694 protein-coding genes, 25 tRNA genes, 3 rRNA genes, 5 pseudogenes and 3 CRISPR repeat arrays are annotated in these 716513 nt (G+C 64.8%); of the genes and pseudogenes, 353 read left to right on the top strand and 374 right to left on the bottom strand.

What is annotated here, in order from left to right; all coding sequences use genetic code 11:
* Both ACYQ3J_RS07035 and ACYQ3J_RS07030 read left to right on the top strand, forming a co-directional pair.
* Positions 1-547 (top strand): SIS domain-containing protein (locus ACYQ3J_RS07035; RefSeq protein ID WP_460126183.1); only part of this gene is annotated, 547 nt, incomplete at its 5' end.
* 68 nt (positions 548-615) lie between these two features.
* The gene (locus ACYQ3J_RS07030) at positions 616-918 is read left to right on the top strand and encodes a transcriptional regulator (RefSeq protein WP_460126303.1); all 303 of its coding nucleotides are present in this window, start codon (positions 616-618) and stop codon (positions 916-918) included.
* A 40-nt stretch (positions 919-958) separates the two neighbouring features.
* On the opposite strand, the gene ACYQ3J_RS07025 is transcribed toward ACYQ3J_RS07030, so the two are convergent.
* Complete coding sequence (locus tag ACYQ3J_RS07025) at positions 959-3136, bottom strand: hypothetical protein (RefSeq protein ID WP_460126181.1); 2178 nt, start codon at positions 3134-3136, stop codon at positions 959-961.
* Entirely contained in the window at positions 3039-4112 is a 1074-nt protein-coding gene (locus ACYQ3J_RS07020; protein WP_460126179.1) for a DEAD/DEAH box helicase, read from the bottom strand. The genes ACYQ3J_RS07025 and ACYQ3J_RS07020 overlap by 98 nt, the downstream gene beginning before the upstream one ends.
* Before the next feature lie 173 nt (positions 4113-4285).
* Between ACYQ3J_RS07020 and ACYQ3J_RS07015 the strand changes: the two genes are divergently transcribed.
* Positions 4286-4738 (top strand): DUF2286 domain-containing protein, encoded by a 453-nt coding sequence (locus tag ACYQ3J_RS07015; RefSeq protein ID WP_460126177.1) that lies wholly within the window; start codon positions 4286-4288, stop codon positions 4736-4738.
* On the opposite strand, the gene ACYQ3J_RS07010 is transcribed toward ACYQ3J_RS07015, so the two are convergent.
* Genes ACYQ3J_RS07010 through ACYQ3J_RS07000 form a run of 3 tightly spaced genes read right to left on the bottom strand, consistent with a single transcriptional unit; the run spans position 4735 to position 7471 of the window.
* The gene (locus ACYQ3J_RS07010) at positions 4735-5631 is read right to left on the bottom strand and encodes an eIF2B alpha/beta/delta subunit family protein (protein WP_460126175.1); all 897 of its coding nucleotides are present in this window, start codon (positions 5629-5631) and stop codon (positions 4735-4737) included. The genes ACYQ3J_RS07015 and ACYQ3J_RS07010 overlap by 4 nt on opposite strands.
* 33 nt (positions 5632-5664) lie before the next feature.
* Positions 5665-5916: a hypothetical protein gene (locus ACYQ3J_RS07005; protein ID WP_460126173.1), complete on the bottom strand. Its 252-nt coding sequence runs from the start codon at positions 5914-5916 to the stop codon at positions 5665-5667.
* Between the two features lie 16 nt (positions 5917-5932).
* Positions 5933-7471, bottom strand: coding sequence for an NAD(P)H-hydrate dehydratase (locus tag ACYQ3J_RS07000; protein WP_460126171.1), 1539 nt, complete (start codon positions 7469-7471; stop codon positions 5933-5935).
* A gap of 137 nt (positions 7472-7608) precedes the next feature.
* Here ACYQ3J_RS07000 and ACYQ3J_RS06995 point away from each other — a divergent pair, with 137 nt between their 5' ends.
* The 6 genes from ACYQ3J_RS06995 (at position 7609) to ACYQ3J_RS06970 (ending at position 13168) form a co-directional block, all read left to right on the top strand.
* Entirely contained in the window at positions 7609-8430 is an 822-nt protein-coding gene (locus ACYQ3J_RS06995) for an aldo/keto reductase (RefSeq protein WP_460126169.1), read from the top strand.
* A 129-nt stretch (positions 8431-8559) separates the two neighbouring features.
* Complete coding sequence (locus ACYQ3J_RS06990; protein WP_460126167.1) at positions 8560-9930, top strand: hypothetical protein; 1371 nt, start codon at positions 8560-8562, stop codon at positions 9928-9930.
* Positions 9931-10030: 100 nt separating this feature from the next.
* The gene (locus tag ACYQ3J_RS06985) at positions 10031-10408 is read left to right on the top strand and encodes a DUF7980 family protein (RefSeq protein WP_460126165.1); all 378 of its coding nucleotides are present in this window, start codon (positions 10031-10033) and stop codon (positions 10406-10408) included.
* A 580-nt stretch (positions 10409-10988) separates the two neighbouring features.
* Positions 10989-11411 (top strand): HEPN domain-containing protein, encoded by a 423-nt coding sequence (locus tag ACYQ3J_RS06980; RefSeq protein WP_460126163.1) that lies wholly within the window; start codon positions 10989-10991, stop codon positions 11409-11411.
* Positions 11392-11751: a nucleotidyltransferase domain-containing protein gene (locus ACYQ3J_RS06975; RefSeq protein WP_460126161.1), complete on the top strand. Its 360-nt coding sequence runs from the start codon at positions 11392-11394 to the stop codon at positions 11749-11751. Before ACYQ3J_RS06980 ends, ACYQ3J_RS06975 begins: the two co-directional genes overlap by 20 nt.
* A gap of 358 nt (positions 11752-12109) precedes the next feature.
* Positions 12110-13168 carry a DUF1152 domain-containing protein gene (locus ACYQ3J_RS06970; RefSeq protein WP_460126159.1) on the top strand — a complete coding sequence of 353 codons (1059 nt, stop codon included), beginning with the start codon at positions 12110-12112 and terminating at the stop codon, positions 13166-13168.
* Here ACYQ3J_RS06970 and ACYQ3J_RS06965 read toward each other — a convergent pair.
* On the bottom strand, positions 13165-13512 hold the full coding sequence (locus ACYQ3J_RS06965) for a hypothetical protein (RefSeq protein ID WP_460126157.1): 348 nt from the start codon (positions 13510-13512) through the stop codon (positions 13165-13167). The two genes, ACYQ3J_RS06970 and ACYQ3J_RS06965, sit on opposite strands and share 4 nt — an antisense overlap.
* 168 nt (positions 13513-13680) lie before the next feature.
* On the opposite strand from ACYQ3J_RS06965, the gene ccr1 reads away from it, so the two are divergent.
* Positions 13681-13884 (top strand): aCcr1 family cell cycle regulator, encoded by a 204-nt coding sequence (gene ccr1, locus ACYQ3J_RS06960; protein ID WP_460126155.1) that lies wholly within the window; start codon positions 13681-13683, stop codon positions 13882-13884.
* A 160-nt stretch (positions 13885-14044) separates the two neighbouring features.
* Here ccr1 and ACYQ3J_RS06955 read toward each other — a convergent pair whose 3' ends face one another.
* A complete protein-coding gene (locus tag ACYQ3J_RS06955) occupies positions 14045-15193 on the bottom strand; it encodes a saccharopine dehydrogenase family protein (protein ID WP_460126153.1) in 1149 nt (382 codons plus the stop codon).
* A 78-nt stretch (positions 15194-15271) separates the two neighbouring features.
* Positions 15272-15385, bottom strand: a tRNA-Arg gene (locus ACYQ3J_RS06950).
* Between the two features lie 195 nt (positions 15386-15580).
* Here ACYQ3J_RS06950 and ACYQ3J_RS06945 point away from each other — a divergent pair.
* From ACYQ3J_RS06945 to ACYQ3J_RS06930, 4 genes are all read left to right on the top strand, one after another.
* Positions 15581-16876, top strand: a complete 1296-nt coding sequence (locus ACYQ3J_RS06945) for an ABC transporter substrate-binding protein (protein ID WP_460126151.1) — start codon at positions 15581-15583, stop codon at positions 16874-16876.
* Positions 16877-17036: 160 nt separating this feature from the next.
* A complete protein-coding gene (locus tag ACYQ3J_RS06940) occupies positions 17037-17843 on the top strand; it encodes a carbohydrate ABC transporter permease (protein WP_460126301.1) in 807 nt (268 codons plus the stop codon).
* Positions 17844-17851: 8 nt separating this feature from the next.
* Positions 17852-18667 (top strand): carbohydrate ABC transporter permease, encoded by an 816-nt coding sequence (locus ACYQ3J_RS06935; protein ID WP_460126299.1) that lies wholly within the window; start codon positions 17852-17854, stop codon positions 18665-18667.
* Positions 18668-18684: 17 nt separating this feature from the next.
* On the top strand, positions 18685-19758 hold the full coding sequence (locus ACYQ3J_RS06930; RefSeq protein WP_460126149.1) for an ABC transporter ATP-binding protein: 1074 nt from the start codon (positions 18685-18687) through the stop codon (positions 19756-19758).
* Here ACYQ3J_RS06930 and ACYQ3J_RS06925 read toward each other — a convergent pair.
* From ACYQ3J_RS06925 to ACYQ3J_RS06915, 3 genes are all read right to left on the bottom strand, one after another.
* On the bottom strand, positions 19755-20144 hold the full coding sequence (locus ACYQ3J_RS06925; protein ID WP_460126147.1) for a CBS domain-containing protein: 390 nt from the start codon (positions 20142-20144) through the stop codon (positions 19755-19757). The two genes, ACYQ3J_RS06930 and ACYQ3J_RS06925, sit on opposite strands and share 4 nt — an antisense overlap.
* A gap of 172 nt (positions 20145-20316) precedes the next feature.
* Positions 20317-21579 (bottom strand): fucose isomerase, encoded by a 1263-nt coding sequence (locus ACYQ3J_RS06920; protein ID WP_460126145.1) that lies wholly within the window; start codon positions 21577-21579, stop codon positions 20317-20319.
* 83 nt (positions 21580-21662) lie between these two features.
* Entirely contained in the window at positions 21663-22781 is a 1119-nt protein-coding gene (locus ACYQ3J_RS06915) for an MBL fold metallo-hydrolase (protein WP_460126143.1), read from the bottom strand.
* Positions 22782-22984: 203 nt separating this feature from the next.
* Here ACYQ3J_RS06915 and ACYQ3J_RS06910 point away from each other — a divergent pair, with 203 nt between their 5' ends.
* Positions 22985-24406 (top strand): TldD/PmbA family protein, encoded by a 1422-nt coding sequence (locus ACYQ3J_RS06910; RefSeq protein WP_460126141.1) that lies wholly within the window; start codon positions 22985-22987, stop codon positions 24404-24406.
* Positions 24403-25719: a metallopeptidase TldD-related protein gene (locus ACYQ3J_RS06905; protein WP_460126138.1), complete on the top strand. Its 1317-nt coding sequence runs from the start codon at positions 24403-24405 to the stop codon at positions 25717-25719. Before ACYQ3J_RS06910 ends, ACYQ3J_RS06905 begins: the two co-directional genes overlap by 4 nt.
* Here ACYQ3J_RS06905 and ACYQ3J_RS06900 read toward each other — a convergent pair.
* Positions 25703-26578, bottom strand: coding sequence for an N-glycosylase/DNA lyase (locus ACYQ3J_RS06900; RefSeq protein ID WP_460126136.1), 876 nt, complete (start codon positions 26576-26578; stop codon positions 25703-25705). The two genes, ACYQ3J_RS06905 and ACYQ3J_RS06900, sit on opposite strands and share 17 nt — an antisense overlap.
* Before the next feature lie 86 nt (positions 26579-26664).
* Here ACYQ3J_RS06900 and ACYQ3J_RS06895 point away from each other — a divergent pair, with 86 nt between their 5' ends.
* The 5 genes from ACYQ3J_RS06895 to ACYQ3J_RS06875 all read left to right on the top strand — a co-directional run bounded on the left by ACYQ3J_RS06895 (position 26665) and on the right by ACYQ3J_RS06875 (position 30506).
* Entirely contained in the window at positions 26665-26949 is a 285-nt protein-coding gene (locus ACYQ3J_RS06895) for a hypothetical protein (RefSeq protein ID WP_460126134.1), read from the top strand.
* Positions 26946-27347 (top strand): hypothetical protein, encoded by a 402-nt coding sequence (locus ACYQ3J_RS06890; protein ID WP_460126132.1) that lies wholly within the window; start codon positions 26946-26948, stop codon positions 27345-27347. Before ACYQ3J_RS06895 ends, ACYQ3J_RS06890 begins: the two co-directional genes overlap by 4 nt.
* Positions 27348-27351: 4 nt before the next feature.
* Positions 27352-27846 (top strand): hypothetical protein, encoded by a 495-nt coding sequence (locus ACYQ3J_RS06885; RefSeq protein WP_460126130.1) that lies wholly within the window; start codon positions 27352-27354, stop codon positions 27844-27846.
* Between the two features lie 232 nt (positions 27847-28078).
* A complete protein-coding gene (gene thyX / locus ACYQ3J_RS06880) occupies positions 28079-29047 on the top strand; it encodes an FAD-dependent thymidylate synthase (RefSeq protein ID WP_460126128.1) in 969 nt (322 codons plus the stop codon).
* Between the two features lie 46 nt (positions 29048-29093).
* A complete protein-coding gene (locus ACYQ3J_RS06875; RefSeq protein WP_460126126.1) occupies positions 29094-30506 on the top strand; it encodes a ribonuclease FAU-1 family protein in 1413 nt (470 codons plus the stop codon).
* Here the strand turns inward: ACYQ3J_RS06875 and nadC are convergent.
* Positions 30430-31353: a carboxylating nicotinate-nucleotide diphosphorylase gene (nadC, locus tag ACYQ3J_RS06870; RefSeq protein WP_460126124.1), complete on the bottom strand. Its 924-nt coding sequence runs from the start codon at positions 31351-31353 to the stop codon at positions 30430-30432. The genes ACYQ3J_RS06875 and nadC overlap by 77 nt on opposite strands.
* A 4-nt stretch (positions 31354-31357) precedes the next feature.
* A complete protein-coding gene (gene nadA, locus ACYQ3J_RS06865; protein ID WP_460126122.1) occupies positions 31358-32287 on the bottom strand; it encodes a quinolinate synthase NadA in 930 nt (309 codons plus the stop codon).
* Between the two features lie 145 nt (positions 32288-32432).
* On the opposite strand from nadA, the gene ACYQ3J_RS06860 reads away from it, so the two are divergent.
* Positions 32433-32840 (top strand): helix-turn-helix domain-containing protein, encoded by a 408-nt coding sequence (locus ACYQ3J_RS06860; protein ID WP_460126120.1) that lies wholly within the window; start codon positions 32433-32435, stop codon positions 32838-32840.
* Between the two features lie 118 nt (positions 32841-32958).
* Positions 32959-33852 carry a metallophosphoesterase gene (locus tag ACYQ3J_RS06855; RefSeq protein ID WP_460126118.1) on the top strand — a complete coding sequence of 298 codons (894 nt, stop codon included), beginning with the start codon at positions 32959-32961 and terminating at the stop codon, positions 33850-33852.
* A gap of 116 nt (positions 33853-33968) precedes the next feature.
* Here ACYQ3J_RS06855 and cas6 read toward each other — a convergent pair whose 3' ends face one another.
* The 8 genes from cas6 to ACYQ3J_RS06815 all read right to left on the bottom strand — a co-directional run bounded on the left by cas6 (position 33969) and on the right by ACYQ3J_RS06815 (position 42000).
* Complete coding sequence (gene cas6, locus ACYQ3J_RS06850; protein WP_460126116.1) at positions 33969-34892, bottom strand: CRISPR system precrRNA processing endoribonuclease RAMP protein Cas6; 924 nt, start codon at positions 34890-34892, stop codon at positions 33969-33971.
* A gap of 15 nt (positions 34893-34907) precedes the next feature.
* Positions 34908-35843 carry an HD domain-containing protein gene (locus ACYQ3J_RS06845; RefSeq protein WP_460126114.1) on the bottom strand — a complete coding sequence of 312 codons (936 nt, stop codon included), beginning with the start codon at positions 35841-35843 and terminating at the stop codon, positions 34908-34910.
* A 16-nt stretch (positions 35844-35859) separates the two neighbouring features.
* Positions 35860-37656 (bottom strand): helicase-related protein, encoded by a 1797-nt coding sequence (locus tag ACYQ3J_RS06840; protein WP_460126111.1) that lies wholly within the window; start codon positions 37654-37656, stop codon positions 35860-35862.
* A gap of 22 nt (positions 37657-37678) precedes the next feature.
* Positions 37679-38899: a hypothetical protein gene (locus tag ACYQ3J_RS06835; RefSeq protein WP_460126105.1), complete on the bottom strand. Its 1221-nt coding sequence runs from the start codon at positions 38897-38899 to the stop codon at positions 37679-37681.
* Entirely contained in the window at positions 38896-39756 is an 861-nt protein-coding gene (locus tag ACYQ3J_RS06830; RefSeq protein WP_460126103.1) for a Cas5 family CRISPR-associated protein, read from the bottom strand. The genes ACYQ3J_RS06835 and ACYQ3J_RS06830 overlap by 4 nt, the downstream gene beginning before the upstream one ends.
* Before the next feature lie 29 nt (positions 39757-39785).
* Complete coding sequence (gene cas7a / locus ACYQ3J_RS06825; protein ID WP_460126102.1) at positions 39786-40808, bottom strand: type I-A CRISPR-associated protein Cas7/Csa2; 1023 nt, start codon at positions 40806-40808, stop codon at positions 39786-39788.
* A gap of 15 nt (positions 40809-40823) precedes the next feature.
* Entirely contained in the window at positions 40824-41225 is a 402-nt protein-coding gene (locus tag ACYQ3J_RS06820; RefSeq protein ID WP_460126100.1) for a hypothetical protein, read from the bottom strand.
* Between the two features lie 130 nt (positions 41226-41355).
* Positions 41356-42000, bottom strand: coding sequence for a hypothetical protein (locus ACYQ3J_RS06815; RefSeq protein WP_460126098.1), 645 nt, complete (start codon positions 41998-42000; stop codon positions 41356-41358).
* A gap of 405 nt (positions 42001-42405) precedes the next feature.
* A CRISPR array of direct repeats spans positions 42406-45485; the repeat unit is 24 nt; unit sequence GTATCTCCGCGATAGAATTGAAAG.
* Between the two features lie 171 nt (positions 45486-45656).
* Between ACYQ3J_RS06815 and ACYQ3J_RS06810 the strand changes: the two genes are divergently transcribed.
* On the top strand, positions 45657-46091 hold the full coding sequence (locus tag ACYQ3J_RS06810; protein ID WP_460126096.1) for a hypothetical protein: 435 nt from the start codon (positions 45657-45659) through the stop codon (positions 46089-46091).
* Between the two features lie 126 nt (positions 46092-46217).
* Here the strand turns inward: ACYQ3J_RS06810 and cas4 are convergent, their stop codons facing one another.
* From cas4 to csa3, 5 genes are all read right to left on the bottom strand, one after another.
* Entirely contained in the window at positions 46218-46829 is a 612-nt protein-coding gene (gene cas4 / locus ACYQ3J_RS06805; RefSeq protein WP_460126095.1) for a CRISPR-associated protein Cas4, read from the bottom strand.
* Positions 46807-47106, bottom strand: a complete 300-nt coding sequence (gene cas2, locus ACYQ3J_RS06800) for a CRISPR-associated endonuclease Cas2 (protein WP_460126093.1) — start codon at positions 47104-47106, stop codon at positions 46807-46809. Before cas2 ends, cas4 begins: the two co-directional genes overlap by 23 nt.
* Positions 47100-48086, bottom strand: coding sequence for a CRISPR-associated endonuclease Cas1 (cas1, locus tag ACYQ3J_RS06795; protein ID WP_460126296.1), 987 nt, complete (start codon positions 48084-48086; stop codon positions 47100-47102). The genes cas2 and cas1 overlap by 7 nt, the downstream gene beginning before the upstream one ends.
* 1 nt (position 48087) lies before the next feature.
* Positions 48088-48930, bottom strand: coding sequence for a type I-A CRISPR-associated protein Cas4/Csa1 (cas4a, locus tag ACYQ3J_RS06790; RefSeq protein WP_460126091.1), 843 nt, complete (start codon positions 48928-48930; stop codon positions 48088-48090).
* A 263-nt stretch (positions 48931-49193) separates the two neighbouring features.
* Positions 49194-49895 carry a CRISPR-associated CARF protein Csa3 gene (gene csa3 / locus ACYQ3J_RS06785; RefSeq protein WP_460126089.1) on the bottom strand — a complete coding sequence of 234 codons (702 nt, stop codon included), beginning with the start codon at positions 49893-49895 and terminating at the stop codon, positions 49194-49196.
* A gap of 116 nt (positions 49896-50011) precedes the next feature.
* On the opposite strand from csa3, the gene ACYQ3J_RS06780 reads away from it, so the two are divergent.
* The 4 genes from ACYQ3J_RS06780 to ACYQ3J_RS06765 all read left to right on the top strand — a co-directional run bounded on the left by ACYQ3J_RS06780 (position 50012) and on the right by ACYQ3J_RS06765 (position 52347).
* The gene (locus ACYQ3J_RS06780) at positions 50012-50398 is read left to right on the top strand and encodes a HEPN domain-containing protein (RefSeq protein WP_460126087.1); all 387 of its coding nucleotides are present in this window, start codon (positions 50012-50014) and stop codon (positions 50396-50398) included.
* Entirely contained in the window at positions 50382-50702 is a 321-nt protein-coding gene (locus ACYQ3J_RS06775) for a nucleotidyltransferase domain-containing protein (protein ID WP_460126085.1), read from the top strand. The genes ACYQ3J_RS06780 and ACYQ3J_RS06775 overlap by 17 nt, the downstream gene beginning before the upstream one ends.
* A gap of 540 nt (positions 50703-51242) precedes the next feature.
* The gene (locus ACYQ3J_RS06770) at positions 51243-51707 is read left to right on the top strand and encodes a hypothetical protein (protein ID WP_460126083.1); all 465 of its coding nucleotides are present in this window, start codon (positions 51243-51245) and stop codon (positions 51705-51707) included.
* Positions 51708-52065: 358 nt separating this feature from the next.
* A complete protein-coding gene (locus ACYQ3J_RS06765) occupies positions 52066-52347 on the top strand; it encodes a hypothetical protein (RefSeq protein WP_460126081.1) in 282 nt (93 codons plus the stop codon).
* Between the two features lie 144 nt (positions 52348-52491).
* On the opposite strand, the gene ACYQ3J_RS06760 is transcribed toward ACYQ3J_RS06765, so the two are convergent.
* Positions 52492-52986, bottom strand: coding sequence for a PaREP1 family protein (locus ACYQ3J_RS06760; protein ID WP_460126079.1), 495 nt, complete (start codon positions 52984-52986; stop codon positions 52492-52494).
* Positions 52987-53644: 658 nt separating this feature from the next.
* Here ACYQ3J_RS06760 and ACYQ3J_RS06755 point away from each other — a divergent pair.
* Entirely contained in the window at positions 53645-54376 is a 732-nt protein-coding gene (locus ACYQ3J_RS06755; protein WP_460126077.1) for a Sir2 family NAD-dependent protein deacetylase, read from the top strand.
* Here the strand turns inward: ACYQ3J_RS06755 and ACYQ3J_RS06750 are convergent.
* From ACYQ3J_RS06750 to argC, 6 genes and pseudogenes are all read right to left on the bottom strand, one after another.
* A complete protein-coding gene (locus tag ACYQ3J_RS06750; RefSeq protein WP_460126075.1) occupies positions 54373-55236 on the bottom strand; it encodes a universal stress protein in 864 nt (287 codons plus the stop codon). The two genes, ACYQ3J_RS06755 and ACYQ3J_RS06750, sit on opposite strands and share 4 nt — an antisense overlap.
* A gap of 59 nt (positions 55237-55295) precedes the next feature.
* Positions 55296-56075, bottom strand: a pseudogene (locus ACYQ3J_RS06745) (RNA-guided pseudouridylation complex pseudouridine synthase subunit Cbf5); the annotation flags it as partial.
* An 18-nt stretch (positions 56076-56093) separates the two neighbouring features.
* Positions 56094-56384, bottom strand: a complete 291-nt coding sequence (locus ACYQ3J_RS06740; RefSeq protein WP_460126073.1) for a tRNA pseudouridine synthase A — start codon at positions 56382-56384, stop codon at positions 56094-56096.
* A gap of 67 nt (positions 56385-56451) precedes the next feature.
* Positions 56452-56880, bottom strand: coding sequence for an HTH-type transcriptional regulator LysM (lysM, locus tag ACYQ3J_RS06735; RefSeq protein ID WP_460126071.1), 429 nt, complete (start codon positions 56878-56880; stop codon positions 56452-56454).
* A gap of 2 nt (positions 56881-56882) precedes the next feature.
* On the bottom strand, positions 56883-57704 hold the full coding sequence (locus tag ACYQ3J_RS06730; protein ID WP_460126069.1) for a [LysW]-aminoadipate/[LysW]-glutamate kinase: 822 nt from the start codon (positions 57702-57704) through the stop codon (positions 56883-56885).
* A 25-nt stretch (positions 57705-57729) separates the two neighbouring features.
* Positions 57730-58779: an N-acetyl-gamma-glutamyl-phosphate reductase gene (gene argC / locus ACYQ3J_RS06725; protein ID WP_460126294.1), complete on the bottom strand. Its 1050-nt coding sequence runs from the start codon at positions 58777-58779 to the stop codon at positions 57730-57732.
* Positions 58780-59000: 221 nt separating this feature from the next.
* Here argC and lysW/argW point away from each other — a divergent pair, with 221 nt between their 5' ends.
* Genes lysW/argW through ACYQ3J_RS06705 form a run of 4 tightly spaced genes read left to right on the top strand, consistent with a single transcriptional unit; the run spans position 59001 to position 62240 of the window.
* A complete protein-coding gene (lysW/argW, locus tag ACYQ3J_RS06720) occupies positions 59001-59174 on the top strand; it encodes an alpha-aminoadipate/glutamate carrier protein LysW/ArgW (protein ID WP_460126292.1) in 174 nt (57 codons plus the stop codon).
* A 4-nt stretch (positions 59175-59178) separates the two neighbouring features.
* Complete coding sequence (gene lysX / locus ACYQ3J_RS06715; RefSeq protein WP_460126067.1) at positions 59179-60018, top strand: lysine biosynthesis protein LysX; 840 nt, start codon at positions 59179-59181, stop codon at positions 60016-60018.
* A gap of 7 nt (positions 60019-60025) precedes the next feature.
* A complete protein-coding gene (locus ACYQ3J_RS06710) occupies positions 60026-61186 on the top strand; it encodes an aspartate aminotransferase family protein (protein ID WP_460126065.1) in 1161 nt (386 codons plus the stop codon).
* The gene (locus tag ACYQ3J_RS06705; protein WP_460126290.1) at positions 61158-62240 is read left to right on the top strand and encodes a M20/M25/M40 family metallo-hydrolase; all 1083 of its coding nucleotides are present in this window, start codon (positions 61158-61160) and stop codon (positions 62238-62240) included. The genes ACYQ3J_RS06710 and ACYQ3J_RS06705 overlap by 29 nt, the downstream gene beginning before the upstream one ends.
* Before the next feature lie 40 nt (positions 62241-62280).
* On the opposite strand, the gene ACYQ3J_RS06700 is transcribed toward ACYQ3J_RS06705, so the two are convergent.
* Positions 62281-62784 (bottom strand): GIY-YIG nuclease family protein, encoded by a 504-nt coding sequence (locus ACYQ3J_RS06700; protein ID WP_460126063.1) that lies wholly within the window; start codon positions 62782-62784, stop codon positions 62281-62283.
* 92 nt (positions 62785-62876) lie between these two features.
* Here ACYQ3J_RS06700 and ACYQ3J_RS06695 point away from each other — a divergent pair, with 92 nt between their 5' ends.
* On the top strand, positions 62877-64691 hold the full coding sequence (locus ACYQ3J_RS06695; protein ID WP_460126061.1) for a ribosome biogenesis/translation initiation ATPase RLI: 1815 nt from the start codon (positions 62877-62879) through the stop codon (positions 64689-64691).
* A 74-nt stretch (positions 64692-64765) separates the two neighbouring features.
* Positions 64766-65332 carry a hypothetical protein gene (locus tag ACYQ3J_RS06690; protein WP_460126059.1) on the top strand — a complete coding sequence of 189 codons (567 nt, stop codon included), beginning with the start codon at positions 64766-64768 and terminating at the stop codon, positions 65330-65332.
* A gap of 333 nt (positions 65333-65665) precedes the next feature.
* On the opposite strand, the gene ACYQ3J_RS06685 is transcribed toward ACYQ3J_RS06690, so the two are convergent.
* The 4 genes from ACYQ3J_RS06685 to ACYQ3J_RS06670 form a co-directional block, all read right to left on the bottom strand.
* Entirely contained in the window at positions 65666-66478 is an 813-nt protein-coding gene (locus ACYQ3J_RS06685) for a SagB/ThcOx family dehydrogenase (RefSeq protein WP_460126057.1), read from the bottom strand.
* A 404-nt stretch (positions 66479-66882) separates the two neighbouring features.
* Positions 66883-68154 carry an ABC transporter permease gene (locus tag ACYQ3J_RS06680; protein ID WP_460126055.1) on the bottom strand — a complete coding sequence of 424 codons (1272 nt, stop codon included), beginning with the start codon at positions 68152-68154 and terminating at the stop codon, positions 66883-66885.
* Positions 68141-68890 (bottom strand): ABC transporter ATP-binding protein, encoded by a 750-nt coding sequence (locus tag ACYQ3J_RS06675; protein ID WP_460126053.1) that lies wholly within the window; start codon positions 68888-68890, stop codon positions 68141-68143. Before ACYQ3J_RS06675 ends, ACYQ3J_RS06680 begins: the two co-directional genes overlap by 14 nt.
* Before the next feature lie 120 nt (positions 68891-69010).
* Entirely contained in the window at positions 69011-71182 is a 2172-nt protein-coding gene (locus ACYQ3J_RS06670; RefSeq protein WP_460126051.1) for a hypothetical protein, read from the bottom strand.
* A gap of 162 nt (positions 71183-71344) precedes the next feature.
* Here ACYQ3J_RS06670 and ACYQ3J_RS06665 point away from each other — a divergent pair, with 162 nt between their 5' ends.
* The 3 genes from ACYQ3J_RS06665 (at position 71345) to ACYQ3J_RS06655 (ending at position 75330) form a co-directional block, all read left to right on the top strand.
* Positions 71345-72718: a dihydrolipoyl dehydrogenase family protein gene (locus ACYQ3J_RS06665; protein ID WP_460126049.1), complete on the top strand. Its 1374-nt coding sequence runs from the start codon at positions 71345-71347 to the stop codon at positions 72716-72718.
* An 85-nt stretch (positions 72719-72803) separates the two neighbouring features.
* Positions 72804-73211, top strand: coding sequence for a hypothetical protein (locus ACYQ3J_RS06660; RefSeq protein ID WP_460126047.1), 408 nt, complete (start codon positions 72804-72806; stop codon positions 73209-73211).
* Between the two features lie 208 nt (positions 73212-73419).
* Positions 73420-75330 carry a prolyl oligopeptidase family serine peptidase gene (locus ACYQ3J_RS06655; protein WP_460126045.1) on the top strand — a complete coding sequence of 637 codons (1911 nt, stop codon included), beginning with the start codon at positions 73420-73422 and terminating at the stop codon, positions 75328-75330.
* On the opposite strand, the gene ACYQ3J_RS06650 is transcribed toward ACYQ3J_RS06655, so the two are convergent.
* Both ACYQ3J_RS06650 and ACYQ3J_RS06645 read right to left on the bottom strand, forming a co-directional pair.
* The gene (locus ACYQ3J_RS06650) at positions 75327-76067 is read right to left on the bottom strand and encodes a hypothetical protein (protein ID WP_460126043.1); all 741 of its coding nucleotides are present in this window, start codon (positions 76065-76067) and stop codon (positions 75327-75329) included. The genes ACYQ3J_RS06655 and ACYQ3J_RS06650 overlap by 4 nt on opposite strands.
* Positions 76068-76134: 67 nt before the next feature.
* Positions 76135-76857 (bottom strand): GTP cyclohydrolase IIa, encoded by a 723-nt coding sequence (locus tag ACYQ3J_RS06645; protein WP_460126041.1) that lies wholly within the window; start codon positions 76855-76857, stop codon positions 76135-76137.
* Between the two features lie 435 nt (positions 76858-77292).
* On the opposite strand from ACYQ3J_RS06645, the gene ACYQ3J_RS06640 reads away from it, so the two are divergent.
* Positions 77293-78612 carry a hypothetical protein gene (locus ACYQ3J_RS06640; protein WP_460126039.1) on the top strand — a complete coding sequence of 440 codons (1320 nt, stop codon included), beginning with the start codon at positions 77293-77295 and terminating at the stop codon, positions 78610-78612.
* Between the two features lie 164 nt (positions 78613-78776).
* Here ACYQ3J_RS06640 and proC read toward each other — a convergent pair whose 3' ends face one another.
* The 6 genes from proC to ACYQ3J_RS06610 all read right to left on the bottom strand — a co-directional run bounded on the left by proC (position 78777) and on the right by ACYQ3J_RS06610 (position 84794).
* Positions 78777-79637 (bottom strand): pyrroline-5-carboxylate reductase, encoded by an 861-nt coding sequence (gene proC, locus ACYQ3J_RS06635; protein WP_460126037.1) that lies wholly within the window; start codon positions 79635-79637, stop codon positions 78777-78779.
* Positions 79634-80761: a branched-chain amino acid ABC transporter permease gene (locus tag ACYQ3J_RS06630; RefSeq protein ID WP_460126035.1), complete on the bottom strand. Its 1128-nt coding sequence runs from the start codon at positions 80759-80761 to the stop codon at positions 79634-79636. The genes proC and ACYQ3J_RS06630 overlap by 4 nt, the downstream gene beginning before the upstream one ends.
* A gap of 7 nt (positions 80762-80768) precedes the next feature.
* Positions 80769-81791 (bottom strand): branched-chain amino acid ABC transporter permease, encoded by a 1023-nt coding sequence (locus ACYQ3J_RS06625; protein ID WP_460126033.1) that lies wholly within the window; start codon positions 81789-81791, stop codon positions 80769-80771.
* Between the two features lie 6 nt (positions 81792-81797).
* The gene (locus tag ACYQ3J_RS06620; RefSeq protein WP_460126288.1) at positions 81798-82508 is read right to left on the bottom strand and encodes a branched-chain amino acid ABC transporter ATP-binding protein; all 711 of its coding nucleotides are present in this window, start codon (positions 82506-82508) and stop codon (positions 81798-81800) included.
* A gap of 24 nt (positions 82509-82532) precedes the next feature.
* Positions 82533-83330 (bottom strand): ABC transporter ATP-binding protein, encoded by a 798-nt coding sequence (locus ACYQ3J_RS06615; RefSeq protein WP_460126031.1) that lies wholly within the window; start codon positions 83328-83330, stop codon positions 82533-82535.
* A gap of 93 nt (positions 83331-83423) precedes the next feature.
* Complete coding sequence (locus ACYQ3J_RS06610) at positions 83424-84794, bottom strand: penicillin-binding protein activator (RefSeq protein WP_460126029.1); 1371 nt, start codon at positions 84792-84794, stop codon at positions 83424-83426.
* 250 nt (positions 84795-85044) lie between these two features.
* Between ACYQ3J_RS06610 and ACYQ3J_RS06605 the strand changes: the two genes are divergently transcribed.
* Positions 85045-86442, top strand: a complete 1398-nt coding sequence (locus ACYQ3J_RS06605; RefSeq protein ID WP_460126027.1) for a phosphoadenosine phosphosulfate reductase domain-containing protein — start codon at positions 85045-85047, stop codon at positions 86440-86442.
* Between the two features lie 22 nt (positions 86443-86464).
* Here the strand turns inward: ACYQ3J_RS06605 and ACYQ3J_RS06600 are convergent, their stop codons facing one another.
* The 3 genes from ACYQ3J_RS06600 to ACYQ3J_RS06590 form a co-directional block, all read right to left on the bottom strand.
* Positions 86465-87988, bottom strand: coding sequence for a radical SAM protein (locus ACYQ3J_RS06600; RefSeq protein ID WP_460126025.1), 1524 nt, complete (start codon positions 87986-87988; stop codon positions 86465-86467).
* A 7-nt stretch (positions 87989-87995) separates the two neighbouring features.
* Positions 87996-89417, bottom strand: a complete 1422-nt coding sequence (locus tag ACYQ3J_RS06595) for a B12-binding domain-containing radical SAM protein (RefSeq protein WP_460126286.1) — start codon at positions 89415-89417, stop codon at positions 87996-87998.
* Between the two features lie 111 nt (positions 89418-89528).
* Complete coding sequence (locus tag ACYQ3J_RS06590) at positions 89529-90209, bottom strand: hypothetical protein (protein ID WP_460126023.1); 681 nt, start codon at positions 90207-90209, stop codon at positions 89529-89531.
* A gap of 180 nt (positions 90210-90389) precedes the next feature.
* Here ACYQ3J_RS06590 and ACYQ3J_RS06585 point away from each other — a divergent pair, with 180 nt between their 5' ends.
* Positions 90390-91325, top strand: a complete 936-nt coding sequence (locus ACYQ3J_RS06585) for a hypothetical protein (protein ID WP_460126021.1) — start codon at positions 90390-90392, stop codon at positions 91323-91325.
* Here ACYQ3J_RS06585 and carB read toward each other — a convergent pair.
* The 4 genes from carB to ACYQ3J_RS06565 form a co-directional block, all read right to left on the bottom strand.
* The gene (gene carB, locus ACYQ3J_RS06580; RefSeq protein WP_460126019.1) at positions 91322-94543 is read right to left on the bottom strand and encodes a carbamoyl-phosphate synthase (glutamine-hydrolyzing) large subunit; all 3222 of its coding nucleotides are present in this window, start codon (positions 94541-94543) and stop codon (positions 91322-91324) included. The two genes, ACYQ3J_RS06585 and carB, sit on opposite strands and share 4 nt — an antisense overlap.
* A 34-nt stretch (positions 94544-94577) precedes the next feature.
* Positions 94578-95765, bottom strand: coding sequence for a glutamine-hydrolyzing carbamoyl-phosphate synthase small subunit (gene carA, locus ACYQ3J_RS06575; protein WP_460126017.1), 1188 nt, complete (start codon positions 95763-95765; stop codon positions 94578-94580).
* Complete coding sequence (locus ACYQ3J_RS06570) at positions 95750-97150, bottom strand: lyase family protein (protein ID WP_460126015.1); 1401 nt, start codon at positions 97148-97150, stop codon at positions 95750-95752. The genes carA and ACYQ3J_RS06570 overlap by 16 nt, the downstream gene beginning before the upstream one ends.
* Positions 97151-97229: 79 nt before the next feature.
* Entirely contained in the window at positions 97230-98426 is a 1197-nt protein-coding gene (locus tag ACYQ3J_RS06565; protein WP_460126284.1) for an argininosuccinate synthase, read from the bottom strand.
* A 60-nt stretch (positions 98427-98486) separates the two neighbouring features.
* Between ACYQ3J_RS06565 and ACYQ3J_RS06560 the strand changes: the two genes are divergently transcribed.
* On the top strand, positions 98487-99227 hold the full coding sequence (locus ACYQ3J_RS06560) for an ACT domain-containing protein (protein WP_460126013.1): 741 nt from the start codon (positions 98487-98489) through the stop codon (positions 99225-99227).
* Here ACYQ3J_RS06560 and thiC read toward each other — a convergent pair.
* Positions 99224-100555 (bottom strand): phosphomethylpyrimidine synthase ThiC, encoded by a 1332-nt coding sequence (thiC, locus tag ACYQ3J_RS06555; RefSeq protein ID WP_460126282.1) that lies wholly within the window; start codon positions 100553-100555, stop codon positions 99224-99226. The two genes, ACYQ3J_RS06560 and thiC, sit on opposite strands and share 4 nt — an antisense overlap.
* Positions 100556-100797: 242 nt before the next feature.
* Here thiC and ACYQ3J_RS06550 point away from each other — a divergent pair, with 242 nt between their 5' ends.
* Positions 100798-101199, top strand: coding sequence for a 4Fe-4S dicluster domain-containing protein (locus tag ACYQ3J_RS06550; protein ID WP_460126011.1), 402 nt, complete (start codon positions 100798-100800; stop codon positions 101197-101199).
* A gap of 203 nt (positions 101200-101402) precedes the next feature.
* Positions 101403-101678, top strand: coding sequence for a DUF504 domain-containing protein (locus tag ACYQ3J_RS06545; RefSeq protein ID WP_460126009.1), 276 nt, complete (start codon positions 101403-101405; stop codon positions 101676-101678).
* Positions 101679-101681: 3 nt separating this feature from the next.
* Here ACYQ3J_RS06545 and ACYQ3J_RS06540 read toward each other — a convergent pair whose 3' ends face one another.
* The 3 genes from ACYQ3J_RS06540 to bchH all read right to left on the bottom strand — a co-directional run bounded on the left by ACYQ3J_RS06540 (position 101682) and on the right by bchH (position 108087).
* Positions 101682-102449: an MBL fold metallo-hydrolase gene (locus ACYQ3J_RS06540; RefSeq protein WP_460126280.1), complete on the bottom strand. Its 768-nt coding sequence runs from the start codon at positions 102447-102449 to the stop codon at positions 101682-101684.
* An 89-nt stretch (positions 102450-102538) separates the two neighbouring features.
* Entirely contained in the window at positions 102539-104530 is a 1992-nt protein-coding gene (locus tag ACYQ3J_RS06535; RefSeq protein ID WP_460126007.1) for an ATP-binding protein, read from the bottom strand.
* Positions 104527-108087 carry a magnesium chelatase subunit H gene (gene bchH / locus ACYQ3J_RS06530; protein ID WP_460126005.1) on the bottom strand — a complete coding sequence of 1187 codons (3561 nt, stop codon included), beginning with the start codon at positions 108085-108087 and terminating at the stop codon, positions 104527-104529. The genes ACYQ3J_RS06535 and bchH overlap by 4 nt, the downstream gene beginning before the upstream one ends.
* A 179-nt stretch (positions 108088-108266) precedes the next feature.
* Between bchH and ACYQ3J_RS06525 the strand changes: the two genes are divergently transcribed.
* From ACYQ3J_RS06525 to nadB, 9 genes are all read left to right on the top strand, one after another.
* On the top strand, positions 108267-108680 hold the full coding sequence (locus ACYQ3J_RS06525; RefSeq protein ID WP_460126003.1) for a CopG family ribbon-helix-helix protein: 414 nt from the start codon (positions 108267-108269) through the stop codon (positions 108678-108680).
* Between the two features lie 162 nt (positions 108681-108842).
* Positions 108843-109103 (top strand): FeoA family protein, encoded by a 261-nt coding sequence (locus ACYQ3J_RS06520; RefSeq protein ID WP_460126001.1) that lies wholly within the window; start codon positions 108843-108845, stop codon positions 109101-109103.
* 1 nt (position 109104) lies between these two features.
* The gene (locus tag ACYQ3J_RS06515) at positions 109105-109338 is read left to right on the top strand and encodes a FeoA family protein (RefSeq protein WP_460125999.1); all 234 of its coding nucleotides are present in this window, start codon (positions 109105-109107) and stop codon (positions 109336-109338) included.
* On the top strand, positions 109338-111350 hold the full coding sequence (feoB, locus tag ACYQ3J_RS06510) for a ferrous iron transport protein B (protein ID WP_460125997.1): 2013 nt from the start codon (positions 109338-109340) through the stop codon (positions 111348-111350). Before ACYQ3J_RS06515 ends, feoB (ACYQ3J_RS06510) begins: the two co-directional genes overlap by 1 nt.
* Positions 111351-111365: 15 nt before the next feature.
* Positions 111366-111827, top strand: coding sequence for a hypothetical protein (locus ACYQ3J_RS06505; RefSeq protein ID WP_460125995.1), 462 nt, complete (start codon positions 111366-111368; stop codon positions 111825-111827).
* 18 nt (positions 111828-111845) lie between these two features.
* Positions 111846-112601 carry an ATPase domain-containing protein gene (locus ACYQ3J_RS06500; protein WP_460125993.1) on the top strand — a complete coding sequence of 252 codons (756 nt, stop codon included), beginning with the start codon at positions 111846-111848 and terminating at the stop codon, positions 112599-112601.
* 159 nt (positions 112602-112760) lie between these two features.
* Complete coding sequence (locus tag ACYQ3J_RS06495; RefSeq protein WP_460125991.1) at positions 112761-113186, top strand: hypothetical protein; 426 nt, start codon at positions 112761-112763, stop codon at positions 113184-113186.
* 68 nt (positions 113187-113254) lie between these two features.
* On the top strand, positions 113255-113761 hold the full coding sequence (locus ACYQ3J_RS06490) for a metal-dependent transcriptional regulator (protein ID WP_460125989.1): 507 nt from the start codon (positions 113255-113257) through the stop codon (positions 113759-113761).
* 48 nt (positions 113762-113809) lie between these two features.
* Positions 113810-115219 carry an L-aspartate oxidase gene (nadB, locus tag ACYQ3J_RS06485; protein WP_460126278.1) on the top strand — a complete coding sequence of 470 codons (1410 nt, stop codon included), beginning with the start codon at positions 113810-113812 and terminating at the stop codon, positions 115217-115219.
* Between the two features lie 182 nt (positions 115220-115401).
* On the opposite strand, the gene ACYQ3J_RS06480 is transcribed toward nadB, so the two are convergent.
* Positions 115402-116223, bottom strand: coding sequence for a PD-(D/E)XK nuclease family protein (locus ACYQ3J_RS06480; protein WP_460125987.1), 822 nt, complete (start codon positions 116221-116223; stop codon positions 115402-115404).
* A gap of 390 nt (positions 116224-116613) precedes the next feature.
* Here ACYQ3J_RS06480 and ACYQ3J_RS06475 point away from each other — a divergent pair, with 390 nt between their 5' ends.
* Entirely contained in the window at positions 116614-117507 is an 894-nt protein-coding gene (locus ACYQ3J_RS06475) for an MBL fold metallo-hydrolase (protein ID WP_460125985.1), read from the top strand.
* Positions 117508-117989: 482 nt separating this feature from the next.
* On the opposite strand, the gene ACYQ3J_RS06470 is transcribed toward ACYQ3J_RS06475, so the two are convergent.
* From ACYQ3J_RS06470 to ACYQ3J_RS06460, 3 genes and pseudogenes are all read right to left on the bottom strand, one after another.
* Positions 117990-118361 (bottom strand): nucleotidyltransferase domain-containing protein, encoded by a 372-nt coding sequence (locus ACYQ3J_RS06470; protein ID WP_460125983.1) that lies wholly within the window; start codon positions 118359-118361, stop codon positions 117990-117992.
* Positions 118282-118706, bottom strand: a pseudogene (locus ACYQ3J_RS06465) (HEPN domain-containing protein). The gene ACYQ3J_RS06470 and the pseudogene ACYQ3J_RS06465 overlap by 80 nt, the downstream one beginning before the upstream one ends.
* Positions 118707-118871: 165 nt before the next feature.
* Positions 118872-119768 carry a coenzyme F420-0:L-glutamate ligase gene (locus tag ACYQ3J_RS06460; protein WP_460125981.1) on the bottom strand — a complete coding sequence of 299 codons (897 nt, stop codon included), beginning with the start codon at positions 119766-119768 and terminating at the stop codon, positions 118872-118874.
* Between the two features lie 209 nt (positions 119769-119977).
* Here ACYQ3J_RS06460 and ACYQ3J_RS06455 point away from each other — a divergent pair, with 209 nt between their 5' ends.
* Complete coding sequence (locus ACYQ3J_RS06455) at positions 119978-120496, top strand: hypothetical protein (RefSeq protein ID WP_460125979.1); 519 nt, start codon at positions 119978-119980, stop codon at positions 120494-120496.
* A 359-nt stretch (positions 120497-120855) separates the two neighbouring features.
* Here ACYQ3J_RS06455 and ACYQ3J_RS06450 read toward each other — a convergent pair whose 3' ends face one another.
* The 11 genes from ACYQ3J_RS06450 to ACYQ3J_RS06400 all read right to left on the bottom strand — a co-directional run bounded on the left by ACYQ3J_RS06450 (position 120856) and on the right by ACYQ3J_RS06400 (position 134647).
* The gene (locus ACYQ3J_RS06450; RefSeq protein WP_460125977.1) at positions 120856-121287 is read right to left on the bottom strand and encodes a hypothetical protein; all 432 of its coding nucleotides are present in this window, start codon (positions 121285-121287) and stop codon (positions 120856-120858) included.
* 524 nt (positions 121288-121811) lie between these two features.
* Positions 121812-125813: a LamG-like jellyroll fold domain-containing protein gene (locus ACYQ3J_RS06445; protein ID WP_460125975.1), complete on the bottom strand. Its 4002-nt coding sequence runs from the start codon at positions 125811-125813 to the stop codon at positions 121812-121814.
* 4 nt (positions 125814-125817) lie between these two features.
* A complete protein-coding gene (locus tag ACYQ3J_RS06440) occupies positions 125818-127215 on the bottom strand; it encodes an alkaline phosphatase family protein (protein ID WP_460125973.1) in 1398 nt (465 codons plus the stop codon).
* A gap of 71 nt (positions 127216-127286) precedes the next feature.
* Entirely contained in the window at positions 127287-128591 is a 1305-nt protein-coding gene (locus ACYQ3J_RS06435) for a glycosyltransferase (RefSeq protein ID WP_460125971.1), read from the bottom strand.
* 9 nt (positions 128592-128600) lie between these two features.
* Positions 128601-129815, bottom strand: a complete 1215-nt coding sequence (locus ACYQ3J_RS06430; protein ID WP_460125969.1) for a glycosyltransferase — start codon at positions 129813-129815, stop codon at positions 128601-128603.
* Between the two features lie 74 nt (positions 129816-129889).
* Positions 129890-130630, bottom strand: a complete 741-nt coding sequence (locus ACYQ3J_RS06425; protein ID WP_460125967.1) for a glycosyltransferase family 2 protein — start codon at positions 130628-130630, stop codon at positions 129890-129892.
* Positions 130631-130744: 114 nt separating this feature from the next.
* The gene (locus tag ACYQ3J_RS06420; protein WP_460125965.1) at positions 130745-131230 is read right to left on the bottom strand and encodes a hypothetical protein; all 486 of its coding nucleotides are present in this window, start codon (positions 131228-131230) and stop codon (positions 130745-130747) included.
* Between the two features lie 422 nt (positions 131231-131652).
* On the bottom strand, positions 131653-132390 hold the full coding sequence (locus ACYQ3J_RS06415; RefSeq protein WP_460125963.1) for a hypothetical protein: 738 nt from the start codon (positions 132388-132390) through the stop codon (positions 131653-131655).
* A gap of 29 nt (positions 132391-132419) precedes the next feature.
* Complete coding sequence (locus ACYQ3J_RS06410) at positions 132420-133937, bottom strand: lipopolysaccharide biosynthesis protein (RefSeq protein ID WP_460125961.1); 1518 nt, start codon at positions 133935-133937, stop codon at positions 132420-132422.
* Positions 133921-134169, bottom strand: a complete 249-nt coding sequence (locus ACYQ3J_RS06405; RefSeq protein WP_460125959.1) for a hypothetical protein — start codon at positions 134167-134169, stop codon at positions 133921-133923. The genes ACYQ3J_RS06410 and ACYQ3J_RS06405 overlap by 17 nt, the downstream gene beginning before the upstream one ends.
* A gap of 16 nt (positions 134170-134185) precedes the next feature.
* Positions 134186-134647, bottom strand: coding sequence for a hypothetical protein (locus ACYQ3J_RS06400; RefSeq protein WP_460125957.1), 462 nt, complete (start codon positions 134645-134647; stop codon positions 134186-134188).
* A gap of 369 nt (positions 134648-135016) precedes the next feature.
* Between ACYQ3J_RS06400 and ACYQ3J_RS06395 the strand changes: the two genes are divergently transcribed.
* Positions 135017-136549 (top strand): alkaline phosphatase family protein, encoded by a 1533-nt coding sequence (locus ACYQ3J_RS06395; RefSeq protein ID WP_460125955.1) that lies wholly within the window; start codon positions 135017-135019, stop codon positions 136547-136549.
* A gap of 151 nt (positions 136550-136700) precedes the next feature.
* On the opposite strand, the gene ACYQ3J_RS06390 is transcribed toward ACYQ3J_RS06395, so the two are convergent.
* From ACYQ3J_RS06390 to ACYQ3J_RS06380, 3 genes are read right to left on the bottom strand one after another with little or no spacing between them, the layout of a single operon-like run.
* On the bottom strand, positions 136701-137546 hold the full coding sequence (locus ACYQ3J_RS06390) for an alkaline phosphatase family protein (RefSeq protein WP_460126276.1): 846 nt from the start codon (positions 137544-137546) through the stop codon (positions 136701-136703).
* A 2-nt stretch (positions 137547-137548) separates the two neighbouring features.
* On the bottom strand, positions 137549-138661 hold the full coding sequence (locus ACYQ3J_RS06385) for a glycosyltransferase (protein ID WP_460125953.1): 1113 nt from the start codon (positions 138659-138661) through the stop codon (positions 137549-137551).
* 45 nt (positions 138662-138706) lie between these two features.
* Entirely contained in the window at positions 138707-139441 is a 735-nt protein-coding gene (locus ACYQ3J_RS06380) for a nucleotidyltransferase family protein (protein WP_460125951.1), read from the bottom strand.
* A 714-nt stretch (positions 139442-140155) separates the two neighbouring features.
* Here ACYQ3J_RS06380 and ACYQ3J_RS06375 point away from each other — a divergent pair.
* The 4 genes from ACYQ3J_RS06375 to ACYQ3J_RS06360 all read left to right on the top strand — a co-directional run bounded on the left by ACYQ3J_RS06375 (position 140156) and on the right by ACYQ3J_RS06360 (position 144244).
* Entirely contained in the window at positions 140156-141028 is an 873-nt protein-coding gene (locus ACYQ3J_RS06375) for a hypothetical protein (RefSeq protein ID WP_460125949.1), read from the top strand.
* A 183-nt stretch (positions 141029-141211) separates the two neighbouring features.
* A complete protein-coding gene (locus tag ACYQ3J_RS06370) occupies positions 141212-142171 on the top strand; it encodes a radical SAM protein (protein WP_460126274.1) in 960 nt (319 codons plus the stop codon).
* 77 nt (positions 142172-142248) lie between these two features.
* Positions 142249-142602: a carboxymuconolactone decarboxylase family protein gene (locus ACYQ3J_RS06365; protein WP_460125947.1), complete on the top strand. Its 354-nt coding sequence runs from the start codon at positions 142249-142251 to the stop codon at positions 142600-142602.
* 244 nt (positions 142603-142846) lie between these two features.
* The gene (locus ACYQ3J_RS06360) at positions 142847-144244 is read left to right on the top strand and encodes a restriction endonuclease (protein ID WP_460125945.1); all 1398 of its coding nucleotides are present in this window, start codon (positions 142847-142849) and stop codon (positions 144242-144244) included.
* A gap of 97 nt (positions 144245-144341) precedes the next feature.
* Here ACYQ3J_RS06360 and ACYQ3J_RS06355 read toward each other — a convergent pair.
* Positions 144342-144419, bottom strand: a tRNA-Arg gene (locus ACYQ3J_RS06355).
* Between the two features lie 48 nt (positions 144420-144467).
* On the bottom strand, positions 144468-145481 hold the full coding sequence (gene gyaR, locus ACYQ3J_RS06350; protein ID WP_460125943.1) for a glyoxylate reductase: 1014 nt from the start codon (positions 145479-145481) through the stop codon (positions 144468-144470).
* Between the two features lie 144 nt (positions 145482-145625).
* On the opposite strand from gyaR, the gene ACYQ3J_RS06345 reads away from it, so the two are divergent.
* Complete coding sequence (locus ACYQ3J_RS06345; RefSeq protein WP_460125941.1) at positions 145626-145841, top strand: hypothetical protein; 216 nt, start codon at positions 145626-145628, stop codon at positions 145839-145841.
* Here the strand turns inward: ACYQ3J_RS06345 and ACYQ3J_RS06340 are convergent.
* Positions 145838-146899, bottom strand: coding sequence for an FAD-dependent oxidoreductase (locus ACYQ3J_RS06340; RefSeq protein ID WP_460125939.1), 1062 nt, complete (start codon positions 146897-146899; stop codon positions 145838-145840). The two genes, ACYQ3J_RS06345 and ACYQ3J_RS06340, sit on opposite strands and share 4 nt — an antisense overlap.
* 229 nt (positions 146900-147128) lie before the next feature.
* Between ACYQ3J_RS06340 and ACYQ3J_RS06335 the strand changes: the two genes are divergently transcribed.
* Positions 147129-148127 carry an aldo/keto reductase gene (locus ACYQ3J_RS06335; protein ID WP_460125937.1) on the top strand — a complete coding sequence of 333 codons (999 nt, stop codon included), beginning with the start codon at positions 147129-147131 and terminating at the stop codon, positions 148125-148127.
* A 223-nt stretch (positions 148128-148350) separates the two neighbouring features.
* Here the strand turns inward: ACYQ3J_RS06335 and ACYQ3J_RS06330 are convergent, their stop codons facing one another.
* Positions 148351-148485 (bottom strand): hypothetical protein, encoded by a 135-nt coding sequence (locus ACYQ3J_RS06330; RefSeq protein ID WP_460125935.1) that lies wholly within the window; start codon positions 148483-148485, stop codon positions 148351-148353.
* A 253-nt stretch (positions 148486-148738) separates the two neighbouring features.
* Here ACYQ3J_RS06330 and ACYQ3J_RS06325 point away from each other — a divergent pair, with 253 nt between their 5' ends.
* Positions 148739-149824, top strand: a complete 1086-nt coding sequence (locus ACYQ3J_RS06325) for a hypothetical protein (protein ID WP_460125933.1) — start codon at positions 148739-148741, stop codon at positions 149822-149824.
* 6 nt (positions 149825-149830) lie between these two features.
* On the opposite strand, the gene ACYQ3J_RS06320 is transcribed toward ACYQ3J_RS06325, so the two are convergent.
* Positions 149831-149995, bottom strand: a complete 165-nt coding sequence (locus ACYQ3J_RS06320) for a hypothetical protein (RefSeq protein WP_460125931.1) — start codon at positions 149993-149995, stop codon at positions 149831-149833.
* A 355-nt stretch (positions 149996-150350) separates the two neighbouring features.
* Between ACYQ3J_RS06320 and ACYQ3J_RS06315 the strand changes: the two genes are divergently transcribed.
* Entirely contained in the window at positions 150351-150893 is a 543-nt protein-coding gene (locus ACYQ3J_RS06315; RefSeq protein WP_460125929.1) for a hypothetical protein, read from the top strand.
* On the opposite strand, the gene ppsA is transcribed toward ACYQ3J_RS06315, so the two are convergent.
* Together ppsA and hisS are read right to left on the bottom strand one after the other, a co-directional pair.
* On the bottom strand, positions 150890-153334 hold the full coding sequence (gene ppsA, locus ACYQ3J_RS06310; protein WP_460125927.1) for a pyruvate, water dikinase: 2445 nt from the start codon (positions 153332-153334) through the stop codon (positions 150890-150892). The genes ACYQ3J_RS06315 and ppsA overlap by 4 nt on opposite strands.
* Before the next feature lie 132 nt (positions 153335-153466).
* Complete coding sequence (hisS, locus tag ACYQ3J_RS06305) at positions 153467-154774, bottom strand: histidine--tRNA ligase (protein WP_460125925.1); 1308 nt, start codon at positions 154772-154774, stop codon at positions 153467-153469.
* A gap of 125 nt (positions 154775-154899) precedes the next feature.
* Between hisS and ACYQ3J_RS06300 the strand changes: the two genes are divergently transcribed.
* Positions 154900-155757 (top strand): deoxyribonuclease IV, encoded by an 858-nt coding sequence (locus ACYQ3J_RS06300; RefSeq protein ID WP_460125923.1) that lies wholly within the window; start codon positions 154900-154902, stop codon positions 155755-155757.
* A gap of 49 nt (positions 155758-155806) precedes the next feature.
* Positions 155807-156148, top strand: a complete 342-nt coding sequence (locus ACYQ3J_RS06295) for a hypothetical protein (RefSeq protein ID WP_460125921.1) — start codon at positions 155807-155809, stop codon at positions 156146-156148.
* Positions 156149-156185: 37 nt separating this feature from the next.
* On the opposite strand, the gene ACYQ3J_RS06290 is transcribed toward ACYQ3J_RS06295, so the two are convergent.
* Complete coding sequence (locus tag ACYQ3J_RS06290) at positions 156186-157664, bottom strand: hypothetical protein (protein ID WP_460125919.1); 1479 nt, start codon at positions 157662-157664, stop codon at positions 156186-156188.
* 135 nt (positions 157665-157799) lie between these two features.
* Between ACYQ3J_RS06290 and ACYQ3J_RS06285 the strand changes: the two genes are divergently transcribed.
* The 3 genes from ACYQ3J_RS06285 (at position 157800) to ACYQ3J_RS06275 (ending at position 160265) form a co-directional block, all read left to right on the top strand.
* Complete coding sequence (locus ACYQ3J_RS06285) at positions 157800-158618, top strand: hypothetical protein (protein ID WP_460125917.1); 819 nt, start codon at positions 157800-157802, stop codon at positions 158616-158618.
* A 136-nt stretch (positions 158619-158754) separates the two neighbouring features.
* Positions 158755-159471, top strand: a complete 717-nt coding sequence (locus tag ACYQ3J_RS06280) for a hypothetical protein (RefSeq protein WP_460125915.1) — start codon at positions 158755-158757, stop codon at positions 159469-159471.
* 68 nt (positions 159472-159539) lie between these two features.
* Positions 159540-160265: an ERCC4 domain-containing protein gene (locus ACYQ3J_RS06275; RefSeq protein WP_460125913.1), complete on the top strand. Its 726-nt coding sequence runs from the start codon at positions 159540-159542 to the stop codon at positions 160263-160265.
* Here the strand turns inward: ACYQ3J_RS06275 and tsaA are convergent.
* Entirely contained in the window at positions 160262-160738 is a 477-nt protein-coding gene (gene tsaA, locus ACYQ3J_RS06270) for a tRNA (N6-threonylcarbamoyladenosine(37)-N6)-methyltransferase TrmO (protein ID WP_460125911.1), read from the bottom strand. The two genes, ACYQ3J_RS06275 and tsaA, sit on opposite strands and share 4 nt — an antisense overlap.
* 106 nt (positions 160739-160844) lie before the next feature.
* Between tsaA and amrB the strand changes: the two genes are divergently transcribed.
* From amrB to ACYQ3J_RS06230, 8 genes are all read left to right on the top strand, one after another.
* On the top strand, positions 160845-161723 hold the full coding sequence (amrB, locus tag ACYQ3J_RS06265; RefSeq protein ID WP_460125909.1) for an AmmeMemoRadiSam system protein B: 879 nt from the start codon (positions 160845-160847) through the stop codon (positions 161721-161723).
* A 155-nt stretch (positions 161724-161878) separates the two neighbouring features.
* On the top strand, positions 161879-163813 hold the full coding sequence (locus ACYQ3J_RS06260) for an aldehyde ferredoxin oxidoreductase N-terminal domain-containing protein (RefSeq protein WP_460125907.1): 1935 nt from the start codon (positions 161879-161881) through the stop codon (positions 163811-163813).
* A 360-nt stretch (positions 163814-164173) separates the two neighbouring features.
* Positions 164174-164566, top strand: coding sequence for a hypothetical protein (locus ACYQ3J_RS06255; protein ID WP_460125905.1), 393 nt, complete (start codon positions 164174-164176; stop codon positions 164564-164566).
* Positions 164567-164616: 50 nt separating this feature from the next.
* A complete protein-coding gene (locus ACYQ3J_RS06250) occupies positions 164617-165060 on the top strand; it encodes a hypothetical protein (RefSeq protein ID WP_460125903.1) in 444 nt (147 codons plus the stop codon).
* Complete coding sequence (locus tag ACYQ3J_RS06245) at positions 165014-165331, top strand: hypothetical protein (RefSeq protein ID WP_460125901.1); 318 nt, start codon at positions 165014-165016, stop codon at positions 165329-165331. The genes ACYQ3J_RS06250 and ACYQ3J_RS06245 overlap by 47 nt, the downstream gene beginning before the upstream one ends.
* Entirely contained in the window at positions 165315-166070 is a 756-nt protein-coding gene (locus ACYQ3J_RS06240; protein WP_460125899.1) for a hypothetical protein, read from the top strand. The genes ACYQ3J_RS06245 and ACYQ3J_RS06240 overlap by 17 nt, the downstream gene beginning before the upstream one ends.
* Before the next feature lie 191 nt (positions 166071-166261).
* Positions 166262-170425 (top strand): reverse gyrase, encoded by a 4164-nt coding sequence (gene rgy, locus ACYQ3J_RS06235; RefSeq protein ID WP_460125897.1) that lies wholly within the window; start codon positions 166262-166264, stop codon positions 170423-170425.
* Positions 170412-171329, top strand: a complete 918-nt coding sequence (locus tag ACYQ3J_RS06230) for a carbon-nitrogen hydrolase family protein (RefSeq protein ID WP_460125895.1) — start codon at positions 170412-170414, stop codon at positions 171327-171329. Before rgy ends, ACYQ3J_RS06230 begins: the two co-directional genes overlap by 14 nt.
* Here ACYQ3J_RS06230 and ACYQ3J_RS06225 read toward each other — a convergent pair.
* Positions 171307-172179: a GNAT family N-acetyltransferase gene (locus ACYQ3J_RS06225; RefSeq protein WP_460125893.1), complete on the bottom strand. Its 873-nt coding sequence runs from the start codon at positions 172177-172179 to the stop codon at positions 171307-171309. The genes ACYQ3J_RS06230 and ACYQ3J_RS06225 overlap by 23 nt on opposite strands.
* Positions 172180-172293: 114 nt before the next feature.
* Here ACYQ3J_RS06225 and menC point away from each other — a divergent pair, with 114 nt between their 5' ends.
* Entirely contained in the window at positions 172294-173406 is a 1113-nt protein-coding gene (gene menC / locus ACYQ3J_RS06220) for an o-succinylbenzoate synthase (RefSeq protein WP_460126272.1), read from the top strand.
* Here the strand turns inward: menC and ACYQ3J_RS06215 are convergent.
* Positions 173403-174398 (bottom strand): UDP-N-acetylglucosamine--N-acetylmuramyl-(pentapeptide) pyrophosphoryl-undecaprenol N-acetylglucosamine transferase, encoded by a 996-nt coding sequence (locus tag ACYQ3J_RS06215; protein ID WP_460125891.1) that lies wholly within the window; start codon positions 174396-174398, stop codon positions 173403-173405. The genes menC and ACYQ3J_RS06215 overlap by 4 nt on opposite strands.
* Before the next feature lie 255 nt (positions 174399-174653).
* Between ACYQ3J_RS06215 and ubp the strand changes: the two genes are divergently transcribed.
* Positions 174654-175067, top strand: coding sequence for a UBP family nucleoid-associated protein (gene ubp / locus ACYQ3J_RS06210; RefSeq protein ID WP_460125889.1), 414 nt, complete (start codon positions 174654-174656; stop codon positions 175065-175067).
* On the opposite strand, the gene ACYQ3J_RS06205 is transcribed toward ubp, so the two are convergent.
* Positions 175061-175903: an SAM hydrolase/SAM-dependent halogenase family protein gene (locus tag ACYQ3J_RS06205; protein WP_460125887.1), complete on the bottom strand. Its 843-nt coding sequence runs from the start codon at positions 175901-175903 to the stop codon at positions 175061-175063. The genes ubp and ACYQ3J_RS06205 overlap by 7 nt on opposite strands.
* Before the next feature lie 129 nt (positions 175904-176032).
* On the opposite strand from ACYQ3J_RS06205, the gene ACYQ3J_RS06200 reads away from it, so the two are divergent.
* Both ACYQ3J_RS06200 and ACYQ3J_RS06195 read left to right on the top strand, forming a co-directional pair.
* Positions 176033-176776, top strand: coding sequence for a YkgJ family cysteine cluster protein (locus tag ACYQ3J_RS06200; RefSeq protein ID WP_460125885.1), 744 nt, complete (start codon positions 176033-176035; stop codon positions 176774-176776).
* Entirely contained in the window at positions 176731-177165 is a 435-nt protein-coding gene (locus tag ACYQ3J_RS06195) for a hypothetical protein (protein ID WP_460125883.1), read from the top strand. Before ACYQ3J_RS06200 ends, ACYQ3J_RS06195 begins: the two co-directional genes overlap by 46 nt.
* Here the strand turns inward: ACYQ3J_RS06195 and ACYQ3J_RS06190 are convergent.
* On the bottom strand, positions 177162-178772 hold the full coding sequence (locus ACYQ3J_RS06190; protein ID WP_460125881.1) for a TCP-1/cpn60 chaperonin family protein: 1611 nt from the start codon (positions 178770-178772) through the stop codon (positions 177162-177164). The two genes, ACYQ3J_RS06195 and ACYQ3J_RS06190, sit on opposite strands and share 4 nt — an antisense overlap.
* A 190-nt stretch (positions 178773-178962) precedes the next feature.
* On the opposite strand from ACYQ3J_RS06190, the gene ACYQ3J_RS06185 reads away from it, so the two are divergent.
* Complete coding sequence (locus ACYQ3J_RS06185; RefSeq protein WP_460125879.1) at positions 178963-180330, top strand: phenylacetate--CoA ligase family protein; 1368 nt, start codon at positions 178963-178965, stop codon at positions 180328-180330.
* An 80-nt stretch (positions 180331-180410) separates the two neighbouring features.
* On the top strand, positions 180411-181934 hold the full coding sequence (locus ACYQ3J_RS06180; RefSeq protein ID WP_460125877.1) for a class I adenylate-forming enzyme family protein: 1524 nt from the start codon (positions 180411-180413) through the stop codon (positions 181932-181934).
* 9 nt (positions 181935-181943) lie between these two features.
* On the opposite strand, the gene ACYQ3J_RS06175 is transcribed toward ACYQ3J_RS06180, so the two are convergent.
* The 3 genes from ACYQ3J_RS06175 to ACYQ3J_RS06165 all read right to left on the bottom strand — a co-directional run bounded on the left by ACYQ3J_RS06175 (position 181944) and on the right by ACYQ3J_RS06165 (position 184303).
* The gene (locus tag ACYQ3J_RS06175; RefSeq protein WP_460125875.1) at positions 181944-182549 is read right to left on the bottom strand and encodes a GNAT family N-acetyltransferase; all 606 of its coding nucleotides are present in this window, start codon (positions 182547-182549) and stop codon (positions 181944-181946) included.
* Between the two features lie 96 nt (positions 182550-182645).
* Positions 182646-184007 (bottom strand): phenylacetate--CoA ligase family protein, encoded by a 1362-nt coding sequence (locus ACYQ3J_RS06170; protein ID WP_460125873.1) that lies wholly within the window; start codon positions 184005-184007, stop codon positions 182646-182648.
* 8 nt (positions 184008-184015) lie between these two features.
* Positions 184016-184303, bottom strand: a complete 288-nt coding sequence (locus ACYQ3J_RS06165; RefSeq protein WP_460125871.1) for a hypothetical protein — start codon at positions 184301-184303, stop codon at positions 184016-184018.
* 105 nt (positions 184304-184408) lie between these two features.
* On the opposite strand from ACYQ3J_RS06165, the gene ACYQ3J_RS06160 reads away from it, so the two are divergent.
* Positions 184409-185392, top strand: a complete 984-nt coding sequence (locus ACYQ3J_RS06160; RefSeq protein WP_460125869.1) for an amidohydrolase family protein — start codon at positions 184409-184411, stop codon at positions 185390-185392.
* Between the two features lie 12 nt (positions 185393-185404).
* Here ACYQ3J_RS06160 and ACYQ3J_RS06155 read toward each other — a convergent pair whose 3' ends face one another.
* Complete coding sequence (locus ACYQ3J_RS06155) at positions 185405-186766, bottom strand: acetyl ornithine aminotransferase family protein (RefSeq protein WP_460125867.1); 1362 nt, start codon at positions 186764-186766, stop codon at positions 185405-185407.
* 339 nt (positions 186767-187105) lie between these two features.
* On the opposite strand from ACYQ3J_RS06155, the gene ACYQ3J_RS06150 reads away from it, so the two are divergent.
* Positions 187106-188050: an Mrp/NBP35 family ATP-binding protein gene (locus ACYQ3J_RS06150; RefSeq protein WP_460125865.1), complete on the top strand. Its 945-nt coding sequence runs from the start codon at positions 187106-187108 to the stop codon at positions 188048-188050.
* On the opposite strand, the gene ACYQ3J_RS06145 is transcribed toward ACYQ3J_RS06150, so the two are convergent.
* The 3 genes from ACYQ3J_RS06145 to ACYQ3J_RS06135 all read right to left on the bottom strand — a co-directional run bounded on the left by ACYQ3J_RS06145 (position 188047) and on the right by ACYQ3J_RS06135 (position 191162).
* Positions 188047-188439 (bottom strand): FeoA family protein, encoded by a 393-nt coding sequence (locus tag ACYQ3J_RS06145; protein ID WP_460125863.1) that lies wholly within the window; start codon positions 188437-188439, stop codon positions 188047-188049. The genes ACYQ3J_RS06150 and ACYQ3J_RS06145 overlap by 4 nt on opposite strands.
* Before the next feature lie 176 nt (positions 188440-188615).
* The gene (locus ACYQ3J_RS06140) at positions 188616-189752 is read right to left on the bottom strand and encodes an inositol-3-phosphate synthase (protein ID WP_460125861.1); all 1137 of its coding nucleotides are present in this window, start codon (positions 189750-189752) and stop codon (positions 188616-188618) included.
* A 168-nt stretch (positions 189753-189920) separates the two neighbouring features.
* The gene (locus tag ACYQ3J_RS06135) at positions 189921-191162 is read right to left on the bottom strand and encodes a cation:proton antiporter (protein WP_460125859.1); all 1242 of its coding nucleotides are present in this window, start codon (positions 191160-191162) and stop codon (positions 189921-189923) included.
* Between the two features lie 312 nt (positions 191163-191474).
* Between ACYQ3J_RS06135 and ACYQ3J_RS06130 the strand changes: the two genes are divergently transcribed.
* Positions 191475-192686 (top strand): pyridoxal phosphate-dependent aminotransferase, encoded by a 1212-nt coding sequence (locus ACYQ3J_RS06130; RefSeq protein ID WP_460126270.1) that lies wholly within the window; start codon positions 191475-191477, stop codon positions 192684-192686.
* On the opposite strand, the gene ACYQ3J_RS06125 is transcribed toward ACYQ3J_RS06130, so the two are convergent.
* Complete coding sequence (locus ACYQ3J_RS06125) at positions 192683-192952, bottom strand: winged helix-turn-helix domain-containing protein (protein ID WP_460125857.1); 270 nt, start codon at positions 192950-192952, stop codon at positions 192683-192685. The genes ACYQ3J_RS06130 and ACYQ3J_RS06125 overlap by 4 nt on opposite strands.
* Entirely contained in the window at positions 192930-193478 is a 549-nt protein-coding gene (locus tag ACYQ3J_RS06120; RefSeq protein WP_460125855.1) for a hypothetical protein, read from the bottom strand. The genes ACYQ3J_RS06125 and ACYQ3J_RS06120 overlap by 23 nt, the downstream gene beginning before the upstream one ends.
* 123 nt (positions 193479-193601) lie before the next feature.
* On the opposite strand from ACYQ3J_RS06120, the gene ACYQ3J_RS06115 reads away from it, so the two are divergent.
* Together ACYQ3J_RS06115 and ACYQ3J_RS06110 are read left to right on the top strand one after the other, a co-directional pair.
* On the top strand, positions 193602-194093 hold the full coding sequence (locus tag ACYQ3J_RS06115; protein ID WP_460125853.1) for a hypothetical protein: 492 nt from the start codon (positions 193602-193604) through the stop codon (positions 194091-194093).
* Between the two features lie 25 nt (positions 194094-194118).
* Positions 194119-194622, top strand: a complete 504-nt coding sequence (locus ACYQ3J_RS06110; RefSeq protein ID WP_460125851.1) for a hypothetical protein — start codon at positions 194119-194121, stop codon at positions 194620-194622.
* Here ACYQ3J_RS06110 and dph5 read toward each other — a convergent pair.
* Complete coding sequence (dph5, locus tag ACYQ3J_RS06105) at positions 194619-195491, bottom strand: diphthine synthase (RefSeq protein WP_460125849.1); 873 nt, start codon at positions 195489-195491, stop codon at positions 194619-194621. The two genes, ACYQ3J_RS06110 and dph5, sit on opposite strands and share 4 nt — an antisense overlap.
* 80 nt (positions 195492-195571) lie before the next feature.
* On the opposite strand from dph5, the gene ACYQ3J_RS06100 reads away from it, so the two are divergent.
* The 3 genes from ACYQ3J_RS06100 (at position 195572) to ACYQ3J_RS06090 (ending at position 202231) form a co-directional block, all read left to right on the top strand.
* On the top strand, positions 195572-197443 hold the full coding sequence (locus tag ACYQ3J_RS06100; RefSeq protein ID WP_460125847.1) for an aldehyde ferredoxin oxidoreductase family protein: 1872 nt from the start codon (positions 195572-195574) through the stop codon (positions 197441-197443).
* Complete coding sequence (locus ACYQ3J_RS06095; RefSeq protein WP_460125845.1) at positions 197428-198102, top strand: PHP domain-containing protein; 675 nt, start codon at positions 197428-197430, stop codon at positions 198100-198102. Before ACYQ3J_RS06100 ends, ACYQ3J_RS06095 begins: the two co-directional genes overlap by 16 nt.
* Positions 198103-198346: 244 nt before the next feature.
* Positions 198347-202231 (top strand): DEAD/DEAH box helicase, encoded by a 3885-nt coding sequence (locus ACYQ3J_RS06090; RefSeq protein ID WP_460125843.1) that lies wholly within the window; start codon positions 198347-198349, stop codon positions 202229-202231.
* Here ACYQ3J_RS06090 and ACYQ3J_RS06085 read toward each other — a convergent pair.
* Positions 202228-202896 (bottom strand): HAD family hydrolase, encoded by a 669-nt coding sequence (locus ACYQ3J_RS06085; RefSeq protein WP_460126268.1) that lies wholly within the window; start codon positions 202894-202896, stop codon positions 202228-202230. The two genes, ACYQ3J_RS06090 and ACYQ3J_RS06085, sit on opposite strands and share 4 nt — an antisense overlap.
* A gap of 303 nt (positions 202897-203199) precedes the next feature.
* The gene (locus ACYQ3J_RS06080; RefSeq protein ID WP_460126266.1) at positions 203200-205221 is read right to left on the bottom strand and encodes a V-type ATPase 116kDa subunit family protein; all 2022 of its coding nucleotides are present in this window, start codon (positions 205219-205221) and stop codon (positions 203200-203202) included.
* 139 nt (positions 205222-205360) lie between these two features.
* Between ACYQ3J_RS06080 and ACYQ3J_RS06075 the strand changes: the two genes are divergently transcribed.
* From ACYQ3J_RS06075 to ACYQ3J_RS06055, 5 genes are all read left to right on the top strand, one after another.
* On the top strand, positions 205361-205663 hold the full coding sequence (locus tag ACYQ3J_RS06075) for a V-type ATP synthase subunit F (protein WP_460125841.1): 303 nt from the start codon (positions 205361-205363) through the stop codon (positions 205661-205663).
* Between the two features lie 5 nt (positions 205664-205668).
* Complete coding sequence (locus tag ACYQ3J_RS06070) at positions 205669-206271, top strand: V-type ATP synthase subunit E (protein ID WP_460125839.1); 603 nt, start codon at positions 205669-205671, stop codon at positions 206269-206271.
* Between the two features lie 27 nt (positions 206272-206298).
* On the top strand, positions 206299-208116 hold the full coding sequence (locus ACYQ3J_RS06065; RefSeq protein ID WP_460125837.1) for a V-type ATP synthase subunit A: 1818 nt from the start codon (positions 206299-206301) through the stop codon (positions 208114-208116).
* 17 nt (positions 208117-208133) lie between these two features.
* On the top strand, positions 208134-209549 hold the full coding sequence (locus tag ACYQ3J_RS06060) for an ATP synthase subunit B (protein ID WP_460125835.1): 1416 nt from the start codon (positions 208134-208136) through the stop codon (positions 209547-209549).
* Positions 209550-209854: 305 nt separating this feature from the next.
* Complete coding sequence (locus ACYQ3J_RS06055; RefSeq protein WP_460126264.1) at positions 209855-210496, top strand: V-type ATP synthase subunit D; 642 nt, start codon at positions 209855-209857, stop codon at positions 210494-210496.
* A 15-nt stretch (positions 210497-210511) separates the two neighbouring features.
* Here the strand turns inward: ACYQ3J_RS06055 and ACYQ3J_RS06050 are convergent, their stop codons facing one another.
* On the bottom strand, positions 210512-210760 hold the full coding sequence (locus ACYQ3J_RS06050) for a hypothetical protein (protein ID WP_460125833.1): 249 nt from the start codon (positions 210758-210760) through the stop codon (positions 210512-210514).
* 173 nt (positions 210761-210933) lie between these two features.
* On the opposite strand from ACYQ3J_RS06050, the gene ACYQ3J_RS06045 reads away from it, so the two are divergent.
* From ACYQ3J_RS06045 to ACYQ3J_RS06035, 3 genes are all read left to right on the top strand, one after another.
* Positions 210934-211098: a hypothetical protein gene (locus tag ACYQ3J_RS06045; protein ID WP_460125831.1), complete on the top strand. Its 165-nt coding sequence runs from the start codon at positions 210934-210936 to the stop codon at positions 211096-211098.
* 36 nt (positions 211099-211134) lie between these two features.
* A complete protein-coding gene (locus ACYQ3J_RS06040) occupies positions 211135-211794 on the top strand; it encodes an amino acid kinase family protein (protein WP_460125829.1) in 660 nt (219 codons plus the stop codon).
* A 75-nt stretch (positions 211795-211869) separates the two neighbouring features.
* Entirely contained in the window at positions 211870-212754 is an 885-nt protein-coding gene (locus ACYQ3J_RS06035) for a hypothetical protein (RefSeq protein ID WP_460125827.1), read from the top strand.
* A gap of 61 nt (positions 212755-212815) precedes the next feature.
* Here the strand turns inward: ACYQ3J_RS06035 and ACYQ3J_RS06030 are convergent, their stop codons facing one another.
* From ACYQ3J_RS06030 to ACYQ3J_RS06020, 3 genes and pseudogenes are all read right to left on the bottom strand, one after another.
* Positions 212816-213190 carry a PadR family transcriptional regulator gene (locus ACYQ3J_RS06030; protein WP_460125825.1) on the bottom strand — a complete coding sequence of 125 codons (375 nt, stop codon included), beginning with the start codon at positions 213188-213190 and terminating at the stop codon, positions 212816-212818.
* Positions 213189-213248, bottom strand: a pseudogene (locus ACYQ3J_RS06025) (hypothetical protein); the annotation flags it as partial. The pseudogene ACYQ3J_RS06025 and the gene ACYQ3J_RS06030, both read right to left, overlap by 2 nt.
* Before the next feature lie 38 nt (positions 213249-213286).
* Complete coding sequence (locus tag ACYQ3J_RS06020) at positions 213287-216841, bottom strand: MMPL family transporter (protein WP_460125823.1); 3555 nt, start codon at positions 216839-216841, stop codon at positions 213287-213289.
* Between the two features lie 124 nt (positions 216842-216965).
* On the opposite strand from ACYQ3J_RS06020, the gene ACYQ3J_RS06015 reads away from it, so the two are divergent.
* Positions 216966-217220 carry a DUF2283 domain-containing protein gene (locus ACYQ3J_RS06015; protein WP_460125821.1) on the top strand — a complete coding sequence of 85 codons (255 nt, stop codon included), beginning with the start codon at positions 216966-216968 and terminating at the stop codon, positions 217218-217220.
* On the opposite strand, the gene ACYQ3J_RS06010 is transcribed toward ACYQ3J_RS06015, so the two are convergent.
* The 3 genes from ACYQ3J_RS06010 to ACYQ3J_RS06000 all read right to left on the bottom strand — a co-directional run bounded on the left by ACYQ3J_RS06010 (position 217217) and on the right by ACYQ3J_RS06000 (position 220315).
* Positions 217217-217738: a stage II sporulation protein M gene (locus ACYQ3J_RS06010; protein WP_460125819.1), complete on the bottom strand. Its 522-nt coding sequence runs from the start codon at positions 217736-217738 to the stop codon at positions 217217-217219. The genes ACYQ3J_RS06015 and ACYQ3J_RS06010 overlap by 4 nt on opposite strands.
* A gap of 68 nt (positions 217739-217806) precedes the next feature.
* Entirely contained in the window at positions 217807-218994 is a 1188-nt protein-coding gene (locus ACYQ3J_RS06005) for a glycosyltransferase (protein ID WP_460125817.1), read from the bottom strand.
* 124 nt (positions 218995-219118) lie between these two features.
* Positions 219119-220315, bottom strand: a complete 1197-nt coding sequence (locus ACYQ3J_RS06000; RefSeq protein WP_460125815.1) for an MFS transporter — start codon at positions 220313-220315, stop codon at positions 219119-219121.
* A 233-nt stretch (positions 220316-220548) separates the two neighbouring features.
* Between ACYQ3J_RS06000 and ACYQ3J_RS05995 the strand changes: the two genes are divergently transcribed.
* The gene (locus ACYQ3J_RS05995; protein ID WP_460125813.1) at positions 220549-221907 is read left to right on the top strand and encodes a TrpB-like pyridoxal phosphate-dependent enzyme; all 1359 of its coding nucleotides are present in this window, start codon (positions 220549-220551) and stop codon (positions 221905-221907) included.
* A 37-nt stretch (positions 221908-221944) separates the two neighbouring features.
* Here ACYQ3J_RS05995 and ACYQ3J_RS05990 read toward each other — a convergent pair whose 3' ends face one another.
* Positions 221945-222985: a PhoU domain-containing protein gene (locus tag ACYQ3J_RS05990; protein WP_460125811.1), complete on the bottom strand. Its 1041-nt coding sequence runs from the start codon at positions 222983-222985 to the stop codon at positions 221945-221947.
* 107 nt (positions 222986-223092) lie between these two features.
* Between ACYQ3J_RS05990 and pstS the strand changes: the two genes are divergently transcribed.
* From pstS to ACYQ3J_RS05965, 5 genes are read left to right on the top strand one after another with little or no spacing between them, the layout of a single operon-like run.
* A complete protein-coding gene (pstS, locus tag ACYQ3J_RS05985; protein WP_460125809.1) occupies positions 223093-224274 on the top strand; it encodes a phosphate ABC transporter substrate-binding protein PstS in 1182 nt (393 codons plus the stop codon).
* A 29-nt stretch (positions 224275-224303) separates the two neighbouring features.
* Positions 224304-225239, top strand: coding sequence for a phosphate ABC transporter permease subunit PstC (pstC, locus tag ACYQ3J_RS05980; RefSeq protein WP_460125807.1), 936 nt, complete (start codon positions 224304-224306; stop codon positions 225237-225239).
* A complete protein-coding gene (pstA, locus tag ACYQ3J_RS05975) occupies positions 225220-226065 on the top strand; it encodes a phosphate ABC transporter permease PstA (protein ID WP_460125805.1) in 846 nt (281 codons plus the stop codon). Before pstC ends, pstA begins: the two co-directional genes overlap by 20 nt.
* Entirely contained in the window at positions 226065-226832 is a 768-nt protein-coding gene (locus ACYQ3J_RS05970; protein WP_460125803.1) for a phosphate ABC transporter ATP-binding protein, read from the top strand. The genes pstA and ACYQ3J_RS05970 overlap by 1 nt, the downstream gene beginning before the upstream one ends.
* On the top strand, positions 226832-227434 hold the full coding sequence (locus tag ACYQ3J_RS05965; RefSeq protein WP_460125801.1) for a phosphate signaling complex PhoU family protein: 603 nt from the start codon (positions 226832-226834) through the stop codon (positions 227432-227434). Before ACYQ3J_RS05970 ends, ACYQ3J_RS05965 begins: the two co-directional genes overlap by 1 nt.
* Before the next feature lie 97 nt (positions 227435-227531).
* Here the strand turns inward: ACYQ3J_RS05965 and ACYQ3J_RS05960 are convergent, their stop codons facing one another.
* A complete protein-coding gene (locus ACYQ3J_RS05960; RefSeq protein WP_460125799.1) occupies positions 227532-229331 on the bottom strand; it encodes a chloride channel protein in 1800 nt (599 codons plus the stop codon).
* A 193-nt stretch (positions 229332-229524) separates the two neighbouring features.
* Here ACYQ3J_RS05960 and ACYQ3J_RS05955 point away from each other — a divergent pair, with 193 nt between their 5' ends.
* The 5 genes from ACYQ3J_RS05955 to ACYQ3J_RS05935 all read left to right on the top strand — a co-directional run bounded on the left by ACYQ3J_RS05955 (position 229525) and on the right by ACYQ3J_RS05935 (position 234674).
* Complete coding sequence (locus ACYQ3J_RS05955; protein WP_460125797.1) at positions 229525-230688, top strand: MFS transporter; 1164 nt, start codon at positions 229525-229527, stop codon at positions 230686-230688.
* Between the two features lie 280 nt (positions 230689-230968).
* Positions 230969-232246 (top strand): Clp1/GlmU family protein, encoded by a 1278-nt coding sequence (locus ACYQ3J_RS05950; protein ID WP_460125795.1) that lies wholly within the window; start codon positions 230969-230971, stop codon positions 232244-232246.
* Between the two features lie 153 nt (positions 232247-232399).
* Entirely contained in the window at positions 232400-233113 is a 714-nt protein-coding gene (locus ACYQ3J_RS05945) for a metallophosphoesterase family protein (RefSeq protein WP_460125793.1), read from the top strand.
* A 115-nt stretch (positions 233114-233228) separates the two neighbouring features.
* Positions 233229-234038, top strand: a complete 810-nt coding sequence (locus ACYQ3J_RS05940) for a class II aldolase/adducin head domain-containing protein (protein WP_460125791.1) — start codon at positions 233229-233231, stop codon at positions 234036-234038.
* A 54-nt stretch (positions 234039-234092) separates the two neighbouring features.
* Positions 234093-234674, top strand: coding sequence for a DUF998 domain-containing protein (locus ACYQ3J_RS05935; protein ID WP_460125789.1), 582 nt, complete (start codon positions 234093-234095; stop codon positions 234672-234674).
* Positions 234675-234678: 4 nt separating this feature from the next.
* On the opposite strand, the gene ACYQ3J_RS05930 is transcribed toward ACYQ3J_RS05935, so the two are convergent.
* Together ACYQ3J_RS05930 and ACYQ3J_RS05925 are read right to left on the bottom strand one after the other, a co-directional pair.
* Positions 234679-236451, bottom strand: a complete 1773-nt coding sequence (locus ACYQ3J_RS05930; protein ID WP_460125787.1) for an alpha/beta hydrolase family protein — start codon at positions 236449-236451, stop codon at positions 234679-234681.
* A 57-nt stretch (positions 236452-236508) separates the two neighbouring features.
* Positions 236509-237750 (bottom strand): MFS transporter, encoded by a 1242-nt coding sequence (locus ACYQ3J_RS05925; protein WP_460125785.1) that lies wholly within the window; start codon positions 237748-237750, stop codon positions 236509-236511.
* A 266-nt stretch (positions 237751-238016) separates the two neighbouring features.
* On the opposite strand from ACYQ3J_RS05925, the gene ACYQ3J_RS05920 reads away from it, so the two are divergent.
* A complete protein-coding gene (locus ACYQ3J_RS05920; protein WP_460125783.1) occupies positions 238017-239018 on the top strand; it encodes an asparagine synthase C-terminal domain-containing protein in 1002 nt (333 codons plus the stop codon).
* Here ACYQ3J_RS05920 and ACYQ3J_RS05915 read toward each other — a convergent pair.
* From ACYQ3J_RS05915 to ACYQ3J_RS05880, 8 genes are all read right to left on the bottom strand, one after another.
* A complete protein-coding gene (locus ACYQ3J_RS05915) occupies positions 238995-239933 on the bottom strand; it encodes a cobalamin biosynthesis protein (protein WP_460125781.1) in 939 nt (312 codons plus the stop codon). The two genes, ACYQ3J_RS05920 and ACYQ3J_RS05915, sit on opposite strands and share 24 nt — an antisense overlap.
* A gap of 6 nt (positions 239934-239939) precedes the next feature.
* Entirely contained in the window at positions 239940-240749 is an 810-nt protein-coding gene (locus ACYQ3J_RS05910; RefSeq protein WP_460125779.1) for an adenosylcobinamide-GDP ribazoletransferase, read from the bottom strand.
* The gene (locus ACYQ3J_RS05905) at positions 240746-241822 is read right to left on the bottom strand and encodes a pyridoxal phosphate-dependent aminotransferase (protein WP_460125777.1); all 1077 of its coding nucleotides are present in this window, start codon (positions 241820-241822) and stop codon (positions 240746-240748) included. Before ACYQ3J_RS05905 ends, ACYQ3J_RS05910 begins: the two co-directional genes overlap by 4 nt.
* Positions 241813-242334, bottom strand: a complete 522-nt coding sequence (locus ACYQ3J_RS05900; RefSeq protein WP_460125775.1) for an NTP transferase domain-containing protein — start codon at positions 242332-242334, stop codon at positions 241813-241815. Before ACYQ3J_RS05900 ends, ACYQ3J_RS05905 begins: the two co-directional genes overlap by 10 nt.
* Positions 242331-243428, bottom strand: a complete 1098-nt coding sequence (locus tag ACYQ3J_RS05895) for an adenosylcobinamide amidohydrolase (RefSeq protein WP_460125773.1) — start codon at positions 243426-243428, stop codon at positions 242331-242333. Before ACYQ3J_RS05895 ends, ACYQ3J_RS05900 begins: the two co-directional genes overlap by 4 nt.
* Entirely contained in the window at positions 243400-244473 is a 1074-nt protein-coding gene (cobT, locus tag ACYQ3J_RS05890; RefSeq protein ID WP_460125771.1) for a nicotinate mononucleotide-dependent phosphoribosyltransferase CobT, read from the bottom strand. Before cobT ends, ACYQ3J_RS05895 begins: the two co-directional genes overlap by 29 nt.
* Positions 244474-244535: 62 nt before the next feature.
* A complete protein-coding gene (locus tag ACYQ3J_RS05885; RefSeq protein WP_460125769.1) occupies positions 244536-245687 on the bottom strand; it encodes an ATP-NAD kinase family protein in 1152 nt (383 codons plus the stop codon).
* A gap of 22 nt (positions 245688-245709) precedes the next feature.
* Positions 245710-247122, bottom strand: a complete 1413-nt coding sequence (locus ACYQ3J_RS05880; protein ID WP_460125767.1) for a phytoene desaturase family protein — start codon at positions 247120-247122, stop codon at positions 245710-245712.
* Between the two features lie 188 nt (positions 247123-247310).
* On the opposite strand from ACYQ3J_RS05880, the gene ACYQ3J_RS05875 reads away from it, so the two are divergent.
* Positions 247311-247877: a GNAT family N-acetyltransferase gene (locus ACYQ3J_RS05875; protein WP_460126262.1), complete on the top strand. Its 567-nt coding sequence runs from the start codon at positions 247311-247313 to the stop codon at positions 247875-247877.
* On the opposite strand, the gene ACYQ3J_RS05870 is transcribed toward ACYQ3J_RS05875, so the two are convergent.
* Positions 247874-248905, bottom strand: a complete 1032-nt coding sequence (locus ACYQ3J_RS05870; RefSeq protein ID WP_460125765.1) for a M42 family metallopeptidase — start codon at positions 248903-248905, stop codon at positions 247874-247876. The two genes, ACYQ3J_RS05875 and ACYQ3J_RS05870, sit on opposite strands and share 4 nt — an antisense overlap.
* 29 nt (positions 248906-248934) lie before the next feature.
* On the opposite strand from ACYQ3J_RS05870, the gene ACYQ3J_RS05865 reads away from it, so the two are divergent.
* The 5 genes from ACYQ3J_RS05865 (at position 248935) to ACYQ3J_RS05845 (ending at position 254132) form a co-directional block, all read left to right on the top strand.
* Entirely contained in the window at positions 248935-249681 is a 747-nt protein-coding gene (locus ACYQ3J_RS05865) for a haloacid dehalogenase (RefSeq protein WP_460125763.1), read from the top strand.
* Entirely contained in the window at positions 249641-250471 is an 831-nt protein-coding gene (locus ACYQ3J_RS05860) for a hypothetical protein (RefSeq protein ID WP_460125761.1), read from the top strand. Before ACYQ3J_RS05865 ends, ACYQ3J_RS05860 begins: the two co-directional genes overlap by 41 nt.
* Positions 250472-250560: 89 nt before the next feature.
* A tRNA-Ala gene (locus ACYQ3J_RS05855) sits at positions 250561-250637 on the top strand.
* A gap of 157 nt (positions 250638-250794) precedes the next feature.
* Positions 250795-251904, top strand: coding sequence for an aminopeptidase (locus ACYQ3J_RS05850; RefSeq protein WP_460125759.1), 1110 nt, complete (start codon positions 250795-250797; stop codon positions 251902-251904).
* A gap of 200 nt (positions 251905-252104) precedes the next feature.
* Positions 252105-254132, top strand: a complete 2028-nt coding sequence (locus ACYQ3J_RS05845) for a metallophosphoesterase family protein (RefSeq protein WP_460125757.1) — start codon at positions 252105-252107, stop codon at positions 254130-254132.
* Positions 254133-254434: 302 nt separating this feature from the next.
* Here the strand turns inward: ACYQ3J_RS05845 and ACYQ3J_RS05840 are convergent, their stop codons facing one another.
* On the bottom strand, positions 254435-255466 hold the full coding sequence (locus ACYQ3J_RS05840) for an AbrB/MazE/SpoVT family DNA-binding domain-containing protein (RefSeq protein WP_460125755.1): 1032 nt from the start codon (positions 255464-255466) through the stop codon (positions 254435-254437).
* Positions 255467-255863: 397 nt separating this feature from the next.
* Between ACYQ3J_RS05840 and ACYQ3J_RS05835 the strand changes: the two genes are divergently transcribed.
* Positions 255864-257180 carry an SLC13 family permease gene (locus ACYQ3J_RS05835; protein ID WP_460125753.1) on the top strand — a complete coding sequence of 439 codons (1317 nt, stop codon included), beginning with the start codon at positions 255864-255866 and terminating at the stop codon, positions 257178-257180.
* 67 nt (positions 257181-257247) lie between these two features.
* The gene (locus ACYQ3J_RS05830) at positions 257248-257919 is read left to right on the top strand and encodes a TIGR00266 family protein (protein ID WP_460125751.1); all 672 of its coding nucleotides are present in this window, start codon (positions 257248-257250) and stop codon (positions 257917-257919) included.
* A 55-nt stretch (positions 257920-257974) separates the two neighbouring features.
* Here ACYQ3J_RS05830 and gcvPB read toward each other — a convergent pair whose 3' ends face one another.
* The 3 genes from gcvPB to ACYQ3J_RS05815 form a co-directional block, all read right to left on the bottom strand.
* On the bottom strand, positions 257975-259543 hold the full coding sequence (gene gcvPB, locus ACYQ3J_RS05825; protein ID WP_460125749.1) for an aminomethyl-transferring glycine dehydrogenase subunit GcvPB: 1569 nt from the start codon (positions 259541-259543) through the stop codon (positions 257975-257977).
* A gap of 37 nt (positions 259544-259580) precedes the next feature.
* Positions 259581-260942 (bottom strand): BUD32 family EKC/KEOPS complex subunit, encoded by a 1362-nt coding sequence (locus ACYQ3J_RS05820; protein ID WP_460125747.1) that lies wholly within the window; start codon positions 260940-260942, stop codon positions 259581-259583.
* 222 nt (positions 260943-261164) lie between these two features.
* Entirely contained in the window at positions 261165-261689 is a 525-nt protein-coding gene (locus ACYQ3J_RS05815) for a type 1 glutamine amidotransferase domain-containing protein (RefSeq protein ID WP_460125745.1), read from the bottom strand.
* A 93-nt stretch (positions 261690-261782) separates the two neighbouring features.
* Between ACYQ3J_RS05815 and ACYQ3J_RS05810 the strand changes: the two genes are divergently transcribed.
* Complete coding sequence (locus ACYQ3J_RS05810) at positions 261783-262979, top strand: PUA domain-containing protein (RefSeq protein ID WP_460125743.1); 1197 nt, start codon at positions 261783-261785, stop codon at positions 262977-262979.
* Here the strand turns inward: ACYQ3J_RS05810 and pdxT are convergent.
* Together pdxT and pdxS are read right to left on the bottom strand one after the other, a co-directional pair.
* A complete protein-coding gene (gene pdxT, locus ACYQ3J_RS05805; protein ID WP_460125741.1) occupies positions 262969-263580 on the bottom strand; it encodes a pyridoxal 5'-phosphate synthase glutaminase subunit PdxT in 612 nt (203 codons plus the stop codon). The genes ACYQ3J_RS05810 and pdxT overlap by 11 nt on opposite strands.
* Positions 263577-264638, bottom strand: coding sequence for a pyridoxal 5'-phosphate synthase lyase subunit PdxS (gene pdxS / locus ACYQ3J_RS05800; protein ID WP_460125738.1), 1062 nt, complete (start codon positions 264636-264638; stop codon positions 263577-263579). The genes pdxT and pdxS overlap by 4 nt, the downstream gene beginning before the upstream one ends.
* A 328-nt stretch (positions 264639-264966) precedes the next feature.
* On the opposite strand from pdxS, the gene ACYQ3J_RS05795 reads away from it, so the two are divergent.
* The gene (locus tag ACYQ3J_RS05795; protein WP_460125736.1) at positions 264967-266067 is read left to right on the top strand and encodes a glycoside hydrolase family 130 protein; all 1101 of its coding nucleotides are present in this window, start codon (positions 264967-264969) and stop codon (positions 266065-266067) included.
* A gap of 96 nt (positions 266068-266163) precedes the next feature.
* Here the strand turns inward: ACYQ3J_RS05795 and ACYQ3J_RS05790 are convergent, their stop codons facing one another.
* Positions 266164-266541: a class II SORL domain-containing protein gene (locus ACYQ3J_RS05790; RefSeq protein WP_460125734.1), complete on the bottom strand. Its 378-nt coding sequence runs from the start codon at positions 266539-266541 to the stop codon at positions 266164-266166.
* A 220-nt stretch (positions 266542-266761) separates the two neighbouring features.
* On the opposite strand from ACYQ3J_RS05790, the gene ACYQ3J_RS05785 reads away from it, so the two are divergent.
* On the top strand, positions 266762-267781 hold the full coding sequence (locus ACYQ3J_RS05785; protein ID WP_460125732.1) for a cation diffusion facilitator family transporter: 1020 nt from the start codon (positions 266762-266764) through the stop codon (positions 267779-267781).
* A gap of 55 nt (positions 267782-267836) precedes the next feature.
* Complete coding sequence (locus ACYQ3J_RS05780; protein ID WP_460125729.1) at positions 267837-268331, top strand: metal-dependent transcriptional regulator; 495 nt, start codon at positions 267837-267839, stop codon at positions 268329-268331.
* A 6-nt stretch (positions 268332-268337) separates the two neighbouring features.
* Here the strand turns inward: ACYQ3J_RS05780 and ACYQ3J_RS05775 are convergent, their stop codons facing one another.
* The 4 genes from ACYQ3J_RS05775 to ACYQ3J_RS05760 form a co-directional block, all read right to left on the bottom strand.
* The gene (locus ACYQ3J_RS05775; RefSeq protein ID WP_460125727.1) at positions 268338-268574 is read right to left on the bottom strand and encodes a hypothetical protein; all 237 of its coding nucleotides are present in this window, start codon (positions 268572-268574) and stop codon (positions 268338-268340) included.
* A gap of 57 nt (positions 268575-268631) precedes the next feature.
* Positions 268632-269285 carry a hypothetical protein gene (locus tag ACYQ3J_RS05770; RefSeq protein WP_460125725.1) on the bottom strand — a complete coding sequence of 218 codons (654 nt, stop codon included), beginning with the start codon at positions 269283-269285 and terminating at the stop codon, positions 268632-268634.
* A 194-nt stretch (positions 269286-269479) separates the two neighbouring features.
* Positions 269480-269770: a DUF211 domain-containing protein gene (locus ACYQ3J_RS05765; RefSeq protein ID WP_460125723.1), complete on the bottom strand. Its 291-nt coding sequence runs from the start codon at positions 269768-269770 to the stop codon at positions 269480-269482.
* Positions 269771-269966: 196 nt separating this feature from the next.
* On the bottom strand, positions 269967-270950 hold the full coding sequence (locus tag ACYQ3J_RS05760; protein WP_460125721.1) for a hypothetical protein: 984 nt from the start codon (positions 270948-270950) through the stop codon (positions 269967-269969).
* 262 nt (positions 270951-271212) lie between these two features.
* On the opposite strand from ACYQ3J_RS05760, the gene ACYQ3J_RS05755 reads away from it, so the two are divergent.
* Entirely contained in the window at positions 271213-272682 is a 1470-nt protein-coding gene (locus ACYQ3J_RS05755; RefSeq protein ID WP_460125719.1) for a hypothetical protein, read from the top strand.
* 134 nt (positions 272683-272816) lie between these two features.
* Positions 272817-273530, top strand: coding sequence for a queuosine precursor transporter (locus ACYQ3J_RS05750; RefSeq protein ID WP_460125716.1), 714 nt, complete (start codon positions 272817-272819; stop codon positions 273528-273530).
* 43 nt (positions 273531-273573) lie between these two features.
* Here the strand turns inward: ACYQ3J_RS05750 and ACYQ3J_RS05745 are convergent.
* Together ACYQ3J_RS05745 and ACYQ3J_RS05740 are read right to left on the bottom strand one after the other, a co-directional pair.
* Positions 273574-273649 (bottom strand) — tRNA-Gln (locus tag ACYQ3J_RS05745).
* A 91-nt stretch (positions 273650-273740) separates the two neighbouring features.
* Positions 273741-275747: pseudogene (locus ACYQ3J_RS05740) on the bottom strand (3-hydroxyacyl-CoA dehydrogenase/enoyl-CoA hydratase family protein); the annotation flags it as partial.
* A 175-nt stretch (positions 275748-275922) separates the two neighbouring features.
* Between ACYQ3J_RS05740 and ACYQ3J_RS05735 the strand changes: the two are divergent.
* From ACYQ3J_RS05735 to ACYQ3J_RS05725, 3 genes are all read left to right on the top strand, one after another.
* Positions 275923-276180 carry a hypothetical protein gene (locus ACYQ3J_RS05735; protein ID WP_460125714.1) on the top strand — a complete coding sequence of 86 codons (258 nt, stop codon included), beginning with the start codon at positions 275923-275925 and terminating at the stop codon, positions 276178-276180.
* A gap of 188 nt (positions 276181-276368) precedes the next feature.
* The gene (locus tag ACYQ3J_RS05730; protein ID WP_460125712.1) at positions 276369-277403 is read left to right on the top strand and encodes a lysylphosphatidylglycerol synthase transmembrane domain-containing protein; all 1035 of its coding nucleotides are present in this window, start codon (positions 276369-276371) and stop codon (positions 277401-277403) included.
* A gap of 1 nt (position 277404) precedes the next feature.
* Positions 277405-278130, top strand: a complete 726-nt coding sequence (locus tag ACYQ3J_RS05725; RefSeq protein ID WP_460125710.1) for a TatD family hydrolase — start codon at positions 277405-277407, stop codon at positions 278128-278130.
* Between the two features lie 20 nt (positions 278131-278150).
* Here ACYQ3J_RS05725 and ACYQ3J_RS05720 read toward each other — a convergent pair whose 3' ends face one another.
* From ACYQ3J_RS05720 to ACYQ3J_RS05705, 4 genes are all read right to left on the bottom strand, one after another.
* On the bottom strand, positions 278151-279482 hold the full coding sequence (locus ACYQ3J_RS05720; RefSeq protein WP_460125708.1) for a homocitrate synthase/isopropylmalate synthase family protein: 1332 nt from the start codon (positions 279480-279482) through the stop codon (positions 278151-278153).
* 172 nt (positions 279483-279654) lie between these two features.
* Positions 279655-280392 carry a diphthine--ammonia ligase gene (locus ACYQ3J_RS05715; RefSeq protein WP_460125706.1) on the bottom strand — a complete coding sequence of 246 codons (738 nt, stop codon included), beginning with the start codon at positions 280390-280392 and terminating at the stop codon, positions 279655-279657.
* Positions 280393-280419: 27 nt separating this feature from the next.
* Positions 280420-281682, bottom strand: coding sequence for an asparagine--tRNA ligase (asnS, locus tag ACYQ3J_RS05710; RefSeq protein WP_460126260.1), 1263 nt, complete (start codon positions 281680-281682; stop codon positions 280420-280422).
* A gap of 13 nt (positions 281683-281695) precedes the next feature.
* Complete coding sequence (locus tag ACYQ3J_RS05705) at positions 281696-282073, bottom strand: hypothetical protein (RefSeq protein WP_460125704.1); 378 nt, start codon at positions 282071-282073, stop codon at positions 281696-281698.
* Between the two features lie 160 nt (positions 282074-282233).
* Between ACYQ3J_RS05705 and ACYQ3J_RS05700 the strand changes: the two genes are divergently transcribed.
* A complete protein-coding gene (locus ACYQ3J_RS05700) occupies positions 282234-283076 on the top strand; it encodes a D-aminoacyl-tRNA deacylase (protein WP_460125702.1) in 843 nt (280 codons plus the stop codon).
* Here the strand turns inward: ACYQ3J_RS05700 and hmgA are convergent.
* The 6 genes from hmgA to ACYQ3J_RS05670 form a co-directional block, all read right to left on the bottom strand.
* Complete coding sequence (gene hmgA / locus ACYQ3J_RS05695; RefSeq protein WP_460126258.1) at positions 283073-284299, bottom strand: hydroxymethylglutaryl-CoA reductase (NADPH); 1227 nt, start codon at positions 284297-284299, stop codon at positions 283073-283075. The two genes, ACYQ3J_RS05700 and hmgA, sit on opposite strands and share 4 nt — an antisense overlap.
* Positions 284300-284357: 58 nt before the next feature.
* Positions 284358-284771 (bottom strand): Zn-ribbon domain-containing OB-fold protein, encoded by a 414-nt coding sequence (locus ACYQ3J_RS05690; protein ID WP_460126256.1) that lies wholly within the window; start codon positions 284769-284771, stop codon positions 284358-284360.
* Positions 284772-284790: 19 nt separating this feature from the next.
* On the bottom strand, positions 284791-285927 hold the full coding sequence (locus ACYQ3J_RS05685; protein ID WP_460125697.1) for a thiolase family protein: 1137 nt from the start codon (positions 285925-285927) through the stop codon (positions 284791-284793).
* 16 nt (positions 285928-285943) lie between these two features.
* Positions 285944-287002: a hydroxymethylglutaryl-CoA synthase gene (locus ACYQ3J_RS05680; RefSeq protein ID WP_460125696.1), complete on the bottom strand. Its 1059-nt coding sequence runs from the start codon at positions 287000-287002 to the stop codon at positions 285944-285946.
* A 114-nt stretch (positions 287003-287116) separates the two neighbouring features.
* Positions 287117-288235: an ABC transporter ATP-binding protein gene (locus ACYQ3J_RS05675; RefSeq protein ID WP_460125694.1), complete on the bottom strand. Its 1119-nt coding sequence runs from the start codon at positions 288233-288235 to the stop codon at positions 287117-287119.
* Between the two features lie 6 nt (positions 288236-288241).
* A complete protein-coding gene (locus ACYQ3J_RS05670; RefSeq protein ID WP_460125692.1) occupies positions 288242-289204 on the bottom strand; it encodes an ABC transporter ATP-binding protein in 963 nt (320 codons plus the stop codon).
* 394 nt (positions 289205-289598) lie between these two features.
* Here ACYQ3J_RS05670 and ACYQ3J_RS05665 point away from each other — a divergent pair, with 394 nt between their 5' ends.
* The gene (locus ACYQ3J_RS05665) at positions 289599-290648 is read left to right on the top strand and encodes a radical SAM protein (RefSeq protein WP_460125690.1); all 1050 of its coding nucleotides are present in this window, start codon (positions 289599-289601) and stop codon (positions 290646-290648) included.
* Here the strand turns inward: ACYQ3J_RS05665 and ACYQ3J_RS05660 are convergent.
* Entirely contained in the window at positions 290630-291145 is a 516-nt protein-coding gene (locus tag ACYQ3J_RS05660) for a hypothetical protein (RefSeq protein ID WP_460125688.1), read from the bottom strand. The two genes, ACYQ3J_RS05665 and ACYQ3J_RS05660, sit on opposite strands and share 19 nt — an antisense overlap.
* A 92-nt stretch (positions 291146-291237) precedes the next feature.
* Between ACYQ3J_RS05660 and ACYQ3J_RS05655 the strand changes: the two genes are divergently transcribed.
* Complete coding sequence (locus ACYQ3J_RS05655; RefSeq protein ID WP_460125686.1) at positions 291238-291834, top strand: TATA-box-binding protein; 597 nt, start codon at positions 291238-291240, stop codon at positions 291832-291834.
* 139 nt (positions 291835-291973) lie between these two features.
* On the opposite strand, the gene ACYQ3J_RS05650 is transcribed toward ACYQ3J_RS05655, so the two are convergent.
* Positions 291974-292741, bottom strand: coding sequence for a metallophosphoesterase (locus ACYQ3J_RS05650; protein ID WP_460125684.1), 768 nt, complete (start codon positions 292739-292741; stop codon positions 291974-291976).
* Positions 292742-292828: 87 nt separating this feature from the next.
* Positions 292829-292944 (bottom strand) — tRNA-Lys (locus ACYQ3J_RS05645).
* 247 nt (positions 292945-293191) lie between these two features.
* Here ACYQ3J_RS05645 and ACYQ3J_RS05640 point away from each other — a divergent pair.
* The 7 genes from ACYQ3J_RS05640 to ACYQ3J_RS05610 are packed head-to-tail and all read left to right on the top strand — an operon-like array spanning position 293192 to position 302312.
* The gene (locus ACYQ3J_RS05640) at positions 293192-293443 is read left to right on the top strand and encodes a DNA-directed RNA polymerase subunit H (RefSeq protein WP_460126254.1); all 252 of its coding nucleotides are present in this window, start codon (positions 293192-293194) and stop codon (positions 293441-293443) included.
* A 22-nt stretch (positions 293444-293465) separates the two neighbouring features.
* Positions 293466-297029, top strand: a complete 3564-nt coding sequence (locus ACYQ3J_RS05635) for a DNA-directed RNA polymerase subunit B (RefSeq protein WP_460125682.1) — start codon at positions 293466-293468, stop codon at positions 297027-297029.
* Between the two features lie 59 nt (positions 297030-297088).
* Positions 297089-299779 carry a DNA-directed RNA polymerase subunit A' gene (gene rpoA1, locus ACYQ3J_RS05630; RefSeq protein ID WP_460126252.1) on the top strand — a complete coding sequence of 897 codons (2691 nt, stop codon included), beginning with the start codon at positions 297089-297091 and terminating at the stop codon, positions 299777-299779.
* A gap of 4 nt (positions 299780-299783) precedes the next feature.
* Positions 299784-301031 (top strand): DNA-directed RNA polymerase subunit A'', encoded by a 1248-nt coding sequence (rpoA2, locus tag ACYQ3J_RS05625; RefSeq protein WP_460125680.1) that lies wholly within the window; start codon positions 299784-299786, stop codon positions 301029-301031.
* Entirely contained in the window at positions 301028-301351 is a 324-nt protein-coding gene (locus ACYQ3J_RS05620; RefSeq protein ID WP_460125678.1) for a 50S ribosomal protein L30e, read from the top strand. Before rpoA2 ends, ACYQ3J_RS05620 begins: the two co-directional genes overlap by 4 nt.
* Before the next feature lie 28 nt (positions 301352-301379).
* Positions 301380-301811, top strand: coding sequence for a NusA-like transcription termination signal-binding factor (locus tag ACYQ3J_RS05615; protein WP_460125676.1), 432 nt, complete (start codon positions 301380-301382; stop codon positions 301809-301811).
* A 57-nt stretch (positions 301812-301868) separates the two neighbouring features.
* The gene (locus ACYQ3J_RS05610; protein ID WP_460125674.1) at positions 301869-302312 is read left to right on the top strand and encodes a 30S ribosomal protein S12; all 444 of its coding nucleotides are present in this window, start codon (positions 301869-301871) and stop codon (positions 302310-302312) included.
* Positions 302313-302330: 18 nt separating this feature from the next.
* Here ACYQ3J_RS05610 and ACYQ3J_RS05605 read toward each other — a convergent pair whose 3' ends face one another.
* Positions 302331-302783, bottom strand: a complete 453-nt coding sequence (locus ACYQ3J_RS05605; RefSeq protein ID WP_460125672.1) for a bifunctional nuclease family protein — start codon at positions 302781-302783, stop codon at positions 302331-302333.
* A gap of 152 nt (positions 302784-302935) precedes the next feature.
* On the opposite strand from ACYQ3J_RS05605, the gene ACYQ3J_RS05600 reads away from it, so the two are divergent.
* The 4 genes from ACYQ3J_RS05600 to ACYQ3J_RS05585 all read left to right on the top strand — a co-directional run bounded on the left by ACYQ3J_RS05600 (position 302936) and on the right by ACYQ3J_RS05585 (position 305886).
* A complete protein-coding gene (locus ACYQ3J_RS05600; protein ID WP_460125670.1) occupies positions 302936-303550 on the top strand; it encodes a 30S ribosomal protein S7 in 615 nt (204 codons plus the stop codon).
* Positions 303551-303654: 104 nt separating this feature from the next.
* The gene (gene tuf / locus ACYQ3J_RS05595; RefSeq protein ID WP_460125668.1) at positions 303655-304968 is read left to right on the top strand and encodes a translation elongation factor EF-1 subunit alpha; all 1314 of its coding nucleotides are present in this window, start codon (positions 303655-303657) and stop codon (positions 304966-304968) included.
* Between the two features lie 336 nt (positions 304969-305304).
* Positions 305305-305631 carry a 30S ribosomal protein S10 gene (rpsJ, locus tag ACYQ3J_RS05590; RefSeq protein ID WP_460126250.1) on the top strand — a complete coding sequence of 109 codons (327 nt, stop codon included), beginning with the start codon at positions 305305-305307 and terminating at the stop codon, positions 305629-305631.
* Between the two features lie 166 nt (positions 305632-305797).
* A tRNA-Ser gene (locus ACYQ3J_RS05585) sits at positions 305798-305886 on the top strand.
* A 10-nt stretch (positions 305887-305896) separates the two neighbouring features.
* Here ACYQ3J_RS05585 and ACYQ3J_RS05580 read toward each other — a convergent pair.
* Positions 305897-306577: an MBL fold metallo-hydrolase gene (locus ACYQ3J_RS05580; RefSeq protein ID WP_460125666.1), complete on the bottom strand. Its 681-nt coding sequence runs from the start codon at positions 306575-306577 to the stop codon at positions 305897-305899.
* An 81-nt stretch (positions 306578-306658) separates the two neighbouring features.
* Here ACYQ3J_RS05580 and ACYQ3J_RS05575 point away from each other — a divergent pair, with 81 nt between their 5' ends.
* The 4 genes from ACYQ3J_RS05575 to ACYQ3J_RS05560 all read left to right on the top strand — a co-directional run bounded on the left by ACYQ3J_RS05575 (position 306659) and on the right by ACYQ3J_RS05560 (position 310821).
* Entirely contained in the window at positions 306659-307918 is a 1260-nt protein-coding gene (locus ACYQ3J_RS05575; protein ID WP_460125664.1) for a phosphoglycerate kinase, read from the top strand.
* 3 nt (positions 307919-307921) lie between these two features.
* The gene (locus ACYQ3J_RS05570) at positions 307922-308947 is read left to right on the top strand and encodes a type II glyceraldehyde-3-phosphate dehydrogenase (protein WP_460125662.1); all 1026 of its coding nucleotides are present in this window, start codon (positions 307922-307924) and stop codon (positions 308945-308947) included.
* 119 nt (positions 308948-309066) lie between these two features.
* Positions 309067-310296, top strand: coding sequence for an aminotransferase-like domain-containing protein (locus tag ACYQ3J_RS05565; RefSeq protein ID WP_460125660.1), 1230 nt, complete (start codon positions 309067-309069; stop codon positions 310294-310296).
* A gap of 123 nt (positions 310297-310419) precedes the next feature.
* The gene (locus tag ACYQ3J_RS05560; protein WP_460125658.1) at positions 310420-310821 is read left to right on the top strand and encodes a hypothetical protein; all 402 of its coding nucleotides are present in this window, start codon (positions 310420-310422) and stop codon (positions 310819-310821) included.
* Here the strand turns inward: ACYQ3J_RS05560 and ACYQ3J_RS05555 are convergent.
* A complete protein-coding gene (locus tag ACYQ3J_RS05555) occupies positions 310781-311152 on the bottom strand; it encodes a helix-turn-helix domain-containing protein (RefSeq protein WP_460125656.1) in 372 nt (123 codons plus the stop codon). The two genes, ACYQ3J_RS05560 and ACYQ3J_RS05555, sit on opposite strands and share 41 nt — an antisense overlap.
* 186 nt (positions 311153-311338) lie before the next feature.
* Here ACYQ3J_RS05555 and ACYQ3J_RS05550 point away from each other — a divergent pair.
* Positions 311339-311451: transfer RNA gene (locus ACYQ3J_RS05550), tRNA-Thr, on the top strand.
* Positions 311452-311665: 214 nt separating this feature from the next.
* On the opposite strand, the gene ACYQ3J_RS05545 is transcribed toward ACYQ3J_RS05550, so the two are convergent.
* Positions 311666-311743: transfer RNA gene (locus tag ACYQ3J_RS05545), tRNA-Glu, on the bottom strand.
* A 394-nt stretch (positions 311744-312137) separates the two neighbouring features.
* Here ACYQ3J_RS05545 and ACYQ3J_RS05540 point away from each other — a divergent pair.
* The 4 genes from ACYQ3J_RS05540 to ACYQ3J_RS05525 all read left to right on the top strand — a co-directional run bounded on the left by ACYQ3J_RS05540 (position 312138) and on the right by ACYQ3J_RS05525 (position 318930).
* Positions 312138-313775 (top strand): N-6 DNA methylase, encoded by a 1638-nt coding sequence (locus ACYQ3J_RS05540; protein ID WP_460125654.1) that lies wholly within the window; start codon positions 312138-312140, stop codon positions 313773-313775.
* Positions 313741-315084 carry a restriction endonuclease subunit S gene (locus ACYQ3J_RS05535; protein WP_460125652.1) on the top strand — a complete coding sequence of 448 codons (1344 nt, stop codon included), beginning with the start codon at positions 313741-313743 and terminating at the stop codon, positions 315082-315084. The genes ACYQ3J_RS05540 and ACYQ3J_RS05535 overlap by 35 nt, the downstream gene beginning before the upstream one ends.
* Positions 315085-315164: 80 nt before the next feature.
* Positions 315165-318578 carry a type I restriction endonuclease subunit R gene (locus ACYQ3J_RS05530; protein WP_460125650.1) on the top strand — a complete coding sequence of 1138 codons (3414 nt, stop codon included), beginning with the start codon at positions 315165-315167 and terminating at the stop codon, positions 318576-318578.
* A 13-nt stretch (positions 318579-318591) separates the two neighbouring features.
* Entirely contained in the window at positions 318592-318930 is a 339-nt protein-coding gene (locus tag ACYQ3J_RS05525) for a SprT-like domain-containing protein (RefSeq protein ID WP_460125648.1), read from the top strand.
* Positions 318931-319087: 157 nt separating this feature from the next.
* On the opposite strand, the gene ACYQ3J_RS05520 is transcribed toward ACYQ3J_RS05525, so the two are convergent.
* Positions 319088-319191: transfer RNA gene (locus ACYQ3J_RS05520), tRNA-Cys, on the bottom strand.
* Positions 319192-319292: 101 nt separating this feature from the next.
* Here ACYQ3J_RS05520 and ACYQ3J_RS05515 point away from each other — a divergent pair.
* Positions 319293-319850, top strand: a complete 558-nt coding sequence (locus tag ACYQ3J_RS05515; protein WP_460125646.1) for a nucleotidyltransferase — start codon at positions 319293-319295, stop codon at positions 319848-319850.
* Here the strand turns inward: ACYQ3J_RS05515 and ACYQ3J_RS05510 are convergent.
* A complete protein-coding gene (locus ACYQ3J_RS05510; protein ID WP_460126248.1) occupies positions 319847-320536 on the bottom strand; it encodes a phosphoribosyltransferase in 690 nt (229 codons plus the stop codon). The two genes, ACYQ3J_RS05515 and ACYQ3J_RS05510, sit on opposite strands and share 4 nt — an antisense overlap.
* 39 nt (positions 320537-320575) lie before the next feature.
* On the bottom strand, positions 320576-321700 hold the full coding sequence (truD, locus tag ACYQ3J_RS05505; RefSeq protein WP_460126246.1) for a tRNA pseudouridine(13) synthase TruD: 1125 nt from the start codon (positions 321698-321700) through the stop codon (positions 320576-320578).
* 97 nt (positions 321701-321797) lie between these two features.
* Here truD and pth2 point away from each other — a divergent pair, with 97 nt between their 5' ends.
* Together pth2 and ACYQ3J_RS05495 are read left to right on the top strand one after the other, a co-directional pair.
* On the top strand, positions 321798-322172 hold the full coding sequence (gene pth2 / locus ACYQ3J_RS05500; protein ID WP_460125644.1) for a peptidyl-tRNA hydrolase Pth2: 375 nt from the start codon (positions 321798-321800) through the stop codon (positions 322170-322172).
* Between the two features lie 78 nt (positions 322173-322250).
* Entirely contained in the window at positions 322251-323786 is a 1536-nt protein-coding gene (locus ACYQ3J_RS05495) for a hypothetical protein (protein ID WP_460125642.1), read from the top strand.
* Positions 323787-323810: 24 nt separating this feature from the next.
* Here the strand turns inward: ACYQ3J_RS05495 and ACYQ3J_RS05490 are convergent, their stop codons facing one another.
* Genes ACYQ3J_RS05490 through ACYQ3J_RS05480 form a run of 3 tightly spaced genes read right to left on the bottom strand, consistent with a single transcriptional unit; the run spans position 323811 to position 325974 of the window.
* Entirely contained in the window at positions 323811-324296 is a 486-nt protein-coding gene (locus ACYQ3J_RS05490) for a MogA/MoaB family molybdenum cofactor biosynthesis protein (RefSeq protein WP_460125640.1), read from the bottom strand.
* A 15-nt stretch (positions 324297-324311) separates the two neighbouring features.
* Positions 324312-325172, bottom strand: a complete 861-nt coding sequence (locus tag ACYQ3J_RS05485; RefSeq protein WP_460125638.1) for a hypothetical protein — start codon at positions 325170-325172, stop codon at positions 324312-324314.
* Complete coding sequence (locus ACYQ3J_RS05480) at positions 325159-325974, bottom strand: S-methyl-5'-thioadenosine phosphorylase (protein WP_460126244.1); 816 nt, start codon at positions 325972-325974, stop codon at positions 325159-325161. Before ACYQ3J_RS05480 ends, ACYQ3J_RS05485 begins: the two co-directional genes overlap by 14 nt.
* A 252-nt stretch (positions 325975-326226) precedes the next feature.
* Here ACYQ3J_RS05480 and aspS point away from each other — a divergent pair, with 252 nt between their 5' ends.
* Positions 326227-327489 carry an aspartate--tRNA(Asn) ligase gene (aspS, locus tag ACYQ3J_RS05475; protein WP_460125636.1) on the top strand — a complete coding sequence of 421 codons (1263 nt, stop codon included), beginning with the start codon at positions 326227-326229 and terminating at the stop codon, positions 327487-327489.
* Between the two features lie 75 nt (positions 327490-327564).
* Here the strand turns inward: aspS and ACYQ3J_RS05470 are convergent, their stop codons facing one another.
* A complete protein-coding gene (locus ACYQ3J_RS05470; protein WP_460125634.1) occupies positions 327565-328731 on the bottom strand; it encodes a DNA topoisomerase IV subunit A in 1167 nt (388 codons plus the stop codon).
* A gap of 19 nt (positions 328732-328750) precedes the next feature.
* Positions 328751-330415, bottom strand: coding sequence for a DNA topoisomerase VI subunit B (locus tag ACYQ3J_RS05465; protein ID WP_460125632.1), 1665 nt, complete (start codon positions 330413-330415; stop codon positions 328751-328753).
* Between the two features lie 155 nt (positions 330416-330570).
* On the opposite strand from ACYQ3J_RS05465, the gene ACYQ3J_RS05460 reads away from it, so the two are divergent.
* A complete protein-coding gene (locus ACYQ3J_RS05460; RefSeq protein ID WP_460126242.1) occupies positions 330571-331533 on the top strand; it encodes a deoxyhypusine synthase in 963 nt (320 codons plus the stop codon).
* Entirely contained in the window at positions 331530-332411 is an 882-nt protein-coding gene (locus tag ACYQ3J_RS05455) for a PfkB family carbohydrate kinase (RefSeq protein ID WP_460125630.1), read from the top strand. The genes ACYQ3J_RS05460 and ACYQ3J_RS05455 overlap by 4 nt, the downstream gene beginning before the upstream one ends.
* On the opposite strand, the gene ACYQ3J_RS05450 is transcribed toward ACYQ3J_RS05455, so the two are convergent.
* From ACYQ3J_RS05450 to ACYQ3J_RS05395, 12 genes are all read right to left on the bottom strand, one after another.
* Positions 332328-332912 (bottom strand): UbiX family flavin prenyltransferase, encoded by a 585-nt coding sequence (locus tag ACYQ3J_RS05450; protein WP_460125628.1) that lies wholly within the window; start codon positions 332910-332912, stop codon positions 332328-332330. The genes ACYQ3J_RS05455 and ACYQ3J_RS05450 overlap by 84 nt on opposite strands.
* Positions 332882-333070, bottom strand: a complete 189-nt coding sequence (locus tag ACYQ3J_RS05445) for a hypothetical protein (protein ID WP_460125626.1) — start codon at positions 333068-333070, stop codon at positions 332882-332884. Before ACYQ3J_RS05445 ends, ACYQ3J_RS05450 begins: the two co-directional genes overlap by 31 nt.
* Positions 333071-333922: 852 nt before the next feature.
* Positions 333923-334672, bottom strand: a complete 750-nt coding sequence (locus tag ACYQ3J_RS05440) for a 5-formyltetrahydrofolate cyclo-ligase (RefSeq protein WP_460125624.1) — start codon at positions 334670-334672, stop codon at positions 333923-333925.
* On the bottom strand, positions 334665-335387 hold the full coding sequence (locus tag ACYQ3J_RS05435; RefSeq protein ID WP_460125622.1) for a methylenetetrahydrofolate reductase: 723 nt from the start codon (positions 335385-335387) through the stop codon (positions 334665-334667). Before ACYQ3J_RS05435 ends, ACYQ3J_RS05440 begins: the two co-directional genes overlap by 8 nt.
* Positions 335388-335390: 3 nt before the next feature.
* Positions 335391-336239: a geranylgeranylglycerol-phosphate geranylgeranyltransferase gene (locus ACYQ3J_RS05430; protein WP_460125620.1), complete on the bottom strand. Its 849-nt coding sequence runs from the start codon at positions 336237-336239 to the stop codon at positions 335391-335393.
* Positions 336240-336315: 76 nt separating this feature from the next.
* Positions 336316-336393: transfer RNA gene (locus ACYQ3J_RS05425), tRNA-Val, on the bottom strand.
* Between the two features lie 175 nt (positions 336394-336568).
* Positions 336569-336645 (bottom strand) — tRNA-Met (locus ACYQ3J_RS05420).
* Between the two features lie 40 nt (positions 336646-336685).
* Complete coding sequence (locus ACYQ3J_RS05415) at positions 336686-337012, bottom strand: hypothetical protein (RefSeq protein ID WP_460125618.1); 327 nt, start codon at positions 337010-337012, stop codon at positions 336686-336688.
* A complete protein-coding gene (locus tag ACYQ3J_RS05410; protein WP_460125616.1) occupies positions 336987-337205 on the bottom strand; it encodes a hypothetical protein in 219 nt (72 codons plus the stop codon). Before ACYQ3J_RS05410 ends, ACYQ3J_RS05415 begins: the two co-directional genes overlap by 26 nt.
* A 242-nt stretch (positions 337206-337447) precedes the next feature.
* The gene (locus ACYQ3J_RS05405) at positions 337448-337900 is read right to left on the bottom strand and encodes a hypothetical protein (protein ID WP_460125614.1); all 453 of its coding nucleotides are present in this window, start codon (positions 337898-337900) and stop codon (positions 337448-337450) included.
* A gap of 120 nt (positions 337901-338020) precedes the next feature.
* The gene (locus ACYQ3J_RS05400; protein ID WP_460125612.1) at positions 338021-338296 is read right to left on the bottom strand and encodes a hypothetical protein; all 276 of its coding nucleotides are present in this window, start codon (positions 338294-338296) and stop codon (positions 338021-338023) included.
* A gap of 142 nt (positions 338297-338438) precedes the next feature.
* Positions 338439-338972, bottom strand: coding sequence for a hypothetical protein (locus ACYQ3J_RS05395; protein ID WP_460125610.1), 534 nt, complete (start codon positions 338970-338972; stop codon positions 338439-338441).
* Between the two features lie 149 nt (positions 338973-339121).
* Here ACYQ3J_RS05395 and ACYQ3J_RS05390 point away from each other — a divergent pair, with 149 nt between their 5' ends.
* From ACYQ3J_RS05390 to ACYQ3J_RS05380, 3 genes are read left to right on the top strand one after another with little or no spacing between them, the layout of a single operon-like run.
* Positions 339122-341404: a beta-galactosidase gene (locus ACYQ3J_RS05390; protein ID WP_460125608.1), complete on the top strand. Its 2283-nt coding sequence runs from the start codon at positions 339122-339124 to the stop codon at positions 341402-341404.
* 60 nt (positions 341405-341464) lie between these two features.
* Positions 341465-341809, top strand: coding sequence for a V-type ATPase subunit subunit G family protein (locus ACYQ3J_RS05385; protein ID WP_460125606.1), 345 nt, complete (start codon positions 341465-341467; stop codon positions 341807-341809).
* Positions 341806-342852: a V-type ATPase subunit gene (locus ACYQ3J_RS05380; protein WP_460125604.1), complete on the top strand. Its 1047-nt coding sequence runs from the start codon at positions 341806-341808 to the stop codon at positions 342850-342852. The genes ACYQ3J_RS05385 and ACYQ3J_RS05380 overlap by 4 nt, the downstream gene beginning before the upstream one ends.
* Before the next feature lie 5 nt (positions 342853-342857).
* Here ACYQ3J_RS05380 and ACYQ3J_RS05375 read toward each other — a convergent pair whose 3' ends face one another.
* From ACYQ3J_RS05375 to ACYQ3J_RS05365, 3 genes are all read right to left on the bottom strand, one after another.
* Positions 342858-343580 carry an alanine--tRNA ligase-related protein gene (locus tag ACYQ3J_RS05375; RefSeq protein WP_460125602.1) on the bottom strand — a complete coding sequence of 241 codons (723 nt, stop codon included), beginning with the start codon at positions 343578-343580 and terminating at the stop codon, positions 342858-342860.
* A 97-nt stretch (positions 343581-343677) separates the two neighbouring features.
* Positions 343678-343765: transfer RNA gene (locus tag ACYQ3J_RS05370), tRNA-Leu, on the bottom strand.
* A gap of 140 nt (positions 343766-343905) precedes the next feature.
* A complete protein-coding gene (locus ACYQ3J_RS05365; RefSeq protein ID WP_460125600.1) occupies positions 343906-344700 on the bottom strand; it encodes a putative RNA uridine N3 methyltransferase in 795 nt (264 codons plus the stop codon).
* 361 nt (positions 344701-345061) lie between these two features.
* Between ACYQ3J_RS05365 and cedA1 the strand changes: the two genes are divergently transcribed.
* From cedA1 to ACYQ3J_RS05345, 4 genes are read left to right on the top strand one after another with little or no spacing between them, the layout of a single operon-like run.
* Positions 345062-345319 carry a DNA import protein CedA1 gene (gene cedA1 / locus ACYQ3J_RS05360; protein ID WP_460125598.1) on the top strand — a complete coding sequence of 86 codons (258 nt, stop codon included), beginning with the start codon at positions 345062-345064 and terminating at the stop codon, positions 345317-345319.
* A gap of 3 nt (positions 345320-345322) precedes the next feature.
* Positions 345323-346699, top strand: coding sequence for a hypothetical protein (locus ACYQ3J_RS05355; RefSeq protein ID WP_460125596.1), 1377 nt, complete (start codon positions 345323-345325; stop codon positions 346697-346699).
* 29 nt (positions 346700-346728) lie between these two features.
* Entirely contained in the window at positions 346729-348075 is a 1347-nt protein-coding gene (locus ACYQ3J_RS05350) for a helicase HerA-like domain-containing protein (protein ID WP_460126240.1), read from the top strand.
* A 47-nt stretch (positions 348076-348122) separates the two neighbouring features.
* Entirely contained in the window at positions 348123-348839 is a 717-nt protein-coding gene (locus ACYQ3J_RS05345; RefSeq protein WP_460125594.1) for a 50S ribosomal protein L2, read from the top strand.
* 9 nt (positions 348840-348848) lie between these two features.
* Here the strand turns inward: ACYQ3J_RS05345 and ACYQ3J_RS05340 are convergent, their stop codons facing one another.
* The 4 genes from ACYQ3J_RS05340 to rnhB all read right to left on the bottom strand — a co-directional run bounded on the left by ACYQ3J_RS05340 (position 348849) and on the right by rnhB (position 352272).
* The gene (locus ACYQ3J_RS05340) at positions 348849-349565 is read right to left on the bottom strand and encodes a 16S rRNA methyltransferase (RefSeq protein WP_460125592.1); all 717 of its coding nucleotides are present in this window, start codon (positions 349563-349565) and stop codon (positions 348849-348851) included.
* Positions 349566-349642: 77 nt separating this feature from the next.
* Positions 349643-350521, bottom strand: a complete 879-nt coding sequence (locus tag ACYQ3J_RS05335) for a hypothetical protein (protein ID WP_460125590.1) — start codon at positions 350519-350521, stop codon at positions 349643-349645.
* The gene (locus tag ACYQ3J_RS05330; protein WP_460125588.1) at positions 350518-351519 is read right to left on the bottom strand and encodes a tRNA (guanine-N1)-methyltransferase; all 1002 of its coding nucleotides are present in this window, start codon (positions 351517-351519) and stop codon (positions 350518-350520) included. Before ACYQ3J_RS05330 ends, ACYQ3J_RS05335 begins: the two co-directional genes overlap by 4 nt.
* A 39-nt stretch (positions 351520-351558) precedes the next feature.
* Positions 351559-352272: a ribonuclease HII gene (gene rnhB, locus ACYQ3J_RS05325; RefSeq protein ID WP_460125586.1), complete on the bottom strand. Its 714-nt coding sequence runs from the start codon at positions 352270-352272 to the stop codon at positions 351559-351561.
* Between the two features lie 418 nt (positions 352273-352690).
* Here rnhB and ACYQ3J_RS05320 point away from each other — a divergent pair, with 418 nt between their 5' ends.
* The 5 genes from ACYQ3J_RS05320 (at position 352691) to ACYQ3J_RS05300 (ending at position 357183) form a co-directional block, all read left to right on the top strand.
* Entirely contained in the window at positions 352691-353614 is a 924-nt protein-coding gene (locus ACYQ3J_RS05320; protein ID WP_460125584.1) for an IF-2B domain-containing protein, read from the top strand.
* A 22-nt stretch (positions 353615-353636) separates the two neighbouring features.
* Positions 353637-355025 (top strand): phosphoglucosamine mutase, encoded by a 1389-nt coding sequence (gene glmM, locus ACYQ3J_RS05315; protein WP_460125582.1) that lies wholly within the window; start codon positions 353637-353639, stop codon positions 355023-355025.
* A 26-nt stretch (positions 355026-355051) separates the two neighbouring features.
* Positions 355052-355453 carry a Trm112 family protein gene (locus ACYQ3J_RS05310; protein WP_460125580.1) on the top strand — a complete coding sequence of 134 codons (402 nt, stop codon included), beginning with the start codon at positions 355052-355054 and terminating at the stop codon, positions 355451-355453.
* Positions 355454-355523: 70 nt separating this feature from the next.
* Positions 355524-355955, top strand: coding sequence for a DUF2153 family protein (locus ACYQ3J_RS05305; RefSeq protein ID WP_460125578.1), 432 nt, complete (start codon positions 355524-355526; stop codon positions 355953-355955).
* 211 nt (positions 355956-356166) lie between these two features.
* The gene (locus tag ACYQ3J_RS05300) at positions 356167-357183 is read left to right on the top strand and encodes a cation efflux transmembrane domain-containing protein (RefSeq protein WP_460125576.1); all 1017 of its coding nucleotides are present in this window, start codon (positions 356167-356169) and stop codon (positions 357181-357183) included.
* Between the two features lie 29 nt (positions 357184-357212).
* Here ACYQ3J_RS05300 and tenA read toward each other — a convergent pair whose 3' ends face one another.
* On the bottom strand, positions 357213-357869 hold the full coding sequence (gene tenA, locus ACYQ3J_RS05295) for a thiaminase II (RefSeq protein WP_460125574.1): 657 nt from the start codon (positions 357867-357869) through the stop codon (positions 357213-357215).
* A gap of 175 nt (positions 357870-358044) precedes the next feature.
* Between tenA and ACYQ3J_RS05290 the strand changes: the two genes are divergently transcribed.
* The 11 genes from ACYQ3J_RS05290 (at position 358045) to ACYQ3J_RS05240 (ending at position 370886) form a co-directional block, all read left to right on the top strand.
* Complete coding sequence (locus tag ACYQ3J_RS05290) at positions 358045-358557, top strand: DUF2299 domain-containing protein (protein ID WP_460125572.1); 513 nt, start codon at positions 358045-358047, stop codon at positions 358555-358557.
* A 75-nt stretch (positions 358558-358632) separates the two neighbouring features.
* Positions 358633-359115, top strand: coding sequence for a hypothetical protein (locus ACYQ3J_RS05285; RefSeq protein ID WP_460125570.1), 483 nt, complete (start codon positions 358633-358635; stop codon positions 359113-359115).
* A gap of 105 nt (positions 359116-359220) precedes the next feature.
* Positions 359221-360333 (top strand): radical SAM protein, encoded by a 1113-nt coding sequence (locus tag ACYQ3J_RS05280; protein WP_460125568.1) that lies wholly within the window; start codon positions 359221-359223, stop codon positions 360331-360333.
* 83 nt (positions 360334-360416) lie between these two features.
* On the top strand, positions 360417-361583 hold the full coding sequence (locus ACYQ3J_RS05275) for an OBG GTPase family GTP-binding protein (RefSeq protein WP_460125566.1): 1167 nt from the start codon (positions 360417-360419) through the stop codon (positions 361581-361583).
* A 491-nt stretch (positions 361584-362074) separates the two neighbouring features.
* A complete protein-coding gene (locus ACYQ3J_RS05270; protein ID WP_460125564.1) occupies positions 362075-363808 on the top strand; it encodes a cytochrome ubiquinol oxidase subunit I in 1734 nt (577 codons plus the stop codon).
* Positions 363809-363845: 37 nt separating this feature from the next.
* On the top strand, positions 363846-365066 hold the full coding sequence (locus ACYQ3J_RS05265; protein WP_460125562.1) for a cytochrome ubiquinol oxidase subunit I: 1221 nt from the start codon (positions 363846-363848) through the stop codon (positions 365064-365066).
* Between the two features lie 287 nt (positions 365067-365353).
* Entirely contained in the window at positions 365354-366721 is a 1368-nt protein-coding gene (locus tag ACYQ3J_RS05260; protein ID WP_460125560.1) for a TIGR04013 family B12-binding domain/radical SAM domain-containing protein, read from the top strand.
* Positions 366722-367118: 397 nt separating this feature from the next.
* Positions 367119-367742 (top strand): FeoA domain-containing protein, encoded by a 624-nt coding sequence (locus tag ACYQ3J_RS05255; protein ID WP_460125558.1) that lies wholly within the window; start codon positions 367119-367121, stop codon positions 367740-367742.
* Positions 367729-369636, top strand: coding sequence for a ferrous iron transport protein B (gene feoB / locus ACYQ3J_RS05250; protein WP_460125556.1), 1908 nt, complete (start codon positions 367729-367731; stop codon positions 369634-369636). The genes ACYQ3J_RS05255 and feoB (ACYQ3J_RS05250) overlap by 14 nt, the downstream gene beginning before the upstream one ends.
* Before the next feature lie 230 nt (positions 369637-369866).
* Complete coding sequence (locus ACYQ3J_RS05245; RefSeq protein WP_460125554.1) at positions 369867-370361, top strand: adenosine-specific kinase; 495 nt, start codon at positions 369867-369869, stop codon at positions 370359-370361.
* A gap of 108 nt (positions 370362-370469) precedes the next feature.
* Positions 370470-370886: an EamA family transporter gene (locus ACYQ3J_RS05240; RefSeq protein WP_460125552.1), complete on the top strand. Its 417-nt coding sequence runs from the start codon at positions 370470-370472 to the stop codon at positions 370884-370886.
* Between the two features lie 100 nt (positions 370887-370986).
* Here the strand turns inward: ACYQ3J_RS05240 and ACYQ3J_RS05235 are convergent, their stop codons facing one another.
* The 9 genes from ACYQ3J_RS05235 to ACYQ3J_RS05195 form a co-directional block, all read right to left on the bottom strand.
* Positions 370987-371571: a MarC family protein gene (locus ACYQ3J_RS05235; RefSeq protein ID WP_460125550.1), complete on the bottom strand. Its 585-nt coding sequence runs from the start codon at positions 371569-371571 to the stop codon at positions 370987-370989.
* Between the two features lie 87 nt (positions 371572-371658).
* Complete coding sequence (locus ACYQ3J_RS05230; RefSeq protein ID WP_460125548.1) at positions 371659-372459, bottom strand: GTPase; 801 nt, start codon at positions 372457-372459, stop codon at positions 371659-371661.
* 205 nt (positions 372460-372664) lie between these two features.
* The gene (locus ACYQ3J_RS05225) at positions 372665-373057 is read right to left on the bottom strand and encodes a hypothetical protein (RefSeq protein ID WP_460125546.1); all 393 of its coding nucleotides are present in this window, start codon (positions 373055-373057) and stop codon (positions 372665-372667) included.
* Positions 373058-373133: 76 nt separating this feature from the next.
* Positions 373134-373814 (bottom strand): hypothetical protein, encoded by a 681-nt coding sequence (locus ACYQ3J_RS05220; protein ID WP_460125544.1) that lies wholly within the window; start codon positions 373812-373814, stop codon positions 373134-373136.
* Between the two features lie 118 nt (positions 373815-373932).
* Complete coding sequence (locus ACYQ3J_RS05215; protein ID WP_460126238.1) at positions 373933-375273, bottom strand: signal recognition particle protein Srp54; 1341 nt, start codon at positions 375271-375273, stop codon at positions 373933-373935.
* 139 nt (positions 375274-375412) lie between these two features.
* Positions 375413-375826 carry a translation initiation factor IF-5A gene (locus tag ACYQ3J_RS05210; RefSeq protein ID WP_460125542.1) on the bottom strand — a complete coding sequence of 138 codons (414 nt, stop codon included), beginning with the start codon at positions 375824-375826 and terminating at the stop codon, positions 375413-375415.
* 44 nt (positions 375827-375870) lie between these two features.
* Positions 375871-376650, bottom strand: coding sequence for an enoyl-CoA hydratase/isomerase family protein (locus ACYQ3J_RS05205; RefSeq protein WP_460125540.1), 780 nt, complete (start codon positions 376648-376650; stop codon positions 375871-375873).
* A 105-nt stretch (positions 376651-376755) separates the two neighbouring features.
* Entirely contained in the window at positions 376756-377448 is a 693-nt protein-coding gene (locus ACYQ3J_RS05200) for a creatininase family protein (RefSeq protein ID WP_460125538.1), read from the bottom strand.
* A 6-nt stretch (positions 377449-377454) separates the two neighbouring features.
* Positions 377455-378066, bottom strand: coding sequence for a hypothetical protein (locus ACYQ3J_RS05195; protein ID WP_460126236.1), 612 nt, complete (start codon positions 378064-378066; stop codon positions 377455-377457).
* A 120-nt stretch (positions 378067-378186) separates the two neighbouring features.
* Here ACYQ3J_RS05195 and albA point away from each other — a divergent pair, with 120 nt between their 5' ends.
* Positions 378187-378483: a DNA/RNA-binding protein AlbA gene (albA, locus tag ACYQ3J_RS05190; RefSeq protein ID WP_460125536.1), complete on the top strand. Its 297-nt coding sequence runs from the start codon at positions 378187-378189 to the stop codon at positions 378481-378483.
* A gap of 91 nt (positions 378484-378574) precedes the next feature.
* On the opposite strand, the gene ACYQ3J_RS05185 is transcribed toward albA, so the two are convergent.
* Positions 378575-379627, bottom strand: coding sequence for a histone deacetylase family protein (locus ACYQ3J_RS05185; protein WP_460125534.1), 1053 nt, complete (start codon positions 379625-379627; stop codon positions 378575-378577).
* A gap of 235 nt (positions 379628-379862) precedes the next feature.
* Between ACYQ3J_RS05185 and ACYQ3J_RS05180 the strand changes: the two genes are divergently transcribed.
* The 3 genes from ACYQ3J_RS05180 (at position 379863) to ACYQ3J_RS05170 (ending at position 382527) form a co-directional block, all read left to right on the top strand.
* Positions 379863-380552, top strand: coding sequence for an orotidine 5'-phosphate decarboxylase / HUMPS family protein (locus ACYQ3J_RS05180; RefSeq protein WP_460125532.1), 690 nt, complete (start codon positions 379863-379865; stop codon positions 380550-380552).
* Between the two features lie 140 nt (positions 380553-380692).
* Positions 380693-381583: an MBL fold metallo-hydrolase gene (locus tag ACYQ3J_RS05175; protein ID WP_460125530.1), complete on the top strand. Its 891-nt coding sequence runs from the start codon at positions 380693-380695 to the stop codon at positions 381581-381583.
* Positions 381584-381612: 29 nt separating this feature from the next.
* A complete protein-coding gene (locus ACYQ3J_RS05170) occupies positions 381613-382527 on the top strand; it encodes a dihydrodipicolinate synthase family protein (protein WP_460125528.1) in 915 nt (304 codons plus the stop codon).
* A gap of 138 nt (positions 382528-382665) precedes the next feature.
* Here ACYQ3J_RS05170 and ACYQ3J_RS05165 read toward each other — a convergent pair whose 3' ends face one another.
* Entirely contained in the window at positions 382666-382917 is a 252-nt protein-coding gene (locus ACYQ3J_RS05165) for a hypothetical protein (RefSeq protein ID WP_460125526.1), read from the bottom strand.
* 63 nt (positions 382918-382980) lie between these two features.
* Here ACYQ3J_RS05165 and ACYQ3J_RS05160 point away from each other — a divergent pair, with 63 nt between their 5' ends.
* Positions 382981-383292 (top strand): hypothetical protein, encoded by a 312-nt coding sequence (locus tag ACYQ3J_RS05160; RefSeq protein WP_460125524.1) that lies wholly within the window; start codon positions 382981-382983, stop codon positions 383290-383292.
* Here ACYQ3J_RS05160 and ACYQ3J_RS05155 read toward each other — a convergent pair.
* From ACYQ3J_RS05155 to ACYQ3J_RS05130, 6 genes are all read right to left on the bottom strand, one after another.
* A complete protein-coding gene (locus ACYQ3J_RS05155; protein WP_460125522.1) occupies positions 383275-384195 on the bottom strand; it encodes a carbohydrate kinase family protein in 921 nt (306 codons plus the stop codon). The two genes, ACYQ3J_RS05160 and ACYQ3J_RS05155, sit on opposite strands and share 18 nt — an antisense overlap.
* A 151-nt stretch (positions 384196-384346) precedes the next feature.
* Positions 384347-385318, bottom strand: a complete 972-nt coding sequence (locus ACYQ3J_RS05150; RefSeq protein WP_460125520.1) for a thiamine-phosphate kinase — start codon at positions 385316-385318, stop codon at positions 384347-384349.
* Positions 385291-385536, bottom strand: a complete 246-nt coding sequence (locus ACYQ3J_RS05145) for a hypothetical protein (RefSeq protein WP_460125518.1) — start codon at positions 385534-385536, stop codon at positions 385291-385293. Before ACYQ3J_RS05145 ends, ACYQ3J_RS05150 begins: the two co-directional genes overlap by 28 nt.
* Positions 385537-385760: 224 nt before the next feature.
* A CRISPR array of direct repeats spans positions 385761-387926; the repeat unit is 24 nt; unit sequence CTTTCAATTCTATCGCGGAGATAT.
* 388 nt (positions 387927-388314) lie between these two features.
* Entirely contained in the window at positions 388315-388938 is a 624-nt protein-coding gene (locus ACYQ3J_RS05140; protein WP_460125516.1) for a CDP-alcohol phosphatidyltransferase family protein, read from the bottom strand.
* Entirely contained in the window at positions 388935-389675 is a 741-nt protein-coding gene (locus ACYQ3J_RS05135) for an NTP transferase domain-containing protein (RefSeq protein ID WP_460125514.1), read from the bottom strand. The genes ACYQ3J_RS05140 and ACYQ3J_RS05135 overlap by 4 nt, the downstream gene beginning before the upstream one ends.
* 187 nt (positions 389676-389862) lie before the next feature.
* On the bottom strand, positions 389863-390570 hold the full coding sequence (locus ACYQ3J_RS05130) for a B3/B4 domain-containing protein (protein ID WP_460125512.1): 708 nt from the start codon (positions 390568-390570) through the stop codon (positions 389863-389865).
* A 124-nt stretch (positions 390571-390694) separates the two neighbouring features.
* Between ACYQ3J_RS05130 and ACYQ3J_RS05125 the strand changes: the two genes are divergently transcribed.
* Positions 390695-390771 (top strand) — tRNA-Pro (locus tag ACYQ3J_RS05125).
* 341 nt (positions 390772-391112) lie between these two features.
* A complete protein-coding gene (locus ACYQ3J_RS05120; RefSeq protein WP_460125510.1) occupies positions 391113-392003 on the top strand; it encodes a GTP cyclohydrolase I FolE2 in 891 nt (296 codons plus the stop codon).
* Positions 392004-392049: 46 nt separating this feature from the next.
* Here ACYQ3J_RS05120 and ACYQ3J_RS05115 read toward each other — a convergent pair whose 3' ends face one another.
* Positions 392050-393792: a glutamate--tRNA ligase gene (locus ACYQ3J_RS05115; protein WP_460125508.1), complete on the bottom strand. Its 1743-nt coding sequence runs from the start codon at positions 393790-393792 to the stop codon at positions 392050-392052.
* A gap of 228 nt (positions 393793-394020) precedes the next feature.
* Between ACYQ3J_RS05115 and ACYQ3J_RS05110 the strand changes: the two genes are divergently transcribed.
* A complete protein-coding gene (locus ACYQ3J_RS05110; protein WP_460125506.1) occupies positions 394021-394776 on the top strand; it encodes a helix-turn-helix domain-containing protein in 756 nt (251 codons plus the stop codon).
* 228 nt (positions 394777-395004) lie between these two features.
* Here the strand turns inward: ACYQ3J_RS05110 and ACYQ3J_RS05105 are convergent, their stop codons facing one another.
* Both ACYQ3J_RS05105 and ACYQ3J_RS05100 read right to left on the bottom strand, forming a co-directional pair.
* Positions 395005-395394 carry a nascent polypeptide-associated complex protein gene (locus tag ACYQ3J_RS05105; protein ID WP_460125504.1) on the bottom strand — a complete coding sequence of 130 codons (390 nt, stop codon included), beginning with the start codon at positions 395392-395394 and terminating at the stop codon, positions 395005-395007.
* Entirely contained in the window at positions 395388-395711 is a 324-nt protein-coding gene (locus ACYQ3J_RS05100; protein WP_460125502.1) for a DUF167 domain-containing protein, read from the bottom strand. Before ACYQ3J_RS05100 ends, ACYQ3J_RS05105 begins: the two co-directional genes overlap by 7 nt.
* Positions 395712-395958: 247 nt before the next feature.
* Here ACYQ3J_RS05100 and ACYQ3J_RS05095 point away from each other — a divergent pair, with 247 nt between their 5' ends.
* The 3 genes from ACYQ3J_RS05095 (at position 395959) to ACYQ3J_RS05085 (ending at position 398246) form a co-directional block, all read left to right on the top strand.
* Positions 395959-396309 carry a 6-carboxytetrahydropterin synthase gene (locus tag ACYQ3J_RS05095; RefSeq protein WP_460125500.1) on the top strand — a complete coding sequence of 117 codons (351 nt, stop codon included), beginning with the start codon at positions 395959-395961 and terminating at the stop codon, positions 396307-396309.
* A 165-nt stretch (positions 396310-396474) separates the two neighbouring features.
* Entirely contained in the window at positions 396475-397539 is a 1065-nt protein-coding gene (locus ACYQ3J_RS05090; protein WP_460125498.1) for a zinc metalloprotease HtpX, read from the top strand.
* A 161-nt stretch (positions 397540-397700) separates the two neighbouring features.
* Positions 397701-398246 (top strand): hypothetical protein, encoded by a 546-nt coding sequence (locus tag ACYQ3J_RS05085; RefSeq protein WP_460125496.1) that lies wholly within the window; start codon positions 397701-397703, stop codon positions 398244-398246.
* Here the strand turns inward: ACYQ3J_RS05085 and ACYQ3J_RS05080 are convergent.
* Both ACYQ3J_RS05080 and ACYQ3J_RS05075 read right to left on the bottom strand, forming a co-directional pair.
* Complete coding sequence (locus ACYQ3J_RS05080; protein ID WP_460125494.1) at positions 398183-398527, bottom strand: hypothetical protein; 345 nt, start codon at positions 398525-398527, stop codon at positions 398183-398185. The genes ACYQ3J_RS05085 and ACYQ3J_RS05080 overlap by 64 nt on opposite strands.
* Positions 398528-398823: 296 nt before the next feature.
* Positions 398824-399723 carry an AbrB/MazE/SpoVT family DNA-binding domain-containing protein gene (locus ACYQ3J_RS05075; protein ID WP_460125492.1) on the bottom strand — a complete coding sequence of 300 codons (900 nt, stop codon included), beginning with the start codon at positions 399721-399723 and terminating at the stop codon, positions 398824-398826.
* Between the two features lie 209 nt (positions 399724-399932).
* Here ACYQ3J_RS05075 and ACYQ3J_RS05070 point away from each other — a divergent pair, with 209 nt between their 5' ends.
* Positions 399933-401042 carry a restriction endonuclease gene (locus ACYQ3J_RS05070; RefSeq protein WP_460125490.1) on the top strand — a complete coding sequence of 370 codons (1110 nt, stop codon included), beginning with the start codon at positions 399933-399935 and terminating at the stop codon, positions 401040-401042.
* Here the strand turns inward: ACYQ3J_RS05070 and ACYQ3J_RS05065 are convergent.
* Positions 401012-401839, bottom strand: coding sequence for a triphosphoribosyl-dephospho-CoA synthase (locus tag ACYQ3J_RS05065; protein WP_460125488.1), 828 nt, complete (start codon positions 401837-401839; stop codon positions 401012-401014). The two genes, ACYQ3J_RS05070 and ACYQ3J_RS05065, sit on opposite strands and share 31 nt — an antisense overlap.
* A 104-nt stretch (positions 401840-401943) precedes the next feature.
* On the opposite strand from ACYQ3J_RS05065, the gene ACYQ3J_RS05060 reads away from it, so the two are divergent.
* The 3 genes from ACYQ3J_RS05060 to ACYQ3J_RS05050 all read left to right on the top strand — a co-directional run bounded on the left by ACYQ3J_RS05060 (position 401944) and on the right by ACYQ3J_RS05050 (position 404712).
* Positions 401944-402258: a hypothetical protein gene (locus tag ACYQ3J_RS05060; protein ID WP_460125486.1), complete on the top strand. Its 315-nt coding sequence runs from the start codon at positions 401944-401946 to the stop codon at positions 402256-402258.
* Positions 402242-403996 (top strand): M28 family peptidase, encoded by a 1755-nt coding sequence (locus tag ACYQ3J_RS05055; RefSeq protein ID WP_460125484.1) that lies wholly within the window; start codon positions 402242-402244, stop codon positions 403994-403996. The genes ACYQ3J_RS05060 and ACYQ3J_RS05055 overlap by 17 nt, the downstream gene beginning before the upstream one ends.
* Positions 403997-404100: 104 nt before the next feature.
* The gene (locus tag ACYQ3J_RS05050; protein WP_460125482.1) at positions 404101-404712 is read left to right on the top strand and encodes a hypothetical protein; all 612 of its coding nucleotides are present in this window, start codon (positions 404101-404103) and stop codon (positions 404710-404712) included.
* Here the strand turns inward: ACYQ3J_RS05050 and ACYQ3J_RS05045 are convergent.
* The 4 genes from ACYQ3J_RS05045 to ACYQ3J_RS05030 all read right to left on the bottom strand — a co-directional run bounded on the left by ACYQ3J_RS05045 (position 404702) and on the right by ACYQ3J_RS05030 (position 412042).
* Positions 404702-406546 (bottom strand): ABC transporter permease, encoded by a 1845-nt coding sequence (locus tag ACYQ3J_RS05045; protein WP_460125480.1) that lies wholly within the window; start codon positions 406544-406546, stop codon positions 404702-404704. The genes ACYQ3J_RS05050 and ACYQ3J_RS05045 overlap by 11 nt on opposite strands.
* Positions 406547-406559: 13 nt before the next feature.
* On the bottom strand, positions 406560-407708 hold the full coding sequence (locus tag ACYQ3J_RS05040; RefSeq protein WP_460125478.1) for an ABC transporter permease: 1149 nt from the start codon (positions 407706-407708) through the stop codon (positions 406560-406562).
* 172 nt (positions 407709-407880) lie between these two features.
* Complete coding sequence (locus ACYQ3J_RS05035; RefSeq protein ID WP_460125476.1) at positions 407881-410622, bottom strand: peptide transporter; 2742 nt, start codon at positions 410620-410622, stop codon at positions 407881-407883.
* 214 nt (positions 410623-410836) lie between these two features.
* Positions 410837-412042, bottom strand: a complete 1206-nt coding sequence (locus ACYQ3J_RS05030) for a citrate/2-methylcitrate synthase (protein WP_460125474.1) — start codon at positions 412040-412042, stop codon at positions 410837-410839.
* A gap of 201 nt (positions 412043-412243) precedes the next feature.
* On the opposite strand from ACYQ3J_RS05030, the gene ACYQ3J_RS05025 reads away from it, so the two are divergent.
* From ACYQ3J_RS05025 to ACYQ3J_RS05015, 3 genes are all read left to right on the top strand, one after another.
* On the top strand, positions 412244-413146 hold the full coding sequence (locus tag ACYQ3J_RS05025) for a ketopantoate reductase family protein (protein ID WP_460125472.1): 903 nt from the start codon (positions 412244-412246) through the stop codon (positions 413144-413146).
* 126 nt (positions 413147-413272) lie between these two features.
* Positions 413273-414373, top strand: a complete 1101-nt coding sequence (locus tag ACYQ3J_RS05020) for a site-2 protease family protein (RefSeq protein WP_460125470.1) — start codon at positions 413273-413275, stop codon at positions 414371-414373.
* An 88-nt stretch (positions 414374-414461) separates the two neighbouring features.
* Positions 414462-415217, top strand: coding sequence for a hypothetical protein (locus ACYQ3J_RS05015; protein WP_460125467.1), 756 nt, complete (start codon positions 414462-414464; stop codon positions 415215-415217).
* A 23-nt stretch (positions 415218-415240) separates the two neighbouring features.
* On the opposite strand, the gene ACYQ3J_RS05010 is transcribed toward ACYQ3J_RS05015, so the two are convergent.
* The gene (locus ACYQ3J_RS05010) at positions 415241-415654 is read right to left on the bottom strand and encodes a M67 family metallopeptidase (RefSeq protein WP_460125465.1); all 414 of its coding nucleotides are present in this window, start codon (positions 415652-415654) and stop codon (positions 415241-415243) included.
* A gap of 24 nt (positions 415655-415678) precedes the next feature.
* Entirely contained in the window at positions 415679-416209 is a 531-nt protein-coding gene (locus tag ACYQ3J_RS05005) for a metallophosphoesterase (RefSeq protein WP_460125462.1), read from the bottom strand.
* A gap of 102 nt (positions 416210-416311) precedes the next feature.
* On the opposite strand from ACYQ3J_RS05005, the gene ACYQ3J_RS05000 reads away from it, so the two are divergent.
* Complete coding sequence (locus ACYQ3J_RS05000; protein ID WP_460126234.1) at positions 416312-417424, top strand: tryptophan--tRNA ligase; 1113 nt, start codon at positions 416312-416314, stop codon at positions 417422-417424.
* Positions 417425-417457: 33 nt separating this feature from the next.
* On the top strand, positions 417458-418165 hold the full coding sequence (locus tag ACYQ3J_RS04995; RefSeq protein WP_460126232.1) for a nucleotidyltransferase domain-containing protein: 708 nt from the start codon (positions 417458-417460) through the stop codon (positions 418163-418165).
* 20 nt (positions 418166-418185) lie between these two features.
* Here ACYQ3J_RS04995 and ACYQ3J_RS04990 read toward each other — a convergent pair whose 3' ends face one another.
* Together ACYQ3J_RS04990 and ACYQ3J_RS04985 are read right to left on the bottom strand one after the other, a co-directional pair.
* The gene (locus tag ACYQ3J_RS04990; protein WP_460125459.1) at positions 418186-419001 is read right to left on the bottom strand and encodes a BtpA/SgcQ family protein; all 816 of its coding nucleotides are present in this window, start codon (positions 418999-419001) and stop codon (positions 418186-418188) included.
* A gap of 8 nt (positions 419002-419009) precedes the next feature.
* Positions 419010-419540 carry a DUF488 domain-containing protein gene (locus ACYQ3J_RS04985; RefSeq protein WP_460125456.1) on the bottom strand — a complete coding sequence of 177 codons (531 nt, stop codon included), beginning with the start codon at positions 419538-419540 and terminating at the stop codon, positions 419010-419012.
* Positions 419541-419655: 115 nt separating this feature from the next.
* Here ACYQ3J_RS04985 and ACYQ3J_RS04980 point away from each other — a divergent pair, with 115 nt between their 5' ends.
* Complete coding sequence (locus tag ACYQ3J_RS04980; RefSeq protein ID WP_460125453.1) at positions 419656-421164, top strand: leucyl aminopeptidase family protein; 1509 nt, start codon at positions 419656-419658, stop codon at positions 421162-421164.
* A 281-nt stretch (positions 421165-421445) separates the two neighbouring features.
* Here ACYQ3J_RS04980 and guaA read toward each other — a convergent pair whose 3' ends face one another.
* Genes guaA through ACYQ3J_RS04960 form a run of 4 tightly spaced genes read right to left on the bottom strand, consistent with a single transcriptional unit; the run spans position 421446 to position 424881 of the window.
* Positions 421446-423005, bottom strand: a complete 1560-nt coding sequence (guaA, locus tag ACYQ3J_RS04975; protein WP_460125451.1) for a glutamine-hydrolyzing GMP synthase — start codon at positions 423003-423005, stop codon at positions 421446-421448.
* Between the two features lie 5 nt (positions 423006-423010).
* Positions 423011-423307 (bottom strand): chromatin protein Cren7, encoded by a 297-nt coding sequence (locus tag ACYQ3J_RS04970; protein WP_460125448.1) that lies wholly within the window; start codon positions 423305-423307, stop codon positions 423011-423013.
* An 8-nt stretch (positions 423308-423315) separates the two neighbouring features.
* Entirely contained in the window at positions 423316-424182 is an 867-nt protein-coding gene (locus tag ACYQ3J_RS04965; protein ID WP_460125445.1) for a hypothetical protein, read from the bottom strand.
* 30 nt (positions 424183-424212) lie between these two features.
* Positions 424213-424881: a potassium channel family protein gene (locus ACYQ3J_RS04960; protein WP_460125442.1), complete on the bottom strand. Its 669-nt coding sequence runs from the start codon at positions 424879-424881 to the stop codon at positions 424213-424215.
* A gap of 100 nt (positions 424882-424981) precedes the next feature.
* On the opposite strand from ACYQ3J_RS04960, the gene eno reads away from it, so the two are divergent.
* The 3 genes from eno (at position 424982) to ACYQ3J_RS04945 (ending at position 427552) form a co-directional block, all read left to right on the top strand.
* On the top strand, positions 424982-426280 hold the full coding sequence (gene eno / locus ACYQ3J_RS04955; RefSeq protein ID WP_460125440.1) for a phosphopyruvate hydratase: 1299 nt from the start codon (positions 424982-424984) through the stop codon (positions 426278-426280).
* A gap of 75 nt (positions 426281-426355) precedes the next feature.
* A complete protein-coding gene (locus ACYQ3J_RS04950) occupies positions 426356-427177 on the top strand; it encodes an HD domain-containing protein (RefSeq protein WP_460125437.1) in 822 nt (273 codons plus the stop codon).
* Between the two features lie 60 nt (positions 427178-427237).
* Positions 427238-427552 carry a hypothetical protein gene (locus tag ACYQ3J_RS04945; protein ID WP_460125435.1) on the top strand — a complete coding sequence of 105 codons (315 nt, stop codon included), beginning with the start codon at positions 427238-427240 and terminating at the stop codon, positions 427550-427552.
* Here ACYQ3J_RS04945 and ACYQ3J_RS04940 read toward each other — a convergent pair.
* Positions 427500-428099: a hypothetical protein gene (locus ACYQ3J_RS04940; protein ID WP_460125432.1), complete on the bottom strand. Its 600-nt coding sequence runs from the start codon at positions 428097-428099 to the stop codon at positions 427500-427502. The two genes, ACYQ3J_RS04945 and ACYQ3J_RS04940, sit on opposite strands and share 53 nt — an antisense overlap.
* Positions 428100-428193: 94 nt before the next feature.
* Between ACYQ3J_RS04940 and ACYQ3J_RS04935 the strand changes: the two genes are divergently transcribed.
* Positions 428194-429405, top strand: a complete 1212-nt coding sequence (locus ACYQ3J_RS04935) for a pyridoxal phosphate-dependent aminotransferase (RefSeq protein WP_460125429.1) — start codon at positions 428194-428196, stop codon at positions 429403-429405.
* 236 nt (positions 429406-429641) lie between these two features.
* Here the strand turns inward: ACYQ3J_RS04935 and ACYQ3J_RS04930 are convergent, their stop codons facing one another.
* The 5 genes from ACYQ3J_RS04930 to ACYQ3J_RS04910 all read right to left on the bottom strand — a co-directional run bounded on the left by ACYQ3J_RS04930 (position 429642) and on the right by ACYQ3J_RS04910 (position 434449).
* Positions 429642-431186, bottom strand: coding sequence for a hypothetical protein (locus ACYQ3J_RS04930; RefSeq protein WP_460125426.1), 1545 nt, complete (start codon positions 431184-431186; stop codon positions 429642-429644).
* Between the two features lie 15 nt (positions 431187-431201).
* Complete coding sequence (locus ACYQ3J_RS04925; RefSeq protein WP_460125424.1) at positions 431202-431894, bottom strand: hypothetical protein; 693 nt, start codon at positions 431892-431894, stop codon at positions 431202-431204.
* A complete protein-coding gene (locus ACYQ3J_RS04920; RefSeq protein ID WP_460125421.1) occupies positions 431887-433098 on the bottom strand; it encodes a signal peptidase I in 1212 nt (403 codons plus the stop codon). The genes ACYQ3J_RS04925 and ACYQ3J_RS04920 overlap by 8 nt, the downstream gene beginning before the upstream one ends.
* A 131-nt stretch (positions 433099-433229) precedes the next feature.
* Positions 433230-433946, bottom strand: a complete 717-nt coding sequence (locus tag ACYQ3J_RS04915) for a hypothetical protein (protein WP_460125418.1) — start codon at positions 433944-433946, stop codon at positions 433230-433232.
* A gap of 425 nt (positions 433947-434371) precedes the next feature.
* Positions 434372-434449, bottom strand: a tRNA-Arg gene (locus ACYQ3J_RS04910).
* A gap of 260 nt (positions 434450-434709) precedes the next feature.
* Here ACYQ3J_RS04910 and ACYQ3J_RS04905 point away from each other — a divergent pair.
* Together ACYQ3J_RS04905 and ACYQ3J_RS04900 are read left to right on the top strand one after the other, a co-directional pair.
* On the top strand, positions 434710-436290 hold the full coding sequence (locus ACYQ3J_RS04905; RefSeq protein ID WP_460125415.1) for a B12-binding domain-containing radical SAM protein: 1581 nt from the start codon (positions 434710-434712) through the stop codon (positions 436288-436290).
* Between the two features lie 208 nt (positions 436291-436498).
* Positions 436499-436858, top strand: coding sequence for a helix-turn-helix domain-containing protein (locus tag ACYQ3J_RS04900; protein ID WP_460125412.1), 360 nt, complete (start codon positions 436499-436501; stop codon positions 436856-436858).
* A gap of 109 nt (positions 436859-436967) precedes the next feature.
* On the opposite strand, the gene tpiA is transcribed toward ACYQ3J_RS04900, so the two are convergent.
* Positions 436968-437636 (bottom strand): triose-phosphate isomerase, encoded by a 669-nt coding sequence (gene tpiA, locus ACYQ3J_RS04895; RefSeq protein WP_460125409.1) that lies wholly within the window; start codon positions 437634-437636, stop codon positions 436968-436970.
* A gap of 168 nt (positions 437637-437804) precedes the next feature.
* On the bottom strand, positions 437805-438968 hold the full coding sequence (gene fbp / locus ACYQ3J_RS04890; protein ID WP_460125406.1) for a fructose-1,6-bisphosphate aldolase/phosphatase: 1164 nt from the start codon (positions 438966-438968) through the stop codon (positions 437805-437807).
* A 368-nt stretch (positions 438969-439336) separates the two neighbouring features.
* Between fbp and ACYQ3J_RS04885 the strand changes: the two genes are divergently transcribed.
* Entirely contained in the window at positions 439337-439795 is a 459-nt protein-coding gene (locus ACYQ3J_RS04885) for a peroxiredoxin (RefSeq protein WP_460126230.1), read from the top strand.
* 51 nt (positions 439796-439846) lie between these two features.
* On the opposite strand, the gene ACYQ3J_RS04880 is transcribed toward ACYQ3J_RS04885, so the two are convergent.
* The 4 genes from ACYQ3J_RS04880 to ACYQ3J_RS04865 all read right to left on the bottom strand — a co-directional run bounded on the left by ACYQ3J_RS04880 (position 439847) and on the right by ACYQ3J_RS04865 (position 443238).
* A complete protein-coding gene (locus ACYQ3J_RS04880) occupies positions 439847-441253 on the bottom strand; it encodes an aminoacyl--tRNA ligase-related protein (protein ID WP_460125403.1) in 1407 nt (468 codons plus the stop codon).
* A 359-nt stretch (positions 441254-441612) separates the two neighbouring features.
* The gene (locus tag ACYQ3J_RS04875) at positions 441613-442128 is read right to left on the bottom strand and encodes a hypothetical protein (protein WP_460125400.1); all 516 of its coding nucleotides are present in this window, start codon (positions 442126-442128) and stop codon (positions 441613-441615) included.
* Positions 442059-442862 carry a phosphoribosyltransferase family protein gene (locus tag ACYQ3J_RS04870; protein ID WP_460125398.1) on the bottom strand — a complete coding sequence of 268 codons (804 nt, stop codon included), beginning with the start codon at positions 442860-442862 and terminating at the stop codon, positions 442059-442061. Before ACYQ3J_RS04870 ends, ACYQ3J_RS04875 begins: the two co-directional genes overlap by 70 nt.
* A 160-nt stretch (positions 442863-443022) precedes the next feature.
* On the bottom strand, positions 443023-443238 hold the full coding sequence (locus ACYQ3J_RS04865) for a 30S ribosomal protein S17e (protein ID WP_460125395.1): 216 nt from the start codon (positions 443236-443238) through the stop codon (positions 443023-443025).
* Between the two features lie 119 nt (positions 443239-443357).
* Here ACYQ3J_RS04865 and thsB point away from each other — a divergent pair, with 119 nt between their 5' ends.
* Positions 443358-444998: a thermosome subunit beta gene (gene thsB, locus ACYQ3J_RS04860; protein ID WP_460125392.1), complete on the top strand. Its 1641-nt coding sequence runs from the start codon at positions 443358-443360 to the stop codon at positions 444996-444998.
* A 122-nt stretch (positions 444999-445120) separates the two neighbouring features.
* Positions 445121-445735, top strand: coding sequence for an AAA family ATPase (locus ACYQ3J_RS04855; RefSeq protein WP_460125389.1), 615 nt, complete (start codon positions 445121-445123; stop codon positions 445733-445735).
* Here ACYQ3J_RS04855 and ACYQ3J_RS04850 read toward each other — a convergent pair.
* Both ACYQ3J_RS04850 and ACYQ3J_RS04845 read right to left on the bottom strand, forming a co-directional pair.
* Positions 445694-447295, bottom strand: a complete 1602-nt coding sequence (locus ACYQ3J_RS04850; RefSeq protein ID WP_460125386.1) for an ATP-binding protein — start codon at positions 447293-447295, stop codon at positions 445694-445696. The two genes, ACYQ3J_RS04855 and ACYQ3J_RS04850, sit on opposite strands and share 42 nt — an antisense overlap.
* A 75-nt stretch (positions 447296-447370) precedes the next feature.
* Positions 447371-447724 carry a DNA-directed RNA polymerase subunit G gene (locus tag ACYQ3J_RS04845; protein WP_460125383.1) on the bottom strand — a complete coding sequence of 118 codons (354 nt, stop codon included), beginning with the start codon at positions 447722-447724 and terminating at the stop codon, positions 447371-447373.
* An 87-nt stretch (positions 447725-447811) separates the two neighbouring features.
* Between ACYQ3J_RS04845 and ACYQ3J_RS04840 the strand changes: the two genes are divergently transcribed.
* Together ACYQ3J_RS04840 and tgtA are read left to right on the top strand one after the other, a co-directional pair.
* Positions 447812-448255, top strand: coding sequence for an Lsm family RNA-binding protein (locus ACYQ3J_RS04840; RefSeq protein ID WP_460125380.1), 444 nt, complete (start codon positions 447812-447814; stop codon positions 448253-448255).
* A 48-nt stretch (positions 448256-448303) separates the two neighbouring features.
* On the top strand, positions 448304-449785 hold the full coding sequence (gene tgtA, locus ACYQ3J_RS04835; protein ID WP_460125378.1) for a tRNA guanosine(15) transglycosylase TgtA: 1482 nt from the start codon (positions 448304-448306) through the stop codon (positions 449783-449785).
* Between the two features lie 14 nt (positions 449786-449799).
* Here the strand turns inward: tgtA and ACYQ3J_RS04830 are convergent, their stop codons facing one another.
* The 3 genes from ACYQ3J_RS04830 to ACYQ3J_RS04820 are packed head-to-tail and all read right to left on the bottom strand — an operon-like array spanning position 449800 to position 452267.
* Positions 449800-450531 (bottom strand): proteasome assembly chaperone family protein, encoded by a 732-nt coding sequence (locus ACYQ3J_RS04830; protein ID WP_460125375.1) that lies wholly within the window; start codon positions 450529-450531, stop codon positions 449800-449802.
* Positions 450515-451003 carry a PUA domain-containing protein gene (locus ACYQ3J_RS04825; RefSeq protein ID WP_460125372.1) on the bottom strand — a complete coding sequence of 163 codons (489 nt, stop codon included), beginning with the start codon at positions 451001-451003 and terminating at the stop codon, positions 450515-450517. Before ACYQ3J_RS04825 ends, ACYQ3J_RS04830 begins: the two co-directional genes overlap by 17 nt.
* A 46-nt stretch (positions 451004-451049) precedes the next feature.
* Positions 451050-452267 (bottom strand): proteasome-activating nucleotidase, encoded by a 1218-nt coding sequence (locus ACYQ3J_RS04820; protein ID WP_460126228.1) that lies wholly within the window; start codon positions 452265-452267, stop codon positions 451050-451052.
* 108 nt (positions 452268-452375) lie between these two features.
* On the opposite strand from ACYQ3J_RS04820, the gene ACYQ3J_RS04815 reads away from it, so the two are divergent.
* The 7 genes from ACYQ3J_RS04815 to ACYQ3J_RS04785 are packed head-to-tail and all read left to right on the top strand — an operon-like array spanning position 452376 to position 457828.
* A complete protein-coding gene (locus ACYQ3J_RS04815; protein ID WP_460125369.1) occupies positions 452376-452906 on the top strand; it encodes a multiprotein bridging factor aMBF1 in 531 nt (176 codons plus the stop codon).
* A 1-nt stretch (position 452907) separates the two neighbouring features.
* The gene (gene hflX, locus ACYQ3J_RS04810) at positions 452908-454044 is read left to right on the top strand and encodes a GTPase HflX (RefSeq protein WP_460125366.1); all 1137 of its coding nucleotides are present in this window, start codon (positions 452908-452910) and stop codon (positions 454042-454044) included.
* The gene (locus tag ACYQ3J_RS04805; protein ID WP_460125363.1) at positions 453974-454522 is read left to right on the top strand and encodes a tRNA (cytidine(56)-2'-O)-methyltransferase; all 549 of its coding nucleotides are present in this window, start codon (positions 453974-453976) and stop codon (positions 454520-454522) included. The genes hflX and ACYQ3J_RS04805 overlap by 71 nt, the downstream gene beginning before the upstream one ends.
* Complete coding sequence (locus ACYQ3J_RS04800) at positions 454522-455115, top strand: transcription initiation factor IIE subunit alpha (RefSeq protein WP_460125360.1); 594 nt, start codon at positions 454522-454524, stop codon at positions 455113-455115. The genes ACYQ3J_RS04805 and ACYQ3J_RS04800 overlap by 1 nt, the downstream gene beginning before the upstream one ends.
* Positions 455090-456112: a DNA cytosine methyltransferase gene (locus ACYQ3J_RS04795; protein WP_460125357.1), complete on the top strand. Its 1023-nt coding sequence runs from the start codon at positions 455090-455092 to the stop codon at positions 456110-456112. Before ACYQ3J_RS04800 ends, ACYQ3J_RS04795 begins: the two co-directional genes overlap by 26 nt.
* Complete coding sequence (locus ACYQ3J_RS04790) at positions 456072-456554, top strand: RecB-family nuclease (RefSeq protein WP_460125354.1); 483 nt, start codon at positions 456072-456074, stop codon at positions 456552-456554. The genes ACYQ3J_RS04795 and ACYQ3J_RS04790 overlap by 41 nt, the downstream gene beginning before the upstream one ends.
* 38 nt (positions 456555-456592) lie before the next feature.
* Positions 456593-457828 carry an Nre family DNA repair protein gene (locus ACYQ3J_RS04785; RefSeq protein ID WP_460125352.1) on the top strand — a complete coding sequence of 412 codons (1236 nt, stop codon included), beginning with the start codon at positions 456593-456595 and terminating at the stop codon, positions 457826-457828.
* Here the strand turns inward: ACYQ3J_RS04785 and ACYQ3J_RS04780 are convergent.
* From ACYQ3J_RS04780 to ACYQ3J_RS04750, 7 genes are all read right to left on the bottom strand, one after another.
* The gene (locus ACYQ3J_RS04780) at positions 457825-458628 is read right to left on the bottom strand and encodes a lipoate--protein ligase family protein (protein ID WP_460126226.1); all 804 of its coding nucleotides are present in this window, start codon (positions 458626-458628) and stop codon (positions 457825-457827) included. The two genes, ACYQ3J_RS04785 and ACYQ3J_RS04780, sit on opposite strands and share 4 nt — an antisense overlap.
* A gap of 37 nt (positions 458629-458665) precedes the next feature.
* Complete coding sequence (locus tag ACYQ3J_RS04775) at positions 458666-459469, bottom strand: lipoate--protein ligase family protein (RefSeq protein WP_460125350.1); 804 nt, start codon at positions 459467-459469, stop codon at positions 458666-458668.
* The gene (lipA, locus tag ACYQ3J_RS04770; protein ID WP_460125347.1) at positions 459441-460340 is read right to left on the bottom strand and encodes a lipoyl synthase; all 900 of its coding nucleotides are present in this window, start codon (positions 460338-460340) and stop codon (positions 459441-459443) included. Before lipA ends, ACYQ3J_RS04775 begins: the two co-directional genes overlap by 29 nt.
* On the bottom strand, positions 460337-460597 hold the full coding sequence (locus ACYQ3J_RS04765; RefSeq protein ID WP_460125344.1) for a biotin/lipoyl-containing protein: 261 nt from the start codon (positions 460595-460597) through the stop codon (positions 460337-460339). Before ACYQ3J_RS04765 ends, lipA begins: the two co-directional genes overlap by 4 nt.
* A 279-nt stretch (positions 460598-460876) precedes the next feature.
* Positions 460877-461620, bottom strand: coding sequence for a replication initiator protein WhiP (locus ACYQ3J_RS04760; protein WP_460125341.1), 744 nt, complete (start codon positions 461618-461620; stop codon positions 460877-460879).
* Between the two features lie 67 nt (positions 461621-461687).
* Positions 461688-462362 carry a hypothetical protein gene (locus ACYQ3J_RS04755; protein ID WP_460125338.1) on the bottom strand — a complete coding sequence of 225 codons (675 nt, stop codon included), beginning with the start codon at positions 462360-462362 and terminating at the stop codon, positions 461688-461690.
* Positions 462289-462594 (bottom strand): hypothetical protein, encoded by a 306-nt coding sequence (locus ACYQ3J_RS04750; RefSeq protein ID WP_460125335.1) that lies wholly within the window; start codon positions 462592-462594, stop codon positions 462289-462291. The genes ACYQ3J_RS04755 and ACYQ3J_RS04750 overlap by 74 nt, the downstream gene beginning before the upstream one ends.
* A gap of 94 nt (positions 462595-462688) precedes the next feature.
* Here ACYQ3J_RS04750 and argF point away from each other — a divergent pair, with 94 nt between their 5' ends.
* Positions 462689-463645 carry an ornithine carbamoyltransferase gene (gene argF, locus ACYQ3J_RS04745; RefSeq protein ID WP_460125333.1) on the top strand — a complete coding sequence of 319 codons (957 nt, stop codon included), beginning with the start codon at positions 462689-462691 and terminating at the stop codon, positions 463643-463645.
* Positions 463646-463652: 7 nt separating this feature from the next.
* Here the strand turns inward: argF and ACYQ3J_RS04740 are convergent, their stop codons facing one another.
* A complete protein-coding gene (locus ACYQ3J_RS04740; protein ID WP_460126224.1) occupies positions 463653-464300 on the bottom strand; it encodes an L-threonylcarbamoyladenylate synthase in 648 nt (215 codons plus the stop codon).
* 106 nt (positions 464301-464406) lie between these two features.
* On the opposite strand from ACYQ3J_RS04740, the gene prf1 reads away from it, so the two are divergent.
* Positions 464407-465528: a peptide chain release factor aRF-1 gene (gene prf1 / locus ACYQ3J_RS04735; RefSeq protein WP_460125330.1), complete on the top strand. Its 1122-nt coding sequence runs from the start codon at positions 464407-464409 to the stop codon at positions 465526-465528.
* Here the strand turns inward: prf1 and ACYQ3J_RS04730 are convergent.
* Positions 465518-466045, bottom strand: coding sequence for a nicotinamide-nucleotide adenylyltransferase (locus ACYQ3J_RS04730; RefSeq protein WP_460125327.1), 528 nt, complete (start codon positions 466043-466045; stop codon positions 465518-465520). The genes prf1 and ACYQ3J_RS04730 overlap by 11 nt on opposite strands.
* A 150-nt stretch (positions 466046-466195) precedes the next feature.
* Between ACYQ3J_RS04730 and ACYQ3J_RS04725 the strand changes: the two genes are divergently transcribed.
* The 6 genes from ACYQ3J_RS04725 (at position 466196) to ACYQ3J_RS04700 (ending at position 469755) form a co-directional block, all read left to right on the top strand.
* Complete coding sequence (locus tag ACYQ3J_RS04725; RefSeq protein WP_460125324.1) at positions 466196-466957, top strand: sulfite exporter TauE/SafE family protein; 762 nt, start codon at positions 466196-466198, stop codon at positions 466955-466957.
* Positions 466954-467181 carry a hypothetical protein gene (locus ACYQ3J_RS04720; RefSeq protein WP_460125321.1) on the top strand — a complete coding sequence of 76 codons (228 nt, stop codon included), beginning with the start codon at positions 466954-466956 and terminating at the stop codon, positions 467179-467181. Before ACYQ3J_RS04725 ends, ACYQ3J_RS04720 begins: the two co-directional genes overlap by 4 nt.
* A complete protein-coding gene (locus tag ACYQ3J_RS04715; RefSeq protein WP_460125318.1) occupies positions 467178-467786 on the top strand; it encodes a M50 family metallopeptidase in 609 nt (202 codons plus the stop codon). Before ACYQ3J_RS04720 ends, ACYQ3J_RS04715 begins: the two co-directional genes overlap by 4 nt.
* 106 nt (positions 467787-467892) lie before the next feature.
* Positions 467893-468222, top strand: coding sequence for a hypothetical protein (locus ACYQ3J_RS04710; protein ID WP_460125316.1), 330 nt, complete (start codon positions 467893-467895; stop codon positions 468220-468222).
* Between the two features lie 493 nt (positions 468223-468715).
* Positions 468716-469078 (top strand): hypothetical protein, encoded by a 363-nt coding sequence (locus ACYQ3J_RS04705; protein ID WP_460125313.1) that lies wholly within the window; start codon positions 468716-468718, stop codon positions 469076-469078.
* 113 nt (positions 469079-469191) lie between these two features.
* Positions 469192-469755, top strand: coding sequence for a hydrogenase maturation protease (locus ACYQ3J_RS04700; protein ID WP_460125310.1), 564 nt, complete (start codon positions 469192-469194; stop codon positions 469753-469755).
* On the opposite strand, the gene ACYQ3J_RS04695 is transcribed toward ACYQ3J_RS04700, so the two are convergent.
* Positions 469659-470066, bottom strand: a complete 408-nt coding sequence (locus tag ACYQ3J_RS04695) for a hypothetical protein (RefSeq protein WP_460125307.1) — start codon at positions 470064-470066, stop codon at positions 469659-469661. The genes ACYQ3J_RS04700 and ACYQ3J_RS04695 overlap by 97 nt on opposite strands.
* Before the next feature lie 296 nt (positions 470067-470362).
* Here ACYQ3J_RS04695 and ACYQ3J_RS04690 point away from each other — a divergent pair, with 296 nt between their 5' ends.
* From ACYQ3J_RS04690 to ACYQ3J_RS04680, 3 genes are read left to right on the top strand one after another with little or no spacing between them, the layout of a single operon-like run.
* Positions 470363-471640 (top strand): NADH-quinone oxidoreductase subunit B family protein, encoded by a 1278-nt coding sequence (locus ACYQ3J_RS04690; RefSeq protein ID WP_460125304.1) that lies wholly within the window; start codon positions 470363-470365, stop codon positions 471638-471640.
* A gap of 3 nt (positions 471641-471643) precedes the next feature.
* Positions 471644-472660, top strand: coding sequence for a cytochrome b/b6 domain-containing protein (locus ACYQ3J_RS04685; protein WP_460125301.1), 1017 nt, complete (start codon positions 471644-471646; stop codon positions 472658-472660).
* Positions 472661-472672: 12 nt separating this feature from the next.
* The gene (locus tag ACYQ3J_RS04680) at positions 472673-474508 is read left to right on the top strand and encodes a nickel-dependent hydrogenase large subunit (protein WP_460125298.1); all 1836 of its coding nucleotides are present in this window, start codon (positions 472673-472675) and stop codon (positions 474506-474508) included.
* Here ACYQ3J_RS04680 and ACYQ3J_RS04675 read toward each other — a convergent pair.
* Positions 474461-475060, bottom strand: a complete 600-nt coding sequence (locus ACYQ3J_RS04675; RefSeq protein ID WP_460125296.1) for a hypothetical protein — start codon at positions 475058-475060, stop codon at positions 474461-474463. The genes ACYQ3J_RS04680 and ACYQ3J_RS04675 overlap by 48 nt on opposite strands.
* A gap of 197 nt (positions 475061-475257) precedes the next feature.
* On the bottom strand, positions 475258-475629 hold the full coding sequence (locus ACYQ3J_RS04670) for a hypothetical protein (protein ID WP_460125293.1): 372 nt from the start codon (positions 475627-475629) through the stop codon (positions 475258-475260).
* A gap of 161 nt (positions 475630-475790) precedes the next feature.
* Between ACYQ3J_RS04670 and ACYQ3J_RS04665 the strand changes: the two genes are divergently transcribed.
* On the top strand, positions 475791-476180 hold the full coding sequence (locus ACYQ3J_RS04665; protein ID WP_460125290.1) for a hypothetical protein: 390 nt from the start codon (positions 475791-475793) through the stop codon (positions 476178-476180).
* A 50-nt stretch (positions 476181-476230) separates the two neighbouring features.
* Here the strand turns inward: ACYQ3J_RS04665 and ACYQ3J_RS04660 are convergent, their stop codons facing one another.
* From ACYQ3J_RS04660 to ACYQ3J_RS04645, 4 genes are all read right to left on the bottom strand, one after another.
* Positions 476231-476476, bottom strand: a complete 246-nt coding sequence (locus ACYQ3J_RS04660; RefSeq protein WP_460125288.1) for a hypothetical protein — start codon at positions 476474-476476, stop codon at positions 476231-476233.
* Between the two features lie 30 nt (positions 476477-476506).
* Positions 476507-477097: a hypothetical protein gene (locus ACYQ3J_RS04655; RefSeq protein WP_460125285.1), complete on the bottom strand. Its 591-nt coding sequence runs from the start codon at positions 477095-477097 to the stop codon at positions 476507-476509.
* 138 nt (positions 477098-477235) lie between these two features.
* Complete coding sequence (locus ACYQ3J_RS04650) at positions 477236-477589, bottom strand: hypothetical protein (RefSeq protein WP_460125282.1); 354 nt, start codon at positions 477587-477589, stop codon at positions 477236-477238.
* A 190-nt stretch (positions 477590-477779) separates the two neighbouring features.
* Complete coding sequence (locus tag ACYQ3J_RS04645) at positions 477780-479141, bottom strand: cyclic 2,3-diphosphoglycerate synthase (RefSeq protein WP_460125280.1); 1362 nt, start codon at positions 479139-479141, stop codon at positions 477780-477782.
* Between the two features lie 104 nt (positions 479142-479245).
* On the opposite strand from ACYQ3J_RS04645, the gene ACYQ3J_RS04640 reads away from it, so the two are divergent.
* From ACYQ3J_RS04640 to serS, 3 genes are all read left to right on the top strand, one after another.
* Entirely contained in the window at positions 479246-481633 is a 2388-nt protein-coding gene (locus ACYQ3J_RS04640; protein WP_460125277.1) for an STT3 domain-containing protein, read from the top strand.
* Positions 481634-481778: 145 nt separating this feature from the next.
* Entirely contained in the window at positions 481779-482267 is a 489-nt protein-coding gene (locus tag ACYQ3J_RS04635; protein ID WP_460125275.1) for a hypothetical protein, read from the top strand.
* A gap of 112 nt (positions 482268-482379) precedes the next feature.
* The gene (serS, locus tag ACYQ3J_RS04630) at positions 482380-483780 is read left to right on the top strand and encodes a serine--tRNA ligase (protein WP_460125272.1); all 1401 of its coding nucleotides are present in this window, start codon (positions 482380-482382) and stop codon (positions 483778-483780) included.
* Positions 483781-483790: 10 nt separating this feature from the next.
* Here serS and ACYQ3J_RS04625 read toward each other — a convergent pair whose 3' ends face one another.
* The 5 genes from ACYQ3J_RS04625 to glyA form a co-directional block, all read right to left on the bottom strand.
* Positions 483791-484129, bottom strand: coding sequence for a hypothetical protein (locus ACYQ3J_RS04625; protein WP_460125269.1), 339 nt, complete (start codon positions 484127-484129; stop codon positions 483791-483793).
* A gap of 53 nt (positions 484130-484182) precedes the next feature.
* The gene (locus ACYQ3J_RS04620; protein WP_460125266.1) at positions 484183-484611 is read right to left on the bottom strand and encodes a metal-sulfur cluster assembly factor; all 429 of its coding nucleotides are present in this window, start codon (positions 484609-484611) and stop codon (positions 484183-484185) included.
* A gap of 58 nt (positions 484612-484669) precedes the next feature.
* On the bottom strand, positions 484670-484885 hold the full coding sequence (locus ACYQ3J_RS04615) for a hypothetical protein (protein WP_460125262.1): 216 nt from the start codon (positions 484883-484885) through the stop codon (positions 484670-484672).
* Positions 484848-485666 (bottom strand): nicotinamide mononucleotide deamidase-related protein, encoded by an 819-nt coding sequence (locus ACYQ3J_RS04610; RefSeq protein WP_460125259.1) that lies wholly within the window; start codon positions 485664-485666, stop codon positions 484848-484850. Before ACYQ3J_RS04610 ends, ACYQ3J_RS04615 begins: the two co-directional genes overlap by 38 nt.
* 427 nt (positions 485667-486093) lie before the next feature.
* Positions 486094-487398, bottom strand: a complete 1305-nt coding sequence (gene glyA, locus ACYQ3J_RS04605) for a serine hydroxymethyltransferase (protein ID WP_460126222.1) — start codon at positions 487396-487398, stop codon at positions 486094-486096.
* A 239-nt stretch (positions 487399-487637) separates the two neighbouring features.
* On the opposite strand from glyA, the gene ACYQ3J_RS04600 reads away from it, so the two are divergent.
* A complete protein-coding gene (locus ACYQ3J_RS04600; RefSeq protein ID WP_460125257.1) occupies positions 487638-488057 on the top strand; it encodes a hypothetical protein in 420 nt (139 codons plus the stop codon).
* Between the two features lie 53 nt (positions 488058-488110).
* Here ACYQ3J_RS04600 and ACYQ3J_RS04595 read toward each other — a convergent pair whose 3' ends face one another.
* Entirely contained in the window at positions 488111-488347 is a 237-nt protein-coding gene (locus tag ACYQ3J_RS04595) for a hypothetical protein (protein WP_460125254.1), read from the bottom strand.
* A 557-nt stretch (positions 488348-488904) separates the two neighbouring features.
* On the opposite strand from ACYQ3J_RS04595, the gene hxlB reads away from it, so the two are divergent.
* From hxlB to ACYQ3J_RS04575, 4 genes are read left to right on the top strand one after another with little or no spacing between them, the layout of a single operon-like run.
* Positions 488905-489489: a 6-phospho-3-hexuloisomerase gene (gene hxlB, locus ACYQ3J_RS04590; protein ID WP_460126219.1), complete on the top strand. Its 585-nt coding sequence runs from the start codon at positions 488905-488907 to the stop codon at positions 489487-489489.
* Positions 489490-489522: 33 nt separating this feature from the next.
* The gene (locus ACYQ3J_RS04585) at positions 489523-490497 is read left to right on the top strand and encodes an SPL family radical SAM protein (RefSeq protein WP_460125251.1); all 975 of its coding nucleotides are present in this window, start codon (positions 489523-489525) and stop codon (positions 490495-490497) included.
* Complete coding sequence (locus ACYQ3J_RS04580) at positions 490454-491278, top strand: hypothetical protein (protein WP_460125248.1); 825 nt, start codon at positions 490454-490456, stop codon at positions 491276-491278. The genes ACYQ3J_RS04585 and ACYQ3J_RS04580 overlap by 44 nt, the downstream gene beginning before the upstream one ends.
* Complete coding sequence (locus ACYQ3J_RS04575; protein ID WP_460125245.1) at positions 491220-492191, top strand: nucleotidyltransferase domain-containing protein; 972 nt, start codon at positions 491220-491222, stop codon at positions 492189-492191. The genes ACYQ3J_RS04580 and ACYQ3J_RS04575 overlap by 59 nt, the downstream gene beginning before the upstream one ends.
* Positions 492192-492207: 16 nt before the next feature.
* On the opposite strand, the gene ACYQ3J_RS04570 is transcribed toward ACYQ3J_RS04575, so the two are convergent.
* A complete protein-coding gene (locus ACYQ3J_RS04570) occupies positions 492208-492540 on the bottom strand; it encodes a hypothetical protein (protein WP_460125242.1) in 333 nt (110 codons plus the stop codon).
* A 108-nt stretch (positions 492541-492648) separates the two neighbouring features.
* Between ACYQ3J_RS04570 and ACYQ3J_RS04565 the strand changes: the two genes are divergently transcribed.
* Both ACYQ3J_RS04565 and ACYQ3J_RS04560 read left to right on the top strand, forming a co-directional pair.
* Positions 492649-492915 (top strand): hypothetical protein, encoded by a 267-nt coding sequence (locus ACYQ3J_RS04565; RefSeq protein ID WP_460125239.1) that lies wholly within the window; start codon positions 492649-492651, stop codon positions 492913-492915.
* A 384-nt stretch (positions 492916-493299) separates the two neighbouring features.
* Positions 493300-493680, top strand: a complete 381-nt coding sequence (locus tag ACYQ3J_RS04560; protein ID WP_460125236.1) for a hypothetical protein — start codon at positions 493300-493302, stop codon at positions 493678-493680.
* On the opposite strand, the gene ACYQ3J_RS04555 is transcribed toward ACYQ3J_RS04560, so the two are convergent.
* Positions 493619-493948, bottom strand: a complete 330-nt coding sequence (locus tag ACYQ3J_RS04555) for a hypothetical protein (RefSeq protein ID WP_460125233.1) — start codon at positions 493946-493948, stop codon at positions 493619-493621. The genes ACYQ3J_RS04560 and ACYQ3J_RS04555 overlap by 62 nt on opposite strands.
* A gap of 178 nt (positions 493949-494126) precedes the next feature.
* On the opposite strand from ACYQ3J_RS04555, the gene ACYQ3J_RS04550 reads away from it, so the two are divergent.
* A complete protein-coding gene (locus ACYQ3J_RS04550; RefSeq protein ID WP_460125231.1) occupies positions 494127-494711 on the top strand; it encodes a ZPR1 zinc finger domain-containing protein in 585 nt (194 codons plus the stop codon).
* Positions 494712-494754: 43 nt separating this feature from the next.
* Here ACYQ3J_RS04550 and hsp20 read toward each other — a convergent pair whose 3' ends face one another.
* Positions 494755-495273 carry an archaeal heat shock protein Hsp20 gene (gene hsp20 / locus ACYQ3J_RS04545; RefSeq protein WP_460125228.1) on the bottom strand — a complete coding sequence of 173 codons (519 nt, stop codon included), beginning with the start codon at positions 495271-495273 and terminating at the stop codon, positions 494755-494757.
* A 143-nt stretch (positions 495274-495416) separates the two neighbouring features.
* On the opposite strand from hsp20, the gene ACYQ3J_RS04540 reads away from it, so the two are divergent.
* Positions 495417-496787 (top strand): digeranylgeranylglycerophospholipid reductase, encoded by a 1371-nt coding sequence (locus tag ACYQ3J_RS04540; RefSeq protein WP_460125225.1) that lies wholly within the window; start codon positions 495417-495419, stop codon positions 496785-496787.
* Here the strand turns inward: ACYQ3J_RS04540 and ACYQ3J_RS04535 are convergent.
* On the bottom strand, positions 496777-497412 hold the full coding sequence (locus tag ACYQ3J_RS04535) for a GNAT family N-acetyltransferase (RefSeq protein WP_460126217.1): 636 nt from the start codon (positions 497410-497412) through the stop codon (positions 496777-496779). The genes ACYQ3J_RS04540 and ACYQ3J_RS04535 overlap by 11 nt on opposite strands.
* 71 nt (positions 497413-497483) lie before the next feature.
* On the opposite strand from ACYQ3J_RS04535, the gene coaBC reads away from it, so the two are divergent.
* Genes coaBC through ACYQ3J_RS04515 form a run of 4 tightly spaced genes read left to right on the top strand, consistent with a single transcriptional unit; the run spans position 497484 to position 501242 of the window.
* On the top strand, positions 497484-498734 hold the full coding sequence (gene coaBC, locus ACYQ3J_RS04530; RefSeq protein WP_460125222.1) for a bifunctional phosphopantothenoylcysteine decarboxylase/phosphopantothenate--cysteine ligase CoaBC: 1251 nt from the start codon (positions 497484-497486) through the stop codon (positions 498732-498734).
* Positions 498731-499591 carry an NAD+ synthase gene (locus tag ACYQ3J_RS04525; RefSeq protein ID WP_460125219.1) on the top strand — a complete coding sequence of 287 codons (861 nt, stop codon included), beginning with the start codon at positions 498731-498733 and terminating at the stop codon, positions 499589-499591. The genes coaBC and ACYQ3J_RS04525 overlap by 4 nt, the downstream gene beginning before the upstream one ends.
* Complete coding sequence (locus tag ACYQ3J_RS04520) at positions 499566-500432, top strand: GHMP family kinase ATP-binding protein (RefSeq protein WP_460125216.1); 867 nt, start codon at positions 499566-499568, stop codon at positions 500430-500432. Before ACYQ3J_RS04525 ends, ACYQ3J_RS04520 begins: the two co-directional genes overlap by 26 nt.
* The gene (locus tag ACYQ3J_RS04515; RefSeq protein ID WP_460125214.1) at positions 500433-501242 is read left to right on the top strand and encodes a phosphopantothenate/pantothenate synthetase; all 810 of its coding nucleotides are present in this window, start codon (positions 500433-500435) and stop codon (positions 501240-501242) included.
* Here the strand turns inward: ACYQ3J_RS04515 and ACYQ3J_RS04510 are convergent.
* A complete protein-coding gene (locus ACYQ3J_RS04510) occupies positions 501153-501821 on the bottom strand; it encodes a hypothetical protein (RefSeq protein ID WP_460125211.1) in 669 nt (222 codons plus the stop codon). The two genes, ACYQ3J_RS04515 and ACYQ3J_RS04510, sit on opposite strands and share 90 nt — an antisense overlap.
* Before the next feature lie 76 nt (positions 501822-501897).
* Between ACYQ3J_RS04510 and ACYQ3J_RS04505 the strand changes: the two genes are divergently transcribed.
* Together ACYQ3J_RS04505 and ACYQ3J_RS04500 are read left to right on the top strand one after the other, a co-directional pair.
* On the top strand, positions 501898-502656 hold the full coding sequence (locus tag ACYQ3J_RS04505) for an ABC transporter ATP-binding protein (protein WP_460125208.1): 759 nt from the start codon (positions 501898-501900) through the stop codon (positions 502654-502656).
* Positions 502646-503860 (top strand): ABC transporter permease subunit, encoded by a 1215-nt coding sequence (locus tag ACYQ3J_RS04500; protein ID WP_460125205.1) that lies wholly within the window; start codon positions 502646-502648, stop codon positions 503858-503860. Before ACYQ3J_RS04505 ends, ACYQ3J_RS04500 begins: the two co-directional genes overlap by 11 nt.
* A 125-nt stretch (positions 503861-503985) precedes the next feature.
* Here the strand turns inward: ACYQ3J_RS04500 and ACYQ3J_RS04495 are convergent, their stop codons facing one another.
* On the bottom strand, positions 503986-504747 hold the full coding sequence (locus ACYQ3J_RS04495) for a VTT domain-containing protein (RefSeq protein ID WP_460125202.1): 762 nt from the start codon (positions 504745-504747) through the stop codon (positions 503986-503988).
* Between the two features lie 113 nt (positions 504748-504860).
* Between ACYQ3J_RS04495 and ACYQ3J_RS04490 the strand changes: the two genes are divergently transcribed.
* From ACYQ3J_RS04490 to ACYQ3J_RS04475, 4 genes are all read left to right on the top strand, one after another.
* The gene (locus tag ACYQ3J_RS04490) at positions 504861-505502 is read left to right on the top strand and encodes a class I SAM-dependent methyltransferase (RefSeq protein WP_460125199.1); all 642 of its coding nucleotides are present in this window, start codon (positions 504861-504863) and stop codon (positions 505500-505502) included.
* A 481-nt stretch (positions 505503-505983) separates the two neighbouring features.
* A 16S ribosomal RNA gene (locus ACYQ3J_RS04485) occupies positions 505984-507482 on the top strand.
* 314 nt (positions 507483-507796) lie between these two features.
* Positions 507797-510893: ribosomal RNA gene (locus tag ACYQ3J_RS04480) — 23S ribosomal RNA — on the top strand.
* Together the 16S and 23S rRNA genes form the textbook arrangement of a ribosomal RNA operon.
* Positions 510894-511151: 258 nt before the next feature.
* On the top strand, positions 511152-512147 hold the full coding sequence (locus ACYQ3J_RS04475) for a tyrosine-type recombinase/integrase (protein ID WP_460125196.1): 996 nt from the start codon (positions 511152-511154) through the stop codon (positions 512145-512147).
* On the opposite strand, the gene ACYQ3J_RS04470 is transcribed toward ACYQ3J_RS04475, so the two are convergent.
* Together ACYQ3J_RS04470 and ACYQ3J_RS04465 are read right to left on the bottom strand one after the other, a co-directional pair.
* The gene (locus ACYQ3J_RS04470) at positions 512144-513187 is read right to left on the bottom strand and encodes an acyl-CoA dehydrogenase family protein (protein ID WP_460125194.1); all 1044 of its coding nucleotides are present in this window, start codon (positions 513185-513187) and stop codon (positions 512144-512146) included. The genes ACYQ3J_RS04475 and ACYQ3J_RS04470 overlap by 4 nt on opposite strands.
* Positions 513188-513452: 265 nt before the next feature.
* Entirely contained in the window at positions 513453-514508 is a 1056-nt protein-coding gene (locus ACYQ3J_RS04465; protein ID WP_460125191.1) for an NAD(P)-dependent glycerol-1-phosphate dehydrogenase, read from the bottom strand.
* A gap of 185 nt (positions 514509-514693) precedes the next feature.
* On the opposite strand from ACYQ3J_RS04465, the gene psmB (ACYQ3J_RS04460) reads away from it, so the two are divergent.
* Together psmB (ACYQ3J_RS04460) and ACYQ3J_RS04455 are read left to right on the top strand one after the other, a co-directional pair.
* Entirely contained in the window at positions 514694-515290 is a 597-nt protein-coding gene (psmB, locus tag ACYQ3J_RS04460) for an archaeal proteasome endopeptidase complex subunit beta (protein WP_460126215.1), read from the top strand.
* 116 nt (positions 515291-515406) lie between these two features.
* Positions 515407-517410 carry a beta-CASP ribonuclease aCPSF1 gene (locus ACYQ3J_RS04455; protein WP_460125188.1) on the top strand — a complete coding sequence of 668 codons (2004 nt, stop codon included), beginning with the start codon at positions 515407-515409 and terminating at the stop codon, positions 517408-517410.
* Here the strand turns inward: ACYQ3J_RS04455 and ACYQ3J_RS04450 are convergent, their stop codons facing one another.
* Positions 517411-517929: a DUF1947 domain-containing protein gene (locus ACYQ3J_RS04450; RefSeq protein WP_460125185.1), complete on the bottom strand. Its 519-nt coding sequence runs from the start codon at positions 517927-517929 to the stop codon at positions 517411-517413.
* 116 nt (positions 517930-518045) lie between these two features.
* Here ACYQ3J_RS04450 and ACYQ3J_RS04445 point away from each other — a divergent pair, with 116 nt between their 5' ends.
* The 5 genes from ACYQ3J_RS04445 to ACYQ3J_RS04425 all read left to right on the top strand — a co-directional run bounded on the left by ACYQ3J_RS04445 (position 518046) and on the right by ACYQ3J_RS04425 (position 521555).
* On the top strand, positions 518046-518270 hold the full coding sequence (locus ACYQ3J_RS04445) for an LSm family protein (protein WP_460125182.1): 225 nt from the start codon (positions 518046-518048) through the stop codon (positions 518268-518270).
* Between the two features lie 19 nt (positions 518271-518289).
* The gene (locus ACYQ3J_RS04440) at positions 518290-518478 is read left to right on the top strand and encodes a 50S ribosomal protein L37e (RefSeq protein ID WP_460125179.1); all 189 of its coding nucleotides are present in this window, start codon (positions 518290-518292) and stop codon (positions 518476-518478) included.
* A 47-nt stretch (positions 518479-518525) separates the two neighbouring features.
* The gene (locus ACYQ3J_RS04435; protein ID WP_460125176.1) at positions 518526-519659 is read left to right on the top strand and encodes an aminopeptidase P family protein; all 1134 of its coding nucleotides are present in this window, start codon (positions 518526-518528) and stop codon (positions 519657-519659) included.
* Between the two features lie 130 nt (positions 519660-519789).
* Positions 519790-520983: an NAD(P)/FAD-dependent oxidoreductase gene (locus ACYQ3J_RS04430; protein ID WP_460125173.1), complete on the top strand. Its 1194-nt coding sequence runs from the start codon at positions 519790-519792 to the stop codon at positions 520981-520983.
* 149 nt (positions 520984-521132) lie between these two features.
* Positions 521133-521555, top strand: coding sequence for a CBS domain-containing protein (locus ACYQ3J_RS04425; protein WP_460125171.1), 423 nt, complete (start codon positions 521133-521135; stop codon positions 521553-521555).
* Between the two features lie 27 nt (positions 521556-521582).
* On the opposite strand, the gene ACYQ3J_RS04420 is transcribed toward ACYQ3J_RS04425, so the two are convergent.
* Positions 521583-521668: transfer RNA gene (locus ACYQ3J_RS04420), tRNA-Leu, on the bottom strand.
* A gap of 113 nt (positions 521669-521781) precedes the next feature.
* Positions 521782-522627 (bottom strand): FKBP-type peptidyl-prolyl cis-trans isomerase, encoded by an 846-nt coding sequence (locus tag ACYQ3J_RS04415; RefSeq protein WP_460125168.1) that lies wholly within the window; start codon positions 522625-522627, stop codon positions 521782-521784.
* Between the two features lie 133 nt (positions 522628-522760).
* Between ACYQ3J_RS04415 and ACYQ3J_RS04410 the strand changes: the two genes are divergently transcribed.
* Positions 522761-523318 carry a nicotinamide-nucleotide adenylyltransferase gene (locus ACYQ3J_RS04410; protein WP_460125165.1) on the top strand — a complete coding sequence of 186 codons (558 nt, stop codon included), beginning with the start codon at positions 522761-522763 and terminating at the stop codon, positions 523316-523318.
* Between the two features lie 6 nt (positions 523319-523324).
* Positions 523325-524398: an RNA 3'-terminal phosphate cyclase gene (gene rtcA, locus ACYQ3J_RS04405; protein WP_460125163.1), complete on the top strand. Its 1074-nt coding sequence runs from the start codon at positions 523325-523327 to the stop codon at positions 524396-524398.
* Here the strand turns inward: rtcA and ACYQ3J_RS04400 are convergent.
* Both ACYQ3J_RS04400 and ACYQ3J_RS04395 read right to left on the bottom strand, forming a co-directional pair.
* Positions 524388-525422, bottom strand: a complete 1035-nt coding sequence (locus tag ACYQ3J_RS04400) for an NOG1 family protein (RefSeq protein WP_460125160.1) — start codon at positions 525420-525422, stop codon at positions 524388-524390. The two genes, rtcA and ACYQ3J_RS04400, sit on opposite strands and share 11 nt — an antisense overlap.
* A gap of 29 nt (positions 525423-525451) precedes the next feature.
* On the bottom strand, positions 525452-525841 hold the full coding sequence (locus ACYQ3J_RS04395; protein WP_460125158.1) for a TFIIB-type zinc ribbon-containing protein: 390 nt from the start codon (positions 525839-525841) through the stop codon (positions 525452-525454).
* A 188-nt stretch (positions 525842-526029) separates the two neighbouring features.
* Here ACYQ3J_RS04395 and psmB (ACYQ3J_RS04390) point away from each other — a divergent pair, with 188 nt between their 5' ends.
* Positions 526030-526671: an archaeal proteasome endopeptidase complex subunit beta gene (psmB, locus tag ACYQ3J_RS04390; RefSeq protein ID WP_460125155.1), complete on the top strand. Its 642-nt coding sequence runs from the start codon at positions 526030-526032 to the stop codon at positions 526669-526671.
* 23 nt (positions 526672-526694) lie between these two features.
* Positions 526695-527408, top strand: a complete 714-nt coding sequence (locus ACYQ3J_RS04385) for an endonuclease V (protein ID WP_460125153.1) — start codon at positions 526695-526697, stop codon at positions 527406-527408.
* On the opposite strand, the gene ACYQ3J_RS04380 is transcribed toward ACYQ3J_RS04385, so the two are convergent.
* The 3 genes from ACYQ3J_RS04380 to ACYQ3J_RS04370 all read right to left on the bottom strand — a co-directional run bounded on the left by ACYQ3J_RS04380 (position 527371) and on the right by ACYQ3J_RS04370 (position 529699).
* Complete coding sequence (locus ACYQ3J_RS04380; protein WP_460126213.1) at positions 527371-528114, bottom strand: DUF357 domain-containing protein; 744 nt, start codon at positions 528112-528114, stop codon at positions 527371-527373. The two genes, ACYQ3J_RS04385 and ACYQ3J_RS04380, sit on opposite strands and share 38 nt — an antisense overlap.
* Before the next feature lie 53 nt (positions 528115-528167).
* Positions 528168-528279 (bottom strand) — tRNA-Lys (locus tag ACYQ3J_RS04375).
* Positions 528280-528331: 52 nt separating this feature from the next.
* Positions 528332-529699: a RuvB-like helicase gene (locus tag ACYQ3J_RS04370; RefSeq protein ID WP_460125151.1), complete on the bottom strand. Its 1368-nt coding sequence runs from the start codon at positions 529697-529699 to the stop codon at positions 528332-528334.
* A gap of 416 nt (positions 529700-530115) precedes the next feature.
* Between ACYQ3J_RS04370 and ACYQ3J_RS04365 the strand changes: the two genes are divergently transcribed.
* The 3 genes from ACYQ3J_RS04365 (at position 530116) to udg (ending at position 532117) form a co-directional block, all read left to right on the top strand.
* Positions 530116-530322 carry a DUF5622 domain-containing protein gene (locus ACYQ3J_RS04365; protein WP_460125149.1) on the top strand — a complete coding sequence of 69 codons (207 nt, stop codon included), beginning with the start codon at positions 530116-530118 and terminating at the stop codon, positions 530320-530322.
* 81 nt (positions 530323-530403) lie between these two features.
* The gene (locus tag ACYQ3J_RS04360; protein WP_460125146.1) at positions 530404-531609 is read left to right on the top strand and encodes a glycosyltransferase; all 1206 of its coding nucleotides are present in this window, start codon (positions 530404-530406) and stop codon (positions 531607-531609) included.
* A complete protein-coding gene (gene udg, locus ACYQ3J_RS04355) occupies positions 531503-532117 on the top strand; it encodes a type-4 uracil-DNA glycosylase (RefSeq protein WP_460126211.1) in 615 nt (204 codons plus the stop codon). The genes ACYQ3J_RS04360 and udg overlap by 107 nt, the downstream gene beginning before the upstream one ends.
* Positions 532118-532121: 4 nt before the next feature.
* Here udg and ACYQ3J_RS04350 read toward each other — a convergent pair whose 3' ends face one another.
* Positions 532122-533987: a S16 family serine protease gene (locus ACYQ3J_RS04350; RefSeq protein WP_460125142.1), complete on the bottom strand. Its 1866-nt coding sequence runs from the start codon at positions 533985-533987 to the stop codon at positions 532122-532124.
* A gap of 103 nt (positions 533988-534090) precedes the next feature.
* Between ACYQ3J_RS04350 and ACYQ3J_RS04345 the strand changes: the two genes are divergently transcribed.
* Genes ACYQ3J_RS04345 through ACYQ3J_RS04335 form a run of 3 tightly spaced genes read left to right on the top strand, consistent with a single transcriptional unit; the run spans position 534091 to position 535717 of the window.
* The gene (locus ACYQ3J_RS04345; protein ID WP_460125139.1) at positions 534091-534609 is read left to right on the top strand and encodes a hypothetical protein; all 519 of its coding nucleotides are present in this window, start codon (positions 534091-534093) and stop codon (positions 534607-534609) included.
* 26 nt (positions 534610-534635) lie between these two features.
* Positions 534636-535214: a P-loop NTPase family protein gene (locus tag ACYQ3J_RS04340; RefSeq protein ID WP_460125137.1), complete on the top strand. Its 579-nt coding sequence runs from the start codon at positions 534636-534638 to the stop codon at positions 535212-535214.
* Positions 535205-535717, top strand: coding sequence for a CDP-2,3-bis-(O-geranylgeranyl)-sn-glycerol synthase (locus ACYQ3J_RS04335; protein ID WP_460125135.1), 513 nt, complete (start codon positions 535205-535207; stop codon positions 535715-535717). Before ACYQ3J_RS04340 ends, ACYQ3J_RS04335 begins: the two co-directional genes overlap by 10 nt.
* A 27-nt stretch (positions 535718-535744) precedes the next feature.
* Here the strand turns inward: ACYQ3J_RS04335 and ACYQ3J_RS04330 are convergent, their stop codons facing one another.
* From ACYQ3J_RS04330 to ACYQ3J_RS04300, 7 genes are all read right to left on the bottom strand, one after another.
* Positions 535745-535927: an RNA-protein complex protein Nop10 gene (locus tag ACYQ3J_RS04330; RefSeq protein WP_460125132.1), complete on the bottom strand. Its 183-nt coding sequence runs from the start codon at positions 535925-535927 to the stop codon at positions 535745-535747.
* 18 nt (positions 535928-535945) lie between these two features.
* The gene (locus tag ACYQ3J_RS04325) at positions 535946-536758 is read right to left on the bottom strand and encodes a translation initiation factor IF-2 subunit alpha (protein ID WP_460125129.1); all 813 of its coding nucleotides are present in this window, start codon (positions 536756-536758) and stop codon (positions 535946-535948) included.
* Positions 536759-536836: 78 nt separating this feature from the next.
* Positions 536837-537034: a 30S ribosomal protein S27e gene (locus tag ACYQ3J_RS04320; protein WP_460125126.1), complete on the bottom strand. Its 198-nt coding sequence runs from the start codon at positions 537032-537034 to the stop codon at positions 536837-536839.
* Between the two features lie 16 nt (positions 537035-537050).
* Positions 537051-537338, bottom strand: coding sequence for a 50S ribosomal protein L44e (locus tag ACYQ3J_RS04315; protein ID WP_460125123.1), 288 nt, complete (start codon positions 537336-537338; stop codon positions 537051-537053).
* A gap of 18 nt (positions 537339-537356) precedes the next feature.
* Positions 537357-537839 carry a hypothetical protein gene (locus ACYQ3J_RS04310; RefSeq protein ID WP_460125120.1) on the bottom strand — a complete coding sequence of 161 codons (483 nt, stop codon included), beginning with the start codon at positions 537837-537839 and terminating at the stop codon, positions 537357-537359.
* A complete protein-coding gene (locus tag ACYQ3J_RS04305) occupies positions 537805-538875 on the bottom strand; it encodes a DNA primase small subunit domain-containing protein (RefSeq protein ID WP_460125118.1) in 1071 nt (356 codons plus the stop codon). Before ACYQ3J_RS04305 ends, ACYQ3J_RS04310 begins: the two co-directional genes overlap by 35 nt.
* Positions 538853-539608, bottom strand: a complete 756-nt coding sequence (locus ACYQ3J_RS04300; protein ID WP_460126209.1) for a DNA polymerase sliding clamp — start codon at positions 539606-539608, stop codon at positions 538853-538855. Before ACYQ3J_RS04300 ends, ACYQ3J_RS04305 begins: the two co-directional genes overlap by 23 nt.
* Positions 539609-539732: 124 nt before the next feature.
* On the opposite strand from ACYQ3J_RS04300, the gene ACYQ3J_RS04295 reads away from it, so the two are divergent.
* Genes ACYQ3J_RS04295 through ACYQ3J_RS04285 form a run of 3 tightly spaced genes read left to right on the top strand, consistent with a single transcriptional unit; the run spans position 539733 to position 542665 of the window.
* Positions 539733-540542 carry an electron transfer flavoprotein subunit beta/FixA family protein gene (locus tag ACYQ3J_RS04295; protein ID WP_460125115.1) on the top strand — a complete coding sequence of 270 codons (810 nt, stop codon included), beginning with the start codon at positions 539733-539735 and terminating at the stop codon, positions 540540-540542.
* Between the two features lie 12 nt (positions 540543-540554).
* Positions 540555-541463: an electron transfer flavoprotein subunit alpha/FixB family protein gene (locus ACYQ3J_RS04290; RefSeq protein ID WP_460125112.1), complete on the top strand. Its 909-nt coding sequence runs from the start codon at positions 540555-540557 to the stop codon at positions 541461-541463.
* 59 nt (positions 541464-541522) lie between these two features.
* A complete protein-coding gene (locus tag ACYQ3J_RS04285; protein WP_460125109.1) occupies positions 541523-542665 on the top strand; it encodes a DUF1646 family protein in 1143 nt (380 codons plus the stop codon).
* Here the strand turns inward: ACYQ3J_RS04285 and ACYQ3J_RS04280 are convergent.
* Positions 542642-543841 (bottom strand): nicotinate phosphoribosyltransferase, encoded by a 1200-nt coding sequence (locus ACYQ3J_RS04280; RefSeq protein WP_460125107.1) that lies wholly within the window; start codon positions 543839-543841, stop codon positions 542642-542644. The two genes, ACYQ3J_RS04285 and ACYQ3J_RS04280, sit on opposite strands and share 24 nt — an antisense overlap.
* A 136-nt stretch (positions 543842-543977) precedes the next feature.
* Here ACYQ3J_RS04280 and ACYQ3J_RS04275 point away from each other — a divergent pair, with 136 nt between their 5' ends.
* The 3 genes from ACYQ3J_RS04275 to ACYQ3J_RS04265 all read left to right on the top strand — a co-directional run bounded on the left by ACYQ3J_RS04275 (position 543978) and on the right by ACYQ3J_RS04265 (position 547957).
* Complete coding sequence (locus ACYQ3J_RS04275) at positions 543978-544394, top strand: secondary thiamine-phosphate synthase enzyme YjbQ (protein ID WP_460125104.1); 417 nt, start codon at positions 543978-543980, stop codon at positions 544392-544394.
* Positions 544395-544571: 177 nt separating this feature from the next.
* Positions 544572-546407 carry an ATP-dependent DNA helicase gene (locus ACYQ3J_RS04270; protein ID WP_460125102.1) on the top strand — a complete coding sequence of 612 codons (1836 nt, stop codon included), beginning with the start codon at positions 544572-544574 and terminating at the stop codon, positions 546405-546407.
* A 104-nt stretch (positions 546408-546511) separates the two neighbouring features.
* The gene (locus ACYQ3J_RS04265; protein WP_460126207.1) at positions 546512-547957 is read left to right on the top strand and encodes an amidohydrolase; all 1446 of its coding nucleotides are present in this window, start codon (positions 546512-546514) and stop codon (positions 547955-547957) included.
* Here the strand turns inward: ACYQ3J_RS04265 and ACYQ3J_RS04260 are convergent.
* Both ACYQ3J_RS04260 and ACYQ3J_RS04255 read right to left on the bottom strand, forming a co-directional pair.
* Positions 547954-550098 carry a helicase HerA domain-containing protein gene (locus ACYQ3J_RS04260; RefSeq protein ID WP_460125101.1) on the bottom strand — a complete coding sequence of 715 codons (2145 nt, stop codon included), beginning with the start codon at positions 550096-550098 and terminating at the stop codon, positions 547954-547956. The two genes, ACYQ3J_RS04265 and ACYQ3J_RS04260, sit on opposite strands and share 4 nt — an antisense overlap.
* Complete coding sequence (locus tag ACYQ3J_RS04255) at positions 550074-551354, bottom strand: DNA double-strand break repair nuclease NurA (RefSeq protein WP_460125099.1); 1281 nt, start codon at positions 551352-551354, stop codon at positions 550074-550076. Before ACYQ3J_RS04255 ends, ACYQ3J_RS04260 begins: the two co-directional genes overlap by 25 nt.
* 343 nt (positions 551355-551697) lie before the next feature.
* On the opposite strand from ACYQ3J_RS04255, the gene ACYQ3J_RS04250 reads away from it, so the two are divergent.
* Positions 551698-552552, top strand: coding sequence for an NAD(+)/NADH kinase (locus ACYQ3J_RS04250; RefSeq protein ID WP_460125097.1), 855 nt, complete (start codon positions 551698-551700; stop codon positions 552550-552552).
* Positions 552553-553050: 498 nt separating this feature from the next.
* Here the strand turns inward: ACYQ3J_RS04250 and ribH are convergent, their stop codons facing one another.
* On the bottom strand, positions 553051-553509 hold the full coding sequence (gene ribH / locus ACYQ3J_RS04245) for a 6,7-dimethyl-8-ribityllumazine synthase (protein WP_460125094.1): 459 nt from the start codon (positions 553507-553509) through the stop codon (positions 553051-553053).
* Between the two features lie 150 nt (positions 553510-553659).
* Between ribH and surE the strand changes: the two genes are divergently transcribed.
* Complete coding sequence (gene surE, locus ACYQ3J_RS04240; protein WP_460125092.1) at positions 553660-554469, top strand: 5'/3'-nucleotidase SurE; 810 nt, start codon at positions 553660-553662, stop codon at positions 554467-554469.
* A gap of 145 nt (positions 554470-554614) precedes the next feature.
* On the opposite strand, the gene ACYQ3J_RS04235 is transcribed toward surE, so the two are convergent.
* The 3 genes from ACYQ3J_RS04235 to ACYQ3J_RS04225 all read right to left on the bottom strand — a co-directional run bounded on the left by ACYQ3J_RS04235 (position 554615) and on the right by ACYQ3J_RS04225 (position 559688).
* Positions 554615-557518 (bottom strand): DNA-directed DNA polymerase I, encoded by a 2904-nt coding sequence (locus tag ACYQ3J_RS04235; protein WP_460125091.1) that lies wholly within the window; start codon positions 557516-557518, stop codon positions 554615-554617.
* A 195-nt stretch (positions 557519-557713) separates the two neighbouring features.
* Positions 557714-559054 carry a glycosyltransferase family 2 protein gene (locus tag ACYQ3J_RS04230; protein WP_460125089.1) on the bottom strand — a complete coding sequence of 447 codons (1341 nt, stop codon included), beginning with the start codon at positions 559052-559054 and terminating at the stop codon, positions 557714-557716.
* A 118-nt stretch (positions 559055-559172) separates the two neighbouring features.
* A complete protein-coding gene (locus ACYQ3J_RS04225; protein WP_460125087.1) occupies positions 559173-559688 on the bottom strand; it encodes a class I SAM-dependent methyltransferase in 516 nt (171 codons plus the stop codon).
* An 87-nt stretch (positions 559689-559775) separates the two neighbouring features.
* On the opposite strand from ACYQ3J_RS04225, the gene ACYQ3J_RS04220 reads away from it, so the two are divergent.
* The 6 genes from ACYQ3J_RS04220 to ACYQ3J_RS04195 all read left to right on the top strand — a co-directional run bounded on the left by ACYQ3J_RS04220 (position 559776) and on the right by ACYQ3J_RS04195 (position 566015).
* Positions 559776-560915, top strand: a complete 1140-nt coding sequence (locus tag ACYQ3J_RS04220; RefSeq protein WP_460125085.1) for a DUF763 domain-containing protein — start codon at positions 559776-559778, stop codon at positions 560913-560915.
* Positions 560912-561493: a metallophosphoesterase family protein gene (locus tag ACYQ3J_RS04215; protein WP_460125083.1), complete on the top strand. Its 582-nt coding sequence runs from the start codon at positions 560912-560914 to the stop codon at positions 561491-561493. The genes ACYQ3J_RS04220 and ACYQ3J_RS04215 overlap by 4 nt, the downstream gene beginning before the upstream one ends.
* Positions 561494-561907 (top strand): hypothetical protein, encoded by a 414-nt coding sequence (locus ACYQ3J_RS04210; protein WP_460125080.1) that lies wholly within the window; start codon positions 561494-561496, stop codon positions 561905-561907. It begins immediately after the preceding gene.
* Positions 561908-561980: 73 nt separating this feature from the next.
* Entirely contained in the window at positions 561981-564902 is a 2922-nt protein-coding gene (gene leuS, locus ACYQ3J_RS04205; RefSeq protein WP_460125078.1) for a leucine--tRNA ligase, read from the top strand.
* 101 nt (positions 564903-565003) lie between these two features.
* Positions 565004-565588, top strand: coding sequence for an NUDIX domain-containing protein (locus ACYQ3J_RS04200; protein WP_460125075.1), 585 nt, complete (start codon positions 565004-565006; stop codon positions 565586-565588).
* 97 nt (positions 565589-565685) lie between these two features.
* Entirely contained in the window at positions 565686-566015 is a 330-nt protein-coding gene (locus tag ACYQ3J_RS04195) for a transcriptional regulator (protein ID WP_460125072.1), read from the top strand.
* Between the two features lie 19 nt (positions 566016-566034).
* Here ACYQ3J_RS04195 and ACYQ3J_RS04190 read toward each other — a convergent pair whose 3' ends face one another.
* A complete protein-coding gene (locus ACYQ3J_RS04190) occupies positions 566035-566406 on the bottom strand; it encodes a hypothetical protein (protein ID WP_460125070.1) in 372 nt (123 codons plus the stop codon).
* Positions 566407-566477: 71 nt separating this feature from the next.
* Positions 566478-567188: a protein-L-isoaspartate(D-aspartate) O-methyltransferase gene (locus tag ACYQ3J_RS04185; RefSeq protein ID WP_460125067.1), complete on the bottom strand. Its 711-nt coding sequence runs from the start codon at positions 567186-567188 to the stop codon at positions 566478-566480.
* A gap of 45 nt (positions 567189-567233) precedes the next feature.
* Between ACYQ3J_RS04185 and ACYQ3J_RS04180 the strand changes: the two genes are divergently transcribed.
* A complete protein-coding gene (locus tag ACYQ3J_RS04180; RefSeq protein ID WP_460125063.1) occupies positions 567234-567743 on the top strand; it encodes a DUF371 domain-containing protein in 510 nt (169 codons plus the stop codon).
* Here ACYQ3J_RS04180 and ACYQ3J_RS04175 read toward each other — a convergent pair.
* From ACYQ3J_RS04175 to pheS, 3 genes are read right to left on the bottom strand one after another with little or no spacing between them, the layout of a single operon-like run.
* On the bottom strand, positions 567693-568721 hold the full coding sequence (locus tag ACYQ3J_RS04175; RefSeq protein ID WP_460125061.1) for a class I SAM-dependent methyltransferase: 1029 nt from the start codon (positions 568719-568721) through the stop codon (positions 567693-567695). The genes ACYQ3J_RS04180 and ACYQ3J_RS04175 overlap by 51 nt on opposite strands.
* A gap of 7 nt (positions 568722-568728) precedes the next feature.
* Entirely contained in the window at positions 568729-570405 is a 1677-nt protein-coding gene (gene pheT / locus ACYQ3J_RS04170; protein ID WP_460125059.1) for a phenylalanine--tRNA ligase subunit beta, read from the bottom strand.
* Positions 570406-570417: 12 nt separating this feature from the next.
* On the bottom strand, positions 570418-571911 hold the full coding sequence (gene pheS, locus ACYQ3J_RS04165) for a phenylalanine--tRNA ligase subunit alpha (RefSeq protein WP_460125056.1): 1494 nt from the start codon (positions 571909-571911) through the stop codon (positions 570418-570420).
* A gap of 211 nt (positions 571912-572122) precedes the next feature.
* Here pheS and metG point away from each other — a divergent pair, with 211 nt between their 5' ends.
* The 3 genes from metG to ACYQ3J_RS04150 all read left to right on the top strand — a co-directional run bounded on the left by metG (position 572123) and on the right by ACYQ3J_RS04150 (position 574535).
* Positions 572123-572458: a methionine--tRNA ligase subunit beta gene (gene metG / locus ACYQ3J_RS04160; protein WP_460125053.1), complete on the top strand. Its 336-nt coding sequence runs from the start codon at positions 572123-572125 to the stop codon at positions 572456-572458.
* 326 nt (positions 572459-572784) lie between these two features.
* A 5S ribosomal RNA gene (gene rrf, locus ACYQ3J_RS04155) occupies positions 572785-572904 on the top strand.
* A 212-nt stretch (positions 572905-573116) separates the two neighbouring features.
* Positions 573117-574535: an MATE family efflux transporter gene (locus tag ACYQ3J_RS04150; RefSeq protein WP_460125050.1), complete on the top strand. Its 1419-nt coding sequence runs from the start codon at positions 573117-573119 to the stop codon at positions 574533-574535.
* Positions 574536-574589: 54 nt separating this feature from the next.
* Here ACYQ3J_RS04150 and ACYQ3J_RS04145 read toward each other — a convergent pair whose 3' ends face one another.
* The gene (locus tag ACYQ3J_RS04145) at positions 574590-574865 is read right to left on the bottom strand and encodes a hypothetical protein (RefSeq protein WP_460125048.1); all 276 of its coding nucleotides are present in this window, start codon (positions 574863-574865) and stop codon (positions 574590-574592) included.
* 106 nt (positions 574866-574971) lie between these two features.
* On the opposite strand from ACYQ3J_RS04145, the gene ACYQ3J_RS04140 reads away from it, so the two are divergent.
* Together ACYQ3J_RS04140 and ACYQ3J_RS04135 are read left to right on the top strand one after the other, a co-directional pair.
* Positions 574972-575736: a hypothetical protein gene (locus ACYQ3J_RS04140; RefSeq protein WP_460125045.1), complete on the top strand. Its 765-nt coding sequence runs from the start codon at positions 574972-574974 to the stop codon at positions 575734-575736.
* A gap of 129 nt (positions 575737-575865) precedes the next feature.
* Positions 575866-576078 carry a ribbon-helix-helix protein, CopG family gene (locus ACYQ3J_RS04135; protein ID WP_460125043.1) on the top strand — a complete coding sequence of 71 codons (213 nt, stop codon included), beginning with the start codon at positions 575866-575868 and terminating at the stop codon, positions 576076-576078.
* Here ACYQ3J_RS04135 and ACYQ3J_RS04130 read toward each other — a convergent pair.
* Positions 575989-576939 carry a BadF/BadG/BcrA/BcrD ATPase family protein gene (locus ACYQ3J_RS04130; RefSeq protein ID WP_460126205.1) on the bottom strand — a complete coding sequence of 317 codons (951 nt, stop codon included), beginning with the start codon at positions 576937-576939 and terminating at the stop codon, positions 575989-575991. The two genes, ACYQ3J_RS04135 and ACYQ3J_RS04130, sit on opposite strands and share 90 nt — an antisense overlap.
* A 79-nt stretch (positions 576940-577018) precedes the next feature.
* On the opposite strand from ACYQ3J_RS04130, the gene ACYQ3J_RS04125 reads away from it, so the two are divergent.
* Positions 577019-577148, top strand: a tRNA-Met gene (locus ACYQ3J_RS04125).
* A 175-nt stretch (positions 577149-577323) separates the two neighbouring features.
* Positions 577324-577417: transfer RNA gene (locus tag ACYQ3J_RS04120), tRNA-Thr, on the top strand.
* Between the two features lie 104 nt (positions 577418-577521).
* Here the strand turns inward: ACYQ3J_RS04120 and ACYQ3J_RS04115 are convergent.
* Genes ACYQ3J_RS04115 through ACYQ3J_RS04100 form a run of 4 tightly spaced genes read right to left on the bottom strand, consistent with a single transcriptional unit; the run spans position 577522 to position 581523 of the window.
* Positions 577522-578781, bottom strand: a complete 1260-nt coding sequence (locus ACYQ3J_RS04115; protein WP_460125040.1) for an LUD domain-containing protein — start codon at positions 578779-578781, stop codon at positions 577522-577524.
* Between the two features lie 6 nt (positions 578782-578787).
* A complete protein-coding gene (locus ACYQ3J_RS04110; RefSeq protein WP_460125037.1) occupies positions 578788-579738 on the bottom strand; it encodes a (Fe-S)-binding protein in 951 nt (316 codons plus the stop codon).
* A 15-nt stretch (positions 579739-579753) separates the two neighbouring features.
* Complete coding sequence (locus ACYQ3J_RS04105) at positions 579754-580092, bottom strand: 4Fe-4S dicluster domain-containing protein (protein WP_460125034.1); 339 nt, start codon at positions 580090-580092, stop codon at positions 579754-579756.
* 3 nt (positions 580093-580095) lie between these two features.
* Complete coding sequence (locus ACYQ3J_RS04100) at positions 580096-581523, bottom strand: FAD-binding oxidoreductase (protein WP_460125031.1); 1428 nt, start codon at positions 581521-581523, stop codon at positions 580096-580098.
* 241 nt (positions 581524-581764) lie between these two features.
* On the opposite strand from ACYQ3J_RS04100, the gene ACYQ3J_RS04095 reads away from it, so the two are divergent.
* A tRNA-Arg gene (locus tag ACYQ3J_RS04095) sits at positions 581765-581842 on the top strand.
* A gap of 131 nt (positions 581843-581973) precedes the next feature.
* Here ACYQ3J_RS04095 and ACYQ3J_RS04090 read toward each other — a convergent pair.
* The gene (locus ACYQ3J_RS04090) at positions 581974-585012 is read right to left on the bottom strand and encodes a DNA methyltransferase family protein (protein WP_460125028.1); all 3039 of its coding nucleotides are present in this window, start codon (positions 585010-585012) and stop codon (positions 581974-581976) included.
* Between the two features lie 246 nt (positions 585013-585258).
* On the opposite strand from ACYQ3J_RS04090, the gene ACYQ3J_RS04085 reads away from it, so the two are divergent.
* Positions 585259-586167 carry a DNA-methyltransferase gene (locus ACYQ3J_RS04085; protein ID WP_460125025.1) on the top strand — a complete coding sequence of 303 codons (909 nt, stop codon included), beginning with the start codon at positions 585259-585261 and terminating at the stop codon, positions 586165-586167.
* Between the two features lie 190 nt (positions 586168-586357).
* Positions 586358-588673: a glycoside hydrolase family 31 protein gene (locus ACYQ3J_RS04080; RefSeq protein ID WP_460126203.1), complete on the top strand. Its 2316-nt coding sequence runs from the start codon at positions 586358-586360 to the stop codon at positions 588671-588673.
* Positions 588674-588684: 11 nt separating this feature from the next.
* Here ACYQ3J_RS04080 and ACYQ3J_RS04075 read toward each other — a convergent pair whose 3' ends face one another.
* The 6 genes from ACYQ3J_RS04075 to ACYQ3J_RS04050 form a co-directional block, all read right to left on the bottom strand.
* Complete coding sequence (locus ACYQ3J_RS04075; RefSeq protein ID WP_460125023.1) at positions 588685-589020, bottom strand: nucleotidyltransferase domain-containing protein; 336 nt, start codon at positions 589018-589020, stop codon at positions 588685-588687.
* Entirely contained in the window at positions 589007-589396 is a 390-nt protein-coding gene (locus ACYQ3J_RS04070; RefSeq protein WP_460125020.1) for a HEPN domain-containing protein, read from the bottom strand. The genes ACYQ3J_RS04075 and ACYQ3J_RS04070 overlap by 14 nt, the downstream gene beginning before the upstream one ends.
* A 191-nt stretch (positions 589397-589587) precedes the next feature.
* Positions 589588-590778, bottom strand: coding sequence for a radical SAM/SPASM domain-containing protein (locus ACYQ3J_RS04065; RefSeq protein ID WP_460126201.1), 1191 nt, complete (start codon positions 590776-590778; stop codon positions 589588-589590).
* An 81-nt stretch (positions 590779-590859) separates the two neighbouring features.
* Positions 590860-591822, bottom strand: coding sequence for a prenyltransferase (locus ACYQ3J_RS04060; protein WP_460125017.1), 963 nt, complete (start codon positions 591820-591822; stop codon positions 590860-590862).
* Positions 591823-591930: 108 nt separating this feature from the next.
* Positions 591931-593127, bottom strand: a complete 1197-nt coding sequence (locus ACYQ3J_RS04055) for a pyridoxal-phosphate dependent enzyme (protein WP_460125014.1) — start codon at positions 593125-593127, stop codon at positions 591931-591933.
* A gap of 32 nt (positions 593128-593159) precedes the next feature.
* Positions 593160-593588 carry a ParB N-terminal domain-containing protein gene (locus ACYQ3J_RS04050; protein WP_460125011.1) on the bottom strand — a complete coding sequence of 143 codons (429 nt, stop codon included), beginning with the start codon at positions 593586-593588 and terminating at the stop codon, positions 593160-593162.
* 196 nt (positions 593589-593784) lie between these two features.
* On the opposite strand from ACYQ3J_RS04050, the gene ACYQ3J_RS04045 reads away from it, so the two are divergent.
* The 3 genes from ACYQ3J_RS04045 to ACYQ3J_RS04035 all read left to right on the top strand — a co-directional run bounded on the left by ACYQ3J_RS04045 (position 593785) and on the right by ACYQ3J_RS04035 (position 595925).
* On the top strand, positions 593785-594294 hold the full coding sequence (locus tag ACYQ3J_RS04045) for a protein-tyrosine phosphatase family protein (protein ID WP_460125008.1): 510 nt from the start codon (positions 593785-593787) through the stop codon (positions 594292-594294).
* Between the two features lie 54 nt (positions 594295-594348).
* A complete protein-coding gene (locus ACYQ3J_RS04040; protein ID WP_460125005.1) occupies positions 594349-594918 on the top strand; it encodes a cob(I)yrinic acid a,c-diamide adenosyltransferase in 570 nt (189 codons plus the stop codon).
* A gap of 215 nt (positions 594919-595133) precedes the next feature.
* Positions 595134-595925 (top strand): DNA polymerase sliding clamp, encoded by a 792-nt coding sequence (locus tag ACYQ3J_RS04035; RefSeq protein ID WP_460125002.1) that lies wholly within the window; start codon positions 595134-595136, stop codon positions 595923-595925.
* Here the strand turns inward: ACYQ3J_RS04035 and lysS are convergent.
* Together lysS and ACYQ3J_RS04025 are read right to left on the bottom strand one after the other, a co-directional pair.
* Positions 595902-597542: a lysine--tRNA ligase gene (gene lysS, locus ACYQ3J_RS04030; RefSeq protein WP_460124999.1), complete on the bottom strand. Its 1641-nt coding sequence runs from the start codon at positions 597540-597542 to the stop codon at positions 595902-595904. The two genes, ACYQ3J_RS04035 and lysS, sit on opposite strands and share 24 nt — an antisense overlap.
* A gap of 115 nt (positions 597543-597657) precedes the next feature.
* Entirely contained in the window at positions 597658-597822 is a 165-nt protein-coding gene (locus ACYQ3J_RS04025) for a 50S ribosomal protein L40e (RefSeq protein ID WP_460124996.1), read from the bottom strand.
* 88 nt (positions 597823-597910) lie between these two features.
* Here ACYQ3J_RS04025 and ACYQ3J_RS04020 point away from each other — a divergent pair, with 88 nt between their 5' ends.
* On the top strand, positions 597911-598498 hold the full coding sequence (locus ACYQ3J_RS04020) for a transcription elongation factor NusA (RefSeq protein WP_460124993.1): 588 nt from the start codon (positions 597911-597913) through the stop codon (positions 598496-598498).
* A gap of 86 nt (positions 598499-598584) precedes the next feature.
* On the opposite strand, the gene ACYQ3J_RS04015 is transcribed toward ACYQ3J_RS04020, so the two are convergent.
* From ACYQ3J_RS04015 to ACYQ3J_RS03970, 10 genes are all read right to left on the bottom strand, one after another.
* A complete protein-coding gene (locus tag ACYQ3J_RS04015) occupies positions 598585-599136 on the bottom strand; it encodes an acetate uptake transporter (RefSeq protein WP_460124991.1) in 552 nt (183 codons plus the stop codon).
* A gap of 270 nt (positions 599137-599406) precedes the next feature.
* Entirely contained in the window at positions 599407-600456 is a 1050-nt protein-coding gene (fen, locus tag ACYQ3J_RS04010) for a flap endonuclease-1 (RefSeq protein WP_460124988.1), read from the bottom strand.
* 140 nt (positions 600457-600596) lie between these two features.
* Entirely contained in the window at positions 600597-600854 is a 258-nt protein-coding gene (locus ACYQ3J_RS04005) for a hypothetical protein (RefSeq protein ID WP_460124986.1), read from the bottom strand.
* A gap of 14 nt (positions 600855-600868) precedes the next feature.
* Complete coding sequence (locus ACYQ3J_RS04000) at positions 600869-603079, bottom strand: CDC48 family AAA ATPase (protein WP_460124983.1); 2211 nt, start codon at positions 603077-603079, stop codon at positions 600869-600871.
* Between the two features lie 82 nt (positions 603080-603161).
* A complete protein-coding gene (locus ACYQ3J_RS03995; RefSeq protein WP_460124981.1) occupies positions 603162-603437 on the bottom strand; it encodes an elongation factor 1-beta in 276 nt (91 codons plus the stop codon).
* A gap of 19 nt (positions 603438-603456) precedes the next feature.
* Positions 603457-603669 carry a zinc finger domain-containing protein gene (locus tag ACYQ3J_RS03990; protein ID WP_460124978.1) on the bottom strand — a complete coding sequence of 71 codons (213 nt, stop codon included), beginning with the start codon at positions 603667-603669 and terminating at the stop codon, positions 603457-603459.
* 51 nt (positions 603670-603720) lie between these two features.
* On the bottom strand, positions 603721-604890 hold the full coding sequence (locus ACYQ3J_RS03985; RefSeq protein WP_460124975.1) for an ROK family protein: 1170 nt from the start codon (positions 604888-604890) through the stop codon (positions 603721-603723).
* Positions 604826-605797, bottom strand: coding sequence for a GHMP family kinase ATP-binding protein (locus ACYQ3J_RS03980; protein ID WP_460124972.1), 972 nt, complete (start codon positions 605795-605797; stop codon positions 604826-604828). Before ACYQ3J_RS03980 ends, ACYQ3J_RS03985 begins: the two co-directional genes overlap by 65 nt.
* 25 nt (positions 605798-605822) lie before the next feature.
* A complete protein-coding gene (cysC, locus tag ACYQ3J_RS03975; RefSeq protein WP_460124970.1) occupies positions 605823-606377 on the bottom strand; it encodes an adenylyl-sulfate kinase in 555 nt (184 codons plus the stop codon).
* Between the two features lie 421 nt (positions 606378-606798).
* Positions 606799-608944: direct repeats of the CRISPR family, unit length 24 nt; unit sequence GTATCTCCGCAATAGAATTGAAAG.
* A gap of 568 nt (positions 608945-609512) precedes the next feature.
* Entirely contained in the window at positions 609513-610085 is a 573-nt protein-coding gene (locus tag ACYQ3J_RS03970; RefSeq protein ID WP_460124967.1) for a flavin reductase family protein, read from the bottom strand.
* 106 nt (positions 610086-610191) lie between these two features.
* Here ACYQ3J_RS03970 and ACYQ3J_RS03965 point away from each other — a divergent pair, with 106 nt between their 5' ends.
* Complete coding sequence (locus ACYQ3J_RS03965) at positions 610192-611526, top strand: alkaline phosphatase family protein (RefSeq protein WP_460124964.1); 1335 nt, start codon at positions 610192-610194, stop codon at positions 611524-611526.
* 5 nt (positions 611527-611531) lie between these two features.
* Here the strand turns inward: ACYQ3J_RS03965 and ACYQ3J_RS03960 are convergent, their stop codons facing one another.
* The 3 genes from ACYQ3J_RS03960 to ACYQ3J_RS03950 are packed head-to-tail and all read right to left on the bottom strand — an operon-like array spanning position 611532 to position 613205.
* Positions 611532-611738 (bottom strand): CopG family transcriptional regulator, encoded by a 207-nt coding sequence (locus tag ACYQ3J_RS03960; RefSeq protein WP_460124961.1) that lies wholly within the window; start codon positions 611736-611738, stop codon positions 611532-611534.
* Positions 611739-611794: 56 nt separating this feature from the next.
* Positions 611795-612952, bottom strand: a complete 1158-nt coding sequence (gene sat, locus ACYQ3J_RS03955) for a sulfate adenylyltransferase (RefSeq protein WP_460124958.1) — start codon at positions 612950-612952, stop codon at positions 611795-611797.
* 22 nt (positions 612953-612974) lie between these two features.
* Positions 612975-613205, bottom strand: a complete 231-nt coding sequence (locus tag ACYQ3J_RS03950) for a ribbon-helix-helix domain-containing protein (protein WP_460124955.1) — start codon at positions 613203-613205, stop codon at positions 612975-612977.
* Between the two features lie 162 nt (positions 613206-613367).
* On the opposite strand from ACYQ3J_RS03950, the gene ACYQ3J_RS03945 reads away from it, so the two are divergent.
* Positions 613368-614237 (top strand): DMT family transporter, encoded by an 870-nt coding sequence (locus tag ACYQ3J_RS03945; protein WP_460124952.1) that lies wholly within the window; start codon positions 613368-613370, stop codon positions 614235-614237.
* On the opposite strand, the gene tmk is transcribed toward ACYQ3J_RS03945, so the two are convergent.
* Positions 614234-615133 (bottom strand): dTMP kinase, encoded by a 900-nt coding sequence (gene tmk, locus ACYQ3J_RS03940; RefSeq protein ID WP_460124949.1) that lies wholly within the window; start codon positions 615131-615133, stop codon positions 614234-614236. The two genes, ACYQ3J_RS03945 and tmk, sit on opposite strands and share 4 nt — an antisense overlap.
* A 146-nt stretch (positions 615134-615279) precedes the next feature.
* Between tmk and ACYQ3J_RS03935 the strand changes: the two genes are divergently transcribed.
* Both ACYQ3J_RS03935 and ACYQ3J_RS03930 read left to right on the top strand, forming a co-directional pair.
* Positions 615280-617718, top strand: coding sequence for a DNA-directed DNA polymerase (locus tag ACYQ3J_RS03935; protein ID WP_460124946.1), 2439 nt, complete (start codon positions 615280-615282; stop codon positions 617716-617718).
* Between the two features lie 25 nt (positions 617719-617743).
* Positions 617744-618871: a hypothetical protein gene (locus ACYQ3J_RS03930; protein WP_460124943.1), complete on the top strand. Its 1128-nt coding sequence runs from the start codon at positions 617744-617746 to the stop codon at positions 618869-618871.
* Between the two features lie 4 nt (positions 618872-618875).
* Here the strand turns inward: ACYQ3J_RS03930 and ACYQ3J_RS03925 are convergent, their stop codons facing one another.
* Entirely contained in the window at positions 618876-619973 is a 1098-nt protein-coding gene (locus ACYQ3J_RS03925) for an NAD(P)/FAD-dependent oxidoreductase (RefSeq protein WP_460124940.1), read from the bottom strand.
* A gap of 98 nt (positions 619974-620071) precedes the next feature.
* On the opposite strand from ACYQ3J_RS03925, the gene panB reads away from it, so the two are divergent.
* The 8 genes from panB to ACYQ3J_RS03885 all read left to right on the top strand — a co-directional run bounded on the left by panB (position 620072) and on the right by ACYQ3J_RS03885 (position 626715).
* A complete protein-coding gene (panB, locus tag ACYQ3J_RS03920) occupies positions 620072-620878 on the top strand; it encodes a 3-methyl-2-oxobutanoate hydroxymethyltransferase (protein ID WP_460124937.1) in 807 nt (268 codons plus the stop codon).
* Positions 620879-620988: 110 nt separating this feature from the next.
* Positions 620989-621064: transfer RNA gene (locus ACYQ3J_RS03915), tRNA-Thr, on the top strand.
* A 225-nt stretch (positions 621065-621289) separates the two neighbouring features.
* Entirely contained in the window at positions 621290-622456 is a 1167-nt protein-coding gene (gene hypD, locus ACYQ3J_RS03910) for a hydrogenase formation protein HypD (RefSeq protein WP_460124934.1), read from the top strand.
* A gap of 11 nt (positions 622457-622467) precedes the next feature.
* On the top strand, positions 622468-622755 hold the full coding sequence (hypC, locus tag ACYQ3J_RS03905) for a HypC/HybG/HupF family hydrogenase formation chaperone (RefSeq protein WP_460124931.1): 288 nt from the start codon (positions 622468-622470) through the stop codon (positions 622753-622755).
* Positions 622755-625046, top strand: a complete 2292-nt coding sequence (gene hypF / locus ACYQ3J_RS03900) for a carbamoyltransferase HypF (RefSeq protein ID WP_460124928.1) — start codon at positions 622755-622757, stop codon at positions 625044-625046. Before hypC ends, hypF begins: the two co-directional genes overlap by 1 nt.
* A 1-nt stretch (position 625047) precedes the next feature.
* Positions 625048-625518, top strand: coding sequence for a hypothetical protein (locus ACYQ3J_RS03895; protein WP_460124926.1), 471 nt, complete (start codon positions 625048-625050; stop codon positions 625516-625518).
* A gap of 86 nt (positions 625519-625604) precedes the next feature.
* The gene (hypA, locus tag ACYQ3J_RS03890; protein WP_460124924.1) at positions 625605-625991 is read left to right on the top strand and encodes a hydrogenase nickel incorporation protein HypA; all 387 of its coding nucleotides are present in this window, start codon (positions 625605-625607) and stop codon (positions 625989-625991) included.
* A 1-nt stretch (position 625992) separates the two neighbouring features.
* On the top strand, positions 625993-626715 hold the full coding sequence (locus ACYQ3J_RS03885) for a P-loop NTPase (RefSeq protein ID WP_460124921.1): 723 nt from the start codon (positions 625993-625995) through the stop codon (positions 626713-626715).
* A 45-nt stretch (positions 626716-626760) separates the two neighbouring features.
* Here ACYQ3J_RS03885 and hypE read toward each other — a convergent pair whose 3' ends face one another.
* The gene (gene hypE, locus ACYQ3J_RS03880; RefSeq protein WP_460124918.1) at positions 626761-627834 is read right to left on the bottom strand and encodes a hydrogenase expression/formation protein HypE; all 1074 of its coding nucleotides are present in this window, start codon (positions 627832-627834) and stop codon (positions 626761-626763) included.
* Positions 627835-627987: 153 nt separating this feature from the next.
* On the opposite strand from hypE, the gene ACYQ3J_RS03875 reads away from it, so the two are divergent.
* On the top strand, positions 627988-629691 hold the full coding sequence (locus ACYQ3J_RS03875; RefSeq protein WP_460124915.1) for a TIGR04190 family B12-binding domain/radical SAM domain protein: 1704 nt from the start codon (positions 627988-627990) through the stop codon (positions 629689-629691).
* Between the two features lie 11 nt (positions 629692-629702).
* On the opposite strand, the gene ACYQ3J_RS03870 is transcribed toward ACYQ3J_RS03875, so the two are convergent.
* The 3 genes from ACYQ3J_RS03870 to ACYQ3J_RS03860 form a co-directional block, all read right to left on the bottom strand.
* Positions 629703-629779, bottom strand: a tRNA-Ala gene (locus tag ACYQ3J_RS03870).
* Positions 629780-629850: 71 nt separating this feature from the next.
* Positions 629851-631293 (bottom strand): proline--tRNA ligase, encoded by a 1443-nt coding sequence (gene proS / locus ACYQ3J_RS03865; protein WP_460124912.1) that lies wholly within the window; start codon positions 631291-631293, stop codon positions 629851-629853.
* A gap of 67 nt (positions 631294-631360) precedes the next feature.
* A complete protein-coding gene (locus tag ACYQ3J_RS03860; RefSeq protein WP_460124909.1) occupies positions 631361-631732 on the bottom strand; it encodes an ATP synthase subunit c family protein in 372 nt (123 codons plus the stop codon).
* Positions 631733-631927: 195 nt separating this feature from the next.
* Here ACYQ3J_RS03860 and dcd point away from each other — a divergent pair, with 195 nt between their 5' ends.
* Together dcd and ACYQ3J_RS03850 are read left to right on the top strand one after the other, a co-directional pair.
* Positions 631928-632464 carry a dCTP deaminase gene (gene dcd, locus ACYQ3J_RS03855; protein WP_460124906.1) on the top strand — a complete coding sequence of 179 codons (537 nt, stop codon included), beginning with the start codon at positions 631928-631930 and terminating at the stop codon, positions 632462-632464.
* Between the two features lie 99 nt (positions 632465-632563).
* The gene (locus ACYQ3J_RS03850) at positions 632564-633616 is read left to right on the top strand and encodes a phosphoadenosine phosphosulfate reductase domain-containing protein (protein WP_460124903.1); all 1053 of its coding nucleotides are present in this window, start codon (positions 632564-632566) and stop codon (positions 633614-633616) included.
* A 101-nt stretch (positions 633617-633717) separates the two neighbouring features.
* Here the strand turns inward: ACYQ3J_RS03850 and yciH are convergent, their stop codons facing one another.
* Complete coding sequence (gene yciH, locus ACYQ3J_RS03845) at positions 633718-634023, bottom strand: stress response translation initiation inhibitor YciH (protein WP_460124900.1); 306 nt, start codon at positions 634021-634023, stop codon at positions 633718-633720.
* Between the two features lie 170 nt (positions 634024-634193).
* On the opposite strand from yciH, the gene ACYQ3J_RS03840 reads away from it, so the two are divergent.
* Complete coding sequence (locus tag ACYQ3J_RS03840; RefSeq protein WP_460124898.1) at positions 634194-634433, top strand: TFIIB-type zinc ribbon-containing protein; 240 nt, start codon at positions 634194-634196, stop codon at positions 634431-634433.
* On the opposite strand, the gene speB is transcribed toward ACYQ3J_RS03840, so the two are convergent.
* Positions 634411-635334: an agmatinase gene (gene speB, locus ACYQ3J_RS03835; RefSeq protein ID WP_460124895.1), complete on the bottom strand. Its 924-nt coding sequence runs from the start codon at positions 635332-635334 to the stop codon at positions 634411-634413. The two genes, ACYQ3J_RS03840 and speB, sit on opposite strands and share 23 nt — an antisense overlap.
* A gap of 183 nt (positions 635335-635517) precedes the next feature.
* Here speB and glyS point away from each other — a divergent pair, with 183 nt between their 5' ends.
* The 9 genes from glyS to ACYQ3J_RS03790 all read left to right on the top strand — a co-directional run bounded on the left by glyS (position 635518) and on the right by ACYQ3J_RS03790 (position 641761).
* A complete protein-coding gene (gene glyS, locus ACYQ3J_RS03830) occupies positions 635518-637278 on the top strand; it encodes a glycine--tRNA ligase (RefSeq protein WP_460124892.1) in 1761 nt (586 codons plus the stop codon).
* Between the two features lie 19 nt (positions 637279-637297).
* Positions 637298-637711 (top strand): hypothetical protein, encoded by a 414-nt coding sequence (locus ACYQ3J_RS03825; RefSeq protein WP_460124889.1) that lies wholly within the window; start codon positions 637298-637300, stop codon positions 637709-637711.
* Between the two features lie 68 nt (positions 637712-637779).
* Positions 637780-638196 carry a hypothetical protein gene (locus ACYQ3J_RS03820; protein WP_460124886.1) on the top strand — a complete coding sequence of 139 codons (417 nt, stop codon included), beginning with the start codon at positions 637780-637782 and terminating at the stop codon, positions 638194-638196.
* 69 nt (positions 638197-638265) lie between these two features.
* Positions 638266-638910 (top strand): hypothetical protein, encoded by a 645-nt coding sequence (locus tag ACYQ3J_RS03815; protein WP_460124883.1) that lies wholly within the window; start codon positions 638266-638268, stop codon positions 638908-638910.
* Positions 638911-638944: 34 nt separating this feature from the next.
* Positions 638945-639484: a tRNA-intron lyase gene (endA, locus tag ACYQ3J_RS03810; RefSeq protein ID WP_460124880.1), complete on the top strand. Its 540-nt coding sequence runs from the start codon at positions 638945-638947 to the stop codon at positions 639482-639484.
* Between the two features lie 92 nt (positions 639485-639576).
* Positions 639577-639963, top strand: coding sequence for a hypothetical protein (locus tag ACYQ3J_RS03805; RefSeq protein ID WP_460124877.1), 387 nt, complete (start codon positions 639577-639579; stop codon positions 639961-639963).
* Between the two features lie 82 nt (positions 639964-640045).
* Complete coding sequence (locus ACYQ3J_RS03800; RefSeq protein WP_460124874.1) at positions 640046-640537, top strand: hypothetical protein; 492 nt, start codon at positions 640046-640048, stop codon at positions 640535-640537.
* A 6-nt stretch (positions 640538-640543) separates the two neighbouring features.
* On the top strand, positions 640544-641188 hold the full coding sequence (locus ACYQ3J_RS03795; RefSeq protein ID WP_460124871.1) for a glycerophosphodiester phosphodiesterase: 645 nt from the start codon (positions 640544-640546) through the stop codon (positions 641186-641188).
* A 129-nt stretch (positions 641189-641317) separates the two neighbouring features.
* The gene (locus tag ACYQ3J_RS03790; RefSeq protein ID WP_460124868.1) at positions 641318-641761 is read left to right on the top strand and encodes a Fur family transcriptional regulator; all 444 of its coding nucleotides are present in this window, start codon (positions 641318-641320) and stop codon (positions 641759-641761) included.
* 120 nt (positions 641762-641881) lie between these two features.
* Here the strand turns inward: ACYQ3J_RS03790 and ACYQ3J_RS03785 are convergent.
* The 3 genes from ACYQ3J_RS03785 to ACYQ3J_RS03775 all read right to left on the bottom strand — a co-directional run bounded on the left by ACYQ3J_RS03785 (position 641882) and on the right by ACYQ3J_RS03775 (position 642615).
* Positions 641882-641956 (bottom strand) — tRNA-Asn (locus tag ACYQ3J_RS03785).
* Positions 641957-641990: 34 nt separating this feature from the next.
* Positions 641991-642380, bottom strand: coding sequence for a hypothetical protein (locus tag ACYQ3J_RS03780; RefSeq protein WP_460124865.1), 390 nt, complete (start codon positions 642378-642380; stop codon positions 641991-641993).
* Between the two features lie 158 nt (positions 642381-642538).
* Positions 642539-642615 (bottom strand) — tRNA-Trp (locus ACYQ3J_RS03775).
* Between the two features lie 322 nt (positions 642616-642937).
* On the opposite strand from ACYQ3J_RS03775, the gene ACYQ3J_RS03770 reads away from it, so the two are divergent.
* Both ACYQ3J_RS03770 and ACYQ3J_RS03765 read left to right on the top strand, forming a co-directional pair.
* Positions 642938-644125: a class I SAM-dependent rRNA methyltransferase gene (locus ACYQ3J_RS03770; protein ID WP_460126199.1), complete on the top strand. Its 1188-nt coding sequence runs from the start codon at positions 642938-642940 to the stop codon at positions 644123-644125.
* Positions 644126-644377: 252 nt separating this feature from the next.
* Positions 644378-648589, top strand: coding sequence for a S8 family serine peptidase (locus ACYQ3J_RS03765; RefSeq protein WP_460124863.1), 4212 nt, complete (start codon positions 644378-644380; stop codon positions 648587-648589).
* A 27-nt stretch (positions 648590-648616) separates the two neighbouring features.
* Here ACYQ3J_RS03765 and ACYQ3J_RS03760 read toward each other — a convergent pair whose 3' ends face one another.
* Together ACYQ3J_RS03760 and ACYQ3J_RS03755 are read right to left on the bottom strand one after the other, a co-directional pair.
* Positions 648617-648940, bottom strand: a complete 324-nt coding sequence (locus tag ACYQ3J_RS03760) for a hypothetical protein (protein WP_460124860.1) — start codon at positions 648938-648940, stop codon at positions 648617-648619.
* 72 nt (positions 648941-649012) lie between these two features.
* Positions 649013-649144 (bottom strand): hypothetical protein, encoded by a 132-nt coding sequence (locus tag ACYQ3J_RS03755; RefSeq protein ID WP_460124857.1) that lies wholly within the window; start codon positions 649142-649144, stop codon positions 649013-649015.
* Positions 649145-649229: 85 nt separating this feature from the next.
* Between ACYQ3J_RS03755 and ACYQ3J_RS03750 the strand changes: the two genes are divergently transcribed.
* The 4 genes from ACYQ3J_RS03750 (at position 649230) to ACYQ3J_RS03735 (ending at position 653690) form a co-directional block, all read left to right on the top strand.
* The gene (locus ACYQ3J_RS03750; protein WP_460124854.1) at positions 649230-649727 is read left to right on the top strand and encodes a hypothetical protein; all 498 of its coding nucleotides are present in this window, start codon (positions 649230-649232) and stop codon (positions 649725-649727) included.
* 216 nt (positions 649728-649943) lie between these two features.
* Positions 649944-650804: a phosphatase PAP2 family protein gene (locus tag ACYQ3J_RS03745; RefSeq protein WP_460124851.1), complete on the top strand. Its 861-nt coding sequence runs from the start codon at positions 649944-649946 to the stop codon at positions 650802-650804.
* 45 nt (positions 650805-650849) lie between these two features.
* The gene (gene glnA, locus ACYQ3J_RS03740; protein WP_460124848.1) at positions 650850-652253 is read left to right on the top strand and encodes a type I glutamate--ammonia ligase; all 1404 of its coding nucleotides are present in this window, start codon (positions 650850-650852) and stop codon (positions 652251-652253) included.
* A gap of 99 nt (positions 652254-652352) precedes the next feature.
* Positions 652353-653690 (top strand): M20/M25/M40 family metallo-hydrolase, encoded by a 1338-nt coding sequence (locus ACYQ3J_RS03735; protein WP_460124845.1) that lies wholly within the window; start codon positions 652353-652355, stop codon positions 653688-653690.
* On the opposite strand, the gene ribC is transcribed toward ACYQ3J_RS03735, so the two are convergent.
* The 5 genes from ribC to ACYQ3J_RS03710 form a co-directional block, all read right to left on the bottom strand.
* The gene (gene ribC / locus ACYQ3J_RS03730) at positions 653680-654147 is read right to left on the bottom strand and encodes a riboflavin synthase (RefSeq protein ID WP_460124842.1); all 468 of its coding nucleotides are present in this window, start codon (positions 654145-654147) and stop codon (positions 653680-653682) included. The two genes, ACYQ3J_RS03735 and ribC, sit on opposite strands and share 11 nt — an antisense overlap.
* The gene (locus ACYQ3J_RS03725) at positions 654122-654817 is read right to left on the bottom strand and encodes a 3,4-dihydroxy-2-butanone-4-phosphate synthase (protein WP_460124839.1); all 696 of its coding nucleotides are present in this window, start codon (positions 654815-654817) and stop codon (positions 654122-654124) included. The genes ribC and ACYQ3J_RS03725 overlap by 26 nt, the downstream gene beginning before the upstream one ends.
* Positions 654774-655397 carry a hypothetical protein gene (locus ACYQ3J_RS03720; protein ID WP_460124837.1) on the bottom strand — a complete coding sequence of 208 codons (624 nt, stop codon included), beginning with the start codon at positions 655395-655397 and terminating at the stop codon, positions 654774-654776. Before ACYQ3J_RS03720 ends, ACYQ3J_RS03725 begins: the two co-directional genes overlap by 44 nt.
* Positions 655394-656413, bottom strand: coding sequence for a translation initiation factor eIF-2B alpha/beta/delta subunit family protein (locus tag ACYQ3J_RS03715; RefSeq protein WP_460124834.1), 1020 nt, complete (start codon positions 656411-656413; stop codon positions 655394-655396). The genes ACYQ3J_RS03720 and ACYQ3J_RS03715 overlap by 4 nt, the downstream gene beginning before the upstream one ends.
* Before the next feature lie 298 nt (positions 656414-656711).
* Positions 656712-656972 carry a hypothetical protein gene (locus tag ACYQ3J_RS03710; RefSeq protein ID WP_460124831.1) on the bottom strand — a complete coding sequence of 87 codons (261 nt, stop codon included), beginning with the start codon at positions 656970-656972 and terminating at the stop codon, positions 656712-656714.
* Positions 656973-657135: 163 nt separating this feature from the next.
* Here ACYQ3J_RS03710 and ACYQ3J_RS03705 point away from each other — a divergent pair, with 163 nt between their 5' ends.
* Together ACYQ3J_RS03705 and ACYQ3J_RS03700 are read left to right on the top strand one after the other, a co-directional pair.
* On the top strand, positions 657136-657951 hold the full coding sequence (locus tag ACYQ3J_RS03705) for a DUF2192 domain-containing protein (RefSeq protein WP_460124828.1): 816 nt from the start codon (positions 657136-657138) through the stop codon (positions 657949-657951).
* 4 nt (positions 657952-657955) lie between these two features.
* Entirely contained in the window at positions 657956-658444 is a 489-nt protein-coding gene (locus ACYQ3J_RS03700; RefSeq protein WP_460124825.1) for a PPC domain-containing DNA-binding protein, read from the top strand.
* Here ACYQ3J_RS03700 and nucS read toward each other — a convergent pair.
* Positions 658380-659174, bottom strand: coding sequence for an endonuclease NucS (gene nucS, locus ACYQ3J_RS03695; RefSeq protein WP_460124822.1), 795 nt, complete (start codon positions 659172-659174; stop codon positions 658380-658382). The two genes, ACYQ3J_RS03700 and nucS, sit on opposite strands and share 65 nt — an antisense overlap.
* A gap of 57 nt (positions 659175-659231) precedes the next feature.
* A complete protein-coding gene (locus ACYQ3J_RS03690; RefSeq protein ID WP_460124819.1) occupies positions 659232-660173 on the bottom strand; it encodes a GHMP family kinase ATP-binding protein in 942 nt (313 codons plus the stop codon).
* A gap of 145 nt (positions 660174-660318) precedes the next feature.
* On the opposite strand from ACYQ3J_RS03690, the gene ACYQ3J_RS03685 reads away from it, so the two are divergent.
* Positions 660319-660534, top strand: a complete 216-nt coding sequence (locus ACYQ3J_RS03685) for a ribbon-helix-helix domain-containing protein (RefSeq protein WP_460124815.1) — start codon at positions 660319-660321, stop codon at positions 660532-660534.
* Between the two features lie 94 nt (positions 660535-660628).
* On the opposite strand, the gene ACYQ3J_RS03680 is transcribed toward ACYQ3J_RS03685, so the two are convergent.
* From ACYQ3J_RS03680 to priX, 12 genes are all read right to left on the bottom strand, one after another.
* Entirely contained in the window at positions 660629-661114 is a 486-nt protein-coding gene (locus tag ACYQ3J_RS03680; protein WP_460124812.1) for an ASCH domain-containing protein, read from the bottom strand.
* Between the two features lie 38 nt (positions 661115-661152).
* Complete coding sequence (locus tag ACYQ3J_RS03675) at positions 661153-662076, bottom strand: UbiA-like polyprenyltransferase (RefSeq protein WP_460124809.1); 924 nt, start codon at positions 662074-662076, stop codon at positions 661153-661155.
* 2 nt (positions 662077-662078) lie between these two features.
* On the bottom strand, positions 662079-663536 hold the full coding sequence (locus tag ACYQ3J_RS03670; protein ID WP_460124806.1) for a UbiD family decarboxylase: 1458 nt from the start codon (positions 663534-663536) through the stop codon (positions 662079-662081).
* Between the two features lie 15 nt (positions 663537-663551).
* On the bottom strand, positions 663552-664229 hold the full coding sequence (locus ACYQ3J_RS03665) for an ATP-binding cassette domain-containing protein (RefSeq protein ID WP_460126197.1): 678 nt from the start codon (positions 664227-664229) through the stop codon (positions 663552-663554).
* Between the two features lie 17 nt (positions 664230-664246).
* Entirely contained in the window at positions 664247-664909 is a 663-nt protein-coding gene (locus ACYQ3J_RS03660) for an ABC transporter permease (protein ID WP_460124803.1), read from the bottom strand.
* Between the two features lie 47 nt (positions 664910-664956).
* On the bottom strand, positions 664957-666000 hold the full coding sequence (locus tag ACYQ3J_RS03655) for an ABC transporter substrate-binding protein (protein ID WP_460124801.1): 1044 nt from the start codon (positions 665998-666000) through the stop codon (positions 664957-664959).
* Between the two features lie 84 nt (positions 666001-666084).
* On the bottom strand, positions 666085-666900 hold the full coding sequence (locus tag ACYQ3J_RS03650; protein WP_460124798.1) for a KaiC domain-containing protein: 816 nt from the start codon (positions 666898-666900) through the stop codon (positions 666085-666087).
* 52 nt (positions 666901-666952) lie between these two features.
* Positions 666953-668455, bottom strand: coding sequence for a TrkH family potassium uptake protein (locus tag ACYQ3J_RS03645; RefSeq protein WP_460124795.1), 1503 nt, complete (start codon positions 668453-668455; stop codon positions 666953-666955).
* Positions 668456-668595: 140 nt separating this feature from the next.
* Positions 668596-669384 carry a hypothetical protein gene (locus tag ACYQ3J_RS03640; protein WP_460124791.1) on the bottom strand — a complete coding sequence of 263 codons (789 nt, stop codon included), beginning with the start codon at positions 669382-669384 and terminating at the stop codon, positions 668596-668598.
* Positions 669381-670286 carry an ABC transporter ATP-binding protein gene (locus ACYQ3J_RS03635; protein WP_460124788.1) on the bottom strand — a complete coding sequence of 302 codons (906 nt, stop codon included), beginning with the start codon at positions 670284-670286 and terminating at the stop codon, positions 669381-669383. Before ACYQ3J_RS03635 ends, ACYQ3J_RS03640 begins: the two co-directional genes overlap by 4 nt.
* Positions 670287-670513: 227 nt before the next feature.
* Entirely contained in the window at positions 670514-671173 is a 660-nt protein-coding gene (locus ACYQ3J_RS03630) for a restriction endonuclease (protein ID WP_460124785.1), read from the bottom strand.
* Between the two features lie 20 nt (positions 671174-671193).
* Positions 671194-671673: a DNA primase noncatalytic subunit PriX gene (gene priX / locus ACYQ3J_RS03625; protein ID WP_460124782.1), complete on the bottom strand. Its 480-nt coding sequence runs from the start codon at positions 671671-671673 to the stop codon at positions 671194-671196.
* A 73-nt stretch (positions 671674-671746) separates the two neighbouring features.
* On the opposite strand from priX, the gene ACYQ3J_RS03620 reads away from it, so the two are divergent.
* A tRNA-Gln gene (locus ACYQ3J_RS03620) sits at positions 671747-671822 on the top strand.
* Positions 671823-671981: 159 nt separating this feature from the next.
* Here ACYQ3J_RS03620 and ACYQ3J_RS03615 read toward each other — a convergent pair.
* Complete coding sequence (locus tag ACYQ3J_RS03615; protein ID WP_460124779.1) at positions 671982-672257, bottom strand: stationary phase-response protein; 276 nt, start codon at positions 672255-672257, stop codon at positions 671982-671984.
* A gap of 163 nt (positions 672258-672420) precedes the next feature.
* Between ACYQ3J_RS03615 and ACYQ3J_RS03610 the strand changes: the two genes are divergently transcribed.
* The 7 genes from ACYQ3J_RS03610 to ACYQ3J_RS03580 all read left to right on the top strand — a co-directional run bounded on the left by ACYQ3J_RS03610 (position 672421) and on the right by ACYQ3J_RS03580 (position 677301).
* A complete protein-coding gene (locus ACYQ3J_RS03610) occupies positions 672421-672807 on the top strand; it encodes an Sjogren's syndrome/scleroderma autoantigen 1 family protein (RefSeq protein WP_460124776.1) in 387 nt (128 codons plus the stop codon).
* On the top strand, positions 672800-673507 hold the full coding sequence (locus ACYQ3J_RS03605; protein ID WP_460124773.1) for an NMD3-related protein: 708 nt from the start codon (positions 672800-672802) through the stop codon (positions 673505-673507). Before ACYQ3J_RS03610 ends, ACYQ3J_RS03605 begins: the two co-directional genes overlap by 8 nt.
* Before the next feature lie 124 nt (positions 673508-673631).
* Entirely contained in the window at positions 673632-674294 is a 663-nt protein-coding gene (locus tag ACYQ3J_RS03600) for a dolichol kinase (RefSeq protein WP_460124770.1), read from the top strand.
* A 60-nt stretch (positions 674295-674354) separates the two neighbouring features.
* Entirely contained in the window at positions 674355-675458 is a 1104-nt protein-coding gene (locus ACYQ3J_RS03595) for an NMD3-related protein (protein ID WP_460124767.1), read from the top strand.
* 6 nt (positions 675459-675464) lie between these two features.
* Positions 675465-675809 carry a translation initiation factor aIF-1A gene (locus ACYQ3J_RS03590; protein WP_460124764.1) on the top strand — a complete coding sequence of 115 codons (345 nt, stop codon included), beginning with the start codon at positions 675465-675467 and terminating at the stop codon, positions 675807-675809.
* Positions 675802-676620 carry a serine protein kinase RIO gene (locus ACYQ3J_RS03585; protein WP_460124761.1) on the top strand — a complete coding sequence of 273 codons (819 nt, stop codon included), beginning with the start codon at positions 675802-675804 and terminating at the stop codon, positions 676618-676620. Before ACYQ3J_RS03590 ends, ACYQ3J_RS03585 begins: the two co-directional genes overlap by 8 nt.
* A 120-nt stretch (positions 676621-676740) precedes the next feature.
* Positions 676741-677301, top strand: coding sequence for a KH domain-containing protein (locus tag ACYQ3J_RS03580; RefSeq protein ID WP_460126195.1), 561 nt, complete (start codon positions 676741-676743; stop codon positions 677299-677301).
* A gap of 3 nt (positions 677302-677304) precedes the next feature.
* Here ACYQ3J_RS03580 and ACYQ3J_RS03575 read toward each other — a convergent pair.
* From ACYQ3J_RS03575 to trpA, 8 genes are all read right to left on the bottom strand, one after another.
* Positions 677305-677392, bottom strand: a tRNA-Leu gene (locus tag ACYQ3J_RS03575).
* 548 nt (positions 677393-677940) lie between these two features.
* Positions 677941-678711, bottom strand: a complete 771-nt coding sequence (locus ACYQ3J_RS03570; RefSeq protein ID WP_460124758.1) for a beta/alpha barrel domain-containing protein — start codon at positions 678709-678711, stop codon at positions 677941-677943.
* Between the two features lie 17 nt (positions 678712-678728).
* Entirely contained in the window at positions 678729-679304 is a 576-nt protein-coding gene (locus tag ACYQ3J_RS03565; protein WP_460126193.1) for an anthranilate synthase component II, read from the bottom strand.
* 4 nt (positions 679305-679308) lie between these two features.
* Positions 679309-680613 (bottom strand): anthranilate synthase component I family protein, encoded by a 1305-nt coding sequence (locus tag ACYQ3J_RS03560; protein WP_460124755.1) that lies wholly within the window; start codon positions 680611-680613, stop codon positions 679309-679311.
* Complete coding sequence (locus ACYQ3J_RS03555) at positions 680571-681263, bottom strand: phosphoribosylanthranilate isomerase (protein ID WP_460124752.1); 693 nt, start codon at positions 681261-681263, stop codon at positions 680571-680573. Before ACYQ3J_RS03555 ends, ACYQ3J_RS03560 begins: the two co-directional genes overlap by 43 nt.
* Positions 681242-682285 (bottom strand): anthranilate phosphoribosyltransferase, encoded by a 1044-nt coding sequence (gene trpD / locus ACYQ3J_RS03550; RefSeq protein WP_460124750.1) that lies wholly within the window; start codon positions 682283-682285, stop codon positions 681242-681244. Before trpD ends, ACYQ3J_RS03555 begins: the two co-directional genes overlap by 22 nt.
* Before the next feature lie 7 nt (positions 682286-682292).
* The gene (locus ACYQ3J_RS03545) at positions 682293-683582 is read right to left on the bottom strand and encodes a TrpB-like pyridoxal phosphate-dependent enzyme (RefSeq protein WP_460124747.1); all 1290 of its coding nucleotides are present in this window, start codon (positions 683580-683582) and stop codon (positions 682293-682295) included.
* Positions 683582-684373, bottom strand: a complete 792-nt coding sequence (gene trpA / locus ACYQ3J_RS03540; protein WP_460124744.1) for a tryptophan synthase subunit alpha — start codon at positions 684371-684373, stop codon at positions 683582-683584. The genes ACYQ3J_RS03545 and trpA overlap by 1 nt, the downstream gene beginning before the upstream one ends.
* A 274-nt stretch (positions 684374-684647) precedes the next feature.
* Between trpA and ACYQ3J_RS03535 the strand changes: the two genes are divergently transcribed.
* From ACYQ3J_RS03535 to ACYQ3J_RS03525, 3 genes are all read left to right on the top strand, one after another.
* Positions 684648-685511 (top strand): hypothetical protein, encoded by an 864-nt coding sequence (locus ACYQ3J_RS03535; RefSeq protein ID WP_460124740.1) that lies wholly within the window; start codon positions 684648-684650, stop codon positions 685509-685511.
* Between the two features lie 100 nt (positions 685512-685611).
* Positions 685612-686772: an AAA family ATPase gene (locus ACYQ3J_RS03530; protein ID WP_460124737.1), complete on the top strand. Its 1161-nt coding sequence runs from the start codon at positions 685612-685614 to the stop codon at positions 686770-686772.
* Positions 686773-686935: 163 nt separating this feature from the next.
* Entirely contained in the window at positions 686936-688384 is a 1449-nt protein-coding gene (locus ACYQ3J_RS03525) for an RtcB family protein (protein ID WP_460124734.1), read from the top strand.
* Here ACYQ3J_RS03525 and cyaB read toward each other — a convergent pair.
* From cyaB to ACYQ3J_RS03490, 7 genes and pseudogenes are all read right to left on the bottom strand, one after another.
* Positions 688381-688896 carry a class IV adenylate cyclase gene (cyaB, locus tag ACYQ3J_RS03520; protein ID WP_460124731.1) on the bottom strand — a complete coding sequence of 172 codons (516 nt, stop codon included), beginning with the start codon at positions 688894-688896 and terminating at the stop codon, positions 688381-688383. The two genes, ACYQ3J_RS03525 and cyaB, sit on opposite strands and share 4 nt — an antisense overlap.
* Before the next feature lie 49 nt (positions 688897-688945).
* A pseudogene (locus tag ACYQ3J_RS03515) lies at positions 688946-689906 on the bottom strand (ABC transporter ATP-binding protein).
* Between the two features lie 15 nt (positions 689907-689921).
* Complete coding sequence (locus ACYQ3J_RS03510) at positions 689922-690908, bottom strand: ABC transporter ATP-binding protein (protein ID WP_460124728.1); 987 nt, start codon at positions 690906-690908, stop codon at positions 689922-689924.
* A 4-nt stretch (positions 690909-690912) separates the two neighbouring features.
* Positions 690913-692073 (bottom strand): ABC transporter permease, encoded by a 1161-nt coding sequence (locus ACYQ3J_RS03505; RefSeq protein WP_460124725.1) that lies wholly within the window; start codon positions 692071-692073, stop codon positions 690913-690915.
* Complete coding sequence (locus ACYQ3J_RS03500; RefSeq protein WP_460126191.1) at positions 692073-693071, bottom strand: ABC transporter permease; 999 nt, start codon at positions 693069-693071, stop codon at positions 692073-692075. The genes ACYQ3J_RS03505 and ACYQ3J_RS03500 overlap by 1 nt, the downstream gene beginning before the upstream one ends.
* 210 nt (positions 693072-693281) lie before the next feature.
* On the bottom strand, positions 693282-695111 hold the full coding sequence (locus ACYQ3J_RS03495; RefSeq protein ID WP_460124722.1) for an ABC transporter substrate-binding protein: 1830 nt from the start codon (positions 695109-695111) through the stop codon (positions 693282-693284).
* Positions 695112-695122: 11 nt separating this feature from the next.
* On the bottom strand, positions 695123-695533 hold the full coding sequence (locus ACYQ3J_RS03490; RefSeq protein ID WP_460124719.1) for a hypothetical protein: 411 nt from the start codon (positions 695531-695533) through the stop codon (positions 695123-695125).
* A 120-nt stretch (positions 695534-695653) separates the two neighbouring features.
* Here ACYQ3J_RS03490 and ACYQ3J_RS03485 point away from each other — a divergent pair, with 120 nt between their 5' ends.
* Entirely contained in the window at positions 695654-696142 is a 489-nt protein-coding gene (locus ACYQ3J_RS03485) for a hypothetical protein (protein ID WP_460124716.1), read from the top strand.
* Here ACYQ3J_RS03485 and ACYQ3J_RS03480 read toward each other — a convergent pair.
* The 3 genes from ACYQ3J_RS03480 to ACYQ3J_RS03470 all read right to left on the bottom strand — a co-directional run bounded on the left by ACYQ3J_RS03480 (position 696132) and on the right by ACYQ3J_RS03470 (position 698672).
* Entirely contained in the window at positions 696132-696911 is a 780-nt protein-coding gene (locus ACYQ3J_RS03480) for an SDR family oxidoreductase (RefSeq protein WP_460124713.1), read from the bottom strand. The genes ACYQ3J_RS03485 and ACYQ3J_RS03480 overlap by 11 nt on opposite strands.
* Positions 696912-697021: 110 nt before the next feature.
* Positions 697022-697927, bottom strand: a complete 906-nt coding sequence (locus ACYQ3J_RS03475; RefSeq protein WP_460124710.1) for a mechanosensitive ion channel family protein — start codon at positions 697925-697927, stop codon at positions 697022-697024.
* Between the two features lie 13 nt (positions 697928-697940).
* Positions 697941-698672: a DUF432 domain-containing protein gene (locus tag ACYQ3J_RS03470; RefSeq protein ID WP_460126189.1), complete on the bottom strand. Its 732-nt coding sequence runs from the start codon at positions 698670-698672 to the stop codon at positions 697941-697943.
* Between the two features lie 296 nt (positions 698673-698968).
* Between ACYQ3J_RS03470 and speD the strand changes: the two genes are divergently transcribed.
* The gene (gene speD / locus ACYQ3J_RS03465; RefSeq protein ID WP_460124707.1) at positions 698969-699439 is read left to right on the top strand and encodes an adenosylmethionine decarboxylase; all 471 of its coding nucleotides are present in this window, start codon (positions 698969-698971) and stop codon (positions 699437-699439) included.
* A 112-nt stretch (positions 699440-699551) separates the two neighbouring features.
* Here the strand turns inward: speD and ACYQ3J_RS03460 are convergent, their stop codons facing one another.
* Positions 699552-700091: a ferritin-like domain-containing protein gene (locus ACYQ3J_RS03460; protein ID WP_460124704.1), complete on the bottom strand. Its 540-nt coding sequence runs from the start codon at positions 700089-700091 to the stop codon at positions 699552-699554.
* Positions 700092-700234: 143 nt separating this feature from the next.
* Complete coding sequence (locus ACYQ3J_RS03455) at positions 700235-701401, bottom strand: cystathionine gamma-synthase family protein (protein ID WP_460124701.1); 1167 nt, start codon at positions 701399-701401, stop codon at positions 700235-700237.
* Between the two features lie 197 nt (positions 701402-701598).
* On the opposite strand from ACYQ3J_RS03455, the gene thrC reads away from it, so the two are divergent.
* Both thrC and ACYQ3J_RS03445 read left to right on the top strand, forming a co-directional pair.
* On the top strand, positions 701599-702804 hold the full coding sequence (gene thrC, locus ACYQ3J_RS03450; RefSeq protein ID WP_460126187.1) for a threonine synthase: 1206 nt from the start codon (positions 701599-701601) through the stop codon (positions 702802-702804).
* Between the two features lie 5 nt (positions 702805-702809).
* The gene (locus ACYQ3J_RS03445) at positions 702810-703745 is read left to right on the top strand and encodes a homoserine kinase (RefSeq protein ID WP_460126185.1); all 936 of its coding nucleotides are present in this window, start codon (positions 702810-702812) and stop codon (positions 703743-703745) included.
* Between the two features lie 27 nt (positions 703746-703772).
* On the opposite strand, the gene ACYQ3J_RS03440 is transcribed toward ACYQ3J_RS03445, so the two are convergent.
* Positions 703773-704594 carry a nucleotidyl cyclase domain-containing protein gene (locus ACYQ3J_RS03440; RefSeq protein WP_460124698.1) on the bottom strand — a complete coding sequence of 274 codons (822 nt, stop codon included), beginning with the start codon at positions 704592-704594 and terminating at the stop codon, positions 703773-703775.
* 153 nt (positions 704595-704747) lie between these two features.
* Here ACYQ3J_RS03440 and ACYQ3J_RS03435 point away from each other — a divergent pair, with 153 nt between their 5' ends.
* Positions 704748-707168 (top strand): hypothetical protein, encoded by a 2421-nt coding sequence (locus ACYQ3J_RS03435; RefSeq protein ID WP_460124695.1) that lies wholly within the window; start codon positions 704748-704750, stop codon positions 707166-707168.
* Between the two features lie 165 nt (positions 707169-707333).
* Here ACYQ3J_RS03435 and ACYQ3J_RS03430 read toward each other — a convergent pair whose 3' ends face one another.
* Positions 707334-708365 carry a TDT family transporter gene (locus ACYQ3J_RS03430; protein ID WP_460124693.1) on the bottom strand — a complete coding sequence of 344 codons (1032 nt, stop codon included), beginning with the start codon at positions 708363-708365 and terminating at the stop codon, positions 707334-707336.
* A 2508-nt stretch (positions 708366-710873) separates the two neighbouring features.
* On the opposite strand from ACYQ3J_RS03430, the gene ACYQ3J_RS03425 reads away from it, so the two are divergent.
* From ACYQ3J_RS03425 to ACYQ3J_RS03415, 3 genes are read left to right on the top strand one after another with little or no spacing between them, the layout of a single operon-like run.
* On the top strand, positions 710874-711923 hold the full coding sequence (locus ACYQ3J_RS03425) for a 50S ribosomal protein L3 (protein WP_460124690.1): 1050 nt from the start codon (positions 710874-710876) through the stop codon (positions 711921-711923).
* Positions 711924-711947: 24 nt separating this feature from the next.
* Positions 711948-712766 carry a 50S ribosomal protein L4 gene (rpl4p, locus tag ACYQ3J_RS03420; protein ID WP_460124687.1) on the top strand — a complete coding sequence of 273 codons (819 nt, stop codon included), beginning with the start codon at positions 711948-711950 and terminating at the stop codon, positions 712764-712766.
* A complete protein-coding gene (locus ACYQ3J_RS03415; RefSeq protein ID WP_460124684.1) occupies positions 712763-713023 on the top strand; it encodes a 50S ribosomal protein L23 in 261 nt (86 codons plus the stop codon). Before rpl4p ends, ACYQ3J_RS03415 begins: the two co-directional genes overlap by 4 nt.
* Before the next feature lie 46 nt (positions 713024-713069).
* On the opposite strand, the gene ACYQ3J_RS03410 is transcribed toward ACYQ3J_RS03415, so the two are convergent.
* Together ACYQ3J_RS03410 and ACYQ3J_RS03405 are read right to left on the bottom strand one after the other, a co-directional pair.
* A complete protein-coding gene (locus ACYQ3J_RS03410) occupies positions 713070-715010 on the bottom strand; it encodes a S16 family serine protease (protein ID WP_460124681.1) in 1941 nt (646 codons plus the stop codon).
* Positions 715011-715220: 210 nt separating this feature from the next.
* The coding region (locus tag ACYQ3J_RS03405; protein ID WP_460124678.1) for an arginine--tRNA ligase at positions 715221-716513 on the bottom strand (1293 nt) is incomplete at its 5' end.

Below are 716513 nucleotides of genomic sequence, written 5' to 3'. Positions count from 1 at the left end.
CGCCCGCGGGGTGGTCGAGAGGGTCTCCCGCGCCCTCGACCCGGGGTGGGCGCTGGGGGAGGCGGAGAGGCTCGCCCCCGCCCTGGCCGGCGGCGGGATCCCGGTCGTAGTGGCCTGCGGCGCCTACGCCCCCCTCGCCTGGAGGTGGAGGAGCGAGCTCGCGGAGAACACCGGCATCCACGCCCTCGTCGAGGAGTACCCGGAGGCCGGGCACAACGCCGTGAACGCCTGGGTGGAGCCCCAGCCGGGGCGGTGGGTCTTCATAGTAATCAAGGCCTCCGCAGGGGACGAGGTTTGCTCGGCGATCGAGGACTGGGTCGAGGGCGAGTACTCCAGGCGCGGCGAGGCCTACACCCTGGACCTCAAGCGCTTCGCGGCCACCCACCCCCTCGCCGCCCTCCTCGAGGGCGCCATGGTGGCCGGGGTGGCGTCGAGCCTGGCGGCGGTGAGGATGGGCAGGGACCCCGCGGCCACCCCCGGGATAAGGCGGTACAGGGAGGCGGTGAGGGCGGTCGAGGAGCGCCTCCGCCGCGGGGGTGGAGTGTAATAGCCGGGAGGCCCGGGTAAGCTATAATATCAACCAGGGGCACCCGCGGCGCGGGGCTGGTGTCTGGGATGAATAGGGACCAAGCTGTCGGGGCCGGGCTCGCGGCGGGCTCGCTGCTCTTCTTCGTAATCTACGCCTACATACTTCTCTTCACCAGGTACGACTTAGTCCTCCTCAAGCTCACCGCGCTCGCCCTAGTGGGCATCGCCGCCGGGATCCTGGCGTGGATCGGCTACACGCTCGCCACCACGCCTCCCCCCAAGCCCATCGAGGAGATCGAGAAGGAGGTCGAGGAGGAGCTGAAGAAGCTCGAGCAGGAGCAGGAGAAGGCCGGGCAGGAGGCCGGGGGCAAGGAGGCGGGGGCCGGGTAGGCCTGCCCCGGTGCACGAGCCACTACGTAGCAATGTGGGGTCACGCCTCTGCCCCCTCCCGCGTTAGCCTGGCGAGGAGGGCGGCTAGGTACGTTAGCCTGGCCAGGTTCCTCAGGTACTCCTCCAGCTTGCCGGGGATCCTGTACTTCAGGCTCTCCGGGCTCAGGGGGCTCCGCCTGAGCGTCCTGGCGAGGCCCTGGATTGTGACCGCCCTCACGGGCCCGGCTCCGCCCACGTCAACGAGGCCCTCAAGCCACGCGGGGTCGGCGTAGGGCACCCCAAGGGCTTCGGCGAGCGCCTTGGACGCGCTCATCGCCCTCGACTCGGCGAGGCGGGCGAGCAGCCTGAGCCCCGCCCTCGCGAGCTCGGCGGAGTCGACGCGGGGGTCGAGGGTTGCGAGCGTGAGGCCCCCGTACTCGACCCTCGCCAGGGTCCAGGCCTCGAGGTCCACGAGCCTCCTGGGGGGCGCTCCGCGGCGCGGGTCGACGAGGCTGACGGCGGCGCGGGAGGTTGAGCCGTCGTAGTAGGCGAGGCCCGCGAGCACCAGCCTCCCCAGCCCCCTCGCCTCGACCGGGTGGGCTACTACCGCGATGCCCGCTATCCCGTGGCTCCTCGAGGGCCTCGGGAGGGATGGCTTCAGCCTCGCCAGCCTCCTCGACGCCTCCAGGCTCGACGCCACGAGGAGGGCGGCGGCTCTGGCCTCCTCCAGGCCGGGGCCCCAGTCGAAGCCCAGGGACTCCAGGGCAGCGTAGGCCTCCCGGTCGACGCGGGCGAGTAGGGCCTCGTCGAGGCTGGAGGGCCTGAACCCCGAGACCCCCCGGGCTATGGAGGCCCAGTCCAGCCTCCCGATCAGGCCGGCCGCGGAGGGCTCGTAGGCGGTTAGGAGCCTCTTCTCCCCCAGGGCGTGGAGGCAGAGCCTGACCGCGCCCAGGGGGACGCCGTGGACTCGCCTGAGGTAGAGCATGAGCACGGCGAGGCCCAGCCTCGCGGGGGCCTCCGGGTGGCCGTGGAGCCCCTCGGCTGCGAGGCCATAGGTGTAGTCCCTCCAGCTCCCGAGCAGGCGGGCCCCAGGCTTCACGGTGAGCACTCGCCTCCTCGGCCTCGTCGCCCCGTCCCTCCCCGTGACGGTGGAGGGGGTCCTGCTGTAGACGAGCCAGACGCACTCGACGGGCGCCGCCTCTGCGAGGCCGAAGCCCCTCCTGGGGACCCTGGCCTCCAGCTCCACCCTGGCCTCCAGCAGCCCCTCCTCGAGGTCCCGCCACGGGTCCGGGTCGCCGCCGAGGCTCCTCCTGGTCGCCCTGTAGGCCCTCACCGCCCCCGCGAGCCAGGGGGGCGCCTCGCTGGTGAACGCCTCCTCCAGGCTGTACTCCACGACCTCCGTGTACGCCCCGCTCCTCCTACCCCTCAGCGCCGCCACGACGGTGGCGTCGACGCGGTCGATGCAGCCCGGCTGCAGCTCCTCGGCGACCCTCCTCACCGGCGCCTCGCCGGCCCCCCGCATTTCCCGGACGCCGGGCAGCTTGAACAGCCTCCTCGAGCTGTCGATGAGCTCGTAGCTGTAGAAGTGCAGCCTGGTCCAGAGCCTCTTGAGCGCGGTGTGCCTCGCCCCCCCGGCTCCCAGGACTCCGGCGGCCTCGAGGGCCTCCTCCTCCAGGCGGGTGAGCCTGACCCCCTTGAGTAGGGGGCTCAGGAGCTTCGCGGCGCCGGTGAAGAGGGCCTTGTAGTGGTTGCTGGGGTTGACCTCGAGCCTCTCGGGCTCCGCGGAGAGGAGCTCCCTCACCACCCGCAGGCCCCGCGCGAGGGTGTCCAGGTCCAGCTCCCCGAACGGTATGACCACCGTCTCGGCCCGGCGCACCCTGGGGTCCATCCTCTTCCTCCACTCGGCCTCGGCGACGTCCCTGGGATCCTCGGGGAGGCCGAAGTAGACCGTTCTAACGGTGTTGGTGAACTTGAAGTCCAGCTCGCGGAGCACGCTGGCCGGCACCGCCAGGACGGCGGTCCCGCCGCGCTCCAGCGTCGCCTCCGCCCCCCCGCGCTCGCGGGGGTCCATGCCGGCCAGCCTGTGCCTGGCGTCGGCCCGGGCCCAGCCCTCGCCGCGCTCGAACCTCCTCCAGAGCAGCCTAGCCAGAGTCTTCGCCGCCCACGCGGTCCTCGTCACCACCAGCGTGCCGCCGGGGGGGTCGACCCTGTCCCTGGCGTACCACTCGAGGAGGTCCACGACCTCGTCGAGGCTGGGGGGCGACGCGGGGGGCCCTGGCCCCCCTGGACCTCAGGTAGGCCACGACCTTGTAGGCCTCCTCCCTGAACCGGCCCGGGTCGCGGGCTGCCTCTGCGACGTCCCCCGGGACGCACTCGAGGCCCTCGAGGGCCTCGAGGGCCACCCGCCTCGCCTCCTCCAGGGTCTTGCCCACGATTATGTAGACGGTGTTCGCCGGCCTCCGCGGCGCCGCCTCCACGGCGAGCGAGGGCCTGCCGGTGACCCCCTCCAGGTGGGAGGCCAGCTCGCCGGGGTTGGAGAGGAGGGGTGACAGCACCGCTACCTGAAGCTCCCCCCCACGCGCCGCCGCCAGCAGCTCGGCCACGCCGAGGAGCAGGGCTATGGAGCGGGGCTCGTAGCGGTGCAGCTCGTCCAGCACGAGGAGCCTCACGGAGTCGAAGGCCGGCGAGAGCACGCTCGACCCGGGCTTCGCCAGGTGCCTCTTGAACTCCTCCAGCAGTATCCTCGCCTTCACCACTAGCACGTCGGCGTCCACGACGCTCCTCCTCGTCACCACGCCCTCCTCCAGCGCGACCTCCTCGAGCACGCTGTACATGTTGAACCCGAGGCTCTCGGAGTAGGCGTAGAGCCTGTAGTACTTGCTCGCCGCGCCCCGGAGCGAGGGGTAGACCACGAGGACCCTCGGCCTCACGCCCATCCTGACCCAGGCAGCCACGGCGGCGACCCAGGCCTCGGTCTTACCCGACCCGGGCTCCCCCGAGAGGACGACGTTGAACCCGTCCAGGAGCGCCCTGTAGACCCTCTCCTGGTGCACGTACAGCCGGGCCCCCCTCAGGTGCGTCCCCGAGAAGCCGGGGTGGACGCTCTCGAACGCCAGCCCCGAAAGCGGGGGCTCCGAGCCAGGCTCCTCGTAGACCTCGAAGTGGAACCCGTAAGTCCTAAGCACCTCACCCGTGCTAGCCCTGAGAGCCTCCAAAGGCCGGGCGCCCTCTCCCCCCTACAGCAAGCCCCCAGGAGGGCCCGGGGGAGACCGGCGCCCGCCCCCACCCCCCGGGCCCCGGGCGGTGGGCTCGTGTGGCGCTAAGGCCCTGTTAAACTCTTTATTGAATCCATAATTAAACCCGCCTCGTGCCCGGCGCCCCCTGGCTCGTGGCGGGTGGTCTGGGAGTGCCTGGAGGCGTGGTCGTGGTTCACGCCGTTGAAGGCGGGATCGTGGAGTCGGTGGTGGAGGATAGGGGGCTCTACGATGCTGTGAGGGAGTACGCGAGGCTGGCGATGGAGAAGTGGGATGTCAGGAGGAGCGACTTCCTCGTGCTCAGGGACAGGCGTAGGCTGAGCCCTGACGAGGTCGACGTTAGATCCGTCGCCGGCATGGAGGGGGTTGAGGTTGGGAGGGACGGCTACGTCTACGTCACCGTGTTCCTGGTGAGCTACGATAACTCCTTCATAGAGGGTGAGGGGGGCAGGGTGGAGGACTACGTCGACAGGGCCGTCTACATTATAGCCCCCAACGTGGGGGAGGACTTCAGGGACTTCCTCGAGGTAGAGGCGGCCGAGATCACGGCGCCGAGGAGCCCGCCGAAGGGGGTCAGGGAGGCCTAGGATCCCGGCCGGCGCCCCAGGATCCACTCCACCATCCTGGAGTGTAGCTCCCCCGGGAGGCCGGGGCTCCAGGGGTGGAGGCCCCACTCGGTCGCCGCCTTCCCGAGCAGGCTGGGTGGGGTCTCGTCGAACACCGGCAGCTCCACCGGCCCCCACCCCTCGATCTCGTAGGTCCTCCTCGCTATCCTCACGCCGCCGCAGCGGGCGTGGGGGTGGATCTTGTAGGATTCGAACACCGCCACGAGGGGGATCCCGGCCTCCCTCGCGGCCAGGGCGAGGAGCCTCGTCCCAGCCTTGTTGACCAGGCAACCGTCCCGGGTGACGGTGTCAGCTCCAACCATTGCAACATCCACGCCGCTGAGGCGGTCGAGCATCAAGGCGTCGGGGGCCAGCTCCACCGGGATCCCGGCCCGCCTGAGGCGCCTCGCAAGGTGCACCCCCTCACCGCCCGGCCTGGACTCGAAGACCACCACCCCCACCACCCTCCCCCGGGCCTCTAGGATAGCATCCTCCACGCTGCTGCTGTAGCTGAAGGCCGCCACCGTGGCCCCCTCCGGGATTGCTCCGGCAGCGGCGGCCCTCAGCCTCCCCCGGGCCCACTCCATGTACTCGAGCAGCCTCCCCACCGCCCGGGCGAGGGCCTCGTCACCGCCGGAGGCGCAGGCCTCCCGGATGAGGAGGGCGAGGTTGTAGAGGCTGGCCATGCTAGGGTTAGCCGCCTCGACCGCCGAGGCCACCGCCTCGGGGTCCCTGCAGGGCCTCCCCCCGCCCTCGACGTCGGCTAGCAGCGCCTCCGCGGCGACCCTAGCGCTCCACGAGGCCCCCCGGACGGTTTCACCCGCTACCCTCGCTAGCGCCCCCCGGAGCCTGTCGAGGCCCTCGAGTCCCCCCACGGCGGCCGCCCTCCAGCAGGGGATCCCGGGGGGCTACTCCTCCCCCTCCTCCTCTAGGGCTAGCAGTCCGAGCTTGGCGAGCCTCCTGGCTATCCTCGCGGCCCCGCTCCTCGACCTGACCTTGACGTAGACCGTGTCGCCCGCCGGCTCTAGGAGGACCCCGGGGACGCCGAGCTGCCTGACCACCTCCTCGGCTTCGGCCTTGGCGGGTATCACGTAGTAGCCGTGGGGATCCCGCCTGGATAGGAGGTCCCTCACAACCCTCTCAACGCCTCCCTCCTCCAAGCCGCTCGCCCCCGCGTTAGGCTGAGCCTGCGAGCCTCAAAGCCTCGATGTACGCCTGGGGCAGGCTTTCTATCAGCCGGGTCGCGGTGAGCAGGCCGTGGCTTCCTGCGGCTATCTCGCCCGCCCTCCCGGTGAGCCACGCCGCCGCGGCCGCGGCGTTGAGCGGGTCCGGGTCGCCGGCGAGGCTCGCCCTCCTCGCCAGGAAGGCCGCAGTCACGCCCGCGAGCACGTCCCCCGTGCCGCCCACGCTCATCGCGGGCGTGCCCGTCCTGTTCACCCTGCACCCCCCGTTGGGGGCGCAGACCACGTCCTCGGGCCCCTTCCTGAGGACGGTGGCGTTGTACTCCCCCGCAATCGCCCTCACGTGCTCCACGCTCCCGTCGCCGTCGAGGAGCATCCTCGCCTCGCCCCTGTGGGGCGTGAGCACCGCCTCAGGCCACAGCTTCAACCCCAGCTCGGCGACCGCCTTCAACGCGTCCGCGTCGATCACCACCGGCTTGCCCCTGAGCCTCTCGAGGAGCCCCGCCACGGCCTCGAAGACCCTGCCCGACGCCCCGAGCCCCGGGCCGACGACGACGGCGTGAGCCCTCCCGGCGAGCGCCGCCACCTCGTCGACGTGGCCCGGGCCGAGCTCGCCGCCCTCGAGGGGCCTCGGGATGAGGTTCGGGTTCCAAGAGGCCGCGGCCTGCGCCGAGCCGCCTGGGCCGGCTACGAAGGCTAGGTCAGCCCCCACGGTGAGGGCTGCGGTCGCCGCGAGGGCGGGGGCGCCGTAGTAGCCCCTGCTACCCCCCACGACTAGGACCCTGCCCCCCACCCCCTTGTGGGCGTCCCTCGGCTTCGCGGGGATCCTCGCAGCCACGTCCCCGGGGCCGGCGAGCTCCTCCGCGGCGGGCGGGAGGCCTATCTCGGCGACCCACACCTCCCCCGCGTGCCTCGAAGCCCTCGCCAGGCCCCTCTTCGCCCTGTGCATCGTGACCGTCGCGTCCGCAACCACCGCCCCCTCCACCGCCTCCCCGGTGTCGGGGTCGACCCCGGTGGGCACGTCGACGGCGACCTTCAGCCCCCCGGCGGCGTTGACCTCCGCTGCAAGCGTCGCCACGGGCTCCCGGAGCCTCCCCCTAACGCCGACGCCCAGGAGGCCGTCCACCACTGCGTCAGCGCTCGGCGGCTCGGGGCGGCCGCCGCGGTACACCCTAACCCTGGCGTACCCGCTCCTCAGCAGGGCCTCGAGGTTCACCCTGGCGTCCCCGTGCTCGACGAGCCTCGGGTCGTAGGCGAGGACAACCTCGACCCTTGCACCCCGGGCGGCGAGGTGCCTGGCGGCCACCAGGGCGTCGCCGCCGTTCCCGCCCCTCCCGGCGTAGACCACGACGCGCCTGCCCTCAACGCCGCCGAGCTTGCACTCAACCAGGTCGGCGACCGCCCTCCCAGCGTTCTCCATCAACAGGAGGAGGGGGACGCCGAGCCAGACCCCGTTAACCTCCCAGGCCCTAATATCCTCGACCCTCACGGCGCCGGAGCCGTCCCACCGCCTGAGGCCGGGGCACGAGTCCAAGGCAGAGGCACACCCCACCCGCAGGGCTACAAGAGCGGCCCCGCGGCCTCCTCCGCGAGGGTTGGGGGTGGGTCTTTAGGTATATACTCGCCGTTAACTCCGGCCCCGGACCCGGACGGGGCTAGGGGTGTCTAGCGTTGCCCAGGTACCCCGTGGACTCGTCGGACTGGAAGCTCATCGGCTCGGACAGGGTCTCGGCTATAGGCCTCGGGACGTGGGCGATAAGGGACCCGAAGGCTGCGGAGGACGTCATGGTTGAGGCGGTGGAGTCGGGGCTCGTGAACCTCATCGACACAGCTGAGATGTACGGGAACGGCTCCGCGGAGGAGGTGGTGGGGAGGGTTATCAGGAGGGTCGGCCGGGACAGGGTCTTCGTCACCACCAAGGTGCTCCCCTACAGGTTCACCGACGAGTACACCGTGGAGAAGGCCGTCCGGGCAAGCCTCGCCCGCCTCGGGGTCCGGGAGGTGGACCTGGTCCTCGTGCACTGGAGGAACCCGAAGCTCTCCGCCGGGGAGCAGGTGAGGATTCTGGAGAAGGCGGCCTACGAGAAGGGCCTAGCCCGCTACATCGGAGTGAGCAACTACGACACGGGCGAGCTTGAGGAGGCGCTCACCGCAACGAGGAGCGCGGAGGTGGTGGTTGACCAGGTGCACTACAGCGTCCTCCACAAGGAGCCGGAGCGCACGGGGCTCCTGGACCTGGCCATCAGGGAGGGGGTGACGATACAGGCCTACACCCCCCTCGAGAGGGGCGAGGTCGCGCGCCACCCAACCGTGAGGAGGGTCGCCGAGGCCGCCGGCAGGACCCCGGTGCAGGTGGCCCTCAACTACCTCATCTCGAGGCCGCGGGTGGTGGCGATACCCAAGACCGAGAATAGGAGTCACCTCCACGAGATACTGGGATCCCTCGGCTGGCGCCTCCCCCCGGAGCTTATAGAGGAGCTCGAAGCCATCTAGCCCCCCGGGATCCCCTCCTCTCCTCCGGGGCGAGGCTAGGCCCTCCCCGGCCCCGGCGCTTTTAACATCCTAGCCCATGCCCTGGCGTGTGTGGAGTCTAGCGTCCGCGTTGGAAGGGGTGCCGCGTGGTTGGGGTTCGAGTCGACCCGGCGTGATAGGCTGGCGGCGCTGTCGGCCGGCCTCGCAGTCGCCGCCTCCGCGTTGATGCTCTTCGCCTCCATCCTCGCCTCCACGGCCCAGGCCTACGTCGCAGGGCTCCTCAAGCTGCTGGCGGGGAGCGTTGAGGGCCTCGGGAACGCCACTATAGCCGTGGCCGCCCGCGGAGGCTCCGAGGCGTTGAGCCCCGCCGCGGCCGCCCTAGCGTTGAGGCGCTACGCCTCCGCCACGGGCCTCTCCGCCCTCGCCGCCGCCCTCACCGGGGTGCTCCTCCCGGCCGCCGCCCTCGCGGCGAGGAGCGGCAGGGGCAGGGGGCTGCACCGCTTCCTCCTCGCCTGGGGCCTGCTCGTGGCGTTGATGGAGGCCGCGCTCGCCCGGTCCAGCCCCGCCTACTCCGGGCCCTACCTGGCGCCGCTCGCCGCGCTCGCGGGCGGGCTCCTGGTCGCCGCTGCCGGAGCCCTGCCCGGGCGCCTCGCGAGGCAGGCCGCTGCCGTCGCCCTGGCCGGGGGCCTACTCGTCGCTGCAGGCGTCTACATGGGCGCCTACCCCCTCGACGCCTCGACGGCGGGGCTCTCCTGGCTCACTAGCGTCAACCTCGGGGTTAAGGAGACCATCGGGGCCCGGGGGCTGAGGGCCCTGACGGACCCGGCTTTCGCGGCGAAGGGGCTCGCGGCGCCGAGGCTGGAGGAGGCCGCGGCGAGGCTGGGCAGCCTCGAGAAGCTCATGGCCGAGGGGAGGGCGTCGGGCGACACGGTGAAGAGCGCCCTGGAGGGCGTCGCCGAGACCCTCAGGGGGGTAGCCGAGTACCTCCCCGACCCCCTGGCCTCGAAGGCCCTCAGCCTCGCCTCGATGGCCGGGGAGCTCGCCGACCGCGGCGCCAGCCCCGGGGACGTGGAGGCCCTCAGGTCGGGCGTGGCCGAGCTGGCAGGGGAGGTCGGGGAGCTGAAGCTCAACTCGAGGGGCGTCGCCGCGGGCCTGGAGGCGGTGCAGCTACTCCACCCCGTGGTGCTGGCCCTCGCCTCGACGCTCGGCGCGGCGGCGGCCTTCACGCGGGGCAGCCGGAGGGCGGCCCTGGCAGCCCTCGCAGTCGCCGCGGCCTCCCTCGCCGCCGCCTACGTCTACGCCTCCACCCTCACGGGGCCCGCGAGGCTCGCCGGCGAGTACATCGGGCTCATGGGCAGGAGGAGCCTGGAGGTGAGGACCTACCCCCACTGGAAGGCGGCCGCGACCGCCGCCGGCCTGGTGTCCGCTAGCCTCTGGGCGGCGCTCGCGGCCTCCGCGCTCGCCGCGGCGGGCGGCCTGCTCTACGCCGCGGCCCGGCTTCCCGCCTCGAGGCGCGGGTGAAGCCCTGGACCCCCTCCACTCCCCCCCTTCCGGCCTAGTGATTAAGTCCTCCAGGCGCCCAGCCACGCTACCAGGGCGCTTGCGAGGGGGTGGCTGAGTCATGGCTAGGTCGGCGGCGTCGAGGCCCGGCCGCGGCGGGTTGAGGCTCGCGGTTAGAGGCGCCTCCGCGGTGATAGCCTTCATCGGGTACATACTGAGCCCGCTGAGCTGGTGGAACGACGCCGTGGTTAACATCCCCATCAGCCTAGCCATTGCGGGCGCCCTCCACGCCCTCACAGGCCTCGACATGAGGATAGGCTTCGCTGCCGCCTACTGGTTCACCAACGTAGCAGGCCTCGTGATGGTAGCCCTCGGGGGGAGCGTGGCCTACGAGGGGAGGCTCACGAGGAGATCGATCATCGTCAGCCTCGCAACCGGCACCGCCTACACCATCGCAGTCGTGGGCCTCCTAGACCTACTCGGCCTCGGCGTGGATTAAAGGAGCCCAGTCAACGCCTTCCATCCCTAAGCCCTGCGGCGGCGTGTACTCCTAGACGCCTCAGGTTCACACGCGAGCCCCCACCGCAGGGCGGGGCCTTGGGAGTGCAGGCTCGCAACCCTCCCCATCGCCCTCCCGCCCCCGGAGAGGTAGGAGACGCTCCTCAAGCACTCCCTAGCGCGCTCGACGGCCCTCCTGACCTTGCCCAGGGTTGGCCTCCTCCACGGGGCGCCTCCGACGGGTATGTAGGCGTCTATCCTATAGGGGGTAGTCTCTCGTCAACGCTCGCTACGAGCACCTGCCATCTTCTCAATCTCATAGGCTCTAAGAGTGTCAAGACCATTTGCCAGGAGAACGTAGTAGGTACCGGGATCCCTGCGTAACGCCCTCCAAGCCCAGGGAGCATGAGGTCCTCCAAGCTGAGGAAGCGCGAGGCGTGCCCCAACCCGCTGCATGGCCCTCCAAGTGCGGACTTTATGGAGGGCCTCCCCACGTATGCACCAGTATGGCTGAATTGTTGAAATAATTAAGTGGTTGTATTGTATAATGCAATCTCGCTCGACAGGTATTACGGTGTGGAGTGGTGAGTGGAGAGTATTATAGACTCTTGTGGCATCGTGCTAGGCGATTCCTTATCCGGGCCAAGCGGGATCTCGACGAAGGTGACTATGATGGAGCATGCTTTAACTCCGAGCAAGCCGTGCAGCTCGCTGTGAAGGCTCTCCTGTACAAGTATTTCGGTGAAACCCCCAGGATTCATGGATCCAAAACGTTACTGGCTAGGCTGAGGAACCTCTTCATGGATGCTGGGAGGGATGATGTGGCCGTACTCATAGGTAGGTTCGTCTCGGATTATAGGGATTACCTTGACATACTTGAGGAGAGCTATACTATGGCTAGGTACGGCATGCTCACATATGGCGAGAAACAGGGGAGGCTATGCGTGGAGACCGCTGAAAAAGCTCTGGAGGTGCTGATGGAGGTTGAGAGGAGGATGGGCTAGGCACGCCCTTGAAAGGTACAGCATTCTGAAGAACTGGAGGAGGCACGTGGGCTTCATCACCGAGGCATGCAAGGATGTATTGGGCAATGAATGCCTCCACGTCTACGTTGTAGGCGGAGTAGCTGAGGGCCGAATAACCGTCCTTAGCGATATAGACGTAGTTATAACCGTGAATGATCCGGGCCTGAAAAGCATCGACACAGTATTGAGCGTGAAGAGGAGGGCTAGAGAGCTAGGCCTAGAAGACGATGTACCGATAGATCTTAAAATCTTGGAGGAGAAAGAGTTCCAAGAACTAGTAAAGAGAGGCGTTTACAGGAGAGTAGTGAAGCTCAAATAGGCCCTCTCCATCATTTTACGCCCTAACACCCCTCCCCTCGCTAAGGCAAGGCGGCCCAGCCAGCGTGGCGCCGGAGTACCCTCAAGCAACGGCGGTGGAGGGGGGCTACCTGGCGCCCCAGGCGCCGGCTCCCCGTTGGGCGGACGCTGGGCCGCAGCGGGGTCGCCGCAGCAGCGGCCCCGGGGCTCGTGGCAGGCTTGTCCTGGAGGCCCGTGGGGGCGTGCTAGTCTTCCGGTTGAGCGGGAAGACTGTTTTATTGCGGGGCTTACCGGTTAACCCTCCACGTGCCTGTGGAGGCCGGCTTTAAGCCCCTCCCGGGGGGCCCGTCTCGCGTAGCCGTTGTATGGGGCGGGCTGGGTTGGGTAGGCCTCGCAGCCTTGAGGAGATCGCCTCGACCTACAGGCGGGTGCTCGTCTTCGGCGCCGGGGGCGGCGGCGACGCGGCGGGCGCGGTCCACTTGTACCTCAAGCTGAGGAGGCTCGGCGCCGAGCCCCTGCTGGGGAGCATTGTGTGGGAGAGGTTCGTGGTCGACCCCGCGCCGGGGCCGGTGAGGCTGGAGGAGCTCGTCAACGCCGAGCCCATCGGGTGGAGCGCGGCGCTAGTCACGGGCGACACGTTCGCCCTGAGGCTTGGGAGGGAGGTTAAGCCGCAGCTCGCCAGGGTGGCCGGGGTCCTCGGGGTTAAAGCGCTCGCGATCGACGTGGGCAAGGGGGCTGTGGGCGTCGCCGAGGCCCTCAGGTCGGCCTCGGAGGCGCTGGGCGTCGAGGCGGCGATAGCGGTGGACGTGGGCGGCGACTCGCTAGCCCGGGGGTGCGAGGAGACGCTTTGGAGCCCGCTCGCGGACGCGGTGAGCCTCTCAGGCCTAGCCTCCAGCGGGATCCCAGGCTTCCTAGCCATCCATGCCCCCGGCGCCGACGGGGAGCTCCCGAGGGACCTGGTCCTCGCGAGGATAGCGGAGGCAGCGGCTAGGGGCGGCTTGATAGGCGTCTACGGCCTCAACCGGGAGGAAGTGGAGGTCCTGGACAGGGTCATGGAGCACGTCTACAGCGAGGCGAGCAGGATCCCCTACCTAGCCTTCAAGGGGGAGTACGGGGTCAGGACGATCAGGGGCGGCACGCGCAGGGTCACAGTGGACCCCTCAATGGCAGCCACGTACCTCCTCGACGCCGGGGTAGCCGTGGACCTCACGCCACTCCCCCGGCTAGTCGAGGGCACGAGGAGCATAGCACAGGCGCGGGAGGCCCTCAACAGGGCCTGCATCTACACAGAGCTAGACCTGGAGCTAGACGTTAACAGGCTACTCGAAACCGGCCAGGCCGAGTCCCGCGAGTCCATAGACCTAGTCGAGCTGCGCCGCCGGGGCGCCGAGAGGCTCCGCAGGCACGGCTGCCAGCCGCCCCCAGGCTGCGGGGGCTAACCCTCGCTCTCCCCGACCACGGCCGCGCCGCCGCGGGCCCTCGCCTCAATCATGTCCTCAATCATCTCCATCCTCTCAAGAACGTACTGGAAGAGCTCCTCGAGCTCCCTCTGCTTACCCCTGAGCCTCACAATCTCAGCCTTAACCCTCCTCTCCAGCTCGTCAACCCTCCGTGCAAGCTCGCCGAAAGCCTCCTCGCTAGAAGACCCCCTCCCGCAAGCGCCCTCAAGCGCCTCCTTAATGTAGATCCTGATGAGGTCGGTGACCTGAATACCAAGCTCACCCGCCCTTCTCTTCAGCTCCCTATACACAGAGTCGGGCAGGGAGACGTGAACAGTCGGCACGGCTACAGCCACCCCACGCGCCAGTACACTCCCAAAAAGAGAAAGACTAAAGGCACCCTATTAAATCTTCCGCCCCTAATCCCAAGATTCGAGACAACCCCTACATGAGGAAGACTGAAATCCGCACACCACAAGTCTTTTACGCACAAGCCCAGCCATGAACCCCCTATGGAGGCTCACGACGAGGTGAATGCAATGAAAGTCGTAAGCTTCAAAGTGGAAGATGATCTATTCGAGATGCTCGAGAGAATAGCCAGGAGCAGAGGGGTAACAAAGAGCGAGTTGATTAGGAGAGCTGTGAGGAAGTACATACTCGAGAACGGGGAGGAGCGGAGGATCATCGCCACCAGGAAGATCAAGATATACCTCTAACCACGCCATCCTACCTCTGCATCCGCGGAGACACCATTTAAGGACACCATTCAAGGACGCCATCTAATTCCATCCTAGTTCCAATTCTATCTTTAATGATGCAACTCTAGACTGGGGACTGGGCTCTCCTCTCCTAGGGCTCCGCGTGGGCCTGAGCGTTTCAGCGGCGGGTTTGCGTTTGCCACTGTTGCCGGGTGAATTTGGGTGGCTCTGTAAGCTTCTCTACCTTGACGCCCCGGGCGGCTAGGTGTTGGAGGATCCTCCCGGCCGCTTTCTCGTCCTGGGCTAGCTGCTCGGGGGCCACTACTCCCGGCCCCTCCACCCTGCCGTGGGCGAGGAGGTCCGTGACCGCCGCCTGGAACGCCGCGGTCGCTATGGACATCGCCGACCAGGGGCCCGTGTGCCTCGCCACCGCTTTGAGGCCCGCCCAGCCCTCCCCCCAGGCCTCGGCTATGAGTATGACTATGTCGCCGCGGCTTGGGAGCCTTGAGGCTAGGAGCTTCGCCAGGAGCTTCCTCGGGGAGACGGAGGCGCCCTCGACTATGGCTGGCGCGTCGTCCAGGAGGCCTATCATCTTGAGCTCCCTTATCACCCTGCTGTGGCCAGGCCAGCGGAGGGTGTACTCCGCCAGCTCCTCGAGGCCCGAGAGGTTCCTGAGCATCGTCCTCAGGCCATCGGTTGGTATCGCCTCCATCAAGCCAACCCCGGGCACGTTGACCAGGGCCACGTGCTCCAGGGGGTCCACGGCCTCCAGCCTCCCGTTCCTCACGAGCCTCGCCTTCCTGAGGTACTCCTCCAGCAGGTCCTCGGTGTTCCACGCCGCGGAGAGGCCGAGGGGCACGCTGGGGTCCTCGCTCACCCCGCCGACCAGGATCCTCGCCCCCCTAGCGTTGACCGCGCGCACCAGCATGCCGGCGAGCATGTTCGAGAGCCCGGGCGCCACGCCGGCGTCCACCACGACCGTGGCCCCCACCCGCCTGGCGAGGGGGTCCACAGCCTCGTAGGGGTCCACGGGCGAGAAGCTGACATCAACCGCGTCCACGCCGAGCCTGACCAGGCCCAGGAGGGCCCTGTGCCCCACGCCCCCCGGCAGGGCTACCGCTGCGAGGTCCACCCCCCTGAGGGCGACCCTCAACCCGTCGGGGGCGGTGGCGTCCGCCACCTCAACCCTGATGCCCAGGAGCCTCTCAGCCCTGTCAGCCGCGTGCGAGCTCGCGTCGACCCCTATAACCTCGTGGCCCAGGCTCTTGAGCTCCCACGCGAGCCTGAGGCCTATCCTCCCGAGGCCCAGGACGGCTATGCTAGCCAACCCTCAGAGCCGCCCGGTAAACGTGGACTGGGCCCCGGGCGGGTTTAACGATAACGGTTATCCTTCCGGCGAGGAGGGTGGCGGGCCCGGGGGGATTTGAACCCCCGACCACCGGCTCGCCCCCCAGCCGGGGCGAGCCGAGCCCCGCATGGTTAGGAGGCCGGCGCTCTGTCCTGGCTGAGCTACGGGCCCTCAGCCTCAGCCGGTTAGCTCAAGGGTCCGGGCCCGGCTCTATAAACCTTCCGCCCCACGCCGCCGGGCCTCCAAGTCGTCCCCGGCAACCCGCGGGGGCTCATCGCCCGATGCAATCAAAAACGGTTTTATAGGGCAAAATAACTTTAATTAATTTTATATTGACTGATGCGACGTCTGGGGGTGCTTGCAGGGATGGCTTCGAGGACTATGGTCATAGCGGGCGTCCTGCTAGTCGTGGTCCTGGTGGCCGGGATCCTGCTCTACGTGGGCGGGCGCCCGGCGACGCTTGTGTGGGCTTCAACCCAGCTTAACCCACCGGAGGAGCAGGCGTTCGTCAAGCAGGAGCTGCTGCCTGGCTTCACGCAGGAGACGGGGATTAACGTCGAGTTCGTCGCCATCTCGTACAGCGACTTGGCGACGAGGCTCGAGGCCGAGATGGAGGCCGGTAAAGTCACTATTGACTTGATCGGCGACCTCCACGGCGGCTTGGACCTCTTCGCCTCCAAGGGGTGGCTGGAGGACCTAAGCAAGTTCGGCTCCCTCGAGGGCCGCACGTTCCCGGAGACGCTTGAGAGGTACTCCCACCTCCACGGGATCAAGGCCTACGTCCCCTGGATGACCGCCACCTACGTCATGGTGGTCAACAAGGAGGCCTTCAAGTACCTCCCGGAGGGGCTGACGGAGCAGGACGTGATCCAGGGCAGCGATAAGTGGACCTACGACGCCCTCCTCGAGTGGGCGAGGAACCTCTACGAGGCCACGGGCAGCCCCAAGCTCGGCTTCCCCGCTGGCCCCCACGGGCTGTTCGTCAGGTTCCTCCACGGCTACCTCTACCCCGCCTTCACCGGGGCGCAGGTGAAGAAGTTCGACAGCCCCGAGGCCGTTGAGATGTGGAGCTACCTCAAGGAGCTCTGGAGGTACGTGAACCCCGCCAGCACCACGTGGGACGCCATGGCCGACCCGCTCCTGAGGGGCGAGGTGTGGATAGCCTGGGACCACACCGCCAGAATCAAGGATGCGATAGTGCAGAAGCCCGACCAGTTCGTCGTGGTGCCCGTGCCTAAGGGTCCGAAGGGCAGGGCCTTCATACTCGTAGTCGCCGGCCTCGCCATCCCGAAGAACGCCCCCCACCAGGAGGAGGCGTGGAAGCTGATAGAGTACCTCACCAGGCCCGAGGTGCAGGCGAAGCTGCTCGAGAAGGTGGGCTTCTTCCCCACCGTCAAGGAGGCCGAGGGCGCGGTGCCCAGCGGCCCCCTCAGGGTGCTCGTCAGCGGAGTCTCCAAGCAGGTCAGCGCACCCGACGCCCTAGTGGCCATGATACCCAGCCTCGGCGCTAAGGGAGGCGACTTCAAGCAGGTCTACCTCACCGCGTTCGAGCAGATAGTGCTGAACGGCAAGGACCCACGGGAGGTGCTGCCTGGGCTCGCTCAGCAGCTGCAGAGCCTCTTCCAGGAGACCGGGGCGCCCCTGCCGCCCCCCGACGCCTGACGCCGGGGCGGGTGGAGCGCAGCCGCGGCGCCCCAAGCCCTCCTTAACCTCGTCTTTTTAGCGTCTCCGGGATGGCGCTTGGAGCCCGGGGGAATGGTCTTTGGGTAAGGGTGGGGAGAGGCTTCTGCCCTACATCCTCATAGCGCCCTCCCTGGCGTACATGGCGTTCTTCGTGGGCTACCCGCTGGTGGAGGGCGTGAGGCTCGCCTTCACCGGCGAGGGGGGCGGCTTCACGCTGGAGTGGGTGGACTACCTGCTCCACAGCGTCCACTCCAAGTTCTGGGACGCCCTCAAGTACACGGTGCTCCTCGCGGGGGTAGTGATACCCATAGAGGTCGCCCTGGCGATAGGCCTGGCCCTCCTGCTCTCCAGGAGGTTTAGGGGGAGGGACGCCGCTATCTACATCATAGTCCTCCCGCTCGCCATCAGCGACCTCGCGGCGGGGCTCATCTGGTACGTGATGCTCGCGGAGGGGGGCTTCCTCAACAGGCTCCTCCTCAGCCTGGGTGTGATCAGCGAGCCCGTGGTGTTCTTCGGGAGGGAGTACCTGTGGAGGGAGTTCACCGCCATAGTCCTGGCGGAGGTGTGGAGGTCGACCGCGATAGTATTCGTCATACTCTTCGCCGGCCTCCAGCTCGTGAGCGGCGAGCTGCTCGAGGCCGCCGAGGTGTTCGGGGCATCCGCCCTGCAGAAGCTCAGGTACATCATACTCCCCCTCCTCAAGCCGAGCCTCGAGACGGCGCTCATCATCAGGACGCTCTTCGCCTTCCAGGTGTTCGCCGACGTCTGGGTGCTCGCCGGCCGCGACATACCCGTGCTAGCCGGGGAGGCCTACTACGAGCAGGCGATACTCCACCACACCGGGGCCGCTGCGCTTTACGCCCTCGTGATAGCCGCGATCTCCGTGGCGCTGGGAGTGGTCTACGTCAGGAGCCTCAGGGCGGGTCACCTGGAGGTGGCTGCCTAGTGCCCGGCCTGAGCCCGGAGGCTAGGGAGGCCCTCGCCGGGATCCTCAAAGCCGCCGGCGTCGCGCTGGCGGTCTCGTGGGTGCTCCTCCCCCTCGCGCTCTCCATGCTCTACGCGTTCGCGGATCCCGGCGAGTACTACAGCGAGGGCAAGGTGGTCCCCACGAGGTTCACGCTGGAGCAGCTGAGGAGGTTCATGGCCCTCGGCGCGGGGGAGGCGACGGTGAACAGCGTCGTCGTGGCGCTGGCGACGGTTGCATTGAGCTTCGCCATAGGCCTCCCCGCCGGGTACGCCATCGCGAGGTACGCCTTCCCGGGGAGGGACGCAGTCAAGCTCCTCCTAGTGGGTATGAGGATGTTCCCCGTGATAGCGATAGGCGTCCCCCTCGCGGTGCTCTACCTCAGGATCGGGCTGAACGACACCCTACTCGGCGTCGCCCTCGCCCACACCTCAATGGCCCTCCCCTTCGTGGTGCTGATAACGTCAAGCATATTCGCCGGGATCCCCAGGGAGGTGGAGGAGGCTGGCCTCGTCTTCGGCCTCACGAGGGCGGGCGTGGTGCTCCACATAACGATGCCCATAGCCCTCCCCGGCCTCACTGCGGCGGCGATGTTCGCATTCCTCCTAAGCTGGAACGAGGTCTTCGTGGCCTCGGTGCTGACGCTCACCAACAGGACCCTCCCAGCCTTCGTCCTGGCGCAGGTCGCCGCCGCGACCGACCTGATCAAGATGGCGGCGGTCGCCGTGATGCTCGTGCCAGCATTCATATTCGTCTTCGCCGCCCGGAGGTACCTGGTGACCATGTGGGGTATAACCCTGAAGTGACGCGGGGTGTCTCGGCGGTGGTAGAGGTCAGGCTTGAGAGCGTCTACAAGACGTTCGGGAGGACGGCCGCGGTGAACGGGGTCACCCTAACGTTCAGGGACGGCGAGTTCACCGTCATACTCGGCCCCAGCGGCTGCGGGAAGACGACGACGCTCAGGATAATCGCCGGCCTCGAGAAGCCGGACAGGGGCCGGGTCCTCTTCGGCGGGAGGGACGTGACACACCTACCCCCCAGGAAGAGGAACGTATCCATGGTGTTCCAGAGCTACGCCCTATGGCCCCACATGAAGGTCCGCGACAACATCGCCTTCCCCCTGAGGATCAGGAAGGTGCCGGAGAGCGAGGTGGCGAGGCGCGTCAAGTGGGCTGCGGAGCTGCTCGGGATAGAGGAGCTCCTCGACCGGTACCCGAGCCAGCTCAGCGGGGGGCAGAGGCAGAGGGTGGCGGTGGCGAGGGCGATAGTGGTGGAGCCCGACGTGATGCTCATGGACGAGCCGCTCAGCAACCTTGACGCAGTGCTCAGGGTTAGGATGAGGAGCGAGCTGAAGAAGTTGCAGAGGAGGCTGGGCGTCACCACGATCTACGTGACCCACGACCAGGTCGAGGCGATGACGATGGGGGACAGGGTGGCGGTGATGAACGAGGGGAGGATAATGCAGGTGGGCACCCCGGAGGAGGTCTACGAGCGCCCCGCCAACACGTTCGTGGCGACGTTCGTCGGCTCGCCCCAGATGAACCTGGTGAAGGCTGTCGTGCGCCGCGCCGGCGGGGAGCTAGTGCTGGACGCGGGGGACTTCAAGCTCCCCGCCCCGCCCAGCCTCAAGGCGGGGGAGGGGGCCGAGGTGCTCGTCGGCATCAGGCCGGAGCACTTCACCCTCCAACCCGGCGGGGGGCCCGCTGTGGAGGGAGTCATAGACTTCGTCGAGAGGCTGGGGTCGGACACTATACTCCACGTCAACACGGGGAGCCACGTCGTCACAGTCAAGATACCCGGAGGGATCCCGGCCAGCGCCGGGGAGAAGGTGACCATCTACCCCAGACTCGACAAGGTCAGGGTCTACGACGCATCCACGGGCGAGCTAGTAAGCTAGGGCCAGGCGCCACTGGCGAGGATCGCCCTCAGCACGTCCTTGTCGCTCAGCAGCCCCACAAGCCTCCCAGTATTATCCACGACCGGCAGGTGCCTGAAGCCCCCCTCAACCATCTTGGATGCGGCGAGGGGGAGCGGGTCCTCGGGCCTCACAACCGCGGGGTTCCTAGTCATGTAGTCCCCGATCCTCCCCTCAAGGTCGCCCCCGGTAGCCACGAGCCTGACGAGGTCCCTCTCGGTGAATATCCCCTCAAGCCTGCCGTCGGGCCCCACGATGAGGACGCTCCCAACGCCCCTCTCATACATGGCCTTCACGGCGTCGATGACCCTCGTGTCCGGCGAGACCGTGAGGAGGCCCTCCCTCCTCATGAAGTCGTTAACCCTCAAACCCGGGAGACCCCACCTGTGACTATGCCGTGGGGCGCAATTTATCCACTATGCAGCGGCGCCGCGGGATCCCCGCCCCTGAAGAGGTCCCCGCGGCTACTCCATTCCAGCGAGCCGGGCGCAGCCAAGGAGCCGGGGGCGCCCCCGGCTGGGGCGGGGGGAGGCAGCGTCTCTAGTTTCTAAAGTCTACCCTCCAGCCCAGCCACCAGGCCATGTGCTTCAGCGCCTCGGTTAACCCCTCGCTCCAGGGGATGAAGACGTGGTGGTTCCCCGTCGCGTTCTCGATGAACTCCTCCGGCTTCAGGGCCCCGGTGTCCACGACGAGCTGGGTCCTGCAGTAGCCCGGCTCCAGCATGCCTGAGCGGACGACTGTGCCCCTGTAGACCGTTAACCCGTTGATGTCCCTGTCGACCCTGACGAAGAGCACTGCGCCGGCTTTGTACTCGCACGCCACCGCGTACCCCCTGCCCGACTCGAAGTGCGGCATTAGGAAGCAGTTCCTCCCCAGGCTGGGCGCTATCGTGCAGTGGGCGAACCTCAGGCGGCCGTCGCTGGTCACGCCGCTCGGGTTCGCCACCCACCCGGGGTGGCCGGTTAGGGCGAGGCTCGCGTGGAGCGGGATGAGGCTGTAGTAGTCGTTCTCGCAGGCGGTGGGCACGCCCTCCGCGTTCAGCATTGCAACAGCCAGGCACGGCGTGACCTTGTACTTGAGGATTAGGGGGAAGCAGTCGATCACCACGGCGTTCGCCTTATGGGTCGACGTGAGCCTCCGCAGGGCGTAGTATACGCGCAGGACCTTGTCGAGGTGCTCCTCTTCAACCCCTGAGAGGTCGATGTACCGGCCCACGGCGTCCCTCAGCTCCCTCAGCTCGCCGGCCCCGGCCTCCTCGGCCACCCTCCACAGCTCCTCGTAGCCGACGTGGATGATCTCCGCCCCGAACTTGTCGGCGAAGAGCTTCCCCTCAGCGCTGACGTCGGGCTGGTCGTTGACCTCAACTATTCTCAGGTGCTGCAAGCCGTACCCGGCGGCTACGCCCTTGTAGAGGAGCGTGAACTTCTCCAGCAAGTCGTCCCTGTCCCTGAAGTAGAGCAGTTTAACCTTCACGCCGGCCTCCGCGAGCCTGCTCCTCAGCGAGAGGGCGGAGGCTAGGCTGTTGTGCTTGCTATGGGCCAGTATGACCACCGGCCTCCGGGCAGCGCTCGTGAGGACCCTGTAGGCGAGCTTGCTCGTCCCGCCGGTGAGCAGGTAGGCGAGGACCAAGTCGTACCCGCCAGCGTCGATCGCCGAGGGCTCGGTGACTATGCTGGGGTGAACCTCTAATCCCTTGAACCCGGAGAGGGCTTCAACCGTCCCCCGGAACAGGGCCTTGTAGTAGGACTCGCCGTGCAGCCTGCTCGCGAAGCCCACGAGGAGCATGCGCATAAAGCAAGCCACCCCTACTCCCAGCTTCGCCTCCCACACATGCCCCTGGCCGGGGTATTAATGGCGCGATTAGCGCCGGGCCGCCCCCCGGGGATTCACTCCCGGCCCCGCGCCTGCCCGGCTATCCTGTCTATCAGGGGCTCCTCGCCGACTGCCTCGGCCGCCGTGACTACCGCCACCTTGCTTGCCTTGGCGTGCTCCAGGACTTTCTCGACGCGCTTCCTCCAGTTGGCCTCCCTGAGTAGGTGGTGGTCGTAGATCACTACTCTGGGCCTCGAGTCGATTATCCTGATCATGTTGTCTATCGCCCTGTTGAGGTTCACCCTGTTGAACATGTATGGGTAGAGGTAGGTGGGCGGCCCGTCCACTACCACTATATCCGGGGATAGGTCGTGTATGTGGTACGCGTAGTCCTCGATGATGGGGCCCATCAAGTCGCTCGTGTAGAATATCCTGTAGCCCCTGCTCTCGATGTACACGGGCGTCACCCACCCGGCCCTGTCGTACTCCACGCCGTGGAACCACGGCGGGTAGATCTCGACGAGGGCTCCCCCCACTCGCAGCCTCCGCCCGTCGCCGGTGAGTATAGCGGTGCCGTCGGGTAGGAGTATCTCGTCCCGTACCCAGGGGCCCCGCCTCCACCGGCGGGTTAGCCGGCGGAACCACTCCCTGCCCCTGGCCAGCAGCTCCCTCCTCCTCCCCGCGTAGTCCCCGTAGTCCCTCTCGTGGGCGTGCCTGAGGCTCTCGACGGGGTCGGGGAACTCCTCCTGCCGGGGCTCCGCCTGGAAGTCGGCGAGCCGGAGGTTGTGGGCGGCGAGTATCTCCTCCAGGAAGAGCCTGGCCCTCCTCCACTGGCTCATGTTGATGTACTTGTTCGGGTCCTTGACGTAGAGCTTCTTGCCCGCGTATATGTTCTCGCCCCCCAGGTCCCCGTCGCTCGGGAGGATGTGGTGGTCGTAGTGGTAGTGGGTGATGATAACCGTGGAGCACCTCCTGGCGGCTGATCTTATCCTCTGGACCGCCCTCCTCCTCAGGGCGGCCTTCTCGCGCGGGGGCAGCGGGTAGCTAGGCTGCATGGCCGCCGCTCCGGGATCTATGAGGACGCACTCGCCCCCACCGGCATCCACTGCTATGCAGGACGACTTAGCCCCCATGCTGTCGAACCAGACTAACTCCAACCCGGCGTCCCGCAGGACCTCCCTCAACGCATTCAACACGGCTCCACCGCGGCTTGAACGCCGCCGCGAGCCCGGGCGGGTCGCTGAAGGGGAATGCTCTCCATCCCCCGGCAGCCGCTGGGGTCTGTTGACCGTCGTGCGCTCATCCCCACCGGGTAGGGGATCCCTGGCCTGCTTGAGGGGCTTAATTTTAACCCGGGGCCGGGGCCGCTTATGGCTTCGGTGGGTGGCTGCGCTCCTTGAGCTTGGGCCCTGACGAGCTGTCGAGGCTTGTCGAGAGGATGGCGTCCGCCGGGGCGGGCTACGCTGAGGCTAGGCTCCACTCCATCGAGGGCTTCAGCGTCGTGCTGATGGATGGGAGGGTTGTGAGCGTCGGCAGGGAGTCGGTTGAGGGCGTCGCGCTGAGGGCGCTCGTGGGCGGCGGCCTGGGCTTCGCCTCCTCCCCCCTCTCCGCCGGGTGGGAGGGGGCGGTGGAAGCAGCTAGCAGGGCGGTCGCCTCCGCCAGGGCAGCCTCGGCGTCCCCCGACGGGACTGCGATGGCGCCGGCTAGGCTGGGGAGGGCGAGGGTCGAGGTCGCCGAGAGGATCCCCCTCGACTCCCTCAGCATCGAGGATAAGATATCGAGGCTCGTCGAGGCCTACAAGTCCCTCGAGGCGCCCGGGGGGCTCGAGCTGCAGAGCGTCGTGATCCACTACTCGGAGAGCGTCGAGAGGAAGGTGCTCGTAACGAGCGACGGGGCCCTCGTCGAGTCCCGCACGCCGAGGGTGGAGGTCTTCTACAACATAACCGCGAAGGGCGGGGGTAGGAGGGCGAACAGGTGGTTCCAGATCGGCGGCACGGGCGGCTTCGAGGTGCTGGATGACGCCGGGCTCGAGGAGGCGATGAGGGGCGACGTGGAGAGCCTGGCGGTCAACCTCCTGAAGGCTTCGCCGCCCCCGCGGGGCGTGATGGACGTCGTCCTCTCCCCCGAGCTCGCCGGGATCATAGCCCACGAGGCCGCCGGGCACCCGAGCGAGGCCGACAGGGTCCTCGGGAGGGAGGCCGCCCAGGCCGGGCTGAGCTTCAGGAGCTGGATGAGGGAGGGCGTGATTGGGAGCGAGTACGCCACCGTGATCGACGACCCCACCATCCCGGGGAGCTTCGGCTTCTACCTCTACGACGACGAGGGGGTGCCGGCTAGGCCTAGGAGGCTCTACGACAGGGGGAGGCTGGCGGAGCTGCTCCACAACAGGGAGACCGCCGCGGTTTACGGGGTGGAGAGCAACGCCGCCGCCAGGGCGGCGGACTACAAGAGCGAGCCGATCGTGAGGATGGCGAACACCTACATAGCCCCCGGCGACTACTCGTTCGAGGAGCTCGTGGAGGACGTGAAGGACGGGGTCTACATCAGGAAGTACATGGAGTGGAACATAGACGACGTCAGGTGGGGCCAGCGCTACGTGGGCCTCGAGGCCTACAGGATCAGGGGCGGGAGGCTCGCGGAGCCGGTGAGGGACGTGGTGCTTGAGGCCACGACGGCCGAGATATTCTCGAGCATAGACGCGGCTGGGAGGGACCTCGAGTTCTACGCCGGCACCTGCGGGAAGGGGGAGCCCGCCCAGGGCGTCCCCGTCTGGATGGGCGGCCCGCACATCAGGCTCAGGGGGGTGAGGCTCGCGTGACGATTGAGAGCCTGCTCGACTCCGCGGCGAGGGCCCTCGAGGGGGCGGTTGACGAGTACGCCCTCCTCGCGGTCGACGGCTACGAGTTGATGGTGAAGTTCTACCAGAGGGGGGTGAGCGTAGTCCAGTCGTGGAGGCACCTGGAGCTAGGCGTCTACGCCGCCGTCGACGGGAGGGTTGGCGTGTTCTGGCTAGACTCCGGGGATCCCGCCAGGGCGGCTAGGGAGGCCGTGGAGGCGTTGAGGAGGAGCGAGAGGAGCCCGCTCTACGCGCCCCTCCCCGGGCCGAGCGGCGAGCCCCTGTCGAGCGTCGACCCCAAGCTCAGGGAGGCCGCGGTAACGGGCGACGCCTCCTTCATCATCGAGGACCTCGGCCTCCGCGAGGCCCGGGGGAGGGCCGCGGGGATGGCGAGGGTGGACTACGCCAGGGTGAGGCTCGCCACCAGCGCGGGCGCCGACCTCGGCTACGAGTACACCGGCTTCGACGGCTACGCCAGGTTCATCGAGGGCCGGGAGGCGAGCGGGCAGTGGAGCTGGACCTCGACCCGCTACGACATTGACGCTGCCAGGGAGGCGCTGGAGAGGGCCAGGGAGCTGGCGGTGGAGTGCTCGAGGCTGCCGAGGGAGAGGCTCGAGCCGGGGGAGTACAGGGTCCTCCTCTCCCCCATGGTCGCCGGCAACCTCGCCGGGGAGGTCGCCGAGGCCGCGAGCGCGGGGGCGGTGCTCCTCGGCTTCAGCTTCCTCCAGGCCGCGAAGCCGGGGGACGAGGTGGCCTCCGAGGCCTTCACCCTCCTCGACAGGCCCAGGGACACGGGGCTCCCCGCGTTCAGGGGCTTCGACGACGAGGGGGTCGCGACGAGGGATAAGGCCGTCATAGAAAAGGGGGTGCTGAGGGGCTTCCTCCACAACACTAAGACCGCGAGGCTCATGGGGGCGGAGTCGACGGGGAACGCTGGCTGGATAATCCCCAAGCCCTTCAACCTGGAGGTGGCCCCCGGCGACCTCGGGGAGGACGAGCTCCTCGAGGCCCTCGGGGACGGGGTCTACCTTACCAACAACTGGTACACGCGCTTCCACAACCACGCCGAGGGCACGTTCTCAACAGTCTCCAGGGACGCCGCGTTCATAGTGAGGAGGGGGGAGCCGGTAGCCTGCACCGCCAGGGTGAGGATAGCGGACTCCATGCCCAGGATCCTCCGCTCGGTAGAGGCCGCCGGGAGGAGGCAGTGGAGCATCCAGTGGTGGGAGGTCGAGCACCCGACGAGGACCCCCTTCATCCTGCTCTCGAGGGCGAGGCTCACCAGCGCCGGGTAGCCCTCCGGGGCCGGCAACTCCTCACCGTCAGCTCGGCCGCGAGCCTCGCCGCCTCCCTGGGGGCGCCGGCGCGGGTGAGGAGCGCCTCGATCTCCCCCGCAGGGTCCGGGGCGTCCCTAGCTGCCGCCCCGGCCAGCCAGGCCAGGGTGTCGAGGTGTATCTCCGGGATCCCGGAGACGTGGGCGGCTATCGACCACGCCTCCTGGGCCGGCTCGGGCCTCGAGACGATCTCCCTGTAGCTGCCGGCGTCTACCATGGCCGAGGAGTATGTTAGGCAGGCCACCCTCACGTCGACGGGCATTGGGATCCTTATAGGCGAGGGATCCCTCGCCCCCGGGGGGCGCGTGGCGTAGTACGCCATCTTAACCGCGAAGACTATAGTCTTCGCCGTCGGCTTCTGCCCCAGCGCCCTGGCGACCGCCCCGACCAGGTCCCCGTAGACGGCTGCGAGCCTCCCGGGGTCCCTGAGGAGGGCTGAGAGGATCCCCCCCGCAGCCGCGGCCGCCCTCTCCACCCTCCTAACCTTGGCCTCCAGCTGCACCCGGGCCCCGGGGCAGGAGCGGAGGAAGCCCTTGACAGCCTCCACCGCGCCGCCCACGCTCTCCACCCGCCCTGCGCCGGCGAGGTGGCGGGCGAAGCAAGCCCAGTACTCCTCCCCCCTCATCGCGAGCCTGTAGGTTGAGAGGGCGGTGAGGAACGCAGCGACGAGCGCCGGCCCCTCCCCGAGCGCCTCAGCCACCGCCCTCACGGCCGCGTACTGGGGGTCAAGCTCCTCCAGCCGGAGCACCGGGGCGGCTCCGACGAGCCTGAGTGCGTCGCCGACCGCCTCCGCCCTCCGCCTGTTGAGCGTTACCGCCACCCACTGGCACCGTCCCACGCGCGGGCCCGGGCGGCGGGTTTAACTAGGCCAGGCCCCCAAGCGCCGCCCCGTGGAGGCGCTTGGTGATGGCGCCCGGCAGGTCCGCCGTGGCCGTCGGCTACCTCATGGTATTCACCGGCCTAGCCCTGGTCCTCACGGTGTTCAAGTACAGCATAGACGCCTACAGGGAGTACACGGTCAGCCTCCCCGCCGGCGCCCAGGGCCTCGAGGCCGTGCTCTCCGGGGGAGCCGAGGTCCTCCTCGACCTCCTCGTGAGGGTCGCGTTCCTCGGCCTGGCGCTCGCCGCCGGCTCGGTGGTCCTGGCCCGCGGCGTCGACCTCCTCAAGAGCCGGGAGGAGGATGGGGCTTGAGGGGCCTGCCCTGGACCGGGGCTGTGGCGGCGCTCGTGGGCGCCGCAGCCCTAGCCATCGCCTCGGCGCCGCTCGCGGCCTTCCTAATCCAGTACTACCAGGGCGGCCTCTCGGCCTCGGTCGGGGAGGAGGGGGGCAGGCTGGTGGTTGTCATCTACTACAACATAACCGTTCCACTCAAGGACTTCAAGGCGGAGCTCGAGGCCCTCGCGCCGGGCGGTGAGGCGGTTGCCTCGGCATCAGCCGAGGCGCCCCTCCTCGAGGCGGGGGACAGGGTGGTGCTCTCCCTCGACGAGTCCAGCCTAGCCGGCGCGGGGGAGCTGAGGCTCACCATAGCCGGCTCGATCGCAGGCCTCTACGGGTTCAACGCCTCGATACTCGCCCCGATAGGGGGGTGAAGGGTTGCCGGCCGGCGGGAGGCTGGTCGCGAGGATCCTCCGCTCCACCGCCTCCGGCGTGGCGAGGGGGCTAGCCTACTACGTCCTCGTAGTCCACGTCGCCCCCGCTCTGGCTGGGCTCCTCTACTCCGCCGCAGCCACGCCCCTAACCCCCCTCCAGGCGGGCCGGGCGCCCGCCGCGGCGCCGCTATCCGGCAGGGAGATACTGGCGGCCGGCTTCATCTTCCTAGGCCTCGCGACCGCAGCCTCGGCGCTGGAGGACACCATCGCCGCCCCCCTCCTCAGGGCGCTCTCCGCCCTCCTCGGCTTCGCCTACACCCTCGCAATCCTCTGGGGCGGCACCCTCCACGCCCGGGCCGAGGCGGGGGGTGCAGTGTTCACCGTGACACTAGACCTCAAGCCGCTCGCCATCACCTACTTCACGTTCGTCACGGTACCCTCAGCCGTGCTCCCAATGGTCTCCCACCTGGTCAGGAAGGCCCACGAGGGCGAGGCGTGAAGGGCTCGGTGAAGGGCGTGGACCCCATCGCCCCCGCCAGCCCCGGTGGGGGCTTGAGCCCTGGATGGCTCCTCCTCACAGCCCCGGTCAACGCCTAGCCCTCGGCTCTAATAGCGCTTCAACGGCGGCGGGTGCAAGGTTCTCCTAGTATTACCATACCACCTTGCTTATCGTGCCCGCCCCAGGCTAGCCTCGCCAGTAGCGGGCCCGGTCGGGCGTGGTGTGTGCTGCATTGGACAGGATCAGGGTCTCCCTGATTGAGTACACTCGAGGCGGGGAGGAGCTGGTCGCCGGAGCGGCGAGGCTCACCCTCTCAAGGAAGCCGGTTGAGGCCCTCTTCTCCATGGGTAAAGGCGAGGTGGAGGAGTGGATCAGGGAGCTCATAAGGCGGGGGCACGGCTCCCCGCTGGAGCATTCCTCGTATACATTCCTAGTTGAAGGTTGCAGTCGTGTGTGCAGCCACCAGCTCGTCAGGCACAGGCTGGCTAGCTACAGCCAGCAGAGCATGAGGTACAGCGAGGGCTACCTCCGCGACGCCGCGTTGAAGGCGTCGCAGCAACTAGGCCTCGCCTGCCCCGAGAGGCCCGGCAGGGGCCCCGAGGCCCGCGTCGCCTACGAGTGCTACTCCAGGGCGCTCGCGGGGGCGGCTGAGGCCGCCGGGAGAGGAGAGGAGTGGGCGGTCGAGGCGGCTAGGCTCGCCTTCGTCTTCCCCCCAGGGATCCCCAGCCTGGAGGCCTACGCCGCCAGCCTCCTCCGCTCCGCCTCGGAGTACTACTCGCTCCTCGCCAGGGGGGCGAGGAGGGAGGACGCCAGGTACCTCATCCCCTCGGCGGTGAGGACGAGGATAGTAGCCACGATGAACGCTAGGGAGCTCCTGGAGAGCTTCCTCCCCCTCAGGATGTGTGTGAGGGCGCAATGGGAGATCAGGAGGGTCGCCTGGCTCCTCTGGCGGGAGCTCGCCAGGGTGCACCCGGCGATCTTCAAGTACGCCGGCCCCAGGTGCGTGTACATGGAGAACAGGGCCAGGGGATCCCCGGCGCCCCTAGAGGACTACCTGGAGGGGAGGGCGGAGTTCACGATACCCTACTGCCCCGAGCAGGTGCCCCGCAAGGCGATCCCCGCCTGCCTCAGGGCGGCTAGGGACACGGCTGAGCTGCGGGCGGGGGCCCGGGCTGGGATCCCTCGGAGCCAGAGCCATTAAGTTGGGGGCCTGCCTGAGCCGACTGGGGGCCTTAGGGTGTGGATGGGTGCCGGGGTACGGGGTCAGGGTTAGGGGGGTCTACGCCACCGCCCTCGCCGTCCTCTTCAGGGAGAGGGGGTTTGAGCTGGCGGATGTGAGCGATGTTCTCAAGTCGAGGCTTGGCATCGAGGGCTCGGGGAGGGCGCCGGAGGTCACCGTTAAGAGCCTCGACGACAGCCCGGACGAGGTCCTGGTCCTCGGCTACCCCTGGGAGGCGGGTGTCGAGGCTGAGAGGGCCATCCTCGAGGCAGTCGGCTACGCCTCCGTGGTGAGGGGGAGGCTGGGCCTCTACACGGTCGTCGACGCCGTGAGCCTTGGCGGCTGCAGGCTCAGGCTCCCCGGGGGCGTGGAGGGTAGGCTCGACGCGAGGGAGTGTCCCCCGGAGGGCGTGGTGGTCAGGGGGACCGTGGTTAGGGAGGCGGTCGAGCCCGGCGGGGAGGTGGTGGTCAGGGGCGACGTGAGGCTCGTGGGCCCTCACGTCGTGGTCTCAGCGCCGGGGAGGGGGGTGAGCTTCAGCGAGCACCTGAGGCGGGAGGAGGAGAGGGCCCCCCTCCTCGCCGCTATACTCGGCAGGGTCGACGTGAACGAGGTGCACGTGCACTTCAGGAGCGCGGCGAGGCTCGCCGACCCCGAGGCGGTCGCCGTGGAGGCCCTGGAGCTGGCGAGGAGGGCGGTGCAGCTCCACAGGGAGGGCCCCGGCGGCGGCGAGGCAATCGTCACGCGGGGGGAGTACGTGAGCATCATCTACCTCCCGCGCCCGGCGAAGGAGGAGCTCGACAGGCTCAGGGCGAGCGTGAGCCCAACGGTTGAGGGCCACCACTCCCTCAAGGCCGGGGGGAGGGAGGAGAGCATGATGGTCGACGTCCTCGAGGAGGCCCTGGCCGGCGGGGCGTGCACGCCGAGGGCTGGGAGGGTGCTGGAGGCGAGCCTCGCCAGGCGCCTCCAGGGGAGGAGGGTGATGGTGGACCACAGGCGCCCCGACCGCTCCGTCACCCGCCTCGGCCCCTTCACCGTCTCAAGGGTGGAGGCCTCCGGTGGGAGGGTTGAGGTGGTGCTTGAGAGGGTCTTCACCGCCCCCGGCGTGCTGGACGGGCTGGGGGTGGAGAAGAAGCCTGGGGACAGGGCGGTGACGAGGCTCTCCACCGACTCCTGGATAGTGCTCCACGAGTACGTCTCCAGCGACGGGAGGCCGCTGGGTTTCTACGCTAACGTCAACACGCCGCCCGAGGTCTCCTCCAGGGGCTTCAGGTACCTGGACCTCTACGTGGACGTGGTGAAGAGGCCGGGCGAGCCCCCGAGGATTGTCGACGCGGAGGAGCTGGAGGAGGCGAGGAGTAGGGGGCTCATAACTGAGGGGCTCTACGAGAGGGCCCTCCGGGAGGCTGAGAGGGCCGCCGGGATCCTTGAGGGGCTCCCCTGACCTCCACCACCTCCAGCGACAGGTCCACCGGCCTAGCCTTGAGGGTTATGCTGCTCGTGCTTATCACGTCCGGGCCTAGGGCGGCGTACTCCGCGATATTCTCCGGGGTCACTCCGCCGCTCACCTCCACCGTGACCCTCTCCCTGAGGCCCCTCCTCTCGAGCTCCCTCAGCGCCTCCGCCACCTCGCCGGGGGTCATGTTGTCGAGCATTACCACGTCCGCCCCGGCCTCGGCTGCCTCGACGGCCTCCTCCACGCTCCTCGCCTCCGCCTCCACGAGCTTGATGAAGCTCACTCTCTCCCTCGCCCTCCTCACCGCCTCCGCCACGCCCCCGGCTATGGCTGCGTGGTTGTCCTTCACTATCACCGCGTCGCTGAGGCTGAACCGGTGCGTGTCACCCCCACCCGCCTCGACGGCCTTCTTCACCAGCCCCCTGAGGCCGGGGGGCGCCTTCCTCGTCGCTGCGACCTTCACCCTCGGGTTCACCCTCCTCACCTCCTCTACGAGCCTCCTCGTGGCGGTCGCTACTCCCGAGAGTATGCTGAGGAGGTCGACGAGCGTCCTCTCCAGGAGGAGCACCGTCCTGGCGTCCCCCTCGAGCTCGAGCACCGCCTCCCTCGGCTTGAATTCCTCCCCGCTCTGCTTCAGGGGCCTCGCCTCCAAGCCGAGGAGCCTGAGGGCCTCGGCTACGTCCTCGGTGCAAGCCGCCACCCCGGGCTCCTTAGCCTTCACCACAGCCCTGACCGCGACGCCCCGGGGCACCACGGCCTCGCTCGTCAAGTCCCCGTGGGGGGCGTCCTCCTCGAGCCACTCGAGCAGCTTCGAGGCGAGCAGGGCGGGGTGCAAGGCTCTACACCATCGCGAGCGAGGCCTCGATGGTCTCCCTAACCCTCCCGGCGACGCGGGGGTCGAGCCTCACCGCGGGCTTTAGGGACTCGAGCGCCCTGGCGATGTGGAGGAGTGTGACCTTCTTCATGTCTATGCAGACCGCCCTCGGCGTGACGGGGTAGACCCTCTTCCCCGGGTAGAGCCTCCTAGCCCTGTAGGCCAGGCCCTCCTCCGTGGCGAGGATGAACTCGTCCCCGCCCAGCTCCCCGATAGCCCTGAGCATCTGGCTCGTGCTCCCCACGTAGTCCGCGTGTCTCCTCGCCTCGGGGGGCGCCTCGGGGTGGATGAGGAGCTTCGCCCGCGGGTGCTCCTCCCTAGCCTTGAGCACGTAGTACTCGCCGACCAGGTGCTCGTGGACGGGGCACCTGCCCCACGGCGGGACCGGGATCACGGTCTTCCCCGTCCTCTCCGCGACGAAGGAGGCTAGGTTCCTGTCGGGGCCGAAGAGGACGACCTCGTCCTCCAGCCTCGCGACGAGCGTGGGGGCGGAGGCGCTCGTCACGATGTAGTCAGCGTAGTACTTCGCCTCGATGTTGGAGTTCACGTACACCACGAGCGGGACGCCGGGGTGCTCCTCCCTCGCCCTCCTGATGGCGTCTATGGTGAGGTAGTCGGCTAGGGGGCAGCCGGCCTCGGGGTTGGGGGCGAGCACGACCTTGTCCGGGTTCAGCACCGCCGCGACCTCGGCCATGAAGCGGACGCCCGCGAGCACTATGACGTCCGCGTCGACCTCCATAGCCTTGCGCGCTAGCTCGAGGCTGTCCCCGACGAAGTCCGCGGCGTCCTGGACCTCCGGCAGCTGGTAGTTGTGGGCCAGGATCACCGCCCTCCTACGCCTCTTCAGCTCCCCGATCCTCTCCAGCAGCCGCCGGGTGAAGCCAGCGCCAGCCAAACCCACGCGCCCCCAGGCCGCCCCCTGAGGGGCCGGCTCGGGCCTTAACCCCCCGGGGGCGGCCGCCCCTCCGGGGCGGGGTTGTTCCACCTCTATTTAATCCCCGAGGGAGGGATCCCTGAAGACTGGAGGGGTGCCTGGCGCGTTGCCCTACCCCGAGTGGAAGGTGAGGTACTGCAGGGAGCGCGTTGGGGGAGAGGAGGGCGCCAGGAGGCTGAGGGAGATGTACAAGTCCGGGGCGCCGGTGAGGGAGATCATGGCGGCGTTCAACCTCAAGAGCCCCGAGTGCATCTACGCCCTCCTCGGCGAGGAGGCTAGGAGGAGGAGGTACAGGGGCAGGAGGAGGGTGACGAGGGAGGTGGAGGAGGAGATAGTCAAGCTCCGCCTCCAGGGCCTGAGCATGACGGCGATAGCCGAGAGGGTCGGGGTCGGCCTGGGCACGGTGCACAGGGTGCTCAAGAGGCACGGGCTCGCCGGGCGCCGGGCCAAAGCCAGCCCCCGCGGCGGGGGCGGCGAGGGCTCCACAGGCCCCACGGGCGGGCGGGCCGGCTAGCCGCGGGCCCGGCGGCGCCTGAAGCGCAGGGCGCTAGTCAGCCCCGCCGGGGGCGCCGTTCACGGTTAAACCCTCCACCGCTCCAACGCCCGGGGGTCGCGGGGGGTGCGGTTTCCGGGTGGCTGACCTCCAGGGGTTCAGGGAGACGCTTGAGGCTGCGGCTGGCGTGCTCCGCAGGCACTGGCCGGTTGCCCGCATTGACGCTGGCAGGGTCCTCGTGGTGGGGGACACGCACGGCTACGTCGAGGTGACCCGGTGGGCCCTCAGCCTCGCCCGGGGCCTCGGCGTTGACTGGGTGATCTTCCTGGGCGACCTGGTGGATAGGGGGCCTCGTGGGGTGGAGAACCTGGAGGAGGCGGCGGGGGCGGTGGCTTCGGGGGAGCCCCCGGTGCTGGTGCTCAGGGGTAACCACGAGGACCTGGGGATGAACGTGCTCTACGGGTTCAAGTGGGAGCTCCTCGGCAAGCTGGGCCCCGAGGCGGAGGGTGTGGTGAAGGAGTTCTACGAGAGCCTCCCCCTCGCAGCCGTGGCGGGCCCGGTGTTCCTGGTCCACGGGGGGATCCCCTGCAGGCTCTGCACCGGCAACCCCGAGCCGCCCTACAAGGTCGAGGAGATCGAGGCTGAGGCCTCGAGGGACCCCCAGGGCCCCGCCGCCTTCCAGCTCCGCTGGAACGACCCCCACGGCAGGCTCCTCTGGTTCCACCCAAACCCGAGGGGCCCCGGGGTGTACTATTACGGCAGGAGGGCCTGGCGCTCCTTCCTCCAGGCCAACGGGCTCAGGCTGATAGTCAGGGGGCACGAGGTCGTTGACGGGGTGCACCTCTGGACGCCGGACGGCTTCCAGGACACCATCGAGGGGGTCAGGGAGCTCAGGCGCCTCGAGGCCTCCGTGGTGACGGTCTTCTCAAGCCTGTACCACGGCGGGAGGGCCGCCGTCCTCCTGCTAGACCTCGAGAGGGGGTTCGCAGAGCCCTACCACTACCCCTACCCCTCGCGGGAGCCGGGGCACTAGCGCCCCCGCGAGCCCAGCCGGCGGCACCGCCTCGCGCCCCGGAGGGGTTGAGGCCCTGTGAGGGCTGGCCGGGATCCTCCTGGGGCTGGGGTGTGCCGCCGCGCGTGCGGCCGGGGCTAGCGTGGCTTCTGCACCTCGACCTCGCCGAAGCCTATGGCCCTGCTCTTCCCGAGGCCTAGCCTCTGGGCTAGCGCTAGGGTCTTGTCGAGTATGGGCGCCAGCCTGTCGCTGAGGGGTTTGAGTATGACGTAGCCGACGGGGCCCCTGGCCTTCCTGAGCCCCCCGTCGCCGGCCCTGCCGTAGATGGCGGTGACGGGCTTGAGCTTGTAGTCCACCTCGGCGACGAGGACGTCTGAGAGCCTCCCCACGGCGTAGGGTATCCACGACTCCGCCTTCAGGTCCCTCTCCCCCCGGGCGAGGGCGAGCCAGAGCCTCACCGCGGCCGCTGCGATGTAGGACGGGGTGGGGAGGAGCCTGTAGGCCTGCCCCACCTTCACCAGGCTGCTGTCCACCAGCACGGGGGGAGTCATGAGCTTGGTGTCGAGGAGGAGCGGGGTGTGGATGACGAGCTTGAACTCCTCCCCCGCCCTCACCCCAGCCGTGAGCCCCTCCACGGTCTCGAGTTTAACCTCCTCCACCTCGAAGGAGAGCCCGTCGAGCGGCGCGGGGAGCCTGCCGCTGCACCCCCCCGCGTCCCCGACCACCGCGAACGGGTCCCCCCTCACGATCGCAGAGACCACGCCGCGCAGCGTAGACCCGGCCCTCACCCTCAGCGGCCCCCGCCCAGCCGAGTCCACGGTCTGGTAGAGCCTCCTCCACCCGAGCCTGAGCGCCGTGAGCCTCACCGGCCTCTGCGTGGGCCTCGACGCGTAGAGACCCCTCAACGCCTCCATGCACGGGCTCGCGTGGAGGAGCGTCTTCAAAACCCTCCCAGTGAAGGGCGGGAGCACCACGTCCCTCAGAGCCGTGAACCTCACACTCACGCTCACAACGAAGCCGCCGACGCCCTCGAGGAGCGTGTGGAAGAAAGGCCTAGCCAACCCCCCAGCACCCCTTCACGGCGGCATGCCTAGGCTGGCGAGGGCCTGCTCGAGGGCCTTGAGAGGCTCCGGGCCGCCTGCGGCCCCCCGCTTGGCGAGGTCCTCAACCCTCCGCACTGCCCCAGGGTCTAGCTCAGCCCTCCACAGCTCCACGTAGGCCGGCCCGGCCGCCTCGTCCGTGGCCCCCGCCTCCTCACCCGCCCTCCTCTCCGCGGAAGCCACGAGCGTGTCCGCGACTACCACCGCGCCCGTTGCTATCGAGGCGTACACCATCCACCTCCCCGCCGGGATCCCCTCGGGGGTGCTCGGGGTCTCCCTGGTAATGTTCTGGCGGCCTGCCAGCATCCATAGTTTCTCCTTGAGTAAATGCATCACCCAGCCTTTACCCTGGGCAGCGGCTCTATCGGAGAGGTCATACAGAGCCCCAGCCACTGCATCCCTGACCCACCCGGGTAGCGGGGGCAACGCCTTGAGGGCGCACTCGGGGCTCTCCAGCAGCTCCGCCAGGGCGCCCGCAGCCCTCCCGGTAGGCCCGGGGAGATTGGCCGCGTCAACCGGGTGCCTGTCCTTCATCGCAGAGTGGTGCCTGGCCACCGCCCAGGCTGCTAGCTCGAGGAGCACCGCCTCCCCCCGCATCCCCTTCGACTCGAGCCATTCGGCGGCGCGCTGGAGGAGCACAGCGCCCGCGAGCTCGTGGCCGTAGTAGCTCTGCTTGCCCCGGTAGAGGGGGGAGGCCTTGCCGACGTCGTGGAGTGCACCGGCGAGCACGGCGGAAGCGAGCAGCGCCCCGGGGATCCCGGCGGCGCGGTTGAGGGGGGCCGCCAGGCTCCGCTCCCCGAGCGCTCCGAGCCTGTCCCTGAAGAGTATGTAAACCGCCGCCCCGACCGAGGCGTTGTGTAGCCTGAGCTCCACCCTCGGGGAGTGGAATGCCAGCTCGTTGCAGGCACCCACCTCTACTCACCCCCTGCTAGGCGAGGAGCCCGCGTCCCCTCCTGTAGGCGCCCCTCTTCGCCTTCAGCCTGACGGTGAAGGCCGGCGCCCTCGCCCTAACCCCCTTCAGGGCCTCCACGGCGTCCTGCATCAGGGCGTTGATGAGGCTCCTGCACCCGCCCCGCTCCCGGGATCCCCTCCAGGCCCTCCAGAGGCGCCAGGCCTCGGCTTCAACCACGCCCCCCTGCCCTCCGTAGCGCCACTCGACTACTACGACGGGGCCCGCGCCGCCCATCTCGAGGGCTTCCTCGGCGTGCCTCAGCGCCCAGTGGAGGGAGACCGGGACGCTCGAGCCTCCGACGTCGACCTCGACCAGGGCGGAGTCCCTGGCGAGGCTGCAGAGGCCGGCTTTATCCAGCAGGTCGAGGAGCACCCACGGCCTCGCGTCGCTGTGCAGGTACATCTTTAAGAGGTTCTTGAACAGGCTGAGCAGCCCGGCGGCGCCGGGGGATCCCCTCCCGGCAGCGCCCGCCCGGGCTAGGAGGGAGGCGTAGCTGACCCTGGAGCCGTGGTTGCACGTGGCCCTCCAGTCCAGCGCCCCGCGGTCGCTCTCCGCCGCCTCGGCGACCAGCCTCACCCCCTCCTCGACGGCTTCGGGGTCGTAGGGGCCCCTCTTGGCGTCAGTGACTACTACGAGCTTGCCCCCCGACTGCATGCACTCAGCGAGGATCCCGCCCCTCCTGCACGCCCTCCCAGCCCTCTGGGCGAGGCTCTCCAGCGGCGCGGCGGCGGTGTAGACGGCTAGCGCGTTAACGTCCACCCCCGCCTCGGCGACCTGCGTGGCGACCACCACGCCGCCCCGCTCCTCGACCTCCCTAATCCCCTCCTCCGCCCTCGAGCGGTCCTCCTCGCTCAGCCTCCCGTGCACGAGCACCGCCCGGCCAACCCGGCCCTCCAGCCTGTCGTGGAGCTCGACGGCCTCCTCCACCGTGTTGGCCACGACGAGCACCGGGCCCCGGGAGGCGTCGTCCACGATTTCACTCAGCACCTCGTCCCACGACCCAGCGAGGAGGGTGAGCCAGGGGGTGAGGTGGCCGGCCTCCCAGTCCGGGTCCTCCACCACCCCGACGCCCGTCGAGCCGGCGGCCCTCGTCGCCTCCTCGAGGTATGGGCAGCCCCCCGCCGCGCGCGGAGCCTTGAGGGCCTTCACGCTTAACCGGCCGCGGGCGCTCCCCACGGCCCTCCTCAGCTCGGAGAGCATGGCGGGGCTTGCCGTGGCGGTCTCGACGAGTGTGGGCACCCCGGCCCAGGCGAGGCCCGCCACAGCAGCGGCGGCTGCCGCCGCGCTGATCGAGGAGGCGGTCTCGCCGGGGCTGGGCTCCTCCCAGAGGTAGAGGTGGCCCTCGTCGAGCACGACTAGCGAGGTGTAGATCGAGAGGAGCGCCGGGTAGTAGTGGCCCATCGAGTAGCCCCTCTCAACCTTCAACGCCTCCGCCACTGGGATCCTGTAGAGGTTCCACAGGAAGCTGTCGAGCGTCGAGACGACGAGGCTGGAGAGGAAGTAGGGGGACCTCTCGCCCGCCGGCGCCCCGTGCATCTGCAGCCTCCCGCCGAGTGGCTTGAACAGGTCCTGGTAGACCCTCCCCACGAGGCTCCTCAGCGGGGCCACGTGGATCAGCCCGGCAGCCAGGCCATCCTCCCGGGCCCTCCGCCACAGCTCCGGGCTCGCAACGGTCTTCCCGTAGGACGTCGGAGCCACCGCGGCGACGACTCTCCCCGGCCCCGCGTCGCGGTACGCCTCCTCAATGAGGGGCCTCACACCCGGGCCGGGCAAGGCATGCCACCCCCAGGGGCTGCTAGAGGCTCTGGAGCCAGCGGCCGGCGGCGATGGCGGTGTAGTCGCTCGCGAGGAGCCGTATGGCCCACTCGATGCTCTCGGCCAGGTCGGTCAGGTCGTTGGCCCTCGCCTGGTCGGCGGCCGACCTCAGGTTCCTCAGGCAGTGCGAGAGGTGGTCCGCGGCGCCGAGGCTGGCGGCCTGCAGGTAGATTGCGGCGAGGCAGCCGCCCACGGCGTCCCGGAGCCCGTTGACCTTGTTAGCGTACCTTGTAGCGGTGGAGGCGAGCCTCATGACGCTCTTAACCGTCCTCCCGTTGCGCCCGAAAGTGTAGTAGACGACTGTGGATAGGGGCGTGGACGACCTCACCATGGGCCTCATCTGGGCCTCGACCATGACTAGGCTAGCAGCCCTCTCCAGGCTCGCCGCCTCCCCGTAGGCGAGCTGCTCGGCGGAGCCGAGGTTGTCGACGAGGTCCTCGGCCAGCGCTATCGACACTGCAACCTCGAAGCTGACGGGGTACGTGTTCACGAGCCTCGCCGCCCTAGCCACCGTACTGTCCTGGAGCCCCTTGAACAGCATCACGTCCCTGAGCCTGCCGAACTCCGTGTTGACGCTGTCGGGCGTTAGGTAAGCCTCGAGGGTTGAGTCGCCTATCCTGCCCCTCCAGAGGAAGGAGACCGCGCCCCCGAGGAGGATCGAGCCAAGCGTGTCGAGCGTGGCCTCGGCCCTGCGCTTCTTCCAGTCACTACCGCCGCCTGTAGTCCTCACTTTCCCGAATATAGTCGCCTTCGCAAGCCAGGGCAGGTCCCTGGCCTGCCCCCCGAGGGGGGCGCCCCTGGAGAGCACCGCGTCAGCGTAGCTGACGGCTGCGTGGTTCCAGGCCACGGTCTTCTTACCGGCGGACGTGGTGTAGGGGCACGCGGTGAACCCTGCGGAGGCCAGGAGCCTAGCGTCCCCGGAGCCGATCCTGTAGAGCGTGGGGCCGGAGTGTAGGAGGCAGCAGTTGATGCCCCTCACCGTGTCGGTGCACTCCCCCTTGACGCGCCGCGCGACGGTGAGGCTGCTGATCAACCCCAGAGCGTTATTGACTATCTCAACGTAGTCATCGGGGCTCTGGAACACCGCGTAGCCGCTGGCCTCGTCAACCGTAACTCTGCCCGGGTCCCCCAGGCTGAGGAGGGCGTACTGGAACCTCCTCCCCAGAGTCTCAGCCGGGGCTAGGGGGAGCTTGAAGATCAAACCCTTCCACCCCCAGGGATCACGCGGTAGGCTAGGGCGAACTCAGGGATCCCCCGGGGCTTGACGGCCCTGCAGCCGCTCCTCAGTGTGAACTGGGAGGGCATCGAGGGCGGCGTGAGCCCCGAGGGTCCCCCGGCTACCTGCGGGGCCAGGTAGCCCCTCTCCCTGTAGCCTTCATCGTAGAGCGTGAGCCTCACCGCAGCCCTCGCGGCGACGCAGTCCTCCCTCTGGTATAGTATGCTCTCGAACGTCCCTCCCTCCGGGACCTCCTCGAGCCCGTCGGCGTCGAGGGCCCCGGCATCCTCCACGCTCACAAGCCCCTCCCTGCTGCCGAGCCTGTAGACGCTCCACGCGGCCGCCTTCAGGTCCCTGAGCCCCAGCTCGGTCCCGAGGCACTCGGAGAGCTTCCCCAAGTCGAGGAGCCAGGCGAGCACCACGCTCCCGCCGGGGGCTGAGGCGGCGCCGACTGCCTGCACGGGCAGGAGCCTGTCCGAGGCCAGGTAGATGGGCTCCCTGAGCGCTCTGGCGTAGTCGCCGCCAGTCTTGTAGAGGCTCGCGGTTATCCTCGAGGGCTCTGCGTGGACCGCCACGCCGACCCTGCTACCCGGCTGGAGGCCGGCGGACGCGGCGAGCGTCGCGGCGAGGGCGCACCCCATCGCCCTGCCGCCGGCCGGCCCGGCCTTCCTGTTAAGCTCCTCGCCGAGGCCCAGGATCCTGGCCAGGGGGTTCATGAACGCCCCCACCACGGTGGGGGGCGGGGGGAGCACGTAGGCCAGCTGGGCTGCGCTCGCGCCGAGCTGGCGGGTTATGAAGCCCCAGTGGAGCTTGATCCTGGCGTGCAAAAAAGCGGGGTCCAAGGCCCCGTCACCTCGCTTGTGGGGCCTCCTCATCCCCTCTCGAGCCTCTTGAGGGCCCAGTCGGCGGCCGCCTTGATGGCCTCCTCGGGCGTGTCGTGCCTCGTCGCCTTGGAGGTGTCGCCCTCCAGCTTCTCGGCGGCGTAGTAGTGGACCTCGGCGTCTAGGCCGTCGATGACGCTCTTCTGGGCCTCGAGCCTCTTCAGTGTGTCGGCTAGGTACCTCCTGTCGTGGCCGGGGTTGGGGGTGAAGGGCGCTATCCCCTCGCTGGCCACCGCGACGAGGCTGGCCACCTTCCAGTGTGGGAGGCTCCTGCTCCTCTTGGCGCCGAACGCCATGTTGCCCAGCATCGCCACCAGCGCCTCGACGGCGGCCTTGACCCTCTTCACCCTCACGTCGGCGCCGAGGTCGTGGGGCTTCACCCCCATGGCCTTGCAGACGCCCAGCACTGAGACCTCGCTTGCCTCGAGGATGTAGGAGAGCGTGTAGAGCGCGCTCGCGTTGTCGACGTAGATGAGCGCCTGCTCCTGCTTCGCGGCCTCAGGCGTGTACCTCACGTGGAGCTGCGGGTAGACGCCGGCGGCCTTCACGGCCTCCAGCGCCGGGACCATGTAGCTGAAGCTGAACCTGCTAGTCCTCTTCACCACTCCGTCGGTGTAGAGGAAGCCGCCGACGTCGGCGACCACGTCGCTCTCAACTATCACCCTCTCGTTCTCGCAGGGACTCTTCTTGCTCCCGACCTTCCCCTTCACCTCGGGGTAGTACTTGTTGATTATGTCGTCGCTGGCGTACTTGAGGAAGTAACCCTGGAGGCTCATCTGCGACACGGGGAGCCCGGCCTTAGCAGCGGCCCTGGCGAGGAGCACCTGGTAGTGGTGCGCCAGGCTCATGCCGCTCACTACGGGGACGTAGACTATCCTGTAGGCCCCGTCCTCCTCGACCACGACGGGGGCCTTCCTGTGCCTGGTGATGTTGCCCACGGACTCAGCCATGTTCAGGCTCTCAAGGTTCACGAGGAGCCTCGCCGTGACCGCAAGGTAGACCCCGTTCGCCACGGCCAGCCACCCCCGCTAAGCCCGGGCCTGGGCCTCCTGGAGCTTGAAGCGGCCCGCCCTGGCTAGGGACTCGACGTAGACCTCCCTCAGGAAGTTCACGAGCGTGCCGTTCTCAGCTCTCTTCTTCATGATCGCTATGAAGGCGTTCACAGCGTTCTCGAGCTCCTCGGGTTTCACGTTGGGGCAGACGACTTTCTCCCTAGCCAGTCTAGCCTTAGTCTCGGCTGAGGCGTCGATGCAGGTGCTCCTGAAGTCCCTGAGGGCGTTCCCCAACGCCTCGAGGACCGTCACCTCCTCGAGGGCGTTCCCGATGATGTCGAGGTAGCCGTAGTTGCGCATCGCCGCGAAGAAGGCCAGCACGTCCTTCACCGGGCCTATCGGGTCACCCATCATTCCACCCCTTAACCTCTCCACCACTGCTCTGGTCTCTGGTGCCCACTACTAATTCAGCCGGGAGTACTATTTAAATTTAATGGACTGCTCTCTCATCCTAAACGAGCTAACTCCATGGATGTAGGAGCATGATTCAGTCCACGAGTCGTGGACTCTAGAGGAGGGGTTCCAGGCTGGGGTGGAGCCTCCACCTGCCCCCAGCGCTCTCGGCGAGCCCCGCCTCCTGGAGGTCCTTGAGCTTCTTGTAGAGCGTGCTCCTCTTCAAGCCGAGCCTGAGCCTCAGCTCCTCCGCCCTCGCCTCCCCGAGGCCGGCGAGCTCCCTGAGGATGGCCTGGGACTGCTCGTCGAGGCAGAGCAGCCTGGCGAGCCTGCCCACCTCGACCTCCAGGCGGGCCTCGAACCCCTCACCGTAAGCGGTCAAGACGAGCCTGTCCCTAACCTCCCTGCTCGAAGTCAACGCCGCCACGGCGAGGGCGGCCCCAAGGATCCTCGGTCCACCGGTTATGAACACCTCAACAACCCCGTCCCCACCCGCCAGACTGTAAGCCCTGGCCAGCGCGTCGCGAGCCTCCCTCACCAGCCCCCCCACAGTGACGCGGTGAAGCTCAGCCCCAACCCCAACCCCCTCCAGGTAGCGCTTGAGCAACGCGAAGGAGGCCTCCACGCGCCTCCACGCACCCTCATCAGTATACAACGCCACACCCAGAAGCCTGGAGACACCCCCACGACCCAGGTCAGCAACCCTCCTCAAGACAAAGTCAACCGTAAACCCCAAGCTGGCAACCAACACCCTACCCAAGCCACGCCCCCAAACAAGACGAGCAAAAACAGCAAACTATAAACACAAACCACAAACGCAAAACCCCGAATCCCCCAACAGTAAGGAACCAAACAACACCTTCATAGATATTCCCGAGTAAACCCGGGACGTTTAAAAGCCTTACGGCGCCCCCGGCCACCATCAAACGTTAAGCTATGGGAGGATAGTAGGCTATGGGTATTTAAGCGCTCCCGGCTCCGGCCGGGAGTACATACTTTTCAAGGTAGTAAATGATTTAACCGCTGATGGCTGTGTATGTTCGTGAGTAGCCTGTGGGAGAGGCCCCCAGTGGGGGCTTGAAGTATCTGTTTAGAATTGATTAAAGGAGTGCGCGGGTATCTAGTGGATAGAGTTAATGGAAACCTTGAATGGTGGCCTTGAACAGTATCTCCGCGATAGAATTGAAAGACGATGACGCCGCGGACAAGGTCTTCGACCTGTACCACGAGAGGAGTATCTCCGCGATAGAATTGAAAGTACGACTACACGGTGGTGAAGGGTAAGGACGGCTACATTATTCAAGGTATCTCCGCGATAGAATTGAAAGCCCTGGGGAGTCCCCGCTTGCGCAGGCACAGGCCGGGACGGTATCTCCGCGATAGAATTGAAAGGGCTGGAATGGGGCGTTTACGGGCGCCCGCTAGCCCGTAAAGTATCTCCGCGATAGAATTGAAAGCATTTTTCCGCACGGCTGTGCGTACCCGGCTGGCTCTGGCTGGCGTATCTCCGCGATAGAATTGAAAGCTAGCCCCCGCTCCCCTCCTTCTTCTTTTTCCTAATGAAGAAGCGGGTATCTCCGCGATAGAATTGAAAGTTCCCGATTTCCACGACGCCAGCCGCGACGGCTTCAGGCGGCAGAGTATCTCCGCGATAGAATTGAAAGCAGCATGAGCGGCAAGGGCGGCGTGGGGAAAACTACCATAGCCTGCGTATCTCCGCGATAGAATTGAAAGGCCTCCCCTCTTTCCGCTTCCATGCCGTCCCTCAGTGCGTCTGGTATCTCCGCGATAGAATTGAAAGCGTCGGTGGTCATGCCGAGGGCCTCCGCGAACTCGCGGAAGTAGAAGTATCTCCGCGATAGAATTGAAAGGCTTAGCTCGTAGACTAAGACCGGCCGCGGGGAGGCCTTCACGGGTATCTCCGCGATAGAATTGAAAGTAGTCCCGATGCCCACCACGACGTCAGCGCCGCCGATTCCAGAATGTATCTCCGCGATAGAATTGAAAGCCCTGTTGAGCTTGATGTACTCGCTCGTCGTGATGGCCTTGTATCTCCGCGATAGAATTGAAAGCTTGCTGGCTAACGTCTATCCCCATGCGCTTGGCTAGCAGGTATCTCCGCGATAGAATTGAAAGCGCGTAGCCTAATGGCGCGGGGGAAACTTATAAGTTGATTTGCCGGGTATCTCCGCGATAGAATTGAAAGTGAAGCGCTGCCACGCCCTCCGCGCCGCGGCCTCGCGGAGCCTCCGTATCTCCGCGATAGAATTGAAAGCGAATTTCAGTATCAGAAACTGCAGCTCCATGGGGCCGTAGAGGCATAGGTATCTCCGCGATAGAATTGAAAGATGGTGGCTAAAGGAGAGCACGAAAAGATACGAGATACTGCAAGTAGGTATCTCCGCGATAGAATTGAAAGTCAGTACTCAGGACCTCATGAATGGCTGAAGCTGCATTAGGTATCTCCGCGATAGAATTGAAAGTTTTAGATTTCCATCGCCTTCCTCAATATACTTCACATGTATCTCCGCGATAGAATTGAAAGTAAAGGCAGGCTTGCTTAACGAAGAATCCCGTACTCCACGTTTCGTATCTCCGCGATAGAATTGAAAGTTTTTTACCTACTCGAAGCCGTGGGGGTGGTAGTGTATGTATCTCCGCGATAGAATTGAAAGCGTTGCTAAAGTTTTTGAAATCCTTGAATGGCTTGAGGAAAGTATCTCCGCGATAGAATTGAAAGCTTCTCTTCTTTACCCTCGGGGGCGGCCCCGGGCAGGCACTCCCGTATCTCCGCGATAGAATTGAAAGGCGGCTTAGCGGGCGGCGGGGCGGGCTTGGCGATGCAGACGCCCGCCGGGTATCTCCGCGATAGAATTGAAAGGCAGGCGCACGGGCACGGGGAGACTAGACCGCATGGGGTATCTCCGCGATAGAATTGAAAGTGATAAACACGTCGGTAATCACGGCATACATACCCTTAGCCACGACGTAGTATCTCCGCGATAGAATTGAAAGTGAGAGAGGACTAAGAGAGGTGGATAAGGATGGCTGGGCTAGAGGTTGGTATCTCCGCGATAGAATTGAAAGATAGTTAAGGTGGGGGCCAGCCCCCAGGGGAGTCCCCTGCCAACCGCGTATCTCCGCGATAGAATTGAAAGTCGCCTGCTTCTGCACTATCTTCATGGCGAATAGGGCGCGGGCAGTATCTCCGCGATAGAATTGAAAGTCCAATCCGCAGGCCCATCTCGAAATCGGGCATGGCTGTGCGCCCGTATCTCCGCGATAGAATTGAAAGTCGAGCCTGACCCAAGCGTAGCTCATCATTATCGCTGGCTTCCTGTAGGTATCTCCGCGATAGAATTGAAAGCCTTCTTCGTCCGCGCGGGGGGCGACTACTGGCTCAAGGCGTATCTCCGCGATAGAATTGAAAGCAGCGGCCTGAGCTCCTCCTGGAGCCACTTGCTTATCTCTTCAGCCTGTATCTCCGCGATAGAATTGAAAGCACACACCCAACACACACAGCTGGGCGTAACGGCGGCTGGCTGTCGTATCTCCGCGATAGAATTGAAAGCCGATTCCAGAGTCCGCCGAGGGAGGCGCGGGCGCAGTCGTGCCGAGTATCTCCGCGATAGAATTGAAAGGACATTAAAGAGGAATTGAGCCGCTGCAAGGGCGGCTAGCTCCGTATCTCCGCGATAGAATTGAAAGACTCAAGGGCCAGCGGGCCGGCTCGCCAGGGGCATGGCCGCCCGGTATCTCCGCGATAGAATTGAAAGTACTGCGCTGATGGCGTCGTCGCTCACGCTGTCGATGCCGTCCGTATCTCCGCGATAGAATTGAAAGTAGCCGGCGCCATCGCGGGGGCCACCGCCGCCGTAGCGTATCTCCGCGATAGAATTGAAAGAGTGGTCAGACAGGCGCGAGGTGTGAGGTATGACAGGTGTGGATAGGTATCTCCGCGATAGAATTGAAAGCGAGTAGGGCCCTGCTCGGCCGCAAGCAGTACACCCCGCATGTATCTCCGCGATAGAATTGAAAGCTGGCAGTGTGGACGCTGAGCTACTGCAGAAGTTCATAGAGGCTCGTATCTCCGCGATAGAATTGAAAGTTATGGGCACGACGTCGGCGAGGGGCACGAATTCATTGTTATGTATCTCCGCGATAGAATTGAAAGGATTACTGGACTCTTCGAGGGGCAGGACGAGCTGGAGGGCCGTGTACGTATCTCCGCGATAGAATTGAAAGACCGGATTGAGGCTTGACCTGTTGGCCTCGCTGGTATTTCCGCGATAGTATATAGTATCGGGCGTTGAAATTATTACAACGTGGTGGGCGGGCCGCCCGTCTCCCGCGTTAGTTTGCTAGCAAATTTATTATACTAGCCCTTTACCGTTATCTAAGCGGGGCTCGTGGGGGATGGCTGGCAGGTACGTGGAGGTGGACGTGGGCGATCTCGGCGTCTTCGGGGTTGATTGCAGCGACGTCGCTAGCTTGATTTACGACAAGCTGTTCTGGGGGGAGGATGAGGAGGAAGAGGAGGAGCTCGAGGAGAGCTATGGGGCTGGCGTGGTTATCCACCTCGACGGCGAGGCGGGCGAGATAAGCGGGGTGGAGGTGTGGGGCGAGCTGTCGAGCGAGGAGTGGAGGATAGCCAGTAAGTTCATGGATAGGCTTGAGAAAGAGCTGGCTGACGGCGACCTTGAGGGTTTCGCCGGCTTCGCCGAGAAGTTTGCGAGGAGGTACGGCGTGGACGTCGCCGGCATCTACGGGGGCGGCGGCTGCTTCATCCTACTCTTCCCGGCACCCGAGGAGGAAGAGGCCGAGGAAGAGGAGGAGGAAGAGGAGGAGTAGCCCGCCTACCTCGCCCTCCCTCTGCATCCGCCTTCCCCCGGTTTCTCCCGGGGCTGGTCGTCGCTGCAAGCGTGGACTCTGGCGATGGCGGCGTGGCTGGCGTCTCCGCGGTAGAATTGAGGGTGTTTAGCGTCTTCTTGCCGTGGTTGGCGGTATGTAGGGCCTTACCGGGCATACCTTGTTGTAGCCGCAGTATGCGCACTTGGCTGGCGTGGGCGTCACGGGTGGGGGCTCGCTGGCCTCGGTGATCCTCCTGAGCCTCTCGATTGCCTTGAGTGTCTCCTCCACTGTGCGCTCGTTCACGGGGATCCTGTGGGCCTCCCCCGGCATGTAGAGGATTGCCTCCCTCACCGGGCCCATCGTGTCCATTACGAGCAGGGTGTAGGCTAGGAGTTGGAGGCGATAGTGGCTCCACCTGCCGCGGGTCCTCCTGTACGCCTTGACCTCGACGACGGTGTAGGGCGGCTCCCCGGCGACCACGTCGACCACGCCGGCTAGCCCTAGGCGCTCGCTCTTTAGTGGGACCTCCAGCCTGTAGGGCCTCGGGAGGCCTAGCTCCTCGGCCACGGCCTCCTTGTAGTCGGGGCCCGCCCTCGCCCTGCCGGTCTCCATGCTCGGCGTGGGGGGCTCGGTGTAGCCGAGGTTCCACCTTATCCAGGGTATCACCGGGCAGTACGCCATGTCCTTGAGGTCGGTCACGGTTAGGAGCCTGGCCTTAGAGTACCTCCACGCCTGCACCCTGGATCCCCCGGGCCCAGTAGGGCCTCCCGAGGACTATGGCGCGCTCCCACTCCCTCGGGTCGAGGAGGAGCACGTGGACCACGTCCGTCTCGGGGTCTATGATGGTGGAGAGCCTCCTCGCCAGGTCGACCGCTCTGGCCCTCTGCGCGTGGCCTACGAAGGCGCTCCTCTGGATCCTCGTGAGCCCCCAGGCCTCGAGGGTCCTCGAGGCCCTGAGCCTCTTCGAGTCATCGCTTATGTCGTAGATTACTAGGACCCTGGGCGAGGCTACCACCCCCTGTAGGCCTCGAAGGGAGCCCCGGAGCGGAGGGCGCGGGCGAGGCGGAGGGCGTAGCCCCGGAGCGCCTCCTCGCACGTCATCCTGCGGTAGCCGCCCTGGCACGCCTTGGAGAGGCGCTCCTTCACGAGCCCCGCCACCCTGGCCCTCTCACCGGCGTCGAGCCTCCCCCCGGCGGCCACCCTGGGCCTCCACCCCCTGAGGAGCTCCCTGATTATCGGGGCGTCGACGAGCACCGGCCTCCACGCCTCGACGTAGTCGAATGCTAGGACCGGCTTGCCGCTCCTGTCCACGTGGAGGAAGCCCGCGTACGGGTCCAGGCCCGCCAGCACCAGGGCCCTCCAGGCGAGGCCGTAGAGGATCCCGTAGCCGTAGTTGAGCGACGCGTTGACCGGGTCCCCGGCGTCCCTGTCCCTGCCCTTGAAGCCCAGGTCCCCGGGGAGGATCCTGGCGAGGGCGCCCCAGTACTCCCTCGCAGCCCTCGCCTCTAGCTCCATCACCAGCCTCCTAGCCTCCTCCAGGCTCGACGTCTTCCCGGGGACCCCGAGGATCCCCTCCTCGAGCTCGAGGAGGAGCCCAGCGGCCTCGTGGAGGAGCCTCTCGGGGACCCTGGAGGCGAGCCTCTTGAGGTGAACCGCCTGGTTGTGGACTTTCGCAGCCACCATCTCCGCCGCCAGCCGGGCGGCGAGGCCGTTGGTGAGCGCCGCGTACTGGGCCCTCCTCGTCTCCGTGGTCCTCGTCGGGTTGCTGGAGTAGAGGATCGCCACCGGGTCCCCGCGGTGGTCGAGGAAGACAAGCTCCACCCCCGCCCTGGCGAGGAGCCTGACCGCCCTCGAGGTCACCGAGACGCCGCTCGTCGCCACGACTACGACGTCGACCTCCCCGACTGGGACGACGCGGGAGCCCTCCCTGCTCCTCACCACGAGGCTCCCGCTCTTGACGCCTAGCGTCACGCCGTAGCCTGAGACGTGGAGCACCCTAACCAAGCCCGCCGCCCCCCAGGCCGTTCCCGTTGCAGCGGTCCTCCGGCTCGACGCCGGAGAGGAGGGCGTCGACCGCCTCGTCCCTCGCGGCGAGGAAGTCCTCCCTCAGCCTAGGCGAGACGTAGACGGGCTCGACGCTGAACCTGGGCCTCCCCCCGTTCAGCGTGACGGAGAGAAGGACCCCGTAGTCGAAGGGGGCCTCGAGCATGGACTCCAAGGCGAGAGCGTAGCCGGCGAGGGCGAGCTTGTGCCACCACTGCGGCCTCCCCAGCTTGACCTCGACCACCACCCCCGCCTCGCCGAGGGCGTCGGCCCGGAGGGCCCTCGAGAGGCCGAGGGGGTAGCCGTCGACCCTGTACTCGGAGAGCCAGGGGAGCCACCCCGCCCCCTCGCCTCCGTAGTGCAGCTCGTGACCCGCCGCCTCCCCGAGCCAGGCGAGCACGAGGGCTCTGTAGACCTCGACCGCCCACCCCGGGAGCCCCCTGAGCCTCCCCCGCGCCCCCGCGAGGAGCCTCGACGCCGCCGCCCACGGCCTCTCACCCCTCGCCAGGGAGAGCCTCACGTCCACCGCGGCGGCGTGGACCGCCTCGTGGAGCGCGATGCCCGCCTCCATCGCGGGCGTCCTCGGCTGCTCCACCCCCCTCCTCCTCAGCCAGAGCTGCCTCCACCCACACGCCGCCCCGTAGGCGACCTCGCTAACCCCCAGGCCCAGGTAGGCCCTGGGCTTCACGGGGGGAGAGTGGTAGCTCCACCCCCTCAACTCCCCGGGGACCGGGTCGCTCTCCGCCTCCGCGTGGAGCCTGCGGAGGGACCGCCTAAGGAGGAGCGCCGTCACCACCCCGGGGGCACCCCTGCGGGCCGGTGGGGCGCGTTAACCTTGGGTTGGCTAATGTTCTTCTGCATGCTAATGACCGCGCGGGGCGATTGACCGGCTCGTGGGGGGAGCTGGGTGGGGGCGGCGATGCGCGGGCCTTAAACGGTAATACCGCTTAAACCCGCGCAGCTGTAGGGGAAAACAGCCACAACCACAACGCAGCCGCCCGGGATCCCGGCCAGCCCCCGGAGGACGCCCCGGGATCCCGGGGGATCTCGGCCCGGGCTTCACGCCTCCCCCGAGGCCTGAGTGGGCGGCGGGTCCTCCCCCGCCAGGAGCAGTGCGAGCCTGGCCCTGGGGGTGGGGTAGAGGCCCCCGCCCCTCCCCTTCTGTGTTAGGAGCCTCATCTTCTTCAGGGCGGACAAGTGGTTCATCACGGTCTTCTCCTTCATGCCGATCTCCTGGGCGAGCTGCTGCGCGCGCAGCCCGGGCTTCGCGAGGAGCGCCTTGAGGATGGAGGCCTTCTCCCTGGAGACCTGGCCGGCCAGGAGCTGGAGGAGGTCGCCGGCGACCCTCACGTCCCAGTCGCCGCCCGTGTCGCTCTGGAGGCAGTACTCCACCCTGCGCCTCCTCGACAGCGCCGCCGCGGCGAGGAGGGCCGCGGCCGCGAGCACCCTGCTGCCCCCCGTCGCCTCGAACACCACGAGCCCCGCGCCGGCGTCGCGGGCGAGCCTGTCGACCCACTCGATCAGGCCCGCCACCGCGCCCTCGAAGTCCCTGGGGTCGACCTCCAGCAGCCCCAGGGGGGTGACGCCCAGCCTCGACGCGATCCCCCTCAAGCCCTCCCAGGCCGATCGCACCGCCGCAGCCGGCGGCTTAACTGTAACCCCCGCCACGTAGTCGCCCTCCCCAGCCCCCAGCCGGGCAAGCCTCCTCAAAGCGAAGTTCTCGTGGAAACCCAGGGTTGCGACAACCAAAACCCCCGCCAAGCCCCCCCGCCCCTCACCCGGTGACGCGCGCCGCTCCAACAAAACCCTTTTACACAACAAGGCCACTCCCCCACGCTGCCCATGGTAGGCGCCCCTCGGTTGCAGAGGTGTGGGTGTTGTCGTTTGAGGAGGCTGAGATACTCAGGAGGAGGGCTGAGGCCTTCCTGAAGAACGCTGAGAGGCTCATCAGCGAGGGGGAGTACGATCTGGGCGTTTTCAGCCTGGAGCAGTACTGCCAACTGATGCTGAAGTACAAGCTGCTCGTGAAGAAGGGATCCTATCCCAGGACTCACTCCCTCAGGAGACTCATAAGGGAGCTCGGAGAGATCGACGGCCGCGTGCTGGTCCTAGTTGACGACGTTAGGAACCTGCACTACGTGGCGAGGCTGGAGGAGGCTTATATAGCCTCAAGGTACCTCCCGATAACGTATGAGAGGAGCGAGGCGCTAGACCTCCTGAGATTCGTTAAGGAGGTGTTCAAGCCCGTTGTCGAGGAGGTATGAGGACCGGGTATACGGGATGCTCAAGGAGTACAGGAAGGTGGCGGAGGAGGTGAAGGCAATAGTCAGGAGCATCGACCCCCAGGCGGAGGTGTACGTCTTCGGCTCCGTCGTGAGGGGGAAATTCACGGGGGCCAGCGACATAGACATCCTAGTAATAACCGACAGAGTGGACAGGAAGTACGACATGATGACAAGCGTCTACAGGAGCACCGAGGCTCCCGTGGAACTACACATAGTGACGAGGAGGGACTACGAGAGGTGGTACAAGAGGTTCATCAATGAAAGAGAATTAGTGAAAGTCTGAAAGTTTAACCTAGCCACGCCAGGTGCTAGGCGAAGGAGGTGGATCTCTGAAGGCTAGGACTTGAGGAAGCGGGGAGTAAATTCCAAACCCTATAAATAATTTATACAACGCGTCTTCTCCGAACTGCTAAGAGATGGGAAATGCCTAGGTGGGTGGTCCACGAGGTTCTGGGTAAGGAGTGCGGCATCCCAGAGGATCTCATGAGGCAGGTGAATTAGTTTACAGACTTCGAGTTTGGCCATGACGCAGGCAGGGTTATAGCTTATGGCCACTGGGATCCCCGGGCGCTCCACGCTATTGCGGTTGTCGTCTACCGGAGGTGGGGTGCAGACGGCGTTAAGGCGTTGCTTCACCATCACTTAATGGATTACACGTGCTCCCTGGTCACGAAGCTTAAGGGGGGCTATATGGTCAAGTACATTGCTGGGGAAATTAAGAGGGTGGGCTTCGCCCAGCTATGCGAGGATGTCGACACGGGGCAGCTATACCCCTACCCGGGCCCATTAAACGTCACGTGCCGTGTAGAGAGTTTAAGGAGGAATGGCGTGGCTGAAGAAGATAGTTAAGCCCAACATTTTAAGGGTCCTAAGCCTTATGTCTAAGGACTTCTCAGAGAGAGGGGATGAGGTATCCGCGAGCTTGGCATCGCTCGCGGAGAGCATGAGGGATTGCATCCTCAACTCAGCCTACAAGCTGACAGTGCTCCACGTCAACTCCCTCCTCGAGGGGTCCGAGTCCCCATGCAAGTCGATGCGGAGAACGGAGCGCGCAGAGCAACTACATGGTAGAGGGAGTACTGTGATGGTGGAGGCGATACTCGCCATCTTCCGCGGGGCGGGTGCGAGCGAGCGTGAGCTGGAGGAGGTGAGGGGCTTCCTCCAGGCGTGGAGGCGGGGGTGTCTGACAAGCAGGCAGCTCTACTTCGCCCTAATGGGGTACGCCCGCGAGAACCTGATACCCCTCACGCCGCGCCAGGTCGGGGAGCTACAGAGGATGCTAGGATAGGAGTAGAGCTTAGCCCGGAAGAGCAGAGAGGGAGTATTTTGAAGCCGTCCAGCAAAGAGGTGGAGGCGGCTCTCAGCGGGCCCGAGGGCACACTTCCTGGTGAGAGGCCAGGCGCAGAGAAAGTGCGCGGGATTGAAGGAGAGCCTGGAGGGAGGGCTGAAGGGCAGCGCAAGCAAACGCCACCCTCTTCCACGATTCCTGGATTCGCCGAGCTGCGGAGGAGGTAAGGGAGATCAGGAGGAGGCTGGAGAGGCTCGAGAGGGAGCACAGAGAGACTAGGCGCACAGTACCACGGAAGCCCCGAAGCCGAGCCGGGGTCAGAGACATCCTCGGAGCCATGTACCTCCCCCCGCCGAGGGTGGTCCTGCGGACGGACGAGGCGGGCCACCTCTTCTGGGGCCCCGACAAGAGGAGCCTCAACGCGATGGCTCGGTTCTTCGACCACTGGGCCGTGATCTGGTTCGCCTCCTGCCCCGTGTGCAGGTGCAGGCTGCCAGGCGGCTGCCTGTCCCCCACCGAGTTCGCCGAGCACCTGATAAACTTCGAGCGCCGCGTGCCCGACTTCATGGTGGACTGGCTGAGGCGCCTCGCCAGGATGATGGAGGAGGCCGAAAAGCGTGGCCGCAAACCGCGAAAATAGTTCTGTCTTCTAGGCCGGGGCAAGAAGGGCGCTACACTGAGGGGCCAGGGAAGAGCGGGCTCCGGGTACTCTGCGCGTCGGAGGCTTGGGTTCCCGGGGGGAGCGGAGCGTTCTAGCGGAGCTTCCATAATGACTGTGAAGAGGCTAGGGGGAGGGGTTGGCGTGCCTGAGTTTCTCGGCGATGGCCTCCACGAGCTTCCCTACCTCCTTGATGGCGTCCTCCACGTCCTCCCTGGTTGCTAGCCCCTCATAGAAGTTTTTGTGCATGGAGTCCGCTATCTTGAACGCTATCCTGACCCAGGAGCCCAGCTCCTCGGCGACCCTGTTCTTGTACACCCACAGCTCCGCGTGGGATCCCAGCCTACGCCCCTCCCTCGCGAGGGCGTAGGCTTTAATGGCTAGCGCGCAGGACCCCCAGATCTTCTCCGAGGCCTGCCTTAAATCGCCCCTGCCAAGCTCCTCCCTAGCCTGCTCCAGGAGGTTAAGCGTCGTCTCCAGGTACTTCGAGGCGGCCGCGTCGGGGTCCATGGAGCCATAGACTAGGTCAGCCAGGTACTCCTCCACGCTGACGCCGGCCCTCGAAGCCCTCCTAGCGATCTCGTTGGCCAGCGCCCTCGGCAGGTTAACCGCCGGAGGCAACGCCCACGCACCAGCAAAAACGCATAAATTGAAGGGAAGCTATAGCCCTATAAGCCTCCTAAGAGCCCACACCCTCCGAGCGTTTAAACCTTAACCCTTGAGAACCCCCCATTGGCGCTGAAGCCCGCAACCCATTGAAGGCGCCGAGAACCCCTCCCTGACCCAGGCGTTGGAGCCCCCGTTTTGGAGGGGGTCTAAGCCGGCCTCCAAGGCGAGACGCAGCAGGGGCGAGTAGGCTACTGCCACGCAGACCCTAGGCCCTAGGACGAGATGGCGGGCTGGGCGCTTCCCGGGATCCCGGGTTCTCCGAGGCTTAGCGTTTAAGCTAGGCTTTGCCTGGGCAAGGGCTGCGGCTCCGGGGTTCCCCGGGCTACACCGGTTTCCCCCGGGGTTCTCCAGCAGCGCGCTGGATTAGCTGCCTCCGGCTTCGGCTGGGCCCTCTCTGGCGCGTGTTAAGATACATATTGCGTAGCCCCGGGGGCCGTGCTTGCCTGTTCCCCGGCCCTTTATGATGGGCTGCCGCCTATTTTAGGACCGGCACCTAGCGCCTCCCATCTGCACGGGGGCCTGCGACACCCCCACGACTCCCAAGGGGCTATCCCCGGGGGTGGGTGGGGGTCTCTGGGGCCCCCGACAGCCCTTTCGCGGGTGGCGGGGCGTGGCGCGTCCCCGTGGCGGGGTTGAGGAGGCTGCGCGGCTCGTGGCGCGTGCCGGCTGCGTGCTTGTCCTGGCTGGCTTTGGGGTTGGCGGTTGCGGCCCGCGTGTCTCGCTTGACGGTTTCCTCGGTGACCCCCTGGGTGCGTGGAGGGCGTTCGCTGGGTGGCTGCGCGGGGTGAGGGGTGCCCGGCCGGGGCCGGCGCACTACGCTGTGGCGGCGCTGGAGGCTGCGGGTGTGGTGGGGGGCGTGGTGTCGCTCTGCCCCGACGGGCTTCTGGGGGCCGCGGGGGTGAGGGGGGTGGTCGAGCTCCACGGGAGCGCTGGGGACGCGGTGTGCGTGAGGTGCGGCCGCCGGGTCCCCGTGGGGGAGGCGCTGCGGGAGGTTGAAGCGGGGCGGGTGCCGAGGTGCCCCTGCGGGGGGCTCCTGAAGCCCGGGGTGGTCCTCTACGGGGAGCCGGTGCCTGAGGATGCCCTCAGGGAGGCCGTGGGGCTCGCGAGGCGGTGCGACCTGGTGCTCGCCGCGGGCCCCGGCTTGGGGGACTACCCGGCCGCCCAGTTGCCCTTGATCGTGAAGGAGAGGGGCGGGGGGCTGGTGGTTGTGGCCCCCGGCGTGACCGCCCTGGATGGCCTGGCTGACTTGAAGGTGGAGGCCCCCGTGGATGAGGCTCTCCCGGCGATCTGCGAGGGGGCTCTGGGGGTCCTCGGCCGGGGGGGCGGCTGCCGGGGCCCCTAGCCCTGGGGCTCGGGCTGGCCCGCGATGAGGACGTGCGTCGGGCTCCTGGCGAGGAGGCACGCCGCGATGGGGCCGAGCCTCCTCTCCCTGGGCCTCTCCGACTGCCCGGCGACGACGAGGGAGGCCCTGGCCTCGACTGCGACGGCCTTGACGGCCTTGCAGGGGTGCTCGCCCTCGGCGAGCCTGGCCTCGGCCCTAACCCCCCTGGCTTCGAGGCGGCGCTTGAGGTCGTCGAGCAGGCGCTGGGCCTCCCCCGCGTCCTCGCCGCGGTGGAGGGCGTGGACCAGGATCACCCTGGAGCCGAGCGCGGCAGCCGCGTCCCCCGCCGTCTCGGCCACGCGGGCAGCGTACTCATCCCCTGTGACTGCGGCCACAACGGGGTCGCTGCTCAGCGCCGGTATGACTGGCCTCCCCTCGACTATCTGGACCCTAGCCACGAGCACCGGCCTGTCGCTCGACGCTGCGACCTCCTCCGCCGTGCTCCCGAGGAGTATGCGCCTGAGGAGCCCGTGGCCCCTGCTGGCCACGACTACGAAGCCGGCCCCCACCCGCCTCGCCGCCTGGACCAGCTCCTCGCCCGGCACCCCCACGGCGGGGTCGAGGACCTCTACCTCGAGGCCCCCCGCCGCCACCGAGCGGGCGAGGCCCTCCAGCTCCCTCCTCGCGTCCCCCACGAGCCTGGACTCTAGGTCGCTGGTGGGGTACCAGCCGGAGACGGCCTCCACTATGTCAGCGGGCACGACGTGGAGCAGGTACACCCTCCTCGTCCCTAGCCTCCCGAGCTGGGGGAGCCAGGAGGCGAGCGCCCCCGAGACGCCGCTCAAGTCGATGCCCACAAGCGCGGAGTCGAGCCATGCCAAGACGCGGCCCCTCCACGCTTATGAATAGCCCCGCCCCCTAATAAAGGCGGGGCTGGCCCTTACCCCTTCCTCCTCTGCTTCCAAGCCCTCGGGTAGAGGCCAGGCTCGAGGACCACCCTCTTGAGCTTGAAGGCTTCGCCGCGCTCCTCCTGCATCACCTCCTCGCTAGTCATCACCGCCTCGGCTAGGGCGACTAGCTCCCCCTTCAGCGTGAGCACCGCGACCGTCTCCCCCCTCTTGATGTCCTCGTGGAGCATCACCACGCCGGGGACCGCGAGGCTCGCCCCGTGCACCAGGCTCTCCACGGCGGTGTCCCTCACCACGACCTTGGGCAGGTGGCACACCGAGTACTCGCCGGGGAGGACGACCCTCCTGAGGAGGTCGTCCTTCCCGTCCACCCTGAGCCTGTAGAGGGCCTCGCTCACCTCCTGGAGCGTCACGAGGCCCCGGGCCTCGCTGAAGGGGCCGGTCCTAGTCCTCCTCAGCTCCCTCATGTGCGCGCCGACCCCGAGCACGAGGCCGACGTCCCAGCATATCTTCCTCATGTAAGTCCCCGCCTCGCAGGCGATGCGGAGGAGGGCGTACCTCTCCCCGTCGTACTCCAGCAGCTCTATCTCGTCGACCCTCTTCACCCTCAGGCTCCTCTTCACGCTGCTCCTCAGCGGGGGCCTCTGGTAGATCCTCCCCTCGAAGAGCCTCAGAGCCTCCCGGAGCCTCTCCTCCTCGACCGGCCTGTGGAGCTGCATCACGCACACGTACTCCTTGCTCGAGTGGACAACGCTACCCACAACCCTCGTCATGCGGTGGAGCGCCACGGGCAGGACTCCAGTGACCCGGGGATCCCCCCGCCCCCGGCCCTAGCAGCCTGGGGGCTCTAGGGTCCCCCCGTGCCCCGCCCGCGGCACGTTGAACATCCTCTTAACCCACGCAACCACCTCGTGGCTCGTCGGCCCCGGCGGCTTGTCGAGGTTGATGACGCCGTACTCGATGTACTTCTCCAGGGGCCTCCTCGTGGGGACCCAGCCGTACCTGGGATCCGTGGCCTCCCCCTCCCTCTTCACCAGCCACCTCCGGTTGAACCCGCAGAACTCGTCGATGCTCCTGATGAACTCCAGCCCCTCCCTAGTCGCGTCGTACTCCTCCGTCAAGCCCGGAAGCCACCTCTCCCCGCCTCCCCCCGGCGGGGGCTGGGGTAAATAGCCGCCGCCCCCCGGGCTAGTGGGCTCGGAGGACTATCATCGTGTAGGTCGACGCCACGCCGGGTATGGAGCGGATGTAGTCTATTATAGCGTTGACCTCCTGCGCCCCCCGGGCTCTCGCCACCGCTACAATGTCGTACTCGCCTGTCACCTCGTAGACTCGCTCGACGGCCTGGTTCTCTAGTATCGCCGCCGCGACGTCCGGGGTCTTCGAGGGGGGGCTCGTCTTGACCAGTATGAGCGCCGAAATCTCCCCCTCCACCTCGTAGTCTATCGTGAACCTCCTGATCACGCCGAGCTTGACGAGCCTCGCTATCCTCTTCCTCACCGCGGACTCGGTGAGGCCCAGGCTCCTCGCGAGGGAGGCGTAGGAGGCCCTCGCGTTCCTCCTGAGGAGCTCGAGGAGCTTGTAGTCCCTCTCGTCGAGCCCCTGCCTCCTAGCCAAGGCTAGCCCCTCACCACCGTCCCCCCGCCCCTGAGGGCCCTCGAGACGGGGGCGTCCACGTTGCCGGGCGCGATGACCGCGAATCCAGCGCCGCCCCTAACGGCCCTCGCGGCCTCGAGTATCTTCCTCTTCATCCCGTGGCCCACCCTCGCGGCGTAGGCCTCCGCCTCCCCCGCGGGTATCGACTCGACCACCCTCCCGTCCAGCATCACGCCGGGGACGTCGGTGAGGAGGACGAGGGCGCGGGCCTTGAGGGCGCCTGCTATAGCGGCGGCCGCCTGGTCCCCGTTGACGTTCAGCAGCACCCCTCCCCTGCCGATGGCTAGCGGGGCGACCACCGCGACGTCAGCCGCCGAGGTGAGGGCCTCTAGGCACGCGGTGTTGACGCCGGTGATCCTCCCAGTGTACCCCCCGGGCACCACTTGGGGCCTGCCCCTCTTGTTGAGTATCACGATCCTCTCCCTCCTCTCCGCGGTGAGGAGGCCGCAGTCGGCGCCGCTCACCCCCACCGCCGAGAGGCCGGCGGTGGAGAGCCTCGCAACCAGCGTCTTGTTGACTAGGCCGGCTATGACCATCGTGTAGACCTCCAGCTCCTCCCTCGTCGTGTACCTGCTCCTGACCCCGCTCGGGGACACCACGAACTTGGGCTCGACGCCTAGCCTCTTCGAGTACTCGGTGACGAGGTCGCCGCCCCCGTGGACGAGGACTATCCTCCAGCCCTCCCTCCTCAGCGACGCCAGGTCCCCCGCGAGCCTCGCCACCGACTCCTCGTCCGCAGCTATCCTCCCGCCGACCTTCACCACTAGGAACCCGGCCGGCTCCACGGGCCGACACCTCCACGCTCCGGTGCTAGGGGGCTAGGGGCGGGATCCTGAGCCCCGCGTCCTCCGGGAGCCCAGCGGCGACGTTGAAGGCCTGGATCGCCTGGCCCGCCGCGCCCTTTACGAGGTTGTCTATCGCGGCGAACCCTGTGACCCTGCCCAGCCTCGCCTCGACAGCCCAGCCGACGTCGGCGTAGTTGCTCCCCGCGACGAACTTGGGGTCAGGGTACCTGCCCTGGCTCCTCGCCTCGACGAGCCTCACGAAGGGCTTGCCCCGGTAGAGGCTCGCGTAGGCCCTCGCCACCGCCGCCTCGTCGACCCCCTCCCTGAGCCAGGCGTGGGCGGAGGCGAGCACCCCCCTCACCGCGGGGACGGCGTGGGGGACTAGGGAGACGCGGACGCTGGAGCCGGCGAGCCTGGAGAGCTCCTGCTCCGCCTCCACGGCGTGCCTGTGCCCCCGGGCGCTGTAGGGCCTCACCGCCCCCTCCCTGAGGGGGTGGTGGTCGCCCCTGGAGGGCTTGGAGCCCGCCTCGCTGCTCCCAGCCTTCACGTCGACCAGGATCCTCGCGGGCTCCTCCAGCAGCCCCGAGGCGGCCAGGGGGGCGGCGGCTAGGATCGCGGCGGTGGAGTTGCAGCCGGGCACCGCGATGAGCCTGGCCCCCCTAAGCTCCTCCCCCCTCAGCTCGGGGAGGCCGTAGACCGCCTTCTCTAGGAGGTCGGGGTAGGGGTGCTCGAACCCGTAGATCCTCGGGTAGAGCCCGGGGTCCCTGAGCCTGTAGTCCGCGCTCAGGTCCACCACCATCACGCCGGACTCGTAGAGCTCGCCCGTCACCTTGACGCCGACGCCGTGGGGGAGCGCGGAGAAGACCACGTCGGCCTCCAGCGCCCTGTCCAGGCTGAGGGGCTCGAACCTCAGGCCCTGGTAGACCCCCCGGAGGTGGGGGTGGGCGTAGTGGACAGGCCTCCCCGCGTACTCCCTGCTAGTAGCGTAGGAGACCTCGACCTCGGGGTGGAAGGCGAGGAGCCTCAGGAGCTCCCCGCCCGTGAACCCCGAGGCGCCCAGCACAGCCGCCTTCAGCCCTCAACCCCTCCGCTCAACCGTTTAGGGGCCCCCTGTTAGCCCAGCGCGCCACCGCGGCGCCCCCGGGTTTAAGTGGGTTCTGCACCGGCCCGTCTATGAACCGACACCCCCGGCTAGCTGGAGGCGCCCGCGGCTAGCGTGTAACGCTTAAAACCCGCTGCCATGGCTGCGCTCCTACGCGTCGCGCCTCCCGAGATTAATTACCCGGGGTGCTGGCGGTGCCCGAGTTGAAGTGCCCGGTGTGCGGTGGAACGGTTAAGGTTGACGACGACGCCCTCCCGGGCGAGCTGGTGGAGCACGACTGCGGGGCGGTCCTGGAGGTATACAGGGACGAGAACGGGGAGTTGAAGCTGAGGCCCTTCCAGGGAGTCCAGGAGGACTGGGGAGAGTAGGGTCTTGGAGGTCGCGCTGCTCTACGACGTAGTTAGGCTTGAGGAGAAGATGCTGATCAAGGAGCTGAGGGAGAGGGCCAGCCTCAGGCTCATCCACACGCCCACCGCTACCCTCGAGATCGGCAGGCCTCCAGGGGGCGAGGTGGACGCGGCGCTGGTGAGGTGCATAAGCTACTACACGGCAGTAGCGGCCGCGGCCGCCGCGGAGTCGTGGGGGGCGGTCACCGTTAACAGCTCGACCGGCATAGCAGTCTCCGGGGACAAGGTGGTCACCCAGTCCCTCCTCCACAGGGCCGGGATCCCGACGCCCCGCTCCATCCTAGCCTTCAGCGTGGACTCCGCGGTGAAGGCCGCGGAGAGCCTCGGCTACCCCGTCGTCTTCAAGCCCACCGTGGGGAGCTGGGGGAGGCTCGCCGCGCTCGCCAGTGACGAGGAGGCGGTGAGGGCGGTGGCGGAGCACCGGGAGTACCTCGGGGGCCCCTACAGGGTGCACTACCTCCAGGAGTACGTCAGGAAGCCTGGGAGGGACATTAGGGCGATGTGCGTGGGCGGCGCGGTCCCCGCGGCGATCTACAGGGTCTCGCAGAGCTGGATAACCAACATGGCCCGGGGGGCCCGGGCGGAGCCGGCGAGGGTCGACGGGGAGATGGAGGACCTCGTCGCCCGCGCCTGCGAGACCGTGGGAGTCGACACTGCGGGGGTCGACCTCGTCGAGGACCCGGAGAGGGGCTACCTCGTCCTCGAGGTCAACGGGGTCCCGGAGTTCAAGAACGTCGCCACAGTCACGGGCGTGAACGTGGCGGGCATGATAGCCGAGCACCTCCTGGAGAAGGCTAGGAGGTAGGCCCGGATTGCAGGGCTTGAGGGTGCTCAGGTACTACGGGGGCAGGGGGCTCAGGCTGACGCGGGGGTTCATGCAGTACGTCTGGGACGACAGGGGGAGGAGGTACCTCGACGCCCACACCGGCCACGGCGTCGCCTTCCTAGGCCACGCGAACCCCCTCGTCGTGGAGAGGGTCAAGAGGCAGCTCGAGGAGCTGCCCGTCTGCAGCATGTCCTTCGACTGCGACGCGAGGGACGAGGCGGTCAGGGCCCTCTCAAGGATAGCCCCGAGCCGCCTCGACACGGTGGCGTTCGCGAACACTGGCACCGAGGCGGTGGAGGCCGCCCTGAAGATGGCGTGGGCGGCCACGGGGAGGAGCGGGGTCGTAGCGTTCAAGGGATCCTTCCACGGGAGGACCCTCGGCGCGCTGAGCGTGACGTGGAACCCCAGGTACAGGAGGGGCTTCCCCGTGCTGGACGTGACGTTCCTAGACTTCAACGGTGACCCCGGGGAGGTCGAGGGGGCCCTGAGGAGGCTGGAGGGGAGCCTCGCGGCGGTGATAGTGGAGCCGGTGCAGGGCGAGGGCGGAGTAAACCCGGCGACCCGCGAGTTCCTCAGGGCGGTCGAGGACGCCGCGAGGGAGGCGGGGGCGGTGCTCATAGTCGACGAGGTCCAGACCGGCATGGGGAGGACGGGCAGGGTCTGGGCCCACGAGCACTACGGCGTGGAGCCCGACGTGGTCACGGCGGGGAAGGCGCTGGGGGGCGGCGTGGTCCCCGTCTCCGCAGTCCTGGCCCGAGGCGACGTCGCGTCGAGCCTCGAGGGCGGGAGGCACGGCTCCACCTTCGCCGGGAACCCCGTCGCCATGGCCGCGGTCGCCGGGGCGGTGGAGGCGCTCACCCGCGACGACGCCCCAGGGAAGGCCGCCGAGGCCGGCGCGAGGCTGCTCAGCGGCCTCCGCTCCAGGCTCGAGGGCTCGAGGCTGGTGAGGGAGGTCAGGGGGCTCGGCCTCATGGTCGGCGTCGACCTGAGGCGTGACCCCGGCCCGGTGCTTAGGTGCATGCAGGAGAGGGGAGTGCTCGCCCTGAAGGCTGGGGTTTCAGTGGTCCGCCTCCTGCCGCCCTACATGGTCACCCCTAGCGACGTGGAGGCGATGGTTGATGTTGTCGCGGGATGCCTGGGGGCGTGAGGCGGCGAGGATCCTCTACAGGCTCGTCTCCATCTACAGCCCCACCGGCCGCGAGGAGGGGGCGGTGAAGGCGTTCCTCGGGGAGGCCGAGCGCCTGGGCCTCGAGGCCTGGAGCGACGGGGTGGGCAACGCCTTCGCCGCCCCGCCGAGGGCGCCCGGGAAGCCGGTGGTGGCGCTGGTCAGCCATGTCGACACCGTCGAGGGCTGGGTGGAGCCCGGGTACAGCGGCGGCGCGGTCTGGGGCAGGGGCGCGGTCGACGCTAAGGGCCCCCTCTCAGCGATGCTCGCCGCCGTCGCGGCGCTCGCCAGGCTAGACCCCGAGGCGCCCGTCGCCGTCGCCGGCCTCGTGGGGGAGGAGGGGGACAGCAGGGGCGCCAGGTTCCTCGCGGAGCACGGCCCCCACGCCAGGTTCATAGTGATAGGGGAGCCAACCGGCGGGGACGGGGTGGTGATAGGCTACAGGGGCAGCTTCAGGCTCCGCGTCACCTGCGAGGCCGATGGGGGCCACTCCGCGAGCCCCTGGGCGGGATCCTCCGCGCTCGACCTCGCACTCCAGGCCCTCGAGGCGGTGAGGAGCCTCTACCCCCCGGAGGGGGTCTCGAGGCCAACGCTCACCCCCGTACTCTTCAAGGCCGGGGACGGGAGCAACGTGATCCCGAGGAGCGCGGTGATAGTCTTCGACTCCAGGATCCCGGCCGGGTGGACCCCGGAGGGGATCCTCGCGGAGGTCTCCAGGGCGATCCCTGAGGGATGCAAGGCCTCCATCGCGGGGGGCTACACGCCACCCGTGAGGGTGTCGCTCAACGACCCGGTCCCCAGGGCGCTCGTAAGGACCCTCCTCGAGGCGGGGGCGAGGCCAAGGCCCTCCCTGAAGGCTGGGACGAGCGACATGAACCTGCTAGCCGGCGTGGCGGAGAGCATCGCAGCCTACGGCCCCGGGGATCCCTCGCTCGCCCACACGCCGAGGGAGAGGGTGACCGAGGCCGAGCTGGGGCTCGCCGTCGAGGTCTACGCCCGCGCCGCGCTGCGCCTCACCCGGTCGAGCCGGGGCTAGGATCCCTCCCCCCGCCGGGCCGCCGGGGCCCCCGGGGGCGCTACTCCCCGCGGGGCAGGGTTACAACGCCGCACTCGGCCCCCCACCCCACGCTTTTCTGGAGGCACTCCAGGGCGTCGCGTGCTATGCGCTCGGGGGCGACGCCTGGGGGCGCGGTGTAGAGGTGGCTGGGGGATTCTGGGTCGTCGCTCGCCCCGAACCCCTCGACGGGCTCGTAGCCCCTCGCCGCGAGGCACCTCGACGCCTCGGACTCGCAGGGGGGCCCCACCCTGCCCCAGCTGGGGGCGGCGCAGTACGCCACCATGGAGAGCCTGGCGTTGGGGGAGGAGGTGAGCCAGTCGACGTGCCACCACAGCCTCTTCCCCCTCCTCGCGTGCCTCTGGATCCTCGCCCTCAGCCCGCCGGGGCCCCCGGCGCTGCCGACGTAGAGGTAGACGCCCGGGGGGAGCGTGCCCCTGAACCGGCGGGCGCCTACCCACACGCTCCCCGAGGCCTCGACTACGAGGACGTAGCACCCCCTACGGGCGGGGATCCCCTCGAGCACCCCTCCCGAGCCCCTCCCGGGCTTGCCTGGGCTCGACTTTAAGGGAGCCCGCCCTTCGGGGGAGACCAGCCGGGGGCTCGAGGGGTTGGGGGATGGCTAGGCTGGCGGTGATAGACTACGAGGCGTGCAAGCCTAGGAAGTGCAGCTACGAGTGCATCAGGGTCTGCCCTGTGAACAAGACTGGGAGGGGCGTTGCTATCGAGGCGGACGAGGCTGCCCGGGGTAAGCCGGTGATATACGAGGACGCCTGCATAGGCTGCGGGCTCTGCGTGAAGGCGTGCCCCTTCAAGGCTATCAGCATCGTGAACCTCCCCGAGGAGCTCGAGGAGGAGGCGGTGCACCGCTACGGGCCGAACTCGTTCAAGCTCTACGGGCTCCCCGTGCCGAAGCCCGGCCAGGTCCTCGGGTTGATCGGGAGGAACGGGACTGGGAAGACGACGGCGGTGAGGATCCTGGCGGGGGAGATCAAGCCGAACCTGGGGAGGCTCGACGACCCGCCAGACTGGCCGGAGATCATTAGGAGGTTCAGGGGGAGCGAGCTGCAGCCCTACCTTGAGAGGCTCGCCCAGGGCAAGCTGAGGGTGTCCCACAAGATACAGTACGTCGACCTCGTCCCGAGGAGGCTCAAGGGCACCGTGGGGGAGCTGCTGGAGAGGGCGGACGAGCGCGGCGTGGCGAGGGAGCTCGCCGGGGAGCTGGGCCTCGACAAGCTCTGGGACAGGGACGTGAGGAAGCTGAGCGGGGGTGAGCTGCAGAAGCTCGTCGTCGCCGCCGCGCTCAGCAAGGACGCGGACGTCTACATCTTCGACGAGCCGAGCAGCTACCTGGACGTCAGGGAGAGGGTGAGGGTCGCCAGGCTGATCAGGAGCGAGGTGAAGGGGAACAAGTACTTCATAGTCGTGGAGCACGACCTGGCGATGCTCGACTACCTGAGCGACCTGGTCTCCATACTCTACGGGGAGCCCGGGGTCTACGGGATAGTCTCCAAGCCCTACGGGGTCAGGAACGGGATCAACTACTTCCTCGATGGCTACCTCCCCGCGGAGAACATGAGGATCAGGAGGGAGCCGATAACGTTCGCGAGGCCCCAGACGGGGGAGCCGGGCGGGAGCAGCGCGGAGAGGAAGCTCATCGAGTGGGGGGAGCTCGAGGTCCGCCTGGACGGCTTCACGCTCGAGGCGGAGCCCGGGGAGGCGTGGGGCGGCGAGGTCATAGGCATAGTGGGCCCGAACGGTATAGGGAAGACGACGCTCATCAGGGTGCTCGCGGGGAAGCTTGAGCCCAGGCGGGGCTGGGTCGCCGTCCTGGGCGACTACACCGTGAGCTACAAGCCCCAGTACATCTCCCCCGAGGCGATCCCCGAGGGGGTCACGGTTGAGGAGCTGCTGAGGAGGGTGAACCCGGAGGCCCTCGCCCCCGGGTCCTGGCTCTACGTTGAGCTGGTGAAGAAGCTGAGGCTGGACAGGCTGTTCGACAGGGAGGCGAGGAGCCTCAGCGGCGGGGAGCTGCAGAGGCTCGCGATCGCGGCGGCGCTCGCGAGGGAGGCGGACATCTACCTGATAGACGAGCCCTCAGCCCACCTAGACGTGGAGGAGAGGCTCGCAGTCGCCAAGATCATTAGGAGGCTGACGGAGACCAGGAAGGCGGTCGCGTTCGTGGTCGAGCACGACTTGATGCTCGAGGACATGATAAGCGACAAGCTGATCGTGATCCTCGGCGAGCCCGGAGTCCACGGCAGGGCGAGCAGCCCCCAGCCGGTGCCCCGCGGGATGAACGCGTTCCTCGAGTACCTCGGCGTCACGGTGAGGAGGGACCCGCAAACCGGCAGGCCGAGGGTGAACAAGGAGGGGAGCTACCTCGACAGGCTCCAGAGGGCGAGGAGGGAGTACTACGCGGTGAAAGCCTAGCCCCCCAAGGTGGGGCGCCCCGTTTAACCCCCCGCGGGCCCGAGGCATGCTTGGACGGCGAGTGGTGCCACTGCTTGCAGGGCCGGCCCGGGATCCCGCGCTGGGTCAAGGGGGTTAGGGTCGAGTACAGGCCCGGGGGAGGAGTGGCCGCGGCCGGGAGGCGGGGGAGGACCCTCTGGCTCGCCGTGCCCGCGAGCCCCTCCAGGCTCCTCGAGGACGGCGACGCCCTAGCGGAAGCCGTCGAGGCGGCATCGGAGGCCTGGCTCAACCCCCTCACCTCCGGCTCCGCCTCGCTCGCAGCCTCGATCCTGCTAGGCGCCCTGGGGCTCGTGCTCCTCGCCGCGGCGCCTGAGGGTGCCCTCGGCGCTCTCGCAGCCGCCCTCATCTCAGCCTCGCTGGCAATCGCCCAGGGGTCGCGGTTCACGTTCAAGGGGAGGGCCCGGGGGAAGCCCGGGGCCCAGCCGCGGCGCGCCGGGTGGGTGGAGCCCCTGGTCAAGGCCACCGCCGCGCTCGCAGCGTCGCGCGAGGGCCGCCACGGCTACAGGGGCACCTACCCCCTCATGGGCGAGGTCTTCGAGTACACGGTGGAAACCACGGGCGGGGCAGTACTGGTCTCAATGAGGAGGCGCAAACCCTACTAGCCCCAGGGGCGCGTGCGGGGCCCACGCTCTATACACGCGTTAATAACCGCTAGAAGGAGCCTGAGATTTCAGCACCAAGACCCCCCAGCAGGGGTGCGGCGGTATGTGCTTCAACCAGGAGCGCGTGAAGGAGAAGCAGGCTAAGAAGGAGAAGAAAGAGGAGGCAGTAGCCGTCGCCAGGAGGTAGAGGCGATCCCCGGGGAACGCTCCGAGCCCTCCCCGCTTTATTTTTTATTTATTTCACCGATTTTCAAGCAATTAACCGTTGCGCCCCCCGGCTGGCCCCCGCGCTCCGCCACAGTGGAGCCCTGGGGGCCCGGTGGGGCTGGGGCTTCAGCGCCTCGGGCCTATCGGGTAGAGGAGCATTGGCAGCTCCAGCCTGCAGTCGGCCCCTAGCAGCTTGCAGAGTTCGAAGTCGTAGAATGCCCCGACGGCGACGGTCGCCAGCCCCAGGGCCTCGGCGGCGATGTAGATGTTCTCCCCCGCGTGGCCTGCGTCTATGTGTGTGTAGCGGTAGCTCCTGTACCCGTACTTCGAGGCCGTCCTGGGCAGCACCGCGGTGAGGGCTATCACGGCTGGGGCCTCGCCGACGTGCTCCTGGCCGAGAGACGCCCAGGCGAGCCTCTCGGAGTAGTCGCCTGGGGCCACTAGCTCCAGGGCGTGCTCGCCGGGGTTGTAGTGGTAGACCCCCGGCTCCAGGCCCTCAACGCTCCTCGCTGCAACGTAGGCCTCCAGGGGCTGCAGGGCCCCGGCGCTCGGGTAGGCCCTCTTGGGGCCGCCCCACCAGGCCCTCCCCGTGACCCCCACGCTGTAGTAGAGCACGTCGCCCAGGTCCTGCAGGCTGAGGCTCCCCCCGTAGCTCCTCCTACTCCTCCTCAGCCTGACGGCCTCGAGGGCGTCGACGCCCGACTCCAGCCTGGGCTCGGGCAGCTCCACGACCCGGGCCCCGGCGAGGGTCTTGTAGTACTCCCCCGGGGGCGGCGGGTACCGCGTGGAGCCCCCGTAGTAGCCCGGCTGGAGGGCTGCGAGGAAGTGGTAGAGCCACGCGGGATCCCCGGTCTCCTCCGCCACCCTGAGCCCCTCGAGGAACAGCCTGAAGCCCCTCCCGCCCAGGAGCCTCCTAAGCCTCTCCTCGACCCCGGCCAAGCCCCCGACCCCAGGGAGGCCCAGCCGCCGCTCCCCGTTTTAGCAAGCCAAGCAGCGCAGCCACGGCTGGGAGGCGCGGCCGGCCATCCCAGGGTTCTGATGAAGGTTTCGAGGCCCACGCCCCCCAATACCTTAATATACTCCAGGAGCGAGTAGGGCCAGCCGGCCCGCGCGCAGGCGCGGGCCGGTGCGCCGGAATGGCCAAGGGCAAGAAGAAGAGCAGCAAGAAGTCGGAGAAGACGGAGAAGGAGGGGTAAGGAGGCCGCCAGCGGGCCCCAGCTAACGCTGGGGCTCCAGCGGCCTCCCCCCTTTCTGCCCCCCTCAACCCTCTAGCGGGGTTTTTGCTACATTTTTAAGTTTTAAACTGGTATTACGCCGCGGCCGGCTCCCCGGGGCGGGTCGCCTTACCTTGCCGGGGCCGCGCGGCGCTTGAGGAGCCTGGCTTTGAGGTTGTAGCCGGTTAGGAGGGCTTCTGGGTTGAAGAGCTTCGCGGCCAGGATTGTCCAGGCGGCTGCGTGGCCTGCTAGGGCTGCGTAGGAGGCTAGGATCCCCTGGGCGTCCCCTGTTATGGATGAGACCGTCGCCTGGAAGACGGGGTAGAGGGGGTCTAGGAGGAGGGCCGCGCCGGGCCCGTGGATGCTTGGGGTGAAGCCCATGAGGGCGGCGAAGTAGGGTAGTATGAGTATGAACGTGGCCTGGCTCGCGGCGAGCTGGGCCCCCCTCACGTCCCCGGCTGCCATGCCGAGGGTTAGGCCTAGGATGAGGCTCACGTAGAGCGACGCGGCGAGCGCTGGGGCGATGGCGGGGAGCACTCCCAGGCTGAGCCCTGCGGCCCCCTCGGCTAGCACGGGCTTCAGGCTCCTGTAGTAGACGAGGAACCCCGCAGTGAAGCTGGCGAAGCCTAGGAGCGCCACGCCAAGCGTGCCCGCGACCTTCGAGACCACTATCTCCCACCGGCTCACCGGCGCGGTGAGGAGCATCTCCAGGGTCTTGGCCTCCCTCTCCAGCCCTATGCTCGTCGCCGCGACCTGGGCGGCGCTGAGCAGCATGATTAGGAGGACCATTGGGATGAAGAGGGTTGTGAGCGTTAGGCTCTCCATCTCCGCCGGTGTGAGGATCCTCCCCCTCATGTAGTACGCGGTCTCGGCCACCAGCGGCGACGCGATCGTCTCAGGCCTGAGCCCAGGCATGTACTGGGCTAGGATGGATGCAAGTATAGCCCTGCCCGCCTGCTCCACCCGCTGGGCCACTGCCTGGGCCACCGAAGCCTCGGTGAAGGAGGGCGTGGACCTGGAGACGTAGACCTGCACCCGAGCCGGGAGGCCCCGGGTGAGGTTCCCCGAAGCCCCCGCGGGGACCACGACGACGGCCTTGTAGCCCTCCTCTAGCAGCTCCCAGGGGCCGCCGGCCGGGAGGCTCTCGGCGTAGGTTGCGTTCAGGAGCCCGGCGAGCGCCCGGGCGAGGGCCCTGTCCGCCTCCGAGGCGCCAGGGGCCGGGGCGACTATGGCTGCTACGGGCTTCTCGGCGGCCCTGATGGTCTGCCTCAGCGCAGCCCCCTCCACCGCGCCGAGGAGGGTGAAGATGACCAGAGGCATGACTATCATGCCGATGAGGACCGTCTTCTCCCCCACGAGCTCCCTGAACTCCTTGGCCGCGAGGACTCTAAGCCTCCCCACGCCTCCCCACCACTTTCATGTAGACCTCCTCCAGGTTCCTGGCCCCGTGCCTCTCCAGCAGCTCCCCTGGGGATCCCTCCTCGACCACGGCCCCCGAGCTTATCAGGTAGACCCTGTCGGCGACGTACTCCACCTCGAACATGTTGTGGCTCGACACGAGCACCGCCGCCCCGCGGCTCCGGGCGTACTCCCTCACCACCCTCCTCACCTCGACCGCGTGCTCCACGTCCAGCCCTGACGTCGGCTCGTCTAGCACTACCGCCTCGGGCTCCGTCATGAGAGTCCTCGCGAGGAGGATCCTCCTCTTCATCCCCTTACTGTACCCGCCCATAGGCCTCCTAAGCGCGTCCCCGAGCCCCGAGATCTCCGCGCCCCGGCGGGCCATCTCCAACGCCTCAGCCTCGCTCCCAGCGTAGAGCCTGGCGGTGAAGAGGAGGAAGTCCCACCCCGTCATGCGCCTGTAGACCCCGGCGTCCTCGGGGAGGTAGCCGAGCCTCCGCCTCGCCTCAACCGGCTCCCTGAAGGGGTCGAACCCTGCAACCCTCACCTCGCCCTCGTCGGGCCTCAGGAGGCCGACGATGATCCTCAGCGTCGTGGTCTTCCCCGCCCCGTTCGGCCCCACGAGTGCCACGACCTCCCCGCCGCGGGCGTCGAGGCTCACGCCCCTCAACGCCTCGACGCCGCCGGGGTAGGTCTTCCGCAGCCCCCTAGCGTGGATCAACGCCTCGCCCGGCAAAACCAGCGCCTCCCGCGGGCCGCGCTAGGAGGGGTAGGAGCCCCCGTAATATGAAGCGATGAAAAACAATGTGGAAAACCGGGGGCCGAGGCGTCGACCCTCCGGGGGGTTGATGCGGCGCTACTTCCTGGCGAGGGCCGCGGCGGCCGCGGCTAGGATTAAGACGACTAGGGCCGCGGCTATGAGGGTGGTTGTGCCCCCGCCCTGCCCGGCGGCTTCGGTCGTCCCGGTTTCCGTGGCGCTGGTGGCTGCCTCGCTCGTGGTCTCGGTGGCGTGGGTCGTGGTCCCCTCGGTTCCCGTGGTGGCGGTGGTCGCCCCTGGCGTCTGGGTGGTTGTGGTGGTTGTCGTGGATTGAGTCGTGGCCGGGGGCTGGGTCGCGGTGGACGTGGTTAGCGTCTCAGTCGTAGTGGTCGTGGTTGTAGTCGTCGTGGTCTCGCTCGGCGGCTGCCCGGCCTCGGCTAGGTCGACGGGTACTAGCGTCGAGAAGCCGGGAACAGTAGCCTTGAGGACCCCGTTCTCGACAGTCACGTTCCTGATGATCTCCACCTTGCCGTTGGGGTGGACGCGGGCGAGCGCGGGCTCCCTCGGGGTCTTGGCTAGGGGTATCTCGACCTCGCCCCCGCCCTCGAGGGCCCCCTCGACCTTGATCGCTGGCCCTGCGACCGCCCTCCTAAGCTGGCCGGGTAGCAGGCTGGCTGCCTCCTCGGGCTTCAGCGTGGCGATGGCGAGCTGGCCCTTGAACTTCAGGTTCTTAACCTTGACCTTGAACTGGCCTAGGGTGTTGTTGAGGGTTATGTTCAGCTCCCTCGCCACCGCTACGCTCCTACCCCTGCCGGCCTTTATGACGGTCTTGACCGCGTTGTGGATGACTAGCTTGCCCCTGGCCCCGGGGAGGTGCACCACTGCCTCCCCGCCCTTCGGGGCCCTGACTACCACCTCTCCCTCCTCGCCGACGCCGTAGACCGTGCCGTTGTAGACGAGCCTGAGCCTGTTTATCAGCGTCCTGTTCTCGCTCGTGATGACTACGTGGCTCAGCTCCTCCTTGCCGGGCTCGATTATGAAGGAGACGCCGTCGACGCCGGTGAACTCGGCCCTGGCCTCCTCGAAGCGGTAGAGGCCCAGCTTCGCCAGCCTGGCCAGCTTGTAGAACGCCGGGGCCGGGCTGTCTAGGCCCTCGACCCTGGAGGATAGGTTGACTGTGGTGGTGTTCTCCTCCTCGCTGTGGCTCAGGGTGCAGTGGAGCCTGAGGGCCGTGACGCCCACCAGGTCCTCCGGGATCCCGCTCGCGTCGAGCGTGAACCTCGCCGCCGCGAGGGTGTTGTTGAACTCCATGCTAACCTCCGCGTTGTAGGTCACGTTCAGGCTGCCCTCGTAGCCCTCGTACATGGATAGGGCGTCCTCAACCTCCCCCCTGAGCTCGCCGAGCCTCTCAGCGAGCGCTGCGGTGGGGCCGGGCGGGTTGACCGGGATCCCGGGCAGGCCCTCCCTCAGCTTCTCGGCTAGCTTGGAGAGGTAGAGGTCGAGGCTTATCGTGACCGCGCCCTCGTTCAGGTCGGTGGTGACGGTCACGTTGTCCTGGAGGCCGAGCCTAGTGATCAGGTTATTCGCAAGCATCGCTAGGGCGCTGGCGTACTGCTGGTCGAGCATCGGGACCCCCGTGTTGAAGTCCACCGTCACCGTGCCCCAGAGGTGCCTGCTAGCCTCCTCCTCGCCCCTCGTAGCGTTCAGGTACAAGTCCAGGTCGAGGTCGAAGGTGACGTTGATCGCCGTGGCGTTCGTGTAGGACTCGTAGTGCACCGGGCCCTCGAGCGCCAGGTGCTGGTAGAAGTAGGAGCCGGGGGCGAACTCGCGCTCAACGACACCCGTCAGGTTCAGCGCCAGGAGGGTCGAGCCATTCTGGGACTCCGAGTGGTACCTGACCTCCAGCCTTGAGATGTTCTCCACCCAGGCGCCCCTGCGGGTCTCGTTCGAGTAGGCTGCCTCGCCGCTCACCGTGTTCCTGAGGTAGCCCTCGACCGTGGCGTTCAACTCGGGCATCGGGGCTGTTAGCGAGCCCTCGGCGTGGAGGGTCTCGTTCCCGTAATCCAGGGTGGCCTCGCCCTCAACGCCGAGCGACGGCTTCACCACGGCGGCGATCCTCGACTCCACAGCGTCGGGGGCGATCGTGGCGGCCTCAGTGTAGGAGGCGGGGGTCACCCCGGGGCGGCCGTGGCCCCACCCACGCGCCGGGGGGCTCGTGGGCGGCTGGGCCGCCGCCACCGCTGGAGCGACGGCCGACACCGCCAGCAGCATTATTAAAAGAATAGCCTGAATAGTGCCTTTCAACCTAAACACCTCACCCGATCTCTAGAAACCCTAGGTGGAGCCGGGGCTATTATAGCTATTGTAATGCACTTATACCTTCGAGCGGTGGCCGCGTGGCAAAAAGGTGGGCGCCTACGTGGTGGCTGGGTGATGGCGGCCTACGATGCCGTCGTGGTCGGCAGCGGGCCCGGAGGGTTCCCGGCGGCTCTCGCCCTAGCCTCTAGGGGGCTCAGGGTCGCGGTTGTGGAGGAGCACCTGCCCGGCGGCGAGTGCGTCAACTACGGCTGCGTCCCGAGCAAGGCGCTCCTCCACGCCGCCCGCGTCGTGTGGGAGGGCAGGCGGCTCGGGCTGAGGGTCGAGGCCCCCGGTGGGTGGCCGTGGGGCTGGGTCTCCCAGGCCGCGGAGTCCACCAGGCGGGGGGTCGAGGCGGCGCTGGAGGCGGCCGGAGCCGAGCTAGTCAGGGGGAGGGCGAGGCTCGCCGGCCGCGACGGGGGGAGGGTCAGGGTTAAGGTTGAGGGCTACGGGGAGCTGGAGGCTGGCAGCGTGCTCCTCGCGCCGGGGAGCGACCCCAAGAGCCTCCCCGGCCTCCCCATCGGGGGGAGGGTGCTGGATAACAGGGTCTTCTACGAGGCCGTCAGGGAGACGCCCGAGTCTGTGGTCATAGTGGGCGCCGGACCCGTCGGGGTCGAGGCGGCCTTCGCCCTCGCCTGGCTCGGGGCGAGGGTGGTGCTTGTAGAGGCGCTGAGCCGCGTCCTCCCAGCGATGGATAGGGACCTCTCGGCTATGGTTGCGAGGGGGCTGAGGAGGGCCGGCGTCAAGGTGTACACCGGGGCGAAGGCCAGGCTCGAGCCCGTCGACGGAGGGGTCAGGGCGGTTGTCGCCGGGGAGGAGGGGGTGTTCGACTACGCCCTCATCGCCGTGGGGAGGGCGCCGAGGACCGCGGGGATAGGCCTGGAGACAGTCGGGGTCGAGGTGGGGGAGGGGGGCTTCATAAGGGTTGGCCCCGGCCAGCAGGCCGCCCCCGGCGTCTACGCCGCCGGCGACGCGGCCGGGCCGCCGCTCCTAGCCCACAAGGCGATGTATGAGAGCCTCGTGGCCGCGGCGGGTATAGCGGGGATCGATGCCCCGCGCGGGAAGCCCCTGGTGCCCGTCGTAGTATTCGGCGACCCGGAGGTTGCGAGCGTGGGGCTCACGCTTGAGGAGGCGAGGAGGCAGGGGATCCCGGCCGGGGAGGCGAGGCTGAACCTCGCCGGCAACCCTAGGGTGCGCATAGAGAACGACGGCCTGGGCCTAGTCAAGATAGTGTACAGGAGGGACAACGGCTCAATCCTAGGCGTGCACGTCGCCGGCCCCAACGCCTCAGAGGCGATAGCGGCGGCGGTCCAGGAGATAGAGTCGGGCTCCACGCTGCGCGAGGCCGCGTGGAGGATCGCGCCCCACATGACCACCGTCGAGTCGATCGGAGACGCCATCAAGCAAGCCATAGGGCTGAGGGCGAGCAGGCTCCGGAGGAGGCCCGGGTAAGCCATAGACCCCGCCTCCCGGGAGGCCGGAGCGCATTAACCCTCCCCCGCCCCCTGGGAGAGGGATCCCCGGGAGGGCTCTCGCCGTGGGCTGCGGCGGCCTGGTGGTGGTCAACGACACGGGGGCGCTGCTCTCCGGTCTCCCCCTGAGGCTCCCCGCCCGCCACGTTGCCCCGAGGGCGGTGGTGGAGGAGGTCAGGGACAGGGAGTCCAGGGAGCTCCTGGAGAGGATGATCGAGTACGGCAGGCTCGAGGTCGAGGACCCCCCGGCGGGGGCGCTGGGTAGGGCGAGACTCGCCGCCAGGAGGGCCGGGGTGCTGGGGAGGCTGAGCCAGGCGGACCTCTCGGTGCTCGCCCTCGCCCTGGCCTACCGGGACGCCTGCGGCGACGTGGCGGCTGCGACGGACGACTACGCCCTCCAGCTCGCCCTCGCCAGGGCGGGGGTGAGGGTGGTCAGGATCCGCTACCAGGGCGTGAGGGAGGCCCGGGGCTAGCCCCCCGCCCTTCTCCCCCCGGAGGCCCCTCGGCAATTACTGAAACCGCCACTAAAACTTCTATAAAACTGTCATAAATTAAATTGAATGTACCGCAATGCTGTTATAACTTATAGCGGTCTAATAGTCTCGACTTGATTACAGTATCTCCTACCCTGAAATCCCTTTTAATTCCCGGGGCGCCTACGGGCAGTGTGGGTGCGCTGGGGTGGTGGGGCTCAAGCCCATTGACCCTGAGGATGTTGTCCTCCTCGCCAGGCCTGGGCCCGTGGACGTCTCCCCCGGGGGCGACGTCGCCGTGGTCCTCGCGAGGGCGGACCTGGAGAGGAACAGGTACCTGAGCGAGGTGAGGGTCTACACTAGCGGCGGCGAGGTCTACTTCATCCAGGCCGACGCCGCCGGCAGTGCCCAGTGGTCGCCCGAGGGGCGGCTGCTGGCGTTCGCGGGCAGGGTGAACGTGCCGGAGAAGGAGGAGGGGATGGGAGTCTACGTCGCCGGGAGGGGCGGCGGGCCGAGGCTCGTAGCCTGGTTCAAGCACGGCGTCGAGGCGTTCTCCTGGCTCTCAAGCGACAGGCTCGCGGTCGCGTCGAGGAAGCCCCTGGAGGGGAAGTGGGACCCCGACGGCGACTATGCCGTAACCGATGGCCTCCCGGCGTTGGAGGACGGCGCGGGTGTGACGGCGGGGCTTGGGTACGCGGTCTACACGGTTGACCTCGACTCTGGGAGGCCCGTGGAGGCCGCCTCCGGGGAGGGGAGGCTCGCAGCGTTCACCACGTGCCGGGGGAGGGTGTACTATGCCGTCGCCGAGGACTGGAGGGATCCCCTGAGCCACACGCTGAAGGAGGTGGAGCCGGGCGGGGAGGCGAGGACGGTCCTCAAGGGCTACACCATAGAGGCCCTCCGCTGCGTCGGGGGGGAGCTGTACGCCCTCATGCACAGGAGGCCTATAGGCCTGGCGAGCCACGCGAGGCTCCACAGGGTCGACCCGGCCTCGGGTGGGGTGGAGTGCCTGACCTGCGGCGTCGACTGGAACGCCTGGCGCATCTCCGGGGAGCTTGAGGGCCGCCCGGTACTGCTCTACCCCAGGAGGGGAGCCTCGGTCCTCGCCGTGGTCGAGGGCAGGGACAGGCTCAGGGACCTCACCCCGGGCGACGCCTTCGTCCACGCCGCCTCAGCCCGCGGGGGCGTGGTGGCCTACTGGCTCTCCACCCCCACCAGGCCCCCGGAGCTTTTCGTGGAGAGGCCCGGCGAGGGCGGGGGCCGGGAGCAGCTCACCACGGTTAACAGGTGGTTCACTGAGAAGTACGCGGGCTCCCTCCGGGAGCCTGTCTACTTCAGGGTGAAGGCTGCCGGCGACGAGGTGGACGCCTGGGCGATCGACCCGAAGCCGGGGGAGGAGAAGCCGGTGATCCTCTTCATCCACGGCGGCCCGAAGGGGCTCTACGGCTACTACTTCCACCCCGAGATGCGCTTCTTCGCCAGCAGGGGGTTCCTGGTGGTCTACTCCAACCCCAGGGGCAGCGACGGGTACAGCGAGGAGTTCGCCGACATAAGGGGGAGGTACGGGGAGGTCGACTACGAGCAGATAATGGCCGCGCTCAACGAGGCGGTGGAGCGCTTCAAGGGGGACAGGGAGAGGATGGCGGTGACCGGGATAAGCTACGGCGGCTACATGACCAACGTGATCGTGACTAGGACCGACGCCTTCAGGGCAGCGGTGCCGGAGAACGGGGTGGCCGACTGGGTCGCCGACTACTGGGCGAGCGACATCGGCTACTACTTCAACCCCGACCAGATAGGAGGCACTCCCCTCGACAACCTGGAGGAGTACGTGAAGCGCAGCCCCGCCTTCCACGCGGGGAGGGTGAAGACCCCCCTCCTGATAATCCACAGCCTCGAGGACTACAGGTGCTTCGTGGACCAGGCGCTCGCCATGCACGCAGCGGTGAGGCTCTCCGGCGGCGAGTCCAGGCTGGTCATCTTCAAGTCGGGCAGCCACGGCTTCAGCGTGCTGGGGAGGCCGAAGGCCAGGCTGAAGAGGCTGAAGCTGAAGCTGGAGTGGCTGGAGGAGAAGCTCGGCGTGAAGAGCGGAGGGAAGGGGGAGGGCGGGGGGTCCTAGCTCTCCCCCTCCGCCTCGCCCGAGACGACCCAGTGGCCCAGCTCCTCGTCGTAGTAGGCCAGCCCGGCCTTGGCAAGCTTCTCCAGGAGCCTCGCCGCCCTCGCGCCCCTGTTGCCGCCGAGCTCCGCCCTGAGCAGGGCCGCCGCCTCCAGGAGGTCCCTGACGCCTATCCCCTCCAGCTTCGACTTGAACTCCCCCCAGAATGAGGGGTCCACGGCTACCCTCTCGCCGGCTAGGGTGAGCACCCTGGCCCCCTGGGATTGGAGCTTGGAGAAGAAGCGGCCGGGATCCCGGAGCCACTGGAGGTCGGACTCGAACACCACGCCCTCCTCGTGGAGCCTGTCCATGCCGCTCGCCCTGCCGGTGGAGCGCCTCGCGTGCGCCCTCGCCGGCCTCGCGGGGGGAGGCAGGGGCTGGGGCTCCTCCTCGCCCCCGGCGGACTCGATGGCCTCGACTGCCTCGAGGAGCTCGGCGACCCTCCTGTTGACCTCGTCGATCTTGGCCGTGAAGGGGTTGATGAGGTCCGCCACCACCCTCTCAAGCCTCCTCGCGACGGCGTCCGCCAGCCTCCTCACATCCCCACCGGGGGCTCCGCCGGCCTCGAGGGCCTTGAGGGCTAGCTCCCTCACGTAGTCGCCTACGGTCTCGTACCCCGCGCTCCGGGCCTCCCTCGATAGCCTCGCGTACTCCTCCTCGGTGAACCAGACTAGGACCGGGAAGCCCTTGCGCCTCGCCACGCTAGCACCCTGGCTAGGGGGTGTTGGCCCCGGGCCCTAATTACGCCGGCGCCGGCCCCCCGGGGGGCTAGCCTATCTTCGAGTAGACCTTGTCCTTCACGCTCCCCGACCTTATCTCGCTCAGCGCCTCCGTCGCCAGGGCCATGGCCCGCCTGTAGGTCCTCGACACCCCCACGCCCGCCTTGAGGTCGCTGATCTTCACCGCCTCCCTCGCCAGGTCCCGGGCGGAGTTGAGCGGCAGGACTAGGAGGAGGTTGTCGCCGCCCAGGTACTGGGTTATCACCCCCGCCTGGATCAGCATGCTCTCAACGCGCTCCACGAGCTCCACTATCATGTGGTAGGCCTTGTAGGCCCCCAGCTTGAGGGTGAGGCCCGTGACGTCGTTGAGGTCTACGTGGGCGACTGCCGCCGCCTCCTCGCTCCTGCACCCCCCGTACTCCAGCCCCCCGGGCTTCGCGTCCTGGAGCAGGTTGAACGCCGCCTCCTCCGCCGCGAGGGGGGTGGAGCTGCAGGCGCTCCCAATCCTCACGGGAACGGGGCTCACGGACTCCGCGGCCCTGAGGATCCTCCTCAGCCCCCGGGCGTCCACGTTGCTGGAGAGGATGAGCATGTAGTCGTACCTAGCCGGGAGCACGATGGCCTCGTGCTTCGCGGCCTCCTCCTGGACGCGGGCGTAGACCCGGGCCTGGACGGACTGGATTATCCACTCCCTGTCGGGGCCAAGGCTCTCAGTCCACTCCCTGAACCCGACGAGCTCGAGAACGCTAATCCTAGAGGCAAGCTCAGGCACCACCCGGGCACCTCCACGGCGCAGCCGAACGCCCAGCCCTCGAGGCCTCTCAACGCCGAGGCCCAGGGCGGAGTTTAGGGGGGTAATAATGCATCGCCAATACGCCCCAGGGGCCCCGGCCCCGGCGCGGGTGCTGAACCCTTCAGGGCCTCCGGGATCCCCCCAGGAGGCGGCTCGGCGCGCCCCGCTCCAAGGCGTGGGTGAAGGGCCTGGAGGAGGGGTGCCCGTCAGGGGGGCCTCGGCCAGGCAGCCGGCCTGTAGGCCATCCCCTCCCGGGCTGGGAGGGGGTTGCCACCCCGCCATAGGCCTCACCGGCCCCGCTGGGGGAGGGATCCCGGGTGTGAGCCTTAACTTCACCCTGGGGGCTCGGCGCTGGCTTCGACGGCTGCCTCTTTTAGGAGCTCATCGCCCTGCGAGATGTGGGGGCTGCGTGGGTTGACGGGGCTGGAGGGGCTCCCGGCTCTTGTGGAGGTGTTGAGGCGGCGCGTCAGGGTTGATGGTATGAGGCTCGTCTTCGAGCCGGGGGCTGAGAGGCTTCTCGACGAGGTTAGGGACTTGATCGTCGACGCGGTGGTTGGCCGGGGGGAGATTGAGAGGGCCAGGGAGTGGGCGGGGATCCTGGAGGCTGAGCTGTCCAGGGCGGCGAGGCTCCTGGGGGCGGCGGGGTGGAGCTACTCCAGGGAGCTTAGGAGCTTCCTCGAGGACCCAAGGCTCCACTTGAGGAAGAAGCTCTTCAACTACGTCTTCGACCTGGCCCGGGGGAGGCTGGGGGTCGAGGAGCTCGCCCGGCGGGGGGCCGCGGCGGTTAGGACTAGCCTGAGGACCAACCTGAGGAGCATATACCAGGACTGGGTGCTGGCCGTCATACTCTCGGGGCTCGGGGAGCGCGGTGGGAGGCTAGTCTACCCCGAGACGGGCGTGGTCCTCCTGGAGAGGAGTGGGAGGCAGCGCTCCGGCTCGATACCCCCGAACGCCGTCGTCCGCCTCCCGCGGGGGGAGGTTAGCCTGTTCCTCGAGGCCCCCAGGCCCCTGGGCTGGGAGGACTCCAGCGACTTGAGGAGGAGCTGGAGGCTCTACACCACCCTCCGCCCTGACATACTCGTCTACCCGGGGAGGGTGCTCGACATAGCCGCCCCCGACCGGGACCCCCCGGTGCTCAGGCCCCACACGATCATCGAGTGCAAGGAGCTCCCGGACTGGTTCGAGCGCTCGAGGGACCTGAGGGGCCCCCTGGCGGAGCCCATGAGTGCCGCGGAGTGGAGGGCCCGCTGGCTCAGGGGGCTCGAGGACGGCCTCGCGGACGTGCTGGGCGTCGACAGGAGGAGCGTCGAGGCCCTAGCCGAGGGGAGGGCGAGGAGCCTGAGGGTGAAGGAGCACAGGCTCGTCCTCCTCTACAAGGAGACTTTCAAGCCGGAGAGGATGCACCTAGTCTCGCGAGCCAGGCTCCCCAGGGAGGTGAGGCTCGACCTCGAGTCGAACGGGGTCACGGTCCACGACGGGGTTGAGATGGGGGACAGGGAGGCCCTCCAGGGCCTCGTCGAAGAGGTGGAGGAGGTGGCGAGGCCCGCAGGCGCCCCCAGCCTCGGCGACGTCGTCGCCGAGGCCCTCGCGGAGGCGGAGAGGCTCGCAAGGAGCGGGGCCCCAGTCGACCCCGCCCTCATAGTCGGCGAGGCGGTGCTCCGCTTCCTCTCCGAGCGACTGGGGGACGAGAGGGCAACCCTCCTCCTCCAGTCGAGGAGGAAGGCGATGGCGTAGAAGCCCCCGAGGGCGGGCTCGGCATCGCAGGGCCTCCCCACCCCGGGGAGGGAGAGGGATCCCCTCCCCCCCGGGTTGGAGTCGGAGGTTTACCTCACCGCCCGCCCCCTATCTCGAGAGGGGGCGTGGAGGGGTTTGAATTCACCCGCCGAAAACGCTTGGGGCTAGCCTCGCCGGGATCCCAGGCCCTTCTCGAGGGCCTCCCTCACAGCCTTGTCTATGGACTCGCCGAGCTGGGCGCCCCTCCGGGTTGAGGCTTCCACCACGCTCATGAGGCCTGCCTTGACGCCTGAGGCCTCGAGCTTCGCGAGGCCGTAGATGGTCGTGCCGGCGGGTGTGGTCACCTCGTCCCTCAGCTCGAGGGGGTGGGTGGGCCTCTCCTCTAGGTGCTCCGCGGTCGCCTTTAGCGCGTCGAGGAGCGCCCTGTACGCTAGGTCCCTGGGCATCCCCGTCATGACCGCTCCGAGGACGAGGGCGTCGACTATCTCGGCTATGAACGCGGGGCCGCTGCCGACGAGGGCGGTCCAGGCGTCCATCCACTCCTCGGGTATCCAGTACACGCTCCCCAGGCACTTGAATAGGGCCTCAACCATCGACGCCCTCGGCCCCCTCCCGTTACCCTCCGAGGCGAGGGCGGTGGTGCTCCTGGCTATCAAAGCGTTAATGTTGGGCATCGCCCTGTAGACCTCGGCGCCGGGAAACGCCTGGCGGAGGGTTGAGAGCTTCACCCCCGCCACTATTGAGGCGACCACCTTCCCCTCCACGGCGCCCCGGATCTCGAGGGCGACCGCGGGGAGCTGGTAGGGCTTCACGCTCACGACTATCAGGTCCGCCTGCCTCGCAGCCCACGCGTTGTCCCTCGTCGCCTCGGCTCCCAGCCTCCCCGCGGCCTCGAGGGTCTCCCTCCTCCTCCCCGTAGCTATGACCCTGGAGACGCAGTGGCGGGTGGCCTTGATTATGGCCTGGCCTATCCTGCCGGCGCCCAGGACTGCGAGCGTCACGTCGCCCAAGGGCTTGCCGGTCAACGCCCCTCCAACTCCTCCTCCGCTATCCTCTCGAAGTCGACCGTCCTGCTCATCCTCTCGGGTATTATCCCCTGCGGCCTCACGTAGAGTATTATGATTATCAGGATGCCTATGAGTATGTTGGGCAGCAGGCTGGCGACGAGGCCTGCCTCTATGTGGAGCGCCACCCCTATCGCCGCCTGGTAGTACTCGAAGAGCCTCTTGCCTATCAGGAAGACCACTGCCCCGAGGACTGCGCCGAGGTTGTTAGCCATGCCGCCCAGTATAATCATGGCCCATGGGATGAAGGTCCACACCACCCTGTTGAACGCTATCGCCACGGAGGAGGCGTTTGCCTGGGTGTAGAAGAAGCCTGCGAGCCCCGCGAGCGCGGAGGCCACCATTATGACTTTCAGCCTTATCTCCGCAATGTTCTTCCCGAAGACGCCGGCCGCTACCTCGTCGTCTCTAACCGCCCTCATCGCCCTCCCCATCGGGCTGTTCGCCAGCCTCTCGGCGTAGAGGTAGGCGAGCACCGCCAGCACTCCGCTGCCAATCAAGGCGAACCTGAGCGGGTTGCTGGTGAACGTCACCGCCCATAGGCCCTTGTTGCCCCCGCTCAGGCTCTCGGTCTGGTAGAAGACCACCATCACCATCAGCTCGGCGAACGAGAGGAGGAGTATGGCCAGGTAGTCCTCCCTGAGCCTGAGCGCCGCGTAGCTCGCCATGAGGCCGAAGAGCATCGCGAGCGCCACGGTGACCACTAGCAGGACCACTAGCAGCAGCGCCTCCACCGCGGCGTGGCTCGTGATGAAGGGCTTCAGGTAGCTGTTCATGATGATTCTGTTGGCATCAGTATCGGCCGCTGCGTCGACTAGGCTGCCCCAGTGCGCGGCGCCGGGGACGAGCCTGGAGACCTCGCTCAGCGCCTGGGCCGCCTCCTCGGGCCTCAGCTTCTCGTAGAGCCACGCGGCCACCCTCACCCCTATGCCCTGGGCGGTGAAGGCGCCAATGAAGACGAAGAGGTGCTTGCCGAAGTTGGGAATCCCGGTGAAGCCGGCCTCAAGGTTGAGGCTGACAGCCACCACCACGTAGGCCAGCAGGCTCACGAGGAACGCGTCGCTGAATATCCACCAGTTAACCATCCACCCCTCACCTCCTCCACGAGGGGAGCCTCTTCAAGCCGAGCCTGGCGGCGAGCCTGGACCAGTCCACGCCCGCCAGGCCCCTGGGGGCGTAGAGGAGCACGAGTATCACCAGGCTGAGGCTCATCACCTTCTCGTAGTTGATGAGGGAGACGTTGGGGAAGCCGAGGTGCGTGACGAAGACCGCCCTGTACACGTTGTTCACGATTGCAGTGCCAATCTTCTCCGCGAGCCCAACCAGGAAGCCGCCGATGAGGCCCCAGTACACGCTCTCCAGGCCGCCGACTATGCTCCCCGCGAAGACTGTGACTATCACCAGGGCCGAGACGGCGGGGTCGACGCCCTTGAAGGAGAACGCCATGAGGGCCCCGGCTACGCCGGCGAGGAAGCCGCTGATCGCCCATGAGACGGTGTAGACCAGGTCCGTGTTCACCCCCATCGCGCCGGCTAGGGAGGGGTTCTCGATTGTCGCCCTCATGGCTACACCGAAGCTCGTCCTGGTCAGGAATAGGTGGAAGAGAGCGGTGAGGATGACCGCGGTGACGGGTAGGACAACCGTGTAGGAGTCCACGACGTGGCCTAGGATCTTCAGCTTGGGCTGGTAGCCGACGACGGGGGCGCCGATCAGCTTCGGGATGTGCCTCCCGGGGGTCTCGTAGAGTATGAGGGTCAGCAGGTTCAGGAGGATGATGTCCACCGCGAACGTCGCTATCATGAGGCCCGTGATCGTGTTGCCCCTCGCCGCGAGCGGCTTGAGCACCGCCAGGTACATGAGCACGCTGAACGCTGCGGCGGCGACGCCGCCGAGGAGTGGGCCAAGAATGAAGACTTTCCAAGAGGGCTGCGCGCCGAGGATCCTGTCGATGACCAGCAGGGTCGCGACCGAGCCGATCATGGCTATGGTTGCGTGGGCGAAGTTCGGCACCCTAGTCGTCTGGTAGGTGAGCGTGAGGCCCATGCTGAGCAGGCCTATCGCCGCGGCGTAGGCTATGCTGCTGAGCGTGAACGTGAACCCGGGCAGGATCGCCACGGCCCGTCACCTCTTGAGGCCCAGGTACCTCTTCCCCAGCTCCTGGTCTGCGAGCAACTCCGCCGCCGAGCCGTTGAACGCCACCCTCCCCGAGACCATGAGCAGGGCCTTGTCCCCGTTTTCAAGGGCCAGCTTGGCGTTCTGCTCCGCCCAGACCATGCTCTTCCCCAGCTCGTCCCTGAGCCAGAGAATCTTCTCGACCACCTCCTTCGCCGCCTTCGGGGCTAGGCCGGCGGTGGGCTCGTCGAGTATGAAGAGCTTCGGCCTCCTAATCAGCGCCATCGCCATGGCGAGGAGCTGCCTCTGCCCCCCGCTGAGGGACTTCGCCTTAACCCCCAGCTTCTCCTTGAGGAAGGGGAAGACCTCCAGCACCTCCCTAACCCTGTCCTCGGCCAGCTCGGGCTTCAACCCGTAGGAGGCCATCTTCAGGTTCTCGCCCACAGTCAGCTCGGCGAACACGTTGTCCGTCTGGGGCACGAAGGCCATGCCGAGCCTGGCCCTCATGTAGGTGGGGAGCCTGGTTATATCCCTCCCGTCCAGGACTATCTTCCCCGAGTAAATCCTCGTCAGGCCGAACAAGGTCTTGAGCATCGTGCTCTTCCCGCTCCCGTTCGGGCCCACGACCACAAGTATCTCCCTCCTCCCCACGTCGAAGTCCACGTCGAATATCACGTGGAACTTGCCGTAGCCCGCGTTGAGGGACCTAACCGATAGCACCTGCTCCACTCCCGGCACCCCCCGTCACCCGCCCAGGTAGCTCTCTATAACCTTTGGGTGCTCAAGCACGTCTCTGGGATCCCCCTCGGCTATGACCCTCCCCAAAGCCATGGCGTAGGCGTGGTCCACGTAGTCGACTGCAATGTCGAGCCTGTGCTCCACTATGAGGAAGGTGAGGCCCTCCTCGTCCGTCAGCCTCCTGAGGAACCTGAATATCTCGTGGGCGAGCACCGGGTTCACGCCCGCAGTGGGCTCATCCATGAGTATGACCTTGGGGTTGTCGGGCATCAGGATCCTCGCCACCTCGAGGAGCTTCATCTGCCCCCCGCTCATCTCGCTGGGCCTCCTGTCCCAGAGGTGCTTGATCCTAGTGAAGGACAGCATCCTGAACGCCCTCCGCACCGTCTCCTCCTCGAACCTCTCCCACAACCTCCTGAGGACCCCGGACACCACGCCCTCCCCGGGGTTCCCGTGCCGGGCGAACGCCGCGTTCTCCACCACCGCGAGCCCCGTGAAGAGCCTGGGCACCTGGAAGGACCTCACGAGCCCCCGCCTGAACCTCTCGTGGGGCGGCAGCTCCGTGACGTCCTCCCCGTCGAGTATGACCCTGCCGGCGTCGGGCTTGTAGACCCCGCTCAACACGTTGATGAGCGTGCTCTTCCCGCTCCCGTTGGGGCCTATGAGCAGCGTGATCTTCCCCCTAGGCACCCTCAAGTCGACCCCGTCGAGCGCCCTCAGCTCCCCGAACTTCTTCACCAGCCCCCTAGCCTCGAGCACGTAGTCCAACCCGTAGTCCACCCCATACACGTGGCTCCCGGCCACCGGTCAAGGAATCCTACCGGGGCGGGTGGAGGTGAAGCTTTAAAAAGAGGCCGCTCCGCGGGGCCGAGGGCCCCGCTCGGGGGGAGTCCGGGGCTACTTGCACTGGATCGGGTTGCCCTCCACGGGCTCGATGGTGTCGGTCTCGAACTTGTAGAGCGCCGTGATCCTCCACTCGTAGCCGCCGTCGGTCTTGACCACCTCGAATATTCCGTAGTCGGAGCCAGCCCTGTCGCCGAACTCGTTCAGCACTATCTTACCGGAGACGCCCACGTAGTCCTGCACGACCTGCGGGATCGCCTGGGCTACGGCGTCCACCGTGGCGCTGGCGCCTCCAGCCTTCTCAATGGCGAGGGCCATGACCCAGACTGCGTCGTAGGCTATGAGGCTGTAGGGGTCGGGCGTGTAGCCCACCCTCTCCTTGAGGGCGCAGTAGATCTGCGGCGTCTTGTCGCTCAGCGAGAAGGTCACAGTATTCTTCCAGTGCACGGTGGCGGCGAACTCAGCCGCCCCGGGGCTCTGGACGACGGCCTGGCTCAGGGCGGAGCCATCACTGCCGTACCACTTCACCTGCTTGAGCACGTCGTAGTTGTTCGCGGCCTCGAGTATGTTTGCGACCTCCTCGAAGCCAATGATTTCGACGCCTATCTTCTCGGCAGGCACGCCCTGGCTGATGAGGTTCTCAACGTCGTTCTTCACCTGCTCCACTATGTTGGCGAAGTTCGCGGCCTTCGGGTCGTAGGGGATCTTGTCGACGATGTTGCCGCCGGCCTCGATGAAGTACTGCTCCACGAACCCGGCGAGGCCGCTGCCCCAGTCGTCGTTCCTGTAAACTATTATCACGTGAGTCACGCCGTCAGCCTGGTAGAGCTTGGCGAGGACCTTCCCCTGGAACTCGTCCGGCGGCGGGAACCTGTAGACAGTGTCCTTGAGGGCCAGGCTTGGAGCAGTGCTCGACTGGCTGATGACCACGGCCTTGTAGCCCTGCTGGATCAGGCTAACGATCTGGGCTAGCTCGGCGCTGCTCATCGGGCCGATGAAGAACTTTATACCCCTCTGGTAGAGGGCGTCGAACCTGTCCCTGGCGGTAGCCGGGTCAGTCGCGGTGTCGACGATCTCAATCTTTATCCTGAAGTTCGCCCCCTTCTCCTCCAGGTACTTGTTCACGTCGCTCTCAGCCATGAGGATGGCCTCCTTGTTCGCCTTGCCCATCGTCGACAGGTCGCCGGTGAGCGGGATCAAGGCGCCGATGGTGATCGTGGTCACCTGCCCGCCCTGGGCCTGCGTGGTCGTGGTGGCGGCCGGGCTAGTAGTTGTAGTAGTCGTTGTCCCGGTGAACGTGGGGGTGGTCGTGGTGGTAGTGGTAGTGGTCCCCGCCCCGCCACCGCCTCCGAGGAGCACGGCCGCCGCGACCACTATTATCAATAGCACTATGGCCACTCCAATCCACGTCCTTGTGTCAGCCACCGCTCCATCACCCGGGCTTCCAAGAGTCTCTGGCGCTGCTAAGCTCCCGGGTTTAGTATTAAAGCGTTTCCCTAATCTTAGGGTTCAACGATAGGGGGATTAGCCACTGGTAGATGGGTTGGGAAACATATTCAAATGTATTCAACACTATTCGTCAGTGAACAATCCCCCAGGACTGCTGCGGGGAGCGTGGCTCCCCCTCCAGGATTTTAGGCCTCGACGGGGCCACTTCAGCGTTGCAGCGGCGGGAGTGGTTGTCGTGTTCAGGGTCCTCGTTAGGAGCAGGCGCGACGCGGGGGCGGTGGAGGCTACGCTTAAGGCGTTCATGCCCGGGTGGGGCGTGCGCGTCGAGACCCTCGGGGGCCTGCGTGGCGAGAGGCTCGCAGACGCCATACTTGAGAGGCTGGAGCCCTTCACCTTCGTGCTACTGGGCAGGGAGGACTCGGGGGTTGCGGAGGCGGTCGCCCGCGGGCTCCCCCCGCTCTCGAGCGTCGTCGTCACTAAGGGGGCCAGGGTTAGGAACAACAGGGTCGAGGCGATATACCGGTACATAGGCGAGGCCAGGGCTCGGGTGAGGCTCGCGGCCTACTGGAGCGGTGGGAGCTACGTCTTCTCCACCGGCTTCGGGGGCGTCGAGCTCCCCGGGATCCCGTACTTGCTGCGGGGGGACAACTTCCTCCTCCACGGCCCCGGCGCCAGGGTGCTGACGGGCGTCCTCTCCGGGGGAGCGGGTGAGACCCCCCTCCTCTACAGGGTGGAGGGCGGGAGGCACCTGGTCTACAGCGGCCCAGTGCTGGTGGGGGAGCTGGACGCGGGCGAGGACTCCCCACGCCCCAGGGGCTCCAGGATCCCGGGCGCGGAGCCGGTGAGCGTGCCCCTCGAGCGAGTGGTCGAGGCTAACAGGCCCCTCCTCTCGCTCCTGGAGCGCCACGTGGTCGAGTGGCTCCGCTCCACCGCCCCGGACCCCGACACGGTGCTCGTCCCCTGGAGCGGCGGGAAGGACTCCACCGCCGCCCTCCTCGCCGCGGTGGAGGCCTACGGGAGGGACGGAGTGGTCGCGGTGTACGCCGACACGGGTGTGGACTTCCCAGTGAACAGGGAGTACGTTGAGAGGCAGGCGTCGAGGCTGGGCGTCGACCTGGTAGTGGAGCACGCCGGCGTCGACAGGGAGCTCCTCGCCGGCAGGCCCCTGCCGACGCACGGGGACAGGTGGTGCACCGGCCTCAAGCTCGAAGCGTTGAGGAGGGCGTTCAGGAGCGCCACGAGGGGGAAGGCGGTGATAGTGACGGGGGACAGGGACGCCGAGAGCGCTGGGAGGTACCAGAGGCCCCCCGCGAGGAGCGACGAGGCCACGGGGATCCCGGTGCTCTCCCCCATCAAGCTCTGGGGCGGCGCCCACACCCAGCTCTACGTGCTCTCCAAGGGGGTCCCCCTCAACCCCCTCTACGAGGCCGGCTTCTACAGGATAGGCTGCTACATCTGCTTCAGCCTCAGGGGCTGGGAGCTAGAGGTGATGGAGAGGGCCGGGATCCTAGCCGGGATCCTCTCCAGGAGGCCCGGCCACGCCGGGATCCTGAGGAGGTTCCTCGAGGCGAAGAGGAGGGGCCTCCTCAGGCCCGGCGACGCCCCCTGCGCCTCCGCGCCCTAAGCCACAGGGAGGGCCCGGGGGGCTAGGCCCGTCCCTCCCCGGCGGGCCTGGGGGCGGCCCCGGGCTTTTCGCTCAGCCTCCTCCACTCCCTCAGGTTGTAGAGGCAGCCGGGGTCGGGGGCGAGTGGGTCGCCGTAGTAGGCGTAGGCCCTGGCCCTGCAGCCGCCGCACATGTTCCTGTAGGGGCACTTGCCGCAGAACCCCTTGAGCTTGCTCCTGTCCCTCAGCATCTTGAAGAGGAGTGAGCCCTCCCATATCTCCTGGAACGTCTTAACCCTCAGGTTCCCCACGGGTACCGGGAGGAAGACGCAGGGGGTCACGGTGCCCTCCGGCTCTATCGCCGCGTAGATCCTCCCAGCGCCGCAGCCGCCGACGAACTCCGCTAGAGCCTTGACGACGGGGTTCTCGCCCACGTAGAAGTGCGTCGGGGCCACCTCCTCCCCGCCGCTCAGCTGGAGGGCGACCCTCCCGTACTGGGGGGCGGTGCTCACTATCTCGAGCCTCCTCCGCCTCATCTCCTTGTAGATTGTTCTCAGGAACTCCTCCCTCTCTACCGGGTCGAGGTCTAGCCACATGTTCTCCCTGCCCCTCCCGACGGGGACGAAGTTGAAGAACACCACCCTCTTCACGCCGATGCTCTCAGCCAGGTCGAGCAGGTCCTCAACCTCGTCGATGTTGGTCTTGGTTACGGTGACCGCCATCCCGTGGTTGACCCCCAGCTTCACCGCGTTCTCCAGGGCCTTCACGGCCCTCTCCCAGGAGCCCCTCACACCCCTGAACTCGTCGTGCTTCCTCGGGTTGGCGCTGTCCACGGAGACCTCGACGTACCTGAGCCCTAGCTTCGCGGCCTTCTTGAGGTTCTCTATGTTGGCGAACATCCAGCCGTTGGTCGCCACCGAGGCGTAGATCCCCCTCCTCGCTATCTCGTGGAGTACCGTGTAGAAGTTGGGGTGGATCGTGGGCTCCCCGCCGCTCAGCGCTATCGCCGCGACCCCCGCCCTGTCGAGCTGGTCTATCACCCTCACCTTCTCCTCGAGGGTTAACTCGTTGGGGAGGGGCCTGTCTGCCCTCTGGTAGCAGTGCTTACACCTCAAGTTGCACATGTTCGTCATGTTCCAGACTATCAGGAATGGGGCCGGCATCTTCTGGGGCACGGTCACCCCGTAGAGGCCCAGACCCCTGACTATCAGCGCGACGCCACGCCTCACCGCGGGGTCCCTGAGGGCTTCGGCGGCCTCCTCCTCCCTCCCCTTCAGCAGCTTGACCCCGAGCCTCACCACGCTGCTGATGAGCCAGCCCAGGAACCTGGCAGTGACGGGGCAGGACGACACGTTCTCCCCGGCGAGCATTGAGAGGGCGTGGTAGACTATCGACGCTGAGACCCTCTCGTCGCCGTAGCTGCACTCGGCCTCCGCGCACGCAGCCCTGAGTACGAGGCGCGTGGCTGGGTTGTTGAAGAGGAGCCTAAGGCCCGCCAGGAGCGCCCCTAGGCCTCCCCTCTGCTCCCCGCCGGAGTCGACGGGGACCTCCGGGAGGACGTTGCTCACCGCCCGATCACCTCCCCCACCTAAGGTGCTGGACTACCACATCCTTGAACCAGGAGGCGAGCTCCCCCGCGAGGACCCCGGCCAGGTCCTTCAGCCTCCCCGACCTTAGCTCCCTGAGGATGAAGCCTGGCCTGAGGTAGAACTTCCTGTAGGCGTACTTGAGCACCCTCCCCAGCTGCTCCCTGGTGAAGTGGAAGCCCCTCATCACCGGGCGTATCGTGGTGTAGTGCTCCCAGTTCCAGTCCTCTATGAGGTTGTGCCTGGCCGCGTAGCTGAATAGGGGGGTGCCGGGGTATGGTGTTAGGACGGTGAACTGGGCGTAGGCCGGGTCCAGCTCTATGGCGAAGTCCACAGTCCTCTTCATGTCCTCAATCGTCTCCCAGGGGAAGCCTAGTATGAAGGATGCCGTGGCGAACCCCTTGAGCTCCTTGACCCACCTGAACACCCTTCTCGCCTGCTCGACCTTTATCTTCTTCCCTATCCTGTCCAGGGTCTCCTGGCTCGCCGACTCGACGCCGAAGTAGACGGCCACGCAGCCGTTGTCGTAGAGGAACTTTAGGACGTCCCTGTTCACGTGGTCAACCCTGGAGCCGCAGGCGAACTGTATGTCCAGCCCCCTCTCCTTCATCTCCTTGACGAAGCCGTAGATGAAGCGCCTGTTAACGGTGAGCTCGTCGTCCGAGAACACCACCTGCTTCACCTTGTACTTGTCGACCAGGAACTCGACCTCGGCCGCGACGTTCTCGGGGGAGCGAAACCTGATCCTGCGCCCCCAGAAGTAGCTGGTGATACAGTACATGCACCCGTAGGGGCAGCCCCTGCTCGCCATCACGTGCGCTATCCTGATAGGCTTCCCGAACAGCGTGTACTTGTCCATGGGGAGGAGGTGCCTGGCCGGCCAGGGGAGCTCGTCAAGGTTCTCGATGAACGGCCTGGGGGGCGTGACGACCACCCTGCCGTCCCTCCCCCGGAAGGCTATGCCCTTCACCCTCCTCAGCGCCTCCTCGTCGAGCCCGTGCTTCTCGAGGGTCTCGAGGAGCTCGAGGGTTGTGTACTCGCCCTCGCCCCTGACCACCACGTCTACCCCGTTCTTCAGAGCCTCCTCGTACATGCTCGTCGGGTGCGTTCCGCCGGCTACCACGATTAAGTCGTCGCCCAGCTCCTCCTTCAACAGCTTTGCGGCCTTGTACCCCCTCGGGGCTGTCGGGGTTTGCATCGAGATCCCGACGACGTCGGGGCTCCAGGACTTGACCTCCCTCAGCCACTCGTCGACGTCCATCTCCAGCGTCGGCGTGTCTATAATCTTAACCTTGTGCCCCTCCCCCTCGAGCACCGCGGCGATGCTTGCCAGGCCCAGGGGAGGGGCCTTCATGCCGGTCACGCGGTAGATCTCGAGCCTGTGAATCCCCGGGGGGAGCGTGAGCAGCACCCTCAAGATCGGGCACCACACCGCGCCTTAGCTGTACTACTAGATCGTTAACCGGGGCTAATACAGTGGACTGTAGATGCCCAACTACAAGGATCCCGGGCGTCCGGTAGATCAGCCGGTCCCCGGCGGCTCCGTGGTGGCCGCGAGCCTCCTAAGCGCGGGTGAGAAGAGGGCCAGCTCCTCCACAGTGCCGGGGAGCAGGGGGAGCACGTGGCGCAGCAGGCCCCTCCCCAGCCTTAGAGCCTCCAGGACGGCCTCGTAGAGGCTCGAGGCACCCGCCCGCCCCCACGCGGCGTCCACGACTGCATCTACGAGGCTCTCCACGGCCCGCCTGCTCCTGCGGGCGAGGCGGCTCAGGAGCCTAACAGCGTTGACTCTGAGCATTGCGTCGCCGGAGCCCTCCAGGGTGCCCTCGAGGTAGATGTACAGCGCGTGGGAGTGGGGGGCCTTGACGCACCTCGACCCCAGCACCCTGCAGTCCAGGCTGTCCAGGGGCAGGCAGCCCCCCCTCAAGTGCGCCACCGGGCCCTTCCTGTACCTCAGAACGAGGGTGAAGCTTACGGGGGCGTAGCGGTACACCTCAACCCCCAGCCCGCCCCCCGCCCTCCCCAGGAGGAGCCAGAACCTCCTGACCTGGTACTCGTTGTACCCCAGCCTCCTGAGGAGGTGGCTCGTAGCACTCGGGGGGTCCATGCACCTCAAGCCAAGCTCCGCGCACCGCAGGCTCACGTGGCCAGCGGACCTAGCAACCGCCTCAATGAAGAGGGGGGGGATCCCCTTCAACGCCTCCACTCAACTATACTATATTTACATTAGCGCCCCAGGCTATTACGCCTTACCCCGCCCCCAAGACTCCCGGGAGGGGCCAGCGCCACTGCATGGAGCCCTCGGGGGGCTGGCGGGGCCGTGGCGCGTGCGGTGTCCCCTGTTATACGGGCCCCCGGGCGGGCCTCAACCGTGTGGGTGGCGGGCGTGGCTGAGGGCTGGCGGCTCGTGATCCCGAGGCTCGTCTACCGAGTCGTCGAGCGGGCTGGGAGCGTGGAGGTGGGGGCGCCTCAGGCCCTCCTCGGGGGCGGCGGCTCGTGGAGGGTCGACGTGTACCGGGTCGCCTTCGGGGGGTTGATAGTCCAGGAGCCGTCTGGGCTGGAGGTCTCCCTCTACACGGGGCCCGTCTCCGCGGCGCCGGGGCCGTGGAGGGAGTACTGCAGGTGGCACAGCGGCCCCCTCGACGAGAGGGACAGGCCGTGGGAGAGGATCTACTGCAACGTCGAGGTGAGGGGTGGCCTCGGCTTCTGCAGGCAGCACAGGAGGAGCGAGAGGGCGCTCTACGAGGCCTGCACGAGCCTCCGCGGCGGGGAGGGCCTGGAGGCTTGCAAGCTGCTCGACAGGGCGGTGAGGGCGGAGTACGCGGTCTACATGCTCGACCACGGCGGGGCGAAGCCGAAGGTCGGGATGACGAGGGCGTGGAGGGTGGTCGACAGGGTGGCGGAGCAGCCCCACGTCGTCGCGACGGTGCTCGCCGTATACGACAGCGCCTACGAGGCGAGGAGGGCCGAGGTCACCGTGTCCAGGCTAGGCATAGCGGGGGAGCAGGGGCCCCGGGGGAGGAGGCGCTGGGGCCCCCCCGAGCCCGTGGCCCCCGCCGCGGCTCGCCTCGAGTCCTTCGCGGGCAGGGCGGCTAGGGCGCTGGGCGTGGAGTGGGAGGGGAGGCTCTTCAGGGTGGAGCCACCCTGGGGGAGGGGATCATGGCCGGTGCACGTTGCGCCCGAGAGGCTCTCAGGCGTCGAGGCGGCGCCTGAGGGCTTCTGGGGGGGCATGCTCGCCCTGAGGGCGGGCGGCAGGCTCGTGGGCGTCGACGAGAGGAGGCTCGTCCACCGCCTCTCGCTCCTCGCCAGGGAGGGGGGCTAGAAGGGCTGGACCCCCGGCCCCCAGTACTCCCTGAGCTCCCTCGCCTTCAGCCCCTCGACCCCCACGCGGGCGAGGGCCTCCGCCAGCATCGCGGCGAGCCTCGCGTCGAGCACCAGGGGCACCCCGAGGTCTGCGGCGAGCCTGCGCACCTCGTAGTCCCTCCCAGGAGCGTAGCCCGTCGTCGCCACGAGGCCCACCCTGCCTCCCCTCAGCATCGCCACCGCCTCGCCCACCGGCACCGCCTCGACGCCCGGGGCCTCCATGCCCTGGATGGTGTAGACTCTGTACCCGAGCCCCTCCAGGAGCCCAGCTGCCCTCGCCAGCTCCCGGGCCCCCCTCCCGGTGGGCGTGTAGGCGAGGACGGCCTCGCCGCGGCTGGGGATCCTGTTTCCCTGCACGCTAAGCCAGCTCTTCAGCAGCGCCTCCCAGAGGCCGTCCCCGAGCGCCGCCACCTCCCCGGTGCTCCTCATCTCCGGCCCTAGGCCCGGGTAAGCTCCGCGGAGCCTCTGCCAGCTGAACTGGGGGCTCTTCACCGCCCACCACCCCCCTGGCTTGAGGAGCCTGAAGCCCTCCTCGCCGCCGTCGAAGCCCGTGGTGATCCTCCCGTTGAGCGCCGCCTCCGCGGCGGCCCTCATGAGGTTGTAGCCCGTCGCCTTGCTCGTGAAGGGCATGGACCTGCTCGCCCTGAGGTTCAGCTCTATAACGTAGGGCTCCCCGTCCCTCACGAGGAACTGGATGTTGAAGGGGCCCCCGATGCTGAGGGCCTCGTTGAGTGCCTCCGCCACCCTAGCCATCCTGGAGACGGTGGAGTCGCTTAGCGTGAACCAGGGGATGACCATTGTGGAGTCGCCGCTGTGCACCCCCGCCGGCTCCACGTGCTCGATCACCGCCCCCACAGCCCTCTTCCCGTCGCCCACCGCGTCGACCTCGGCCTCCACCGCGTCCTCCATGAACTTGGAGACTACGACGGGGTACCTCGGCGACACCCTCGCGGCACGCTTGATGAACTCCACCAGCTCCCCCCTGCTCCAGGCTATCTTCATCGCCGACCCGCTCAGCACGTAGCTCGGCCTCACGAGGACCGGGTACCCGACGCGCTCCGCGAACTCCACCGCCTCCCGGAGGCTGGAGGCCTCCACCCACTCGGGCTGCTTGATCCCCAGCTCCTCGAGGAGCCTGGAGAACGAGGCCCTGTTCTCCGCCCTGTCAACGCTCCAGCCGGGGGTGCCGAGGAGCCTCACCCCCCTCTCCTCGAGGGGCTTGGCTAGGTTGTTCGCCACCTGCCCCCCGAGGAATGAGACGACGCCCACCGGCTTCTCGAGCCTGTAGATGTCTAGGACGCTCTCCAGGGTGAGCTCCTCGAAGTACAGCTTGTCGTTGACGTCCCAGTCCGTCGACACAGTCTCCGGGTTGTAGTTGACCACCACCGCCTCGTAGCCCATGCGCTGGGCCTCCTGGGCGAACGCCACGACTCCCCAGTCGAACTCGACCGAGACGCCTATCCTGAACGTCCCGGCGCCGAGGATGAGGATCCTCGGCCTCCCCGTGGTGGAGGGCTCGTCGTGGGTGTAGGCGTTGTAGGTTGTGTAGAGGTAGTTCGTCTCCGCAGGCCACTCGCCGGCGAGCGTGTCTATCCTCCTAACCCTCGGCTCCAGCCCCAGCCTCCTCCTGGCCTCCTCCACCTCCAGGCTGCCCGCGCCGGCGAGCCTGGCCACCTGCTCGTCGCTGAAGCCGAGGCGCTTCGCCTCCCCCAGGATCCCTGGGTCCTGGAGGGCCCTGCGGCCGAGCCTCCTGATCTCCTCCGCAAGCTCCACCACGTCCCTGACCTGGCGGAGGAAGAAGGGGTCCACCCCCGTGGCCTCGTGGACCTCCTCGACGCTAGCCCCGAGCTTGAACGCCTTCGCGGCCCACAGGGGCCAGTATGGCTCCCTGGAGCGGAGCCTCTCCATCACGGACTCGAGGGGCTCGGGCTCCTCGTACCTCGGCCCCCCGGCGAGGCCGGGCTCGCCTATGTCGAGCATCCTAACCGCCTTCTGGAGGGCCTCGGCGAAGTTCCTGCCTATCGCCATGACCTCTCCTATGCTCTTCATCTCGCTCCCAATGCTCCTCTCCGCTCCGTCGAACTTGTCGAGGTCCCACCTGGGCACCTTCACCACGATGTAGTCGAGGGAGGGCTCGAAGCAGGAGCAGGTCCTCCCCGTGACCCTGTTGAGGATCTCGTCCAGCCTGTAGCCGAGGGCGAGCTTCGCGGCGATGTAGGCCAGGGGGTACCCGGTCGCCTTGCTGGCGAGGGCGCTGCTCCTGCTCATCCTGGGGTTGGTCTCGATCACGTAGTACTCCCAGCTGTCCCTCGGGTTGAGGGCGAGCTGCACGTTCCCCTCGCCTACGAGGCCTATCGCCTCGGCCACCCTGATGCTCGCCAGCCTGAGGAGCTGGTACTCCTGGTCCGTCAGAGTCTGGCAGGGGGCGACCACCACGGATTCCCCCGTGTGGACCCCCATGGGGTCCGCGTTCTCGAGGCACGCCACCGCCGCCGTGTTTCCGTACTGGTCCCTCACCACCTCGAACTCTATCTCCTTCCAGTGGTGGAGGTACCTCTCGACCAGCACCTCCCCCGAGCCCGAGGCGGCGAACGCCCTGGCGAGCCTCTCCTCCAGCTCCCCCCGGCTCCAGGCTATGAAGCTCCCACCGCCGCCGAGGTTGAAGGCCACCCTCACGATGACGGGGTACCCGATCTCCTCCGCGGCCTTCAGGGCCTCCTCCACGCTCGTCGCCGGCTCGCTCGGCGGCACGGGGAGCCCTGCCCTGGCCATGGTGTCGCGGAACAGGCCCCTGGAGAGCGCCCTCTCGATCCCCTCGATGGGGGTCCCCAGCACCTTGACGCCGTACCTCTCCAGCACCCCCCTCCTGTGGAGCTCGACGCCCAGGCTGAGCGCGGTCTGCCCGCCGAAGCCGAGGAGTATGGCGTCGGGCCTCTCCCTCTCGATCACCCTCTCCACGAACCAGGGCTGGATGGGGCCGAGGTACACGTGGTCCGCGAGCCTGTAGCTCGTCTGGATCGTCGCCACGTTAGGGTTGACTAGGATAGTCTCGATCCCGTCCTCCTTCAGGGCCTTCAGCGCCTGGCTCCCGCTATAGTCGAACTCGGCGGCCTCCGCCACCTTGATCGCGCCGCTCCCGACCACCAGCACCTTCCCCACGTCAACCCTCCTTGGCAAAGGCCCGCACACCCCGCCGCGCCGGCCCCCGAGCCTACGCTCTCCCTCCCCTGGACTCCACCAGCCCGGCGAACCTGTCGAAGACCCACTTCGCGTCCCAGGGTCCCGGGCCCGCCTCGGGGTGGAACTGGGTCGCGAGCACGAGGCCGTCCCTCGTCTTCACCCCCTCCAGCGTGCCGTCGTCGGGCTGCTTGAACCAGGGCTTTAGCCCCGTGCCCTCGAGGCCGTCCCAGTCCACCGCGTAGCCGTGGTTGTGAGTGGTGATCATGCACCTCCCCGTCTCCAGGTCGACGACTGGCTTGTTGACGCTCCTGTGCCCGTAGGGGAGCTTGTAGATCTCGGCGCCGAGGCCGAGGGCGAGGAGCTGCATGCCGAGGCACACGGCGAGCACGGGCTTCCCCGAGGAGGCCACCTCGGCTGCGGTCCTCGCCTGGTCCCTGAGGAGCGCGGGGTTCCCCGGGCCGCTGCTGAGCACCACGCCGTCGTAGCCGTCGAGGAGCTGGGAGGGCTCCGCGGTGCAGGGGTACCTCGTGACCTCCAGCCCCCTCTCGAGGAGCGACCTCAGGATCCCGTACTTCACGCCGCAGTCCAGCATCGAGACCCTCCCCCTCACCCTCCCCTCGGGGGTGTGGGTCACCGGCTCCCTGGGGCCCGCGCTGGGGGCGAGGAGGAGGTCGTCGTACCTCGGCGACGACTTGAGGATCCCCTCCAGCTCCCCCCAGCCCGGGAGGTCCCCGTCCTCCGGGTACACCGAGACAACGCCCATGAGGACTCCGTGCTCCCTGATGTGCTCCACGAGGAACCTCGTGTCGACCCTGTACACCCCGGGGACCCCCTCCCTCTCGAGCCACTCGTGCAGGCTCTCCTCGGAGGCGTGGTGGCTCGGCTCCGTGGCCTCCGCGACTATGAAGGCCTCGACCTGCACCCTGTCCGACTCGTAGTCGAGGGGGATCCCGTGGACCCTCCGCCGCCTGCTCGGCACCCCGTAGTTCCCGATGAGCGGGTGGGTCGCAACGAGTATCTGGCCCCTGTAGCTGGGGTCGGTGAGGCTCTCCGGGTACCCCGTCATCGCGGTGGTGAACACCACCTCGCCCACCCTCGTGCCGGCCGCGCCGAAGCCGCAGCCCTCGAGGGCGACGCCGTCCTCTAGGAGCACCCTCGCCCTGAGGCCGTGCCTGCACCTCAGCCCGGGGAGCGTGTAGACCCTCAGCCCTCCATGCATGGCCCCGCAGCACCCCTAGCGGCCTCGAGGAGCCTCCGCTCAGCCTCCCTGAGCCTGGCCCTTAGAGTCTCCGCCGCCGCCCTGTCCGCCTCCAGCCTCCCGCGCGCCCCGTTATAGTCCAGGCCCGGGGTGCACCCGGTGGCCCTGCGGGAGACTAGGTCGAGGGGGCTCGAGGCTCCCAGCTTCTCCAGGAGGCCCTCGAGCCTGCCGGCCCTGACCTCGGCTGCGACCCTCTTGTAGGCCTCCCTCAGCGGGATCCCCTCCCTGAGGGCTAGCAGCTCCGCGGCCTCAGCGCTCCACGCGGGGTACTCGAGGGCGAGGCGCTCCAGCCTCCCCCTGTCGAACTCGAGCTCGGAGAGGAGGTCGGCTAGGATCCTCGCCGACTCCGCGGCGTCGCGGAGGAGCGTGTAGAGCAGCGGGTTGGCCTCCTGGAGGTCTAGGTTGTACCCGTAGGGGAGGCCCTTCTGCACCGCGAGTACCCCGGCTGCTAGCCCGGCGGCCCTCGCCGCCCTCGCCCTGAGCACCTCCAGCGTCGCCGGGTTCCTCTTGTGTGGCATTATGCTGCTCGTAGCCACGTGGGAGTCCGGGATCCTGGCCGCTGCGACGTAGGGGCTTGAGAGGAGCATCAAGTCCCCCGCGATCCTAGACGCCTCCACGAGCACCGCGGCGGCCGCGAGCGCCGCGGCGGTCAAGTCGAGCCTGCTGCCCGCGGCGTAGACGCTGCTCCCTAGCACCGCGGAGAACCCGGCGAGGCCCGCCAGCTCCCCCGGGTCGAGGGGGGCGACGGTGCCCGCGCCTGCCCCCGCGCCGAGGGGGCTCCTGTCGAGGAGGGTGAGCGTGGAGTGGAGGAGCCTCCAGGCGGAGGCGAGCGCCTCCTCCCAGGCGAGGAGGAGGCAGTCGAGCGTCGCCAGCTGGCTAGGCTGGGCGTGGGTGTGGAGGAGCACCGGCACCCCCCGGTAGCGGCCCGCGAGCCTCAGGACCGCCCCGCGGGCCTCGGCGAGCCAGTGGAGGGCCTCGGCAACCCTGTCCATCGCGTAGAGGCGGAGCGCCGCGGAGACGTGGTCGTTCCTGCTCCTCCCCAGCCAGATGTACGCCGAGGCGCCCCGGGTCCTCTCCTCGAGCCAGTCCTCCAGAGCCTCGAAGGCGTCCTCGTACCCCTCCCCGAGCACGGCCCCCGCGCCGGCGTCGAGGGCCTCGAGGAGCGCTGCGAGGGCCTTGCAGGCGGCGCCCCCGGGGATGAGGCCCCGCCTATGGAGGTGGAGTGTGTGGGCCACGAGCACCCTCACGATGTACGGGAATATCTCAGGGTCGTGGCTCAGGCTCGAGGTGTACTCGTAGACCGCCCCGGAGCCGCCTATACCCACGGCCTCCCTGTACCTGGCCACAAGCCAACCCCCAAGCGTGGCTACCCAAATCTACGAGGCTAAACCGGGGGCTGGGAGGCCCGCCGGGCCGTTGCTGGGGCTAGCCCGTGCCGGGGAGCCCCCTCGCCCTGGCGGCTGCGATGCTGTGGAGGCTCCATATTTTAATGAAGCCCCTGGCCTCCTCGTCGCTCGGGTACCAGCCGTTGTCGTAGTCGATGGCCTGCCTGCTGTAGCTCGTGTAGGGGCTCCACCTCCCCACGACCCTCAGGCTGCCCTTGTACACCTTCACCCTCACCACGCCTGTGACCCACTTGTTCAGCTCGTCCACCGCCCTCTCCAGGGTGAGCCTGAGGGGCTCGACCCAGAGGCCCTGGTATGCGAGGTCGCTCCACTCCCAGTCTAGGACCTGCTTGAACCTGAACTCTCTCGGGGTGTAGACCGCCTTCTCCAGGTCCCTGTGGGCCTCGATGAGCGTGAGAGCGGCTGGGGCCTCGTAGACCTCCCTGCTCTTCAGGCCCACCACCCTGTTCTCGACGTGGTCTATCCTCCCGTACCCGTGGGAGCCGACGAGCTTGTTCAGGAGCCTCACCACGCCCGCGAGGCTCATCCTCTCCCCGTTCACCTCGACCGGGATCCCCCGCTCGAACTTCAGCTCGAGGTAGAGGGGCTCGTCGGGCGCCTTCTCCGGCGGCACCGTCCAGGCGAAGGCGTCCTCAGGCGGCTCCGCGGCTGGGTCGTCGAGGATCCCGCCCTCCACGCTCCTGCTCCACAGGTTCTCGTCCACGCTGTACTTCTTGTGGGTCTCCGGCACCTTGAAGCCCTCGCTCCTCAGCAGCTCCAGCGCCTTCGCCCTCGTGAGCCTCATCTCCCTGACTGGAGCGATTATCTTGACGTCGTCGCCCAGGTAGTACTTGAGGGTGGAGTCGAACCTGACCTGGTCGTTGCCCTTCGCGGTGCAGCCGTGGGCGACCGCCTCCGCCCCCTCCCTCCTGGCGACCTCCGCTACCTTCTCCGCTATCAGGGGCCTCGCGAGGGCGGTGCCGAGCGGGTACCTGCCCTCGTAGAGGGCGTTAGCCTTCACCGCCATCGAGATGAACCTGTCGGCGAACTCGCCCACGGCGTCTATCGTGTAGTGCTTGGAGGCGCCGAGCTGGTACGCCCTCTCCTCCACCCCCTCCAGCTCCTCCTCCTGGCCCACGTCCACGGTGACCGTTACGACCTCGTACCCCCTCCTCTTGAGGAGGAGGAGTATCGCCGACGTGTCCAGGCCCCCGGAGTAGGCGAGCACCACCCTCAAGCAAGCCACCCTCCAAGCGTTGCCCCTTGGAGCCAGGTGTTAAACCAGACGCCACAAATAGTGCAGCCGGGGCCCCGGAACCCTTGGAGGTGGTTCACCCTGAACCAGTCCGGGGGCGGGGGCCTCTCCAGCCTTGTCCGCAGGCTGGTCGACGCGGACCCCTGCGTGAGGGAGTGCCTGGCGAGGAGGCTGGTGAACTACTCCGAGCTAGCCAGGAGGCTGAAGCCGCTCGTGGAGAGGAGCCTGGGGAGGCCGGTGAGCGTGGAGGCGGTGAAGACGGCGCTTGTGAGGTACGCCTCCCGCCTGGAGGCTGGCGGCGAGAGGAGGCCGGGGAGGAGGCTCCTCAGGGTGCTCGCGGAGAGCTCGCTCGAGCTGAGGACGGGGGTGACTGTGGCGACGGTGGGCCTCCACGCTTTCCCCAGGCTCTCTAGTGTCGCGGCGGAGCTGGCGGGGAGGGCGAGGATACTCTTCCTCCTCCAGGGGGTGACGAGCGTCACGCTCGTGGTGGACAATGAGAGCTTCGACGCCATCAAGGGGAGGGTGGGGGCGGAGTCCTTCCTCCAGGTCCAGCCCGACCAGGCGGTGCTCGCGGTTGTGAGCCCCCCGGAGGTCGCCTCGACCCCCGGCTTCGTCGCCTACGTGACGGGCATCCTGGCGGAGAACGGGGTCAACATCAGCCAGATAGAGTCGGTCCACACGGACACGGTGCTAGTCCTCAGCCTGGACGACGCGCTGAAGGCGTTCCACCTGCTCAGGGAGGCTATCGAGTACGCTAGGGAGGCGCTGAGGGGGCAGGGCTAGCAGCGGCGGTGGCCGTCCCCGAGCCTGTCGAGGGCCTCGTCGACGCTCGGCCAGCTCCTCCCCTTCAGCCACTTGCCCAGGATCAGGAAGGCGCAGTACTGCCCGCACATGTCGCAAGCCTTGGTGGGGGAGCCGAACTGGCTGTGGATCCTCCTAGCCCTCTCGGGGTCGAGGGTTAGCTTGAACATGCCCGGCCAGTCGAGCCTCGCCCTCCTGATGCTCATCTCGGCGTCCCACCTGGCCGCCCTCGGGCCGAGCTTGACTATGTCGCCGGCGTGCGCCGCTATCCTCGCGGCGATGAGGCCCTCCTTCACCTGCTCGGGGGTGGGGAGGCTGAGGTGCTCGGCGGGGGTGATGTAGCATATCATGTCCGCCCCCTTCGCCGCGGCGATCGCCGCGCCTATAGCCGAGGCTATGTGGTCGTAGCCGGCCGCGACGTCCGTCACTAGGGGGCCGAGAACGTAGTAGGGGGCGCCCCGCGTGATGGCCTTCATCATCCTCACGTCGAGGGCGACCCTGTTGAGGGGCACGTGCCCCGGCCCCTCAACCATCACCTGGACCCCCCTCTCCCTCGCCCGCTCGAGGAGCCTGGCGTTCACGTAGAGCTCCCCGAGCTGGAGGTCGTCGTGGGCGTCCGCGATCGCCCCGGGGCGGAGGGCGTCGCCCAGGCTTATCACCGCGTCGTACTCGGCGAACAGGTCGAGGACGTAGTCCCAGTTGGCGTAGTACGGGTTCTCCTCCCCCGTCTCCAGCATCCACGCTGCCAGCATGGCGCCGCCCCGGCTCACGATTGGCTCCACCCTCCGGCTCCTCACCGCCTTCTCGGCGAGCTCGCGGGTGATGCCCGCGTGTATCGTGGCGAAGTCGACCCCGTCGCGCAGGTGCCACTCCAGCACCTTGAGGAACCAGTCCGCGGGCGGCATGGCCTTGTACCTCTTCACCCCCTCAATCCAAGCCTGGTACGTGGGCACCGTGCCCACGGGGAGGGGCTCGGCCTCCCTCAGGATGAGCCTCCTGACCCCTGTGATGTCCCCGCCGATGCTCAGGTCCATCACGGCGTCGGCGCCGTACCTTACCGCTATCCTCGCCTTCTCAGCCTCCATCCCGACGTCGACCACGGTTCCGCTCGTGCCGAGGTTCACGTTGACCTTCGTCCGGAGCCCCTCGCCGACCCCTGTGGGCCTAACCCTCCCCGAGCGGCGGGCGTTCCTGAGGATCACCACCCTGCCCTCGGCGAGCCTCCTCGCGAGCTTGGAGGGGTCGACGCCCTCCAGCCTCGCTACCTCCTCAACCTCCCCGGGTACCGAGCCGCCCCTCGCCTCGAGCATAATCGTGCCGGGCAACCAGGGGTACACCGGGCGACAGGTTAAGCTGGCCCCCTATAAGCCTTAATTAATACCATGACGGCAACCGCCTAGAAAAATACTGGAAAACGGAGAGGGGATCCCTTGCTGTTACGAATTCAGGCATTTGATTAAACCCTGTGAAGGGGGAGAGACCATGGTTCTCCGAAGGCGAACGTTGATTACGGCGGGGTTAACTATAGCTATGTTAGGTGAAGAATGGGCTCATGGCGGGCGAGCTAAGGGTTATAGGCAGGGATGTCCTTGGAAGGGTTATCCGCGACTACTCCGAGACTTCATGGTGGGGGATACCCCGCAGGGATATAGAGTGGTACCCCAGGATAGACTATGAGAGGTGCATAGGGTGCGGGCTGTGCTTCCTAACCTGCAGCGGCCGCGTCGTCTACGACTGGGACTTCGACAAGATGAGGCCCGTAGTTGCTAGGCCCTACAACTGCATGGTAGGATGCGACACCTGCGCCAAGGTCTGCCCAAGGGACGCGATAAGCTTCCCACCCATAGGGTACCTGAGGAAGCTTCGCGACAAGGCGAAAGCCATATGCAAGGCTAGGAGGAAGCTGGAAGAGCTGAAGAAGCGCTTGAAAAGCGGCCAGGCCGGCAGCCAGTAAACCAGCCTACCCCCGCCCTACCCTCCAGGCCACTGACCCACGGGCGCCCGGCGACCCGTCCAACGGTGGCAGTCAAGGCGCCAGTATCTCTTCCCGCGGCTCGGCGCCCACGCCTGGGCGGCCGCCCGGGGCATTTATGGACCCGGCCGCCACTCAGGATCCCTTGGGGGCCCGGGGGGCCCCTGGCTCTGGGGCTTGGAGGGTTGGCTAGGAGGAGGAGTAGGATCAGGCAGGAGGTTAACAGGGTCCTCTACAGCGGGGATCCCTCCAGGTATGTCATAGTGTATATTGACAGGGACCCCGAGACTGGGAGGCAGTCGCTCAGGGAGCTGCCCGCCGCGAGGGTTGTGAGGGCGAGCGAGTGGGCGCTCCTCCTCGACGATGGCGACACGGTGATCCCGCTCCACAGGGTGGTGGAGGTCAGGGAGAGGGGTGGGAGGGTCGTGTGGAGGAGGTGGAGCCGGGAGGGGGAGGGCTAAGGGCTAGAACTCCACCCTGCCCCCGGCCTTGACGTCTAGGTAGTGCTCGGGGTGCTTCCCCGCGAGGAGCCTCCTTATCCCGTCGCCGCTGCAGTGTATCGGCGCGATCCTCTCCACGCCTAGGCTGAGTAGGTCCTCCACCACCGACTCTAGCTCCCGCGGAGTCGACCAGGCGGTGTGGAAGCCGCCTATGACCGCGTAGGGCCTCACCCCGAGGTCCATGGAGGCCTTGTGGACCAGCCTCGCTACCCCGGGGTGGCTGCAGCCAACGAGGACTACGAGCCCCCTCCCCTCGACGTTGACCGCGAGCGCCTGCTCCCAGGGAGGCCCGTGGAGCTGGCCCACCACCGCGACCCCAGGAGCGATGGGCGTGGTGTCCTCGACGCGCTCCACCCGGAAGCCCAGCCTCTCGAGCCAGTGGATGGCGTCGAGTGACATCCGGCTGGGGGCGTAGACCCTGAGCCCCGGCCTCGCCCTCGCCACGGCGGGGAAGCCGCCTATGTGGTCGAGGTGCTCGTGGGACACCACAGCGTAGTCCACCGTGGAGAGGTTGACGCCGAGCCTCCCCGCGTTCTCCGCGAGAACCCCGGGATCCGGGCCCGCGTCGAAGAGTATCCTAGCCCCGGGCGTCGACGCCAGGATGCTCAGCCCCCACGCGCCCCTCAGCCCAGGCCCGGGCCTGTTATCCACGAGCACAGTGACCTCGAGCCTCCCCGCCACACCCAGCCCCAAGGGGCCCGGAGCGCCCTCCACGCCGGCCACAGCCAGCACACCCGCCAAGGGTTGGGGGCTGGCACGTTAAACCCCCTTACGCGCAGCCCCGCGAGCCGGAGGGACCCCCGAGTGGTTCCACGGCCGCGCTACGCCTTGAACACCCTGGCGTTGGCTGCCTCGCTTAGGAGGTCGATGTAGGAGAGGCCCGGGTCTATGCTCCCGATCCTAGTGTCGTAGATGTTTAGCTCCACCCCGCTCCTCCTCAGCTCCTCCCCGATCCAGGCCAGCTCGTCCCTCACACGCCCCCCGAAGAGGGGGACGTTCGCCTTCCCGTCGGTCACCAGGAACGCCCTGACCTTCAGGGACTTCTCCTTCAACCTCTCCCTCCTCGCGAGGAGTAGGAGCTTGTAGAGCGCCGAGGCGAGGGGGGTCCTCCCGCCCGTCGGCGCCTTCTCTATCGCCTCGAGCACCCTCCAGTAGTTCCTGGTGGGTGGGACCGCCAGCTCCGCCTCCCTCCCCCTGGCGATTATGAGGGCGATCCTGGACCTCTTGACGTAGCCCTCCTCGATGAGCTTGACTGTCACGCCCTTCGCGACCTCGATCCTCCTCTGGGCCACCATGCTCCCGCTCGAGTCCAGGATCACCACCCAGAGGGTGGGGGCCTTGGCCCTCCTGACCCTGACCCTCAAGTCCCCCGGCTGCAGCCTCACCGGGGGCCTCCTCCCGTTCAGGATCCCCCAGACTATCGAGTTGTAGAGGTCGATATCCCCAACGTCGCCGCGAGGGGGCGGAACGTAGGAGACCGGGACCCCCCGGGGGAGGCCGATCAGTGTGATGCTCGCATCCCTCGAGGAGCGGTACGCCCTGAAGCCACTGTCCAGCCCGAGCCTCCTAGCCTCAACCCCGCCGATGTCGGCCTCGCCGGGCTGGAAGGTCCTCTCGAGCCCCCCGCTCCCGCGGGTGCCCTCCTTGCTCCCGCCCCCTCCGCCCCCAGCGCCCCCCTGCTCGCCCTGCCCGCCCGCCCCGCCGCCGCTCCTGGGATCCCTAAAATTTCCGGGGTTGTTCCCGGGATCCCCCTCGCCCTGGCCTCCCCCGCTCCCGCCAGCCGCCTGGAGTGGGGGGATCCTGGGCTCGTTGGGCTTCTGGAAGGGCTTCTCCCTCAGCCGGTGGGGCAGCGCCAGCTCCATGGCCTTCTCGAGGTCCTGCAGCGTCACCTTGAGCCTCCCGTCGAGCGCCGCTATAGCCTTCGCCGTCTTCACAGTCACAATCTCCGCCCTGAGGGTCTTGACCCCCAGCCTGACGACGGTCTCGGCCAGGAGCTTTAGGAGGTCGTCGCTCACCTGCACTTTGGGCAGTATCCTCCTCGCCCTCTCTATCCTCTCGGCGAGCTCCCTCTCCCTGCTCTCGTACTTCCTGTAGAAGCCTAGGGGGTCGCTGTGGAACTCCTCGACCCTCCTCGCTATCTCCGCCCTCTCCTCTGGGTCCATGGGGGCCTGCACGTCGACCACGAGGCCGAACCTGTCGAGGAGCTGGGGCCTTAGCTCCCCCTCCTCCGGGTTCATGGAGCCCACGAGTATGAAGCGGGCGGGGTGCCTGAAGGACACGCCCTCCCTCTCGATTATGTTCCACCCCATGGCCGCCGCGTCGAGGATGGCGTCTACTATGTAGTCGTCTAGGAGGTTGACCTCGTCTATGTAGAGGATGTTCCTGTTCGCCTCAGCCAGGATCCCGGGCTGAAGCGCCTTCCTTCCCTCCCTGAGGAACCTCTCTACGTCCACCGTCCCGACGAGCCTGTCGATCGTGACGCTCAGGGGTAGATCCACGACCCTCATCTTCCTCCTGGCCACGGGGAGCTCCTCGCCCCTCATGTACCTCCTGTAGCAGTTGTCGCACATCTCCAGGGGGTTTCTCGGGTTGCAGTTGAAGGGGCAGTCGGCGACCACCTCTATCTCCGGCAGGACGTTCGCGAAGGCTCTGACCATCGTCGACTTCCCGGTGCCCTTGTCGCCCCTGAGGAGGACCCCGCCTATCGATGGGTCCACGGCGTTGACTATCAGCGCCAGCTTGGCCTTTTCCTGGCCCACTATCGCGGTGAAGGGGTAGACGAGCCTCCTCCCCTCCCCGGCCTCCGCGCTCAATTCTGGGACACCTCCTCCTCAAGCATCCCCTCGAGGTCCAGGTACCTCTCCTCCACCCTGGCCAGGACCTCCTCGTCCGCGTGCCAGTACCCCCTCCTGTGGGCTTCGAGGAGCCTCTCGAGGATCTTCTTCGCAGCGTAGGGGTTGCTCTCCCTGAGCCTCTGGAAGATCTCGTCGTCCAGCACGAACCTCTCGGCGACCCTGTCCCAGATCCAGTTCTCCACCGCGCCCGTCGTGGCGGCGAGGCCTAGGAGGTACTCCACCCTATCAGAGATCTTCTGGGCGCCGTGGAAGCCGTGCTTGAGCATCGCCTCTATCCACTTCGGGTTCAGGGTCCTAGTCACTGTCCCCCTCTCGATCGCCTCCTTCACGCTCTCCACCTTGACGACCTCCCTCGTCGAGTCCGCTATCAGCATCTCCGGCTTCTCCCCCCTCAGGGTCTCCACGGCCTTCGATAGGCCGCCGAAGAACTCGTAGTAGTGGTCCAGGTCGGTGATCTCGTAGTCGTGGGAGTCCCTCACCTGGGTGACCATCTCGACCCTCCTCAGGAGGCTCTCGAAGACCTCCCTCGCCTCCCTGGAGTAGGCGCTCCCGCCGTAGGCGTAGCTCATCGAGGCCAGGTAGGCCTCCGCCAGGTCGCCCTCGTCCCTCCAGGCGCTGTCCTCCACGAGCTGCAGCATCCTGGTGCTGTACTCGGTTGCCCTGGGCCCGAAGATCCTCACGCTGGCGAGCTCCCCGAACCCCGCGAGCTCCCTCACGTGCTTCTTCACGTAGTTCACCTCCTCCGGCTCGTCGAGCTGGGAGACCATCTTGACGGCCTGGTCTATGAGCCTCATCACGTTCGGGAACATCTCCCTGAAGAAGCCGCATATGGTTACGACGACGTCTATCCTGGGGTGGCCGAGCTTCTCGATGGGTATGACCCTCAGCTCCTTCTCCCAGGGCGTCTTGTGGACAACCTCGACCCCGAGGTACTCGAGTATCTGTGCCACCGTCTCCCCCTGGGTCTTCGTCGTCTCGAAGCCCCAGAGCACGACGGCGACGCTCTCGGGGTACCTGCCGTGCTTCTCGAGGTACCTCCTCAGCGTCTCCCTGGCTATGTGCCTCCCCCTCTCCACCGCCGCCTCGGTGGGCACCTTCATGGGGTCGAACTGGTGGATGTTCCTGCCCGTCGGGAGGGCGTCGGGGTTCCTGATGACGTCGCCGCCCGTGGATGGCTCTATGTAGCGGGCGTTCAGGCCCTCGATGACGCTCCTTATCTCGAGGGAGTTGTCGGCGTACCTCCTCGCAACCTCTAGGAGGTAGTTGAGCGTCTCCTCGTACTGGGGGAACCTCTCCCCCCTGAGGAACCTCCTGACCACCTCCCGGGCCTCCCTGTCGACCTCCCTGAGCCTCCTCGGGTCCTTGAGTACCTCCTCGTACCTCCACCCCTTCGCCTCGCTTATCAGCCTGTTCAGAGACTTCACCCTCCCCCTGTCGTACCTCCCGAGGAGAACCATGAAGTCCTCCAGGTCCTCCAGGCTGTACTTCTCGCCGAGGACGTGGAGCCCTTTCGGGATTATCGAGCGCTTGTACTCGTACAGCTTGGCCTCGACCTCCTCGAGGTCCTCCCCTAGGTGGAGCTTCCTGGCGAGCTCCAGGGCCTTCCTCCTCGCCACCTCCGCCCTCGCCGGGTCCTTGTCGAGGGCCTCCCTGTACTCGTCGAGGTACTCCTCGAGCCTGGCGTAGTCCTCGTAGAGGTCCGCGGTCGTGTAGGGCGGCGAGTTGTAGCTTATGAGCGTCGCGTAGAGCCTCCTCCTGGCTATCGTGGACTCCGAGGTGTTGACCACGTGGTATATGTAGAGGTGGGGCAGGTCGCCTATCAGGATGTCGGGGAAGCACTTGGAGGAGAGGCCTATCTCCTTCCCCTTCATGAACTCGGCGGTCCCGTGGGTCCCCACGTGAATGACGCAGTCGGCCTTGAACACCCTCTGGATCCAGAAGTAGAAGGCTAGGTACTGGTGGTGCGGGGGCTTCGTCTTGTCGTGGATCGCCGAGTACACGTCCTCCTCCGTCCTCAGGACCGGCCTCCTCGAGGGCTGGACTCCTATGAACACGTTCCCGAGCACCACGCCGGGTATGACTATCCCCCTCCCGTCCACCATGATGTCCCCGGGCGGCTCCCCCCAGGCCTCGATGACCTCCCTCCTCGCCTCCTCGGGGAGCTCGTTGAAGTACTTCAGGTACTCCTCCACGCTCATCCTCGGGCCGCCGACCGCCTCGGGCGGGTGGAGCTCGGGGTTGAAGAGCCTCCTCTCGAGGAAGAGCCTCCTCAGGTCCGCCCTCTCGACCCTGTAGCCCTCCCTCTCCAGGGCCTCCAGGATCCTCTCGACGCTCTTGAACGTGTCCAGGTAGGCGGCGCTACCCAGGTTCTCCTCGCCGGGCGGGTAGTTGTAGATGACTATCGCCACCCTCTTCTCCGAGTTCGGCTTCCTCCTGAGCTCGAGCCACCTCGCCACCCTCCTGGCGAGCTTGTCCACCCTATCCTCTATGGGGACCACTTCATCGCCCCTCACGCCGCAGATGGGGATGGGCTCGACGCCGCCGTCCATCTCCGGGAGGACCACGGTGGTTATCGTTTGAAGCACGTCGAGGCCCCTCTCGCTCCTCTCCCAGTCCTCGATCCTCTGCGTGAACATGAGCGCCGGGGTGAAGAGCTTGGCGCCCCTCGCCTTGAGGAGCTCTATCGTGGGCCTGGGGTCGCCCCCGAGGGGGCCCCCGTTGAGCCTGAACCAGAGGAGGCTTATTATGGCGTCGACGTTGATGAAGTACTCCTCCACCGCCTTCAGGTTGAGTATGCCCTCCGAGTAGACCGGCACCACGTTAGCCACGGGCTCGAGCCTCTCGAGGAGTCTCTTGAGGGTCTCCACCTCCTGCTCGAAGTGCATGCCGCCGTAGAAGAGCACGCCCACCGTAGGCTTCCCCGGGTCGATGGCTGGCTTGTAGTCGAAGCCGTGGACGGGGTGGTAGAGCCCGTACTCCCGGAACTCGACGGGCCTCCCCACCTCGACCCTGGCCCCGGCCCTCCTGGCTAGGAGTAGGAGCATGTTCCTGTAGTTCTCGTAGCCCCCGTTCGCCCAGTACTTCATGAGCTGCACGTAGTCCCTCGCATCCCTGAGGGCCCCGAGCGGGATGAGCCTCCCGAGCCCCTCGATCACCCTCTGGATCCGCTCTATCCTCCTCTTCACGCTCTCCGGGCTCTCCGCCACGCCCGCGGCCCTCGCCGGCATCCTGAACCTCCCGAGCTTGGCCCTGGCCATCAGGGTGGAGCCGCCCACGAGGACGACGACGTCCTTCTCCCCGTAGTCCACCTCGCCCAGGACGCCGGGGTCGCCCCTCACATCAACCAGGATGACGTCGGCCCAGTCGACGAGCCTCTGAACCTCCTCCCTGCCATACCTCCGCAGGTCGTGCGAGTACACAAGCCTAACGTCCACGTAGCCGCTGACGTCCTCGATGGCCCTCCTCAAGGACCCGCTGACCACGGTGGAGACTAGTAGAACCTTGACCCTAGCCAAGGCGCCCCCTCTCCCCGCCGGCAATCCCGGGGGCGGCCATCCCCGGGGCGGCCTGGGTGCACCGTTATGTATATGCTGGTGCAGGCATAAATGTATTCACCTCCACGTCCCCCGTCAAGCGTTATCCTGCAAGGCTTAGGGGCCCGGCCCTCGCCCGGGCTTCTCGGGGGTGCACGGGTTTGAGCGAGGGGGAGGCTTCGGGCGTGAGGTTCGGCGTCTACATCCCCCCGGATCTCGCCAGGGAGCTGGAGGAGTTCATGTCCAAGGCGAGGGTGACGAGCAAGTCCCACATAGTCCAGGAGGCCCTCCGCCTATTCCTGGCCGAGAACAGGTGGAGGCTCTCCGGCGAGCTCGTCGGGGCCATAGGCTTGATTTACAACCACGAGGTTGGGAACGCCGACGCGGAATTGACTGATATACAGCACCACTACCTCGACGTAATCCTGGGGTCGTTCCACGTCCACCTCGACGAGGAGAACTGCCTCCTATTCATAATAGTCAAGGGGAGCAGTGAGAGGATTAGAAGGCTCCTCGACGAGGTTAGGGCCGTGAAGGCTGTGAAGTCGGCGAGGACGCTCCTGCTGGCGTACTAGCCGGCGGGGGCTGGGCGTGTTTTCCAGGAGCCCCTGTTACCTAGAATCGGCTTCAGCCCAGTAGTGGTTTTCGGTTAGTTGAATTTGTTTCTACTCGTAGAATAAAGTTTAGTCCACCGAAACCTTTTTATGACGTAAACGGTATACGAGGCGGGTGGCGGGATGAGCCCCGTGACGGCGCGTGTCGACGGCAAGGTAATGCCACTCGCCTACCTGGCGCCCGGCGAGAAGGGGGAGATAGTTGGGATCCACGGGGGTAAGGGGCTCGCCAGGCGGCTCTACGAGCTGGGCCTCACGCCGGGGAGGGTGGTTGAGGTCCTATCCAGCGGCCCGGGCCCCACCCTGGTCCGGGTGAACGGGGCGACCGTGCTCGCGATCGGGCGGGGCGTCGCGGCTAGGGTGATTGTTAGGAGGGTGGAGTGACTTGCAGGCCCGCCTCTCCGACCTGAAGCCCGGCTCGAGGGCCAGGGTGGTCCGCGTGGCCCTGAAGGGCCCCGCGGGCAGGAGGTACAGGGAGATGGGCCTCATCCCGGGGGAGGTAGTCAAGGTGGTCAGGGTCGCCCCCCTCGGGGATCCCGTTGAGATCGAGGTGAAGGGCTACAGGCTCTCCATGAGGAAGGATGAGGCCAGCCAGGTCATCGTCGAGGTGCTGGAGTGATGGAGAGGGCCGTGTTGAAGAGGATCAGGGTGGCCCTCATCGGGAACCCCAACGTCGGGAAGACGGTGATATTCAACACGCTCACCGGGTCCAGGCAGCACGTGGGCAACTGGCCGGGCGTCACGGTGGAGAGGAAGGAGGGCAGGTTCACCTACCGCGACGCACTCGTGGAGGTCGTGGACCTCCCGGGGACGTACAGCCTGACCCCTTACTCTCTGGAGGAGAAGATAGCAAGGGACTACATCGTGGAGGAGAAGCCGGACGTAGTCGTGGACATCGTGGACGCCTCCAACCTTGAGAGGAACCTCTACCTCACAGTGGACCTCCTCGAGGCCGGGGCGAACGTGGTGATAGCCCTGAACATGATGGACGAGGCGGAGGCGAGGGGGATAGAGATCGACGTGGAGAGGCTCTCCAAGCTCCTCGGCGTCCCCGTGGTCCCAATGGTCGCCATCAGGGGCGTAGGCTTCGAGGAGCTGAAGAGGGCGGTGTACGAGGCCGCCTCTAGGGGGAGGGAGGGCCCCGCTAAGCTCGTCGACTACGGCCGCGCGGAGAGGCTCATCGCAGCCCTAGAGGAGGAGATCGCCAGGTGCCCGCAGCTAGCGAGGTACCCCAGGAGGTGGCTCGCCGTAAAGCTCCTCGAGGGAGACGAGGACGTGGAGGAGAAGGTGAGGAAGGCCGGCTGCGAGGGCGTCGCTAGGAGGGCGGAGGAGCTGCGCGGGGAGCTCGAGGACCCGGAGACCTACTTCGCAGACAAGCGGTACGAGTTCGTGAGGTCCATAGTCGAGGCCGTGGTAACCGTCAGGGGGAGGCCCCTGACCTACACCGAGATGCTCGACAAGGTGGTCACACACAGGGTCTTCGGGATACCGATATTCATAACCATCATGTGGGCGGTGTTCGAGTTCGCCTTCAGGGTCTCAGCGCCGTTCTCCGACCTCATCCAGGCCTTCTTCGACTGGCTCGGGGGCGTTGTTGCCGGTAGCGTGTCGAACCCGTACCTCGCCTCCTTCCTGGCGGACGGCGTCATAGCGGGCCTCGGCTCCGTCCTGGCCTTCGTGCCGCCGATATTCTTCCTCTTCCTCGCCCTCTCGCTGCTGGAGGACTCGGGGTACCTGACCAGGGCGGCGTTCGTCATGGACAAGATCATGTACAAGGCCGGCTTGAGCGGGCACTCCGTGATCCCCCTGCTCATCGGCTTCGGCTGCAACGTCCCCGCGGTGATGGCCACGAGGACTATTAGGGACTGGAGGGACAGGCTGATAACGATCCTCGTCAACCCGCTCATGTCGTGCTCCGCCCGCTTCACGGTCTACGCCCTCTTCGCGGGGGCGTTCTTCCCGGGGATGGAGGGCGTGGTCATCCTCTCAATGTACCTGCTGGGCATAGCCCTCGCCGCCCTGGTGGCGTTCCTGCTGAGGAGGCTGCTCTTCGGCGGGGAGCCCTCGCCGCTCATACTCGAGATGCCGCCGTACAGGATGCCCACGCTTAGGATAGCGGCGATGCACATGTGGGAGAGGGGTGAGAAGTTCCTCAGGAAGGCGGGGACCATAATACTCCTAGTCGTCGTGCTCGTCTGGCTCCTCTCCACGCTCCCGGGCGGCCCCGGCGCGCCCCTCGAGGAGACTTACGTAGCCAGGCTCGGCCACGCGCTGGAGCCTCTGTTCAAGCCGATGGGATGGAACTGGAAGGCCGCCGTCGCACTGTTCTTCGGATTCCTCGCCAAGGAGGCCGTCGTGGGGACGCTCGGGGAGCTCTACGGCATTGAGGGTGCGACCGAGGAGAGCCCCAGCCTCCAGGCGGCCCTCCACGCCGACTTCACGCCGCTAACCGCCTACGCCTACATGGCGTTCGTGCTCATCTACGTGCCGTGCGTGGCCACCCTGGCCGCCATCAAGCAGGAGACCGGCTCGTGGAAGTGGCCGCTCTTCACCCTAGCGTACCTCATCACGCTCGCCTACATCGTGGCCCTGGCGATAGTGTCCCTGGGCCACCTGCTAGGCTACGCTTGAGCGGGGGTGGGGGGAGTGGCGGGCGAGCGGCTGCTGAGGGCGGTCGCGGCGTACTCCGCAGCCGTGGGGGTCCTGTACGTGGCCTACGGGCTGGCCGAGATAGCCGCGTGGGTCTTTGGGGGGCTGGGGTTCCCGCCGTACGCGAGCCCCAGCCTGATGGGCGGCTTCGTGCTGCTAGTCATAGGCTCGGTGCTCCTCTACCGCGCCGGCGCGCTGGTGAGGCTGGAGCAGGAGGGGCTGGCGTTCCTCTTCACCGGCCTCCTCCTCTCGGCGATGGTGGGGGTGATGTACCTGCTCATAATCGGGGCCGACGCCCTGGACGCGGCGATAGTGGGCGAGGAGTGGGAGTTCGACGCCGCAGCCTACAACCTGCCCGCGATCATGCTCTTCATCCTCCTCCTGCCCGGCTGGATAGTCATACGGGAAAAGGGCCCCAAGCGGGCCCAGCAGGGATCCCGGCCCGCGCCCCGCGGCTAGACCGGGGGGTGAAGCGTGGTGGGCGAGGTTAGGGTGCTCAGGCTGGAGTGCGAGTGGCTCGCGAGGCTGCTGCCGGATGGCTTCCCCTACCCGACCTCCACCCTGATAAGCGGCCCCGGGGGGTCCGGGAAGCCCCTCGTGGGCCTGGCCTTCGTCTCCCAGTGGGTCAAGAGCGGCGGCTCCGCGGTGTTCGCGCTGCTCCAGTACGAGCCGGACTACATCAGGAGCGTCATGCGCAGGGTGTACGGCGTGAACCTCGACGACTACAGGGGGAGGAGCGCCTTCATAGCGTTCGACGCCGGCATAGACGGGTACAGGGTGGAGGGCGGTGTCGTGAGGGCGAACCTGCTCAAGCCCGCGGCGTGGGATGCCGCCATCGCCGAGGCGGAGTCGATGCTAGAGGACCGCGGCATCGGCGTCATGGTCTTCAGCTCCTCCCTCAACCTCCTACTCTTCTCCCCATCCTACAGGGACGCGGTGCTCAGCTACATCGAGGACGTGCTAGCAAGCGACAAGAGCAGGAGCTACCTCTTCACCGTGAACACCAACGCCTTCAAGGAGGACATCAAGAGGTGGGAGGACGCAGCGGACAACCTCATGTACAGCCGCATGGAGAAGCCCGCAAGGCTCCTCCTCAGGATAGAGAGGATGAAGGGCGTCAGGTTCTCCCGCGAGGAAGTCGAGGTCCCACTCACCAAGGAGGCCATCGAGGAGATCAAGAAGCTAGCCGACGAGTCGCGGAAGAGAATAATCCAGCAAATCATGAAAATCTAGCACCCCAACCCACGCGCCCCCGGGATCCCCTCAAACCCTCCCCCCACGGACCCGGCCCCTCGCTGGGCAGGGCCTCTTCTAGGGATCCCCCTGCGGGGGAAAGAGTGATAGGTTAACACCGCCACACTTAACCTACACGGGAGGGGGTGCCCATGCGTCTTGGCCAGCCTGTCGGCTGAGGACATCGTGAAGCTGTTCGAGGAGGATGAGAGGGCGCGTAAGCGGCTGGCGGAGCTCCTGGTAGCGGAGCCCGACGTGAGGCTCGCCGTGATAAACGCGGTGCTGAGGGACGTCGCCACTAAGAGCGACATAGAGAGGCTCAGGGACGAGCTGCGGGAGGAGTTTAGGAGGGAGCTCGACTCCAAGCTGGAGGGGCTCAGGAAAGAGTTCAACGCTAGGATCGAGGGGCTCCAGAAGGAGTTCAACGCCAGGCTTGGGGGTGTCGAGGCGAGGCTCGGGGAGTTGGACAAGAGGATTGACGAGATGGGGAGGAGGCTCGACTTCATAGCCAAGCTGACGCTCGCCCTCACCGGCTCGGTCCTCGCAGCCCTGATAGTGGCGATAGCAGAGCTGGCCCTCGCCTAGCCCCGCCGACGCCCCAAGCCAGCGGGGCTGGCCTAGGGGTTAAAGCCTCGCAGCGGCGCCGAACAGTGTTGGGTGGCTCGAACGAGATGCGGTCGGGTAGGGTGACTAGGAGGGCTGAGGACTACGTTGAGGCTGTGTACGAGATTGTCAAGAGGAAGGGGTACGCTAGGGTGAAGGACGTCTCCCGCCTCCTCGGCGTGGGGCCCTCGACGGTGTCGGAGATGTTCAAGAAGCTGAGCATGGAGGGCTACCTGAACTACGAGAAGTACGGCGGGGTGACGCTGACGGAGAAGGGTGAGAGGCTGGCGGTGGAGCTGCGGAGGAAGAGGGAGGCCCTCCGCGACCTCCTAGTCATACTCGGGGTTGACAGGGAGACGGCGGAGAGGGAGGCCCACGCGATCGAGCACGTGGTCAGCCGTGAGACCATGGATAGGATAGCGAAGTTCGTGGAGTACGTGAAGACCCGCGAGGACCCGAAGTGGCTGAGGAGGTTCAGGGAGTACTACGAGACCGGCGTGCTGCCGGAGTGCCCGAAGCGGCTGGAGAGGGGGGAGGAGTTAAAGTCGAGCCCCTAGCCCTCCCCGGGGGCGTCCCCAGCCGCTCCTCCGGGGGGCCGGGTGGAGCTGTTGAGGGTGGGCGTCGTCGGCTGCGGCGCCTCGGGGTTGACTGCAGCCGTCAGCCTGGCGTGGAGGGGGTTTGAGGTCTACGTCGTGTGCCCTGGTGTTGAGGAGTCCAACTCCTACCGGGCCCAGGCGGGCGTGGCGCTCCCCCTCCTCGATGGCGACTCGGCCTGGCTCCACGTCATGGACACGCTTAGGGCGGGGAGGGGCCTCTGCGACGAGGAGGTGGTCTGGGGCGTCGTGTCGAGGGCGAGCGAGGCCTTCGACTTCCTCCAGAGGCTGGGCGTCGCATTCGATGGGGCGGAGCTTGAGGGGGGCCACAGCTTCCCCCGAGTCTTCACGGCTAGGAACGAGACCGGCAGGGTGATCGTGGAGCGGCTCCTGGCGGAGGCGGGGGAGGTGGGGGTCCACTTCGTGAGGGGCGCCGCCTCCTCCCTCGCCGTCTCCGGGGGGAGGTGCCACGGCGTCTTCGTGGGGGGTGAGCTGCCCCGCTTCGACGCCACCGTGCTGGCGACGGGGGGCTACACGGGGCTCTACAAGTACTCCTCCGGGTCCCCCCTGAACACGGGGGTCCTCCTGGGGGACGCCGTCTCGAAGGGCGCGGTTGCCTGCGATCTGGAGTTCACCCAGTTCCACCCCACCGCCTACATCAGCCCGCGGGGCCGGGTGGTGCTGGTGAGCGAGGCCGTCCGCGGCGCCGGGGCCAGGCTCGTGAACGATGAGGGGGAGCGGTTCGTAGACGAGCTGGAGGCTAGGGACGTGGTGGCGAGGGCTGTCTACGAGCAGCTCTCCCGGGGGAGGAGGGTGTACCTCGACGCCACGAGGGTCAAGGGCTTCAGGGAGCGGTTCCCCCGCATCCACGAGGCCCTCCGGGGGGAGGGCGTGGACCCCGAGCGGGAGCCGGTCCCCGTGGCTCCAGTGGCCCACTACTCCATAGGCGGCCTCCGCGTTGACCCCTACTACAGGACGAGCATAAGGGGCCTCTACGCCGTCGGCGAGGCGGCTTGCACGGGCTTCCACGGGGCGAACAGGCTGGCGAGCAACTCCCTCCTGGAGTGCATAGTCAGCGGCCTCGAGGTCGCCAGGACGATCGCGAGGGACAAGCCCGAGAGCAGCGGCCGGGAAGTCGCCGCGGCCGAGGACACCAGCCAGGACCCCGGCGACGTAGACTCCATCAGGGAGATACTCTGGACCCACGCGGGCGTGGCTAGGACGGGCGAGGGCCTCCGGGCGGGCCTGAGGAAGCTGGAGGCGGTGGAGGCGGACGAGAGGCTCAAACTCCTAGCCCGCGGGATCCTCGAGTGCGCCCTAGCCAGGAGGGAGAGCCGGGGAGTCCACTACAGGCTCGACCACCCCCACCCCAGGAAGGAGTACCAGAGGCACAGCATGTTCAACGGGAGCTGCATCCTCTAAACCCCGAACACGCCCCCACCTCCTCCAAGGGAGCCGCCGGCGGCTGGATACGCGGCCAACGACTGACCCCCCAGGAGGATCCCTGCGGAGCAACGAGTTGAGGCCCCCTGGGGAGAGCCGGGATCCCTCCCCCTGTGGCGGCGCTGGAGGAGAGGCCCGCGGGGATCCCGGGGTGTGTGGGGCTATGTCTTCGTGTAAACCTCTACCCCCAGCTTCTCGGCGGCTTTGAGCGCCTTCTCGTCGGCGTGGGGGGTTACGAGTATGAGCCTGGCCGGCTTCCTACCCTCCAGCCTCTCGTAGAGGAGGGCCTTCCTCTTCAGGGTGTAGACGTCTGAGGCCCTGGCGTGGGACTTCACCTCGACCAGGATCACTTCACCGTCGACTATGGCTACGTCGACCTCCACCGACTCCGGGTAGCCGTAGACCAGGCCCTCCTCGTCGAAGCCAACCCACCTGGCTACCTTGAGGCCCAGCTCCCTCTCAAGCACGCCCCTCAAGGCCTCCCTGAAGGCCTCCTCAGCCATTACCCCCCAGCGGGCCCCGAGGGCTGAGATGCTCCTCTCCAGCCTCGCGAACCCCTCGTACATCTCCCTCCTAAGCTTGGCTATCTCCTCGTCGTGCCTTCTGAACCCCTCGAGCATCTCCTTCCTTAGCTGAGCGATCTCCTCGTCGTGCCTCTTGAAGCCCTCGTACATCTCCCTCCTTAGCCTGGCGACCTCCTCATTCAGCTGAGCGATCTCCTCATCATGCCTTTTGAAGCCTTCGAGCATTTCCTTCCTCAACTCGGCTATCTCCTTCCTTAGCTGAGCGATCTCCTCGTCGTGCCTCTTGAAGCCTTCACGCACCTCCCTCAGGAGCTTGTTGAAGTCCTCCCTGAGCCTGACGAGCTCCCTCTCGCTCCTGTCGAGCCTCCTCAGCACCTCCTCCAAGCCCAGGAGGCCGGCGACGGCGTAGCGGAACTCCTCGTCGCGCTTCAACAGCTCCAAGAACTCCCTCTTATCCAACCCCAGCCTCCCAGTAAAGGGTTAGCAAGGGGCTAACCGAAAACTAAATACCTGCATGTACGGTGGTTAGCAAGTGGACCCACGACCCACTAAGCTCCCGGTTAAACTCTAACAAGTCCAAAGGCTCCCAGGCGTGTAGTCATCAATACGGGGCAGTAATCCCAGGCCCAGGCCAAGGAAACACGGGCCCCTAGGGGTGCTGCAGGCGCCTGGATTCCTCTACCTCCCGGGCCCGGGATCCCTCTTGTGAGGGGAGTCTGGAAGTCATCTAGAGGATCCCTGCAGGCCCCAGGCGCCTCGGAGTCTGGGACTGGGATCCCTCCCCCGTTGAAGCCTTAAGGGGGCGCCGGGGCTCCTCCCTGGGGATCCTTGTGGTGGGGTGGCCTCCTCGTGGGTTTGGATGTCGGCTTCGCGGACAGGGTCCGGGTCTACGTCCTCGCCGATGATTATGCGGGGTATAATAGCCCGTTCCTGGCGCAGCACGGGGTCTCGTACCTGGTCGAGGTTTGGAGCGGCGGGGGGAGGCTGGGGATCCTCTTCGACACCGGGACATACGCCGACCCCATACTCTTCAACATGGAGAGGCTGGGCGTTGACCCGTCCAGCATAGACTTGGTAGTGCTGTCGCACAGCCACTACGACCACACCGGCGGCCTGCCCGGGATCCTGGAGAGGATCGGGAGGAGGGGCGTGCCCATAGTGGCCCACCCGGGGATATTCAAGGTGAGCCTCGCGGTGAAGCCGAGGCTGGAGAGCGTGGGCATCCCGCTAAGCGACCCGAGGAGGGAGGTGGAGGAGGCCGGGGGGAGGTGGATCCTCACCCGGGGCCCCCTAGTGCTTGGGGAGGGCGCTGTGACGACGGGGGAGGTGCCGGTGGGGGAGAGGGAGCCCTACGAGAGGAGCGACGGCCTCACCGGCGTCTACAGGCTCACCGAGGAGGGCCTCGAGCCCGACAGGGTCGACGACGAGATAGCCCTAGCAGTCAACACCAGGAGCGGCGTCGTAGTCCTCTCCGGCTGCAGCCACTCAGGCATAGTAAGCATCACCAGGAAGGCGGTGAGAGTCACGGGGAACGACAGGGTCCTAGCGGTGATCGGCGGCTTCCACCTCGTAAACGCAACCATGGAGAGGATCAGGAGGACCATCGAGGGCCTCGACGAGCTCGGAGTCCAGCGCGTCTACTCGGGCCACTGCACCGGCCTCCAGGCGGAGGCGGAGATGCTCAAACACTTCGGGGACCGCTTCACCAAGATACACGCAGGCATGGTAATAGACCTACCCTAGCACCCCAAACGCCCCAGAGTCGGGCCTCTACAACCGCCCATCCAGCGGGGCCAGCGTCCAGCCCGTCCCCGGGGGCGCCGGCGCCTCTCGAGGGGCTTGGATTTGCCCCCCGGGGGATCACTGCGCTGGCGCGGAGAGGCTCGGCGAGGTAGCCGTAGCCGCCGGCTTCGAGGCCCACCCCCTCGCACGGGCTCTACCGCGCCGTGGCGGAGGGCGGTGGCTACCCGAGGCTCCCCCGCGGGCGGTGAGGTGCCCGAGGAGGCCTTCTACCGCTACGCCCGCGGGGGAGCCGCTGGACCACCTGCCAATGGACGGGTTCATCGGGGAGAACGTTGACGCGGAGACGGGCGTGGCGCCGCCGTGCACGCCAAGCCTTGGCGGGCGCCGGCCCTGGGACGGCGAGGAGGCCGAGGCGAGGGCTAGCGCTGGGGGGATCCCGGGGGAATGCCGGGGGCAGGCCTGGCCAAGGAGGGGTCCGCGACTTACTCGTCTTCATCCCATATAGTGATTCCTTCCTCCTCGACGCTCCTAATGAAGGGGTTGCCGCTCTTCTTGAGCTTCACGTAGTCGGAGTACTTGTACACGTGCAGCTCCACCTCCGGAATATCCAGTATGTCCCATGCCACCTTGTACACGTCGAGGTCGATTCTCGTGGTGTCATCGTAAACTAGTAGCACGTCGACGTCACTGGCCGCGGTGTACCTGTTCCTAGCGTAGGAGCCGAAGAGTATCAGCTTCTTCACGGGGACCACTTCCCTGAGCCTCTTAACCCTTTCACTTAGAATCCTGACTACCTCCTCCCTGCTGTATCTTGGCGAGTACACTCTTACAGAATTTGAGGATCTCCTCGGCATAACTAATCAGCCTCTCAGCCTCGCTCCTAGTATATAACTCGTAGGGGGCCCCCTCTGGGTGGGCGTTAGGGTACCTGGTGGGTATATACGCTTTATCCAGCTCCTTGGCTAGGTCGATCAGCCTGGGGGGGAGTCAATCTCCTTCGGCAGCCTCTTCAGCAGGCCTGCTACGGAGTGGCCGAAGGCCTCGTACCCCAGCTTCTGGTAGACCGCTTTAACCGCCTTCCAGGCGGCCTGCTGGGCTAGGAAGCAGGCCCACTCATAGTACCCCCCTTCAAGCTCGTACCTCGCATTCTCCAGGTCCCTCTCGGCCTGCCTGATCCAATCCCTGCCCCTCTCAACCAAGAGCCCTGCACCCGGAACGTAACCGCGCCGGGATGCATGGGAGCGCTCCAGGCTGGCCCGGATACTATGAAGGCTTACGTCCCCCGCCTCAATAGTAGTATTAATACAGAGGGGATACCTTGCCCGCTAGCACTGGAGGAGGGATCCCGAGGGGTGCGTGCCGCGCTAGCGGTTCCTCCTGTATAGTAGCTTGAAGATTAGCCTTGCGAGGATGGTTTTCAGGATCGTGGTGGGTGTGATCCCGGCTGGGTTGATGGCGTAGTCCTTGACTCCCTCGCTGCTCCTCTCGTACCTGAGCCCCCTGACGATGACTACCGGCACCCTCTCGCTGGTCTGCCCCATTAGCAGGGCGGCTGCCGAGGCCAGCTCGTCCACGACTATGTCTACCCCGCCGAACTTCGGGTTCCCGTAGATGTCCCTGGAGGCGAAGTGGGGCGTCACGGGCTTTATGCCGGAGGACCCCACCGCGACGTCCACGGTTCCCAGCTTGCCGCTCGTGTTGGCCTCGGTGTCGCTCACCACCACCGCGACCCGCTTCCCCGTGAGCTCCTCGATCCTGAACCTGAGCCTCTCCGCCTCCGCGTCGAAGTCTACCGTGTCGGCTATGGCGTGGCCCGGCGGGAGGTTCGAGTAGTCGACCCCGCCGTCGAGGGCTATGAGGCCCTGCCTAGTGACGACGACGAGCATCGAGGGGATCCTCTCCAGGAGCCTCGCCGCCTCGCCCGGGTCCCGTGTGAGCCTCGGCAGCACGCGCCCCCCGAGCCGCTTGAGGGGCAGGACCGCCAGGATGTCCCTCGAGGCGGAGAGTATCAGCTCGACCTCCCGGGGATCCTTCCCCGTGAGCCTTGCTATCAGCCTGGCGGCCAGGGAGGGCTTCACGTCGCTCAGCCTGTACATCAACCCCCTAGCCTTGAGCAGAGCCTTCGACGTCACAACGATGACGTCGCCGTCCCTGACGCCGACGCCCTGCCCCGACGCAGCCTCAACGATGAGCCTCGCAAGGTCGTCCCCGGGTCTAATCTCCGGGAGAACCAGGCCGATAACCTCAAGCCTCAAAGCCATGAAAACCACCAATCACGCCGGCGGGCCAGCACGCCCCACCCGAGAGCCCCCGAGCCGGGGACAACTAAATGCACGCGCCAGCCCCGCCCCGACGCCCCCCAAGGCCGCCGGGAGGGATCCCCTCGAAGCCCCGGGGATGCTTGCGTAGAGGCTAAGGTTAATACGTAGCACTCCACACACAACACCCCCGGGAGAGGTGCCCCGGCGGGTTGGCCAGCCTGTCAGCTGAAGACATCGTTAAACTCTTCGAGGGGGATGAGAGGGCGCGTAAGCGGCTCGCCGAGCTCCTAGTAGCGGAGCCCGACGTCAGGCTGGCCATTATAAACGCCGTCATCCGGGACGTCGCCACCAAGCATGATATTGAGAGGCTCAGGGACGAGTTCAGGAGGGAGCTCGGGGAGAGACTCGAGGGCCTCAGGAGGGAGCTCGACTCCAAGCTGGAGGAGCTCAGGAAAGAGTTCAACGCTAGAATCGAGGGGCTCCAGAAGGAGTTCAACGCCAGGCTTGGGGGTGTCGAGGCAAGGCTCGAGGAGCTCGACAAGAGGATAGACGCCCTGGACAGGAGAATAGACGCGCTCGACAAGCGCATTGACGCGCTCGATAAAAGAATCGACGCCCTGGACAAGAGGATAGACGAGCTGGGGAAGAGGCTCGACTTCATAGCCAGGGTGACGCTCGCCCTAGCCGGCTCCGTCCTCGCCGCCCTAGTAGCGGCGCTGGTGAAGTGAAGCTACTCCTAGCATAGCCGCCGGCCACGCGGGCACCCCCCGGCGACCCGCGGCGCGGGGGCGCCTGCAGGGAGGCAGGGGAGGGGCCAGGGGGCTCCACCGAGCTCGCCGGGCACGCCGAGAGGGGTCCCCGGCCGCCCGGAGCCCAAACATTAAGGGCTAGAGGGGAGGGGGGTGCCCAGTCGCCCCCGGGGAGGGATCCCGAGGCCCCCAATGGTTACGGTTCCACCCCGCGTCCACGAGCCCGAGGGGGCGCAGGCGTAGCCGCGCAGGCCGGGATCTCTCCTGGGGGCGGCGGCGCCCCGCGGGGGCGTGTGGTGCCCCTCCTTGGGGGCTGGCGGGCGTGAAGGTGGGGCGCGCTAGTGGGCCGCGGATGCCAGCGCCAGCAGCACCACTAGCAGGGCGGCGATGAGGGATCCCGTGAGGATCGCCGTCAGTTTACCTATGAAGTCCAGGGTCTTCCACATCTCGCCCATTGCCCCCTCGGCGCCCCTCAGCCTAGCGTCAAACTCCCCGCGGAGCCCCTCGATCTCGCTCCTCAGCTCCCTCCGGAGGCCCTCAGCCTCCCCCTTCAGCTCCCTCCTGAACTCGCCGCGGAGCTCGTCCCGGAGCCTCTCGATCTTCGCCTCGAGCCTCTCGACGTCGCTCTTAGTCGCCACGTCCCTCAGGGCGGCGCTCGCGATCGCCAGCCTCGCATCCAGCTCCGGGGCGAGGATCTCAGCCAGCCTCCTCCGAGCCCTCTCATCTCCCTCGAACAGCCTGACAATGTCCCCGGCGGATAGGTTAGCCAAGGCGGGGCACCCCCCTCCCCGGGGGGTATCGCGTGTAGGGTACTACGTAATAGCCCTGCCAGGGCTCCTAGAGGAGGCCCCCGCGGGCCCCGCTCCAGCAGGTTCCCAGGGGCCGGCGCGCATAGGGACCAGAGAGGGATCCCGGGCGCCTCCCCCCAATGCAACCCGGGCCAAGGAGCCTACTACGCCTAGCCCAACGGACCCGCTTAAGGGTTCAAAGGACTCCCCTTAGGCAACAAAGAGCCCAAGCACCCCAAGGGAGCAAGCCGCCCAGCAAATCCCGCCACGGCCCACCACGGGCATAGCCGGACACCCCAAAGCCGGGGTAGCCCACGGCAGTCACGGCCACTCAAGCTCCTCGGGGGATCCCGCTCCTCTGTCCCAACCCTACACGAGGAGAGTACTCCTATGCCGCAACCTCCCGGAACCTAGCTCTCGATTATCTCAAGGCGTTTGCGACTCGCTTTTAAACATATTAAGAAACGGTCATGTAAAATTTATGATTTATTCTCAGTGTTTATTTATTAATTTACAGGCAGGCTTAATTTACGGGATTGGAATGGTTTTTCTCTCGACTTGCGTGCAAGGTATGCTATGGCGGCTATCACGGACGTGTCGGCATAGAGGTTCTCGATGGTTAGAAGCACTGGTAGAAGCCTCCACTTCTCGTCGAGGTAATCTTTGGGGCTCGCTCTAGCGGCGAGATCTCTAGGTAGCAGCGTGTACCCGTTCAGGCTCATCAGCGCGGAGCCGGCGAGCTCTCTATCCAGGTACTTGTAGTACACTTTCACCAAGGCATACTGCCCACTGTTGACCATCTCCTGTAAAATACCGGACGGGACTAGCGCTACCGCGTCAACGTTGATCCATCCGCTCTCAACGCTTAACTCCAGCCTGGCCCTCGAGGGTCCGGGCAGGTTAAACGTTCCAACCCTCACCCAGGCATCATCCAGTATAGAGTTGGATATGTTGAAGGTGAACATGTACCTCTCTCGAGTCCCCAGTGTTCCGTTTGCAGTCACGGTTAACGTGAAGCGGCCGCCGCTTGCGATGGGCGGGTAGAGGTGAACGTAGACGTCGTAAGCCCCGCCGGCCAGGAAGATGGGGGGCAAAATAATGTTGCCGCCTCCAATTACATGCAGCCCCCGGGCCTCATTGGATAACAGGGAAGACTTTGCGCTCCAATAGATTCTTTCTAGGGACAACTCTACGTCTTTCGAGCTCGACAAGTCGACGACCACGGGGAGAGGGCTTAGAGGCACAACGTAAACCAACGCCTTCGACCCGCCATTCGCGAAGATGGCGCTGCCTGCCTCCTCAGTGATCCTTGCCAGAGGCTCCAGGGCCAGGAAGACCTTGTGCAGGGAAACCACTACATTCTTATCCTTTTCTATTTCTATGGACGCGTTTTCCACGCCTAGAACGCTTAGCCTGCCAAGGCCAACGATCAGCTGCAGCGGAATATTCGAATTAACCTGTAAAGCCCCGCTTTCCCACACGTGGCCGGCTCCACCCACCGAGATGGTAATGCTTCCCTTACCCTCCACCGTCATGGTGAGAACGGGGTAAACATATCCTGTTCCCTCGAGTAATGCAGAGCTGTTAATGCTTGCAACCGGTAAACGCAGCTCCGCCCGCGTTACGCCCCTCGGTATAACTAGGCTGTAGAGGGTCCCCGAGTACTCGCCGTAAACGCCTGAAGGCACGTACCCGATGAATGGAAGGCTCCAGTAGTACCTTCTACCGAAGCCCCTTAGCATTAACTTTGCACGGCGCATGTAGATGGAGTGCTCCCTGTAAAATTCTCCACTACCCATGCTGGAATTCTCCAGCAAGTCAAGGTATAATGAAGCCACGTCAACAACCCGAATACCCGGGCCGGAGGCAGTAGGCCTGAACACGGGTAAAATGCAGGCGCCCCGAGAACTGTTTGCCAGAATGCGGCTAAGCAGGTCGGACGCAACGGAAATACTGTTCGGCCCGCCACTGACGAAGAGGGGCGTGTAAAGGTTGCACTTCCCAACCCCCCTGTAAACCTTCTCTATATAAACGTAGGTCTGGAATGAACGGTTACCAGCATTAACTCGGGCCGAGAAGAATTTACCCTCAAGCCCCTCTAGGCTTGCGTTTCCATCGACCTCGAGGAGCGGGATATTGAGGGGAACCCATATATCCCTGCAGGGACTGGTCTCCACTGAGAGCGCCATATCAATAAACGCGTAGCCGCCCCTCAAAGATGAGTCGTTAACCTTATATGAAACGTTCACGCCGCCCGCTCTTCCCGCGACTACGCCGGCCCCAAGGACTACACCATAAGGCATCTCCGCGTACTCAACAACCGCATCCTTAGCTGGTGGCAACGCGAAACCAAAGCCTACGCTGCCTCTGGCCGCCGGCTCGCCATCCACATACAGGCTTACATTACCCCCATTTATCACGGCAGCAATGTGATGCACGTGCTGCCAGTCCCCGACGATGGTCCTCAGAGAAACCCGCCTCTCTCCACTCTCGACCCTAAAGTATAGGTCGCTCCCCCAGCCGTAGAATAGAGCAAAACCATTATTGCCTGAACTATCCCTAACACTAAGAATCACTTGATCCACTCTTTTACCGTAATCATAAATCCTCACCCAAGCCTCAACAGAGAAGATGGAAGCACCTTTCAGGTCCTTTAGGGCTTCACTAACATCGCCATAAACCTCGTGCTTCAGGTAATCATAGGAGACGGGCTCAGAGAAATTAACTTTAAGAGATACATTTTCAGGGCCGCCACTCAGCATTCTGCACAGGGTTGAAGGAACCCGAAGCCAGGCGCGAACAGCAGGCCTATCCAAGTAAAACACGTCTAAGCCCTCCAAGTCATGGAACACAGCACCATAACCCCGCTCTTCGAGCAGCCTACTCTCAAAGTTAGAGTCCAGCACCGACCAAACTACAGGCATTTGATCCCTCAGCATAACCCTCAAGGAGGGGCTGCCGGCAAAATAAGAGTAATGATTGAAATCCGGGTAAAGCCTCTGGCCTAAATGTAGAAGCTTAGGCTCTGAAACACTATGATCTATTATTGCTGCCTTGAAATACCCGCCATAATCACTTGCCAGTTTGGCATGGACACTTTCATACACCCACGGCTCCCACTCACGCCATCCAGGAATCTTGCTCAGCTTGTAGAAAAGGTAGACCGGAGAGAAGTTGAACACAAAAACATACATAGCAGGCAAAAGGATAACTATAAGCACCGCAAGTGCACGCACAAAAGACTTCAAACGCCTAAATCTTGTTCCGGCTTGTACTTGAGCTGACAAAGATTTAATGGAAAGAGAGAATACGAAAACGCTCAAGGCAAAGACGATGGCTGAAATCCTGTAAGGATCTCTAAAGGTGTAAACAAAATTACTAATAGCACCTCCTATTACTGGAAGTTGAAGCTCTTGAACTAAGCGTAGTAACCGCTCAGGATAACATAGTATGTAATGCAAAAGCCATGCCATAACAATAGTCAAGCCTAACGCATTCACGTGCATCTTAAGTTTACCATTTCTTCTTAAAATCATTATCACGCTAAACGTGGCCCAAATAACCAACACAACCACTACAGTATAAGCCATCAACAAGTTAGTTTCATCTGGCACATCACTATATTTTACGTACCTTTTATACGCATTAAACCCCCCCTTGTTAAACCCTCCAAGTAGCTCAACGAAATTATCTAAGCTAAGATAAACCGTTGCAAAAGGATGCGATAATCTTTCATACTTCAATAAATCCATACCCACTTTTAAGGTAGAACCAAAATAAAGTGACAAATAATATTTTGTAAATATTGATATTATAAAAAGAAATACAATCAATATTACACGGTTAAAATAAGGCCTTGCGTTTCCTCGCTTAAATTTATATAGCAGTAGCGTCAAGAAATAAATTATTAATAATAAGGAAAATGCTAATATGTGAGGGTGTAGCAGGAGAAAGATCCCGTATAATAAGAGTGCCTGGACCCATGAGCCTTTCCCATAATAGATGGAAAAAGCCAGTACGATTGCTAAGGGCAGGACTGCATAACTTAACATGAGCCCTGGCACAAAATAAAAAATCATGAAAGGTGAAAAGGCGTACAGTAATCCTAAAATTACGCTGAAAAGAGTATTACGTACTAGATAATATGTAACGATGCATGCCGAGGCGTAAGCTAAGGTTATGCCTGTTGCCTTCAGTACTCCAATGGGCGTTAATATATTGCCAAATTCAAAGTGTGTAAACAAATAGGGTACAATAACATAGTAGAGATCGTTAAGCGTTAAGGGCCCTCGTGCATAACCAGGTTCATTATATGTTGGCGTGTAATAATGAAGAGCTTTTCCTAAATACCTTTTTTCGTAAACCGAGTACAGACTACCACTAGCGTCACTCTGATAGAATGGTGTAATCCAATTTCTTAGTGAAAATAATATCGTAAGCAAAGAAAAAATAATCACCGAAGATAATATAAATAAAATAATATCTTTTTTATTACTAAAGATTCCCAATCTATCACCCTGCTTTTTTCAACTTTAAAGCCTGCCTTGTTCTCCATGATAAGAGATAACGTTTATCCGTGCCTACAAGTTGACCTATTAATTTTCCTACATGAATGTTTGCATCAATTTCATGATATGGCAGCTGGAAATCCTTTCTTGAAGCATATAGCGCAGTGAATCCATACAAGCCATGATCGTAAATCGCAGTATTAAGTTTTATTAAACTTTTTTTGACAGGTATATAGCCGGGAACCATACCTATGTTCTCATCTTTTACGTTTATAAATATAAAATTATTATTATAGCTAATATCAATTAATCCATTGATTAATAAAAATTCGTATTCCTTCTTTAACGTATTAAAAACGTCTTTCACTACACTTTCAGAAATCACTTTGATTATATAAGGATATTTTGCAGGTATTACAACAGATTCATTTTCATATTCAGAAGAAAATTTGGGCCTTGGCGCGTCATACAATGATTTTACGGGCTTCATTTTCCTGCTTATGCTGAGCATTTTCAACATTAGTTTCCATATATGTTCACCGTAGGAAATGCTTGGGAATTTATAGTTTATATAGTTGTAAATTATCTTGTTTTCATGCCAAAAGCGTAGAAAACCTTTCTTAACAAGAACATATTTAACATTAAGTAACACATTGTAAGGTTTGAAATCGTGGTCGCTCACCAAAATCACTAAGTCAAAGTTTTCTAGTATAAAACTTACTAGTTCATCTAACCGCTTAGCGATATCCTTGAATTCGCCTTTTATAAACCTTTGTGGCCATATATGCATGATGTTATCGGTGTAAGGTAGCACAGTGTAAAGATATATGCCAGATTTTGCATTTAGTGTTTTCTCTATTGTTTCCTGTATTTGATTTATTTCACGCAATGAAGCTTCAATATATTTATCTACATTTAAATTATGAAGATAAAATTGCGATCGAAATTCTATCGGCTTTATTTTTATGTCTGTCTTATTAAATAAAGGTTTACTTGGATACAACCAGTCCCCTGTCACTATTAAGTCGTCCCTAGGTATTCTAGGAGGGTAACTAAGGGGAGCCCCAATCACTAGATGGACTTCATTTTTCAGTCTGCGACCTACTTCCCAGTGGTACGGTGCTTCTACGTCGTTTGATGTCACCATTTGCATCTTAAAATTATTTCCTACTTTTTTAACTTTGAAGAAATCATAGATTCCAATTTCGTCAATATATTTGCCGGTGTATATAACTTGCCAGCTTGGTATAGTTACCGGCGGGAAACACAATATAGGCTTCTTAAGTATAGACTCGCGAATTAATCTCGAAAGAGCGGGCATACTATACCGTGATAGCATAGTGTTCAACAGGAATTTTCCCGCAGCGTCCAGCCCTAGTATTGCTAAGCGTTCAACACCCACTTGCAATGTCCCCATTTTGCGCATCTTTAAGCAAAGGGGAGGTGTTTTATTAAGTTAATCTCTATGCGCAATCATTGCGAAAAAGCTGTTTCAAGGTATGACTTTAGTAACTTCTCTATAGATGCATTCCAGCCGAATTCTTTGATGACCTTTCTAGAAAGGGCTGTGGCATGGTGTTTTATTTCATAAAGAGACTCGAGGATTGCCGGTATTTCCTCTAAAGACTTTATTAATATGCAATATTTCTTTACTTCATTGGGTATTTTAGAATTTTTGTAAGCTATTACTGGGACTCTCAGGGCTGTAGCTTCTATTATTGGTAGGCCGAAGCCTTCCTTGATTGTAGGCATGAATAGCACGTCAAGAGATTTCAGTATTTTGGGCAACTCTTTCCTCTTGAACTTGCCTCTAAACCTTATTATGTTTTGTAGCCCTAGTTTTTGTGCGAGAAACTTGAGAATATCGGTCAGAGGGCCTGAACCCCACGCTTCTATTTGGGCGGGTATGCGCTTCTTCTTTATCAGCATTCCTAGGGGCAGTAGCATGAATGTCGCTTTTCGCAGAGAGTGGGCTCCAATGTACCCAATTTTTATGTGCTGGCCCAGGCTCGAAGTGTAGGGTTTACTGTTTTTGTTTTGCAGGGTTGGGTTGTTGTTTTCTAGCTGATCTAAGTTGATTGTCAATCCTAGAGGGACTACATAGGTCTTCTTTGTGTATTGGGTTAGCGGGGCTAGCTCTCTCGCTGTTAGCGTGGATACCGCTATGAGTGCGTCGCTTACTTTCAGGGCTGTCTTAAAGGATGTTATGTCATGGAGAGCGTATAGTTTCAGCTTGTAGTTTCTCGCGTCGCGTAGTACTAGGTTTACGTGTGCCCGCTCTTTAACGTAACTTGTGAACTCCATTATCCTGGATTCAACCAGAAGAGGGTAGTCGGGATCCAGGGCTTCAGGGACGTGGTGAATAGTTGTTACCAGCTTCACATTAGTAGTATTGCAAATCTTCTTGGAGATGCCGAGTATTTGTTTGTGTAGATAAGCCGGTCCGGCGAGGATGTGATGCAAGTAGTGTATAATGATTTTATCGGAACAGAAATGTTTTGAGGGTACGTGTTTCAGTATTAAGAGTGTGGGCAGGATATAGTCGTATATTAGTGGGGCTGTGCTTGTTCCGTAGGGTATTTTCTTGAGAACATTTAGTTTTGACATATTTAAATAAAATAAAAGCTTTAGGTTAATAGGGTTGTTGGCTCGTTTTAGTTGCGTCATAAGATGCTTGTACAAGTGGTGTGTGTAGATTTCTAAGCTGGTATCAATTGAGATGATAGGCCTTGACACAAGATATACGTCTATGCCGGCAGTCCTACGTGTGGCCTCCACGTTAATCATTCACCTCAGGGTTTTTAGCGTTTTAAGTAGTTCATTGAATATAAGTAGGTGTTTTTCGGCTACTTTTCTCCAAAGCCTCGTCTTTTTTATCATGTTTACCTTTTCACTTTGCGTAACCATATTTAGACTATTCAAGCTATTCAAAACTGTATCGGCTATTTTTCTTGCCTCACCGGCGTGTTCTATTAATAAGTATGGTTTCCCTAGCGATATAGCAATGGCTTCAACTCCGCTTGCAGCTATTCTCGCCTTGTAGGGTAGGATTACTATGTCTGCCGCTGAGAACAAGTCTATGATTTTGTCTTCTGGAACGTAGCCGGTCAGGATTACCTTTCCGCTTCCTTGAGTGTTGATTGCTGTAATTTTGTCTATAATGTCTCTCAGCCAGTGCTTGTACCATTTCTCGTTGAGCAGTCTTGGGTGGGGTCCTCCAGCAATTATGAGTACTGTATTGGGGATTATTCTGGCTATTTCCCTGTACGCATTTATGAGTTCTTTTACTCCCTTATAGCCCGTTAGGTATCCGAAGTAAAGTAGTACGGTCTTGCCTTGCAGCCCTAGCTTTTCCTTTGCTAGGTTTTGGGGGATGGGTTTCAGGTCCTCTACTCCGTGAGGTATAACGGCTATCTTCGCAGGCGATACCTTATAATCTTTTATAAGGTATTCTTTAAGGAACTCTTCATGTACTATGATTTTATCTGCGACTAATGCTATTAGCTTTGTAATGAGTAATAGTCCCATCTTTAGAAGCATAGGTGGCCCATGTATTCCGTTTTCTCTCCTGAACTCCTCGGCATCAAGGAGTTTAAGTGGAACCACACCATGAAGGGTTACTACAGTTTTTCTCGAGCAAAGCTTTAGCAGGGCGATGAGTAGCGGGAATAGGGCGGCCGACAAGTTTTTCCCGTAGAGGAAGTATTCATGTTGGACGTGCGTAATGTCGGGTTTGATTTTGCACGCCTCTTTAAATGCCTGGAAAACGTAAAGCAGGTTAAAGTTGAACGCCCTGTGAACAGTGACTCCGCTATCCCCGTATAGCTTTGGCAGATCTTTCCTCTTATCGGCTATTACGTGAATCTCCGTTTTAGGGTTGATGGATTTAAGTGCCTCGACAAAGTTTTTGGTGTATGACATTACGCCGCTACCATAGACGTGCCTGCGCCCGGGGGGAGGGTATGGGGATATTTCAGCTATTCTCAAGGGCTTCTCTCTCACGGAACTTCATCCCTTCATTGCAGTTCAGCGCAGTTCAGCCAGAGGATGCGGAGGGGCTCCAAGGCCGGCGGGGGCTAGAGCCTGCCGTGGCGGTACGCTATGGAGAGGAGTTCGAGGAGCATTCTCCATATCTCCCTGGGCTTGAAGGGGGCGGTTAGCCTGACCTCCGCGAGGGAGGGGGCCTCGGCTATCTTATAGCCCATCTTTGCGGCTAGGAGTAGTAGCTCGACGTCGAACGCGTAGCGCTTGGCGTAGAGCCTCGGGGCAACGTCCTCGAGCACCCTCCTCTTGAACGCCTTCGCCCCGGTCTGCGTGTCCCTCAGGCTGAGGCCTGTGAGGAGCCTGGTGAGGGCGTTGAAGCCCCTGCTGAGCAGCCAGCGCAGCAGGGTGGCCTGGGTGCGGGAGAGGGGGTGCCACTTATCCGTCACCACAACGTCCGCGCCGGTCGCCTGCATCACCCGCAGGAGGAGGAGGACCTGCTCCGGGGGGACGTCGAGGTCAGCGTCTAGGAGCACGACCACATCCCCCCTGCTGGCCCTAAAGCCCCTAATGAACGCTGCCCCCTTGCCCAGGTTGCGCCTGTAGCCAACGACCCTGACGTTCCGGTGCCTCGACGCAGCCTCCACGGCCCTCCGGAGCGTCCCATCCCTACTCCCATCATCGACGACCACGACCTCGAATGGGACACCGGCCCCGGAGAGGGTCGAGGCCACCCTCCCAATGCTCTCAGCGATGAACCCCTCCCCGTTGTAGACGGGCATGACGACGCTAACCAGCCCGCCCTCCCACAGCCAGCCCCCGAGGGGGCCCCCCACCAGCCTACCACCCTGCACGATCCAGCAGGCCCCCGGCACCCGGCAGCCGCGGACGGACCCCAGTTCTGAGACCCCCTCGAGAGCGGCGGGCCCCCACCCGGCGGGGCTGTAGGGCTATGCTAGGGCCAGCTCCACTATCGCCACTATCAGGGCGGCTAGGACCGTGCCTGTTAGGGCTAGCGTTACCTTAGCGATGTAGTCGAGCCTCTTCCCCATCTCGTCTATCCTCTCCTTTAAAGCCTCCACCCCCCTCTCCAGGGAGCCGACCCTCTCACCCAGCGCGTCAACCCGCCTCTCCAGGGCCTCAATCCTCTTATCCAGGGAATCAATCCTCTTGTCCAGCGCGTCAATCCTCTTGTCGACCTCCCCCAGCCTAGCGTCGAGCTCCCTCCGGAGGCCCTCGATCCTCGCTTCAAGCTCCCTCCTGAACTCCTCCCGGAGCCTCTCAATGTCATGTTTAGTAGCGACGTCCCTGAGGACAGCGTTTATCACGGTGAGCCTCACGTCCGGCTCCGAGACGAGGAGCTCGGCGAGCCGCTTGCGTGCTCTAACATCCTCCTCGAACAGCTTCACGATGTCCTCAGCCGACAGGCTGGCCAAGCCGCCGGGGCACCCCTCCCAGGAGTAGTACGTGTGGAGTGCTACGTATTAGCCTTGCCCCCACGGGGATCCCGGGTTCACGGCGGCTCCTCGGCCGCCTAGTCCCGCCTTTGGCTGGGAGGCCCTGAAACGCTACTACGCCCTTGGGGGCTAGCGGCTGAGCTCGTCGTACACGCTTTCCCTGTGCTCTATTACAATGGTTAGCGTGCACGGCTCGGGCTTGTATATTATCCTGGTGGGAGCCCGCGCGGGCCCGGCAGAGGTTGGCTAGCCTCCCCTTCAGCCTCGCCTCGCAATCGGGGTTCTCGGCCAGCTCGTTCAGCCTCTCCCGGATCCTCTCAGCCATGCGCGGGAGCTCTTTATCGAGCTTGTCGAGAAACTTCTTTGCCTTCCTCTTTAACTCTATGCTACACGGCAAGGGGCTAGCCGGCCTTCACTACGCCCATTTTTACCAGGTCCTCGTAGGCTTCATCGTCGAGTAGGAGGTCGAGGGTGTCGATGTAGTCCTCCACCTCGCCCGCGAGCCGGCCGGCGAGCTCTGCGAGGGCGTCCCTGGAGTCCTCCCTGTATTCTCTAATGAGGCCTAGGAGCGGGGCGGCCGCCGCGGTCCAGGCGAAGAGCAGGCGCAGGGTGCAGTCCGTGAACTCTAGGAGCTCCCGGAGCCCCCTCCCGGCCAGCCTCGCGCGGAGCCCCTCGGGGCCAAGCCTCCCGAGCCAGCGGGTGAGCCAGAGATCGCGGTCCACGAGCGCGGCGAGCCCCCGGACCAGGTCCCCGGCGCGCCGGTAGCCAGTGCCCCTCAGGATGCCGGCTAGCTCTCTCGCAGCCTCCCTCTCGGGCCGGGCCACCTCGTCGAGCACCCCTGGGGAGGCGGCTGCGGCTAGGAGGGCTTCCCCGGCTTCTAGGAGCGGCTTGTGGATGGTGGCCCAGAATCGGGCGGTGAGGCGGGGGAGCTCCGCCTCTAGCCCGGCGGGGTCCATGCTCAGAGCTATGCGGGCCTCGCCCTCCACTGCCTCCCCGAGGGCCTCGAGAAGCATCTCAAGAGCCTCCCCGCCAATGATCTCCTCGAGCCCCCCGGAGGCGCGGAGGCCTCGGCCGTGCAGGGCGACGGCGGCCAGGCCCGGGAAGAGCCTGAGGCAGTCCTCAACCAACACTCCGGCCACGCTGGCCTCCCCGGTCTTCACCGTCAGCCTTACTCCTTAAGGTCCTCCCCAGCGTCGCTGGAGTGCAGGTTTCCCTGAACGCGCACCCCGGCTTCGAGGCGTGGCGAGCGGTGTAAGAGCTCCCCCAGCACTGTCCTGGCCACCCCAACGGCTTCATTGAGCGTTAGGGCTCCTGTGGCGTGGAGGGCCAGCGTTGCGGCCGCGGCGCCCAGGGCTGCGGTGGCGGCCTCGCCGAGGATCCCCTGGAGGGGGTGGAGGGCTGCGAGGATCCCGGCCTGGGCTGCGAGGAGCTTGAGGGGCCACGCGGGGCTGAGGGCCCGGGCTGCTATGGGGGTGGGGGCTAGGGTGCTGGCTAGGAACGCTAGCGCGGCCCCCGCCGCGCCGAGCCTCGGGGCTAGGGCTAGGGTGAGGCCGGTGAGGGCTGCGAGCCTCACGGCGCCTATGGCTAGGACTTCGCGGAGCCTCCCCTCCCCGTTGAGCTTGGATACCGCGTTCTGGATGTAGGCCAGGGGGACCACGGAGAGCGTGAGGGCCCCGAGCGCCCCGGCGCCCCGGGCGAAGTCGGGGTTGACGAGGGAGAGGGTGAGGTGGGGGGCGAGGCCTACGGCGACGGCTAGGGGTAGCACGAGCGCGGCCCCGAGCCTGAGGCTCTCCCCGGCGACGCCGTAGTCTCGGCTCCTGACCATCACGGGGAGGCTGACGAGGGCCATGCTGGCGGGTATCATGGAGAGGGCGAGCGTGGCCATGAGTGCTATGTAGAAGACGCCCGTCTCCCCGGGGTCCCCTGTCAGGGCGGCGATGAGGACGACCCCCGCGCTCGCGAGGAGCTGCGTGGAGAGCACGAGGGGGTAGTTGGAGGCCCCCACCCTCACCGCGTCAACCAGGTCCCTGAGCGCCGGGAGGGCTAGGCCGACGGCGGCCGCGGCGAGGGCTGTGGAGAGCGCTGCGGAGGCGAGCTGGGAGGAGAGTATGCCCAGGGCGAGCCCGTAGCCGCCCAGCCCGGCGAGGGCTAGGGAGACCCCGACGCCCACCTTCACGAGGGCCCCGAGGGTGTTCACGGCGAACACCGCCCTCGCCCTGCCGGCGGCTATGAGCGTCGAGAGCGATGCATTCGCCGCGAGCCCGGCGACGGTGAGGGCGAGCACGAGGGGGACGTACCTCGTGAAGCCGCCCCCGTAGAGGCCCGCGAAGACTGGGGAGGCTAGAGCCGCCGCGGAGCCGAGGGCCACGGCTAGGAGCAGCACAGCACCGTAAGCCCTGGCCCTGCGCACGGGGACCCAGCGGAGCGCCGCGTAGTTCAACCCGAGGTTGGCGAGGCTCGAGAGCACGCCCGCCGCGGAGAAGGCGGTGGTCGCGTACCCCACCGCCTCCGCCCCCGCGACGCGGCCGGAGGCGAGCCAGAACACGAGGCCCCCAAGCGTGACGGCCAGGCTCCCCGCGGTGACCCAGACGCTCCCGCGGACGACCTCGGCTAGCCCGCCGCCCGCGAGGTCCTGGCTTGGCCTCGAGGCGGCCTCGGCTCCAGCCGCCCTAGCCCTGGCCGTCACCCTCCCCCTCTCCTCCGTCCCCGCCGCTCCTCGCCGCGTCCACGAGCGCGAGGGCCACCGCGGCTGCGAGGATGTAGTAGGCGTAGACTGCGAGTGTGTCCGCAGCGTCCTCCCTGCCGAGGGCCAGGGCGACGGCTGCGGCTGTGAGCACCGCTATGAAAGCGGCGGCGAGGCCCCTAACCATGAAGTCGAGGCTGGGGAGCACGCGGCGCAGCGCCCGCTCCAGGCCCATGGCCTACGTGCCGCCGCTACGGGCCTAGGAGGCCGGCGAGGTACTCCTCGAGCACCAGCATCGACCGGCCAAGGTACCTCAGGTACCCGAGCCTCCCGCGGGCCCAGGAGACGAGGGCCCGGAGGCCCCCCCGGAGGAGGCCCTGGAGCCTGCCCCCGAGCGTGGAGAGGGCGCGGGAGAGGCCCTTAACCAGCACGAGGCCCCTGGCGGTGTGCAGCTCGATCCTCGCTATCAGCGCGGCCAGCATCTCCCTGACCCTTGGGCTCTTGAACCTCTCAACCCTCAGCCTCGACGCGACCTCCAGCAGCGCCCTCTCCAGCGGGGACAGGATCCTCCAGTACAGCCCGAGCCTCCGGGCCCTCCGGATCTCCCTCGAGACGAGGCTGGGCGTGACCTCCCCCGGCTTCAGAAGCTCGAGAGCCACGCTCGCCAGCTCCCCCTCCAGGGAGCCAGCGGCCCACGCGCCGGGGGAGGCCAACCCTTCGAAGCACCCCTACAAGCCAGCCACTAGCCACCCACCCCACCCCAGGTACTATTTAAGCGTACCCCACAAGCCACGCCAGGGGATCCCGGCGACTCCCGGGAAGACGCGCGCAGCCACGGCGAGCCTGCGTAGCACCCTGGAGGCGTTGCCGAGGGTCGGAGGAGGCCCCGCCCCGGGGCCATGGGCAATGATTAGCTTAAATAGTATGCCCAGCTAGACTCGGCTAGAGGCAAACGAGAAGACGCATTACGCCAAACAAGAAGAACACTACAACAACTCCCCGCGGAAGACCGGCTGTTCACCCTCCTCTTTAAGGTTAGCACTGTTAAACAGGAAGACTGCAACCCATGGGTGTGGCTGGCGGTGCCTAGCGCTGGGGGGTCGCTCGCGGTCCTGGGCTTGGATGGGATGCCCTGGGGCTACCTTGAGAGGCTGGTTGAGGCCGGGGTTATGCCCTACGTTGGCCAGCTGCTCTCCTCCTCCTTCACGGCTGACCTGGAGTGCCTTCCCCCGGCTACGCCCCCCTCGTGGTCGAGCATCATGACCGGGGTCGGGCCGGGGGTTCACGGGGTCTTCGGGTTCTTCAAGTACGAGCGGCCGGGGCTAGTGCAGCGCCTCTACACCGCCCTCGACTTGAGGCACCCGAGGCTGCACGAGATGCTCTCAATGCTCGGGTTGAGGAGCATAGTCTTCAACCCAATCCCCGACTACCCCGTGATCCCCCTGAGGAACACGGTGGTGGTGAGCAACCTCTTCTTCACCCCGAGGCCCGCGGGGCACCCGGAGGGGGCCCTGGAGCGGTTCTTCCACGGCTTCAACCCACTCGACCACGGGGGAGCCCCGGGGTGCGGGGTGGTCGAGGACTACGCCCCCGTCGCCGAGGCCTACCTCGCTGCGGTGGAGGAGGCGGTGGGGGAGGAGCACGCGCTCCTATGGGTTAACCTAAACGTCCCCGACAAGCTGTTCCACAAGTGCCCCCAGCTCCTCAGCCGGGGATCCCCGGGGGCTGGGGAGGCGAGGCTCTTCAGGATAGTCGACTCCATCGCCAGGGTGCTGGGGGAGAGCCACGACCACCTCATCATAGTCTCGGACCACGGCTTCGCATGGTACGACAAGCTGGCCAGCGTCAACGACATACTGGTCAGGGCCGGCCTCGCGAGGGCCACGAGGGTGCAGAAGCTGAGGGACACCGGGGGGAGGGAGGCCCTCAGCGAGGGCGGCCGCTCAAGGGTGGTGGGGGTGCCCCCGCGCCTCTACGTGGCGGTGAAGAGGCTCCGCCTCGACGGGCTGGCCCGCCGCCTCGCCGAGGCGTACTCGAGGCTCACCGGGAAGGGGCTACGCTTCACCGTCGAGTCCTACGTCGACCCAGAGGCCTCCCAGGCATTCTACCCGGACGAGTACGCCTTCGGGGTGTACCTAAGGGACAAGTCCAGGCTGGGCGACGTGCTGGAGGCCCTCTCACGCCACAGCGACGCCCTGGAGTACATGCTCCCCGAGGAAGCCTACCCCGGCCCCCACGCCGGGGAGGGCCCCGACGTCGTCGTCTACCCCAGAACCGGGAGGGGCTACTGGGTCACCAACAGGATCCTCGGCGCCCCAGTGGTCAGGGGCTCCTACGCCCGCCACCACCCCACAGGCGTGCTCATAGTTAAGACTCCGAGCAAGCTCAAGTCTAGAGAGAGGGGCAAGGGGGGCAGGGCGAGGCTCCCGAACCACGCCGTAGCGAGGATAGCGCTCCAGCTCCTAGGCCTACCCCTCTCCAAGCACCACGAGCCCGTCGACCTCGAGGGCCTCGAGGACCCGGGGGCTAGGGTTGACTACAAGCAGCGCTGGGAGGCAATGCTCAGGGTCCGAAGGGCGCTGGCGTCGAGGGGGAGGCGCAGGCCCCAGTCATAGCCTCCAAGCCCTGGCTGGCTTCAGCGTTCCGGGGCGGCGCGGGATCCCCCCCGCCGCGGGAGGCCCTTGGGGCTTAGGGGCTGGCGCTTGATCGGCGGAGGGCCCGGCAGGAGGGGCGCGCAGGCCCCCCGGGTCCCTCACCGGGGCGGGCTTAGGCGCCGCCGGCCTCCCGGGGGGCGGGCTGGCTGCACCACTCCACGATCCTCCGGGGTATCTCGTAGATGTCCCTGAACTCGTGGTCAATATTGAGACTCCAGTACATGTGGTCGCTGTGGTCGCCGCTCACCCCGTCATCGGAGCCCTGCATCCCGTGGTCTGAGACTATCAGGGTGACGTCGGGGTCCACGGCTGCCTTCAGGCGGGGGGCCCAGAGGGCGAGGAGCCTGTAGGCCCTCTCTAGCTCGCCGCGGCAGCGGTACCAGCAGAGGTGGCCCACGTAGTCCGCCAGGTTCGAGTAGACCATGTAGAGCCTGTGGCCCCGCTCCCTCCTAGCCCTCCGCTCGAACTCGGTGAAGACCTCCCTCGTGTACTGGAACGCCGCCTGGATCGCGCCCTGGAGGTCCCCCCGCGAGACCAGCCTGCGGAGCCTGTCCATCCAATCCTCCCAGATGTTCACGCCGGGCACGTTGACTGCGAGGCTCGGGGCGCACCTGTCGAGGATGGTCTCCCCATGGATCCTGAACATCCTAACCCGGGGCTTGAAGCCAAGCTTCTCCAGCAGCTTGCGCTTGCCCTTCACCCACCTGAGCGGGGGGAGCCACCTGAGCCTCTCGAGCAGGCGGTTCTCGTAGACCCACAGGTCCTCCGCCTCCCCCTCCCCCGGGGGCCTCCCGGTGAGGATTGCGGTCCACACCTTCGGAGTGAAGGGGACGGGGTGGGAGTAGTGGTAAAGCTCCCGGGGCACGGGCAGCTTCCCGTACCTCCTCTGCATGAGGGACCTCAAGCCGAGCCCGACGACTAGGTCGTACTCGAGGGCGTCCAGGGCTATCACTAGCACCCTCAACGCGCAGCCGCCTCCGCGTACCTCTTAACCACCCGGGCGATCCTCTCCTTGAATATTTCCTTCGAGAAGAGCCTGGCCCTCCCCCGAGCCCTCGGGGCCATGGCCTGGTAGCCCTCCAGGGCCCGCCTGACGCTTGCGGCCGCCTCGTCGATCGTGGAGTAGCCGAGGCCGTACCTGCCCCGGTCCACGATGTCCAGCCACGGCCCCCCGCTCCTGTGGACCACGGGCACGAGCCCCGCGGCCATCGCCTCAACCACGCTTATGCCGAAGTGCTCGTTCACCATGGCGTGCAGGTACACCTTGGCCTCCGAGAGGATCTCCTCAAGCCTCCCCTGGGGGAGGTTCACGTGGAGGAAGACATTCTTCAGGTTCATGGACTCAACCATGCCCTTCAGCCTCTCGTAGTACTGCCTCCCCGAGGGTGTGAGGCTGCCCGCCACGTGGAACTCCACCCCCGGCAGCCTCCTGGCGACCTCTAGGACCACCTCGTACCTCTTCTCCGGCGCGTACCTCCCCACGCTCACCACGATGCCCCGCCTCCGCCCGTCTAGCGCAAGGTACCTCTCCACATCCACAGGCGGGTAGACGACGAGGGCGTTCCTCCCCAGGTGGCGCTTGATCACCGAGCGGCTGAACCTGGAGTTGGTGAGGAGCAGGGTGTCTACGCGCCTCCTCGCGAGCCTCTTCTCCAGGGCGTGGAACGGCGCGAAGTACGCCCTCCAGAAGCCCCTGGAGTACTTAGCCTCGCCGGCCCCCCACAGGGTGAAGGTGGGGTAGTGCATGTACGTCACGTCGGCCGGCGCCACCATTATGTCCCCGTGGGTGTTTACCACCACGTCGTGGCTCCTCCTGAGCCGGGGGAGGAGGGCTGAGGAGGCGAGGCGCATGTAAATGCCGAACGCCGTCACCCTGAAGGGCAGGAGCGACACCTCCCTGTCGGGCCGGGGCACCCTCCCCCACACCCGCTCCACTAGCCCCCAGTCCGTCGGCTCCACCGTCGCCAGCGTTACACGCCAGCCCCTCTCCTTGAACGCCTCCACCGCGGCGAGGAGGAGCCTCTCACCGCCGCCCAGAGTGTTCACCGTGCTATGGAGCAGCGCAACCCTCACCTGGGGCCACCCTGCCCGGCGCGGGATCCCGGGGGGCCTGGGGGTTTACCGGGTGAAGAAGCGGGGGAAGAGGCTCCTGTCGAGCTTCACGTACCTCTCCAGGCTCCCGACGTCGTACCACGGCCCCTCGTGGATGTAGGCCTTCACCCTCAGGCCCCTCCTGATCATCCACGGGACGAGGTCCCCCATCAAGTCGAAGCGGGTGCCGAGCTCGCCGGCGTCGCGGAGTACGCTGGGGTCCAGGGCTAGGACCCCTATGGTGGCGTGGATGGGGAGCCAGGGCTTCTCCTCCAGCCCGACGACGCTGCCGTCCCGGTCGAGCCTCGCCACGCCGACGGGGAGCTGGTAGCGGTCCGAGACGACTAGGGTCGCGTGGGCCCCCGCCTCTCCGTGGGCCCTGAGCACACTGGAGACGTCGACCTCCGCTATTATGTCCCCGTACCAGACGAGCGCCGCGTCCCCCTCGAGGAGGCCGAGCCTGTAAGCCTTCAGGAGCGCCCCGCCAGTCCCCCCGTACTCCTCGTCGTCCTCGCTATACCTCACCCTAACCCCGAGCCTCCCCCCGTCGCCGAGGTACCCCACAACCTGCCCGGAGAGGTGGCCGACGAGCACGACGAGGTCCCTCACGCCGTGCCGGGCAAGCCACCGCACAATGAACTCGATGAGGGGCGTGCCCCTCTCATCAACCGGGAGCATAGGCTTAGCGATGAACTCACTGTAGGGCCTGAACCTCGTACCCTTACCCCCAGCCAGGATAACCCCGGTAACCCTCAACACCATCCAAATCCCCAAGCAACAATGGATCCCGCGCCACCACTAAAAACGCCACGCACGCCCCCCGCGAATCCAGGGAACACCATGGAGAAGGGAAGGGATCCCGCGCTGCTAGGCGCCACATTGCGCCTGCCCCTCCCCGCGGCGCCCGCTGGGAGAGGAAGCGGGGGCTAGGCTGGCGTTGCACGCGGGGGATTCCTCGTTGCTACATGCGAGGCAGGCTGGCTGTGGGTGGCCGCATCACTTTGGGCTTTCGCTGTAGGACTTCTCAGGTAATACTCCCCCGTAGGGGAAGTTGTGCTTCAAGAAGTAGCCTCTCACGCGAACCCCGTCTAGCCTAAGGTATCAGGTATCAATTATGTAACCATTGTTAACCATTGGTTACCATTAGAAGCAGGCGGGGTGGTGCATGATGGGCTCTAGACTGGCAATAGCCCTTCTATCTCTTGTAGTCATAACCTTAATCGCCGTTACTCATCCGAGTTTTGCTTCGGAGTTTTCTTCTGTTATAAAGGAGATTATGAAAAACGAGGCGGCGCCCCCGGTCCAAGGCCACGCGCCGGAGTCGACTACCACCGAGGCCCCAGCCACTAGCTGGGTAATGGTTAACCCGCGCCTTTACCTAGACTGCAGGAGCGGCCATCAGGAGCCTATGTGGCCCTCCACGGCGTGGACTTCGCCCCCAATAGTGTCGTTAGGTTGTACCTCGACGGCCGGCCGGTGGGTGATTGCAAAACCGACGGTCAGGGGTGGTTTAATGTCGTCATCAGGATCCCCGTGGGCGCTAAGCCTGGGAGCCACCTCATCGAGGCGGTCGACTCCCAGGGCAACCACGCCTCGGCACCGTTTACGGTGACGAAGGTTGAGGTGGACCTCTCCACTAGTGTAGTGGAGCCGGGCGACGTGGTGCACGTCACAGTCACGGGTCTTGGCTGCCGAATGTTCTACCTGGCAATGCTCGACTCCATGATAGAGTTCATAGGCTCCTCCGACGGCCAGGGCAGGCTCTCGATCAACTTAACCATTCCGCAGCTCGCCAACGGCGCTCATACCCTGAGCATCATCTATCCCGGCATGAGCATGATTTACACGGTCAACCCGCCGGGCACAGGCGTGGCGGAGCCGGGCGCGTGGGCTTACAACGACTCAATCGTGGTTGGGGAGGCTCAAATAATAGTTAGGAATAGCACAGTCCCTGAGGGCGAGCTGGACGAGGAGCTGGCCGGCATCAACGCTAGTATAACCCGGCTCAGTAACGACATCGCGGCGCTGAAGGAGAGCCTAGCCCGGCTCGAGGAGGAAGTCAACAGTCTCAAAGCCAGCAACCCCCAGCTGAGCAGCCAGCTCGAGAACCTGAACTCCGGGCTCGCAGAGGTCAAGGGGAGAGTGGACAGCCTCCAAGAGACACTCAACAACCTGAAGACCAGCATCTCCAACTCCACCAGCGAGCTGGCCAAGGAAACCCAGTGGCTCAAGGAGGAGAACCAGAGGCTCAACCGGGACCTCAGCCAGGCTAGGCTGCTCAACGCCGCACTCTTAGCAGTTGTACTAATACTAACAACCGCAGCAATAGACCTAGCCAGGAGGCAATAGCTAAACACCCACCGCCACGCCTCTAGGGGTCCCCCGCTTCCTCTTTTCTTCCCTCGAGCTGGAGGCCGGCAAACCATGTAATTAGGAAGGCGAGGAAGCAAGCAGTTACACTACTAGGCACCGTTAAGGGAAGGGTTAAGGGTGCCCGCGCCGGATAGGCGTTGAGGGTCGCGGCTGTTGGCTGTGGAGCTGGTCTTCGGGCCCGTGCCCTCGAGGAGGCTTGGCCTCTCGCTCGGGGTGAACAATATTCCGCCGAAGCACTGCAGCTACTCCTGCGTCTACTGCCAGCTCGGGAGGACCACCGTGTTGACCGTGGAGCGGAGGAGGTTCCGTGACCCGAGGGTTATAGTGGAGGAGGCTGCCTCCAAGGCCGCCAAGACTAGGCCGGACTACGTCACCTTCGTCCCCGACGGGGAGCCTACGCTCGACGCCTGCCTGGGCGTGGAGATTAGGGGGATCAAGGAGAGGGTCGACGTCCCGGTGGCGGTGATCACTAACGCCTCCCTCCTCTACAGGGAGGACGTGAGGAGCGACCTCTCCCACGCGGACCTCGTCTCGGTCAAGGTCGACGCTGTGAGTGAGAGGGTGTGGAGGCTCGTAGACAGGCCCCACCCCTCCCTGAGCCTCCCCAGGATACTCGAGGGGATCCAGGAGTTCTCCTCCACCTTCAGGGGGGAGCTCATCAGCGAGACGATGCTAGTCAAGGGGTTGAATGATGACCCGAGGGAGGTGGAGGCGGTGGCGGACTACCTCTCAACCCTCGACCTCTCCAGGGCCTACATCGCTGCCCCCATAAGGCCCCCAGCCGAGGAGTGGGTGGAGCCCCCAAGCGAGGAGGCGCTCGCAAGGGCGTACCACGTCTTCAGGGAGAGGCTGAGCGACAGGGTGAGGGTCGAGCTGCTAGCCGGCCCCGAGGGCCCCCAGTTCAAGGTCGAGGAGGACCCAGTCAACTACCTCATCGCAACCACCGCGGTCCACCCCATCAGGCTCGACTACGCAGAGGAAATCCTCAAGCGGAGGGGCCTAGACCCCCGGGAGGTGATAGGGAGCCTAGTAGAGAGGGGGATCCTCGCAGTGGCCACCTACAGGGGGAGCCGGTTCCTCGTCAGGAGGCTCCCCAGGCGCAGGCCCCGCGTCGAGTAAGAGGGCACACCATGGGCTTAGCCTGGTTCAAACATTGTGGGAGGAGTTAAATAGTTAAGCGGAGCCTCCAGGAGGCGGTGCGGCGGGCCTTGATGAGGGAGCGCCTCAGGGAGTTCCAGGCCTTCATCGCCAGGCAGGCGAGGCAGGCGCCCGAGCAGGCGGGAGCCTTCCACCAGCTCTTCGAGGCGGTCCACAAGCCCGGGGCCCTGGACACCAAGACGAAGGAGCTGATAGCCGTCGCCCTCGCCGTGGCGGCACACTGCGAGTGGTGCATAGCCTTCCACGTGAAGCAAGCCCTCGACGCCGGCGCGAAGCCCGAGGAGCTCATGGAAGCCGCATGGGTAGCAGTACTCATGGGCGGAGGACCCAGCCTAGCATACACCCAACTCGTCGAGAAGGCGATAGAGGAGTTCACCAGCCAGGAGAGCTGACGAGGGGAGCCGGGAACCCCGGCGCCCCTCCCTCCTCACCCCCGCGGGATCCCGGGGGGCTTATCCCGCTCTTGCCCCCGCCTCCACGTGTACCATTAGCCGGCTTCCCAGGCCAAGCGGTATCCACGCCTGCCAGGCGTGGGCGTATCCCGGGCTTGCCTGTGAAGTAAGCCTGTTAAGTCATGGTAAACCATTTACGTTTCCCCGCGTTTTACCCTTTAGGAGTTGATGGGGGTACCCCGGGTTGCCCACTGAAAACTCTTATATTTCCGAGGTTAAAGTCTTAATCGATAAGTTAATCGATCTGGCTAGGAATGGCGGCGAGCCTGAGAGGCTGGCATCGCTTTCCACGCTGCTATTCCTCTACCATGAAAACTGCCAGCCAACCCCTGATGAGGTGAAAGGTTTCGACCTTAGCCTGAGGAGGCTGGTAGGGGTAACCCTGGGCTTCCACGAGAGCGCTATAAGCGTTCTCGACGAGTGCCGCAGCATCCTATACGGCCTCAGCAGGAAGATGGCTATGATAAGCTTTGAGAATCGAGACCTCGTCGCCGCGGGCTTGAAGAAGAGGATTGACGAGGCGCTGAAGGAGGTGGCTGGCGCTGTTTCAGAGCTGCATCTCAAGAGGATAGCCGGCAGGGTGGCGGGTCTTGGTAGGAGGGAGAAGGATATACTGTTTAGGCTGAGGGATAGCCTGGCTTACGCCTCCAAGCTGGATCCACGCGTATACGGCTTCTACGAGCTAGGAGTAGACGTCCACCCCCTCGAAAAGCACTTTTTAGAGAGAATGTTCCCCCCTAAGAGGAAGTCGCTCCTAGACTCCTTTACCACGAGCCCGACCCTGGATCTTTATTTAAGGATCCAGAGGTACGGCATGAGCATGGAGGACGTCACGCGCCTCCTCGAGTCTGTGGGCGTAGCCTTAACTTGGGGTTTCAGCACGAGGGAGCATAGCTATAAGTCACTCCTAGTGCTGCCGGCGTTCTTCGCCGACAAATTCAGCGGGATCCTAGTATCACCCGAGCTAGAGGTTCTGGAGAAGCTCCTTTCAGAGATGAGGACTAGAGAGGTCGGTGGCCTGGATTACAAGGGTAAAGCCCCATCGAGGGAGCTTCTCGGGGATATGGCTGCACGCGCCCTGAAGATCATGGGGTTTAGGGTGTGGACTAACACCCGCAGGGCCGCCCGGAGCGGGGACCCCGTCGAGGTCGACGTGTGGGCTGAGAAGGATGCCGGCGGCTCCAGGTTTAGAGTCTACGTCTCATGCGAGAACTGGAACAAGGACGTCGACAAGCCTATCGTGGATGAGGAGTTCAGCAGGGCATTCAGCCTGCAGGAGGTGCCCCACCTGAGAATCCTAGTAATTAAGTCGTTAACGAAGCAGGCTAGAGAAGCCGCGGAGGCGTACGGCTTCCACGTCATCGAGCTTGGGAGGAAGGCCGACAAGGCAGACGCCGTGGGGATATACGATACCATCTATACGGGGCTAGCGAAGCTGCTCAAATGCATAGCGCCGCCGCAGCTAGTGAAGGTAGCCAGGAGTGCTGGCGGGCTTTCAAGCGAGCTGGAGAGGTTGTTAAGCGACCTAAAGAGGGCTTTGAAGAATTACTGGGCAGAACTGGAAACCTACGGCTTTTGCTAATGCCTGGCCCCCGGGATCCCCGCGTCGCATTAACTTGGGCCTGGCAGGGGGTGGAGTGTTCTCCACGCGGGATCCCGGGGCTGCGGGGGATAGTGGTTGGCGGGCCCGCCGGGATTTGAACCCGGGACCGCCGGCTCCGGAGGCCGGCGCTCTATCCTGGCTGAGCTACGGGCCCTCCCCGGGGTGTGTCCCCGGCGTGGCGGGCCATTTGAGGGTTACCGTGCTAGTGGAAGCCTGGGGGCCTGACCTTCACTACCTCCCTGTTGACGAGGGTGGGCGGAATCCTTCCCTCGGCGAATGCTATCAGGTTCTCCGCTACTAGGTCGGCCATCTTGGTCCTGGTCTGCCAGGTGGCGCTTCCGATGTGGGGGGTTAGCACTACGTTGTCGAGCCTTGTTATCGGGTGGTCCGGGGGGAGGGGCTCCTGGGGGAAGACGTCTAGCGCGGCCCCGGCTATCCAGCCCTCCCGGAGCGCCCTGGTGAGGGCGTCTAGGTCTACCACCCTCCCGCGGGAGGTGTTGACTAGGTAGGCGGTCCTCTTCATCATTCTGAGCTCGCGCTCGCCTATGAGGCCCTCCGTCTCGGGTGTGAGGGGCACGTGGATCGTCACCACGTCCGCCTCGCGTAGCAGGGTCTCGAGGTCGGCGTACTCCGCGCCTAGCTCCTCCTCGACCTCCCTCGGCAGCCTCCTCCTGCTGTGGTAGATGACCCTCATCCCGAAGCCCTTGGCCCTCCTCGCGACGGCTCTCCCGATCCTCCCCATGCCTATGACGCCCAGCGTCGCCCCCGAGATCTGGAAGCCGAGGAGCATCGTGGGGTGCCACCCGGTCCCGGTCTTCCACCACTCGCCGCTCCTCACGAACCTGTCAGCCTCCACCACCCTCCTCGTCACGGCGAGTATGAGGGCCCAGGTGAGGTCCGCGGTTGCGTCGGTGAGCACGCCGGGCGTGTTCGCCACGTAGACGCCGCGCCTCGTCGCGCACTCCACGTCTATGTTGTCGTAGCCCACCGCGTACTGGGCGATTATCCTGAGCCTGGGCGAGGACTCTATGAGCCTGCAGTCGACCCGGTCCGTGAGCAGCGTGGCGAGAGCGTCGGCCCCCCGGGCCTTCTCGAGGAGCACCTCGTACGGCGGGGGAGTGTACTCGGGCCAGACCTCCACGTCGTAGTACCTGGAGACCCTCTCCCTCCACCCGCCCGGGAGCTCCCTGGTGACGAAGAGCCTGGGCTTAGCCAAGGCAGCCGGGCACCCCCGCCGGGATCCCCGGGCGGCTCCCCCCTTATAGGGGCAAGCCGTGGGCGCGGCGAGTTGAAGCCGGGGCCATAATCTTAACCGATATATACTCCGCCGCGGCTAGACCCACTAGTGTGGGGGGCGCTGGTGGCGGGGAGGCGCAGGCTCAGGCTTGAGGAGCACCTCGTCTCCGGGAGGTACAGGGTGGAGCTGGTCTATGATGGGGACGAGTTGATAGGGGCCTACGTGGACCTCCCCGCGTTTGGCAGGGTCTACATCCCGAGGCGGGAGACGATCCTGCTGCCGAGGCTCTCGAAGAAGGTTAAGAAGTTCCTGGAGCAGCGCGGCTTCCGCGTCCTCTAGCTTTTGCTCGCTAGGTACTCGTGTATCCTCGCCGCCGCGTCGAGGCCGCTCTTGAGGGCTGGGCCTATGAGGCTTGGGCCGTGCCTCACGTCGCCCGCGGCGAACACCCCCGGCCTGGTGGTCATGTAGTTCTCGTCGGTCTTGATGGTGCCGTCGGGGTTGACCTCTATCCCGCAGCAGCCGGGCTCGATGGGCGGCGTGGGCTCGACCCCCACGGCCTTCAGGACGTAGTCGAACTCCTCCTCGAACTCGCTCCCCTCCACGGGGACTGGCCTCGGCCTCCCGCTGCTGTCCGCCTCGGCGAGCCTCATCCTCAAGAACCTCACCACCCTCCTCCCGCCCTCCTCCCTGAACTCGACTGGCTGGGTGAGCCCCCAGAACCTTGCGCCGCGCTTGACGAGGCTGTCCACCTCCCTCGCCCCCATGGGGGCCAGCTCCCTGGTCCTCCTGTAGCTCAGCACCACCTCCCTAACCCTCCCCTTGAACCGCTCGTAGGTCAGGGGCACCATCACCGCGTCCGCCGCCGTCAACCCGCCGCCCACGACGAGCACCCTGCCCTCGAGCGGTGGGACGGAGTCGGGGGGCTTGTAGCCGTACATCGCCATGTGGAGCGTGACGAGCCACTCCATCGCAGGGTAGACCCAGGGGAGGTCCTCCCCCTCCACCCCCATCCTCCTAGTCCTCCACGTCCCCGTCGCTATGAGGACCGCGTCGAACTCCCTGATCAACCCCTCCAGGCTAACGCTCCCAGCGGGCTCCAGGACCTCCAAGCCTCGCCCGCCCGGCGAGCCGACCCGGGTCCTCAGCACGAACCTAACCCCGGCCTCGGCGAGCTCCCTCACACCCCTCCTCAGCGGCTCCTTCGGGATCCTCGTCACCGGGATCCCGTAGAGCACCATGCCCCCCGGCTCCGGAGCCGCGTCGTAGACTACAACCTCGTGCCCCCTACACCTGAGCCACCCCGCCGCGCCCAGCCCCGCCGGGCCGGCGCCGACTACCGCGACCCTCCACCCCGTGCTGGGCGGCACAGCCTCCCTCCTACACCTGAGGAACCTCAACCCAGCCCCACCCGGGGGGCGCAACGGGTCACTTAACGAGTTTTATATAGGCTTGTCTGGGGGACACGCCAACGGAAAACCGCGCAGCTTACAGGTTAAAAGCTCCCCTTCCAGGCCCCCGGCTGGGGATCCCTTCGCGGGTGGAGCCCTGGGGGGCCGGGCGGGTTAAGCCTTTCAAGCGGCCTCCCCCAGGGGCCCGCTCCTGTAGCTCGGGCTCGCCTGGCCCGGGGTGCCGGAGGGGTTGAGGTACACCACCCTCGGGAGGCGGGGGCCGCGGGTCAGCGTTGTGGGCCTGGGCTTCTGGCAGGCTGGGGGTAGGATGTGGAGGAGCCGGGGCGCCGACTTCACGGGGGTGGTCGCCGCGGCTCTGGAGGAGGGGGTTAACTTCTTCGACACGGCCGAGGTTTACGGGTGGGGGAGGAGCGAGGAGGCGCTGGGCGAGGCCCTGAAGCGGGCCGGGGCCGGGGACGGCGTCGTCGTGGCGAGCAAGGTGGCGGGCTTCAGGGTCACTCGGGGCCTGGTGCTCCGGGGGGTGGAGGGCGTCAACAGGAGGCTGGGGAGGACCGTTGACTTGATCCAGCTCCACTGGCCCCCGCCCGCCTGGGCCCCCCTCTGCGCCCCCGTGAGGGCGCTGGAGGAGGCGGTGCTCAAGGGGCTCGCCCACCACTACGGCCTAAGCAACTTCCCCGAGGGCCTACTGGAGAGGGCGCTCGAGTGCGCCAGGCGCGTTGAGCCGGTGAGCAACCAGGTCCAGTACAGCCTAGCATACAGGGCCCCCGAGAACAGGCTGAAGCCAGCCATGGAGGAGAGGGGCCTGGCACTCATAGCCTGGAGCCCCCTGGCAAGAGGCGCCCTCGCAGGCGCCTCGAAGCCCGGGGACCCCGCGCAGTGGGACAGGGTCTTCAAGGCAGCCGCCAAGGACCGGGAGCTCCAGGAGGCACTCGCGGACGCAGCGGGGAAGCTGGGGGCCACGAAGGCCCAGGTAGCTCTAGCCTGGCTCATAAGCAAGGGCGCAATCCCGATACCAGGCACCAGGAAACCCTGGAGAGCCAGGGAGTACGCCAGAGCCGCAGACATCAACCTGCCAGGAGACACCCTGGCAAGGCTGGACGAGGCGAGCGAGAAGTACAAGACACGCTGGGGCACAAGCTACAACCCGCTCAGATTCATGAGATACACGCCATGCACGCTCCAATACATAATTCTAAAGGCGCTAGGCGGAATATAACACCGAACCCCAACGCCGCCCCTCAACCCCCTACTCCAGCGAGGCGGGGGAAAGGATCCCGCAGACCACCCCCCGGTATATAACGGGTTCAACCCCAGACAAGCCAGCCTGAACCACAACCGAAAACCCCTGAAGGAGAGAGGAGACCCGGAGGAAAGAGGGGGGAGAGACCCGGGGAAAGAGGCCGGGGGTGATGCGGCGAGGGCCCGGCGCGCCGCCGAGGCTAGGCAATGGGGACTTCCTTGGCCCTAGCCGTGGGGTCTATGAGGGCCACGGCCAGAGCTAGGGCGATGGCGAGGGCAACCCTGGCCTCAGGCTGGGACAGCAGCCTTAGGATCTTAGCCTTAGCTTCACTCATGGCTCACAGCCTCAACTAGACAAATCCCAAAAGGATATGCTTACAAGCCTAACCCCTACAAGGCTTGATGTAGGCCAGAGTGCTGGGAGATAATAAATCTTGCTATATTGCTTGTCTTGCAATTTATATAAGTAAAGTAATTAATTGATTATAATTTATGTTTCTTGAAAAATGCGTACTGAAGAAGTGGGCGAGTAACGGTAAGAATAATTAAATGTAGTGGAGTTGAGGATAATAGGGTTGGGGTGAGGATGTGGAGACTGCTTCGGATAGGTTCCAGGGTTTTCTAAAATTAGTATCATGCTACGACTTTAGGTTAGAGGACATACCGGACCCTGACCCGGGGAGGAAGGGGGAGCGTCTGCCCAAGACGACTAAGTACTGGTATGTCGAGAGGCTGAGAGATCTGGCGGCTGCCGGCGAGGTTTTCGTGATGCACCTCAGCTACCTGAAGCCCCTCGGCGTGAGGGTGGCTTTCGGGGTTAAGAGGGCTCCTGATGTCGCGAAGAGGTTGCTGGAGCTGGAGTATTTCGACAATGAGATTGCGGAGAGGCTGGGCTTCCCTCTTCCCTACCTTCTGGACTTAGTGTCAGTGCTTGATAGAGGTAGGGTCTTCGCTTCATGGTATATACCCCCAGGCATAGACCCTAACCACGTTATGGGCTGGAGCGATGAGATGGCGCTGGGCTACAAGGTGCCCGTCGCGACCTGCACGCCCAAACCCAGCTGGAGGAACTTAGAGAAGCTGGGCTCTCGCCTAGAGGAGTTGCTTAACATGCCTGAGGTTAACCTTAAGACGCCTGTAGTTGCCTACATGTTGCTCGCCGTTCTCGACAAGTTCGAGCTCTTAACCATTGATAGGATGTCTAAGGTTTCCAACATACTGAAGGCCCGCGACCTTGACGTTATGTATGGGGAGGTTGATGTTAAGCTTAAGCGGCGGTACGTGATGAGATACTATACCATGCTCAGCTCGCGCGGAATGATTGGGAGGATCCGCGTAGTCCCTAGAAGCCTCCTGAGCTATCCGCAGGTGCTGGTGCTTACGAGTTCCAGGTTCGCCCCCATGCTCTACGGCGCTATGGCTGTCAAGGGGTTCGCCGGCCACATTTATTACTCGAAGGATAAGGTAGCTGTTGCCTCGCTGATGGATAGTGATGTTCAGGGGCTCCTCAGGTCAACGATGAAGGATTATGACCACGAGTATGGCATGCGTTATAGGACATTCTTCTTCCCCTTCCCCTACGAGCTATATAACCCCATCGAGAACCGGTGGTACACGACGCCCGTGGAGGGGTTCCTGGAGCTCCTCAAGAAGCTCAGGCTAATCTCCACCTAACCCCGCCTAGCGCCTCCTCGCGGCGGGTTCGTCTTGGAGGGCCCGCTTGACTCTGGCGAGGTAGCCTGTTATCGCTGCTAGGTTGGCTTCGAGGGTGCCGGCTGCCCCGTAGTGGGTCCGCCTCCTCCACCTGACCTCGGCCTGCCAGGCGCTCGAGTCGACGCTGTACACGACCCCCGTGAGGCCCCTCAGGGCGGAGGCCCCTGAGTATCCTCACACCCGCGCCGAAGAGGTGGAGGGCTACGCCGCCCCACTCGCGCTCCACGGCCTCCGCTAGCCCCGCTATGTAGGCGACCCTCCTCCTCGCCCCCGTCGAGAGGCCGCCCACGCCCACGAGGCGCTGTCCCCGTCCACCCTGGGCGCCCTCTCCAGCAATCCCGCCCCTGCGAGCTCGCTGACCTGGCGGGCGTGCCCCGCGGGGTCCACGGGGCCGCGTAGCCCGGCTGGGCTGCCGGCACGAAGGGGCCTTGATAGGCCCGGGCTCCGGGCGTTTAAGGCCCCGGGGGCTCCCTGTCCTCGCTCCCGGGTGGCGGTGTTCATGTCCGCTGAGGGCTTCGAGGTTGTGGGCTTCGAGGAGGTGCATGAGAGGCTGGTGGAGGAAGGGCGGAGGGCGCTGGAGTCCGTGGACTACACCGGCTCGGAGCCGGAGCTGGAGAGGGTGGCGGAGACGCTGAGGGATGCGGGGTGGAGTGTTGAGGTTGTGGAGCCTCCGGGCCGCGGGGGGCCCCCGGTGGCTAGGGTGGAGCTGAGGGGTGGGACGGTCGTCTACATCGCCGTCTACCCGCCGAGGTGCACAGTGACCATCCCGCTGGTCCTCGGCGTCCTGGAGCGCCTCCTCGGCAGGGATGAGGGCGGGAGGTACAGGGTGATAGTCTTCTACTCGAGGAGGGGGAGGCTGGGTTTGGCGGCGTACCTCTACCTCGGCTTCGTGATAGAGGAGTGGGGCGTGGGGGTCTTGTTCATAAACGGGGAGCCGGGCGAGCTCGTCGAGGTCTTGAGGGTGCTGGAGGAGAGGGGGAGGTACGTCCCCCCGGAGGACGAGGCTGTCCCCCTGGAGGGGGGCGGCTAGTGGCCGCCGCCCCTGAGCCTCTCGAGGATTATCTTCCTCTCTATGCTCGCGACCAGCCTCCTCGTCGCTATGACCGCGTCGGGGTTGACGCTTATGCTGTCAATCCCCTTCCTGACGAGGTACTCGACTAGCTCGGGGTAGACGCTGGGGGCCTGGCCGCAGATGCTCACAGTCACCCCGTTCCTGTGGGCTGCGTCTATGAGCATCCCTATCGCCTTGAGCACGGCGGGGTCGCGCTCGTCGAAGTAGCCCATCCTGGCTAGGAAGCCGCTGTCCCTGTCGACGCCGAGGACCAGCTGGGTGAGGTCGTTGCTGCCTATGCTGAAGCCGTCCACCATCTTGGCGAACTCGTCGGCGAGGAACACGGTGCTGGGCACCTCGACCATTATCCACACCTTGAAGTCCCTGCCCCGCTCCAGGCCCTCCTCCTCCATTATCCGCAGCGCCTTCCTCAGCTCCCACGTCGTCCTGACGAAGGGGAACATCACCCACACGTTCCTGAGGCCCAGCTCCTCCCTAACCTTCTTGATCGCCCTGAGCTCGAGGCGGAAGGCGGGCTCGTAGTTGGGGTGTATGTACCTCGAGACGCCCCTCCACCCGATCATCGGGTTCCTCTCCTCGAGCGTCTCGTACTTCTCGCCGCCCTTCAGCCTCCTGTACTCGTTGGTCTTGAAGTCGCTGAACCTCACCACGACCGGCCTCGGGTTGATCGCCGCGGCCACCTTGGCGATGCCCTCAGCGAGCTTGTCGACGAAGAGGTGCTCCTTGCCCTGCTCTATGAGGTACATGGGGTGGTAGCCTATCCAGCTGCTGATGATGAACTCTATCCTCATCAGGCCGATGCCGTCGAAGGGGAGGTGGATGTACCTCTCTATCTCGCCGGGCGCTCCGAGGTTCATGTAGATCTTCGTCCCGGTCACCGGGTAGAGGTTCGCCAGCTCCTCCCTCGGGATCCCGACGCCGGCGGCGGGCGCGGCGGGAGCCTCCTCGGGCTTCTCAACCTTCACCTTGCCCTTGAAGACGAGGCCCCTCCTCCCGTCGACCATCACTATCATCCCGTCCTTGAGCTTCTTCGTGGCCTCCCCGGTGCCGACGACTGCGGGGATCCCCAGCTCCCTGGCGACTATTGCTGCGTGGGCCGTCATCCCGCCCTCGTCGGTCACGATCGCGCTGGCGAGCTTCATGTAGGGCACCCAGTCGGGGTCGGTCATCTTGGTCACGAGAACGTCGCCCTTCTCCATCTTCCTCGCCGCCTCCTCGACGGTGAGGGCGACCTTCACCCTGCCGCTGGCGACGCCGGGGCTGGCGGGGACGCCGCGGAGGAGGACCTCGGCCTCCCCCTCGCCCGCCTCCCCGCCGGCCTCGGCCTCTCCCTCCTTGAGCGTGGTGATCGGCCTCGCCTGGAGCATGAACACGTTCTTCCCCGGCTCCATGTCCGCGTCGACGCCCCACTCCGTGTCCATCGGCTTCCCGAAGTGGCTCTCAACCTTCAACGCTATCTCGGCGAGCCTCCTAACCTCCTCCCTCGACAGGCTCGGCTTGTCCGGGGCGACGCCGTGCTTCTCGATGAGCACCGCTATCTCCGGGTGCTCCGCCTTCAGCTTCTCAAGCTCCTCGGGGGTCTCGGGTATCGCAACCTCGACGTTCCTCCCAGTCCTCGGGTCGTAGAAGAGGGCCCTCGTCTTCCTCGCGATCCTCTCCTCCACCACCTCCAGCGTCTTCTTGTCGACCACGAACTCGTCGGGGGTCACCTTGCCCTGGACCACGTACTCGCCCAGGCCCCAGCTGGCCTCGATCACCACCTTCCCCCTGTCCCCCGTGACGGGGTGGGCGGTGAACATCACCCCGGCGCTCCTCGAGTTCACCATCTTCTGCACCACGACCGCCATGAGGGCCTTCCCGTGGTCTATGTTGAAGTTGTCCCTGTAGCTAATCGCCCTCGCCGTCCAGAGGCTGGCCCAAACCTTCTTGATGTGCTCCACAACCGCCTCCTCCCCGGAGACGTTGAGGTAGGTCTCCTGCTGCCCGGCGAAGCTGGCCTCGGGCAGGTCCTCCGCGGTCGCGCTGCTCCTAACAGCGACCCTCGGGTTCCTCACCCCCACCCTCTCCCCGAGCTCCCTGTACGCCTTCACCACCGCCTCCTCCAGCTCCCCGGGCATGGGGGCCTCTAGGATCTTGGACATGATCAGCTTCGAGGCCTCCTCGTACTCCTCGGGCCTCCCCTCCCTGACGACCTCGCCCAGCACGCGGCGGATGTAGGAGTCCAGCCCGTTCCTCTCAATGAAGAGCCTGTAGGCCTCGCTAGTCACCACGAAGCCGGGGGGCACGGGGATCCCGGCCCTGATCAGCTCGCCGAGCCCAACCGCCTTGCCGCCCACGAGAGGGTGGAGGCTCGAGTCAACCTCCTCAAGCCAGAGAATGAACGAGCGGCCCGCCAACATGCCACCCGCCTACCTACCACGGCCCCGGGGGATTAAATAACTAACTTTGCCACTATTTAATTCTATTTAATTCTATTGATTAGTTTAAACGTTTAGCGGGAAACAGTGGGGCTCCCGCGCGCCGCCCGGGGGCTAGAGTATCCTGGAGGCCGCCCGGGCCGCCTCGGCTAGGGGGGCCTCGACCCTCTCCCCCGTCCTGGTGGAGTAGAGGACCACGGTGCCCTTCTCCGCCTCCGCGGGCCCGACGAAGGCTAGTACCGGGATCCCGGCCTTCCTGGCCTTCTCCCTCTGCCTTCTCGGGCTCCCCCGGGAGAGGTCGACCCTCACGTTGAGCCCCCCGCGCCTGAGCTCCCGGGCCACCCTCCAGGCGTACTTGAACACCGACCTGTCCAGGGTGACTACGAAGACTTGGGTGTAGGTCTTGACGTCTAGCTTGTAGACGCCTAGCTCGAGGCCCGCGTCTATGATCCTCTCGAGCCCTATGCTGACCCCGGTCGCGGGCACGCTCTCCCCGGTGAACATGCCTATGAGGCCGTCGTACCTTCCCCCGCCGGCGACGCTCCCGATCCTCACGTCGTCGAATACCGCCTCGAGTATGGGGCCTGTGTAGTAGTCGAGGCCCCTGACGAGGCTGAAGTCGAGCACCACCTTGTCCCTGTGGCTGACGAGGTCCATGACCTCGCCGAGGTGGCTGAGGGCCTCCCTGACCTTAGGGTTCGAGCCGTACCGGGCCTCAATCTGCGCCATCACCTCGCCTGGGGGCCCGCGGAGCTTGGTTAGCTCGACCACCGCGTCGACCACCCTCCCGGGGAGGCCGAGCCTCTCCAGCTCCCCCCTCACGCCCTCCACGCCTATCTTGTCCAGCTTATCCACCGCCCTGTAGACCTTGACGAGCGTCTCCCCGGAGAGGCCCAGCTCCTCCTCGAAGACTCCGGCGAGGAGCCTGCGGTCGTTCACCCTCACCCTGAAGCCCTCCTCGAACCCGAGCTCCCTGATGGCGTCGACGGTCAGGTCTATCACTTCAGCGTCGGCCTCGGGGTACGGGCTCCCTACTATGTCAGCGTCGCACTGGAGGAACTCCCTGTACCTCCCCCTCTGGGGCTCCTCGTGCCTCCACACGAGGCCGATGTGGTACCTCTTGAAGGGCCTCTGCAGCCCCCTGTGGCTCGCTATGAACCTTGCGAGGGGGACGGTGAGGTCGTACCTGAGGGCGTACTCCCTGCCGCTCCAGGGGTCGGTGAACCTCCAGATCAGCCTCGACTCAGCCTCCTCCCCGTACTTCCCCGCGAGCGTCTCCCAGTACTCCACCACCGGCGTGTCGATGGGGTCGTAGCCGTACCTTCTGAACACCCCCTCCAGGCGCGCTATCAGCCTCTTCCTCAGGATCATAACCTCGGGCGGGAAGTCCCTGAACCCCCTCGGAGGCCTGACCGCCGCCAACGCCAGCCCAGCACCCTCCGCGAGCCAGGGCCGGGCGGGGCTCTATAATCAATCCTGGGCCTAGGTCTAGACCCGCTCTTAACTCCAGCCCCAAACCCCAACCCCCTGGAGGGGTGCGGCGCGGGTTGGGCAGGATCAGGTTCGGCCCCGCCGGTAAGCCCCTGGACTTCAAGGGGGCCATCGAGAAGGCGCCCGAGTACCTGGCCAGCATCGGGCTCGACGCCATGGAGTACGAGGCCGTGAGGGGGGTTAGGGTCAGCGAGGAGAAGGCCCGCCGCCTCGGGGAGGAGGCTGAGAAGTACGACGTGAAGCTCAGCATGCACGCGCCCTACTACATCAACCTCTCCAGCCCGGATGAGGGCGTGGTGGAGAGGAGCCTGGAGAGGCTCAGGGCGGCGATGGTTGCAAGCGACTGGATGAAGGCCTACGCAGTCGTCTTCCACCCGGGCTACGTTAAGGGGAACAAGACCCGGAGGGAGGCGGTGGACAGGGTCGTCGACGCGCTCGCAAGGCTCTTGGAGGAGCTCAAGGGCAGGGTGGCGCACCCCGAGCTGGCCCCCGAGACCACCGGGAAGGCGAGCCAGGTCGGGGACCTGGATGAGGTCGTGGAGATCTGCAGGAGGGTGGAGAGGTGCAGGCCCGCAGTGGACTGGGCGCACCTCTACGCCAGGAGGGAGGGAGGCTTCGTGAGGAGCGTCGACGAGGTGGTGAAGGCGATAGAGTTCATCGAGAGGGAGCTGGGATCCCGGGCGGTTAGGCCCCTCCACACCCACTTCTCGAAGATAGAGTACGGGAAGGGCGGCGAGAGGAGGCACCACACCCTCGAGGAGGAGGGCTACGGCCCCGACTGGAGGATAGTCTGCAGGGCATACATAGAGACGGGGATAGACGCGGTCGTGATAAGCGAGAGCCCAATACTCGACAAGGACGCCCTGGTAATGAAGAGGATATGCGAGGAAGAGAGGGCGGGGCGGGGGGCGTAGGGGATTAAACCCTCCACCCCGCCGCGGGGCTAGGCGAGGTGCGCCTGGAGTGCCTAGGGTCGTGAAGCTCGTGCTCGACACCGCGAAGCACCACCCCCTCCACAAGGCCTGGGTGAAGCTTGCCCAGAGGCTCGCCGAGGAGCACGGCCTCGAGCTTGAGGTGAAGGAGGAGGACTACGTCTACGCCGTCGAGCACGGGGACACGGATGAGCTGGGCATGGCCTGGCTCCCCCAGCTCTTCGCGGTCCTCGAGGACGGCACGGTGAAGGTGGTGCTCAGCAGGTACCCCTTCGACCCCAAGACCACGAAGCCCGACGACGCCGCCGCCTACGAGGAGGCGAGGAAGAGGCTCCGCGAGATCATGGGCCCGCGGGCGGCGCGTGAAGGCTGAGCACCCCCCGGGAGCCCGGGGGGATCCCTCCCCCTCCTCACGGCCCCCTCGGGGGGCTCCCTGCGAGGAGTATGAGCCAGGAGGATAGCGCGGCCGGGGCCAGGGCGCGGGCCGCAGGCCCCGCCTCGGCGTAGAGGAGTGGCAGTGGGGCCATCAGAGCCATCCTGTAGAGCGACGCGGGGCGCATGAGGAGGGCGAGGGCTAGGGGGGCTGCGGGCACGGCTAGGGCGAGCCCCCTCCTCTCCCTCGCGGCCCTCCACGCCGCGAGCGCGGCGGGGGCCTGGACCTCGGGCCTCGCCATAGTGCCCCAGACGTAGACTTGGAGTGCGAACGCCACCCCCCCGAGGCTGGGCCCCCGGGGCTCCGCGGGCCTCGCGAGCCACGCGATCGCGCCGGGGGAGCCGGTGGAGTGGAGGAGGAGGTAGAGGGCGGAGAGGGAGGCGGCCGAGGCGGCGAGGGGGGCGAGGGCCCTGCGGGGCCTCGACTCGACGGCTAGGGAGTAGTAGGCCGCGGAGGCGGCGTAGTAGGCGAGCGTCCAGGGGTGCCAGAGGCCTAGGGGTAGGAGGGCGAGGGTGGAGGCGAGGGTCCTGCCCGTGGCGTGGAGCGTGTAGGCTGCGAGGCCGAGGGGGAGGGCTAGCAGGTTGGTCTGGAACCCCCCGTAGGCGAAGGCGGGCCCCCAGTAGAGGGGGGCGGCGAGCGCGGCGAGGCCGGGGCTCCGGGATCCCAGGCGGGCGGAGGCCCAGTACGTGGCGAGGGTCAAGAGGAGCAGGCCCGCCATGGGGAGGGCTACGTCGAAGAGCACCGCCGGCTCCATGGGGGCTAGCCTGGAGGCGGCGTAGATGAAGAGCATGTAGAGGGGCCTCAGGGCGGGCATCGTCTCCCTCAGCCCCTCCACGAGCCCGCGCTCCTCGAGGACCCCGAGCCAGGCGAGGTTGAACCTCGTGTCCACCGACACCACGGCCATCGAGGGGTTGAAGGGGGGCAGGTGGGGCAGGGCAACCGTGGCGACCGCAAGCGCCAGCCCGGCGTAGAGGAGCGCCCTGTCAACGCCCCCACGTGGGGCGCCCCCGGGGCTCGGCTGCGCCCCCCGCGCCCGGGAGGCGAGGGGGCGGAGGGCCGCGAGCCCCGCCGCGGCTGCGAGTGCCAGGAAGGCGGGGACCGAGGCGAGGGCCCACGGGCTCCTCTCGAGCACGGCGAGCCTCCACGCCAGCCACGAGCACTTGTGGCTCGCGGCGTAGACCGTGAAGCAGAGGCCCGCGGGGACCTCGATCAGGGCTATGGCGGCGGCGAGGATCCCCGGGGACGGCCTCGTGGGGCGGGCGAGGAGGAGCAGCGCGAGGCCTGCGGCGAGGGCTGCGGCGCCGGCGGCGCCCGCCGCTGCGGGGTGGAAGCCGAAGACTCCGGGGTCGACCCTGACGCTCCTGCGGTCGGCGCTCAGCCAGAAGCCGCCGAGGGCGGAGGCGAGGGCGGCGGCTGAGAGGTAGAAGCCCGCCGCGAGGAGGAGGGCCGCTAGCACGCCTGTGGCCCGTGGAGCTCCAGCCGCGCGCCTCGACCCGGACCCCAACTCGACCCCGCGACCCCTCCCCGGGCCCCCGTGGGGCGTCTGGGTTTAAACGAGGCCCTGGGGATCCCCGCGGCGCCGGGGCTGGCTTTGCCTAGGAGCCTCGGCGTCAAGGCGCGCCTGGGGGGCCGGTGGAGGCTCGCCGCCGCGCTCTCGCTGCTCCTCCTCGCCGCGTCGCTCGCCTCCTTCAGGCTCGGCTACAGCCTGGGCTACGAGCGGGGCGCCGAGAGCGCCGCCCCGCCGGGGTCCTGCAGCGTCCTCTACATCGACATGCTGGGGGAGGACTACCCAAACCCGGGCCTGGCCTCCCTCGTGGCTTCGACCCTGGAGGGGGCCGGGTGCAGCGTGACCGTGATCCCGGCGAGCGCGTTCACCATCCACTCCCTCAGCCTGCTCAAGTACTACGACGTCGTCATCTTCAGGGGGCACACGGGCTGGGCTAACTACCTCAACCCCGAGACGGGCGAGGTCTCATCGGTCATCGGCCTCTTCACCGGGGAGAGGTACGAGCCGGGCAAGTACCGGGACCTCCAGGCCCGGGGGCTCGTGGTGGAGGGCATACCCCTCGCGAGGCCGGTGGGCTACAACAAGTCCTACATAGCAGTGACGCAGCAGTACATAGAGAAGTACGTCGACGTCAAGGAGGGGTCCGTCTACGTGCTCTCGACCTGCTTCGCAGGCTCCAGGATCCTCGCGGGCATCCTCCTCCAGAAGGGGGCCTCCCTCGTCATAGGCTGGAGGGGGAACGTGACAGTCTACCACGCGGACAAGACGCTGGCCAGGCTGGTCCAGCTCTACGCGGAGACCCGCGACTGGGCCGAGGCGGCTAGGAGGCTCCCCCTAGACCTGAAGGTGGACCCAGCCACCGGCGCCACCCTCCAAGTCTACGCCTCCCAGCCCCAGCGCTGAAGGGCCACCCAGGCCGGCCGTGAGGGGGGTATTAATACCCGCGTGGACGGGTGAACCCGCCTCGCCGAGGGGGAAACCCTTTAATATAGACTGCGCCGCGTCATTCAGGGCCTGGAAGTGTAGGCGGGTGTAGGTCTTGACCGCTCCTTCGGGCAGGCTTACGGGGGTCCTCGGGGCTTCCGGAGTCCTACTCATGATGCTCGGCGTGCTCCTAGCGTTCGCCAGCGTCTCGCTGGGGAGCCCGGCTTCGGTTGAGAGCGGCTACTACTACAGCGCCACGGGGCTCAACTACACCCGGGTGCTGGCTACTGAGGCCGACAACGGCACCACCATCACCCTGACGGCTGGGAACGTGAGGGTCGACGTGACGCCAGTCTTCCCCCCGGGCGCGAGCGGGAACGTGACGGTGATGGTCTCCAACCCGCTCAGCGTAGCCGAGGTCGTCGCGCTTGGCGCCAGCGACCCCTCAGTGCTCGGCGAGCCCCAGCTCCTCCTAGACATCATGGCCTACTGGAGCGTCACGGGCGGCAGCCCAACGGTCCACATCGACATCCAGGTCCCCGGCACAGGGGTCCAGGCCTACTACTGGGACTCCGCCGCCGGCGAGTGGCGCTACTTCCCCGGCCAGCGCTTCGTGGTGAAGAACGGGGCCACCTTCCTCAGGCTACCAGTTAACACCCCGCTCACCGGCACCCCGGTGGCGGTGGTGACCCCGTCGCCCGTCGGCGGCACGCTAGCCTTCCACACCGCCGAGTCCTGGGCGTTCAAGGCCGGCCTAGCCCTCGCGGCCGCAGGCGCCGCGCTCACCGCCGCCGCGGTCGGCCTAGACCTCCGCAGGAGGAGCGGGGCCTAGGCCCAGGCCCCAAGAGCCGCCTTTTAACGATCCTCCCCCCGGCTCCCCCTGAAGGGGTACGGGCCTCTATGGGAGTGCTGTCAGCCCAGCTCCTCCAGCCGGTCGACGTGGTGGTCGACAGCAGGGAGGCCTCGAGCGTCGAGGACGTCGTGGAGCTCCTCAAGGCTAAAGGGTTGAGGGTGGCGGTGGCGAAGCTCGGGGCGGGGGATTACTACCTCCTCTCCTCCGGGGCGAAGCCCCCGGTGCTCGTGGAGAGGAAGACTGTCCAGGACTTCGCTAACAGCATCAGGGACGGGAGGCTCTGGGACCAGGCGGCGAGGCTCGCCAGGGCTGCGGCGGAGGACGGGGCGAGGCCTGTGATAGTGCTCGAGGGGTGGCTGGGCAGGCTGGAGAGGACGGGGTGGAGCATGGCGGCGGTGCTGAGGGCTATAGACGAGCTGGCCCTCGGCATGGGGATCCCGGTGGTGCCGAGCCCGAACAGGTACGCCACCGTCGAGTGGCTCGCCGCGAAGGCCAAGGCGCTGGGGAGGACCGAGGAGAAGAGGGTGGTCAGGCTCAGGGTCGACAAGAAGCCCCCGACGCTGATGGAGAGGATCCTCTACGTAGCCGAGGGCCTCGCGGGCCCCAAGCTCGCCCGGAGGCTCCTCCAGCACTTCGGCACGCTGAGGGCGGTGGCGAACGCAAGCGTGTCGCAGCTAACCCGGGTCGAGGGGATAGGGGAGAAGAGGGCCCAGGAGATCTACGCCATATTCAACACCAGGTGGAGGCCCCCCGAGGAGGAGCGTGGCGGCTAGGGCCCCCCGAGCAGCCTCTCCAGCCAGCCGGGGATCCTAGCGTCCCTGACGCACCAGCGCGGCGAGTAGGGCTTGATGTCGAGGACCGGCGTGCCGTCGTAGAGGTCCAGGCCCCCGACCTCGAGGATCCTGCCCCTCACCGCCCTCAGGCGGGCTATAGTCAACGCTATCGGGTTCGGCCTGTCCGGGGATCCCGAGGCGAAGACCCCCACGAGGGGGAGGTCCTCGAGCCTGTAGCCGCGCCTCGCGAGCCTCCTCAGCCTCACCTTGAGCGGGGCTCCCCGGGACTTGTGGAGGTATGCGACTAGTATAATGTGGGAGAATCCCTCCAGGCCCTCAAGGCCCTCGGCGTACTCGGGGAGAACCTCGACCACCCCGTCCACCCCGCCGTCCCGGGCCCTCACCTCCTCGTCGCTGTACCCGTGCCTCACGAACCCTATAGGCCTGAGGACCACCGCTCCAGCCCCAGTCAACACGGTCCACCGCGCCGGCCGCGCCCCCAGCGGCTGGCCAGGCGTTTGAAAATAAGCGCACGCCGGGGATACACTAGTGTTAACCGCGGGCACTGGGGTGACTGTTATGGTTGGAGTGGTGAAGGTTAGGAGGCCCGCGGTCGCGGGCAGCTTCTACCCCGCGGACAGGGGCGAGCTGGTGCGCCTCATCGAGTGGGCCTTCACCCACAGGCTCGGCCCCGGCGAGATCCCGGAGGCGAGCCCCACGAGGGTCAAGGCCAGCATCGGCTTCGTCGCGCCCCACGCAGGCTACATGTACAGCGGCCCAGTGGCGGCCCACGTCTACCACGCGCTCGCCCGGGAGGGGAGGCCGGAGGCCGTGGTGGTGGCGGGGCCAAACCACACGGGGATGGGGGCCTTCCTCAGCGTCTACCCCGGCGGGTACTGGGAGACCCCCCTCGGCGAGGTCGAGGTCGACTCTGACCTCGTCAAGGCCCTCGTGGAGAGGAGCCGCTACCTGGAGCCGGACGAGGACGCCCACCTCTACGAGCACAGCGTCGAGGTCCAGGTCCCATTCCTCCAGTACATCTTCAAGGACCCGCCCAAGCTAGTCCCCATAGTCTTCAGGGACCAGAGCCTCGAGGTGGCGATGGACCTGGCTAGGGCTGTGAAGGCGGTGCAGGACGAGCTGGGAGTCGACCTAGTCTTCATAGCCAGCAGCGACTTCACACACTACGACCCCCACGACGTCGCCGTCAAGAAGGACTCGGCGGCGCTCGAAGCGATAAAGAGGCTCGACCCCGAGGCGCTCTACGCGGTGATAGAGAAGTACAACGTCACCATGTGCGGCCCCGGCCCCGTCGCGACGCTCCTCTACCTCGCCAGGCTCCACGGCGCCTCCCAGGCGGTCGTGCTCAAGTACGCCACCAGCGGCGACGTGACGGGCGAGAAGTCCTGGGTAGTGGGCTACGCCGCCGTGAGGGTCCCCGCCCCGGGCCACGCCTAGCCCCGGGGCGGGCGGGGGTTACCATAATAGAGCCGGCGCCTCCCAGGCTAGCCCCGGGGGCGGCTGTGACGAAGTGGAGCGACTCCGAGGAGGACCGGTGGTGAGCGACTCTACCCGGAGCCGCCCCGGTGGGGTTGCCCGGAGCGGGTGGTTGAGTGTTGGAGTACACGGTGCTGAGGATCGACGTCTCCCGGGGCGACTGGGGCCTCGAGACTATTGACTCCGCGCTCGGCCCGGTCGATGCTGGGGTGATCCTCCACTCAAGGGTCTACCGGAGCTGGGCCTGCGACCCCCTCGCTGAGTGCAACGCCCTCTTCCTAGGCTTCGGCCCCTTCAGCCTGACCAGGCTCTTCGGCGCTAACAGGGTCGCCCTCGTCTTCAGGAGCCCCGTCTCGGGCGGGCTCCACGTGAGCACGCTCGGCGGCGCCGCCTGGGCGATGGCTAGGGCCGGGGTGCACGGGGTAGCGCTTGAGGGCAGCTCCCCGGAGCCTGTCGCGGTCGTGGTTGAGGGGAGGGACGGCTCCCTCGAGAGGGTCAGGGTCGAGCCCGTGAGGGGGGAGGTTGAGGAGGCGTTCAGGGAGGGGGAGCCCGGCGGCTTCGGCGTGCACAGGATGCACGAACTCATAGCCTCCAGGTTCAAGGACACCCTGTCGCGGGGCGAGTGGAGGATCCTCACCGTCGGCCCCGCCGCCGCCAACACGGTCAACGCCGGAGTCTTCTCCATCCCCATCGAGGCCGGCGTCCCCAGTCCCGTGGTGGACTCTGCGTCGAGGGGCGGCGGGGGGAGCGTGATGCTCCAAGCCCACGGCGTCGCGGCGCTCGTCATGGGTGGCTCGGGGTCCCCTGCGAGGGCCCGGGGGCTCCTCGACCCGGGGAGGGTCGACGCGATAACCCGGGAGGTGCTGGGCTCCAGCTACTCCTCCGCCGTGCTCGGCAAGACGAGGAAGTACAGGATGGACCCGAAGCTGGGCACGGGCGGCACGTTCGGCGTCAACTACCTCGTCTACAGGGAGCTACTCCCCTGCCTGGCCTACAACACCATCTACTACAGCCCGGCGGTGAGGGTGAGGCTCCACCAGCTCATACTAGACCACTTCTGGAAGCCCTTCCAGGAGGAGGTCTTCAAGGGGAGCCCCGCGGGGAAGTGGAGGACGTGCGGGGAGCCCTGCCCGGTGGCGTGCAAGAAGATCTGGAGGAGGGTGAAGGTCGACTACGAGCCCTTCCACGGCATGGGGCCGCTTATAGGCGTCCTCCGCCTCCCCGACGCCGCCAGGCTCGTCGAGCTAGTCGACAGCCTCGGCCTGGACGTGATAGAGGCCGGGCACGAGGTCGCCTGGGTCTTCGACTTGACCTCGAGGGGCCTGCTCCACCCCAGCGAGGCGGGCCTCGCGAGGGCGCCCAGGCTCGACCCGCTCACCATCGAGCCCGGCGACAGCCGGGTGAACGCCGAGCTAGCGGAGGCGCTCCTCAGGGACATAGCCTACGCTAGGGGCAGGCTGGGATCCCTCCTAGCCCGGATGGGCCTCAGGCGCGCCGCCCTGGAGGTCGAGAGGGAGGCTGGCGAGGCCGCGGGGGGCTGGAGGCCCAGGGACCTCGCGGTCTACGCAGCATTCGGCGGGGAGTGGTACATGACGCCCAACTACTACTGGAGCCCCGGCATGGTGGCCCCCCTCTACGTGCTCGGCAGGTACTGGACCAACTACTCCCCCACATTCATGGAGCCGGAGGACTACGCCGAGACCAGCCTGAAGAGGGCGCTCTGGGAGTACTCCATTGACAACGCGGGCATGTGCAGGTTCCACAGGGGCTGGGCCGAGTCCCTCCTCCCCAGGCTCTACGAGGAGGCGGGCGCCGCCGTGGACCCCCCCAGCCACGCCCGCGTGATGTACAGGGAGATCGCGGAGTACAGGAGGAGGGCCGGGGCGGAGCCGGTGCCCTGGGAGTCGAGGAAGACCATGGACCTGGTCGCCACGATAGCCGCGGAGGTCGGGAGCCACGAGTGGGCGGAGAGGATAGCGAGGGACCCCCAGGCGGCGCTGGAGTGGTGGAGGAGGTTCCGCGCCAAGCTAGACTCGCTCCTAGCAAGCTAGCCAGCCCAAACGCCCCGAGGAGCACCCGGGGGCGGGCGCCTCTGAGGGTGGGCGGAACCTCCGTCTAGGACGCCATCCTCACCGGCGCCGGGGACGCCCGCGGCCTTGGAACCCCCGTGCTCTTCACGGGCCCCGCCCGCCGCTACCACACAGCCCCCGCGGGAGCTTATAATCGCCTTGAGCCGGTCGACGCCATGCCCGGGGGGCTTCCCTGAGGCGCGCCTCGCCCCAGGCACCCGCGGCCTGGATGCCCTTAAGCGCGCGGCTCCCCTAGAGCCGGTGGGGCCCGGCGCCGGCGGGTGCTCGATGGCCCACCTCCATGTGGTAGGGCGTGAATACCCGGGCCACGCTGCATCCAGCTTGAGTGCTCGGGGTGGTGTCGTGGTGAGCGAGGAGAAGAGGGAGGAGGCTAGGAGGATCGTTGAGGAGGAGCCCGGCGCCGGCGGCTGCGCGGGGGAGGCAGGCGGGCGTGGCGACGTCGAGGAGCTCAGGGAGGTCCTGAGGTCGGTCTCGGAGTTCATCAGGGAGCTCAGAGAGCCCCTGGAGAAGCTGCTCGACACGCTGCTATCAGCCATGGACGGCTCGAAGGTTGGAGGGGACGTCGCAGCGTTCTACAGGAAGCTCAGGGAGGAGGGCGTGCCGGAGGACCTCGCGGGCGAGATGACTAGGGAGTACTTCAGGGCCAGGATCCAAGCGTTTAACATCGTGGACCTCATATCCAAGGCCGTCAAGAGGGAGCTCGAGGAGGAGTAGGCTGAAGGGCAGCCCTGGGGCCGGCGCTGCACCCTGGGGGCGCCTAGGGTGTGAGCCTGGAGGAGAGGCTGAGGAGGATCGAGGCGATGCTAGCCGAGGTCCTCGAGAGGCTGGAGAGGCTCGAGGAGCTGGCGGGCTCCGAGGCGAGGCTCGCGGCGGAGATAGCCATCGCCTTCGCCTCGCCCGCCCAGGAGGCGGTGGCCGCGGCGAGGAGGGTCGTCGAGGCCCTCTCGGGCGCCGGCCGGGAAGCCATGGACGACGGGGTGACCAGGGCGATAGTGGAGGCGCTAGCCGTCAACGGGCCCATGAGCCTGAGGGGCCTGGAGAGGGAGGTGAGGAGGATCAGGGGCACCGCCTCCAGGAGCGTCGTCAGGGAGCGCGTGAGGAGGCTCGAGGAGCTTGGAGTCGTCGAGGTCGAGAGGAGGGGTAGGAGGCTGGTGGTGAGGCTTGCGGGCGATAAGGAGGCTGGCGAGCGCCGCGGCCACGGCGGCTAGAGCCCTGGAGCTGGCGGCCCTGCTTGCAGCCCTCCACCTCAGGCTTCGGGCCAAGCTAGCGCTCTGGAGGGTGGGGAGCAGGCTGAGGTTCAGGGCGAGCATCAGGAGCCTCCCCCCGGAGCTGGCCGGCAGCCTCGCCCGCGAGTACGGGGAGGCAGTCTCAAGCGTCGGGCTCCCCGGGATCCTCCAGCTCGCCCGGCCCGCCCGCAGGCGCCCCCAGGGGGGCTCCGCGTCTCTGGTCAGGGGTGGTAGGCGTGCCGGAGAGGGCTAGGAGGAGGCTCTGGTTCAGGGACGTGGCCGACCTCTACCTGGCCAGGGAGGCTGTCGGGGGAGCGGTCTCCACGGTGTCCACCCTACTCGGCGAGGCGCTGTCGAGGACACTCGGCGCCGTCACGGGGGCGCTGGGCGCCAGGGTTGAAGCCGAGGAGCGCGTCGACGGGCCAGTGGTGCTAGTCGTCAAGGCGGACTCGAGCACCGTGAGGATCCGGGAGGGCCCCCAGGGGAGGGTCAGGGTCACGGGCTACAGGTGGCCCCGGGGGCGCGTCGAGCTCCACGTAGAGGAGGCTGCGGAGAGGAGGACCGCCAGGCTGACGGTGGAGGCGGCGAGCGTCACGGTCGAGGCCCCCCTCAAGGCGGTGGGAGTGCTGGCGGACGCGAGCGCCGTCAAAATCGAGGCCGGCAAGCCCCTCGACTACCTAAGCGTCAAGGCCGACTCGAGCGGCGTCAAGGCCAGCATAGCGCTCGCCAGGGGCGGCGGGGTCTACGCTAAGCTCGACTCCTCAGCCCTAAAGGTCCAGGCAACCCCCGAGGGCAAGGGCGAGTACTGGCTCGACGCCGACGTGGACTCGTCAAGCCTCCGCGTGGAGGTGCAGGGCGAGGACAAGACGTACAACATTGAGGAGGAGAGGCTCCACTCCACGAGGCTCATCGCCGAGAAGACGGGCGGCGAGGCGGGCGTGAAGGTCAAGGCCAGGATCAAGGCGTCCACGAGCATAATCAGGCTACTCTAGCACACACCCCCGCCACTCCCCCATTCCAGCCCCCGCGCCCCCCACCCGCGCGGGGGCTTGGAGTGGTTCTAGGGTAGTGGGACTTGGAGAATGCTTGAGTGGCGGCCTTGAACAGTGTCTCCGAAATAGAACTGGAAGGGGGAGGGTTAAAATGGTGGATGCGTTGATTGAGATGCTTTAGGGTGGCTTGATTGAGCGGAAGCGCCGCCGGAAGCGGCGCCGAGTCGGCGGTGGGTAGGGGGGTTTACAGGCACGCCTGCCCCGTCTGCGGCGGGCCCAACACTGAGGCCAGGCTGGCCCGCGGCCTGCCGTGCGAGAGGTGCATGCCGGAGCCCCCAGCGGGCGCGGAGGGCGTCCTAGAGGTCTGCGGGAGGCTGAAGGACAAGGGCGGCCTGGGGGAGGTATGCAGGCTCGAGGAGGAGTTCAGGGAGTTCGCGAGGTACTTCGAGGCCGCCGTGGGATCCCCGCCCTGGGGGGCCCAGAGGACCTGGGCCAGGCGGCTGCTTAGGGGTGACAGCTTCTCCATCATAGCCCCGACCGGCGTGGGGAAGACCACCTTCGGCATCATCGCAGCCCTCTACCTGGCCTGCGGGAGGGGGGAGAAGTCCTACCTAGTCTTCCCCACCACCACCCTCGTGGAGCAGGCGCTGAAGAAGATGAACGCCTACCTCGACTCGCTCGAGGGCTGCAGGCCGAGGATCCTCGGGATCCACTCGAAGATGAGCCTGAGGGCGAGGAGGGAGGCGCTCGAGGCCTTCAACCGGGGGGAGTACGACGTCCTCGTCACGACAGCTGCCTTCATGAGGAGGTACGCCCACAAGCTGCAGAGCCTCTTCAGGCTGGTCTTCGTCGACGACGTTGACGCGGTGCTGAGGAGCGGCAAGAGCGTCGACGCCCTACTGCGCGTCGTCGGCTTCCCCGTCGAGGCCCTCGAGGAGGCGGAGAAGCTCCTCTACATCGAGAGGAGGCTGGTGAGGCTGAGCGAGAGGGTGAGGAGGCTCCACGCCCTGATCCAGCAGCTCAGGGCGAGGGCGGCGAGGAGCAGGGAGGAGGCGGAGCGCAGGAGGAGGCGGGTGGAGGAGCTGCGCAGGGAGCTGGAGGAGCTGAGGGGCGAGCTGGACCAGCTCTCCAGGGAGGCCGGGGAGATCAAGAGGAGGCTGGAGGGCTACAGGAGGGGCGTGGCGTCCCTCATAGTCTCAAGCGCCACGGGGAGGCCCCGGGGGAGGAGGGTCAGGCTCTTCAGGGTCCTCCTCGGCTTCGAGGCTGGCGGCCGCGGGGACGTCGGGTTCAGGAACGTGGTCGACACCTACACCCACGCCGACGGGGACAAGTACGCGAGGGCGGTTGAGCTGGTGAAGAGGCTGGGCGACGGCGTCCTGGTTTTCGTGCCCGTAGACGAGGGCGTGGAGGGGGCCGAGAGGCTCGCCGAGATGCTGAGGGAGGCCGGAGTCGAGGCGGAGGCCTACCACGCCAGGAAGCCCCTGAGGATACTCGAGGACTTCGCCGAGGGGAGGATCCCGGTCCTCGTAGGCGTGGCGAACTACTACGGGGCGCTCGTGAGGGGCCTCGACCTCCCCGCGAGGGTGAAGTACGCCGTCTTCGCGGGCGTCCCCAGGCACAAGTTCCCCGCAGACATCGGCGAGCCCCACCCCTCCAGGCTCATGAGGCTGCTAGCAGTCCTCGCCGAGGTTGACGTGGGGGACGTGGCCAGCGAGGCCAGGAGGCACATGGCTAGGCTGAGGAGGATCCTCAGGAGCCTGAGCCCCGCGGCCCTACAGGCGCTCACGGAGAGGGTGGTGCAGGGCGACATAGGCGGCGAGGGATCCCCGACGCACGCCGTGTGGAGCGCCTACAACTTCCTCCTCAAGGCGATGAGCGACGAGGAGGTCTGGAGGGCGCTCAGGGAGAGGGCCGACGTGGGCGTGGTGGAGGAGGACGGGAAGAGGTACGTGCTAGTCCCCGACCCGGCGACGTACATGCAGGCGAGCGGGAGGACGAGCAGGCTCTACGCGGGGGGCCTGACGAAGGGCCTCAGCATAGTCATAGTGGACGACCCCAGGGTCTTCAGGGGGCTGCAGGAGAGGACGAGGTGGATGGCCGACGTCGAGTGGAAGCCGCTCGAGGAGATAGACCTGGACAAGCTGAAGGCCGAGATCGAGGAGGAGAGGAGGAGGGTGGAGGAGATACTCAAGGGCAGGGCGGGCGCCGCGGTGGACCTGGTGAAGACCGCCCTCCTAGTCGTGGAGTCCCCCAACAAGGCTAGAACCATCGCGGGCTTCTTCGGGAGGCCTAGCACGAGGATCCTCCCCGGGGGACTGAGGGTCTACGAGGTCTCCACCGGCGACTACCTCCTCCTCATAGCCGCGAGCGGGGGCCACGTCTACGACCTGGCCACCGACGAGCAGCCGGGGGACGTGCCGCCCAGCCTCTCCAGGCGCGGGGTCAGCAACCTCTTCGGGGTGCTCGTCGACGGCGACGGCGGGTACGTGCCGGTCTACACCAGCATCAAGAGGTGCCTCGACTGCGGGGCCCAGTTCACGAGGGAGGAGCCCAGGTGCCCCTACTGCGGCAGCCCCAGGATAAGGGACTCCAGGGCGGTGGTGGAGGACCTCCGCAGGCTCGCGTGGGAGGTTGACTACGTCCTCATAGGAACGGACCCCGACACTGAGGGAGAGAAGATAGGCTGGGACGTCGCCCTCCTCATCAAGCCCTACTCGAGGAGGATCATGAGGCTCGAGTTCCACGAGGTGACCAGGAGGGCGATACTCGCGGCGCTCAGGAGCCTCAGGAGCTTCGACGACAGGCTTGTGGACGCGCAGATAGTGAGGAGGGTTGAGGACCGCTGGATAGGCTTCACCCTCAGCCCCCTCCTCTGGTGCGACTTCTGGAGCCGCCACTACTGCCCAGTGGTGGAGGAGAGGGCCACGGAGAACACGGAGGCGAAGGCTAGGATGGTGAACCTCGCGGACGCCAGGGCGTGCAGGGAGAACAGGTACTACTACAACCTCTCCGCCGGCAGGGTGCAGACCCCCACCCTGGGCTGGGTGGTCGAGGCGGCGGAGCGGGCGAAGAAGACCGTGGACCAGGTCACGCTCTACCACGAGGCCCCCGGCGGGGAGGCGGTCACGATCGTCGTCAAGGTCCCCCCGGAGGACCCCTCCTACAGGGAGTTCCTGGAGGTAGTGAGGCACGCTAGGGACGCGGCGAAGAGGGGCGGGGAGGTGGAGGTCAGGATTGAGGGCGAGGAGTGGGAGGTCACCCTAAACCCGCCGCCCCCCTACACGACTGACACCCTCCTAGCCGACGCCAGCAGGATCCTCGGCCTAGGCGCCCCCCAGGCGATGAGGCTCGCCCAGGACCTCTTCGAGCTCGGCCTCATAACCTACCACAGGACGGACTCGACGAGGGTGAGCGACAAGGGCCTCGAGGTCGCCAGGCAGTGGCTCGAGGAGAGGTTCGGGGAGGCTTACAGGAGCCTCTACAAGCCGAGGAGGTGGGGCGAGGGAGGGGCCCACGAGGCGATACGCCCCACGAGGCCGATCGACGCGGAGAGGCTCGCGATGCTCCTCGAGGAGGGGGCGATAGAGCTGGCGAGGGAGGTGACGAGGAGGCACCTGGAGCTCTACGACTTGATATTCAGGAGGTTCATGGCGAGCCAGATGGTGGAGGCTAAGGGGGTGAGGGCCAGGTACACGATTCACTTCGAGCCCTTCACCTTCAAGTACACCCTGGAGAGGCTGGTCGAGGTGGCGAGGGAGCCGCCGGAGGCAGGGTTCACGCTCGTGTGGCCCTACGTGAGGGTCGAGCCCAGGCTCCCCCTCGGCTACTCCACCTGGAGGCCCGTCGTGAGGAAGACCCGCCTGGCCCCGCCGCTCACCCAGGGGGACCTCATAGCGTTGATGAAGGAGAGGGGCATCGGGAGGCCGAGCACGTACGCTAAGATAGTTGACACCCTCTTGAGGAGGAGGTACATAGTAGTCGTTGGGGGGAGGAGGGAGTACGTGGTGCCAACCCTCAGGGGCAGGATGGTGTACGACTACCTCACCAGGCGCACCGCCAGCGCGTCGGAGGCGGACTACGGCCCCTACGCCGCCCTCATCCGCAGGATCCCGAGCCTCGTCTCCGAGGAGAGGACGAGGGAGCTGGAGGCGGCGATAGACGCGATCGAGAGGGGGGAGAAGAGCAGGGTCGAAGTGCTGGCCGGGATCTACGGCGAGATAGGCGGCCTGGCCCGCCTAGTGGAGGAGGCGTCGAGGGGGAGGGCGCCCGGCGGCCACGAGTTCACCCGGGTGCTGGCCGACTGCCTCTCCAGGGCCTCGCTCTACAGGGAGGCTGAGGGAGGTGCCGCTGGTTAGGGTCGGAGTGGCGTTCCAGAGGGTGAGGCTCAACTCATCCAGGATCAACGGTAAGAGGCTAGCCGAGGCGCTGGAGGCGCTCGCCAACGAGCCGCCCGGGATAGACTTGTTCATCACGCCGCCCTACCCCCTCACCGGGCCCATCATAGGCTACCACTCCGAGTCGAAGGCCAGGTCTTACCTGAAGTCGAGCGCTGAGAGGCTGAGCGACAGGGGATCCCTCTCGGGGAAGACGATGTCCCTAGCCTCCAGGCTCGCCGAGAGCTACAGGGTCAACATCATAAGCGGCCCCATCATCGAGAGGGCCGGGCCCAGGCTCTACGTCACCTCGTTCGCAGTCAACTCCTCCGGCGCCCTGGCCGGCAAGTACAGGAAGCTGGCGGTGACGAGGAAGGAGATGGAGTACGGCATAAGCCCGGGGAGGGAGGCGGGGGTCTTCGAGCTCGCCGGCCTGAGGGTTGGAGTGTTCATAGACGAGGACCTGGCGGTCCCGGAGATATTCAGGGTCCTCCAGGCGAGGAGGGTCAACCTCGTGGTGGGCTTCATGCTCCCCTACGAGTCCGACTACATACCCTCGAGGGTGAGGGACGCCCCCAGCATCCCGACGATGGACCTCGACGAGGTGTCGGCGTTCCTCAGGGTGGTGGCTAGGCTGACGGGGGTCCCCATACTCCTCGTGGGGGGCGCGGTTGAGGGCGTCAACGGCCACGACGACGTGGCCTTCATGCCCACCCTCATAGCGGAGGCGGACCTCGGGGTGAGGGTGATGAGGGACTACGACGACCTCGGCAGGCCGGTCCAGCTGGAGGTGAACACGGAGAGCAGCGTGGCGAGGCCCCTCGACCTCGGCTACGAGGCGGCCGTCGCCCACCTCTGCAGGCTCAGGGCGAAGAGGAAGGGGTAGCCTGGTACACCACGGGCTCCATGGGGTCCCTGGCTAGCACCACGTAGCCCCCGCCGCTGGAGTCCCTAGTGTAGTCCACCATGAGGTAGCCGCGGGAGAGGTAGTGGCTGTAGACGCTCCTAGTGGCGAGCCTCCACCTCGCCGCCAGGCCGGGGTCCCGGTCCCTGAGGCTCGAGATGCTCCTGGGCAGGGCGACGAGGACCGCTGGGGCGTCGAGGCCCAGCCTCGGCTCCCCGGGGGCCTCCAGGCCGCCCTCGACCCTCCTCTCGAGGGCGACGGCGCCGCCGGCTTCGAGTATGGCCTCCGCCGGCGCCGCCTTCAGCTTGCCCTCGAGCTTGAGCCTCACCCTCTCGCTGTCAATGTACCACTCCGCCTTCGCCCTGTCGCTCGCGAGGCCCTCGTTGATCGAGTCCCTCATCTCCCCGTAGTAGTTGGGCACGTAGACCCTCACCACGACCCCCAGCTTGGCCAGGTTGAAGTTGGAGTTGAGGGACTGGAGGGGGTCGAAGGTCCACTTGATGAGCCTGTAACCCCTCTCGAGCACCCTCCTCCTCTGCTCAAGCTTGAGCGCGTACCCCACCCCCCTGTACTTCACGCCCTCAGCCACGCCGGTGGCGTGGCTGTAGAAGTAGCCGTCGCCCGGCGACCCCACGAACCACCCGTAGGAGACGCCCACCAGCCTCCCGTCGAGGAAGGCGCCGAGCACGAGGCCCCCGTTGTCCGCCAGAGCCCTCAGCAGGTGGGGCGGGGCGGCGTCGCGGTAGTCGCTCATCCCCCACGCCAGCCTCTGGACCTCCACAGCCTCCGCGAACTCCGAGGGATCCCGGAGAGGCCTAACCTCCAACCCCAACCCTGGGCCACCCCGGCGGCGACCCACGCGGTTAATGCTGGCCGCCAGCCTGGAGCCTATAAAGTAGCGCCACCCGGGTGGGATCCCCGCCCGGCGGGGGCGGCGGCGTTGCCCGTGCTGAGGAGGGTCAGGGTCTACGAGGTGTGGGTCAGGCTGAGGGAGGGCTTCGAGACCAGCTTCGGGAGGACCCTGGAGAGGCCCGCGCTCCTCGTGAGGGTGGAGGAGCGGGGCGGCGAGGAGGGCTGGGCCGAGGTGGTGGCGGGGGAGGGGCCGTGGTACAGCTGCGAGACGCACGAGACCGCCCTCCACGTCATCCGCGACTACCTGGCGCACATGCTCCCCGCCGAGGTCGAGGCTAGGAGGGTGTCGGAGGCGTTCTCCAGGGTTCGGGGGCACGAGATGGCGAAGGCCGGCCTGGAGATGGCGGTGTGGGACCTGGAGGCGAGGCTCGCCGGGAAGCCGCTGTGGAGGTACATCGGCGGGGTGAGGGGTAGGATCGAGAGCGGGGTGAGCGTCGGGATCCAGCGGAGCGTCGAGGAGCTGGTGAGGGTGGTGGGGAGGTACCTCGAGCAGGGGTACAGGAGGGTCAAGGTGAAGATCAAGCCTGGCTGGGACGTCGAGCCCCTCGAGGCGTTGAGGAGGGAGTACCCAGACACCCCCCTCCAGGCCGACGCCAACGCTGCCTACACGCTCAGGGACGCCCTCCACCTGAAGAGGCTGGACAGGTTCAACCTCCTCATGCTCGAGCAGCCCCTCCACTGGAGGGACCTCGTGGACCACGCGGAGCTGGCGAGGATCCTGGAGACTCCGATCTGCCTCGACGAGAGCATCAAGGACGCCGAGGACGCCAGGAGGGCCTACAGGCTCAACGCTGCGTGGGTGATAAACGTGAAGCCCGGGAGGGTCGGGGGGATAATGGAGAGCCTGAGGATACACGACCTCTGGCACGGGGTCTTCGGCAGGCCCCTCTGGATCGGGGGCATGCTGGAGACCGGCGTGGGCAGGGGGCACCTGGTCGCCCTCGCAACCCTCCCCGGCGTCAAGTACCCCAACGACGTGAGCGCGAGCGATAGGTACTACGAGGAGGACATCGTTGAGCCCCCGTGGACGCTGAACAGGGACGGCACGATAACGGCGCCCGAGAAGCCGGGCATAGGGGTCGAGGTGCTCGTGGACAAGGTGGAGGCCATGGCTAGGAGGGTCATCGAGTTCAAGCCCGAGGGCTAGCCGCCTCGGGCGACGGAGAGCACCTCCCTCGCAGCCCTCGGGGCGCCGCTCGGGATCCTCGGCGGCTCCCTGCCTAGCGCCTCCCTCACCGCCTCGAGGACCCCACGGGGCGTGGGGTCCTCCAGGTAGACCGCCCCGATCTTCCCGGCGTAGATGGGGCCGTCCCTGACGCTCGCGGAGAGCCTAAGCTCCGGGTGGGCCACGAGCACCACGGGCTTCCTGTAGGCGAGCGCGGCCTCCATCCCCGTCTTCCCGGGGAAGTGGGTCACCACCACGCTCGCCCCAGCGAGCCACCTCTCGAAGTCGGGGTCGAACCTGAACACCCTCCACCCCGGCCTCGCCGCCCTGTAGGGCCCCGGGTCGACCCTGCCCGTCTGGAGCACCACCCCGAGGCCGAGGCGCTCCAGCCCAGCCTCGAGCACCGCGTCGAAGAGCCTCTTGAACCCCATGGTTCCAGCCGTCACGAGGACGTAGCCCTCATCCCTCGGCTCGTACCGGGGCGGCTCGTAGAGGGGGCCAACCACCACCGCGCCCGGGTGGATCCTCAGCTGCTCCTCCCACTGCACCAGCGTCACCGCCGCTATCCTACGCACCACCGCCTGCGTCCTCCCCGGGCTCGTGAACCTCACGCTGCTCTCAACGTTGACCACCGGCACCCCCTTCAGCCACGCGGCGAAGCTCAGGGGGACGGCGTGGTTGTTCCCGCAGTTCACGAGGGCCGAGAGGCTCCCAGGCACTTTGCGGAGGGCCTCGAGGAGCGCCCCCGGCCACCTGTGGAGGGTCCTCCAGAGGGGCTCCCAGTAGAGCCTGGGCATAGGCGTCTCGACTACCCGGCCCAGCCCCTCCACCCGGGACCGGCTCCAAGAGTCGCCCCTAGGCGTGTAGAACACCAGCCCAGCGCCGAGCCTGGCGAGCTCCAGGCCTATAGCCCTAGCGTACCCCGTGTGCCCCCCGCCCGACGCTGTCAGGCCAACCGTGACCCCCGGAGCCATGGAACCACGGGCACCCCTAGCAAGCCCCTCGAGACCCTCGGCCTCTTGCCCTCACCTCACCCCCCAAGCTCGGGGTCGGTGGAGGTGCATCTCCTCACCGTTCAACGATAAAGCCGGCCGGCGCGGGGTTAATAGTCCTCCCGCGGCGCAGGCCCCCAGCGGGGAGGGCGATGAAGTGCGCCTGCGACGATCCAACCCCCCACGGGGGGATGGGGTGGAAGAGCCGACCTAGCCCTCCCCGCGGGGGTTAGCCTTTTGGAGCGGGGCTCCGAGTGCAGGGTCCGCCTCGTGGATGGCCTCGACGCGTTCAGGGCCGCGGTGGAGGAGCTGCTAGCAACCGTCTACTCCTACAACGCCAGGCTCAGGGGGACGGGGTACTATCTGAAGCCCCTCCACAGGGTCTACAAGAGGGACCCCGAGACGGGGGCGCTCGTGGTCTACGAGTACTACGGCAGGTACTGGTGGAGGCTGGAGAGGCGCGGGGGGAGGCTGAGGTGGAGGTACGCCGGCCGCGAGCCCCCGCCGGGGGTGCCGGAGCCCCCGCGGCACCCCCTTGAGGGGATGGCGGCGAAGATTGAGGGCTCCGACGTGGAGCTGGAGTGCCGCTGGTACGAGGAGCTGGCTAGGTCTGGCCTTCTGCGCGGGGTGCGCGTGGAGCGCGTTCACTGATTAGAGCTTTTGATGACCCTTAGGCTCAGCCTGTCCCCGGGCTTCGCGTGCAGCCGCTCCGCGGCGCTCCCCTTGTTGACCGCTATCTCCAGGAAGCCGAAGCTGTTCAGATACATGACCATCATCCCCTCCCTCACGTCGCTGAACGTCCTCCCCACCCGGACCCTCCACGCGTGCCCCCTGAGGTCCGTCACCTCGACCTCGGCCCCCTCGGGGAGCATCCTCCTAGTGCTCAGGGCCACGTTGCCGAACCTGTCGACGTAGACGACTTTAACGGTGAGCCTGCCCCTAACCTCCCTCTCCCAGACGACCTCCAGCTTCTCCACGCTCTCGGGGTCCGCCTCATCGCCCAGCCTCGACGGCTCGACCCCAGTCGCCGCCAGCGCCGCGGCCGGCGTGAAGACGTCCCTCCCGTGGAAGGTGTTGGAGACCCTCCAGCCCCGGTGGAAGCCGGGGCACCTAGCCCTCTCCCTCACGAGGCTAGCCACCCTATCCGGGTCGAGGATGTAGACCCTTGAGACCCCGTCATCCGCGGCGGCCGGGTAGAGGACTCCGTTGTCGGGGCCCACCAGGTAGTAGTTCCTGGTCTCAACGAGGAGTGGCCTCCTAGGCCCCCCGACGCCGGGGTCGACCACCGCGACCACCGCGGAGCCCGGGGGCAGCCACTTGTAGAGGGAGAAGGTGACGTACGCCCCCGCGATTACGCTGAAGCTGGGGACCGAGTGGTCCAGGTCCACGGGCTCCGCCCCCAGGCACTTGACCACAGCCCTAAGGGCCCCGGCGTAGGGGCCTTCGCCGAAGTCAGTCACAAACCCCACTAGCCCGAAGGGCTCCATGGGCGGCCAGCCACCATTCCCCCGTGGGAGGGCGGCGGCTCTTTAACTATGGGAGTCCAGCCCACCGACGTGGAGTGTTGCGCTCGCATAAAACCCGTGCACGCGTCGGGGGGCTTGGTGCGCCCGGCGTTGCCGCTCTACGCTCTCAGGCAGCCGCCCGGCGACTGGAGGGGCGACGTGGAGCTGCTCGTCGCCGCGGCTGTCAACAAGAGGAGGCTCGTGGGCGTCTACTGGCTCCCCGGCTCGGGGAGGCTCGTAGCCGTCTTCAGGGACCCCGTCGACGAGTGGGGGGCCTTCGAGAGGGTTGACCCCGAGGAGGTGAGGCGTGGCTACAGGATGGAGTGCCCGAGGGGCTGCGGCTACTGCTGCGCCGTCAACAGTGGAGCCTTCGTGCTCGACGTTGAACTCGGCTCGCTGCCCCGCTGGGCCAGGAGGGTGGTGGAGAGGCAGCCGAGCAGGGTGGTCGAGACGAGCAGGGGGGCGGTTAGGGTTTACATGCTCGGCACCGGCCTCCTCGGCGGCTGCATCTTCTTCAACCCCGAGACCGGCGGGTGCAGGCTCGAGGAGTCGGCGGGGAGGCACGCCAAGCCCATAATCTGCAGGCTCACCTACTGCACGCTCTTCGCCACCGGCCCGGAGGGGCGGGTGCTCAGGATCCCGGGAAGCAGGACACCGAAGTACAGGCCGGCAACGAGGAGGGAGTGGGAGGAGGCGGTTAAAGCCTTGAGGGAGCGCTGGATGCAGGCCTACAAGGCCGCAGCCCGCCGGCCCCCCGGGGGTGCTGGGCGCCCGCGGCCCCGGCCAGCCGGGATCCCCGGGTGGCTGCCATGGCTAGGGTCTACGTCCCGGAGAGGCTCCTCTCGAGCAGGGTGAAGAGGGTAGCCGGGCCCGCCGCCAGGCTCCGCCACCCGAGGGCCTCGCTCATGCTCGCGATAGTCGCGCCCAAGCCCGGCTCGTGGAGGGTGGAGCCCCACCTCCTCTGGTCCCCGGCCGGCGACCCGCCCGAGGGCGTGGTGGAGGTGGCGGGCCACGTCGCCCTTGTTAGGTACGAGGGGCTCAGGGAGGTCCTAGAGGAGGGGTTGAGGAGGGGCCTCTACCACTCCCTCCACCTCGCCCCCTGGGGGCTCCCCCTCCTCATGGTAGGCGAGGCTGGGAAGCCCTCCCCCGACGTCATGGCCGCCCTGGACTCCTACGGCGCCGCGGCGATCTACAAGTGGCTCAAGGAGTCCGTCGCCCGGAGGGTTGAAGTGGTCGAGGTCTAGCCCTCCCTGATCCTCCTGAGCTCGGCGCCGCGCCTGTGGACCGCTATCCCGGAAACCCTCAGGAGCGAGACCGCGAGCGCGACGCCTGCGGCCACCGCGGAGGCCCTGACCGTGTAGAGGTCCACCACCCTCCGGGCCCTCGTGTCCTCCGCCACCTCCAGCCGACCCTCGTCGACCCCGGCGGCCCAGTGGCCCCGGGCGTGGAGGCTCCTCAGCTCTGCGACTGCGTCCAGGGGGTTGAGGCCCGCGTGCCTCGCCAGCGTCCTGGGTATGACCTCGATCGCATCCGCGTAGGCCTCCATTGCGAGGCCCTCCTTCCCCCCGGCCCTCCTGGCAGCCTCCCGGATCCTCTCCGCCGCCTCCACCTCGGGGGCGCCGCCGCCGGGGACCCCGCGGGGGTCGGCGAGGTAGGCCTCGAGCCCCCTCAGGGCCATCCTCACCTCCTCGTGCATCGAGTCCACCGTGAACCAGGGCCCCCTGAGGAGGATCGTGGAGGCGCACCCCTTCCCCGCCTTGAAGATAGTGTAGTACCTGCCGCCCAGGTTGACCTCCTCCACCGAGTCCACTACGCCGATATCCTCCTCCCTGAGGTCCCTGATGCTCGAGGCCATCCTGGCCCCCGAGGCGAGCGCCAGGAGCCTGGCCCTCTCCGCGTCCACCCTCCTAACCACTATGACCCCGTGCCTGTGGAGCCACTGCTCCACCGCTGGATCCACGCCTTTAACGTTGACTAGCAGGTCCACCCCGAGCTCGAGGAGCCTGGAGGCGAGGGGCTTCACCGCCTCGCTCGCCGCCCGGGCAAGCTCGAGGGCCACGCCCGGGTCGCTCGTGGTGAAGCGGATGCCCTCCCCGCGGTAGTCGACGTAGAGCTTCTGGTCCACCACGGCGACCCTGAGGGGGCCCCTGGCGTGCTTGGGGGCGTTGTACTGCATTATCCTCTTCCTCGCCACCACCCCCTCGACGAGGCTGGAGTCGTAGACCGAGCCCCCCTCAACCCTCTCGACGGCGACCGCCTCCGAGAGCCGGGCCCTGCAGGGGCGGGCCCTGTACCTCTCCAGGGCCCCGCAGAGGAGGCCCGCGAGCACCTCCGGCTCCTGGGATCCCGCCGCCAGGCTCCTCGCTGCAGCGGGGCAGTCGATGGGCCCCGTCCTCTCCGCGAGCTCCTCCAGCGTCCCCGCGTGTATCCTGTACGCCCTCGTGAAGCCCTCCACCACCGTTGAGGGCCTGAGGCCGTGCTCCTCCACCAGCCTGGCCCCCTCGGAGTAGAGCTGGTAGGCCAGGAGGACCACCGTCTTCACTCCGTCCCCGTAGAGCCTCCACTGCCTCCTCGCGGCCTCCCACACCGCCTGGACGACGGGGTTCTCCTTCGACGCCTCCTCTAGGACCAGGTAGAGCTTCCTCGTTGGCACCACGTCCCCGTACCTGCCGTGGACGAGCTTGTAGGCCCCCCGGGATCCCAGGCTGGAGCCCGCCAGGTACCCGTAGACCGAGAGCACCGCCCTGATCGCCTTCCTGGAGGCGTGCTCCCCCACGTAGTCAGAGCCCCCGCGCGGGGCCACCACCCTGAATGGCCCCCGCTCGGCCACGTCGAACATTTTACCCCTCAACCATGGGCCACCCCTCAGCCGGCCGCCCCCGGGGCCACCCGCTGTGGTGGGCGTGTTAAATAAAGCCTCCCCAGTAGCGTAAGGCGTATCCTAGAATCTAATCCGGCGGCCCGCTAGAGGAGTTTGCCAGCGCTAAATGAATAAATACCCCTCTCACCTTTCAGCGGGTGGCTCGTGGGGTGGGCAAGGCGTGTCCGCGGAGTCCAGGTTCTTCGAGCCCTACTTTGAGACCATGCCCAGGGACGAGCTTAGGGAGTTGCAGAACAGGAAGCTCCGTCGCCAGGTAGCTAGGGGCTACTCGTTCGCCCCGGCAGTCCGCGAGCTGTTCAACAAGCTGGGCCTAACCCCGAGCGACATAAGGACCACGGAGGACCTCCAGGAGAAGCTGCCGGTCATGAGTAAGGACACGGTCAGGGAGAACAGGGCGAGGACCGGGGACCCGTTCGGCGGCTTCCTCGCAGTCCCCGAGGAGGAGGTCTACACCGTCCAGCACAGCACGGGCACCACAGGGCTGCCAACGTTCATAGCTAAGACGAGGAGGGACGTCGAGGGGTGGATAACGAGGGAGTACGCCAGGCACGCCTGGGCGGCTGGGGCGAGGCCCGGGGACAGGGTACTCGTCTGGGGCTACTACTGGCACGCCTGGCTGAAGGACGGGAACGACAGGGGCTTCGCGGCGACGGGGGCGCAGGTATGGGAGTTCAGCAGCATGCCCACGCCAACCGACATAGAGAGGCTCCACATGATAGCGAGCGCCGTCAGGTTCAACGCGGTAAACCACGGCACCCTCCCAATGTTCAGGTGGATGGACTACGTCAGGTCCCGCGGCCTGGACCCGAGGAGGGAGTACCACAGCGACGAGTGGAAGTTCATAAGGACGGAGGGGGACATGCTCACCGAGCCGGTCAGGAGGTACAGCAGGGAGTTCTGGGGCACCCTCCACCTCGACGCCAGCGGAGGCGGGGACTGCGTCGTAGCCACGGCGGAGAACAGGGAGCAGGTAGAGACGGGGAACACGAAGGGCCTGATGATATGGGAGGACTTCTTCTTCACCGAGGTAGTCGACCCCAAGACCAAGGAGCCTGTCGCGGACGGGGAGAAGGGGGAGTACGTCATAACCCCACTAGACTACGAGGCCATGACCTACTTCAGGTGGGACTACGAGGACATGGTAGTAAAGGACTCTAGCAGGGACGTAAGCGGGAGGACCCACGCCACCCTCAAGTACCTGGGCAGGACCGTCTTCGGCGCCGTAGTCAGGGGCAAGCACATAACCCAGAGGGACGTAGAGGAGGTACTCTACAGCTTCCCGGAGGTCATGCTGAAGCCGTGGCAGTTCATAAGGTCGAGCAAGGACCTCTTCAAGGAGGAGGACAAGCTCCGCATAAGAGCGGTCTACGACCCCAACCTCACCAAGGACCCCGAGGAGCTGAGGGCCAGGATAGCGAGGGCGCTCGAGGAAAAGCTCGGAGTCCCAGCGGAGGTTGAGTGGATACCAGAGGAGGAGGTAAGGACCCTGCCGCACAAGGTCTACAAGCTCTACCTGAGGCAGTCCTAGCCCCCGGCCCCTCCCCCGGGGTTTTCCCCCGTGGCGCCCCTGCCTCCCTCGCCGCGCTTTCACGCTTGGGGGTGCAGCCCGTGGCGGCTAGGCCTTGGCTTCGCTCGTGGCCTGAGGGCGTCCCGGAGAGCCTGGACTACCCGGAGGTGCCGGCCTACGCCCCCGTGGCTGAGTGGGCCTCGAGGGATCCCGGGGCGTGCGCCCTAGCCTCGGAGGGGGTGGGGTGCGTCTCCTACCGTGACGCGGTGGAGATGGCTAGGGCTGCGGCTGCGTGGCTCCAGGGCGTGGGCGTCGGGCCCGGCGACGGGGTGGTCTTCTCGGCCTTCAACACCGTGGAGGGCGTCGCGGGCCTGCTGGGCGTCTGGATGTCGGGGGCTACCGCCGTCGTCGTGGACCCCCTGACGACCTCGGAGGACCTGAGGTTCCAGCTGGAGGGTCGCGGGCTGCGGGTCGCCGTGGTGTCGGGGGAGTTCTACGAGAGGGAGAGGGTGGTCCTCGAGTCGCTTGGCGTCGAGAGGGTGCTCCTCCTCGACCACGCGAGCGGCGGGGGCCTCGAGACCCTGAGGGGCGCGTGGAGGAGGGGGCTGTGGAGGGAGTGGAGGGAGGCCAACGCCGGGCCCGGCGACGTGGCGGTTGCCTTCTACTACGCGGGGATAGCGGGGAGGACGATGCAGGTGCTCCACACCCACTACGGCGTGGTCTCCGCCGCCACGGCGTACCACGCGGCAACCCAGCTGAGGGGGAGGCCTAGGACGATACTCGTCGCCCCCCTCACCCACGCCCTCGGCCTGGAGGCGAGCGTGCTCACAGCGCTCTACAACGGCGGCGCGGTTTACGCGATGAAGAGGTGGGACCCCGAGGCGGCGGCGAGGCTGCTAAGCGGGTGGGGCGTCAACTACCTCGCAGGCGCCCCGATGATGTACGAGTCCCTGCTCAAGGCCGCGGGCGGCGGGATCCCGGGGGCGAGGCTCGAGCTCGCAGTCTCGGGCGGCGCCCCCCTCAAGCCGGAGGTCCAGGACCGCTTCAGGGAGGCCTTCGGCGCCCCCCTCACGCAGCTCTACGGCATGACCGAGGCGTGGATCCTCACCCTCCAGCCCAGGCACCTTGCCGGCGTGAAGTCCACCGTCGGGATCCCCCTGCCCGACGTCTACGTGAAGATAGTGGACCCCGAGGACGCGGGGAGGGAGCTTGGCCCGGGCGAGCTTGGGGAGCTGCTCGTCAAGGCCCCCTGGGTGATGAAGGGCTACGAGGACGAGGAGGAGACGAGGAGGGTTTTCGTGGACGGCTGGCTGAGGACCGGAGACCTCATGGAGATGGATGAGAGGGGCCTCCTCTACTTCCGGGGCGTGAGGAAGAGGATGATCAAGTACAAGGCTTACCCAATATTCCCCAGGGACCTGGAGGTCATACTTGAGAGGCACCCGGCCGTCGAGGAGGCGAGGGTGTACGGGGAGCCGCACCCGGACTACGGGCAGATACCAGTCGCCGAGGTCAGGCTGAAGCCCGGGTGGAGGGGCAGGGTGCCCCCCGAGGAGCTGATGGACTACGTGAACAGGCGCGTAGCCTTCTACAAGAAGGTGAGGAGGCTCGTCATCAGAGAGTAGCCTGCGAGACTAAAGGGGCTCGTAGAACTCGCCGAACACCGCCGCGGCGAGCCTGGCGACGAGCCTCTCCAGGTCCTCCAGCGTCACCGGGGCCCGTGGCCCGACGCGGGCGTAGGTGAACGCATCCCCCGGCAGCCTCGCCTGGAGCCTCATGAACCCGTGGCGGGCCGCGGTCTCCTCGAGGATCCTAGCGTACTCCCTGCACTCCTCGCCCCTGCAGTCCCAGTACTCCGGCCTCCCCCGGGCTAGGAGCGCCTTGTCCTCGAAGAAGGGGTCGGAGAGCGCCGCGTCGAGGAGCCTCGAGGCTACGCCCCTCCCCCTCCACCCCCGGGCCACTTCAGCCACTACGTCGTAGAGGAAGTCGAACGCGACGGGGGCCCTGAGCCCCTCGAGGGCGAACCGGTACGCCACGAAGAAGCCTACCACCACCCCGTCGGTGGTGGCGACTGCGACGTAGTCCCCCCTCGCGGCCGCCAGGGCCAGGGGCTCAACGCCCCGGGAGGGGTCGATGAAGGAGCCGAAGCCGGGGGCGAGCCTCAAGCCCCGCAGGCAATCCGGGCTGCAGCGCCTCCGGACCTCCACTAGACCCCCGGGCTGGGGCCTGCTCAACGCCACTCCTACTCAACCGGGTGGGAGGGGATCCCGCCCGCCCTAATATCTCCGTATAATGAATAATAAGAATGGATCTCAAAAATGATGGGTGGGGGCGGGCTACTTCTTCCACTCGTGGACGACGTAGGTCTTCTTCCAGATGGGCGGCTGTATCGTGCCGGGGGGCGCGTACTGGACCTTCACGGGCACCCCTAGGCGGGCGGAGATCTCGGCCTCCTTCTGCCTGGCCCACTCGTCGGGGTCCCTGGGCTCGGTCTTCGGCTCGAGCTTGACGTAGAGCCTGTCGTGCTCCAGCCTCGTCTTCTTGATTACCTGGTAGTCCTTCACGTCGGGGAAGTCCCTGACGACCGCCTCGACGTCCCAGGGGAGGATGTAGTGGTAGCTACCGTCGAGCCCCTTCACCTTGACGAGCCACTCCTCCCTGCCCAGGACGCCGTAGGGGAACATCGGGTGCGTCCTGCCGCAGGCGCCGGGGCCCTCCCTGTACTCTGCTATGTCCTCCACGTTGAACCTTATGATGGGGAGTGTGTGGTTGATCAGGCTGGTCACCACTAGCTCGCCCCTCTCACCCGGCCCCATCGGCTCCTTGGAGTCGGGGTCGAGTATCTCGAAGACCGCTGCGTCGAACCACCAGTGGTCGCCCTCGAACCAGGGGTCCTCCGCCATCTCGGTGAAGGGGATCTCGCTGAAGCCGAAGAAGTCGAAGACGTAGTCGGTGTTGTACATGTCCTGGAGCTTCTTCCTCACCTCCCTCACGAGGGGCTCTCCCGCTGTGTGGACGACCTCGAACGGCGGCTCGATGCCCCAGTCCTCCACCATCATCCTGGCGAGGTGGTAGAGGCCGCTCGGCGTGCCACCTATGACGGTGGGCCTCACCTCCTCTATCGTCCTCCTAGTCAGCTGGGGCATCGAAGCCATAGGTGCGCTCCCATGGGGTATGACCTTCATGCCCATCATCCAGGCGGTCTTGTAGAACCTCACGCCCCACGCGTAGTTGAAGTCCATCCTCCACGCGTTGAGGTACACGTCCCCCGGCCTCATCATCATAGCCCAGAAGCCCCTGGCTATCACGTCCCTCGCGTAGGCCTCCTCCGCCGGGCTCCACACGTTGTAGGTGGGCCTCCCCGTGGTCCCCGTGCTGGTGGCTATCTTGTAGTGGAAGCTGTCCGGCAGCCCGGGGTGCGAGCCGTAGGGCACGGGCTCCGCCTGGATCCTGTGCCTCACGTCATCCTTCACAATGAAGGGTATCCTGGGGAGGTCCTTGACTCCCCTCACGTCCCCCGGCGAGACGCCGGCGGAGTCCATGAGCTCCCTGTAGAACCTGCTGTTGTGGTAGGCGAAGGAGACTATGTACCTCAGCTTCTTCTCAGCCAGCCTGACGAGTTCGTCCCAGGGCATGGTCTCGATGCGCCTGTCCCAGTAGCGGGGCCACTTCCCCCTCTCGGGGCTCGGCCTCGCCAAGGCTGGGGCTACACCTCCTCCCAACGCACCTTCACTACTTTGAAGTCCACCCTGCCGCCGGCGTAGCTGCCTATCCTCGGCCAGAGCTCGACGTCGTCGCTGGCTGGGAAGTCGTTCCTGTAGCCGTCTAGCTGGGCCACGATCTCCTTGAGCACGGGGATGATCATGGTCCTCAGCGGCAGCATGACCGAGGGGATGCCCTCCTCCTTGGCTAGCCTAGAGGCCTTCCTAACGCTCTCCAGGGCGGTGGAGAGGAGGGAGTGGAGGTCCTCGTAGACCCTCTCCTGCAAGGGCATCCGCGCTCACCGCTACCGCTGTCCCACAGCTAAACGTATATAAAGCTTTACTCACAGTCCCGGGTCGCGGTTAAATAATCCAGCCGGCTCCCGGTGGTGTGTGGCTTGAAGCGTGGGCCGGGGGATCCCGGGGGCTTGAGGGTTATAGACTTCCACACGCACCTCCCCCTAACGCGGGCGGGGGGCGACGCGAGGGAGGCGGCTCGCCTACTCGTCAGGGAGATGGATGGGGCCGGCGTCTCGCTTGCCCTCGCTATAGCGATAGAGGCTAGCCCCGGCGTCTTCCTGAAGCACGTGACCCCAGCGGCGGTGAGGAGCGCCCTGGAGGCTTTCACCTACGACTGGCGGGCCCTCTCCCACCCCACGCTCTACAGGGCGATGCTCGACCCGGAGGGGGCTGTGAAGGGGCACCTGGAGCTGATTCGCAGGCACCGCGCCCCGAGCGAGCTGGTGGCGGAGGCCGCCGAGGCGTCGGGGGGCAGGATCCTCGCCGTCGCCAGCTGCTCCCGGGCCGGCGGGGTGGAGGCCTGCGTTGAGAGGCTGGAGAGGCTGAGAGGGAGGATAGTCGGGGTGAAGCTCTACCCCACGCTCGACTTCATAAGGCCGAACCACCCGGAGCTCGAGCCTCTCCTGGACTACGCGGAATCCGAGGGGCTCATACTCGTGGTCCACACCGGCTGCGACCCCGGCCTCTGGGAGCTCCCAGCCTTCTGCGCCTACGCCAACCCGAGGTACCTGGAGGACGTGGCCAGGAGGCACAGGGACCTCTTGATAGTGGCGGCGCACATGGGGAGCTACAGCTACCTCATGCCCGGCGTCTACCTGGCCGAGGCCCTGAGGCTCGCCCGCTCCCGGGGCAACGTCTACCTCGACACGAGCGCCACCACGCTCCAGGACGTCAAGGCCGCCCTCGCCCGCGTGGGGCCCGAGAAGCTCCTCTTCGGCTCCGACTACCCCTACTACGCCAACGCCTCGATGAGGCAGGCGGTCGAGGAGATCCTCCACTCCAGCCTCCCCGAGAGGGTGAAGGAGAAGATCCTCTGGGAGAACGCCGAGAGCCTCCTCCGCTGGGCAGGCGTGAGGCCCTAGCCCCCCGGGGAGCTAGGCCCTGGCCCCCGCCTCCCTCGAGACCTCCCTGAGGACGTCCGAGAGTATCTCGACCGCCCTCCAGAGGAGGTCCTCCTCTATCACCAGCGGGGGGCTTATCCTGAGCGTCGACACGCCTGCCCCTATCGCCAGGACCCCCCTCTTGAACGACCTCTTGAGGACCTCCGCCAGCTCCCTGGGGGCGGGCTCCTTGGTCCTCCTGTCCCTCACCAGCTCCACTCCAATCATGAAGCCCTTCCCCCTCACGTCCCCTATGAGGGGCGCCTCCTCGGCGAGGTCGGCGAAGTGTCTAAGCACCTCCCCGCCCAGCCTCAGGGCCCTCTCGACGTATCCTCCCTCCTCGAGCACCTGGACCGCCGCCATGCCGGCTGCGACGCTCACCGGGTTCCCCCCGAAGGTCGTGGCGTGGCTGCCGCGGGGGAGGCTCATCACCTCCCCCCTCCCGATGAGCGCGCCGAGGGGGAGGCCGCCGCCGACCGCCTTGGCGAGGGCTATCAGGTCAGGCGTGACGCCCCAGTGCTCCACAGCGAACCACCTGCCAGTCCTCCCCATGCCCGTCTGGACCTCGTCGACCGCCAGGAGGATCCCGTAGCGGTCCGCGAGCCTCCTGAGGCCGGGGAGGAAGTTGTCGGGGGGCACCACGTAGCCCCCCTCGCCGAGTATGGGCTCGAGTATGATCAGGGAGACCTCCTCAGGGTCCACGAGCTTCGTGAAAACCTCGCCCTCAAGGTAGGCGAGCGCCCTCTCCCCGCACTCCTCCGGGTCGTCGGTGTAGAAGGGGCAGCGGTACGGGTAGGGGTAGGGGACGTGGATTACCCCGGGGAGGAGGGGGGAGAACCAGCGGCGCTGCACCGGCTTGCTAGCCGTGAGGCTCACCGCCCCGTAGGTGCGGCCGTGGAAGGCGCCGAGGAAGGCCACCACGTAGGGCCTCGACCCCCTGAAGTAGCCCCTGGCCACCTTCAACGCGGCCTCTATGCTCTCCGCCCCGCTGTTGGTGAAGAAGACCCTCCCATCCCTGATGGGGCTCAGGGAGAGGAGCTTCTCGGCGTACGCAACCGCCTCCTCGTAGTAGAAGTCGGTGAGGCTGTAGTGGAGGAGCCTCTCCGCCTGGCGTTTGATGGCCTCGACGACCCTGGGGTGGCAGTGGCCGGCGTTAAGCACCGCTATCCCCGCGTTCAAGTCTATGTAAACGTTCCCATCGACGTCCTCCACGAGGGCGCCGTAGCCCCGCCTCGCCACGAGCGGGTACCACCTCGTGAAGGACTGCATTATGACCCTCCCATCCCTCTCGATGACCTCCCTAGCCCGGGGCCCCGGGGGCTCCACGAGGATCCTGGGATACCCGCCTCCAGCCAACGCAGCCATCCCTCAAGGAGCAGCGGCCCGGGGGCGCGGCCGGCTTAAGAGGACTCGAACCCTACGAGAGGCAAGGCCGACAGCAACCCTTGGGGGTCCGTGCCCCTGTATTCACGTCACCGGCCCCCTGGGGGCCTAGGCACTCGGCAAACACTTCATCCCCACACCCGGAAGGCAGCCCTGCCGGGGGCTAAATCCCCGTGCCGCCCCGAGGCGGGGCGCAGTGGGTTCCCCGGCTACCGTGAGGGCCGTGGAGGCGGTGGGGGTTGTGATGGTTTCACGCGTGTAAGCTAAGCTTTAAACCATTAACTGCGCGCCTGTCGCGTGGTGCCACGCGTTTTGAGCGGCGAGCCTCGGGAGAGGGAGGAGGGCCGTCAGGGCGGCTCCAGTAATCTAAGAATTAATCAATCCAGCTACAAGCAGGTAGCCCAGAGGATGAAGGCTATCCAGGAGCAGCAGAAGGCCGTCGTGAAGAGGATGAGTAGGATCAAGTACAAGATTGGGGTCCTCTCGAGCAAGGGCGGCGTCGGGAAGAGCTTCGTCACCACGAGCCTCGCGGCCGCCCTAGCGGTTGAGGGCAGGAGGGTTGGAGTGTTCGACGCAGACTTCCACGGTCCCAGCGTGCCCAGGATGCTCGGGCTCCCCACGGGCATGGGGCTCCCTGCGAGGATTGACGGGAGCATCGTGCCCATAGAGGCCTCCCTCGGCATTAAGGTTGTTAGCGTCGGCCTCATGCTCCCCGAGGACGAGGTCCCAGTCATCTGGAGGGGGCCCATTAAGACCGGCGCCATCAGGGAGCTGCTAGCCCTCACCGACTGGGGCGACCTGGACTACCTCCTGATAGACTTGCCCCCGGGGACTGGGGACGAGCAACTCACCGTGGCCCAGATCATACCCGGCCTCACCGGGTTCATACTGGTAACCATCCCATCCGAGGTCTCGAAGGCGGTGGTCAAGAAGGCCGCGGCCTTCGCCAGGAGGCTCAACGTGCCGGTGATCGGCATAATCGAGAACATGACGTACTTCAGGTGCCCCGACGGCTCGAAGCACTACATCTTCGGCAAGGGCGCGGCGAGGGAGATAGCGGAGGAGTTCAACATCCCCTACCTCGGAGGGATCCCCATAGACCCCAGGATAAGGGAGGCCAACGACAGGGGCAAGATATTCTTCCTCGAGTACCCGGACTCCGAGGCGGCCGAGGCCTTCAAGGAGATAGCCAGGAAGATAATAAGCATCGTGGAAAAGGGCGAAAAGGGCGGGGAGCAGGGGGGCCAGGAGGCTTAAGGGCTCCGGCTCGATTCTAGGCTAGGACTCGCCCCCGAGGCCTGCCCCTGCTGCCCGGTCTTTTCGACGACTATGATCTTGGAGGCGAGGCCCCTGCCCAGCGCGACCCTCACGCCTCCAACCGACACGACTACAGGGCTCCACGGGTACGCCATGTTGTTCTCTACGACTTCAACCTCCGCCCCGGGCGTCAGGCCGAGGCTCGCCGCCTCGCTAGCGCCACCCCAGCCTGCCAGGATCGCCTTCACCACCACCCTGCTACCCGGCCTGGCGGCGCTCAGCGGGAACGAGCCAGGCGGCAGCTCGACCTGCACGGCCTGAACGGGCCAGGGGCCCCAGCCGCGCCAGAACCACTTACCCTTACCCCAGCCCCAACCCCACGGGCTCATATCCTTCAACCACCTCCTACGCGCATATCCTAGTAGCGGGGGAAGGCTAAAAGCCTAAGAGTAGGCGTCGCTGGCTCCATCACGCTCCACGCTCCAAGGACTCGGGGAGCGGCGGGGATCCCCTTCTTGGGATGGTAAAGAGGCGCTGGGGCCGGGAGGGTTCCCGGGGGCACGGGCTACTGGCCGCCGCTGGCGCTGCGGGCTTGGGCGGGCGCCTGGACTATCCTCTTGCCGGTGGCTAGCCACTCCTCGAGCCAGCGCCTGGCCTCGGCGTCGCTGGGCGCCTGGACCGGCGGGTGCTTGAAGTACCAGGCGCTCGCCTCGGGTATCGCCCCGGCTTCTCCCCTGTCGAGGGCTACCTTGGCGACCCTGATGACGTCGACTAGGACGGCTGCGCACATACTCTTGTCGTCAACGCAGAGCTTCAGGTCTATCGTTACTGGGAAGCCTGCGAAGCTCCTGGCCTTGATGTACATGTAGGCCACCTTGGTGTTGCCGAGGAACGGCACGTAGTCACTGGGGCCTATCCTCACGCCCCCCGTCTTCTCGAGGCGCTCGCCGTACTTCAGCAGGCTAGTGACCGCCCTCGTCTTGCTTATCCTCTTCGACACCAGCCTCTCCTCCATGAGCATGTTGAGGAAGTCAGTGTTGCCGCCTATGTTCAGCTGGTAGGTGCCCTCGATGGTCAGGCCCCTGTCCCTGAGCAGGGAGACGAGGGTCCTATGCGTTATCGTAGCCCCAACCTGGCCCTTCACGTCGTCGCCGAGCAGCGGGAGGCCGGCCTCCTCGTACCTCTTCGGCCAGTAGCCCTTCGGGTCGCTGGCTATGAACACCGGGATTCCGTTGACGAACGCCGCCCTAGCCCTCAGCGCGGCCTCTGCGTAGAACCTCGTCGCCTCCTCGCTGCCCACGGGGAGCAGGTTCACTACCACGTCCGCCTCCTTGAGGGCGTCCGCTATCTCGTCCACGCTGGGGTTCCGGTCCTCCTTCACGGGCTTGAAGACGTCCACCATGTGCGGGGCGACGCCGTCCATCACCGGGCCCCTGACGACGGTGACGCCCAGCTTGGGCACCTCGGCGAACTTGGGCACCATGTTCGGCGGCGCGAATATGGCCTCCGAGAGGTCCTTGCCCACCTTCGTCTCGCCCACGTCGACCGCTGCGACGAACTCTATGTCCCAGACCTTGTAGCCGCCTATGTCCTCGTGTATCAGGCCCTCCCCGGTGCCCTTCTCCTTGTAGTAGTACACGCCCTGCACTAGGGCGGACGCGCAGTTCCCAACCCCTACAATTCCAACCTTAATCCTCCCCATCAGGCCGTCACCCCCGGTAAGACTTACGCCCCAGGGGCTGGAGGGCGGGCCGTTATTATCTTCAACAGGCGAGGCCGGAGCGAAAGACGTGCTGTCTACTATATATTATAGAGCGAGCCGCGGATTTAAATGTAACTCGCCGTCGAGGCCGCCCGGGGGAGGCTGGTGCTAATCCTCGACGACTACTACTATCACCTCCTCCTCGGATTCTAGCCCGGACTCAACGGGGCCCCAGCCCGCCACGACGCCGGCGATGAGGGTTGAGGCGAGTGAAGCCATCACCACTGAGGCGGCCAGGTTCGCTGACAGGATGCCCCTGGCCAGGCCGGTGTAGGCTATGATGACTGCGACGGTGAGGTTCGCGGCGAACACTATGGAGAGCCTCGGGTCGCTGAGGCCCACCATCCTCTTGAGGAGGAGGAGCGTCGCAGCCACCTTCACGGGGAGGCTGGCCGCTAGGAGGGCCAGCGCGGCCGCGAGGAGCGACGCGCTTGGGTGGACTCCCCCCATGCTGAGGCCTGCATGCACGAAGAAGACCGGGGAGAGGAAGCCGAAGACTAGGCCCTCGATCTTCTTGGAGACCCCATCCCTGACGTGCAGGGCCTCCCTGAGCGCCACGCCGAGTATGAAGGAGTAGAGGATCCCGTGCACCCCTACGATGTCGGAGAACAGCGCCACCAGCACCACCGTTGTGACTATCGCCCTCACCTCGGCCTCGTGCCCCGCCTCCGGGAGCCTGCGGAAGGCCGCCCTCAGGAGCGGGGGCGCCACGAGGAGGGAGGCGTAGTAGACCGCCAGGGCCACGCTCGCGTCAACGGCGAGGGCGATGAAGGCCAGTATGCTCGCGAAATCCGTCACCATGGCGGACGCGAGCACCACCTGCCCGGCGCTGGTCTCGAGGAGCCCGCAAGCCTTGAGTATAGCGTAGACCACCGCGACGCTCGTAGTGGAGACCCCCACCCCGGCGAGGGCCGCCTCCCTCAGCGGGTAGCCTGCCGCCCAGGCCCCCAGGGTCGCCGTGGCCATCGGGGCTAGGAAGCTCGCGAGGCCTATGGCCAAGCTGCTCCGGAGGTGCCTCCTCAGCAGCTCCAGGTCCACCTCGAGCCCGGCGGCGAAGAGGAGGAACGAGCCGCCGAGGAGCGCCAGGGTGCCGAGGGTCTCGGAGGACTTAACCCCCGCGAGGGCGGCGGCGAGCCCCAAAAGCACCTCGAACACTGCTGGTATGACCCCGAGAGCCTCGCCCAACAGGAGGCTGGAGAGTATGATGCCCGACGCCACCGCCAGGGAGTAGAGGTCCCCGGCCTCCATGCAGGCGCTCGGGCAGAGGAGCGGCGACATGACCGTGGCTAACGCCAGGGAGAGGCCAGCCAGCCCCATGGCGAGCCTAGCCCTGAAGCTCGCTGCAGCCATGACGGCACACCGTCCAAGGCCATGAGGCGCCCAGAGGCTCGCCGGAGCGCAGCCGCCCAGCCAGCGGCATGGCCTTAAATACTCCCGTCAGTAGCAGCCCTCGGAAGCCTCCCCCGGCGGCCCCCGAGGGGCTCCCTGCCGGCGGCGTATTTCAGGAGGGCACCACGCCCTTCAAGGGCCACGGGCGGGTTCGGGGGTGCTCAACGGCTTGCCGGGCCTACGGGGTGGGGGCCAGTTTATTCGTCATTAAGCCTTTTAAGCAAAACCCGCGGCACTGGGCCGCCGGCCCTGTGGGCGGTGCCGGCCTTGCCCGTGGAGTCTGGACGCGCCTCGATGCTGCGTGAGAGCCCGACTAGGCGCGTGGACGCCCTCCGCGAGAGGATTGTGAGGGAGGGGAGGGACGTCATCCTGCTCTCGACGGGGCAGCCGGGGATCCCGCCGCCGAGGTGGCTGAGGGAGGCGACTGCCAGGATCCTGCTGGAGGACAGCATGGCGCCCTACGCCTACACCCCCAGCAGGGGGTTCCAGAGGCTGAGGGAGCTGATAGTGGAGGACTTGAGGGAGCTCGGGGGCCCCGAGGTTAGCCCCGACCAGGTGGTTGTCACCGCGGGCGGGCAGGACGCCATGTACGCCACGCTCGCCGCCGTGCTCCCCGAGGGCGGGGAGGTGCTGCTCTTCGACCCCACCTACTTCGGCTACGAGCCTCTCGTGCTCCACTTCGGCGGCCGCGTCAAGTGGGTCCCCGTCAGGCTCGAGGACGGCTTCCAGCCGGACCCCGACAGGGTCCTGGAGGCGGTGGAGAGGGGCAAGACGGTTGCGATGGTCGTGGTCACCCCCGACAACCCGACGGGGAGGACGCTCTCGAGGGACGCCGCTAAGGCGCTGGCGGAGATAGCGGTGGACTACGACCTCTGGATAATCTCGGACGAGGCCTACAAGACGCTCATATACGAGGGGGAGCACGTCTGGCTCTACAGCCTCGCCCCCGAGAACGTGGTCTCGGTGAACACGTTCAGCAAGGACCCCGGGATCCCGGGGTGGAGGCTGGGCTACGTCTACGGGCCTGAGTGGCTGGTGCGCAGGGTGCACCTGATACACGAGTCGATGGTCTACTGCCCGCCGAACATCGCGCAGAGGATGATAGCCGAGTACCTCTCAAGGAGGAGGGAGAGGATGGAGTTCATAGAGTGGATCAGGCAGCAGTACATAACACGGAGGGACGCCCTCCTCGAGGAGGTTGCGAGGAGCCTGCCCGAGGCGAGGCTCGCCAAGCCCCAGGGCGGCATGTTCGCCTTCGTCGACCTCACCCCCTACCTGGAGGGCTCCGGCGTCGACGGGGAGCGCTTCGCCGAGCTGCTGCTGACCCGTGAGGGTGTGGCCGCCATACCCGGGAAGTTCTTCGGCAGGAGCTACCCCAACGCGTTGAGGCTGAGCTTCACCACGGAGACCCCGGAGAGGATCAGGGAGGGGGTGAGGAGGATAGCGAGGCTCGCCGAGGCCGTCAGGGCGGGCGAGGCGCGCTAGGCGAGGCCCAGGTCCCTGAGGAGCCTCCTGACCCTCAGGAGCTCCGCGAGCGCCCTCCTGCCCTCCCCGGTTACCTCAACCAGCCTCCCCCTGCCCTGGGTCTTGGTCCTAACGAGGCCCCGGGCCTCGAGGGCGCCCAGCACCTCCTGGAGCCTGTCGTAGGGGAGGTTGGCGGCGGTTGCCAGCCTCGAGGGGGGCATCTCCCCCTCCTCTGCGAGCCTGGAGAGCACGTCTATGACTATGTCAAGCCTGCTCCTCCTCGCCACGCCCCGCCAGCACCCCTCCAGCGTAGTACGCAGCCATCACGAGAGCCGTGGCGACCCTGAGGGCCTCGGAGGCGAGGAGGAGAAGGCCGGCCCCCTTGCCGGGGAAGAGGAGCACGCTGGCCGCCCTCCCCGCGTGGGCCAGGGCGAGGAGCGCGAAGCCCACCCGGGCGAGGCCCCTCGACAGGGCCGAGGCGGTGAAGCCGAGGGCGGCCGCCGCGGCGTCGCATGAGAGCGCGATGAAGAGCGGGGCCGCCGCGGCGAGGGGCCTGCGGGCCTCCGCCGCTGAGAGCGTTAAGAGGAAGAGGCCGGCGGCCGCGGTGGAGGAGGAGCCCGTGTACATCGCAACAGCTAGCCTCGGGGATCCCGTGGAGACCTCGACCACCCCCAGCACCGAGGAGAGGGTGAGGAGCGCGAACCCCCAGGCGGCGCCGAGCAGCTCCTCCGCGCCTAGCCTCGAGTAAGCCCTCGCCAGCGTGACCGTTATCAGCGCGAACAGAGCCGACGAGGCGCCGTAGGCCGTCGCCAAAGCCAGTTTAAGCACTAGAACGATTCCCCGTAAACACGGGTAGCGCTCCCCCGGCCCCATTTAAGCGTTGCTCACGACTCGTGAGTCCATGATATAAGCGGGGCTCCCCCTCAGGACTACCCGGTGAGAGTCGTGCAGGTTAGAGGGGTGGCGGTTGCACTGGCAGTAGTGCTCGCCGCCGCGCTCGCGGTCAACGTTGCAGCCCACGGCGGCTGGGGCTGGTGGAGCCGGAGCGCGGCCCAGCCCGCCACCGGAGCCGGGGACCCCCAGCCCCTAGCGCCCCACGCGTATCACCCCGCGCGCCACGGCGGCGAGGCGAGGCCCTGCGTTCCGGCCGAGGCGTGGAACGGCACCGCAACCGTGGCCTGGGCCGACCCCGCCACGGGCCTGCTCGGCCTCCGGCTCGAGGACGGGAGCAACGTGACCGTCAAGCTGGCCAGGGCCTACGTGAGGGCCTCCGACGGCGCGCTGGTCTACGGCGGCTGGCTGGCGAGCGCGGCCCTGCAGGAGGGCAGCGTGTGGGTCAAGGTGGCGGGCCGCGGCAGCCACGGCTTCGTGGTTGAGATTGAAGTGGCTGGCGTGGACTATATAGCGCCCCAGGCCTACGGCAGGTAACGCTACGAGGGGGCCCTGGGGGTAGTTGAAGGGCACGCTCGCCCTCGCAGCGGCTCTAGCCACTTTTCTCTCCCTACTCGCACCCATCGCCTCCTACTACCTCTACCCCCGGGAGGTTGAGCCCCTGGCCTCCCAGCCCCCGGCGAGCTACCGGCTGCCGCTCGACGCGGGCCTCGAGGCCGCCCGTGGCCTCAGGGGCCGCGTTGCGGTCGAGGGCGAGGCCCACCGCCCCCCGGGCATGCCCCCCGGAGTCGTCGCCGTGCCGGGCGGCGGGGGGAGGATCCTGGTCCTCCTAGCCGGCTGCTGGGAGGCGCCGGGGGGGCGGGTCTACCCGGGCCACGCCCTAGCCAAGGCCCTGGAGGGGAGGGTCGTCAAGGCCCGCGGGCTCCTCGTCGAGACGAGGGCGGGCTTGGTGCTGGTCGCAGTGGAGGTTGAGGTGGGGGGAGCGGTGTTCAAGCGCGCCCCCTGCGCGGGGGCCCCGGGCGCGCCGCCCACCTCGACCCGGGAGCGGCGGGGGCCCCGAGGCTAGGATCCCTGGGATCCCCCTGCGAGGCTGGAGAGCACCCTGCACGCGCTGGGCCTCGCCCGGGCCACGGCCCTGTTGTGCTCCTCGACCAGCCCGGGGTCCACGCCGTGCAGGGCCTGGAGGGCCTCGGCCTCGGTTGGGTGTATGACTGCCGGCACTATAATGGTGGCCGGCGGGCTCCACTCCACGCCCCCCAGGCTGGGGAGCCTCGCGTGGCCCACGAGCCAGCCGGGCTCCCCCGCCCTGGAGATCACTAGGGCCATGAGGCGGTGGAGGAAGGGCTCGATCCCGTACTCCCCGGCGGCCTCCTCCTCGAGGCTCAGCAGGATCCCCGCGGCCTCGCCGGGCGGGAGCTGCCTCCCCCCGCCGTCAACGTCTAGTAGGAGCGTGCTGTGGAGGCCTGCGCACACGTTCGTGTAGGCGTAGTCCACCACGCTCAACGCCCTCACCCCCCTCCAGGGGCCGGGGATGGTGAAGGTCCTCCCGAACCTGTAGTACTGCAGCCCGCTCAGCGCCTTCGCAGCCACGACGCCGGAGACGCCCGGGGCGACGCGCCACTCCACCCCCCTCCTAGCCGCCTCGACTAGGAGGGAGACGTGGGTGGTGGCCACGAGGGGATCCCCTGGGGCGACGACCAGGACGAGGCCCCGTCGGGCCTCCTCCACCAGCCCCGGGGCCCCCGACTCCAGGGCGTCCCTCCCCGCCCTCACCACCCTCCCGGGGGCGACCCGCTCCAGCTCCGAGGCCAGCCAGGACGCCCCGGGGCTAGTGTAGACGTCGACGTAGACTCGGTCCGCGGCCGAGGCCAGCTCGAGCAGCTCCCTCGTGAGCGAGCCCGGCCAGACCCCTCCCCCGGCTAGGACCAGGGGCACCAGGCAGCACCCTCCGCGGGCGCTGCCCGTACCGCGAGTTATTAGCCAGCCCCGCCCCCGGCGGGGCGGGGGGCTGGGCGTTGAAGGGCTACAACTTCAAGCTACTAAGGGTCAACCTGTCGACGGGCAGGTGGAGGGTCGAGGAGATACCGGAGGAGGACCTGAGGCTCTTCATCGGCGGGAAGGGGCTCGGGACGCTCATCCTGTACAGGGAGGTCCCCCCGGGCACCGACCCCCTCTCCCCGGGGAACAAGCTCGTCTTCGCCGCCGGCCCCTTCAACGGCCTCGTGCCCGGGGCCAGCAAGGTGGCGGTGGTCTCGAAGAGCCCGCTCACGAGGCTCATAAACGACTCCTACGCCGGCGACTTCTTCGCCAACAAGCTCAGGGCCGCCGGGTTTGATGCGCTCGTAGTCGAGGGGGCCTCGAGGGACCCGGTCTACCTCTGGATCCACGACGGCGAGGTCGAGGTCAGGGACGCGGGGAGGCTGTGGGGCCTCAGGGTCCCGGACACGGTGGAGGCGGTGAGGAGGGAGACGGACAGCGGCGCATCCGTGGCGGCGATAGGCCCGGCGGGGGAGAGGCTGGTGAGGATCGCGAACATAACGTTCGACGGGGAGAGGGCCGCGGGCCGGGGCGGCCTCGGCGCAGTCATGGGGTCGAAGAAGCTGAAGGCCGTGGCCGTCCAGGGCACCGGCCGGGTCGAGGCTGCGGAGCCGGAGAGGCTGAGGGAGAAGGCTAAGGCCCTCTACGACTACATGTCGACTAGCCCCAGGTACGCCGACACGAGGAGGTACGGGACAACCAACGGGCTGCTCGTGAGCGCCTCCCTCAGCATGAGCCCCTCCTACAACTTCAAGCGCCCCTACATACCAGAGGAGCTCGCCGCCAGGCTGGCTGGGGAAGCGATCAAGGCCGTCGAGGTCGAGCCGGGCCCCTTCATCCACCCCCCGAGGTGCCCGCTCAAGTGCGCCAGGTACGTCGAGGCCGAGCATGGGGGGAGGAGGTTCAGGGTCAAGCCGGAGTACGAGAACCTGGCGATGCTCGGCGCCGCCGTTGGCGTCTTCGACAGGGACGCGGTGCTCTACTTCAACAGGCTGGCGAACGACCTGGGCCTGGACTCGATAAGCGCGGGGAACGCTATAGCCTGGGCGATGGAGCTCGCGGAGCAGGGGATCCTGACCCGAGACGAGTACCCCGACGCCCCCAGGGGCTTCGGGGACGCCGAGGCGGTTGAGAGGCTCCTCCACAACATAGCGTACCGGAGGGGGCTCGGGGCGATCCTGGCGGAGGGCGTGAGGAGGGCGAGCCAGGCGCTCGGCAGGGGCGCCGAGGCGGCGGTGGAGGTGAAGGGCCTCGAGGCCCCCGCGTGGGATCCCCGGGGGAGGAGGGCTTACGGGCTGAGCTACGCCACCGCCGACATAGGCGCGAGCCACCTGAGGGGCTGGCCCCACCCCCACGAGGCCCCGAGCGAGGGGCCTGCGAGGGAGAGGGTGGCCAGCCTGGCCGAGGACAGGGACAGGGAGGCCGTCTTCGACAGCCTGGTGCAGTGCAAGTTCGTCTCCTACAGCATGGACGACATAGTGGAGCTGTTCAACGCCGTCACTGGCCTCGGCTACTCCAAGGAGGACCTCTACGCCGCGGCGAGGAGGACCGAGGCCCTCGCCAGGATACACGGCGTCCTCGACTGGGTAACCCCACCCCTCGACGACACCGTGCCACCCAGGTGGATGGAGCCCATACCAGACGGGCCCCTCAAGGGCGTCAGGGCCTTCCTGGACTGGAGGGACTTCGAGGAGGCGAGGAGGGAGTACTACAGGCTAAGGGGGTGGCACGAGGAGTACGGGGTCCCGCTCCCCGAGACCGTGGAGGAGCTGGGCATCCACTGGGCGAGGGGGGACGCCGAGAGGGCGCTGAGGGCGGTGGAGGCGAGGATGGCATGGCGTGGAGGGTAGAGACGCACCTCCACACCACAGCCAGCGACGGCAGCATGACCCCCGGGGAAGCGGTTAGGCTCGCAAGGGCCCGGGGCCTCCACGCCCTGGCAGTCACCGACCATGACACCCTCGCCGGGATCCCCCAGGCGCTAAGCGAGGCCAGGAGCCTCGGCGTCACCCTCATCCCCGGGGTGGAGGTGACGACGAGGCTGGGGCACGTCCTAGCCCTCTGCGCCTCGACGCCATCCACCCCCCCACCCGCGAGGCCGGGGGTGTGGGAGCTGGCGGAGTGGGCGGCCCGGGAGGCCTGCATACTCATCCCAGCCCACCCCTACGACACCCGCAGGAAGGGCGTCGGGGGCAGGGCTCTCAGGGCCCACGCCAGGGCCTGGGCGGCGGTCGAGGCCTGGAACGCCAGGGCGCCCATCCCGGCCAACATCCTCGCCTCCCGCGCCGCCGGGCAGCTGGGGCTCCCGGGCACGAGCGGGAGCGACGCCCACGTCCCGAGGGAGGTCGGGCTCGCACACATCAAGCTCCACGAGGAGCCCGCGAGCGCCGAGGCGGTGGTGGAGGCTATCAGGAGGGGGCGCTTCAAGGCGACACGCGGGATCCCCGGGATCCTCGCCATGCTCCAAGCCGTGAAGTGGCGCCTCAGGAGGCGCGCGGCGAAACAGTAGCACGGAGGGCCAGCGGCTCGGATCCTGCCGGAGTCCCCACCCCGCCCACACCCGGCGGGTGGGGCGCGTCGGCCCATGGTGTAGTCGTCACCGCCGCTTTAAGCTGGCCCGGGGGGCTACTCTAGGGCGGCTGGCGGGCTTAATCCGTTGACCCAGCCGAGTCCCCCGTGGGGGCGGGGGCTCCACACCGCGGCCCCCCGGGTCTCCTTGCGGGGCCCCTGCTGGGCTTGGAGGCACTGGAGGGATGCTGTGGAGGTGGCTCTCCGGGCGTAAGGGGTGGGATAGCGTCGCCTCCCTCCTCTCCCAGGGGAGCGTTGACTACGCCCGCGTCGTCCCCCTGATCAGGTCCCTGGAGGGGTGCCCCCCGCGGGGGGTGCTTGAGGCCCTCGAGAGGGCGGGGTTGTACGAGGAGATAGTGCTCCTCGCCGTAAGGGGGTGCAGCGTCCCCTCGGACATGATCGCGAGGGCTAGGCGGTTCTTCCTCTCCGCAGGCCTGCCGAAGTGGGAGAGGGCCGCCAGCAGGCTGCTCGGCGTTGGGAGCGTCTACGACGCGGCCCGGGGGAGGGTTGCGTACGCCGCCTGCGTCGGGGGCCGGGTCTTCCTCAGGGTCGGCGGGCTGAGCGTCGAGCTGGGGGGCCAGGAGTCCCCGAGGGCGGCAGGCGACGCCGGGGAGGCGCTCGCGGTCTTCCTCTCCCGGGGGGCCCCGGGGCTCTACGTCTACTGGGGCGACTGCCCCACGCCCGAGGGGGTGCCCAGCGTAGACGCCAAGCTGCTCCTCTCCATAGCCTTCCCCGATGTGCCCCCGAACCTGGCGGCCGCAGCCTACCACTTCAGGGCCCTAGCCGGGGATCCCGCGCACGCCGTTGAGAGGGCCGCGAGAGCTTCGGCGTGGGCGCTCAGGCTCGCAGGCGTCGACTGGGACAGGCTCCCCGGCGAGGTCTCCGAGGCGAGGATCCTGGAGCCACTGGAGCCCCCGGCGCCCCCCAGCGGCGTGGTCGTCACCGACAAGCCCGTCCTCTCCGCGCCGCTCTACAAGCCCTACAAGCTGAAGGAGCCCAGGGAGCCGGGGAGCAGCGGGTGGGAGTACGCAGCCTACGCCGCGCTGAAGAGCCTCGCCCTCAGGAGGGGGGACCCGGCGAGGGCCTACTACTACTCGAAGCGCTCGGGGTCCCCGCTCTCCAAGCTACTACCCACCGCCATAGCCGCGAGCCTCGAGTGGCGGCCCGGGAAGCCCCGGGGCGGGGTGCAGGTGGAGCCCTGGCACGCCTCCCACATCCCCAGCGGGGTGGAGGCGGCCTACAACTGCACCCTCCCCCCGGGCGCCTGCCTCAGGCAGCCCCCGCCCCCGTGGGAGGAGGAGCTGGCCACCGCCGCCGGGATCCCGGCGCCTGAGCCTCCCGGGAGGCTGCCCCGGGGGAGGAGCCTGACCCCCGTCTCCCCCGGCGACCTGGAGGCCGGGGTCGAGGGCCCCAGGCCCGCGGGGGTGGTGGTCCACAGGGACTCCCCGGCGCTCACCAGGCCCTGCGACATCGCAGCGGCGGCCCTCGGCGTCGCCGGGGAGGCCCGGAGGGTCCTCATCGTCTCCCCCGGCCTCGCACTCGCCCGCGCCGTGGCGGAGTGCACCGGCGGAGTCCTCCTCGACGAGTCGGGCGTCGACGAGTGGGTGGCCCGCGGAGGCGTCGCGGTGGCCTCGTGGGGCTACGTGAGGGTGAACCCTGAGGTCCTCGCCGCCGGGGAGGTGGTGACACTCTTCCCCGAGAGGCTGGCCCGGGGGAGCGCGGAGGAGGCGCTCGCCGCCGCGGCGAGCCTCGGGGGGAGGAGCGTCTCAAGGGCGCTGGCCAGGCTGAAGGAGAGGAGGGGGAGCGGCTCCATAATCCTCTCGGGCGACTACGCCAGGCTCGAGGGCGACGTGGGCCTGAGCGTGGAGGACCTCATGGAGGAGTCGAGGAGGGTGTTCAGGCTCCACTGGCGCGGCGCGAGCCTGCGACCCTACCAGGAGGCGGCGCTCAGGATCCTCTACTCCATGGCCGCGAGGGGGGAGGCCGGGGTCGCCCTGGTGATACTCCCGACGGGGGCGGGGAAGAGCGCCATATTCCAGGTCGCCGCGAGGGTCCTAGCCGACAACGGGGCGGGCTACGCTGCCCTCGTGGTCTCGCCGCTCAAGGCCCTCATGCACGACCAGGTCAGGGGGGCGGCGGGTAGGGGCTTCAGGGCCCTCTATATAGACTCGAGCGTCTCGAAGACCAGGAGAGAGGAGGCCCTCGACGCCGCGCTCTCGGGGCTCCTCGACCTCCTCTACATCACCCCCGAGAGGTTCGAGGACTCGGCGTTCGAGGAGGCGCTCAAGGCCTCTCCCCCCGCGCTGATCGTGCTCGACGAGGCCCACACGCTGAGCAGGTGGGGGATGAGCTTCAGGCCCGGCTACCTCCACATGGCGAGGATGGTGGCCGGGCTCAGGAGAGAGGCCGGCTGGCCCCCCGTGCTGGCGCTCACCGCCACCGCTCCCCCCGGCGTCGCCGAGGACGTGCTCTCCGCCCTCGGGGAGGACCCGGGGAGGGCGGTGGAGGCGAGGGTGAGCCTCGAGGGCCCCGTGGACGCGCCGGAGCCGGTGGAGGGCAGGCCCTACATACTCAGGGCCCCGCCGCTCAGGCCCGAGCTGGAGTTCGACGTCACCCCCTCCCCCTCCGGGCCCCCTAGGCTAGCGGACGCCGCGAGGGTGGTGGAGGAGCTGGCCAGGTGGGCGGAGTCCCAGGGCGGCCCCTGGATAGGCCTCGTCTTCACGGGTTACGTTAAGAGCTCGAGGGCGAGGTGGGCGAACGCCGAGGCGGTCGCCAAGGCCATCGCCGAGAGGGTGGGCGGCGTCGCGGTCTACCACGGGCAGATGAGCGAGTCGAGGAGGAGGGAGGTCGAGGAGGCGGTGGCGAGGGCGAGCAGGGGCGGGGACGGGCCCAGGGTCATCGTGGCGACTAAGGCCTTCGGGATGGGGGTGGACATTCCGAACATAAGGTTCGTCGCCCACGTCTTCCCCAGCGACAGCGTCGAGGACTTCTACCAGGAGGTTGGGAGGGCGGGGAGGGACGGGAGGCCCGCGATCGCGCTGGCCCTCTACGACCCCAGCGACTTCGAGGCCAAGAAGAGGATGAAGATGGCCGAGGCGGTGAGGCCCAGCGCGGCGCTCCTCGTCTACAACGCCATAGCCTCCGCGGCCTCGGCCTCCAGGCGCGGCCTCGACGCCCTGGTGCCCATCAGCCTGCTCGCGGCGCTCGCGGGGGGCGAGGCTTCGGCCTACCGCTCCCTCGAGGCCCTCAGGCACGCAGGGATCCTGGAGTACACTGTTGTCAACCTCCCCCTCAGGCTCGGCAGGGGGCGGGGGTGCCTCCTCGACCTCAAGGGGGGCAGGTGCATTGACCCGGAGGCCGAGGGCGGGGAGGCCGCTGCGTGCCTCGCCGGGGACCCGCCCCTAGTCAGGGTCTCCTACGGCGAGTGCGGAGGGGGCAGGGTGTTCAAGCTGAGCGGCGCCAAGGCGGTGCTGGCGTCGCTCACGCCCGGGGCGAGCCACAAGCCCCGCACGTACCTGCCCCCCGAGGCGTTCGCGGCTATCGTTAGGATGAGGGCGGAGGAGGTGGACAAGGTCGAGGAGCTGAAGGCGATCATGGACGCCGCGGCGAGGGCGAGGCTCCGCGGCGGGAGGCCGGCGGCGAACGCGGTGGTGAGGAGGGGGATAGAGGAGTACTTCAGCAAGCCCAGGCCTAGGCCGGGGCTCCCCTGGGAGGTGCTTGGGAAGAGGGTGAAGCGGGCCAGCCCGGAGGAGTGCGCGGCGGAGGCCGCCAGGGACGCGGCGAGGATAGCGGAGAGCCTCGGCCCCAGCGGCTTCACCCTCGCAGCCCCCTCGGCGAGGCTCGCGGCCAAGCTGAGGACTGCGGTGGAGGCGGTGGTCTCGAGGCCCCTGCCCGACCCGAGGAGGGCGTACCAGAGGATCACGGCCACGCTGAGGAGGAAGGGCGCCTGGGCGCTGATGGACTACGGGGTGATCCTGCTCCTCGTGGAGGAGGGGTCGAGGAGCATGGAGGCGGTCGCCAGGAGACTCGACGGGTACCCCTACCACGCCCTCTACGTAGCCTCCGGCTAGCCCACCAGCGCCAGCCTAACCATGTTGACGAGGTCGCACGCCACAGCGTCGGGCCGGGCCCTTGAGAGCGTGAGCGGCCTCCTCACCACGAGCCCCTTGAACCCCACCCCGGCCCCAGCACCGGCCTCCAGGTCCTCCTCCGAGTCCCCCACGACGCCCGCGGCCTCGGGCGGGGCGTTGAGCCTATCCAGGGCGAGCCTCACCACCGCCGGGTCCGGCTTGGCCCTCCCAGCCTCCTCCGACGACGCCACGGCGGAGACGTAGGGGTCCAAGTCGAGGGCCCTCAACGCCTCCTCCACCACGCCCCTCTCCCCCTCGCTGGCGATGGCCACGCCCTCGAAGGAAGTCGAGGCTATGGCGAGGGCCTCCACGGCGTCCCTGTAGGCGGTGAGCCTCCGGGGGATAACGTCGAGCACCAGCCTCCTCGCCTCCCCCTCGCCGAGCCGCACCCCAACCCTCCCAGCCGCCTCGACCAGCGCCCTCGTGAAAGGCGCCGCCTCACGGCGCCAGAGCCCCTCGAGGACCCTGGCGTAGAGCCGGGCGAAAGCGTCGGGCTCCACCTCAGCCCCCAGCCCCTGGAGCCTCCTAGCAAGGGCGGCGTAGGAGTCTAGGAGGGACCCCAGCGAGACGACCGTCCCGAAGAAGTCGAGGACCAGGTACTCCACCAACCCGAGCCACCCACCACCCCAACGGGTATAGGTGCTATTAAGCGTAAAGGCCCCCGGGGGCAGCCATCAGCCTGCTGGGGGGCGGTGAGGAGGGCTGGTATTGCCGACTCAGCCCTCCATGGGGACGGACACCAGACCACGAGCCCCCCATGCTTCTCATCAAACAGCTCCTCTGGGGGATCCCGGGGGCCCGGGCGTCGAGGAGTGTGAGGGTGGAGTGGGTAGCGCTCCAGGAGCGCCCCGGGCGCTGGAGGGGCTGGTTGCCCTTGGAGTGCTTCAAGGATTGCCGGGAGGGGCGGGCTAGGCTGTGATGACTATCGTTACTCCCTCGGGGATCCTCACGGGTGTGAAGGGTATCCCGGTTCCGCTGTAGAACTTGCTGAACCACTCGTAGAAGTGCAGCCTGAGGTTGTGGGCGAAGGCTATTATGCTCTCGAGCCCGGCGGTGAGCAGGTTGCCGGTGGCGTAGACTAGGGCGCCGGCCACGTAGCCCGCTGGCCCGTTGAGGAGCGGGATCGTCATCATTGTGAAGCCTAGCATGAGGCCTGAGTGGGCGAGGCCCAGGCCGAGGATCCTGAGGAAGCTCGGGATGTTGCCCACTACCATTAGTATCGACTCGAAGGCCTCCATGAACGCCTCGCCGAAGCCCGCCCCGCGACCCGTGGCCAGGCCTATGACCGGCTTCCCGAGCATCAGCCAGGCGATGCCAGTGAGCGAGCCGTAGAAGACTACCTTGGAGAGCGCCGACTCCCTCGGGCCGAAGACCGCCTCGCTGATGACGCTGCCCGCCTTATGTGGGTCTAGGGTTAGGAGGAAGGGCAGCGTGGCGCTGGCGAAGAGGATGAACTTCGGCAGCTTAGAGGCGACGGCCTCCTCCGCCTCACCCTTCAGGAGGGCGTCCACCACTGCGAGCAGCGTGCCCAGGGTTAGCATGAAGGCGGCTATCCACAGGGAGATGCCGATGCCGCGGTGGAGCAGGGCGGCCGCGAGGTCGGCCTCGCCCTCCACTGCCTCGTGCAGGCCCAGGGAGAGGGGTGGGGCCTCGAAGCCTAGGGAACGCCACATCTCCACCAGGGGCTTCCCGGTGAGGGGGCCGAAGAACTCGCCCGCGAGGATCCCTCCCACGACGCCGGCCGCCCCGAGTATAGCAGCGAGGATCCCCCAGTCCCTGCTCCTCTTAGCCATGTAGAGGAGGGCGAAGGCGATAACTAGGAGGCCGTGGCCCGCGTCGGGGAACATAAGCCCGAATATGACGGGCATCGTCACGGCCATGAACACCGTGGGGACTATCTCACCCGGCTCGGGGTGGCCGTATAGCTCCAGCACCCTCTGGAACGGCCTCAGGAAGCGGGGCACCTCGACCTTGCTCGGCACCCTCTCCTCGGCCCTCCTAGCGCCGAGGCTCACCATGAGGTAGGCCCCGCCCGTCGCGTCCCCCAGCAGCCTCTCAAGCTTCTTCCTGTCCCTCGTGTCGACGAAGCCCCTGATCAACGCCATCGTCTTGACGCGGGCGGTGTTGGCTAGGATCCTGAGCACCTCCCTAAGCACGTACATCTTGGTGTAGTACTCGGCCAGCTTGTCGGCGAGGCTCGATAGCCTCCTCTTTATAGACTCTATCCTCTCGCTCATCTCCCTCGCCGCCCTGGAGGCCTCCTCGTGCGCCTTAGCCGGGTTGCCCGGCATCCACTCGGGGAGCCACAGGGGGGACCAGCCGTAGCCCCTGAGCTGGGCGGTCGCGACTAGCACCCTAACACCGTCCCCGGCCACCGCGATGACCGCCTTCCCCTCGCCGGCCTCATCGACTGCAACCACTACCCCCTCCCTGGAGGCGATCTCGCCGGCCAACGCAGCCGCCTCGGCGGGTGCGAGACCCACCGAGAAGGACACCCTCTTGGCCTGGGAGGCGGCCCTCAGGTCGGCGTCCACGTGCTTTATGGACTCGAGGAGCTCCCTGATGGAGTGGAGCTCCCTGAGCCTCGTCTCCAACTCCTCTATCTGGGAGAGGCCCTCCTCGAACTCCCTCTCGAGGCCCGAGTACTCCTCGGCTACCTCGCGAACCCCGCTGGCCCAGCCGCTAATCCTGACCTCGACCCCCCGGAGGAGCCTGGGCTCCAAGCCTATGGCCCGGAAGAAGGACTCGATCTTCGACACCCTCTCCGAGGCCTCGTTGAAGGCTTGAATCATGCTGACGTCGGGCCTGACCCCGAGCTCCCTCGGCGGCTCGGCTACCTGCATCAAGCCCGCCTCGGCTATCTCCTTGACTACCCTATCGTAGAACGTGTATGGAACAGCCACGATAACCTCCTCAACCCTACGTGACACTAGCAACAGCGCCACCTCACCAACCGGCTTGCGCCATCTCGGGGATGAGGCCTAACCCCGTGGGTGCATTGCCTGGGTTTGGCTGGATAAAAAGCTTCAAACACCTGAATCTACCCTACCTGCTGGGGGCTGGCCTGGGTTGCAACGCGGAGGCGGCAAGCTCGTAGTCATAGGGGATAGGGACACCCTGCCCCTCTTCAGGACCGCGGGCCTCTCGGTCGCGGAGGCCCGCTCGACCAGCGACGTCCTGAAGGTCATCAGGGAGAAGGCGGGGGAGGCCGCTCTCTTCATAGTCCTCCGGCACGTAGTCGACGATGAGGAGGCGCTGAGGAGGGAGGCGGCGAAGCTCGGGGCGCAGGTCCTAATCCTCGCCTCGAAGTGGGCCCCCGCTAAGCCCTTAAGGGTGCAAGAGATGCTCGCTAAAGCCCTTGGCGTGGGGTGAAGGTCGTGGCCAAGCTCTACGGGGACCCGGGCAGGGTTGCTGAGGAGGCAGTAAGGGCTGAGCTTGAGAAGGCGCTTCGCGAGCTTGAGGAGGCCCGCAGGACCGCTCTGAGCATGCTCGAGGATAAGAGGGAGAAGCTCCTCGTAAAGGCCGAGGAGAAGGCTATCGAGGCGCACGAGAGGGTCATGGAGAAGCTGAGGAGCGAGAGGGCCAAGAGGGAGCTTAAACTCAGGACCGCCCTGGCAGAGGAGAAGAGCAGGCACCTCGACAAGGTCATAGAGGCGGTCGTGGAGAGGATCAAGGCGGCCAAGGCCGGGGCGGAGTGGTACGAGAGGTACATGAGGAGGGTTATGGAGGCGGTCGCCGCGGAGGCGGAGGCACACGGCGGCTTCGTGGTAAGCGTCGCCGCCGAGGACATGGACCTCGCAAGGGATATCGCGAAGCGCCTTAAGGGGGTCGAGGTCTCCAAGGAGCCCGCGAGCATCATTGGAGGAGTCATCGCCCGCTCCAAGGACGGCTACGTGACCCTGGACTACACGCTGGACTACCTGCTCAAGGAGGCTGAGCCAAGGCTCAGAAGCATAGCATCTAAAATACTCTTCAGCTAGCCCGCGGTACCCTGGAGGTGCCGCTTCGTGCCCGTGAAGGGCAGGATTGTTAGAGTCGCAGGCCCCCTCGTGGTCGCCGAGAACATGAGCGGCGCCCAGATGTACGAGATGGTCAGGGTGGGCGAGGAGGGCCTCGTCGGCGAGATAACGAGGATCCGCGGCGACCTGGCATACATCCAGGTCTACGAGTCCACCACGGGCCTCAAGCCCGGGGAGCCCGTTGAGGGCACCGGGGGCCCGTTGAGCCTCGAGCTGGGCCCAGGACTCCTTGGCGTGATCTACGACGGCATCCAGAGGCCCCTCACCAGGATCGCGGAGGTCCTGGCCTCCAAGATGCCTGAGAGGAGCATATTCGTCGAGAGGGGGATCAAGGTACCGGCGCTCGACAGGGAGAGGAAGTGGAGCTTCATCCCCGGCGACCCAAGCGGCGGGTTCAAGCTCAGGCCGGGCGACAAGGTCTCGGGCGGCGACGTGCTCGGCTGGGTGCAGGAGACGAGCCTCATAAGACACCTCATAATGGTCCCGCCCAACGTGCACGGGAGGCTCTCCTGGGTGGCGGGTGAGGGCGAGTACACGGTCGAGGACACCATCGCGGAGGTTGAGACGGAGAGGGGGAAGGTGCCCATCAAGCTCTACCAGAAGTGGCCCGCCAGGGTCCCCAGGCCGTACAAGGTGAAGCTGGAGCCCACCGAGCCCCTCATAACGGGCATGAGGGTCATAGACACGCTCTTCCCCATGGCGAAGGGCGGCACCGGGGCGGTGCCGGGAGGCTTCGGCACCGGGAAGACCGTGACGCTCCACAGCCTGGCCCAGTGGAGCAGCGCCAGGGTGGTGATCTACATCGGCTGCGGGGAGAGGGGCAACGAGATGACCGAGGTCCTGGTGAGGTTCCCCAAGTACAAGGACCCGTGGACCGGGAAGCCGCTGATGGAGAGGACCGTGCTCATAGCGAACACTAGCAACATGCCCGTGGCGGCGAGGGAGGCGAGCATCTACGTCGGCATAACGATTGCCGAGTACTACAGGGACATGGGGTACGACGTGCTCCTAGTCGCCGACTCGACGAGCAGGTGGGCGGAGGCCCTCAGGGAGATCGCGGGGAGGCTCGAGGAGATGCCGGCGGAGGAGGGTTACCCGAGCTACCTGGCCTCGAGGCTCGCCGAGTTCTACGAGAGAGCCGGCAGGGTGGAGGCGCTGGGCAGCCCCGGCAGGGTCGGGAGCGCCACGGTCGTGGGCGCAGTGAGCCCGCCGGGCGGCGACTTCACCGAGCCGGTCACGAGCCACACGATGAGGTTCATCAAGGTGCTCTGGGCGCTCGACACGAAGCTAGCCTACAGCAGGCACTACCCGGCGATAAACTGGCTCACTAGCTACAGCGCGTACTCCGACCTAGTAGCCGAGTGGTGGCACAAGAACGTCGACCCGAGGTGGGCCGAGTACAGGAATGAGGCGATGAACATACTCCTCAGGGAGAGCGAGCTCCAGGAGATAGTGAGGCTCATAGGCCCCGAGAGCCTCGACGAGAAGGACAAGCTCATCCTAGACGTGGCTAGACTCATAAAGGACGGCTTCCTGAAGCAGAACGCCTTCGACCCCGTGGACGCGTTCACCCCGCCGGTGAAGCAGTTCAAGCTCCTCCAGATGATCATAGACTACTACCGCAAGGCCATGGAGCTCGTGGAGGCGGGCGTCACAGTCAAGGAGATCAGGGAGGCGGTGGGCAGGCTCTACCTGGACATGGTCAGGGCCAAGTTCGAGGTGCCCAACGATAGGGTAGAGCTTATAGACGAGTTGAGGGAGAAGGTTCTCAAGGCCCTCGAGTCCCTGAGGGCCGGCGCCGCTTAGCCGGGGGTGCGTGCTTCATGGCCCTTGGAGCGCCTGGGATCCTAGGGGCTAAGGAGTACTCCCGAGTCACCGAGGTCAGGGGGCCCCTCATCGTCGTTGAGGGGGTCTCCGGCATAGGGTACGACGAGATAGTTGAGGTCGAACTCGCGAGCGGCGAGAGGAGGAGGGGCAGGGTCCTGGAGGTCCACAGGAACATCGCCGTAGTCCAGGTGTTCGAGGGCACCACCGGCATCACCACCACCGGCAGCAAGGTGAGGTTCCTCCGCAAGCCCCTCGAGATCCCCCTCAGCGAGGACATGCTGGGCAGGGTCTTCAACGGCCTGGGGGAGCCGATCGACGGCGGACCCCCAGTCGTCGCCGAGGAGAAGAGGGACGTGAACGGCGCCCCGCTCAACCCGGCGATGAGGGAGTACCCGGAGGACTTCATCCAGACCGGTATAAGCGCTATCGACGGGATGAACACGCTGGTGAGGGGGCAGAAGCTGCCCATCTTCAGCGGCAGCGGCTTGCCCCACAACACGCTCGCAGCCCAGATCGCCAGGCAGGCCACGGTTAGGGGCGAGGAGGAGGAGTTCGCAGTAGTATTCGCAGCCATCGGGATTAAGTACGACGACTACCTGTTCTTCAGGAAGTTCTTCGAGGAGACGGGGGCCCTCAGCAGGGTTGCAATGTTCGTGAACCTGGCCGACGAGCCGGCGATGATAAGGCTCGTCACCCCGAGGGCAGCCCTGACCCTTGCCGAGTACCTCGCCTTCGAGAGGGACATGCACGTCCTAGTCATTCTAACCGACATGACGAACTACGCCGAGGCGCTGAGGGAGATCAGCGCCGCCAGGGAGGAGGTCCCCGGCAGGCAGGGCTACCCCGGCTACCTCTACAGCGACCTCGCCAGCATCTACGAGAGGGCTGGGAGGGTGAAGGGCAGGAAGGGCAGCATAACGCAGATGCCAATCCTGACGATGCCCAACGACGACATAACCCACCCGATCCCCGACCTCACAGGGTACATAACGGAGGGCCAGATAGTCCTCAGCAGGGAGCTGTACAACAGGGGCATCTACCCGCCCATAGACGTGCTCATGAGCCTCTCTAGGCTGATGAAGGAGGGCATAGGCCCCGGGAAGACGAGGGAGGACCACGGCGACGTGAGCAACCAGCTCTACGCAGCCTACTCCAGGGGCGTCGAGCTGAGGAGCCTCGCCGCAGTCGTCGGCGAGGAGAGCCTCAGCGAGACGGACAGGAGGTACCTCAAGTTCGCAGACGCCTTCGAGCGCCGCTTCCTCAACCAGGGCGTGAGGGAGAACAGGCCGATAGAGGAGACGCTCGACATAGCGTGGGAGATACTCTCCATACTCCCCGAGGAGGAGCTAACCAACATAAGGGAGGAGTACGTTAAGAAGTACCACCCCAAGTACAGGGGCAAGACCGCCTAGAACCCCCTACCCCCTAGAGGGCCCATTTCCACCTTCCCTACTCGCTTGCTTCTCTACTCGTATAACGCGCGGCTGGCTCCGGGGCGTCGCCCTCCTGCTTAAGGGGCGGCGCTAGCCGCCAGCCGCCACACCCCTCCCCGAGGGCAACGCTTGGAGGGGGCCCTCGCCGCGGCGGGGTGTGACCGGCTGCGTTGACGCTAATAACTCCCTTAGGCTAGTGATTAGGTTTTAACCTAGGGGCGGCCGCCTTCCTGAAGCGGTTGCTCGACTAGCGGCGCTGCGCTGTGGGGGCGGTTGCTTTGGCTGTGGACCCGAGGAGGGTGCTGCCGACTAAGATTAACTTGATCATGCTTAGGCGTGAGGAGAAGGTTATCCGTAGGATTAGGAGGGTTATGGAGGAGAAGAGGGAGGTGCTCCTCCACTACATTAGGAGCGCGGCCGAGGAGTACAACAGGTACCAGGGCGAGGTGTACAAGCTCCTCGACGAGGTCTACTCAACGTACTACATGGGGGCAGCCGAGATGGGGGTGGAGGCCGTGGAGTCCGCCGCCTACATGGTCCCCGATAGTCTGAGGGTCCAGACGGGCATGATGGCTGTGTTCGCGGTGAAGACCCCCACGTTCAGGCTTGTGGAGGAGAGCATGCCCCCACTCGTGCTGCCCCCCGACGTGAGCCCCTACCTCCTCGAGGCAGCCGTGAGGCTCAGGAGGCTCCTCCCAATGCTCCTCAAGCTGGCCGAGCTAGAGGAGATGATTAGGAGGCTCATCGAGGAGCTGAGGGAGACGCAGAGGCTCATCAACGCCCTGGACTACGTCATACTCCCGAGCTACGAGGCTGCAATCAAGTACGTCAAGTCCGTGCTGGACGAGAGGATGAGGGAGGAGTTCGTGAGGCTGAAGATGGTTAAGAGGAAGCTCGAGGAAAGAGCAGCCGCCCAGGCCGCCTAGCCGGGGGCGGCGCGGCTAGGGGAGTAGAGCCCCAACCACTATGAGGGCTAGCGCCAGGCTGATCGTGAAGACTATGAACTTCTCCGGCGGCATGTTGGCAATAGCCCTTACCCCCCGGACAGTGACGATTCCGAGGAAGGCTACGCCGAAGACAGCCAGTAGCACCAGCCCGGCGAGCGCTAGGACGTAGCCAGCGTCGAAGCTGGGGCTCGGCAGCCTCGACGCCAGCTCGTTAACCGCTCGGGCAACGTCGGAGGCAGCCACTCCACTTCACCCCCCTCACACTGCACCCAGCAGGAATTAACCCCCCAGCGGCTGGTAACCTCGTAGAGGTGGTGCGACCCCGGGAATACCCGGGGGGATCCGGGAGGCGCTCAGGCGCGGCGGGGGCGCCGCGGGTGACGAGGGTTAAAAGCGGCGACTAAGCCCCCTCCGGGATGAGCGAGGCCAGGACAGCTGACGCTCCACCCCCCGCCGTTGGGGCGGTGAGGATCCCTGGGACTACCCTGGGCAGCCCTCTCCCCCCGGGAGGGCTGTGCCCTAACACGAGCGTGCCGAGCCTCCACGGGGGGCGGGACTTCCTCGGCGTGCCTCCAAATTAGCCCCCCCGAGCCGGCTCCCGCGTTGGGGGCCCGGCTTTGGCTGGCCTCGAGAGGGTCGTGGTTAAGGTTAGCGGAAGCCTCGCCGAGTCTGAGGGGTACGTGGCCCGGCTGGCTGGGGTGGTTAGGGATCTCAGGCGCCGCGGCGTCTCGCTGGCAGTGGTTGTTGGCGGTGGCTCGACTGCGAGGAGGCGGATCTCGGAGCTGAGGGCCGCGGGTGTCCCCGAGGCGGTGCTGGACGTCGTCGGCATTTGGGCTGCGAGACTGAATGCCCTCACACTCGCCGCCGCCCTGTGGCCCCTCTCCCCCCTCAGGGTCCCGGCTAGCCTAGAGGAGGCCCTCGACCACGTGGCCGCTGGGCTCGTCCCCATCCTCGGAGGCCTCCAGCCGGGGCAGAGCACTAACGCGGTCGCAGTCGCCCTCGCGGAGGCGTTGAGGGCGCCGCTCGTCAACCTGCTGCGCGGAGTCCCCGGCGTCATAGTCGAGGGCAGGGTGGCGGCGAGGCTCTCCTACGACGAGCTGGAGAGGGTGGTCTCCGGGAAGCCCCAGACCGCCGGGGGCTACGAGCTCTTCGACCACGTCGCCCTCTCGATGGCTAGGAGGAGCGGGGTCAGGCTCTACTTCATCGACGGCAGCGACCCGGAGAGGCTGAAGCGGCTAGTCCTCGGGGAGGCCCGCGAGGGGACCCTGGTCTCCTAGCCCACGCCCTCCCCCCGGGCGCCCTTAACCACGATAGGCCCCGCCCGGCCCCCTGGGGTACCCTGGGGGGCCGCGGTGGCGGCGAGGCTCGTGGTGCTCGTGGTCGGCCTTGAACCCGTGGACTCCGGGAAGACCACGCTCGCAGCCGGGATAGCGGGCGGCCTGGCCCGGATGGGGTTCGACGTGGGCGTCTCCAAGCCCGTGGGCGGGGTCGACCTCTGGAGGAGCCCGTGGGTGCTCAGGGAGGTTGAGAGGCTCGGCATCGTCGTCAGCGGGGACGCCGTCGCCCTGGCGAGGGCGGCGGAGCCCGAGGATCCCCTGGACGAGGTCAACCCGCTCGCCGTCCTCCTGGCACCGGTGGACCCCTCCAGGTCGGAGTGGAGGGTGACCACGAGCGATCTGCCCCTCCACCTGAGGGCGGTCGCGGCGAGGCTCACAGCCTGCGGGGGGAGGGGTAAGAGCACGCTGCAAGCAGTCAACACCGAGGCGGCGAGGAGGCTGCCCGGGCTCTGGGCCAGGAGGATCGAGGAGGCCGCCTCCGCCCTCAAGCCGGAGCCTGTGAGGGCGGGGGACGAGCTAATGGAGGGCCTGCTGGGCCCCGGCTCCCTCGCCCAGGCCGACTCCTGCCTGAAGGCGATCCTCGACAGGCGGGAGGCGGTGGTCATCGAGTCCCAGTCCGACGTCGCAGCCCCAACCCCGCTCTCGCTCACGGCAAACGTAGTCGTGGCGGTGGCGCCAGGCAAGGCGGCCGTCCTCAGCGGGGACAGGTACTCGAGGGCGGTCAGCGTGGCGGGCAGCCTCGGCTCGCCCCACCTCATCAGGGCCTCCGAGGCCGTGCGCCTGGCGAGGCCCCGCGCGGCGTTCGACCTCCCCGTGCTCGAGGAGCCCGGGCTGGGCTACAGCCCCGGGGACCTAGCGGAGCTTCTGGACGCGATCCTCGACACCGCAGGAGTCAGGTGAGCCCGGAAAACCCTAACGGGGCCCCAGGGTTGGCGTGGGCGCGCCGAGGCCGCCCGGCCCTTCAGGACCCCTCCTCCCTGCACGCCCTCTCCTCAAGCGCCCTGGACAGGCGTTTCACCGTCTCCTCCAGCCTGTAGAGGTGGTTTAGCACCTCGGCCGGCACGCACGGCTTCCGGGTGCCCTGGGCGCTCCTGGCCCTAACCCTCTCGGCGGCGAGGTTGATTATGTGCAGCATGTTCTCCGTGATGGCCTTGGCTACGTCGAGCGCGTCGGCGAGAGCGCTCCATCCCTTATCGGTTAGCCTGTAGACCTTCCTGAGCCTGCCCGACTCGATCACGGCCTCCTCCTCGATTAGGCCCTCCTCGGAGAGCTCGCGGAGCCAGGGGGTAGAGGCTGCCGGGGCTGGCCTTGACGTTGCCGAGGGTGATCTCCTCAATCGTCTTGCTCAGCTCGTAGCCGTGGCTGGGCTTAACGGCTAGCAGGGTTAGTATCATGAAGCGGAGCCTAAGCCTGACGGGGTCGCACGCCACGTTCACCCGGCTTCCTCCACCTCCGCCTTCGGCCCCCACGGCCACCACGCTCCCCTGCCCATTAACGCTATGAGGGCCGGGGTTAATGCTACCCCCGCCAGTATCCCCGCAAAGATCACTCCCAGCGCCAGCGACGCCCCCGTCATCCTGAGGCCCGGCGTCTTGCTGAGGACCAGGCCACCGTAGGCTCCAGCCATTATGGCCGCCAGGCCGAGCACCAGCCTAGCCGCCCTGGAGACGGCCCTCGCAACCGCCTCCCTGCTGCACTCGCGCAGGCACTCCTCGGCCGCCCTGCTTATGGAGAAGCTGTTGTAGTCCATCCCAACGCCCAGTATGGCGGTGAACACTGTTATCGGCAGGTACCAGGGCACCGGGGATCCCTCCACGCTCTGGAAGTAGTAGATGGTGAGGGCTATCGAGTACTCCGCCGCGATCGCCACGGCTGCGACGGCTGCCAGCGCGACGGCGACGCCGCCGTAGGCTAGGAGCATCGAGGCGAACATCAGGCTCACCGCCGCGGGGAGGACCCTGTGGTAGAACCTCTCGTTCAGCAGCTCCTCGAGGTCAAGGTTGACCGCCGCCATCCCGCCCACGAGGCTTCCCGGGTCGACGCTGTGTGCGGCCCGTCTGGCCTGCCTCGCGCACTCGACGCCCTCCGAGGAGAGCGGGTTCACCGAGGGCACTGCGACTACGTAGGCCCCGCCGCTGGCGTTGTAGACCTCAACCCTGGATATGCAGCTGAGGCCCTTGAGGGCCTCCGCTACCTCCCCAGCCTTGCCGGGGCTCGAGGGGACCACGTAGATGGGGTAGACCACGCCGGGGTCGAACCTCTCGTTTATGAGCCTGAGCCCCTCGAGGCTCTCCACGCCCTCGGGCATCATGATCGTCAGGTCGTGGCTCCCCTTGAAGCCCGCGTGCACGTAGACCGCCGGCACTAGAGCTACGAGCACGAGCGCCACCAGCACCGGGGCGCCCCTCGTGGCGAGAGCGCCGAGCGCCCCGGGCCGCCGCTGGGCCCTGGAGCCCCCGCCGTTGGAGGGGTGCCTTGGCCACCAGAGGATCCTGGAGCCGCCCACGAGGGCGAGGAGGGCTGGGATGAACGTGAGGCTCGCCGCGACGACGAGGGCTATGGCTAGGGGCACGCTCTCCCCGATGCTCCTGAGGAAGGGGAAGTCCCAGGCGAGGCCGAGGCTCCCGAAGCCTATCGCCGCGGTGGCGGCGCCGGCGAGCACGGGCCTAGCGCTGGCCCTGAGGGCGGCGGCTGCAGCGAGCCTCGGGTCCCTCCTCACCGCAAGCTCCTCCCTAAACCTCCTGGCTATGAAGGTGGCGTAGTCTATCCCGAGGCCGAGGCCCGTCGAGAACATTATGGTCCTAGACATGCTCGTCACAGTGATCGCTCCGTCCTTGGCGAGGACGTAGGCGAGGCCTAGGGCGGCCGCTAGGCCGAGCCCTATGCCGGTGAAGGGCAGGAGCACCGCCACCACGCTCTCCAGGATTAGGGCGAGGATCACGAGCACCAGGATCATGCTGTACCTGTCGCTCCTCTCCACGTCCTCCAGGGCGGCCTCCCTCATCTGCTTCTCCGTAACCACCCCGCCCGTCGCCTTCACGTCGACGGTGTAGCCGTGGGACTCGAAGAGGCTCCTGATGTCGGCCTTGACCCTCTCCGCGTCCTCGTAGCCGGCGTTGAATAGGAGGACTAGGAACGCCCTCCCGTCGCGTGAGACTAGGACGCCCCTAAGCTCCTCCTCCAGGCTCGGCCACGCCGCCTTGAGGGCCTCGGCGGCTAGCCTGGAGGCCTCCGCTTCGGGGGTGGACTCACCCCGGTATACGCGCAGCGCCGCGTCCACCACGGCTCCCGCGGCGCTCGCCGGGATCCCGGCTTGGGCGAGCTGCCCGGCTAGCTGGCTGGCCAGCACCTGCCTCGCCGCCTCGAGGAACTCGTCCTCACCCTCCGGGACGCCGTTGGCCTTGAAGTAGTCGAGCAGCGGCCTCGCCTCGGCGGGGGCCCTCGACGCGACCAGCTCGACTGCCAGCTCCTCGGGGTCCCCGCCGGCGGCCAGGCTCCTAATCACCTCGGGGCTGACGCCCCACTGGCCCGCGAGCGGCTCGAGGATCCTAGCGGCAGCCTCCAGCGCCAGCCGGGGATCCCCGGCGATAGCCCCCGAGGCGTTGGGGTCGAGCTCGAGTAGCACCTCGACCGCCCTGGTGGAGTTGAGCGCCTCGACGAGGAAGCCGGGGGCGCCCTGGGCGGCTGCCCCGGCGGCGACCGTGGCGAGCGCGGCCCTCGCCGCTACCTCCCTAGAGGCGTTGCCCTGGGCCGCCGCGGCTGCAAGCGCCTCGGCTGCCAGGGGCGGGATCCCGGTGGACTCCAGGTACCTCGCGTACGCAGCCCTGAGCGCTTCGGCCACCGCGCCGCTGCTACAGTTCCTCGCCGCCAGCTCCTCGTAGGCCAGCGCGACCAGGGGGGATCCCCGCTCCTCCGCGAGCGCCGCCCCGTACCTCTCTATGGCGTCGAGCCTGGCATCCGCCACGACGCTCCACACGACCCTGTAGAGCTCAGCCACGCCCTGCGGGCCCTGGGCCGGGAGGCCCCTCAGGTCCGGGATCCCGGCTAGCCTCTCCGAGGCAGCTGCTGCTAGCAGGCCGACGTAGCTCTTAGCCTCGGCGGGCAGGACCGGGCTCTCCTCGAGTATCAAGCCCGCCAGGCGGGCTGCGTGGGTGTTGTTGAACGCTCCGGGCCCCCCGATGCTAGTGGTGTAGTTGAAGACCGCCCTCACCAGGTCGGGGCTCAGGGGCGGGATCCCGAGCTCGGTTAGGTTGGACGCCTCCACCACCCTCGCGACATCGTCGTCGGTGAGCACCCCCTCCTCGTACGCCCTAGTAGCGTTCTCCAGGAGGAACTCCGCCCTCACCACGTCGAAGAGCGTGGAGGCGTAGAGCCTGGAGACGTCGCCGCAGAGGAGCACCGCGCCCTGGAGGGCGTTGAGGAGCTGGGGCGTGGCGCTCGCGAGGCCCGCGAGGGCCTGGTAGTAGCCGGCGTAGGCCTCGTCAGCCCTCGCAGCCAGGGATGCAGTGGCGTTAACCAGCCCGGCGAGCTCCCGGAGCTGGCTCGTGGCGTTGAGCGTGGCGAGCCAGAGGGCCCTGTAGCCCTCGAGCGCCGCCACCGTGCCGTTGACCGCCTGGAGGTAGCCCTCGAGCGCCTTGGAGTACACGGCGCCCGCCACGTCGACCCAGCTGGTGTGGTTCGCCCCGCCCCACCTGACCTTGCCCCAGTCACCCGCTATCTCGAAGTAGAGGTCTGGCCCAACCTCGACGCCGTCAACCACTATTATCGCGCTCGGCTCCGCGCTCGCCCCGCCGTTGACCCTGGCGATGGCCTCCTGGGCCTTGATGCTCTCCACGTTCTCGGGGAGCATGCCCCTCTCCTCGGTCACCACGACGTCGTTCAGCTTCGACGCTAGCGGGGCGGAGAGCAGCGCCACGACTACCCACAGAGCTATAACGACCCAGGCCCTCCTCGCTGTCCACTCGGAGGCGCCCACCACCGTCACCACATATCTTGACTCAACACATATAGTAATGCTATATATATCTTTCCATGGTCCCCGCCGATGCGTGGCGGTAGCACTTAACGCCCGGCAAGCGCCGCCCCAGCGGCCCCTGGAGGGGATCCCCGGCTTGAGCGGAGAGGACAGGCTCAGGGACTTCGAGGAAGCCCTGGATAGGCTGGGCGGCTTGAGGGTGGCCAACCTGAGGGAGGTGTGGATAGAGTACGACAGGGTCTCGGACACTATCTACGTGCACTTTGGGAGGGAGGAGGCGGAGGAGGCCATAATGGTTGACGACGACGTCATAGCCTACGTCACCGGCGACAGGCTGGTGGGGCTGGCGTTCCTGAACGCCTCTAGGAGGCTGGGGCTCGAGTCCCCCTAGCCCTGGAGGGAGGCGCCAGCCCCCGCGAGCCCCATGACGAGGGGCGTCACGTAGGCTTCCACGAACGCCGCGACCGCGAGCAGCGCCGCTACCGCTGCGAGCGTGAGGGCGAGCCTAGCCGCCCCCCTCAACCCTCTGCTCAGGTAGTCCACCGTCACCATCCCCGCCGCCGAGGAGGCTAGGAGCGCGGGCACCTCGAAGACCCCGTGTGGAGCGAGCGCGGCGGCCACCTGGAGCGGGGTCAGCCCCCTCCCCAGCGCGACCGCCGCGACAGCCCCCGCGATGTAGCCGTTCACCAGCACGAGCGCCAGGCCTACGTACAGGATTGAGGCCAGGTAGATCAAGCCGGCGGCCTTCAGGTTGTGGGCGTAGATCGGCCAGAAGGAGAGCGCAACCCTCCCCGCCACCTCCCTTTGAACCAGCTCCACGACCCACTCGCTGGGCTCCGAGAGCCCGGCGATGAAGCCTAGGGTGAACACGGCGAGCGCAGCCGTGAAAGCCGCCTTGAAGCCCTTCATCACCCTCTCCCGGCCCCGCGGCGCTGGGGGCAGGCCCTTCGGCGGGCGGTAATTAAGTCAGCGGGGCCTCACCAGTCGTAGAAGCCCGTGTGGGCCAGGCTCCCGTGCCTCCAGCCCTCGAGTAGGGCCCGGTAGATGCTCAGGTGCCTCCTCGCCACCCTGGGCCACTGGGTCTTCGCCGCGTAGGCGTAGACGCTCGACATGAAGGATGAGGCTTGGTCGTAGTTCTCCCTGAGCCACCTGAGGATCCAGGCTAGCGAGTCGGGATCCCTCGGGGGGACGGTGAGGCCGGGGGCTAGCTGGTACAGCTCGAATAGCCTGGGGACCCTCGTGCCTATGATGGGCTTCAGGCTCCCCATGCTCAGGTGCAGGATCCCGCTCACCGCGTACGCCCCGGGCTTGTCCCTGTAGGGGAGGAGCACGGCATCGGCGAGCGCGGCTAGCTTCAAGATCTGGTCGTGGCTCAGGTACCTCTCTATCAGGACCAGGGACTCCAGGCCCTCCAGCGCTTTAACGGTCTCCCCGCTCCGGACCTCCCCGGCCACGACGACGGTAGCCCACCCGGGCTCCAGCTTCTTCAGAGCCTCGGCGAGGACGTCGAGGCCCTTATCGGGCCTGAGGAAGCCGGGGATGGCTAGAGTCATGCCCCTAAGCCTGCCGGGGTCGAGGCCAACCTCCTCCGCCAGGCTCTTGAGCAGAACCCCCCGCGGGTAGCCTAGGTACTCGTTTATCAGGGTCCCATGGGGGACCCGGTGGATCTTCCAGGGGGGCACCCCCTGGACTTGTAGCTCGTACTCCTGGAGGTGGCTGTGAACCACCACCAGGTCCAGCTCGCCTATGAGCCTCTGGAACCTGAGGGCCTCATCCATACCGCTGAGGGGGTGGTAGACCGTGTGCATCGTGATGGCCACCAGCCTGGCGAGCCTCTCCCTCTTAGCCTCGAGCAGCGCCTCCACGAGGGACTCGCTCGCCCCCTGAATGCCGTACTCGTGCTGGACGTGGAGGACTTCAACTCCCCCGTCCTCGGCCAGCGCGTCGAGGACCCCCGTGAAGTCGCCGGAGAGCCTCTCGTAGGAGGGCCTAACCGTCACCCCGTGCGCCCGGTCCTCGTAGGGCTCCCTCCCGGCCTCGTACGTCGAGTAAACCACGACCCTCAGGTGGGGCGCCACGCTCCTAAGGCTCCCCGCCAGCATCCGGGTATACTCTCCCACCCCGCAGTGCACGGGGGGGTACCTGGAGACGAAGCCTACCCTCAAACCTTGAAGCCACCCCTCGAAGGCGCCCGCGGCGCCCGGAGCCCCCACACCCGTTAGGCCGTTAAGGCGTGGGGGCGGCTCCTGAAGGGTATCTAGCCGCGCCTGCACCTCTTTAACTCCTATCCTAACTCCCACACGGCTCTGCCCTCCAGGGCTGGTGCTTCACCGGGAGGCGCGCCCGGGCCTCTACGGCCCGCAGCGCGGCGAGCGATGTTAAGCCGAGGAGGAGGCAGCCGGCGCCAGCTACGTGAAGCCAGGCCCTAACTCCCAGCGCGTCCATGAAGGGGCCCGCGATTAGGTTCCCCGTGATCCACCCCCCGTTGAATGCTAGGGGGAACAGGCTGGCCGCGGTGTACCTCGCCTCAGCCGGCATCCTCGATATTATGTACCTGTTAGCCGAGACGTTGATGAGGGCGTAGGAGAAGCCCTGGAGCGCCTGGGCGGCAACGGCATCCGCAACCCCGGAGGCGGCCGAGTACAGGTACATCGTGACACCCGTGAGGGCTATGCCGAGGGAGTACGCCGTAACCTCCCTCCTGCGAGCTATCCTCGAGGAGGGGCCTGCGGAGAGTGCTTGAACGGCGGGGTTCACGGCTAGCGCCACGCCGGTGAGGAGCGTTGGGAGGCCCACCATCCTGGAGAATATGATGGAGAGCACGCTGAAAGCCCCCGTGGCGAAGGTGTTCCTCGCCACGAGGACGGCTAGCACAGCCTTAACGCCCAGCGGGGCCTTCCTCAGGGCCTCCAAGACCCCCCTGACCCCGACAGGCCTTGGGGCCCGTGGTGGAGGCTCCGAGGCCGCTACAACCGCAGCCGTGGCCAGGGCCAGGGCGGCGTAGGAGTAGGCCACGGCCGGCCAGCCGGCGTGCTCGTATAGAACCCCGGCGACGAAGGCTCCGAACGCCATGCCCGCGCCCTGGAGGGCGGCGGAGAGCTTGACCCCCTCCCCGACCCCGAAGATCCTCGTGAGGGCCCCCACCGAGACTGGGAACGCCATGGCGGAGCCAAGGGCTTGAAGGCCCCTCAGGGCCGCGAGGGCGGGGAAGGAGGTGGCGTGGGCCAGCTCGACCGACGCGGCCCCCAAGAGGGCCATGCCGGCCACAGTGAACCCCCTGGGCTTGCCGGTGACGTCAGCCAGCACCCCCGCGGCTGGCACAGCGGCTAGGAGCACGGTGAAGTAGACGGCCGCGAGCCCCGTGACCTCGGTGTAGCTGAAGCTGAGCCCGCGAGCGTAGAGGGGGAGCCAGAACCCCACGCTGCCAACGTTGAACATGTAGGTGAAGACCGCTAGAGAGTACGCCGGCCCAGCACTCAACCGCAACCCCAGCGCACCACCGAAGGCTGACCCCAGAGGCAGGGCCCCGCAAGCATAAGGGCCGCAATATATGGAATCCCCCAAGGGGAATGCAGCAAGCCGAGGCCCGCCCACGGAGGCTAACGCTCCTCGACCGCCGTGGCCCCGGGGGGAGGGGAGCGGTGCATGGGCGGGGGTAATCCTTATTAGGCAGTGGGCTGCTCTTCCCGGCCCCTCCTGGTGGGGTTGATGGAGCACCAATGGCGTTAGACTCCCTGAGGTTCGACCTCTCCCCCTCGGAGGTTCCTACCGAGTGGTACAACATCCTCCCGGATCTGCCGGAGCGGGTGCCTCCGCCGCTTGACCCGCGCACGGGCGAGCCCGTCGACCCGGCGAGCCTCGAGAGGATATTCGCCCGGGAGCTTGTGAGGCAGGAGACCTCCATGGAGAGGTTCATCAGCATACCCCCGAAGGTCCGCGAGGCCTACGTCGCCCTTGCTAGGAGGCCTACGCCCCTCTTCAGGGCCAGGAGGCTCGAGGAGTACCTCGGCACCCCGGCTGAGATCTACTACAAGTACGAGGGCGTCACGCCTACGGGGAGCCATAAGGTCAACACCGCGCTGGCCCAGGCCTACTACAACAAGGAGCAGGGGATTGAGAGGCTGGTAACCGAGACTGGGGCGGGCCAGTGGGGCTCAGCCCTAGCCATCGCCGGGGCCTACTTCGACTTGAAGGTCAGGGTATACATGACGCGGAGCAGCTACAAGCAGAAGCCGTACAGGCGCACGCTCATGCAGCTCTACGGCGCCGAGGTGTACCCCAGCCCCAGCGACAGGACCAGCGTGGGGAGGAGGTTCCTCGCCGAGGACCCCGAGCACCCCGGGAGCCTCGGGATAGCGATTAGCGAGGCGATAGAGGACGTCCTCTCCGACGAGAAGGCCAGGTACAGCCTCGGGAGCGTGCTCAACCACGTCCTCCTCCACCAGACAGTCATAGGCCTAGAGGCAAGGAAGCAGCTCGACGAGGCAGGCGTCTACCCCGACGTATTCGTTGGCTGCGTGGGGGGCGGCAGCAACTTCGCCGGCTTCACCTACCCCTTCGTGAGGGACAGGCTCAAGGGGTCGAGCGACTCCAGGTTCATAGCCGTCGAGCCGAGGGCGAGCCCCTCAATGACGCGGGGAGCCTACACTTACGACTACGGCGACAGCGCGGGCCTAACCCCCCTCCTCAAGATGCACACGGTAGGCCACGAGTACAAGGTGCCCCCCATACACGCCGGCGGCCTGAGGTACCACGGCGTAGCGCCGACGCTGAGCATACTCGTGAACCACGGCATAGTCGAGCCCGTGGCCTACCACCAGACTGAGGTCTTCGCCGCCGCCTCCCTCTTCGCCAGGCTAGAGGGCATAGTGCCGGCCCCGGAGACCGCCCACGCCGTGAAGGCCGTGATAGACCTGGCGATCAAGGCGAGGGAGGAGGGTAAGAGGATAGTCATAGCGTTCAACTTCAGCGGCCACGGCCTCCTAGACCTCCAGGGCTACCAGGACTTCATCGAGGGCAAGCTCTCCGACTACGAGCCGGAGGAGCTCCCGATACACAAGAGGCTAGGGGGCAGCTAGCGCACCACCACCCCGCGGGGCCTCCCCGCCGCCCCGGCTACTCTTTACCGCGCGCTGGCAGGGATCCCATGGCCTGCCTTATGCTCTCCAGGTCGATCACGATCTCCGCTATGTCCAGGCTGTAGGCCAGGATCCTCCTGGCGGAGTCGATTATTAGAGCCGCCTCGGGCAGGGGGCTAGTGGCGCCCGGCATCCCCCTGGCCTGGTACTTGTCTATAATCTCCGCAGCCTTCTCAGCAGCCTTCCTGCTCATGCTGATCAGCGCCCTCCCGGAGGTCTCGAAGGCTTTACACGACTCCTTCACCATCGAAAGCACCTCGCCCGGGATCCCCCGCCCCGCGGATAGGAGCCTGGCGGAGTTCTCGGCTATGAGGGCGGTGTGGTCTGCAACCCTCTCAATGCTCTTAACCGCCATGACTAGGAACGGCGCCTCCGCCAGGCTCCTCAGGCCCAGGGTCTGGAAGGGCTCGAGGCCTAGGAGGACCCTGTTAACCATCCTGCCGGCGTAGAGGTAGAGCCTGTCGACCAGCACGTCCCTCTCCGGGATGCCCTTGAGCGACTCCACGCTCCCCAGCTCGGCGGCGTTGATGGCGTCCCTGAGCATGGAGAGCGTAGCCTTGAACGCCCTACCCACCGCCTCCCAGAAGCTTATGAAGCCCGGGTCGACGGTGACGTAGAACTCCATGTACCCCAGGCCCTCCTCGACCAGGGTGAAGCCCAGCATGGTCTCCTCGAGCACGGGCCTGAGGGAGGAGATCCTCCGGTAGAGGCTCGGCGGGTACTCGACCCTGATCCTCGTGAAGCCGGCCAGGTAGGAGGCTACAACCTCCCTGACCACGCTGCCCTCGCTTGCCTCCTCGCCGACGCGGATAACCCTGGAGAGGGGGCCCTTGGCGCCGGCGCCCTTCGGGACTATCCTCAGCGAGCCGTCGGCCATAACCTCGACGCCGACCTTCATCCTAGCCCTCAACCCGTGGAGCCTCGCCCACCAGCTCGGCAGGGTCACGGCGAGGGCGGAGTCCCCGACCTGTATGACGCTCCTCTCCGAGAGCCTCCCGGGGGCGCCGCTCCCCTCCACTACTAGCACCCAAGTACTACTCCTTACACTCCTAAGTAGCTACTTAAACGCTAATAAAACTAGTACAAGCATCATTTAAGCCAACCCGCCGGGCCCCGGAGGGCTTGGTGGATGCATTGGACCAGAGGACCCTGATCATAGGCGGAGTGGCGGCGGTCATCCTGATAGTGCTGGCTGCCGCCGCGGCCGGACTCTTCTCCTCGGGCGGCTCCACCGCCACGACCACGGCCACGGCAACCACCACCCAGGCAGCAACCACGACTACAACCACCGCTCAGGCCGGCGGCACCCACGAGAAGGTGACGATAACCGGCTCCGGCTCCTCCTTCATCGCGCCGCAGATGTACGCCTGGGCCGACCAGATCAAGTCCCAGTACCCGTGGCTGATCGTGGAGTACGAGAGCGTCGGCAGCGGCGCCGGGGTCTCAAACTTCATCAAGGGGCTTAAGGACTTCGGCGCCAGCGACCCCCCGCTACCCCACGACCTCTGGCAGCAGTACCAGGGTAAGGTCATACAGATGCCGGTGATCCTGGGGGCAGTGGTGGTTGTGTACAACATTCCAGAGATCGGCGACGTAAGCCTCAACTTCACGGGCGAGGTGCTGGCCCGCATCTACAAGGGGGAGATCCAGTACTGGGACGACCCCGCGATCGCGCAGCTGAACCCCGCCGTCAAGCTCCCCCACGAGGAGATAGTGGCCGTGCACAGGTCCGACGCTAGCGGGACGACCAACATATTCACGTTCTTCCTCCACAAGGTGGCCCCCGACGTGTGGCCCGAGGACCTAGTGGGTAAGACCGTTGACTGGCCCGTCGACGCCACGGGCAGGGGCGTGGGAGGCAAGGGCAACGAGGGCGTCGCCAGCATACTCAAGTCGACCCCCTACAGCATAGGCTACGTCGAGTGGTCCTACGCCATCAACGCCGGCCTCCCCATGGCGGCGATCCAGAACGCCGCGGGCAACTTCGTGCTGCCGACGAGGGAGGCCATCCAGAGGGCTGCGGCGGCCGCCAAGCTCCCCGACAGCCCCCTGGACGACTTCAGCGGGTTCCTGGACTACATGGTCTACTCCTCCGACCCAGAGGCGTATCCGATAGCGGGGCAGACGTTCCTAATATTCTGGACCGAGTACCCCAAGGAGAAGGTCGAGGCCATCAAGAAGTTCATAGAGTACATTAACACCGTGGGCCAGAGCGAGGGAAACATCGTGGAGGGCTACATCCCGATACCGGAGAACGTGCGCCAGTTCAACCTCAAGGCGCTAGACCTGATTAAAGCGAAGGGGTAGCCCGGGAGTAACCCCCCGGGGTGTGGCGGGTGAGCGCCGCCCCGCGGGAGGACCGCCTCTACTACTACACCCTAGTCCCGTTCGCCTACTTTATCCTAGCCGCCCTCCTCCTGCTGGTAGCGGTTATCCTCTGGAAGGCGGCGCCCGCGTTGAGGCACTACGGCTTAGGCCTGATCACTAGGAACGTGTGGAAGCCCAGCGAGTCGGGCCCCGGAGAGTACGGCCTGCTCGCAGCGATCTACGGCACCGTGGTCTCCGCGGGCATAGCGCTAGCCGTCGCAGTCCCCCTCAGCCTCTCCCTCGTCGTAGCGGTGGAGGAGCTGGCGCCTGCGAGGCTCAGGGACGCGCTCGTCTTCCTGAGCGACGCGGCCGCCGGCATGCCCACGGTGGTGTTCGGCTTGTGGGGCGTCGACGTCCTAGCCCCCTTCCTGAGGGAGCACCTGTACAAGCCCCTCCACGAGAAGCTCGGTTTCCTGCCGCTCTTCTCCTGCAGGCCCCTCAGCGGCGAGTGCCTCCTAACCGCTGGGATACTCCTCGGCTTCATGGTGACCCCGTACATGTTCGCCCTGGTGAGGGAGGCCTACAGGATGATACCCTGGCACCTCAAGGAGGCCGCCCTCTCCGTGAGCGCCGCGTGGTACCAGTACGTGAGGCTCATGCTCGGCATGGTGAAGCCGGCCATAGTCTCGGCCGCCCTCCTGGGCTTCGGGAGGGCCGCGGGTGAGACGGTTGCGGTCTCCCTCGTCGTCGGCAACAGCTTCTCCCTGACGCACTGCCTCCTCGCCCCCGCCTACACGATCTCGGCGCTGATAGCGAACCAGTTCGGCAACGCCCCCTACTACCCGCTGATGACCGAGGTCCTCTTCGCGGGCGGCCTCATCCTGCTCGTGCTAGGCCTCGCCCTCAACTGGCTGGGAGTGTCGATGATGGATAGGGTGAGGAGCATTGCGGGTAGACAGGCGTGAGGCCATGGACTACGCCGCCAAGGCCCTAGTGCTGGCCCTGGCGGTGGCCGCGGTGCTGCCGCTGCTCCACCTCGTAGCCGAGGCCCTGGTGAGGGGCGGCTCCGTCATAGCTAGGGCCGGGGTGAAGTTCTTCACCGAGACCCCGCCGCCGCCGGGCGACAGGGTCTACGGGATCCTAACGAGCCTCACCGGGAGCCTGGAGCTAGCGGCGCTCTCCACGCTCATAGGCATACCCCCAGCGTTCATGGCTGCACTGCTCGCCGTCGAGTTCCCCTCCAGCATCCCGGGGAGGATCGTGAGGGTGCTCTCGAGGAGCCTGCTCGAGGTGCCCACGGTGCTCGTCGGCATGTTCATCTACGCAGTGCTCGTGGTGCCCCTCGGGAAGCCCTCCATACTAGCCGGGTCCCTCGCCCTCGCCCTGGTCATGCTGCCCTACGTCACCACCTACGTGGAGAGCGCCCTGAGGAGCGTGCCCCCAACCTACAGGGAGGCAGGCTACGCCATTGGGATGACGAGGGCGCAGACCGCCTTCAAGGTGGTCGTCCCCATAGCGAGGAGGGGGATAATGACCGGGTTCATCCTCGGCCTCGCGAAGGCCCTCGGCGAGACCGCCCCCCTCCTCTTCACACTCGGCAGGGCGAGGGTGGAGCTGAACCTGAACCCCCTCGGGCCGGGGGACGCCATCCCCCTCCTCATCTACGACTACGCTATGGCTCCCTACGAGAACATGAGGCAGGTCGCGTGGGGGGCCGCGCTCGTGCTCATCCTGATCCTCCTAGCCATCCAGGCCGCGGCTAGGCTGGCGGTGAGGGAGGTGAGGCTCTAGTGCAGGGCAGGGCCTGCGGTGTCTCCCTGGAGGGGGTCAGCGTCTGGTACGAGGAGAGGAGGATCCTCAAGGACGTGAGCCTCAAGGTGCCCCCTGGCAGCGTGCTCGCCGTGATGGGCCCCAGCGGGAGCGGGAAGAGCACGCTGCTCAGGGCGATAAACAGGCTGCTCGACCACGTCCCGGGGGCCAGGGTTGAGGGCCGCATAGTCGTCTGCGGGGTCGACGTGTACAAGGCGAACCCCTACAGGGTGAGGAGGATGATCGGGATGGTCTTCCAGACACCCAACCCCTTCCCCCACATGAGCATCTACGACAACGTCGCCATAGGCCCGAGGCTCCACGGCCTGGCGAAGAGCAGGGAGGAGCTAGACAGGATCGTCGAGTGGGCGCTGAGGGAGGCAATGCTCTGGGACGAGGTCAAGGACAGGCTCCGCGACCCCCCGACGAAGCTGAGCGGCGGCCAGCAGCAGAGGCTCGCCCTCGCCAGGGCGCTCGCGCTGAAGCCCAGGCTCCTCCTCCTAGACGAGCCCACCGCGAACATCGACCCGCAGAACGCGAGGAAACTCGAGGAGTCCATCAGGAGGATAGCGGTCGAGGAGGGGGTGACGGTTATACTCGTAACCCACACCCCCCAGCAGGCCCTCAGGGTGAGCGACTACGCAGCCTTCATATACGAGGGGAGGCTCGTGGAGTTCGGGAAGACGAGGGACCTAGCGCTTAACCCGACCCACAAGCTCACAGCCATGTACTTCAGGGGTGAGCTCTGATGGCCACGCCACGGGAGGCCGAGGCGAGGATAAAGGACCTCATAGCAAGGCTCCACGCCCGCGTGGACGAGTTCTTCGGGGAAATACTAGAGTCCATCAAGGCGGGGAGGAGGCTGAGCCTAGACGCGGTTGACGAGAAGCTGGCCCTAATAGAGGAGCTTAGGCTGAACACCGCCATAGAGTCACTCCTCTACATTGCCAGGTGGCAGCCCCTAGGCAGGGACCTAGCCAGGGCGGAGGGCTACATCAGGACATCCTACAGCCTCTACAGGATCGCACGGTACCTCAGGGAGATAGCAAGGCTAGACGAAGCCACAGGCCCCCTCAGAGAGGCAGGCGTCAACCTCGACGCCCTAGCGAAAGCCAGGGAAATGACGAGCAACGCAGTCAAGGCGCTGCTAGAGGAGAACACCTGGCTCGCCAACGAGGTGGAGAAGGCGGACAAGGACATAGACAAGTACTACGAGGAGTCACTCAAGAAGCTAAACCAAGACCCCATACCGAGAAACACCGCAATACAAGCACTATTCGCCCGACACGTCGAGAGAATAGCAGACCATGCCACCTACATAGCGGAGCTACTAACCAACCCCATCAAGTAACAACAAGGAACAACCCAAACCCTTCACTCTCACTCGTATCTCCGCGATAGAATTAAAGTGAATAAGAGGTGGATTTGGGGTTGGTCTTGTGGGGATGTTAGGGTGCTTCTTCTCTCTCCATGGCTAATTTTATTGCTTTGGCGATGTCTCTCAGGGTTATGATTCCTATTAGCTTCTTCTCGTTGCCTCTCTCGACTACTGGGAGTCTCTCTATGTCTCTGGCTTCCATTTTCTCTAGTGCTTCCCTGATGGTTTCGTCGGGGTATGCTACTACTAGGTCCTTGGTTGCTATGTCTATTGCGCGTAGCTTGGCTAGCTCTTCTCTGGTGTAGGTTTTCCTTGCTCTCTCCACGTCGGTCCTTGTTATTATCCCAACGAGTTCCCCGGCGTCGTTGACTACGGGGTATCCTCCGTAGGGGTTTTCCTCGAACATGGTCTCTACGAGGGTGAATGGTGCGTCGTGTCGTATGGTCACTACTCTCCTGGTCATCACCTCCCCTACTCGGACCGCGTCGAGTATGTAGGATGTGAACATTCTCACCTTGATGCCCTCCTTCTCCAGCCCGAGCGTGTAGAGCGAGCTGCCCTTCATGAACACCCATGATGCTAGGAAGCTTGTGCCGACCGAGGCCATGATTGGGGGTATCAGGGTGTAGCTCCTGGATATCTCGGGGATCATGACTATCATGCATAGGGGGGCCTGGCTGGCGCCCGCGAAGAGGGAAGCCATCCCGGCTAGGATGTAGCCGAGCCTATCCGTCACTATGCCGGGGGCTATGCGGGCGTAGAGCTCCCCCAGCGCGCCCCCGAACATGGAGCCTATGTAGAGGCTGGGGGCGAGGACGCCGCCGCTGCCCCCGCTGCCGACGGTGAACGCCGTGGCCACCATCTTAACCACGCCCAGCGTCGCCATGAAGCCCGCGGGTATGAAGCCGTTCAGCGCCTTCTGAACCCCCTCGTAGCCGCTGGCCCCTATGCCGTAGCCCGGGAAGAGGGCTAGGAACACCCCGGCCACCAGGCCGCCGAGGGCGGGCTTCACGGGCCGGGGCACCGGCAGCTTGGAGAAGAACTCTGAGACCGTGTGGAAGAGCCTGACCCATGCCACAGCTATCAGCCCGATGACGGCTCCGTGGAGCATGTAGAACAGGAGCTCCACGGGCCTCCACGCGGGGATGTAAGGGATCACGACCGTCAGCTCCGGCCCGAGGATTAGGGAGGTCGTGGAGGCACCCACTACTGAGGCTAGCACGACCGGCACCGCGTCGAAGGGGCCGAAGCCCCTGAGGAGTATCTCCATCCCGAAGAGGGCGCCCCCGAGGGGGGCGTTGAAGGTGCCCGCTATGCCCGCGGAGAGGCCGCTGGCGACGAGGAGCCTGATCTCGTGGGCGTTGAGCCCGGCGATCTGGCCGATGGTCGAGCCTATCGAGGCTCCGATCTGGGCTATGGGCCCCTCCCTGCCGGCGCTCCCCTGGGATCCCAGCGTTATCGATGACGCTATCGCCTGCACCGCCGCGACTCTAGCCCTTATCCTCCCGCCATGGCGGATGACGGCCTTTATGACCTTCGGGACCCCCTCCCCCCAAGCCTCCGGCGCCAGGGCGAGCACGAGGGGGCCCACGATGAGGCCTCCGATGGCTGGCAGGAACACGAGCGCCAGGATCTCGCTGTGGAGGAGCGACCCCAGCGCGGGGGCCAGGTGGCCAACGAAGAACTCGCGCGAGACCTCGATGAGCTTCCTGAGGACTACGGCGCCGAGCCCCCCGCCCACGCCTGCGATTATTGCGAGGGCGTCCAGGAACAGCATTCTCCGCATAGCCGCCTTGTGCGTTAAACGGGCTGAAGCAGCCACAGCCGGCACCCCTGAAAGCTTCAGGCCTAGGCTAAGCCACCCACTCAACCATGCCCAGCCGCGGGGGCTCCCCGGCAAATAAGGCTTAAGCGGCTCGCGAAGCCGGCGGGGGCGCGCCTCGACCTGGAGTCGCAGCGGGAGTGCCTCGCGGCAACTCCGCTTAAAGAGGGGCTGCGCCGCTCCGAGGCCCAGCCAGGCGTCATGGGTGGGGCTGGCGTTTAAGCCTGGGGGTACGCCGTTCATGGGTAGGAGGGCTCGGAGGGCGGCGCTGGCGGCGTTCGCTGCGCTCTCGCTCACATCCCTCTTCGCTGACGCCACGTACGAGGGCGCCAGGAGCGTCTCGGGCCCGTTTCTAGAGTACCTAGGCGCCGGGATCCTGGCGGCGGGCGCCCTGAGCGTTGGGGACTTGATAGCCTACGCCGGCAGGGTGGCGGGGGGGATCCTCGCCCACAGGTCCGGGAGGCCCGGGGTCTACTGGCTCCTCGTGTTCACTGGCTACACCGTGAACCTCGTCGCCGTCCCTCTCCTCGCCCTCGCCGGAAGGTGGTGGGAGGCCTTCGCCCTCTACACCGTGGAGAGGGTGGGGAAGGGGGTGAGGACCGCGCCGAGGGACGCCATACTCGCCTCGGTCGCGGAGGACCTCGGCCCCGAGAGGAGGGGGTTAATCTTCAGCCTCCACGAGACCGCCGACCAGGTGGGGGCGCTCGCCGGGGGCCTCATAGTCGCGGCGGCGCTCGTCAAGGCGGGATCCTACAGGCTGGCCTTCACCATCCTCGCGGTCCCGGCCGCCGCGGCGCTCGCCTCGCTCGCGGCGGCCTACCACTGGTACCCGGAGCCCAGGGTCTCCAGGCCCCCCGGGGGCCCCGGGCGGCCCGCGGTGCCCGGGTGGGCGGCTGGCCTCTCGCTCGCCGCGGGGCTGGGGATGGCTTCATTCATGCACTGGGGGCTCGCCTCCTACAGGCTCTCAACCCTCGGGATCCCGGCGGGGGAGGTGGCGCTCCTCTACACCGCCGCCATGGCCGCAGACGCCGCCGCGGCGCTGCCCATAGGCGTCCTCTACGACAGGAGCCCCGCGGCCACGCTCGCCCTCGGACCCCTCGCCTCCGCAGCCGCCACCACGCTCCTAGCCCTCCAGGCGAGCCCCCTCGCGGCGTCGCTGGCCTGGGGCGTGGCGATGGCGTTCTACGAGACGGCCTTCAGGGCTTCAGCGGCGAGGGCGCCGCCCGAGTCGAGGGCGGCGGTGTACACGATGCTCTACGCCTCAATGGGGGCCGGCTGGACTCTGGGCAACATCGCCCTAGCCAGGCTCCTCGCCAACCCCCACGCCGCGGCGAGCCTAGCCTGGGCCCTCGCCGCGGCCGGCGCGCTAACAGCGCTCCTGAAGGCCGGGGAGAAGCGGCTCTGAACCCCTCCCGGGTCCCCACGCACCGGCGGCCGCCCCATCCCCGCGGGACGGGGGCGGTACGCACTCAAGACCCACCCCATCACCCCTCCGCGAGTGGAGGGGTTAGGCTCTGCCGAGCTCTTCACCCGCAGCCCCCGCCACGCGGGGCGCGGGGCGGCCGCCGTGGAGGGGCCCCTTCTCTAGCTGGGGCGGGGCCGGGGCTTAAGCTTAGCCTCGGCGGCCGGGTTAACGCCTTAGCTCCGCGCCTCCACACCCCCGGGCCTCGGGGGGTGCCGGCGGCTTGAGGGTTAGGGTTGACCTCGACGCGGGGGAGGCTCTCCGGGTCTTCGGCCCCGCCCGCGTCGTGGTTGAGGGCGGCTTGGTCAGCCTCCTCGGGGCGGAGCTCGTTCGGGGCGACGTGGTTGACGTCGACGAGTACAGGAGCTACCTGCTGAAGGCTCTGGAGCCCTCCAGCGTGACGGTCTCGCTCTCGGGGGAGGGCAGGCTGGAGGCGCCGGTGGAGGGGGAGGTCCACTACGACTCGTGGCTTGAGGCGGCTGAGTCGGTGATCGAGGGCTGCGGGGGGCCCTGCAGGGTCGTCGTCGGCCCGGTCGACGCGGGTAAGACGAGCTTCGCGGCGATGCTCTCGAACAGGGCGCTCGCCCGCGGCCTGATCCCGGCGGTTATAGACGCAGACGTAGGCCAGGCCGACATTGGCCCCCCGGGCTTCGTCGCCCTCGGCGTCCCCGACAGCTGGGTCGCCTGGCTGAGGAGCCTCGACCCGGTGGATCTCAGGTTCATCGGCTCCATCGAGCCCGGCCCCGTGGCTGGGAGGATTATCTCCTCCACCGCCCTCCTCGCCGAGAGGGCTAGGAGGCACGACGCCGGAGTCGTCGTGGTCGACACCGACGGCTGGGTGGAGGGCTGGCAGGCCCTCGAGTTCAAGGCGGACCTTGCCAGGGCGCTCGACGCCGACTACGTCGTAGTCGTTGGGAGCGAGGAGCTGGCGGGCTACATGAGGAGGGCGACGGCTGCGACGGTCCACAGCATCCCCTCGCCGGAGGCGAAGGCTGAGCGGGACAGGAGGGCGAGGAGGGAGCTGAGGAGCAGGAACTACGCCCGATTCCTCCGGGGCGCGGAGGTCGCGGTGAACCTGAGGCGCGTCCCCGTCCAGGGCAGCTGCCTCTTCACGGGCGAGCCCGTGGACGGCAAGCTGGCGAGGGAGGCCGAGTCCACGCTCGGCCTCCCCGTCCTCGCGGCGTCGAGGTACCCCGGCGGGGTCTGCGTAGCCGTGGACTCCCCGGAGCCGCCGGACCAGGGGCTCGTGAGGCAGCTCCAGCGCCGCCTCGGCGGGGAGGTCATCGTGGTCTACACCGGCGGCTTCCGGGGGATCCTCGCGGCGCTCACAGACGGGGAGGGAGTCGACTGGCCCGCCATGCTGCTAGACGTAGACCTAGAAACCGGGGAGGCAGTGTTCCAGACCAGGCACGAGGTCGATGCCAGGAGAGTGACCTTCGGCAGGCTGAAGCTCGACCCGGAGAAGCTCACGGAGGAGGTGAGGGGCAGGATCCTCATCTAGCCCCCCGGGCTTAAAGAGCGCCGGGGAGGGGTAGCAGCTAGCACGGGGCCAGTGAAGAGCGATGGGCAGCCCGACCCCCGCGGGGGGATGGGGTGCCATTGTAGCCCCGAGGCCCCTTCAAGCGCGGCGCCTCCCGGGAGGGGCGGGGCCGGCATGGTGGTGCTCGCTGCGTTCGCGGACGTCCACTCCCCCGTCTACCTCGGCCTCCTTAGGAGCGCCCTGGCGGGGGCGGGCTTCAAGCCGTGCGCCGTCCTCTTCGCTGGGGACCTCGTCGATAAGGGGAGGGCGGCCGCGGCGGAGCCCGTCGCCAGCCTCCTGAGGGAGAAGTGGCCCGGGATCCCGGTCGTCGCTGTGCCGGGTAATGAGGACTACGAGGAGGTTATGGATGAGATCAAGAGGAGGACGCCGGGGTTCAAGTGGCTGGAGGACGAGTACACCGTTGTCGACTGCGGCGGCGAGGCGGTGGCGGTCGTGGGCACCCGGGGGGCGCTCGACAGGCTGACGAGGTGGCAGAGGAGGCACAAGCCCCACCTGGAGAGGGTGTACCGGGAGAGGCCCCAGCTCATAGCCAGGCTGATCGACGAGGCGAGGAGGGAGGCGGGGAGGGTGGTGCTCCTCAGCCACTACGCGCTGGCGAGGGCGACGCTCCGCGGCGAGGATCCCAGGATATGGCCGGAGCTGTACAGCAGCAGGATGGAGAGGGTGGTCGCGGAGAAGCGCCCCGACGCGGCGGTGCACGGCCACGCGCACAAGGGCACCCCGAGGGCGCTCGTCGCCGGGGTCCCCGTGTACAACGTAGCCCTACCCCTTAACAGGAGGATAGTTGAGGTGGAGCTGCGCCCCCGCGGCTTGGAGGCGTTCCTCTAGCACCCCCCGCCGGGGGGCGCGTTGCAAAAGCGATATATGGCCTAGGCCCCTCGACGCTCCAGTCGGGTGGCCGGTACTGAGGCTTGACGCCCGCCTGAAGCTCCTGCTCTCGACCATGGCCGTCGTCGCCCTAGTAGTCCCGGTCGTGGCCCTCTTCAGGGACATCCTGGGCTGGAAGGCTTCGGTGGGCCTGATAGCGGCCTCCTGGGCGGGCATCTACCTCCTGCTAGCCAGGCTCGCGGCAACCGCCCTCGGCGGCCTGGCGAGGATAGCGGAGGCCCTGGAGCAGGCGGGCGGCGTGGCAGTGGATGAGGCCGTGGAGGAGCTTGCCGGGATCCCCTACCGGGAGGACGAGGGCCTCGAGGGGGTCGACGACCCCGAGGGGGAGCTCTTCGTGTGGGCGCTCGCGAGGAGCCTCTACAAGGGCATGGGCGGCGGCGAGGACGTTGTACTAGTCGTGGTTGACGAGGGGATACCAGTCACTGCCTACCCCCCGGAGGCCTACATGGAGGTCGACAGCGAGGAGGTCGAGGCCCAGGAGCCGCCCAGGGCCGAGAGGGATCCCGAGGCGGGCATGGTGGTAGTCACCCTCTCCCCCAACCAGTTCCTCCAGCTCTCCAGGGCGGCCAAGACCGGCGAGGGGGAGAGCCTTGTGGTGGAAGACTATGGCACGCTTAAGACCCTCTACTCGCTCGCGAAGGCGCTGGCGGAGGCCATAACCGGCCCCGGCCCCCTGGCCTCCTACGTCGCGTACAAGGCGATACTCAAGGCCCACGAGAGGGGGTACATACGCTTCAACCCCGAGGGGCTCCTCGACAAGCTGCCCCTGGAGGACTCCCACACGAGGAGGAGGGTGAGGGAGCAGGTCTCGGAGGAGCTAAGCCTCCACAACAGCGGCAAGGGGAAGGCCGGGAAGGCCGGCTGAAACGCGCCGAAGCCTCGCCGGCGCCCGCCGGAACGGCGGGGAGGGGTTTGAGCCTTGGGGAGGCGCGTGTGCCTACTCGGCCCGGTCGCCGCCGTCACTGCGTGGGTGGTCATCGCCGCCGCCTGGGCGGTGAACAGGGACTGGTTCGTCTTCACGAGGAACGCCTTCAGCGACCTGGGAGGGGAGGGGGCGAGGCACCCCTGGCTCTTCAACTACGGCCTCGTAGCCACCGGCGTCTTGGTCGCAGCGTTCTCGGCTTGCCCCTACTCGCTCGCCCGAGACAAGCTAGAGGTCCTCGGGGCCGGCCTGCTCCAAGTGGCCGGGGTCTTCCTGGCCCTCATCGGCCTGTTCCCCGAGGGGACTAGGCCCCACGCCTTCGTCTCCGTGTGGTTCTTCATACAGATGGACGCCGCCCTAGCGGTCCTCGCGGCCGGGGCCTACAGGGCCACCCGGGACCCCCGGGCGCTCGCCGCCCTCGCCCTGTCGCTCGCAGGGTTCCCCGTGTACGCCGCCGTCGAGCTGGCCCTGGGGTGGCCCAGCATAGCGTCGGCCGAGGCGTACGGTGCAATCGTTATAGACGCCGCGACGATACTCCTAACCCTAAACTACCTAAGCTACGCGAGGCGGGCGGCTTAGCGGCTCAGGGGCCCCCGGGGGACGCCTCGGCTCTCGCGAGGAAGAGCAGCGCCGGCAGCAGTATCTTCACGGCCTCCTCCATGGTTGTGATCGCGTGGCCCATGTCCGGGGCTATGTGGGCCTCGAAGCTCTTCCCCTTCTCGAGCGCCTTCTCCATGAACCTGAGCACCGGCTTGAGGGGGGTCCTGGAGTCGTTCTGGGGGTGGATTATGCAGAGCGGGTCCCTGAGGTTGTCGACGTAGCTGGCGGGGCTCCTCTCCGCCCAGAGGTCCCTCCTGCCGGCGAAGAGGAGGTCTATGAACCCCTTGAAGGCGGCGTCGCTCAGCTCGTACATCTCCCCCCAGTCCACTATGCCCGCCCCTGCGACGCCCGCCCTGAAGAGGCCCGGCTTCCTGGTGAGGGCGCAGAACGCCATGTAGCCGCCGTAGCTGTAGCCCATGACGTAGACCCTGCTCGCCAGCCCGGACTCCAGGGCCCACCTCGCCGCGGCCGCCACGTCCTCCAGCTCGCCGCCGCAGGGGTCGCCTATTATCTTGAGCCTCCACTCGTCCCCGTAGCCCGTGCTCCCCCTGTAGTTGGGCATGACGACGTGGAATCCCGCGGCCGCGAGGCTGGCGGCGGTGACGTTCCACTCGTCGGCGTACTCGGAGAAGGGGCCGCCGTGTACCAGTACCACCGCGGGCCCCGGCTCCGGGGCGGAGCCGCTCCTCAGCACGAACACCGGCACCCTGGAGCCGTCGAAGCTCTCGACCTCCACGTATGCGCTCTCCCCCAGCCTGGAGTCGAGCCACCCCGGCTTCCCGCCGGAGAGGAGGACCCTGACCTCCCCCGTCTCCGGGTCGGACTCGTACACGCTGGGGGGCGACTTGAGGCTGCTGTGGCTGAACACGACCCTGCCGTCGACGAGGTAGGCGGAGTAGTGCACCCCCTCGGGCGCTGGGATCCTCCGGCCGTCGACGAAGACCGCGCTCCTCCCCCTCCTCCTGGCCACCGCCACGAGCCTCCCCTCGGGGGTGAAGCCCAGGTAGTTGAAGGCCACCGGCTTGAACGCCTCGAGGTCCCGGTGGGGTAGGCTTAGCTCTGCGTCCTCCGTGGAGGCGGGGTCGAGGACCCTCAGCTCCGCCCCCTCCCCCGCCTCCACGGCGTAGACCACCCTACCCCCGTGGATCACGGCGTGCGAGACACTGCCGCCCCCCGCCTCCTTGAAGCGGAGGGATCCCTCCTCCAAGTCCGCCACGAGGAGCCGCCCCACCCCGGGCTTGTCGGGGGCGAGGTAGACTCCGACGGCGAAGCGGCCCTCCACGCCGGTGACAATGGGCAGCCCCGGCGCCGAGGCGACCCTCCACGCCTCCCCCTCCCTCGCAGCGTAGACAGCCGCCTCCTCCCCGGTGGAGGCGGTGAAGGCAACGGTCACCCCGCCATCCGCCGCCCCAATGATCCTCATGGGCTCCAAGCCTGGCGCGAGCGGCTCCTCCCCAGGCCTGTCGACGTCGACTCTAACCAGGACCCCCTGCTCCCTGCCCCTAGCCACGTCCCTAACGAACACCACCCGCCTAGCACCGTAGGGGGGCTCGACGTGCCAGTTGACTCGGCCCCTGTTCAGCTTGGCAAGACCCCCGGAGCCCCTGTAGTCGTAGGAGTAGAGGTTGACCCCACCCTCCCTGAACGCTGGGACCAGGAGCCTGCCGCCCGCGAGGACCCCGCCCACGTTGAACCTCTCAATCGACAGGATCTCCTCGAGCGCCCCCACTATCTCGCGGTAGGATGGGCCAGCCAAGACGAGGCACACCCACCCGAACGCCCCGGGGCCCCTGGGGGTCTATTAGCGCTTCGACTACGCGCCCCGCAGGCCGCGGGGCTCCGGGGGCTGCGGCAGGCCCGCGGGACCGCGGGCCCGGGCTTGCCCCGTAGGGGGCGCCCCGGCCTCGACGCCCCTGAGGGCGGTGAGGGCGTAGGCCGCGGCGGCTGCTAGGAGGATGGCGCTGGAGGCGAAGGGCGCCCAGGGGGCTAGCGAGTCGTAGAGGTAGCCGCCCACGTAGGGGGCTGGGGCGCCTGCGAGGCTCCTCGCGGTGTTCGCAGCTGCGTAGGCTCCCCCGTGCCCCCCCGTGATTTTGGCTATTAGCTTGTTGTAGGCGGGTATCCAGGACGCCACGCTGGAGCCCGTCAGGACGGCGGCCGCCACAGCCCTCTGCCAGGGCTCGGGGGCGGCGTAGAGCAGCGCGGCGGCGAGGCCGAGGGACTCGCTGGCGGCGAGCACCGCCCAGGATCCCGCCCTGTCCGTGGCCCTCCCCGTGATGGGTAGGAGCAGGGTCTGCGTCACGCCCGCGAGCGCGACTATGTAGCCGACCTCGTCCTCCCTGTAGCCCGCGGCGTAGAGGTGGGCGCTGAGCAGGGGGAACCAGAGGCTCCACGCGAATCTGTCGATGGAGGCGAAGCCCAGGACCAGGGAGAACCCCCGGGGCGGGCGGAGGAGGTGGCGGTACGACTCCGCGACGCTCCTGGGCTTCGAGGGGGACTTGACGGGAACGCTTAGAGTAGTGAAGGCGGCTAGCCCCGCCAGCGTCGAGGCCGCCAGGGCCTGGAACGCCAGGCGGAACCCGTACCGGCTGGCGAGGAGGCCCGCGAGTGCGGGGCCAACTATCCTCATCGCGCTGAACGCGCTGCTAGTCACCCCCACGGCGGAGCCGAAGCCCGCGACTCCGACGCTGGCGGCTAGGAAGCCCATCCTAGCCGGCTGGCCCGCCATGAAGCTGAGCTGGAAGATGCCGTAGGCCAGCCCCAGCCAGGCGAGGCTCCCCGAGTAGGCGGCCACCAACGGAGCGACAGCCGCTAGGAGCCCCATCAGGGCAACCATGAGCCTGGGGCCGTACCTGTCTATCACGTAACCCATGAGGGGGAGGATCAAAGCCAGGGCCAGGCTCGAGGCGGATATCACGCCCCCAATAGCGTTCATCGAGTAGCCGAGGCGCTTCATGTACATGGAGAAGAGCGTCATGAACCCGCCGACCGTGACACCCCGCAGAGCGTTGAAGACTGCGAGCGCAACAACGTTTCTGTGAAGCCGCGGCCCCGGCACCCCCGAGCACCCTTAAACCCGCAACGCCCCAGGCCTAAGGGGTTATAACGCAGAGAACCCAAGGGACCCAGCAAGCCCTAAGATGGCCGGGCCGGTCTCCAGTTAGACTCCAAGCCCTGCCCGGCAGCCCCGGGGGAGCCCAGTCTCTTCCGCGGCAGGCGCTAGCCCGGGGCTCTCGCCTGCGGCCATGGATTTTGCCGTGGCTTTTAATCGCGCTGTATCGAAGCCCTCAGGCTTGCAGTAGATGCAATGGCGTGGGCTGGGCCTTGGGCTGCCTCAGGCTCTCAATGGAGCTTGCCTCCCTGGTCAATGACGAGCTCTCCAGGGAGGGGTGTGACTGCCTGCTCCTCAGCGGCGGTGTGGACACGTCGTTCACGGCAGTGGCCCGGATGCTCGCGGGGGGAGGGTTCCGGCTAGCCGTGGTTGTCTCGCCGTGGCGGGGCGGGGACCTGCCCTACGCCCTCAAGCTGGCGGATGCGCTGGGCTTGAGGGTGGTGCTCGTAGACTCGTCTCGGGGATCCTTCAGGGCCGCCGTCGACCTAGCCGCCCTGGCGGAGGCCACCGCCGACCCCGTCGAGGTCGCGGGCTCCGCGGCTGCGGCGCTCGGGCTCGCCGCGGCGAAGGCCGAGGGGTGCAGCTGCGTCGCCACGGGCGACGGCGGCGACGAGCTCTTCCTCGGCTACGGGTTCCTCCTCTCCAGGGGGCCGTGGGAGCTGGAGTCCTGGAGGGAGCGCATGGCGGGCGGGGGCGCCCGCTTCGGCGTCGACAGAGTCGCCGGGGCCCTCGGGGTCAGGGTCGCCCACCCCCTCTACGCGCCGGCAGTCAGGGAGTTCTCCCTCGGGGTCCCCCTCGAGTGCCTCGTCGCCAGGGGGCCCGGGGGGAGGGTCTACGGGAAGTACCTCATGAGGCTCTACCTCCACCACGCCAGCTTCCCGTGGCTGGCGTGGAGGCCGAAGACCCCGGTGACCCACGGCTCAGGCGCCCTGGAGGCCCTGGAGGATCTCTCCCGGGGGGCCAGGCCCGTGGAGGGCTGGGAGCCCAGCGAGCCCCACGCCTACCTGGTGGCGAGGCTCAGAGCCCTCGGCGCGCTCCCGGGGAGGTGTGGGGATCCTTCCAGGGCCTGCCCCGTCTGCGGCAGGTGCATGGACGGGGGCTTCTGCAGGTTCTGCGGCGCCTACCTGGCCGGCGGGGGCGTCAGCGTCTACAGGCCCCGGGGGGTCCGCTTCCACTACGAGCCTGGCCCGTCACGGGTGGAGGGCGAGGGCTAGGGTGAGCACCGCCAGCGTGTAGGCGGCGGCGACTGCGACGCTCACCCTGACAGCCCTCGCTATGTCACCGGGCCCCGGGGGCCTCCCCCGGGGGTTGATGACGTAGTGCCCCCGCTTCTCGAGCCTGACCCCCAGCGCCCCGGCCATGGCGGCCATGGGGTGGCCGGCGTTAAGGCTCTCCGTCGCCCCCCTCCACTCCAGCCAGGAGCGCAGCGCCCCCCGCACGCTGCCCCCCGCGAGGGGGGCCGCGAGGGCTATGAGGAGCGCCGTCAGCCTCGCGGGGATGTAGTTGAGCACCGTGTCTATGTGGGCCGAGGGCTTCCCCACCCGCTCGTACTCCGGGGTCTTGTAGCCTATGGCGCCGTCGAGCGTGTTGGCCGCCCTCTGGAGGAGGGGGCCCAGGGGGCCGAGTATGGGGTAGTAGGTGAGCGGGGACGTGTAGCCGTCCACGAGGTTCTCCGCCAGGGACTCTATCGCCGCCGAGGCCACGAGGTGCGCGCTCAGCCCCCGCGTCGGCCTCCTAACGATCTCCGCCACCGCCGCCCTAGCCTCCTCGAGGCGGCCCCCCTCCAGGCTCGAGGCCACCCGCCTAACCGTGTCCACGAGGAGCCTGAGCGAAGCCGAGAACTTGAGGATGGCCGCGGAGAGGGCTAGCCAGGCGACGGGGTGGCCGCCGGCCAGGCAGAGGGCGACCGCCGCCGGGGCGGTGACGGCGCAGCTGACGGCGAGCCAAACAAGGACCCCGCGGGCGACGCCGGAGTACGGCCTGGCGAGCCGCCTGGCGGCGATGAATGAGAGCCTGACGGGGTGGATCAGGTAGAGTATTCCGGAGTGGCGGGGGTACGCCACGTCCAGGGCCACCGCTGCGGCGAGCGCCGCGGCCCACCACCAGCCGCCGGGCTGAGGGCACCCCAACCCTCCTCACCCGCCCGCGGCGCTCAGGGCCAGGGCTGCCATGGTGAGGAGGAAGGTCCTCAGCGCCTCGTAGGCGAAGCCCGCCACGTCGCCGTTCACGAAGCCGAGCCTCGACTCGGCGTCCCTGGCCACGAGCAGGGAGAACGGGACGGCTAGGGCCGCCGCCACCGCCACCAGCGCTGCCTCGAGGGGCGAGCGTTGGAGGGCTGCGGCGGCTGAGAGGCAAGCCACCCCGGCGTAGGAGGCGGCGTTGACTGCGTGCCCCTCCCCGTCCATGCTGTCTTTGAACGCCCCGGCGAGGCCCTCGTAGGGCTCCCTCCGCCCCGCGGCGATGACGAGGTACATGGCCTCCGCGGAGAAGGCGTAGACAGCGGTGAGGAGGGGCAGGAGGCCGGCCCCCAGGGGGGCCAGGCTCCCCGCGGCGGCCGCGGAGGCGACGAGTGCCACCGTTGTCCACGCGAGGGCGTAGGACCCCCTCGACGGGTCCTTGAGCACCCTCAGGGCCCCCTCGCCCGCGAGTCTCGAGCCCACGACGTCGGCGTAGTCGGAGAATCCGTCGAGATGCAGGGCCCCAGTGATGGCAACGTGCAGGACGAGGTAGACAGCGCCCGCCAGGGATCCCGGGACACCCGCGGCCCCGAGCGCTGCTAGGGCGAGCGAGGCCAGGAGCCCCTCGAGGGCGCCGAGGAGGGGCGCCAGGGGGAAGGCCGCCGCGGCGGCCTCAACGCTGCCCCCGCCTAGGGGGATCCCGGTGGCGAATGCCAGGAGGTCCCTGAACCCCGAGAGTCTTGCGCGCAGGCCGCGGCGGCCCCTCAAGTCCGGGCGCCCTCCAGGATAGCCTTGAACGCCTCGATGAGCCTCCGGTTCTCGCTGCTGGTCCTCACGGAGACCCTGGAGTGGCGTGGCGTGAGGTACGTGAAGGAGGAGGCGTCCCTCACGTGGACGCCCAGCCTGTTCAGCTCCGCCTGGAGCTCGGGGTGCCTGAGGCGGGGGTGGTGGACGAGGATGAAGGGGGCCCTGGACTCGTAGGCCTCCAGCCCGAGGGCCTCGAGGCCCCTCCTCAGCCGCTCGGCCTCCACCGCCACCAGCTCCCGGGCCCTCTCGACGTGAGCCCTAACCTCCCGTGCCCCAGCGGTGAGGGCGTCCTCAACCACCGTGGCCGCGAGGGTGTTCACGTTCCACGGCTGCCTCGCCGCCTCCAGGAGCCGGGCGAGCCGCTCGTCCTCGGCGTAGGCGAAGCCCGCCCTGAGGCCGGGGGTGGCGAGCGTCTTCGTCAGGCTCCTCACCACCACCACGTTCCCCGGGGCCCTGCCGAGGAGGCTGCACCCCTGCCCGCCGGGGGCGAGCTCGATGAAGGCCTCGTCGAGGAGGACCACGCCCTCCCCCATGCACTCGGCCACCTCGAGCACCGCCCTCGCCGGGGCCAGGCTACCGGTGGGGTTGTTGGGGTTCGAGAGCAGGAGGATGGAGCCCCTCCTCAGGCTCCGCGGGAGGCTGCAGACGAGCGCGGGGTCGAGGCGGTACCCGCGGCCCTCGAGCCTCAGGGGGAGCGTCACCCACGGCAGCCCCAGGCCTGTCGCGGTGTAGCCGTGGTCGCCGAAGGTCGGCTCGACGCTGACGAGGGCCGCCGGCTTGAAGGCCGCCACCGCCAGCTGAAGCGCCTCCGCCGCCCCGTTGAGCGGCACGACCCTCCCCGGGTCCAGGCCGTAGTAGCCGGCGATCGCCTCCCGGAGGCGCCTGTACTCGTAGTCGGGGTAGCTGAGGCTGGCCTCCACGGCGAGCCTCCGGATGGCCTCCGCGACTCGGGGCGGGGGCCCGAGGGGGTTCAGGGGGGTGCTGAAGTCCAGCACACCCCGCGGTGGCCTGCCGCCGTGGCTCCTCAGGGGCAAGCTTCCTCAGCCTCCTCCAGGTCCCTCGGGGTGTCGACGTCGATCAGCGCGGGGCTCGGGGGGTACTCTACGTCCCACCAGGCGCCGCCGCGCCGCTTGAAGAGGGCCACACCCGTCGGCCCCCTGCTGGTAACGAGGTTCACCACGTCCCCCGGCGCCGCCATCGCCTTCACGAGGAAGTCCTCGAGAACCTCCCAGGTGAGGTGGGGCATGTCCGCCGGCAGCACCAGGACGGGCGTGCCGGCGAGGGCCAGGGCGTCCCTCAGGTCACTCACGTAACCCTCCCCGGAGCCCTCCAGGCACTCGACGCCCGGGAACGCTGTTGAGGAGCAGAGGGGGGCCAGGTCGCGCGTGTGGGGGGAGTAGGCTAGGATGATCCTCCTGCAGACCACCCCCGCCGCCCTGAGGACCCTGAAGACCATGGGCTCCCCGCACACCTCGATGAGGGGCTTCACCGCGCCGCCGAGCCTTGAGGCCCTGCCGCCCGCCATGACTATGCAGTCGACCCTCAACCCCGGCTCCCCCCGAGGAGCATGTCGTACAGGAGGGAGAGCGCCGAGCCCACGAGCGCCGAGACCACGTCGTCCTCGAAGGTGGGGGCCTCGATCCCCACCGCCCCCGACTCCTTGAGCCTCTCAACCCAGTACGCCGCCAGGAGGCCCTTGAAGCCCGCGGCGTAGAGGGAGAGGGCCACGGCTAGGAGCTCGTCCGCCACGATGCCCCTGGGGTCCCGGGCGAACTCCTCCGCGCTAACGCCGGGCAGCGCGCCGGCCGCGCCCCTCAGGTCGAGGTCCCTCGCGGCGATTACGAGGGAGGCCACGTTCGGGTCCCGCAGGAGCCTGGCGAGGATCCCCCTAACCATTCTCCTGGCCTCCTCCACGCTTACCCCGGGCACGGGGGCCCGGCTGTAGGCCTCCATGGCCAGGTCCAGGAGGCCCTCGAGGGAGTAGCCGAGGGCGTTCTCGGCGAGGCCGAGCGGCCCCAGGATCCTCGCTCCGAGCCCCACTATGAGCCTGTAGATGGACCAAGCCACCGGGCCCCCGAGCCTCGTCGACATGCCCGCCGTGACCGCGCCGCCCCCAGGCCCCCCGGGCCTCGCGACTACGGCTAGCCCGTCGCTCGCGGTGCCCGGGGAGCGGGTCCGGCAGCGGAGGAGCAGCTCCACCGCGGCCAGGGCCTTGGCCTCCGCTGCGACCCTGAAGAGGTCCATGAGGCCCGACCGCTCCAGCTCCACGTCGACCCCGACGGCTACGTTGATCGTCGAGGGCTTCAGGGGCTCGTGGACCCCACGGCCGGGGCAGGTTGGGGGCGTCAGGCCGAGCGAGACGGCCACGACGCCCGGCGGGTCCTCGAGCTCCTCCACGGCCAGCCTCTCCTCCAGGTCGACGGCGGTCAGGAGCACGACGGCGTCCTCCCTGCCGAGATCCCGCCTCACGCCCTCGTAGAAGGCCCGCAGGCTCGGGGGGTTGAAGTCCTCCCCCACCCTCCTGAAGACTATCAGGGACGCCTCGGGGGGCTGGTAGGGGGCGGAGGAGGCCACCACCCCCCTGAAGCCCAGGTCTATGACGGCGACGTCCCTAGTGTGCCTCGCCAGCCTCGCCGGCAAGCCCGGACACCCTGGCGTACTCCTCCTCGACGGCCTCGAGCACCGCCTCCCCGGGGATCCCGGCCTGGGAGGCGAGGGCCAGAAGGCCCCCCATCCCGACGCCCTCCTTCACGTAGCCCTCCTCGTACATCCTGAGCCCCCTGAACCTCGACCTGGAGAAGTCGACGCTGGAGACCAGGAGGGGGACCCCGGGGTAGACCTCGGAGAGCAGGCCCCGGACGTCGGAGGACCCGTCCCCGGCGAGCCAGCGGGTGGTCGCGAGGGTCACCCTGCCCTCGACGCTGACCCCGAGCCTGCGGAGTATGGCGAGGATGGCGCACATCTGCGTGCCCCCGCCCAGGACGACGCGGGACCCAGCCTCCACCGCCCCCGCGGTGAAGCCTGCTATGGAGACGTGGAGCGGGTCCCCGACGGCGTCCACGGCCTCGAAGGGGTCCCTGGCGGGCACCTCGAGCCCCGTGGCTTTCAAGGCCTCCTCGTAGACCCTGGCCTTCAAGCCGTGGGGGTTCACGGGGCCCGCGCTGCTAACCCTCCCCCGGGCCCTGAAGCCGAGGGCCTCCATCACCGCCATCGCCGTCGTAGTCCCGCCCGGCATGCTCTCCCCCACGACGAAGTCGAGCCTGCCCCCGAGGCTCCTCCCGAGGAGGCGGGCCTCACTGTAGAGCCTCTCAGCCGTCCCCGGCGGGAGCGCTCTGCCCCGGTCGATGCGCTCGCCGACCCTCCGGGAGGGGAGGGCTACGTGGGGGATCCTCGGCGCGAGGAACGCTCCGGAGTCGACTACCAGCGCCGGGATCCCGAGGAGGCGGAGGATTGCCCTCGAGACTATGGCCGGCGTGGGCACCCCCTCGGGGGAGACTGGGACTGCATCCATGCTGACGGGCCTCCCGGCTATGAGGTACTCGGCGTCGAGGGTTGGAGTGTAGAGCGTGGCCTCGGGGGTGGGGCCTGCGATGCTTATCCCTGGAATGGTCGAGGTCCGCGTGGATCCGATGAAGAGCGTGAACAGCACCCTATCCAAGTCGACGCCCAGGGCTTGAGCGGCCAAGAGATGCGCACCTGGACACCCCCTCCAACCCCTCCCGGGGTTAAAAGAGCGCTCCCGCCGCGCTAGTAGCCTGGGACTACCTTGACGAGCCTGTACCTGGCGTAGCCGGTGATCACCCTCCTCCAGCCGGAGAGGAGCCTGTCGAGCTCCTCGTCCCCCGTGTCGACTCGGAGCACGTTGAGGCGCCTGAGCTTGGTGGGGGTGGCGACTATTATGATGTTCCCGGCTCCCACCCGCCTGATGACTTGGGGGCTGAACTGCTGGTTCCCCCTGCCGAATATGAAGCCCTGGCCCCCTATCGGGGTGACGACTATCGCCGCCCTCTCGTGGGAGTCGAGGAGCCGGAGGATCCCGGCCTCGTCTAGGTCCCTGCCGACGAGCCTCCCGTTGTGGACGGCGTCGACTCCCAGCAGGGTCTTCTCGACCCCGAGGGCGTCGGCGACCGCCTTCACCGTGGAGCCGGGGCCGAGGAGGTAGAGCCTGCACTCCTCCATCGACTCCGCCACGTACTCCCCCAGCCCCGCGGCCTCCTCGCCTGCGGGGGCGGCCTCCTTACCCGACTGGACTAGGCCCTCCTCCACCGGGGTGGGGGCGTAGCCGTAGAGCCTCACCCTTAGCTCGTCCCTCCTGAACGCCTCCTCGTCTATGTCCAGCACCTCCCTCGGCTCCACCCTGCAGCCGCGCAGGGCGCAGTCCGCGAGGATCCTAGCAGCTGCCGCAGGGTTCACGGCGAAGACCGCGCTGTACATCTTCACCCCTGAGGGCACTCCGAGCACCGGGACCCCGCCCCGAGTGGCGTCGAGCACGTCCCTCGCCGTCCCGTCCCCGCCCACGAAGACGATGACGTCAACCCCGAGCCTGGCGAGTTCCCCGGCGCACCTCAACGTGTCCCCCCTGCTCGTAGGCCACTTGCCCGGGTCGACGCAGGGGACGCTGCGCCACGGGATCCCGGCCTCGCCGAGGAGGGATCCCCCCATGACCCCGGGAGGGGCGTGGAAGCCGAGCCTCACCCCCAGGGGCCCGGCGAGGGAGCGGAGCGCCTCGAGGAACGCCCTAGCCCTCCCCGGCGCGACGGGCCGGGCCCCCCTCCTGAGCGCCTCGGCGAGGGCGGGCCCGTCCGTCCCCTTCAAGCCGAGCCTCCCGCCCATCCCCGCCACGGGGTTGACCAGGAAGCCGACCCGCAGCGGCCCGGGCCCGAGCCTGCCGCCCCCCACGGCCCCTTGACCCCCTGGGGCTTCACCCGCGCCTCTCCAGCACCCTCCAGGGGAGCGGGATCCTCGGCTCCACCCGCGAGTCGAGGAGGATCCTCAGCGCAGCGTTCACCCCGGCGACCCCGTTGACCTCGCCGCCCGGGTAGCTGCTGGCCGAGGCATGGTAGAGGCCGGGCGCGTCGGTGGCGTAGCTGCTCCACTCCCTGAGGGGCCTGCCGTCCATCAGGTAGGGGTCGACCATCGGCACGTGGTCGGGGTGCCCGGTCTCGTTGCCGCAGCACGCCGCCTGGCTCTCCCTGCCCCTCACCCACCACGCCACCACATCGCCCTCGCCGACCCCCGGAGGGAGGGGGTCGAGGGGGTCCTCGATGCACCCGCTCACCTGCACTAGGTGCAGCCCCCTCCCGGGGGAGGCGTTGGTGTAGAGCGTGGGGTAGCTGTACTCCCCGCCGCGGCCCCTCCTCCAGTACACCAGTATCGGCGCCCCCCTCCACCCCTCCTCCCTCGGGGGCTCGGGGCGCCTGCGGAGGAGGTAGTCGACCCTCACCACCCGGGATCCCAGGCGCCCCGCCTCCTCGAGCCTCCTAATGCTCCCCTCCTCCAGGAGGCCCGCCGCGCTCTCGAGCCTGGGGAGCGTGTAGATGGGTGCGGCGTACACCACCCCCCTCCTCGCCCTGAGCACCCCGCCGCCGCGCAGCTCGACGCCGGCCACCCTGCCGCCCTCCACCAGGAGCCCCCTAGCCTCGGCGCCTGCGAGGACCTCGACGCCCTCCATCCTCGCCCTCTCCTCGAGCCTCCTCGACAGCGACGCCATGCCCCCGACAGGCTGGTCCCAGACGCCCCCGTTCTGGAGGTAGTAGGCCAGGGCGAAGCCGAGGGAGCGGAGCATGCTGGGGTAGATGATGGTTTCCCACCACTCCCGGGGCAGGTGCTCGGCTAGGATCCCCTCAACGCTCCTCTCCAGGAACACCGCCGCCTCCGCGTCGCAGGAGTCGACCAGTGAAGCCGCCTCCTCGGGGGAGGGGGGCGTGGGCGTGTAGTAGAGCCCGGCGGCCTTGAAGCACCTCCAGAACCTGCCCGCCAGGTCGAGGAGGTCCACGAGCCCCGGGACGCCGGCCTCCCTAGCCTCAGCCGCCAGGCGCCCCCTCCCCCTCCACCACCTGAACACCACGGACCCGTCGCCGTCCAGCTCCACCCAGCTCGGGTCGGGCCTGTGCATCCCAGGCAGCAGGCCCAGCCACTCCTCCAGCTCCCCCGGCACCAGCCCCACGGTGTAGGCGTAGAGCGACCAGGGCAGCCCCCCGGGGACCCCGGCGGCGAGCCCGCCGAGCCACGGGTTCCGCTCGACCACGGCGACCCTGAACCCGTGCCTCGCCAGCACTATAGCGGCGACGACTCCGTTATGGCCTCCCCCAACCACGACCACGTCGAACTCCAACGCCGCCCAGCCCCGCGGGATCCCGGCCCCGCCGCTTCGGAGACCCGGGGGGCGTGGGTGCTGGAATTAAACGCCCCCACGGGATCCCCCCGGCCGTCACGGCGCCCCCGGGGCTGCCGGGGGCGTGGGATCCTGCGGGCCGGTTCCTCGGAGCCAGCCGCCGCGCCGGGGTGGGCGTCTTGGTCGTCGTGGAGTGGGACTTGGACTCGGCGGTTGAAGTGGTCGGCAGGTGCCTGGGCAGGGTCCACGCCTACTACGCCCGGGAGGCCGCGGTGGGGGCGGGGGGCTTCGGCCTCGTCGCCCGCGAGGGGTCCCGGGTGGCCGGGGCCGTCGTGGCCTACCCGGCGAGGGGGCCGGTGTGCCTGGGCGTCATCTACTACGTCGCGGTCCTGGAGGGGTGGAGGGGCCGGGGGCTGGGGAGGGTGCTGGTGGCGAGCGCGGAGGAGGCCCTGGAGTGGGAGGGGTGCCGGTTCACGGTGGCGACGACGAGCCGGGGCAACGAGGCGAGCGTGAGGCTCTTCTCCTCGCTCGGCTACAGGGTGCTGGGCGTCGAGGAGGCCGCCGGGGAGCTGGGCTGGGAGGCGGTCGACGCCCTCCTCCACGCCTCCTGCAGCTTCGAGGACGACGTGTTAATGGTTAAGCCCTGGGATCCCTCCACGCTCTCCAAGCTGGCGCCGGACGACTACAGGGAGACGTGGTGGAGGGCCTGCTACAAGCCCTGGCTTAGGCTGTGGAGGCGGGGCCTCCGCGGCTAGACCGGGGGCTCCTCCGCGACCGCCGCTAGCAGCTCGACGAGGCCGCGGGCGTCGTCGAGGTTGAGCAGCTCCACCGTCGAGTGGGCGTACTTCACAGGGGCGCAGAGGGCGATGCTCCTAACCCCCTGCCTCTGGAACGCCGCCGCGTCCGTCCCGCCCCCCGCCGTGGCCACCTGGACCCGTATCCCCCTCGACTCCGCGAGCCTCCTGATCCTCGAGACGAGGGCGGGGTCGGCTATGTAGGCGTTGTCGACCGCCCTTATCACCGGGCCCCCGCCCCACCTGGCGGGCCCGGTGACCTCGGGCCTGCAGCAGGCCATCGTGTCCACCGCCACCGCCAGGTCTGCCCCGACGCTCCTGGCCGCCGCGAGGGCGCCGCGGAGGCCGACCTCCTCCTGCACCGTCCACGCCAGCACGACCCTCGCCTTGACCCTCAGGCCCCCGGCGATCACCCTCGCCAGCTGGACTAGGGCAGCGCAGCCCAGCCTGTCGTCGACCGCCCTCGCCGCCAGGGCCCTGGAGCCGGCTAGGAGCACCGGGCTCTTGTCGAGCGTCACCGGGTCGAGGGGCCGCACCCCCAGCTCCTCGGCCTCACGCCTGCTCGACGCCCCCACGTCTATGTAGAGCTGGTGCCACTGGGGCGCCTGCTGCTCCTGCCTCTCCAGCCTCAGGTGCGGCGGGGTCACCCCTATGACTCCGGGCACGTCGCCCTTGGAGGTGTGCACCGTGACCTGGGTGCTGGGGAGGATCAAGTCCTCTATCCCGCCGATCTTCCTGAACCTCAGGAGGCCGTCGTCAGTTATATCCGTGACGACCAGGCCTATCTCGTCCATGTGGGCGGCGTAGAGGATGGTGGGCCCCTCTCCCCCAAGGTCCAGGTAGAGGTTGCCCACCGAGTCAGTCCACGTCTTCCCGAGCCCCGAGACCAGGCCCCTAATGGCCTCCCTCACGGGGGCCTCGTACCCGGAGACCCCCGGGAGCTTGATGAGCCTGACTAGGAGGTCGGTGAAGCCCCCTTCGCCCTGCACGCCCCGGGACACCCCCTCCCCTCGGGGCTTTGGGGTTTGAGTTAAAACCCTGCCCCGGGGTCCACGGGCTTCTGTGGGGCTACGCTTTGGAGATCAACCCGGAGATGCCCAGGGAGAGGCTTGCCGAGATCGTGGCCTCGATCGACTCCTACCTCGCCGAGAGGGACCGGGTTAGGGAGGAGGCGATACGCCTGGCGAGGGACGTGGTGAGGAGCGCGGGGTGGGCGGTCACCGCGGTGCACAAGGGCTCCATGGAGGAGGCCTGGAGGCACCTGGGGGAGGCTGAGGAGAAGGCCAGGCGCCTCCTAGAGTTGACTAGGCCCTACCCTGAGCTCTACTACTCCGGCATGGTCTATAACGCTGTGAGTGAGTACGTCGAGGCGAGGGTGTTCATGGACCTCATCACCGGGAGGGGCCTCCCGGGCCCCGGGGAGCTGGGGGTCCAGCCGGTCCCGTACCTCCAGGGCCTCGGGGACGTGGTGGGGGAGCTTAGGAGGCTCGCCCTCGAGATGGTGAGGCACGGCAGGTTCGACGTGGCCTGGAGGCTCCTAGACGCTATGGAGCAGATCTACCTCCAGCTCCGCGGGCTCGACTACCCGGACGCCCTCGCCCCCGGGGTTAGGAGGAAGGCCGACGCCGCCAGGAGACTCGTCGACGACACCAAGGCACTCCTGGTCGACCTGGAGAACAGGCACAAGCTCACCGTCGAGCTGAGGATGCTCAGGGGTGCGGGGGGTGGCGGGCAGGATCCCGGCGGGGGTCAGGGTCTACACTGACCTAGACCACACCATGCTCGGCGACGGCGGCCGCCTCGGCGCCGCCGGGGAGGAGGCGAGGGACCTCCTAGCCCTAGGCGTCGAGGTAGTCCCGGTGACGAGCAAGAGCGTGGCGGAGGCCTACTACTACCTGGGGAGGCTCGGCCTCGAGGAGTCGACGCTCCCCGCGGCGATAGCCGAGACGGGGGCCGCGATAGTCCTGGCCGGCCGCCTGGAGCCCCTCGCGGAGGCCCGGGTCTACGGGGTGCCCATCATCCCCCTCTCCCGGGGGAGGGTGAGGGTCGACGAGGTGATCCCGGGGGAGTGCAGGGGGGAGGCGAGGATCCTCTCACGCCTCGACCCCCGGGAGGCGGCCGAGCTGACCGGGCTCCCCCCTGTGGAGGCCAGGCTGGCGACGATGAGGGTCTACGACGAGGCCGTACACGCCCCGAGCGGGAGGTGCAGGAGGCTCATAGCGGAGAGGGCCGCCGCCCTAGGCTACACGGTGCTGGAGGGGAAGAGGTTCATCCACGTCGCCAACACCAAGGGGAAGGCCCGCGCCGTCCACGCGCTCGAGAGGCTCGCGGGCAAGCCCAGGCTGAGGATCCTCGCAGGCGACTCCCCCCTCGACAGGGACCTCCTCGAGCTCCCCGGCGTAGCAGTCGTGGTGCCCAGACCCCCGGGGCCCAGGGTGGCGGTGAGGCCAGCCAGGGCCGACTACATCGTAGCCCCCCACCCGGCCCCCGAGGGCTGGGTGTGGATGGCTAGGAGGGTGGTGAAGCCCCTAACCCCCCTCGCCTCCAGCGGCTAGCAAACCCAAGCCCGGGACAAGCTCCACAACAACACCCGGGGCCGGCAGGGCTTTAAGCCCCGGAAAGCCCTAGGAGCCAGCCGGCGGGTGGGCCGGTAGCTCAGCCTGGAAGAGCGCTCGGCTTGCACCCGAGAGGTCCCGGGTTCAAATCCCGGCCGGTCCACCACACCCCCAATCCCAACCCTGCCAGCTCAACGGGCCAGCGGGCTGGGGCTCGGGTATGCCGCGCCTCGTCTTCCTTAATCGCTAGCAGAGTGTTAATAATGTAGTGGTTTTATACTAACGGGCGGGTAATCCCCGCGGGGATCCTGGGTGCCCGCGGATTGAGGGGCGTCGACAGGTTTGCCAGGCTCCTCGTTGACTACTGCGTCTCGGTGGGGAAGGGCGACGAGGTCCTGGTGAGTGCTGGGCTGGAGGCTATTGACCTGGTTAGGGAGGTGTACCGGGCGGTCGTCGAGAGGGGCGGCTACCCCAGGTTCGAGTTGAGGGATGAGGTGCTGCAGGAGGCGTTCTACAGGTACGCCCCGGAGGAGCTGCTAGACTACGTCTCAGACATTGACGTCTACGTTATGGAGAGGATTAACGCCCTCATCGGGGTCAACTCGGCTAGGCACGCGAAGCCGCTCATTGGCGTCGACCCGGAGAGGCTGAAGAGGAGGAGCAGGGCGGCGAGGAGGCTGACCGAGATATTCATGAGGAGGGACGCGGATGGGTCGCTCAGGTGGGTCTCCACAGCGTACCCGACCCCGGCGCTCGCCCAGGAGGCCGGCATGGGGCCCCTGGAGTTCGAGGACTTCGTCTACAGGGCGCTCAAGCTCCACGAGCCCGACCCTGTGGAGGCGTGGGTGAGGCAGGCTGAGAGGCTGAGGAGGATAGCCGGCTTCCTCTCCAGGGTCTCCGAGCTGAGGGTGGTGGGGAGGGACACGGACCTCCTCGTCGGGGTCGCGGGGAGGAAGTGGATCGTGGACGATGGCAGGAAGAACATGCCCGGAGGCGAGGTCTTTACGGGCCCCCTCGAGGACTACACGGAGGGCAGGATTTACTTCGAGTACCCCTCGGTCTGGAGGGGCTTCGAGGTGGAGGGCGTCAGGCTCGTCTTCCGCCGCGGCGAGGTGGTCGAGGCCACCGCGGCGAGGGGCGGCGAGTTCCTCAGGAAGGTGCTCGAGACCGACGAGGGCGCCAGGAGGCTGGGCGAGGCGGCTTTCGGCCTCAACTACGACATAACCAGGCCGGTCAAGATGATACTCTTCGACGAGAAGATAGGGGGCACCATGCACTTCGCTCTAGGCGCCTCCTACCCAGCCACCGGGGGGAGGAACCAGTCCTCGATACACTGGGACCTGGTGAAGGAGCTGAGGAGGGACGGCAGGGTCTACGCCGATGGGGACCTAGTCTTCGAGAACGGGAGGTTCATAGAGGAAGTCATTAGCTAGAGCGGTTAGCGCCGCCCGGCAACCCGGCCGGGATCCGGGTTGCGCCCGCCGCGGCCTACTCCGCCCCCTCCTCAGGGGCTGCGCCCTCCTCTACATCGCCGGCGTCGCCCTCAGCATAGTCTTTTAACTAAGTGGAGGGCTGGAAGCATACCTGAGGGCGTAGCGCTCCGGTGCCCGCTCTAGTGAAGGGTGTTTAAGGGTTGAAGCAGCGGAGGGTGGCTCCGCTACTACTGCTCCTCGCCCTCGCCCTATTGCTCCCCGCGGCCTCCGCCATGGTCAACGTGCCGAGCCGCCTGGAGCCGTTGATCGTTGAGCCGCAGTACAGCAGGCCCGTCGTGGTGGAGGCGGGCAGCAGCTTCAACGTGACGGTTGAGGGCGCGTCAAGCGTCGACTCCCTCGAGCTGGTCGGCTTCAACTACACCGCCAGCATCAGCTTCGAGACGGTCGAGTCCGGGGCCGGCCTGGTTACCGTTGAAGCCAGGCTGCCCGGGGACGTGCCGCCGGGCCTCTACGGCTTGAGGGCTGAGACCGACGCCGGCGTGGCGTGGATGCCCAGGTCCGTCTGGGTCCCGGGTGGGAGCCTCGAGTGCCTGACGATAATGCACGTCACCGACAACCACCTCGGAGCGAGCGATAGGGGGATCCCGAACACGCTCAAGGACACTAAGTACGTGATGCTCGCCGCGACCCTGGCGGAGCAGGCGGGCGTGGACCTAGCCTTCGTGACCGGGGACGTGGTCGACGTTGGCTCCGACGTCAAGTCCCTTAGGGACGCCTACGCGCACCTCAACCAGTACCCGATACCCACGTTCGTCATACCCGGCAACCACGAGTGGGCCCAGGTCCCGGGCAGGGACGCCTTCATGGAGAAGTACTACGGGCTCTACATCAACTCTCGGGAGTACTGGTACAGGGTAGTCGGCCCCTTCATATTCATAGGCCTCGACTCCCTGGGGGGAGGCTACCTCCCCGATGAGCAGCTCGACTTCCTGGACAGGGTGCTCAGCGAGCACCCCGACAAGGTTGCGGTGATAGCATTCCACCACCCCATCTTCAACGAGCCCGGCGAGTACTCGGGCCCCGTGGATAGCTGGATCGGGAGCGTGTACTCCAGCTGGAGGGCGCACGAGGACAGCCTGAGGAGGCTCATAAGCATAATCAGGAGCCACGACAACGTCAGGCTAGTCCTCAGCGGGCACATCCACAGGGACTCCGACGCCGTGCTGGACGGGAGGGTCTACTTCATAACGACCACGACGGCCAACCACGGGACCCCCACGTACTGGGGATTCAAGATAGTGAGGATCTGCAGCAACGGCAGCGTGAGCTTGGTGCTCCCGCCGGGCAAGAGGGACCTCTTCAGCGGGAGGACGAGCTTCAACACCATGTACATAGACAGTTACGAGATCGCGAGCAGCGACCTCACCACGGTGATCTGGGACCTGCACGCGAGCAGGCTGGCGGAGCTGGACCTGTCGAACGCCGTGGTCCTCTTCTACCTGAACGGCTCCTACCCGGCGAGCGAGTACAGGCTCTACGGGAACACCAGCCTAGTCCACGGGGTTGAGTACTACAAGTACGGCGACCTCCACGTCTTCAAGGTCCATGTGACTGTGCCCACCGGGGACAGGGCGGTCCTAGTCATGTCGAACGGGGAGGACGAGACGCCGCCGAGCGCGTCGATAGCGCTCGTAACCCCGAGGACACCAAGCCCCGGATCCCCAGTCATGGTCTACGTTAAAGCCTCCGACGAGGGCTGGGGCGTGAGGGAGGTGTACCTGCTCGTCGACAAGGGCAACGGGTGGGAGAAGGTAGGCCCCCTCACCAGCCAGGGAGGCTACTACACGGCCAGGATAGGCCCCTTCAAGCCCGGGGTGGTGAAGGTGAAAGCCGTAGCCATAGACTACGCAGGCCTGAAGGGGGAGTCCGAAGTAGTCGAGATCAAAGTGCCCGCCCCGCAGCCCGTAACCACGACGCCGCCGAGCACGACTACGACGACGCAGGAGGAGACGACCACCCAACCTGCGGTGACGGAGACGGCAACCACAACGGCAACCACTACGAGAACCACGACAACCACCAAGACAACAGCGGCCACTACGGCAACCCCTGAGACGACGGCGACACCGGCAGCAGCCGCCACCGGCGAATCCAAGGTCTACGCGGCAGCCGCAATCGGCGTGGTCATCATAGCACTGCTCTTCGCCGCCGCACGCTCGAGAAGGTGAAGCCTGCACAGCGAACCCTTCAAGCCCCTCTTTTCACGAACCCGCCTCGGCCAGCGCAACCCACCCCTCAACCCCAAGCCCTCCAGGGACACCCACGCTAGGTAGGGGGCATAGGCCCTCCGCGATGCGGGGCTTCTACCATCCCCCGAGGGAGAGGCTCCCTTCCCCCGGGGTCTAACGTGTTCAGGGGTTCCTCTTCACCGGGCTCGGGGGAGGAGCTTGCAGCCCCTCCACTTAATATTGCCTCGAGCCGCTAGACCGCCCCAGATCCAGCCCGGGCCCTCAAAGGGGGCGCCGGGGGTTTAGCGTCTCTCCCCCTCGGCGTCCCCCGCCGCGTGGCCCGTGTTGTCGCTGCCGTGCTTCTTGATTAGGCAGATGCAGAGGAGGGCTTGGCTGGCCAGCTCTGCCAGCCGTGCGGCCTCGAGTATCTTGGCGAGTATGAAGGCGAACGCCGGGCTACCACTAGCTACTACCTCGGCCAGCTCGTCCTCGACGTTGAGTATTTGACGTATTTTCGAGTGCGCCTCCTCGACTTTCTTAATGCTCGGCGGGTCTGCGCTCGACCCCATGGTGGTCACGGCTACTTCGAGGGCTTGGAGGAGGAGCGTGATCCTCTCGACCTCCCCCCTCTTGAGGCCCGGGTAGAGGCTTGCAGTGGTGGCCGCCAGCCTGTAGGCGGTGCTTGCGAGCAGGCTTAGAATAACGATGACATTGCCGATTATCTTGTTGACCCTGTCATCCACCACCTCCACGGGCCTCCAGGCCGAGGTGCTCCTCAAGAGCTTGGATGAGAGCCTGGAGGCTTCGCCGTAAAGCTTCGTGTAGTAGTCGAGGTCGAACCTGCCGCTTTCAATGCTTTCAGCCAGCGCCCTGAAGATCGCCCCGACGCTCCGGCCCAGCTTTGAAAGGAGCGCCAGGTAATCCCTTCTGGGCTCCCCAAACTCCACCACAACATCATTATTGCCCACGACGTTGACCGAGGCGCCTTCAACCCCCTTAAGCGCCTCGGTTATCTTTTCGACTACCTGATCCCTAATGTAGGAGGCGGGGTGGAGGTATAGCTCGTCGAAGCCGTAGAGGTAGGTGCATAAGGCTAGGCTTTCCAAGTGCTTGAAAACGCCGCCTCCGTTCACGCCGTTCAACTTGAGAGTGATGCTAGCCGGCTTAGACCCGGGCTCGGGGCTTACAACTAGCTTATCCCCCACATCATGAACGTAGACAATGTCCCCCACATCAATATTATGCCTTCGGGCCCAGCCCCGGGGCAGCGTGATTATCAGGGAGGAAGCGCCAAGCCTCTGGACCTTCCTCTGCGTGGCATCACCACGTGGCAAACCACATCCCCCCGGGGCACCAACTCCGTTCTCTGCATCGAAACATATATGTAGAATTGTAGAGTTTATAAAAGCTACTTCCCCTCACTGCCGGCGTGAGGCTTCCAGTGGAGAGGAGACCCGCTAGCCCCGCGCCTGAAGACGATGCGGCCTGGGAGCGCGGGCATGGTTTATAGCCTGGAGCCGGGCCACGCTGGACCCGGCGGCCCGGTGACCTGCCGTTGGGTGTCTGCCCGCATCGTCGGACGCGGTGAAGAATCCCCTGGCTAAGAGGGCCGCCCCTACTCGGCTCACGCCGCCAGCGCCTTGGGCTGGCTTTGTAGGAGTCCCCCCGTGGGTTGCCTAGGTTTTGGGCGCTTCAAATTAATCCCCCTCGAGTTCGGCCTGCTAGGCCTCGGTGGATACAGGGTTGAACGACCTCGTCGTGATCGCGGTGTTCGCCGCTACGGCGGCAGCTATTATAGCGAGAGTCGTCGACGAAACAGTCGCTGTGCTAGCCGGCGTCGCGGCAATGGTAGTGCTGGCCGGCTACCCTCCCGAGAGCGCCTTCCACGCGGTGGACTGGAACGTCATCATGATACTCTTGGGGATGTGGCTTCTCGCAGGCTACCTGGCGGAGTCAGGGGTCCCGGAGTACCTCGTGTTCTGGGCTGCCCGTAGGACTAGGAGTTACAAGGAGTTCCTGATGCTGATTAGCCTTATCGCTGGTTTCCTCACCCTCTTCCTCGACAACCCGTTCGTGGTGCTCCTCCTCGGAGAACTGGTAGTGGAGGCTGCGGTGAGGGCTCGCAGGGATCCCCTCCCAGCCGCGGTTCTCGTCGCCATCTCAGCCAACCTATTCGGGACAGCGCTCCTAATGGGCGACCTACCGGCGCAGATCCTCCACTCGGTTACCGGCGTGGAGTTTGTCGACTTCATAGTCTTCAAGGGGAGGCCCAGCAGCTTCCCGCTCCTCGTGGTGACATTCTTCGTTGTGATTCTAGCCTACTTCAAAACCGCCCTGAAGGACGACGATGCGGCTCTAGCGGTTGAAGTGGAGCGGCCAAAACTAGGCCCGGCGGCCTGGGTCTCGATCGCAGGCTTCGCCGCCACAGTCGTGGGTATGGCGCTCCGGCCGCTCCTCGGCTACCCGCTAGGGTTCATAACCTTGGCCGGCGCAGCGTTCACCGCGCTCGTGATGGAGTCTCTGAGGAGGGCCGGCGCCAGGGTTCCCTCGTTCGAGGCCGCCGTGAAGCACGTAGAGTGGAGGGCGTTAATGTTCTACGCCGGCCTCTTCAGCCTTGTCGGGGGCCTCGAGCACGCGGGGATCCTTGAGAGGGTGGCCAGGAGGCTCGTCCCAGTACTGCAGGGCGACCCGCTCGAGGCTTACACGGTGTTCTACTGGGTCACCGGCCTCCTCTCCATGTTCATAGAGCACGACGCCTTACTCCTAGTCTTCCTCTACATAGCCAGGGATGCTATGCAGCTAACCGGGGTGACCCACTGGGGCGTCTACTGGGGCATGGCTTGGAGCGCCACGCTCGGGGGCAAAGCCACGACCGCTGGCGCTCCAGCACTTTACCTGGCCATCCTCATTGCGGAAGCGAAGAGGGGGAGAAAGGCGTCGGCGAGAGAGGTGCTCAAGCTCAACACCCCCTACAGCCTGCTCGCGCTGACCACGCAATTCCTGATATCCCTACCCTTCTGGGGGGCCGCGGTGGAGCCGGCCGCCTAGACTCCCAGGAGGTTGAAGAGAGATAAACCCGGCGAGGCGACCCACGCGTTGGGGGGTGCGCTCCTCTTTGAAGTGGCTTGTGGACCATAGGCCCGCCTACTCCACGCTCAAGGTCCAGCTGGAGCCGGGTGAGGAGGTCACCGCCGAGGCCGGGGCCTTCATGCTCGGCAGGGGCAGGGTCTCGGTGAAGACGAGCACAGGCGGGATCTTGAAGGGGCTGCTGAGGCGGTTCATGGGCGGGGAGAGCCTGTGGCTCAACACCTACAGGGCCGAGGGTGGCCCAGCGGAGGTCTGGCTGGTCCCCCCGCTCCCAGGCGACATTGAGGCGTTGAATCTAACCGGGGACTCGTGGGTGATCCAGGACTCCTCCTACCTCGCCCACTACGGTCACGTCGACTTAAGCGTGGCGTGGAGGGGTTTCAAGGGGCTCCTAGCGGAGGGGGAGCTGGTCTGGCTCAAGGCCAGCGGCCACGGCACGGTCTGGGTCAACGCCTACGGGGGCATCGAGAGGGTGAAGGTGCCGGCCGGCGAGAGGGTGGTGATAGACAACTTCCACTTCGTCGCGATGCCAGAGGGCGTGAAGTACAGGATCACCAAGATAGGAGGCCTCAAGACGATGATACTCGGGGGCGAAGGCGTGGGGGTCGAGGTGTGGGGGCCCGCCGAGGTTCTCGTGCAGACCAGGACGCTCCCCGAGCTGGTCAGACTCCTCCTCAGGTACCTCCCACACCGCCGCTGACCCCTCCGGGGCTCCAAGGAGGCGGGCAAGGCGGCGGGGCCCCTGAGGGGACGGGCTACCTGAGGGGGCCGAGCTTGCCCTCCCTCCTAAGCCTATGAACCCTCCAGGTTGGGGTGACGCTCCTCGGGTGGTTCGCCTTCACCTCGTCCACCCTCGCAACGCTGGTGTTGCGGGGGGCGCTGAGGATCCTCGCCGGGTCCCGCCTCGCCTCCTCGGCTATCTCCCTCAGCGCCCTCGCGTAGGCCTCTATGTTCTCGAGCGTCTCGCTCTCCGTGAACTCTATCATCAACGCCTCGGGGACTATGAGGGGGAAGTAGATGGTGGGGGCGTAGAAGCCCCTGTCGAGGAGTGCTTTGGCCACGTCCTTCGCAGTGACGCCCGTCTTCTCCTTGAGGGGCTGGGCGCTGAGCACCGCCTCGTGCTTCCTCCACCTCCCCTCGCCGTAGTGGAGGCTGTACCCCTTGACCCCCCTCATTAGGTGGAGGAAGTAGTTCGTGTTGAGCACCGCCTGCTCCGTGGCCTCCCTCAGGCCGCGGGCGCCGGCGAGGAGCATGTAGACGTAGCCCCAGAGCACCACGCCCGTGTTCGCTATCGTCCCCCTCAGCGCCCCGGGGGCGGGGGGCTCGGGCCACTTGACCCTGAACCTCCCGCTCTCCCTCACCACGACCGGGCCGGGTAGGAGGCTGCTCAGCCTCAGGCCCCCCTTGACGGGGCGGTCCCTCACGCAGACGGGGCCCGCGCCGGGGCCCCCGCCGCCGTGGGGGGCGCCGAACGTCTTGTGAACGTTGAGGTGGGCGATGTCGAACCCCATGTCTCCGGGGCGGGCGTAGCCCATTATCCCGTTCAGGTTAGCCCCGTCGTAGTAGAGGAGGCCGTCGACCGAGTGGACTAGGTCGGCTATCTCGAGTATCCTCTCCTCGAAGAGGCCGAGCGTGCTAGGGTTGGTTATCATGAGCCCCGCTGTCGCGCCTGAAACCGCCGCCTTAAGCGCCTCCATGTCAACGTTCCCGTCCGGCGCTGTGGGGACCTCCACAACCTTGAACCCGGCCATCGCGGCGCTCGCCGGGTTCGTGCCGTGGGCGCTGTCCGGCACGATCATCTCGTCCTTGCCCTCGTTGCCCTTGACGTCGTGGTAGGCCCTTATCGTCAGGACCCCGGCGAGCTCGCCCTGGGCGCCCGCGCTCGGGTGGAGGGTGCACACGTCCATGCCCGTCACGTGCTTGAGCCACTCCTGCATCTCGTAGAGTACCTGGAGGATCCCCTGCACGGTCTCCTCGTCCTGGTAGGGGTGGAGCATCGCGAAGGAGGGGTCGCCAAGGTACCTCAGCGGGAGCTTCGGGTTATACTTCATCGTGCAGCTCCCGAGCGGCAGGGGGCCGGAGTCGACTCCGTAGTTCATCTGGGACAGCCTAACGTAGTGCCTGACCACCTCGACCTCGCTGACCTCGGGGAGCCTGGGCAGGTCCCGCCTCCTAACCTCCACGGGCACCTCGAGCGGGCCAACCTCCTCGGCCACGCCGGGCTCGAGGCGCGGGGGCAGGTAGCCCCTCCTCCCCCTCAAGCCCATCTCTAGGATGAGCGGCTCATCCCAGCGTGCCTGCCTGTAGCCCACCTGGCCACGCACCCCGAGCCCGGGGGGCTGCTCATCTCCAAAAAACTGCTCAGCCGCGGAGCCTCCTGGCGAGCCTCTGCAGCTTGAAGGCTTCCACCGGCGCTATCGCGAGGTTGACCCAGATCCTTGGGCTGGCGAGGATCCTGGAGACCTCCCCCCACAGGCTCCCCGAGGCCTCCCTGTAGGCCTTGAGAGCCTCCTCCACCAGCTCCATGGGGACCCTGAATATCCTTGCGTGCACCGCGAATACTGCGAGGTCCCAGGCGGCGGCCCTCGGGGTGTAGCCCCGGGCCTGCTCCGCGTCTATCAGCCTAGCCCTCCCCCCGGAGACTATGATGTTGCCCGGGTTCGGGTCCCCCACCGCGTAGCCTGCCCTGTGGATCGAGGCGAGGAGGGTGGCGGCGAGCCTCCAGTCCCCGGGATCCCTCGAGGCCAGCACCGGGGATCCCTCCACGTACTCCCTCGCCATCGCGGCGTAGGCGTAGTCGAGGCAGACGCCGTGGACCCGCGGGGTGCCGGCGATGGGCCTGAGCAGCCTCAAGTACCTGTACTCCGCGGCGAGCCTGGACTTCGGCGTGACCCTGTACCTCACGAAGCCCACGGCCACGGGCCGGACGGCGGCCCACTTGAACGCCATCCTGTAGTACTCCTTAACCGCAACCCTGCCCCCGGCACCCGTGCAGACGAGCGTCGACGACGCAAGCCACGGCGCCTTGCACTCGACGGGCTCCCCAACATACCTCGAAGCCAGCCGGGCCGCGCCGCTGCAGGAGAGGAGCAGCTCCCCCTCCGGGATCCTGGCCAGCCTCCAGGGCTCCCCTAGGATCCCGGCCACGCCCCGGGCCGGGCAGGCCTCCACCAGGGCCAAGGGCCTAGGGGCCGCCCTCGCCGCCCGGGCCCCGGCGCCGCGGAGCGCCGCCGTGAACGCCTTGACCGCCTCCCTCGCCCGGAGGGGCCTCGGCCTATACCAGCCGCCCCCCGCGGGCTCCGCGACTTCAGCCGTGAAAGGCTCGTACAGGCGGTCGAGCTCCTCGAGGGCGCCGGGCCTGGAGAGGTATTCCTCATACCTGCACCCGTGGATCCCGGAGAGGATGCTCATCCTGGAGACCGCAACGTAGGAGGGCCGGAGCACCGCGTGGGAGGCCATGGGGCCGAGGCGCAGGGCGAAGTCGTGGACCTGCTCCGCCGCAACCCTCCTCCTATAGGCCCTGGCGGCCGCCGCAACCCTCGACTCAAGCCCCTCATCGCCACAGTCGAGCTTGAACCCGGCGAGGAGCAGGCCGGCCAGCCTCTCCCCGTAAACACCATACTCGGCATCCAGCTCGAGGAGGCTCACGGGGATGCCCCCGCCCCTAGCCCTACCCGTGACCTCGAACTCGAACCCGGCGATCACAAGCGTGCAGGACGCCAACCCGACCAGCCCGGGGAGCCCCCCAGGGCTTCACGTGCGGGGGGCTGCAGTCTAAAGCACGCAGCAGAGCGTGCCGGGGAAGCTCAAGGGGGCAGGGCTCAGAAGCGGCGGGCCGGGGTCACCAGCCCCCGGGACTCCCGGGGGGCCTCCCCGCCCACTACTTTCCTCACCACCCGCCCAGGCTGGGGTGTTGCAGGGTTGGGGGCATAAGGCTTGACGGCCTTAGGAGGGTGTGGGGTACCTCTGCCTGAGGATCCTGATGAACTCCCTCATCCAGAATGGTATGTCGGCGGGGACCCTGGCGGTGACGAGGTTCCCGTCGACCACGACCGGCTCGTCTACCCACACGCCCCCGGCGACCTCTATGTCGTCCCTGATGCCGGGGTAGCTGGTGAGCCTCCTTCCCTTAACCGCCCTTGCGCTGATGAGGAGCTGGGGGCCGTGGCATATTGCGGCTATGGGCTTGCCGGCGTCGACGAAGTGCCTGACTATCTCCTTGGCCCTGGGGTGCTGCCTCGCCCTCTCGGGCCCCCGGCCGCCGGGGAGGACTAGGGCGTCGAACTCCTCAGGGTTAACCTCGTCGAATGACAGGTGGGCCTCGACCTCGTAGCCAACCTTGCCCTTGATCCTACCCTTCACGGGAGCGGCTATCACGACTTCGAAGCCCTCCTCTATAAGCCTCCAGTACGGGTATAGGAGCTCCACGTCCTCAAAGCCCGGGGCAGTCAGGATCAAGGCCCTAGGCATGCGCGGCCACCGCGGAGGCTAGAGGGCTCCCCGGCGGTTTAATGGCTACCATAACGTCCCTCCCCCTCGTGGACGCCTGCGGGTAGGGGAGGCTTGACTGGAGCGTGCGGCACGCCGCTCGAGTACGACGCCGGGCTCCTCGAGAGGCTGGAGCCGGTGCTCGGCGGGCCCGGGGGCGTCTGCAGGGAGATCAAGGCGCTCCTCGCCCCGACGAGCAGGCTCTACGTTAGAGTCAACACTCTAAAAATCAGCGTCGAGGAGTACCTTGACTTGCTGCGGAGCCGCGGGTTGAGGTTCGAGAGGGACCCGGACGTCGAGGAGGCGATATGGCATCCCGTCGAGGGCCCCCTGGAGGTGCCTGTGTTCGACGTGAAGGTGGTCGCCGACAAGAGGGCGGCTGAGTCGGTGCTCATGGGGAGCGACCTCTACGCCCCCGGGGTGGCGTACGCCCCCAGGAGCCTCAGGCCTGGCATGGAGGTCACCGTGGTCTCCGAGAACGGCGTCGTGGTGGGCTCAGGCGTCGCCGTCATGGGGTACAGGGAGATCGTGGAGTCCAGGAGGGGGGTGGCCGTGAGGATCCTCTACCCCCGCTACAGGGCTCCGAGGGTCCGGGACTTGCCGGGGTTCGAGGAGGGCCTCATCTACGGCCAGAGCCTCCCGAGCATGGTGGCGGTGAAGCTCCTCAACCCGAGGCCCGGGGATTTAATAGTGGACCTCACGGCGGCGCCCGGGGGGAAGGTGAGCTACGCCGCGCAGCTCGCGGGGCCCTCCTCGCGCGTCGTGGCAGTGGATAGGCCCAGCAAGGTGGGTAGGCTGCGCGAGAACCTCGAGAGGCTCGGGCTCCACTGGGTGGAGGTCGTCGCCGGTGACTCCCGAAGCCTCCCCGGCCCCCTCTCAAGCCTCAAGGGGAGGGTTGACAGGGTCATAGTGGACCCGCCGTGCAGCAACCTCGGCGTCAGGCCCAAGGTCTACGATAAGAGGGGCCTACGCGACGCTGTGGCGGCGTCACGCTACCAGCGGGGGTTCATCGACGCCGCCGCCAGGCTCGCCAGGCCGGGCGGGGTGGTCCTCTACAGCGTCTGCACCCTAACCTGGGAGGAGGCCGAGCAAAACGTGGAGTACGCCGAGAGCCTGGGCCTCGAGCCCCTGGAGCCCCCGGCGTGGGCGGCGGCGAGGGCCAGGAGGGCGTACGGGGGCCTCCGCTTCACGCCGGCCGAGCACGGCACCCCGGGGTTCTACATAGCCCTGCTCGGGAAGAAGGGGGGCGGGCAGGCTGGGCTCAAGCCTTGATGCCCCTGAGCCAGAGCCTGTGAAGCCTGGTGTCCCCAGTCAGCTCGGGGTGGAAGGCTGTGGCCAGGTGCGGCCCCTGAACGGCTACGACGCCCACCTCATCCCCGTTATGCCTAATCCTACCCGTGATCCTAGCGCCGCCCCAAGCCTTCACCATGGCCGGGGCCCTGATGAACACCCCCCGGAAGGGGGCGTCCAACCCCTCTATGTCCAGGTCCAGCTCGAAGCTCTCCCTCTGCCTCCCGAAGTAGTTCCTGACAACCTCGATGCTCATGACGCCGATGAGGGGCTGCTTCTTCTCGCCGACAACCTTGTCGGTGACCTTCTCAGCCAGCACTATAGCGCCGGCGCACGTCCCGAAGGCCGGCAGCCACTCCTTGACGGCGTCCCTAAGCGGGTCGAGGAGGCCCACTTTCTTCGCGAGTATCCCGATCGTGGTGCTCTCGCCTCCGGGTATGACTATCCCATCCAGCCCCTTGAGCTGCGCGGGCTTCTTCACGACCACGACCTCGCCCTGGACCCCCTCCTCCTCGAAGGCTCTGCGCAGCATGTAGACGTGCTCGTAGACTCCGCCCTGGAGGCCTAGGACGCCTATCTTCAAGCCTCCGCCCCCCTCACCTGGAGCAGCTCCTCCGGCTTCAGGCTCCTAATGTCGATACCCATCATGCTCTTCTGCTCGCTTATCATCCTCTGCGCCTCCGCGACAGCCTCCGGGTCGTCCCACATGCTGGCGGCGAGGACTATGGCCGAAGCCCTCTCCGGCGGGTCCCTGCTCTTGAATATCCCGCTCCCGACGAAGACGCCGTCCGCGCCTAGCCACATCATCAGCGCGGCGTCGGCGGGCGTCGCAATGCCGCCGGCGGCGAAGTTCACCACGGGCAGCCTGCCCAGCCTCGCGGTGAGGTCCACGAGCTCCACGGGAACCCCCAGCTCCCTGGCCTTCCTCAGCCTCTCCTCCGCGGGGAGCGCCCTGAGGGACCATACCTCACCCATTATCAGCTTCATGTGCCTAACAGCCTCCGCAACGTTCCCGGTGCCGGCCTCCCCCTTCGTCCTGATCATAGCGGCGCCCTCCGTGATCCTTCTCAGCGCCTCCCCGAGGCTCCTGGCGCCGTTCACGAAGGGCACCTTGAACAGCCACTTGTTTATGTGGTGCTTCTCATCCACCGGCGTGAGGACCTCGCTCTCATCAATCATGTCCACGCCTATCGTCTCGAGTATGAGGGCCTCGTAGTAGTGGCCAATCCTGACCTTGGCCATCACGGGTATCGTGATGCTGTTCATAACCTCCTCTATAACCTTCACGTCAGCCATCCTCGCGACGCCGCCCGACTTCCTCACGTCGTAGGGCAGCTTGTCCAGTACCATCACCGCAGTGGCGCCGGCATCCTCCGCTATACCAGCCTGCTCAACGTTAGTCACGTCCATGACCACGCCTCCCTTCTGGTACACTGGGAAGCCAAGCTTCACCCTCAGCGTCCCCCGGCGGGGCACGGTGATGGACTCCGGGAGCCTCTCGGGGCCATACGCCATCCAGAGGCCTTCCTCCCTCAGCCTATCAGCCGCCTCGGCGAGCTTGTAGAAGAAGTCGACGATCACGCTAAAGCCAACCTCGTAGAGCCTAACACTACCGCTTAAAGGCGCATAGCCCGGAAGCATCACCAGACACGCCCTCGCAGAACCACAAACCAAGAGCCTGGGGACAATAAAAATACCTTACGCCGGGGCTTGAAGGCCGCAACTCAAACCAGCACGCAAGCCCCCGGGCCACCGCCTCCCCCGGCCAGGGCGAGGCGTCAGAGTAGCTAGGCGCATCGCCAAGGCCCGGCTGCTTCAGGGATCCCCGTCTGGGTGACGCCCTCCCGGGTGTCCTTGCAGCCGAGCCGGCCGGCAAGCATGTAATGCGATAATTATTAATGCGATAATTATTTATGGACGGGGCGCAGCGAGGCTATCGACCCCCACTAAATGCAGGGTCGAGCGGGCTATGTATAGGCCTAGATATGGCCTGCACTTTAAGAGGGCTCAGGGCTTTAGGGAGGCAGCTACTGCTAGGCGCTTCGAAACAGAGGATATTGTTCGTAGGCTAGGTGTTATAGCGCCTCATCGCATTTATTTAAATAACTACCCTGTAAGTAACCCCGTAGCAGCCTTCAACCCCTCGTTAATAGTCGACAATGATGAAGCCATCATTTACGCCAGGATAATAGTAGGGTACTACATGTACGTCTCGGCAATAGTGGCGCTGAGGGTGCCGCTGGAAGACCTGTACTCTGGCAGCGTTAACATGAACCGCTATGCATGCCAGCTGGCAGTATACCCCTCAACCAGATACGACCTGTGGGGCACAGAGGACCCGAGGGTGTACGAGTTAGACGGCAAGCTATACATGACGTACACGGGTAGGACCGTGAACTACTTCGACCCACGCATTCACAGGGAGAGGACGGTGCCGGTGACTGCTGTCAGGGTGGGCAACTACCATGTGTGGAGGAAGGTGCACGTATACGTGCTCCCACCCGAGCTGAGGGAGCATGTTGTAAGCGATAAGGACGCTTTCCTGGTTGACTTCGGCGGTGACCTGCTACTATTTCACAGGCCTCACATGGATGATGACAGCTTCTACCTAACGGTTAGCAGGGTAGACTTAAAGAAGTCGAGAGACGGGGCCGACGGGTTGAAGGAGGTAACCGTGGATGACACTGTATGGGTGACTGACAACGCAGCCTTCGAGAGCAGGATCGGGTGGGCAACGCCCCCAATAAGGATTGGAAGTAACGAGATAATAGCACTGCTACACGGCGTGGATAATGATTTAAAAGCCTACCGCCTCTACGCCATGCTGCTAGAGTACTCGAAAACCGAGGGGATAATAGTGAAAGCCGTCACGCCGACGTACATAATGGAGCCGAAGCTTCCCTACGAGGTATTCGGTGACAGGCCATACACCATCTTCCCATGCGGCCTATGGAGGCTCGAGGGGGATAGGTTTTTGATCAGCTACGGCGCGGGGGACTACATGATAGGCCTCGGCGAGATAGACTTGGACGAGCTCCTGGGCCTACTCGATAAGGGGCGCATATACTAGCATAGCCACTAGCCCATCGGCCCCATTTAAAGACCTGTTGCCCCCCGGGTCTTAGTTTAAAAAGTGGGTGGACGGGCTTTAACCCCTGCTCTCAAGCTACTCCTGGACCTTGATCTCCTTCCTTGCCTCCCAGAGGCCGTGGAGGTTGCAGTAGACTATAGCGTAAAGGGTCCCGCTCTTCTTAAGCGCTATTTTCACGCTGCCCTCGGCCTCGGTGTACTCCGGCTCCCAGACAATGGTCGCTAGCTTGACGGGGTTGTACGGCCTGCCCTCCTCGTAGAACCATAGCTCCACGTACCTTATCGAGTGGTTCAGCTTCATCTCGTGGGGGCCAACCTTCACCCTGACCTCGAACGGCTCGCCCTTCTTAACGACGTCTGGAGCCTCGATCTTGGGCGTGTGGGTTTCAGCCTTTGAGATAACCTGCTGGGGAGCCTCTTCCTGGGTGTAGATCAACTCGCCAAACTTAGGCATTCTCCCCACACCCCACGCTCTCGCAGTCACTATTAGAGTAGTCAAGTTCTACTTAAAAACAGTTTGTATGTAACGGCAGCGGGTCAATCACTTATGAGTACGAGAACGCCGTTCTGCCAAGCGCTCCATGACGGCTTCTCCTAAAAGGCTTCCACGCCCTACTTCATGGATGAAGGCGGCGGTGCAATTAGGCTCCACCCGGCTTTAAGGCTCCCTGCGGATGGAGCCGTGTAAACGCGTGGAGGGCGTCATGCCTGAGACGGGGTTGCTGAGGCCCAACAGGGCTGCGTCGCTGCGTGAAGCCGTGGCGGGGTTGGTGCTGGCCGTTATGGGGGCGGCCGCCAAGCTGCTAGGCGGGGCTCTGTATGGCTCCAAGGCGCTCCTCGTCGACGGTGCGACGTGCGTGGCTGCAGTGCTTTCAGGCGTCTTCCTGGTGGTATGGCTGAGGAGGGCTGCCGAGCCGCCGGACCTCGACCACCCGTACGGCCATGAAAGGCTGGCGTATGGCGCGGTGATCTACACCCTCCTCCTCTTCACGTTCGCGGCTGGAGTAGGCTTCGCCGTACTGGCCGGTGTAAGGCCTTACAGCGTCAGCGGCGAGGCAGTAGTCTACGCCCTTGTGGGTCTCGCCTTCTACACTGGAGCCGTGGCCCTACTGCGCAGGGTCGGCCCCGTGGGGGCCTCCGTGGCCGCTTTCACCTCCAGCGAGATCCTCGAGAGCTTCATTTCAATAATCTCGGCTGCAGGGGGCGCTGCGTTAAGCTACATCATAGACTACGCCGGAGCATGGGTCATAGAGGCATTCATCCTGTACGAGGCGGCAAAGCAAGCCAACTGGATCGTGGCGAGCCTATCGGACCAAACAGACCTAGAAGTGTCGGAGCTTGTGAGGCGAGAGCTTGAGGCGAGGGGCTTCACGGTCAACAGGCTCAGGCTGAGGCGCGTAGTCCCGGGCAGGTATCAGGGCGACGCCATTGTCTCCCCGCCCAAGGACATGCCGGCGCAGGCCGCAGACATGCTTGCCGACGAGGTGATGTCAACCCTGGAGTCGAAGGGCATAGACCTAACCGTGCACGTGGAGCTCGCCCGTGGGCAGTCGACGCGTGCAGAGGGCGACGGCGGGAGAGCCGGGGTCGGACCCTCGCCTCCAGGCGTCTCGAACCCTGAGGGGGAGGGCGGTGCAAGAGAATGCGGCGCAAGACGTAGGGTAGCGTATTGGGGCGGCGAATCCAATAAATGAGCAAACAAAAATATATGGACTCACGTAAACCATGCATTCCAGGGTGTGGGATGTAATGCCGGAGGGGCTGGGGTATTCCAATAGGCTCTACGACTACTTAGGAGCAATATACTGCCTAGGAGGCTTACCGAGGGGTTGCTACGTCAGGATAACCAGCCTGGCTAGGGCGCTTAACGTCGCCCCCTCCACGGTTAGCATAATGGTTAGAAGGATGTCATCCAAGGGGCTGGTGGAGGTGTGCCCGGGCGTTGGCGCCAGGTTGACGGAGAAGGGCCTCAAGGAGCTCGTGGAGCACCTCTGGAAGGTGGGCGTCCTCGAGACCCTCTTCTGCAAGGTGGGCCTCGACGCCGACACCGCTAGGATTGTCAGCCTAGCCGTCTGCGACCGCCTACCCAGCGATGTGGTGAAGAGGCTGCACGACCTCCTGGGCAAGCCTAGGGTGTGCCCCCACGGTAAGCCGATACCGGAGCCCGGCGTAAAGCCCCGGGAGAAGCTGGACTTCTGCGGGCTCCCCTTCCCACCAGCGCAGCCTGGAGAGGAGAGGCGGTAGGGGGCGCTAGGAGGACTTCGGCTTCACCTCCTCCCCCTTGTCCACGTCGATTACCTTCTTACACTTCACCTTGGAGAGTACCTCCTCCAGCTTGTCCTCGGTGGTCTTGTAGGTGTACAGGTACCTCTTAGTCCTAGCCTTCACCTTCACGATGTTCGACTTCCTAACCCTTTTAACCCTGCACTCGACCGCGCGCTCCGTGATCTTAATGAACTCCTCCAAGTCAGTGATCTCCACAGGCACCCCTTCCCACCCCCGGGTCTTGCTCAGCGCTAGAAGCCCCCTGCCCGCTCTTGGCTTTTAAGCGTTGGCCCTCCTGTAGGCTAGTATGAAGCTGAACCCCACAGCGGCCAATGCTATGCTTACGGCTGAAAGCGTGTCATTCGACATCCTGGAGTACCCCACAATCCTGCAGTCAACCTTGTAGGGCAGCCTAGTCACGTTGTCGTCGGGGATTGCCACCACTATCAAGCCCTCCCTCTCCTCCAGGCTCTCCACTACCAGGCCTCCCTCAGCCGTCTTCGCCATGTTCGCGCTGGAGGCCTGCGCGATTACCCCCATCAAGACTAGGGGGTTCGCCTCGATCGTAGCGTGGCCTACTATAACGCCTGCCCTGAAGTCGTGGTGGACCTCCTGGTTGCTAAGCCTGACTCCAACCCTCACCGCCTGGAGAAGCAGGTTAATAGGGTCCCCCTGGACTTTAATGTAGTAGACGGCTTTAGCGCCGGTTACGTTAACCGTAACCCTCTGAGCCGAGGTCGGCGTCGACACCATGATGGCAGCCGCCGAGAAAGACCCCTTCACAGGGACCTCCGACGAGTAGGTTGACTCCACCTTAGCCCCCGCAACGTCAGCCACTATCCCGGCGACCAGCAACGCTACTGCCAGCGCCAGCATAACCCTCCCGGCAACCCACAAAGCGTCGAGGGCCAAGACCCCCATCCTCTCCCGCAAACCCGGCTACGCCGCAGTTATTTCGTATTCAAAAATACCCTCCATGAGGGGCTCCTTAAAACAGCTTAGACTCCGCGAGGCGGCGCATTGCGAAGGTCCGGCGCCGCGGGCAGCCAGCCCCGAGGGGCGGGGCCGGGGCCTCGAGCTGCTAAAGAGCTGGAAGCTGCACCTTGGCAACGCGCTGTTGGCCGGCTTCACTCCTCGAGCCTCGGCTCCTCGATAATCTTCTTGCCGGCGACCACCTGGTCTATGCTGTGTATGACGCATCCAAGCTCTTCTAGCTTGCTCTGCAACTGGCTGAAGTCAATGTTACTCCCCTCAATAGTCATGCTCAGCGTTATGGTGTCGACGTCAATCTCCTTCACGGTTATGTTGACCCCGTCGACTCCAGGTAGGCTTGCCAGAGAGCGTGCTACGTCAACGATGGAGGGGCCCTTTATGGGCTTTAGTATGTCCAGGAGCAACCTCCTCAGAGGAGCTTGCACTACCCTACTCACCCGGCGCCTGCGCCAAGACCCTGGCTAAGGCGCCATTTGAGCCTAAAATTCGCAAACTAAGGCTTTTTAAACGCTTCTTGGCCTCGCCCCGTGGCTAAAGCCTCCCTCGTGGGCCGGGTGCTAGGATCCGGTACTCGGCTGCCCCGGTGGGGACGGCGGAAGGGTCGGCGTGAGAGGCGGAGACTTACGCTGGCCTTGATGGGCCCGCGCGGGTTGAACCCTTGCACCACCATCTCTCCAGGATTCTGGCCACGTCCCTGGCCAGCTCGGCCTTGACCGGCTCGATGAGCCACCTGGAGACGCCGCTCAGCAGGTCACCCACCCTGACCCACCCCAGCCCGGCGACGTCGGTAAGCCTGTCGAGTGCATGGTCAACCACGTGGCTGGGCGCGGCGTAGAAGTAGATCGTCAGGAGGGACCTGTCGTGAGGGCTGCCACCCGTTAGCACGTCTTCAACTAGGCTGGAGAGGCCTGTGCAGTTGAAGGTGGAGTAGAGAAGCCTAGCCAGCCTGGTCACGGGCACCCTCTCCAGGGCGGTGCAGAGCCCGCCCTCAAGCACGTACTCCAGGATCCCCGAGTTGTCGGGCAGCCGCTTAACCCCCGAAACCCTCAAACCCCTCTCGGCGGCGAGGCGCTCGAGGAACCTCGCCCGTTCGGGGCTCGAGGCGCTGCTCTCCTTGGCGACTAGCTCGATGTGGCCGCTCCTCGAGTACCTGGGGAGGTATAGGAGGTCCTCCTTCTCCACCTCAACCACGGCCGTGGCGCTCGCCTCTAGCGCCTCGGCCACGCCGGGGCTTAAGCCTTGGAGGAGCCTTACAGTCATGAGCTGGGGGACTAGCGCTATGAAGGGCCTGCCCCTCTCTATGGCCCCCCTCACGAGCCTGGCTAGCTTAGCGTACCTGTCACCCTCCCCTCCGAGCTTCTCGTACTCGTAAATCTCCACGCCCCCCGGGAGGCCACGCGCGGCTTCAATGATCGACGCCATCACGGGCAGCTCGTCTATGCTCGAGTTCAGACTCTTAACCAGGACGAGCAGGGGGCCATCCCCCCCGGGGGCGCCCTCCTCCGCGGCCAGCCGCTGCACCCCAACGACTCTAACTCTCAAACCCACCATAGTCTCGTAAGCCAGCTGCGCGCAGTACTCCACGTCTACGAGGGGAGCCCTCAACGCCCAGCGAGACCCCTCCGCGACGCCCTCACCCCTAACCCACCCACTCCGGGGGGCTTCATAAGTTAGCCTCGGGCCGGGCTCTGCTGAAGCATGCACGCCACAGCGGCGAACCCCCACGCGCCACCCTAGCCTCTCGCCCCCCGGGTGGTGGAGAGCCTCCCGCAAAGCTGCCTTGCAGTGCTCTGGGCCGTGGCGCTGGGCAATTATGCCTCAACCCATGACCCCAGGGCTCCCCGGGCTTTGGTAAGGGGACTCAGGGGTGCCTAGGCGGGGTACTCGCCTTGGCCCGGCGGCGGTGGTCGCGTTCAGGGCTGCTGTCACACTAGCGGCTCTCCTCGCCAGCGCCGCGGCGAGCCTGGTCCTCGTTAGGAGGCTGGACCCGGCCTCGTACGCGGCGTTCCAGACGCTAACCAGGAGGGTGTCCCTCGTCGCAGGCTTCTTCATCGGCGTCTTCGGGTTCTGGGCCTACAGGTACACGGCCCAGGGTGTGGAGGGCGCCGTGGGGGCGGGCGTGCTCGTCGCGGCCCTGGCTGGGGTCATCGCCTCCGCCGCCGGCTTCGCCGTCGCCGGGTGGCTGGGGCTGGGCCTCCCAGCCTCCCTACTAGCCTCGGCGGCGCTGGGCGCCTTCACCGCCTACCAGGGGCTCTTGAACCTGGTCAACGCCGCCCGGCCGCTTAGGCACCCGGTCCTCCAGCTCTTCTACAGGGTCTTCTACTCGCTGTGCGTCATACTCCTAGTCTACTACCTGGGCGGGGGCCTTGCGGGGGCCCTCGCCTCCGTCGCCCTCTCAGCCTCGGCGGCCGCCGTGCTAGCCGCCCGGTGGCTCCGGGGGAGGCTGGAGCGGCTGCGCGGGGGGCTGAGGGGGTACCTGGCTCTGGTGCGCGAGTGGGCCAAGGGCTCCTCGGCCTCCTTACCCTCCAGCCTGGCGAGGCTGGTGAACGCTCTCGACGTAGCCATCGCTTACCCCCTCGGCGGGGGCCTCGTTGTCGCGGCCTACTTCGCCGTGAGGGCCCCCTTCACGCTTGCGGTTGAGGCTGTGGCAGCGGCCTCAGTGTACCTGACTGGCTTCCTCCTCGGCGGGGGCAGGGTGGAGAGCGCCGTCGGCACGCTTAGGCTCACGCTAATCCCGGCCGCGTTCATCTCGGGCTACGCGCTGGCTAACGCGGGGCCCGTCCTCTACCTCCTGAACCCGGGGTACTCCTGGGCCTCGAGGGCGCTGCGCCTCACGGCTGCCGCCGCCTACCTGGACGTGCTGTCCAAGGTGCTCCTGAACATACTCGGGGGCACGGTGGGGGGGAGGGTCCGCGAGAGCATGGGCGAGCTCAGGGCCCTAGGTTTAACGGCGCTAGCCGGCACCACGGCGTACGTTTCACTGGAAGCGCTCCTCCTACCCCTCGCCGAGACCCCAGAGTTGAAGGCCACGCTCTGGGCCCTGGCGTACCTCGCGGCGACCCTGCTACTCAACGCCCTCCTACTCGCCAGGGCGCCCCCAAGCCTTAGGGCCCTACTCAAGGGGAACGCGGGGGCAGCGGCCCTCTACCCAGCCGTAGCCCTAGCCGCTTCAGAGGCGTTCAGGACCAGCGCCAGCTACCCCCGCTTCTGGAGCCAGCTAGAAGCCATGCTACCCGGCTTCACTGCGTCGCTAGCCCTCTACCTGGGGATCCTTGCCCTCATAGACCCCTTCACCCGCCGGGCTGCCAGGAGGATCCTGGGGCTGCGGCCACTCTAGGGGCCTAAGCCGAGGAGCCCGGGAGTGGCCCGCACATCGCCCCGGCGGGCATGTGAGCAGTGGGGCACCGGTGGGCCGCGGAAGCCCTTTAAGGGGGCAGGAGCTGTCGAAGCCCCAGATCTAGGTGGCGCCCCGTGGGCTCCTCGGAGGCGAAGACTCCGACGTTGAGCGATAGGGATCTAGCCATACTCTTGACCCTATCCGGCCTCTTCGGCGGTGCCATAGTGCTGGCTAACATCATGGCTGGCGTGAAGATTGGCGTGTGGAAGCTAGGGTTCCTAACGCTGGTCGTCCCGGCGGGCACCGTAGCGTACTCCATCACCTTCCCAATAACCGATATAGTGGACGAGGTCTACGGCAAGCGCCCCGCCATCTACATAGTCTGGGGCGGCCTCGCAGCGGAGCTGGGCATGTTCATCCTAATACCCCTGGGGCAGCTGGTCCCAGCCCTCAGCGAGGAGATGCAGGAGCTGTACTCCAGAGTCTTCAGCCCCCAGTACAGGATAGTCCTGGGGAGCATCGTGGCGTACCTCGTGAGCCAGCACCACGACGTGTGGGCCTTCTGGAAGTGGAGGGAGGTAACCCACGGAAAGTGGCTCTGGCTCAGGAACAACGCGAGCACCATCGTGAGCCAGCTGATAGACTCGACGCTGTTCAGCACGATAGCCTTCACCAGCGTGCTACCGGCGTCCCAAGTGGTCTCCATGATACTGACGATGTGGGCCGCCAAGATAATCGTAGCACTAGCCGACACGCCCTTCGTCTACCTCGGGGTCTGGCTCATCACCAGGGGGCAGAAGCCAGCGCCCCAGCCCAGGCTCTCCAAGGTGGCGGCCCCCACGCTCTAGCCGCCCGGGGGAGGCGTGGAGGAGGAGAGCAGGCCCTGCCTCGTGGCAGCCGGGCGGGGATTCGAACCCCGGTCACGGGGGCCAAAGCCCCGCATCCTGGGCCGCTAGACGACCCGGCTACCCCCTCGATGGGGGGCGCGTTAAGGAGGGAAGTCTCTTGGGGTTTAATCCTTAGCGTGGGGCCCTGAAGGCTGGAGGGGGTTCAAGGGGTTACGCCCGCTTGAAGCGGGGCTCCCTCCCCTCCGGCCGCGGCGCGCCTCCCCTGGCGTCCTCCGCGGCGAGGAGTAGGCTGAAGAGCTGGGATTCCAGTGCGAGGCCGGCCCATATGCTGGACTCCAAGCCATACTCGAGGGCGTGCTTCGCCGCCATGAGGGCTAGCGGAGGCTTCCCGGCGAGCTCCAGGGCGAGCCTCCTGGCCTCTTCCTCGAGCCTCCCCGGCGGCACCACCCTCTCCACGAGCCCCATCCTCTCCGCCTCCCTGGCCGTCACCGTTCTACCGGTGAGGATCAACTCCTTCGCCCTCCCCCTGCCGATGAGGCGTGGCAGCCTCTGCGTGGCCCCGGCGCCGGGCACGAGGCCCAGGCTTACCTCGGGCTGGCCCAGCACTGCGTCCTCGCTCGCCACCCTTATGTCGGCGCTGAGCGCTAGCCCGAGCCCGCCGCCTAGAACGTAGCCGTGGAGCGCCGCTATGATTGGCTTGGTGTAGAACTGCATCTTGAGCGTGAGCTCCTGGAGCCTCCTGGCGAACCTGGCCGCCTCTATGGGGGTCGCGTTGGCGAGGGCTGTGACGTCCGCCCCGGCGCTGAAGGCCCTGCCCTCGCCTCGCAGCACCACTACTCTAACGTCGTCCCTGTCCTCCAGCATGTCTAGGGTCTCCGAGAGCTCTCTGACCATCTGGGGGTTGAGCGCGTTGAGCTTCCTAGGCCTGTTGAGGACCACCCAGGCTATGGGCTCCTCGATCCTCACGATGATGGTATCCCTCACGATCTCCTCGGCCCTGTACTCGTAGAAGCCCCTGCCGGCCTTCCTGCCCGTCCTACCCTCCCCGACCATCCTGATTAGGAGGGGGTCTGGGTCGTACTCCTCGAAGCCGGTCTCCTCCCTCAGCTTCTTCAACGCCTCCACGACAGCGTCGACCCCGTAGTCGTCGGCGTACTCGAAGACTCCCCGGGGCCAGCCGAGGCCCAGCCTCACAGCCTTGTCGATGTCCTCCTTCTCCGCCACGCCGTTCCTAAGCAGCCACGCCCCCTCATTGACTGCGGGCGCTATCAGGATTACCGGGTCAACCCTCCCGCCGGCCTCCCCGGGTATGCCGGGCCTAGCGTACTCCCCGGGGGCGGGGTACTGGTAGAAGCCCCTCCCAGCCCTCACTCCATACTCCTTCTTCTCAAGCTTCTCACGGTAGAGGGGGCACAGGTGCACCTTGAAGCCCCTCTCAGCCATAGCCTTCCACACCTGGTAGAGCAGGTCCACCCCGGCGTAGTCGGCGAACTCGAAGGCCCCCATGGGGAGGCCTAGCCTGTACCTCGCGGCGCCGTCGACCTCGACTATGCTGGCTACGCCCTTGGCTACGAGCCAGCACGCCGTGTTCAGGAACCTCGCGAGGACCCTGTTGACTATGAACCCGGGGACATCCCTCTTGACGACTACCGGCTGCTTCCCAAACCTCCTCGCCAGCTCCACGGCGAGCTGGAGCGCCTCATCACTCGTCCTCTCACCCCTCACCACCTCAACGAGGGGCACCTCCTGGGGCGGGTTGAGGAAGTGCATGCCTACAACCCTCTCGGGCCTCCGGGTAGCGGCGGCTACCTCGGAAACCAGCAGGCCCCCGGTGCTTGTCGCCATCACCGCGTGCGCGGGCATGTGCTCATCGGCGAAAGCGAAGACCCTCCTCTTCAACTCTATGCTCTCCGGCGCCGCTTCTATCATGAAGTCGCTCTCAGACAACGCTTTCGCGAGCTCGCCGCTGAACTCGCCGCCCACGACCCTCACCAGCTTTACCCTGGACATAACCGCGTCAACGCTCTCCTCCAGCAAGCCCTCCTCGGCGAGCCTCGAGAGGCTCCGGCGTATCTCCTCCAGCACGCTCCCCTCTGCTCCACCGCTTACGTCGGCTAGGAAAACCTCTAAGCCGCTAACGGCGGCGACTTCGGCTATCCCATAGCCCACAACACCGGCTCCGACGACAGTTACCCGTTTAACGTCATCGGCTCTCGTAAAGAATCACCCCCGCCACTGATGAATGCACCCCGCTCGTAGTATTAAGTTGCATGGTTAACTGGTTGGCGAATCACGGCTAAGCGAGCGAATAGCGGCCCCCCTTAAGCCCCAGCCGTGATTCATCTACCTTTAAAACCCGTAGTTAATGGGGGGTCACCGCGGTGAACGAGGGATGAGCGAGTACATACAGCAGCTAATCGAGATAATAAGGCCGGAGATTTCGAAGTACAACTTGAAGATACTGCCAAGGGGCAAGTCGAGCTTTAGCCTCATCCGCGGCACCGACGTAGTCATGACTGTGAGGGACGCCGGTGAGATAGTGGAGCTCTCCTATAAAGGGAAGAAGTACAACTACGACAAATGGTACACGAAGCCGCAGCACTTAGCCGATACTATCCTGCACGTCCTCCAGTTCCAGGAGTCCAAGTAAACCCGGCGCCCTAGCAGGAAAGCGGGGCCGCTGGCTACAGCAGCCGTTTTTAGCCGACCACAGGAGAGGCCTTCATGCTCCTTGACAGCGGGGCCTCCGCGGGGAGCCTTACCCGGCTTTCACGGTTTTAAACCAGCAGAGGCCTGACAGGGGTTATGCGAGCGCGTTGACGGGGAGCGGGTCTAGTTATGCAGGAGGGCTTGGAGGGCTCGGCGGGGGGTGGGAGCGGTAGCAGGCACCTCGCCGCCTGGTCGGCGCTGCTCGCCGTCACAGTGGCCCTGGCGCTTTCAGCGGTGGCCGGCGGCCCCCGGGAGCTTGCGAGGCTCCTGGCGGAGGCGGACCCTAGGCGGCTGGCGCTAGCCGCGGGCCTCATACTCGCAGCTGAGGCCTTGAGGGCCGTGAGGCTCGTGCTGGTCACCCGCCGGATGGGTGGAGGGCTCAGGTTCAGGCACGCGCTAGCCGCTAGGCTCCTCGGCAAGTTTGCGGGGCTCGCAACCCCGGCCGGCATTGCCTCAGCGCCTACCAGGGCGGCGCTTGTCGGGGCCTACACGGGGCTCCACGTGGGGAGCGCCCTGGGGGCTGCGACGCTTGAGGGCCTCGCAGACTCACTCACAGCCTCGCTGGTTGCGCTGGCTACCGCTCTACCCCTCCTGCCCCGGAGCGCCCTCGTGGTTCTCCTCTCACTGCTCACCTCGGCGCTGTGGCTCACGGGGGTCCTGGCGGCGTCCAGAGACGGCTTGGCTGAGAGGGTTTACGAGCGGCTGCGGCTACCGGCTAGGCTGAGGTGTATGATCGAGCTACACCGCAGGCTTTACGTGGAGGCCCTCGCCCAGGTTAGGCAGGCGGACTTCTCGGCTTACTTCGCGCTGCTAACCGTGGCAGCGTACATGGTTGAAGCCTTCAGCGTTGTGGCTGCTAAGCTCGGCCCTCAGGCCCTCGGGTCTGGTGGGCTCTACCTCCTCCCTGCCGCCCTCGGCGGGGTGGCCGCCACCTACGTGGCCATCATCTTCCCGACCCCGGGCGGTAGCGGGGCGGTGGAGTTCTCGCTCAGCGTGTACCTCGACCCCCACTCCCTCGTGACGTGGCGTCTCGCCCAGCTAATCGTGGTGTTGCTGCCCGCCGCGCTGCTGCTAGCCGCCGCCCCGAGCCTGCGCGAGTACTTTAACTCCGAGGCATCCCTGGGGGTCGGCGGGAAGTGCGATGGCGAGCCAGAGGATTTATGACATGCACGTTCACCTATACGAGTTCAGCAGGGACGAGGTTAGGGGTATAATAGAGAGCGATCCGGGCATCGTACTGGTATCCGTCTCGGAGGACGTCGAGAGCTTCCAGGCGGTGCTCAGCCTCCACGAGGAGTACCCTGACAGGGTGGTCCCCTGCGTGGGCTTCCACCCCTGGAACATAGGTAAGGAGCCACTCTCGCAGGTCGACGAGCTAATCAGGATGGCATACAGGAGCGACGTGGCCTGCGTGGGGGAGGTCGGGCTCGACAAGAAGTTCGTCCCGGAGACGTGGGAGACCCAGGTCCAGGTCTTTGGGAAGTTCGTGGACTACGCGGTGGAGGTCGGCGGCTTCCTCAACATACACGCCCCCGGCGCCTGGAGGGAGACGCTCTCAATACTCGCGGACGCCTGCGTGGAGAGGGCGATGTTCCACTGGTACACCGGCCCCAGGGACCTCATGTACGTGATAGGCGAGGCGGGCCTCAAGGTCTCGCTGAACCCCGCGCTGAAGATTCAGAGGAAGCACCTGGAGATAGCCAGGGAGGCCCCGCTCGGCTACATAGTGCTGGAGAGCGACGGCCCCTACAACTACAGGGGCCTCAGGCTCACGCCCCTCCTCATCAGGGAGGCCGTGGGCATCATAGCCCGGGAGAGGGGCGTGAGCGAGCAGGAAGTGCTGGAGGCTGCAAGGGCTAACTCGGAGCGCCTCCTCCACGCCGTGAGGTAGTCCGCAGCGCCCCGGGGTCCTTAGGCCGCCCTCCCGGGATCCCCGAGGGCCTCCTCGAGGAGGTGGGGGAGGTACCTCCTGGCGAGCCTGGCTAGGTCCTCGTCGCTCAGCGGCTCCCTCCTACCCCTGTTGAACTCCTCCACCACCGCCCTGTAGATAGCCTCGACTGCAGGGTGGTCCTTGCCGACCTCCACGCCGAGCCGGTGCTTGAGCCAGTAGACTATGGCGGACCTGCCGGAGTACTGGTCGACCACGACTGAGTAGGGCATGCCGAGCACCGATACTGGGTCGAGTGGGAGGTAGATCCTGGGGTTCTTGAGGAGGCCGTCTATGTGTATCCCCGACTTGGTCTTGAAGGCGTTCTCGCCCACCACGGGCTGGAATGGGGGCACCCTGTAGCCTATGGACTCGAAGAACTCCGCCACCCTCGCTATTGCCTTGAGGTTCACGCCCCGGGACCCCTTTATCCCGGCGTAGTGGATAAGCATGACTTCGAGGGGGCAGTTGCCGCTCCTCTCGCCGAGCCCTAGGAGGGTGCAGTTCGACCCGCAGGCCCCGTAGACCCAGGCGGCCAGGTGGTTCGCCACGGCGAGGCCGAAGTCGTTGTGGCCGTGGAACTCCAGGGCGTCGCAGGGCAGGCCGGTGTGCCTCCTCAGCTCCCTGACGAGGGCGGGGAGCCCGCGCGGCGGCGGGACCTCCGGGAAGGGGAGGGCGAGGCCCAGAGTGTCGGAGAGCTTGACCCCCACCCTAACGCCGTACCTCTCGCCTAGCCTGAGGAGGCGCCTGACGAACGGGATGACCATTCCGTGGAGGTCTGCCCTCGTCACGTCCTCGAGGGCGCACTTCACGCTGACCCCGCTCCTCAGCGCCTCCTCCACGACCGAGAGGTACTTCTCCATCGCCTCCCTCCTCGTGAGGCCGAGCTTGTCGTATATCTGGTAGTCCGATATCGAGGTGAGTATGACGGTCTCATCAAGCCCGGCCTCCCTGACTAGCCTCAGGTCCTCCCGCCGCGCCCTGATCCACCCGATAACCTTGGGGTACTCGTAGCCGTAGCTGAGCAGCCTCCTCGCCAGCTCCCTGTCCTTGCTGGTGTAGAGGAACACCTCCGTGGCGCGTATAGCGTCGCCTCCACCGTTCAGCTCGGCGAGCAGCTCGTAGACCCTGACCCCCTCCTCCACCGTGAGGGGCCTCCAGCCCTGCTGGCCCTCCCTCAGCGTCGAGTCCGTCAGGTATATGCCGCCGAGGTGCGGAGCCCCAGTGTCGAGCGGGATCCTTGGCACGTCGGTGAAGGGGAAAAGCTCCTCGTAGCGCCTCGCCTCACCGTCGACCCCACGCCCGCCAGTGTTCAAGCACCAATCCCCGGAGCCCTCGAGTAAGTGGTGCACGGGAAATAGTCGTTGCCGCCTTGGATGGAGTGGATTAAGCCCCGGCCAAGACTGCTGGAAGCGCTTTCCGCCCCATGCTCTTAAGCCCCGATGCCGTATGGGGACCGGTGAATCCACGGATCCCCCCGGCGGGGGGTCAGGCGAGGGTGGAGCCGTCGACTATGATGCAGGGCCCGCCCCTGGAGATCCAGGCCCTCTCGACGACTAGCTCGTGGGTGAACTCGGAGCGCGTGACCCTGCGGGCCTCCAGGCACACCCTGCCCTGCTTGTGGAGAGGCGAGTCGAAGGCCAGGGTCTCCGCCTCTCCCCCCTCGAACGCCGGGTTGAAGCCGTACCTCTCGGCGAGCCGTAGCAGCTCCCGGGCGACCGCCTCGTCCACTGGTACGCCGAGGAGCCTGGGAGGGATCCCCATCGCCGTTATCGAGGTTATGATGAACCTCACCCCCTCCCTCACGAGGAGGAGCAGGTACTCCCGCGGGTCCATGCCCCACTGGGGGGAGTAGACCCTGGCCCCGAGGGCTCTGGCGACGCGCTCCACCCTAGCCTTCTGGTAGCGGCTGGCGATGGCGCCCACGACTATGGTGTCGAAGCCGTACTCCTCTCTCGCCCTCCTGAGCCCCTCCAGCAGCTCGTCGACCTCCCTCTCCTTGACCCCGCTCACTCTGATCCAGACGTGCCTGCCCCCGAGCCCCATGGCTTCCGCAGCGAGGCGGGCGAGGTGGATGTTGGAGGCGTGGAACATCCAGCTGTCGCCCCGCTCCGGCTCGGCGGTGGCCAGGCAGGCGACCTCGTAGCCCTCCCTGACCGCCCTGAGCAGGGCGTAGGTGCTGTCCTTGCCCCCCGTGAAGAGGGCGCACGCCCTCCCAGCCGGCACTGCCCGGGATCCCCCGGCAGGGGCGGGTTAGGGGTAGATGCGGTCCCTGAACCTGGGGAAGGGGATCGAGTCCCTGATGTGGTCGAGGCCTGCTATCCACATGACCAGCCTGTCGACCCCCAGGCCGAAGCCCGCGTGGGGGACGCTGCCGTACCTCCTCAGGTCGAGGTACCACTTGTAGTCCTCGGGGTTCAGGCCCTCCTCCACTATCCTGGCGTAGAGGACCTCGTAGTCGTCCTCCCTCTCGCTGCCGCCGATGACCTCCCCGTACCCCTCGGGCGCTAGGAGGTCGAAGCCCAGCACCACGTCGGGCCTGCTCCTGTCAGTCTTCATGTAGAAGCTCTTGATCTGCTTCGGGAAGTGTGTGACGTAGAAGGGGGTCTCGAACTCCTCGGTCAGCAGCCTCTCCTCGTCCGCCCCCAGGTCGTCGCCCCACTTCAAGTCGACCCCCTTCCTCCTCAGGATCTCCAGGGCCTCGTCGTACGTTATCCTCGGGTACCCCGGCTTCCTGGCGGGCTCCAGGCGCTCCGTGTCCCTCTTCAGGAGGCTCAGCTCCTCCAGCCTCTCCCGGAGCACGGCGTCGACGGTGTAAGCCACCATCTCCTCCCCGATCCTCATGAGGTCCTCCATGCCCGCCCACGCCTGCTCGACTTCGAGGTGCCAGTACTCGTAGAGGTGCCTCCTCGTCCTGCTCCTCTCCGCCCTGAAGCTCGGGGTGAGGCTCCACACCTTCTCCAGGCTGTAGATGAGGGCCTCGAGGTAGAACTGGGCGCTCTGGCTCAGGTACGCCTTCCTGCCGAAGAAGTTGACCTCGAAGAGCGTGGCGCCCCCCTCGACTGCTGACTGCGTCAGGATGGGCGGGGAGACCTCCCACCACCCGTTCCTCTCCAGGTACTCCCTCAGCGCCTTGAGCACTGTGTGCCTTATCCTCCACACCGCCGTGAGGCGCCTGCTCCTCACCCAGAGGTGCCGCACGTCCAGGAGGTAGTCGACCCCCTCCCCGCCCTTGATGGGGAAGTTCCTGGACTCCCCGTAGACCTTGAAGTGGTGCGCCCTCAGCTCCACGCCCCCCGGCGCCCTGGGATCCCGGGCCAGCACCCCGGCCGCCTCCACCGACGCCTCGATGTCGGCCCTCTCGGCTTCAGCCACCGCCTCCCGCGGCGCCTGGGAGCGGTCTATGACCACCTGGAGTATTCCCTCCGAGTCCCTGAGCACTATGAAGATCTTGCCGCCGACGTCCCGCTTCCTGTAGACCCAGCCCCTCAGCCTGGCCCTCGCGCCCTCGCCCATCCTGAGCGCGTCCCTAGTCTTCACCAGAGGCTCCACGGCCCGGCCCACCCTCCAGCGCCTCCTCCAGGACCCTTAAGCAGTAGCTGCGGGCCTCGCTAATAGACCCCTTGAAGGGATCCCTGCCGGCCTCAACCGCGAAGCGGAGGCTGACGAGCTCCCGGCGCCCCTCCCCGGGGACCTCGACTATGACCGCCTCGCAGCCGCCGGGCAGGGGGGCGTAGCAGACCCTGGCAGGCGCCCCGACGTCGAGCACCTCCCTACACTCGAGGACGCCCTCCGGCAGCTGCTTGTAGACGTCTATCGAGTAAACCCTCACGCCCATGGACTCGACTAGAACCGCCCTCTTGAACTCCTCGTAGTACTCCTCCACCACGCTGTAGCCGCCGGGCAACGCTGTGGACACCCAAGCCCCGCGGGGCACGAGACGCGCCGGGGGGGCCAAATTAACGGGGGCCCCCAGGGGGCTCCGGCCACGGCTTGGAGGCGGTGCGCGCCTGTGCGAGGAGTATAATAGCGCCCCGCCCCCCGCGGCGCGCCGGTGCAGCTGCTCCATGACTAGGGGCAGGCTTGCGGTCGCGTACTCCGTCAGGGACCCCGCCGGCAGCGGGGCGGCGAGGATCCTAGTGGAGCTGGCCGGGGGCGAGAGGGCCGAGTGCCCCGGGGCCGTGGAGTGCTACGCCCTCAGCGGTGGAGTGATGCTGGGCGGCTTCGAAGTCGACACGCCGTTCATGGACATGCTCTCGGAGACGCCCGACCCGGCGGCGGAGGCTGTCATAGTGCTCTCCAGGCACTCGGGATCCTCGGGGGTCAAGACGCTCAGCGTGCATCACACGGGCAACCCCACGGATAGGACGCTGGGCGGGAGGCCGAGGGAGCTCGCGCTGGCGTACCCACAGCTCTCCAAGGCGCTCATGCTGGCCTACAGGGAGGAGGCCGAGGAGGCCGGGATCCTGGGCGAGTACGACTTGAAGCTCGAGGCCACCCACCACGGCCCGACCACAGTGGATAAGCCCGTGGTGTTCATAGAGATCGGGAGCGGCCCAGAGGAGTGGCGGGATCCCAGGGCCCAGCGGGCGATGGCTGCGGCGGTGCTGAGGGTCCTCGAGTCCGGCCCCGCCGAGGGGTGCACGCCCGCCACCGGCTACGGGGGCGGCCACTACCCCGTGAGGTTCACCAAGCTACACCTGGAGTCGGACTACTGCTTCGGCCACATCCTGGCGAAGTACGTGCTCCGCGAGGGCCTCGACCCCAATGTGATCAGGCAGAGCGTGGAGAAGAACTACCCCACCCGGCCGGTGAAGGCGGTGGTGGAGAAGAAGAGCCTGAGATCCGCGGAGAGGAGGGAGTTCGAGGGGATCCTCAGGAGCCTGGGCGTGGAGGTCGAGTTCATCTAGCCCTTCACTCCGCCCCTGCCGAGGGCCTTGTGGGCCCTGGCCAGGTGGCCCGCCGCGAGCGCCGCTAGCAGGTTGAGCTCCCCCGCAAGCACCGCGGCCGCCACTATCTCGGCGAACTTCAACGCGTTAACCCCGGGCGGGTCGCCCCCGCCGGCGACGCCGAGCATCGCCAGGGCCTCCCGCTGCGTTGGGAGCCAGGTACCCCCGCCCACAGTGCCGACCTCCAGGCTGGGGAGGGTGACGGAGACGTAGAGGTCCCCGCCGCGGAGCTCGGTCCACGTGTAGCCCATGCTGCTCTCGACCACCTGGGCGACGTCCTGGCCCGTGGCTATGAATATGGCGGCTATGATGTTAGCGTAGTGGGCGTTGAAGCTCAGGCTCCCCGCCGCGGCGCTCCCCAGGAGGTTCTTGGCCACGTTCACGTAGTGGATGTCCTCGGGCCTCGCCTTCAGCACACTCTCAGCCACGTCCCTCCTGATAACCGCCTCGGCGACGACGTACTTGCCCCTGCCGAGGAGCTTGTTGAGGCAGGAGGGCTTCTTGTCGACGCACATGTTGCCGCTCAGCGCCACACACCTCGCCTCACCCGGGTAGTTCCTCGCGATGTAGTCGCACGCCGCCTCGCTCGCTATCGTGGCCATGTTCATCCCCATAGCGTCGCCTGTGGAGTACACGAACCTGAGCCAGACGAGGTTGCCGACCTGGAAGACCTGCACGTCCACCAGCCTGCCGTGGCGGGTCGTGGACTCCGCCGCCTCCCTCACGCCGTCAAGGTTCCCCTTCACCCACTCCACGAGCCTCGCGGCCTCCTCAACGCTCGGTGTCCAGAGGAGCGGCGCCCTAGCCATGCCGTCCCTGAGCACCTTGACCCTGGCGCCGCCGCTCAGCGTTACAGCCTTGCAGCCCCTGTTCACGCCGGCCACGAGAGCCCCCTCAGTCGTCGCGAGCGGGATGTAGAAGTCCCCCCGGGCGTAGTCGCCGTTCACCCTCAGCGGCCCCGCGACCCCCAGGGGGATCTGAACGGCTCCTATGGGGTTCTCGATGTTCCTGCCGTAGAGCTCCTCGAAGTCGAGGATAGTGGAGGCTATCGAGGAGAGGTTGACCCGGAGCGTCTTCTCCAGGAAGAGCCTCCTCGCCACCGCTGCAAGGTTGGCGTTGCCCAGCTCCTCCTCTAGCCGGGAGAAGCTCAGCTCCCCCCTCTCGAGCTTCCTCACCACCTCGATGACTCCGATCTTCCCCCTACCTCTCCCCTCCTCTCTCCTCTCGCCACTTCTCCTCTCATCACTCACCCCGACCAGCCTCCAGGGCCGGCCTGAACTTGACGGCGTAGTATATGAAGCCCGCCTCGCCGTCCTCCCTTACCTTCCTGAGCACGGCCTCGACGCTCATGCCCGTCGAGACCTCGCCCGGCTCGACGTCGGTCAGCTCCGCCACCACCCTGACACCGCCCAGGTTGACGAGGCCCACCACGACTGGGGAGGCGTGCCTCGCCCCCTCCGGCACGCTGTAGACCACCGTGTAGCTCTCGAGCACCCCCCTCGATGAGAGCCTCACCCTCTCCAGCGACGTGGAGCCGCAGTACGGGCACGCAGCCGCCGGCGGGTAGTGGATCCTGCCGCACCCCTTGCACCTGGCAGCCTCGAGCCTGTAGAGGGGGCCCTTCACCCTCCAGTGCCTCGGGACGGATAGGCGCATCGACACCCCACTCCACCCCCTAGACTCTCCTGAACACCGCGGCGAACGCGCTTGAGCCGATGGCGTTGTAGCCGGCTGCAAGCCCTACCCTGGCGTCCTCGGCCCTGACGCCCTCGAAGCGGCCGGCGAGCTGGAGGGCCACCTCGGCGGCCTGGTAGACTCCGGTCGCGCCGACCGGGTGGCCCCTCGCCTTGCAGCCGCCGCTAGGGTTGACTATGGGGCCCTCTCCCCCCACGGTGAACCTGCCCTCCGCAACCATCTCCGCAGCCTTCCCCCTCGGCGCGATGCCCAGGGCCTCCAGGGAGAGGAGGCCCTTAATAGTGAAAGTATCAATAACCTCAACCACGTCGGGGAGCCCCGCCTTCTCTACGGCCCTCCTCCCGGCCTCCTCGAGCGCCGGCACCCTCAGGGGGTCGCCCGTGTGGCCGAAGGAGTAGGGGCCAACTGCGCTCTCAACGCCCACCAGCTCCGCCAGGGGGTGCCCGTCCACCACGTCCCCCGCCGCCAGGACGACTGCAGCCGCGCCGTCGCCGAGCGGGAACGAGTCCAGGAGCGTGAGGGGGTCGGCGACAGGCATGGCCTTAGCCACTGCCCCGGGGTCGATGGCGAACCTGAGCATCGCGTAGGGGTTCTCCTTCGCGTGGCTGTGCATCATCGCGGGCCAGTAGGAGAGCGTCTCCCTGGAGACCCCGTACTCCTCCATGTAGAGCCTCGCCTGAAGCCCGGCGTGGGCCGCGTGGCCTATGTTGTAGATCGCCTCCACCTCGGTGTCGTAGAGGCTCTGCATATCCCTGTAGACGTGGCTGCTCACGAAGTCGGTGAGCTTGTCGACCCCCACGACGAGCACCCTCGAAGCCTCGCCCGAGGCGATGAGCGAGTACGCAGCCTTCAGCGCGGCGAGGCCCGAGGCCTCCCCCGCCTCGACGGCGAGGGAGCCGACGCCGTGGAGCCCCATGTAGCCGGCGATGTAGCCGGCGACGTCGAGCTGGCCCGACTCAACGTACTGGATCGCGCTGGAGGCCACGATGTAGTCCACGCTACCCCCGGCCCCCTCGAGAGCCTTGGAGGCCGCCTCGAAGGCCAGGCCCCTCAGGCTCTTATCGAAGTGCCTCCCAACCCTCACCAAGCCAACGCTCTCAACGTAGACCCTAGCCATCCCCGGTCAGCCCTCCCTACTTGATCACCCTCAGCAGGCCCCTGGCCTTGGAGTAGTAAGCGTAGTCGACCCGCTTCGAGCGGGCGAGGTAGTCGTCGAACGTCGGGGCCAGCCCCCGGGCCTCCTCGACCGGGTCAGTCACTATTATGCTGTAGGCGTCGGAGCCCGCGCCGCTGCCGAAGGGGGCGAGGAGTATCCTCTCCCCCGGCTTGGCCACGTCGAGCACCCTCGCCAGGCCTATCAGCGCGCTGGCGTTATAGGTGTTCCCGATGACCGGTGTCACGAGGCCGGGGAGGATCTTCTCCTTGGGGATCCCCAGCATCTTGCCCACCCTCAGCGGGAACTTGCCGTTTGGCTGGTGGAAGACCGCGTAGTCGAAGTCGCCCGGCTTGAGGCCGAGCTTCTCCATGAGCCCCTTCACGGCGCTGACTATGTGGTGGAAGTAGGCGGGCTCCCCGGTGAAGCCCTCGCCGTGGAGGGGGTAGGGCTGGAGGCTCCTACGCCAGAAGTCGGTGGTGTCGGTGACGTAGGTGTAGCTCCCCTCGAAGTAGGCGACGCCGCCGTCGCGGGGGCCGAGGACGAACGCCGCGGCGCCGCTGGAGGCCGTGAACTCGAGCACGTCCCCCGGGTTGGCCTGGGCAGTGTCGCTCCCCACGACCAGCGCGTACTCCACCAGCCCCCCGGCGATCATGCCTATCGAGGCCCTCATAGCCTCGCTGGCAGCCCTGCAGGCGAACTCGAGGTCGCTCGCCATCGTCTCGGGGGTGATGCCCAGGGCCTCAGCGATCACGGTGGCGCTGGGCTTGACCGCGTAGGGCTTCGACTCGGAGCCGAAGAAGACCGCCCCGATCCTCGACGGGTCGACCCTAGCCCTTGCAATAGCGTTCCTAGCAGCCTCGAAGCCCATCGTGAGGCTGTCCTCGTCCGGCCCGGCGACCGCCTTCTCCTTCATGTTGAGGGCGGCGGCCTGGTGCTCAGGCCACCCCCAGATCCTGGCGATCTCGCTCATCGGGAGCCTGTAGCGTGGGACGTAGGATCCCCACCCGTGTATCGAGACGCGCTCCTCAGGCTTCAATAGTTAGGGCACCCCAAGCGCTGCCCCTCGGGAGCGGAAAATTTAAGCAGGGTGAATAATAAGCTTTAGGCTATCGCCCCTAATGGTTTTAGTCAAAAGCCTAAAAGTGGGGGCTTACCTCCTGGCGTAGAGCCAGCACGCCACGTAGTGGCCCTTCTCGGCCTCCACGAGCGGCGGCTCCCTAGCCGGGCAGTAGGCCTCGAGCTCCCTCCGCCGCTCGTCGAACACCACGCAGCGCGGGTGGAACCTGCAGCCGGGCGGTATGTTGGCGGCGCTGGGGACCTCGCCCTTGATCTTGAGGTCCCTGATCCTCTTCCTGTTCTCCGGGTTGGGCTCGGGTATCGCGGCGATGAGGGCCTTGGTGTAGGGGTGGAGCGGGTTCTCTATCACCCTCAACGCGTCGCCCATCTCCACGATCTTACCCAGGTACATTATCGCTATCCGGTCGCAGATGTACCTGGCCACCGCCAGGTCGTGGGTGATGAAGAGGTATGAGACGCCCAGCCTCTCCTTAATGTCTATGAGGAGCTCGAGTATCTCCGCCCTTATGGAGACGTCCAGCATTGAGACCGGCTCGTCGGCAACGATCAGCTCCGGGTTGAGGATCATCGCCCTCGCGATGGCGACCCTCTGCCTCTGCCCGCCGCTCAGCTGGTGCGGGTACCTCCACATGAAGTTCTCCGGAGGCACCAGCCTGACGGCTTCAAGCGTCTTGGCCACGAGTTCAACCCTCTCCTCCCTAGTCAGGCCCAGGCCGTGGATGATCAGCGGCTCCTCCAGCGTCTGCTCGATGGTGTACCTCGGGTTCAAGCTGCCGTACGGGTCCTGGTATATCATCTGGACGCTCCTCCTGAGGGGCTTGACGGCGGCGTCGGGCAGCGAGGCGATGTCCACCACTTCCCCGTCTAGGACCTCGGCCCCGTAGCCCCAGAGGTCCTCGAGAACGCTCTTCGTGGGCCTGAAGTATATGTGCCCGCCCATTATGGGGACCAGCCTCATTATAGCCTTACCCGTGGTGGTCTTGCCGCACCCGCTCTCGCCTACTAGGCACAGCACCTCCTTCCTCCTAATGCTGAAGGAGACGCCGTCGACGGCCTTCACGTACCTCCTAGGCCTGCCCCTTACGATGTCGCCTAGCCCCCTCCTGAGGGGGAACCACACCCTCAAGTCCTCAACTCTCAGGATCTCGTCGGGGGCTAGGAGGCTCCTCCCTGCTTCCTCAGCCGCCCTCACGCCCGTTCACCTCTTCGCGTGGAGCCAGCACGCCACGTAGTGGCCGTCCTCAACCTCCACGAGGGGCGGCTCCTCTCTGCTGCAGACGTCCATCCTCCAGGGGCACCTCGGGTGGAACCTGCAGCCGGGCGGGGGGTTCCTTAGGTCGGGCGGCGTGCCCGGTATGTACTCGAGCTTGTCCACGGGCCCCCTGAGCTTCGGTATGCTCTTCAGCAGGAGCCTAGTGTAGGGGTGCTGGGGGTTGTTGAACACCTGCTCCGCGGTCCCCAGCTCGACCAGCTTCCCGGCGTACATGACCCCCACCCTGTCGGCTATCTCGGCTATCACGCTGAGGTCGTGTGATATCATGATTATGCTCATGTTCTTCTCCCTCCTCAGCCTCTTCATCAAGTTCAGTATCTGGGCCTGCACCACCACGTCGAGCGCGGTCGTGGGCTCGTCGGCTATCACAAGCGGGGGCTCCAAGGCGAGCGCCATCGCTATCATAACCCTCTGCTTCTGCCCCCCGCTCAGCTGGTGCGGGTACCTGTTCAGCATAGTCCTGTGGAGTCCAACCATTTCAAGCAGCTCGGCGGCCCTCTCCAGGGCCTCCCTCTTCGTCATGCCCAGGTGGTACATGAGGGGCTCGGCTATCTGGTAGCCGATAGTGTACACTGGGGTTAACGCGTTCATAGCCCCCTGGAACACCATGCTAACCTTCTTCCACCTAACCTTGCTCCTAAGCTCCGACTCGCTCATCTTAGTGATGTCCACGCCGTCCAGGATAATGCTTCCGCCCACGATCCTACCCGGCGGGGGGACGAGGTTGATCAGGCTGAACCCTATAGTCGACTTCCCGGACCCGCTCTCCCCGGCGAGGCCCAGCACCTCCCCGCGCTCGAGCGTGAAGGAGACCCCGTCAACAGCCTTAACCACGCCGGCCACGGTGAAGTAGTACGTCCTCAAGTCCCGGACCTCAAGCAGAGGCATCCACTAGCACCCCTCGAGCAACCCCCCGGGACCGCCGCGCGGGCAACGCCGGTTCAACCCCCACCCTGAAGCCGCCCGCACCCTGGGCTCAAGCCCCTGGGCCAGGGCCCGAGGCCTTCCAACCCTCCTTCGCACCGTTTTCAGTTTTTTAATGCACCTATGCGACGACGCCGGCGACGGCTGGGCCTGTGAAGAGCCCTTTACCGCGCCCGGGGCTTCGGCGGCGCTTCCAGAAGTCCTCCCGGCTTTGGAGGGGCTTTTGGCGGGCTTGGGGCCTGCCTCGGCCTAGGTGGGTTAGGCCTCGTTGGGGCGGGTTCTCCGCCCTAAAGGGTTTAGAGCACTCGCCAGCGCAGCCTAGAGTCTTGGGCCCCGGCTTAGGCGTGGTTCAGGCGTCATGCCCGAGCGCGGCTTCCATGCTGTGGCTAGTTCCTCGTTTAGGGTTACCAGGATCTCCGGGCTGCCATTGATGGGTCACATAGCGTTCGGGGTCATCGATAGGGGTACTAACGTTATCCAGGTGAGGCCGTCCACCCTGTGCCCCCACGCCTGCATCTACTGCAGCGTCGACGCTGGCCCCGCGTCGAGGTGGCGCCAGACGGAGTACATCGTCGACGCTGACGACCTCGTTAGGTGGGTGGCGATGGTTGCGAGCGTGAAGGGGCCGGGGGTTGAGGCGCTCCTCGACGGTGTCGGGGAGCCGCTGACGCACCCCCGCATACTCTACATCATCTCAAGGCTGCGCGGGATCCCCGAGGTGAGGAGCGTCGCCCTCGAGACCCACGGCGGCTTCCTGTCGAAGCGGCTCGCGGAGAAGCTCGACGAGGCGGGCCTGCAGAGGGTGAACCTGAGCCTCGACACCCTAGACCCTGGGAAGGCTAGGCTGCTCGCGGGGGTCCCGTGGTACGACGTGGGGAGGATCGTGAAGGTAGTCGAGTGGATGGTAGAGAACACCGGGATCGACGTCGTCCTCACGCCGGTGATAGTCCCCGGCTACAACGACTCCGAGGAAGACATAGCCTCCCTCGTCGAGCTGGCGAGGAGCCTGGGCCTGGGCTCGAAGGTTGGCTGGCCCACGGGCGTCCTGCCGCAGAAGTACGAGGCCCACAAGTACGGCAGGAAGCCGCGCGGCGTCAAGCCCTGGAGCTGGGGGCGGTTCTACAAGTGGCTCAGGGAGATGGAGGCCAGGCTGGGCTACAGGCTCCACGCCTCGATGAGCGAGCTGGGGATGGAGCCCAGGCCCAGGGTCGCCAAGCCCTACCGGGCCGGGGACAGGGTGCCCCTTAGGGTGGTGGGCCCCGGCTGGCTCCGGGGGGAGCTGCTGGCCGTCGACGCTAGGGGGCTCAGGGCCGTGACCCTCATCGGGGGCGAGCACGTCAGGGTAGGCCAGAGGGTGGTGGCCCGTATAATCCGCGACAAGGACAACATCTACCTGGCCAGGGTGTAGACTATCCGGCCGTCCACGTACACTACTCCCCCGCCCCTGGCCTTGAGCCTCTCGAGGATCTTCAAGGCAGTCCTCCTCGTCGGAGTCGCGGTGTAGGCGCTCCTGTCGCCCCTTATCCAGGGCGCTACGTGGCCCGTGACCGCCACGATGGTCACCGAGACGCCCGTGGCCCCGACTTCCCGGGCGATCTCAACCAGGTCACCCGAGACCTCGGAGGCTTCAACGTAGGGCACCTCGATCAATGCTTCCTCGGTGCCCCTCTCCCAGTCGAGGCCGTAGACTATGACTGCCTGCCACTTCCTGGCGAAGCCCTCCACGAGAGCTGAGAGGAGCCCCGTCACCTCGTTAGGCCTGTACTCATCGTACCCCCTCTCCCTGGTAACCTCCTCGAACTCGTCCAGGTCTAGGACGACCACGGTGCCGGGCGGTAGGTGGGGCGTCGGCGTGAGACTAGGACTGTCACCGACACGCGCCTCCCAGGCTGCTCGCTTCCCCATCCCCCCACCAGGCCGCGTTAACCCGCCATGCTGTGCGCTTATATATCTCGGGGACCCGAGCCTTAAAAAGGGAGGGTGGGGCTGGTTTAGTTTTGCAGGAGAAGAGTGACGTACAGCGAGAGGAGCAGGAGCCTCAGCCCACCTACAACATTGAGAACATCGTGGCCACGGTTATCCTCCAGAACAACCTAGACCTGAACCTGATAGAGACCAGGATACCCGACGTCGAGTACAACCCCGACCAGTTCCCGGGCCTCGTCTACAGGATGCAGCAGCCCAAGGTGACGGCGCTCATATTCAAGTCGGGGAAGATGGTCGTCACGGGCGCCAAGAGCGTCATGGAGCTTGTTCAGGCTGTTAAGAAGATCCTGAAGACGCTGATCGAGAAGGGGATCCCCATACAGGGGAGGCCGCAGATACAGATCCAGAACATAGTAGCCTCGGCCAACCTCCACGTCTTCATAGACCTCGAGAGGGCGGCCGAGGTCTTGGAGAACAGCATGTACGAGCCGGAGCAGTTCCCAGGCCTCATCTGCAGGCTGAAGAAGCCCAGGGTCGTGCTCCTCATATTCAACAGCGGCAAGATGGTCATCACCGGGGCCAAGAGGGAGGAAGAGGTCAGGGAGGCAGTGTTTACCGTCTACAAGATACTCAAGGAGAGGGGCTGCATAAGAAAGCCTCTCTACTAGAATAATGCAACTGGCCGGATGATGCGAGTGGCTGGGAATACTGAGTCCCCGCCGGGCCGTGAAGAGCAAGGCTGAGCGCCGACGGCCCACAGCCCGTGCTGGCCTCGGGGTTTCTTTACTTGCAGCCATCCCGTGAGCCTTAGAATGGGGGCGCGGCCAGCGAGCCTAGGACCTCCCTGAGCCTGGCGAGCTTGTGTGTGCCGGCCTCCTTGTCGACTATCCACACTATGGCCTCCTCGATCAAAGCCCGCTCCTTTATGATGGGGGAGAGGTACTGCGTCCTGCTGAGCGTGACCGGGTTGCCTGTCTGGTAGACGCCCAGCGCTGGGAGGACTACTGCTGTGGACCCGTCCTCCAGGGGGGCCTCCAGCAGTGCCGGGAGCTTCACCCTCGCCCCCGCCACGTCGACCTGGAGCGCCGGGTGCTCGTGGCCTATTACGAGGACCTCGAAGTCAACGTCAACCTTCTTGTGGCCGTGGGCGAGCACAACCCCCCCGCCCAGGTCGAGGTAGTCCTCGACTACTTCGACGCCCAGCTTTTTCAGGAGCGGGGCTATGAAGGTGTCATGGTTGCCCCTGACGAGGACCAGCTCGACGCCGAGCTCCTCAGCCAGCCTGGCCAGCTTGACCGTCTCAATCCTCTCCTGGCTCAGGAGCTTCTCGTAGGCGTGCTTCAAGTCACCGTTCACGACCACCCTCTTAGCGTCGACCACCCGCAGGGCCTTCCTGATCGACTCAGCGGCCTCCTTCAACTGGAGCCTGGGCAGGTAGACGCCGAGCCCCGCCATGTACTCCTCGTAGCCTAGGTGCACGTCGGAGACTATGAGCGTCCTGCTCCTGCTATGGTAGACGGCCGGCAGGCCGTCCAGGAGGAGGAGGCCCTTCCCCACAGTCAGCTCTACCGGCATTAGCTGGCACCACGCACGCGCCCAAGCAGCTTCGGGGGCCTGCAGGGTTGAAGTAGTTTTGAACTAGGAGCCCCTGAGGAGGCGTAGTGGCGGGCCCGCCGGGATTTGAACCCGGGACTTCCGCCGGGCGGCCAGGTGGCTCTCGAGACCGCGCCGCCTACGGGTTAAAAGCCCGCCGCTCTACCTGGCTAAGCTACGGGCCCGCCCCTTGGGGCCCCTTCTCGCCGCGACCACTACGGGGGCCTAAAAACTTAATAGCATACCCCCACTACTTCTGGCCTTGGAGATGTACGCTGTAGCGGGCGAAGAAGCTGGTGAAGGCCGCGCGCCTGAGACGTGGGGGTCGGGCTAGTAGCACTAAGCGTGCCCACTCCTAACTCTATATTTAAACCCTGCCTGAGCCCCCCCTCATGGAAGGCTGGAGGGGGAGTGCCGGCTTTGCCCAAGCGCATGAGCAGGGTTCCTAAGAAGATACTTCAACATGAACTCGTACCCGAGCATAGGATACTGAGCCTCGAGGAGGCTGCCCACCTCATACGTAGCTTGGGCGTGCGCCCAGAGCAGCTCCCACGTATCAGCATTAATGACCCTGTCGCGCGCCTCCTGGGAGCCAAGCCCGGCGACATAATCGAGATCAGGAGGAAGTCCCCAACGGCCGGCGAGGCCGTTTATTACAGGATAGTGGTGACCTACGAGGCGTAGCTCCTCCGGGGAGGGAGCCGCTATGTCTGACGGTAAAGATGCTAGCCAGGGTAACAGGTCCTCTTCCTTCGACTACCGTAGCAGGGAGTACGTGGAGACATTGAAGAAAGTGTTCAAGGCTTACATTAGCGAGAGGGGCCTCGCGAGGCAGCACATAGACTCCTACAACGCCTTCGTGGAGGAGAGGCTTAAGAGGATCATTGAGTCGATTGGGGAGATTAGGGTAACGGTTATCCCCCAGAAGAGGGGTATACCCGAGCTCTTCTACGGCCTGCCCCGCGAGGTTAGGGTTAGGTTCGAGGACGTCAGGATAGGGAGGCCGATGACTAAGGAGAAGGATGAGATGGTTAGGGAGATAACCCCCCTGGAGGCCAGGCTTAGGAACCTCTCCTACACCGCCCCCCTCGAGGTTAAGGTGACCTATGAGGATGAGAATGGCTCGGAGAGCCGGTGGGTGAAGCTTGCCGACTTCCCGGTCATGGTCCGCAGCTCGATTGACCCGCTCTCGAAGATGAGTAGGGAGGAGCTGCTGGCTATAGGCGAGGACCCGGAGGATCCCGGGGGGTACTTCATTATTAACGGGAGCGAGAAGGTCGTCGTCATCCAGGAGGACCTGGCGGTTAACAGGATCATTGTTGGGACTCCGAGGCAGGGGACTAAGGCGACTCACACTGCTAAAGTGGTCTCCACGAGGCTCGGTATCAGGAGGCAGGTGATCGTCGACCTCTCAACCGACGGCACGCTCGAGGTTAGGACTGCCAGGCTCGCCTCGAGGGTCCCCTTCGTCATATTGATGCGTGCGCTAGGCTTCGAGCGTGACCAGGACATTATCCTGGCGGTCTCCGCGGACCCGGACGTTCAGAAGGAGCTGTGGCCCAGCCTGATGAAGGTCGCCACGATAGCCAGGACGAGGGAGGACGCCCTGGACTACATCGGTAACAGGGTTGCGAGCGGGCAGCCGAGGGAGATCAGGATCAAGAGGGCCGAGGAGTTCCTGGACAGGGAGTTCCTGCCCCACCTGGGATCCCGGCCGGAGGACAGGGTTAAGAAGGCCCTCTTCCTGGCCGAGATGGCTAACAGGGTCATCCAGTTCGCCCTGGGCAAGAGGGAGGAGGACGACAAGGACCACTACTCTAACAAGAGGCTGAGGCTGGCCGGCGACCTGATCGCGGAGCTCTTCAGGAACGCCCTGGAGGCGGTTGTTAGGAACTTCAGGCAGAAGCTCGAGGAGAGCCTGGCCCAGAGGAGGAAGGTGAACCCGTTCCTCCTCATCAGGAGCGACATTATATCCGACAGGCTCAGGAGCGCGCTCGCCACGGGCAACTGGGGCCAGGACAGGACGGGCGTGAGCCAGCAGCTTGACAGGACGAACTGGGTGAGCCTGCTCAGCCACCTCAGGAGGGTTGTGTCTCCCCTCAGCAAGGGCCAGGCCCACTTCGAGGCCAGGGACCTCCACGGCACCCACTGGGGCAGGCTCTGCCCCTTCGAGACCCCTGAGGGCGTTAACTGTGGCCTCGTGAAGAACCTCGCCCTCCTGGCCTACATAAGCGTGGGCGTCGACGAGTCGGAGGTTGAGAGGATCCTCGTCGAGGAGCTGGGAGTTAGGAGGATAGAGGACCTCCTCAAGGAGGCCAGGGAGACGGGCAGGGTACCGGAGATCATGGTTACCGGCGCCAAGGTCTTCATCAACGGCAGGCCGCTTGGCTTCCACCCCGACGGGGCCGAGCTCGCGAGGAGGATTAGGGAGCTGAGGAGGCAGGGCAAGATAAGCCACGAGGTCAGCGTGGCCCACATCGTCACCGAGTACCTCAACGAGGTCTACGTTAACACCGACGAGGGCAGGGTGATGAGGCCCGTCATCATAGTCGAGAACGGGAAGCCCAAGCTGACCCCGGAGCACGCCAGGATGCTTGAGGAGGGCAAGATAACCTTCATGGACCTGGTTAAGATGGGCGTTATCGAGTTCCTGGACCCGGACGAGGAGGAGAACGCCTACATCGCCCCGACGCCCGACAAGCTGACGCCGGAGCACACTCACCTCGAGCTCTGGCCGCCCGGGATCCTGGGCGTGGCCGCTAGCACGATACCGTACCTGGAGCACAACCAGAGCCCGAGGAACACCTACCAGAGCGCCATGGCCAAGCAGGGCCTCGGCCTCTACGCCCTGAACTACCAGTTCAGGATGGACAGCCACTCCTACCTCCTCCACTACCCCCAGAAGCCCCTAGTCCAGACGCTCGGCCTCGAGATCACAGGCTACAACAACAGGCCGTCGGGCCAGAACATGGTCGTAGCCATAATGTCGTTCACCGGCTACAACATCGAGGACGCTATCATATTCAACAGGTTCTCCGCTGACAGGGGGCTCGCGAGGGCGACGTTCTTCAGGGTCTACACTGCGACTGAGTCCATCTACCCCGGCGCGATCTCGGATAAGATAATGGTGCCCCCGCCGGGCCTCCAGGACCACAAGGGCGAGCAGTACTACACCAAGCTAGCCCCCGACGGCATAGTCGACCCAGAGGTCGAGGTCACGGGTGGAGACGTGCTCGTCGGCAGGGTGAGCCCGCCGAGGTTCCTCGGGGGAGAGTCCAGGATAATGCCCCAGTCATCCTACGCCTTCAGGAGGGACACCAGCGTGCAGCTTAGGTACGGAGAGAAGGGCGTGGTGGACAGCGTCATACTAACGCAGACCAGGGCGAAGCAGTTGATAGTCAAGGTCAGGGTGAGGGACCTCAGGATCCCCGAGATAGGGGACAAGTTCGCGAGCAGGCACGGGCAGAAGGGAGTCATTGGAATGATCTTCCCCGCCTACGACATGCCCTACACTGAGGAGGGCATCACCCCCGACGTTATACTGAACCCGCACGCCATACCGTCCAGGATGACCATTGGGCAGCTCCTCGAGGCTATCGCGGGCAAGCTGGCGGCGCTCGAGGCGAGGTTCGTCGACGGCACCCCGTTCTTCAAGGAGGACGTGAACAAGATAAGGCTCAGCCTCCTGAAGCACGGCTACGACCCCAACGCGAGGGAGGTCATGTACGACGGCAGGACCGGGGAGATAATAGAGAAGCCCATCACCATTGGCATCGTGTTCTACCAGAGGCTCTACCACATGGTTGCCGACAAGATACACGCGAGGGCCACGGGTAAGGTTCAGCTCCTCACGAGGCAGCCCACCGAGGGCAGGGCGGTGCAGGGCGGCCTGAGGTTCGGCGAGATGGAGAGGGACTGCCTCGTCGGCCACGGCAGCTCGATGCTCCTCAGGGACCGCATGCTGGAGAACAGCGACGCCTACATAATGTACGTCTGCAGGAAGTGCGGCCACATAGCGTGGTTCAACGCCAGGGCGGGCGCGTTCGAGTGCCCCTACCACGGCTTCGAGGGGGACGTGGTCCCGGTGAAGGTGCCCTACGCCTTCAAGCTGCTACTCCAGGAGATAACCAGCATGGTGATTAAGCCCGAGGTTAAGGTAGCAGATAAGATAAGCCTCCTGCGGAAGAGGACAGGCCAACCGCCGGCCCGGCTGGCGGCGAAGCGCCCCTCCAGCAGCGACTCGGACGGGTCGGGTAAGAGTGGCGAGTGAAGGCTTGGGGGGTGGTTGAGGTGGCGGTTACCCGGGGGGCTGAGCCCCGCAGGTTTGAGGTGCCCCGCTTCACTTCGAGGCCACAGTACTACACCGAGGAGCCCTACGTGGTTGACGCCATCCACTTCGGCGTACTGTCTCCGAGCGAGATCAGGAAGATAGCTAAGGTGACGCTTGTAACCTACACCCTCTACGACGCCGACGGCTCCCCGGTGCCCGGGGGGCCTAGGGATCCCCACTTCGGCGCCGTGGAGCCTGGAGAGGTGTGCCCCGTCTGCGGGAACACGAGGAACGACTGCCCCGGCCACTTCGGCAAGATAGAGCTGGCCAGGCCGGTGATCCACCCGCACTACAGCGTCTACATCAAGGACGTCCTCCAGACCACGTGCAGGGCGTGCGGCAGGCTCAGGATCCCGACGGAGAGGCTCCGCTACCTCAAGTCGGTCCACGACAGGCTGAAGGCTAGGTGGCCCGAGCTGGCCCGCGCCCTCGAGGCTCAGATCAAGGAGGAGGCCGCCAAGCGCATGGAGTGCCCGCACTGCGGCGCCAGGCAGTTCAAGATAAGGTTCGTGAAGCCCCTCTACTTCTACGAGGAGAGGCCGGAGGGCGAGATACTCCTAACCCCAACCGAGATCAGGGGTAGGCTCGAGAACACCATCGACGAGGACCTCGAGCTCCTGGGCTTCGACCCCAAGAGGGCCAGGCCCGAGTGGATGGTCCTCACCGTGCTCCCGGTGCCGCCCCTGGCGGTGAGGCCCTCAATCACGCTGGAGACCGCTATGAGGTCTGAGGACGACCTCACCCACGCCCTGATCGACATCGTGAAGAGGAACGAGAAGCTGAAGAGGGAGATCCAATCCAACTCCCCCGAGTCTGTTATAGAGTCGTACTGGTTCCTCCTCCAGTACAGCGTCGCCGCCTACATAGACAACGAGTTGAACATCCCATTCGTGCTGACGCAGAGGAGGAAGAGGCCGCTGAAGACGCTGGCGATGAGGCTTAGGGGTAAGGAGGGCAGGTTCAGGGGCAACCTCTCGGGTAAGAGGGTCAACTACTCCGCTAGGACCGTCATCTCCCCCGATCCCATGATCAGCATTAACGAGGTCGGGGTCCCGGTTGAGGTAGCGAAGATGCTAACCGTCCCAGTGGTCGTGACGCCCTACAACATCGACGAGCTCCGGCGCTACGTGATGAACGGGCCCGAGAAGTGGCCTGGAGCCACGCACGTGTTCAAGAAGAGGCAGAACGTCAAGATTGACTTGAAGTATCAGAGGGACTTGAGGGCGGTGGCGGAGAGCCTGGAGCCGGGCGACATTGTTGAGAGGCACCTGATGAATGGTGACATCGTGCTGTTCAACAGGCAGCCAAGCCTGCACAGGATGTCCATCATGGGCCACATAGTCAGGGTGATGCCCGGCAAGACCTTTAGGCTTAACCTACTCGTGTGCCCGCCCTACAACGCAGACTTCGACGGTGACGAGATGAACCTCCACGTGCCCAGGCTGGAGGAGGCGAGGGCAGAGGCGAGGGAGCTGCTGCTGGTGGAGAAGCACATACTCACCCCCAGGTACGGCGGCCCCATCATCGGCGGCAGGCAGGACTACATAAGTGGGGGCTACCTGCTCACGGTGAAGACTGCGCTCTTCACGAAGGAGGAGGTGCAGAGGCTCCTGGCGATAACCAGCTACGAGGGCGAGTTCCCCGAGCCGGCGATACTGAAGCCCAAGCCACTCTGGACCGGGAAGCAGCTCGTCTCACTCTTCCTCCCGGACGACCTCGTCTACAAGGGCAAGTCCAAGATTAACGCAGGCGCCCTCGCCTGCGACGGCCCCGAGTGCTTCCACGACTCCTTCATAGTCATTAGGAGGGGCAGGCTGCTTGAGGGGGTCTTCGACAAGAACGCTATTGGAGCCGAGCAGCCGCTGAACGTCATCCACTACATAACCAGGATCTACGGCCACTCCAAGGCCAGGGAGATACTTGACACGATGTACAAGATGTTCATTAGGATGCTCGAGCTCAGGGGGTTGACGATCGCCTACTCAGACGTAGAGGTGAGCCCCGAGGCCAGGAAGAAGCTCGCCGGGCTAGTCGAGGAGTACAGGAAGAAGGTGGAGGAGCTAATCCAGGCCTACAGGGAGGGCAGGCTTGAGCCTATGCCGGGCCGCACGGTTGAGGAGACCCTCGAGATCAGGATAATCGAGGTGCTCAACAAGCTCAGGGACGAGGCGGGCAAGGTGGCGGTCTCGGACCTCGACCCGTTCAACGACGCATTCATCATGGCCAGGACAGGCGCTAGGGGCAGCGACTTGAACATCGCCCAGATGGCCGCGATGCTTGGCCAGCAGACGGTTAGGGGTAAGAGGATCCACAGGGGCTTCAGGGGCAGGCCGCTGCCCCACTTCAAGCCCGGCGACCTGGGACCCGAGGCGAGGGGCTTCATTAAGGGCAACTTCAGGGACGGACTCGACCCGACGGAGACTTTCATGCACGCCGCGGCGGGCAGGGAGGGCCTGGTTGACACAGCTGTCAGGACCTCGGAGAGCGGCTACATGCAGAGGAGGCTCATCAACGCGCTCATAGACCTCTACGTGGACTACGACGGCACGGTTAAGGACGCGTACGGTAATATAATCCAGTTCAAGTATGGAGAGGACGGTGCGGACCCGATGCTGACCTACCACGATAAAGCGATCGACGTGGACATGCTCATCGAGAGGGCTAAGATAATAGAGGAGAAGAGGGGGTGACCGGGTGGTGGCGTCTAGGCTGGAGGAGGCCCTGAGGAGGGCCCGGGAGGTCCTGCCGCCAGCATACTACAAGGAGCTAGTGGAGAAGCTCGAGGCTAGCGGGCTGAGCGAGGAGGCCAAGCTTTGGGTGGTGGAGGAGGCTATCAGGGACTACGTCAGGGGGCTGGTGCAGCCCGGCGAGGCCGTTGGCACCGTGGCGGCGCAGTCCATAGGCGAGCCTGGAACGCAGATGACCCTGAGGACTTTCCACTACGCTGGAGTCCTCGAGTTCAACGTCACGCTGGGCCTGCCCAGGCTTATTGAGATAGTCGACGCCAGGAAGGAGCCTTCCACCCCGATCATGAGGGTCTACGTGTCGCCCGAGCTGTGGTTCGACGAGGAGAAGGTTAAGGCTATAGCGAGGAAGCTCGAGTACACCACGATCGAGAACGTGATCAAGGAGATAGAGTACGAGCTCGGCGACAACCTCTTCGTTATAAGGCTCGACCCCGACATGCTCGCCGATAAGGGCGTCACCATAGACATGGTGGTGGGCGCGCTGAAGAAGGCCAAGCTTGGCGACATCGAGGTTGACGAGGCTAACCACGCAATCTACCTCGCCGTCTCGGAGAAGCACCTGAGGCCCGCGGACTACGGTAACCCAGCTGCTTACAGGGCGCTCGAGAGCAAGATTAGGAAGCTCTACCTCAAGGGTGTGAAGGGCATACGCAGGGCAGCCATCCAGGTCGAGGACGTCGAGGTCAACGGCGAGGTCAGGAAGGCTTACAAGCTCATAATAACCGATGGGACGAACCTCAGGGAGGCCCTGAAGATTAAGGGCGTCGACCACACCAAGACGGTTTCTAACAACATACACGAGATCGCCGAGGTCCTCGGCATCGAGGCGGCTAGGAACGCTATCATCAACGAGATGAAGGAGGTGCTGGAGGAGAGCGGCCTGGACGTCGGCATCAGGCACCTGATGCTGGTCGCCGACATAATGACGTGGACCGGGAAGGTCAGGCAGGTCGGCAGGCTCGGGGTCATAGGGGATAAGAGGAGCGTGCTCGCGAGGGCGGCGTTCGAGATCACCACTAAGAACCTCTTCGACGCCGCGGCTAGAGGGGAAGTCGAGGAGTTCAGGGGCGTGACAGAAACCGTTATAGCCGGTCTAGTCCCCCCAATCGGGACAGGCTTAGTAATGGTTGGCGCGCCCGCGAGGCCAGCCGCTGCAGCGAGGAGTGGAGACGAAGGGAGGGGTGGAGAGGAGTGAGCCTATCCGTGGAGAGGGAGCTGAAGAACCTCATCAAGACGGGCAAGTACTACCTGGGCTCCCGTAGGACGATCAAGGCCGTGCTCAGGGGCGAGGCTAAGATGGTCATCGTGGCGGAGAACGCTCCCCCGGAGTACAGGGAGCGCGTCCTCTACTACGCGAAGCTGGCGGGGATCCCGGTCTACATATACCCGGGCACGAGCGTCGACCTCGGCATGGCCTGCGGTAAACCCTTCAAAATATCGATGATAGCCGTTATAGATGAAGGGAGCTCAAGGATACTCGAGCTAGCAACTGCCAGCGGGCAAGGCCAGGGTTAGGCGTGGCCCGGCAGGGGTGTCTACCGGGTTGTCCCAGGGCGGAAAGATAACCGTAGAGGAGATGCGGTACATATCAATCATCCAGGACCTTACCGGGGCACTCGTGTACCGCTGCCTGGACAGGGGGGACGGTCAGATAATCTGCGTCGTTAAGAAGGGTGACGCCGGGAAGGTTATAGGGAGGAGGGGTTCAACCATCAGGATGCTCCGGGAGCTCCTAAAGAAGGACATCGACGTAGTCGAGTACAGCGAGGACCTCGTTGAAATGGTGAAGAACCTGTTCCCCAACGTTAAAATAAAGAACGTGAAGGTCGTAAAACGCAACGACTCAACAATAGTTGTGATCCACGTGCCCGAGGAGGACAAGGGCCGGGCCATCGGCCGCGGGGGCAGGGTCATAAACAGGGCCCGCCTAGTGCTGAGGGAGTTATTCGACGTATCCAAGGTAATAGTCAAGTAGCGGCTTAACTCTTAAACCCTGCAGGCGACCCGCCCCGGGGAGCGTGGGGGTCTAGGAGTGGCCGGGAAGAAAGCGCCTGCGGGCATGTTCGCCGCCAGGAAGCTTAGGAGGAAGAGGCTCAAGTTCAGGTGGAGCCAGAGAGAGTTCAGGATCAAGATGCTAGGGTTGAAGAAGAAGTACGACCCACTCGAGGGCGCCCCCATGGCTCGCGGCATTGTACTCGAGAAGGTTGGAGTCGAGGCCAGGCAGCCGAACTCCGCGCTGAGGAAGTGCGTTAGGGTGCAGCTCGTCAAGAATAAGAAGGTTGTGACGGCGTTCGTCCCCAGGGACGGCGGTATAGAGTACATTGACGAGCACGACGAGGTCATCATTGAGGGTATCGGGGGGCCTAGGGGCAGGTCTATGGGCGACCTCCCCGGGGTAAGGTACCGAGTCGTCATGGTCAACGGCGTCTCGCTGAAGGCGCTCTGGGAGGGCAAGCGTCAAAAGCCCAGGAGGTAGCCTCCCTGCCCTCGGTACCTACTCCTCCTCTCCCTCCCCCATGGAGTCTAGTTCTACAAGCCTCTCATCCACGTATATCGGGGCGTCGGATAGGACGGCTAGGAAGACCGCGTGGCTGGGTATCATCTTAATGCTAGTCCTGAACCCGTCATCCTCGAACTCCGCTGTGGCGGTGTAGAGCCCGGTGCTTTTGTCTATCTCGTTTATCACAACCCTCCTCAGGTTCCTGGCCAGTGCCTCCTTGAAGGGCTCGTAGTTCGCCAGGAAGTCGAAGACGCTCTTCCTCGCCGGGTAGTCCCTCTCCCCCCTCAGGGCCTCGAGGGTTAGGGCTACGTCCAGCGGGATATTGTACATGGTGAAGGCTCTCCCATCCTCGAGGTAGAGCTCCATGCCTATGATTACGCCCATCGACCCGGCTTGGGCTGCGAACACTCTAACGTCGTCTACCCTTAGAAGCCTCCCCTCGGGCATGAATGCTGACCCCCCAAGATTCTCGCGGAGAGCGCGGGGAGGGGAGAGTTAAAATAAGCCTGGAATGTTGGCGACCCCAGTGGGCGGGAAGGCGCTATAAGTTAAGAGGCCCCGGCAAGCCGTTGGGGGCAGGGTGAGGCGGTGAGGTAGCAGTGGCCGAGCAGCAGGAGCCCACGCTTCCGGAGGGCATAGAGGTAAGGGCGGACTCGATCAGGCTGTTCGGCAAGTGGAGCTGGGTTGGCGTCGAGATTCGGGATCCCAGCCTGAAGCGCTACATATCCCTGAAGCCGGTCTGGCTCCCACACACCGGCGGGAGGCACGAGCACAGGAGGTTCGGCAAGGCTGAGGTCCCGATCGTGGAGAGGCTCATGAATAAGCTGATGAGGCCCGGGAGGAATGGCGGGAAGAAGCACCTAGCCTACAATATAGTCAAGACGGCCTTCGACATCATATACCTGGAGACGGGGGAGAACCCCATCCAGGTCCTGGTGAGGGCGATAGAGAACGCCGCCCCCAGGGAGGAGACGACGAGGATCATGTACGGCGGCATAACGTACAGGGTCTCCGTCGACGTGGCCCCCCAGAGGCGCGTGGACCTGGCCCTCAGGTTCCTCACGGAGGGCGCTAGGCTCTGCGCGTTCAACAACCCGAAGCCGATAGAGGAGTGCCTGGCGGAGGAGATCATACTCGCGGCCCGGGGCGACCCACAGAGCTACGCTATAAGGCAGAAGGAGGAGATCGAGAGGATAGCCCTCAGCTCAAGGTAGCCCCCCGGTTATTCTGCCCCATTATAAGGGGTTTATTTATAGGGCTATCCTTTTTAAGGCGAAGCCGTCAGACACCCACCCGGCTAGCTGGGAGGGGGATAGAGATGCCGGAGAAGCCTCACTTGAACCTGGTGGTGATAGGGCACGTAGACCACGGTAAGAGCACCCTGGTAGGCCACCTGCTCTACAGGCTCGGCCTGGTGGACGAGAAGAAGCTGAAGGAGCTGGAGGAGCAGGCGAAGGCTAAGGGTAAGGAGAGCTTCAAGTTCGCGTGGATACTGGACAGGATGAAAGAGGAGCGTGAGAGGGGCGTCACGATAGACCTCTCATTCATGAAGTTCGAGACGAAGAAGTACGTGTTCACGGTAATCGACGCCCCAGGCCACAGGGACTTCGTGAAGAACATGATCACCGGCGCCAGCCAGGCCGACGCCGCCATACTCGTCGTCTCGGCGAGGAAGGGTGAGTTCGAGGCTGGCATGAGCCCTGAGGGCCAGACTAGGGAGCACCTACTACTAGCCAAGACCATGGGCATCGACCAGATCATAGTTGCGGTTAACAAGATGGACGCCACGGAGACCCCGTGGGACCAGAAGAGGTACGAGCAGGTAGTGGCTGTCTTGAAGAAGTTCATGAAGGGCCTCGGCTACAACGTTGACAAGATACCGTTCATCCCCGTAAGCGCCTGGCTCGGCGACAACCTGATAGAGAGGAGCCCCAACATGCCCTGGTACAACGGGCCCACGCTGATCGAGGCCCTGGACAGCCTGGAGCCGCCGAAGAAGCCTGTCGACAAGCCTCTCAGGATACCCATACAGAACGTCTACACCATACCCGGCGTCGGCACCGTCCCCGTGGGCAGAGTCGAGACTGGAGTCCTCAAGGTTGGCGACAAGGTAGTGATCATGCCCCCGGGCGTCGTCGGCGAGGTCAGGAGCATCCAGATGCACTACCAGGACCTGCAGAAGGCTGAGCCCGGCGACAACATCGGCTTCAACCTTAGGGGCGTGAGCGCCAAGGACATTAGGAGGGGCGACGTCGCCGGCCACCTAGACAACCCACCCACCGTGGCGGAGGAGTTCACCGCCAGGGTCTTCGTGATCTGGCACCCGAGCGCCATCGCGCCCGGCTACACGCCCGTGATCCACGCCCACACCGCCAGCGTGAGCTCCAGGATGACCGAGATAGTGGCGAAGCTCGACCCCAGGACCGGTAAGGTGATCGAGGAGAAGCCCGCGTTCCTAAAGCCCGGCGACGTCGCCATAGTGAAGTTCAAGCCCATAAAGCCCATGGTAATCGAGAAGTTCAGCGACTTCCCGCCGCTCGGCAGGTTCGCCATGAGGGACATGAACAAGACCGTCGGCATCGGCATCGTGACCGACGTCAAGCCGGCCAAGGTCGAGATAAAGGCCAAGTAGCCCCTATTACCTCGACCAGGAGGCTTGTAAGCAGCCCGTTTTTACCCTCACCCACCTTTTATACACACCCACCTCTCCACCGCCCCTATACCGGGTAACGCTTAGCTCCCTCTCCGCGGCGTTCGCGGGCCCCCCGGGCCTCCCCCGGCTGGTGCTTGCACGCACCGGCGCCCCGCCGGCTCTCCCGGAGGGATCCCGGCGCTCGGCGCGCGGGGCGGTGTGGGTGGCCATCCCCCTGGACGCTCTTAATGGAGTGGAGCGCTAGGGGGAAGGCTAGCAGTGGCGAAAAAATAAAAGCAGCAAATGCTGGGGCTAGCCAGAAGGGTGGCTGGAGGCGTGGCGTTGAAGCTCAGGATATGGCTCTGGAGCACCGACGTGGAGAAGCTGGAGAGCGTGGTCAAACAGATCAGGGAGATAGCCGAGAAGACGGGAGTCCCCATGAGGGGACCTGTGCCCCTACCCACGAAGAGGCTCCGCGTCCCGATATTCAGGCTGCCCCACGGAGAGGGCTCGAAGGTCTGGGAGCACTGGGAGATGAGGATACACAAGCGCCTCATCGACATAGAGGTGGATGAGCGGGTCCTGAGGAAGCTCATGAGGATAAGGGTCCCCGACAAGGTCTACATCGAGATAAAGCAGTTGAGGCCGAGCACGGCCAAGTAGAAGAGAAGCCGAGCACGCCCTCCTTAACACCCAGCCGCTACCCCTAGAGCCCCAGGGGCCCCGTTGAGGGATTGAGCGCTGAGCCTCCCTAGGCTTCGAGCCCGTTCTGCAGTGCAGTGGTTTCTTTAAGAGCCGCACCCGAGCCACTCATCCCTGGGCTGCGGGCGCCGGGGTGCCCGAGCGGCCTAAGGGGACGGGCTTGAGACCCGTTGCCCCGAGAGGGGCGCGTGGGTTCGAATCCCACCCCCGGCGCCACCCTGGGTGGCTACTCCTCGTCCTCCTCCCTCCCCCAGAGCGGCTTGGGGGGTTTGGGTATGATTACGTGCGTCTTCTCGGGTAGGCTCTGCCTGGTCACCTCTAGCCAGCTCGAGTCTAGGCGCTCCCTCGGCGCCTTTATCACGTTGAGGAACCTCTCGAGCGGGTCTAGGGGGAGTATGACTCCCTCGACCCAGTAGTGCATGGGGATTGCTATCCGCGGCTTCAGCTTCTGTATGACCTCCCAGGCCTCGTTTGCGTCGATTGTGTAGACGCCCCCCACTGGCACGAGCAGCACGTCGATCTCTCCCAGTGGCTTCAACGCCTCGTCGGGGGGTACGTGGCCTATGTCGGATAAGTGGAGGATCCTGACTCCATCCACTTCCACGAGGTAGGCTACAACCGAGCCCCTTAGCCTCCCCGAGGCCTTGTCGTGGTAGAACTTGAACCCCGTGATGCGGGGGTTCCTGGAGACCTCGCCGGTCCTCCACTTGACCACCCTCGACTTCGGACCCGCGGCGACCTCCACAGCGTTGTGGTCGAAGTGGTTATGACTCACCAGCACTACGTCGGCCTCGTACCTGCAGGTCTCCACTCCAACGCTTCCACCGTCGTGGGGGTCTATGGCTATGGATCCCCCCGAGTGCTCTATTATGAAGTACGAGTGGCCGCACCACGTAATCCTAACCATCCCGGGCCTACACCTCCCGGGGTAGCTTTACTTAGCTCGGGACATAGTATCTTTATTTGAACCCTCCACACTCTATAATCGGTGAGCGCGGTGGTAGTCAGACTCCTCGGGCTGGAGGTGCCCACGCTAGACGACGTTCCCTGCACGGGGAGGCTCCTGGTTAGGCTGGACCTAAACTCGCCCATAGTCGACGGCAAGATAGTTAATGACTCCAAGTTCAGGGCTCACCTGCCAACGCTGCGCGAGCTGCTGGACCGCGGCGCGGGCCTCGTGCTCCTGAGCCACCAGGGCAGGCCGGGGCAGAGCGACTTCACGAGCCTCGAGGCCCACGCCGTCCTGCTCTCGGAGCTGCTCGGGGAGCCAGTTGACTTCGTCCCAGACACCATAGGCCCAGCCGCGCTCGAGCGCGTCAGGAAGGTTAAGCCGGGCGAGGTCGTGATGCTGGATAACACCAGGATATACTCGGAGGACTACGTGGAGGCGGAGCCGGAGGCCCACGCTAATAGCATACTCGTCAAGCGCCTCTACCCCTTCTTCGACTTCTACGTGAACGACGCCTTCCCGGTAGCCCACCGAAGCCAGGCGAGCGTCGTAGGCTTCCCCCTCAGGCTGCCCAGCGCCGCAGGGAGGCTCATGGAGAGCGAGCTTAGGGGGGCCAGCAAGGCCCTCGAGGCCGAGCGGAGGCCGAGGGTCTTCGTCCTCGGGGGCTCGAAGCTGAAGGACATAGTTAGGGTTATAGAGAAGCTCCACAAGAGGGGGCTGGCGGATGAGATACTGACGACGGGGCTCGTCGCGCTCCTCTTCATAGCGGCTAAGGGCGGGGACGTCGGTGAGGCGGCTGTCCTGCTGGAGAAGAAGGGTGGAGCGCAGCTGCTTGAGAAGGCGCGGTGCCTCCTCGAGGACGGGGCGCCGGTGAGGGTTCCAAGCGACTTCCTGGTCGAGAAGAACGGCGAGGTCCAAGTCATGAGCGCGGGGAGGCTGGAGGGATCCCCGAAGGACATAGGGCCGGAGACGGTCGAGGAGTACTCGAGCATCATCAAGTCCGCTGGCATGGTGGTGATGAAGGGCCCCGCGGGCGTGGTGGAGGATGAGAGGTTCAGGAGGGGGACCCTGAAGCTGGTCGAGGCCGCGCTCCGGTCGAACGCCTACACCGTCTTCGGCGGCGGCCACTTCAACCTGATCCTCTCGCTCCTGCCCCGCGAGCTCCGCGAGCGGGCTGGCCACGTGAGCGTCGCGGGCGGCGCCCTACTCTACATGCTAGCCGGCGACACCCTGCCAGGCGTCGTCGCCCTCCATAAATCCCTGCAGATCTTCAGGGAGAAAATCCAGGGGGGGTGCTAGCCCGTGGTCCGGGTGGGTGTGAACGGCTACGGGACGATAGGGAAGCGCGTGGCTGACGCCATCCTGAAGCAGGACGACATGGAGCTGGTCGGCGTCGTCAAGACTAGGCCGGACTACTCCGCCCTCCAGGCGGTGAGGAGGGGGATAAGGATCTACGCCCCCGACGCCGAGTCCGCCAGGAAGCTCGAGGCTGGAGGCGTACCCGTCGCGGGCACCATCCACGACCTCCTAGGCCAGGTGGACGTCATCATCGACGCCACGCCCGGAGGCGTTGGGGCCAAGTACAAGCCCCTCTACGAGGAGGCCGGGGTTAAGGCGATATTCCAGGGGGGCGAGGAGGCCGACGTGGCGGAGGCGTCGTTTAGCTCGCTCTGCAACTACGAGCAGGCCGTCGGCAAGAGGAGCCTGAGGGTTGTATCCTGCAACACCACGGGCCTCCTCAGGCTCATATGCACCCTCAACAAAGCCATCGGGGTGAAGTCGGTCAGGGCCACCCTCGTCAGGCGCGCCGCCGACCCGAGGGAGACCAAGAGGGGCCCCGTTAACTCGATAAACATCAGCCCCGTCAAGCTCCCAAGCCACCACGGCGAGGACGTTAAAACGGTGCTCCCAGGGCTCGACATAGTAACGGCTGCCGTAGTCGTGCCCACGACGCTGATGCACGTGCACCTAGTCAACTTGAGGCTCGCGAGGCCCGCGTCGCTGGACGAGGTGCTGGAGGCCCTCCAGTCCACGAGGAGGATCATGCTGGTCGACTCGGGCCGCACCGGGATCAAGAGCACGGCCGAGCTCATCGAGGCCGCACGGGACGCCGGCAGGCCCCGCAACGACATACCCGAGCTCGCGGTCTTCAAGGACTCGATAACGATCAACGGCGACGAGCTCATACTCTTCCAGGCGGTGCACCAGGAGTCGATAGTCATACCCGAGAACATCGACGCCGTCAGGGCGATCATGAACATGGCGAGCCGCGAGGAGAGCATTAGGAAGACCGACGAGTCACTAGGCCTCGGCACCCCGCTCTGGTAGCACGCCCCGGCCCCTGCTGTGGGATCCTCCATTTGATACGCTGAGTGTTTGACTAAACCTGTTAGTAGTAAACTTTATTAGAGGGGCCTCTGCTTCGCGTGGTCGAAGGGGTATAAGCCGTGCCTTCAACTCCAATCACCCCATCCAGGAGAGTCGGCAGCGCCGCGTCCTCCAGTGACATCAGGGAGATTCTCAAGCTCACCGAGGGGCGGAGCATCATAAGCTTCGCTGGCGGGCTGCCGGACCCGGCGACTTTCCCGAAGGAGGAGCTTGCGGAGATAGCGCGCGAGGTGATAGAGGAGCACGGGGAGAGCGCGCTGCAGTACTCCCCGGCCCCCGGAGTCACCCCCTTCAGGGAGGCTCTAGCAGGGTTCCTCAACAGCCACGGGGTCAGGGTGGCGGAGGAGGATGAAATAGTAGTAACCACCGGCAGCCAGGAGGCGCTCTACCTCGCCGCGTTCACCCTGGTCGATGAGGGGGACGTTGTATTCGTGGAGTCGCCGACGTACCTGGCCGCCCTGAACGTCTTCAAACTCTTCAGGCCCAGGCTCGTCGCGGTCCCCATCGACGAGGAGGGGATGAGGACCGACGTGCTCGAGGAGAAGGCTAAGAGGCTGGCCTCCGAGGGCTACAGGCTGAAGATGATCTACACCATACCAACCTGCCAGAACCCGAGCGGAACCACGATGAGCCGCGAGAGGCGCAAGCACCTGCTGGAGGTCGCAGAGAAGTACAACCTGGTCGTCTTGGAGGATGACCCCTACAGCTTCTTCAGCTTCGAGCCCGTCGACGCCGAGCACCTGAAGACGATGGACCGCAGCGGCAGGGTCATCTACCTCGGGACGTTCAGCAAGATCCTGAGCCCCGGCCTGAGGATAGGCTACGCGGTGGGCCCCGAGAGCCTTGTGTCCCACCTAGTGCAGGTCAGGCAGCTCGTCGACCTCCACAGCTCCACGCTGAGCCAGTACATCGCCATGGAGGCCATCAGGAGGGGGGTCGTGGACAGGACGGTCGAGAGGGCCAGGAGGATCTACAGGGAGAAGAGGGACGCCATGCTCGAGGCGATGGAGGAGTACTTCCCCGAGGGAAGCCGGTGGACGAGGCCCGCCGGGGGCCTCTTCATATTCGCCTACGCCCCGGCCGGCGTCGACACCAGGGCGATGCTGCCGGAGGCCGTCAAGAGGGGGGTAGCCTACGTCCCCGGCTCCAGCTTCTTCGTCGACGGAGGCGGCGCGAACACTATGAGGCTCAACTTCAGCTACCCCAGCGTGGAGCAGATAAGGGAGGGCATCAAGAGGCTCGGGAGACTCCTCTCCGAGAAGGCAGGCCAGAGCAGGCCTGGAGCTTAAAGGGGCCAAGCCCACGCGGGCCCCCTCCCGGGATCCCTCGCAGGCGTCCCGGGAGCCGCCCCCGGGGGAGGCTACGCCTATAGGGGCCCGACGCCGGCTATCCTTCTCTGAGGATAGGTGGCGATGCCCAAGCCTAGGAGGCCCCCGTTCGCCACGGGCTCGGTGGTGGAGTCCTACGACTTCCTCTATGCTTACTGGGAGGAGGCTAGGGAGTCCGGGGACGAGGCGGCGGTTGAGGAGTCGATGCTCTCCAGGGAGGATTTCGACAGCCTCCAGAGGCTGGTGGAGGAGGGGGTGTACTCGCTGGAGGAGCTGCTCTCAACCCTCACCGAGAGGTTCAAGGCCAGGGTGAAGCCTGAGCTGGCAGCCCGCGCCCTGGGGAGGCTCGGCTTGAGTGTCGGCGGCGAGGAGGCAGCGCACCTGGTTGCGAGGCAGCTCGCCGCGTGGCTAGTCGAGGCCGGGGAGCACTGGGGGATCCTGAGGCTTAGGAGGCCCTGGGAGCCTGGCGGGCGGCGGCGCGGCTGAGCTCGGCTAGCACGCCCTCTATCTCCGAGCGCTCCAGGAGCCCCCTGGACGCCGCCCACGCGATGAAGCTCCTGAGCCCCCCGGCCAGGTACTCGAGGATCATGAGCGCCACCTCCCTAGCCTCCTCCCGGTCCAGGGCGTCGAGGAGCCTCGCCAAGCCGGCCTCGCTCGGGGACATCCTCCCACTCATATACTTACTCACGGCGGCCGGGCTCACGCCCATGATCCTAGCCAGCTCCCTGTAAGTCCTCCTCCTAGCAGCCACCCTGAGAACGGCCAGCCTCCCACTCCTCCCCAGCATCTCAACGAACTCCACGCCGCCCGACGCCACGCCTAGACACCCTTGAGAGGCCTTCCCAAGGCTAACGCCTAAGCTTCAACACGGTAATTTGAGGGGGTCACGCGCCCCCACGCCCGGCACGGATTCGCTTAGATCAAGTGAAGGAGGCCCGTGAGAGCCCGCTTAGAATAAAACCCGCTACAACCCCCCATACAGGCCGGAGCAGAGGCTAGAGGCGCCGCCGTAGCTCAGCGGTAGAGCGCCGGCCTCGTACCGGCCCTCAATGGGGCCCGGATCCGGGGTCGAGGGAGAGCCGGTGGTCGCGGGTTCGAATCCCGCCGGCGGCTCCACCACCCCTCAACCCATCCAAGCCCACCGAAACCCGCATCCTCCACGCGACAAGCCAAAGCTGGACGCGCAGGGGCCGCCATGCAAGCAAGAAGGCGCAGCGCAGGGCCACCCCGGGATTCCACTCATTCCATAGAGGTTAGGAGCGAGTACTACCCGCCTCTAGGCGGGAGGCCCAGCAACCCGGGATCCCGCGCCGAGGCTTCATGGGGGGAGTGGTGCCGCGGCCGGGATTTGAACCCGGGTCACGGGCTCGAAAGGCCCGCATACTGGGCCGGGCTATACTACCGCGGCACCCAGGGCTGGGTTCCCACCAGAGCCCCGGGGCTCCCGGGTAAGATACTTATAGTTTGGGCTCTCCCCTTATAAAGGCCCAGCGCCGTTGGACGAAGGTAGCCCTTCGACCCCTCTTGCCCGGCTATGGCGCTAGCGAAGGCTTCCCTGGAGAGGGGGCGCGCCTCGAATGCGTAGCGGAGGCTAGCCACGGTTTAGGGCGGGTTAGCGGTGCCCGGCAGGGCACGCTTGGCTTGAGCGGGGTCCCACGGGATCCCTAAGGCTTTGATGCGTGGAGAATTGCGTTGGGAAGCTAGGCTAGGTACTTGGTGAAAGCTAGAAATACCAGGAGAAGATAGGTATATAGGGGAGGGAGTTAGGTAGAGAGCCTAATCGACTCGAGTGGTGCTTACACTTGGGTGCGCCGAGGAGGAGGGCTGCCGGCCTGGAGAACTGGCTCGCCGCTACTCCAAGGGGGAGGGGGGTTACTAGGGATAGGCTTTTCCGCTCGCTCAAGGAGGCGGCTGACCTGATACGTGGAGGCGTGGATTACAAGGTTTTGCTGGTGTTCCTGTTCTACAAGGCTGTAAGCGATAAGTGGATGGATCTGGTGAAGAGGAACCTGGAGGAGGGGTTTGCCCAGACGCCTGAGCAGGCATACTTCCTAGCTAATAGGGAGTACTTGGCGCTCTACGATGAGGATGAGCAGAAGCTCCTGACATGGCACGAGGTCACCAGGGAGAGGGACACGGTAAGGGAGATGGCGAACGCGCTGATTAGGATAGCTAAGCTGAACCCCCACATCGGGGAGCTGTCGAAGCTGGTGGAGGTCCTAGGCCTCACCGGGTTCATTAATGAGGACAACATGCATATACTGGAGGGCATAATACGCATATTCAACGAGCTAGACTTCACCGATGTCGACTACGACGTCCTGGGGGAGGCGTACCAGTGGGTACTATCATACTTCGCCCCGCAGAAGGCCAAGGAGGGCGAGGTCTACACGCCGAGGGAAGTTATCAAGCTGCTCGTCAGGCTCCTAGACATAGAGAATGGGAGCGTAGTAATAGACCCGGCCGCGGGCTCGGGCGCTATGCTCATAGAGTCGTACAAGTACGTTCTAAGCAAGATACTGAAGAATGGGGGAGAACCCTCAGACGTCGACATGAGGCTCTACGGCCAGGAGAGGAACGAGGTCACCGCCATATTGGCGAAGCTCAACCTCATAGTGAACAATATCATCGGCAACACGGAGGCAAGCATAGAAGCCGAAATATACATTGGAGACAGCCTCGTAAACCCCAGGTTCGAGGAGGAAAAAGACCACCTAGAACGCGCTCCTGTATACACCCTGTCAAACCCTCCATGGAACCAAGACGGCTACGGGGAGGAAACACTCTCCAAAGACCCACGGCTACGCAGAATATACAGGTACGGCTACCCGCCCAGGAAGCAGGCGGACTGGGCGTGGATCCAGCTACTACTACACTACGCCACGAGAAAGGCTGGGGTGGTGATTGATAACGGGGCACTCTTCAGGGGAGGAGCTGAGGGGAGGATAAGAGCGAAGATAGTGGCGGAGGACCTAGTAGAGGCAGTAATCCTCCTACCAGAGAAGCTCTTCTACAACACGCAAGCCCCAGGAGCAATCATAATATTCAACAAGAACAAACCCCCAGAGCGAAGGCGCAAAGTCCTATTCATAAACGCGTCACAAGAATACGAGAAACACCCTGAAGTAAGGAGGCTAAACAGGCTCGGAGAGAAAAACATCGAGAAAATAGTTAAAGCCTACAGGGAGTTCAAGAGCATCGAAGGATTCTCGAGAGCCGTAAGCCTAGAAGAGATAGCCAAAAACAATTACAACCTGAACGTAACACTCTACGTCTCCCCAATAGAGGAAGAAGAGGAGATCGATATAAGCAGAGAATTCAGTGAACTAAAGAAGCTCGAGGAAGAGAGAAAGAAAGTAGAAGAGAAAATAGAAGAGTACGTCAAGGGAATAATTGAGGCTCTAGGTGGCTGGGATCATGATGTTCTACAAGGAAACTAACTTCAAAGACACAGAAATCGGGAAGATACCAGAGGATTGGAAGGTTGTTAAGATCAGTAGCCTCTTCGATATGTACAAGGGGACAACACCCTCTACAAAGATAAAAGAGTATTGGAATGGTGAGATACCATTCGTAACACCTACTGATATAACAAAAATAGCTAATCAAAACAAAATATATCTTGAATCCACTGAAAAATATATTACGAAAAAGGGTTTAGAGTCAAAAGGGCTTAAATTAATTCCTGAGAACTCACTACTCTTTACATCAAGAGCAACAATTGGATACGTAGCAATAAACAAAATCAAAGTAGCAATAAATCAAGGAGTAATAGCATTAGTACCTCGAGGCGATATTGAAATTGCCTTCTTTTACTATCTTTTCCAGCAAATGAAAGACGTATTTAAAAAATTAGCGGGAGGAAGCACCTACAAAGAAATTTCTATGTCTACCCTAGGTGATGTAAAAATTCCACTTCCACCTCTTCCAGAGCAGAAGATAATCGCTGAAATACTATCAACAATTGATAAAGCGATAGAGAAAAATAGTGAAATTATAGTAAAGACTGAAAGACTGAAGAAGGGTTTAATGCAGGCGCTTTTAACTGGGAGAGTTAGAGTTAAAGTTAAGAGCGGAAAAATTAGCTTCTATAAAGAAACTAATTTCAAGAATACTGAAATTGGGAGAATTCCGGAGGATTGGAAGGTTGTAAGGCTGAAGGATGTTGCAGAAATAAGGAAGAACAAAGTTAGAGTTAGTAAAGGCCTTAGAGAGGTAGCTTTTATTCCTATGGAACTCATTCCGAATTCTGAAATCTTTGTAAAGTATGAGATTCGAAACATTAACAGCATCAGTAGCGCAACATACTGTGAGGCGAATGATTTGCTTTTGGCTAAAATAACACCTTCCTTTGAGAATGGGAAGCAGGGAATTGTTCCAAAAAAGGTACCAAATGGATTTGCTTTTGCGACAACTGAAGTTTATCCTATAGTTTGCAAGAAAATTGACAACCTATTTCTCTTTTACATCTTAAAACTTAAAAGATTTAGGAAAATACTTGAATTTTCTATGAGAGGCACTACAGGAAGGAAGAGAGTTCCAAAAGAAGCGCTTGAAAACTTACGCATTCCACTTCCACCTCTTTCAGAGCAACAGATAATTGGTGAGATCCTTTCAACTTTGGATAGGAAGCTTGAACTTGAGAGGATGAAGAAGGAGAGGCTTGAAAGGATAAAGAGGGGTTTGATGGGTGTTTTGCTTACTGGGAAGGTTAGGGTTAAGGTTGTGGGTGTAGGGGGTGGGAGTTGAGGGGAACTGTTCGGAATGTGTTGGGGCTTGGCTTGTGGGCTGTGTGGGGGTGATGGGTTTCCTCGGGAGGGGGCTGTTTCTTGAGTATCCGCCTTGAGGAGGCTGATGTTGAGGCTTTCCTGGATAGGCTAGAGGCTAGGGGGTGGGTTGACGGCTCTAGGGTTGTGGGTGTGGGTAGGAGGAGGCTTGCCCCGCTCTTTTTTGAGGGCGTCTTGAGGGGTTACTTGAAGAAGATTAACTATGACGTGTTTTCCGGTCTTTCCGGGGGTGAGGAAGAGGAGGTTTTGAGGGAGGTCTTCGACCGTCTTAGGAACGGCGATGAGGTTGGGACGCTTCAGTATTTGAAGTATGGGGTTGAGGTTTACCTGAGGAGGAGGCAGGTTAAGGTTTCCGTGAAGCTCATTGACTACGATGAGCCTGGGAACAATTCGTTCTTCTACCTTGTTGAGCCCAGGTTCCGGGGGTCTCCTTCGGATATTGTGCCTGACATCGTCCTCTACGTTAATGGGCTGCCTGTGGTTGTTGTTGAGGTTAAGCAGATGGTTAAGCCTTACTCCTACGTTGAGGCGTTGGAGCAGATCCGCAGGTATGAGGTGCAATGCCCTGACCTGTTCCGCTTTGTGCAGTTTGGGGTGGCTGTTGGGGATGAGGAGAGGGTCACGCCGACGTGGCCCAACCCTGGGGGGGAGGATAGGGAGGCTCCCTGCTTTAGGTGGGTTGTGAGGGATGGAGGCGGGGAGCGTGAGGATGTAACCTACATCCTTGAGCCCAGCCGGCTCCTAGAGTACATTCGGTACTTCACCTTCTACCGCAGGGAGAGGGGCGGGGCGCTGGGGAAGATCATTGCGCGCTACAACCAGTACTATGCCGCTAAGAAGGCTATGAAGCGTATAGACGATTACATGGCTGGGGGCAGGCTTAACCGCGGCTTGATCTGGCACTGGCTCGGCAGCGGTAAAACCTACACCATGTTCTTTATCGCGAACTACTTCCTAGACCGCTACTGGAGCCGCGGGCCGGTTGTGTTCTTTATCGTTGACCGCAGCGATCTCGAGGAGCAGCATGAGAGGGTGATTAAGAACATACGGGAGCCGAGGTTCACAAGGCTCTTCAAGAGGATAGACAGTATTGGGGAGCTGCAGGACAGGATAAGGGTTATGAGGAGGAGCGAGTACAGGGAAGGGATCCTGGCTCGCGGCGTGTACCTCACAACCATCCAGAAGTTCCAAAGGGGCTCCAGGGCCCCCGCGACCAGGAGGGAGCTGGAGGAGGAGACGGAGGAGTTCCGTAGAGGCCTTCTCAGCCTGCTCAGGGAGCTTGGCAGAGAGTACCTTGAATGGCTCAAAGAGAAGAGGCCGGAGGAGTACAGGAGGCACTTCAGGGAGCTAAGCAGGCTCCGCGGGAGGGATCGGGAGGAGTACTTGATCAGGCTCGGCCAAGTTAAGGGTAGAAACATCCTCCTGCTAATAGATGAGGCACACAGGAGCCAGTACGGGATACTCGCAGCGATGAGGAAGATCGCCTTCCCCAACGCGATGGTGTTCGGCTTCACGGGGACCCCGATCTTCAAGTACGAGAGGAACACGTTCCAGGAATTCGCTTACCCCCAAATGGGGGAGTTCTACCTGGACGTGTACTTCATCAGGGACTCCATACGGGACGGCTTCACGCTCCCACTAGTCTACCAAGCCATAGGCGAGGGCGAGGTTGCAGAGGAGGGCATTCAAATCAAGCTCTCCGAGGACGATATCAGAGAGTTCATAAAGGAGTACATGGAGAGCCGTGAGGCGGGCCTGGACGTTATAGACCAGCTCGACCCAAGCGTTTACCGGAGGGTGAGGAAGCACATTAACAAGGTTAGAGTGTTTTTGATGAACGAGAAGCGCATCGACAAACTGGCCAAGTACATAGCCGATAGGGTCAGGGATGACACGGAGAACTTCAAGTTCAAAGCGATGGTGGTGGCGGTAAACAGGGTGGCTTGCGTCCGCTTCAAGCGTAGGCTAGAGGAGTACCTGGTTGAGAGGTATGGGGAGAAGGCTAGGGGCTGGGTGGAGGTAGTTATGACTTATAACTACAACGATAAAGACAAGGAGATAGTATCGTATAGGGAGGAGCTCGCTGGAAGGTTTGGAACCAGCGACATGAACGAGGTAAACAAGGAGATCCAGCGGAGGTTTCTGGAGGAGGAGAACCCGAAAATACTCATAGTGACGGACATGCTTATAACGGGCTTCGACGCCCCCATGCTGAAAGTCATGTACCTGGATAAACCTCTCTACGAGCACAGGCTGCTTCAAGCCATTGCGCGAGTCAACAGGCCTTACCCGGGCAAGGAGTTTGGGTTGATCGTTGACTCTGTAGGCTTGCTGGAGCACTTATCCAAAACGCTTGACTTCTACAGCATGCTAGCAGATAAAGAGGTTGCCAGCGACTTCAAGGAGAACCTGCTTAGAAACATTGATGAGGAGTTCGAGGAGTTTACCCAGCTACTCGACAGTGTAAAGAGTAGGCTCTCCAACCTAGTTCTTGGAGACATGGATGCGTCTATAGACTTGGATTTACTGAAGAAGAAGCTGGCGGGCAAGGATTTCGATAGGGAGGAGTTCGAGGCTAAGATAGGCACGATAGCCCTCTACGCTTCAGCCGATGAAGCAGTTAATGACGTTGTTAAGGTTAAGAGGCTCCTCAACGACATGAGGAGGGCCATAAAACTGTTTAGAGCCCTGGGAAGCCACCCGCGAAAGCCGTTATACCAGGATGACGTCGAGGTACTAGCGTTTGTCTACGGGAAGATACTTAGGAAGATGAGGTCGCAAGCTAAAAGGCTAGGCGAAAGATTCTTGAAGGAACTGGTCGAGCTCATACACTCCAAGACGATTGTAGACGAGTTCAAGGAAATATCGGAGATTACGATTAGCGCTGAAACCCTGGAGAACCTGCTGGAAGCCGTGCCCTCCAACGAGTTTTCTCTAAGAAGAAGGGTTGCCGAATTCTACTTCTACCTCGAGGAGGTGCTGCTGGATAAGCAGCATGACCCGATTTACAGGGAGATATTGAGGAGGCTGAAGAAGCTTCATAGAAAATGGGTTGCAAGGAAGATAGATATCAAAACCTTTCTAGACGGGCTCAAGGCTCTAGAGGGCGAGAGGAGAGGATACGAGGAGAGAGTTAAGGGAAAGCCTGTGGAGGAAAAGATTGCGGAGGTAGTAAGATTATACATTCAAAGCCAGCTCCCGAACATACCTCAGAGCTTGAAGTTGAGGCATACTAGAAACGAGGTCAAACGCTTGTTCAAGAAAAAGGTTACACCGCCCCTAAAACAGAGTGACAAGCGAAGCCTCTCAAAATCCCTACTGATAGACCTCTTCCAGGAGCTTGGCGGGCGATATAGTGATAAGGAGCTGTCAAGGCTTGCCGACCAAATAGTTGATGAAATAGATGATCTCATAGCGAAAGAGCTTGAGAAAGTGGCGGGAAATGAAAGTGAATAACGATAGATTCAGGGTGCTAAAGCTGCTCGAGCAAGCCAAGAATCTCCTAGGCTTAGCGGATAGAGTCGAGCTAGTACTGTACCCTATGAAGCATAGAGTTGCCACGGCGTCGCTGAAAACCAAAACCATAAGGCTGAACAAGAACCTATTAGACGTGCTAGACGACGACGAGATCCTCTATATCCTTATACACGAGTTGATACACATAAAACTCTCGACACTTAGCCATGGGAGGAAGTTCTACGAGCTCCTCCACAGGATCTACTCGCCGCAAGAATCCGAGGAGCTAGAAAACAGGATAGTGGAGAAAATCATCAGAAAGAATATGGCGGCTAAAAACTGGCTAACATAAAACATAAGAAACGCGCTAAGCCATTAAAATGATTAAAACAATTTCTTAACGCTCAACTCCCCGGTGAACGGGAGGGCTGTAGAGGGGTTGCGTCCGCCAAGGGTTATCCTTGGCAGCCGGGATCCCTAACCATGCCGAAGGAGGGGCTTGGAGGGTGTGGAGCCGGGGCCGGGATTCGAACCCGGGAACTAACGGGTCTCCGACGGGCGTCGAGGGCTGCCCACTGCAGCCCGCCGCCTTAGACCGCTCGGCCACCCCGGCCCTCGATTTGTTTAGAGGGTTTCCCCGGGGTGCTTAAATCCTGCGCGGCGCGTGGTTGGTTTGGCTGAAGGGGGGCTGCTCCTCCGCGTGGGGTGGTGTGGTTGGTTTCGAGGCGCGAGTTCGCGGCTGCCGTCAGGCTCCTGGTTGACGCTGGCTTCAGGTTTACGGTGATCGGGGGTACCGTGGTTGAGCTCGCCCTCAACAGTAGGGATCTGGGGGACGACATTGACGTGTTCGCTGAGAGCCCGCAGGTGCTCGGCGAGGAGGAGGTGTACATGGCTGTCGCCGAGGAGAAGGGGTGGGAGTACGGGCAGACCTGGCTGGGGACCCCCCGCCTCGGGGTGAGGGTTGGCGAGTCGGTGGTCCCCGTCGAGTTCTACGACAACCTCTACGACTTCTACGTGCCGCCCCTCATCCTCGAGAGGGCTACCACGGAGAGGGTCGAGGACGCCAAGGTTAAAATGGTCACGCTGGAGGACCACCTCGTCTTGAAGGCTAACGCTGGAAGGCAGAGCGACCTTGAGAGGCTCGCGGAGATCGGCAAGTACGTGAAGAGGGGGAGGCTCAGGGTTGACAGGGATAAAATATTCGAGGCCGCCTCGGAGTTCGACGACCCCGAGGTCATAATTAGGAGGCTCAGGGACGCCGGCGTGCTCTAGCTGCCCCGGCCTCTGAGCCTGTAGCCGCCGTCAACCCTCTCCAGGATCCCCTTCTCGACGAGGGAGTCTAGGGCTAGGTCCCAGTAGTCCCCTAGGTCCTCGGGCTTGATGCCGTACCACTCTATGAAGAGGCTCCTGAGCTCGTCTGGGCTCAGGGTTCTGCCCTTCGCCCTCTCGTCCTCCGTGAATATCCTCTTGATGAACTGCGTGGTGTCCTCAAGCCTCGTCCAGGGGTACTGGAACCACGTCCACTCCTTGACCTCGATGTAGTAGTAGTCCGGCTTGAACTTGGCGACGGGGCTTATCCACTGCATCGCGGCGGTCCTAACCTCCTCGGCGCCCCACTCGGCCTGCACGAAGTCCCTCGCGAGCTTGAGCGTGTCCCCGGTGTCGACTATATCGTCTACTATGAGCACCTTCAAGCCGGAGGCGTCTATCTTGAACGGGTGCCTGAGTATGGCCTTCTCAGCCGCCTTGGCGGCCTCGACCCAGTGCTGGCTCTGCACGCTCAGCAGGTCGGTGATGTCGAGGAAGTCGCAGAGGAGCCTGGCGGGGACGAAGCCCCCACGGGAGACCGCCACGACGAGGTCGGGCTTGTAGCCGCTCTCCCGGATCCTGAAGGCTAGGCCCTTGACCCAGTCGACTATCTCGTCCCAGGTGACGAGCTTAACCGGGACCCTAGCCAATACCTGCTTCACCGGAGGGTAGCCTCCCGCCGCTGGTTTTTAACGATTCACCTCTCCATCCACTGGGGGGCTGCACTCGGCGTACCCCAGCCAGTCGAACTCCACGACCTCCCAGAGGGCGACCGTGGCGTAGGCCCCGGGCGGGAGGGCTAGGACTACCTCCGCGGAGCCCCGGGAGGGCCTGCACCAGGCGGTGCAGACGGGGTAGGCTAGCGGGCGGAAGACCCTCCTACCCCACGAGGCAAGCGCCCCGGTGAGGCCCTCCTCCTCCGCCACGCTCCGAACGAGCCTCGACCACGCGCTCCCAGACCGCAGGTGGTACCCTCCCGGCAGCCTCGCCGCTGGCGCCCTGAGAACAGTTCCCCCGGGGCACCTCACCCTAACCCAGTGCTCCGCGTACCCCTGCACCCCGCCGCTCCTCGCCGCCCTGGAGAGGGCCCTGTTGAAGAGGTATGCCCTCAGGGCCTGCAGGGCGAAGTCGAGCCACCAAGCCTTCCCGGCGGCGGCCCAGGGGCTCGCCGCCTCCCGGGCCCTCCTCCACGCCGCGGCCTCGTAGCCTCCCAGCCCCCTCCTCCACTCGAGCGGGTACCTCGACGCCATCTCCCGCAGGAGGGATCCCCAGAGGCCCTGGGAGGCGAGCAGGCCCATGTAGTGGGTGTTGGGCCTCTCAACCCCGAACCTCTGGGGGCCGAAGTAGCCGGGGACCCACCGGAGCCCCCGGAAGGCGCTGCAGAGCCCAGCCGGGTCCGGGTGCTCCACGGTGAGCCTGAAGAAGTTCCCCGAGTGGAGGCCCGGCGCGACCCTCCCGCGGCCCACGAGCCAGGCCTCCAGGCGCCCCTCGGGATCCCTGACCCGCCCCGGGGCCCCGGCCGGCCCCGTCTTCACCGAGATGTACTGATACTTCACGGCGCAGGCGTCCTTCAACCCGGCGTAGGACGCCCCCCGGCCCCCCACGAGGCCGGCGAGCAGGCGGGCCGCCCTCCTAGTGTCGACGCCCACAGCCCTGACCAGGTAGAGGCTCCACCCCTCCCCCCTCAACGGCCTGGGCCCGGCCTCGATCACCCTGAACCCCCAGGGCCTCCTAACCACGGCTACCCCGCCCACCCGCGGGCGCCCGCCGAGGCGCTCCTCCAGGCCCCAAAGCAGCTCGAGCGACTCAGCCACGCCGCGCAAGCAGAGCCTCCCACCAGCGGAGCCCCGGGGGCCGGGCTCAATTACCCTCCGGCACCCTCTACCCGCCGGCGGAGGGGTGCAGGCCCTAGTGGTCGGCGAGTCGTTCAAGCAGACCATTGTGTTGAGGAGAGACCTCGGGATGGGCAGGGGGAAGGCGGCGGCGCAGGCGGCGCACGCGAGCTGCGAGGCCGTGTTCAGGATCCTCGAGAGCGGGGATAGGAGGTGGATGGAGTGGCTGGAGGCCTGGAGGCGGAGCGGCCAGGAGAAGGTGGTGCTCCGCGTCGACAGCGAGCGGGAGCTGCTGGAGGTCTACACTAAAGCCGTGGAGCTAGGCCTCCCCGCCAGCCTAGTCGTAGACGCGGGCAGGACCCAGCTACCCCCCGGGACCAAGACCGCAGTGGCGGTCGGCCCGGCGCCCGAGGAGCTGGTCGACAAGGTCACCGGCCACCTCAAGCTCTACTAGGGCTGCGCCCGGGAGTGTAGGGTGTTTAGGGTAGGACCGGCCGCGCTCCAGGCTTGAAGCGCTGGGGGTGCGCCGGGGTTGAAGGCCATCATACCCCTCACCAGGGACCCCGTTAGCCTCCTCGCCGCGGAGTCCTCGGGGGCCAGGCTGTTCGAGGAGTACTCCGTGGACTCCTACCTCATCCTGGCGAGCAAGCCCATAAGGAGGGATGACGTGGACGCGCTCACGGGCTTCCTGGGGAACCTCGTCGGCCGCGGGAACGTGAAGGCTCGGTGGGTCGACACTAGCCCGGAGAGGCTCGCGGGGGAGGAGGCGGGCGCCCTAGTCTCCGGGATCCTCCGGGTCATAGACGAGGAGTCGGCCGGTGAGCCCCTGGTGGCGGCGGTCTCCCCGGCCAGCAGGATCCTCGCGGCCGCCCTCTCCGTGGCGTGCGCCCAGAGGCAGTGCACCGTCGCGCATACACACTTCTACTTCGGCCCCTGGCGGGGGCTCCCCTACCCCTACACCCCGAGGCGCCTCGAGCCGCTGATCATCATCGCCGGCGAGAGCCGCCCCGGCGGGGAGGCGGGGAACGCTGCCAGGCGCGCAGTGAAGCTCTACTGGGACGAGGGCGTGGGTTGCCCGAGGATCCCGGGTGTCGGGCCGCTCCCCCCGCTGAGGTGCGCCGTCGCCGAGACCGCGAGGCGGCTCAACGACGTCACGGGGGCCAGGGTGGTGGTGCCTGGCCGCCTAGGCCCCTGCGGCAGGCTGGCCGTAACCGAGGCGGGGAGCAGCGTGGCCGAGGCCGAGCTCTGCGACGAGAGGAGCGTTGCGAGGGCTGCGGAGAAGATCGCGGGGCTCCTGGGGGAGGTGGCGGAGGGGCTTGAAGGCCCCGGGGCGCAGGTGAAGTCGCCGCTGATCCAGTCCCTTGCCTGGGCGGGGCTCGCAACCCTCAAGGTTCACTCCTCGGACTCGAGCGTCTCCGGGGCGCCTCTGCCGGAGGCCCCGGTTGAGCTGGGCCTCGTGGCCGACACTAACCTCATCTACTACGGGATCCACGTCTACGCCTGGGAGGGAGTCCCGGTCAAGGTGCCGGAGTGCGCCGAGATAGAGGTGGAGAAGGCGTGGAGCGAGGCCCTGAAGCACGGCAGGCTGGAGACCGCCAGGGACGCGGCCGCCCTCCTAGCCTACCTAGCCCTCCTGGACCTCAAGGGGGCGGGGAGCCACGTGCTGCCAACGCTCCCAGTCGCATGCGACGTCGCAGTAGCCAAAGCCGACCCCCTAGCACTGGAGGGCTACAGCCCCGCCACCGCGGATGACGGGGCGTTCAGGTACTGGAGCAGGCACCCCCGCCTCCGCGGGGCGAGGGTGTTCAAGGTCTCCTTCGACCCCAACGTCAGGGCGGCCCGGCTGATCGACGAGCTGGAGAGCCCCGAGCGACTATCGAGGCTCTACTACGCCCTAGTCCAGAGCCTGGTGATCCTGGAGCTTTTCAACAGCCAGGGTATCACGGGGAAAGCACTCGGCGGCCGGGTTGAGTTCACCCTTAAAACCCCGGACGGGGAGGAGAAGAGGTTCAAGCCCGCCGCGCAGATCATAGAGAAAGCACTCGGACTCAAGGCCAGGGCAGGGTAGCCCGGCCCCTGGGATCCCTCCTCTCTAGTGCTTCCTCCCCTGGAGCTGCTCTATCAGGTGGCCCAGGAACCCCTCCACTATGTCGATGGCAGTTTTAACGGCGTCGGGGTTCCCGGGCGTCACCGCGACGAAGGAGCCCCTGACTATGAAGGCTGTGGCCCTGCTCAGCAGCGCCCTGGGTCCTATCTTCTCGTAGCTCACCATCCTGTGCCGCTCGCCGAAGCCCGGCAGCTCCTTGGAGGCGAGCCTCTCCACGACGTCTACTGTTATGTCGTGGGGGGAGACCCCTGTGCCGCCTGTCACGAATACAACGCCAGCCCTCTCCACCGCCTCTAGCACGGCCTCCTCTATCCTCTTCGCGTCGTTGGGGACCACGGCTGCGTACGCCAGGTTCAGCCCGTTCCTCTCCGCGAACCCCCTGACCAGCAGGGTGACCCGGTCCTCCTTCTCGCCCCTGTAGACGCTGTCGCTGGTGACCACTACTGCGATGCTCCCGTACTTCCCGCTCACCACTCCCCACCGGGCTCAGGGCATCCTCTGGTAGGCGGCGGCGGATAGAAGCATTCCGTAGATCCCCGCCGTGAGGGGGTCCGTGTTCACCGCCACCTCGACGAACTTGACCCCCCTCACCCTGGCGGCCATCACCTTCTCCCTCAACGCGTGCCTCTCCAGCTCGGTGTACATGGCCACTGCCGGCACGCCTCTCCTGGCCTCATCCAGGTACTGGAGCGGCTCGACGCAGGGCCTCGAGCCCCCCGCCTCCCCCGCGAGCCGGGCGAGGTAGAACGCTGCGGGGGCCATGGCTGGCGTGTAGTACACAGCCCCCGGCTGCTCGCCCGCGATTGCCTCGATCTGCTCCCTGAACCTCTCCACCACCCACTCCGCCGCGGAGGGGAGGCTATCCAGCTCCCTGCGGAGCCTAGCCGCCCTGGCCCCCAGGGGGCGCGGGGCCCACTCGAGCGCCGCCAGGGTGGCGGCCATCACGGGGTGCCTGCCCTTAACGGTCACCCTCTCGACGCCGAGCATCCCAAGCTTCTCCTCATACACCGGGTGCAGCTCGGGGCCCACGATGTACGTCTCCGCCCCCAGCATCGCCGCCTGCTCCGCCGCGACCACGGTTAGGGCGCTCTTACCCCCGTCGGTGAAGACGACCACCGCCGGGGCGTCCTCGCGGTAGGGTAGCACGTGGAGCGCCGCCTCGGCCGCGCCCGCCAGCAGCGCCCTCCTGCCGGCGTGGAGGTACGCCAGGTAGAGCTGGTGCGCCGGCGGCTCCGCCCCCGGAGTGTAGACTATCAGCAAGTCGTCGCCGGGGAGGCGGGGCGCGCTTATCGCCCCCGCCTCCCCGAGGGCCTCGCCTAGCCAGCGCGAGAGGTTAGATGGCTGCATTTTCCAACGCCTTGCAGCAGCTGCACTTCGACTCGTCGGGGTCCCCGGAGAGCTTGGGTATTAGCTCGCGCAGGATCCTCCTGGCCCTCTCCGTGTTCTGCTTCATGATCCTCTCAACCTCCTCGGCCGTCACCGGCTTCTCGGCCCAGACGTCGTAGTCCGTCACCATCGCCAGGGTGGCGTAGCAGAGCTGCGCCTCGCAGGCCAGGTTGACCTCCGGCACGAGGGTCATGCCTATGATGTCGGCCTTGAAAACGTCCCTCCACACCCTGCTCTCGGCCCTCGTCGAGAACCTAGGCCCCTCGATGCAGATGTAGGTGCCCCTGTCGTGGACCGTGTACCCGAGAGCCCTGGTGACCTCGACCAGCCTCACCCTCAAGTCCTCGCAGAAGGGGTCGGCCATGCTGACGTGGACGGTCACCGGCCCGTCGTAGAAGGTGTAGTGGCCCCTGTTCTTAGTCATGTCGATGAACTGGTCTGGGACGACGAAGTCGCCGGGCTTGTAGTCCTCCCTAAGGCTGCCGACGGCTGACACGCTGACAACCCACTTCACCCCGAGCGCTTTGAGGGCGTAGATGTTCGCCCGGTAGTTTATCCTGTGGGGCGGGATCCTGTGCCCCCTCCCGTGCCTGGGCAGGAAGGCTACGGAAACCCCTCCCACCCGGCCGACGGTTATGAAGTCGCTCGGCTCCCCGTAGGGAGTATGGACCTTGACCTCGACAGGCTCCTCCACTATTTCGGGGTCGTAGAGGCCTGAGCCGCCAATTATGCCGACGTGGGCCCTGACACCCTCAGGCTTCATAAGCACCTCGGGAGCCAAGCCCTCATCCACCAGCCCCGAGACGAGGCCCCCAACCGGGTTAAAACCCGAAACACTCCCCGCCCCAGCCCCGGGGATGGCTGGCTGCGAGCCGAGAACTACCCGGAGGCTCCGGGGCGCCCAAAGCAGGCCGGGGGTGCATCCCGGGATGTTTAGCGTTTTCTGCCCCTAGGGCCTCTGTCTAGCCGAGCGCTGCAACGCCTGCGGGCCCCGGGGTTTTGGGGTGCGGATCCCGTGGAGGGTGAGGGTTTGAGCGTCATATACGGGCACGTGGCTGTCGTTAGGCGTAAGGGGAAGATAGCCTTCATACTGCTCAGGACCTTCGACGGCGAGGAGCAGGTTACAGTCAAGAAGGGCGAGGTCCCCGAGGACCTCTGGCAACTGGTGAACGAGCTCGGGAGGGAGTACTTCATAAAGGTTAAGGGTAGGGTTGTCGAGAGCAGCATAGCCAAGCTCGGGCGGGAGATTATACCCCAGAGCATCGAGGTAATCGCTCCCAGCCCGCCGCCGCCGATAGACCTCTACGGCAAGGTGGAGGCTGAGTGGCCCACGAGGCTGAAGTACAGGTACCTCGACATACGGAGGCCGAAGGTGAAGGCCATCTTCAGGGTGAGGAGCACCCTGATGAGGGCTGCCAGGGAGTTCCTCTACAAGCAGGGGTTCGTCGAGCTAAACTTCCCCATCATAATCGCGACGGCCACGGAGGGCGGGGCGGAGCTCTTCCCAGTCCAGTACTTCGGCAGGCAGGCGTACCTAGCCCAGAGCGGGCAGCTCTACAAGCAGAGCGCCGTCGCGGCGTTCGGCAAGGTGTTCAGCATAGCCCCGAGCTTCAGGGCGGAGAAGAGCAGGACGAGGAAGCACCTCACCGAGTTCTGGCAGATAGACGCCGAGGTCGCGCTAGTCGAGCCCAGGGACCTGATGGACCTGCAGTTCCGCCTGGTGAACTACATCGTCGAGAGGATCGTAGAGGAGAACGAGAAGGACCTCCAGCTGCTAGGCGTCAAACTGGAGCCCTGGCAGAGCTACCAGGTCATAACGTACGACGAGGCCCTGGAGATCCTGAGGAGGAAGGGGTTCAACGTGGAGTGGGGCATGGACTTCGGCGCCGACGAGGAGCGCGCCCTAGTCTCCGAGTTCGAGGAGCCATTCTTCATACCCCAGTTCCCGAAGGAGGTGACCGCCTTCTACTACATGGTCGACCGCGAGAACCCGAGGATGGCCCACAGGATCGACTTCATGGGGCCGGGGGAGTACGGCGTCGAGTGGAGCAGCGGGGGCCTGAGGGAGCACGACCCCGAGAGGCTCACCCAGCGCATCAGGGAGGCGGGCATGAACCCCGAAAGCTTCTCCTGGTACCTCGACATGTTCAAGTACGGCTTCCCCCCGCACGGCGGCTTCGGCATGGGCGTGGAGAGGCTCCTCCAGTCACTCCTAAGGCTCGAGAGGATACACGAGGCCGCACTCTACCCGAGGACCCCGGACATCGTGGAGCCGTAGCCCCCCAGGAGGGATCCCTCCCCGGGGGCTCCGCCTTTCAGCCCGCCCCGGGGGAGGGGCTCCGGGCTGGCGGGGCTAGCCTAGCACGTCGCCCGTCTCGATCTTTCCGGGTATATACTCGTCTGCCAGGAACCTGAGGCCCTTGCTCGCCAGGGCCTCTATCTCCAGCTTGACCTTCTTCTCGAGGAAGATCTTCAGCTCCCTCTTCCACTCCTTCGTCTGGAACCAGCTATAGTTCATGATCTCCTTCGCCCGCTTTATGTCCCTGTCAGTCGCCTTGATTATGAAGTTCCTCCTCTCCCTCTCGCTGAGGTAGGGCTTCTTGCCCCTGGAGGGATCCCCGAATATATCGGTCATGCTGACGCCCAGGAACTTCGCCTTCGGCGTGGCGAGCCTCTCGCTCTCGTAGGAGAGCTGTATGCTGCCCACCTTGTAGACGCTGTAGATGTAGAACCCGTACGGGTCGCTGTCGGTGAGCACGTAGACCGGCAGCTTGAGCTCCTCGTGGAGCCTCCTGACGAACCTCCTCGTAGCCCTGTCGGGCTGCCCGGCCCCGGTGACGAGTATCGCCTTGTGCTTCTTCCAGAACTTGATCCTGTGCAGCTGCTGGAAGACTGCGTCCTTCTCCACGACGAGCACGTACTCCGCGTCCCAGTCGAGGAACTCTATCAGGTCGGGGGTCGACTCTATAGCGTAGGCTCCGTGGCCGAGCCTGGAGAGGTCTATAACGTCCCCTCCGCTCCTGATCGTGAGGTTCCCCACGACCTTACCCTTCTCCTTGCTGAGTATGAGCATCTCCTCCCTCAGGAGGCCGGTGAGGACCTCCACGTCCCTCAGGGCGGCGTCGCTCTCGGCCTGCTCATCCCAAGTGTTCTCCTCCATCAGCCTGCCCTTGAGGCTCCTGTAGACTATCGTGTGCTTACCCCTATAGTAGAGGTCCCTAATGGTCGGGTACTCGTTCTCCACGAGGGCCTGGTAGATTATCGCTGCCATGAGGAGCGTCTGCATGAACCTCCTAGCCTCACCCATGTCGAACAGCTCGCGCTCCAGGGTCTCGCTGCCCAGGAGCAGGACCCCCTTCTCCGGGTCGAAGATAGTGTTCGCCAGGGTCCTCTTCGGGATAACAAGCTTGGGAGGCTTACCCTCCATGATGTCCTCTAGCAGCTTCTTCAGCTTCTCGTGTATAACCCTTGCAGCCCTCTTCCTAGCCTCCAAGTCAACCTTGTCGGCCGGAATAGCCAAGACCCTTCACCCCCCGGGCTCACTTTACCTCCACGCTGCTAATGATCTCCCTCACAACGTCCTCGGGCTTCTTACCGTCCTCCGCCGGGACTTCTATATGCTTCACCGTGAGCTTTATAAGAGCGTCTAGTATCTCCCGCTCCTCCTCCGGCGTCGGCGGGCTCCACTTCTCCGGAGGCTTGGCTAGGATTGCGAGGCTCCTAGCGATTTCAGGGAGGTACTTTGCGATGGCGGCTACCCTCCTCTTGGCCTCCTCCTCCCTCTTCTTCCTGACCAGGTAGGCCTTAAGCCTCCTAGCGACCTCCTGGACGGCGTTCTTTATCTCGCTCTCAAGCTCGGGCACGTCGCTTATGCTCTCCTTGCCGACCCCCCTGTAGGGCACCTTGGTGCTGGCGACGTGGACTAGTATGACGAGCGGGGCGGGGAAGTCGACCTGGTACAGCTTCCAGTTAATCCTGGAGATAACCTTCCACGAGACGTCCTCCCTCTCCTCGTAGAGGAGCGGGATCTTGTTGGCGTACCTCAGCAGCAGGGGCTCGGGGGAGGGCTTTATGGCGCCTCCCCACGCCATTCCAACCTCGACTATGAAGGGGCGGCCCTCGAAGGCCCTGGGGGGCCTTGTGACTGCGTCTACCCACTCGGGGGCGAACATTCTCTTGAGGCCAAGCTTGATTAGATCCGCCCCTATGGGGCTGAGGTAGTTGCTCCGCGGGGGCCTGAAGCCGGTGTACCTCTTCATCTCGTCAACCAGCCTGGTGAGGACGTCCTTGTACTCCTTCCTGAGAAGCTTCTTCGGGTTAAGATTGGGGTCTATCCCGACTTCGCTTAGGAACCTGCGCGCGGTGACGACTCCAACGCTCTGGAACTCCTTGACTAGGAGCTCCTCAAGGGTCTTAGCCTGGCTCTGCTTTATGATGGCCTTCATCTGCTCAAGGTCAATGCCGTGGGGGTGGGGCTTGGCCTCCTTCGGGGGCTCGGGCATCTTCCTCGTCAGCCTTGGGAAGTAGTAGACGTTGCCGTCGGGGGTCTCGAGGACCATGTCGGCGTAGGGCGCTATGATGGCGGTCCTCTTAACGTACTCGATCACCCTCCACCTTATCCTGCTCCAGTCGCCGGCGAGCGTGATCGAGACCCTCGTGCCCCCCCAGCGGCCCCTCTTCTTCCACTGGCCGTCCTCCACTATCCTAGGCTCGTTCTTCTTAACGTCAATGTAGAGCTTGACCCCGTAGCTGTACATGCTCTCCCTGGTCGAGCTCTCCACCGCCACCGGCTCACCGGCGGTGGCCTGGCCGTAGAGCACCGCGGCCTTCACGCCGAGGCCGTACATGCCCCTGCTCTGCTTCAGCACGTACTTGCTGCTGTAAAGGACTTTACCGAAGGCCTCGGTCATCACGGAGCGGGGGACGCCTATCCCGTTGTCCTCTACCGTTATGACGTACCTCATCTGCGTCTTACCGTTGGAGGCGGGGGCCGCCAGGTCGGGCCTCTCCCTTATCGTTATCGTTATCTCAGGGAGTATCCTGTGGGTGTCGGTGGCGTCGAGGGCGTTCTCTACGAGCTCCCTTATGGTCTGGTGTATGGCCCTCGCTGGGTTGGAGAAGCCTGCCAGCTCCTTGTGGCGGGCGAAGAACTCGGCTACGCTCATCTCCATGTACTGCTCCAGCCGCTTCTGGCGTCCCGCCATCCAGCGCCACCTCAACCATTAAGCAGGCCGTGGGGGCGCCGCGCTATCCCAGCGTTCCCATTAGATGGCTGGGCGCGTATCCAGTATACGCTCGCCCGGATAGCGTTTTTTAGTTTACCTACGCCCCGGCTCCAGGCTCTTCGGTGGCTAAGGTAATGCCCGAGTGGAGGCTAGAGCCGGTCGAGGACATAAGGGTATCACCCAGCATGACGCTCTCCGAGCTCATAGACGCCTACGCCAGGATGCACGGCTTCATGGCCGGCCACCTAGCGAGGGCTGTGGACCTGCTGAGGAGGGGGCTCAGGGAGTCGAGCCTCAGGGTGCTAAGCTTCACGGGCAACCTCGTCTCTACGGGCTTGAGGGGCGTACTCGCCCAGCTCGTGGGCTCCGGGCTATTCAACGTCGTCGTGACGACCACCGGCGCCGTGGACCACGACGTGGCGAGGGCTGTGGGCGGCGTCTACTACAAGGGCTACTTTGAAGCGGACGACGCCGAGCTGCTCGAGAAGGGCTACCACAGGCTAGGCAACGTATTCATCCCCGTCGAGAGCTACGGGCCCAAGGTCGAGGAGTTCGTGAGGAGGCTGGTGGAGGAGGCCGTCCGGAGGGGGATGAGTGAGGCCGGGACGTTCGAGATCCTGAGGCTGGCGGGGGAGCTGCTGGAGGACGAGGGGAGCATACTGAGGCAGGCCTACAAGGCTGGGGCGGACGTCTTCGTCCCCGGCTGGCCCGACGGGGCCTTCGGGACCAGCCTGTTCATGGAGGCCCAGCGCGGTAACAGGGTGAGGATAGACTACTACCGCGACATGAAGAGGCTCGCGGACCTCTTCTTCGGCACGAAGGGGAAGGCGGCGGCGCTAATAATCGGCGGCGGGATCAGCAAGCACCACACCATATGGTGGAGCCAGTTCAGGGACGGCCTGGACTACGTGGTCTACGTTACGACCGCCGTGGAGTACGACGGGAGCCTGAGCGGCGCCCACCCCAGGGAGGCCGTGAGCTGGGGCAAGGTGAAGCCCCAGGCCGAGAGGGTGGTGGTCTACGCCGACGCCACCATAGCGCTCCCAATAATAGCCGCCGGCATACTCGACGCCAGACAAGGTGGGTCTGAGTCGTGACCAGGCTCCTAGTCGTAGCGGCCCCCACCATCGACCTGCCGGGCGGCGGGGGCAAGCCCAGGCCCGGCGGGCCAACGATCTACGCAGGCTGCGCCGGCGCGCTGCTCGGCTGCGAGGCGCTGGCCTCGGGCCCCGTCGGCTTGGAGCACGCCGGCCCCGTGGTCGAGGCTCATAGGAGGCTGGGCGTGAGGCTGGAGCCCATCTACTACCCCGGCCCCTCGTTCGTGTTCAGGCTAACCTACGAGGAGCGGGGGCGCAGGGCGGAGCTGGCAGCCGCCCCCAGGGGAGGGTCGATCCCGCTCACGCTGCTGGCCTCACTCCTCTCCAGGGCCAGGCCGGACGTCGTGGTGTTCTCCCCCGTCGCCTTCGAGGTGCCCCCGCCCGCCGTGCCCCTGGCGCTGCTCTCGGGGGCCAGGGTGGTCGCGGTCGACCCGCAGGGCTACTCGAGGGTGCTCGGCGGCGCCTGGCCCTCGGCGCTCGCCCGCGGGGGCTACACGTTCATCCACTACTCCGCCGACGACGCCCAGCCCGCGGGGAGCGTGCCGGGCCTGGTCTACTACACCCGGGGCGCCGAGGAGGGCGCCGTCATGCTGAACGGTGCAAAGCTGGGGGTGATACCCAGGCCCAGGAGGGTGCTCAGCGACCCCACGGGGGCCGGCGACGCCTTCACGGCGGCTGTGGCCTGCTGCTTGGCGGGTGGGGGGGACGTCGTGGAGTGCGCCCGGGAGGCAGTAAGCATCGTGCCCGAGGCGCTGGAGGAGGCCCACAGGGCGGCCGAGGAGGCCTCGCGAGCCCTAGGCCTGCTCCCCCCACCGCCTGTAGAGCCTGTGGGGGCAGCCGAGGGCGTCAAGCACCTTCCCGGCCATGAAGTCTACTAGGTCCTCCACGCTCTTGGGCTTGTGGTAGAAGCCGGGGCAGAGGGGGACCACCACCGCCCCCATCCTGGCCAGCCTCAGCAGGTTCTCCAGCTCCGCCACCCCCAGCGGCGTCTCCCTCGGGGCCACCACGAGCCTCCTGCCAAGCCTCAGGATGGCGAGGGCTGCCCTGGCGACGAGGTTCGACGCTATGCCGTGCGCTATGAGGGCGATGGTCTTCGTGCTCGCGGGCACCACCGCCATGGCGTCGGGCTGGTTGCTCGAGCTAGCGAGGGGGCTGGAGTAGTCGTCCTCCATGTAGACCGGGGCGTGCCTAGCCAGCGCCGCGGCCAGGTCCTCCCCGCTCAACCCCAGCTCGTGCCTGGCCACCTCGACTGCGGCCCGGGTTAGGATGATCCCCCTCAGCTCTGCGCACTCCTTGACTGCCTCGGCGACTCGGAGGGCTACAACTACCCCGCTGGCGCCGGTGACTGCTAGGGAAACACTCTCAGGCCTGCAGGACACTCGGAGGGCTCACCCAGGGCGGACTTAACGCCCTCCACCATCTCCCTATAAGCGTGGCCTCCATAGGCGACGAACACCACCACCCTGGGCTTCCCCCACCCGGCCCTGGAGACGACCTCAGCCATGGCCCTAGCCACGGCCTCCAACGATAGGCCCACTAACCGCTTGCCCCTGCAGCGCCATCCTAACATGTTCCTCTGCATGCCCCTATGCTCCATCCACGGCAAGGGTTTCCGCCCCTCCCGCAGCCCCTCCAGGCTACTGCGGCGTAATGGGCGGCGGTCGAGGCCAACGACGCCAGCCTCCCATCCACATGGAACCCCCCTGGGGGGCCCGGGGGCATTGTCCCCCTCAACCTCCAGGGGCATAAACCAGCACGAGGAGGCGCAATCCGGAATACCACCTAGAGTTTCCCACCCCCCGGGGCCCGTGGCGGGCTGGCACCCGGGCCGACCCCGAGCCCGGCGGGTAGGGAGCCTAGCCCAGCCCGAGGCCCACACCACGACAGAAAGCCAGTCAAACTCTTCACATAACTTCCCGGGTAAACCCGGGAAGTTTAAAACTTACGCCACCCCCGGCCATCATCAAACGTTAAACGGTAGGGGGAATCGTAGGTTAAGGGTATTTAAGTGCTCCCGGATCTCACCGGGAATATATACGTCTCAAGGTGGCAAACTATTTAGCCGCTGGAAGCGGTGTATGCTCGTGAGCACCCGGTGGGAGAGGCCCCCCAGCGGGGCCCCAAAGTATCTCTATAGAACTGGCTGAAGAAGCGGATGAGTATTTAGTGGATAGAGCTGATGAAACACTTGGATGGCGGCCCTGAACAGTATCTCCGCGATAGAATTGAAAGACCCCTGCCCCCATCACCATCAGGCTGTTGGCGGCGTTGACTATCGCGTCGACCGCGGCCTGGGTAATGTCGCCCTCCACGACCACGAGGACCCTGCCGCCCGGCAGACGCCAGCACTCCATCGCGCCTCACCCCTCCAGTGCTCCCGGGGCGGGTGCTAGGCTTTCACGCCCCGCCTCGCCGCGAGCTCCCTCAGCATGGGGATCTCCTCTAGCTTGGAGGGGTCTAGGAGGTCCCAGAGGATCCCCGGGGGCCTCCCGGGCCTGTCCTCGACGCGGATGAGCCTCGTCGGCGTCGCCACGACGTCTACGGGGACGTCCCAGGGGTCCTGGGGTAGCCTGCCCTCAACCACCTGGAGGTCGTGGACGCTCGTCGCTATCGGGACCTCGGGGTCTATGAGGCCGAGCTCTCGTAGTATCGCGTACTCCAGCTCCCCGTAGCCCTCGCCCTTCCCGAGCCTCTCCCCCCACCTGTTCACGGCGACGCTCCCCTCAACTATGAAGTCGACCCGCTCCACCCGAGACTCCAGCTTGCCCAGGCTATCGAGCAGCTCGCCGTACTTGAAGGCGCCGCGGATCGTCGCGGCGTAGCGGTGGAGCCTGCCCGGTATCCTGTCGGGGTCTAGGAGCAGGAACCCCCTCCTCAGCCTGGGCGTGGGCATCACGAGGAGCTTGCCCTCCGCGAGGGCCGCCAGCCTCACCTGCCTCTGGGGGGAGTCCGGGTTCACCTTGACAACCCTGGCCCTCGACCACTCCGGCAGCGAGGTTATCCTCCTAGCCGCCTCCTCCGCCCTCTTGAAGTTGGGGATCCTCCCGTGCGGGGGGAGGGGCGGCCTAGCCACGCCCGCCGACTGGAGCCGGTCCCACACCATCCTCCGGATCCTCGCCTTCTCCTCCCTGCTACCCACCCCCAGCCACCATCCGGGCCTCCCTCACCGCCTCCGCGAGCCCCTCAGGATCCCCGGGGGCTGAGAGCAGGATGCCCGAGGCGAGCCCCCAGTATTTCTCCACAGCCTCGCGGATGCGGCCTAGCCTCCAGGGCGTCCTGATGCCCAGCCTCTCGAGGAGCCCCTGGTTCCCCGGCGTCTCGACTATGACGTAGGGGTAGAGCTTCACGCCGAGCCTCCTAGCCTCCCTGCTCGCCTCCACGTACCTCTCCCAGTTGTAGTCAGCGTTGGTCACGAGGAAGAAGTCCGCCTTGGCTAGCCTCTTAACCACCTCCTGCAGGGGCTTCCTCATGCTCAGGATCAAGCCCGCCTCGACGGAGCCCGCGTACCTCTCCCTAACCATCCCGGCGGCCTCCTCGGGGGCGACGTCGTTGAGGTAGGTCGCACCCTCCGGCGTGTCCCCCCTGAGGAAGACTATCCTGCGGAAGCCCGCCACCCCCAGCGAGCCTATAATGGACTTGACGGCGATGAGGTTATGGTCGATCACCCTCACGTGAGGTATCGCCGCCAGCCCGTAGGAGCACTGGAGCTTGTGGGCGACGAGCAGGCTGAGAGAGCGGGGCACCCCCATGGGGCTCTCGGGCACGTCGACCCAGTCCGCCAGGCGGGCGGCGGAGGCTAGCCTTGATAGCCTCTCAGCGCTCCTCGTCGGCTCGATCTCCACCAGCAGCTCCAACCCTTAGGCCACCTCCAAGCCCCCGGCCATGAAAGCCACGAGGCCTATGAGCATGTACGCCAGGACCCTCGCCTTGTGCCTTAAAGCCTCACCCCTGCACGGCCGCCTCAGTATCCTGAAGGCCTCGTAGACAAGCCCCGCGTCAACCACTGCAACCAGGGCGGCGTAGGCGGCTGGGTGCCTGAGGAGGCCTAGGACGACGGGGGCCGGGCTCACGGCCACCGCTGCCAGGTAGAGGGCCGCCGCAACCGCGGCCGCCGCCCGCTCCCCCAGGGTGGCGGCTATCGTCCTCACACCGGCGCGCCTGTCGCCCTCCACGTCGGCTATCCCCTTAACCACCTCCCTGCCGAGGACCGTGGCGAACACCATGAACCAGTACACCGCTACCCTCCAGCTCCACGACCCCGTCAGAGCCGCGCCGTAGAGCAGCGGGAGCGCCACGGAGAACGCGACCATCACGTTGCCGGGGAAGCCCAGCCTCTTACCCCTCCAGCTGTAGGCCACCCCGACCAGCCAGCCGGCGAGGGCTATCGCGAACGTCGCGGCGCCCGTGAGGGCGGAGAGGGCCAGGCCCCCGGCGCTGAACGCTGCGAAGCACGCCCACGCCGCCCCAACGCTCACCCGGCCGCTCGGCAACGGCCTCCAGGGGGCGTTGACCCGGTCAATCTCCACGTCGAAGATATCGTTGACCACCATAGCGGAAGCCGAGATCAGGAACCCAACGAGGAAAGCGTTGATCGACTCCGGGATCCCCGGCAGCCCGCCCGACGCTATGACCGCGCCCACCAGCACCGCGAACCCAACCATTACGGAGTTAACGACCCTAGCCATCCTAAGGCACGAAGCAATCAACCACCGGGCACCCCTCCACCCCCACGGGCCTTAAGCCGGGCTATAACGTGTCCACGGCGGAGGCTAGGGCAAGGATTGGTGGGCCCGCGGGGATTTGAACCCCGGACCTCCGCCGTGTAAGGGCGGCGTCCTAACCAGGCTAGACGACGGGCCCACAGCCTCGGAGGGTTTCCGGTTCGCTAGTAAGGCGTGGAAACGGGTTATAAGGACTCCGCGTGGGGTTGAGACCCCCCGGCTCTACGCCTACCAAATCCTAGGGGCGTGGAGAGCGGTGCCGGAGGCCATTCCCTGCATAGGAGCCGTGGCGGCGGGGCCGCCCGTGTGGGCGGTGGTAGCGGGGGGTGGATTTGAACCACCGACCTCGGGGTTATGAGCCCCGCGGGCTACCAGGCTGCCCTACCCCGCTAGGTTACCCCGCCACTTTCCACGGGTGTTCCGGCCTGGGTTTATGTACCTTTCACCCGCCTAGCTATTTTCAGGAGCCTCTCCAGCTTCTCCTTAACCTTCTCGGCTGGAAGAGTCTCCCCGTCGAGTATAGCTATGAGGCCTTTGGGGTCGAGGAGTGCTGAGTAGCAGTCCCTAGGCACAGTGACCAGTTTAACCACTACCGAGTCACTATACCTTCCGTTGTAGGCGTAGAGGAAGAACGACTCGCCCCCATACTCCACTATGGCCTCGGCGCAGCCCCCCTTATCCTCCGGGGGGTACACTTTAACCCCCAGCCTCTCCAAGCCCTCGAGGAGCGCTTCAACCCTCCTCCTCAGAGTCGTCATAGTCCACCTCCACTCCCTGGGCTCCCGTCGTCTCTAGTTGCGGGCACGCAAAGTCGAGCCCCTCAGCTTTAATCTTGTACCTGGCCAGGAACGCGCATAGAGTGTCGGCGGGGATCACGGCCTTCTGCCCGTACTCCGTCTCAATGACTGCCAGGGACCCCCTAACTGTGACCCTAGCCCTAACCGTGCCCATAGGCTGCGCACCCACACCCCCACTCGACGGGGGCCCGTCATCCAGGTAGGCGGCCCCGGCTTAAATCGGCGCCTCCCACTCCCCCCGCCGTCTGCTGCTGGGGAGTGGGAGGGCTGCGGCTCCCGTAGTTGGGATCCCCGCTTCTAGGAGGCTATGGCCCCTGCTCCGCTAGGCTTTCGTGCTTGAAGGCTGTGGGGTTCAGTGTTTTGCCCTGGGAGGGCTTGGAGGAGCTGCGTGGCGGGCTACTGTAGGCCGTAGCTGCTGGAGCCGCCCTCCTCGGCTAGCTCGCGCTCGCGTGACCTCCTCCTGATGGCTTCGGGGTTCTTTATCTTCTGGATCTCGCTGGGCGACACGTACTCCGGCAAGGAGTACCTGGTCCTAGTCAGCTCCGCTATCTCGCCCCTGGCCTTCAAGTGGCTCAGGATCCTCCTCAGCCTGTCCTCCCCGACGACACCCTGGAAGATCGCCTTCAGCTCCCTCCAGCTCAGCGGCTCCTTAGCCTCGCTGAGCACGGCCTTGACTAGAGACTCTATTACGTCGTCGGACAGCGCCGTTATCACCTTGATACCCGGCTCCTCGACCAGCGGCGTAAACGCTCCGCTAAGCTCGCTCTGCAGCTTCTTCCTCAGCCTCTCCACCACTTCCTTCCTAACCTTCACACCCGCGACTGCACTCATATGAGTCACCTCCCACACTTCTCTACTATAACAGTGTTCAACTAACCTATTTAAACCTCTATCTAGACCCGCCTCTAGGCAACCCCCAGAGAACCCGGGGGGCCGGCCGCCGCGTGACAGGGGGCCGGAGGAGCGGGGCTACGCCCTCACGGCTGCGCCGCCGCCTTCCGCCTCGACGTGGTGGAGCGCGGCCTCCGGGAAACTGGGGCCGTTCCAGTGCAGCGCCTTGTTTAAGTGGTCCAGCTCGTTCTCCAAGTGCCTCTTAAGAGCGTAGAGCACGATCGCCTCTACTCTATCCTCGTCGCTGCCGCCCAGCTCTGCAAGCCTGCGGTCGATCCACTCAAGCTCAGCCTCGATGCCGCGGGCCTGCTCCGCCAGGAGGACGGCAACCCTCGATCCTAGCCTTGCGTCCACAGCTAACACCGTGCAGAAACTAGGCCTCCGGGGGATATCCCTCGGAAGTGAAGGTAACACTCCGGAATCACTCCAGGCGGCTGGTGGGGAGAGAGGAGGGGCCGGATCCAGGGGCGGGGGGCGGCTGGGCGGGCCCGGGATCCTACGCCTCCCCCTTCTCGATCTCCACCTTGAGGAGGCCGTCTCTCAGGAGGCTCTTAGCCTTGGCCCCCCCGACTGCGGAGACGAGGCCTGTCGTGAAGGGGGTTGTAATCAGGTTAACTGAGGACTCGACCTTGGACTCTATGACAAGCTTTCTGGCCCTCAGCCTGCCCACGCCGGGGATATTGACTTGGATCCCGTTCTCGTCAACCTCGAATTTAACTGTGAACACCCTAGCCTCTACGGTGATGTGGCCCTTCTGCTCCTTCACAGCCTTAATCGTTGAACCTAACGGGTCTAACGCCAGCCTGGCCCCGGACTTCTTGACGCTAACCGTATCCCTCTCAACACTCTCCACTGCAGGGGCTTCACTAAAGGAGGCCTCAAGCGTTACACCCTTCTCGGGGTCAACGTGAACCTTGAGGGAGTCTGCCCCCACCACGATGACGTGCTCCCTTACGTACTCCCTACCGGCGACTATTAACCGGGAATTCTCAACCCGAACTTCAACGCCCGCCGAGGACTTTACAAACATCTCCGGGCAGACCCCCCGGCTCTTAGCGCAGCGTCCAGGGCTTATTTACTATACCCCCAGTTTTCCCACGAATCAGGGAGTGCCTCAGGTATAGCGGGGCATGCCCCGGTGCCGAGTAACCGGTCTGAGATAAAGACCTGTATAGGGGGATGCCCGGCTTCAAGGCCCGGGGGAGCCTCCCGGGGGAGCGTAGTGCAATGAGTAAACTGCCACGGTTCGTTAGGGCTCTACAGTTCAACATCGAGGACCAGTACGGCTTCTACGCTGATAGAGTGACAGCTGACCTACTCCTGGAGATAGCGGAGAGGATTAGGGCCAACACGCTGATCGTGTTCGCCAGGGATGCCTGGGGGAGGGTCTTCTACGAGGGGAGCAAGCTGTACCCGAAGCACGCGAGGAGCAGGCTGGACGTCAGAGAGCTCGTGGCCAAGGCCAGGGAGAGGGGTGTTAAAGTCATAGTTATGGCGCTCCACACGGCGAATAGGCACATCTACAGGCTCCACCCCGACTGGGCGCAGAGGACTAAGGACGGCGAAGTCGTCGTCCTAGAGCACGTCCCCGTCGACGAGACTATTGTGGACCCGCACTGGCCGCTCATATGCATAAACAGCCCCGCCATGGACGAGTTCTTCATACCGGAAGTCAAGGAGGTCATGAACGCCACGAAGGCCGACGGCCTGCTGCTCGACAGCTTCAGGTATCTTCCCGACCTCTCGAAGGCCTGCTACTGCCTCTACTGCCGTGAAGCCTTCAAGAGGGAGACCGGCTTCGACCTGCCCCGCAAAGTGGACGTTGACGGCGAGGCGTACAGGCTGGCGTGGGAGTGGCGCTACAGGAAGGTGGTGGAGGCCCTAAGGAGGATCAAGACCGCCCTCGAAGAGGTAGCGCCCGGGACGCCGCTGCTCTACAACAGCCACCCCGCCGGGTGGGCCGGCCGGGCCAATAGGACCGCCGAGATGGCTAGGGACTATCTGGACGGTTTGTTCGCGGAGGCGAGCGAGGTCGACGCTAAGGGGCCCGGGCTGATCACGTTCATAACGAAGCTCTCGAGGAGCCTCATAGGCGTGGACTCCGGCAAGCCCGTGCTCGTGACCCGGAACCTCTTCCACTTCGTTAGGACGCCCCAGAGCGTCCCCGCCCCCACGGTGAGGCAGGGGGTCAGGGAGATCGTCGCGTCGGGGGGCATGCCCGTGGCCACCATGTTCTCCAGCCAGCTCTTCACCGACCCGCGGGCTCTGGACGCCCTCGCCGAGGTCTACTCCGAGCTGGAGAGGATCGAGGAGTACCTCGTCGGGGCGGAGCCCCTGAGGTACGCTGCGGTGCTCTACAGCACCTTCACCCACGACTGGTTCATCCACGACAGGCCAGACTACTACGTCGGCGAGGTTCAGGGCATAGCCTACATCCTCATGCACTCCCACAAGCCCTGGCTCATGCTCTCCGACAGGGACCTCGACAGCGGGCTGGACCCGGAGGAGTGGCCCGTGGTGATCGCGCCCAGCCTCGGCGTGCTAGACGACAGGGCGGAGGAGGCCCTGAGGAGGTACATCCACGAGGGCGGGGTGCTCGTGGCCACCTACACGCTGGGGGTTATGAGGAGGGACTTCACCTACAGGTTCGGCCTCGCCGCCCAGGACGCCCTTGGCTTCTACTACGAGGGCAGAATGAGGATGGGGTACACCTACGTGAACCTCGGGCGCCCCGGCGACCCCGTCTACGACGAGTACTGGGCCGGGCTGCCAGAGGCGGTTCCATTCGGAGACTACAACACCGCCTTCAGGAGGAAGAGGTGGGATCCCAGGCTAGGCGAGGTCTCCAGGGTAATCCCCGCGAGTGCCCGTGTACTGGCGCGGCTCCAGATGGCGAGGAAGCCGTGGGGCTACGAGTACATGCTCGGCAGGACCCTGCCGCCCCCGGGCTCCCTGCTCGACCTCCCAGCGGTGACTGTGAACGATTACGGCTCCGGCCGCGCGATCTTCTACGCCGTCAAGCTCGGGCTGCACTACAAGAGGCTCGGCCACCCCGACTACCTGGAGCTGCTGACCAGGGTGCTCGACAAGCTAGCCCCCAAGCCCCCCGCCTCCGTGGAGGCCCCCGACACGGTGCAGGCCGAATACTACGTGCAGGGAGGCGACAGGGTCATAGTGCACCTCGTCAACCACACCTACAACCAGAAGATCCTCGACGCGGTAATAGGGAGCTCGCGCCAGGCGCTGCCCCCCTTCGACCCGTCCTACAGCATCCACCCCATCAGGAGCGTCATACCAGTGCCGAGGGTCAAAGTCAAGGCCAGGCTGCCCGAGGGCAGGTACAACGTGAGGCTGGCCATATCGGGGAAGGAGGACGTGGTTGAAGCCGGCGGCGAAGGCCTGGAGTACGAGGTAGGCCCGCTTGGGGAGTATGAAGTCGTAGTCATCGAGCCCCGGCATTAGGAGACGGCGTTTTGCACTTTTAATAATCCCCAAACCGTTACAAGCCCGTGGGGGCCGGCAATGGCTGAGAGCTACGTTGCAAGGCTTGCCGAGGCCATACAATGGCTTGACAGGGAGCTGGAGGCGCACTCCCAGGAGGCATCGAGGAAGGCCACGAGCCTGCTTAAGGTCGCCGATTCCCTGGTAAAGGAGTTGGAGAAGGAGGTTGACAAGGAGCTCGACGAGCTGGTCCGGGAGCTGGAGTCGAATGTGGACGAGGCCATTAAGTCCATTGAAGCCGAATACGATGAGAAGCTGAGGAAGTCCGTGGAGGAGGTCAGGGAGAAGGCCAGCGTCAACTTTGAGAAGGCTGTAGAAGCCGTTGTAAGAGAGTTCATCTCGATGATTGAGGGGGCTCAAGGTTGAAAGCCTCCAGGTACGCCAAGGTAGTCCCAGTCCTCAGGACGCTGAAGGGCGGGCTTGCCGACGTTGATAAGATTAGGGAGCTAGCCTCCTCTGGCAGCGTCGGCGAGGTAATAGCTGGGCTGAGAGAGACGATCTACGCCCCCGCTGTTGAAGCGAAGACCCCCGATGAAGCGTCCAGGTTGATGTATGAGATCTACTGGGGTATCGTCGGTAAGATCGCCTCCAGGGCCCCTCCTGAGGCCCAGGACCACGCCTTCTCCTTCGTGAGGGTTGACGAGATCAGCGACCTCGTTGTAATCGCCTACAGGATAGCTAGAGGCATGGATTTCGAGGGCTCATTTATAACCGCGTCGGTGAAGGAGTCGACAGTCTCCAAGCTGCTCGCGAACCCTGAAGCAGCCTCCAGCCTCCAGAGGCTTGTCGAGTCAATCCCTAAGTGGGCTAAAGGAATAATTGCTGACGCCATCGAGGTTTTCAACGCAGCCCGTGACCCGATGGTGTTCGCCTACTACCGCCCACTGGCTAAGGCTAGAGTCCTCTACGAACCCCTAGCCAGCCTCGACCGCTACAGCTTGGAGAGGGTTCTCCGCGTGCTCTGCCCCCTCATACGCTCCGAGGCGGCCGCCGCTGCCATCGAGGCCTCAGCCGCGGGGATCAGGGACAGGGGCTTAGAGGCCGCGTGGAGCGTTGAAGTCACGGACTACTGCGGCGTCGACTGGAAGGGGCTCGCCGAGCTGGCCTCGCGCGAGGAGGACCCCTCGGGCGTTGCGGCTAGCGTGAAGCGCATGATGCCGGACGTTCGAGTCGAGGGGAGGACCCCGCTCGAGCAGGCGGCCAGTGCGAGGCAGTGGGGCAGGCGGGAGTCCAGGAGGAGGGCTGAAGCCGAGTTCTACGGCTACCCCTTCCACGCGGGCCTCATAGCGGCCGGGCTACTCCTCCTCCGCATGGAGATGGAGGACCTCAGGACGATCCTGCTCTCAGCCAAGTACAGGCTGGAGCCGGAGAGGTACGCAGTGCTCCTCACGAGGCAGGGGGTAGCGTAGCCCGGCTACTCCTCGCGGAGCCTGTAGTAGATCCTCCTCTTCTTCCTCCCCTTGCTCTCGAGCCCGACTAGCTCGACGTCGCCGATCTCGCACGTGTTCCTGACGTGCGGCCCCCCATCGGCCTGGATGTCAACCCCGGGAATCTCGACTATCCTGAGCACCTCAACGCTTGGGGGGAGCTTGTTCGCGAGCTTAACGAGCCCCTCTATCTTGAGGGCCTCCTCCCTGGGAAGCCAGTAGACCTTGACCTCTATGCACCTCTTGGCTATCTCCCTCGACTTCTCGAAAGCCTCTGTGAGCGCCTTCTTCCAGTCGCTGACCATGCTCAGGTCGAAGTCGTCCCTGGCCTTGTCGGGCGCTATGTGGCCGCCCGTCACGAGGGCCCCGTACTCCTTGTAGAGGACCGCGGCTAGGATGTGGCTGAAGGTGTGGAGCTTCATCATCCTATACCTCCTCTCCCAGTCTATGACCCCGCGGACCTCGACCCCCGGCTTGAAGGGGCTTGCATCCTCAACCACGTGGGCAACGTCGCCGTCCTCGTAGACGGCCCTGGAGACCCTCACCCTCCGGCCGCCCACCTCCAGGTAGCCCGTGTCGCTGTCGAGCCCCCCATGCGGGTAGGGGTGGAAGGCGGTCCGGTCAAGGTAAACCTTGCCGTCCTCGACCCTCACAACCCTGGCCTCGAACTCCCTCAGGTAGCTATCCCTCTGGAAGAGAAGCTCAACCATCCCAGGACGCCTCCCCGCAAGGCGGGCAGTCTACAGCGGGCCACCCGCTTTAACCATTAACCCCTCCAGGCGCCTGGGGAGGATTGGTTAGAGGCTATGGTGCGGGGGGTGGGATTTGAACCCACGCAGGCCTACGCCATCGGGTCCTCAGCCCGACCCCTTTGGCCAGGCTCGGGCACCCCCGCACCCAGGGACTGGTAACGCGAAGGCGCCGGGGGTTTAAGGCTTCTCCTCCCCAGGCCTGGGGCCTCGGCCCGCTGAAAGTAGCACATCCCCCCTCCTCGGGGTCGCACACTAGCGGTTGCTTCATCGGCCCGCCGGGGGTTTAGGTGAGTGCCAGGTTGATAATTGCCAGCGTCGCCTGGAGGGCTTCCTCCGTCCGGACGGTGAGCGACCCCTGCCCTGGGACGGTGTTGACCACTGCGTCGTAGAGGCTTTTATCCGTGTAGTCGAGCAGCCCCCTCCTGGGCCCGCCGAAGACGAGTAGCAGGCCCCTGGGGCCCACGGGCACGTCGCCCGGCGCCTTGACGCAGTCCCCGAGCCTGCTGGTGGCCACCACCGCTAGGCCCCTGCGCCTCGCCCTCCCGGCGACCTCCTCGACCGAGCCGGCTGTGTGGACGGTGAACCCGGCGTAGACGTCGCCCCAGCTGGACTGCACCCCGAGGAGGCGGCCGGAGGGATCCCTGCCTGTGACCTTGACCGTCACCAGGGATCCCGGCCTCGCCCTGCAGCCCCGCACCTCGGCGTAGCCCGGCGAGCCCAGCCAGGCGAGGCACCTGTCCCCCCTCGCCTCCTCCACGACACCGTCTATCAAGTCGCCCGGCCTGGGGTCCCGCGGGGGCAGGTGCCTCGGGATCTGGACGGGCGGCATCAGCCCTGCGTACCTCAGGCTGGGCTTGAGCGGGACAAGCCTCCTCCGCAGGTGGGGCGGGGTCATGGCGTACCTTAGGAGGTCCTCGAGCAGCCTCAGGTCCCGCTCGCTCGTGTCGGGGTCCATGAAGACGTGGACGGCGTCCACCCTGTAAACAGTGAGGACCCGGGCTATAACGCCGGCCTTAACGGTCTTCCACTGGAGCCCGGCCTCCACGGATAAAACGCTGGCGGGGAGCGCTACCTCCACCCGCCTGCCCCGCCTCCTAGGAGGCCAGGAGCTGCACGTCATCTCCTACCCTTCGAGCCCCTACCCTTACCGCGCTTCTCCTCTTCCTCCTTCTTACCCGGCTCCATGAACAGGGTCGTCCTCTGCCTTCCGCCCATGAAAGCCCACCCCGGCACTCCGAGAGCGTTGGCCGCGGGGTTTAAAGCCATTCAGCCGTGGGCCGGGCCGCCTTGGCCGGGGTTTTTATCTTTTTGCATCTTGAAACGCATACACCGCCCGGGCCGCCACTTGTTTCTATGGGCATGAGCCATGGCGCCCGCCCAGCACGTGGAGGCCGCGCCGGGGCGGGCCGCGAGCGGGGGGATCCCGCGGGGGGTGCGGTATGCCTGTTGACACGCTGATAGACTTCATAAACGGGGTTACCCACAAGATCACCGCGCTAGCCTGGGCGCTGTTTCTGCTGACGTGGAGCATAGGCTGGACGCTGAGAGGGGTGCCCATACCTTTCTCGAGGCTGAAGAGGATAGGCGGGAGCCTAGTCGAGGACTCCGTATGGGCCGCTTTCTGGCTCGCAGTCGGCAGTACGGTGTTCTCGATAGTCACGTACATCGCTAGCCTCCTATCTAAGGGAGGCGGCTAGTGAATGGCCGCCGGGGTCTACGACGTTCTATCGATAGCCTACTACCTGGCCCTGCTCACTTTTTCCACGGGCGTCCTAATCTACGCCCTGCCACTGCCCTGGAGGAGCGTTAAGTCGTGGGCACCAAGGCTCATAGGGGACTCGATCTACGCCGTCGCCCTCATATCGACGTACCTCGTCATCCTCAAGTTCACGGACTACCTGCTGGGCCTCCTCGGCGGGTCCTGGGACACGTTCTGGTCCTGGGTCTCCAGCGCCGTCGGCTTCATCACTGCGCTCAAGACCCTGGTTGTGACGATCCTAGCGGCGGCCAGGGCCCTCCAAGCCTCCTGGGTCGTCTCGTCGATAACCTGGCCCATAGACAGGGTCGCCAACCTCGTGCTGGTGACCGCGGCGACGCTCAGCGGCCTCGGCTGGCTCGTCTCGAACTACCGCGACATCCTGATAGCGCTGGGCATCGTGCTTTTGAGCCTGCCGCTCCGCATAGGCCGCTGGGCCGGGGCTTGGCTCATAGCGTTCGCCATAGTGTTCTACATAGGCCTCCCGCTCCTCCCGGCCTTCTCGGCGTGGCTAGCCCAGCCCCCCAGCGAGGGGGCCAGGTTCAACTTCACCGTGGCCAGCGTGAACCTGCTGGACACCACTGGGGGGAGGGTCGACTCGGGGGTGCTGAGGCTCTCGCTAACCCCCGGTGGCGACCCCATAGGAGTCTACCCGGTGGAGGACGGCATCGTCGATGGCAAGCTCGGCCCGGGCAGGGTCTCGCTCCCAAGCAACACCCCCATCTACGCCTCGCTGGAGCTCGACGGCCTCCTACTCCCCCTAGCCCCCTACCCCTTCACCGTGGAGGAATCCGGGATCCTCGCCCCAGGGCCCACCCTGAACCTAACCGCGGTGAACCTAGCCTACTCCGACGGCCTGCTCGCAGTGGTCACCAGCTCCTCCATGGTCTCCGTGGCGCTGGAGGTTGAAGGCGGCAACGTGACCATATACACCTGGGCCCCCCAGGAGTACTACGTCGACGTAAGGTACCCTGAGGGCTGCGTGGTTAACGTTAGCCACACGGCGGTCGCCGTGGAGGAGGGGAGCTGGGAGTGGAGGGGCGTTAAGGGCAAGACCCTGAGGCTGCACAGCGACGGCGCCATGGCCCTCACGCTATCCTACAGCGGCTCCTGCAGCCCCGACTTCAAGAAGCCAGAGGCCAGGGACTACCTCCTAGACGTGTGGGGCATAACCTCGCTCATCAACAGCGAGACCATAGCCTCCATCATACTCTACTACATCACCCTGCCAATCATGTACAACCTGACCCTAGCCTCCCTGGCGTACGGCCTGGCGAGGGTGCTGGGCGGGCGCGAGAGGTTCATGCCCAAATTCATCTAGCCCCCGGGGGCTGGTCGGGCTTGGAGCCGATGCTGGTCGTCACCTCAATCCTTGGCGCCGCCTCGATGGCTTTAATGGTTAGGAACATGCTCTCCTCGAGGGAGTCCGTTGGGGGGTCGAGGATAGAGTTCGCCGAGGAGAACCCCCCCGTGGCGGTTATTGACGGGAGGAGGGTTATACCGGTAGCCTACACGACCGTGGATTACACGAGCAGGTCGGTGAGGAGTAGCGGGGAGTCGCTGGTCAAGCTGGCCCGCAGCATGGGGCTCTCGGTGACCTTCATCTCCAGCCATCTGAGGCTTAGGAAGGACAAGCTGCTCAGGGAGATCGAGAGGGAGATGCAGAAGGCTGAGATGGCCTACAGCTCGACTAGGATGATCAAGTACAGGGAGAGGCTAAAGTTCCTCGAGGGCCTCTACGCCGAGCTCTCCAGGGTCCACATCCCCTACGCTTCCTCCTTCTCGTTTATAGTCTGGCTCCCCGCCGGCAACCCCGACGCCCTCTCGGAGGCCGAGGCGTTCAAGGCTATAGTGGAGGCCGAGCTGGGGGTGAGGCTCAAGCGCGTCGAACTCAAGAGCTTCAGCGACCTCGTGGAGCTCCTGGCCCACAAGGCCCTGCCCGGCCCGGAGTCGATGGCGCCCCTCCCGCCGCCGGAGAGGCCGGTGAGCCCGAGCGGGATCCTCCTCGGCAGGAAGGCCGGCGACCCCTCGAAGGTCGTGGCGGCGGAGTGGCCCAGGGACCTGGAGGCCCACGGCACAGTCATCGGCCCGACGGGGAGGGGTAAGACGGTGCTGCTCGCCGGCATCGCAGCCCAGCTAGCGCTCCGCTTCGGCGTCAACGTCACCGTCGTGGACCCGAAGGGGGACCTGGCCAGGCTCCTGGCCAGCGTCGCGGACGCGGTGCTGAAGCGGTCCGGGGACTCGCTCGGGGAGGGCCTCGTGGTCTACTCGCTCGCCGAGGCCCCCCAGGCCGAGAAGGGATCCCTCGCCGCCTCCCTGCTGGCGAAGGCGCTGGAGAGCGCCTACCGCGAGCCCAAGAGCAGGGTCGTGATCATCGACGAGGCGTGGCGGGTGCTGAACACCGACCCGGAGCCCCTCGAGGCCGCCGTAAGGGAGGGTAGAAGCCTCGGGCTCCACGTGGTCTACGCCGTCCAGACCCCGCACGACATACCTGCAACAGTGCTGGAGAACACGAGGTTCTACGCAGTCTTCGGGGGGCCGGGGAGGGAGTACGCGGAGGATGTCAAGGCTATAGGCCTGGAGAGCGTCGCAGGCAAGCTCCCGAGCATGAGCGTGGGGGAGGCCATAGTGAAGACTGCCTCCGGCATAGAGCACGCGCTGCTCTTCGATTTCAGTAAATACCTTTATAATCCTTAAGGGGGCCCGGCGCCCCCGCGGGAGCGAGACGCTTAGGGGGTCCACTCTTGGGCAAGCGGCTGAGGCAGCAGAGACTGGGGAGGGGCACGCCCACCTACAGGAGCCCGGGCCACATCCACCCGGGCCCCGCGAAGTACCCGCCGCCATCGAACGAAACTCTGAAGGGGAGGGTCGTCGAGCTGATACACGACCCCGGCAGGTACGTCCCGCTCGCCAGGGTTGTGCTGGAGAATGGAGACGAGTTCCTGATGCCCGCCGCTGAGGGCATGTACGTGGGCCAGGTCATTGAGATAGGCCCGGACGCCAAGCCCGTACCGGGCAACATACTGCCAGCCTACAACGTCCCGGAGGGCGCGCAGATATTCAACATAGAGCTTGTCCCAGGCGACGGCGGCAAGCTGGCGAGGCAGGCGGGGAGCTACGCCCTGCTCCTAGGCAAGAGCGGCGGCAAGGTTAGGATCAGGCTGCCGAGCGGGAAGGAGAAGGAGATACCAGGCGCCAGCAGGGTCACCATAGGGATCCCGGCGGGCGCCGGCAGGGTCGAGAAGCCCCTAATGAAGGCCGGGAACGCCTACCACAAGTGGAAGAAGAAGGCGAGGAAGTGGCCGAGGACCAGAGGAGTAGCGATGAACGCCGTAGACCACCCGTTCGGCGGCGGCAGCCACCAGAGGAGGAGCCACCCGTCCACCGTCGCCAGGGAGGCGCCGCCCGGCCAGAAGGTCGGCCACATCGCCGCCCGCAGGACTGGGAGGAGGAAGAAGTAGCCCCCGCCCTCACAGGAGGCCCATGATCCTCTCAGCGGCCTCCACCAGCCTCGAGGCCACGATCCAGGCCGGGAGCGGCCTCCCCCCGGCTATCCTGTAGGCCTCCACCGCCTTCCTCAGCGTCGACTTCTCGAAGTCCCCGCGGGGGAACATCCCTATGCCCACGGGCATCCCCGTCGCGAGGCCCCGGACGGCGACGTAGCCCGGGGTGGCGTCGCCGCCCTTCTCCCACATGAGGATCACGCCGCCGAACCGCCTCGTGAAGTCTGCGAGCCTGTCGGCCACCTTGTAGATTAGGGGGTCCCCCGACCCTGGGGGGACCCGCTCCTCCCTGAGGAGCTGGGCCATCAGCCCCTTGAAGCGCTCGTAGTTCTTGGGGATCCTCACGTCCGGCCTGAAGGCGAAAACCCTGCCGTCAATCACGTGCATGTAAACCTCCAGGGCTCCCGCGGCGTTGAGCGGCGACTCCAGCAGGTTCAAGAGGGTGACGTGGACTATGTCGGGCCGCCCCCTCTTCCACTTCCTCGGCAGCCCCGCCATGGCGTGGTAGTGGAGGCTCTTGTCGACAAGCATCTCGGAGGGGTGGATCCCGTACCGGAGCGCCGCCCGCCTCACCTGGGGGTGGTCCCACAGCTCCCTGGGAACGGTTTCAACCCCGGACTCTAGGAGGAGCACCCTAAGCCTCCACTCGCCCCCGCCGGGGGGCCCCGAGCCTGGCGCATCCACCCCCAATCCCCGGGGAGAGGGAGCCTCCTGGGATCCCCCGTTTTGACGGCAAAAAGAGGGGCAGGCCCCGGGGGGCTTCAGCTTGTTCTCCCCCAGAGCTCCTTCCTCCTCGCCTCCAGCTGCTCCACGGGTCTACCCATGTACTCTGCCGCAGTCACCATTCTAACCCCGAGCCCGGCGGCGAGGGAGTAGTGGCTCTCGATCCTCTCCTGGTACTTGAGGTCCCTGAGGAGGTGGTGGTCGTAGACCAGGGTGGCGGGCCTGACGCGCCTTATAACCTCGGCCATGCCCCTAAGCCCAGCCTCGACCGCCTCGACGGGCACTTTGAACCCTGCGAAGTACGTCGGGGGGCCTCCCAGGAAGACCACGCGGGGCCTGGGGGTAGACCACTCGGCGAGGATCTCCACCGCTTCAGGGTCTGCCGGGCCCTGGACGTCGCTGGTGTAGATTACCGACTCCCCCTCGCAGAGGATCCTCACCATGAGGACCCGGCCCACCTTGGTCCCCGGCTCCCCGTGCCAGACGGGCTCGGAGAACTCTATCGTCAACCCGCCGTCGAACCTGAACACCCTCCCATCTGCGTACTCGACCCTTACCCCCCTGCCCTCGAGGGACTTGAGGAACCTGGCCGCCCTCCCCCTCTGGCTCGGGTTTATGTCCTCCCTGGGGTGCTTCACGAGCAGCGTCTTGCCCCGGTAGAGGTCCGGCTCCCCCCTGACGTAGTGGTCGTAGTGGTAGTGGGTGACGGTGACCACATGGGAGTCCTGTATCTCCCTCCTAATCAAGTCTAGGGACTGCTCCAGCCTCTCCAGCTCCACCTCGTGGGGCGGCAGGCCGTAACGCCTCGGGGCGATGCTCGCTCCCAGGTCGACTCCGATCTTGTAGCCGCAGGCCTCGACTACCACGGCGAAGCTCCTCACGCCCATGCTGTCCGCAGCCAGCACCCTGGCCTTCATCCGGCTATCTCAACCCCCGCCTTCCTGCAGACTGTCACAAAGTCCTCCTCGCTTATCGGAAGCCACTTCCTAAGCCTGTGGTAGAGGCCCCAGTCGACCACCCTCGACTTGCCAACCTTCCTAGCCGCCCTGTTCACCTCAACGTAGAGCCTGGCGTACACGTCCTTCTTAGTCATGGTTGATATTATGGCCTTCTCCAGGTCGCCCTGGTACACGTACCTAGCCTTGAGGAGTATCTCGATGATCCTGTTAATCCTCTCCGGGACGCCTATAACCGAGCCCCTCAGGCTTATCCTCCTAGCTACGCCCCACGGGACGAGGTTGTCTAGGACCCTGCTAACGCCCTTCCTGGGGATCTTGTCCACGATCCCCCCTATGAGGAATGCATCCGCAGTCATAAGCTCCTCACGCGTGAGGTCGCGGGGCGCGTCGGGCCTGAGTATGTAGACCCGCTCCGCCCCCACGTCCCAGAGGACCTCGTTCGGCCTAGCCCTGGTTATCATAACCTTGTGGTACCCGAAGGCTTCGGCGAGCCACTGGCTGGTCTGGGCGTCAACGCTGGTTATAACCAGGTGCCTGTCCCAAAGGTACTCCCTGAGCGTCGAGAGCGCCACGGATATCTGGACCCTCAGGCTCGACAGCTCCTCCTCGGTGTGCAGGTGCTTAAGGACAAGGTCGACCACGAAGAGCGGGAAGGGAGGGTCTGGGAGCCTCTCCTCCACCTCCCCCGGGCTGACGGCCACCGGCCCGCTCGCCTCATCCACCAGGAGGGAGTCGGCCTCCTCCTCCCCCCTACCCATGAGGATCCTGAACTTCTCCCCGCCGAACTCCTCCTCCCAAACGCTACGGTAACCCCTGAAGGCGCCCTCCACCACGCTATACCCCTTGACGAGCATCTCGACCGCGACGTGCTGGAACCCGAGCCTCTCAACCCTCCTCTTTTGAAGCCACACCTTCACGCCCAGGTTGTGGAGCCCCTTCTCCTTCAGGACCTGCAAAAGGGCCTGCCGGGGGGTCTCGGCTTTCCTCACAAGGCATCACCCTAGGAACTCGTCCAGAGTGCGCCTCCCACCCCTCCCCTTGCCCGAGGTCATCTTGCCCTTCCTGACATAGGCCTCTGTCCCCTTGAGGGTGGACCAGGAGTACCTTATAACAGGGGGTCTATGCCCCGACTCTATAACCCTTAAGACCCACGACACCGTCCTGGGGTCGCTCGGGTAGCCCGAGCCCTCGACGCCGTACATCTTCCTCAGGACGCTAATCCTAACGTCCCTGGTGCGCTTAGCTATAATACTGGCCGCCGCGACCTCTAGGTACTTCTCGTCGGCCTTCTCCTCCAGTATCACCGGGGCGTGGTAGCCCAGCCTTCTCACCCTCAACTCTAAACCGTGGCTGCTCCCGAACTTATCGATAACAATGCGCTCAACAGGCCTCCCCTGAAGACGCCTCTTCAGGATGCCCAGGCCAGTAACCACCGCGTCCCCGGTCAGCTCGTTCAGGTTACGCTCGTCAATCTCACGCGGCCTCACGGGGACGACGACAAACTTACCTATCCTAGCTAGCTCCCAGTAAAGCCTCTCCCTCTCCCTGGGAGTGAGCTTCTTGCTATCATTAACGCCCAGCCGCTCGAGGAGCCCAAGCTTCTCCTTCTCGACCGCGAACGCTGCAACCATCATCTCCCCAACAAGGCTACCCCTACCCGCTTCATCAACCCCGATCACATAAGCGCCCCCTCCGCTCCCGCCAGCCATAGCCCATAACCCTTGCCAGGGCAACGCTAGGGTTGAGGCTACAAGCTTGAAATCTAACCGTGAAGCGGGAAGAACATCCCTGCCCCCCTCAATGTAGACGAGACACCCTGGAGCGGCGGCAGATCCTAGCCGCGACGCAGCACCACACAGCAGGGCCTCCCGTTGCCCAACACGCGTGAAAACCAAGTCTCCAAGGGTATTGAGGCGGCGCGGCAGGTGAATGTCTGCCGCATCACCAGCTCTGCGGCCCCCCGGGCCGGGGGCAATTCCGCCAGCGTTCGCACCAGTATTTATTTAATACTCCGCGCCCAAAACTACTGCTAGACAGAAGCAGAAAGGGGTAGGGGGGTTATTTAAGTCGCTGTGGAAGTGGAGGCAGCCTAAGTATCGTAAGCTGCTAGCGAAGCTTGGGTCTAGGGTGAATGAGATCTCAGAGTCGATCATAGAGTACGACTACTTGGATCTATTCTTGGAGATCAGCCCTGACGTCGAGGAGCTGCTAAGGGCCCGGCTGAATTCTGCGAAGAACTATAGTGAGGTCTATTCTTTGCTGGGCGAAGTCAAGGGGGTGTTGGAGAAGCTCCTCCCCGTCGCTACCCCGTTGGCGATTATTGAATCCGTTGAACGCGCTTTGAGGCATGCCGAGTCCCGCGGTCTAAGCCTCGAGGAGGCCGGGGATCTCGCTCTGCAGGTCATTGCGCAGACAGGCACCTACATGAACACTGCGATCAGTAACATCGCCCAAGTCTTAACCCGGGAGATTAAGCAGGATGCCTCGATTCTAAGCTTGGGGTACTCACGCTTCCTGAGGGACGTTCTCGCCTCGCAAAAGGGCAGGGTGTCCTCGGTTCACACCACGTTCGGCAGGCCCGTTTTGAGCGGTAGGAGGATGGCTGTGGAGCTTCTGGCGAGGGGCATTAAATCCTACTCATGGCCCGACGTGCACCAAGCCTCGGTGATGAAGAGAGTCGACTACGTCGTCATGTCAACGCCCGGCGTTGGAGTAGACGGTGTTCTCGCCTTGGATCCCGAGTGTTATTCAGCCATAGCGCTAGCTAAGCTCATGAATAAGCCCGTCTACCTAGTCCTTACGGGCCTCGCAGTGGTCGACGCGGATGTGGACCGCAACGCGGACAAGAGGATTGAGGTCGACCTTGTAGATAGGCAGGTTGAGGTAACCCTCTCTCTAGCCCCATTCTCCTACGCGTCAATCGCCGACGTGGACTTGATTATAACGGAGTTCGGCGAGATCGCAAAGGGCACCAGGAAGGATCTCGAGGAGCTAGCGGCGAAGTCTAGGGAGGCGCTGGTCGGGCAGGCGCTTAGAGCTTTAGGAGGGTAGGCACCTAAACCAACCCCTCCAGGTGAGCTGCGTGGGGAGGCTCTTCGGGACTGACGGTGTAAGAGGCGTTATCGGCGAGACTTTGACGCCGGAGCTCGCCTTAAGGCTTGGAAGAGCTATCGGGGCATACTTCGGCCCCGGGAGCCGCGTGCTGGTAGGCAGGGATGTAAGGGCTGGCGGCGAGGCCATCCTAGGCGCCGTGGCGGCCGGCCTCATGTTTGAGGGGGTTAAGGTCTACAAGGCCGGCCTGCTCCCAACGCCGACGCTGCAGTACTCAGTGCGCCGCAACGGGTTCGACGGGGGAGTCATGGTGACCGCCAGCCACAACCCTCCAGAGTATAATGGGGTCAAAGTGATAGCCGCCGACGGCGTTGAGATACCGCGTGAGGACGAGCGCGTGATAGAGGAGTACTACTTTAAAGGCGTGGGGGGTAGGCCCGCCTCCTGGAGGGCTCTGGTCGATGATCCGAAGCTGCACACCACTGCTATAGAGGACCACGTTAACGGGATAATAGAGCAGGTTGACGCCGAGAAGATTAGGAGGAAGGGGTTCAAGGTTGTGGTGGACTGTGCTAACAGCGTTGGAAGCCTTGAAACCCCCCTGCTCCTGAGGAGGCTCGGCGTCAAAGCCATCACCCTCAACTGCAACTTGGACCCGGAGTTCCCCGGGAGGCTCCCGGAGCCGACGGTGGAGACCCTGCAGCTGGCGGCTAAGCTTGTAGTCGCCTCGGGCGCCGACTTCGGGGTAGGCCACGATGGAGACGCTGACCGTGCAATCATGATCACCGATAGGGGTGAGGTGCTGTGGGGCGACAGGAGTGGGACCCTCCTCACGGCGTTCGCCGCCGAGGCTTGGCCCGAGCTCCCTAGGAGGACGTACACAGGCGTCTCCAGCAGCATACTAGTCGAGGAGTACCTCAAGCCCCGCGGGATCGAGGTTGTGTGGACGCCGGTTGGCAGCGTAGTCATCTCGAGGACCATCCTCCGCGAGGGCGGGGCGATCTCCGGGTTCGAGGAGAACGGTGGCTACATGCACACCCCGCTCCAGACCGTTAGAGACGGCCCCATGAAGACAGCGCTCATGCTCTACATGCTAGCCGAGCAGGGGGAGAGCCTCTCACAGGCAGCCTCCCGGCTTCCAAGGTACTACCCCATCAAGACCAAGCTGAGGGCGTCGAGGGAGGAGGCGGAGTGCGCGGTGAACGCTGTGAAGCGCTTCTACTCCGGCCTGCGCAGGGTGGAGATTGACGGAGTCAAAGTGTTCGGGGAAGACTTCTGGCTACTCGTGAGGCCAAGCGGGACGGAGCCTGTCGTCAGGATAATGCTGGAGGCGAGGAGCCCCGAAAGGGCTTCAGAGGTGCTAGAGGAGGTGAAGAGAATCCTTAAGGCTGAGTGCGGCATCGAGGGCTAGCGCCCCGGGAGGAGAGTGGGGGCGGCATGAGGTACTATTTCGTCGAGCTCCTAGTGTGCCCCCTCTGCAAGAGCCCCATGAAGCTTTACCCGCTGAAGGTCGTTGAAAGCCCGGTAAACGTTGACGTGGAGCGCGTCAGGTGCAAGAGGTACTGCGCCCTCCACGGCAAGAGCGCTAGCGAGGTGCCGCTAAGCGAGTGCAGGAGATGCGTGAACCTAGACGTCGTCGAAGCCGTGTTCGTCTGCCCGAACTGCGGCAGGTGGTACCCCGTCATAGACGGCATACCCCGGCTGCTCGACGATAAGGTTAGGAGGGCTAGGCTCAAGGAGGACCTGGAGTTCATCAAGTCGAGGCTGGACAAGCTCCCAAAGGAGGCCAGGGAGCTCATGAAGATCCCGCCCATCGAAGAGGCGGCTGATGAAGGCTGAATCAACTAAATATTTAGGTTCTTAGCCGCCGAAGGGTGAAACCAAACGGGGAGGGGTGTATAAAAGCTTGATGCCGAAAAGCAGGGAGATGCGTGAGTTCCTCGACAACCTTGAAAGATGGGTGAAGATGCAGGAGGCTGTCCTGGACACTTTCAGGACCTACAAGGATCAGATAGACAAGAGCGACAGGCTGGAGATGGTTATAGCAATCAGGATCGCATTCAACCACATGATAAGGACTTTGAAGGCTTTCGACCAGTGGCTACAGGACCCGTTCATCGTGAGCCACATACCCAGGGAGAAGCTCCTCGAGGTCTGGAATGCAACATTCAAAATGCTGGAGATGCTCCTCGAGCTGGACATAAACCACACCAGCGACGTCAGGGACATAATCGAGGAAGCCTATCATGAAGGAAAGCTCAACCCCATAACAAGCCAGCTAAAGGAGATACTGGGGTTCAGCGAGAGAAGGAGCGATTCATCTTCAACGCTGAGCATCTAGCTCTATCTGCGTTAGCCAGCCGCCGAGGCTCCTTTTAAAAGCCTGTTTCCCGGATCCCGCTTTTAACGCGCCGCGGTGAGGAGCGAACCCGCGATCGAGCCCTCTCACCCCCCAGGAGGGGGCGGTGAGCGCTTTAGACCGCTGCCGAGCGGTAGCTTTGGGTAGGTAGAGGTGTCACGAGCTGAGCTACAAGCTGGCTGCCAGGAAAATCATGGGTAGCAGGAGGGCCCTCAGGTCGCTCTACCTAGTCTCACTCGTGTCGACCCTGCTCGCAGTGGTAGGGTTCCTGGTCTACGTCGCTGTCTTCCCGTCCCACGTGGTCCTCGTCGAAGCCTTCATTTGGCTCGTGGAGGGGATCTCCTTCTTCTCGCTGGCGATAGCCTTCCACATAGCGTCGTCTAGGGCCACAATGTACAGGGCTAGGTTCGAAATTTTCAGGATAGAGGTGCTGTCAACACTATTCCTCTCCATTATAGCCGCCTCGATAGTAATCCTCGTGGTCGCCGAGAGCCTTCACGGCGGTAAAGGCAGCACCCCTATTATCCTATCACTCTACCCCCTCGCCAGCGCCCTTGCCTCCTACCTGCTGGAGCGCTTCCTCCACAAGAGCATGCACTACTACGAGGTCCGCCTGGTGAGCGTTAGAACGGTTGCGAGCAAGCTATCCCTGGACATCGTCTTCGAGCTCGCGGGCGGGCTATCCATTATAGCCAGCAACGTCTTCCACAACGCAGCCATAGAGACTGCGGTCGTCCTGCTTGTGGGAGTCTACACGCTCTACGGCCTCTCATCGATATTCCTTGAATCCATCTACTACCTCATAGGCGTGGGCCCTAAGGGTGAGGTTGAGAGGATCAAGGATAAAATGCGCCAGCTACTGGAGGGCGACCCCGACTTCAAGCCCCGGAGCTTCAGGGTTGAAATGTACGGCACGTTTGGCGAGGCGGAGGTTTGGATTGAGGCCCCTCCACACATAACCCTCGCGGAGGCCAGCTTTCGATCCACCGAGATCGCCCGCAAGCTGGTATCCTCGATCCCCGAGCTGCTCAGAGCCCTGGTCATCATGGTTCCCAGGAACAAGGCCTCCACCAGGAGCTTGAGGAGGGCCGGCAAGGCGAAGCGTGTCAGGGGCAGGAAGCCCAGGCACTACAACAGGGCCGCGAAGGCCGCGGCGGGGAGGGGCAAAACCGGCGGGAGGGAAGCAGGGGGCCAGCGGCCCGAAGGGTAGCCCGCGCCCCCCTACTCGTAGAGGCTGCCTTAGACAGGCCACGCCTCCATCCTGTAAGCCATATCCCAGAACATCCACTCGAACCTGCTCGATGTGAGGAATATGTCCTTGAGCCTGACGTACTTAGCCCCAGTGTAGAGGCTATCAACCACCTCTATCAAATCCTCCACTAGCTTCTCGTACTCGCTGCTCAAGTAAGCCTTAGCCCATTCAACGTAAACCTCGTTATTATTCCTAGCCAGCTTCTCCTCGTGAACCCTAGCTATCTCCAGATAGCTCCAAAAACACGGGAGCACCGCCACGAAGCCCTCGAGGGCGTCTCCCAGCGAAGCCGTGGAGATCAGGTAGCTCATGTATCCAACGTTCGTGGGGGCCGGTTTAGCGTTGACCACCTCGTCCAGCGTGAGCCCTATCCTGGCTAGCAACCTCTTGTAGTTCTCAAGCTCCACCGTGGCGTCAGCGCGAGCTATCTCGAGGGCCTTAGATGCTACCTCTAGATCAGCCTTGGAGGCGATGATGGAGAAAACCCTGACCATCGCTAGTAGGTAGTTGTAGTCCTGGATAACGTAGTACTTGAATCTCTCGAAGTCGAGGCTTCCCGTATAGAGTTCAACCACGAAGGGGTGCTCGATTATCCTCCTCCAAATAGGATCTGCCTCTCGCCGCAGGGACTCGCTGAGCCTCACTCCGCCCCGGCACCCCCGGCGGCCCGGCCGTTCACCCAGCACGAGCAGGCCGAGCCTGGAGCGACTTATCCCCGCAGCCGGCGAAGGCGTAATAGGGGTTCAGGGGGTTTTGGCGAGTAATCATTAAACGAGGCCCACGCGTGCAGATGCCTGCGGCACTGAGGGGCAGCCGGGGATGAAGGGTAGAAGCTTGCGCGACCAGGTCCTCTCCGCGCTGCTCGACGAGGGCTTTGAGGTGGCGAGCGCGCCCATTCCTCCTAACGCGCCGGTTGAGTGGAGCCTGCTCGTGGAGGTTAAGGTGCCGCTCCAGGTTAAGATTAACATTCAAAAGCCGAAGGGTGTTGAGGGCAAGTTAATCGCCACGATGGCTTTGAAGTTCTCGCCCTTCCACCTTAACGCCCTCTCCTCGCTCCCACCCCAGCGGAGGCGGGAGGTGGTCGCCTCCATAGTGCTGGGGCTTCTAACGATGTGCCCGGACTGCATAGTCATACCCCAGCCGCCTGACTTGGAGAAGACTGAAGCCCTGGTGGCGAGCAGGGAGATCAGGCTTAAGGAGGGGGAGCTGGACGGTCAAGACCTCGCTAGGACCGTCAGGGTGCTCTCCAACGCCTTCCAGTACACCGTGGTGTACCTAACCTCCCTCTTCGGCCAGCCCGGCCCCGGGAAGGGCCAGACTACAATAATATAACAACACCCGCAGCACGAGGGCCTACCGCGCGTCCTCCCCCGCTGGGATCCCGGGGCTGAAAGAGGGGGGCCGGGGGTGGCTGGGTACAGGGTGGTCTGGCTTGGAACCCCCTTCGTGGCCCGCCTCTCGGGGGGCTTCTGGGTGGCCGGCTGCCTGAAGACGAGGGATCCCGGGGCCCCCTCGTGGCTGGAGGAGTTGATCCGCCGCTGGGCCGACTCGGGCGCCCCGCCGGCTCCTCCGGGCTTGGTCGAGCAGGGCCTGCTGGAGGCCTCGATCCACGGGGGCCTGGTGCTGCTGTACGAGTACAGGGGCAGGCTCGCCCCTATATCGAAGAGGCTTACGGGCAAGCCCCTGGGCCTGGCTTCCACGCCCGGCCGGGCCGGGGGGGCTAGGAGCGTTAGCGCCCTGGAGGGGTGGGCGCGGCTAACCCTCTACGATGACGTTGACTGGCTTGACGGTCTCGGCCTCGAATACCCCGAGGGCTACATGCTAGTTACGGGCTCAGGCCCGGGGCTCTGCTCCCCCTGCGCCTACGTGGAATCCGGGAGAGCGCGCTAGGCGTGACGGGCGCATGGGGTGCGGGGGGTTAAAGGCGCCGGCAACGATGCGGGTTAGCGGGATCCGGGCGTTATGGGCTCCTGGGAATCTCTTAGCTGGAGGTTCGTGCGCCCCGACGCCGTGACGATATGGAGCGACCCCGAGGTGAGGAGGAGGCTTTCGTGGTACCTCTCCGTCATGAACGAGAAGCGTCCACCCAAGTACATCATCGCCAAGCACGTCGATGCCCCGGGCTTCGACTCGCCGGAGGAGCTGGAGGAGGCTGATGAGCGGAGCCTCTGGAGGAGCCACGACACCGGGGCCGCCGAGTTCCGGAGGCTCTGGAGCGAGGTTAGGGAGGGCTCCGCTAGCCTGAAGCGGGCCGAGCGGCCCCGGGTGAGCCTGCTCCACGTCAAGGCCGAGCTTGCTAGGAGGCTTGCAAGCCCCTGCAGGCTCTGCGAGAGGAGGTGCATGATTGAGAGGCTCAAGGGCAAAATAGGAGCCTGCCGCGTAGACGGCAAGGCCTACGTGCACAGCGCGTTCCTGCACCTCGGCGAGGAGGCCCCCCTAGTCCCCAGTGGGACGATATTCTACGGCGGCTGCAACTTCACCTGCGTCTACTGCCAGAACTACGATGTAAGCCAGACCTCCCCCCGCTCAGGGATCCCCGTCGACGCTAGGATGCTGGCCAAGATACAGGAGGAGCTGGCGAGGCGTGGGGCCAGGAACATCAACCACGTCGGCGGGGATCCCACCCCGAGCATGCACGTCATAATCGAGAGCCTCCTCTACCTGGAGGAGAACATCCCCCAGCTCTGGAACAGCAACATGTACCTGACCACGGAGGCCATGAAAATACTCGTCGACGTTATAGACATCTGGCTCCCGGACTTCAAGTACGGGAACAATAGGTGCGCGCTGAGGCTCAGCGCGGTACCCAGGTACTTCGAGACCGTCACCAGGAACCTGAGGATCGCCGCTGAGAACGGCGACATGATAATTAGGCACCTAGTCCTGCCGAGTCACCTTGAGTGCTGCACTATCCCCGTCCTCGAGTGGATAGCCAGGAACCTGCCTAAAGACAAGGTGATAGTCAACGTGATGGACCAGTACAGGCCGGAGCACCTCGTCGCCAGGTACCCGCAGCGCTGGAGGGAGATAGCGAGGAGGCCGACTTGGGAGGAGCTGAAGGCTGCCCACGATAAGGCGAGGAAGCTCGGGCTCTTCACTAAGGTTTAAGGGCGCAGCGAGCCAAGCAGCTAACACGGCTCCGGGTTATAACTCTACGATCCTCAACCCCCGCCCTGGGGGTATGAAGGGTAATGCCAGCGAACCTGCCGGCCGAGGCGAAGAGCAAGCTTGCGAAGTACTCCGAGGCCAGGACTGTCGAGGAGAAGATTAGGGCCCTCGAGGAGTTCCTGAGCAGCGTGCCCAAGCACAAGGGCACCGAGAACCTTAGGGAGTGGGCCAGGCGAAGGCTGGCCGAGCTGAGGGAGGAGCTCGAGGCCAAGAGGCGGAAGAGGAGCGGCGGGGGGCCGAGGTTCTTCGTCGAGAAGTCGGGCGCTGCCCAGGTCGTGCTGGTGGGGCCGCCGAACTCCGGCAAGAGCAGCCTCTTAGCAGCTCTAACCAACGCCAAGCCCGAGGTTTCGCCCTACCCCTTCACCACGCAGAAGCCCACCCCCGGCATGCTGAAGTATGAAGACGTGGAGTTCCAGGTGATAGACACGCCCCCCGTGGTACTGGATAAGCCCGACAGCCCCGTCAACTCCAGGGTCCTAGGCCTAGCCAGGAACGCGGACGTGCTAGCGCTAGTCGTGGGCTTGGACGAGGAGAGGCCGGCTGCAACCCTGAACAGGCTAGCAAGCCTCCTAGCCGAGCGGGGTATACTGATAACCAAGTCCAGGGGGCTGGTTAGGATCCAGAAGACCCGCAGCTCCAACGGGGTCAAGGTCGTCGGCTCGGGGAGGCTCGTCGGATTCACCGAGGAGGACCTCGTAAGGCTCCTGGCAGAGTACCGAATTTACAACGCCATAGTCGAGATCGAGGGGCCAGTGACCCTGGACGACGTCGAAGCTGCCATCTTCACCAGCAGGGTCTACAAGCCAACCATCGTAGTCCTAACAAAGCTAGACGTGCCCGGAGCGCGCGAGAAAGCCGAGGCCATAAAGTCCAGGGCCCCGAGCGACGTGCCAGTCATACCGGTAAGCACGAAGACCGGGGAGGGGCTCCAGCTCATAGGGCCGGCGGTGTTCAAATCCTCCGGGATAATCAGAGTGTACACGAAGCAGCCGAACAAGAAGCCGGACCCGAGGCCGCTCATAGTCCCGAAGGGCACCACGGTGCTCGAGGCAGCCGAGCGCATCCACCCAAGACTCGCTAAGAACTTCAAGTATGCGAAAATATGGGGGCCCAGCGCCAAATACCCGGGTCAAAGGGTTGGAGGGAGCCACACCCTAGAGGACGGGGATATTATAGAGATACACGCCTAGAGGAGAGCAGCCCTTCCACGGAAGCCCCCTAGGCAAACCACGCGGCTCCCCCCGGGGGCAGTCTACTTAAGACCCTATAACCCCCCGATGGAAAGTTGCGGGCGAGGGGAGCGCCTGCTCTATAGTGGAGGGATGAAGAGGAATCCGGGATCAGAGGCGGCTGGGCTCGGAGCCCGCCGCCGTTGAAGTGGCTAGACTTCACGGACCCGCCCTTGAAACGGCACAAGCAAGCATCCTGTGTGTGTAGTTATGGTGTTTTCAACCTCCTTCATCCACTTTAACAGGGAACAGGGCTGGGCTGGCGGGTTCCTAGTCCTGCCAGCTAGGCTGGCGCGCGATGTTAACCTTCCCCCGCTTCCCTTGCTAGATGCAAGCGCTTTTCGAGGCGAAAAGATGTTTATGACGTAAGGCGATTTATCAGAGTAAATACTTTTACCAGGAAAGCGTTTAAAGGTTCCAGTGGAATAAATTCAAAATAAACGTCGGGGAAGGTGAGGGGGGGTATGGGCGTTATAGATGTTGTAGAGCAGTGGAGGCAGTACCCAGCGTTCCACGATAGGGTCCTATCGATAATTGGAATCGAAGTCCACTGGGCTGTACTCCAGTATGTCCTTGGCCTCAGCTTCCTGTCGTTCATAGCTTACCTTATATACATGAGGACTAACGATGAGAAGTGGAGGAAGCTGTCCTACACGCTATTCAAGGGCTTCGTCATAGTATTCGCGGTTGGAGCCGCCACGGGGACTGCGAGCGAGTTCGGCCTAGTGCTTCTATGGCCCAACGTGACGGAGGCCGCGGGCAGATACATCTACTTCCCGCTCTACGCTGAGGTCTTCGCTTTCATAATGGAAATAGTATTCATTTACCTCACCTACTATGCATGGAGGAAGTTCGGCAGGAGAGCCCTAGCGGTTCTCCTGCTCCTATCATTCGTGGGGCCCTGGTATAGCGCCGCCATGATTCTCAGCGTTAACAGCTACATGGTGGCGCCCACAGGGATAGTGCCGGCCTACGACGTAAAGACTGGCCACTGGCTCTACGACCAGGGTTACCCCAAGGTGACGGTCGTAGTCCCCAATGATATAGCCGGCGCGCTCAACGTGACCGCACTCCAGGCTGTCGGCGCTTCCATCGTTGGCCAGGCAGATAACGGTGTGATTGTGCAGCTGCCTTCTAGAGTGGTCCAGAGGCTGGTTTATGAGGCGTGGCGTGGCTACAAGGTTAAGGACAGCATCCTGGCGGCGGTCATCAGCACGACGTACCTGCAGGGATCCGGGAGCGGGTCTGAGCTGCTGAACGCGCCCGTCAAGGCTGTGCTCGACCAGGTTCTAGTGAATACCGTGATGTATGTAGGGCCGACAATGGTCACCTTTAAGAGCCCCGTGTACCTGGCAACGCTCTTCCACTCCATAGGAGCAGCTTTAACCGTCAGCATCTTCACGGTACTTGCAGCTTACACTATAAGGCTTGTGCAGACCAGGAACACGTCTGATGAAGAGTATAAGGAGTACGTGAAGGCCGCGTTCAAGTTCTCCGCAGTAGCAGCGCTGGTAATCATAGCGGTGCAGGGCTTCGTCTCCGGTCACGAGATGGGTAGGGCGATAGCTGAGTACAACCCTGAGAAGTTCGCGGCTATAGAGGCTACAACTAACAAGATCTTCAGAGTGACAAGCCTCCTCCCCGGCGGCGAGAAGCTGCCAGCACTCCTAGCCTACGGCGACCCCAACGCTCCGCTGCCGGACTATGACGCCATACCGGATGACTACTGTGCGTGCATACTGCACGAGCAGGAGGACATGGCTAGGATTGGCTCGTGCAAGCCGCCGCTGATAATACACTACATGTACTACACCAAGATAGGCCTAGGCATACTCCTAGGACTCTACGCTCTGGCGATAACCTACTACCTGTGGAGGCTGAGGGATCCCGAGAAGCTGCAGTCAACGTTCCTAGGGAAGTGGCTCCTTGGGATCCCGCAGGCTGTGGCGGTAATCTTCATCGTGCACCTAGTCAGCTTCCTGGGATGGGGCGTTAGGGAGATTGGGAGGAAGCCCTGGACCATCTACGGCGTCATGACCACCGACGTTGCCCACACAGCTAACCCGGCCAGCCCCGGCGCTGTAGCCCTCGTAGCAGCGTTCTTCCTAGCCATGCTAGGCGCGCTGGCCTACAGCGTCTACAGGTTCCTCTGGGTCCCCGGCCTCCCTAGGGAGGGTGAAGCCTAAGACCAAGGAGTGGGGGGTTAAGCCAGGGGGAGCAACCATGATGTGGACGGTCTTCTGGCTTGCCCTGAACTTCTCCCTCCACATAGCAATGGTTAACCTCGGCATTTTCCTGGGGCTCTACGTACCCTACCTAAAGTGGAAGGCCGACACTAGCAACGACAAGAGCCTCGACAGTGTAGCACGCAAGCTTATGAGGTTCTACGCTGCAACCTACGGGTTGGCCGGAGTCTTCGCCACCGCCTTCACTGTTTTCCTGCTAAGCTTCTACCCCGACTTCCTCGGCCTGGCAGGCAATATAACCCTCATACCGTTCGGGCTAGCGATACTCTTCATAGTGCTACACTTCTTCGCCATAGCAGCCTTCTACTACGGCTGGGACCGGTGGAGCCGGCAGGCACACCACACGATCGGGTTGCTCCTAGCCATTTCATCCCTGCTGATACCCTTCGGCTTCAGGGCGGTGTTCGCATTCCTAAACATCCCCACAGGCCTGCACTTAGCCGCTGACGGCAGGCTTTACCTCAAAGTCACTGAGGCCCTGGGCAACCCAACGTTCTGGCCCCTCTACCTTAAATCGATAGACGGAGCCATAGCCGCCGGGTCCCTGGCAGTCATAGGAGGCCTCGCCTACTCCTACGTCAGGAACCCCGATGAAGCCTATAGGAGCGCGGTGAGGAGGGTCGTCAGGGAGTTAAGCGTCATCGCGGCCGTAAGCCTTGTCATAATGTTCTTCCTGGGAGCATGGTACGCGATGAGCCTAATAAACGCTGCACCCTACAAGTTCAACAACATATTCGCCTCTTTCGGCTGGAAGCTTAGCAGTGCCAGCCCGGGCAGTGAGGCGTACGACGTCAGCTGGGTGTTCGCGCTGAAGATGATATTCTTCGCGGCGCAGTTCTTCATACTACTATGGGCATTCCCCTCCCTGAGGGCCGGCATCATAGAGGAGTCAAAGGCTCCACTTCTGCTGGCAGGGGGGATCCTGGCGCTTCTAACCGTAGTGCTAGGCGAGCTGATTAACGCCTTCAGCCAGTACCCCTACTTCATCGCCTGCCTAGGGTCTCCGGAGGTGTGCAGCGACCTACTCTCCAAGATCCCGCCGGACCGCCTGACTATCCTCGCCGACGTGCTAAACCTTAAAACGTACAACACCCTAGCCACCATCAGCAGCGTGAAGGCCTTAACCACAGTACTCCTAGCACTACTCTACGCTTCGGCGGCATACTTCTTCTACGCGGTCTTCATCAAGAAAGAGTAAAGTCAGTACTCCACAAAGGCGCCTCTCCACATTTCCCCTCTTTCCGCGCCGCTTTCCACTCTTTCCCTCCTCTTACACGACGTAGAGCGCCATTCCGAATCCAAGGATTAACTTAATGTCGAGCGGGCAAGTCGACGCTGAATGGAAGCTTTTATGCCCTCAATTAGAGGGTTTCCCTATTCTAACTGCGGGGTATGACCGGTCTCAACGGCCCCCGAGGCCTTGGGAGGGCCTGTGAGGCGGCGGCCGCAGCCTGGGAGCCCCGCGGCCCTTGAGGGGATCCTGTCATGCGAAGACTTGCCTTGATAGCTAGGGCTATCCGGGGCGGCAGGAATGCTTTCTCCGTGATAGCCGGGGCCCTGGAGCGTGAGGGGCTCCTCGGGGGGCGTGTGAGGCTCTACTTCACCGAGGAGGATCCCCGCCCCCTGGCCCGTGGGCTCCGCGGGAAGGGCTACGACGTCGTGGTTATGTATAGCGTCTCGAGCCCCTTGTTCCTTGAGCTGGCCGGCGAGATAGAGGAGGTGGCCTCTGAATTCAAGGTGGTGGCTGGGGGGCCCCACGCTGCGGGGGCGTACTGGCAGCTCCTCCGCCTGGGCGTCTACGCGGTAGTCGCTGGCGATGGCGAGCCCGCGATTGTGGGGCTTGTGGATCACCTGCTCGGGGGGAGGGACCTGGACAGGGTCCCTAACATTGCATTCGTGGAGGGCGACAGGTTCGCCGTGGCGGGGTTTGAATACGCCGACCTCGACAGCTACCCTCCCCATAGTAGGGCTGCCTCGATATACCCCCCGATAGAGATTATGAGGGGCTGCAGCTACAGGTGCCTCTTCTGCCAGGTCCCATGGCTCTTCAAGGGCCGCGTCCGCTTCCGCAGCCCCAGCGTTGTACTTGAAGCTGTGAAGGACTACGTTAGCAGCGGCAGGAGGAGGATCAGGTTCGTGGCACCCATCGGCTTCGCGTACATGAGCCGCGAGCCGGGGAAGCCTAACGTAGCCGCCATCGAGGAGCTCCTCTCCGGAGTTAGGAGGCTCGGCGGCGAGCCCTACCTAGGCAGCTTCCCGAGCGAGACCCGGCCGGAGTACGTGACCGACGAGGTACTCTCAGTGGTAGCCAGGCTCGCCGCGAATAGGAGGGTATCAGTGGGGCTCCAGAGTGGAAGCGATAGGCTACTGAGGCTAGTACAGCGGGACCACGACGTTGAATCAGTCTACGAAGCCGTGGAGCTAATCAAGAAGCACGGGCTGACCCCAGTCGTCGACATAATCTTCGGGCTCCCGGGCGAGACCGATGAAGACGTCGAGTTAACCGTTAAGGCCATGATGAAGCTCGCCGAGGACGGGGCGACGCTCAGGCTCCACAGCTTCATGCCACTACCCGGCAGCCCCCTCGCCAGGGCCAAGCCTAGGCCCATACACCCACTCTACAGGCGCGCCACGTTAAAGCTGCTGGGGAAGGGCGTAGTCGAGGGCGACTGGGAGGCCCAGGAGACCCTAGCGTTTGACATCTACTGCCTCACCGCTGCAGACCCCGCCCCCACGCCCAAACCCGCGCCGATCCCCTCAGCCGCCAGCGTCTGCCGCGAGAGATGGAAGGCGTGGAAGAGGAAGCCGGGCCTGGGATCCCTACTCTCAGGCCTCGAGGAACTCGAAGAATGAGCAAGGGCAGGGTCAGCCACACTAGGGCTCTTCACTCCCCTCGTGGAGTCCGCGTTGCTTCCCCTCATCACCCGGCCAACCCAACGCGCCAGCCAGCCGCTTAAGCCTAAACAGCAGCGCAGCTACCCACCTCTTCGCGTTTAAAGTTGTTAGATGCTATAACGGATTCTACATCGAAACTGTATTAGAAAAACTTTAAGTGTTTCGAAACACCTTCTACGGGGGCGAGCCCAGGGAGGTTAATGGGAGCAGCGCTCCAAGACCTCCCTGGGCTCGCCAATACTTTCCATTGAAGGTAAGCCAATGAAGCCCTGGGGAGGGAAGGATCGGCCGTGGTATTCGTGGTATCTCCTACTTCCACTACCACTGGCCAATATGGAATGGAAAAGGCCGGGGCATGATAGCCGTGGCCGATGAACTTGACGTCTTAAGAATAGTGAAGGAAGACGTATTGGAAGCGTTGGGCAGGAAAAATGGAAGAACCCCACTGGATTCTATGGAGTTGGAGGTCGCCGCGCCCCAGCATGTTATAGCCAAGGCCATTAGGGAGCTTGAAGAGGAAGGCTTGATAAAGGTTTCCACGGAGGAGGGATCCGGTAGGAAGTACATACAGTTAACGGAGAAAGGGCGAGCCAAGGCCGATGCCATCGTTAAAAAGCATTCTATTCTAGAAAAGTATTTTAAGGAGAGGAGGGAGGGCGAGGAAGCAGTTAAAATAACCAATATTCTAGAGCATTACATCCCCACAGAAGCCGCCTACACTATCAGGAAACTATCAGCGCTCAAAAAGAAGGGCGTCCCCTTAACGGAGTTCAAAAACAGGGAATGCTTAATTGCGGACATTAACCTTGACGGTAGACTGTTTGAGAGGCTAATCAGCATGGGGCTATACCCAGGGGAAAAGCTGAGGATTGTCAAGAGGCTTCCAAACACCATCATTGTCGAGGTGAAGGGCAAGAAGCTTGCTCTAGACAAGAACATAGCCGAGAGAATCGAGGTGGTGGAGTATGAGGACTCTTAAAATAGCCCTGGTCGGCCAACCAAACGTTGGGAAGTCGTCGCTGATTAACGCATTGGTTGGCCCGAGAGTCATAGTCTCCAACTATCCCGGGACTACGGTTGAGATAACTATGGCTGAAAAAACGGTTGGCGACACAAAGATAGTCTTCGTGGACACCCCGGGGATATACTCTATATCCGATAACAGCGAGGAGGAAAAGGTTACTGAGAGGGTTTTATTCGAGGAAGGAGTGGATGGGGTGGTTGTGGTTGCCGATGCAAGCTTTCTCGAAAGGAGCCTTTACACTGCTCTGCAGATATTAGAGGCGGAGATACCCGTCATTATAGCGTTAAATTTTGTGGAGGAAGCCGAAAAGAAGGGAATAAGAGTTAATTATAAGAAATTAGAAGAGATTCTTAACGTCCCAGTTATTCCAATCAATCCTATAACTAAAAAGGGCATCAATAAACTAGTAGACGCGGTATTGAAAATTAAGGATAGGCAGAAGCCTAAATTTAAAATTAAGTATGACGATCACATAGAGAAGGCGATACACAGGATAGCTGAGCATGCTACTGGGAGGCTGCCCAAGAGGTTTATTGCCGTAAGGTGCTTGGAGGGAGACGAGGACTTCTGCAAGTATCTAAATGATAAAAAGGTTATTGAACAGGTCAGGAAGGAGTTGGAGAAGTATCATCCGGAGGTCGCAAAAGATATAGCTATAACCAGGTATGGGCTTGCTTCACTTATAGCGGGAAAAGTTATCGAACTAATCCCAATAGAGAGGTCGGCGAGGAAGGCGGGAAGGCTTGAAGAGAGGGTTGATAGGATCCTTCTGCATGAGAGCCTGGGCCCCGTCATCACAGGCCTATTCTTCCTCGCTATCTTCGGGACTCTCCTCTACCTCGGCAACTTTATTCAAGGGGTTTTCACGGATTTAACCGATAGATTCTTATCCCGCCTAACTGTGGAGGAGAACACTGTCGCTTCTGTTGTGCTGGATAGCACTCTAAGCGGGCTTGCGGCGGGCATAGCCGTCGCCCTGCCTTACGTGTTCCTGTTCTACCTGCTGTTGGGGCTACTGGAGGACGTAGGGCTCCTGCCAAGGTTTATCGTGAACGTGGAAAGGTTTTTGAGGAAGCTGGGCCTGCCCGGTAAGGCGTTTATCCCCCTAGCGTTGGGGCTAGGTTGCTCTGTACCCGCAACTAGAGCCACTAGGGTCTTGTCGTCCAAGAAGGAGCAGCTCTACACCGCCTCCCTCCTCGCATTCGTGCCGTGCTCCTCGAGGACGGCTATAATCATGGGAATAGCCGGGTTTTATGGAGGCGTGAAGCTAGCGTTTCTCGCCTACATGACTCTACTCGCTGCCGGCTTAATCTGGGCGTTCGCCCTTAAAAGAATACTCCACGTGGAAGCCAAGCCTCTGCTCCTGGAGTTGCCCCCCTATAGGAGGCCCTTGATTAGAAACGTTCTTGCTAAAAGCTGGATTAGGATGAAGGATTTCGTGTACATAGTCATACCTCTACTGATACTTGGAGGAATGATCTACGGCATCCTAGACGCGATTGGCGCCACCACCACTGTCCTAAAGCCCCTTTCGCCGGTCGCCGCCTGGCTAGGGCTGCCAGCGGTGACCCTCATTTCCCTGGTTTTCGGCTTCTTGCAGAAGGATTTAACGATAGGAATGCTAGTATCGGCCCTCGGCAGTGACCTGTCTTCAGCGTTAACCCCACTCCAACTCTACACGTTTAGCGTTGCGGCTATCACTGGGGTTCCATGCATGAATGCCATGGGGATGCTCATCAAGGAATTCGGGTTCAAAAAGGGAGTAACTCTAACGGTGACGACGATAGCTTACGGCTTGCTGCTCGCAGGGCTTATATGGAGAATAGCCTCCCACATACTATCGGGGTAGCGTCAGCAAAGTAATGCCTACTGGGACCGGGTCATTAATGCGTCTTGGCGGGCGTTAGTGATTACCCGGCTAACCCTCCCTTCGGCCCGGGCTGGCCGGCGAAGCGCGCAGGTCCCGGGCCTTCGGCTTGAATTAGGCGTTCTTCGCGAGGCGCGGATAAATTTAACTAGAGGCAACGCGCTACTATTTCTCCGCGAAGAGCCAGGCCTCTTGGTGGGTGGTGAGCCTGAATGGTGAACGTGAACATTGACGTTGTTGAGGTACCTATTCCTGAGGGTACGAATATTATAATAGGCAGGACGCACTTCATTAAAACGATTGAAGACGTCTACGAGGCCCTGGTTACCAGTTGTCCTACGCTGAAGTTCGGCATCGCCATGTGTGAGGCCAGCGGTAAAAGGCTTATCAGGCATGATGGAAACGACGAGGAGCTGGAAAACCTAGCTGTAGAGGCTTGCAAGCGCATAGCCGCCGGCCACGTCTTCGTTGTCTACATTAAAAACGGGTGGCCCATCAACGTTCTCAACGCGCTGAAGCACGTCCAGGAGATTGTCACCATTGACGCTGCCACGGCAAACCCCGTAAGGGTGCTAGTGGCTGACCTGGGGGAGCAGAGGGCGCTACTGGGGGTCGCCGACGGCTTCAAGCCGCTCGGAGTCGAGGGAGAAAAGGAGAAGCGGGAGAGGATAGAGTTCCTCAGAAAGATCGGCTACAAGAAGGGGTAGCGGCCCCCACGGCTCTACCCTTAAGTCTCCCGCGAGGCCTTGAGGCCAACTCTTTGACTCTTTATTTACCTAGCCTTCCTGGCCCGCGAAGCCTTTCAAGGTGGGAGTGTGAAATGGCTGCTGGCGGCGCTGGGGACAACGTTCCTGTGGGGCTTATGGGGGGTCGCCATTAAGAAGGCCGAGATCTACTCCAGCACGTGGTACCAGGTGTACGTCTCCAGCAACCTAGCCATACTCGCCGTAATAGCTGCCCTCGCGGCGGTGAAAGGCCGTGCGGCTCTGCCGTACAACCTGGAGGGCTTCTCGTGGGCGCTGGCGGGGGGCTTCGCGGGCACCCTGGGCTACATACTCTTCATCCTAGCCCTGGAGTGGAGCGGCAGGGCGGGCATCGTGGTCCCGCTGACAGCGCTCTACCCCGCTGTAACCGTGGTTCTGGCGTGGCTCCTACTTGGGGAGGCTCTGACGCTAAGGCAACTCGTAGGAATAGTGCTAGCGGTTGTCTCAATCATCCTGCTGTCGGGCTAGAAGCTTAACAACCCCGGCTGAACAAAAGAGGCTTTAGCCTGGGGGCTGTGACGTGCGGGCTATAAGTGGAGCCCCATGGGCTGTGAAGCGGTGCCGCGGCTCATCCCCTCTGAGCCCCCAGCCAGCTCGTGACCCCCTCCCTCACCATTGAGACTGCGAAGCCTGCCATGACGAGGCTCATCATTTTATCCACCAGCAGGGCTCCGTGCCTGCCCAGCAGCTTCAAGAACTGGCCGCCAGCGACGAGTATGGGGTATGCTAGTAGCGTGTTCACCAGGGCGCTGGCTACGGCGTAGTGCACCCCGTAGTTGTACTTGATGTAGATGAGCACCGAGATGCTACCCGGGCCCGCGAGGAGCGGCGTGGCTAGCGGGAAAATCGCCGCTCCAACGCCTGAAGCAGCGGCGGCCCCGATGTGGATCTCAAACAGGCTGGCGACCGCGTAGACGAGCAGAACTAGCCCCGCGGCCACCTGGAAGTCCGCAACGCTCACCCCCAGCAGGCTGAAGAGCAGGTCGCCCAGGAACGTGAAGAAGAGCATGATGACGAGGGCCGCGGTTATCGCTATCCTGGCTAGCCTAGGCCTCTCCTCCTCCGAGACTCTCAGCGCTATCGACTGGTAGTAGGGGAGGATCCCGATCGGGTCGAGGACCACGAACAACATTATGAATGGCTTCAACTCCATAACGCCGCACCATCCTCCTCGACCTTGGCGGGCGCCGTTACTAGGCTAAATTACCAGGCCAGCTGGAGCCGTGGGAAGGAGGGGCTCTTACGGCCCTGCCCTCAGGTACTCCTCGGGGGGCACGTAGAACGGTATCTTGGCCTTATGGTAGTCCCTTATGATTGTCCTAGCGGCTTCCTCTATCAGGGGCTCCTTGGTGGTCTTGTAGAACCACCCCCTCTTCACCGCGAGCCTCTCCAGTATCTCCATGGGGTTCCTGGAGTTGATGCCGTATGCTTGCATGAAGGCTTTCGGGTTGTACTTGACTATCCTCTCTATCAAGGCCAGGGCCGGCGGGACGGGGTCCGCGAGCTCCTCGGGCGACTTGCCCCTAATCAGCGCCTCCGGCCAGCCGCCCTCGACGGGTATGACGCCCGGCGTGTCTATCAGGTAGAAGTTCGGCTCCACCTTGTAAAGCTGCACGTGCCTCGTGTAGCCGGGGCTCCCCGGGACCGGGCTTGTGAACGCGCTCCTCTTACCCTTCAACGCGTTAATGATGCTCGACTTACCCGTCTTCGGGTAGCCCACAATTGCGGCGGCGAACGGCTTCATAGTCGCCAGGGCCTTTATCCTAGACCTCAGCACCCTCGTTCCGTAACGCCTAGTCGCCGCCATGTACATGACCTCGTAGCCCATGCCCTCGAGTATGCGCTGCCACTTCTCAGCCACACTCCGAGGCACCAGGTCCGCCTTGTTGAGGACTATCAAGAGGGGCTTCTCAAGCGCCTCAACCATCCTCTCGAGTCTCCTACTCCTAGTACTCATGGGATCCCTGATGTCGACTACCTCAACCACGACGTCAGCGTTCTTCACGACCCTCGCTAGGAGCCTCCAGCTCGCCAGCTCCAAGCCCCGCTACCCTTTTACTCAGCCAGCTTCTACCCAGCGGTTTAATTCCCAGCCTCCCCGCTATGCCTTTACCCGTACGTGGCCCGCTCAACAGGCCCGTTGACTTGGGGGGACTTGAGGGGGAGGACGCCCGCTCAGGCCCTAGCCTCTAGCCAGCCCTCACCCGTTGCCCGCAGCGACGCCGCCATCGTGCTCTGCTTTCTAGCTAGCCCTCGTGGCCATGCAAGTCTTTCCTGCCCCCGCAGTACTCCTTAAACGCCTCCTCCCCCGCCGCAAGGTGGCGCAGCAGGCTCCCCAGGAAGGCAGCCCAAATGGTTGCCTGGAAAACCTCCAGGGCTAGGGCGGCTGAGACTGCCAGGAGGAGAGCCTCCGCTATGAGGGTAAGAGCCTCGTGCCCGGAGAGCGGCTCAGGCAAAGCCAGGGCCAGAGCTAGCACGGAGAGCAACAAGATGAGGAGCCTGGATTGATGCCTGCCCAGCTCTCTCAGGGCCTCCCTCACCGACTCACGCGCCCCTTCGGGGCTCCCGCAGTCAAGCCTCCACCCGGCCAGAACCCTTGGAGGCGGGACCCTAGGGACGCGGGGGCGGCGCGCCGTCAATTTGCATCTAACCCTTCCCCATCAGCCCTCTCTCCCAGGCACCCCTGCGGCCCGCGGCGCCGCGCATTGTCGCCCTCTAAGAGGGTTGACCGCCGGCGACCTCTAGTAACGCCACCCTCACGGGGACCTGCCTGTTCGCCGTGGCTAGGGAGACTCCGATCATCACTAGCGAGGCTGCGGCTCCGATGAGGGGGTAGACTGTGAGCGACACGGCGGAGGAGATCTTGTAGACGGTGAGCGCTGACGGCACCAAGTCGTCGGCCTTGAATAGGTTGTATGCGAGGTTTATGCTTGGCGTTATCGACGACGCGGAAAGGTAGAGCGCTATGGAGCCTATTATGGCTAGTAGGAGTGAGACTAGCACGTTAGCCGTCTGGCCCGTCTCCGGGTCGACGAGGCCGACCCACCACAGCATCGCGGTCCAGCCGGTGTACCCGTAGAAAAGTGAGGCTGAGAAGAGCAGGATCCCCCAGGAGGCGAGCCCCTCGAGCAGCAGGGTCCACCCGCTCCTCCTGGCCACGTCGCTGAAGCCCTTGTACACCATTAGGAAGCCGAGGAGGACGGGCAGCGTGGCTATAACCGCTCTTTCAGGTACGGGGAGGGACCCTACACGGGCAACGTTCGGGACCCAGAGCACCCCGGCGCCCATCAGTGGAGCTAGCAGGAGCCCTAGCCCGGAGAGGGCAAAGCCTGTGGATGCTAGTCTCAGGCTCCTCCCAACGTCCACAGTCTTAACCTCGCCCAAGCCGCTCAACATCGCTGCAAACCCCAAACGCTGGAGGCCTATGGCTTCACTTAAACATCTCAGCCGACGATTATTTAACTGCTCCCCCCGGGCGGCGTTGCGGCGTCCCCGGAGGGGCATTGGGGCTTCCCTAGCCTAGGTCCAGGCCTAGCCTCCTCAGAAGGCGCCTGTCCCTCTTCAGCCTCTTCATGAGGTTCTTCATGCTCTTGTAGTAGGCGAGTAACTCCTTAACGTCTTCAATGGACGTCCCGCTTCCATAGGCTATTCTGCGCATCCTCCTCTTATCCCTCTCTACCAGCTCGGGGTTGTCGAGCTCCTCGTACGTCATGCTCTGGATTATCGCTATCCACCTCTTCACCTTCTCCTCGCCGAGCTTGGCCTTCTCCCTGTCGAGGCTTCCCAGTAGAAGGCTTGCCCCGGGCAGCATCTCCAGGATCTTGTGGAGGGGGCCCATCTTCTGCATGCTGACGAGTTGATGGTACACGGTTCTCATGGTTATCTTGCCCTTGAACGCGTCCGCGGCTTCCTTCTCGAGCCTCTCAAAGGACTCCAGGGCCTTGAGCCTCTCCAGGAGCCCCTCGATGTCGCCCATGCCAAGGACTCTCGCCACGAACCTCGTGGGCTTGAACGGCTCTATCTCATCGATCTTCTCGCCTGTCCCGATGAATTTGACTTGGGCCCCGGTAGCGGCTGCTGCGGATAAGACTCCGCCACCCCTTGCGGTGCCGTCCATCTTGGTCACTATCAGGCCCCCGATGGGCGCCGCCTCGTGGAACCTCCTCGCCAGGTCATAGGCTTTCTGGCCGATTGAGGCGTCTATGACTAGGATCACTTCATCCGGCTTCACCGCCTCGGCGATGCGCCTCATTTCATCGAGGAGGGCCTCCTCCTCCCCGTAGCCGTGCCTGCCGGCGGTGTCGATGATAACGATTTCGGCCCCCCGCTTGAGGAGGAACTCCACTCCATCCCTCGCTATCTCCTCGGCCCTCCCCTCGCGGCGGCCGTAGAAGAGGGCGCCAGCCTGCTCGGAGAGCGTCTTAAGCTGCTCCAGAGCGCCCGGCCTGTAGGTGTCCGCGGCCACCAAGCCAACCTTGAACCCCCTCCTCGCGTAGTACCATGCAAGCTTGCCCGCAGTCGTGGTCTTGCCGGAGCCCTGGACGCCGACGAGGAGTATAACCCAAGGAGTCTTAGGGGGCAGGATCCTAGGCTCAGAGTCGCCCCCGAACAGCCTCGTCAGCTCCTCGTACACTATCTTAAGGAACCACTCCCTCAACGGGAAAGCCGGCGGGGGTTTCTCCTTGGAAGCCCTCTCCTTAATCCTCTTAGTCAAGTCGAAGACTAGCCTAACGTTGACGTCCGCCTTGATCAGCTCCCTCTGAAGGTCCCTTATGAACTCGTTAACAGCCTTCTCGTAGGTCCCCCCACCCCTCAAGAACTTGGATACTGCCTGCCTCAGCCCGTCGAGGACCATCCCGTATACCCCGGCTCCAAACGCCACGGCCGGCCTCTCGATCGATTAATGTTAGCCTGCTCCCATTAATCGGCTATAAAAAGGAAGGATGCTAGAGTCCGGCGTACGCCAGCCCAGCCGCCTTAACGGTGGAGGAGGGTTAGCTCTCCAGCCCGCCACTCCTCACCCTGATTATCTTCGGACGGCCCATGATGAGCCAGTACTCGACCTGCACTCCCGGCTGTAGCTTACTCGCCAGCTGCTCGTCGTCGGGCTTCTCAACCTCGAAAGTGTCGTAGCTCTCCAAGTCCATCAGCTGCAGCGAGTCCCCCATATCGGCGAGCACCTGGGCGTGTCTCTTCTCAATCACGGGCACCTGGACCCTGGCATCGACCGGGGCCACTAGCGTCTTCTTCTGGCCCGTGAAGAGGCCGATGGCCACCACGTGAGCCTTAGCGCTCCCGTGCTTCCCCGTCTTAGCCTTCGACATCTCAACTATCCTGCAGGGCTCGCCGTCGATCACTATATAGCTACCCTTCTTCAACTCGCCCAGCGTAGCGTAGTTGACACTCATAGCCGGCCACCCAACCCAGCCGCTTTGCAGTGGACGCTTTAAAATTATGAGCATTTCCTCCTCTTTAAGAACGCTTCCATTCTAGCCTTAGCCTGCGGAGTCAGCGACAGTTTAACGAGTTCCTCGAAGGACCCCGATTTCTCGATGAACCCGAGTAGGGGTGCAAACAGTATCCTCCGCGTTACCGCTACCGCGTTAGCGTCAACACCGTCCAAGATGGAGGCCTTCTCCTCTACATGCCTAACCGCATCCTCTACACTCTCAACCACGACATCCACTAGGCCGATGTTCCTCGCTTCGTCCACGTCAATAGGCTCCCCCGAAAGTGCCATCCACCTAGCCCTCCGGCCTAGCAGGAATGAGCCTATGGGTGAAAGCATAGGTGGAATCAGGCCTAGACTCACCTCGGGCGCGGCTATCTTCGCGCCCTTAACCCCGACAACGTAATCTATTAGGAGCAGTATCTCAGCGCAGCCCCCGTAGGCGTATCCATGCACCACAGCCGCAACTGGCACCCGACACGAAGCCAAGGCGTCAACAGCCCTTCTTAGAGACTCGAAGAACTCCCTTGCATCATCCTCACCCGCAAAATCATACATAGCTTTAATATCGTCGCCCGTGCAGAAGGCCCTGCCCTCACCTCTCAACGCGACGAGCCTAGCAGTGGAGGCGCAACCCTTTCCCAGCTCGGCCGCTAGTTGAAGCCACGCCTCCTTGGTGAGCGCATTAAGCTTCTCAGGCCTTTGCAGGACTACCCAGTAAACCTTACCCGTGCCGGACAAGAAGCCCTTAACGTATCTTCTAATTTCTCCCACTCTATTCACCTGAGATACCGCATTCACTCTTGCAGTATTTTTAATTATCTACGTAAAACTTGTTTGCTTAGCTAAGAGTAGATATATTGTTTTAAACGTATTTAAGACATTCTTTTATCCGATCCAGTATTTCGAGATATCGGCATTTAACACTTTGATTATAGCATCAGCTACTTTATTTACTATCTCGTTTACATCAACCCTGCTCTCTGGAGTGCCAAGAGCCCTCAACTCCCTCCCCCTGTAGGCGTAGATGTAGACTCCTCCGCCGGAAACCGCGGCTTCCCCGCAGTGACTCCTGCCTTCCCTAGCTTTCACGCCGAGGGCCCTGGCTATGTTGGCCTCTAACTCCGAGGCGTGGCCGAGGTTTAACCCGGCCACTCTCCAGTAGTCGATTAGGGCTGCGATCCTCCCCTCCCGCATTAGGGCTGCCTCGGCGAGCGCCGCTCTTAGGGCCGGGCTGTTACCCCCGTGAGCGTTTAGGTATACGACGCGCTCGACTCCCCAGTCCCACAGGCTAATAGTGATTGATTTAACTACCTCGGCGAAGACGCTTAGCGGCAGCGTTATCGTTCCGGGGAGCCGCCTCCACTCCGGGCTGAACCCGTAGCATAGCGGCGGGGCTATAACGCATGTGAACCCCGCCCTCGCCTCGGCGGCCTCGCACGCCCTCCATGCCAGCCTCTCCGCTATGAGGCAGTCCGTGCCTAGAGGCATGCTGCAGTGCTGCTCAATGCTGCCGGCGGGTACGACTACCAGCCTGGGCGGGTGACGTGGTTCGTCTAGCAGCCTCAAGTCCATGGGCATAACTAGTCACCCCTCTAACTCGTCCCACGTGACCCCTCTCTCAAGCAGCTTCCTCACACGGCTCGAGAGTAGGGGCTCCCCGTCCTCCCCAACGGGGTACGCGAATGGCAGGAACACCTCTATCTCGCCCTGCAGGGTGTTAACCTTGAAGGAGACCCCCACCTGGATCTTTAAGTCCTTCAGCCTTTTGCCCTTGAATACTTCAACCACAACCCTCGCCGCGCCGTCGACGCTGAACTGGTGGGGGCCAAGGTTTCTCTTAGCGGCGTCGGTGTACATGAATGATATGAGCCTGGTTCTACCCCTTGGCGGGTGGTCCCCCATGATTCCCCCAATAACCACTGTATCCGCTGCAGCCAGCTCCCACGGCTCAAGCTGCTTCTCCGCCTCCAAGTCAAGCACTATAGTGTAGGGCGTGTTGAACAAGCTCCACCCGGGCCTAGGGTCCACCCTGGCCCCGCTCTTCTCCAGGAGAGCGGCTAGCGCTTCATCCCTTACGTTGGTGAAGAAGGGGGTCAAACCCGCCTCCCTGGCTACTTTTATCACCTCAAGGTACTCGGCGACGAGCCACCTGGTCGCTCTCTCCTCTAAATGCTCAACCACCACGTTCCTCAGCATGAACGCCACCGCTTCCAGCAAACACGCTGCAAGCATAACGTTTAAATACGAAGCGACTCTTCAGCCTGTTACAGGCCAAAGACAGACACGCGTGGAGAGATCCAGGAGAGGTGTAGAGTCATGGCGAGCGAGCAGATCCCCGAGATTAGGGTCGGCCAGAAGCCTGTCATGAACTACGTGATGGCCATACTGGCCACTCTCAACGAGCCCGGCGTGAACAAGGTCGTAGTGAAAGCCCGCGGTAGGAACATAACTAAGGCCATCGACGCCGTGGAGATCCTGAGGAACAGGATCAACCTCGACCTGAAGGTCGAGAAGTGCGTCATCGGCAGCCACGAGGTCACCTTCACCGACGAGCAGGGCCAGCAGAGGACTAGGAGGGTAAGCAGCATCGAGATCTACCTCTCCAAGGAGTAACGGCGGCCAGGAAAACAACCAGCAACCAGCAATACGTATAGTTACGGTTTTTCTATGGCGCCATTATTTCCGTGGTAGACGCCTGCCAGCGCTAACCGCTCCTGGCCAGCTCCTCCTTGAGCATTGAAAGCAGCCTGTTGTACTCATTCCAGACGTGCTTATGGCTCTCCTTGACGTCGTCGCGTATGGGGTCGCTCTTGCCGAGCAGCCCGTAGAGCAGGGCCGGTAAGCCCCGCTCTAGACCGGCCCCATAGCCTCCTTCGAGGAACACTGCAACTGGGACGCCTAGCCGTCTAAGCGCCGAGCCGGCTTCGTGGTAGTACTTCGACCCGGCCTCGATGAGGCCCATGTCGTTGTCTCCCCTGTAGGCGTCGAAGCCTGCGCTGACGAGGACGTAGTCGGGGCTCCACGAGCTTATGAAGGACACTGCTTCGGAGAGGGCGTGTAGCATTATGTCGTCGCGAGCGTCTACGGGCACGTTTATATTTATCTTCGTCCCCCTCCCGGGCCCTCTACCCACCTGCCAGGGGAACCCGGTGCCCGGGTAGATGGTCCTGGAGTCCTGGTGTATGTCGACGTGCAGCACGTCGCCTCTCTCATAGAATATCTCCTGCGTCCCATTGCCGTGGTGGAGGTCTATGTCTAGCACTGCAACCCTAACGCTCCTCCCCCCTGCCTCGATGAGCCTCTGCGCTAGGGCTGCAACAGTGTTAACGAGGCAGAAGCCCAGAGTGGGTGCCCCCAGCGCCCTCCCCCCGACCCCCGCGTGGTGGCCGGGGGGCCTGCCCAGGATAACTACCAGCTTCTCTCCCGAGGTGAGCAGGTTGACCGCGTCGACCACGCTGCCGGCTAGTCGCTGAAGCGCCCTCACCGTGCCGTGCGAGATGTAAGTGTCGGGGTCGACCCATAAAACCTCGCCCGGCGGCGGCTCTCGTAGGATCCCCCTCAAGTAACCGGGGTCGTGGACGCTGGCATAGACGCTCAGAACGTCGGCCTTGGACGGCTCCACGAGCGTAGCCTCCTCGAGCAGGCCGTGGGAGGTTAGGCTGTACATGGCCACGTCGAGGCGGTAAGGGTTCTCCGGGTGATAGTAAGGGGCGGGGTTGTGGACCCTAAAGTCGCCGTGGTAAAGGATCTTCGCCAAGCACCCGCACCCGCATAGCAAACTCGGTGTGGGCCTGCTTTACATTAAAGCGTTTGGGTCACGCTTAAACCATGCGGGCGTGAAGAGGGGTGGGGGGCCTAACCCGCGCCTCCAGAGGCTCTTCGCGGGGGTGCCGCGTCGTAGTCGCGTAGATGCCTCACCGCGGCGCGAATGCGATAAATGTGGTGGCGCCTAGTGCCTGTTGTGGTGAATGACTGCGATGGTAGCGAGTCGGGTGCCTGGCCTCCTGGGCTCGCAGCTCTCCTCCTGCAAGCGCCTAGTCCAGGTCGCCTTGGACCTGACTAAGGCGTGGGACGCGCTGAGGATAGCGTCCCAGGTCTCCGGCCTCGAAGGCGTCATCCTGGAGGCCGGGACGCCCTTAATTAAATCGGAGGGCGTCGGCGTCGCCCGGCTGCTGAAGGCCTTGCCGGGCTCGCCGGCCGTGGTTGCAGACATGAAAACCATGGATACCGGCGCGCTAGAGGTCGCGCTAGCGGCCGAGGCGGGAGCTGACGCCTCGACAGTGCTCGCCCTCGCGGATGACGCCACCATACGGGGCGCCGTCGAGGAGGCGGAGAGGCGTGGCATAGCCCTAATGGCTGACTTGATCAACGTGAAGGACCCCGTAGGGGAGGCGGAGAGGCTTGCAAGGCTCGGGGTCCACGTCGCCATACTACACATAGGCATCGACGTCCAGCGCAGGCTGGGGATCACCGCCTCCAAGGTCCCAGAGCTGATAAGCAAGGTAGCAGAAGCCTTCAACGGCCCCGTGGCGGTTGCAGGCGGGATCAAGCCGGAGGAGGCGGGCAGGGTCGCCGAGGCCGGCGCGTCGATCATAATCATTGGTGGGGGGATAACCAAAGCCGGCGACCCGCGTGGCGCGGCAATCAAAGCGCTCGAGAGCGCGGGCGTGAAGTGCGGCTAGCCCGCGAAGAGCGCGAGGCAGCGGCGAGGCCCGGGACGCTGCCCGGGGCTGAGCTGTAACATTAGCTAAGCCGTTAATCAATTTAAAGAGGCGGCGCTCTCCACGCGCCAGTCCAGGGCTATCCCCCCGGGTGCACGCTGATGGTTGAGGTTAGAGTTGTCGACGTGACGCCGGAGGAGATGGGGGACCGCCTGATATCAGCCTTCCTCGTCATCGGGGGTGAGAGGAGCGCCCTGATAGACCCGGGCCCCGAGTCTTCTAGAGGGAAGCTGCTGAGCGAGCTGGAGTCTCTGGGGGTGAAGCCTGACTACATCATTCTAACCCACATACACTTGGATCACGGGGGCTCCGCGGGGGGCCTGGCTAGGAGCCTGCCTGGGGCTAGGATCCTGGTTCACCCCCGCGGGGCGAAGCACCTAGTGGACCCGTCGAAGCTGTGGAGCGCTAGCAGGCAGGTGCTCGGGCGCATTGCTGAAGTATTCGGTAAGCCTGTCCCGGCGCCCGCGGATGCCGTCGTCGAGGCTCAGGACGGCGGAGTGGTCGAGCTGGGCGGGGCCACGTTGAGGATCATATACACGCCGGGGCATGCAAGCCACCACATGAGCATCCTACTGGAGGAGGATGGGACTCTGTTCACCGGGGACTCGGCCGGCGTAATCGCCGGGAGGGGCGGCTACAAGGTCATGGTGCCGACCACGCCTCCCCCCTTCAGGTTCGACCTATACGTTAAGAGCCTGGAGAGAATAATCGAGTTGAAGCCGGCCTACGTGGCGCCTACCCATTACGGCTTGCACGCCGCGGACGGCTACCTGGAGAGGCACCTAGCCCAGATCAGGGAGTGGGTTAGAGTGGCAGGCGAGGCTGACGTCGAAAGCGTGGATGAACTAGCGGCTATCCTAGCCGGGGTGGATGATAACGTGAAGCTTTTGCTCGGGGTCCCGGAGCTGCGCCCGCTCAAAGAGGTGTTCTTGGACCCCACGCTGGCGGGGATACTAGACTATATAGCGAGGGCCCGCGCTTCAAGCAGCTAGCGGGAACCCGGGGATAAGGTGAAGCCTTGATGCTAGCGGCTGGGGTAATAACTCCTCTCGCCACGCCCCTGACTGCAGATGGAAAGATCGACCTCAAGGCCTTCTCCTGGCTCGTCTCCAAGCTCGCGGAGAGCGGCGTCGACGGCTTCTTCGTCGGCTCCAGCGTGGGGGAGTACACCCGGCTCGAGCCCAGGGAGCTGCTCGCCCTAACAGGCGTCGCCCTGGAGTACTCTGGGGGGAAGCCCGTCTTCGCCGGCGCCACGAGCGACAGCACCCTTGGCAGCGTCAAGCTCGGCCTCGCCCTCAGGGACCTGGGCGTCGACGGCTTGGTGGTGGCTCCCCCCTGCTTCCTAAGGCCCCCGCAGGACAAGCTGGTGGCGCACTTCACCGAGATCGCGTCGCGCACCGAGCTGCCGGTCATAATCTACAACGCGCAATCCCTCACGGGCTACGAGGTCAGCCCCGAGGTGGTGGCCCGGGCGGCCTTCGAGTCTTCAAACATCGTCGGCCTTAAGGCTTCAACATACGACCTCTCCTACCCCAGGAGGGTGCTGTACAGCGTTAAGTCGATGGGCGTGAAGGAGTTCTCGCTGCTGGCGGGCCACGACGACCTACTCCTACCCTACCTTGCGCTAGGCGCGTTCGGCGGCGTGCCCGGCCTCTCAAACGCCGTGCCGGAGGTCCACGTGGGCCTTTACCGTTCGTGGGTTGAAGGCGACTACTCCAAGGCGCTAAATTATCATAGGGCGCTCGTGGAGGCGGCCAGGCTCTACGACATCGCCGGGAGCCCGGCTTGCGCTGTGAAGGCCCTTCTCGAAGCCCGCGGGGCCCCGGTGAAGGCTATCTGCCGCATGCCCGGCGAGCGCCGCCCCAACGGCATAATAGCTGCGGCCAGGGCTCTACTCGTGGATATGGGCGTTGAGCCCTGGACGAGGGGAAGCTGAGGAGGCTCGGGGTGGCCTCGACTCTCACGGCCCTCCTCGCCTCGATCCTGAGCTTCGTCGCTGCCCGGGTGAAGGGGGGCTCCACCTATGTCCTAGGCGGCGTTGCCTGGATCCTGGTCATGCTCGTGAACATGAGGGTCACCCTCGGCTTGGGGCGGCGGCGAGAACCTCGTAGACGCGCCGAGAGTACCTCCTGACGTACCCCTTCCTCTCGAGCGCCGCCAGTATTTTGCCGGCGGTCCTCGTGGACGTGCCAAGCATTAGCGCCACGCTTGACACGGCTATGAACCTCTTCCCCTGCACAGCTATGAAGGCCGCCAGCAGGTCGGGGTCGATGGTCACCCTCACCCTCCCGGCTCTCGCCATCTGCGCCACCCTGCTTGTCAGCAATTATTTAAGGCGGGGGCGGGAGGGAGCCCGGAAATACGGGGCGAAGGCGGGGGCGAGGCAGCAGTGGCGTCCAGGGTCGTCTACAGCAGGTACAGGAGGCTCGTCGAGGCGCTCGGCCTGCGCCAGCTCGACGTTTACAGGGTCCGCGACCAGTCCACGGGCAGGCTGAAGGACGTTATACGCCTCCTGGACCCGGCTAGCGGCAAGGTTGCGGTCATAGACCTCGGCACCCTTAGGGAGTCGCTGACCTACCAGGAGTTCCTGTCCAAGGTACTGGAGGGCGTCGAGAAGGCTGGGATCACGCTGCCCGAGAGGATCGTGGGCAACGTAATGGAGAAGGCTAAGCAGCTAGACGAGTCAGGCGGGGCCTCTTAAGGCGAGTACTTCCTCTACCTCTCGGCGCGACGGCATGAAGCTGCTCCCCTTCTTTGTAGCCTTGACAGCCCCGGCTGCAGCCGCCGCCTCCAACGCCTTCCTCACGTCCCCGGTCTCCAGGAACCAAACGTTAAACGCCGCGTCGAACGCGTCGCCCGCCCCGGTCACGTCGACGGGCTTCTCCACCCTAAACGACTCCACCCGGTAGACCATGCCATCCCTGCCGACGAGCACTGCGCCCCCGCTGCCCAGCTTAACCGCGACGTACTTCAGCCTGCCCCTTAGCAGCCTCCTGGCCGCGTCGACGACGGGGCCCCCGGCGACGTATTCTAGCTCCTTATAGTTCAGCATTAAGACGTCGACCATCGACGACGCCCTGCCGACCCCGCGCGGGTCGTGCTGAGCCTCCCCTCCAGGGTCGTAGCTGATGTAGTCGTAGCTCGTCCTCTCGCACGCCTCCATGACTAGCTTCGGCTTCACGCTGGCTAGGTGGAGCACGTCTCCCGCCGCGTCTGGTATCATGTCGCTCGTCAACGCCTCGTTGGCCCCCCTAATCGTTATCATGCTCCTAGACCCGAGGCTGGGGAGGAGTAGGACAACGACGACTCCGGTGGGCTCGTCGACCACCCTGACATGGCTTATGTCAACGCCGCTCCTCCTCAGCTCGTCGAGCAGGCCGAGCGCCTCGGCCTCCCTGCCAGTCCTGGCTACAAGCGACGCCTCATGGTTGAACTTCACAGTGGCTATCGTGTAGTTGACAGCCGCCCCGCCGAGGCCCAGCCAGAAGTCAGCCGCCCTAACGTTCTCGTCGGGGCCGGGGATCCTGGGCACAACTAGCGTGATGTCAATGTTAATGTTGCCGACAACCACATGCCTCTGCCTGGCGGGCTGAGGCGTGCCCAACAAGCATTCCCCTCACGTAATATGGGCTGGGGGATTCATTTAGCCTCAACGCGGGGGATGCGGGCCCTACACTCCAGGCTCTAGCGCAGCCGCCCCGGGCCAAGTGGCTGCGAAGGGCTCGGCGGCTCCGCAGGGGCCCGGCCCCGCCGGCTTAGGCTTCACCGGCTTCGGGGAAGCTGCTCCAGCCTTTTATCTCAACGGCTTCCCCCTTGTAGGCTACGAGGGCCCCTCTGGCTTCGACTATTTCGCCGACGAGCCAGCACTTCAAGCCCAGGCGTTCGCAGTGCTCTAGGACGCACTCCGCTTCGCTCCTGGCCACCGCCGCGGCTATGTTGTAGTCCTCCCAGCTGTTGAGCCCGAAGCGGTCCACCGGGCCCAGGCCGTGCTCCTCCACGACCCTACCAACCTCCTCGTCGACGACTACCCGGTCGAGGCGGACTGAGACCCCGCTGGCCGCGGCGAGCTGGGCCAGGCTGTAGGCCCACCCGTCGCTATTGTCTATCGCCGCCTTCACCCCGCACTCCCTCGCCACCAGCTCGAACCCCCTGGGCACCCGGGGCCTTGCAGCCCTCTCAAGCAGGCTCCGGGGGACGTCGTCCACCCTCAGCCTCCCGTCGGTGACCGCCTGGGCTAGGCCCCCGTAGCCGAGCTCCCCCACCTGAACGACCGCATCGCCCGGCTCCGCACCCGCCCTTCTAACCCAGCGTAGAGGCCTACCCACCACCGCGACGTCTATCCACTCCTCGCCGAATGCCCTGTTCAAGTCGCCGCCCGCCACTGCAACGCCGTGCGCCACCGCGGCCTCCCTGACCCCCTCCATCACCTCCAGGGCGTCCCCGGGCCTCCTCACGCCGAGGCTAACCACGACCGCGAAGGGCTCCCCGCCCGCGGCCACGACGTCGCTCAGCGCCGCCGCCACCGCCCTCCAGCCCCAGTCACGCCAGCTAACCCACCAGGGCCTGCTCTCCACCGAGGAATAGCCGTCGATGCTCACCAGAACCCCTCCAACTAGGCAGGCCTCAGCCTCAACGCAGAGCCGCGGGACTCCAGCCCTCGACGCCGCCCTCCTAGCAAGCACCCACTCAGCCGGGAGGCCTACTCCACCACCTCCCTCAGCACCCATTCCAAATCCCTCTTCACCTCATCGAGAAGCGCGACAGCCTCAGTTAACCCCCTCGCCCTAGCCTCACCCAGCATCTCCTCAACCACCCCCACCAGCGCCGCTAGGAAGAGGTCAGGCGGGAGCCTACCACCGCCACCCGCCAGCTCCCCAAGCCTCCCGCAAGACTTGAAGCCGTACTCGCCGCAAACCCTTTCAAGCAAACCCAGCCAACGCTCCAACAAGCAACCCCCCAAGAGCCACGGGTCCAACCCCGGCACTAACCGCTTAAAGCAGAGACGAGCAACCCCACCCCTCTCAGCTCAACAAGCCACCCAACAATTTTAGGCGCGCCAGGGATCCCGCCCCCTAGCGGAGCCGCCGATGAAGAAGCTTAGCAGGACGGACCCCAAACCCTCCAAGGGTAGGGTATGACTTAACGCGGGGACTGAGGCTCCCCTTCAATTTTTCGATTCTATCACGGAGATACGCGCTTCATGGTCCTCTACCCGACCACGGGCTGGGAGGTGTGACCTGCACTTTCAATTCTATCGCGGAGATACCTTCACGTCGGCGTCGCGTATGAACGGCGGGACGGCCTTCAGGTAGCTTTCAATTCTATCGCGGAGATACCGTGACGGACACGGCGGGCTACGCCATCCCGCGCGCCAAGATACTTTCAATTCTATCGCGGAGATATACGCGCCTCGAAGACCTGCTGAAGCGCCCTGCTAACCACGACTTTCAATTCTATCGCGGAGATATCTATGGATACTTTGTTTAGACTTCAGGGCATTATACAAAGAGCTTTCAATTCTATCGCGGAGATATATATACGCGGCTGTACGGGCCTGTAGGGGTGTCTCTGGTGGGCCGTACTTTCAATTCTATCGCGGAGATATCCCCCAAGGCCGGCCTTCGCGCCCGCCAACTTTTGAGTATCCCTTTCAATTCTATCGCGGAGATATGGAAGTGGAGCAACACACACGGCTACTACGAAGTACTCCGCCCCTTTCAATTCTATCGCGGAGATATTTACTCCAGACGCCCAACCATCAACACCCCCACTCGGGGCTAGCGCTTTCAATTCTATCGCGGAGATATGCGTGTAAGCAAGTCGTGGTGCCTGCCGGGTTGGCTAGGCTTTCAATTCTATCGCGGAGATATTTGCAGAACCACGCAGCCTCGCCCCGCTCGGGTATGACTTTCAATTCTATCGCGGAGATATAATACTCCAGTCTGGAGTAAGAGGGGCGTGGGCGGAAAACGGGATACTTTCAATTCTATCGCGGAGATATACGGGGTGCTTCGCTTGAATCGAGGCAGGGCCCTACTCGCTTTCAATTCTATCGCGGAGATATCTCCGGCTCCATGTAGATGGGTACCGCCCTCACGTAGTAGCCGTCTTTCAATTCTATCGCGGAGATATGCCTCCGTGAGGAGCTCCTTGGCTTCGTCGGGCTCCATGTAAATCTTTCAATTCTATCGCGGAGATATGGGCTACGCGACAGGATACGCTTCATACTGATACCCCCCGCCCTTTCAATTCTATCGCGGAGATATAAGCGCCTTGCTGATAACGTAAGTGTAGTCCACCGTCTCGTCTTTCAATTCTATCGCGGAGATATCGATAGTCCTCGTCATCTGGCTCCAGCCAAGCATAGCGCCACTTTCAATTCTATCGCGGAGATATGGCTACACGGACGACCTCGGCATGTTCACGGTGAACAAGACTTTCAATTCTATCGCGGAGATATGGACGCGGGAGGGCATGGCGAGGGCGCGGCTGGAGGGGAAGCACATCTTTCAATTCTATCGCGGAGATATCCTTCTTCGTGCACGCGGGGGGCGACTACTGGCTTAGGGCCTTTCAATTCTATCGCGGAGATATATGCACACAGCTGGGTGTAATGGCGGCGGGTGCAAACTGGGTGCAAAGCCTTTCAATTCTATCGCGGAGATATTGGCTAGGGCGTTCACGTCGATGGCGCCGAACAGCTCGCTGTAGTCTTTCAATTCTATCGCGGAGATATGGGCGACGCGGGGGTTGCGGCAATCAAGGAGGGGCTTCAGGCTCTTTCAATTCTATCGCGGAGATATGCAGCTAGCCCCCGCCTCCCCGCCCCTTTTTGTTAGCCAGCTACCTTTCAATTCTATCGCGGAGATATAATTGCTCATTCACGCGCGCCCGGGCCTCGCGGGCCCGGTCCCTCCTTTCAATTCTATCGCGGAGATATTAGCAGTATCTACCTCATACGTAACGTTTGTGTCAGAATAGCTTTCAATTCTATCGCGGAGATATGAGGCGAGGATAGTCGTCTACGCCTCCGAGGAGACGAGGAGGAGGCTTTCAATTCTATCGCGGAGATATTTGTGGTCGAGCTCAGCGCCACATTGAGGGCACTCCGCTTTCAATTCTATCGCGGAGATATATGTTCCTGTACTCCAGCAGTAGCTTGACGGTGTCGCTGATGTCTTTCAATTCTATCGCGGAGATATGCTACGCGCCAAACCCTGGGCTTGCCCCGGCCCGCCTTGTACCTTTCAATTCTATCGCGGAGATATGGAGGCAGAAAAAGGGTTAGCCTAGGGAGCCGGCTAGGGGAAACTTTCAATTCTATCGCGGAGATATCGTTCAAGGCTACCGTTCAAGTACTTCATCAGCTCTATCCACTAGATACCCAAACATTCCTTCAATCAGCTCTAAACAGATACTTTAGGGCCCTGTTGGGGGCCCGCTCCCACAGGCCGCTCACGGTCATACACTGCTATCAGGAGTTAAATCATTTACCATCTTGAAAAGTATGTACTCCCGGCTGGAGCCTGGAGCGCTTAAATACCTCCAGCCCACCGTTCTCCTACTAGTTAACGTTTGATGGTGGCCGGGGGCGCCGAAAGGTTTTTAAATGTCCCGGGTTTACCTGGGAGTAAAAGTGAAGGTGTTATACCGTTCTTTATTGTGGTTAGGGTTTTGGGTTAGTGTGAGTCTTGCAGTGGGTCTTCGCGGGGGGTTGGTGGGTTCATGGCTTGTGTGCTGTGAGTAGGTATAGGAACTTTACCGCTACGTAGGTGTGTGAGAGTGCTGCGACGGCGGCTAGTGCTGGGAGGGGTTGGCCTGCCGCGATTAATAGTGCTAATGTGAATAGTCTCACGTCTCGTGAGGCTGCGGAGTCTAGGGGGCCCTGGGAGGCGGGGTGTACGCCTAGGTCCATCTGTCCTCTGGCGTGTATGTAGCTGACCATCAGGTCGCCTGTGACTGCCGCGAAGGCTAGGAGGGCGGCTGCCTCGGGGCTTGCGGCTCTGCTTTCGAGTAGGTGGTGTAGGGTGGCGAGGTAGATGGCTATGTCCGCGTATCTGTCTAGCACCGTGTCGAGGAAGGCGCCGCGCCTGGATGCGAGGCCGAGCGCTCTGGCCAGCTCGCCGTCCACGCCGTCGAGTATGGATGAGAGCTCGACTAGCACCCCGCCTATGAGCAGTTCGCCCCTGTCTATGAGGGCTGCCGCCGCTAGGGCGGTTGCGAAGGCTATCAGGCTAACCTGGTTGGGCGTGAGCGGCAGCCCGCGGTTCAGTATGAAGCCGGTTATCCTCCCCGAGACCCTCCTGTTTATGAGCCTCGATACGGGGCCCTCAGTCTTGCCCGTCAAGCCCTCCACCCCCTCACGACCTCCTCGACGAGAGCCCTCCCGGGCCCCCGCAGGACGAAGTCCAGGTCCTCGGGGGTGTCGACGTCGGTCCACGGCTCGCCGGTCACGTCGACCACTCCCGCGAGCCCGTGGGAGGCGTTGCAGCGGTTCAAGTCGTTAAGCGTGAGCACGGGCCCTGTGCAGGGGCCCGTGAGGGGCCCCCAGGAGTGGAGGTGGACCCCGACGTCTACGTGGGTCCACTCCGGGATCCCCTTGCCGAGGGCGAGGATCCCGCCGTCCCCGGAGGCCTTGATCTTCGTCGCCTCCCCGACGTCCACGTACCCGGGCTTAGCGTCGCCCCCTATGCAGAGCGGCCTCCCGCAGCCCCTAGCCACCGCCGAGGCTATCCCGGCGGTGTAGATGTGGTCGGCCATCGACACCAGCCACTCGCCCCGGCCCAGCTCCTCCAGGGCCTCCAGGAGCGTCCACGCGTTCCCGGCCCACCACCTCTCAACCTCCAGGACCTCCACGTGGGGGGCCAGCGGGCACTCGCCGACCAGGCTCCTGACCAGCCCAACCCTACTCCTCCGCGTGGCCACGTAGACCTCCGCCACGCCGGCGGCTGCGAGGGACGATATGGGGAAGCACATGAGCGGGATCCCCCCGATCTTAACCGCTATCTTAACGTAGCCGAGGACGCCCCGCAGCCTGCTACTCTCGCCAGCCGCCAGCAGGAGGCCCCTAACCTTCACGCTCATCCCCCCGCGTCAACCGGCTTAGAGGCGCGTTGCAATCACGGAGCTAGCCGGGGGAGGCGCTCCACCGGCAAAAAGGCCCCAAAGGGGTCCCGCCGCCGTTAGCCCGGGATCCCAGGCGGCTTAAAAGAGTGGGGGAGCCGGGGCGGGCACTGCCGCGCTGCTGTTGCGAACCCTAGACGGCTCCCGGCTAGCCCGTGGGTAGCAGGCGCGGCGGGCAGCTGCTCCAGCCTAGGAGGCTCAGGAGCCTCCCGAGCTCCCTCAAGGTTTCGAGGAGCGCCTCGCCCGGGATCCCGGGGACCCCGGCTGCGAGGGCTAGGATCCTGGTTGTTGAAGGCTTGACCGCCGTCTCCACGGAGTCGCGGTGGGGGTACACGTGGACGACGCGGCCCCTGGAGTCTACGAGGACCGGCACCCCTGGCGGGAGCCTCTCCGGGCGCCCCCCGATAGGCTTGAACTCCTCGCCTCCCCGCGTGACGGTGAGCCTCGCCGGAGGCTCCAGCGAGTCCAGGTCGTAGAGCCCCACGGGCACCATGTGCCTCGCGCTGGCCACGTTGCCAGCGTCGACGAGCGGGTTTATCCTGGGGAACCTGCCCCGGAGGCCGCGCCTAACCAGCGCCTCGCTGCTCGGCCTGGTCTTCGTGGGGTCGACGCCTATCCTCCAGTAGAAGTCCCGGTAAGCCCTGACCCTGGGATCCCCCCTCAGCCCCTCAAGGCTGTACCTGCCCCGGAGCTCCTCGAGCAACCGCTCGACCTCAGCGTCCAGCACGCCCTGGTCGAGGCTTGAAACGCTGGGACCCCAAGCGACGGTGTAAGCCACCGAGACGCCGAGCCGGGACGCCCCCTCCTCAAGGATTACAAGCTCCCCCTCACACCCTACAGAGCGGCCGGCTCCCACCCGGGTCCCCCGGGCCTCCGGAGGCGCGCCTCTGCCACGGGTTTAATTGCTAGAAGCCCCTGGAGCCAGCGCCTCCAAGCGGGTAGCAGTTTTAGCCCCCAAACCGGAGAGGCTACACCACGGCGGGGCCGTCGTCTAGCCTGGTAGGATGCGGGGCTTGGGCCCCCGTGGTCCGGGGTTCAAATCCCCGCGGCCCCACCACGCCGTTGAAGCCAAGCACCGCCCCTAAGGCCCCGGGGGTCATAGTGAATAGCTAGGAAGCAGGAAGTCTAGAAGCCCACCCTCGGCAAGGCCAATCGAGCCCATCCCCTTGCGGGTGGGCGTGGGGCAGATTCCTCATCGGCCCCGGCAGCCTCCCTAACCCCCAGCCGGCTCTTAAGCGTTAGCAGAACCACCCACAGCCGCCTCCAAGACCCCCGCGGGGCCCTCCAGGGCCCCGAGCCCGGGGCCGGGGCTCGCCATTATCCCCGGGGTCTCTCCTGTGTCTTAGCTAGCCTACTTAACCAGCCCCGGCTTAGGGGCCCCTCGGGGTGCTCCCGGGCGTGGAGATCCAGGACTCTCCTCCAAGCGTCCCCCTGCCCCTGGCGTGGGTGGGCTTCCGGGGGCTCAGGGTCCGCGTCTCCCTGGCTACCCCGGAGGGGCCTATGCTCCTCAACCTCAGCGTGGACGCTGAGGTGTCGCTGAGCAACGCGATGAGGGGGGCGCATCTGTCGAGGAACGTCGAGGCCCTCGTCCAGGCCTTGGAGCCGAGGAGGACGTATAGGAGTATAGAGGAGTACCTCGAGAGCGCCGCGAGGGAGCTGCTCGACCGCCACCCCTACGCTGAGAGGGCTAGGGCCTCCGCCTCCACGACCCTCTACGCTGACCTGGAGTACGCCGGGATCAGGGGTGTCGAGCCGTTTGAAGCCAGGATCTCAGTCGTCGCCTCCAGGGGAGGGGGGAGGCTGATCGAAGTGGGGGCCAGCGTCTACGGGATGACGGTGTGCCCCAGCGCGATGGAGACCGCGTCGGTGAGGCTTGGCGTGCTCCCCGGGGGGGTCTCGATCAGCCACAGCCAGAAGGCCCGCCTCTCCGGGGTGCTGCGCTACAGCGACGGCTTCGTGAGGGTGGAGGAGGTCGCCCGCGCGCTCTGGAGCGCGTTCTCCGCTCCCTCGTTCACGTTCCTCAAGCGCACCGAGGAGTCGAGGCTGGTCGAGGCGGCGCACAGGAACCCGCAGTTCGCCGAGGACGTGGCTAGGAGGGCTGTCCTCAACCTCTACAGGCTGGCCAAGAAGCACGGGCTCCCATCCACCGCGGAGATAGTGGTCGAGGTCGACTCCATGGAAAGCATTCACCCGCACAACGTCCACGCCCAGGCGGCGTTCACGGTCGAGGGGGTTGAGTCGTACCTGAGGAACGCCGCGGAAGGTGAGGCACAGGCGCTGCGAGCATAGAATCCAGGCCCTCCACGCGCCGGGGGAGCCGCCGCGGGGCCCGCAGCTACTTGTGCGCGAATATCACCTTGTAGGAGCCCTTCGCTGCCTCGTCTACCCTCACGAAGCCGAATCTCACGAACTGGAGTATCGAGTCCACCCGGTACCTCTCCAGGTGGGGCTCGGCGTAGCCCTCGACAGTCTTCAACTCTAGCCCCTCCGGGATGAGGACCGTCACCTTCACGCTCCCCTTCACCGGCGCCCACTGGATCACGCTCAGGGACCTCTCCCTGGCATACCCTAAGTCCACCGAGACTAGGCGCAGCGAGCCGTTCTCCAGCGAGAAGTTGCCTAGCCCCATCAGCCTGACCTCGCGCTCCCTGGCGTCGTCCTCCTCAATGTAGACCTCGTCCCCGTCGCAAACCGTTATCTCCCGGGTCTCGTTGGGCCTGTTGGGGTGGAGCGGGATCGAGGCTGTGAGGCACTCGCCGCCTGTCACTACTCTGAGCTTGACAGGCTTGGAGACGAACATCACCCGGTCCGCCCTCTCGTCGAGTAGCTTGCGGTTTATCGCCGCGAGGTTCGCCCAGCTGAGGGTGGCGTCCCCCGGCCTCACGCCGACCTCCAGTATCGCCTCCCGGATGGCCTCGGCTAGGATCCCGCGCCTCCTCAGCCCCGCTATCGTGCCGAAGCGCGGGTCATCGTAGCCCATGAACCTGCCCGGGTTCTCCTCTATGAGCTTCCTTATCTTGCTCTTACTCATAATGAAACCCTCGAGCTTCAGCCGGCCAAAGTGGATGAAGACGGGGGGATCCCAGTTGAAGCACTTGTAGACGTAGAGCTGCTTCTCCGTGTTGACCTGGTGCTCCTTCCCCCTCAGGACGTGCGTTATCCCCATCAAGTGGTCGTCAATGCTGACGGCGTAGTTGTAGGTTGGCCACACCCTGTACTTCCCGCCGACGAGCGGGTGCGGGTACTTCTCGGTGTCGATTATCCTGAACGCCACCCAGTCCCGAACGCTGGGGTTCGGGTGGTTCAAGTCAGTCTTAACCCTGACAACCGCCTCCCCCTCACCGTAGGTTCCGTCGAGCATCTTCTCCCACTGCTCCAGCTGCCACTCCGGGGGGTTGTCCCTCGTGGGGCATGCCCTCCCCTGCCTCAGGAGCTCCCTCGACTCCTCGCCGCACGTGTCAACGTAGGCGCAGCCCCTCTCGAGCATCTTCCTCGCGTGCTCGTAGTAAATCTCCATCCTCAGGCTCTGAATGTACTCCTCGTCCCACTTGACCCCCAGCCACTTCAAGTCCTGCCTGATCAGGTCGTAGGCCTCCCTGAGCGGGGTCTTCGTGCGGGGATCGGTGTCCTCGAACCTGAGCACCATTCTGCCCTTGTACATGCGGGCGTACTCGTGGCTGAGTATCGCCGGCCTAGCGTTGCCTATGTGAATGACGAAGTCGGGGTTGGGGGCGAACCTCGTCACCACCCTGCCCTCCACGGCGCCGGGAAGAGGCGGGAGCGAGGGCCTCCTCTCAGCCCTAGCCCTCTTCTCAGCCTCCTCCCTGAGGTGCCTCTCGTAGATGTCGGAGTAGTCCCTCTTAAGCAGCTCCTCCTGCTCGCTTGGAGTGAGCTGGTTAACCCACTCCACAAGCCTCCTAGCTATAGCCGCTATCTCCCTAGCCCTAGGCCTGAGCTCCGGGTGGTCGGAGAACAGCATTGACATGACGCTGCCGAGGCTAGCCTTCCCCCCATACCTCACGGCGTTCAGCAAAGCGTAACCCTTAACCAGCCTCTCGACGTCGCCGGCTTCAGCCAACTCAGCACCCCCGCGCGGGCTAAGCCGGCCGCCGAGTCCTTTATAGGAGCCCTCCACTTATGCAACGCAACCAGCGCGGCGATGAGGAAACCGCGGGTAGCAGACTGAAGCCCGCGACCCCCCGGGCTATGACACTCTCAGGCGGCGCCGAGCTCCCACACCCTCTAGGAGGCCTTCGCGTAAGTTTAATGGCCGTAGGGGGCCAGCGCTATAACGGGTTCACGGGGATTGAGCAAGCTCGACTCTAGGCCCGAGGATTACGTGATCCAGATCATAGCTAAACGCATAGCCGGGGACATAGTCTACGCGGACCAGCCCGGCCGCGCCCTGAGGAAGTGGAGGGAGTACTTCAGGGCGAGCCAGTCAGACGTGGCTAAAAACATGAACGTCGCGGTGAGCGTCATAAGCGAGTACGAGAAGGGCCGGCGCCAGCCGGGCGCCAGGTTCATCAGGCGCTTCATAAACGCGCTCCTAGCAATAGACGCCGAGCGAGGGTGGCCCAGGGTCCTAGAGCTGTCGCGCAGCCTGGGCCTGCCGCCCGGCGTGGTCCTGGACATGAGGGAGTTCGAGACCCCCCTCTCGATAGATGAAATCGTTAGCCTAGTCAAGGGGGTCGTCTTATCGCTCGAGATCCCAGTCGACAGGAAGGTGTACGGGTACACCGTCGTCGACAGCATTAGGGCGATAAGCACGCTCAGCGGGACACAGTTCTACATGCTCCTAGGCCTGACCTCGGAGCGCGCGTTAATATTCACCGGAGTCAGGCTCGGGAGGAGCCCCATGGTCGCCGTTAGAGTCTCCCCGGTTAAGCCCAGCCTCGTGATAATACACGGGCCTCGGGAGAACGTCGACCCGCTAGCAATAGAGCTGGCGAGACTGGACAGGGTGCCACTCGTGCTCAGCCTAGCCCGGGGGGTGGACGAGCTGATAAAATCACTGAGGCGGAGCACGCAAGAGGCTAATATAGCCTTCTACAGCGTCTAAACCCCCTGCCCGCGGGCCAAGGCTCGCGACTATACTTCCACACCCAAAATCCTGGATAGGTGGAGATCCAAGCAGAGCCGAGCCCCGGCGACTCTAAGGGCAGAGGAGTACCCCCTCAACGAGGGTTTGGTGGGGGACGACACCCAACCCGGGGAGGGGGACACGCTACCCGGGAGCGGGGCAGGTACACCCCAGGGGCCCTGGTAGGCCCGTTAGGGCCTGTGCGGGTTAAACCCCGGCTTGGCCGCCCTTCTTCTCTTGGAGGCTTAGAATGGCTCTAGCTATATCCCCGCCTGCCTCCTCGAGGGCTTTCCTGGCCTCCTCCCTGCTAACGCCGGCCTGCTCGGCTACCAGTTCAACGTCTTCCTCGCTGAACGCCTCTCCTCCGCTGGCCTCTTCCCGTTTAGCCTCAACCTCCCGTGGCTCCCCGATAACGTAAATCATTGGTGGCTGGCCCTTGGCTTTCAGCAGCATGACCGAGCGGGGCTCGCTGACCTCAAGGGTTCGACCGTCAACCAGTTCTATTGCAACCCTTGTCGCGTCGAGTTCTTCGATCGCTATCCCCATGCGCTTAAGGATTCTCTCGATGTCCCTAGGGTTCAGTGGAAGGGCTACCATGGCTCCACAACCTCGGCTAAACGCTCACTCACAGCGTCGGCGTCTAGACCTCTTATTTCAACCACCTTGGCCCTGCTCCTGGCCCCGTGCACGATTTCTACCTGAGACCTGTTCACCCCCAGTGCCCTCGCCAGAAACCTGACCAGGCTAGCGTTCGCGCGGCCCTCTACTGGTGGCTCCTCGGTTAGGAAGACGAGCTCGTCCCCCTCCAGCACGAGTGCTGTCCGGTTCGACTCGGGTCTAACGTAGACTGGGAAGCGCACCCTGTCACCGTAGTCCTCTAAGAGCTTCCTAAGGGTCTCAGCGGGTACAGGCAAGTCCGTCACCCAACTCCACGCGCGCCGTGTTCAAGCTTAAACAGTTTAAGCTGCAGAGGTGAAAAGGCGTAACAAGCTAGGGTGTGCCCCCGCGAGGCGTTTCATCCACGGCCAGAGCCACGGGTGGGCCCCACATGCGGCTGGAGGCAGGGTGCGACGCGTACTGGTACCTCACGCTAATCGCGCTGTCGGCACTCGGGCTTTTAGTGTCGCTTCTAAGGCTTTACAGGGCGAGGGGCGCTAGAGGTTGACTACCTGGGAGGTATGCGCCTCTTCCTGGGTCAACGTCACGCTGAAGCTGAAGAGTAAGGGGTACCCTGTCCACGGGCACGATGTCTACGTGACTGCCTGCCTGAGGGGCAGCCGGAGCGGGCTGGTCTTGTTCGACATCGAGGAGCTTAGAGTCATGCTTGAATCAATACTAAGCAGGCTCCACTACTCGGACCTGGCCGAGTCTCTCAAGCTCCAAGAGGCCTCGCTTGAAGATCTAGTGTACCACGTCTACTCAAAGCTGGAGGAGCAGGTGAAAGGGAGGGGTCTAGAGGTGAGTCTAGTCGAAGCCAGGGTTCCCTCGGGTACCGTGAGGCTTATTCCATAGCTTAAACCCGAAAATCCAGGCTGATGGCGAGCATAAACTCGGGCCTCTTCAGCCTTTTAAGCCCTTCAAGGCTCCACGCTTTTAAAGACGCCCGGCTCCAGAGAGAGGTGGTTCAAGGCATTGTTCGTGTTTGGCCCGGCCTCATGGATATTATCGTACTGGTGGTTGCTGCTGGTAGAATCGCTTGCACTGTCGGCGGCGGTGGGCCTCGTAACCCTGGGGGCTCCGCGGTTCGTATCGAGCCACCCGAAGAGCCTAAGGCACCTTAAAGCGTCGATGGCTGTCACCGCGCTGGCAGTGTTCCTCGGCGGGTTAGCCCTGATTGTAGGAGTTTCAGAGTTCATCGCATCATACTACGGCTACCACGCCGCGGGGTCAACGCTTGTGGCTGGAGTTGCGGTGTTCCTGGCCATCCTTATGATCCTCCAGTGGCTCTTCTCCCCCTACTTGATTAACGCCGTCTACAGGACTAGGCCTCCTCGGACGAGCTACGAGGTTGGCCTCCAAGTCGAGCTGGAGAGGATTGCGAGGAGCAGCGGGGTAAAGCCGCCCAGGCTCAGGATAGCCCCGCTTTGGGCGCCTAACGCCTTCGCATACGGGAGCCCCCTGGCTGGGAACTACGTCGCCGTAACGCAGGGGCTGCTTGAATCGCTGCCCAGGGAGGAGGTGATCGCGGTACTGGGCCACGAAGTGGGCCACTTGAAGCACAGAGACGTCGCCTGGATACTCTCGCTAAGCCTGATACCTCTCGCCGTCTACTTCCTGGGCAGGTCCCTCCTGTGGGCGGGGCTACTCGGCGGGGGGAGGAGGGAGGAGAGGTCAAGCCCCCTAGTGCTCCTAGCCGTGGGCGTGGCCCTCATAACAGTGAGCATCCTCTTCAGGTTCATAGTCGCCCACTTTAACAGGCTACGGGAGTACTACGCGGACGCGCACAGCGCCCTAGTAACCGGGCAGCCCAGGCTGCTGCAGAGGGCGCTGGCGAGGATCCACCTGGCTATAAGGGGCAGGCCGGAGGTTCGCGAGGAACTCCAATCGCACAGCCTTGCCTTGCAGCTCTTCATAGTCGCCCCCCTCATCGAGCTCTCGGGCGGCTTCTACGTAGACATCGACGAATTGGTTGAGGAACTAAAGCGTGTAGAGCCAGACCCGTTAGAGGAACTCTTCAGCACCCACCCGCCGGTGCCGAAGAGGCTCAAGTTCCTAGACGCGCTAAGCGCTAGGCTTCCGTGACGCCCGCGGGGAAGGAAAGGCGGCTGGATCACCTGGCCGCTTCATTCACCCCCGACACGCGGGGGTCCACTTGGGTCTGCGGCCACAGCTTACCGGGTCAGGCGTGAGTTTTTATCTCCTTTATTGAGGTCAGCGCCTACTCTATGCTTGGTGCAGCCTCGTTGATCCCCATCTACGGCCAGGGCTTCTTCCACCTCTCCCTGGAGGGCAGGCTCTGGTACACCATAATATTCGACTACTACGATGAAAAAGGCGAGTACCACAGCCTAGTCAAGAGCGGAAGCCGAGCGCTGAGAGAGGAACTTGAAAACCTCCGGTCCAACATGCAGAAGCTCATGGATGAAGAGAGAGTCATAATAAACGGGGCTCAGGTGAGACCCGTAGTCATGGAGTCATTCATCGAGGTACGCGGTGATAAAACGAGGCCTAGCATAGTGTTCATCACCCGGATGGACTTCGATATAGTCAGCGGCAGGAATGTCTACGAGAACTTCTACGAACCCACGGTGGCCGAGTATGACTACACAGTGACCTGGATAGCGCCTCCCTGCGTTAAGTTCACGAGCTACGAGGGGCCAGGAAGGTATAGGCTGAAGGGAAACATTCTGAGAATCGAAGTCGAGGCTGGCAGGAGTATTGATGGCTATGAGAGTATAGTGTTCGACACGTCGACCTGCGGGACGCCGTATTCGCATAGTTCCCCGTAGGATGTGTAAAGCTTTCTTACCAGCTTAACAAGGCTTTCAAGCCGGTGGTGGGGTAGACCGTTTCTCCTTAGGTACCTAACTATGATCTCCGACCTCTCTATAGTAGACTTCGCCACGCGACCGGTTAGAGCCTCCTGGGCTAGTATCTCCAGTATCTCAGCCGCTACACTCAGCATTGCATGATGGTGGAGCGCCTTATGATTCCTAGCCATTCTCCTGTAGTACTCAGCCAGCTCTTCAGCCAGCAGCGCAACCGCCACATCGCCGGAGTCCTTGTGCAACACGCGCCCCCAGACTCGATTTTAAAAGTATATTTTAATTAATATAAGGCTACCCCAGTATTCCCTCGACACACTTCGAGCAACTTCGCAGTTGAGCGGGCTAAAGCCCCGGAGGTGCCTGCCTAGCCTGCACATCATCAGAACGACTCCTCGGCGCCGGCGATCTAGGCATCCCTCCGGGGCCTCTGTTTAAGGGAGGCTGGTCTGCACGCTAAAAACGGTGTAAGACGGGCTAAAGCCTTGAAATAAGTTGTCTCGTAAAATAAAAGAGGGGTGCTCTTAAGGGTTCAGCATCATTAATCAGTTGAGAGCCTACATAAAGCCTTTAGGGCGAACTCCTTCACCACTATCGCCATGCCGTAGATTAGCCCATAATATGCATCCTTACCCTTCTTATTGTTAATGACAGCTATTATCGCGTCAGCTATATCCGCCGCGTTTGCAACCCTCTTCAAGCTTTCAGAGGCCAGGCCGCCTAGTGCCTCGCTGACTGCCAGCTTTAGTTTCCCGATAATTTCCGGTAGCTCGGAGTCCTTGGATGGCGGCGTGTACTCGAGGAGTGATAGCGCCATTTCGATCATTATATTGATTAGGGTGGCTACATCATCGTTGGTCCGCGGCGGCTCGCCGGCCAGGGACCTCACTAGTCTGGCGTGGAGCTTAGCCTTGCCTTCAGCATTTTCCTTCTTAAGGCTTGCATTGAGTCTTACCTTAAAGTCGGCCAGGTCTAGGAAGCTTTGAATTACGCTGTTAGCCTCCTTTAGCGCTCTCGCTTTATTGCTTGTTGCATCATCCTTAAACTCGATCACGACATCGCCGTTTTCGAAGCTTACATTCTTTATGACATCATCCAGTCCGCGCTTAACATGCTCAAGCTTCTCTACCATCTCCTTCCTAAACCTATGAATGGACTCGATGACCACCCTCTTATACCCCTGGTAGTAGGCGCAGCGGATAATCTTCGCCGGGTCGACGGTTCTAGTTAGAGCAGTGTAGCTTATTCGAAGGGTTTTGTTAGAAGCGCCGTTCTTTATTATGCTGGAAGGCGCTATTCTTAGAGAATCGCCGTCATCAATAATTACGACATTATCGCCGGGCTTGAGCTTCATCCTGTGGGCCCAAGCCTTTGGAATGGTTATGATGAGGCTTGAGCTGCCCAGCTTCTGCACCTTTCTCTGACTTACAGTCTGCTGCACCGACCCCCACCCCGGGGAGATCCCACTTCCTGCAATACACTTCTAGTCCCAACCAGCTTTATAATCTTTAACAGCGTTAAATTGGTATTATGGGTTAAACCCCTCCAAGCCTTGCCATAACTCGTTCTTCAGCTGGGCTATCCCTATCTGGTAATACTGAAACCCGGGCAATTGGAGGCATTACCGAGAGCCTCACGGGGTTAGGGTAAATGGTATCCTACATGGTTTGGAAGGGCAAGCGAATGGAGGACTTAGTCGAGGAAATGCTGAGGCTTAGAGGGTTTAGGTATGAGAGGAACGTTAGGCTACGGGGCCGCTCTGGCTCGCTGCACGAAGTAGACTTCCTAGTCTACACCAGCGACGGGTTGGTCATTTACGAGGTTAAGAACCAGGAGAAGCCTGTCCCAAAGGAGGTGGTGATAGAGGCCTATGAAGTTGCGCGCGACGTCGGAGCCGCCGGGGCGGTCGTTGTCAGCTCGAGCGGATTCACGGAAAACTCGGTGAAGCTAGCGAAGACTCTAGGCGTTGAACTCATAGATTTCAACGGCTTGCTGGATATTCTCGAGGCCTCCAAGCTTCAAGGTAACGCGGTGTACCTGGAGGCTGGCCTGGATGAGGAGAGGGCTTACCGCTTCGCCGAGAAGAGGCTTAAACGGGTATTCTTATTCATCAAATCCGAGAGGATCGCCTGCTTCAAATGCTTGTACCTGCCATTCTACTACTTTGAGGGCAGCTTCAAGGTTGGCGAGAACACCTACAGGAGGGCGACTGCTGTGGCCAGCGCCCTATCCGGGCTCCCAGTGGCGGAGTCGAGGGAGGGCCTAGTGGAGGCTGCCAGGAGGGCGGCGCTCATCCCCTCGGATCTCCTGCCGCTCTACGCCAGGCTCGCGGGTAGGAGGGTGAAGTCCTCCGACGCGGCGGCGCTCTACGGGGAGGCTAGGTGGAAGAGGCTCCTCTCCACGCTCGAGAGCCTGGGCCTAGCTGAGAGGGTTTCACGCAGGCCATTAGTCGTCAGGGTTGTGAACGACAGGCCCAGCCCGGCTAGCCTCGAGGGGGCCGCGTCGCTCTTCGCCTCCAAGAGGGCGCAGGTGCCGGCGAGGGGCTGCAAGATAGTCAAGGCCAGGCTCTCGCCGGGCGCCTCGAGGCTCCTCCTAAGCGGGCTCTACGGCTTCAACGCTGAGCGCGAGGTTCTAGTCTACGCCCCAGTCTACGTTTTCCGCATCGAGGAGACCCGCAGGCCTGTCTACAGGCTCCTGTACCTCACCGGCTGGCTCAGGAAGCCCCTCTCCTACAAGCCGGCCTTCGACGTCAACGCGTAGAAGTGCAGGCCCAGCGCCGCGGCTATTACGTCGAGGACCGCCCCCGGGTTCCAGCCCCTGGGCCTCCAAAGGCCGTCCAGCCACTCGGCGGCGGCTCGCACCCCGCGCCGCTCGGCGATCAAGAGCGCCTCCCGGGCCTCGAGCTTCGCCTGGAGGTACGCCCTGGACCCCCACTTAGCCCGTATCAGCGTGTCTCCGTGGCTCGCGAGGAGCCTTAGCATCTCGGCCAGCGCCCTCTCCTCGAGCTCCTCGGGCCTGAGAGGCCTGCATCCAAGCCTCTCGGCCACGGAGAGCGTTCTCCGGTAGCCCCCTAGCACTTCAGAGTGCACCAGATCCCACGAGGAGGCCCTAAGCACATCCACCAGCGGGGGCAGGGGTCCTCTGGCGCCAACCGCCGGCACAGGCCCCTTGTACCGCCTGAGGTGGGATGGCCTCAAGCGCTCGAGCAGCCTATAGTATTCCAGGGTGGCCCGGGGCCCCGAGGAGGCCGCTATCTCCGACGCTAGCGACGCCAGCTCGCGTGCGCTTAGACTCTTCCCAGCCGCGCCCAGAGCGGCGGCTAGAGGTATCATGAGGAATGCGGTACCTGCCGCCACGTTTCCCCGGATGCCCAGCCTGTCGAGCATGAGCCTGTAAACCCTTAACCCGTCAGCCACCCTGTCGCCTCTCGACGCGCACGAAGCCATCATGCCCTGCGCTAGGGCAACCGCGTGGACCGCGAAGTCCAGGACGCTCTTATCCCTATGGCCAACGAGCCTCGTGACCGCTGCCGGCTTCGGGTGGAGCAGGGGCTCCACTAACGGGCCGGCTAGTAGGGCGCTAACCCCCCACATGCAGGCGTATAACTCTCCATGCCCGTAATCCCCTACCATTACCCGGGTGCCCCGGGGAGATGAACCCTGTGGAGGCTCTGCTGGAGACGTTAAAGGCGTACCTGAAGAGGAGGGGCGACATAGTGATCCCCACAGCAGTGGCCGCGGGCCAGAAGCGCTTGAAGATAGCCTTCAGGGGGCTATACAAGAGCCTGCCGAGCAACACGGGCTACGAGCTATTCGAGGATATAGTAAAGGATATAGTGTCTAGCGACAAGTACTCCCGGGAACTCGAAAGGCTCGGCCTCAGGATAGTCGAGGATGACGGTGAACACTATATTGAGGCCCCGATTGATCTCCTAGAGAGGCTAAGGAGGATGCCTCGGGATGAAGCCAAGGCCTAACTACCGCGACTACGTGGAGTACGCGCGCCACGTTAAGCCGATGCGCGCGTTCAGGATCCTGAAGGCGTTCACTAGCTTCAACCGAGTGCAGCTGGGGCGGGGGCTCCGGGAGGCTCTCGAGTGGCTCGAGTACGAGGTGTACGAGAGGGGGCCGGAAACGGTTGAGGCAAGCCTCGTCGAGGTGAGCACCTCCCACCTACCAGACTCCTACCCGCCGCCCCCCGGCTGGACCGTCCACCAGGCTTGGCTCGAGGTCTCCGGCGGTGCTAGGATTGACCTGGAGAGCGCGCCCACCCTCGCCGCGGCCCACACGCCCCCCTCTGAAGGCGTGCTGGAGGCCGAGTTGAGGCTCATAAGGAACCCCCTCGACCCCTGGGAGTACGAGAAAGCCAAGGGGAAAATTGCACTCGTCACGGGGGTAAGCCTCCCCCTGGCCTACGTGATGGCGGCGGAGGCGGGCGCCGCAGCGGTCGCCTACTATAGGAGGGACCTGCCGCCGGGCGCGACGCCGTACGCAGGCATCTTCCTGCCGGCGAGTCTAATCAGGAAGTACGGGATCCCAGCCGTCTCGATCCCCTACTCCATAGCCGCCAACGGCGACGGGAGGATCGCCCGGCTCTTCGTGGACTCGGACGTGGCGGAGGAGAGCAGGGTGCCCATACTCGAGGTCACGGTCCTGGGGCGGGATGGGCCGGAGTGCGGGGGCCTGGCGTCCGCGGTCGCCCACGCATGCCACCCGGAGCCCGGGGCGAACGATAACGGGAGCGGGGTCGCAGCCCTGATTGAGGCGGCGCTCGCCCTAGCCGAGGCCTCGGAGGCGGGGAGGCTCCCGTGCAGCGTGACCCTCTACCTACTGCCGGAGTTCACGGGCTCCATACTCGTCGCGCTTCGGCGCAACAGGCCGCGCTTCGCGGCGAACCTGGACATGGTCGGCGGCAGAGACGGGGACGTAGGCGGGAACTGGTTCCACGCCCCTCCCGCGCCCATGATAAACGCTGACGTGGCTGAGGCTTACACGCTCGCGAGGATAGCCTACTACAATGAAGGCGTTGAACTCGAGCTAAATCCCTTCACCGCCGGCAGCGACCACGTCCCATTCCTCCACGCCGGCGCCTCCTCCTTCATGCTGAACCAGTGGCCCGATAAGTATTATCACAGCGACTACGACGACGTCGATAGAATCTCCAAGACGCACCTGAAGGCGGCGGCCGCCGCCCTTGCCTCGATACTAGCCGCCCAGGCCGGCGGTGGGGGAGGCCTCGGCGCAGGGGCTCTCGACAGGTTCGCCAGCTACTACGTGCTGAGGCTGGCGGAGAGGCACGAACTCCGAGGGGACAGGGTGGCTCTAGCGCTGGCCTTAACCACGCTCAAAACGGCGCTGGGCCTGCCCTCCAGGGTGGAAGAGGCGGGCGCCTCTAGCGATGTCTGGGAACAGTGGATGAGGAATACTTACCCCAAGCTAAAGTCGTACCCGTTAATGACTGTAAGCGTTTTAGCCGGCCTAAACCTGGACGTGGCGCTTAAACTAGAGGAGACCTTGAAGGGTGAGGGGCTGAAGGCTTCGAGCCTAGACCTCTACACGGCAGCGCTCATCGAACCGCAGCTGCTAGCGGACGGCAGCAGGAGCCTCGCTTACATTCTTGAATTGATCGCCGCCGAGCACGGCACGCGCGCCGCTAAAATAGTGCCCAAAACCCTTGAGTTGCTCGAAGAAGCCGACGTCGTGGACCTCGCTTAGAGGGACACGCCTCCGGCTCGAAGGGGAAATAAGGCCCTACACCCCCCGGCTACTTGGGGGATGGTGATACCAGCTATCGAAGACCCCTTCGGGGGATGTTTGAAGTGGCCTTTGCTGACCCCCGACTGCGCGGCGGCTTCGCTCTCCCCTTCTACAGGCTCCGCCTCTCCCTAGGCCGGGGAGTGGAGAAAACCATTGACGCCGAGGCCCACCTGATCACCAAGGCTAAGCCCCACCACGTCTGCCTGCTCCTTGAGCCCCCCAGGGGCGGCCTCGCCTCTCCCCCGGAGGGGGTTCCCGCCGCCCAGCCCCTCCTGGGCCCTGAAGGCGTGATTACCCACATAGCCCGGTCCATGGAGAGACTCGAAGAGCTAGCGGCCCGGGGAGGGGGCTCTGAGACGCGCCGCTCCCTGCTAAGCATCATCGCGGGCCTCTTCCTCCCCCGCGAGCCGCTGGGGGAGGCCGTGTTTCCCGGCTTGGAGTATAGGCTCGCCTACAGCTTGTGCCTCGACGCGTTCGGCGGCACGGCGCCGGGGTCGTGGAGGATACTAGGGTCTAGGCTGGTGTGGAGAGTCTACCGGGCTGAAGCTGGCAGTGGAAGATTTCGCGTGGTGAACCCCGAAACCGGGGGCCTGGAGAGGAGGCTTACCGTGATCCTAGCCGAAAGCGAGGAGGCTAGGGGGGCTATCCTCAGGCTCCTAGGCGCTACCTCTTGAGCTTCGGGTTCAGTATTGCATCTATAGCGTTTCCAATGAACACGAACGTCATGCCAACGAGGGCTATGGCTAGGCCCGGCGGGACGACCCACCACCACATGCCGTTTAGGACAGCCGAGGCGTTCTGGGCGTCGTAGAGTATCTTGCCCCACGTGAGCGTGTAGGGATCCCCTAGCCCAAGGAAGCTTAGGCCCGCCTCGGCCAGTATGGCGCCCGGCACGCTGAGGGCTATGCTGGCGAAGAGGTATGGCAGTATCTGCGGGAACACGTACAGCATGATTATCCTGCGGTCGCTGGCGCCGAGGGCCCTAGCCGCCTCGACGTAGACGGACTCCTTTATCTGGAGCGCCATGCTCCGCGTGACGAAAGCCACCCCCGGCCACGAGAATAGCACTAGGATTAGTATCAGGGTCCAGATGCTCGGCTTAATCACGTAGCTTAGCAGGATAAGCAGGGGGAGCACCGGCAGCGAGTAGATTATCTGGGCGATCCTCAGCATTACCTCGTCTACGAGCCCGCCATAGTACCCGCTTATGACGCCGTAGACTGCCCCCAGGAACACTGAGATCACGCTGGTTAAGAGGCCTATTATCAGGGCCCACCTTACTCCATAGAGGACTCCCTGCCAGATATCCCTGCCCATGTTATCAGTGCCCAGGAGGCCGTAGCAGGCGCCGGTGGAGATCGCCCTGCTAACGTGGAAGCTCGCCTCCGTAACGTTGGCACCGCTTATCTCCAGCACAAGCCTGTACTTACCCTTAAGCGCCGGCACGTTAGCCTTTTTCTCGAGCACTACCGCCGTGAGGTTCTCGCCGAACACCAGCGACCGCAAGTCGATCTGGGAGGCATCCGTTATTGTAACGTTGAAGAGCTCCTCCACGGCGCCGCTGGCTATAAGCTTTGAGACCGGTTCACCGTTAACAGTGACTGTTATCTTCCTCGAGAGCAGCCCCTCTACGAGTTTAACCCTCTTCACGCCCGTCGTGCCGGCGCCTCCAGCCCCCTGGCCGGCGGTGCCGCCACGGGTTAGGTTGTAGCTAAACGGGTTGGTGCCGAACGCTTCCAGTATGGAGACAGGGCGCTGGGGAGTTATAAACTTCAAGACGAGGCCGTCGGGCCTGTAAACGTAGAGTTTCGTCACGTTTAGAGGCATCCTTTTCATCAAGCCCGCCTTCACTAAATCACTTAGGGTCAAGTTCTCTCTAAGCTTCTCCTCCAAATCCTTAAGGTAGAGGCAATAGGCGATCTCGTCTACGGTCACTTGCCCGCCGGCTTTCTCGGGGCAGAGCATTAGAGCCACCGTGTTTAAGTCGTAGCCTGTGCTGAGGAAGCTCCTAACCAGAGACCTGTAGGGGTCAAGGTTGGGGGCGTACAGGGTGACGTTGTAGGCTATCCTATCAAACTCAAGCGTCACCTCTCTGGGCGGCACGTCTCCGTCAACAATGAATTCGAACTCAACCCTATACGTGTACTTCGGCACCTCCCTAGCCTCACCCGTCACTGGATCCAGAACTTTAGCAGAGCCCCACTCCTCGGCTTGGATTAACTCGTCACCATTCACCACTTGACGCGTGCTATAGGACTTCCCGGTAAACTTTGAAACCCAGCAGGGCGGCACTCTCTTGGGGTAGACTCCGTCGAAGTACTGGGGGTTCCGCAGCCAGTTATTCACGATCTCCGGCTCCCCGATAACTGGGTACGCCACGACGGCTGCTACGAAGAGCAGCAGCAGTATCAGCCCTGTCATGCCTATCTTGGAGCGCTTGTACTCGCTGAAGAACCTCCTCACCGAGCGCGCCAGCTCCCGCCAGGTCCTGGCACCCGCGAGCGCCACCACCCTACACCACCTAGAGCCTCACCCTTGGATCAAGCAGGACGTAGAGGAAGTCCAGTATTAGAATGACTGTGACGAATAGTAGCACGCTGACGTAAGTGATGGCTACGACGAGCGCCGTGTCGCTCCCCTGTATTGCCTGCCAGTAGAGCAGGCCCATGCCGGGCCACCCGAACACGGTCTCGGTTATTATAGCTCCACCGAAGCTACCCACGAGGCCTAGGGCTAGGTACGTGACGATGGGCGGGCTGGCTGTTCGGAGCACGTGGCCGTAGAGCACTCTCCTCTCCGGGAGCCCCTTGGCGCGGGCTGTTATGACGAAGTCCTCCTGAAGCGTTGAAATGACTAGGTTCCTCGCAATGTAGGCCCACCCGCCGAAGGCTACGAGGACAACAGTCATTAGTGGAAGGGCCATGTAGTACATCCAGACCCTCACGACGCTCAGCGTCATGGTGATGCTCGTCTTCATATTGTGGAGCGCCGCCTTAACTATTTCCAAGCCCGAGAGGCCGGACATGCTAGCGTAGGGGAAGGAGTTGAGGAACTGGCTGCGAACCTGGGCAGCGGCGCTGTACACCTCCTTAGCCTCAGCCGGGAAAATTGGGATGTAGAAGGAGAAGATGAGTATCATCAGTAAGCCCACCCACCACATGGGCAAGCTGTAAGTAATCATTGCTATGAGGGAGAGGCTCCTGTCAAGCAGGCTCCCCGGCCTCCTAGCCATGGCGAAGCCCAAGAGGATCCCTATTATTGATACTATGACCTGGGCCGTCGTGAAGAGTATGATAGTGTTCTTAAGCGCTATGATTAGCTGCTCCTTTATATCATACGTGCCGCCGAGATACCTCTCGCGAGCCTTGCCAAAATCCATCTTCAGATTCATCTTCATAAGCTTAATAGTCCTCTCCAGGACGGAATCGTAAAGACCGTATCTTGCATATAGCTGCTCCCGGAGCGCCTGGCAAGCCTCCTCGTACTCCTCGGGGTTAGTGTATAACCTCTCCATCTGCCTGCAAGCCATCATTGCCTCCTCGTCGGCCCTGCTCTTGAGAGTGCTCTGCGCGAACACCGAGAATATCAGCGATATAAGGAATAACGCGACGAAAAGCGTTACAACAGCGTTTGTCAGCTTTACAACGACGAGCCTCCCCAGCGAAGCCACCGAGTCCACCCTCGCCTACCGCCTGCGTCACGGCAGGGCTTTAAGTAATACTAGTCATACGCAAATCCTAGCAGGCAAACAGCTACACCCGCCGGGAGGTGATAAGAAAGGGGAAAGGGGAGGGGGCGCTGCCGTGGCCTCCCCGTTTTCAGCGGCTTCCCTATTCCCTAGGCTACTTCTTCCGCAGTAGCAGCACCGCAGCGGCTGCAATGATTATTATGACTATAGCAGCCGCGATGGCCACCGTTCCAGTCCCTGCACCGCCTGCTTGAGTCGTTGTTGTGGTTCCAAGCGTAGGCTGTGTTGTGGGCGACGTTGCCGGAGTAGTTGTTGTAGTGGTGGTAGTCGGGGCGGTTGTAGTCGTAGTAGTGGTGGTAGTGGTAGTGGTCTGTGTCCCAGTAGCTGTTGGCGTGGTCTCGGTCCCAGTGTAAGTGGTTGTAGTGGTAGTCGTGGTCGTAGTGGTGGTGGTAGTCGGCGTGGGCGGGGCCGGCATCGACATGCCCGGCGGCACGGGTGGAGCGGGCTGGTAGACCTCCTCGGGCGGGTACACGCTGAGCGGGTAGTCCTTTACCCTCTCAAGCTTTAGCACGTAAGCCGTGGGGTCGTAGAAGACCACCTTGAACGGCCCGTCGGATATGGCGAAGTTGTTGTACTCGTCCATGAACGCTAGCATGTCCTGTATCCTCTCCTGTAGCTCTCCATCCCTGAATATGACCCTTCCAGCCTTCTCGTTGAGGCCGTTCAAGTACTTGATGCTGCCCTCGCTAAGAATGGCCTGGGCGGCCTCCTTCACCGCCTTCACGTGCTCGGGTGTGAGCATGTCAATCCCTATCTCGCCAGTGGCCTCCCTCGTGGTCCAGCCTAGGTTGGTGCCCGGCAGCGGGTCGTGGACCACCGCCCACTCCATGGCGGCGTAGAGGTGTATCGGGACCGACGGGAACAGGTCTACCTGGTACGCTATCAGCCTCGGGTGTACGTCCAGGTAGTCGGTGTAAACGGCGATAGCGGTGTCGTTAATGACTTCTATGCCGAGGATGGAGTCAAGCACTCCCGCTACTCCCTCGGCGAACTCGCTGTCATAGTATGGGTCGGGCTGGCCGGTGACCTCCGAGTCGTCCGTAGCCCACTCCATTGAGAAGGCGTAGCCTCCAAGCACGTCGGCCAGCGTGAACGGGCTGCCGTCGTGCCACTTGCCCAGGACGTAGTTGAATACTACCTTCGCGTAGGCCTTGGTCTCCCCGGAGATGTACCTGCCAGCGCCTAGCAGGTACGTTGCGTTCTCGCTCTTAGCCTCGCCTATTGTGATCCACTGCTCCTTTACCGGATCGTAGACTAGAGCGTTATCCGGCATCTCAGTGCCATTCTTATATATCTCAACGCTGACGTGCTCCCTGATCTCCACGGGTATCCCCGTGACCGGGTGCGGGTAGAGGCCGTAGTCCCTGACCTGCTGCCAGATTAGCATGCTGTACACGTCTTGGAAGCCCAGCACGGGGTTCCAGGGGCTCATGAAGAGGGCTCCCTGGGAGCTGAACTCTATAACCCTCAGCGTGCCGTCGAGTGTCCAGGCGTACCTGTAGCCCCAGAGGCTCCAGAGGCCGCTCGTCCTCCCGTAGAACGTCTTAGTCACGGTGTTCTTGTTGACGCTGAAGTACTCGGCGGTGTTCACGAGGAATATCCTCATGCTCTCCCACAGGCCGGCCTTAACCATCTCCTTTACATCGTTTATTAGCTCGTTTACCCTGTCGGGCGTGTAGGTTTCAAAGTAGAGCTTGTAGCCTAGCTTGTACAGGGTTTCATTGTACCAGTACCACCACTGGGTCACCCTGTGGTTGGGCCCGTAGCCCCTGAGGGGGGCGTAGAAGAACGCCGCGTCGTACCTCGCCCAGAATATTGGGTCATCCGTCATGCTGACCCAGCCTTCGGTGTACATGTGGGCGATCCCGCCTAGCTCGCTCAGAGTCTTGACAGGGTTGTTCCCGTAGAACATGGGTATGACGACGTACCTGCTCCTGATGAACCTGTTGACCTTAATGCCGAAGTACTCCTCGATCCAGGTGGCTATCTGCTCCCCTATATCCTTCCTCTCATCCTCCTCTCTTATCAGGAAGTTGACGGTGACCTGCTTGAGGCTTCCATCGGGCATCTGCAGGTATAGCCACTTGTGCCCGTTGCTGTCCTCCTTGAACACTAGCTTGAAGCCGTATGGAGCATAGATCTCGTTCAGCTCGTTAATCGCCTCCTGGTACAGCTGCACGGCCCTCTGCGGATCGCCAGCCGGGACGATGCCGAACTGCGTCGGTAGATCCTTGACCCACTCTATTGCCGCGTGGGAGGGCCTAATCGCTGATAGCATGACCTCCCCGCTTCCGCCGAGGATCTGGCTCAGCAGGGTCTCCCTGTCGATTAGTATGTTGAGGGCTAGCCTAATCTTCTGGACCCCCCACGGGTTGAACTCTATCTTAGCGATGTCCTCCGCAGAGAGCTGGCTTATGTCAACCCACTGCTTGGGCCACTTGTTGGGGTCGGGGTCCCTGTAGAGGAGGCCGGGCAGCGGCTGCCCGGTGATGTTCTCATCCTTTAACTGTATCACGCCGGGCTGGCTTCCATCGTAAACGTTGGAGGCCGGGTTGAGCGCTATGTCATAGAAGGCGGTGTACGTCGGGACGAGCACTATGTTACTCTTTATATCCTCGGAGATGTCCTCGTAGGACTTCAGAGTCAGGGGCCAGGCGTAGATGTCAGCCGACCCCTTGCCAACGAGCGCTACGCCTTTCTGAGGCTCCGTAACGCTGCTAATGTCCAGCTTTGATATCGGCATGCCCTCGAGCTGAGCCCTCGAGACTAGTGTCATCGACGCGGCGACGGAGAGTGCTAGGAGCGCTAGCGTCATGTATATTGCGAGCTTCTTCATAGCCACACACCACGCCTCAGAACTCTCAAATTGCCCCATTATATTCTCCCGTATTTAAAATTTGCCCGTCTTGCCACTTGCCCTGATCTAGGAGCATTCTCAATAGTAGTTAGCAAGGAGGTGGGATTCCGGCATACCTCAAGGGCGTAAAGGGGTCAAGCGGGGGTTCCACGCTTCCCCGCCCGCCTCTTCACTTTAGCGTGCCGCCACGTCCTCACCTCTTGCACCTCCCACTCATGGGCACGTACTTCAACCCTATGGGGCCCACGTACTTCTCCGCTGGCCTGATGAGCTTGTTGTTCCTCACCTGCTCAATGTAGTGAGCGCACCACCCGACCACTCTGCCCATAGCGAATACAGGCGTGTACATGAGTAGGGGGATACCCAGCTGGTAGTAGAGGATACCGGTGTAGATGTCGATATTGGCCGGCAGCCGCTTCGCCCTCCAGGCCGTTTCCTCGGCCTTCCTTACCACTGCCAGCCAGTATTCTCCCTCAGGCAGTTGCCGTATGTACTCTGCTATAACACTCGTCCTGGGATCCCGGCGCTTGTAAATCCTGTGGCCGAATCCTATTATCTTCTCCCTCCTCTTCAGCTTGTTGAGTATGAACTCTTCGATGTAGTCAACGAGGTCCCTCCCCCGCTCCTCGGCCTCCTTCCTGGCTTCAAGCAGCATCTTCAAGGCCTTCTCGTTGGCTCCCCCGTGCAGGGGCCCCTTCAAGGCTCCTATGCCGCCTGCCACTGCGCTGTAGAGGTCGCTGAGCGTGCTAGCTATGACCCTCACGGTAAACGTGCTCGCGTTGAACCCGTGATCCATGTAGAGAACGAGGCTTGTCTCGAACGCCCTAGCCTCCAGCCACGTGGGTTCCCTGCCCGTTATCATCCTAAGAGCGTCCATGGCGTGGGGCAGGCTGGGATCCGGGTCGATGTAGGTGCCCGTTCGCGCAATATGCCACCCCGCCGCAAAGATCACCGGCATGGCTGCGATTATCCTGAGTGCATGGTCATAGATGTAGTCGTCGTCGAACCTCCACTCCGACGATACTAAGTGCTGGCCCATCACTACAACTCCAAGGCTCCCATAGTACATGGGGTGAGAGGGCCCCGCGTTCCTCAACGCCTCGAAAACCTTCCTGGGAACGGCTCCCCTGTACCCATCAATCTTCCTCTTAATCTCCCTGTACTCATCCTCGCAGGGAAGCCTCCCATAGAGGACTAGGTAGGCTGCCTCATAGAAGTCAGCGTTCCTACCAATATCGACCACATCGTACCCCCTATAAGTCGTATACAACCCCTTAGGGTCGACGCCGCTTATTGATGTAACGTCAACGACTACGTTGTAAAGACCCTTAGGAACGTGAATATACCTGCCCCCAGGGCCTTCCTCCACCTTGAACCCAAGCTGCTGCTCCTCAGCCAAAGCTCTCACCGGTACATTTATCCTCACTCGGATTCCCACAACGGTGGCGAAGCTTACTCTTTATATGCATTTCCCCCGCTCCGCCTAGGCTAAACCTTAAACGGTAAATTCATTTTTATTCATTTTTTACCGAATTATTCAGAAAACCGTTATATGACCGGCCGGCTGATGGCTTAAACTATTTTTGGAGGCGTAGCCTGGATGGCCCACGTCTGCATCGTTGGCCCGGGAGCCGTGGGTGCTACGCTGGCCTGCTCCGCGGGGAAGCTTCCAGTAACAGTTATAGGCAAACGCGCCGAGCGAGTCGAGGTCCACGGGCTCTGCCCTGGCTACTCCTTCACCACGCTTTCATGGAGCGACGTCGTGGGGGAATGCCTTGCAGTCTTTATATGCGTGAAGGCGCATCAAACCCCCTCCCTAACGGGCTGGCTGAGCCGCCTGCACTCCCCGCTGTTTCTGGTCGTCCAGAACGGGTTCTACGGCCTAGAGATCGTGGAGCGCACGGTTGAAAGGGGGCTAGTTGCGGGCGGCGTGGCGGAGTTCGGGGCGGCCAGGCGGCTGAACAGGGTTGAAGTCCGCGGGCCAGGCAGGCTCATAGTGGGCTGTCGAGGCCGCGACTGCCGGGGGGAGCTCCAAATCCTCTCCGCGATGCTGGAAGCGCCGATCCGCGTTGAAACGGTTAGCGACATAGAGCCCTGGCGCTGGCTTAAGGCAATAGTGAACTCGGTGGTTAACACAATAACGACTATCCGCGGGATCCCCAACGGTGAAATACTGGCCGATGAGGAGACCGCAAGGCTGGCCCTCGACTTGGCAGCCGAGCTCTCCGGTATTGCAGAGAGTATGGGAGTCATTATGCCCGAAGACCCATACAGGTACCTGGAGAGGATAGTTAGGGAGACGAGCGAGAACATATCCAGCACACTTCAAGACCTCATGTATTGCCGTGTACCCGAGATAGGCTGGATAGTGCACCCATTCCTGGACCGCTCAAGACTACTCGCGAAGCTGTTTCGAGAGGTGGTTAACGCTTTCCAGAGCCGGTGCGGCGTGGACGTGCCTCTCCCCCCTCCAAGCCCACCCGGCTGGAGCGCAGTACTATGAGACCCCATCCCCGCCGGTGGCTCCCTCGTAGCAGTATTCGCCGGCATCGCCCCGCCACGGATACAACTTACATTTTAAGGCGGTCCACGTGAAACCCTTACATGAGAATCAAGAAGTGGTACGAGCGTGGTCAACGTGGACAAAGGCCTGGAGCTGTTTGCCCTGTGGAATGTAGGCTTCGGGCTCGCAACTACTATTCTATGGCTTGCAAGAAGGGGGAAGGAGGGTAGGGGCAGGCTTAGCGTGTACCCATTCGCAGTCATCTTCAGGCTTGGAGTGGCAATGAAGCCGTCGCCTAGCAGCCGGCTCGCCCGGAGGACTTCATGGGTCTTCGTGGCCTTAATGTTGGCAGCTATGGCTTTCTTCTACACCAACATATTCTACTTCGTCTACCGGAACTACTTCGCGCCTAGCGAGGAGCGTGTTGCACCCCTCTCACCCCTCATACCCGGGGTAACCATTGCCTGGCGTGATGTTCCCCTGGTACTAGTTGCTATAGGGATAGGGGTGCTCGTGCACGAGGCAGCCCACGCCATCACCGCTAGAATCGAGGGCGTGGGAGTCAAAAACGCTGGCCTAGCGCTGATAGCGTTCATACCAGCCGCATTCGTCGAAGTCGACGAGAAGAAAATGGCAGAGGCTCCTCTCTCCGTCAAAGCAAAAGTGTACAGCGCGGGCGTAGCGGTCAACCTCCTGCTAGCACTCCTGGTCGCACCCTTACTCGGGCACTTCTCGTCGGGAGCCCTAGTTCTCAGAGTCGAGCCCGGCTCGCCGGCCGATGTAGCAGGGTTAATGCCCGGCGACGTAATAGTTAAAGTGAACGACGTCCCGGTCAGGGACGTGAAGAGCCTTAGCGACGCTCTCATCGCGCTGGGATTCAACGAAGCAGAGAAGAAGGTTGAGTTCACGCTTACCGTTCTCCGCGACGGGAGGGAGCTAGTGCTAAACGTCGTCAAACCGCCAAACTACAACAAGCTCGGAGTCGAGGTTATAGTGAAACTCAGCGGCCCCGGGCCACTCCTCTACTCGGTACACATGATTAACTTGGCCCTAGCTCTCATCAACGCTGCCCCATTATTTGTAACGGACGGAGGCCAGCTAGTCAGGGATTTCATGCTTCACGTCGCTGGCAGGAGAGGCCTAGCCCTCTCGGCGGGTCTACAAGCTTCAACACTGATACTAGTGCTAAGCCTGACCGGTTTCAATAAAATAATTATACCACACTAGGACCCTTGAGCCCTAATTTAGCGCCTTAATAATTCCACTATTCCCCGATAGAGGCGGTAGCGAAGGACTACATGCCGGGTGGGTCGCAGTGAAGCACAAGCTTTTATCTGCACTCACCTTCATTCTGATCGCAATCATCTCCTTTGTAGCGTTCACCGTTAACGTTCAGCGCCTTAGACTCGAGGGCGGCAGCGTTAGCTGCGAGGGCTTCACGCTAAACCTCCCCCCGGGCGAGTACGTGCTCAACTACGCCGTCTACGGGCTCGATGGAGTCGACAACATCACGGTTCGCCTCATCCTAGACTCTTCATCGTGTAGCTACGTAAGGGGGGTCACCTTCATCGACGGGCAGAGAATGGGGCTACCCTGGCTTTCACCCACGAGGCTCGGCCCCTACGCCCTGCCCAGCCTAAACGACACGGTCCTAGTCAATATTGTCCCGTTGTTCTACACGAGCCAGGCCCTGGCCATCTACTACCCCGTAAATGCCACTAAAGTCGCGTCTGGAGTTCTCGAGACGCCGTATGGCGTCCTACCGGTCGACGTCTATGAGTGCTCGCTTGAATACCAGTTCGGTGAGACTAGGAGGTATGATTACGCTAAGCTATACTATGACAAGGCTACCGGTTTGCTTGTAGGCGCCAGCTACGTAGCCCGCATAGAGGGCTTAGGGGAAGTCGCCAGCTACTCATTCAAGTTATCCGGGTTAAGCGTTAAGCCGCTACACGCAGACTTCATCGTTAGAGACCCGCCTACCACTCTAGCATTGATAGCCTCCTCAGGCATGCTCGGCGGGGTCTCCGCCTACTTAGCTGTAGCCGAGCTAGCTAGAAGGGAGGACTAGCCGCACCCGGGCAGCCCGTTGCTCTACCGGATCGTGCACCTCCTAATCTCCCCGATCCCCCCGCCGCTCCCCCCGGGCATGTATGCACCTAACCCCCTCGGGGAGGCGACTATCCAGACGATGGGCCAGTTCCTCATCCCCTCCCTGTCTTTCGCGCTCACCACCGGAGGACATGAGGGGTGGGTGTGGAACACACCTACAACGTCGAGACCCAGATTCTCCGCGACCGTGTGCGCTACTAGAATGTCCCGCGGCTCTGCGATAAACTCCTTCTCGGCGGCCTTCGACATGTTCCTAGCCATTATCAAGGCGCTGGCGTGAATTTCACCCTCGTGCCCCGCTTTGTAGCCGATTACGTAGCCGACTAGCTCCACGCTCGAGGACGCTGCGAGGTGCATCATCACCTCGCGTAGCGGCCCAAGGTTTATGGTGCACAACGGGGGTTGCACCACAGCGGCCGCTCACTCTACCTCCACCTCCTTTAGTTTATAGATCTTAGCCCTGAGCGTGTCGGTCTCGAGGAGGGCTACCGTGGGCTCCGCGAACACGCCTGCGGCCTCGCCTGGGTTCAAAATTAGGCGCCCCTGGAGATACCTGTAGTCGGTTTTATGGGTATGACCGTAGAGCACCCCGTCCCAGTTGCCTCCTAGAGCCAGGGCGTCCACTATTTCACGCGTCGTCTTGGGGTCCCCGTAGCCGTGCAGGATTAGGAGCCTCTTGCCGCCGACTTCAATAGTCCTGGGTCCATCGCTTATATTGGCGCCGACCCTCTCGGCGGTCTTAATTAGAAGGGGCTTCTCGCCGCAGTTGTTGCCGAACACTGCCTCTATCCTCACGCCCCCAAGCGCCTCTGCCAGCCTCGCGAGCGTGAACGGGGAGACCACGTCGCCCAGGTGTATAACCAGCTCCACGCCCTCCTTCTTGAAGAACCTAGCCGCTTTAACCGTGTTCTCAATGTTGTCGTGCGTGTCACTAATCACGCCAACCAGCATCGCTCAATGCACCCCTCTACGTAGTTAATAGCCCGCATTTACCCTATTTAGCCATTTAACCCTTTAGGAATGCCGAGGAAGTGTAGCTAGGTGCCGGGGCCTATGGAGTCCATTGAGAGATTCGACCCCTGGGGCCACGTGCTCATTGACTACCACAAGCTCTTCTCCGTGTTTGGAGTTGAGCCCATGAAGAACCTGCTACCGAAGCTCGAGCAGCTCGGGCCCCTTCATAGGCTCTACCGGAGGGGGGTGGTTTTCGCCCACCGAGACTTCGACAAGATAGTGAGGGCCTTAAAGAACGGGGAGAAGGTTGCAGTCGTCACGGGTTTCATGCCGAGCGGCCCCTTCCATTTTGGGCATAAAATGGTTGCCGACCAAGTGACTTACCTCCAGAGCCTGGGCGCGAAGCCGTTCATAGTCATCGCGGACGCCGAAGCGTACGCTGTCAGGGGGCTTCCTAGGAGTAAGATAATCGAGTACGCTAAAATCTACGTAGCCAACCTTATAGCGTTGGGGGTCGACCCGGAGAGGGCCACCTTCTACATGCAGACGAACTACAGAGAGCCGTACTACAGGCTGATCCAGATGGCTTCAGCTAAAGCCACACTGGCGGAGATGACCGCTATCTACGGTGACCTAGACCCCGGTAAAATCATGGCAGTCCTCACTCAGGTCGCCGACATACTCCACCCACAACTCGACGACTTTGGCGGGTACAAGCATGTAGTTGTACCTGTCGGGCCGGACCAGGACCCCCACATAAGATTCACGCGCGACGTAGCCGACCGACTCAGCGGCGAACTCGGCACCCGCAAGCCCGCTTCAACATACCACCGCCTCATGAGGGGGATAGACGGGTCCGGCAAGATGAGCAGCAGCAGGCCCGAGAGTTACATAAGCCTCAACGACCCGGTCGACGTCGCCGTTAGGAAGTTGATGAACGCGTACACCGGGGGCAGAGCCACCGCCGAGGAGCAGAGGAGGCTCGGGGGTGAGCCTGAGAAGTGCGCGGTGTACGAGTTGTACCTCTACCACCTCGCAGACGACGATCTACTCAAGCGGGTGTACAACGACTGCAAGGCCGGCAGGCTACTCTGCGGCGCGGACAAGCAGATAGCGTCTAAGCTTCTGAGAGAGTTCCTCGAGGAGCACCAGAAGAGGTTCAAGGAGGTTTATGATACTGTAGAGGACTACATTAAGCTCCCATCCTTCTAAAACCCGGGGGGCAGAGGCCCGCGGCTGGTGGCCATGAGCCGGGAGGACTACGTTGAAGTATACTATGACGAGAGCAGGTGGCGGTTGCTGTGGGAGAAGCGTAGGAAGGCCGCAGCCGTGATGCAGGCGCTGAAAGCGCTCGGGCTCCCGGTGATAACTCACGGCAGCATAGCGCGCGGTGACGTGAATGAGGATAGCGACGTCGACATAGTCATTGTGGAGCCGCCGAAGCCCTACATGGTCGACATAGTGCTGGAGCGCGCCGGCTTCAAGGTGTATAAGAAGGTGCTGATCCAAGCCACGCCCAGCTACACACCGAAAGTCTACTACTACCTCGACCACAGGGAGGAGGTCGTGGTCAGCTACCCCCTGGCGAAGCTGAGGCCCCGAGAGAGGGGCTTCTACAAGTGGGGCGGGGAGCTGGGGCTGGAGGGCGTCCTACGCGGGGCTAGGGTTCCAGGCGTTGACAAGAGGCTCAAGCTGATCAAGCCGACTGAGTGGGGCCACATCGAGTACTCGATAGTAGGCAGGGAAGCCGAGGCCGCCCGCATCGTGGGCGTGGATGTCGACGTGGCCCTTGAGAGGCTGAGGGTCCTCACGAGGAGGAGGGAGCACGGGAGGACGGGCGTGTTCATCCAAGTCGAGCTCGACCCCGAGGAGCCCGTGGAGGAGGCCATCAAGCGCGTGGCCCGGGAGAACAAGTTCTTCAGGAAACGCCTCGCCGAGGCAGGCCTCTACTAATGCCCGCCCCCGGGAGCGATTCAAGCCCTTTTACCTACCGCCCTAGCGATCTCGAGCGCCCTCTCCATGCTCACCGGGGCCTCAGTCCTCCCGCCTACCTTAGCGTAGGAGCCGACGATGAATCCGTCCACTACGTCAAGTAGGGTCCTGGCTAGGCTCGGCGTGACCCCGCTCCCCACGAGCACGGCGAAGCCCGCGTTCCTCGCCGCCTCGGCGAGCCTCCTCACGTATTCAACGCCTGGAGGCGACCCGGTACGCTTCCCACTGACCACTATAGCCTTCACCGGGACGCCTCCCCTTCTCGACGCGCACTCGTGTATCTCGTCCTCCGCAGAGTAGCCGGGAGCGGCTGGAAGGCTATGCTTGACGTCCACATCGGCGATTATGTCAATAGGGGCCTTGACTCGGGCCAGCGCCTCAGCGGCCTCCGCGAGAGCGGGGCCTATGCGGCCCTCCGGCGCCTCTCGAGCAGAGCATAGTGCGTTGATTCTCGCGAAGGATGCCCCGGCGAGAGCCGCGATCCCAATGGCGGCGTCGGCGTCGTTCCGGAGCACGCTAACGCCGATGGGGCGGTCGACGCGCTCCACCACCTCCGCAACAACCATGGCCATAGACGCGTAGATTAGCCTCCCAACCCTCCTCTTGAAAGGTTTATCCCCATAGTTCTCGACTATTACAGCGTCAAACCCTGCATCCACGTACTTCCGAGCCTCGCCCACGGCGTACTCGGCTATCCCCCTCACAACGGCGGGATCCACGGGATCCCCCTTCAGCGCGTAGGCCAGGCTGCCCGGCAGGGGTGGGAGGTGCACAACCCCTATGAGCAGCGGCCTCAATGACCAGTCTATTCCCCCCACGACTCCCAGCCCCTCCTACACTCGGGGACGACGTGGCTGACTAGCCGGCCCTCGTCTATAATATGCACGACATCGACGCCTTTAAGAACTAGCACGTCCGCCACCAGCTTCCTATGGCAACGCCAGGGCAGCCTCTCCCTACACATTATGACGACCACCCTCTCCCCGGCAACCCTGGCCAGCCACTCCAGCCTCCGCCTGGCCGACTCGTTAACCCTCAGGTACACGAAATAGGCCCGGAACCCAGGCGACTTCAGGCAATGTGGAGCCCTCTCCTCGAGCTCGCGCGGCACGTCGACTCCGAAGCGCCTGTAGCCCCCGAGCTCCGGGGCCCACGTGTACTCTATCCCATGGGCGCGCAGCGCTTCCCCGAGCCTCTCACTGGCGAAGTGCGGAAGCCTCCTGCTAGTTGGCCACCTCCTAACATCGACGACTAGCGACGCGTCAACCTTCAACAAAAGCTTGATGAATTCTTCTAGGGACCTGTTCGAGTGTCCTACCGTGTAGGCTACAGGCATCGCCGTCCAAACACTTGATGCCTAGCGGCCCTATTAAGCCGCATTAATGCCGTATAAATTTAAACCACAGTTAAATCGTTATAAACGAGGCGACGCCTGTCTTCCGCGCTGTGAGGTGGAGGGCTTGATCTTCAGCAAGCCTCCGAGGGTTGAAATCTCCTCCGGGGACCCCCTTGAGGCCCGCGTTAACTCTATCATAGTCCCTGTTAGGAAGAGCGGCGAGAAGCCGCTCCTGGAAGGAGTAGCTGCCAGAGCCGACAAGCTGGCGGGAGGCGTCCTCTCGGGGGCTATTGAGTCGGGCGACTTCAAGGCCGACGTGGGGGAGATTGTTAAGGGCTACCACGACGGCCGCATCATCCTGTTCGTCGGCCTGGGCGGTGATGCCGGGAAGCCCAGGCTCCTCGAGAACTTGAGAGCGGCCTACGCTAGGGCTGTCTCCTTCCTCCTAGACAAGGCGGAGTCCGCAGTCGTCATCGTCGAGCCCACTGAAGGCGTTGAAGCCAGGGAGGCGGTTGTGGGAGCACTGCTGGGCGCCTATAAGTTCGACTACTTCAAGACTGATAAGAGCAAGAAGAGGAGGCTGTCCTTAATCTACTTCACCGTAGCCGAGAGCGTTCTCCGGGAGGCCCTCGCCTTAGCGGAGGGCGTTTACCTCGCCAGGGACCTAGCTAACGCCCCACCCCACGAGGTGGCGCCGTCGAAGCTCGCGAGGCTAGTGCGCGACCTCTTCTCCAGCCTCGAAAACGTGGAGGTTGAAGTGCTGGACTACGAGAGGCTGGTGGAGGAGGGCTTCGGCGGCATAGTAGCGGTTGGCAAGGGCAGCAAGGAGAAGCCCGTGCTCATAATTGTGAGGTACAAGGGCTCTGGAGGCGAGCCCGTAGCCCTCGTAGGCAAGACTATGGTTTTCGACAGCGGCGGGATAAACCTGAAGCCCAGCCAGTCGATGTTCGACATGAGGGCCGATAAGGCGGGCGGCGCGGCGGTGCTGGGAGTCACCTGGGCCGCGGCCAGAGCCGGCTTGAAAGTCAACATCGTGGCCCTCCTCCCCGCTGCCATAAACGTTCCGAGCGGCGAGTCCTACCTCCCCAGCGACGTGATTAGGATGAAGGATGGCACGACGGTAGAGGTAACAAACACCGACGCCGAGGGCAGGCTGACGCTAGCGGATGCAATAGCCTACGCCGCCAAGGACTTGAATGCAAGGGAGGTAATCGACGTAGCCACGCTCACCGGGGCGGCGGCCGTGGCCCTCGGGCCCTTCATCGCCGCCGTCTTCACGAGGAGCCAGGATCTCCTGGAGGAGGTGAAGAAAGCCTCGGAAGTCACCGGGGAGAAGGTGTGGCAGCTCCCGCTGGAGGATGACTACAAGCCGGCGCTCGAGAAGAAAGCGCCCCTTGCCGACCTGGCAAACGCCGCCATGAGGTACGGCGGGGCGATCTGCGCGGCGCTGTTCCTAGAACACTTCAACCACGGCAAGCCGCACATCCACCTCGACATAGCAGGGCCGGGCATAGGCCTGGGAGGCGAGGCGGTCAAGCCGCCAGCATACTGGCCCCAAGGCCTAGCGCCGGGTTGGGGGGCAAGGCTCCTCTACGAGTACCTGAAGGGCAAAGCTGGAGAGTAAAGTGGGCGAAGCCACCCCTTATTAGGCTCCCACACCGTTTCTATCTAACCGACCCGTGCCCGCTGGAGGCCCGCGAGTCCCGCGGACGCGGTGAAAGCGGGTGCCTTGCGGCCGGAACCCACTCACGCTTCCACCTCACACTTAGAAGGCGGCGGGATCCCTGGAATATACGAACCCGCCAGTGCCGAGTAACAACTTCTCACGGCTTCTCTCGGCTAGAAGACTTTGCAGAAACCCGGGGGAGGGCTTCACGGGTAGCGGCACCGGGGCTGTGGAGGGGTTTACTCCCACTCTATTGTGGCGGGCGGCTTGGGGGTTATGTCGTAGACTACCCTTACAACCTCGGGTATCTCGCCCGTTATCCTCGAGGCTATCTCCTCCAAAACCTCCCATGGCAGCCTTGCAGGCCTCGCCGTCATCGCCTCCCTGCTTTCGACGACTCTTACTGCAACTACGTAGCCATAGGCCCTCTTATCCCCCTTCACGCCCGTCGCCCGGGAGTTTGTCAGCACCGCGAAGTACTGCCACAAGTTCTTGTGGAGGCCCCTGCTCTCTATAACCTCCCTCACTATAGCGTCGGCTTTCCGGATTATCTCGAGCTTCTCCCTGGTGACTTCCCCCTCGACCCTAACCGCTAGCCCCGGCCCTGGCACGGGCTGCTTGTACTCCAGCTCCGCATGCAGCCCTAGGGCGCGGGCGATTTTCCTGACCTCGTCCTTGTAGAACCACCTGAGGGGCTCGACCACCTTCAACCCAAGGCCTCTGGGGAGGCCTCCCACGTTGTGGTGCGTCTTAATCACGTCGCTTCCAGGCCTCGCGCCGGATTCTATCACGTCAGGGTAGATGGTGCCCTGCACTAGGTACTCGGCCCCCCTCCTCCTAGCCTCTTCAACGAGGACCTCAGCGTAAACCCTGCCCACGACGCGCCTCTTCTCCTCGGGGTCGCTGACCGACTTGAGGGCCTCCAGGAACCTCTCGGAGGCATCGACGACTACGGGGTCCAGCCCCGACCTGCGGAGGAGGGAGAGGGCCCTCTCAACCTCGCCCTGCGGGTGGAGGCCGTGGTCTATGAACACTGGGATCAGCCTGTCGCCAAGAGCCTTCCTCGCAATGACCGCTGCCACCGTCGAGTCAACGCCGCCGCTGACGGCTGCCACCGCAACGCCGCCGCCCACCTCCCGCCTCACGTACTCGATAAGCTCCCCGACGAGCTTGCCGGGCCTCCACGTGCCGGGTAGCCCTGTTAGCTCGAGCCAGTTCCTAAGCAGGCGAAGCCCGTGCTGGGTGTGGGAAACCTCGGGGTGCCACTGGACCCCGTAGACCAGCTCCCCGTATTTCATGGCCGCAACAGGGCTCCCCGGGCTGACTGCTAGCACTTTAGCTCTTGGGGGAGGCTCTATTACCGCGTCGTTGTGGCTCATCCACGCCGTGAACTCTTCGCCGTGGCCTCTAAGTATCACGTCCGGGTCCAGCACCCTTACCCTGGTGGGCCCGAACTCCCCGCGGGGGGCCCTAGCGACCCTCCCCCCAAGGATCCTCGCCAAGAGCTGGTGCCCGTAGCAGATCCCCAGCACTGGGACGCCCCTCTCAACAGCCCACCTGGCTATGTCGTCGTGCTGTTCCTCCCACACACTGCTCGGCCCACCGCTCAAGACTATGCCTCTAACGTCGTACTTGGAGGCCTCGCTGGCGACGTGCTCCAACCCCAGGTAGCCCGAGACGAGTACTGAGAACGCTTCAAGCTCCCTAATCCTCCTTGCTATGAGGTGCGCGTACTGGCCCCCGAAGTCCACCACGAGAACAGTCTTAGGCTTGGGGGAGGGGGCCGCCACGCTCTCCACCTGCCCTAAGCCTTATCAGCCTCCTGGTACACCTCGTCTAGGTCTATCTCTATTATCTCCCCCTGCCTGGGCTCGGGGGCTTCCTCCTCAGACTCCTCGTCGCCTCCAACCTTTATCTTACTAATCACCGCCCTCCACTTGTAGCCGCATCTCGGGCAGGTGAAGGAGCCCATCACTGTAACCGTTATCCTGCCCTTCTTGTCGGGTATTGGAGACGTCAGCGTCCACGTCTTGTCTGGAGACTCGACTACAGTCCCGCAGCGCGGGCACACGTTTGGCTTCTGCTTCTGCTTTCTAGCCATGCCTCCTACTACCTCCCCGGCCACTCGGGCCTCTCCAGGCTCACGCGGAATTTTGTGTATCCCGCCTCGCGCAGGGCGAGCGCTAGCAGGTGTAATATGGGCACCAGCCTATACTCCCTGCCGACCATCTGCGTCGTCACAAAGGTTACGACGAAAGTCGCTGAGTTGCCGGTGATCTCCTCTAGGTAGAGCCTTAGGGCCCTCTCAGCCTGCGGCGCCACCGAGATCTGGCTCCTAACCTCAAGAGCCCTCCTCTCAATGATATCCCTCACGGCATCCAGCATATCCGGGGTTACCCCTTCCACGGTGACTCTGACCCTTACAATGCAGACATCGCCGGCTATGGTGAAGCCTTGGGAGAACAGCTCCCTGTAGGGTATGAAGTACCACCTGCGCGCGGGCCCTACGCCGCTGAGCACAAGCCCCATCGGCCTCAGGTCCTCGATTCGCCCCGCTCTGCCGTCACTCATAATGATGAGGTCGCCCTTCTTGGGGTAGCCCATGAACAGCACGATGTAGTAGTATATAAAGTTCGCCATGACCTGCCACGACGCAGCTAAAACTAGAAGCGCCACTCCAGCGGTGAAGGCTATAATGCTCCTCGACTGCGTCAAGAGGTACGCTATCGTGATTAGTATCAAGACTATGACGACTGGCTCCATTATCTTGTATAGCCTGGCGGACGCTTCCTCGCTAAGCCTGCCGGCCTCAACCATCTTCCTGAGAACGCCTCTGTAGGCGTAGAGGAACAGGGTGAAGGCGATGAGAGAGGCCGTGGCGAGGACTAGCCTTGACAGCAGCTCGTTGGACAGGATTTCATAGTACAGCCTCTTCACTGTTTCAATGAACGAGTATGCCAAGCTCAATTCCTGCAACTGCTGCACCCCCGGCCTGTAGTGCCAGGCCTAAACTAGCTTCGAGATCTCCCTCACGGCGTCGGAGGGGGCAAGCACTATTAATAGCATGTCATCGTTTATGTAGGACACCTCGCTGGGCTCGTAGAACGCCGCGCTTTCGTTGTCGTAGATGACGAGTAACCGGCTGCCGTGCTTGTTCAGCTCATCTATAACCTCCTCGACGGGCTTCCCCCTTATCGGGCTGGTAGGCCTAACCAGTAGCCCGACTACCATGTAGTCCCCCGCGAACGCCGGTATGAGGTTTACTAGGGTGTAGGATCCCTGTATGAAGGAGTATAGGACCTTAGCCGCCAGCTGCGGTTCAGGGATGACCCCGCGTATTCCAAGCATTTCAAGCATTCTAGCGGTCTGGGGGTTCCTCACCCTAACGTATATCTTCTCGACCCCCTTCATCTTGGCTATCGCCGCTACGAAGAGGTTAACCTCATCCCTATCCGTAGCCGCTACGACGACGTCGAATGAGTCTATCTGGATCTCCTCGTAGAGAGAGGGATCCGTGGCGTCCCTGGTTATAGGTTCAACGTCGTACTGGGACTGGGAGAGCCTCGCAATACGCTCCTCGTTCTTGTCAACAACTGTAACCGAGTGACCCGCCTCGCTCAGCTCCTCCGCCAATATACTGCCGACGCTGCCCGCGCCTATTATTAGTATTTTCAATGTAGACCCCACCCGCCGCCTCCCGTGGGGCTCAAATTCTATTTACAACCCCTTACCCCCTATTAGGACGTCTTAGAGGAAAGGCGGGGGTAGTGGCGAGGTGGACTCCGGCTTCTACATATCCAGCGTGAAGGGCTTCATGGCGCTCGACTCGCGCGGCAACCCTACAGTCAAGGTTGCAGTCAGGACGGAGGGAGGAGGCATAGGCGTGGCTCTAGCCCCAAGCGGGGCCAGCAGGGGGGGCAAGGAGGCTGCCGAGCTGCGTGATGGAGGGCGTAGGTGGATGGGTAAAGGCGTCAGCCTTGCCCTCGCGAGGCTGGAGCACGTAGTTGCTCCGCGGCTCATCGGCATGGACACCAGGAGGCAGGCGTATATAGACCAGGCTCTAGAGGCGATTGACGGGAGCGGTGACTTCTCTTTCATCGGCGGCAACGTGGCCACAGCCACCAGTATAGCTGTTGCAAAGGCCGCAGCGGACACTGCCGGGATCCCGCTCTACACCTACCTAGGCTCGCCGTCAACGCCCTTAATCCCAGTCCCACTCATGAATGTCATAAACGGTGGCGTCCACGCCGGGAACGATCTCGACGTGCAGGAGTTCCTGCTAATCCCTGCTGGGTTCGACGCGCTGACAGAAGCCCTAAGGGCGGCGGTCGAGGTGTACCACACCCTCAAGTCAATCCTCAAGGAGAGGTATGGAGCCTCAGCCGTTAACGTAGGGGACGAGGGGGGCTTCGCCCCTCCAATGAGGGAGACGAGGGAGGCGCTCAACACCCTGCTCGACGCCGTCAAGAAAGCGGGCTACGAGCCTGGAAGGGACTTCGCCCTGGGCTTGGACGTTGCGGCAAACCAGCTCTACCTGGAGGACAGGGGCGTTTACAGGGTCGAGGGGAGGGAGCTGGAGCCCGGAGAGTTGCTAGCGCTCTACGAGTCCCTAGTAGACGAGTACCCCCTAGTGTACCTCGAGGACCCCTTCTCGGAGAGCGATCCCAGCTCCTTCGCGGAGCTCACCAAGTCTCTGGGGTCGAGGGTGATCATAGTGGGGGACGACCTCTACTGTACTAATCCAAGGATACTCTCCCAGCTTAAAGACCTCAAGCCCACGAACGGTGCGCTGCTGAAGGTCAACCAGGTCGGCACGCTGAGCAGAGCCCTCAACTACGCGAGGATAGCGATGCTGAGCGGGATGAGGGTTATAGTGAGCCACAGAAGCGGCGAGACGGAGGACACGTTCATAGCCGACCTCGCCGTCGCGCTGGGGAACGGGTTGATAAAGACGGGTGCCCCCGCGAGGAGCGAGAGGACAGCCAAGTACAACAGGCTCCTGGAGATAGACAGTGAAAACGCCGGCATCGCAAGGTACGCCGGCTGGGAGCCCTTCCCCGCTCGCCCATGCTAGACAGCGCGAGGAGCACGCCCGATAGCTGATGGCTAGGGGTGACCCGCGGGGCGCTTGACGCCGGGGTGTGACAGGGTGGCTGCCCGACAGGCTGTCGTGGTTGGCCCCAGGCTGGTGGAGACGCACATAGCCTCCTCGCCCCTGCTGGCCAGGGCCTGGAGCGTTCTCACCAGCGACCCGGAGGTTAGCGCTCTACTCCACATGTCAAACGTTAACGCTGTCTCGAGGCTCCTCTACAACGACCACGGACCCGTCCATGCTAGGATAGTGGCTGGAAGCGCGTTGGAGATCTTCGAACTCCTCGCTAGTAGCGGCGTGGAGTTCGACACTATTAAGAGTGGGACGGCTAGCAGCGTGGAGGAGGCGAAGCTCATAGTCCTGCTCGCGGCTTACCTCCACGATATAGGGAACAGCGTCCATAGGGTTAACCATGAATTGATCGGAGCGCTCCTAGCTCGGGGGATCCTCTACAGGCTCCTACCCCAAATCATGGATGGGAGGATCTCGCGCAGAATCCACCTCATAGTAGCGGAGGTCATGAACGCCATCTACTCCACCGCCATGGACGTGCCGGCCCTAACCATTGAAGCCGGCATAGTTAAAGTAGCCGACGCCACCGACATGGCTGAGGGGAGGGCTAGGTACCCCTACAGGAAGGGTAAGAGCGACATCCACGCACTCTCAGCGCTGGCCGTGAAGAAGGTTGAGCTGGCCCGCGGGGAAGAGAGGCCGGTGAGGATAACCGTGTACATGACGGACACCGCAGGCTTCTTCCAGATCGAGAAGGTGCTACTACCCAAGCTGGAGTCGAGTCCCCTCAAGAGCCTAGTGGAGATCCAGCCGGTAGTCATGGAGCCTAGAGGGTATAGACGTATATCGACAATAAAGTTGGGCTAGGCGGGCTTAATACCTATTTCAACGCAGGCCGCGTGCACGGGAATCAGTGGGGTTCCCTTAGTGGCTAGGAAAAGCGTTTTCCAAGCGAAGATCGCGGAGTACACTGCAATGCTAGCCAGCGGCCTCATGGATCCAAGCGAGTTGGAGCCCCGGGTGCTGTCGAGGCACGTAGTCGAGGCCATTAAAAGGGTCTCCCAGCTGCTCGTCGACGAGGCGGAGGGGGGTAACCTGTACTGCAGGCTCTGCAATAAAGGCCCCTACACCCGGAAGGGGATGTACCTCCACCTGATCAGGGTTCACAATTCAACGATTATTGACCTGGTTACTGCTGAGTCCGAGAGGATTTACTCTTCCTCGAAGCACGTGAAACCCTAAGATACCTCCTCCCAGACTCGGTCTCCAGGATGACCAGAGCGACGTTACTTGTCTCCGGATCCCTCAGGGCCAGGGTTCCCTCGTAGACGTATACCTCCCCCTCAACGTCGTGCCACTCAACGTCGTCTAGTTTGAACACGTAGGCCCCGACGGATTCGCCCCCTGCCAGCTTCTCAGCCAGCTCTGCCTCCTCCAGCTCCTCCTCGCTGGGGGGAGCGCTGACGAGAGGGTTCAAGGCATTCCTCCTCACAATCCCCACCCTCAGCAGCCTCTCCGGCTTGAAGGCGAGCCTCCTACCCCAAGTGTACCTTGGGCCCTCGCCCAGCACCCTCCTCGTCTCGCCATCCTCCACTATAACCTCGTAGTAGTCGGTGTCGGGCCTCCTCCCCCTGGCTTCAGCCTCAGCCGTGGAGAGCAGTACCTCAAGCGGGTTACCCGAGGCCTCCCTCTCCTCCTCGCCCTTAAGCCTGAGCACTCCAAGGACTACCTCGCCCACCTCGAGCTCCTCTGCCTTGTACCTTCTAACACGGATCTTCAACGAGGGCATTACCGGCCCATCCCCCTCCCCAGCGGGCGCTGGCCTCGCTTAATAATCCCGGGCTTCGCCCCGTAGCCGATGGGGAATCCTGGAGGTGTCAGGGATGCCGGGTAGCCCCGCGCTTAACCTTAACCCTGTGATGGACGAGATCATGGGTGAGACTGCGTTCGCCTACCTAGAGCTGGCTAGGAAGCTCAGGTCGCAGGGTCGGAGGGTGATAAGCTTCGGCATAGGCCAGCCCGACTTCGTCACCCCGGAGCATATAAGGGAGGCGGCCAAGAAGGCGTTGGACGAGGGCTTCACCGGCTACACGGAGACAGCCGGGATCCCGGAGCTTAGGGAGGCCATAGCCGACTACCTTAACACCCGGTACAAGTCGGACGTTAAGCCCGAGGAGGTCATAGTGACCACCGGTGCTAAGACGGCGATCTTCCTGGCGCTCGCGGCTTACATCCGGCCCGGCGACGAGGTCATAATACCTGAGCCCAGCTACTACGCCTACGCCCAGGTGACGAAACTATTCGGGGGGAGGCCCGTATACGTCCCCATGGACTTCGAGCCGGGCTACGGGTTCAAGCTCAACATTGACAGGATAGAGGAGAAAGTGACGAGCAAGACCAGGATCATAGTTGTCAACAACCCCCACAACCCCACCGGTTCTATATTCCTCAAGGACCAGCTGGAGGCCCTCGTCGACCTTGCCAGGGAGAGGGGCATACTGATCGCCGCAGACGAGATCTACGACAACTTCGTCTACAGCGGGGTTGAGTTTACGAGCCTCCTCTCCTGGGAGGACTGGAGGGACTACCTCCTCTACGTTAACGGGTTTAGCAAGACGTTCAGCATGACCGGCTGGAGGCTTGGGTACCTCGTTGTGAGAAGGGAGGTGGCGCCGAAGATAATCGAGCTAGCCACGAGCGTGTACAGCTGCCCGCCCAGCATCGCCCAGAAGGGGGGCGTAGCCGCCCTGCGGGGCCCCTGGGAGCCCGTCAAGAGGATGATAGAGACGTTCGAGGAGAGGGCAAGGATCCTCTACGAGGAGCTCTCCAAAGCACCCGGCATCGAGGCGTACATGCCGCAGGGAGCCTTCTACATGTTCCCCCGGGTCAAGGGCCTAGCCGAGGCCCTCAACGCCGACGTTGACACCCTCGTGAACAAGCTGCTCTACGAGAAGGGAGTACTAGTCCTGCCGGGCAAAGCCTTCCCGGACAAGGCCGGGCGGTGGCACGTGAGGATAAGCTTCGCAACCTCGACAAGCGAAGTCAGGGAGGGAGCCAGGATAATAAGGGAGCTAGCCGAAAGCACGGCAGGCTAGCCTCCCCCAAGGAATCCACGCAAACCCCAGGCTCTCCGCTCAATCATTACATTATTCAATTCAACCCGAAACCTGGGAGCCTGAAGCCGGAGAAGGCCGCCTCCACGTCGAGTCCAATACCCCCGTCACCTCTTCCAGATCAAGCATTTGCCCTTCCCGGGAAGGCCTGAGGACCGGAGCTTCACCACGCCTCTAGCTGAATGTCGTGAAGTTGGCGGGAAGCCCGCACGGAGCAGCTATGACGACTTTATAGTTACGTTTACGGAGCCATAAGTGTACATGCCGGGCGAGGGGGTGAACTCCTGCCGCAGCCTGACCTCGCAGACCCCCATCGGCACGTACACCACTAGCTCTATGTAGCCTGCCTCCCATTTACCGCTCCAGCCGGGGGGAGGCTCCATCCAGATGTAACTCGTAGCATTGGCGGCCAGGCTCCCGTTTACAATCTCTATGGGGCCAACCCGGTACCCCGACGCGTTGTAGAGGTAGATGTATACATAAGTGTTGCCGGCTGTGCAATTTGTAGAGATGAGCTCGAGCCTGGACTTGAACGCTGTGGCCAGGTTCGAGTACACGCTAAGGATGACGCCCTTAAACCTCGTAACCTCGTAGACGTCGCCGCCGACAACCAAGTCAAAAGTCCTATTGGCGACGAGGTTCCCGGCCGAGTCATACACTTTAATCGTTGCATTCGGGACTATCAAATACCCCCAAACCTCAAGCACGGCAACACCATCACTACCCGCAGTAGCCTCATCCACAACCCCCCCAGTGGAGTTCTCCAGCACAACACGCCAGCCGGGTTGAAGCCCGGTTACGTTAACAAGCCATGGAGGAGCATCAACAGTTATAACCAAGTTATCGAAGTAAACTATACCGTACCACCACCACCACTCTACGTACTCTACATGCACGCCAACCCCAACCCTATTAGGCATGATCCTATACGTCTCATTTATATGGGCCTCAAGAACCTGAAGGGTATCCGTGCTATTAATTGTAAGGCCCTTGCCCCAAAGCCCGGCCTTCCATGTAGAGAAATCTATGCCAGCACTCAAGTTGTGACGGTACCCGTACTCAAACCCCCATGCACCACTTGGGAGAGACGACTGTTTAAGTAGGTAGTCAGTGTAGCTGGCAGCACTAGTGTATTGATAATAGTATGCTGTAGCATTAGCATTATCCCCTGTATTCCCCTGTAAGGGCTCGTTACGCAAGCCTATGAGGTAATTATCCCATGTAGAATCGTTTAGAAACGTGTAGCCAACTCGGAATACGCCCACACGTAGAAATCCGTTACGCCACGTTATAGCAGCCGCATAGACTTTGCTTCCATTATTCACGTAGCTACTAATGTCAATGTTTGAAGGGTAGAGGTAGCAATATGATGTCCCCATGCTGCCGACATCAAAATAGATGTAATGCCCTGTGGAGTTCCACCCCCACGTCCCACTACAGCCTGGCGACGCGTTAAGCTCTGAGGGGTTCTCGTCGAACGTGTTGTAGTATATTGCATGCCTCTTTTTGAGGATTATGTCTGGGGGGTGGGTTTCCACTGTTATGTTCGCCTTCAGCCAGTTCTCTATGGATACTGTTACATTAGGGGTTCCCGGGTCTTCGTACCATATGATTGGTGTTGGCTGCACCTTCATTTCCCCGTTGAGGCTTCTGACTGCGAGTGCTGACTGGTAGGCTGCTATGGCTAGTAGCGCGGCTACTAGCAGCGCGACGGCTGCGAGGCTCCTCGCCGCCGTGCCCCGCCGGTGCATGGCTCCCCCCACCTGGCCCCGCTCGTGCTAGGTTGGGCTCACCGGTATGGGTGGTAGCTCAAGTACTTCCTCGTAGTACCTGAATAAGTGGTATACTATCGCTATGGCTGAGCCTATCTCAACGCCCACGATTACCGGGTACAGGGGCCATAGGCGCAGGCTCAGCAGCCCCGCCTCCGTGTACCAGCCGCTGGAGCCGTAGAAGGTGAAGACTCCATATGTTGTGGGTATGGAGTGCGTGACTGGTATTGAGGGTATTATGCCCGTGTACAGGACGCGCAGGAACGACATTAGCAACGCAGTGGTCAGCCCCCCCACAACGTTGCCGGCCGCGGCTATCTCGAGGTAGACGCGCGCGATCCTCGGCTTCACAGCAGCCATTACGAGCGCCGGGGCTACCAGGGCGGATGACAGTATCGACCCATGTATTAGGATGAACGAGAGCCTGTTGATCGAGTCCAGCACCGGGACCTCGAGAGGCCCCCCGGCGAAGGAGAGCCTGTAACGTACAAGCCCCACCTCGCCATGAACTAGAAGGCCTCTAAACGTGTACAGCGGCTTCACGTGCAGCCAGAGTATGAGGGCTGAGGTCGCTAAGACTACTATAGAGCACGCGGCAAGGCCCATTCTAGCTAGGCGTCCAAGCATGTAGTACCGCGTCGCCTCCAAGGCGGCTTCCTCGTAGACCCGCGTAGCGGGACCTCCCCTCCAGTCAGGCATGCACAGTCACCCTTACGCCTCTAAGATGCCCTAGGAAGACGTAGTAGACTCGGACCTCGAGCACGTCCCCCTCCCTGGTCTTAGGCAGCTCCACGACGCTGCCGGCGAAAGGCTCCAGTGCAACGTCCCTCCTATAGATTACCTTATTCTGGTAGTGGCTGTAAACCTCCACGCTCACATTGAACGGGACCGGGTTGTGGTTCTCTATAAGCACGCTAAGCACGCTGCCGTTACCGTAGGAGGGCTTAATAGTAGGCTCCATCCAATACATCAGGAGGGGGTAGGTGCTCCTCAGAACCCCCTTGTTGAAGGGGAGCGTGCAGTTGAGCACTATCGCTGTGGCCACCCTGGTTGGAGGGGGTGGAAGAGCCTCTCGGGAGAAGCGCTCCGAGTCCACCCTCCAGAGCTCATGGAAAAAGCTGGGCGGTATGCGTAGAACAACGTTGGCACTACCATTAGCCGCGGAGACGGTGAATTCTTCGAGAATGGGTGTTGCATTGACGGGCGCGACTACCCTACACTCGGGTGCTTGAATGGGGAAGAGGGACGAATTGTAGCTTAGCGTGATGTTTACAAGGCCCAGGCGGGGGTTGAAGGATAAGTCCTCCATGTAAAGCCCTGGGAAGTTGATAGTCATAGGTGAGACGTCGAGCGCGCTCAAGCCTATGAAGGCGACTTCAAGGATTATATAATATGCGATTAAGAGTGACGCCATTACCCCAGGGTAGAGGGGTAAGCGTCGCCTGTGAGAGGTGTAGGGGAGGTAGACGTAGCAGTACATTACGCCGGCTCCATAGAGCAAGGCGATCAACAGGAGGACGACGTAGTTTGGAATGTGGGCAACGACAACGTAGGATACCCTAGACGAGCGTATAGGCGGGTCGGGCTGTGGGAGAGCGTCACCCTTAGTAATCAAAATGTACTCCCCATCAACCTCGCGTACATCAATAACCCTATGGACAACGCAGCTAGTCCTCCACACATCACCCGGGTAGCACCAGACAACAATGTCACCCCTCTCAACGCCTCCAGCAAGGCTCGGGTCAACGCCGAGGACCAGGTCGAAGGGCTGAAGACTGGGCTTCATGGAGGACCCGTACACGACCATCAGCGCTATTGGCAGGCGTAACAGCTTCCCGGCAAGCAGCACCAGGGCGATTGTGACGCCCGCATAAAAAAGCTTCGTTCCCGTGCCTAGCGCCACGTCGCGCCACCCTTAGACGCCGCCTCGACGTCGCATAGGCTAGTCGTTAGAGACCCACCTCAAGCTCTCCTCAAAACTAAATAATTAAGCTAAATAAAAGAAAAGCTGCGTTTAAGGCTGTGCTGGCGGCGCTACCTTGGAGTCTCAGGGCTTGTTGCCACGTAGAATCTTACTGTGAAGCTGTCAGAGCTCACTGAACCCGTTGTGGACAGTTGTAGGTCTATTTGCAAGCCATCGCCCGGATATAGTTGGATGGGCGTGGACATGGTAGTGCTCTTCAGGTCAATGGAGGCCTCTAGAGCCCCCGTCGCTGCATTGTAGACTATTAGCCTAGCATTCGTTATGTTCGAGTTACTGAGGGGCGTGACTACGTATAGGGTCACATAGATAGGAGCTGGGCTTGTGATGACGCTTGGGTAGCCGAAGCCAAGTATATCCTTGAAGTACCAGTCTCCATTGGTTACATTGATGTATGCCGTTGCATCTCTGTAGAGGGTGTTCGTTTCACCCGTAGTGCTCTGGGTCCACTCGCATGCCTTGTCGCCAAGCACTACCTTCACGCCGTACCAGTTCGTGCTGTTGCCCCCTGCTAGCGCCTCATTGTTGGTGCCAGCGTCCGGTAGCGCGTCTTGTGTTTGAATCGTGTTCCCTGAGGGTGCGCCCTTTATGTAGAATCCTGTGCAGGCTATGCCATACTGTGCTATGGTTGCCTCAGTCTGGCCCGCCGTTATATCCGTCACCTTCACCTCTCCGTACAGCGTCCTGTAGATGAATGCCGTAGCGTTTACAACGGCCACCGTAACTGCGGCGACGAATACTACGGCCATTAAGGCGTACCTGCGCCTCACTACTGCCGCCCAGGTACGCCAGAAGCAAGTGGTTGCAGTATATATTTTTATTTATAAGTATATATTTTTATGGAGCGCTTTAACCTCTTGCAAAAGCTTGTATCTATATATTTAATTTATGTGGTTGTCCTCGCAAGTAGAGGCTACACACTACTGCGCTATGGCGCCACCACTTCACACCTACCCATAAGCCAAGCCGCTACACTCCACTGGAGGGGGGGTAATATAGCTGAGTCCAGCGGTAATGGCGTGATTCACTAAGAACGCGCGCAAGACGCGTCAACCCCGCCTTCCTCTGGGGCGGGTTGCCTTTCCGGTTTTGGGCTCACACTTAGCATTAGCACTTGGCACGCGGCAGTATAGAAGGGTAGGGGGTGCTTAGCCCCACGCGGCCATGGGGTCCAGCCTAAGCTGCCTGTTGAACGTGGCGGGCCCGCCGGGATTTGAACCCGGGACCTCCGGCTCCGAAGGCCGGCGCCCTGTCCTGGCTAGGCTACGGGCCCCAAGGCTCCTCCTCATCGGTGGGGCGACTGTTTTATAGGCAGCACCGGGGTGGGGTCGAGCGCGGCGGGCTCCAAGGCAGCTGGGCGTACAAGCAATTAGCGGCGGCCCAGCGCGTTAACGGGCTGCAGCGACTTGTTCGATAAGATAACTAGTTTATCGTGTTTATATGATTCTTAATTGTATACTCGCTCAAAATATTAGAGAGGCGGTCTACCATTAACCTTTAGCATTAGTAGCTAAGCTTATTGGGTGCGTGGGCATGCTGAAGGCGCCTAGTAAGGTTTTGGATGTAGACTTTGTGATAAGCACCGACAGGTGCTTGATGAGCGACCACCACGGGCGCGCGTTCATAGGGTTCATGGCTACCGGGCCGGCAGTGTTTATCCCAGAGAGGGTTTGGAGGTGGATAGCCTGCCCCAAGCCTAGGGTTGACAAGTACGGCAGGCCCCGGGTGGCTCCCTACGGCCTGCGCAAGATAGAGGCTGCCCTGCAGGATGCCGGCTTCAAGGCTTACGTGATCGACCCAGACTACGTCCCGTTCTACGCTGGGAGGGCCCGCGCGCTACTCATCGGGCACCACGACTACTTCGCGTTCGGCCCGCCCAGCAATGAGTGGTGGATGACGACCGGCAGGGAGCCCGTGAACAGGAAGAGCTTCATCGAGTTCATCAGCAACCCAGCCATCTGGGAGGCGAAGTCGAGTAGGGGCCTCAAGGTGATAGTTGGAGGCCCCGCCGTGTGGCAGTGGGAGGTGTGGCCCGAGGCACGGAAGAGGTGGCCCGTGGACACGCTGGTGGACGGCGAGGCCGAGAAGGTTGTGGTCAAGCTTGCGGAGATGGTGATCAACGGGGATCCCCTGCCCGGGAAGGTTGTGGTGAAACCTGGAGAGGAGCCTACCATCGAGGAGATACCCGACATTAAGGCTCCAAGCTCCACGGGACTAGTCGAGATAATGAGGGGGTGCCCCAGGGGCTGCAGGTTCTGCAGTGTCACCCTGAGGCCGCTGCGCTTCATGCCCCTGGACAAGATCGAGAGGGAGATAAGGGTTAACCTCGAGGGCGGCGTGAGGAACGTGCTCCTCCACAGCGAGGACGTACTGCTCTACGGGGCCGACGTCGTGAGGCCCCGCGCTGAGCCCCTCCTCAAGCTCCACGGCATGGTGGCAAGGTACCTGGAGAAGTACAGGGCGGGATTCGCGTGGAGCCACGCGAGCCTGGCAGCCGTCAAGTACGCCGAGGAGCATGGCCGGATAGTATCCAGGATCTCCGAGATGATCCTAGACAACGACGTTAGGAAGTTCTTCGGCGTCGAGGTGGGCATCGAGACGGGGAGCGTTAGGCTCGCCCGGAAGATAATGCCGGCCAAGGCGGCGCCTTACAGGATCGAGGAGTGGCCGCAGATCGTGGAGGAAGCGTTCGCCATACTAGCGGATAACAACATAGTACCCGCCGCCACCTTTATACTAGGCCTGCCAGGCGAGACTGAGGAGGACGTCTACGACACTATAGAGCTCATAGAGAGGCTCAAACCCTACCCAAGCCTGATAGTGCCCATGTTCTTCGTCCCAATGGGGGTCTTAAAGGGAGAGAAGCCCTTCACCAGAGACCTCGTTAAAGACTACCACATCGAAGCAATGGTGGCCTCGGCCCTCCACACCATTAAATGGGCTGAACGGATAATCGAGAGAGGCTACCTGGGAGGCATCCACGGGGCACCCATCAGGCTCATCCTAAGGCGCCTACTAGCATACTCGGAGAGAAAGATCAGGCAACACGCGAGTGAGTATATAGAAGACCTCACAGTGCACGGTTTAACGCGCCAAGCAGAAGCCACAGCGTAAACCCGCGCGCCCCCGAGGATTCCGAGTCCCCGGAGCCGCCCCAGCGCCCAGCCGGGTAAGGGTTACGAGGGCTGTATAACGGGGGGAAGGCAATTGATGAGGCAACCCTTACTCTTATATATATGCTGTAAAAATAAAAATTAATATTGTTTAAACAGTAACTCCGGGATCTTGACGGCTGGATAAGTGGGCTGGGCGGGTGTCAGCGTTGAGCGACGAAGCTACAACTTTCGTGAGCTGCATAGGCATCGGAGACCCCGAGGTGGTTGCCGAGATAATTGAGATGCTGCTCGACAGAGGGTCGCTGACTGCGAGGCAGATCGCCGAGGAGCTGGGTGTAAGCTACCCTCTAGTCTTGAGAGTGATTAACATCCTCTACAACAGGGGCCTGGTTAAGACCAGTAAGCTGAAGGGTGAACGCGGGAGACCCCGGAAGCTGATAATGCTCAACAAGGAGAAGGTTATAGAGATGGTGGACAACTGCATAAAGTCGCTGCAGAGGTTCAGGGAGATCGTGGAGAAAGCGCCTGAGCCAAAGCACGGCGTGGAGGGCACCTACGAAGCGTGATCCAAGTGAGTTTTTAATCATCCAAACCCGTAACCCGCAGCCCTAGCTTCCCCGCATGTTTTTAGTTATTTTAGTTATAGAGGAAAGTGCTCTCATTCTAGGAGCCCGGCTAGATGGAGGCTAGGGGTTCAGCTAGCTCCCAGAGCTTTTGGGTTGGGGATTTAGCCTTCATCACGGCGGAGGCCACGAGCACTCCTCGGGCCCCTAGCTCGACCGCTCTCTCCACGTCGCTGGAGCCCGTTATCCCGGCGCCCGCCAGCACTGGTATGTCGGCCACCCTCCTCACGGCCTCCACGGCGCTGGTTATGACTTCAGGCTTGGCTTTGGAGACGGGGATCCCGGTGCCTATGAGTTCTGGGGGCTCAACGGCTATCATGGTCGGCCCAAGGTGGGCCAGGCCCTCGGCCTCCCCGGGGGTGTCGGCGCACACGAGGCTCTCCAAGCCAGCGCTCCTCAAGCCCTCAACTATACGGGCCACATCCCTGTAGATCAGTTTGTGCTCGCTATGGTTGACTATGGAGCCCCTGACCCCCACGTATTTCAGGGACTGGGGCGGAGTGTAGCCTGTGTGGGCTCCAAACCCTACTGGGTCAACGTGCTGCACGTAGACGTCGTCATAGACCCCTGTAACCCTGACGGCGACGAGGGACGGCACGGCTAGGATAACCCTAACCCCGAGCTTGCCGGCGACCTTCCCGGCCTCCTCGGCTAGCTTCAGCCCGACACCGCTAAAGGCCGTCTCGTAAGCCTTGTAGTTGACGACAAGGATTCCGGGCACCGCTCAACACCGCCGCGCACCACCGGGAGGAGCCCGCCTCGTATTCAACCTTACCCCTCCCTTGAGGCTGAAACATGGGTCGAGGAGTGGGGGCTGAAAAGTATGGGAAGGGTGCCTGGCGGCACTAGTAGGGTGGGTGGGGCCGAGCAGGGTTGCCTGCTAGGACGCTCAGTCGTGCTCGGGCCCGGAGAGTTCCTCGCTCCTCTTCACGTGGGGCGTGTAGCCCATTTCCACCTTCACGAACCTGTCCTTCAGTTTCTCGAGCACTGCCGGCAGGGTGGTGTACTCCATCTCCTCGGGTCCCAGCCTGTGCGGCATGAAGGGCCCGTGGCGCCTCAGGTAGTCGGCGATCTGCTGCGCCAGCCTCCTCGTCTCGTCGAATGCCACGTCGTCGAAGAGGTCCGAGGGCCCGATTAGCTCGCCGTTGTGGACCTGGAACCCTAGAGCCACAACCCTTGGCGGGCCGTCGAACCTCGTGCACTTAGCGTCCTTGAGGCCCACAGGCATTAGCGGGCCGTGGTGGCTCCCCCTCATCCAGCCTGCGACGAGGTGTGGGAAGCTGAACGGCTCCAGTATCTCGCCCAGCGCAGGGAAGCCGCTCTGAGCCCTCACTATCATCACTGGGTCGTCTTTGCCCACGTACTTGCCTGCGATTAGGTTTAGCCTCTCGCTGCTGACGACAGCGCCTATCTCGCCGTCGCTCTTCCTGTAAACCCTCTTCACCACGTACCTGCCGGGCGTGCCGATGAGTGCCAGCAGGTCGTAGGACTCCTCGGGCGTGTTGAGCTTCACCATCTTACCCTCGTACACGTCAAGGACCTCGAAGGTGAAGCCGTCATGCATCCTGGGGTCGATCACTAGGCCTGCGGTGTTGAATGGGTCAGCGAAAATCCTGTAGAGTGGCAGGTTGAACGCGCCCGGCTCGGTCTTGTCCGCCATGAAGACCACGATTGGCTCGGACGGCCTCTCAACTATCTCCATCTCAGCGACTCCCGGGCCCAGACCCCTAACGTTGCCGCTGAAAGCGTCGCTGAGCAGGTCCTGGCCTGCAGCGTAGAGGCCGAGCTCCTTGGCGACCTTAGCAGCCTCCTTGAAGGCGTCCCAGGCCAGCCCGTGAATCTCAGGGCTGTCAACTCCCTTGAAGTGGGTCATAATCAACTGGAGGTCGTCGCCCACGTGAGTCACGTAGAAGCTCTTGATCACACCCTTCCTCTTCGCCTCCGACAGGACCCTGCTGGCGGCGAGGATAGTGTCAGGGTGAACCTTGTGATGCCCAGCAATGCTCCCAATGTCAGCCTTTATCACGCTTATAGTAACCTTCTGACCCGGCAAACCTCAATCACCACATTATATCAATCAGAGACCCCCGGGGGCTACTAATACCTGTTACGCCAGCCGGCAGGGCGTCAAAACATTTAACACAAGACGATTTGGTAATATATTAACTAGTTTAAGTTAATTAAGAGTTAATTAAGTTAAATAATGCTTCGCCAGCAGGGGAACACGCCTGACTGGAGAGGTCGAAGAACGCCGACCGCGTCGGCTTAAACACGGCCGATCACCCCCCAGAGGGGGTCCTCTCACGGCCGTTGCCTCACCCGCGGCCTCCCGCTTCTCCTGCTTTAAAACAGTGAATTATCTTCCTTATCTACACGGCTTTAAGGTTTCGTGGTAGCTGCGATGCTTGCCTGGTGCAGATTATGATCCAGGCGGGCTTGGAGGCTCCGGACTTTGAGCTGCCGGCTCATGATGGGAGCACTGTTCGACTCTCATCACTTAGGGGCAGGGTTGTGGTTCTCTACTTCTACCCCAGAGCAATGACCCCTGGCTGTACCAGGGAGACCGCCCGATTTAACGAGCTACTCGGCGAGTTCGAGAAGCTAGGGGCGGCCGTGCTGGGTGTGAGCACGGACCCCGTCGATAGGAACGCCCGCTTCGCCAGCAAACTGGGGGTGAAATTTAAGCTCCTCTCCGACGTCAATGGCGAGGTCGCCGGGAAATACGGCGTCCTCCGCGAGGGCAGGGGCGGCGTTAGGGCTGAGAGGGTAACGTTCATAATAGACGGTAACGGGGTCATAAGGGAAGTCATTAGAGGGGTTAGGCCCGCGGAGAAACACGCCGACCTAGCGCTTGAGGCGGTGAAGAAGCTAGCTGGTTAGAGTAGGCGCCCCCGTGTGCCCGGGGGCTTCAAGGCTTCGGCCTTGCAGCGGTTAGGCTATGTGGCCTAGGCTTACGGGTAGCCTTGGGGCGTAGCCTATCAGCTTTCTGACAGGCTCCTCTAGCTTCAAGGCCTCGGCCTCGACGACGTCGACTGCCTCGCTGGTGCTGGCCGCCTTCACGTTCCTCAGACTCCTCTGCCTCCTCTCCCTGTAGTCGTAGATCCTCATGCTCACCGTTTTCTGGAGCGCCTCGCTCTCGCCTATGAACACGGTCACGGGCGGCTTGACGGTCGACTCTATCCTCCTGATCTCCCCGGAGAGGCTCGTCTTAGTAGTCTCCAGTAGGGCGGCGCGCAGGCCCCTAGCCCTTAGCCCCTCAACTATGCCCCTCACCCTCTCCTCTATCGCGGGATCCGCTCCTCCACCCGTCTTTATGGCGACGACGAGGACTTGGATGGGGGCTAGGACGAACGGCAGCCTGCCCCTGACGTGCTCGAGGTATATTCCTAGGAACCTCTCTATCGAGCCCATGAGGGCCCTGTGGATTATGTAGACCTCCGAGACTCCGTAGATGTCCCTGACCAGCTTGTAGAGCTTGAACCTCCTTGGCAGGTTGAAGTCGAACTGTATCGTGCCCGCCTGCCACTCCTTCGTGGTCCCGGCCTCTTCAACCCTCATTATCACATCGATCTTCGGGCCGTAGAACGCTGCCTCGCCCGGCTCCACTGTGTACTCTAGGCCCAGGCTCCTCCTTATCCTCCGCGCCGCCTCCTCGAGGATCCCCTCTGCGGCCTCCCACTCCTCCCTCGTCCCCATGAACTCGGTGCCTATGAGGCTCTTGTCGGAGAAGCTCAGCCTGAGCGCCACCGTTTCCCTGTTGACTGGGAGGCCGAAGAGCTGCTCGTAGAGCATCTTCATCTCCTCGACGACGCTGAAGACGGACTCCACCGCGGCGTCCCCGGGGGCTATTATGTGGGCGTCGTCCTGGGTGAAGCCCCTCACCCTCAGGAGGCCGTAGAGGCTCCCGCTCGGCTCGTACCTGTGGACCCTGCCGACCTCGAAGATCTTGAAGGGGAGGGGGACCTTGCTCCTGTACCTGGCGAGCTCGTGCATGAATATGAGTATGTGGTAGGGGCAGTTCATTGGCTTTATAGCGTACTGGTGCCCCTCTATGTCGAAGAGGAACATGTTCTTCCTGTAGAAGCTGAGGTGGCCCGAGGCCTCGAAGAGGGTGCTACTAGCTATTATCGGAGTCTCCACCACGAAGTAGCCCCTCAGCGCGTGGAACTTGACCAGGATCTCCGAGATGATGCTCCTGTAAACCCCTCCCCCCAGGCTGAACAGCGGGATCCCGGCGCCCGTGAACGCGCCGAACTCCCGGCCGAACTCCGGCACGCTAGAGTCAGGCTTAACCACGAGGTCTAGGTCGTAAGCGTAGTCCATGTGCGTCTTCTCCATCCTCCCCCGCCTCCGCCTAGGCCACGCTAATCGAAACCCTTAAATATTTCAGCAATATAAATGGCGAGCGACCCCACCAATCTAATCCCCCAACCTGATGGGTATCAGTGGTGCCAGGCCGCGGCGAGGCTAATGAGGCTAAAGACCCTCGTGAGCCCCTGCGTGGGCTGAACCCCGCCCCTTACGGCTTAAAAGTGGGCGGCACAAAGCTTCCGGTTTATTTAAGAGGACCACCCAGCATCTACCCCCTGCCTGGCCCGCAATGATGAGTGGTGACGGCTGCCGCCCCGCCCCCTTGGCGGGGGATGGGCGTATGTCACCCTCGCTGAGCACCCCTTAAACCTCGAGCCGTCCACTCTTCACTTCGACAGCAGGTTGAGCCTTTGGAGGGTGACTGCCTCAAGCTCGTCCTCCACGCAGGGCGGCCCGGGCCTCCAGCTAACCCTTCCCCGGACCCCTAGCCTGCGGAGGGCCTCCTCCACCCCCTCCCTGCTGTGGGAGGCTAGGGCTACGCCCTCATAGGGCTCAGCGGCCTTGACGGCGTCGCGTATCTGCCTCACGCCGGTCATGTAGAGCAGGAAGTGCATGTTGTCGTCTCTAGCCCTGACTACCCCGATCTCCTTGTCCTCCTGGACGTAGACGTACGCCAAGGCAGCCCTGCAAGGATGCAGCTTTCCCCTGTCCAGGAAGCCGGCTAGCACCTCTGGAGGGATCCTCTGGGCCAGCCGCTCAACCTCCCAGCGCTCCAGCCTCCTCGAGGCTAGGAGGGTGGCCACGTAGACGGTGACACCGGAGACGTCGTAGGCTAGAGCGCTTGATAGCCGGAAGCTGAGCCCCTCGAGCTCAGCTCCCTCATGACCTCGTTCTTCTCCCAAGGGAACACCACCCACTTATCGGTCGACCTCGAGTAGTAGTCTGGCACCAGCTTCGTCCAGGGCTTGATGTAGAGGGTCGCAGTCTTAATGCGTCTAGCGCCGTGGAGGGATACAACGTTGACAGCCAGCTGCAGGGTGAGCCCTGAATCGCTGACGTCGTCAACCACTAAAACGTCCTTGTTGAGCACGTCCTCTATCAGGGGGCGCTTCAAGTAAGGCTTGCTCCCCCTCACCCCGACTCCCTTATAGAGCTTGACCTCCATGATTCCTATCTCCATCACCCCCAAAGCGTCGGCAATGAGTCTGGCAGGGACCACGCCCCCCCTCATCACTCCCACTATAACGTGGGGCCTGAAGCCGGACTCCTCGATCTTCCTCGCCACGTCGGAGACCGTCTCCTCGATATCATCCCAGCTTACGTGGAGAAGCTCCGGGGCACCCTCACCCCCATGGTTAACGGGGAGTATCACCACCTTCTCCGCCGGCCCCGGCTCCTTGAGCCGGTAGTCCACCCCATCCACGAAGACGAGGTAGCCCGCCTCGGGCTCGCCCTTCTCGGAGATCACGCTCCTCAGCCCTGGGTACATCTCCCTGAGCTTCCGCAGCGCCTCCCTCCAGTCCTCCGCCTCGACTTCAACGTACTTCCTACCGCCAGCCTCCTGCCTTAGCCCCGCCAAAAGCTCTATTCTTATAACCCTCTTCTGCCTGGCGACTCCCTCCAAGCCTCTCCCCATGTTAAAGGGCCCCAGGTGTTGAACTTAATCAATCTAAGCACCCACCCCCGGCCCCGGCCAAGGACAGGCACGCGCCGGGCATGACAGACCCGCTCGGGGGCTGGTTAAACGGCTGGCCGGGGGCCTCACGGGCCTCGAAATTACGATGCGCGCGGGGCCATTACTCCTTCTTCTCCATCTCCTCCCGGCGCATCCTTATCTTAACCAGGTGCGTTATGTAGCCGGCTATTTGGTTCCTGAGCTTCTTAGAGTTGTACTCTATGAGCTGGCTGACTACCTTCTTGTTGTGCTCGAAGTCCCTGGTGAAGAGGTCTGGGTACATTGCCAGAAGCTTGCGGGCGGTCCGCTTGACCAGCGCGGTCCTCACCTTACCCAAGCTCTCACCGCGCCCTGGACGAGCCTGCTAGGCTCTAAATAACTATCCCGGCGAAACATTTATATAGAAGTGGTCCCACTTAGGAGACGCGGAGTGCCAAGTGGCAGGGGTGACATGGGATGGCGCTGCAGGTTGCTGAGCCCACCGGGATACCTGTGATAATACTGAAGGAGGGCACTCAGAGGACCTACGGGAGGGAGGCTGTTAGGAACAACATAATGGCTGTCAGGGCGATCTCCGAGATCCTCAAAACAACCTACGGCCCTAAGGGCATGGATAAGATGCTCGTTGACAGCCTGGGCGACATTACTATAACGAATGACGGCGCCACTATACTGGACAAGATGGAGATCCAGCACCCTGCCGCCAAGATGCTGGTGCAGATAGCTAAGGGTCAGGACGAGGAGGCGGGTGATGGCACCAAGACTGCTGTGATATTCGCGGGCGAGCTCCTCAAGGAGGCTGAGAAGCTTCTCGACAAGAACATCCACCCAACCATTATAATCGAGGGCTTCAAGAAGGCCCTGGCCAAGGCTATTGAGACCCTGAACGAGATCTCGGAGCCCGTAACCATTAACGATGACGAGAAGCTGATGAAGGTCGCCCTAACCAGCCTCAACAGCAAGGCTGTCAAGGATGCGAAGGAGCACATCGCCAGGATAGCCGTGGAGGCTGTGAGGGCTATTGCGGAGCAGAGGGACAGCCGCTGGTACGTCGACCTCAACAATGTCCAGATAATCAAGAAGCACGGCGGCAGTCTCTTCGACACTAAGCTAATCAAGGGCATAGTCCTAGACAAGGAGGTCGTCCACCCCGACATGCCTAGGAGGGTTGAGAACGCTAGGATCGCCGTGCTGGACGCCCCGCTCGAGATAGAGAAGCCCGAGATAGACCTCGAGGTGAGCATTAACAGCCCGGAGCTTATACAGAGGCTCATGGAGAAGCAGGAGAAGATACTTGCCGAGAAGGTCGAGAAGATTGCTGCGACTGGGGCTAACGTTGTGATCACACAGAAGGGTATCGACGAGGTTGCCCAGCACTACCTTGCCAAGAAGGGGATCCTGGCGGTTAGGAGGGTGAAGAGGAGCGACATCGAGAAGATAGCCAGGGCCACCGGGGCTAGGATCGTGACTAACATTGACGACCTGAAGCCCGAGGACCTAGGCTACGCCGAGCTAGTCGAGGAGAGGAGGGTCGGAGAGGACAAGATGGTCTTCATCGAGGGCGCCAAGAACCCCAGGAGCGTCACGATACTCATACGCGGAGGCTTCGAGAGGCTAGTCGACGAGGCTGAGAGGGCTATTAGGGACGCCCTCAGCGCCGTGGCCGACGCTGTTATGGATGGCAAGCTCACGGCGGGCGGCGGCGCCAGCGAGTTGGAGGCCGCGAGGGGCGTGCTGGACCTGGCCAAGACGCTCAGCGGCAGGGAGAGGCTGGCCGTCGAGGCCTTCGCGAGAGCCGTGGAGGCCATACCGCAGACCCTCGCCTACAACGCCGGCCACGACCCGATAGATGCGTTGATGAAGCTGAGGAGGGAGCACGAGCAGGGCAACAAGTGGGCCGGCATCGACATCGAGACCGGGGAGCCCGTAAACACCTGGGAGCTGGGCATCATCGAGCCGGTGAGGGTTAAGGCTAACGCCCTCAAGGCCGGCACCGAGGTGGCCACGCTAATACTGAGGATAGACGACGTCATCGCTGCTAAGAGGACTGAGGAAGAGGAGAAGGGCAAGAAGGGCGGCAAGGAGGAGGAAGAGTAGCCCCCTCCAGCCCCCTTTAATGGTTGATGGTTAACGCCGCCCGCCTCTTTCCCCTCCCGGCTAAGCCTTTTTCTTTTACGGCTGCCTACCCCTTCTAGCCGTTGCGGCTTGTGGGGTTCTGCATGAAGCGGTATGCCGTGATAGTTACCGGGGTACCGGGTACCGGCAAGTCCTCGGTTTCCCGCTGCCTCGCTGAGGAGCTGGGGTGCGTCCACCTCGACGTCTCCACGCTGATCTACAGGGCTGGGCTTGTCGAGCGGGATCCCAGCCTCCGGGACACCCACATCGCTAGCGAGGCTGGAGTGGAGTACGTGGCCTCGAGGGCGCTGGGCGTGATCAACCGGGGGGGCTGTGTCGTGCTCGACACCCACTACCCCGGGGAGTTCGTCTCGAGGCTTGAGGAGCACTACGCCTTGATAGTTGTGCTCAGGACCGAGCCCCTCACGCTCATGAGGAGGCTAGAGTCCCGGGGTTGGAGGAGAGACAAGGTGGTTGAGAACGTTCTAGCCGAGATCTTCGGGGTCATATACGACCACCTGGGTGAAGGCGTCTACTCAAGCGTTGAGGTCGACACCACCAGCACCGAGCCGTGCGCGGCCGCCGGGGAGGCTCTGGAGCTGGCGAGGAAGTGGAGGGTTGGGCCCCGGATTGACTGGCTGAGCCTGGACTACGTAGTGGAGCTGGCGGGGAGGCTGTCAGCCGAGCTTGACCTTTACAAGGGCAGGCTCGGGGTTTGAGGGCGAGACGAGCACCGCCTCCCCCGGCTTGAGCTTGTCTAGGAGGCCGATAACCCTCGGGGGGAGGCCGGCTGCCTCCGCGACGACGTCCTTGTCCCTCCCGCTCCTGAGGGCGTGTATGATCTTGGTGTTGGTGTTGAGCAGCACGTTGTTCGATATGGCGGCTGGTGACTGGGTGATCACTACGAAGTGGAGCCCGTACTTCCTGGCCTCGGCCACCATGCTCTCCATTATCCCCGCCTCGGGGTGGTTGAATATGTTGTGAGCCTCGTCTATGACGTATACAGTCTTCCTCCCCCCGCCCTGGGAGTAGCGGAGCGTGTAGGCCCACGTGGTGAGGAAGAGCACGTAGGCCCTCCTCGCCTGGGTCACCCTTATCTCGTCTAGCCTCACGACCGTCAGGCCCTCCCCGAAGAAGGGGGACTCGATGCTCCCGGTGAAGGCCAGCTTGGACCTGCCGGAGGTGAGGGATCCCAGCTTCCTGAGGAGGGCCCTCTTCACCTCCCTATCCCACCGCGCCTGCTCCTCAGCCCCGGCTATGAGGGAGGCTAGCTCCTGGAGGGAGTGGGGCTTGAAGCGCTCCATGACGGTGGAGAGCAGGTACTCCTGGGGCGGGGTGAGCGAGAGCGCTCTGGAGATCGTTTCAACGGCGAGCTCCACGTCGCCGCTGCCGGCCAGGATGACGGGGTCCACTGGGGCCGGGTCGCTTATTGGCCTCACAACTCTCGCAGGGGCGCAGGGGAGCTTCCCCGGGTACTCGCCCGTCCAGTCGAGGACTACGACGTCGAACCCCGCCTGGGAGAGGCTGCAGGCCAGCAGCGCCGCCGTGGTCGACTTGCCTGAGCCCGTGGACCCGAATATGGCGACGTGGCCCTCAATATCGACGTCACGAAGCACCGCCTCGCCCCCGGGAGGGTCGACGCGCTCGCCGAGCCTGGCGACTACCCTGCCTCCTCCGGACTCCCGGGCCTCCCAGTGGAGCGGTATCCTGGCCAGGACCGCCCCGCCGCTCCCCCCGGTCGATGGGGGCATCTTGTCGGGTAGGCTAGCCACGCCGGTGAAGGGTTTAGCGTCCACCCTGCGAAGCCTGACGCCGCCGACCGCGGAGGCCAGGCTCTTCACTATCTCGGCCTCGACGAGCGCAGAGTTCCAGGCCTTCCCCTTCACGACGAGGTACGACGCCACCCCCCTGTCCATGGAGGTTACTAGAACGTAGCTCGCGACCCCCGACTTCGCCCTCTCCTTGAGCGCCTCCACGAACCTGCCCGCTGCGTCGCCGTCACCTAGGGCTTCAACCTCGTACACCACGAACTCCCCGGCCTCCCCGGAGATCCCCGCGGGGCCCCCGACCGGCTCCACGGCGTAGCTCTGCTCGAGGCCCTCACCGCTGCCCCAGCGGCGCCGGACGTGCCAGGCAACCACCGCCGCCAGCGCCGCCCCAGCCGCCAGCGCGGCGGGGGCGAGGAGGCGCCCCAGCCAGCCGGGGATCCTGGAGCCCTCAGCGTAGACGATGAGGCCTATAGCAGCCAGGGAGGGGAGTAGCCTCAGCGGCCTCGGCACTGAGTCGAGGAACCCCAAGCCGGCCCCCGCGCGGAAAACCTGACCCCACGAGGGGGAGGGGGGTGGCTGGAGCAGCTACCTCTTCTTCTCTATGCAAAGGTAGTACTTGACCCCGTCACGCAGCCCCAGAGGGGGCTCGGCGGCGAAGATTATGCCCCACACCGAGAACAGGGTCTTCCCCGCCTCCTCCTCGGGCATGACCAGATAGCCGTGGCCGCAGAAGTCGTACCTGTCCAGGTCCCCGGGCTTCGACTCCGTGAAAACCAGTCTTAACTCGTCCCCCACGGAGAAGGAGACCAGCCCCTCGATCGCGTCGAACCTCACCGTGAACCCGTCACCCCTAACGGTCACGATGCTCTGGCCCTTAAGGCGGCCCGGCTCCACTGACTCCACTCTACCCTCCAGCTCCACCGCCACCTGCGCCTGCACCCCGCGTTGAAGGCCGCAGGGCTTGATGTATGATAAATTTTCCCCGGACCCCGGGGCGAGCCGGATAAGCGGGAGGTGTAGCAGGGAGTGTCCGCTCTAGGCGAGGCGGCGAGGAGGCTTACTATTAAGCTTAACAGCCTCCTAGGCAAGGAGGTCACGGTCGTGCTGAGGGACGGCAAGCGCTACACGGGCAAGGTCTCCGGGCTCGACGCGGGGAGCCTAACGCTCGCCCTGGAGCCTGCCCGGGACGGGGAGGGTAACAGCTGGCCCCTCGCCATAATCTCGGGCGGCTCCATCTCCGAGATACTGGTCACCGAGACCAGCAAGTTCAACGCCGAGGAGTTCGCGGAGTTCCTAATCAAGTACGGCGGCTTCGCGCCGCACTCGGTCAAAGTCTACCCCGAGTCCAACGTCGTAGAGGTAAGCAGGTCGGTGAGAGTCACCAAGGACGGCGTCGAGGGCGCTGGGCCGCTGGCCCAGAGGGTTTACACCCTCTACAAGGAGTACCTGAGGAGGAGCGCCAGCGCCTAGGGCTCGGGTAGCGCCAGCCCATAGCCCGGGTAGGCCGGTGGCTCCGCGTTGTTCGAGATCAAGGACGTCGACCTAGCCGGGAGGATTGGGAGGCTCCACACAAGGCACGGGGTCATCGAGACCCCCGCGTTTTTCCCCGTCATCGACCCCGTCCGGCAGGAGCTGCCCGTGGCCGAGGTGAGGAGCGCCGGGCTGAGCCAGGTGCTCACGAACGCCTACCTGCTCTACAAGAGGACAGGCGGGGCTCCGGTTAAGGTTCACGACTTCCTCGGCTGGGACGGCGTGGTTATGACTGACTCGGGGGCTTACCAGATACTCGAGTACGGAGACATCAACGTGACGCAGGACGAGATACTGGAGTACCAGAAGGCGATTGAGACCGACATCGGCGTCATACTAGACGTGCCCACAGGCAACGTTCCCAGGGAGAGGGCGGCCGAGACCGTTGAGGAGACGCTGAGGAGGGCCAGGGCGGCGCTCAACACCATAGACCCCGAGAGCGATGAGACCGTGTGGATCCTGCCCATCCAGGGCGGCAAGTACCTCGACCTCGTGGAGAGGAGCGCCAGGGAGGCGGTGAAGCTCCCCTACAGGATGTACGGGATAGGGAGCCCCACCGTCTTCCTCGAGGAGTACAGGTACGACGTTATAGTTGAGATAATCTACACCGCCAAGAGGATCCTGCCCGGAGGCAGGCCCGTCCACCTCTTCGGCGCGGGACACCCGCTCATAATACCCTTCGCGGTCGCGCTGGGCGTCGACACGTTCGACAGCGCCTCCTACATAATCTACGCTAGGGACGGCCGGTACATGACCGAATACGGCGTCTACAGGCTGGAGCAGCTCGACTACTTCCCCTGCAACTGCCCAGTCTGCAGCAGGTACACGCCCCGCGAGCTGGCCGAGATGCCGAAGCGGGAGAGGACGAGGCTCCTGGCACTGCACAACCTCCACGTGATCCAGAAGACGGTGAGGAGAGTAAAGCAGGCGATAAGGGAGGGCAGGCTCTGGGAGCTCCTCGAGGAGACTGCTAGGCGGCACCCGGCGGCGAGGGCCGCGCTCGCGAAGTTCAGGAAGTACTACAGGTACCTCGAGGCCGGCACGCCCACCGCCAAGGGGGAGGTGAGGGGGGTCAGGGCCTACGGGGGCGAGAGCCTCTGGAACCCCCGCCTGCTCCGCTTCCAGGAGCGCGTGCTCGCCCGGTACCAGCCGGCGCTGGACGGCGCCAGGAGAGCGGTCCTAGAGCCCCTAGCCAAGGACTCGCCCTGCACGCCCCCCGGTGAGGGGGAGTACAGGGCCTACTACGACTACTTCATTGGAGTGGTGCCCTGGGAGCTGTGCGGCGTGTACCCGAGCATCCACGTGGACCACGGGGGCCCGACGCTCGAGGCGGCGAGGCACCTCGAGAACGCCCTGATAGCCTTCATCCACAAGCTGCTCAAGCTAGGCGTTGAGGAGGTCGTCGTGAAGGGCCCTGCCGCGGCTCTCCTGGCGAGGCGGAGGCCCCCCAAGACCAGGCTGGAGTACTAGAGCCGGCGGGTGCTCTACATGTATATCCCCTTCTCGCCCCTCGACCTCTCAACCTCGCCGGCTTCGACGAGCTGCTTAACCCTCTCAATCATCTCCCTCTGCTGGTCTATGAGCCTCTCGAGGCTTCCCAGGTCGATCTCGACCCCGAGGAGCTTCGAGACCACCTGGAGCGCCGTCTTCGCCGCGGCGTAGTCCGCCTCCTCCACGTAGGAGTAGGGCAGTATCATCAGCGCCGGGATCCCCCGCATCTCGAGGCTGGCGAAGAGCAGGGCCAAGGGCCCGACGACGCCCAGCCCCTTATGTATCATGGGCGCCTCCAGGTCTGGGCCCGTGTAGTAGCTGTTCTTGAGCCACCTGTACCCGTACTCCTCGCCCTCCGGCATGTAGCTCTTGCTGAGGCCGCCAATTAGTATGGCGAGGCGCACCCTGGCCTCCGCGGCTAGGTCTGCTATCAGCTCCACAAGGTCACCCTGGCCCTCCGCGGGCGGCAGCGCCCTGTTAACGATGACCGTAACCCCCTTCTCGGAGTAGTACACGTCGTGGGGGAAGCCTATGCCGTCGTCCTCCACTAGTAGGACCGGCTCCATGAAGGGCGAGTAGATGAAGCCCACCTTGCTAGCCCTGAGGCCCATGGCCAGGTACTTGGAGGCCATGTAGCCTACCATGCCGAAGCCGCGGAAGCCCGTGACTAGAACCGAGCCCTCAAGCCGCTTCAGGGCGACCCACAGCTTAAGGCTCCACTCCACCCCGCCCCACCACTCTCCTAACCCTGACCACCTCGCCCCTCTCCAGCCCGGCGAGCATGCTGGGGGGCACCCTGAGCCTGCCCACGCCCAGGAGCCTGTCCTCGGAGTCCACTATTATCACTTCATCCCCAGGCCTCAGGAAGCCGTCGATCCAGTCAACGTTAACCGCCAGGACGCCGCCTGAGACGTACTCCGGCTCCCTAACCGCCACCCTGAACCTGGGGGGAGGCTCCACGCCGAGAACCACCGAGGCGGCTTTGAGTGAGAGCGAGAAGAGCCCGTCCCCCGCCCTCCTCGTGAGGATCCTCTCACCCTGCAGCCTGACGAACCTCACCCGGCCCGTCGATGAGTACTCGACGGAGACCTCCTCCTCGGGCGTTGTCAGCGCTTCAGCCACTCTAGGGGTGAACTGGTAGGAGAGCAGGCCCCTGATCACGCGTAGCACGGAGCGGGTGGCAGGCTTGACGGGCAAGCCATCCTCGACCTCGAGTGGCCGGGGGGAGGGCTAGGAGGGAGGGCTATATTAGCGTTACCACCGAGGAGCCCCTAGACCTACCCAGGGCCTTCGGGTAGGTGGTAGGCCTGGACTTGGCCTTCTCCAGGGCGGCCAGGAAGTCCTGCATCGAAACCCTCCTAGCCCCCCTCCTGATGGCGTTGTACCCGGCCTCCGTCACGATGAACTTGATCTCGGCGCCGCTGAAGCCCTCGGTCATCCTCGCCAGCGCCCTCAGGTCGACGTCCTCGTCCAGCTTCATCCTCCTCGTGTGGATCCTGAGTATCTCATACCTACCCTCCTCGTCCGGGAGCGGGACCTCGATCAGCCTGTCGAAGCGGCCGGGCCTCAGCAGCGCGGGGTCCAGGAGGTCGAGCCTGTTGGTGGCTGCCATCACTTTAACGTTGTCCAGCGGGTCGAAGCCGTCGATCTCCGCTAGTAGCTGGACGAGCGTTCTCTGCACCTCCCTATCCCCGCTCGTCCCCATCTCCACCCTCCTAGCGCCGATGGCGTCTATCTCGTCTATGAACACTATCGCCGGCGCCTTCTGGCGGGCGAGCCTGAAGACCTCCCGCACGAGCCTGGCGCCCTCGCCTATGAACTTGTTCACGAACTCGCTGGCCACGACCCTTATGAACGTGGCGTTCGACTCCCTAGCCACCGCCTTCGCCAGCAGAGTCTTGCCGGTGCCGGGCGGGCCGTAGAGGAGCACCCCCTTGGGGGGCTCGACCCCTATCTCCCTGAACAACTCCGGGTGCTTGAGGGGGAGGACTACGGCCTCGTAGACCTCCCTGATCTGCTCCTTGAGGCCCCCTATATCGTTGAATGTGACGTTAGGCTTCTCGACGACCTCCATAGCCTTGACTAGGGGGTCGTAGTGGCCGGGGAGCACCTCGACTATAGCCGACCCCCTACTGTTCAGCGCCACAGTAACGCCCGGGCGCAGCTGCGAGGGGTCCACGGAGTTCGAGATCTTCACTATGAGGTTCGGCCCCGTGGTGCTCTTCACCACGGCCCGGCCGTCGTCGAGGACCTCGAGCACCGTGGCCTCTATGAGCGGGGGCGACAGGAGGTTCGCAACCTCCTTCTTGTAATAGTCCAGGTCCCGCTCCAGGTTCACCTTGACCTGCGTCAGGTAGCGCACCCTCTCCCTCAGCAGCCTAACCTCCTCCCTCAGCCTCTCAACGCTGTCGGCGTGCTCCGCTACCTCTCCAGCGCTGCGTCTAGCGCTGCTTATCGACATTGCCTTACCCACCGCCTTCAATTAGCCCCACGTTAGGCATAATAAGGAGGTAGGGGTTATAGGCTCCTATTCCCTACTCTTAACTCAAGGCGTAGGGGTTAGAATGGTATGACCCGCCGCTCGGGCCAGCAGCTGTACTGCGAGATGTGCGGGGCCCCGATTGCTGGGAGGCCGTACTACGCCATAGTGGATGGGGTTGAGATGGTCCTCTGCGCGAGCTGCTACCTCAAGCTCTACAGGAGCGGGAGGGCGAAGCCCGTCACGAAGCGCAGGGAGGAGTCCCTCGAGAAGTCGCTGGAGCGGGTTAGGCGTGTCGAGGCGAGGGCAAGGCGGCCTAGCATTGGCGAGTACGAGATAGTGGAGGACTACGCTGAGAGGGTGAGGGAGGCGGTGGAGAGGGCCATGGCGACGAGGGGCTGGAGCAGAGCGGTCATAGCGCAGCGGCTCAGGATCAGCGAGTCGCTTCTCAGGAAGATCGAGCAGGGGAGGGTGAAGCCTAGCATAGACCTTGCCCGCAGGATTGAGTCCCTCCTGGGCGTGAAGCTCGTCGAGAGGGTTGAGGAAGAGGAGGAGGCCTCCGCCGAGGAGTTCTACCCCACCCTCGGCGACGTAGTCGTGGTTAGGAGGGACGAGGACTAGCATGGCGGGGGCCGCCTACCTAGTAATCCCGAGGAGGGACGAGGGCGACCTCGAGGAGGCCATAGCACTCGCCGAGACCGCGGGCTACAGGATAACCAGGATATGGAAGACGAGGTACCTCAACAGGCTCGGTAGGGGGCTCATCGAGGAGATAGCTAGGCACGCCCTGGAGGAGAGGCCTGACAAGATCATCTTCTACGGCGACCTCCAGCCCTCCACGTACTTCAGGCTAGTCAAGGAGTCGAGGACCCCCGTCATCGACAGGGTCCAGCTGATCCTGGAGATATTCGCGCGCCACGCCGGGTCGAGGGAGGCGAAGCTCCAAATCGAGATGGCCAGGATCAGGCACGAGATCCCCCTGGTGAGGGAGTGGATTAGGAGGAGTAAGATGAGGGAGCTACCCGGCTTCCTCGGCCCCGGAGGCTACGCTATAGACGCCTACTACAGGCACCTGACGAGCAGGCTCGCTAGGCTGAGGAGGGAGCTTGAGGCTCTGAGGAGGATAAGGCGGGTTAGGCTGGAGAGCCGCAGGGCGGCTGGGCTGAAGCACGTCTCGATAGTGGGGTACGCGAGCGCGGGTAAGACCACGCTCTTCAACCGGCTCACGGGCCTCTCCAAGCCCGTGGGCCCGGAGTACTTCACCACCCTGCACCCGAAGCACGCCTCGATAACGCTCAAGGGCGAGAGGGTGGTCGTGTCCGACACGGTAGGCTTCATCAGGAGGGTCCCCCCGGAGGTGATCGAGGCGTTCTACAGCACCCTCGAGGAGATCGCCTACTCCGACGCGGTCGTATTCGTCGTAGACGTGAGCGAGGAGCCGTCGAGGGTGAGGGAGAAGATGCTGTCTGGCTTCGAGACCCTCGCTAGGATCGGGGCGGTCGGGATGCCCGTGATAGTGGCTGCAAACAAGATAGACGCTTCAACGCCGCTCCTAGCGGAGTCGCTGAGGGTCGCCGAGGAGGTGGCGGCTGAGCACGCGGATGGCAGCGTGGTCCCGATCTCGGCTAGGAGGGGCGTGAATATTGACCTTCTCCTCGAGGAGCTGGCTAGGGCCCTGGGTGTGACCGGTGGGGCTGGCGGAGGCCCTCTACGGGAGGGTGTACGTGCTAAGACTGGGGCACAGGCCTGGGAGGGATAAGCGGGTCACCACCCACGTGGCCCTAGTAGCCAGGGCGTTCGGGGCGAACGGGTTAATCCTGGAGGGCGTCTGCGACGAGGCTGTGGAGGGGAGCCTGCTCAAGGTCCTCGACCGCTGGGGCGGGAGGATGCACTACGAGTGCGGCGTGAGCGGGAGGAGCTACGTTAGGGAGTGGAAGCGGGCCGGCGGCGAGGTCGTGCACCTAACCATGTACGGTCTCCCCGTGGATGAGGTCATAGGCGCCATAGCCTCCTCCCCCAAGCCCAAGCTGGTCGTGGTCGGCGCGGAGAAGGTGGAGCGCTTCTACTACGAGGAGGCCGACTACAACGTGGCTGTGGGGAACCAGCCCCACTCCGAGGTGGCCGCCCTAGCCGTTTTCCTCGACAGGCTATTTAAGGGCAGGGAGCTATACCAGCACTTTGAGGGGGCGAAGCTACGGATCATACCACAGCCCCGCGGCAAGAAGGTGGTCAGGTAGTGGCGAGCGAGAAGCACGCCAAGGTAAACGGTCAGATTGTGGACCCCAAGGTAGAGGCATTCATAGAGCTCCTCAAGAGGGCGGGCGCCTCTAACAACATAGACCCCCAGGTCGTAGCGGACGTCGTGAAGGCTCTTATGAGCGACACGAGCGGGAAGGGGCTCAGCGACGAGGACCTGGAGAGGATAACCGGCCACAGGCAGGGGGTGATAAGGAGGGCTCTCCGCCTCCTCCACGACCTCCAGCTGGCGAGCTACAGGAGGGGGCGGCACCCGGAGACCAAGGCCACCAGGTACTACTGGAGCCTCGACGCTGACAGGGTGAACATAGCCCTCTACCAGATAAAGAGGAGCGTGCTGGGGAAGCTCAAGGCGAGGCTCAAGTACGAGGAGTCGAACGAGTTCTTCATCTGCCCCCGCTGCGGGATAAGGTACAGCTTCAACGAGGCGTTCGAGTACGACTTCACCTGCCCGCGCTGCGGCTCGCTCCTCGTCGAGTTCGACAACAGGAAGATAATCGAGACGCTGAGGTCTATAGTCAGGAGGCTTGAGGAGGAGATTAAGAGGGATGAGGAGGAGATATTTAGTCATTGACCTCTTCTCCGGGGGCGGCGGCTTCGGCAGGGGCTTCGAGGAGGCCGGGTTCAGGGTCGTGCTAGCGGTCGACAACTACCCCCCGGCCGCCAGGACCTACAAGGCCAACTTCCCCCACGCAGTCGTGGTTGCGGACGACGTCAAGGAGGTCACCGGGGGCCTGGTGAGGAGCCTCACCGGCCTCTCGCCGGGGGAGGTTGACGTTGTCATCGCCAGCCCGCCCTGCGAGCCCTTCACCGGGGCGAACCCGGGGAGGATGCGCGACCCCCTGGACAGGCTCTACACCGACCCGGCTGGGCAGCTCTTCCTCCACGCCATCAGGCTGATAGGAGAGCTCAGGCCCCGCGTTTTCGTGATAGAGAACGTCCCCGGCGTCCTGGAGCCTCCCATCACCTCGGCCATCAGGAGGGAGCTGGCGAGGGTCGGGTACCGGAGGGTGTACTTCAACGTCCTCAACGCGGAGGAGCACGGGACGCCCAGCAGGAGGACGAGGGTGTTCGTCTCCAACCTCAAGCTCTCGCCCCCCAAGAGGAGGGGGCCAACGGTCGAGGAGGCCCTCCAGGGCCTCCCCCCGGTGGGATCCCCCTGGCCCCCGAACCACGAGTACCCGCAGACGGTGGGGAGGAGGCACCAGGCGAGGCTCGCGAGGCTGAGGTGGGGGGAGGCGCTCATCCACTACCAGGGGGCAGGGGGCAGGAGGATCCCGAACTACATACGCCTCCACCCCCACAGGCACGCCCCGACCGTCATGGGGAGCAGCAGGTTCATCCACCCCTACGAGGACAGGCTCCTCACCGTGAGGGAGCAGGCGAGGCTCATGGGGTTCCCCGACTACCACGTCTTCCTCGGCAGCAGGGACGCGCAGTACGACCAGGTGGGGGAAGCCGTCCCCCCGCCGCTCGCCAAAGCTATAGCTGGGGAGGTGGCGAGGGCGCTGGAGGAGGGGGTTGAGGCGAGTGCCAGGCCTGAGGCTGGTCCCGGTGCTCCACAACGTTAGCAGCATCCAGAGGCTGGTGGACACCGCCAGGCTCGTCTACTCCCTGGGGCTGGGGGAGCTGGTGGTAACGAAGGCCTACGGGGCGGCGGCGCAGCACGGGCTGGCGGAGGTGGGGAGGCTGGCCTACAAGCTCGACAGGAGCTTCTTCATCCTCCCAGACCTCAAGGACGCCGTGGAACTCGTGAGGCCGGACAGGGTGCTAGTCGTCACCCTCGAGCACGCCAGGGCGAGGATCGACCCGGCGAACCCGCCGAGGCTGGAGGGCGTCGTGCTCGTAGCGTTCAACGGCGGGGACCCCGACTTCACCGCCCAGGAGGCGGCGCTGGGCGAGCCGGTGTACATCGAGGGGGTCGACCGCCGCCTCGGCGCACCGGCGGAGGCTGCGCTAACCCTCTACCCCATCCTCAGGGCCGCCCGGGGAGCCGGGGCCTCGAACCCTTAAAGGCCCCCGGGGCCCAGGGGGCTCCAGGTAGTTGAGGGGTGCCCAGCGGGATCCCTCCCTCGCTCTGCGTTAGGTGCAAGGGCTACAAGAGGCTCTGCGGCCTCCCACGCTGCCCCATCATGGAGAGGTTCCAGGCCCAGGTGGCTGCCGCGGCGAGGATCCCGGGTAGGAGCCTCTCGGGCCTCACCCCGCCCGGCGTAGTGGTGGGGGAGCACGGCTACCCCAGGGTGAGGGTGTACTACGCAATACCCCCCACCCGGGATCCCGGGGAGGCGGCGTACAGGGAGGCCCCCGCCGAGTGGGCTGCGAGGCGGGAGCCGCTGGGGAGGATAGTGGAGCTGAGGGCCTCCACGCCCACGGCCGCGGTCGAGGCCCCCGTCCGGGACCCCTGGCGGCTCTACGAGCTCGAGCTCACCCCCGCGGCCCTCTCCTCGAGGCCCGTCGACTCGGAGGCCAGCCTCTCCAAGCCCCCCATCCCGAGGCTGAGGTTCGACGGCGTAACCAAGCCCGTCGGCCCCACCGCCCCGGCGGAGAGGGTGAGGGTCACCGGCTCCCCCAGCCTCCACTCCAGGCTGGAGTCCGTGATCTGGGACGACGCGAGGGCCATGGAGGCGGTGGAGGAGCTCTACGACGCCGGCGTCGACGTCTACACCATCCAGAGGGCGCTCAGCCTCGGCGCGCTGGGATCCCTGCGGAGGCGCAGGCTCGTGCCGACGAGGTGGGCGATAACCGCGGTGGACGACATGCTGGCCGGGATCCTGAGGCGGAGGCTGAGGGACAAGCCGTGGCTGGACGGGGTAGAGGTCTACACCGCCTCCTACCTCGGGAACAGGTTCACAATCATACTCCACCCAGGCCCCGGGGCGTTCGAGTGGGTCGAGGCCTGGCACCCCAGGGGGCTCTGGACGAGGACGGCGAGGGAGCCCACGGTCTGGAGGGTGTCGGAGAACGCCCTTGGGGAGGCGTCGGCGGTGGACGGAGGCTTCTCCGCCGCGAGGACCGCGGTGCTCGAGGCTCTCGCCAGGAGGGGGAGGAGGGCAGACGTGGTGATAATCAGGGAGATCACCCCCTCCTACTACGCCCCCGTCGGGAACTGGCACATAAGGGAGACCGTGAAGGCCGCCCTCACCCGGCCCCCCGCCCGCTTCGGGAGCCTGGAGGAGGCGGTCGCCTACGCCCTCTCCAGGCTCGAGGTCGACCCGGCGAGGGTCGCGGCCGCGAGCCCCCTGCTTAGGGGGGTGAGGCAGGCCAGGATAACCGACTACATGGGCTAGCCCGGGATCCCGGCCTCCATGCAGGCCTCCAGCCTGCCCTCCTCCAGCCAAGCCCGCCCCACGGGGGCCCAGTGGGGGGTCGAGTACTTCACCCGGTAGAGCCTGGCGGCGGCCCGCCTGGCCCCAGCAAGGATCCCTGGCTCCCCGGGGCACCGTCGGGGATCCCGGGCGCCCAGGGCCTCTAGCGCCGAGTCGATGAGGGCCTCGACGGCGTCCCGGAGCGTCACGCCTGGGGCTAGTCGGGCTACGTTGGCCGGGTTGTACTTAGCCGGCGTCACCTCCCCCCGGGCGACCCTGTCGAGCCTGGGCTTGACGAGCCTCCTAAGCGCCTCCATGTCCGCCTCGACTAGGAGGGTTGCGTGGAACAGTGAGGCCCCGGCTCTCACCGCGGCCGCGGAGCCCGAGACCTTCCACTCCCCAACCACGACGTCGTTAACGTTCTCCACGTGAGCCTCCAGGCCGAGCCTGGCTAGGGCCCCGATCACCACCCCCGTCCCGAGGCGGTAGAGGCGCTCCACGCCCAGCCTCCCCGGGATGAAGAGTGAGACGTTAACGTTACCCGGGTCGTGGTACACCGCCCCCCCGCCGCTTACGCGCCTCACCACCGGGACCCCGAGCCTCCCCGCCTCTTCGCAGTCAACCTCCTCGCAGGGCTCCAGGCTGTAGCCGATGACGACGGAGGCGGGGTTCACCCAGACCCTCACCACCGGGATCCCCTCCGAGGCGACTGCGCCGAGGAGGGCCTCCTCCACCGCCAGGTTGAAGTGGGGCGACCCGCCCCTCTCCACGAGGACCAGCACGCCCGCCAAGCCCGCGGGTCCCCCGGTGGTGTAGGGGCTAGCCTCGGGGCGGGTGGGACCAGGCTGTGGTTGAGTACTTCGACTCGTAGAGCTTGACTGCGAGCGCCACCTCCTCCCCAGTGAGGGATCCCGGCTCCGCCCTCGCGTCGAGCGCCCTCTCGAACCCCTGCACCAGGGCCTCCACCGCCTCCGGGATCCCGGGGGCCACGCCGTACTCCGCCAGGCCCGCTGCAACCCTCGAGACCGCCTCGGGCGTCGCCCCCCTGATCACGGCGGCCCAGTCGCGCGGGTCGAGGCGGAGCATTAGAGTGCCGTGCTGGAGGAGGGACCCCGCCATCCTGGCCTGGGCGCTCCCCGAGACCTTCCTGCCCCCGACTAGCACGTCGCTCGAGCCGGGGATCTCGAGGCAGAGGCTGCTGGTGTTGGAGCCGCTTGGGGCCGGGGATCCCCTCACCCTGGCGGGGAGGCCGAGGATCCTCACAGCCTCCGCCACCCCCTCGGCTATGGCGGCGGCTGACTCGGGGACGCTGAGGGAGGCTAGGGGGTGGCTGGCGGAGAGAATTACGCTGTAGGTCACCTCCCACCGGGAGTCGTGGAGGAGCGCCGCGCCCCCGGTGGGCCTTCGGACGGCCACGTAGCCCCTCCTAGCGACCACGCCTAGCCTGAGGGCCTCCTGGAGCGACTGCCTCCTCCCCACCGTCACGCCCGTCGGGCTCCACGTGTAGATCCTGAGCGTGTCCACCCCCACCCTGGCCCTCGCCCTGGCTAGGGCCTCGTCGATCGCCATGTTGAGCCTGGGATCCCTGGGCCCGTCAACTATCACCCTGAGTCTTCCCGCCACCGCCCAGCGCCCTCAAGGCGGCCTCGTACGCCTCCCGGGCTTTATACGAGGTCCTAGCGAGCGGGTGGGCGAGGACGTAGGCGAAGCCCATCCTGTACGCCTCCCTCTCGAGCTCCCTGAACTCCTCCATCGTGTAGTACTTGGCGACGGGGAGCTGCCTCCTACTCGGCCTCATGTACTGGGAGAGCACCAGTATGTCCACGCCCGCCTCCCTCAGGTCCCTCATAGCCTCCAGGACCTCCTCCACCGTCTCCCCGAAGCCTAGGAGTATGGAGGACTTCGTCACCAGCCGGGGGTTGAGGCGCTTCGCCTCCCTCAGCACCCACAGGCTCCTCTCGTAGGACGCCCTGGGATCCCTCACGTGGGGGGTGAGCCTCCTAACCGTCTCAACGTTATGCGCCAGCACGTCCACTCCCGCCTCGACGACCGTCCTCAGCGCCTCCCTGGAGCCGCCGAAGTCGGGGATGAGCGCCTCGACCACCGCCCCGGGGATCTCCCGCTTAACCGCCCTAATAGTCTCGGCGTAGTGGCCCGCGCCCCCGTCGGGGAGGTCGTCCCTCGTGACCGAGGTGATCACCACGTACCTGAGCCCCATCTCCCTCGCAGCCCTCGCCACCCTCACGGGCTCGGTGGGGTCCAGGGGCTCGGGCCTCCCCTTCCGGACGTAGCAGAACCTGCAGCCCCTAGTGCACACCCTCCCCATTATCATGAACGTAGCAGTGCCGGACCCCCAGCACTCGAGGATGTTGGGGCAGAGCGACTCCTCGCACACTGTGGCGACCCGGTGCCTGGCGAGCACCTCCCTGACCTGAGTGAACCCCGGGGTGAGGCGGATCCTCAGCCTCGCCTTCCCCGCCCCCGCCTGGCTCACTGCTCGGGCACCTCTAGTCGGGCGATAACGTCGCCGGGGCCCACCTCGTCCCCCGGCGCCACGCCCACCTCCACGACGACCCCGGAGGCGGGGGACTCGACGACGAGCACAGCCTTCTCAATCTCAACCTCCGCCAGGGGATCCCCCTCGGAGACCCGGGATCCCGGGGAGCAGTGGACGGCCACAACCCTCCCCCGCCAGTCGCTCCGGCTAGGCCACAGGTCACCTGGCACCCGGACCTCGACAACCCTACCCACCAAGCCCACCCCTCGAAGCGCGGGTTCAACGCCTCCAGCAGATACCACCCACACCCGCCCCGGGGGGCGCCCCTTATGCGTAACGACAACTCCTACCGCAAGAAGCCGCCCACGCGCCCCGGGGCTCCCGGGAGCGGGTGTGTCTTGTCAAGTAATACCCTCACATTAGCCAAACGGGTATTACGCGGCCCCAGCCAGCCCCCAGCGACCCGGGCGGGGCTCGGTGCAATAGTACGGGGTGATTGTAGGGGTAGAAGCAGCTGCCCCAGGCCCTGGGGGTTACCCGCTGCAGTTCTTGAGTATCTCCTTCAGCCTCCTGCTCAGCCCTATCCTTAGGCCGAGCCTTGGGTCGGTGTAGATGTATACGAGGTTCTTCGCCTGCAGCTTCCTGGCGGCCTTCATGAGCCAGGAGTAGTCTGCCTGTAAGCGCTCCTGGAGCTGGTCTATGTAGAGGTAGGTGCTCCCCCACCTGGCGTAGTGGGAGAGCAGCGCGTTCACGACTTCGAACTCGTCGTCGCTCAGCTCGCCTCGGAGGGCCTCTAGGGCGCAGACGACTGTGGAGGCCCTGTCTTGTCGTTTATTGCCGGCTAGACTGGTTTGGCTGGCAATGAATGACTGGAAACCGCCCGCCAGCCCGCTCCTGGCCCTTGGCCTCTTGTGGTTTATTGCCGGTTTAACGTGTTCACTGGCCAGGCTACGGGCTAGCGCCTCGAGCTCGCTGTCAACCGCCCTCTTAGCCCTCTGCACGACGGAGTAGGCGTACTCCTCCCCCTTCGGGGTGAGGTACCAGAGGCCAGCCTCGTAGCCGACGTAGCCCCTCGCCTTCCAGTAGGAGAGGTAACTCGAGACGTACTTGCTCTCCAGGCCGAAGACTGCGGCTATCTCAGCGGCCCTCATGGGCTTGGAGAGGAGGAGGACCATTATCGCGTCGACCAGCCTGCTCCTCGGCCCCTGCCTCGGCCTCCTCTCCAGCCTCTCCTCTGCGAGCTCCCTCGCCAGCTCCCAGTACTCGCGCTCATCCACAGCTGCCCCTTCACAATAATTACGGCTACAGGCAAGTTCAGGGGGGCAGCAGGGTAATAGCGGGGTGCTAGCTGGAGGATCCCCTGCACCTGTCTATGAGGGCTTTGAGGATGGCGTTGTAGGCTTGGGGCCTGCACCGGGCGGGGACTATGAGCAGGAGCATGGCTGGGGGGCCGCCTAGGGAGCGGGCGAGCCCCTCCACGGCGCCGCGGATCTCGCCGGCTAGCCTGTCGCCCCACGGGATCCCGGGCAGCTCAAGGGAGCCCCGGGTGTAGCCGGCGATGACCGCCTCCCTGCAGCCCTCCTCCACGAGGTAGTCCCTCACCCTGTAGACGTCCACGAGGCTCCTGGGGGGCTCGAGCGCGGGCGTGGCGAGGAGGACCGCGGGCCTCCACGGGATCCCGCTCGCCCCGGCTAGCGGCGCCTCCCCTATCAACCCCAGGATCCCGGCCAGCCTCTCGCCCCGCGGGGTGGCCCTGTGCCCCTGCCTCCCCGCAGGCTCCAGCAGGCCCAGGCTCCTAAGCCTCCTGAGAAGGCTCCTAGCCGAAGCCTCCCCCAGGCCCAGGCTCCGCTCCAGGTAGGGCCGCCCCACGGGCCTCGCGGAGGCCTCCCTCAGCGCGGCTAGCACGTGGAAGAGCGTGAAGCCAGCCGACCCCCCGGGGCCCGGGTTAGTCGCCCTCTCCAGCTCCTCTAGCTCCCCGCAGGGGGGCTGGCCTCGGCTCCACGCTCCACGCCCCCTCATCGGGCTCCACTCCCGCGTCCATGAGTAGAACCGCCAAGTCCTGGGGGGTGACCTCGTCGCTCCTGAGTATAGCCCTCTCCAGCTCCCCCCACCTGGGCCGCGCCCTGATCCCGTAGTCCTCCCAGAGCCACTCCGCCACCTCCCTCGGCTCCAAGCCGGACTCCCTGAGCTGCCTGAGCAGCGCGGCCTTCACAGCCCTATCCCTGAGCCTCGACCACCTCGAAGCCTGCAACGCCGTGCACCTCGGGGGGAGGGATCCCCCAGGGGCGGGTGGGTGGCGGCGTGGGAGGGTAAATACCGCTCGGCCCTCCAGGCCACGCGCCCGGGTGGGTGGCGGGTTGACGCTCTACTCCTTGAAGGGTAGGGACCTCCTCTGCCTCACGGACTACGCGCCCTGGGAGATAAGGGCGATCGTCGAGGCCGCCAGGATGATGAAGGAGAGGTTCTACGCGGGGGAGAGGGTTATACCTGTGCTGAGGGGCAGGAGCGTGGCCCTGGTCTTCGAGAAGCACAGCACCCGGACGAGGGTGAGCTTCGAGGTCGCGGCCTACCAGCTGGGCGCGCAGAGCCTCTACCTGGGCTGGGACCAGCTCCAGCTCGCCCGGGGGGAGCCGTTGAAGGACACCGCGCGGGTGCTCTCCAGGTACGTCGACGTCATAGTGGCGAGGGTGAGGAGGCACTGGGAGCTCGAGGAGCTGGCCAGGTACGCTGACGTCCCGGTCATAAACGCCCTCAGCGACCTCTCCCACCCGGTCCAGGCGCTCTCCGACATGCTGACGATACTCGAGAGGACGGGTAGGCTCGGGGGGGTGAAGATTGCCCTCGTCGGGGACGGGGGAGACAACGTGTTCCACAGCCTCATAGTCGCCGGGGCGAAGCTCGGGATGCACGTGGCCGTCGCAACGCCGCGCCAGCTGAGGCCCCGGGAGGACATCCTGAGGCACGCCATCGAGTGGGCGAGGGAGACGGGGGGCTCGGTGGAGGTCACCGAGGACCCCTTCGAGGCCGTTAGGGGGGCCGACGTGGTCTACACCGACGTCTGGGTCAGCATGGGCCAGGAGGACGTGGCCGAGGAGAAGAGGAGGATCCTGCGCCCCTACCAGGTGAACGAGAGGCTTATGGATGCGGCGGGCGATAAAGCCATCTTCATGCACTGCCTCCCCGCCGTGAGGGGGGAGGAGGTCACAGAGGAGGTTCTGGAGGGGCCAAGGAGCGTGGTGTGGGACCAGGCTGAGAACAGGCTCCACACGCAGAAGGCGATCCTGGCGCTCCTCGCACCCTAGCCGGCCCTCAGGGGGCCCCTGGGGGCGTGATCCTCCTCTGGCTGAGCGCCCTGAGGACCAGGCTCCAGGGGATGGGGCCCTCCCTGATCAGCCTGGCCTCGGGGCCGCGCAGGTCGACCACCGTCGAGGACCTGCCGAGGGGCGCCGGGCCAGCGTCGACGTAGAGGTCGACCCTGTCGCCGAGCTGGAACATCGCCTCCTGCGCCGTGACGGGCGACGGCCTGCCCGAGATGTTGGCGCTCGTCCCTATTATCAGCCCGCCCACCCGGCGGGCGACCTCCCTGCAGATCGGGCAGTTGGGGAGCCTCACGCCAACCTGCCCCCAAGCCTTCAGGTACTCCGGGGCGTCGCCGCGGGGCCTGAGGACCACGGTCAGGGGGCCGGGCCAGAAGGCGTGGGCGAGCTCCCACAGCCTGGGATCCCACTCCGCCACCAGGAGGACGTGGTGGCTCTCCCCGGCGAGGAGGGGGACGGGGTTGTCCCGACTCCTCTCCTTGACCTCGTACACCCTCTCAACAGCGTCCGGGTTAAAGGGATCCGCCACGAGGCCGTAGACCGTGTCCGTCGGTATGACGGCCACGCCCCCCGACTTGACAACGCTCACAACAGCCTCGATAACGTCGTTGGAGGGGCAAGAGTAGCTGGCCTCAAGCACCTCAGCCAAGTGGCTGACCCCCTGCCAGGCGAGGCGGCCGTGTATACTTTTAGGGGTTGGGTTAGCCGGCTTTAATTAAACCCTGGCAGAGCCGGGGGGCTCAGTTATGGTCGACGTCAGGGCTTTGGAGGAGAAGCTGACAGTCACGCGGAGAGAGCTAGCGATGATACTGAAGGAGCTGAAGAAGTGGAAGGCCCCGGCGACGGTGCTGCTCTCCCTCTACATCCCCCCGGGGAGGCCGATAAGCGACGTCATGCAGCTGCTGAGGCAGGAGCACTCGATTTCGGATAACATTAAGCTGAAGAAGACCAGGCGGGCAGTCCAGAGGGCCCTCTCGGCGGCGATGGACAGGCTCTCGATGATCCAGAAGGTGCCCCCGAACGGGTTGGTCGTGTTCTGCGGGGAGGACATGGAGACGGGGGACTTCATCTGCCTAGTCTTCTCCCCGCCCGAGAAGGTGCCCGTGTTCTACTACAGGACGGACAAGTTCTTCCACACCGAGTGGCTCGAGGACATGGTCGAGGAGAGGGAGGCCCTCGGAATCCTGATCGTTGAGAGGGACCAGGCCACGATAGGGCTCCTCAAGGGGGCGAAGCTGGAGGTGCTCGAGGAGCTGGACGGCTACGTGCCGGGCAAGCACAAGATGGGAGGGCAGAGCCAGAGGAGGTTCGACAGGATCATAGAGCAGCTCGTGGAGGAGTTCTTCAAGAGGGTGGGGGAGCACGCCAACAGGCACCTCCTCCCCCTCCTCGAGAAGGGCGTGCTGAAGGGCATACTCGTCGCCGGGCCCGGCTACGCTAAGCAGGAGTTCCTCAAGGGGGACTACATGGACTACAGGCTTAAGCGGATCGTGGCTCCGCAGACGGTCGACGTTTCATACCAGGGCATCCAGGGCCTCAAGGAGGCGGTGATGAAGGCTGAAGGGGTCATCCAGACGCAGCTCTACAGGGAGGCCGCCAACACCCTGGAGGAGTTCAAGAAGCACCTCGCCCGCGACACAGGCATGGTTGTCTACGGGCCGAGGGAGGTGAAGGCCGCCCTGGAGATGGGCGCGGTGAAGACCCTCCTCATCCACGAGTCGAGGGAGGACCTGGAGGAGTGGAAGTCCCTCGCCGAGTCCATGGGGGCCGACGTAGTGGTTATACCCGAGAGCCTCCCTGAGGCGGAGTGGTTCAAGACGACCTTCGACGGCCTCGCCGGGATCCTCAGGTTCAAGCCTAGTCGCTAGAGTAGAGGTCCCTGAGCCTCCCCGGAGCCCCTATGGACTCCAGGTACTCGGCGACCGAGGGGGTCACCGCCTCCCGCCACGCGGGATCCCCGAGGGCTAGGAGCCTCCTTACCCGGCCGCCGTTCCACTCGCCCCTCCTGAACGCGGGGGGAGTGAGGACCCTCAACCCGTGGTCCCGGAAAATCCTGGCCAGGATGGTGTTCCCCGTGATGAGGGCGTCGACGCGGGGGACGTAGGAGAGCACGTAGCCGGCGAGCCCTATGCTAGTCTCGAGCGTCGGTATGGTGGCGGTGATAACCCTGTCGAGCGGGATCCCGGCGTCCCTCATCGAGAGCCTTATCATCTCAATCCTCTCCCCCGCGGTGAAGGGGTTCCTCCTCGTGTAGCTCTCCGAAGCCATGCCGACGAGGAAGACTAGCTCGTCGAACCCGGCCTCCCTGAACGCCCAGAGGGCTATGGCCACGTGGCCCCTGTGGAACGGCTGGAACCGCCCGTATAGGAGGGCGCGCCCCGGCACCTCAGCCCCTCGGAGGGCCTGGCGGGGGCACGTGCTATAATGGCCTTACCCTTAACCGTAGCCGCCTGCAGGCTATACTTGGAAACCCGCTAAAAGCCCCGGCCCGGAGCCCGCGTAGCAGCGCTGTCGCGGGGTAGGGTGACGAGCCCGGTGAACGTTGTTGGAGCCATCCTAGCAATAGTCGGGGCCTACGGCACCGGGGTCGTAGCGGCGCTGACGGGCATTGGCGGGGGCGTCATACTGGTGCCGTACCTCTCCCTGGTCCTCGGGCTCCCGCTAAAGGTGGCTGGCGCCGTGAGCCTGCTATCCATGGTCTCCATTACTACGGTCGCGTCGGCCAGGTACCTCGTCTACAGGTTCGTGGACAACGTTAGAACACCCATCTACGCGCTGGGGGCGATTATAGGCGGGGTCCTGGGAGGGGCCGCTGCGAGCCGCGCGGGGGAGCGCTTCCTAGCAGCAGTCCTATCGGTGATACTCTTCTACTCCTCGCTGCACATGCTGGGCTTTAGGGAGGAAGAGGGGGCCCGGAGGGAGGCGCCGTTCAGGCCGCTAGTCTCCCTGAGCATTAGCATAGTGAGGGGCGTGATCCCAGGCCTACTCGGCATAGGGGGAGGCTCGGTTGTCGCGCCGCTCCTCCTCTTCGTCGAGGGCCTGCCGATAAGGGTTGCCGTGGCCTCGAACAGCTTCGTCACCGCAGTAGCCTCCTCGGCGGCGCTCTCGGTCAGGCTCCCCCAGCTCGAGGGCTTGTGGTACGCGCCCCTCGTAGCGCTAGCCGCCTCGGCCGGGTCCTACACGGGGTCGATATTCATGCCCCGCATCCCGGCGAGGCATCTCGCCGTGCTGCTGGCAGTAATCCTGTTAATAGTCTCCGGCGTGCTAATGCTTAAGGCCCTGGGGGTCACGGCTTGAGGCTGGACCGCGTTGTGCAGGCTTACGTAGTGGCGACCGCCTTAGCCGCCGTCCTCGCCAGCCTCCGTGGAGCGCGTGAGGGGCTCGAGGCGATGGCCCTACTCGGAGCCGCCCCGGTCGTGGCCCTAATAGCCGCCGGCCTCGAGCACTCGAGGCGATACCTTCCACTCGGCTTTATCTTGCTAGCACTGTGGCTCTACAGGTTGAAGGTGTTGCTACATTGAGGCGGTGGCGTGGGAGGGGATCCACCCTCAGGCCGGGGCCCTGGAGCGGGGAGGTGGGCGAGCCCGCCTCGTGGATCCTAGCCATTGCAGCCCTATCCGTGGCCCTCGGCGGGGCCAGGGTTCTCTCCCCCTCGTTCTACACGAGCCCCGTATTCGCCGGGATCCTCCTCGGCTTCACAATCCACGAGCTCGCCCACAGGCAGGTCGCCAGGCGCTACGGCGCCTGGTCCGAGTTCGCGGCCTCCACGACGGGGCTCATAGTGACGCTCGCATCCGCCGCGCTCCCTATCAAGATACTGGCGCCCGGCTACGTGAGGATCGCTGGCTGGGGCCCACTGAGCCAGGAGGGGATCCTTTACAGCGCGGCGGCAGGGCCCGCGGCTAACATCGCCCTCGCACTCCTCTCACTACTACTATCCCTCGCAGGCCCGGCCCACACCTGGGCCTGGTACCTGAGGGGCATCGCAGCGGTCAACGCCTACCTGGCAGCGTTCAACCTGCTACCACTGCCGCCGCTAGACGGGGCGAAGATCGCGAAACGCGACGCTATGCTCTGGGCGGTACTAATGGCCCTCGCGCTCGCAGCATACATAGCATCCACCTAAGGCTTGAAGCCAGGGCGCTCGGGAGGAGCCCGCAATTACCTGTTGTGAAATTAAAAATATTCCGCCTCAACCGTGGAATGAAATAGGCTACAGGGGTGCAGCGGCCGTGGCCTCAAGGGAGAAGCATAGGGTTAACGAGGAGCCTGAGGAGGAGGCTACGCCCGAGAAGCGGTGGATCCAGAAGATGATGAAGAGCGCTAGGAGGTACCACAAGCTGTGCCCATACTACGACAAGAAGACCCGCCAGTGCCTACTAATGGTCACCGTCGAGGGGAGGCAGGGCAAGTGCGACAAGGACGGCAAGTTCGAGAACTGCCCAGTCTTCATCAAGTTCCTCGAGAAGATGTACAAGTACTACACCGAGCGCAGGAAGGTGCTCCCCAACGACTTCCAAGACGTTGTAAACCAGGCGTTCCTGATAGACTTCAACGCGTAACACCCAAGACGCTGTGTGTAAACGTCTAAGGACTCCTCAAGGTCTTCGTAAACCCCCGGGTTTGAGTGGTAATAGAGCCCTTGGCGTGGGATTCAGAAGACAAACATCTTCCTCTTTAAGCCAACGATTATCTAAGCTGTGCTAGCTGCTATGGCCTCCACTTACCAGCCTCGCTGCGCCGCTAATGCCCTCGTGACCTGGTTAGAGGCGGCGGGATCCCGGCCGGTGCTAGCGGGCGTGAAGCTGGTGGCGTAACACCCACCTTCGATATTATCGTTTACCTCATCCACCCCATTCGCAGGGCTCTCCACAACCGCCTAGGCCCGGCGAGTGCCTCTATGAGCGTTCCTGGCGCCTGGGGTAGCGCCCGATTCCGGGTGTCGACCTAAACACTTCTCCACATGCCTGGTGGGGTTTTTGCGGGTATTTCCCGTGGGGAGCTTTTGTTTTTAGCTACCGGCGGGCATGCTAAGCTAGACTGCGGTGTCTGTGCATGCCTAGAAGGCGCGTGGCTAGGGAGCTGGCTGAAGTGTTTAAGGCCCTAAAGGATGTTGCAGGCGCTCTAGAGGAGGCCCTGAGCAGTGTTGAGGCGGCTGTGTTTAAGCCTGTGACAGAGCCCTTGGAGCAGGCCTTCAACGAAAACCTCTTGAGGGAGCTGTACACGTTCAAGTTTAACGCTGAGAACGACCCCCGCGTGTTGGAGGAGAAGATAAGGCAGCTAACGGGCTTCGAGGGTAGTGTCGAGGAGTTCCTGAGGGAGTTCATTGAAGGCAGGAAAGGCGGGGGCAGCGCCGGCGGGAAGAGGTTAGAGGATGAAACAGCCGGCTCCACGGGCTCCACAGGCAGCGGCCAGTAGCCATCGCCGCCTAGCTGGCGAGCCCTTTAATTGACCCGGCTGCGCCGCGGGTTCAACACGCACCCGCCGTCCAGGGGCTAGGCGTGGTGCGGCCTTCGAGGGGGTGCCTTCGCTTGCTTAGGATTATAGGGATAGGGAACAGGATATACGGCGACGACGGTGTAGGCCCCTGCCTGGCGGCCGCGCTTAAGAGGTGCTCCAGGTACGACGGGGAGAAGCTGAGCATAGTCTCCTTGGACCTTCCCAGCCACGGCGACGTGGCCCTAATGGAGGGTGCCGACGTGATCATACTCCTGGACGCAGCGGTGGATGGGGAAACAAGGCTTTACAAGGTAGACCTTGACAGGGCGCTGCCGGACGAGTTAATGGACTTAGCAATGTCAAGCGCGGGCCATGGTATTTCGGCTCTTAACCTTCTAGCGCTAGCGAGGGCAGCCGGCGCGCTAGGGAGGGACCAGGAGGTTTACATGCTCGACATAGGCCCGCTGGCCCCATCCTTCGGCAGCGGGTTAAGCAGGGATGCCGTCTCCAAGGCCCTTGAAGCACTGCGCCTCCTAGTGAGAGTGGCAAAGAGCCACGGCTACGAGCTAGAGGTTGACGAGGGCTGTGTACGGTCATTCCTCGAAGGCCCCTGCTCCGACCCGCTGCTACCACTCGATATGGACTCAAGGGATTGACGGTATAACTCCTCGAGGGAGCCGTTCTCCCAGTTCTCGCGGAGAAGCCTGGAGGCGACGTCGCAAACCTCTCTAAGACTCCTCAGCACGGCCTCGTAGGCGGCTTGAGGCTCCGAGCCGCTGAGCCTCTCAGCAGCGTACTCGCCGCTCATAACCATAACCAGGAACAGTGGGGTGAAGCCTAGAGTTAGCCTCCTCTCGGAGAGGTCAGATATCAGGGGCATCAAGTAGCTCAAGGCGCCGTCAAGAATCTTCCTACCATCCTTGTGGTTTAGAAGGTAATCCACCTTAACCTCGATATCAGTCGGCAAAGCAGACCCGCCCGGTTCCAAGGCACGCCCTAAGGCAGCGGGATATAAGGATATGAAGTCAATTTGAACCATTAAAATTATTAAATTAACTTTTTTAAACGATGTTAAAATATTTAACAGAGCATGTATTATGGCTTTGGAAAATTCTAATTAGAAATGGTTGTCCTTGACTAACAAGAGTGAGAGCCAGCCGCATGTACATACACTTGTCCATAGAAGGTTTTAATTATTAAAACGGTATATCAAGAGGGATTCGTGAGGAGAACAGGGCCTAGCTCTTCGGGGGTGTCTGCTCAGTGGCGCTAAGACTGTCGAGGAGGGACTTCCTGAAACTGGCCGGCTTCAGTGGTTTAGCGGCTACACTAAACTGGGACAGAGTTATCAAGAAGGCCGTCGCCGCCGTCCAGTCGGGCGCAATAAACGTGGTGTGGTTCGAGGCCCAGGACTGCGCTGGGAACACGACGGCTATCATTCAGGCCACGGAGCCCGACCTCATCGAGGTCCTCGGGGGGAGCAGCCACATAGTCCCGCCCGGCAAGGTGAGGCTTATCTTCCACGAAACCGTGATGCCTGAGTGGGGCGAGTCAGCCCTCGAAATACTGAGGAAGGCCGTAGAGGGCGAGTACGACCCATTCGTGCTGGTGCTGGAGGGTAGCGTGCCCATAGATGAGAAGGCCGGCGGCCCGCCTGGCAGCGACCTCTTCTGCTACGTTGGGGATGAGAATGGTAAGCCGGTAACGTGTCTGGAGTGGATGAGGAGGCTGCTTAAGAGGGCTGTCGCGGTCATCGCGGTAGGGAACTGTGCATGCTACGGGGGCCTCATAGCCAACAGGGTGGTCGACGAGGAGCTATTCGACAAGATGGGCTTCACGGAGTACAAGGATTGGGCTAAGAATGGTTGGAGCAGGAGCCCGACGGGTGCTGTGGGCTTCTTCCCCGACCCGAGGAGGGGCCACAAGGGCCTCGTCGACCTGATCCCGGAGGCGGAGCCGTTCAGGAGGTTCGTCTACAAGGAGTGCACCCCCGTGAATGCGGGCGACCCCAACTGCAGGCCTGCGATAGCGGTGCCCGGCTGTCCCGCCAACGGTAACGGGCAGCTGAGGGTGATAGCGAACGTCGTGCTCTGGGCCCTAGGCCTCCTACCGCTCCCCGACCTGGACGAGTTCTGGAGGCCCAAGTTCATCTTCGGCAACACGGTTCACGAGCAATGCCCGAGGGCAGCGTTCTACGCGGCCGGAGACTTCAGGAAGTACCCAGGCGAGCCGACGGCGCAGTGCCTCTACGGCGTCGGTTGTAAGGGTCCGATAAGCCACTGCCCGTGGAACAAGGTAGGCTGGGTCAACGGCGTCGGCGGCCCGACGAGGACTGGAGGAGTCTGCATAGGCTGCACCGAGCCAGGCTTCACTGACTACTTCGAGGGCTTCTACGAGAAGCTACCCTACGTCGGCGCGTCCAAGCAGGAGTTCAACAAGTACGTGAAGGCAGCGGCGGCAGCCACCGCCGCAGCTGGCGTCATAGCTGGAGTCTGGGGCGCCATGCGCGGCAAGAAGAGTGAGGGTGAGAAGGAGGGGTGAGGCATGGGCGAGCTAAAGGTAATCTCCTCCAGGAAGCTGAAGGCTTTAATAATCATTGACGCAATAATACTGGCGCTCATAGTCGGTGTAAGCTGGGTTCTAGTGTACGTGGTAGCACTAGAGCCGCTGATTCACGGTGGCTTCTCCAAGCTAATTCACCTGCTGCTCCACCCGCGCCTAACGGAGACCCTTTGGTGGCGCGACTTCCTAGAGCAAGTATTCAACATACTGATCGTGTTCGAGGCAACCGCCGGGACCTGGTGGACTCTAGGGAACTTCGCGGTCTCCTACAGGGAGATAAGGAAGTGGAAAGAATACTATAAGAGGGAGGGCAAGCAGGACGTATGGGTTGTGAGGTTTGGAGTCTGGGAGAGGGTTCAGCACTTCATAGTCTTCATCACCATGGCGACGTGTATATTCACAGGCTTCGTGATGTACTTCGGCAACAACCCCTACTGGAAGTTCTTCTATACAAACAGGGATCTGTTCGTTAAGATACACGTGATAAGCGGCGTAATCATGGGTGCCCTGGCGATAATACACATCATATACTACACGGCCGAGGCTATAGTTGCTAAGGCTAGGGGGGAGAAGATCATGGATAGGTTCCCCCTGCTGAAGCTATTCACCAAGACCGACATCTTGAACTACATCAAGGCCTACCTGTGGCTCTTGACGCCTAGAATCAAGCCTGGGCCCGCCGACAAGTACGGACCGGAGGAGGAGTTCGAGTACTGGGGCGTATACTGGGGTATGATAGTGCTTGGAATACCCGGCGCCATCATGGCCCTCTACGGCCCCAAGGTCCTCGATGGCATATTCTGGGTGACGCACGTCAAGGAGGCCGTGGTGGCTACCATCTACCTGCTAATAGTGCACATGGGCTACACTCACCTAAGGCCCGAGGTGTTCCCCATCGAGCCGAGCTTTATTACCGGGAAGATGCCTCTGAAGAGAGTGAAGGAGGAGTATCCCAGGTGGTATGAGAGGCTTGTTAAGAAGGGGGTAGTTAAGGGTTAGGGGTGATGGGACGTGCCCACGCGTGAGATGGTTATAGATCCCATAACCCGTATCGAGGGCCACCTAGGCCTGAGGGTAGTAGTGGACACCGAGGCAAGGAGGCCCATACCCGACAGCGTGAGGAGCTTCGCAACGATGTTCAGGGGCTTCGAGGTATTCAGCATAGGAAGGCCCCCCGAGGACCTGCCTCACATAACGAGCAGGATCTGCGGCGTCTGTGGTGCCAGCCACGCCAACGCCGACGTGATAGCCGCCGACATGGTCTACGGCGTCTCCCCGAAGCCCATGGGCGTGGTGCTGAGGAACCTGGCCTTCGCCATGACTGACCACACGTATGACCACACGATAATCCTGAACATGCTGGAGGGCCCTGACTTCAGCGAGGCCATAGTGTCGAAGCTGACGCCCAGCGTGTGGCAGGAGGCGCAGAGGACTCTAGCGGAGCACAGGGACATCCACGGGTTCACCAAGATATCCGACATCATGACTGCCCTGAACCCGATTTCAGGTAAGATGTGGCAGTACGCCGTCAAGTTCCAGAGGCTGGCGAGGGAGGCGGGCGTCCTCATCTACGGCAGGCACAGCCACCCCTCCACGCTCATACCCGGAGGGATCTCGACCGACCTAACCATGCCGCAGTACCTGCTAACGGGCTACATGTACAGGCTAGTCAAGCTAACTGCTTGGGCCAAGTTCAACTACTACGTCTGGCATGACCTCCTCTCTTTCTACGAGAGCCTGGGCTACGCGGACAACGGGCTGACCTATGACCCGCCGATAGCTATATCCTCTGGCATATTCGAGGATCCGGACACCTACAGCAGCATCGGAGACTATGCTGAGCCGGAGGACTTCTACAAGAACATGGATGAGGCCGCCAGTAAGAGGATGGTCAAGCCGGGCATTGTGCTGAAGGGCGAGCTCGTCACTACTAAGTACACTGAGATACAGGCCAGCATAATGGAGCACGTGGAGAAGGCGTTCTACGAGGACTGGGCTGACAAGATTAAAAGCTTAGAGTTCTACACAGAGGAGGATCCCGCCGGCAACAAGCTACTCTGGGGCAAGTACGATCCAGCCTACCACCCGTGGAACAAGATAACGATACCCAAGCCTCAAGCGCGCGACTGGGCCTCAAAGTACACGTGGGCGACGCACGTAAGACTCGTGTGGAAGGATGGAACCATCACGCCGTTCGAGGTAGGCCCCTACTCTAGGCTCCTAGTCACGTCAATGCAGCCGAGCGAGTACGGCTCAGGGAACGGGGTACTAAGAGTAACCCTGCCCAGGGCGTGCGCCGACGAGCTACCGGCGAGCGTCTGCGACGAGATGACGATCGAGTGGAGGGTGCCGAGGAGGAGCACGACCATCTACAGGCTGTGGGCGAGGGCCTACAACCTGCTAATGGACATCCACGCCGCCTGGACCAACCTCTACAAGGCGCTGGATCTCGTAAAGGCTGGGAACACGGAGACCAGCAGGCCCTGGAAGACGCCCAACAGGATAACCCGCGGAGTAGGCTTCACTGAGGCGCCTAGGGGTACTGTCAGACACTGGATGGTCCAGAAGGGCGGCAAGGTGCTGAACGTTCAGATCCACGCGCCGACAACCGGCAACGTGAGCCCCTTCGACAAGTACGGCAGGAGCCCGTTCGAGCAGAGCATCGTCAACAGCTACGTGACCGAAGAGGTGCCGCCGGAGGACTGGGCGGGCCTAGACTTCGTGAGGGCGATCAGGAGCTTCGATCCCTGCATAGCCTGCGCCGCACACTTCGAGGTAAGAAACGGGAGCAACAAGCTGCTAAAGACCATTAAGAAGATCCTTGTGCCTCACACCTACACGCCTTAATAGCTCGCACGCCTCCTCCATTTTTTCCTCCTCTACCTTAAACCATTTGGCGATCCATTCTTTACTGCACTCCACTCGACCCAGTAGCTTCTGGTACCATCCAATGTAGAGGCGCTCCCCCCTCAGCCTCACAGCCATGCAGGGTTGCTCGGTGTGCTCTATAACCTGCAGATCTCCCTCATCCTCAACGACCCTGAACTCGTCTTCGACCATCCAGCGAATCCTCTTAGACCACACGTCGGCCTCGTAGTTTCTAAAAGCCGCCATGTTGAGGGCGACAGCTATTGGCGCCATCCAAGGGTATTCCTCCTCGACCTCCCCCTGCCTGCCTAGTTTAGCGAGAACCACCTCCCCGAAGCCGTAGTCTACCCCGAGAGCAAGGTACCTGACTCCATCGTCCTCTATGTCCTTCAAAACCCTTATGATGTAGACGAATTTACCGTGTGGAGTCTCAATCTCCACGTAGTTGCCGCCTATACGCGTGACGTATAGAGGCGCGCCAGACCTCGCGGCCTCCCTGAATACTTCACGAATGACCTCATGCATTTTCATCGGTCCTACCCTCGCCGGCGCCCCTACGGCTTTACAGTTCTTCACTAGCAGTGCCCGCGTTATAAATAGCTAAAAACGCCTGAGCCCAATCCGGGGGCGTGCATTAACCTTACTCGGATGGCTGCTAGAGAGGAGTTAGATTAAAAACATTAAAAACTGTTTTACCGTGAATGTTGTGGGGCGGGGGTTCCTAGCCTTTACTCTTCATTGAACTCGTCGTAATCGTAGGACTCGTAGTCGCTGTAGTAATCGTAGCCTACATCGCTGACTTCCGCAATAGCGTACCTGCCGTCGTCGAACACGTACACTTTATTATTGAGGGCAAGGTGGTTGAGAGCCTGCCTTATCTTATCCTCGCTCGCGAGACCCGAAAGGAGTGCGTGGAGATCTCTTATAGTCATTGGCCCATGCTTACGGAGCAGGTCTAGGAGGAGTTCCTTCAACTCATCCTCGTTAGGAGCCGTGTACACTACGATATCGTCATCCTCATAGATGCGGGAGAGGCGGGAGGATATATCAGCCTCGTTGACGCCGTTATACTGGCCAGGCTTCCCCCATACGCTCCTCACTCCTCCTCACCCCCTTTAAAACCCACACTGGGCTTAGGAGGGGTACGGTTCTTATATACCTCACATAGAAGTGTTCATAAGCCGGGACCGTGGTGCCATGTTCCTGTAGGGTCTCACCCCCTTATCACCTTACCCTAAGTAAACGCTTCCGGGGGAGGCCTGTGCAGGCTTACCTGCCCGAGATAGAGGCATACCTGGATATGCTGAAGGCGGAGATGGCTAAGCTGAAGAGGCTCAAGGAGGCGCTCTCGTCGAGGAAGGGCGCGTCGGCGAGTGAAGCGCTCAGCGACGTGTGGCAGTGGGAAATTATCCTTAAGCGCGTTGAGGCATACCTGGCTCAGATAACATACTACATGGAGTATGGGAGCACTCTGAAGGCCTCCGCTGAGGCCTGCGCCGCTCACTCGTTCGTCAAGTCGGTGATAACGAGGAGCAGTCAGCTGACAGGGCTAGCAGGGCACATATACCAAGTCAACCTCCAAGCGCTTATGGCTAAAATAAGCGACGTCCTCTGGAGGATCTGCAGGGTCGATGTTAAGGAGGCCACCTAGCCTGGCTGGAAAGTAGGAGGCTCCGATGGTTTTGCGCCCGGGAAACTCCACTAGCCGCTCTCCGGCGGTGACTCGATTTGCAGCCCCATCTTCCTGTAGGGGCACGTCTGCCAGTGCTTTTCGCACTTGGCGACCGCGTACGCTGTGAGGTACCGACCAAGCACCTTGCAATAGGCTAGATAGCCTTCCTCGTCCTCCTCGACTTTGAAGAATTCGCACTGGGATGAGGGCTTTCTGGAGAGGAGAAAAATCTTCTTGTAGGGAAGCTTACCCCGGCCGGCCACCGGCGCCTGCACCTAGTGTTTATGCAGCCTGGATCCGAGGGGTTATAGCTGGGCTATCAGCTCCTCCAGCCGGGACTTTACAGCGGCTATTTTCTCCTCGAGCTTCTTCTTAGCCTCCTCCAGCTCGTTAATCTTGGCTTTTAGCTCGTCCCTCTCAGCCTTCAGCTTCTCGACTTCCTGGTTGAGTGCTTCAATCTTGGACCTGCACTCCTCTAGCTCTTTGGCTATGCTCCCCTCGTGAACGGGGACCGCTAGCTTTATCTTGCCTTTAGCGAGCATTGAGTAGGTCTCTTTCACGATGCTCCCAGCCTTCGTCTCGCCGGCGAGGTGCCTCCTTATAGTGGCCTCCGTCCTGCCAAGCTCCTCGGCTATCTTCCTAATGGGGTAGCCAGCCTTCTCCCTGGCCAGAGCCCCCGCAGCGACGGCGAGGCTGTCAACCCACGTCGTGAACTCGCTCGGATCCATTATCTGCTTCAGCACGTCGGGCCTGAAGAGGCTGGCAATGATTAGGGCTACCTCAAGCTCTCTAACCTCCTTGGCGGTGGTGGGCTTCACGGGTATGTGGGAGAAGTCGACCTCTATAGCTACAGTCCCTGGCGCCGCTTCAGTCGCTTCCTTCTTCTCCTCAGCCAACTCTATGCACCCCCTCTTGCTTCAACAGCGTCGAGAATAGTATTGGCGCCGGCGCCTTATACGTTTAACAAGGAAGTGTGTTCTAGTAAATCTCGGCCTGCAAGAACCCCGGGCTCTAGTGCGCCCGCGCGCAGGCCCCTACGTCCTGAAACGCTTCAAACTTACGCCTAGCTCCCTCGCTTTCCCGACTAGCTCGCCGCTAGCGCGGGGGCCGGCGCCGTAGAGGACTAGGACCGGCCTGCCGGATAACTCCTTGGCGGCGTTAGCCACTTTTACAACAGCCTCAACAGGAACCTGGCCGCTTTTAGCGTAGACAGCCACAACAAGCCTCTCGCCTCTCCTCTCCGCGACAAAGTTATAGTCAGAGCCGGGCTCAGGGTTCTCAACCTTAACCTGGTACCCGGCAGTCCTGTAGCTAGCCGCGACTTTACCTACAACACCATACCTTGCAATGAGCTTCTTTGCCTCGAAAGCCTCTCTGGCGGTAACCATGCCGGCACCCCCCAGCTGCCCTGGCCGGGTTAAGGGCATATATGTGCTGCCATAGCCGCCGCGCCGAGCACTCGCGTGGCTGCCTACATAGCCCGTTAAATCCCGTTAAATCTCCTAGGCTAGTGGAAAACAGCCCCGAGGGCCTCAAAGGCCTGTAGGAGATGGGGGCCCTGCGGGATTCAGGCTTGCTTCAAGCGGTCTCCAGCTTCGCCTTAGCCCTCTCGAGGAACTCGTCTACTAGCTCTTCAATCGATGGTCCTTCAACGACTTTCACTTCGAACCTAACCCTGACTATGGGCTTGTCCACGCTTATAAGCCTGGATAGGTCAGCGGGGGTCCCGGATACTATGACGTCGGCTGGGATCCTCTTAAGCGTCTCCTCCAGGTCTCTAAGCTGGCGCTCAGTGTAACCCGTGCTCGGGACTACTCTCTCCATGTGCGGGTACTCCTCGTACATCCTCTTTATGACTCCAACCGCGTAGGGTCTTGGGTCAACAATCTCGGCGGCGCCGTACTTCACGGCGGCCACGTACCCGGCGGCGTAGGGGGCCTCTCCGTGGGTGACGGTTGGTGAATCCTCAACGACGACTACCCGCTTGCCTCTAACCGCGTCTGGGTCGTCGACCTCGACCACGCTCTCTGCGACGGAGATTCTAGCCCTAGGGTTTACCCTAGCGATGTTAAGCTTAATCTCCTCCACAGCCCCGGGCCTCGCCTGGTCAGCCTTATTTATCACGACTGCGTCCGCCATCCTCGCGTTCACCTCGCCCGGGAAGCTTAAGACCTCCTGGCCGGGCCTCATGGCGTCCGCCACGGTTATCATGTAGTCGGGCTTGATGAACGGCCAGTCATTGTTGCCGCCGTCCCACAGGATTACGTCGGCCTCCCTCTCAGCCTCCATCAGTACTCTCCCGTAGTCGACGCCGGCGTAGACCGTGAGGCCCATCCTAATGTATTGCTCGTACTCCTCCCTCTCCTCCACGCTAACCTCGTACCTGTCCAGATCCTCGTAGCTGGAGAACTTCTGGACGGCGGCCCTCCTCAGGTCCTTGTAAGCCATTGGGTGGCGGATAGGGGCCACCCTGAAGCCCCTAGACAATAGCACGCGGGTAATGGCCCTGGACACGCTACTCTTACCCGCACCAGTCCTAACGGCGGTGACGGCCACCACGGGCTTCGATGACTGGAGCATGGTGTCCCTAGGCCCTAGTATCATGAAGGAGGCTCCGGAGGCGAGCACCCTGCTGAGCTTCGACCCCACGCTGTTGTAGGCCAAGTCGCTATAGGCCAGTACCACCAAGTCAACGCCGTGCGACTTAATTACCTCCTCCAGCTCGTCCTCGGGGACTATAGGGATGCCCTCAGGGTAGAGGCTGCCCGCGAGCTCCGGCGGGTAGCGGCGCCCGGCAATGCCAGGTATCTGCGCCGCCGTGAATGCGACGACACGGTACTCGGGCTTGCCGCGGAAGAACACGTTGAAGTTGTGGAAATCCCTGCCGCCCGCCCCCATGATTAGAACCTTCACAGGGCGAGTCAAGGCTTCTAGCACCATAAGGTAAATCCCGGCCGTTCCGGGTAAAATGGGCGAGGCCCCGCCGCCTTAAGGCTAAAATTAGTGGTGGTTGAAGCAGGCTCCTCCCTCCCGGGGGCTAGCGTTTGCCTGCAGGGAAGCAGAAGAGGACGCCCGTGGGTAGGGAGTCGGGTCGGTTCTATGAAAGGCTCCTCTCCGTGCTCTCCGCGAGGTCGGGCTTGCTCACAGCGGCCACTCTCGCGGCGATACTGGCTATAGGGGTCTACCTGAGGATCCTGCCCGCTCTTAAGTACAAGCTTGAGCTGGACGCCAACGACCCCTGGATAGCTTACTGGCTGGCCAAGTACTTCACTGAGAAGGGGCTGTTCAGCTTCAGCGGCTTGAGGGACGTGAAAGAGTTCTGGTACCCGACGGGCCGGGACTTCCTGAGGACGGAGAGCATTGGAATACCGTGGCTGGCAGCCGCGACTTACCCCATCGGCAAGGCTGCAGGCCTGACTCTCCGCGAGTGGCTAGCCCTATTCCCAGTCTTCGCGGGGGCCGCAGCTATTCTGACCTCCTTCCTGCTCGCCTACAAGCTGACGGGGTCTAGGCTGGCAGGCCTAGTCTCGGCTTTCTCCATGGCCGTAGCCCCGGCGGCCATAGTTAGGACCACGGTAGGCTTCGTGGAGAAGATAGGGTTCAGCACCCCATTCCTGGCCTTGATGTACTACTTCCTCTACTCAGCCTACACGTCAAGCGGGTCGAAAAGGCTGGCCTACGCCATCCTGGCCGGGGCCACAGGAGGCTTCATAGGCTGGATCTGGGGCGGCATACACCTCGCGGTAGCGACGCTGGCCACAGTCATAGCGCTCGACCCCCTCATGGGCGGGCCGAGCCTGGAGAGGTTTTCCAGGATCCACCTGCCGGCTTCGCTTGCGTTAATCCTGGTCTCCGGCGCTTACCCCGCGGTTGGTTTCAGCTACTACGTAGCCGGCGTCGGGCTGCTCGTGCCCGGAGCCCTCCTGCTCTACGCCACCGCTCTAGCCTTAAAGAGGTGGCTGGGCGCCTACAAGGCGTCCTTCCACGTCTGGCTCATCCTGGTAGCTGTAGCAGCGGGCGTCACCGCAGTTAACGCGGGCCTCGTGAGCGTGCCGGGGAGGATCGCCGCGGCGCTCGGCGCCCACACCCTGAGCCCGCTCGTAACTAGCGTCCAGGAGCACCAGCCGACAAGCCTGCGGAGCCTGATATCCGACGCCGGCTTCCCGTTGTTCCTAGCGCTCCTAGGGATGGCCTACGACCTGTATCTGGCCGCCCGGGCGAGGAGCCTCAGCGCGCAGAGCCTGCTGAGGCTGACTATCTACCTAACCCTAGCCTTCACCATATACGCCTCCATGAGGATGTCCTACTTCACCCAGCTCGTCGGCTTCTACGCGGCGACGGCTTCGGGCTTCATAGTGGGCCTCCTACTCCAGCAGAGGCCTGAAGCCGGTGGAGCAGGCAAGAAGAAAGCCGGCAGGGCGGAGCAGGGGATCGACCCGCTCAGGCTGATCAGCGTGGTACTCATAGTAATGGTGGTTGCCACGGGCGGCATCGCCCACGCCATGGAGTCTTATTTGAGCAATAGTTTAAGGGCGCCAGCTATAATGACTTCGATGCTGCCTACCCTCCTCTATAGTGGGGGCGAGGGCGGTCAGAGGATAGTCGTGCCCCTAAACGATGCCTGGATAGACGCGCTTGAGTGGATCAGGGAGAACACGCCCGAGAACGCCCTAATAGTATCGTGGTGGGACTACGGCTACTGGATCACAGTCAACACCGGAAGACCCACCGTGGCGGATGGCGCTACGTTCAATGAGAGCAGGATCAGGCTTCTCGCGCTCGTACTCACCGGGACGGAGGATGAGGCATCCGCACTGCTACCCCTGCTAGGCGCCAAGCCGAACGAGACCTACATAGTCGTCTATGACGCATTCAACGCTGTAATCGACGAGAAGGGGTTCGCGATCCTCCTACCCATGTTCTCTGCCTGGAGGAGCCCGGTGAACCCGAACGAGTACTTCGTGGTGCACGGCAGAGGCGACCTCCCGAAGTCCTACCAGATGCTGAGGATAGCGTGGAGAGTAGACCCCTACAACTCCACACCCTTCACGACGGAGTACTCGACGACTACTACCGACGCCTCGGGCAGGATGTACCACCACTACCCAGGCTACACCGGGGAGCCTCGGGAAAACGCTGAGAAGGTAAGGAACACACTCATCTTCAAAATGGTGATGCACGGGCTACAGCACATACTAGACAAGGGGGTGCCCGGCGCTCACTGCGAGGGGTTGCTCGACAACGCTACAATAGCCATACCCGCAGTCTACGCTGGCCAAGGGTTGGGCGCAACGCCCGTGGTCGTGGATGAATTCAAACGGTTCACGCTTGAGGCAGTAGTCTACGACTGCATCAACGGAACCGTGAACCGGGGCGCCCTCACAACTCAAGCATCGTTTGTGGCAGTGTTCATATACAAGTGGAATGGATAAGCCAAAGCCCTCCCTAAGTGAAAGGCGAGCTAGTCCAGGTGCCCCCTGTTTAGACGAGTCCACACGCGGGCCCGGGGGGTGCCCCTGATTTAATCCTTGCCGGGCCAGTGTTAGGAAGGGGTAGCCGTTGCTGGGTGCTTAAGTTATGCTGACCCGGAAGAGGCGGGAGATAAACGTTAGGATCGCCGCGGTGGAGACTCTGAGTATTGTTAGGAAGGCGCTGTATAGGGTTCGCTCCTCGAAGCGCATGGTGGAGGCTGTTTACTCAAGGTCGGGGGATCCCGCCTTAAGGAACCTGATCGAGTCTCACGTAAAGCTGGAGACTATCCTAGAGGCGGTGGCGCTCAGGCTGGAGACTATAGCGGCCCTAGGCATGGTGACCAAGGAGATGGTTGAGGCCCCTCTTAGGGTGGTTAAGGAGGCTCTCTCTCTCAGGAAAACGCTCCCCCCCGATGTGGCTGGCATGGTGTCGGAGCTGGATGAGGCGCTAACCGTAATGTACGAGGTGGCGGCCCCCGCCGAGTTCTACGGGTTAGACCCGGCTAGCTATGGTGACCCCTCGGAGGAGGCGAGAAGGGTATTAAGGGAGGCGGAGGTCCAGGCTCGTGAGAGAATGAGGAAGCTAGGCCTGTGAGGAGTCCTAGCCAGGCCGACCCTTCCCCGGGGGATGCCGAGGAACCCTTAGCCGAGGCTTTAGTGTTTAACTTTAGGCTCCTCCGAGCCCTTTAGCGGGTGGGGGTGCTGGCTTGGCTCAGGAGGCAAGTACTTGGAGCGTGCTAGCGCTTCTAAGGAGTAATCCCGACGAGCTTAAGATGCACGTGAAGAAGAGGCTAATGGATCCATCCATAGTCGACGAGGCCCTGCGGCTCGACGTGGAGTGGAGGAGGCTTCAGACGGAGATTAACGAGTTGAGGCACAGGCATAATGTCATAACGAGGACGATAGCTAAGACCCGGGACCCAGCTGAGAGGGCTAAACTCATCGATGAGGCTCGCAGGCTCCTCAAGATTCTCGAGGAGAAGGAGAGGATTCTGAAGAGCGTTGAGGAGGAGAGGGAGCGGGCGTTGATGAGGCTGCCCAACCTTGTTGACGACGATGTCCCCGTTGGGGATGAGACGGCTTCAAGACCCATAGAGTACTGGGGGCGCCCGAGGGTCTGGAGGGGGCACCTTGACTCCTTCCTCGCCGAGACTGAGGGAAAGGGGTTTAAGGTGGACTACGAGGTTATAGACTGGAAGCCCGTTGGGCACGCGGACATGCTTGAGTTCAAGCTTAAGCTGGGGGACACTCTGAAGGCCTCCGAGGTTGCAGGGTCAAGGTTCTACTACCTATTCGACGACATAGTGTGGCTGGACTTCGCCCTGCTCCTGTACGCGATTGACTACTTGACTCGTAAGGGGTACACGCTCGTCCTGCCGCCCTACATGCTGAGGGGTAAGATCATTAAAGGTGTTATAGACGTTGAAACATTCAAGGACGCCATATACAAGGTGGAGGGGGAGGACCTCTACCTGATAGCGACCTCGGAGCACCCCCTTGCAGCGCTCTACGCGGGCGACGAGCTGTATGATGACGAGCTGCCGATAAAGCTCGTGGGCGTCAGCCCCTGCTTCAGGAAGGAGGCCGGGGCCGGCAACAGGGACTTGAAGGGCATATTCAGGGTTCACCAGTTCCACAAGGTGGAGCAGTTCATATTCTCAACGCCCGAGGATAGCAGGAAGTTGCACGAGGAGCTAATTAGCAATGCAAAGGAGCTATTCATGGGGCTAGGGATACCCTTCCGCATAGTCAACATAGCCTCAGGCGACTTGGGGGCAAGCGCAGTGAAGAAGTACGACCTCGAGGCGTGGATGCCCGCCCAGGGCAGGTTCAGGGAGATGGTGAGCGCCAGCAACTGTACCGACTGGCAGGCCTACAGGCTCAAAATCAGGCTCATCAGGAGGAAGGGGATGAAGCGGGGCTACGTCCACACCCTAAACAGCACGGCTATAGCGTCAACGAGGACTATAACAGCTATACTAGAGAACTTCCAGGAGCCAGATGGGACAGTGGTTATACCAAAGGTTCTAAGGAAATACCTGGAAATATTCCCCAAAGCACCCCACGACGCCATTCACCCCAGGGGGAAGAAGATCACTAAAACCTAGCAGCCCCGGCTTACCCGCCTCTGCGGCGGCCTAGCAGAGCGTCGAGGAAGGCTAGCAAGCTCCCCTTCCTCCTCTCCTCGCCGCCCCCCATTCGAGTGAACGCCAGAGCCCTAGCCGCCTCCTCATCCATGAAAGCGTACTTTTCAGCCTTCTTGGCGAGCATCCTCAGCTCATCCTCGCTGGCATAGTCTATAGGCATGTTCCTCCGGCCCGCCCTCTCCCAGCGCTCGTAGAGGCTTGCCACCACCTCGGAGACGTCAGGGTCGGAGTAGAAGGCGGCCTTACGCCATTGGAAGTGGCTCTCATCGATTAGGCTAATGATTCTCCTTTTAAGCTCCTCACCCGACACGTGGGACACCTTTTTAGTGATTAGGGCCCTGAATGGCTATATCCCCTCGGCCGCTACGCCTCCTCTTGCTGCTCCATCTCCTTCATCTGCTTTATCCACTGCTCCACGACGTCGTAGCCGTAGATCGCTTTCAACTGCTCCCTACCCTCAGGCGTTATCCTCTCCGGAGTCCAGGGTGGATCGAACACGAGGTCTATTGTAACGTCCTCCGCCTCGGGGATAGCCTCTCTAACAGCCTCCTCGACGTAGGCAATTACAGTCCCTGCAATAGGGCAGCCCACTGCAGTTAGCGTCATAGCTATGTAAATCCTGGGCTTGCCGCTCTCCCCCTTCTCAGCCCTAATCTCGTAGATGAGTCCGAGGTCATAGACGTTGACCGGTATCTCTGGATCGTAAACCTCCTTGAGGGCGTTAATTATGCGCTGAATTAGCTCCTTGTCGCCCTGCAGCTTAACGCCCGCCGCGCTCATTACCGCACGCACCAGGTTCAAGGAGCAATTAAACTCGGCTCTTAAGAGTATACGTAGAGGGCGCTCTAAGTCACGAGCCCTTAAGTCCCCCGCCGCCTTCCCTCTTAAGTCTTAGCAGAACGATTAGGGACGCCATGAATGGTGAAGCGGCGAGGAGTGCTAGGCTTAGTATCAGGAGGGGCTTAGACCCGGCTCTCGTGGAGAGGAATGCCAGCAGGGCGAAGGCGACCGCGAGTAGGATGAAGACTTTAACTTGCTCCCTTACAATGTTCCTCTTCAAGGGCACCACCCAGCTCCCTCGCTTTACGCTTCACCTCCCCTATGATGTTGCGGGCGAGTTCTAGCGCATCCTCCTCCCTCTCAGCCGAGGCCAAGACCCTCACGTCTACTACAGGCTCCTCCACCTCGTGGCCTTTGGGGTGGCTCTTAATGTAGGCGCTTGGGTTGCGCCTGGCCAGCTCGCCGAGCAACGGGGCCAGCGAGGACTCCGGGACGCCCCTGACCACCACTCCGCACTCGACCACCGCCAGCTTCGGGGCGAGCCTCTTTATCCGGGGCACCACCTCGCCTTCGAATATTGCCTCCATCTCCCTGGGCACGCCTGGGAGTGCGACGATGACCCTTCCGTCGACTTCGAGGAAGACCCCTGGAGCGGCTCCGACAGGGTTCCTCAGGGGGATAGCACCCTCCGGGAGCATTGCCATCTTAACCCTCTCCCTAGTCATCGGCAACCCACGCCTCTCATAGAACTCCTTAACCTGCCTGTAGGCCTCCTCGTTAACCTGGAGCGGGCGGTTGACCGCCCTGGCTATCCCCTCAAGGGTTAAGTCATCCATAGTGGGGCCCAGGCCGCCCGTCGTGATGATCAGCCTCGCCCTCCCGAGCCCCCTCCTGAGCTCTTCCACGATATCCTCAACCTTGTCGGGAACCGTTATAATCCTGTCAACGTTGAAGCCGAGGAAGGTCAGCCTCCTAGCTAAGTACGATGCGTTGGTGTTAACCACTCTCCCTATAAGCAGCTCGTTGCCGACGCTGATAATCCAAGCCGCGAGTCTATCGGCCGGCAAGCCTAGACACTCACCCGCACATCCAATGCAGCCGCTGGTAGCGTTAAATCTATTGGAATTGGATTGGAATTCATAGAAAATCGCGTCATTCTTAAATGCCGATGATAGACGCGCTGGGAGGATCTCGGCGTCAACGTGAACCAGAGCCTGACTCGGCCGGCGCTCCCCCTAAGCATGTAGAAGCACGTAGATAGGTAGGAGTAGCCTCCAGTAGTACCCGCTTTCATCCGGGCCCCTAAGGGCCTGTCTGCGGGCCGGCGCGCAGGACTTCACAGCGGGATGTGAAGCCTAAAATAGCTATGATGCACTACCCACTGGGTCAGGCCCGTGCGGCTCAACGCGTCGGCTGCGTTTGCCCTGCAATGCCCTCCCGGCAAGCCCCCAGGCAAGGGGTCAGGCCTGGAGGCCTCCAGGGGCTTTGAGCGGGTTAGCGTAGCAGGCTTAGCACGTCTACGTAGCCTGCTTTCGAGGCTAGCTCCTCGGGCAGGGTGTAGTGGACGCTTGAGAACTGTGCCCTGATCTCCTTGACCTTCTCGCGGGCCTTGGCGGGCTCCATACTGCCGCTTGCCACGTCGTAGATGAGCTTGGCGACCTCGGCTATGTCGTCCTCCTTCATGCCTAGCCTGGTCACCTCCTGGACGCCGAGCCTTATGCCGCTTGGATCCTTCACGGCCTCCGGGGGGTCGTAGGGGAGGAGGTTCTTGTTCACTATAATGCCTGCCTCCTCGAGCTTCGCGGCGACTTTTGCCCCTCCCCCGAAGCGCCTCACGTCCGCGACGACTTGGTGGCTCTTAGTGTAGCCTAGGTGCTCGCCTAGAACCTTCACCCCGAGCGCCGCTAGCTCCTCGGCTAGCCTGCGGGCGTTCCTAACCGTCTGGGCTGCGTACTCCCTGCCGTAGAGCTTCATCTCCAGTGTAGTGATTGCCGTGGCTGGGATCCGGTGGAGGTGGTGGTTGCTGACGAACCAGGGGAATATAGTCTTGGAGACGGCCTTGAACCCGTCCCTGTCAGTAGCCGCGACGAGGCCGCCCTGGGGGCCCGGGAACGTTTTATGCGTAGACGCAGTCATGAAGTCGGCCCCGTGCTGTAGGGGGTTCCTCCAGGCCCCGCCGAGTATGAGGCCAAAGACGTGGGCAGCGTCGTAGACTAGCTTCCCTCCAACGCTGTGGACTGCGTCGGCTATCTCCCTTACCGGGTGGGGGAAGAGGTACACGCTGCCGCCGAGGACGGCGAACTTCGGCTTAACCTCCTCTATAACCTTAACGGCCTTATCCACGTCGATGTTCATCTGCTCCTCATCGTAGGGAAGGTTGACCTGCACAATCCCAAGCGCCCCCAGCGTCCCGAACTTGGTGTGGCTAACGTGAGCCCCCGCCTGGACGGGGGCTATCACAGCCTTATCGCCAGGGTTGGCGAGCACCCTGAAGACGGAGGCGTTCGCTATCGTCCCGCTGACCGGGCGCAAGTCGACCATGTCTGTTCCGAGCATTTCACCGATAAGCTTGGCGGTCAGGGATTCGAGCTCGTCTATGTACTTGGTTCCCTGGTAGTACCTCTTGAAGGGCTTGCCTTCCGCGTACCTGAACATGAAGTCGCTCATGTAGACCCTCAAGGCGAGCGGGCTCATGACGTTCTCGCTGGCTATCAGGTTAATGGTCTCCCTGGACCTCCAAATGTTATGGTCCCTCGCTATCTCTAGGACCCGTAAAGCCAGCTTTTGAACATCCTCCACCGTAGGCACCTGTTCTAAGCTTGTGCGAGTGTGAATAATAGTATTTCGCCGCCCGCCACCCGGGGGAGCTAAAGGCTTAATGAGCAGTGCTGCGTGGCGGGGAGGCTGGAGGCGATCCGGGGCCCCAGTTTGGCCTCGTTTAGTGGGGGTGCCACCCACCTTACCCCGCTTAAATTTGAGCGGCACGACTCCAATTCCGGGAGATTAGCTGAAACTCCGAAGACCCGGGGGGTGGCGTCGTGGAGGCATTCGTGCGGGCGACGCTCTACTTCTCGCACACCGATGGGTCGCCCCAGAGCGCGATTGAGAAGGTTCTTAGGGCTAACGACGAGTTGTTCAGGAGCTATGGTATCCGGGTGTCGTTTGAAATCGCGGGCTCCCCCGGCGAGGCGTACGCGCTGGAGAGCGCGCTAGGCCTCGGGCTGCTCGGGGCCTGCGGGGGTGGGGTGGTTGACCTCGACAAGAGCTACGTGGTGATAAACGGTAGGATGATACCGCTAGACGGCGATGTGAAGGTGCTAGCGGACAGGATGGCCGAGGCGATCCTGTCGGCGATAGTCGAGGCTAACACCGCAGCGGAGGGCGACGAATACATCGTGAGCCTCAGGGAGCCTCCAAGCACGTTCGGGGCCGCAGAGTACCTGGTCGAGGCTGCCTAAACTTAGCTCGGCTGCCGAGGGGCGCCCCCTAATTTTAGAGGAGTCGTTTGCCACTAAGGCTTGCCCAGGCTCCTGTTCCTGGCGTGGTAGGCTATGTGGTAGACGAGGTCCTTAACCGAGTAGAACCTAGCAGCCCCGCATACCGGGCACACCAATGCCCCATTGCCGTCGACGGGCGCCTTAAAGGAGCCGTGGACGCTCTTGACCTGGACAATCCTCAGGCGAGCCTTGACCCCCGCCATCCCGGCGGAGGAGCCCGGCCCCTCCTCGGATAAACGCCTCCACTTCAAGGCGCGGCCCCCGCTCCAAGCAGCAAAGCCTCGGCTTGCCGTTGACGTGAGGCGGTGCATTAAGGGGTGCACCGCCCCCAGGCCTGGGGCCTCGACTGGCCTCTATCTTGTGGAGGGTCTCAGCCAGTTTGCAGCCGAATTCGCCGGTACTACTATTTACTTGAAGGGCGTGCTACCCCAGCGGGGTCACGCAGTCGCCGCGATTGGCCGCTACCTGTTGCTTGAGCTTGACGCTGTGGTAAGCCTAGAAGCGTGGCGGAAGCCTTTCGGGTCCTCACCGGCTCGGCACGCATCACAGCCGCTTCCAGCGGCTTAGGCCGGGCTAGGGTTTAGTCATCCCCAGCCCGATTAGGGTGTGCCCCGCCTAACCGTTCCGCCGTCATTTTCATCCCCCCAGGTGGGGGTCTCGGCGGACGTGAGACGGGCGGGGCCAGTGTGTCCCTTAGGGTGGGGAGGCTCTTTAACCTAAAACCCGTCCCTGGCTGGGACCCGTTTAAGCCCTGGCCGGGAAGAGGCAAGGCGGGGGAGGCTCTGGGTTGCACGAGGCCCTGGCTGCTATGAAGGAGATCGCCTCGTTCATAGGGAGGGCTGCGGACGAGATTAACGAGGAGGACGTGGAGAAGTTCGTGTCCCTCTTGGTGGATGCGTATAGGCAGAATGGGAACAGGCAGATCCTGGTTATGGGCGCCGGGCGTAGCGGCCTGGTGGGAAGGGCCTTCGCCATGAGGCTTATGCATATGGGTTTCAGGGTGTACGTTCTAGGCGACACGATCGTCCCCAGCGTGAGGAAGGGGGACATTGTGATAGCCATCTCAGGCTCCGGCTCGACGAAGCTGATAGTGACAGCCGCCGAGGCCGCGAAATACGTGGGCGCAACCGTCGTGGCTATCACGACTTACCCGGAGAGCCCGCTCGGCAAGCTGGCGGACCTCGTGGTCAGGATCCCCGGCAGGACTAAGAAGGCTGAGATGGAGGACTACTTCGCCAGGCAGATCCTCGGCATGCACGAGACCCTAGCCCCGATGGGGACTTTGTTCGAGGACACCGCCATGGTGTTCCTCGACGGGGTTGTCTACAGCCTGATGAAGAGGCTGAACATAAGCGAGGAGGAGATGAAGGCGAGGCACGCCAACATAGAGTGAGCCCTCTGGGGCCGGGCTGAGAGTGGCCTCGTCATGGCCCGCGGGGCTCGGACCCGCGCGGTGAAGGGCTCCGTCCTGGCCCCCTTCGACCCCTGGTCCAACCCTCTCTGCACCTGCCCCTTCAAGTACAGCCTGAACCCCTACACGGGCTGCAGCATTGGCTGCCTCTACTGCTACGCCACCGCCTACGTGGGCAACAGGCCAAGCACGCCTAAGAAGGACCTCCTCAAGAGGCTCGCGAGGGACCTGGCCAGGATCCCGCCGGGGTCCATAGTGAACGTGGGGACGAGCAGCGACCCCTACCCCCCGGTGGAGGCCGAGCTCGGGCTGACCAGGAGGGCGCTGGCCCTGCTCCTCGATGGGGGCATGAGGGTTCTGGTCACGACAAAGAGCGACCTAGTGGTTAGGGACGCCGACCTGATGAGGGGGCGAAGCGCAGCGGTCACGCCCACGATAACAATGCTGGACGAGCGCATGGCCCGGCTGGTCGAGCCGCTGGCGCCCTCGCCCTCCCGGAGAATCGAGGCCGTCAGGCGGCTCACCTCCCAGGGGATCCCGGTGGGCGTGAGGGTGGACCCCGTCATACCCTACGTCAACGACGACCCAGCCGAGCTGGAGGAGCTGGTCTGCCGGGTGGCGGAGGCCGGGGCCAGGATGGTGGTCACGTCGACCTACAAGGCGAGGCCCGACAACCTGGCCAGGATGAGGGCTGGCCTCGGGGAGGTTGGCGAGAGGATATACAGGCTCTACAAGGGCAGCGGGGTGAAGGTCCACGGCTACCTCTACCTCCCCAGGCAGGCGAGGGAGGCCCTCCTCAAACCCGTCATAGAGGCGGCGAGGAGGTGCGGGCTGGAGTATGCAACCTGCCGCGAGGGGCTGACGGGGAGGGAGTGGTTCAACGCGGGATCCTGCGACGGGTCCCACTTAATACCTCCCCCGCCACGGGCGCGTGGGGGTCCAGCGCTTGATCGATGGATGGATAGTCAGAGCGGCGTGGGGGGGAGTTGACGCCTACTGGGTCGTCAAGGGCTACGAGCACCCAGAGTGGGGGGTCGTAGCGGTCCCCTACAGGGTCATGGGGAGGAGGCTCCCCTCGAGGCCCGACCCAGCCCTCTTCCCAGGCCTTGAGGCCCGCCTCGACTGCATGGGCAGGGAGGTCCCGGTCATCCCGCGCAGGGCGGTGTACGCCGTGGTAGACCCGGAGAGCGCCCTCAGGCTCAGGCTCCGCGACCTCCCCGAGCCTGTGAGGGAGCTGGTGGAGCACGTTGAAGCCGAGGGGCTCACGGGCTCCTGGGCGGTGGCGGCTGAGAGGCCAGGGAGCGACGTCGACCTGATAACCTTCAACCGGGGAGCCTACGAGGCGCTGAGGGACCTAGCGGCGGAGGGATCCCTCAAGCCCTGCCCGCGGGAGCCCAAGTGGGGGCCCAAGCCGCCCCCGCGCGCGGGCCTACTCGATGCCTGCTACAAGGGAGTGCCCTTCACGCTGAGGATCCTCCGGCGCCGCGAGCCGCTCCCCTGCACGGCCAGGCGCTGGCTCACCCGCTGGCACCGGGGCCCCGTGGAGTTACGGCCCACCGGGGAGGAGTTCCTGGTGCCCGCCAGGTATGACGCATATATCCCCGGCCTGGGCTGGGTCACCCTCGAGACCTGGCACACCCGCTATCAGGAGCTGCCCCCGGGAGTGTATGAGGCGAGGCTCGCCCTGTACTATGTCGATGGTGACGGCTACGTTGCGTCCCCAGACCTTCACGGGGGACTGGAACCCTCACGGGGCCATAGTCTACACTAGGGACGGCGGCATCCTCCAGGCCATAGGCCTCCCCGCCCCAGCCGGCTACCTGGCGGTCATACCCAAGTACGCGCCCTGCAGGGGCGAGCGCACCCCCTGGGCCAGGCCCTCGGGGAGGTACTGCAGGGTGGTCAGGGAGTACGGCCCCCGCGGGCTTGAGGACGCCCTAGCCAGGTACCCGGGCCCCGGGGGTGTCCGGCTCCTCTACGACGGCTCCTACGCCGCCCCCATGCCCTACGTGAGCTTGGAGCAGGCGGCTTGGATCGTGGACCCCCGGGAGGCGCTCCTGCGCGTAGCCTCGAGCGGGGAGGGCTCCGCGGCTGAGGCCGCCTACACCGTCCTCCGCGGCTCGGGGGTCGGCTTGGGGGGCGCGGGCTTGACGGGCTCCTACGCCGCCGGCATAGCATCGCCCACTGTTTCGGACGTCGACTTCGTAGTATACGGACCCGAGGCGGCGTTGAGGATGTACGAGTTCTACTCCCGCGAGCTGCAGCCCGTCGAGGCGCCGCGGGCCAGCTTCGGCGGCGTCACAGTGCACCCCCCGCAGGGCGTGGGGTGGAGGAGGGCGGCGGTGGACGGGATCTCCTCCTCCTGGGTAGGCGTCCCCCACCGCCCAGCCGGCCACTGCGAGCCGCTGAGGAGGTACCCTAACACCGACCCGCCATCCGGGAGGCGGGTGAGGGTGGAGGTGAGGGTTGAGGGCGGGGATCCCGCGGCGCTCCTCTACCCGCCCTGCGTCGAGGCCGAGGGCTACTACATCGTGTCGTTCGAGTACAACCTAGCCGGCTTACTCTTCGAGGGAGGCCGGCTGGAGGTTGAAGGGGTGGCCTCCGCGGGGGGCACAGTGGTCTACCTGGGGCTCAGGGAGAACCCCGGCAGGGTAGTGGTGAGGGCCGGCCAGGCGCGCCCCTAAGGCTCGGGGCGGAGGCCTACTTCATAATGCTTATAGCCTCCATTAGAGCCCTCCGCTTCGAAGCCTCGTCCTTGGAGAAGCATGCCTCCACTATCTTGGCGAGCACCCTGTACAGCCTCGCAGTCTCAGCCGCCTGCACCTTGACCTGGCTCTCAAGGTTCTTCACGCTAGCGTTGAGGGAGTCGATTAGCAGCTCGAAGACCGTGAGTAGCTCGTCAAAGTCCGCGGCGTGGTGATGGTGGTGGCCGTGCCCGCCATGGCTTTCCTCAACCTCCTCCACAATCTTCTCGAGGTCCTCCTTCTTCTTGGGTAGAGTCATACCTTTACGCCTGCGCTGCTGGCCGCTCACGGCTTAACCCTCCCTCCCTTTGCGCCTCCTCGCAGCGGCCCGTTAATGTTATAAATACTTAAATACTTAGCCCGATAACCAAATCGAAGCTAATGCGCGGTGGGGTGCATGCCCTGGATTTCAGTGGGCTTGATCGAGATTGAAGGAATGGCTATGAACGGCCTCGTGGAGAGCGTCAAGCTCGAGGATTGCAGGGAGCCGAAGGGCTGGAAGAGGATAGTGGCAGTCGACCGCGAAGGGAGAACCCTAGCCTCCAAGTGTATCGAGCCGGAGGCCGCGAGGAGGAATTACATGGTGCTCACCCTCTACTCCAAGAAGTGGGGCAGCCTCATCTTCAGCGGCGAAGAGGTGATTGGAAGACCCGAGGAGGAGTAGCCCAGAGCCCTAGACCCACCCCTTTCTATGGGCGCCCTCAGGAAACTGGGGCCTCACCACCCATTATTCAGCGGTAATACCATTCATCATTGGGCCCCAGCGCCTAACCCCTCCGAGTGCCAGCTGCGCTGCCGCGCCGCCTCCTCTGCCCGCAGGCTCCATGCCCGCCAAAAACTTTATTAAAAGTTTCATTTCCATAGGCGGGTATGTGTAGGGGGTTTAGCGCCGACCCCGACGGGCACGGCGGCTTTGCATCCATGTGTAGAGCGTTAACCAAACCCCCTCCCAGCCGACCTTCGGTGAAGTACTCAGCCTAGCCCGCCGGGTCCTCCTGAACTCGATTTAACTAGATGCCAGGGCTAAATCGGGGGTGTTGAGGGGTGGATGGCTCCGGTGTCGGCGGGTAGGAGAGGCTTGATTAACACTTTATACGAGGCCCTCTTCACTGAGCCCTACTTATTCATCGTTAACCGGGGGGACGATGAGGCTATACAGGCTGTTGAGGAGGCGCTGAGCGGCGAGGACTTGAAGCGGCTGGTGAGGAGAGAGGATCTCGGGGACCTGGCTGTTTACTACCTTGACATCGATAAGCTGGCTAGGCTTTGCTCCTACGAGTCGTGCTCCAACGCCCGCAATAGGGTCGAGTTTGAGGCTTGCATTCAGAGGTGTATCGATGCCAAGATAGATGAAATCAGGAAAAATGTTAAGGAGGCACACGGCAGTGCAGCTTCTCGTAGTCCTCCAACGACTTCTCAAACAGCTTGACTAGCCCCGAGAGATAGCCCTCGTCCTCGCCGCCGCACCTCTTATAATAGTCGACTATGAGCCTCCTGATAGCTATGCGTATGAGCGTGCTTTGACTCACTCCAAGCTTCCTGGAGAGGAATGCCAGGGCGTTCTTCTCGGCGGCGCTAACCTTAGCGCTAACAGTCTTATTCGCCGGCAGGGTGGGTGCAGCTAGGCTTAAGCCTTCGGGAGGAGAGGGCGCTAGGGTAGCCTCTGCGAGCACGCTATACCTCCTCTGGTGATCCACTGCTACTCTCACCCCTTAAAGCCGGGCTTGGCACGCCCTCGCTGGTGGGCGGGGCGTCCCTCCGGCTGCTAGTTGCCACATAAGAAAGTATTACCTTACATTATTTAATTTTAGTCGTTGAGTGTAAGGTAACGCGCAAGCGGCGGGGAGGAGTCCCCGTAGCTAGGGTGGCGGAGGCTTGGACATCACTGATGAAATAAAGGCTTCGGGCAGGGAGCTGAAGCTGCTTGCCCGCGAGGTCGCGATATGCCCTGTCTGCGGGCGCAGGACCCTGGACCTCTCCGTGTACCTCTACGAGGTGCCTTACTTCGACCAAATACTAGTCTCGGTCGGAACCTGCAAGTCGTGCGGCTTCAAGTACAGGGACGTGGGGCTGGCCAAAGCCACGAAGCCCAAGGAGATAGTCGTCAAGGTCCAGGGCGAGGAGGAACTCCGCTACCTGCTCGTGAAGCCGGCGGGCACCGGCATCATAATCCCGGAGCAGGGCTACGAGATAAGACCGGGGCCAGCTGATACAGGGTTCATTTCAACCGTCGAGGGGATCCTGCACAGGATAATGGAGGCGCTAGAGGTCGCCTGCAAGGGAGTGGAGGATGGAAGCGGCGAGTGCGAGAGGCACCGGCGCTGGCTGCAGGAGGCGATAGACGGTAAGAGGAGCTTCACTCTGATACTATGCGACTACACCGGCATGGCCAAGGTTCTAGGCAAGAAAGTCGAGGAGAGAGAGATGGGCGAGGAGTGCAAGCGGCTGCTTGGCGAGTAGCCCGGGGACGCGCCCCGGACTCCCGGGTAGGTAGGCGCCGCGGCTACTCGACCTTGACCTCGACGCCGCCCTCCTCTTTGGGGGCGATCTTCTTGAGCTTAACCTCTAGAACTCCGTTCCTGTAGGAGGCCTTGGCGGTGTTGGGGTCCACCTTGGCGGGGAGCTGTATCTCCTTGTAGTACTTCCTCTCGCCCTCGGCTTTAATGATGACCTTGTCCTCCGTCGCTCTCACCTTGATCTTATCCTTATCCACGCCTGGCACCTCAGCCACAACCCAGATCTCGTCGTCGTGCTCGATCACGTCGACTAGAGGCTCGGCCTCCTCGCTAATCACCGGCCTCCCGCCGCGCCCACGCTTAATGTTCCCGAACTCCTCGATGCGGGGCACGCCGTCGGGGCCTATGGTTATCCTTACGCCGTAGTAGTAGGGCCCCCTGATGCTGGGGGTTCTCTTGAGCGCTTCTATGATCTCGTTCTCGAGGTCCATGAGGTCCCTCTCGAACTCCCTGAATATCTCGTCGAACAAGTCGAATATGCTCCTTCTCCTCCTGAAGACGCTCACTCCGCTCACCCCAAGCAGTAGTTCATGTTACCCTCGGGGCTCTTTTATGCTCATAGAGCGCCTTGAGGTGTGGCGTGGTTATTTTAAGTTTGAGCTTAAAACCCAAAGCTCTGTCCCCGCCTAGGTGGGTTAGGGTGCACGTAATGGCGCGCACGCTCGACTACGACGTGGTCATCGTCGGGCTGGGTCCAGCTGGCGCGTCGCTTGCTTGGTTCCTGCGCAAGTCGGGCCTCAGGGTGGCTGGAGTCGACCTCGTTGACTGGGATGGCTTGTGGGGCAAGCCTTGCGGCGACGCTATAGGGGCCCACCACTTCGACGAGACCGGGCTCCCCCACCCTCGCGGCGAGGAGGTGCGCCAGGCCGTGGAGGGCATCGACATCTACAGCCCCAGCGAGAAGGTGAGGCTGAGGGTTAGGGGCAAGGGGTACGTGATAGACAGGAACAAGCTGGGGAGGAGGCTCGTCCGGGAGGCGCTGGACGCCGGCGTCGATATACACTTGAACAGCAGGGTCACCGCTCCCATCATTGAGGACGGGAGGCTGGCCGGCGTAAGGGCAGTCGGCCCCGGAGGGGATGCTATCGAGTACCGTGCCAGGGTCGTGGTCGACGCCTCGGGCTCGAGCGGGGTGGTGAGGAGGAGGCTGCCGGAGGACTGGCCTGCCCGCGAGGAGTTGAAGAAGGTTGACGCCAACATAGCCTACAGGGAGGTGGTCGAGCTCGACTACGAGATAGAGGAGCCGGAGTACATCAGGATATACGTTAACCAGGAGATAGCGCCGGGCGGCTACTGGTGGTTCTTCCCCGAGGGGAGGACGGCGGCGAACATAGGCCTCGGCGTGCAGGGCGGCAGGGGGTACCCGAACCCCAGCTTGATCTACAGGGAGAAGCTCCTCAAGAGGCCCGAGGTCAGGCCGGTTAAGGTGCTGAGGGCCGGGGGCTCGATAGTACCCACGAGGAGGCCCGCCAACACTCTCGTCTGGGACAACTTCGTCGGGATAGGGGACAACAGCTTCACCGTGAACCCCGTGCACGGCGGGGGAATGGGGTACGCCATTTTCGCCGCGCACAAAGCCTCCAAGGCGATCCTTGAAGCGTTCGAGAAGGGCGACTTCACCGCGAGAGGACTCTGGGGGTTGAACCTTGCCTACATGAGGACCATTGGAGCCAAGCAGGCAGGCCTCGACATCTTCAGGATCTTCCTCCAGGAGCTGTCGAACGACGACATAGAGTACGGGCTGAGGCACGGCATAATGAGGGCCGAGGACGCCTACGAGACGAGCGTCACGGGGGAGCTGAAGGCCAACCTCGGGGTCCTGGACAAGGTTGCCAGGCTAATCAAAGCATTGGGCAGGCCGTCGCTGCTCCCGAGGCTCGTCAAGGTGGCCGAGTACATGTCGAGGGCCAGGAGGCTCTACCTGGAGTACCCCGAGGACCCGGAGGACCTGCCGAGGTGGGTCGCGAGGGTTGAGGAGCTCTACGCGGAGTTCAAGAGGGCCATAGGCGTCAAGTGGTAGCCTCCCCCTCGGAGCCTTCAAGCGCCCCGGCCTCCTCCCTAAGCCTCTTAACCATGATGTAGGCGTCCTCCCCGTCCGCGTAGTACGCGTGGGCTATCCTGACCTTCCTGAAGCCTAGCTTCTCGTAGAGGCTTATGGCGGGCTTGTTGGAGACCCTGACCTCCAGGTATATGGCGTCAACCTTGTAGACGTCCCTCATAACCCTAATCGTCTCGGATAGGAGCGCCTTGCCTATCCCGCGCCTCCTGTAGGCCGGCATCACCGCTATTGAGACCAGGTGGCCTACGGGCCTGCTCGAGGCTAGGAAGCCGTAGAGGCCGCCGGCTATCTTGGAGAGTAGCCCCCTAGACTCGGGGGGCCGGCTCGCGGGCTCAAGCTCGGACTTGAGCCCGAGCAGGACGGGGTCCCTGGTCTCCTCGACGCGGCTCATGGCGTACCCGACGACTCTACCGTCGGCCTCCGCTACGAGGAACGCCTCGCCCCAGTTACGGAGCAGTGTGAGGTAGAAGCCGAACCAGTACCTCTCGGGCAGGCTCGCCATGTTGACCTCTATGACCTGGTAGATGTCGTCCTCTCTGGCCCTCCTGATGATGAACTCCCTGGACTCCCGGACCCCGGTCTCCATGACGTCCAACGCCGGCGCTACCCGCGGAGTGCCCGGCGGCTTTAAGAGTGAGATGCCCGGAGCCTTAAGCGGTGCGCCACGGCGTGCACGAGTTCTGGCACCCGGTGGAGTCGATAAGGTCGACGCTCTCGAGGAGGCTTGAGGGTAGGTGTATACTCCTCGGCGTTACCGGCAGCACTGCGGCCTATAAGTCCGTCGACACCGCCCGCTGGCTGATCCGGAGGGGCGCCCGGGTCGTCCCGGTGCTCACCCGGGAGGCGGCGAGGCTCGTCACCCCCCTCCTCTTCGAGTGGGCCACTGGGGAGAGGGCGTTCACCGAGTTCGCCGGGGAGGTGGGCCACATCGGAGTCGCAAGGACCTGCGACCTCGTTCTTGTGGCCCCGGCGACGCTGTCGACGCTTGCGAAGATAGCCTGCGGGGTGACCGATAACCCCGTGGCGCTTGCAGCGGTCTCGGCTCTAGGGGCCGGCGTCAGGGTCATGGTCGTCCCGGCCATGCACGAGAACATGGCTAGGACGCCTCAGTACGAGAGGATCGTGCGGGAGCTGCGGGACATGGGGGTTTTCGTGCTCCCCCCATTCACGGCGGAGGGGGTGGCGAAGTACCCGGACCCCCTGCTGGTCGCCAGGGTTGCCGCCGCCTACGCGGACCGGGGTGCAGACCTCAGGGGCGCCAGGATCCTGGTCACCGCGGGGCCAACGAGGGAGTGGATAGACGACGTCAGGTTCATCTCTAACCCGAGCAGTGGCTTGATGGGGGTCGAGGTCGCCGTCGAGGCCTACGCCCGCGGGGCGAGCGTGACCCTTGTCCACGGGCCCCTCGCAGTCGAGCCCCCCTACTTCCTCGAGAGGGTCAGGGTTGAGACTACGGAGGAGATGGCGGAGGCAGTGGCCAAGGCGACTGAGGCCGAGGAGTACGACGCCGTCATAGCGGCGGCCGCCCCCGCGGACTACAGGCCGTCGAAGCGGTTCACGGGCAAGGTGAGGAGCGGCCAGCGGCTAGACTTGACCCTGGAGCCGACCCCCAAGGTGCTGGCGGCTCTGAGGAGGAGGCCCAGGGTCCTCGTTGCATTCGCGGCCGAGGCGACGGGGGACGTCGGGGCCCTCGTGGAGTCGGCGAGGGAGAAGATGGCCAGGTACGGGGCCGCGCTCGTCGTAGCCAACCCCGTAGGGCCGGGGGTGGGGTTCGCGAGGAGGGAGTCCAGGGCGGTGCTCGTCTGGGGGGAGGGCTACATGGACGCCGGGGTTCTAACCAAGGAGGAGGTGGCGAGGCTGGTGCTGGACAGGGTGAGGGAAGCCCTCCAGCGGGGTGGGGAGCGGTGAGGGTCACGATTGAGGACCTTGCCGGGATAGACTACTCCAGGGTCGAGGAGTACCTAGCCGGCTTCCTCAAGTCCTACCTGGAGGCCTCCGGGGCCCGGGGGTACGTTCTAGGCCTGAGCGGGGGGGTCGACTCCGCCGCTGCGGCGGCCCTCGCCGCCAGGGCAGTGGGGCGGGAGAGGGTGACCGCGCTCGTAATGCCTGACACAAGCGTGACGCCCAGGGAGGATGTCGACGACGCGCTGGGGGTCGCCGAGATGCTCGGAATCGAGAGCGTCCTAGTCGAGATCGACGGCATAGTGGAGGCTTTCCGGTCAGCGCTCCCCTTCTACGAGTCCCCCGAGGCCGACAGGCTGCCCCTGGGCAACGCTAGGGCCAGGATTAGGATGGCGATACTCTACTACTACGCCAACAAGTACAACTACCTCGTTCTGGGCACGGGGGACAGGAGCGAGGTCCTCATAGGCTACTTCACCAAGTACGGGGACGGGGCGGCGGACGTCGCACCCCTCAGCGTGCTCTACAAGAGCCAGGTGAGGAGGCTCGCCCTCCACCTCGGGATCCCCCGGGGGGTCGCGTTGAAGCCGAGCAGCCCCAGGCTCTGGCCCGGGCACCTGGCGGAGGAGGAGCTGGGCCTGAGCTACGAGGAGGTGGACCTCGTCCTCCACGCCCACCTCGACAGGGGGATCCCCGCAGAGAGGGTGCCGGAGGTGACCGGGGTCCCGCGGGGGAAGGTCGAGGCGGTGCTCTCCATGGTAGAGAGGTCGAGGCACAAGAGGGAGCCCCCCGCAGCCCCCCCGCTCGGGCCTATACTGGAGTTGATGGGTGTCAGGCGTGCCGGCGGGCAGGGTGTGCGCTGAGGTCCCCCACCACATCACGGCCTTCTTCATCCCCGTCGTGGTGGAGGGGGATCCCCTCGCCTCGGGATCCCTCGGGGCCGGCCTCGTCGTCGACCCCCCGGCGAGGGTCTGCGCCTCCCCCGAGGGCGTGGAGGCCGAGCGGCTGGGCGCCACCGAGGGCCTCGCGGCCAAGCGCCTCGGAGCCGGGGGGCTGCGCTTCGAGGCCCACGAGCCCCTGCCCAGGGCGAGGGGTTACGCCACCAGCGCCTCTCTAGCGGTCGGAGTCGCCCTGGTCTCCGCGGCAAGCCTGGGGCTGCCCGTGAGCCGGGCGCTCGAGGCTGCCCACGCCGCGGAGGTGGAGGCGGGGACGGGCCTGGGGGACGTGGTGGCGATCACCAGCGGGGGCTACGGCGCCGCGGTCAGGCTCAAGCCGGGCGGCCCCGGGGTGGCGGTCGTCGACTACCTGCCTCCGCCCGGGGGGCTGGGGGTAGTGGTCGCGGAGTACGGCGGGATGACGACGAGGGAGCTGCTCTCGGCGTACACCGAGAGGATGAGGGTTGAGGCCGAGAGGAGCCTGAGGCGCCTCGAGAGGGAGATGACGTTCGAGGCCTTCCTGGAGGAGGCCCAGCGGTTCTCCACCGCCTCGGGGCTCGCGGCCGCGCTGCTGGGCGGGGAGGGGGTTGAGTTGGTGAGGCGCACCCCCGGGCTGGTGGGCTTCTACGTCAAGAAGAGGCTCGCGGTGCTGGTGGTGGAGGAGGACAGGGTCCACGACGCGGTCGAGCACCTGGGGAGCGGCGGGCGCGGCTTTAGCCTGAGGCTGCTCAGCGTCTCGGGCGGAGGGCCCCGGTTGAGGTGGTTGTAGGTGCTCGACCGCTTCGAGATACCCAGGAGCCACCCGAGGTACTGGTCCCTACTGCTGAGGGAGCGCCTCGTTGAAGCGTTCGAGGCGGGCATAGTCGTGCCTCAAGGCCTCATAGCCCACGGGAGGGGGGAGGCGTTCGACTACCTCCTGGGGGAGGTGAGCCACGGCTTCGCCTTGAAGGCTGTGGAGGCCGCGGTCGCGGGGCTCATCTACTACAAGCCACGAAGCGTCATCAGCGTCAACGGTAACATGGCCGCGCTCGCGCCCGAGCTGCTGGCGGAGCTCTCCGAGGCGCTGGAGGTCCCCCTGGAGGTGAACCTCTTCTACAGGACGGAGGAGAGGGTGAGGAGGATAGAGGAGCACCTGAGGGCCCACGGCGCCAGGAGGGTGCTCGGCGCCGGCTGCCGCCGGACCCACCTCCCCGGCCTGGAGAGCCCCCGCGGGATAGTCTGCGTCGAGGGCATCCACTCAGCCCGCTTCGTCCTCCTAGGGATAGAGGACGGGGACAGGACCGAGGCGCTCAAGAGGGCTGGGAAGACCGTCGCCGCGGTGGACTTGAACCCGTTCTCCCGCACCGCCCAGACGGCGGACATAACCATCGTGGACGAGCTGACGAGGGCCCTCAAGGCGGCTCTGAAGGCGGCTGAGAGGCTCTCAAGCGCTGAGCCGGGCGAGTTGAGGGGCATACTCGACTCCTACGACAACAGGGCGGTGCTCTCCTCAGCCTTCAAAGCCATCCTTGACAGGCTCTCTCACGCGGTAGAGAGGGGCCTGATACTGGAGCCCGGCCCCGGCCGGGGCGACCTTTGACTCGGCCTCCGCCAGGATTCTCTCGGCGAGGTCTATCTCCGCCGAGAGCTCGTCGGGGTACTCCGACCTGGCCCGCTCCAGGAACTCGACGAGGAGGGGGAGGTCGCGGAGGGCTATCCTCCTCAGCTCATCCTCCTCCCTGCTCCCCCTCCTCGGCCTGGCCGGCAGCCTCCTGAGCTCCTCCAGCAGCCTGTCGGGCTGGAGGGCGTAGAACTGTATCCTGAGCAGCCTGAGCCTGGGATCCCCGCCTCCCCCCGGCTCCCTGCCCTCGTACTCCGCTATAGCCTCCTCCAGCGCCCTGGGGTCGAGGATCCTCCACCAGTGCTGGCTCCCCGACTTGTACGTGGTCTCGATGAGCCCGTACTCCTTCTCAAGCCTGGCCAGGAGGAGGGAGGGGTTGTAGTCTACCCCCAACTCCTTGAGGCGCCTCTTGACGCTCTTGTAGTCGAAGTCCCCGAGCCTCACCCGGCCCCCGGGGGTGAGGCGTGCGGCGTCCCTGATCGCCCGGAGGACGAGGTAGCCCCGCTCGCCGTAGACGGCCAAGAACTCCCTGGCAGCGTCCGCGAGGCCAGAGGCCAAAGCGTACCCCCCGGGGGCGGGTCCCCAGTGCTCTAGGGCGGGGTTTGGGTAGTTAAGCAAACCCCGGGGCTCCGGCGTGGCGGGGGTTCGCTTGGACAAGAGTATTGTCGCGGCGATGGAGGGGGTTGAGAAGCGGGTCGGGGGCAGGCTCGTGCTCCGGGGCGTCTCGCTCGAGGTGCGCGCTGGGGAGGTGCACGTCCTCGCCGGCCCCAACGGGGCCGGTAAGACCACTAGTATAAGGGTGCTCCTGGGCCTCCTAAAGCCGGACGCTGGTAGGGTCTCGCTGCTGGGATCCCCGCCCGGGAGCCTGGCGGGCGAGGCGTCGAGGCTCATCGGCTACCTGCCCGAGGACGCCGAAGTCTACGAGCGCCTCACGGGGTGGGAGAACCTCCTCTTCTACGCCCGCCTCTACGCGGGATCCCGGCGGGAGGTGGTCGAGATCGCCAGGAGGGGGGCGGAGATCTCGGGGCTCCCCTGGGAGGTGCTCAGGAGGAGGGCGGGGGAGTACAGTAAGGGGATGAAGAGGAGGCTCCTCCTCGCCAGGGCCCTCATGCACCAGCCCAGGCTCGCCGTGCTCGACGAGCCGACGTCGGGGCTCGACGTGTTCTCAGCCGTCCGGGTCAGGGAGGCGGTGAAGTCGATGGCCTCCCGGGGCACCGCGTTCCTGGTGACGACCCACAACCTCCTCGAGGCGTCGCTGGTGGCGGATAGGGTCACCTTCATAGCCGGGGGGAGGACGGTGTTCACCGGGACTCCTGGGGAGGCGCTGGAGAGGTACGGGGCCAGCAACCTGGAGGAGGCGTTCGTCAGGGCGGTGGGGCAGGTTGACGTTTAGGGTCATACTCTGGAAGGAGCTCCTAGACCTCTCCAGGGACAGGAGGACCCTCGCCTCCACCGTGCTCCTCCCCCTCCTCGGCCTCCCCCTGCTAGCCGCGCTCACAGGCGCCCTCACGGGCGTCAGCCGGGTCAGCGTCGGCGTCTTCTACGAGGACGAGGAGGCCGCAGGGTTCGCCGGGTGGCTCGCGGGCCAGCTCAACGCCACCCTGGCCAGGTGGGGGCTGCAGACCAGAGTCGCCGTGGCGCGCGGCCCCCCGGGGAGCCTCGCCGGCTACGACGTCGTCGTCCTACTCCCCAGGGGTTTCGCGGCGAACTACACGAGCCTCGACAGGGTGGCCTGGGTCAGGGTTAGCGTGCTCGCCGGCAGCCCCGCCGCCGAGGCCGTCAGGGGCGCGGTGGAGCAGCTCATCGCAGCCGTGTCCAGCCAGCTGGCGAGGGAGAGGGTTGAGAGGCTCGCAAGCATGGCGGGTGTGGAGGTGGACCCCGGCGCGGTGCTCGCCCCGGTTAGGGTGAGCCTGGGCTACCACAGGCCCACCGGGGCCCCCGCGCCCGGGGAGGCGGCTGAGGCGGCGGCGGCCGCCAGGGTCCTCGAGTTCTCCCTGGCTTTCGCAGTCAACCCCGCCGTGGTCTACGTGAGCGACGCGATCGTGGGCGAGAGGGAGAGGAGGACGATTGAGGCCCTCCTGGTCGCCGCCGGGTCGAGGAGGAGCCTCCTGGCCGGGAAAATAGTCGCCTCAGCCCTCCTCGGCCTCGTAGCCGCGGCGGCCGACACAGTGGGCGTGGTGGCCTACTTCAAAATGGTGGCCCCGGCGGGGCTCAGGCTCACCCCGGGCCTCATAGCGGCGCACGCGGGGGCCACCGCCATCCTAGTCGTGATGACCGCATCGCTCACCGCCCCCGTAGCGGCTAGGAGCGGGAGCGTGAGGGCAGCCCAGGCCTCATCCTTCGCGATCCTAATGCTGGCCCTAGCAGTCTACTTCGCCGCGCTCACCGTGGACTTCCTCAAGCTCGAGGGCTGGGTCAGGCTAGCCCTCTACCTCGTGCCCTTCACGCACCTCGCCCTCGTGATCCACCGCTACGTGATGGGCGACGTCGCGGGCATGCTCCTCCACGCAGCGGCGGCAGCGGCCTTCACTGCGGCGTCGCTAGCGGCGGCGGTGAAGGCCTTCGACTCGGAGAAGCTGATACTCATCAAGAAGTAGGGGGCGGGAGGCCTCGGCCGGTTGACTTCAACCCACACCCCGCCCCGGATTGGGGCGGGAGTCGGCGACCGCTATCCTCCGCATAGCCCCCCAGGGAGGGGCTCCGCGGCGGGGGGCGTTAAGGGTTAGCGGCTGAGGAGGGAGGCTATGGCTTTGAGGCCCCTGGTTATGAGGCCCATTATCTCCTCCGCGAGCACGTAGAGCGCCGTCTTTGCGCCGTGGCTCGTGTAGGCCGTTATCACCCTGGGCCAGTCGACCTTGTAGATGAGCGCGGTGAAGAACGCCATTGAAACCACGAAGGCGACTAGGCCCTCTATGATCGAGGACGTGGTTGCCTGGGGCCCGGTTATCAGGGAGAGGTACCCCCTCGCGGCCCTGGCGAGCGCCACGACTATGAGGGTCATCACGGTCTTGCCCGCCAGCACCGCGGCGGCGAAGCTGGTTAGCTTGTAGCCCGCGGCGCCGAGCGGGAGGTAGAGGGCGTCGTCGGGGAGCGGGAGGCTGGCGAAGAGGAAGACGGTTATGAACAGGCTCCTGCCTGCGTGCTCGACTAGGTACCTGGCCCTGCGGGCGCTCTCGCCCCGGGCTATCCTGTGGCCCAGCCCCCTCGCGGCGAGGAAGAGAGTAATCTTGCCAAGGCCGGAGCCCAGGCCCCCGGCCAGCACTAGGAGCGCGTGGTAGTAGGGGTCGCTCACCGCCAGCGCCAGTGAGGCTATGACGATCAGGTAGACCGCCGGGAAGCCTGGGATCAGGTTCGCCATATACGACATGAGGGCTATGCCTGGGACGCCGTAGGTCTTCAACGCCAGTATGACGTCGCCCAGCCCCGTGGCGTTCAACGCGCTCCGCACCCCAGTAGCGGCGGGGTCGTCTCGCTCCAGACCCACCGCATCGCCCCTCGTGGGGGCTCGGCTCGTCCCTGCAGCGTCACTCCCCGCCGCTGCCTAGAAATAGCCAAGCCCGGCATAAATCCGCGCCCAGAGCGTGGGAGGCCACCCCTTTGCGCGGCGCCCGCGTCTTCGACGAGCTCGCCGGCCGCTACGACTCGTGGTACTCGAGGCACCCCATTACAGCCGAGAACGAGGTGAAAGCCGTCGCCGCCGCCCTCGGGGGTGTGGATCCCTGCCTAGAGGTGGGCGCGGGCTCGGGCTTCTTCGCCTCCCGCGTCGGCTGCCGCTTCGGGGTCGACCCCAGCGTTGGGATGCTGCGCATCGCGAGGGCGAGGGGCGTCGAGGTGGCCCAGGCCCGGGGGGAGAGCCTGCCGGTGGCGAGCGGCAGCCTCGCCGGGATCCTGGTCTCGGTCACCATCTGCTTCCTCGACGACCCCCGGGCGGCGCTCGGGGAGGCCTACAGGGCCCTCAGGCCCCGGGGGAGGATAGCGGTGTGCATGGTGCCCGCGGAGAGCAGCTGGGGCAGGCACTACGCGGCCCTAGCCAGGGCGGGGCACCCCTTCTACTCCCACGCCAGGTTCTACACCGTGGCCGAGGCCGGGGAGATGCTGGAGGAGGCGGGCTTCAGGGTCGACTCCGTTATAGGCACGCTGACCTACCCACCCTGGGGCCTGGAGAGGCCGGAGGACCCTGAGCCCTACAGGGAGGGAGTCCACGGCTTCGCCTGCCTCTCCGCCTCCAAGGGGGAGTGATGTGGCTCGAAAGGGCGGAGCCGCCCCCGAGGCCGGGGCGGCGGTGAAGTGCCCGCGCAGGGCTGACCCCCTCCTCCACTGCGCGGCCGTCCGCCTCGATTCATAAGCCCCGGGGGACTCTCAGTCAACACTGCGCCCGCGGCTCACCCGGCGGCGCAGGGGGCGACTCGGGGTCTCCCCCCGCAGGATGACCTCGACTGCCTCCAGCCGCGGGCACACCACGCCAGAACGCTTAAAACCCCGGGCCGGGTTAGAGGGAAGGGTGGCGCCCAGCCCCTGGGGCGGGAAACCCCGGGGGTCGGGGGCGCTGGTGACGCTTGGAATGGGGACCCGAACACCCCCAGGTATTACTATACCTGGGGACGTTCGGGTCCGACGAGGGCCCTAAGCGGGGGCGGTGCTGCACGCCGGCCCCTGGAGGGCCGCGAACCTCGGCCCCTCCGCGCCGCTCCCCGCAGCGGTCGCGTCAGCCGCGGCCGTAACTCCGGTTGATCCTGCCGGACCCGACCGCTATCGGGGTAGGGCTAAGCCATGGGAGTCGAACGCCCCGCCGCTGCGGGGAGTGGCGCACGGCTGAGTAACACGTGGCTAACCTACCCTCGGGAGGGGGATAACCCCGGGAAACTGGGGCTAATCCCCCATAGGCGGGGAGGCCTGGAAGGGTTCCCCGCCGAAAGGGGCCGCGGGGGGTTATCGCCCGCGGTCCGCCCGAGGATGGGGCTGCGGCCCATCAGGTAGTTGGCGGGGTAATGGCCCGCCAAGCCGACGACGGGTAGGGGCCGTGAGAGCGGGAGCCCCCAGATGGGCACTGAGACAAGGGCCCAGGCCCTACGGGGCGCACCAGGCGCGAAAACTCCGCAATGCGGGCAACCGTGACGGGGCTACCCCGAGTGCCCCCCTCGTGGGGGCTTTTCCCCGCTGTAGGAAGGCGGGGGAATAAGCGGGGGGCAAGTCTGGTGTCAGCCGCCGCGGTAATACCAGCCCCGCGAGCGGTCGGGGTGATTACTGGGCCTAAAGCGCCCGTAGCCGGCTCGGCAAGTCCCCTCCTAAAGCCCCGGGCTCAACCCGGGGAGTGGAGGGGATACTGCCGGGCTAGGGGGCGGGAGAGGCCGAGGGTACTCCCGGGGTAGGGGCGAAATCCATTAATCCCGGGAGGACCACCAGTGGCGAAGGCGCTCGGCTGGAACGCGCCCGACGGTGAGGGGCGAAAGCCGGGGGAGCGAACCGGATTAGATACCCGGGTAGTCCCGGCTGTAAACGATGCGGGCTAGGTGTTGGGCGGGCGTTGGGGCCCGCCCAGTGCCGCAGGGAAGCCGTTAAGCCCGCCGCCTGGGGAGTACGGCCGCAAGGCTGAAACTTAAAGGAATTGGCGGGGGAGCACCACAAGGGGTGGAGCCTGCGGCTTAATTGGAGTCAACGCCGGGAACCTCCACCGGGGGCGACAGCAGGATGACGGCCAGCCTGAAGGGCTTGCCCGACGCGCTGAGGGGAGGTGCATGGCCGTCGCCAGCTCGTGCCGTGAGGTGTCCGGTTAAGTCCGGCAACGAGCGAGACCCCCGCCCCTAGTTGCTACCCCGGGGGAGACCCCGGGGGCACACTAGGGGGACTGCCGCCGCTAAGGCGGAGGAAGGAGGGGGCAACGGCAGGTCAGCATGCCCCTAAACCCCCGGGCTGCACGCGGGCTACAATGGCGGGGACAGCGGGTGCCGACCCCGAAAGGGGGAGGCAATCCCTCAAACCCCGCCGCAGTTGGGATCGAGGGCTGCAACTCGCCCTCGTGAACGTGGAATCCCTAGTAACCGCGCGTCATCATCGCGCGGTGAATACGTCCCTGCTCCTTGCACACACTGCCCGTCGCTCCACCCGAGGGGGGAGGGGGTGAGGCCCGCCCCGCAGGGGGCGGGCCGAACCTCCTCCCCCCAAGGGGGGAGAAGTCGTAACAAGGTAGCCGTAGGGGAACCTGCGGCTGGATCACCTCCCGAACGGGGAGCGGCCGGAGGGGCTGGCGTGAGAGCCCTCTCAGGGGCCGGCGTAACCCCTTTATGCCCCCGCTTAGGGTCCTCCCCTGACGCTTGGCGCTTGATGCAACCCGGGAGCCGGGGGCTCCCGGGTGAAGGGCGCGAGGGAGCCCTGGCTGGGCTCTGCTGTGGCGTTACGCTTACCCTGGCGGGGCTCCCAATGCGCGCCGCTCACAGGGTCCAGGCCCGGGCTGCGGGACCCGGGGGCGCCGATAGCGCCCGGCCCCCGGTTAGGGGGCTGCCTCTCCGGGTCCTCGCTCCGGGCCCCGCCCCAGGGGGCCTGCGGCACCGTCGCCGCCCGGTGGATGGCTCGGCTCGGGCGCCGAGGAAGGGCGTGGCAAGCTGCGATAAGCCCGGGGTAGGCGCAGGCAGCCGTTGAACCCGGGATCCCCGAATGGGACTTCCTGCCACGGGCGAAGAGCCCGTGGCGCCCCCGTATGGGGGCGGGAACCCCCCGAACGGAAACATCTTAGTAGGGGGAGGAAAAGAAACCAACAGGGATCCCCCGAGTAGGGGCGACCGAAAGGGGGAGTGCCCAAACCAATTCCCCACGGGATAACCGTGGGGAGATGAGGGGTTGCAGCTCCACGGCTGGGGGCTTCGAGCCCCAGCGGGCCGACCCACGGTAGCCGAAGTGGGCTGGAAAGCCCCGCCGTAGAGGGTGACAGCCCCGTAGGCGAAACCGTGGGGGCCCGCGCCGTGGAGCTGAGTACCACGGCTTGGTATTGCCGTGGGAAGCTGGGAGGAACCGACTTCCAAGGCTAAATACGTCCCGAGACCGATAGCGAACTAAGTACCGTGAGGGAAAGCTGAAAAGAACCCCGGGTAGGGGGGTGAAAAGAGCCTGAAACCGGGCGGCTACATACGGTGCGGCCCGAGAGGGGTGAGGGCCCCCCAAGGAAACCCGGGCGACCGGGGAGTACGAGGGGGCCGGACCGGGGTCGCACCGTCCGTCTTGAAACACGGGCCGGGGAGTTCACGGCCGTGGCGAGCCTAAGGGGGTCAGCCCCGAAGGCGCAGGGAAACCGACAGGCCCGCAGCCGGGGGTTACCCCGGCGAGGGGCGGGGTCCGAAGAGGGCCCGGAGTCACGGCCGTGAAACCCGAAACCGGGCGATCTAGGCGGGGGCAGGGTGAAGCCGGGGGAAACCCCGGTGGAGGCCCGAAGGGGTTCTGACGTGCAAATCGTTCCCCTGACCCCCGTCTAGGGGTGAAAGGCCAATCTAGCCCGGTGATAGCTGGTTCCCGCCGAAGTGGGTCGCAGCCCAGCCCCGCCGGAGGCTGGCCGTGGGGTAGAGTTACTGATTGGGGGTGCAGGGGGCGTAGTGCCCCCGGCCCCCAGTCAAACTCCGAACCTGCGGCCGCCGTAGATGGCGGGAGTGGGGCTCCCCGGGGTAAGCCCGGGGGCCGAGAGGGGAACAACCCAGACCGGGGTTAAGGCCCCAAAGTGCCGGCTAAGTGCCAAGCGAAAGGGCGTCCCCCGCCTAAGACAGCGGGGAGGTGGGCCTAACAGCAGCCATCCTCTAAGGAGTGCGTAACAGCTCACCCGCCGAGGCGGGGGGCCCCGAAGATTGGTCGGGGCTCAAGCCGGCCGCCGAGACCCCGGGCCGCGGGCCGTTGGCCCGCGTGCGGTAGGCGGGCGTCGGGGCGGCGTAGAAGCCGGGCCGTGAGGTCCGGTGGAGCCGCTCCGAGTGCGGATCCCGGCGGTAGTAACAGCGAAGCGGGGTGAGAATCCCCGCCGCCGGAAAGGGCCAGGGTTCCCCGGCAACGGTCGTCGGCCGGGGGTTAGCCGGTCCTAACCGGGGCCGTAACCCGGACCCCGGGAAAGGGAAACGGGTTAACATTCCCGTGCCGCGGGGGTACGCTTCGCGGCAACGCGAGGCCCGGCCTCCGACGCCTCGGGGTAGGCGGACCGGGGGCCCCCTTAGGGGGGCGACCCGGCTAACTGCCCGAAGGCCGGGGAGGCCGTCATGGCGAGAACCGGCCGAAGGGGGGAATGGCCCGCCTATGGCGGGTTCCGCCGATCCCCGGGGCCCATGAAAAGGGGGCCGGGAAGGATCCCCCGCGCCCGTACCGAGAACCGACACAGGTGCCCCTGGGTGAGAAGCCCAAGGCGTCTGGGGGCTAACCCGGGCCAGGGAACTCGGCAAATTGGCCCCGTAACTTCGGGAGAAGGGGTGCCTGCGGCCCTGGGAGACCCCTGGGGCCGCAGGTCGCAGTGCCTAGGGGGGCCTGACTGTTTAACAAAAACATAGCTCCCCGCTAGCCCGAAAGGGTGTGTACGGGGGGTGAGCCCTGGCCACTGGCGGTCCGTGAAACCGGGGTACAACCCGGCGAAGCGCCGCTGAAGGCCGGGAGTAACCCTGACTCTCTTAAGGTAGCCAAATGCCTTGCCGGGTAAGTTCCGGCGCGCATGAACGGGTTAACGAGGTCCCCACTGTCCTGGCCCGGGGCCCCGTGAACCCCCTGAGCGGGTGCACAGTCCCGCAACCCCCCGCAGGGAGAGAAGACCCCGTGGAGCTTTACCGCAGCCCGGCGCTGGCCTCCAGGCGGGGGTGCGTAGCGTAGGTGGGAGCCTGTGAGCCCTCCTCTCCGGGGGAGGGGGAGGCGCCAATGAAACACCACCCACCCCCGCCTGGGGGCCTAACCCCGCCCGGGAAGGGCGGGGGACAGCGTCGGGTGGGCGGTTTGGCTGGGGCGGCACGCCCGCGAAAAGGTAACACGGGCGCCCAAAGGTCGGCTCAGGCGGGTCAGAACCCCGCCGTAGAGTGCAAGGGCAAAAGCCGGCCTGACCGGACCCCTAACAGAGGGGGGTCCGGCCGGGAAACCGCGGCCTAGCGAACGCTCGTGTCCCCCTCGGTGGGGGCCGGGCATGACAGAAAAGTTACCCCGGGGATAACAGAGTCGTCGCGGGCGAGAGCCCCCATCGACCCCGCGGTTTGCTACCTCGATGTCGGCTCTTCCCATCCTGGGGGTGCAGCGGCCCCCAAGGGTGGGGCTGCTCGCCCATTAAAGGGGAACGTGAGCTGGGTTCAGACCGTCGTGAGACAGGTCGGTCTCTACCCGCGGGGGGTGTCGGCCGCCTGAGGGGAAGGTGCCCCTAGTACGAGAGGAACGGGGCGCCGCGGCCTCTGGTGTACCGGTTGTCCTCCAGGGCAGCGCCGGGCAGCTAAGCCGCAAGGGGTAACCGCTGAAAGCATCTAAGCGGGAACCCCACCCCGAAAAGAGGCGGCCGCTCGGACCCGCCCCGAGGGGGCGGGCCGACGAGGGCTCCCGTAGAAGACGGGGTTGATGGGGCGGGGGTGTAAGCCCCGAGGGGGCCTAGCCCCCGAGGGGTTCAGCCCGCCGCTCCCAATCGCCCGAGGCCGCAGGGCTTCTCACCTGGGGGCGGGGCGCACGTTGTATAACAGCGCGCCCCGCAGCGGGCCCGGGGCGAGGGGCCCGGGAGGCTAGCCTAGCCCCGGGGGCCGGGCGCTCGGTAGAGCCCCCTTAGGGATCCCGCGGCCCGGGAGAGAGGACCCTGTGGGCGGCGCGCTAGCCCCCTTCAATGCTCTCCTAGTCCTTACCCTGGTGCTACCACGCGTCACCCGGCAAACCCCCGGCTTGGGCTACGGGCCTGCTTGGGGGTCGGGGGTGCCAGCGCTTCGGCTTGGCGCAGCGCCCGAGTGGGTTAAGGGTGCAACGCTCCGCGACGCCGTCGAGGCCTTCCTGCAGGCCCTGGAGGCTGCGGGTGCGAGCCCCTCGACGCTCAGGGCTTACCGTGCGGCGCTGAGGGACTTCGCCGGGTACGCCGGGTGGGACCGCCGCGTCTCGGAGGTCGACGTGGGCCTCGTCAACGCGTGGGTGGCTGAGAGGGCTAGGAGGGGGTTCCCGAGGGAGAGGGGCGGGAGGAGGAGCACGCTCCACTACTACACAGTGTTCGTCCGCCGCTTCCTCCGCTGGGCGGGGGCTCCCGCGGAGTTCCCGGCGGTCCCGCGGGGTAGGAGGGGGTTCAGCCACGCCCTCACGTGGAGGGAGGTCGAGGCCCTCCTCAACGCGGCGAGGGACCTCATCGACGCCCTCGCCGTGGCGTTGATGGCGGAGTCCGGCCTCAGGGCCGGGGAGCTGCTGGGGCTCACCGCGAGGGACGTTGACCTCGACTCGGGGACGGCGAGGGTTAGGGGTAAGTACGGGAAGGAGCGCATCGTCTTCCTCGGCCCCGCCTCGAGGGTGCTCCTCGCCGCGAGGCTCGCCCAGGCCCGGGATCCCGGGGAGAGGCTGGTGCCCCTCAGCTACCAGGCCCTCTACAAGAGGCTGAAGAGCCTCGCCAGGAGGGCCGGCCTCGACCCCGGGAAGGTTAGGCCCCACGTGCTCAGGCACACCTTCGCCACCGAGGCGCTGAGGAGGGGGGTGAGCCTCGCGGCGCTCCAGAGGCTCCTCGGCCACAGCGACTTGAAGGTGACCCAGCTCTACCTCCACCTGACGGTGGACGACGTGAGGGCGGAGTACGAGAGGGCCTTCACCCAGGCAGCGGCCCAGGCCCCGGCGGCGTACCAGCCAGCGCCCGCCCAGTACTACCCCCCGCCCCCGCCGCAGGGGCAGGCGTGGAGCCCCCAGCGGTGGAGGGCGTGGGCCCCCGGCGGGCCCTAGAGGCGGCCCGCCGCGTGGGACCTCTCCAGCCTCGAGGCTATGAAGTCGAGCAGCACCTCCCTCGCGCCCTCCCCTATGTCGAGGGCCCTGGCGTCCCTCTGCAGCCTCTCCACCCTCGACCACCTCTCCAGCCCCCTACCCCCCATGAGCTGCACCGCGACCCAAGCCGCCCTCTGGGCGAGCCTCGCGGCTAGGAGCTTCACGGCAGCCGCCCCCTCCGGGTCCACCGCCCCGGAAGCCTCAGCGGTCCCGGCGAGCCTCTCCAGCAGCGCCTCCACCGCCAGGGCCTCGGCCCTCACCTCGGCGAGCATCCACCTCACCCCCTGGTAGTCGAGGAGCCTCCTCCCGAACACCGCGCGCTGCGAAGCCCACGAGAGCGCCGCTTCGAGGGCCCCGTCGGCGATGCCCAGGCCGACCGCTGCGTAGCCCGCCCTCCCGTAGTTGAGCACCTCCAGCGCCTCCCTCAGCCCCCTCCCCGGCGCGCCGACCCTCACCGCCCTCGCGCCGTTGAAGACCGCGTTAGCCACGCCCGCGCCCCTCATCGCGGAGAGCTCGACGGGCTCGAGGCTCACACCCTCCCCCGCCTCGGCGAGGTAGAGCGTCTCCCCTCCAGGCCCCCTCGCCAGGACGAGGTAGTGCGTGGCGTACAAGCCGTTGCTCATGAACGCCTTCCTCCCGTAGACCCGGGCCTCCCCGCCAGCCTCCTCCGCCCTCGTCTCCAGGTTGCCCCTAACATCACTCCCCCCACCAGGCTCGGTCACGCCTATAGCCAGCAGGGACCCCCGGGGCGGGTCGAAGCCAAGCATGCGGAGCCCGAGCTTCGCCACCCCGTCAACCAGGATGACGTGGCCAACCGCGGGGCTCCACCTAGAGGCGAGCCTCACGAGCCCGAAGAGCTCCCCCGGCCCGCGGGCCTCGAAGGCCCCCGCGGCCGCGAGCTCCTCCAGGAAGCCGCGGGGGACGAGGTTGCCCCTGTCAATCTCACCCGCCAGGCCGGGGAGGCGGGAGGAGAGGACCCCCTCAACGCCGGAGGCAGGCAAGCGCCCGACACCCACCCCTAGCAGGCCGCAGCGGAAGCAGGAAAAAGGCAATGAACACCGCGGCCGCCCCTCCCCCGCGCCCCCAGCAGCTGCCCGGGCACCCGCCGCTAAACCGCGAGCCCGGCGTGCATGGAGGCCCGGGGGATCCCTCGCGCTGCGCCCAAGCCCCGGGGGCCGGTAGGACCGGTAAGCTTGCAGCCGTTGCTAGTGTTGCGCGTGAAGGGTACCACTCCTAGCGCTCCACTTCCCCAGCTCCCCGAGGGGCCTAGTCTATGACGCCCGTGGTCCTGGCGAGCCTCTCGGCCGCCTCCCAGGTGAGCCCCTTCTCGCCTAGGATCGTGTACCTGTCCCTTACCTTGACCGCGTTCACCAGGGCTTCTATGATGTCCACGTCCCTGACGCCCAGCTCCTTGGCGGTGACGGGTGCGCCGACTCGCTTGAGGAGCTTCCTTATCTTCCTCCAGTTCTTCCCGTGGAGGTAGCTCATCATGATCGTCCCCACGCCAACGAGCTCGCCGTGGAGCGGCGGGTTGGGGTGGAGCATCGTCATGGCGTGGGCGAAGAGGTGCTCGGAGCCGCTCGCGGGCCTGCTGCTGCCGGCGATGCACATCGCCACGCCGCTGCTGACGAGCGCCTCGAGCAGGATCCTCAGACCCTCGGGGGTCCAGGAGGCTATCTCCTCCACGTGGCTCGCCACGTGCCTGGCGGACATGAGGGCGAGGCTCGCCGCGTAGGCGCCGTAGTACTCCCCCTTGAGCTTGTGGGCCAGCTTCCAGTCGAGGACGGCGGTGAACTTGCCTATCACGTCCCCGAAGCCGGCGATGTTGTACCTCCTCGGCGCCTTGGCTATCACGTCCACGTCTATCAGTATCAGGTCCGGGGCCTTGGCGGGCCTCGAGACGGGCTTCCCGAACCCCCTGAGGCTGGCGAAGGGGCTCGTTATCCCGTCGTGCGACGCGGCGGTCGGGATGCTCGCGAAGGGCTTCCCAGCCCTGGCGGCGGCGTACTTCGCGACGTCGATCGCCTTACCCCCGCCCAGGCCCACGACCACGTCCACCCCGTCCCTTATCGCCTCCTCCGCGACCTCGTCCGCCTCCGCGACGGTGGGGGCCTTGACCTCTCTAACCCACACCGTGAAGCCCTCGTCTTCCAGGCTCTGCTTGAGCGCCGGGTAGACGAGGACCCTCACGTGGGGCCCGGTGACTACGAGGACCTTCTCCTCCTTCTCCATCACCCGCCTAGCGTGGAACCCAGCCTCCTCAATAACGTTGCCGCCGACGATTATGCGCCTCGGCAAGTCTATAACGTGGGGCCTCGCCATGAACCGGCACCACGCGCCCCCAGCCTAGGCCTAGAGGGCCGCGGAGGCTTTTTAGTAGAAAAAGCCAAACCCCCAGCAGGGCGGCTACTAGCCTCGAGGAGGAGGGTGCAGAGTTGACTGGCCACGCTAACCCTGGCTGGCCCTGGGTGGGCGGGGCTCTCCCGCAGCCAAGGCCGCGGGCGCCGATCGAGCCCTTCCACGGCACCACGACTGTGGGGCTCATCGCGGCGGACCACGTCGTGCTAGCGGCGGATAAGAGGGCCACCGCCGGCTACCTCATAGCGAGCAGGAGGGTCAAAAAGATAGTCAGGATAACCGACTACGCCGCCATGACCATCTCGGGCCTAGTCGCGGACGCCCAGTCCCTCGCGGACGCTGTGAGGGAGGAGGCCAGGCTCTACGAGCTAACCTACCGCGTGAGGCCCTCGGTGAGGTGGCTTGCCAGCCTGCTCTCAGCCATCCTCTTCTCCTCCAAGTGGTACCCCTACATAGTCCAGCTCATAGTGGGCGGGTACGACGAGAAGCCCAGGCTCTACACGCTCGACCCCTACGGGAGCCTGGTGGAGGAGAAGTACACCGCCACCGGCTCGGGGAGCCCCGTCGCCATTGGAGTGATTGAGGACGGGTACCGCGAAGACATGAGCCTGGATGAGGCCATGCAGCTGGCGGCCAACGCTGTGAAGGCTGCCACCCTCAGGGACGCCGCGTCCGGGGACGGGGTCGACGTGATGGCTATAGGGAAGGGCGGCAGGGTTGTAGAAAAGCTTATACCCCTCAGGTAACTAGTCTAGCCCCTAAACCGGAGACGACCCGGGGATATGCTCCTCCCGCAGCCACGGGAGCCGGTTAGCGGCCACTCCCCGGGGCGTCCGGGCGCTGCGGCTAAGGGTGGCTGGGTTTGCACCTGCGACAGAATGGTGTAGCTCCTGGAAGCCAGGACCTCAGGGGCTTCATAATAATAAGCATTTACAAGGAGCTGGGCGGAGCCGACATAGCTTCGATAGAGTTCGAGGGCCCGGAGATAGCTGTCTACGTGAAGAACCCCAAGTTCATACTGGAGAACGAGGAGAAGATCAAGGCGCTCGCGAGGAAGCTGAGGAAGAGGGTGGTCGTGAGGACCCATCCGGACGCCAGGAAGGATAAGGAGTACACCAAGCGCTTCATCCTCGAGAACGCCCCGGATGACGTGACTGTCGAGGGCTTCATCTTCGACGACGTCCTCGGCGAGGTCAGGGTTCTAACCAACAAGCCGGGCAAGCTGGTGGGGAAGGGGAAGTGGTTCGCCAACAAAGTGCTCGCCGAGACCGGGTGGAGGCTCGTCTCCTTCCGCTCCCCGCCCCCGCCGTTCTCGAGCAAGATGATACTCCACGTCTTCACGTGGGTCGAGAACAAGGAGAAGGCCAAGGAGAGGAGGAGGGCGCTGAAGGAGGCGGGGGAGCGGATATTCAGGGATACCGTCTCCTCGACGAGGTACGTTAGGATCATCGGCCTCGGCGGCTTCGGGGAGGTAGGCCGCAGCGCCATACTCCTAGACACGGGGGAGAGCAAGGTCCTCCTCGACGCCGGCGCCGCGCCTGACGCGTTGGGGGACAACATGTACCCCCACTTCAACGTCCCAGAGTTCCTGATCGACCAGCTCGACGCCATAGTGGTCACGCACGCCCACATGGACCACATAGGGATGATTCCGCTGCTCTTCAAGTACGGCTTCAGGGGGCCGGTCTACGCCACCCCGCCGACGAGGGACCTGATGTACCTCATGCTGCAGGACTTCATCAAGGTATCGAGCGAGCAGATGGGGTACGCCCCCTACTCGAGGAAGGAGATTGAAACAATGTTCAGCCGCGTGATAACGGTCGACTACGGCGTCGTCACTGACGTGGCGCCGGACGTCAAGCTAACCTTCTACAACGCGGGCCACATACTCGGCAGCGCCATGGCCCACCTCCACATAGGCCAGGGGAAGCACAACGTGCTCTACACGGGCGACATCAAGTACTACAGGATCAAGGGTGACAGGGCCATCAGGATGCTCTCCCCGGCGCACACGCAGTTCCAGAGGGTGGAGACGATCATAATGGAGTCCACGTACGGGGCGACCGAGCAGCAGCCTAGGCACGAGGCTGAGGAGGAGCTGATCAGGACGATCAACGAGGTCTACAAGAGGAGGGGGAAGGTGCTCATCCCAGTCATGGCGGTGGGCAGGGCGCAGGAGATACTCCTCATGCTGAGCAAGGCCGTGGAGGAGGGCAGGATCCCGCAGGACATGCCCATCTACATCGACGGCCTCATATTCGAAACCACCGCCATCCACACCGCCTACCCGGAGTGGCTGGCCCCGCCCGTCAAGAACTCCATACTCAGGGACGAGAAGAACCCCTTCGCGCCCCCGAACCTCGTGCCGGTCCACGACAGGAGCAAGAGGCAGGAGGCCATCTGGAGCAACGAGCCCGCTATAGTGCTGGCCACCAGCGGCATGATGACGGGCGGCCCGATAAGGGAGTACTTCAAGTACCTCGCCGAGGACCCGAGGAACGCCCTAGTCTTCGTGAGCTACCAGGCCCAGGGGACGCTGGGGAGGAGGATCAAGGACGGGGAGCGGGAGATCCAGGTCGAGGACGACGGCAAGATAAGGGTGCTCAAGATAAACCTGGAGGTCAAGGCGATCGAGGGCTTCAGCGGCCACGCCAGCAGGAGCGAGCTCCTCTACTTCCTCAAGCACCTGACCCCCAAGCCCAGGACGGTTATACTCAACCACGGCGAGCCAGCAGCTCTGGCCTCGCTCTACAAGGCGATAACGGGGAGGTGGGAGAGGCTCGGCTTCCCCTCGCAGCCGGAGGTGTTGGTCCCGGAGAACCTGGACGCTATAAAGGTCTACCCGAGGACGCTGAGGCTGAGGTGACTAGCCCAGCAGCTTGCACGCCTCCCACACCCTGTCCCCGACGTGGTGGAGGTTCCTGGCCACCCTCCCCCTCCCCCGGGACTCCACCCTAGCCCGGAGCGACTCGGAGTCCTCCAGCGCCTCCGCAACCGCCACCGCGGCTCCGGACTCCTCGTCCACTACGGCGACGACGTCGCCGGCGTTGAAGGACCCCTCAACACCCCTCACCCCTGGGGCCATCAGGTCGGCCCCCCTGGCAACCGCCCTCGCCGCCCCCCTATCCACGAGGATCCTGGGGAGCCAGGAGCTGCCGTGCCTGAGGAGGCAGGCGAGCGTCGGCACCAGCCTCCCCCCGGCCTCGTAGAGGCAGGGCGTCCCGCCTACTATGTAGACTGTGACCCCGTCCACCACCGCGGCCTCGGCGTCGTCGAAGCTCAGGGGGAAGCCGGGGTAGAGGCTCATCACCCTCTCCTCAAGCCTCCTCCTATCCCTCTTGGAGAGCGGGTGCCTCCTCGAGACCCTCAAGACGCCACCCTCCACGCCGCACCCCCGGGGGGAGGGGCGTTGGAACGCATTTTAGCCGGCCCGGGCGCTTAGCTTTAAAGCACTCAGGGAGCCGGGGGCGAAGCTCGGGAGGGCTCGAGGTGCTCTGAGCCGTGCCGGCCGACACGTTTAAGGTGCTATCGAACTACCTGGACTCGAGCGTGCTCGTGAAGCTCAAGGGGAGCAGGCTCATCAAGGGCACCCTTAAGAGCTACGACCAGCACTTGAACCTCATACTCGCCGACGCCGAGGAGATAGGCGACGGGGAGCCCCGTGGCCTGGGCACGATACTCGTCAGGGGAGACAACGTTGTACTAATAAGCCCGGCCCCCAAGTAGCCGAGCGGGGTGCACGGCGGTGGTCAAGGGGACGACGTCGTTCGGCAAGCACGGGAGGAGCAAGACGCACATCGTTTGCAGGAGGTGCGGCAGGAGAGCGTTTAACGTGGCGAAGGGCTACTGCGCCGCCTGCGGGTTCGGAAGGTCGAGGCGGATAAGGCGGTACAGCTGGCAGAGGAAGAAGGTTAACAGGGTCAGGATTTGGTAGCCCGCTATTAACCCGGATCCTCCCCCAGCCCCAGCGGTGCCCTAGCCTTGGATGCCGGCCGCTTTAGGGGGAACCTCGAGAAGCTCCTCTCCCTGGCCGAGGAGGCCGGGCTGGACGCGGTAGTCCTCGCGGGCAAGGCTAACGTGGAGTACGCCACCGGCCTCAGGGAGCCCTCCGGCGCCCTCGTGGCGTCGAGGAACTGCGGGGCGACGCTGCTGGTCAGCCTGCTCGACTATGACAGGCTCTCGGTGCAGGCGCCGAGGTGGCTGGAGGTCAAGGCTTTCTACAGGGGCGGCGAGGAGGGGATCGAGCCGCCCCTCCCCCGGGGGAGCCTGGTTAGGGGATCCCTGCTCGAGGCGGTCGCCGAGGTGCTGAAGGGCTGCGGCGCGAGGAGGGTCGGGGTCGACCTCGACTGGGCGCCCCGCCGGGTCTCGGAGCAGCTGGCGGGCAAGGCCGGCGTCGAGGTCTCCGACTTCTCCGACGGCGTGAGGAGGGCTAGGAGGGTTAAGGAGGACTGGGAGGTCGAGGCGATAGTCGAGGCCGCCCGGCTCGCGGAGTCCACTCTGAGGCGGCTGCTCGGCGAGCTCTCCGAGGACTCCACCGAGGCCCGCCTCGCCGGGCTGGCGCACATGCACATCCTCTCCTTGGGCGGGTGGGGCGAGGCGTTCCCGACGATAGTAGCGTTCCACGAGAACACCGCTTACCCCCACCACACGCCCACCACTAGGAGGCTCGGCGACTCTGGGGCGGTGCTCATAGACCTCGGCGCCAGGCTGGGGGTGTACAGGAGCGACATGACCAGGAGCCTCTGGTGGGGCGGCGGGGGGCAGCGGTACACGAGGCTGGTCGAGGCGGTGGTCCACGCGCTCGAGGAGGCCCTGGACACGGTGGAGCCCGGGGTCGCCGCGTGGGAGGTGGACAGGGCGGCGAGGGCCAGCCTCGAGAGGGAGGGGCTCGCCAAGTACTTCATCCACGGCCTCGGCCACGGCGTCGGGGTGGAGATACACGAGGAGCCCTACCTCAGGCCGGGGAGCAAGGCGGTGCTCGAGCCCGGCAACGTCGTGACGATAGAGCCGGGCGTCTACCTCACGGGCGTGTACGGAGTTAGAGTGGAGGACATGGTGCTCGTGACGGGGAAGGGGAGGAGGCTCATAACCTCCATGACCCGCCTTATACTATAAAGCCCCCGCACCGCCGGGATCCCCTCGCGGCCGCGGCGGTGCCTTGCGCTCTCGAGCCGACGCCGGCCAGGGCGGGTGCGGAGTAACGGGTCTGAGTAGGCCGCGGCCGCCTCGAGGGTGACCCCCTCCCTTGAGGGCTGCAGTGGTGGGCGGCGGCTTCTGGGGGCTAGCCTCCGCCCTGGCGCTGGCTAGGAGCGGGTTCAGGGTCACCCTCTTCGAGGAGCACAGGCGGGTGGGGGTCCCGGAGCACTGCACCGGCCTGGTCTCCCGCAGGGTCCTCGACTACCTGGGCCGGTCCGTCGAGTCAAGCGTGGTTGCCCGGTACTCCTGGCTCAGGCTCTGCGGCCCCACCCACTGCGCCAGGATAGCGCCGCGAGGCGGCGTCTACAAGCTGGACAGGGTCGAGGTTGAGGATAGGCTCCTAGCAGCCGCGGAGTCGGAGGGCGTTGACGCGAGGCTGGGGGTTAGGGTCTCCAGGGTGGAGCCCTCGGGATCCCTCGCCTGGAGCGGCGGGGGCTCGGCCTCCTTCGACGTCGTAGTCCTCGCCGAGGGGGCATTGGGGAGGCTGCGCCGCCGCCTAGGCATCGGCTACTCGGGCGGCTTCACCTACGCCGTCAACGCTGAAGCCGGGGAGTGCGGCCTCGACGCCGGGGGGTTCACGGTCGCCTTCCACCCGGAGGCCCGGGGGCTCTTCACGTGGCTCATCCCCCTCCCGGGCGGCTCCTGCCTGGCGGGGAGCGGCTCCCGGGATCCCAGGGCGATCCCCCGGGCGCTCAGGGCCGGGCTCAGGGTCATCGGCGCGCCCGGGGGGCTCGAGTTCACAAGGCACTACGGCGGCCCCCTCCCCCTCGACGGCCCCGCGCGGAGGCTCCGGGCGGGGAGGGTGGTGGTAGTCGGGGACGCGGCTGGAATGGTTAAACCCCTCACCGGCGGCGGGCTCTACCCCGCCGCGCTCTTCCACCGCCTAGCCCTCGAGGCCCTCTCCTCCGCGGGCGACCCGGCGGGGGCGCTGGAGGCAGCGGCCGCGAGGGTCTCCAGGCTGCTCGCGCGCCAGGCGAGGGCCGCGAGGCTCCTAAGGGAGGACCCCTGGCTCGTCGACTGCCTGGCACTGGCCGCCGGGTCCTCGGGGCTCGACTCGGCCCTCGCAGGCCTCGTCGACTACGACCTCCACCACAGGATCCCGGCCACCGCGGCGGCCCGGGCGCCCCTCAAGACCATGGCCGCCGGCTTAAGGATCCTCACCCGCTGCCCCACCGGCGCGGCCAGGCTCGCCTGGGCCCTGGCGGCCGGCCTAGTGGGGGGAAGCAGAGGCTCGGGCGCCTAGGAAGCGGGGCGCGACCAGGCCCCCTCCCAGCCCGCGGCGCCGCTCCACGGGCCGCCCAGCCCAATGGGGCCCCTAAGGGGCCGGCCCGGGCGGTAAAGCCTAAGATTCCCCCGGCCCATACTTTACAGTCATGGAAGGGGTGTGTGCGTGTGACCCTTTTCCCTAGGAAGAGGTTCCCCGTGCTAGCCAGGGACATCATGAGCACCCCGCCTGTCACCGTCGACGAGAAGACCCCGCTCAAGGAGGCCGCGAGGAGGATGTGCGAGTCTAGGGTTGGAAGCGTGCTCGTCGTCAACTCCGAGGGGCGGCTCGTGGGGATCATAACCGAGAGGGACCTGATCTGCCTCGCCTACAAGGAGGAGGGCATGGACTTGCAGGCCTGGATGGCTATGACCGAGAACCCCGTCACCGTAGGCCCCGACACTCCGGTGGACGAGGTCGTGGAGAAGATGGCCAGCTCTGGCGTGAGGCACCTGCCAGTAGTGGATAAAGACGGGAGGCCGCTGGGAGTCATAAGCGTCAGGGACGTCCTCGGGCTCCTACACTTGTTAACCAGGCTCGCCTCGAAGTAGAGCCCCCCGGAGCCCCCCGGGGAGGAGTGGTGCGGGGGGTGGGATTCGAACCCACGCCGGCCTACGCCAACGGGTCTTGAGCCCGCCCCCTTTGGCCGCTCGGGCACCCCCGCGCCGCTTGAGAGTCTTGGGGGCTCCGGGGGGTTTAACCCTCTACCCGCCCTGGGAGGGGCTTGCTCCCCAGCCCGTTTTTGCCTCGCTAGGGCCCGCCTTCTGGCTGGCGGCGTCAGGACCCTGAGGCCTCCTCGGCCCCGCCCTGGGGCTTGGCTTCCTTGGCTCCCCCTGACGCCTCGGAGCCCTCGCCTGAGCCTTCCGCTCCCCCGGCCTCGCCGGCTTCCCGCTTCTCCTCCTTCTCCTTCTCCCCCTCCAGGGCTCCCCGGGCCTCCTCCAGGTTGACGGTGAACTTGACGGTGACCTTCTTAACGTCGCTGACTAGCTCTGCTACGTCGCTGATGAACCTGGCCAGCCTCGCCTCGAGGTCGCTGACCCCCAGCACGCTGGGCGGGAGCTTCACGAGGGCCTCGCCGTTGCTCAGCTCCACCTTGACCTCGCCCTCGGGGATGCCGATCCACTTGCTGGCCAGGTACTTCACTTTCTCCGCGGGATCCTCTATCTTCCTCGTCACCTCCAGCTCGATCTTGATCCTCTTACCCGCGAGCGGGTGGTTGAGGTCCACGTAGACGAAGCGCTCCGTCACCTTCGTGATCACGCCGCGCCTCCCGCCGACCTCGAGCTCCAAGCCCACCGCGGGCCTGATCCCCCTCTGGAGGAGCGTCTTCTTAGGCAGCCTCAGCACGAGCCTCTCGTCCCTCTCCCCGAAGGCCTCGCTGGGCTCGGCTATGATCACCTTCTTCTCCCCGACATCCATCTCGCTGAGGGCCTTCTCAACCGCCGGCAGGAGGCTCGTCTTGCCTATGACTACGAGCGTGGCCCCGTACCTCTTCCTTGCATCGTAGATGTTGTGCTTCACCGCTACCTCCTCGCGGGTCGTGTCTATGATCCTCTCCTCGCCGTCCTCGATAGCCCACAGGGTGTAGTTTACCAGCACGAAGTCTCCGTTCTTCAACGCCAAGACCCGCCACACCCCTCTAGCCCGAGCGCGGAGTCCATGCAGGGAGTCGAGCCAGCGCCCTCCCTACTTTAGCTTTAACCTTAGCCGCGGGGCGGGCGGCCCGCGCTTTAAGCCAGGAGGGCGCTGGAGGGCGTTGACCCCGGGGGTGGCGGTGGCGAGGCACGGCAGGCTCGTCGTCCCCGGCAGGTTCCAGCCACCCCACCTGGGCCACGCGAGGCTCGTCGAGCACGCCCTCAGCCTGGCCGACGAGGTTATCCTCGTCATCGGCTCGGCCCAGGAGAGCCACACGCTCGAGAACCCGCTCACGGCGGGGGAGAGGTTCCACCTTCTCAGGGTGCTCCTCGACGAGGAGGTCGACTCCTGGAGGGGCCGGGTCTACATAGTGCCGGTGATGGATATCCAGATGAACGCGGTCTGGGTCCAGTACCTGAGGATGCTCCTCCCCCCCTTCGAGGGCGTCGTCTCCGGGAATCCCCTCGTGAGGGTCCTCTTCGAGGAGATGGGGTACGCCTCCTATAAGCCGCCGATGTACAGGAGGGAGGCCTGCAGCGGGAGGAGGATCAGGGAGCTCATACTCCAGGGGAGGAGCGAGTGGCGCAGCTGCCTCACCCGGGGCCTGCTGGGGGAGTTGGAGAGGCTCGGGTTCGAGGAGAGGCTTAGGAGGCTCGCCGAGACAGACGAGGCAGGGTGACGCGGCTTGGCCAGGGTCGCGGTTATAGACGGCTCGATGGGGGAGGGCGGGGGGCAGATCCTCAGGACCGCCATCGCGTTGAGCGCGGTCACCGGCATACCGGTGAGGATCTACAACATCAGGGCTAAGAGGAGGAACCCGGGGCTGAGGCCTCAGCACCTCACAGCCGTGAAGGCGGTCGCGGAGCTGTGCGGGGCCAGGGTTGAGGGGGCCCGCGTCGGGAGCATGGAGCTAACCTTCACCCCCGGCCGGGTGAGGTCGGGGTCCTTCAGGTTCGACGTGGGCACCGCTGGCAGCGTCTCCCTGGTGCTCCAGGCGCTCCTCCCCGTCCTCGCGTACGCCCCGGGCCCCGTCGAGGTGGAGGTGAGGGGCGGCACCGACGTCCCGATGGCTCCCACGATAGACTACGTCAGGTTCGTGCTCGCCGGGATCCTCCGCGCCGCCGGCTACGAGTTCGAGGTCCAGCTCATCCGCCGCGGCCACTACCCGCGCGGGGGCGGGGTGGTTAGGGTCAGAGTCGACGACCCGCCCGGCGGCTTCAGGGCGGTCCGCTTCACGGAGAGGGGCGGCCTCAGGGCGGTGAGGGGGGTGAGCCACGCGGTCAGGCTCCCCAGGCACGTCGCCGAGAGGCAGGCGAGGGCGGCGGCTGAGGTCGTGAGGCGGGAGCTCGGCGTCGAGGCCGAGATAGAGCTGGACGTGCCGGAGCCGGGGAGGGATCCCCACCTAGGCCCCGGCAGCGGGATCCTGGTCTACGCGCTCTTCGACGGCAGCATCATGGGGGGCGACGCCCTCGGGGCGAGGGGCAAGAGGGCGGAGGTCGTCGGCCGCGAGGCGGCGGAGAAGCTGGTCGAGGACGTCAAGACGGGGGCGGCGCTGGACAGGTACATGTCGGACATGATCATAATCTACGCCGCGCTCGCCCGCGGCGTGAGCGAGTTCACGGGGGCGAGGCTGACCATGCACGCTTGGACGGTGCTCAAGCTGGTCGAGGCGATGGTGGAGGGGTTCACCTACAAGGTTGAAGGCAGCATAGGGGAGCCTTTCAAGGCCACAGTCCACGGGCTCGGGGTCACCCGCTAGCCCGCTGGAGGAGCTTGAAGGCCTCCCTCAACGCCTCCACCGCGGAGCCCGGGTCGATCGCGGAGAGCCTCGGGTGGCAGCGGTCCGCCACCCCCTCCTCCTCCAGCCTTCTGCAGACCCGGATCGCCTCCAGGAGCCTCTCCTCGGGGGCGGCGTCAGCCTTGTTCACCGCGGCCACGAGGGGCTTGCCCCCGGAGAGCTGCTTAACGTTCCTGGCGAGAGCCTCCTGCCTCTCGAGGCCCATGTAGGCCTCGACTGTCGGGTCGAGCAGGAACAGCATGACCCCCTGGAGCTCGGAGAGCGCGGCGGCCGCCCTCCTCTCGACGGGGTTCATCTCCTCCACCGGCCTGTCGAGGATCCCCGGCGTGTCTATGACTTGAACCTTGACCCCGTCAATGGTGGAGTGGCCTATGTGGATCTCCCTCGTGGTGAAGGGGTAGGGTGCAACCCTGGGCCTGGCTCTGGAGACGCTGCGCACGAACGTCGACTTACCCGAGCTCGGGGGCCCCGCGACTATGACCGTCGGGAGGCTCGGGTCGATCGCGGGGAGGTCGGAGAGGAAGACCACGAGGCTCCTGAGGAGGGCGAGCTGCCTCCTGCACCTCTTGAGCTGGGAGAGCATCCTCCCCCGGGCCTCGGCTGAGAGCCTCTCCAGCTCCCTCCTGTCCTCGGCGGCGAGGAGGAGGAAGCGGTACTTCTCCCAGAACTCCCCCGCGAGCTTCCTAGCCTTGGCTATGCACCTTATGGCCCTGTGTATCTCCCTCCTGTCGAACTCTATCTCGATCAGCCTCCAGAAGAAGGGGTGCAGGGTGTCGAGTATGCTGAGCAGGTCCCTTATGAAGTTCGTCTTCGATATTATAATGTTGTACACGGTCTGGAGCCTGGCCACCTCCCTCTCGTAGGGCCTCTTGCCCCTCCCCTTCGGGTACCTGGAGCCTATCCTCTCCAGCACCTCGTCGTACGTCGGCACGTGTATCCTCTTAGCCCTCGACGCCGGGTCCCAGGTCTCCTCCGCGGCCTTCAAAAGCGTACCCTTGAAGGTTGAGCCGTCTCCTAGGCCTTATATTTGGCGAGCGCGCTCCTGATAGTCCTCACCGGCAGGCCCGTCGCCTTCCTGGCGAGCTTCAGAGCCCTGCGGGAGGGGATCCCGGCCCTCACCGCCGCCCTGTAGACCGAGACGGCCACGTCGACCCTGAGTCCCACGGGCTCCGGGCTGGCGAGCATAGCCCTAATGCTCCTCCTGGGAGGGGAGGGGGGCCCCGACTCCACCCCGTGGAGCTCGCCCCCAGGGATCCAGTAGTGGTCGGCGTCGCTCCTCGCCGGGCCGTCGTAGATTATCTCGTCCACCACCGCCCCGCAGCTGCTGCAGACCACGTAGCCGCTCCTCTCGTCCCACACCATCCTCGTGCTCCCGCAGACGGGGCACCTGTAGACGCCGCGCACCACGGCCACCCTATGGGGAGGGGATCCCCTGGAGGGCATTGTTGAGGAGCCCTGGACCCCCGCTGCCCTAGGCGGTCCCCCTCATCCCCGGAGACGTGGCCCGGGAGCCGGAAGAGCCCTCCCCCCGGGGCCCGCGGCGGGCTCCTCCTAAGTCTAAGTCTAAGCCATTAAACCCCGGGAGGCGCCGGGTGGGGCTTGGAGGGGGCGCTGGAGGAGTGTCGACGCCCTACTATGGCGCCACGGCGGTGGGCATTAAGACCCGGGCCGGCGTGGTCCTGGCGGCTGATAAGAGGATGAGTTACGGAGGCTTCGTTATGAGTAGGAACGTGAAGAAGGTACACCCCGTCACTAGGAGGGTTGGCATAGCCATAGCCGGCTTCTACGCGGACATGCACGGGCTCATAAGGATCCTGGAGGCCGAGATAAGGTACTACGAGACCAGCAACAGGGTGGTGATGCCGCTCCGCGCCGTGGCCAAGCTGCTCTCCGCCATACTATACTCCAACAAGTTCTTCCCCTACTACGTCGAGGCTATCGTCGGCGGCATCAACGGGGACGGGGAGCCGAGGATCTACGTCCTAGACCCCGTGGGCGCTATAACCGAGGAGGACTATATCGCCGTAGGCTCGGGCGCCACGGTGGCCCTCGGCGTGCTTGAGAGCTTCTACAAGCCGGACGCTAGCATTGAGGAGGCGGAGGACCTCGCCGTCAAGGCGATGAGGGCTGCGATAGCTAGGGACTCGAGCAGCGGGGACGGGATAGACTTGCTGACAATAACCCCCGACGGCTACAGGGAGAAGACGATTAAGCTGAGGGTGGTCACGTCCTGACGCCGGGGAGCGGCTGCGAGCGTTTGAGGAGCCTCTTCTCCCCCCAGAGGGCGGCGAGAGCCCAGGAGCTGCTGAGGTCCAAGCTCGTCCTAGAGGGATCCCCCTCGCCGAGGGTGGTCGCCGGGGTCGACGCGGCCTACTCTAGGAGGGGCGGCGTCGAGGTGGGCTTCGGCGTCGCCGTGGCCCTGGAGTGGGGGTCCTGGAGGCTGCTCGCCTGCAGGGTCGCCGTGGCCGAGGCCTGCGTGCCCTACATCCCTGGGCTGCTCGCCTTCAGGGAGATGCTGGTCATGGCCCCCGCCCTCGCCAGCCTCAGGAGGGCCGTAGACTTCGACCTGGTAGTGGTGGACGGCCACGGCATCGCCCACCCCAGGGGGCTCGGGATAGCGTCCCACGTCGGCGTGGCGTTTAACAAGCCCTCGATAGGCGTGGCTAAGAGGAGGCTCGTCGGCAGGGAGGTCGAGGAGGGCGGGGTAGTCTACATCGTCCACGAAGGCGTGAAAGTCGGCGTTGTGCTGAAGACGAGGAGGGGGAGGAAGCTCTACGTGAGCCCGGGGCACCGCGTGGGCCTAGCCGAGGCGGTCAGGCTGGTGGAGGAGATGCTGGGCGACGCCAGCCTCCCCAGGCCGGTGCTGGAGGCCGACAGGATCAGCAAGGCGGTGAAGAAGCTCGCCCCCGCCAGGCCCGGGGGGAGGGTGATTGTCACGGAGTGCCCCCGCCTCCCCTGGAGTCTTGGTTGAGGATCTCCCTGCAGAGGGGGGAGAGGCATATCCTCCTAACTATGTCGCTCGACGACCTCAACCCCCCCGCGAACACCCGCTTGCCTTCGAGCCTCTCAACGCGGGGCCTGAAGCCGAACCGCTTCTCCACCTCCCCAGCCAGGCGCTCCGGGTCGAACGGCTGGTCGGGGCCTAGGAGTATCACGTGCGGCCTCACCCTGCCGACGGGAGCCAGCATGTCCTCGGGATCCCCCAGCATGGCCTTGTAGACGTAGCGGACCGCCGACACCAGCTCGAGCCTGACGTCCTCCGGGAGTATGGGCCTCTTCCCCTTCATCTTCTCAACGTTCGAGTCCCGGGCGACGACCACGTAGACCCTGCCGTGCCGGGCGGCTTCGCGGAAGAGGTGCAAGTGGCCGGGGTGGAGTATGTCGAACGTCCCGGCTACGAGGACCCTCCGCTCCACCTCCTCCCCCGCGGGGCTCTCCCACCTGGCCTCGGCGACGCCGAGGTACTTCAGCGAGTCTATGAGGCCCTCGGCGTACGAGACCGCTGCCAGGGCGGTCTCGCAGTCCCCCCTCTCAAGGTAGTAGGCGGCGTCATCGGCGTACCTCCTCGCAGCGTCGAGGAGGCCCCTGTAGCGGGGGCCGAGCTCCCCCTCGAGGCCCTCGAGGGCTTCACGCACGCCTTTGAGGTACCGCCTTACCCTGGCCTCGCACGGCTCCACGGACAAGAGGCGTACCCCCGGCTGGACTCGGGGGCGGGGTTGAGGAAGCGTAGTGGCGGGCCCGCCGGGATTTGAACCCGGGACTTCCGCCGGGCGGCCAGGGACGCTGACCGCGTCGTCTACGGGTTAAGAGCCCGCCGCTCTACCAGGCTGAGCTACGGGCCCGCCCTTGAGGCCCGGAGCCCCTAGCACGTGCCCGGGGTTTAAAAATGTGACTCTACCTCAGCATGAGGTCCCCGTACTTCTCCGCGAGCTCAACGCTCGTCTTGACGTCCACGAAGAGCCTTGAGGCCTCCTCGACGTCCTCCCTCTCCACCTTAGTCTTACCCTTCCTCATAGCTATCACCCTCGACGGCTCCAGGAGCTGCACGGCGTAGCGGAGGCTCTTCTCCACGCCGATGTCGGCTAGGAGTTCGAGGGCGTCCTCGCTGAGCGGGATCTCCTCCTCGTCCGCCCTGATCTCGATTATCGCCTTGATCTCGTCGCGCGTGTAGGGCCTAGTTGTGACTATGAGTAGCCTGTCGAGTATGTCGCGCGGGATCCCGTGGGGGGACACGATGTCCGTGCCCCTGATCTTGGTCATGCCCCTGTTGGTGGCGAGCACTATGAGCGGCGCGAACTCGCTCTCCATGGCCTTGGAGAGGAAGGAGAACGCCTCGAGGTCGAGTATGTGGGCGTCGTCTATGAAGAGCACTCCGGGCACTATCTCAGCCTTGCCCTCGTCGAGGAGCTTCTTGACAGTCTCATCCGCCCTCCTGCGCACCTCGTCGTCTATCTCCCTCTCCGACGCCAGCAGGCCTAGGAGGCTTGTCGCCACCGCCTTCTGGGCGGCGATGCTGACGTCTATGTCGTGGAGCGTGAAGACGCGGACGACGTCCTTCCTCTTCTTCACGGGGCCGCTCGGGATCTCCACGGTGCGGTACAGGTCGACGTCGAAGGTGCGCCTGGCCCTCCCCTTCGCCCTGCCGATCCTCCTCACCGCCCCGGTGTCGGCGTCGATCATTATCACGTCCCCCTTCTTCACGTTGAGGCTTATGAGCTGCTCGGCAATCTCCGGGCCGAGGGTTAGCTTCATGCTGTCATCCGTGGTCTCCAGCGTGATCTCGGCCCCCGCCAGGACGGGGTAGGGGTAGAAGGCCGACCTGCCCCTCAGGTACTTGAGGCTGGCCACCACGCCCTCGTAGACCGTCCTCTGCTCCCTCACCTTCACCCCTATCGCCTTCCTGAAAGCCTGCATGAGCACCTCCGTCTTCTTCTTCTCGACGCTGTAGATCTCGCTGGCGTTGATCGCGACGAAGGGAGTGTCCTCGCCGAGCTCCCTAGCGATCGCTATGGCGAGCGCGGTCTTCCCGGTGCCGGGCGGGCCGGCGATGAGGATCCCGCGGCCCGAGAACTTGCCCTGCTTGACTATCTCCACAACTACGCCAGCCGCTTCCCTCGCCTTCTCCTGGCCGACGAGCCCGTCGGCGATCTTGATCGCCTTACCATTCTCGTCGAGGCCGAGCCCCCTAATGTGGCTGTGGATCGACACCCTCCTCGCAGCCGCCGCCCTAGGCCTCAACTCACCGCTAAGCCCGCCACTCAACCCTGCATCCACCCCTCCAAGCGCTCCACGCTCCTCCAAGCACCCGGGTGCCCGAGGGGGTCTAGTAAGCTAATTACCCCTACCGCGCCTTGAGGGGGTGCGGGATGAAGAGGCCGACATAGCTTGAAGCCCCCTAGACCCACGCGGGGGCCAGTGATAGGGGGTCGATAGTCTGACCGCCGCCCCGCTAAACCTCCAGGCCCCCCTCGGGCGCTCGCCGGCCGCGGGATCCCCCGGCCAGTCCTAGACTGGCACCACCGCATCCGGGTGCAGGGATCCCGGGGGGATGCGAGCGGGGCGGGCAGGCGTTCACGGGCGTTGCCCGGGGGGAGTGGTGGCATGCAAACGCTGCGATAGAAACGTTATTATGCTTCCGCCTCCTAGGCGCTTCCCTAGCCCGCGGCGAGGTGGGTGGAGTGGGCGGCAAGCACGGGAAGTACGTCTATGTGCGGCGCAGGGACGGTTGGTTCGTGAAGGTTCGAGTCTTCAAGAATAGGAGCGACGACGACCCGGAGAAGTACCTCATAGTCGGCCCTAAGGTTAGGGAGCCCCCCCTTACTTTCAAGGTGATCCACGAGAACGAGTTGCCGGAGGAGGTTAGGGAGAAGCTCTACTACGCCTAGACCCGCCGGAGGCCCCGGCCCGACGCGCCTGGGGGCCCTCGCCTGCAGCGGCGGGGCTTGCCAGCGAGCCTGGTGTGGGTTATGCCCGGTAAGCCCCTTGTCTCCGTGGTTCTCCCGACTTACAATGAAGCGGAGAACGTGGCCGGGATTATCGATGCTCTCGAGCGCGTCCTCACCCACGCCGGGTTCGAGTACGAGATAGTCGTGGTTGACGACAGCTCCCCCGACCTGACGTGGGTCAGGGCCCTCGAGAAGGGGTCCCCGAGGGTTAGGGTGCTGGCTAGGAGGGTCTCCAGGGATCCCCCGCTGGGCGGGGGGCTTGCCTCGGCTATACGCGTCGGCGTCCTCCACGCCCGCGGGGAGTTCGTGGTGGTCATGGACTCGGACTTCCAGCACCCGCCCGAGGTGGTGCCTAAACTGGTGGAGAAGGCGCTTGAGACAGGGGCCGACGTCGTGATAGCGTCCCGCTACGCCAGGGGCGGCGGGGTGGAGGGGTGGAGCAGGCTCAGGCTCCTCATGAGCCGCGCCGCCTCCCTCCTCGCCTGGGTCGCAATACCGCAGGCGAGGGCGACTAGTGACCCCATGAGCGGCTTCTTCCTCCTCCGCAGGAGCAGGGTGCTCGACACCGTCGAGGCCATGAAGCCGAGGGGGTTCAAGTTCCTCCTCGAGCTCCTCGCCCGCTCCCCCAGCTTGAGGGTGGCGGAGGTGCCCTACGTCTTCAGGAGTAGGGCTGCGGGGAGGAGCAAGCTGGGCTACAGGGCCATACTAGACTTCCTAGTCCACACCGCCCTCCTCTCCCCCATGACTCGGTTCGCCGTCGTCGGCCTCATCGGCACCCTAGTCAACCTGGCCGTGATGAAGGCGGTGCTCGGCGCCACGGGCCTCGTAGACGCCGCGAGCCTTGCCGGGATAGAGGCTGGGCTCCTCTCCAACTTCGCCTTGAACGAGGCGTGGACCTTCAGGGAGCACAGGCGGGGATCCCTCCCCGCCCGGCTGGCCGGCTACCACCTCGCCTCCGCGGGCGGGGCGCTTGTGACGTACGCAACCATGAAGGCTCTACACGCCCTTGCTGGCGTAGACCCGCTCCTGGGCCAGTTCACCGGCATAATCGCCGGGTTCCTCGTTAATTACCTTGCGTCATCCACGGCGGTGTGGAGGTGCGGGGTTGAAAGGGTTGAAGGTGGAGGAGTACGAGAGGCTCAAGGCCGAGATTCTCTCGTGCACCAAGTGCCCCCTCCACAGGACGAGGAAGAACCCGGTGCCAGGCGAGGGCCCCCTCGACGCTGAGGTCATGATCGTCGGCGAGGCGCCCGGGAGGAGGGAGGACGAGCTCGGCAGGCCCTTCGTCGGCATGGCCGGCAAGCTCCTCGACGCACTCCTAGCCAGGGCAGGCCTGCGGAGGGAGGAGGTCTACATAACAAACGTCGTCAAGTGCAGGCCCCCGGGGAACAGGGATCCCAGGCCAGAGGAGGTGGAGGCCTGCCTGCCCTACCTGGTGAGGCAGATCGCCCTGATAAGGCCCCGAGTCATCATCGCCCTCGGCAGGATCGCGGGCTCCACGCTCTTCAGGCTCGCCGGGCTCAAGTGGAGGGGCGTGAAGGCGGAGCACGGCCTGGCGTACAACGCCGTAGTCGCCGGGGTCCCGGTGACGCTCACCGCCACCTACCACCCGGCGAGCGCCCTCTACAACCCCCAGCTCAGGAGGGTGCTGGAGGAGGACTTCCAGGGCCCAATAAAGGAGGCCGTCTCCAGCCGGGGCGCCAGGGCTAGGAGGAGCCTGGACGACTTCCTCTAGCCCCTCAGAGCCTCGAGAGCACGGCCTCCTCCACCCTGCTAACCCTGCCCGCCACCCCGGCCGCGTAGCCGGCTACGAACGCCAGCGCCGCCAGGGCCACGGCCTCGGCGGCCCGCGGCAGCCCCGGCTGGGGGGCGCCGCCCGCTCCCGGGTGTCGTGGGCCGCCCAGCCCGGCGGCCTTGGGTGCGAGGTATGAGGGGGTGCAGAGCGTGAGCATCCTTGTTATAACGAGGGAGAACACAGCGGCCTCGAGGACACGCACCGCTGAGAGCACGTCGCCGTCGCTGAGCAGCACGCCGGCGTACTCCACGTAGGAGGGGGCCAGCACGCTGTAGACGCCGCGCAGGGCGTTCACGGTGGCGAGTGCCTCGATGACGTTCTCCAACTCGTTGACGTACTCGTTGAGGACGTCCGGGGCCTCCCGGGACGCGCTGAAGTAGAAGATGTAGTAGGAGGCCTCGCTCAGCGCCTGCCTCAGGTAGCCTATCGCCGAGACGTAGTCGCCCGCCTCAAACTCCTTCACGCCCCTCGAGTGGATGTAGTCAATAATGTTTATCGCCGCCTCCACGTCTCTTGAAGTGAAGGGGTTCTCCCTCCCAATGCTCTCTAGGAGGCTGGCGGAGTAGTTGACGGCTACGCCGGAGTACTCGAGCAGGCGGGCCGCGAGGAGCCTCAGCGCGCCCCTGTCCACGAGCGCGCCTGTCCCGTTAACCGCCTCGGCGGCCTTGATCCAGGTCCTCACGCTCTCCAGCCTGGCCAGGGCGTAGCTGGCCTCGCTGGTCGCGTTATCATTCAAGCCGTCCCTGAGGAGGGTCTTCGCTTTGAGCACTGCGGACTTCGCGTCGGCCAGCCTCGTGTAGGCGACGCTGAGCAGCTCGGCGGCCTGCCAGGAGGCCGGGCTGGCGGCCATCGAGCCCTCGAGCTCGTCGACCTTGCTCTCCACGCTCGAGATGAACTCGGCGACTTCGGAGGCGTCGCGGAGCTCGGCCTGCATCCTGAGCGCTAGCGCTTTGTAGAGCGCCGTGAATGCCAGGCTGGCCGCGCTGTAGGGCTTATCCCCGGCCAGGTCTAGCGCCCTGCTCGCCAGGCCCTCTATCTGCTCGTACACCTCCCGGGGGACGGAGGCCATCCTCGATGCCTCGGTCAGGTTGCCCTTGGCGTACTCCGCCATCTTAACGGCCTCCCTCGCCATCACCTCGGCGTATGCTTCAGGGTATCCCATCTCAACGTCCACCCTCAGGGGGGCGGAGTAGTTGGCTAGGAGCCTTAGGCCGCTGAGGAGGCCCGTGAGGGGCCGGGCCCCGCTGCAGGACGAGGCGTCGGCCTTGTTGGCCATGGGGTAGAGGAGCGTTAGCCCCCTCTCCTCGGCGGCCCTGCACTTCTCCGGGACCCCGCCAACGCTGCTGTCCAGGCCGTCGGGCGACACGGCCCCCGTGATGGCGTACCCCTTGAAGGCGTCCTCGACGGGAAGGGGTAGGAGGAGAGCAGCAACCGCGAGGGCGATGGCGAAGCTCCCGCTAGGCCCCTCCAGCGTGCCCCTGGAGTGGAAGTGGACGCTGAGGTCCAGAGTGTTCCAGTCGACGCCCAGCAGGGCGGAGGCTGTGAGGAACGCCATCCTGGCGCTGTTAACAGTAGTGGCCCCGACGCTTCCCCCATCGTTCTCGACTTTAACCGAGCCGTTCCCGGGGAAGGTGAGGGTGACCGTCACCTCTATCACGTCCCCCTTACCCGTATCCGTGACCGCGGGGACGTAGAGGGTCACGGACCGGGACACGCCGGCCCCGCCCTGGGGCGCCTGGGCCCACGCCACGGGCGAAGCGGCCGCTAGGACGGCGAGCAGGGCCAGCGCTATCGCAGCGAGTCTCTTCAACGCCGGCAGGCACCCCCTCCAGGTTGAGGCCTTGATTGCTAAAATACTAATTTAGTGCCGGGGCCGGGTTTAACGATTTGGGCGAGCCTGGGGGTGCGTGTGGTTGGCTAAGAAGAAGGCGGGCCAGGAGAAGAAGGGCGGGGAGCAGAAGGGCTCCAAGGAGCTGAAGATAGTCACGATCCAGGTCGTGACCAGGGATAGGGTCCTCAGGAACCCGAGGCAGATGGGCCTCCTCTACGTGATAGACACCTTCGGCCCCCTCTTCGAGCGGACGCTCCAGGAGGTGGTCTACGAGCTCCAGCAGGCCGGCGCGGACTTCGGCTACGACTTCAAGATCATAGGGGGGACCCCCTACAGCCCCACGCTGAAGAGCGACCTCTCGGCGCTCCTCTACGTCGGGTTCGTGGAGGCGAACCCCAGACTGCTGAGGAGACTCCAAACCACCAACGACGGGAAGGAGGCTCTGGAGAAGCACGGTGCCCCCCAGGGCCTGGTGAGCCTTGTGAAGCAGCACTTCGAGCAGTTGAAGAACAAGGCCTCCCTCATCGACAGGCAGATCGAGCTAGAGGTAAGGAGGCGCATGGCGGAGACGGCGAGGCCTAGGAGGAGGTTCCCCTTCTAGCCCCGGGTTGGAGGAGCTGGGCCTGGATGGGCCTGCACCCCTGGCTGAGGAGCCACGCCGCCAGGGGCTCCCTGTTTCTAGTCTACGGGCCCCCGGGTTCGGGGAAGACGGCGCTGTCCCTCGAGCTGCTCAGGTTCTCGGAGGAGGAGCTGGGCCTGGACACCTGCCTCATCGCCACGGAGACTGGCACGCTCCTGGCCGTCCGGCACCGGAGCTGGGCCCCCGGGGCGGTTGTTGAGGCCTACTCCCTCCTAGACCTCCTCCAAGCGGTGGTCGAGTGCGCCGGGAGGGGCGCGGCCGTCGCGGTGGACTCGGCTAACAGCCTCTACAGGGTGGAGGGGGCGTCGATCGACGCGGGCGCCATGCTCTCCCTCGCCTCCGCGCTCCTCAGGAGCCGCAGCGGCCGAGGCGTGCCCGCGGTGATGACCGCCCAGGTCTCGCTGGACGGCTCCGAGGTGCCCGGGTGGAGGTTCATGGCGCCCTGGGCCAACGTTATACTTAGGATGGAGGCCCGCGGGGGCCGGAGGATCGTGGTGGGGGAGAAGCCGTCGAGGATGCTGCTCGAGTACAGGATCGGGGAGGGGGGCGTGGTGGAGTGGATCTAGCCGGGGCCGCCGCCTGCATCCTCGAAGCCTTCAAGTACTACCTCCCAGCCTACGTCGCCAACGCCGCCCCAGTAGTGGTCAAGGGGAAGAGGCCCATAGACGGGGGGCGCCTGTTCATCGACGGCAGGAGGCTGCTGGGGGACGGGAAGACCTGGGAGGGCCTCGCCGGAGGGATCCTGGCCGGCGCCCTCGTGGCGGCCCTCCTTGCAGCACTCCTCAGCGAGCCGAGCCTAGTCCCCCTGGGCCTCGTCGCCTCGGCCTCCGCTCTCCTAGGGGACATGGCCGGCTCCTTCATCAAGAGGAGGCTCGGGCTGGAGAGGGGCCAGCCGGCCCCGCTGCTGGACCAGCTAGACTTCTACGCCGCCGCGACGCTCGGCCTCTACCTCGCCGGCGCCAGGCTAAGCCTTGGCGCAGTGCTGGCCCTAGCCGTGGTCACCCTGGCGCTTCACAGGGCGACCAACTACGCGGCCTACAAGCTGGGGCTGAAGGACGTCCCCTACTAGGAGCCGCCCCGGCGCCGGGGCGGGGGGCTAGCAGTCCTCCGGAATCTCGCCCGCCAGCTTCTTCATCATGTACCTGTACTTCAAGTACTTGTCCTCAGGCGAGAACCTCGGCGGGTGCGGCACCTTCACCGGCCCCCCGCAGCGGGGGCACGCGTCCCTGCGGAGCGTGTACGCCCCGCACCTCGTGCACTTCCTGAGCAGCCACTTCAACCCCTCCAGCCTCCGCGCCTAGGTCTTGAGCCTCTCGAACTTGAACGTCACGCCAAGCTCCTCCGCGGTCTCTCGGGCCTTCTCGACCGCCTGCGCCAGCGCCTTCTCCAGGATCTTGTAGTCGTGGCCGGTCAGGTCGATCCTGTACCGCGGGGCGCCAAGCGTGTAGATCCTGACCTTCACGTGCTCGGGGTCGACGCTGAGAGCAGCCTCCCTCGCTGCCTGGAGGACCTTCTTCACCCTCTCTATCCCGTCGCTTGCGAGGCTGGTGAGGGTGAACACCCCCGATATCTTGACTTGGCGCACCTCGATCCTGGTCTTGGCGGTCTCGTATATGGCCTTCGCCCACTCCTCCGGGATCCCGGCCTCGAGCAGGGGCTCGATGCCGTAGATCACGGCCTGCTCCAGGGCGGTTAGGGCGTCCCCATAGTAGTCGTTGAGCTTCCAGAGTATCTTGTGGGCCTCCTCGGGCTTGGCGCCCAGCTTCTCGGCGGCCCTCTCTATTATCGCGGCCGCCTTGAGCGTCCTCTTCCACCACATCATCTTGCGGCGGCGCTCGCCGTCGGTCACCCTCTTCAGGCTAACGTCCACCTGCCCCCTCTTCTTGTAGACCCTGATCACCTTCACCACAACCTTCTGGTTCTCCCTGAGTACCTGCCTGATGTTCCTCACCATCCTGGAGGCTATCTCGCTCCAGGGGAGGAACGCCCTGACCCCGCCGTACTCGTCAAGGTCAAGGTAGGCGCCGTAGTCGTATACCTCCTTGACGGTACCAACGACTAGCTCCCCAACATCCGGGAGGGGCTTCCTGGGCTTAATCGCTACAGCCACTACACTCCACCCGGTGAACCAGCTCAGGGGAGGGGTTTAGCTTTAGCTTTAGGCTTAGAAGCTTAGCGGGGGGCAGGGCTAGCCTAGCACGCGCTCGACCCTGCCCAGGATCTTGGCCTTCCCGCCGGTCGGCTTGACGAGGAGGGCGCCGCAGGAGAGGCACCTTGCGGGGAACGTTGCGTGGCTGAACACTACCTGCCTGTGCCCGCACTGGGGGCAGGTCACGAGTAGGAACCTGCTCCTCGGCTCGGGGACAAGGATCTTCCTCCTCTTCACCGCGGCTCACCCCCGGCTAGATGGCCGCCTCGACCAGCTCTATCCTCTTCAGCCTGATGTTGAGTATGTGCCTCTTGTACCCGCACTGGGTGCAGGTTATCCTCAGCGTGACCTTCTTGGTGACCTTCGCGAACCTCTTCTGCTCCGGCCTCCTCTTGCTGCCGTAGCCCTCCTGCTTCCTCATGTACCTCCTCTGGCCCTCAGCCATGCTCCTCCTCTTACCGTGCTTGTACACGGTCACAGTGTGAACCGTGTGGGTCCTGCACCTCGGGCAGTAGGTCCTAATCTTCTTGGGGAACTTCAACCCAGCCGCACCCCCCGCTCAGCCGCCTCCCCGGCGGTGGCGGGCGAGGAGCTTAATTATATTGCTCTCCACGGGCTCCGCCAGCCCCGCTGCGACTAGCCTTGCCGCGGTGCCTACGTCGAGCACCGCTGTCTCGCCGGCCTCGTACTCCGCCCCGTCTATGGAGACGTTGGAGCGGATCCTTGCCAGTATGTAGTCCCCCACGACCACCAGCACGCCGGCGATTAGGTCGCTGTAGAGCCTCGCGAGCCTCCTTATCACCGCGAATATGGGGGCGTCCACCCCCTTGTAGCCCTCGTCCCACGCGAGATCCTGGATCCTGGCCTTGGCTACGAGCCTCGAGGTAGGCTCGAGGAGGCGGAGGTACCTCTCCCTGTGCCTCTCGTCCAGGCAGTAGTTGAGGAGCGCCCTGCGAGCCTCCCTGACGTGGTCGACTGAGAGGGACTCGTGCATGCCGATGGCGGCCCTAAATGCTCCCCCAGCCGGTACTCTTCCTGACAACCACCTCACCCCCGACCAGGGCTAGGAGGCCCATCGAGGCGAGGGCGACCCCCACGTGGGCGGGGATGTCCGCCTCCTCGCCCCGGCGCAGCGCCACCCTGGCCCCCATGAGCCTGGTGTCAACGTCAGCCAGCGCTTTAACGGTGACCTCCCCGTGGAAGGGTGAGAGGGAAGCGGTGGGCTTGAAGCCTTCAGGGTTTTCGACGGGTACCGCGAGCATCGAGGCCTTCCCGTTGAGCGTGAACGGGATCCTCTCGAGCCTGCTGACGTCCTGCGTCACCTGGGCGTCAACGTGCACCGCGACCTCCTCGAGGAGGCGCTCGAGGGCCTCGAGGCCGCCGAGGCTCCGGAGGGGCTCGCCGCCCCTGGAGCGGAGCGCCCTAGCCAGCCACCCCCTCCACCCCGGGTCCTCGGGGGAGGGGGCCGCTGCGTCGAAGCCCCGCCTGGGCCTGGGGAAGAGCCTCGAGAGGTCCACCCCCCTCCCGGCGACGTAGTTCGCTATCAGCCTCCTCTCCCTGGCCCCGAGGCTGCTGCACCAGCCGCACGAGGCTATGACGTGGAAGCCCCTGTGGCCGGTGAAGAAGGCCTCCCCCTTGACGCCGAGGTCCCTCTCGAGCATCCTGAGCAGCCTGCCGGCCTCCCTTCCGGCCTTCTCCAGGCACTCGTCGCTCACCGTGGCGCCCTCGCATCCCGGGAGGTGGTCGGCGTCGATGTCGAACATGAGGTCCGAGCCCAGCCACCCCTTCTCCTCCATCGACGGGGCCTCGGGGAGCTGGTAGACGGCGACGGAGTAGTACGCCTGCCTGGGCGCCTTCTCAGCTAGGTAGCCGGCCACATCCTCCACGCTCTCGAAGGAGAGGTGCCTGACGTAGGCGTCCCCCTCCCATAGCTGGAAGGCGAACTCCCTCCTCCCAAAGTCCTGGGGGAGGAGTATGCTGGGGCGTAGCGAGTAGTAGGCCTGGTAGAGGTCCTTGAGCCTAGTGCGGCTCGTAACCCTTACCAGCGCGCTCCTCCTACTCGAACCTCGGCGATACATAGAACGTCAGCCTACCCCCTCCAAGGTACTCCAGGTCCACCCTCACCGGGGCCTCGGCGGCGTAGTGTATGCTAACCGTGTCGGCGGCCTGCGCCGCCGGCCTCATGCTGCTGAAGTACTCCATCGTGTACGAGGCTGTGTCGGGCGAGTCCGCCCTGTAGTCCAGCAGGGTCCCGTCGTCCACGCTCAGCTCGACCTCGCCCGACTCCACGTCGCCCACCGCCCTCATGATGAGGGCGTCCCGCCCCTCAACCGCCTGGAGCGCCAGGGCCTCCCCGACCACCTCCAGGTTAGCGATGGCCTCCCTGAACGTGGTCCCCATCATCTTAGCGTGGACGGTGTACTCTATCCTCGGCTCCCCGAGCTTCTCGTACGTCAGCAGCGTCTGGGGGATCTTGAAGATCCTGGTGCCCCTCCCCATCGAGGTGAAGGTGATCGTGATCCTGGACTCGTCGGCCTCCAGCACCAGGTTGTCGTCCTTCTCCGCGGCCCTCAGCACCTTCGTGAACTCCTTGAACGTGACGCCGAACGAGGCCTCCTCCCCGGGGACCTCCCACTCGTCGAACGCGTCGACGGGGTAGAAGAGGTCGACCATGGCGACGTGGCTCGTGTCGAGCGCCCTCAGCCTGAGGCCCTCGCTGCTGGCTACGAATACGCCCTCATCGATGATCTTCTCGATGGAGGAAACCATGTACCTCCACGTCCGTGCGTCTCTGAACCTGAACTTGAGCACGGCCAAGCCTCCCAGCACCCCTCGCAGTGTAGTGCATGCGCGGGCAGGCAATTAATGGGGTTGACAACCGCCCGCTTCACGGTTAAACATTAAACAGCCACTAAAGGGCCTGCTGCTTCATGCGGTGCGGGAGTTGGGGGACATAGTCGTCCTCGTGAAGGCCGCCCTCAACCCCGAGGCGGTCAAGTCGACCCCGGATGGTAGGGTTGACCTCGAGTCCACCCCCCTGAGGGTCAACGACGTGGACAGGAGCGCAGTGGAGGTAGCCGCTAGGCTGAAGGGCAGGCTCGGCGGCAATGTTTACTCGGTCACCATCCTCACCTGGGGTCCCGCCTCTCGGAGGGAGCGGGAGCTGAGGATGGTGGTCCAGGAGGCCCTCGCGAAGGGCGTGGATAAAGCCTTCATCCTGGCCGACGACGAGCTGGCCCCCGGCGACCCGGTGTCGACGGCGAGCGCTGTGGTATCCATAATCAAGGGGGAGGGGCTGGAGCCGGACCTGATAATAGCGGGGGAGGCGAGCGTCGACTGCTACACCGGCCAGGTCGCCGGCCGGGTAGCCGCCAAGCTAGGCCTCCCATTCATCAGCTTCGCGAGGAGGCTCGACGTGGAGGAGGGCAGAGTGGTGGCTGAGAGGAACCTCGAGGACCGCGTGGAGGTGGTCGAGGCCCCGTTGCCCGCAGTTGTGAGCGTCACCGGGGAGATAGCCTCCCCGAGGCCGCCGACGCTGCTCCAGATAAGGAGGGCAGCCGGGAAGCCCCAGGTCTGGCTGAAGGCCTCCCAGCTCGAAGGCCTGGCCAGGCCGAGGAGGGAGATAGTGGATGCGAGGCTCCTAGCCGTTGGGAGGAAGCGGGTCATCATCGAGGGGGGCAGCCTCGAGGAGGTGGCTGAGAGGCTCCTCGACGCTCTGGAGAAGGAGGGGGTGCTCCGCATCTAGAGGGTGGGGGCGGTGGTCAAGGCGCTCATCGTGGCGGGATCCGCCCGGGAGGCCGGGGAGGCCCTGGGCTCGGTCGAGGCCGAGCCCGTCGTCCTAGCCTACGGCGAGGCGGCCGGGGAGGCGGGGGAGATAGCAGGGTACGGCGCAGTGGTCCACAGGCTCCAGGCGGAGAGCCCGGAGCTGGTGTTCGAGGCCGCGAGGAGGCTCTTCGAGGAGGTTAAGCCCGACCTCGTGCTGGGCCCTTCGACTAGGAACGCTAGGGACGCCCTCTCCAGGCTCGCCGGCCTCTACGACCTGCCGATGGCCACCGACGTGGTCGAGCTGAGCGTTGGAGGGGGCTTCGTCACGTACAAGAGGAGCATCCTGAGCGGCAGGGTGGCCGTGACGGAGAGGGCCCCCCTCCCCGCCGTGTTGCTCCTGGCTCGGGGGAGGTTCAAGCCGCCCGAGGGGAGGGGCGGGGGCCGGGTCGAGGAGCTGGGGCTTGAAGCCGAGCCCAGGGTTAGGGTGGTCGAGGTTAGGGAGAAGCAGCCGGGCGGCCCCGACTTGGAGGGAGCCGAGGTAATAGTGGGCGTGGGCAGGGGGTTCAGGAGCAGGGAGGACCTCAAACTCGCCTTCGAACTCGCGGAGCTCCTAGGAGGCCAGGTAGCCTGCTCGAGGCCCATCGCCGCGGACCTCAAGTGGCTCAGCGAGGACCGCTGGGTCGGGCTGAGCGGGAGGAAGGTCGCCCCGAAGCTATACATCGCCGTAGGGATAAGCGGCGCCCCCCAGCACGTCGCCGGCATAACGGGCGCCAGGGTGGTCGTCGCCATAAACAAGGATAGGAACGCCCCGATATTCAGACACGCCGATTACGGCGTAGTGGCGGACCTATACGAGTTCCTCCCCGTGCTGGCTAGGAAGATAAAGGAGAGGAGGGGCTAAACTAGCCTTAAGTCTCTTTATCCAGCCACGTCCGGGGTGGCGGGGGAGGAGGGCAAGCCGTGGCTGCTGAAGGCTCGGAGCTCATGCTAGAGGTTATGAGGCACGTGCCCGAGAACCCTCAGCTGGGCGTCGTGGCTGGCCTGGGCTTGATCCTGCTCCTAGTGCTCTTCCTCCCCTTCAAGTCCAGCAAGGTTGAGAGGAACCTCGAGCCGTTCTTCCTCGTAATGGGGCTACTGGCGCTCGCGATCGACATCGCAACGGGGGTGATAAGGGGAGGCGAGCTGGTCAAGGCTATATTCAAGAGCGCCGCCATCACGCCCCTGAGCATCTCGGGCCTCCCCATCGGGATAACCCAGGTGGTCTTCCTCGCGGGCCTGGCCTTCTACTTCTTCAACCGCAGGCTCCAGAGCATGGTTAACGGCTTCGCCGAGCGCTGGGGGCTCCCAGTCCTCGCCTTCACGATAACGTTCGTGCTCGGCTCCGTCTCCAGCCTGATAAGCGTGATAGTGGCGGCCGTTATACTCGCTGAGGTGGCGGCGGTCCTCAGGGTCGAGAGGAGGGCTAAGATAGAGTTCGTGGTCATAGCCTCCTTCGCCCTGGGGTTGGGGGCCGCCCTCACGCCGGTGGGCGAGCCCCTCTCGACGATAGTGATCTCCAAGCTCGGCGCCCCCTTCGATTACCTCTTCAGGCTCCTGGGAGCCTACATCCTGCCGGCCCTGCTGGCCCTCTCGCTTTATGCCGCCTACAGGATGAGGGGCGTGAAGCCCGCCGCCGTCGCCTCCTCCGCGAGGTCCGAGGGCTTGAGGGAAGTCGCCTTGAGGGCGGTTAAGGTCTACATGTTCGTTGCCGCCCTGGAGCTGCTCGGGACGAGCCTGGTGCCCTTAACGGTTTGGTACTTCTCCAGGATGCCGGAGTGGATGCTCTACTGGGTCAACACGGTGAGCGCCGTGGTCGACAACGCGACCCTGGCAGCGGCGGAGATCTCGCCCCTCATGACGCCGGAGCAGGTGAGGAGCGCGCTCATGTCCCTCCTCATCAGCGGGGGCATGCTGATACCCGGGAACATACCCAACATCGTGGCGGCTGGGAGGCTGGAGATAAGCGCCGAGGAGTGGGCCCGGGTTGGGGTGCCGATAGGCGTGGCGCTGCTAATCGTCTTCTTCATAGTGCTCCACGTCCTAGGGATTCACGTCTCCCTCTAGAACTCCGGCCTCCCTGAGCTGCTCCAGCACGTACCTCCTAATCTCCACGACGCCCGGCAGCTCCCTCACGAGCACTCCCCGATCCAGGTACTTGACGAGCATCGGCCTGGCCTCTCCGCCGGGGCACTTGGGAGCCTCGCTCCCCCAGGGGAGGACGTAGTCCTCCAGCACCCTGCACCTGTAGAGCTGCTTCGCCCCGGGGAGTTTGCCCCTCTTCGCAACCGGCACCCACCCGTCGCCCCTGTCGACTTCGACAATGTCCATGCTGATGTCGACGCTTGGCGGCGCGGCGATGCTCGTCCCCACGCCGAAGCCGTCCGCGACGTCCCTCAGCTCCGCTATGGTGTCCTCGTCGATCCCGCCGCTCACGAATATCTTGACGTGCTTGTACCCGTGGAGGTCGAGGGTCCACCTGACCTCCTCCACTATATCCCTCATGTTGCCCCTCCTGCTCCCCGGAGTGTCGAGCCTCACCCCGGCCAACTCCTCCCCCAGGGCCCTCGCGGCCATCAGCGACTCCACCCTCTCGTCGTAGAACGTGTCCGCCAGCGCAATCACCGGTGTCTCGCCGGCGAACCTCTCAGCGAACGCCTTCCAAGCCTTAACCTGGTCGCCTACGACTATTATCAGGGCATGGGGCATAGTGCCGGTGGGCTTTACCCCCAGGTACCTGCCCGCGGCCAGGCCGCTGACACCGTCGACGCCGCCAATGTAGGCCGCCCTATCAGCCGCGGGCGCCACGGCTGGGTGGAGGGCCCTCAAGCCGAAGAAGAGCACGGTCTTCCCGCCCGCCGCCGCCTTCACCCTCGCCGCCTTCGTGGCGATGCTAGTGGAGAACCTGAGCACGCCCAGGAGCGCGGTCTCGAGCAGTGCGAAGTCGACGTAGCGGCCCTCGATGAGCATGAGCGGCTCCTTCCTCTTGAAGAGCGTCCCCTCGGGGAGGGCGTAGACCGTCACAGGCCTGCCCTTCAGCAGCGCCAGCGCCTCCTCCAGCCCCGCGAAGACCGCCCACTCGTACCCCCTAGGAAGCGAGTAGGCGTGGACCTCCGCGCGCACCCTCACATCCTCCAGGCCCAGGTGCTTGATCGCCTCGACCGCCCTGGAGAAGTAGATGTCAGCCGTGCCGCCCTCCCTGATCTCGTCGGGCGACGCCGCGTAGAGCCTCGGCTCACCCATGCAGGCCATCCCCCCGCCGTGGGATTGAGAGGTTCCAGGGATCCTAAAGAGTAGCGTGTACACGGGGCTTCATGGCTTTTGAAGCAATAATACCGCCCAGGGGGGATCCCTCAGGCTAGTGAGGGATGATGGCACTATGGCTGAGCTCTTGTCGGAGACTGTGGAGGTGAGGACTTCTAGGCGCGTCGAGGTCATCGACATAACGCGGCCCGTCGAGGAGTTCGCCTCGAGGGTTGGCGGCTCGGGGATCCTGGTGGTTAAGGTGCCCCACACGACCGCCGCTGTGACGGTGAACGAGGCGGAGCCAGGCCTGATGGAGGACATAGCTGAGGCGCTCCTCAAGCTGGCGCCCATCGACTACCCCTGGAGGCATAACAGGATCGACAACAACGCCCACGCCCACATAGCGGCCTCCATAATGGGGGACTCCCGCGTCGTCCCAGTGGTTAACGGGAGGCTCGTGCTCGGCACGTGGCAGAGGATACTGCTCGTCGAGCTAGACGGCCCCCGGAGGCGCAGGGTGAGCCTCTACTACATGAAAGCCGGCGATTAACCCCTGAGCGCCGGGGCGGCCCCGGGCTCGGCGCGCTTTAACCCGTTTACTAGCCGGCCCCGTGGAGGGCTAGGCGCGGCGGGATGAGGAGCACCTCGACCCTGTAGGGGAGCCCCTAGCCCTGGGGGCCGTGACTTAGTGGCGGCTGACCGACCCGCCCGCTAGGGGTGCGAGTGGTTGGAGGGGTTCCCGTACGACGAGTTCAGGCCCGGCCAGGCTGAGGCTGCTAAGGCGGTCGAGGAGGCCGTCAGGGAGGGAGTGGTGTTGGCGCTGCGGGCCCCGACGGGGTTCGGGAAGACCGCCGCGGTTATCTACGGCCTGCTCCGCGCCGGGGCCGAGCGGGTGCTCTGGGCGGTTAGGACGGTTAACGAGATAGACCCCGTCCTGAGGGAGTTGAAGGCTTTCAAGGCGAGGTACACTTTCCTCTTCAGCGCCCGCAGGAGCTGCCCGCTCCTCAAGGGCTCGGAGATGAGCAGCGAGGAGTTCTGGGCGGCGTGCAGGCTCGCCAGGCTCCGGGGGGAGTGCAGCTACTACGCAAGGCTAGGCGAGGTCGAGGCGAGGGAGGTTGAGGAGTACGTTAGGAGCCACTACAGCATCCACGCAACGGAGGTGGCGAGGGACCTCGCCAGGCACCTCCACGTCTGCCCGTTCTTCGCGCTCAAAGCGCTCGCCGCGGACGCCCAGTTCATCGTGGTGACCTACCCGTACGTGTTCAGGGAGGACATTAGGGAGACCGCCCTAGACCCCTTGGGGATCGAGGACTTCGTGCTCGTGGTGGACGAGGCCCACAGCCTAGTGAACGCCCACACCATGGCGGAGGCCAGGCTCGCCCTCGACGACCTCTCCAAGGCGATCGACGAGATGGTGGCCGCCGGCTACAAGGGGGAGGCGACGGAGTTCCTCGGCAAGCTCCTAGCCGAGCTGAAGAGGCGCGGCCGCCCCCGGGAGGCGGTGCTGCTCGACAAGGAGAAGCTGCTCCAGGGCGTCGACGGGGTCCTGGACGACCTGGAGGCGATAGCGGAGGACATACTCTCCAAGAAGCTGATGGAGGCCCTCACGGGCGGAGGGGGGTTCAGGTCCTACACGCTCAGGCTGGCGAAGTGGCTCAGGAGGGCGGCGGACGAGGCGTCCAAGCTCTTCCTCGACGTGGACGAGAGGGGGAGGGTGGTGGTTAAGGCGATGCCCGTCGACCCGGCCCGGGTCGCCAGGGATCCCCTGGAGAGGGCCAGGGCCGTGGTGCTCATGAGCGGCACCCTCCCCCCGAGCGGCTTCGTCGCCGAGGTCCTGGGGGTCGCGAGGAAGACGGTGGAGTTCGACGTCGAGGCGGCGGGCTTCAAGGCGTCGAGGAGCTACGTCGCCATCGTCGCCAGGGACGTGACGACCAGGTTCACCGAGAGGAGCCCGGGGATGTACAGGAGGATTGCAGAGTACGTCGCGGTGGCTGCAAGGATCCTGCCGGGGGCCAAGCTCGCCGTCTACCCCAGCTACGACGTCATGAGGGAGGTGGTTGAAAGGCTGCCCGTCGACATAGACCTGGTCGCGGAGAACCCCTCCACTGACCTCGCGGGGGTGAGGCGCAGGATCCTCGAGAACCCCGGGATCCTCGTGAACGCAGTGGCGGGCGGGAAGCTCGTGGAGGGCGTCGAGTTCACCGACTACGAGGGGCGGAACCTGCTCCACACCGTCATACTAGTAGGCGTCCCCTTCCCCCAGCCGGACGTGTACACCAGGGAGTACCAGCAAGCCCTCGCCGCGAGGCTGGGCAGGTCGAAGGCACGCTTCTACGCCTACGAGATCCAAGCCTACATAAGAGCCGCCCAGGCGCTCGGCAGGGCGATAAGGAGCCCCAGCGACAGGGCAGTCTACATACTCCTAGACCACCGCTACCTCCAGAGGAGGCTGAAGCTCCTCCTGAAGCTGAGGTACAACAGGGTAGTCGGGAGCCCCGACGAGCTCGCCAACGTCCTGGAGAAGGTTAAAGCCGTGATAGCCGGCGGGGCCCAGCAGGTATAGGCTCGCCTGGTCCCCCAGGTAGCCCTCCCAGCGTTCTAGCCTGCTCAGGCTATAACAAGCCCGGCGCCCCTCCTCCCGGGGTGTCGGGGAGGCCCTTGCCCTCGGTGGTGCTCGCGGGGGACGCGGTGCTAAACGAGCACGGGGAGCAGGTTGGGGAGTACGTCGTCGTCGAGAATGGTCGGGTGTCCAGGACGGGCTCGGGCTCGCCCCCTCCCGGCTCCGTGAGGCTCGGCGGCTACCTCTTCCCCGCCTTCATAGACGCGCACGCCCACCCAGCCGGCCTGGGCCTGGCCCTCTCGGGCGCGGACTTGAGGGGCTCGAGGAGCGCTGTGGAGGTTGCAAGGAGGCTCGCCGCCACGCGGGGGCCCATAGCCTACGGGAGGGGGTGGGACCAGGAGGCCTTCGACGACCCGGGCAGGCTCCCTGATAGGAGGCTACTCGACGCCGCTGTCCCGGATAGGCCTGCGGTGGCGGTCAGGGTCTGCGGCCACCTGGCGGTCGCTAACACCCTCGCCCTCGAGGCTGCGAGGCCCTGGGAGCGGTACCCCGGCCTCGTGGACAGGGGGAGGGGGATCCTCCTCGAGGACGCCGTAGGCTACACCGTCGAGAGGCTCATGGCTAGAGTCGACGTGGAGCCGCTCGTGAGGACTGCTCTTGAGAGGCTCGCCGGCGTCGGCGTGGGCGGCGTCTCGGCCATGGCGTGCACGGCCAGGGAGGCTGAGGCGCTCGCGTCGCTCGATGAGAGGGGGGCGCTGAGGGTGAGGGTCGCCTGCTACCCCGCTCCAGGGGAGCTTGAGGGCGCCGCCGGGATCCTCTCCCGGAGGCGGCTGGGGATGGTGGGCCTGGTTGGCGTCAAGTTATTCGCGGACGGCAGCCTGGGGGCCAGGACGGCGAGGCTCAGGGAGGACTACCACGACGCCCCCGGCTCGAGGGGCGTGCTCCTCCTCGACTCCAGGAAGCTGGCCGAGTGGGCTAGGAGAGCCTCCAGCATGGGGCTCAGGCTGGCCGTTCATGCTATAGGGGACGAGGCCCTCGACCACGTGATCGAGGGCTTCAACCGGGCAGGCGGTGTGGAGGGCTTCAGGGTGGAGCACGCCAGCCTCGTCCACGACGGCCAAGTCAAGGCCCTGGCAGCCCTCGGGGTCTACGCGGTGATGCAGCCCCGCTTCAGGGTGTCCGACTGGTGGATCGATAAGCGCCTCGGGCCGGGGAGGGTGAGGCTCGCCTACAGGCTCGCCAGCCTCCCCAGGGGTGGCGTGCCGGTGGCGCTCTCGACGGACACGCCGGTCGAGCCCCCGGAGCCCTGGGAGACGCTCTCCGCAGCCGTGGGCCTCTGCAGCCAGCCCGCGTGCACGCCCGGGGAGAGCCTGACGCCGAGGGAGGCGTTCACCGCCTACACGAGGACGGCTGCGAGCGCCTCGGGCGGCCCCCTCGCCGGGACCGGGACGCTCGAGAGGGGGGCCCCGGCGTTGATAGCCTGGAGCCCTTCGAGCCCCCTCGAGCCGGGGTGGAGGGGGCCTGCGCGGCTAGTCTACCCGCCGGGGTCCTAGGAGATGGTGGATGGTATGTCGTAGTGGCCGGTGAGCGGCGTGCTCGTGTGGGCGAGGACGTAGCCCTCCTTGAAGACGTGGGAGAGCACCACCATCCTCCTGTCCGGCAGCCTGGGGATGTAGGGCTTGAGCTCGGAGGGCACGTCGAGCTGCTCGGCTATGCTCTTCTCCGTCCTCAGTATGATCTTGGTGTTCGCGAGCTGCACTACTATGTCGTGGAGGTCCCTGGGGCTGTGGGTGGAGAAGACTAGGCCGACCCCCCGGGCCCTCCCCAGCCTGGCGATCTTGGAGACCATGGAGGCGACTTGCCTGCTCGCCTCCCTCTCCTCGGCGCCGCCCTTCTCCTGGGGGAAGAACTGGTGCGCCTCGTCTATAATGATGAGCACGTTGGGGGCCCTCTCCCTGCCCCTGCTGGCCCAGGCCCTGTGCTTCCACTCTATGAGGCTCGCCAGCATCCTGTAGGCGGCCAGCCTCGGCCCCTCGATGGTTGACAGGCTCCTCTCCGCGGCCCACTTCAGGTCGAGCACCACGGGCGCGTCTGAGTCGTGCGCCTCAGAGACTATCGTGCTCCAGCTCGGCTCGCGCAGGATCCAGGCGTTGCCCCCGTCGGTGACTATCACGTCCACTATCCCGGAGTCGAGGAGGCCTGAGAGCCTGCGGTAGAGCGCCTCGAGCGTGCCCCTGTGGGGCCTCGCCTTCTCCAGCGCGTCCAGGTATGCGTCGACGTACTCGTCCAGCCGGGCGGAGAGGCCGTCGATCCTCACGTTGTGGTAGATGTTCTCGTACACGTGCCCGTCGGAGGCGGAGCCGCCCTGGACTATGATGTAGGGCTCGATAGCCTCCACCGCCTGGCTGTGGCCCTCCTCCCGCGTGAACCCCCGGGACTTGGAGGCCTCGAGGTAGACGCGGGCCGAGGCGTAGAGGGCCTGGAGGGGCCCGGGGTCCCCTAGGGCCCGGGCCACGCTCCTCCTGAGCCTCCTCAGCAGGTCCATCGAGTGGGGCGTGAGCCCCGGCATGAGGCCCAGCAGGCTGTCGCTCGGCAGCCTGGGCGTGTCGATGGTGTAGACGAAGATGGTGAGCTTGAAGGGGAGGCCTGTGATGGCGCAGGAGAGCGAGCCGTCGGCCCCCCTCTTCACCCTAACGCTCCCCGCATCCACCCCCACGCCGGTGAGGGGCTCGAGGGACTCCCGGTAGTACCTCAGCGCGGCGTGGACCGCTACGTCCTCCGGGGCGGCGTAGCCGTCCTCCACAGCCTCCAGCACGTCCTGGGCGGTGAAGGGGACGACTGCTACGAGGCTCTTGGGGTGCTCGACCCCCTTGAAGACCTTCTCCCTCACGACGCCCTCAACGCTGCCCGCGGGGGCCCCCGAGGGGGGTAGGGGGAGCTGGATGAAGTCCTGGTTCATATCCGCAACCACGACGACGGGCCTGGAGTCCCGCGGGATGAGCGAGTAGATCGAGGACACCATGTTCTTCAGGAGCGTGGTCTTGCCGGACCCGGTCGTGCCGATGATTAGGGTGTGCTGGAAGAGCGCCCTCACCTGGAGCCTGACAGGTATGCCTCCGCCCTTCACCAGGCCCCCCGGGGTGGCGAGGGCCCCGAGCGGGATCCCGCTCCTCGGTAGGTCGAGGAGCCTCTCCAGGACCTCAGGCTTCGGGTCGATCACGGGGCTCTGGGGCTCAACGCTCGTGGTGGCAGGCCTCACCTCCCACTCGCCCGGGTCAGCTTCGACAACGAGCTCGCCTAGCACGGTGGTCCTCGTGAGCAGCCCCCGGGGGTCGGGGCTCGTGGAGTAGCTGCTCAGAGGGGGGTCGACGCCTAGGTATGCGAGTTCGTCGCGGCGTATAATGCTTGAGACCCTGACGAGTATCAGGCGGCCGGTCTTCGGGTCCAGGATTGCCAGGTAGTCCCCAACCCTGTGGAAGGGGGCGTCGCTCCTGGAGTAGTAGACGCTCGGGTCGAGCTCGAACTCTACCCGGGCCCCCTCCTCGACCTTGACCTCGCTGTACCTGGAGACCCTGCCCACCACCTCGCCGTAGCGGCCTGCCTCGGCGTAGGCCCGCTCGACTAGCCTCCTGACCCTCTCCTCAACCTCGACCCCGGGGTCCCGGTAGTCTAGTATGCCGCGGCTCTTCTCCAAGCCGCACCAGCCTCCTCGACCAGGCTCTCATAGTCCAGGGGGATGCCTAGGCGCGTCATCTCCTCCGCCAGCAGCCTCTTCAACGCCTTAGAGATCGACTTGGCCCTCTTATCGCTGGCCAGCAGCGGGGTTGGGAGGCGGGATCCCACCGCTATGCTCGCCAGCGAGTAGGCGTGGAGGGGCTCGAGCCCCCACGACCTGAGCCTCTTCAGGCTCTCCTCCGTGTACTCGAGCCTCACTAGCAGCAGCCCCCGGGGGCCGCCGTGCCAGGCGCCCGGGGGGATGGCAAGGTACTCTGCGATCTTCAAGGGGACCCCTGGGAGGCTCGGCTGCCTCACCGCCACCTTCACGGACTTGTAGACCTGGCCCGGCCGCCAGTTGGCGCGGCTCGAGGCAACCACCCTGTGGAGGTAGAACTCGTCGCTCTCCCCCTCAGCGGCGCCACAGGAGCCCCACCTCCCGAGGGCCTTGGAGAGGATCCTGCTCCTCGACAGCCTCTTCACGACCCCTATCACGACGCCCCCGGCCTCCTCGACCCTCCTAACGGCTTCAACCCTCCGCGCCACCAGCTCCCTCCACGCCTCCCTAACCCCCGCCGGAGCCCCCGGGTCGGCGAGAGCCCCCGGGACCGTGAAGAGGGGGCCGTCAACGAAAACCACGAGCCTCCGCTGGCGCCCCGGGGCCAGGGAGGGGGCCGCGCTTATCGCCCAGTTCTCAAGCTCAACCCTGGCCTCGTCCAGGGCCTGGGCTATGCTGTAGTCCCTGTCGTACGCGATGCCCGCCGGGTTCCTGGCCGTGACCCCCTCGGGGAGCTCTGGGAGCAGGGGTTCAGCCCTGTTCGGGAGTATCCTGATAAATGGGGGCCCCCTGGGGATGGGGGCTTTGTACTCGTAGACCGGGGGCCAGTCGGCCAGCTCTGCGGCGCCGCAGCCCGAGAGGCTTACCGCGGCCACCACCACGCTCGCAACCGCGGCCTCGACCGAGCGGGAGCTGGAGTCGACGCCCAGGAAGCACGGCCTGGAGCCGAGGCCGTCGGCCTGGCCGTTGAGGGGGAGGGGGTTGACGGCCCTGAGGGGCCTCGGGGAGCTCTCGTAGACGTAAGCCTCAGCGATGCCCAGGTCCTCCGCGGGGGCCCGGAGCCCCGCAAGCTCGTCGAGCCTCAGGATGCTCGGCGACGCCCAGCCGCTGCCGTTGACTAGCGACATCATCGACTTCACGGTCTCCAGCGCTGCCGACGCTATCTCCGTGAACGCCAACGAATCCACACCCTGAAGCCGGGGCTGCCCGCTAACCCCGTTGCGGCTCTTTTCATCATAAAAAGGGGCCGGTAATACCATTTAGCCCTTGTAACAGGGGGTCAACCCCCCCGCTTAGCTGGGAGTACTCCAGGCCTACGCCGGCACGCCTCGTGGGGCTTCGCCCTTGAACAATTTTTACACTCGACGGAGCCGAGTCCATGCCCAGGCCTGTGAGGAGATGCCCGCATTGCTGAGGCTTAACCGTGAAGAAGTGCGCCCTGCCCGAGGCCCGCCGCGTGGCTGAGTGCTTACCCAAATTAGCGCGGCGCCCTGGTTCGAGTGTTTCCCGGGTGCGCTGCTAGTGCCCGGCCTTGTGGGCGTCGTCGTGAAGCCGGGGGACAGGGCGGCGGGAGAGGCTGCGGAGCGCGTTATAAGGAGGCTTGCGGAGCGCGGCGTCGATTTCGCGGTTGAGGAGGACTCGGCGAGGGTGTACGAGGGGCTCCGGGGCTACCCCACGTTCAGGCTCGACCGCGACCCCCCGGGCAGGGTCATAGTCGTTGGCGGCGACGGCACGCTGCTCAGGACCGCAATGAAGCTGGCCGACCCGGGGAGGGTCCTGCTCATGGCGGTGCGCGCGGGGAAGAGGGGGTTCCTCCTCGACGTCGAGCCGCACGAGGTAGAGGAGAGGGTCGACGACTTCCTAGAGGGAAGGTTCAGAGTCGTGGAGTACCCCAGGCTCCAGCCGAGCACCCCCGACGCAGGCGAAGCCCTCCCCTGCGCGTTGAACGACGTGGCCTTCGTCGCCCAGAAGGCCAGGCTCGCCAGCCTAACAGTCTACGCGGACGGCGAGAAAATCTACAACATAGACGGAGACGGAGTAGTAGTAGCCACAACCGTGGGCTCAACAGCCTACAGCCTAAGCGCCGGAGGCCCCATAATCGACCCAAGACTAGACGCCCACGTAGTAACCCCCCTAAACCCCGTCCAGCTATTCCTACGCTCAGTCGTACTACCACCCACCGTCACAATTGAAGTCGAGGTGAAGCCCCACAGCCATCCAGTGTATATGTCGATAGACGGCCAACACCTTGAGGAGCCAAAGCCTGGAAGCTTAGTGAGGATCGAGAGATGCAGCCGGGGAATACGCATAGCCAGATTCCACGACCACCGAGGGCACTACCAGCGACTCTTGGAGAGACTACTCCAGTACTGGTAATACCCGGTTAACTCCCTGGCCCTCAGAGCGACCGAAAGAACGCCTCAAAGGCCCCCGCCGGCCTCGGCCGGGGATCCTCTCCTCACCTTTCAATTCTATCGCGGAGATACGTTACACCGCTTTATCTTTACGGTGATGCCTGGTTTGAGTTCTTCTCTTTCAATTCTATTGTGGAGATACTGTTCAAGGCCGCCATTCAAGGTTTACATCAACTCTATCCCTTAGATACTCATCCGCTCCTTTAATCGTGTCTATGCAGATACTTCAGGGCCCGCGCGGGGCCCTCCCCTACCAGCCGTTTATGGCCATTAAGCACTTCCGGTGGTTAAATACCTTGCCTCCTTGACGTGTATGCATTCCCCGGTGGATCCGGGAATAATAGTGAAGGGTTTGGATTGTTCTTGGTTTTGGCTGGCAGAGGTTGTGGAATGGGCTTGCTTGTTGTTAGGTGTGGAGTAGTGCGAATTGGGAGAGTCCCGGGGGCTTTGTTGGTCTATTCTATTCTATTATTTCGGTTTTGCCTTCCTCTAGGGTTGCTTGGGCTGCTTTCTTGGCTCTTCTGGCCATTTTGACTGCGGCTTCGACGGCGCGTCTGGCGTATTCTTCTGCGCGCTCGATTGCCTGCATCCTGGTGGCTCCGGGGCCTATGATGCCTAGCGTGACGGGTTTCCCGTGTTCTATTGCGAGGTCGAGTATTTTCCTCGCGGCTTGGTGGGCTACTACTTCGTCGTGCTTCGTCTCGCCCTGGATTACCGCCCCTATTACGGCGACGGCGTCCACTGCGTCGCTGCGGAGGAGTTGGGCGACTGCGAAGGGGGCGTCGAAGCTCCCGGGGACCCGGTAGACTGCGACCACCTCCGCGCCGAGGAACCTGGCGTGGCTCAGGGCCTTCTCCTCCATCACCCTGGTCACGTCGTAGTTGAACTCCGAGACCACGAGGGCCAGCCTGACCTTCACCAGCCGGCACCCGCGGGGCTGGTGGGGGCTGGGATTGTAAAATATTCGAGCCGGCCGCCGCGGCTGGGTGGGGCTTGAGGGCGTGCTGTTGGGAGTGCGCCTTACTCTCAGCGTGCCCCTGGGAAGTGCTGCGGGTCGGGGTGTGTCGCCTTGGGTGGGTACAGGATCCTGGTCACGAATGATGACGGAATCTACAGTCCGGGGTTGAGGCTCCTCTACGAGGCCCTCAGGGGCCTTGGCGTGGTCCGGGTTCTCGCCCCGGAGACTCCGAAGAGCTCGAGCGGGCTGGGGATAACGCTCCACAAGCCTTTGAGGATTGAGAAGTACAAGCTCTGGGGCGACGTCGAGGTCTACGCCACGAACGGGACGCCGAGCGACACGGTCTACATGGCGGTGAACCTGCTCGAGGAGAGCTTCGACCTGGTGGCGAGCGGGGTTAACATCGGGGACAACACCAGCATTCAAGTCATACTGTCGAGCGGCACGGTGGGTGCGGCGGCGCAGGCGGCCCTCCTCGGCATCAAGGCCGTAGCCTTCTCGGCAGCGGTCGACGAGCCCGAGCAGCTCTCCGGCGACTACGCTTCGAGGGTGAGGGAGGCTTCGAGGGTGATAGCGGAGTGGGTGCTCGAGAACGGGCTCCCCGAAGAGGTCGACGTCCTCAACGTGAACTACCCTCCCCCCAGCAAGTGGAGCGGGCTAGTCGAGGTGGCCCCACCGGCAAGGCTGCGCTACCTCCAGAAGGTGACCGAGAACGTCGACCCCCGGGGGAAGAGGTACTACTGGCTCTACGGCGAGCCCCTGGAGCCGGAGAAGGACACCGACGTCTACGCGGTCTACGTCAAGGGGGCGGTGACGCTGACACCCCTAAGCCTTAACCTAACACTCCTGAATGGAGCCTACGGGAGGATCCTGAGCGACCTTGAGGGGCTGAGGAAAGAGCTTGTGAGGGTGCTAGGCTAGCACCCAACGCCCCCGCCCGTGAGGCTGAAGGCCCCCTGGAGGGGGTCGGGCCTCACACGGCTCCTCACGGCTTAAGCCTCAGCTCCGAAGTCGCTCGTCATCCCCGCGCCTCAGGGGCGGGGCTCCGGTCCTTTTAAGCCAGGCGTTAAGCCGGCGCCCCCTGCTGCCCTCCGAGGATGGCCTCCAGGCTCTTCACGCCCGACAGCTCCTCCCAGCGGACTCCGAGGGCTAGCAGCATCTGCTCGAAGCCCGTCTTGATGTACTCGTAGTACTTGGAGACGTCGACCTCCGAGAGCTTCGCGAGGCTCACGGGCTTGACCCCCACGGCGTCCCTGGTCTTCACGAATGTGACTATGGTCCCCTTAGCCACTGGGACTCCCTCCTTCCTGAGCTGCAGCGCGGCCTTCACGTGCTGGGGCGTGTTTTTCTTGTACTCGTCGGGGTCCTTGGTGAGGGTTACCCTGAAGGCTAGCTCGTCGAGGGTATACTCCCTCTTCTTGAGCTTCATCCTGATGTCCCTGACGTAGTCCCTCACCTTAACCATGACCTTGAACACGTCCTCGGGCTCCCTGACGGTCGCCATGATGTCCAGCACTCTCCGGAACTCCTTCTTGATGAACTCGGGGGTGTTACTCTTCTTAGCCACCATGCCCTTAACGGTCACCTTCCCATCCTCGGAGATACCGATGTAGTTCTTCTTCAGCCCGCTGAACAGCGCCACCTTGAAGGCCTTATCCACCTCAAGGTCCAGGCCGTGCTTCTCCTTAACGTACCTTATCAGCTCCTCCATCGCCTCCCTCCTGGGGTTCCAGAGGAAGAGGCTGTCCGTGTCTCCGTAGATTATGTGGAGGTTCAGCTCCTCAGCCTTCCTCAGGGTGTCGAGCAGGACGGTCCTACCTATAGCCGTGACGCTCTCGGCGACGGCCAGGCTGTAGAGGCTGAACGCCTCGCTCCCGAAGACGCCGTAGCTAGCGTTTATGAAGACCTTCATAGCGGACTGGACGACGTCGTACCACAGCCTCTCCGCCTCGCTCAGCCCCTGCTGCTTGGCCTTCTTCTTGTAAATCCTCACCCTGAAGTCCCTCAGGAGCCCCACGATCTCGCTCGTGATGCCCTGGAAGGCCATGCAGACCTCGTGGCCCACGTCGGGGACCTTCCTCCGCGGCCCCTTGCAGAAGGGGTTGTTCACTGTCTCATAGCTCAGGTTCCAGTTCTTGATTATGCTCGGGTACAGGCTCGCGAAGTCAAGGACTATGATGTTGAAGAAGACGCCCTGTGGGGGGGTCAGGACTATCGCCCCCTTGTACTTCTTATCCTTGATCACCGCGGTGCTCCTGGCAATGTTACCGTAGTGCGCTATGTCCTGCCTGCGGGGTATGAGCCAGCCCCTCCGCCTGTGCTCCCAATACAGCAGGCTCCTGACCCACCCCGACACCTGGGTCCTCGTGACGTCTTCGAGTCCCAGCTTGCTTATACGGGCTAGCAGGACTATCAGGTTCCAGACCAGGTTGCCCCCGAAGGTTGCGAGCCTCAGCGTGAGGTCGGCGTCCCTAAGGTTGTACCTGGCGAGCTCGGAGTAGCTGATGTTCGAGACCGTGTCGCTCAGCTCGATCTTCCTCTCTCCCAGCAGGGCCTCGGAGATGGCGTCGAGGCTCAGCTCCCTGTACTTGTTCCCAAAGGCGTAGGCCTGCAGCGCCTTGATGCCGAAGAGCTTGTGGAGGTCTATGTGCACGCCCCAGTCGATGGAGTAGTAGTCCTGGTGGACGACGAGGGGTATGCGCTGGGGGTTGACTCCGAGGTAGCGCAGCCTGTTGTAGAGGTACGGCAAGTCGAACTTGTCGCCGTTGAACGTGAGCACGACGGGGTACCTGACCAGGTCTCTGAAGAAGGACTCGATCAAGTCGATTTCACTGTCGAAGAACTCGACCTCAGCCGGGACGTCCGGCTTCTCCTCTTGTCGCCCCGGCCTCCTGAGCAGGTAGACCTTCCTGAACCCGTCGCTGGCAACCAGGGCTATGCTGATAACGGGCTGCACGGGGTTATCCGGGTCTGGCACCTTGCCGCTCTCGGGCGTGTCCACCTCTATGTCGAAGGCAGCCATCGGCGGGTCAGGGGGCGGCTGCTCGAAGATGGGGAACCACTCGAGCGCGGTCTCCTGGACCTGTTTGTCCTCGTCGCTGAAGATTTTCAGGATGTTTCTGCGGGTCTCCTCGCTGACGCTCCAGTCTAGGGGCTCCCACCCGCGGGCCCCGACCCGGTACTTCATGGTCGGTATCAGCTTGTTGTCGTAGATGTAGTTATGGTGGTACTTGATGTCGGCCTCCCACGCTCCCTCGTCGGGCTCCTCGAAGCGGCTCCTCAAGTCTTTAACCGCCAGGGGGTCGGCTACGACCACCTTGGTGAACTTCCTGCGCTCCCGCCTGATGGGGTCGAACTTGACCACGACCTCGTAGTTGAGGAAGGATTTGTGGCTCTCAACCCTCTTGCCCCTCTCCCTTATCTCGTCCGGGCTTAGGTTCGTGAGGAAGTAGGGCCTATGGCCGGTCCTGTCCACCCACTTAACAATCCTGCCCTTCGCGGGGTCGTAGATCAATGCGACGGCCTTGCCGAGCTTGCCCTCGTACCTCACGTCCATCAGGTAGCCCGTGGCCTCGGCGACGTAGTACTCTGTTGGGTCATACCACGAGAACGCCCCGGCGGAGCGCCCGCCCCTCGCCTCCAGGGCGGCGTCGACCCCGGCCTCTGTGGGGGTGGAGGAGGCACCCCCCGAACCCGCCCCGGCGCCGGGGGCTGGAGCACCGCTCCCCCGGCTGGCGGCGCGGGCCAGCGTGGCCTCTCCGGCCTTCCCGGCTTCAGTGGAGCCCCCAGCCTTCGCCTCCCAGGCGGCGTGGCTTGGCGCTGCCTCGCGGCTGCTCCGCCCCCCACTGCTTCCCGGGGAGCCCTTGAGCCAGTCTAGTATCGTCGCTCTCCTCCCGCCTACATTAACCCTCCTGCGCCTCCTACGCAGCCCGGATAGGATGCTGTCCAGGTCGTCCTGGCTCCCGCCCAAGCCTCTAGCCCTGTGATGCATTGGGGAGGGGAAGCTTATTAGTGGGGGGAGCTGGGCGGAGAGCCCCTTAACACGGCGGCCTATTCGGCTCCTTCGCCGAGGCACGCCCGCGCTACGCAGAGGAGCCCCCCGGGGCTTCGGGGCTGACCGTGGGGAGAGCCCGCCGGGGAGCGGGGAGGGCTGGCGCTCGGTGGGTCAGCCCGGCTTGGCCGTGCTCGAGGGGTTGCTTGTGAGGCCTAGTGGGGGTAGGCGTGGGAGGTCCCCTAGCGGGCGGGCGTGGAGGGGAGGGTAGAGGGCTGGGGTTGTGGGTGCCGGGTGCCCGGCTTCCAGGCTCCCACCCGCGGGGCTCAAGCTCTTATCTATCACGATGAACCCGCTCAGCAGCTCCCTGAGCTTCACCGCGGAGTAGAGCGTGGAGAGCGCCTCCACAAGCGTCGTCAGGGGTAGGGCCGCCAGGGAGAGTAGGAGGCCCTGCAGCCCCATTGTTAGCGTGGGGTAGAGGGTGTAGGCTAGAAGCGCTAGGACGCCTCCGAGGGCGAGGGGCAGGCGAGCCGCCGGCGGGAGGAGGTGGAGGCCGCCCCTAGCCAGGAGGGGCACGCCGAAGTACAGGAGGGGGGCCGTGAGCCAGAGCAGGGCCTCGAGGCCCTTGAAGAACGCCAGCGTCGCCGGGTAGCGGCCTTTAACTATGTCCCTGAGCACGCCCACGTTCCACCTACCCCTCTGCCTCCACAGGTCCACGACGCTCCCTGGCGACAGTATCGAGACCAGGCTGCTCGACTGCGCCACCCTGACGCCGCGCTCGATAAGCCTCGCCGCGAACCACGTGTCCTCGGCGAGGCTGTCGGTGTTGAAGCCTATGGCCTTCAGCACGCTCCCGTGGACCACGAGGAAGTCCCCGTGGAGGCCGAAGATGGGCTTCCCAAGCCTCCTCAGGGCGAACCTGCTCCGGGTCACGTCCCCGTAGAAGCGGGTGGCGTCGGCGAGCCACGCTAGGAGGCTCCTACCCCTCCTGGGCGCCAGCACGCCGGAGTAGACGAGTGCCTCGCCCTCGTCCAGCTCGTGGAGGAAGCGCCTGTCCAGGGGGTAGCTGTCGTCGTCGAGTAGGACGTACCAGCGGTCCTCCCTGACGTGCTCCTCTATGAAGTAGTTCAGCGCCCTAGCCTTGTAGGCCCCCCTTTCGTACCACCCGGGGACCACTACCAGCTGGAACCCGGCGCCGGGCGACGCCGAGAGCGCCCTGAGCACGGGTATGCCCTCGGAGCCCTCGTCCACGATGACCCAGAGCTTGTACTCGGGGAAGAGGGACCTGACACGCCTAATGGTCTCCTCCAGCGCGCCGAGCACCCTGGAGCTGGCCTTGGAGACGATCACGAATTCAACGTCGCGCCTCGCGGGCCTAGAGGGAGCCCGGGACTTCCTTGGGAGGAGGGCCAGGAGGGCCGAGGCGGTGTTGGAGAGCGCCGCCACTACCCATAACCCTATGACGGCGTAGACGCACACGCCCCCGGCGGCGCTGGGGCTCATGTGGAGCAGCACCTCCGCGCGGCTAGGCCTGCCGCCGTGGATTTAACCCGAGCGGGGGGCGGGGGCCGCTTAGCGGGGCTTAAGGCAGGCTCGTCAACGCCTAAGCGCCGCTCGGGCGGTGGAGCCAGGGCTAGACCTCTAGGATCACGTCTACGCGCGTGACGGCCAGGAGCCGCGCTCTGGGCATGAGCCTGTCCTTCCTCGGGAGCCTCTTCATGAAGCTAGCCACGACGGGTCCCCGCGTGACCCGCTTTAGCTCCCTCACCGCGGCGTCCAGGTCCTCGACCAGGTCTAGGACGGTGAAGGAGTAGGTCACGTCGACGCTCTTGTCCCTCAGCGGTATGGACTCGACGTTGCCCTCCACGACCACGCACCTGGAGGGGCAGAGGTGGCCGAGCCTCCACTTCGCGATGCCTAGCATGCAGGAGGAGTAGTCGAGGCAGATGTACGCGTCGACGTAGTCCATGAGGCCCGTGGCCTTCATGTACTCCGCCAGGAGCCCCGTGCCGCAGCCGGCGTCCAGGACGACGCCGCGGGGCTTCACCCTCTTCAGGGCGGCGGCGTATTTCTCCATCTGCTCGGCCCTGTACAGCTCGTCGTACCCGCCGCAGGTGGCCTCGTACCTCTCCCTAACCCTCAGGCTCATAGCCGGCGCCGCCGCCTCCCCTGGGCCTCGTGGACTTAAGCCTTCCCCTCCCGGGTTATGTATAGTGGCGGGCGTGAAGGGGTAGCCATGCCGGGGATCGCGGAGCTCCCCCTCCACGGGGGCCACGTGCCGGAGTGGATGCTGAGGCACATGAAGAGGCTCGCCAAGGCTATCGTGGAGTATATCGTGGAGGTCAGGGGGCCCCGAGCGCTAGTCGAGGGCCTCTCGGACCCGGTGTGGTTCCAGGCATTCAACAACGTGATTGGGATGGACTGGGATAGCAGCGGGAGCACGACGGTGCTCACCGGGATCCTCAGGGAGGTGAGTAGGGAGGGCGACTACGGCTTCCTAGTCCTCGGCGGCAAGGGTAGGGCGATGCGCTCCGTCCCCGAGGAGGCGGGGCTCGCCGAGAGGCTTGGCGCCGACCCCGGGGAGGTGGTGAGGTTCAGCAAGCTCGCCGCGAGGATCGACTCTGCCCTAGTCCAGGACGGCTACGATCTCTACCATCACGCAGTCATCGTAGGCGAGGGCGGCCTCCTGCTCGTGGTCCAGCAGGGCATGAACACGGAGGCGAGGCTAGCCAGGCGCTACCACGTGGCGAGGCAGGACCTGGAGGAGCCGCACTCAGGCGTAGCCGGGATCCCCGGGCGGGCGATCCTGAACGCCACGGGGAGGGAGAGCAGGGAGGCGAGGAGGGCGTACCTCGACATAGTCTCGGAGGGGCCCAGGAGGTTTGAGAGGCTGCTCTGGGAGGCCTACAGGAAGGCCCGGGGGTTGAGGGGGCTCGACGAGTACCTCGCAGGCACCGCCACCCCCAGGCCCGCGGAGAGGGCCTACACCTACAGGCCCGTGAGGCCCGACAGGAGGCTCGTCAAGGCGGTTGAGGAGGTCTACAAGTTCAACCCCACGAGCGAGGTGGAGCTAGCCCTAGCACCCCGCCTGGGCCCGGTGCTCGTGAGGGCACTCGCGCTCATAGCGGACCTAGTCTACTCCATCCCCACGGGCACGAGCGACCCCGTGACCCACCCCCTCAACCCCTACCTCTACGCCTACGCCGTCGGGGGCAAGGACGGCGTGCCGAGGAGGTTCGACCCCAAGACCGCCGTGATGGCGGCGAGGCTGATCGAGGAGGCCGTAGAGTCCGCCAGGCTCGGGGAGAAAGACAAGTTAAGGGCCCTCAGCAGGCTGAGGCACTTCCTCCGGGCAAGGCTGGGGGTGGAGCCTTGAGGATACTCCACGTGAGCGACGTGCACTGCGCCACCGAGAACCTCGTGAGGGTCCTCGAGTCGGAGAGCTACGACCTAGTCGTGGCCTCCGGGGACTTTGAGTGCGAGGACTCCGCGAGGGCGCTCGTAGACGCCGGGGTCAAGGCGGTGGCGGTCACCGGCAACATGGACCACGCGGGGATCACCAGGATCCTCAGGGAAGCGGGGATCCTCATAGACGGCGAGGTGGTGGAGGTCGAAGGCCTTAAAATCGCCGGGGCGGGGGGCCTCGACCCCCTGACGAGCATAAGCATGCTCAGGTCGAAGGCGAGCGGCCCCGTTGACGTGCTCGTCACTCACCACCCCCCTAGGGGGGTTGTGGACAGGGTGTTCACCGGCATCCACGCCGGCCTGGAGGAGGTTAAGGAACTCATCGAGGAGCTGAAGCCGAGGGTCCACCTCTGCGGCCACATCCACGAGGCCAGGGGCGTGGGGCGCGTGGGCGACACGATCGTAGTTAACGCCGGGCCCCTCAAGAGCGGCTACTACGCAGTTGTGGAGCTGGACGGAGACGTGAAGGTGACACACCTTAGGGTTTAAATGCGGAGGCGGTCAAAGCCTACCGCGCGGAGGCTTGGAGCCATGGAGCTGGGCAAAGCCGTCGAGGAAGTGAAGTCGGTCGCCGTCCGCTACGGTTTGAAGGTTGAGACGCCAGGCGAGGTGTTAATCATCAAGCACCCCGAGGCCCCCATCACCGTCGAGCTGAGGGTGGAGGAGGGGCGCGCAGTCGCCGAGTTAAAGGTTGGCAGCGAGATCGGGGAGTACATTGACAGCCTCCTCGACGAAGGCGAGGACCCGAGGGAGGCGGTGGAGGAGGCTATGGAGGAGATGATTCGCATAATCGACTTTGCAGCCTCGAGGCTCGAGCGCGAGGGAATCAAGGTCGAGAGGAAGACGCGTGAGGGCATACTAGACGCCTACGACGCCCTCGAGGCCAGGCTCGAGGAGGAGTAGGGGCCGTTTAAACCCCCGCCCGGCCCACACCGCTTCCTCGGCGTTTGCATCGGGCAAGCGGTGGTTATGCACCTTGAGCGGGGGAGCTTCCAAGGCTAGGGAGGCCGTGAGGCCCCGCGTCGACCCCAGCCTGGTTGAGGAGATTAAGAGGATTGAGGAGAAGTGGCAGGCCCGCTGGCGGGAGGCGAGGCTCTTCGAAGCCGACCCCGACCCGGGGAGGCCTAAGTTCTTCGTAACCTTCCCCTACCCCTACGTCAACGCCTACCCCCACCTGGGCGGCGCCTTCACCATTCTCCGCGTCGACGTGACGGCTAGGTACAAGAGGATGCGCGGGTACAACGTGCTCTTCGCCCAGGGCTGGCACGCCACAGGGAGCCCGATAGTCGCCGCGGCCCTCAGGCTCCGGGAGGGGGACGAGAAGATCATAAGAGCGCTCAGGGAGATGGGGGTCAGCGACGAGGAGATCCCCAAGTTCAGGGATCCCACCTACTGGGTCTACTTCTTCAGCAAGGGGTGGAGGAGGGACCTCGAGAGGTACGGGATGAGCATCGACTGGAGGAGGGAGTTCTTCACAACCAAGCTCAACCCCTACTACAGCAAGTTCATCGAGTGGCAGTACCTCAAGCTCAGGGAGAAGGGGCTCGTGGGCAAGGGGGAGCACCCCGTGGTCTGGTGCCCCAAGGAGCAGAAGGTGGTCGGGGACCACGACAGGCCAGACGAGTACGCCGGGATAAGCCCGGAGGAGGCGGTGATAATAAAATTCCGGGGGGAGGACGGGCTCGTCTACCCCGCGCTCACCTACAGGCCCGAGACAGTCTTCGGCGTGACCAACCTCTGGGTCCACCCCGAAGCGGAGTACCTCATAGCCGAGGTCGACGGCGAGGACTGGGTGCTCAACGAGTACATGGCCGGGGAGCTCGCGGACCAGAAGCACGAGGTCAGGGTGAAGGGCAGGGTTAGCGGGAGGAGCCTCCTCGGGAGGATGGCTAGGAACCCAGTGACGGGCGAGCTCGTGCCGGTGCTCCCCGCGAGCTTCGTTGACCCGGAGCTGGGGACGGGCGTGGTAATGAGCGTGCCAGCCCATGCCCCCTTCGACTACGTCGCCCTCAGGGACCTCAAGGAGAGGCCTGAGGCGCTCGGGGCGTACGGGCTCAGCGCGGAGCTGGTGAGGGGCATCGAGCCCAAGCCCCTGATCAGGGTTGAGGGCTACAGCGAGGTGCCTGCGAGGGACGCGGTGGAAAGGAGGGGCGTGAGGAGCCAGGAGGAGAGGGAGAAGCTGGAGGAGGCGACTAAAGAGATCTACGCCAAGGAGTACCACACGGGCGTCCTAACCGAGGCTGCCGGCCGGTGGGCCGGGAGGAGGGTGTCCGAGGCTAAGGATGAGATAACCGAGTGGCTCGTGGGCGAGGGCGCGGCGGTGAAGGTCTATACCCTCCCCAGGCCCGTCTACTGCAGGTGCGGCGCGAGGACCCACGTGAAGATAGTGTCGGACCAGTGGTTCCTCCTCTACAGCAAGCCGGAGTGGAAGAAGCTGGCGCACGAGGCCATAGACTCGATGAGGTTCTACCCGGAGGAGATTAGGGGGGAGTTCCACAGGCTCGTGGACTGGTACAGGGACTGGGCCTTCACCCACAAGGGGGAGCTCGGCACCCCCCTCCCCTGGGATCCCGAGTGGGTGATCGAGAGCCTGAGCGACTCCACGATCTACATGGCCTACTACACGCTCGCCAAGTACCTCCAGCACCCGGAGGTCTACGGGATCAAGCCCGAGCAGCTGAAGCCGGAGGTCTTCGACTACGTCCTCCTCGGCAAGGGCGACCCCGTGGAGGTGTCTAGGAGGACTGGGATCCCCGTGGAGCTGCTGAAGGCTATGAGGGAGGAGTTCACGTACTGGTACCCCGTCGACCTCAGGATCAGTGGGAAGGACCTCATACCCAACCACCTAGTCTTCTTCATATTCCACCACGTCGCCATCTTCCCGAGGGAGCACTGGCCGAGGGGCATCGGGGTCAACGGCTGGATCCTCGTGGGCGGCGAGAGGATGAGCAAGTCGAAGGGCAACTTCATACTCCTAAGGCAGGCGCTCGACTGGTGGGGCGCCGACGCCACTAGGTGGGCCGAGATATTAGCGGGCGCCGACCCAGGCCTCGACGACGCCAACTTCGAGGCCGCGGTCGCCGACAAGGCGGTGGAGGACCTCCTCGGCTGGATCAGGTTCGCTAGGGAGAACTACGGGAAGGGCAGGACGGAGAGGCTCTCGGTGGACGACTGGTTCGAGAGCGTCCTCGAGAGGACGATTAAGGAGGTAACCGAGCACATGGAGAGGCTGGAGTACAAGACCGCGCTCGTGAAGGCCTTCTACGACCTCCAAGCCCAGTACAGGTGGTACCTGAGGAGGGCCGGGTCCCCCCACAGGGACGCGCTGAAGAGGTTCGTCGAGGCGGTCACACTCATGATAGCCCCCTTCGCCCCCCACACCGCGGAGGAGGCTTGGGAGGCGATTGGGAAGAAGGGCTTCGCCTCCGTGGCCCCCTGGCCGGTCGCGGATGAGTCCAAGATAAGGCCGGAGGTGGAGAGGGCCGAGGAGATAGTGAGGAGCGTCCTAGACGACGCCAGGGAGGTGCTCAGGTTCGCCAAGAACGCCAGGAGGCTCAGGGTGGTGGTGGCCGAGGAGTGGAAGTACAGGCTCCTAACGCTCATCGCCGAGAAGAGGAGGAGCGGGGCCCCCCTCAGGGACGCCGTGAGGGAGGCCATCGAATCCCTCCCCCCGAGCGAGAGGCGCAGGGCCGGCCGGCTGGTGCCGCTGATAACGAGGTTCCCCGAGGTGCTCTCGAGGCTCGTGGACAGGAGCCTCGAGGAGAAGGCGCTCAGGGAGGCGGCGGGCTTCCTCTCGAGGGAGCTCAAGGTCGAAGTAGTGGTGGAGAGGGAGGAGGAGAGCGACGCGCCGAAGAAGAGCCAGGCGCTCCCGGGGAAGCCAGCCCTCTACGCGGAGTAAACCCTTCAACCCCCTCCGCGCCGCTTCCGCCGGCCCCTCTCGCTGGGGCGGCGCTCTGGCTGGGGCAACCTAATTTTTGGAGGCGCCCTGAGGGTAGATTGATGGGGCAGCTTGTAATGCGCCGCAGGTTCAGGCCCGTAACGCTGCGGTCTCGATGCCTGATAGTGGAGGGCGACAGGATCCTTGTGCAGAGGGATAAGGATGGCCTCTACAGTCTCCCCGGCGGGAGGCTCGAGTTCGACGAGACCATCCCGTTCTGCGCCGTGAGGGAGATTAAGGAGGAGGCTGGGCTCGACGCCTTCCCGAAGAGCCTGGTCTACATCGTGGAGTACGTCGGCCACAAGAAGGGCAGGTTCAAGCACGACCTCCTCTTCATATTCAAGTGCGACTCGTCCGGCACCCTGAGGTGGAAGGAGAGGAGTATATTCTTCGAGTGGAGGACTATAGACGAGCTCAAGGGCTCCTTCTGGCCCGAACCCCTCCTGGAGTTCCTTGCCGAGGACCACCCTAACTACGACAGGTTCAGGTTCCTAGTCTTCCTAGAGGAGTCGCTGAGCTACATAAACACCCTCAACGGGAGCAGCGGCTGCGCCGTCAGGTTCTACACGCCCTGGAGCAGGGCTGGGGCCAACGGGAAGGGAGAAGCCAAGCACGCGACCCAGGGGGATGGCGGCGGGCAGGCCTAAAGCCCAGCCCCCCGCGCCGGGCGGGTATTATCGGGTCTCCCCCCTACTCAGCGCCGCCCGGGAAGGTTGTGAGTGGCCCCTGGAGGGGTGGCTGGGGTTGCAGCTGCTGGTCGAGGTGTTGAGGGTTTTCTCGGAGCTCGGCGCCGCCGGGCCTGGGGACGTGGCTGCGGCGTCGAGGCTGCCCAGGTACAAAGTGTTAGCCGTGGTTAAGTGCCTCGAGGAGCTTGGGCTCGTGGAGCCGCTCTACGCTAGGGGGAGCTACAAGGTTTACAGGGTGAGCGTGGCGGGCGAGAGGCTACTAGAGCTGGCTGCAGAGGGCGTAACCCTCCGGGACATCGTGGAGAGTGCAGTGTTGACCCACGCAAAAACGCCGAGCGCCTCCGGCGAGGCCGCGGGCGAGGAGGCTGCCGCGGGCACCGGCGGATGAGCGCCTGGGGGAGCCGGGCTTACTGGAGATCATCCGGCACGAAGGCCGGCTTCTCGGCGAGGTTCACGATGGGTATCGAGACGTACCCTGTCTTAGTCGAGTTTGAGATCTCGACCCTCTCGCCCGTGTCGTCCACCTTGATCAGTATGTACTTGGCCTTCTCCTCCGGCTCGTCCTCCTCAGCGCTCCTGGAGTAGTAGTAGATCAGGGGGATCCCGTACTTCTTGTAGTAGTCCTTGAAGCTCATGTGGACCATGTAGATCACCCTGCCGTTCCACTTGAACCTGTAGACGGGCATCACGATGTAGCGGGCGGCGGGGACGATTGCGAGCCTCGCTAGGTCGGCGAGGCTGCTGACCCGGACGGCGACCGCCTTCTCGACCTCGCTCAACAGCGGGCACCTCGCATTACCGCTTGCCGCGGCGGCTCTTTTACCCGAACATTAACCCGAACGCCGCGCCCCTAGCCCTCCTCCCTGAAGCCGTACCTGCCGACGAGCGGGACGAAGATGACGGGTATCGTGCGCACCTCCTCCACCTCCCCGGACTCGTTCTTAACAGCGAGCACGAGGTCCTGAGCCCACCTGTCGCCCACGGGGGCCACCAGCCTGCCCCCGGGCTTGAGCTGGTCCAGGAGCGGCTCGGGGATCCTGGGGGCGGCGGCTGTCACGATTATCCTGTCGAAGGGGGCCTCCTCGGGCAGGCCGAGGGTCCCGTCCCCGACCACCACCGTGACCCTGTCAGCGTAGCCCGTCCGCTCCAGGTTCCTCCGCGCGAACTCCGCCAGCTCGGGGATCCTCTCAATGCTCCACACGTGCCCCCACTCCTCCCTCGGGGCGTCCTCGGGCGCTACTATCTCGGCCAGCACCGCCGCCTGGTACCCGCTCCCCGTCCCGACCTCCAGCACCTTGTGGCCGACGTCGGGGTCCAGGAGTTCAGTCATGTAGGCCACGATGCTCGGCGCGCTAATAGTCTGGCCGTAGCCTATGGGCAGGGGCCTGTCCTCGTACGCGTAGAGCCTCAGGTCTTCGGGGACGAACTCCTCCCTTGGCACCTTCAGCATAGCCCTCTCCACCTTCCAGCTCCTAATGTAGCCCATAGCCTTCAGCTCCTCCACGAGCCTCCTACGCGCCTCCGCGAAGTCGAGGGGCACCCCCAGGCACCTCTCAGGCAACACTAGCGCGCCACGACTCCGGTAGGTGCTCGGGTGCCTTGTTTTATGCGCGGGCCACCCACCCCGCCCCCCGGGCCAGCCGGGAGGGGGTGGCCTGGCTTAGCCCGGGTTGTCGAGGGCCGCTGGTTCGTGTTCAAGGCTCGGGGGCACGTGAACGTTAGAGCCCTCCACAGGACCACGTTCGAGGTGACTAAGGAGGACTACCTCACTGAGAGGGGGGACTGCATCGTGGGCGTCTCCTCCGAGGCCGCTGCAGCCGACCTGCCGGGGTGGCTCAAGGAGTGGCTCCGATCCGGGGGGCCGGTGGTGGCGGTGCTCAGCGCCGGCGGCTTCGTCGACGCCGTGGCGGGGTGGGGGGATCCCAGGATGACGCTGAGCGACCCGGTTAGGATGGTGTTCCGGAGGAGCACCTACGTGGGCCCCGAGACGGTGATGGTGAGGGCTAGCAAGGCGGCGAGGGGGATCGAGAGGGGGCTGGTTGAGGCGCTCCGGCGCGGGGCAGAGTTAACCGTCGCCATCGCGCCGCTCAACCTCGACGTCGACGGCGTAGATTGACTGCCTCGGGGAGTACTCCAGCACCTCCCGCGCCTTCGGCTCCCCGATGGCTCTGCAGCCGGCCCCCTCCAGGCGCTCGGCCACCGCGGAGGCGGCCTGGGAGGGCTCGGAGGCTAGCGTGTAGACGTGGAGCACCGCGGCCCCCCTGGGGGTGGCGAGGCTGCAGGCCTCCCGGATGAAGCCCAGGCTCCCCGTGGGGTGGTTCATCACCACCCTGTCGAAGACCGGCTCCAGCACCGAGGGGAGGAGCCTGGCGTCGGCCCTCGCCAGGGCGACTGTGCCCCGCAGCTTGTTGGCGCACACGTTCCACGCCGCGAGGCGGACTGCGTGGGGGTTTATGTCGACGGCGAGCACGCGGGCCGCCCTGAGGTGGGCTATGTGCACCGCGAACCCGCCGACGCCTGTGAACATGTCGAGCACCCTCTCCCCGTCCCTCGCCTGCTCCGCCACCCTCCTGTGCTCGAAGGAGAGGCGCGGGTTGTAGTACGCCCTGGCCACGTCGACCCTGAAGCGTAGCCCGTACTCCCTGGCGGTGGTCTCGGTCCTCTCCTCCCCCGCGAGGTGGACCAGCCTGGGGAGCCTGTAGGGGCCGTGGGTCCCCACCTTGAGCCACGCCGCCCCCGCCACGCCCCTCGCCACGAGCTCCCCGGCGTATGCCCTCAGCCTGTCGAGGCTGACGCCCTCCCTGGGGTTGAAGACCAGTATGTCGCCCACCAGCCAGTAGCCGGGGAGCCCCTGCTCCCTGGGGCTGGGCGGCCCCCTGCGGGCCTCCTGGAAGGAGGCGGTGCACGGCTCCGCCGGGATCCCGGCCTCCCTCAGCGCCTCCAGCGCCTCCCCCAGGCTAGTGACGGGGAAAAGGATCCTGCCCCCCGCCCTCCCCGGCTTCAGGCCCCTAGCCAGCAGCCCCCTCGCCGCCAGGATCCTCCTCGCCCTCTCCGCATCGCGCGGGTCGACTGAGGCGCAGGGCGACTCGGGCACGCGGCGCTCACCGGCTGAAGACTATCCTGGCCAGCTTGCCGATCGAGATCTCCGCTAGAGCCACGGGGTACTTGAAGCCTAGACCGGTGAGGATCCCGGGGTTCACATCCCCCAGCCAGGCGAACTCGCCGACGCCGGGGTTCACCAGCGCAGCGGCGCGGCCGGGGATGAAGAGGGGGGACTCGAAGGGCTCCGCCGTGAAGCTGACGCCGAGCACCCTGAGGATAGCGTAGACCGGGGCCTGCACGTCCTCGAAGCTGACCGAGTCATCCATGACTGCGAGGCCGAGCCTCAGGTCCTCCTCGACTGACTCGCCGGACTTGTAGACGACCTCGCCCACCTCGAACACCTTGACAGGCTTCTCGGCGTGCTGGTTCGCGGCGAGCGTCTGGAGCAGCGTCGCCGCGATGCTGGGCCTGAGGACGCTGTACTCCTCCTGCACGGGGTTCTCCAGCGTAACCGCCACGCCCTCCATGCCGATCGCCTTCACCACCCTCGGGCTGGTGAGGATGAGTTGGAGGACCTCGGTGAACCCGAGGCCTAGCGCGAGGAGGCGGAGCTGCCTGGTGAGCCTCACCTCCGGCAGCACGCTCCCCCTGAGCCTTGGGGGCTCGTACCTCGGCTCGATGCTCCCTATCCCCCTCATCATCGCTATGTCCTCGATGAGGTCTATCGTGCCCAGGACGTCGACGCGGAACGGGGGGACCTCGACCTCGACCAGCTCGCCGCTTATCGCCTCGGCCTGGTGCCTGGCGCGGAGCAGCAGCTCCTCAACCTCCTCGGCCTCGACTTTGAAGCCGAGGATGCGGGAGGCCTCGCTCACGGGGAGCTCCAGGCTCTTGGTCTCCAGCCTGGGGTAGACCACTGAGGCCTCCTCGGCGCCTCCGGGGGCGACGATTACCTCGCTCACCACCGCGCCCGGCCTCTCGGCGAGGTTCGAAACTATCAAGTCGAGGGTCTTCGAGACCAGGGCGGCGTCGGTGCCCGTCACGTCTATGAAGACGTGGGACGTCCCGGGCTCGAGGGCGGTGTAGTTGGCGTTAATCACTGGCGGCATCGATATGACCTTGCCCCCCACGAGCAGGAAGGGGTGCCTGCCCTCCCTCAGCGAGATCCCCCCGTACTCCCTCCCCTGCTTGCTGGACGCGAGCACCTCCGAGGCCTTGACCTCCCTCTCGCTCCCCAGGGGGGCGAAGACCACGCTGTCGACGGGGAGGAACTTGTACTCCACCTCGACGGGCCCCCCGCCCGCCAGGCTCTGCAGCTTGTCGAAGTCGTGGAGGCCTATGGCCACCTTCCTCCTCTTCCTACCGATGCCGTCGTGGAGCTTCTCCTGGAACTGGATCAGCTCCTCTAGGAAGGCCTCGTCAATGTTGACGTTCTTCACCACCGCCGCGGCGACGTAGGGCCTCGACGGCACGTCGAAGACCTTGAGGACCACGTTGCCCTCCACGACCGGGGGCTTCTCGTAGCCCAGCTCCTCGCCGAGGAAGCCCTTGAGTGCCCTCGCTATCCCCTCGCCTATGTACATGTCGGGCCTGTCCGGGTTCACTTCGATCGCGTAGTACTCCCCCTCCTCCTCCACCTCGGCCTTGAGGTTGAAGAGCGCCTCCTTCAACTCCTCCTCCGGTATGCCGCCGACGAGCGTGGAGAGCCTCTGCTTCCTAACCCTGATCACCGGCATGGCTTCAAAACCTCACAGCCGGACCCTGAAGGCCTTGATCTCCGAGACGTCGCGGGTGTAGAGCTTCCTAATATCGGGTACCCCGTAGTAGGCGGCTGCGAGCCTCTCGATCCCCATGCCCCAAGCGCCCACGGGGTAGTCGAGTCCAGCCATCTCGAGCACCTCGGGCCTGAAGAGGCCGGCTCCGAATAGCTCTATCCACCTGCCGTCGGGGAGCCTGGCGTAGCCCTCCACGCTCGGCTCGGTGAAGGGGAAGTAGGCGGGCTTGAACTTGACCTCGAGCCCCACCCTCTCCGCGAACTCCTTGAGGGTGCCCAGGAGGTCCCTGAAGGTGTAGCCGCTCCACCCCTCCACCCCGTCGAGCTGGTGGAACTCGGGCAGGTGCCTGGCGTCCGCCGGGTCCCGCCTGAACACCCTGCCTATGCTGAAGAACCTCATCGGCTCCGCGGGGGGCTCGCCGTAGATCATGCCAGAGATTAGCCTGGCGCTCACGCTCGTCATCTGGCTCCTCATCACCCTCCTCCCGGCGGCCTCGGCGCTCCACTTGTAGCCCCAGCCCCTCTCGTGGACCCTCCTAACCCTCCTTGCCATGTCTGCGAGCTTCTCCTCGAAGCTCACAGGCGGGAGCTTAGGCCTGAGGGTGTCGTGGATCTCCCTCGCCGGGTGGTCCTGGGGCTGGAAGAGTAGGTCGAAGTTGAACAGCTCGACCTCCACGAGGGGGCCCTTGACCTCGGTGAACCCCATCTCCTTCATTATGTCCCTGATCTCCTCTATGAACTCCTGGAGGAAGTGGAGCCGCGCGGGGTAGACCCTGGGGGGCTCGGCTCGAACGTCGTACCTGGCCAGGTGGACCCTCGACCACGAGCCGTCGGCCAGCATGGAGGAGGTTATCCTGCCCGTGCTGGCGACGACGTGGCTTAGGATACTCTCCGGGTCGCCGAGGAGGCGGATCCTCTTCTCCCTCAACTCCTCCTCCGCGACGAGCCTGCGCTTTAGCAGCTCGGCCAGCGCCTCGCGGTCCGAGGGCTCCTTGCCGCCCGCGACCTCGGCGAGGACCCTCTTCAGCCTCTCAATCCTCCTCCTAGCCTCCCCGAGGTCCCCCGTGGCCTCCACGACCTTCACTCCGTCCCTGCTCGAGACCCTCACGAGCCCGGCTAGCCCCCTCATCGCAGCCGCGAGCCTCTGCCCCCCGAGCCTCCTGGAGGCCTCCTCGACCGGCGCGGCGCCCCCGTGCTCCTCGATGACTGCTAGGAGCTCCTCCTCCGGGAGGCCCCTGCGCAGCGCCTCCTCGCCCCTCTCCGTGAGCCTGTACCTCTTCACGCTCCTCGTCTCCACCGAGAGTAGGTTCTTCGAGGAGAGGAGGCTGGCGAGGCTCTCAATCGTGGACTCCGGCACGCCCAGGATCCTGGCGGCCTCCTTAACGGTGCCCTCCCTGAACCCCTTCTCCTTCATCTTCTTGAGCAGGCGGTACTCGCCGTCGCTCACGACGATCCTGGGTTCAGCCAAGACCCTGGCACCCCATACACTAAAGCACCCAGGGAATCCCTTCCCGGGCTGGCTTCCCCGTAAAACCCGGCGCCTACGGGGCGTAGATATAGGTTGTGACGTCGAGGTCGGCGCAGGCGGCCCCGCCCCGCCGCGGCCGGGGCGGCGAACCGTTTTAACCAGGGCAACGGCGTCGATAGAGTGACTCGCCACCACCCGGAGGTGAACGGGTTTGACCGGCGGGCTCATAGACTACGAGGACTTCGCGAAGGTCGACTTGAGGGTCGGAAAAGTGCTCTCGGCCGAGCGGGTCAAGGGCAGCAGGAAGCTGATCAAGCTAATCGTGGACCTCGGGAGCGAGAAGAGGCAGATACTCGCCGGCCTCGCCAAGTGGTACAGCCCCGAGGAGCTCGTCGGGAAGTACGTGGTGGTGGTCGCCAACCTGAAGCCGAAGAAGATGATGGGCCTAGAGAGCCAGGGGATGATACTAGCCGCCTGCGGGGAGGACTCCAAGCCAGCCCTCGTCACCGTCGAGGGGGAGGCGAAGCCTGGCGAGAAGGTGTGCTAGCACCCCCCCAGCCCCTAGCGGGGGCCGCGAGTCCTCCACGCGCTCGGCGACGCCCAGGATTCCCCCTTCGGCTTCGAGGCGTCGAGGCCAGCCACCGCCAGGCCCCAAGGGCAGGCGCCCCCCGGGATCCTGGCGGCTCACGCCCCAAGGGGGAGCGGCCCTATAACGGCTGGCCGCCCGGGGGGATCCCGTGGAGGGTGGTAGTGAAGAGCCAACACCTAGGGAGACCGTGAGGGCTCGGGATGACCGGTTCCCTGCGGCTGAACCGCCCCCGGGGCGAGGGAAAGCTTTATAAGACCCGGGCCTGGGGGACTGGGTTACACGCCCGGCCCGGCCATAGCGGCCGGGCAACACCCGGACTCGTATCGAACCCGGAAGTTAAGCCGGCCGCGTTGGGGGTGCCCGTGGGGTCCGAGAGGCCCCGCAGGCCCCCCAAGCCGGGACCGGGCGCCACATCCTCCACGCCTCGGGGGTTCGCTAGCTTCTCTCGGCTACTGGGCGATTCGTGGGCGCGTTCATGTGGACGTGTTCCTTTAAAACGCCCGCGGGGCGTTCCAGCCTTTGATGAGAGCAGCGAGGCCCCTTCACCGCTGCGAGGGGTTGGGGGCGCAGCGCCCTGGACGGGCCGGGGATGCGTGGGAAGGCGGCTGTTGACGATTTGAGGCGTAGGGTGGTTGAGGGTAGCGTAGTCCGTGCAATCCTCTGGCTCGCTGGGCCCGTCGCCGCCAGCAGGCTTCTCGGCACGGTGCAGGAGAGCGTTGACTCCATCCTCCTGGGGAGGCTTGGGAAGGCCCAGCTGGCGGCGCCCGTCGCCGTGTGGCCGTTGATCTTCCTCTTCTTCGGCTTGGTGTTCGCGGTTAACACTGCGGGCGGCGCCTTGGTGTCGCAGCTCGTGGGGGCCCGGAGGTACGACGAGGCGTCGAGGGCCGCGGGGAAGCTCTGGGGGTTGACGCTCATCATAGGCGCCGCCTCGGCGGCCGCGGTGGCGCTCCTGGCCCCCGTGGTCTTCAGGCTCCTCGGGATCCCGGGGGAGGTTTACAGGCTCAGCCTCGCCTACACGTGGATTGAGTCTATCTCTATGCCGTTCGCCTTCACAATGTTCTACTTCACGAGCCTCTCCAGCAGCATGGGTGACACCCGGAAGCCCTTCTGGGTCAACGGCCTCTCGAGCGCGCTGAACCTGGCGCTCGACCCGCTGCTGATCTTCGGCCTCCTAGGCCTGCCGAGGATGGAGGTAGTTGGCGCCGCCCTGGCGACGAGCATCTCCAGGATAGTCGCCGGGGGCTACGCCGCCGCCCTCACCGCCTCGGGGGCCCTGGGCTTCAGGGTCAAGCCGCAGCTCCCCGACGCCGGCGTGGTTAGGCTCGTCGCGAAGATCGGGGGGCCCGTGGGGGCTCAGACGGTGCTGACCAGCACGGCCTTCCTAGTCATGACGGGCATAGTGGCGGGCCTCGGCACTACGGCTATGGCCGCGTACAACGTGAGCCTCGCGGTCGTGGGCATGGTTCAGGCGTTCACCATGGGGTTCTCGGTGGCCCTCTCGACGGTGGTGGGCCAGAGCCTCGGGGCGGGCCTGCCGGAGAGGGCGAGGGAGGCGGCGGTCAAGGGCCAGGCGCTGCTCTTCGCCATACTATCCGCGGGGGTGGCGGTGATCGAGGCGTTCAGGAACCAGCTCGCAGCCGTCTTCACCAGCGACCCCGACGTGCTCGCGGAGGCGAGGGTCATGATAACAGTCTTCGCCCCCAGCATACCCTTCCTCGGCCTCCTATTCACCGCCAACGGCGTCGCCCAGGGGAGCGGGGCCACGCTGGCGCCGGCGATCCTCAGCATCTCGAGGCTGTGGCTCCTAAGGATCCCCCTCTCCTACACGCTAGCCTACACCCTAGACCTGGGATCCCTCGGCGTATGGCTGGGGATGAGCGCGAGCAACATCGCCACCGGCGTGGCTGCAGTCCTCTGGATCCACAAGGGATCCTGGCTCAAGGCCAGGGCGCTGGAGGAGCTGCGCCCTGAAACATTGCCGGCGGCGATCCCCGCGAGCCGGGCAGGGGACTGCGACGGGAAGAACCGAGGCTAGCCCCCGGGATCCCCGGCTCCCGGCTTGGTGCAACCCGAGGGGTCCGGGCGGCCGCTACCTCCCGACCACCGGCTGCGGGCTCACGATTTCAAGCTTGGACCCGCAGAACGGGCAGGTGTACTTCAGCGCCCTCGCGTCCGCGGCGCAGAAGTAGGCCTCGTACTTCGCCGCGCACTTGGGGCAGGCGTAGACCACCTCGGTCTTCCTAGTCCTAGGCTTCTGCCCGCTAAGGTCGAGGGCGGCGCCGCAGACGCGGCAGTAGACGCGGAGCCAGCCCTTGTGGCCCCAGCTCCACGAGCCCTTGAGCAGGCCTATCGTCAAGCCCTCCACACCCCTAAGCCTCGCACCCGGGGCCTGGGGCTGCGGCGAGTGAACGGTTTAAAGATTGACGCCCCCAGGGCCTGGCGTGTGGAGGCCGTGGAGGTGCCTGGAAGCGTTGCCCTCGAAGCCCGTGCTGTTGATAGCACTGCTCTTCGCGTCCGCCCTGGCCTCGGCGGTCATAGGCTATGCCGTGTACTGGAGCTACGCCTCCGTCCTCGGGGACTTGGGGGGGCAGCCGGCGCTCGGCGACATACTCTCGAGGGTGGCTAGGCTCGAGTACAACGCCTCGTCGCCGGGCGACGGCAACTTCACGGTGGTCTTCACTAACAACCCCGTCGGGGGGAATGCGACGCTGGAGATGAGGGACTCGAGCGGGAGGACGGTGGCCCTCTACAGGTTCACCTACAACGAGACCGGGGTGGTGGAGGCGAGCCGCGTCGACCCCGGCACCGGCGAGGAGACGCCCGTGGACCCCCGCGACTTGGAGGAGATGCTCTTCAACCCGGTCAGGTTCAACGTGACCCAGGCTTTAGGCGTCTCATCCCTCAACGTTAGCCCCCAGCCCAGCCTGGGCCCCCTCCTCCTGCCCTACACGCTCTCCAAGGAGCTTGGAGTCGACTGGTCGAGCCTCAGGAGCCCCATGGCCAGCGTGAGGGTCGGCTTCACGAAGGTGGAGTGGGGCGGCGGCGAGCTGAGGGGAGTGGCGGTGACCGTCGAGCCCAGGCTCCCCGTCCAAACCACGACGTGGTCGAGGGCGACGGTGATAGCGATGACTCTGGCGAGGGTCAACGGGGTCCCCGCCGCGGTCCAGGCCACCGTCGTCGCGGGGCAAGACTACGTAACCCTGACCCTCGTTTCACTCGAGCCCGCCCAGGGCTAGCCCCCTTCTCCGGGTGAACCCGGGGGTTTCCGGGTAACCCCCCCAGCCGCGCGGGGAGTCCAGGCCCCGCGTTATACTCTCGACCACAACGAAGCCCCCGAGTAGTGGGAGCTAGCGGGGTGGATGCATGTGGGGGAGTTGAGGGTCGTCACGTTCAAGGCTGAGGCGGGCCTCGTCGAGGCGATGAACAGGGCCAGCAGGATGCTCGGCCTCACGAGGAGCGAGCTGATCAGGGAGGCGGTGCTCCACTACCTAGACAGGCTGGGCGTCGAGGTCAGAAAGGAGGCCGGCCAGCTCGCCAGGGGAGACGGTCAGGTTATCACAATAATGCTGGAGGGCTAGCCACACCGCCCCCACCGCGGGGTCCAGGATCCCCCTCGACACCACGGCCCCTTCAACGCTGGACTCGAGCGCCTCCATGTACACGCTTGACCTGGCTAGCCCCCCGTAGACCCTGAACACTCTCACGCCCCACCTCCCGGCGGCCGTGGAGACCAGGCGCGCTAGCCCCAGCGCCGCCCGCCTGAGCAGGGAGGCGGCCTCGCCGCAGCCCTCCTCCGCTGCGTCGACCACTACCCTCGCAGCCCCCGCCGCGGCCCCCACGAGGCTCCTCCCGGAGAGGTGGACCCAGGCCGAGGCCTCCTCGGGGCTCGAGACGCCGAGCCTCGAGGCCAGCGCCTCCTCTAGGCACGTCCACCTCCTCAGCCCCTGGAGGGCCTCCCCCAGCATCCTCAGCGCCCTGGAGCCGACCTCGAACGCGGAGCCCTGGTCGCCGAGGAGGGGGCCGTGGTCGCCGAGGATGCGGCGCTCCCCGCTCTCGGGGTCGTAGAGGTACACGAGGCTCCCCGTCCCCGCTATCACCGCGGCCTCGCCGCCCTCAATCCACGACGTCCACCAAGCGATGTAGGCGTCGTGGTCCAGGATCAACGGGAAGGGGGTCAGGGACTCCACCGCCCTAGCCTTCCTAACGCTCGCGACCCCAGCGTCAAGCCCGGCCACGCCGGCGTAGACACCCCTAACCCCCCGGGCCCCCAGGAGGCGGAGGGACGCCCAGACGCCCCTCCTAACCTCGCCTGCGAGGCTGGAGGCGCCGCGGTAGAAGAGGCTCAACGCGCTCCCGCTCCACCTCGACCAAGAGAGCCTCGAGGCGTCGAAGGCTATGAAGGAGCTGCGCGAAGCACCCCCATCAACGCCCACAACCACGCACTCCAACCCTACCAACCCCCACTCAAACTAAAAACCCCCAGCCCGGCCTTAAGCAACCCCACGGGCCCCCGCGGGAGCCGCCGTAGCTCAGCCTGGCGGAGCGCCGGACTCATACGGCCCCGCAGGCGTCCCTGCCGAGGTCGCCCCTAAGGGAGGGGGCCTGGGAGATCCGGAGGTCCCGGGTTCGAATCCCGGCGGCGGCACCACGGCGGGGGCCCCAGGGGCGCTCTCCCAGGCCCCCAACAACCCCGCCACGCTCCTCCAAGACTGCGGGGGATTAGGAGAGGGGCCCCTCCTAGCCGCGGGGAGGCGGCTAACCGCTAAAATCCCCGGCAGCCCAGGCTTAGACCCCCCGGATGCCCCCGGGGATACCCCAGGGGAGCCGCCGTAGCTCAGCGGCAGACCCCTGCGCGGGGCCGAAAGCGCCGGCCTTGTAAGCCGGTGGTCGCGGGTTCGAATCCCGCCGGCGGCTCCACGCGGTTAACGGGCCCCTAGGCCCCCATTGCACCCTCCACCCCTCCGGGATCCCGGCTGGGGTTCAGCTTGACCCCCGGGGATTGGGGCCTTGCGCGGCTGGGTCTACCGCTGGGATCCCTGGGATCCTCGTCTGCCCTGGCTTCTGGTTAGCCCGTGCTTCCCGGCGTAGACGGTTTTGAGGTAGCGTATGATCTCCGTGATGGGTATGTGGACCGGGCAGGCTTCCTCGCACCTCGCGCAGCCTATGCATAGGTGGGCCAGCTCCGCCGCCTGCTCCTCGCCTAGGGTTATCGCGGTCCAGGCCACGCCCATGGGGCCGCCGTAGGCTGGGCCTCCCCAGAGGTTTGCGGTGTGCCTCCATACGGGGCACTCGAACTGGCAGCGGCCGCAGCGGATGCACCTGAGCTGCTCCCTTAGGAGGGGGTGCCTGGCCGCCCTCCTGCGGCCGTTGTCGACTAGCACAACGTGGACCTCCCTGGGGCCCTGGGCGCCGTAGACGCGGGTGTGCTCTATGTCCGCCGTGCTGCTCGGGCCTGTTATGACGTTCACGTAGGTTGGAGGGTAGAGGCCCGCGTAGGCCGCTTGAACCATGGCGGCCTTCAAGGCGTCCATCAGCGTAGGCACTATCTTATCCACCCCCGCGATGGCGACGTGGACGGGCGGGAGGCCCGTGACGAGGCGTATGTTGCCCTCGTTCTCCACCAGCACTATGGCCCCCGTGTCGGCTGCGAGAGCGTTCGCCCCGCTAACCCCCACCTGGGCCCTCGCGAGCTTCCCCCTGAGGAACCTCCTGACAGCCTCCACAGCCTGCTCGACGCCAGCGTCGGGGGGCAGGGCCTCGTCTATCCTCTCCCTCACCAGCCTCACGGCGCGCTTCCGCGTCAAGTGAATCGCCGGCGCCACCGTGTGCATCGGCCTGCCCCCCTCCAGCTGGACTAGTAGCTGCCCGAGGTCAGTCTCCCAGACCTCGTTGTCGAGTCCCTCGAGGAACTCGCGGACCCCGAGCTCCTCAGCCACCATGCTCTTAGACATGACGACGAGCTTGCCCCTCCCCACTATTTTCTCGAGGATGGATAGAGCCTCCTCCCGGCCCTCGGCTAGGTAGGGGCGCGCCCCAGCCCTCTCCAGGGACTCCATCACCAGGTCTATGTAGCGGTCAAGGTTCTCCGTGACCCTCCTCTTGACGGCCTCAACCTCCCTCGCCATCTCCGCCAGCCCAGGGTGGGACTCGAGGATCCCCGGGACCCTCTCCTCCGCGGAGAGCGACGCCCGCCGGACCCCCTCCTGGAAGTCCCGGTCCCCGAGCGCCTTGAGCACTGACCTGAGGACCCCGCCGAGGTCAAGAACCTCCCCCACCGGCACGGGGGCTCACCCAGCCCCTCGAGGCAGCCTCGCCGCCAGGATCTCGGCGATGTCCGCGACCACAACCCCGCCGGGTTTGACTCTGGAGAGGTTAGCGTAGCATATGGGGCAGAGGGTCGCCACGTTCCTGGAGTACTGGGCCAGCTCCTTCACCCTCGTCTCCGCTATCCTCCTGGATAGGCTCGGGGACACAAGCCCTAAGTGGCCCCCGCAGCAGTACGTCATCCTACCACTCCTCCCGGGCTCCACGGGCTTCACGCCAGCCCTCCTGAGGAGGATCCTGGGCTGCTCCAGTATCCCCAGGCGCCTCGCGTAAAGGCAGGGGTCGTGGATCACCCACTCGCCGCCACCGCCGCCCTCGAACCCCAGGTCCCTCTCCGCGAGCAGCTCGAGGTAGTTCACCACCTCCAGGCTGAAGCCGTCGACGAACCTGGGGTAGACCTCGCGGAGCACGTAGCTCGTGTGGGGGTCGACGGTTACAACCCTCTCCACCCCCTCCCCCTTGAGGGCCTTGTAGACCCGCTCGGCGTGCACTGCGAAGGCGTCGTCCAGGCCGAGGTCGTAGAGGAGGGTGCCGCTGTAGAGGTCGTTCTCGTACACGTACCCGTACTCAACGCCTGCCCTCGAGAGGAGCCTGGCTATCGAGCGGAGCACCCTCTCAGCCCACTCAACCTCCCCCGGGTCGGGGCTGGCCGAGAGCCTGGAGGGGTCCACCGCCGCCCCGCCTCCGGCCCGCCTCCTCTCGAGCCCCTCCAGCTCCCTGACCAGGCTGCTAATGTAGGGGGCGAGCTGGTAGAGGGCTCCCGTGTAGAGCGCCGTGGGCCTCCCCCGTGGCAAGCCGAGGGGCTCGGCCCACGAGTAGACCGCCTCCCGGGGGATGGGCACGGGGAAGCCAGTCCTAGCCACGCTATCCGCCAGGCTCCTGAGCACCTCCCTCACGTCCACCGCTCGACCCACCACCCCTCCACGGGCCTAAGCATCAGCCCTCCCCGGCGCCGCGAGCCCGGTGCGGGCGAGGCTCCTCACGGCCCGGACGACGCCGGGCACGTCCACGCCCGCTGGGCAGGCGAGGGTGCACGCGGCGCAGAGGAGGCAGGAGTAGATGGAGGCGAGCCCCTCCACGGTGAGGCGGCCCTCCTCGACCGCGGCGAGGGCCAGGTAGACCCTGCCCCGGGGCCCGTAGCCCCTGTGGGGGCCGAGGGGGAGGGTGGGGCAGCTCGGCTCGCAGAGGCCGCAGTACATGCACCTCGACGCCTCCCCCCTCACCCACTCGGCGAGCGCCCCGGGATCCCGTGAGCCCCCGGGGTCCATGGCTTAGACCACCCGGCCGGGGTTGAGGATCCCCTTAGGGTCGAACGCCCTCTTGATCGCCCTCATCAGCTCGAGCGCCTTCCCGGCCCCCCGCGCTTCGAGCTCGACCCTCAACCCCTCCCTCTTGAGGGATCCCACCCCGTGCTCGGCGCTCACCGTGCCCCCGAGCCTGACTGCTAGCCTCATCACTTCCATGAACCACTCCTCCACCCTCCTCCTCATGGACTCGTCCGAGGCGTCGAAGCCCGTGGCCGGGTGCAGGTTCCCGTCGCCCACGTGGCCCCCGATGAGCGTTGGGAGCCCGTACTCCTCCTCCAGCCTCCTCAGCTCCTCCACCGCCTCGACGAGCCTCGAGGGGGGCACAGCTATGTCCTCCACGTACGTCAGGATCCTGGCGCCGGGCCTGCCGAGGAGGGTGTGGAGGTGCTTCACCTGGGCGGGGAAGAGGCTCCTCCTCACCTGGAAGAGCCCCTTCTCCTCCGCCTCCCCAAGGCTCCTGGCCTGGTACACCAGCCCCGCCCCGCGCCGCTTCACAGTGCCTACGAGCCACTCGAGCACCCTCCCCGAGGCCTCCCTGTTGACGTCCACGCCGACGAGCAGCATGCGCCCCTCCGCCCTGAACGGGGCCCCCACAGCCTTCACCGCGGCCTCAACGGTCTTGTCGTCCATGAACTCCATTATGAGCGGCTGGACTCCGCTGGCCCTCAAGTCGACGACCGTCTCCATGAGGCTCTCGAGGCCCCTGTAGAAGGCTAGCACCACCACGACGTTCTCGGGGAGGGGGGCTATCCTGAGCACCGCCTCCGCCACGAGGGCCAGCGTCCCCTCGCTCCCCACGATGAGCCTGACGAGGTCGTAGCCCTGCCTGCACTTCACGGTGTAGCAGCCGAGGAACATCTGCGTGCCCCTCTCGTCGGGGAGGACTACCCTGAGGCCGAGGACCCAGTCCCTCATAGTGCCATACTTAGCCCCACGCAGCCCCCCGGCGCCCGTGTTAACCGCCCCGCCCACCGTAGCGACGGGGGCGCTGGCGGGGTCGACGGGGAACATGTACCCCCTCCCCGCCAGCTCAGCGTTCAAGTCGCCAATCCTAACCCCGGCCTCCGCGACGACGTACCCGTCGACAATGCTCACCCCGCGGATCCTGTTCAGGCGGGCGGTGGAGACGACCACCCCCGCGTCGCCCGGCACGCTCCCCCCGACTAGCCCAGTGCCGGAGCCCTGAGGGTACAGCTTCAAGCCATGCCTGTAAGCGTAGGAGGCCACGAGCGACAAGTCCCCAACGCTCTCAGGGAATACGACGACAGCCTCGCCCCCCTCAAACCCCAAGGGATCCCTCCGGTAAAGCCTTGTAATAGCCGGGTCATCCACAACCTTACCCGGCCCAAGGAGCCTCGACAACGCCTCAGCATGCCTCGCCAGAACACTCAACGCCCGAGCACCGGCCCACGAGGCAGGCAAGCCCCAAGGGAGCCCGGTGGGGATAAATTAGTTTCCACATAATGGGCCCGGCTACCCTCTAACTTAACTGCAAAACCAAACGGGAAAGTCCAGAAAACCAAGCAGGGCCTGCGCGGGGGTCAATAGCCCCCGAGACGCAGTGGGCACAACGGGCTCCCCCCGGGAAAAACTAAAACCATCCACAAGCATAGCCGAGCCCGGGGGAAGGGGCGGGCCCGTGGCCTAGCCAGGATAGGGCGCCGGCCTGCGGAGCCGGAGGTCCCGGGTTCAAATCCCGGCGGGCCCGCCAGGCCAACCAGCTTAATGGAAAGGCCCTGGGGGCCACCACCCGATCAGCTTCTCGTGGTCGCGGCCGAGATTCCGGGGGGCTCGGAGGTGCTGGCGGGCTAGGCGTGGGGACGGCTTGGGCTTCGGGAGCGCCTATTTTATCCACTGCTTTAACGCCGAGTCAACGCGCTTGTAGAGGTCTAGTAGGTAGTCTTTAACAGCTTCATCCCTCAACTGAGGGTTGAGCGCTCTCAGGAACCCAGTGTCTACTCCAAGCCTTACGGGGTCGGGTTTTCCCGGGTTGAACTGCTCGGGTATCCTCTTCATCTCCTTCTCGGCGTACTCGTCGAAGGCTCTCGCCAGCTCCTTTAGGGTCTCGCCGGGGAGGGCTCTAACGTCTAGCACTGGGAGCATCCTCCAGTGCGTCATTTTTAAACGGCTCCACCTCCCCCGGGTCTCCTCCCTGTTCGCTAGGATGGTGAGCAGGCCCCAGGTGGTGTTGAGCCATAGAACTAGCGCTTTCTCAGCTTGCTCCCTGCGCTCCTCGGGCACGTTCAGCCTGACGGCGTAGAATGTGTTCGATAGCACGGGCTCCTTGGAGAGCATCGCTATTGCGTGGGCGGTGTCCCACCAAATCCTGTCCGGGACAATAATCCTCCCGCTAAACTCCCCATACAGCTCCCTCGCCCTGCTAGTCCTTGGCTCGGCGTAGGCGTTGGGCTCGGCGGCCATCTTCCTCCTAACCTCCTCCCCTCCCCCGTAGATTACGGGGTACGGCGTTGCGGTGCTCGTTCTCCTGAAGTGGTCGTGGAACTGGTGAGCGTCAATGCCCAGCCTGTGGATTAGCTCGTTAAACCTCGCTAGAGGGATCCTAACCCGGTGCCCCCCTATGTTGACGGCTCCGTTGTCGATGAGGTCAAGTATTGCATCTACTAGCTCCTGGTCCGGTAGGGCTACAAACATGTTCCAGTTATCGACGTGTTTCAGCAGCTCCTCCCTGCTAACTACGCGTACCCTAGCCGCGCTCCCCAGCTCTTCGACCAGGCCGTGACCCTCCGCAAATCTACCCTCGCTTATGCGCGTGCCTAGCATCACTGCTTCAAGCATCCCACTGGGCTTGCTGAGGAGGTTCACGAACACCGTCTCCTCGCCCGGCTCGTGCCTCGTCTTCCTCCTCGCAATGATTAACGCCTCGCTCAGGGAGGTTCCCTCCGAGAAGTTGTAGCCTTTCCTAGAGTCGCTGCTCACGACTACGTATAGCACGTGGAACTTGGTTGCTAGGAGTGTTCTAGCCAGGAACCAGGAGGCGCCGGCTAGGATGTTCCTGGGCAGGACGAAGGCTATCACTCCATCGTCGCCAACGTATTTATACGCCAGGTACAGGAAGAGGAGGCCCTCGCCAGCCTGGCCGACGTCGAGGTATGGCCTAAACTCCTGGGCGCCCCTAATTATCTCCTGGATCTCCCCCGGGAATAGCGTGATGTTGGCCCTGGCAATTTCCCTCAGCTCCTCCTTCACCTTATCCCTCACACGCCCGTATGCCTTGATGAACCTCTGCCTAACGGCTTCATCTACTATGAAGCCGAAGAGGCCTCTCCCGCCTTCAAACCTCTCCGTCCTGCCCGTGGCGCGCGTGAATGGGGGGTTCATTATTATCAAGTCGAACTTGCCCGGTATCTTCACTTCACCCTCCACACCTTCGAGAGTGGTCTTCTCAGCGGCCCCTGCAAGCCCGCCCTCTATGTAGGCGAGGATCCCGCCGACCCTCCCGCTGTCGTTCAGCAGCTCCAGGCTCCCGAGCCACGCAGTCTTCTTGTCCGGCATGTAGCCCAGGTAGATCGTGTAAACGTTTTCCCTCGTGATGGTCTTAGGGCCTACTAGTGCGAGGTTTATCGCAGTTATCTGGGAGGCGTAGCGTAGCGCGTCGATCCCGTATATGCCCTCCTCTATAAGCGTCTTGCCTATCTCGTCCAGGTCCACGTCGAGGTTGTGGTAATACTTTAGCATGGAGGCTATCCTCATGAGCGAGCTATACGCGGCCGTTAGCAGGGTTCCACTGCCGCATGCAAGGTCGGCGACCCTGGCAGACCTTATCCTACCCAGTATCTCCTGCGCCTCCCCTCTTCCAAGTCTTGGAATGCTTCTTCCCTCCAAGCCTAGGAGGCTGTATGCTGCGAGCGTTGCTAGAAGGTATGCCGCCGGCACTTCCGTGTAGAACGTTGCAAACCCCTTCCTTAACGCTATATCCCCAGTAATCTCGTGGTATATCCTGCCCGCAAAGTCCCTCCTGAGTAAGCTGGGGCTCTGTGCAATCCTTAACGCTAGATCAACCAGCCTCCGCACCCTATGTGCTACACTGTCGGGGAGGAGCCCCAGTATGTTGAGCGTCGTCTCGACTGCAACCCTGTAGTCTATTTTGAGTAGGTTCCTGAACGCCTCTATGAGCCCGCTTATAGGGCCGTGCCGGTCGACGTACCGTCTTACGGGTTCAAGGCGTGGATGCACGCTCCTGACGCGCTCGTAGAACACCGTCGACAGGAGTATCGAGAGCACCGCCTGGCCAAACGCGATCTCCGGGTCCTCCGCCTCCGCGACGGAGAGCCCGTAGAGCCGGTAGAGCTGGTCGTATATGCCTCTACGTATCTCGCCCCTACCGTCTACCGAGGCTAGGGCTCTAGTGAAGTCCTCCACCTCCCGCTTAACCTCAGCTATGAGCCCCTGAACCTCCTCCTCCCTGGCGAGGAACGAGGAGGCGCTCTCAATGATAGTCTTGAGCAGTGGCAGGTCAACGTCTCTAAACCAGCCCGTAGCCTCAACCCTCCTACCAGTGGACCTCTCCAGGAACGAGATGAGCGTGTCCTTGGCGCCCACAGGCACTAGCACCTTTACGTCGAACCTAGACCTCCTTATGCGCTCAACGAGCTGGGGCTCCGGCTCGTCCCTATAGCGCTCTTTAAGCCAGAGCGCGATGGCAACGTCTACAAGCCCCTCCTCAAGCCGTTTCTCAGCGTCCCTCTCCGCGTCCGACCTGTCGTAGGAGGCCTCGATGCCAATGATCAAGCCCCTATAGTAGCACCTTATGTCGGGCCTTCTCCTACCACTCAGCCTCTCCGCCCTAGCATCAATGCCGAACTCCCTGCTCAGAACATCGGCTAGCCGAACGTTAACGACATACTCGGGAACCCATGACAAGCACTCGAGCACCCCACACCCATTATTTAAGATAAAATAATTAAGGATACCAAGTCTACTCAACGTGGAAACGCACTATTGTTATAACGCCCTAATTGGATCCGGATATCGCTAACATCAGCTACACCATTACAGGGCGGAGGGTAGTAGGGGTTGGGAGCCTTTTACTCGCGGTGAAGCTTGTTGGAGGAGTGCAGGGGGATATGAAGGGTTGCAGGGAGCCCTGCGGCGGTGAGGGTGCCGGGGGTGGGTGCTGGCAGGAGGGGTACCAGGACTAGCCGCTTCGGCGTGCCGGGCCGGGTGTCGCACGACTCGACCCTATTCTATTCCAGGAAGCTGTACAGGGGCGTGGAGCTCCCCAAGCCCTCGCCCCGGGATTTGAGGGAGAACCCCGTGCCCCCCGAGCTCCTCGACAGGGTCATACTCGGGGACGCTAGGGATGTACTGAAGAAACTGCCGGATAACTGTGTGCACTTGATGGTCACGTCCCCCCCGTACAACGTTGGGAAGGAGTACGATGCCGACCTTTCCCTTGGCGAGTACTTGGATTTCATTGAGGAGGTTATGAGGGAGGTCTACCGGGTCCTCGTGTGGGGTGGCCGGGTCTGCTTTAACGTGGCGAACCTCGGGAGGAGGCCCTACATCCCCCTCCACGCCTACTTGATTGAGAGGTTTGAGAGGATCGGCTTCCTCCTCCGCGGGGAGGTCATCTGGGATAAGGGCGACGCGGTGAGCGGCTCCAGCACCGCCTGGGGGACTTGGATGAGCGCCGTGAACCCTATCCTCAGGGACCAGCATGAGTACATCATCATACTGAGCAAGGGCGACTTCAAGAGGAAGAAGCCTCCAAACAAGAGGGACACTATTACGCGGGAAGAGTTCCTAGAGTTCACTCGGAGCGTTTGGAGGATCCCGCCGGAGAGCGCTAAGCGGGTCGGGCACCCCGCACCCTTCCCCGAGGAGCTGCCCCGCCGCTGCATTCAGCTCTACACGTTCACGGGGGACGTGGTCCTAGACCCCTTCGCCGGCTCGGGCACCACCTGCGTCGCCGCCGCTAGGCTGGGCAGGCACTACATATGCATAGACGTGGAGGAGGAGTACATCGAGCTAGCCAGGCGGCGCTTGAAGAACATTCAGGGAGGCGCCCGCCCATAACCGGGCTCCACGCGAGCAGCTCCCTGAACGCTTTGAGGGCCCTTCCACGGGGCGTCGAAGCCCCCCGGGGATCCCTGTCACCCCGTGAAAGTCAACCCACGTTTCGGAGGCGAAGAGGCGGGGGCGTGATTAAAGGGAGGGCGCCCCGGGGCCCCCTAGGGGCTTGGGCCTGGTGGGGCTCTTGGCTGGGGTGCCTGTCTCGTTCGAGGCTCTGAGTAGCCGGGTCTTGAGGGTCACCGTCGGCGACGCCCCGGCTGGTGGGAGCTTCGCGGTGCTCAGGGAGCCCGGCGGGGGCGGCGGGGGGGCTTGGCGCGTCTCCCGCGAGGGGGGCGGCTTCGTTGTTGAGTGGCGTGGCTTGAGGCTGACCGTGGTGGGGGAGCCCGGGCGGGAGGGTGGCTTCACCGTTCTGAGGCACAGCCTCGACGAGGGTGACCATGTGTACGGGTTGGGGGAGCGCTACTCGCTAAGCATCGACAGGAGGGGTGGCTGGTTCCACGTGTGGAACTCCCCCCAGCCCTGCCACCTCCCCTCGGGGGATCCCATGTACCTCTCCATTCCCTTCTACATGGTGGCTAGGCCTGGGAAGTGGTACGGGGTCCTCGTCGACTACCCCGGGTACATCCACGTCGACTTGGGGGCCGGGGATCCCGGCTGGGCCGTGGTTAGGGTGGAGGCCGGGGGGTTCAGGGCCTACATTATAGCAGGCGAGAGCCCCGCCGAGGTGCTCGACGCCTACACCTCGATGACTGGGAGGCCTTTCATGCCGCCCCGGTGGGCGCTCGGCTACCACCAGAGCAGGTACAGCTACGCCTCGCAGCGCGAGGTGCTGGAGGTGGTGGAGGGGTGCAGGAGGCACGGGATCCCCTGCGACGCGGTCTACCTAGACATAGACTACATGGACGGGTACAGGGTGTTCACCTGGGACAGGCGGAGGTTCCCCGACCCCGAGGGGCTGGCGAGGCGCCTCCACGAGATGGGGGTTAGGCTCGTAGCGATAGTGGACGTGGGGGTCAAGGCCGAGGCGGGGTACTGGGTGTACGATGAGGGGCTGAGGATCGACGCCTTCCTGAGGACTAGCCGCGGGGACCTCTTCAGGGGCGGCGTATGGCCCGGCCTCTGCGTCTTCCCCGACTTCCTAAGGAGCAGCGTGAGGGAGTACTGGGCCCGCCTCATCCGGGGGCTGCTCAACACGGGCGTGGACGGCGTCTGGCTGGACATGAACGAGCCCTCGATCTTCTACATGGAGCCAGCGCTCAGGGAGGTCGTCGGGGAACTCGCCAGGCTCCTCCGGGAGGGGAGGGTCGATGAGGCGGGGTGGAAGCTCTACTGGGAGGCGCTCCCCAGGGTCACCACGAGGGGCTACAAGTGGAGGGGGCCCGCGGAGATAGACGCGGTCCACACCAGCGACGAGGGCCGGAGGATCCCCCACAGGGCCATCCACAACGCCTACCCCCTCCTCGAGTGCGAGGCCACCAGGACGGGCTTCACGCAGCGCGACCCGGAGGGGAGGTGGTTCATCCTCTCCCGCTCCGGCTTCGCCGGGATCCAGAGGTGCGCCGCCGTCTGGACGGGTGACAACGAGTCTGACTGGGGGCACATGGCCGCGAGTATACCGATGATACTGAACCTCGGCCTCTCCGGCGTCCCCTTCGCCGGCGCCGACGTAGGGGGGTTCGCGGGCGACGCCGAGCCGGAGCTGCTGGTGAGGTGGATGCAGCTGGGCGCCTTCTACCCCTTCTACAGGAACCACAGCAGCAAGGGGACTAGGAGGCAGGAGCCCTGGGTGTTCGGGGAGCCCTACACGAGCATCGCCAGGGAGGCGGTGAGGCTCAGGTACCGCCTCCTCCCCTACATCTACACCCTCTTCGCCGAGAGCCACAGGACCGGGATCCCGGTGGCGAGGCCCCTCTTCCTCGAGTTCCCCCGGGACGAGGCTAGCTACACGGTCTCGGACGAGTTCATGCTCGGCCCCTCCCTCCTCGTGGCCCCCGTGCTCTCCCCCGGCGCCCGGGCGAGGGCGGTCTACCTCCCCGAGGTTGAGTGGCTCGACTACCACACCTGCGAAGCCCGGGGGCCCGGCTGGGTGCTGGCAGAGGCGCCGCTCGAGAGGATCCCGCTCTACCTCAGGGAGGACTCGGCGGTCCTCACCACGGACCCCGTGGAGAGCACTGCGGTGAAGCCGGGGGTGCTCAGGGTCGAGGCGTTCCTCAAGGGGGAGGCGTCAGCCCGCCTCTACGACGATGACGGGGAGACCCTAGCATACCAGAGGGGGGAGTACTTCGAGGCAGAGTTCAGGCTCGAGAGGAGGGGGGCCAGGGTGAGGGTGGAGGTTGAGGTGTTGAACGATGGCTACAAGCCGGGCTACGAGTGGGTGGAGTTCAGGATACTCAACGGCAGGGGCCTGGATAGCCTGGAGGTCAACGGGGCCAGGGCGGCCATGGTGCGCGAGGGTAGAGCCGCCGCGGCGAGGATCCCGGCGAGCCTCCTGTGGGGCACCCGGGGCTAAGGAACAGCCGTTCACGCCTTGCCGCAGAGCCTCACGGCGCCCTCAAGCATCCCTCTATATAGAGGGTCCCTGGCCTCGCTTGGGGTCAACACGAGAAGGTCGAGGGGGAAGCTGCGCCTTCTAAGCCTGCGGAGCCTCACCGCCTCCTCAACTGGATCCCTGGCCTCCCTGACGATGACAACCACGTCGTAGTCGCTGTAGGGCAGGCTATTCCCCCGGGCCCTCGAGCCGGAGAGGTAGACCTCCAGAACATTCCCATTCCGGCAGAGTACCTCGACGAACTCCCTGAACGCCCCTTCCCAGGCCTTCATTCGCTCGGCGTAAACCCTCAGGTTAGGGGTCCGCAACGCTCTCAACCCACGAGATGACTCTCCCCGCCTCCTCCAAGCACCTCTCCCCGCGGCTCCTACTATAATCCACGGGCCCCCCTCCAGGCTGCCTAGCCATAGTGTAGTGCGGCGTCAACGCCTCCCCGCACAAGGCCACCTCCCGGGAAACCTCGACCCCCACCCCGGCCAGCGCCTCCAGGAGCCCGGCTATGTCACGGGTGTAAGGGTACACACCCGTGAGCGCTAGCAGTAAGGCCTTAACGTACAGCTCCGCCGCCTGTTGGGACTCAAAGCACGCCAGCCAGTAGTGGCCCTCCTCCAAGTGCCTCTTAGCATCCTCGAAGAACACTCTAGCCCTGTCAACCCACTCGCCGGGCAGCTTAATCCCGCGCAAAGCCAAGTCCTCCCCTACGCACAACCAATGCCTGGGATCCCGCGCCCGGCATGCGGGGCGTCCCGGGCTTGAGTGTGCGAGTTCAAGGGTTACCCGGGAGGTGTGGGGAGTATTCGCTCTCCCTAAAGGCGTCCAATGAAGCCCGGGGGAGCTGGCTGTGGCAGCGGCTAGCTGGAGAGAGGCCTGGGCTTCTACTCGGGCGGCCTCCCGTCCCTTGCTAGGGGGCAGGTGGGGTCGCCGGCGAAGAGGTCGCCGGTCCTTATAAGCGCCCTCGCCCTGCAGCCGCCGCAGACCTCACGGTACTTGCAGGACCTGCAGGGTTCCCCGAGGTTGCTCCTGTCCCTCAGCCTCTTGAAGAGGTCGCTGTTCCAGATCTCGATCGCCGGCTTCTCCGCGACGTTCCCTGCGGTTACCGGTATGAAGGGGCAGGGCCAGACGTCCCCGTTCGGCTTGATGTAGAACATGCCCCTGGCGGCGATGCACCCGGTCACGGCGCGCTCCAGCACCTTGAGGGGGATGTGCCTGGCCCTCTTGGCGAGGAGGGCGTAGTACCAGGGCGCCGCGATGGGGGATATCACCAGCTCCACCTCCCCCTGGAGCCTTGCAGCCGCCTCTATGACCCTGGCGAAGTCCTCCCTGGTGAGGGAGAGCCTCCTGTACACCTCCCCTCTCCCGACGGCTACGAAGGTGTAGAGTAGCACTACGTGCGCGCCGAGCTTGTCCGCGAACCTCACGAGCTCCTCCATCTCGTCGATGTTGAACTTGGAGATGGTTATGTTGACCTGGAGGTACATCCCGGCGTCGAGGACGTTCCTCATCGCCCTAACCGCCGCCCTCCACGCCCCAGGGACCCCCCGGAAGGCGTCGTGCTTCTCCGGCTTGACACTGTCGAGGCTGATCGCCGCTCCGATCACGCCGGAGCGGGCCATCCTCCTCGCCGCCTTCCCGTCGATGAAGTACCCGTTGGTCGCTACGACCACGCTGAAGCCCAGGCTGGAGGCGTACTCGGAGAGCTGGTAGAAGTCCCTCCTGACAAGGGGCTCCCCGCCGGTGAAGACGAGCATCCTGAAGTCCTTCACCGTGGTGAGGTTCTCGATGACCCTCATCGCGCCCTGGGTGTCAAGCTCGCCGAGGGGGTAGCCCTTGCCGCCGTCGGCGTGGCAGTGGATGCACCTCAAGTTGCACCTCGCGGTGACCTCGAAGACGGGGTGGGGTGCGTAGCCGAAGCACCCGTACTTCCTCGCGCCCGCGGCAATCTTGAGGAGGCTCCCCAGGTCCCTCCTCCACCGCCCGCTGAGCCTCCACCCGGTGGCGTCCATTATCGCCGCGAGGGCGAGGGCCTGCCGGGCGAGCAGGGTGGGGGGCCAGTAGTAGGGCGGCACCCTAGCCAAGCCCGGGGCACCCGCATGGGCTACGGGGCAACGCCTGGCGGTGGTGGGTTAAGTCTCCGACTGCGTATCCGGCTACCTTAGCAGGGGGATCGCCGCGGCCAGCACTATGAACGAGGAGATGGCGTTGGCCAGCACCGTGAGGGCGCTAACCCTTTCCAGGCCCCTCTTGAAGTCGTAGTAGACACTGTCCTTGAGGGCGTCGGCGGTGGGTTTGTAGGCGACGAGCGCCGAGAGCGCTAGCGCGGCCAGCCCCGCCGCGGGGCCGGCTAGGTGCCACGCCGCCACCCCTGCACTCACGACTGCGGCGATGTTGGAGGCCGCGTAGAGGATCCTGGCCCTCTCCCTGCCGAGCCTCACGACCAGGTTCCTCTTAGAGACCGCCCTGTCGGCCTCGTAGTCTGGCACCTCGTTTATCACTATGAGGGAGAAGACGGTGAACGCTGCTGGGAGGGAGAGGAGCGTGGCGTTGAGGTCGATGGCGCCCTTGACTATGTAGTAGCCACTCGCCACCGCGAGCCAGCCGTAGGCGAAGGCTATGAACAGCTCCCCGACCCCCCGGTAGGCCCACTTGAACGGGGGGCCCGAGTAGAACACACCGGCTACGACTCCTGCGAGGGCGAGCCAGGCTAGCAGGGGCCTCTCAGGGTAGTACCTGGCCACGTAGACCGCGAAGAGTAGGGCGAAGACCGCGAGGGAAGCGATGAGGGCGTAGAGGCCCACCCTCCTGGGGAGCATGCCGTCCGAGAGCGCCCTGGTCCCCCCACTGAACCGGTTATGGTTCTTGTTAATCACGTCGCCCTCGTAGTCAAAGTACTCGTTCGAGTAGTGGGTGGCGAGCAGTATCAGCGTGAGCCCGGCGTAGCTCAACGCCAGGAGGCCCCAGTCAACACTGCCCCCGAGGATGTAGCCCAGAACCACGCCGGCCGTGAAGGGGGCGAGGCCCGGAGTCAGGAACGGGATCCTGCTCAGCGTGAGGAAAGCCTTAACTCTGCCCGCGAGCCCGGACGCAGCGCCTCCGCCCACGGGCCCGTCCACTCCGGTTACCCCCTCGGGTTAATAGTTGGAGCATGCATTACATCAATTAATAAGTTTTGATTAACGACACTAAACAACTAGACCCTCTAGACGGGATCCCGGGGGGTTCTAGGCTTTGCTCCTCCGTTTGAGGTGCTCCTTGAACTGCTCCAGGTACTTGAGGCCGTTGTCAGGGTATACTAGCACGTAGTCGCCCTCCTCCAGCCTGCCCTCCTGGGCCAGCTTCTCGAAAGCCTTGGTTACCGCCCCGCTGCTTAGGCCTATGAGTATCCCCTCGCTCCTCGCTACCCTCACAGCCGCCTCGACAGCCTCCTCCCTGGTTATGTCGACGACCTTGTCCAGTTCAGCCATGTGGATCCACTTCATGCCCGTCTCCACCCGCCTAAGGCCGGATATCACGTGGCCCCTCGCGGGCTGCACCCCCACGACTCTGACTTTCCCCCTGTACCTGCTCTTGAAGTAGAGGGCTAGGGCTGACATGTGCCCGGAAGTCCCCAGCCCGCCGATGATCGCCCTCGGTAGGATGCCCCTGCGGGATAGCTGGAGGTCGAGCTCCTTAGCCGTGTACCTCAGGTGAACCTCGAAGTTCCAGTCGTTCTCGAACTGGTTGAGGTGGGAGGCTCCATCCCGGGCGGCGTCGTGCTCGACGTCGCCGATGAAATCGACGGTTACGGGCTTGTGTTTCCTTACAACCTCAGCCCCCAGGACTTTGAGGATGACGTCGCTAGCCTTCTGCGCCGCCGAGGGGAGGTACAGCCTAGCCTTGATCCCGTACACTGCGGCCATTGAAGCCAGCGCTATGCCCGTGTTCGTCGACGTCGCCTCGTAGACTGCGTGGGGGAGCCTCCCCTCCCCAAGCGCCTTGGTGAACATGTACCACCCCACCCTGTCCTTAATGCTCCAGCTGAAGGGGTTGAACGCCTCCCACTTCGCCCACACCCTGTAGCCTCCTCGAGACAGGGAGGAGAGCTTGAAGAGCGGGGTCGGCCAGTTCCCGCGTAGAAGCTCGACCGTGCCATCGTAGACCCTGTAGGGGTCTCCGCGGATCTCGTCGAAGAACCCGAGGAGATCCAGGGGCACGAAGACGTCGACTGGCCTGCCATCCGAGACGGGGACCCTGGAGACGCCGAGCCTCCTGAGGGCCTCGTAGACCTCCAAGCCGTCTACAACCCTGCCCCCCTCCACGGCGACAGTCCTCCAGACGCCGCCCTCCCAGAGGATGCGCTTGACAACGTCTACGACATCGGCCAGCTCCAGGGATCCCTCGGCCCTCAGGAGGCCTATCTCGACTAGCCTGACGCCCACGCTTCACCACCCCCAGCGGCTCGCCGGCATGCTCAGAGCTTCTCTAGGGGGTAGTTGACATGGGGGATGTCGAAGCAGACCCTGTGCCTGCTAGTCCTCGGCGGGAGCAGCCTGCCCGTGAGCCCGGCCATTCTGACGAGCTCCTTCGTCACCCTCCAGCCCGGCCTCCAGGAGGACACGGTGACGCACTCGTCGTCGTAGTCCACCAGCACCGCGGGGGCTAGCCTCCTCCCGAGCCTTCGGAGAGCCTCGACCCTGTGATGGCCGTCGAGGATGACCATGGTCTTGGAGTCGACTAGTATAGGCCTAATCACCACCCCTGACTCCAGGATCTCCCTGACAAGCTCCAGGACGTGGCTCTCAATCACCTGCTCGTGGACCCTCAGGCGGGCGAGGGGGGCTAGGCCGAGCCTAGCCCTGCCCCCCAGGGGGCCTAGCGGGTTGGGCAGTCCAGCTCCCACACACCGCCACCCGTCACGCCCACCACCCCGCCAGCGTAGGTGCTGCCAGGCAGCCCAGAGGGCCGGACTTGAGGTTAATAAATTGAAGCCCACATAATAGGGTGGGTTGCCGAGCCCACGCCTCCCGGGATCCCGTGGAGGCGCTGTTAAACGGTCCTACGGCGCTCTGCGTCGGCGGAGTCGGTGGTGCGCGGCCTTGTACGCCGAGGAGGGCCCGGCGTTCGTGGACGACTACGTGGCCGGCGGCCCCGGGTGCATCAGGGTGGACGGGTTCGACGCCGTTGTCTGCCTCGAGCCGGAGTGCCCCGTGGAGGCTGAGGGGGCCCAGGTCTACTGCTACCCCATCGAGGACTTCAGCGTGGAGCCCCTGCCCAACTTCCACCGGGCCCTCGCCACGCTCCTGAGCCTCGCCTGGGAGGGGTTGAGGGTCTACGTCCACTGCCGCGCCGGCTGCGGCAGGACGGGCACGCTAGTCTCGGCGTACCTGATACTCTCGAAGGGGCTCAGCCACGAGGAGGCCGTCGGGGTCTACCGGGGGATCCGGGGGTGCGGGCCCGAGTCCTGGGAGCAGCACATGCTACTCAAGGGCCTCGAGATACTGGCCTCACGCCTCGGCAGCCAGGGGGCGCTCGAGGCGCTCGGGAGGGCCGGGAGCCTGGAGGAATTCATGGGGGAGGTGTACAAGCACGCCGGGCGCAGGGGTTGACGCCCTGGTTTTTTCCGCTGCAGCACCCCCGCCGTGGGGAGGGGGTGGCTTGCTGTGCCCCTCTACACCAGGACAGGCGACTCGGGTGAGACCTTCTGCAGCGTAGCCGGGGGCAGGGTTCCGAAGGACCACCCCGTAATCGAGTTCCTGGGCAGCCTCGACGAGGCGGTCAGCCTCCTCGGCCTCGCCCGCTCCCTAACCCCCCCGTGGCTGGCGGAGGCCTCCAGCGACCTTGCCTTGATCCAGGACATACTCTTCAACGTCGGCGTCCACCTCGCCCGGGGCGGGGTGCTCGGGGAGCGCCACGTCGAGTGGCTGGAGGCGGTCACCGACAAGTACTACGGTAGAGCGCCCCTCAGGCACTTCATACTACCCGCCGGCCCGGCCCCCGCCGCGGCTGTCCACGCCGCTAGGGCCGCGGTGAGGCGGGCCGAGAGGAGGCTCGTTTCAGCCAAGAGGGCAGGCTACAGTGTAGACGACGTCGTGCTTAAAGTTGTGAACAGGGCCAGCGACGCCCTCTTCGCGCTGGCCGTCTACCTGTCCAGGGCCCTGGGCTACCAGGACGAGCCGGCGGGGTCCCACCTCAAGAGACTCCAGGAAGGGGCAGGCGAGGGCAAGGGCTAAGGGCAGCACCTGCACGCCGGGCCGGCCTCCCCCAGGGCCCTCCCGGGGACGGGCATCACTCACGGCCCCAGAGCGCTCGGCGCCTGCGTGGGGCTCCGTCGATGGCGTAGCCCATCACAGGGCCCTGGGGGAGGCCGCCCTTCCCCGTCTGAGTGGCTGCCTCCCCGGCTTATATCCTGCCCCCGGCTACTCTTCAATGCGGAGGCGGGGCTGGGTTGAGCACGCCCCTAACGGAGGCTATAGGCGAGCCGGCGGCGCGTGTGACTTTCATGGATGCCAAGACGTTTAGGGAGATGATGGAGGCGCTGGGCAAGATCGTCGACGAGGCGAGGTTCACGATAACCAGGGATGGCGTCAGGGTTGTGGCGATGGATCCCGGCAGGGTGGCGCTGATCGAGATCAACGTCCCGGCCGAGGCGCTCGCCGAGCTAGAGCTTGCCGAGGGCAGGGAGCAGGTCGAGATGGGCGTGAACATGGAGAGGCTTAGGAACTTCGTTAAGAAGGGGAAGAAGGGGGACCACGTGGTCTTCCTAGTCACCGACGACAAGGTGCTCATCACGCTCGAGTCCAAGCCGGTGAGAAGGTACCTGCTCCCCAACCTGGAGGTAGCAACGGAGGTGCCGGAGGAGATAAGGCTGGAGTTCGACGTCGAGGCCACGGTTATGAGTGACGTCGTGAAGAAGGCTGTGAAGGACGCCAGCGTGTTCGCCGACGTGATAGAGTTCGAGGCGGGGGAGGACTACCTGGTCATGAGGGGGAGGGCCGAGGGCCGCCGGGGCGTTGAGGTGAGGCTCACCCGGGACTCCGCGGCCCTCCTAGGCCTCGAGGTTAAGGCCCCCTCGACGAGCGCCTACGACCTGTCGTACATCAACAACGTGCTTAGCCTCACCAAGGTGGCTGAGGCGGTTGATGTGAAGTTCTCCACCGACAAGCCGCTGGAGATGGTGTTCAAGAGCGTCGAGGGGAGCACGGTCAGGTTCCTGCTAGCCCCCACCGCGCTTTCGTAGCGGCTCCCTCAGCCTCTCAATCACCCACTCCCTGCTGAGCAGGGCCAGGAGGGGCGCCGCCCTCGGCCCCTCGGGGCGGCCCACTATTGCCAGGTAGAAGTCCCTGTAGAACTCCCTCCTCTCCCCCCTACTCATCCCCCTGCCGAACTCGACGAGGGCCTCCTTTATCGTGTCCTCCCTCCAGTCGCTCAGCGTCGCCAGGACGTCCGCGAGCCTGGCGAGCCTCTCGGGGTCCTTCACCTGCCTCACGGCCTCCTCGGGGAGCTCCTCGGGGATGCTTATCCTGAGGTGGGGCGGGGCGTACCTCTCAGCCCACCTCCCAGCCTTCTCCACGAGTGACGCGGCCCAGGCGAGGCTGTAGTCGTCCGCGTCCTCGGGCAGGTGGCCGGTGAGCCTAAGCCTCCTCAGAGCCTCATCGGGGAGCTTCTCCCTCGGTATGACCTGGGCTAGTATCGCGGCGTGAGTGTAGGGCGGCTGCGCCGGGAGCCTCTCCGGCACCTTGCCCGGGTGGCTCAGCTCGTACGTCCTTGAGAGGTACTCGCGCTCCTCCTCGTTCCTCGCGTCCTCGGCGTTGAAGTATATCCTCTCCGCCCTGTAGTACTGGTCGTAGTAGAGGGGCACCTCGGCCATGTCGATGGTCACCCTCCTCTGCGGGGGGTGGAGGAAGTAGAGGAACCTCAGGATCTGGGGGTGGGCGACCTCGAGCCACTCCCTGGGCGTGACGCCGACGAAGCCGCTGCTAGTCATATCCGCCTCCCTGCCGCCCGCGCGGAGGGAGACCCACTCGTACCACACCCCCTCCGGGGGCTTGAAGCCGAAGACGTTCACCGCCAGGTCTACGCAGCTGTCCCTGCTCCCGCCGGGCGTTGCATGGTCTTTGCCGTAGGGCTCGAAGTCGACGCCGAGAACCTTCCAAACGCCCGTCCACTCCACGCGCCAGTTCAGCTTGGTGTCGCCGAAGCCCACCTCCCCCTCGTGGCCGCAGTTCCTGCACCTATACCTGACCCTCCCGCGCTCCAGGTCGACGCTGGTCACCTCGGTCGAGTCGACCCTGCCACACCTCTGGCAGACGGCCTCGAGGGGGATCCAGCCCTCCGGGTAGGGCTTCCTGCCCCTGTACTTGTTGACTACCCTCCTCACCTCCTCCCGCTTCCTCACGACCTCCTCGATGAACCCCCTGAAGCCCTCCCTGTAGAGCTCGTGGGTGTAGACCACCTCAATCCGGCCGTCGGTGAAGTCCTTCAGGTAGGGGCCGAAGTCGCTCCAGTAGTGCTCCACCCAGCTGGAGTGGCACCCCTTGGGATCCGGCACCCTGGCAAGCGGCCAGCCAACGTAGCGCCTTGCCTCCTCGGGGTCGCTGAACTGCTGGAGCTGCTCGGGCTTCCCCTTCCAGGGGTCCTGCGTGTAGAGCGTGAGCAGCTGCCTAACCTTGAACCCCCTCTTCTCCAGCTCCCTCCTCACCGCCTCGACGAGGAGCACCTCCCCCCTCAGCCTGCCGATGTGCTGGATCCCAGAGACGCTCAGGCCACCGTTGAAGACTAGGACATCCTTCCCGCGCTCCCTGAGCCTGGGTATCAGCGAGTCAACCAGCTTGTCGAGCCAGTGCACCCCCGGCATTCCGGCGCACCCACGACGGTGAGCACGCCGGGCCGGCGGCGGCTAAAAGAGGCTGAAGCTGAAGCAGAGGCCCGCGCCCGGGGGGCGCAGCCCCCGAAGGATGAGTGGGAGGGCGCTACTTCAGGCCGCCGCCCTTCTTCTTAGGCCTCAGGTTTTTACTCTTACACCTCCTACACTTCGTGGCGCCGGGCGGGTTGAGGGCGCCGCACTTCCTGCAGACTAACTTGTTCAACACGCGCTTCTCCACTATCGCCAGCAGCTCAGGGTCCGTCACCGGCATCTACTCCTTCCCCCGCCCGGCGCCCGGTGGCTGGCCCGGGTCTTTTAAGGCTTCAACGCGCCCCGGGCCAGGGAGGGGTGCCGGGGGATTGGTTAGGATACCGCTTGACAAGGTGTGCGTGCGCACAGGCTTCCTCTGCCCGGCCTGCCAGGCGAAGGTTGAGAAGGGCATTGTTCAGCCTTGGGAGGTTGACGTGATGAGGGCCCTCCTGGAGGTGGAGGACGAGCTGGGCCCCCTCGACTTCGAGTACGTGAGGGCAGAGAGGGTTAAGGGGACCCTCTACATCTTCGTGAGGGGCGCCATGGGGGCCCCCGCCCGGGTGGAGGAGGCCCTAGCTGGGAAGCTCCGCGAGAAGGGCGTGAGGAGGGTTAGGATACTGGGCGAGGCCTCAGACCCGGTCTCCGCGATAAAGGTGGCGCTCCACCCGGCGAGGGTCCTCGGGGTAAACAGGTACTACCTCCCAGACGGCTCGGTCTACTACGTCGCCAGGGTGCCCAAGGCCGACCGGGACCTGCTACCCGGCAGGCTGGAGGATGCTAGGTACCTGCTCTCCAAGATAGAGGGAAGGGCAGGCTTCAACGTCGAGCTCGTGGACTACGCCGAGGGGGAGCCGAGCGAGCCGGTCGCGATCAGGCAGGAAAGCGTCAAGTCTATCCTCGACAAGCTCGGCATCTAGGCTAAAACGCTAAGAGTGCAGAAAAGGCGGGAGGGGGGAGAGCGCGCCTGCCCCCTGGAGGGCTGGCGTACCTCCTAGAGGGCGCGCTAGAAGACCGGCAGCACGGTCCTGCCGTACTCTCTGTTAACCATGGTAGCTAGGCCTAGGTACCACGCCATCAGTGCTACTGCGAGGACCTGGAGGGCAGCCGCTTTAACGCTTCCAATGCCGAGGGCTAGGAGGGCCAGCTGTATGAAGGCTAGCTCAACCATTACGAAGACTATGAATAGCAGCTTCCCGTGCTTCCATGAAGCGGCCAGGGGGGCTATTGTGAACAGCGCCCACCCAAGGAAGAAGCCGAAGGTCTCCATGTTGCCGGACTCCACGCCCATCATTGGCAGCAGCCAGTTATGCGCGACGAACGTTAACCAGAACGTGCCGAACGAGACGAACGTGGTCCCGGCGAACATTTCACCCCTCTTTAACTCTATTATGCCCGCTATGAACTGCACGGCCCCGCCATACATCAGGGCCATGGCAAGCACCGGGCCAGCGCCCCAGTAGCCTAGGAGGTGTAGTGCGGTAACCGTTGTCGTCACGGCGAAGCTCATTAGACCCAGGACCACGGCACTAGCCCACTCTCCACCCTCCGACGGCAAGATTCATCCCACCCCCGAATTGCTCTCCATTTTTCCACTCTTATTTCACAGTTGTCCCACGAGTTCACATATCACTGAAATATAAATTTTACGACGAGTTAGCTTGAGGAAAAATATTTTAAGGAGAGCGATTAACATAAAATTAAATCAATCATAAACGCTATACATTGCCTAATAGCGCCTATAAAGATGAATCTTGATCTAGACGGTTAGCGGTGAACGCGCACCTTTGGGGCTCGCGGCATGGTAGGCTGGGTCGTTGCTTGGCCTCTACGAGAACCAGGCGTCTAGCCTGCTCTGCCTCGCCCTGAGGTTCTCCCTGTAGGCCTTCCTGAGCCTCTCGATCGCCTTCTCGACCCTCTCCGGGTTGAAGTCGTGCTCGTCGACGAGTATCCTCTTTATCTCCTCGGGGTTGGGTGGGTGCCACTCTATCTTATACTCCCTCGTGCACGGCGGGTTTTTGAAGTACTCGAATATCTTGTACACGTCGACGCTCGGCTCTAGCTTGGCCACGGCCTGCAGCGCCTTCTCGGCGCTGCCCAGGCTCTTGACGTACCTCAGCGCGGTCTTCGGCCCGTAGCCCTTGACCCCGCCGGGGTTGAAGTCTGTCCCGAGGAGTATGCCTATGACTATGAGCTGCTCCCTAGTTATCCCCAGGGCCTTGAGGAGCCTGTCGAGCTCTATAACCTCAGGCTTGACCTCCACGTACTCGTCCCTCCCGGGGAGCTTCCTCCTCCCCGTTATGGCCAGGTTCCTCACGAGCCTCGGGCTGCCGAAGAGTAGGCTGTCATAGTCCTGGCTGCCGGCGGCCCAGACGCTCCCCCACGCCGCCATGCAGGCGGCCTGCGCCTCGCCCTCCTCGGGGGCCTGGACGACGGGCATGCCCATTGCGCGCAGGAGGGCCTTGGACTCCTCAACCATCTCCCTCGTGAGCCTCCCCGTCGCCTGGGCGTACTTCCTGGCCTCCTCCAGCCTGCCCAGCTCCACCGCCTGCTTGTACTTGGCGGCAGCCTCCTCCTTCCTCTTAATCCTCTCCGCTATCTCCCTCGACTTCATCTCCGGCGGCTTGCCGTCGAATACGAAGACGGGCTTAATCCCCTCCTCGACGAGGTTAATGGTCCGGTAGAAGAGGCCGCTCAAGTGGCTCGTAACCCTCCCCTGCCTATCCATGAGCGGCGTCCCGTCGGGCTGCCTTATCGCGGCGAGGAACTGGTAGAGCATATTATAGGAGTCGAGGGCGACCGCGTAACCCTTAAGGGCCCTGAGCTCAACCTCCCTCCGAGCCTCCGCCGGGATAAGATCCCTCAGGTTAACACCCACACCACTCCACCCCGCCGCAGCTAGGACATGATTAAAGAGGAGCGGGAGGAGTTAAACGCGCCCCCTCAGCCTCTCGGGTGGACGTGCAGGCCGCAGCTTGGAGGAGAGGGATCCCTCTCCTCCCGGGGCTGGGGGTGGGGCTACTTCTTGATCAGCTCTACTAGGTACTCCTCGAAGTCCCTGCTCGAGGTCATCCTGATGTATCCGAGGGTCTCGAGTTTAAGGAGGGTGTTCGCCAGCTCCGCGGGGGAGGGCCTGATGCCCGCCAGCTTCTCGAGGCCGACGAGTATGTCGACGATCTTGGCGGGCCTCTCCCCGGACTTCGTGACCCTAACGATGACCTCGTAGACGTAGTTGATGAGGGGGACGGGGAGCCAGACCTCGTTGATCCCGGCCACGGCGACCACCCGGGTTAGAGGTGAAGCGTCGTGGTGGTGGTTGCCCTCCTCTTCTCCACCTTCATCTGCCTCGCAGTCTCAAGCCACCTCTGGTAGTACTCCAGCATCTGCTTGTTGACGCTGGGCTTCACCTTCTGCAGCGCCTGCTCGAAGTGCTTCCTCCTCACGACGGGGCTGTTTATGTCCTCCCTCAGCGCTATCAGTGCAGCCTCCCTGACGAGGGCTGCGAGGTCCGCGCCCGTGTAGCCCTCGGTGGCCTCCGCTATCTCCCTGAGGTCGACGTCCTCGGCGAGCGGCACCTGCCTCGTGTGTATCCTGAGTATCTCGAGCCTGCCCTTAGCGTCGGGGGGCGGGACGTAGATGAGCTTCTCGAACCTCCCGGGCCTGAGCAGGGCCGGGTCTATGATGTCGGGCCTGTTCGTGGCGGCTATGACGACCACGTTCTCTAGGTTGACTATCCCGTCCATCTCGGTGAGTATCTGGCTCACAATCCTCTCGCCGACCCTCGTGCCCACCTCGGTGCCCCTCACGCTCGCGATCGCGTCGATCTCATCCATGAATATGACGGCAGGGCTGTACTGCCTCGCCTTCCTGAAGATCTCCCTTATCATCCTCTCGCTCTCGCCGACCCACTTGCTTAGTATCTCCGGGCCCCTCACGGCTATGAAGTTCGCCTGGCTCTCCGTTGCTACAGCCTTCGCCAGCAGGGTCTTACCAGTGCCCGGCGGGCCGAAGAGGAGGATCCCCTTCGGCGGGTTGATGCCCATCCTCTTGAACGCCTCCGGGTACTTGAGCGGCCACTCCACCACCTCCCTCAGCTCCTGCTTGACCTCCTCGAGGCCCCCGATGTCGTCCCAGCGGACCTCGGGCACCTCAACGAAGATCTCCCTTAGCCCGCTGGGGTTGATCTCCTTGAATGCTGCGAGGAAGTCCTCCATCTTCACGACCATCTTCTCCAGGACCTCGATCGGTATCTTCTCCTGCTCAATGTCAATCTCCGGCAGGTACCTCCTCAGAGCGTGCATTGCAGCCTCCCTGACGAGCGCTGCGAGGTCCGCGCCCGTGTAGCCCTTAGTCATGTCGGCGATCTTCTCCAGGTCTACGTCGTCCGCTAGGGGCATGTGCCTCGTGTGTATCTGCAGGATCTCAAGCCTGCCGTGCTTGTCGGGCAGGGGGACCTCTATCTCCCTGTCGAACCTCCCAGGCCTCCTCAGCGCGGGGTCTAGGGCGTTGGGCCTGTTGGTCGCGCCGATCACCACGACCTGGCCCCTGCTCTCGAGCCCGTCCATCAGCGCGAGGAGCTGGGCGACTACCCTCTTCTCGACCTCGCCCGTGACCTCCTCGCGCTTCGGGGCTATAGCGTCGATCTCGTCGATGAAGATTATGCTGGGGGCGTGCTTCTTAGCCTCCTCGAATATCTCCCTTAGCCTCTGCTCGCTCTCACCGTAGAACTTGCTCATGATCTCAGGGCCGTTTATGGCGATGAAGTAGGCGTCGCTCTCGTTAGCGACCGCCTTCGCCAGCAGAGTCTTGCCGGTGCCCGGCGGGCCGTAGAGCAGGATCCCCTTAGGCGGCTCTATGCCGAGGCGCCTGAAGAGCTCGGGGTGCCTCAGGGGGAGCTCGACCAGCTCCCTTATCTTGTAGATCACATCCTTCAGCCCGCCGATGTCCTCGTAGGTGACCCTGGGGATGCTCGCAGAGGAGACGGGCCTCTCCAGCACGTCCACGATGGTCTTCTCCGTCACGATCACGTGGCCCCTGGGCCTGGCGTCCACGACCATGAGGTGGACCGCCTGGCCTATGACGGGGATCTCGACCACGTCCCCCTCGCTCAGCGGGATCCCTATGAGCTTCTTCTTCACGTACTTCTTAAAGGACTCATCCATGCTAATGGAGTGGGCGACGGGGGCCAGCTTCACCTTGACAGCGTTCTTCACCACAGCCTTCCTGACAATGACCTTGTCCCCAATGTTGACGTCGGCGTTCCTCCTAAGCGTCCCATCCATCCTTATAATGTCGAGTCCCTGGTCCTCCGGGAGGGCCGGCCACGCTATCGCCACGGTCTTCTTCTTACCCTCAATCTCGATCACATCCCCCGGCTCGACCCCAAGGAGCTTCATGACGCTCGTGTCGATCCTGGCCCGCTTCTTCCCAGAATCCCTGGGCCGCGCCTCGGCGACTCTCAGGACTACCTCCTTCACCTTCCTGCTTGTGGGTCTCTCCATGCCGCGGCCACCGTGCCCTGTAAAAGCCGGGTGTAGGGGAGAGGTTTAAACTCGACGCCCTAACGGGACGCCTTCAGCGGGGCTAGCCCAGCCTGTGGACGGCCTCAACCTCCACCTCGCTGACCTCGGGTATGGACTTCAGCAGCTCCTCGAGCCGCTCGGTGCCGCCCTCGCTCTCCTCGGGGATCTCGACTATGAGTTTTAGGGCCTTCAGCCCGAAGGCTATTGGCTCGACTCCGTGGCTCTTGATCTTGTACTCCCCTGGGAGCCTGGAACCAATGATCTCCTTTAGCTTCTTGGGGTCGACGCTGGGGTCGGAGGGGAAGACCTTCATTATAACCGCTACCTTCGCCGGCACCGCCCGCACCCCACCGGGTCTAGGGGCCCTCGAAGCCGCAGTTGGGGCACTTATACGGCGTCCCCTGGCTCCTGCACTTGGCGCACCTCCATATCAGCTGCTGGCCGCAGTTGGGGCAGTAGAAGGCCACGGCTCCCCTCTCGGACGGGTGGATTATCCTGCCGCAGCTCGTGCACACGGGTGGCTGGATGAAGTCGTAGACGTCAATCTTCCTAGGCGTGACCGTCGACACCCTCACCGCACCCGTGGGGCTGGGAGCCGTGGTTTCCGGGGAGTTTTAACGCTAGTGCATCTCACGCCTGCACCTGGTGAAGGCCTCGAGGATGCGCTCTCTCAGCCCGGGCAGCTCGACGTAGTCCAGCATCGTTCCGCTCGACTCGCGGAGCCGCATCACGTCGACGAGCCACGCGTACCTGCCCCCGGCGACGCCGCTCGCTATCAGCGCAGCCCCCGTCGCGGCCTCCTTAGTCTCCCTCCCCAGCCTCGAGACCCTGGCGACGGGGATCCTCAGCCCCAGCGCCCGGAGGAACTCCTCGACCTCGCCCCTGATCGCCTTGCCCAGCACCGGGTCCCTGGAGAGCCTCCCGCTGAGGTACACCCTCGAAGGCTTGGGGTTCGAGGGGAGCAGCGTGGCGACCGCCTTCGCCGCCCCCTCCGCTAGGGCCCTCACTGCCTCCCACGCCCTGGGATCCCCGGCCTCGTAGGCCCTCGCCAGCTCCCCGGGCTCCGGCGGGTTGTGGGAGTAGAGGAAGGCCGCGCCGCCCTGGAAGAGGCGCTCCTTGCTGAACCCCGGCTCGACCGCCGCTGCGGCGTAGGCTAGCTCCGCGTCCCACGCGCCGAGGCTCAGGTAGCCCGGGGGGCCGGAGGTGCCGCCTACGCCGTCCACTATAGCTCCCCCCGACACGGCGAGCGCCGCGGTGTAGCCGTAGCCGACCTCCACCACTATGAACGAGGCATCCTGGGGGCTGGAGCCGTACACCTCCACCTCGTCCCTGAGCGCGGCGGCCGCTACGCAGACCTTGTCAGCGGTCCCGATGTCCAGCTTGCCCAGCTTCCTCCGCCTCGGCACGGTAGGGAGGTGGATCGCCCCGGGCACGAACCAGGCCGGGATCCCGCTCGACCTCAGCGCCTCCATGAGCCTCCTGAGGCTGTGGAGCCACCTCACCACCAGCGGGCCCCCCTCGCCCCGGGGGGCCTCGTGGGTGAAGACTGCGAGGCAGATCTCCTCGTCGGAGGCCTCCCTGGCTGGCTTTAGGGGGACGCCGTACCCGGAGGGAGCGGCGACGGCGTCGAGGGGCCCGGCCTCCTCCAGCGCCCTCAGCACCACGGAGGGGTCCTCGGCTACGAGGCGCTCGTCTATCACCCTCTCGTAGACGGGCTCCAGCGTGTCATCGTCCAGGACCAGGATGTCCATCGTGCGAGTCCCCGGGTCGACTCCGGCTACCCTCGCCACCGCTGCCAGCCCCCAACGGGCTCAGCGTGTAGGATGCGCCCCTGTTATCAACCCTCGTGACCCAAACCCTGCCCCCGCCGATCCCCGCCAGGTACCGCCTGGCGGCCGCCGCCACCCTCCCCGCGGCCCTGTAGTCTGTGAGCGAGTAGACCAGGGGCCCGCCTCGGGACTGGCAGGCGCACCACCCCCCAGCCCCGAGCATTGCCCTCGCGAGCCCCTCCACCTCCCCGCAGCAGTACCGGCCCTCGTTGAGCCCCTGGAGGATCCCAGCCGCCTCCTCGAACCGGCCCCTAGCCAGCGCGGGGAGCAGGCCGAGGAGGACTAGCCCCGCGCCCCCGGCGGGCTCGCCCGCCCCGGGCCCGGGGGCCCCGCCCCTCAGGGCCTCGGGGAGCGCTGCGACCACCGCGACCCTTGGGGGCACGGGGGAGCGGTAGATGAGCGGCGGCGCCTCCCTCGCGCCCCCGCCGGCGGGGCGCCCCCCGTCGACCACGAAGCCCCCGTGGGTGAACGCGTGGAGGGCGACCCCGGAGTCCATGCAGCACCCAACCTCGACGGCGTACTCGCCGAGGTCGAGCCTGGACCCTGAGATTATGGAGGCGGCGAGGCCCACCGCGAGGGCGAGGGCGGCGGTGGACCCCAGCCCCACGCCCTCGGGTATGGAGCCCTCCACCGTGACCCTTAGCCCCCTGCACCTCGCAAGCCTGCAGGCGGCCTCGGCGAAGCGGGCGGCCTCAGCGCCCCGGGGCCCCTCGGCCTCGACGCCCTCGCAGGGGGAGGCCCTCACGACGAGCCTGGGCTCCAGGAGGGCCAGGCCGAGCGAGCCCCGGAGCCTCCCCGAGCCCCAGCGGGCCTCGACCACCCCGGCCCCCACGCTGGAGGGGGCCGAGACCACTACCTCGAAGCCCAAAACACGCCAGCCCCCGCGGGGGCGTTCACGCCTCGATTCCGCGCCGCCTGAGCTCCGAGAGTATGGCCTCGACCCCCTCCTCGACCGTCACCTTCTCAGTGTCGACCACGAGGTCCGGCTCCTCCGGGGGCTCGTAGGGGTCGTCGACGCCCGTCATGTGCTTCACCTCCCCCCTCAGCGCCCTCGCGTAGAGGCCCTTGGGATCCCTCCTCATAACAGTCTCCAGGCTAGCCTTCACGTAAACCTCTATGAAGGGGATCCCCTCCTCCTCAACTATCCCCCGCACCTCCCTCCTCACACTCCTATACGGCGAGACGAAGCTGCACAACACTATGACACCATTCCTAGCCAGGAGCCTGGCGATCCACGCAATCCTCCTCAAATGCCTCCTCCTCTCCTCCCTCGTAAACCCAGCGCCCTCGCTAACCGTCGCCCTCGCCCAGTCACCGTCGAGGACCTCAACCCTGTAACCCGCCGCCCTCAAACGCTCCGCAACGCCCCGGGCAAGCGTAGTCTTCCCACTCCCAGGAAGACCGGTCAGCCAGACGACAAGCCCCCTCTCAATGCACCTAGCGCCCATTAGGCAGCCACCCCCCACCCGGCCACCCGGTAAACACCGCCAACACCACTCCCTAAAGAACAAGAACCCCCAAACACAACAAGCCAAAAACCACGACAAAAACCAGGTCAAAACCTTCGAATAACTTCCCGGGTAAACCCGGGAAGTTTAAAAGCCTTACGGCGCCCCCGACCACCATCAAACGTTAACTAGTGGGAGGATAGTGGGCTCGGGATATTTAAGCGCTCCCGGCTAGAGCCGGGAATACATACTTTTCAAGATAGTAAAAGATTTAATCGCTGGTGGCTGTGTATGTTCGTGAACGGCCTGTGGGAGAGGCCCCCAGTGGGAGGTTTGAAGTATCTCTATAGAACTGGCTGAAGTATTGCACGTGTATCTAGTGGATAGAGTTGATGGAAACCTTGAATGGCGGCCTTAAACGGTATCTCCGCAATAGAATTGAAAGTCACTGCCCTCGACGCGCACAGCTGAGCGCACCCCGCTCGTATCTCCGCAATAGAATTGAAAGCTCAAGCCTCGCCTGGGGCATGTCTCTCAGCCTCGCCTCGCTCGGGTATCTCCGCAATAGAATTGAAAGCCCTCCTTCCTCTTTTTCCTAACGAAAAATCTCGCAAAGGTATCTCCGCAATAGAATTGAAAGATACAAGTGATAACTGGATGAATTGCAGACCAGCCCAGCTGGTATCTCCGCAATAGAATTGAAAGCCCGCGCTACGCACAGCTGAGCGCAACCCGCCCCCTCTTTTTAAGTATCTCCGCAATAGAATTGAAAGGGCGACGTCAAGGTGCTCGCCGACGGCACGGTGATATGCGATAAGTATCTCCGCAATAGAATTGAAAGGGGAGCAGCGGAAGAGGGCGCAGCTCGCCAGGCTGGAGAAGACCCTCGCGTATCTCCGCAATAGAATTGAAAGGGCGCGGCCAGCCGCGCCGGCTCGCCCTCCGCATGGGCGGCGTATCTCCGCAATAGAATTGAAAGAGCCCAAGCCGGAGGAGATTAAAGTAGCCGCAAAAAGGCGGCTTGTATCTCCGCAATAGAATTGAAAGACAGCGTGGAGACCGGCGCGGTCTCAGTCACGCGCTTATTGTTCACGTATCTCCGCAATAGAATTGAAAGTTACGTAGGGTTTCAAGGGAGCTAGCCGCCCGTTATAGAGGTATCTCCGCAATAGAATTGAAAGGCTAGCACGCCCGGGCTCCCCGCTCCCACCGCCGAGGGAGTATCTCCGCAATAGAATTGAAAGGGGAGCATGGTTCTCGACACGCGCACCCGCGAGTGGCAGCTCCAGTATCTCCGCAATAGAATTGAAAGTCTACTTGCTGGCCGCCTAGCCAGCTGGCCAGCTCTGCACTTCGTATCTCCGCAATAGAATTGAAAGACCCGCGCCGGTACGTGCTAGACGCGCCCGTCCTCCTCGACGCGTATCTCCGCAATAGAATTGAAAGGCGGCGTGGGCACAGCCGTGAGCATCGTCCTCATCCTACGTATCTCCGCAATAGAATTGAAAGAGAGGCCCTGGCTTCTAGGGTCATTGGCCATGAGGACATGAGTATCTCCGCAATAGAATTGAAAGCCTTTTAAACTCCCGTAGCCTACTCTCAACCTTGAGGCTGAGGTATCTCCGCAATAGAATTGAAAGGCGCAGGAGGTGACGCGCAGCCATGCGTTTTTTACATGGCGTATCTCCGCAATAGAATTGAAAGTCCCTATTAACCTGCACAGTCAGCCTCCGCCCACCACCGTATCTCCGCAATAGAATTGAAAGGACCAAACCGTGATAATAGACCACCCGCGCTTCCATATTGGTATCTCCGCAATAGAATTGAAAGTAAGCCTCGGCAGGAGGATGACGTAGAGCGCCTCCACGCTCGTATCTCCGCAATAGAATTGAAAGGGTAGGCGCGGAGGACTAGGCCGCCGAGGCTGTCCTCTATGGCGTCGTATCTCCGCAATAGAATTGAAAGTATACTCTCTCGCGGTACTCGCGGTTTTCGAGGAACCGCCTGTATCTCCGCAATAGAATTGAAAGGCCCCTCCACATGACGAGGAACAGCGCTAGGCTGATCAGGTATCTCCGCAATAGAATTGAAAGTCGAACCACACGTGAAGCCAGCCGTCGGCGTGGAGCACTATCGTATCTCCGCAATAGAATTGAAAGCGGCGGGCTCAGCCTCGGGCTGGGCCTGCTGGGGCTGGGGTACTAGCTCGCGTATCTCCGCAATAGAATTGAAAGCTCGGCAGCGGGATGCCGCTACCCGCCATGCTGAGGACTAGGTATCTCCGCAATAGAATTGAAAGTTCCCCGGAGAATTACGTTCTCCGGGGAACGGGCGGCGGTATCTCCGCAATAGAATTGAAAGAGAGGCGAGGCGAGGGCGAGGCGAGATGGCGGGCGAGGAGAGGGTATCTCCGCAATAGAATTGAAAGACGGCGATGGAGGCGCGCCCAGCGGGAGCGACGCGGCTAGCGACCGTATCTCCGCGATAGAATTGAAAGATAGAGGTTAGGGTTCTACCTGGGAAAATAGTATTAATCGCCCGCCGTATCTCCGCGATAGAATTGAAAGGTGCATGCTTGCTTGACTATCTTCGTGACCAGCTCCCAGGTGTTGTACCTGGCCCAGTCTGGGGGGATGTAGATCACTCCCTCGAGGCCGGCGAGCCTCTTGTCTAGCGTGACGAGGAAGCAGCCCTTCCTCTTGGCGGTTTTGAGGGGATTCCAGTGGATGGGTATGATCCAGAGCATGGAGGAGTAGACCTTGAAGCCCCTCCTCTCAAGGCCCCTCTTAATCGACTTTGGGACCCCGTAGTCTAGGACAAAGCAGCACCTAGCCTGCAACCCCGGGAAACCCCCCTGGGCGGGCCTCCCCCAGCCGCTGGGTCACAGGCCCGAGTGATCTGGGCTTTAACCGGGCCGTACAGCCCTCCGGGGAAGGGGCTGATGCTCTAGACACGAGCCCTAGAGAGGGGCTCGCCTGCCAGCCCTAGGGCTGTGGTGGGGTTGCAGGTGGAGGGCCCGGGGCTTGGGCCCATTAATTTTTAGTATAATTAGTCGTTTAAATATTTTTATGGGGCGTGGTGGGGTGCTTGCATGGTGTTACCGTGAGCCCCCGTGGGGTTGTGGCGTCTCGCGGGCTAGCTGCGGGTTGCGGGGTAGACTATTCTCCCGGGTAGGGTGAATGTTCTGCCCGCGACTTGGAGGGGGATCTTGGCCTTGGCTATGTACCAGCCCCTTCTGGGGTCGAAGAGGTTTGGGTCCGCGTAGGCCGCCACGGCTTCCCCGAAGACTACGTCTACGTCTCTGGCTATGTCGGTGATGACCCTGGTGATCCTGGCCTCTATCCAGGCTATGGCCCCCTCCACCCTCACGGTGGGGGTCTCCTCGGCCTTGACGAGTTTAAGGCCGGCCTTCACGTGCTTGTCGGGCTCCTCCCTCCCGCTCCTCGTGCCCACGTACCAGAGGGCGTCCAGCATCTCAGCTGGGAGGACGTTGACGGTGAAGTAGCCCGTCTCCCTCGCCCTCTCCAGGGTGTAGCTCTCCTTCTCCCACGCCACCGCGACCAGGGCCGGCTCCTCGGCGACGGGGGTGACCCAGCTGGCCGCCATCACAGCAGGCCTCGACTCCGTGCCAGATGCGACGGCGTAGACGGGTCTGGGGTGGAGGAGCCTGTAGAGCCTGCCCTCGACCCTCGAGTAGCCCCCGGCCAAGCCGAGCCGCCTCCCTCAGGGGAGGGTGCTTCGAGCGTGTTCGAAGTCGTGGGGAACCGCTTAAATCTCTCCGCTAAACGCCCGCCCCGGGGTTGGGTTGGAGTTAATGCCTGAGGGGGAGGGCAGGATCCTGGTCCTCGGCCTCGACTGCGCTCCGCCGAGGATCCTGTACAGGGACCTGAGGGGGGAGCTTGAGAACCTGGAGTCTCTGATGGAGTGGAGAGGGATGGTTAGGAGCAGCCACCCACCGATCACCATCCCCGCGTGGGCGGTGATGACCACAGGCAAGACCCCGGGGGAGCTGGGGCTCTACGGCTTCAGGCACAGGAGGCCAGGCGACTACCACGGCTTCTACATCGCCGACTCTAGGATGGTGAGGGCTCGCAGGGTGTGGGACGGCCTGGGCAGGGTGGTGCTGCAGGGGATCCCGCCGAGCTACCCCCCGAGGCCGGTCCGGGGGGTGCTGGTGAGCGACTTCATCACGCCTGGGCCTGAGAAGCAGTACACCTGGCCCGCCAGCCTGAAGGGGGAGATCGAGTCGCTCCTAGGCCGCCCCTACGTGTTCGACGTCGAGTTCAGGATCCACGACAAGGACAGGATAGTGAGGGGCCTCTGGGAGATGACGAGGATACAGTTCAAGGTGTTCAAGCACCTCCTCAAGACGAGAAAGTGGGACTTCGCCATGACCGTGCAGATCGGGGTGGACAGGGTCCACCACGCCTTCTGGAAGTACTACGACCCAAGCCACCCCAGGCACCCGGAGAGGAGCAAGTACGAGGACGTCATCCCCCGCTACTACAAGCTGGTGGACGAGCTCGTCGGAGACCTCATGGAGGCTGTGCCCCGGGGGACGAGGGTGATCATAGTCTCAGACCACGGGGCGAAGGCGATGAAGGGGGCGCTCGCGGTGAACCAGTGGCTGGAGCAGGAGGGCTTCCTAACCCTGAAGAGGAGGCCGGAGAGGCCCGGGGAGGACCTCAGGCCCGGCATGGTCGACTGGAGCAAGACCAAGGCCTGGGCCTGGGGCGGATACTACTCGAGGATATTCGTAAACGTGAAGGGGAGGGAGCCCGAGGGGGCCGTGGACCCCGGGGACGTGCCGGGGCTCCTGGAGGAGATCAAGTCTAGGCTCAGGAAGCTCACCGGCCCCTCGGGGGAGGCGTGGGACACGAAGGCCTACACCCCCAGCGAGCTGTACCCGGAGACCCGCGGCGACCCGCCAGACCTCATGGTCTACCTCGACGACTTGAACTGGAGGGCGGCGGGCACCATCGGCTGGCCAAGCATGTACCTGGAGGAGAACGACAGAGGGCCCGACGACGCGGTTCACGACTGGATAGGCGTCGCAGCCGCTAGCTGGGACCCCGGCATCCCCGAGGGCGAGGTTATCGACATAAAGGAGGTCCTCTACAGGCTGATAGACTCGGCCAGAGCCGGCTAGGCGGGCTAGATGTACCCCAGGTCCCTGAGCCTCTGCTTCACCTTCTCCTCCTCCTCGGGGGTGAAGGAGGGCTCCGACCCGGAGCCCGCCGCCTCGTTTATGAGGAACTCCACCAGCTCCTCGACGCTGGAGAAGCCGGCCTCCTCCGCGAGCCTTTTGGCCTTCTCGTAGGCCTCCCTGCTTATCCTGATCTCGACCCTCTCGCCAGCCACTACCCGTGCACCCCTGCAGCCGCGCCGGGGCGTGGGTGTGGCCTGGTAAAACTCGTTTACTCCCCCGGCTCCACGAAGGGGTTGGGGTGGCTTATCACCACACGGGCGACCTCCGGGCGCATCATGTAGGGCGGGGGCTCCTCGCCCCTCCTCAGCATCTCCCTGAGCTTGGTGCCGCTTATCCTCACCCTGTCCCCGGGGCCGTGGGGGCACGTCTTCTCAGTCGCCATCCCCCCGCACTTCCTGCAGTAGAAGGCCTCCCTGATGAAGAGGGGCGTTATCCCCAGGTCCGGGAACTCCCTGAAGAGGTCCCAGGCCTCGTAGGGGCCGTAGTAGCTCCCGACGCCCGCGTGGTCCCTGCCGACGATGAAGTGCGTTGCCCCGAAGTTCTTCCTGACTATGGCGTGGTGCACCGCCTCCCTCGGCCCCGCGTACCTCATGTTCATCCTGAGGGCTGAGAGGACCACCACGTCCCTGGGGTAGTAGTGCTTGACCAGCTCCTCGTAAGCCTTGAGGATAACCTCGTCCCTATAGTCCCCCGGCTTCTTCCACCCCACGACCGGCTGTATGAGGAGGCCGTCCGTGAACGTTAGGGCGGCCTTCTGGACGAACTCGTGGCCCAGGTGGGGCACGTTCCTCGTCTGGAACGCCGCCACCGTCCTCCAGCCGCGGGCCTCGAAGAGCACCCGCGTCTCCCTCGGCCAGAGCGTGTACCTCTCGAAGGGGTTCGGCAGCGTGTCGAGCAGGTCCACCCTGCCCCCCACGAGGAGCTCCTTCATCCTCATAGTCTTGGCGACGCCGGGGTGCCCGGGGTCCAGGGTCTTGTAGACCTTCTCCGCGTGCAGCTTCTTGTCCCACCCGTAGATCTCCTCGACCCTCATAACCGCCAGGATCCTCCCCCCGTGGGCTAGGGCTATGTCGTCCCCCTCCTTCACCCCAGCGATCTCCCCAGGGTCGACGTCTAGGACTATGGGGATCGTCCAGGGGAGGTCGTTCACCAGCCTCATGTCCTCGAGCACGCTCAGGTAGTCCTCCTGGACCATGAAGCCCTCGAGGGGGCTGAACGCTCCGAAGGCGATGTCCTCCAAGTCGATCGCCGTCTCCCTCCTAATGTTAACCACGACAAGCTCCCTGGCCTCGCGGGCGAGGGCCTCCCTCCTCTTCCCCTCGACTACCCTGTAGACGAGCCTGCCGCCGTGGGGCCTCGACACCAAGCCGGGCCCACCCCCGTGGGGGCTAGATGTAGCCGAGCCTCCTCAGCCTCTCGATTATCCTCTCCTTGTCCTCCTCCGTGAATGGCTCGCTGTACCTTGCCTCCTCGTGGGCCGCGACCACCTCCCTTAGGACGTAGGTGACGTACTGGCTCACGCTCGTGAACCCGGTGCCCTCGATGAGCCTCTTGATCCTCTCGTAGAGGGTCACCGGTATCGACACCGTGGTGTACTTGGACCTCCTCCCCTCCTCCAAGCCCGGGCACCGCCCACTAATTACATTTAATTACTATATAAGGGTTGCGGCCCCGGGAAGCCGGGAGGGCAAGGCTTGAAAAGCCTCGACACCCGGCAGGCCGCAGGCCCGCGGGGCGCCGCGGGCCCCGGCTCCACGCTGCGCCCTCCCGGGGAGTCGGGTTTGGCTAGGGCTAGGGCGGCTGCCGCCTTGGGCGTGGCGGTTGCGGCGATCTCCTGGGCGGCTGTGCTCTACAGGCTCGCCGGCGTCCCCGGGGGCGAGGCTGCCTGGTGGAGGCTCCTCACGGGCTCAGCGTTCACCCTCGCAGCCTGCGGCCTCGCCGGGTGCCGTGGCGGGCGGTGGCTCCCCCTCTCCCTGCTCGCCGGAGCGGCGCTCGCGCTCCACTTCGTCTCCTGGTTCGAGAGCCTCAGGCTGGTCAGCGTGGCGGTCTCGACTTCGGTGGTCGTCACGTACCCGGTTTTCATCCTCCTGTTTGAGAGGCTCTTCGAGTCGGTGGAGATCACCCCGGCCAGGGTCCTAGGGGTCGCTGCGGCGCTCGCCGGGGTCGCGTTGATGGCTGAGCCGTGGAGGGGCCTGGGGGGCGGGAGCGTTGAGGGCGTCGGCCTCGCCTTCCTGGGCTCCTTCGCGGGCGCCGTCTACTTCTACTCCGGGAGGATCGCGAGGAGGATGGGGGCCGACACGCTCTCCTACACCCTCACCGCCTACACCGCGGCCCTCGCCTTCGTCACGGCCTACCTCGCCCTGGCGGGCCGGAGCCCCCTCCTTGTCCCGCGCCGGAGCATCCCCTACCTCCTGGCCCTCGGCCTGGTCCCAATGATTGGGGGGCACACCCTCCTAAACTACGCCCTGAAATACTACCACGCCAGCCTCGTGACGACGCTAACGCTGCTCGAGCCCTTCGGGGCCAGCGCCCTCGCCCTCCTAGTCCTCGGCGAGAAGCCGCCGGAGCACGCGGTCCCCGGCGCGGCCCTGGCGGCCCTGGGCTCGATGGCCGTCACGTCAAGCTTCAGGCAGGAGAGGCCCCCGGGCTAGCCGAGCTTCAGGGGAGGCCTTGAGCCGAGCCTCGAAGCCCCGCCGGCCGCGGCCAGCCCCATCCTCGTGAGGGCCCCCGCGACGCCCGCGACCGCCCGCCTGGCCGCGTCTGCGAGGCTCCCCCGGTTATCCACCCTGACGATGGCCGGGTAAGCCGGCGGGGTGGGGTAGAGGCACCCAACCGGGATCCCCCGATCGCCGAGGAGCCGGCTCCAGGCCCCCGGCTCCCTGCCCGGCCCGTGCTCAGGCTCCTCGGCGAGCCAGTCGAGGAGCCGCTTGTAGGAGTCGAGGTTAGCCTCGACCTCCCCGGGCTGGTGGTAGTACTCCCACCGGCCGCCCCTGGCCCTAAGCCTCTCAAGCGCAGTGCCGGCGTCGACGTCCACGTACACCACCACGTGGGCCGGCGGGGCGTAGGCGTTGACCTGCCAGACCCAGTCGTACCCCGCCACCCGGCCCTGGTACGCTATGCTCGAGTACTTGTACCTGTCCGAGACCACAACATAGCCCCTGCCCAGGGCCCCCAGGACCCCCGAGCCGCCCGGGAGGCCCGGGTCGCTCGCTAGGTGCCAGAGCCTGTCGCCGGCGAAGAGCAGCGCGGCGAGCCTAGCGTCAACGCCGCCCCCCACGAGCGCCTCCCTGATGAGCCTCCCCACCGGCCCCCCGGTCGGCTCCTTCGTGTAGACCGCCCTGAGCCCGAGCCTCGCCAGCGCCCCGGCTAGTATCCTGGACAGCGTCGTCACCCCGGCACCGTCTACGCCCTCAACGGCCACGAGCACCCCCGGCCTGACGCCCTCCGGGCAGGCCCGGCGCCAGGTAAGGGCCAGCCCCTCGTAGCCCTCCTCCACCGCCCCCTCGACGGCTGCCTCCACCGCCCCGTCTACGCTTACACCCGCCACTACATCCACCCTCCCATGCCTTAAGCTGCGCAGGCGCCTTCTCCCCGCCGCGCAGGTGAGACCCGTGTAGCACCCCCCAGGGGCGGGCGGTCAATACAATAGGGCTGGGGAGCCCCTAAGTCTGCTATAGGGGACGGTGCCGCGTCTTGGCCGGGCAGGGTGTTGTGGAGTTCCAGCTCCTCGACGCCAGCTACGAGGTGGTTGGGGGGAAGGCTAGGCTAGTCCTCTGGGCCCGCCTCAGCGACGGCGGCAGGGCGGTGCTGTTCTACGAGGGCTTCAGGCCATACTTCTACGCCCTCCTCGAGGAGGACGCCGACCCCGGCGAGGTCGCCGAGATGATTAGGAGGCTCTCGAAGCCGAGGAGCCCGATTACCTCCGTCGACCTCGTCGAGAGGAGGTACTTCGGGAGGCCGGTGAAGGCGTTGAGGGTTGAGACCCTCATCCCCGAGGCGGTGAGGGAGTACCGGGGGGAGGTCGCTAACCTGCCCGGCGTGAGGGAGGTCCTAGAGGCTGACATCAGGTTCGCGATGAGGTTCCTCATAGACAAGAACATCTACCCCCTCCGCTGGTACAGGGCCGCAGTCGAGGAGGTGAGCGCCCCCGGCTACTACGTTGACAAGGCGTTCACGGTGAAGGGGGAGATCGAGGAGGCCGAGGAGGCCGTGATGAGGGACCCCCTCGAGGGCCTCAGGATCATGGCCTTCGACATCGAGGCCTACAACCCCCAGAGGAGCCCTGATCCGAGGAGGGACCCGGTGATACTGATAGGCTACAAGGTCCACCCCGGCGGGGAGGCGGTCATCCTGGAGGCGGACGGGCGCAGCGATAAGAGGCTAATAGCGAGGTTCGTGGAGGCGGTGAGGAAGACGGACCCCGACATCATCGTCGGCTACAACCAGAACAGGTTCGACTGGCCCTACCTCATGGAGAGGGCTAAGATCCACGCTTTGAGGCTGGAGGTTGGGAGGCGGAGGGGGGCGACGCCGCAGCCGAGCGTCTACGGCCACATCTCCGTACCCGGCAGGCTCAACGTCGACCTGTACGACTTCGCGGATGAGATGCACGAGGTCAAGGTGAAGAGCCTGGAGGAGGTGGCGGAGTACCTCGGGGTGAAGAGGAAGAGTGAGAGGGTGATCCTGGAGTGGTGGCAGATAGCGGAGTACTGGGACGACGAGAAGAAGAGGCCCATTCTCAAGCAGTACACAGCCGACGACGTCGACTCCACGATGGGGCTCGCCCACAGGTTCCTGCCCTTCGGCGCCCAGCTCAGCCAGGTGAGCGGGCTCCCCCTCGACCAGGTCATGGCTGCGAGCGTGGGCTTCAGGCTGGAGTGGAGGCTAATCAGGGAGGCGTTCAAGGCCGGGGAGCTGGTGCCTAACAGGGTCGAGAGGAGGGAGGAGAAGTACACGGGCGCCATAGTCCTCAAGCCGAAGGTGGGCGTCCACGAGAACATAGCAGTCCTAGACTTCGCAAGCATGTACCCGAACATCATGATAAAGTACAACGTCGGCCCAGACACCCTCGTCAGGCCGGGCGAGCCCTACGACCCCGAGGAGGTCAACGTAGCCCCCGAGGTGGGGCACAAGTTCAGGAAGAGCCCGCCCGGCTTCTTCAGGAGGGTGCTCGAGAGGTTCCTCGGCTGGAGGAGGGCGATCAAGGAGGAGATGAAGAAGTACCCGAAGGACAGCCCGGAGTACAGGCTGCTCGACGAGAGGCAGAAGGCGATCAAGGTGCTCGCGAACGCAAGCTACGGCTACATGGGCTGGCCCGCGGCGAGGTGGTACTGCAGGGAGTGCGCCGAGGCGGTGACCGCGTGGGGGAGGAGCCTCATCACCACCTCGATAAAGATGGCGAAGGAGATGGGGCTCGACGTCATATACGGCGACACGGACAGCCTCTTCGTCACCTACAAGCCGGGGGTGGTCGAGAAGCTCATCGAGCGCATCGAGAAGGAGCTGGGCTTCGAGGTCAAGCTGGAGAAGGTGTACAGGAAGGTCTTCTTCACCGAGGCTAAGAAGAGGTACGTGGGCCTCACCCAGGACGGCAAGATAGACGTGGTGGGCTTCGAGGCCGTGAGGGGGGACTGGAGCGAGCTGGCGAAGGAGACGCAGCTCAAGGTCGCCGAGCTCGTCCTCAGAACGGGCGGGGTGGACGAGGCGGTCAAGTACGTCAGGAGGGTTATAGAGGACCTGAAGGCCGGCAGGGTGCCGATCGAGAAGCTTGTGATATGGAAGACGCTGACCAAGAGGCCTGAGGAGTACGAGGCGGAGGCCCCCCACGCCGTGGCGGCGAGGATAATGGAGTCGATGGGCATCAAGGTGGCGCCGGGGGCGAAGATTGGCTACGTGATAGTGAAGGGGGCCGGAAACGTGTCGAGGAGGGCGAGGCCCTACTTCACCGTAAAGCCCAGCGAGGTAGACGTCAACTACTACATCGAGAAGCAGGTGATCCCCGCAGCCCTAAGGATCCTGGGCTACTTCGGCGTGACTGAGAAGACCCTCAAATCCGGGGCGAGGCAAGCGAGCCTCCTAGACTTCCTCGCCGGGGCCACGCCGGCGCGCCGGAGCGGCGGGAGGAAGAAGTAGCAGCCCCCCACCCCTGGGGGAGCCGGTGGCTCGAGGGGTGGCTGCCCGGCTCTACGCTGCGACCCCGGACCCTTCAAGCGTCGACCCCGGCGTGAGGGCGAGGCTCGAGAGGCTCGGGGTCGTGGTTATCCCGCTCTTCGAGGCTTGCAGCGTGGGCGGGGTCGTGGTAGCGCCCCCCCGCTACCGGCCCCCAGCCGGGTGCAGGGCTAGGCTAGTCGAGGGGCCCCCCTCGCTTGAGGCGCTGGCCGACTACCTAGAGGTCCACGGGTCCAGCTGGGCCGGCGGGGGGGAGCCGCCGTGGCGGGATCCCCGGGGGAGGGCGGTTGTGGTGCTCCGCGTCCTCGGGGAGATGAGGGGGGCCGTGGCCGCGGGGATCCCGGGGAGGCCTCCCCCGCTCCTCGTCGCCTCGGAGGTCTACGCTGACAGCGCGTGGTACGATGCCCGCGCCGAGGCCCTGGCGAGGGCGGCTGAGGGGGCCGACTTCGTCGTCGCGGGGGCCGCGGGCGGCGGGGGGGCGAGGGCTGCCCTCGGCCTGGCCTCATGGCTCGCCGCGCGGGGGATCCCGGCAGGCTTCGACTACTGGGATGAGAGCCTCCAGGCCGAGGCGGTGGAGGCGGGGGCGTCTCTGGTGCTCAGCCTCACCCCCGACAGGCTCGACGGGATCCCCCCGAGGCTTAGGGGGGCGGCGTGGTTCGTGCTCGTCCCCAGCGACCCGAGGGCGCCGTGGAGGGAGCGGGTGGAGAGCCTCGTTAGGGCCGCGTCGAGGGCGAGGGGCCTCGGCTACTCCAGGGTGGTCGTTGACCCCGTGTTGAACCCGCCCGTGCACCCGGGGGCGCTGGAGGGGCTGATAGCCGCGAGGGTGCTCTCGGAGAGGCTCCCCCCCAGCGTGCCGGTGATGCTGGGCTTGAACAACTTCTACGAGCTTGTGGACGCCGACTCCACCGGCGTCGTGGCGGCGCTAGCCGCGCTCGCGGTGGAGGCGGGGGTCTCCCTCGTGCTCGTGGGGGAGGAGAGCTGGAAGGCGAGGGGGGCGACGCTCGAGGCCAGGCTCGCAGCCGACATGGCCTCGCTAGCGGCACGGTGGCGGGTGCCCCCCAAGGACCTCGGCCTGAGCCTGCTGACTGTGAAGGAGAAGAGGCCGTCGTGGCGGTAGGAGGCTAGTGGGTCCTGTAGGGCTCCGGGGGCGGCCCCCCGCCGCGCCAGGGCTCCAGGGGCCTGGAGGCCCTCACCTCCCCGGGGATCTCCTCGCCGTCGGCCACGTGCCTCGCCAGGATCTCCGCGAGCGCCGGGGCTACCATGAGGCCGTAGCCGTTGAGGCCCGTGAAGACGAGTGGCGCCCCCCTCCAGGGCCTCCCGAGGAGCGGGTAGCCGTCCCCCGCGAGAATGCACGGCGCGGCCCACGATGTCCTGGGGCTCGCCTCCAGCGCCGCGGGCAGGGCGGTTGAGAGGGTCTCCAGAGCCTCATACGGGGCCTCGGGCAGGGGGGTGGCCTCGCCGGGATCCCGGAGCGGGTCGTTGGGGCCGTCCCCCACGACCGCGGTGGCCGGGGACTCCGGCACGGCGTAGGCGGAGTCTCCGCTATCAAGGTCCACGTAGACGGGCGCCTTGAGGCCCGGGAGGTCCACGCTCGAGGCCTGGCACCTGTAGACCGTTAACCCCAGCCTCTCGGGGGGGACGCCTAGGACCCCGGGGGTCCACGGCCCGGCGGCGACGATGACCTCGCCGGCCTCAACCGCGTGGGAGCCGCAGTCCACGCTCCCGCCGCTCGCGGCGAGCGCCCTGCAGGGCGAGACCTCGACCCCCAGCCGCTCGAGCTGAGTGGAGAGCCAGGAGGCGAGGGCGCTCAGGTCGAGCAGGGCGTCCTCGGTGAACGCGGCCTTAAGCCCTGGGGGCGTCCTGACCTCGACCCCAGCCAGCTCCGTGGCTTGGGCCTCGTCGAGGGGGCCGCAGGGGATCCCGCGCTCCCCGAGCGCTGCGAGCACCGAGTCCACGACCTCCCACGGGGCGATCCAGACGGCTCTGACGCGCCTAGCCACCCCGGCCTCCCGGTAAAGCTCGAGCGAGCGGAGGGCCCAGGAGAGGTGGGGCTCGGCGAGCTGGGTGGTCACGATGCCGGCCGCCAGCGAAGCGGGCCCCCCCAGCACGCCCTCTGGCGCGGCGAGGAACACCCTCAAGCCCCTCCTAGCCAGGTGCAGCGCAGCCCACGCACCGGCGACGCCCGCGCCGACCACTGCCACGTCGTAGGCTCGCGCCAAGCTCAACCCCCAGCCCCGGCGGGGGTTAAGGCCAAATAATACCCGGCGCCCTCCCCGAGACCCACGGAGCCCGCCCGTCCACGGGGAGGAGGCCCGTCTTGTCGTGCAGGTCTGGGAGGAGGAAGGTGACGGCACCCGCGCTCGCCTCGATGAAGGGCAGGCAGAGGATAGTGATGGTGACGGCCTACGACTACCCCACCGCCGCCCTGGCTGACGAGGCTGGCGTGGACTCTATCCTCGTGGGGGATAGCCTGGGGATGGTGGTCCTCGGCTACGAGTCCACGCTGCCAGTCACGGTGGAGGACATGCTCAGGCACACCGCCGCAGTGGCGAGGGCTAAGCCCTGCGCGCTCATAGTAGCTGACATGCCATTCCTGAGCTACGAGGCCTCGACGCGGGACGCGGTGCTAAACGCCGGCGCCCTCGCTAGGGCCGGGGCGGAGGCGGTGAAGCTCGAGGGCGGCAGCGAGGTCGCGGACGTGGTTAAGGCTATAGTCAGGGCCGGGATCCCGGTCATGGGCCACGTCGGCCTCACCCCCCAGAGGGCCGCTAGGCTGGGCGGCTACAGGAGGATGGGCAAGACCCCCACGGAGGCCGAGGCGATAGTGAGGGATGCGAAGGCACTCGAGGAGGCCGGAGCGTTCGCCGTGGTGGTGGAGTTCACGAAGGCGGACGTCGCCAGGAGGGTGACGGAGTCCATAGGCATACCCACGATATGCATAGGAAGCGGCCCCCACTGCGACGGGCAGGTCCTAGTCCTACACGACATAATAGGCCTCAGCTTCTACACTCCCCCATTCGCGAAGCGCTACGCCGACGCAGCCAGCCTCATAAGGAAGGCCATCGAGGACTACGCCAGGGAGGTGAGGGAAGGCAAATTCCCCGGCCCCGAGCACTACAAGTAACCCCCCACCCGGGGGGAGGCGATGAAGAGGGGGCGCTCCAAGACCCCGAGCGTCCCCCTAGCGCGGTAAATAATTAAAGGGGGGCGGTGGAGGGCTGGAGTCGAGTGGGAGCCGCCGTAGCTCAGCTGGCAGAGCGCCGCCCTGGTAAGGCGGAGGTCCCGGGTTCGAATCCCGGCGGCGGCTCCACGCCCCACCCAGTCCTCCCCCGGTCACCCGTTACCCCTCCCCGGTGAACCCCGCAAGCGCCGCCATCCCGGAGGCCTTCAGGAAGACCGGGTCTAAGGCTTAGAACACGAGCGGCGGTATAGACCAGCTATAAATCAATGCTTATAGCCTGCTCCCCCCGGGGATTTCGCGAAGATAGCACTGGGCCCTGGCGCTGGCCTTTTAAGTGGAAGTGGGTGTGTGGGATTGCAGCAGCTGCAGGCTGGCGGAGGCGATTCTCGGGCGGCGGCTGAGAAGGTTACCAAGCTCATCCACAGGGTTGCCCGTGACGTTGACGGGATTGTTAAGATCATGGACTTCTGCGGGACTCACGAGCACACGATCGTCTCGGGGGGCATCAGGTCTCTCATGCCGGAGAACGTGGAGCTCGTCGCCGGGCCCGGCTGCCCGGTCTGCATCACTCCAGCCTTCTACGTCGACGCCGCGATAAGGCTCGCCATGGATGGGGTGAGGGTCTACACCTACGGCGACGTCTACCTACTGCCCGGGAGCGAGCCCCCGGGGTCCTCGAGGCCTAGGACGCTCGCCGACGCCAGGGCCCAGGGGGCGGACGTCGTAATAGTCTACGGCATAGTGGAGGCGATCAAGCACTACAGGAGGGACCCGAAGGAGTCTGTCTTCATAGCGGTTGGCTTCGAGACCACCGCCCCCGCGCTCGCCTCTGCGGTGGTGAACGGGAGGCTCCCCGAGAAGATGACGGCGATAAACGTTCACAGGCTCACCCCTCCCATTATGAGGTACGCCTTCGAGGCCCACAGGGACGCCCCCATCAGGGGCGTGATAGCGCCGGGCCACGTCTCAACCATCACGGGGGCTAAGGCGTGGGAGTTCGTCCCCAGGGAGTTCGGGATCCCCACGGTGGTGGCTGGGTTCGAGCACATAGACGTGTTGAAGGCGGTGCTCCTGATACTCCTAATGCTCAGGGAGGGGAAGCCGAGGCTGGTGAACGAGTACAAGAGGGCCGTGACCTGGGAGGGCAACACCGTGGCGCAGCGCCTCATCAACGAGTGCTGCGAGGTGGTGGACGCCGCGTGGAGGGGCCTGGGCTACGTGCCCGAGAGCGGCCTGGCGTTCAGGGACAAGTATTCCAAGTACGACGCCCTCAAGCAGTACGGCATAAGAGAGCCCACGCCCGAGGAGTGGCGCTACGACCTCCCGCCCGGCTGCAGGTGCGCCGAGGTAACCCTAGGCCTCGCCAAGCCCACCGACTGCCCCCTCTTCATGAAGAGGTGCACGCCCGGCACGCCCTACGGGCCCTGCATGGTGAGCGTTGAGGGGGCCTGCTCCGTCTGGGCTAGGTTCGGCGGCGGTGGCCTAGCGGAGAGCGTGGCTAAAAGCCTCTCCCTCATCTAGACCCCGCAGGGGTGGTAGGCGTGTGCCTCGGGATCCCCGGCAAGGTTGTCGAGGTCAGCGAGGACGGCCTTGCGAAGGTGGAGTTCGCGAACGGGGTAGTGGTTGACGTCGACGCCTCCACCGTCGGCGGGGTCGAAGTGGGCGACGTGGTCATAGTCCACGCCGGGATCATCATCTCCAAGATAGACGAGGAGGAGGCGAAGCGCCTCTACAGCGACGTGGAGGAGTTTATAAGGGACTTGGAGGAGAAGTCCGAGGACTTCGAGGGCCTCCTCAGGAGGCTGGGTGAGGTGGCTTAATGAACCCCTCCGCCGCCAGGATCCGGGTCGTCGGCATAGTGCAGGGCGTCGGCTTCAGGCCCTTCGTCCACCGCCTCGCCCTGCGCCTAGGCCTCTCCGGCTTTGTCAGGAACATGGGTGGGAGCGAGGTCCTCATACACGTCGAGGGCGACGGGGGGAGGGTGAGGGAGTTCATCAAGAGGCTGGAGAGGGAGAAGCCTCCCCCCGCCCGGATAGAGGAGCTGGTTGTCGAGGAGGCCGAGCCCCGGGGCTTCAAGGGCTTCACGATAGAGAAGAGCGGGAGGAGCGTGACGGCGAGGAGCGCCATACCCCCTGACTTCGGGATTTGCATGGAGTGCATCAGGGAGATCAGGACGCCGGGGGGCAGGAGGTACAGGTACCCCTGGAACAGCTGCGCCTGGTGCGGCCCCAGGTTCTCGATGATGTACAGGCTGCCCTACGACAGGGAGAACACTTCGATGAACAAGTACCCCCTCTGCCCCGAGTGCAGGAGGGAGTACGAGGACGTCTGGAACGTTAGGAGGCACCACGCGCAGGGGATGAGCTGCCCCGTCTGCGGGCCCAGGACCTTCCTCCTCGACTCCCACGGCAGGAGGCTCGACGTCGAGGACCCCGTAGCCGAGGCTGCGAGGCTGGTCGAGGAGGGCCACGTCCTCGCCTTGAAGGGGGTCGGGGGCTACCACATCGCCGGCCTCGCTAGCAGGGACGACGTGGTGGAGAGGATTAGGAGGATCAAGGACAGGCCGACGCAGCCCCTTGCACTCATGGCCAGGGACTGCGAGGCGGCCGCGAGGATAGTCGAGCTCGACGAGGGGGACTGCGGGATCCTCTGGGGGCCGGAGAGGCCGATACTCCTCCTCAAGCGCAGGCCCGGAGCCCCAGTCTCGGATCTCGTCGCCCCGGGGCTGGACACGCTCGGAGTCATGATGCCCTACACGGGGCTCCAGGTCCTCCTCCTCGACTCGGTCAGGGACGGATTCCTGATAATGACCAGCGGGAACAGGCACGGGATGCCGATGTGCACGAACCTCGACTGCCTCCTCGACCAGCTCCAGGGCGAGGTGGACTACATAGTTGAGCACGACAGGGAGATAGTGCACAGGGTCGACGACAGCGTGCTCAGGAAGACCCGCGGCTGGGTGGTGATGCTCAGGAGGGGCAGGGGCTACGCCCCCCACTGGATCCGGGTCCCCATCAAGCTCCCCGAGTCCGTAGCGCTCGGGGCGGAGCTGCAGACCGCCGGCGCCGTGGCATTCGACGACAAGGTCGTGCTGACCCAGTACATTGGGGACCTGGACAACCCGGCTAACCTCGCGGAGCTCGAGTCCGAGGTGAGGTGGCTCGCCGAGAACTACAGGCTTCACCCCGAGTACGTGGTGGTGGATATGCACCCGGCCTACTCGAACAGGAGGATCGCCCCCGACCTGGCCGAGGAGCTTGGGGCCGGCGGCATAGTGGAGGTGCAGCACCACCACGCCCACGCCCTCTCCGCCCTCGCCGAGTGGCGGGTCGACCTCGAGGCCCCGTACCCCGCGGTGGCGGTGGACGGCACCGGCTACGGGGTCGACGGGGCGATCTGGGGCGGGGAGGCCCTAGTCGTGGAGGGGGGGAGCTTCGAGAGGGCCGGGCACATAGGCTACTTCCCCCTGCCCGGCGGCGACGCCGCCGCGAAGAGGCCGGCGAGGGTGGCGGTCGGCATCCTCTCCCTAGGCTACACGCTCGAGGAGGTGGAGGGGGTCCTCTCCAAGCTAGGCGTGCTGGGCAGGGGCGTCTCCCCGGAGGAGGTGAGGGTCGCCTACGCCCAGGCGAAGGGGGCGGCGTTCAAGTCGAGCAGCGCCGGCAGGCTCGCCGATGCGATAGCGGCGCTTCTCGGCGTCGCGTTCAAGAGGACTTATGAGGGGGAGCCCGCGATAAGGCTCGAGGCCTGGCTCAGGATGCGCGGCGCGAGGCCCGACAAGAGGCTGGAGCCCCCGGTGAAGGCTGGGGTCCTAGACCCCCTGAGGGTGGTGGAGCACGTGGTCGAGGGGGCCCTCGAGGGCAGGGCCGCCGAGGCGGCTGCGACCGCCCTCTACTGGGTCGGCAGGGCGCTCGCGGAGGCCGCCCTGGGCGAGGTGAGGGCGCCCCTCGCCTTCAGCGGCGGGGCCGCGGTCAACGACTACATAGCCGAGGGGGTCGTGGACGCCGCGGCCGAGGCGGGGGTGAGAGTGCTCTACAACAGGCTCGTCCCCCCGGGCGACGGGGGGATCCCCCTGGGCCAGGCCGTCGCCGGCGCCCTACAGTGGAGGAGGTAGCATGGGCTTGAAGCTCGTCGGGGTAGTGGGGAGCCTGGCCTCCGAGTACTCCCTCTGCCTGGCTGAGGAGGCCTCACGCCTCCACGGGAGCCGCCTGGGCTGCTGCGTGGTAGTCGACGCTGGAGTCGACGCCTTGAACCTCCTCTCCATGGCCGAGGAGCACGGTGCGGATGAGATAGTGCTCGTCTTCGCCTGCCCCAGGTGCAGGGAGGACGAGCGAATCGTCGTCAAGCCCGAGGCGGAGAAGTACACCGGGGACCCAGACCTCCTCGTGAGAACCCTCTGGCCGAACCTCACCGGCGTACTCGACGCTGACCCCTACATCGATGCCCTCAGAGTCCTCTCGAAGACACCGGTCGTGGTCTACAAGCTCAGGGAGAGCGGCTCGTGCCGCGAGGGGCTCGGGAGAGTGCTTGAAGCTGAGTGCGGCGTGGCAGGCCCGGACTCAGGGGGCGGCGCGTCTAGGAGCTGAGCAGGGGCGGGTGCACGCGGGGCTTGAGCGCGGCGCACATTTAAACCAAGACGTGGCGACTCCCCTAGCCGCTGTGGGGGAGCATTATGCATGAGTGGGCGATAGCGGAGGCCTTAGTCAGGGAGGTGGAGGCGGGGCTCCGCAGGAACGGCAGGGTCAGGCGGGTGAAGGTGATCCTAGGAGAGCTGCAGAACATAGACGTCGACGTGTTGAAGCAGTACGTGGAAATGATGATAGGCGAGGTGGCGCCGGGCGTCAGGGTGGAGTACGAGGTGGAGCCGACCGTCTTCAGGTGCAGGCGCTGCGGCCACACCTGGACGCTCTCCGACCTCAAACTGGGCGACGAGGAGCGGGAGTACATTCACTTCGTCCCTGAGTCAGTGCACGCCCACGTCAAGTGCCCCCGCTGCGGCTCCCGGGACTTCGAGGTAGTCCAGGGCCGGGGGGTCAGGCTGGTCTTCGAGGTGGAGTGACGTGAGGGAGGTAGCGAGGGACCCGAGGCTCGCGAGGATCGAGAGGGAACTGTCGAAGCGCAGGGTGATACTCGTAACCGGGGTCAAGGGCGGGGTGGGCAAGACCATCGTCTCAGTGCTCCTAGCGCTCGCCCTCAGGAAGAGGGGCTTCAAGCCGCTGCTCGTCGACGCCGACGTGAGCGACCCGAACATGCACGTAGCGCTCGGCATCGACCCCGCGAGGGTAGAGCCGGGGGAGGAGAAGGGCATTAAGCCCGTGGAGGTCGACGGCGTCGGCTACATCGGGATAGCGCCGTACACCAGGAACAAGCCCGCACCCCTCAGGGGCCAGGAGGCGGTTGACGCCGTCAGGGAGATGCTCGGGGCCCTAGATTACGACGAGTACACGCACGTAGTCATAGACACTCCGCCCGGCCTCAGCGACGTCCTCCTCGATCTACTCAACATCGTGGACGGAAAGGCGTCGATACTAGTGGTCACGACGCCCTCGAAGATGGCCTACGACAGCGCCAAGAGGTACATCGAGCTGCTCCGGGAGGAGGGCTACACCAACGTGGAGATGGTGGTGAACGACGCCGTGGGCGTCGGCCGCAGGCTCGAGGAGATAGAGGGCCACTACGTCCCCCACGACCCGGGCCTAGAGGAGGCGCTCGGATACCCCCGAGCTCTGGCGGAGACGGAAGCGTTTAGGAGCATAGAGGAGCTAGCGGAGAGGCTGGGCTAAAGAGCGGACCCCCAAGGGGGAGGGGCTCCTCTCCCCTCTCGTATTTCAGCATATCCTAGGCACTATCTCCCCGCTCGGCGGCTCTATTATCCTGAAGCCTCCGACCCTCGTCCTGGCCAGCACTATCCCCTTGTGCCTGGGGTCCCTGGGCGCTCTCGCCTCGCCTATGATGTTGGCCGCCTCGTAGCCCCTGCTCTTCATGAATTCCACCACTTCATCCGCTACTGCAGGGTCTACTGCTAGCACCGCGGCGCCCTCGTTTGCGAGGGAGAGCGGGTCTATGCCCAGGACCTCGGAGTACTTCATGACCTCCTCCGTCACCGGGATCTTGGCGTCGTCGACTACTATGACGAGCCCGTTCTTCGAGGCCCAGTCGTTGAGGAGCATCGCCACTCCTCCACGCGTGGGGTCGCCCGCGGCGTGGATGTAGTCCCCGTACTTCTCGATCAGCGGCAGCATCAGGTCGGTTAGGGGCTTCACGTCGCTCTTCACCTCCATCTTCAACCCGAACGCCTGCCTGGCCGAGAGTATTGCCGCGCCGTGCACGCCCACGTAGCCGCTGACTATTATCTTATCCCCGTCCTTTATGGAGTCGTCCCTGATCGGCTTCACGACGGTGCCTATGCCCACCGTTGTGATAACGAGCTTGTCGACGCTCCCCTTGGGGAGGACCTTGAAGTCCCCGCCTATCAACGCGACCCCGTTAGCCTTGAAGGTCTCAACCATGCTGTTGACGACGCGGGCCAGGGTCTCAACCTCGAGGCCCTCCTCGGCTATGATCGCGTCGAGCGCCGCCACAGGGCGGGCGCCGACCATGAGGAGATCGTTGATCGTCCCGCTCGCGGCGAGGAGCCCCAGGTCCCCGCCGGGAAAGAATATGGGGTCGACGGTGTAGGAGTCAACGGTTACCGCAACCCTCCCGCCGTCCACCGGCACCAGGGCAGCGTCATCCAGCAGGTCGAGGCCCGTGCCGTCGCCCACCTTCCACAGCTCGCGGGGCACGAGCCTCCTGATGAGCTTCTCCACCACGTCCGACGTCTCGCGGCCGCCGCCCCCGTGGGATAGGAGCAGCCTAGGCGTGAGCAGCGACCTAACCGCGAGCCTCCACTTCTCCACCAACAGTCCCCCACCTTCCCTCTCGGCAGGCGGCCGGCTCCGCCTCACTCTGAGCCAGTGCCCCCGCCTAGTAAAAGCTTGGCGCCGCGGCTGAGCCGTAGTGGCCGGCGTGCCCGCGAAAGTCGTTTTATGCAGCTCTATGCGTAATCACTCTGGGTGCCTTCAAGCTTGAGGTTCGACGTCGTGCTCATCCACGCGCCGGCGCTCTATGACTTCAGGAAGGTGAGGAGGCACTACGGGCCGATAAGCGACCTCGTGCCCTCAACGCCGGTCTTCGACTTGTACCCTATAGGCTTCCTCTCCCTCGCCAACTACCTTGGCAAGAGGGGGTTCAGGGTATTCATTATGAACCTCGCCGCCAGGATGCTCGTGGACCCCGGGTTCGACGTTGAGAAGGCGATTAGGAGCGTTGAGGCCGACGTGTACGGGGTGGACCTCCACTGGCTAGTCCACGCCCAGGGGGCGCTCGAGATCTCCAGGCTGGTCAAGGAGTGCCACCCCGACTCGAAGGTCGTAATGGGCGGCCTCTCGGCGACCATCTACCACAGGGAGATCCTCAAGAGGTACCCGTGGGTCGACTGCGTCGTGCTGGGCGACACGACTGAGGACGCTTTCCTCAAGCTCGCCGAGAGCGTTGTGGATGGCAGGGGGCGCCTGGAGGACGTGCCGAACCTCTCCTGGAGAGACTCCTCCGGGAGGATCCGCACCACCGGGCTCAGGCCGGCGCCGAAGAGCCTCGACCCCTACGCCATAGACTACGCCTTCCTCTTCAGGCAGGCCGCTAAATCCGGGGACCCCCTCTCCTTCCTCCCCTTCGCCCGCTTCCTCCAGGAGCCCATCGGGGCGGTGCTCGCCTTCAAGGGGTGCGCCTACAGCTGCGTCACGTGCGGTGGGAGCAGGTTCACCTACTTCAAGTTCTTCGGGAGGAGGGGGCTCGCCGTGAAGTCCCCGGAGACCATGGCCAGCGAGATAATGAGTATACAGGAGTACATGAAGATACCGGTCTTCATAGTCGGTGACACGCAGCTCCTGGGGGCTAAGTGGGTGGAGGCGCTGGCGAGTGAGCTGAGGGAGAGGGGCTTCGACAGCACGCTGATAATAGAGTTCTTCAAGCCCCCCACCCGGGAGTTCCTCGAGGTCGTCAAGTCAGTCCCGGGGGCGTGGTTCCTCCAGATCTCCCCGGAGAGCCAGGAGGAGCGGGTGAGGTGGCGGTTCGGGAGGCACTACGGGAACGAGGAGCTGGAGTCCTTCATCTCCAACGCGCTCTCGATGGGGTTCGAGAGGCTCGACCTCTACTTCATGGTCGGCCTCCCGCTCCAGACGCTGGAGTCCGCGGCCGGGATCCCGAGGTACGTGGAGAGCCTCTACAGGAGGATCGGCTCCAAGGCCCGGAGGCTCGACGCCTTCGTGGGCCCCCTGGCGCCCTTTGTTGACCCCGGCAGCCCGGCGTTCTGCAATCCCAAGGCCTTCGGGTACAGGCTGCTAGCGAGGACGCTCGAGGAGCACAGGAGGCTCGTGGAGCAGGCCTCCTCATGGGAGGAGATGCTAAACTACGAGACGGAGTGGCTGACTCGGGAGGGGGTGGCGGAGGCCACCTACACCGCCGTCGAGGGGCTCACCAGGGTGAAGGCCAGGTACGGCATCATAACCGAGGAGGACGCCGAGGAGATGATCGAGTCAATCGCCAGGGCCCGCGCTAGGGAGCCGACGCCCGACCTGCTGGAGAGGGAGACCCTGCCGAGGGGGGAGCTCTACCCCTCACGGGCCTTCCTGAAGAGCCTGACACCTAAAGCCCTAGGGCTCGGGGCCCTCTTCCTCCTCTCCAGGAGCCTCTCACCCCTCCGCGGCAGGAGGCGCTGAAGGAGGGGGTGTGGTGGACCGGCCGGGATTTGAACCCGGGACCTCCGCCGTGCGAGGGCGGCGCTCTTCCAGGCTGAGCTACCGGCCCACCCGTTAAGGCCCACTTCCCTCCGGGGCCAGTCCGGGGGCGCGTGGAGGTTTAAAGGCTGACCCCCGGGCCTAGTATGACTTTGCGTACCTCATCCACGTGACGGCCCTGGCGCCGCAGACGGGGCACCTCTCCCCATCCGCGGGCTCCCTGGGCCACGGCGTCCCCAGGGCCCTGGCGTCCAGCTCCTCCTCCAGCTTCACGGCGCACTCCTCCCGGCCGCACCAGGGGACCTCAACCACCCCCGCCCTCGCCTGGATCCACTCCCTCGCCTCCTCCACGCTCCTGGCCCTCTTCACCCTGGACTTGAGGTACTCCCACGCCCTCGCCTTGAGGTTCTCCTCTATCTCCCTGAACGCCTTCTCCAGGGCCTGGGGCAGCTCCTCCAGCCTCACGCTGGCCTTCTCCAGCGTGTCCCTCCTAGCCATCGTCACTGTGCCCTCCCTCGCCTCCCTCGCGCCGACCTCGAGCCTGACGGGGACCCCCCTCAGCTCCCAGTAGTAGTACTTCGCCCCGGGCCTCAAGTCGTCCCTGTCGTCGACCCTGTACCTCACCCCAGCGTCCTCGAGAACCTCCCTCACCCTCGAGAGGTAGCCGGCGACCTCCCCCTCGCCGGCCGCGGGGATCGGGACGACCACCACCTGGACCGGCGCAATGCTCGGGGGGAGGACTAGCCCCCTGTCGTCGCCGTGGATGGAGATGAGCGTCGCTATCACCCTGTCGCTCACCCCGTAGCTGGTCTGCCAGGGGTAGTCGTGGCTCTCGTCTGCCAGCTGTATCTTGAAGTCGAAGGCCTTGGTGAAGTTCTGGCCAAGGTTGTGCACCGTCCCGATCTGGAGGGCCCTCCCGTCGGGCATCACGGTGTCGAACGCTATCGTGTAGAGGGCTCCGGCGAACTTGTCCCACTCCGGCCTCCTGGAGATGATGTAGGGGATGCCGAGGCTGTCGAAGAGCCTCTTGTAGACCTCCACCGCTTCAAGCACCTGCCTCTCCGCGTCCTCGAAGCTGTCGTGCACGGTGTGCGCCTCCTTGAACGTGGTGACCTCCCTCAGCCTGATCAACGGCCTGGTAGCCTTCGTCTCGTAGCGGAAGATGCTGACGATCTGGTAGAACTTCCTGGGGAGCTGGCGGTAGCTCTGGATCCAGAGGCTCTCCATGAACGTTATGCTCGTCTCGCTCGTCGGCCTGAGGGCGAGCTTCACGTCCAGCTCCTCCCTGCCCCCGTGGGTGACCCAGTAGACCTCGCCCTCGAACCCCCTCACGTGCTCCGACTCCCTCCTGAGGAGCTGCTCAGGCACCAGGAGGGGGAGGAGGACCTCCTCGTGGCCGGTCTCGTCGAGGAGCCTCCTGAGCAGCTCTACGACCCTCCTCCTTATCTGGAAGCCGTAGGGCATCCACACGCCCATACCCTTAACCGGGTACCTGCCGTAGTCGTAGACCTCAGCATCCCTCAGGACCCAGTCGAACCACCTGGGGAAGTCCCGCTGCCACCTCTCCCTGGAGGCGCCGCTCAACTAATTCACCGGTAGGAGAGGGAAAAGAGGGCTCCGGGGTTTAATGGTGAAGCCCCCGGCGGGCCGGCTAGACTACGAAGAGGAGTAGTATAGCTATTAGCAGGCCGTAGATCGCCACTCCCTCGCCTAGGGCCACATATAGGAGGGCAGTTCCCGCGACCTCTGGCTTCTCCGTCACCGCGCTGACAGCGGCAGCGCCCGCGACGCCGATGGCGTATCCTGCCCCTATCCCGGCGAGGCCCACGGCGAGCGCTGCGGCTATGTACTTGAGGCCCGCGCTGAGCCCGGCCTGCCCGCCGGCGGCTTCCTCGGCCTGAGCAAAGGCAACGACGCCAGCCGTGCTGAGCGCCAAGCCTGCCGCGGCGAGGATTGCAATGGCTAGTGCTAGCCTCTGCAGCCTCTGGTCCTTCAAAGCCTTAGAGACGCGGGCCCACACCACGGCGATCCACCATACCCGCGGCTAGCGGCCCGGCTTGGTTTAAAGCGTACCCTCCGGGGCGCGCCGGTGGACCCGCCCTTAACCACTTGGAAGTGGTAACTGCAACCGAAGCCGGCCGGGGGCTCTTACTGACGCTATCTCCCTTTATGTTATGCCTACGCTACCAACGGCTAGGCAGGGGCGGGGGGCCGCGGGTTGATCCTGAGTGATAGGGATATCAGGGGCTTGATAGCGCTCGGGGAGCTAGTCATTGAACCCTTCGACGACGAGATCATACGCGAGAATGGGGTGGACCTTAGGCTGGGCCGGCAGTTCTGCAGGTTCAAGAGGACGGGGAGGGTGCTGGACCCGAGGGACCCGGGGGATCCCTGGGAGTTCTATGAGTGCGGGGAGGCCGACGAGATCATAGTCCAGCCCCTGGAGCACGTGCTCCTCCACACTATGGAGTACATCAAGCTACCCCCCTACCTCGCGGGCCTCGTCAACCTCAGGAGCACCTGGGCGAGGACGGGCCTCTACATCCCGGCCACGGTGGTGGACGCCGGGTTCGAGGGCCAGCTAACCATTGAAGTCGTGGGGTCGAGCTTCCCCGTGAAGCTGTACGCGGGGGACAGGTTCCTCCACCTAGTCCTGGTGAGGCTCAACACGCCAGCCGAGAACCCCTACGCCGGCAAGTACAAGGGGCAGAGGGGCGTGAGGCTCCCCAAGATATTCCCTGTCCAGGGCGGGTAGGGTGTGTGCCCCGGCTCGCCTGCCGGGGCGCCGCCGGTATTACCTAATTAAGAGTCCCTTGGCCCCTCTCCGCCAACCCCCCGGGTGTGGTGCCCGCTCTTGGCTACCCGGGATCCCGGAGTGAGCGCTGCCAGCGTGCTCAGGGCGGCCACGCTCCGCCCCTACTGGCTCGTCGCGTTCTCCGGGGGTAAGGACTCGAGCGTAGTCGTGGACCTGGCCCTGCGCTACATGCTGGACGGGTGCCCCGGCTCCCGGCTGGGGTCCTGCCCCAGGGTGCTCGTGGTGTACAGCGACACCCTCCTCGAGCCGCCGCCGCTGAGGAGGTACGCCCTCGGCGTCGTGGAGGCCCTCAACAGGCTCGCGGCGAGGAGCGGGATCCCGCTCACCGCGGTCGCCGCGCAGCCGGCCCCCGGCGAGGACCTGGCGGGCATGATTGCCAGGGGCTACACTCCCCCCAGCAACAGGTTCAGGTGGTGCACGAAGAGGTGGAAGCTGAACCCGGCGAGGAGAGCGCTCCTCGAGTGGCTCGGCCGCAGGCCCAGGCGGGGCGAGCTCGCGGTAATCACGGGGGTTAGGGCGGAGGAGTCCACGCTAAGAGCCTGGAGGGCCAGGCCCAGCTCGGGCCGCGGCTGCCCGGCGGGCTCCTGCTTCAGGATCCCCTGGGGCGAGGGCTACGCCCCCCTCCTCGACTGGAGCGCGGGGGACGTGTGGCGGTACATCGACTCGAGGGATCCCTCCTGGGGCAGCCCCCACTGGCGGTGGCTCAGGGCGCTCTACTCCGCCACGGGCAGCCTGGAGACGCTCAGAATGGGCTGCTGGGCGTGCACCCTCGTGAAGAGGGACAAGGCGTGGCCCGCGCTAGCGGAGGCGGGCCTCGTGCCGCGGGAGGCCGTGGAGGCGTTGAAGGCGTGGCTGGCGGAGTGGCTCTACATGTCCAGGGTGGAGCCCGAGAGGTACCGGGAGAGGGGCGGCCGGTACGGGTACTCCAAGCTAAAGCCCGAGGCCCGCCTCCGCCTGCTCAGGGGGCTCGAGGATCTCGCCAGGGGGCCGGCTGCGTGCGTCCTGGAGCCGCTCAGGGGCAGGATAAGCGAGGCGCTGGCGGCGGTGGAGCGGGGGGAGCCGCTGCCCCTGGAGCACCAGCTCAGGGGCTAGCTGGCCCGGGCGGGCGGCTGAAAGACGGGGTTCCGGCCCTGCCCTACAATGCGGGCTAAAACGGTGGGGAGGCCGGGCCGGCGGCCGGCTCTGGCGCCGGCTCAGCCGATGATCGTTATATTCTCCTCCGGGAAGCCTAGCTCCACGAGTATCTTCTTGACCCGGTGCCGGTGGTCTCCCTGAAGCTCTATCCTCCCATTCTTCGCGGTGCCTCCCGTTGCCAGCCTGCTCTTGAGCTCCGACGCCAGCTTCTTCAAGTCGAACTCCTTCTCGTTGATGCCCTCTATTATCGTGACTTCCCTGCCGAACCTCCTCTTCTCCAGCCTGATCTTGATTATCTGCTCCTCAGCCGAGAGCTGCTCGCAGATCTCGGGGGGGAGCCCTCCGCAGAGCGAAAAGTCACTCATGGCCTGCTGGATCACCCAGCCCTCACAGCCGGGTTCTCCCAAGTATAGGGCCTGGGCTAAATACTTTTCCCCCGCGCTGGAAGGCCCGTGGGCCCCGCCGCTAGACGGGCGGGGTGAAGCATTATTACAGGCGCCCGCCCACCTCTCCGGGCTGTATAGGGGTGCGCCTCGTGGCCGGGGAGCCTCTCGGCTGGGACTCGTATGAGCCGGAGCATGCTGAGGCCGAGACTCTGCCCTACGGGATACGCAGGAGGCCGGTGAGGTACTACTGCCTCAGGTGCGGGCGGGAGATACTTAAGGAGGAGCTTGACTCCAGGCCTGTAAAGTACTGCCCCTACTGCGGCTTCAGGATATTCGTGAAGGCCAGGGATCCCTCCTCCGGGTACATCAGGAGGGTCTACGCCGTCTAGCCGCCTCTCTGGCGGCGACCACCTCGACCACCGTCTTAGCAGCCGCGGCCGCCGTCACGCCTCCGCAGTCGTGGGGCGGCGAGACCTCGACGACGTCGAAGCCGGCCAGCCTGCCGTCGACGACGCCGTGTATTATCTCGTAGAGGGTGAATGTGGTGAACCCCTCCGGCTCCGGGTTGCCCACGCCCGGGGCGTAGGCCGGGTCTAGGACGTCTATATCGACCGTGACGTAGACGTGCCTGCAGTCCTTCAGGTCCTTCCTGATCGAGGCGGCGACGTTCACCTCACCCATAATCATGACGTCCCTGACGGTGTAGAACTTGACCTCGCCCCTCCTCCTCGCGTAGTCCAGCTCCTCCTGGGCGAACCCCCTGACACCGACGTAGACCACCCTCTCCGGCCCCACCTCCTCGATGATCCTCCTCATGACGGTGGCGTGGCTGAGCCTCAGGCCCGCGTACTCGCTCCTCAAATCGAAGTGGGCGTCGAACACCACGAGGCAGGGCAGCCTGCCGGCCCTGGCGAGGCCCCTGACCGCTCCGAGGGTGACGGTGTGCTCGCCTCCAAGCATCACGGGGATCCTCCCGGTGGAGGCGAGAGCCTCGACGACCCTCTCCACCCTAGAGACCGTGGCGCGGGCGTCCCCGTAGACCACGGCCACGTCTCCAACGTCGGCGACGGGGATCTCGTCAACGTCGAAGCCGGCGCGGAGGCTGTAGAACTCTATGAACGCCGAGGCCCTCCGGATCGCCTCGGGCCCCCACCTCTGCCCCGTCCTGTAGGAGGCGGTGGAGTCGAAGGGGGCGCCGAAGAGGAAGTACTCCGACTGCTCCAGAGGCCTCCTGGAGCCCCCGAAGGCCCAGGGGGTCTCCTCGACGTAGAGCAGGTACTCGTCCCCCAACAACGTCACCCCAAGCCGGATAACTTGGAGGGGCGCGCGGAAGAGCCAGCCCCGCGTGGATAAAACTCTTCACCAAGCCGCCGGCGGCTCCCCAGCACCTTTTGGCTGCAACCGTTGAGTAGGCTTCGAAGTTATTAAAGAGGCTCCGCGGCGCTGCATCAAGTGCCTGCTGGGGGTTAAGTGTTGCCTGCCGCGGGGGGCGAGGATAGGTACGAGAGGCTCATGGAGCTGGCCAGGAGGAGGGGGTTCTTCTGGCCCTCATACGAGATCTACGGCGGAGTCTCCGGCTTCTACGACCTAGGCCCGCTGGGGGTGGCGGTCAAGAACAGGCTTATCGAGAAGTGGAGGAGGTACTTCGTCTACAGCCACTCCGACTACGTGGTTGAGATCGAGACTCCGGTTATCGGCCCGGCGAGGGTCTACGAGGCCAGCGGGCACGTCGAGCACTTCACCGACCCCATAGTGGAGTGCCTGAAGTGCGGGAGGAAGTTCAGGGCAGACCACTTGATAGAGGAGAAGCTGGGGGTCAACGCCGAGGGCTTGAGCCCCGAGGAGATGACGAGGCTGATCAGGGAGAAGGGGGTCACCTGCCCCGTCTGCGGGGGCCCCCTAGGTGAGGTGAGGCTCTTCAACCTCCTCTTCAAGACGCAGATAGGCCCCTACGAGGGCAGCGTGGGCTACGTGAGGCCCGAGCTAGCCCAGGGGATGTTCGTCGCCTTCAAGAGGGTCTTCGAGGCGATGAGGGGGAGGATCCCGCTGGGGATAGCGCAGGTGGGGAGGGTTGGGAGGAACGAGATAAGCCCGAGGCAGGGGATGATCAGGCTTAGGGAGTTCACGATAGCGGAGATGGAGTACTTCATGGACCCATCCGACCCGGAGGGGTCCTGCCCGTTCTTCCAGTCCAGGGCTGGGGCCAGGCTGAGGCTCATCACCTGCCAGGCTAAGAGGAGCGGGGGATCCCCGGTCGAGCTGACGGTGGGGGAGGCGGTCGAGAAGGGGGTCATAATCCACCCCTGCCTGGCTTACTGGATGGCGGTCGCCCAGGAGTTCGTCGAGTCCCTCGGCGTCCCCAGGGAGAACATCCTCTTCGAGGAGAAGTGCCCCGAGGAGAGGGCCCACTACTCCAGCCAGACCTTCGACCAGCTCGTCAAGGTCTCCAGGTGGGGGTGGGTCGAGGTCTCCGGGCACTCCTACAGGGGCGACTACGACCTCTCCAGGCACGCCAAGTACAGCGGGGCGGACCTAGCGGTGTTCAAGAGGTACCCGGAGCCGAGGATCGTTAGGAGGAAGCGCGTCATCGCCGACAAGGCGTTGATCGGGAGGACCTTCAAGTCCGAGGCGCCCAGGGTGCTCGAGGCCCTAAGCAGGGCGGACCCCGGCGAGGTTGAGAGGCAGCTCGCCCAGGGTGGCCCCGTGAGGGTTGGGGGCTACGAGGTGCCAGCCGAGGCCGTGAGAGTCGTGGAGGTCGAGGAGAAGGTTACGGGTGAGAAGTACGTGCCGCACGTCGTCGAGCCATCCTTCGGAGTCGAGAGGCTCCTATACGTCGCCCTAGAGTACGCCTACAGGGAGAGGGAGGGCAGGGTGATCCTGTCCCTCCCAAGGGACATAGCGCCGCTTCACGCCGTGGTGCTCCCCCTGCTGGAGAGCGAGGAGAGCCTGGTGAGGAAGGCCGAGGAGGTGGCCGGCCTCCTCAGGGAGAGGGGCTTCCACGTCACCCTGGACAGGAGCGGGAGCATCGGGAGGAGGTACGCCAGGGCGGACGAGGCCGGGATCCCGGCGGCGGTCACGGTGGACTACCGCACGCTCGAGGATGGAACGGTGACCCTCAGGGACCGCGACACGTGGAGGCAGGTCAGGATCCCCATCGATAGGCTCCCCCAGGCCCTGGAGAGATTCATATACCACGGCGCCAGCCTAGAGGAGCTAGGAGAACCCGTAAGTTAGACTGACGGGCGTGGGAGCCGTGAGCGGCGAGGAGGAGGTCAAGCCCCAGGGCGACGTGGAGGAGTCCAAGCCGAGCCAGCTCGACTTGAAGAAGGCGCTTTCGCTCATCCCCTCAGCCTCCGCGCTCAAGGTGAGGGAGAGGAGGGTCACGGAGAAGAGGATACGCCTCAGGTACGACTACTCCCTGAAGCCGGAGGAGGCGAAGATCCACCCCAGCCTCGCCAAGGAGCTGGGCATCGAGGACAAGCTGGAGATAGTAGTGGCTGAGAGGCACCGCTTCGTCTTCAGGGCGGTAGTAGACGAGGAGGCAGAGCCGAACAGGGTGCACGTGAACCCCGACCTCATGAAGGAGCACGGCGTGGCGGATAACACCATAGCGACGGTGAGGCCCTACAAGGGGACGGAGCGGATGGGCGTCAGGCTGAGCGTGTAAACGAGTCAAAGCCGCGCGCCGCCCGCGGGAAGGGAGGGGGGTCCCCCTCTCCCTGGGGTGGGCCAGCGTTGAGCGGTGATGTCGTCGTCAAGTACCTCGCCGACAGGATTGCCATGGTTTTGAAGCAGCACCTGGCCCTGGTTAGGGGGATTAAGGCGAGGCTCGACGAGTCCACCCGCACCTCCCCCGAGTTCCTAGCCGAGTCCCTCGAGTCGCTGAGGGGTTTGAGGGCGAGGATTAGGGAGGACCTGGATAACGTGGCGGCGAGGATGCACGCCGCGGACAACGATGACTTGATGGACTTCTACGCCCTGATCTCCTTCTTCATAGAGGTCTCCTACCCCGGCGAGAAGAAGGCCCTCGAGGCGATGTCACCCTTCATCGACGTGGGAGGGGACCTGGCCAGCTTGGAGGGCGTGTACGCCAGGGCCCTCAGCGTGAGGTCGGCGGTGGAGAAGGCGATGAGGGGCGGGGGCCCCGGTTGATTTGGGAGTAAGCTTTAAATGAAGAATGGCCCCCGCCGTTATGGGAAGGCGCGCCGTTGGTGGGGCTTATTGGCTGTTGAGGCTAGCATAACGAAGAAGATGGTGCTTGAGCAGCTCTCAAGCATGGCCCGGGAGGTGGCCTACGCCTCGGGCCGGGTCTCGAGAGCCCTCGCCGAGGGGCGCGTCGAGGACGCCAGCAACGCGGCGGGTGAGGCCGAGCAGGTCGTAAGCACCACCTACTACCGGCTCCTCGACTTCCTCGCCAGCGGCCGCATCGCCTTCCTCGACAATGCCGACCTGTACCTCTTCATAGCTAGGTCTATCCACAGCGTGGCTAGGAGGGTGGAGGCCTCCCTCTTCAGGCTCAGCCTCCTCGACGCAGGCCAGCTCCCCGCCGAGGTGGTGAGGGGCATGGGCGCGATGGCGGCTAAGGTGAAGGAGGCCGCGGGCCTCCTCGACTCCGCGCTCAACCTGCTCGCCTCGGGCTCCAGGGATAGCAGGGACCTAGTGGGGGGCAGGATCAAGAGGATCCTCGAGTTGGAGGATGAAGTCGACTCCGAGTACAGGTCCCTCCTCACCTGGCTCCTTAGCGAGAGAGAGCTACCGGCCGGCAAGGCGGTGATACTGAAGGAGGCAATGGACCTCATGGAGAGGGCTATGGATGAGCTAAACGACGCCGCTAGCCACTTGAAGGTAGTGGCTGAAGCCGGCTAGCCCGCCCCGGGGGCCCGGCTCAAGGGTGCCCGGCTTGAAGGCGAGGGCTCGACTACTCGGCGGCCGAGTAGTGGTTGAGGACCTGGGGGAGGCTGAGCGCGTCTACAGGCTAGGCTTCTACGGCGCCCCGCTCGGCTCGCCCAAGGCCTCCCCCGCGGAGGCCCGGGCCCCCCTCACGCTGAACCCTTTCGAGGCGGTCTACCTCGCCGAGAAGGGCTTGATCAGCGTTGAGAGTGATGGCGGCGAGCTGTCGCACCGCGAGCTCTACGAGCTACTCATAAAGGGGCGGCCGAGGATGGAGAGGCTCTACACCGTCTACAAGAGCCTGAGGGAGAAGGGGCTCGTCGTGAGGCCCGGGCTGAAGTTCGGGGCGGACTTCGCGGTCTACCGCTACGGCCCCAGCATAGACCACGCCCCCTTCCTGGTGAACGTCGTCGACCCCTCGGAGGAGGTGGACGCCGGCGAGATACTTAGGGCGGCCAGGCTGAGCCACAGCGTTAGGAAGACCCTCACCGTGGCGGTGTGGGTGGGGGGAGAGGTTAACTATATAATGTTTAAATGGTTCAAGCCCTGAGGTAGAGTGTTTGAGGAGCCGCGCAGGGCGCGAGGGCGGTCAGGGCTTATGGAGGCTACAGGGGGATCCCGTGCTTAGAGAGGTGCCAGGCGGTGAAGCCAGCTCCTGCTAGGCGGCCTAGTGGGGACAGGCCGGAGCAGTCGCCTAGGGGCAAGCCCAAGCCGAGGCCTATAGGCGACAAGTGCAACCCGCTCTGCCCCTACTTCAGGTGCGCCAAGAACGCGCTGAGGATAACCACCGTCTACTACAGGGGCAGGCCTATGAAGGTTGCAATGTGCTCCTGGACAGGGGACAGGTGCCTCGGAGCCAAGTGCAGGTACGCAGTCTGCACCCTCCACGCCATGCTACCCGATGGCAGGTGCCAGTTCGCGGTGGAGGCCACCGCCAAGTCGAAGAAGAGGATGAAGGACTTCGAGGAGGAGCTTAGGGAGATGGAGTCCGAGGCCAGAAAATACGGCGAGTTCGAGGACCTCATCTAACCCATGGCGCTGCGGCTTCCAGGGGGCAGGCGTGCCTTGAGGCCTACCCGGGGCCCGAGCGTTCTCCGGGTGGTAGGAGGCATTGGACCACGCTGAGAGGAGGGAGGTCACGCTCGCCCGCGTCGCGGTTTCCTACGCCATACTCGCGAGGAGCCTCGTCGGCGCCGCTACTGTGGAGGAGGCGAGCGAGTACCACCTCAAGGGCCTCGTGACCGACGAGGTCCTCTTCTTCATAGCCGAGTGCGGGGACCAAGCCGGGAACCCGTCGCTCGAGGCCCTGGCGCCCAGGGAGGCGTACATCTACTACCTCGAGGCCGCGGTGAGGAGCGGCTTCCGGGGCTTCGCGGGGATCCCCCTGGAGAGCCTGGCAAGCTTCCTGGTGTTCCTCTCCGCCCTCGCGGAGGCCGAGCTGCGCGGCGATGACTCCGTGAGCGGCGTGCGCCTCAGGATATACGAGGAGGTACTCCCCAGCCTCCTCGAGCCGATGAAGGCAACGAGCAACTCGTGCTACAGGACTCTAGCCGCCGCGGTGGAGAGTGTTGCGAGAGAGGACATGGAGCTGCTTGGGGGCTAGACAGGGATGGCTAGGCGCCCCGTTATAGTCGGTCACAGGGCCAACACCGCAGCGTGGCTGAAGAGGTACCTGAAGGCAGGCGTCGACATGGTTGAAGTAGACGTTTGGCACCGGAACGGCGTCACCGGCCTGGGCCACATTCTCGAGGACCCAGGCTACGCCACGGTCAGGGAGAGGATAGCGCACCTACTGCTCAGCATACACTTCAGGAAGCCTCTGGGCATAGAGGCGCTCCCCCGCCTCGTCCCGCCGGGCATAGGCGTGTGGCTGGACCTGAAGACGAGGATCCCGCGGGCGTGCCTCTCAAGGCTCAGAGTGCTCACCCGCGGAAGGAGGATCGTGTTCTCGACGAGGTGGCACAACTGGATACCGGTGATAAAGGAGGAGGTCCCCGAGGCCCTCGTCTTCGCCAGCCTCGACCACAGGCCAGCGGGCGCCCGGGAGATGAAGGCGGTCCAGGCCGACGGGGCAACGCTGAGGTTCACCTACATAGACGAGGAGCTAGTCGAGGAGCTGCACAGCGCAGGCCTCCAGCTCGCAGCGTGGACGGTGAACGAGGAGAGCGAGATGCGCAGAGTCATAGAGATGGGGGTAGACTACCTAATAACAGACCTGCCCTGGAGAGCGCTAAGGATCCTCGGGGGGAGCTAGCCACCCAGCAAGGGCCGGGCAGACGGCCCTTCTTTACGGCCAATACACCCCTTTTAACCTACTATATTTAAGACTCGGCGGCACTGTAATCTAGCAGTGGCAGCTAACTGGAAGGGGGTTGGCTGAGCAGTGGCCTCCCGCGAGGTGAGTAATGACATTGACAAGAGGCTGGAGGAAGTCATCCGACTGCTCAAGAGCAAGGGTTTCAAGATAACGGCCCAGAGGGTGGCGATAATCAACGCCATACTAAAGCTCCACGGGAAGCACCCGACGCTGACGGAGATACACAGGGAGGCAGCGAAGATGGCCCCAATGATCAGCTTCTCGACGGTCTACACCACCGCGAAGATGCTGGAGGAGCTTGGCCTCGTAAAGCTCTTCAGCCACAAGGGCGACACCGTGGTCGAGACAGACACTAACCGGCATGTGAACGTGATACTAGGCGACGGTAGGATAATAGACCTCCACGACCCCGAGCTGGTGAAGTACCTCCGGGAGAAGCTGGCCCAGCACGGCATCAAAAGCGACAACTTCATAGTCAACGTGATAGTAAACGCGAAGTCAAGCCAGTGAAGAGGGGGACCGCCCCCGGGGCCCGGGGGCTCTAAGCGCCGGGCCTCTTCTCCTAGCCTCCCCGTTCACCTAGCCAAGAAGCAACGTGGCGCGACGCGTTTCCCTTGAGACTTGGGTGGATGGCGCCGGGGAGGGGATTTGAACCCCCGACCACCGGGTTAACAGCCCGGCGCTCTACCGCTGAGCTACCCCGGCGCCTCCGGTGGCTGTAGTGGCCCTCCTTGGGGGTTTATGTTTTACTGCCCCCCTCCCCGTGGAGCTGCAGCAGGTTCATGACGTACTCGTAGAGGTTGTCCTTCTTCATCCCCCTCTCAATCCTGTAGAGCTGCTCGGGGGCTACGCCGTAGCGCCTTGCAACCCTGTAGGGGGCCTCCCTGCGGGCCCTGGCGTAGAGGAGGAGGATGAGGCTTCTGAGGGCGCCGGGGTGGGTGAGCCTCTGCCTGAACTTGTAGTGGGTCACCAGCTCCCTGACCGCCGCCCTCCCCGCATAGCTCTCCTTCAGCCACTCCACGACTTCTACTGGAAGGCTTATCACTTTCGACTTCCCGATCCCGTTGATGACGACTTTACCGGGCTCCGGGAACTCGATTATGTTGGCGGCGAACGGGTCCCTAGCCAAGACTGTACACCCATGCAAGGGGTAATACGAGCCAACAGGCATTTAGGCGGTAAGCAGCGCCTGAGGCGGGGGCAGCCTTAACCCTAGGGGACCCTGGGGGCGCGCCCGCCCGAACCCCGGAGAGGCCTGGCGCGTGGAGCCCGCCGCTCTCGAGTCAATGGTGGGCCCGGGGGGACTCGAACCCCCGACCTACGGGTCTGGAGCCCGCCGCTCTGCCTGGCTGAGCTACGGGCCCAGCCGTGTCCCGAGTTAAGGGGGCTTAGGGGTTTAAGCTTATAGGCCGCCGGACCCGGCATGAACCCTTGGCCTCCTCGCCCGCGTTCCACATGGCGCGGGTGCACGGAGCCAGGGCCCCTGGAGCCGATGAGCTGTGAACCCGGGTGCGAAGGCTGAAGCGTTTAGCTATGAGGTCAAGGCCCGCATGCAAGGCTCCAGGGGCTCCGGGGAGGCGGTTCACCGCCACCTCCTCTATCGTGACGCTGCCTCCCGGGGGGAGGGCCGGCGTTAAGGGGCTCCAGGCGCTCCCCGGCGCCCCGGGGGGCTGGCCTGGGTTGCAGGTGGTTAGGGTTCACGGGGAGGGGCTTCGGAAGCTCGAGAGGGGCACGGCCGTCGTTTACAGGAAGTGGGTGAAGCCTGAGGGCCCCCTGAGGGCCGGCGGCCTGGTTGAGGCCCGGGATCCCGGCGGGGAGCCTGTTGCCTGCGCCCTCTGGGAGCCCTCCGGGCCCGTGGCGTTGAGGGTGGTGAGCCACGGGCCGTGCGAGTGGAGGGATCCCCGGGACGCTGTGAGCTACCGGCTGGAGCAGGCCCTCGCCTCGAGGCGCGTCTACGGCTTGGACAGGCTGGGGTCGTTCAGGCTCGTCAACAGCGACGGCGACCTCCTCTCGGGGCTGGTGGTCGACGTCTACTCGGATGTTGCCGTGGTGCAGAGCAGCAGCGCGGCCATCGACGCCCTCCTGGGCCACGTTGCGGGGGAGCTGCGGAGGCTAGTGGGTGTCGGGCACGTCTACAATAAGAGCACGCAGAGGAGCAGGCGCGACATCGGCCTCGAGCCCGTCGCTGGCTGGCTCGCGGGGGGGAGGGAGAGGGTCACGATAGAGGAGGGTGGCGCGAGGTTCATCGTGGACGTCGTGAGGGGGCAGAAGACCGGCTTCTTCCTCGACCAGAGGCCTAACAGGCTCGAGCTCTACAAGCTCCCCCTCGAAGGGGGGAGGGTGCTCGACGTCTTCTCCTACACCGGCGCCTTCGGCATCCACGCCTACCTAGCCGGCGCGAGGGAGGTGGTGTTCCTCGAGGAGGACCCAGTGGCGCTGGAGATCCTCAGGGAGAACCTGAAGCTCAACGGGGTCGAGAGGTACAGGATCATAGCTGGGAGCGTGTGGAGGAGCATGGATAGAGTCGAGCCGGGATCCTTCACCCTAGCAATCGTCGACCCCCCAGCCTTCATACAGGAGAGGAGCCAGCTCGAGAGGGGGATGAGGGCGTACACGGCGGTCTACAGGTGGGCCTCCACCCGCGTCAGGGAGGGCGGCCTGATCTACCTGAGCAGCTGCAGCTACTTTCTCAAGCGGGACCTGTTCCTGGGCGTCGTCAACTACGCCCTGACCAGGGAGGGGTGGGACTACTCGATACTCGGCAGCCTCCGCGGGGCCGGGCCCGACCACGTCTTCAGGGGCGAGGAGTACCTGGACTACCTCAAGGGCGCCTTCATCCACCTGCGCCGCAGGGGCCCGGCCCGCGCGGGATGAACGCCTGCGCGTTGGCCCCGGCGCATCAGCCCCGGGCCCGCAAGCTGAGGGCCTGCCTGGCCGCGGGGAGCGGCCCGGGGGAGGCCGTGGAGGCTGGGTTAGCAGGTATCCAAAACCTTCCCCGTTCCCGCGAGTACCCGTCAAGCCCGAAGCAGTCCCGGTAGGCGCCTCCAGGGGAGAGTAAAAGTTAAAAAACAATTTCTTTAAAAACAATTAGTGCATGCTTTGGGCCCGGGTGAGTGGTGGGCTATCTTGGCGAGGAGACTCCTACAGGCGGCCGTACTCGTCGTAGTCATGCTTCTCCCCGTGCTCACCCCGCTAACCGCCTCGGCTGGTCCATCGTTCAACGTCGCGGCGCAGAGCTTCGACGAGGCGGTGTGGAGGGCTAAGATTCACCCGAGCCTCCTCGACGGGGGCGCCTACGGCTCCGGCCTCCCAGGCTTGGGTGAAGTCGTTGAGGGCGCCGCGGGCTCCGGGAAGCTCGTCGCAGTGGACTCCCCGCCCGCGGGGCTGGCGAGGGTCGCCGTCTACTTCCACGGGGGCAGGGAGGCTCTGGCGGAGATCAGGGAGAGGGTCTACCGCGTGACCTCCGCCCTCGCCACCGGCTCGGTGGGGGTCGCCTACGCCCTCGCCACGAAGAGCCAGGTGGAGGAGCTAGCCAGGCTACCCTTCGTCGCCTGGATCGAGCCGCAGAGGCCTCTGACCGACCTGCTCGAGCCGGCTAAGCCCCCAGTAGGGGAGGCTGCCACCGGGATCCTCCAGGGAGGCGGGGGCCAGCCGGGCTACGCCTTCTACAGCGCCCCCAAACTGCTCGGGGCTGAGAGGGTTTGGGAGGAGTACGGCATAACGGGTGAAGGAGTTAAGGTTGGAGTCGTCGACACAGGCATAGACATGGGATCCCCCGACCTAGGCGCCAGCAAGATCGCCAGGGACGAGCACGGGATCCCCCTGCTCTTCGACGCCGACATGGTTGGCTTCGTCTACACGGGCAACCCAACCATCAGGGTGGACAATGACACCATCTACATACCCGGCTGGAAGGACGGCTACATAGTAGGCTTCTTCCCCCTGGCCGGCGAGTTCGTCCTGGACTACTCGGCGTGGGTCTACGCTCTCAACTCCTACACGAATCAAAGCTTCTTCCTCGAGATAAACATTGTCAACGACACTTACACTATCCCCTCCGAGGTGAAGGGTAACGTAATGTTCGGCCTGGACTACCAGCTCTACTACCTCTACCCCACGGCTTCCAGCAACGTGCCATTCGGCGGGGTAGTCCTGCTGGCGACGCCGGTGGTGGTTGTTGACGTCGACGGCGACGAGATCTACGACGGGGCCTACGCGGACCTCTCCACCGCCTACTACCTCCTCATGGAGGCCCTCCACAACCTCACCGGTGGAGCGGTGCCCGAGCCCCCCGAGAGCTTGGCCGACAAGAGCTTCGCGGACGAGCCCTTCGCAACCTACGGCAGCGAGGTGCTAGCCAGGGACTTCACCGGCGACGGCGTGCCGGACTTCAGCCTCGGAGCGATCGCGGGGGCGCTCTACGACTACTGGGGAGTGTTCGGTGACACCTACTACCATGACTGGATCAGCGACTGGGAGCCCGGCGCGCTGGTGGTGCCGGGCCTCGACATCAAGGGAGGCATGTGGGTCGACATAGTCTACGACTTCCACGGCCACGGGACCTCGGTCGCCCACGTGATAGCCGCCTCAGGCGAGGTCGAGAGGCCCGTCCAGGGCCTCGGCTTCCAGGGCACCGTGACTATGCCAGGGATCGCTAAGGGCGCCAAGATCGGCGGCGCCCCGGCACTCTTCAACGGCGACGTCCTAACAGCCCAGCTCTGGCTCGCCGGGTTCGACCTAGTAGACCCCGAAACCTTCACCTGGAACTACACCGGGGAGCACCAGGTAGACGTTATAAGCAACAGCTGGGGCAGCAGCTGGCTCCTCTACACCGGCTACTCCAACGACGCCGACCCCCTAAGCCTCTGGGAGGCCTACATAATGGCCGTGAGTGGCACTGTGATAGTCCACGCGGCCGGCAACGGCGGCCCAGGATGGGGCACCGTCACGATACCCGGAGCCAGCCCGTTCATCATAACCGTCGGGGCGGCGACCGACTTCTACTACAGGCCATTCTACGGCGCAGCCCTCGACGCCGCCTACCCGCCCGGCGGCTGGGGCCAGGTGATAAGCTGGAGCGATAGGGGGCCAACCCAGCAGGGCTACCCCAAGCCCGACGTGGTCAACATTGGAAGCTTCGAGTGGGCCGGCACGAGGGCCATCGACGCGGCCTGGGACGGTAGGTACGCCTACGACCTCTTCGGCGGGACGAGCGAGGCCACCCCGATGACCAGCGGCGTCGTCGCCCTGGTGATCCAGGCCCTCAGGGAGGCCGGCGTCGACTACGACCCGTTCCTGGTGAAGGTCATACTGAAGAGCACGGCCACCGACACGGGCTACAACCCATTCAGCCAGGGCAGCGGCTTCGTGAACGCCTACGCAGCCGTCAAGGCGGTGCTGGAGGGCGGCGTCATCGCTTACAGCAGCCAGTCGCCGATGGAGATCCTGAAGCTGGTCGACGAGACGTTCGCGGCGCTCCTAGGCTCGACGCCCGGGGAGGTGCAGAGGCTCTTCCAGGAGGCCGGCGTGAAGGACACCGCCATCTACCCCGGCGTCCTCAAGCCCGGGGACTCGAAGACTGTAGAGCTGAGAGTCAAGGTCCTCGGGGGAGGCTCGGCGGAGGTCAGGGTGAGCGACTACACTCTCCACAAGACGGGATCCCTCCCGCTCTCCAAGGCCCTCAGCACCGGGGAGGCGTTCATAGTCTACATGAAGCAGGACTACACGCTCGGCGTGGTACCCGCGGCGGGCTTCATCACGGCAGCCCGGGACGGTAGGGTCTACCTGAACCTGGCCGCCCTCCCGCCGGGAGTGAGGCTAGTGATACCCGTAGCCGGCGACGCCGTTAACGCCGACTTCGCCGTGCTCGACCTCGCCCTCCCGGCCGGCGTGTACTTCGAGCCAAACCCTGAAGACCCATACGGCAGGCCTGACCTAGGCAAGCTCGCCGTGCTCCTAGCCCCCGAGCTCTCCGTCTGGTTCGACGTCAACGGTAACGGCGTGCCGGACGCCGTCGACGGCTACTGGGAGGTGGCCAGGCTAGGCTACGACATCAGGCTAGGCCCCGTGGCCCACCTGGAGATAGGCAACCCGAGGGACGCCATAATGAAGGCCGCCGAGGCCGCGGCTAGCGTGCTGGGCGCGAGCCCCGAGGAGCTAGCAGCCAGGGCGAGGCTTGTCGTGGACCTGAGGGTCTACCAGAACAACTACTTCAACGTGTCGGGCTACGAGGCGGTCCCGCTCGACGGCGGGCTGAGCCTCTACGAGCGCGGCGACTGCATGATGGTAACCGGGTACCCGGACCACGTGGCGGTCGAGGGTGAGGCGGTAATCCCCGTGGAGGTGACGGTGCCGAACGGCACCGCCCCCGGGGTCTACGAGGCCTACGTCACCGTGGAGGCTGGCTCCCAGAGGATCTTGGTCCCCGTGAGCATCCCCGTCGCGCTGGTGGTAGACCTATCCAGCGGCAGGATGACGTTCGACCTCACCGGCGCCCCGCAGCCGTTCCTCTACGACAACTACGCCTTCAGGGGGGCGCTGGACCAGGGCTGGAGGCCTGAGACCGGCGACTGGAGGACGTACCCGATACTAGTCAAGGACCCGGGCAGGGCTTCCGCGACGCTCACGGTCAACGTGTACTGGAGCAACCCCAACTCTGGCTACGACGCGGGCCTCATAGGGCCCGGCCTCAACCTGTGGGGAGTCGCTGATTCCTCCTTCATAGCCTACGTCGACTCCGCGGTGCTTGGAGCCAAGCTCACGATGCCCTACATCACCGGAGTCTACGGTTACTTCGACTGGCCTAGGCCGGGGATGGCGTCGTTCACCGCGCCGCTCGACTCGCTCAGGAGCCTGAGGGCGGGCGAGGAGTACACCCTCTACTGGCTCGTGGTCCACCAGAAGGTCAGCGACTCGGCCGCCGAGAGGGTCGTGGTGACGCTCAGCTTCGGCAGGGTGGTCGGCGACCGCACCATTACAGCGCCGCAGGGAGGAGCGGCCACCGGAGTCTTCGCCTACTACGGGCCACAGTACATGCCCTACACCCCCGAGGAGAAGGTGCTAGACGTCGCGGTGATACCACTCGAGGGCCAGGAGAGCACTCCAAGCGTCTCGGCCAGCGTCTACACCGGCGGGAGTGGAAGCGTTAGAATATACACTGTGGACGTCGATGCATCCAACGCCGACGCTGGAGCATACCTAGCGGTGGCGGTCACGTATTCAACGGCGACCAGCGTAGTCGTCGGCACGAACACGGGCCACGGCTCGGTCGCGGTGCTCTACGCTACACCGCTCATTTACAACGTGCCATTCCAGGTAAACGTGGCCGGAGGTAGGTGACCACCGGGAGAGGGCTGCCTCCCCCAGCTAGTCCCCCCCACGGCATTTTTCCCGCTCAACATGCTCCACTAGGCTCCTGCACGACTCCAGCTTCCTCAACGCCCTGACGCTGCCGTGGAGCGCGGCCTCCCTCAACGCCTTAACAGCGGCGCAGAGCGCCTTGTCGACGCTCACAAGCCCCTCAAGGTTCCTGGGGTTGACGGGCCTGTCCCTGGTGGTCATGAAGGGTAGGAACTCATCCGTAGCGAATGATCGGAGGAAGAACCCGTCCTCGTTAACGACTAGGACGGCGTTCGTGGAGGTCTCCAGGTGCACCTCGTACTCGCCGGCAGGCGGCGCGATGCAGCCCACAAGCTCCCACCCGCTCAGGCCAGCGCAGGGGCAACCCTCCCCCACGGCAACCGCACCCTCGGGGAGCGGCGGCTAGCCGTCCCGGGCGTCTTTAAGCCGGGAGTCTAAACCCTGGGGGAGGGGATCCCCGCGGCGCTCCTGCCTGCCGGTCTCTGGGGGTTCCAGTGCTTCAGAGTAATACTCGATGGGCTTCTTCTCCTTCACTTCGCCGGGGCTGTTTAGGAGGAGAGTTATTAACCCGTGGCTACTACTGAATTATAGGTGAGGCCCCTGGTAGGGGTGAGGAGAGATGGCTCTGGAGGGCAGGACGTACAAGCTGGCTTTGAGGAAGACCGCGAGGGGTCCAGTGATTCAGTTCAGGAGCGCCACGCCTGAGACCAGGGAGGCCACGCTGATAAGGATGGGTGGCAAGAAGGCTGAGGAAGTATTCGCCAAAATGGTTGAGGTGCTGAAGAACCACGACCTCGTCGAGAGCGAGAGCAAGAGCGAGAACTACACCTACTACAAGCTCAAGCCGGAGGCCGGCCCCGTAGTCGGCGGCTACCTCATACTGATAAGGAGGAGCAGGGACCCGACCGCCTGGCTCCCGCTGTTCGAGGACTTCGTAGTCGACAAGTTCAAGGGTAGCCACAAGCTGCTCGAGCACATGCTAGCCCTCGGCATCGAGCTAAGCCAGATACACCCGCCGCCGGAGAGGGTTAGGATGCAGCTGAACCCGAAGATACTCGACAGCCTCAGCGCCGGCATGAAGGTCACCGTCAAGAAGCTCTGGGGCATCAAGAAGTAGCCAGCCGCAAGGGCCCTAGCTGTTTTTAGGCCTAAACCGCCTCCCCCTCCGCACCCTCTTTCTCCCCCGCCCTGTTTTGCCTCCAGCTCCCCGGGGAGCCCTAGTGCTCCCGCATCGCCTCTGGGCTCCCCTCCGGGGCTGTGGCCCGGGGGAGCACGCTCCGGGCCATGCGTAAATGCCCCTGGCTCCGTCTGGGCTGGGTGCTGGAGGGGCGCCTTGCGCCGGCTTAGCGTTGCGAAGGCAGCCCTGCTGGCCGCGGCCCTGCTGGAGCTTGCATGCGTCGCGGCGGGCGGCGTTGGCTGCGCTAGGGTGGACCACGTCCTCGGCTCGAGCGCTGGCGGCGTGTTGGTGTCTGTCGCAGTCTACACGCTCTGGCGTGGGAGGGAGGGGCTGCTCCTGGCCCTCTCACTAGTCCTAGCCGCCTCCGTGGCGGCGTTCCTGAAGCAGGCGGTTGCGGCTCCGAGGCCCCCGAGGCCGCTGTGGCTGGTCGAGGTTGAGGGCCCCTCGTTCCCCAGCGGCCACGCCGCCGGCTCGGCTGCGCTAGCCGCTAGCGTGGCGCTGTCAACGGGCCTGGACCCCCTCGTCACCGCGGCCCTCTCGCTGCACGCCGTGGCGGTGGCGCTCTCAAGGCTCGTCCTGCACGTCCACTACCCTCTAGACGTGGCGGCCGGGCTCCTCCTCGGCGCGGCCGCCGCGGTCGCGGCCCACGCGGCCTGGGCGAGGCTCCCGCCTGGAAGGGCGATCACGGTGGTCGGCGGAGTCTCCGCAGCGCTCGGCCTCGCCTCCCTCGCGGCCGGGGCCCCCTACAGGGACCCCGGCGTCGTAGCCGGCGCGGGCCTCGGCCTAGCCCTCTCGCCGCTCGCCCTGAAAGCGCTGGAGGGCTGGGAGGAGTGCCTGGAGTCGAAGCTGGGCCTCAGGGAGGGCTTCACGGCGTTCGCCATGGCAGGGGCCGCCGCGCTCCCGGTGCTACTCTCCCATACGGCGCTCGAGGGGCTGGCGGCCGGGTTCTCGACGGGCCTCGCCGTGCCCCTCTCCAGGCCTGCCGCCTGTAGGCTCTGGGCGTCGGGAAACAGTTAAAATGGGCCCACTGCAGGGGGCTAGTATTGCCCCCGGTGCAGGGTCGTGGCCGCGCCGGGGGCTGAAGAGGTCCTAACCAGGATCCGCAGGGATGGGGTTGAGTGGATCAACCTCCAGTTCACGGACCTCCTGGGGTACTTCAGGCAGGTGACCATCCACAAGAGGCTCCTCGACGCCGAGGCTTTCGAGGAGGGCTTGGGGAAGCTTGACGGGAGCAGCGTGAGGGGCTTCGCCGGGATCCAGGAGAGCGACCTCGTCCTCAAGCCAGTCCCAGGGACCTATGCTAAGCTCCCATGGGCGGAGAGGGCTGCGAGGCTCATCTCTAGGGTCTACAAGCCCGGAGGGAGGGAGAGGCTGCCGCGGGACCCAGCGTACGCCCTTGAGAGGGCGGTGAGCTACGCCGCTGAGGCCGGGTTCGAGGTCAAGATCAGCGCCGAGCTGGAGTTCCACGTCTTCAAGGATATCAGCGTCAAGCTGGAGCCTTACGAGTCCGGGGTGAGGATTGAGAGCGCTGAGATACTCAGGGAGGGGAACCCCTTCTTCCTGAGGCAGAAGGAGGCATACTTCACCGTGGAGCCGTACAACAGCGTAATGGAGTTCGAGGTCAAGCTGGGCAGGGTGCTGGAGGAGTACTTCGGCATACCAGTGGAGGTGTTCCACCACGAGGTCTCGGCCGGAGGCCAGGTCGAGGTGAACTGGAGGTACTCCGATCCCATCACGACAGCCGACAGGCTCCAGACCATAAAGTACGCGGCCAGGAACGTTGCGAGGGAGCTCGGCTACGTCGCAGTCTTCCTCCCCAAGCCTATACCAAGCGACAACGGGAACGGGCTCCATGTCCACCTGAGCCTGTGGAGTGGGGGTAGGAACACGTTCTACGACCCCAGCGACAGCTACGCCGAGCTGAGCCAGGTGGGCAGGTACTTTATAGGAGGCCTCCTCGAGCACGGCAGGGCGGTGGCCGCCTTCACGAACCCAACGGTTAACAGCTACAGGAGGCTTATACCCGGATTCGAGGCCCCAGTCTACCTGGTCTGGGGCAAGGCCAACAGGAGCGCCGCGGTGAGAGTGCCCTTCTACTTCCCTGGGGACGAGAAGGGGAGGAGGATAGAGTTCAGGAGCCCCGACCCGACAGCCAACCCCTACCTAGCCTTCACAGCCATAATAATGGCCGGCCTGGACGGGGTCAAGAAGAAGATCGACCCGGGAGACCCGATAGACGAGAACGTCTACGCCATGGGGGAGGCGAAGAGGAGGGCCCTGGGAATAAAGAGCCTCCCAAGGAGCCTCGACGAGGCCCTGGACGAGCTGGAGTCCGACAACGAGTGGCTGAAGCCCGCCGTGGACAGGGAGCTACTGGAGGAGTACATCGAGTTGAAGAGGGAGGAGGCCAGGAGCCTCGCAGCGTACGCGAGCGCGGCGGAGTACGCCTTCTACCTAAGCCTCTAGAGCCCGCACCCCCCGCCTCCGCCTTCCCTCTTTCCCTATTTTCATGATATAGCATTTAACGGCTAAGTCGTCCCGGATACAGGCTCCCGGGGTGCCGCCGTGGCTAGCGAGGTCCTCAAGCTCCTCGAGGCCCTGGTCTCCTTCAGGACGGTTAACGACCCGGCTAGGGGCGTGAGGCCGGGGAGGGAGTGCCCGGAGTTCATCAGGGAGACCCTGGAGTCCTGGGGCGTGCCGGCCAGGATTGACGAGGTCAACGGCTACTACACCGTCCACGGGAGGCTCGGGCGCGGGAAGCCGGTCGTGATGCTCCAGGCTCACTGGGACGTTGTACCCGTCGACGAGGGGGAGTGGGCAAGGCCCCCCTTCAGGCTCACGGTGGAGTCGGGCAGGGCCTACGGGAGAGGGGCGGCTGACGACAAGGGCAACGTTGCGGCGGTGATGCTCGCCCTCAGAGCCCTCGCCGAGGCGGGGGTCGAGGGGGTCTACTACGCCCTCACAGGCGACGAGGAGATCGGGGGCGAGAACGGGGCCGGCTGGGTCTCGAGGCTCCTGGAGTCCCGGGGGGAGCTCCCGGCTTACCTCGTGAACGCCGACGGCACCGGCCAAGTGGTGATCGTGAGGAGGAGGAACACTTTCAGCGCGACGGTAGAGGTTCCGTCAAGCCCCGTGGTCGTGGAGGGGGATGAGTACAGCGCGGAGTTCAGGGCCCACACCCCCGTCTACGCCACGAGGCACGCCGCCTACATCACCCCGCTCGTCGACACGCACCCCCTAGTCGCGGCCAGCCACTACCTGAGAATGGTCGCCGCCAACGCTAGGGTGGCGGGCGTAGAGGGGTCCTTCGTGAAGGGGAACGTCGTGCCGGGCTGGGTGAGGCTCAGGCTCGTCGAGGAGAGGCGTGGGGGCGTGGAGCACGAGGTGGACGAGGGCCTGGAGAGGCTCCTGAAGGCAGTGGTGCCCCTCACCAGGGCCCCCGTGAAGCCCGGGATGTACAGCGACTACGGCGTGAGCGTGACCCCCAACCTGCTGGAGAGGGCCGGGGCCTCGTGGAGGCTCTACCTCGACGTGAGGGCGATGTCCGCGGGCGTGGAGCCCATCTGCGAGGCGCTGGAGAGCGTTGCAGCCAACGCGCTCCCCGAGGCAAGGGTCAAGTGCAGCGGGGGCGGCGGGTACCTCTACACCCCGCCCGACGCCAGGATAGTGAGGGAGGCCCTCAGCGTCGCCGGGAGCCTCGGGATCCGCGTGAGGCTGGGCGAGGCGGCCGGGGCGAGTGACTCGAGGTACTTCAGCCCAAAGGGGGTGGAGGCGATAGACTTCGGCCCCATCGGCGGCAACGTCCACGGGCCCGACGAGTGGGTGCTCGTAGAGAGCCTCAAGGCCCTCCCCAGCTTCTACTACGAGCTGGCCCGCAGGCTGGCCGGGGGGCCTAGGGCCTGAGCGGCCCGGCGTCGGGGCCCCCCTGCCTCTTCCCCTGCCCGGCCCACCTCGAGAGCTTCTCCGGGCTCCTGAGCATGAGGGCGAGGTTCCTCGCGTGCTTAACAGCCCTGTCGACCGCGATCGCCTCGAGCTCCCTGGGGTCACTGGCCTCGTCCTCGTGCACGGTGACGTCGACGACTATCTTCCCGGTGAGGATGGAGACCATGATTAGGCCCACGCTGGAGGCGAGGTAGCTGAGCTTATCCACCTCCTTAGCGCCGACCCAGCCTAGGGTTAGGACTGCGTCGCAGCCATAGTCGAGGAGCCTCTTCGCCGCCCCGGGAAGGTCCTTGATCCCTGGCACGGTTACCCTGACCACCCGGTAGCCGGGCAGCTCCTCGCCGAGCACTCTGATGGCGTGCCTGGCCATGTCCACCCTGGCGAACGTGGTGTCAACCACTCCCACACAGCCCTTCATCCCTGCACGCCTCCACTACCCACTCTCCCCTCACGAGCGGCCAGCCGGTTGCGTCTGAAAGCTTCTCCGCCTCCTCGAGGCTCATGCTCCTCCCCCTCGCGAGGACCTCGGCGAAGGCGACGCTCGGCTTGAGCCCTGCGAGGACTGCGAGCGTTGTGGCCAGCTCTGTGTGCCCCCTCCTCTCCTTCAGGCTCCTCGCGGCGAGGATGGGCACGTGGCCGGGGGCCTGGAACTCGGCCAGGAACTTCCTCCTAGCCCCCTCCACGTCGCCGTCCAGGTACATCGATGCGACGGCGTGGAGCTCCCTGATGGTCTTGGCCCTGTCCTCGTCGCTCACCCCGGTCCTCACGCTAACGTGGTTAACCCACACGGTGAACGCTGGCCTGTCCCCGTAGCGGAGGCGCCTGGAGGCGATCGCCTCGAGGCCGGGGTGGAGGCGGAGCAGCTCGTCGCCGTAGGGCAGGCCGAGGCCCCTGGCGACGTCCTGGGTCGTGGCGTAGCACAGAAGCCCCCCGGCCATGGTCCTCAGCAGGTAGACCCTCCACTCGTCCACGTGGCCCGCGTAGAACACCATGTCAACCTCGTCCTCCCTCCCCTTATCGTCGTGGAGTAGCACCGGCGCCCCCCTACGGAGAGCCCTGAACGCTTCCTCCAACTCTCCTCTCGGCAACCCAGGCCACCACCGAGACGACGAGCGAGGCGGCCGCTGCGAGGAGCGCCGCCCCCTCCAAGCCACCCTGCTGGGGGGCCCGTAAATCTTGGTTGCCGGCTAGCTCGCTCGGCGACAGCACCGTGATAGTCGACTCGGCCCGCTCCACCGCCGGGGCTGGGCCGGCTACTAGCGCAACCTCCACCTCGCCCCGGCAGTGTAGCACGAGGCCGCTCCACCCGCGGGCGTCTAGGAGGATCCATGTCGCTGACCCCGTGGAGTTGACAGCCAGCAGCCCGCCCCCGCGGGGCTGGTCGAGCCACGCGACCCTGCAGCCGCCGACGGGCATCGAGACGTTGACAAGCGTCCCCTCGACCCTCACGGCCGCGTGGAGGGGCATCGGCTTCGAGAGCACGGCGAGCTGGAGGCCGTCGCGCCAGGCTTTAACGAAGTACTCGCCCCCGGTGAGGTTTAGGCGGACACCCGCGTCCTCCACGTGGACGAGGCCAGCTGGGAGGGTAACGCTGCCCCCGCTCGCGGCCAGGAGCGCCTGGAGCACGAGTAGGGCGGTGAGCGCCCTCAGCAATGCCGCCCCCGTCACTTCTGCCCGGGGAGTCTTATGCCCAGCTCCTTGAAGGCCTCCGCCAGGATCCCGCCGAGTAGGCGTGAGAGGTGCCTCTGGCTCTCGCTGAGCAGCCTGTCCAGCCTAGCGTAGAAGCCGTTCTCGGTCACAACGCCGTCCAGCACGTCGGGGATGCTGAAGAGGTCGAAGATGGGCATCGCCAGCCTCTCCCCCTCCCACTCCCGCAGATTTAGCCTGGACTCGGGTATTGGGAGCTCCCTGAGGCATCTCCTCGGGTTCACCGCCAGAGTCGTCGTGACCCCGAGGACCCGTTTCCCGAGCTTCTTAGCGGCGGCCGCGAGGGGGAGCGAGCCCGCCCTAGCCCAGGCGTAGCCCGTGCGCCCCACGCCGCTCAGGACTATGAGGATAGAGTCGGACTCCACCGCCGCCTGCCACGTGTAGGCGTCGGGGAGGAGCCTGGCCCCCACCCCCTTCGCGGTCTTCCCGAGCTCCCGGTAGAGCCAGACCCCGTCCCGCTCCGGGTAGCCCTCGAGCACCGTTACTCGCGACCCGGGCTCCAGGGCCTTCAGGAAGTGGAGGGCGAGGAGGCTCCCGCCGATCACCGCCACCCTAGCCTTCCCGTCGAGTATTTCGCGGCTGCGGCTCTCAATCGCCTTCAGGGAGTTGGCTAGGTACTCCTCGATCTTCTCGCTCACCATGTAGAGGATCCTCTTGATGTCGCCCGCGCTAAGCTCTATCTCGGCGAGCTCCTCGACCACGCCTTGGACCATGTGGGCCAGCACGGATGCGGTAGTCACCGAGGGGATCCCCGTAGCCAGCTCCTCCGCGATTATCGAAGCGGCGCCCCTCCACTCGTCGGGGTCCCCTACCAGGCCATCCGCCTCCGAAAGCATGGCCCTGTAGAACTCCAGGACTCGCCGGGCCAGCAGGTACGGGTCAACATACTTCCTAATATCCCTAAGCCCTATCTCCAGCGACAGGTAGCGTGACTTCTCCCTTAGAAGAAGGTCAAAGCTGAAGTCACCAGCACCCACTTACCCACACCCCTACCATCCCTGCCGGCGCATGAGGCTACCCGGGTCCTAATACCCCCCGGGCGCTGCCTCCCCGCGCCAAGCGCCAGCCGCTACCCGGGCTAGCCGCAGCCTCCCCTCCGGCCTCCTCAGGGGCTCGGGGGCAGACGGCTCCCCGCACCCCCGGCTCTCAGCCCCGGCGCCCGTTCAAACGATACAATGCCGGGAGCTTCATATATTCACATATGGGGCTCGGGGATTTGCAGGCGCAGGCCATGCCGGCGGGTGCATTTAAGCTAAGCGTTGACTAACGTATCCTTCAGCCTCCAGGGTCCCGGCTTAACGGGTCTCCGCGCGGCCCCGGCCCTGCGCCGCCGCGTCGTTTGGCGTTGCAGGCGGGCGTGACGAGTATTACGCAGTTGGGCGGGGTGGACTCCCCTAGAGCGTCGAGGATCTCCGGGTCGTGGGTTCTCGCCACGACGGGGCCGCTGTGGGCCCTGCAGGCCTCGAGGCACTCCCGGGCGGTGTTGCAGTCCCTGGCCTCGACCCCCCTCTTGAGCGGGGGCCACCCGCCCTCCACGGGGCCGCGTGCACCCGCCCCCCGCGGGCGGCGGGGGCTACTTAAAACTCTCCTCTAAGACCCCCTGGTAGTAGAGGGCTAACCACGGGGGCCTGGAGGGGGAGCGTGGCTGCTGGCATGTCGGAGGCGTGGGTTGGGCTCGTAGCAGGGGGTGTCTTCGCCTGTGGAGGGTAGGCGGCCTGGCAGGGGCAGGAGCGACGCAGCGGTTAGGCTCGAGGTCCTGAAGGACCTCTGGGCGAGGATCCTCGACCTCTGGGAGTCCCGTGGGTCCCTGTCTAGGGACGAGGTCGTCGCCATGCTTAGGGGGTCCTACGAGAGGGCGGGGCTCGAGCCTCTCAGGGGTAAGGCGGTGCCCGAGGACATCTACGACAAGGAGATGGCTAGCCTGTACGTCGTCGGGAAGCACGGCATGGGGATGGAGGCCCAGTACCCCGAGATATTCGACAGGGTCTTCTACAAGGAGGTGAGGTACGAGGCCGCGGCGAAGGCGCTGCTCGACGGGGACCCGGGCGTGGCTAGGGCTAAGGTGGAGAGCATCCTGGGGAGCGTGAGCGACAACGAGATCGCCAGGATGCTCAGGCTCAAGCTGACCGAGGTCTACTTCGGCTTCGACAGCGAGGAGAGCCTCTTCAACCTCCTGAGGTCCATCGCCAGGGTGCTCCCGGAGAAGGAGAGGGTGGCGGTGAAGTACGCCAGGTTCTACGCGGCCCTCATGCTGGCGAGGAAGATCAGCGAGGGGGAGGTCAGGAACAGGCTCTACAAGGAGGCCTACAAGCAGGCGGTTGCTCTGAAGCTCGGCCTCCACGGCGCCATACCTGACGACGCCTACGTAGCCGACATAGCGAGGGGGGTCTTCCACGTCCCGGAGCGGGTGCTGAGGAGCGTCCTCAAGCTCGACGGCGGGAGGGGTCAGAGGGGCAGGGAGGCGCCGAGGCGCCAGCGCGGCCGGCAGCAGCGCGGAGGGGAAGGCGGGGGGTAGGCGGTTGGGCGTTGAGGGCATCTGGAGCGCCCACGCTGTTGGCAGGGTGTTCTTCCTGAAGGTCCCCACCGGCAGGAATCCCCGGGGGGCGGTGGAGGAGCTGCTGCGCCTCCAGGGCGTGAGGGCCGCCCTCATCCAGGGCCTGGGCGGCTTCAGGAGGGTGAAGCTCGCCGTCTACTCCCCCGCCGAGGGCAGGTACCACGCCAGGGAGTTCGAGGCGAGGCCGGGGATGGTGATCGAGGCCGCCTGCGTCACGGGGAACAGCGTCCTCGGCCCCGGGGGGAGGTACTACACCCACCTCCACGCCGTCGTGGCGGTGGAGCCCGGGGTGGTGGCGGCCGGCCACCTAGTCGAGGGGGTCGCCGAGCCGTTCCTGGAGCTCGCGGTGGCCGAGCTCGCCGGGGGCTACGAGGCCCTCGCCACTCTCCTCAGCCACCGCTGGGGGGGTTCAGGTAGTCCAGGATCCCCCTCCTCGCCCGGCTCCTCCCCCTGACCCACCTGTACACCTTCTCCAGGCTAACCCTCCTATACTCGAGGCCCGCCTCGCTGAGGAGGCGGAGGGCGGCCTCGGTGAAGTCGGGGGCCGCCAGGATCCCGCGGACCGGGACGCCCCGGCGCCTGAAGTGCTCCACGTACCTGAGGAGCTGGCGGGCCGCCTCCTCCCCCGCCTTCACCCTCTTAACCTCGACTATCACGACCCTCCCCTCGGGGTCCCTGGCGTAGAGGTCCACGAACCCCGGCTCCACCGGCCTCTCGACCCTGACGACCTCCAGGCCCTCACCCAGCTCGCCGGGGTTGGCTGCGAGGTAGTCCCTGATCTCCGCCTCGGAGACGTACATGTAGAACTCCCCCTCCACCGCGCCGGTGGCGTAGGAGACGCTGTACACCACTGGGCAGCGGAGGGTGAGCACCTCCCTCAAGCTCCTCCTGACAGCCCTGAAGACGAGCTGGCCCCCCTCGACCGAGGCGCTCAGGCTCGACGCGTCCGGCTGCCAGTTCAACGGCTTAAACCCGCGGGGCCCGTGGACGATCACGCTCCTATCCGGCTTCACCACCACCAGCACGTCCCCGGGGGCCAGCTTGGAGGCGGACCTCCCCTCGTACTCCGCCGAGCAGCGGGCCCAGAAGACGAGCCACGCGCCCCTGTCGAGGGCCCCCCTGATGGCTCCAAGGGCCTCCTCGACGCTGCGGGGTTTGAGGGCCTCCACCTCCAAGACGTCCACCAACCCTCCCCAGCGGCCCCGGGCAACGCTTTAACCCGCCGCGCCGGGGGCGCCGCTTCACCCTTGCACCTCCACCCTCGCCCCGGTGTTGAGGGGCTCGGCCACGTAGACCTCTCCCTCCAGCCCCAGACCCCTGAGTATGCCCCTGAGGGTGGAGGCGACGCCGGGGGCCTCCCCGGTAGTGGTTATCGTGTACAGCGCCGGGCCCCAGCTGGACTGGGCGAGCACCACGCCCTCCCTCGAAGCCTCCGCTACTATAGACTGGAGGTCGCCCCGGTAGACGCCGCCCTGGAGTCTCGAGAAGTAGAGGCCAGTCCCCTCCTGCATCTCCCTGAGGCCCTCCAGCGCCTCGGCGAGGTCGCCCCGGGCGACGCCGGCTGAGAGCCTGATGAACCCCCTCGCCATGAGCGAGGTCGCCTCCCCCGGGGGATCCCAGGGCTCGGAGAGGATCCCGGCCTCCTCCGCCTCGCCCACGCCCCGGGGGAGGCTGGGGAGGGCTATGACGAGCCTCCACTCCCCGGGGAGCGGGTGCCTGAGGAGGAGCCTGGGCCCCCCGGGGCTCGGGGCGCCCGCGTCGGCGACGAAGCCCCCGTAGGCGAATGCGAGGGTGCCGACGCCGGAGACTCTACCCCTCCCCATTGCCTCCGCGAGCCTCGAGACCAGCTGGGGGGTGCACTCCACGCCCTCGAGGGCCTTCACCGCGCAGGCGACGCCGAGCATGACCTGCGTCGTGCTCCCCAGCCCGGCGTGCCTGGGCGGGGCCTCCAGCACCCTAACGCAGACCCCCCGGGCGCCGAGCGCCTCGAGGGCCGCCCTAGCCGGCTCCACGTGGCCCGGGGGAGCCTCGACGCCGGGGCCCCGGCACTCCCAGGCCTCCACGAGGAGCCTCGGCTTGGAGGAGTAGAAGCCAGCGGACCCCCACCGGTACGGCCTCCCACCCCCGGCGTGATAGAAGCCTGCGTGGAGCCTCGACCCCCCGGCGACCACGGCTCTAGCCAACCCTTCAACCCCTCCGGGGGGAGGGGCTGGGCGCGGGGCCTGAAAGCAGGCGCGGCTGGAGTATTACCTGGCTTGGCTGCCTGGGTATCGTGTCCGGCCCCTTAAAAGTTTTACCCTTACTTATTGACTGGCCGGGTGCCGGGCCGTGAGGATTGTGACCGTCAAGATGCCGGAGGTCTACATCGACGGGATCGACGAGCTGGTCAGGGCTGGGAGGTATAGTAGCAGGAGCGAGGCCATCAGGGTGGCGGTGAGGGAGCTGCTGAAGAGGGAGCTGTGGTCAGCCGGGATCCCGGCGGAGGAGGTGGCCGCGCCCATCGCCATCTACCGCCCGATCCACGCCATAGGCGAGGGCGACTAGCCCTCCTGGAACGCCTCGACCCGCCTCCTCCACCCGTTAAGCGCTCGCGAGGCGTTCACCCTCCCCACCCGCGGGGATCCCCCTTTGCCGGCTTTCACGCTCTCAGCCTTTCTCTCAGGGACCTCCTGAGCGGCTTAATCACCAGCTCGAGGAGCGGGTCCCCCTCCTCGAGGCGCCTGTAGCTCATCGGGGGCATCCAGCCGGGTATGATCCTCCTCACCTCCTCCAGCGTGATGGGCCTCGGGTAGAGCCTCGGCTCCACCACCTCTATCGCCATCGCCCTCTTAGCGCCCTTGATATAGTTCCAGGCGTCCTCCCCCACGCCGGTGCCGGGCTTCCTGGCCTCGGCCCACACCCTCTCGGGGCTCGCCTGGATGACCCTCCCGGCCCTGAACTCGCCGACTATGCTCTTCACGTTGCCGCTCGCGTAGACCGCGACCACGCTCCCCTCCGGTATCGCCGGGGCCCCTATGAGCCTCCTGAGCTCGTACTTCTTCGAGCCCCTGAAGATGGCGCTGGCGTACTTCGGCCTAATGCTCATGATGAAAATCTCCTCCACGGGCTCGTCGCAGCAGGGCATTCCCGCCACCCAAATCCACCCGTCTGCGGGGCCGGGAGTTAAACGCCGACCGGTGGGCGGGAGAGGAGGATGTCCGCGATCACCGCCGCCGAGATGATGACGCCGAGGGCTAGGTTCACGTTGAAGGCTCTGGGGATGTTCTCCAGCCCCCTCCGGATCAGGGCGTGCTGGTACGCCACCAGCGCCGCCGCTGCCGCCACGCCCGCAGCGGCGACGGGGCCGAGGCCCCTGAGGGCGACGCCCGCGGCGAGGAGCGCCAGCGAGGCGGCGTGGAGGGCTAGGCTGAGCCTCAGCGCCCCCCGGACCCCGAGCCTAGCGGGGGCGCTGCCGAGGCCGTGGCGCCTGTCGAACTCAAGGTCCATTATGGCGTAGTACACGTCGAACCCCGCGACCCAGAGGGTGACGGCTGCGACGTAGTCCCAGGGGATCCTCGCCAGGAGGTCCCCCAGGCCGCGGGCTGCGGCGCCGTAGGCGGCGACCGCCCCGCCGAAGACGACTAGGCCGAGGGTGAGGCCGAGGTGGAGGTGCGGGAGCCAGTGGAGCCTCTTGGCGTAGGGGTAGCTTAGCGCGAGCAGCCAGAGGAGCGGGCTGAAGAGGAGGGCGTACCTGTTCAGCAGCGCTGCGGAGGCGTAGTAGAGCAGGCTCCCCGCCGCCACCGCAGCCCACGCCCACGACACGGGGAGGGCTCCTGTGACTAGGGGGCGCCCCCGGGTCCTCGGGTTCAGCCTGTCAATCTCCAGGTCCGCTATGTTGTTGAAGGCCATAGCGGCGGAGCGGAGGCCGAGGACGGCGAGCGCTATCAAAGCGTCGACCCGGGGATCCCTGAGCGCCCCGGGCCACGCGAGGGCGGCCCCGGCGTAGGCGAAGGGGAGGCTGAAGAGGGTGTGCTCCACCCTGAGCATCCTCGCGAGCGCCTTGAGCCTGCTCCTAGACTCGAGCCTCCCGGGATCCCAGGACGCCATGGCTAGCCGCCCACCCCCAGCCTCTCGAGGAGCCTCGAGACCCTCTCGGCCACGCCGGGGTCCTGCTCGACCTCCTCCGGCCACTCCCTGAGCCCGTACTCCTCGGGGAGCTTCCTCGTGGCATCTATGCCGAGCTTACTCCCGTACCCCGGCGTGGGGGTCGCCGGGTCCAGGTGGTCGGTGTGCGCCCCGGGTATTACGACCACGTCCCTCTGTGGGTCGACGTTCGCTGAGACAGCCCAGATGACCTGGTTCAAGTCGTGAACGTCAACGTCTTCGTCGACCACTATTATTATCTTGGTGAGCGCGGTCTGCCCGAGGCCCCAGAGGGCCATCATGACCTTCTTCGCGTGGCCCGGGTAGGACTTTCTGATCGAGACTATCATGAGGCCCTGGAAGACCCCGTACTCCGGGAAGTTGACGTCGACCACCTCGGGCAGCACCGTCCTGATTATGGGGAGGAAGACCCTCTCCACCGCCTTCCCGATGTAGGCGTCCTCGAGCGCCGGCTTGCCCACTACGGTGCCCACGAAGATGGGGTCGCGCCTGAGCCACACCCTCTCAACCTCCACCACGGGGAAGGAGTGGGTTGGCCTGTCGTAGTAGCCCCAGTGGTCTCCGAAGGGGCCCTCACCCGCCTCCCTCCCCGGCTCGACGTAGCCTTCGATCACGACTTCAGCCTTGGAGGGGACTAGGATCCCGCTGGGGAGCCTGTAGACGCTCACCCCCCTCCCGGCGAGGATCCCGGCGAAGAGCAGCTTGTCGACCGGGTAGGGGGCCGGCATCACTCCCGCGAGCATCGCAGCCGGGTCCCCGCCTATCACCACGGCGACGGGGAGCCTCTCCCCCCTCCTCCCCGCCTCGAGGTACGCCATCCTCCCCCTCTTGTGGAGCTGCCAGTGGACCACCGCCTCCCTCCTCCCGGTGATCATGACCCTGTAGACGCCGATGTTAGTCACGCCCGTCGCCGGGTCCCTCGTGTAGACCTGGCCGAAGGTGATGTAGCGCCCCCCGTCCTTGGGCCACGTCTTGAATGCGGGGATCCCGGACAGGTCCACATCGCCGCCCTCGAGGACCTCGTGCTCGAACGCCGCCCTCCCCGTCCTCCTGGGCGTGTACCTCCCCAGGTCCGCCACGTCCCTCAGGGCGGAGATCTTTCCCGCCAGGCTGGTGGGCGGCGGCCTCCAGAGGGCTGAGACCATCCTCTCCCCGGCCTCCTCGAGCCTCTCAAGCCCGAGGGCCAGCTTCACCCTCTCCAGCGAGGCGAAGAGGTTCCCTGCCACCCTCCACCCATCGTGGCCCCTCACGCTCTCGACGAGCACCGCCGGCCCCCTGCGGAGGGCGAGCTGCCTCAGCAGTTCCGGGATCTCCAGGACGGGGCTGAGAGGCTCCCTGACCCGGAGCAGCTCCCCCCTCTCCTCGAGGGCCTCGAGGAACCCCCTCAAGTCCTCGAACGCCACCCGGGCCCGCACCCCCTAGCCGCGGCGCCTCGACGCAGCCGCGCTTAGGGCTGCGTAGAGCGCCTGGAGTCTGCCGCTCCTAGGCGTCGTGGAGAGGTCGACCACCGCCTCCACCCTGCCGGGGGGAGGCGAGAGTATGTAGACCCTGTCGCTGTACTCCGAGACCACCTCGAAGTTGTGGTCGGCTATCACCACCGTCCTCCCCTCCCTCGCCAGGCGGTGGAGGGACTCCATGAGGGACCTTCTAGTCTCCACGTCCAGGCCGGCGAGGGGCTCGTCTAGGAGGAGCACGTCGGGGTCGAGGACCAGGATTCTGGCTATGGCGGCCTTCCTGGCGGTGCCCCCGCTCACCTCCCAGGGGTACTTGTCGAGGTGCTCGGTGAAGTTGAGCAGCTCCGCGGCCCACTTGACCCTCTCCTCCGCCTCGCCCCTCGGGACCCCCCTGTAGAGGAGGCCGAGGGCCACGTTGTCCCTAAGCCTCTTCCAGGGGAGGAGCATGTTCTCCTGGAACACCATCTTAACCGTGCCCCTCACCGCGACCTCGCCCTCGTCGGGCTCCTCTAGGCCGGCGAGGATCCTGAGGAGTGTCGTCTTCCCCGAACCGTTCGGCCCCACAACGGCGACAACCTCGCCCCTGCTGGCCTCCAGGTCGACCCCGGCGAGGGCGGGGGCGCCGTTGAAGTACTTCCACACCCCCCTGGCCCTCACCGTCACGCCTCCACCCTCCACCTCGACGCCCTCACCTCCAGCGGCTCCAGGACCCCCTTGTCGAGGGCGATCATGAGGGCGACTAGCAGCGTGGCCCAGGCGAACACCCCCACGGGCTCCGCGAGGCTGTAGTAGTTCTCGATCATGTATCCTATGCCCCCCGAGGCCCCGAAGGCCTCGGCGACCACGCTTATCCTCAGCGCCGCCCCCAGCGCAGCCCTCGACGCGCCCGCCAGGCTTGGGGCCAGGCTGGGGAGTATGAAGTCCGTGAAGTACCTCGACCTCGGCGCCTCCAGGATCCTCGCGAGCTCCTCGAGGCGCCTGCTGGCGGACTCGAGGCCTGAGACGATTGAGGAGAGTATTATCGGGAACGAGACGGAGGCCGCGACGAGCACCGGGGGGAGGGGGCTGAGGACTCCGAAGAGCATCGTGAACACCACTACCCAGACGAGGACCGAGACGCTCTGGACGATCGTGTTAACCGGCTTCACCAGCAGCCGGGCGGCGCGCGAGGCGGTGGACGCTAGCCCCAGGGCGAGGGCGGCCGCGAGGCCGATGGCGAAGCCCGCCGCGCTCCTGGCGAGCGTGAGGGCGGTGTTGTAGGCCACCCGCCGCGCACCCTCCGCGAGGAGGAAGAGGAGGGAGTCAACGGGGCTGGGGATCACGCTGGGGTGGAGCAGGTGTAGGCCCTGCCAGGCGGCGAGGACGAGCGCTAGGGCTGCCGCCCAGGAAGCCAGAACGCCCCAGCCGCCAGGCTCCCGGGGTCCGCGTGTATGTAGCCGCCCTCCCTGGCCAGGCGCCACACCGCCAGTATGTTGTCGACGATGCCGCTTGTGAGGTGCGTCGACTCCTCCATCTTCAGCCTCTCCCAGCAAAGCTCGGCGGCCCCGCGGCTGAGCCCGTACTGCTCCATTAAGATCCCAAGGGCGAGGTCCCTATTAGAGTTCCACTCCCTAGCCGCCTCGCTCCTCGCCTGGAGCAGCTTCTCCACCAAGTCCCCGTGCCCGGCTGCCCAGTCGCCCCTCGCTGCGTAGACTATCATCACTCCGTTGTCGCCCACGTGGCCATCCCACCTCTGCCAGAGGTCCCTGAAGCTAGCCACTACGACGCCGCCGTGGTCGGCGACTAGCTGGGAGACGAAGGGCTCCCAGATGACGATGGCGTCGACCTCGCCCTTCGAGAACGCCTCGACGAGCTGCGGGGGAGGAGCGTTCACCACCCTCTCATCCACGTCCACCCCGTAGAGGGTCTTAACGTACGCCCTGAACATCGCGTACGTCCCCGTGGGCTTGAAGGCCGCTATCGTAGCGTTGCCCGCTAGCAGGTCCTCGAGGCTCGACGCTCTAGTGTCATTCCTCGCTACCACCGCCTGGTTCTGGTAGAAGTCGACTGCTAGGATGGTGACGTTCACCCCGCCCTCCCTGAGCTTGGCCACGAACTCGGCGGGGATCACGGCGACGTCTATGTCCCCGTGGGCCAGGGCGTTGGCGAGGTCCAGGGTCTTGCTGAAGAGCACCACCGAGGCGTTGAAGCCTAGCCTCGAGTCGATCCCCTCAGCCTTGATAACGTCTAGCGTGGAGACGCCGCCCCTCAGAGTCCCAATCCTGACAATCGGGGCTACCTCGACGGTGTTGGTGTTGTTGAGCAATCTTTCTTCTACCCTTTCCTTAGTCAGCCACGGTGCAATCATTAGGAAGGCTGCTACGAGTATGGAGGCGACTATAATTATCGCCTCGTAGGTCTTCAAGCGAGCCAACGCCTGCCCCCCGGCATTGGGGGCGGAGGGTGTGGATTAAACCCTTGCCTCAAGCATTGCCGCTATGCAGGCAGAGCTTGGGCTTTAGGGCGTCTCCCTCTCGGCCTCCCTGAGGATCCTGGCTATCCTCCTCACCACGCTGGGGGGTAGCGCTACGTCTTCCCTCCTGTACTCGACGGGGCCCTTCACCCTCATGCCCCTCCTGTCTACTATCTCGATCTCGTGCATCCGGAGGCTGTGGGGTGTCTGCCTCATCTTCTCCACGAGGACGTACCTCTTCAGCTCGCCCCTCCTTATGCGCCTCCTGAACCTTATCACGCCGTCCGCCACGTGCTCCACTCCCCAGCCGAACGCCTCGCCCGTGGTTATCGCGTACTGGCTCACCGCGAGCGTGGTGAAGTCCCAGCGATAGAGGAGCTTCTTGGCGGTGTAGCTGTACCTCCTGGCCATCGCCGGCTTGTCGAGCCAGAAGGCGCTGAGGGAGTCTATCACCAGCCTCGCCCTGCCGTAGCCTAGCCTCTTCTTGGCCTCGATCACCTTCTCAACCATCTCCTCGAGGTCGAGCTCCGCCAGGCTCCACTCGTCCCCCCGGGACTTCATGAGGGCGTCTATGATTATCATCCTCCCCCTGTCCACCGCGCCGGCGAAGTCCATGCCGAACATCGCTGCCTGCCTCATCACGCTCTCCCTGCTCTCCTCCGTCGTCACGTAGATCACCTTGTCCCCCTCGAGGACCCCCTGCCAGGCGTAGTGGATGCAGAAAACTGTCTTACCGGTCCCCGGCTCGCCGACGACGGCTACGAAGAAGCCACGGGGGATCCCGCCGGCTACCAGCTCGTCGAAGCCCTCGACCCCAGTCTTGAGCCTCTCTATCCCAACGCCCCGCGGGCGCTGCGCCACCCCGCTCCACCGGGGGTTCCCCGCGCGCGTCGAGCGGTATTGACTCCGGGGGTTAGCGCCGCAGCCTTCTCGCGACGTACTTCAAGGCTATTATGTAGGGGATGACCTCGAGCCTGCCTAGGAGCATCGCGGCTGCTAGGAGGAGCTTCACGCCCGTCGGGGCCGCGGCGGAGGTTATGCCGACGCTGAGGCCGACCGTTCCCAGGGCGCTCGCCGTTTCGAACGCGGCGTCCGCCAGGCTGTACTGGGGGTAGAGGCCTGCAAGGATGAGGGTCAGCAGCACGTGGGCAGCCACCATCGCGGCGGAGACGGCTAGGACCCTCCTCACCACCTCGTCGTCGGCCAGGTACCTCCCCACCCTCAGCTTGGGCTTGTACCCGTAGGGGTGTAGTATGGTCTCGGTCTCCACGGAGAGCGCTTTAGCCACTATCACCAGCCTAATGACTTTTATGCCGCCGGCGGTTGAGAAGGCGCTCCCGCCCACGAGGCAGAGCATGGCGAGGAACGCCTTGTAGGCGTCGCTGGCCTTGGAGAGGTCGCCGGCCTGGAAGCCCGTCGTGGTGGCGGCTGAGACGGTGTGGAACACCATCTGGAGGGGTGTGTACGCGTGCCTCAGCCCCGGGTCCCTGAGCCACAGGCCTATGCCCGCCAGGGAGGCGGCCAGCACTATCACCGCCTGGGCCTTGGTCTCCACGCTGCCCGCCAGCCTCTCCCTCCTCAGAGTGAGTATGGCGTGGTTGTCCCTGAGGTTCATGGCGCCGAGGTACATAGCGGCCATTGAAGCGAAGAGCACGGGGGGCCTCGTGAGCCAGTAGCCTATGCTCTCGTCCCTCGTCGAGAAGCCGCCCGTCGCCACGCTGGTCAGCGCGTGGCTGACGGCGTCGTAGGGGTCCATGCCTGCGAGGAGGTAGAGGAGCGTCGCTATGCCGGTTATCGCCACGTAGACGAGCAGCAGCCTCGTCGAGGTGGTCTTAATGCTGGCCTCCAGCCTCTCGCTCCTCCCCTCCGCGATGTAGAGCGCAGCAGTCGAGAGCCCGGGGCGGGCGAGGATGCTGAGGGTGAGGACCACTATCCCGAGGCCGCCCATCCACTGGATTACCGCCCTCCAGACCTGCACCGTCCTCGGGAGCTCGCTCACGCTAGGCACGTACCCGCCCGCCGGGCTCTCCTGGCCCGTGAACACGGTGAGGCCCGTCGTCGTCCACCCGCTCACGCTCTCGAAGAAAGCGTCGACAAGCGGGATCCTGGCCGCCGCGGCGAGGGGGAGGGAGCCGAGCGCGGGGATCAGTATCCAGGCGGCGACGGTCAACGCTATCGCATCAGCCGGCCGCAGAGTCTTGGCCCTGAACCCGCGGGCCAGGGCGAGGCCCAGGGACAGGAACGCCAGCCCCCACCCAGCCATCGACGCGGCTGGCCTCAGCTCCACAACGTCCCCGTAGGCGAGGACCCGGTAGGCGCCGTACACCCCGGCGGCGATCGGGGCGGCGCTCGTAGTCACAATGATGAGACCGATGTAAGGCAGGCTACTGCCCTCACCCGCGGCCCTCGACGACAAGGCAGCGAAGCCCCCGAGGAGCCCCGGAGCGCTCCACGAAGCCCCGGCGAAGCCTCCAAGCCCGGGGGGTCGAGGGGGTTTCTGGATAAAAGCGGCAAGCCCCCGGGGGCCGGTGGGATCCCGCCGGCTCGGGGGCTAGGCTAGACTTCGAGCCTCCTGGTGTAGTAGAGTATGTAGGCTGCCAGCATTGCGGCGAGGAGTGCGGGCACCACGGCGAGCTGCCAGGGCTGCGTCTCGCCTAGGAGGGTTACGGTGGGCGTGGACGCGTTGAGCGTTGCCGCGGCCTTTGAGTGGAGGTAGTTTGTCACCGCCCTGTATAGGAGGAGGGCGTACCCTATCTCGCCTAGGGTCTCCTTCCCCAGGCTGGCTGAGAGCACTATGAGGATTATGCCCGTGGCGGTGTATGTGAAGTAGAAGGCTAGGCTGAGCAGGCTCGCCATCCCGGAGTTCCTGCTCTTCAGGGCTATGAGGGCGAAGCCCGTGCCGTAGAGTAGCGCCTGGAGGAGGTAGCCGGCTACGGCGGCCGCGAGCCTGGCGGGGTTGGCGGCCACGATGGGGTAGTGTATTACCGCCGCCACCGTCACGGGGGCTAGCACGAGGATTAGGGCGGGTGCGAGGATCCTGCTCGCCCAGAGCGTGAGGGCCAGCCCCGCCCTGGAGACCGGGTAGGCCAGGTAGACTTGGAGGATCCCGGACTCGGCGAGGCTCGTGAGCCCCGCGCCGGCCCTGAAGGCTAGGAAGAGCGCAGTCGCCGCGAGCGTCGGGTCGAGGGCGATGACCGTCAGGGAGGCGGGGTCCGTCACGGGCTGCAGCACCGTGAGGACTGCGGAGAGGGCGGCGACCAGGATCAGCATTAAGTCGAAGCCGGGCGGCCTGAGCGAGTCTGCAGCATCTATCGAGAGGAGGCTCGTGTAGCTCCTCAGCCTCACGCCGACGCCACCCCCATGAGTATGCTCTCCAGCCCCGACTCTATCACGTCGAAGCCGTAGACGAGCACGCCGCTCCTGTGGGCCTCGGCCAGCGCCTCGAGGAGGCGCGGCAAGTCGCCGGGGCCGCGGAGCCTCGCGACGACGTGGATTCCGTCCCACTCCGCGTCGAAGCCCTCACCCCTGAGGATCCCGGCCAGCCTCTCCGGGTCGCTCGCACTCACCCTAGCCATGGGCCTGCCGCGGAGCACTATCTCCCCCGGCGGCCCCCTCGCGGCGACCCTGCCCTTGATGAGCACCACCACCTCGTCGGCCACCCTTAGGACTTCGTGGAGCACGTGGCTCGAGAAGAGGATCCCGACGCCGTGATCCCTCCTGAGCCTGTCGAGCAGGTTGAGGAGCCTCACCCTCTCCACGGGGTCCAGGTTGCTCGTGGGCTCATCCGCGACGATAAGCTCGGGCTCCGGGATGAGGGCGTGGGCGATTGCAGCCCTCTGCTTGAGCCCCGCGCTCAGGCTGGCGTAGGGCTTCCACTCGTGCCCCTCTAGCCCCACGGTCTTGATGACCTCCCTAACCCTCCCCCGGGGCGCCCCGTAGACCCTGGCGGCCATCTCGAGGAAGCGGTAGACGGGCATGCCGCTGGGGAGGCTGGGCCGCTCGAAGACCACGCCAACCCTCTCCCTCGCCCTGGAATCCCTGAAGGGGTCCCTCCCGAAGAGGCTGACCTCCCCCCTATCCCTCCTCGCCAGGCCGAGGCACACCTTGATGAGCGTCGTCTTCCCGGCGCCGTTGGGGCCTATGAGGCCCACGATTCTCCTCCCGTCAACCTCGACCCCGGCCCCCGCCAGGACTACTCTGCCGGAGTAGCTCTTCCACACGTCCCTAGCGCTGAGGAGGCTGGCCACCGCGCGGCACCCTACCCCGAGGAGGATAAAGGTGCGGGCCCCTGAGGGGCTATAAAGAGAAAGTTATACGTTAAGGAGGGGCAGCACACGCCCCCCGGGTCGGTGGCTGGGTGCGTTGGGCACTTAACGCTCCCCGGGCCTCCAACAATAGCCGGCCAGGGCTGGCCCCGCTTGAGAGCCCGCCCGACCGCCCCGGTGTCGCCCGGGGGTGCGTGGGGGCCCGGGTGTCAGGGGCGGGGCACAGCTGCTCCTCCCCGCTCCCGGAGCATTCTGCAGAGGAGGGTGAGGCTGGCCTGGACCCTGAGCCTCTTGTAGGAGCCCCCCTGGAGGATCCCCCGCCTCCTGAGGGATCCCAGCCTCCCCGCGAGATCCTCCACCGTGACGCCGAGCCTCTCCCCCGCCTCCTTTATCGTTTCCGAGGCGGCCACGGCCTCGAGGGTCTCGGCCTCCTCGCGGGTGAGGGTGGGGCAGTTGAAGAGGCGGGACGCGAGCTCCTCGAGCGCCTCGAGCACCGCGTGCTTCACGGCCTCGTGGACCTCCTCAGGTGTGAGGGGGAGGGAGTCCGGGAGCGTGATTACCTCGACCCCGAGCCTCTCGGCGAGCACCCTGGCCGAGTCGTCGGCGAGCCCCCTAGCCACGACGAGCGGCTTCGCCCCGAGGAGCTGAGCGTTCACGTAGGCCTGCCTCACCCCGCTCACGTCGAGGGCGCCAGCCTTCACCTCGACGGCGTACGTCTCCCCTCCCTTCTCGGCTAGGATGTCGACCTCCCCAACCTCCACCCCGGAGACCTCGACCTTGACCCTAACGCCCTTAACGCGGAAGCCCATGTCCTCTAGGAGGGACGCCGCAATCGCCTCGCTCGCCCTCGCCACCCTCCCCGGCTTCACCGCCCCCGACCCCCGAGGGGCTAGCCCTTGATTACGGACTCGACGACCTGGTAGAGCTGGGGGTCCTCGCGCTGGAGCCTCTCCAGGCTCCAGGGCCTCCAGCCGCCCCTGGCTACGTGGCGGAGCACGTTCCTCACCCAGCTCTTGTAGACCTTCCGGCAGTTACCGTGGTTCCTGCAGCTCGCGTCGAGGAAGGAGTCCACCACCGCCTCCGCCTCCTCGGGGGGCAGGCCCTTAACGTTGACGAGGTACCTGCTTATAACGTAGAGTATGAGCCTGCTCCTCCCGTCGGGCACGCCCCTCTCGATGATCTTCTCGACCCAGGCGTACCTCCCGGCTCCCCCCGCCCGCCCCCCAGTGGAGCCGCAGAGCGAGGGATCCCGGCACACGCTCCTCAAGAACTCCTCCGCAGCACCGCCGCAGCCGCGCGGCCCCCCGCACTCGTCGAGGGCCCTAGCCCAGAGCCCTGGCACCCCGGGCAGCACCAGGCACTCAATCAACCCCCCGGGAAAACCTTAAACCCCCACAGGGGCCCAGCAAGCCCTGGGGCCCGCCCCTCCCAGGGGCCCGCGTAGCCGGGTCGTCTAGCGGCCCAGGATGCGGGGCTCTGGCCCCCGTGACCGGGGTTCGAATCCCCGCCCGGCTACCACCCCCTCAACTCCTCGGCCAGCCTGGCTGAAGACGTAAGGATGGCTGGAGGCGGGGGTGGGGCATGGCCGACTCTAGCCTCGCCCCGGGCTACGCAGGTGAGGGCTTGGCAGGAGGGTAAACCCGGGTTGGCGAGGAGGGGATCCCTCCGCTGCCCCGCTTAGTCCTTGACCGTCTCCAGGATCGTGACCGCCTGCCAGATCCTGGTGCGGGTGTGCGTCGGCATGTTGGGGTCCTGGCTGACCTCGTCGAGGGCGCTTATCGCGTTTGCCGCCCTCACGCCGGGCGAGAGGCTGGTGTCCCTCAACGCTGCGAGGGCGTTGGCAGCCGCCCTCCTAATGTTCCTCGGCACGCTCGTGTCATTCACTATCCCAGCCAGTATCTGGAGGGCCATCCTTATCTTAGCCTCGTTATCCACCGGAGGCTTGACCGCCACGCTCCAACACCCCCCTTCGCTCGCCGCGCGACCCCCCGGGGGCCGCGCATGGCTTTCTAGCAGCCCCTTTAGAGGTCTTTAACTGTCATCCGCTCCCCATCCACATGGCCCAGGAGGGGTCCCTGCCCCGGGGCCGGCCCCGCGGGGGAGGGGTGTGCCTGGCTTGAGTGGTAGGAGTGTTGACAGGGCTGAGGCTGTGAAGAGGATGGCGGCGCTGCTCCAGCAGGGTGCTGCGATGCTCGCCGAGACCTGCCCCATTTGCGGGCTTCCGCTGTTCAGGCTGAGGAGCGGGGAGGTGGTGTGCCCCATCCACGGCCGTGTCGTCATAGTGTCGAGCGACGAGGAGGCTAGGGAGGTGGAGATAGACGCGGTGGTGGCGGGGGTGGAGTACGAGGCCGCCTCCAGGATCAGGGACCTCCTCGGCTCCGGCAGCCCCCGGGAGATTAGGGAGTGGCTCGAGGTGATTGAGGCCGCGGAGAGGATTAGGGGGCTGAGGGAGGCTAGGAGGGGTGGGGGAGGCAAGGGCTCCGGGGTAGCGGGCCGTGGCTAGGCTGGTGTGCGCCAGGTGCGGCAGGGAGGCTGACCGGCTGATCCGGGGCCTCTGCCCCTCCTGCTTCGCCGAGGTCTACGGGGTCGCCAGGATCCCGGGCGTCCTGAGGGGCGAGGTGTGCAGGTACTGCGGCAGCGTCCGCATCGCCGGCCGCTGGGTGCCCGCCGGGAGCTTCGAGGCCGCCATCGACGCGGTGGTGAGGTGGCAGGCCTCCAAGGCCAGGCCCGTCGAGCCCCTCGTTGAGGCCAGGCTCGCCTCCTGGGAGGCCCTCTCGAAGCCCGACTGGCGCACCAGAGTCGCCCTTAACCTGGAGGGGCGGACGGCTGAGGGCGTCGTGGTCAGGGCCAGGGTCCCGGTGGTCGTGCAGCTGAAGCCCAGCATCTGCCCCACCTGCAAGACCAGGGTCAGCGGGGAGTACGACACCGTCCTCCAGCTCCGCGGCGGGGACCCAGGAGCCCTCGAGAGGCTGGCGGTGGAGGCCCTCACCGAGGCGGGCGTCGAGGGGGACACGGTGGACCTCATCAAGTCCAAGGACGGGGTCGACGTTTACTTCACCCACAGGGGTGCGGCCTCCAGGCTGGTGAGGATCCTCAAGCGCAGGGGCCTCGTCGAGACGGTGGGCAGGGCCGAGGAGTACGTGGGCCTAACCAGCACGGGGAGGAGGACCAGGAAGACGCTGATAGTCAGGGTGAGACTCTAACCCCCCGGCAGCCCCTCCCCTTGGGCGCTGATTGGCCTACGCTATTTAACGCCGCCCTGCACCCTCCCCGGGATCCCGGCGGGCCGCCCCTCCAGCCGGGGGCGCGTTGCTGGGGCGCGGGGCGGTGGGTGGCGTGTTGCGCGCCTCCGAGGCTTTCTACGCTGTACTCCTCTCCGTCTACGTGTTCTTCGTGGTCTACTATTTGACGAGGTGGATATACGAGTGGCTGAGAGCGAGGATGCCTGAGGTGAAGGCGGTCTACTATAACAGGAAGATTATCCACGCCCTCGCGGGGGGAGTGGTGGCGCTCCTCGTGCCCTACGTTTTCTCCTCGCCCACGCTGCCCCTGGTGCTGGCGCTGCTCCTCGCCGTGTTCACCTACATACCGCACAGGACGGGGAGGCTGCTGTACTGGTTCCAGGTGCCGGATAACATGTACGAGGTCCGCTTCTGCATCATGTGGGGTCTGGCAGTCTACCTTGCGTGGCGCTTCCTCGGCGACCCCTGGCTGGGCGTCGTGCCGGTCCTCTTCATGGCTTTCGGGGACGCTGCGACGGGGGTGGTGAGGAACCTGCTCTACGGGAGGCGCACGAAGGCTTGGGTGGGGAACCTGGCCATGCTCGCGGTGACGCTCCCCATAGGCTACGCCCTCGCCGGGATCCCGGGAGCCCTCGCGGCGGTGGCCGCCAGCGTAGTGGAGCACTTCGAGTTCAAGTACATAGACGACAACGTCACCGTCCCACTGGTGGCCCTAGCAGTGCTCGCCGCCGCCAGGCTCCTCTACTAGGGGCCCCTCCAGTTCTTAGCCTCCAGCCGCGCCCCTTAGCCCCCTGGGTGGCTCCAGCTAATGGCCGTAGCGAGGCGCTGCCCCAGGTGCGGTAGGGAGGGCGTTGAATTCATCGGCCCACTCTGCGTGGACTGCTACCGGGAGGTCTACGGCCTCGCCAGGCTGCCGAAGAGGGTGGACTACGTCTACTGCGCATCGTGTGGCGCCTACAAGCTGCAGGGGGCGTGGCAGCAGCCGGCCGGCGGGCCCGAGGAGGCGCTGGTGGACTACCTTACCCTCCTCCTCACCCGGAGGCTGAGGCCGACTGAGCACGTCGACGAGGCGTGGATCGAGGGGGTTGAGCCGCTCCAGCCCTTCCGCGGGCCCGGCATTTACAGGGCTCGCGTCCGTGTCGGCGCCAGGGCCGGGGGCGTGGTCGCCTACGACGACGTCGTGGTCGAGGTTAATGCTAAGCCCTCCCTCTGCCCGCTCTGCACCGCGAAGGCGACCGAGAGGGGCTACGAGGCGATCGTCCAGATCAGGTCGAGCGAGGGGAGGCTTAGCAAGGGCCTGAAGAGGAGCGTTGAAGCGTTCCTCAGTCGCCTCAAGGGGAAGCTGGGCGACGCTGTGGTGAAGGTCGACGAGAGGAGGGAGGGGATAGATCTCTACGTCTACGATCACGCCTCCGCGAGGATGATAGCGTCTAAGCTGAGGGCGGCGTTCATGGGTAAGACTGTGGAGACCTACAAGCTCGTAGGCCGCAAGCCCGACGGGAGCAGGAGGGGGAGGCTGACGATCTCCGTCAGGCTCCCCGACATAAACCCCGGCGACGTCGTCGAGGTGGGTGGCAGGCCGATGCTCTACCTCGCCGGCGCCCGCGGCGGGGGCCTCTTCGTCGACCTGAGGAGCGGGAGGGAGACGGTGATCCCGGGGGACGAGCTGTGGGAGAGGGGCTTCAGGAGGGTGGACGAGGCGGGGCTGAGGAGGGTTATGCTCCTCTCCAGGAGCGGCCCGAGAGCGGTGCTCCTAGACGCCGACTCCGGCTACGAGAGGGTGATCGAGGCCGACGTTAGGGACTTGAGGGTCTACGTCGAGGACTTCAGGGAGGGCGGGGAGTACCTCGCCTACCTCGCCGGGAGCAGAATATACATTATCCGTGAGGCCGGCCAGGGAAGGGAGGGGTGAAGCTGAGTGGCTAGGAAGAAGGGTGGGGAGCACGAGGAGAAGCGCGGCGAGATCCCGCTGCCGAGCGAGGAGGAGGGCACCATGATCTGCGTCGTGCTCCGCAACCTCGGGGGAGGCTTCCTCGAGGTGAAGTGCACCGACGGCGAGGTCTACAAGGCCAGGATCCCGGGGAAGATGAGGAGGAGGACTTGGATCAGGGAGGGGGACGTGGTCCTCTTCCTCCCATGGGGCACCAGGGACATGAAGGGGGAGGTGGTCTACAGGTACGTTAAGAGTGAGGTCAAGAAGCTGATAGAAGAGGGCGTGCTGGACGAGGAGCTCCTCGAGGAGGTTGGAGAGGAGATTGGCTAGGCGCCGGGCCAGGTGGCTGAAGAGGAGGCGCGAGGAGGAGGAGAGGAGGAAGGACAGGGACCTCACGAAGACGGTTGAGGAGGTCTTCGACTCCTTCACTATGGGCCACATCTACAGGCTCGAGTCGAAGGGTGTGATATGGGAGCTCAAGGGAGTCGTGAGCGCGGGGAAGGAGGCGAGGGTCTACTGGGCGAAGTCCAGGAGCGGCGAGGACCTCGCGGTGAAGATCTACCTCAGCGCCACCGCGGAGTTCAGGAAGAGCATCAAGAAGTACATAATCGGCGACCCCCGCTTCGAGGACATCCCCCAGGGCGACTTCAGGAGGCTCATCTACGAGTGGGCTAGGAAGGAGTACAGGAACCTCAAGAGGCTCCACGAGGCGGGGGTGAGGGTCCCCAGGCCGATAGCCTGGTCGGGGAACGTGATAGTGATGGAGTTCATCGGCGAGAACGGCTACAGGGCGCCGCTCCTCGCCGAGGAGGCCGAGAGCCTGAGCCAGGAGGAGCTGGAGGGGATCCTCAGGGAGCTAGCGGTCCAGGTGGAGCTGATAGCCTGCAAGGCCAGGCTGGTCCACGCGGACCTGAGCGAGTACAACGTCATGCTCTGGCAGGGCAAGCCATGGATCATAGACGTCGCCCAGGCGGTCCACCCGAGCCACCCCTACGCCCTAGAGTTCCTCGAGCGGGACGTGAGGAACATAACAAGCTTCTTCAGGAAGCACCTCGACAGGGACCCGCTAGAGGTCATGGCCGAGGCGGTCTCCGCCAGGGACTACCTGGAGCACCTGAAGGCATGTATAGCCCCCGAGTAGCCCGGGCCCAGCCCAGGCCCCTGCGGGGGCGGCGTTAATACGCCCCGCCCGGCGCCTCCTAATCCAGCCCCTCCCATGCGGAGGGGGGTGGCTGCGTTGCCCGCCGGCGTTAGGCCCAGGATGTACGTCAAGGTCCCCCCTGAGAGGCTTGGAGCCGTCATCGGGACCGAGGGGAGGGTTAAGAGGGAGCTCATGGAGAGGACCGGCACCGTCATAACCGTTGACACGGAGAACGGCGTGGTGATAATCGAGGCCGAGAGCGACAGGGTGAGCCCCTACAACGTCGTAAAGGCCGCGGAGGTGGTCAAGGCTATAGCCTACGGCTTCCCCCCGGAGAAGGCGATGAGGCTCCTAGATGAGGACCAGATCCTAGTAGTGGTGGACCTCAAGCAGCTAGTCGGCGACTCCCCCAACCACCTCAAGAGGGTGAAGGGCAGGATAATAGGCGAAGGCGGGAGGGCGAAGAGGACCATAGAGCAGATGACCGGCACCGACATAGTAGTCGGCGACTACCACGTGGCGATAATAGGCGACTACGAGCGGGCAATGGCCGCCAGGCAAGCAGTGGAAATGCTCATCGAGGGGAGGATGCACAGCACTGTATACCGCCACCTAGACAGGGTAATGAGGGGGATCAAGAGGAGGGAGAGGCTAAGCCTCTGGGAGGAAGGCCCCCAGTGAGCCTGGTGCGGGGGGTGGGATTTGAACCCACGCAGGCCTACGCCATCGGGTCCTGAGCCCGACCCCTTTGGCCAGGCTCGGGCACCCCCGCACCCCAGGGTAAGCTAACCCAAAGACACCCCGGGGGGTTTAAGGCTTACACCCCACCCACCAACCCTCCCGGGGGGCCCGTGACGAGCTGACACCCGGACCGACACCCAAACCCGGCAGGTGGGGAACCTAGTCCAGCCCGAGGCCCCAACGCCACGACAAAAAGCCAGTCAAACCCTTCACTCTCCTTCCCGGGTAAACCCGGGAAGTTTAAAAGCCTTACGCCACCCCCAGCCACCATCAAACGTTAAACAGTAGGAGAACAGTGGGTTTGGGATATTTAAGCGGTCCCGGCTCCAGCCGGGAGTACATACTTTAGTATATACTTTTCAAGACGGTAGCGGCCTGTGGGAGGGGCCCCCAGTAGGGGGCTTGAAGTATATGTTTAGAAATTGATTAAAGGAAAATGATAGTATCTAGTGAATAGAGTTGATGGAAACCTTGAATAGTAGCCTTGAACAGTATCTCCGCGATAGAATTGAAAGTCACGATTCACCTGCACAGTCAGCCCACGCCCGCCACCCAACCCAAAGTATCTTCGCGATGAGATTAATGACGGTGGAATTGATGGATTAGTTGTCTGGCTGCTTGGGTTGGGTTTTTTATTATCCAGGTGCCTATGAGGAGCGCGTCTGCTCCTGCTTGTGCGAGCTGGGCTGCCTTGTCCGGGGTGTCTATGCTGCTCTCCGCTACTAGGATTGCCCTGGCTGGCTTCCGCTCTGCCGCCTTCTTCACTTCCGTGAGGAGTCTCTCGTAGCTTAGCTCGAGTGTTTCGAGGTTTCTGGCGTTTATTCCGACGAGGGCTTGGGGGTAGCTGTGCATTGCCTCCACTGCGTCTCGGGCGTTCCCGGTTTCGATGAGGACTTCGAGGCCTAGCTGGGCTGCGTGGGTGTATAGCTCGTCTAGCCCCTGCCAGCCGGTCATGTCGAGTATGAGGAGCGCCGCGGAGGCTCCTGCGGCCTTGTAGGCTTGGAGCTGGGTGGGGGTTGAGGTGAAGTCCTTCGCGAGCACGGGCTTGTGGCGGGCGAAGAACGAGACGAGCTCGGGGCTGCCGCAGAACCAGTAGGGCTCGACCAGCACTGAGTAGGCGTCAGCCACTCCCCTCGTTGCCTCGAGGAACTCCCAGGGGGTTCTGTAGGCGGTGAACCCCCGGGGGGTGCAGCGTTTGAACTCGAGTATCAGCCCCGGCCTGCCGGAGCGGAGGGCGTGCTCCACCGCGGCCCTGAGGCTCCCCGGCTTGGGCGGCGCCTCCTGAAGCCTAGACCTCTCAAGGCTCCTCTCGAGCGCCTCCGCCAGGAACCCTCTCGGCTCCCGGTCCATCCCGGGCCAGCCCCCCGTCACCATGGGTCGTCTAGGAAGTTCCCGAGGATCCTGGCGCCGTGGGGGGTTGCGATGCTCTCGGGGTGGAACTGGACGCCGTGGACTGGGTGCTCTACGTGCCTCACCCCCATTATCTCCCCGTCCACCGCGCTCCTCGCGGTGATCACGAGCTCCTCTGGGGGGTCTCGGATGGCTAGGCTGTGGTACCTCGCCCCCTTGAAGCGGCTCGGCACGCCCCGGTAGAGCTTGTCGCCGTAGTGCTCTATCACGTCTACCCTGCCGTGCATGACACGCTTCGCCCTGGCCACCCTCGCCCCGTAGACTGCTGCGATCACCTGGTGCCCGAGGCAGACGCCGAGAACCGGGATCCTCGGGCCAAGCCTCGCCACCACCTCGGGGGAGACTCCGACGTCCCTCGCCTTGAGCGGGCTCCCCGGGCCGGGGCTGATCACGATCCTGTCCGGCCTCATCCTCTCGACCCCCGACACGGTGACCTCGTCGTTCCTCACCACCACGCTCCTCGCCCCTAGCTCTGCGAGGGTGTGGACTATGTTGTAGACGAAGCTGTCGTAGTTGTCTATCACGAGCACCAGGGTGTCAGCCAGCGCCGCCCACCCCCACGCCCAGCGCCCTGTGGACCGCCCTGAGCTTGTGGACGGTCTCAGCGTACTCCCTCTCCGGGGTGGAGGCGTAGACCACCCCGGCCCCCGCCCTGGCCTCGAGTAGCCCGTCGCCCGCGCCCCACACGCTCCTGATCACGATCGCCGTCTCCCCCGAGTTGCTGGTGAAGAACCCGGCCGCCCCCGCGTAGGGGCCCCGGGGCGTGTCCTCGAGGGAGGCGATCACCTCCATCGCCCTGGGCTTGGGGGCCCCGGAGACTGTGCCAGCCGGGCTCACGGCTGCGAGCGCCTCCGGGAAGCCGACGCCTGGGAGTGCGAGGGCCTCCACCCTGCTCACTATGTGCTGGACGGCCGAGTACTTCTCGACGTCCATCAGTCTGGGGACCCTCACCGTTCCCGGCACGGCCACCCTGCCGAGGTCGTTCCTCGCGAGGTCGACGAGCATCAGGTGCTCCGCCAGCTCCTTCTCGTCGCTCAGTAGCTCCTCCTCGAGGGCAAGGTCCTCCTCGGGCGTCGCCCCCCGCGGCCTCGTCCCGGCGATGGGGTGGGTCTCAATCCTCCCCCCCTCCATGCGGAGGAGCAGCTCGGGGCTCGACCCTGCGATCCACCAGTCGCCCAGGCGCATGTAGAACATGTAGGGGGAGGGGTTGAGCCTCGCCAGCCTGTCGTAGAGCGCCAGGGGGTCCCCCTTGTACTCGTAGGCCTCGACCCTTGAGAGGACGACCTGGAAGACCTCCCCCTCCGCGATGAGCCTCACCGCCTCCTCGACCCAGGACTCGAAGTCGCGGCGGGGCGTCTCGTACACCGGGCCCCTCACGCCGCCCCACGAGCCCAGGGGGGCCTCGCCGACCTCGGCGTCTCCGGGGCAGACGGTGGCGTGGCCGAGCGCCTTGTCGTAGACCACGATAACCTCGGGCTCGAAGGCGGCTGCCGCGGGCCAGGCGTGCCCCTTGAGCCTCCCCGCCAGCCAGGGCTCGGAGGCGAGCACCGAGGCCTCGTAGCCCAGGACGCCGAAGGCCATGCGCCTGCAGGGAATGGAGCCGCAGCCCGGCGGGGCCACCCTCGCCAGGGCCTCGACGCCCTCCCTGGGGTCCCTCGCCTCGACCGCCGAGGCGGCGCCCGCGGCTACGATGGCGTACCTCGCCTTCTCCCCCGGCCCCTCCCCGCTCTCGAGGAGGGCGACGTGGCTGAACCTCTCGCCGGCCCACGCGGCGAGGCCGCGCGGGCTGGGGGCCCTGGCTAGCGGGATCCTCCTGCAGCCAGCCCACTGCCCGGCCGGCATGACTCGAGCCCCTCCAGGAGGGCCTCGACTAGCCTGGGATCCTTCACGCCGGGGGCGCTCTCGACGCCGCTGCTCACGTCGACGAGGTAGACGCCGGTCGAGGCCACGAGGCAGGCGTTCCCCGGCGCCACTCCCCCCGCGGCGCCGGCCCTGGGAGTGCAGGCCGCAGCTCTCCGGTAGGCTTGGAGGGGCGCCTTGAGGCCGGCCTCGTAGCTGAGCTTGAGCCCCTTCACGGCGTCCACTAGGAGGTACTCGTGGGGCGCTGAGGCGGCTGCGCAGGGGTCCGGGTCGAGCCTGGAGCCGTCCCAGAGGGAGACGGGGGCCAGGCGGACGCCGAGGCCCGCCAGGCCTTCCGCCAGGGCCTCCAGCTCCCCCGGCTCCGCGGGCTGGTGGTACTGGACCACCCTGAAGGCTTCGAGGCGCGAGGCTAGGTCCACCGCCTCGGCGGGCGTGTGGCCCGCGACGACGAGCACGGGCGTGCTCCTGGAGGCGGTGGCGGCGAGGCTGGAGGCCTCGCGGGGCTCGAGGATCCTCGGAGACCCCACGCCCCTCGCCACTATGAACCCGAGGTAGTCTGCGACGCCGTCGAGGGCCTCGACGTCCTGGGGCCTTGTGAGGCCGCAGACCTTCAGCCTCGGCCTCCGCAGCACTCCCTGCACACCCCCAGCATTTCCTCGATGAACCCGCTCACCCTGCCCTCGTCGATCGCCTGCAGGGCGGCCTCGACTCCGTCCCTGATGCTCCCCACCGCCCCGGCGGCGTAGAGCGCCGCCCCGGCGTTGGCGGCGATGAACTCCCTGTCCCCGGGCCTCCCCCTGCCCCTCGCGACGGCTAGGAAGCGTTCAACGCTCTCCGCGGGGCTTGTGACCCTCAGCTCGCCGAGCCCCCTCTCCCTTAGCCCGAGGTCGCGGGGCGTGACGCGGTACTCCTCCACCCTGCCCCGGTGGACCTCGATGACGAGGGTCTCGCCGGAGAGGCTGACCTCGTCTATCCCGGGCTCCCCGTGGACTATGACGAGCCTCTCGTAGCCCAGCACCGACCCGGCCTCGGCCATCAGCCTCGCCAGCCCCGGGGTCGCGGCGCCGAGGAGCTGCCTCCTCACCATGCCGGGGTTGGCGAGGGGCCCCACGAGGTTGAAGATTGTCCTGACGCCGAGCTTCCTCCGGACCGGCATGACCCTCGCGAGCGCCGGGTGGTAGCGGGGGGCGTAGAGGAAGGCGAAGCCCGCCCTGGCAAGCATGCACCGGGCCTCCTCGGGGCCGTGGTCGACCCTGTAGCCGAGGGCCTCCATGAAGTCGGCGCTCCCGCTCCTGCTGCTAACCCCGCGGTTCCCGTGCTTCAGCACCGGCACCCCCAGGCTCGCGGCGACGACCGCTGCGGCGGTGGAGGCGTTGAGCGTGTGCGCCCCGTCCCCTCCAGTCCCGGCGGTGTCCAACGGGTCCAGGCCGCCCGTGTCGACCTTGACGCAGGCCTCCCTCAACGCGGCGGCGAAGCCCGCGACCTCCTCGGGCCTCTCGCCCCTCGCCTTGAGCGCTGCGAGCACCGCAGCTACCCCGACGTCGTCCAGCTCTCCCTCCAGCATAGCTGCGGCGAGCCTCTTCGCCTCCTCGAAGCCGAGGCTCCCCCGGGTGATAGCCTCGAGCACCCCGGGCAGGTCGAAGCCCGCGGCCACCCCTCCTTCACCCCCGTGCCTTGAGCTCGCCGGAGACGAGCCTGGACTCGATGGCTTCGTAAGCGTCTATGTCGAGGTAGCCGTGGCCGCTGAGGTTGAACGCTATAACGCTGCCTGCAGGCGCCTTCGAGGCGATGTCCATCACCGCCTTCACTGCGTGGGCGCTCTCGGGGGCGGGCAGGATCCCCTCAGCCCTCGCGAACACCGCCGCGGCCTCCAGCACCTCCTCCTGGCTGTATGCGACCGCCTCGACGTAGCCTAGGAGCCTGAGGAGGGAGAGGCTCGGAGCGGCGCCGTGGTAGCGGAGCCCAGCCGCGTGGACGGGGGGCGGCACGTAGCTCCTCCCCAGCGTGTACATCCTCGCCAGGGGCAGGGTGAGGCCGGTGTCGAGGCCGTCGTACCTGTAGTCGCCCCTCGTGAGCCTCGGGGCCGCCCTGGACTCTGCGGCTATGAACCTGGTCCCCTCGAAGCCCTCCCCCCTCAGCTTCATCCCAATCACAGGGTAGGTGAAGCCGCCGAAGTTGCTGCCGCCCCCGACGCAGGCCACCATGTAGTCCGGCTCCTCGGGGAGCTGCTCAAGGGCCTCGAGCCCTATCACTGTCTGGTGGGTGAGCACGCTCTCCATCACCGAGCCGGGGACGTACCTGCGGCGCTCGCCGCTGAGCGTGTACTCCACCGCCTCGGTTATCGCAAGCCCCAGACTCCCCGGGTGGCCCGGGTTCTCCCTGAGCGCCTCCCTGCCCGCCCTCGTCTCGGTGCTCGGGCTCGGCACCACCCTCGCGCCCAGCGCCTTCATCGCGAGCCTCCTAGGCTTCTTCGACTCGTGGCTGCTCCTGGTCATGAAGACGGTCGCCTTCACGCCCAGCATCGCCGCCGCGGTGGAGACTGCGAGGCCCCACTGGCCGGCGCCGGTCTCGGTTACAACTTCGACCGCGCCGTCGAGCTTGGCATAGTAGACCTGGGGTATCGCGGTGTTCAGCTTGTGGCTCCCCGTTGGGAGGGCGCCCTCGAACTTGTAGTAGATCCTGACCCTCCCAGAGACGCCGAGCGCCCTCTCCAGGCCCTCAGCCCTCAGGAGGGGCGTCGGCCTCCCGGCCCTCTCGTACGCCCTCCTCACCTCCTCGGGGATCCTCAGCGTCCTGGAGAGCGTGTACTCCTCGTCTATCACCCTGGAGGGCAGGATCCTGGCGAGCAGGGCTATCCTAGACTCCTCCTCGTCCAGGGGATCCACCAGGGGCGGGAGGGGGACTGGGAGGTCCGCGGTGAGGTTGTACCAGTACCTGGGCACCCCTGGCATCACGCCTCCACCCCCTTCGGGGCCTCGTGGACGGCGTCCCTCAGCGTGCAGGCGAGGCGCCTCGCCTCCTCGACTCCCCCGCCCTCGAGGGCCCTGGCGACCGCTGAGCCTACGACTACGCCGTCAGCGCCGCTCTCGATTATCCCGCGGGCCATCTCGGGCGTTCTAATCGCGAAGCCGGCGAGGAGGTAGGTGTCGCCGAGGAGGTGCTTGGCTAGCCTGACGTTCCTCTCAACCCCTATCGGCAGCTTCACCCCGGTAGCCGGCTGCAGGCCGAGGTAGACGTAGAGCGGGTCCTTGGCCGCGTAGAGCTGGAGCCACCTGTGCGGGAACCTGCTGGAGGCGAAGAAGCAGGGCCTCAGCCCGGCGCGCTCGCTCTCCTCGACGTACTCCCCAACCCTCCACGGGTAGTCGAAGGGGAGGTCCGGGAAGAGGACGCACAGCGCGCCGGCGGAGGCGGCGGCCTCTAGCACGCCCCTCAGGCTGTCCTCGAAGTCGCCCATGTAAGCCATGAGCGTGAACGGCGCCTCAACACCCGCAGCTTCGACGAGCTTCAGAGCCTCGACCCCCCTGACGCCGCGGCTAACCACCGCCTTGTGAGTCAGCCTGATCGTCGGCCCGTCATACTTCGGCCTCCCAGTGGGGAGCCCGAGTTCGAGGAAGTCGGCGCAGCCCGCCAGGGCCCCCAGGACCCCGGGGAAGGAGTCGGGGCTGGGGTAGCCGATGGTCAGGTAGACGCTAAAACCGGGCCGCCTCAAAGCCATTGGCGCTCCATCACACCCACCAACCACCCACCCCGCCGAGGCCGCTCTAGTATAAAAGCCTTACCCCGGGCTTGCCCGGGACGAGGGCGCCCAGACAGCTCGCCCGGGAGGGATCCCGCCCCCCGGGGCCGGTGAAAGCCTCGAGCAGCCCGGGGCAATCGCTAGACACTAGAGAGTGGGGGCGGGAGCCCCGTAATAGAATAGAATAGAAGGGGTGCTACGCTTGTGGTATCGGGTTCTCCTCCTCAAACTCCGCTCAGGGGCTATTTGATGCGTGGAGACGCTGCGGGGGTGAGTAGCCTTGGTGCTGGACGTGTTTAAGAGGGTGCTCGGCAGGGGCAGGCCGGGCGTTGAGGATTACGCTGCTCAGTGGGGTGTGAACGACTACCTCGGGGGCGTCCCGGGCGCTGAGGGTGGAGCCGAGGAGGGCTTCGACTACGACAGCGTGGTGGCTAGGCTAGAGTATAGGAGGCGCGAAATCGAGAGTATGAGGGACATGATTGTCAGGGAGATAGACGAGGACTACAAGAGGATGGTGGAGGCCGCGAAGCAGGGCGACAGGGAGACCCTAGAACTCATCGCAGCCGATGCCGCGCTGAAGGAGAGGCTGGCGAAGGCGCTCACCGTGCTGGTCAGGATGATACACCTGGCGATCGGCAGGGTTAGGGCTGCGAAGAGCGCCGAGGAGATACTGAAGGCAATACAGCCGGTGGTCATGATGGTTAGGAGCGTGAACGAGAGCATCGCCGCGACCGCGCCGGAGCTCGCGGTGCAGCTTGAGGAGCTGAGGGAGGAGGTTGAGAAGCTCTACAACTTCCAGGGCGTCCCGACGCCAGTGCCGGTTAGGAGCATCGCGGAGACGTCGCCGGAGGCGAGGGAGCTGATCAGGAAGGCCCTGGCGGAGGCGAGCAGGGACGCCGAGAAGATACTCCCCAAGCCCCCTGCGGTCCTAGCCCCCGCGGGCTCCAGCGTAAACGTGAACGTCGACATCGAGGAGGTTGCATCGAAGCTGCTGGAGTACATCAAGTCAACCGGGGGCAGGGTCAAGGTCTCCCAGGCCGCCAAGGCGCTCGGCGTGGCTCCCGAGGTGATCAAGAGGGCGCTGCTCTACCTCGAGGAGAAGGGGGTCATCAAGATCCAGCGGAAGCAGCCCCTCAACGCCTAGCCCCCCGGGTATGGCGTCCCTCCGCCCGGGGGCCCGTACCCCCTTAAGTTGAAGGCTAGGTTAACGCTGACGCTCTGGGGGTTAAGGGTGGTGGCTGGAGTTGAGCGGCGCCAGGGATGTCCTGCTGGGGGCGGCTAGGAGGTACGCTCTCGCCTACAAGGAGGCCGAGAGTAAGGGGCTGCGCGAGGAGGCCGTGGTTAACCTCAAGAGGGCTGTGGAGGCCCTGGAGGAGTACCTCAGGCTCTACCCGGACGACCTGCTGGCCCCAAAGATTATGAAGATACTCGAGGGGTACAGGAGGAAGCTTGCGGAGCTTGAGTCCGGGGAGGCCCTCGCCCAGGCGGTCGACGAGGAGTACAGGGTCGAGGTTAACGAGAAGGCGCTGAAGAGGAGTGGCTCGAGGGAGCCGCCAGTGTTCGCCTTGAGGGAGAAGCCATCCGTGACGTTCGACGACATAGCCGGGCTCGAGGAGGCCAAGCAGGCGGTGAGGGAGGCGATAATCTACCCAATACGGAGGCCCGACCTCTTCCCCCTAGGCTGGCCCCGGGGGATCCTACTCTTCGGCCCGCCCGGCACCGGTAAGACGATGCTCGCCGCCGCCGTCGCCAACGAGGTTGACGGGGAGTTCCTCTACGTCGACGCAGCGAGCATTATGAGCAAGTGGCTGGGGGAGGGTGAGAAGAACGTTAAGAGCCTTTTCGAGTACGCCAGGGCCAGGGCCCGCGAGGGGGTCCCGGTGATAATATTCATCGACGAGATAGACGCGCTGCTCGGCGTGCACACGAACGAGGTCGGGGGGGAGGTGAGGGTCAGGAACCAGTTCCTCAAGGAGATGGACGGGATCCAGGACAAGGGCAGCAACCTCCACGTCTACGTGATAGGCGCCACCAACAAGCCCTGGAAGCTGGACGAGCCGTTCATAAGAAGGTTCCAGAAGAGGATCTACGTCCCACTCCCCGACAAGGCGGCCAGGCGCAGGCTGCTAGAGCTGCTCACCTCCAAGATAAAGCTCGCCCCCGACGTCGACCTAGACGAGTTAGCAGAGCTGCTCGAAGGCTACTCGGGCAGCGATATAAGGGACATAGTCCAAAGCGCGTACATGAGGACGGTGAGGGAGTACTTCGAGAACGGCGGCAAAGGCGAGCCGAGGCCGGTGACTATGAACGACTTCCTGGAGATACTAAAGCAGAGGAAGCCAAGCGTCGACAGGGAGACAATAAAACTCTACGAGGAGTGGTACGAGAAGTTCAAGGCACTCTAACCCCCCTCTCCCCGGCCCTCTTCTCCCCACCCACCCGCCACCCGGCTGGCGGGGGGACGCCGTCGAGGGCCTCCCGTTCTGGCTTGAGGATATTAACCCTCCCGGAACTCTTGTCCCTGGCAGGCCCCGGGTATGGGACCTAGCCTTTGGGGGGTGAAGCCTTATGCCCAGCCTTCCGGTGAGGCGTGTAGACAAGAACGTCTGGATGATCCCGAAGGGCGCTAAGAGCTGCATGAGGGTGCCGGCCATAATCTATGCCGACGAGTTCCTGCTGGAGAAGATGAAGGGGGACAGGACTCTCGAGCAGGCGGCTAACGTTGCTTGCCTGCAGGGCATCCAGAAGTATAGCATAGTGATGCCCGACGGCCACCAGGGCTACGGGTTCCCGATAGGCGGAGTCGCGGCCATGGCTATCGATGAGGACGGCGTCATAAGCCCGGGCGGCGTCGGCTACGACATCAATTGCGGCGTGAGGGTGATTAGGACCGACTTGACCGTCGACGAGGTGAGGCCCAGGATAAAGGAGCTAGTCGACGAGCTCTACAGAAACGTGCCGAGCGGGCTCGGGAGCACGGGTAAGGTGAAGCTGTCGATAGACGAGCTTGACAGGGTCCTCTCCGAGGGGGTCCGCTGGGCCGTCTCGAAGGGCTACGCCTGGGCTGATGACCCGGAGCACATCGAGGAGCATGGCAGCTGGGGCCTCGCCGACCCGAGCAAGGTGAGTATAACCGCTAAGAGGCGTGGCGCCGAGCAGCTCGGCACGCTGGGCAGCGGGAACCACTTCCTAGAGGTCCAGGTGGTCGACAGGGTTTTCGACGAGAGGATAGCGAAGGTCTACGGCATCTTTGAGGGCCAGGTCGTCGTGATGGTCCACACGGGCAGCAGGGGCCTGGGCCACCAGGTGGCCAGCGACTACCTGGCGGTAATGGAGAGGGCTATGAGGAAGTATGGAACCATACCCCCCGACAGGGAGCTGGCCAGCATCCCCTACAACAGCCGCGAGGCCCAGGACTACGTGAGGGCCATGGCTGCGGCGGCCAACTTCGCCTGGACGAACAGGCAGCTCATCACCCACTGGACGAGGGAGAGCTTCAGGAAGGTGTTCCACAGGGACCCCGACCAGCTCGGGATGAGGATAGTCTACGACGTCGCCCACAACATTGCGAAGATAGAGGAGTACGACGTCGACGGTAAGAGGAAGAAGCTCGTCGTCCACAGGAAGGGCGCGACGAGAGCGTTCCCGCCGGGCAGCCCGGAGATACCCAAGGACTACCGTGAAGTCGGCCAGCCCGTGCTGATACCCGGCAGCATGGGGACGGCGAGCTACATACTCGCAGGCGTCCCGGAGGGCGTGAAGTCCTGGTACACAGCCCCCCACGGCGCCGGCAGGTGGATGAGCAGGGCGGCGGCCAAGAGGACCAAGACCTACGTCGAGGTGGTGAAGTCCCTGGAGAAGATGGGGATCTACATAAGGGCGAGCAACAGGGCCACCGTGGTCGAGGAGATGCCGGAGGCCTATAAGGACGTGGACCGCGTCGCGCAGGTAGCCCACGCGGTGGGCATCGCGAGGCTAGTCGCGAGGATGAGGCCACTCGGCGTCACGAAGGGCTAGCCGCCCCTCCCCATTCTCTCGAGGAGTAGCTCCAGGTAGGTCTCCTCCACCAGCTCCCCCTCCACCCCCAGCTCCCTGCTCAAACCCTCCGGGTCCGGCCCCTCGACCTCGACGTAGCAGCCGAGCCCCTCCACCCTGTCCAGGGTGACCACGTGCCCCCCGTACTCGGCGTAAACTCTCTCCTTGACCACCCTAGCCACCGGCCTGAAGCCCAGCCTCTCCAGGATCTCCTCCACCGGCCCCTCGACGCGGGCCTCGACCTCGAGCCTGCTCTTCACGCTGCCCGAGCCCAGCCTCGGCCCCTTGTAGGTCAGAACCCTAACCCCCCTGCTGGCTCTGACCCTCAGCGCCTCATCGGTGGAGGCGAAGTCCCTGCAGGGGTGGTTGTAGTACAAGTCCTCCTCCCGCACGGGGCCGCTGAGCCTGGCGCCCAGGCTCCTGAGCCTCTCCAGGAGAGCGTCGAGCAGGCCGCAGTCAACCCTGTACTTTACCTCCTTCTCCAAGTGGCCCAAGTGCGCCCACCCCGGGGAATGAAGGATGTGTGGGGATTAAAGGAGCCGTTCACCGGGCCAGCCAGCAGGTGACGTAGTGGCCCTTCTCAACCTCCTCCAGCTCAGGCTCCCGGCGCCTGCAGATGTCCTTCGCGAAGGGGCACCTGGTGTGGAACCTGCACCCCGGCGGCGGGTTTATCGGACTGGGCGGCTCCCCGGTAATCCTCAGCCTCCTCCTGCCCCGGGCCTCGAAGGGGTCCGGTATGGGTATCGACGAGAAGAGGGCCTGGGTGTAGGGGTGCAGCGGCTTCTCGAACACCTCCTCGGCCGGCCCGTACTCGACTATCTTCCCGAGGTACATAACCGCTATGTAGTCGCTCATGTACCTCACCACGCCGAGGTCGTGGCTTATGAAGAGGTAGGTGAGGTTGAACTCCCTCTGGAGGCCTTTAAGCATCTCGAGTATCTGGGCCTGCACGCTCACATCGAGCGCGCTCGTGGGCTCGTCGAGGACTATGAACTCCGGCCTTAGGGCTAGCACCCTTGCGATCGCTATCCTCTGCCTCTGGCCGCCGCTGAACTCGTGAGGGTACCTGTAGAGGTGGGTCTCGTTCAGCCCAACCCTGTAGAGGAGCTTGACGACGAAGGACTCCGGGTCGTCAACCTTAATCCCGTGGACTCGGAGGGGCTCCATTATTAGCTGGAACACGGTCATCCTCGGGTTGAGGCTCGAGTAGGGGTCCTGGAACACCATCTGAGCCCTGCGCCTGAACTCCTTCAACTCCCTGCCCTTCAACTTGAGCACGTCCATGCCATCGTAGAGTATCGAGCCCCCGGTGGGCTCGATGAGCCTTAGCACAAGCCTTCCAACAGTGGTCTTGCCGCTGCCCGACTCGCCCACGAGGCCCAGAGTGCTGCCCCTCTCTATCTTGAACGACACTCCGTCAACGGCCTTGATGTAGCCCCTAGTCCTTAGGATGCCCTCTGACGGGGAAGTACTTCTTGAGGTTCCTAACCTCCACTAGGGCCACGCCGCACCCCCCGGCTTACGCGTAGAGCCAGCACGCGACCCTGTGCCCGTCGCCCACCCACACCTCGGGCGGCTTCTTCGCCGAGCAAACGTCCTTCTTCACAGGGCACCTGGGGTGGAACCTGCACCCCGGCGGCGGGTTTATCAGGTTCGGCACGGTGCCCGGGATCGACTCTAGCCTGACACTCTTCCTCCTAGGGTTGGGGACGGCCCTCAGTAGGGCCTTAGTGTAGGGGTGGAGCGGGTTCTTGAACAGCTCAACAACCGGGGCCTCCTCGACTATGTTCCCGGCGTACATGACTGCTACCCTGTCGCACACCTCCGCGACCAGGCCAAGGTTGTGCGTTATGAGGAGTATCGTGAGGTCCTCCCTCCTCTTGAGTTCCATGAGCAGGTCCATGAGCTGCGCCTGGATCGTAGCGTCGAGAGCAGTGGTCGGCTCGTCAGCTATCAGCAGCCTGGGCTTGTTGCTGAGCGCGATGCCGATCACGCTCCTCTGCTTCATCCCCCCGCTGAGCTCGTGGGGGTAGCTCTTCGCCCTCTTCTCGGGGTCAGGCATGAAGACGCTCCTCAGCACCTCGACGGCTTTAGCGAGGCCCTCCTTTATCCTGGAGACCCTTCCATGCTCGTACATCGTCTCCGCTATCTGGTAGCCTATAGTGTAGAGCGGGTCGAGCGCCGCCGTGGGATCCTGGAACACGTAGGCTATCTCGGAGCCCCTGATCCTCCTGAGCTCCTCCTCGTCCAGCTCCAGGAGGTTCACGGGCCCCTCTGGCCTGTAGTAGATGACTTCTCCCCCCTCAATCCTGCCCGGGGGGAGGACGAGCCCGGTGAGGGCCCTCGCAGTCACGCTCTTCCCGCAACCGGTCTCGCCAACGAGGCAGTACGTCTCCCCCCTGCAGATCCTGAATGAGACCCCGTCTATGGCCTTAACCACGCCCGCGTAGGTGTAGAAGTTAACCCTCAAATCCCTAACCTCTATGAGCGGCTCGCAGCCGGCCACAGCCTCACTCCCCCCTACCCTTCTTGACCCTGAACTCTATGCTCCTCCTAGTCTTCGGGTCGAGCACGTCCCTCAGGGTGTCCCCCACGAGGTTGAAGCCGAGCACGACTAGGAATATCGCGAGGCCCGGGTAGAACACAGCCCACCAGTCCTTCGGGAAGTAGTTGGATCCGTCGTAGATTATCCTGCCCCAGTCCGCTATCGGCGGCACCGCGCCTAGGCCGAGGAAGCTGAGGCCGGCCTCTGTCAGTATGACGCTGCCGAAGTCCAGGGTCAGGTAGACTAGTATGGGGCTCATTATGTTGGGTAATATGTGCCTTAGCATGATCTGCCTTGTGGGCACCCCTAGGGCCCGCGCGGCCTCCACGTAGACGTTCTCCCTCTCACTAAGCGTCATACCCCTCACGAGCCTCGCGTAGCCGGGCCACCAGACTATCCACAGCGCCACCACGACCGAGATCAGGCTGGCCATGGCCCCGGCGTGCTGGGGCTTTAGGGCGAATAGTTTGAGGAAGAAGTCCCTCACGCCCGGGTGCGCGTCGAGGAAGTCCGAGATCCTCGGGGGTAGGACTGCGGAGAAGGCTATGGCCAGTATGAGCCCCGGGAAGGCTAGGAAGATGTCGGTGATCCTCATGATGGCCTCGTCCACCTTGCCCCCGTAGTAGCCGGCCACGAGGCCCAAGAGTATCCCTATCCAGGGGCCGACGGCCATTACTAGGACCGCTATCACGAGGCTGGTCCTGGCGCCGTAGAGGATCCTGCTGAGCAGGTCCCTCCCCTGGTCGTCGGCCCCGAGGATTAGGGTGTAGTTGCCCGGCTTCACCCCCAGAGCCTCTGAGAGCCCCCCGTCTTTGATCTGGATCACGGTCCCCGGCGGAGCCCTCTTAGCGTTGGGGTCGAAGAAGGTCAGCTGCAGGTCGTAGCTGAAGGGGGCCAGGTAGGGGCCCACTATCCCCAGCACTATGAACGAGACCACGAGCACCGCTCCAATTATCCCCGGCGGGCTCCTGTTGAAGGCGTAGGCCATGAGCTTCCACTCGTCGACCCTGCTCTTGTTCCTCCTCAGCCACCCCGGCCTAACCCTGTCGGCTAGGCGCGCGAATGCGTCTATGAAGGCGTCGCTCAGCCTGTCAAGGAGCTTCTTCTCGTAAACCTCCCCAGCCATTAGTACCTCACCCTCGGGTCTATGAAGGCGTAGAGTATGTCTACTATCAGGTTCACGGTCACGTATATGAGTCCGACGAAGAACACGGAGCCTGTGAGGGCGAGGTAGTCGAGGAGGCGTATAGAGTTGAGCATGTACCTCCCCAGCCCGGGCAGCCCGAAGATGGTCTCGGTTATGGGGGTGCCGGCTAGGAGGGCTCCGAACATTAGGCCTAGCACCGTGACGACTGGGACCATTGCGTTCTTCAAGACGTGCCTGTAGATCCTCAGCCTGCTAAACCCTCGGGCCCTGGCGAACTCCGTGAAGTCAGCGCCGTAAGCGTCCAGGAAGCTGTTCCTCACTATCCTGGCCACGACTCCTATTCCGGAGAAGCCCAGGATGAAGCCTGGGAGCCAGTACCTCTTAACTATCTGCCCGAACGTCTGGAAGTCGAGCTTGAGCAGCGAGTCTATCAGCGGGATCCCCGTGATCTTATACGGCGGGGTGGGCGTGCCGGCGAGCACTATCCAGTGGAGCTTAACGTAGAACACGTAGATGAGGAGGTATGCGAGCCAGAATATGGGGGTTGACACACCCACTAGGGCAAGGATCCTGACCGCGGCGTCTAGGGCTGTATCCTTCTTCAGCGCGGAGAGCACCCCGAGGGGGACGCCTATAACTACTATGAAGAAGAACGCCACCAGCGTGAGCTGCAGGGTGACCGGGAAGTAGGTGGTTAGATCCTGCCAGATGTACCTGTGGGTCACGGGGCTGACCATGCTGTTCGTGAGCAGCTTCTTCATTATGAAGTAGTACTGTACAATCAACGGGTCGTCCAGGTGATACTCCCTTATAAGCCTCTCGACCACCTGCGGGCTCGCCTTCTCCCCTCCAGCCCACACCCTAGCGGGGTTAGCGGGGAGAACGGCGGCGATGAGGAACACGATGAAGGTGACGCCTATCAGTGTGGGTATGAACGTGAGCAGCCTCCGCACTAGGAACCTGCGAAGGTCGGCCACCGACAGGGCACCCGTCGGCACCCGCGGGTGCCTTCCGGGGAGGCTTTAAACTCCGCAGCTAAGCGTGGAGGGCCTCGTTTAAAACGCTGGCCGTGAAGCCCGGGCTGCAAACCTGCAAGTGAATAAAGCAATCGATGACTGGGAGTAAAACCCGGTGGGGCTTAAGAAAAGGGGGGAGAGGCAAGCCGCAGCTAAAGCCTGCCTCTGGGGTTACCCTTCGGTGAACAGGGCCTCTACCTCTGCTGGGTTGGTCGTCTTTATGAAGTCTAGCACGCTGAACTTGGTCCCGCCGTACATCATTGGACCGGCGTAGTTGTCGGGGTCTAGGTAGTCCGGCGCCCATCCTATGATGTAGACGTCGAAGTCTCCCTTCTCGACCCTGTCCAGCAGGGTGGGCCACTCCAGCCCTTTAATAGTGACCTGGAAGCCAAGCTGGCTCCAGATGGTCTGCAGGTAGTTGGCTATCTTCTCTCTCTGGGTGTTCCCGGAGTTGTACCAGATCTCAAACTTGTACTGGGTCGGGTCTATGCCGGACTTCTCTATTAGCTCCCTGGCCTTGTTCAGGTCGAAGGTGTACTTTATGACGAGGTCGTCGTTGTGGCCGGGGAAGCCTGCGGGTATGACTCCGTAGAGCCTCTCAATGAACCCGTTGTAGACGTCGTTCTTGATCTGCTCGAACGGTATGGCGTACATGAGGGCTTGCCTGACGTACACGTTGTCGAAGGGCGGCTTCATAGTGTTCAGGACTATGAAGACTATAGTCGGCTCCAACTCGCCGGTCTCCACTTTAACCTTGAAGCTCGTGCCGGGGTACTGGGTCCCGTTCACGTCCTCCAGCCTGTCGAGGGGTATTGCCCCGGTGTCGGCGTCTCCGCTGGTGAGTATCGATATCCTGGCGTTGGCGTCGTCGTTTATCAGGTAGATGACTGTCTTGTGGCTGGGCACGCCCCCGCTACCGTAGGGCTGCTGGCTCCAGAGGGTCTTGTTCCAGTAGTATGGGTTGTACTCTAGGACTATGTAGGATCCCTCCTGGTACTCCTTCACGTAGTAGGGCCCGGTGCCGACGGGGTACTGGTTGAGCAGCAGGTGGCTCGGGTCCTGCTCGCTGGGCTGAATGTAGGTCGCCCACGCAGCCGGGTTCCTGCCGTAGTCGCTGGCCTTCAGCGCCTCCTGGTACTTGCCCTGGAGGCCCTCGGAGTAGTCGAATACGTACTGCATTGGGATGACGCTCACGAAGGGGTCTGCAAGTATGCTCAGTATAGCGCCGTAGGGCTGGGTGAGCTTGAGCTTCACGACGCCTGCAGTCTCGCCGGTGTAGCCGAAGAGCTGGAGCAGCTCGCTCAGACTCTTAGGCGTGGCCACCTGGCCTGCATACTCCGCGGTCAGCTCCCCGCTCGCGAGTAGCTGGTCCAGCTCGTCCTCGCTGAGCACGCTGCTGGCGTTCACGTCGACGAACTCGGTTATCATCCAGCTTGGGTCGAGGCCTAGCTGCGCCACCCTCCATATGCTGAAGAGCACGTCGGTGGCGTTAATGTTGTAGACCTTGTCGTGCCAGGGATCGTAGGCCTTCACGCCACCCCTTATGACGAAGTACCACGTGGTTCCCTCCTTGTCGTGGGCCCAGGCGACTGCCAGGTCCGGCTGGACGTGCTCGGTATCCTCCTTCCAGTAGGTGACGAGGGTGTCCCCTATGTTGTGCCAGATCTCCCAGCCGAAGGTCTCATAGTCGGCGGCGGGGTCGAAGGTGTCGGGCCAGCCGTGCGTGACTATCACGTAGGTTGACGCGTCGTTCACGTAGCTCCCGATGCCGAGGGGCCTTGAGGGGGCGTTGGGGTCCTCCCAGAGCAGGTCATACCTCTCGGCCAGCGTTGGGTGGTAGTATCGGCCGTGCAGCCAGTCCCAGTAGGTCCTGACGAGCTTGTACTGGCCCAGCCACAGTATGGGCACCTCGTAGTTGCTCAGCTTGTATATAGCCTCGTAGAGCTGCATCCTAACGAAGGGGTCCGTCGCCTTCCTAGCCGCGATTATCAGCGCGTCCACCGTGTAGTTCCTTAGAACGCTGGGTCTATGCTCGAGAATGCGAGGCTCTCCTCCCTAGGCTTAGTGGCCTTCTCGTCAACCTCGTAGGCAACCGCTATTATAGGCTTGCCCGTGGGCAGCTGGGGGACACTGGCGCCTTTGGGGCCTACAACCACGTATGCCTGGCTTGTCTCGATGACGAGAGCCGTCGGGCCGGCGGCCGTCTGGGTCTGAGTCGGCGTCGGGCTAGTGGTTTCCGTGGTTGCCGTAGTCGTTGTGGTGCCGCCTGTAGCGGTCGGCGTGGTAGTCGTTGTCGTCGCCGCCTCGCCAGCCCCGCCGCCCCTCGTGGCGTAGTACGCCACCGCGGCCAGGAGTATTACAATGATTAACGCAGCTATCGCGGCCTGCGTAGACGAGATTCCCCGCCCGTGCCTCCTGTTCAAGAACCACCCCTCCCAGACGCTCTCTATCATTAATTTTGGAAAAAGCGTTAAGGCGGCTTAGATATAAAAAGCGTTTCGGGCGGGTGGCTAGTCATTAGGGTCGAGGGCCGCGCCTTCAAAATGGCGGTTCCACACCACGTAGTCGCCACGCCTAGGGGCGTCTACGGGCTTGACGCTCACTTCTGGAGTAGCGTGGAGCTGGATGCGAGGAAGGTGCTAATGGTGCGCCCGGCCAGAACGCTCAGCAGCGACGTGGCGGGGTGCAGGGTTCTACCGGTCAGGGTGGGGGTCGAGGAGCAGCTCAGGGATTTGAAGGCGCTCGCCGCGGGCGATCTCAGGTTCGCCGTGAGGCATGCTAGGTGGAAGCTGGGCAGGCTCCTTGCCCCGCTGCCCGAGCCTAGGGGCGGGGGGGAGTACGTCTACGCCTCCAGGATCGCCGGGAGCCTTGGCCTCGACGAGGCTAGGCCTGTGGGGGTTTCGTGGCTCGTTGTCAGCGTCACCCTTAGAGGTGGCTCGGTGGAGGTGAGCGACGGGGTCTACGATTGGCTCGCGGGTAACGACAGGGTGTTCGCCTCCAGTCTCAGGGAGGCGCTGGGGGTTAGGGGATGAACACGCCGCTTGCACCGTCGAAGTAGACCACGGAGCCCGCCATGTACTCGGGGGCCTCGGCTAGGAAGCCCACGAGCTCCCTCAGCTCGCCGGGGCGGGCGACCCGCCTCAGGGGGCTCCTGCCCTCGACCTCCGAGGCCCAGAGCTCCCCGGGATCCCTCCCCAGCCTCAGCGCTAGCCTGGAAATCGTCGCCCTCGCCCCTGGGGTATCGATGCTCCCCAGGACGACGAGTATGGGCACCACCTTCGGGGAGTAGAGCCGGGCCGCCGCCCTGATCATCACCGGGAGCCCGGCCCTGACAGTGTCGGCTACTACGAGGTAGTCGTGGCTCTCGCGCGTCGTGAAGCTGGTGAAGACTATGAACCTGGCGCTCCTAGTGTTGAGCCTAGCCACCGCCCTGAGTGCCTCCGCGGTGGAGGCGATGTAGAGGCTCGCGGCCTCGAGCCAGTCCCTCCACGAGGCCTCCCCGAGCGTGCAAGGCTCGCAGGAGGGGTTCCCGTAGCTCATCACCACGGCGTCGAGGCCGCCCCACCACTCCAGGGAGGCCCTCACCGCCCCCTCAACGCTCCCCTCAACCCTCAAGTCCCCGGGGTACGCCCTCGCCTCGACCCCGTAGAGCCTCGATAGCCTCTCAACGGCCTCCCCCAGCCTCCCCGGGTCCCTGGCCATGAGGGTTAGGTTGAACCCCCTCGAAGCCAGGGCCTCGGCGGCTATGAAGCCGACCCCGCGGCTCCCCCCAGTGACGAGCGCAGCCTTACCCCTAGGCATTTCGGCGAGCCCTCCCCCGAGAGGTGGGCCTCGGCGCCGGCGTGCAGGAGCGGGGGCCCGGCTTAAACGGTTAAGCAAAGTCGATAAGGGGCATTAAGGTGACCACGGCGTCACTGGGCCTGGGGGGCTCCTCCCTCCCCCTCCTCGCGCTTGAGCCTGACGGGGATCTCCGTCTTGGAGGAGATTATGTGGAGGTCGAGCTGCGGGTAGGGTATCTGTATCCCGGCCTCGTCGAGCGCCTTCTTGATCCGGGTCTGGAGCTCCACCTTGGTGGCGAACCACACCTGTGGCGGGGCCCAGCACCTGACCTTCAGGTTTATCGATGAGTCGGCGTACTCCTCGACGAAGACGTCGGGGGCGGGGTTGATGAGGCAGAATGGGTGGTCGTCGACAAGCTTCTTGATCACTTCCAGGGCCTTATCTATGTCTGTGTTGTAGTGGACCCCGATGGTGAACTCTATCCTCCTGGCCTTCACCTTGAAGTAGTTCGTTATCACGCTGTTGAAGACCTCGTTGTTGGGTATCCTCACGAATGTCCCGTCCCACGTCCGTATCGTTGTCGATAGCACGCCGACGTTAACGACTACCCCGCCCACGCCGGCCACGAAGATGGGGTCGCCAACCTTGAAGGGCTGCTCGGCGAGCAGCATGACGCCGCTTATGAGGTTGCTCAGCGCGTTCTGGCTTGCGAAGCCTATGACTATGCCCGCGAAGCCGCCCGCCACGAGTAGGGAGGAGAGCCTCACCCCGAACGGCTGGAGCGCGGCTATGCCTGCGAAGAAGAGGAGGCCGTAGAAGGTCACGTTCTCGAGGGGCTTGTAGACGTGCATGGGGAGCCTGGGGGCGACGTTCCTCCTCATAATGGACCTCACGAAGGATGCTATGAAGAGGCCTGCGGCGAAGATTACGGCCGCCAGGAGCACCTTGTACAGGAAACTCTCCACTCCGCTAAAGCTGGAGGTAAGCGTGCCCAGCAGGTGAGTCGCCGTGGAGCCGTTGCCAGCGCCCGTTGCCACAGTCCACCACCCCTTAGGGTGTCGCGACTCTCTTCTTCACAACCCCAACCGTCATGGTGAAGGGGGCTGACGGCTGGAATAGGAGGAGGCCCCTCCTGGACTGTGTGAGGGGCTTCAAGCCGCTCACGGGGGGCTCCCCGCGGAGCCTAGCGGTCACCAGCCCGTTGCTCGAGTCGACATCCACTAGTGGGTAGTAGAGGAACCCGTTCTTGTCGACGTAGAGCGCTGCGTCTGAGGCGTTGAAGCCAATGCCGGGGAGCAGGACGGGGTCCCCGCGGACTCGGAACGCCACAATAGCCGTGCCCACGGGGTCCGGGAGCTCCTCCCTCTTGAAGGCGACGGGGGCTTTGTAGTGTCTGGCTAGGAAGCCTTCGATAACGTCGCCTATGAGGGTGAACTTGACCCTCACGGGGCTAATCCTCACCAGGGCAGCGTCCCCGACGTACACCTCTATATCGTAAGGGGCCAGGGTCCAGAAAGTCCTCCCATCCCCGTCAACGTAGAGCCTGTCCTCGAACTCGACGTATATGAAGGGGGTCCCCTCGTACAGCCTGTAAATCGCGGGAACCGGGTGCCCCCTAACCTCCAGATCCGGGGCCACCCGGGCCCTCGCGCACCCATACCTGTCGCAGGCCTCCACGTCCCCGTCGGGCTCCCGCTTCACTACAGCCTCTCCAATCCTCAGCTCAGACCCCGGGCTGATAACCCATGGAGTCCTGACCAGCAGGTTGTTGTCGTCGCCCATCAACCCCAGCCACACCCGCTCCTAAGCGCAAGCCCCCTCAGGCCGGGAGCTGGAAGAGCCGCCAACTTTAAGCCCGCCGCCCCTTTCCGATTAAGCTGCCACCGCCTCCTGAGCTAACGCCGGGGTGGGGGCCGGGGCTCCCAGCCGGTTCCGTCGGGTAAGCGCAGTCCCCCCAGGCGCCGCCCGCGGGCTCCATGGCTTGAGGTAGGCCCACGCTAAGCTCGGGCTTTCTAGTGAAGGGCCAGGTTTACCTTATTAACCCCCGCCGGCGTGAGGGGCCTGGGAAGCAGGGGCTAATGCCTTTGAGCACCCGGACGCCCCGGAGGATGGGCATGGAGGACTTCATTGTGGGTAAGCACGTGTACGGCAGCCTATACGGGATCCCTAGGGAGCTCGCCGCCGACGAGGAGTACTTGAGGGGGCTCGTGCTGGAGGCCGTCAAGGCCGCTAAGTCCACCCTGATAGAGGTCAAGTCGTGGAGCATACCGGGGCCTAAGGGCGGCGTGAGCGTTATCGCGCTGGTCGACGAGAGCCACATAGCAGTGCACACCTGGGTCGAGTACTCCTACGCAACGGTCGACGTGTACACGTGTGGCGAGCACACAGACCCATGGGCGGCCTGGGAGGTCATACTCAAGGGTCTAAAGCCCAAGTATTACAGGGTCCACTACGCGGACAGGAGCCAGCAGCCCACGCCCTACATTGAGGGAGAGGGCTCCAAGGCCGCGGTCGCCCTATCCAGCAGAGCCGCTGCGACGGGTGAATAGTAAGGGGCGGCTGAGGCCGGAGCGGAAACGCTCCACGCCCCTCCAATAGCTAGGGACCCCTCTGGGGTCTTGTTAACTGTTTAATTAACTTGTTCGATGCGTCTTCGATTGGCTAGCTCTCCAGCTCCCTCTTCAGCCTCGCCAGCCCCTCCTTGCTGAGGAGGTTCACCATCTCAGTCCTGTGCCTCACCTCATCCCTTAGAATGTCCTCCACGAGTTCCTCGGTTACAGGGTCCAGTCCGCGTGTTAACTCGTAGAGCTCCCTGTAGGCTTTTATAGCGCAGATCTCCGCCTTGATAGAGGCTATAATGAAGCCGTCGACGTCGTGCTGGTCGCTGGGTAGCGGCGGGTACTTGCACCTGCCAACCTCCCAGAGCTTCGCGAAATCCCTGGGGATCTCGCTCTCCGCCCCCAGCTCTGCGAGTCTTGCAGCTATCGCCGCGGCGTGCTTAGTTAACTCCTCAACAGCCTCCTTCCTGAAAGTCTCGGCTATAACGCCGCTGAGGGGTCCCTGGACGAGCTCGGCTGTTAGCATGTAGTAGTAACAAGTTATCCACTCGTCAGCGTAGGCCTGAAGCAGTTTTTCCTTAACCTTCCCCAGGACGTCGGTCTTGATGAGCTCCTGGCCCTCGTAGGGCTCCAAGCCCTCCATAGAAGGCACGAAATAATTCACCTCAGTTAGTTGAGGGGTGGGAGTCATTAAAAAGCCCGTGATTAATGAGTGTCCTTAAATTCAAGCGCTGCCTTGGAGGGTCGACGCCCAGGGTTGCCCTAGGATGCCCTGGCTGCGGTGGGTTATCCCAGGGCGTTGGAGAGGTCTTCTATGATGTCGTCCTGGTCCTCGAGGCCTATGGAGAGCCTGAGGAGGCCCTCGTCTATCCCCAGCGCCTTCCTCTCCTCGGCTGGAAGCATTGCGGCTGAAGTTAGGATGGGTAGTGTGATGAGCGACTCTGTCCCGCCGAAGCTTGGCGAGGGCTTGATGACCCTGAGCTTCCTGACCACGCTCAGAGCGTCCTGGAGTCCCCCCTTGATCTTGAAGGAGAGTACGCCGCCGTAGAGCGGCTTCTTGAAAAGCTTGTCGGCTATAGGCTTGTAGGGGCTCGAGTCTAGGCCCGGGTAGTGGACCTCCTCCACCCTCGGGTGGTCGCTCAGGAACTCCGCCACCGCCAGCGCGGTCCTCGACTGCCTCTCAAACCTCGCCTCAAGCGTCTTCACGCCCCTCAGCGTCAGGTAGGCTTCGAAAGGCTGCATTATGGTGCCCAGGATAACCCTCCACTCCCAGAGGCTCGTTATGGCGCCCGCTTCCCCCGCGACCACCCCGCCTAGGACGTCGTTGTGCCCGGCGATGTACTTGGTGGTGCTGTGCACCACGTAGTCGGCCCCGTACTCCGTGGGGTTCAAGAGGAGCGGGGTGGCGAAGGTGTTGTCCACGACGAGCGTCGCACCGGCGTCTCTGCAGTGCCGGGCTAGGGCCTCCACGTCTATAACCTTGAGGGTGGGGTTGGTCACGGACTCCACGAAAACCAGCCTCGTGTCCCCGCTCACCCTCTCCGCTATCGACTCAGCCGAGGGCCAGGCCCTCACCACCCTAACGCCGAACCTGGAGGCGGCCTCCTCGAGGAGCCTCGCCACCTTCCCGTAGGTCTCCATGGCGACAACGACCTCGTCCCCCCTCCTCAGCAGGGAGAGGAGGAGCGTGGAGATCGCCGCCATCCCGCTGTTGAACGCGAGCGCGTCGCCCGCGGACTCGAGGCTCGCGAGAACCCTCTCCAAGGCCCGCACCGTCGGGTTCTCCTCCCTCCCGTAAATCAGGGCTGTCCCCCTGTCAACCGTCCTGGGCTCCCCTGTCTCCGTGGCTGGGTGCTCGTAGACGACTGTCAAGTAGATGGGCGGGATGAAAGCGCCCGTCTCGCGGTCGAAGTAGCCGTGGCCGTGCACCGAGCGCGTCGAGAACCCGGGCATAACCCTCCCCCCGAAGGCTTGCTGGGCAAGCGCTGGTTATCACACAAATAAAATAAAACTATGAATAGACCCCGAGTGTTGCGCGCCGGCTTCTCGAGGCGATACCTTTATAACACCGTGGAGCCCACGCCTCCCCCGGCCCACTGTTAAGGAGTGGGGTGGTGAGCGTCGACGGACTCGAGATCCCCGGTTTCATGTTGAGATGCGTCGCCTGCGGGGCGGTGTACCCGCTGGATCCTAGGATGTTCTCCTGCCCCAGGTGCGGGGGGCTCCTGGAGGTCGTCGCCGCCGAGCCCCCTGGGGTCTCGTGGGCGGCTTGGAAGCGTCGAAGGCCGGGCGTGTGGAGGTACCGGGAGGCGCTGCCCGTCCCGCCCGGGGCTAAGCCCGTGACTATTGGGGAGGGCGCGACGCCACTGGTTGACGCCGAGCTGGACGGGGTCAGGGCCAGGGTTTGGGTGAAGTTTGAGGGCGCCAACCCGACGGGGTCCTTCAAGGATAGGGGCATGACGGTGGGAGTGACCGTCGCCAGGCACGTTGGGGCCAGGCTCGTGGTGGCGGCTAGCACCGGTAACACCGCCTCCGCGCTCGCCGCCTACGCCGCGAGGGCTGGGCTCAGGGCTGTCGTGGTGCTCCCTAGGGGCGGCGTGGCGCTGGGGAAGCTGCTCCAGGCCAGGCTCCACGGGGCGGTCGTAGTGGAGGTTGAGGGCTCCTTCGACAGGGCTATGGGGATGGTGCTCGAGGCCGCCAGGGAGGGCTACGCTTACCCGCTCAACTCCTTCAACCCCATCAGGCTGGAGGGGCAGAAGACCATAGCCTACGAGGTGGCGGACGACCTCGGCCGGGCGCCGGACTACGTCGTCGTGCCCGTGGGCAACGGGGGGAACATAGCTGCGATATGGAAGGGGTTCAAGGAGCTCCACGAGTGGGGGCTGGTCGACAGGCTCCCGGTCATGATAGGCGTCCAGGCGGAGGGAGCCTCGCCCCTCGTCAAGGCCTGGAGGGCCGGGCTCAGGGAGCCAGTCTGGGTCGACAAGCCCTCAACTGTGGCCTCCGCGATAAGGATTGGGAGGCCCGTGAACTGGGTGAAGGCGATCAAGGCGGTGGAGGAGTCAGGCGGCGTCTTCGTGGCGGTGAGCGATGAGGAGATACTGGAGGCCCAGAGGATCCTGGCTAGGAGGGTCGGCCTGGGCGTGGAGCCCAGCTCAGCCGCGGCGCTGGCGGGGATCCTGAAGCTGGAGTCCGAGGGCTTCTTCAGGGCGGGCGAGGAGGTCGTGGCGGTGGCGACGGGCCACGCCCTCAAGGACCCCGACGCGATGGCTAAGGCCGACGCCGACTTTAGAAGGGCCTCCAGCGTCGAGGAGCTGAAGAGTCTGCTACGCTCCCTGGCGGGGGCGGAGGCTTGAAGCGAGTGAGGGCGATGGCTTACTCGAGCAGCGCAAACCTGGGCCCCGGCTTCGACGCCCTCGCAGTAGCCCTCGACGCCTTCCACGACTCGGTCGAGGCTTGGCTAGAGCACGACGCCCGGGGAGTGGTGGTCGAGGCGGTCGAGGGGGAGTACGCCGAGGGGGTCCCGGTTGAGGGGAACAACGCCAAGGCGGCGGTGGAGAGGCTCCTCCAGCTAACCGGCTCCACCGGCGCGGGCGTCGTGCTCCGAGTCAGGAAGGGGGTCCCCCCGGGCAGGGGACTGGGGAGCAGCGGGGCCACCGCCGCGGCCGCGGTAGTGGCGGCGGCCAGCCTCCTCGAAGCGAGCCCCCCGCTCGCCGTCCTCCTCGATGCAGCCGGGGAGGGGGAGCGGGCCGCCTCGGGGTCCCCCCACTACGACAACGTCGCAGCGAGCCTCCTCGGCCACCTGGCGGTGGTCGCATTCATCGACGGGAAGCCCGTGGCTTCAAGCCTGAGGATCCCCGGGGCCTCGTTCGTCGTCGGAGTCCCAATGGTCGAGGTGCCTGAGGGCAAGACGGGGGTGATGAGGAGCATCCTCTCCCCACGGGTTGAGCTCCCGAGGGCGGTGGCTAACTGGCAGAGGCTCGCCCTGCTCGTCGCCTCGCTCGCCAGGGGCGACTACAGGCTCGCCGGCAGGCTCATGATGGGCGACGGGATAGTCGAGCCAGCCAGGGCCCCCCACGTCCCGTGCTACGGCGGGGTGAAGAGGGCCGCCCTCGAGGCCGGGGCGTACGGCGTCACGATAAGCGGCGCGGGCCCCTCAATGATCGCGCTCACCGAGCCCAGCCTCGCCGGGGAAGTCGCCAGGGCCGTGCGCCAGGCCTACGAGGAGTGCGGCGTAGAGGCTCTGGTGAAGACCGCGAGCCCGGCGGGGCCCGCTACAGCAGAGCCGGCCGGGTAGCGAGGCGGCGATCTCCCCGGGATCCCTTCAGCTCGTTGTCGGCAGGGTTACTAGGTTTGTGAGGTAGTAATTGTTGTTGACCACGGCGAAGAGGGCTAGGGAGAGGTACTCGGGCTCCCCCGTCGAGGCGACCATGATGAAGAGGCTCTCCTTCCCGTTGGGTGCAAGCGTGACCCTCCAGAGAGGCACGCCGTCCAGCGCACCGGCCAGCTCGCCGGCGTAGGCTTCCAGGGAGTTGTCGGGGTCCAGGTAGACCCGTGAGGGGTCAGCGTAGACTGGGTTCAAGTCGTTGCCTGTGATGGTTTGGTTCCCATAAAGTTCACTGCAGTAGAGGGGGCGGTTGAGGCTGAGGAGCACCAGGGGGTTGCCCGCGTTATCGTCGCCTACAAGGTCCACGAACCCGTCTCTATCGTAGTCCGTTAAGTTGTACACGTAGACCACTCTCTCGGGCGGGCTCACGCCTGTATCCACCGGGATGCTTGTTATGCCTGCTGACACCACGACACTCCCCCCAGTCGACCTTGCCGCGGGCAGGACCGAGACGTAGAGGGTGATCGCCGTCGCCGGGTCCGAGTTCTTGATCGACACCATGTAGCAGTACACATGGTAGCCCCCGCTCGTGTTGGACGAGTAGTAGTCGATGTAAGCGTCCACAGACGCTGCGACTAGATCGAGATACTCGACGAGCCCCCGCCTCGCATGCTCCCTAGAGTAGTAGCTAGTGAAGTAGGCGTAGAGGGCTATAGCAGCGACTAGCACCGCCGCAGTCAGGATGGTCACGCTGATTGCAGGGCCCTGGCCCCTGTGGGTCGATCGCCTCCCCGGCGCCGGCGTGGAGCGTCGCCTCAAGCCTAGATACCGGGCTTCGAATGCCACGCGCCGGGTATTAAAATCAAATTTAAAGCAGTACACGCCCCGACGGCCCAGATTAAAAGGTGCCTTATAAGCCCTCGCTTAACACGCGCCTCACGGGAGCGCTGCTAGTTGCGAGAGTGACCCTGCATGACGCTTCCGGCAAGAAGGAGGAGAAGGGAGAGGCGGGGGCAGGCCGAGGTCATAGGGGGCCTTCTGGTGCTCACCCTCCTCTTCGTATTCGCAGTTCCACTGCTGGTCACCTCGCTCCACTCCGTCCAGAAGGCGGGCGTGGGCTACACCGAGAAAATGGCGAGGCGGGCGATGGCTTACAATGAGAAGCTAGCGGTGCAGCCCGTCAACCCCGCGGATCCCATGGTGCAGAGGCTCGGCTGGGTCCCCGGCGTGTTCATCAACAACACTGGAACAGTCGACGTCACCATCGACAGGATTTATCTGATAAACTTCGTGGATAAAACAGTCTACGCCGTCCTCGACTCGAGGTACCTCAGGCCCGAGGTGAACCCCCTGGTAAAAACAGTCCTGAAGAACGTTGTCCTCGTCAACGGCACCCTCAGCTGGGAGGACCCGCCCCCAGCGGGAGTACCCATAACCCTCCGGCCGGGCGAGAACATCCTAGTAGTCTTCGACGAGTCCCTGGCGAGCGTGGCGCCATACCTCGTTGTGCGGGTTGAGAGCGCTGAGGGAGTAATGCACCCGGTAGCCGCCGGGGGAGGCCAGGGCCCGAGCACCGGGGTTGGAGCGGGCGCGGGCGGCGAGGGGACGCTGTGGAGGGGCCTCCTCTACCCCCAGACAGGCTTCAAGCTGCACGGGGCAGGCGACCTTCAGAAGTACGGCATGGCCTACACCTGGGTCCCCCCACTCTTCGTCTATCCGGCTGACTCCCAGGGGAACCCCACTACTTTCAGTTACTACGAGTCCTTCATCTACAGCGATCCGGACTACCCCGGCCTCTACTACATTAAGATAGTGCTTAACGACGACATTAGACTAGTGGTGACCTATGACAAGTATGGGTGGCCCAGTGAATCCGTGAGGCTTAGGTCCGGGTGGACCATAGAGTTGAGGGGGTTCGTAGGCACCTATGAAACTTTCTACTTCAGCGGTTACGCCTTCAAAGTCATAATCAGGAATCCAAGCGGGCAAGTTGTTAGAGAGTACCCGGACAACTGGGGCCTCCCCTCGACCCCACTCAACCTGGGCAACAGTGGAATCACAACTCTAGACTTTGACGGCAACGGCGTGGATGAGCTGGTGTTCTATAGCTTCCTGAACGCGCCCACGATAAGCAGCACGGTTAACATAGATGTTGATGGCCAGGCCGACACTTCGCCCGCCCCCAACGACGAGTACAGGGATGCAGTGGTGTGGACCTACGTGATAGCCAGGGACATTTCAGGCGTCGACTTCATTAGGGTTTCCGCTAAGATAAACTATTACTGGACAAACGTCTTCATAAGCTGCCCGTCATCCTTCAGGAAGCTGAGTATTTTCAGGATAGCGATTTTGAGGTACGACAACTCTACCGGCGAGTGGAAGATTTACCATTACAGGAATTATGATTATGTCGACGCGAAACCGGTGCAGTTCCAGCCAAGCATCACCTTCCCCGTGGAGAGGAATGGAACCTACCGGGTCGCCTTAATGTTCTACGACAACTACAGGGACTGGGACTACGGCTACGTGTGTTACAAGGACTTCACTTACGGCCTGGAGTACGTGATGGTCGAGTATGGAGTGGTGAACCCGTACCTGTTCGAGGCCCCGCCAGTCTACATTGTCGCCATACCGGACCCGTCGATCATCCATGGTATAGGCGAGGAGGAATACATGGCCCTCAAGGGCTTGGATAACCTGGACGAGGCCAAGATTGGGGCCCAGCAGGACCTCCTGAAGCTCGTGGAGAACGAGCTGGGCTACGCCGGGATCCCAGGGTACACGGTCATCACTAGCAGGGAGGAGTTGTACAACCTGCTCTTCAAGACGGGGGCCGGGGCGGAGGTCCCGCCCAAGTACGCGGTCATCATCTGGCTCCAGGGAGACGTGGACGTCTCAACAGTCCTGGGGGCCTACGGGGTGACAGACTCCGACTTCAAGAGTTACGTTGGGAGCTACCACTGGCTCTGGGTCTGGGTCTCCGGGCAGCCCTTCGGGGGCGAGGTGCCGGCTAGCATTTACTTCAACGGGAACGTCGTGATCAACGGCCCCGGGAGCTACCTGCTCAACATAACCAGCAACGGCTTGAAGGCTAGGGGCGAGTTCTACGCGCTCTACCTGCTGGAGCAGGTCCTCTTCAACTACACGACTACACCCCAGGACGCCTCGTGCATAGTGGAGGGCTCGGACTTCTACTGGAACCCGGCCGCCAACCCGCCGGAGTACGGCACCGTAGCCTACTGGGTCGACTGCAGCCCGGGCACCGGGGCGCTGCTCGTCAACCCCGTCCACATAGACTGGGACAGGAGCGGGGACGGGGCACTACCTGAAACCGTGGCGCAGCAGGTGGTCTACGCGGCGCTCTACGCCTGGAAGACCATAAGCTCCGGCTGAAGCCTAGGCCGAGACACCAGTCATCATAGTTAATCATTCAACTACGCTCAACCACGCTACGCTTCCCGGGAGCCTCTCGGATCCAGCCGTCCCCCGGGGGCCTTGCGGCCCCCCATCTTCTCAGCAAAAGCTTTCGCCCTAGATTGCACTTCCCGCGTCTTCAACTCAACCCCGGAATAATGTGCCATTAAGCGTGTTCTCCAAGGTTTTTGCGAACGTGATAGTCCAGGTGATCAACAGAAGAATGTAGACCGCGAATCCTATGTAGTCGATTAGTTTGAAGCCAAAAATCTCTGATACGATGTGGCTCGCCGCCGAATAAGCGCCCAGCGGGAACGTGAACGCCCACCACGACATTGCATAGGGGAGGCCAACCCGTTTTATATAGTAGAAGGTCATCATTATCGCCATTATAAACCACCATATACCGAACCCCCAGAACATGAGGGCGAAGACTAGGAACGGCTCCTTAACCGTTATAAACGGAGAGCTCTTAATGAGGTTCACTAGGGCAATGGTTCCAGCACCTATCGGCCCAATGTTCATCCAGATTGTTGGGGCAAGGATGCTCGGCAGCGGGTGGTGTAGGATGAAGCGGTACATCGCTATTGTAAACAGTGCGATGTAGAGGAAGAACCCTGCCCCCCACCCGAAGTAATTGAGGGCAATGACGAATTCACGTAAAATCCCCGAAAACCGGTTGACGAAAAAGCTTCCAGGAACAGGGATAATGATTAACCCTATAGGCGGTATGAACCATGCAGGGCTTATGTGGTCAATCTTGATGTGCCCCCCTCTGAACATGATGTAAGGAGTGACTACTCCGAAGAATATCGTGGCAATAGTCCCGATTAGCCAGAATACCTCTCCAGCAGTCATATTCCTCCCTACAACTATGAAGTCCACTGCTAAAACAATCATTCCAGCCGAGATTGTCGCGTAGAAATTCGAATTTACCGGGTGCTCGAGATCCGCTAATGCTTCCTCCCGGAAGAATATCCACCTAAGTATCCATGGAACCAGTAAAACGAAGAACAATGCCACGTTTAGGTAAAAGGTGAAGTACGCCAAGGCCTTTAAGAAAGGCAGGTACTGCGAGTAGAACAAGGATGTCACTGCAACTATCCCCGTCCCCATAACGCTTGCGAACCATGCAGGCGAGAAATTCCTGATGAACAGCCACCTACTTTTCGCCATAACAGTGATCCCCGGAGCCGGCGCAGCCGTTCTCGGATGCCTATTTAACTCTGCGTACTAGGGCGGTTTTTACCGGGTTTTAAATCGATTAAATGAAGGAATTACGAGAAAGCCCTTAGGGTTTACCCTAGACGCCGACACTCTGCGAGCATGACTCGGAGCGGGAACCGGGGAACAATGTCTAAATCTAAGAGTTCGCCTTTCCGCCTTGCCTATTAGGGTTCCCTATCCCTCTCCTCATTCCTCCACGGCTTAACGGTTTCACGGCGATTTTCAGAATTACCTTATGCTTGGTGCTTGCAGCTAAAGGGCGTAGGGTTGTGCTTTAGTGCTTTAACATGAAAAGGTTATTTAAGCGGTTGTTTTCGTTAAACAGCTTAGTATTGGCTTCAATTCCTCGATGTAGGGATTTGGGGACGAGGCGAACATCATGGCCGCAACGATCCCCCAGAAACACCGTTCTCGACCGTTAAACCCAGGGCCTGGAGCAGGCCCCCGAGTAGCCCGTTACGCCCGTGGGCTAGTAGAATAACTATCCCGACGACTGTGTGAGGGATCATCAACGGGACGCCTATAAGCCCCTCGACAAGCCGCTTCCCCTAAAATCGTGGCGGGCCAGCAGGTAGCCCGTGGGAATGCCCACGGCTAGGAAGTATCAGAGTCCGAAACTATCGACGCCTGAAGAGTTAGCAGTAGCGCTGGGTATGCCTGGCGGGAGAACACGTTATCCTGCAGCCACACCTGGGAGAATGCCTCTGGGTCGACGCTTACGAATAAGGCGAGTATGGGTGCCAGAATGAATAAAACGCCCAGGTAGGATACGACGGCGAAGGCTAGTAGGAAGCCCTCGACCCTTCTAAGGCCCCTGGCCCGCAACGCCTCTCAGCTCCTCTGGAACCTCGTACACTATGAACTTGTCGAGGTAATGCTGGCCACCGTAGCCGGGCATGCTCTTCACGTTCCCAGCTGGTTCCCCGGCTTAACCGCCTCGATGTAATGTCGCCCGGGCTTAAGGGTAGCTCTCCCCTCCGCCCCAACTCCAGCCTCTATCCGGCGAGTTGAGTCGACTAGTCAACGCCTCCGTCAACCGGCCAGTGCACCCCCCGCCCGAAGGGCCCTAGGCCGGCTGGCTCGGAAGGCGCCCGGCGCGGCCGGTAGCCGGGGCCGTCGAGCCGCAGCATGGAGGAGCGACGCCCGCTCCCATCGCTCCCGCCTGCGAGCAGCCACGCGCCTAAACACTTCAACTCCAAGCCGAGAAGCGGGATCCCTACCCTCTCCCCCCGGGGACTGCTAGGGGGAGGGACCCGAGGGGACTGCTTCAACACCGCCGAGGCACACCCCCTTACCACGGCCTCCCGGCCCAGCGTCAGCCCCGTGGCGCTCGCCAGTGAAGACTCGAGCCTCCCTCGGCTTGGGGCGCGGCGGAGCTTTGGCCGGAGGCTGCCCTTGACAAGCGGGCCCTGCGGAGCTGGATTTAGCTCCAGCCAGGCCACGCCACTCTCCCCCCGGGGCTGCGGGAGCCGGCCCTTTGCGCCCGCGGCCCTCGACAGGCGTCCTCCCGGGGATCAGGAAGGCTCCCGGCGGGCTCGTGACCGTTCAGTCAATCACCGGCCGCTGGGGCTCCGTGGGGGGTCGGGGGTTGTGTTAAGTGGGCCTTAATGCAACCGCGGCCATGGCTGCGGTTGTGTTATGCTATAGTTAAGTCCCCGGCGGTTGAATCCAGGTTAACACCGGACTCCGAGCGGCTCGAGGCCTTCACCAGCGAGCCCCTGGGACCCGCGCCCCTAAATTCAAACCGGGAGACGCTCAGAGCCAACGCGTGCCCGCAGCGCCCCTCCGGGGCCCAGGGGGCGGTGCCCCCCGGCTGGGGGCGTAGCACGCTCCACCAGGGAACCCTGGGGCATGGGGGGTTTCGGCTTGCTGGAGCCGCCCCCGTCCCCGCGGGATCCCGGCCTGGGGTAACACTTTGGGCGGTGATTGAAGCCTGCCACTCTGTCAGCCGTGATACCCTGAAGGCGGGGCGGGCGCTTGCCGGGGGCCTCTAGCTGGCCCGCAGGCCCCGCTGAGCCGCTGCGCCCCTCGCCGGGTATTACCTGCCGGGGTGATTGAAGGCTGGGCCGGCCGGGTGAAGTGCTACGCCCCGGGCCCTGCTTGGGCGCTTCGCCCCCGCTTGGGTCCGCTCGAACCCCCGGGGATCCCGGGTAGCCGGGTGGGCGGGTATTACTTTGCGGTGGATTGAAGCGGGCTGGGGCCCGAGTCGAGGCTCCCCAGGGCCGGTGGAGGGGTCTCGGCGGGTGCACGGGTGCACCGGCTGGTTGACCGGCGGGTCCACTCGATGACCGGCCCGGGGGATCCCTCGGCTCGCGCTGCGGGTGCTCGCCGCGGCCGTTGGCGGCTTGCTTCCCGGTGATACTCCGGCATCGCTGCTTTGACCCGGCTCCGGGCGGCGTCACCCTTTAAAAATTCCGCATGGGACCGGGTGGAGCGCTGGGGTAGGGGTGTAGCTTCGTGGGCGCTAGGAAAAAGCACGCGCCAAGACGTGGAAGCCTCGGGTTCTCGCCGAGGAAGAGAGCCGCAAGGCTAGTGCCCAGGGTGAGGACTTGGCCTAAGGTCGATCTAGGCGAGCCCAAGCTACTCGGGTTCATAGGCTACAAGGTTGGCATGACGCACGTCTTCATGATCGACGACAGGCCCGGGAGCCCGACGGAGGGCAGGGAGATCTTCGTGCCGGTCACGATAGTCGAGACCCCGCCCGTCTTCGTGCTCGCCGTGAGGCTCTACGGTCACGACCCGAACAGGGGCCTATACACGCTCGGCGAGGCCTGGACCGAGCCCCCGCCGGAGCTTGAGCTGCACAGGAAGGTGCCCACGCTCGGTGGCTTCAACACTGAGGAGAAGCTGAAGAAGCTCGAGTCCATGCTCGACAAGGCGAGGGAGGTCAGGGTCCTGGTCGCGACCCAGCCTAAGCTGACGGGCGGGCTGAGCAAGAAGAAGCCCGACCTGCTCGAGGTCAAGGTGGGCGGCGTGGACGACATCGGGAAGCTCTTCGACTACGCAGCCGGGATCCTGGGCAAGAATCTGCCCGTCAACGAGGTGTTCAAGGTCGGCCAGTTCGTGGACGTGATAGCGGTGACGAAGGGCAAGGGCTTCCAGGGCGTCATCAAGAGGTGGGGCGTGAAGGAGCTGCCGAGGTGGCACAAGCACAGGAAGGGCAGCAGGAAGATAGGCGCGAGGAGCCACGGCAAGGGCACGTTCTGGGAGACCCCGCAGGCCGGCCAGACCGGGTTCCACAGGAGGACAGAGTACAACAAGAGGATACTCATCATAGACGACGAGGGCTACAAGATCACGCCCGCCGGGGGCTTCCTCCACTACGGCATCGTCAGGAGCACCTACATCGTGCTCTCCGGCAGCATCCCCGGAACCCCCAAGAGGCCGGTCGTGATGAGGTACCCCGTGAGGCCGCCGGCCTGGTGGGTGAAGCTGGTGCAGGAGAAGGGCTCCATACCCGAGCCCAAGATAACCTACATAAGCCTGGAGAGCAAGCAGGGCGTCTAGCCTCGAGCGGGGGTGGCCAGGGTAATGGTTTACTCGTGGATGGCGCTGTACCTCGAGGACCCCGTGGTGGTGCCCGTCTACAGCGCTGAGGGCGAGAAGACGGGAGAGACCAGACTCCCCGACGCCTTCAGGGTGCCCGTCAGGGTCGACTTGATTAGGAGGGTGTTCCTCAGCGAGTTCACGATGAGGCTGCAGCCCAAGGGGAGGGATCCCAGGGCCGGTAAGAGGACGACCGCCAGGAGCCTCGGCGCCCACCACGGCGTCGCGAGGGTGCCAAGGATCAGGGGGAGCCTGAGGGCAGCCTTCGCCCCCATGACCGTCGGCGGCAGGCTCGCCCACCCGCCCAGGGTGGAGAAGAGGATACACGAGGAGGTCAACAGGAGGGAGAAGATACTCGGCACGATGAGCGCCCTCGCCGCGACCGCCAAGCCCGACCTAGTGAGGGCCAGGGGCCATGTCTTCACAGCCGAGACCGTGCCGGTCGTGGTGGATAGCAGCGTGCTCGAGGCTGTCACCAAGACCAAGGAGGCGGTGAGCCTCCTCGAGAAGCTCGGCATCTACAGCGACGTGGAGAGGGCCAGGGAGAAGACTAGGGTGAGGGCTGGCAAGGGCAAGAGGAGGGGCAGGAGGCTGAAGAAGCCCAAGAGCATACTCTTCATTGTGGAGGACCACGAGTCCCCCTTCGCGAGGGCGGTCAAGGGCCTCCCAGGCGTCGACGTCGCAGAGCCTAGGGTGGTCAGCGTGCTCGAACTCGCACCGGGAGGGGTTCCGGGGAGGCTAACCCTCATAACCACCGGCGCCCTCCAGCAGCTCGCCGAGAGGTTCAGGGTGACCCTGCCGTGAAGCCTGAGGAGGTCATAATAAGGCCCCTGGCAACTGAGAAAGCCCTCACCCTCATGGAGGAGCAGAACACGCTAACATTCATCGTACGCAAGGACGCCACGAAGCACCAGATAAAGAGGGCGGTCGAGGAGCTCTACGGAGTCAAGGTGGCAAAGGTCAGGACCCTCATAACTCCCAGGGGGGAGAAGAAGGCATACGTCAAGCTCTCGCCGGAGTTCAAGGCGAGCGAGATAGCCACCAGGCTGGGCATAACGTAGCCCCCACCCAGGGGGCCCGCCTCTCCTCCTCCCCAAGCGCCTCTGCTCAGCCGCGTTTGCCCCTCACCGCGGCGCCCACGATGAGGCCTAGGAGGAACGCTGCAACCGCGAGAGCCTCCTCCCTCGGCAGGGGCCGCCGGGATCCCTCCCCGCCGGCCGGGGTTCCGGCTGGCGCCTCGGGGGTTGGCGTTGCGGCGGGCGGAGGGGCTGTAGTCGTGGCGGCCGGCTTCTCCGTTGCTCCCCCGCGCCAGGCCGGCGTCTTCAGCTTGCCGGTGAGCTTCTCCTCGAGCCAGGCGTAGAGTACTGCCTTGCTGGCCGCGGCGAGGGCTGTGTGGGGGTCGCTTGTGGTGTTGTAGAGGTTCAGGAGCAGTGGGGGCTGGAGGCCGCTGGCCGCCTGAGAGAGCGCCGACGCCAGCGCGGCGAGCTCCCTCGCGGTCTCCGCAGTCTCGAGGGTGAACTGCCTGTGGATCACCGCGGTTGACTGGGAGATCGACTCGACGGCTAACCCCACGGCTGCGACTGGGTCGCTCTCCGCGGCCGCCCTCTCGGCGAGGTAGCCGGGGAGCCCCGCGGCCCCCACGTCCCCGCCCGCCTCCTGGAGGAGGGTTGAGAGGTACGCCGCGGCGGTCTTGGCCTCGGCCTTGAGGAGTGCCGCAGCCTCGCGTAGGCCCCTAGGGTCTACGGGGGCGCCCCCCGGCGCCTCCCTGCTCGCGTTCAGCCAGAGCCACGCCCAGTCCGCTAGGGCCCACGCCCTAGCGAGGAGCTCGGCCCCAGTCGTGTCGACACCCGTGAAGAGGCTGTAGGGGAGCCTGTACCCCCCGTCGGCCTCGAGGCTCGAGAGGGCCTCCTCGTAGTACCAAGCCGACACCGCCAGCTTGGCGAACGCGTAGGCCAGGGCCTCCACCTGCGCGAGGCTCCAGGCCCCCCGGGACTCCTCAGAGGCCTCGCCCCAGAGGCGGATGATCGTCTCGTTCACGAGTTCAACGTACTCGGTCACGTCGAGCCGGCTTGAGAGGGCGTGGGTGAGGACCAACGCCTCCCTCGCGGCCTCGAGCGCGTCGACCGCCCTCAGCGCGGCCTCGTAGTAGGCCCCGGAGCCGTAGAGGCTCTCCGCCTCGCCCAGCAGCCTGGAGGCCCTGGCCGCGAGGTCCCCGGCGGCACCGCTAGCCGTGGCCTTGGCCTCCTCCACGACCCCCGAGGTGTAGTTGAGGAACCCCTCAACCACCCTGGCGGCGAACTCGGGAACCCCGGGGGCGGCGGCTGCAGCGGGCAGGAGGCTGGAGTTGAAGGCGGCCCGGTAGGCGCTTGCAAGCGTTGGGGCAGCGTAGACCTCGACCCCCAGCTCCTCGCCCAGCTGGGTCAGGTTGACTCTGACGGGCCTCCTCTCCACGATGACGAAGGGACCCACCCTCCTCTCGACGGTCTCGTAGTAGGTGTAGACCTCCTGCCCGGCTGGGATTATGAAGAGCCTCGCCCCAACACCCGCGGCGGCCTCCAGCTTCTCCTTCAACCCCCCCACGGGGCCTATGCTGGCGTCGGGCTGGATCATACCTGTCGCCACGACCCACTTTGGGCAGTCGACGCCCTCCAGGAGAGCGAGCGTGGCGAGGGCCATCGCCGCCCCGGCGCTCGGCCCGCCCACGATGACGCTGCCCGCGTCGATGGCGTAGTAGAAGTCGAGCCTCGACATGTCGACCCCTGCGAGGAGGCTGGCAGCGAACGCCGCGAGCCTAGCACTCCCCTGAGTGTCAACCATTGAGGCGGGGCTCGTGGATATGTAGACCCTCCCCGAGCCGGGGTACGCTATCGTGACCGTCAGGTTCCCCGAGACGCCCTCTCCGGTGCTCGACACCGCGACGAAGTGAACGGTGCACGACCTAACCACCACGCCCGAGGACTCCCCAGCCGACGCCCGGGCAGGCGCCAGGGAGGCCAATGCAAGGAGGAGCAGGAGCACCGCCGCAGCCCTCAAGCCGCCGGCCCCCAACGCAGGCCCCTCCCCCGGGTTGAGGGCTCCCGCTAAAGTAAACCCTCCCCCAGGAGGGATCCCGGGGGAGTGCATAGCGCGCGGGGTGTTACCCCTAAACGCTCGACCCCGCCCCGGGCCCCGGGGCTAGCGGGCGCGTGGGGTGCTCGCCGCGGGGATCCCGGGGGCGGGGTGTTACCGTGGGAGTAGCCATGGTTCAGTGCTCCGCCGCTACATCCTCTCGGGTGCGGGGATCCCTAGGAGGCTCAGGCCTAGGGCTAGGTTCTCCTTGAAGTGGTGGACTATGAGCGCCTTGCACTCCCTCGCCCCCATGTCGGGCTCGTGTATCACCGTGTCCCTCTGGTACCAGCTGTTGAAGTCGTCGGCCAGCCTTAGGAGGTAGACCGCCAGGTCCTCGGGCGCCATGTCGTCGGCGGCCTTCGCGGCTACGAGGGGTAGCCTGCTCGCCTTGAGGAGGATCCTCCTCCTAACGGCGTCCCTGCACGCCTCCGCGTCGACTGCCTGCCAGTCTATGGGGCCGTGCTTGGCCAGGATCCCTGCGGCCCTGGCGTGGGTGTACTGGAGGTAGGGGCCGCTGTTCTCCTGGAGGTTGAGGATCCTCTCCAGGTCTATGGTTACCGGCTTGGGGGCGCTGGTCTGGACTAGGGCGAAGCGGACCGCGCCGACGGCGATCTTCTCCGCCGTCTCCTCGAGCCACTCCCTCGGCGCCCCGGGGTTCCTGGAGCGCACCTCCTCCAGCGCCCTCGCCTTGGCCTCGTCGAGCACGTCGTCCAGCCAGACCGCCTCGCCCCTCCTGCTCCTCATCCTCCCCCAGGGGAGCCTGACGACCTCGTAGTCGTAGTGGATGGTATTGAGCGCCTCCCTCCTGTACCCTAGCCCCAGGAGCGCCAGCCTGACCTGGAGCTGCTCGAGCCTCTGGTCGGCGCCGACGACGTTAACCACCCTGTCCGCGTTGAAGGCCCTGAACTTGTAGAGGGTGTAGGCTATGTCCCTCGTGGCGTAGAGCGTCGTCCCACCGCTCCTCGACAGTATGAGGGGTGGGACCTCGAGGCTCCTCGGGAGCTTGAACGCCCTCCTCGCCTCGGCGTCGGGCTCGACTAGCTCCCTTATGATCCTGGGGATGTCGAGGGCCTCGGCCCCCTTGTAGGTGGTGTAGTACCTGCTCCTCCTCGCCTCCTCCAGGATCCTCGCAACCTCCCCGCTCCAGAGCAGGTCGCTCTCCCAGTCCCATGCGTCGAAGGAGACGCCTAGCCTGGCCAGGGTCTCCTTGAAAGACTCCAGCACGGCGCCGGCGACACGCCTCACCTCGCTCCTCTCAGGCTCAAGGCCCGCCTCGTACCTCGCGACGATCCCGCGCACCTCGGCCTCCGGGTCCTCCAGAGACTCCACGCCCCTGAGGATCCTGTCGAAGTACCCGCCGGGATCACGCTCCCTGAGCCTTGCGAGCGCAGCGGCGAGCTCCTCGAGCTTCGCCCTGTCCCCCTCGCCCGCCTTCACCCTCCA

Source organism: Stetteria hydrogenophila (genome assembly GCF_054657575.1).
The sequence above is the reverse complement of the archived record's forward strand: the minus strand, read 5'-3'. Positions and strand labels throughout refer to the sequence as shown.

Bases quoted from the DNA above. Each gene is read 5' to 3' on its own strand.
- ACYQ3J_RS07030 (WP_460126303.1), top strand. From the start codon at position 616: ATGAATAGGGACCAAGCTGTCGGGGCCGGGCTCGCGGCGGGCTCGCTG.
- ACYQ3J_RS06985 (WP_460126165.1), top strand. From the start codon at position 10,031: ATGGCTAGGTCGGCGGCGTCGAGGCCCGGCCGCGGCGGGTTGAGGCTC.
- ccr1 (WP_460126155.1), top strand. From the start codon at position 13,681: ATGGAGGCTCACGACGAGGTGAATGCAATGAAAGTCGTAAGCTTCAAA.
- ACYQ3J_RS06945 (WP_460126151.1), top strand. From the start codon at position 15,581: ATGGCTTCGAGGACTATGGTCATAGCGGGCGTCCTGCTAGTCGTGGTC.
- ACYQ3J_RS06940 (WP_460126301.1), top strand. From the start codon at position 17,037: ATGGCGTTCTTCGTGGGCTACCCGCTGGTGGAGGGCGTGAGGCTCGCC.
- ACYQ3J_RS06895 (WP_460126134.1), top strand. From the start codon at position 26,665: ATGGCGCCCGGCAGGTCCGCCGTGGCCGTCGGCTACCTCATGGTATTC.
- ACYQ3J_RS06810 (WP_460126096.1), top strand. From the start codon at position 45,657: ATGGCTGGCAGGTACGTGGAGGTGGACGTGGGCGATCTCGGCGTCTTC.
- ACYQ3J_RS06770 (WP_460126083.1), top strand. From the start codon at position 51,243: ATGGCGTGGCTGAAGAAGATAGTTAAGCCCAACATTTTAAGGGTCCTA.
- ACYQ3J_RS06705 (WP_460126290.1), top strand. From the start codon at position 61,158: ATGTTGTCGCGGGATGCCTGGGGGCGTGAGGCGGCGAGGATCCTCTAC.
- ACYQ3J_RS06695 (WP_460126061.1), top strand. From the start codon at position 62,877: ATGGCTAGGCTGGCGGTGATAGACTACGAGGCGTGCAAGCCTAGGAAG.
- ACYQ3J_RS06670 (WP_460126051.1), bottom strand. From the start codon at position 71,182: ATGCTGCTGGCGGTGTCGGCCGTCGCTCCAGCGGTGGCGGCGGCCCAG.
- ACYQ3J_RS06665 (WP_460126049.1), top strand. From the start codon at position 71,345: ATGGCGGCCTACGATGCCGTCGTGGTCGGCAGCGGGCCCGGAGGGTTC.
- ACYQ3J_RS06630 (WP_460126035.1), bottom strand. From the start codon at position 80,761: ATGGTTAACTGGTGGATATTCAGCGACGCGTTCCTCGTGAGCCTGCTG.
- carA (WP_460126017.1), bottom strand. From the start codon at position 95,765: ATGCATGGAGGGCTGAGGGTCTACACGCTCCCCGGGCTGAGGTGCAGG.
- thiC (WP_460126282.1), bottom strand. From the start codon at position 100,555: ATGCTCGAGGCGAGGGGCGGCTCGGTACCCGGGGAGGTTGAGGAGGTA.
- ACYQ3J_RS06550 (WP_460126011.1), top strand. From the start codon at position 100,798: ATGGCGGGCGAGCTAAGGGTTATAGGCAGGGATGTCCTTGGAAGGGTT.
- ACYQ3J_RS06520 (WP_460126001.1), top strand. From the start codon at position 108,843: ATGAGCCCCGTGACGGCGCGTGTCGACGGCAAGGTAATGCCACTCGCC.
- feoB (WP_460125997.1), top strand. From the start codon at position 109,338: ATGGAGAGGGCCGTGTTGAAGAGGATCAGGGTGGCCCTCATCGGGAAC.
- ACYQ3J_RS06470 (WP_460125983.1), bottom strand. From the start codon at position 118,361: ATGCCGAGGAGATCCTCAAATTCTGTAAGAGTGTACTCGCCAAGATAC.
- ACYQ3J_RS06460 (WP_460125981.1), bottom strand. From the start codon at position 119,768: ATGGCTTTGAGGCTTGAGGTTATCGGCCTGGTTCTCCCGGAGATTAGA.
- ACYQ3J_RS06405 (WP_460125959.1), bottom strand. From the start codon at position 134,169: ATGGGCCTGGAGCGGGCGCTGCGCCGCGTGCTCCCCAGCCTCGACTTC.
- ACYQ3J_RS06380 (WP_460125951.1), bottom strand. From the start codon at position 139,441: ATGGTGTTGAGGGTTACCGGGGTTATCCTGGCTGGGGGTAAGGGTACG.
- ACYQ3J_RS06330 (WP_460125935.1), bottom strand. From the start codon at position 148,485: ATGAGTGAAGCTAAGGCTAAGATCCTAAGGCTGCTGTCCCAGCCTGAG.
- ppsA (WP_460125927.1), bottom strand. From the start codon at position 153,334: ATGTTGGCGGGCCGCTCGTTCATTCTCTGGCTTGAGGAGGTTGACTCG.
- ACYQ3J_RS06275 (WP_460125913.1), top strand. From the start codon at position 159,540: ATGGGAGTGCTGTCAGCCCAGCTCCTCCAGCCGGTCGACGTGGTGGTC.
- amrB (WP_460125909.1), top strand. From the start codon at position 160,845: ATGGTTGGAGTGGTGAAGGTTAGGAGGCCCGCGGTCGCGGGCAGCTTC.
- ACYQ3J_RS06215 (WP_460125891.1), bottom strand. From the start codon at position 174,398: ATGGCTCCGGGGGTCACGGTTGGCCTGACAGCGTCGGGCGGGGGGCAC.
- ACYQ3J_RS06205 (WP_460125887.1), bottom strand. From the start codon at position 175,903: ATGGAGCCCTTCGGGCTAGTGGGGTTTGTGACTGACTTCGGCGAAGGC.
- ACYQ3J_RS06195 (WP_460125883.1), top strand. From the start codon at position 176,731: ATGGCTAGGGTCTACGTCCCGGAGAGGCTCCTCTCGAGCAGGGTGAAG.
- ACYQ3J_RS06165 (WP_460125871.1), bottom strand. From the start codon at position 184,303: ATGCCCTTGCAGGAGAGGGTCTACGAGGACCTCCACTCCCTCCTCTCC.
- ACYQ3J_RS06145 (WP_460125863.1), bottom strand. From the start codon at position 188,439: ATGAGCCCGTGGGGTTGGGGCTGGGGTAAGGGTAAGTGGTTCTGGCGC.
- ACYQ3J_RS06140 (WP_460125861.1), bottom strand. From the start codon at position 189,752: ATGGGGAGGATTAAGGTTGGAATTGTAGGGGTTGGGAACTGCGCGTCC.
- ACYQ3J_RS06135 (WP_460125859.1), bottom strand. From the start codon at position 191,162: ATGGCTGCAGCGAGCTTCAGGGCTAGGCTCGCCATGGGGCTGGCTGGC.
- ACYQ3J_RS06095 (WP_460125845.1), top strand. From the start codon at position 197,428: ATGGCGTGGAGGGTAGAGACGCACCTCCACACCACAGCCAGCGACGGC.
- ACYQ3J_RS06090 (WP_460125843.1), top strand. From the start codon at position 198,347: ATGCTGTGGAGGTGGCTCTCCGGGCGTAAGGGGTGGGATAGCGTCGCC.
- ACYQ3J_RS06060 (WP_460125835.1), top strand. From the start codon at position 208,134: ATGGCCCTTGGAGCGCCTGGGATCCTAGGGGCTAAGGAGTACTCCCGA.
- ACYQ3J_RS06045 (WP_460125831.1), top strand. From the start codon at position 210,934: ATGAGCGAGGCCAGGACAGCTGACGCTCCACCCCCCGCCGTTGGGGCG.
- ACYQ3J_RS06010 (WP_460125819.1), bottom strand. From the start codon at position 217,738: ATGAAGGGCTTCAAGGCGGCTTTCACGGCTGCGCTCGCCGTGTTCACC.
- ACYQ3J_RS05995 (WP_460125813.1), top strand. From the start codon at position 220,549: ATGGCGTTAGACTCCCTGAGGTTCGACCTCTCCCCCTCGGAGGTTCCT.
- ACYQ3J_RS05965 (WP_460125801.1), top strand. From the start codon at position 226,832: ATGGCCACGCCACGGGAGGCCGAGGCGAGGATAAAGGACCTCATAGCA.
- ACYQ3J_RS05955 (WP_460125797.1), top strand. From the start codon at position 229,525: ATGGGTAGGAGGGCTCGGAGGGCGGCGCTGGCGGCGTTCGCTGCGCTC.
- ACYQ3J_RS05945 (WP_460125793.1), top strand. From the start codon at position 232,400: ATGGTGGTGCTCGCTGCGTTCGCGGACGTCCACTCCCCCGTCTACCTC.
- ACYQ3J_RS05940 (WP_460125791.1), top strand. From the start codon at position 233,229: ATGGCCGTCGTCGCCCTAGTAGTCCCGGTCGTGGCCCTCTTCAGGGAC.
- ACYQ3J_RS05815 (WP_460125745.1), bottom strand. From the start codon at position 261,689: ATGCCTAGGGCCTTGATCCTGACTGCCCCGGGCTTTGAGGACGTGGAG.
- pdxS (WP_460125738.1), bottom strand. From the start codon at position 264,638: ATGCTTCCGGGCTATGCGCCTTTAAGCGGTAGTGTTAGGCTCTACGAG.
- ACYQ3J_RS05795 (WP_460125736.1), top strand. From the start codon at position 264,967: ATGTATAGGCCTAGATATGGCCTGCACTTTAAGAGGGCTCAGGGCTTT.
- ACYQ3J_RS05790 (WP_460125734.1), bottom strand. From the start codon at position 266,541: ATGCCTAAGTTTGGCGAGTTGATCTACACCCAGGAAGAGGCTCCCCAG.
- ACYQ3J_RS05785 (WP_460125732.1), top strand. From the start codon at position 266,762: ATGGAGCCGTGTAAACGCGTGGAGGGCGTCATGCCTGAGACGGGGTTG.
- ACYQ3J_RS05780 (WP_460125729.1), top strand. From the start codon at position 267,837: ATGCCGGAGGGGCTGGGGTATTCCAATAGGCTCTACGACTACTTAGGA.
- ACYQ3J_RS05735 (WP_460125714.1), top strand. From the start codon at position 275,923: ATGAGCGAGTACATACAGCAGCTAATCGAGATAATAAGGCCGGAGATT.
- ACYQ3J_RS05730 (WP_460125712.1), top strand. From the start codon at position 276,369: ATGCAGGAGGGCTTGGAGGGCTCGGCGGGGGGTGGGAGCGGTAGCAGG.
- ACYQ3J_RS05725 (WP_460125710.1), top strand. From the start codon at position 277,405: ATGCACGTTCACCTATACGAGTTCAGCAGGGACGAGGTTAGGGGTATA.
- asnS (WP_460126260.1), bottom strand. From the start codon at position 281,682: ATGGGCGAGGGCGCGAGGGCCAGGCTGAGGGGCTGGGTCTACAGGAAG.
- ACYQ3J_RS05700 (WP_460125702.1), top strand. From the start codon at position 282,234: ATGACTAGGGGCAGGCTTGCGGTCGCGTACTCCGTCAGGGACCCCGCC.
- ACYQ3J_RS05690 (WP_460126256.1), bottom strand. From the start codon at position 284,771: ATGCGCCTATCCGTCCCGAGGCACTGGAGGGTGAAGGGCCCCCTCTAC.
- ACYQ3J_RS05685 (WP_460125697.1), bottom strand. From the start codon at position 285,927: ATGGCTAGGGTCTACGTTGAGAGCGTTGGCTTGGTGAGGGTTGGGAGG.
- ACYQ3J_RS05670 (WP_460125692.1), bottom strand. From the start codon at position 289,204: ATGCCTCTGCTTGAGGTCCGGGACTTGAGGACGTACTACTTCACCGTG.
- ACYQ3J_RS05665 (WP_460125690.1), top strand. From the start codon at position 289,599: ATGCCCGAGCGCGGCTTCCATGCTGTGGCTAGTTCCTCGTTTAGGGTT.
- ACYQ3J_RS05660 (WP_460125688.1), bottom strand. From the start codon at position 291,145: ATGGGGAAGCGAGCAGCCTGGGAGGCGCGTGTCGGTGACAGTCCTAGT.
- ACYQ3J_RS05650 (WP_460125684.1), bottom strand. From the start codon at position 292,741: ATGCCGGTAGAGCTGACTGTGGGGAAGGGCCTCCTCCTCCTGGACGGC.
- ACYQ3J_RS05640 (WP_460126254.1), top strand. From the start codon at position 293,192: ATGAGCAGGGTTCCTAAGAAGATACTTCAACATGAACTCGTACCCGAG.
- ACYQ3J_RS05635 (WP_460125682.1), top strand. From the start codon at position 293,466: ATGTCTGACGGTAAAGATGCTAGCCAGGGTAACAGGTCCTCTTCCTTC.
- ACYQ3J_RS05605 (WP_460125672.1), bottom strand. From the start codon at position 302,783: ATGCCCGAGGGGAGGCTTCTAAGGGTAGACGACGTTAGAGTGTTCGCA.
- tuf (WP_460125668.1), top strand. From the start codon at position 303,655: ATGCCGGAGAAGCCTCACTTGAACCTGGTGGTGATAGGGCACGTAGAC.
- ACYQ3J_RS05580 (WP_460125666.1), bottom strand. From the start codon at position 306,577: ATGGTTAGGATTACGTGGTGCGGCCACTCGTACTTCATAATAGAGCAC.
- ACYQ3J_RS05560 (WP_460125658.1), top strand. From the start codon at position 310,420: ATGCCCAAGCCTAGGAGGCCCCCGTTCGCCACGGGCTCGGTGGTGGAG.
- ACYQ3J_RS05485 (WP_460125638.1), bottom strand. From the start codon at position 325,172: ATGCAGCCATCTAACCTCTCGCGCTGGCTAGGCGAGGCCCTCGGGGAG.
- ACYQ3J_RS05480 (WP_460126244.1), bottom strand. From the start codon at position 325,974: ATGAAGCCTGAGGGTGTCAGGGCCCACGTCGGCATAATTGGCGGCTCA.
- ACYQ3J_RS05465 (WP_460125632.1), bottom strand. From the start codon at position 330,415: ATGGCGGGACGCCAGAAGCGGCTGGAGCAGTACATGGAGATGAGCGTA.
- ACYQ3J_RS05460 (WP_460126242.1), top strand. From the start codon at position 330,571: ATGCCCGAGTGGAGGCTAGAGCCGGTCGAGGACATAAGGGTATCACCC.
- ACYQ3J_RS05415 (WP_460125618.1), bottom strand. From the start codon at position 337,012: ATGACGACTCTGAGGAGGAGGGTTGAAGCGCTCCTCGAGGGCTTGGAG.
- ACYQ3J_RS05410 (WP_460125616.1), bottom strand. From the start codon at position 337,205: ATGGGCACGGTTAGGGCTAGGGTCACAGTTAGGGGGTCCCTGGCAGTC.
- ACYQ3J_RS05395 (WP_460125610.1), bottom strand. From the start codon at position 338,972: ATGTTTGTAAAGTCCTCGGCGGGCGTTGAAGTTCGGGTTGAGAATTCC.
- ACYQ3J_RS05390 (WP_460125608.1), top strand. From the start codon at position 339,122: ATGCCCGGCTTCAAGGCCCGGGGGAGCCTCCCGGGGGAGCGTAGTGCA.
- ACYQ3J_RS05385 (WP_460125606.1), top strand. From the start codon at position 341,465: ATGGCTGAGAGCTACGTTGCAAGGCTTGCCGAGGCCATACAATGGCTT.
- ACYQ3J_RS05375 (WP_460125602.1), bottom strand. From the start codon at position 343,580: ATGGTTGAGCTTCTCTTCCAGAGGGATAGCTACCTGAGGGAGTTCGAG.
- cedA1 (WP_460125598.1), top strand. From the start codon at position 345,062: ATGCCTGTTGACACGCTGATAGACTTCATAAACGGGGTTACCCACAAG.
- ACYQ3J_RS05355 (WP_460125596.1), top strand. From the start codon at position 345,323: ATGGCCGCCGGGGTCTACGACGTTCTATCGATAGCCTACTACCTGGCC.
- ACYQ3J_RS05350 (WP_460126240.1), top strand. From the start codon at position 346,729: ATGCTGGTCGTCACCTCAATCCTTGGCGCCGCCTCGATGGCTTTAATG.
- ACYQ3J_RS05335 (WP_460125590.1), bottom strand. From the start codon at position 350,521: ATGAAGGCCAGGGTGCTGGCTGCGGACAGCATGGGCGTGAGGAGCTTC.
- rnhB (WP_460125586.1), bottom strand. From the start codon at position 352,272: ATGGCTGGCGGGAGCGGAGGGGGCGCTTATGTGATCGGGGTTGATGAA.
- ACYQ3J_RS05310 (WP_460125580.1), top strand. From the start codon at position 355,052: ATGAGGTACTATTTCGTCGAGCTCCTAGTGTGCCCCCTCTGCAAGAGC.
- ACYQ3J_RS05305 (WP_460125578.1), top strand. From the start codon at position 355,524: ATGCCGAAAAGCAGGGAGATGCGTGAGTTCCTCGACAACCTTGAAAGA.
- ACYQ3J_RS05300 (WP_460125576.1), top strand. From the start codon at position 356,167: ATGGGTAGCAGGAGGGCCCTCAGGTCGCTCTACCTAGTCTCACTCGTG.
- ACYQ3J_RS05290 (WP_460125572.1), top strand. From the start codon at position 358,045: ATGAAGGGTAGAAGCTTGCGCGACCAGGTCCTCTCCGCGCTGCTCGAC.
- ACYQ3J_RS05275 (WP_460125566.1), top strand. From the start codon at position 360,417: ATGCCAGCGAACCTGCCGGCCGAGGCGAAGAGCAAGCTTGCGAAGTAC.
- ACYQ3J_RS05265 (WP_460125562.1), top strand. From the start codon at position 363,846: ATGATGTGGACGGTCTTCTGGCTTGCCCTGAACTTCTCCCTCCACATA.
- ACYQ3J_RS05260 (WP_460125560.1), top strand. From the start codon at position 365,354: ATGCGAAGACTTGCCTTGATAGCTAGGGCTATCCGGGGCGGCAGGAAT.
- ACYQ3J_RS05255 (WP_460125558.1), top strand. From the start codon at position 367,119: ATGATAGCCGTGGCCGATGAACTTGACGTCTTAAGAATAGTGAAGGAA.
- feoB (WP_460125556.1), top strand. From the start codon at position 367,729: ATGAGGACTCTTAAAATAGCCCTGGTCGGCCAACCAAACGTTGGGAAG.
- ACYQ3J_RS05245 (WP_460125554.1), top strand. From the start codon at position 369,867: ATGGTGAACGTGAACATTGACGTTGTTGAGGTACCTATTCCTGAGGGT.
- ACYQ3J_RS05235 (WP_460125550.1), bottom strand. From the start codon at position 371,571: ATGGAGTTGAAGCCATTCATAATGTTGTTCGTGGTCCTCGACCCGATC.
- ACYQ3J_RS05220 (WP_460125544.1), bottom strand. From the start codon at position 373,814: ATGTTGAGCGGCTTGGGCGAGGTTAAGACTGTGGACGTTGGGAGGAGC.
- ACYQ3J_RS05215 (WP_460126238.1), bottom strand. From the start codon at position 375,273: ATGGTCCTCGACGGGCTGAGGCAGGCAGTATCCAAGTTCTTGAGGGGT.
- ACYQ3J_RS05210 (WP_460125542.1), bottom strand. From the start codon at position 375,826: ATGAGTGTCAACTACGCTACGCTGGGCGAGTTGAAGAAGGGTAGCTAT.
- ACYQ3J_RS05200 (WP_460125538.1), bottom strand. From the start codon at position 377,448: ATGCCCATGGACTTGAGGCTGCTAGACGAACCACGTCACCCGCCCAGG.
- ACYQ3J_RS05195 (WP_460126236.1), bottom strand. From the start codon at position 378,066: ATGCTGAGGAACGTGGTGGTTGAGCATTTAGAGGAGAGAGCGACCAGG.
- albA (WP_460125536.1), top strand. From the start codon at position 378,187: ATGGCGAGCGAGCAGATCCCCGAGATTAGGGTCGGCCAGAAGCCTGTC.
- ACYQ3J_RS05175 (WP_460125530.1), top strand. From the start codon at position 380,693: ATGGTTGAGGTTAGAGTTGTCGACGTGACGCCGGAGGAGATGGGGGAC.
- ACYQ3J_RS05170 (WP_460125528.1), top strand. From the start codon at position 381,613: ATGCTAGCGGCTGGGGTAATAACTCCTCTCGCCACGCCCCTGACTGCA.
- ACYQ3J_RS05150 (WP_460125520.1), bottom strand. From the start codon at position 385,318: ATGGGTGCTGAGGGAGGTGGTGGAGTAGGCCTCCCGGCTGAGTGGGTG.
- ACYQ3J_RS05135 (WP_460125514.1), bottom strand. From the start codon at position 389,675: ATGAGCGTGAAGGTTAGGGGCCTCCTGCTGGCGGCTGGCGAGAGTAGC.
- ACYQ3J_RS05105 (WP_460125504.1), bottom strand. From the start codon at position 395,394: ATGGTAGCCCTTCCACTGAACCCTAGGGACATCGAGAGAATCCTTAAG.
- ACYQ3J_RS05070 (WP_460125490.1), top strand. From the start codon at position 399,933: ATGGTATCCTACATGGTTTGGAAGGGCAAGCGAATGGAGGACTTAGTC.
- ACYQ3J_RS05055 (WP_460125484.1), top strand. From the start codon at position 402,242: ATGAAGCCAAGGCCTAACTACCGCGACTACGTGGAGTACGCGCGCCAC.
- ACYQ3J_RS05035 (WP_460125476.1), bottom strand. From the start codon at position 410,622: ATGAAGAAGCTCGCAATATACATGACGCTAGCGCTCCTAGCACTCTCC.
- ACYQ3J_RS05025 (WP_460125472.1), top strand. From the start codon at position 412,244: ATGGCCCACGTCTGCATCGTTGGCCCGGGAGCCGTGGGTGCTACGCTG.
- ACYQ3J_RS05005 (WP_460125462.1), bottom strand. From the start codon at position 416,209: ATGCTGGTTGGCGTGATTAGTGACACGCACGACAACATTGAGAACACG.
- ACYQ3J_RS05000 (WP_460126234.1), top strand. From the start codon at position 416,312: ATGGAGTCCATTGAGAGATTCGACCCCTGGGGCCACGTGCTCATTGAC.
- ACYQ3J_RS04995 (WP_460126232.1), top strand. From the start codon at position 417,458: ATGAGCCGGGAGGACTACGTTGAAGTATACTATGACGAGAGCAGGTGG.
- ACYQ3J_RS04985 (WP_460125456.1), bottom strand. From the start codon at position 419,540: ATGCCTGTAGCCTACACGGTAGGACACTCGAACAGGTCCCTAGAAGAA.
- ACYQ3J_RS04970 (WP_460125448.1), bottom strand. From the start codon at position 423,307: ATGGCTAGAAAGCAGAAGCAGAAGCCAAACGTGTGCCCGCGCTGCGGG.
- ACYQ3J_RS04940 (WP_460125432.1), bottom strand. From the start codon at position 428,099: ATGCCCTCGTTGAAGATCCGTGTTAGAAGGTACAAGGCAGAGGAGCTC.
- ACYQ3J_RS04935 (WP_460125429.1), top strand. From the start codon at position 428,194: ATGCCGGGTAGCCCCGCGCTTAACCTTAACCCTGTGATGGACGAGATC.
- ACYQ3J_RS04925 (WP_460125424.1), bottom strand. From the start codon at position 431,894: ATGCCTGACTGGAGGGGAGGTCCCGCTACGCGGGTCTACGAGGAAGCC.
- ACYQ3J_RS04905 (WP_460125415.1), top strand. From the start codon at position 434,710: ATGCTGAAGGCGCCTAGTAAGGTTTTGGATGTAGACTTTGTGATAAGC.
- ACYQ3J_RS04885 (WP_460126230.1), top strand. From the start codon at position 439,337: ATGATCCAGGCGGGCTTGGAGGCTCCGGACTTTGAGCTGCCGGCTCAT.
- ACYQ3J_RS04880 (WP_460125403.1), bottom strand. From the start codon at position 441,253: ATGGAGAAGACGCACATGGACTACGCTTACGACCTAGACCTCGTGGTT.
- ACYQ3J_RS04870 (WP_460125398.1), bottom strand. From the start codon at position 442,862: ATGGGGAGAGGCTTGGAGGGAGTCGCCAGGCAGAAGAGGGTTATAAGA.
- thsB (WP_460125392.1), top strand. From the start codon at position 443,358: ATGGCGCTGCAGGTTGCTGAGCCCACCGGGATACCTGTGATAATACTG.
- ACYQ3J_RS04855 (WP_460125389.1), top strand. From the start codon at position 445,121: ATGAAGCGGTATGCCGTGATAGTTACCGGGGTACCGGGTACCGGCAAG.
- ACYQ3J_RS04820 (WP_460126228.1), bottom strand. From the start codon at position 452,267: ATGTCGATAAGCAGCGCTAGACGCAGCGCTGGAGAGGTAGCGGAGCAC.
- ACYQ3J_RS04815 (WP_460125369.1), top strand. From the start codon at position 452,376: ATGACCCGCCGCTCGGGCCAGCAGCTGTACTGCGAGATGTGCGGGGCC.
- hflX (WP_460125366.1), top strand. From the start codon at position 452,908: ATGGCGGGGGCCGCCTACCTAGTAATCCCGAGGAGGGACGAGGGCGAC.
- ACYQ3J_RS04795 (WP_460125357.1), top strand. From the start codon at position 455,090: ATGAGGAGGAGATATTTAGTCATTGACCTCTTCTCCGGGGGCGGCGGC.
- ACYQ3J_RS04755 (WP_460125338.1), bottom strand. From the start codon at position 462,362: ATGAGGGGGCGTGGAGCGTGGAGCCGAGGCCAGCCCCCCTGCGGGGAG.
- prf1 (WP_460125330.1), top strand. From the start codon at position 464,407: ATGGTCGACGTCAGGGCTTTGGAGGAGAAGCTGACAGTCACGCGGAGA.
- ACYQ3J_RS04705 (WP_460125313.1), top strand. From the start codon at position 468,716: ATGCCTAGAAGGCGCGTGGCTAGGGAGCTGGCTGAAGTGTTTAAGGCC.
- ACYQ3J_RS04685 (WP_460125301.1), top strand. From the start codon at position 471,644: ATGGGCGAGCTAAAGGTAATCTCCTCCAGGAAGCTGAAGGCTTTAATA.
- ACYQ3J_RS04675 (WP_460125296.1), bottom strand. From the start codon at position 475,060: ATGAAAATGCATGAGGTCATTCGTGAAGTATTCAGGGAGGCCGCGAGG.
- ACYQ3J_RS04650 (WP_460125282.1), bottom strand. From the start codon at position 477,589: ATGGTTACCGCCAGAGAGGCTTTCGAGGCAAAGAAGCTCATTGCAAGG.
- ACYQ3J_RS04645 (WP_460125280.1), bottom strand. From the start codon at position 479,141: ATGGTGCTAGAAGCCTTGACTCGCCCTGTGAAGGTTCTAATCATGGGG.
- ACYQ3J_RS04635 (WP_460125275.1), top strand. From the start codon at position 481,779: ATGCTGACCCGGAAGAGGCGGGAGATAAACGTTAGGATCGCCGCGGTG.
- hxlB (WP_460126219.1), top strand. From the start codon at position 488,905: ATGAAGGAGATCGCCTCGTTCATAGGGAGGGCTGCGGACGAGATTAAC.
- ACYQ3J_RS04585 (WP_460125251.1), top strand. From the start codon at position 489,523: ATGGCCCGCGGGGCTCGGACCCGCGCGGTGAAGGGCTCCGTCCTGGCC.
- ACYQ3J_RS04565 (WP_460125239.1), top strand. From the start codon at position 492,649: ATGCCCTGGATTTCAGTGGGCTTGATCGAGATTGAAGGAATGGCTATG.
- ACYQ3J_RS04560 (WP_460125236.1), top strand. From the start codon at position 493,300: ATGGCTCCGGTGTCGGCGGGTAGGAGAGGCTTGATTAACACTTTATAC.
- ACYQ3J_RS04540 (WP_460125225.1), top strand. From the start codon at position 495,417: ATGGCGCGCACGCTCGACTACGACGTGGTCATCGTCGGGCTGGGTCCA.
- ACYQ3J_RS04535 (WP_460126217.1), bottom strand. From the start codon at position 497,412: ATGGAGACCGGGGTCCGGGAGTCCAGGGAGTTCATCATCAGGAGGGCC.
- ACYQ3J_RS04465 (WP_460125191.1), bottom strand. From the start codon at position 514,508: ATGGCGAGGCCCCACGTTATAGACTTGCCGAGGCGCATAATCGTCGGC.
- ACYQ3J_RS04360 (WP_460125146.1), top strand. From the start codon at position 530,404: ATGCCCGGTAAGCCCCTTGTCTCCGTGGTTCTCCCGACTTACAATGAA.
- ACYQ3J_RS04340 (WP_460125137.1), top strand. From the start codon at position 534,636: ATGGGCCTGCACCCCTGGCTGAGGAGCCACGCCGCCAGGGGCTCCCTG.
- ACYQ3J_RS04305 (WP_460125118.1), bottom strand. From the start codon at position 538,875: ATGTATCGCCGAGGTTCGAGTAGGAGGAGCGCGCTGGTAAGGGTTACG.
- ACYQ3J_RS04280 (WP_460125107.1), bottom strand. From the start codon at position 543,841: ATGGGTGAGCCGAGGCTCTACGCGGCGTCGCCCGACGAGATCAGGGAG.
- ACYQ3J_RS04275 (WP_460125104.1), top strand. From the start codon at position 543,978: ATGGCTGAGCTCTTGTCGGAGACTGTGGAGGTGAGGACTTCTAGGCGC.
- ACYQ3J_RS04225 (WP_460125087.1), bottom strand. From the start codon at position 559,688: ATGAGCCTGAGGGTTAGGGAGAGGTACGAGGCCACCTGCGGCGGGTAC.
- ACYQ3J_RS04220 (WP_460125085.1), top strand. From the start codon at position 559,776: ATGCCGGGGATCGCGGAGCTCCCCCTCCACGGGGGCCACGTGCCGGAG.
- ACYQ3J_RS04210 (WP_460125080.1), top strand. From the start codon at position 561,494: ATGCGGAGGCGGTCAAAGCCTACCGCGCGGAGGCTTGGAGCCATGGAG.
- ACYQ3J_RS04200 (WP_460125075.1), top strand. From the start codon at position 565,004: ATGGGGCAGCTTGTAATGCGCCGCAGGTTCAGGCCCGTAACGCTGCGG.
- ACYQ3J_RS04180 (WP_460125063.1), top strand. From the start codon at position 567,234: ATGCGCGGGCCACCCACCCCGCCCCCCGGGCCAGCCGGGAGGGGGTGG.
- pheT (WP_460125059.1), bottom strand. From the start codon at position 570,405: ATGCCGGTGATCAGGGTTAGGAAGCAGAGGCTCTCCACGCTCGTCGGC.
- ACYQ3J_RS04105 (WP_460125034.1), bottom strand. From the start codon at position 580,092: ATGGACCCCGGGGGCTCACGGGATCCCGGGGCGCTCGCCGAGTGGGTG.
- lysS (WP_460124999.1), bottom strand. From the start codon at position 597,542: ATGCCGGGGGTGCACTGGCTCGACAAGCTGGTTGACTCGCTGATACCC.
- ACYQ3J_RS04025 (WP_460124996.1), bottom strand. From the start codon at position 597,822: ATGCCGGTGACGGACCCTGAGCTGCTGGCGATAGTGGAGAAGCGCGTG.
- ACYQ3J_RS04000 (WP_460124983.1), bottom strand. From the start codon at position 603,079: ATGGAGAGACCCACAAGCAGGAAGGTGAAGGAGGTAGTCCTGAGAGTC.
- cysC (WP_460124970.1), bottom strand. From the start codon at position 606,377: ATGGGCGCTAGGTGCATTGAGAGGGGGCTTGTCGTCTGGCTGACCGGT.
- ACYQ3J_RS03965 (WP_460124964.1), top strand. From the start codon at position 610,192: ATGCCTGAGGGGGAGGGCAGGATCCTGGTCCTCGGCCTCGACTGCGCT.
- hypF (WP_460124928.1), top strand. From the start codon at position 622,755: ATGAACCCCTCCGCCGCCAGGATCCGGGTCGTCGGCATAGTGCAGGGC.
- ACYQ3J_RS03895 (WP_460124926.1), top strand. From the start codon at position 625,048: ATGGGCTTGAAGCTCGTCGGGGTAGTGGGGAGCCTGGCCTCCGAGTAC.
- hypA (WP_460124924.1), top strand. From the start codon at position 625,605: ATGCATGAGTGGGCGATAGCGGAGGCCTTAGTCAGGGAGGTGGAGGCG.
- yciH (WP_460124900.1), bottom strand. From the start codon at position 634,023: ATGAGTGACTTTTCGCTCTGCGGAGGGCTCCCCCCCGAGATCTGCGAG.
- ACYQ3J_RS03795 (WP_460124871.1), top strand. From the start codon at position 640,544: ATGGCTAGGCGCCCCGTTATAGTCGGTCACAGGGCCAACACCGCAGCG.
- ACYQ3J_RS03750 (WP_460124854.1), top strand. From the start codon at position 649,230: ATGGCTCTGGAGGGCAGGACGTACAAGCTGGCTTTGAGGAAGACCGCG.
- ribC (WP_460124842.1), bottom strand. From the start codon at position 654,147: ATGAAGGGCTGTGTGGGAGTGGTTGACACCACGTTCGCCAGGGTGGAC.
- ACYQ3J_RS03680 (WP_460124812.1), bottom strand. From the start codon at position 661,114: ATGCCCTGCTGCGACGAGCCCGTGGAGGAGATTTTCATCATGAGCATT.
- ACYQ3J_RS03675 (WP_460124809.1), bottom strand. From the start codon at position 662,076: ATGGCGTCCTGGGATCCCGGGAGGCTCGAGTCTAGGAGCAGGCTCAAG.
- ACYQ3J_RS03595 (WP_460124767.1), top strand. From the start codon at position 674,355: ATGGCCGTAGCGAGGCGCTGCCCCAGGTGCGGTAGGGAGGGCGTTGAA.
- ACYQ3J_RS03580 (WP_460126195.1), top strand. From the start codon at position 676,741: ATGTACGTCAAGGTCCCCCCTGAGAGGCTTGGAGCCGTCATCGGGACC.
- ACYQ3J_RS03570 (WP_460124758.1), bottom strand. From the start codon at position 678,711: ATGGACCGGGAGCCGAGAGGGTTCCTGGCGGAGGCGCTCGAGAGGAGC.
- ACYQ3J_RS03560 (WP_460124755.1), bottom strand. From the start codon at position 680,613: ATGCCGGCCGGGCAGTGGGCTGGCTGCAGGAGGATCCCGCTAGCCAGG.
- ACYQ3J_RS03545 (WP_460124747.1), bottom strand. From the start codon at position 683,582: ATGCCAGGGGTGCCCAGGTACTGGTACAACCTCACCGCGGACCTCCCA.
- ACYQ3J_RS03525 (WP_460124734.1), top strand. From the start codon at position 686,936: ATGCCCAGCCTTCCGGTGAGGCGTGTAGACAAGAACGTCTGGATGATC.
- ACYQ3J_RS03505 (WP_460124725.1), bottom strand. From the start codon at position 692,073: ATGGCTGGGGAGGTTTACGAGAAGAAGCTCCTTGACAGGCTGAGCGAC.
- ACYQ3J_RS03485 (WP_460124716.1), top strand. From the start codon at position 695,654: ATGGCGGTTCCACACCACGTAGTCGCCACGCCTAGGGGCGTCTACGGG.
- ACYQ3J_RS03480 (WP_460124713.1), bottom strand. From the start codon at position 696,911: ATGCCTAGGGGTAAGGCTGCGCTCGTCACTGGGGGGAGCCGCGGGGTC.
- ACYQ3J_RS03470 (WP_460126189.1), bottom strand. From the start codon at position 698,672: ATGGGCGACGACAACAACCTGCTGGTCAGGACTCCATGGGTTATCAGC.
- speD (WP_460124707.1), top strand. From the start codon at position 698,969: ATGCCTTTGAGCACCCGGACGCCCCGGAGGATGGGCATGGAGGACTTC.
- ACYQ3J_RS03460 (WP_460124704.1), bottom strand. From the start codon at position 700,091: ATGGAGGGCTTGGAGCCCTACGAGGGCCAGGAGCTCATCAAGACCGAC.
- ACYQ3J_RS03455 (WP_460124701.1), bottom strand. From the start codon at position 701,401: ATGCCCGGGTTCTCGACGCGCTCGGTGCACGGCCACGGCTACTTCGAC.
- ACYQ3J_RS03435 (WP_460124695.1), top strand. From the start codon at position 704,748: ATGACGCTTCCGGCAAGAAGGAGGAGAAGGGAGAGGCGGGGGCAGGCC.
- ACYQ3J_RS03430 (WP_460124693.1), bottom strand. From the start codon at position 708,365: ATGGCGAAAAGTAGGTGGCTGTTCATCAGGAATTTCTCGCCTGCATGG.
- rpl4p (WP_460124687.1), top strand. From the start codon at position 711,948: ATGGTTTACTCGTGGATGGCGCTGTACCTCGAGGACCCCGTGGTGGTG.